At 60.4% G+C, this 908775-nt stretch carries 831 protein-coding genes, 15 tRNA genes, 6 rRNA genes, 1 other RNA gene, 3 pseudogenes and 1 riboswitch (2 of these 857 running past the window's edge); of the genes and pseudogenes, 468 read left to right on the top strand and 388 right to left on the bottom strand.

The genetic code is table 11. The annotated features are described in order from the left end of the window. The 11 genes from ACOYXG_RS26395 to ACOYXG_RS26345 all read left to right on the top strand — a co-directional run. A protein-coding gene (locus ACOYXG_RS26395; protein ID WP_460354883.1) for a glycoside hydrolase family 24 protein crosses the window boundary here: on the top strand, positions 1-712 show its final stretch. It extends 1994 nt beyond the left edge of the window; 712 of the gene's 2706 nt are visible here — the last part of the coding sequence; the start codon falls outside the window, past its left edge; its stop codon occupies positions 710-712. Between the two features lie 4 nt (positions 713-716). Further along, the gene (locus tag ACOYXG_RS26390; RefSeq protein ID WP_256584950.1) at positions 717-1280 is read left to right on the top strand and encodes a hypothetical protein; all 564 of its coding nucleotides are present in this window, start codon (positions 717-719) and stop codon (positions 1278-1280) included. Between the two features lie 147 nt (positions 1281-1427). Then, on the top strand, positions 1428-1871 hold the full coding sequence (locus ACOYXG_RS26385) for an XAC2610-related protein (protein ID WP_310650495.1): 444 nt from the start codon (positions 1428-1430) through the stop codon (positions 1869-1871). Positions 1872-1891: 20 nt separating this feature from the next. Then, positions 1892-3253 carry a lysozyme inhibitor LprI family protein gene (locus tag ACOYXG_RS26380; protein WP_103368536.1) on the top strand — a complete coding sequence of 454 codons (1362 nt, stop codon included), beginning with the start codon at positions 1892-1894 and terminating at the stop codon, positions 3251-3253. A gap of 67 nt (positions 3254-3320) precedes the next feature. Further along, the gene (locus tag ACOYXG_RS26375; RefSeq protein ID WP_460354878.1) at positions 3321-4715 is read left to right on the top strand and encodes a TIGR01777 family oxidoreductase; all 1395 of its coding nucleotides are present in this window, start codon (positions 3321-3323) and stop codon (positions 4713-4715) included. Between the two features lie 9 nt (positions 4716-4724). Continuing rightward, positions 4725-7175, top strand: a complete 2451-nt coding sequence (locus ACOYXG_RS26370; protein WP_460354876.1) for an alpha/beta hydrolase — start codon at positions 4725-4727, stop codon at positions 7173-7175. A gap of 68 nt (positions 7176-7243) precedes the next feature. Beyond that, a complete protein-coding gene (locus ACOYXG_RS26365) occupies positions 7244-7699 on the top strand; it encodes a hypothetical protein (protein WP_460358554.1) in 456 nt (151 codons plus the stop codon). A gap of 4 nt (positions 7700-7703) precedes the next feature. Next, positions 7704-8567 carry a tetratricopeptide repeat protein gene (locus ACOYXG_RS26360; protein WP_460354874.1) on the top strand — a complete coding sequence of 288 codons (864 nt, stop codon included), beginning with the start codon at positions 7704-7706 and terminating at the stop codon, positions 8565-8567. A 2-nt stretch (positions 8568-8569) separates the two neighbouring features. Then, positions 8570-9328, top strand: coding sequence for a lysozyme inhibitor LprI family protein (locus ACOYXG_RS26355; protein ID WP_460354871.1), 759 nt, complete (start codon positions 8570-8572; stop codon positions 9326-9328). A 60-nt stretch (positions 9329-9388) separates the two neighbouring features. Further along, complete coding sequence (locus tag ACOYXG_RS26350) at positions 9389-10477, top strand: tetratricopeptide repeat protein (protein ID WP_460354868.1); 1089 nt, start codon at positions 9389-9391, stop codon at positions 10475-10477. Then, positions 10474-11073 (top strand): lysozyme inhibitor LprI family protein, encoded by a 600-nt coding sequence (locus ACOYXG_RS26345; RefSeq protein ID WP_134784993.1) that lies wholly within the window; start codon positions 10474-10476, stop codon positions 11071-11073. Before ACOYXG_RS26350 ends, ACOYXG_RS26345 begins: the two co-directional genes overlap by 4 nt. A 500-nt stretch (positions 11074-11573) precedes the next feature. Here the strand turns inward: ACOYXG_RS26345 and ACOYXG_RS26340 are convergent, their stop codons facing one another. After that, the gene (locus tag ACOYXG_RS26340) at positions 11574-11945 is read right to left on the bottom strand and encodes a DUF6124 family protein (protein ID WP_027610398.1); all 372 of its coding nucleotides are present in this window, start codon (positions 11943-11945) and stop codon (positions 11574-11576) included. Between the two features lie 514 nt (positions 11946-12459). On the opposite strand from ACOYXG_RS26340, the gene ACOYXG_RS26335 reads away from it, so the two are divergent. After that, a complete protein-coding gene (locus tag ACOYXG_RS26335; RefSeq protein WP_460354865.1) occupies positions 12460-12843 on the top strand; it encodes a helicase in 384 nt (127 codons plus the stop codon). Positions 12844-13121: 278 nt separating this feature from the next. On the opposite strand, the gene ACOYXG_RS26330 is transcribed toward ACOYXG_RS26335, so the two are convergent. The 6 genes from ACOYXG_RS26330 to exbB all read right to left on the bottom strand — a co-directional run bounded on the left by ACOYXG_RS26330 (position 13122) and on the right by exbB (position 20029). Next, entirely contained in the window at positions 13122-14522 is a 1401-nt protein-coding gene (locus ACOYXG_RS26330; protein ID WP_198758392.1) for an aminoacyl-tRNA deacylase and HDOD domain-containing protein, read from the bottom strand. A gap of 79 nt (positions 14523-14601) precedes the next feature. Beyond that, positions 14602-16677 carry an ATP-dependent DNA helicase RecG gene (gene recG / locus ACOYXG_RS26325; RefSeq protein WP_027610400.1) on the bottom strand — a complete coding sequence of 692 codons (2076 nt, stop codon included), beginning with the start codon at positions 16675-16677 and terminating at the stop codon, positions 14602-14604. 9 nt (positions 16678-16686) lie between these two features. Next, positions 16687-17616 carry a hydrogen peroxide-inducible genes activator gene (locus tag ACOYXG_RS26320; RefSeq protein WP_007962352.1) on the bottom strand — a complete coding sequence of 310 codons (930 nt, stop codon included), beginning with the start codon at positions 17614-17616 and terminating at the stop codon, positions 16687-16689. A gap of 275 nt (positions 17617-17891) precedes the next feature. Beyond that, entirely contained in the window at positions 17892-18641 is a 750-nt protein-coding gene (locus ACOYXG_RS26315; protein WP_247839635.1) for an energy transducer TonB family protein, read from the bottom strand. Beyond that, positions 18638-19066, bottom strand: coding sequence for a TonB system transport protein ExbD (gene exbD, locus ACOYXG_RS26310; RefSeq protein ID WP_047297280.1), 429 nt, complete (start codon positions 19064-19066; stop codon positions 18638-18640). Before exbD ends, ACOYXG_RS26315 begins: the two co-directional genes overlap by 4 nt. Positions 19067-19072: 6 nt before the next feature. Then, positions 19073-20029 (bottom strand): tonB-system energizer ExbB, encoded by a 957-nt coding sequence (gene exbB, locus ACOYXG_RS26305; RefSeq protein WP_115988616.1) that lies wholly within the window; start codon positions 20027-20029, stop codon positions 19073-19075. Positions 20030-20217: 188 nt separating this feature from the next. Here exbB and ACOYXG_RS26300 point away from each other — a divergent pair, with 188 nt between their 5' ends. Then, positions 20218-21075 carry an SDR family oxidoreductase gene (locus tag ACOYXG_RS26300; RefSeq protein ID WP_460354859.1) on the top strand — a complete coding sequence of 286 codons (858 nt, stop codon included), beginning with the start codon at positions 20218-20220 and terminating at the stop codon, positions 21073-21075. Between the two features lie 137 nt (positions 21076-21212). Here ACOYXG_RS26300 and ACOYXG_RS26295 read toward each other — a convergent pair whose 3' ends face one another. The 6 genes from ACOYXG_RS26295 to ACOYXG_RS26270 form a co-directional block, all read right to left on the bottom strand. Then, positions 21213-21953 (bottom strand): hypothetical protein, encoded by a 741-nt coding sequence (locus ACOYXG_RS26295; protein WP_460354857.1) that lies wholly within the window; start codon positions 21951-21953, stop codon positions 21213-21215. Between the two features lie 73 nt (positions 21954-22026). After that, the gene (locus ACOYXG_RS26290; protein ID WP_003229509.1) at positions 22027-22407 is read right to left on the bottom strand and encodes a RidA family protein; all 381 of its coding nucleotides are present in this window, start codon (positions 22405-22407) and stop codon (positions 22027-22029) included. Positions 22408-22431: 24 nt separating this feature from the next. Beyond that, positions 22432-24537 carry a bifunctional GTP diphosphokinase/guanosine-3',5'-bis pyrophosphate 3'-pyrophosphohydrolase gene (spoT, locus tag ACOYXG_RS26285; RefSeq protein ID WP_007920338.1) on the bottom strand — a complete coding sequence of 702 codons (2106 nt, stop codon included), beginning with the start codon at positions 24535-24537 and terminating at the stop codon, positions 22432-22434. 57 nt (positions 24538-24594) lie between these two features. Further along, positions 24595-24858, bottom strand: coding sequence for a DNA-directed RNA polymerase subunit omega (gene rpoZ / locus ACOYXG_RS26280; protein ID WP_003229503.1), 264 nt, complete (start codon positions 24856-24858; stop codon positions 24595-24597). 167 nt (positions 24859-25025) lie between these two features. Continuing rightward, entirely contained in the window at positions 25026-25646 is a 621-nt protein-coding gene (gene gmk / locus ACOYXG_RS26275; RefSeq protein WP_003229498.1) for a guanylate kinase, read from the bottom strand. Positions 25647-25656: 10 nt separating this feature from the next. Then, positions 25657-26520: a YicC/YloC family endoribonuclease gene (locus tag ACOYXG_RS26270; protein WP_247267190.1), complete on the bottom strand. Its 864-nt coding sequence runs from the start codon at positions 26518-26520 to the stop codon at positions 25657-25659. A gap of 270 nt (positions 26521-26790) precedes the next feature. Here ACOYXG_RS26270 and rph point away from each other — a divergent pair, with 270 nt between their 5' ends. Then, positions 26791-27513, top strand: a complete 723-nt coding sequence (gene rph / locus ACOYXG_RS26265) for a ribonuclease PH (protein WP_027610407.1) — start codon at positions 26791-26793, stop codon at positions 27511-27513. A gap of 29 nt (positions 27514-27542) precedes the next feature. Further along, a complete protein-coding gene (locus tag ACOYXG_RS26260; RefSeq protein WP_003229492.1) occupies positions 27543-27911 on the top strand; it encodes a DUF4870 domain-containing protein in 369 nt (122 codons plus the stop codon). A 179-nt stretch (positions 27912-28090) separates the two neighbouring features. Here ACOYXG_RS26260 and ACOYXG_RS26255 read toward each other — a convergent pair whose 3' ends face one another. Beyond that, positions 28091-28870 (bottom strand): exodeoxyribonuclease III, encoded by a 780-nt coding sequence (locus ACOYXG_RS26255; RefSeq protein WP_003229491.1) that lies wholly within the window; start codon positions 28868-28870, stop codon positions 28091-28093. Positions 28871-28952: 82 nt separating this feature from the next. Between ACOYXG_RS26255 and pyrE the strand changes: the two genes are divergently transcribed. Then, positions 28953-29597 carry an orotate phosphoribosyltransferase gene (gene pyrE, locus ACOYXG_RS26250; RefSeq protein ID WP_011336558.1) on the top strand — a complete coding sequence of 215 codons (645 nt, stop codon included), beginning with the start codon at positions 28953-28955 and terminating at the stop codon, positions 29595-29597. 165 nt (positions 29598-29762) lie between these two features. Here pyrE and argB read toward each other — a convergent pair whose 3' ends face one another. The 4 genes and pseudogenes from argB to coaBC all read right to left on the bottom strand — a co-directional run bounded on the left by argB (position 29763) and on the right by coaBC (position 34060). Continuing rightward, entirely contained in the window at positions 29763-30668 is a 906-nt protein-coding gene (argB, locus tag ACOYXG_RS26245; RefSeq protein WP_003229488.1) for an acetylglutamate kinase, read from the bottom strand. Positions 30669-30685: 17 nt separating this feature from the next. Beyond that, positions 30686-32062 (bottom strand): annotated as a pseudogene (locus ACOYXG_RS26240) (phosphomannomutase/phosphoglucomutase); the annotation flags it as partial. Between the two features lie 328 nt (positions 32063-32390). Further along, the gene (gene dut / locus ACOYXG_RS26235; protein WP_027610410.1) at positions 32391-32846 is read right to left on the bottom strand and encodes a dUTP diphosphatase; all 456 of its coding nucleotides are present in this window, start codon (positions 32844-32846) and stop codon (positions 32391-32393) included. Positions 32847-32851: 5 nt separating this feature from the next. Then, a complete protein-coding gene (gene coaBC / locus ACOYXG_RS26230) occupies positions 32852-34060 on the bottom strand; it encodes a bifunctional phosphopantothenoylcysteine decarboxylase/phosphopantothenate--cysteine ligase CoaBC (RefSeq protein ID WP_460354848.1) in 1209 nt (402 codons plus the stop codon). Positions 34061-34196: 136 nt separating this feature from the next. On the opposite strand from coaBC, the gene radC reads away from it, so the two are divergent. Continuing rightward, entirely contained in the window at positions 34197-34871 is a 675-nt protein-coding gene (gene radC / locus ACOYXG_RS26225) for a RadC family protein (protein ID WP_027610412.1), read from the top strand. 134 nt (positions 34872-35005) lie between these two features. On the opposite strand, the gene ACOYXG_RS26220 is transcribed toward radC, so the two are convergent. Then, positions 35006-36592: an ABC transporter substrate-binding protein gene (locus tag ACOYXG_RS26220; protein WP_096796086.1), complete on the bottom strand. Its 1587-nt coding sequence runs from the start codon at positions 36590-36592 to the stop codon at positions 35006-35008. Between the two features lie 445 nt (positions 36593-37037). Between ACOYXG_RS26220 and rpmB the strand changes: the two genes are divergently transcribed. Both rpmB and rpmG read left to right on the top strand, forming a co-directional pair. Continuing rightward, on the top strand, positions 37038-37271 hold the full coding sequence (rpmB, locus tag ACOYXG_RS26215; RefSeq protein WP_003229474.1) for a 50S ribosomal protein L28: 234 nt from the start codon (positions 37038-37040) through the stop codon (positions 37269-37271). Between the two features lie 11 nt (positions 37272-37282). Then, on the top strand, positions 37283-37438 hold the full coding sequence (gene rpmG / locus ACOYXG_RS26210) for a 50S ribosomal protein L33 (RefSeq protein ID WP_003177274.1): 156 nt from the start codon (positions 37283-37285) through the stop codon (positions 37436-37438). A 179-nt stretch (positions 37439-37617) separates the two neighbouring features. Here the strand turns inward: rpmG and ACOYXG_RS26205 are convergent, their stop codons facing one another. Next, positions 37618-37980, bottom strand: coding sequence for a cupin domain-containing protein (locus ACOYXG_RS26205; RefSeq protein ID WP_097089496.1), 363 nt, complete (start codon positions 37978-37980; stop codon positions 37618-37620). A gap of 234 nt (positions 37981-38214) precedes the next feature. Between ACOYXG_RS26205 and ACOYXG_RS26200 the strand changes: the two genes are divergently transcribed. After that, on the top strand, positions 38215-39708 hold the full coding sequence (locus tag ACOYXG_RS26200) for an aldehyde dehydrogenase (RefSeq protein ID WP_460354844.1): 1494 nt from the start codon (positions 38215-38217) through the stop codon (positions 39706-39708). A gap of 186 nt (positions 39709-39894) precedes the next feature. Beyond that, a complete protein-coding gene (locus ACOYXG_RS26195) occupies positions 39895-41040 on the top strand; it encodes an MFS transporter (protein WP_346649964.1) in 1146 nt (381 codons plus the stop codon). Between the two features lie 32 nt (positions 41041-41072). On the opposite strand, the gene ACOYXG_RS26190 is transcribed toward ACOYXG_RS26195, so the two are convergent. Next, complete coding sequence (locus ACOYXG_RS26190; protein ID WP_460354841.1) at positions 41073-42623, bottom strand: phospholipase D family protein; 1551 nt, start codon at positions 42621-42623, stop codon at positions 41073-41075. A gap of 393 nt (positions 42624-43016) precedes the next feature. On the opposite strand from ACOYXG_RS26190, the gene ACOYXG_RS26185 reads away from it, so the two are divergent. The 4 genes from ACOYXG_RS26185 (at position 43017) to ACOYXG_RS26170 (ending at position 47343) form a co-directional block, all read left to right on the top strand. After that, the gene (locus ACOYXG_RS26185) at positions 43017-43586 is read left to right on the top strand and encodes a DUF1120 domain-containing protein (RefSeq protein WP_460354838.1); all 570 of its coding nucleotides are present in this window, start codon (positions 43017-43019) and stop codon (positions 43584-43586) included. A gap of 87 nt (positions 43587-43673) precedes the next feature. Further along, positions 43674-44387 carry a fimbria/pilus chaperone family protein gene (locus ACOYXG_RS26180; RefSeq protein ID WP_460354836.1) on the top strand — a complete coding sequence of 238 codons (714 nt, stop codon included), beginning with the start codon at positions 43674-43676 and terminating at the stop codon, positions 44385-44387. Then, entirely contained in the window at positions 44387-46816 is a 2430-nt protein-coding gene (locus ACOYXG_RS26175; RefSeq protein WP_460354833.1) for a fimbria/pilus outer membrane usher protein, read from the top strand. The genes ACOYXG_RS26180 and ACOYXG_RS26175 overlap by 1 nt, the downstream gene beginning before the upstream one ends. Further along, the gene (locus ACOYXG_RS26170; RefSeq protein ID WP_096796092.1) at positions 46813-47343 is read left to right on the top strand and encodes a DUF1120 domain-containing protein; all 531 of its coding nucleotides are present in this window, start codon (positions 46813-46815) and stop codon (positions 47341-47343) included. Before ACOYXG_RS26175 ends, ACOYXG_RS26170 begins: the two co-directional genes overlap by 4 nt. On the opposite strand, the gene ACOYXG_RS26165 is transcribed toward ACOYXG_RS26170, so the two are convergent. Then, on the bottom strand, positions 47344-48762 hold the full coding sequence (locus ACOYXG_RS26165) for an aminotransferase-like domain-containing protein (protein ID WP_097089506.1): 1419 nt from the start codon (positions 48760-48762) through the stop codon (positions 47344-47346). A 179-nt stretch (positions 48763-48941) separates the two neighbouring features. Here ACOYXG_RS26165 and ACOYXG_RS26160 point away from each other — a divergent pair, with 179 nt between their 5' ends. After that, positions 48942-49187: a DUF1127 domain-containing protein gene (locus tag ACOYXG_RS26160; protein WP_247267205.1), complete on the top strand. Its 246-nt coding sequence runs from the start codon at positions 48942-48944 to the stop codon at positions 49185-49187. A gap of 133 nt (positions 49188-49320) precedes the next feature. Here the strand turns inward: ACOYXG_RS26160 and ACOYXG_RS26155 are convergent, their stop codons facing one another. Continuing rightward, positions 49321-50631, bottom strand: a complete 1311-nt coding sequence (locus ACOYXG_RS26155; protein WP_460354830.1) for an NAD(P)/FAD-dependent oxidoreductase — start codon at positions 50629-50631, stop codon at positions 49321-49323. Between the two features lie 147 nt (positions 50632-50778). Here ACOYXG_RS26155 and ACOYXG_RS26150 point away from each other — a divergent pair, with 147 nt between their 5' ends. Beyond that, positions 50779-51132, top strand: a complete 354-nt coding sequence (locus ACOYXG_RS26150; protein ID WP_027610425.1) for a YkgJ family cysteine cluster protein — start codon at positions 50779-50781, stop codon at positions 51130-51132. 110 nt (positions 51133-51242) lie between these two features. Here the strand turns inward: ACOYXG_RS26150 and ACOYXG_RS26145 are convergent, their stop codons facing one another. After that, positions 51243-51731: an Lrp/AsnC ligand binding domain-containing protein gene (locus ACOYXG_RS26145; protein ID WP_003177284.1), complete on the bottom strand. Its 489-nt coding sequence runs from the start codon at positions 51729-51731 to the stop codon at positions 51243-51245. A 156-nt stretch (positions 51732-51887) separates the two neighbouring features. Between ACOYXG_RS26145 and dadA the strand changes: the two genes are divergently transcribed. From dadA to ACOYXG_RS26115, 6 genes are all read left to right on the top strand, one after another. Continuing rightward, entirely contained in the window at positions 51888-53192 is a 1305-nt protein-coding gene (gene dadA / locus ACOYXG_RS26140) for a D-amino acid dehydrogenase (RefSeq protein ID WP_007962383.1), read from the top strand. Beyond that, the gene (locus tag ACOYXG_RS26135) at positions 53164-53517 is read left to right on the top strand and encodes a RidA family protein (protein WP_115988632.1); all 354 of its coding nucleotides are present in this window, start codon (positions 53164-53166) and stop codon (positions 53515-53517) included. Before dadA ends, ACOYXG_RS26135 begins: the two co-directional genes overlap by 29 nt. 94 nt (positions 53518-53611) lie before the next feature. After that, positions 53612-54685 carry an alanine racemase gene (gene alr, locus ACOYXG_RS26130; protein WP_336838815.1) on the top strand — a complete coding sequence of 358 codons (1074 nt, stop codon included), beginning with the start codon at positions 53612-53614 and terminating at the stop codon, positions 54683-54685. An 88-nt stretch (positions 54686-54773) separates the two neighbouring features. Continuing rightward, positions 54774-55322 carry a cupin domain-containing protein gene (locus ACOYXG_RS26125; protein ID WP_007920393.1) on the top strand — a complete coding sequence of 183 codons (549 nt, stop codon included), beginning with the start codon at positions 54774-54776 and terminating at the stop codon, positions 55320-55322. Between the two features lie 182 nt (positions 55323-55504). Next, positions 55505-55921, top strand: coding sequence for a c-type cytochrome (locus ACOYXG_RS26120; protein WP_041071964.1), 417 nt, complete (start codon positions 55505-55507; stop codon positions 55919-55921). 134 nt (positions 55922-56055) lie between these two features. After that, the gene (locus ACOYXG_RS26115) at positions 56056-57978 is read left to right on the top strand and encodes an acetyl-CoA hydrolase/transferase C-terminal domain-containing protein (protein WP_460354824.1); all 1923 of its coding nucleotides are present in this window, start codon (positions 56056-56058) and stop codon (positions 57976-57978) included. 129 nt (positions 57979-58107) lie between these two features. On the opposite strand, the gene ACOYXG_RS26110 is transcribed toward ACOYXG_RS26115, so the two are convergent. Both ACOYXG_RS26110 and rep read right to left on the bottom strand, forming a co-directional pair. Beyond that, positions 58108-58680 (bottom strand): xanthine phosphoribosyltransferase, encoded by a 573-nt coding sequence (locus ACOYXG_RS26110; RefSeq protein WP_007962388.1) that lies wholly within the window; start codon positions 58678-58680, stop codon positions 58108-58110. A 55-nt stretch (positions 58681-58735) separates the two neighbouring features. Then, positions 58736-60745 carry a DNA helicase Rep gene (rep, locus tag ACOYXG_RS26105; RefSeq protein ID WP_027610430.1) on the bottom strand — a complete coding sequence of 670 codons (2010 nt, stop codon included), beginning with the start codon at positions 60743-60745 and terminating at the stop codon, positions 58736-58738. Positions 60746-60999: 254 nt separating this feature from the next. Here rep and ACOYXG_RS26100 point away from each other — a divergent pair, with 254 nt between their 5' ends. Continuing rightward, the gene (locus tag ACOYXG_RS26100; protein WP_097089513.1) at positions 61000-62673 is read left to right on the top strand and encodes a putative bifunctional diguanylate cyclase/phosphodiesterase; all 1674 of its coding nucleotides are present in this window, start codon (positions 61000-61002) and stop codon (positions 62671-62673) included. 126 nt (positions 62674-62799) lie between these two features. Here ACOYXG_RS26100 and ACOYXG_RS26095 read toward each other — a convergent pair whose 3' ends face one another. Beyond that, the gene (locus ACOYXG_RS26095; RefSeq protein ID WP_460354820.1) at positions 62800-64194 is read right to left on the bottom strand and encodes a NorM family multidrug efflux MATE transporter; all 1395 of its coding nucleotides are present in this window, start codon (positions 64192-64194) and stop codon (positions 62800-62802) included. 159 nt (positions 64195-64353) lie between these two features. On the opposite strand from ACOYXG_RS26095, the gene ACOYXG_RS26090 reads away from it, so the two are divergent. From ACOYXG_RS26090 to ACOYXG_RS26080, 3 genes are all read left to right on the top strand, one after another. Next, the gene (locus ACOYXG_RS26090; RefSeq protein ID WP_047596753.1) at positions 64354-65274 is read left to right on the top strand and encodes a LysR substrate-binding domain-containing protein; all 921 of its coding nucleotides are present in this window, start codon (positions 64354-64356) and stop codon (positions 65272-65274) included. A 181-nt stretch (positions 65275-65455) separates the two neighbouring features. Then, a complete protein-coding gene (locus tag ACOYXG_RS26085; protein WP_460354816.1) occupies positions 65456-67432 on the top strand; it encodes a methyl-accepting chemotaxis protein in 1977 nt (658 codons plus the stop codon). Between the two features lie 219 nt (positions 67433-67651). Then, positions 67652-68866, top strand: coding sequence for an aldose 1-epimerase family protein (locus ACOYXG_RS26080; protein WP_460354814.1), 1215 nt, complete (start codon positions 67652-67654; stop codon positions 68864-68866). On the opposite strand, the gene ACOYXG_RS26075 is transcribed toward ACOYXG_RS26080, so the two are convergent. Together ACOYXG_RS26075 and ACOYXG_RS26070 are read right to left on the bottom strand one after the other, a co-directional pair. Continuing rightward, positions 68863-70356 carry a YifB family Mg chelatase-like AAA ATPase gene (locus ACOYXG_RS26075; RefSeq protein ID WP_460354811.1) on the bottom strand — a complete coding sequence of 498 codons (1494 nt, stop codon included), beginning with the start codon at positions 70354-70356 and terminating at the stop codon, positions 68863-68865. The genes ACOYXG_RS26080 and ACOYXG_RS26075 overlap by 4 nt on opposite strands. 764 nt (positions 70357-71120) lie before the next feature. After that, positions 71121-71381, bottom strand: a complete 261-nt coding sequence (locus ACOYXG_RS26070; protein ID WP_007920416.1) for an accessory factor UbiK family protein — start codon at positions 71379-71381, stop codon at positions 71121-71123. Positions 71382-71794: 413 nt separating this feature from the next. Here ACOYXG_RS26070 and glnK point away from each other — a divergent pair, with 413 nt between their 5' ends. The 4 genes from glnK to sutA all read left to right on the top strand — a co-directional run bounded on the left by glnK (position 71795) and on the right by sutA (position 74577). Continuing rightward, positions 71795-72133, top strand: a complete 339-nt coding sequence (gene glnK, locus ACOYXG_RS26065; protein ID WP_002555808.1) for a P-II family nitrogen regulator — start codon at positions 71795-71797, stop codon at positions 72131-72133. A gap of 36 nt (positions 72134-72169) precedes the next feature. Next, entirely contained in the window at positions 72170-73507 is a 1338-nt protein-coding gene (locus ACOYXG_RS26060) for an ammonium transporter (RefSeq protein WP_027610437.1), read from the top strand. A gap of 215 nt (positions 73508-73722) precedes the next feature. Next, positions 73723-74148, top strand: a complete 426-nt coding sequence (locus tag ACOYXG_RS26055; RefSeq protein WP_003229414.1) for a secondary thiamine-phosphate synthase enzyme YjbQ — start codon at positions 73723-73725, stop codon at positions 74146-74148. 102 nt (positions 74149-74250) lie between these two features. Then, positions 74251-74577, top strand: a complete 327-nt coding sequence (gene sutA, locus ACOYXG_RS26050) for a transcriptional regulator SutA (protein WP_007951900.1) — start codon at positions 74251-74253, stop codon at positions 74575-74577. Positions 74578-74766: 189 nt separating this feature from the next. Here the strand turns inward: sutA and ACOYXG_RS26045 are convergent, their stop codons facing one another. The 6 genes from ACOYXG_RS26045 to lptM are packed head-to-tail and all read right to left on the bottom strand — an operon-like array spanning position 74767 to position 79376. After that, positions 74767-75474, bottom strand: a complete 708-nt coding sequence (locus tag ACOYXG_RS26045) for an HAD family hydrolase (protein WP_460354806.1) — start codon at positions 75472-75474, stop codon at positions 74767-74769. Continuing rightward, positions 75471-76370, bottom strand: a complete 900-nt coding sequence (xerC, locus tag ACOYXG_RS26040; RefSeq protein ID WP_460354803.1) for a tyrosine recombinase XerC — start codon at positions 76368-76370, stop codon at positions 75471-75473. The genes ACOYXG_RS26045 and xerC overlap by 4 nt, the downstream gene beginning before the upstream one ends. Before the next feature lie 2 nt (positions 76371-76372). Next, a complete protein-coding gene (locus ACOYXG_RS26035) occupies positions 76373-77098 on the bottom strand; it encodes a DUF484 family protein (RefSeq protein WP_096796105.1) in 726 nt (241 codons plus the stop codon). 13 nt (positions 77099-77111) lie between these two features. Continuing rightward, positions 77112-77942 carry a diaminopimelate epimerase gene (gene dapF, locus ACOYXG_RS26030; RefSeq protein WP_027610441.1) on the bottom strand — a complete coding sequence of 277 codons (831 nt, stop codon included), beginning with the start codon at positions 77940-77942 and terminating at the stop codon, positions 77112-77114. Between the two features lie 3 nt (positions 77943-77945). Continuing rightward, entirely contained in the window at positions 77946-79193 is a 1248-nt protein-coding gene (gene lysA, locus ACOYXG_RS26025; protein ID WP_027610442.1) for a diaminopimelate decarboxylase, read from the bottom strand. Positions 79194-79202: 9 nt separating this feature from the next. Further along, a complete protein-coding gene (gene lptM, locus ACOYXG_RS26020) occupies positions 79203-79376 on the bottom strand; it encodes an LPS translocon maturation chaperone LptM (protein ID WP_007911098.1) in 174 nt (57 codons plus the stop codon). A 317-nt stretch (positions 79377-79693) separates the two neighbouring features. Between lptM and cyaY the strand changes: the two genes are divergently transcribed. The 3 genes from cyaY to rnk all read left to right on the top strand — a co-directional run bounded on the left by cyaY (position 79694) and on the right by rnk (position 80928). Then, positions 79694-80026: an iron donor protein CyaY gene (gene cyaY / locus ACOYXG_RS26015; RefSeq protein WP_003229398.1), complete on the top strand. Its 333-nt coding sequence runs from the start codon at positions 79694-79696 to the stop codon at positions 80024-80026. Between the two features lie 4 nt (positions 80027-80030). Next, entirely contained in the window at positions 80031-80249 is a 219-nt protein-coding gene (locus ACOYXG_RS26010; RefSeq protein WP_460354797.1) for a DUF1289 domain-containing protein, read from the top strand. A 259-nt stretch (positions 80250-80508) separates the two neighbouring features. Next, positions 80509-80928 (top strand): nucleoside diphosphate kinase regulator, encoded by a 420-nt coding sequence (rnk, locus tag ACOYXG_RS26005; protein WP_003229397.1) that lies wholly within the window; start codon positions 80509-80511, stop codon positions 80926-80928. Positions 80929-80935: 7 nt separating this feature from the next. On the opposite strand, the gene ACOYXG_RS26000 is transcribed toward rnk, so the two are convergent. From ACOYXG_RS26000 to ACOYXG_RS25990, 3 genes are all read right to left on the bottom strand, one after another. Further along, positions 80936-83779, bottom strand: a complete 2844-nt coding sequence (locus ACOYXG_RS26000) for a class I adenylate cyclase (RefSeq protein WP_460354794.1) — start codon at positions 83777-83779, stop codon at positions 80936-80938. Between the two features lie 185 nt (positions 83780-83964). Continuing rightward, positions 83965-84210 (bottom strand): TIGR02647 family protein, encoded by a 246-nt coding sequence (locus tag ACOYXG_RS25995; protein ID WP_027610446.1) that lies wholly within the window; start codon positions 84208-84210, stop codon positions 83965-83967. A 258-nt stretch (positions 84211-84468) separates the two neighbouring features. Then, positions 84469-84753, bottom strand: a complete 285-nt coding sequence (locus tag ACOYXG_RS25990) for a hypothetical protein (RefSeq protein ID WP_460354791.1) — start codon at positions 84751-84753, stop codon at positions 84469-84471. 123 nt (positions 84754-84876) lie between these two features. Here ACOYXG_RS25990 and ACOYXG_RS25985 point away from each other — a divergent pair, with 123 nt between their 5' ends. After that, positions 84877-85536, top strand: coding sequence for a glutathione S-transferase family protein (locus ACOYXG_RS25985; protein WP_460354788.1), 660 nt, complete (start codon positions 84877-84879; stop codon positions 85534-85536). A gap of 130 nt (positions 85537-85666) precedes the next feature. On the opposite strand, the gene argH is transcribed toward ACOYXG_RS25985, so the two are convergent. Then, positions 85667-87061, bottom strand: a complete 1395-nt coding sequence (gene argH / locus ACOYXG_RS25980; protein ID WP_027610449.1) for an argininosuccinate lyase — start codon at positions 87059-87061, stop codon at positions 85667-85669. Between the two features lie 472 nt (positions 87062-87533). Between argH and ACOYXG_RS25975 the strand changes: the two genes are divergently transcribed. From ACOYXG_RS25975 to ACOYXG_RS25945, 7 genes are all read left to right on the top strand, one after another. Continuing rightward, complete coding sequence (locus tag ACOYXG_RS25975) at positions 87534-88280, top strand: LytR/AlgR family response regulator transcription factor (protein WP_460354785.1); 747 nt, start codon at positions 87534-87536, stop codon at positions 88278-88280. 137 nt (positions 88281-88417) lie between these two features. Then, positions 88418-89359, top strand: a complete 942-nt coding sequence (hemC, locus tag ACOYXG_RS25970; RefSeq protein WP_460354782.1) for a hydroxymethylbilane synthase — start codon at positions 88418-88420, stop codon at positions 89357-89359. Continuing rightward, positions 89356-90123: a uroporphyrinogen-III synthase gene (locus ACOYXG_RS25965; protein WP_103368170.1), complete on the top strand. Its 768-nt coding sequence runs from the start codon at positions 89356-89358 to the stop codon at positions 90121-90123. Before hemC ends, ACOYXG_RS25965 begins: the two co-directional genes overlap by 4 nt. Positions 90124-90139: 16 nt before the next feature. Beyond that, the gene (locus tag ACOYXG_RS25960; protein WP_150370094.1) at positions 90140-91282 is read left to right on the top strand and encodes a uroporphyrinogen-III C-methyltransferase; all 1143 of its coding nucleotides are present in this window, start codon (positions 90140-90142) and stop codon (positions 91280-91282) included. Continuing rightward, the gene (locus ACOYXG_RS25955; protein WP_027610453.1) at positions 91279-92517 is read left to right on the top strand and encodes a heme biosynthesis protein HemY; all 1239 of its coding nucleotides are present in this window, start codon (positions 91279-91281) and stop codon (positions 92515-92517) included. Before ACOYXG_RS25960 ends, ACOYXG_RS25955 begins: the two co-directional genes overlap by 4 nt. A 218-nt stretch (positions 92518-92735) precedes the next feature. Continuing rightward, the gene (locus ACOYXG_RS25950; RefSeq protein ID WP_027610454.1) at positions 92736-93287 is read left to right on the top strand and encodes a disulfide bond formation protein B; all 552 of its coding nucleotides are present in this window, start codon (positions 92736-92738) and stop codon (positions 93285-93287) included. 186 nt (positions 93288-93473) lie between these two features. Next, on the top strand, positions 93474-93932 hold the full coding sequence (locus ACOYXG_RS25945; RefSeq protein ID WP_027610455.1) for an Rsd/AlgQ family anti-sigma factor: 459 nt from the start codon (positions 93474-93476) through the stop codon (positions 93930-93932). A gap of 77 nt (positions 93933-94009) precedes the next feature. Here the strand turns inward: ACOYXG_RS25945 and ACOYXG_RS25940 are convergent, their stop codons facing one another. Next, entirely contained in the window at positions 94010-94675 is a 666-nt protein-coding gene (locus ACOYXG_RS25940; protein ID WP_097089530.1) for an FKBP-type peptidyl-prolyl cis-trans isomerase, read from the bottom strand. A 192-nt stretch (positions 94676-94867) separates the two neighbouring features. On the opposite strand from ACOYXG_RS25940, the gene ACOYXG_RS25935 reads away from it, so the two are divergent. Continuing rightward, entirely contained in the window at positions 94868-96028 is a 1161-nt protein-coding gene (locus tag ACOYXG_RS25935; protein ID WP_096796112.1) for an AlgP family protein, read from the top strand. Here the strand turns inward: ACOYXG_RS25935 and ACOYXG_RS25930 are convergent. Continuing rightward, on the bottom strand, positions 96025-96489 hold the full coding sequence (locus tag ACOYXG_RS25930) for a TIGR02444 family protein (RefSeq protein ID WP_460354776.1): 465 nt from the start codon (positions 96487-96489) through the stop codon (positions 96025-96027). The two genes, ACOYXG_RS25935 and ACOYXG_RS25930, sit on opposite strands and share 4 nt — an antisense overlap. A gap of 50 nt (positions 96490-96539) precedes the next feature. Here ACOYXG_RS25930 and ACOYXG_RS25925 point away from each other — a divergent pair, with 50 nt between their 5' ends. From ACOYXG_RS25925 to ACOYXG_RS25915, 3 genes are all read left to right on the top strand, one after another. After that, positions 96540-98450: an ATP-binding cassette domain-containing protein gene (locus tag ACOYXG_RS25925; RefSeq protein ID WP_003229372.1), complete on the top strand. Its 1911-nt coding sequence runs from the start codon at positions 96540-96542 to the stop codon at positions 98448-98450. Next, on the top strand, positions 98450-99031 hold the full coding sequence (locus ACOYXG_RS25920) for a mechanosensitive ion channel family protein (protein ID WP_098966213.1): 582 nt from the start codon (positions 98450-98452) through the stop codon (positions 99029-99031). The genes ACOYXG_RS25925 and ACOYXG_RS25920 overlap by 1 nt, the downstream gene beginning before the upstream one ends. Before the next feature lie 202 nt (positions 99032-99233). Next, positions 99234-99866, top strand: coding sequence for a LysE family transporter (locus ACOYXG_RS25915; protein ID WP_027610461.1), 633 nt, complete (start codon positions 99234-99236; stop codon positions 99864-99866). A 123-nt stretch (positions 99867-99989) separates the two neighbouring features. Here the strand turns inward: ACOYXG_RS25915 and ACOYXG_RS25910 are convergent, their stop codons facing one another. The 5 genes from ACOYXG_RS25910 to ACOYXG_RS25890 all read right to left on the bottom strand — a co-directional run bounded on the left by ACOYXG_RS25910 (position 99990) and on the right by ACOYXG_RS25890 (position 104766). Next, positions 99990-100733, bottom strand: coding sequence for a hypothetical protein (locus ACOYXG_RS25910; RefSeq protein WP_047297243.1), 744 nt, complete (start codon positions 100731-100733; stop codon positions 99990-99992). Between the two features lie 3 nt (positions 100734-100736). Continuing rightward, complete coding sequence (lpoB, locus tag ACOYXG_RS25905; protein ID WP_003229365.1) at positions 100737-101324, bottom strand: penicillin-binding protein activator LpoB; 588 nt, start codon at positions 101322-101324, stop codon at positions 100737-100739. A gap of 36 nt (positions 101325-101360) precedes the next feature. Next, positions 101361-101735, bottom strand: coding sequence for a YcfL family protein (locus ACOYXG_RS25900; protein ID WP_460354772.1), 375 nt, complete (start codon positions 101733-101735; stop codon positions 101361-101363). 15 nt (positions 101736-101750) lie between these two features. Next, positions 101751-103145, bottom strand: a complete 1395-nt coding sequence (locus ACOYXG_RS25895) for a COG3014 family protein (RefSeq protein WP_460354770.1) — start codon at positions 103143-103145, stop codon at positions 101751-101753. Between the two features lie 241 nt (positions 103146-103386). Next, a complete protein-coding gene (locus ACOYXG_RS25890) occupies positions 103387-104766 on the bottom strand; it encodes a COG3014 family protein (RefSeq protein ID WP_460354767.1) in 1380 nt (459 codons plus the stop codon). A gap of 128 nt (positions 104767-104894) precedes the next feature. Between ACOYXG_RS25890 and ACOYXG_RS25885 the strand changes: the two genes are divergently transcribed. The 3 genes from ACOYXG_RS25885 to ACOYXG_RS25875 all read left to right on the top strand — a co-directional run bounded on the left by ACOYXG_RS25885 (position 104895) and on the right by ACOYXG_RS25875 (position 108340). Continuing rightward, the gene (locus ACOYXG_RS25885; RefSeq protein ID WP_460354764.1) at positions 104895-105794 is read left to right on the top strand and encodes a LysR family transcriptional regulator; all 900 of its coding nucleotides are present in this window, start codon (positions 104895-104897) and stop codon (positions 105792-105794) included. Positions 105795-105880: 86 nt separating this feature from the next. Beyond that, entirely contained in the window at positions 105881-107776 is a 1896-nt protein-coding gene (locus ACOYXG_RS25880) for an FTR1 family protein (RefSeq protein WP_103368180.1), read from the top strand. A 108-nt stretch (positions 107777-107884) separates the two neighbouring features. Further along, positions 107885-108340 (top strand): YaiI/YqxD family protein, encoded by a 456-nt coding sequence (locus ACOYXG_RS25875; RefSeq protein ID WP_027610467.1) that lies wholly within the window; start codon positions 107885-107887, stop codon positions 108338-108340. Positions 108341-108479: 139 nt separating this feature from the next. Here ACOYXG_RS25875 and elbB read toward each other — a convergent pair whose 3' ends face one another. Both elbB and ACOYXG_RS25865 read right to left on the bottom strand, forming a co-directional pair. Next, positions 108480-109148 (bottom strand): isoprenoid biosynthesis glyoxalase ElbB, encoded by a 669-nt coding sequence (gene elbB, locus ACOYXG_RS25870; protein ID WP_096796119.1) that lies wholly within the window; start codon positions 109146-109148, stop codon positions 108480-108482. Positions 109149-109427: 279 nt separating this feature from the next. After that, on the bottom strand, positions 109428-110078 hold the full coding sequence (locus tag ACOYXG_RS25865) for a DedA family protein (protein ID WP_027610469.1): 651 nt from the start codon (positions 110076-110078) through the stop codon (positions 109428-109430). A 207-nt stretch (positions 110079-110285) separates the two neighbouring features. Here ACOYXG_RS25865 and hemB point away from each other — a divergent pair, with 207 nt between their 5' ends. Together hemB and ppk1 are read left to right on the top strand one after the other, a co-directional pair. Next, entirely contained in the window at positions 110286-111299 is a 1014-nt protein-coding gene (hemB, locus tag ACOYXG_RS25860) for a porphobilinogen synthase (protein WP_097089544.1), read from the top strand. 18 nt (positions 111300-111317) lie between these two features. Next, positions 111318-113543 carry a polyphosphate kinase 1 gene (gene ppk1, locus ACOYXG_RS25855; protein ID WP_007968444.1) on the top strand — a complete coding sequence of 742 codons (2226 nt, stop codon included), beginning with the start codon at positions 111318-111320 and terminating at the stop codon, positions 113541-113543. Positions 113544-113806: 263 nt separating this feature from the next. Here ppk1 and ppx read toward each other — a convergent pair whose 3' ends face one another. The 5 genes from ppx to ACOYXG_RS25830 form a co-directional block, all read right to left on the bottom strand. After that, entirely contained in the window at positions 113807-115309 is a 1503-nt protein-coding gene (gene ppx, locus ACOYXG_RS25850) for an exopolyphosphatase (RefSeq protein WP_027610472.1), read from the bottom strand. 234 nt (positions 115310-115543) lie between these two features. Beyond that, positions 115544-116281, bottom strand: coding sequence for an amino acid ABC transporter ATP-binding protein (locus ACOYXG_RS25845; RefSeq protein ID WP_097089545.1), 738 nt, complete (start codon positions 116279-116281; stop codon positions 115544-115546). After that, on the bottom strand, positions 116268-116918 hold the full coding sequence (locus tag ACOYXG_RS25840; protein WP_007968438.1) for an amino acid ABC transporter permease: 651 nt from the start codon (positions 116916-116918) through the stop codon (positions 116268-116270). Before ACOYXG_RS25840 ends, ACOYXG_RS25845 begins: the two co-directional genes overlap by 14 nt. Next, entirely contained in the window at positions 116915-117583 is a 669-nt protein-coding gene (locus ACOYXG_RS25835; protein ID WP_202369147.1) for an amino acid ABC transporter permease, read from the bottom strand. Before ACOYXG_RS25835 ends, ACOYXG_RS25840 begins: the two co-directional genes overlap by 4 nt. A 22-nt stretch (positions 117584-117605) precedes the next feature. Further along, positions 117606-118391: a transporter substrate-binding domain-containing protein gene (locus ACOYXG_RS25830; RefSeq protein WP_096796124.1), complete on the bottom strand. Its 786-nt coding sequence runs from the start codon at positions 118389-118391 to the stop codon at positions 117606-117608. A gap of 256 nt (positions 118392-118647) precedes the next feature. Here ACOYXG_RS25830 and ACOYXG_RS25825 point away from each other — a divergent pair, with 256 nt between their 5' ends. The 6 genes from ACOYXG_RS25825 (at position 118648) to ACOYXG_RS25800 (ending at position 126012) form a co-directional block, all read left to right on the top strand. Then, on the top strand, positions 118648-119355 hold the full coding sequence (locus ACOYXG_RS25825; RefSeq protein WP_097089549.1) for a FadR/GntR family transcriptional regulator: 708 nt from the start codon (positions 118648-118650) through the stop codon (positions 119353-119355). A gap of 120 nt (positions 119356-119475) precedes the next feature. Beyond that, positions 119476-119805, top strand: a complete 330-nt coding sequence (trxA, locus tag ACOYXG_RS25820; RefSeq protein WP_003177349.1) for a thioredoxin TrxA — start codon at positions 119476-119478, stop codon at positions 119803-119805. A 247-nt stretch (positions 119806-120052) separates the two neighbouring features. Then, complete coding sequence (gene rho, locus ACOYXG_RS25815) at positions 120053-121312, top strand: transcription termination factor Rho (protein WP_003229334.1); 1260 nt, start codon at positions 120053-120055, stop codon at positions 121310-121312. Between the two features lie 195 nt (positions 121313-121507). Then, a complete protein-coding gene (locus tag ACOYXG_RS25810) occupies positions 121508-123508 on the top strand; it encodes an acyltransferase family protein (RefSeq protein WP_460354753.1) in 2001 nt (666 codons plus the stop codon). A 69-nt stretch (positions 123509-123577) separates the two neighbouring features. Further along, the gene (ubiD, locus tag ACOYXG_RS25805; protein WP_003229330.1) at positions 123578-125044 is read left to right on the top strand and encodes a 4-hydroxy-3-polyprenylbenzoate decarboxylase; all 1467 of its coding nucleotides are present in this window, start codon (positions 123578-123580) and stop codon (positions 125042-125044) included. Further along, positions 125044-126012, top strand: coding sequence for a CDP-6-deoxy-delta-3,4-glucoseen reductase (locus ACOYXG_RS25800; protein WP_027610478.1), 969 nt, complete (start codon positions 125044-125046; stop codon positions 126010-126012). The genes ubiD and ACOYXG_RS25800 overlap by 1 nt, the downstream gene beginning before the upstream one ends. Positions 126013-126021: 9 nt before the next feature. On the opposite strand, the gene ACOYXG_RS25795 is transcribed toward ACOYXG_RS25800, so the two are convergent. Further along, positions 126022-126495 carry a sn-glycerol-3-phosphate transporter gene (locus ACOYXG_RS25795; RefSeq protein WP_460354749.1) on the bottom strand — a complete coding sequence of 158 codons (474 nt, stop codon included), beginning with the start codon at positions 126493-126495 and terminating at the stop codon, positions 126022-126024. A 354-nt stretch (positions 126496-126849) separates the two neighbouring features. Here ACOYXG_RS25795 and ACOYXG_RS25790 point away from each other — a divergent pair, with 354 nt between their 5' ends. Next, positions 126850-127518, top strand: a complete 669-nt coding sequence (locus tag ACOYXG_RS25790; protein WP_460354746.1) for a gamma-glutamylcyclotransferase — start codon at positions 126850-126852, stop codon at positions 127516-127518. Here the strand turns inward: ACOYXG_RS25790 and glpT are convergent. Continuing rightward, entirely contained in the window at positions 127494-128843 is a 1350-nt protein-coding gene (gene glpT / locus ACOYXG_RS25785; protein WP_027610481.1) for a glycerol-3-phosphate transporter, read from the bottom strand. The two genes, ACOYXG_RS25790 and glpT, sit on opposite strands and share 25 nt — an antisense overlap. Before the next feature lie 225 nt (positions 128844-129068). Here glpT and ACOYXG_RS25780 point away from each other — a divergent pair, with 225 nt between their 5' ends. Further along, positions 129069-129698, top strand: a complete 630-nt coding sequence (locus ACOYXG_RS25780) for a hypothetical protein (RefSeq protein ID WP_027610482.1) — start codon at positions 129069-129071, stop codon at positions 129696-129698. 177 nt (positions 129699-129875) lie between these two features. Then, on the top strand, positions 129876-130490 hold the full coding sequence (locus ACOYXG_RS25775) for an energy transducer TonB (RefSeq protein WP_027610483.1): 615 nt from the start codon (positions 129876-129878) through the stop codon (positions 130488-130490). A 69-nt stretch (positions 130491-130559) separates the two neighbouring features. On the opposite strand, the gene ACOYXG_RS25770 is transcribed toward ACOYXG_RS25775, so the two are convergent. Further along, positions 130560-131537: an NADPH:quinone oxidoreductase family protein gene (locus ACOYXG_RS25770; RefSeq protein ID WP_096796130.1), complete on the bottom strand. Its 978-nt coding sequence runs from the start codon at positions 131535-131537 to the stop codon at positions 130560-130562. Positions 131538-131687: 150 nt separating this feature from the next. Here ACOYXG_RS25770 and ACOYXG_RS25765 point away from each other — a divergent pair, with 150 nt between their 5' ends. Then, positions 131688-132095, top strand: a complete 408-nt coding sequence (locus tag ACOYXG_RS25765) for a flagellar basal body-associated protein FliL (protein WP_027610485.1) — start codon at positions 131688-131690, stop codon at positions 132093-132095. A gap of 16 nt (positions 132096-132111) precedes the next feature. Here the strand turns inward: ACOYXG_RS25765 and ACOYXG_RS25760 are convergent, their stop codons facing one another. The 4 genes from ACOYXG_RS25760 to ACOYXG_RS25745 all read right to left on the bottom strand — a co-directional run bounded on the left by ACOYXG_RS25760 (position 132112) and on the right by ACOYXG_RS25745 (position 137489). Continuing rightward, positions 132112-133230, bottom strand: a complete 1119-nt coding sequence (locus ACOYXG_RS25760) for an ABC transporter permease (protein ID WP_097089562.1) — start codon at positions 133228-133230, stop codon at positions 132112-132114. Next, positions 133230-135956, bottom strand: a complete 2727-nt coding sequence (rbbA, locus tag ACOYXG_RS25755) for a ribosome-associated ATPase/putative transporter RbbA (protein ID WP_460354738.1) — start codon at positions 135954-135956, stop codon at positions 133230-133232. The genes ACOYXG_RS25760 and rbbA overlap by 1 nt, the downstream gene beginning before the upstream one ends. Beyond that, positions 135953-136918, bottom strand: coding sequence for an HlyD family secretion protein (locus tag ACOYXG_RS25750; RefSeq protein ID WP_460354735.1), 966 nt, complete (start codon positions 136916-136918; stop codon positions 135953-135955). The genes rbbA and ACOYXG_RS25750 overlap by 4 nt, the downstream gene beginning before the upstream one ends. 121 nt (positions 136919-137039) lie before the next feature. Continuing rightward, positions 137040-137489 (bottom strand): EVE domain-containing protein, encoded by a 450-nt coding sequence (locus ACOYXG_RS25745; RefSeq protein WP_115988661.1) that lies wholly within the window; start codon positions 137487-137489, stop codon positions 137040-137042. Between the two features lie 197 nt (positions 137490-137686). Here ACOYXG_RS25745 and ACOYXG_RS25740 point away from each other — a divergent pair, with 197 nt between their 5' ends. Then, positions 137687-137842 (top strand): hypothetical protein, encoded by a 156-nt coding sequence (locus ACOYXG_RS25740; RefSeq protein WP_003229308.1) that lies wholly within the window; start codon positions 137687-137689, stop codon positions 137840-137842. A 35-nt stretch (positions 137843-137877) separates the two neighbouring features. On the opposite strand, the gene ACOYXG_RS25735 is transcribed toward ACOYXG_RS25740, so the two are convergent. The 4 genes from ACOYXG_RS25735 to ACOYXG_RS25720 all read right to left on the bottom strand — a co-directional run bounded on the left by ACOYXG_RS25735 (position 137878) and on the right by ACOYXG_RS25720 (position 139296). Further along, on the bottom strand, positions 137878-138483 hold the full coding sequence (locus ACOYXG_RS25735; protein WP_103368191.1) for a 5-formyltetrahydrofolate cyclo-ligase: 606 nt from the start codon (positions 138481-138483) through the stop codon (positions 137878-137880). A gap of 80 nt (positions 138484-138563) precedes the next feature. After that, positions 138564-138742: non-coding RNA, 6S RNA (ssrS, locus tag ACOYXG_RS25730), on the bottom strand. 30 nt (positions 138743-138772) lie between these two features. Then, entirely contained in the window at positions 138773-139090 is a 318-nt protein-coding gene (locus ACOYXG_RS25725) for a cell division protein ZapA (RefSeq protein WP_007967943.1), read from the bottom strand. Beyond that, positions 139087-139296 carry a TIGR02449 family protein gene (locus tag ACOYXG_RS25720; RefSeq protein ID WP_047597101.1) on the bottom strand — a complete coding sequence of 70 codons (210 nt, stop codon included), beginning with the start codon at positions 139294-139296 and terminating at the stop codon, positions 139087-139089. Before ACOYXG_RS25720 ends, ACOYXG_RS25725 begins: the two co-directional genes overlap by 4 nt. Positions 139297-139430: 134 nt before the next feature. On the opposite strand from ACOYXG_RS25720, the gene ACOYXG_RS25715 reads away from it, so the two are divergent. The 8 genes from ACOYXG_RS25715 to gcvH all read left to right on the top strand — a co-directional run bounded on the left by ACOYXG_RS25715 (position 139431) and on the right by gcvH (position 148577). Continuing rightward, positions 139431-139991 (top strand): YecA/YgfB family protein, encoded by a 561-nt coding sequence (locus ACOYXG_RS25715; protein ID WP_103368192.1) that lies wholly within the window; start codon positions 139431-139433, stop codon positions 139989-139991. 27 nt (positions 139992-140018) lie between these two features. Beyond that, on the top strand, positions 140019-141353 hold the full coding sequence (pepP, locus tag ACOYXG_RS25710; RefSeq protein ID WP_183782965.1) for a Xaa-Pro aminopeptidase: 1335 nt from the start codon (positions 140019-140021) through the stop codon (positions 141351-141353). Further along, positions 141350-142537, top strand: a complete 1188-nt coding sequence (ubiH, locus tag ACOYXG_RS25705) for a 2-octaprenyl-6-methoxyphenyl hydroxylase (RefSeq protein WP_460354727.1) — start codon at positions 141350-141352, stop codon at positions 142535-142537. The genes pepP and ubiH overlap by 4 nt, the downstream gene beginning before the upstream one ends. 109 nt (positions 142538-142646) lie before the next feature. Then, entirely contained in the window at positions 142647-143864 is a 1218-nt protein-coding gene (locus ACOYXG_RS25700; RefSeq protein WP_460358551.1) for a 2-octaprenyl-3-methyl-6-methoxy-1,4-benzoquinol hydroxylase, read from the top strand. A gap of 220 nt (positions 143865-144084) precedes the next feature. After that, on the top strand, positions 144085-145089 hold the full coding sequence (locus ACOYXG_RS25695; RefSeq protein ID WP_460354724.1) for an extracellular solute-binding protein: 1005 nt from the start codon (positions 144085-144087) through the stop codon (positions 145087-145089). 199 nt (positions 145090-145288) lie between these two features. Then, the gene (locus tag ACOYXG_RS25690) at positions 145289-146905 is read left to right on the top strand and encodes an ABC transporter permease (RefSeq protein ID WP_460354721.1); all 1617 of its coding nucleotides are present in this window, start codon (positions 145289-145291) and stop codon (positions 146903-146905) included. A gap of 156 nt (positions 146906-147061) precedes the next feature. After that, complete coding sequence (gene gcvT, locus ACOYXG_RS25685) at positions 147062-148144, top strand: glycine cleavage system aminomethyltransferase GcvT (RefSeq protein ID WP_097089577.1); 1083 nt, start codon at positions 147062-147064, stop codon at positions 148142-148144. 49 nt (positions 148145-148193) lie between these two features. Continuing rightward, positions 148194-148577, top strand: coding sequence for a glycine cleavage system protein GcvH (gene gcvH, locus ACOYXG_RS25680; protein ID WP_027610498.1), 384 nt, complete (start codon positions 148194-148196; stop codon positions 148575-148577). A gap of 56 nt (positions 148578-148633) precedes the next feature. Here the strand turns inward: gcvH and ACOYXG_RS25675 are convergent, their stop codons facing one another. Next, positions 148634-149776, bottom strand: a complete 1143-nt coding sequence (locus ACOYXG_RS25675; RefSeq protein ID WP_096796140.1) for a DegT/DnrJ/EryC1/StrS family aminotransferase — start codon at positions 149774-149776, stop codon at positions 148634-148636. Between the two features lie 156 nt (positions 149777-149932). On the opposite strand from ACOYXG_RS25675, the gene gcvP reads away from it, so the two are divergent. Beyond that, positions 149933-152806: an aminomethyl-transferring glycine dehydrogenase gene (gene gcvP, locus ACOYXG_RS25670; protein ID WP_460354716.1), complete on the top strand. Its 2874-nt coding sequence runs from the start codon at positions 149933-149935 to the stop codon at positions 152804-152806. Between the two features lie 187 nt (positions 152807-152993). On the opposite strand, the gene ACOYXG_RS25665 is transcribed toward gcvP, so the two are convergent. The 3 genes from ACOYXG_RS25665 to ACOYXG_RS25655 all read right to left on the bottom strand — a co-directional run bounded on the left by ACOYXG_RS25665 (position 152994) and on the right by ACOYXG_RS25655 (position 155593). Further along, complete coding sequence (locus tag ACOYXG_RS25665) at positions 152994-153314, bottom strand: DUF2388 domain-containing protein (protein WP_169843014.1); 321 nt, start codon at positions 153312-153314, stop codon at positions 152994-152996. A 65-nt stretch (positions 153315-153379) separates the two neighbouring features. After that, positions 153380-155164, bottom strand: coding sequence for a GspE/PulE family protein (locus ACOYXG_RS25660; RefSeq protein ID WP_460354713.1), 1785 nt, complete (start codon positions 155162-155164; stop codon positions 153380-153382). Between the two features lie 90 nt (positions 155165-155254). Continuing rightward, positions 155255-155593, bottom strand: a complete 339-nt coding sequence (locus tag ACOYXG_RS25655; protein ID WP_096796142.1) for a hypothetical protein — start codon at positions 155591-155593, stop codon at positions 155255-155257. Positions 155594-155719: 126 nt separating this feature from the next. On the opposite strand from ACOYXG_RS25655, the gene ACOYXG_RS25650 reads away from it, so the two are divergent. After that, the gene (locus tag ACOYXG_RS25650) at positions 155720-156184 is read left to right on the top strand and encodes an Lrp/AsnC family transcriptional regulator (protein WP_027610503.1); all 465 of its coding nucleotides are present in this window, start codon (positions 155720-155722) and stop codon (positions 156182-156184) included. A gap of 89 nt (positions 156185-156273) precedes the next feature. Here ACOYXG_RS25650 and ACOYXG_RS25645 read toward each other — a convergent pair whose 3' ends face one another. Continuing rightward, complete coding sequence (locus tag ACOYXG_RS25645; RefSeq protein ID WP_027610504.1) at positions 156274-157644, bottom strand: CYTH domain-containing protein; 1371 nt, start codon at positions 157642-157644, stop codon at positions 156274-156276. A 156-nt stretch (positions 157645-157800) separates the two neighbouring features. Between ACOYXG_RS25645 and argE the strand changes: the two genes are divergently transcribed. Together argE and argA are read left to right on the top strand one after the other, a co-directional pair. After that, a complete protein-coding gene (gene argE, locus ACOYXG_RS25640) occupies positions 157801-158955 on the top strand; it encodes an acetylornithine deacetylase (protein ID WP_460354708.1) in 1155 nt (384 codons plus the stop codon). Between the two features lie 267 nt (positions 158956-159222). Beyond that, entirely contained in the window at positions 159223-160521 is a 1299-nt protein-coding gene (gene argA / locus ACOYXG_RS25635; RefSeq protein ID WP_007967974.1) for an amino-acid N-acetyltransferase, read from the top strand. Between the two features lie 124 nt (positions 160522-160645). On the opposite strand, the gene tauA is transcribed toward argA, so the two are convergent. After that, a complete protein-coding gene (gene tauA, locus ACOYXG_RS25630) occupies positions 160646-161641 on the bottom strand; it encodes a taurine ABC transporter substrate-binding protein (RefSeq protein ID WP_460354704.1) in 996 nt (331 codons plus the stop codon). Positions 161642-162005: 364 nt separating this feature from the next. On the opposite strand from tauA, the gene ACOYXG_RS25625 reads away from it, so the two are divergent. The 8 genes from ACOYXG_RS25625 to ACOYXG_RS25590 all read left to right on the top strand — a co-directional run bounded on the left by ACOYXG_RS25625 (position 162006) and on the right by ACOYXG_RS25590 (position 169309). Then, positions 162006-163361, top strand: a complete 1356-nt coding sequence (locus tag ACOYXG_RS25625; RefSeq protein WP_460354701.1) for an OprD family porin — start codon at positions 162006-162008, stop codon at positions 163359-163361. 296 nt (positions 163362-163657) lie between these two features. Next, complete coding sequence (locus ACOYXG_RS25620; RefSeq protein WP_096797604.1) at positions 163658-164296, top strand: peroxiredoxin; 639 nt, start codon at positions 163658-163660, stop codon at positions 164294-164296. A 331-nt stretch (positions 164297-164627) separates the two neighbouring features. Continuing rightward, the gene (ssuE, locus tag ACOYXG_RS25615) at positions 164628-165221 is read left to right on the top strand and encodes an NADPH-dependent FMN reductase (protein WP_096797603.1); all 594 of its coding nucleotides are present in this window, start codon (positions 164628-164630) and stop codon (positions 165219-165221) included. Between the two features lie 89 nt (positions 165222-165310). Then, entirely contained in the window at positions 165311-166291 is a 981-nt protein-coding gene (locus tag ACOYXG_RS25610) for a sulfonate ABC transporter substrate-binding protein (RefSeq protein WP_027610509.1), read from the top strand. Between the two features lie 26 nt (positions 166292-166317). After that, positions 166318-167466, top strand: a complete 1149-nt coding sequence (ssuD, locus tag ACOYXG_RS25605; protein WP_027610510.1) for an FMNH2-dependent alkanesulfonate monooxygenase — start codon at positions 166318-166320, stop codon at positions 167464-167466. An 8-nt stretch (positions 167467-167474) separates the two neighbouring features. Beyond that, on the top strand, positions 167475-168257 hold the full coding sequence (ssuC, locus tag ACOYXG_RS25600) for an aliphatic sulfonate ABC transporter permease SsuC (RefSeq protein WP_096797601.1): 783 nt from the start codon (positions 167475-167477) through the stop codon (positions 168255-168257). Beyond that, positions 168254-169060 carry an aliphatic sulfonates ABC transporter ATP-binding protein gene (ssuB, locus tag ACOYXG_RS25595; protein ID WP_027610512.1) on the top strand — a complete coding sequence of 269 codons (807 nt, stop codon included), beginning with the start codon at positions 168254-168256 and terminating at the stop codon, positions 169058-169060. Before ssuC ends, ssuB begins: the two co-directional genes overlap by 4 nt. Before the next feature lie 33 nt (positions 169061-169093). After that, positions 169094-169309 (top strand): TOBE domain-containing protein, encoded by a 216-nt coding sequence (locus tag ACOYXG_RS25590; protein ID WP_007967989.1) that lies wholly within the window; start codon positions 169094-169096, stop codon positions 169307-169309. Between the two features lie 161 nt (positions 169310-169470). Here the strand turns inward: ACOYXG_RS25590 and ACOYXG_RS25585 are convergent, their stop codons facing one another. Both ACOYXG_RS25585 and ACOYXG_RS25580 read right to left on the bottom strand, forming a co-directional pair. Continuing rightward, positions 169471-170103 (bottom strand): TetR/AcrR family transcriptional regulator, encoded by a 633-nt coding sequence (locus tag ACOYXG_RS25585; protein WP_027610513.1) that lies wholly within the window; start codon positions 170101-170103, stop codon positions 169471-169473. Positions 170104-170351: 248 nt separating this feature from the next. Next, the gene (locus tag ACOYXG_RS25580; protein WP_003229254.1) at positions 170352-171728 is read right to left on the bottom strand and encodes a glutamine synthetase family protein; all 1377 of its coding nucleotides are present in this window, start codon (positions 171726-171728) and stop codon (positions 170352-170354) included. 729 nt (positions 171729-172457) lie between these two features. On the opposite strand from ACOYXG_RS25580, the gene ACOYXG_RS25575 reads away from it, so the two are divergent. The 7 genes from ACOYXG_RS25575 to ACOYXG_RS25545 all read left to right on the top strand — a co-directional run bounded on the left by ACOYXG_RS25575 (position 172458) and on the right by ACOYXG_RS25545 (position 180817). Next, positions 172458-173816 (top strand): glutamine synthetase family protein, encoded by a 1359-nt coding sequence (locus ACOYXG_RS25575; protein WP_007967993.1) that lies wholly within the window; start codon positions 172458-172460, stop codon positions 173814-173816. A 56-nt stretch (positions 173817-173872) separates the two neighbouring features. After that, positions 173873-175237: an aspartate aminotransferase family protein gene (locus tag ACOYXG_RS25570; RefSeq protein ID WP_460354691.1), complete on the top strand. Its 1365-nt coding sequence runs from the start codon at positions 173873-173875 to the stop codon at positions 175235-175237. 171 nt (positions 175238-175408) lie between these two features. Beyond that, entirely contained in the window at positions 175409-176518 is a 1110-nt protein-coding gene (locus ACOYXG_RS25565) for a polyamine ABC transporter substrate-binding protein (protein WP_460354689.1), read from the top strand. Positions 176519-176705: 187 nt separating this feature from the next. Beyond that, positions 176706-177803, top strand: a complete 1098-nt coding sequence (locus ACOYXG_RS25560) for a polyamine ABC transporter substrate-binding protein (protein WP_047596655.1) — start codon at positions 176706-176708, stop codon at positions 177801-177803. 67 nt (positions 177804-177870) lie between these two features. Then, complete coding sequence (locus ACOYXG_RS25555; RefSeq protein ID WP_003229245.1) at positions 177871-179013, top strand: ABC transporter ATP-binding protein; 1143 nt, start codon at positions 177871-177873, stop codon at positions 179011-179013. Between the two features lie 35 nt (positions 179014-179048). Further along, entirely contained in the window at positions 179049-179930 is an 882-nt protein-coding gene (locus ACOYXG_RS25550; protein ID WP_171061891.1) for an ABC transporter permease subunit, read from the top strand. Next, positions 179927-180817 (top strand): ABC transporter permease subunit, encoded by an 891-nt coding sequence (locus ACOYXG_RS25545; protein ID WP_007968003.1) that lies wholly within the window; start codon positions 179927-179929, stop codon positions 180815-180817. The genes ACOYXG_RS25550 and ACOYXG_RS25545 overlap by 4 nt, the downstream gene beginning before the upstream one ends. 143 nt (positions 180818-180960) lie before the next feature. On the opposite strand, the gene ACOYXG_RS25540 is transcribed toward ACOYXG_RS25545, so the two are convergent. Then, positions 180961-181602: an HD domain-containing protein gene (locus ACOYXG_RS25540; protein ID WP_336838852.1), complete on the bottom strand. Its 642-nt coding sequence runs from the start codon at positions 181600-181602 to the stop codon at positions 180961-180963. A gap of 315 nt (positions 181603-181917) precedes the next feature. On the opposite strand from ACOYXG_RS25540, the gene ACOYXG_RS25535 reads away from it, so the two are divergent. Continuing rightward, positions 181918-182883: a GlxA family transcriptional regulator gene (locus ACOYXG_RS25535; RefSeq protein ID WP_460354684.1), complete on the top strand. Its 966-nt coding sequence runs from the start codon at positions 181918-181920 to the stop codon at positions 182881-182883. A 109-nt stretch (positions 182884-182992) separates the two neighbouring features. On the opposite strand, the gene ACOYXG_RS25530 is transcribed toward ACOYXG_RS25535, so the two are convergent. Further along, the gene (locus tag ACOYXG_RS25530; protein WP_460354681.1) at positions 182993-185404 is read right to left on the bottom strand and encodes a penicillin acylase family protein; all 2412 of its coding nucleotides are present in this window, start codon (positions 185402-185404) and stop codon (positions 182993-182995) included. A gap of 102 nt (positions 185405-185506) precedes the next feature. Next, entirely contained in the window at positions 185507-186085 is a 579-nt protein-coding gene (locus tag ACOYXG_RS25525; protein WP_096797596.1) for a DUF6436 domain-containing protein, read from the bottom strand. A gap of 99 nt (positions 186086-186184) precedes the next feature. Here ACOYXG_RS25525 and bipL point away from each other — a divergent pair, with 99 nt between their 5' ends. Next, positions 186185-187132 carry a phospholipase BipL gene (gene bipL, locus ACOYXG_RS25520; RefSeq protein WP_460354678.1) on the top strand — a complete coding sequence of 316 codons (948 nt, stop codon included), beginning with the start codon at positions 186185-186187 and terminating at the stop codon, positions 187130-187132. 103 nt (positions 187133-187235) lie between these two features. Here the strand turns inward: bipL and ACOYXG_RS25515 are convergent, their stop codons facing one another. Further along, entirely contained in the window at positions 187236-187988 is a 753-nt protein-coding gene (locus ACOYXG_RS25515) for a DUF2059 domain-containing protein (protein ID WP_460354674.1), read from the bottom strand. 108 nt (positions 187989-188096) lie between these two features. On the opposite strand from ACOYXG_RS25515, the gene ACOYXG_RS25510 reads away from it, so the two are divergent. After that, positions 188097-188729, top strand: coding sequence for a 2OG-Fe(II) oxygenase (locus ACOYXG_RS25510; protein ID WP_103369653.1), 633 nt, complete (start codon positions 188097-188099; stop codon positions 188727-188729). Position 188730: 1 nt separating this feature from the next. Continuing rightward, positions 188731-189216 (top strand): 2-thiouracil desulfurase family protein, encoded by a 486-nt coding sequence (locus ACOYXG_RS25505; RefSeq protein ID WP_333989235.1) that lies wholly within the window; start codon positions 188731-188733, stop codon positions 189214-189216. 120 nt (positions 189217-189336) lie between these two features. On the opposite strand, the gene ACOYXG_RS25500 is transcribed toward ACOYXG_RS25505, so the two are convergent. Continuing rightward, the gene (locus ACOYXG_RS25500; RefSeq protein ID WP_460354670.1) at positions 189337-189906 is read right to left on the bottom strand and encodes a transporter substrate-binding domain-containing protein; all 570 of its coding nucleotides are present in this window, start codon (positions 189904-189906) and stop codon (positions 189337-189339) included. A gap of 135 nt (positions 189907-190041) precedes the next feature. On the opposite strand from ACOYXG_RS25500, the gene ACOYXG_RS25495 reads away from it, so the two are divergent. Continuing rightward, positions 190042-190467 (top strand): DUF4399 domain-containing protein, encoded by a 426-nt coding sequence (locus tag ACOYXG_RS25495; RefSeq protein ID WP_027610528.1) that lies wholly within the window; start codon positions 190042-190044, stop codon positions 190465-190467. Between the two features lie 62 nt (positions 190468-190529). Here the strand turns inward: ACOYXG_RS25495 and serA are convergent, their stop codons facing one another. Beyond that, positions 190530-191759: a phosphoglycerate dehydrogenase gene (gene serA, locus ACOYXG_RS25490; RefSeq protein ID WP_025112046.1), complete on the bottom strand. Its 1230-nt coding sequence runs from the start codon at positions 191757-191759 to the stop codon at positions 190530-190532. Positions 191760-191963: 204 nt separating this feature from the next. Here serA and ACOYXG_RS25485 point away from each other — a divergent pair, with 204 nt between their 5' ends. From ACOYXG_RS25485 to ACOYXG_RS25470, 4 genes are all read left to right on the top strand, one after another. Further along, positions 191964-193358: an FAD-binding oxidoreductase gene (locus tag ACOYXG_RS25485; protein WP_150370135.1), complete on the top strand. Its 1395-nt coding sequence runs from the start codon at positions 191964-191966 to the stop codon at positions 193356-193358. Positions 193359-193397: 39 nt separating this feature from the next. Beyond that, positions 193398-194063 (top strand): fumarylacetoacetate hydrolase family protein, encoded by a 666-nt coding sequence (locus tag ACOYXG_RS25480; RefSeq protein ID WP_027610530.1) that lies wholly within the window; start codon positions 193398-193400, stop codon positions 194061-194063. A gap of 301 nt (positions 194064-194364) precedes the next feature. Continuing rightward, positions 194365-195288: an SdiA-regulated domain-containing protein gene (locus ACOYXG_RS25475; RefSeq protein ID WP_460354665.1), complete on the top strand. Its 924-nt coding sequence runs from the start codon at positions 194365-194367 to the stop codon at positions 195286-195288. A gap of 130 nt (positions 195289-195418) precedes the next feature. Next, positions 195419-196336 carry an SdiA-regulated domain-containing protein gene (locus ACOYXG_RS25470; protein WP_097088913.1) on the top strand — a complete coding sequence of 306 codons (918 nt, stop codon included), beginning with the start codon at positions 195419-195421 and terminating at the stop codon, positions 196334-196336. 152 nt (positions 196337-196488) lie between these two features. On the opposite strand, the gene rpiA is transcribed toward ACOYXG_RS25470, so the two are convergent. Next, the gene (gene rpiA, locus ACOYXG_RS25465) at positions 196489-197163 is read right to left on the bottom strand and encodes a ribose-5-phosphate isomerase RpiA (RefSeq protein ID WP_007913886.1); all 675 of its coding nucleotides are present in this window, start codon (positions 197161-197163) and stop codon (positions 196489-196491) included. Between the two features lie 146 nt (positions 197164-197309). On the opposite strand from rpiA, the gene ilvA reads away from it, so the two are divergent. Together ilvA and ACOYXG_RS25455 are read left to right on the top strand one after the other, a co-directional pair. Next, complete coding sequence (ilvA, locus tag ACOYXG_RS25460; protein ID WP_027610533.1) at positions 197310-198824, top strand: threonine ammonia-lyase, biosynthetic; 1515 nt, start codon at positions 197310-197312, stop codon at positions 198822-198824. Between the two features lie 39 nt (positions 198825-198863). Next, positions 198864-199289 (top strand): DUF2269 domain-containing protein, encoded by a 426-nt coding sequence (locus ACOYXG_RS25455; RefSeq protein WP_460354661.1) that lies wholly within the window; start codon positions 198864-198866, stop codon positions 199287-199289. Positions 199290-199395: 106 nt separating this feature from the next. Here ACOYXG_RS25455 and ACOYXG_RS25450 read toward each other — a convergent pair whose 3' ends face one another. Continuing rightward, positions 199396-200052 (bottom strand): histidinol-phosphatase, encoded by a 657-nt coding sequence (locus tag ACOYXG_RS25450; RefSeq protein WP_027610535.1) that lies wholly within the window; start codon positions 200050-200052, stop codon positions 199396-199398. Positions 200053-200195: 143 nt separating this feature from the next. On the opposite strand from ACOYXG_RS25450, the gene ACOYXG_RS25445 reads away from it, so the two are divergent. Continuing rightward, a complete protein-coding gene (locus ACOYXG_RS25445) occupies positions 200196-200675 on the top strand; it encodes an RNA pyrophosphohydrolase (protein ID WP_003229203.1) in 480 nt (159 codons plus the stop codon). A gap of 22 nt (positions 200676-200697) precedes the next feature. Beyond that, a complete protein-coding gene (gene ptsP, locus ACOYXG_RS25440) occupies positions 200698-202977 on the top strand; it encodes a phosphoenolpyruvate--protein phosphotransferase (RefSeq protein WP_007965577.1) in 2280 nt (759 codons plus the stop codon). A 108-nt stretch (positions 202978-203085) separates the two neighbouring features. Here ptsP and ACOYXG_RS25435 read toward each other — a convergent pair whose 3' ends face one another. Beyond that, the gene (locus ACOYXG_RS25435; RefSeq protein WP_414888752.1) at positions 203086-203832 is read right to left on the bottom strand and encodes an NRDE family protein; all 747 of its coding nucleotides are present in this window, start codon (positions 203830-203832) and stop codon (positions 203086-203088) included. 130 nt (positions 203833-203962) lie between these two features. Between ACOYXG_RS25435 and ACOYXG_RS25430 the strand changes: the two genes are divergently transcribed. From ACOYXG_RS25430 to ACOYXG_RS25420, 3 genes are all read left to right on the top strand, one after another. Next, complete coding sequence (locus tag ACOYXG_RS25430; protein WP_027610537.1) at positions 203963-204745, top strand: sulfite exporter TauE/SafE family protein; 783 nt, start codon at positions 203963-203965, stop codon at positions 204743-204745. 93 nt (positions 204746-204838) lie between these two features. Further along, complete coding sequence (gene lgt, locus ACOYXG_RS25425; protein ID WP_007965581.1) at positions 204839-205654, top strand: prolipoprotein diacylglyceryl transferase; 816 nt, start codon at positions 204839-204841, stop codon at positions 205652-205654. 50 nt (positions 205655-205704) lie between these two features. After that, positions 205705-206676 carry a thymidylate synthase gene (locus tag ACOYXG_RS25420; RefSeq protein ID WP_047596629.1) on the top strand — a complete coding sequence of 324 codons (972 nt, stop codon included), beginning with the start codon at positions 205705-205707 and terminating at the stop codon, positions 206674-206676. A gap of 125 nt (positions 206677-206801) precedes the next feature. Here ACOYXG_RS25420 and cadR read toward each other — a convergent pair whose 3' ends face one another. Then, on the bottom strand, positions 206802-207251 hold the full coding sequence (gene cadR / locus ACOYXG_RS25415; protein WP_008088440.1) for a Cd(II)/Pb(II)-responsive transcriptional regulator: 450 nt from the start codon (positions 207249-207251) through the stop codon (positions 206802-206804). An 84-nt stretch (positions 207252-207335) separates the two neighbouring features. Here cadR and ACOYXG_RS25410 point away from each other — a divergent pair, with 84 nt between their 5' ends. The 7 genes from ACOYXG_RS25410 (at position 207336) to ACOYXG_RS25380 (ending at position 216389) form a co-directional block, all read left to right on the top strand. Next, the gene (locus ACOYXG_RS25410; RefSeq protein ID WP_460354653.1) at positions 207336-209651 is read left to right on the top strand and encodes a heavy metal translocating P-type ATPase; all 2316 of its coding nucleotides are present in this window, start codon (positions 207336-207338) and stop codon (positions 209649-209651) included. A gap of 16 nt (positions 209652-209667) precedes the next feature. Next, positions 209668-210531: a LysR family transcriptional regulator gene (locus tag ACOYXG_RS25405; RefSeq protein ID WP_041072184.1), complete on the top strand. Its 864-nt coding sequence runs from the start codon at positions 209668-209670 to the stop codon at positions 210529-210531. Between the two features lie 156 nt (positions 210532-210687). Further along, positions 210688-211764 carry a putative 2-aminoethylphosphonate ABC transporter ATP-binding protein gene (locus tag ACOYXG_RS25400; RefSeq protein ID WP_460354650.1) on the top strand — a complete coding sequence of 359 codons (1077 nt, stop codon included), beginning with the start codon at positions 210688-210690 and terminating at the stop codon, positions 211762-211764. Continuing rightward, positions 211764-213488: a putative 2-aminoethylphosphonate ABC transporter permease subunit gene (locus ACOYXG_RS25395; RefSeq protein ID WP_460354648.1), complete on the top strand. Its 1725-nt coding sequence runs from the start codon at positions 211764-211766 to the stop codon at positions 213486-213488. Before ACOYXG_RS25400 ends, ACOYXG_RS25395 begins: the two co-directional genes overlap by 1 nt. Positions 213489-213535: 47 nt before the next feature. Then, on the top strand, positions 213536-214561 hold the full coding sequence (locus tag ACOYXG_RS25390) for a putative 2-aminoethylphosphonate ABC transporter substrate-binding protein (RefSeq protein ID WP_460354645.1): 1026 nt from the start codon (positions 213536-213538) through the stop codon (positions 214559-214561). Between the two features lie 137 nt (positions 214562-214698). Then, the gene (locus ACOYXG_RS25385) at positions 214699-215832 is read left to right on the top strand and encodes a TIGR03364 family FAD-dependent oxidoreductase (protein ID WP_460354642.1); all 1134 of its coding nucleotides are present in this window, start codon (positions 214699-214701) and stop codon (positions 215830-215832) included. Further along, a complete protein-coding gene (locus tag ACOYXG_RS25380) occupies positions 215832-216389 on the top strand; it encodes a phosphonate degradation HD-domain oxygenase (protein WP_460354639.1) in 558 nt (185 codons plus the stop codon). Before ACOYXG_RS25385 ends, ACOYXG_RS25380 begins: the two co-directional genes overlap by 1 nt. A 113-nt stretch (positions 216390-216502) precedes the next feature. Here ACOYXG_RS25380 and ACOYXG_RS25375 read toward each other — a convergent pair whose 3' ends face one another. Then, positions 216503-217879, bottom strand: coding sequence for a GTPase/DUF3482 domain-containing protein (locus ACOYXG_RS25375; protein WP_115988686.1), 1377 nt, complete (start codon positions 217877-217879; stop codon positions 216503-216505). Beyond that, positions 217872-219245, bottom strand: a complete 1374-nt coding sequence (locus ACOYXG_RS25370; protein WP_460354636.1) for a DUF2868 domain-containing protein — start codon at positions 219243-219245, stop codon at positions 217872-217874. The genes ACOYXG_RS25375 and ACOYXG_RS25370 overlap by 8 nt, the downstream gene beginning before the upstream one ends. 85 nt (positions 219246-219330) lie before the next feature. Between ACOYXG_RS25370 and ACOYXG_RS25365 the strand changes: the two genes are divergently transcribed. Beyond that, positions 219331-219843: a dihydrofolate reductase gene (locus ACOYXG_RS25365; protein WP_097088936.1), complete on the top strand. Its 513-nt coding sequence runs from the start codon at positions 219331-219333 to the stop codon at positions 219841-219843. Positions 219844-219947: 104 nt separating this feature from the next. Here the strand turns inward: ACOYXG_RS25365 and ACOYXG_RS25360 are convergent, their stop codons facing one another. Next, positions 219948-221339 carry an L-cystine transporter gene (locus tag ACOYXG_RS25360; protein ID WP_460354632.1) on the bottom strand — a complete coding sequence of 464 codons (1392 nt, stop codon included), beginning with the start codon at positions 221337-221339 and terminating at the stop codon, positions 219948-219950. A 241-nt stretch (positions 221340-221580) separates the two neighbouring features. Between ACOYXG_RS25360 and ACOYXG_RS25355 the strand changes: the two genes are divergently transcribed. Then, positions 221581-222636 (top strand): HAD family hydrolase, encoded by a 1056-nt coding sequence (locus ACOYXG_RS25355; protein ID WP_027610550.1) that lies wholly within the window; start codon positions 221581-221583, stop codon positions 222634-222636. A gap of 218 nt (positions 222637-222854) precedes the next feature. Here ACOYXG_RS25355 and ilvD read toward each other — a convergent pair whose 3' ends face one another. The 6 genes from ilvD to ACOYXG_RS25325 all read right to left on the bottom strand — a co-directional run bounded on the left by ilvD (position 222855) and on the right by ACOYXG_RS25325 (position 230671). After that, positions 222855-224696 (bottom strand): dihydroxy-acid dehydratase, encoded by a 1842-nt coding sequence (gene ilvD, locus ACOYXG_RS25350; RefSeq protein WP_007964170.1) that lies wholly within the window; start codon positions 224694-224696, stop codon positions 222855-222857. A 257-nt stretch (positions 224697-224953) separates the two neighbouring features. Further along, positions 224954-226186 carry an MFS transporter gene (locus ACOYXG_RS25345; RefSeq protein ID WP_460354630.1) on the bottom strand — a complete coding sequence of 411 codons (1233 nt, stop codon included), beginning with the start codon at positions 226184-226186 and terminating at the stop codon, positions 224954-224956. Continuing rightward, the gene (locus tag ACOYXG_RS25340; protein WP_346649896.1) at positions 226179-227156 is read right to left on the bottom strand and encodes a diiron oxygenase; all 978 of its coding nucleotides are present in this window, start codon (positions 227154-227156) and stop codon (positions 226179-226181) included. Before ACOYXG_RS25340 ends, ACOYXG_RS25345 begins: the two co-directional genes overlap by 8 nt. Then, complete coding sequence (locus ACOYXG_RS25335; protein WP_460354626.1) at positions 227153-228226, bottom strand: SagB family peptide dehydrogenase; 1074 nt, start codon at positions 228224-228226, stop codon at positions 227153-227155. Before ACOYXG_RS25335 ends, ACOYXG_RS25340 begins: the two co-directional genes overlap by 4 nt. Before the next feature lie 438 nt (positions 228227-228664). Further along, entirely contained in the window at positions 228665-229861 is a 1197-nt protein-coding gene (locus tag ACOYXG_RS25330; protein ID WP_047596614.1) for a class I SAM-dependent rRNA methyltransferase, read from the bottom strand. Between the two features lie 270 nt (positions 229862-230131). Further along, entirely contained in the window at positions 230132-230671 is a 540-nt protein-coding gene (locus ACOYXG_RS25325) for a type 1 glutamine amidotransferase domain-containing protein (RefSeq protein ID WP_027610555.1), read from the bottom strand. Positions 230672-230899: 228 nt separating this feature from the next. On the opposite strand from ACOYXG_RS25325, the gene ACOYXG_RS25320 reads away from it, so the two are divergent. The 3 genes from ACOYXG_RS25320 to ACOYXG_RS25310 all read left to right on the top strand — a co-directional run bounded on the left by ACOYXG_RS25320 (position 230900) and on the right by ACOYXG_RS25310 (position 232930). Beyond that, on the top strand, positions 230900-231712 hold the full coding sequence (locus ACOYXG_RS25320; protein ID WP_171061892.1) for an HDOD domain-containing protein: 813 nt from the start codon (positions 230900-230902) through the stop codon (positions 231710-231712). Between the two features lie 12 nt (positions 231713-231724). After that, the gene (gene mutM, locus ACOYXG_RS25315; RefSeq protein WP_003229159.1) at positions 231725-232537 is read left to right on the top strand and encodes a bifunctional DNA-formamidopyrimidine glycosylase/DNA-(apurinic or apyrimidinic site) lyase; all 813 of its coding nucleotides are present in this window, start codon (positions 231725-231727) and stop codon (positions 232535-232537) included. Positions 232538-232606: 69 nt separating this feature from the next. Further along, complete coding sequence (locus tag ACOYXG_RS25310) at positions 232607-232930, top strand: multidrug transporter (protein WP_253150829.1); 324 nt, start codon at positions 232607-232609, stop codon at positions 232928-232930. A gap of 132 nt (positions 232931-233062) precedes the next feature. Here ACOYXG_RS25310 and ACOYXG_RS25305 read toward each other — a convergent pair whose 3' ends face one another. The 5 genes from ACOYXG_RS25305 to ACOYXG_RS25285 all read right to left on the bottom strand — a co-directional run bounded on the left by ACOYXG_RS25305 (position 233063) and on the right by ACOYXG_RS25285 (position 237731). Beyond that, complete coding sequence (locus tag ACOYXG_RS25305) at positions 233063-233314, bottom strand: YfhL family 4Fe-4S dicluster ferredoxin (protein WP_003195146.1); 252 nt, start codon at positions 233312-233314, stop codon at positions 233063-233065. 102 nt (positions 233315-233416) lie between these two features. Beyond that, positions 233417-233896, bottom strand: a complete 480-nt coding sequence (gene coaD / locus ACOYXG_RS25300; protein WP_003229157.1) for a pantetheine-phosphate adenylyltransferase — start codon at positions 233894-233896, stop codon at positions 233417-233419. A 115-nt stretch (positions 233897-234011) separates the two neighbouring features. Beyond that, complete coding sequence (locus ACOYXG_RS25295; RefSeq protein WP_460354619.1) at positions 234012-235607, bottom strand: GMC family oxidoreductase; 1596 nt, start codon at positions 235605-235607, stop codon at positions 234012-234014. 119 nt (positions 235608-235726) lie between these two features. Continuing rightward, the gene (locus tag ACOYXG_RS25290; protein WP_460354616.1) at positions 235727-236272 is read right to left on the bottom strand and encodes a twin-arginine translocation pathway signal protein; all 546 of its coding nucleotides are present in this window, start codon (positions 236270-236272) and stop codon (positions 235727-235729) included. A gap of 28 nt (positions 236273-236300) precedes the next feature. Then, positions 236301-237731 carry a coniferyl aldehyde dehydrogenase gene (locus tag ACOYXG_RS25285; RefSeq protein WP_226500893.1) on the bottom strand — a complete coding sequence of 477 codons (1431 nt, stop codon included), beginning with the start codon at positions 237729-237731 and terminating at the stop codon, positions 236301-236303. A 145-nt stretch (positions 237732-237876) separates the two neighbouring features. Between ACOYXG_RS25285 and ACOYXG_RS25280 the strand changes: the two genes are divergently transcribed. Together ACOYXG_RS25280 and ACOYXG_RS25275 are read left to right on the top strand one after the other, a co-directional pair. Further along, a complete protein-coding gene (locus ACOYXG_RS25280; protein WP_027610562.1) occupies positions 237877-238548 on the top strand; it encodes a TetR/AcrR family transcriptional regulator in 672 nt (223 codons plus the stop codon). Between the two features lie 32 nt (positions 238549-238580). Continuing rightward, the gene (locus tag ACOYXG_RS25275) at positions 238581-239435 is read left to right on the top strand and encodes a sulfurtransferase (RefSeq protein ID WP_460354612.1); all 855 of its coding nucleotides are present in this window, start codon (positions 238581-238583) and stop codon (positions 239433-239435) included. Positions 239436-239545: 110 nt separating this feature from the next. Here the strand turns inward: ACOYXG_RS25275 and ACOYXG_RS25270 are convergent, their stop codons facing one another. The 5 genes from ACOYXG_RS25270 to ACOYXG_RS25250 form a co-directional block, all read right to left on the bottom strand. Continuing rightward, a complete protein-coding gene (locus ACOYXG_RS25270) occupies positions 239546-240385 on the bottom strand; it encodes an AraC family transcriptional regulator (protein ID WP_096795769.1) in 840 nt (279 codons plus the stop codon). Continuing rightward, on the bottom strand, positions 240382-241377 hold the full coding sequence (locus ACOYXG_RS25265) for a hydrolase (protein ID WP_460354609.1): 996 nt from the start codon (positions 241375-241377) through the stop codon (positions 240382-240384). The genes ACOYXG_RS25270 and ACOYXG_RS25265 overlap by 4 nt, the downstream gene beginning before the upstream one ends. Positions 241378-241539: 162 nt before the next feature. After that, positions 241540-242151, bottom strand: a complete 612-nt coding sequence (gene rsmD, locus ACOYXG_RS25260; RefSeq protein ID WP_027610566.1) for a 16S rRNA (guanine(966)-N(2))-methyltransferase RsmD — start codon at positions 242149-242151, stop codon at positions 241540-241542. Next, the gene (locus ACOYXG_RS25255; RefSeq protein ID WP_460354607.1) at positions 242151-243638 is read right to left on the bottom strand and encodes a M16 family metallopeptidase; all 1488 of its coding nucleotides are present in this window, start codon (positions 243636-243638) and stop codon (positions 242151-242153) included. Before ACOYXG_RS25255 ends, rsmD begins: the two co-directional genes overlap by 1 nt. Further along, positions 243631-244986, bottom strand: coding sequence for a M16 family metallopeptidase (locus ACOYXG_RS25250; RefSeq protein WP_460354604.1), 1356 nt, complete (start codon positions 244984-244986; stop codon positions 243631-243633). The genes ACOYXG_RS25255 and ACOYXG_RS25250 overlap by 8 nt, the downstream gene beginning before the upstream one ends. Positions 244987-245330: 344 nt before the next feature. On the opposite strand from ACOYXG_RS25250, the gene ftsY reads away from it, so the two are divergent. The 4 genes from ftsY to rpoH all read left to right on the top strand — a co-directional run bounded on the left by ftsY (position 245331) and on the right by rpoH (position 249505). Then, a complete protein-coding gene (gene ftsY / locus ACOYXG_RS25245) occupies positions 245331-246845 on the top strand; it encodes a signal recognition particle-docking protein FtsY (RefSeq protein ID WP_460354601.1) in 1515 nt (504 codons plus the stop codon). Beyond that, positions 246842-247513 carry a cell division ATP-binding protein FtsE gene (gene ftsE, locus ACOYXG_RS25240; RefSeq protein WP_003229148.1) on the top strand — a complete coding sequence of 224 codons (672 nt, stop codon included), beginning with the start codon at positions 246842-246844 and terminating at the stop codon, positions 247511-247513. Before ftsY ends, ftsE begins: the two co-directional genes overlap by 4 nt. Then, positions 247510-248535: a permease-like cell division protein FtsX gene (gene ftsX / locus ACOYXG_RS25235; protein WP_007964135.1), complete on the top strand. Its 1026-nt coding sequence runs from the start codon at positions 247510-247512 to the stop codon at positions 248533-248535. The genes ftsE and ftsX overlap by 4 nt, the downstream gene beginning before the upstream one ends. 115 nt (positions 248536-248650) lie before the next feature. Then, positions 248651-249505: an RNA polymerase sigma factor RpoH gene (gene rpoH, locus ACOYXG_RS25230; RefSeq protein ID WP_003229146.1), complete on the top strand. Its 855-nt coding sequence runs from the start codon at positions 248651-248653 to the stop codon at positions 249503-249505. Positions 249506-249704: 199 nt separating this feature from the next. On the opposite strand, the gene mtgA is transcribed toward rpoH, so the two are convergent. After that, the gene (mtgA, locus tag ACOYXG_RS25225) at positions 249705-250427 is read right to left on the bottom strand and encodes a monofunctional biosynthetic peptidoglycan transglycosylase (RefSeq protein ID WP_027610570.1); all 723 of its coding nucleotides are present in this window, start codon (positions 250425-250427) and stop codon (positions 249705-249707) included. A gap of 74 nt (positions 250428-250501) precedes the next feature. On the opposite strand from mtgA, the gene ACOYXG_RS25220 reads away from it, so the two are divergent. The 4 genes from ACOYXG_RS25220 (at position 250502) to trmB (ending at position 252743) form a co-directional block, all read left to right on the top strand. Further along, positions 250502-250873, top strand: coding sequence for a DUF423 domain-containing protein (locus ACOYXG_RS25220; RefSeq protein ID WP_003229144.1), 372 nt, complete (start codon positions 250502-250504; stop codon positions 250871-250873). Between the two features lie 80 nt (positions 250874-250953). Continuing rightward, a complete protein-coding gene (thiS, locus tag ACOYXG_RS25215) occupies positions 250954-251154 on the top strand; it encodes a sulfur carrier protein ThiS (protein WP_167734067.1) in 201 nt (66 codons plus the stop codon). A gap of 59 nt (positions 251155-251213) precedes the next feature. Beyond that, complete coding sequence (locus ACOYXG_RS25210) at positions 251214-252008, top strand: thiazole synthase (protein ID WP_007964131.1); 795 nt, start codon at positions 251214-251216, stop codon at positions 252006-252008. Between the two features lie 9 nt (positions 252009-252017). Then, positions 252018-252743 (top strand): tRNA (guanosine(46)-N7)-methyltransferase TrmB, encoded by a 726-nt coding sequence (gene trmB, locus ACOYXG_RS25205; RefSeq protein ID WP_027610572.1) that lies wholly within the window; start codon positions 252018-252020, stop codon positions 252741-252743. 238 nt (positions 252744-252981) lie between these two features. Here the strand turns inward: trmB and ACOYXG_RS25200 are convergent, their stop codons facing one another. The 10 genes from ACOYXG_RS25200 to ACOYXG_RS25155 all read right to left on the bottom strand — a co-directional run bounded on the left by ACOYXG_RS25200 (position 252982) and on the right by ACOYXG_RS25155 (position 260012). Beyond that, on the bottom strand, positions 252982-253305 hold the full coding sequence (locus ACOYXG_RS25200) for a DUF3392 domain-containing protein (RefSeq protein ID WP_003229134.1): 324 nt from the start codon (positions 253303-253305) through the stop codon (positions 252982-252984). A 29-nt stretch (positions 253306-253334) separates the two neighbouring features. After that, the gene (gene hemW, locus ACOYXG_RS25195) at positions 253335-254540 is read right to left on the bottom strand and encodes a radical SAM family heme chaperone HemW (RefSeq protein WP_027610573.1); all 1206 of its coding nucleotides are present in this window, start codon (positions 254538-254540) and stop codon (positions 253335-253337) included. Then, a complete protein-coding gene (rdgB, locus tag ACOYXG_RS25190; RefSeq protein WP_460354592.1) occupies positions 254537-255133 on the bottom strand; it encodes an RdgB/HAM1 family non-canonical purine NTP pyrophosphatase in 597 nt (198 codons plus the stop codon). Before rdgB ends, hemW begins: the two co-directional genes overlap by 4 nt. Further along, positions 255130-255564, bottom strand: a complete 435-nt coding sequence (locus ACOYXG_RS25185; RefSeq protein ID WP_460354589.1) for a DUF4426 domain-containing protein — start codon at positions 255562-255564, stop codon at positions 255130-255132. The genes rdgB and ACOYXG_RS25185 overlap by 4 nt, the downstream gene beginning before the upstream one ends. A 26-nt stretch (positions 255565-255590) precedes the next feature. Further along, on the bottom strand, positions 255591-256211 hold the full coding sequence (gene metW / locus ACOYXG_RS25180; RefSeq protein ID WP_003229126.1) for a methionine biosynthesis protein MetW: 621 nt from the start codon (positions 256209-256211) through the stop codon (positions 255591-255593). Between the two features lie 7 nt (positions 256212-256218). After that, positions 256219-257358 (bottom strand): homoserine O-succinyltransferase MetX, encoded by a 1140-nt coding sequence (metX, locus tag ACOYXG_RS25175; protein WP_083367664.1) that lies wholly within the window; start codon positions 257356-257358, stop codon positions 256219-256221. Positions 257359-257587: 229 nt separating this feature from the next. Next, complete coding sequence (locus tag ACOYXG_RS25170; protein WP_096795761.1) at positions 257588-257881, bottom strand: DUF167 domain-containing protein; 294 nt, start codon at positions 257879-257881, stop codon at positions 257588-257590. Next, the gene (locus ACOYXG_RS25165) at positions 257878-258468 is read right to left on the bottom strand and encodes a YggT family protein (RefSeq protein ID WP_027610578.1); all 591 of its coding nucleotides are present in this window, start codon (positions 258466-258468) and stop codon (positions 257878-257880) included. Before ACOYXG_RS25165 ends, ACOYXG_RS25170 begins: the two co-directional genes overlap by 4 nt. A gap of 10 nt (positions 258469-258478) precedes the next feature. Next, positions 258479-259297, bottom strand: coding sequence for a pyrroline-5-carboxylate reductase (proC, locus tag ACOYXG_RS25160; protein ID WP_183784819.1), 819 nt, complete (start codon positions 259295-259297; stop codon positions 258479-258481). A 28-nt stretch (positions 259298-259325) separates the two neighbouring features. After that, positions 259326-260012 carry a YggS family pyridoxal phosphate-dependent enzyme gene (locus ACOYXG_RS25155; protein WP_460354584.1) on the bottom strand — a complete coding sequence of 229 codons (687 nt, stop codon included), beginning with the start codon at positions 260010-260012 and terminating at the stop codon, positions 259326-259328. Between the two features lie 56 nt (positions 260013-260068). Here ACOYXG_RS25155 and ACOYXG_RS25150 point away from each other — a divergent pair, with 56 nt between their 5' ends. Beyond that, complete coding sequence (locus tag ACOYXG_RS25150; RefSeq protein ID WP_003229114.1) at positions 260069-261103, top strand: type IV pilus twitching motility protein PilT; 1035 nt, start codon at positions 260069-260071, stop codon at positions 261101-261103. Between the two features lie 143 nt (positions 261104-261246). Here the strand turns inward: ACOYXG_RS25150 and ACOYXG_RS25145 are convergent, their stop codons facing one another. After that, on the bottom strand, positions 261247-261873 hold the full coding sequence (locus ACOYXG_RS25145; RefSeq protein WP_003229112.1) for a C40 family peptidase: 627 nt from the start codon (positions 261871-261873) through the stop codon (positions 261247-261249). A 248-nt stretch (positions 261874-262121) separates the two neighbouring features. On the opposite strand from ACOYXG_RS25145, the gene ACOYXG_RS25140 reads away from it, so the two are divergent. Further along, positions 262122-262553 carry an NINE protein gene (locus ACOYXG_RS25140; RefSeq protein WP_007964113.1) on the top strand — a complete coding sequence of 144 codons (432 nt, stop codon included), beginning with the start codon at positions 262122-262124 and terminating at the stop codon, positions 262551-262553. A 152-nt stretch (positions 262554-262705) separates the two neighbouring features. Here ACOYXG_RS25140 and ACOYXG_RS25135 read toward each other — a convergent pair whose 3' ends face one another. The 7 genes from ACOYXG_RS25135 to gshB all read right to left on the bottom strand — a co-directional run bounded on the left by ACOYXG_RS25135 (position 262706) and on the right by gshB (position 268818). Further along, positions 262706-263977: a dihydroorotase gene (locus tag ACOYXG_RS25135; protein WP_336838926.1), complete on the bottom strand. Its 1272-nt coding sequence runs from the start codon at positions 263975-263977 to the stop codon at positions 262706-262708. Continuing rightward, a complete protein-coding gene (locus tag ACOYXG_RS25130; RefSeq protein ID WP_003229107.1) occupies positions 263974-264978 on the bottom strand; it encodes an aspartate carbamoyltransferase catalytic subunit in 1005 nt (334 codons plus the stop codon). The genes ACOYXG_RS25135 and ACOYXG_RS25130 overlap by 4 nt, the downstream gene beginning before the upstream one ends. A gap of 28 nt (positions 264979-265006) precedes the next feature. Then, a complete protein-coding gene (gene pyrR, locus ACOYXG_RS25125; protein WP_027610583.1) occupies positions 265007-265513 on the bottom strand; it encodes a bifunctional pyr operon transcriptional regulator/uracil phosphoribosyltransferase PyrR in 507 nt (168 codons plus the stop codon). An 81-nt stretch (positions 265514-265594) separates the two neighbouring features. Beyond that, positions 265595-266032 carry a Holliday junction resolvase RuvX gene (ruvX, locus tag ACOYXG_RS25120; RefSeq protein WP_460354578.1) on the bottom strand — a complete coding sequence of 146 codons (438 nt, stop codon included), beginning with the start codon at positions 266030-266032 and terminating at the stop codon, positions 265595-265597. Continuing rightward, positions 266032-266604 (bottom strand): YqgE/AlgH family protein, encoded by a 573-nt coding sequence (locus ACOYXG_RS25115; protein WP_460354575.1) that lies wholly within the window; start codon positions 266602-266604, stop codon positions 266032-266034. Before ACOYXG_RS25115 ends, ruvX begins: the two co-directional genes overlap by 1 nt. 235 nt (positions 266605-266839) lie before the next feature. Next, complete coding sequence (locus ACOYXG_RS25110; protein ID WP_460354572.1) at positions 266840-267739, bottom strand: energy transducer TonB; 900 nt, start codon at positions 267737-267739, stop codon at positions 266840-266842. Positions 267740-267846: 107 nt separating this feature from the next. Then, on the bottom strand, positions 267847-268818 hold the full coding sequence (gene gshB, locus ACOYXG_RS25105; protein WP_103369357.1) for a glutathione synthase: 972 nt from the start codon (positions 268816-268818) through the stop codon (positions 267847-267849). 225 nt (positions 268819-269043) lie between these two features. On the opposite strand from gshB, the gene pilG reads away from it, so the two are divergent. From pilG to madM, 16 genes are all read left to right on the top strand, one after another. Beyond that, positions 269044-269448 (top strand): twitching motility response regulator PilG, encoded by a 405-nt coding sequence (gene pilG / locus ACOYXG_RS25100; protein ID WP_097088976.1) that lies wholly within the window; start codon positions 269044-269046, stop codon positions 269446-269448. Between the two features lie 60 nt (positions 269449-269508). Beyond that, the gene (gene pilH / locus ACOYXG_RS25095; RefSeq protein WP_025109154.1) at positions 269509-269874 is read left to right on the top strand and encodes a twitching motility response regulator PilH; all 366 of its coding nucleotides are present in this window, start codon (positions 269509-269511) and stop codon (positions 269872-269874) included. Between the two features lie 10 nt (positions 269875-269884). Then, complete coding sequence (locus ACOYXG_RS25090; RefSeq protein WP_007964098.1) at positions 269885-270424, top strand: chemotaxis protein CheW; 540 nt, start codon at positions 269885-269887, stop codon at positions 270422-270424. Positions 270425-270578: 154 nt separating this feature from the next. Continuing rightward, the gene (locus tag ACOYXG_RS25085; protein ID WP_027610585.1) at positions 270579-272633 is read left to right on the top strand and encodes a methyl-accepting chemotaxis protein; all 2055 of its coding nucleotides are present in this window, start codon (positions 270579-270581) and stop codon (positions 272631-272633) included. Between the two features lie 11 nt (positions 272634-272644). Then, positions 272645-278545 carry a hybrid sensor histidine kinase/response regulator gene (locus ACOYXG_RS25080; RefSeq protein ID WP_460354567.1) on the top strand — a complete coding sequence of 1967 codons (5901 nt, stop codon included), beginning with the start codon at positions 272645-272647 and terminating at the stop codon, positions 278543-278545. Then, positions 278538-279008, top strand: a complete 471-nt coding sequence (locus tag ACOYXG_RS25075; protein WP_096795755.1) for a chemotaxis protein CheW — start codon at positions 278538-278540, stop codon at positions 279006-279008. Before ACOYXG_RS25080 ends, ACOYXG_RS25075 begins: the two co-directional genes overlap by 8 nt. Positions 279009-279516: 508 nt before the next feature. Then, complete coding sequence (locus tag ACOYXG_RS25070; RefSeq protein ID WP_027610588.1) at positions 279517-279882, top strand: DUF6124 family protein; 366 nt, start codon at positions 279517-279519, stop codon at positions 279880-279882. 228 nt (positions 279883-280110) lie between these two features. Continuing rightward, positions 280111-281781, top strand: coding sequence for a malonate decarboxylase subunit alpha (gene mdcA / locus ACOYXG_RS25065; protein WP_460354563.1), 1671 nt, complete (start codon positions 280111-280113; stop codon positions 281779-281781). Further along, positions 281781-282653: a triphosphoribosyl-dephospho-CoA synthase gene (locus ACOYXG_RS25060; protein ID WP_460354561.1), complete on the top strand. Its 873-nt coding sequence runs from the start codon at positions 281781-281783 to the stop codon at positions 282651-282653. The genes mdcA and ACOYXG_RS25060 overlap by 1 nt, the downstream gene beginning before the upstream one ends. Next, positions 282653-282952 carry a malonate decarboxylase subunit delta gene (locus tag ACOYXG_RS25055; protein ID WP_007964081.1) on the top strand — a complete coding sequence of 100 codons (300 nt, stop codon included), beginning with the start codon at positions 282653-282655 and terminating at the stop codon, positions 282950-282952. Before ACOYXG_RS25060 ends, ACOYXG_RS25055 begins: the two co-directional genes overlap by 1 nt. After that, complete coding sequence (locus ACOYXG_RS25050; RefSeq protein WP_460354559.1) at positions 282945-283796, top strand: biotin-independent malonate decarboxylase subunit beta; 852 nt, start codon at positions 282945-282947, stop codon at positions 283794-283796. Before ACOYXG_RS25055 ends, ACOYXG_RS25050 begins: the two co-directional genes overlap by 8 nt. Further along, positions 283793-284578: a biotin-independent malonate decarboxylase subunit gamma gene (gene mdcE / locus ACOYXG_RS25045; protein ID WP_460354557.1), complete on the top strand. Its 786-nt coding sequence runs from the start codon at positions 283793-283795 to the stop codon at positions 284576-284578. Before ACOYXG_RS25050 ends, mdcE begins: the two co-directional genes overlap by 4 nt. After that, the gene (locus ACOYXG_RS25040; RefSeq protein WP_460354554.1) at positions 284572-285192 is read left to right on the top strand and encodes a malonate decarboxylase holo-ACP synthase; all 621 of its coding nucleotides are present in this window, start codon (positions 284572-284574) and stop codon (positions 285190-285192) included. Before mdcE ends, ACOYXG_RS25040 begins: the two co-directional genes overlap by 7 nt. After that, positions 285189-286109: a malonate decarboxylase subunit epsilon gene (gene mdcH, locus ACOYXG_RS25035; RefSeq protein ID WP_115988711.1), complete on the top strand. Its 921-nt coding sequence runs from the start codon at positions 285189-285191 to the stop codon at positions 286107-286109. Before ACOYXG_RS25040 ends, mdcH begins: the two co-directional genes overlap by 4 nt. A 66-nt stretch (positions 286110-286175) precedes the next feature. After that, positions 286176-286592, top strand: coding sequence for a malonate transporter subunit MadL (gene madL, locus ACOYXG_RS25030; protein ID WP_027610595.1), 417 nt, complete (start codon positions 286176-286178; stop codon positions 286590-286592). 1 nt (position 286593) lies between these two features. Beyond that, complete coding sequence (gene madM / locus ACOYXG_RS25025) at positions 286594-287358, top strand: malonate transporter subunit MadM (RefSeq protein WP_027610596.1); 765 nt, start codon at positions 286594-286596, stop codon at positions 287356-287358. A 110-nt stretch (positions 287359-287468) separates the two neighbouring features. On the opposite strand, the gene ACOYXG_RS25020 is transcribed toward madM, so the two are convergent. Then, a complete protein-coding gene (locus ACOYXG_RS25020; protein ID WP_150370171.1) occupies positions 287469-288383 on the bottom strand; it encodes a LysR family transcriptional regulator in 915 nt (304 codons plus the stop codon). Between the two features lie 142 nt (positions 288384-288525). Between ACOYXG_RS25020 and trhA the strand changes: the two genes are divergently transcribed. Further along, positions 288526-289143, top strand: a complete 618-nt coding sequence (gene trhA, locus ACOYXG_RS25015) for a PAQR family membrane homeostasis protein TrhA (protein ID WP_047596560.1) — start codon at positions 288526-288528, stop codon at positions 289141-289143. A gap of 51 nt (positions 289144-289194) precedes the next feature. Here the strand turns inward: trhA and ACOYXG_RS25010 are convergent, their stop codons facing one another. Next, entirely contained in the window at positions 289195-290151 is a 957-nt protein-coding gene (locus ACOYXG_RS25010; protein WP_460354549.1) for a LysR family transcriptional regulator, read from the bottom strand. A gap of 108 nt (positions 290152-290259) precedes the next feature. On the opposite strand from ACOYXG_RS25010, the gene ACOYXG_RS25005 reads away from it, so the two are divergent. Both ACOYXG_RS25005 and ACOYXG_RS25000 read left to right on the top strand, forming a co-directional pair. After that, positions 290260-291501 carry a D-amino acid dehydrogenase gene (locus tag ACOYXG_RS25005; protein ID WP_460354545.1) on the top strand — a complete coding sequence of 414 codons (1242 nt, stop codon included), beginning with the start codon at positions 290260-290262 and terminating at the stop codon, positions 291499-291501. A gap of 41 nt (positions 291502-291542) precedes the next feature. Then, entirely contained in the window at positions 291543-292445 is a 903-nt protein-coding gene (locus ACOYXG_RS25000) for a transporter substrate-binding domain-containing protein (protein WP_027610600.1), read from the top strand. A 123-nt stretch (positions 292446-292568) separates the two neighbouring features. Here ACOYXG_RS25000 and ACOYXG_RS24995 read toward each other — a convergent pair whose 3' ends face one another. From ACOYXG_RS24995 to ACOYXG_RS24985, 3 genes are all read right to left on the bottom strand, one after another. Continuing rightward, a complete protein-coding gene (locus tag ACOYXG_RS24995) occupies positions 292569-293486 on the bottom strand; it encodes an IS110 family transposase (protein ID WP_460354542.1) in 918 nt (305 codons plus the stop codon). A 232-nt stretch (positions 293487-293718) separates the two neighbouring features. After that, positions 293719-294438 carry a 16S rRNA (uracil(1498)-N(3))-methyltransferase gene (locus tag ACOYXG_RS24990; protein ID WP_098966038.1) on the bottom strand — a complete coding sequence of 240 codons (720 nt, stop codon included), beginning with the start codon at positions 294436-294438 and terminating at the stop codon, positions 293719-293721. Positions 294439-294580: 142 nt separating this feature from the next. Further along, complete coding sequence (locus tag ACOYXG_RS24985) at positions 294581-295987, bottom strand: adenosylmethionine--8-amino-7-oxononanoate transaminase (RefSeq protein ID WP_460354539.1); 1407 nt, start codon at positions 295985-295987, stop codon at positions 294581-294583. A 224-nt stretch (positions 295988-296211) separates the two neighbouring features. Here ACOYXG_RS24985 and ACOYXG_RS24980 point away from each other — a divergent pair, with 224 nt between their 5' ends. The 3 genes from ACOYXG_RS24980 to ACOYXG_RS24970 all read left to right on the top strand — a co-directional run bounded on the left by ACOYXG_RS24980 (position 296212) and on the right by ACOYXG_RS24970 (position 299521). Next, entirely contained in the window at positions 296212-297999 is a 1788-nt protein-coding gene (locus ACOYXG_RS24980) for a flavin monoamine oxidase family protein (protein ID WP_460354536.1), read from the top strand. A 345-nt stretch (positions 298000-298344) separates the two neighbouring features. Then, positions 298345-298896, top strand: a complete 552-nt coding sequence (locus tag ACOYXG_RS24975) for a cytochrome b (protein ID WP_047596555.1) — start codon at positions 298345-298347, stop codon at positions 298894-298896. A gap of 31 nt (positions 298897-298927) precedes the next feature. After that, positions 298928-299521 carry a YceI family protein gene (locus ACOYXG_RS24970; protein ID WP_096795740.1) on the top strand — a complete coding sequence of 198 codons (594 nt, stop codon included), beginning with the start codon at positions 298928-298930 and terminating at the stop codon, positions 299519-299521. 251 nt (positions 299522-299772) lie between these two features. Here ACOYXG_RS24970 and ACOYXG_RS24965 read toward each other — a convergent pair whose 3' ends face one another. The 4 genes from ACOYXG_RS24965 to ahcY form a co-directional block, all read right to left on the bottom strand. After that, positions 299773-301644 (bottom strand): DEAD/DEAH box helicase, encoded by a 1872-nt coding sequence (locus ACOYXG_RS24965; protein WP_460354531.1) that lies wholly within the window; start codon positions 301642-301644, stop codon positions 299773-299775. 221 nt (positions 301645-301865) lie between these two features. Next, positions 301866-302678 carry a substrate-binding periplasmic protein gene (locus tag ACOYXG_RS24960; RefSeq protein ID WP_123588961.1) on the bottom strand — a complete coding sequence of 271 codons (813 nt, stop codon included), beginning with the start codon at positions 302676-302678 and terminating at the stop codon, positions 301866-301868. 146 nt (positions 302679-302824) lie between these two features. Beyond that, the gene (gene metF / locus ACOYXG_RS24955) at positions 302825-303670 is read right to left on the bottom strand and encodes a methylenetetrahydrofolate reductase [NAD(P)H] (RefSeq protein ID WP_003229047.1); all 846 of its coding nucleotides are present in this window, start codon (positions 303668-303670) and stop codon (positions 302825-302827) included. A gap of 160 nt (positions 303671-303830) precedes the next feature. Next, on the bottom strand, positions 303831-305240 hold the full coding sequence (gene ahcY, locus ACOYXG_RS24950) for an adenosylhomocysteinase (protein WP_027610609.1): 1410 nt from the start codon (positions 305238-305240) through the stop codon (positions 303831-303833). Between the two features lie 23 nt (positions 305241-305263). Then, positions 305264-305362, bottom strand: a riboswitch (S-adenosyl-L-homocysteine riboswitch). Between the two features lie 196 nt (positions 305363-305558). Here ahcY and ACOYXG_RS24945 point away from each other — a divergent pair. After that, a complete protein-coding gene (locus ACOYXG_RS24945; RefSeq protein WP_003229043.1) occupies positions 305559-305966 on the top strand; it encodes an acyl-CoA thioesterase in 408 nt (135 codons plus the stop codon). 174 nt (positions 305967-306140) lie between these two features. Then, on the top strand, positions 306141-307037 hold the full coding sequence (locus ACOYXG_RS24940) for a formate/nitrite transporter family protein (RefSeq protein WP_336838961.1): 897 nt from the start codon (positions 306141-306143) through the stop codon (positions 307035-307037). Positions 307038-307039: 2 nt separating this feature from the next. Here ACOYXG_RS24940 and ACOYXG_RS24935 read toward each other — a convergent pair whose 3' ends face one another. Next, entirely contained in the window at positions 307040-308329 is a 1290-nt protein-coding gene (locus ACOYXG_RS24935; protein ID WP_460354525.1) for a cation:dicarboxylate symporter family transporter, read from the bottom strand. Positions 308330-308368: 39 nt separating this feature from the next. After that, on the bottom strand, positions 308369-308782 hold the full coding sequence (locus tag ACOYXG_RS24930; RefSeq protein ID WP_027610613.1) for a VOC family protein: 414 nt from the start codon (positions 308780-308782) through the stop codon (positions 308369-308371). 91 nt (positions 308783-308873) lie between these two features. On the opposite strand from ACOYXG_RS24930, the gene ACOYXG_RS24925 reads away from it, so the two are divergent. Continuing rightward, positions 308874-309737, top strand: a complete 864-nt coding sequence (locus tag ACOYXG_RS24925) for a LysR family transcriptional regulator (RefSeq protein WP_123588964.1) — start codon at positions 308874-308876, stop codon at positions 309735-309737. 30 nt (positions 309738-309767) lie between these two features. Here ACOYXG_RS24925 and ACOYXG_RS24920 read toward each other — a convergent pair whose 3' ends face one another. Next, the gene (locus ACOYXG_RS24920) at positions 309768-311030 is read right to left on the bottom strand and encodes a cation:proton antiporter (RefSeq protein WP_027610615.1); all 1263 of its coding nucleotides are present in this window, start codon (positions 311028-311030) and stop codon (positions 309768-309770) included. Positions 311031-311185: 155 nt separating this feature from the next. Here ACOYXG_RS24920 and ACOYXG_RS24915 point away from each other — a divergent pair, with 155 nt between their 5' ends. Then, a complete protein-coding gene (locus ACOYXG_RS24915; RefSeq protein WP_103369189.1) occupies positions 311186-312019 on the top strand; it encodes an EamA family transporter in 834 nt (277 codons plus the stop codon). 39 nt (positions 312020-312058) lie between these two features. After that, positions 312059-312442: an MAPEG family protein gene (locus ACOYXG_RS24910; protein WP_027610617.1), complete on the top strand. Its 384-nt coding sequence runs from the start codon at positions 312059-312061 to the stop codon at positions 312440-312442. Between the two features lie 140 nt (positions 312443-312582). On the opposite strand, the gene mltA is transcribed toward ACOYXG_RS24910, so the two are convergent. Beyond that, positions 312583-313767 (bottom strand): murein transglycosylase A, encoded by a 1185-nt coding sequence (mltA, locus tag ACOYXG_RS24905; protein WP_460354519.1) that lies wholly within the window; start codon positions 313765-313767, stop codon positions 312583-312585. 128 nt (positions 313768-313895) lie between these two features. Between mltA and ACOYXG_RS24900 the strand changes: the two genes are divergently transcribed. Continuing rightward, positions 313896-314345 carry a c-type cytochrome gene (locus tag ACOYXG_RS24900; protein WP_027610619.1) on the top strand — a complete coding sequence of 150 codons (450 nt, stop codon included), beginning with the start codon at positions 313896-313898 and terminating at the stop codon, positions 314343-314345. A gap of 126 nt (positions 314346-314471) precedes the next feature. On the opposite strand, the gene ACOYXG_RS24895 is transcribed toward ACOYXG_RS24900, so the two are convergent. From ACOYXG_RS24895 to ACOYXG_RS24880, 4 genes are all read right to left on the bottom strand, one after another. After that, entirely contained in the window at positions 314472-314867 is a 396-nt protein-coding gene (locus tag ACOYXG_RS24895; protein WP_007961884.1) for a DUF1090 domain-containing protein, read from the bottom strand. Between the two features lie 95 nt (positions 314868-314962). Continuing rightward, the gene (ligB, locus tag ACOYXG_RS24890) at positions 314963-316639 is read right to left on the bottom strand and encodes an NAD-dependent DNA ligase LigB (RefSeq protein WP_460354515.1); all 1677 of its coding nucleotides are present in this window, start codon (positions 316637-316639) and stop codon (positions 314963-314965) included. 235 nt (positions 316640-316874) lie between these two features. Further along, the gene (gene metK / locus ACOYXG_RS24885; protein WP_027610621.1) at positions 316875-318065 is read right to left on the bottom strand and encodes a methionine adenosyltransferase; all 1191 of its coding nucleotides are present in this window, start codon (positions 318063-318065) and stop codon (positions 316875-316877) included. 18 nt (positions 318066-318083) lie between these two features. Beyond that, positions 318084-319079: an ArsR/SmtB family transcription factor gene (locus tag ACOYXG_RS24880; RefSeq protein ID WP_097089016.1), complete on the bottom strand. Its 996-nt coding sequence runs from the start codon at positions 319077-319079 to the stop codon at positions 318084-318086. 258 nt (positions 319080-319337) lie between these two features. On the opposite strand from ACOYXG_RS24880, the gene tkt reads away from it, so the two are divergent. The 8 genes from tkt to ACOYXG_RS24840 all read left to right on the top strand — a co-directional run bounded on the left by tkt (position 319338) and on the right by ACOYXG_RS24840 (position 327482). Next, positions 319338-321335, top strand: a complete 1998-nt coding sequence (gene tkt / locus ACOYXG_RS24875; protein ID WP_027610623.1) for a transketolase — start codon at positions 319338-319340, stop codon at positions 321333-321335. A 180-nt stretch (positions 321336-321515) separates the two neighbouring features. After that, positions 321516-322574 carry an erythrose-4-phosphate dehydrogenase gene (gene epd, locus ACOYXG_RS24870; RefSeq protein WP_027610624.1) on the top strand — a complete coding sequence of 353 codons (1059 nt, stop codon included), beginning with the start codon at positions 321516-321518 and terminating at the stop codon, positions 322572-322574. A gap of 26 nt (positions 322575-322600) precedes the next feature. Continuing rightward, a complete protein-coding gene (locus ACOYXG_RS24865; protein WP_027610625.1) occupies positions 322601-323764 on the top strand; it encodes a phosphoglycerate kinase in 1164 nt (387 codons plus the stop codon). A gap of 33 nt (positions 323765-323797) precedes the next feature. Continuing rightward, positions 323798-324019, top strand: a complete 222-nt coding sequence (locus tag ACOYXG_RS24860; protein ID WP_007961876.1) for a hypothetical protein — start codon at positions 323798-323800, stop codon at positions 324017-324019. A gap of 57 nt (positions 324020-324076) precedes the next feature. Continuing rightward, a complete protein-coding gene (locus ACOYXG_RS24855; RefSeq protein ID WP_027610626.1) occupies positions 324077-324409 on the top strand; it encodes an MliC family protein in 333 nt (110 codons plus the stop codon). Positions 324410-324661: 252 nt separating this feature from the next. Beyond that, a complete protein-coding gene (gene fba / locus ACOYXG_RS24850; RefSeq protein ID WP_003229012.1) occupies positions 324662-325726 on the top strand; it encodes a class II fructose-bisphosphate aldolase in 1065 nt (354 codons plus the stop codon). A gap of 621 nt (positions 325727-326347) precedes the next feature. Then, a complete protein-coding gene (locus ACOYXG_RS24845; protein WP_097089022.1) occupies positions 326348-326773 on the top strand; it encodes a hypothetical protein in 426 nt (141 codons plus the stop codon). Positions 326774-326966: 193 nt separating this feature from the next. Beyond that, positions 326967-327482: a hypothetical protein gene (locus tag ACOYXG_RS24840; protein WP_460354506.1), complete on the top strand. Its 516-nt coding sequence runs from the start codon at positions 326967-326969 to the stop codon at positions 327480-327482. Positions 327483-327574: 92 nt separating this feature from the next. On the opposite strand, the gene ACOYXG_RS24835 is transcribed toward ACOYXG_RS24840, so the two are convergent. Next, the gene (locus ACOYXG_RS24835; protein WP_097089026.1) at positions 327575-328243 is read right to left on the bottom strand and encodes a polysaccharide lyase family 7 protein; all 669 of its coding nucleotides are present in this window, start codon (positions 328241-328243) and stop codon (positions 327575-327577) included. A gap of 333 nt (positions 328244-328576) precedes the next feature. Here ACOYXG_RS24835 and ACOYXG_RS24830 point away from each other — a divergent pair, with 333 nt between their 5' ends. The 3 genes from ACOYXG_RS24830 to ACOYXG_RS24820 are packed head-to-tail and all read left to right on the top strand — an operon-like array spanning position 328577 to position 331552. Beyond that, complete coding sequence (locus tag ACOYXG_RS24830) at positions 328577-330700, top strand: putative bifunctional diguanylate cyclase/phosphodiesterase (protein WP_097089028.1); 2124 nt, start codon at positions 328577-328579, stop codon at positions 330698-330700. A 43-nt stretch (positions 330701-330743) separates the two neighbouring features. After that, positions 330744-331235 (top strand): M48 metallopeptidase family protein, encoded by a 492-nt coding sequence (locus ACOYXG_RS24825; RefSeq protein ID WP_103369180.1) that lies wholly within the window; start codon positions 330744-330746, stop codon positions 331233-331235. 20 nt (positions 331236-331255) lie between these two features. After that, the gene (locus tag ACOYXG_RS24820) at positions 331256-331552 is read left to right on the top strand and encodes a winged helix-turn-helix domain-containing protein (protein WP_460354501.1); all 297 of its coding nucleotides are present in this window, start codon (positions 331256-331258) and stop codon (positions 331550-331552) included. A gap of 115 nt (positions 331553-331667) precedes the next feature. On the opposite strand, the gene ACOYXG_RS24815 is transcribed toward ACOYXG_RS24820, so the two are convergent. Next, entirely contained in the window at positions 331668-332120 is a 453-nt protein-coding gene (locus tag ACOYXG_RS24815) for a GNAT family N-acetyltransferase (protein ID WP_097089030.1), read from the bottom strand. Between the two features lie 256 nt (positions 332121-332376). Between ACOYXG_RS24815 and ACOYXG_RS24810 the strand changes: the two genes are divergently transcribed. Then, the gene (locus ACOYXG_RS24810) at positions 332377-333114 is read left to right on the top strand and encodes a substrate-binding periplasmic protein (protein WP_027610632.1); all 738 of its coding nucleotides are present in this window, start codon (positions 332377-332379) and stop codon (positions 333112-333114) included. 127 nt (positions 333115-333241) lie between these two features. Here ACOYXG_RS24810 and yccS read toward each other — a convergent pair whose 3' ends face one another. The 9 genes from yccS to betI form a co-directional block, all read right to left on the bottom strand. After that, positions 333242-335425, bottom strand: a complete 2184-nt coding sequence (gene yccS / locus ACOYXG_RS24805; protein ID WP_097089032.1) for a YccS family putative transporter — start codon at positions 335423-335425, stop codon at positions 333242-333244. A gap of 229 nt (positions 335426-335654) precedes the next feature. Then, positions 335655-336833: a BaiN/RdsA family NAD(P)/FAD-dependent oxidoreductase gene (locus tag ACOYXG_RS24800; protein ID WP_460354497.1), complete on the bottom strand. Its 1179-nt coding sequence runs from the start codon at positions 336831-336833 to the stop codon at positions 335655-335657. A gap of 146 nt (positions 336834-336979) precedes the next feature. Further along, positions 336980-338365, bottom strand: coding sequence for an ATP-dependent RNA helicase DbpA (gene dbpA / locus ACOYXG_RS24795; protein WP_007962660.1), 1386 nt, complete (start codon positions 338363-338365; stop codon positions 336980-336982). 281 nt (positions 338366-338646) lie between these two features. Continuing rightward, a complete protein-coding gene (gene mdtD, locus ACOYXG_RS24790) occupies positions 338647-340149 on the bottom strand; it encodes a multidrug transporter subunit MdtD (protein ID WP_460358545.1) in 1503 nt (500 codons plus the stop codon). A gap of 96 nt (positions 340150-340245) precedes the next feature. Then, positions 340246-341583: a TldD/PmbA family protein gene (locus ACOYXG_RS24785; protein ID WP_336838989.1), complete on the bottom strand. Its 1338-nt coding sequence runs from the start codon at positions 341581-341583 to the stop codon at positions 340246-340248. Continuing rightward, positions 341583-343025: a TldD/PmbA family protein gene (locus tag ACOYXG_RS24780; protein ID WP_460354494.1), complete on the bottom strand. Its 1443-nt coding sequence runs from the start codon at positions 343023-343025 to the stop codon at positions 341583-341585. The genes ACOYXG_RS24785 and ACOYXG_RS24780 overlap by 1 nt, the downstream gene beginning before the upstream one ends. A gap of 271 nt (positions 343026-343296) precedes the next feature. After that, positions 343297-345000, bottom strand: coding sequence for a choline dehydrogenase (gene betA / locus ACOYXG_RS24775; RefSeq protein ID WP_047596517.1), 1704 nt, complete (start codon positions 344998-345000; stop codon positions 343297-343299). A gap of 153 nt (positions 345001-345153) precedes the next feature. Beyond that, positions 345154-346626, bottom strand: coding sequence for a betaine-aldehyde dehydrogenase (betB, locus tag ACOYXG_RS24770; RefSeq protein WP_027610639.1), 1473 nt, complete (start codon positions 346624-346626; stop codon positions 345154-345156). 62 nt (positions 346627-346688) lie between these two features. Next, a complete protein-coding gene (gene betI / locus ACOYXG_RS24765; RefSeq protein ID WP_041063389.1) occupies positions 346689-347309 on the bottom strand; it encodes a transcriptional regulator BetI in 621 nt (206 codons plus the stop codon). A gap of 428 nt (positions 347310-347737) precedes the next feature. On the opposite strand from betI, the gene betT reads away from it, so the two are divergent. After that, complete coding sequence (gene betT, locus ACOYXG_RS24760; RefSeq protein WP_097089039.1) at positions 347738-349735, top strand: choline BCCT transporter BetT; 1998 nt, start codon at positions 347738-347740, stop codon at positions 349733-349735. Positions 349736-349935: 200 nt separating this feature from the next. Here the strand turns inward: betT and choV are convergent, their stop codons facing one another. From choV to ACOYXG_RS24745, 3 genes are all read right to left on the bottom strand, one after another. Then, entirely contained in the window at positions 349936-351114 is a 1179-nt protein-coding gene (choV, locus tag ACOYXG_RS24755; protein WP_007962646.1) for a choline ABC transporter ATP-binding protein, read from the bottom strand. Beyond that, the gene (gene choW / locus ACOYXG_RS24750) at positions 351111-351956 is read right to left on the bottom strand and encodes a choline ABC transporter permease subunit (RefSeq protein ID WP_007962645.1); all 846 of its coding nucleotides are present in this window, start codon (positions 351954-351956) and stop codon (positions 351111-351113) included. Before choW ends, choV begins: the two co-directional genes overlap by 4 nt. Before the next feature lie 66 nt (positions 351957-352022). Continuing rightward, a complete protein-coding gene (locus tag ACOYXG_RS24745) occupies positions 352023-352970 on the bottom strand; it encodes a choline ABC transporter substrate-binding protein (RefSeq protein ID WP_027610641.1) in 948 nt (315 codons plus the stop codon). A gap of 436 nt (positions 352971-353406) precedes the next feature. On the opposite strand from ACOYXG_RS24745, the gene ACOYXG_RS24740 reads away from it, so the two are divergent. Together ACOYXG_RS24740 and gbdR are read left to right on the top strand one after the other, a co-directional pair. Then, positions 353407-354783, top strand: coding sequence for an L-serine ammonia-lyase (locus ACOYXG_RS24740; protein WP_007962642.1), 1377 nt, complete (start codon positions 353407-353409; stop codon positions 354781-354783). A gap of 600 nt (positions 354784-355383) precedes the next feature. Continuing rightward, a complete protein-coding gene (gene gbdR / locus ACOYXG_RS24735) occupies positions 355384-356487 on the top strand; it encodes a choline metabolism transcriptional regulator GbdR (protein WP_460354485.1) in 1104 nt (367 codons plus the stop codon). A gap of 114 nt (positions 356488-356601) precedes the next feature. On the opposite strand, the gene ACOYXG_RS24730 is transcribed toward gbdR, so the two are convergent. The 6 genes from ACOYXG_RS24730 to ACOYXG_RS24705 all read right to left on the bottom strand — a co-directional run bounded on the left by ACOYXG_RS24730 (position 356602) and on the right by ACOYXG_RS24705 (position 362127). After that, on the bottom strand, positions 356602-356865 hold the full coding sequence (locus ACOYXG_RS24730) for a hypothetical protein (protein WP_041063364.1): 264 nt from the start codon (positions 356863-356865) through the stop codon (positions 356602-356604). A gap of 370 nt (positions 356866-357235) precedes the next feature. Then, a complete protein-coding gene (locus ACOYXG_RS24725; protein WP_336838999.1) occupies positions 357236-358399 on the bottom strand; it encodes a gamma-butyrobetaine dioxygenase in 1164 nt (387 codons plus the stop codon). 23 nt (positions 358400-358422) lie between these two features. Continuing rightward, on the bottom strand, positions 358423-358899 hold the full coding sequence (locus ACOYXG_RS24720; RefSeq protein ID WP_336839001.1) for a thioesterase family protein: 477 nt from the start codon (positions 358897-358899) through the stop codon (positions 358423-358425). Positions 358900-359026: 127 nt separating this feature from the next. Beyond that, positions 359027-359992, bottom strand: a complete 966-nt coding sequence (locus ACOYXG_RS24715; RefSeq protein ID WP_460354481.1) for an L-carnitine dehydrogenase — start codon at positions 359990-359992, stop codon at positions 359027-359029. A gap of 226 nt (positions 359993-360218) precedes the next feature. Continuing rightward, positions 360219-361106, bottom strand: a complete 888-nt coding sequence (locus ACOYXG_RS24710) for a beta-keto acid cleavage family enzyme (protein WP_086793588.1) — start codon at positions 361104-361106, stop codon at positions 360219-360221. Positions 361107-361182: 76 nt separating this feature from the next. After that, positions 361183-362127, bottom strand: coding sequence for a choline ABC transporter substrate-binding protein (locus ACOYXG_RS24705; RefSeq protein WP_336839006.1), 945 nt, complete (start codon positions 362125-362127; stop codon positions 361183-361185). A 191-nt stretch (positions 362128-362318) separates the two neighbouring features. Here ACOYXG_RS24705 and ACOYXG_RS24700 point away from each other — a divergent pair, with 191 nt between their 5' ends. Then, positions 362319-363263, top strand: a complete 945-nt coding sequence (locus ACOYXG_RS24700; protein ID WP_123454170.1) for a GlxA family transcriptional regulator — start codon at positions 362319-362321, stop codon at positions 363261-363263. A gap of 139 nt (positions 363264-363402) precedes the next feature. Here the strand turns inward: ACOYXG_RS24700 and ACOYXG_RS24695 are convergent, their stop codons facing one another. From ACOYXG_RS24695 to ACOYXG_RS24680, 4 genes are all read right to left on the bottom strand, one after another. Beyond that, positions 363403-363819, bottom strand: coding sequence for a DUF3010 family protein (locus tag ACOYXG_RS24695; RefSeq protein ID WP_064589572.1), 417 nt, complete (start codon positions 363817-363819; stop codon positions 363403-363405). Between the two features lie 28 nt (positions 363820-363847). After that, entirely contained in the window at positions 363848-364171 is a 324-nt protein-coding gene (locus ACOYXG_RS24690) for a helix-turn-helix domain-containing protein (protein ID WP_096795712.1), read from the bottom strand. Beyond that, positions 364155-364409: a type II toxin-antitoxin system RelE family toxin gene (locus tag ACOYXG_RS24685; RefSeq protein WP_096795711.1), complete on the bottom strand. Its 255-nt coding sequence runs from the start codon at positions 364407-364409 to the stop codon at positions 364155-364157. Before ACOYXG_RS24685 ends, ACOYXG_RS24690 begins: the two co-directional genes overlap by 17 nt. Before the next feature lie 212 nt (positions 364410-364621). Beyond that, on the bottom strand, positions 364622-365023 hold the full coding sequence (locus ACOYXG_RS24680) for a lysozyme inhibitor LprI family protein (protein WP_097089169.1): 402 nt from the start codon (positions 365021-365023) through the stop codon (positions 364622-364624). A gap of 234 nt (positions 365024-365257) precedes the next feature. Here ACOYXG_RS24680 and ACOYXG_RS24675 point away from each other — a divergent pair, with 234 nt between their 5' ends. From ACOYXG_RS24675 to ACOYXG_RS24620, 12 genes are all read left to right on the top strand, one after another. Then, positions 365258-366235 (top strand): dipeptidase, encoded by a 978-nt coding sequence (locus tag ACOYXG_RS24675; protein WP_007962626.1) that lies wholly within the window; start codon positions 365258-365260, stop codon positions 366233-366235. Between the two features lie 213 nt (positions 366236-366448). Next, positions 366449-366979 carry a DUF5943 domain-containing protein gene (locus ACOYXG_RS24670; protein ID WP_007926354.1) on the top strand — a complete coding sequence of 177 codons (531 nt, stop codon included), beginning with the start codon at positions 366449-366451 and terminating at the stop codon, positions 366977-366979. Positions 366980-366994: 15 nt separating this feature from the next. Continuing rightward, positions 366995-369055: a dimethylglycine demethylation protein DgcA gene (gene dgcA / locus ACOYXG_RS24665; RefSeq protein WP_460354472.1), complete on the top strand. Its 2061-nt coding sequence runs from the start codon at positions 366995-366997 to the stop codon at positions 369053-369055. Between the two features lie 153 nt (positions 369056-369208). Continuing rightward, complete coding sequence (gene dgcB / locus ACOYXG_RS24660; protein WP_183784893.1) at positions 369209-371158, top strand: dimethylglycine demethylation protein DgcB; 1950 nt, start codon at positions 369209-369211, stop codon at positions 371156-371158. Next, positions 371158-372378 (top strand): electron transfer flavoprotein subunit alpha, encoded by a 1221-nt coding sequence (gene etfA / locus ACOYXG_RS24655; RefSeq protein ID WP_097089050.1) that lies wholly within the window; start codon positions 371158-371160, stop codon positions 372376-372378. The genes dgcB and etfA overlap by 1 nt, the downstream gene beginning before the upstream one ends. Before the next feature lie 10 nt (positions 372379-372388). After that, positions 372389-373159 carry an electron transfer flavoprotein subunit beta gene (gene etfB / locus ACOYXG_RS24650; protein ID WP_097089053.1) on the top strand — a complete coding sequence of 257 codons (771 nt, stop codon included), beginning with the start codon at positions 372389-372391 and terminating at the stop codon, positions 373157-373159. Positions 373160-373479: 320 nt separating this feature from the next. Beyond that, positions 373480-374397: an IS110 family transposase gene (locus ACOYXG_RS24645; RefSeq protein ID WP_247269778.1), complete on the top strand. Its 918-nt coding sequence runs from the start codon at positions 373480-373482 to the stop codon at positions 374395-374397. Positions 374398-375382: 985 nt separating this feature from the next. Then, the gene (locus tag ACOYXG_RS24640) at positions 375383-378835 is read left to right on the top strand and encodes a GMC family oxidoreductase N-terminal domain-containing protein (RefSeq protein ID WP_460354467.1); all 3453 of its coding nucleotides are present in this window, start codon (positions 375383-375385) and stop codon (positions 378833-378835) included. Positions 378836-379000: 165 nt separating this feature from the next. Beyond that, positions 379001-380869 (top strand): c-type cytochrome, encoded by a 1869-nt coding sequence (locus tag ACOYXG_RS24635; RefSeq protein WP_460354465.1) that lies wholly within the window; start codon positions 379001-379003, stop codon positions 380867-380869. 25 nt (positions 380870-380894) lie between these two features. Beyond that, the gene (locus ACOYXG_RS24630) at positions 380895-382139 is read left to right on the top strand and encodes a metallophosphoesterase family protein (RefSeq protein WP_460354463.1); all 1245 of its coding nucleotides are present in this window, start codon (positions 380895-380897) and stop codon (positions 382137-382139) included. Positions 382140-382669: 530 nt separating this feature from the next. Further along, positions 382670-383296, top strand: a complete 627-nt coding sequence (locus ACOYXG_RS24625; RefSeq protein WP_064589562.1) for a hypothetical protein — start codon at positions 382670-382672, stop codon at positions 383294-383296. A 28-nt stretch (positions 383297-383324) separates the two neighbouring features. Next, positions 383325-383612, top strand: a complete 288-nt coding sequence (locus ACOYXG_RS24620; RefSeq protein WP_064589561.1) for a hypothetical protein — start codon at positions 383325-383327, stop codon at positions 383610-383612. Between the two features lie 69 nt (positions 383613-383681). On the opposite strand, the gene gbcA is transcribed toward ACOYXG_RS24620, so the two are convergent. After that, positions 383682-384977 carry a glycine-betaine demethylase subunit GbcA gene (gbcA, locus tag ACOYXG_RS24615; RefSeq protein WP_115986006.1) on the bottom strand — a complete coding sequence of 432 codons (1296 nt, stop codon included), beginning with the start codon at positions 384975-384977 and terminating at the stop codon, positions 383682-383684. A 281-nt stretch (positions 384978-385258) separates the two neighbouring features. On the opposite strand from gbcA, the gene gbcB reads away from it, so the two are divergent. Beyond that, the gene (gene gbcB, locus ACOYXG_RS24610; RefSeq protein ID WP_095187122.1) at positions 385259-386359 is read left to right on the top strand and encodes a glycine-betaine demethylase subunit GbcB; all 1101 of its coding nucleotides are present in this window, start codon (positions 385259-385261) and stop codon (positions 386357-386359) included. A gap of 120 nt (positions 386360-386479) precedes the next feature. Here gbcB and ACOYXG_RS24605 read toward each other — a convergent pair whose 3' ends face one another. Then, complete coding sequence (locus ACOYXG_RS24605; RefSeq protein WP_460354458.1) at positions 386480-387304, bottom strand: SDR family oxidoreductase; 825 nt, start codon at positions 387302-387304, stop codon at positions 386480-386482. A gap of 244 nt (positions 387305-387548) precedes the next feature. Continuing rightward, positions 387549-388589, bottom strand: coding sequence for a threonine aldolase family protein (locus ACOYXG_RS24600; RefSeq protein WP_016772826.1), 1041 nt, complete (start codon positions 388587-388589; stop codon positions 387549-387551). 126 nt (positions 388590-388715) lie between these two features. On the opposite strand from ACOYXG_RS24600, the gene ACOYXG_RS24595 reads away from it, so the two are divergent. From ACOYXG_RS24595 to fdhA, 8 genes are all read left to right on the top strand, one after another. Next, complete coding sequence (locus ACOYXG_RS24595; protein WP_460354455.1) at positions 388716-389426, top strand: TraX family protein; 711 nt, start codon at positions 388716-388718, stop codon at positions 389424-389426. A 273-nt stretch (positions 389427-389699) separates the two neighbouring features. Then, on the top strand, positions 389700-390953 hold the full coding sequence (gene glyA, locus ACOYXG_RS24590) for a serine hydroxymethyltransferase (protein ID WP_027610662.1): 1254 nt from the start codon (positions 389700-389702) through the stop codon (positions 390951-390953). A gap of 20 nt (positions 390954-390973) precedes the next feature. Further along, on the top strand, positions 390974-392224 hold the full coding sequence (locus ACOYXG_RS24585) for a sarcosine oxidase subunit beta (RefSeq protein WP_003206307.1): 1251 nt from the start codon (positions 390974-390976) through the stop codon (positions 392222-392224). 14 nt (positions 392225-392238) lie between these two features. Beyond that, entirely contained in the window at positions 392239-392568 is a 330-nt protein-coding gene (locus ACOYXG_RS24580; protein ID WP_047596487.1) for a sarcosine oxidase subunit delta, read from the top strand. Beyond that, positions 392565-395582 carry a sarcosine oxidase subunit alpha gene (locus ACOYXG_RS24575; protein WP_027610663.1) on the top strand — a complete coding sequence of 1006 codons (3018 nt, stop codon included), beginning with the start codon at positions 392565-392567 and terminating at the stop codon, positions 395580-395582. Before ACOYXG_RS24580 ends, ACOYXG_RS24575 begins: the two co-directional genes overlap by 4 nt. Positions 395583-395742: 160 nt before the next feature. After that, positions 395743-396375, top strand: a complete 633-nt coding sequence (locus ACOYXG_RS24570) for a sarcosine oxidase subunit gamma (protein ID WP_034155013.1) — start codon at positions 395743-395745, stop codon at positions 396373-396375. 216 nt (positions 396376-396591) lie between these two features. Further along, positions 396592-397449 carry a formyltetrahydrofolate deformylase gene (gene purU, locus ACOYXG_RS24565; RefSeq protein ID WP_097089069.1) on the top strand — a complete coding sequence of 286 codons (858 nt, stop codon included), beginning with the start codon at positions 396592-396594 and terminating at the stop codon, positions 397447-397449. A gap of 203 nt (positions 397450-397652) precedes the next feature. Next, the gene (gene fdhA, locus ACOYXG_RS24560; protein ID WP_115988743.1) at positions 397653-398852 is read left to right on the top strand and encodes a formaldehyde dehydrogenase, glutathione-independent; all 1200 of its coding nucleotides are present in this window, start codon (positions 397653-397655) and stop codon (positions 398850-398852) included. Between the two features lie 144 nt (positions 398853-398996). Here the strand turns inward: fdhA and ACOYXG_RS24555 are convergent, their stop codons facing one another. Both ACOYXG_RS24555 and ACOYXG_RS24550 read right to left on the bottom strand, forming a co-directional pair. Continuing rightward, complete coding sequence (locus ACOYXG_RS24555; RefSeq protein ID WP_115988744.1) at positions 398997-399671, bottom strand: anti-sigma factor domain-containing protein; 675 nt, start codon at positions 399669-399671, stop codon at positions 398997-398999. Continuing rightward, positions 399668-400303 (bottom strand): RNA polymerase sigma factor, encoded by a 636-nt coding sequence (locus ACOYXG_RS24550; RefSeq protein ID WP_115988745.1) that lies wholly within the window; start codon positions 400301-400303, stop codon positions 399668-399670. Before ACOYXG_RS24550 ends, ACOYXG_RS24555 begins: the two co-directional genes overlap by 4 nt. A gap of 148 nt (positions 400304-400451) precedes the next feature. Here ACOYXG_RS24550 and ACOYXG_RS24545 point away from each other — a divergent pair, with 148 nt between their 5' ends. Next, entirely contained in the window at positions 400452-401009 is a 558-nt protein-coding gene (locus ACOYXG_RS24545) for a DUF2780 domain-containing protein (RefSeq protein WP_027610668.1), read from the top strand. Between the two features lies 1 nt (position 401010). Here ACOYXG_RS24545 and ACOYXG_RS24540 read toward each other — a convergent pair whose 3' ends face one another. Continuing rightward, on the bottom strand, positions 401011-401898 hold the full coding sequence (locus ACOYXG_RS24540) for an acyltransferase (RefSeq protein WP_115988746.1): 888 nt from the start codon (positions 401896-401898) through the stop codon (positions 401011-401013). 310 nt (positions 401899-402208) lie between these two features. On the opposite strand from ACOYXG_RS24540, the gene rloA2 reads away from it, so the two are divergent. The 4 genes from rloA2 (at position 402209) to creD (ending at position 406453) form a co-directional block, all read left to right on the top strand. Further along, on the top strand, positions 402209-402712 hold the full coding sequence (gene rloA2, locus ACOYXG_RS24535) for a retropepsin-like aspartic peptidase RloA2 (protein ID WP_007962587.1): 504 nt from the start codon (positions 402209-402211) through the stop codon (positions 402710-402712). A 68-nt stretch (positions 402713-402780) separates the two neighbouring features. Next, positions 402781-403461 carry a two-component system response regulator CreB gene (gene creB / locus ACOYXG_RS24530; RefSeq protein ID WP_027610670.1) on the top strand — a complete coding sequence of 227 codons (681 nt, stop codon included), beginning with the start codon at positions 402781-402783 and terminating at the stop codon, positions 403459-403461. Continuing rightward, positions 403461-404879, top strand: a complete 1419-nt coding sequence (gene creC / locus ACOYXG_RS24525; protein ID WP_460354447.1) for a two-component system sensor histidine kinase CreC — start codon at positions 403461-403463, stop codon at positions 404877-404879. The genes creB and creC overlap by 1 nt, the downstream gene beginning before the upstream one ends. A 203-nt stretch (positions 404880-405082) precedes the next feature. After that, positions 405083-406453 carry a cell envelope integrity protein CreD gene (gene creD / locus ACOYXG_RS24520; RefSeq protein WP_097089078.1) on the top strand — a complete coding sequence of 457 codons (1371 nt, stop codon included), beginning with the start codon at positions 405083-405085 and terminating at the stop codon, positions 406451-406453. Positions 406454-406625: 172 nt separating this feature from the next. Here the strand turns inward: creD and ACOYXG_RS24515 are convergent, their stop codons facing one another. The 8 genes from ACOYXG_RS24515 to ACOYXG_RS24480 form a co-directional block, all read right to left on the bottom strand. Beyond that, complete coding sequence (locus ACOYXG_RS24515; protein ID WP_097089082.1) at positions 406626-407255, bottom strand: glutathione S-transferase; 630 nt, start codon at positions 407253-407255, stop codon at positions 406626-406628. A gap of 193 nt (positions 407256-407448) precedes the next feature. Beyond that, positions 407449-407628, bottom strand: a complete 180-nt coding sequence (locus ACOYXG_RS24510; protein ID WP_096797575.1) for a hypothetical protein — start codon at positions 407626-407628, stop codon at positions 407449-407451. Further along, positions 407625-408749, bottom strand: a complete 1125-nt coding sequence (locus ACOYXG_RS24505) for a PepSY-associated TM helix domain-containing protein (RefSeq protein WP_097089171.1) — start codon at positions 408747-408749, stop codon at positions 407625-407627. The genes ACOYXG_RS24510 and ACOYXG_RS24505 overlap by 4 nt, the downstream gene beginning before the upstream one ends. A gap of 74 nt (positions 408750-408823) precedes the next feature. Beyond that, a complete protein-coding gene (locus ACOYXG_RS24500) occupies positions 408824-411262 on the bottom strand; it encodes a TonB-dependent siderophore receptor (RefSeq protein WP_460354443.1) in 2439 nt (812 codons plus the stop codon). A 234-nt stretch (positions 411263-411496) separates the two neighbouring features. Beyond that, entirely contained in the window at positions 411497-412468 is a 972-nt protein-coding gene (locus ACOYXG_RS24495; RefSeq protein ID WP_027610677.1) for a FecR domain-containing protein, read from the bottom strand. Further along, positions 412465-412983, bottom strand: a complete 519-nt coding sequence (locus ACOYXG_RS24490) for an RNA polymerase sigma factor (protein WP_083369393.1) — start codon at positions 412981-412983, stop codon at positions 412465-412467. Before ACOYXG_RS24490 ends, ACOYXG_RS24495 begins: the two co-directional genes overlap by 4 nt. Positions 412984-413190: 207 nt before the next feature. Continuing rightward, positions 413191-413898, bottom strand: a complete 708-nt coding sequence (locus ACOYXG_RS24485) for a 3'-5' exonuclease (protein WP_027610679.1) — start codon at positions 413896-413898, stop codon at positions 413191-413193. Continuing rightward, complete coding sequence (locus ACOYXG_RS24480; protein ID WP_305809463.1) at positions 413895-415829, bottom strand: putative nucleotidyltransferase substrate binding domain-containing protein; 1935 nt, start codon at positions 415827-415829, stop codon at positions 413895-413897. The genes ACOYXG_RS24485 and ACOYXG_RS24480 overlap by 4 nt, the downstream gene beginning before the upstream one ends. Positions 415830-416088: 259 nt before the next feature. Between ACOYXG_RS24480 and ACOYXG_RS24475 the strand changes: the two genes are divergently transcribed. Further along, positions 416089-416535: a response regulator gene (locus ACOYXG_RS24475; RefSeq protein WP_027610681.1), complete on the top strand. Its 447-nt coding sequence runs from the start codon at positions 416089-416091 to the stop codon at positions 416533-416535. A gap of 258 nt (positions 416536-416793) precedes the next feature. On the opposite strand, the gene ACOYXG_RS24470 is transcribed toward ACOYXG_RS24475, so the two are convergent. Continuing rightward, positions 416794-418971: a malate synthase G gene (locus ACOYXG_RS24470; RefSeq protein WP_096796682.1), complete on the bottom strand. Its 2178-nt coding sequence runs from the start codon at positions 418969-418971 to the stop codon at positions 416794-416796. A gap of 636 nt (positions 418972-419607) precedes the next feature. Here ACOYXG_RS24470 and ACOYXG_RS24465 point away from each other — a divergent pair. Then, positions 419608-420126, top strand: coding sequence for a glycine cleavage system transcriptional repressor (locus ACOYXG_RS24465; RefSeq protein WP_027610683.1), 519 nt, complete (start codon positions 419608-419610; stop codon positions 420124-420126). A 222-nt stretch (positions 420127-420348) separates the two neighbouring features. On the opposite strand, the gene rarD is transcribed toward ACOYXG_RS24465, so the two are convergent. From rarD to ACOYXG_RS24440, 5 genes are all read right to left on the bottom strand, one after another. Further along, entirely contained in the window at positions 420349-421236 is an 888-nt protein-coding gene (gene rarD, locus ACOYXG_RS24460; RefSeq protein ID WP_095137447.1) for an EamA family transporter RarD, read from the bottom strand. Positions 421237-421429: 193 nt separating this feature from the next. After that, positions 421430-422404, bottom strand: a complete 975-nt coding sequence (locus ACOYXG_RS24455; protein WP_027610685.1) for a serine/threonine protein kinase — start codon at positions 422402-422404, stop codon at positions 421430-421432. A 166-nt stretch (positions 422405-422570) separates the two neighbouring features. Continuing rightward, a complete protein-coding gene (locus tag ACOYXG_RS24450; protein ID WP_097089093.1) occupies positions 422571-424472 on the bottom strand; it encodes a PhoX family protein in 1902 nt (633 codons plus the stop codon). Between the two features lie 70 nt (positions 424473-424542). Further along, positions 424543-425307: a TOBE domain-containing protein gene (locus ACOYXG_RS24445; RefSeq protein ID WP_097089095.1), complete on the bottom strand. Its 765-nt coding sequence runs from the start codon at positions 425305-425307 to the stop codon at positions 424543-424545. A gap of 187 nt (positions 425308-425494) precedes the next feature. Continuing rightward, entirely contained in the window at positions 425495-426229 is a 735-nt protein-coding gene (locus ACOYXG_RS24440) for a ComF family protein (RefSeq protein WP_103368697.1), read from the bottom strand. A gap of 91 nt (positions 426230-426320) precedes the next feature. On the opposite strand from ACOYXG_RS24440, the gene bioB reads away from it, so the two are divergent. The 9 genes from bioB to ACOYXG_RS24395 all read left to right on the top strand — a co-directional run bounded on the left by bioB (position 426321) and on the right by ACOYXG_RS24395 (position 436847). Beyond that, positions 426321-427376: a biotin synthase BioB gene (gene bioB, locus ACOYXG_RS24435; RefSeq protein WP_096796676.1), complete on the top strand. Its 1056-nt coding sequence runs from the start codon at positions 426321-426323 to the stop codon at positions 427374-427376. A 146-nt stretch (positions 427377-427522) separates the two neighbouring features. Continuing rightward, a complete protein-coding gene (gene bioF, locus ACOYXG_RS24430; protein ID WP_134787488.1) occupies positions 427523-428701 on the top strand; it encodes an 8-amino-7-oxononanoate synthase in 1179 nt (392 codons plus the stop codon). Next, positions 428694-429425 carry an alpha/beta fold hydrolase gene (locus ACOYXG_RS24425; RefSeq protein WP_115988756.1) on the top strand — a complete coding sequence of 244 codons (732 nt, stop codon included), beginning with the start codon at positions 428694-428696 and terminating at the stop codon, positions 429423-429425. The genes bioF and ACOYXG_RS24425 overlap by 8 nt, the downstream gene beginning before the upstream one ends. After that, a complete protein-coding gene (gene bioC / locus ACOYXG_RS24420; RefSeq protein WP_115988757.1) occupies positions 429418-430230 on the top strand; it encodes a malonyl-ACP O-methyltransferase BioC in 813 nt (270 codons plus the stop codon). The genes ACOYXG_RS24425 and bioC overlap by 8 nt, the downstream gene beginning before the upstream one ends. Then, the gene (gene bioD, locus ACOYXG_RS24415; protein WP_460354431.1) at positions 430227-430907 is read left to right on the top strand and encodes a dethiobiotin synthase; all 681 of its coding nucleotides are present in this window, start codon (positions 430227-430229) and stop codon (positions 430905-430907) included. Before bioC ends, bioD begins: the two co-directional genes overlap by 4 nt. A 109-nt stretch (positions 430908-431016) precedes the next feature. Further along, entirely contained in the window at positions 431017-431313 is a 297-nt protein-coding gene (locus ACOYXG_RS24410; RefSeq protein ID WP_003228898.1) for a hypothetical protein, read from the top strand. 277 nt (positions 431314-431590) lie between these two features. Next, positions 431591-433396 (top strand): phenylacyl-CoA dehydrogenase, encoded by a 1806-nt coding sequence (locus ACOYXG_RS24405; protein ID WP_047596453.1) that lies wholly within the window; start codon positions 431591-431593, stop codon positions 433394-433396. Between the two features lie 193 nt (positions 433397-433589). Further along, a complete protein-coding gene (locus ACOYXG_RS24400) occupies positions 433590-434879 on the top strand; it encodes a GGDEF domain-containing protein (RefSeq protein WP_115986037.1) in 1290 nt (429 codons plus the stop codon). A gap of 189 nt (positions 434880-435068) precedes the next feature. Further along, complete coding sequence (locus ACOYXG_RS24395) at positions 435069-436847, top strand: acyl-CoA dehydrogenase C-terminal domain-containing protein (RefSeq protein ID WP_115988759.1); 1779 nt, start codon at positions 435069-435071, stop codon at positions 436845-436847. Between the two features lie 226 nt (positions 436848-437073). On the opposite strand, the gene ACOYXG_RS24390 is transcribed toward ACOYXG_RS24395, so the two are convergent. Next, complete coding sequence (locus tag ACOYXG_RS24390) at positions 437074-438003, bottom strand: LysR family transcriptional regulator (RefSeq protein ID WP_460354426.1); 930 nt, start codon at positions 438001-438003, stop codon at positions 437074-437076. A gap of 169 nt (positions 438004-438172) precedes the next feature. On the opposite strand from ACOYXG_RS24390, the gene ACOYXG_RS24385 reads away from it, so the two are divergent. Both ACOYXG_RS24385 and ACOYXG_RS24380 read left to right on the top strand, forming a co-directional pair. Continuing rightward, positions 438173-439456 (top strand): aspartate aminotransferase family protein, encoded by a 1284-nt coding sequence (locus ACOYXG_RS24385; protein WP_096796668.1) that lies wholly within the window; start codon positions 438173-438175, stop codon positions 439454-439456. A gap of 196 nt (positions 439457-439652) precedes the next feature. After that, positions 439653-439811: a YqaE/Pmp3 family membrane protein gene (locus ACOYXG_RS24380; protein WP_003228885.1), complete on the top strand. Its 159-nt coding sequence runs from the start codon at positions 439653-439655 to the stop codon at positions 439809-439811. A 133-nt stretch (positions 439812-439944) separates the two neighbouring features. Here the strand turns inward: ACOYXG_RS24380 and ACOYXG_RS24375 are convergent, their stop codons facing one another. From ACOYXG_RS24375 to rpsU, 16 genes are all read right to left on the bottom strand, one after another. Next, positions 439945-441756, bottom strand: a complete 1812-nt coding sequence (locus ACOYXG_RS24375; RefSeq protein WP_460354423.1) for a S9 family peptidase — start codon at positions 441754-441756, stop codon at positions 439945-439947. Continuing rightward, complete coding sequence (gene pqqE, locus ACOYXG_RS24370) at positions 441722-442894, bottom strand: pyrroloquinoline quinone biosynthesis protein PqqE (RefSeq protein WP_096796666.1); 1173 nt, start codon at positions 442892-442894, stop codon at positions 441722-441724. The genes ACOYXG_RS24375 and pqqE overlap by 35 nt, the downstream gene beginning before the upstream one ends. Further along, positions 442866-443141, bottom strand: a complete 276-nt coding sequence (pqqD, locus tag ACOYXG_RS24365; RefSeq protein ID WP_460354420.1) for a pyrroloquinoline quinone biosynthesis peptide chaperone PqqD — start codon at positions 443139-443141, stop codon at positions 442866-442868. Before pqqD ends, pqqE begins: the two co-directional genes overlap by 29 nt. Further along, positions 443138-443890: a pyrroloquinoline-quinone synthase PqqC gene (gene pqqC, locus ACOYXG_RS24360; RefSeq protein WP_042606685.1), complete on the bottom strand. Its 753-nt coding sequence runs from the start codon at positions 443888-443890 to the stop codon at positions 443138-443140. The genes pqqD and pqqC overlap by 4 nt, the downstream gene beginning before the upstream one ends. Positions 443891-444032: 142 nt before the next feature. Next, a complete protein-coding gene (pqqB, locus tag ACOYXG_RS24355; RefSeq protein ID WP_027610702.1) occupies positions 444033-444944 on the bottom strand; it encodes a pyrroloquinoline quinone biosynthesis protein PqqB in 912 nt (303 codons plus the stop codon). Positions 444945-445025: 81 nt separating this feature from the next. Further along, positions 445026-445100 carry a pyrroloquinoline quinone precursor peptide PqqA gene (gene pqqA, locus ACOYXG_RS24350; RefSeq protein WP_003422658.1) on the bottom strand — a complete coding sequence of 25 codons (75 nt, stop codon included), beginning with the start codon at positions 445098-445100 and terminating at the stop codon, positions 445026-445028. 158 nt (positions 445101-445258) lie between these two features. After that, on the bottom strand, positions 445259-447676 hold the full coding sequence (pqqF, locus tag ACOYXG_RS24345) for a pyrroloquinoline quinone biosynthesis protein PqqF (protein ID WP_460354414.1): 2418 nt from the start codon (positions 447674-447676) through the stop codon (positions 445259-445261). A gap of 48 nt (positions 447677-447724) precedes the next feature. Continuing rightward, on the bottom strand, positions 447725-448519 hold the full coding sequence (locus ACOYXG_RS24340; protein ID WP_150370205.1) for a carbon-nitrogen hydrolase family protein: 795 nt from the start codon (positions 448517-448519) through the stop codon (positions 447725-447727). A 12-nt stretch (positions 448520-448531) separates the two neighbouring features. After that, positions 448532-450214, bottom strand: a complete 1683-nt coding sequence (locus ACOYXG_RS24335) for a flavin monoamine oxidase family protein (protein WP_098965925.1) — start codon at positions 450212-450214, stop codon at positions 448532-448534. Between the two features lie 207 nt (positions 450215-450421). After that, positions 450422-450883, bottom strand: a complete 462-nt coding sequence (locus ACOYXG_RS24330; protein ID WP_027610706.1) for an Lrp/AsnC family transcriptional regulator — start codon at positions 450881-450883, stop codon at positions 450422-450424. A 295-nt stretch (positions 450884-451178) separates the two neighbouring features. Further along, positions 451179-451745: a PBECR2 nuclease fold domain-containing protein gene (locus tag ACOYXG_RS24325; RefSeq protein WP_460354410.1), complete on the bottom strand. Its 567-nt coding sequence runs from the start codon at positions 451743-451745 to the stop codon at positions 451179-451181. A gap of 201 nt (positions 451746-451946) precedes the next feature. After that, positions 451947-452023: transfer RNA gene (locus ACOYXG_RS24320), tRNA-Ile, on the bottom strand. 15 nt (positions 452024-452038) lie between these two features. Beyond that, complete coding sequence (locus ACOYXG_RS24315) at positions 452039-455785, bottom strand: bifunctional diguanylate cyclase/phosphodiesterase (protein ID WP_460354408.1); 3747 nt, start codon at positions 455783-455785, stop codon at positions 452039-452041. Positions 455786-455911: 126 nt separating this feature from the next. Continuing rightward, complete coding sequence (gene rpoD, locus ACOYXG_RS24310; RefSeq protein ID WP_027610709.1) at positions 455912-457759, bottom strand: RNA polymerase sigma factor RpoD; 1848 nt, start codon at positions 457757-457759, stop codon at positions 455912-455914. Positions 457760-457826: 67 nt separating this feature from the next. Then, positions 457827-459794, bottom strand: a complete 1968-nt coding sequence (gene dnaG, locus ACOYXG_RS24305) for a DNA primase (protein WP_336841133.1) — start codon at positions 459792-459794, stop codon at positions 457827-457829. Positions 459795-460275: 481 nt separating this feature from the next. Next, on the bottom strand, positions 460276-460491 hold the full coding sequence (gene rpsU, locus ACOYXG_RS24300) for a 30S ribosomal protein S21 (protein ID WP_002551877.1): 216 nt from the start codon (positions 460489-460491) through the stop codon (positions 460276-460278). A 199-nt stretch (positions 460492-460690) separates the two neighbouring features. Here rpsU and tsaD point away from each other — a divergent pair, with 199 nt between their 5' ends. Next, positions 460691-461716 carry a tRNA (adenosine(37)-N6)-threonylcarbamoyltransferase complex transferase subunit TsaD gene (gene tsaD / locus ACOYXG_RS24295; protein WP_460354404.1) on the top strand — a complete coding sequence of 342 codons (1026 nt, stop codon included), beginning with the start codon at positions 460691-460693 and terminating at the stop codon, positions 461714-461716. Positions 461717-461739: 23 nt separating this feature from the next. Here tsaD and plsY read toward each other — a convergent pair whose 3' ends face one another. Beyond that, the gene (plsY, locus tag ACOYXG_RS24290) at positions 461740-462309 is read right to left on the bottom strand and encodes a glycerol-3-phosphate 1-O-acyltransferase PlsY (protein ID WP_027610711.1); all 570 of its coding nucleotides are present in this window, start codon (positions 462307-462309) and stop codon (positions 461740-461742) included. 74 nt (positions 462310-462383) lie between these two features. Between plsY and folB the strand changes: the two genes are divergently transcribed. Together folB and folK (ACOYXG_RS24280) are read left to right on the top strand one after the other, a co-directional pair. Continuing rightward, complete coding sequence (folB, locus tag ACOYXG_RS24285) at positions 462384-462740, top strand: dihydroneopterin aldolase (RefSeq protein WP_003228857.1); 357 nt, start codon at positions 462384-462386, stop codon at positions 462738-462740. Next, a complete protein-coding gene (gene folK / locus ACOYXG_RS24280) occupies positions 462731-463249 on the top strand; it encodes a 2-amino-4-hydroxy-6-hydroxymethyldihydropteridine diphosphokinase (RefSeq protein WP_027610712.1) in 519 nt (172 codons plus the stop codon). The genes folB and folK (ACOYXG_RS24280) overlap by 10 nt, the downstream gene beginning before the upstream one ends. A gap of 80 nt (positions 463250-463329) precedes the next feature. On the opposite strand, the gene ACOYXG_RS24275 is transcribed toward folK (ACOYXG_RS24280), so the two are convergent. The 11 genes from ACOYXG_RS24275 to ACOYXG_RS24225 form a co-directional block, all read right to left on the bottom strand. After that, on the bottom strand, positions 463330-464559 hold the full coding sequence (locus ACOYXG_RS24275; RefSeq protein WP_285372965.1) for a multifunctional CCA addition/repair protein: 1230 nt from the start codon (positions 464557-464559) through the stop codon (positions 463330-463332). A 64-nt stretch (positions 464560-464623) separates the two neighbouring features. Beyond that, positions 464624-466186, bottom strand: a complete 1563-nt coding sequence (locus ACOYXG_RS24270) for a SpoVR family protein (protein ID WP_027610714.1) — start codon at positions 466184-466186, stop codon at positions 464624-464626. Beyond that, complete coding sequence (locus tag ACOYXG_RS24265; RefSeq protein ID WP_003228849.1) at positions 466183-467454, bottom strand: YeaH/YhbH family protein; 1272 nt, start codon at positions 467452-467454, stop codon at positions 466183-466185. Before ACOYXG_RS24265 ends, ACOYXG_RS24270 begins: the two co-directional genes overlap by 4 nt. Before the next feature lie 107 nt (positions 467455-467561). After that, entirely contained in the window at positions 467562-469484 is a 1923-nt protein-coding gene (locus ACOYXG_RS24260; RefSeq protein ID WP_003228848.1) for a PrkA family serine protein kinase, read from the bottom strand. 294 nt (positions 469485-469778) lie between these two features. After that, positions 469779-470108, bottom strand: a complete 330-nt coding sequence (glpE, locus tag ACOYXG_RS24255; protein WP_027610715.1) for a thiosulfate sulfurtransferase GlpE — start codon at positions 470106-470108, stop codon at positions 469779-469781. Positions 470109-470141: 33 nt separating this feature from the next. Further along, a complete protein-coding gene (locus ACOYXG_RS24250; RefSeq protein ID WP_460354397.1) occupies positions 470142-471023 on the bottom strand; it encodes a symmetrical bis(5'-nucleosyl)-tetraphosphatase in 882 nt (293 codons plus the stop codon). After that, positions 471023-471403 (bottom strand): Co2+/Mg2+ efflux protein ApaG, encoded by a 381-nt coding sequence (gene apaG, locus ACOYXG_RS24245; protein ID WP_027610717.1) that lies wholly within the window; start codon positions 471401-471403, stop codon positions 471023-471025. The genes ACOYXG_RS24250 and apaG overlap by 1 nt, the downstream gene beginning before the upstream one ends. 114 nt (positions 471404-471517) lie before the next feature. Continuing rightward, positions 471518-472336: a 16S rRNA (adenine(1518)-N(6)/adenine(1519)-N(6))-dimethyltransferase RsmA gene (gene rsmA / locus ACOYXG_RS24240; protein WP_097089131.1), complete on the bottom strand. Its 819-nt coding sequence runs from the start codon at positions 472334-472336 to the stop codon at positions 471518-471520. Then, positions 472333-473322, bottom strand: coding sequence for a 4-hydroxythreonine-4-phosphate dehydrogenase PdxA (gene pdxA / locus ACOYXG_RS24235; protein WP_460354393.1), 990 nt, complete (start codon positions 473320-473322; stop codon positions 472333-472335). The genes rsmA and pdxA overlap by 4 nt, the downstream gene beginning before the upstream one ends. After that, positions 473319-474635, bottom strand: coding sequence for a peptidylprolyl isomerase SurA (surA, locus tag ACOYXG_RS24230; protein ID WP_460354391.1), 1317 nt, complete (start codon positions 474633-474635; stop codon positions 473319-473321). Before surA ends, pdxA begins: the two co-directional genes overlap by 4 nt. After that, positions 474616-477414, bottom strand: a complete 2799-nt coding sequence (locus ACOYXG_RS24225; RefSeq protein ID WP_103368680.1) for an LPS-assembly protein LptD — start codon at positions 477412-477414, stop codon at positions 474616-474618. Before ACOYXG_RS24225 ends, surA begins: the two co-directional genes overlap by 20 nt. 130 nt (positions 477415-477544) lie before the next feature. Between ACOYXG_RS24225 and ACOYXG_RS24220 the strand changes: the two genes are divergently transcribed. From ACOYXG_RS24220 to ACOYXG_RS24210, 3 genes are read left to right on the top strand one after another with little or no spacing between them, the layout of a single operon-like run. After that, complete coding sequence (locus tag ACOYXG_RS24220; protein WP_097089139.1) at positions 477545-478564, top strand: aminoglycoside phosphotransferase family protein; 1020 nt, start codon at positions 477545-477547, stop codon at positions 478562-478564. Next, positions 478561-479232 (top strand): N-acetylmuramate alpha-1-phosphate uridylyltransferase MurU, encoded by a 672-nt coding sequence (gene murU / locus ACOYXG_RS24215; protein WP_027610723.1) that lies wholly within the window; start codon positions 478561-478563, stop codon positions 479230-479232. Before ACOYXG_RS24220 ends, murU begins: the two co-directional genes overlap by 4 nt. Before the next feature lies 1 nt (position 479233). Continuing rightward, a complete protein-coding gene (locus ACOYXG_RS24210) occupies positions 479234-480001 on the top strand; it encodes a TerB family tellurite resistance protein (RefSeq protein ID WP_027610724.1) in 768 nt (255 codons plus the stop codon). 136 nt (positions 480002-480137) lie between these two features. Here the strand turns inward: ACOYXG_RS24210 and ACOYXG_RS24205 are convergent, their stop codons facing one another. Further along, complete coding sequence (locus ACOYXG_RS24205) at positions 480138-481127, bottom strand: alpha/beta hydrolase family protein (protein ID WP_460354387.1); 990 nt, start codon at positions 481125-481127, stop codon at positions 480138-480140. Between the two features lie 74 nt (positions 481128-481201). On the opposite strand from ACOYXG_RS24205, the gene ACOYXG_RS24200 reads away from it, so the two are divergent. The 10 genes from ACOYXG_RS24200 to trpE all read left to right on the top strand — a co-directional run bounded on the left by ACOYXG_RS24200 (position 481202) and on the right by trpE (position 493748). Further along, positions 481202-483598, top strand: a complete 2397-nt coding sequence (locus ACOYXG_RS24200; protein ID WP_460354385.1) for a PAS domain-containing sensor histidine kinase — start codon at positions 481202-481204, stop codon at positions 483596-483598. Between the two features lie 125 nt (positions 483599-483723). Beyond that, positions 483724-484353 (top strand): response regulator, encoded by a 630-nt coding sequence (locus ACOYXG_RS24195; protein WP_003228820.1) that lies wholly within the window; start codon positions 483724-483726, stop codon positions 484351-484353. A gap of 351 nt (positions 484354-484704) precedes the next feature. Next, positions 484705-485829, top strand: a complete 1125-nt coding sequence (locus tag ACOYXG_RS24190; RefSeq protein ID WP_007966453.1) for an ABC transporter ATP-binding protein — start codon at positions 484705-484707, stop codon at positions 485827-485829. Between the two features lie 48 nt (positions 485830-485877). Continuing rightward, the gene (locus tag ACOYXG_RS24185) at positions 485878-486921 is read left to right on the top strand and encodes an ABC transporter substrate-binding protein (RefSeq protein ID WP_027610727.1); all 1044 of its coding nucleotides are present in this window, start codon (positions 485878-485880) and stop codon (positions 486919-486921) included. A gap of 194 nt (positions 486922-487115) precedes the next feature. After that, complete coding sequence (locus ACOYXG_RS24180) at positions 487116-488363, top strand: ABC transporter permease (protein ID WP_098965898.1); 1248 nt, start codon at positions 487116-487118, stop codon at positions 488361-488363. A 12-nt stretch (positions 488364-488375) separates the two neighbouring features. Further along, positions 488376-489200, top strand: coding sequence for an ABC transporter permease (locus ACOYXG_RS24175; protein ID WP_095137404.1), 825 nt, complete (start codon positions 488376-488378; stop codon positions 489198-489200). 276 nt (positions 489201-489476) lie between these two features. Beyond that, positions 489477-490625 carry an iron-containing alcohol dehydrogenase gene (locus tag ACOYXG_RS24170; protein ID WP_096796646.1) on the top strand — a complete coding sequence of 383 codons (1149 nt, stop codon included), beginning with the start codon at positions 489477-489479 and terminating at the stop codon, positions 490623-490625. An 80-nt stretch (positions 490626-490705) separates the two neighbouring features. Then, positions 490706-491380, top strand: coding sequence for a ribulose-phosphate 3-epimerase (gene rpe, locus ACOYXG_RS24165; RefSeq protein WP_003228808.1), 675 nt, complete (start codon positions 490706-490708; stop codon positions 491378-491380). Next, the gene (locus ACOYXG_RS24160) at positions 491377-492195 is read left to right on the top strand and encodes a phosphoglycolate phosphatase (RefSeq protein WP_460354379.1); all 819 of its coding nucleotides are present in this window, start codon (positions 491377-491379) and stop codon (positions 492193-492195) included. The genes rpe and ACOYXG_RS24160 overlap by 4 nt, the downstream gene beginning before the upstream one ends. A 71-nt stretch (positions 492196-492266) precedes the next feature. Beyond that, on the top strand, positions 492267-493748 hold the full coding sequence (trpE, locus tag ACOYXG_RS24155; RefSeq protein ID WP_003228804.1) for an anthranilate synthase component I: 1482 nt from the start codon (positions 492267-492269) through the stop codon (positions 493746-493748). 174 nt (positions 493749-493922) lie between these two features. On the opposite strand, the gene estP is transcribed toward trpE, so the two are convergent. Further along, positions 493923-495833 carry an esterase EstP gene (gene estP, locus ACOYXG_RS24150; protein WP_414888233.1) on the bottom strand — a complete coding sequence of 637 codons (1911 nt, stop codon included), beginning with the start codon at positions 495831-495833 and terminating at the stop codon, positions 493923-493925. A gap of 407 nt (positions 495834-496240) precedes the next feature. Here estP and ACOYXG_RS24145 point away from each other — a divergent pair, with 407 nt between their 5' ends. From ACOYXG_RS24145 to ACOYXG_RS24130, 4 genes are all read left to right on the top strand, one after another. Further along, entirely contained in the window at positions 496241-496834 is a 594-nt protein-coding gene (locus ACOYXG_RS24145; protein WP_150370219.1) for an aminodeoxychorismate/anthranilate synthase component II, read from the top strand. Positions 496835-496842: 8 nt separating this feature from the next. Beyond that, positions 496843-497892 carry an anthranilate phosphoribosyltransferase gene (gene trpD, locus ACOYXG_RS24140; RefSeq protein WP_003228800.1) on the top strand — a complete coding sequence of 350 codons (1050 nt, stop codon included), beginning with the start codon at positions 496843-496845 and terminating at the stop codon, positions 497890-497892. After that, positions 497889-498725, top strand: coding sequence for an indole-3-glycerol phosphate synthase TrpC (gene trpC / locus ACOYXG_RS24135; protein ID WP_098965892.1), 837 nt, complete (start codon positions 497889-497891; stop codon positions 498723-498725). Before trpD ends, trpC begins: the two co-directional genes overlap by 4 nt. 134 nt (positions 498726-498859) lie before the next feature. Further along, positions 498860-499558, top strand: coding sequence for a lipoate--protein ligase family protein (locus ACOYXG_RS24130; RefSeq protein WP_027610736.1), 699 nt, complete (start codon positions 498860-498862; stop codon positions 499556-499558). A gap of 10 nt (positions 499559-499568) precedes the next feature. Here ACOYXG_RS24130 and crp read toward each other — a convergent pair whose 3' ends face one another. Then, positions 499569-500213: a cAMP-activated global transcriptional regulator CRP gene (gene crp, locus ACOYXG_RS24125; RefSeq protein ID WP_007966430.1), complete on the bottom strand. Its 645-nt coding sequence runs from the start codon at positions 500211-500213 to the stop codon at positions 499569-499571. A 239-nt stretch (positions 500214-500452) separates the two neighbouring features. On the opposite strand from crp, the gene ACOYXG_RS24120 reads away from it, so the two are divergent. Together ACOYXG_RS24120 and speD are read left to right on the top strand one after the other, a co-directional pair. Next, complete coding sequence (locus ACOYXG_RS24120) at positions 500453-500875, top strand: OsmC family protein (RefSeq protein ID WP_003228794.1); 423 nt, start codon at positions 500453-500455, stop codon at positions 500873-500875. Between the two features lie 237 nt (positions 500876-501112). Continuing rightward, positions 501113-501907, top strand: a complete 795-nt coding sequence (speD, locus tag ACOYXG_RS24115; protein ID WP_047296949.1) for an adenosylmethionine decarboxylase — start codon at positions 501113-501115, stop codon at positions 501905-501907. Between the two features lie 118 nt (positions 501908-502025). On the opposite strand, the gene coq7 is transcribed toward speD, so the two are convergent. From coq7 to hemJ, 6 genes are all read right to left on the bottom strand, one after another. Next, on the bottom strand, positions 502026-502673 hold the full coding sequence (gene coq7 / locus ACOYXG_RS24110) for a 2-polyprenyl-3-methyl-6-methoxy-1,4-benzoquinone monooxygenase (RefSeq protein ID WP_027610738.1): 648 nt from the start codon (positions 502671-502673) through the stop codon (positions 502026-502028). A 197-nt stretch (positions 502674-502870) separates the two neighbouring features. Beyond that, complete coding sequence (locus ACOYXG_RS24105; protein WP_003228789.1) at positions 502871-503209, bottom strand: histidine triad nucleotide-binding protein; 339 nt, start codon at positions 503207-503209, stop codon at positions 502871-502873. Between the two features lie 80 nt (positions 503210-503289). Continuing rightward, on the bottom strand, positions 503290-504078 hold the full coding sequence (locus tag ACOYXG_RS24100) for an SDR family NAD(P)-dependent oxidoreductase (protein WP_027610739.1): 789 nt from the start codon (positions 504076-504078) through the stop codon (positions 503290-503292). A gap of 61 nt (positions 504079-504139) precedes the next feature. After that, on the bottom strand, positions 504140-505087 hold the full coding sequence (locus tag ACOYXG_RS24095) for a DUF805 domain-containing protein (protein ID WP_460354371.1): 948 nt from the start codon (positions 505085-505087) through the stop codon (positions 504140-504142). Positions 505088-505166: 79 nt separating this feature from the next. Continuing rightward, a complete protein-coding gene (locus tag ACOYXG_RS24090) occupies positions 505167-506135 on the bottom strand; it encodes an NAD(P)H-dependent flavin oxidoreductase (RefSeq protein ID WP_027610741.1) in 969 nt (322 codons plus the stop codon). 34 nt (positions 506136-506169) lie between these two features. Next, complete coding sequence (hemJ, locus tag ACOYXG_RS24085) at positions 506170-506598, bottom strand: protoporphyrinogen oxidase HemJ (protein WP_027610742.1); 429 nt, start codon at positions 506596-506598, stop codon at positions 506170-506172. A 135-nt stretch (positions 506599-506733) separates the two neighbouring features. Here hemJ and argC point away from each other — a divergent pair, with 135 nt between their 5' ends. Together argC and erpA are read left to right on the top strand one after the other, a co-directional pair. Further along, positions 506734-507768 (top strand): N-acetyl-gamma-glutamyl-phosphate reductase, encoded by a 1035-nt coding sequence (gene argC / locus ACOYXG_RS24080; RefSeq protein WP_007966420.1) that lies wholly within the window; start codon positions 506734-506736, stop codon positions 507766-507768. A gap of 168 nt (positions 507769-507936) precedes the next feature. After that, positions 507937-508287, top strand: a complete 351-nt coding sequence (erpA, locus tag ACOYXG_RS24075; protein WP_003228776.1) for an iron-sulfur cluster insertion protein ErpA — start codon at positions 507937-507939, stop codon at positions 508285-508287. A gap of 75 nt (positions 508288-508362) precedes the next feature. Here the strand turns inward: erpA and ACOYXG_RS24070 are convergent, their stop codons facing one another. Next, the gene (locus tag ACOYXG_RS24070; protein WP_115988781.1) at positions 508363-509454 is read right to left on the bottom strand and encodes an anhydro-N-acetylmuramic acid kinase; all 1092 of its coding nucleotides are present in this window, start codon (positions 509452-509454) and stop codon (positions 508363-508365) included. 3 nt (positions 509455-509457) lie between these two features. Further along, positions 509458-510882, bottom strand: a complete 1425-nt coding sequence (locus tag ACOYXG_RS24065; protein ID WP_027610744.1) for a peptidoglycan DD-metalloendopeptidase family protein — start codon at positions 510880-510882, stop codon at positions 509458-509460. Positions 510883-511094: 212 nt separating this feature from the next. Here ACOYXG_RS24065 and tyrS point away from each other — a divergent pair, with 212 nt between their 5' ends. From tyrS to bfr, 56 genes are all read left to right on the top strand, one after another. After that, positions 511095-512294 (top strand): tyrosine--tRNA ligase, encoded by a 1200-nt coding sequence (gene tyrS, locus ACOYXG_RS24060; protein WP_460354367.1) that lies wholly within the window; start codon positions 511095-511097, stop codon positions 512292-512294. Between the two features lie 553 nt (positions 512295-512847). Further along, positions 512848-514384 (top strand): 16S ribosomal RNA (locus ACOYXG_RS24055). Between the two features lie 81 nt (positions 514385-514465). After that, a tRNA-Ile gene (locus ACOYXG_RS24050) sits at positions 514466-514542 on the top strand. 29 nt (positions 514543-514571) lie between these two features. Next, positions 514572-514647, top strand: a tRNA-Ala gene (locus ACOYXG_RS24045). A 247-nt stretch (positions 514648-514894) separates the two neighbouring features. Next, positions 514895-517786: ribosomal RNA gene (locus ACOYXG_RS24040) — 23S ribosomal RNA — on the top strand. 154 nt (positions 517787-517940) lie between these two features. Continuing rightward, a 5S ribosomal RNA gene (gene rrf, locus ACOYXG_RS24035) occupies positions 517941-518056 on the top strand. Together the 16S, 23S and 5S rRNA genes with 2 tRNA genes alongside form the textbook arrangement of a ribosomal RNA operon. A gap of 132 nt (positions 518057-518188) precedes the next feature. Beyond that, on the top strand, positions 518189-519142 hold the full coding sequence (birA, locus tag ACOYXG_RS24030; RefSeq protein WP_460354365.1) for a bifunctional biotin--[acetyl-CoA-carboxylase] ligase/biotin operon repressor BirA: 954 nt from the start codon (positions 518189-518191) through the stop codon (positions 519140-519142). Then, entirely contained in the window at positions 519132-519881 is a 750-nt protein-coding gene (locus tag ACOYXG_RS24025) for a pantothenate kinase (protein WP_027614312.1), read from the top strand. The genes birA and ACOYXG_RS24025 overlap by 11 nt, the downstream gene beginning before the upstream one ends. A gap of 7 nt (positions 519882-519888) precedes the next feature. After that, positions 519889-520326 carry a hypothetical protein gene (locus ACOYXG_RS24020; RefSeq protein WP_460354362.1) on the top strand — a complete coding sequence of 146 codons (438 nt, stop codon included), beginning with the start codon at positions 519889-519891 and terminating at the stop codon, positions 520324-520326. Between the two features lie 142 nt (positions 520327-520468). Further along, positions 520469-520553 (top strand) — tRNA-Tyr (locus ACOYXG_RS24015). A gap of 24 nt (positions 520554-520577) precedes the next feature. Further along, positions 520578-520651: transfer RNA gene (locus ACOYXG_RS24010), tRNA-Gly, on the top strand. Positions 520652-520677: 26 nt separating this feature from the next. Beyond that, positions 520678-520753 (top strand) — tRNA-Thr (locus tag ACOYXG_RS24005). Positions 520754-520837: 84 nt separating this feature from the next. Then, the gene (tuf, locus tag ACOYXG_RS24000; RefSeq protein WP_024014521.1) at positions 520838-522031 is read left to right on the top strand and encodes an elongation factor Tu; all 1194 of its coding nucleotides are present in this window, start codon (positions 520838-520840) and stop codon (positions 522029-522031) included. Positions 522032-522084: 53 nt separating this feature from the next. Continuing rightward, a tRNA-Trp gene (locus ACOYXG_RS23995) sits at positions 522085-522160 on the top strand. 45 nt (positions 522161-522205) lie between these two features. After that, positions 522206-522574 (top strand): preprotein translocase subunit SecE, encoded by a 369-nt coding sequence (secE, locus tag ACOYXG_RS23990; RefSeq protein ID WP_041074957.1) that lies wholly within the window; start codon positions 522206-522208, stop codon positions 522572-522574. Between the two features lie 9 nt (positions 522575-522583). Next, on the top strand, positions 522584-523117 hold the full coding sequence (nusG, locus tag ACOYXG_RS23985) for a transcription termination/antitermination protein NusG (RefSeq protein ID WP_025113545.1): 534 nt from the start codon (positions 522584-522586) through the stop codon (positions 523115-523117). A 117-nt stretch (positions 523118-523234) separates the two neighbouring features. Then, positions 523235-523666 carry a 50S ribosomal protein L11 gene (gene rplK / locus ACOYXG_RS23980; RefSeq protein ID WP_003228756.1) on the top strand — a complete coding sequence of 144 codons (432 nt, stop codon included), beginning with the start codon at positions 523235-523237 and terminating at the stop codon, positions 523664-523666. Further along, positions 523666-524361, top strand: a complete 696-nt coding sequence (rplA, locus tag ACOYXG_RS23975; RefSeq protein WP_003228754.1) for a 50S ribosomal protein L1 — start codon at positions 523666-523668, stop codon at positions 524359-524361. Before rplK ends, rplA begins: the two co-directional genes overlap by 1 nt. Positions 524362-524559: 198 nt before the next feature. Then, complete coding sequence (gene rplJ, locus ACOYXG_RS23970) at positions 524560-525060, top strand: 50S ribosomal protein L10 (RefSeq protein ID WP_003228752.1); 501 nt, start codon at positions 524560-524562, stop codon at positions 525058-525060. 74 nt (positions 525061-525134) lie between these two features. Next, a complete protein-coding gene (gene rplL / locus ACOYXG_RS23965; RefSeq protein WP_007962228.1) occupies positions 525135-525500 on the top strand; it encodes a 50S ribosomal protein L7/L12 in 366 nt (121 codons plus the stop codon). A gap of 221 nt (positions 525501-525721) precedes the next feature. Then, positions 525722-529795, top strand: coding sequence for a DNA-directed RNA polymerase subunit beta (gene rpoB / locus ACOYXG_RS23960; protein ID WP_027614262.1), 4074 nt, complete (start codon positions 525722-525724; stop codon positions 529793-529795). Between the two features lie 63 nt (positions 529796-529858). Continuing rightward, positions 529859-534058 carry a DNA-directed RNA polymerase subunit beta' gene (gene rpoC, locus ACOYXG_RS23955; RefSeq protein ID WP_027614261.1) on the top strand — a complete coding sequence of 1400 codons (4200 nt, stop codon included), beginning with the start codon at positions 529859-529861 and terminating at the stop codon, positions 534056-534058. A gap of 215 nt (positions 534059-534273) precedes the next feature. Next, on the top strand, positions 534274-534645 hold the full coding sequence (gene rpsL / locus ACOYXG_RS23950) for a 30S ribosomal protein S12 (RefSeq protein WP_003186084.1): 372 nt from the start codon (positions 534274-534276) through the stop codon (positions 534643-534645). A gap of 107 nt (positions 534646-534752) precedes the next feature. After that, positions 534753-535226, top strand: coding sequence for a 30S ribosomal protein S7 (rpsG, locus tag ACOYXG_RS23945; protein ID WP_003228745.1), 474 nt, complete (start codon positions 534753-534755; stop codon positions 535224-535226). A gap of 30 nt (positions 535227-535256) precedes the next feature. Then, positions 535257-537362 (top strand): elongation factor G, encoded by a 2106-nt coding sequence (fusA, locus tag ACOYXG_RS23940; protein WP_007962223.1) that lies wholly within the window; start codon positions 535257-535259, stop codon positions 537360-537362. Between the two features lie 31 nt (positions 537363-537393). Next, positions 537394-538587: an elongation factor Tu gene (gene tuf, locus ACOYXG_RS23935; protein ID WP_024014521.1), complete on the top strand. Its 1194-nt coding sequence runs from the start codon at positions 537394-537396 to the stop codon at positions 538585-538587. A 158-nt stretch (positions 538588-538745) separates the two neighbouring features. Continuing rightward, positions 538746-539057 carry a 30S ribosomal protein S10 gene (rpsJ, locus tag ACOYXG_RS23930; RefSeq protein WP_003186070.1) on the top strand — a complete coding sequence of 104 codons (312 nt, stop codon included), beginning with the start codon at positions 538746-538748 and terminating at the stop codon, positions 539055-539057. Between the two features lie 80 nt (positions 539058-539137). Then, positions 539138-539773: a 50S ribosomal protein L3 gene (gene rplC, locus ACOYXG_RS23925; RefSeq protein ID WP_003228738.1), complete on the top strand. Its 636-nt coding sequence runs from the start codon at positions 539138-539140 to the stop codon at positions 539771-539773. Between the two features lie 12 nt (positions 539774-539785). After that, positions 539786-540388, top strand: coding sequence for a 50S ribosomal protein L4 (gene rplD / locus ACOYXG_RS23920; RefSeq protein ID WP_003228735.1), 603 nt, complete (start codon positions 539786-539788; stop codon positions 540386-540388). Next, complete coding sequence (gene rplW / locus ACOYXG_RS23915; RefSeq protein ID WP_002555488.1) at positions 540385-540684, top strand: 50S ribosomal protein L23; 300 nt, start codon at positions 540385-540387, stop codon at positions 540682-540684. The genes rplD and rplW overlap by 4 nt, the downstream gene beginning before the upstream one ends. A gap of 14 nt (positions 540685-540698) precedes the next feature. Next, positions 540699-541523 (top strand): 50S ribosomal protein L2, encoded by an 825-nt coding sequence (gene rplB / locus ACOYXG_RS23910; RefSeq protein WP_003228734.1) that lies wholly within the window; start codon positions 540699-540701, stop codon positions 541521-541523. 16 nt (positions 541524-541539) lie between these two features. Next, entirely contained in the window at positions 541540-541815 is a 276-nt protein-coding gene (gene rpsS / locus ACOYXG_RS23905; RefSeq protein ID WP_003228731.1) for a 30S ribosomal protein S19, read from the top strand. Between the two features lie 11 nt (positions 541816-541826). Then, entirely contained in the window at positions 541827-542159 is a 333-nt protein-coding gene (rplV, locus tag ACOYXG_RS23900) for a 50S ribosomal protein L22 (protein ID WP_003103908.1), read from the top strand. Positions 542160-542172: 13 nt separating this feature from the next. After that, complete coding sequence (rpsC, locus tag ACOYXG_RS23895) at positions 542173-542859, top strand: 30S ribosomal protein S3 (protein ID WP_003176422.1); 687 nt, start codon at positions 542173-542175, stop codon at positions 542857-542859. A gap of 12 nt (positions 542860-542871) precedes the next feature. Continuing rightward, complete coding sequence (gene rplP, locus ACOYXG_RS23890) at positions 542872-543285, top strand: 50S ribosomal protein L16 (protein ID WP_003228729.1); 414 nt, start codon at positions 542872-542874, stop codon at positions 543283-543285. Then, positions 543285-543476 (top strand): 50S ribosomal protein L29, encoded by a 192-nt coding sequence (gene rpmC, locus ACOYXG_RS23885; protein ID WP_002555481.1) that lies wholly within the window; start codon positions 543285-543287, stop codon positions 543474-543476. Before rplP ends, rpmC begins: the two co-directional genes overlap by 1 nt. 2 nt (positions 543477-543478) lie before the next feature. Beyond that, positions 543479-543745, top strand: a complete 267-nt coding sequence (rpsQ, locus tag ACOYXG_RS23880) for a 30S ribosomal protein S17 (protein WP_003194644.1) — start codon at positions 543479-543481, stop codon at positions 543743-543745. Positions 543746-543768: 23 nt separating this feature from the next. Beyond that, positions 543769-544137, top strand: coding sequence for a 50S ribosomal protein L14 (rplN, locus tag ACOYXG_RS23875; protein ID WP_002555479.1), 369 nt, complete (start codon positions 543769-543771; stop codon positions 544135-544137). Positions 544138-544148: 11 nt separating this feature from the next. Continuing rightward, positions 544149-544463, top strand: a complete 315-nt coding sequence (gene rplX / locus ACOYXG_RS23870) for a 50S ribosomal protein L24 (RefSeq protein WP_003186046.1) — start codon at positions 544149-544151, stop codon at positions 544461-544463. Positions 544464-544483: 20 nt separating this feature from the next. After that, the gene (gene rplE, locus ACOYXG_RS23865) at positions 544484-545023 is read left to right on the top strand and encodes a 50S ribosomal protein L5 (RefSeq protein ID WP_003210069.1); all 540 of its coding nucleotides are present in this window, start codon (positions 544484-544486) and stop codon (positions 545021-545023) included. Between the two features lie 13 nt (positions 545024-545036). Further along, positions 545037-545342, top strand: a complete 306-nt coding sequence (gene rpsN, locus ACOYXG_RS23860; RefSeq protein ID WP_003228726.1) for a 30S ribosomal protein S14 — start codon at positions 545037-545039, stop codon at positions 545340-545342. A gap of 209 nt (positions 545343-545551) precedes the next feature. Next, positions 545552-545944 (top strand): 30S ribosomal protein S8, encoded by a 393-nt coding sequence (rpsH, locus tag ACOYXG_RS23855; protein WP_007966178.1) that lies wholly within the window; start codon positions 545552-545554, stop codon positions 545942-545944. A gap of 12 nt (positions 545945-545956) precedes the next feature. Beyond that, positions 545957-546490, top strand: coding sequence for a 50S ribosomal protein L6 (gene rplF, locus ACOYXG_RS23850; protein ID WP_007966176.1), 534 nt, complete (start codon positions 545957-545959; stop codon positions 546488-546490). A 10-nt stretch (positions 546491-546500) separates the two neighbouring features. Beyond that, positions 546501-546851: a 50S ribosomal protein L18 gene (gene rplR, locus ACOYXG_RS23845; protein ID WP_003186037.1), complete on the top strand. Its 351-nt coding sequence runs from the start codon at positions 546501-546503 to the stop codon at positions 546849-546851. A 3-nt stretch (positions 546852-546854) separates the two neighbouring features. Next, on the top strand, positions 546855-547355 hold the full coding sequence (gene rpsE, locus ACOYXG_RS23840; RefSeq protein ID WP_003176409.1) for a 30S ribosomal protein S5: 501 nt from the start codon (positions 546855-546857) through the stop codon (positions 547353-547355). 2 nt (positions 547356-547357) lie between these two features. Then, the gene (rpmD, locus tag ACOYXG_RS23835; RefSeq protein ID WP_003176408.1) at positions 547358-547534 is read left to right on the top strand and encodes a 50S ribosomal protein L30; all 177 of its coding nucleotides are present in this window, start codon (positions 547358-547360) and stop codon (positions 547532-547534) included. Between the two features lie 3 nt (positions 547535-547537). Continuing rightward, positions 547538-547975, top strand: a complete 438-nt coding sequence (rplO, locus tag ACOYXG_RS23830) for a 50S ribosomal protein L15 (RefSeq protein ID WP_003228720.1) — start codon at positions 547538-547540, stop codon at positions 547973-547975. After that, positions 547976-549304, top strand: coding sequence for a preprotein translocase subunit SecY (gene secY / locus ACOYXG_RS23825; RefSeq protein ID WP_003228718.1), 1329 nt, complete (start codon positions 547976-547978; stop codon positions 549302-549304). A gap of 27 nt (positions 549305-549331) precedes the next feature. Then, positions 549332-549448, top strand: coding sequence for a 50S ribosomal protein L36 (gene rpmJ / locus ACOYXG_RS23820; protein ID WP_002555468.1), 117 nt, complete (start codon positions 549332-549334; stop codon positions 549446-549448). A 130-nt stretch (positions 549449-549578) separates the two neighbouring features. After that, positions 549579-549935 (top strand): 30S ribosomal protein S13, encoded by a 357-nt coding sequence (gene rpsM, locus ACOYXG_RS23815; protein ID WP_460354348.1) that lies wholly within the window; start codon positions 549579-549581, stop codon positions 549933-549935. 30 nt (positions 549936-549965) lie between these two features. After that, positions 549966-550355 (top strand): 30S ribosomal protein S11, encoded by a 390-nt coding sequence (rpsK, locus tag ACOYXG_RS23810; RefSeq protein ID WP_002555466.1) that lies wholly within the window; start codon positions 549966-549968, stop codon positions 550353-550355. Between the two features lie 18 nt (positions 550356-550373). Then, positions 550374-550994 (top strand): 30S ribosomal protein S4, encoded by a 621-nt coding sequence (gene rpsD / locus ACOYXG_RS23805; RefSeq protein ID WP_003176404.1) that lies wholly within the window; start codon positions 550374-550376, stop codon positions 550992-550994. A gap of 22 nt (positions 550995-551016) precedes the next feature. Further along, entirely contained in the window at positions 551017-552018 is a 1002-nt protein-coding gene (locus ACOYXG_RS23800; RefSeq protein WP_003186012.1) for a DNA-directed RNA polymerase subunit alpha, read from the top strand. A 42-nt stretch (positions 552019-552060) separates the two neighbouring features. After that, positions 552061-552447 (top strand): 50S ribosomal protein L17, encoded by a 387-nt coding sequence (gene rplQ / locus ACOYXG_RS23795; RefSeq protein ID WP_003176402.1) that lies wholly within the window; start codon positions 552061-552063, stop codon positions 552445-552447. A gap of 239 nt (positions 552448-552686) precedes the next feature. Beyond that, a complete protein-coding gene (locus ACOYXG_RS23790; RefSeq protein WP_097089412.1) occupies positions 552687-554141 on the top strand; it encodes a catalase in 1455 nt (484 codons plus the stop codon). A gap of 150 nt (positions 554142-554291) precedes the next feature. Beyond that, positions 554292-554756, top strand: coding sequence for a bacterioferritin (gene bfr / locus ACOYXG_RS23785; RefSeq protein WP_003228714.1), 465 nt, complete (start codon positions 554292-554294; stop codon positions 554754-554756). Between the two features lie 64 nt (positions 554757-554820). Here bfr and uvrA read toward each other — a convergent pair whose 3' ends face one another. After that, the gene (gene uvrA, locus ACOYXG_RS23780) at positions 554821-557655 is read right to left on the bottom strand and encodes an excinuclease ABC subunit UvrA (protein WP_460354344.1); all 2835 of its coding nucleotides are present in this window, start codon (positions 557653-557655) and stop codon (positions 554821-554823) included. A gap of 191 nt (positions 557656-557846) precedes the next feature. On the opposite strand from uvrA, the gene ACOYXG_RS23775 reads away from it, so the two are divergent. Beyond that, a complete protein-coding gene (locus tag ACOYXG_RS23775) occupies positions 557847-559244 on the top strand; it encodes an MFS transporter (RefSeq protein ID WP_460354341.1) in 1398 nt (465 codons plus the stop codon). Positions 559245-559253: 9 nt separating this feature from the next. After that, complete coding sequence (locus ACOYXG_RS23770) at positions 559254-559772, top strand: single-stranded DNA-binding protein (RefSeq protein ID WP_007966163.1); 519 nt, start codon at positions 559254-559256, stop codon at positions 559770-559772. Positions 559773-559972: 200 nt separating this feature from the next. Here ACOYXG_RS23770 and ACOYXG_RS23765 read toward each other — a convergent pair whose 3' ends face one another. From ACOYXG_RS23765 to ACOYXG_RS23740, 6 genes are all read right to left on the bottom strand, one after another. Continuing rightward, positions 559973-561130 carry a glutathionylspermidine synthase family protein gene (locus tag ACOYXG_RS23765; RefSeq protein ID WP_096796347.1) on the bottom strand — a complete coding sequence of 386 codons (1158 nt, stop codon included), beginning with the start codon at positions 561128-561130 and terminating at the stop codon, positions 559973-559975. Between the two features lie 2 nt (positions 561131-561132). Continuing rightward, on the bottom strand, positions 561133-561810 hold the full coding sequence (locus tag ACOYXG_RS23760) for a DUF1190 domain-containing protein (RefSeq protein WP_027614248.1): 678 nt from the start codon (positions 561808-561810) through the stop codon (positions 561133-561135). Positions 561811-561827: 17 nt separating this feature from the next. Beyond that, a complete protein-coding gene (locus tag ACOYXG_RS23755; RefSeq protein WP_095139066.1) occupies positions 561828-562253 on the bottom strand; it encodes a DUF350 domain-containing protein in 426 nt (141 codons plus the stop codon). A 15-nt stretch (positions 562254-562268) separates the two neighbouring features. Next, positions 562269-562919 (bottom strand): DUF2491 family protein, encoded by a 651-nt coding sequence (locus ACOYXG_RS23750; RefSeq protein ID WP_103367214.1) that lies wholly within the window; start codon positions 562917-562919, stop codon positions 562269-562271. A 197-nt stretch (positions 562920-563116) separates the two neighbouring features. Next, the gene (locus ACOYXG_RS23745) at positions 563117-563815 is read right to left on the bottom strand and encodes a PspA/IM30 family protein (RefSeq protein WP_097089407.1); all 699 of its coding nucleotides are present in this window, start codon (positions 563813-563815) and stop codon (positions 563117-563119) included. Between the two features lie 17 nt (positions 563816-563832). Beyond that, positions 563833-564501, bottom strand: a complete 669-nt coding sequence (locus ACOYXG_RS23740; protein ID WP_041074461.1) for a YjfI family protein — start codon at positions 564499-564501, stop codon at positions 563833-563835. Positions 564502-565070: 569 nt separating this feature from the next. Between ACOYXG_RS23740 and ACOYXG_RS23735 the strand changes: the two genes are divergently transcribed. The 5 genes from ACOYXG_RS23735 to ACOYXG_RS23715 all read left to right on the top strand — a co-directional run bounded on the left by ACOYXG_RS23735 (position 565071) and on the right by ACOYXG_RS23715 (position 570259). Next, positions 565071-566201, top strand: a complete 1131-nt coding sequence (locus ACOYXG_RS23735) for a HesA/MoeB/ThiF family protein (protein WP_460354336.1) — start codon at positions 565071-565073, stop codon at positions 566199-566201. Then, on the top strand, positions 566202-567395 hold the full coding sequence (locus ACOYXG_RS23730; protein ID WP_097089403.1) for an MFS transporter: 1194 nt from the start codon (positions 566202-566204) through the stop codon (positions 567393-567395). A gap of 90 nt (positions 567396-567485) precedes the next feature. Then, positions 567486-568220 carry a TenA family transcriptional regulator gene (locus ACOYXG_RS23725; protein ID WP_460354334.1) on the top strand — a complete coding sequence of 245 codons (735 nt, stop codon included), beginning with the start codon at positions 567486-567488 and terminating at the stop codon, positions 568218-568220. A 181-nt stretch (positions 568221-568401) separates the two neighbouring features. Continuing rightward, positions 568402-569511, top strand: coding sequence for a DUF3182 family protein (locus ACOYXG_RS23720; protein ID WP_115988787.1), 1110 nt, complete (start codon positions 568402-568404; stop codon positions 569509-569511). After that, on the top strand, positions 569501-570259 hold the full coding sequence (locus tag ACOYXG_RS23715) for an alpha/beta hydrolase family protein (RefSeq protein WP_027614239.1): 759 nt from the start codon (positions 569501-569503) through the stop codon (positions 570257-570259). Before ACOYXG_RS23720 ends, ACOYXG_RS23715 begins: the two co-directional genes overlap by 11 nt. Before the next feature lie 114 nt (positions 570260-570373). On the opposite strand, the gene ACOYXG_RS23710 is transcribed toward ACOYXG_RS23715, so the two are convergent. The 5 genes from ACOYXG_RS23710 to ACOYXG_RS23690 all read right to left on the bottom strand — a co-directional run bounded on the left by ACOYXG_RS23710 (position 570374) and on the right by ACOYXG_RS23690 (position 575755). Next, complete coding sequence (locus tag ACOYXG_RS23710) at positions 570374-571348, bottom strand: lysylphosphatidylglycerol synthase domain-containing protein (protein ID WP_115988788.1); 975 nt, start codon at positions 571346-571348, stop codon at positions 570374-570376. Next, positions 571345-572619: a cardiolipin synthase ClsB gene (gene clsB / locus ACOYXG_RS23705; RefSeq protein ID WP_027612951.1), complete on the bottom strand. Its 1275-nt coding sequence runs from the start codon at positions 572617-572619 to the stop codon at positions 571345-571347. Before clsB ends, ACOYXG_RS23710 begins: the two co-directional genes overlap by 4 nt. Continuing rightward, on the bottom strand, positions 572616-573413 hold the full coding sequence (locus ACOYXG_RS23700) for an endonuclease/exonuclease/phosphatase family protein (RefSeq protein ID WP_103367217.1): 798 nt from the start codon (positions 573411-573413) through the stop codon (positions 572616-572618). Before ACOYXG_RS23700 ends, clsB begins: the two co-directional genes overlap by 4 nt. Beyond that, entirely contained in the window at positions 573410-574336 is a 927-nt protein-coding gene (locus ACOYXG_RS23695; RefSeq protein ID WP_460354331.1) for a DUF72 domain-containing protein, read from the bottom strand. Before ACOYXG_RS23695 ends, ACOYXG_RS23700 begins: the two co-directional genes overlap by 4 nt. Before the next feature lie 213 nt (positions 574337-574549). Then, positions 574550-575755 (bottom strand): MFS transporter, encoded by a 1206-nt coding sequence (locus ACOYXG_RS23690; protein ID WP_336839833.1) that lies wholly within the window; start codon positions 575753-575755, stop codon positions 574550-574552. 328 nt (positions 575756-576083) lie between these two features. Between ACOYXG_RS23690 and ACOYXG_RS23685 the strand changes: the two genes are divergently transcribed. Continuing rightward, positions 576084-578177: a mechanosensitive ion channel domain-containing protein gene (locus ACOYXG_RS23685; protein ID WP_460354328.1), complete on the top strand. Its 2094-nt coding sequence runs from the start codon at positions 576084-576086 to the stop codon at positions 578175-578177. Between the two features lie 126 nt (positions 578178-578303). Here the strand turns inward: ACOYXG_RS23685 and ACOYXG_RS23680 are convergent, their stop codons facing one another. Then, on the bottom strand, positions 578304-582737 hold the full coding sequence (locus ACOYXG_RS23680) for a DEAD/DEAH box helicase (protein WP_460354325.1): 4434 nt from the start codon (positions 582735-582737) through the stop codon (positions 578304-578306). Between the two features lie 324 nt (positions 582738-583061). Here ACOYXG_RS23680 and ACOYXG_RS23675 point away from each other — a divergent pair, with 324 nt between their 5' ends. Together ACOYXG_RS23675 and ACOYXG_RS23670 are read left to right on the top strand one after the other, a co-directional pair. After that, complete coding sequence (locus ACOYXG_RS23675; RefSeq protein WP_027612945.1) at positions 583062-583946, top strand: sugar nucleotide-binding protein; 885 nt, start codon at positions 583062-583064, stop codon at positions 583944-583946. Further along, on the top strand, positions 583939-584868 hold the full coding sequence (locus ACOYXG_RS23670; RefSeq protein WP_460354322.1) for an NAD-dependent epimerase/dehydratase family protein: 930 nt from the start codon (positions 583939-583941) through the stop codon (positions 584866-584868). Before ACOYXG_RS23675 ends, ACOYXG_RS23670 begins: the two co-directional genes overlap by 8 nt. Before the next feature lie 183 nt (positions 584869-585051). On the opposite strand, the gene ACOYXG_RS23665 is transcribed toward ACOYXG_RS23670, so the two are convergent. The 5 genes from ACOYXG_RS23665 to ACOYXG_RS23645 all read right to left on the bottom strand — a co-directional run bounded on the left by ACOYXG_RS23665 (position 585052) and on the right by ACOYXG_RS23645 (position 589223). Then, the gene (locus ACOYXG_RS23665) at positions 585052-585750 is read right to left on the bottom strand and encodes an OmpW/AlkL family protein (protein WP_027612943.1); all 699 of its coding nucleotides are present in this window, start codon (positions 585748-585750) and stop codon (positions 585052-585054) included. A 224-nt stretch (positions 585751-585974) separates the two neighbouring features. Then, complete coding sequence (locus tag ACOYXG_RS23660; RefSeq protein ID WP_204895774.1) at positions 585975-586493, bottom strand: DUF3299 domain-containing protein; 519 nt, start codon at positions 586491-586493, stop codon at positions 585975-585977. Between the two features lie 11 nt (positions 586494-586504). Next, positions 586505-587770, bottom strand: coding sequence for an ABC transporter permease (locus tag ACOYXG_RS23655; protein WP_460354320.1), 1266 nt, complete (start codon positions 587768-587770; stop codon positions 586505-586507). 1 nt (position 587771) lies between these two features. Continuing rightward, positions 587772-588482, bottom strand: coding sequence for an ABC transporter ATP-binding protein (locus tag ACOYXG_RS23650; protein WP_003228669.1), 711 nt, complete (start codon positions 588480-588482; stop codon positions 587772-587774). A 138-nt stretch (positions 588483-588620) separates the two neighbouring features. Continuing rightward, entirely contained in the window at positions 588621-589223 is a 603-nt protein-coding gene (locus ACOYXG_RS23645; RefSeq protein ID WP_027612940.1) for a DUF2796 domain-containing protein, read from the bottom strand. A 135-nt stretch (positions 589224-589358) separates the two neighbouring features. On the opposite strand from ACOYXG_RS23645, the gene ACOYXG_RS23640 reads away from it, so the two are divergent. After that, positions 589359-589718 carry a hypothetical protein gene (locus ACOYXG_RS23640; protein ID WP_460354317.1) on the top strand — a complete coding sequence of 120 codons (360 nt, stop codon included), beginning with the start codon at positions 589359-589361 and terminating at the stop codon, positions 589716-589718. Between the two features lie 4 nt (positions 589719-589722). Here ACOYXG_RS23640 and trxA (ACOYXG_RS23635) read toward each other — a convergent pair whose 3' ends face one another. The 3 genes from trxA (ACOYXG_RS23635) to ACOYXG_RS23625 all read right to left on the bottom strand — a co-directional run bounded on the left by trxA (ACOYXG_RS23635) (position 589723) and on the right by ACOYXG_RS23625 (position 591883). Beyond that, positions 589723-590595, bottom strand: a complete 873-nt coding sequence (gene trxA, locus ACOYXG_RS23635; protein WP_460354315.1) for a thioredoxin — start codon at positions 590593-590595, stop codon at positions 589723-589725. 170 nt (positions 590596-590765) lie between these two features. Further along, positions 590766-591422, bottom strand: coding sequence for a class I SAM-dependent methyltransferase (locus ACOYXG_RS23630; RefSeq protein ID WP_460354312.1), 657 nt, complete (start codon positions 591420-591422; stop codon positions 590766-590768). Next, positions 591419-591883, bottom strand: coding sequence for a YbaY family lipoprotein (locus tag ACOYXG_RS23625; protein WP_098965824.1), 465 nt, complete (start codon positions 591881-591883; stop codon positions 591419-591421). Before ACOYXG_RS23625 ends, ACOYXG_RS23630 begins: the two co-directional genes overlap by 4 nt. A gap of 127 nt (positions 591884-592010) precedes the next feature. Here ACOYXG_RS23625 and nrdR point away from each other — a divergent pair, with 127 nt between their 5' ends. From nrdR to ACOYXG_RS23565, 12 genes are all read left to right on the top strand, one after another. Then, complete coding sequence (gene nrdR, locus ACOYXG_RS23620; protein ID WP_003228656.1) at positions 592011-592475, top strand: transcriptional regulator NrdR; 465 nt, start codon at positions 592011-592013, stop codon at positions 592473-592475. Then, positions 592472-593605, top strand: coding sequence for a bifunctional diaminohydroxyphosphoribosylaminopyrimidine deaminase/5-amino-6-(5-phosphoribosylamino)uracil reductase RibD (gene ribD / locus ACOYXG_RS23615; RefSeq protein ID WP_183784251.1), 1134 nt, complete (start codon positions 592472-592474; stop codon positions 593603-593605). The genes nrdR and ribD overlap by 4 nt, the downstream gene beginning before the upstream one ends. Positions 593606-593652: 47 nt before the next feature. After that, the gene (locus ACOYXG_RS23610; protein ID WP_027612934.1) at positions 593653-594315 is read left to right on the top strand and encodes a riboflavin synthase; all 663 of its coding nucleotides are present in this window, start codon (positions 593653-593655) and stop codon (positions 594313-594315) included. Between the two features lie 16 nt (positions 594316-594331). Beyond that, the gene (gene ribBA / locus ACOYXG_RS23605) at positions 594332-595423 is read left to right on the top strand and encodes a bifunctional 3,4-dihydroxy-2-butanone-4-phosphate synthase/GTP cyclohydrolase II (RefSeq protein WP_003228650.1); all 1092 of its coding nucleotides are present in this window, start codon (positions 594332-594334) and stop codon (positions 595421-595423) included. 236 nt (positions 595424-595659) lie between these two features. Next, complete coding sequence (ribH, locus tag ACOYXG_RS23600; protein WP_003228649.1) at positions 595660-596136, top strand: 6,7-dimethyl-8-ribityllumazine synthase; 477 nt, start codon at positions 595660-595662, stop codon at positions 596134-596136. After that, positions 596133-596633 (top strand): transcription antitermination factor NusB, encoded by a 501-nt coding sequence (gene nusB, locus ACOYXG_RS23595; RefSeq protein ID WP_003228643.1) that lies wholly within the window; start codon positions 596133-596135, stop codon positions 596631-596633. Before ribH ends, nusB begins: the two co-directional genes overlap by 4 nt. A 17-nt stretch (positions 596634-596650) precedes the next feature. Beyond that, positions 596651-597616: a thiamine-phosphate kinase gene (gene thiL / locus ACOYXG_RS23590; protein ID WP_414889600.1), complete on the top strand. Its 966-nt coding sequence runs from the start codon at positions 596651-596653 to the stop codon at positions 597614-597616. Then, positions 597613-598116 (top strand): phosphatidylglycerophosphatase A family protein, encoded by a 504-nt coding sequence (locus tag ACOYXG_RS23585; RefSeq protein WP_007910933.1) that lies wholly within the window; start codon positions 597613-597615, stop codon positions 598114-598116. The genes thiL and ACOYXG_RS23585 overlap by 4 nt, the downstream gene beginning before the upstream one ends. Before the next feature lie 34 nt (positions 598117-598150). Beyond that, positions 598151-598888: a substrate-binding periplasmic protein gene (locus tag ACOYXG_RS23580; RefSeq protein ID WP_460354304.1), complete on the top strand. Its 738-nt coding sequence runs from the start codon at positions 598151-598153 to the stop codon at positions 598886-598888. A 255-nt stretch (positions 598889-599143) separates the two neighbouring features. Next, on the top strand, positions 599144-599761 hold the full coding sequence (gene ribA / locus ACOYXG_RS23575; protein WP_027612931.1) for a GTP cyclohydrolase II: 618 nt from the start codon (positions 599144-599146) through the stop codon (positions 599759-599761). After that, complete coding sequence (locus ACOYXG_RS23570; RefSeq protein WP_027612930.1) at positions 599758-600177, top strand: hypothetical protein; 420 nt, start codon at positions 599758-599760, stop codon at positions 600175-600177. Before ribA ends, ACOYXG_RS23570 begins: the two co-directional genes overlap by 4 nt. After that, positions 600177-600977, top strand: a complete 801-nt coding sequence (locus ACOYXG_RS23565; RefSeq protein WP_027612929.1) for a cobalamin-binding protein — start codon at positions 600177-600179, stop codon at positions 600975-600977. The genes ACOYXG_RS23570 and ACOYXG_RS23565 overlap by 1 nt, the downstream gene beginning before the upstream one ends. 110 nt (positions 600978-601087) lie before the next feature. Here the strand turns inward: ACOYXG_RS23565 and ACOYXG_RS23560 are convergent, their stop codons facing one another. The 5 genes from ACOYXG_RS23560 to ACOYXG_RS23540 form a co-directional block, all read right to left on the bottom strand. Further along, positions 601088-602971 carry a TonB-dependent receptor domain-containing protein gene (locus tag ACOYXG_RS23560; protein WP_460354301.1) on the bottom strand — a complete coding sequence of 628 codons (1884 nt, stop codon included), beginning with the start codon at positions 602969-602971 and terminating at the stop codon, positions 601088-601090. Positions 602972-603112: 141 nt separating this feature from the next. Further along, a complete protein-coding gene (gene dxs / locus ACOYXG_RS23555; RefSeq protein ID WP_460354298.1) occupies positions 603113-605011 on the bottom strand; it encodes a 1-deoxy-D-xylulose-5-phosphate synthase in 1899 nt (632 codons plus the stop codon). A gap of 91 nt (positions 605012-605102) precedes the next feature. After that, the gene (gene ispA, locus ACOYXG_RS23550) at positions 605103-605990 is read right to left on the bottom strand and encodes a (2E,6E)-farnesyl diphosphate synthase (RefSeq protein ID WP_460354295.1); all 888 of its coding nucleotides are present in this window, start codon (positions 605988-605990) and stop codon (positions 605103-605105) included. Next, on the bottom strand, positions 605987-606229 hold the full coding sequence (locus tag ACOYXG_RS23545; RefSeq protein ID WP_003228627.1) for an exodeoxyribonuclease VII small subunit: 243 nt from the start codon (positions 606227-606229) through the stop codon (positions 605987-605989). Before ACOYXG_RS23545 ends, ispA begins: the two co-directional genes overlap by 4 nt. A gap of 105 nt (positions 606230-606334) precedes the next feature. Further along, the gene (locus ACOYXG_RS23540; RefSeq protein ID WP_150368189.1) at positions 606335-607480 is read right to left on the bottom strand and encodes a Fic family protein; all 1146 of its coding nucleotides are present in this window, start codon (positions 607478-607480) and stop codon (positions 606335-606337) included. 281 nt (positions 607481-607761) lie between these two features. Between ACOYXG_RS23540 and ACOYXG_RS23535 the strand changes: the two genes are divergently transcribed. Genes ACOYXG_RS23535 through ACOYXG_RS23510 form a run of 6 tightly spaced genes read left to right on the top strand, consistent with a single transcriptional unit; the run spans position 607762 to position 617947 of the window. After that, positions 607762-608553, top strand: a complete 792-nt coding sequence (locus tag ACOYXG_RS23535) for a YfaP family protein (RefSeq protein ID WP_330207171.1) — start codon at positions 607762-607764, stop codon at positions 608551-608553. Between the two features lie 38 nt (positions 608554-608591). Then, entirely contained in the window at positions 608592-610304 is a 1713-nt protein-coding gene (locus tag ACOYXG_RS23530; protein ID WP_460354290.1) for a DUF2138 domain-containing protein, read from the top strand. Further along, positions 610289-610939 carry a DUF1175 domain-containing protein gene (locus ACOYXG_RS23525; protein WP_034153738.1) on the top strand — a complete coding sequence of 217 codons (651 nt, stop codon included), beginning with the start codon at positions 610289-610291 and terminating at the stop codon, positions 610937-610939. The genes ACOYXG_RS23530 and ACOYXG_RS23525 overlap by 16 nt, the downstream gene beginning before the upstream one ends. After that, positions 610936-615510, top strand: a complete 4575-nt coding sequence (locus ACOYXG_RS23520) for an alpha-2-macroglobulin family protein (protein ID WP_460354288.1) — start codon at positions 610936-610938, stop codon at positions 615508-615510. The genes ACOYXG_RS23525 and ACOYXG_RS23520 overlap by 4 nt, the downstream gene beginning before the upstream one ends. Position 615511: 1 nt before the next feature. Continuing rightward, positions 615512-617131 carry a DUF2300 domain-containing protein gene (locus ACOYXG_RS23515; RefSeq protein ID WP_460354286.1) on the top strand — a complete coding sequence of 540 codons (1620 nt, stop codon included), beginning with the start codon at positions 615512-615514 and terminating at the stop codon, positions 617129-617131. Between the two features lie 3 nt (positions 617132-617134). Beyond that, entirely contained in the window at positions 617135-617947 is an 813-nt protein-coding gene (locus tag ACOYXG_RS23510) for a YfaP family protein (protein WP_443544990.1), read from the top strand. Positions 617948-617970: 23 nt separating this feature from the next. Here ACOYXG_RS23510 and ACOYXG_RS23505 read toward each other — a convergent pair whose 3' ends face one another. The 13 genes from ACOYXG_RS23505 to exaC all read right to left on the bottom strand — a co-directional run bounded on the left by ACOYXG_RS23505 (position 617971) and on the right by exaC (position 630201). Further along, positions 617971-618405 carry a hypothetical protein gene (locus tag ACOYXG_RS23505; protein WP_027612917.1) on the bottom strand — a complete coding sequence of 145 codons (435 nt, stop codon included), beginning with the start codon at positions 618403-618405 and terminating at the stop codon, positions 617971-617973. A gap of 15 nt (positions 618406-618420) precedes the next feature. After that, complete coding sequence (locus ACOYXG_RS23500; protein WP_460354282.1) at positions 618421-618981, bottom strand: hypothetical protein; 561 nt, start codon at positions 618979-618981, stop codon at positions 618421-618423. 709 nt (positions 618982-619690) lie between these two features. Further along, on the bottom strand, positions 619691-619987 hold the full coding sequence (locus tag ACOYXG_RS23495) for a type II toxin-antitoxin system RelE family toxin (protein ID WP_460354279.1): 297 nt from the start codon (positions 619985-619987) through the stop codon (positions 619691-619693). Then, complete coding sequence (locus ACOYXG_RS23490; protein ID WP_460354277.1) at positions 619977-620216, bottom strand: type II toxin-antitoxin system RelB/DinJ family antitoxin; 240 nt, start codon at positions 620214-620216, stop codon at positions 619977-619979. Before ACOYXG_RS23490 ends, ACOYXG_RS23495 begins: the two co-directional genes overlap by 11 nt. 441 nt (positions 620217-620657) lie before the next feature. Continuing rightward, complete coding sequence (locus tag ACOYXG_RS23485) at positions 620658-621404, bottom strand: S24 family peptidase (protein WP_027612915.1); 747 nt, start codon at positions 621402-621404, stop codon at positions 620658-620660. Positions 621405-621627: 223 nt separating this feature from the next. After that, positions 621628-622155 carry an inorganic diphosphatase gene (gene ppa / locus ACOYXG_RS23480; protein ID WP_008052339.1) on the bottom strand — a complete coding sequence of 176 codons (528 nt, stop codon included), beginning with the start codon at positions 622153-622155 and terminating at the stop codon, positions 621628-621630. Between the two features lie 113 nt (positions 622156-622268). Continuing rightward, a complete protein-coding gene (locus ACOYXG_RS23475) occupies positions 622269-623081 on the bottom strand; it encodes a M90 family metallopeptidase (RefSeq protein WP_460354274.1) in 813 nt (270 codons plus the stop codon). Positions 623082-623085: 4 nt separating this feature from the next. After that, positions 623086-623742 carry a DedA family protein gene (locus ACOYXG_RS23470; RefSeq protein WP_027612912.1) on the bottom strand — a complete coding sequence of 219 codons (657 nt, stop codon included), beginning with the start codon at positions 623740-623742 and terminating at the stop codon, positions 623086-623088. A gap of 269 nt (positions 623743-624011) precedes the next feature. Further along, on the bottom strand, positions 624012-624473 hold the full coding sequence (locus tag ACOYXG_RS23465) for a GNAT family N-acetyltransferase (protein ID WP_003228592.1): 462 nt from the start codon (positions 624471-624473) through the stop codon (positions 624012-624014). Between the two features lie 114 nt (positions 624474-624587). After that, entirely contained in the window at positions 624588-625412 is an 825-nt protein-coding gene (gene eutC, locus ACOYXG_RS23460) for an ethanolamine ammonia-lyase subunit EutC (protein ID WP_460354271.1), read from the bottom strand. A gap of 5 nt (positions 625413-625417) precedes the next feature. Further along, positions 625418-626812, bottom strand: coding sequence for an ethanolamine ammonia-lyase subunit EutB (locus ACOYXG_RS23455; protein WP_096796313.1), 1395 nt, complete (start codon positions 626810-626812; stop codon positions 625418-625420). Positions 626813-627003: 191 nt separating this feature from the next. Next, entirely contained in the window at positions 627004-628374 is a 1371-nt protein-coding gene (gene eat / locus ACOYXG_RS23450; protein WP_414889589.1) for an ethanolamine permease, read from the bottom strand. Between the two features lie 306 nt (positions 628375-628680). Continuing rightward, positions 628681-630201 (bottom strand): acetaldehyde dehydrogenase ExaC, encoded by a 1521-nt coding sequence (exaC, locus tag ACOYXG_RS23445; protein ID WP_025108675.1) that lies wholly within the window; start codon positions 630199-630201, stop codon positions 628681-628683. A gap of 301 nt (positions 630202-630502) precedes the next feature. On the opposite strand from exaC, the gene ACOYXG_RS23440 reads away from it, so the two are divergent. The 4 genes from ACOYXG_RS23440 (at position 630503) to ACOYXG_RS23425 (ending at position 634837) form a co-directional block, all read left to right on the top strand. Next, positions 630503-632410 carry a sigma-54-dependent Fis family transcriptional regulator gene (locus tag ACOYXG_RS23440; RefSeq protein WP_096796311.1) on the top strand — a complete coding sequence of 636 codons (1908 nt, stop codon included), beginning with the start codon at positions 630503-630505 and terminating at the stop codon, positions 632408-632410. A 156-nt stretch (positions 632411-632566) separates the two neighbouring features. Further along, positions 632567-633916 carry a UDP-N-acetylmuramate:L-alanyl-gamma-D-glutamyl-meso-diaminopimelate ligase gene (mpl, locus tag ACOYXG_RS23435; RefSeq protein WP_204895798.1) on the top strand — a complete coding sequence of 450 codons (1350 nt, stop codon included), beginning with the start codon at positions 632567-632569 and terminating at the stop codon, positions 633914-633916. After that, positions 633913-634560, top strand: coding sequence for a flavin prenyltransferase UbiX (gene ubiX, locus ACOYXG_RS23430; protein WP_007968137.1), 648 nt, complete (start codon positions 633913-633915; stop codon positions 634558-634560). The genes mpl and ubiX overlap by 4 nt, the downstream gene beginning before the upstream one ends. Beyond that, a complete protein-coding gene (locus ACOYXG_RS23425; RefSeq protein WP_096796309.1) occupies positions 634553-634837 on the top strand; it encodes a YceK/YidQ family lipoprotein in 285 nt (94 codons plus the stop codon). The genes ubiX and ACOYXG_RS23425 overlap by 8 nt, the downstream gene beginning before the upstream one ends. 107 nt (positions 634838-634944) lie before the next feature. Here the strand turns inward: ACOYXG_RS23425 and ACOYXG_RS23420 are convergent, their stop codons facing one another. The 3 genes from ACOYXG_RS23420 to ACOYXG_RS23410 all read right to left on the bottom strand — a co-directional run bounded on the left by ACOYXG_RS23420 (position 634945) and on the right by ACOYXG_RS23410 (position 637907). Further along, positions 634945-635586, bottom strand: coding sequence for an oxidoreductase (locus tag ACOYXG_RS23420; RefSeq protein ID WP_108589967.1), 642 nt, complete (start codon positions 635584-635586; stop codon positions 634945-634947). Between the two features lie 27 nt (positions 635587-635613). Continuing rightward, positions 635614-637341 (bottom strand): C13 family peptidase, encoded by a 1728-nt coding sequence (locus ACOYXG_RS23415; RefSeq protein ID WP_460354265.1) that lies wholly within the window; start codon positions 637339-637341, stop codon positions 635614-635616. A gap of 110 nt (positions 637342-637451) precedes the next feature. After that, entirely contained in the window at positions 637452-637907 is a 456-nt protein-coding gene (locus tag ACOYXG_RS23410) for a MaoC family dehydratase (RefSeq protein ID WP_003228575.1), read from the bottom strand. Positions 637908-638087: 180 nt separating this feature from the next. Here ACOYXG_RS23410 and ACOYXG_RS23405 point away from each other — a divergent pair, with 180 nt between their 5' ends. From ACOYXG_RS23405 to ACOYXG_RS23395, 3 genes are read left to right on the top strand one after another with little or no spacing between them, the layout of a single operon-like run. After that, positions 638088-638450 carry a CidA/LrgA family protein gene (locus ACOYXG_RS23405; protein WP_095139173.1) on the top strand — a complete coding sequence of 121 codons (363 nt, stop codon included), beginning with the start codon at positions 638088-638090 and terminating at the stop codon, positions 638448-638450. Continuing rightward, entirely contained in the window at positions 638450-639166 is a 717-nt protein-coding gene (locus ACOYXG_RS23400; protein WP_027612903.1) for an LrgB family protein, read from the top strand. Before ACOYXG_RS23405 ends, ACOYXG_RS23400 begins: the two co-directional genes overlap by 1 nt. A gap of 10 nt (positions 639167-639176) precedes the next feature. After that, positions 639177-639767 carry an LON peptidase substrate-binding domain-containing protein gene (locus tag ACOYXG_RS23395; RefSeq protein ID WP_460354261.1) on the top strand — a complete coding sequence of 197 codons (591 nt, stop codon included), beginning with the start codon at positions 639177-639179 and terminating at the stop codon, positions 639765-639767. A gap of 3 nt (positions 639768-639770) precedes the next feature. On the opposite strand, the gene ACOYXG_RS23390 is transcribed toward ACOYXG_RS23395, so the two are convergent. Then, on the bottom strand, positions 639771-641087 hold the full coding sequence (locus ACOYXG_RS23390; RefSeq protein ID WP_150368179.1) for a bifunctional DedA family/phosphatase PAP2 family protein: 1317 nt from the start codon (positions 641085-641087) through the stop codon (positions 639771-639773). 110 nt (positions 641088-641197) lie between these two features. Next, positions 641198-641896, bottom strand: coding sequence for a DNA-3-methyladenine glycosylase (locus ACOYXG_RS23385; protein ID WP_460354258.1), 699 nt, complete (start codon positions 641894-641896; stop codon positions 641198-641200). Between the two features lie 177 nt (positions 641897-642073). Here ACOYXG_RS23385 and ACOYXG_RS23380 point away from each other — a divergent pair, with 177 nt between their 5' ends. From ACOYXG_RS23380 to ACOYXG_RS23320, 13 genes are all read left to right on the top strand, one after another. After that, positions 642074-643345 (top strand): glutamate-5-semialdehyde dehydrogenase, encoded by a 1272-nt coding sequence (locus tag ACOYXG_RS23380; protein WP_095139181.1) that lies wholly within the window; start codon positions 642074-642076, stop codon positions 643343-643345. After that, positions 643314-644036 carry a nicotinate-nucleotide adenylyltransferase gene (gene nadD, locus ACOYXG_RS23375; protein ID WP_460354255.1) on the top strand — a complete coding sequence of 241 codons (723 nt, stop codon included), beginning with the start codon at positions 643314-643316 and terminating at the stop codon, positions 644034-644036. Before ACOYXG_RS23380 ends, nadD begins: the two co-directional genes overlap by 32 nt. Positions 644037-644108: 72 nt before the next feature. Then, positions 644109-644603: a ribosome silencing factor gene (gene rsfS / locus ACOYXG_RS23370; protein WP_007960601.1), complete on the top strand. Its 495-nt coding sequence runs from the start codon at positions 644109-644111 to the stop codon at positions 644601-644603. Between the two features lie 9 nt (positions 644604-644612). Beyond that, on the top strand, positions 644613-645080 hold the full coding sequence (gene rlmH, locus ACOYXG_RS23365) for a 23S rRNA (pseudouridine(1915)-N(3))-methyltransferase RlmH (protein ID WP_003185785.1): 468 nt from the start codon (positions 644613-644615) through the stop codon (positions 645078-645080). 10 nt (positions 645081-645090) lie between these two features. Next, positions 645091-646986 carry a penicillin-binding protein 2 gene (gene mrdA / locus ACOYXG_RS23360; RefSeq protein ID WP_096796302.1) on the top strand — a complete coding sequence of 632 codons (1896 nt, stop codon included), beginning with the start codon at positions 645091-645093 and terminating at the stop codon, positions 646984-646986. A 31-nt stretch (positions 646987-647017) separates the two neighbouring features. Next, positions 647018-648121 (top strand): rod shape-determining protein RodA, encoded by a 1104-nt coding sequence (gene rodA / locus ACOYXG_RS23355; protein ID WP_047296919.1) that lies wholly within the window; start codon positions 647018-647020, stop codon positions 648119-648121. 17 nt (positions 648122-648138) lie between these two features. Further along, on the top strand, positions 648139-649149 hold the full coding sequence (gene mltB, locus ACOYXG_RS23350) for a lytic murein transglycosylase B (RefSeq protein ID WP_007960589.1): 1011 nt from the start codon (positions 648139-648141) through the stop codon (positions 649147-649149). Continuing rightward, on the top strand, positions 649149-650159 hold the full coding sequence (locus tag ACOYXG_RS23345; RefSeq protein WP_007960588.1) for a septal ring lytic transglycosylase RlpA family protein: 1011 nt from the start codon (positions 649149-649151) through the stop codon (positions 650157-650159). The genes mltB and ACOYXG_RS23345 overlap by 1 nt, the downstream gene beginning before the upstream one ends. 187 nt (positions 650160-650346) lie before the next feature. Further along, positions 650347-651504, top strand: a complete 1158-nt coding sequence (locus ACOYXG_RS23340) for a D-alanyl-D-alanine carboxypeptidase family protein (protein WP_025108693.1) — start codon at positions 650347-650349, stop codon at positions 651502-651504. Between the two features lie 85 nt (positions 651505-651589). Next, positions 651590-651865 (top strand): DUF493 domain-containing protein, encoded by a 276-nt coding sequence (locus ACOYXG_RS23335; RefSeq protein ID WP_027612895.1) that lies wholly within the window; start codon positions 651590-651592, stop codon positions 651863-651865. Next, on the top strand, positions 651865-652512 hold the full coding sequence (gene lipB, locus ACOYXG_RS23330) for a lipoyl(octanoyl) transferase LipB (RefSeq protein ID WP_460354250.1): 648 nt from the start codon (positions 651865-651867) through the stop codon (positions 652510-652512). Before ACOYXG_RS23335 ends, lipB begins: the two co-directional genes overlap by 1 nt. Positions 652513-652537: 25 nt before the next feature. After that, positions 652538-653536, top strand: coding sequence for a lipoyl synthase (lipA, locus tag ACOYXG_RS23325; protein WP_160768663.1), 999 nt, complete (start codon positions 652538-652540; stop codon positions 653534-653536). A 129-nt stretch (positions 653537-653665) separates the two neighbouring features. Then, a complete protein-coding gene (locus tag ACOYXG_RS23320) occupies positions 653666-654631 on the top strand; it encodes a S66 peptidase family protein (RefSeq protein WP_460354247.1) in 966 nt (321 codons plus the stop codon). 100 nt (positions 654632-654731) lie between these two features. On the opposite strand, the gene ACOYXG_RS23315 is transcribed toward ACOYXG_RS23320, so the two are convergent. The 5 genes from ACOYXG_RS23315 to leuS all read right to left on the bottom strand — a co-directional run bounded on the left by ACOYXG_RS23315 (position 654732) and on the right by leuS (position 660857). Further along, a complete protein-coding gene (locus ACOYXG_RS23315) occupies positions 654732-656054 on the bottom strand; it encodes a lytic murein transglycosylase (protein WP_460354244.1) in 1323 nt (440 codons plus the stop codon). A 61-nt stretch (positions 656055-656115) separates the two neighbouring features. Continuing rightward, positions 656116-656280 (bottom strand): alternative ribosome rescue factor ArfA, encoded by a 165-nt coding sequence (gene arfA, locus ACOYXG_RS23310; RefSeq protein WP_027612891.1) that lies wholly within the window; start codon positions 656278-656280, stop codon positions 656116-656118. Positions 656281-656479: 199 nt separating this feature from the next. Beyond that, entirely contained in the window at positions 656480-657517 is a 1038-nt protein-coding gene (gene holA / locus ACOYXG_RS23305; RefSeq protein WP_414889583.1) for a DNA polymerase III subunit delta, read from the bottom strand. 39 nt (positions 657518-657556) lie between these two features. After that, positions 657557-658162 carry an LPS-assembly lipoprotein LptE gene (locus tag ACOYXG_RS23300; protein ID WP_007960576.1) on the bottom strand — a complete coding sequence of 202 codons (606 nt, stop codon included), beginning with the start codon at positions 658160-658162 and terminating at the stop codon, positions 657557-657559. Positions 658163-658250: 88 nt separating this feature from the next. Next, positions 658251-660857, bottom strand: a complete 2607-nt coding sequence (leuS, locus tag ACOYXG_RS23295) for a leucine--tRNA ligase (RefSeq protein ID WP_115988822.1) — start codon at positions 660855-660857, stop codon at positions 658251-658253. A 256-nt stretch (positions 660858-661113) separates the two neighbouring features. On the opposite strand from leuS, the gene ACOYXG_RS23290 reads away from it, so the two are divergent. Further along, positions 661114-661437 carry a hypothetical protein gene (locus ACOYXG_RS23290; protein WP_096796296.1) on the top strand — a complete coding sequence of 108 codons (324 nt, stop codon included), beginning with the start codon at positions 661114-661116 and terminating at the stop codon, positions 661435-661437. 105 nt (positions 661438-661542) lie between these two features. Further along, a complete protein-coding gene (locus ACOYXG_RS23285; protein WP_097089329.1) occupies positions 661543-662322 on the top strand; it encodes a YdcF family protein in 780 nt (259 codons plus the stop codon). 91 nt (positions 662323-662413) lie between these two features. Here ACOYXG_RS23285 and lnt read toward each other — a convergent pair whose 3' ends face one another. The 5 genes from lnt to miaB form a co-directional block, all read right to left on the bottom strand. Next, positions 662414-663937: an apolipoprotein N-acyltransferase gene (lnt, locus tag ACOYXG_RS23280; RefSeq protein ID WP_460354238.1), complete on the bottom strand. Its 1524-nt coding sequence runs from the start codon at positions 663935-663937 to the stop codon at positions 662414-662416. Positions 663938-663954: 17 nt separating this feature from the next. Beyond that, positions 663955-664794 carry an HlyC/CorC family transporter gene (locus ACOYXG_RS23275; RefSeq protein WP_027612886.1) on the bottom strand — a complete coding sequence of 280 codons (840 nt, stop codon included), beginning with the start codon at positions 664792-664794 and terminating at the stop codon, positions 663955-663957. A gap of 5 nt (positions 664795-664799) precedes the next feature. Then, the gene (ybeY, locus tag ACOYXG_RS23270; protein WP_460354235.1) at positions 664800-665294 is read right to left on the bottom strand and encodes an rRNA maturation RNase YbeY; all 495 of its coding nucleotides are present in this window, start codon (positions 665292-665294) and stop codon (positions 664800-664802) included. Then, on the bottom strand, positions 665287-666285 hold the full coding sequence (locus ACOYXG_RS23265; RefSeq protein ID WP_150368170.1) for a PhoH family protein: 999 nt from the start codon (positions 666283-666285) through the stop codon (positions 665287-665289). Before ACOYXG_RS23265 ends, ybeY begins: the two co-directional genes overlap by 8 nt. A gap of 215 nt (positions 666286-666500) precedes the next feature. After that, complete coding sequence (miaB, locus tag ACOYXG_RS23260) at positions 666501-667829, bottom strand: tRNA (N6-isopentenyl adenosine(37)-C2)-methylthiotransferase MiaB (protein WP_007960557.1); 1329 nt, start codon at positions 667827-667829, stop codon at positions 666501-666503. Positions 667830-667961: 132 nt separating this feature from the next. Here miaB and ACOYXG_RS23255 point away from each other — a divergent pair, with 132 nt between their 5' ends. Continuing rightward, the gene (locus tag ACOYXG_RS23255) at positions 667962-668291 is read left to right on the top strand and encodes a DUF1820 family protein (RefSeq protein WP_003185742.1); all 330 of its coding nucleotides are present in this window, start codon (positions 667962-667964) and stop codon (positions 668289-668291) included. A 124-nt stretch (positions 668292-668415) separates the two neighbouring features. Here the strand turns inward: ACOYXG_RS23255 and ACOYXG_RS23250 are convergent, their stop codons facing one another. The 4 genes from ACOYXG_RS23250 to ACOYXG_RS23235 all read right to left on the bottom strand — a co-directional run bounded on the left by ACOYXG_RS23250 (position 668416) and on the right by ACOYXG_RS23235 (position 671934). Further along, entirely contained in the window at positions 668416-668970 is a 555-nt protein-coding gene (locus tag ACOYXG_RS23250) for a tetratricopeptide repeat protein (protein ID WP_003228518.1), read from the bottom strand. Positions 668971-669195: 225 nt separating this feature from the next. Next, a complete protein-coding gene (hemL, locus tag ACOYXG_RS23245; RefSeq protein ID WP_338800082.1) occupies positions 669196-670479 on the bottom strand; it encodes a glutamate-1-semialdehyde 2,1-aminomutase in 1284 nt (427 codons plus the stop codon). A gap of 15 nt (positions 670480-670494) precedes the next feature. Then, positions 670495-671118 carry a thiamine phosphate synthase gene (gene thiE, locus ACOYXG_RS23240; protein WP_460354232.1) on the bottom strand — a complete coding sequence of 208 codons (624 nt, stop codon included), beginning with the start codon at positions 671116-671118 and terminating at the stop codon, positions 670495-670497. A gap of 18 nt (positions 671119-671136) precedes the next feature. Continuing rightward, positions 671137-671934, bottom strand: a complete 798-nt coding sequence (locus ACOYXG_RS23235) for a hydroxymethylpyrimidine/phosphomethylpyrimidine kinase (protein ID WP_460354229.1) — start codon at positions 671932-671934, stop codon at positions 671137-671139. A 303-nt stretch (positions 671935-672237) separates the two neighbouring features. Here ACOYXG_RS23235 and ACOYXG_RS23230 point away from each other — a divergent pair, with 303 nt between their 5' ends. From ACOYXG_RS23230 to ACOYXG_RS23215, 4 genes are all read left to right on the top strand, one after another. Beyond that, on the top strand, positions 672238-674592 hold the full coding sequence (locus ACOYXG_RS23230; RefSeq protein WP_460354226.1) for a hybrid sensor histidine kinase/response regulator: 2355 nt from the start codon (positions 672238-672240) through the stop codon (positions 674590-674592). Positions 674593-674689: 97 nt separating this feature from the next. Next, positions 674690-676339, top strand: a complete 1650-nt coding sequence (locus tag ACOYXG_RS23225; RefSeq protein ID WP_460354223.1) for an acyl-CoA dehydrogenase family protein — start codon at positions 674690-674692, stop codon at positions 676337-676339. Positions 676340-676521: 182 nt separating this feature from the next. After that, positions 676522-678021: an AMP nucleosidase gene (amn, locus tag ACOYXG_RS23220; protein ID WP_167734182.1), complete on the top strand. Its 1500-nt coding sequence runs from the start codon at positions 676522-676524 to the stop codon at positions 678019-678021. 70 nt (positions 678022-678091) lie between these two features. Next, positions 678092-678727 (top strand): pseudouridine synthase, encoded by a 636-nt coding sequence (locus tag ACOYXG_RS23215; RefSeq protein WP_247841033.1) that lies wholly within the window; start codon positions 678092-678094, stop codon positions 678725-678727. Here the strand turns inward: ACOYXG_RS23215 and ACOYXG_RS23210 are convergent. Both ACOYXG_RS23210 and ACOYXG_RS23205 read right to left on the bottom strand, forming a co-directional pair. After that, positions 678722-678931 (bottom strand): DUF2788 domain-containing protein, encoded by a 210-nt coding sequence (locus ACOYXG_RS23210; RefSeq protein WP_003228500.1) that lies wholly within the window; start codon positions 678929-678931, stop codon positions 678722-678724. The two genes, ACOYXG_RS23215 and ACOYXG_RS23210, sit on opposite strands and share 6 nt — an antisense overlap. 216 nt (positions 678932-679147) lie before the next feature. Continuing rightward, positions 679148-679627 (bottom strand): Lrp/AsnC family transcriptional regulator, encoded by a 480-nt coding sequence (locus ACOYXG_RS23205; RefSeq protein WP_008081091.1) that lies wholly within the window; start codon positions 679625-679627, stop codon positions 679148-679150. A 454-nt stretch (positions 679628-680081) separates the two neighbouring features. Between ACOYXG_RS23205 and ACOYXG_RS23200 the strand changes: the two genes are divergently transcribed. Beyond that, positions 680082-681122 (top strand): DUF6515 family protein, encoded by a 1041-nt coding sequence (locus ACOYXG_RS23200; protein ID WP_460354218.1) that lies wholly within the window; start codon positions 680082-680084, stop codon positions 681120-681122. On the opposite strand, the gene ACOYXG_RS23195 is transcribed toward ACOYXG_RS23200, so the two are convergent. Next, entirely contained in the window at positions 681116-682024 is a 909-nt protein-coding gene (locus ACOYXG_RS23195) for a cation diffusion facilitator family transporter (protein WP_047602562.1), read from the bottom strand. The two genes, ACOYXG_RS23200 and ACOYXG_RS23195, sit on opposite strands and share 7 nt — an antisense overlap. A gap of 9 nt (positions 682025-682033) precedes the next feature. Then, positions 682034-682453 carry a polyribonucleotide nucleotidyltransferase gene (locus ACOYXG_RS23190; RefSeq protein ID WP_414903530.1) on the bottom strand — a complete coding sequence of 140 codons (420 nt, stop codon included), beginning with the start codon at positions 682451-682453 and terminating at the stop codon, positions 682034-682036. Positions 682454-682562: 109 nt separating this feature from the next. Between ACOYXG_RS23190 and hrpB the strand changes: the two genes are divergently transcribed. Then, a complete protein-coding gene (gene hrpB / locus ACOYXG_RS23185) occupies positions 682563-685082 on the top strand; it encodes an ATP-dependent helicase HrpB (RefSeq protein WP_460354213.1) in 2520 nt (839 codons plus the stop codon). Between the two features lie 160 nt (positions 685083-685242). Here the strand turns inward: hrpB and ACOYXG_RS23180 are convergent, their stop codons facing one another. Together ACOYXG_RS23180 and ACOYXG_RS23175 are read right to left on the bottom strand one after the other, a co-directional pair. After that, the gene (locus tag ACOYXG_RS23180) at positions 685243-686322 is read right to left on the bottom strand and encodes an endonuclease/exonuclease/phosphatase family protein (protein WP_460354211.1); all 1080 of its coding nucleotides are present in this window, start codon (positions 686320-686322) and stop codon (positions 685243-685245) included. A 74-nt stretch (positions 686323-686396) separates the two neighbouring features. Beyond that, positions 686397-687071 carry a YciC family protein gene (locus tag ACOYXG_RS23175; RefSeq protein WP_139054430.1) on the bottom strand — a complete coding sequence of 225 codons (675 nt, stop codon included), beginning with the start codon at positions 687069-687071 and terminating at the stop codon, positions 686397-686399. A 178-nt stretch (positions 687072-687249) separates the two neighbouring features. Between ACOYXG_RS23175 and ACOYXG_RS23170 the strand changes: the two genes are divergently transcribed. The 3 genes from ACOYXG_RS23170 to ACOYXG_RS23160 all read left to right on the top strand — a co-directional run bounded on the left by ACOYXG_RS23170 (position 687250) and on the right by ACOYXG_RS23160 (position 689384). Continuing rightward, a complete protein-coding gene (locus tag ACOYXG_RS23170) occupies positions 687250-688008 on the top strand; it encodes a DUF2076 domain-containing protein (RefSeq protein ID WP_096795265.1) in 759 nt (252 codons plus the stop codon). 244 nt (positions 688009-688252) lie between these two features. Beyond that, complete coding sequence (locus tag ACOYXG_RS23165) at positions 688253-688732, top strand: LabA-like NYN domain-containing protein (protein ID WP_007963710.1); 480 nt, start codon at positions 688253-688255, stop codon at positions 688730-688732. A gap of 40 nt (positions 688733-688772) precedes the next feature. Further along, complete coding sequence (locus tag ACOYXG_RS23160) at positions 688773-689384, top strand: 3'-5' exonuclease (protein WP_460354207.1); 612 nt, start codon at positions 688773-688775, stop codon at positions 689382-689384. A gap of 80 nt (positions 689385-689464) precedes the next feature. On the opposite strand, the gene ACOYXG_RS23155 is transcribed toward ACOYXG_RS23160, so the two are convergent. Beyond that, positions 689465-692074, bottom strand: a complete 2610-nt coding sequence (locus tag ACOYXG_RS23155; protein WP_460354204.1) for a S8 family peptidase — start codon at positions 692072-692074, stop codon at positions 689465-689467. A gap of 3 nt (positions 692075-692077) precedes the next feature. After that, positions 692078-693073, bottom strand: coding sequence for an AAA family ATPase (locus ACOYXG_RS23150; protein WP_460354201.1), 996 nt, complete (start codon positions 693071-693073; stop codon positions 692078-692080). 662 nt (positions 693074-693735) lie between these two features. Here ACOYXG_RS23150 and ACOYXG_RS23145 point away from each other — a divergent pair. Then, positions 693736-694248 carry a BRO-N domain-containing protein gene (locus ACOYXG_RS23145; protein ID WP_460354198.1) on the top strand — a complete coding sequence of 171 codons (513 nt, stop codon included), beginning with the start codon at positions 693736-693738 and terminating at the stop codon, positions 694246-694248. Positions 694249-694353: 105 nt separating this feature from the next. On the opposite strand, the gene ACOYXG_RS23140 is transcribed toward ACOYXG_RS23145, so the two are convergent. Beyond that, a complete protein-coding gene (locus tag ACOYXG_RS23140; protein WP_460354196.1) occupies positions 694354-694806 on the bottom strand; it encodes an Lrp/AsnC family transcriptional regulator in 453 nt (150 codons plus the stop codon). Positions 694807-694969: 163 nt separating this feature from the next. Here ACOYXG_RS23140 and yedA point away from each other — a divergent pair, with 163 nt between their 5' ends. Together yedA and ACOYXG_RS23130 are read left to right on the top strand one after the other, a co-directional pair. Further along, positions 694970-695911: a drug/metabolite exporter YedA gene (gene yedA / locus ACOYXG_RS23135; protein ID WP_460354193.1), complete on the top strand. Its 942-nt coding sequence runs from the start codon at positions 694970-694972 to the stop codon at positions 695909-695911. Between the two features lie 65 nt (positions 695912-695976). After that, on the top strand, positions 695977-697317 hold the full coding sequence (locus ACOYXG_RS23130) for a DEAD/DEAH box helicase (protein WP_460354191.1): 1341 nt from the start codon (positions 695977-695979) through the stop codon (positions 697315-697317). 117 nt (positions 697318-697434) lie between these two features. Here the strand turns inward: ACOYXG_RS23130 and ACOYXG_RS23125 are convergent, their stop codons facing one another. After that, a complete protein-coding gene (locus ACOYXG_RS23125; RefSeq protein ID WP_460354188.1) occupies positions 697435-698676 on the bottom strand; it encodes a TIGR03862 family flavoprotein in 1242 nt (413 codons plus the stop codon). Between the two features lie 281 nt (positions 698677-698957). Beyond that, a complete protein-coding gene (locus tag ACOYXG_RS23120; protein WP_460354185.1) occupies positions 698958-699878 on the bottom strand; it encodes a histone deacetylase family protein in 921 nt (306 codons plus the stop codon). A gap of 82 nt (positions 699879-699960) precedes the next feature. Here ACOYXG_RS23120 and ACOYXG_RS23115 point away from each other — a divergent pair, with 82 nt between their 5' ends. From ACOYXG_RS23115 to ACOYXG_RS23105, 3 genes are all read left to right on the top strand, one after another. Then, positions 699961-700530, top strand: coding sequence for a GNAT family N-acetyltransferase (locus ACOYXG_RS23115; RefSeq protein ID WP_103367265.1), 570 nt, complete (start codon positions 699961-699963; stop codon positions 700528-700530). Positions 700531-700635: 105 nt separating this feature from the next. Beyond that, the gene (gene tesB / locus ACOYXG_RS23110) at positions 700636-701505 is read left to right on the top strand and encodes an acyl-CoA thioesterase II (RefSeq protein ID WP_003228466.1); all 870 of its coding nucleotides are present in this window, start codon (positions 700636-700638) and stop codon (positions 701503-701505) included. Next, positions 701502-702095: an HAD family hydrolase gene (locus tag ACOYXG_RS23105; RefSeq protein WP_097089301.1), complete on the top strand. Its 594-nt coding sequence runs from the start codon at positions 701502-701504 to the stop codon at positions 702093-702095. The genes tesB and ACOYXG_RS23105 overlap by 4 nt, the downstream gene beginning before the upstream one ends. Positions 702096-702238: 143 nt before the next feature. On the opposite strand, the gene ACOYXG_RS23100 is transcribed toward ACOYXG_RS23105, so the two are convergent. From ACOYXG_RS23100 to ACOYXG_RS23085, 4 genes are all read right to left on the bottom strand, one after another. After that, positions 702239-703192, bottom strand: coding sequence for an alpha/beta fold hydrolase (locus tag ACOYXG_RS23100; protein ID WP_027612864.1), 954 nt, complete (start codon positions 703190-703192; stop codon positions 702239-702241). Continuing rightward, a complete protein-coding gene (ypfJ, locus tag ACOYXG_RS23095; RefSeq protein WP_027612863.1) occupies positions 703193-704083 on the bottom strand; it encodes a KPN_02809 family neutral zinc metallopeptidase in 891 nt (296 codons plus the stop codon). It lies immediately after the preceding gene. Between the two features lie 190 nt (positions 704084-704273). Then, a complete protein-coding gene (locus ACOYXG_RS23090; protein ID WP_336839745.1) occupies positions 704274-705107 on the bottom strand; it encodes an aldo/keto reductase in 834 nt (277 codons plus the stop codon). After that, positions 705091-706830 (bottom strand): FAD-dependent oxidoreductase, encoded by a 1740-nt coding sequence (locus tag ACOYXG_RS23085; RefSeq protein ID WP_460354180.1) that lies wholly within the window; start codon positions 706828-706830, stop codon positions 705091-705093. The genes ACOYXG_RS23090 and ACOYXG_RS23085 overlap by 17 nt, the downstream gene beginning before the upstream one ends. A 175-nt stretch (positions 706831-707005) precedes the next feature. Here ACOYXG_RS23085 and ACOYXG_RS23080 point away from each other — a divergent pair, with 175 nt between their 5' ends. The 4 genes from ACOYXG_RS23080 (at position 707006) to ACOYXG_RS23065 (ending at position 710748) form a co-directional block, all read left to right on the top strand. After that, positions 707006-707782 carry an IclR family transcriptional regulator gene (locus ACOYXG_RS23080; RefSeq protein ID WP_027612860.1) on the top strand — a complete coding sequence of 259 codons (777 nt, stop codon included), beginning with the start codon at positions 707006-707008 and terminating at the stop codon, positions 707780-707782. Between the two features lie 143 nt (positions 707783-707925). After that, positions 707926-708987 carry a Gfo/Idh/MocA family protein gene (locus tag ACOYXG_RS23075; RefSeq protein ID WP_103367269.1) on the top strand — a complete coding sequence of 354 codons (1062 nt, stop codon included), beginning with the start codon at positions 707926-707928 and terminating at the stop codon, positions 708985-708987. A 2-nt stretch (positions 708988-708989) separates the two neighbouring features. Beyond that, on the top strand, positions 708990-709805 hold the full coding sequence (locus ACOYXG_RS23070; protein WP_115988844.1) for a sugar phosphate isomerase/epimerase family protein: 816 nt from the start codon (positions 708990-708992) through the stop codon (positions 709803-709805). A gap of 64 nt (positions 709806-709869) precedes the next feature. Beyond that, positions 709870-710748, top strand: coding sequence for a DMT family transporter (locus ACOYXG_RS23065; protein ID WP_027612857.1), 879 nt, complete (start codon positions 709870-709872; stop codon positions 710746-710748). Positions 710749-710876: 128 nt separating this feature from the next. On the opposite strand, the gene ACOYXG_RS23060 is transcribed toward ACOYXG_RS23065, so the two are convergent. Further along, positions 710877-712214 (bottom strand): MFS transporter, encoded by a 1338-nt coding sequence (locus tag ACOYXG_RS23060; RefSeq protein WP_027612856.1) that lies wholly within the window; start codon positions 712212-712214, stop codon positions 710877-710879. 267 nt (positions 712215-712481) lie between these two features. Here ACOYXG_RS23060 and quiC point away from each other — a divergent pair, with 267 nt between their 5' ends. Both quiC and ACOYXG_RS23050 read left to right on the top strand, forming a co-directional pair. Further along, a complete protein-coding gene (quiC, locus tag ACOYXG_RS23055; RefSeq protein ID WP_460354175.1) occupies positions 712482-714383 on the top strand; it encodes a 3-dehydroshikimate dehydratase QuiC in 1902 nt (633 codons plus the stop codon). Between the two features lie 102 nt (positions 714384-714485). Beyond that, a complete protein-coding gene (locus ACOYXG_RS23050; protein ID WP_027612854.1) occupies positions 714486-715163 on the top strand; it encodes a TetR family transcriptional regulator in 678 nt (225 codons plus the stop codon). Positions 715164-715279: 116 nt separating this feature from the next. On the opposite strand, the gene ACOYXG_RS23045 is transcribed toward ACOYXG_RS23050, so the two are convergent. Further along, positions 715280-716134, bottom strand: coding sequence for a shikimate dehydrogenase (locus ACOYXG_RS23045; protein ID WP_096795254.1), 855 nt, complete (start codon positions 716132-716134; stop codon positions 715280-715282). Further along, positions 716131-716580, bottom strand: coding sequence for a type II 3-dehydroquinate dehydratase (gene aroQ, locus ACOYXG_RS23040; RefSeq protein WP_025108744.1), 450 nt, complete (start codon positions 716578-716580; stop codon positions 716131-716133). Before aroQ ends, ACOYXG_RS23045 begins: the two co-directional genes overlap by 4 nt. A gap of 330 nt (positions 716581-716910) precedes the next feature. On the opposite strand from aroQ, the gene ACOYXG_RS23035 reads away from it, so the two are divergent. Both ACOYXG_RS23035 and ACOYXG_RS23030 read left to right on the top strand, forming a co-directional pair. After that, entirely contained in the window at positions 716911-717339 is a 429-nt protein-coding gene (locus tag ACOYXG_RS23035) for a DUF4160 domain-containing protein (protein ID WP_097089287.1), read from the top strand. Further along, positions 717336-717782, top strand: coding sequence for a DUF2442 domain-containing protein (locus tag ACOYXG_RS23030; protein WP_097089285.1), 447 nt, complete (start codon positions 717336-717338; stop codon positions 717780-717782). The genes ACOYXG_RS23035 and ACOYXG_RS23030 overlap by 4 nt, the downstream gene beginning before the upstream one ends. A gap of 55 nt (positions 717783-717837) precedes the next feature. Here ACOYXG_RS23030 and trmA read toward each other — a convergent pair whose 3' ends face one another. Both trmA and ACOYXG_RS23020 read right to left on the bottom strand, forming a co-directional pair. Continuing rightward, positions 717838-718917 (bottom strand): tRNA (uridine(54)-C5)-methyltransferase TrmA, encoded by a 1080-nt coding sequence (gene trmA, locus ACOYXG_RS23025; protein WP_027612851.1) that lies wholly within the window; start codon positions 718915-718917, stop codon positions 717838-717840. Further along, complete coding sequence (locus ACOYXG_RS23020) at positions 718914-720209, bottom strand: NCS2 family permease (protein ID WP_007963748.1); 1296 nt, start codon at positions 720207-720209, stop codon at positions 718914-718916. The genes trmA and ACOYXG_RS23020 overlap by 4 nt, the downstream gene beginning before the upstream one ends. 224 nt (positions 720210-720433) lie before the next feature. Here ACOYXG_RS23020 and ACOYXG_RS23015 point away from each other — a divergent pair, with 224 nt between their 5' ends. Both ACOYXG_RS23015 and ACOYXG_RS23010 read left to right on the top strand, forming a co-directional pair. Beyond that, positions 720434-720883: a DUF4879 domain-containing protein gene (locus ACOYXG_RS23015; RefSeq protein ID WP_135296611.1), complete on the top strand. Its 450-nt coding sequence runs from the start codon at positions 720434-720436 to the stop codon at positions 720881-720883. A 66-nt stretch (positions 720884-720949) separates the two neighbouring features. Then, positions 720950-721501: a DJ-1 family glyoxalase III gene (locus ACOYXG_RS23010; protein ID WP_460354168.1), complete on the top strand. Its 552-nt coding sequence runs from the start codon at positions 720950-720952 to the stop codon at positions 721499-721501. 6 nt (positions 721502-721507) lie between these two features. Here ACOYXG_RS23010 and ACOYXG_RS23005 read toward each other — a convergent pair whose 3' ends face one another. Continuing rightward, positions 721508-722746: an MFS transporter gene (locus ACOYXG_RS23005; protein WP_258676111.1), complete on the bottom strand. Its 1239-nt coding sequence runs from the start codon at positions 722744-722746 to the stop codon at positions 721508-721510. A 529-nt stretch (positions 722747-723275) separates the two neighbouring features. Here ACOYXG_RS23005 and ACOYXG_RS23000 point away from each other — a divergent pair. The 3 genes from ACOYXG_RS23000 (at position 723276) to ACOYXG_RS22990 (ending at position 725980) form a co-directional block, all read left to right on the top strand. Continuing rightward, on the top strand, positions 723276-724718 hold the full coding sequence (locus tag ACOYXG_RS23000; RefSeq protein ID WP_460354165.1) for a cytochrome ubiquinol oxidase subunit I: 1443 nt from the start codon (positions 723276-723278) through the stop codon (positions 724716-724718). 3 nt (positions 724719-724721) lie between these two features. Continuing rightward, positions 724722-725729 carry a cytochrome d ubiquinol oxidase subunit II gene (gene cydB / locus ACOYXG_RS22995; RefSeq protein ID WP_007963753.1) on the top strand — a complete coding sequence of 336 codons (1008 nt, stop codon included), beginning with the start codon at positions 724722-724724 and terminating at the stop codon, positions 725727-725729. 83 nt (positions 725730-725812) lie between these two features. Beyond that, complete coding sequence (locus tag ACOYXG_RS22990; RefSeq protein WP_007963754.1) at positions 725813-725980, top strand: DUF2474 domain-containing protein; 168 nt, start codon at positions 725813-725815, stop codon at positions 725978-725980. 75 nt (positions 725981-726055) lie between these two features. On the opposite strand, the gene ACOYXG_RS22985 is transcribed toward ACOYXG_RS22990, so the two are convergent. After that, complete coding sequence (locus ACOYXG_RS22985) at positions 726056-727180, bottom strand: methyltransferase (RefSeq protein WP_460354161.1); 1125 nt, start codon at positions 727178-727180, stop codon at positions 726056-726058. Between the two features lie 150 nt (positions 727181-727330). Continuing rightward, complete coding sequence (locus ACOYXG_RS22980; RefSeq protein ID WP_027612843.1) at positions 727331-728059, bottom strand: helix-turn-helix transcriptional regulator; 729 nt, start codon at positions 728057-728059, stop codon at positions 727331-727333. 330 nt (positions 728060-728389) lie between these two features. Between ACOYXG_RS22980 and ACOYXG_RS22975 the strand changes: the two genes are divergently transcribed. Continuing rightward, positions 728390-729166 carry a ferredoxin--NADP reductase gene (locus tag ACOYXG_RS22975; protein WP_027612842.1) on the top strand — a complete coding sequence of 259 codons (777 nt, stop codon included), beginning with the start codon at positions 728390-728392 and terminating at the stop codon, positions 729164-729166. A 43-nt stretch (positions 729167-729209) separates the two neighbouring features. Here ACOYXG_RS22975 and mscL read toward each other — a convergent pair whose 3' ends face one another. Next, positions 729210-729623, bottom strand: coding sequence for a large-conductance mechanosensitive channel protein MscL (mscL, locus tag ACOYXG_RS22970; protein ID WP_027612841.1), 414 nt, complete (start codon positions 729621-729623; stop codon positions 729210-729212). A gap of 285 nt (positions 729624-729908) precedes the next feature. On the opposite strand from mscL, the gene katB reads away from it, so the two are divergent. The 3 genes from katB to radA are packed head-to-tail and all read left to right on the top strand — an operon-like array spanning position 729909 to position 733458. Next, complete coding sequence (katB, locus tag ACOYXG_RS22965; RefSeq protein WP_225136368.1) at positions 729909-731450, top strand: catalase KatB; 1542 nt, start codon at positions 729909-729911, stop codon at positions 731448-731450. Between the two features lie 60 nt (positions 731451-731510). After that, positions 731511-732047: an ankyrin repeat domain-containing protein gene (locus tag ACOYXG_RS22960; RefSeq protein ID WP_097089277.1), complete on the top strand. Its 537-nt coding sequence runs from the start codon at positions 731511-731513 to the stop codon at positions 732045-732047. Positions 732048-732090: 43 nt separating this feature from the next. After that, positions 732091-733458, top strand: a complete 1368-nt coding sequence (gene radA / locus ACOYXG_RS22955; protein ID WP_007963764.1) for a DNA repair protein RadA — start codon at positions 732091-732093, stop codon at positions 733456-733458. A gap of 111 nt (positions 733459-733569) precedes the next feature. On the opposite strand, the gene ACOYXG_RS22950 is transcribed toward radA, so the two are convergent. Beyond that, complete coding sequence (locus ACOYXG_RS22950) at positions 733570-733938, bottom strand: PilZ domain-containing protein (RefSeq protein ID WP_027612837.1); 369 nt, start codon at positions 733936-733938, stop codon at positions 733570-733572. Positions 733939-734097: 159 nt separating this feature from the next. On the opposite strand from ACOYXG_RS22950, the gene ACOYXG_RS22945 reads away from it, so the two are divergent. From ACOYXG_RS22945 to yjiA, 3 genes are all read left to right on the top strand, one after another. Then, on the top strand, positions 734098-736164 hold the full coding sequence (locus ACOYXG_RS22945; protein WP_007963766.1) for a carbon starvation CstA family protein: 2067 nt from the start codon (positions 734098-734100) through the stop codon (positions 736162-736164). A gap of 15 nt (positions 736165-736179) precedes the next feature. Next, the gene (locus ACOYXG_RS22940) at positions 736180-736377 is read left to right on the top strand and encodes a YbdD/YjiX family protein (RefSeq protein ID WP_003228401.1); all 198 of its coding nucleotides are present in this window, start codon (positions 736180-736182) and stop codon (positions 736375-736377) included. A 152-nt stretch (positions 736378-736529) separates the two neighbouring features. Further along, a complete protein-coding gene (yjiA, locus tag ACOYXG_RS22935; protein ID WP_460354154.1) occupies positions 736530-737501 on the top strand; it encodes a GTPase in 972 nt (323 codons plus the stop codon). A 116-nt stretch (positions 737502-737617) separates the two neighbouring features. Here the strand turns inward: yjiA and ACOYXG_RS22930 are convergent, their stop codons facing one another. The 5 genes from ACOYXG_RS22930 to morA all read right to left on the bottom strand — a co-directional run bounded on the left by ACOYXG_RS22930 (position 737618) and on the right by morA (position 746075). Then, positions 737618-738328 carry a GntR family transcriptional regulator gene (locus ACOYXG_RS22930; RefSeq protein WP_460354152.1) on the bottom strand — a complete coding sequence of 237 codons (711 nt, stop codon included), beginning with the start codon at positions 738326-738328 and terminating at the stop codon, positions 737618-737620. Positions 738329-738351: 23 nt separating this feature from the next. Then, on the bottom strand, positions 738352-739056 hold the full coding sequence (locus ACOYXG_RS22925; RefSeq protein WP_027612834.1) for a FadR/GntR family transcriptional regulator: 705 nt from the start codon (positions 739054-739056) through the stop codon (positions 738352-738354). Positions 739057-739140: 84 nt separating this feature from the next. After that, positions 739141-740454 carry a C4-dicarboxylate transporter DctA gene (locus ACOYXG_RS22920; protein ID WP_095139287.1) on the bottom strand — a complete coding sequence of 438 codons (1314 nt, stop codon included), beginning with the start codon at positions 740452-740454 and terminating at the stop codon, positions 739141-739143. 279 nt (positions 740455-740733) lie between these two features. Then, the gene (gene glyA, locus ACOYXG_RS22915) at positions 740734-741987 is read right to left on the bottom strand and encodes a serine hydroxymethyltransferase (protein ID WP_003228394.1); all 1254 of its coding nucleotides are present in this window, start codon (positions 741985-741987) and stop codon (positions 740734-740736) included. Between the two features lie 239 nt (positions 741988-742226). Continuing rightward, on the bottom strand, positions 742227-746075 hold the full coding sequence (gene morA / locus ACOYXG_RS22910) for a cyclic di-GMP receptor MorA (RefSeq protein WP_027612833.1): 3849 nt from the start codon (positions 746073-746075) through the stop codon (positions 742227-742229). 287 nt (positions 746076-746362) lie between these two features. Between morA and ettA the strand changes: the two genes are divergently transcribed. Both ettA and gdhA read left to right on the top strand, forming a co-directional pair. Further along, positions 746363-748027, top strand: a complete 1665-nt coding sequence (gene ettA, locus ACOYXG_RS22905) for an energy-dependent translational throttle protein EttA (RefSeq protein WP_003228391.1) — start codon at positions 746363-746365, stop codon at positions 748025-748027. 346 nt (positions 748028-748373) lie between these two features. Continuing rightward, a complete protein-coding gene (gdhA, locus tag ACOYXG_RS22900) occupies positions 748374-749711 on the top strand; it encodes an NADP-specific glutamate dehydrogenase (RefSeq protein ID WP_460354147.1) in 1338 nt (445 codons plus the stop codon). Here the strand turns inward: gdhA and ACOYXG_RS22895 are convergent. The 4 genes from ACOYXG_RS22895 to ACOYXG_RS22880 all read right to left on the bottom strand — a co-directional run bounded on the left by ACOYXG_RS22895 (position 749708) and on the right by ACOYXG_RS22880 (position 753286). After that, positions 749708-750202: a GreA/GreB family elongation factor gene (locus ACOYXG_RS22895; protein WP_460354145.1), complete on the bottom strand. Its 495-nt coding sequence runs from the start codon at positions 750200-750202 to the stop codon at positions 749708-749710. The two genes, gdhA and ACOYXG_RS22895, sit on opposite strands and share 4 nt — an antisense overlap. A gap of 71 nt (positions 750203-750273) precedes the next feature. Next, positions 750274-750630 carry a hypothetical protein gene (locus tag ACOYXG_RS22890; protein ID WP_460354142.1) on the bottom strand — a complete coding sequence of 119 codons (357 nt, stop codon included), beginning with the start codon at positions 750628-750630 and terminating at the stop codon, positions 750274-750276. A gap of 217 nt (positions 750631-750847) precedes the next feature. Continuing rightward, positions 750848-752701, bottom strand: a complete 1854-nt coding sequence (locus tag ACOYXG_RS22885) for an Lnb N-terminal periplasmic domain-containing protein (protein WP_460354140.1) — start codon at positions 752699-752701, stop codon at positions 750848-750850. A 96-nt stretch (positions 752702-752797) separates the two neighbouring features. Beyond that, positions 752798-753286: a DUF3015 domain-containing protein gene (locus ACOYXG_RS22880; protein WP_007909797.1), complete on the bottom strand. Its 489-nt coding sequence runs from the start codon at positions 753284-753286 to the stop codon at positions 752798-752800. 277 nt (positions 753287-753563) lie between these two features. Between ACOYXG_RS22880 and ACOYXG_RS22875 the strand changes: the two genes are divergently transcribed. Further along, entirely contained in the window at positions 753564-756002 is a 2439-nt protein-coding gene (locus ACOYXG_RS22875) for a Lon protease family protein (protein ID WP_027612829.1), read from the top strand. Between the two features lie 326 nt (positions 756003-756328). Continuing rightward, entirely contained in the window at positions 756329-756658 is a 330-nt protein-coding gene (locus tag ACOYXG_RS22870; RefSeq protein WP_007963794.1) for a PA4575 family protein, read from the top strand. A 6-nt stretch (positions 756659-756664) separates the two neighbouring features. Here the strand turns inward: ACOYXG_RS22870 and ACOYXG_RS22865 are convergent, their stop codons facing one another. Next, positions 756665-758497 (bottom strand): hypothetical protein, encoded by a 1833-nt coding sequence (locus ACOYXG_RS22865; protein WP_460354136.1) that lies wholly within the window; start codon positions 758495-758497, stop codon positions 756665-756667. A gap of 174 nt (positions 758498-758671) precedes the next feature. On the opposite strand from ACOYXG_RS22865, the gene ACOYXG_RS22860 reads away from it, so the two are divergent. The 3 genes from ACOYXG_RS22860 to ACOYXG_RS22850 all read left to right on the top strand — a co-directional run bounded on the left by ACOYXG_RS22860 (position 758672) and on the right by ACOYXG_RS22850 (position 760340). Beyond that, positions 758672-759160 (top strand): TIGR00645 family protein, encoded by a 489-nt coding sequence (locus tag ACOYXG_RS22860; RefSeq protein ID WP_007963798.1) that lies wholly within the window; start codon positions 758672-758674, stop codon positions 759158-759160. 135 nt (positions 759161-759295) lie between these two features. Next, on the top strand, positions 759296-759601 hold the full coding sequence (locus tag ACOYXG_RS22855) for a DUF6482 family protein (protein ID WP_096795239.1): 306 nt from the start codon (positions 759296-759298) through the stop codon (positions 759599-759601). 121 nt (positions 759602-759722) lie between these two features. After that, positions 759723-760340, top strand: a complete 618-nt coding sequence (locus tag ACOYXG_RS22850) for an FKBP-type peptidyl-prolyl cis-trans isomerase (protein WP_003228367.1) — start codon at positions 759723-759725, stop codon at positions 760338-760340. Between the two features lie 136 nt (positions 760341-760476). Here ACOYXG_RS22850 and ACOYXG_RS22845 read toward each other — a convergent pair whose 3' ends face one another. From ACOYXG_RS22845 to ACOYXG_RS22835, 3 genes are all read right to left on the bottom strand, one after another. Beyond that, on the bottom strand, positions 760477-760734 hold the full coding sequence (locus ACOYXG_RS22845; RefSeq protein ID WP_003228365.1) for a PA4570 family protein: 258 nt from the start codon (positions 760732-760734) through the stop codon (positions 760477-760479). Between the two features lie 204 nt (positions 760735-760938). Then, positions 760939-761280, bottom strand: a complete 342-nt coding sequence (locus ACOYXG_RS22840) for a zinc ribbon domain-containing protein YjdM (RefSeq protein ID WP_003228364.1) — start codon at positions 761278-761280, stop codon at positions 760939-760941. Between the two features lie 124 nt (positions 761281-761404). After that, positions 761405-762373, bottom strand: a complete 969-nt coding sequence (locus ACOYXG_RS22835) for a polyprenyl synthetase family protein (protein WP_003228362.1) — start codon at positions 762371-762373, stop codon at positions 761405-761407. Between the two features lie 241 nt (positions 762374-762614). Here ACOYXG_RS22835 and rplU point away from each other — a divergent pair, with 241 nt between their 5' ends. The 5 genes from rplU (at position 762615) to ACOYXG_RS22810 (ending at position 766373) form a co-directional block, all read left to right on the top strand. Continuing rightward, positions 762615-762926, top strand: coding sequence for a 50S ribosomal protein L21 (gene rplU, locus ACOYXG_RS22830; protein ID WP_003228361.1), 312 nt, complete (start codon positions 762615-762617; stop codon positions 762924-762926). Between the two features lie 35 nt (positions 762927-762961). Continuing rightward, positions 762962-763219, top strand: a complete 258-nt coding sequence (rpmA, locus tag ACOYXG_RS22825) for a 50S ribosomal protein L27 (protein ID WP_003228360.1) — start codon at positions 762962-762964, stop codon at positions 763217-763219. 194 nt (positions 763220-763413) lie between these two features. Further along, positions 763414-764637, top strand: a complete 1224-nt coding sequence (cgtA, locus tag ACOYXG_RS22820) for an Obg family GTPase CgtA (protein WP_097089258.1) — start codon at positions 763414-763416, stop codon at positions 764635-764637. 137 nt (positions 764638-764774) lie between these two features. Continuing rightward, positions 764775-765893: a glutamate 5-kinase gene (proB, locus tag ACOYXG_RS22815; RefSeq protein WP_027612826.1), complete on the top strand. Its 1119-nt coding sequence runs from the start codon at positions 764775-764777 to the stop codon at positions 765891-765893. Between the two features lie 12 nt (positions 765894-765905). Continuing rightward, positions 765906-766373 carry a CreA family protein gene (locus tag ACOYXG_RS22810; protein ID WP_003228353.1) on the top strand — a complete coding sequence of 156 codons (468 nt, stop codon included), beginning with the start codon at positions 765906-765908 and terminating at the stop codon, positions 766371-766373. Between the two features lie 183 nt (positions 766374-766556). Here ACOYXG_RS22810 and rpsT read toward each other — a convergent pair whose 3' ends face one another. Then, positions 766557-766829, bottom strand: a complete 273-nt coding sequence (rpsT, locus tag ACOYXG_RS22805; RefSeq protein ID WP_003228351.1) for a 30S ribosomal protein S20 — start codon at positions 766827-766829, stop codon at positions 766557-766559. A 252-nt stretch (positions 766830-767081) separates the two neighbouring features. On the opposite strand from rpsT, the gene murJ reads away from it, so the two are divergent. From murJ to ispH, 6 genes are all read left to right on the top strand, one after another. Beyond that, the gene (gene murJ, locus ACOYXG_RS22800) at positions 767082-768620 is read left to right on the top strand and encodes a murein biosynthesis integral membrane protein MurJ (protein ID WP_460354128.1); all 1539 of its coding nucleotides are present in this window, start codon (positions 767082-767084) and stop codon (positions 768618-768620) included. Positions 768621-768749: 129 nt separating this feature from the next. Continuing rightward, the gene (gene ribF, locus ACOYXG_RS22795) at positions 768750-769688 is read left to right on the top strand and encodes a bifunctional riboflavin kinase/FAD synthetase (RefSeq protein WP_003228347.1); all 939 of its coding nucleotides are present in this window, start codon (positions 768750-768752) and stop codon (positions 769686-769688) included. A gap of 13 nt (positions 769689-769701) precedes the next feature. Continuing rightward, positions 769702-772533, top strand: a complete 2832-nt coding sequence (gene ileS / locus ACOYXG_RS22790) for an isoleucine--tRNA ligase (protein WP_460354125.1) — start codon at positions 769702-769704, stop codon at positions 772531-772533. Next, positions 772526-773038: a signal peptidase II gene (lspA, locus tag ACOYXG_RS22785; RefSeq protein WP_007963824.1), complete on the top strand. Its 513-nt coding sequence runs from the start codon at positions 772526-772528 to the stop codon at positions 773036-773038. The genes ileS and lspA overlap by 8 nt, the downstream gene beginning before the upstream one ends. A 7-nt stretch (positions 773039-773045) precedes the next feature. Further along, complete coding sequence (gene fkpB / locus ACOYXG_RS22780) at positions 773046-773483, top strand: FKBP-type peptidyl-prolyl cis-trans isomerase (protein ID WP_177325639.1); 438 nt, start codon at positions 773046-773048, stop codon at positions 773481-773483. Positions 773484-773717: 234 nt separating this feature from the next. Then, a complete protein-coding gene (gene ispH, locus ACOYXG_RS22775; RefSeq protein ID WP_027612821.1) occupies positions 773718-774662 on the top strand; it encodes a 4-hydroxy-3-methylbut-2-enyl diphosphate reductase in 945 nt (314 codons plus the stop codon). Here the strand turns inward: ispH and ACOYXG_RS22770 are convergent. Next, positions 774619-775188 (bottom strand): GspH/FimT family pseudopilin, encoded by a 570-nt coding sequence (locus tag ACOYXG_RS22770; protein ID WP_150367943.1) that lies wholly within the window; start codon positions 775186-775188, stop codon positions 774619-774621. The genes ispH and ACOYXG_RS22770 overlap by 44 nt on opposite strands. 131 nt (positions 775189-775319) lie before the next feature. On the opposite strand from ACOYXG_RS22770, the gene ACOYXG_RS22765 reads away from it, so the two are divergent. The 7 genes from ACOYXG_RS22765 to thiO are packed head-to-tail and all read left to right on the top strand — an operon-like array spanning position 775320 to position 782086. Further along, positions 775320-775793, top strand: a complete 474-nt coding sequence (locus ACOYXG_RS22765; RefSeq protein WP_098965689.1) for a GspH/FimT family pseudopilin — start codon at positions 775320-775322, stop codon at positions 775791-775793. Further along, positions 775790-776239, top strand: coding sequence for a type IV pilus modification protein PilV (pilV, locus tag ACOYXG_RS22760; protein ID WP_097089249.1), 450 nt, complete (start codon positions 775790-775792; stop codon positions 776237-776239). The genes ACOYXG_RS22765 and pilV overlap by 4 nt, the downstream gene beginning before the upstream one ends. Then, the gene (locus ACOYXG_RS22755; protein WP_027612817.1) at positions 776236-776949 is read left to right on the top strand and encodes a PilW family protein; all 714 of its coding nucleotides are present in this window, start codon (positions 776236-776238) and stop codon (positions 776947-776949) included. Before pilV ends, ACOYXG_RS22755 begins: the two co-directional genes overlap by 4 nt. A gap of 11 nt (positions 776950-776960) precedes the next feature. Next, positions 776961-777440: a pilus assembly PilX family protein gene (locus ACOYXG_RS22750; RefSeq protein WP_460354121.1), complete on the top strand. Its 480-nt coding sequence runs from the start codon at positions 776961-776963 to the stop codon at positions 777438-777440. Next, positions 777427-780510: a pilus assembly protein gene (locus ACOYXG_RS22745; RefSeq protein ID WP_460354118.1), complete on the top strand. Its 3084-nt coding sequence runs from the start codon at positions 777427-777429 to the stop codon at positions 780508-780510. The genes ACOYXG_RS22750 and ACOYXG_RS22745 overlap by 14 nt, the downstream gene beginning before the upstream one ends. A gap of 15 nt (positions 780511-780525) precedes the next feature. After that, on the top strand, positions 780526-780927 hold the full coding sequence (locus tag ACOYXG_RS22740) for a type IV pilin protein (protein WP_460354116.1): 402 nt from the start codon (positions 780526-780528) through the stop codon (positions 780925-780927). 58 nt (positions 780928-780985) lie between these two features. Beyond that, positions 780986-782086, top strand: coding sequence for a glycine oxidase ThiO (thiO, locus tag ACOYXG_RS22735; RefSeq protein WP_460354114.1), 1101 nt, complete (start codon positions 780986-780988; stop codon positions 782084-782086). Between the two features lie 115 nt (positions 782087-782201). Here thiO and ACOYXG_RS22730 read toward each other — a convergent pair whose 3' ends face one another. The 4 genes from ACOYXG_RS22730 to ACOYXG_RS22715 all read right to left on the bottom strand — a co-directional run bounded on the left by ACOYXG_RS22730 (position 782202) and on the right by ACOYXG_RS22715 (position 786507). Beyond that, positions 782202-783548, bottom strand: a complete 1347-nt coding sequence (locus ACOYXG_RS22730; RefSeq protein WP_097089238.1) for a sigma-54-dependent transcriptional regulator — start codon at positions 783546-783548, stop codon at positions 782202-782204. After that, positions 783545-785134, bottom strand: coding sequence for a sensor histidine kinase (locus tag ACOYXG_RS22725; protein ID WP_460354111.1), 1590 nt, complete (start codon positions 785132-785134; stop codon positions 783545-783547). Before ACOYXG_RS22725 ends, ACOYXG_RS22730 begins: the two co-directional genes overlap by 4 nt. Next, entirely contained in the window at positions 785124-785357 is a 234-nt protein-coding gene (locus ACOYXG_RS22720; protein WP_460354108.1) for a PP0621 family protein, read from the bottom strand. Before ACOYXG_RS22720 ends, ACOYXG_RS22725 begins: the two co-directional genes overlap by 11 nt. 127 nt (positions 785358-785484) lie before the next feature. Next, positions 785485-786507, bottom strand: a complete 1023-nt coding sequence (locus ACOYXG_RS22715) for an outer membrane protein assembly factor BamD (protein WP_047602635.1) — start codon at positions 786505-786507, stop codon at positions 785485-785487. Positions 786508-786657: 150 nt separating this feature from the next. On the opposite strand from ACOYXG_RS22715, the gene rluD reads away from it, so the two are divergent. The 9 genes and pseudogenes from rluD to ACOYXG_RS22670 all read left to right on the top strand — a co-directional run bounded on the left by rluD (position 786658) and on the right by ACOYXG_RS22670 (position 793535). Continuing rightward, entirely contained in the window at positions 786658-787620 is a 963-nt protein-coding gene (gene rluD / locus ACOYXG_RS22710) for a 23S rRNA pseudouridine(1911/1915/1917) synthase RluD (RefSeq protein ID WP_041065339.1), read from the top strand. After that, positions 787617-788339: a peptidoglycan editing factor PgeF gene (gene pgeF / locus ACOYXG_RS22705; protein WP_460354106.1), complete on the top strand. Its 723-nt coding sequence runs from the start codon at positions 787617-787619 to the stop codon at positions 788337-788339. The genes rluD and pgeF overlap by 4 nt, the downstream gene beginning before the upstream one ends. 130 nt (positions 788340-788469) lie before the next feature. Further along, entirely contained in the window at positions 788470-791034 is a 2565-nt protein-coding gene (gene clpB / locus ACOYXG_RS22700; protein WP_097089230.1) for an ATP-dependent chaperone ClpB, read from the top strand. 296 nt (positions 791035-791330) lie between these two features. After that, a tRNA-Asn gene (locus ACOYXG_RS22695) sits at positions 791331-791406 on the top strand. 9 nt (positions 791407-791415) lie between these two features. After that, a tRNA-Pro gene (locus tag ACOYXG_RS22690) sits at positions 791416-791492 on the top strand. A gap of 5 nt (positions 791493-791497) precedes the next feature. Beyond that, a tRNA-Lys gene (locus ACOYXG_RS22685) sits at positions 791498-791573 on the top strand. Positions 791574-791670: 97 nt separating this feature from the next. Further along, positions 791671-791747, top strand: a tRNA-Pro gene (locus ACOYXG_RS22680). Positions 791748-791909: 162 nt separating this feature from the next. Continuing rightward, positions 791910-792680: pseudogene (locus tag ACOYXG_RS22675) on the top strand (MCP four helix bundle domain-containing protein); the annotation flags it as partial. Further along, positions 792672-793535 (top strand): methyl-accepting chemotaxis protein, encoded by an 864-nt coding sequence (locus tag ACOYXG_RS22670; RefSeq protein WP_440131029.1) that lies wholly within the window; start codon positions 792672-792674, stop codon positions 793533-793535. The pseudogene ACOYXG_RS22675 and the gene ACOYXG_RS22670, both read left to right, overlap by 9 nt. 152 nt (positions 793536-793687) lie before the next feature. On the opposite strand, the gene ACOYXG_RS22665 is transcribed toward ACOYXG_RS22670, so the two are convergent. From ACOYXG_RS22665 to ACOYXG_RS22650, 4 genes are all read right to left on the bottom strand, one after another. Beyond that, positions 793688-794986, bottom strand: a complete 1299-nt coding sequence (locus tag ACOYXG_RS22665) for an NAD(P)/FAD-dependent oxidoreductase (protein WP_150367937.1) — start codon at positions 794984-794986, stop codon at positions 793688-793690. 63 nt (positions 794987-795049) lie between these two features. Further along, on the bottom strand, positions 795050-795223 hold the full coding sequence (locus tag ACOYXG_RS22660) for a DUF3094 family protein (protein ID WP_003228304.1): 174 nt from the start codon (positions 795221-795223) through the stop codon (positions 795050-795052). Between the two features lie 51 nt (positions 795224-795274). Beyond that, entirely contained in the window at positions 795275-795802 is a 528-nt protein-coding gene (locus ACOYXG_RS22655) for an MOSC domain-containing protein (protein WP_460354102.1), read from the bottom strand. Then, complete coding sequence (locus tag ACOYXG_RS22650) at positions 795799-796425, bottom strand: DUF1780 domain-containing protein (RefSeq protein WP_025108806.1); 627 nt, start codon at positions 796423-796425, stop codon at positions 795799-795801. The genes ACOYXG_RS22655 and ACOYXG_RS22650 overlap by 4 nt, the downstream gene beginning before the upstream one ends. Positions 796426-796542: 117 nt before the next feature. On the opposite strand from ACOYXG_RS22650, the gene ACOYXG_RS22645 reads away from it, so the two are divergent. Then, complete coding sequence (locus tag ACOYXG_RS22645; RefSeq protein ID WP_183786030.1) at positions 796543-797232, top strand: energy-coupling factor ABC transporter permease; 690 nt, start codon at positions 796543-796545, stop codon at positions 797230-797232. 65 nt (positions 797233-797297) lie between these two features. Beyond that, positions 797298-797513 carry a hypothetical protein gene (locus ACOYXG_RS22640; RefSeq protein ID WP_003228298.1) on the top strand — a complete coding sequence of 72 codons (216 nt, stop codon included), beginning with the start codon at positions 797298-797300 and terminating at the stop codon, positions 797511-797513. Between the two features lie 6 nt (positions 797514-797519). Here the strand turns inward: ACOYXG_RS22640 and yacG are convergent, their stop codons facing one another. From yacG to pilB, 5 genes are read right to left on the bottom strand one after another with little or no spacing between them, the layout of a single operon-like run. After that, positions 797520-797717, bottom strand: a complete 198-nt coding sequence (yacG, locus tag ACOYXG_RS22635; RefSeq protein ID WP_003228296.1) for a DNA gyrase inhibitor YacG — start codon at positions 797715-797717, stop codon at positions 797520-797522. Next, positions 797714-798337 carry a dephospho-CoA kinase gene (gene coaE / locus ACOYXG_RS22630; protein WP_086792846.1) on the bottom strand — a complete coding sequence of 208 codons (624 nt, stop codon included), beginning with the start codon at positions 798335-798337 and terminating at the stop codon, positions 797714-797716. The genes yacG and coaE overlap by 4 nt, the downstream gene beginning before the upstream one ends. Then, a complete protein-coding gene (locus tag ACOYXG_RS22625; protein WP_027614111.1) occupies positions 798334-799206 on the bottom strand; it encodes a prepilin peptidase in 873 nt (290 codons plus the stop codon). Before ACOYXG_RS22625 ends, coaE begins: the two co-directional genes overlap by 4 nt. Position 799207: 1 nt before the next feature. After that, positions 799208-800425, bottom strand: a complete 1218-nt coding sequence (locus ACOYXG_RS22620) for a type II secretion system F family protein (protein ID WP_095140062.1) — start codon at positions 800423-800425, stop codon at positions 799208-799210. 2 nt (positions 800426-800427) lie between these two features. Further along, positions 800428-802128, bottom strand: coding sequence for a type IV-A pilus assembly ATPase PilB (gene pilB, locus ACOYXG_RS22615; protein ID WP_097089222.1), 1701 nt, complete (start codon positions 802126-802128; stop codon positions 800428-800430). A gap of 228 nt (positions 802129-802356) precedes the next feature. Between pilB and ACOYXG_RS22610 the strand changes: the two genes are divergently transcribed. Together ACOYXG_RS22610 and ACOYXG_RS22605 are read left to right on the top strand one after the other, a co-directional pair. Then, positions 802357-802797, top strand: a complete 441-nt coding sequence (locus tag ACOYXG_RS22610) for a pilin (protein WP_027614108.1) — start codon at positions 802357-802359, stop codon at positions 802795-802797. Positions 802798-803093: 296 nt separating this feature from the next. After that, entirely contained in the window at positions 803094-803450 is a 357-nt protein-coding gene (locus tag ACOYXG_RS22605) for a BON domain-containing protein (RefSeq protein ID WP_007963876.1), read from the top strand. A gap of 270 nt (positions 803451-803720) precedes the next feature. Here the strand turns inward: ACOYXG_RS22605 and ACOYXG_RS22600 are convergent, their stop codons facing one another. The 16 genes from ACOYXG_RS22600 to dksA all read right to left on the bottom strand — a co-directional run bounded on the left by ACOYXG_RS22600 (position 803721) and on the right by dksA (position 824784). Then, positions 803721-804017 (bottom strand): DUF2845 domain-containing protein, encoded by a 297-nt coding sequence (locus tag ACOYXG_RS22600; RefSeq protein ID WP_027614107.1) that lies wholly within the window; start codon positions 804015-804017, stop codon positions 803721-803723. Next, positions 804017-806965 carry a DUF748 domain-containing protein gene (locus tag ACOYXG_RS22595; RefSeq protein ID WP_460354094.1) on the bottom strand — a complete coding sequence of 983 codons (2949 nt, stop codon included), beginning with the start codon at positions 806963-806965 and terminating at the stop codon, positions 804017-804019. Before ACOYXG_RS22595 ends, ACOYXG_RS22600 begins: the two co-directional genes overlap by 1 nt. Before the next feature lie 219 nt (positions 806966-807184). Then, positions 807185-808201: a class I SAM-dependent rRNA methyltransferase gene (locus ACOYXG_RS22590; protein ID WP_460354091.1), complete on the bottom strand. Its 1017-nt coding sequence runs from the start codon at positions 808199-808201 to the stop codon at positions 807185-807187. Positions 808202-808350: 149 nt separating this feature from the next. Beyond that, positions 808351-809223: an oxygenase MpaB family protein gene (locus ACOYXG_RS22585; RefSeq protein ID WP_460354088.1), complete on the bottom strand. Its 873-nt coding sequence runs from the start codon at positions 809221-809223 to the stop codon at positions 808351-808353. Positions 809224-809274: 51 nt separating this feature from the next. Then, positions 809275-811212 (bottom strand): acetate--CoA ligase, encoded by a 1938-nt coding sequence (acs, locus tag ACOYXG_RS22580; protein ID WP_460354086.1) that lies wholly within the window; start codon positions 811210-811212, stop codon positions 809275-809277. Between the two features lie 213 nt (positions 811213-811425). Next, complete coding sequence (gene pgi / locus ACOYXG_RS22575; protein WP_460354083.1) at positions 811426-813090, bottom strand: glucose-6-phosphate isomerase; 1665 nt, start codon at positions 813088-813090, stop codon at positions 811426-811428. Between the two features lie 230 nt (positions 813091-813320). Next, positions 813321-813701: an aspartate 1-decarboxylase gene (panD, locus tag ACOYXG_RS22570; RefSeq protein ID WP_007963888.1), complete on the bottom strand. Its 381-nt coding sequence runs from the start codon at positions 813699-813701 to the stop codon at positions 813321-813323. A 210-nt stretch (positions 813702-813911) separates the two neighbouring features. Beyond that, positions 813912-814772 carry a pantoate--beta-alanine ligase gene (gene panC, locus ACOYXG_RS22565; protein ID WP_097089210.1) on the bottom strand — a complete coding sequence of 287 codons (861 nt, stop codon included), beginning with the start codon at positions 814770-814772 and terminating at the stop codon, positions 813912-813914. Continuing rightward, positions 814769-815569, bottom strand: a complete 801-nt coding sequence (gene panB, locus ACOYXG_RS22560; RefSeq protein ID WP_097089208.1) for a 3-methyl-2-oxobutanoate hydroxymethyltransferase — start codon at positions 815567-815569, stop codon at positions 814769-814771. Before panB ends, panC begins: the two co-directional genes overlap by 4 nt. A 398-nt stretch (positions 815570-815967) precedes the next feature. After that, on the bottom strand, positions 815968-816453 hold the full coding sequence (gene folK, locus ACOYXG_RS22555; protein ID WP_460354079.1) for a 2-amino-4-hydroxy-6-hydroxymethyldihydropteridine diphosphokinase: 486 nt from the start codon (positions 816451-816453) through the stop codon (positions 815968-815970). A 3-nt stretch (positions 816454-816456) separates the two neighbouring features. Continuing rightward, the gene (locus tag ACOYXG_RS22550; protein ID WP_007963895.1) at positions 816457-817857 is read right to left on the bottom strand and encodes a polynucleotide adenylyltransferase PcnB; all 1401 of its coding nucleotides are present in this window, start codon (positions 817855-817857) and stop codon (positions 816457-816459) included. Between the two features lie 723 nt (positions 817858-818580). Continuing rightward, positions 818581-820017 (bottom strand): sigma-54-dependent transcriptional regulator, encoded by a 1437-nt coding sequence (locus tag ACOYXG_RS22545; protein WP_097089204.1) that lies wholly within the window; start codon positions 820015-820017, stop codon positions 818581-818583. Between the two features lie 22 nt (positions 820018-820039). Continuing rightward, positions 820040-822994, bottom strand: coding sequence for a sensor histidine kinase (locus tag ACOYXG_RS22540; RefSeq protein WP_027614096.1), 2955 nt, complete (start codon positions 822992-822994; stop codon positions 820040-820042). After that, entirely contained in the window at positions 822978-823154 is a 177-nt protein-coding gene (locus ACOYXG_RS22535; RefSeq protein WP_003176118.1) for a hypothetical protein, read from the bottom strand. Before ACOYXG_RS22535 ends, ACOYXG_RS22540 begins: the two co-directional genes overlap by 17 nt. A gap of 77 nt (positions 823155-823231) precedes the next feature. Continuing rightward, entirely contained in the window at positions 823232-824128 is an 897-nt protein-coding gene (gene gluQRS / locus ACOYXG_RS22530; protein WP_098965640.1) for a tRNA glutamyl-Q(34) synthetase GluQRS, read from the bottom strand. A gap of 212 nt (positions 824129-824340) precedes the next feature. Then, the gene (dksA, locus tag ACOYXG_RS22525; RefSeq protein ID WP_027614094.1) at positions 824341-824784 is read right to left on the bottom strand and encodes an RNA polymerase-binding protein DksA; all 444 of its coding nucleotides are present in this window, start codon (positions 824782-824784) and stop codon (positions 824341-824343) included. A 334-nt stretch (positions 824785-825118) separates the two neighbouring features. On the opposite strand from dksA, the gene ACOYXG_RS22520 reads away from it, so the two are divergent. Both ACOYXG_RS22520 and sfsA read left to right on the top strand, forming a co-directional pair. After that, positions 825119-826291 (top strand): pyridoxal phosphate-dependent aminotransferase, encoded by a 1173-nt coding sequence (locus tag ACOYXG_RS22520; RefSeq protein ID WP_135296576.1) that lies wholly within the window; start codon positions 825119-825121, stop codon positions 826289-826291. Further along, complete coding sequence (sfsA, locus tag ACOYXG_RS22515) at positions 826291-827004, top strand: DNA/RNA nuclease SfsA (RefSeq protein WP_135296575.1); 714 nt, start codon at positions 826291-826293, stop codon at positions 827002-827004. The genes ACOYXG_RS22520 and sfsA overlap by 1 nt, the downstream gene beginning before the upstream one ends. Here sfsA and ACOYXG_RS22510 read toward each other — a convergent pair. Continuing rightward, the gene (locus ACOYXG_RS22510) at positions 827001-827318 is read right to left on the bottom strand and encodes a Rieske (2Fe-2S) protein (protein ID WP_027614091.1); all 318 of its coding nucleotides are present in this window, start codon (positions 827316-827318) and stop codon (positions 827001-827003) included. The two genes, sfsA and ACOYXG_RS22510, sit on opposite strands and share 4 nt — an antisense overlap. A gap of 162 nt (positions 827319-827480) precedes the next feature. On the opposite strand from ACOYXG_RS22510, the gene ACOYXG_RS22505 reads away from it, so the two are divergent. The 4 genes from ACOYXG_RS22505 to ACOYXG_RS22490 are packed head-to-tail and all read left to right on the top strand — an operon-like array spanning position 827481 to position 831026. Beyond that, positions 827481-828353 (top strand): heme/hemin ABC transporter substrate-binding protein, encoded by an 873-nt coding sequence (locus ACOYXG_RS22505; RefSeq protein WP_460354074.1) that lies wholly within the window; start codon positions 827481-827483, stop codon positions 828351-828353. A gap of 50 nt (positions 828354-828403) precedes the next feature. Then, positions 828404-829387, top strand: a complete 984-nt coding sequence (locus ACOYXG_RS22500) for a FecCD family ABC transporter permease (RefSeq protein ID WP_177416216.1) — start codon at positions 828404-828406, stop codon at positions 829385-829387. Then, on the top strand, positions 829387-830154 hold the full coding sequence (locus ACOYXG_RS22495; protein ID WP_460354072.1) for a heme ABC transporter ATP-binding protein: 768 nt from the start codon (positions 829387-829389) through the stop codon (positions 830152-830154). The genes ACOYXG_RS22500 and ACOYXG_RS22495 overlap by 1 nt, the downstream gene beginning before the upstream one ends. A 20-nt stretch (positions 830155-830174) precedes the next feature. Then, on the top strand, positions 830175-831026 hold the full coding sequence (locus ACOYXG_RS22490; protein WP_460354069.1) for a ChaN family lipoprotein: 852 nt from the start codon (positions 830175-830177) through the stop codon (positions 831024-831026). 226 nt (positions 831027-831252) lie between these two features. Here the strand turns inward: ACOYXG_RS22490 and ACOYXG_RS22485 are convergent, their stop codons facing one another. The 4 genes from ACOYXG_RS22485 to ACOYXG_RS22470 all read right to left on the bottom strand — a co-directional run bounded on the left by ACOYXG_RS22485 (position 831253) and on the right by ACOYXG_RS22470 (position 834616). Then, positions 831253-832053 (bottom strand): Crp/Fnr family transcriptional regulator, encoded by an 801-nt coding sequence (locus tag ACOYXG_RS22485; RefSeq protein ID WP_210558653.1) that lies wholly within the window; start codon positions 832051-832053, stop codon positions 831253-831255. A 16-nt stretch (positions 832054-832069) separates the two neighbouring features. Further along, complete coding sequence (locus ACOYXG_RS22480; protein ID WP_003228231.1) at positions 832070-832342, bottom strand: TfoX/Sxy family protein; 273 nt, start codon at positions 832340-832342, stop codon at positions 832070-832072. Between the two features lie 281 nt (positions 832343-832623). Beyond that, the gene (locus tag ACOYXG_RS22475) at positions 832624-832968 is read right to left on the bottom strand and encodes a pentapeptide repeat-containing protein (RefSeq protein WP_460354066.1); all 345 of its coding nucleotides are present in this window, start codon (positions 832966-832968) and stop codon (positions 832624-832626) included. A gap of 91 nt (positions 832969-833059) precedes the next feature. Beyond that, positions 833060-834616, bottom strand: coding sequence for a bifunctional aminoglycoside phosphotransferase/ATP-binding protein (locus ACOYXG_RS22470; protein ID WP_460354063.1), 1557 nt, complete (start codon positions 834614-834616; stop codon positions 833060-833062). A 116-nt stretch (positions 834617-834732) separates the two neighbouring features. On the opposite strand from ACOYXG_RS22470, the gene mrcB reads away from it, so the two are divergent. From mrcB to ACOYXG_RS22455, 3 genes are read left to right on the top strand one after another with little or no spacing between them, the layout of a single operon-like run. Beyond that, positions 834733-837057, top strand: a complete 2325-nt coding sequence (gene mrcB / locus ACOYXG_RS22465) for a penicillin-binding protein 1B (protein WP_460354061.1) — start codon at positions 834733-834735, stop codon at positions 837055-837057. A 16-nt stretch (positions 837058-837073) separates the two neighbouring features. After that, positions 837074-837829, top strand: a complete 756-nt coding sequence (locus ACOYXG_RS22460; protein WP_460354058.1) for a tetratricopeptide repeat protein — start codon at positions 837074-837076, stop codon at positions 837827-837829. Next, entirely contained in the window at positions 837829-838164 is a 336-nt protein-coding gene (locus tag ACOYXG_RS22455) for a YqcC family protein (protein ID WP_460354056.1), read from the top strand. Before ACOYXG_RS22460 ends, ACOYXG_RS22455 begins: the two co-directional genes overlap by 1 nt. 109 nt (positions 838165-838273) lie before the next feature. On the opposite strand, the gene ACOYXG_RS22450 is transcribed toward ACOYXG_RS22455, so the two are convergent. Then, positions 838274-838690 (bottom strand): DUF4124 domain-containing protein, encoded by a 417-nt coding sequence (locus ACOYXG_RS22450; RefSeq protein WP_460354054.1) that lies wholly within the window; start codon positions 838688-838690, stop codon positions 838274-838276. 399 nt (positions 838691-839089) lie between these two features. On the opposite strand from ACOYXG_RS22450, the gene ACOYXG_RS22445 reads away from it, so the two are divergent. The 14 genes from ACOYXG_RS22445 to ACOYXG_RS22380 all read left to right on the top strand — a co-directional run bounded on the left by ACOYXG_RS22445 (position 839090) and on the right by ACOYXG_RS22380 (position 854543). Beyond that, a complete protein-coding gene (locus ACOYXG_RS22445) occupies positions 839090-840814 on the top strand; it encodes an acetolactate synthase 3 large subunit (RefSeq protein WP_027614081.1) in 1725 nt (574 codons plus the stop codon). Between the two features lie 2 nt (positions 840815-840816). After that, positions 840817-841308 carry an acetolactate synthase small subunit gene (gene ilvN / locus ACOYXG_RS22440; RefSeq protein WP_003205610.1) on the top strand — a complete coding sequence of 164 codons (492 nt, stop codon included), beginning with the start codon at positions 840817-840819 and terminating at the stop codon, positions 841306-841308. Between the two features lie 48 nt (positions 841309-841356). Beyond that, on the top strand, positions 841357-842373 hold the full coding sequence (gene ilvC / locus ACOYXG_RS22435; RefSeq protein WP_007959661.1) for a ketol-acid reductoisomerase: 1017 nt from the start codon (positions 841357-841359) through the stop codon (positions 842371-842373). 146 nt (positions 842374-842519) lie between these two features. Beyond that, entirely contained in the window at positions 842520-843377 is an 858-nt protein-coding gene (gene pssA / locus ACOYXG_RS22430) for a CDP-diacylglycerol--serine O-phosphatidyltransferase (protein ID WP_027614080.1), read from the top strand. A 63-nt stretch (positions 843378-843440) separates the two neighbouring features. Further along, positions 843441-844454 (top strand): protein-methionine-sulfoxide reductase catalytic subunit MsrP, encoded by a 1014-nt coding sequence (msrP, locus tag ACOYXG_RS22425; RefSeq protein ID WP_027614079.1) that lies wholly within the window; start codon positions 843441-843443, stop codon positions 844452-844454. Then, positions 844454-845065, top strand: coding sequence for a protein-methionine-sulfoxide reductase heme-binding subunit MsrQ (gene msrQ, locus ACOYXG_RS22420; RefSeq protein ID WP_027614078.1), 612 nt, complete (start codon positions 844454-844456; stop codon positions 845063-845065). The genes msrP and msrQ overlap by 1 nt, the downstream gene beginning before the upstream one ends. Before the next feature lie 553 nt (positions 845066-845618). Further along, a 16S ribosomal RNA gene (locus tag ACOYXG_RS22415) occupies positions 845619-847155 on the top strand. A gap of 81 nt (positions 847156-847236) precedes the next feature. After that, positions 847237-847313: transfer RNA gene (locus tag ACOYXG_RS22410), tRNA-Ile, on the top strand. A 29-nt stretch (positions 847314-847342) separates the two neighbouring features. After that, positions 847343-847418 (top strand) — tRNA-Ala (locus ACOYXG_RS22405). A gap of 247 nt (positions 847419-847665) precedes the next feature. After that, positions 847666-850557, top strand: a 23S ribosomal RNA gene (locus ACOYXG_RS22400). A 154-nt stretch (positions 850558-850711) separates the two neighbouring features. Then, positions 850712-850827 (top strand): 5S ribosomal RNA (gene rrf, locus ACOYXG_RS22395). A gap of 150 nt (positions 850828-850977) precedes the next feature. Further along, a complete protein-coding gene (locus tag ACOYXG_RS22390) occupies positions 850978-851637 on the top strand; it encodes a paraquat-inducible protein A (RefSeq protein WP_027612261.1) in 660 nt (219 codons plus the stop codon). After that, positions 851624-852247, top strand: coding sequence for a paraquat-inducible protein A (locus ACOYXG_RS22385; protein ID WP_460354048.1), 624 nt, complete (start codon positions 851624-851626; stop codon positions 852245-852247). The genes ACOYXG_RS22390 and ACOYXG_RS22385 overlap by 14 nt, the downstream gene beginning before the upstream one ends. Beyond that, a complete protein-coding gene (locus ACOYXG_RS22380) occupies positions 852240-854543 on the top strand; it encodes a PqiB family protein (protein WP_460354043.1) in 2304 nt (767 codons plus the stop codon). Before ACOYXG_RS22385 ends, ACOYXG_RS22380 begins: the two co-directional genes overlap by 8 nt. Positions 854544-854726: 183 nt before the next feature. On the opposite strand, the gene mksF is transcribed toward ACOYXG_RS22380, so the two are convergent. The 3 genes from mksF to mksB are packed head-to-tail and all read right to left on the bottom strand — an operon-like array spanning position 854727 to position 859535. Then, positions 854727-857567, bottom strand: coding sequence for an Mks condensin complex protein MksF (mksF, locus tag ACOYXG_RS22375; RefSeq protein ID WP_346651761.1), 2841 nt, complete (start codon positions 857565-857567; stop codon positions 854727-854729). Continuing rightward, on the bottom strand, positions 857564-858265 hold the full coding sequence (gene mksE, locus ACOYXG_RS22370; protein WP_460354040.1) for an Mks condensin complex protein MksE: 702 nt from the start codon (positions 858263-858265) through the stop codon (positions 857564-857566). The genes mksF and mksE overlap by 4 nt, the downstream gene beginning before the upstream one ends. Then, a complete protein-coding gene (gene mksB / locus ACOYXG_RS22365) occupies positions 858255-859535 on the bottom strand; it encodes an Mks condensin complex protein MksB (RefSeq protein WP_003228202.1) in 1281 nt (426 codons plus the stop codon). Before mksB ends, mksE begins: the two co-directional genes overlap by 11 nt. Before the next feature lie 233 nt (positions 859536-859768). On the opposite strand from mksB, the gene ACOYXG_RS22360 reads away from it, so the two are divergent. Further along, positions 859769-860515 (top strand): energy transducer TonB, encoded by a 747-nt coding sequence (locus ACOYXG_RS22360; RefSeq protein WP_460358536.1) that lies wholly within the window; start codon positions 859769-859771, stop codon positions 860513-860515. Then, positions 860508-860960, top strand: coding sequence for a ribosomal protein S18-alanine N-acetyltransferase (gene rimI / locus ACOYXG_RS22355; protein WP_027612255.1), 453 nt, complete (start codon positions 860508-860510; stop codon positions 860958-860960). The genes ACOYXG_RS22360 and rimI overlap by 8 nt, the downstream gene beginning before the upstream one ends. A 112-nt stretch (positions 860961-861072) precedes the next feature. Here the strand turns inward: rimI and ACOYXG_RS22350 are convergent, their stop codons facing one another. Further along, positions 861073-861477 carry a hypothetical protein gene (locus ACOYXG_RS22350; RefSeq protein ID WP_027612254.1) on the bottom strand — a complete coding sequence of 135 codons (405 nt, stop codon included), beginning with the start codon at positions 861475-861477 and terminating at the stop codon, positions 861073-861075. Positions 861478-861617: 140 nt separating this feature from the next. Here ACOYXG_RS22350 and can point away from each other — a divergent pair, with 140 nt between their 5' ends. Beyond that, positions 861618-862262, top strand: a complete 645-nt coding sequence (gene can, locus ACOYXG_RS22345) for a carbonate dehydratase (RefSeq protein ID WP_003228196.1) — start codon at positions 861618-861620, stop codon at positions 862260-862262. Between the two features lie 6 nt (positions 862263-862268). Here can and ACOYXG_RS22340 read toward each other — a convergent pair whose 3' ends face one another. The 6 genes from ACOYXG_RS22340 to ACOYXG_RS22315 form a co-directional block, all read right to left on the bottom strand. After that, complete coding sequence (locus ACOYXG_RS22340) at positions 862269-862784, bottom strand: SET domain-containing protein-lysine N-methyltransferase (RefSeq protein ID WP_097086271.1); 516 nt, start codon at positions 862782-862784, stop codon at positions 862269-862271. A gap of 177 nt (positions 862785-862961) precedes the next feature. Beyond that, positions 862962-864143 (bottom strand): hypothetical protein, encoded by a 1182-nt coding sequence (locus ACOYXG_RS22335; protein ID WP_460354036.1) that lies wholly within the window; start codon positions 864141-864143, stop codon positions 862962-862964. 120 nt (positions 864144-864263) lie between these two features. After that, complete coding sequence (acpA, locus tag ACOYXG_RS22330) at positions 864264-865958, bottom strand: acid phosphatase (protein ID WP_460354033.1); 1695 nt, start codon at positions 865956-865958, stop codon at positions 864264-864266. Between the two features lie 173 nt (positions 865959-866131). Further along, a complete protein-coding gene (locus tag ACOYXG_RS22325) occupies positions 866132-867853 on the bottom strand; it encodes a J domain-containing protein (protein ID WP_460354030.1) in 1722 nt (573 codons plus the stop codon). 12 nt (positions 867854-867865) lie between these two features. After that, complete coding sequence (locus ACOYXG_RS22320) at positions 867866-869563, bottom strand: molecular chaperone HscC (protein ID WP_003228190.1); 1698 nt, start codon at positions 869561-869563, stop codon at positions 867866-867868. Positions 869564-869761: 198 nt separating this feature from the next. Next, positions 869762-871180, bottom strand: coding sequence for a short-chain fatty acid transporter (locus ACOYXG_RS22315; RefSeq protein ID WP_460354026.1), 1419 nt, complete (start codon positions 871178-871180; stop codon positions 869762-869764). A gap of 349 nt (positions 871181-871529) precedes the next feature. On the opposite strand from ACOYXG_RS22315, the gene ACOYXG_RS22310 reads away from it, so the two are divergent. Next, the gene (locus ACOYXG_RS22310; protein ID WP_098968455.1) at positions 871530-872843 is read left to right on the top strand and encodes an MFS transporter; all 1314 of its coding nucleotides are present in this window, start codon (positions 871530-871532) and stop codon (positions 872841-872843) included. Between the two features lie 6 nt (positions 872844-872849). On the opposite strand, the gene ACOYXG_RS22305 is transcribed toward ACOYXG_RS22310, so the two are convergent. Further along, entirely contained in the window at positions 872850-874220 is a 1371-nt protein-coding gene (locus ACOYXG_RS22305) for a GntT/GntP/DsdX family permease (RefSeq protein WP_460354023.1), read from the bottom strand. A gap of 191 nt (positions 874221-874411) precedes the next feature. On the opposite strand from ACOYXG_RS22305, the pseudogene ACOYXG_RS22300 reads away from it, so the two are divergent. From ACOYXG_RS22300 to ACOYXG_RS22285, 4 genes and pseudogenes are all read left to right on the top strand, one after another. Further along, a pseudogene (locus ACOYXG_RS22300) lies at positions 874412-875236 on the top strand (PAS domain-containing protein); the annotation flags it as partial. Further along, positions 875216-875776, top strand: coding sequence for a methyl-accepting chemotaxis protein (locus tag ACOYXG_RS22295; protein WP_371917798.1), 561 nt, complete (start codon positions 875216-875218; stop codon positions 875774-875776). The pseudogene ACOYXG_RS22300 and the gene ACOYXG_RS22295, both read left to right, overlap by 21 nt. Before the next feature lie 153 nt (positions 875777-875929). After that, positions 875930-876529 carry a flavin reductase family protein gene (locus ACOYXG_RS22290; RefSeq protein WP_150368465.1) on the top strand — a complete coding sequence of 200 codons (600 nt, stop codon included), beginning with the start codon at positions 875930-875932 and terminating at the stop codon, positions 876527-876529. A 75-nt stretch (positions 876530-876604) separates the two neighbouring features. Continuing rightward, on the top strand, positions 876605-877237 hold the full coding sequence (locus ACOYXG_RS22285; RefSeq protein ID WP_150368466.1) for a LysE family translocator: 633 nt from the start codon (positions 876605-876607) through the stop codon (positions 877235-877237). Positions 877238-877317: 80 nt separating this feature from the next. Here the strand turns inward: ACOYXG_RS22285 and ggt are convergent, their stop codons facing one another. After that, on the bottom strand, positions 877318-879150 hold the full coding sequence (gene ggt / locus ACOYXG_RS22280; protein ID WP_460354020.1) for a gamma-glutamyltransferase: 1833 nt from the start codon (positions 879148-879150) through the stop codon (positions 877318-877320). Between the two features lie 270 nt (positions 879151-879420). On the opposite strand from ggt, the gene ACOYXG_RS22275 reads away from it, so the two are divergent. Beyond that, on the top strand, positions 879421-880530 hold the full coding sequence (locus ACOYXG_RS22275) for a DUF2817 domain-containing protein (RefSeq protein WP_097086256.1): 1110 nt from the start codon (positions 879421-879423) through the stop codon (positions 880528-880530). A 109-nt stretch (positions 880531-880639) separates the two neighbouring features. Here ACOYXG_RS22275 and ACOYXG_RS22270 read toward each other — a convergent pair. Together ACOYXG_RS22270 and ACOYXG_RS22265 are read right to left on the bottom strand one after the other, a co-directional pair. Next, positions 880640-880716: transfer RNA gene (locus ACOYXG_RS22270), tRNA-Met, on the bottom strand. A 115-nt stretch (positions 880717-880831) separates the two neighbouring features. After that, positions 880832-882889, bottom strand: coding sequence for a methyl-accepting chemotaxis protein (locus tag ACOYXG_RS22265; protein WP_460354017.1), 2058 nt, complete (start codon positions 882887-882889; stop codon positions 880832-880834). Positions 882890-883220: 331 nt separating this feature from the next. On the opposite strand from ACOYXG_RS22265, the gene ACOYXG_RS22260 reads away from it, so the two are divergent. Further along, positions 883221-884438 (top strand): MFS transporter, encoded by a 1218-nt coding sequence (locus ACOYXG_RS22260; RefSeq protein ID WP_460354015.1) that lies wholly within the window; start codon positions 883221-883223, stop codon positions 884436-884438. 187 nt (positions 884439-884625) lie between these two features. Here the strand turns inward: ACOYXG_RS22260 and ychF are convergent, their stop codons facing one another. From ychF to ACOYXG_RS22220, 8 genes are all read right to left on the bottom strand, one after another. Beyond that, positions 884626-885726 (bottom strand): redox-regulated ATPase YchF, encoded by a 1101-nt coding sequence (gene ychF / locus ACOYXG_RS22255; RefSeq protein ID WP_047599160.1) that lies wholly within the window; start codon positions 885724-885726, stop codon positions 884626-884628. Positions 885727-885748: 22 nt separating this feature from the next. After that, on the bottom strand, positions 885749-886333 hold the full coding sequence (pth, locus tag ACOYXG_RS22250) for an aminoacyl-tRNA hydrolase (protein WP_003228164.1): 585 nt from the start codon (positions 886331-886333) through the stop codon (positions 885749-885751). 169 nt (positions 886334-886502) lie between these two features. After that, entirely contained in the window at positions 886503-887105 is a 603-nt protein-coding gene (locus tag ACOYXG_RS22245) for a 50S ribosomal protein L25/general stress protein Ctc (RefSeq protein WP_007967646.1), read from the bottom strand. A gap of 141 nt (positions 887106-887246) precedes the next feature. Continuing rightward, positions 887247-888188: a ribose-phosphate pyrophosphokinase gene (locus tag ACOYXG_RS22240; RefSeq protein WP_003171603.1), complete on the bottom strand. Its 942-nt coding sequence runs from the start codon at positions 888186-888188 to the stop codon at positions 887247-887249. Positions 888189-888233: 45 nt separating this feature from the next. Further along, positions 888234-888308: transfer RNA gene (locus tag ACOYXG_RS22235), tRNA-Gln, on the bottom strand. A 37-nt stretch (positions 888309-888345) separates the two neighbouring features. Beyond that, on the bottom strand, positions 888346-889197 hold the full coding sequence (gene ispE / locus ACOYXG_RS22230; protein ID WP_460354010.1) for a 4-(cytidine 5'-diphospho)-2-C-methyl-D-erythritol kinase: 852 nt from the start codon (positions 889195-889197) through the stop codon (positions 888346-888348). Positions 889198-889200: 3 nt separating this feature from the next. Further along, positions 889201-889818, bottom strand: a complete 618-nt coding sequence (lolB, locus tag ACOYXG_RS22225; RefSeq protein WP_095136807.1) for a lipoprotein insertase outer membrane protein LolB — start codon at positions 889816-889818, stop codon at positions 889201-889203. Between the two features lie 3 nt (positions 889819-889821). Then, the gene (locus ACOYXG_RS22220) at positions 889822-891546 is read right to left on the bottom strand and encodes a tetratricopeptide repeat protein (RefSeq protein WP_096797286.1); all 1725 of its coding nucleotides are present in this window, start codon (positions 891544-891546) and stop codon (positions 889822-889824) included. Between the two features lie 182 nt (positions 891547-891728). Between ACOYXG_RS22220 and hemA the strand changes: the two genes are divergently transcribed. The 6 genes from hemA to ACOYXG_RS22190 all read left to right on the top strand — a co-directional run bounded on the left by hemA (position 891729) and on the right by ACOYXG_RS22190 (position 897089). Beyond that, positions 891729-893015, top strand: a complete 1287-nt coding sequence (gene hemA / locus ACOYXG_RS22215) for a glutamyl-tRNA reductase (RefSeq protein ID WP_027612235.1) — start codon at positions 891729-891731, stop codon at positions 893013-893015. Further along, positions 893012-894094 carry a peptide chain release factor 1 gene (gene prfA, locus ACOYXG_RS22210; protein ID WP_115988909.1) on the top strand — a complete coding sequence of 361 codons (1083 nt, stop codon included), beginning with the start codon at positions 893012-893014 and terminating at the stop codon, positions 894092-894094. The genes hemA and prfA overlap by 4 nt, the downstream gene beginning before the upstream one ends. Further along, on the top strand, positions 894095-894925 hold the full coding sequence (gene prmC / locus ACOYXG_RS22205; protein ID WP_460354006.1) for a peptide chain release factor N(5)-glutamine methyltransferase: 831 nt from the start codon (positions 894095-894097) through the stop codon (positions 894923-894925). It abuts the gene before it with no gap. Further along, positions 894919-895674 carry a molybdopterin-synthase adenylyltransferase MoeB gene (locus ACOYXG_RS22200; RefSeq protein WP_336841224.1) on the top strand — a complete coding sequence of 252 codons (756 nt, stop codon included), beginning with the start codon at positions 894919-894921 and terminating at the stop codon, positions 895672-895674. The genes prmC and ACOYXG_RS22200 overlap by 7 nt, the downstream gene beginning before the upstream one ends. Further along, positions 895667-896458 (top strand): glutamate racemase, encoded by a 792-nt coding sequence (gene murI, locus ACOYXG_RS22195; RefSeq protein WP_115988911.1) that lies wholly within the window; start codon positions 895667-895669, stop codon positions 896456-896458. Before ACOYXG_RS22200 ends, murI begins: the two co-directional genes overlap by 8 nt. A 112-nt stretch (positions 896459-896570) precedes the next feature. After that, positions 896571-897089 (top strand): acyloxyacyl hydrolase, encoded by a 519-nt coding sequence (locus ACOYXG_RS22190; protein WP_027612230.1) that lies wholly within the window; start codon positions 896571-896573, stop codon positions 897087-897089. 131 nt (positions 897090-897220) lie between these two features. Here ACOYXG_RS22190 and ACOYXG_RS22185 read toward each other — a convergent pair whose 3' ends face one another. The 12 genes from ACOYXG_RS22185 to ACOYXG_RS22130 all read right to left on the bottom strand — a co-directional run bounded on the left by ACOYXG_RS22185 (position 897221) and on the right by ACOYXG_RS22130 (position 907313). Continuing rightward, positions 897221-897526: a YkgJ family cysteine cluster protein gene (locus tag ACOYXG_RS22185; protein WP_007967664.1), complete on the bottom strand. Its 306-nt coding sequence runs from the start codon at positions 897524-897526 to the stop codon at positions 897221-897223. A gap of 53 nt (positions 897527-897579) precedes the next feature. Continuing rightward, positions 897580-898071 (bottom strand): DUF2878 domain-containing protein, encoded by a 492-nt coding sequence (locus ACOYXG_RS22180; protein ID WP_460354001.1) that lies wholly within the window; start codon positions 898069-898071, stop codon positions 897580-897582. Further along, a complete protein-coding gene (locus tag ACOYXG_RS22175) occupies positions 898064-899329 on the bottom strand; it encodes an SAM-dependent methyltransferase (protein ID WP_096797281.1) in 1266 nt (421 codons plus the stop codon). The genes ACOYXG_RS22180 and ACOYXG_RS22175 overlap by 8 nt, the downstream gene beginning before the upstream one ends. Then, the gene (locus ACOYXG_RS22170) at positions 899316-900131 is read right to left on the bottom strand and encodes a DUF1365 domain-containing protein (protein WP_097086241.1); all 816 of its coding nucleotides are present in this window, start codon (positions 900129-900131) and stop codon (positions 899316-899318) included. The genes ACOYXG_RS22175 and ACOYXG_RS22170 overlap by 14 nt, the downstream gene beginning before the upstream one ends. Next, on the bottom strand, positions 900128-901375 hold the full coding sequence (locus tag ACOYXG_RS22165; RefSeq protein ID WP_460353998.1) for an NAD(P)/FAD-dependent oxidoreductase: 1248 nt from the start codon (positions 901373-901375) through the stop codon (positions 900128-900130). The genes ACOYXG_RS22170 and ACOYXG_RS22165 overlap by 4 nt, the downstream gene beginning before the upstream one ends. Continuing rightward, positions 901372-902154 (bottom strand): SDR family NAD(P)-dependent oxidoreductase, encoded by a 783-nt coding sequence (locus ACOYXG_RS22160; protein WP_027612225.1) that lies wholly within the window; start codon positions 902152-902154, stop codon positions 901372-901374. The genes ACOYXG_RS22165 and ACOYXG_RS22160 overlap by 4 nt, the downstream gene beginning before the upstream one ends. After that, positions 902151-902573: a nuclear transport factor 2 family protein gene (locus tag ACOYXG_RS22155; protein ID WP_027612224.1), complete on the bottom strand. Its 423-nt coding sequence runs from the start codon at positions 902571-902573 to the stop codon at positions 902151-902153. The genes ACOYXG_RS22160 and ACOYXG_RS22155 overlap by 4 nt, the downstream gene beginning before the upstream one ends. Next, positions 902566-904011 carry a deoxyribodipyrimidine photo-lyase gene (phrB, locus tag ACOYXG_RS22150; protein WP_150368476.1) on the bottom strand — a complete coding sequence of 482 codons (1446 nt, stop codon included), beginning with the start codon at positions 904009-904011 and terminating at the stop codon, positions 902566-902568. The genes ACOYXG_RS22155 and phrB overlap by 8 nt, the downstream gene beginning before the upstream one ends. A gap of 11 nt (positions 904012-904022) precedes the next feature. Beyond that, a complete protein-coding gene (locus ACOYXG_RS22145; RefSeq protein ID WP_096797277.1) occupies positions 904023-904964 on the bottom strand; it encodes a MerR family transcriptional regulator in 942 nt (313 codons plus the stop codon). Continuing rightward, a complete protein-coding gene (locus ACOYXG_RS22140; protein WP_027612221.1) occupies positions 904964-905926 on the bottom strand; it encodes a YbgA family protein in 963 nt (320 codons plus the stop codon). Before ACOYXG_RS22140 ends, ACOYXG_RS22145 begins: the two co-directional genes overlap by 1 nt. 188 nt (positions 905927-906114) lie before the next feature. Beyond that, positions 906115-906330, bottom strand: a complete 216-nt coding sequence (locus ACOYXG_RS22135) for a TIGR02450 family Trp-rich protein (protein WP_027612220.1) — start codon at positions 906328-906330, stop codon at positions 906115-906117. Further along, positions 906327-907313 carry an NAD(P)/FAD-dependent oxidoreductase gene (locus ACOYXG_RS22130; RefSeq protein WP_007967686.1) on the bottom strand — a complete coding sequence of 329 codons (987 nt, stop codon included), beginning with the start codon at positions 907311-907313 and terminating at the stop codon, positions 906327-906329. The genes ACOYXG_RS22135 and ACOYXG_RS22130 overlap by 4 nt, the downstream gene beginning before the upstream one ends. Before the next feature lie 197 nt (positions 907314-907510). On the opposite strand from ACOYXG_RS22130, the gene ACOYXG_RS22125 reads away from it, so the two are divergent. After that, on the top strand, positions 907511-908413 hold the full coding sequence (locus tag ACOYXG_RS22125) for a TIGR01777 family oxidoreductase (protein ID WP_460353993.1): 903 nt from the start codon (positions 907511-907513) through the stop codon (positions 908411-908413). Positions 908414-908426: 13 nt separating this feature from the next. Further along, positions 908427-908775, top strand: the start of a protein-coding gene (hemH, locus tag ACOYXG_RS22120; RefSeq protein WP_150368478.1) for a ferrochelatase. 677 nt of this gene lie beyond the right edge of the window; 349 of the gene's 1026 nt are visible here — the first part of the coding sequence; its start codon is at positions 908427-908429; its stop codon lies beyond the right edge, outside the window.

Genomic DNA, 908775 nt, shown 5'->3' with positions numbered 1-908775 from the left:
AATCCTTTTAGAATCCCCAACTGTACTAAAACTCGAACAAGAAAGAATAGATAAGCTCGTTTTTTGGGACGAAATGGCAGGGGCAATGCAAATTGCTTTGCCGAAATCCATTTATCACTTTCACCCAATAGCATTTATCGATAACTTGAAGAAAATTCATGTTATGACCATTGAGGAGGCGCGGATTCGGGCTTTCCTGAGAATGCTCAAGATTGGTGAAGGAACGATCGGGCTCGAAGGTTATGAGCATCTGTTTGGCGGAGAATCCTTTATTAAGGATTATGGAAAAACGTTTGCAGATCATCCTCGTCTTCTTATGGAAAAGACGGTTAAGAAAACCGGTCAAGTTATCTCTTCTACTGCTGCCGGCGCCTATCAGGTCATGAGATATGTTTGGGATGACCCAGGTATCATTAAGCTGCGGGAAGAGCACGGTATTACAGATTTTACACCTGCAATGCAAGACAGATACTGCGTTGTTATTCTGAAATATCGTCGAGATGCACTTCCAGAGATCATGAGAGGGGATATAAAGGCAGCTATTAAAAAATGTAATAAAGAGTGGGCGAGTCTTCCAGGGTCTCCTTATGGTCAGCCTACCGTGAAGCTGGAGGATGTCGTTGCAGAGTATAATAATATGGTAAGTCAAGAGTTGGCTGGTGAAAGTGATCTGCCGATGAAGGTCGGCTTTATTGCAGACTTGATGGAGTAATGTGGTGAATTTCAATAAAAAATATCTTGTTGGTGTCGCAGCATTTTTTTGTGCCTCGGCAATGGCTGCTTCTGCTCAAAATTCCAGCTTGCCTGAAAAAATAGATATCTTGGAATGTGATGGATCGAAGGTGGAGCTTGTATCTATTTGTCAAAATGACACCGTCGCAAAGTCGGAGGATCACAGTGGCCTCCCAGTATGTACAGATCAGATAATCAAGATAAATGGACAAGAGAACCGTCGGAAGGTTGATAAAATATCACAGGTGACCAGCAGCGGATCGAATGTGAAGATACTTTCTAATGTGGTCGTTTCGATGGCTTGTGTTAAAGGGAGCAAGGGAAGCTTAATTTCCATCGGCGGTTACGGCGGCTGTGGTGCGTGCCCTGAGTGGCATGGTTATTATTCGTTGGATGGAAAGTTGGTGAATTACGTTTATAGTAATTCGTTTCGCTCTTTTGGATCGTTAGGGTCGCGTGACGATTTAATTAATAAGTATGGTGTTAGTAAGAAAGATTTGGTGGATGAAAGTTCTTTTGCAAAAAAAATAACCTACCCCGGCCTTTGAAGCTTTGGGGGAGTCAGGGGAGGACTACTGAAAGGTGTCTCTCCCTGTGGTGACGTATATTAGGTGTGCAGATGAAAACTATGAATTGAATTTAGCATCGGTGGGTGCAAGTGGAATTATTGCGAGTTTATGCAATTGAAAAATATCATGCTATTGCTGATTTTCCTGATGTGGACGATCCCGGCGTTAGCCGAAACCACCACGTTCAGTCCAACCAAAGGCGTCGACGCGACGCTGGTTCTCGAAGGCTCCAAGCTGAACATCGCGGTTAAAAGCGAAACGCACAGCGAGTCGCGAACAATCGATTTTGAAGCCGAAAACGAACTCCACATACAGTTCGACGATTTCAATTTCGACGACGCCCAGGATTTCGCGGTCTGGCAACTCGATGACGGCATGGGCACTTACCACTACTACCTGGTGTTCATTTACCAAGTCAAAACTGGCACCTTCGAAGAGTTGCAGCCGGACTGCGGCGATGGCTTCGTTAACTTGCGCGTCGACAAAAAACGCGAAGCGTTGCTCAGCACCTACTGGGAAATGAACATACCCAAGCAATGCATCACCCGAATCACCAAACGCAAAGCCTGAATGACTCAAGGATGAACACAGTGAAACGTTTTGTTTTTACCCTGCTGGCCACTCTGCTGCTGCCGGTTTCAGCAGTCTACGCGCAGGATGACTGCAGTCATGTCACCTCAAGCCTGGAAATGGTGCCCTGCTCGGAGGCGGCGAAGAAGGCTGCCGATGCGCAGTTGAACGTTAGCTACAAGCAGTTGATGGCGCGACTTGAATCTGACTATCGAGCAGATCCGGCGTTGGGTGCAGAGTACGCGGCGAAGGTCAAAGAGTCGCAACGTGCGTGGCTGAAATTACGCGATGCGAACTGCCCTTTGGAAGCATTCGAGATCGAGACGGGGATGCCTGCGCATGTGTTCGCTGTTAACTCGTGCATCGCCAGAATGAGCCGCGAGCGCTCGGCGTATCTGGACAAGATTGTGCCGGCACAGTCGGCGCAGTTATCCGAAAAAGTCAGCGCCAGTAATGCTTGCCCATCCGAGGATTTCTTACCCTTCCTGGCGGTGTTTTCTGCCGATATCGAAGCACAGCGCCGGCTCACCGCGTTTACCGTCAAGTCGATGGTGTTAAAGCCAAAAGCCGAGCCGGGACGTTTCGAGCCTGTGACCACGGGCGAGAAGGGCGCCGGATTGGCCTATCCGTTGATGGCATCTATTGAATCTCGCAAAACGCCGGGTGTTGTGATTTGGGAATACGACGACAGCCACTCAACTGTTGTGGATCGACGCGCCGGCTGGAGCAACGTCAAAGTCTTCAATTTTTCCCGTCAGGCGTGCTGGGTGCTTGAAGGCGTTGAAGACTGGTCTATTCGCGAGAAAGACCTGCTCGCGGCGAGTACGCCGACTATGAGCAAGGAAGAAAGTCTCTGTTTCCAGCGTGCCGAGGCGTTCGAAGCATTGGGTGCACCGGAAGACCAGCCTCGCACCGTTGAGTTGTATGAGGCCACGCTGGAAAACTTGTTATGTGCAGCACACTCCGGAGACCCACTTGCCAGTTATAAAGCCGCTATTTTGAGCCTCTCGGGCATGGCGCCGCAGGTGCCAACGGATACTTTGGAGTCACTATTCAAAGCAGCGGCCACGACTTTGCCGAACGGTGCGATGGGACTTTCCGAGTTTTACTGCGATGTCAACGAACTAACATCCGACGGTCCCTGCAAAAATCCTGCGCTTGCAGAGCAAGCACTGATGGGCGCCGTAAAAATGGGCAATGCCAACGCGATCAGCAAGTTGGGATCTACCTTCGCTAGCGGCGAATGGGGTACCAAAGATCCATCTCGAGCCATGGCCTGTTACCAAATGGCCCTCGCGAAGGGTAGTGATGGCGCCCGTTTCGGTTTGGAACACTTGAAGAAAAACTCCTCCACACCAATCCAACCCAGCTACTGCTACTGACAACCCCCGAAACCCCACGCATTTCCTTTAAACTCCCCACCCCCAAGGAATGCGCTCAGGACACGGAATGCCAGCCCCCTCGATCTCCCTTCGCCCCGCGTTAGTACTCTGGCTATACGCCGCCTCAATCGTGCACATTCTCGCCGGCCTCACCCTGACCTGGGCCGAGCATTCCGGATTACTTGACGGCTATCTGCACACCCTGGAACTCGCATTCTGGGGCGCCGATGCGGTACCTGCGGCCGGCCACGAACAACAAGTCTGGTGGCTCGCGCTTTTCGGCGCGACGCTGCAAAGCTATTCGCTGTACATGCTCGCTCTGGTGCACTTGGGCAATCGCTTGAAAGCCCCGGCAGTCTGGGGTTGGTTGATCGCGGGCATCCTGTTATGGGCGCCGCAGGACATGTGGCTGTCTGCGCAAAAGCAGGTCTGGTCGCACCTGTGGCTCGACAGTTTTGCGTTGCTGGTGTTGTTGCCGCCGCTGGTGTGGCTGTATCGCCATGACCGCCGGAAGTCTCCCGCAGTAAAGACAACGAGCCTGTCCAACCCGTTTGCCGGCGGCGCTTTCAAACGCGTACTGATCACCGGCGGCACAGGGTTTATAGGTGAAGCTTTAGTCCACCAGTTACTCGACGCCGGTCATTCAATTAGCGTTCTAACGCGTGATCCGTTGAGCGCCGCCACCTTGTTCAACGGCCGCGTCCGCTGTATGCATTCGCTCGGCGAACTCAGCCACGACGAAACCTTCGACGTAGTGATCAATCTCGCTGGCGCGCCCGTCGCCGGCCCACGCTGGAGTTCCAAGCGTCAGGCGCAACTGCTCGCCAGCCGAGTCGGCACCACCGAAGCGTTGATGACTTGGTTGAAGAACACCGAGCACAAACCAGCACTGTGGATTCAGGCCTCGGCCATCGGTTTCTACGGCGTGCGCGATGCCAGCGAAAGCCTCGATGAACAGGCCAGCAAGGGCGACGGTTTCATGGCCGAACTCTGCGCGCGTTGGGAAGCCGCCGCGCAACCGGCCGCTGAGTTTGGCGTGCGTCAGGTGGTGCTGCGTCTTGGCGTGGTCTTCGGCCCGGGCGGCGCGTTGACGCCGTTGCTGCTGCCGTTCCGCTTGGGCTTCGGCGGGCGCATGGGCGATGGTCGGCAGATCATGAGTTGGGTGCATCGCGATGATGTGCTTCAGGTGATCGCAATGGCTTTCGATGACGACAGTCTGCGCGGTACCTACAACATGGTGGCGCCGGAAACGGTCAGTCAGGCAGCGTTCGCCGAGCAGGCCGGCAAGGTCCTCAAGCGTCCGGTGTGGTTCCATATTCCCGCCGCGCCAGTGCGTGCGCTGGCAGGGGAGATGGCGCAGTTGTTCTTCGATGGTCAGCGCGTGGTGCCGCAGCGTTTGACCGAGGCTGGCTACACATTCCGTTATCCAACCCTCGACGCTGCTCTGCGCGATCTGACCTGAGGATCGTCCATGAGCAAGCCCTTGATGTATCTGCTGGCCGGCAACGGCAGCGCCGCCGATTGGTGGAGTGACGCGCTGCCGCACTTTCAGCGTTACGACGTGGTGCCGCTGGAGCTGCCGGGCTTCGGCGCCAACCTGCAGCCGCCCTGCGAGGATCTGGCGGACTACGCGCAGACCTTGCTGGCGATGACACAGCAGGGCAGCGCGATCATGGCGGTCGGGGTCAATGCGTTGCTGGTGTTGCATGCGTTGCAACGTCGGCCGGGGCACTTCTCCCGCAGCGTTTTGTTGGCGCCAGTCGGTGCGTTTCTATGGCAGCGGCGGTTGCCGGCGCTGATGTCGCCGCTGCCGATTCGCAAGACCATTCACTGGCTGCTGTCGAACAAACCCGCGCTGTTCGCGCGCAAGTTCTCCAACCAGACCTGGACCCCCGCGCAATACCAGCGCATGGGCGCCGGTTATGCGCGCTGCCGTGCGTTCGTTCCGCATTGGGATCTGATTCGTGCCGACACTGCGCTGCCGCTGCTGGAGTGGATCACCGATCCGGTCGAGCTGGTCTGGGGCGATCAGGACGCTGTGCTCGGCATCGAGCAAGCGGCGGCGTGGTCGGCGATTCTCGCTCGCGCTGATCTGACTATCAGCCTCAAACCCGGTTGGGGCCATTACCCGTGGATCGACTCGCCTGCGCAGTTCGCGCAGTGGCTGGAGTCGGGCGAGCGCGGGTTTGTCGCGCACACCAAGGGCGGGCGTTTGCGCTTGGCTGAACTGGCCCGGCAAGCGGTGCCGGCGGCGCTGACCCTCAACGATTGCAATGATCCGCGTCTGCCAGCATTTCTCGCTGCCCAACCCGACGTGACCTGGGCGGTGCGCTCCTCCAGTTATGGCGAGGATCAGGCCGATTCGGCAAATGCCGGTTTGAGCACAACCTATCTGCGCGAGCCGACCGCCAATGTGTCGAAACGCATCGCCGAACTGACGGCCGAAGGCGTCGAGGAAGTGGTGGTGCAGCGCTTCATCACGCCGGTAGTTTCCGGGATCGCGTTCGTGCGCCATCTCTCGGTAGAGCTGGAGTGGGTTGAAGGCCATCTCGAAACGCTGGCCGACGGTCACGTCAGCCCCTCACAAGCAACGCTTTCGCGGCTTGGTGATGCCTGGCGCAGCGGCACGTTCACGCCGTCCCACGGCTTGACCGAAGACCTGCTGTGGTGCTTTCTGCAAGACGTGTTGCGCGTGTTCCACTACGTGCCCGGCGACGTCGAATGGGCCTGGGACGGCTCGCAACTGTGGCTGCTGCAATACCGGCCGATCAGCGATTATGGCTGGCGCCGGCACCTGACCGCCGCCAACATCGCCGAGATCCTGCCGCCGCAACCGAGCGTGCTGGTCGAGTACGCCCAGCGCCGCGCGGCAGCGAGTATCCCGGCGATCATGGCGCGCTGGGATGCGCGAGTGTTGCAGGACAACGAGCCATTCACTGCTGTGTTCGGCGGTGCTTCCTACATCAACAATGATCTGTTTCTTGCCCGGTTGGCCGACTGGGGCATCAGCGCCGCTAACTACGCCGGTGAAGTTGGCGGAGCGACGCCGCATCTGCCGTGGCAACCGCTGAAGATGCTGCGTTCTTTGCCGCTGTTTTTACGTATGCAACGCAAGGCTCGCGGCCATTTGCTGAATCTTGAAAACGGCTTGCAGCGCTTCGATCGGGAACTGGCCGAACTCGTCGCCCAAGCTGCCGATGGTCAGCAATTGGCGGACTGGTTCACACGGTTTTACGTGTTCGTCGTGCAAGGCAATCTGTGCATTGCCACGGCGCTGGCGAGCAGTGGCGGCGACTGGCTGGGCCGCCCGCCGACCGCTTACGACAACCTGGAAAACAGTCCTCATCGACTGCCATGGGAAACCGATCCGGCCACGCCTCGACCTGCGTCGAGCGAGCTGCCGCTACAGCCATTCCCGCAATGGCCCGGACTGATCCGCCTCGCGCACTCGACCGGCCTGCCGGGCCTGCGCGGTTATTACTTGCAAGTGCGCGAGTGGTATCGCGACAACCTGATGCGCATCTTCTTCCGGCTTCATCACGCCATGCCACTGGCGGACCGCGAACATTGGTTTGCACCGCACCCCAATGTGCGCACCCGCGATGGCAGCTTTTGGCAGGACGGTCGCGAAGGTGCGGAGCAGGCCACCGGGTTCATGATTTATCCGGGACAAGTGCAAGGCATTCTCGGCGAGGACATCTTGCTCGAAGACACCCTAGACCCTGGCCGTCATGCGCACTATCAAGCAGCACGAGCGGTGATTGCGCGTATGGGCGGGCGGTTGTCCCATGGCTCGACGTTGTTGCGGGAATTGCGCAAGCCGTCGGCGGTAATGCCGCAGGTGGACCCTGCGTGGGTGGGGTGTGAGGTGTTGTATCGAGATGGTGAGTTGCAATTGATCAATTCGAAGGATAGGAAGTGAAAACACTATTGTTGCGTATGAACTGGCTGTCACTGGTAGCGGGCAGTCTCTTGGCAATTTCAACCGCCATGGCATTCGCTGCCGACCCAACTTTCAAGGATTACACCGTCACACCAGTTTTCACCGGCCCCAACCATAAGCTGGTGCCGCAAGAAAACAGCAGCCCAATGATGGACCAAGCGCGGGCACAAGCCCTGCAAGGCAAGGTCAACTTCGCCGGCCATTACATCCTGCACAGACTCGGTTGTGGCGGAAGTGCCATTTGCGGTGAGGTGCTGGACGCCCAGGCCGGTGAGGTGGTTGGCGGTCTGCCGAATGCTTACGACGGCGGCACGTTCGGCATGGTTTACCAGCCCGACAGCCGCTTGATCATCGTCTCCGGCATCACGCTCGACGGCGAAGAAGATGCGCAGGGAAATGCGTTGGAAAGTGGTAACCGGGACCGTTACTACGAATTTGTGAACAATGAATTTCGGCTGCTGAGCATGACCGACGTGGAATCGTCGCCGATGGATGAGGAGTGAGTGGATGAACCGTCCTCTCGCGGGCAGCCTTAAGTGGTTGATGATTGTCATGAGCCTGTCAGCTTCAGCCAATGCCTTGTCTGAAAATATTCAGATCGTGGGGGTTGGCGAGCATTTAGTGACGCTGAAGGACAAGACATGGGGCAGGCCTGCTCCAGAGTCGGCGGTCGCCTCGTTTACCGCCAATGGAAAAACGTTTCCCCTCTACGTACCCGAGGTGGGCACTGAAACGCATCAGGTCTGGCTAAGCCCTGACAAGAAAACATTGCTCCTCCTTCAGACTCTGTATGGCGTTGTCATTGGCCAAGAGGGTGAAGAAATCTCCACAGAGGAAACTGGTTGCGGGGTCATTTCAATGGAGACCGGTTGCGTGCTCAGTCAGCACGTAGCCAGGTTTTGCGACGGCAAGTGGGAGGGCAATCGGTGGATTTCTGGGGAAGAGGATGCGCCTGACCTCGTCATGCAGACGCCGTCTCCAAAGGACTTATTGAAGCAGGTCTCAAATATTGAGATGTCGCAATCTCGCGTGGAAGAACTCGCATTCAATCTTCGCACTATAAGTCCAGAGTCCTATATGGCTTGTCACCCACCGGCGCGCAATGTTCAAGCTTTTAACGACTTGGCTTTCTACTTGGCCGAGGGCGGTAACGATAAGCTGGCGCTGAAGTTTTATCGCGGCGTTGAGGCAGTTGGTAAACGCACGGTACTGATGTTGAACATAGCCGACTCGCTCTGGCGCCTTGATCGCAAAGACGAAGCGCAGCGCTATTACAGCCAGTACCGCGACGCGATGAGCGCCGACGGCAAAACGCAGAAAATACCTCGACGCGTAGTTGAGCGATCCGCAATTCAGGGAATGAAAAATTGAACATGTTTGTGCGTTTTATCGCGTTGTCCTTTGGATGCCTGTTTGCCTCTTTTGCGATGGCCGAGGACGACTGCAAAGAAATCACCGTTAGCGCCCAGGTCGATCGGTGTGTGGAGGCAGCCCGCAAGGAAGCCGACACGCAACTCAATGCCAGCTACAAGAAACTGCTGGGACGGTTTGAGTCTCAACAACGGCGTGACCCTGAGCAGGGTAAGGCGCTGGTCGCCATGGCCAGAGAATCCCAGCGCGCCTGGATCAAGCTACGCGACACCACATGCCCGCTAGAAGCCACGGAAATCGAGCCTGGGATGGCAGCGCATGTCACGACTATCAACAACTGCGTGGCCAGAATGAGTCTGGAGCGTGCGGCTTATCTGGACACGATCGTCGCTGATGAGCCGGGTAATGTGGTCGATCTCAACAAAGTGTCCAGAACCGACGCCCATCGATTTGGGGATGTCGTCGCGCGCTATGTCAGCACCTTTGGCAGCCCATGCCTGACAGTCCAGATATTGGCGCCCAATGGCGGTTGGAGAGTGCTGTCCTCCAAGCGGTTCTGCAGTCTCGAAGGCAAGGCATTTTGGACGGACTATGCCGATGCCGGGTTTGAGGATCATGTGTTTGCCGAGGATGGGTTGCACGTGACGCTCAGTTTGACGGAGCTTCGTGGACTTGGAGAGAAGCGCCTTGCCTGTGTGATTCCGATTCAGAATGAGCAAATCAAAGAACTGAAATGCGGTTCGTTTGAGCCCGGTGCTTAAACGGGCAAGATCTATTGTGCGTATTTGGACATCATTTGATTGAATCAAGGATTGAAGAAAGTGAAACGCGTATTGCAGAGCGTTCTCTGCGCTCTAACTTGTTGTGTCGCTGTACCGGGTTCTCCCGCGCTTGCTGCGCCCCAAGTTCTCAAGGAAATCCCGGCAAACTTATTAGGCGATGAATCTCGGCAAAACGTCTTTGTGCTGGCGGGCGATGCGGACGAGGTCTCCAACCGGTTGTTGATTGCGCCGGTACAGGCACGTGATGAGAACATCTTGCTCGATACGTCGAAGGCGCTGCCTCTGATCAAGAGTCAGTACTCGTCTGCGCTTCAGGGTGTCTTCAGCGTCCATGTACTCAAAGGTCGCCCTGGAGTCATGACTGTCATTGATCCGCAGGCGGAGGAAGCTGTGGTCAAGCAGCCGTTCGTTGAGGCTGGGGATTACATAGCGCTAGTAACCAGCGAAGAAGATAACGCGGTTTATAACTTCAACCTGTTGTTCGCCTTCAACAGAGGTTCAAAGCAGTTTGAGCTGAAAGCTCTCCTGGAAGTGGCGAACAACGACTCCTGTGACCGGTCGCTTGTCAGCGTAGTGGAGTTGCCGGTGCAGACATTGGGCCCCATCACTCTCGCTTCTTTCGATGGGCGTGAAGCGCTGCAGAAGCTGCAGGTTGCTCGTACTGGCAGTATTAAGGGCGTGAGAAAGAAATTGATGACCGTCGATTCGGCTGATTTGCTGGATATGGCGCTGGCAGCCTACCGAAAGGGTGATGACTCTTCCTTCAAGGATACGATGAGCTACGCGTTGATGGGCGGCGGCTCGCATGACACTTGTCCCCCGGATAGCTATATCGTCGCAAAGTACTACTACCCGCAGCGTCCCGGCTGGTCCAACGACCTTGGGTTTTTACTGGGCGAAGCGGGTTACTACGCAGAGTCCATTGAGCTGTTGAATGCGGTGATTGCACACAACCCAGCGCGGACGGTGGCTTACCTGAATCTCGCAGATAGCTATTGGGCTATGAACGATAAAGAGCGAGCTGTATCGGCGTACAAGCAATATGCATCGCGTATGTCGGACGCGGGAAAGGCTTTGAAAATTCCTGCTCGGGTAGCTGAGCGCAGTGGCGGAGTATCCGGGTCATGATCAAACTCAAGGCGCTCTGTAGGCTGGTCGCGGGTGTTTCTTTTGCTGCTTTGCTGATTCCTGCGCATGCCCAGGAAGTCTGTAATCCCGACAGTTTTTCCAATCCCGATTTGATCATTTGTGGTCAGCAGACTTTCGAGAAAGTCGATGCAGTGTTGAATGAGCAATATAAGAAAGTTTTGGTCAGTTTGGCGCCTGCTGACAAGAATCAGCTGACCGATGTGCAGAAGAAATGGGTGCGTTTCAAAGAGTCGTTTTGCGAGGATATCTATCAGTCGGCTTTGCCCGGTGCAGAGGCACCCATCGAAAGGCTCGCGTGTCTCGTGCAAACAACCAATGCTCGGTTGGGGGAGTTGGTTGCTCTGCAGACGGGCTTACCGCTAGATGGCTTTTACAAAGCGGCATCTGCGATTGTGGGGAAGGATCGTGAGAGAAATTTAGCGGCCGCCATTGAGCGACTGGGAGGGGATGAGTTCGATGATCCGCTTTGGAAGCAATATGCGGATGGGCACTGCGAAATGAGCGAGCGTTTGTTCCGTGAGGATTTCGCGAATTGCAGCGTGCGGATGCGCTTTCAGTTACCTCTGAACCGTTGAAGGAATGATCGGTTTGAAATCAATCCGGATGTTATCTGTTGCGTTGTCGTTCCTCTTTCCTCTTGTGGCTCACAGCGAGGTCAAAACGGAGATCTATTGCTTCCGTTCACAAGAGGGTAAGAGCAGCAATTTTGAATTGCGGACGTATCACGACTCGAGCGCCAAATGGCAAGTTGCGAGCGTTAGGTACAGTAAGTCGAAAGAGGCGCTTACTCTCGTCTATGGAGGCTCGGAAGAAGAGTTTCCGAACCCTAATCGGCCCCCCGAAATCACGACGAAGTGGGAGGAGGTGTCGGGAGGCCTTGTGACTGGTGATTATGTAATGGCGAGCCAGGATCCCTTCGTTTACGGAATCGTTTACACAAACCGTAAGTCCGGAAAGAAGTACATATTCGAACACGATAGCAACATGAATGCTTTGCCTGAAACAGGCTGTCAGTGGTGACTCACGTACTTGAGAAAGGGGACTTAAAGTCCCCTTTTTTCATCCGCAAATCCCGCTACGACTTGGCCGCCAGGTTCCGCACTTCAATATGGTCGAGCGTCCCTTCCACCATCAATCGCACCCCGTCCGCCATTCTGCTCAGGGCCAGTGCAACCGAGCGGCGGGAGCCGTGGAGGTCGTCGGCGAGGTCGCAGGCGATGGCGCTGATGGACAGGAGGTCTTCGGAGGCGTTGGCCATGAGGGCTTCGGCGTCGGTGCCGGGGGTGAGGCTGAAGAGGCCGGTTTCGCGTTTGGGTTGGGATTCGGTGCGCGGTTTGAAGTGGTGGTCGAGGGCGCGTTCGGCGGCTTCGTGGAATTTCTTGGATTCCAGCGATTCGTAGGGCGATATGTCTGGGGTTTCGGGGGGATTGGGTGTTGGTTTGATCATAGGTATTTCCGAGTTATGGAGCCAACACCGTTTCGCTTGCTTCGAGAGGGTGGCAGCTGTGTATAGGTGTGCAAGACCGGACTCGGAAACCGGCAGACCCGAAGGCCTCCCATACACAGCCGCCATAACAGTTCGCGAGCATAGGAAAACGCCCGGCGAATAGCCATAACTGAATGCATGACGAGTCTGGACTTGCACGTCCGAGTCACCGATTTTGCAGTGACACACACAGGCTATCGACGATGCTCCAGCCTGCCTAGTTCACGCACAACACCACGCCTTGCAGGAAATTTCCCATAGGTTTGCAGGCTGGAAGATCAAAAGATCGCAGCCTTCGGCAGCTCCTACAGGGATGTGTTTCAACAGGTGTAGGACGGTGGGTGTAGAAGTGTGACTTGGCGGTCATCGTGCGGGAAATGGGCTGCATCATCTTCCATCAGAGGCAGATAGTGGCGTTATCGTCTGAATCCCTTACACTGCCCCGGCCGTTCATTTTCCTTTTGAGGCTGTGCGCATGAAATTTCGTTTTCTTCTGTGGATGATGGGTTTGTTGATGGGGAAGGCCAGCCGGACAAATCCTGCGTTCCAGCAGCAGTTGGGTGACAAGGATCTGGTGTTTCAGCTGCAGACGCTGGACGGGAAAGTGGCGCGGCATTTCGTGGTGAAGAATCAGCGCGTTACCAGCAAGTCTGGGGTGGTGGCGGAGCCGGCGTTTGCGATTGCGTTCAAGGATGCGGGTTATGCCTTTGCCACGATGCAGGCGAAGAACAAGCAGCTGGCGTTTATGCAGGGGATTCAGGACAAGTTGATCCAGCTGAAGGGGAATCCGGCGCTGGTGATGTGGTTTCAGGGATTGATGAAGTATTTGAAGCCGAGGAAGGCCAAGCCTAAGGCTTGAGTAGATGGGCTTGAGTAGAAGGGCTTGAGTAGATGGGCTGTTGTGGTGAGGGGATTTATCCCCGATGGGCTGCGCAGCGGCCCCAAAACCTGAGACTTCGATATAACTGACACACCCTGTTGGCTGGGTTTGCGACTGCTGCGCAGCCGGTCGGGGATAAATCCCCTCACCACAGGGTTTCGCTGAGTCAGTTGGATTGAGGTGGATTCTTCGCGAGCAGGCTCGCTCCCACAGGAGGTTACCGAAACCATGTGGGAGCGAGCTTGCTCGCGAAGTTTTCAGGCCTGGCTGAACTGTGAGGCCAGTTCGCGTAGCAGGACTTCGGCTTCGAGGACTTTGCTGACGACGTCGTTGGCTTTGTCGCGGGTCAGGCCGACGCGGTCGAGCAGGGCGTCGGGGATGTCTTCGTCGGGGCCGGAGCCGATGCCGCGGCTGCGCAGCAGGCGTACGGCCAGGCAGACGAGGTTCGGGTATTCGGCGTAGGCGCCGTCGTAGCTCGGGTCGTGCTGGAAGCGCAGGGCGGTGGCCAGTTCATCGGGCATGTCCCAGTAGCGCATCAGCCACGAGCCGATCTGTTCGCGGCTGATACCGAGCAGGTGTTGCTCGATGTAGCTGTGGCACAGGTGCGGGTTGACCTCCAGGTGGCGGCAGATCAGCGAGAAGTGCGGCGGGAACACGTGAGCCAGCAGCAGGTAGCCGAAGTTGTGCAGCAGACCGGCCAGATAGGTCAGGCCGGCTTCCGGGCGCTGGGCGCGCGGCATGGCGCGGGTCAGGCCTTCGATGACGGCGGCGGTGTAGATCGACTGCTGCCAGTACGGCGTGGTGTGTTGCGGGTGGTCTTTCGGCAGGCTCAGGGTCTTGCCGAGGGCCAGACCCAGCGCCAGGTTGATCACCAGATCGAAGCCCAGTACGCGAACGATCGCGTCTTCCACCGAGCGGATCTTGCCCGGCGAAGCGTAGTACGGCGACGCCGCCCAGCTCACCACTTGTGCAGCCAGCGCCGGGTCGGTTTCGACCACGCCGGTGATGTCGTCGATGGTGGCGTTGGGGTCGACGCGCAGCTTGATGATTTTTTGCGCGGTCTCAGCCAGCGGCGGAATTTCGATGGTCGCTTCCAGACGCTGCTGGATCCGGCGTGCTGTGAATGCCTGCACGGCCTGGGTGATTTCCTCGCGGTCATCGTCCGGGCGATCAAGGTTCGGGCGGATGCTGCTCAGGGCTTCGCCGAAGTTGGCGGCGCTGGCCTTGGTCAGCATGCTCTTGAAGGCTTCGCTGGTGATTTCCAGCAGCAGGCCCGGCTCGCCGGAGTTGATCAGCAGCTTCGGTTCGCGCAGCAGGCTCTCTTCGTAGAGACACGGCGAACTGGTCAGCGCCGGCAGGCCCGGCAGCAGGCTCAGGCTGTGTTTGCCGAGCATCTTTTCCAGGCGCTCGGTGGACACGGCGGTCAGGCGTCGGCCAGTGAGTTCGGCGAGGCGGTTGAGGTCGAGCAACTGGCTCTGCGGAAACAGCACCATCAGCGCGCCGACGGCATCGTCCAGCAACACGGCTTGTACCTTGCGCGAAGCGTTGAGGCCGTGGTGGTCGAGCACTTCTTCGTAGGCGATCCCCAGCTTGCCGAGCAGCAGCCGAATTACAGACGGCGCGTGCGGGAGTTCGGGGGCGAGAGCTGCGTCAGTCATGGTCTGTATCCGTTTTTGAAACAATGGCAGGAGTATAACCAGCTCTGTAGGAACGATCCTGCACAAACTGCGACGGTGCTCACACTTGGCCGTATTGCTGCCCGTGGCGCAACCAACGGTCGAGCAATGGGCTGACGTGAGTCGGCCAGCGTTCCAGCAGCGCTTGCGCAGCATCGCGCACGGCGGGTAGCAGATCGGCGTCGCGCATCAGGTCGGCGACCTTGAATTGCAGCAGACCGGTCTGACGGGTGCCGAGCATTTCGCCGGGGCCGCGCAGTTCGAGGTCTTTTTCGGCGATGACGAAACCGTCGTTGGTCTCGCGCATGATGCCCAGGCGCTGGCGGCCTATCTGCGACAGCGGCGGATGGTAGAGCAGCACGCAATGGCTGACCGCGCTGCCCCGGCCGACGCGACCGCGCAACTGGTGCAACTGCGCGAGGCCGAGGCGCTCGGGGTTTTCGATGATCATCAGGCTGGCGTTGGGCACGTCGACGCCGACCTCAATCACCGTGGTGGCGACCAGCAGTTGCAGGTTGCCGGCCTTGAACTCGGCCATGACCGCTGCTTTCTCGGCAGGCTTCATGCGCCCGTGGATCAGCCCGACTTTCAGCTCGCCGAGGGCGGCGGTCAGGTCTTCGAAGGTGGTTTCGGCGGCCTGACAGGTCAGCTCTTCCGACTCTTCGATCAGCGTGCACACCCAATACGCCTGACGCCCTTCGGCGCAGGCGCTGCGCACCCGTTCGATGACTTCGACGCGGCGGGTGTCGGTGACCAGCACGGTGTTGACCGGGGTTCGGCCGGGCGGCAGTTCGTCGAGGATCGAGGTGTCGAGGTCGGCGTAGGCGCTCATCGCCAGCGTGCGTGGAATCGGCGTGGCAGTCATGATCAATTGGTGCGGGCACATGCGCCCGCCGACGCCTTTCTGCCGCAGCGCCAGACGCTGCTGCACGCCAAAGCGGTGTTGTTCGTCGATGATCACCAGCGCCAGGTTCTTGAACTGCACTTCATCCTGGAACAGCGCGTGGGTGCCGACCACCATCGGCGTGCCGCTGGCGATCTGTTCCAGTGCGGCGACGCGGTTCTTGCCCTTGAGCTTGCCTGCCAGCCATGCGACGTCGATGCCCAGCGGTTCGAGCCAGCGCTTGAAGGTGATGAAGTGTTGCTCGGCAAGGATCTCGGTCGGCGCCATCAGCGCGACCTGATAACCGGCCTCCAGCGCTTGCAGTGCCGCGAGGGCGGCGACCACGGTTTTGCCCGCGCCAACATCGCCCTGAATCAGCCGCAGCATCGGTTCGTGCTGGCTGAGGTCGTAGGCGATTTCGTTGCCCACGCGTTGTTGCGCGCCGGTCGGGTTGAAGCCGAGGTTGGCCAGGTATTTCGGTGGCAGTTTTTTCGCCTTCGGCATCGCCGGCGCGCGCAGCGAACGCATGCTTTCGCGCAGACGCTGTTGCGACAGTTGATGGGTCAGCAGCTCCTCGAAGGCCAGCCGATGCTGGGCCCAGTGATGACCGAGGGCCAGCTCATCGACATCGGCATCGGCGGGCGGGTTGTGCAGGTAGCGGATCGCGTCGGCCAGCGGCGCCAGTTGGTAGTCGCGGGCCAGTTCGGTCGGCAGCCAGTCGGGCAGGGTGTTTGGCTTGAGCAGCGTCAGGGTCTGCATGCACAACTGGCGCAGGCGCTGTTGGGTCAGGCCTTCGGTGAGCGGGTAAACCGGGGTCAGGGTTTCGTCCACCGGCGGCGGTTCGTCACCGGTGATGGCGCGGTATTCCGGGTGATAGATTTCCAGCCCCGAAGCGCCGGGCCGGACTTCGCCGTAGCAGCGAATCCGCGTGCCGCGCTTGAGGCCTTCTTTCTGTGCATTGCTGAAATGGTAGAAGCGCAGGCTCAGGCCGCCGGTGCCGTCCTGCATGCGCACGACGAGGCTGCGGCGCCGGCCCATGACCACGTCGGCACCGCTGACGGTGCCTTCGACCACCGCGTCCTGGCCCGGTCGCAAGTGGCCGATCGGCACCACGCGGGTGCGATCCTGATAACGCAGCGGCAGGTGAAACAGCACGTCCTGGAGATTCTCCAGGCCGACCTTGGCCAGTTTCTCGGCCATGGCTTCGCCGACACCCTTGAGTGCCGTCACCGACACTTGCGACAGCTCAGTCATGACTCTGGCTTAACCGGCCGTGACCGGCGCGGCGGGTTTGGCCACCGAGCACAGGCGAACGGAGTCGGCGAGGATTTCGATGGCTTTCGGCCGCGGGAAGCTCGCGCGCCAGGCAATCGCCACGGTGCGGAATGGCACCGGCGCCGACAGCGGGCGTACTTCGATCACGCCCGGGGCGTAGTGATGGCTGTCGACAGCCGACAACGGCAGGATCGAGATCCCCAGGCCGGAGGCGACCATGTGGCGGATGGTCTCCAGCGAGCTGGATTCCACTGTGGTGTGTTTGGCGCCGTCGTTGCCCTTGGTCAGGGTCGGGCAGGCCTCAAGCACCTGGTCGCGGAAGCAGTGGCCTTCGCCGAGCAGGAGCAGGCTCTTGTCGTTGAGCAGGCCCGGGTCGATGGATTCTTTTTGCGTCCACGGGTGCTGGGCTGGCATCAAGACGTAGAACGGCTCGTCGTACAGCGGCAGGGTCAGCACGTCGGCTTCGTTGAACGGCAGGGCGATGATGATCGCGTCGAGCTCGCCGTTGCGCAGTTTGTCGCGCAGCACGTGGGTGAAGTTTTCTTCGATGTACAACGGCATCTGCGGGGCGACCCGGTGCAGTTGTGGAATCAGGTGCGGGAACAGGTACGGCCCGACGGTGTAGATCGCGCCGACTTTCAGCGGGGCGGTCAGCTGGTTCTTGCCGGCCTGGGCCAGTTCACGGATACCTTGCGCCTGCTCCAGGACTTTCTGCGCCTGGGCGACAATGCCTTCGCCGACCGGGGTCAGGCGCACGGCGCTTTTACTGCGCTCGAAAATCAGCACACCGAGTTCGTCTTCAAGTTTTTTCACGCCCACCGACAGGGTCGGCTGACTGACGTGGCAACGCTCGGCGGCGTGGCCGAAGTGCTGCTCTTGGGCGAGGGTAACGATGTAGCGTAATTCTGTGAGGGTCATAGCAAGCGTCCATGAAGTTGCGGGCCAAGCATAACGGCTGCAATCGATAGACGCACGTTATCAGACTGAGTGAGGAATGCGACACCGGGCAATGTGAGTTTGCCGTTGCCAGATAGGCAAAAGGCACCTTTCGGTGCCTTTTGGGTCGGGTTCTTCTGGCTGACACAGAAACTTGTGGGAGCTGGCTTGCCAGCGATAGCGGAGGGTCAGTTCATAATCCTTGTCTGACACACTGCAATCGCTGGCAAGCCAGCTCCCACAGGTTTTGCATCGCGTTAGCGGCGTTTATCCAGCGAGTACACAAACGGCGCGACAATTTCGATCGAGCCATTGTTCAGCATGTCGGCCGGTGGCTTGGGCAGCGGTTGTGCGCGGCGGATCATTTCCAGGGTGGCCCGGTCCAGATCGGCGTTGCCCGAGCGGCCCACCAGTTCGAACGACAACACATTGCCTTCAGCGTCGACGACGAAACGCAGACGGTTCAAGCCTTCCTTGCCCCGTGCCTGTGCGCTTTGCGGGTACTTTTTGTACTTGCCCAAGTGCGCGAGCAGGGTGTTTTGCCAGCTGGCCTTGGCGGCCATTTGTGCGGGCGACGGGCCCGGTGCCGGCTGGGCGGATTTCTCCGTCGGGGCCTGGGTCGGCTGCGTCTCCGCCGGTTTTTCCTCGGAAGGTTTTTCCTTCACCGGCTCCGGTTTTTTCTCCACCGGTTTGGGCGGCTGCGGTTTCGGCTTTGGCTTGGGTTTGGGCTTCGGTACGGCAATCTCGGCCTTGGGTGCTTCAGCCAGTTTCGGAATCGGCAACTCTTCGACCGGAGCCGGTGGCTGCGGCGGTGTGACGACTTTCGGCGGAGCAGGCGGTGGCGGGGTCGGAACCGGTGCCAGCTCAACCATCATTGCCTGCGGCGGCAGTTCGATGGGCGGGCGGGCGGTCCAGTTCAGCGCCAGCGCGATGGCCAGCGCGTGAACGCCCAGCACCACGGCCAGGCTACCGCTGTAACGCGTCAGCTTATGGCGCGTCGTGATCATTTCTTGGCTGCGCTCTCAAGGCCCACCAGACCCACCTTCAGGTAACCGGCGGAACGCAATTTATCCATCACGCTCATCAGGTCGCCGTAGTCCACGCCCTTGTCGGCCTGGAAGAAGATGGTGGTGTCTTTCTTGCCCTGGGTCTTGGCGTCGAGCACGGCGCCAAGGGTTTCGGCTTTCACTTCATCGTCGCCGATGTACAGGCGCTGGTCAGCCTTGACGCTGAGGAACACCGGTTTCTCTGGCCGCGGCGCCGGTTTGGCGGTCGAGGCCGGCAGGTCGACTTTGATGTCGACAGTGGCCAGCGGTGCGGCCACCATGAAGATGATCAGCAGCACCAGCATCACGTCGATGAACGGCGTGACGTTGATTTCGTGGTTCTCGGCCAGATCGTCGTCTGCGCCTTCTTTCAAATGCAGGCCCATGGCCGATTACCCCACTTTCACCATGTGTGGTTGCGAGCTGCTGCGCTCAGGCTGGTGATCGAGGTCACGGCTGACCAGCAACAGGACCTGCGCCGAAGCGTCGGACACCTGCGCCTTGTAGCCGGCGATGGAGCGGGCGAACACGTTGTAGATCACCACCGCAGGAATCGCGGCAACCAGACCCAGCGCGGTGGCCAGCAGCGCTTCGGCGATGCCCGGCGCCACGACGGCGAGGTTGGTGGTCTGGGTCTTGGCGATGCCGATGAAGCTGTTCATGATGCCCCACACGGTACCGAACAGGCCGACGAACGGCGCGGTGGAGCCGATAGTGGCGAGGACGCCGGTGCCGCTGCTCATGTTACGGCCACAGGCTGCGACGAGGCGCTCAAGACGGAAGCTGACGCGCTCCTTGATGCCTTCTTTCTCGCGGCTGTTGACCGACAGGCGCATCTCTTCGAGGGCGTCGTGCACCAGCAGGTTGGCGAGGGTGCCTTCCTTTGCCGCAGTGGCGCTGGCTTCCTTGAGGGTCGCGGCTTTTTTCAGGGCACCGATTTCACCACGCAGACGACGCTTGGCGCCCATCAGCTCGAAGCCTTTGGCGATCCAGATGGTCCAGGTGATGATGGAAGCGATGGCCAGACCGATCATCACGATTTTCACGATGATGTCGGCGTTCTGGTACATGCCCCATGGCGACAGGTCGTGGGCCATGCCCAGGCTGTTGTCGGGTTCGAGCACTTCAGGCGCGTCTGCTGCGCTGGCGTCTACAGCCTGTACCGGGTCGGTGGCGGCTGACGCGGCGGTAGCAGGCGCGTGCTGTTCGGTGGCAGCAGGAGCGGCTGGCGCTTGTGCGTCAGCGAAAGCAGCGGTCGGCGCCAGCATCAGGCTGAGCAGCAGGGCCGCCACCGCGCTCCAGGCGCGAGGTCGTGTGGTTGGCGAAGCGGGGAATTGATTACGTGTCATGCTGGCCGGACCTGAGGTAGAAAAACGGTGATGCTCTTCCAGGCCTCGTGAGGCCGAGAACAAAAGTGGGGTGCATTATTGCAAGTAATTCTTGTTAACAGAAGTAATAGAGTATCTTTTTTTCCACGATTGCTAGCCGTTCGTCCTTTGCGAGGGCTAGTCTGTTCCTTTCGTTTGGGAGTTTTTTGATGTCCGCGCCTTCTGTTTTGATTGCCGGTTGTGGTGACGTCGGCAGTCGTCTGGCTACGCAATTGTTGGCCGCCGGCTGGGAGGTGCATGGTCTGCGCCGTGATATTTCGCGTTTGCCGGATGGCGTCATCGGCGTGGCGGGTGACCTGTTCAAGGAAGACTGCCCGGAAAACTGGCCATTCGGGGCGGTGGATTATCTGGTGTATTGCGCGGCGGCGACCGATCACGATGAAGCCGGTTATCGCGCTGCCTACGTACAGGGTTTGCAGAATGTGCTGAGCTGGCTGAATGACTTTGGCCAGGTGCCTGAGCGACTGCTGTTCGTGTCCAGCAGCAGCGTGTACGGGCAGCAGGAAGGGGAGTGGGTCGACGAAAATTCAGAGACTGTCGCCAGCGGATACTCCGGGCGACTGATGCTCGAAGCTGAGCAAGTGGCGCTGAACAGCGGCATCCCGGCGAGCATTGTGCGCCTGACCGGCATTTACGGCCCGGGACGTGAATGGCTGTTGACCCAGGTACGTCGCGGTTATCGGGTGGCGGTCGAGCCGCCGCTATACGGCAATCGCATTCATGCTGATGACGCGGCGGGGCTGATGGCGTTTCTGCTGCAGGCAGCTCATCAGGGCACGCCGTTGCAGGATATTTATATCGGTGTGGACGATGCGCCGGCACCGCTGGCCGAAGTGGTCGCCTGGTTGCGCGAGTATCTGGGTGTCACCGATTGGGCGGAAGACGCCAGCGTACGCCGCACCGGCAGCAAGCGCTGCAGCAATGCCCGGGCGAAGGCACTGGGCTGGACGCCGAAGTATCCGAGTTACCGTGAAGGCTATGCGGCGATTCTTGAAGGCAAGTGCTGACTTTCTAACGCCACAAACCACTGTGGGAGCGGGCTTGCCCGCGATTGCGGCTTGGCAGTCAACTAAGGTGTTGAGTCTGATGGCCTCATCGCGGGCAAGCCCGCTCCCACAGGGTTATATATTGTTCTCAGGTGTGGTTATTGCTTTTCAAGCAACCACTTGCGTTCACCCGGGGTGAACTGCGGCATTTCATCCGCCAGTGCGGTATTCACTGCCTGGAAAATCTCCAGCGCCTTGCCTTTGCGGGCAAAGATCCAGTTGTTGCCCTGTCCGTTGAGTTGCAGCCACATGCTGTCGTGGTCGCTGTTCATCGAGGCGCAGTCGCCTGCCAGGCACAGGGCATAGCGGTCGGCGCCGGGCAGGCCGGAGACCTGGCCGTCGGCCTGGAACTGCACGGTGTTGCCTTCGCCGTCGCCGCTGGCGATCTTCCAGCTGCCGCCCAGATAGGCCGAATACAGTGCGCGTTCGAAGCTGGCGCCGATTGGCGCGCCTTCCGGTACGGGGATTTGCGCACGGTCGAACAACTGATCCGGCTCGTTCTCGGTGGCGGCTTGTTTCATCCGGCCGCCGTCGCGTTTCAGCTCACTGCTGGAGCTGCCATAGAAGTCGACTTTCCAGGCGCCGGACTGTTCGCCCTGCAGCCGTCCTTCGACGTTCTCGAAACCGTTGGTGTAGCGGGCCTGACCGGCCTTGGTGTTGACGTCCCACTCCAGGTTCGGGCCATAGGCCTGAAGCGCTTCGCGCAGGGGGCCGCCCTTGGCAGCAGCGTCGATCGCCACCTGGTTGATCCAGGTGCCGCTGATGTCACGATCGGCGGGGTCGCTGGCACAGCCGCCGAGGAAAATGGCGAGCAGCGAGAGAGCAAGCGCTTTGCGCATGGTGGAATCCTTTCAAAACCTGTTCTTTACCGCAGAGCAGTCGGCGCAGCGTTTGAAGGCTGCGCCGTGCGCATTACTCGATGACCAGGATGGCATCCATTTCGACCTGCGAACCCTTCGGCAGGGCAGCAACGCCGATGGCGGCGCGCGCTGGGTACGGCTGATCGAAGTACTTGCCCATGATCTCGTTGACCTTGGCGAAGTGGCTCAGGTCGGTGAGGAAGATGTTCAGCTTGACGATGTCCTTGAACGAACCGCCAGCGGCTTCAGCCACGGCTTTGAGGTTCTCGAACACCTGGACGGTCTGGGCTTCGAAGCCTTCAACCAGTTCCATGGTCTTTGGGTCCAGAGGAATCTGGCCCGACATGTAGACAGTGTTGCCGGCCTTGATCGCCTGGGAGTAGGTACCGATGGCAGCTGGGGCCTTGTCGCTGGTGATAACGGTCTTGGTCATGTATGACTCCTTGTTAGGTGTGAATTAGGCACGCATGCGGGTGATGCGGATGACCCCGGTCAGGGCGCGCAGTTTCTTGATCACGCGGGCCAGGTGCACACGGTCGTGGACGCTGACCACCAGTTGGACGACGCTGATGCGGCCATCGCGCTCGTCCATGCTGATTTTCTCGATATTGCCGTCGGCCGCGTTGACGCTGCTGGCCAGCAGGGCGATCAGGCCGCGCTGGTGTTCCAGCTCGACGCGCAGCTCGACGTTGAATTCGCCGGTGACATCCTTGGCCCACGAGAGCTGGATGCATTTTTCCGGGTTGTGCCGGATTTCGCTGATGTTGCGGCAGTTGTCCAGGTGCACGACCATGCCTTTGCCCGCCGACAGGTGCCCGACAATCGGGTCGCCCGGGATCGGCGTGCAGCATTTGGCGTAACTGAGCACCAGACCTTCGGTGCCGCGAATCGCCAACGGGCCTTCCGGGCTCGGCAGCTGCTCGCCTTCGCCGAGCAGGCGGCGCGCCACGACATAGGCCATGCGGTTGCCCAGACCAATGTCTTCGAGCAAATCTTCGATCAGTTCGAGGCGGTATTCGGTGAGCATCGCCTTGACGCGCTCGGCCGGGATCTTCTCCAGTGAGCTGTCGAAACCGTTGAGCACCTTGTTCAGCAGGCGTTCGCCGAGGCTGATGGACTCGGAGCGACGTTGCAGTTTCAGTGCATGGCGGATGTGCGTACGTGCCTTGCCGGTGACCACGAAGTTGAGCCACGCCGGGTTCGGCCGCGCGCCTGGCGCGCTGACGATCTCGACCGTGGAGCCGCTTTGCAGCGGTTCGGACAGCGGTGCGAGACGGCGGTTGATCCGGCAGGCGATGCAGCTGTTGCCGACGTCGGTGTGCACCGCATAGGCAAAGTCGACCGCCGTGGAGCCTTTGGGCAGCTCCATGATCCGGCCTTTGGGCGTGAACACGTAGACCTCGTCCGGGAACAGGTCGATCTTCACGCTCTCGATGAATTCCAGCGAGTTGCCGGCACGTTGCTGCATTTCCAGCACACCTTTGACCCACTGACGGGCGCGGGCGTGAGTGCCTTTGGGCTGCTCGTCACCGCTGGACTTGTACAGCCAATGGGCGGCAATGCCGTTGTTGGCCATCTCTTCCATTTCGCGGGTGCGGATCTGGATCTCGATCGGTACGCCGTGCATGCCAAACAGCGTGGTGTGCAGCGACTGATAGCCGTTGGCCTTGGGAATCGCGATGTAATCCTTGAAGCGCCCCGGCAACGGTTTGTACAAATTATGCACAGCACCCAGCACGCGGTAGCAGGTATCGACCTTGTCGACGATGATCCGGAACGCATAGACGTCCATGATCTCGTTGAAGGCCCGACGCTTGCCGCGCATTTTCTTGTAGATGCCGTAGAGGTGTTTCTGGCGACCGCTGACTTCGCCCTGGATGCCGTCGATCGCGAGGCAGTGGCCGAGGGACTCTTCGATCTTGTTGACGATTTCCTTGCGGTTGCCCCGGGCGCGCTTGACCGCCTGGTAGATCCGCGCGGAACGCATCGGGTGCATCGCCTTGAAACCGAGGTCTTCGAATTCGATACGAATGGCGTGCATGCCCAGCCGGTTGGCGATCGGCGCGTAGATTTCGAGGGTTTCCTTGGCGATCCGGCGGCGTTTTTCCCCGGACAGCACTTCCAGCGTGCGCATGTTGTGCAGGCGGTCGGCGAGTTTGACCAGGATCACGCGAATGTCGCGCGCCATGGCCATGGCCATTTTCTGGAAGTTTTCGGCCTGGGCCTCGGCCTTGGTCTCGAAGTTCATCTGGGTCAGTTTGCTGACCCCGTCGACCAGTTCGGCCACGGTTTCACCAAACTGCGCTTGCAGCGCTTCTTTGGCGATACCGGTGTCTTCGATCACGTCATGCAGCATCGCGGCCATCAGGCTCTGATGGTCCATGTGCATGTCGGCAAGAATATTCGCCACCGCAAGAGGATGCGTGACGTACGCCTCGCCACTGCGACGGCGCTGACCGTCATGGGCTTGTTCGGCGTAGAAATACGCTCGGCGGACCAGGTTGACCTGGTCGTTGCCGAGGTAGGTCGATAAGCGATCGGCGAGGGCGTCTATGCTCGGCATGATGACTCCTGCCGTAGGCTGTGTTCCCGCGCCGTGCTACGTCGACCAGGCATAGGCTTAAACGGCCTCGTTGGACTCGTCCTCGAACGCAGCGAAGACCGGGTCTTCGTGGACGATTTCCTGCTCGGCGATGAACTCGTAGCTCATCAGGCCTTCTGCGATTTCACGCAGGGCGACAACGGTCGGCTTGTCGTTTTCCCACTGGACCAGTGGCTCTTTGCCGCCGGTGGCCAGTTGACGGGCACGCTTGGTAGAGAGCATGACCAGCTCAAAGCGGTTTTCCACGTGTTCTAGGCAGTCTTCAACGGTTACGCGGGCCATGGTATTCCTCGGAGCGAATGCAATATGCGCGCTGCCCGGTTGGGCGAGCGGACTGAGCAGTTTAAAAAATCACCAGCGATTAGGGAAGCGCTGATTTTTTGACCAGACCCTTCAACGCGCTGCAAGCACCAATGTAAAGCGCTTGCAGCGGTTTTGGGAAGTGCTGATTAACCGAGCAGTTCGGCCAGTAATTTGCCGAAACGTACCTGCTGGCGTTTCTGTTGCAGCTGATTGGCGCGGAAAATCGCCTTCAGATCGTCCAGTGCATGGGCGAAATCGTCGTTGATGATCAGATAGTCGTACTCGACATAGTGGCTCATCTCGCTGACGGCTTCGCGCATCCGGCCATCAATGATCTCGTCACTGTCCTGGCCACGGTTGGTCAGGCGCTGGTGCAAGGCCTGCAGCGACGGCGGCAGGATGAAGATCGAGCGTGCCTGCGGCATCAGCTTGCGCACTTGTTCGGCGCCTTGCCAGTCGATTTCCAGAATCAGATCGTGACCTTCGTCCAGCGTTTGCTGCAGACGACTTTGCGAGGTGCCATAGAAGTTGCCGAAGACTTCGGCGCGTTCGAGGAAATCGCCGTGCTCGCCCATCTTCACGAACTCTTCGCGAGTCACGAAGTGATAGTTCACGCCGTCCACTTCACCCGGACGCATGGCGCGGGTGGTGTGGGAGATCGAGACGCGGATCTCCGGATTGGCATCGGTCAAAGCCTTGACCAGGCTGCTCTTGCCTGCGCCCGATGGCGCGGAAATGATGTACAGGGTGCCGGTGCTGTGGGTCATGTCTGTTGCCTTACTCAATATTCTGCACTTGTTCGCGCATCTGCTCGATCAACACCTTGAGGTTGACGGCGGCCTGGGTGCTGCGCGGGTCGAAGGCCTTGGAGCCCAGTGTGTTGGCTTCGCGGTTGAGTTCCTGCATCAGGAAATCCAGGCGCCGACCGGCGGCACCGCCGGACTTGAGCACCCGGCGCACTTCGATGATGTGGGTGCTCAAGCGATCCAGTTCTTCGGCCACATCGCTCTTTTGCGCGAGGATGACCATTTCCTGTTCCAGACGCTGCGGGTCCAGTTCGGCTTTCATGTCGGTGAAGCGATCGAGGACTTTCTGACGTTGGGTGGCGAGCATCTGCGGCACCAGCTCACGCAAGGTCACGACGTCCTCTTCAATGGAAGTCAGGCGCTCGTTGATCAGGCGTGCCAGCTCCGCGCCTTCGCGCTCGCGGCCGGCCTTGAGTTCCTTGAGACCTTGATTGAACAGCGCCAACGCATCGGCGTTCAGCGCCTGTGGATCAGTCGCGTCGGCCACCAGCACGCCGGGCCAGGCCAGCACTTCCAGCGGGTTGAGTGCTGCCGGGTTCTTGATCAGGCCGGCAACGGTTTCGGCGGCGGCGACCAGTTGCGCGGCGCGCTCGCGGTCGACTTGCAACGGCTTGCCGGTGCTTTCTTCAGTGAAACGCAGGGTGCATTCCAGTTTGCCCCGCGACAGGCCCTGACGCAGGGCTTCACGTACCGCGCCCTCGAGGTCGCGGAACGACTCCGGCAGGCGCAGGTGCGGTTCCAGATAGCGGCTGTTGACCGAGCGCAGCTCCCAGCTCAGGGTGCCCTGGACGCCGGCTTTCTCGACGCGGGCGAAGGCGGTCATGCTGTGCACCATGGCGGTGACCTCGCAATGCAGATCGGCGCAGAAGGGATGTTCCGCAGGCTCGATATCAATGAATTTAAGCCGACTGGCAGCAAAGGCGCAGGATTGTAGCGCAGTGCGGCGGATGCGCCCAAACACACGGTGTGACAAAGGGCTGCAGGCCGTCGGTTATGCGCGTTTCAGGGCCCTGGGTCGACGGCCGGAATTTTTAACCCGTGCCCAGGCGCGGTGCAGCGCTCTATAATGCTCGGCAGTTTTCCGTCCCCAGTACAGGTATTCCCTATGAAACGTCCAAGTGGTCGCGCTGCCGATCAGCTTCGCTCGATCCGCATTACCCGCAACTACACCAAGCACGCCGAGGGATCCGTACTGGTCGAATTCGGTGATACCAAGGTCATCTGCACCGTCAGCGTCGAAAACGGCGTGCCGCGTTTCCTCAAAGGCCAGGGCCAGGGCTGGTTGACCGCCGAGTACGGCATGCTGCCGCGCGCCACTGGCGAGCGTAACCAGCGTGAAGCGAGCCGTGGCAAGCAGGGCGGCCGCACCCTGGAAATCCAGCGCCTGATCGGCCGTTCGCTACGCGCTGCGCTGGACATGTCCAAGCTGGGCGATGTGACCCTGTACGTCGACTGCGACGTGATCCAGGCTGACGGCGGCACCCGCACCGCCTCCATCACTGGCGCCATGGTGGCCCTGGTTGATGCACTGAAAGTGATCAAGAAGCGCGGCGGCCTGAAAGGCGGCGACCCGCTCAAGCAAATGATCGGCGCGGTGTCGGTCGGCATGTATCAGGGCGAGCCAGTGCTGGATCTGGACTATCTTGAAGATTCCGCCGCCGAGACCGACCTCAACGTGGTGATGACCAGCACCGGTGGCTTCATCGAAGTCCAGGGCACCGCCGAAGGCGCGCCGTTCCAGCCTGAAGATCTGAACGCCATGCTGGAACTGGCGAAGAAAGGCATGAACGAAATCTTCGAACTGCAAAAGGCTGCACTGGCCGACTGAGCAGGTTCGCAACCCGCAAGGAGGACGTGATGAGTGATGAGCAAGAGTTGCTGCCCAAGCCGAGCCAGGAGGTTCGCCAATGGGCGATGTTTTGTCACTTGTCCGCCTTGCTGGGGATCTGGATTCCGTTCGGCAACCTGATCGGACCGCTGATCCTGTGGCAGATGAAGCGCGAAACCGACCCGTTCATCGACGCTCAGGGCAAAGAGGCACTGAATTTCCAGATCACCGTGGCGATTGCTGCCGCGATCTGTCTGCTGCTGATGGTGTTGATCATCGGCTTCTTCTTGCTGGGCCTGCTGGCCATCGGTGCATTGGTGCTGACGATCATTGCCGGGGTGAAGGCGAACGAAGGCTTTCCCTACCGTTATCCATTCACTTGGCGACTGATCAAATAATAATCAGCGACTATTTCCCCTTGTGGGAGCGGGCTTGCTCGCGAATGCGGTGGGTCATTCAGCATTGATGTCGACTGACACGACGCCTTCGCGAGCAAGCCCGCTCCCCCATTTGAAAAGCATTTGCCCACAAAAAAGCCGACAGCAATGTCGGCTTTTTTGCATCCACGAATCGACGCTTAAATGGTCAGCGTCCAGTCGTAGTCAACGATCAGCGGCGCGTGCTGCGAGAACCGTGGCTGACGTGGCAGGCGTGCGCTGCGTACGAAACGGCGCAAGCCCGGGGTCAGCAGCTGGTAGTCGAAGCGCCAGCCCAGATTCAGCATCTCGGCCTGCTCGTTGTCCGGCCACCAGCTGTATTGGTCGCCTTCGCGGCTGACTTCGCGCAGGGCATCGACATAGCCCATGTTGCCGACAATCTCGTCCATCCAGGCGCGTTCTGGCGCCAGGAAGCCCGGGGATTGCTGGCTGTCGCGCCAGTTCTTGATGTCGAGCTTCTGCTGCGCAACGTACAGCGAGCCACAATAAATGTACTCGCGACGTTTACGCCGCTGCTTGTCCAGGTACTTGCCGAAGTCGTCCATGAGCTTGAACTTCTGGTTCAAGTCCTCATCGCCGTTCATCCCCGAAGGGAGCAGCAAGGTGGCAATACTGACTTTGTCGAAATCTGCTTGCAGGTAGCGCCCGTAGCGGTCGGCCGTCTCGAAACCGAGACCGCTGATGACAGCCTTCGGTTGCAACCGCGAATACAAAGCCACGCCACCTTGGGCAGGGACTTCAGCATCGCAGGCATAAAGGAAGTAGCCATCCAGTTGGAAGGCTGGGTCATCCAGTTCAAAGGCGGAGGCACGGGTGTCCTGCAGGCAGATGACGTCGGCATTCTGTGCTTGCAGCCAACTGAGCAAACCACGCTCGACTGCAGCCTGAATACCATTGACGTTCACACTGATGATCCGCATAAATGGCCCCAAAAATCGCGTGCGTGTATGATACACGGCGTCAAGCTAATTAGCTAAATCCGTGGTATTTGGGGTTTTTTTCATGCAAGCGTATCAGCGCGATTTCATTCGTTTTGCCATCGATCGCGGCGTTTTGCGCTTCGGTGAGTTCACCCTGAAGTCCGGGCGCACCAGTCCTTACTTCTTCAATGCCGGCCTGTTCAACTCGGGTTCGGCCCTGGCGCAGCTGGGGCGTTTCTACGCGGCAGCCATCGCCGAAAGCGGCATTCCTTTCGACGTATTGTTTGGCCCGGCCTACAAAGGCATCCCGCTGGCAGCCACCACCGCTGTCGCGTTGGCCGAACACCACAACCGTGACCTGCCATGGTGCTTCAACCGCAAGGAAGCCAAGGCCCACGGCGAAGGCGGCAGCCTGGTCGGCGCGCCGCTGACCGGTGACGTGCTGATCATCGACGACGTGATCACCGCCGGCACCGCGATCCGCGAAGTGATGCAGATCATCGCTTCTCAGGACGGCGCCAAGGCGGCCGGCGTGCTGATCGCCCTGAACCGTCAGGAGCGTGGCAACGGCGAATTGTCGGCAATCCAGGAAGTCGAGCGTGACTTCGGTATTCCGGTGATCAGCATCGTTTCGCTGAACCAGGTGCTGGAATTCCTCGCCGACGACCCGCAGCTCAAGCAGCATCTGCCCGCCGTGGAAGCGTATCGCGCCCAGTTCGGCGTCTGACGCGCTGCCCTTGTAGGAGTTGCCGAAGGCTGCGATCTTTTGATCTTGTTTTTTGAAAGCAAAACATCAAAAGATCGCAGCCTGCGGCAGCTCCTACAGGGGTTGCAGGCAAAAAAAGACCCCGCTCAGTCAGGCTGAGCGGGGTCTTTTCGTTTCCGCGACGCCTTACGGACGCTTGCGATTACTGATCAGCGTGCCCACACCAGTGTCGGTGAAGATTTCCAGCAGGATCGCGTTCGGTACGCGGCCGTCGATGATCAGCGAGCTGCCAACACCGCCCTGAACCGCTTCCAGTGCGCAGCGGATCTTCGGCAGCATGCCGCCGTAGATGGTGCCGTCGGCGATCAGGTCGTCGACCTGCTGAGTGCTCAGGCCGGTCAACACGGTGCCAGACTTGTCCATTAGGCCGGCGATGTTGGTCAGCAGCATCAGCTTCTCGGCTTTCAGCGCTTCGGCGACTTTACCGGCCACCAGGTCGGCGTTGATGTTGTACGACTCGCCGTTTTCACCCACGCCGATTGGCGCGATCACCGGAATGAAGTTGCCTTTGACCAGCAGATTCAGCAGTTCGGTGTTGATCCCGACCACTTCACCGACCTGACCGATGTCGATGATTTCCGGCTGAGTCATCTCCGGGGTCTGGCGGGTGACGGTCAGTTTCTTCGCACGAATCAGCCCGGCGTCTTTACCGGTCAGGCCGATGGCGCTGCCGCCGTGACGGTTAATCAGATTGACGATGCTTTTGTTTACCTGGCCGCCCAGAACCATTTCCACCACGTCCATGGTCGCGGCGTCGGTGACGCGCATGCCATCGACGAAGTGGCTTTCGATCGACAGGCGCTTGAGCAGATCACCGATCTGCGGGCCGCCGCCGTGAACCACCACCGGGTTGATGCCTACGGCTTTCATCAAGACGATGTCGCGGGCGAAGCCGGTTTTCAGCTCCTCGCTTTCCATCGCGTTGCCGCCGTATTTGATCACCAGAGTCTTGCCGACATAACGTCGGATGTAAGGCAACGCTTCGGACAGGACCTGGGCGGTGTGGGCGGCGGCTTCGCGTTCGAGGGTCATTCAGGGCTCCGGGTGAATCAGAACGGTAGTTGGAGATCAGGTGCAACGCGTTTCAGTTGGGCGTGGAACACGTCCTTGATGCGCTGCAATTCAGCCTCGTCATCGGCCTCGAAGCGCAGCACCAGCACCGGAGTGGTGTTGGAGGCGCGTACCAGGCCCCAGCCTTTGGCGTAATCGACTCGCACGCCGTCGATGGTGGTCAGGTCGGCGCCTGCGCCCCACTGTGCGTCGTGCAATGCATCAATGATGCTGAATTTGCTCTCTTCGGTCACATGGATATTGATTTCCGGCGTAGAAATATCGTTCGGGAAGGTCGCAAACAGCTCTTCGGCGGTGGATTTTTCCTTGCTGAGGATCTCCAGCAGCCGTGCGGCGCTGTAGATGCCGTCGTCGAAACCGAACCAGCGCTCCTTGAAGAAGATGTGGCCGCTCATCTCACCGGCCAATAGAGCACCGGATTGTTTCATTTTCTTTTTGATCAACGAGTGACCGGTCTTCCACATTAGCGGGCGACCGCCGTATTCCTTGATCAGCGGCACCAGGCGGCGGGTGCATTTGACGTCGAAGATGATTTCCGCGTCCGGATTGCGCGCCACCACGTCGCGGGCGAACAGCATCAGCAGGCGATCCGGGTAGACGATGCTGCCGGTGTTGGTCACCACGCCGACACGGTCGCCGTCACCGTCGAAGGCCAGGCCGAGGTCGGCGTTGGTTTCCTTGACCTTGGCGATCAGGTCGACGAGGTTCTCGGGCTTGCCCGGATCCGGGTGGTGGTTGGGGAAGTTGCCGTCGACTTCGCAGAACAGCGGGATGACTTCGCAGTTCAGCGCTTCGATCAGTTGCGGGGCAATCACGCCGGCCGCGCCGTTGCCGCAGTCGACCACGACTTTCAGACGTCGGGCCAGTTTGACGTCCTGGACGATTTCGGTGGTGTAGCGGTCGAGGATTTCGACCTGGGTCACGCTGCCCTGACCGCTGGTCAGGTCATTGGTCTTGATGCGCTCGTGCAGCACCTGGATCTGCTCGTTGGCGAGGGTGTCGCCGGCGATCACGATCTTGAAGCCGTTGTAGTTCGACGGGTTATGGCTGCCGGTGAGCATCACCCCAGACTTGCCGGCCAATACGTTCGCCGCGTAATACAGCGCAGGCGTCGGGACCAGGCCGACGTCGCTGACGTGGCAGCCGCTCTCGGCGATACCGCGGATCAGTTCTGCAACCAGCTCCGGGCCGGACAGGCGACCGTCGCGACCGACGGAAACATTCGGTTCACCTTGGGCCAGGCTCTGCGAGCCGATGGCGCGGCCGATCCAGTAGGCGGTTTCGGCATTGAGGAATTCCGGCACAGTGCCGCGAATGTCATAGGCGCGGAAGATGCTGTCAGGAAGCTTCGGGGCGATCTTGGCGGGGGTGCTCATCTGCACAAATGCTCCATCTCGAAAGTGGCGGGACACACCGACGATTCACTCGGCGGCAGGCTCAAACTGAAGGGTATGACGGCGTTTTCCACAGAGAGTTCGTGGTGTGAAAGGGCCATGACGCCTCGGCTGGCGTGGCTTGTGGCCGGCAAAACCTTGATTTTCGGTGCTAAAACCTGCTGCCGAAAAAGCACAAATTTTGTGGTGAGGGGATTTATCCCCGATTGCTGCGCAGCAGATCCAAAAGCCTTGGGGCCGCTTCGCGGCCCATCGGGATAAATCCCCTCGCCACAATAATATTTCAGGGTTATTTAGTGCCGGTATGGCCAAATCCGCCCGCGCCGCGTTCGGTTTCGACGAACTCTTCAACCATTTCGAAATGCGCCTGCACCACCGGCACCAACACCAGCTGCGCCAGACGCTCGCCGACGGTCATGGTGAAGTCGTTCTGGCCACGGTTCCAGCAGGACACCATCAAAGGGCCCTGATAATCCGAGTCGATCAGGCCGACGAGGTTGCCGAGCACGATGCCGTGCTTATGGCCCATGCCCGAGCGCGGCAGGATCAGCGCGGCGAGGTTCGGGTCGCCGATGTACACCGACAGACCGGTAGGGATCAGCACGGTTTCACCCGGCTTGATCACGATGTCCTGTTCCAGCATGGCGCGCAGGTCGAGGCCGGCGGAGCCCGGGGTGGCGTATTGCGGCAGCGGGAATTCGCTACCGATGCGTGGGTCGAGGATCTTGGCTTGCAAAGCGTGCATGTAAATTAAACCTGGTTCAGACGTTCGGCGATAAAAGTGACCAGTTGGCGAGCGATCTTGCTCTTGCTGGTCTGGGCGAAAACAGTGGCATGAAGCTCACGGTCGATCACGCTGCAGGCGTTTTCTTCGCTGTTGAAACCGATGCTCGGGTTGGCGACGTCGTTGGCGACGATCAGGTCGAGATTCTTGTCTTTCAGCTTGCGTGCAGCGTAGTCGAGCAGGTGTTCGGTCTCGGCGGCGAAGCCGACACTGAACGGCCGGTCGGGGCGGGTCGCGATGGTGGCCAGGATGTCCGGGTTACGCACCATTTGCAGGACGAAGCCGTCGCCGCTTGTAGGGTCTTTCTTGAGTTTTTGCGGGGCAATGACTTCCGGACGGTAGTCCGCCACCGCTGCCGAGGCGATGAACACATCACACGGGATGGCCGATTCGCACGCTGCAAGCATGTCGCGGGCACTGACCACATCGATGCGCGTGACGCGATCCGGCGTCGGCAGGTGCACCGGGCCGCTGATCAGGGTCACGCGGGCGCCGGCTTCCACCGCGGCTTCGGCCAGAGCGAAGCCCATTTTCCCGGAGCTGTGGTTGGTGATGTAGCGCACCGGGTCGATGTTTTCCTGAGTCGGACCGGCGGTGATCACCACGTGCTTGCCGGTCAGCGCCTGACGCTGGAAGCAGTCCGCCGCGCACTGCGCCAGATCGGTGGCTTCCATCATCCGGCCCATGCCGACGTCGCCGCAGGCCTGGCTGCCAGAGGCCGGGCCGAAAGTCTTCAGGCCGCGACTTTCAAGGAGTTGCAGGTTGGCTTGGGTTGCCGGATCGCGCCACATCGCCTGATTCATTGCTGGCGCGACGGCCACCACGGCGTCGGTGGCCAGCACCAGGGTGGTCAGCAGATCGTTGGCGATGCCTTGGGCCAAACGGGCGATCAGGTCGGCGGTGGCCGGGGCGATCAACACCAGATCGGCCCACTTGGCCAGCTCGATATGACCCATGGCCGCTTCGGCGGCCGGGTCGAGCAAGTCGAGGTGAACCGGGTGCCCGGACAGGGCCTGCATGGTCAGCGGGGTGATGAACTCGGCGCCGCCATGGGTCATGACCACACGCACTTCGGCGCCCTGGTCGATCAGGCGACGAACCAGATCGGCGCTCTTGTAGGCCGCAATGCCGCCGCCGACGCCCAGAACGATGCGTTTCCGATACAGCCGCTGCATAGGTCTGCCTTTACATTTCGTGGGTGACATACGTGGCGAAACCCCCTCCCCAGGGTGAATTCGCCCGCAAAAAAGATGGGCTACGATATCACAGCGACCGCTACGGAACAGCGGTGCCCACAGACAAGGAAGGTGTATGAGTATTCGCGATTGGCCGGCGGCGGAGCGGCCGCGGGAGAAGCTGCTTGAACAGGGCTCGGGAAGTCTTTCGGACGCCGAGTTGCTGGCGATTTTTCTTCGAACCGGGGTCACGGGAAAAAGCGCGGTGGATCTGGCGCGACACCTGTTGACGCAATTCGGCAGCCTGCGCGCGTTGCTGGAGGCCGATCTTGCGGCGTTCAGCGGACAGTTGGGATTGGGGCCTGCGAAATTCGCGCAGTTGCAGGCGGTGCTGGAAATGGGGCGGCGACATCTGGCCGAGTGCATGCGTAAAAAGCCAGCACTGGAGAATCCGCAGGCAGTTCGGGACTATCTGAAATCCATGCTGCGCCATGAGCCCCACGAGGTGTTCGGCTGCCTGTTTCTCGACTCCAAGCATCAAGTACTGACGTTCGAGGCACTGTTTCGCGGCTCGATCGACAACACCAGCGTGCATCCCCGGGAAGTGGTGAAACGCTCATTGGCCAACAACGCGGCGGCGGTGATTCTCTGCCACAACCACCCGTCGGGGAACAGCGATCCGAGCCAGGCGGACCGCCAACTGACCAAGCGCTTGCAGAAGGCTCTGGACCTGATTGATGTACGGGTGCTGGATCACTTCATCATTGGCGACGGCGAGCCGCTGTCGATGGCGGAATGTGGCTGGATGTAGCTTTCAACAACAAACACCAACCCCTGTGGGAGCGGGCTTGCTCGCGAAGGCGATGTGTCAGTCACTAAAAATGTTGGCTGATCCGACGCCTTCGCGAGCGAGCCCGCTCCCACAGGGGGCTGTGTTGTGGAAGGTTATTTCAGGTTGACCTTGGAGTAGTCCTGCCGCCCGAACGGGCTCACCGAGTAACCCTGCACATCCTTGCGCGTCAGCGCATAAGCGGTCGGGTGTGCCAGCGGCAACCACAGCGCCTGCTGCTGAATCTGCGCCTGCGCCTGTTCGTACAGCTTGGTGCGTACGCCTTGTTCGCTGGTGGTCTTGCCGGCGCTGATCAGCTTGTCCAGGTCGGCATTGCAGTAGCGGGCGAAGTTGGTGCCGGACTTGACCGCCGCGCAGGAAAACTGCGGCGTGAGGAAGTTGTCCGGGTCGCCGTTGTCGCCGGCCCAGCCCATGAACAGCAGGTCATGCTCGCCAGCCTTGGCGCGGCGAATCAGTTCGCCCCACTCGATCACGCGGATTTCCGCCTGAATGCCGATTTCCGCCAGATCCGATTGCAGCAATTGCGCGCCCAGACTCGGATTCGGGTTAAGCAGACTGCCGGACGGACGCGTCCAGATGGTGGTCTGGAAGCCGTCCTTGAGTCCGGCCTTGGCCAGCAACGCCTTGGCTTTGGCCACGTCGTGCGGATAGCCCGGCAGGTTCTTCGCGTAGCTCCAGGTGTTCGGCGGGTAAGGGCCATTGGCGGGTTCGGCGGTGTCTTCGAACACGGCTTTGACGTAGTTGGCCTTGTCGAAGGCGAGGTTGATCGCCTGGCGCACTTCCGGCTTGTCCAGCGGTGGATGCTGGCTGTTGATGCCGACGAAAGCGGTCATGAAGGCGTCAGTCTTTTCTACTTTCAGCGTCGGCTCTTCCTGCGCAGCCTTCACGTCCAGCGGTTTTGGCGACAGGGCGATCTGGCACTCGTTGCGCCGCAGCTTTTGCAGGCGCACGTTGGCGTCCGGGGTGATGGCGAAGATCAGCGGGTCGACCGCCGGCTTGCCGCCGAAATAGTCCGGGTTGGCCTTGTAGCGCACAGAGGCGTCTTTCTGGAAGCGCGTGAACACGAACGGACCGGTGCCGATCGGCTGGCTGTTGAGCTTGTCGGTGGCGTCGGCCTTGAGCAGCTTGTCGGCGTATTCGGCGGAATAGATGGAGGCGAAGCCCATGCTCAGGGTCGCGAGGAACGTCGAGTCCGGGTGGTCGAGGGTAAAGCGCACGGTCAGCGGGTCAAGCGCGTCGATCTTCTTGATCAGCGCCGGCAACTGCATGGACTGGGCGTGCGGGAAGCCGCTTTGCGCCACTTTGTGCCATGGGTTGGCTGGATCGAGCATGCGGTCGAAGCTGAATTTGACGTCTTCGGCGCTCAGGGTACGGGTCGGCTTGAAATAGTCAGTGCTGTGAAACTTCACCTGCGGGTGCAGCTTGAACACATAAGTCAGGCCGTCGGTGCTGACTTCCCAGCTGTCGGCCAGGCTCGGCACGACTTTGCCACTGGCGGTGTCGAAGTCCACCAGGCGATTCATCAGCACGTCGGCCGAGGCATTGGTGGTGGTCAGCGAGTTGTATTGCACCACGTCGAACCCTTCAGGGCTGGCCTCGGTGCAAACGCTCAGGGCGGCAGCCTGGGCCAGGGGGCTCAGCAGAAGCGGGGCGAGCAACAGGGGTAGGGCAGCGAGGCGCATGGTCGGCTTCCTTTACAGATCGAAGGCCATCTGCAGGTGCAGTCTGGAAAAGGGTTACCCTAGAGGGCTGGATTGCAAATGACTATCCCCTTTTTGCATTTTTGGGGCAGCCCAGTGACGTTTTTCAGACCACGGTGCACGAGGAAAAGTCGAAAACGTCTGTTAGAGCGGTTTTCTGCGACGAGTGGTCAAAACTCGCCTCAGCCTTTATCCAAAGCGTCTGCAGGCGGAAAATGCGCCTTTTTACCGGTCGATTGCACATCCATTGTTGTTGCACCCCGGTCTTTCTGGTATAAAGCAGCGCTCTTTTCTAGGGGCCCGGTTCCTTCACTGTAGGTGTAGCCGGTAAGACCTCTAAAGAAACGCGGCGCCTGGCGCCAAATGACTGAGAGATTAAGCGGCCAACCCATGCCGGGTTGGGCATGTGGTTTTAGAGGGCTGAGGCATGTCGAGAGTATGTCAAGTTACCGGTAAGGGTCCGGTAACCGGGAATAACATTTCCCACGCAAACAACAAAACCCGTCGTCGTTTCCTGCCGAACCTGCAGCATCACCGCTTCTGGGTTGAAGAAGAGAAACGTTTTGTGCGTCTGCGCGTATCTGCCAAAGGCATGCGCATCATCGACAAGCGTGGCATCAGTGTCGTGCTCGCCGAACTTCGCCGCGATGGCAAGATTTAAGGGAGCTAATCATGCGTGAATTGATTCGTTTGATCTCGAGCGCCGGTACTGGTCACTTCTACACTACCGACAAGAACAAGCGTACTACCCCGGACAAAATCGAGATCAAGAAATATGATCCGGTTGTTCGCAAGCACGTGATCTACAAGGAAGGCAAAATCAAGTAATTGATTTTTCCCGACTTACGAAAAAGGCCCGTATCGTGAGATGCGGGCCTTTTTTGTTGCCTTGAGTTTTGTGCGGACTGTTGCGACGCTTTCGCGAGCAGGTTCGCTCTCACAATGGAATGCGGTCGAATGTGGGAGCGAGCCTGCTCGCGAAGGGGCCGGTAATATCAGCGAAAGACTCAGGCCTTCTGTTCAAAGATCACATAGATCTTGCGGCAAGCCTCCAGCACTTCCCAGGTACCACGGAAGCCGGCCGGAATCACAAAGCGGTCGCCAACACGCAAGGTCTTGGCATTGCCATCGCTGTCACGCAATACGGAGACCCCCTGCAGGATTTCGCAGTATTCATGCTCGGTGTAGTTCACCGTCCACTGCCCGACCGCACCTTCCCACACGCCAACACCCATTTGCCCACAAGGGCTGTCGTACTGGTTGAACACCGCTTGCTCGGGATCGCCCTTGAGCACTTTGGCCGGATCCGGGCGATAGCGTTCGGCTTCGCTGCTGGTCAGGCTGATATCGACGACGTTCTGGATGTTCATTGTTGTTTTCTCCCGTGATGACGGCGCGGTGGCTTGAATGGGCCAAAGTCTATGTTTATTAAAATGAACACCGCAAGGGCGTATGGCGCGCTTATGTCAAATATATTGAAACAACCCCGGCCGCTGGTTTAGGGTGGCGGGTGCCTTGGGCCGAAAAGCAGGCTGGCCGGGCAGCATTCCTGAAGACGTCCGCGAAGAACGCGGCGCTCTATTCAACAAGAGGAGGACACTCGAATGACCACCCTGACTCGTGCCGATTGGGAACAACGTGCTCGCGACCTGAAGATCGAAGGCCGCGCCTACCTCAACGGTGAATACACCGACGCCGTCTCCGGCGAGACTTTCGAGTGCATCAGCCCGGTCGATGGCCGTCTGCTAGGCAAGATCGCCAGCTGTGACGCCGCCGACGCCCAGCGCGCCGTGGAAAACGCCCGCGCCACCTTCAATTCCGGCGTCTGGTCGCGCCTGGCGCCGACCAAGCGCAAAGCCACCATGATTCGTTTCGCCAGCCTGCTCAAGCAGCACGCTGAAGAACTGGCGCTGCTCGAAACCCTCGACATGGGTAAGCCGATCAGCGATTCGCTGTACATCGACGTGCCGGGCGCGGCGCAAGCGCTGAGCTGGAGCGGTGAGGCGATCGACAAGATCTACGACGAAGTCGCCGCCACGCCGCACGATCAACTGGGTCTGGTGACCCGCGAGCCGGTGGGCGTTGTCGGCGCCATCGTGCCGTGGAACTTCCCGCTGATGATGGCTTGCTGGAAACTCGGCCCGGCGCTGTCGACCGGTAACTCGGTGATCCTCAAACCGTCGGAAAAATCCCCGCTGACCGCCATCCGCATCGCTGCGCTGGCGGTTGAGGCCGGTATCCCGAAAGGCGTGCTCAACGTGCTGCCGGGCTATGGTCACACCGTCGGCAAGGCGCTGGCGCTGCACAATGACGTCGACACGCTGGTGTTCACCGGTTCGACCAAGATTGCCAAGCAGCTGATGATCTACTCCGGCGAATCGAACATGAAGCGCGTGTGGCTGGAAGCTGGCGGCAAGAGCCCGAATATCGTCTTCGCCGATGCGCCGGACCTGCAAGCCGCTGCCGAATCCGCCGCCAGCGCCATCGCCTTCAACCAGGGCGAAGTCTGCACCGCCGGTTCGCGTCTGCTGGTCGAACGCTCGATCAAGGACAAATTCCTGCCGATGGTGATCGAGGCGCTGAAAGCCTGGAAGCCGGGCAATCCGCTGGACCCGGCAACCAATGTCGGTGCGCTGGTCGATACCCAGCAGATGGACACCGTGCTGTCGTACATCGAATCCGGTCACACCGACGGCGCCAAACTGGTGGCGGGCGGCAAGCGCATCCTCCAGGAAACCGGTGGCACTTACGTCGAGCCGACGATTTTCGACGGTGTGAGCAACGCGATGAAGATCGCTCAGGAAGAGATTTTCGGCCCGGTGCTGTCGGTCATCGCCTTCGATACCGCCGAAGAAGCGATCCAGATCGCCAACGACACGCCGTACGGCCTGGCCGCTGCGGTATGGACTCAGGACATCTCCAAGGCGCACCTGACTGCCAAAGCACTGCGCGCCGGCAGCGTGTGGGTCAACCAGTACGACGGCGGCGACATGACCGCGCCGTTCGGTGGCTTCAAACAGTCGGGCAACGGTCGCGACAAGTCACTGCACGCGTTCGACAAGTACACCGAGCTGAAGGCGACGTGGATCAAGCTGTAAGCCATTGAAAGGAGCCTGGCTCGGCCGGGCTCCCGAACATACAGAGATCCCCTGTGGGAGCGGGCTTGCTCGCGAAAGCGGTGTATCAGTCAGCACATCTGCTGAATGTGAAATCGTTTTCGCGAGCAAGCCCGCTCCCACAGTGATTTTGTGGCGCACATAAGAATATCCACAGGAGCGTGGACCATGCGTTGGGCGACGTATTTCGCCGTGTTGGCGTCTGTCTTGAGTGTCGGCCTGGCCCTGGGGGTCAGCATGCCGCTGGTGTCGTTGCGTCTGGAGAGCTGGGGTTACGGCTCTTTCGCCATCGGCGTGATGGCGGCGATGCCGGCGATTGGCGTATTGCTGGGCGCGAAGATTTCCAGTCATCTGGCGGCACGTTTCGGCACCGCGAACCTCATGCGTCTTTGCCTGTGGGCCGGGGCGTTGTCGATCGGCTTGCTCGCGCTGTTGCCGAGTTATCCGGTCTGGCTGGTGCTGCGCCTGATGATCGGGGTGATCCTGACCATCGTATTCATCCTCGGCGAGAGCTGGATCAATCAACTGGTCGTCGAACACTGGCGCGGGCGGCTGGTCGCTCTGTATGGCAGCAGCTATGCGCTGAGCCAACTGTCTGGTCCGCTGCTGCTGGGTGCGCTAGGCACTGAGCATGATTATGGTTTCTGGGTCGGTGTCGGGCTGCTGACAGTCTCGCCAACGCTGTTGATGGGCCGCAGTGGTGCGCCGAGCAGTGAATCCAGCAGCGTTACGTTCAGCGATCTGTGGGGGTTTGCCCGGGAGCTGCCGGCGATTGCCTGGGCGGTGTCACTGTTCGCCGCGTTCGAAGCGATGATCCTCACGCTGTTGCCGGTGTATTGCCTGCAACAGGGCTTCACCGCCGAGATTGCGTTGGCGATGGTCAGCACGGTGGTGGTCGGCGATGCGCTGTTGCAACTGCCGATCGGCGCGCTGGCGGATTACCTGTCGCGGCGCACGTTGTTCGCCGGTTGCGCAGTGATCCTGATGCTGTCGAGTCTGGCGATTCCGCTGTTGATCGACACGCTGCTGATCTGGCCGTTGTGGGTGTTGTTCGGCGCCAGTGCCGGTGGCCTGTTCACCTTGTCACTGATTCTGATCGGCGAGCGTTATCGCGACGATGCGCTGGTGCGGGCCAATGCGCACATTGCGCAGCTGTGGGGTGTCGGCTGTCTGATCGGGCCGTTGCTGGCGGGGGCGGGCAGTCAGTGGATCAGCGGGCATGCGTTGCCGTTGTTGATGGCGGCGGGGGCGTTTGGATTGGTGATTCTGCTGATGCGCCAAGGTGCATTCGGCACCGAACCACAGACTGCTTGAATACTTCCCTGTGGGAGCGCATACAAATGCGATTACAACATCCGCTCAAGACCGACAGTGGTGCTGAACCACGCGTTGAAGCGCCGCCACCAACTCCCCGGTTCCTTGCTCAGCGTGTGCATTTGGCCGTTGTCCTCGGTCACCCAGACGATCTCGCCATCCTGCAGTTTCGCCTGATAACTCAGGGCCGGCGCCATGCCTTGCAGCGCCAGTTCGCGCACGTGTTCGGCCAGTTCCGGGCTGTCCACCAGAACCCCGACTTCGGTGTTCCACAGCACTGAGCGCGGATCGAAGTTGAACGAGCCGATGAACGCTTTCTGCCGATCGAAAATCATCGCCTTGCTGTGCAGGCTGGAGTCCGAGCCGCGGAACGACTTGCTGTAAAACAAATGAGGCCCGCTGCCATAGTTATCCCCAGGCTGACGGCGCAGCTCATACAGTTTTACCCCATGCTCCAGCAGCGCCTTGCGATACGGCGCATAACCTCCGTGCACTGCCGGCACATCGGTGGCTTCCAGTGAGTTGGTCAGCAGGCTCACCGAGACCCCGGCGTCGGCACGCCCGGTCAGGTACACCAGTCCCGGCTGGCCGGGCACGAAGTACGCCGAGATCATGATCAACTCTTTGCTGACGCCGCGCAGCTCCGGCGCCAATTGCGTCGTCAGCAGCAGTTGCGGGTCCGGCTCGTCCTTGGCCAGCACCTTGCTCGGCGCGTCCCACAGTGCCTGATTCCAGGCCCAGATCAGTTCCTTGCGCCAGATATCCATACGCGGCGCGGTCTTGAACGTCATCAGCTGTTGATACAGCGCGTGATTCTGTTTGCGGGTTTCCTCCAGCGACTCTTCCAGGCGCGTGCGGGTGTTCTGCAGGTCTTTGGCGCTTGGTTTGCTGGAGAGGAATTCGTCGATCGGCTTGCTCAGCGCGCTGTTCCAGTACTGGTCGAAACTGTGCCCGAGCTGCTCTGCCACCGGGCCGACACTGAGCATGTCGATGTCGGTGAAATTCAGGTTTGGCTCGGCATCGAAATATTCGTCGCCCAGATTGCGCCCGCCAACGATGGCCACGCTGTTGTCCGCCAGGAACAGTTTGTTGTGCATGCGCCGGTGTTGCAGCGACAGGTTGAACAAGCGTCCGGCGGCGCGGGTCACGCCGGTGCTGCGGCCCAGGTGCAGCGGATTGAACAGGCGGATCTGGATCTGTGGATGCGCCGCCAGCGTGGCGATGATCGTGTCGAGGCCGTCGCTGGTGGTGTCGTCGAGCAGGATGCGTACGCGCACGCCGCGGTCGGCGACCTTGAGCAGTTCCTCCACCAGCATCCGCGTGCTGACGCCGTCATGGACGATGTAGTACTGCAAGTCGAGGCTGGTTTGCGCATTGCGAATCAGCTCGGCGCGGGCGGTGAAGGCTTCTGTGCTGTTGGACAGCAAGCGGAAGCCGGAACGGCCCTGCCAGGGCGCTGCCTGGGTCTGAATCGAGCGACCGAATGCGGAGCCCGCGGCCGGCAACGCCTGGCTGGGTTCGCGCGGCGCATCGAGGGTGGCGCAACCACTGGCCAACGAACACAACACACAGACAGCGAGCAATTTTTTTCCGGGTTGCACGTTGGTTTCTCGGCTGGAGGCAGGGGGTGACGGAGTATGGCACGCAGAGGATTTCCAAGACCGTTTCCGGCGGATCCTCGCCACACTGTGTAAACAATTAGTCGTTCAAAAGTAGGAATGAGTTCGCCTGTGGTTTTGGACTATTTGTTTTGTTGTTTTTTCAGCTCTTGGTCGGTGCCTATTCCTACATACGATTCCTGCAAAAAACGAAATCATCGCCCCGGTGTTCAGCGTCTTGTGAAGGCAATGCGCTGAACAACTGCCATTGATCAATAACCGATGAAGTAGGGACTGATGAAAAAAACAACATGGATGGTAGCCGTCGCGGCTGCAGTATTACCCACCCTGGTGGTCGCTGAGAGCGTGGACCTGAGTGTGGTCGGAACCATTATTCCGACGTCGTGCATCCCCGCATTTGCCGGTGGCGGCACGGTAGATTTGCGCAAGATATCCGCAGCTACCCTGAACAAGACCACGCAGACGCTGCTGCCGACCCACGACATTTCGCTGCACATCAACTGTGATGCAGAGGCATCGGTCGAGGTGTCGGTCAGAGACAATCGTACAGCCACCAAATTGCCGGGCATCAACGATGGTGCCGGTAATAACGATCCGGCTTTGTTCTACGGCCTGGGTGAAATCAACGGCATCCGTATCGGCGGATTTGCGCTGCGTCACGGTCGTCCGGAAGCCGACGGTGCCCCGCAGACTCTGATGACACGCACTCTGGCAGCACCGGCGTGGCAACTGCCTGCTTCGCCGCTGGTGGGCAATGCCCCGGCGCTCTACTCATGGGGTCCCGGCGTGGCAGCTGGCCCGGTCGCGGCCCGTCACCACGGGTTTCCGATGAGCCTGTTGCCGATCATCGGCCCGAGCAACGCGCTGCCGATCACCAGCGAGATCCCGCTCGATGGCTCGGTGACCTTCGAGATGTTCTACCTCTGATCGTCAGAACCCGGCTATTACCGGGTTCTTTCAGGTTCATTCAGCGCGCCCTTTGCCGGGTGCGCTGCCCCCTGCGGAGCAATACCGATGCCGATTTCAATGTGCCGCCCAGGCTTGCGGGCGTTGCCACTGTGCCTGCTCGTCTTGATTTTGATGCCCGGGGTTCACGCTGCCGGAATGGTGCCGCAAACCCCTGTGCTGGTGGTGGATGAGGGTGTCGGTGAAGCGACGATGAATGTGCGAAACACCGAAACGCGTCCGGCCCTGCTGCACACCACGGTCGAAAATATCGAGCCGCACGATCAACAGCTGTTGCTGTTCAGTCCGCCGATTGCCCGTGTCGAGCCTGGTGCGGTGCAGCAGGTACGGTTCATGTTGCAGAGCGCCGAACCATTGCAGACCGAGCGTCTGAAACGGGTGATTTTTGAGGGGATCAATCCTGTGGCGGGTGTCGACGGTGCCCGGGTCAATCTGGGGGTTCGGCAAAACCTGCCGGTGATCCTGCGCCCTGCCGGTCTGCCAGTGGAGCGCGAGCCATGGAAACGCCTGAGCTGGTCAGCCACGGCTGAAGGTTTGCTGGTCAGTAATCCCAGTCCTTACGTGGTGCGCCTGGCCAAAGCGATTGTTCCGCTGCCGGGCACGCAGGCGGTGGATCTGCCGCGTACCTGGATCCTGCCGGGGGAGCGCCTGTCTGTCGAGTTGCCGTTGAACGTGACAGTGCGAACCATGGCAGTGCGGATCTTTCCGGCGACCACATATGGCTTTGCGGTCGATCACTTTGATGCCCCGGTTACGCACTGATGCGCGCGTGTGCCCGTCAGGGACTGGCACTGCTGATGGCGAATGCGATCGGCATGACGATGGCCAGTGAAGGGGTGGAATTCGATGCGCAGGTGCTTCGCGAGCGCGGGCTCGACCCCGCATTGGCTGAGTACTTTCGCCAGGCACCGCGTTTCTCCCAAGGCACATGGCTGGTCGCACTTGAGGTCAATGGACAGCCACGGGGGCGGGTGTTCGTGGCATTCAATGAACAGGGCGAGCCGTGCCTGCAACCGGCCTTGCTCAAGGCTGCTGGCGTGCGCTCGCAAGCGGCTTTGACCCGCGCGCAACCGCAACAGTGCCTGACGCTGGGTGAAGGTCTGCCAGCGGCAACCGTTGCATTGCATCCCGGCAAGGAACAGATCGACCTGCTGCTGCCGACGGACCTGTTGGCATTGCCGGAATTCCAGCCACGCAGCTTCGCCAATGGCGGAGTGGGCGGCGTGTTCAACTACGATGTTTTGGTCATGGGCAGCCAGCACGAGGGGCAACGTAGCGATTTTCGCAGGCTGGGTTCGGAGTTCGGCCTGAATGCCGGCAACTGGGTCTTGCGCAGTCGCCAGTCCTATACGCAATTGCCCGAAAGCACGCGTTTCGAGCATCTGTATGCCTACGGCACGCGCACCCTGGAAGCCTACGAAGCCAACGTGCAGATCGGCCAATTGAACCTGCAGTCGCCATTGTTCGCCGGCGAATCGTTCAACGGTGTGCAGATTCTGCCGGAAGGTGCGTTCGCGCAGATGCGCGCGGCACAGGAGGGTACACGTGGCGAGGTCGAGGGCATAGCCTGGTCGCCATCGCGAATCGAAGTCCGGCAGAACGGCGTGCTGATCTACACCACGCTGGTTCCCGGCGGCCCCTTCACCTTGCGCGCGCTGCCGTTGTTGAGCAACCAGCTCGACCTCGAAGTCAGCGTGCACGAGCAGGAAGGGCGAGTGCGGCGTTTTCGCGTCCCTGCAGCCAGCCTGCAGGATCCACAATTCGATCGCGCCGACGGCTTCAATCTGGCGCTGGGCACGGTGCGCCGTCAGGGCACGGATGGTCGTCAGGCGCCGTCATTTGCCACCCTTGGCCGGGAGTGGAGTCTGTCACGAGCGTTGCGCGTGAGCGGCGGGTTCCTCGGTGGAGCGGATTATCTGTCGGCAGGCTGGGGGCTGCAGCGTCAATGGCCAGGCAATCTGAGCACCGGCGTGCGCCAGGTGCTGTCCAGCGATCGAGACACAGGCATTGCAGGTCATGAGGTGCAAATGACCGTCAGTGCCGTGTTGTCGCCGAATCTGTCCACCAGTGTGGTTGCGGTGCACCGTGGCCAGGGCTTTCGCAGCCTGTCGGACACCGGCTGGAGCCAGCAGCAGGGACGGGCCGACGCCCCCGGGCGAGATCATTGGACATTTTCGCTCAACGGTACTGTCGAGCGCTGGGGGGCATTCGGCATGACCTGGTCGCGCTACACCAGCGAGGGCGAGCCACCTAACATGCGCCTGGGATTGTCCTGGTCGCAGACACTGCCCGCGCGCATCAGCCTGTCGTTGAGTCTGGAGCGGGGGATCGGCGATGCCGACGCGAGGCAGCGGGGCACCTCGGTCTATCTGACGGCGGCGATGCCATTGGGCGATCAGCGCAGGGCTCGCAGTTACCTGCGCAGCGATCCACGATCCGGGATGCGCAGTGGCGTGTCGATGAGTGAAGTGCTCAGTGAAACCCTGGCCTATAGCGCCAGTGCCGAACAGCGTGAAGCTGCGGCGCCATCGCTGGGTTTGCGGGTCAACGCACTGGCGCATTACACCAGTCTGGATCTGGGCCTGAACCAGCGAGCCGGGGCAAGCGAATTCGACCTGGGGCTGCGCGGCGGCATGGCGTTGCATCGCGACGGTGTGACGCTGTCGCCGTATCCACTGCGCGAGACCTTTGCCGTGCTCAAGGCTGGCGACCGTGCGGGTCTGAAGCTGTACACGCCGCAAGGCCCGGTGTGGACGGATGGATTGGGCCGGGCGGTGGCGGCGAGTTTGCCGGCCTATTCCACAGCCCGGCTGGAAGTCGATTCGTTGAGTTTGCCGCGCAACGTCGAGGTGCTCGACGGTTATCAGGAGGTCGAGGCCGGGCGTGGCTCGGTTCAGCATATGGATTTTTCCATCACCCGCGTGCGGCGTGTGCTGTTGAAGGCCAGGACGCTTGACCGGCAATGGCTGCCCAGTGGCCTCGCCGTACAGAACGGGCAAGGCGAATACGTGACCACGGTGCTTGAGGCCGGGGCGATCTTTCTACCGGACATCAAACCCGGTCAGTCGCTGCGGGTGCAACTGTCGGATAGCGCGCACTGCGACCTGCAATTCAATCTGGCTGAAGCGCCGGACGAGCAAGCATTGATCGAGCCCGTCGACGCGCTCTGTCAGCCTTTGAACCTTACATGACCGAGTTATTGCGCATGCATCGATGGATTGTCCTGATCACGCTGGCATCGTTGGCATCGACCTCGGTCATGGCCAGCGAGGCCTGTCAGATGACGCTCTCACCGAGCACTGTGGACTACGGCGTTTCGACGCGGGCGGAGCTGCTCGCCCGGCCATTGGGCAATGACGGCAGTTTTGGTGTGCGCACGGTTCATCTACGGATTCAATGTCCGGCTGCGCGCGCCATCAGGTGGAACTTTGCTGCTCCGAGCAGCGATGCGCTGCATTACCGCTGGGCACCGGGACGGTTGCAGATACGCATTGTGGCAGCGCGTCTGGATGGCGCGCCGGTGCAATGGCAGCGCGATGATGGCGAGGCGGGCCTGTTGCAGCCTGGCGATCGCATCACCGCATGGCGCGCAGGCAGTATCGCCGCCGGACGCCATCTGGAGGTGGAGCTGGAAATCGAAGCGCGCGTCAGTGATGCCTCAAGTCGTGTCGCCGACCTTCAACGATTTGAGGGATTCGGTACGTTTCAGCTGGAATGATCAGGCTTCGGCCAGCAGTTTGATCGCCGCCGCGCCAACCTTGCGAACCGCCTCTTCGATCTGTGGTGTCGGTTTCGCCGCGTAGTTCATCCGCAGACAATTGCGGTACTTGCCCGAGGCGGAAAAGATGCTGCCGACGGCAATCTGCACGCCTTGGTCATGCAGCGCGCGATTGAGTTTCAGCGTATCGAAACCCTCCGGCAATTCGACCCATAACATGAAGCTGCCCTGTGGGCGGCTGGCGCGGGTGCCGGCCGGAAAGTAGCGGGTAACCCAGTCGATCATCGCGTCACGATTGCGTTGGTATTGGCTGCGCATCCGCCGCAAGTGCGGTTCGAAATGACCGCCCTTGAGAAATTCGGCGATGGCGATCTGCGGCTGCGGTGCGGTGGAACCGGTGCTGATGTATTTCATGTGCAGCACCCGTTCCAGATAACGACCCGGCGCGACCCAGCCGATGCGCAGCCCCGGCGCCAGGGTCTTGGAAAACGAACTGCACAGCAGCACGCGACCATCCTCGTCGAAGGATTTGATCGTGCGCGGTCGCGGGTAGGTGTAAGCCAGTTCGCCATACACGTCGTCCTCGATGATCGCCACGTCGAAACGCTGCGCCAGCGTCAACAACGCGCGTTTGCGCGACTCCGGCATGATGTAGCCGAGCGGGTTGTTGCAGTTGGGGGTGATCTGGATGACCTTGATCGGCCACTGCTCCAGCGCCAGTTCCAGCGCTTCGAGGCTGATGCCGGTCAGCGGATCGGTGGGGATTTCCAGGGCTTTCATGCCCAGCCCTTTGAGGGTTTGCATGGCGCCGTGAAAGCTTGGCGAATCCACCGCGACGATGTCTCCCGGCTCGCAGATCGCGTGGATGCTGGTGGACAGCGCTTCGTGGCAACCGGTGGTGATCACCAGGTCGCTGGCGCTCAACTGGCAACCGGAGTCGAGCATCAATCGAGCGATCTGTTCGCGCAGTTCGAGGGTGCCGTGGATGTTGTCGTAATACAGACCGGGCATGTCCTGGCGTCGGCTGATCCGCGCCAGTCCGCGCAACAGCGGTTTCATCGTTGGCGTGGTCACGTCGGGCATGCCGCGACCCAGTTGCACCACGTCCTTGCGCGGCACCGCGCGAATCAGCTCCAGCACCTGATCCCACTGTGAAATCTCCACCGGCCGCTGCGCCGGACGCCCGACCGCGGGCAGTTCCGGCAGCTCGCGACCCACCGGCACGAAGTAGCCGGACTTGGGTTTCGGCGTTGCCAGACCGCTGTCCTCAAGCATGCGATAGGCCTGCTGCACCGTGCTGAGGCTGACCCCGTGTTCTACGCTCAAGGCGCGCACCGAAGGCAGGCGATCGCCAGGACGGTAGAAGCCTTGTTCGATGCGGGTGCCGAGCAGCTCGGCGAGGTTCACATACAGGGTCATGGCACTGCCTCGATGCAGGTGATTCGTTAAACCAGTACAGATGCAGCAAAAATCGGTAATTCAGTCTCAGGAATGGCAAATCTGTATGGAGTTAATACAGATGTGTTGAATCTGTAATGCTTTTGCCGACCCGCGCATCATGGAATCTCTGGCTACCCAAGTAAACAGGAGCAACAAAAATGAACGGCTTGAGCGATGTGCGGCTGACGTTACGCAGTCAGGAACTGGCGGCAGGGCAGGAGGACAGTGCATGGAATAGCGCCATGCGTAACGCGCCGTCCGGCCTGAGTCGCTGGGGCCTGTTCTGGCATCGTCTGCACACGCGCAAGGCGTTGCTCAACCTGACGCCGGAGCAGCTCAAAGATATTGGGCTGACCCGGGAGCAGGCGCAGGAGGAGGGGTTGAAGCCGTTCTGGCGGATCTGAACGGTGTAGCGCCTGTTTCGGCCCCTTCGCGAGCAAGCCCGCTCCCACATTCGACCGTGTACTCAAGGTGGAGCGCGGTCACTTGTGGGAGCGGGCTTGCTCGCGAAGGCGTATTCAGGGCTTCAAAAAAACATCAGACCAACTCTTTAATCCGATGCCACAACATCCCCAACGCCAGCAACGGCGAGCGCAAATGCTTGCCGCCGGGGAAGGTGATGTGCGGCACCTTGGCAAACAGATCAAAGCCACCGCTGTGCTGCCCGCTGATCGCCTCGGCGAGCAGCTTGCCCGCCAGGTGCGTGGCATTCACTCCGTGCCCGGAATAGGCCTGGGCGTAATACACGTTCGGTTGATCATTGAGCCTGCCGATCTGTGGCAGACGGTTGGCGCCGATGCCGATCATGCCGCCCCATTGATAGTCGATTTTCACGCTCGCCAGTTGCGGAAACACTTCGAGCATCTTCGGCTGCATGTAGGCGCCGATGTCCTTCGGGTCGCGCCCGGAATAATGGCAGGCACCGCCGAACAGCAGGCGTCGATCTGCCGAGAGCCGGTAGTAATCCAGCGCCACCCGCTGGTCACAGACCGCCATGTTTTGCGGCAGCAGGCTGTGCGCCAGTTCTTCGGACAGCGGTTCGGTCGCAATGATGTAACTGCCGGCGGGCAGTACTTTGCCGCTGAGTTGCGGATTGAGATCGTTGAGGTAAGCGTTGCAGCCCAGCACCAGGGTTTTCGCCCGCACTGAACCTTGAGCGGTGTGGACGCGAACCTCGGTGCCGTAATCGATACGTGTCACCGCCGATTGCTCGAACAGTTGCACGCCCAATTGCTGTGCGGCAGCGGCTTCGCCCAGCGCCAGGTTCAGCGGGTGCAAATGCCCGGAACCCATGTCGATCAAGCCGCCGACGTAACGTTTGGAGCCGACCACGGTGTGCATTTCATCCGCTTGCAGCAGGCGGGTTTCGTAGCGATAGCCGAGGCTGCGCAGCTCTTCGTCATCTTCGGCAAAGCCTTCGAGATCGGCCGGTTTGTTGGCGAGGTCGCAGTAGCCCCAGGTCAGGTCGCACCGGATCTGAAAGCGCTCGACGCGCTGGCGGACGATTTCCACCGCTTCCAGGCCCATCAGTTTCATCTGCCTCACGCCATCAGCGCCGATGACGTTGCTGAACTGGTCGAGGCCGTGGCCGACCCCGCGAATCAACTGCCCGCCGTTGCGGCCGCTGGCGCCCCAGCCGATCCGGTGCGCTTCCAGCAACACCACACTAAGGCCGCGTTCGGCCAGTTCCAGCGCGGTGTTCAGCCCCGAGAAACCACCGCCGACCACGCACACGTCTACGATCAGCTCGCCTTGCAGCGCCGGATAGTCGGGCTGCGGCAGGCTGCTGGCGGCGTAGTAAGAGGCAACGTGGGGTTGGCTCGCGAAGGTTCGGGCGCGGGCATTCATGGGCATCATCCAACGGCTGGGTGTCGAGAAAATTTGACGGAGCATAAGCCGCACGGCCGAAGACGGGCAACACTGGTCGGCCGTTGCTGTGTGGATCTCGGCTTTTGCGGCACAATTGCCGCCTATTTCATGTGGATTACCGTTTCGATGAGTTGCAACCGCCAGACCATTCGCGACCTGCGTCAGCAGATCCCCACGTTCGAGTGCGTGCCAGGCTGCCATGACTGCTGCGGGCCGGTGACCACCTCGCCGGAAGAAATGTCACGCCTGCCGCGCAAGACCCGCGCCGAGCAGGATGCGGCGATGGAAGAACTGAACTGTGTACACCTGGGGCCGAATGGTTGCACGGTGTATGGCGAGCGGCCGCTGATTTGCCGCTTGTTCGGTACCACCAAAACCCTGCCATGCCCGAACGGGCGGGGGCCGGTGGAGTTGATTCATCCACGGGTTGAAAAGCAGATCTTCGAATACATGGCGGCGAATCGGCAGGTGTTGGTTTAACGGGTTCACTCGGAACCGAGCTGACGCCTTCGCGAGCAGGCTCGCTCCCACATTTGAAATGCATTCCCCTGTGGGAGCGAGCCTGCTCGCGAATGGAGCGATGCCAATCTTCAGTCTGGAATCGGCAGGCTCAGGCTCTCTTTCACCTCTTCCATCACGATATAGCTTTTGGACTCACGCACATGCGGAAGCTTCAACAGAATGTCGCCGAGCAGCTTGCGGTACGAGGCCATCTCGGAAATCCGCGCCTTCACCAGATAGTCGAAATCCCCTGACACCAAATGGCATTCCAGCACGTGCGGCAGTTTCAGCACCGCGCGGCGGAACTCTTCGAAGGTGTCGCCGGATTTGTAGTCGAGGCTGATCTCGACGAACACCAGCAGGCTACCCTTCAAGTGTTGCGGATTCAGGCGGGCGTTGTAGCCCATGATGATCCCTTCGCGCTCCAGTCGCCGCACCCGCTCGGTACACGGCGTGGTGGACAGACCAACCTTCTCCCCGAGTTCGGTAAACGATATGCGCCCGTCCGCCTGCAGGATCCGCAAAATGTTGCGGTCGATCTTGTCCAGCTCACGTTTGGTCTGAGTGTTGGTACGCATAGGGGATGCGCCTCCGTGAAAAGGGTTTTTGCCGAGAATTGTCGCCAAATATAGGCGCTTATATAGTGAAATGCACTGGCCATTCTTTTTTACACTGCGCGCATCATTGCTCTAACAACAGACGTACGCGGCCCCGCCGCGATGAGGGATACAAAAATGCGCGTAATGGTCTTGGGTAGCGGCGTCATCGGTACCGCCAGTGCTTACTATCTGGCCCGTGCCGGGTTTGAAGTGGTGGTGGTCGACCGGCAGCCAGCCGTGGCCATGGAGACCAGTTTCGCCAACGCCGGCCAGGTGTCGCCGGGTTATGCCTCGCCGTGGGCCGCGCCGGGTGTGCCGCTCAAGGCCATCAAGTGGTTGCTGCAGCGCCACGCGCCGTTGGCGATCAAGGCCACTGCCGACATCGACCAGTACCTGTGGATGGCGCAGATGCTGCGCAACTGCACTGCCAGCCGTTACGCGGTGAACAAGGAGCGCATGGTGCGTCTGTCCGAGTACAGTCGCGACTGCCTCGACGAACTGCGCGCCGAAACCGGCATCGCTTACGAAGGCCGCAGCCTCGGTACCACCCAACTGTTCCGCACTCAGGCGCAGCTCGATGGCGCCGCCAAAGACATCGCCGTGCTGAAAGAATCCGGCGTACCGTTTGAAGTCCTCGACCGCGCCGGCATTGCCCGTGTCGAGCCGGCACTGGCCAATGTCACCGACATCCTCGCCGGTGCTCTGCGTCTGCCGAACGACCAGACCGGCGACTGCCAGATGTTCACCACGCGTCTGGCGGAAATGGCCGTGAAACTCGGTGTGGAGTTCCGCTTCGGCCAGGACATCCAGCGCCTCGACTACGCCGGTGACCGCATCAACGGTGTATGGATCGACGGCAAGCTGGAAACCGCCGACCGCTACGTGCTGGCCCTCGGCAGCTACTCGCCGCAGTTGCTCAAGCCGCTGGGCATCAAGGCGCCGGTGTATCCGCTCAAGGGTTACTCGCTGACCGTGCCGATCACCAACCCGGCCATGGCTCCGACCTCGACCATTCTCGACGAGACCTACAAGGTCGCGATCACCCGTTTCGATAACCGCATCCGCGTCGGCGGCATGGCGGAAATCGCCGGTTTTGACCTGTCGCTGAACCCGCGTCGGCGCGAAACCCTGGAGATGATCGTCAACGACCTTTATCCTCAGGGCGGCAATCTGGCCGAGGCGAGCTTCTGGACCGGTCTGCGTCCGACCACCCCGGACGGCACGCCGATCGTGGGCGCCACGCCGTTCAAGAACCTGTTCCTCAACACCGGTCACGGCACCCTGGGTTGGACCATGGCGTGCGGTTCCGGTCGTTTGCTGGCCGATCTGATGGCGAAGAAAAAGCCGCAGATCAGCGCCGAAGGCCTCGATATTTCCCGTTACGGCAACAAGCCTCAGGAGTCCGCAAAACATGGCAATCCAGCGCCAGCTCACCAATGAGCGCATGAGTCAGATCGTCACCCACAACGGCACCGTGTATCTGGCCGGACAGGTCGGCGACGACTTCGACGCCGGGGTCGAACAGCAGACCCGCGAGGTGCTCGCCAATATCGAGCGTTTGCTGGATCTGTCCGGTACTGACAAGCAGCATCTGCTGTCGGCAACGATCTACCTGAATGACATCGCGGCGCACTTTGCCGGGATGAACTCGGTGTGGGATCAGTGGCTGCCCAAAGGCGCCGCGCCGGCCCGCGCCACCGTCGAAGCGAAGATGGCCAAGCCGAACATCCTGGTCGAGATCTCCATCGTCGCCGCGTTGCCGTAACCGATTCAAAGATCCCTCTCCCGGCGCTGTTGGCGGTTCACGTCGTCAGTCGGCGCCGGTTTTTATTTCCATGACCGCCTAGAAGTCTGCCGCCATGCGTCCTGCCCGTGCCCTGATCGACCTAGAAGCCCTGCGTCACAACTACCGAATTGCCCGCGAAGTCACCGGCGCCAAGGCGCTGGCTGTGATCAAGGCTGATGCCTATGGTCATGGTGCGGTGCGTTGCGCCCAGGCGCTGGAAGCCGAGGCCGACGGGTTTGCCGTCGCCTGCATTGAAGAAGCGCTGGAGCTGCGCGCGGCCGGCATCAAGGCCCCGGTGTTGTTGCTCGAAGGCATCTTCGAGGCTGACGAGCTGGCACTGATCGTCGAGCATGATTTCTGGATCGTGGTGCATTCGCTGTGGCAGCTCGAAGCGATCGAGCAGGCGGCACTGAGCAAACCGATCACCGTGTGGCTCAAGCTCGATTCCGGCATGCACCGCGTCGGCCTGCATCCGAAGGACTACGCGGCAGCCTACCAGCGCCTGCTGGCCAGCGGCAAAGTGGCGAAAATCGTGCTGATGAGCCACTTCGCCCGCGCCGATGAACTGCATGAGCAGAGCAGCGCCGATCAAGTCGCGGTGTTCGAAGCGGCGCGTCAGGGTCTGGCTGCCGAAGTCAGCCTGCGCAACTCGCCGGCCGTGCTCGGTTGGCCGCAGATCCACAGCGACTGGGTGCGCCCGGGCATCATGCTCTACGGCGCGACCCCGTTCGAAGAAGCCAACGCCGTGGCCGAGCGTCTGCAACCGGTGATGACCCTCGAATCGAAAGTCATCTGCGTACGTGAACTGCCCGCCGGCGAGCCGATCGGCTATGGCGCCAAATTCATCACCGACAAGCCGATGCGCATCGGCGTGGTTGCCATGGGCTATGCCGATGGCTACCCGCGTCATGCCCCGACCGGCACGCCGGTGCTGGTGGCCGGCAAACGCAGCCGCCTGCTTGGCCGCGTATCGATGGACATGCTCTGCATCGACCTCACCGATGTGCCGGAAGCGGACCTCGGTTCGACCGTCGAACTGTGGGGCAAAAACATCCTCGCCAGCGAAGTGGCGCAGTGGGCGGACACCATTCCGTACCAGATCTTCTGCAACCTGCGTCGCGTGCCAAGGCTCTATTCCGAGGGTTGAGGCCACTGCGGGGGCCAAGTGTTGTAAATACTGAACGCTGTCGCCATGATAACGCTCAATATTCTTACAACATCAGGAGGCTCCCGCCTTGGACGTCGGTGAACGACTGCAATCGATCCGCAAGCTCAAAGGGCTTTCCCAGCGTGAACTCGCCAAACGCGCGGGCGTCACCAACAGCACCATTTCGATGATCGAAAAGAACAGCGTCAGCCCTTCGATCAGTTCGCTGAGGAAGGTTCTGGGCGGGATTCCCATGTCCATGGTCGAGTTCTTTTCCGAAGAAATCCTGCAGGAAGTGCCGACCCAGATCGTCTACAAGGCCAACGAGCTGATCGACATCTCCGACGGCGCCGTGACCATGAAACTGGTCGGCCGCGCGCACCCGAGCCGGGCCATCGCGTTTCTCAACGAAATCTACCCGCCGGGCGCTGATACCGGCGAAGAAATGCTCACCCATGAAGGCGAAGAAACCGGGATTCTGGTGGAAGGGCGTCTGGAACTGGTGGTGGGTCTGGAAACTTTTATTCTCGAAGCCGGTGACAGCTACTATTTTGAAAGTACCAAGCCGCACCGTTTCCGTAATCCGTTCGACGCGCCCGCGCGACTAATCAGCGCAGCCACGCCGGCGAATTTTTAAAGACAGAGGTGCCAGGCCATGACGGTGAAGGCATCCGATGAGTTTTTCCACAGCGCGGTATAACCCCTTCGACTATGGGGTTGTTTCAGTGTGGCGGGCTACCCGCTATACTTGCGCCCGCCTGCGAACCGTGGCCGCAGGCGTGAATAGCCACCATTGAGGGTGAACGCGTGAACCTAATTATGAAAATGCTGGCCGCACCAGCAACCGTACTGGCCCTCTGGGCTGTCAGCGCTCAAGCTGCGACGAATGACGACATTGCCAAGCGCCTCGAGCCGGTCGGCCAGGTGTGCGTTCAGGGGCAGGAATGCAAAGGGATGGAAGTCGCTGCCTCCGCTGGCGGCGGTGGTGGGGCGAAGACGCCGGATGAAGTGATTGCAAAACATTGCAACGCTTGTCACGGTACGGGTCTGCTGGGCGCACCGAAAATCGGTGACACCGCCGCCTGGAAAGACCGCGCCGATCACCAGGGCGGCCTCGACGGCATCCTCGCCAAAGCCATCACCGGCATCAATTCCATGCCGCCAAAAGGCACCTGCGCCGATTGCTCGGACGACGAGTTGAAAGGCGCGATCCAGAAGATGTCCGGCCTGAAATAAGCCGCGCTTCTGACGAAAAAACCGTCTCCGGACGGTTTTTTTGTGCCTGCGATTCACGGCTTTCGCTGTCCTTTGCAGCAAAGTCGAGGCAAGCTCGGTCTACCTCTATTCACGGAACGGGCGGGAGGCTTTAGATGGTGCAGTTGTGTTCGATCGAACAGGCGGTGGACGACGTGCTCGCACGCTTGCCGGCGCATATCCACATGGGCATGCCGCTGGGTCTGGGCAAACCCAATCACTTCGTCAACGCGCTGTACCGGCGGATCAAGGACTTGCCCGAACGACAACTGACGATGTACACCGCGCTGTGCCTGGGGCGACCGACGCTGGGCGACGGTCTGCAGAAGCGCTTCATCGAACCCTTCGTCGAGCGCGTCTTCGGCGACTACCCCGAATTCGATTTCCTCGCCGATCTGCAGCGTGACAGCCTGCCCGCCAACATCCGCATCGAACAGTTCTTCATGCAGCCCGGCAGCCTGCTCAACAGCGCGCCGGCTCAGCAGGACTACGTCAGCAGCAACTACAGCCACGCCGCCCGCGATATCAATGCCGCCGGCCTCAATCTGGTGGCGCAATTGCTCGCCAGCAGCAGCGAACATCCCGATCGCCTGAGCCTGAGCTGCAACCCGGACATCACCCTCGACCTGTTGCCAATGATCGCCAAACGTCGCGACGCCGGGGAGACCATTTTGTTGGTCGGTCAAGTGCACACCGATCTGCCGTACATGCCCGGCGATGCCGAAGTCGATATCGACACCTTCGACCTGCTGATCGACGCGAAGGACAGCAGCACGCTGTTTTCCACGCCGAACATGCCGGTGGGCTTTCAGGATCACTTCATCGGCTTGCACGCCAGTACGCTGGTGCGCGACGGCGGTACGTTGCAGATCGGCATCGGCTCGATGGGCGATGCACTGACCGCCGCACTGCTTGCGCGGCAGGCAGACAACGCCGGTTATCAGGCCCTGCTCAATGACATCAATCTCAGTCAGTGGGCGCAGTTGATCGAGCGCGAGGGCGGTACCGCGCCGTTCGCCAAAGGCCTGTATGGCTGCAGTGAAATGTTCGTCAACGGTCTGCTGGTGCTGGCCGATGCCGGGATCATCCGGCGCAAGGTCTACCCCGACGTGCACACTCAGGAGCAGGCCAACGCCGGCACTCTCGATGAGTCGGCGCAAACCGATGGCATCTCGGTGCACGGCGGCTTCTTCCTCGGTCCGCGCAGTTTCTACGAGCGCCTGCGTGAGTTGCCGCAGAGCAAGCGCCTCGAATTCAACATGACCCGCATCAGCTACATCAACGAGCTGTACGGGCAGGAAGAGCTCAAGCGCTTGCAGCGTCTCGATGCGCGATTCATCAACACCGTGTTCACCATGACGCTGATGGGCGCGGGTGTGGCCGATCAATTGGAAGACGGGCGGGTGCTCAGCGGTGTCGGCGGGCAATACAATTTTGTTGCCCAGGGCCACGCGCTGCACGATGCGCGCTCGATTCTGATCCTGCGCAGCTGGCGCGAGTCCGGCGGCGAGGTCAGCTCGAACATCGTCTGGGAGTACGGCCATTGCACGATTCCACGGCACCTGCGCGACATCGTGGTCACCGAGTACGGCATCGCCGATCTGCGCGGCAAGACCGATGCGGTGGTGATCGAGTCGTTGCTGAACATCAGCGATTCACGCTTCCAACCGGGGTTGATCGAGCAGGCACAGAAGGTCGGCAAACTGCCGAAGGACTTCCGCCTCGATCCGCGATTCGCCGACAACACCCCGCAACGCTTGCAGGCGATCGCCGCGAAGCATCCGAACCTGTTTCCGGAATATCCGCTGGGCTGTGATTTCACCGCGATCGAGCGCGATCTGCTGCGGGCGCTGAACTGGCTGAAGAGCAAGTTCAAGCTGAGCGAGATCTTGGAGCTGGGCAAGGCTGCGCTGGATGCGCCGGAGGCTTCGACGTTCCCCGAACACCTTGAACGTATGCAACTGACCAACCCGGAAGGCCTGAAAGAAGACCTGTTCCAGCGCCTGCTACTCACCGGCCTGAAGGCCACCGCGCAGTAACCGCCCACCGCAAAACCCACTGTGGGAGCGAGCCTGCTCGCGAAAGCGGTGTATCAGTCAACCAAGATGTCGACTGACCCTAAGCATTCGCGAGCAGGCTCGCTCCCACAGGGGGTAATGCGGTGTGGTTTATTCGATGAAGGTAACGACGCCATCCTTCAGCGATTTCACGCGGGCCAGCGATTCAACGCGATAGCCCTGCGAGTCCAGCTCGGCACGGCCGCCCTGGAACGACTTCTCGATCACGATGCCCAGACCGGCGACGGTGGCGCCAGCCTGTTTGATGATCGAGATCAGCGCCTGCGAAGCCTTACCGTTGGCCAGGAAGTCGTCGATGATCAGCACGCGGTCGCTGCTGGTCAGGTGACGCGGCGAGATGGCCACGGTGCTTTCGGTCTTCTTGGTGAACGAGTAAACGGTTGCCGACAGCAGGTTTTCGGTCAGGGTCAGGGACTGTTGCTTGCGGGCGAAGATCACCGGCACACCGAGGTTCAGACCGGTCATGATCGCCGGGGCAATGCCCGAGGCTTCGATGGTGACGATCTTGGTAATGCCCGAATCCTTGAACAGCGTGGCGAATTCGTCGCCGATCAGCTTCATCAGGGCCGGGTCGATCTGGTGGTTCAGGAAGGCGTCGACTTTCAGGACCTGGTCGGAAAGCACGATGCCTTGTTCGCGGATTTTCTGCTGCAATGCTTCCATGAAGCTGTCCTCGTTCAGCGCTTGTGCGCCCTAAGCTTTAAAAAAGTGGTCAATTCTAGCGCTTTAACATCGCGCGTATATCAGCCAATGCGCTATTGCCGCGCACGGCTTTGACTTCGGTCGGTGTGTCGTCGTTGCCTTCCCACGCCAGGTCGTCGGGCGGCAGCTCATCGAGGAAGCGGCTTGGCGCGCAGTCGATGATCTCGCCGTACTGTTTACGCTTGGCTGCGAAGGTGAAGGCCAGGGTCTGGCGCGCGCGGGTGATGCCCACGTAGGCCAGGCGGCGTTCCTCTTCGATGGTGTCGGCTTCGATGCTGGAGCGGTGCGGGAGGATTTCCTCTTCCATGCCCATGATGAACACGTAAGGGAATTCCAGGCCCTTGGACGCATGCAGGGTCATCATCTGCACGCCTTCGGCGCCGTCCTCTTCTTCCTGCTGACGCTCGAGCATGTCGCGCAGGACCAGTTTGCCAATGGCGTCCTCGACGGTCATTTCGCCGTCTTCGTCTTTTTCCAGGGTGTTCTTCAAGGCTTCGATGAGGAACCAGACGTTGCTCATCCGGTAGTCCGCAGCCTTGTCGCTGGAACTGTTGGTGCGCAGCCAGTTCTCGTAGTCGATGTCCATGACCATGCTGCGCAGGGCCGAGATCGGGTCTTCGCCGGCACACTGCTCGCGCACCTTGTCCATGAAGCGCTTGAAGCGCGACAGGCGATCGGTGAAGCGGCTGTCCAGATGCTCGCCCAGGCCGATTTCGTCGGTCGCGGCGTACATCGAGATCTTGCGTTCGGTGGCGTAGTTGCCGAGTTTTTCCAGGGTGGTCGAGCCGATTTCCCGGCGCGGCACGTTGATCACGCGCAGGAAGGCGTTGTCGTCGTCCGGGTTCACGATCAGGCGGAAGTAGGCCATCAGGTCCTTCACTTCCTGACGACCGAAGAAGCTGTTGCCGCCGCTCAGGCGGTACGGCACCTGGTGGTGCTGCAACTTCAGTTCGATCAGCTTGGCCTGGTAGTTGCCGCGATAGAGGATCGCGAAATCGCTGTACGGGCGGTCGGTACGCAAGTGCAGGCTGAGGATTTCCATGGCCACGCGCTCGGCTTCGGCGTCCTCGTTGCGGCAGCGGATCACGCGGATCTCGTCACCGTGGCCCATCTCACTCCACAGCTGTTTTTCGAATTCGTGCGGGTTGTTCGAGATCAGCACGTTGGCGCAGCGCAGGATGCGGCTGGTGGAGCGGTAGTTCTGCTCGAGCATCACCACTTTCAGCGACGGGTAGTCATCCTTGAGCAGCATCAGGTTTTCCGGCCGTGCGCCGCGCCAGGCGTAGATCGACTGGTCGTCGTCGCCCACCACGGTGAACTGATTGCGCTTGCCGATCAGCATCTTCACCAGCAGGTACTGACTGGCGTTGGTGTCCTGGTATTCGTCGACCAGCAGGTAACGCACCTTGTTCTGCCACTTTTCGAGGATGTCGGCGTGCTCTTCGAAGAGCTTTACCGGCAGCAGGATCAGGTCGTCGAAGTCCACCGCGTTGAACGCCTTGAGCGTGCGCTGATAATGGGTGTAGACGATGGCGGCAGTCTGTTCTTTCGGATTTCGCGCGTTTTCCAGCGCCTGGGCCGGCAGGATCAGGTCGTTTTTCCAGGCGCCGATCATGTTCTTGATCTCGTCGACGCCGTCGTCGCCTGCGTATTCCTTCTGCATGATGTCGGTCATCAGGGCTTTGACGTCGGTCTCGTCAAAGATCGAGAAACCGGGTTTGTAGCCCAGCCGCGCATGCTCCTTGCGGATGATGTTCAGGCCCAGGTTGTGGAAGGTGCAGACCGTCAGGCCGCGACCTTCGCCGGCACGCAGCAGGGTGCCGACCCGCTCCTTCATCTCGCGCGCGGCCTTGTTGGTAAAGGTCATGGCGACGATGTACTGGGCGCGGATGCCACAGTTCTGGATCAGGTGCGCGATCTTGCGGGTGATCACGCTGGTCTTGCCGGAGCCAGCGCCGGCGAGCACCAATAGAGGGCCGCCGACGTAGTTCACGGCTTCTTGCTGCCGGGGATTGAGTCGGGACATACGAAAATTCGGGAGTCGTTGACGAAATGGGCCGGCATTTTAACAGGCTCAGCGATTTGTGCTGCTCTGTCCGACTTGTGACGCACCACGCGATTCAAATTTGCCGGTTTTGTTACTTTCGCGGAGGATACACGGTGATTTTGCGGCTAATGTTCTCATTCGTGACACAAAATAACGTTCTGATAATCGTTGTCATTGAACATCGCAACGGCATAATGCCCCGCCCACATCATTGCAGAGTCTAGGGAGCTAGCTTGTCTACGCCTGTCGAACCCTTGCGTTTGCTGCTACTGGCCGAAGAGCCAGCGTGGACAGCGTTATTGCGCGAGTGTCTGGCTCCGATGGGGAGCGCGGCGGTGCTGATCAGCGCGCCGAGCTGGGAGTCGGTCAGCAGTCTGTTCGAAGACAATCGTCACGCGGTGTTGTTGACCGTTCCCGCGTTGCAGCCGGCACCGGGCCGTTGCAGCCTGCCGACGGTGTTGCTGCTGGATCACGAGCCGGTCACCGCGCCGGTTGGTGTCAGTGACTGGCTGGTGTTCGACGCCCTCGACGCCGGCATGCTGCGCCGTTGTCTGCGCCATGTGCGTGAACGCGGCGTCCTCGAAAACACCCTGCAACGCCTGGCCGAACAGGATCCGCTGACCGGCATCGCCAACCGCCAGGGCTTCCAGACCCTGCTCGCGGCGCGCCTGGCGGAAAACGACGGCCGTGGTCTGGCCCTCGGGCATCTCGATCTCGACAACTTCCGTCACGCCAACGACGCCCTCGGTCATCAGGCCGGCGATCGCTTGATCCTGCAAGTCGTCGCGCGGCTGAAAAGTCAGCTTGAGGCCGGGGATCAACTGGCGCGGCTGGGCAGCGACGAGTTTGCCTTGCTGATCGACACCCGCCGCGCGCCGCAACGCGCCGAGTGGATGGCCGAACGCATTACCGAAGCCCTGGCCGAACCGTATTGGGTCGATGGCGAAAGCCTGCTGATCGGCTCCAGCCTCGGCATCGCCCATGCCCGTGCACAGGGTGGCGCCGACCCACTGATGTGGCACGCGCACATTGCCATGCAGCAGGCCAAGAGTACGCAGGGCTGCACCTTCCATATCTTCAACGAACGCATCAACCGCAACGCCCGGAGCATGGCCGACCTCGAAAGTGAGCTGCGCCGGGCTTTGCGCCGCGATGAGCTGGAGCTGCACTACCAACCACGGCTGAATCTGGCAGACGGGCAGATCGTCGGCCTCGAAGCCCTGGTGCGCTGGCGCCATGGCGAGCGCGGTCTGCTACCGCCAAGCGAATTCGTGCCGCTGGCCGAGCAGAGCGGTCTGATCGTGCCGCTGGGCTACTGGGTGATTTCCCGCGCGTTGCGCGACATGCAGGCACTGCGCGAGCGCGGGCTGCCGGCGCTGCACATGGCGATCAACCTGTCGTTCCGCCAGTTTCAGGACAGCCAGTTGCTGCCGACGCTCAGCCGGCTGATTGCCGAGCGCGGGGTCGAGGCGCAGTGGCTGGAGTTTGAGCTCACCGAAACCGCCGTCATGCGCCGCAGCGATCTGGTCAAACAGACCATGGACGCCCTCGGCCGTCTCGGTGTGCGTTTCTCGCTGGATGACTTCGGCACCGGGTTCTCCTCGTTCGTGCACCTCAACAGCCTGCCGATCACCTTGCTGAAGATCGACAAAAGCTTTGTCGGCGGCATGGAGCAGCGCGAAGAGAATCGCAAACTGGTGCACGCGATGATCAACCTTGCGCACAACCTGCATCTGGAAGTGGTGGCCGAGGGGGTGGAAACCCCGGAGCAACTGGAGTTATTGCGCGGGTTTGGCTGTGATCAGGTGCAGGGTTATCTGATCAGCCGGCCGTTGCCGTTGGCGGAGTTGGTTGAGTACCTGACCTTCGGCTCTAGCCAGCAGCCAGCCCTCGAAATCGTCAGTTGAACGCAATCTCCGGGTTAGGCATGAATCCCTGTGGGAGCGGGCTTGCTCGCGAAAGCGGTGTGTCAGCAAAGATAATTTGACTGACCGATCGCATTCGCGAGCAGGCTCGCTCCCACAAGGTGAAACTCACTCAGGTTGAGGGATGTTGAAGCCCCGAGATTGCGGTTCGCGCTGAATCATCCGCTTCATCTTCCATTCAAACGCCAGGGTCAGGCTCACCGCCGCGCAGGCCAGGCCCAGCGCCAGACCCCACCAGACGCCCGTCGGCCCCCAGTTCAGGTGGAACGCCATCCACCACGCCGCCGGCGCGCCAATCAACCAATAACAAGCAAGGCCGACCAGAAACGTGGTTTTCGCATCCTTGAGCCCACGGATGCAGCCCATGGCGATGGTCTGCGTGCCGTCAAACAATTCGAACCATGCCGCCACGGCCAACAGGCTCACCGCCAGACGAATCACTTCGGCAAAGGCCGGATCGTTGTGATCAAGGAACAACCCGACCAACTGATTCGGCAACAGCCAGAACACCATGGCGAAACCCAGCATCACCACTGCACCGAAAACGATGCCGACCCGGCCGGACATCCGTGCGTCGCTCAGTTGCCCGGCGCCGTAGTGCTGGCCGACGCGCATGGTGATCGCGTAGGACATCCCCGCCGGCACCATGAACGCCACCGAAACGATCTGCAGGGCGATCTGGTGTGCGCCGAGTTGCGTGCTGCCCATGGTGCCCATGCACAGCGCCGCGAAGGCAAACAGGCCGACTTCCACCGCGTAGGTACCGCCAATCGGCAGGCCGAGGCGCCACAGTTCTTTCAGGTACTGACGATTTGGTCGTGACAGGCCGGCGCGCAATGGGTAGGCGTCGTAGGCCGGGTGCCGGCGAATGTGCCAGGCGAGGGCCAGCGCCATGCAGTTGGCAACGATTGCCGTGACCAGACCGATGCCGGTCAACCCCAGTTTCGGCAGGCCGAACATGCCGGTGATCAGTGCGTAATTGAGCAGGAAGTTGGCCACGGTGCCGCCGAGGCTGATGACCATCACCGGGGTCGCCCGGCCGATCGCACTGGTGAAGCCGCGCAGGGCCATGAAGCTCAGGTAGCCGGGCAGGGCGAAGGGCAGAGCGATCAAAAATTGTCCAGCGGCGTTGACGTTGGTTTCGGTCTGGCCGAACAGCAGCAAGACCGGCTTCAGATTCCACAGCAGCAACCCGGCGCCCAGCGCCATCAGCCACGCCAGCCACAACCCGGCCTGGGTCAGGCGTGCCGCGCCGATGATGTCGCCGGCACCCTGACGGATCGCCACCAGCGTGCCGACCGCTGCAATCACACCGATGCAGAAAATCGACACGAATGAATAACTCGCTGCCCCCAGTCCGCCGCCGGCCAGGGCTTCGGGGCTGAGGCGCGCCATCATCAGGGTGTCGGTCAGCACCATCAGCATGTGCGCCAACTGCGAAGCAATCAACGGCCCCGCCAGCCGCAGGATGGCCCAGAGTTCGGTACGCACAGGATGCTGCATGGTCATCACCACCCATCAATCAGAGGGAACAAGAGACCGTCGATTCTCGGCGCTTGGCAGGGTTTGCACAAAAGGATAAAAAGGATGGGTGGCATGATTAAAACTCATCATGAGAAGAACTCGCCGGGTTGGCCGGATGCCGCCAAAGGAGCTTTGTGTATGTCCCGTCGTCTTCCACCCTTGTATGCCCTGCGCGCATTCGAAGCGGCGGCGCGGCACAGCTCGTTCACCCGGGCGGCCGAGGAGTTGTCGATCACCCAGAGTGCAGTCAGCCGGCACATCAAGACGCTGGAAGAGCATTTCGCCTGCAAGCTGTTTCACCGCAGCGGACGCAACCTGCAACTCACCGAGTCGGCGCGGCTGCTGCTGCCCGGCATTCGCGATGGTTTTGCGGCGCTGGAGCGCGCCTGCAACACCTTGCGCGCCGAAGACGACATCCTGCGCATGAAAGCGCCGTCGACCCTGACCATGCGCTGGCTGCTGGCCCGGCTCAGCCGTTTTCGTCACCTACAGCCCGGCAATGAGGTACAGCTGACCAGTGCGTGGATGGACGTGGATTCGGTGGACTTCAACAACGAACCCTTCGACTGCGCCGTGCTGCTCAGTGACGGGCATTTTCCGCCGGACTGGGAAGCCAGCCTGCTGTTTCCCGAAGAGCTGATTCCTGTCGGCGCGCCGAACCTGCTGAATGACCAGCCGTGGGATGTCGCACGCCTGGCCTCCACCGAACTGCTGCACCCGACCCCGGATCGGCGCGACTGGCGCAGTTGGCTGGAGCACATGGGCCTGTCCGATCAGGTGTCGCTCAAGGGTGGGCAGGTGTTCGATACCCTCGAACTGGGGATGATCGCTGCAGCGCGCGGTTACGGTGTGTCGATGGGTGACTTGCTGATGGTCGCCGAAGATGTGGCGCAAGGAAGACTGAGCCTGCCATGGCCGACCGCGGTCGCCAGCGGATTGAATTATTACCTGGTATGGCCAAAAACCCGTCCGGGAGGTGAACGTTTGCGCCGTCTCAGCGACTTCCTGCAAGGCGAAGTGCGGGCCATGGCGCTGCCGGTGGTCAAGCGCTTGAGCTGAAACGTTAGAGCCGCCACAATGCCGGCCTTGTGCCATAACCCTGCTGTTCGCTCAAGTATTCGGCTTTACCGCCGAATACGTGCATGTGGAACCGCCGTGCAGGTATCCACGATTCACCCCCATTAGAAAATTATCCGAGCTGCGATCAAGGAGGATCGGCAAGTTCGGCCAGGAGCTGTCCATGTCTCAACCTCGCGCTCGGATCGCCTCGCAGCTGGGCCTCGCGCTCGCTGTGATACTGGCGATCGTCATCAGCGGCAGTACGGTGTTCGCCCTGCGTTCGCTGGATTCCGCCAACCTCGCCACCCGTGAAGAGCACCTCGCCAGTGAGGCGCGGCTGCTGGCCGACCAGTTGAGCACTTTCCACGGCACGCTGCGCGAAAGCACCCAGCGCCTGAGCGGGCTGTTCGAGAAGCGCTTCAGCGCGGGCCTGAGCATTCACCCGGATGAACCGGTGAACGTCGCCGGCACCCAGACCCCGGGCCTGCACCTGGGCAGCGAAGTGTTGAACAACAACTTCAAGGAAGTCGACGAGTTCAAGCAGATGACCGCCGGCGTTGCCACGCTGTTCGTGCGCAGCGGCGAAGACTTCGTGCGGGTCAGCACCTCGTTGACCAAACAGGACGGCACGCGCGCTATCGGTACTCTGCTCGATCACGCACACCCGGCCTACGCGAAGTTGATGGCGGGTCAGGGTTACGTCGGCCGCGCGCTGCTGTTCGATCGTTCCTACATGACCCAATACACCCCGGTGCGCGATGGCAGAGGCAAAGTGATTGCGGTGTTGTTCGTTGGTTTTGATTACACCGATGCGCAGAACGCCCAGTTCGACAACCTCAAGCGCTTCCGCATCGGCCAGACCGGTTCGCTGGCGCTGCTGGATGAGCAGAACAGATGGTTGGTGGCCCCGGCGGGTGTCCAGGCATTGGATCAGGCGGTTACGGTGATTGGCGCTCTGGCCAAGACCCCTGGCAAAGGTCAGTTCTGGGGCGACAAGAACGAAGATTTCTACAGTGTTTCGGTACCGTTCGACGGTGGGCCGTGGGCGGTAGTGGCGAGCATGCCGAAAGCCGAGATTCGCGCGGTGACCTGGAGCGTCGGCACGCAACTGGCCATCGGCAGCCTGCTGGCGATGCTGTTGGCGGTGGGTTCGGTGGTGTGGTTGCTGCGCAGCAAACTGGCGCCGCTGAGTGATCTGGTGCGTCAGGCCGAAGCGCTGGGCGCAGGTGATCTGAGCGTGCGCCTGAACGTGTCGAGCAACGACGAGATCGGACAGTTGTCCCGTGCGTTCAACCAGATGAGCCAGGCGCTGTCGACGATGGTCGAACACATCCGCCGCTCCTCGGAAGAGGTCAACAGCCGCGCCCAGGCATTGTCCGGTTTGTCCGGTGGTGCCTACGAAGGCATGGAGCAGCAGTCCGGCGAAATCACCAGCATGGCCGGCGCAGTTGAAGAGTTCAGCGCCACCTCGCTGAACATTGCCGACAACATGGGTGCCACCCAGCGTCTGGCCCAGGAAAACGCTCAGCAGACGCAGATCGGTCGTACTTCCATGGACGAAGCGTCTTCCTCGCTGGAGCAAATCGCTGGCGCGTTGAACACCACGGCTACCGTGATCAACACCCTTGGCCAGCGTTCCCAGGAAATCGGCGGCATTGTCAGTGTGATCACCTCGATTGCCGAACAGACCAACCTGCTGGCGCTCAACGCGGCTATCGAAGCGGCCCGTGCCGGTGAACAGGGCCGTGGTTTTGCCGTGGTCGCCGATGAGGTGCGTAACCTGGCGTCGCGCACCCGTCAGGCCACTGATGAAATCTCCGGGATGATTCACAGCATCCAGCAGGAAACCGGCAACGCCATCAGCACCATGGAGCAGGGCAACCTGCTGATGCAGGAAGGCCTGTCGCGCAACGCCAACGTGGCGTCGGCGCTGGCGCGGATCGATGAGCAGAGCCGTTCGGCAGGGCAGCAGTTCGCCGCGATTACCACCGCGACCCAGGAGCAGAGCAGCACGGCTACTTTGCTCAGCAGTAACCTGCAGAGCATTGCGCTGGCCAACAGTGAGCAGCGTGAGGTGGTGTCGAACCTCGCGGTCACCGCCAAAGAGCTTGAAAAGCTGGCGGCGGATTTGCGTTCCGAGGTTGATCGCTTCCGTTAATACAGCCTTGATATCGCTTTCGCGAGCAGGCTCGCTCCCACAGTTTCCGGGGTAGCTCATAAATCGTTTGAGCACCCGAATACTCTGTGGGAGCGAGCCTGCTCGCGAATGCAACGCCGCCGATCCATGGCAAATCATCCTATATGTCTCTCATCTTTTCTTGCTGAAACGTTTCCGCAGCGCTATAAAAATGGCACAACTCCAATAAAGGCTGCTGCCATGACCCCGTTCAAACTCGCCGTTGCATTCGGCGCACTCTCTGCTGCTTCCCACGCCATGGCCTGGGATTACGTACTCCTCGATACCAACAAGCCCGCGCAAAACTGGAGCATTACCAGTGAGCAGCTCGGGTTGAAAACCGCCAAGCCTTTCTCCGTGAGTCTGCGAACCTTGCACGGCGGACGACAGGAAGGTGTCAGCATCGTCGATATCGATAACGGCACGATGAAACTCTCGGTGGTGCCGACCCGCGGCATGAATGTCTTGCAGGCGTCGGTTGGTAACGTGCGCATGGGTTGGGATTCGCCGGTCAAGGAAGTGGTCAACCCGGCCTTCATCGAACTCAATGGACGCGGTGGTCTGGGCTGGCTGGAAGGCTTCAATGAGTTGGTGACCCGCTGCGGTTACGAATGGGTCGGCCATCCCGGTATGGACAATGGCGAGTTGCTGACCCTGCACGGCCGCGCCGCGAACATTCCGGCCAGCACTGTCACGCTGCACATCGATGAAAAACCACCCTACGCCATCAGTCTGCGCGGTGAACTGAAGGAACAGGCGTTCAAGAAAGTCGACTTCTCGGTCGTCACTGAGCTGGTCACCGAGCCGGGCAGCGTGCGCTTTGCCCTCAACGATACGCTGACCAACAACGGTGATTATCCGAAGGAATACCAGGCGCTGTATCACAGTAACTTCAGCACGCCGTTCCTCGAGCAGGGTGCACGGTTCGCGGCGCCGGTGAAACAGGTCTCGCCATTCAACGACAAGGCCAAAGCCGAGTTGGCGGACTGGCAGATTTATCGCGGTCCAACCAAGGACTACGACGAAACCGTCTATAACGTCGTGCCCTACGCCGACGCCAAAGGCGAAACCCTGACTGTTTTGCACAACAAGGCTGGCAGCCTCGGTGTCTCTGTTGGCTTCAATACACAACAGCTGCCAGTGTTTTCCCTGTGGAAAAATACCGACACCCAAGGGCAGGGCTATGTCACGGGCCTTGAGCCAGGCACCAGCTTTTCCTACAACCGCCGCTATCAGCGTCCGCTGAACCTGGTGCCGACCATTGCGCCAAAGGCCAGCCAACAGTTTCAGATCAGCTACAGCCTGCTGGCAGACAAAGGCGCTGTGGATAATGCGTTGAAGCACGTGAGCGAAATCCAGGCCGGGCGTGAAACCGAAGTGCGGCAGACGCCGCTGGTTGATCTGACTGAGCATTAAGGCGTCGCCGGACGGTACTGCAGCGCCTCGGCCAGATGTTCGCGCTTGATTGCATCGACTTGCTCAAGGTCTGCCAGGGTTCTGGCGACTTTGAGCAAACGATGGGCTGAGCGCAGCGACAAGGTCAGCCGCTCACAGGCTGATTCCAGCCATTTCTCATCGGCTGTGGATAGCTTGCAGTGCCGCTTCAGGCCTGGCAGATCGAGAAACGCATTGGCACAACGCTGACGCTTTTGCTGTCGTTCGCGTGCCTCGGCCACCACCGCTGCCGCACTGGCACTGTCCTCGCCCGGCTTCACTGCCGGATTCAACGCCGTCGCTTCCCGCGCCACCGTCAGGTGCAGATCAATCCGATCCAGCAACGGCCCCGATAGCTTGTTGCGGTAGCGCTGCACCATGTCCGGTGTACACGAGCACTTGCCGCTCGGCTCGCCAAGATATCCACAGGGACACGGATTCATTGCCGCCACCAACTGGAAACGCGCGGGAAAGCGTACGCGATCCTTGGCTCGGGCAATTACGATATGCCCGGATTCCAGCGGCTCGCGCAGCACCTCCAGTACCTTACGATCGAACTCCGGCAGCTCATCGAGAAACAGTACGCCATGGTGGGCGAGGGTGATCTCGCCGGGTTGCGGTTTCGAGCTGCCACCGACCAGTGCCGGCCCGGAGGCCGAGTGGTGCGGCTGGCGAAACGGCCGCTGTGGCCAATGAGTCAGTGGCACGCCGCTGGCGACCGATTGAATCGCTGCCACTTCTAGCGCCTCGCATTCGGATAGCGGCGGCAGCAGCCCGGGCAAGCGACTTGCCAACAAGGTCTTGCCGGTTCCCGGTGGCCCACTGAACAACAGGTTGTGCGCGCCTGCCGCCGCAATCAGCAGCGCCCGTTTCGCGGCCATCTGCCCTTGTACTTCGTTGAGGTCGGGATAAGGTTTCGCCGCATGGATCAGCCCGTCCGAGACATAAGGCTCGACCGGCGTATGCCCGTTGAAATGCGCCACCGCTTCCAGCAGATGATCCACCGCAAACACCTTCAAACCCGAGGCCAGGCACGCTTCTTCGGCATTCGCCCGCGGCACCACCAGTGCCCGCCCGGCCTTGCGCGCCGCGAGCGCCGCCGGCAACACCCCGCGTACCGGCCGCACAGCGCCGGACAACGCCAATTCACCCAGGCATTCCACATCATCCAGCGTCAGACACGGCACCTGCACACTCGCCGACAGAATCCCCAGGGCAATCGCCAGATCAAAGCGCCCGCCATCCTTGGGCAAGTCCGCCGGCGCCAGATTCAAGGTGATCCGCCGCGCCGGAAACTGCAGCCCGGAATTGATGATCGCGCTGCGCACCCGATCCTTGCTCTCCTTCACCGCCGCTTCGGGCAGGCCAACCATGGTCAGCGACGGCAGACCGTTGGCCAGATGGACTTCGACGGTAACGGCGGGAGCATCCACGCCAATCTGGGCGCGACTGTGGACGATGGAGAGGGACATGGTCGTTCCTTGAGCTGAATCGGGGAGCCGCTTCCTGCGGGTTTTTGAAGGTTAGTTGGGGAAGGGCGATCAGGCGGGGGCGAACTTTCACTGGATGTTGCGGGAAAGTGGTCAACAAATTTCGAGGCGAAAAAAAACCGCCTTGAGGAGACGGTTTTCATTTTGCAGGCTTCGGTGAGGCCAAGGCCTGCGTATCCTTTGCGGACACACTCACGTGCGATCAGGTTATGCATGTTTGCTCATTGGCGCAAGTATCAGATGGGCTTGAAAGGGGGGCAACGGTCCCGTTGATAGTGCCTCATAACGACTTGATACAAGTTGTTTAAATCGCTTTCTAAGGGCTGTCATAAAGTCCGCAATGACGATGCCCACTCATGGGGTATTCGCGAAGTGTGGCCGGGAGCGCAAAGACTTCATGTTCCTCGACACGGTGTGAGACCCGTGCCGGTACAGTATTTGAGGAACCCACACCCGGCCGCCTTAGCGGACATACTCACGTGTAGTCCCGAAGGTGTTCGTACGCCGGAAAGTGCATCGGAGGTTTGGCCCCACGCAAGGAGGGCCAAAGTATGTCTAAGTTTCTTAAACATATGTGGCGCCTCGTCAGAATCGCGTTATGGGCTTTTCGCCTGTACGAGTTTCTGCGAGACCGTTGGAATAATTCGTTGTAGAGGATTGATCTGACGGAAACCGCTCCTGCCTAGGCAGGAGCGGTTTAATTTCTTTCGCAAACTTCAAGGCACTTTGGCTCAGGGTCTGCAGACTTACTCGGCCGGCGGCGTCAGCTTGGCTTCCATCTCGGCGACTTTGGCCTCAAGGCTTTCGAGGCGAGCACGAGTGCGGGCCAGTACGACCATCTGACTATCAAACTCTTCACGGCTCACCAAATCGAGTTTGCTGAACGCACTCTGCAGCAGCATCTTGAACTGGCTTTCGATTTCGGCTTTCGGCAGCGGGGTGTCGCCGCTGAACAGGCGGGAGGCGGTGCCGCTCAGGGCGTCGAGGAAGTCTTTGGGCGCGAGCATGGAATGTGTCCTGTAAACAGTGGCGGGCAGTGTATCACGCAGTGTCTATAGTCATTGACGCAGGCACGGATGCACGCTTTTCGCGCAAGCAGACGGACGGCAACGCACCGTTGTTGTGCGTAACCGTCGGGGCTTTTTTGCGCGGGCGCCTGTGGCAGCGGCCAAGGGCTTGAAATCAGAGGAATTTGGCGAGATGGCAAGCTTTCTGCTTAGTCGGTAGTGACCCATGCACTGATGCAGTCGCTGTGACGAATGCAGTGCGGCAGGCGGGACGGGGAGTTTCGCCGGCAGCGGTTAGCTGGCGTCAGTCGGGCAGGTAAGGCCGACGATGCGTTACAAAGCCAGGCACTGCGCTTAGACTTGAGTCGGGTTTGTTTTCCTGGGGCAAGTCCACCAATTCGGGAGAGAGTTTCATGAAGCTAGTCACTGCCATCATCAAGCCGTTCAAGTTGGACGACGTGCGCGAGTCGCTGTCCGAAATCGGCGTGCAGGGCATTACCGTTACTGAAGTCAAAGGCTTCGGCCGGCAGAAGGGTCACACCGAGCTGTATCGCGGCGCGGAGTATGTGGTCGATTTTCTGCCCAAGGTGAAAATCGACGTGGCCATCGACGACAAGGATCTGGATCGGGTTATCGAGGCGATAACCAAAGCGGCCAACACCGGCAAGATCGGTGACGGCAAGATCTTCGTGGTCAATCTGGAACAGGCGATCCGCATCCGTACCGGCGAAACCGATACCGACGCGATTTAAGCCGCCACAAACCCCAACGCCCCAGGAGAAAACAATATGACTCTGCGTAAATTCGCAGGGCTAGGAGCCCTGTTGTCCATCGTAATGCCCGGCCTTGCAATGGCGGCAGACGAAGTGGCGGCCCCGGTCCTCAATTCCGGCGACACTGCCTGGATGCTCACCTCGACAGCCCTCGTGCTGTTCATGACCATCCCGGGCCTGGCGCTGTTTTACGGCGGCATGGTTCGCTCGAAAAACATTCTTTCCGTGATGATGCAGTGCTTCGCCATTACCGGTCTGATCAGCATCCTGTGGGTCATTTATGGCTACAGCATTGCGTTCGACACCACCGGCATGGAGCAGGGCGTCGTCAACTTCAACTCGTTCTTCGGCGGCATGGGCAAGGCGTTCCTCGCCGGTGTCACGCCTTCGAGCCTGACCGGCCCTGCGGCGCTGTTCCCCGAGGCGGTGTTCATCACCTTCCAGATGACCTTCGCGATCATCACCCCGGCGCTGATTGTCGGTGCGTTCGCCGAGCGGATGAAATTCTCCGCGATGCTGATTTTCATGGGCATCTGGTTCACCCTCGTCTATGCACCGATCGCGCACATGGTCTGGTCCGGTAACGGCGGCCTGATGTGGGACTGGGGCGTACTCGACTTCGCGGGCGGCACAGTGGTGCACATCAACGCCGGTGTGGCCGGTCTGATTGCCTGCCTGGTATTGGGCAAGCGCAAAGGTTTCCCGACCACCCCGATGGCACCGCACAACCTCGGTTACACCCTGATGGGTGCAGCGATGTTGTGGGTTGGCTGGTTCGGCTTCAACGCCGGTTCCGCCGCAGCCGCCAACGGCACCGCCGGCATGGCGATGCTGGTCACTCAGATTGCAACAGCAGCAGCGGCTCTGGGCTGGATGTTCGCGGAGTGGATCACTCACGGCAAGCCAAGCGCACTGGGCATCGCCTCGGGTGTGGTTGCCGGTCTGGTGGCAATCACTCCGGCGGCCGGCACTGTGGGCCCGATGGGTGCACTGGTGATCGGTCTGGCGGCAGGTGTGGTGTGCTTCTTCTGCGCCACCACGCTGAAACGCAAACTCGGCTATGACGACTCTCTGGACGCGTTCGGCGTACACGGTATCGGCGGTATCCTCGGTGCGATCCTCACCGGTGTGTTCGCTGCACCGTCGCTGGGTGGCTTCGGCACCGTCACCGACATCGCCGCTCAAGTGTGGATTCAGTGCAAAGGTGTCGGCTTCACGGTGATCTACACCGCGATCGTCACCTTCATCATCCTCAAGGTCCTGGACGCCGTGATGGGTCTGCGTGTGACCGAGGAAGAAGAGTCGGTGGGTCTCGATCTGGCACAACACAACGAACGCGGCTACAACCTGTAAGTTCGCGCATTAAAAAACTTGCCCGGTTCGCCGGGCATTTTTTTGTCTGGAATTTGTCATTGAAAGGAAGGCTGAAAGGATTTTTCGTACGGCTTTGGTCGTGTTTACGGCGGGCATTTTTCTGCGGCCAATCGCTTACATCATTGCAGGAATATTAGGGCCTTTGTTTTTTCCCAGAGCGCGCTAGAATGCGCCCCGAACGTGCGGAGAACTGTATGTGGCAACAGACTCTGATAACCCTGCGGGCACGGCCCCGGGGCTTTCATCTGGTAACGGACGAGTTACTCGCCGGCCTGCCTGAACTCAAGGCGTGCCGGGTCGGTCTGTTGCATTTGTGGCTGCAGCACACCTCGGCGTCGTTGACCATCAACGAGAACGCCGATCCGGCGGTCCGTCGCGACTTCGAACGATTTTTCAATCGTCTGATCCCACAAGGAACAGACGGCTATGAGCATAACGACGAAGGCCTGGACGACCTCCCGGCGCACTTCAAGGCCAGCGTACTTGGCTGTCAGATCAGTCTGCCGGTTTCGGCAGGGCGACTGGCACTGGGCACCTGGCAAGGTGTTTATCTGGGCGAGCACCGTGATCATGGCGGTGCCCGTAAAGTCCTCGCCACCCTGCACGGTGAAGGGGCGTAAACCGTTGGTCACCCGCGGTTACCGATTTTTTTCCGGCGACTTTCGACAGTCGCCAAAGCTGGTCTATAACTAATCTGCTTTTCGCAAGTCATGAGGTAGAACATGAGCGACGATGATCTGGAAAACGACGACCTCGAAGTAGGCGACGAAGACGAGGCCGAGGACGGTCTGGAAGCAGCAGCGGAAGACGTTGCTGAAGACGATGGCGGTGACGATACGCCGGCCCCGGCTGCCAAAGGCAAAGCCAAGGCTGCGGTGTCGGTCGACGAGTTGCCGAGCATCGAAGCCAAGAACAAGGAGCGCGACGCCCTGGCCAAGGCCATGGAAGAATTCCTTGCGCGCGGCGGCAAGGTGCAGGAAGTGGAGGCCAACGTGGTCGCCGATCCGCCCAAGAAGCCGGACAACAAGTACGGCAGCCGCCCTATCTGAGGCGTGCTACCTGCTTGCTGAAAAAGCCCGCCGTCGCTGCGGGCTTTTTCATGCCTGAAACAAAGAGGTCATGGATACACGCAACCCCCTGTGGGAGCGGGCTTGCTCGCGAAGGCGGTGTGTCATTCAAATTGTATGTCGACTGACACGGCCTCTTCGCGAGCAAGCCCGCTCCCACAGGGGGTTACGTCAGGTGGAGAGGGCATTCCAGCGTGCGAGCACGGCTGGCAAATCGGTCAGGCTGCGGATTTCAGCATCCGGCAGTCGCTCGGCTTCCCAGACCTTGCCCGTCGGGTTGAACCAGACGGCACGCATGCCCGCTTGTTGCGCCCCGGCAATGTCATCGCCCGGATGATCGCCGATATGTACGGCGGTTTCGGCTGTGGCGCCACCACGCTGCAACGCCTCGTGAAACAGCCGCACATCCGGCTTGGCGATACCGATATCTTCGGCGCACAAGGCAAACTTGAAGTAATCCGCCAGGCCCAGCCGACGCACGTCGGCGTTGCCGTTGGTGACCACGCCGAGTGCGTAATGGTTGGCGAGGATTTCCAAAGTCGGTTCGACCTCCGGGAACACCTCGATCTGATGCCGCGCATGCAGGAACACTTCAAAGCTTTTGTCGGCCAGATCCGCAGCTTCGCCGTGGGCGTACCCGGCTTCTTCCAGCGCGTGGAACAGCACGCGCCTGCGCAACGCACTGATGCGGTGCTTGAGGCCCGGTTCGCTGGCCAGTACCCGCTCACGAATCCCCCACAAATGCTCCACCGGCACTGCGCCCAGGTTCGGTGCGTGTTCGCTCAGCCATTCGCGCAATACCGCTTCGGCACTGACGATCACCGGGGCGGTGTCCCACAGGGTGTCGTCAAGGTCGAAGGTGATCAACTGGATGCTCATGAATCGTCGCCTTTGCTGCGTTTGGCCCGTGGATGGGCGCTGTCGTAGACCGCCGCCAGGTGCTGGAAGTCCAGGTGGGTGTAGATCTGCGTGGTCTTGATGTCCGAGTGGCCGAGCAATTCCTGCACCGCGCGCAGGTCCTGTGAGGATTCCAGCAAGTGGCTGGCAAAGGAATGCCGCAGCATGTGCGGGTGCAGGTTCTGCCCCAGTTCGCGCTCGCCGGCCAGTTTCACCCGCACCTGAATCGCCCGTGGGCCGAGGCGGCGGCCTTGCTGGCTGACGAACACGGCGTCGTCGGCCGGGTTGGTCATGGCCCGCAGCGGCAGCCATTGCTCCAGTGCTCCGCGGGCCTTTTTGCCGACCGGCAGCAGGCGGGTCTTACTGCCCTTGCCGAGCACCTGAACCATGCCGGCGGCCAGATCCAGCTGATCGAGATTGAGCCCGGTCAGCTCGGACAGGCGCAGGCCCGAGGAATAGAACAATTCGAGAATCGCCTGATCGCGACGGGCCAGAAAGTCGTCCTCGACCGCGCCTTCAAGCAGTTGCAATGCGCGGTCGGTGTCGAGGGTTTTCGGCAGGCGCCGTTCGCCTTTCGGCGGCGCCAGACCGGTCGCCGGGTCGTGGTCGCACAGACCTTCGCGATTCAGATAGTGATAGAGCCCGCGCACCGCTGAAAGCAATCGGGCGAGACTGCGTGACGACTGACCCTGCGCATGCAGGCGGGCGATCAGGCTGCGCAGACGCTGAATATCCAGCGCCGCCCAACTGCCGATGTTCTGCTTGATGCACCAGCCGAGGACTTTATCGAGGTCGCGGCGATAGGCCGACAGGGTGTGCGGCGACACCTGTCGCTCACTGCGCAGGTGTTCGCAGTAAGCGTCCAGTTGTCGTTCCATGCTCAGCGTACCGAGCGCAGGGGGCTGTTGACCCGTGGCAGCACGCGGCCCATGACTTCGGCGATGTAGCTGAGGAACAGCGTGCCGACCGAGCTCTTGTAGTGCTGCGGATCACGGCTGGCGATCGCCAGAATGCCGTGGATGCCTTGATGGCTGACCGCGACTACCGCGGTGGAGCCGATCTGCTTGCGCTGTTCTTCGCCGAACAGGAAGTCCAGCTCATGTTCTCGCAGAGTGCCGCTGACGCTCTTGCCTTCGGTGAGCAGACCGCCGATCGCGGTTTGCGCGTCGGCATGAGTCACCCAGCGGCCAACCGGTGCCGGGTTGTCGCCGAGCAGGATCAGGCTGACAAAGGGCACCTGAAAGTCCTGGCGCAGGCTGTCTTCGACGCTGATCACCACGTCTTCCAGACTGGCCGCGTCCATCAGCGACAGGATCAGGCGGCGGGTCTTGTCGAACAGCCGGTCATTGTCGCGGGCGACGTCCATCAACTGCGAGAGACGATGACGCATCTCGATGTTGCGGTCGCGCAGGATGCTCATCTGCCGCTCGACCAGCGAAACGGTGTCACCGCGCTGGTGGGGAATGCGCATGGCGGGCAGCAGTTCTTCGTGCTCGACGAAGAAGTCCGGATGAGCCTCCAGGTATGCGGCAACCGCTGCCGCCTCCAGGCTCTCGGACGCGGATTCGTCGGACTGTCGGGCGGGTACCTGAGGCTTATCGGTCATGGCTTCTGCTCACTCAAAGACGCACTTGTCCTTCGTATACACGCACTGCCGGGCCGGTCATCAACACCGGGTGGCCAGGGCCTGCCCATTCAATGGACAGACGCCCGCCGGGCAGGTCGATCAACAGCGGCGAATCCATCCACCCCTGGCTGATGGCCGCAACTGCAGCGGCACAAGCGCCGGTGCCGCAGGCCTGGGTTTCCCCGGCCCCGCGTTCCCAGACGCGCAACTGCGCGCGGTTGCGGTCGATGACCTGGATGAAACCGACGTTGACCCGCGCCGGGAAGCGCGGATGGTGTTCGATTTTCGGCCCCAGTTCATGCACCGGTGCATTGTTGATGTCCTGTACGCGCAGCACCGCATGGGGGTTGCCCATTGACACAGCGGCCAGTTCGACCGTGGTGCCGTCGACTTCCAGCTGATAGCTGCTGGCCTGCGCCGGTGCGTCGAACGGAATATCCGCCGGCACCAGACGCGGCGCGCCCATGTTCACCCCGATCTGGCCGTCGTTACGCACGTCCAGCTCGATGATGCCGCCCTTGGTCTCGACGCGAATCTGCCGCTTGGCCGTCAGACGTTTGTCGAGCACGAAGCGCGCGAAGCAGCGCGCACCGTTGCCACACTGTTCCACTTCCGAGCCATCGGAGTTGAAGATCCGGTAACGGAAATCCACGTCCGGGTTGCTCGGTGCTTCGACGATCAGCAACTGGTCGAAACCGATACCGGTGTGCCGGTCGCCCCATTGCTTGGCGTGCTTGGGCTGAATATGCGCGTGCTGGCTGACCAGGTCGAGAACCATGAAGTCATTGCCCAGGCCGTGCATTTTGGTAAAACGCAGCAGCATGGGTTACTCCGGCAGCAGGCTTTCGCCGGCAAACAGCTCGGCCACGGTTTCGCGGCGGCGCACTTCAAAAACCTGATCACCGTCTACCAACACTTCAGCGGCACGGCCACGGGTGTTGTAGTTGGAACTCATCACGAAGCCGTAGGCACCGGCCGAATGCACGGCCAGCAGGTCGCCTTCTTCCAGCGCGAGCTCACGATCCTTGGCGAGGAAATCGCCGGTTTCGCAGATCGGGCCGACGATGTCGTATTTGCGCGCAGCGGAGTCACGCGGTTTGACCGCGGTGACGTCCATCCAGGCCTGATACAGCGCCGGGCGAATCAGGTCGTTCATCGCCGCGTCGACGATGGCGAAATCCTTGTGTTCGGTGTGCTTGAGGTACTCGACCTGGGTCAGCAGCACGCCGGCGTTGGCGACGATGAAGCGGCCCGGTTCGAACACCAGCGCCAGGTCACGACCGTTCAGACGCTCGCGCACAGCCTTGATGTAGTCGCCGGCCAGTGGCGGCTCTTCATCGCGATACCGCACGCCCAGGCCACCACCGAGATCGATGTGGCGCAGGTGGATGCCGCAGTCGCCGAGGCGGTCGACCAGATCCAGCAAGCGATCGAGGGCATCGAGGAACGGCGGCAGGGTGGTCAGTTGCGAGCCGATGTGGCAGTCGACACCGATCACTTCCAGGTTCGGCAGGTGCGCGGCACGCACGTACACGTCTTCGGCGTCGGCAATGGCGATGCCGAACTTGTTCTCTTTGAGACCGGTGGAAATGTACGGGTGGGTGCCGGCGTCGACGTCCGGGTTCACGCGCAGCGAGACCGGTGCGCGAACACCCAGCTCGGCAGCCACGACTTGCAGGCGCTCAAGCTCGTCGGTGGATTCGACGTTGAAGCAGTGCACGCCGACTTCCAGCGCGCGACGCATGTCGTCACGGGTCTTGCCGACGCCGGAGAACACGATCTTGTCGGCGCTGCCGCCAGCGGCGAGTACACGTTCCAGCTCGCCACGGGAAACGATGTCGAAACCGGCGCCGAGACGGGCCAGGACATTCAGAACCCCGAGGTTGGAGTTGGCCTTGACTGCGTAGCAGACCAGGTGCGGCATGCCGGCCAGCGCGTCGGCGTAGGCCAGATACTGGGCTTCGATGTGCGCACGCGAGTAGACGTAGGTGGGCGTGCCGAAGCGGTCGGCGATGGCGGACAGCGCCACACCTTCCGCGAACAGCTCCCCGCCACGGTAGTTAAAAGCGTCCATGGCGATCCCTTATTGGTAAACGTCGTGCTTGTGTGCTTTGGACGGCTGCTTTTGCGAAGACTGGGCTTGCTCGGCCGGGTCCTGATCGTCATCCGGCAGGTACAGCGGGCCTTTTTGACCACAGGCCGAAACGAGGCAGGCAACCGCGACGAGCGCAGCAAGGGAAGAGATCAGGCGCTTCATGGCGAAATCCTTGAAAATGCGTTAATTGCGCCGGAGTATACCGGCCACCCGGCAGCTTGCCTATGTGATGGCCCTCCCGTCTGGCGGGGCTAGTTATAGGCGCACCAAGCCCTGTGGGAGCGGGCTTGCTCGCGAAAGCGGTGGTTCTGCAGGCAGAATTGCTGGATGTACCGGCCTCTTCGCGAGCAAGCCCGCTCCCACCGGTACAGTGTTTACAGTGCTATTGATGTGCTTGGTCGTTAATCTTTGCAATCGGCCGGCAGCGTCCGTATCTTGCGGCGCTTGAGCCTGATCAGACATTTTTTGAGGTTGCCACAATGAGTTTGTCCGAAGCGCGTTTCCACGATCTGGTCGATGAAACCCAGGAAAAACTGGAGGACATCTTTGACGAAAGCGACCTGGATATCGACCTGGAAAGCTCGGCCGGTGTACTGACTGTGAAGTTTGAAAACGGCACGCAGCTGATTTTCAGTCGTCAGGAGCCGTTGCGTCAGCTGTGGTTGGCGGCGGTCTCCGGCGGTTTCCACTTCGACTACGACGAAGAGAGCGAGCGCTGGATGTGCGACAAGAGCGAAGAGCAATTGGGCGAAATGCTCGAACGCATCGTCAAGCAGCAGGCCGGTGTCGAATTCGATTTCGAAGGTCTGTGATTTCGTGACTGACACCGCATCTGTTCGTCCGCCAAAGCCGCTTTACAGCAACATCAGCCCGGCCGTGCCTTCGCCGTGCAGCGGCGTGTGCCGGCTGGATGAACAGAAGGTTTGTCTCGGCTGCTTCCGCCATGTCGAGGATATTCGCGAATGGCGCTCGGCAGACGATCAACGCCGCCGGATCATCTGCCAGCAGGCTGCCGCACGAAAAGCCCTGACTTGACTCGACTTTGTGGTGAGGGGATTTATCCCCGATAGACTGCGCAGCAGTCTCAGAAGCTTGGGGCCGCTGCGCGACCCATCGGGGATAAATCCCCTCGCCACAGGTGTTCTTGCCATATCAAAAGTGGGTGACTTGTATATTTTTTGAGCTGTGATAGTGTCCGAACACGCCTCAACCCATCGAGGCATGGTGAAAACCCCGTCTTTTTTGGCGGGGTTTTGCTTTTTTTGTGTGCAGAAGAAAGGAGTCTGCCCGGATCATGACCGCACCTTCCATCACTCTTACCCGTCTGGACGTGCAACGTCTGGAGCGCTTGATCGACAACCTGAATGAGAAAGACCAGGCTGCGCCGGGCGTGATCGCGCTGCAAACCGAACTGGACCGCGCCGATACACTGGTCGGCCACGATGAAGTGCCCGCTGATGTCGTGACGATGAATTCCCGTGTGCACTGCCGCGAAGAGGGCAGTGGCAAGGACTATCACCTGACATTGGTCTATCCCAAGGACGCTAACGCCGACGAAGGCAAGATCTCGATCCTCGCGCCGGTCGGCAGCGCGCTGCTGGGCCTGAAGGTCGGTCAGCACATCGACTGGCCGGCTCCGGGTGGCAAGACCCTGAAACTGACGTTGCTGGAAGTTGAATCGCAGCCTGCCAACGGCGGTGAATTCCGCGAGTGATCCCGCCTCAGACCTGTTCGAGCGCCTCGTTCAGGGCGCGCTCCAGGTCGGCCTTGTAGCGCAGATACAAATTGCTTGAACTCTGACCATCACCGAGCAGGCCCGAGAGGTCCAGGTCGGTGATGTAGCAGCGATAGCGCTCGGTCTCGCGGCGCTGCTCGACGATCTCCCGGGCGACCACGTGGAACAGCTGGTCGCCATATTCCAGCTCGCTGAATTCCCGTTGATTGCAATACAAGGTGACCTGCACCTCGCCCGGTGCGGCTTTGCCGACGATCGCCTGCACGTCGTAGAACGGTTTGTTGACCGGTGTCTGCGGCACCGGTCGTGGTTCGACCCGGCGCGCCCGCCCGGGGCCGGAAGGCAATAGCTGGTAATACAAGGTGTCGAGGCCGACCGCCTGGCTGCCATCCATCGGCAACAGCGCTTCGCGTCGGTACTGGATCGATTGCAGGAAGCGCTGCAGCGGTACCAGCAGGCTCTGTTCATCGTGATACGGCAGATGCTGTTGCCACAGCGCGTTGAACTCATCCAGCACGTACAGCTCGGCCTGTTGTTCGCTGATCCGGTAGAACACCTGAATCGATTCCGGCTGACCCATCGGCAGGATCAACGCGAGGTCGTGATCCTCCAGCGCCATCGGGTCCAGGTGCAGCGGGCTGTAGCGCGGCTGTTCTTCGCCCAGATAATCGAGCAGCGCCGGCAGTGTGGCGAGTGCGACATGGTTGATCTGGCCCGGCACCAGCTCCAGCACGTGATAGTGCTGTTGCACCTGAATCAGGTAGCGGTGATTGAGCTCGCTGAGCAGCAGGGTCTGCGCGGTGTCGATGACTTCTTCCACGCGCCGGGCAATGAACTGCGCGCGGTTGTGGCAGAAGCAGCGCACCTTCAATGACGGCTGCTGCGGGCCGCGCGGCAGATTGTTGAGGTAGTCGCGCAGGCAATCGAGCAGCGCGTGGGGGCCGTCGAAACGGTTGACCAGCACTTCATTCCAGCTGTTGAGCGTGACCTGATCGAGGGTCAGCACAAGGTTTTCGCGCACCCCGGCGTAACTCAGTGAGTCGGTGCGCTCGGTGGTCATCAGGATATTCAGGTCGCGGTGATGCTTGAGCGGATCGATACCGACGTTGACCAGCATCAGCACTTCGCTCGGCACCGCAGCGCGCAGCAGTCGTTCTTCGGCAACGGTCGGCAGGGGCAGGGCGATGCACTGCTGCAGGCTGCCGAGCAGGTTGAACAGCTCGAACTCGCTCATATCGCTAGTGCCGGGGTGCAGCGCCAGTCGGGTGCTGCTGTCGATCACACCGTTGCGGTGGCACCAGGTCAGCAGTTCGAGCAACTCGCGGCTGCGCTTGATCGGCGCGAAGTGCTCCCACTCCAGCGCGTTCAGGCTACCGTTGTACAAACCCCACTGGGTTTGCCCGGGCTCTTTTTTGTTCGGCGATTGCACCAGCGTCAGGGTGTCTTCGGCCAGATCCGGGGCGATGCCGGGATTGATGAATTCGACCTTGTCGGCCTTGCGCTCGAATGCGGCGTACAAGCGACGACCGAGCACGTTCAGGTCGCGCTTGTTGATCAGGCTGACGGTCTGTTCGCTGCGGGCGAACTGGGTCAGGAAGCGGTAGCTGTAATTCAGCTCATTGACCAGGGCGCGGCGTTCGGCGCTGACCTGGCGGACTTTCCACTGGCTGCGGCTGTCGAGCAAGGCCAGTTGCCGCTGATCCCAATGCCATTCGTGCGCCAGGCGCTCCAGCAGCGAACGCTGCCAGCTTTGGGTGCGGCTGTTGCCGGTGAGCTTGCGGTTGACCTTGAGGTACAGCGCGCGCCGCACCAGCTCCAGACGCTCCGGCTCGTTGCGGGCGCAGAGGTATTCCTCGATGCGTCGGTACACCACCATGTACGGATCCAGCTCATCCAGATCCAGCTGATTGGCGAACACGGCCTGCTTGTAGCGCAGGCTCAGGCACTGCACTTGCGGGTGTTCGCTGGCGTAGACCTCGGTCAGCAACAGCTTGAGCACCGACTTGTAGGGCGATTCGATGCCCTTGAACAATTGCCACAGGCCGGCACCGATGAACTCGCCCGGCGGAATTGTCGCCAGATGCCCGAGATCAAGCGTCTCGTCGGCGCGAATGAAACGCTTGGACAGCAGAGTGTGGGTGTACAGGTCGTAAGCGGTTTCTTCGTAGACCGGCACCAGCCACCAGATCGGTGTGCGCCCGGCCAGCCAGATCGCGGTGCGATAAAACTCGTCCAGCAACAGATAGTGCTGAGTGCTGCCGCAGTTTTCGGAGCTGAGCTGGGTGTCGCGTTCGCCTTTGACGAAGCGTACCGGGTCGATCAGAAAGAAGTGCGCCTCGGCGCCTTGGGTCGCGGCCCAGGCTTCGAGGAGCTGGCATTTTTTGCGCAGCTCGGCGAGTTCGTTTTCGCTCAGGTCCGGTGCGTGGCAAACCCACACGTCCATGTCGCTCTGATCGGCCTGGGCCAGGGTGCCGAGGCTGCCCATCAGAAACAGTCCGTGAATCGGCCGAGGCGGGTTGCTGCCATGGCGCGGCTTGTAGGAGAACGAGCGGGTCAGGCGCTGCGCTTCGGTGAGGGCGCTGGCGTCCGGTTCATAGTTGGATAGCCCGGCTGGGGTGCTGCCGGAAACATAGCCCGGCAACAGCGGGTGATTGACGTGGAAGAACAGTGGCAGCAGGGTCAGCACGCCTTGCTGGCGGCTCGACAGACCTTCGAGCGCCCGGCCAAGGCGACCCTCATTGAGCTTGAGAAAGCGCGCACGCAACTGGCTGAGCACCTTGCGGTCGATTCCCTCGTCCAGATCGGGGCGGATTTCATGGGTGCGCGTCATGTCAGCTCAAACCGGCTCGCAGGCTCGGACGAAGAGGGTCTCGGAATGGGAGGCAGTTTAGCCTTTGAGCAGCGGGACTTTTAAGCTGAATTTGTTTTTTGACGTCAGATTTTTAGCGGAGAGCGATCAAGCGGGCCCGCGGAAATCCCGTGGCAGGAGTTCCCGTGGGCAAAGACGGGGAAAAATCAGGCGGTTTCCTGCTCTCTCAAAATGGTCAGCACGGTTTGCACATTTTGCGCGGCATCACGACCCAGGCTGGTCAGATACCCGCCATCGGGCTGGTCGGTGAGGTCTTTCTCGAAGAGGCGTTTGGCGGCGGCGATATGCTTCGGGGCAGCGGTCTGATGAATTTTCAAACCTTCCTGGGAACTGTCCAGGGGAAAGAGTGCGAGGACTTCCAGTTCGGCAACCAGCTCAGGGGTAAGCGACATAAGGACTCCAGACTTTCTAGGAATTGGACGACAGCGCCCCTAAGGTGAACCCGCTTTTGCGGCATGTCCAGTGCTCAGATCAGGGATTTTGTCTTGAGGCGAATTCCAGTCTAGTCGGGGCCGGAGAGTTGGCTGGATGGATGGGTGACAAATTGTGTGGGAGCGAGCCTGCTCGCGAAAGCGGTATGTCATATCGCGTTGTTTTTGCTGATGCACGGCATTCGCGAGCAGGCTCGCTCCCACAGGGGAAATGTGCAGTTACTGCTTTTCCGGTGGCAACTCTGGCAACGCACGCAGCGCGGTTTCATACCACTCGGTATTGAACGCGCGGTCATCGTCAAGCATCGCGTCGATTTCGTAGGCCAGCACGTGGGCCATCAGATTCAGGATGTCATCACGCTCGTAACCGACCAGCGTCAGCTTGTTGAAGGTTGCCTTGGCCGCTGGAGGGTTGTCGCTTTCGATCTGGTTCTCGATCGCTTCGATCAGCGTCGATTCGGTGAACTCTTCTTCATCATTGTCGATGTCAGTCGGCTCGCTCATGGCAGGCTCCTCAAGGAAAGGCGCCAGTTTACCCGCATTCAGCGGCGTGATGCTGCTGGCAGGATCGAGCCAGGCGATCTATAAACAGTGCCTGCCCACCCCGCACGGCCTGGAGGCTATGTGATGTTCAAGCTCTACGGATTCGCTGTCAGCAACTACTACAACATGGTCAAGCTGGCGCTGCTGGAAAAAGGCCTGCCGTTCGAAGAGGTGACGTTCTACCCGACGCCGACCCCGCAATCGCTGGCGATCAGCCCGCGCGGCAAAGTACCGGTACTCGGCGTCGATGCCGGATTTATTAACGAAACCGCGATCATCCTCGAATACCTCGAGCAGACCCAGAAAGGCACGCCGCTGCTGCCGAGCGATCCATTCGAGCGGGCGCAGGTGCTGGCGATCGCCAAGGAAATCGAGTTGTACATCGAACTGCCGGGCCGCGCCTGTTATGGCGAAGCGTTCTTCGGCTCGCCGGTGCCGGAGGCGATCAAGGAGAAAACCAAAGCCGAGCTGCTGCTGGGTTTCGCGGCACTGGGCCGCCACGGCAAATTCGCCCCGTACGTGGCGGGCGACAGTTTGAGCATCGCGGATTTGTATTTCCTGTACAGCGTGCCGCTGGCGTGTGCGGTCGGGCAGAAACTGTTCGGGATCGATTTGTTGGCAGAGATGCCGAAAGCCAAGGCGCTGCTGGAGCGGCTTGAGCAGAATTCGCATGTGCAGAAGATTGCAGCTGACAAAGAGGCGGCGATGCCGGCGTTTTTGGCGATGATCGCTGCCAAGAAGTGAATTTTATAGCGCTCTGAAGGGAAGCCTTCGCGAGCAGGCTTGCTCCCACAGGGGATTTTTGTCGGCCACAAATTTTGTATTTAACAAAAATCCAAATGTGGGAGCGAGCCTGCTCGCGAAGCTTTTGACCTTAGCGGCTGGCGATGAGGGCCTGACCGCGAACCACCGCTGCCTTGACCTGCGCCGGCGCAGTCCCGCCGATATGGTCACGGGCATTCACCGAGCCTTCCAGGGTCAGTACGGCGAACACATCCTGTTCGATCTGGTCGCTGAACTGTCGCAGTTCTTCCAGGCTCATCTCGGCCAGATCCTTGCCGGTATCCACGCCGTACTTCACCGCGTGACCGACGATTTCGTGGCAGTCACGGAACGGCAGGCCACGGCGCACCAGGTAGTCCGCCAGATCGGTCGCGGTGGAGAAACCACGCAGGGCCGCTTCACGCATGATCGCGTGTTTCGGTTTGATCGCCGGGATCATGTCGGCAAACGCCCGCAGCGAATCGCGCAGGGTGTCGGCGGCGTCGAACAGCGGCTCTTTGTCTTCCTGGTTGTCCTTGTTGTAGGCCAGTGGCTGGCCCTTCATCAGGGTCAGCAGGCCCATCAGTGCGCCGAATACGCGACCGGTCTTGCCGCGTACCAGCTCCGGCACGTCCGGGTTTTTCTTTTGCGGCATGATCGAGCTGCCGGTGCAGAAGCGGTCCGGCAGATCGATGAACTGGAACTGCGCGCTGGTCCACAGCACCAGCTCTTCGGAGAAGCGCGACAGGTGCATCATCGCGATGCTCGCGGCCGAGCAGAATTCGATGGCGAAGTCGCGATCGGAAACGTTGTCCAGCGAGTTGCCGCCGACGGCGTCGAAACCCAGCAGTTGCGCGGTGTATTCGCGGTCGATCGGATAGGTGGTGCCGGCCAGCGCGGCGCTGCCCAGCGGCATGCGGTTGGTGCGCTTGCGGCAGTCGACCAGACGCTCGTAGTCGCGGCTGAGCATTTCGAACCACGCCAGCATGTGGTGGCCGAAGGTCACTGGCTGAGCAGTTTGCAGGTGAGTGAAGCCGGGCATGATGCTGGCGGCTTCGCGCTCGGCCTGCTCCAGCAGACCTTTTTGCAAGCGGGTGATTTCGGCCAGGATCAGGTCGATCTCGTCACGCAGCCACAGACGGATGTCGGTGGCGACCTGGTCGTTGCGGCTGCGCCCGGTGTGCAGTTTCTTGCCGGTGATACCGATGCGGTCGGTCAGGCGTGCTTCGATGTTCATGTGCACGTCTTCGAGGTCGACGCGCCAGTCGAACTGGCCGGCTTCGATTTCGCCCTGAATGGTCTTCAGGCCGTCGATGATGCTGTCGCGCTCGGCATCGGTCAGCACGCCGACCTTGGCCAGCATGGTGGCGTGGGCGATCGAGCCCATGATGTCGTGGCGATACAGGCGCTGGTCGAAGGTGACGGAGGCGGTGAAGCGGGCGACGAAGGCGTCGACGGGTTCACTGAAGCGGCCGCCCCAGGACTGATTGGTCTTGTCAGTGCTCATGAATTCGCTCGTATCGGCTTGAAGAAAGAAGGCGTGAAACGCTGGCGCGGATAATAACAGGGTTGCCAATCCTGTCGCTGACACCGGTCGATACGTTTTTTTCTCATCTGCTCATTCATAGTCGGCGCCGTCTGCGGGGGATTTGCGCAAGGATATTTTTCGATTGAGCAATATCGGCCCGGCAAGCGTCTACAGTTGGACATAAGGGTCGGCGCGACTGCGGATCGCACAAAGGTCCGGACGCCGACTATAAGAAGAGGGGGTGGGTGGTTTTGTCCTTTGGCATACCCCGTGAAAAACGCAGGAAACAGCGGGCTTTGAGCAGTACGACCCGGACACTGGCAAATATTGCTGGCCGACGTACGGCACTTTTTGGCGCTCGGGCTAGTCTTAGCGTGGATCGCGGTGACGGACGTCACTTCACCTGTCTACGCTATCCTTGTGCGAGACTCACGCAGGAATCCAGCGCAATATGAATGTCCTGATCGTTGATGACGAACCACTGGCTCGCGAGCGCCTAAGCCGAATGGTAAGCGAGCTCGAGGGTTATACAGTCCTGGAGCCCAGCGCCACGAATGGCGAAGAGGCGTTGGCGCTGATCGACAGCCACAAGCCGGATATCGTGCTGCTCGATATCCGCATGCCGGGCCTCGATGGCCTGCAGGTCGCTGCCCGTCTGTGCGAACGTGAAACGCCGCCGGCTGTGGTGTTTTGCACCGGCCCCGATGAATTTGCCGTGGAAGCCCTGCAGGCCAGCGCCGTGGGCTATGTGGTGAAACCCGTGCGAACCGAACATCTGCATGAAGCCCTGAAACGGGCTGAACGTCCCAACCGGACGCAACTCTCGGCCCTGACCCGTCCCGCCGCCGAAAGCGGTAACGGCCCGCGCAGTCATATCAGCGCCCGCACCCGCAAAGGCATCGAGCTGATCCCGCTGGATCAGGTGGTCTATTTCATTGCCGATCACAAATACGTGACTTTGCGCCATGAGAGCGGCGAGGTGCTGCTGGACGAGCCGCTTAAGGCCCTCGAAGACGAATTCGGCGAGCGTTTCGTGCGCATCCACCGCAACGCGCTGGTCGCCCGCGACCGAATCGAGCGTCTGCAACGCACACCGCTGGGGCATTTCCAGCTGTTCCTCAAAGGCCTTAATGGTGATGCGCTGATTGTCAGCCGCCGGCATGTGGCCGGTGTGCGCAAGATGATGCAGGGCCTCTGACCCGGCCTTCGCGCGCGGTTGCACTTTCTTCTACCGGGCATTGCAGGCCAGGGAGGCCACGCCGTTTCTGATTCAAGTCAAAGTGGATTTGGCTGAGCTGTTATTATCCGCCGTATCTATTCAGTACGGATTGATCCATGTCCTCTCGCGAAATCCGCATCGCCACCCGTAAAAGTGCGCTGGCCCTCTGGCAGGCCGAATATGTCAAAGCCCGTCTGGAGGCGGCCCATCCGGGTCTGCTGGTGACGCTGGTGCCCATGGTCAGTCGCGGCGACAAGCTGCTCGACTCGCCGCTGTCGAAAATCGGCGGCAAGGGTCTGTTCGTCAAAGAACTGGAAACTGCGCTGCTGGAAAACGAAGCCGACATCGCCGTGCATTCGATGAAAGACGTGCCGATGGACTTCCCCGAAGGCCTTGGCCTGTTCTGTATCTGCGAACGCGAAGACCCGCGCGATGCTTTCGTTTCCAATACCTACGTCAGCCTCGATGCGCTGCCTGCCGGCGCCATCGTTGGCACCTCCAGCCTGCGGCGTCAGGCGCAACTGCTGACCCGTCGTCCTGATCTGGAAATCCGCTTCCTGCGCGGTAACGTCAATACCCGTCTGGCCAAGCTCGATGCCGGCGAATATGACGCGATCATCCTCGCGGCGGCCGGTCTGATCCGTCTCGGTTTTGAAGACCGCATCACCTCGGCCATCAGCGTCGATGACAGCCTGCCGGCCGGTGGTCAGGGCGCCGTCGGCATCGAGTGCCGCAGCGCCGACACGCAAATCCACGCCTTGCTCGCACCGTTGCATCACGCCGATACCGCTTCGCGCGTGACCGCTGAACGTGCCCTCAACAAACACTTGAATGGCGGCTGCCAGGTGCCGATCGCCTGCTACGCCGTGCTCGAAGGTGAACAGCTATGGTTGCGTGGTCTGGTGGGCGAGCCGAGCGGTGGCAAGCTGCTCAGCGCCGAAGCGCGTGCGCCGCGTGCCAATGCCGAAGCGTTGGGCGTGCAGGTCGCTGAAGCGTTGCTCAGTCAGGGTGCCGACGACATTCTCAAAGCGGTGTATGGCGAGGCAGGTCACGAGTGACTGGCTGGCGCCTACTGCTGACGCGCCCTGCAGATGACTGCGCGGCGCTGGCCGCGGTGTTGGCCGGGCAGGGGATTTTCAGCAGTTGCCTGCCGCTTCTGGACATAGCGCCGCTGCCGGTCTCTGACAAGATACGTCAGGTGCTGGCGCAGCTGCCGGGTTGCAGCGCGGTCATCGTGGTCAGCAAGCCGGCGGCGCGGATTGCGCTTGATCTGCTGGACGCTCATGGGCTTCAGTCGCTGTCGATGCCGTGGTTCAGCGTCGGTGCAGCGACCGCGCAGATTCTTCGCGATCATGGTCTCGACGTACACTTTCCCGCCGACGGCGATGACAGTGAAGCCCTGCTGCAATTGCCGCGTCTGCGCGAGGCGGTCACAGGGCCCGGCGCGCAGGTGCTGATCCTGCGTGGCGAGGGTGGTCGCGAGCTGCTCGCCGAGCGCCTGCGCGCGCTTGGTGCTAGTGTCGAGTATCTGGAGTTGTATCGGCGTGACCTGCCGGCCTACCCGCCGCAAGAGCTGCCCCGGCGCATCGCAGCGGAACGCTTGAACGGGCTGGTGGTCAGCAGTGGACAGGGTTTCGAGCACTTGCGCCAGATGGCCGGCGATGCCTGGCCGTCAATTGCGCAGTTGCCGTTGTTTGTGCCAAGCCCAAGGGTCGCCGAGCTGGCACGTGCCGCCGGGGCCCGAACAGTTGTGGATTGCCGCGGCGCGAGTGCCGCGGCTTTGCTGACGGCGTTACGGGAGCATCCCGTGCCCGTTCTCTAATGCAAAGGATGGATACGTGAGCGAAACAGCCTTGCCTAAAGATGATGTCCAGCCTGTGATCGATGCCCAGGTTGAAACTCCACCGCCGGCCAAAGAGCCGCGCCGGGGCAACGGACTGGCCATTGTCGCCCTGTTGCTCGGCGCTGCCGGCGTGGCGATCGGTGGCTGGGGTGTCTGGCAGGTGCGTCACCTGCAGAGCAACACCGCACAACAGTCAGGCCAGGTGCAGGCACTGAACGATCAGGCGCAGAGCCTCAAGCTCAACGAACAGCGCCTGACCGAGCGCCTCGCGCAATTGCCCGGTGCCGATGAACTCGCCGAACGTCAGCGTCTGGTGACGCAACTGCAGGGGGATCAGCAGCGTCTCAACCAGCGTCTGGAAACCGTCCTCGGTGCCAGCCGCAAGGACTGGCGTCTGGCCGAGGCCGAGCATCTGCTGCGTCTGGCCAGCCTGCGTCTGTCGGCCTTGCAGGACATCAGCAGCGCCCAGGCGCTGGTGCAGGGTGCCGACGAAATTCTGCGTGAGCAGAACGATCCCGGCTCGTTCGCCGCCCGCGAGCAAGTGGCGAAAACCCTCGTCGCGCTGCGCAGCACCGAGCAGCCGGATCGCACCGGTCTGTTCCTGCGCATCGGTGCCTTGCGTGATCAGGTCATCGAACTGACCGAGCTGGCGCCTGAGTACAAGGATCGCGGCGAGTCGCTGCTGGGCCTGACCGCTGACGGCGATGGCGCCAGTCGCTGGGCGCAGTGGTGGGATCAGGTGTCGCGTTACATCCGCATCGATTTCAATGCCGACAAGAACGTGAAGCCACTGCTGGCCGGGCAAAGTCTGAGCCAGGTGCGCCTTGCCCTGAGTCTCGCGCTGGAGCAAGCGCAATGGGCGGCGCTCAATGGCCAGGCACCGGTCTACACCCAGGCACTGACCGAAGCGCGGGATGTGCTCACGGGCAATTTCAACCCGGACAATCCGCAGAGCAAAATCATGCTTGAACAGGTTGCCGAGCTGAGCCAGCAACCGGTCACGGTCAAGACGCCGGACCTGACCGGCACGCTGAGTGCGGTGCAGGCTTATCTGGAGCGCCGTAACGTCAACGCTGAAGAATCGGTCAAACCGTTCGCCAAACCTGCCGCCAATACCGCGCAGGAGACCACGCCATGAAACGCCTGTATGTGATCGTGTTTCTGGTGATCGCGGCGACGGCGGCACTGGGCCTGGCGATTGCCGAGCACTCCGGGTACGTGTTGATTGCCTACAAGAGCTTCCGCTACGAGGCCAGTCTGTGGGCCACGCTGGGCCTGATCGCGGTGTTGTGGCTGCTGATCTGGGGGATCAAGGCCTTGGTCGAGCTGGTCATGGCCTCCAGTGGCGTGGTCAATCCGTGGTCGCGCCGCAACCGCAGCCGGCGGGTGCAGGTGGCCATCGAACACGGGCAGCTGGATCTGGCCGAAGGTCGCTGGGCCAGCGCGCAACGTCATCTGTCTCGCGCCGCCGAGGCCGAGCGCCAGCCGCTGTTGTATTACCTCGGCGCGGCACGCGCGGCCAACGAACAAGGCAAGTACGAAGAGTGTGATCACCTGCTTGAACGTGCGCTGGAGCGCCAGCCGCAGGCCGAATTGGCGATTGCCTTGAGTCATGCGCAGTTGCAGACCGATCGTGGTGATACCGACGGCGCCTTGGTGACCCTGCAGGCGATGCACGAGCGACATCCGCATAACGTGCAGACCTTGCGACAGTTGCAGCGTCTGCATCAGCAGCGCGGCGACTGGTCGGCGGTGATTCGCCTGTTGCCGGAACTGCGCAAGGACAAGGTGCTGCCGCCGGCCGAACTGGCTGAACTGGAACGTCGTGCCTGGGGCAACAACCTGTCTCTGGCAGCGCATCGGGACGAGGACGGCAAGGTCGGTCTGCAGTCACTCACCCGTGCCTGGGAGCAGTTGACCTCCGCGCAGCGTCAGGAGCCGGCGCTGGTGCTGGCATACGCCGAGCAATTGCGTCAGTTGGGTGCTCAGGTCGAAGCTGAAGAAATCCTGCGCAGTGCCCTCAAGCGCAAGTACGACAGCCATCTCGCGCGTCTGTATGGCCTGGTGCGCGGCAGCGATCCGGCGCGCCAGTTGCAGACCGCCGAAGGTTGGCTCAAGGAACATCCTGCTGACCCGAGCCTGTTGCTGACCCTCGGTCGTCTCTGTCTGCAAGCCAGCTTGTGGGGCAAGGCACGGGATTACCTGGAAAGCAGTCTGCGAGTGCAGCGTAACCCTGAAGCCTGCGCCGAGCTGGCACGTCTGCTTGCGCAACTGGGTGACACCGAGCGCAGTAACCAGCTGTTCCAGGAGGGTCTCGGATTGCTGGATGAGCGTCTGCTGGCCGCGCCGTTGCCGGTGCCGGTTCACGCCTGATATCGCGAGGGAGCATGCTCCCTCGTTAACGTTCAGTGAGCGAAAAATTACCTGTGGCGGGCGTCTTGGGCAAAGTCCTACAACGGACTACACCTATTCCTCTCGCACCTGTCGGGTTTTCCCTACACTTCTGGTGAACTGTCGCCAAGGCCCCGCCTTGAAAGGCTGACAAGCTTTCCTCTACCGTAACTGCCTGTCTCCACTGTTACGGAAAAGCCATGTCGTTGGCCTGTTCACGCTCCTTGTTTTTCACGGCTTTCACTGCAGGGGCCATGGCCCTGGGAGCTTCCTATTATCTCGAGTATGCGGTCGGGCTGACGCCCTGCAGCCTGTGCCTGGCGCAAAGGTTTTTCATGGCGTTGCTGACGTTCTGTTGCGGGTTGGCGGCGGTCCACGGCCCACGGCGTGTCGGCCTGTCGCTGTACTGGGTCGCCGCGCTTGGCCTGAGCCTGGGCGGGACTACGGCGGCCTGGCGACAGGTATTGTTGCAGAGTGACCCGTTGATGCAGATGGCGAGGTGCGCGCCTGATGCCGAAGCGTTGTTCAGCAACCTGCCGTGGTTGTGTGCAACGTTGCGGATGCTTAGGGGCGGTGTAGATTGCGCAGAAATTTCCTGGACGCTGTTCGATTTGAGCATCCCGGAATGGAGCCTGCTGTTCTTTGTGGCGATGTCGATCCTGGCGGTCTATCAATTGCTGCGGCTGGTCTGGAGCGCTCTGCAGCGACCGCTCAGCGGCGAAGCGTCGCACCGCACGCTGGTCAGGGATTAAACACTTGTATGAACTTTATCTCCTGCGTACCTTGAAGCCATAGGCGTGCGGGCATAATCTGGCCCGCACGTGTCATTGGATTTATGTTGCTCGATGACGCTCTGCCCGGTCGGCCCCCAAGCGATAACAGCCAGAAGAGGGGCGCGGGTGTAGAGCAGCATGACCCACAAGGGAAGAGAGATCGCCATGCTCGAAAGTTGTCAGAATGCTCAGGAACGCTGGGGTGGAGTTCATCTGCTGATCGACCGCTGGTTGCAAGAGCGTGAAGATCTGATCGGTGCCTACGACAAGTTGGGTGACAAACCACAGGCTCTGTCCGAGAACCGTAAACCCTTGCTTGAATTCTGCGGCGTGCTGGTCGATTACGTCTCGGCCGGGCACTTCGAGATCTACGAACAGCTGACCGGTGAAGCCAAGGCGTTCGGTGACACGCGCGGTCTGGAATTGGCCGAGACAATCTACCCGCGCATCGACGTCATCACCGAAAAACTCCTCGCGTTCAACGACCTTTGCGACGAAGGCAAATGCGTTGCGGAGAAATTCAAGGAGCTCGGTGGCCTGCTTCACGAACGCTTCGAACTTGAAGACTGCCTGATTGAAGTGTTGCACACGGCACACAAGGAAGAAGATACCGCTCAGGCCTGATTGGTTTTCTCAGGCAAAAAAAAACGCGATGCGCCGAAAGCGCACCGCGTTTTTTTATGCCGGCGAATCGGCGTCGGTCAGCTCGTTGCACCGCGCAATTCGACTTCAAACACCAACGGTGTGAACGGCGCGATCAGATCGCCCGCACCGTCGGCGCCATAGGCCTGATCCGATGGAATCACCAGTCGCCACTTGGCACCCACCGGCATGTTCTGCAGCGCGGAACGCCAGCCGGCTATCACGCTGTCGAGGCTGAACCATTGCGGCTGAGTGTTCTGGTCGAACACCGTGCCATCCGGCAGCCGACCGACATACAGCACCTGGACTTTTCCATCGGGGCCGGCCTTGGCACCGGTGCCCGGTGTCAGCTCGGTCAGCAGGATGCCGTCAGCCAGTTGCTTCACGCCCGGTTTGGCTTTTTCGGCGGTGAGAAAACGTTGTTCGTTTTCCATCGCGGCGTCGCTCGACGGCAGCGATGAGTGCTCGGCGTTTTGCGATTCATGATCGGCGAGGATCTGCTCGATCCGTGCTTCGCTCAGTGCCAATGGCTTGCCTTGATAGGCCTGCTGCAAACCATCGACCAGTGCCTGAATCTGCAGTTGCGGCACCTCTTGGCGCAGCCGCTCACCGAGGCTGGCGCCGAGGCTGTAGGCCAGATCGTGAGCGTCGTTCGCGGTGGTTTTTTCGTCGGCGTGTGCCGCTGAAAAAATCATGCAGAGGGATAAAAAAAGGTAGCGCGACATGAGCTCTCTCCGTCCTGAATTGCGGTGGATTATGCCAGCGCGAAGGTCTGCAACGGTGAACTGCTTTTGACTTGTTGAAGAACATTTTCGCTTCGTTGCAACGCAACGGTTTCGTTACTGTCAAGATGACCTAGCGGCGGTAACTGCAGAGGTCTAGTATGAGCCGCACTCACGTCAGCCAGGAGGTAAACCATGTCGGCCACCAAGAAGCCTGTAAACACTCCGTTGCACTTACTCCAACAACTCTCGGGCAGCCTGCTCGAGCATTTGGAAAACGCTTGCTCCCAAGCCTTGGCTGATGCTGAAAAACTGCTCGCCAAACTGGAAAAGCAACGCGGCAAGGCGCAAGAAAAACTGCACAAGTCCCGCACCAAATTGCAGGACGCCGCTGCTGCCGGTAAAGCCAAGGCACAGAACAAGGCCAAGGCTGCCGTCAAAGAACTTGAAGACCTGCTCGATGCGTTGAAGGATCGTCAGTCCGACACTCGCGGCTACATTCTGCAACTCAAGCGCGATGCCCAGGAAAGCCTGAAACTGGCCCAGGGTGTCGGCCGGGTGCAAGAGGCCGCCGGCAAAGCGCTGTCCTCCCGCGCCGCCAAACCAGCAGCAGCGCCTGCGAAAAAAGCGCCAGCCAAACCTGCTGCGGCGAAAGCTCCGGCGAAAACCGCTGCGGCAAAACCGGCAGCCAAACCAGCAGCCAAACCAGCAGCCAAGGCACCGGCTAAAACCGCCGCCAAACCTGCTGCAAAAACTGCAGTGAAAACACCGGCTGCGGCGAGCGCTGCGAAACCGGCCGCACGTACTGCCGCTGCCAAACCTGCAGCGGCCAAACCGGCTGCCAAGCCAGCAGCAAAACCTGCTGCGCGCAAAGTCGCTCCGGCAAAAACCGCTGCTGCTAAACCAGCTGCCAAAGTAGCGGTAAAACCGGCTGCCAAACCTGCCGCGAAAACCGCCGCTGCAAAACCGGCAGCCAAGACTGCGGCCAAACCAGTCGCGGCAAAACCTGCTGCCAAGGTTGCTGCCAAACCAGCGGCCAAGCCTGCCGCTAAAACCGCTGCCAAACCTGCAGCAGCAAAACCTGCGACCGCTGCAGCCAAGCCTGCCGCCAAACCAGTAGCCGCAAAGCCAGCCGCTAAACCAGCCGCCAAGCCAGCTGCCAAACCTGCCGCGAAAAAACCGGCCGTTGCCAAACCAGCTGCCGCCAAGCCGGCGACTGCACCTGCCGCCAAGCCAGCCGCTCCGGCGCCGGCCGCCGCCGCGCCTGCTCCAGCCGCTTCCACCTCGACCACCACGACGGCGCCAACGCCAGCCGCTGCGTCGAGCGCCAGCAGCAACCCGACCAGCGCTTCCTAAGTGCCGGTTGCCGCGACGCGCAGCACTTGCAGCGCGTCGCGGTTCGGGCTGGCGGTCGATCCCGCCAGGCTCTCCAGCCACTCCCCCGACGCTGATGCGTCATCGCGCGGCCAATCCTGCGCAACCTGTTCCAGTTGCCACAGCAGATGCCGTTCGGCTTCCAGCTCCAATGCTTTCATTTGTTCTCGCAGACCCTTGAGTACCGGATCTTCCTCGGCCAGGGTTTTCCATTGAGTGCGCAATGCACGCAGTGGCTGCACCACCTCCGCATCCCAAGGCCCCACCAGCGTTTTCAACTGCTCCAGGCGTTGTTCGTCGCAGGCCACGCCACGTTGTTCCAACCACAGACCGCACAGCAGCAGGCAGACATTGGCCCCCGCCGCTTGCAGTTGCAGGCAGGCAGGTTCCACGCCCGGTCGGGCGTAGGTGGCAAGGGAAAAGCTCCACAGGTCAGAGGACATCGTGCTACTCGCGCCAGTTGTGAGCGAAGCTGGTAGACTCCGCCGCCATTATGATCCGACTTCAGAACCTGACTTTACAGCGTGGCCCGCAACGTCTGCTAGAAGACGCCGAGCTGACCCTGCACGCCGGCCACAAAGCCGGCCTCATCGGTGCCAACGGCGCCGGCAAATCCAGCCTGTTTGCCTTGCTGCGCGGCGAGTTGCACCCGGACTCGGGCGATTGCCTGCTGCCGGCCGACTGGCGGATCGCGCACATGCGCCAGGAGGTCGACACCCTCGAACGCCTGGCGGTCGACTATGTGCTCGATGGCGACCTGCGTCTACGCGAAGTGCAACGTGACCTCGCCGCCGCCGAAGCGGCCCACGATGGCACGGCTCTGGCCCGCCTGCACGCCGAACTCGACAGCGCCGACGGCTATACCGCCGATGCGCGGGCACGCAAGTTGCTGGCCGGTCTCGGTTTCACCAACGAGCAGATGGATCGTCAGGTAGGAGATTTCTCCGGTGGCTGGCGGATGCGTCTGAACCTGGCGCAGGCCTTGATGTGTCCGTCGGACCTGTTGCTGCTCGACGAACCGACCAACCACCTGGATCTCGACGCGATCATCTGGCTCGAAGAGTGGCTGAAAAGCTACCCGGGCACCCTGCTGCTGATTTCCCACGATCGCGACTTCCTCGATGAAGTGGTCGATCACGTGGCCCATGTCGATCAGCGCAAACTGACCCTGTACCGTGGCGGCTACACTGCGTTCGAACGCGCCCGTGCCGAACGTCTGGCCCAGCAGCAACAGGCCTACGAGAAGCAGCAGGCGCAACGTGCGCACATGGAAAGCTACATCGCCCGCTTCAAGGCTCAGGCCACCAAGGCCCGTCAGGCGCAGAGCCGGATCAAGGCCCTGGAGCGCATGGAAGAGCTGTCGGCGGCCCACGTCGATTCACCGTTCGATTTCGTGTTTCGCGAATCGACCAAGATCTCCAGTCCGCTGATCGACCTGTCCGATGCGCGCCTGGGTTACGGCGACAAAACCATCCTGGAGAAGGTCAAGCTGCAACTGACCCCGGGTGCGCGGATCGGTCTGCTCGGGCCGAACGGTGCCGGTAAATCGACCCTGATCAAGAACCTCGCCGGCGAGCTTGAACCGCTGGCCGGGCGCCTGACCCGTGGCGAAAACACCGTGGTTGGCTATTTCGCCCAGCATCAGCTCGACTCGCTGGATGCCAAGGCCAGCCCGCTGCTGCACTTGCAGCGTCTGGCGCCGACCGAACGCGAGCAGACCCTGCGCGATTTCCTCGGCGGTTTCGATTTCCGTGGCGCACGCATTGACGAGCCAGTGCTGAATTTCTCCGGTGGCGAGAAAGCGCGTCTGGCGCTGGCATTGATCGCCTGGGAACGGCCGAACCTGTTGCTGCTCGACGAACCGACCAACCACCTCGATCTGGAAATGCGCCTGGCGCTGACCATGGCGCTGCAGGAATTCAGCGGCGCGGTACTGGTGGTGTCTCACGATCGGCACTTGCTCAAGAGCACCACCGACAACTTCTACCTGGTCGCGGACGGCAAGGTCGAAGAGTTCGATGGCGACCTCGAAGATTACGCGCGCTGGCTGGTGGAATATCGTCAACGCAATGCGCCGGTCAGCAACACCCCGGTGAACCCGGACAAGACCGACAAAAAGGCCCAGCGCCAGGCCGCTGCTGCATTGCGTCAGCAACTGGCACCGCACAAGCGCGAGGCCGACAAGCTCGAAGCCGAACTGGGCAAGCTCCACGAAAAACTCGCCAAGGTCGATGCCAGCCTCGGTGACAGCGACATCTACGAGCCGGCGCGCAAGAACGAGTTGCGTGATCTGCTGGCAGAGCAGGCCAAGCTGAAAGTGCGCGAAGCCGAGCTGGAAGAAGCGTGGATGGAGGCACTCGAAACGCTGGAAAGCATGCAGGCGGAGCTGGAGGCGCTGTCCTGATGGAAGCGTTCAAGCTGCCGCTGCCGGCGGTGTGGGTCGAACCGATCTGGCTCGGCGTGCAGATTCTGCTGATCCTGCTGGCCGGCTACTTCGCTCAACGTGTCGTCGCTCGATTCCTCACCCGCCTGGGCGAGCGCTATCCGTTTCCGCCGCAGTTGCTGATGCCCCTGCGGGGCGGTCTGCGCTGGCTGATCATGGGCAGCGCGCTGATCTTTGTGCTGGAACGCCTCGGGGTGTCGGCCACGGTGCTGTGGACGGCGCTGTCGGGTTTCGTCGCGGTGGCGGCGGTGGCGTTCTTCGCGATGTGGAGTGTGCTGTCGAACCTGCTTTGCGCGATTCTGATCTTCACCGTCGGCCCGTTTCGCCTGGGCGATGTGGTCGAGCTGGTGGACACCACCGACAAGCCGGGTGTCAAAGGCCGGGTGGTGGCGATCAATCTGCTCTACACCACGTTGATCGAAGCCGAGGAGCTCGGGACTGGCAGCGCCATGGTGCAAGTGCCGAACAGCCTGTTCTTCCAGCGTTCGGTGCGGCGCTGGCGCGGGAGTGATGTGTTTCCTTCGAGCGGTTTCGAGAAGTAGTCCTCGGGCGTCTGATCTGACGCCTTCGCGAGCAAGCCCGCTCCCACATTGGATCTGTGATTGACACAAATCCAATGTGGGAGCGGGCTTGCTCGCGAAGAGGCCCTCAGCCGTGCCCGAACCCTCCAGCAAAAATCGGTAGTCATCCGCGCCAAAGCGCATTAGCTTTGACGTCTGTCACGATTCAGAGTCGAGGTGTGCGATGGAGCTTCAAACATGGCTGGCATTCTTTGCCGCCTGCTGGGTGATCAGTCTGTCCCCGGGCGCGGGCGCCATTGCGTCGATGTCCAGCGGTCTGCAATACGGTTTCTGGCGCGGTTACTGGAACGCCCTCGGCCTGCAGATCGGCCTGGCGGTGCAGATCGCGATTGTCGGCGCCGGTGTCGGCGCGATCCTCACCGCCTCGGCCACCGCATTCCACGCGATCAAATGGTTCGGCGTGGCGTACCTGGTCTATCTGGCGATCAAGCAATGGCGCGCGCTGCCCATGGACATGAGCGATGACGCGGCGGTACGGCCGATCGGCAAACCGCTGGCGCTGGTGTTTCGCGGCTTCCTGGTCAACATCAGCAACCCCAAGGCACTGGTGTTCATGCTGGCGGTGCTGCCGCAGTTCATCAATCCTCACGCACCGTTGCTGATTCAGTATGTGGTGATCGGTGCGACCATGATCTGCGTGGATCTGATTGTCATGGCCGGCTACACCGGACTGGCGTCCAAGGTGCTGCGTCTGTTGCGTACGCCGCAGCAGCAGAAACGCATGAACCGCACGTTTGCCGGGCTATTCATTGGCGCGGCGGCATTCATGGCGACGTTGCGTAAAGCGGCGGTGTAAAACCTGCCGGCACAAAAAAGGCGACCTCTTGAGGTCGCCTTTTTATTCCTACTGATTTCTCCAGTGAACGCCGTTGTAGCGAGGGGATGAATCCCCTCACCACAGAGTTATTCACTCAGCCGGTCAGTGCAAAATCACCGGCGCGGTATCACGCGGCAGATTGTTGCGCTGCTGCGCCTCACGCGGCTGCTCGTAACCGCCGCCACCGAGCTGCATGCTCAGTTGCCCGGCCACGTCCTCACCCAGCGCTTTCGATACCTCACGCACCACCCGTGGGCGGTTCAACGAAATCTTGATGTCGCGGCCGTTCACCAGTTTGGTGTCCTGCGCTTCGCCCATTGCCGTGAAGGCCGAGGTGATCTCGTAGGTCTTGGTGTTGATCAGGCTGAAATCCGCCACCAGCGTCAGGCCCAGCACCGCCGAATAGCTGTCGGTGTGCGCCAGCTCGTTCATGTCCTGGGTGAAGTCGATGTCCGACACGGTGCCGAACAGCACGTAGTCGGCACCCTTGAAGCTGCCGGCCTTGATGCGCTTGATCACGTCGTACACGTCACCCTTGGACGACGCGGTGTACGGCGTGCCCTGCACCAGCTGGAACATCCCGGTGCGGAGGATCTCGCCCTTGATGTCGCCGGTGAATTTACGCAGCTCACCTTGTTCGATGTAGCTGGTGGTCGCTTCCAGCTCGTTGTAGTTCGACGAACCACTGGAGCTGTAGTAACCCTCGCGGTAATTGTTCTGCGCCGAAACGATGTGGATGTACTGCTCCACACGCTCCTGATACGCCAGATCCGTCACCGCGACTTTCGGGGCCGCTTGCACGCTGAACGCGCAAGCCAGGGCCATCATGCCAATCCATGCGCGCATCAATTAACGCTCCGTGGTTTTGCGGATCTCTTTTTCGTCCATCCACTCGGCCAGACCGCTTTCGACGTCGATCAGTTGCAGGCTGAATTTGTAGAAGACGTCCTTGTAGTCGCTGCTGCGTTTGACGATCGAGCTGATCGAGCCTTCCAGACGGTATTTGGCGGCGATCATGTTGCCAGTCTTGGCCACGGTGCTCTTCTTGTACAGACCGCTCTGGTTTTGCAGCTTGAGCTGATCGACCTGGCTCTGCATCGCGGTGTTGTCGCTGGCGAAACGGGCGGTGCCGGACTTCATCAGCTGAGTCTTGATGCTGGTGGTGATTTCGCGGGTATCGATGTACTCGCTGGTCTTGTTCTTCACGTCGTAGACCTGCACCACCGGGCGGCCCTGCAGAATGCCGGACTGGGCCAGCGAGCGGGTCATCGATTCGGCGATCATTTGCAGGTCGGTCGAGCCGAATTCGTTGGTCACGGTTTCAACCGCTTTGGTGTCGCCGTAGCTGATGTTCTTGCTGCCCAGGGTCGGCGAGGTGTTGGCGCAACCGGAAGCCAGCAGGGCGAGGACAGCGATCAGGGAAAAGCGTGCAAACATGGGAATGCTCTCTAAAACAGGAATAGGGTGGCGGACTTAAGGCGTCTTGAGTTCGAGACGGAAATCCACGGCTTTCGGGGTCGGGGCGATGCCCTGGATGAAGCTGGTCTGCGCGCCGTACATCATCTGGCTTTTCCAGACGTCTTCTTCCGCGACCGGGAAGCCTTCAGCGCCGAGCCAGGCGAAGCGGTAGTAGAAAATCTTGTTGCTGTTGAGGGTGTTGCTCAACTGCACGTTGACCGTCATGAAGCCGTTTTCGCGAGCGACGCGCATGGCGCCGACGACGATGTGCTTTTGCGGGCCCATGGCCACGACCTTGCTCGCGGCGCTGCCCGGCTCAGGAGGTGGCGGGGTGGCGCAGCCGCTGGCCAGCACGGCGAGGGCGGCGATGGCGATGAGTTTGAAGCGCATGCAAAGACTCCGTTCTTAAGGTTGTTTGAGGCTGGCGACGTTGGTCGCAGCAGCGCTCGGGATCACGTGGGCGGCGAGACCGCCAGCGAACACCTGATTGCCTACGGCGCGCAGGCTGATCACCTGATAACGCTGATCGACGGTGACCTTGACCAGCGAACCGCCGACGGCGCTCGGCAGACTGACTTGGTGCTCGCCTTTCTTCAAGCGCAGACGCACCACTTGGGTGTTGTCCGGCAGGGTGCGCCACGTACGGGTATCGGCACCTTCCAGCACAGCTGAAGAAATACCCACGGCCAGACCGGCCAGCGGATTGGTTTCGTTGATCTGCTTCTGCGCCACGCCTTTGGTGATCGCGCGTACGGTGGTGCGCAGGATGATCCCCGGCATGTCATCGCGCAGAGCGCGGCGGGACATGGCAGTAGTGCTGTTGAGGGCGGTCAGGTTGACTTGCTGGCCATCGACGCCAATCTGCGTGAACGGTGCGGTAGAGGTGTCAGGCTTGATGATCGGGAACGACAGCGGGGTGATCACCACGTTGTTGGAGATCGGCAATGGCAGCGGCACGCGGATCGAATCACGCGAGGGTGCCAGACCACTTTGCACCACGATCAGGATGTCGCTGTCGTCGCTCTTGGTCGGCTTGTCGAGGTTGACCAGCGCCTGCTCCAGCAGCGGGGTGTTCGGGCGCAGTTCGGCCGCCTTGCGATAGCCCGGCGCAGCCAGGTCTTTCTCGCCCAGGGCTTCGTAGACGAAACCGGCCAGGTAATGGCTGAACGCACTCTGGTAGCTGTTTTTCAGGCCGACCACTTCCGGCGCGTCGAGGCTGGCGACCGGGTAGCCTTGCAGATCCTTGTACTGAGTCTTGATGCCTTCTTTCTCGGCCTCTTCCTCACTCTTGAGGTATTCCTTGTCGCGCAGGTCGGCGATCACCGCTTCACGTTCGTGAGTCTTCTTGATCGCGGTGCGGGCGCCGTCGAAGTCATTGACCGCCAGCAGGTTGAGGGCCATCTGCGTGGTCAACATGACTTTTTCGTAGTCGTAGCCTTCGTAGCGACGCACCTTGTCGTTGACCAGGAAGCTGCCGAACTGAGCCAGGTATTTACCGGTGTCGAGCTTGACCGAATCTTCCCACTGGCCAACCACCTGATCGGCGCTGGTCCAGGCGTTCTGGCTGCCGGACAGGTCGCCCTTGGCGCGCAGCAACTCACCTTTCTCGAAGTAATAGAGCAGGTCTTTGTCCGGACCGGTGTTGTTCTTTTCCAGCAGGCTCAGCGCGGCGTCGACGTTGCCGGTGGCCAGTTGCTGGTTGGTCTGGGCCAGTTCCGAATCGTAGTTGCGAAACGCTGAACAGCCGGACAGCAGAGTAACCGCGCTGAGCGCGATCAAGGTGGGAGTGCGCAATGCCATGGGGGTACTTCTTCCCTGAGCTAGTAACTGCATCAGCCGCCGATGCTGGTCGGGCTGGTGTGACCCATCGACAGTGGCGCTGGCCTCCTGCCAATTCCTCATAACCAGAGGAGCTTTTATGCCGCGTTGCTATAGCGCGGGCGCGGCATTATAAGCGGGCGATGCTGGCCATGTAATAGCTTTTTAATTGCAGTTGTTAGTTTGGTGCCATTACTCCTCTGCTTTATCTGACACCTTTCGTTCATGGCGTTTCGGGCAGGACCAATGCCGATCCGATGTAATAGTTCTGGCCCATGAATACCCGCAGGTTGAACACTTGATGGCTGTGGTCGACGCGTACCGTGAACCCGTCTTCTGCACGAAAATACGGAAAGCGCACGCGGTGCAGGCCTTTTTTCAGACGCAGACGGGCGACCAGGGTTTTGTCCGGCAGCGTGCGCCAGGTTCTAGTGTCAGCCTCTTCAAAAGGATCAGGATCGGTCACCACCAGCGACGCCTTGGACGGATCGCGCTCGTTCTTTTGCGCCTGGCTGATGGCGGCCATGTTGGCGCGGAACATGGCGCGGGAAATGATCGCCGGCATGTCATCGCGCAAGGTGCGCATGGCCATGTCCGTGACGCTGTTGATCATCGTCAGCGGGTATTGTTTACCATCCACGAGCACGCTTGGAACCGGAGGTGTGAGAGTGTCGGGCACCATCACCGGGAACGAAATCGGGGCGATAATCGTCAGGTTTTCGTTCAGCCGTACCGGGATCGGCACTTGCACCGAACTGCGTGCCGGGGCGAAGCCGGCCTGGACCACGATCAGAATCTCGCTTTCATCGCCTGTCGGCCCGGGTTTGTCCAGATTGCGCAGAGCGTTTTCGAGAAACCGCAGGCCCGGGCGCAATTCGATCGCCTGTCGATAGCCGGGTGCCGCGAGCGTACGCTCGCCCAAGGCTTCATAGGTGAAGCCTGCCAGATAATGACTGAACGCACTCTGGTAGCCATTCTTCAGCGCGATGACTTGCGGAGCGTCGAGGATGGTCACCGGATAGCCTTGCAAATCTTTGTAATGCAGCCTGATCCCTTGGCTTTTGGCTTGCTCTTCAGCTTCTTCGTATTGCCTTTCGCGCTGGCGGGCGATCAGGGTTTCGCGCTCGTGGGTTTTCTTGATGTCGGCCCGGGCACCGTCGAAATCGTTTTCCGCCAGTTGGTTGAGCGCCATCTCGGTGGTCAGCATGACTTTTTCGTAGTCGTAACCCTCGTAGCGCAGCAGCTTGTCGTTGACCAGCATCGTGCCCATTTCGTTGCCGAAGCGGGTCAGCAACTTCATGCCTGCGGAGGGCACGGCTTCTTCGCGCTGAAAAATCATCCGGTCAGCACTGCGCCACGCTTCCTGGCTTTTTGGCAGGTTGGTGCCGGCGCTGAGGATCGCGCCGCGTTCCATGAAATACAGCAGATCCTTGTCTTCCCAAGGATTGTGCAGCTCCATCAGATAAAGCGCTTCGTTGAGATTGCCCTGCGCCATCTGATCGATGGTCTGCTGCATTTCCTGATCGTAATTGCGGTAAGCGGCGCACCCGCTCAGTTGCATGATGAGGCTAAGCAGCAGGTAGAGCGGCAGGCAATGGCGCATGGAGACGGGTTCTTCCTTGAACGGCAAAAGCACGGAGGTGACGCATTATAGGGGCGCTTTGCTGCTGCCGGGTGGACAAGGATTGCGCTAGGCTTGCGCGCTCAGCGCTCAACAGATCCGGGGCTTTAATGAATCAACTGCAAGCCATGCGCGCGTTTCGTTGCATCGTCGAGTGTCGCGGGTTCAGCGCCGCTGCCGAGCGCCTCGACACCACTCACTCGACCATCTCCCGGCAGTTGCAGCAGCTGGAACGCGAGCTGGGCACGCGGCTGATCAATCGCAACACCCGAGGTTTCAGCCTGACCACGGCGGGGCAGCAGTATTACGCGGCGTGCGTGGACATTCTCGATCGCCTCGATCAAGCCGCACTGGTGGTGGGGCAGGCACATGAAAGCCCCAGCGGTGTGCTGCGCATCAGTGCACCGATGGTCATCGGTACGCTGGAACTGGCGAGCTGGTTGCCGGCGTTTCAGCAGCGCTATCCCGAGATTGAAGTGGACCTGTCCTGCGATGACCGTTTCGTCGATCTGATCGCCGAGGGTTTCGATGTGGCCCTGCGTATCTGCGGGCCGTTGGCCGATTCATCCATGGTGGCGCGGTTGCTGACTGTCTCGGACATGTTGCTGGTGGCTTCGCCTGTGTATGTGGCGCGCAATGGTCTGGTGCGCCAGGTGCGCGAACTCGCCGAGCAGCAGTTACTGGCGTTTGCCGGTGGCAGTGACTGGGTGCTGACCGATACGCGTGGACTCACCACCAGCGTGCGCGTGCAGGGCCGGTTCAAGGCCGATTCGATCAGTTCGCTGCACGCCGCCGCGTTGGCCGGGGTTGGTATCGCCGCGTTCACCCGGGCCACAGTGCAGGACGATCTGTTCAGCGGCCGGCTGGTACAAATCCTGCCCAACTACAGCCTTGGGCGGCGACACTATTACGCGCTCTATCCGCATGCCCGGCACGTCGCACTGAAGGTACAGGTGTTCGTCGAATTCATGCTGGAGCATTACCGCAACACACCCGTCGCGCTGCGTTAAAACGCCACGAGACATCGACAGAGCTTGAGTGAAAAGCGTTCGAAGTGAACAATATGTAACTTCGCATTTCCATTTGAGACTCATTCATGACTGCCGCGTCCCGATTCCTGGCCTGGCTGGTGTTCCCTCTGTTGGCCTTGAGCAGTTCCAGCCTGCTGGCCGACACCGTGGAAGGCGCCCCGCAGGCGCTGCACCTGCTCGATTACATCAGCGCCGACTACCCGCCGACGGTCGAGGCGGGCAAGGTCGTCGACGACGGCGAATATCGCGAGCAACTGGAATTCACCCAGGTGCTGCAAGGGCTGATCGGCGGTCTGCCGGCCAAACCGGAGAAGGCTGAGCTGGAGCAGGGCGTCGCAGCGCTGCACACCGCCATCACCGCGAAACAGGACGGCGCTGAAGTCGCGCGTCAGGCCCGGCAACTGGGGGCGAAACTGGCGGTGGCGTATGAAGTCAGCCAGGCGCCGATCATCACTCCCGATCCCACCCGGGGCGCGCCGTTGTACGCGCAGAACTGCTCGGTATGTCACGGTGAAACCGGCGCCGGTGACGGCCCGGCGGGCCTCGGCATGACGCCGCCTCCGGCCAACCTGCGCGATGCCGCACGCATCGACCATCTGAGTCTGTACGCGATCTACAGCACCCTCGGCCAAGGCGTCGAAGGCACCGACATGCCGGCCTTCGCCGATCAACTGGACGACCGTCAGCGTTGGGATCTGGCGACCTACATTGCCGGTTTCAGTGCCGACCCGGCTGCGGCCAAGTCTGACAAGACCTTCAACATCGCCGATCTGGCGCGCCAGACCCCGGCCGAGGTGCAGGCCGCCGAAGGCCCGCAGGTCGCCGCAAGCTTCCGTGCCCAGCGCGCGCAACCGCCGCAGGTCAAACGCGGCCCGGCGCAATTGCTCGATTACACCGCCGCCACGCTGGACAAAAGCCTGGCGGCGTACCGCGCCGGCGAGCACGATCAGGCCTACGACCTGTCGGTGGCGGCGTATCTGGAAGGTTTCGAGCTGGTCGAAAGCTCGCTGGATAACGTCGACGCCAACGTGCGCAAGGACACCGAAAAATCGCTGATGGCCTACCGTCAGTCGTTGCAGGACGGCTTGCCGGTGGCGCAGGCCGAACAGCGTCTGGACGTAGCCAAGGGCAAGTTGAAAGAGTCTGCCGAACTGCTCGGCAGCGATGGCCTGAGCTGGTCGCTGAGCTTTATCTCCGGCCTGCTGATTCTGCTGCGTGAAGGCCTCGAAGCGATTCTGGTGCTGGCGGCGATCCTCGCGTTCCTGCGCAACACCGGCCAGCAGTCGGCAGTGCGCAGCGTCAACATCGGTTGGGGCCTGGCGCTGCTCGCCGGTCTTGGCACCTGGGCGCTGGCGGCGTACGTGATCGACGTCAGCGGCTCGCAGCGTGAACTGCTCGAGGGCGCCACGGCGCTGTTCGCCAGCGTCATGGTGCTGTGGCTCGGCGTGTGGATGCACGACCGGCGGCACGCCGCGGCTTGGCAGGATTACATCAAGCAGAGTCTGGTGGGCGGCGGCGGACGTTTCGGCTTCGCGATCCTCGCGTTCTTCTCGGTGTACCGCGAGTTGTTCGAAGTGATCCTGTTCTACGAAACCCTGTGGCTGCAGGCCGGCCCCGCCGGGCATGACGCGGTGCTGGCCGGTGGTGCGACCGCACTGGTGCTGCTGATCGGTCTGGCCTGGGTGATCCTGCGCGGTTCGGCGAAACTGCCGCTGGCGCTGTTCTTCAGCATCAACGCCGGTCTGCTCTGTGCCTTGTCGGTGGTGTTCGCCGGGCATGGCGTGAAAGCGCTGCAGGAAGCCGGGATCTTCGGCACGCGACCGGTGGCGTTCTTTGAATTCGACTGGCTGGGGATTCACGCCGACGCCTATTCGCTGACGGCTCAGGCCGTGGCGATTCTGGCGATTGTTGTGCTGTACGGGCGGAGTCGGATCGCGGAGAAGAAGCGGGTCACTGCTTAACAGCATTCGCTGCGCTCACATTCGCGGGCAAGCCACGCTCCCACAGGTTTAGCGTTAACCTTGTGGGAGCGGGCTTGCCCGCGATGCTTTTTTGAAGAGGAAAAAATCATGCGTGTATGGATCGATGCCGACGCTTGCCCCCGGGCCGCCAAGGATCTGGTGGTGAAGTTCGCCCTCAAGCGCCAGTTCGAAGTGGTGCTGGTGGCCGGGCAGCCGCAGACCAAGCCGGGACTGGCCATCGTCAAACTGATCGTGGTGCCCAGCGGTCCGGATGCGGCGGACGATTATCTGGTCGAGCACGCGGTGCCTGGTGAGCTGGTGATCTGCAGCGATATCCCGCTGGCCGATCGTCTGGTGAAGAAGGGGGTGGCAGCGCTGGACCCGCGCGGCAAGGAGTTCGATGCGCAGAACATGGGCGAGCGGCTGGCGGTGCGCAACCTGTTCACCGACCTGCGTGAGCAGGGCCAGATCAGCGGCGGCCCGGCACCGTTCGGCGAGCGCGAGAAACAGGCGTTTGCCAATGCGCTGGACCGCATCCTCACCCGCCTTGCACGTCAGTCCTGATTCAACCGTATTCCTGTGGTGAGGGGATTTATCCCCGATGGCCTGCACAGCAGGCCCAATGCTTCAAGATGCAAAGGGGCTGCTGCGCAGCCATCGGGGATAAATCCCCTCACCACAAAAACCCTTCAGAAAGTTCGTGTCAAGCATCGTTTTCGTGGGTCAGTTCGAGAACGCGATCCACCAGTTTGTTGATCCCCGAAGCCGCTTCACTGATGTTCTGCGCCAGCATGTAAGCCGGGGTCGTCACCAGTTTGCGTGCCTTGTCTTCGATGATGTCGGTCACCGCGCAGTCTTCGTGGCTGGCGCCCATCTTGTTCATCGCGGTGGCGGTGTCGGCATCGTTGCCGATGGTGCAGGTCACGCCCGGGCCGTAGATCTTCGCTGCCAGCGCCGGCGAGATGCACATCAGACCCACCGGTTTGCCCGCTTCGGCAAATGCTTCCGCCAAGGCCAGCACTTCAGGCTGCACCGTGCAGCCGGCGCCTTCAACGGCGAAGTTCGAGAGGTTTTTCGCGGCGCCAAAACCGCCAGGTACGATCAGCGCGTCGAAGTCATCGACGTCGGCCTCGCGGATATCCTTGATGTTGCCGCGGGCAATGCGCGCCGACTCCACCAGCACGTTGCGCGTCTCGGGCATTTCTTCACCGGTCAGGTGATTGATCACATGCAATTGCGCGATGTTCGGCGCGAAGCATTGCACCTGTGCGCCGCGTTGATCCAGGCGCAGCAGGGTGATGACGCTTTCATGGATTTCGGCGCCGTCGTACACGCCGCTGCCGGACAGGATCACTGCAACTTTTTTGCTCATGGGTTTCTCTCCAGATTCATGGCGCTAAATGTCCACTAATTTGTCGTGCGTTGCCATAGGCCCAAGTGGCGGCTGCACCTGCATGGAGCGCTTTCTAAATGGATCGCAGCAACGGCGGGGTGTTCATTATTTGCGGTTGCCTGCCTCGTGACGAGCAGGAGATTTTTGGCGTGAGAACGCCGCTGGCGAACGGGAGTCCGCTGGCGCAGAGGGGATAAATGACTAAAAGAGCCGGCCAGCCCGGGCTTTGCGCAGGGCTGTGCGCCGGGCGCCAGCGCGTTATTCGGCTGGCGTCTTCGGTTCGGCAGGTTTGGCCACTTCTGCTTGATTCAGCAGTGCCGCTTTTGCGGCTTGCTCATCGGCGTAAACCTGTTTTGCCAGTCGCGCATTCTTGAAGCGGCGGCGCAGCCACAGACCAACGCCAAGAATCAGCAGCGCACCGAGCACCCACAGCTCGTACTTCTTGATGCTGCCGAGCATGCCTTCGAGCACCGCGCCGAAGTGGTAGGCGGCGGCTGCCAGGGCGGTGGCCCAGATCGCTGCGCCGATACCGTTGAGCAACAGATAACGTCCCGGCGGATAACCCGACAGGCCGATCGCCACCGGCATCACCGTGCGCAGGCCGTAAACGAAGCGGAAGCTCAGAACCCAGATGTCCGGATGCTTGCGAATGTGTTCCAGCGCGCGGTCGCCCATCATCTGCCAGCGCGGTTTGCGCGCGAGCAATTTGCGCCCGTGCTTGCGCCCCAGGAAGTACCACAGCTGATCGCCGGCATAGCTGCCGAAGAACGCCACGACCACCACCAGGTTGATGTCCATGTATCCACGGAACGCGAGGAAGCCTGCGAGCACCAGGATGGTTTCGCCTTCGAAGAACGTGCCGAGGAACAAGGCAAAGTAGCCAAAGTCATGCAGAAATTGTTGGAGCATTGTCTGGGTGCTGGCGAAATGAACGCGCAGCCTAACCCTTCGGACACATTCATGAAAGTGTCCAAATGTGTCTCGACGTGAACAATTCCTACGCTAACAATGGAATGCGGCTACATGTCACGGGGTACGCACAACTGTAATCTGTTGGTCATAATGGCCGTCTATAACTGTCACGCTCGCCCGTTTGCGCGGGCTCAGGAGTCCGCCGTGAGCTTTACCCCTGCCAATCGTCTGTTCCCTGCCACTCGCCTGCGTCGCAATCGTCGTGATGATTTTTCGCGTCGGCTGGTGCGGGAAAACGTGCTGACGGTCGATGACCTGATCTTGCCGGTGTTCGTGCTCGATGGTGTAAACCGTCGCGAAGCCGTGGCCTCGATGCCCGGTGTCGAGCGCCTGACCATCGACCTGCTGCTTGAAGAAGCGGCGCAATGGGTCGAACTGGGGATCCCGGCGCTGGCGCTGTTCCCGGTCACGCCTGTCGAACTGAAATCCCTTGATGCTGCCGAAGCCTGGAACCCCGAGGGCATTGCCCAACGTGCTACTCGCGCGTTGCGTGAGCGGTTCCCGGAATTGGGCGTGATCACTGACGTCGCCCTCGATCCGTTCACCACCCACGGGCAGGACGGCATTCTCGACGAAGAAGGCTACGTGCAGAACGACATCACCGTCGACGCACTGGTCAAACAGGCTTTGTCCCACGCCGAAGCCGGCGCTCAGGTCGTGGCGCCGTCGGACATGATGGACGGTCGGATTCAGGCGATCCGCGAGGCGCTGGAGCTGGCCGGTCACGTCAACGTGCGGATCATGGCCTACTCGGCCAAGTACGCCAGCGCCTATTACGGGCCGTTCCGCGATGCCGTGGGGTCGGCGGCGAATCTGGGCAAGGCCAACAAGGCCTCCTATCAGATGGACCCGGCCAACAGCGACGAAGCGCTGCACGAAGTCGGCGCGGACTTGTCTGAAGGCGCGGACATGGTCATGGTCAAACCCGGCATGCCGTACCTGGACATTCTTTTCCGGGTAAAAGATGCCTTCAAAGTGCCGACCTTCGTCTATCAGGTTAGCGGCGAATACGCCATGCACATGGCGGCGATCCAGAATGGCTGGTTGAGCGAGGCGGTAATTCTTGAATCACTGACCGCCTTTAAACGTGCCGGCGCTGATGGCATCCTGACTTACTTTGCTGTCCGCGCCGCTCAATTGTTACGAGAGCAGAAATAGCCCTCCCAGGAACATTCGATGAATACCGAAGGACTCACTGAAGTTGCAGTAAAAGAAGCTCAACCGGTGGTGGAGCAAATCACCGAAACCCCGCCGGAACTCGAGCCTGCGCCACCCGCGCCGGTTACCGAAGCCGTCGCGGCGGCGCCAGTGATTGCGATCCCGGGCCTGGATGACAGCAGCCTGTATATCCATCGCGAGCTTTCGCAATTGCAGTTCAACATCCGCGTGCTGGAACAGGCGCTGGACGAGTCCTATCCGTTGCTGGAGCGGCTGAAGTTCCTGCTGATCTTCTCCAGCAACCTCGACGAATTCTTTGAAATCCGCGTCGCCGGCCTGAAAAAGCAGATCACCTTCGCCCGGGAACAGGCCGGTGCCGACGGTTTGCAACCGCATCAGGCGCTGGCGCGGATCAGCGAGCTGGTGCACGGTCACGTTGACCGCCAGTACGCGATCCTCAACGACATCCTGCTGCCGGAGCTGGAAAAGCATCAGGTGCGCTTCATCCGTCGCCGGCACTGGACGACCAAGATCAAGACCTGGGTGCGCCGCTACTTCCGCGACGAGATCGCACCGATCATCACCCCGATCGGCCTCGACCCGACGCACCCGTTCCCGTTGCTGGTGAACAAGAGCCTGAACTTCATCGTCGAACTGGAAGGCATCGACGCCTTCGGTCGCGATTCCGGTCTGGCAATCATCCCGGCACCGCGCCTGCTGCCACGGATCATCAAGGTTCCGGAAGAAGTCGGCGGCCCGGGCGACAACTATGTGTTCCTGTCGTCGATGATCCACGCCCACGCCGATGACCTGTTCCAGGGCATGAAGGTCAAGGGCTGCTACCAGTTCCGCCTGACCCGAAACGCCGACCTGGCGCTCGACTCCGAAGATGTCGAAGACCTTGCGCGCGCCCTGCGTGGCGAGCTGTTCTCGCGGCGCTACGGTGATGCGGTGCGCCTGGAAGTCGCCGACACCTGCCCGAAACACCTCTCGGACTATCTGCTCAAGCAGTTCAACCTGAGCGAGACCGAGCTGTATCAGGTCAACGGCCCGGTCAACCTGACCCGTCTGTTCAGCATCACCGGTCTGGACAGCCACCCGGAGCTGCAATACACGCCGTTCACCCCGCAGATCCCGAAACTGCTGCAGAACAGCGAGAACATTTTCAGCGTAGTGAGCAAGCAGGACATCCTGCTGCTGCACCCGTTCGAGTCGTTCACTCCGGTGGTCGACCTGCTGCGCCAAGCGGCGAAAGACCCGCATGTATTGGCTGTGCGCCAGACCCTGTACCGCTCCGGCGCCAACTCGGAAATTGTCGATGCGCTGGTGGACGCCGCGCGTAACGGCAAGGAAGTGACCGCAGTCATCGAACTGCGCGCCCGCTTCGACGAAGAGTCGAACCTGCAACTGGCCAGCCGTCTGCAAGCGGCCGGTGCGGTAGTGATTTACGGCGTGGTCGGCTTCAAGACCCACGCCAAGATGATGCTGATCCTGCGCCGCGAGGCCGGTGAGATCGTGCGTTACGCGCACCTCGGCACCGGTAACTACCACGCCGGCAATGCGCGTCTATACACCGACTACAGCCTGTTGACCTCCGACGACGCCTTGTGTGAAGACGTCGGTAAACTGTTCAGTCAGTTGATCGGCATGGGTAAAACCCTGCGCATGAAGAAGCTGCTGCACGCGCCGTTCACTCTGAAGAAGGGCATGCTCGACATGATTGCCCGGGAAACCCAGTTCGCCATCGAAGGCAAACCGGCGCACATCATCGCCAAGTTCAACTCGCTGACCGATCCGAAGATCATTCGTGCGCTGTACAAGGCCAGCCAGTCCGGCGTGCGCATCGATCTGGTGGTGCGTGGCATGTGCTGCCTGCGTCCGGGCATCGCCGGGGTTTCGCACAACATCCATGTGCGCTCGATCATCGGTCGCTTCCTTGAACACACCCGAGTGTTCTACTTCCTCAACGGCGGCGAGGAGCAGATGTTCCTCTCCAGCGCCGACTGGATGGAGCGCAACCTCGACAAGCGCGTCGAGACTTGCTTCCCGGTGGAAGGCAAGAAGCTGCTGACCCGCGTCAAGAAAGAGCTGGAGCTGTACCTGACCGACAACACCCATAGCTGGAGCCTGCAGTCGGATGGCCGTTACATCCGCAACACGCCAACCGGCAACCAGAACCCGCGCAGCGCGCAGGCGACGTTGCTGGAACGCCTGGGCAGCCCGATTCTGCCGGTGAGCAGCTAACAGCTTAAAAGCGCCCTCACCCTAACCCTCTCCCGGAGGGAGAGGGGACTGACCGAGTTGGATGTTCGAGGTACATCGACCTGAGATTTCGAGTCGAACTCAGGATTTGAAAGGCCCATAAATCGGCTCCCTTTCCCCCTCGCCCCCTTGGGGGAGAGGGCTGGGGTGAGGGGGATCGATCTCAAGCACCCCTTTTGAACCAAGCCAAACACCCAATAAAAAGGCGATCCCGAAGGATCGCCTTTTTTGTGCCTGCCCGTTACTCAATGCACGGTCAGAACGATCCCCACCCGCGTCAGCCAGTCGGCTTCGAGGCCAAAGTCGGCCTGAGTCAGTTGGTTTTCATCCAACCAGTTCTCCGGGAATTCCACGTCGAGGGTGTTGCCTTTGGCATGCAGCGTCACTTGCGGCATCGCCTGGGTACCACGGATGTGGTGGAACAGGATCGCGAAGCGCAGCAGCACGCACAGGCGGATCAGCTTGTCGCCGTCGTCACCGAACTCGGCGAACTTGTCCTTGGGGATGTTGCGGCGATGGCCGCGCACCAGCAGGGCGAGCATTTGCTGGTCTTCGCGGGAGAAACCGGCAAGGTCCGAGTGCTCGATCAGATAGGCGCCGTGCTTGTGATAGTGGTAGTGCGCGATGTCGAGGCCGACTTCGTGGACCTTCGCTGCCCAACCGAGCAATTCGCGCCAGATGCCGTCATCCAGCTCCCAGTCTGCGGCGACCTGATCGAAGGCGTGCAGTGCCTTGCGTTCAACTCGCGCGGCTTGTTCCAGATCGACGTGATAGCGCTCCATCAGCGAAGTCAGGGTGCGTTCGCGCACGTCTTCGTGGTGATGGCGCCCGAGCAGGTCGTAGAGCACGCCTTCACGCAGCGCGCCTTCGCAATGATCCATGCGTTGCAGTTCGAGGGCGTCGAAGATCGCTTCGAGAATCGCCAGGCCAGCCGGGAAGATTGCCCGACGGTCAGGCTTGATGCCTTCGAAGTCGATCTTGTCGACGTCACCCAGTTTGAACAGACGACGCTTGAGCCAGGCCAGGCCTTCGGCATTCACTTCGCCGGTGCCATGCCCGCCGGCCTTCAGCGCCAGGCCGATGGCGCGGATGGTGCCCGAGGAGCCGATGGCTTCATCCCAGGTCAGGCGGTGCAGGGCGTGCTCGATGCTCATGATCTCCAGCCGTGCCGCCGTGTACGCCTGGGCGTAACGGGCCGGGGTGATCTTGCCGTCCTTGAAATAACGCTGGGTGAAGCTGACGCAGCCCATTTGCAGGCTTTCGCGCAGCAGCGGTTCAAAACGCTGCCCGATGATGAATTCGGTACTGCCGCCGCCGATGTCGGCCACCAGACGCTTGCCCGGGGTGTCGGCGAGGGTGTGCGAAACGCCCAGATAAATCAGCCGCGCTTCTTCACGGCCGGAGATGACTTCCACCGGGTGGCCAAGGATCTCTTCGGCGCGGTGGATGAATTCCAGGCGATTGCGTGCTTCGCGCAGGGCGTTGGTGCCGACGATCCGCACGGCGCCCAGTGGCATGCCGTTGATCAGTTGGGCAAAGCGCTTGAGGCAGTCGAGGCCACGCTGCATCGATTCTTCGTTGAGATGGCGCTCATCGTCGATACCGGCGGCGAGCTGCACTTTCTCTCCGAGGCGCTCCAGGATGCGGATTTCACCGTTCTGGGCCTTGGCCACGACCATGTGGAAGCTGTTGGAGCCCAGGTCGATTGCGGCGATCAGGGACAGATTCTTGGCTTTGGATTGCGGCATGGTCAGGGGGTCTCGGTCGATAACCCCGCCATCGTGCCACGATCAAACGCTGACGCCAACGCGCATGGCTCAAACCGTTGATCCTGCGCATAAAAGCTTGAGACCGCGGCGCGGCCATTCGCGAGCAGGCTCTCTCCCACAGGTTTTGCAGCGAACTCACCATAGTGGTCCAACAGAGATCCCTGTGGGAGCGAGCCTGCTCGCGAAGGCGTCCGCCCCATCACTGCGGCTATTTCAGGCTGTTGTTTCCACCGTGCCAATGAAATTCGCAAGCTCCGCCGTCTGCGGACTGGCAAACAACACCTTCGGATCCCCCACCTCATGCACCTTGCCATGGTGCATGAACACCAGCTTGTCGCCGACTTCCCGGGCAAAGCGCATTTCGTGGGTGACCATGATCAGCGTCATGCCTTCTTTCGCCAGTTGGCGCACCACGGCGAGCACTTCATTGACCAGCTCCGGGTCCAGCGCCGAGGTGATCTCGTCGCACAGCAACACTTTCGGCGACATCGCCAGCGCCCGGGCAATCGCCACGCGCTGTTGCTGTCCGCCGGACAACCGATCCGGGAAGGCGTCGAACTTCTCCCCCAGCCCGACGCGTTCGAGCATCTTGCGTGCCAGCTCGGCTGCCTTGGCCTTCGGTACTTTCTGCACCACTTGCGGGGCGAGCATCACGTTTTCGCCGACGGTCAGGTGCGGGAACAGGTTGAACTGCTGGAACACCATGCCGACTTTCTGCCGCAGGCTGCGCAGGTCGGCGCGGGCGGCGTCGAGGTATTCGCCGTCGACTTCGATCACCCCGTCGTTGATCGACTCCAGACCATTGAGGGTGCGCAGCAGGGTCGATTTGCCCGAGCCGCTGCGGCCGATGATCGCCACCACCTGGCCTTCCTCGACGCTCAGGTCGATGCCTTTGAGCACGTGGTGATCGCCGTAGTATTTATGCAGGGCGGAAATTCTAAGCAGAGGCATGCAGTCTCCTTTCCAGGTAGCGCGCGCTGAGCGACAAGGGGTAGCAGAGCAGGAAGTAGCCGAGGGCGACGAGGCCGTAGACCATGAACGGTTCGAAAGTGGCGTTGGCGAGCATGCCGCCGGTCTTGGTCAGCTCGGTGAAGCCGATGATCGAGGTCACCGCAGTGCCTTTGACCACTTGCACCGAGAAGCCCACGGTCGGCGCCACGGCGATGCGCAGCGCTTGCGGCAGGATCACGTAGCGCAGTTGCTCCAGCGGATTCAGCGCCAGACTCGACGAGGCTTCCCATTGGCCATTGGGGATCGCTTCGACGCAACCGCGCCAGATCTCCGCCAGGTAGGCGCTGGTGAACAATGTCAGGGCAATCGCCGCCGCCATCCACGGCGAGATCTCGATCCCGGCCAGCGCCACGCCGAAGAACACCAGAAACAGCTGCATCAGCAGCGGTGTGCCCTGGAACAACTCGATCCAGGTGCGGGCGATATTGCTCGGCAACGGGTTTTTCGAGATGCGCATGACCAGAATCAGCAGCCCGACGATCCCGCCGCCAATGAACGCCACCAGCGACAACGCCAGCGTCCATTGCAGGCCGGTCAGCAGGTTGCGCAGGATGTCCCAGAAAGTGAAGTCGCTCATCGGCTGCTCCTCGCGATATAGCGGCGGCCGATCCAGTTCAGCAACTGGCGGATCAGCAGCGCCATGCACAGGTAGATCAGCGTGGTCAGCGCATAGGTTTCAAAGGCGCGGAAGTTGCGCGACTGAATGAAGTTGGCGGCGAAGCTCAGCTCCTCGGTGGCGATCTGCGAACACACCGCCGAACCGAGCATGACGATGATGATCTGGCTGCTCAGGGCCGGCCAGACCTTGCCCAGCGCCGGCAGCAGGACCACGTGGCGGAACGCTTCGAAACGGCTCATCGCCAATGCGGCAGCGGCTTCCAGTTGTCCGCGCGGAATCGCCTGGATGCCGGCGCGGATGATCTCGGTCGAATACGCGCCGAGGTTGATCACCATCGCCAGCACGGCCGCCTGCCACTCGGAAATCTGCACCCCGAGGGATGGCAGGCCGAAGAAGATGAAGAACAGTTGCACCAGAAATGGCGTGTTGCGGATCAACTCGACGTAGACGCCGAAGAGTGCCGAGAACGGGCGGATGTTCCACGCCCGTACCAGCGCGCCGACGATGCCCACGCCGACCCCGAACAGCGCGCCAATCGCCGTCAGCTCCAGGGTGAACAGCGCGCCGCGCAGCAGCAGGTCGGTGTTTTGCACCACCGGCATGAAATCGAACTGATAAGCCATCGATTGTCTCCCGCGCGACCGATCAGAGGTCGGCCGGCAGCGGCTCTTTGAGCCAGGTCTGCGAGTTTTTCTCCAGCGCGCCGTCAGCCTTGGCGGTGGCGAGGATCTCGTTGACCTTGCCCAGCAGCGCGGGCTCGTTCTTGTTCACGCCGACGTAGACCGGCGAATCCTTGAGCTTCACTTTCAGCGCCGGCACGCGTTTCGGGTTCTTCTCGCTGATCGCCACCATCACCACGTTGCCGCTGGCGATCAGATCGACCTGGCCGGCGAGGTAGGCGGCGATGGTCGAGTTATTGTCCTCGAAGCGCTTGATGGTCACGCCTTCGGGGGCGACCTTGGTCAGCTCGATGTCTTCGATGGCGCCACGGGTGACGCTGATGGTTTTGCCCTTGAGGTCGTCGAGCGTAGTGACGGCGGCATCAGGCGGGCCGAACACCGCGAGGTAGAAAGGCGCGTAGGCGTGGGAGAAGTCGATGACTTTCTCGCGCTCCGGGTTCTTGCCGAGGCTGGAGATCACCAGGTCGACCTTGCCGGTGGTGAGGAACGGGATGCGGTTGGTGCTGTTGACCGGGGTCAGTTCGAGTTTGACCTTAAGTTGATCAGCCAGCAGCTTCGCCGTGTCGATATCCAGGCCACGGGGTTTCATGTCCGGGCCGACCGAGCCGAATGGCGGGAAGTCCTGAGGCACGGCAACTTTCAGTGTGCCGCGTTTGACCACGTCTTCCAGGCCATCGGCGTGGGCGGGGATCTGGCTCAGCATCAGGCTGGAAAACAGAGCGGCGAGGAGGGCTCGGTAACGCAGGGTCATGGCAAATCTCCGGATCGACGGGAAGTGATTTCTGCGATCGGACAGAGCATGCGCCGTGCCAATACCCGGTTTTATCCCCGGCAGGCCACGGGTTTGCCGGGTTTGTTCGGTCTTACTGGTCTGAACAGTCAGGTTGTATTTCGCACCCCGATAGCGCACCGGCAGCGGGCGCCGAACCCTGCTGGGGCACGACTTGCCGGAACCGGCGAATAGCTTTACAACTAGCCGCACCTTGGCCTGGCTCGTCTGAAAAACCATGAACTCGATCTCCCGCGCCGTACCCGAAGTGGCGCTGCAAGCCATACGCAAACTGATCACTGAGCAGGGTTTCGGTGCGGGCGATGCGTTGCCGTCGCAACGGGATCTGGCGGTGCAACTGGGGGTCAGTCGGGCGTCGTTGCGCGAGGCGCTGTCGTCGCTCAGTGCGCTGGGCGTGGTCAGCATCCAGCCGGGCAAAGGCGTGTTCGTGCAGGCACCGGTGGACATTGCGCAGGGTGACAATGCGCCGGGCTGGCCGTTCGCAGCGCAGGCCTCGCCACTGGACATCTTTCAGTTGCGCTATGCGCTGGAGGGGTTTGCCGCCGGGCTGGCGGCGGTGACCTTAAGCACGTTTGACCTGGATGCGCTTGAGGACAACGTCGCGGCGATGCGTGAGCAATTGAAGGCCGGCGACTTCGAGGCCGCGGCGAAACTCGACTTCGAATTCCATCGGCGTATTCTGCTGGCCAGCGGCAATCAGGCGATGCTGAGCATCCTCACCGCCAGCGCCGAGATCTTTCTGGAGAGCCAGAAGCTACCGTTCATCCGCGCCGAACGGGCGATGGAAACCTGGCAGGAGCACCGCAAGATCCTTCGTGCACTGGCGCGCCGGGCATCCGCTGCGGCCCAGAAGGCCATGCAGGAACACGTGCGCAACGCCGCCCTGCGCACCGGAATTTCCTTCATTGCCCCCGCCACGGCGTGACTTGGGCTATACCCAAACTCATCGAGTGCCATAGCAAGACTCAATCAACTGCGGCTTCCTGAACAAGGGAAGGGCGGCTATGATGGGCCACGTTTTTTTGCTTACAACCTGGAGAATTCCATGAGCAGCGATCTTATCAAACACGTTAGCGACGCCAGCTTCGAAGCCGACGTACTCAAGGCCGAAGGCGCTGTACTGGTCGACTACTGGGCTGAATGGTGCGGCCCTTGCAAAATGATCGCTCCGGTTCTGGACGAGATTGCCGAGACTTACAAAGGCAAGCTGACCATCGCCAAACTGAACATCGACGAAAACCAGGAAACCCCGGCCAAGCACGGCGTGCGTGGTATCCCGACGCTGATGCTGTTCAAGAACGGCAACGTTGAAGCGACCAAAGTCGGCGCCCTGTCGAAGTCGCAACTGGCTGCTTTCCTCGACGCCAACATCTAAGCGTCGCAGTAAATCGCCGAAAAAAAGCCTCGCAATTTGCGGGGCTTTTTGCGTATTCAGGGCTAGACGCTCCGAAACTCAGGTGGTACATTCGGCCCCGCACTGGTTTCTCCACTGCCCCCTGCTAGCCGTCGCCGACGCACTCCTTTTCGAACAAGTTCGCGATCCTGTCGCCTTCTCCGCGGCGCGGCCTCATTAAGCCAAAAGCTTAATTTCCCCCCTCCATAAATGATTACGTCATTCCTATATGAATCTGACTGAACTCAAGCAAAAGCCGATTACCGAACTGCTCGAATTGGCCGAACAGATGGGCATAGAAAATATGGCCCGTTCGCGCAAGCAGGACGTGATTTTCTCCCTGCTGAAAAAGCACGCGAAAAGCGGCGAGGAAATCTCCGGTGATGGCGTGCTGGAGATTCTCCAGGACGGCTTCGGCTTCCTGCGCTCCGCTGACGCTTCCTACCTCGCCGGCCCGGACGATATCTACGTCTCGCCGAGCCAGATCCGTCGTTTCAACTTGCGCACCGGTGACACCATCGTTGGCAAGATCCGCCCTCCGAAGGAAGGCGAGCGTTACTTCGCTCTGCTCAAGGTCGACACGATCAACTTCGATCGTCCGGAGAACGCGAAGAACAAGATTCTCTTCGAGAACCTGACCCCGCTGTTCCCGACCGTGCGCATGAAGATGGAAGCCGGCAACGGTTCCACCGAAGACTTGACCGGTCGTGTGATCGACCTGTGCGCCCCGATCGGCAAAGGCCAGCGTGGTCTGATCGTTGCACCGCCGAAAGCCGGTAAGACGATCATGCTGCAGAACATCGCGGCGAACATCGCCCGTAACAACCCTGAAGTTCACCTGATCGTGCTGTTGATCGACGAACGTCCGGAAGAAGTAACCGAAATGCAGCGCACCGTGCGCGGCGAAGTGGTTGCCTCGACCTTCGACGAACCGCCGACCCGTCACGTGCAGGTTGCCGAAATGGTGATCGAGAAGGCCAAGCGCCTGGTCGAACACAAGAAGGACGTGGTGATCCTGCTCGACTCCATCACCCGTCTGGCCCGTGCCTACAACACCGTGATCCCGAGCTCCGGCAAGGTGCTGACCGGTGGTGTTGACGCCCACGCCCTGGAGAAACCGAAGCGTTTCTTCGGTGCTGCGCGCAACATCGAAGAAGGCGGCTCGCTGACCATTATCGCCACCGCGCTGGTTGAAACCGGCTCGAAGATGGACGAAGTGATCTACGAAGAGTTCAAGGGTACCGGCAACATGGAACTGCCTCTGGATCGCAAGATCGCCGAGAAGCGTGTGTTCCCGGCCATCAACATCAACCGTTCCGGCACCCGCCGCGAAGAGTTGCTGACCGCCGACGACGAACTGCAGCGCATGTGGATCCTGCGCAAGCTGCTGCACCCGATGGACGAAGTGGCTGCCATCGAGTTCCTGGTCGACAAGCTGAAAACGACCAAGACCAACGACGAGTTCTTCCTGTCGATGAAGCGCAAGTAACATCGCCGGTTGAACCGATAAAAAGGGCGCCCCTTTGGGGGGCGCCTTTTTTTTGCATGAAATTTACCCCGGCAATGGGAGGTTCCTGATCTGGTAAGGTCTGTGATCGGGCAACCCACAAACAGCGCTCGGAGCCTCTGTGATTAAGGCTCGTGCTGTACAAAAAACAACCACCTGATTGGCATTAAAGATTTTATGAGCACACTCGCTTATCGAAGGGATATCGACGGCCTGCGAGCAGTCGCGGTGATCGCCGTGGTGCTGTTCCATTTTGGCGTCCCGGGGTTTACCGGCGGTTTTGTCGGCGTGGACGTGTTCTTCGTGATTTCCGGCTACCTCATCACCTCGATCATCTGGAATCAGCGTCAGGCTGGCCGTTTCAGCTTCGTCGAGTTCTGGGCGCGGCGTGCGCGGCGGATTCTGCCGGCGCTGTTCGCGATGATCATTGCGGTGCTGGCGGTGGGCTGGTTCCTGCTGGCGCCCAAGGACTACGAAGAGCTGGGGCGTTCGGTGCGCTATCAGGTGACGTTCGTCTCGAACATCCTGTTCATGCGTCAGGACGGCTACTTCGACGTTGCCTCTGACCTGAAACCGCTGTTGCACACGTGGTCACTGGCGGTGGAGGAGCAGTTCTACATCTTCTTCCCGCTGCTGCTGACGTTGCTCTCGAGCCGCCTGAAACACTGGCGGCTGGCGCTGTTCGGCGTGCTGCTGGTGTCGTTCGGGCTGAGTGTGTGGGCGATCCAGCATCATCCGGAAAAGGGTTTCTTCCTGTTGCCGATGCGCGCCTGGGAATTGCTCGCCGGGGCGATGCTGGCGGTCGCGCCGAAACACGCGTGGCGCTTGAAACCGATGGCTGCCCAGGCCTTGAGCCTGCTCGGCATGGGGTTGATCCTGCTGGCGGTGTTTGCCTATGACAAGTCGACGCCGTTCCCGGGTGTCACCGCGTTGCTGCCGGTGCTGGGCGTGGTGCTGCTGATTCTGGCCAACGGTCATCGCGAAACGCTGGTTGGTCAATTGTTGAGCAGTCGGGTGATGGTCGGCCTCGGGCTGATCTCCTATTCCTGGTATTTGTGGCACTGGCCGGTATTCGTGTTTTCCAGCTACGCCAGTGTCGATGAGCCGGGCGCGCTCGACACGGCCGGGTTGATTCTGCTGACCCTGGTGCTGGGTTATCTGTCATGGAAGTTCGTCGAAACGCCGTTCCGTGAACGGCGCCTGCTCGCCGGTCGTCGGCAGATTCTGCTGGCCGGTTTCTGCGGGATCCTGGTGCTCGGTCTGGCCGGGCAATCACTGCGCTGGACCGATGGCTTGCCATGGCGCCTGTCCGAGCAGGCGCTGCAATATGCCAAGGGCCGCGAGTGGCGGCCGGAGCTGATGGCATGTCTGGCGGACGACAAGACCCCTGACGACAAGCTGTTCTGCCATTACGGCGTGGCGGATCTGCCGACCCGCGCGCTGGTCTGGGGCGACAGCCATGCCACCGCGCTGATCCCGGTGTTCGATGACGGTGCCAAGGCCCACGGTGTCAGTGTGATTCTGGCCAGTTCTCCGGGTTGCATTCCGGTCGATGGGCTGGAGCATGACGGTGTTTGTGCACGCTTCAACAAGCGGGTCGAGCAGGGGCTGAAAACCCAGGCGATCAGCGATGTGGTGCTGGTCGCCCGCTGGAGCCTGTACCTGTACGGCGATGCCAAGGGTGATCTCGGGCATGTCTTGAGAACGCCAGACGGTCGTTACGATCGCGCCGAGGCGGAGCAGCGTTTTGCCGAAGGCCTGCGCACTCGCGTCGCACAATTGCGGGCAGCCGGGCATCGCGTATGGCTGGTGAAAGAGGCGCCGTTGCAGGCGTTCAGCCCGCCGTATCGGCTGACGCGGCTGGCGATGCTCGATCGCCCGGTGGATGACGTCGGACTGGCCGTCGAGGCGCACCACAAACGTCAGGTGTTCATCAGTCAGTTGTTCGCGCAGTTGGCGCAGAATGATCCGGCGGTGCGCGTGGTCGATCCGGCGCCGCGACTGTGTGATGAAAACGGCCTGTGCCACGCCGAGCTCGGCGGCTACTCGCTGTACACCGATGACAATCACCTGTCCGAAGTCGGTGCGCGGTTTGTGGCGCCGATCCTTGAGCCGCTGTTTATCGGCCTGCAAGGCCGGGAAAACCTTGGCAAAGCGCAGACGAATGCAGCCAAGTAAGCAGCGACAGGCTGCCACAGGGCTGCATAGCAGGTAGGATGTACGCCTATTTTGAGGGTGCCATCGTCAATGAAATTCAAGGATCTTCGGGATTTCGTGCAGCAGCTTGAGCAGCGCGGAGAGTTGAAACGCATCCAGATTCCCGTCTCGCCGGTGCTGGAGATGACCGAGGTGTGCGACCGCACACTGCGGGCCAAGGGCCCGGCGCTGCTGTTCGAGAAGCCGACCGGCTACGACATCCCGGTGCTCGGCAACCTGTTTGGCACCCCGGAGCGGGTGGCCATGGGCATGGGCGCCGAGTCGGTCAGCGAACTGCGCGAGATCGGCAAGCTGCTGGCTTTCCTCAAGGAGCCGGAGCCACCGAAGGGCTTGAAGGACGCGTGGTCGAAACTGCCGATCTTCCGCAAGATCATCTCGATGGCGCCGAAAGTCGTCAAAGACGCGGTGTGCCAGGAAGTGGTCATCGAAGGCGACGACGTCGACCTGGCGATGCTGCCGGTGCAGACCTGCTGGCCCGGCGACGTCGGCCCGCTGATCACCTGGGGCCTGACTGTCACCAAAGGCCCGAACAAGGACCGCCAGAACCTCGGTATCTACCGTCAGCAAGTGATCGGCCGCAACAAGGTGATCATGCGCTGGCTCAGCCACCGTGGCGGTGCGCTGGACTTCCGTGAGTGGTGCGAGAAGCATCCGGGCCAGCCATTCCCGGTCTCCGTGGCGCTGGGCGCCGACCCTGCGACCATCCTCGGCGCCGTGACGCCGGTGCCGGACAGTCTCTCCGAATACGCTTTCGCCGGCCTGTTGCGCGGTAACCGCACCGAGCTGGTCAAGTGCCGTGGCAACGACCTGCAAGTGCCGGCCACTGCCGAGATCATCCTCGAAGGCGTGATTCATCCGGGCGAAATGGCCGACGAAGGCCCGTACGGCGACCACACCGGTTACTACAACGAAGTCGACAGCTTCCCGGTGTTCACCGTCGAGCGCATTACCCACCGGATCAAGCCGATCTATCACAGCACCTACACCGGCCGTCCACCGGATGAGCCGGCGATCCTCGGCGTGGCGCTGAACGAAGTGTTCGTGCCGATCCTGCAGAAGCAGTTCCCGGAGATCACCGATTTCTATCTGCCGCCGGAAGGCTGCTCGTACCGCATGGCCGTGGTGACGATGAAGAAGTCGTATCCGGGGCATGCCAAGCGCGTGATGCTCGGTGTCTGGTCGTTTTTGCGACAGTTCATGTACACCAAGTTCGTTATCGTCACTGACGACGATATCAACGCCCGGGACTGGAACGACGTGATCTGGGCCATCACCACGCGCATGGACCCCAAGCGCGACACGGTGATGATCGACAACACGCCGATCGACTACCTCGACTTCGCCTCGCCGGTGTCCGGCCTGGGCTCGAAAATGGGCCTGGATGCCACCCACAAGTGGCCGGGCGAAACCACTCGCGAGTGGGGCCGCGTAATCGTCAAGGACGACGCCGTCACCCAGCGGATCGATGCCATCTGGAATCAGTTAGGAATAGATTGATGCGTGTAACCCTGCAGCCCTCCGGAGCGGTGCTTGAGATACGGCCCGGCGAGCGGATTCTCGATGGTGCGCGGCGCCTGGGCTATGAATGTCCGCAAAGCTGTCGCAATGGCAATTGCCACGTGTGTGCGGCGCTGTTGGTGGAAGGCCGGGTCGAGCAGGCCGGCAAGGTGCACGACCACGGCGAGTTCTACACTTGCATAGCCGAGCCGCTGGAAGACTGCGTCCTGCTGTGGGATGGCGTGCTCGCGCTGGGAGAACTGCCGGTGCGCAGCCTGTCGTGTCAGGTCATCGAATGCCGGGATGTCGGCGGCGACACCTGGCGCGTGCGTCTGCGTGCGCCGGCCGGCAAGCCGCCGCGTTATCACGCCGGGCAGTACCTGATGATCGAGCGTGAAAACGGCGAGAAGTCGGCGTTCTCCATGGCCTCGGCGCCGCACGGCGGGCGCGATCTGGAAATCCACGTACTGGCCCGCGAAGCCAGTGCCCTGAGTCTGATCGAGCAACTGCAGCGCAACCCGCTGGTGCGCGTCGAGCTGCCATTCGGCGACACCCACCTCGCCGAGTTGCCTGACGGGCCGCTGGTACTGATCGCCGCCGGTACCGGCATGGGCCAGATCCACAGCCTGATCGAACACTGCCGCGCCAACGGCTTCAAACACCCGGTGCATCTGTATTGGGGTGTACGCCGTCCGGAAGATTTCTACGAGATCGAACATTGGGACGAATGGTTGAAGCTGCCCAATCTGTTCCTGCACAAAGTCGTCAGCGACCAGTGCGGTTGGGAAGGGCGCTGCGGGATGTTGCACCAGGCCGTGTGTGAAGACTTCGCGGATCTGAAGCCCTTGCACGTCTACGCCAGCGGCTCGCCGGCGATGGTCTACGGCACTCTGGATGCGCTGGTGGAAGCCGGGATGGATGCGCACCAGATGCGCGCCGATGTATTTGCGTATGCGCCTCGGTCTTGAACCGCGCCCCTAGAAACGTACGCCGCTAGTCACCATCGCCGCATTGGCGCCGAGAAATACCAGCTCGGCGGCCAATGGGCCGTAGTGAGTCCCGACGGACGGAATGATCACCGGCGCAACGCCGTAGCGGTTCAAAGGAATCTTGTCCTTGTAATCACCGTGATAACCCTGCAACAGCCCACCGGTGACTTTCAGATACAGCGGATATTCGCTGCTGTCATAGCGCTTGCCGACATAGGCGTAGTTCGAGCGCTGGCGGAACGAGTTACGGAAAGTTGCCCCGCCAAATACCCAGCCGGAAGCCTGATTGCGTTCGATGCCGATCAAGTCCTGATGATTATTGTGTTCGGGGTCGGGCGAGTAATGTCGGGTATATACACTGGTCTGGGCATACCAGAAGCCTTTGCCTTGCGCATTGTCCTCGGCCAATGCATGGCCGGCCTGAGCCATCAGCAACGCGGCCAGAAGTCTTGGGATTTTCATAGTGCAGCCTCAGTTAAACGGGATGGCTTGCGCCAGAGGAAGGCCGTTATACGTAGGCGTTCAGCGACGGAGAAGAAAGAAAGTCCGACATTTTAGTAGGAAGTTTCCCGCGCCTTCATGAACGAAACCTGAACAAGCGAAGGCTTATGCATATTTCATTCGGGTATTTAAGATATTTCTGCAATGGTATTAGGCTATATAAAGCCGCATAGCCGGGGCTGATAACCCCCAGTTAGCGCTATCGGGCAGGCCATACATCCTTTAGCACTTTTCGTTTTACAGTTACTGCTATATGTTCTATCCAGCGAATTGTGCTTACATCTTGTAATACTTGCGGGGCCGAACACTTCCGTCATGACAGCCATTGAATCTGCTTTTGTGAATCTGGCTTACCCTCCGCGGCTCGATCTGGGGCCGCAGCTGACCCACGAACAACTTCTCGTCTCGATGCAATCGACCATGGCGCGCCACAAGGGCGGCCCGGTGTGGCTGTTCGCCTACGGTTCGCTGATCTGGCGCCCGGAATGTACGGCGGTGGAGCGGGTGCGCGGACGAGTCCATGGCTACCATCGTGGCTTGTACCTGTGGTCGCATGAGCATCGCGGAACGCCGGAAATGCCCGGGCTGGTATTTGGTCTGGATCGCGGCGGTTCATGCAGCGGCTTCGCCTATCGGCTGCCGGAAGAGAACCTCGACGCTGCGCTGTACGCGCTGTGGAAACGCGAGATGCCGTTCCCGTCCTATCGCCCGCACTGGCTGAACTGCCGGCTCGAAGATGGCAGTCAGGTTCAGGCGTTAGGGTTTGTTTTGGAGCGACACCTGCCCAGCTATGCCGGCAACTTGCCGGATCACGTGCTGAGTCAGGTGTTCGAAAGCGCTTGCGGGCGTTACGGCACCACTCGTGATTATGTCGAGCAGACCGTCCACGCCCTGCGCAGCCACGCCATGCCGGATCGAAATCTGGAGGCGCGGCTCAAGCGCTGTCAGTCAAAAGCCGATCAGGCGACGGCTTCGCGGCTCTGACTGGCGACTTGCTTGTGCCACAGGGTCGGGGCCAGGAAGGCCATCGACAGCAGGCAAGCGCCCACCAGCAGGACAAAACCACCGTTCCAGCCGAAGTGGTCAACGGTGTAGCCCATTGCCGCACTCGCCGCGACCGAACCACCCAGGTAACCGAACAGACCGGTGAAGCCCGCAGCCGTGCCGGCGGCTTTCTTCGGTGCCAGTTCCAGCGCCTGCAGGCCGATCAGCATCACCGGGCCATAGATCAGGAAGCCGATCGAGAACAGCGCGATCATGTCCACCGTCGGGTTGCCGGCCGGGTTCAGCCAGTACACCAGCGTCGCCACGGTCACCAGCGCCATGAACACCATGCCGGTCAGGCCACGATTGCCACGGAAGATCTTGTCCGACATCCAGCCGCACAGCAGCGTGCCCGGAATGCCCGCCCACTCGTAGAAGAAATAGGCCCACGAGGTTTTATCCACGGTGAAACCTTTGGCTTCTTTCAGGTAGGTCGGCGCCCAATCCAGTACGCCGTAGCGCAGCAGGTAAACGAACACGTTGGCCATGGCGATGTACCAGAGCATTTTGTTGCGCAGCACGTATTTGACGAAAATTTCCTTGGCGCTGAATTCGTCTTCGTGGCTGGCGTCGTAGCCTTCCGGGTAATCGTTCTTGTACTTCTCGATCGGCGGCAGGCCGACCGATTGCGGGGTGTCGCGCATGGTGATGAAGGCAAACACCGCCACGCCCAGCGCCACCGCTGCCGGAACGTAGAAGGCTGCGTGCCAGTCGTTGAACAGGCCCATGCCGATCAGGAACAGCGGGCCGATCAGACCGCCACCGACGTTATGCGCCACGTTCCACACCGAAACCACGCCGCCACGTTCCTTCTGCGACCACCAGTGCACCATGGTGCGTCCGCTCGGCGGCCAGCCCATGCCCTGGGCCCAGCCGTTGATGAACAGCAGGATGAACATCATGGTCACGCTGGACGTCGCCCACGGCGCGAAACCGAAAATGAACATCACCCCGGCTGACACCAGCAGGCCGAATGGCAGGAAGTAGCGCGGGTTGGAACGGTCGGACACCAGGCCCATCAGGAACTTCGACAGACCGTAGGCAATGGCGATGGCCGACATCGCCAGACCCAGATCGCCACGGCTGTAGCCTTCGTCGATCAGGTACGGCATGGCCAGCGAGAAGTTTTTGCGCAGCAGGTAGTAACCCGCGTAGCCAAAGAAGATACCGGCGAAGATCTGCCAGCGTAGGCGTCGGTAAGTACTGTCTATTTTTTCTTCAGGCAATGGAGCCTGATGTGCGGCAGGACGAAAGAAAGCAAACATTCAAGAGCTCCAGATTTCTTGTTTTGACTGCGGATGCGAATGTTACAGTTTCGTTACCGAAAATAGCACCGGTTCGCATTGGCAAAACAGGGGAAATGTTGGAATTCGCGCGTTCTTTTACGAACCTGTCGCTCAGCTGTAAGAACAGGGCGTTTTCACCACTTATCTACCTGGAGTGACTTAGACTCGCGGCCCGTTCAGCCGATTGATCAGCCGAGATAAGCAATGTCACTGAAGGTTCGCATGTTGGTGCCGAGATTTTTGGTGGCAGCGGGACTTGCGGTCGTGTTGCTGACATTGATCGTCACCGATCATCCTGCTCATTCCGGCCTGCGCAACGCTACGGTGCTGATCATTCGGCATGCGGAAAAACCGGATACAGGATCGGTGCTCAATGCCCGAGGCGAGCAACGCGCCGCCGCCTACGTCGACTATTTCAATCCGCTGAAACTCGACGGCCAGACGTTCACCCCCCAGCGTTTGATCGCTGCCGGCGATACCCCGGAAAGTTCGCGCTCACGCCTGACCCTGACCCCGTTGGCCCAGCGCTTGAACCTTGCGATCGAGCAGCCCTACGTCAATGGCGACCTGCATCAACTGGTCAAACTGTTGCGCAAGAGCAATCAGGCGCAGACGGTGCTGATTGCCTGGCACCACGGCCATATCAACAAACTGCTCAAAGCCTTTGGCGGTGACCCCACAGCCCTGATGGGGCAGGAAAAATGGCCGGATGAGGTCTTTGACTGGCTGATCGTCCTGCGCTTCGACGACAAGGGTCGGCTGATTCCGTCGCGCAGCCTGAAGGTGCAGGAGCACTTGTTGCCGGGCGACGTTGCTGGTGCGAGCGGCGGCTAAACGTCCGTCAGAAAATGTACCTGCCGTCATTTGCCCAGCGGTTTCGTCGGATTTCCCATCGGGATCAGGAAATGTCCTGCATTCAATAGCGAAGCTGCGCCATTCAGTAAAAAGACAGTGCTCCTTAAACTTTCTGTTGTTGCCGGACAGGCATCTCAATAGGGAAGGGGCGCGATCATGCGGTGGTTTTTTGCAGGGCTTTTATTGACGATCTTCAGTCTTGCACTGGCGGCAGAAGGGTTACTCATACCTGAAAACAACCCGCAGCCGATTTACCCGAAGAGGTTGTCCAGGGCAGGGGTCGAAGGCGAGGTCAGGGTCAGCTTTATCGTCAAGGCGGATGGCTCGGTCAGCGCGATCGACATCGTGCAAAGTGATCACCCCGATCTGGCTGAGGCGGTCAAAGACGCCATAACACAGTGGCGCTTCAGGCCCTGGACGATTGAAGACGGTCGGCCTGCGGAACAGCCCGTCGTGGCGCCGATGCTCTTTCGATTGGCCAGGGACCAGCCGATCGACATCAACCAGTGGCTGAAGTCAGTAAAGTGTCGCGTCATCAATGACGGTTTCAGGAACATGCCTGAGCACGCCTGGGTCGACGCAGAAGTGTTTAATTACACCCGTGCTTACGTTTCCAACGTGATTCTCAAGAGTCAGTTGGCCGATGAACAACGTCTGGCAATCATCGCCAAGATGAACCGGCGCGTACCGATGATCGTCAGAGGCTGCCGGGAAGCTCCTATGCGTAGCTACATGAGTTTTCTGCCGGGAGAGGTTCGTGAGTTGCTTTGAGCCAGCGACGCTGTGTTGCTGCCTGGCGCGAATCAGGCCGGCTCCGAGAGGTCACCGGCCAGAAAACACTCAGCGCACCTGCACCACCACCTTGCCCACCGCCTTGCGCTGCCCCAGATCGTTGATCGCCTGCGCCGCGTTGCTCAGCGGATACACCTGCGACACCAGCGGTTTCAACTTGCCCTCGGCGAACCAGTCGAACAGTTGCTGGAAGTTCGCCGCGTTGTCCTGCGGCTGGCGCTGGGCAAAGGAGCCCCAGAACACGCCGAGTACCGCGGCGCCCTTGAGCAGGGCGAGGTTGACCGGCAGCTCGGGGATGCGTCCGCTGGCGAAGCCGACCACCAGCAGGCGGCCGTTCCAGGCGATGGCGCGGATGGCCTGGTCAAACAGGTCGCCACCGACCGGGTCGTAGATCACGTCGGCGCCCTGGCCGTCGGTGAGGCGTTTGATTTCATCCTTGAGGCTGGTTTCGCTGTAGTTGATCAGTTCATCGGCGCCAGCGGCCTTGGCCACGGCGAGTTTCTCTGCACTGCTGGCGGCGGCGATGACCCGGGCACCCATGGCTTTGCCGATTTCCACCGCCGCCAGACCGACGCCACCGGAAGCGCCGAGCACCAGCAGGGTCTCGCCCGGTTGCAGGTTGGCCCGTTGCTTGAGGGCGTGCATCGAAGTGCCGTAGGTCATGCTGAACGCGGCGGCGGTGTTGAAATCCATCGACGGCGGGATCGGCAGCACGTTGTAGCCCGGCACCGCGACCTGTTCGGCGAAGCTGCCCCAGCCGGTCAGGGCCATGACCCGGTCGCCGACTTTCAGGTGGCTGACTTTCTCACCGACGGCGCTGACCACGCCGGCCGCTTCGCCCCCCGGCGAAAACGGGAAGGGCGGCTTGAACTGATACTTGCCCTCGATGATCAGCGTGTCCGGGAAGTTGACCCCGGCGGCGTGCACCTCCAGCAGGATTTCGTTCTTCTTCGCGACAGGACTGGCGACGTCTTCCAGCACCAGCGATTCGGCAGGGCCGAAGGCTTTGCACAGCACGGCTTTCATCAGGGCTATTCCTTTGGGAGTGATGGCCGATAAGTGTAGGTGTGTCAGTCAACGGGTCAACGAGCATGCCCGGCCCTGATAGTCAGCCATAAGCTTGTGCTTGCGCGGCGGGTCGTTATGCTAGGCCGCAAACCGGATAAGGAGCGAATTGTGAAAGCGTGGATCATGTTGTTGCTGGCCCTGTCTCTGCCTGTGGCAGCGCTGGCCGAAGAAGCCAAAGAAGGCGAGGCGCCGAAGGTCAATTACATCACCCTGAGCCCGCCGTTCGTGGGTAACTACGGGCTGGACGGCACGCCTAAGCTGAAGGTCTACAAGGCCGACGTGGCGCTGCGTGTAACGGGCGAAGAGGCGACCAAGCTGGTCAAGGCCAACGAGCCGCTGATCCGCAATCAACTGGTGGCGCTGTTCACTCAGCAGACAACCGAGGCGATGGGCAGCATCGAAGGCAAGGAAAAGCTGCGTCAGGAAGCCCTGAAGCAGACCCAGCAAGTGATGAATGACGAGACCGGCAAACCGGTGGTTGAAGATCTGTTGTTCAACAACCTGATCATTCAGTAACCACGCTGGCCGCTGTTCAGGACGCCAGGCTCTTGCGAAAGCGCGCCAGGGCGATAACGAAGAACAGCAGACCGATGGCCGTCAGCGCCAGCAAGTCCGGCCAGACCACGCTCAGCCCGGCGTCGCGAAACAGAATCGCGGCGCTGAGGCTGACAAAATGCGTGGACGGCGAGCCCTGCATGACCCACTGCAGCCACTGCGGCATGCTGTCCAATGGCGTGCTGCCGCCCGACAGCAGCAACATCGGGATGATCACCGGAATCGCCAGCAGACCGAACTGCGGCGTCGAGCGCGCCAGCGTCGCCAGAAAGATGCCCAGCGCGGTACTGGCAAACAGATAAACCGCAGTCACCAGCAAAAACAGGCTCATCGAGCCGGCCAACGGCACATTCAACAGGCCTTTGACCACCACCTCCAGCGACAGCCAGGTGCACAACACCACCACCAGCAGGTTGCTCCAGATTTTCGCCAGCATGATTTCCAGCGCCGTCAGTGGCAGCACCAGCAAATGGTCGAGCGTGCCGTGTTCGCGTTCGCGCAGCAGCGCCGTGCCGGTGAGGATGATCGCCAGAATAGTGATGTTGTTGACGATCTGAATCACCGCCAGAAACCAGCCGCCCTCCAGATTGGTGTTGAACAGGGCGCGAGTAGTCAGTTGCACGGGTGCCTTGGCCGCTGCACCGCCCTGACCGGCATAGTCGAGCAATTCGCGCTGGAAGATCCGGCCGATGTAGCCGGCGCCCATGAACGCCTGGCTCATGGCTGTGGCATCGACGTTGACCTGAATCGCCGGTTGCCGCGTGGCGAGCAAGTCGGTTTGAAAGCCCGCCGGAATATTGATCACGAAGGTGTACTCACCGCTGTCCATGACCTGATCCAGTTGCGCATAAGGCAGCAGCACCGGCGTCTGGAATTCCGGCGGCTGCAGGGCCTGGGCCAATTGGCGTGAGAGGGCGCTGTGGTCTTCGTCGACGATGGCCACGCTGGCGTTGTGCACGCCGATCACCGAACCGGCGGCGGGCATGTAAATCGCCACGGTGAAGGCGTAGAACAGGAACAGCAGCAACACGCTGTCATGGCGCAGGCTGGTCAGTTCCTTGAGTCCCAGGCGCAGGATGTGCGCGAACTTGTGCATCAGGCCTCCTGCTTTTTCAGCATGATCAGGCTCAGCCCGGTGAACCCGACAAAGAACCCGAACAGCGCCAGGCACTGTGGCCACAGCTGACGCAAGTCCAGCGCCTTGGTGAACGTACCCACCGCGATGTCGAGGAAGTGCCCCGCCGGAAACAGCATGCCCATCACTGCTGCCGCACCTTCCAGCGACGAGCGCGGCACGATCAGCCCGGAGAACTGGATGGTCGGCAGGCTGGTGATGATCATGGTGCCGAGGATCGCGGCGATTTGCGTGCGGGTGAACGCCGAGATCAGCAGGCCCATGCTGGTGGTCGCCAGCACGTACAGCAGGCCGCCGAATGCCAGCGTCAGCAGGCTGCCCTTGAACGGCACGCCGAACAGCCAGCGATTCATCGCCACCAGCAGCGCCAGGTTGACCAGACTGACCAGCAGGTACGGCGCCTGTTTGCCCAGCAGAAATTCGAGGCGGGTCAGGGGCGTGGCGTAGAAATTGGTGATCGACCCCAACTCCTTTTCGCGGACGATGCCCAGCGCCGTGAGCATCGCCGGAATGAAGGCGAGGATCAGCGCCATGACCCCGGGGCCAATAGCGTTGACGCTGACCACGTCCTGGTTGTAGCGAAAGCGGGTTTCCAGGCTGGCGGCCGCCGGGTGGGCCAGCGCGGGGCTGCTCTGCTCGGCCAGCTGTTGCAGATTGGCCAAGTGCACTGCTTCAACATAATTGCGGCTGGTTTCGGCGCGAAACGGCATGCCGCCATCCAGCCACGCCGCCACGGCGGGTTGGCGCCCGGCGTACAGATCGCGGCCGAATCCGGGGGGAATCTCAAGCGCCAGTTTGATTTCCGAGCGTTGCAGGCGCCGGTGCAGTTCCTGCGGATCATGAATGGCCGGCTGTTCGTCGAAGTAGCGGGAGCCGCGAAACGCCTCCAGATAAGCCCGGCTCTGCGGCGTCTGATCCTGGTCGTACACGGCGAACGCGAGGTTTTCCACGTCCAGCGAGATGCCGTAACCGAAAATCACCATCATGAAAATCGCCCCGGCCAAGGCGAACGCCATGCGCACCTTGTCGCGCAACAGCTCCTTGCCTTCGCGACTGGCCACGGCCAACAGGCGACCGAGGCTGAAACCATGGCGGGGCACTGGTGTTGTCGCTGCGCTCGGCGGTGCCATTTGCGGCTCGGCCACAGGCGCTGGTGGCTGAGCGCCCTGAGCCTGTTCCAGGCAGGTGACGAAGGCCGCTTCCAGCGTCTCGCCGGCAAACTGGCGTTGCAGCGCCGCCGGGGTGTCGCAGGCGAGAACTTTGCCCGCGTGCATCAGCGAGATGCGGTCGCAGCGCTGCGCTTCGTTCATGAAGTGCGTGGAGAGGAAGATCGTCACGCCCTGTTCGCGGGACAACTCGATCAACAGTCGCCAGAAATCATCACGGGCTGCCGGATCGACGCCGGAAGTCGGCTCGTCGAGAATCAGCACCTCCGGGCGGTGCAGCACCGCCACCGCCAGTGACAGACGCTGGCGCAGCCCCAATGGCAATGCTCCGGATGGCTGGTCGGCGACCGCGAGCAGATTGAAGCGCTGAATCAATGCCTCGATGCGTTGTGCGCTCTCGGTTTTGGGCAGGTCGAACAGCCGCGCGTGCAGTTCGAGGTTCTGCCGCACACTGAGTTCGCCATACAGCGAAAAACTCTGCGACATGAAGCCAACCCGCTTGCGCGTGGCCAGATCCTTGGCGTTCACCGGGTTGCCGAGCAGCGTCGCACTGCCTTCGCTGGCCGGCATCAGCCCGGTCAGGACTTTCATGGTGGTGGTCTTGCCGCAGCCGTTGGAGCCGAGAAAACCGAAAATCTCGCCACGGCCAATGGCAAAACTGACGTGATCCACGGCGGTGAAATCGCCGAAGCGCAGCGTCAGGTCGTGGGCTTCGATGGCGATGTCGCTGCTGTTGCCGGTGCGCGGTGGAATCACCAGCGGCTGAGCGTCATGCTGGCTGTCGCCCTGGAAATAGGTGAAGGCGTCATCGAGCTTGCCGCTGGGGGTGACGGTCGCCAGCTCGCGGCTCAGGCCGGTGGCGATCAACTTGCCGGCATCGAGCATCAGGCAATGCTCGAACTGCTCGGCTTCTTCCATATAGGCCGTGGCGACCAGCAGCGTCAGTTGCGGGCGCTGGCGTCGCACATCGTCGACCAACTCCCAGAAGCGCCGGCGCGAGAGCGGGTCGACGCCGGTGGTCGGCTCATCGAGGATCAGCAGATCCGGTTCATGGATCAGCGCGCAGCACAGCCCGAGTTTCTGCTTCATGCCGCCGGACAACTTGCCGGCGGGGCGCTCGGCGAACTTCAGCAGATCCGTGGCGAGCAACAGGCTGTGCATGCGCTGCTCGCTTTCAGCCTTGGACAGGCCGAACAGCGTCGAGAAGAACTGGATGTTCTCGCGGATCGACAGCTCCGGGTACAAGTTGCCGCCCAGCCCCTGCGGCATGAAGGCGATGCGCGCATAGAGTGTGTCGCGATGCCGGCGATCCTCGATCGCGCCACCGAGCACGTCCAGTTGCCCTTGCTGCAAGGTCTTCACGCCGGCAATCAACCCCAGCAGGCTGGACTTGCCCGCACCATCAGGGCCGATCAGCCCGCAACGGGTGCCGGCGGGCAGGCTGAAGGTGATGTCGCTCAGCGCTTGCTGTTTGCCGTAGCGGTGGGCGATACCGTTTGCTTGAACCGCAAGGTTGCTCATTGCAGATTGGCCGGCCATTCGACGGGTGCGATCCGCACGTAACCGGCCCCGGGCATGCCGGGCTTGGCCTGCGGCACAGCGCTGGGCTGGAGCAGGCGCAGCTTGACGCGGAACACCAGTTTTTGCCGCTCGTCGCGGGTTTCGACCTCTTTGGGAGTGAACTGCGATTTGGCTGCGACGAAGCTGATTTTTGCCGGCAGCGGGTTATCGGGCAAAGCATCGAGCAGCACGCGCGCCTCATCGCCCACCGCCAGGCGCCCGGCCACCGCGGCTGACAGATAGAGGTTCATGTATTGGTCGTTGGGATCGATCAGCAACAGCACGCGACCACCGGCCCCCAGCACTTCGCCGGGCTCGGCCATGCGCAGCTGGATCACGCCATCAATCGGCGCGCGCAGACTGCTGTCGTCAATTTCACTGGTCAACTGTGCGACTTGAGCCTGTGCCGCGCCAATTGCCGCACTGACAGCAGACACTTGGGCCCGGGCGGCGACAACGGCAGCGTTGCCAGTGCCGATGCGTGACTGCAGCTGATCGATGATCTGCGCGCTGACATAACCGTGCTTGAACAGTGATTGCGAACGCCCGAGCTCTTGCTGGGCCAGCAGCAGTTCACTCTGGCGCAACTGCACGTTGGCCTGAGCGGCGTTGAGATTCTCCCGGGCGCGCAACACTTCGGCTTCGGCCTGATTACGCTGGGCTTCAAGGGTGCGGGTGTCCATGCGTGCCAGCAATTGCCCTTTGCTGACCTTGTCGCCTTCGTCGACCAGTACTTCGGCGAGGCGCCCAGGAGTCTTGCTGGCGATCTGCACTTCGGTGGCTTCCAGCCGCCCGTTGCCCATCGACAGTCCTTCGACCAGGCGGCTGCTGATGGACATCCAGTAACCGAGTCCGCCAGCGATGGCGAGTAATACCAAGAGCGAACCGGCGTATAGAAGTGAAGAACGGCTGTGCGTCGACATGGGGGCATCCTGCGGCTGTGGCTTGCAGTCTGACTGTTCAAGCGTTCCATTCGCTTGATGTCAGTCAAATGAGCGCCAAGCCTAGCCCCTTTTGCCGGTAAAAACCGTGACTGGCGAGTTCTCAGCGCAAACCGAGTACGGCGGCCCACTGTTCGGCCGTCACCGGCATCACCGACAGGCGACTGCCTTTTTGCACCAGCGGCATTTCGGCCAGCGCAGTCTGCTGTTTCAGGTAATCGAGCTTCAGCACCCGGGCAAACGTCTCGACGTGTGCCACATCAATCGCACTCCAGGCGTTTTTCTCGGGTGTGGCCTTCGGGTCGAAGTAATGGCTCTCGGGTTCCAGTGCGGTGGGATCCGGGTACGCCGCCTCGATTATGTTGCCGATTCCGGCGATACCCGGCTCCGGGCAACTGGAGTGGTAGAAAAAGAACTCATCGCCCACCGCCATCGCCCGCAGGAAGTTGCGCGCCTGATAGTTGCGAACCCCGTCCCAGCGCGCTTTGCCGAGTTTCTCCAGATCTTTGATCGAGAGTTCGTCGGGCTCGGATTTCATCAGCCAATAGGCCATGTCTTTTGCTCCTCAAGCGGTCATTGGGCAGGTTGTCGGGCAATTTTATGACAAACCGACGGTCGGTTGACGTCAGCATTTGCGCCCGGGTTCACGTTGTCGCAAAATGCCGGCCTTTAAAGCTTGACGCTGCTGCACGGCCTACGAACGGAAACCGCTGCTGTCATCGTGATGATGTGCCTTGAGGGGGGCAATCGATGAAACGCAAACCGGATTTGCTATGGACTTTGGTTATTTTGTTCGGCCTTGGCGTCGTAACCACCGGTTATGCGCAAAGTCTGTGGACGAGCAAGACCGATGCTCCGGTTGAAGTCGCGCAACAGGTCCAACAGTCGACTGCCTTCAAGCGCTGAAACTGCCTTCCCGACGCCGCTGATCTGCGCGGCGTCTATCCTGCGAAATACCACGCCTTATCGGTGACCGTGCCCTGCAACGGTACATCCCAGCTGGCCTGCGCCAGGCGTTCGACCTTCTGACATTCATGGGCCAGGCCCAGCAACGTCGGCTTGCGCCAGTTCTTGCGCCGGGCCAGGTACGCCAGACTGCGATCATAGAAACCGCCGCCCATCCCCAGGCGTCCGCCAACATCGTCAAACCCCACCAGTGGCAACAACACCAGGTCCAGGGTCCAGATCTTGCGCTGATGAGCCAGATTGGCCCGAGGCTCAAGAATACGGAAGCGATTGGGCTTGAGCTTGTCGCCGGGGCGAATCCGCTGGAACACCATTTTGGTTCGCGGCCAGGTGCTGAGCACCGGCAGATACGTGGCTTTGCCGCGACGCTGGGCTTCACGCAGCAGCAGGCGCGGGTCGATTTCACCGTCGGTGGGCAGATACAGAGAGATGTGTTTCGCCCGGCGGAAATGCGGGTCTTGCGCCAGTTGGCGGAACAGGCCTTTGGCGGCCTGTCGTTGTTCACCGGCCGTCAGCGCGCGGCGCGCCTTGCGCAGCAGGCGGCGGAGTTGCGGGCGGGGCAGCAGCGCAGGTTCGGTCATGGTTCGGCTTCGGCAGGTGAGGGCGAAAACGCACGCATAAAAAATCCGATGCCGGCAAAAACCGGCATCGGATTCGAATCAGGCTCCCCGGATGAACCGCTGTCAACTTAGCCCTTGAACCCGAAAGTTCAAGGTGGAGGATGCAGTAGACTTTAAGGCTTTCCGTCTGGCGGACATGCACACCAGCCCAACGTGCAACCTCCAGGGTAGTGCAAATCGGCTCAGGGACATCGTCAACTGGCAAGCACCCCAGGGAGTGCGGCGAGTATACCTCAAGCGGCCTGGCGAATCAGCCCTTGCTGATGTCCGGATCGTCGGCCAGCACCAGATCGACACGATCGAGCAAGTCGCGCACCTGTTCACGGGTCGAGCCGCTGGCCTGGATGTCCGGGCGCTCTTCTTTGTGCAAGAGGTCGTGGGTGATGTTCAGCGCAGCCATCACCGCAATACGGTCGGCGCCGATGACTTTACCGCTGCTGCGGATCTCGCGCATCTTGCCGTCCAGGTAGCGGGCGGCGCTGACCAGATTGCTGCGTTCTTCCTGGGGGCAGATGATCGAATATTCTTTGTCGAGGATCTGCACGGTAACGCTATTGCTTGAACTCATGAGTCTTGCTCCAGGGCCTTGAGGCGCGAAATCATCGATTCGACCTTACGCCGGGCGATTTCGTTTTTTTCAATGAGGTGAGCGCGTTCCTCGCGCCAGGTCTTTTCCTGAGCTAGTAAGAGTGCGTTTTGACTCTTTAGTTGCTCGACTCGGCTAATCAGCTTTTCGAGTCTGGCCATCAGCGCTTGCAGGTCGGTGTCTTCCATTGTGTCCACTGAATTCATCTGATGGGCGGCAGGCGCCTGGCTGGCGGACAGCCTTTAATAGTCTTGGCGAGTCTGTCGATGTAGGATACAAGGCCTTCATTCTAGACATAGCGCCGTCTGGCGCCTAGCTGCCCATGACCATTGCGAATTCCCCGTACCAAGCCTTTGCCACCCTGCTGACGTCCAGCGGCCACAACGTCTCGCCTGCCGAACTGCACGGCCTGCTGCTCGGCCGAAGCTGCGCCGGTGCCGGCTTCAACGCCGACGAGTGGCTGATCGATGCCGCCGAACTTCTGGAAAACGAGCCACAGGACAACGTCCGCAACGCCCTGATCGGCCTGCAAGAGATGGTCAAGGGTGAGTTGACCGGCAGCGACGTCACCGTCGTTCTGCTGCTGCCGACCGATGACGCGCCCCTGGCCGACCGCGCCGCCGCACTGGGCCAATGGTGCCAGGGCTTTCTCAGCGGTTTCGGCCTGAACTGCCGCGACAGCAGCATGCTCAGCACTGAAGCCACCGAAGTGCTGCAGGATCTGGCGGCGATCTCCCAGGTGCAAGACGCTCTGGAAGAATCCGAAGACGGCGAAAGCGACTACATGGAAGTCATGGAATACCTGCGCGTCGCGCCGCTGCTGCTGTTCTCGGAAACCAGGAAAACCGACGTGCCGCCAGCCGCCAAGCCGTCGCTGCATTAATCGCGTGCCAGGGAAAGCCATCTGCCCATGACCCATATCCCCAAAGCGGAATACAGCCGTCGCCGCAAGGCCCTGATGGCGCAGATGGAACCCAACAGCATCGCGATCCTGCCCGCCGCCGCAGTGGCGATCCGCAACCGCGACGTCGAGCACGTCTACCGTCAGGACAGCGACTTTCAGTACCTCAGCGGTTTCCCCGAGCCGCAAGCCGTCATCGTCCTGATGCCCGGCCGCGAGCACGGCGAGTACGTGCTGTTCTGCCGCGAGCGCAATGCCGAACGCGAGTTATGGGACGGCCTGCGCGCCGGCCAGGAAGGCGCAATCCGTGATTACGGCGCTGACGACGCGTTCCCGATTACCGACATCGACGACATCCTGCCGGGCCTGATCGAAGGCCGCGACCGGGTGTATTCGGCGATGGGCAGCAACCCGGAGTTCGACCGCCATCTGATGGACTGGATCAACGTGATCCGCTCCAAAGCGCACCTCGGCGCCCAGCCACCGAACGAATTCGTTGCCCTGGATCACCTGTTGCACGACATGCGCCTGTATAAATCGGCGGCAGAAGTGAAGGTGATGCGCGAAGCCGCGCGGATTTCCGCTCAGGCGCATATCCGCGCGATGCAGGCCAGCCGGCCGGGACTGTACGAATACAGCCTGGAAGCCGAACTCGATTACGAATTCCGCAAGGGCGGGGCGAAGATGCCGGCCTACGGTTCCATCGTCGCCGCCGGGCGCAACAGTTGCATCCTGCATTACCAGCAGAATGACGCGCTGCTCAAGGACGGTGATCTGGTGTTGATCGACGCCGGTTGCGAAATCGACTGCTACGCCAGCGACATCACCCGCACCTGGCCGGTCAACGGCAAGTTTTCCGCCGAGCAGAAAGCGATTTACGAACTAGTGCTGGCCTCGCAGGAAGCCGCATTCGCTGAAATCGCCCCGAACAAAAACTGGAATCAGGCGCACGAAGCCACGGTCAGGGTGATTACCGCAGGTCTGGTCAAGCTCGGAATCCTGCAAGGCGAGGTCGATGAGTTGATCGCGACCGAAGCCTATAAAGCGTTTTACATGCACCGTGCCGGCCATTGGCTGGGCATGGATGTACATGACGTTGGCGAGTACAAAGTCGGCGGCGAATGGCGGGTGCTGGAGGTCGGCATGGCGCTGACCGTGGAGCCGGGCATCTACATCGCCCCGGACAACCAGCACGTAGCGAAGAAATGGCGCGGCATTGGCGTGCGCATCGAGGATGACGTGGTAGTGACCAAGACCGGTTGTGAAATATTGACCAGCGGCGTACCGAAAACCGTTGCCGAAATCGAAGCGCTGATGGCGCAAGCACGGACACACGCGGCATGAGTCGAGTCAATCTGGCAATCATCGGTGGCGGCCTGGTCGGCGCCAGTCTGGCGTTGGCCTTGCAGGCCGGGGCCAAGGCCCGCGGCTGGAAAATCGTCCTGATCGAACCGTTCGCCCCCGGCGACAGCTGGCAGCCGAGCTACGACGCGCGTTCGTCGGCGCTGTCCTTCGGTTCGCGGCAGATCTATCAACGGCTGGGCGTGTGGCAGGAAATCTCCCGCCGCGCCGAGCCGATCAAACAGATTCACGTGTCCGACCGTGGCCGCTTCTCCACCGCCCGTCTGTCGGCGATGGAAGAGGGCGTGCCGGCCTTGGGCTACGTGGTGGAAAACGCCTGGCTCGGCCAGTGCCTGTGGCAGCACCTGGATAAAGACGTGATCAGCTGGCGCTGCCCGGCGGAAGTCACGCGCATGGAGCCGCTGCCTGACGGCTATCGCCTGACCCTCAATGATGAAACCACCGTCGAGTGCGATCTGGCGGTGCTGGCGGACGGCGGCCGTTCCGGTTTGCGCGAGCAACTGGGCATCAACGTGCGCAAGCGTCCGTACAACCAGAGCGCGCTGATCGCCAACATCACCCCGAGCGAATCACACAACGGCATGGCCTTCGAGCGCTTCACCGACGAAGGGCCGATGGCCTTGCTGCCGCTGCCGGACAACCGTTGCGCACTGGTCTGGACCCGCCTGGGCATGGATGCGCAACGCCTGGCAGACCTCAGCGAGCGCGATTTCCTCAGCGAACTGCAGGGTGTGTTCGGCTACCGCCTCGGCACCTTGAAACAGGTCGGCGCGCGGCATTTGTATCCGTTGTCGCTGGTCGAGGCCGAAGAGCAAGTACGCTCGCATCTGGCCGTACTCGGCAATGCCGCGCACAGCCTGCACCCGATTGCCGGACAAGGTTTCAATCTGTCCCTGCGCGACGCCGATGCCTTGGCCGCCGCACTGCTCGCCAGTGACCAGCCGCTGGGCGACTTCGCCACCTTGCAGGCCTATCGCGAGCGGCAGCGTCTGGATCAGGAGCTCACCGTGGGCTTCTCCGATCAGGTCACCCGGCTTTTCGGCAGCACCCAGCCGCTGGTCTCGCTGGGCCGCAACATCGGCCTGCTCGGTCTCGATCTGTTGCCACCGGCCAAGCGCTGGTTTGCTCGTCAGGCCATGGGGCTGGGGACGCGGCCGGATGCTTGAGCGGCGGGTCGGCACTTTCACTTTCAGCAGCGCGCCGCCAACTGGCGCGCTCGCTAAAACCTTTTACGAGCGGCGCATGCCGCCAGCGAGACAGGCTTAAAGCATGGAAATGCGCGCAGATCTGCTGATTGTCGGAGCCGGAATGGTCGGCAGCGCCCTCGCGTTGGCGTTGCAGGACAGCGGCCTGGAAGTGTTGCTGCTCGACGGCAGCCCGCTGAGCGTCAAACCGTTCGACGCCGCCGCGCCGTTCGAGCCGCGAGTGAGCGCCTTGTCGGCGGCCAGCCAGCGGATACTCGAACGCCTTGGCGTCTGGGACGGCATCGCCAAGCGCCGCAGCAGCCCCTACACCGACATGCACGTGTGGGACGGCAGCGGCACCGGGCAGATTCATTTCTCGGCGAGCAGTGTGCATGCCCAAGTGCTCGGTCATATCGTCGAAAACCGTGTGGTGCAGGATGCCTTGCTCGATCGCTTGCACGATTGCGATCTGGGCATGCTGGCCAACGCACGGCTGGAACAGATGCGTCGCTCCGGCGACGACTGGCTGCTGACCCTGGCCGATGGTCGGCAGTTGCGTGCGCCGCTGGTGATTGCGGCGGACGGTGCGAATTCGGCGGTGCGCCGTCTGACCGGCGTCGCCACCCGCGAGTGGGATTACTTGCACCACGCCATCGTCACCAGCGTGCGCAGCAGCAAGCCGCACCGGATGACAGCGTGGCAGCGTTTCACCGATCACGGGCCGCTGGCGTTTCTGCCGTTGGAGCGTGACGGGCAGCAGGACTGGTGCTCGATCGTCTGGTCGACCACGCCGAGTGAAGCCGAACGCCTGATGGCGCTGGATGAAACCGCATTCTGTAGTGAGCTGGAGCGAGCCTTCGAAGGTTGCCTGGGCGAAGTCGTCAGTGCTGATCCACGGCTGTGTGTGCCGTTGCGTCAACGCCACGCCAAACGCTATGTGGCCGAAGGCCTGGCACTGATCGGCGACGCCGCGCACACCATTCACCCGTTGGCCGGGCAGGGGGTGAACCTGGGTTTCCTCGATGCGGCGGTGCTGGCTGAAGTGTTGTTGCAGGCGGCGGAACGCGGCGAACGGCTGGCGGACGTGAAAGTGCTGAGTCGTTACGAGCGTCGGCGCATGCCGCACAACCTGGCATTGATGGCGGCGATGGAGGGCTTCGAGCGTCTGTTCCAGGCTGACCCGTTGCCGGTGCGCTGGTTGCGCAACGCCGGATTGAAACTGGTGGAGCAGATGCCGGAGGCCAAGGCGTTGTTTGTGCGTGAGGCGCTGGGGTTGACCGGGGATCTGCCGGTACTGGCCAAACCCTGAGATCTGTTTGAGGCTGATGGCCCCTTCGCGAGCAAGCCCGCTCCCACATTGGAATGCATTTCAAGGGTGGGAGCGGGCTTGCTCGCGAAGGGGCCAGAACCGACGCCATGAATTTCAGCTTGTGCAACATCTGGTAACTCCTTGCCCAAGTGTTCGATTGAGCTGGTAAATGTGAGTCCTTATCATTTGGCCCACATTTTCCGACCGAGAGATCACTCCCATGTTGGCACCCAAGCGTCTCCTGACCGCACTGGCCCTGACCCTGATCGGCAGCACTGCCGCCCAGGCCGCCGACGAGGTGGTGGTCTACTCCTCGCGTATCGATGAGTTGATCAAACCGGTGTTCGACGCCTACACCGCGAAAACCGGGGTGAAGATCAAGTTCATCACCGACAAGGAAGCGCCGCTGATGCAGCGGATCAAGGCCGAGGGCGAAAACGCCACCGCTGACCTGCTGCTGACCGTCGATGCCGGCAACCTCTGGCAGGCCGAGCAGATGGGCATCCTGCAGCCGTTTACCTCGAAGACCATCGACGCCAACATTCCCGCGCAATACCGCTCTTCCAGCCACGCCTGGACCGGCCTGAGCCTGCGCGCGCGGACCATCGCCTATTCCACCGAACGGGTGAAACCAGGCGAGCTGACCACCTACGAAGCGCTGGCCGACAAGAATTGGGAAGGGCGTCTGTGCCTGCGCACGGCGAAGAAGGTCTACAACCAGTCGCTGACCGCGACCATGATCGAAGTGCACGGCGCCGAGAAGACCGAGAAGATCCTCAAGGGCTGGGTCAACAACCTGTCCACCGATGTGTTCTCCGACGACGTTGCGGTGCTGGAGGCGATCAACGCCGGGCAGTGCGACGTCGGCATCGTCAACACCTACTACTACGGTCGTTTGCACAAGCAGAAGCCCGACCTGCCGGTGAAACTGTTCTGGCCGAATCAGGCCGACCGCGGCGTGCATGTAAACCTGTCCGGTATCGGCCTGACCCAACATGCACCGCACCCGGAAGCAGCCAAGGCGCTGGTCGAATGGATGACCACACCTGAAGCGCAGAAAATCTTCGCCGACGTCAACCAGGAGTTTCCGGCCAACCCGGCAGTGAAACCTTCGGAAGAAGTGGCGGCGTGGGGCAAGTTCGTCGCTGACACCTTGCCGGTGGAAGTGGCGGGCAAGCGTCAGGCGGAAGCGATCCGGATGATGGATCGGGCGGGTTGGAACTAAAACCTGGTTATATCCTGTGGCGAGGGGATTTATCCCCGATCGGATGCGCAGCATTCGTAAAGGCTACGCCCGCGGTGTATCAGTACGCCTTGATTGACGACATTGGGGGTGCTTCGCACCCCATCGGGGATAAATCCCCTCGCCACAATTGGGGCTGGCGTTACGCTTGCGCCGATCCACGATTTATTAGAGAACCCCCTTGGCCCACCCCGCCCAACGCCGCTGGTACCCCATCGTCCTCGCCATTGCCGCGCTGGTGCTGTTGCCCCTGAGTGTCCTGCTGCTGTCGTGGCAGACCATCGATCAGCAGATCTGGTCGCACCTGTGGGAAACCCAGATGCCGCGCCTGCTCGGCAACACCCTGACGCTGGTGCTCGGCGTTGGCGTCGGTGTGACGCTGCTCGGTGTCAGTCTGGCGTGGCTCACCAGCCTCTGCGAGTTTCCCGGACGGCGCTGGCTCGACTGGGCGCTGATGCTGCCGTTCGCCATCCCGGCCTACGTGCTGGCGTTTGTCTTCGTCGGTCTGCTGGACTTTGCCGGCCCGGTGCAGACCCTGCTGCGTGAGTGGTTCGGCAGCGGCCTGCGCCTGCCGCGCGTGCGCTCCACCGGCGGGGTGATTGTGGTACTGGTGCTGGTGTTTTATCCCTACGTCTACCTGCTGGCGCGCACCGCGTTTCTCGCGCAGGGCAAAGGCTTGATGGAGGCGGCGCGGGTACTCGGGCAATCGCCATGGCAGGCGTTCTGGCGGGTGGCGTTGCCGATGGCGCGTCCGGCGATTGGCGCCGGTGTGGCGCTGGCGCTGATGGAGACGCTGGCGGATTTCGGCGCGGTGTCGGTGTTCAACTTCGACACCTTCACCACCGCCATCTACAAGACCTGGTACGGCTTCTTCAGCCTGCCGAGCGCCGCACAACTGGCGAGCCTGTTGTTGCTGGTTGTGATGCTGGTGCTGTACGGAGAGCGGCGCGCCCGTGGCGCCAACCGGGCGAGCAACGAGCGCCCCAGGGTCAAGGCGTTGTATCAGCTGCGTGGGCTAAAGGCGTTCGCGGCGACCGGCTGGTGCACGTTGGTGTTTGCCTGCGCGTTCGTGATTCCGTTGCTGCAACTGCTCGTATGGTTCTGGCAGCGCGGGCGCTTCGATCTCGATGAGCGTTATGCCGGGCTGATCCTGCACACCCTGTATCTGGGCGGCATGGCGGCGTTGATCACCGTCAGCGTCGCGCTGCTGCTGGCGTTTGCCCGACGTCTGGCGCCGACCCGGGCAATCCGTTCCGGGGTCAGTCTGGCCAATCTTGGTTATGCGCTGCCGGGTTCGGTGCTGGCGGTGTCGATCATGCTGGCGTTCAGTTATCTCGACCGCGAACTGGTTATTCCGCTGTCGGGCTGGCTCGGCGGCGCCGGCAAACCATTGCTGCTGGGCAGTCTGGCGGCGTTGCTGATGGCCTATCTGGTGCGCTTTATCGCGGTGGCCTACGGACCACTGGAAAACAGTCTGGCGCGTATACGGCCTTCATTGCCCGAAGCGGCACGTAGTCTGGGTGTCAGTGGGCCGCGACTGTTTTTCAAAGTGTATCTGCCGCTGTTGCTGCCCGGCACACTGAGCGCGGCGTTGCTGGTGTTCGTCGATGTGCTCAAGGAAATGCCCGCGACCCTGCTGATGCGCCCGTTTGGCTGGGACACGCTGGCGGTGCGGATCTTCGAAATGACCAGTGAAGGGGAATGGGCGCGGGCATCGCTGCCGGCGCTGACCCTGGTGTTCGTCGGCCTGTTACCGGTCATCGGCCTGATCCGCCGCTCGGCGCACCGAAACACTTAGTCGTCAGCCCTGAATCATGCGGCTACAATGCGCGGCATTCGGTGCGGTTCGTCTGACAGACCCGTTCGCTGAAATCGGCTGAAAGCCTTCTATTTCGCGGCTTTCACCCCGTACAGCGGCTGTCCGCACCTTCGCCACGCCCGGAAGGAGAAACCCATGGGACAGCGTACGCCTCTGTATGACCTGCATCTCGCCCTCGGCGCGAAGATGGTCGATTTTGGCGGTTGGGACATGCCACTGCATTACGGCTCGCAGGTCGAGGAACACCACGAGGTGCGCCGCGATTGCGGGGTGTTCGATGTTTCCCATATGACCGTTATCGACGTTGATGGCCCACAGGCCAAGGCTTGGCTGCAGCATTTGCTGGCCAATGACGTCGAGCGCCTGCACCGCCCCGGCCGTGCGCTCTACAGCACGATGCTCAACGAACGTGGCGGCATCGTCGACGACATGATCGTCTATCGCCTCGAAGACCGTTATCGCCTGGTGTTCAACGCCTCCACCCGCGATCAGGATCTGGCCTGGATGCAGGCGCAGGTCGCCGGTTACGACGTGCAATTGCACGAGCGTCAGGATCTGGCAATGCTCGCCATTCAAGGCCCGCAGGCCCGGCACAAGATTGCCGAACTGGTGACCCAGTCCCGCGCGGCACTGATCCATCACCTCAAGCCGTTCGAAGCCGAAGTCGATGGCGACTGGTTTATTGCGCGTACTGGTTACACCGGTGAGGACGGCCTGGAAATCGCCATGCCGGCCGATCAGGCCCCGGGGTTCTTCTACGATCTGGTCGGTGCCGGCATTTCGCCAATCGGCCTCGGTGCCCGCGACACCCTGCGGGTCGAAGCCGGGATGAACCTCTACGGCCAGGACATTCATCAGGATGTCTCGCCGCTGGCGTCCAATATGGCCTGGAGCATCGCCTGGGAACCGGCCTCGCGGCAGTTCATCGGTCGCTCGGCGCTGGAAGCGGAAAAAGCCGCCGGCGTTGCGCACAAACTGGTGGGTCTGGTGCTTGAGGAGCGCGGTGTTTTGCGCGCCCATCAAGTGGTTCGTATCGCCGATGTTGGCGAAGGAGAGATCACCAGTGGTAGTTTCTCTCCTACGCTAAGCAAATCGATTGCCCTGGCGCGTGTACCGATGGCTACCGCCGACCGCGCCGAAGTGGAAATCCGTGGCAAGTGGTATCCGGTACGAGTGGTCAAACCGACCTTCGTGCGCCATGGTAAAACCTTGATCTGACCTTTTCCGGCGGGCCTGACCGCTGACAATTTTCTTGAGGACACCGAGCATGAGCAATATCCCCGCTGAACTGCGTTTTGCCGAAAGTCATGAATGGGCACGCCTGGAAGCCGACGGCACCGTTACCGTGGGCATCAGCGATCACGCGCAGGAAGCGCTGGGCGATGTGGTGTTCGTTGAACTGGCCGAAGTCGGCAAGGTGTTTGCTGCCGGTGAGGCTGCCGGTGTTGTCGAGTCGGTGAAGGCCGCGTCCGACATCTACTCCCCGATCGGCGGTGAAGTGATCGCGGTCAACGAAACGCTGGCTGACTCGCCGGAAGAGCTGAACAACGATCCGTACGCCGCATGGATCTTCAAGCTCAAGCCAAGCGACAAGGCCGAGCTGGACAAGCTGCTGGACGCTGCTGCCTACAAGGCTGCCATCGGCGAATAAGCAGACTGTAAGACTGCAAAAGCCCCGATCTCTCGGGGCTTTTTTGTAGGCGTCGATCAGGCGTCGCGCAATACCGCTTTCACTGCCGCCACCGAACGCTCGACGTCGTCCTTGGTCATGGTGGTGAACATCGGCAATGACACGATCAAGCGTCCAACGCGCTCGGCAACTGGCAACATGCCTTCCTTGAACCCGCGCTCGCGGTACAGGCTCAGCAAGTGGATCGGCGGGTAGTGATAGCCGATGCCGATGCCTTTGGCCTGCATCTGCTCCATGAACGTGGCGCGGGCCGGCAAGCCGTCCTTGCGCTCCGGCAGGACCAGTTGGAACAGGTGCCAGTTGCTCTGGGTAAAGTCCGCCGGTGGCAGTTGGGCGCCATAAGTCGCTTCAAAGTCATCGCCAAAACATTTGAAGTAGTGCCGGGCCAGTTCCTGACGATGGGCGGTCAGCGCCTCGATATGGGCGAATTGACCCAGACCGATGGTGGCGGCGATGTCGGTCATGTTGAACTTGCCACCGAGCACATCGACGTCCAGACCATCAAAGCCGTTGCGGGTCACGCCCTGCAGGCGGTACTTCTCCGCCAGCCGCGCCTCTTCCGGGGTGTTCAGCACCAGGCAGCCGCCCTCGGAGCAGGTGACGTTCTTGTTCGCCTGAAAGCTGAACGACACGAAATCGCCGGTGGCGCCGATGCGCTGGCCGTTCCAGCTCGAACCCAGGGCCTGAGCGGCGTCTTCGACGATACGCAGATTGTGTTTGCGCGCGATGGCATATAGCCGATCCATATCCACTGGCAGACCGGCGAGGTACACCGGAATCAGCGCTTTGGTGCGCGGGGTGATGGCCGCTTCCAACTGGTCCAGATCGATGTTGCGGGTCACCGGATCGATGTCGGCAAACACTGGTGTGGCGCCGACTTCGAGGATCACGTTGGCGGTGGCGACCCAGGAAATCGGCGTGGTGATCACTTCGTCACCCGGCCCGATGCCGGCGATGCGCAAGGCGATTTCCATGGTGCAGGTGCCGGAGTTGAAGGTGCGCACCGGGCGTCCGCCGAAGTATTCCGACAACTGTGCTTCAAAGGCCTGGACCTTCGGCCCGCTGGTGATCCAGCCGGAACGCAGCACATCGCCGACGGCGGCAATCGTGGCTTCATCAATGACAGGTTTGGAAAACGGCAGGAACGGCAGTTGGTTCATGAGGATTGGATCATCCGAAGGTTGGACGCCTGATGCAGGCGCTACAGCATGCCCCGGAACCCCCTCTGCCGCCAAGCCGTGCGCGTCGGGATCGGCTGCTATGCTGGTTTGACCGTGTTGCATTGACGCCGAGCGCCAGCCAAGAGAGAGCCCGTCATGTCCCAGTTGCCATCCTTGAGCCAGTTACGCGACCCCGAAGCCTTTCTGCGCCGCCATTTGGGCCCCGACGCCGCCGAACAACAGGCGATGCTCGACAGCCTCGGTCTGGGCAGCCGGGTCGAACTGATCGAGCAGACGGTGCCGCCGGGCATTCGCCTGAATCGGGCGCTGGACTTGCCGCCGGCCCTTGATGAGCAGGCGGCGCTGGCCAAGCTGCGCAGTTACGCCGAGCAGAATCAGGTCTGGACCAGCCTGATCGGCATGGGCTACCACGGCACGCTCACGCCGACGGTCATCCTGCGCAATGTGCTGGAAAATCCCGGTTGGTACACCGCCTACACCCCGTATCAACCGGAGATCGCCCAGGGCCGTCTCGAAGCGTTGCTGAATTTTCAGCAACTGACCATCGACCTCACCGGGCTTGAACTGGCCAACGCCTCGTTGCTCGACGAAGCCACCGCCGCTGCAGAAGCCATGGCGCTGGCCAAGCGGGTGGCGAAGTCGAAGAGCAATCTGTTTTTCGTCGATGAGAACTGTCATCCGCAAACCATCTCCGTGGTGCAGACCCGCGCCGAAGGTTTCGGCTTCGAGCTGATCATCGACGCTGTGGATAACCTCAACCAGCATCAGGTGTTCGGCGCGTTGCTGCAGTATCCCGACACTCACGGCGAGATCCGTGATCTGCGTCCGGTCATCGATCAGTTGCACGCGCAGCAGGCGTTAGCGTGTGTCGCCACCGATCTGCTGAGCCTGTTGCTGCTGACACCGCCGGGTGAACTGGGCGCGGACGTGGTGTTCGGTTCGTCCCAGCGCTTTGGCGTACCGATGGGCTACGGTGGCCCGCACGCAGCGTTTTTTGCCAGCCGTGAGGAGTACAAACGGGCGATTCCGGGACGGATCATCGGCGTGTCGAAAGACGCTCGTGGCAACGTCGCGTTGCGCATGGCCCTGCAAACCCGTGAGCAACATATTCGCCGCGAGAAGGCCAACTCGAATATCTGCACCGCGCAGGTGCTGCTGGCCAACATCGCCAGTTGCTACGCGGTGTATCACGGGCCGCAAGGCTTGAAACGCATCGCCCAGCGCGTGCACCGCTTGACCTGCATCCTGGCGGCGGGCCTTGAGCGCCATGGCATCCAAAGGATCAACGCACAGTTTTTCGACACCCTCACGCTGGAGGTGGGTGGTGCGCAGACCGCGATCACTGACAGTGCCAGGGCCGCGCAGATCAACCTGCGGATTCTCGGCCGTGGCCGAGTGGGGTTGAGCCTCGACGAGACGTGCGATGAAAACACGGTGGCGAAGCTGTTCGATGTGCTGCTCGGTGCCGATCATGGTTTGAACGTCGACGACATTGACGCAGAAGCACTGGTTTCCGGCATTCCCGACCAGCTGCAGCGCAACACGCCGTACCTGCGCCACCCGGTGTTCAACGCGCATCACAGCGAAACCGAGATGCTGCGCTACCTCAAGCAACTGGAGAACAAGGATCTGGCGCTTAACCAGTCGATGATCCCGCTGGGCTCCTGCACCATGAAACTCAACGCCACCAGCGAGATGATCCCGATCACCTGGCCGCAGTTCGCCAATCTGCACCCGTTCGCGCCACGGGAACAGGCGGTCGGTTACACCTTGATGATTGAAGAACTGGAGCGTTGGTTGTGCGCGATCACCGGGTTCGATGCGATCTGCATGCAGCCCAATTCCGGCGCTCAGGGCGAGTACGCCGGGCTGCTGGCGATTCGCAAATATCACGAGAGCCGGCAGCAGGGCGCGCGGGATATCTGCCTTATCCCCTCCTCGGCCCATGGCACCAACCCGGCCTCGGCGCAGATGGCCGGGATGCGCGTGGTGATCGTCGAGTGCGACGAGGCCGGCAACGTCGATCTGGGCGATCTGAAAACCAAGGCTGCCGAGGCGGGGGACAAGTTGTCGTGCCTGATGGCGACCTATCCATCGACTCACGGCGTGTATGAGGAGGGTATCAGCGAGATCTGCGAAGTTATCCACCAGCACGGCGGGCAGGTGTACATGGACGGCGCCAATCTCAATGCGCAGGTCGGGCTGGCGCGGCCGGCGGACATCGGCGCCGACGTGTCGCACATGAACCTGCACAAGACTTTCTGCATTCCCCACGGCGGTGGCGGGCCGGGCATGGGGCCGATCGGTATTCGTGCGCATCTGGCGCCGTTCGTTGCCAATCACCCGGTGGTGCCGATTGACGGCCCGCTGCCACAGAACGGCGCGGTCAGCGCGGCGCCGTGGGGCAGTGCGAGCATTTTGCCGATCAGCTGGATGTACATCGCGATGATGGGGCCGCAACTGGCGGATGCCAGCGAAGTGGCGATCCTCGCGGCGAACTATCTGGCGCAGCATTTATCCGGCGCATTCCCGGTGCTCTACACCGGGCGCAACGGGCGGGTGGCCCATGAATGCATTCTTGATCTGCGGCCGTTGAAGGCGCAGACCGGGATCAGTGAAGAGGACGTCGCCAAGCGCCTGATGGACTATGGTTTCCATGCGCCGACCATGTCATTCCCGGTGCCAGGGACGTTGATGGTCGAGCCAACCGAGAGCGAGTCCAAGGCCGAACTCGACCGGTTTATCGGCGCGATGCTGAGCATCCGCGCGGAAATCACCGAAGTGCAGAACGGCAACTGGCCGGCGGAAGACAACCCGCTCAAGCGTGCTCCACATACCTTGGCCGACGTCACCGGAGTCTGGGAGCGGCCTTACAGCATCGAGCAGGGCATCACCCCGGATGCACACACCAAGGCGCACAAGTATTGGCCGGCGGTGAATCGGGTGGATAACGTCTATGGGGATCGCAATCTGTTTTGTGCCTGCGTCCCGGTAGACGATTACCGCTGATCTTCAGGCAACACGCAGAGCCATTGTGGGAGCGGGCTTGCTCGCGAAGGCGTCGTGTCAGAGAAATACATGTGTCTGACCCACCGCCTTCGCGAGCAAGCCCGCTCCCACAGGTGGGTGTGGTGAGTTCGACATTACGGGCAAAAAAATGCCGCTCGATCGAGCGGCATTTTTGTTGGCGCCCTGCTTACTCGGAGGCCACTGCGTTCTTCGCCAGAATCGCATTCGCCAGTTCCATGTCCGTGGCCTGCAGGCCCGGATTGTCGGCGCGGACTTTCTGCATCGCTGCTTCCAGGTACGGCCCACGGATGCCGCCATCGCTGGCGACGAAGCTACCCGCATCGTCCTGTGCGGCAACGATTAGCTTGTGATCCTTGAAGGTCAGGTAGGTCGAACCGGTGGTGGCGCCGGACGAAATGACGTTACGCCAAAAGCTGTCGGCCATCGCTGAACCAACGGGAAGGGACAGCAAGGCAAGGGTGGCGACAGCAAGTTTGAGACGCATGATTGAGTGACTCCTGGGGGTTAACTACGGCGTTGGATAACGATTCGCCAATCCGGTTCCGTAGTGGCCTATTTCTGCTCGCTCTGCGGTGTCACCCGCAGCACTTCTTCGAGGGTGGTCAGCCCCGCCGCGACCTTCTGCGCACCCGACAGGCGCAGGCTGCGCATGCCTTCCTTGAAGGCTTGCCGGCGGATGGCGGTGAGGTCGGTGTCCGGGGTGATGAGCGCTTTGAGGCTATCGCTCAACTGCATGATTTCGTAGACCCCGGCGCGTCCGCGATAACCGGTGTCGCGACACTCCAGGCAACCGATAGCGCGTTGCGCATTGCCCGGCAGCGGCGCCTGCCAGGGCCGGGTCAGGGTTTGCCAGTCTTCCTCTTCCAGCGTCAGCGGCGCCTTGCAGTGCGGGCACAGGGTGCGCACCAGACGCTGGGCCATGACCCCGAGCACCGTGGCTTTAATCAGATAGTGCGGCACGCCGAGTTCCAATAGCCGACTGATCGCGCTGGGGGCATCGTTGGTGTGCAGGGTCGACAGCACCAGATGGCCGGTGAGAGCAGCCTGAATCGCCATTTCCGCGGTTTCCAGGTCGCGAATCTCGCCGATCATGATGATGTCCGGGTCTTGCCGCATCAGCGCGCGTACCCCGGCGGCGAAACTCAGGTCGATGTTGTGCTGGACCTGCATCTGGTTGAACGCCGGCTCGACCATTTCGATCGGGTCTTCGATGGTGCAGAGGTTGATCTCCGGCGTCGCCAGTTTCTTCAGCGTGGTGTAGAGCGTGGTGGTCTTGCCCGAACCGGTCGGCCCGGTGACCAGGATGATGCCGTTGGGCTGGCGGGTCATGTCCTGCCAGCGGCGCAGGTCATCGGCGGAAAAGCCCAACTGATCGAAGTCCTTGAGCAGCACTTCCGGGTCGAAGATCCGCATGACCATTTTTTCGCCAAACGCGGTGGGCAGCGTTGAGAGCCGCAGTTCCACTTCGCCGCCGTCCGGGGTCTTGGTCTTGACCCGGCCGTCCTGGGGTTTGCGCTTCTCGGCGACGTTCATCCGCGCGAGGCTTTTCAGGCGGCTGACGATCGCCATGGTCACCTGCGGCGGGAATTGATAGACGTTGTGCAACACGCCATCGATGCGAAAGCGCACGGTACCCTGTTCGCGGCGCGGTTCGATGTGGATATCGCTGGCGCGCTGCTGGAAGGCGTACTGGAACAGCCAGTCGACGATGTTGACGATGTGCGCGTCGTTGGCGTCCGGCTCCTGATCACTGGCGCCGAGGTTGAGCAGTTGTTCGAAGTTGCCGAGGTTGCCGTTTTGCTGATCGGCGTTGTTGGCGCCGCTGACCGATTTGGCGAGGCGGAAGAACTCGACGCTGAAGCGCTGGATATCCGCCGGGTTGGCGACCACCCGTTTGATCGGCAGCTTCAGCACATGGGTCAGGTCGGCCTCCCAACCGGTGACGTAAGGCTGAGCGCTGGCGACCACCACCGCATCGCGGTCGACCGCTACCGCAAGAATCTTGTGCCGTTGGGCAAAGGCGTAGGACATCAGCGGGGTGATTGCGGCTACGTTGATCTTCAACGGGTCGATGCGCAGGTACGGCTGGCCGGCCTGCTGCGCCAGCCATAGGGTCAGGCTTTCCAGGTCCAGATGTTTGCCTGGACGGCTGAGGTCATCCAGTTGCTGGCTGGCGATGAACTCCAGCGGATGTTGCTGGCCGTGGGTCGCATGGCGGCGCCGGGCGTTGAGCGCCTGCTCCGCCGAGTCCTGGCTGATAAAGCCTTGGGCGACCAGCTCACGCAACACATCGTTGAGATCCAGCCAGCGGTCCTGAGTGGCGAGTTGAACGGACATGCGGGCTCCTTTTGAACGACTGTGCGCAAAGGATAGTCGTGGCCCCGCAGACTGTTGGGCCACTACCCGATAAAGCCGTTGCCGGATTTGTCAGCCGGACGCCTGGGCCGGCGCAGCCCACGCCGTGTCGGCGTCTTGCAGGTTCACCGAGCAGACGCTGATCAGGTTACGAAGTTTTTCCGCAATCACCTGGGCGCGATGCCAGCTCAGACCGTCAATGACGATATCGATCGACAGCAGATCGTCGAGCCGCTCGACGTGGACCTGTTGCGGCGTGAGGAATTGCAGCGCAAACAGATTCAGCACCCGCACCAACAGATCCGGCTCGGCTTCGGCGAGCAACTGATAACGCGCACAGCAGTGCGCGTTGTTGACGTTCCACACATCGGCGCGGGGCGCAGGGGTATTCACGGCTTCGAGGTGAGGCATGTCCGGTCTCCAGAGTCAGTGGAGGAATTTTTACATTCGGTGTCGGGCATTTCTTGTCTAAGATGAGCGGATTCGCGGATTGATCGACTAGAACGATTCGAAAAATGATCACTTTGAGGATTGGTTATGCACAGCGAGCTGGACAGCTACGACCGGCGGATTCTCGCCTTGCTGCAAGAGGACGCGTCACTGTCCAGCGCGCAGATCGCCGAGCAGGTGGGACTGTCGCAGTCGCCGTGCTGGCGGCGGATTCAGCGGATGAAGGAGGAGGGGATCATTCGCGGGCAGGTGACCTTGCTTGATCGCAAGAAGATCGGCCTGAACACGCAGATCTTCGCCGAGATCAAACTCAACGCCCACGGGCGTTCGAACTTCACCGAATTCACCGAGGCGATTCGCGGTTTTCCGGAAGTGCTGGAGTGTTATGTGCTGATGGGTGCGGTGGATTTTTTGTTGCGGATTGTCGCGGCGGACATCGAGGCGTATGAGCGATTCTTCTTCGAAAAGCTGTCGCTGGTGCCAGGGATTCAGGAGGTGAACTCGATTGTGGCGCTGTCGGAGATCAAGTCCACAACAAGCTTGCCTGTCTGAGGTAAGGCAGATGGCCTCTTCGCGAGCAGGCTCGCTCCCACAGGGGATTGCATTCCAATGTGGGAGCGAGCCTGCTCGCGAAAGCGGTTTTACATGCGCAGCAGCATTTTCCACGCACGATTCTGATAAACCGCAATCGCCTGCTGCTTGCGCGCATCGAGCAGTTCGTCAGTGATGGTCGGTTCGTTGGCCAGTTGCGCCAGTTTGTTCAGCTCGCCGTACAGGCGATCCATTTCCGCGATCTCCAGCACGTTACGCGCATGGTGCAGCCAGACCTGGATGCGTTCGATGCGCGGCAGTTGCTCGGCCAGATCTTCCGGCTGCTGCTGATAGCGCTGCAGTTGCAGGGACGTGGCTTCTTCGCCGAGCATGCGCGGCAGCCAGCTGTGCAGTTGCGCGGCGCCCTGACGATTGCCGCGGGTGTTGCGCTCGGCGGCCCAGGTGCGGGCCAGCAGCCAGCGCGAAACAGTCAGCGAGAACAGGCCCCAGCGTGGGTCTTCCAGTTCTTCGAGGAATTGCTCCGGCGCGGCCTTGCGTACGTCTTCGTCTTCGATACCGACCTGAACCAGTGGGCGCCAGTCTTCCAGCAATGCGTCCAGCGCCACGCGCAGGTCGTGAGTGGCCGGACGCGGTGCGGCCTGGCCGAGGCTGCTGAGCAGGGCGCGCATTTCCGCGAGGTTCTCGACCCAGTCCTGCAGCAGGCGCCAGTGGCCGTTGAAGCGATATTGTTCGGCCAGACGCTGGCTGCTGCCGAGCAAGTGCCAGGCCAGCGCGGCGAAGGCGTCGTCGAGTTGGGTTTCCGGGGTCAGTTGCGGCGCGGGCAGGCTCAGCGAGTAGCTGTTGGCGTCGTACAGACGGTAGCCGCGCTCGGCCTTGCTGATGTCGCACGGCATCAGGGCCAGGGTTTCGGCCAGTTCGGCGGCCAATTCCAGCAACGCGGCAGGCTCACCTTCGCGCAGTTCCAGTTCCAGCTCGCAGATTTCTTCTTTCTGTTTGCCGACCACCACGTGACCGAGGTCCAGCGCGGCTTCGATCACCACTTTGGCCTTGCCGCGGCCCCAGGCGATTTCCGCACGCTCGCGGACGAAATCTGTGGTGAAGATCGGTTTCAGGGTTTTCTTGTCCAGCTCGGCCAGCGCCTCGGGCCAGCATTCGCCGTCGAGTTTCTTCACGTCGAGCTTGGCTTTGGGCAACTTCCAGTCGTACTCGTTACGCTCGGACAGACCGGCCACGCTCTGGCCGCGGGTCTTGAGGGTCTGAATCACTTCGTCACCGTCCTTGCGCAGACGCAGGGCGACTTTGGCTTGAGCCAGATCGCGCTCGGGGGTGTCGAAGTACTGGTTCATCAACTCACGGCGTTCCCAGCCATTTTTGTTGCGTTTTTTCAGTAGCGGGTGCTCGCGCAGGGCCGCGAGGGTTTCGCGGCTGACGCGGAGTTTGATTTCGGTTTCTTTCTGCATGGCCGGAAAATCCAGGATCGGGAGCGCAGCCGGGGGAATGTGTGGCTGCCAAGGCCGTGCAGTGTACAGGACTCAAACTTCCTACGCCCTGCGGCGGTTTATTCCGAGCGCCGGATGGCTCTATGATGGACTTCAAATCGGGAGTTGGAGTCAGCGATGCCTTTGCCATCCATGCAAGACCAGTTCGCTGCACTGATCGCCGCACCATCGGTCAGTTGCACCCAACCGAGCCTGGATCAGTCCAACCGGGCGGTGATCGATTTGCTTGCCGGTTGGCTGGGTGATCTGGGCTTCAGCTGCGATATCCAGCAGGTCAGCCCCGGCAAATTCAACCTGCTCGCCAGTTTTGGCAGCGGGCCTGGCGGCCTGGTACTGGCCGGGCACAGTGATACCGTTCCTTATGACGATGCGCTGTGGCAGACCGATCCGCTGAAACTCACCGAAGTCGATGGCCGCTGGGTCGGGCTGGGCAGTTGCGACATGAAGGGCTTTTTCGCGCTGATCATCGAGGCCGTGCAGCCGCTGCTCGACCAGCCGTTCAAGCAACCGCTGCTGATCCTCGCCACCTGTGATGAAGAGAGCTCGATGTCCGGTGCCCGGGCGCTGGCCGAGGCCGGCAAGCCACTGGGCCGTGCGGCGGTGATCGGCGAGCCGACCGGGCTCAAACCGATCCGCATGCACAAGGGCATCATGATGGAGCGCATCGATATCCTCGGGCAGAGCGGCCATTCGTCGGATCCGCGTCTGGGTCACAGCGCCCTCGAAGCGATGCACGATGCCATTGGCGAGCTGCGCGGTTTGCGTCTGTTGTGGCAGCGTGAATTCAACAACCCGCAGTTCAGCGTGCCGCAACCGACCATGAACTTCGGCTGTATTCATGGCGGCGACAACCCGAATCGCATTTGCGGCCAGTGTTCGCTGGAGTTCGACCTGCGTCCGCTGCCGGGCATGGACCCGAAAGTCCTGCGTGCGGAAATCCTGCGCAAGCTCAATCCGGTTGCGGAACGTCATCAGGTGAAGATCGACTACCAGCCGTTGTTCCCGGAAGTGCCGTCGTTTGAGCAGGCCGAAGACGCCGAATTGGTGCGCATCGCTGAAAAGCTCACCGGTCATAGTGCCGAAGCAGTAGCGTTCGGCACCGAAGCGCCTTATCTTCAGCGCCTTGGCTGCGAAACCATCGTGCTCGGCCCTGGCGACATCGCCTGTGCACACCAGCCCGGCGAATACCTTGAAATGTCACGTTTGCAGCCTACCGTGCATCTATTGCGGCAGTTGATTGAACATTACTGCCTGAACCCGGACAAGCGATGATGTCCACCTGTGGGAGCGGGCTTGCTCGCGAAAGCGCTGTATCAGGTACATCGATGTCGACTGACCCACCGTCTTCGCGAGCAAGCCCGCTCCCACAGGGGGGACGGTGTTTTATCCGATCAAACGCTGTAAATTGCCAGCACCCCAACCCGTATTCATGAGGAGAGCGCGCGTGTCGCCAAGCCTGTTCCGACGATAACCATCAGCCCGCTGTGCGTTTTCCGTTTCGCCCTTTTTTCGGCTGCTATTTATTACAGGCCCAGGTTCATGCCCGAATACGTCAATTGGCTTCGTCACGCGTCCCCTTACATCAATGCCCACCGCGACTGCACCTTCGTCGTCATGCTGCCCGGCGACGGCGTGGAGCATCCGAACTTCGGCAACATCGTCCACGACCTCGTGCTGTTGCACAGCCTCGGCGTGCGCCTGGTGCTGGTCCACGGTTCGCGCCCGCAGATTGAAACCCGCCTCGCTGCGCGCGGCCTGACCCCGCACTACCACCACGGCATGCGCATCACTGATGCGGCGACGCTGGAGTGCGTGATCGACGCGGTCGGTCAGCTGCGTATCGCTATCGAAGCGCGGCTGTCGATGGACATGGCCTCGTCGCCGATGCAGGGCTCGCGCTTGCGGGTGGCCAGCGGCAACCTTGTGACCGCGCGGCCGATCGGCGTGCTCGAAGGCGTCGACTATCACCACACCGGTGAAGTGCGCCGGGTCGATCGCAAAGGCATCAATCGTCTGCTCGACGAGCGTTCGATCGTGCTGCTGTCGCCGCTGGGCTACTCGCCGACCGGGGAAATCTTCAACCTCGCCTGCGAAGACGTCGCCACCCGCGCCGCCATCGACCTCGGTGCCGACAAGCTGCTGCTGTTCGGCGCCGACCTCGGTCTGATCGACGAGAACGGCAAACTGGTGCGCGAACTGCGTCCGCAACAGGTGCCGGCGCATCTGGCGCGTCTGGGCAACAACTATCAGGCGGAGCTGCTGGATGCCGCCGCCGAGGCTTGCCGTGGCGGCGTGGCGCGCAGCCATATCGTCAGTTATGCCGAAGACGGTGCGCTGCTGACCGAACTGTTCACCCGCGACGGTGGCGGCACACTGGTCGCGCAAGAGCAATTCGAGCTGGTGCGCGAGGCGGCGATTGAAGACGTCGGTGGTTTGCTCGATTTGATCAGTCCGCTGGAAGAGCAGGGGATTCTGGTACGTCGTTCGCGCGAGGTGCTGGAGCGCGAGATCGAGCAGTTCAGCGTGGTCGAGCGCGAAGGGATGATCATCGCCTGTGCGGCGCTGTACCAGATTGCCGATTCGGATGCCGGTGAGCTGGCGTGCCTGGCGGTGAATCCGGAGTACCGTCACGGTGGTCGCGGCGATGAGCTGCTGGAGCGCATCGAGACCCGTGCCCGGGCGCAAGGGTTGAAGACTCTGTTCGTTCTTACCACCCGTACCGCGCACTGGTTCCGCGAGCGCGGGTTCGAACCTAGCAGCGTCGAGCGTCTGCCGGCGGCACGGGCGTCGCTGTACAACTATCAGCGTAACTCGAAGATCTTCGAAAAGACCCTCTGAAGATTAGCGAAGGACTTTTGTGGCGAGGGGATTCATCCCCGATGGGCCGCGCAGCGGCCCCCGCTTCAGCAAAAGCAGTGGACTGCTGCGCAGTCCATCGGGGATGAATCCCCTCGCCACCTATTCAATTGTTTTCGGTTACAAACTTCGCACTGACGTACGGCGAGTAGTCCGGCAGCACCGTCTCGACCTTGCCTTGTTCCTTCAAAAACTTCGCCGTCTCACCAATCGCCTTGGCCGTGCCGCCGTCCAGCAGTGCGGTGGATTGCTGTGCCTTGGCATCCGGGAAGGCTGAACCGGCCAGCAGTTCCGGTACATCGGCGGCATTGGCACCGGTCAGTTTGGCGATTTTCTGAACCGGCGCCGAGTCAGCCGTCCAGCTGTCTTTATGCGCTGCGTAATCGGCAAATGAATCCAGCGTGACTTTGGCAAACTTCGCGACGACGTCAGGATGCTTCTCGGCGTAATCCTTGCGCGCGACCCAGACTTCGAAGGTCGGTGCGCCCCATTGGCCGACTTGAGCGGCATCGGTCAGGGTCTTGCCGGTCTTGCGGATTTCCCCCAGCGCCGGCGACCAGACGAACGCGCCATCGATATCCCCACGCTTCCAGGCTGCTGCGATTTCCGCCGGCTGCAGGTTCACCACTTTGACTTTGCTGGTGTCCAGACCCCAGTGCTTGAGTGCGCCGAGCAAGCTGTAGTGGGAGGTGGAAACAAAGGGCGTGGCGATGGTCTTGCCGACCAGGTCCTGCGGGGTGTTGATCCCGCTGCCATTGCGCACCACCAAGGCTTCGGCGGCATTGATCTGCGCCGAAACAATAAAGGCAACAATCGGCAGGTTTCGCGAAGCCGCGGCGGCCAACGGGCTGGAACCGAGGTTGCCGATCTGCACATCGCCGGAGGCAATGGCTGTCACAACTTCCGGGCCACTATTGAAGCGTCGCCAGTCGATCTTCTGGCCGATGGTTGTTTCGTAAGTACCGTCGGCCTGGGGGACTTTGCTGGGGTCGATCCCGGTTTGATAACCGATGGTGAGGTTGGCAGCCTGCGCGGAAAAACAAATCAGCGCCGACACACAAACTGTAACAAATTGACTAGATAGTGCGCGTTTAGCCATCATGGCGTCGCCTTTTCGATAGGGTTTGACGAATTGGGGTTGCGCCAAAGCTAATCGATATAAAAAAAGGCTAACAAATACCATTTAGGAATGAGCTTAGTCGCCGATACGTTGTATCCGGGCGAGGATGGCGAGATAGTGGCCATATTCCCGAATGATATGAAAAAGAATGAATAAATTCTTTTTGGGTTTATCAGGAAATCTTTACTCTGCACGGACCAAATCACTGCGATTAGACCTTGGTCGTAGACACACAAGGTTACGATTGACTTGTCAGTCACGGTCTGGCGCTAATCGCGCATCTTAGGATCCAGGGCATCAGACCCCGGGCCAGGAACACAAGAATTAGAAACGAGAGGAGCTTTACATGAACAAGTCCACCTTGGCCCTGGCTGTGGCCGTAGGGGTTATGGCGCAGCAGGCAGGCGCCGCCGGTTTCATCGAAGACAGCAAAGCCACTCTGGGCTTGCGCAACTTCTACATCAACACTGACAACCGTAGCGGTACTGCCGAGCCAAGTCGCAACGAAGAGTGGGGCCAAGGCTTCGATCTGCGATTCATTTCCGGCTACACCCAAGGCACCGTCGGTTTCGGTATCGACGCCATCGGCCTGCTGGGCGTACGTCTGGATTCGGGCGGCGGCACCAACGGCAACGTTGCTTCTAATGGCCGACCTGGTACCGCTTACGGCGGCACTGTTTTCCCAAGCGAATCCAATGGTGAAGCGGTTGATAACTTCTCCAGCCTGGGCCTGACTGCCAAAGCCAAGATTTCCCAGACTGAACTGAAGCTGGGTACCCTGCAGCCGAAGAACCCGGTCATCGTGACTAACGACGGTCGCCTGCTGCCACAAACCTGGCAGGGTGGCCAGATCACATCCGGCGACATCAAGGACCTGACCCTGGTCGGTGGTCAGATCGAACACGCCAAAGGCCGTAACTCCAGCAACACGGAGTCGCTGTCCATCAATGGCGCGGCACCGCGTACCGTTAACAGCAACAAGTTCATCTACGCCGGTGGTGACTACAAAATCACCAAAGACCTGACTGCCCAGTACTACTACGGCAACCTGGAAGATTTCTACAAGCAACACTTCCTGGGTCTGGTTCACAACTGGGCAATCGGCCCGGGCGTGCTGAAGTCCGATTTCCGTTACTTCAACAGCTCTGACGACGGTGCCAACGGCAACACGCCTGCTTACTACAGCAGCGGCAACTACAGCGGCGTTGCCAGCGGTCGCGGTAAAGTCGACAACAATCTGTACAGCGGCCTGTTCCTGTACACCGTTGAAGGTCACACCTTCGGTGGCGGCTACCAGGTTTCCAACGGCAGCAGCGACTTCCCTTGGCTGAACCAGGGCGACGGCTCGTCGAACTACACCATCACCGATATGCAGATCCAGAAGTTCGGTCGTGCAGGTGAACGTACCTGGCAAGCTCGCTACTCGTACGATTTCGCCAAAGTCGGCGTACCAGGCCTGACCGCCGGTATGGTTTACCTGCGTGGCGACAACATCGACACCGTAAACGCCGCTGGTCGTGAAAACGGCAATGGTGACTCCGAGTGGGAACGCGACCTGACCATCGGTTACGTCGTGCCGGAAGGCCCGTTGAAAAACGTTGGCTTCATGTGGAAAAACGCTACCTGGCGTACCAACATCGCTGGTGTTCGTGACCAGGACGAAAACCGCCTGATCCTCAGCTACTCGATTCCGCTGCTGTAATAGCGCGTCTCGATTCGCTGATGTAAAAAAAGCCCCGTCCGGCATCGCGCCGGTCGGGGCTTTTGCATTTTCGGGTCAGGCTCACCCCCGTAAGCCTGTTCCGAAATTCCCTCTTTTGCAGCTACTCAAGGCCTTCTCGAACCTTGAGGGCGATGTTCGTCGCGATGCGGGCGAGCGTCCAGTGAACGATGTTTAATATTCATTTAAATTCTAAATATCTGCTTATTTATTCTTTTTCATGATGTCGAATCCCGAGCTACAGTTGAGTTCTCCAACAACTCATCAGGAGCAGCACCATGAGCCTCAGACTCGGCGACATCGCCCCCGACTTCGAACAGGATTCCAGCGCCGGCAAGATTCGTTTCCACGAGTGGCTGGGCGATAGCTGGGGCGTGCTGTTCTCCCACCCGGCGGACTTCACCCCGGTATGCACCACCGAGCTGGGCTTCACCGCCAAGCTCAAGGATGAGTTCGCCAAGCGCGACGTCAAAGCCATCGCGCTGTCGGTCGACCCGGTGGACTCGCACCACAAGTGGATCGAGGACATCAACGAAACCCAGAACACGATCGTCAACTTCCCGATCCTGGCCGATGCCGATCGCAAGGTTTCCGACCTCTATGACCTGATCCATCCGAACGCCAACGACACCCTGACCGTGCGTTCGCTGTTCGTCATCGACCCGAACAAGAAGATCCGCCTGACCATCACCTACCCGGCGAGCACCGGGCGCAACTTCCACGAGATTCTGCGGGTGATCGATTCGCTGCAACTCACCGATAACTACAAAGTGGCCACCCCGGCCAACTGGCAGGACGGTGAAGAGGTGGTGATCGTGCCGTCGCTCAAGGATGAGGAAGAGATCAAGCGGCGCTTCCCCAAAGGCTATCGTGCTGTGAAGCCATACCTGCGCCTGACGCCGCAGCCGAATAAGTGAATCAGTGAGATTGGCGGTGTAGCCACCACCGTCATTGCGAGCAGGCTCACTCCTATATTTGAAATGCGTTCCCCTGTGGGAGCGGGCTTGCTCGCGAAGACGCCAGTCCAGGCAACACAGAATTGAGAATCCAGAACCACAAAGCAGGGGATTTCAGGCCGTTTTCACGGCCTGTTTTTTTGCCCGGAACAAAGCAAATCGCATATCTCTTAAACGCATAACCAAATGAATAAATATGATTTATGGATATATAAATCAGCTGGTAAGGTCACTCCCATCGAAGCGAGATCGCAACCCGCGAATCGCCTGTAACGCTTAAGGAATTGTCTGAATGCTGGTCGTCTCACTCGGTGGCAGTCCTAGCCAGCGCTCCCGCTCAGGAGTGTTGCTTGAGCGCTCGCAACGCTGGTTGCAGGCGCAAGGGGTGGAAGTGGTGAGTTATCAGGTGCGGGACTTCCCGGCCGAAGATTTGCTCCACGCCCGCTTCGACAGCCCGAAGGTGCTCGACCTGCTGGCGCAGATTGAAAACGCTGACGGTCTGCTGATCGCCACGCCGGTGTACAAGGCGTCGTTTTCCGGGGCGCTGAAGACCGTACTCGATCTGCTGCCCGAACGCGCCTTGAACCACAAGATTGTTCTGCCGATGGCCACCGGCGGCAGCATCGCCCACATGCTGGTGGTCGATTACGCGCTCAAGCCCGTGCTGTCGGCATTGAAAGCCCAGGAAATGCTCCAGGGCATTTTCGCCGAGGACAGCCAGATCGCTTACGGCGAAGGCAGCGCCCAGGCGCAACTGGCGCCAGCGCTGGAACAGCGTCTGCATGAAGCACTGGATCAATTTGTCAGTGCCATGGCCCGCCGGCCGAAACCGCTGGAGCCGGGCCTGTTGAATGAACGTTTATTGAGTGCTCGCTGGAGCATTTGAGCTTCACCCGAATTTGCTCCACTCACCTTACTCAGCCGCTAACGGCCAAGCAGGTGCAGCCAAAACCCAACAGCAAAAAGGAGAGCGCTATGCGCACTGTATTTTTGCGTCGTGGTCTGGTCGCTCTGTTTGCTGCGGCTGTGTCCTTCGGCGCCATTACTCAAGCTCAAGCCGAGACATTGCGGATCGGTTATCAGAAGTACGGCACGCTGGTGCTGCTCAAGGCCAAAGGCACTCTGGAAAAGCGTCTGGCCGCACAAGGCGTGGACGTGCAATGGACTGAATTCCCCGGCGGCCCGCAACTGCTCGAAGGCCTGAACGTCGGCTCGATCGACTTCGGCGTGACCGGTGAGACTCCGCCAGTGTTTGCCCAGGCTGCCGGCGCTGATCTGCTCTACGTCGCTTACGAACCGCCAGCGCCGAACAGCGAAGCGATCCTCGTACCGAAGGATTCGCCAATCAAATCGGTAGCGGATCTCAAGGGCAAGAAAGTCGCCCTGAACAAAGGCTCCAACGTGCACTACCTGCTGGTTCGCGCATTGGAAGATGCCGGTCTCAAATACTCCGATATCCAGACCGTGTTCCTGCCGCCGGCCGATGCCCGCGCCGCGTTCGAGCGTGGCAGCGTCGATGCCTGGGTAATCTGGGATCCGTACCAGGCCGCTGCCGAGAAACAGCTGCAAGCGCACACCCTGCGTGACGGCAAAGGCATCGTCGACAACCATCAGTTCTACCTCGCGACCAAACCTTACGCGCAGAAAAATCCCGAGGTGATCAAGACCCTCGTCGAAGAAGTGCGCGCTGTCGGCGAGTGGTCCAAAGCCAACCCTGAAGACGTGACCCAGCAGGTCGCGCCGCTGCTCGGCCTGCCGGCGGACATCACCCTGACCTCGGTGAAACGCCAGGGCTACGGTGCGCTGTTCCTGACCCCGGACGTGGTCGCCGCACAACAGAAAATCGCCGACACCTTCTACCAGCTCAAGCTGATTCCCAAGCCGTTGAGCATCAAGGATGTGATCTGGACACCACCGGCCGCTGTGGCCCAAAGCTCGGTTAGCCAAACCCAGTAAATCGAATCCCCCAAGGAGACCACTCCATGAGCCTCAACATTTTCTGGTTCCTGCCTACCCACGGCGACGGCCATTACCTTGGCACCGCCGAACGCGCCCGCGCCGTTGACCACGGTTATCTGCAACAGGTCGCGCAAGCGGCGGATCGTCTGGGCTTTGGCGGCGTGCTGATTCCCACCGGCCGTTCCTGCGAAGACTCGTGGCTGGTCGCCGCGTCGCTGATCCCGGTAACTCAGCGTCTGAAATTCCTAGTCGCCCTGCGCCCCGGGATCATTTCCCCGACGGTGGCGGCGCGGCAGGCAGCGACGCTGGATCGTCTGTCCGGCGGTCGTGCGCTGTTCAACCTGGTGACCGGTGGCGATCCGGAAGAGTTGGCCGGTGATGGTCTGTTTCTCAACCACGAGGAGCGTTATCAAGCCTCGGTGGAATTCACCCGGATCTGGCGTCGGGTGCTGGAAGGTGAAACCGTCGATTACGACGGCGAACACATCAGCGTGAAGGGCGCCAAACTGCTCTATCCGCCGATCCAGCAACCGCGTCCGCCGCTGTACTTCGGTGGCTCCTCCGAAGCGGCACAGGATCTGGCTGCCGAACAGGTCGAGATGGTGCTGACCTGGGGCGAGCCGCCAGCCGCGGTGGCCGAGAAGATCGAACAAGTGCGCGCCAAAGCCGCCAGGCTCGGGCGTACCGTGCGCTTCGGCATTCGTCTGCATGTGATCGTGCGCGAAACCAACGCCGAAGCCTGGCAAGCGGCAGACCGGCTGATTTCGCATCTGGACGACGACACCATCAAACGTGCGCAAGCATCGCTGGCGCGCTTCGACTCGGTCGGTCAACAACGCATGGCCGCGCTGCACGGCGGCAGTCGCGACAACCTCGAAGTCAGCCCCAACCTGTGGGCGGGTGTCGGCCTGGTGCGTGGCGGTGCCGGTACTGCGCTGGTCGGCGATGGTCCAACCGTGGCCGCCCGCGTGAAGGAGTACGCGGATCTGGGTATCGACACCTTCATCTTCTCCGGTTATCCACACCTCGAAGAATCGTACCGCGTCGCTGAACTGCTGTTCCCGCACCTCGACATCGAGCGTCCGGAACTGCCGAAAAGCGCCGGTTATGTCAGCCCGTTCGGCGAGATGGTGGCCAACGATATTCTTCCCAAAGCCGCGTCGCAGAGCTGAGGCGCGCCATGAACAAATTTATCCACAGCCTCGCGCCCTGGGCGTTGCCGGTGCTCCTGCTGGCGGTGTGGCAGTTGTCGGTGTCAGCCGGTTGGTTGTCGACGCGGATTCTGCCGGCACCGGTGGCGGTGATCGAGGCCGGTGTCAGCCTGGTGCGCAGCGGCGAGATCTGGACGCACCTGGCAATCAGCGGCTGGCGCGCGGCACTCGGTTTCACCATCGGCGGCAGCATCGGTCTGGTGCTGGGCTTCATCACTGGCCTGTCGAAGTGGGGCGAACGCCTGCTCGACAGCTCGGTGCAGATGATCCGCAACGTGCCGCACCTGGCGCTGATTCCGTTGGTAATTCTGTGGTTCGGCATCGACGAGTCGGCGAAGATTTTCCTGGTCGCATTGGGCACGTTGTTCCCGATCTACCTCAACACCTATCACGGCATCCGCAACGTCGATCCGGCGTTGGTGGAGATGGCGCGCAGTTATGGCCTGTCCGGTTTCAGTTTGTTCTGGCAGGTGATTCTGCCGGGGGCACTGCCTTCGATTCTGGTCGGTGTGCGCTTTGCGCTGGGCTTCATGTGGCTGACGCTGATCGTTGCCGAAACCATTTCCGCCAGCTCCGGCATCGGTTATCTGGCGATGAATGCCCGCGAGTTTTTGCAGACCGACGTGGTGGTGCTGGCGATCCTGCTTTACGCGGTACTCGGCAAGCTTGCTGATCTCGCCGCCCGTGCTCTTGAGCGGGTGTGGCTGCGCTGGCATCCGGCCTATCAGGTGGCCAAGGGAGGTGCGGCATGACCGCTCAACAACCTCCACGCCTGCTGCGCGGGATTCCGCTGGTGGTGCGCAACCTGCAGAAAACCTTTGGTACGCGGCAAGTGCTGCGCGACATCGACCTGCACATTCCGGCGGGGCAATTCGTCGCCGTGGTCGGACGCAGCGGGTGCGGCAAGAGCACCTTCCTGCGCTTGCTCGCCGGCCTCGACCAACCGACTGGCGGCGACCTGCTGGCCGGCGCCGCGCCGCTGAGCGATGCGCGGGAAGACACCCGGCTGATGTTCCAGGAAGCCCGGTTGCTGCCGTGGAAAAAGATCATCGACAACGTCGGCCTCGGCCTTAAAGGCGACTGGCGCCCGCAAGCTCTGGAGGCGCTGGAAGCGGTGGGTCTGGCCGATCGCGCCAACGAGTGGCCGGCCGCTTTGTCCGGCGGGCAGAAGCAGCGTGTGGCGCTGGCCCGGGCGCTGATTCACCAGCCGCGCCTGCTGTTGCTCGACGAGCCGCTGGGTGCGCTGGATGCGCTGACCCGGATCGAGATGCAGCAACTGATCGAACGCCTCTGGCAGAAGCATGGCTTCACCGTGCTGCTGGTGACCCATGACGTCAGCGAAGCGGTGGCGATTGCCGACCGGGTGATTCTGATCGAGGACGGCGAAGTCGGCCTCGACTTGCAAGTGGAGCTGCCACGCCCGCGAGTGCGCGGATCGCATCGACTGGCGGCGCTGGAAACCGAAGTGCTCAACCGTGTTCTGTCCCTGCCCGGCGAACCGCCGGAGCCGGAACCTGTTTCACCACTGCCTACGCAATTGCGTTGGGCGCAATAACTCAAGCTACATCCAACGACAGGAATCAAAGCCATGACTATCAAAGCCATCAACGTGCGCAACCAGTTCAAAGGCTCGATCAAGGAGATCGTTCTCGGCGACGTGCTGTCAGAAATCGACGTGCAAACCGCGTCCGGCATCGTCACTTCGGTGATCACCACCCGCTCGGTCAAGGAGCTGGAACTGGCGGTGGGCAGCGAAGTGATCGCCTTCGTGAAATCCACCGAGGTGTCGATCGCCAAGTTGTAAGCCGGTGAGTAAAAAACAACCCCGAAAGGCGTGAGCCCTTCGGGGTTTTTTGTGTCTGTCTTGAAGTTCGCGGTGCGGCCTTCGCGAGCAGGCTCGCTCCCACAGGGAACCGCTTTCCAAATGTGGGAGCGAGCCTGCTCGCGAAGAGGCCGGTAAAGACGCTAGAGAATTCTTTTGGGCAGATAAGGCGGCAGATACAGCCCGATATAGGCATCAAACACCCGCATCCCTTCCTCGGCCATGCGCGGTGTGATCTGCCCGTGCTGCTGCACCGAGCGCGCATACACGCGGTCACCCAGTTCCATCGCCAGCGCGAACACATCGACATCGCTGGGCAGGCGCGGCAATTCGAAGTGATGGTCGAACAGCTTGTGCATCAGGTCGCCGAGTTCGATGTCGTGCTGGCGGTCCGCCTGGGTCACTTCGGTCAGGCCGTGCTGGGCGAGGATCAACTGGCGGGCCGCCGCGTCTTCGTCGTAGATCTCCAGCATCCGCTCTTCGACCAGCCGCGACAGGTCACGCCAGTCGCGCAGGGCGTCGTGGTCGATCGGCGCTTGCAGGCAGGCGCGAAACGCCGCATGCACGTCGGCGGTCAGCGCTTCGAGCAGTGCCGGGACGCTGGCGAAGAAGTGATACACGGATGACGGCGGAATCTGCGCGCGTTCGGCGACGCTGTAGATCGACAGACTGGCCACACCCTCGGCGGCCAGCAGCGTACGCGCGGCTTCGAGTATCGAGTCGATCCGCGCCTGGCTGCGGGCACGGGGTTTGCGGACGGGGGCGGGACGCGTCATGGAAGTCTCCTGCGGGGCAGCGGGCATTGTACGAGCCGCGCCGTGTGTTGTCTGCCAGGACGCCTTCGGGAGCAAGCCCCCTCCCACAGTTGATCTTCTGCGTACAAACGATCCCCATTCGCTGAGGCCCCCTGTGGGAGGGGGCTTGCTCCCGAACCGCCGCAGGCGGCCATTCAGATCAAAATCGGGCCATAAAAAAACGCCGCGGGCTACGACAGCCGACGGCGTTTTATCTGATTGCAATCCGTTTACACGGTATGCAGATACCAGTTGTACTCAAGGTCGGAGATGGAGTGTTCGAACTCCTCCAGCTCGCTTTCCTTGCAGGCGACGAAGATATCGATGTATTTCGGATCGATGTACTTGGCCATCACTTCGCTGTCGTCCAGCTCGCGCAGGGCATCGCGCAAGTTGTTCGGCAGGCTTTGTTCGTTCTGCTCGTAGCTGTTGCCTTCGACCGGAGCGCCCGGTTCGATCTTGTTCACCAGACCGTGATGCACACCGGCCAGGACCGAAGCCATCAGCAGGTACGGGTTGGCGTCGGCGCCGGCCACGCGGTGTTCGATACGCACGGCATCGGCAGAACCGGTCGGTACGCGGATCGCCACAGTGCGGTTGTCCAGGCCCCAGCACGGCGAGTTCGGCACATAGAACTGCGCGCCGAAGCGACGGTACGAGTTGACGTTCGGGCAGAGGAAAGCCATCTGCGCCGGCAGGGTCTCGAGCACACCGCCGATCGCGTGACGCAGCGCGGCGTTCTGCTCGGGATCCTCGCTTGCAAAGATGTTCTTGCCATCTTTGTCGAGCACCGAGATGTGGACATGCAGACCGTTACCCGCCTGGCCTGGGTACGGCTTGGCCATGAAGGTGGTGTCCATTTCATGGTCGTAGGCGATGTTCTTGATCAGACGCTTGAGCAGGACTGCGTAGTCGCACGCCTTGATCGGGTCGGCGACGTGGTGCAGGTTCACTTCGAACTGCGCCGGGGCACTTTCCTTGACGATGGCGTCGGCCGGGATGCCTTGCTCTTTGGCGCCTTCCAGAATGTCCTGGAGGCAGTCGACGTATTCGTCGAGGTCGTCGATCAGGTAGACCTGAGTCGAGTGCGGGCGTTTGCCGGAGATCGGCGAGCGTGGCGGCTGAGGGCGGCCGTTCACGTTTTCCTGGTCGATCAGGTAGAACTCCAGCTCGAAGGCTGCGCAGATGGTCAAGCCCAGCTCGTCAAACTTTGCAACAACTTGACGGAGCACTTCGCGCGGATCGGCGAAGAACGGGTCGCCTTCGAGTTCGTGCATGGTCATCAACAGTTGCGCGGTAGGGCGCTTCTGCCATGGCTCGTTGCACAGGGTATCGGGGATTGGATAGCAGATCCGGTCGGCGTCGCCGATGTCCAGACCCAGGCCGGTGCTTTCCACCGTAGAGCCATTGATATCCAGAGCAAATAGGGAGGCCGGCAGGTTGATGCCTTTCTCGTAAACCTTGTGGAGGCTGGTGCGTTCGATGCGCTTGCCGCGCACCACACCATTCATATCCGCAATCAGAAGGTCAACGTACAGAACCTCAGGATGTTCCTTAAGGAACGCGTTCGCTTCGTTAAGCTGAACGGCACGCGGGGGTACCGACATGATGCAACACCTTTGTTGTTAAAAATATCAATCATTGATCTTTTCTGGTTTCAGTCAACCCGAACGGCCTGCCGAAGTCAAGCGAGGCCTTTTTTGCCCTAAAAAAGCGCTGCGAGGGCATTTATGGGGCACTTTGGGGCAGTTTTTTGTCTTGGGGACGCTTGGCACCCGCGGGCTTGAGCAGGCCGTGTTGTATTTTTTACGGGGGTGTTGTGTAAAAAAATGAACAAGGCTAAGCTCCGACCAAACCCATAACAGCAATAATACCGGGGTGCTTCATGTCTCGCCTGCCGTTAATCGGCATCACCGACTGCTCGCAACAGTCCGGTCTGCATGCTCATCACATCAGTGGCGACAAATCCGTCCGTGACGCGGCCAGCATGGCTCGTGGCGGGTCGACGAGGTTCTCGTGCGCATCAGGCCCAACGGCAACGTCCGATATTCTGGACGCACGGGACAGCATCCTGTTTATGGCGTCTCCTTCCAATATAGATCCCTTTGAGTCCCAAAGCCTGTGCCGCTTCCAAAGCCGTGCTCATGATTCTGCACGCCTTGAATGTGCACAGGAAATGCAACGCCAGCGTAAAGGGCAGGTAAGCTCCTCTTTCATTGTCTATGCGCGGTGCCAGGCGTAAGCCGGTACTGCGCGCAAGCAAGCCCCCTTTAACGCGACGCCACGGCGTCAACTTTGCCTGACACGATGTCAGGAGACTCAGCCCAGAGGCATTTATGAGTAACAACCTCGACCAGCTCACCGATTGGTTGAAAGACCACAAGATCACAGAAGTCGAATGCATGATCGGCGACTTGACCGGTATCACCCGGGGCAAGATCTCGCCGACCAACAAGTTCATCGCCGAGAAGGGCATGCGCCTGCCGGAAAGCGTGCTGTTGCAGACCGTGACCGGCGACTACGTCGAAGACGACATCTATTACGAACTGCTCGACCCGGCCGACATCGACATGATCTGCCGCCCCGACCAGAACGCCGTGTACTTGGTGCCATGGGCCATCGAGCCGACTGCCCAGGTGATCCACGACACCTACGACAAGCAAGGCAACCCGATTGAGCTGTCGCCGCGCAACGTCCTCAAGAAAGTCCTCAAGCTCTATGCCGACAAGGGCTGGCAGCCGATCGTGGCGCCGGAGATGGAGTTCTACCTGACCAAGCGCAGTGACGACCCCGACTATCCGCTGCAGCCGCCAATCGGCCGCTCGGGACGTCCGGAAATCGGTCGTCAGTCGTTCTCGATCGAAGCGGCGAACGAATTCGACCCGCTGTTCGAAGACGTCTACGACTGGTGCGAACTGCAGGAGCTGGACCTCGACACGCTGATCCACGAAGACGGCACGGCACAGATGGAAATCAACTTCCGTCACGGCGATGCACTGTCGCTGGCCGATCAGATCTTGGTGTTCAAGCGCACCATGCGCGAAGCCGCGCTCAAGCATGACGTGGCCGCAACCTTCATGGCCAAGCCGATGACCGGCGAGCCGGGCAGTGCGATGCACTTGCACCAGAGCATCATCGACATCGAGACCGGCAAGAACGTGTTCTCTAATGAAGACGGGACCATGAGCCAGCTGTTCCTGCACCACATCGGTGGCCTGCAGAAACTGATCCCGGAATTGCTCCCGCTGTTCGCCCCCAACGTCAACTCGTTCCGCCGCTTCCTGCCGGACACTTCGGCGCCGGTGAACGTGGAGTGGGGCGAAGAAAACCGCACCGTGGGCCTGCGCGTACCGGATGCCGGGCCGCAGAACCGTCGGGTGGAAAACCGCCTGCCGGGCGCCGACGCCAACCCGTACCTGGCGATTGCCGCGAGCCTGCTTTGCGGTTACATCGGCATGGTCGAGGGCCTCAACCCGAGCGCGCCAGTGGTCGGTCGTGGCTATGAACGCCGCAACCTGCGCCTGCCGCTGACCATCGAGGACGCGCTGGAGCGTATGGAAAACAGCGCGACCATCGAGAAATACCTGGGCAAGACCTTCATCACCGGCTACGTCGCGGTCAAGCGGGCCGAGCATGAAAACTTCAAGCGCGTGATCAGTTCCTGGGAGCGTGAGTACCTGCTCTTCGCCGTCTGATACGCCGGGCGCGGTGGCCAGCCGCCGCGCCTTCACCGATAACAAGGAGAATTGGCATGACCAGCAACAACCCGCAAACCCGTGAGTGGCAAGCCCTGAGCAGCGATCACCACCTGGCCCCGTTCAGCGACTTCAAGCAGCTGAAAGAGAAGGGTCCACGGATCATCACCAACGCCAAGGGCGTGTACCTGTGGGACAGCGAGGGCAACAAGATCCTCGATGGCATGGCGGGTCTGTGGTGCGTGGCGATCGGTTATGGCCGCGATGAGCTGGCTGACGCCGCCGCGAAGCAGATGCGCGAACTGCCTTACTACAACCTGTTCTTCCAGACCGCGCACCCGCCGGCACTCGAACTGGCCAAGGCCATCGCCGACGTGGCGCCGCAAGGCATGAACCACGTGTTCTTCACCGGTTCCGGCTCCGAAGGCAACGACACCATGCTGCGCATGGTTCGCCACTACTGGGCGATCAAGGGCCAGCCGAACAAGAAAGTCATCATCAGCCGCAAGAACGGTTACCACGGTTCGACCGTGGCGGGCGCGAGCCTCGGTGGCATGACGTATATGCACGAGCAGGGCGATTTGCCGATCCCGGGCATCGTCCACATTGCGCAGCCGTACTGGTTTGCCGAGGGCGGCGACATGTCGCCGGAAGAGTTCGGCATCTGGGCGGCCAATCAGCTGGAAGAGAAGATTCTCGAAGTCGGCGTGGACAACGTCGGTGCGTTCATTGCCGAGCCGATTCAGGGCGCTGGCGGCGTGATCATTCCGCCAGACACCTACTGGCCGCGCATCAAGGAAATCCTCGCCAAGTACGACATTCTGTTCGTCGCTGACGAAGTGATCTGTGGTTTCGGTCGTACCGGCCAATGGTTCGGTTCGGATTTCTACGATCTGAAGCCGGACATGATGACCATCGCCAAAGGCCTGACCTCCGGCTACATCCCGATGGGTGGCCTGATCGTGCGTGACGAAGTGGTGAAGGTGCTCAACGAAGGCGGCGACTTCAACCACGGCTTCACCTACTCCGGGCATCCGGTGGCGGCGGCGGTGGGTCTGGAAAACATCCGGATTCTGCGCGACGAGAAAATTATCGAGAACGCGCACAACGAAACGGCACCGTATTTGCAGAAACGTCTGCGCGAACTCAACGATCACCCGTTGGTGGGTGAAGTGCGCGGGGTCGGTTCGCTGGGGGCGATCGAACTGGTGCAGGACAAGGCCACTCGCAAGCGTTACGAAGGGCGGGGCGTGGGCATGATCTGCCGGCAGTTCTGCTTCGATAACGGCCTGATCATGCGCGCCGTGGGCGACACCATGATCATTGCACCGCCGCTGGTGATCAGCAAGGCGGAGATCGATGAGCTGGTGACCAAGGCGCGCAAGTGCCTGGACCTGACCCTCAGTGCGTTGCAGGCCTAAGTGCTAGGCTTCGAGCGGGGGAGCTGCGGCGCTCTCGCTCGAAGGTGTCAGAAAGGTTGGCCTTTTCTTGAAAGACCGCCTCCGATCTTGCCAGACTAGCCGCGGTTCCAGTTGTCCGGGTTCGGCCGCTGAACAAAGTGGTTCAAAAAAGAAAAATTTGGAGCATGACGCATGAAGGCATTAGGTAAAAAGCTTGCTGGCAAGACTCTTCTCGCGCTGTCCGTCGCGGGCATGATGGCGGGTGCGGTTCACGCGGACGACAAGGTACTGCACGTCTACAACTGGTCTGACTACATCGCTCCGGACACCATCGCCAACTTCGAAAAAGAGTCGGGGATCAAGGTGGTCTACGACGTGTTCGACAGCAACGAAACCCTGGAAGCCAAACTGCTGGCGGGCAAATCCGGTTACGACGTCGTTGTGCCGTCGAACAACTTCCTGGCCAAGCAGATCAAGGCGGGCGTTTATCAGGAGCTGGACAAGTCCAAGCTGTCCAATTACGGCAACCTGAACAAATCGCTGCTCAAGGCGGTTTCGGTCAGTGACCCGGACAACAAGCACGCTTTCCCGTACATGTGGGGCTCGATCGGCATTGGCTACAACCCGGAGAAGGTCAAGGCTGCACTGGGCGTCGACACCATCGATTCCTGGGACACTCTGCTCAAGCCGGAGAACATCGCCAAGCTCAAGGGCTGCGGTGTGAGCTTCCTCGACTCGCCGACCGAAATGCTCCCGGTCGCGCTGCACTACCTGGGCCTGCCAACCGACAGCCAGAAGAAAGAAGACATCAAGAAAGCCGAGGAACTGTTCCTCAAGATTCGTCCTTCGATCACCTACTTCCACTCCTCCAAGTACATCTCGGACCTGGCCAACGGCAACATCTGCGTAGCGGTCGGCTACTCGGGTGACGTGCAGCAGGCCAAGTCCCGTGCCGCCGAGGCCGGTGACAAGGTCAAGGTCAGCTACGCCATTCCGAAGGAAGGTGCCGGCAGCTTCTATGACATGGTCGCGATTCCGAAAGATGCGGAAAACATCGACGGCGCCTACAAGTTCATGAACTACCTGCTGCAACCGAAAGTGATGGCCGAGATCACCAACGCTGTGCGCTTCCCTAACGGTAACGCCGAAGCGACCCAGTACGTGAACAAGGACATCACTGCCGATCCAGGCATCTACCCGCCAGCCGACGTGCAGGCCAAGCTGTATGCGATCGCCGATTTGCCGGCCGCTACCCAGCGTGAACTGACCCGCAGCTGGACCAAGATCAAATCCGGTAAATAAGCCGGTTTGAAGCAGCAACCGCTGGCCGTCGTCGCCGCGACGGCGGCCAGCGGATCAATTAAATGACAGGAAGTTTTGCAGGAACGGTTTTTCGAGGGTAAGTTGCGCGCCGGTTTGGTTGCCGGGCAGCCATGGCTGTCATGTAACGCGGGGCAACTTGGGCCCAACTAATTTAGAGGACCTCCACTTGCCTATTTTTTCTTCTTTGCGCAAAGCCCTGCTGGCCACTGCCGGCCTGACGATCGCTGTCGGAGCCCAGGCCGCCGGTACGGTGCATATTTATAACTGGTCGGATTACATCGGCGAGACCACCCTGGCCGACTTCGAGAAAGCCACCGGGATCAAACCGGTGTACGACGTGTTCGATTCCAACGAGACCCTGGAAGGCAAGCTGCTGGCCGGGCGTACCGGTTACGACGTGGTCGTGCCGTCGAACCATTTCCTCGGCAAGCAGATCAAGGCGGGCGCGTTCCAGAAGCTCGACAGGTCGCAGTTGCCGAACTACTCGAATCTCGATCCGGTGCTGCTCAAGCGCCTGGAACAGAACGACCCGGGCAACCAGTACGCCGTGCCGTACCTGTGGGGCACCAACGGCATCGGCTACAACGTCGAGAAAGTCAAAGCGGTGCTCGGCATCGACAAGATCGACTCCTGGAGCGTGCTGTTCGAGCCGGAGAACATCAAGAAGCTGCACAGCTGTGGCGTGGCGTTCCTCGACTCGGCCGATGAAATGATGCCGACCGTGCTCAACTACATGGGGCTGAACGCCAACAGCACCAATCCGAAGGACTACGCCAAGGCCACCGACAAACTGCTGGCCGTGCGTCCTTACGTGACCTACTTCCACTCGTCGAAATACATCGGTGATCTGGCCAACGGCGACATCTGCGTGGCCATCGGTTTCTCCGGCGATATCTTCCAGGCCAAGCACCGCGCCGAAGAAGCCAAGAAGGGCGTGAACATCGCCTATTCGATTCCGAAAGAGGGCGGCGCGCTGTGGTTCGACATGCTGGCGATTCCGAAGGACTCGTCCAACGTCAAAGAGGCTCACGCCTTCATCAACTATTTGCTGAAACCTGAGGTGATCGCCCAGGTCAGTGATTACGTCGGTTACGCCAACCCCAACCCGGGGTCGGACAAGCTGATGGAGCAGTCCATCCGCACCGATGAAGCGGTTTATCCACCGCAAGCAGTCCTCGACAAGACTTACGTGTCGGTCGAGTTGCCACCCAATATTCAGCGTTTGATGACCCGTAGCTGGACCAAGGTCAAGTCGGGCAAGTAAGGCACAAACTATCCTGGGTTCGTCCGCATGGGGCGAACTGCACTGTTTTTTTCTGGGAGTTTCGTAAATGGCAGTTGCCTCCGGCGCCTATAAGAAAGCCCTCGAGGGCGACCAGACACCTAAGCAGGTGTTGGTCAAAATCGACCGGGTCACGAAGAAGTTCGACGAGACGATTGCCGTGGACGATGTGTCCCTGGAAATCAAGAAAGGCGAGATCTTCGCCCTGCTCGGCGGTTCGGGATCGGGCAAATCCACGCTGCTGCGGATGCTGGCAGGGTTTGAACGGCCCACGGAGGGGCGCATTTTCCTCGACGGCGTCGACATCACCGACATGCCGCCGTACGAGCGACCGATCAACATGATGTTCCAGTCGTATGCCTTGTTCCCGCACATGACTGTGGCGCAGAACATCGCCTTCGGCCTCAAGCAGGACAAGATCCCCAACGCCGAGATCGACGCGCGCGTGGCCGAGATGCTCAAACTGGTGCAGATGAGCCAGTACGCCAAGCGCAAGCCGCATCAACTGTCCGGCGGTCAGCGCCAGCGTGTGGCCCTGGCGCGCTCGCTGGCCAAGCGGCCGAAGCTGCTGCTGCTCGACGAGCCGATGGGCGCACTGGACAAGAAACTGCGTTCGCAGATGCAGCTGGAGCTGGTGGAAATCATCGAGCGTGTGGGCGTGACCTGCGTGATGGTGACCCACGACCAGGAAGAAGCCATGACCATGGCCGAGCGCATCGCGATCATGCACCTGGGCTGGATCGCCCAGATCGGCAGCCCGATCGACATCTACGAGACCCCGACCAGCCGACTGGTCTGCGAATTCATCGGCAACGTGAACATCTTCGAAGGCGAAGTGATCGACGACGCTGAAGGCCACGCGACCATCACCTGCAAGGACCTCGACCGGCAGATCTACGTCGGCCACGGCATCAGCACCTCAGTGCAAGACAAGTCCGTGACCTACGCGATTCGTCCGGAGAAGCTGCTGGTCACCGCCGAAATGCCGACCTGCGAATACAACTGGTCGAGCGGCAAGGTGCATGACATCGCCTACCTCGGCGGTCACTCGGTGTTCTACGTCGAACTGCCGAGCGGCAAACTGGTGCAGTCGTTCGTCGCCAACGCCGAACGTCGCGGCCAGCGTCCGACCTGGGGCGATCAGGTTTACGTGTGGTGGGAAGACGACAGCGGCGTGGTACTTCGCTCATGAACATGCGCAAGTTCAAACGACGGCTCAACCGAATAATTCCCAATGGCCGGCAACTGGTCATCGGGGTTCCGTTCATCTGGCTGTTCCTGTTCTTCATGCTGCCGTTCTTCATCGTCCTGAAGATCAGCTTCGCTGAAGCCGACGTGGCCATCCCGCCGTACACCGAGATCTACACCTTCGCCGAGCAGAAGCTGCAACTGCTGCTGAACCTCGGCAACTACGCGATGCTGGGCGACGACGAGTTGTACATCGCCGCCTACCTGGGCTCGCTGAAGATGGCGTTCTTCAGCACGCTGCTGTGCCTGCTGATCGGCTACCCGATGGCCTACGCCATCGCCAGCGCCCGTAAAGAGCTGCAGACAGTGCTGGTGTTGCTGATCATGATGCCGACCTGGACCGCGATCCTGATCCGCGTTTACGCGTGGATGGGCATCCTCAGCAACAACGGCCTGCTCAACGGTTTCCTGATGAGCATGGGCTTTATCGACGAGCCGCTGCAGATCCTCAACACCAACCTGGCGGTCTATATCGGCGTGGTTTATTCGTACCTGCCGTTCATGATCCTGCCGCTGTACGCCAACCTGGTGAAGCACGATCAGAGCCTGCTGGAAGCCGCTTCCGATCTCGGTTCGAGCACCTTCAACAGTTTCTGGAAAATCACCATTCCGCTGTCCAAGAACGGGATCATCGCCGGCTGCATGCTGGTGTTCATCCCGGTGGTCGGCGAGTTCGTGATCCCGGAACTGCTTGGCGGCCCGGAAACCCTGATGATCGGTAAAGTGCTCTGGCAAGAGTTCTTCAACAACCGTGACTGGCCGGTGGCGTCCGCCCTGGCGGTGGTGATGCTGGCGATCCTGATTGTGCCGATCATCCTGTTCAACCGCAGTCAGGCCAAGGAAATGGAGGGCAAAGAATGAAACGCATCCGTTTCTCCAGCCTGATGCTGGTACTGGGTCTGTTGTTCATCTACCTGCCGATGCTGATCCTGGTGATCTACTCGTTCAACGCCTCGAAACTGGTGACCGTGTGGGGCGGCTGGTCGATCAAGTGGTACGTCGGCCTGCTCGACAACACCCAACTGATGGGCTCGGTGGTGCGCTCGCTGGAAATCGCCTGCTACACCGCGGTTGCGGCGGTGGCGCTGGGTACGCTGGCAGCGTTCGTGCTGACCCGCATTACCCACTTCAAGGGCCGCACGCTGTTCGGTGGCCTGGTGACCGCGCCGTTGGTAATGCCTGAGGTGATCACCGGTCTGTCGCTGTTGCTGCTGTTCGTGGCCATGGCGCAGATGATCGGCTGGCCGCAGGAACGTGGCATCGTCACCATCTGGATCGCCCACACGACGTTCTGTGCGGCGTATGTGGCGGTGGTGGTGTCGGCGCGTCTGCGTGAGCTGGACCTGTCGATCGAAGAAGCGGCGATGGATCTGGGGGCGCGGCCGTGGAAGGTGTTCTTCCTGATCACCATCCCGATGATCGCGCCGTCGCTGGCAGCGGGCGGCATGATGTCGTTCGCTCTGTCGCTGGACGATCTGGTACTGGCGAGCTTCGTTTCCGGCCCGGGTTCGACCACGCTGCCGATGGAAGTGTTCTCGGCGGTGCGTCTGGGCGTGAAGCCTGAGATCAACGCCGTGGCCAGTCTGATTCTGCTGGCAGTGTCGATCGTGACGTTCCTGGTGTGGTTCTTCAGCCGCCGTGCCGAAGAAGCGCGCAAGAAAGCCATCCAGCAAGCCATCGAAGAAGGCGCCGCCGATTCGTGGAAGCAACCGGACGTGCGCCGCGCGCCTGCGCCGGAAGCGGCTTAAAGCAAAATCGGGTTGGCCCCTTTATCAAGGCCAACCCAAATCCAACTGTGGGAGCGAGCCTGCTCGCGAAAGCGGTGCGTCATTCAACATCAATGTTGATTGATACGCCCCCTTCGCGAGCAGGCTCGCTCCCACAGTTGGTTTCAGGAAGTCCAGGGAGATTGGCGGATGACCTCAACAAAGTTCATCGGCTTGAACCCCGGCTCCTGATCCACCAGCACATCGGTCTTCACGTTGCCGAACGTGGTCTGCGGACGGTGGCGCAAGCCGTCGGCAAACGCGCAGATGATGCACTCCTTGAAACCTTCCCCGCGTGGATGCGCATGCACCACGGCTTCGCGCTGGGTGCTGCTGAACGCCGCGTAATCCATCCCCAATACGTCCATCTCGACACCCGCCGTCACCAGCGCCACGGTCGGCCGCAAATGCTTCGGCACCCCCGGCGTGGTGTGCAGAGCAATCGACAGCCAGACCTGCTCAATGTCGTCATCGCTCAGTCCGTACGGCTTGAGAAATGCCGCTGCCGCGTTGGCGCCATCCACTTCGAAACGCTCGTCGACACTGCGATAGCCTTCGACCAGGCCGAGGTCGTGGAACATCGCGCCGACGTACAGCAGCTCCGGGTTGTAGGCCAGTTGCCGGCGCTCGCCGCTCAACGCACCGAACAGAAATACCCGGCGCGAGTGGTGGTAGAGCAAGTCGGTTTCGATGTCGCGAATGTATTCGGTGGTGGCCCGGGCGAGGGCGCTGTCGGGGATCTTGATGCCGGCAATGGTCGTGCTCATGAAGGTATCCTCATCGAAAACGCCGTCGTGGCGCTGATGGACAAAGTCTGTTCCCCGAGGCACTAAACGGACAATCAACGCATGGCTGCGATCCTTGCCAATCGACCTGCAAATCGTGCCAACCTCGCTTGTTGAACCTGGATTGGCTAGGGTTGGCTCAATCAACAAGGCAGGCACGGCCCATGTGGGAGCGGACTTGCTCGCGAAAGGGCCCTCATATTCAACTTACCTGTTGAATGACACACCGCTTTCGCGAGCAAGCCCGCTCCCACAGGGATTTGTGTTTGCCACAGGCATTGAGGACATTGGAGGCTCATGAACAAAACCATCGCGATCGTGGTGTTCCCCGGCGTGCAGGCGCTGGATGTCAGCGGGCCGATGGATGTGTTCGCCGAGGCCAACCGGTTTCTGCCGCCCGAGGATCACTACCAGCTGGAGGTGATCGGCCTCGAACGTGGGCCGATGGCTTGCTCCAATGGCCTGAACCTCAGCGCTCACCGACACTTCAGCGAAGCGCACGATGCTTATGACCTGCTGCTGGTGGCCGGCGGGCCGCAGTTACCGTTCATGGATTTCGGCAAGCCATTCGACACCTGGCTGCGCGAGGCCTGCACCCGTGCCCGGCGCTTTGGCTCGATCTGCAACGGCGCGTTCATGCTGGCGCGGGCGGGACTGCTGGAAGGGCGCACCGTGACCACCCACTGGAACGATGCCGAAGCCTTGGCACAGTTGTGTCCATCGACTCAAGTCGAGGCCGATCGCCTGTACGTCGAGGACGGTGCGCTCTACACCTCGGCCGGGGTCACCGCCGGGATCGATCTGTCGCTGTACCTGCTGGCCCGTGATTGCGGCGCTGAAGTGGCGCTGAGCGTGGCCAAGCGGCTGGTGGTGTTCACTCAGCGCTCGGGCGGGCAATCGCAGTTCAGCCCGTTCCTCACGCCGCATGCGGAGCCAACGTCGGCGGTGGCGATGGTGCAGTTGTATGTGCTGGCCAACCTCACCGGGGATCTGACGATTGCCGATCTGGCGAACGCGGCGAACATGAGTGCGCGCAACTTCTCCCGGGTGTTCGCCCGTGAGGCTCGGGTCACCCCGGCAGAGTTCGTCGAAAGTGCGCGAGTGGATGCGGCGCGGGTGCTGCTGGAAAGCACCACGGCACCGCTGAAGACCGTGGCCTATCAGTGCGGGTTTCGCGATGCGCAGCACATGCGCAGTGTGTTCAATCGGCGGTTGGGGGTGACACCGCAGCAGTTTCGGCTGAATTTTGCCGGGCTGCTCTGAGTCCTTGCGGTGTGGATGATGGCCCCTTCGCGAGCAGGCTCGCTCCCACAGGGGAATGCATTTCAAATGTGGGAGCGAGCCTGCTCGCGAAGGGGCCATCAGCACAAAACTACTGGGCAGCCCGCGCCGGCAACAGCTTCAAGGTACTGCGCGTATTGGCCGTCACCTCTTCCTCGCTGAAGTGCGCCTGCACGTACATCCCCTCGACGTACTCTTCGGCCTGATCGTCATAGTGGCTGTCGAACGGCACGCCGCTCTGGCCGACTGGGTTGATGGTCAGGCTGTGCGCCGGGTCGGCGAAGTCCACCAGGCGCCGTGTCGAAGGCCCATAGGTCACCGGCCATGGCGCCGGGCCGAGCTTGGCCGAGAGGTTGTTCGGCACTTCGTGGCTACCCGGCGCGGCGAACGGCCCGACGTTGAAGATGTGATCCAGCGGCTTCTGCTGACCCAACGGATGACCGTGGGTCAGGGTGTGCGCCGTGTCCCATTGCCAGTCGGACGTATTGTCGCCGAGGGTCTGTTTCAGGTGCGTCATGCTCGCCTGCCACGCCGCTTTGACGACGTCGGCGCGAGTCTCCTTGTCCGGTGTGTTGCGGTTGTCCCACCACGGCGAGTCCGCATTCGCCGCCAGGCGCGGCAGGGCGGCATCGATCACCCGGGTCGACAGCAGGGTCTCGAAGAAATCGTTGCCCAGCTCATCACGCATCGCCGCATCGGCGAGATCGTAGAGGAACTGGTTGAACACTGTGGCGTTGACCGAATCCAGCGGATAGTCGCCTTGCCACTGCGCCAGTTGCTCGACCAGTTTCAGCTGCGCCGGATCGCTCACCACTTCCCGCAACACCGGCAGCAATGGCGCCAGGGTGCGCGGGCCGTAACCGGTGGTGGTGCCCAGTTGCAGTTTCTGGTTGGCCTCGTTGCTCCATTTCACGCTCTTGTCGCTGAGCTGGCGGTTGAGCTGCTGGCCGCGATCGGCGAGGTTGTAGTAACCGGGGATTTCCATCCCGGTCGGCGACAGCGGCTGGAAGTTGGCCGAGACGATGTAGCCGCGCGCCGGGTTTTCTTCCTGCGGGTTGGCGCTGAACGGGTAGTAGCCGTCCTTGTCTGCCTGATTGCTGCTGCCGTCGAGAATGAACTCCGGCTTCACCCCGGCCGGGCGTTTCGGCAACAGCGCCGAGGCCCACCAGGCAATGTCACCCTTGGCGTTGGCGTAGACGATGTTCAGCCCCGGTGCCTGCACCTTGGTCGCGGCGGCGCGGGCCTTGGCCAGGGTGTCGGCGCGGTTGAGCTGGTAGAAACCTTCGAGGATCGGGTTCGGCGTTTCGAGAAACGCCCACCACATGGCGATCGGCGTTTTACCGGCGGCAGTGCCGAGGGCATCATTGACGATCGGGCCGTGGGGCGACTGACGCAAGGTCAGCATCACCGGCGCCTGGCCCTTCACCGCGATCTGCTGATGGGTGCTGAGCAGATCGGTCCACTGGCCGTGATACCAGACCTGATTCGGGTTGTCCGGGTTGACCTTCTCGGCGATCAGATCCAGATCGTCGTTCTGGAACATGGTCAGGCTCCAGCCGAAATCCAGGTTGTGCCCCAGGAATGCGAACGGCACCAGCGCCTGATGATGGCCGTAGAGCTCAAAGCCCGGTGCCGACAGTTGCGCCTCGTACCACACCGACGGCACCGAGAAGCGAATATGCGGATCACCGGCCAACAGCGGTTTGCCGCTCTGGCTCCGGCTGCCGGCAATCACCCAGGCGTTGCTGCCTTCGAATTGCGGCAGGCCGTTTTCAATCAGCGCCTGCTCGCTGAGGCGGGCGAGGGCGTTGAGGTCTTTCCAGTCACCGGCGGCGAGGGTCGGAGTCTTGTTGGCGTGACCTTTGGCGAGCACGCCTTTGGGCTGCCAGTCGAGGTCGAAGACGTTGAGGTAATCGGCGCCGAGTTGATCGCGCACGTAGGTCAGCAGTGGCTCGGTGCGAAACGCCGCGGCGAAGCTGTAGGCCATGTAACCGGCGACGCTGATGCTGTCTTCGGCGGTGAACGGCCGCTTGGGGATGCCCAGCACGTCGAACTCGATCGGCGCGACGTGGCTGTCCTGATATTGGTTGATGCCGTCCAGATAGGCTTGCAGGGCCTTCCACGCGGGTGACTGTTTATCGAGACTGGCGACATAACGGACGGCGCGTTCACGGATGCGCAGGCTGCGAAACAGTTTGTCGGTGTCGAGCAGCTTCGGCCCGAGCACTTCGGCCAGCTCGCCGCGCGCGAGGCGGCGCATGGCTTCCATCTGGAACAACCGGTCTTGAGCGTGCACGTAGCCGAGGGCGCGATACAGATCGGATTCGTTCTCGGCACGAATATGCGGCACCCCGCGTTCGTCATAGCGCACGGTCACCGAACCTTGCAGATTGCGCAGCTCTACCTGGCCCTGACGCGTCGGTTGCTTGCTATAGACGTACCCGCCGACTCCGGCGAGCAGGACAACGATGAGCAAGGCAAGAACGGTGAAGACGCGTTTCATGGTGACTCCTTGTGCATGCGGGATTGCCGCCCGTCGGGCTGCAAACAATTAGCACAGACCTTCCGTGCCGTGCATCGCTGTCCTCGAAAAGTCCGGAATGCCTTACTGCGCCAGCACCGGCCACGGGCAATAACAACCGACCGCCAGGGTGTGCGTGGCGTTGACCGGGCGATCTTCGGTCAGGGCATTGAGGATCGGTTCGATAAAACTGTTGCTGGAGTTGCAGGTCAGCCCTTCGCTGTAGGGGCCGAAGTACGCCAGTTTGCCGCTGCGATCCCAGATCGCCACGGCGGGGCTGGCCGGGATCTGCTCGGAACCGGGCAATACCGCGATGGTTTTCAGATTGCTCAGGGTGGCGGGTAACCGGCCGTGGGAGCCGGCGCGCTGCACGGCGAAGAATTCCACACCGCGCGTGCCGTACTGCTCGACCATTTCCGTCAGGTGCTGTTGATTGCCGACGTTACACGGGCAGGCCGGGTCCCAGAAGTGCACGAGACGGATTTTGCCGGGGCCGGCCAGTTCATCCGGCAGGCGCAACGGATCCCCGGAAAACACCGCGGTGTGCTGACTGAACGCGCGCAGATAACGCCCCTGAAACCAGTCGTACGCCGCCCACAGCACCCCCGCACACACAAGCGCGAGCAGGCTGGCAAACAGTGCGGTGCGGTAGGGCGAGCGCATGGTTTTTCGATCCTCGAAGGGGGGCTAGCTTGCCATGCTTGCCGCAACAGATGAATATCGCAGGCCGATAAAGTCTGTTTACCGCTTTGGAATACCCGCATGCCTGACACTTTCGATGCCGATCATTTACGCGCCAGCCTCAAGCCTTTGGCCCAGTGGCAGCCGTTGTCGGACGAGGCGAAAGCGTATCAGCGGTTTTATAAAACCGACTTCCCGGAGCGTGATGTCTGGCGCGGCATGGGCCGCTTCGAAGTCGATGGTTATGAACTGGTCAGCCATTGCTGGTGGCCGGAGAAGGTCAAGGGCACGCTGTTTCTGCTGCACGGGTTTTACGATCACACCGGGCTGTATCGGCATGTGATCGAGTGGGCGCTGGATCAGGATTTTGCGGTGATCGCCTGCGACTTGCCGGGCCATGGTCTGTCGAGTGGGCCGCGAGCGAGCATCCGCGACTTCTCCGAATACCAGGACGCCTTGCAGGCGTTGTTCGCTGAAGCCAGTTCGATCGCCCTGCCGCAACCCTGGCATCTGTGCGGACAAAGCACGGGCGGCGCGATCGTCGTCGACCATGTGCTCAATCATGGCGAGAACAGCCCGGCGCAGGGCCAGCTGATTCTGCTGGCGCCGCTGGTGCGTCCGCGCGCCTGGGGCTGGTCGCAGCTCAGTTATTATTTACTGAGGCCTTTCGTGCGGGGCGTCACCCGGCGCTTCAGCGAGAACTCCAACGACCCGGATTTCCTGCCGTTCCTGCAGACCGATCCGTTACAGCCCAAACGCTTGCCGACCGCGTGGGTCGGTGCACTGTCGCGCTGGATCATCCGTGTCGAACACGCGAAAAAAAGTCCGCGACGGCCGCTGATCATTCAGGGGCAGGCGGACATGACCGTGGACTGGCAGCACAACTTGCAGGTGCTGAAGTGGAAGTTCGACCGGCCGCAGATTCTGCTGCTGCCGCAGGCGCGGCATCATCTGGCGAATGAGACCCTGGAGATGCGCGAGGAGTATTTCGAGTTTCTGAACAAGCGGATCAGGGGGCGGAATCTCTAGCGTCTTCGAGGGCCTTATCGCGAGCAGGCTCACTCCTACAATTGATCGCGGTCTCCTGTAGGAGTGAGCCTGCTCGCGATGGCTGTCTGAAAGGCGATAAAGATTACTGGCTGTGGTTCGAGGCGCTTTGCCCCACCGCCAATCCCGCCCGGATCGCCGCCAGCGCCGCCTGGTAATACGCCTTGCCTTCGGTGGACTCGGCGAAGGTCGCGAACTGCTCCAGTTCGTCATCCGACAGATCGCGATAAACGTAGAGCAGCGTGTTGTTCAGGTCGGCGCCGATCTGCTCCATCAGGCGCTGGCGCTGACCGTTGAGCATGCCTTGCGCCTGACCGCCGCCGAGGAGGCCGGGGATCATCGAGCTCAAACTGTCCGCCGCCACCCCGGCAATCGCCAGACTGACTTCGGCGCCGGCCTCGCGCGCCGGCAGCGCTTGCGCCAGATGGCCGATGATCAGCAGACGACTGTCGCTGGCCTGCATCTTCGGCAGGCCCTTGGCGTTCTTCGCCAGTTGATCGCGACGGGTGGCGAGCAATTCAGCGGCGACGATTTTCTTGCCCAGCGGCGATTGAAAAAAAGTCAGCGCCGGTTGTGGATCGGCAAGGTGCTGGCGCAGTTGCGCTTCGGCACGCTGATCCATGGCCTGGGGGGCGAAGCGCTGGTTGCTGTTGTTGACCAGGGCTTGAAACACCGCTGGCGGCAGGTTGTTCTGGTAGCGCTGCTGCGCGGCACTCAGGGCATCATTGAAATGCGCACGTTGATCTGGCCAGCCGGCTATCTTGTACAACTGATCGTGGCCGTCCGCCCAGGCGGGCAAAACGCAGAACATCAACAGTGAAAAAAGCAAACGGCGCATAGGGACTCCTGTCAGCAGCGGACTATTCTCCGTGCGGTGCCGGTACTTGTCGAGAATTCGTAGCAAGCCGCTGCGTGGCTCTGTCGGATTTCCTGCCGCCGGCATACTATGCGCGCCATGCAAATATCCTCTGAACACCCGCTGCTGTTACGCATCGTCGACGACCTGGCCGAACACGGCTGGTCGCAGCAGAACATTTTCCTGCCCGCAGGTTTGACCCGCGAGCTGGCGGCCGAGTGCCGCAAACGTGAGGCCGAGGGTGAGCTGGCGCCGGCAGCGGTAGGCCGTGGGCCGTTTTCGGAGATTCGCGAGGGTATTCGTGGCGACCACATCCAGTGGATCGACCCGGGCCAGGCCGAAGCCAGCGACCGTTATCTGAACCTGATGGAAAGCCTGCGCGAGGCGCTCAATCGCGGGCTGTTCCTCGGGCTCGAGGATTTCGAGTGCCACTTCGCCCTGTATCCGCCGGGCGCGTTTTACCGCAAGCACGTCGACCGTTTTCGCGACGATGACCGGCGCATGGTTTCGGCGGTGGTCTATCTCAATGACGCGTGGCTGCCGGAAGACGGCGGTCAGTTGCGCATGTATCTGGACGAAGACCGGGTCCACGACGTGCAACCCACAGGCGGCTGTCTGGTGGTGTTCCTCTCCGGTGAGGTGCCGCATGAAGTGCTGCCGGCGCACCGCGAACGCCTGTCGCTGACCGGCTGGTTCCGCCGCCGTGGCAACGAGCCGTTCTGATATGCAGAAAATTCTGGTCAGCCGCTGCCTGTTGGGCCACCGCGTGCGTTACGACGGCGGAGCCAGCGGGCCGTTCGATCTGCTCGAACAGTGGATCGCCGAGGGCCGTGTAGTGCCGCTGTGTCCGGAAGTGGCTGGCGGTTTGCCAACCCCGCGTGCAGCGGCGGAAATCCCCGGCGGGCAGGGTGCCGAAGTGCTCGATGGCAAGGCGGCGGTGATCACCACCGAGGGCGAGGACGTCAGCGCGCAGTTTCTCGATGGTGCGCGGCAGGCGCTGGCGCTGGTGCAAAAGCACGGCATCCGCGTGGCAGTGCTCAAGGCCAACAGTCCTTCTTGCGGGAATTTGCTGACCTATGACGGGACGTTCAGTGGCGTCAAAGTCTCTGGCGAAGGCGTGACGGCAGCATTGCTCAAGCGCCATGGTGTGCAGGTCTTCAGCGAGCTCGAATTGTCTGAGGCCGCAATCGCCCTGACCCACCTCAACTAAAAAACTCCACAAAATCCTTGTGGGAGCGGGCTTGCTCGCGAATGCGGTGTGTCATTCAAAGATGATGTTGACTGACACACCGCATTCGCGAGCAAGCCCGCTCCCACAGGGTTTATGTATTTACCTGGACTCGGTGAGCCACTTTTGCGACAGCGCCGCCAACCGCCCATCCGCCTTGATCCGCTGCAACGCACCCGCAAGGCTCGCCTGAAACGCCGGATTACCCTTCTGAAACGGAATCGCCAACTCCACCGGCACCGCCGACTTCGGCTTCTCCTCGGTCAGCGCCTGTACCAGCACCATCGGCCGTGGTTGCTCATCTTTTTTCGCCAGCAACTGCGCATCGACCTTGCCGTAAGGCTCGCTGACGTCGAAACGATCCTTGAGTTCAGGTGTCAGTGCTATGTGGTTGAGCGCAACGTCGTACTTGCCGCTTTCAACGCCCTCGAGCAGGTCGGCTTCGTCGGTGACGATGAAGTCGGCGCGCACATCCAGCTCGTTGGCCAGCAGTTGCCCAAGCTCGACCTCGAACCCCGTGAGTGTGTCGCCATCCTTGAAATTGAAGGGCGGTGTATTAGCCTCAAGGGCAATGCGCAACTCGCCACGGTCGTTGACGTCATCAATCAGTTCGGCGTGAGCCAGAGGGCTCAGAAGGGGTAGCAGGCAAATCAGGCCAGGCAGAAAGCGCATGGTCACTCCTTTGAAATCATTATTGCGATGCTCTGAGTCAGGCTCGCTTTGCTATGGTTGTCGAGTGCCTTCGACAACGAATGGTCATGAAGTTGTCATGACCGCGCGGATTTTACGGAAAAACTGGAGAAGAGAATGAAAACGTTTATGTCACGAGCAGCCTTGGCTGGCCTGTTGATGGGTGTTTCAGTGCTGGCCAGTGCAGCGACCCCGGCACCCAAGGGCGCCGAAGTGTTCATCGTTTCTCCCGAAGACGGGGCCACGGTTTCTCAGGAGTTCAAGGTCAAGTTCGGGGTCAAGGACGTTGCGCTGGCACCCGCCGGTGACGTCACCAAGAACACCGGGCACCATCACCTGCTGATTGATGCCAAGGAAATCGTTCCGGCCGGTTCCGTCGTGCCGACCGACGCCAACCATATGCACTTCGGCAAGGCGCAAACCGAGGCCACAATCAAACTGGCCCCGGGCAAGCACACCTTGCAACTGGAGCTGGGCGACAGCGGCCACATGGCGTTCGATCCGCCGATCGTGTCGAAAAAGATCACCGTCAACGTCGAATGACGTTTTCGCACGCATGAAAAAGGGAGCCCGAAGGCTCCCTTTTTTTGTCGCTCAGCGTCGGATCAGAACAACACGCGGCTACGGATAGTACCGTTGACGTGTTGCAGCTTCTCTTGCGCCAGCTCCGAGTACTCGGCGTCGACGTCGATCACCACGTAACCGACTTTCTCGTTGGTCTGCAGGAACTGACCGGAGATGTTGATGCCGTTTTCGGCGAAGACCTTGTTGATCTCGCTCATCACACCCGGAATGTTCTCGTGGATGTGCAGCAGACGATGCTTGCCAGGGTGGGCCGGCAGGGCCACTTCCGGGAAGTTCACCGACGAAACGGATGTACCGTTGTCGCTGTACTTGACCAGTTTTTCCGCCACTTCCAGACCGATGTTGGCCTGCGCTTCGGCAGTCGAGCCACCGATGTGCGGGGTCAGGATCACGTTGTCCAGGCCACGCAGCGGGCTTTCGAACTCTTCGTCGTTGGAGCGAGGCTCCACCGGGAACACGTCGATGGCCGCGCCGATCAGGTGCTTGTCCTTGATCGCGTCCGCCAGGGCGTCCAGCTCGACCACGGTGCCGCGCGCGGCGTTGATCAGGATGCCGCCCTTCTTGATGGCGCGGATTTCCTTCTCACCGATCATCCACTGGGTCGCAGCGGTTTCCGGAACGTGCAGGGTGACGATGTCGGACATGCCCAGCAGCTCGTGCAGGTTGCCGACCTGAGTGGCGTTGCCCAGCGGCAGCTTGGTCACGGTGTCGTAGAAGAACACCTGCATCCCTAAGCCTTCCGCCAGAACCGACAGCTGAGTACCGATCGAGCCATAGCCGACGATGCCGAGTTTCTTGCCACGGATCTCGAAGGAGTTGGCTGCGGACTTGATCCAGCCGCCACGGTGGCAGGAAGCGTTTTTCTCAGGAATGCCGCGCAGCAGCAGGATCGCTTCGGCCAGCACCAGTTCCGCGACGGAGCGGGTGTTGGAGTACGGCGCGTTGAACACGGCAATACCGCGCTCGCGGGCAGCACTCAGGTCAACCTGGTTGGTACCGATGCAGAAACAGCCGACCGCGACCAGCTTCTTCGCGTGATCGAAGATCTCTTCGGTCAGTTGGGTGCGCGAACGAATGCCGATGAAGTGAGCGTCAGCGATCTTTTCCTTGAGCTGGGCTTCCGGCAAGGAGCCTGTCAGGTATTCGATGCTGGTGTAGCCCGCCGCCTTGAGGACGTCGACAGCCGATTGGTGGACGCCTTCGAGAAGAAGGAACTTGATCTTGCTCTTATCGAGAGAAGTCTTGCTCATCTGCGTAAACCTGTATCCCGGAGAAAAATGGCAGGAAATGGTCAACAGACATTGACCTGGACGACAAGAAAGCCGTCACCGCAGAACTGGCCTTGGGCACTGGCCTGCGGGGTCGGTATGCTAGCATAGCCACCCTGCTAAACACTCATTCCTGCGACGTGAAGCGTCTTCAGGATGACCATGAATTGTTCGAGAGTTCTGTCGATGACCAATCCTGCCCTGATTGATGAACTGAAGACCCTGGTCGAGCCTGGCAAGGTCCTGACCGACGCCGACTCCCTGAACGCGTACGGCAAGGATTGGACCAAGCACTTCGCGCCCGCGCCGTGCGCCATCGTGTTTCCCAAGACCATCGAACAGGTGCAGGCGATCGTCCGTTGGGCCAATACCCACAAAGTGGCGTTGGTGCCATCCGGCGGACGCACCGGTCTTTCTGCCGCTGCCGTTGCCGCTAATGGCGAAGTGGTCGTCTCGTTCGACTACATGAACCAGATTCTCGACGTGAACCTCACCGATCGCACCGCCGTGTGCCAGCCCGGCGTGGTCACCGAACACCTGCAAAACGTCGCCGAAGAAAACGGCCTGTATTACCCGGTGGACTTCGCGTCGGCCGGTTCCAGTCAGATTGGCGGCAACATCGGCACCAATGCCGGCGGGATCAAGGTAATTCGCTACGGTATGACCCGCAACTGGGTCGCCGGCCTGAAAGTGGTCACCGGCAAGGGCGATGTGCTGGAGCTGAACAAAGACCTGATCAAGAACGCCACCGGCTACGATTTGCGCCAGCTGTTCATCGGCGCCGAAGGCACCCTCGGCTTTGTGGTTGAAGCGACCATGCGTCTGGATCGCGCGCCGAAAAACCTCACCGCGATGGTCCTCGGCACCGCCGACTTCGACTCGATCATGCCGGTGCTGCACGCCTTCCAGGGCAAGCTCGACCTGACCGCGTTCGAATTCTTCTCCGACAAGGCATTGGCCAAAGTGCTGGGGCGTGGCGACGTACCGGCGCCGTTCGAAACCGACTGCCCGTTCTACGCGCTGCTGGAATTCGAAGCGACCAGCGAAGCAGTGGCCAACACGGCGCTGGAAACCTTCGAACACTGCGTCGAGCAAGGCTGGGTGCTGGACGGTGTGATGAGCCAGAGCGAAACCCAGCTGCAGAACCTGTGGAAGCTGCGCGAGTACATCTCCGAGACCATCTCGCACTGGACGCCGTACAAGAACGACATCTCGGTCACCGTGTCGAAAGTCCCGGCATTCCTGCAGGAAATCGACGCGATCGTCGGCGAATATTACCCGGACTTTGAAATTGTCTGGTTCGGCCACATCGGCGACGGCAACCTGCACCTGAATATCCTCAAGCCGGATAACCTGAGCAAGGACGAGTTCTTCGCCAAGTGTGCGACCGTCAACAAGTGGGTGTTCGAAACCGTCGAGAAGTACAACGGTTCGATTTCCGCCGAGCACGGCGTGGGCATGACCAAGCGCGACTACTTGACGTACAGCCGTTCGCCGGTCGAAATCGAGTACATGAAAGCGGTCAAAGCGGTGTTCGACCCCAACGGCATCATGAACCCGGGCAAGATCTTCGCGGTTTGATTGGCAATCCCCTGAATCAATGAAGGCAGGAGTCGGTAAATGAGCTATCAGCACCAGTACGTCGACGGCACGCGCATTCACTTCCCGATCGGGAAAGTGGTGTGCATTGGCCGTAATTACGCCGAACACGCCAAGGAACTGGACAACCCGGTGCCTACCGAGCCGTTGCTGTTCATCAAGCCGGGCAGTTGCGTGGTGCCGCTGGAAGGCGGGTTCAGTATTCCGACCGAGCGCGGTTCGGTGCACTACGAAGCGGAAATCGCCGTGTTGATCGGCAAGCCGCTGTCGACCAAGCCGAGCCGCGAAGAAGTGCTCGACGCGATCTCCGGTTTCGCTCCGGCGCTGGACCTGACCCTGCGCGACAAACAGGCCGAGCTCAAGTCCAAGGGCCTGCCGTGGGAAATCGCCAAGTCGTTCGACGGCGCGGCGGTGATTGCCCCGTTCGTGGTCGGCAGCACTTTCCCTGACCTGACCGACATCGGCATTCGCCTGACCATCAACGGTGAAGTGCGTCAGGACGGCAACAGCAGCGCGATGCTCAACCCGATCGTGCCGATGATCCAGCACATGGCCGGCTGCTTCTCGCTGCAGGCCGGCGACGTGATCCTCACCGGCACGCCAGTGGGCGTCGGCCCGCTGAATGTCGGCGACGACATCGTGCTGGAACTGGTTGGCGCGAGCAGCTTCAGCAGCAGCGTTCGCTAACCGCGAAACCGTAACACCCTGTGGCAGCGAGCCTGTTGTGGTGAGGGGATTTATCCCCGATGGCCTGCGCAGCAGTCCCAGTTTTTGGGGCCGCTTCGCAGCCCATCGGGGATAAATCCCCTCACCACAGTGCTCGCTCCCACATTGCTTTGTGGTGTCCTGAAGAAGGTTGGCGGCACACGCCAATCCCGCCATTTGCCGTTTTTTTCACATCCTGTCCGGATAATTCCTCGCATTCTGGCGTCTGAGCCGGCCTCTTTGTGCTATTACCCTTAGCCTGAATTTTCGGAACGCGTCCCTGATGTCAGCTCACACTCAGCTCAATCCTCCTCGTCGCTCACGTTTCGCCCTGCGCTGGTATGTCTGGCTGTTGCTGGTGATCGCAGCCGCCTATGGCCTGGCGTTTGCCATGCACTGGGACGACCGTGGCCTGCTGTGGCTGCGCGAGCGCTTCGAGAGCCAGACCGAGCAAAAGGCGAGTATCTGGCTGCCGGACTATCGGGCGGTGATCGATGGCAAGCTGCTGCCGGGTATGGAGAAGGACGAGGCCTCGGACCTGTCCTACAACCCGCAGACCAAAACCCTGTTTTCGGTGATGGGCAAGAATCCGTTTCTGGTCGAACTGACCCTGCAGGGTGATGTGCTGCGCAAGATGCCGCTGGTGGGCTGGAGCAATCCGGAGGGCGTGACCGTGATGGAAAACGGCCTGATGGCGATCGTCGATGAGCGCGAACACCTGCTGACCATCGTCAAGGTCGATGCCAGCACCCGCGAGCTGAATATCGCCGACTTCCCGAAATACGACCTCGGCCCGTCGAAGAACCAGAACAAGGCCTTTGAGGCGATCACCTGGGATCCTCGCAACCAGCAGTTGCTGCTGGGCGAAGAGCGGCCGCCAGCGCTGTTCACCTGGAAAAGCGACGGCAGCCAGATCCTCAAGGGCGACAAGCAGAAGCTGGCCAATGATGAACTGGACATTCGCAACCTCTCGGCACTGGCCATCGACCCGCGTACCGGCCACACCCTGGTGCTGTCTGCCGATTCGCATCTGTTGTTGGAGCTGGACGAGAAGGGCGAGCAGGTCAGCTTCATGACCCTGCTTGGCGGCTTCAATGGTTTGAAGGACACCATCCCCCGCGCCGAAGGCGTGACCATGGACGACGCCGGTACGCTGTACATGGTCAGCGAGCCGAACCTGTTCTATCGCTTCGAAAAGCAGAAATAACCACCTTTCACTAATCCTCATGTAGGAGCTGCCGCAGGGTTGTCTTGTGGCCTGAGGCAAGTGGCCATTAAGCTTCAGTTCAGACAGGCGTGATATTTCATCCGCCTGTTTTGATCCCGAGCCTGCCTGAATGCGTCGACTTGCCCGCCCCAAGCCCCTGTTTATCATCCTGTCGGTTGTTGTCCTGATCGTGTTGATCGCGATCGGCCAATACCTGCGCCTGTTCGAGCGCGCCTGGTTCAATCTGCATACCTTGTGGCAGCCGTTGAGCAGCGAGGCCATTGGTCTGGATCAATACCGGGTCGAGGTCGAGGCCAGGATCATCGACGGCCTGAACGACGATGTCTCGGCGCTGACCTACGATCCGGTGCGCAAAAGCCTGTTCACCGTGACCAACAAGAATGCCGAGCTGGTCGAGTTGTCCCTCGACGGCAAAATCCTGCGGCGCATCGCGCTGATCGGCTTCGGCGATCCTGAAGCGGTGGAGTTCATCAGCGCCGACACCTATGTGATCACCGACGAGCGCCAGCAACGCCTGATCAAGGTTCATCTTGAGCGGGACACCACGTTCCTTGATGCGGCGGACGCTGAACAGATGACTCTGGGCGTGCACATGAGCGGCAACAAGGGCTTCGAAGGCCTGGCGTACGACTCAGTGGGCAAGCGTCTGTTCGTCGCCAAGGAGCGCGATCCGATGCTGATTTATGAAGTGCACGGATTTCCGCACTTCAATCCGGAAAAGTCCTACGCGGTGCACGTGATCAACAACCCCAAGCGCGATGCCGGGATGTTCGTGCGCGATCTGTCGAGCCTGCAATACGACGAGCGCAGCGGCCATTTGCTGGCGCTGTCCGACGAGTCGGGGCTGATTCTGGAACTGGACGTGGACGGGCGGCCGTTGAGCACATTGTCACTGAACAAGGGGCGGCAGGGTTTGCAGAAGAGCGTGCCGCAGGCCGAAGGCATTGCGATGGATGACGACGGGACGTTGTATCTGGTGAGTGAGCCGAACTTGTTCTACGTCTTCAAAAAGCCTGCGCAAAACTGACTGACACCCAAAAAACCAAATGTGTGGGAGCGGGCTTGCTCGCGAATGCGGTGTATCAGACAAATTAATGTATCTGACACACCGCATTCGCGAGCAAGCCCGCTCCCACAGGGGGTAATGCATTTGCCTGCAAGAGTGTGGGCAGTCTCGGCTTACTCAGCCTTCAGCGTCTTCACACCTTCGCTGGTACCCAGCAACAGCAGATCCGCCGGACGCGCCGCGAACAGGCCATTGGTGACCACGCCGACGATCGCATTGATCTGCGCTTCCAGCTCCACCGGGTTGGTGATCTGCAGGTTGAACACGTCGAGGATGATGTTGCCGTTGTCGGTCAGCACGCCTTCGCGGTACACCGGGTCGCCGCCCAGTTTCACCAGTTGGCGGGCGACGTGGCTGCGGGCCATCGGGATCACTTCGACCGGCAGCGGGAATTCGCCCAGCACCGGCACCAGTTTGCTGGCGTCGGCGATGCAGATGAAGGTCTTGGCCACGGCCGCGACGATCTTCTCGCGGGTCAGGGCCGCGCCGCCGCCCTTGATCAGGTTCAGGTGCGCGTCGCTCTCGTCGGCGCCGTCGACGTAGAACTCCAGGTCGCTGACGGTGTTCAGCTCATACACCGGAATCCCGTGGCCCTTGAGGCGCGCCGCAGTGGCTTCGGAGCTGGCAACCGCGCCATCGAATGCGCCCTTGTGCTGGGCCAGTGCATCGATGAAGCAGTTGGCGGTGGAGCCGGTGCCGACCCCGACGATGCTCTTGTCGTCGAGTTTCGGAAGGATGAAGTCGACGGCGGCCTGAGCCACTGCCTGTTTGAGTTGATCCTGGGTCATGCGGGCTCCGGAAGCGGGCAAGGTGAGTTCGGAAAGGCCGGCATTATAGCCGCAAGCCGGGCTAAAACCTCCTGATTCGTGTGGTCGCACGGGCAAAAGCCGGGTTAGACTCGTCGGCCCCGCCCAATCGCCAGTGATGCTTTCCGATGCTCGAACAGTACGTCAAAAAGATCCTCACCTCGCGCGTTTATGACGTTGCCGTAGAAACCCCGCTGCAGAACGCTCGCCAGCTCTCCGAGCGGCTGGGCAATGACATTTGGCTCAAGCGCGAAGACTTGCAGCCGGTGTTCTCGTTCAAGATTCGCGGCGCGTACAACAAGTTGACCCAGCTGACTGACGAAGAGCGCGCCCGTGGCGTGGTCACCGCGTCGGCGGGCAACCATGCGCAGGGTCTGGCGCTGGCGGCGAAAGTGCTAGGCGTGAAAGCGACCATCGTGATGCCCAAGACTACTCCGGAGATCAAGGTCGAAGGCGTGCGTTCGCGCGGCGGCAAAGTCGTGCTGCACGGTGATTCGTTCCCGGAAGCCTTGGCGTACTCGCTGAAACTGGTCGATGAAAAGGGCTACGTCTACATCCACCCGTACGACGATCCCCACACCATTGCCGGGCAGGGCACCGTGGCGATGGAAATTCTGCGTCAGCACCCGCAACCTCTGGACGCGATCTTCGTGCCGGTCGGCGGCGGCGGGCTGATTGCCGGTATTGCGGCGTACGTGAAATACCTGCGTCCGGACATCAAGGTCATCGGCGTCGAGCCGGACGACTCCAACTGCCTGCAAGCGGCCATGGCCGCCGGCGAGCGCGTGGTGCTGCCGACCGTAGGCATCTTCGCCGACGGCGTGGCCGTGGCGCAGATCGGCCAGCACACCTTCGACATCTGCAAGGATTACGTCGACGAAGTGATCACCGTCAGCACCGACGAGATCTGCGCGGCCATCAAGGATATTTACGACGATACCCGCTCGATCACCGAACCTGCCGGCGCCTTGGGCGTGGCCGGGATCAAGAAGTACGTCGAGTTGCGCGGCGTCAGTGGCCAGACCTTCGTCGCCATCGACTCCGGGGCCAACGTCAACTTCGATCGCCTGCGCCACGTCGCCGAGCGCGCCGAGCTGGGCGAGGGTCGCGAAGCGATCATCGCCGTGACCATCCCGGAGCAGGCCGGCAGCTTCAAGGCGTTTTGCGAAGCGATCGGCAAGCGCCAGATCACCGAATTCAACTACCGCTACAACACCGGCAGCGAAGCGCACATCTTCGTCGGCGTGCAGACTCACCCGGAAAACGACCCGCGCAGCGCACTGCTGGCGAGCCTGACCGAGCAGGGCTTCCCGGTACTCGACCTGACCGATAACGAATTGGCCAAGTTGCACATCCGCCACATGGTCGGCGGCCACGCGGCGCACGTGATCGACGAAGTGGTGTTTCGCTTCGAATTCCCGGAACGTCCGGGCGCGCTGTTCAACTTTCTCAACAAGCTCGGCGGGCGCTGGAACATCTCGATGTTCCACTATCGCAATCATGGCGCGGCGGATGGTCGTGTCGTCGCAGGCCTGCAAGTACCGCATGACGAGCGTCATCTGGTGCCGGCGGCACTTGAAGAAATCGGCTACCCGTACTGGGATGAAAGCGAGAACCCGGCCTATCAGCTGTTTCTTGGCTGAGCGGCTACGCTGATGGGCAGGCCCTGAGGAAATCGAACAATGGAAACGTTAACTGCCCTGAAAGCCGCGCACATGGTCGCCACTGTAGTATTGCTGGCTGGTGCGCTCGGGTTGGGAGTCTGGGTTTTTCTGGCGCGCCGCAAAGGTGATGCAACGGCTGGCAGCCGCACCTTGCAACGGCCTCGGGTGTTCATCTGGCTGTTGATGGGCCTGGCGTTGCTGAGCATGCCGTTCACCGGCTGGGGCATGGTGCATCTGGTCGGCTGGCCGCTGGGGCAGACCTGGCTGCTGGCCTCCAGCGTGCTGTACACCGTGGCGGCGCTGGCGTGGTTCTGGTTGCTGGTGCGGTTGAATCGGTTGCGCAAGGCGCCGGCTGGCGTTGGCAGGTTCACTTTTGCCTTGGCGTTGTTCAGCTTTGTCTGCTTTATCGCGATTGCCGGGTTGATGGGCGCCAAGCCTGTTTAAGGCTTGAGACCGCGTCGAGCCCATTCGGGAGCAAGCCCCCTCCCACATTGGATTTGTGTTGTGAACACCATCCCCTGTGGGAGCGAGCCTGCTCGCGAAGGCGTAATCAGCCGCGCAACGAAATCACCGGCCAGCCCCGCTTCTCGGCCTCGGCCCGCAGATTCGGATCTGGATCCACCGCCACCGGGTTCGCCACCTGCTCCAGCAGCGGCAGGTCATTCATCGAGTCGCTGTAGAAATAGCTGTCATCCAGCGAATGCCCGGTTTCCTCCAGCCAGCGATTCAGGCGCGTCACCTTGCCTTCGCGGAAGCACGGAATGTCGGTGCTGCGCCCGGTGTAGCGGCCATCGACCATCTCGCACTCGGTGGCGATCAGGGTTTCGACGCCCAGGCGCACCGCAATCGGCGCGGTGACGAAGCGGTTGGTGGCGGTGATGATCACCAGTTTGTCGCCGGCGTCGCGGTGCTGTTTGAGCAGTTCCAGCGCCTTGGGCAGCACGATCGGCTCGATGCAGTCGCGCATGTAGTCATTGTGCCACTGTTCAAGCACGGCCATTTCGGTGCGGCCGAGGATTTCCAGGCAGAAGTTCAGGTACGCGGCGTTATCCAGTTGGCCGGCCAGGTAATCCTGGTAGAACTCGTCGTTGCGCTGCTTGTATGCAACCGGGTCGAGGAAGCCGCGTTCGCACAGATAGTCGCCCCAGGCGTGATCGCTGTCGCCGCCCAGAAGGGTGTTGTCCAAATCGAATAGAGCCAGGCGCATTGCAGTTACCCGCTGAAAAGTCAGTAAAAAGGCGACAAGAATACGGTCTTTTCACAAGAGTGCACATAAGGTAGGAACCTTCGTTGCCGCCTTATCAAGCTTTGTGGAACAATGCGGCGACATGCGTTTGCGAGGTTGTTGCCGTGATCGACCCCGATGGTTTCCGCCCCAATGTCGGGATCATTCTGACGAATGACGCCGGCCAGGTGCTATGGGCTCGCCGTATCAATCAAGATGCCTGGCAGTTTCCACAAGGGGGAATCAACCCCGAGGAGACGCCGGAAGACGCCTTGTACCGCGAGCTGAACGAAGAAGTTGGCCTGGAACGTGAAGATGTTGAAATACTGGCCTGTACCCGGGGCTGGTTGCGCTATCGTTTGCCGCAACGTCTGGTGCGTACCCACAGCCAACCGCTGTGCATCGGCCAGAAGCAGAAATGGTTTCTCCTGCGCCTGATCTCCAACGAGCAGCGGGTGCGGATGGATTTGACCGGTAAACCGGAGTTCGATGGCTGGCGCTGGGTCAGTTATTGGTATCCGTTGGGCCAGGTGGTGACATTCAAGCGCGAGGTGTATCGACGCGCCCTCAAAGAGCTTGCCCCGCGCCTTTTAGCGCGCGACTGACGACGGAGTTCGACCCCGAGCCATGCTCAATACGCTGCGCAAGATCGTCCAGGAAGTTAACTCCGCCAAGGATCTCAAGGCGGCGTTGGGGATTATTGTGTTGCGCGTCAAAGAGGCCATGGGCAGCCAGGTCTGCTCGGTCTACCTGCTTGATCCCGAGACCAACCGCTTCGTCCTGATGGCCACCGAGGGCTTGAACAAGCGCTCGATCGGCAAGGTCAGCATGGCACCCAACGAAGGTCTGGTGGGTCTGGTCGGCACGCGTGAAGAACCCCTGAACCTCGAAAACGCCGCGGATCACCCGCGCTACCGCTACTTCGCCGAAACCGGCGAGGAGCGCTACGCCTCGTTCCTCGGGGCGCCGATCATTCACCACCGCCGCGTCGTCGGCGTGTTGGTCATCCAGCAGAAAGAACGCCGCCAGTTCGATGAAGGTGAAGAAGCCTTCCTCGTGACCATGAGCGCGCAGCTCGCCGGCGTAATCGCCCACGCCGAGGCCACCGGGTCGATCCGTGGCCTGGGCCGTCAGGGCAAGGGCATTCAGGAAGCCAAGTTCGTCGGCGTACCGGGTTCGCCGGGTGCCGCCGTCGGTACCGCGGTGGTCATGCTGCCGCCGGCGGATCTGGACGTGGTGCCGGACAAGCACATCACTGACATCGACGCCGAACTGGCGCTGTTCAAGACCGCCATCGAAGGCGTGCGCGCCGACATGCGAGCGTTGTCCGCCAAGCTCGCGACCCAGCTGCGCCCGGAAGAGCGTGCGCTGTTCGACGTCTACCTGATGATGCTTGACGATGCCTCGCTGGGCAGCGAAATCACCACCGTGATCAAGACCGGCCAGTGGGCCCAGGGCGCGCTGCGTCAGGTGGTCACTGAGCACGTCAACCGTTTCGAACTGATGGACGACGCCTACCTGCGTGAACGTGCCTCGGACGTCAAAGACCTCGGCCGGCGCCTGCTGGCCTATTTGCAGGAAGAGCGTCAGCAGAATCTGGTCTACCCGGAAAAAACCATTCTGGTCAGCGAAGAACTGACGCCGGCGATGCTCGGCGAGGTGCCGGAAGGCACATTGGTCGGTCTGGTGTCGGTCCTCGGTTCGGGTAACTCGCACGTCGCGATCCTGGCCCGGGCCATGGGCATTCCGACGGTGATGGGCCTGGTTGACTTGCCGTACGCCAAGGTTGACGGCATCGAGGTGATCGTCGATGGCACCCGCGGCGAGGTCTACACCAACCCCAGCGATGTGCTGCGCAAGCAGTTCGCCGAGGTGGTCGAAGAAGAGAAACAGCTGGCGCTGGGCCTCGACACCCTGCGTGATCTGCCGTGCGTGACCCTCGATGGCCATCGCATGCCGTTGTGGGTCAACACCGGTCTGCTGGCCGATGTGGCGCGGGCGCAGAAGCGCGGCGCCGAGGGAGTCGGTCTGTACCGCACCGAAGTGCCGTTCATGATCAACCAGCGTTTCCCGAGCGAAAAGGAACAACTGGCGATCTACCGCGAGCAACTCGCCGCGTTCCACCCGCAACCGGTAACCATGCGCAGCCTGGACATCGGCGGCGACAAGTCGCTGTCGTACTTCCCGATCAAGGAAGACAACCCGTTCCTCGGCTGGCGCGGGATTCGCGTGACCCTCGACCACCCGGAAATCTTCCTGGTGCAGACCCGCGCGATGCTCAAGGCCAGCGAAGGCCTGAACAACCTGCGGATCCTGCTGCCGATGATCTCCGGCACCCACGAACTCGAAGAAGCCCTGCACCTGATCCACCGGGCCTGGGGCGAAGTGCGTGACGAAGGCACCGACGTGCCGATGCCGCCAATCGGGGTGATGATTGAAATTCCGGCTGCGGTGTACCAGACCAAGGAACTGGCGCGGCAGGTGGACTTCCTGTCGGTCGGCTCCAACGACCTGACCCAGTACCTGCTAGCCGTCGACCGCAACAACCCGCGAGTGGCCGACCTCTACGACTACCTGCACCCGGCGGTGCTGCAAGCCCTGCAAACCGTGGTCCGCGACGCGCATGCCGAAGGCAAACCGGTGAGTATCTGCGGCGAAATGGCCGGTGATCCGGCAGCGGCGGTGCTGTTGATGGCGATGGGCTTCGACAGCTTGTCGATGAACGCCACCAACTTGCCGAAAGTGAAGTGGATGCTGCGCCAGATCAACCTGAGCAAGGCCAAGGATCTGCTGGCGGAGCTGATGAAGATCGATAACCCGCAAGTGATCCACAGCTCGCTGCAACTGGCGCTGAAGAATCTCGGGTTGTCGAAGATGAATCCGCCGGCGGTCAACAAGGCCCTCTGAAAGGCTGATGGCCCCTTCGCGAGCAAGCCCGCTCCCACAGGGATTTGTGTCGATCACAGAACCAATGTGGGAGCGGGCTTGCTCGCGAAGGCGTCAGTCCCGCTACCGCTAAACCTGAACCTCCACCTCACCCAAATGCCCGCCATACGGCCCGAAACTGCGCTCGACCATCCGCCGCGTGCCGTCCGCCTGCACGATCAACGCCGTACTCGCCCGTGTCCCGTAACTTTGACTGGCAATAAACACACTCGACAGTAACGATTCAGTCGCCAGTCCGACCCCGGTGTCCGGCAATTCATTAAACGGCGCGGTCTGCGCATCGCTCAGTAACCCCAGCAGTCGCGCAGGCTGCGGATCATCCAGCACCGCACTCAGTGCAGCCTTGGCCTTGAGCAACTTCGGCCACGGTGTATCCAGCCCGGCATTGGATAGCCCGTAAACCCCGGGTTCGAGCATCACCGGCTCAGACGTCAGCGCATTGAAGTGCCACAGCTCATGGGTATTACCCAGCAGCAGATTGAACCCGGCGTACTCCGGCGAGCGCGCGACCACATCGCTTAAATAATCATCAATCGACGCATCGCCCGTGAGAAACCGCGCCACCAGCTCGCCCCTTGATTTACGCGCCGGAGGCTGGTGTGGATCGCGGATATTGGTCAGTGCGGCGAAGCGTCCGTTGGCACCAATCCCCAGCCACGTGCCGCCCGCCTCAAGATCGCGCCCGGCATGCACGTGCGGTGCGTCGGCCCATGGCGCCAGCGGCAGGCTCGGGCGGGCGTAGAACTCGTCACGGTTGGCCGCGACGATCAGCGGCTGGGCATGGCCCGGGCGCCAGGCGAAAACGATCAGGCACATAAGGTGGTCCTTGTGCGTTTTCTGCTCACTCTACGCAGTCGGCGTCCGTGCATCCATCGTCAGTGGAGCCAAAGGGCATGCATCCGTTACCATGCCGCTCCGGTTTTGGGGATGCGTCTGGGAGACGGTCATGGAATTTCTGCTCTATCTGGCGTTGGGCGCCTGTGCGGGCGTGCTGGCCGGGCTGTTCGGGGTGGGCGGCGGGATCATTATTGTCCCGGTGCTGGTGTTCAGTTTTACCTTGCAGGGATTCGATCAGTCGATCCTCACGCATCTGGCGGTAGGGACATCGCTGGCGACCATCATCTTCACTTCGGTCAACGCCGTGCGTGAACACCATCGACGTGGTGCGGTGCGCTGGCCGATCTTCATGTGGATGACCGTGGGTATTCTGCTCGGCGCCGGTTTTGGGGCGCTGACGGCCGAGGCGATTTCCGGGCCGAACCTGCAGAAGATCATCGGCGTGTTCGCCTTGGTGATTGCCGTGCAACTGGCGCTGGAGGTCAAACCCAAGGCCAGTCGAACGGTGCCGGGCAAACTCGGTCTGACCGTGGCCGGCAGTGTGATCGGCTGGGCCTCGGCGATTTTCGGAATCGGCGGCGGTTCGCTGACCGTGCCGTTCCTGACCTGGCGCAGCGTGCCGATGCAGCAGGCGGTGGCAACGTCGTCGGCCTGCGGTTTGCCGATCGCCGTGGCGAGTGCATTAAGTTTCATGATTCTGGGCTGGCATGATCCGCTGTTGCCGCCGCATAGTCTCGGTTTTGTCTATTTGCCGGCGCTGCTGGGCATTGCCCTGACCAGCATGGTGTTCGCCCGTCTCGGCGCGCGCCTGGCACACAGATTGTCGCCGCGCTTGCTGAAACGGCTGTTCGCCGCTTTGCTGTTCTGCGTGGGCCTGAATTTCCTGCTCTGACCCACTGGGTCAGAACGGGCCGCAATCCTGGCTTAATCCTGAGGTGGCAGCGTCGCCCGGGAATTTTGGTTTCAACTCTAACGAGGAGTCGCAATGCTGCCTTACCCGCAGATCGACCCGGTGGCCCTGGCCATCGGTCCGCTGAAAATCCACTGGTACGGCCTGATGTACCTCGTCGGCATCGGCGGCGCATGGCTGCTGGCGTCGAGCCGGCTCAACCGTTTCGACCCGACCTGGACCAAGGAGAAGCTCTCCGATCTGGTGTTCTGGCTGTCGATGGGGGTGATTGTCGGTGGACGTCTGGGTTACGTGCTGTTCTATGATCTGAGCGCCTACATCGCCAACCCGACGCTGATTTTCGAAGTGTGGAAGGGCGGCATGTCGTTCCATGGCGGATTCATCGGGGTGATGCTCGCCGCGCTGTGGTTCGGCAAGCGTAACGGCAAGACCTTCTTCCAACTGATGGACTTTGTTGCGCCGATGGTGCCGATCGGTCTGGGTGCCGGGCGTATCGGCAACTTCATCAACGCCGAGCTGTGGGGCAAGCCGACCGACGTGCCGTGGGCGATGATCTTCCCGCCGTTCAGCGATCCGGCGCAGCTGCCGCGTCACCCGTCGCAGCTGTATCAGTTCGCGCTTGAAGGCGTCGCGCTGTTCCTGATCCTGTGGCTGTTCTCGCGCAAGCCGCGTCCGACCATGGCGGTATCGGGCATGTTCGCGCTTTTTTACGGCATTTTCCGTTTCATCGTCGAGTTCGTCCGCGTACCGGATGCGCAACTGGGCTACCTGGCCTGGAACTGGCTGACCATGGGCCAAGTGCTGTGCGTACCGATGATCGTCGGCGGGCTGTTCCTGATCTGGCTGGCCTATCGTCGTGCGCCGGCAGCGCCGCTCGCGCCGACCGCTTAAACTACGAACCCCGGCGCGCGACGCCGGGGCTCAAAGGACACAGGTAACTCATGAAGCAATATCTCGAACTGGTCTCGCACGTCATCCAGAACGGCACCAAACAGGCCAACCGCACCGGCATCAACACCATCAGCTTCCCGGGTGCGATGCTGCGTTTCGATCTGCAGGAAGGCTTTCCGGCGATCACCACCCGCAAGATGGCCTTCAAATCGGCCATCGGCGAGATGTGCGGTTTTCTGCGTGGCGTTAACAACGCCGCTGAATTCCGTGCGCTGGGCTGCAAGGTCTGGGACCAGAACGCCAACGAAAATGCGCAATGGCTGGCCAACCCGTTCCGTCAGGGCGAAGACGACCTCGGTGAAATTTACGGCGTGCAATGGCGCAAATGGCCGGCGTACAAGCAGATCCCGCTGAGCAACACCGCCGCCATCGAACAGACCCTGAGCAACGGCTACAAGCAGATCGCCCAAGGCGAAGAAGACGGCCAGGCTTACGTGGTGCTGTACAAAGCCATCGATCAGGTGCGCCAGTGCGTCGACACGATCATCAAGGACCCGGGCAGCCGCCGCATCCTGTTCCACGGCTGGAACGTCGCCCAGCTCGATGAAATGGCTCTGCCGCCATGCCATCTGCTGTACCAGTTCCACCCGAACGTCGAGACCAAAGAGATCTCCCTGACCCTGTACATCCGCTCCAACGACCTGGGCCTGGGCACGCCGTTCAACCTCACCGAGGGCGCCGCCCTGCTAAGCCTGATCGGGCGCCTGACCGGTTACACGCCGCGCTGGTTCACCTATTTCATCGGTGATGCGCATGTCTACGAGAACCACCTGGACATGCTCAACGAACAGCTCAAACGCGAGCCGTTCGCCATGCCGAAACTGAAAATCTCCGACCGCGTGCCGGAGTTTGCCAAGACCGGTGTGTACCAGCCGGAGTGGCTGGAGCTGGTGGAGCCGAGTGATTTCTCGCTGGAAGGTTATGAGCACCACGCGCCGATGACCGCGCCGATGGCGGTCTAAGCCGTTGCACAAAACCCCTGTGGGAGCGAGCCTGCTCGCGAAGAGGGCGTGTCAGTCATAGAGATGTCGACTGATACACCGCCTTCGCGAGCAAGCCCGCTCCCACATTGGGTTCTGTGTAAGGCTCAGTGGCCGTGGCTGCGGCCTACGTGGGAGTGCTCGACCTCCGTCGCCACAACCCCGCCACTCACCTCCAGCCGCTGCAAGATCCCGCACTGATCCGCCCCCGGCCCTTCGCCACAGCGTTGGCGCAGGTCGAGCAGTTGTGTCTGCAACGCCAGCAACCCGTCAATCCGCGCTTTCACATGCTGGATGTGCTCGTCGATCAGCGTATTGACGCTTTCACACTGATCCTGCGGGCTGTCGCGCATCGCCAGCAGGCTGCGGATTTCTTCGAGGGTCATGTCGAGGGTGCGGCAGTTGCGGATGAAGGTCAGGCGTTCGGCATGCGCCTGGGTGTAGACGCGGTAGTTGCCGTCGCTGCGCGCCGGTTCCGGCAGCAGGTTTTCGCGCTCGTAATAGCGGATGGTTTCCACGGCGCAGTCGGTGAGTTTGGCCAGTTCTCCGATCTTCATGACGGCAATCTCCAAAAGGGTGCTTGACCCTATAGTGGCTACAGGGTCTTTACTTGGCAACAGGCACCTTCATGGACGCGACCAATGAGCGACTCCCAGCACACCCACAAGCCCGACGACGGGCACGATCATAGCCACAGCCATAAATTGCAGCCTGTGCATAAGCACGAACATGGCGGCGATTCCTGCTGCGGGTCGAAAGCCGCAGCACCGGCACCGGTTCATTCGCACGAAGATTCTTGCTGCTCCTCGACAGTCGCCGCGCCTGCGTTGGTGCAACTGAGCGAAAAGACCAGCGCTGACGCCCGCCTGAGCAGTTTCCGCATCGAAGCGATGGACTGCCCGACCGAGCAGACGCTGATCCAGAACAAACTCGGCAAGCTGGCCGGTGTGCAGCAGCTGGAGTTCAACCTGATCAACCGCGTGCTCGGCGTGACCCACAATCTGCGCGACACCGCGCCGATCACCGAGGCGATCACCTCGCTGGGCATGCACGCCGAGCCATTGGAGGCGGGCGTCGAAGCCCCGACCCCGGCACCGGTGAAAAAACACTGGTGGCCCCTGGCGCTGTCCGGTGTCGGCGCGCTGGCGGCCGAAGTGATCCATTTCACCAACGCTGCGCCAACCTGGGTGGTGGCGATCATTGCGCTGCTCTCGATCCTCAGCGGCGGCCTGACCACCTATAAAAAGGGCTGGATCGCCCTGAAAAACCGCAACCTCAACATCAACGCGCTGATGAGCATCGCGGTGACCGGCGCAATCCTCATCGGTCAGTGGCCGGAAGCGGCGATGGTGATGTTCCTGTTCACCGTGGCCGAGTTGATCGAGGCGCGCTCGCTGGATCGTGCGCGCAATGCCATCAGCGGCCTGATGCAGATGACCCCGGAACAGGCCACGGTGCAGCAAGCCGACGGCAACTGGATCGAACAAGAGGTTAAAAGCGTCGAACTCGGCGCCCGTGTGCGGGTAAAACCCGGCGAGCGCATCGCGCTGGACGGTGAAGTGGTCAGCGGCAGTTCGACCATCGATCAGGCGCCGATCACCGGCGAAAGCCTGCCGGTGGAGAAAACCGTGGGCGACAAAGTCTTCGCCGGCACCATCAACCAGGCCGGTTCGCTGGAATACTTGGTGACTGCGGCGGCGAACAACTCGACCCTGGCGCGGATCATCCACGCCGTCGAGCAGGCTCAGGGTGCGCGGGCGCCGACGCAGCGCTTCGTCGATCAGTTCTCGAAAATCTACACCCCGGTGGTGTTCGTGCTGGCGCTGGCGGTGGCGATCATTCCGCCGCTGTTTATGGGCGCGTTGTGGTTCGATTGGATCTACCGTGCGCTGGTGTTGCTGGTGGTGGCGTGTCCTTGTGCGCTGGTGATCTCCACCCCGGTGACCATCGTCAGCGGCCTCGCGGCAGCGGCGCGCAAAGGCATTCTGGTCAAGGGTGGCGTGTACCTGGAGGGCGGCTTCAAGCTCGACTATCTGGCGCTGGATAAGACCGGCACCATCACTCACGGCAAACCGGTGCAGACCGATTACCTGTCGCTCGACCCGACCGCCGACGCCAGCGCTCCGGCAATCGCCGCCGCACTGGCGGGGCGCTCCGATCACCCGGTGTCGCTGGCCATCGCCAATGCGGCTGTGGATAAAAACCTCGCCGTGCTGACTGTGGATAACTTCGAAGCGCTGGCCGGTCGTGGCGTGAAGGGACAGGTCAACGGCCAGACCTATCACTTGGGCAACCATCGTCTGGTCGAGGAGCTGGGCCTGTGCTCGCCGCAACTGGAAGAGAAGCTGTTTGCGCTGGAGAAACAGGGCAAATCCGTGGTGTTGCTGCTCGACAGTTCTGGTCCGCTGGCGCTGTTCGCCGTGGCCGACACGGTCAAGGAATCCAGCCGCGAAGCGATCCGCCAATTGCACGCGCTGGGCGTGAAAACCATGATGCTCACCGGTGACAACGTGCACACCGCGCAGGCGATTGCCGCGCAGGTCGGCATCGATCAGGCCAAGGGCGACTTGCTGCCAACCGACAAGCTGCAAGCCATCGAAGCGCTTTATGCACAGGGTCATCGGGTGGGCATGGTTGGCGACGGCATCAACGACGCCCCGGCACTGGCCCGCGCCGAGATCGGTTTCGCCATGGCGGCCGCCGGCACCGACACCGCGATTGAAACCGCCGATGTCGCCCTGATGGACGACGATCTGCGCAAAATTCCCGCGTTCATCAGCCTGTCGCGTGACACCGCGAGCATCCTGAAACAGAACATCGCCTTGGCACTGGTGATCAAGGCTATCTTTCTTGGGGTAACCTTCGCCGGACTCGCCACCATGTGGATGGCGGTGTTCGCCGACATGGGCGTGAGCCTGCTGGTGGTGTTCAACGGTTTGCGCCTGCTGCGCAAATAAACGATGAGGGATGGTTGTGCTGAGTGCCGAGCTGAAAGCGTTTTATATGGTCGCCCGCCTGGGCAGCATTACGCTGGCGGCGAAAAAGCTCGGCCTCAGCCAACCCACCGTGACCACGCAGATCCGTAATCTGGAAAGCCAGTATTCGGTGGAGTTGTTCTACCGTGGCGGCCGGCGCCTGAGCGTCAGCGACGAAGGCGCGCGGTTGCTGCCGATGGTCAAGGCGCTCTTGCAGCAAGAGGCGGACATCGAGTTCTTCCTGCGCAACAGCGGCCAGGTGCAGGGCACGTTGCGCATCGCCGCCACTGCCCCGTATTACATCCTCGATCTGGTGAAAACCTTCCGCGAGCGCCTGCCGCAGGTGGAAGTGTCGGTGGAAATCGGCAACTCGCAGCAGGTGCTGGAAGCGTTGGAGGATTACCGGGTCGATGTCGCGGCGTCGTCGCAGTTGCTTGAGGATGCGCGGCTGATTCGCCGGGTGCTGGGCAGCGATCCGCTGGTGCTGGCGGTGCATCGCAACCATCCGCTGGCGGCGCAGGAGCATGTGGCGTTGAGTGCGCTGGCCGGGCATACGTTGTTGATGCGCGAGTCGGGTTCGACCACCCGCCGTTTGACCGAGGAGTTGCTGGAAAGCGCCGGGGTCAGTTTCGGCCCGTTGCTGGAGATCGGCAGCCGTGAGTCGATCCGCGAGGCGGTGTTGCGCAACATCGGCATCAGCATCATTGCCCGCCAGGAAGTCCCGCACGATCCGCAATTGCGGGTGCTGACCATCGAGAATGCGCCGCAGATTCCCGAGTATCTGTATTGCCTCAAGGAGCGCAAGGGTGCGCGGTTGCCGGCGGCGTTCCTCGGACTGGCGCAGGAAATGTCCCCGGCCTGAGATCTCCATCTATCTTGTTGGCCTCTTCGCGAGCAGGCAATACAGAATCTGAACCCAAATCCCCGAATACCACTATCAGCCGTTTTTGCCCTACTGCCACATGACGGACGCATTACAACTCTAGGATTGGCCCCATCAGCTTGATGAGGTCTGTCCATGAATCCTGCAATCGCAACTGCCCTGACCAACCCCGGTGCGCCGATGAAAGTGCGCGGCGTGCAGAAGCGCTTCGGCGCGTTCACCGCACTGGATAACGTCTCCCTCGATGTCGCGGCCGGTGAGCTGGTGTGCCTGCTCGGCCCCTCGGGCTGCGGCAAGACCACGCTGCTGCGCTGCATCGCCGGGCTGGAGAAGCAGGACAGCGGCGAGTTGTACCTCGGCGATCGCGATGTCTCGCACCTCGCGCCGCAGGCCCGGGATTACGGCATTCTGTTCCAGTCCTACGCGCTGTTCCCCAATCTGACCGTCGAAGCGAACATTGCCTACGGCCTCGCCGGCAGCGGTCGCGACGAAGTACGCCGTCGTGTCGGGCAGATGCTGGAACTGGTCGGCCTCACCGGCAGTGAGAAAAAGTACCCGGGTCAATTGTCCGGCGGCCAGCAACAGCGGGTTGCCCTGGCTCGCGCCCTGGCCCCGGCGCCGTCGCTGCTGTTGCTTGATGAACCGATGTCGGCGCTGGACGCCCGGGTACGTGAGCATCTGTGCACCGAACTGCGCCAACTGCAGCGCAACCTCGGCATCACCACCCTGATGGTCACGCACAATCAGGACGAAGCCATGCTGATGGCCGACCGCATCGCCGTGATAAACAACGGCCGCGTCGAGCAGTACGCCACCCCGCAGGAAATCTACAACCGCCCGGCCACGCCGTTCGTGGCCGAGTTCGTCGGGCAGGGCAACTGGCTGCCGTTCCAGCGCAGCAGCGCCAGTCACGCCCGGGTTGGCGGGATGGATGTGCGTCTGGCGGATGGCAGTGTGAGCGGTGCTTCGGGCCGACTGTTCTGTCGCCCGGAAGCAATCAACGTCAATCCGCTGGTGCACGAAGAAAACCTGTTCCCGGCCAAGGTGCGCGAGATCACTTTCCTCGGCAACCGCTGCCGCATGAGCTTCGAACTCGACCAATTGCCGGGCCACGCGCTGCTCGCCGAACTGGCGCCGGAAGCCATGCCACGCCTCGGCGCCCAGCAGATCATGGTCGCCTTGCCACCGCGCAGCCTGCAGGTGTTTGCCTGATGAGCGCGAACATCGCACTGCCGCTACCGCACAAGCAAGCGCGGCGAGTGTCCGGGGCCGAGGTCGGTGACCGGATCTTCGTCCTCGGCGGCAAACTCCTGCTGCTATTGCTACTCGGTGTCGCTGTGCTGCTGCCGTTGCTGGCGATCTTCTGGCGCGGCTTCAGCAGCGAGGCCGGGCAGGGCGGTGGCTGGCTCGCCGCCAAGGAGCTGGTGAGCAGCGCGAATTTCCACTGGCTGCTCGGCAACAGCCTGAAAGTTTCCCTCAGCGTCGCGGCCATCGTCGTACCGCTGGCCTACCTGTTTGCCTACGCCCTGCAACGCACACTGATTCCGGCCAAGGGCATTTGGCGCGGGATTTCCCTGCTGCCATTGATGGCGCCGTCGATGCTGCCGGGGATTGCACTGGTCTATCTGTTCGGTAACCAGGGCATGCTGCGTGGATTACTTTCGGACAACATCTACGGCTTCTGGGGCATTGTGCTGGGTGAGGTGATCTACACCTTTCCCCATGCGTTGATGATTTTGTTGTCGGCGCTGTCGCTGGCCGATGCGCGGCTGTTTGATGCGGCGTCGAGCATGGGCGCCAGTCCGGCGAAAGCCTTTCGCAGCATCACATGGCCGGCGACCCGGCAGGCAGTGTTCGCCGCGTTCTGTCTGGTGTTCACCCTGACCATCACCGATTTCGGCGTGCCAGTGGTGGTCGGTGGCGACTATCAAGTGCTGGCGCTGGAGGCTTACAAAGCCGTGGTTGGTCAGCAACAATTCGGTCGCGGTGCGCTGATCGGCATGGTGCTGTTGCTGCCGGCGCTGTTCAGCTTTGGCGTCGATGCCTGGCTGCGTCGTCGTCACGGCGACTCCATGAGCGGCCGCGCTCAAGTGTTCAAACCAGCGCCGTCGAAATTGCGCGATGCCTGCTATCTGGCGATTGTTTTGCTGATCAGCGCGGCGCTGCTGCTGGTGTTCGGCATGGCAGTGTTTTCGTCGCTGGTGAAGTTCTGGCCGTACAACCTGTCGCTGTCGCTCAATCACTATCAGTTCAACGAGACTGCCGGCGGTGGCTGGCTGGCCTACGGCAACAGCTTGAAGATGGCGCTGGGCACGGCGCTGATCGGCAGCGTGCTGATCTTCACTGGCGCTTACCTGATGGAGAAAACCCGCAGCCAACGCGGCCTCAACCTGACGTTGCGCATGCTCAGTTTCATCCCGATGGCAGTGCCGGGGCTGGTGCTCGGTCTGGGTTACGTCTTCTTCTTCAACCTCAGCGGCAACCCGCTGCACGTGCTGTACAGCACGATGACCCTGCTGATCGTCTGCACCATTGCTCACTATTTGACCACCGCACAAATGACCGCGACCACCGCGCTGCGCCAGCTCGACGCAGAGTTCGAGGCCGCCGCGCTGTCGCTCAAGGCCCCGCTGTACCGCCACTACCTGCGCGTCACCGTGCCGATCTGCCTGCCGGCGCTGCTGGACATCGTGCGCTACCTGTTCGTCTCGGCGATGACCACGGTGTCGGCGGCGATCTTCCTCTACAGCCCCGACACCATCCTCGCGGCGGTGGCGGTGCTGAACATGGACGACGCCGGCAACGTCGGCGGCGCGGCAGCGATGTCGACCCTGATTCTGTTCACCTCGGCGGGCGTGTCCTTGCTGCTGGCTTGGACTTCGCGCGGCTTGCTGCGCCGTTCCCAGGCCTGGCGGCAAACCGCGCCCGGTCACTGATTGACGACTTATCCCTACAGCCTCAACTCACCGACAGGAAAACGATCATGTTCAAGCCTATGGCTCTGGCCGCTGCTGTGCTCGCTACTTTCAGCCTGAATGCCTTCGCGGCAAAAACCGAGTTGACGGTGTATACCGCCCTCGAAGCCGAGCAACTGACCGCTTACAAAGCCGCGTTCGAGAAGGTCAACCCGGACGTCGAGATCAAGTGGGTGCGTGATTCCACCGGGATCATCACCGCCAAACTGCTGGCCGAAAAGGCCCGTCCACAGGCTGACGCGGTGTGGGGCCTGGCCGCTTCGAGCCTGGCGATCCTCGATCAGCAGGGCATGCTGCAAAGCTACGCACCGAAGGATCTGGGCAAGATCGGCGCGAACTACCGCGATGCTGCCAACCCGCCAGCCTGGGTCGGCATGGACGTGTGGGCCGCGACCATTTGCTTCAACACCGTCGAAGCCGAGAAGCAGGGCCTGAGCAAACCCGTGAGCTGGCAGGATCTGACCAAGCCTGAGTACAAGGGCAAGATCGTCATGCCGAACCCGGCGTCGTCCGGCACCGGTTTCCTCGACGTCAGCGCCTGGCTGCAAACCTTCGGCGAGAAGCAGGGTTGGGCCTACATGGACGGTCTGCACCAGAACATCGGCCAGTACGTTCACTCCGGTTCCAAGCCTTGCAAACTGGCTGCTGCGGGCGAATTCCCGATCGGCATTTCCTTCGAATACCCGGCCGTACAGCTGAAACGCCAGGGCGCGCCGCTGGACATCATCCTGCCGAAAGAAGGCCTGGGCTGGGAGATCGAGGCGACTGCCGTGATCAAAGGCACCCCGCATGAAGACGCGGCGAAAAAACTCGCGGACTTCTCCGCCAGCGCCGAGGCAATGGATCTGTACAAGGAGAACTTTGCGGTTCTTGCGCAGCCGGGTATCGCCAAACCACAGACCGAACTGCCGGCCGACTACGAGCAGCGCCTGATCAAGAATGACTTTGCCTGGGCCTCGAAGAACCGCGACGAGATCCTGACCGAATGGCGCAAGCGCTATGACGGCAAGTCCGAGAAAGTTGTCGCCAAGTAAGATCTTTATCGACTGACAGGGCCTCTTCGCGAGCAAGCCCGCTCCCACATTCGACCGAGTTCCACCGGAAGGAATGCGATCAAACTGTGGGAGCGGGCTTGCTCGCGAAGGCGGTCTCCCATTCAGGGAAAATCTCCATGACTCAACACAAAGACCTGCTGATCGTCGGCGCCGGCATCCTCGGCCTGTCCCACGCCTATGCCGCCGCCAAACGCGGCCTCAAGGTCAGCGTTTTCGAACGCACCGCCACGCCCCTCGGCGCTTCGGTGCGCAACTTTGGTCAGGCGCTGGTCACCGGTCAGCCACCGGGGCCGATGCTTGAACTGGCCATGGCCAGCCGCGAGATCTGGGGTGACTGGGCGCAACTCGCCGGTCTGCAGATCAAGCGAAACGGCTCGTACCTGTTCGCCCGCAGCGAAGCCGAAGAGCAATTGCTCGAGGCCTTCTGCAACGGCCGCGCCGTAGAGCACGGTTACAACGTCGCCTTGCTGCGTGGCGCTGCCCTGCGTGATCTGTACCACGGTCAGTTCAGTCATCACCGCGCGGCGTTGCACGGCCTGGACGATCAACAGCTGTACTCGCGTGAAGCGATTCCGGCGTTGATCGACTATCTGCGCCGCGACCTCGGCGTCGAGTTTCACTTCTCGAAGCTGGTACGCGATGTCGAGCCGGGGTACCTGCACAGCACCGCCGGCAGCTTCACGGCGAAGCAGATCATCGTCTGCTCCGGCCACGATTATCAGACCCTGCTGGCCGAACCGATTGCCGCGCTCGATCCGCAGATCTGCCGCCTGCAAATGCTCCGCGCCAAACCGCAGATCGAGCTGAATCTGCAACACGCCTTGCTCACCGGTTTGAGCTGCGTGCACTACGGCGCCTTCGCCGATTTGCCAGAAGCGGCGGCGGTGCAGGCGCAGATCCTGCGCGAACAACCGCACCTGCACGACAACGGCATTCACCTGCTGATCAGTCCGACGCCGTATGGCGAGCTGATCATCGGCGACTCGCACCATTACGGCAGCGATCCGTCGCCGTTCAACGCCGAGCAAGTGGACAACTGGATGCTCGAACTAGCCGAGCACACGCTGGGCTGCAAGGTGCAAGTGGTCGAGCGCTGGCAGGGCGTCTACGGTGCCCGTGGGCCGGGGCCATTTTCGTTGCTGCGCCCGGCCCCCGGGCTGAGTGTGGCGTTGATGCACACCGGCGTCGGCATGAGCGTCGGCCCGGCACTGGCCGAGCGCAATGTCGCGCAGTGGCTGGAGGAAATGTGATGGCGGGGCATGCGCAAGTCGTTGACCGGGTGTTTGCGCTGTATGAACGCTTTGGTGCTAGTGATTACATCGGCGAGCCGGTGTCGCAGATCGAGCACATGTCCCAAGCTGCTGAACTGGCGATCGCCGAAGGCTTTGATGATGAAGTGGTGCTCGCCGCGTTCTTCCACGACATCGGTCATTTGTGTGCCGACGGCGCCGAAAACATGGGCGGTTATGGCGTGGTCAGCCATGAGCGGCTGGGGGCGAATTATTTGCGTGAGGCGGGATTCAGTGAGCGCCTGGCGCGGCTGGTGGAATATCACGTGCAGGCCAAACGTTATCTGACGCTGCGTGAGCCGGGGTATTTCGAGCGCTTGAGTGAAGCGAGTCGCCGCACGCTGGAGTATCAGGGCGGGGTGATGAGCGAGGCTGAGGCGGATGTGTTTGAGCGGGATCCGTTGTGTGCCCTCAGCTTGCGCATGCGCCAGTGGGACGAGCTGGCCAAGGAGAGGGCGGTGCCGGTGATTGACCTTCAGGTGTTGAAGGAGAAAGCGGCGCGGCTGCTGGCTGCGTAATCCATGTCACCGAGTCGCGCCATTCGCGAGCAGGCTCGCTCCCACAGGGTTTTGTGTTCTGACCACGATCCAATGTGGGAGCGAGCCTGCTCGCGAAGGGGCCAGATCAGGCGCTACAAATCTGCAGCCAGAAACTCAATCTGCTCCTGCCGCTCCGCCTGATTCAACTTCGCATGCGGATTGAGCGAAGACCACTGCGGATGCGCCCGCGCCTTGCTCAGCGCATCCGGCAACTTGCCTTCGCGCCAGGTCTTGTCCTGCGGGGTGGCGACCTGAACCGCCTCCATCGCCGCATGCCCGCGCTGATCTAGCGCCAGCAACAGTTGGCGCTGACGCAACGCCAGCAGCCGCAACACCCCGTCATCCACGGTCAACTCCCGCTGGCCCCTGATCTTGCCGAGCAGGCGGCTGCCATAACTGCGCGCGGTTTGCAGTGCACCACCGGCAATCGCACCGGCCAATGCCGCCGCACCGAGGGTAATGCCGCCGACCAGCAGATCCACGCCAGCCCCGGCAGCGGCACCGGCCGCAATCCCGCCGCCCACCCGCACGCCGAGTTGCTTCAGGGTTTCCGGGTTGAACAGATCATCGCCCCAACGCCCATCCAGCAGCGGCAAGTCACTGGCCGCCGCGTCCTGCGGGCGAAACGCATAGAGCTTGAGCAACGCTTCGACGCATTTCTGTTCACGCTGGCGCACGGCTTTGCGCAGTTCGCTGATCGCTTGCTGCTCCTGCTCGGCCTCGCTGACCACACTGCGCCGGCACGCTGCACAATCGATCAGCAGCTCAGCGATCAAGCGCGCCGCACTTTGCTGGCGGGCGAGGCGCTGGGCCTGTTGATCGGCGATCAAGCGCTCCAGTTGCGGACGGGCGTTTTCCAGCAACAGCGCAAGGCTTTCGTACAGGCGCCGCTCGCCATCTTCCGGCGGCGCAACGCTGTCGAACCGCACCAACGCATGCAGGCCGAGCCGCGCCAACGCTTCGCGCCAGTCCGGCTCGCGATGGTTGGCGCTGCTGACGAAATTCAGCACCGGCAACAGCGGCTTGCCGCAACTGGCCAGCACTTCGAGTTCGTCACGATACTTGGCCAGCACCGGTTCGCGGGCGTCGATTACATACAGACCGGCGTCCGACGCGAGTAGCTGTCGCAGGACTTTCGCCTCCTGTTCGAAACGCTGACGTGCTTCGCTGCCGTCGAGAAACCGCGCCAGTCGCGCCGGGCCGTCGAGACGTTCGCCGGGGCGCTCCATACGCTCAAGGAAATCCAGCAGGGCGATGGCGTCTTCCAGCCCCGGCGTGTCGTAGAGATCGAGCAGCGGCTCACCGTCCACCGACAACCGCGCACCCTCGACATGTCGAGTGGTGCTCGGCCGGTGCGAGACTTCGCCGAAGCCGACGTCGCGGGTCAGGGTGCGTAGCAGCGAAGTCTTGCCGACGTTGGTGTGGCCGACCACCGCGAGTTTCAGCGGCGCTTTCCGGGCATCAGTCATGACCGCTCTCCAGCCAGTTCATCGGCGCGCAATCGGCGAACGGCAACTCCAGTTGTTGCAGCGCAACGTGCCAGTCGCCGAGACGGGCACTGTCCAGCGCTTCGCCGGGCGGTGCTTGCAGCAGCCAGACCCGGGTGGCGTTGGCGTTGCGCGCCAGTTCGGCGATCAGCGCGAGGCTGCCGCGATCCGGCGAGCGCCGAGGATCGCAGGCGATCAGCAGGCGCGCCGGAGGGAAACGGCTGAGCTGTTCGAGCAGTTTGTGCCGTGATTCGCGGCTGTCGAGGATGCCGGCGTTGCTCACGGTTTTCGGCAGGGCTGGTGGCCATGGGCGCTGATCGTCGAGTTCGATGGCCACCAGCAAAGCGCCGTCGCTGGCGTGTTCGCTGACGCTGCTTTCGACCCGATGCAACTGCGCAGGCGCGGCGTCGTTGATGCCGAGGCGTTCGCTGGTCGGCATCAGCCGTTCACGCAACTGGGCGTAACCGGGCAGGTTCAGGTCCAGGGTCAGCGCGGCTTTGCCGCGACTCCAGCGCCAGAAACACAACAGCGCCAGCAGCAGGCGCGGCAGCACGCCGTAGACCACCAGCACGCCGACCAGCCAGGTTGCCCAGGCCTGGCGCGCACTTTCGATATCCAGCGCTGCACCGCCGCTGGCGCGGATCATCTCTACAGTCGGCACGTTGAAGCCGAGCAGCGCCGGCAGCGCGCCGAGGGCTTGGGTCAGGTTGATAAAGGTGTCGGCGCCGAGAATGGTGGTTTCCCAGACGAAGCCGTAGCGCCGAGTCGCCATCAGTGTCAGCAGCAACAGCAGGGCGCTGAGCATCGCCAGCAACCACAGGCCGTTGACCAACGTGCCGAGCACCCAGCGATTGAGCTTTTTGCGTTGCAACATCAGCAGCAGGGCCGGCGCGAGTTGCGCAGCTTTGGCATCGCGGGCGAGTTTTTCACTGAGCCACAGCCACAAGCGCCCGAGGGTGGCGCCGTGTTCTCCGGCAAAGATCAGCCCCAGTGCCCAGCTCAGTAGCAGAATCAGGTTCAACCCGAGCAGGCTGCCCAAGGCCCAGAACACATTCACCGGTGACTGGCTCAGTGCGGCGAAGGCCAGACCGGCGCCGCTCAGCAGCGCGAAAATCACCAGCAGCACCAGCGCCAGACGCGCGCCTTGCAGCCAGTGCTGGAGTGCTGCGCTCAGCCCGTCGCGCTCGGCCAGCCACACGGCGCGGCGCTGAATACGGCCCGGCAGATCGCCGCCGGCCGCGCGGGCCAGACGATTGGCTTCCAGATCTTCCAGGGGGCCTGCGTGTTCTTCGCGCAGGCGGATGGTTTCAGTCAGCCAGAGGTTTTGCAGTGGAGTCAGTTCAGTCACGCGCCATTCCGTTGCTCGATTGAGCAGTGAGCATAACCGCTGTGGCGCTTATCGGGTCAAGCGAGGCTCTGGTATCCTCGCCGGCATGACTAAATCACTCCCCCTCAGCCTGATCGCAGCCCTCGGTGAAAACCGCGTGATCGGCGTCGACAACAGCATGCCCTGGCACCTGCCGGGGGACTTCAAATACTTCAAGGCCACGACCCTCGGCAAGCCGATCATCATGGGCCGTAAGACCTGGGACTCCCTCGGCCGTCCGCTGCCGGGCCGCTTGAACATCGTGGTCAGCCGTCAGCCGGATCTGCTGCTGGAAGGGGCGGAGGTGTATCCGTCGCTGGAAGCCGCGGTGGTTCGCGCCGAGGAATGGGCGAAAGCGCAGGGTGTCGATGAGTTGATGCTGATTGGCGGCGCGCAGTTGTATGCGCAAGGGCTGGCGCAGGCCGATCGTCTGTATCTGACCCGAGTGGCGCTGAGCCCGGAAGGCGATGCGTGGTTTCCGGAGTTCGATCTGAACCAGTGGAAGCTGGTGTCGAACGTGTCGAATCCGGCTGAGGGCGATAAGCCCGCGTACAACTTCGAAGTCTGGGAAAAAGCTTAAGAGCTTCGCGAGCAAGCCCGCTCCCACATTGGATTTGTGTCGATCACAGATCCAATGTGGGAGCGGGCTTGCTCGCGAAGAGGGCAGGTCAGGCAAAGAAGAATTTAAGCCTGAGCAAGCTCCGCATGCTCATCCGCATCCAGCAGTGCTTTATCGGTCTGCTGCATCACTTGGCTGGTAATCGCACCGGCGGTGATCGAACCACTTACGTTCAACGCCGTACGACCCATGTCGATCAGCGGCTCAACCGAAATCAGCAGCGCCACCAGTGACACCGGCAAGCCCATCGCCGGCAGCACGATCAGTGCCGCGAACGTCGCGCCGCCACCGACCCCGGCCACACCGGCCGAGCTCAGAGTGACAATCGCCACCAGTGTCGCGATCCACAGCGGATCCAGCGGGTTGATGCCGACCGTTGGCGCAACCATCACCGCCAACATCGCCGGGTACAGACCGGCGCAACCGTTCTGGCCGATGGTCGCACCGAACGAGGCGGCGAAACTGGCGATCGACTGCGGAATGCCCAGACGACGGGTCTGCGCTTCGATGCTCAACGGAATGCTCGCCGCGCTGGAGCGGCTGGTGAACGCGAACGTCAGCACCGGCCAGATCTTGCGGAAGAAGCGCAGCGGGTTGATCCCGGCCGCCGACACCAGCAGGCCATGCACCACAAACATCAGGCCCAGGCCGAGGTACGAGACCACGACGAAACTGCCGAGCTTGATGATGTCCTGCAGGTTGGAACCGGCGACCACTTTGGTCATCAGCGCCAGCACGCCGTACGGGGTCAGCTTCATCACCAGACGCACCAGACGCATCACCCAGGCTTGCAGGGTGTCGATGGCGTTGATCACTTTCTGACCTTTCTCGGCATCATCCTTGAGCAGTTGCAGCGCCGCGACCCCGAGGAACGCGGCGAAGATCACCACGCTGATGATCGAGGTCGGCTTGGCGCGGGCCAGGTCGGCGAACGGGTTCTGCGGAATGAACGACAGCAGCAGCTGCGGCACATTCAGGGCGGCGACCTTGCCGGCGTAGTCGGTCTGGATGGTTTGCAGGCGGGCCATTTCCTGCGTGCCGGCGACCAGGCCTTCGGCGGTGAGGCCGAACAGGTTGGTCAGGCCGATACCGATCAGCGCCGCAATCGCGGTGGTGAACAGCAGGGTGCCGATGGTCAGGAAGCTGATCTTGCCCAGCGACGATGCGTTGTGCAGACGCGCAACCGCGCTGAGGATCGAAGCGAACACCAGCGGGATCACGATCATTTGCAGCAACTGCACGTAGCCGTTGCCGACCAGATCGAACCAACCGATCGAGGCTTTCAGTACCGGGTTGCCGGCACCGTAAACGGTGTGAAGGGCAACACCGAAGGCTACGCCCAGCACCAGCGCGAGCAGGACTTTTTTCGCCAGGCTCCACGTCGTGTGGCGGGTTTGCGCCAGACCGAAGAGCAGGGCGAGGAACACCAGCAGATTGAGGATCAGCGGCAGATTCATGAAGACTCCGATAAGACTTGTGCCAGTCGCATTCTTGGGCAACTGCGAACCGGCAAGCCTAACAGTTTGATTTCCAATGAATTAATACCGAAATCGCAGGTTGTCCGTCGTTTTTGGAATAAGCGCTTGTCGTTCTCGGCAATGCAACTGGCGTTGAGGAGACGTAAGCGGTCGCTGACAGACGAGGACTGTCACACTTATTTGTTAGCGTCGATGTCTTTCAGTCAGGGAGAAAACGCCGATGAAGTTCGCACCGAAAATGCTCGCTGTGGTTCTTGGATTGGGCTTGGCCGCTCACGCATTCGCCACCGACCTGAAGCACTGGCCGGCGGATCAGGCCAAGGCACTCGACGCGATGATCGCCGCCAATGCCAACAAGGGTAATTACGCGGTGTTCGACATGGACAACACCAGCTACCGATACGACCTTGAAGAGTCGTTGCTGCCGTTCATGGAAAACAAGGGCCTGATCACCCGCGACAAACTCGACCCCTCGCTGAAACTGATGCCGTTCAAGGACACCGCCGACCATAAGGAAAGCCTGTTCAGTTACTACTATCGCCTGTGCGAAGTCGACGACATGGTCTGCTACCCGTGGGTAGCGCAGGTGTTCTCCGGCTTCACTCTCAAGGAACTCAAGGGCTACGTCGATGAGCTGATGGCGTCGGGCAAACCGGTGCCGGCCACTTACTACGAAGGCGACGTAGTGAAGAACATCGATGTGCAGCCGCCGAAAGTCTTCACCGGCCAGGCCGAGCTGTACAACAAGCTGATGGAGAACGGCATCGAGGTTTACGTGATGACCGCCGCCTCCGAAGAACTGGTGCGCATGGTCGCGGCCGATCCGAAGTACGGTTACAACGTCAAACCGCAGAACGTGATCGGCGTGACCACGTTGCTGAAGAACCGCGAAACCGGCGAGCTGACGACCGCACGCAAGCAGATTACCGCCGGCAAGTATGACGAGAAGGCCAACCTCGGCCTCGAACTGACCCCGTACCTGTGGACCCCGGCAACCTGGATGGCCGGCAAACACGCGGCGATTCTGACTTATATCGACGAGTGGAAAAAACCGGTTCTGGTCGGTGGCGACACCCCAACCAGTGATGGCTACATGCTGTTCCACGATGTCGACGTGGCCAAGGGCGGTATTCACTTGTGGATCAACCGCAAGGACAAGTACATGACCCAGCTCAACGGCATGATGGCCAAGCACGCGGCAGCGCAGGCCAAGGAAGGTTTGTCGGTGACGGCGGACAAGAACTGGGTGATCGTTAAACCCGAGGAAATCCAGTAAGCCCACAATCCTTGTGGGAGCGCAGATTCTGGATGCACTGACAGCCCCCTGTGGGAGCGGGCTTGCTCGCGAAGAGGGAGTGTCAGGCGAGAGATTTTTTGACCGGTAGACCGCTTTCGCGAGCAAGCCCGCTCCCACAGTTTTGATCTTCATTGTTTTTGGATCAGGCAAAAAAATGCCCCGCACTTGGCGGGGCATTTTTATTCGGCGGCTAAAACTTACAGCCCGTCGAGCATCGCCTTGTTACGCACCGCACCCTTGTCGGCGCTGGTCGCCAGCAGGGCGTAGGCCTTCAGGGCGGTGGTCACTTTGCGTGGACGCTGCTCGACCGGTTTCCAGCCTTTCTTGTCCTGTTCGACCCGGCGTGCAGCCAGTTCTTCATCGCTGACCAACAGGTTGATCGAGCGGTTCGGGATGTCGATCAGCACTTTGTCGCCGTCCTGCACCAGACCGATCGCGCCACCGGCCGCAGCCTCTGGCGAAGCGTGGCCGATCGACAGGCCGGAAGTACCGCCAGAGAAACGACCGTCGGTGAGCAACGCACAGGCTTTGCCCAGACCTTTGGACTTCAGGTACGAGGTCGGGTAGAGCATTTCCTGCATGCCCGGGCCGCCTTTCGGGCCTTCGTAGCGAATGATGACGATGTCGCCTTCCTTCACTTCGTCGGCGAGGATGCCGCGCACCGCGCTGTCCTGGCTTTCGAAGATCTTCGCGTTGCCTTCGAAGACGTGGATCGACTCGTCGACGCCGGCGGTTTTCACCACGCAGCCGTCGAGAGCGATGTTGCCGTACAGCACGGCCAGGCCGCCTTCTTTCGAATAGGCGTGTTCGAAGCTGCGGATACAGCCGTTTTCACGGTCGTCATCCAGGGTTTCCCAACGGGTCGACTGGCTGAACGCGGTCTGGGTCGGGATGCCCGCCGGGCCGGCCTTGAAGAAGTGGTGCACGGCTTCATCGGTGGTCTGGGTGATGTCCCACTTGGCGATGGCTTCTTCCATGCTGCGGCTGTGCACGGTCGGCAGGTCGGTGTGCAGCAGGCCGCCACGGGCCAGGGAACCGAGGATGCTGAAGATGCCGCCAGCGCGGTGCACGTCTTCCATGTGGTACTTCTGGATGTTCGGCGCCACTTTGCACAGTTGCGGCACGCTGCGCGAGAGGCGGTCGATGTCGCGCAGGTCGAAATCGATCTCGGCTTCCTGGGCGGCAGCCAGCAGGTGCAGGATGGTGTTGGTCGAACCGCCCATGGCGATGTCGAGCATCATCGCGTTCTCGAACGCCTTGAAGTTGGCGATGTTGCGCGGCAGCACGGACTCGTCGTTTTCGCCGTAGTAGCGCTTGCACAGCTCGACGATGGTGCGGCCGGCCTGCAGGAACAGCTGCTCGCGGTCGCTGTGGGTCGCGAGGGTCGAACCGTTGCCCGGCAGTGCCAGGCCCAGGGCTTCAGTCAGGCAGTTCATCGAGTTGGCGGTGAACATGCCGGAGCACGAACCGCAGGTCGGGCAGGCGCTGCGCTCGTACTCGGCAACCTTCTCGTCAGAAGCGCTGGAGTCGGCGGCGATCACCATGGCGTCGACGAGGTCGAGGCCGTGGGAAGCGAGTTTGGTCTTGCCGGCTTCCATCGGGCCGCCGGAAACGAAGATCACCGGAATGTTCAGGCGCAAAGCGGCCATCAACATGCCCGGGGTGATCTTGTCGCAGTTGGAGATGCAGACGATGGCGTCGGCACAGTGGGCGTTGACCATGTATTCGACAGAGTCGGCGATGATCTCGCGGCTCGGCAGCGAATAGAGCATGCCGTCGTGACCCATGGCGATGCCGTCATCCACGGCGATGGTGTTGAATTCTTTCGCTACGCCACCGGCGCGTTCGATTTCCCGGGCAACCAGTTGACCGAGGTCTTTGAGGTGCACGTGGCCCGGCACGAACTGGGTGAAGGAGTTGGCAATGGCGATGATCGGCTTCTTGAAGTCGTCATCTTTCATCCCGGTGGCGCGCCACAATGCGCGGGCGCCGGCCATGTTGCGGCCGTGGGTGGATGTTTTCGAGCGGTAATCTGGCATGGAGCACTCCGGGCGGCTAATCAGGTATCAAAAGGGAGTGAGCTTCTATTGACGTCTGGAACACTCAGAAATGGCCGTGTGTCCTGGATGTTGCCGATGACTTTGCGGGATCGCCGCTTGCCTCAGCCTGAGCTCATAAACCCGCCGGGGGATGAATGGCGATGAATCAGCCGATTCTACACCGCTGGCGTCTGGAGGGAATGGCGCAAAGTGTTGTTCCAGTGCCGACGGTGCGTATGGCATGACGACCGGCAGGCTCAATCGCTGCCGAAGGGCGTGACCGCGCCGTTCTCGATAATGCTGGCGCGATGGCTGATCCGCTTGTTCAGCGCCAGCGCGATGCAACTGAGCAGGACAAAACAGTAGCCGAGGGTGGCCTGCAGGTTGCCTGGACTCAGGCTGATCAGCGCACTGATCAACCCGCCGCAAATGAAGATGATCGTGCTACCGGCCGAGGCCGAAGTACCGGCGTTCTCCGGAAACAGGCCCATGGCGCGTGAGGTGGCGGCCGGGCGTGCAATGGTGGTGCCGGCGGTGCAGATCAGCATCGGGATCAATACCGTGACGGGCGAGAGTGCGAAGTACTGCGACAGTAATAGCATCACCAGCCCTGCCAGCAGAATCAGGCCCAACCCGGCCACGATCTGTTGCGCAGAGCTGATGCGCCGGCTCAACAGCGTGGCGGCAATCCCGCCGGTCACATACGCCGCACCGTAGATCAGCAGGATCAGTGAGAAGTCATAGGCTGAGAGCTGTAACTGATCCATGAAGATCAACGGCGAAATGACGATGAACGAGAAGTGGCAGGCGAACGCGAAAGCCGAAATCAGCCAGTAGCCGACGAACTCGAAATCCCCCAGCACCCGTCGATAGGCGCTGAGAAAGTTGAGCGGTGTGCCCTTGGCGACTGGCCGACCGCCGTCCAGAAACAGCCAGGCCTTGAGCAACACCACCGCCGCCAGTGCGATGAACAGCCAGAAGCTGCCACGCCAGCCCAGGGTCGCCTGCAGAAAGGTTCCGGCCAGCGGTGATATGGAGATGAAGATCCCGGTGGCGGTCACCATCAGGATCCGCAGGCGATCGCGCTCTGCGCCCTCGAACAGATCCTGCACCAGCGCCTGTGACAGGACGAAACAGCCACAACCGATGGCCTGCACGATGCGAAAAGTCATGAACAGTATGTAGTCACTGGTCATTACGCAGCCGATGGCGCCGAGGATCGAGACAGCCATGCCGGCGAGCAACAAACCCTTGCGCCCGATGACGTCGGACAACGGCCCGATCAGCAGTTGGGCAAAGGCGATGCCCACCGCGAACAGGCTGATCGACAGGGCGATGTCGGTCGGAGTGCTGGCGAAGTGTTCAGCCAGCGCCGGGAACGACGGCAGCAGGACGTCCAGCGGAAACACCCCCAGCAGCACCATGGCCAAAAGCAGGCTGATCGCCCCGCGTCGTTGTCGGGTCGTTACCACCGTTCTTCCTTCAAGCATCGATCAGTCCTGCCTTGGCGAAAAGTTTGCGGTTGTTGGGTAGCGCGAAGAATCCGGCTTTTTCGAGTGCAGCAAGCGTAGCCGTCGCTCCGGATCGGGCACGCTGGCGGCTGGCCTGTTCGTTGGTCAGGCTGTCGAGGATTTCCTTGATTGCACCTTCGCCAATGCCGGCGCGGCGCAGGCTTTGGTGCAGCCATTGCTCGTCGACTTCGAAGAAGGTCGCCAGGGTCTCCAGCAAGGTTCTGGCCGCAAAGGCGCGCTGGCGGCTGTTCAGGGTCAACCAGAGGTAGTGAAAGACCTCGGAAAAAAAACGGCTGTGGCGCGCTTCATCCGCGAGGTGGTCGCGCAGCATGTCGTTCACGCTGCTGACCAGCGTTTCCCGACACACATCCAGCAACTCCCGGGCAATGATGGTTTCGGAGACGAAGCCGAGCAGAAACCATGCCAGCGGGCGTTTGCTCTCCGGCGTTCGGGCGATCTGACCGGTCAGGCGGGTGATGCGCAGCGGCATCTTTGGACGACCGGTGAAACCATGCAGTTCGGCGATCTGTTCGGCCAGATGATGGGAGAACAATGCGTGATAACCCTCGTCGGTATAGAGCTGCAGCGCGGCGGTTTTCATCCTTGACGGAATGTGCGCGGGCAACTCACCGTGGACGATGGTTTCCACGGCGCGGTTGACGATGCGGTGTTCCAGCAGCGTGGTGTAGTCGAGAAAGTGCACCAGGTGGTTGGCAGCCAGCCGATGCATGACCTTGCCGCCTGCGGCTTCGATCGCCGGGTGGGACAGATACGGCAGGAATGCCGGCGGAAACCAGAAGCGGGTTTGCAGTTGCAACTGCAGGTCTGCCGGCAACTGGTAGTCGTGCCGGCTGGTGCGTACCGAAGCGTGGTTGTTCCAGTCGCCGAGGGTGAATCGAAGTGCCCAGGACTCTGGCGCTTCGGGCTGATCCACGGTTGATGTGCTCATTTGCGCGTCTCCTGCAACAGGTCGCGCATTTCCTGACACATCGCCTGACCGTCGCTGGCGCCGCAGCCGACAAAGAACAACGGTTGTTCAGCGCTGCCTTCGAGTTTGAGCAGGGCTTCGACCTGGCGGTCGGCAAATGCCCCGGTCAGCCACGTTCCCAGGCCCAGCGCTGTGGCCACCAGTTGAAAGGTTTGCGACAGATGACCCGCCTCGACAAACGCCATGCGATAGGCGCGTGAGTGTTCATACTTCCACCAGAGCTTGTCGAAACGAGCGGTGATAAACAGACCCAGCGGCAGGTTATTGATGAAGTGCTGACCCGCCAGCAAATGACCCAGCGCGGGGGCGGGCAAAGGATTGACCCGGCTGAGTGCGTGTTCTGCCGGGTGATAGGCGTAGACACCTGGTTCCAGGCCCTCGATATTGCGTGCCAGAAGAAACCCTTCACAGGCATTCAATCCTCCACCCGACGGGCTGCTGCGCCGGGCACCGAGGCCTTCGGCGATGCTCTCGTCGCGGTCATTGTCGCGATGGCGAAGAAAGCCCAGCGAGAGGTACAGCAGTGTACCGACGTCATTGAGGGTGATCGCTGCGCCAGTGAAAGAGCGGCAGGTTTTTCTCAGGCGCAGGACATTGCCCAAGCTGGCAACGGTCAGGGCCGCAGAGGCGGGCAGGGTGATCAGAGGTTTGTCTTGATGGATCGGGCGATCTTGCGCGGGTGCCGGTGTGGTCAGCACGGCGCTGCAATGGTTCAGGTATTGCCTGGACCACTCTTGAATATTCTGGGGTATCTGTTCGCAGGGAATGTTCTGGGTGCCGATATGATAAATCTTCGACAATTCATCCCAGCCCCATGGCGGACTGTCTATTTTTGCAACGGTTAATATGCCCGCGTTCAGAAGTTGTGAGTCTATTATGTTGCGTCTGTCGAACTGTTCCGGGTTATTGATAAGTTGTGAAAGTCGACAAGAGTAAGTCAGGTCAAGTTCATGTTGGGTGTGGTCTTTATAGTTCCAGACTATTTGTCCGGGCGTGCGCGGCAATATGAATAAATAGGGATTGATATGCATGTTGTGTTCATCGCTCTGGAACGGGTCGGAAGAACGCTGGGGTGCCGGCACTCCCCAGCGTTCTGGCTCACTTAGCGGGCTTTAGGTGCAACCAGGAAGGCCAGGTTTGCGATTTGGTTGGTTTCCAGAGTAATTGCTTTCATAAGTATGAACTCCTTGTTCATTGAGAGTGAATGTCACCGTCGTGGTGACAACTTAATAATAGGTTGTAATGAATTATTGGCAAGTGATACTTGGGTAGGAAATTTCTATTAATTTTGTCGGAGTGGGCGTGCTGCAAGGGCAAACTTGTAAGTATTAGATGTTGAAATGTAATGCGCAGGGAAATGTCCTGCATGCATGTAGGAAGTTAGTTGTAGGAAAGAGGAAGAAATTCGACGACATTGCATCGCCGTAAAGCCAACGGGAAGCCCGCAGGCTCCCCGTTTCATGGGCCGATCAGCTGTTAGGCAGCAGGCGGCAGGTGATGCTCTTGATGTAGCGAGTCTCGGCGATGGCCGGGTGTACCGGGTGGTCCGGGCCCTGACCGCCGCGCTCGAGCATCTGGATGTTGCGGTCCAGGTGACGGGCGCTGGTCAGCAGGATGTTCTGCAGATCGTCCTCTGGCAGGTGCATGGAGCACGAAGCGCTGACCAGAATGCCGTCCTTGGTCAGCAGGCGCATGGCTTGCTCGTTCAGACGACGGTAGGCGCCTTCACCGTTCTTCATGTCTTTCTTGCGCTTGATGAACGCTGGCGGGTCGGCAACGATCACGTCGAAACGTTCTTCGCTGGCCTTGAGTTCCTTCAACGCTTCGAAGACGTCGCCTTCGATGCAGGTCATCTTGTCGGCGAAGCCGTTCAGCGCGGCGTTACGCTCGACGCCGTCGAGGGCGAAGCCCGACGCGTCGACGCAGAACACTTCGCTGGCGCCGAACGCCGCAGCCTGCACGCCCCAGCCACCGATGTAGCTATAGAGGTCGAGGACGCGTTTGCCTTTGGCGTAAGGGGCGAGGCGGGCGCGGTTCATGCGGTGGTCGTAGAACCAGCCGGTTTTCTGGCCACCAATGACCGGCGCTTCGAATTTCACGCCGTTCTCTTCCAGGGCCACCCACTCCGGCACCAGACCGAACACGGTTTCGACGTAGCGGTTGAGGCCTTCGGCGTCACGGGCGGCAGAATCGTTCTTGAACAGAATGCCGCTTGGCTTGAGCACTTGGGTCAGTGCAGCGATCACGTCATCTTTATGCGCTTCCATGGTCGCCGAGGCGATCTGCACCACGAGGATGTCGCCGAAACGGTCGACCACCAGACCCGGCAGCAGGTCGGAGTCGCCGTAGACCAGGCGGTAGAACGGCTTGTCGAACAGGCGCTCGCGCAGCGACAGGGCCACGTTCAGGCGGTGCACCAGCAGCGACTTGTCCAGCGCCAGCTTGATGTCGCGCGACAACAGGCGCGCGCAGATCAAGTTGTTCGGGCTCATCGCGACGATGCCCAGCGGCTTGCCGCCGGCGGCTTCGAGGATCGCCTGATCGCCGGCCTTGAAGCCGTGCAGTGGCGTGGCGGCCACATCGATTTCGTTGCTGTAGACCCACAAGTGGCCGTTGCGCAGGCGACGGTCGGCGTTGGCTTTGAGGCGCAGGCTAGGCAGGGACATGACGTCGCTCCGGAAAAAAGAGCGGGAGTATACCGTGTTGCTCGGCCTGATTGGCTGGTGAGTGGACATGTGGCAAGGGGAATCAGTGATGAAGGAATTTATCTGTGGCGAGGGGATTTATCCCCGATCGGCTGCGTAGCAGCCGCAAACCCCAACGCAGTTGTCTGACCGACCGCGTGAATCGATTTGGGACAGCTGCGCTGTCCATCGGGGATAAATCCCCTCGCCACAGATAAATCCCCTCACCACATAAACTCACAAGCCCACAGATCAGGCCGACAGCGCGTCGATCAACTCCTTGTTGAACGCCGGAATATCATCCGGCTGACGGCTGCTGATCAGATGACCGTCCTTGACCACTTCCTTGTCGACCCAGTTGGCCCCGGCATTGACCAGGTCATCCTTGAGTGTCTTGAAACTGGTCATGGTCTTGCCATTGACCAGCCCGGCGGAAATCAGCAGCCAGCCGCCATGGCAGATCACTGCAATCGGTTTGCCGGCGGAGGCGCCGGTCTTGACCAGATGCTGGGCATCCTGATCGATGCGAATGGTGTCGGAGTTCTGCACGCCACCCGGCAGGACGATCGCGTCGTACTGCTCGCTGCTGGCGCCTTGAAAGGTCTGATCGACCTTGAAGTCATCCGCCGGTTTGTCGTGGTTCCAGCCTTTGACCTTGCCGGCCTCGGCCGAAAGGATGTCGACCTGGGCGCCGGCCTGCTCCAGTGCTTGCTTGGGCCCGGTCAGTTCGACCTGTTCGAAACCGTCTGTTACTAAAATGGCGACGCGTTTGCCAGTGAGGGAAGTAGCCATCGATAAGCTCCTGAGTCTGCGGGAAATTACCGCCGAGCCGGTGCTTGATTGTCCGGTCGGCCTTACAAAGTCCGAAGCCTGAGCGTGAATGAAAGTTCCTGACAATTGCCCACTGGTGTGTCGTCCCGCGGTTTTTAGAGGTTAGAATCGCCGCCTGTCCCAGAGTGTGTACTTATGTCCCAAGAGCTGACCACCGAACAGATTCAACAATCCCTGCAAGGCATCAGCGTGCCGGCGCAGCCGCAGATCATGGTGGATCTGCAGATGGAGCAGTACATGCCTGACCCGGACCTGGAGGTGATCGCCAAGCTGATCGCCCAGGACCCAGGCCTGTCCGGTTCTCTGCTGAAAATCGTCAACTCGCCGTATTACGGCCTGAGCAACAAGATCACTTCGATCCAGCGTGCGGTGAATCTGTTGGGCAGCCGTTCGATCATCAACCTGATCAACGCGCAGTCGATCAAGGGCGAGATGAACGATGACACCATCGTCACCCTCAACCGTTTCTGGGACACCGCCCAGGACGTGGCGATGACCTGCCTGACCCTGGCCAAGCGCATCGGCACCCAGGCCGGCGACGAAGCTTATGCCTTGGGGCTGTTCCACGACTGCGGCGTGCCGTTGATGCTGCAGCGCTTCCCCAACTACATGTCGGTACTGGAAAAGGCTTACGCCAATGCCAGCGCCGAATGCCGGGTGGTGGACACCGAGAACGCCGAGTTCAATACCAACCACGCCGTGGTCGGCTACTACACCGCCAAGTCGTGGCGCCTGCCGGAACACGTCAGCACGGCGATCGCCAATCACCACAATGCGCTGGCGATCTTCAGCGACGAATCCTCGCGCAACAGCCAGATGAAGAATCTGCTGGCGATCCTGAAGATGGCCGAGCACATCTGTGCGTCTTATCGGGTGCTGGGCAACCAGACCGAAGACCACGAGTGGAACAGCATCGGCCCGCTGATTCTCGATTACGTGGGCCTGTCGGACTACGATTTCGAAACCCTCAAACAGACGATCCGCGACCTCGGCGCGCATTGATTCGAGAACGCCATGCCTGAATTGCCGGAAGTCGAAACCACCCGCCGGGGCATTGCTCCGCACCTGGAAGGCCAGCGCGTCAGCCGGGTGATCGTGCGGGATCGCCGGCTGCGCTGGCCGATCCCCGAAGACCTCGATGTGCGCCTGTCCGGGCAGCGCATCGTGCTGGTCGAGCGGCGGGCCAAGTATCTGTTGATCAATGCCGAAGTCGGCACGTTGATCAGCCACCTGGGCATGTCGGGCAACTTGCGGCTGGTCGAAGTCGGGTTGCCGGCGCTCAAGCATGAGCACGTCGATATCGAACTGGAATCCGGTCTGGCGTTGCGCTACACCGATCCGCGCCGCTTCGGTGCGATGCTGTGGAGTACCGATCCGCTCAATCACGAACTGCTGATTCGCCTCGGGCCGGAGCCGTTGACCGATCTGTTCGACGGCGAGCGCCTGTTCCAGCTGTCGCGTGGGCGTTCGATGGCGGTGAAGCCGTTCATCATGGACAACGCGGTGGTGGTAGGCGTCGGCAATATTTACGCGACCGAAGCGCTGTTCGCCGCCGGGATCGATCCGCGCCGCGAAGCCAAGAGCATCTCCCGCGCGCGGTATCTGAAGCTGGCGATCGAGATCAAACGCATCCTCGCCGCGGCCATCGAGCGCGGCGGCACCACGTTGCGTGATTTCATCGGCGGTGACGGGCAGCCGGGGTACTTCCAGCAGGAGCTGTTCGTTTATGGCCGTGGCGGTGAGCACTGCAAGGTCTGCGGTACTGGCCTGCGGGAAGTGAAGCTGGGGCAACGGGCCAGTGTGTTCTGCCCACGTTGCCAGACCTGAGGCAAAAATCTGAAAAAGTCCTACGGTCTATAGTGAGTGATCTCACAGTTCAGCCCGAAGGATCGTGCCATGAAGTCCTTGCAAGTCCTGTTTGCCGCACTGCTGCTGTGTTCCAGCCTGGCCGTTCAGGCCGCGGAGCACGGCAGCGGTGATCCGCGCTACACCATCCAGAACCCTCCCGCCTACGCCATGATTGGCGATTTGCTGATTGCCCGACCTTTATTGGTGGTGGCAACGGTGCTGGGTGCGGGGGTGTTTGTAGTGTCATTGCCGTTTACCGCGCTGGGTGGCGGGGTGGGCGATGCGGGGCAGGCGTTGGTGGGGGATCCGGCGAAAGCGGCGTTTATGCGGTGTCTGGGGTGTATTGGGGAAGGGTTTGAGCAGCGCGAGTGAGCTGATCAGGGTTTTGCGCTGTTGCTGATGGCCCTTTTGCGAGCAAGCCCGCTCCCACAGTGAAATGCGTTCCAACTGTGGGAGCGGGCTTGCTCGCGAAAGGGCCCGGAAGAGCGCTACAAAACGTTCAGATCAGGCCTTGCCGGTGATCTTGCGGTACTTCTCCATCAACTGTTCTTCAGTCTCAGGATGCGCCTCGTCCAGCGGAATGCAATCCACCGGGCAGACCTGCTGGCACTGCGGCTCGTCGTAGTGGCCGACGCACTGGGTGCACAGGTTCGGGTCGATCACGTAGATCTCTTCGCCTTGGGAAATCGCGGCGTTCGGGCACTCGGGTTCGCAGACGTCGCAGTTGATGCAATCGTCGGTGATGATCAGGGACATGCTAACTCCAGCCGGGGCGGCAGGCCCGGGCGCAATAAATCAATGCGCGCAATTGTGCCGCATTGGCGCCCGCAGTGCACGCGGGCGCCGTTTGAACGGTCGTTACTTCTTGAAGCGCAGGGTCAGGGCATCGGCCACGGCCGGGTGCACGAACTTGCTGATATCGCCGCCCAGCGCGGCGATTTCCCGCACCAGCGTCGAGGAAATGAACGAATAACGCTCGGACGGGGTGAGAAACAGACTCTCGACGTCCGGGGCCAACTGGCGGTTCATGTTGGCCAGCTGGAATTCGTATTCGAAGTCCGACACCGCACGCAGGCCACGCAGGAACACATTGGCGTTCTGTTCCTTGGCGAAATGCGCCAGCAGCGTCGAGAAGCCGACCACTTCGACGTTGGGCAGGTGTTTGGTGACCTCGCGAGCCAGCTCAACCCGTTGTTCCAGCGGGAACAGCGGGTTTTTCTTCGGGCTGGCGGCGACCGCAATGATCACGTGATCGAACAGGCGCGAGGCGCGTTCGACCAGATCGCCATGCCCTTTGGTAATAGGGTCGAAGGTACCTGGGTACAACACTCGGTTCATCGCGTCGTCCTGGCGGGAGTCCGTTGGGGAGTCGGATGGTATCGCAGCCGTCCCGGTCGGCCAAGTCGCCTGTTGGGTAAGAAAGCACTATAGACGACGCGATAAACCGGTTTTTTCACGGATTTCTCAGCCGATCGGCGAGGGCAGTCGCCAATTGTGCTGTCAGCCCATACACCGACAATTGCGGGTTGGCGCCAATGCTGGTGGGGAACAGCGAGCCGTCGTGAATCGACAGATTGCTCAGTTGATGATGCCGGCCAAGGCTGTCGGTGACTGCGTTTTTCGGGTCTTCACCCATTGCGCAACCGCCCATCACGTGGGCACTGCCCAGCCGCGTGCGATAGAGCTCAAGGCTCAGACCGTCGATCAATTTGCGCGCCTCGGCCAGGGTGTTCACGTAGCGCGCATTGGCGTGCATCGGCATCACGGTTTTGGCGCCGCCGGCAAACTGGATCTCGGCCATGCTGTGAAAGGCGCGGCGCAGGCCCTCCCAGGCATAAGGCGAGACTTGATAGTCGAGCACCGGCGAGCCATCACCGCGCAGTTCGACACTGCCGCCGGGGCTGTCCGGGTGGAAACCGTCGCGCAGCAACGCGAGCATCGCGTGGGTGTGCGGCAGGTCAGCCATGTGTTCGGCGTTCTGCTGGCCGAAGCCGCCGAGCAAGGTCGCGGCCAGCGCCGGTTGCAGCGGTGGCACTTCGAGTTTGTAGCCCATCGGCCCACTGGTGCCGTCCTTCCACTGGAAATGATCCGAGTAGATCGACTGCGGCGCGCCGTAGAACGGATTGATCACTTCGTCGAAACGCCCGGCGGACATGTTCACCAGATGCAGGAACGTGCGTTTGCCGAGGCGCTGATGCGGATCCGGTGCATCCGAGCGCAGCAGCAGTGCCGGGCTGTTGATGCCACCGCCGGCCAGCACGTAATGCCGGGCCTTGACCGTGATGGTATGGCCGGTCGGCGCGACGCAACGCTCGTCCATCGCCACGCATTGCAGGCCAGTGATCTTGTCGCCACTGATCAGCAGTTTTTCCGCGCGGGCCAGGTACAGCAACTCGCCGCCCTTTTCCAGCGTCGCCGGGATGGTCGTGACCAGCATCGACTGCTTGGCGTTGGTCGGGCAGCCCATGCCGCAGTAGCCGATGTTCCAGCAGCCACGCACGTTGCGCGGGATCACGTGCCAGCTGTAGCCGAGCTGTTCGCAGCCCTTGCGGATCACGTCGTTGTTGGCGTTGGGCGGGACCATCCACGGCGCGACGCCAAGACGCTGTTCCATTTTTTCGAACCACGGCGCCATCTCGGCCGGGCTGTGGCCTTTGACGTTGTGCTCCTTGGCCCAGTGCTCGAGGGTCGGCTCGGGCGTGCGGAAACTCGAGGTCCAGTTGATCAGCGTGGTGCCGCCCACCGCACGGCCCTGGAGGATGGTGATCGCGCCGTCCTTGCTCATGCGGCCGATGCCTTCCTGATAGAGGCTGCTGTAGGCCTGGTCTTCGAGCATTTTGAAGTCGGAACTGGTCTTGAGCGGGCCTTCTTCGATCAGCAGCACTTTGTAACCGGCGGCGCTGAGGATTTCTGCCGTGGTGCCGCCACCGGCACCGCTGCCGATGATCGCCACATCGGCTTGCAGCGTCAGGTCGCCGGTCAGCTGGGCGCCGTTGTAGGTTTTCCAGCCACGGGCGAGGCCTTCGCGGAACGGGTCGGGTACGGGCATCGATCAGGTTCTCTTGTTTTTGTTGTTCTTGCGGGCCTCCTCGCGAGCAGGCTCGCTCCCACATTTGCACCGCAGCCCCCTGTGGGAGCGAGCCTGCTCGCGAAGGGCGCGACTCGGTTTCAAACAGTAGGCGGGCCGGGGTAGCCGCAATGGCCCCAGGACTCGGCGCGGGTGTACCAGGCCATCATCACCATCTGCTGCAATGAGCTGTGGCCCATGCGCAGCAGGCTCAATAAACTGTTCTGCCAGCGCTCGAGGAAGTGGCGCATGGCCTCTGGGCTGGCGTTTTCCCAACTGCCCCAGATCCCGGTGAGCGGACCGCGGGTGACGGTCATGCCGAGCACATCGAACAATTGCCGGGTGAGTTTGAGCATTTCCGGCGACAGGTGATCGAGGCTGTAATCCAGCGACTTGAGGGTGCCATCGATGGCACCGGGCATTTTTTCGCTCGCCACGGCGCCTTCGAGCATCACCGGAATCAGTGCGCGCAGAAACAGCAGGTCGCCGTCGCGCAAAGTGACGAAGCCGTTGGCCGCGACACTCGATGAGCAGCCACTGAGGCTGGCGCCGAGGCCGGCGGTGGCGAGAAAAGCCGTGGCGCCGAGGCTGAACTTCAGCAGGCCACGGCGCGACAGGGCAGGTGTTTCGGTCAGGCTTGGGTGCATTGTTGTTATTACCCGGCGGTGACGACGATTAGCGGATGAACAGCTTCTGGATCAGTTTCTGAATCGATTTGCCGTAGGGCGGATAAATCAGCTTCGCTGCATTGAAGCGCTGTTTGATCAGCACACCCTTGGCCTTGCTGAAGGTCAGGAAGCCTTCGTGGCCGTGATAGTGGCCCATGCCCGACGGGCCGATGCCGCCGAACGGCATGTCGTCCTGCGCCACGTGCAGCAGGGTGTCGTTCAGGCACACGCCGCCGGAGTGGGTCTCGTGCAGCACGCGGTTCTGTTCGCGCTTGTCGTAGCCAAAGTAGTAAAGCGCCAGAGGACGCGGGCGCTGATTGATGTAAGCAAACGCCTGATCCAGATCCTGATAAGGCACGATCGGCAGCAACGGGCCGAAGATTTCGTCCTGCATCACGGTCATCTCGTCAGTGACATTGAGCAGCAGGCTGTGCGGCATGCGCCGGCCCTGGCCCTGTTCGAACAGCGGGATCAGCAGCGCGCCCTTGCTCGTGGCGTCGCTGACATAACCGTTGAGCCGTGCCAGTTGGCGCTCGTTGATGATCGCGGTGTAGTCCGGGTTGTCGGCGAGGGTCGGATAGAAATTGTTCACCACCTGGCGATAGGCTTCGACGAACGCGCCGACGCGGTCTTGCGGCACCAGCACGTAATCGGGGGCGACGCAGGTCTGGCCGGCATTCAGGGTTTTACCGAAGGCGATGCGTTCGGCGGCGTCCTTGAGCGGCACGTCGCGGGAAACGATGGCCGGGGATTTGCCGCCCAGTTCGAGAGTCACCGGAGTCAGGTTTTCCGCCGCAGCGCGCATCACGTGTTTGCCGATGCTGGTGGCGCCGGTGAACAGCAGGTGATCAAAGCGCAGCCGGGAGAACGCCACGCCGATGTCGGCCTCGCCCAGCACCACGCAGACCAGATCTTCGGGGAAAATCCGTCCCAGCAGGGTCTTGAGCAACTGGCCGGTGGCCGGGGTCGATTCGCTGAGCTTGAGCATCACTCGGTTGCCCGCTGCCAGCGCGCCGACCAGTGGGCCGATGGCCAGATACAACGGGTAGTTCCACGGGACGATGATGCCGACCACGCCAAGCGGCTGGTACACGACTTTCGCCGACGCTGGCTGAAAGGCCATGCCGACTTTGCGTCGCGACGACTTCATCCAGCCCTTGAGGTGACGACTGGCGTAATGGATGCCGTGCAGGCTGGGCATCAGTTCGGCGAGCAGGGTTTCATCGGCGCTGCGATGACTGAAATCCGCGCTGATGGCCTCGACCAGCGCCTGCCGCTCGTTGCTGAGCAACTCACGCAACGCCTTGAGCCACTGCTGGCGCTGGTCTGCCGGTGGCATCGGGTTGGCAGCATAGGCGGCGCGCTGTGCCGCGAACAGCCGATCCAGCTCTTCCAGGGGCTGTTGCAGCGTTTGCAGATAAGCAATGTCGGCAGTCATCGTCGGCTCCGGATTTATTGTAGTGATGACTTTCTAGAGTCTATGCTCTAGAAAGTCAAATGACTTCCCGACACAGCTTTGTTTTATCCAGTTCCGGTTAGGTCGTAAGATGCCCCTCACCGCACTCTGAATTAAAGCTCAAGCCATGGCCCCACGAATAAAAACCAGCGAGCGCATCGTGCAGAACAGCCTCGAACTGTTCAATCAGCAGGGCGAACGCAGCATCAGCACCAATCACATTGCCGCCCACATGGAGATTTCTCCGGGCAATCTGTACTACCACTTCCCGAACAAGCAGGCGATCATCGCCGTGCTGTTCAGTGAGTACGAGACGCTTGTGGACAGCTTTCTGCGCCCGCCACAAGGGCGTGCCGCCACCGTCGAAGACAAGCGCTATTACCTCAAGGAGCTGCTGTCGGCGATGTGGGGTTACCGCTTTCTGCATCGGGATCTGGAACACCTGCTCGACAGCGACCCGGACCTGGCCGCGCGCTACCGGCGTTTCTCTCAGCGCTGCGTGATTCAGGGCATGGCGATCTACGAGGGCTTCGTCGCCGCCGGCATCCTCAAGATGGATCGGGTGCAGATCGAATCCCTGACGATCAATGCCTGGATCATCCTCACCTCGTGGGTGCGCTTTCTGTGCACCACCCGGGAAAACTCCAACCACCTCAGCGAGCAGGCCATCAAGCGTGGCGTGTATCAGGTGCTGGTGCTGGAAGCCGGATTCGTCACCGATCAGGCCCGCGAAGAGGTGAATGCCTTGTTCGACGAGTTCTACGTGCCGCTGGCCCAGGCCCTCGAGGAAGGGCGCTAAACCCATTTCGAAATCGCTCACAGGAGTCCGTTATGCCGATTGCGCAACTGCTCAGCCCGAATGCACTGGATGCCCGCAAGGAGCAGCCGGGGCTGGTGATTCTCGATTGTCGTTTTGCCCTCGACGACCCGGACTATGGGCAGCGCAGCTATGCCGAAGGGCACATTGCCGGCGCCCGTTTCGCCGACCTTGAGCGTGACTTCAGTGGCAAGGTGGTCAAAGGCGTGACCGGGCGCCACCCGCTGCCCGAGCCGGCGGCATTGATCGAGCGCCTACAGGCCTGGGGCATCAATGCCGACAGCGATGTGGTTTTGTACGACGACGGCCCCGGTGCCTATGCGGCTCGCGCCTGGTGGTTGCTGGCGTGGCTGGGCAAGCGCGATGGCGTGTTCATTCTCGACGGCGGGCTGAAGGCCTGGCACGCGGCGGGTCTGCCGCTGAGTCTGGATGCGCCGTCGGTCAGCCGGGGCAACTTCAGTGGTCAGCCGGACATGAAGCTGCTGCTGAGCGCCGAGCAATTGCACAAGCGCCTCGGCCAGTCAGCGCTGACGTTGCTCGACGCCCGGGCCTTGCCGCGCTTCAAGGGTGAGGTGGAGCCGATCGATCCGATTGCCGGGCACATTCCCGGCGCGCAATGCGCAGCGTTTACCGAAAACCTCGGCAGCGACGGACGCTTCCTGCCAGCAGAGCAGCTCAAGCAACGCTTTGCTGCGAAACTCGGCGAGCGTTCGCCTTCGGAGCTGGTCGCTTACTGCGGCTCCGGGGTGACGGCGTGCCACAACCTGTTCGCGTTGTGCCTGGCGGGGTATCCGCTGGGTTCGCTGTATGCCGGGTCGTGGAGTGAGTGGATCAACGAGCCTTCCCGAGGCATCGCCACGGGCGAATAAAGTCACCAGCCCCCAATGTGGGAGCGGGCTTGCTCGCGAAAGCGGTGTGTCAGTCAACCATGATGTGTGCTGAAACACCGCTTTCGCGAGCAAGCCCGCTCCCACAGGGGTTAATCGTCGCTGACAGGTTGTCGGGCACTGCGATACGCCGCCGGCCCCACGCCATACACCTGCTTGAACTGCCGGCTCAGATGACTCTGGTCGGCAAAACCCAACTGCATGGCGACTTCCACCGGCAGGCAACCGTGCTGCAATAAGCCCCGGGCCGTGGCGATGCGCTGCTGCATCAGCCAGGTGTGAGGCGGCATGCCGGTAGCGCGGCGGAACACCCGGGCGAAGTGGAAGGGCGACAGGTTCACCGCGGCCGCCAATTCTTCCAGCGACGGCGGCGCAGCCAGTTGCGCATGCAGCAGCTCCTTGGCCATCACCACCGCGCGATGCTCCTTGCCCGGTTTGCCGTTGATTTGCACCGCCGCATGCCGCTGCAACAGCAGCATCATCATCTCGCGCCACATCGTCTGCTGTTGCAGCGCGGTGGCCGGGCTTTCCAGCAAGCGATGCAACTGACAGAAACCGTTGACCAGATCCGGGTCGCGGTACAGCGTTGCGCCGAAGGCCGGCATCGGCGCGGTGGGCAGTTCCAGTTCTTCGAGCAGTGAAACGATCTGTCCGGTATCGGGATAAAACGCCCGGTACAGCCAGCCGTCCTCGGTGCCCTTGTGCCCGGTGTGCAATTCGTCCGGGTTGATCAGCACCAGCGTGCCGCTGCCGGCCAGGTGTTCGGCACCGCGATAGCGATAACGCTGGGCACCGGCCATGATCATGCCGATCACATAGCCGTCGTGCACGTGTGGGGCGAAGCGATGCTCGATGTAGCGCGCCGACAGCAACTCGACCCCGGCCAGCGGCGCGGTTTGCCAGAAGCGGATCGACTCGCCCTGATCGTTCATGACGTCACACGGGCCAGCCATTGCGGGATGCGCCGTTCCAGGTAGTAACCGGGCTGGCGCAACGTGCCATCGACGAAGCCGACATGCCCACCCTTGGCCTGCAGCTCGAACCGGGTGCTGGTGGACAGCTCTTCGGCCGTCGGCAGGCTGTGGGGGAATACAAAGGGGTCGTCGGCCGCCTGAATGATCAGGGTCGGGGTGCGGATTTCACCGAGAAAGTAGCGACTCGATGCCCGGCGATAGTAATCCTCGGCATCGGTAAAACCATGCAACGGCGCAGTGATCCGGCCATCAAAGTCCCAGAAGGTGCGCATGTTCTCCAGCGAACCGAGCGCCGCCAGAGCCGCCAGGCCATCCTCGCGTCCGTCATGCTGGAACTGGCGTTGCTTGTTTCTGATGTAGGCGACCATCTCGCGCATGAAGTGCGCCTGATAGACCTTGGAGAACCCCTGACCGATCCGATCGGCGCATTGATCGAGACGAAACGGCACCGACACCGCCACCGCACCGAGCACGCCGCTGTCGCTGCCGGTCTCGCCCAGATGCTTGAGCAACACATTGCCGCCGAGGGAATAGCCGACCGCATACAGCGGCGCCAGTGGCCGCTTGGCGCGCAGGTGTCTGATGGTTTCGGCGAGGTCTTCGCTGGCACCGGAGTGGTAACTGCGCGGCAGCAGGTTGGGTTCGCCGGAGCAACCGCGCCAGTTCAGCGCGACGCTGGCCCAGCCTTGTGCGGCGAGGGCGGCCTGAATTCCGGCGACGTAGGGTGAATTGGAAGAACCGGTCAGCCCGTGCAATACCAGCACTAGCGGCGCCTCGGCGCTGTGCGGGCCATGCCAGTCGAGGTCGAGGAAGTCGCCGTCGTCCAGCCACAGGCGTTCGCGTTCGCGATCAAGGTGCACGGTTTTGCGCCACAGCGGCCCCCACAAGGTTTGCAGGTGCGGGTTGCCGAGGCCGAAGGCGGGGGTAAAGCGATCTGAAGAAGCGGGCACGATGATTCTCGATGCAGCTTTGTGGGCAGAGTACTCACGCTTTTGTGGCGAGGGAGCTTGCTCCCGCTGGACTGCGCAGCAGGCCTCGCTTCTGAAAAAGGGGCCGCTACGCGACCCAGCGGGAGCAAGCTCCCTCGCCACAGATATAGCGCAAACTTTCAGTTAACCGGCGATCTCTGCCATACGTTGCCACAACGCGTAGTACACCCGCCCGGATTTCTGCTCGCGGTGCAGGCGCCAGTTGCCCGGCAGACCCAGCGTCGAAGGCGCGGTCTCGCTTTCAGTGTAGATCCACGAATCCGGCGCCAGCCATTGGCGCTCTTCCAGCAGGGTGCAGACGGCCGGAAGCAGGTTCTGGTTGAACGGCGGATCGAGGAACACCAGATCAAACGGCGTGGCCACCTGGGTTTCCAGATAACGCAGCGCATCGGCGGTCTGCACCTGGCCGTTGGTGCAGCGCAGGGTGCCCAGGTGTTCTTTCAGGCTCGACACCGCAACGTGGCTGGCATCCAGCGCCTGACCCATGGCCGCGCCACGCGACAGTGCCTCGAGAAACAGCGCGCCGCTGCCGGCGAACGGGTCCAGCACCTTGGCCCCGGCCACATACGGCGCGAGCCAGTTGAACAGGGTTTCGCGCACACGGTCCGGTGTCGGGCGCAGTCCCGGTGCATCGGGGAAGCTCAGTTTGCGGCTGCGCCATTCGCCGCCGATGATACGCAGCTGGTTCACACCGTTGTGGACGTTCTGCGCAGGTTTTTTAGGACGAGTAGCCATTAATGCTCCGGAACCCCGAGCGGTTGCTCGGCAGGTTTATCAGATGGGGCCGGTAACGGCTTTTGCGGCACGGTCGGGCCAGCGCTGACGATGACCAGTTTGTCCGTGCTCAGGTGTTTGTTCATCGCGTCTTTGACCTGCTCGACAGTCAGGCTCTGGGACTGACGCATGAAGTCATCCAGATAGCTCAACGGCAGATTATAGAAGCCCATGGCGCCCAGTTGGCCGACGATATCGGCGTTGCTTGCGGTGGACAGCGGGAAGCTGCCGGCCAGCTCGCGCTTGGCGTCGTCGAGTTCTTTCTGGGTCGGGCCGCTCTTCAGGTAATCGGCGAGCACGTCCTGCACCAGTTTCAGGGTGCCTTCGCTCATTTCCGCGCGAGTCTGCAGGTTGATCATGAACGGGCCGCGAGCCTGCATCGGGCTGAAACCCGAGTACACGCCATAGGTCAGGCCGCGCTTTTCGCGCACTTCGCTCATCAGGCGGGTGCCGAAACCGCCGCCACCGAGGATCTGGTTGCCCATCGACAGCGCCGCGTAATCCGGGTCGTCACGATCGATGCCCAGTTGCGCGAGCAACAGGTTGGTCTGCTTCGACGGGAACTCGATGTGATTGACGCTGGCTTTTGGTTCCTGCGGCTGGGCGATTTTCGCCAAGGCCGGGCCTTTAGGCAGGGCGCCGGAGACCTGATTGGCAATCGCCTCGGCTTCGGCGCGAGACAAGTCACCGACCAGCGCGATCACCACGTTGCCGGCCGCGTAGGCCTTGGCGTGGAATTCACGCAGTTGCGCCAGAGTGATCTTCGGCACGCTCTGCGGGTTGCCGTCGCTGGAATGCGCATACGGGTGGTCGCCGTACAAACGCTTCATCAGCTCGAGGCTGGCGAGTTTGCCGGGGTTCTGTTTCTGGTATTCGAAACCGGCGAGCATCTGGTTCTTGATGCGCGCAAAGGAGTCGGCCGGGAAGGTCGGTTTGCCCACCACTTCTGAGAACAGCTTCAGCGCCGGCTCGCGCTGGTCGGCGGCGCTCAGACTGCGCAGCGAAGCCAGCGCCATGTCCTTGTAGGCACCATTGCCGAAATCCGCACCGAGGCCTTCGAAGCCTTGGGCGATGGCGCCAACGTCCTTGCCGGCCACGCCTTCGTTGAGCATGGCGTTGGTCAGGACTGCCAGGCCCGGTGCATTGCCGTCCTGACTGCTGCCGGCGGCGAAGATCAGGCGCATGTCGAACATCGGCAGCTCATGGGCTTCGACGAAGAGCACCTTGGCGCCTTCGGCGGTGTTCCAGGTCTGCACGTCGAGCTTGCGGCTGGCAGGGGCCTTGCCGTCGAGTTCGGCCAGCGATTGCAGCTTCTGGCTGGTCTTGGCGTTGTCCAGTGCTTCGCTGGCGTCGGTTTTGACACCGGGCATCAGATAGAACGCGGCGGAGCCGATGACCGCCACGGCGATCAGACCAAGCAACAGGCGTGGGGATTTGCGCTCACTCATGAGTCGTCTCCAGTGGCAGGACATGGGCGACGCTGAGACGTTCGCGGGTGAAATACAGCTTGGCGGCGTTCTGGATGTCTTGCGGGGTCACGCTTTCCAGATCGGCGAGTTCGGTGTCCATCAACTTCCACGACAGACCGACCGTTTCCAGTTGGCCGATGGCGGTGGCCTGACTGGTGATCGAATCACGTTCGAACACCAGGCCGGCAATCACTTGTGCCCGCACGCGCTCGAGTTCTTCGGTGGACGGTGCGGTGGTTTTCAGCTGTTCCAGCAGTTTCCACAGACCGGCTTCAGCTTGCGCCATGGTCTTTTTCTTCTGCGTGTTCGGCGTCGCCGACAGGGTGAACAGGCTGTCACCACGGGTGTAGGCGTCGTAGCTCGACGAACCGCCCGAGACCAGCTCTTCACCGCGCTCCAGTTGCGTCGGGATGCGCCCGCTGTAGCCGCCGTCGAGCAGCGCCGAGATCAGGCGCAGGGCGTTGACCGAGCGCTTGTCTTCAGCGGTGGCGATGCTGGGCACGTTGAAACCGAGCATCAGGCTGGGCAGTTGGGTCTGCACATGCAGGGTGATCTGGCGCTTACCCGGCTCGGCCAGTTCCAGCGGTTTCTTCGCTGGCGGCACGTCGCGCTTGGCAATCGGGCCGAAGTAGCGCTGGGCGAGGGTTTTCACTTCATCTGGGGTGACGTCGCCGACCACCACCAGTGTGGCGTTGTTCGGCACATACCAGGACTGATACCAATGCCGCAGCTCCTCAACCTTCATCCGGTCCAGATCGGCCATCCAGCCGATGGTCGGCGTGTGGTAGCCGCTGGCCGGGTAAGCCATCGCCTTGTAGCGTTCGTAGGCTTTGGACATCGGTTTGTCGTCGGTGCGCAGGCGGCGCTCTTCCTTGATGACTTCGATTTCCTTGGCGAACTCGTCAGCCGGCAGGCGCAGATTGGCCATGCGGTCGGCTTCCAGTTCGAACGCTACGCCCAGACGGTCGCGGGCCAGCACCTGGTAATAGGCGGTGAAGTCGTCACTGGTGAAGGCGTTTTCTTCGGCGCCCAGGTCGCGCAGGATCAGCGAGGCTTCGCCGGGACCGACTTTCTCGCTGCCCTTGAACATCATGTGCTCAAGCGCGTGGGACAGGCCGGTCTGGCCCGGAGTTTCGTAGCTGGAACCGACCTTGTACCAGACCTGCGACACCACCACCGGCGCGCGATGGTCTTCGCGCACGACGACCTTCAGGCCATTGTCGAGGGTGAATTCGTGGGTCGGTTGCGGGTCGGCCGCCAGGGCCGAAAGGGGCAGGCAGACTGTGCTGAGCAGCAGGCCTGCAGCGCGGCGGGCTAGAGCATTCATTCGTTTTTTAACCTGTTGGGCTGCCCGCTTGGTCTTAGCGTCGGCGGGCGAGAGGGTGCTAGGATACTGATCCGTTTTACCGGCGACCACGCCTATCAGGTTTTCAGGCCTGATACGGTTGTATAGGTTGGCGGCAGAAAGCTGCGGTTTATCGACTAGACTTCGCTTTTTCGCCGATTTTGCCGGTTTAGTCCTTCGTTAATACGAATCTTTGGGGTGCCGCTGGCGCCTCGACAAAATGTTGCGCGTGAACAAGCTGGATGAAACACAGTCTGTTCTGCATCGAATATTTATTTGCCGGGGCGCCCTTATGGCGCGTCGCTACCGTGAGATAGCCGTCCTCCATGTTTGGTTCCAACGACGACAAGAAGACCCCAGCTGCGGCTGGCGAGAAGAAAAGCCTGTTCGGATGGCTGCGTAAGAAACCGCAGGAACCCGTCGTCGAACAGCCGCCCGCGATTCCTGAACCGGCTCCGACGCCAGCGCCTGCTATAGAAGAAGAGCCGGCGCCGATCGTGCTGCCGATCGCCGAGCCGGTGCTGCAACCGGTCGAGCCCGAGCCAGAACCTGAAACCCCGGTAGCGGCCGAGCTGCCACTGACTCCGGCGGCCGAGCCGTGGCTGACCTTGCCGGTGGCGGAAGAGCCGGTGGCCTTGGTCGAAGAGGCTGCGCCGCATGTGACGCCGCCGATTCCTGCACCTGCCGCGTTCGTCCCTGAAGTCGCTCAGGCGCCATTGGTTGAGCCGGTTGTCGAGCCTGCGCCGGTTGTTCCCGAGCCAGTGACCCCGGTGGTCGTCGCCCCTGTTGCGCCGGTCGTTCAGCAGCTCGAGCCTGCACCTGCACCTGCACCGGTCGTCGCTGCTCCGGTGGTGCCGGTAGACGTGGTTGCTGAAACGCCAGTGGAAGCCCCGCGCAGCGAAGAAACCAAAGTCGGCTTCTTCGCCCGCCTCAAGCAAGGCCTGTCGAAAACCAGCGCCAGCATCGGCGAGGGCATGGCCAGCCTGTTTCTCGGCCGTAAAACCATTGATGACGACCTGCTCGATGAGCTGGAGACCCGACTGCTGACCGCCGACGTCGGTGTCGAAGCCACCACGCAGATCATCCAGCGCCTGACCCAGAAGGTCGCCCGCAAAGAGCTGGCCGACGCCGACGCGCTGTACAAGTCGTTGCAGGCCGAGCTGGCGTCAATGCTCAAGCCGGTCGAGCAGCCGCTGAAAATTGCCTCGCAGAGCAAGCCGTTCGTGATTCTGGTGGTCGGCGTCAATGGCGCTGGCAAGACCACCACCATCGGCAAACTGGCGAAGAAGCTGCAACTGGAAGGCAAGAAAGTCATGCTCGCCGCCGGTGACACCTTCCGCGCCGCTGCCGTTGAGCAGCTGCAGGTCTGGGGCGAGCGCAACAAGATCCCGGTGATCGCCCAGCACACCGGCGCCGACTCTGCGTCGGTGATCTTCGACGCCGTGCAGGCCGCCAAGGCCCGTGGCATCGACGTGCTGATCGCCGACACCGCCGGTCGTCTGCACACCAAAGACAACCTGATGGAAGAGCTGAAGAAAGTTCGCCGGGTGATCGGCAAGCTCGACGCCGACGCACCGCACGAAGTGCTGCTGGTACTTGATGCCGGCACCGGTCAGAACGCGATCAACCAGGCCAAGCAATTCAACCAGACCGTCGAACTGACCGGCCTGGCGCTGACCAAGCTCGACGGTACCGCCAAGGGCGGGGTGATTTTCGCCCTGGCCAAGCAGTTTGGCCTGCCGATCCGCTACATCGGTGTCGGTGAAGGCATCGACGATCTGCGTACCTTTGAAGCCGAACCCTTTGTCCAGGCACTGTTTGCCGAACGGGAGCGTTCATGATTCGTTTCGAACAGGTCGGTAAACGCTACCCGAACGGTCACGTCGGCTTGCATGAGCTGAGCTTTCGAGTCCGTCGTGGCGAGTTTCTGTTTGTCACCGGTCACTCCGGTGCCGGTAAGTCCACGCTGTTGCGCCTGTTGCTGGCGATGGAGCGTCCGACCAGCGGCAAACTGCTGCTGGCCGGGCAGGACCTGAGCACCATCAGCAACGCGCAGATTCCGTTCCTGCGTCGGCAGATCGGCGTGGTGTTCCAGAATCACCAGTTGCTGTTCGATCGCACGGTGTTCAACAACGTCGCGCTGCCGCTGCAGATTCTCGGCTTGTCCAAGGCTGAAATCGCCAAGCGCGTCGATTCGGCGCTGGAGCGCGTGGCGCTGTCGGATAAAACCGATCTGTACCCGGGCGATCTGTCCACCGGTCAGCAACAGCGCGTCGGCATCGCCCGCGCCATCGTCCACCGTCCAGCCCTGCTGCTGGCGGACGAACCGACCGGTAACCTCGACCCGCGTCTGGCGGCCGAGATCATGGGCGTGTTCGAAGACATCAACCGGCTGGGCACCAGCGTGCTGATCGCCAGTCACGACCTGGCCCTGATTGCGCGTATGCGGCACCGCATGCTGACCCTGCAACGCGGCCGATTGATCGGCGACGGGGAGGCCGGCGTATGAGTGCGACACGCAGTCCGAAGGTTTCCGAGCGCGTGGCCCCGAAAGCCGCCGACCCGCAACCGCCAAAGAAGAAAAAACACGACGATGACGACGGCCCGGACTTTTCCACGCTGTTGCGTTCGTGGATCGAAAGTCACCGTGCCAGCCTGCTCGACAGCCTGCGGCGCCTCGGCAAGCAGCCGATCGGCAGCTTCTTCACCTGCATGGTGATGGCTGTGGCGCTGAGCCTGCCGATGGGCTTGTCACTGCTGATCAACAACGTCGAGCGTCTCGGCGGTTCGTGGCAGCGTGCGGCGCAGATTTCGCTGTACCTGCAGCTGGATGCCACGCCCGCGCAGGGTGAATCGTTGCGCGAGCAGATCAAAGGCATGCCCGGCGTCGCTGATGCCGAATATGTCGGTCGTGATCAGGCGCTGGAAGAGTTTCAGCAGCAGTCCGGTCTGGGCGAAGCCCTGCGCGAGCTGCCGGAGAACCCGCTGCCGGGCGTGGTGCTGGTGACCCCGAACGAGGTCGACAAGCCGACTCTGGAAGCATTAAGACAAAAACTTTCCGAGCTGCCGAAGGTACAACAGGCGCAACTTGATCTAGTCTGGGTCGAGCGTCTGGCCGCCATCCTCAAGCTCGGTGATCGTTTCGTCTTCGGTCTGACGGTGCTTTTGGTTTCCGCATTACTTTTGGTGATAGGCAATACCATTCGTCTTCATATTGAAAACCGCCGCACAGAGATAGAAGTGATTAAACTCGTCGGCGGCACTGACAGCTATGTACGTCGCCCCTTCCTTTATATGGGCGCGTTGTATGGCTTCGGTGCGGGGGTTCTGTCCTGGGGTGTGCTGGCGTTCGGCCTGAACTGGCTGAACGACGCGGTGGTTGGACTGGCCGGCTTGTACGGCAGTGATTTCGCGCTGGCCGGAGTGCCAGTTGCCGACGGTCTGTCGCTCTTGCTTGGCGCGGTGCTGTTGGGTTATATCGGTGCATGGATTGCAGTCGCACGTCATCTCAGGGAGCTGGCGCCGAAGTAGAATCTTTTTTGCGCGTGATTGACCTTGCGGTTTTTTTGGGAACTTGTACTTGAATTCCCGGTCAATTTTTCGCAGTGCCGAGAGGCACGAGTATGTAAGTGGGAGGTTTTTTCGCATGACCAATTCTTTGCAACCTGCGTACGCGTTGGTTCCGGGTGCGAACCTGGAAGCCTATGTGCACACCGTCAACAGCATTCCATTGCTGACGCCGGAGCAGGAGCGTGAACTGGCCGAGAGTCTCTACTATGAGCAGGATTTGGGGGCGGCTCGGCAGATGGTGCTCGCCCACCTGCGATTTGTCGTACACATTGCCCGTAGCTATTCCGGCTACGGTCTGGCTCAGGCTGACCTGATCCAGGAAGGCAACGTCGGTCTGATGAAGGCGGTAAAACGCTTTAACCCGGAAATGGGTGTGCGTCTGGTGTCGTTCGCCGTGCACTGGATCAAGGCGGAAATTCACGAGTTCATCCTGCGCAACTGGCGCATTGTGAAGGTCGCGACCACCAAGGCCCAGCGCAAGCTGTTCTTCAACCTGCGCAGCCAGAAGAAACGTCTGGCGTGGCTGAACAACGAGGAAGTCCACCGTGTGGCGGAAAGCCTTGGCGTCGAACCACGTGAAGTGCGCGAGATGGAAAGTCGCCTGACTGGCCATGACATGGCCTTCGACCCGGCTGCAGAGGCCGATGACGACAGCGCTTTCCAGTCGCCGGCCAACTACCTGGAAGACCACCGGTACGACCCGGCGCGTCAACTGGAAGATGCCGACTGGAGCGACAACTCCAACCACAACCTGCACGAAGCGCTGGAAGTGCTGGACGAGCGTAGCCGCGACATCCTCTACCAGCGCTGGCTGGCAGAAGAGAAAGCCACGCTGCACGACCTGGCGCAGAAGTACAACGTGTCGGCCGAGCGGATCCGTCAGCTCGAGAAGAGCGCGATGAACAAGCTCAAGTTGTCGATCGCCGCATAACCGGCGCTCAGGCAAACAAAAACGCCCCGATCAGCGATGATCGGGGCGTTTTCATTTCTGTTTCAACACAAATCCCTGTGGGAGCGAGCCTGCTCGCGAATGCGGTTTATCAGTGACATCAATGCAAGCTGGCACACCGCTTTCGCGAGCAGGCTCGCTCCCACATGGGATTTTTCAGGGTTTGGATGAATGTGGCCTGCTATTGCGCCCAAGGCGCCCGACGCGAATCATCAAGCCCCAGCAGGTAACTGGTCCCACCCAGCTGGCTCATCTGCTGGCGAATCCACCCGGCCCGGCGCGATACATAAGCCGTCGGATGGCTGGCGCTCCACACGCGCGGGTTAGGCAGCACCGCCGCCAGATAACTCGCCTGCTGCCGCGACAGTGACTTGGCGCTCACACCAAAGTGATGACGTGCTGCGGCTTCGGCACCAAAAACCCCGTCATCCCACTCGACGCTGTTCAGGTAAACCTCAAGAATCCGCTGCTTGGGCCAGAGCACCTCGATCAACGCGGTAAACCACGCTTCCAGGCCTTTGCGCAGATAGCTGCGACCCGACCACAGAAACAGGTTCTTCGACACTTGCTGGCTCAAGGTGCTGGCACCGCGAATCGAACCGCCGAGTTCGTTGTGGGCCAGCGCAGCCTGAATCGCGCCGAAGTCAAAACCCCAGTGCTCGGGAAACTTCTGATCTTCGCCGGCCATGACCGCGACCTTGAGGTCGTCGGAGATTTCGTCCCACGGTTTCCAGGTGCGCTGCAGGTCGATCGGTTCGCCGTCGACCCAGGATTCGACCTTGCGCTCGACCATCAGCGCCGTACCCGGCGGCGGCACGAAGCGAAACAGCAACACCAGCAATACGCTGCCGCCCGCGAACCAGAGCAGGGCCTTCGTGAGACGACGCAAAAGTGAACGCAGCATAGAGATGGCTTGGCCGAACCGATAGAGCGGGCCATTATACAGACCCTGCCGAACGAGTCTGACTGGAGTTCCACATGCTGCGTGGCTTTCTGATGCTGGCCGCTTTCTTTGGTTTTACCGGTGTGGGCCTTGGCGCCTTCGCCGCGCATGGCCTGAAGAGCCGCCTGACCCCCGAGTATCTGGCGATTTTCCACACCGGCGTGACCTATCAATTGGTGCACACCCTGGCGCTGTTCGGTGTGGCGCTGCTGGCCACGCAGATTCAGGGGCGGCTGGTGACCTGGGCCGGCATTTCGTTCGCCGTCGGCATTCTGCTGTTCTCCGGGAGCCTGTATGTGCTGACCACCACAGGTATCAGCAAGCTCGGCATCATCACTCCGTTCGGCGGTCTGGCGTTTCTGGTTGGCTGGCTGTGTCTTGGACTTGCCGCCTGGCGCCTGCAGTAAACCGCTTGACGCTTGGTGCTGACCTTTAGGTCATGATCGGGCTAGAATGCCACCCCCTAAAAATGATGGCGGCCAGGCGCATGCGCATTCAGTTGAACGGCGAATCCCTTGAACTGCCCGACGGTGAAACCGTTGCGGCCCTGATTGCCCGTATGGACCTGACCGGTCGCCGGGTGGCAGTCGAACTCAATCTGGATATCGTCCCGCGCAGCCAGCATGCCGACACCATCCTGAACGACGGCGACAACGTCGAAGTGGTGCACGCCATCGGCGGCGGCTGATCGCCGGCCCGCAAGGGCACAGAATTCTGCAAGACCCTCACCCCTAAAGAGGATTCCCCATGAGCATCGTTCGCAGCGACAAGCCTTTTGTTCTGGCCGGTCGTACTTACCAGTCGCGTTTGCTGGTTGGTACCGGCAAGTACCGTGACATGGAAGAAACCCGTCAGGCCATCGAAGCCTCGGGTGCCGAGATCGTCACCTTCGCCGTGCGCCGTACCAACCTCGGCCAGATCGAAGGCGAGCCGAACCTGCTCGAAGTGCTGTCGCCCGATCGCTACACCTTCCTGCCGAACACCGCCGGTTGCTACGACGCTATCGAGGCCGTGCGCACCTGCCGCCTGGCCCGTGAGCTGCTCGATGGTCACAACCTGGTGAAGCTGGAAGTGCTGGCCGACCAGAAAACCCTGTTCCCCAACGTGATCGAAACCCTCAAGGCCGCCGAAACGCTGGTCAAGGAAGGCTTCGACGTGATGGTTTACACCAGTGATGACCCGATCATCGCCCGGCAACTGGCGGAAATCGGCTGCATCGCGGTCATGCCGCTGGCCGGTCTGATCGGTTCCGGTCTGGGGATCTGCAACCCGTACAACCTGCAGATCATCCTCGAAGAAGCCAAGATTCCGGTGCTGGTGGATGCCGGTGTCGGTACCGCCTCCGACGCCACCATCGCCATGGAACTGGGCTGTGACGCGGTGCTGATGAACTCGGCCATCGCCCATGCTCAGCAACCGGTGATGATGGCCCAAGCCATGCAACACGCGATCGTCGCAGGCCGTCTGGCCTACCTCGCCGGCCGCATGCCGAAAAAACTCTATGCCAGCGCCTCTTCGCCGCTGGATGGTCTGATCAAGTAAGAGCCATTGATGACTGAATCGAACGACACGCCTATCCAGACGGAAGAGGGCGACGAGCGCCAACACCGCCGCATCAAGAGCTTCGTGATGCGCGCCGGGCGCATGACCGAAGGCCAGCAACGGGGTCTGGACCAGGGCGCGCCGCTGTACGTGCTGCCGCTGGCCGACGCGCCGGTGGATTACGATCAAGTGTTCGGCCGTTCGGCACCGCGCTCGCTGGAGATCGGTTTCGGCATGGGCCACTCGCTGTTGGAAATGGCTGCGGCGGCGCCGGATCAGGACTTCATCGGTGTTGAAGTGCACCGTCCGGGTGTCGGCGCGCTGCTCAACGGCGTGCTGACTCAGGGCCTGACCAACCTGCGGGTCTACGATTGCGACGCGATTGAAGTGCTCAACCGCTGCATCGCCGACAACAGCCTCGATCGCCTGATGCTGTTCTTCCCGGATCCATGGCACAAGAGCCGTCACCACAAGCGTCGTATCGTTCAGGCGTCCTTCGCCGAACTGGTGCGCAGCAAGCTGAAGGTTGGCGGCATCCTGCACATGGCCACCGACTGGGAGCCGTACGCCGAGTACATGCTGGAAGTGATGAACGTCGCCCCGGGCTACCGCAACCTCGCCGAAGACGGCAAATGCGTACCACGCCCGGCCGAACGCCCGATCACCAAGTTCGAACGCCGCGGCGAACGTCTTGGGCATGGCGTGTGGGATCTGAAGTTCGAGAAAATCGCTTAAGCAACATGCAATAAAAACGGTGGGAGCGAGCCTGCTCGCGAAAGCGGTCTGACATTCAACGATGAGGTTGAATGTTAAGACGTCTTCGCGAGCAGGCTCGCTCCCACAGTTGTTTTAGGTCTACGGTGCAAGCGGTGTAGGAGCTGCGGCGCGCTGCGATCTTTTGATTTTGATTTTTTAAGATCAAAAGATCGCAGCGTGCCGCAGCTCCTACAGTTGTTTTGGGTGTGCTGAAAGATCAGCGGCGGTCAGCGACTACGCCGATAAGCACCAGCACCACCAGCAGCACCGGTGCCAGGCTGTAGTTGTTGAACTGGCTCAGGCCCTTGACCACCCACGGCGTCGCATAGATCAGCGCGGCGCCGCTGCCGATCACGCACAGCAGGGCCATCAGTGGTACGCGCAGGGCGCCGGCGATGCTGCCCAGACGCTGCTCGACCCAGCCCTTGAAGTCGGCGCCGAACAGCACCAGCAGGCAGCCCACCAGCGCCAGGGCGATTTCCGAGAGGTTGCTGCGGCTCCAGCGGGACACGGTGGCGAGCAGATCGAGTATCAAATCCATGCGGTTTTCCTTGGGGCGGCCGTTAGGGCTCAGCTCAGAAATTTCTGCAGCAAGTCGTTGAGAAACAGTTGTCCGCGCTCGGTGGCCGCCAGACGTGACGGTTCGACCTGCATCAGGCCACTTTGTTCGGCCTCGCGACGGTGTTCGGCGAGACTTTCCAGCGGCAGGCCGGTGCGTTCGGGATACAGGCGTGATTCCACCCCGGCAGTCAGGCGCAGGGCGTTCATCAGGAACTCGAACGGCATCTCGTCATTGCTCAGGGCTTTCTCGCCGGCCTGGAAACTCTTGGCTGGGTTGAGATAGTCCTTCGGCAGGCGTGTCTTCCAGGTGCGGACGATGCGCCCGTCCGGATGACTGAGCTTGCCGTGGGCGCCAGCACCGATGCCGATGAAGTCGCCGAAACTCCAGTAATTGAGGTTGTGCCGTGCCGGCCGCCCGGGCTGGGCATAGGCCGAGACTTCGTATTGCGCGTAACCGTGCGCGGCCAGCAGCGCTTGTCCGGCTTCTTGAATGTCCCACAGCGTGTCGTCTTCCGGCAGCACCGGCGGCTGGTTCCAGAACACCGTGTTCGGCTCCAGTGTCAGCTGATACCAGGAGATGTGCGTCGGTTGCAGTTCGATGGCCTGACGCAGGTCGCTCAAGGCATCTTCCAGCGACTGATCGGGCAAGCCGTGCATCAAGTCGAGGTTGAAGTTATCGAACCCGGCCTGACGCGCCATACCGGCCGCGCGCACCGCTTCGTCGCCGTTGTGGATACGTCCGAGGGCTTCGAGTTTCTGCTGCTGGAAGCTCTGAATGCCGATCGACAGGCGATTGATCCCGAGCTTGCGATACGCAACGAACTTCTCTTGCTCGAAGGTGCCGGGATTGGCTTCCAGGGTGATCTCGATGTCGTGGGCGAACGGGATGCGCTGCTCGACGCCTTTGAGCAAGCGCCCGAGGGCTTGCGCGCTGAACAGGCTCGGCGTACCGCCACCGAAGAAGATCGAACTGATTTCACGGCCATACACCGCGTGCAGGTCCTGATCGAGATCGGCCAGCAACGCGTCGACGTATTCCTCTTCCGGTAGCACCGGGCTGGCGGTGTGCGAGTTGAAATCGCAATACGGGCATTTGCGCACACACCACGGGATGTGGATGTACAGCGCCAGAGGCGGCAGCGTAGGCAGCGGCGCCCGAGGCGAAGAGGCGGCGCCGCCGATGATCAGCGACGACGCGGGGTGGCTGTCGGTCATTTCAGGCCCAGACGCTGGCGCAGCAGATCTATTGCACGGGCGCGGTGGCTGATCTGGTTCTTGTCGGCCGGGCTCAGTTCGGCGCTGGACACGTTTCGCTCCGGCACCCAGAACAGCGGGTCGTAGCCGAAACCGTGCTCGCCGCTGGCGGCGGTCAGGATGCGCCCGTGCCACAGGCCTTCGCAGAGGATCGGCAGCGGATCATCGGCATGCCGCACCAGTGCCAGCACGCAGACGAACTGCGCGCCGCGCTCGGCTTGCGGCACGTCTTTGAGGGCCTTGAGCAGTTTGGCGTTGTTCGCCGCATCGCCCTTGCCGTCGGCATAGCGCGCCGAGTAGATGCCCGGTGCACCGCCGAGGAAATCCACCGCCAGACCGGAATCGTCGGCCAGCGCCGGCAGGCCGGAGATGCGCGCGGCATTGCGCGCCTTGAGGATCGCGTTCTCGACGAACGACAGACCGGTTTCCTCCGGTTCGACCTTGCTCCATTCGCCGATCGAGCGCAGTTGCACCGAGTCGCCGAGCATGGCCTGGAGTTCCTTGAGTTTGCCGGCGTTATGGCTGGCCAGTACGAGTTGCGTGAGGTTCATCATTCGCCGGGAAAGAGTTCTTGGTTGAAGTTGATGGTGTTGATCTTGTCACCGTTCTGCACCTTGATTTCAAAGGTGCGGGTTTCCTGCTGCTCCACCGGGTACTGGGCGATGTAGTAGATCGCGCCCTGTTCGGTGACCTGGCGGAAGTTCAGCGGCACGCTCTGGCTGGTCAGGTCTTTGACCGTGCCGGTGACGTTGGCGATCAGCGTTTTGCCGTCCTTGATCACCGAGACGTTGATCACGCCCTGGTTCTTGCTGCGGATCAGCTCGGCTGCTTTGGCGATGTCGGGTGTCAGGAAGGTCGAGTTGAAAGTGTTGTAGTGCACGGTAACGTCGCCGAACACTTCCTTGCGTTCGCCCTTGATGGCATCGGCGGCCACCGCCGACAGACTCAGGCAGGCGGCCAATAGCACAGTAATCAAGCGACCCATGATCGTTCTCCTCGAAATGTCGTGGTTCAGACCGCGACCCGATGATCTGCAAGCACCGGGCTGCTGACGCGGTAGATACCAATCTCACCTAACAGATTAGGCCATAGCTTACTGGCCCACCCGTGACGGTGCTGTTGATCCACGGCAAGCCGATCAATGACCTTCGCATCACGTTCGCGACAAAGTTCTTCAAAGTCTTCGAAGGTGCAGAAGTGAATGTTCGGCGTGTTGTACCAGGTGTACGGCAGAAACTCCGACACCGGCATCCGGCCCTTGCTTGCCAGGTACCAGCGGCAGCGCCAGTGACCGAAGTTGGGGAAGGTGATGATGCACTGACGACCGACCCGCAGCATCTCGTCGAGGATCTTGTCCGGGTAGTGCACGGCTTGCAGGGCCTGGGTCATGACGACAATGTCGAAACTGTTGCTGGCGAAGTTGCCCAGCCCCTTGTCCAGGTCCTGCTCGATGACGTTGATGCCCTTGGCCACGCACTCGGCGATGTTGTCGGCGTCGTTTTCCAGGCCATAACCGGTGACGTTCTTGTTGTCGCGCAGCCAGGTCAGCAGTTCGCCGTCGCCGCAACCGAGGTCGAGCACGCGGCTGCCGGCGGGGATCCATTCCTGGATGATTTCCAGATCAGCTCTCATGGCTTGTTCACACCGTAATTCGGTTCATGTAATTGCCGAACGCCTGCAAATAGCGCGGGATCGGAATCAGAAAGGCGTCGTGGCCCTGTGGCGCGTCGATTTCCAGATAGCTGACGTCTTTGCGTGCCGCCATCAGCGCGTCCACCAGCTCCCGCGAGCGGGCCGGGGAGAAGCGCCAGTCGGTGGTGAACGACATCACGCAGAACTTGGCGGTGGCGTTTTCGAAAGTTTTCGCCAGGTTATCGTCGAAGTTCGCCGCCGGATCGAAGTAGTCCAGTGCCTTGGTCATCAACAGATAGGTATTGGCGTCGAAACGCCCGGAAAACTCTTCACCCTGATAGCGCAGGTAGCTTTCGACCTGGAACTCGACGCTGTGGAAGTCGTAGTTGAGCTTTTCGCTCTTCAGGCCGCGGCCGAATTTTTCGCCCATCGAGTCGTCGGACAGGTAGGTGATGTGCCCGACCATCCGCGCCAGCATCAGCCCGCGCTTGGGGATCACCCCTTGTTCCTGGAACGAACCACCGTGGAACTCCGGGTCGGTAAGGATCGCCTGGCGCGCCACTTCGTTGAAGGCGATGTTCTGCGCCGACAGCTTGGGGGCCGAGGCGATGGCCAGGCAGTGGCGCACGCGATCCGGGTAAGTGATGGTCCATTGCAACGCCTGCATGCCGCCGAGGCTGCCGCCGATGACGGCGGCGAACTGACGAATGCCGAGCAGGTCCGCCAGACGCGCCTGACTGTGCACCCAGTCTTCGACGGTGAGCACCGGGAAGTCGGCGCCGAACGGCTTACCGGTCTCCGGGTTGATACTGCTCGGGCCGGTGGAGCCGTTGCAGCCGCCCAGATTGTTCAGGCTGACCACGAAGAACTTGTTGGTGTCGATCGGTTTGCCGGGGCCGATGCAACTGTCCCACCAACCGGGCTTGCGGTCGTCGGGGCTGTGATAGCCGGCAGCGTGATGATGACCAGACAAGGCGTGGCAGATCAGCACGGCGTTGCTCGCCTGCGCGTTCAGCGTGCCATAGGTTTCGTAGATCAGGTCGTAGGCGGGCAGCGAACGGCCACAGGCCAGGGCCAGAGGTTCACTGAAGTGCGCCGTTTGCGGCGTCACCAGACCAACAGAATCGGGGGGAAAGGCAGCTGGCATCGACCCTGCTCTCGTTGAAATGAGGCGTAAGTCTAAAGACCGGGGGGGTTAGCGGCAAGCAACGTTGGGGCCTGATCGTTGATTGAGCGAAGTCCTTGTGGTGAGGGGATTAATCCCCGATGGCTGCGTAGCAGCCCTGTAATCTTTGGCCGTGCCGAGAGAATGGGGTTGGCAACAACCAGGGGGCCGCTTCGCGACCATCGGGGATAAATCCCCTCACCACAGTGGATCAGGCTGGACGCACCAGATCAGGCAACTCCGGCAGCTTCTTCGGCGAACAGATCTTCACCCGTTTCTGCCGGTTCAACTCGCCGCTGAGCAAACTGACCTGGCTCTTGGACACGCCAAACGCCTTGGCCAGAAAGCCCATCAGATACGCATTGGCCTTGCCCTCGACCGGCGGCGCGGTGAGGCGGATCTTCAGACGGTCACCGTGCAGCCCGGCGAAATCATCGCTGCGGGCTGCCGGTTGCAGATGACATTCGAGGATCAGATCGTCCCCGTCCCAGCGAAACCAGCTCACATCAGCAGGCGCAGGATTTCCGGCATCATGGTCATCGCCGCCAGATTGTTGATCACCAGCATGTCGATCAGCTTCAGCGCCAGGAAGGCGAAGATCGGCGACAGGTCCAGACCGCCGAGGTTCGGCAGAATCTTGCGGAACGGTGCCAGCGCCGGCTCGCAGATCTGGTTCACCAGTTCAGCGCCCGGGTTGTGGCTGCCCGGGGCGACCCACGACAGGATCACGCTGATGATCAGGGCGAAGAAGAAAATCTTCAGGAACAGCGCGGTCACGCCGATGATCGACCAGATGAACAGTTGCAGCGGGTTGCCGGTGGTGCCGTAGGTCAGCAGCAGGGTCAGGGCCATCAGGGCCAGTTGCACCAGAATCGCCAGCACCAGCGAAGACATGTCGAGGCCGAAGATGCTCGGGATGATCCGGCGCAGCGGCTTGAGCAGCGGCTGGGTAGCCTTGACCACGAACTGGCACAGCGGGTTGTAGAAGTTCGCGCGCACCAGTTGCAGGACGAAGCGCAACAGCACGATCAACAGGTACAGGCTGCCGAGGGTTTGCAGCACGTAAACCGCTGCGGTGTTCAATCCAATCATGTAAGGCTCCTTATTTGCCCAGTTGTTCGGCCATTTCGGCCGAGCGGTGCGCGGCGGCGCCGAGTGCTTTTTCTACCAGGGCTTCGAAGCCGTTAGCCTGGAATGATTTGATCGCGGCCTCTGTGGTGCCATTTGGCGAGGTCACGCGGCGGCGCAGCTCAGCAGCGTCGACATCGCTGGATACCGCCATGTGCGCGGCGCCCAGCGCCGTTTGCAGGGTCAGTTGCTCGGCGATTTCCTTTGGCAGGCCGAGTTTGACGCCAGCGGCGGTCATCGCTTCGATCAGCAGGAAGAAATACGCCGGGCCGGAACCGGAGACGGCGGTCACCGCATCGAGTTGCTGCTCTTCGTTCAACCACAGCGCGATGCCCACGGCGGACAGCAGCTCTTCAGCCTGCTGACGCTGCTCGGCTGTCACTTCGCTGGTGGCATACAGACCGCTGACGCCCTGACGCAACAGCGCCGGGGTGTTGGGCATGCAGCGCACGATCGGCTGCTCGCCGAGCCATGCGGTCATGCTCGCGCAGGTGATGCCGGCGGCGATCGACACCACCAGTTGCTGCGGTTTCAGACTTGGGCGGATGGCTTCGCACACGGCTTTCATCGCCTGTGGCTTGACCGCCAGTACGATCACGTCGACGCCGTCGATGGCCTGGGCGTTGTCGGCGAAGGTTTCGATGCCGTGTTCGGCGCCGACGCGTTGGCGGGTCTCTTCGCCCGGATCGCTGGCGCGAATCTGGCTGGCTTGCAGACCCTTGGCCCGCAGGCCGCCGATCAGGCTGGCGGCCATGTTGCCGGCACCGATAAAGGCAATGCGTGTGTTGCTCATGTCAGGTCCTTTTTCAGATGGCTGTCGGTCATTGCTGACCGTAATCTCTGGCGCCAAACAGCGCGGTACCGATCCGCACCCACGTGGCGCCTTGGACGATGGCCGACTCGAGGTCGTGGCTCATGCCCATGGAAAGTGTGTCGAGCGGCAGATTCAGGCTGTCCTGCAAACGTTGCACGGCAGCAAAAGCGGCATCTTGTTCGGCGCGATCTTCGGTCGGCTCGGGAATCGCCATCAGCCCGCGCAGTTTCAGCCGGGGCAGGGCGCTGATGGCCTCGGCCAGCGCCGGTAGGTCGGCCGGGGTGCAGCCGGACTTGCTGGCCTCACCACTGACGTTGACCTGAATGCAGATGTTCAGCGGCGGCAGCTCGGTCGGGCGCTGCTCGGACAGGCGTTGGGCGATTTTCAGGCGATCCACGGAGTGCACCCAGTCGAAATGCTCGGCGATGGCGCGAGTCTTGTTCGATTGAATGGGGCCGATGAAGTGCCAGATCAAGGGCAGGTCGGCCAGTTCGAGCTGTTTGCCCAGGGCTTCCTGCAGATAGTTCTCGCCAAAGTCACGCAGGCCGGCGGCGTAGGCTTCACGCAGGTCCTGCGCCGGTTTGGTCTTGCTCACGGCCAGCAACTGGATGCTGTGTTCATCGCGGTTTGCAGCTTTGGCCGCTGCCTGGATACGCGAACTAACCTGAAGAATGTTGTCTGCTATCGTGGACATCAAGAGGCGCCGGCGGTCTGAAGGTTCGCGGCATTCTACTGGAATTGAGGGACGCTATGGATATCACTGAACTGCTGGCGTTCAGCGCCAAACAGGGCGCTTCCGACCTGCACCTGTCGGCCGGTCTGCCGCCGATGATCCGCGTCGATGGCGATGTGCGGCGGATCAATCTGCCGGCGCTGGATCACAAGCAAGTGCACGAATTGATCTACGACATCATGAACGACACCCAGCGGGTCGACTTCGAGAAACACCTGGAAACGGATTTCTCGTTCGAAGTCCCCGGCGTGGCGCGCTTTCGGGTTAATGCGTTCAACCAGAACCGGGGCGCCGGCGCGGTGTTCCGCACCATTCCCTCGAAAGTGCTGAGCATGGAAGACCTCGGCATGGGCGACGTCTTTCGCAAGATCACCGATGCGCCGCGCGGGCTGGTGCTGGTGACCGGGCCGACCGGGTCCGGCAAATCGACCACGCTGGCGGCGATGATCGATTACCTCAATACCCATCGCCATCACCATATCCTCACCATCGAAGACCCGATCGAATTCGTCCACGAATCGCGCAAATGCCTGATCAATCAGCGCGAAGTCCATCGCGATACCCGCAGCTTCGCCACGGCGTTGCGCTCGGCGCTGCGCGAAGACCCGGACGTGATTCTGGTGGGCGAGATGCGCGATCTGGAAACCATTCGCCTCGCACTGACCGCTGCCGAGACCGGGCATCTGGTGTTCGGCACGCTGCACACGACGTCAGCCGCCAAGACCATCGACCGTGTTGTCGATGTGTTCCCCGGCGACGAGAAGTCCATGGTCCGTTCGATGCTGTCGGAGTCGCTGCTGGCCGTGGTGTCGCAGACGCTGATCAAGAAGATCGGCGGCGGGCGGGTCGCGGCGCACGAAATCATGCTGGGAACATCGGCGATCCGGAACCTGATCCGCGAAGACAAGGTGGCGCAAATGTATTCGGCGATTCAGACCGGAGGGTCGTTGGGGATGCAGACACTCGACATGTGCCTGAAGGAACTGGTGACCAAGGGCTTGATCAGTCGCGAGCATGCGCGGGAAAAGGCGCGTACGCCGGATAATTTCTGAGAGAGGCTTGTGTTGCTTTCACTGGCCTCTTCGCGAGCAAGCCCGCTCCCACATTGGATCTGTGTCGTTCACAAATCAAATGTGGGAGCGGGCTTGCTCGCGAAGGGGTCAGTACTGCTTGAGCAGATTCCGGATCAGTCGACTCAGCGCTGAACTACACGCATCTGCTTGCCAGCCGGTTCTTTCGGCAGCACGCGCTTGGCAACCACGTAATGCTGTTCCCAGTACGGCTTGTTCAGCGTATCGATGCTCACCGCTTTGCCACGACGTGGTGCGTGGATGAAGCGGTCGTTGCCCAGGTAGATGGCAACGTGGTTGACCCGACGGCTCTTGATGTTGAAGAAAATCAGGTCGCCCGGCTTCAGATCCTTGCGTTCGACTTTCTCGCCATGCCCGCTGGCCATCGCGTTGGAAGTGCGTGGCAGGTCGAATGTGGCGTCGTTGAACGCATATTTCACCAGACCGCTGCAGTCGAAGCCTTTACTTGGGCTGCTGCCGCCCCAACGGTAGGGAGTACCGAGGACGTTCACCGCACGGCTCAGGACGTTGCTGCTTTCCTTGTTGGCCATCGGTGGCACCAGCTTGCCGTGATTCTTGCTGGCGAGCGTGGTGTGTTTCGTTTGTTTGCTGCTCTTGCTCGAAGGAGCCGAAGCATGGGATTTAGGGGTGAAACCGTTAACGTTGGGAAGACGTTGCTCACGATTGGTGGCGTGGGCGGCCAGTGGCATTAATAGGCAAATAGTTAGCCATGTCTTGAAAAATGGTCGCATTAGGCGTGGCTCTTATGTGTTAGCGCGCAACTTTATAACAGCTTTTTTGTCCCTTCCGAGGCCGTTGGTCGATTCCATCGGAGGGCAACGGAACCAAACAAGCGGCAAACGGACGCAATTGTCGGACAGAAGTGCGGTGCTATAAGGCTTTGACGGACGACACGGTAACATTTGCCGTACGTCGGCTACATGTAAAAAAGTCACAAAGAATTAAAGAAAATTTATCTATCGAGTGAATCGAGGTCTTCATGAACCGCTATCAGCAGGTCGCTGCACCGCAGGATACGCACAGCAAAATCATCGGTTATCTGCTGTGGATTTTTGGTTTCACCGGCGCTCACCGCTTCTATTACGGCAAGCCGGTGACCGGGACGATCTGGTTCTTCACCTTCGGTCTGCTGGGCATTGGCTGGCTGATCGACGTGTTCCTGATCCCGGCAATGGATCGCGAGGCGGATCTGCGTTTCACCGCAGGGCCGATCGAATACAACGTGGCGTGGATTCTGCTGACGTTCCTGGGCGTGTTCGGCGTGCACCGGATGTACCAGGGCAAGTGGATCAGCGGGTTGCTGTATCTGCTGACCGGCGGGTTGTTCTTTATTGGTGTGCTGTATGACTTCTGGACACTGAATGATCAGGTTTCGGTGCGTAACGCGCAGAATCGCGGCGCCTTTCAGTAACCTGTGGCGAGGGGATTTATCCCCGATGGGGCGCGTAGCGGCCCTAAAACATTCAACCGCGGAGGAATTGAATCACCGCGGTTGTAGATTGAGGGCTGCTGCGCAGCCCATCGGGGATAAATCCCCTCGCCACAATGTCCCTCAGCAGCCGGTTACGCCTGGTGACTGATCCGCCCATCCACCAAGGTGTAACGCACCACACCCGGCAGGGTGTGCCCAAGGAACGGGCAGTTCTCGCCCTTCGACAGCCAGCCTTCGCCGGCCACGGTGGACGCCTTCGGGTCGAACAGCACGATATCCGCCGCACCGCCTACCGCCAGTTTGCCCGCCGGCAGACGCAGTGCATCCGCAGGCCCGGCACTCAGGCGCGCCAGCAGGGTCGGCAGATCCAGTAAACCATCCTCAACCAGCGTCATCGCCAGCGGCAGCAGCAATTCCACACTGCTGATGCCCGGCTCGGTCGCGCCGAACGGTGCCAGTTTGGCGTCGCGCTCATGTGGTTGGTGATGGCTGGAAATCGCCGAAATCACCCCGGACTTCACCGCTTCACGCAGGCCGTCGCGGTCGGCGCGGGTGCGCAGCGGCGGTTGCACGTGATACAGGCTGCTGAAGTCGATCAGCGCTTCATCGGTGAGGATCAACTGATACAGAGCGACATCGGCGGTGACCTTCAAACCACGGGCCTGCGCCTGAGCGATCAGGGCCACGCCGCGCGCGCTGGTCAGTTGGCTGAAGTGCGCGCGCACGCCGGTCTGCTCGACCAGCAGCAGATCGCGGGCCAAAGCCACGGTTTCCGCGGTTTCCGGAATCCCCGGCAGGCCGAGGAAACTGGCGACCGCGCCTTCATGGGCCAGACCGCCATCGGCCAGATCGTGATCCTGCGAATTGAAAATCACTGTCAGGTCGAAGGTCGCCGCGTATTCCAATGCCCGGCACAGGGTGCGGGTGTTGCGGAAACTCTCCAGACCATTGCCGAACGCCACACACCCGGCGTCGCGCAGCGCCACCAGCTCTGCAAGCTGTTCGCCGTCCAGCCCTTTGCTCAGCGCGCCGATCGGGAACACCTTGGTGTTGCCGGCTTCGCGGGCGCGGTCGAGGATCAGTTCGGCCACGGCCGAGGTGTCGAGTACAGGTTTGGTTTTCGGCGGGCAGCACAGGCTGGTCACGCCACCGGCCGCTGCGGCGCGGGTTTCGCTGGCGATCGTGCCTTTGCGGCTGTAGCCCGGCTCGCGCAGGGCCACGTTCAGGTCGACCAGGCCCGGTGCTGCAACCAGACCGCTGGCGTCGATGGTTTCCACTGCGGTGAAGCCGGCCGGTGCGGCGCCGAGGGCGACGATCTTGCAGGCTTCAACGTGAATGTCGGTGATTTGATCCAGGCCGCTGCTTGGATCGATGACGCGGGCGCCGAGAATGCTGAGCTTCACTGGGCGTTCTCCTGCTCGAATTGACGTTGCGCTGTTTGCCCGCTCATCGCCATCGACAGCACGGCCATGCGGATGGCGATGCCGTAGGTGACTTGATTGAGGATCACCGAGTGCGGGCCGTCGGCCACCGCGGACTCAATCTCTACCCCACGGTTGATCGGCCCTGGGTGCATGACGATGCAATCGGGCTTGGCCCCGGCCAGACGCGCGGTAGTCAGGCCGAACAGGCGGTAGAACTCGCCTTCGCTCGGTAGCAGGCCGCCGGTCATGCGCTCACGCTGCAGGCGCAGCATGATCACCACGTCGACGTCCTTCAGGCCTTCATTCATGTCGGTGTAGACCTTGACGCCGTACTGCTCGATGCCGATCGGCAGCAGAGTCTTCGGCGCGATCACGCGGATGTCCGGGCAGCCGAGGGTCTTCAGCGCGAGCATGTTCGAGCGCGCCACCCGCGAGTGCAGGATGTCGCCGACGATCGCCACCGAGAGGTTTTCGAAACCGCCCTTGTGCCGACGGATGGTGAGCATGTCGAGCATGCCCTGGGTCGGGTGCGCGTGACGGCCGTCGCCGCCGTTGATGATTGCCACCTGCGGGCAGACGTGTTCGGCGATGAAGTGTGCGGCGCCGGAATCACCGTGGCGCACGACGAACATGTCGGCGGCCATGGCTTCGAGGTTGCGCAGGGTGTCGAGCAGGGTTTCACCTTTACTGGCCGACGAGGTCGACACGTTCAGGGTGATCACGTCCGCCGACAGCCGCTGGGCCGCCAGTTCGAAGGTGGTGCGGGTGCGGGTGGAGTTTTCGAAGAACACGTTGCACACGGTCTTGCCGCGCAGCAACGGGACCTTCTTCACCGCCCGGGCACCGACTTCGAGGAACGAGTCGGCAGTGTCGAGGATTTCCGTCAGCAACTCGCGGCGCAGGCCGTCGAGCGAGAGGAAGTGGCGCAGCTGGCCCTGATCATTGAGCTGCAGCGGGCGCTTGGTATCTAGAGGCGTCATCGCGAGGGGGACTCTCAATAAGGGCGGGTTAGGAATTCAGGTCTTGCAGTTCGAGCGTCAGCGGCTCCGGGCCGGACAGCTTGACCCGCTCATTGGCGGCCAGCGACAGGGTCGCGCCGACCACGTTCGGGCGGATCGGCAGCTCGCCGGCGTCCAGGTCGAGCAGGCAGACCAGGGTCACGCTGGCCGGGCGGCCGTAGTCGAACAGTTCGTTCATGGCGGCGCGGATGGTGCGGCCGCTCATCAATACGTCATCGATCAGCACCAGGTGCTGGCCTTCGATCTCGAAGGGCAGGGCCGACGGGCGCACTTGCGGGTGCAGGCCGTTCTGGCTGAAGTCGTCGCGGTAGAAGGAAACATCCAGCGTGCCCAATGGCGCGTCGCTGGCCAATTCCTTGAGCAAGGCCTGCGCGACCCAGATGCCGCCAGTGCGGATGCCGATGTAACGCGGTTCGCTGATATCACGCTGTGCAAGGTGCGCCTTGAGGCGGGTCGCCATCTGGCTGATCAGATCGGCGGGATTGGGCAGGCTCATGGATGCTCCTTCGTGATTCCGAGCCGCGTCCTGCCGGACGTGGCTGGGTTTATAACCAAAAGAAAAGCGCCGAAGCGCTTGTCAGGATTCAAACAATGCAGTGTTTTCATCGAGCCAGCCCTGCAGCAGCAGAGCGGCGGCGATGGCGTCCACCGGGTTGTCGCGATAACTGCCTTTCTGCCCGCCACGCACCAGTCGCTCACCCTTGGCTTCAAAGGTGGTCAGGCGTTCGTCGTGGGTATAGAAGGGCACATTGAAACGGCCATTGAGACGGCGGGCGAATTTCTCCGCGCGCAGGCACATCTCGCTGGGCGTACCGTCCATGTTCAGCGGCAGGCCGACCACCACGGCGTCGGGTTTCCATTCCTTGAACAGCGCTTCGACCTGATTCCAGTCGGGTACGCCGTTCTGCGCTTTCAGGGTGCACAGCTCGTGGGCCTGGCCGGTAATCACCTGGCCGACCGCAACGCCGATCTGTTTGGTGCCGTAGTCGAAGCCGAGAATCAGGCGCAGGGCCATCAGGCGTGCCCCGCCTGACTGGTCAGCAGGCTGAGGTTGATCCCCAGATACCGTGCCGCTGCTTCCAGACGCAGCTCGCTGCTGGTGTTGAACAGGATGTCGGCGTCGTACGGGCAGGTCAGCCAGGCGTTGTCGGCCAGTTCGGCCTCCAGTTGCCCGGCTTCCCAACCGGCATAACCAAGGGTGATTACGCTTTTCGCCGGGCCTACGCCGTCGGCGATGGCGAACAGCACGTCCTGCGAGGTGGACAGCGCCAGATCACCGTCCAGTTCGACGGTGGCCTGAAAGGTCTTGCCCGCCGGGTGCAGGACGAAACCGCGATCGGTCTGCACCGGGCCACCAATGAAGATCGGCACATGCTGGCACAGCGCTGGCGGATCGATGTCCGGGCGCAATTGCTCGAGAATGTCAGCCAGATTCAGCTCTTGCGGTCGATTGACCACCAGCCCCATGGCGCCATTGGCCGTGTGCTCGACGATGTAGGTCAAGGTGTGGGCAAAGTTCGGGTCGGCCATGTGCGGCATGGCGATCAGGAAGTGATGCTTGAGGTAGCTGGGGCTGACGTTTTTCATGAGCGATAGTGTGGCGTTCAAGGGGCGAACTGACAAGCTGAGGATCAGAGAACAACGCAGATCCATTGTTGAAGCTGAACCTTTGTGGTGAGGGGATTTACCCCCGATGGGGCGCGAAGCGGCCCTGAATCCATTGACGTGATATGCCTGACATACCGCGCATGCTGGTTTTGCGACTGCTTCGCAGCCGATCGGGGATAAATCCCCTCACCACAAAAAACCTGTATGCCGGCGGTCAGTTACTGGAGAGCTTGTCGCCCCGGGCGAATTTCCAGGTGCGGATGATTTCCAGTCGGTCGATATCCGACAGATCGCCGGTAAACGGTGCAAACGGTGCCGCCAGCCGGACGATGCGCTGCGCCGCCTGATCCAGCAGCGGCTGGCCGGAGGACTCCAGCACCAGCACTTCATACAGCGAGCCATCGCGGTTGATCGAGACCATCAGCCGCAGGTTGCCGTAAATCTGCTTGCGCCGCGCTTCTTCCGGGTAATTGAGGTTGCCGATGCGCTCGACCTTCTTGCGCCAGTCATCCTTGTACCAGGCGCCCTTGTCGCGCATGGTCGAGGCCGCGCTCAAGCGGTGAATCCGCGGGCGCTTGGCGTACAACTGTTGTTCGTTGGCCAGTTCCGCTTCGAGGCTGGCGATGTCGCTGGACAGCTGCGAGCTGTCGAATGTCGGCGCGTTGACCGCGGGTTTGGTCTCGGTTTTGGTTTCTTCTTTCTTGGTCGGCGCCTTTTGCTGTTTCGGCGCCACGGTGGTCACCGCAGCCTTGGACGCGGCTTCGCGTACTTCCGGTTTGGCGGCCGGGGGCGGGGTGACCTTCTTGACCTGATTGTCCTGGAACGGCGCGACCTCGGTGGTCTTGGGAATCGCCTTCTTGTCGAGGGTGCCGCTGCCTTCCTGGTTTTCCTGAGCGAGGAAATCAGCCTTTTTCGGCTTGGTTTCGCTCTTGAAGGTGGCGAGGGTGATTTCCAGGGTTTTGCTGATCTGCTTGGGTTCGACCATGGTAAAGCCGACGCCGAGCAGCAGCGCCAAATGAATCAGCGCCGCGAGAAACAGGGTAAATCCGAGGCGATCGGCCGGGCGCACGCCACGGTGGGCGAGTTCTGCGGGCAGATCGGACGGGAGGGTCATGACAAGAAAACCAACATCGCGTTTTTCAGAGGCTGCGCATGATAACGCAATGTTGGTTTCGCGCCTTGGGCTTCACGCTTCAAGCGACAGGCTGCATGTGACACACGTCAAGCTTGCGGCTTTTTGCCGGCGGCTTGCAGCTTCTTGTCGATGGCATCCATCAGCATGCCGCCGATATCGGTACCGAAAGCGTTGTCGATCTCGCGGATGCAGGTCGGGCTGGTGACGTTGATTTCGGTGAGGTTTTCACCGATCACGTCCAGACCGACGAACAGCAGACCTTTCTCGCGCAGGGTCGGGCCGACCTGGGCGGCAATCCAGCGATCCTTGTCGGTCAACGGCCTTGCTTCACCACGACCACCGGCCGCGAGGTTGCCACGGGTTTCGCCTTGAGCCGGAATTCGCGCCAGGCAGTAATCCACCGGCTCGCCGTCGATCATCAGGATGCGTTTGTCGCCGTCCTTGATTGCCGGCAGGTAGGCCTGGCCCATGATCTGCTGATTGCCGAGGGCGGTCAGGGTTTCCAGAATCACCGACAGGTTCGGGTCGCCGACGCGGTGACGGAAAATCGAAGTGCCGCCCATGCCGTCCAGCGGCTTGAGGATCACATCGCCATGCTTGGCGGCGAATTCACGCAGCACATCGGCGCGGCGGCTGACCACGGTCGGCGGGGTGCACTGCGGGAACAGCGTGGCGAACAGTTTTTCGTTGCAGTCGCGCAGGCTCTGCGGCTTGTTGACCACCAGCACACCGGCGGTTTCGGCCTGTTCCAGCAAGTAGGTGGAGTAGACGAACTCCATGTCGAACGGCGGATCCTTGCGCATCAGGATCACGTCGAGGTCGCTCAGCAGGTTGTCCTGCTCGGCGTCCAGTTCGAACCATTTTTCCGGGTTGGCGAAGACTTTCAGCGGCTTCATGCGCGCCCGGGCCTGACCTTCGGCCTGATACAGGTCGCGCTGCTCCATGTAGAACAGTTCCCAGCCACGTTTCTGCGCGGCCAGCAGCATGGCCAGCGAGCTATCCTTTTTATAGGAAATGCTGGCGATAGGGTCCATGACAATCCCGACGCGAACGCTCATTGGGTTTTCCTCGAAAATTGGCTACCGGATCGGTATTGAAAAAGTGCCGCCAGAGTGGCGCTGGCAGGGTTTTCGGTCAAGGAAAAACCCGTCGATAGATTGCATCTGGAGACTGTGCTAAAAAGGCTGGCATAGCGTGCTGGCCCTTGAGCATCAAGGGTTTCCAGCCATTACTCATCGCAAAACGGACAATTTGATTCGCAAAGGCGACGGTAGAGCCCTCTTATGGAACAGCAGTCCAGCGCCTTGAAGGTCATGGTGATCGATGACTCGAAAACGATTCGTCGCACCGCCGAAACGCTGTTGAGAAATGTGGGCTGCGAAGTCATCACGGCCATCGACGGTTTCGACGCGTTGGCCAAGATCGCCGACCACCACCCCGGGATCATTTTTGTCGACATCATGATGCCGCGTCTGGATGGTTATCAGACCTGCGCTTTAATCAAGAACAACAGTGCGTTCAAGGCCACGCCGGTGATCATGCTGTCGTCGCGTGACGGGCTGTTCGACAAGGCCAAGGGGCGGATTGTCGGTTCTGATCAATTTTTGACCAAGCCTTTCAGCAAGGAAGAACTGCTCGACGCGATTCAGGCCCATGTTCCGGGCTTCGCCGCCGTTTTGCCGCAGTAAGACACGTACAGTGACGCTCGGCCAGCGGGCCGGGTGTCGACAAGAAAAATGGGGAAGACCATGGCACGTATCCTGATCGTCGATGATTCGCCGACTGAAATGTACAAACTCACCGGCATGCTGGAAAAGCACGGCCATGAAGTGCTCAAGGCCGAAAACGGCGCCGACGGCGTGGCCCTGGCCCGTCAGGAAAAACCCGACGCCGTGCTGATGGACATCGTCATGCCCGGCCTCAACGGCTTCCAGGCCACCCGGCAACTGACCAAGGATGCCGAGACCAGCCATATTCCGGTGATCATCATCACCACCAAGGATCAGGAAACCGACAAGGTCTGGGGCACGCGCCAGGGCGCGAAGGATTACCTGACCAAACCGGTCGAAGAAGACATGCTGATCAAGACCCTGAACAACGTGCTGGCCGGTTGATCGCGCGGCCATGAACCAGTCGCTGACCGCGTTCGAGCTGCTGTGGCAGATCGACCAGCGCTGCCGTCTGCTGGCGGCGGACCTGCCGTCGCAGCCCGGCCGTCAGGATCGCTGGAGCGGCATCGGCTTTCGCCTCGGCGAGCACTGGTACGTGACGCCGATGGGCGAAGTCAGCGAAGTGCTGCACGAACCGCGCTGCACTCAGTTGCCCGGGGTCAAGCCGTGGGTCAAAGGGGTGGCTAACCTGCGTGGGCGCTTGCTGCCGATCATGGACCTGTGCGGCTTTTTCGGTCACGAGCTGTCGCCGTTGCGCAAACAGCGGCGTGTGTTGGTGGTGGAGCACAACGATGTGTTCGCCGGGTTGCTGGTGGATGAGGTGTTCGGTCTGCAGCACTTCGAGCAGGACAGCTTCGAACCGATCTCGATCAGCAAACGCCAGGGTTCCAAGGCCGAGTTCGTCAAAGGCTATTTCCGGCGTGAGCAGAACTGGCGGGTGTTCAGCCTGTTTGCGCTGGCCAAATCGCCGGTGTTCATGAGCGTCGCGATATAACAGATTCAACACTGTCCCCTGTGGGAGCGAGCCTGCTCGCGAAGAGGGCGTGTCAGGCAAGATAAATATTGGCTGACCCGACGCTTTCGCGAGCAGGCTCGCTCCCACAGGGATTGCAGCAGGCCTCAAAGATGTGGGTTAAGGGCGAGGACCGATGACAAAGGCAAAAACAGGCAAGTCGGCGGAAGGGTCGCGCAGTCGCTCGCAGATCATCGTGCTGTTCATCGCACTGATCGTGTTCATCATGCTGCTGTTCGCCAACTTCGCCTACCTCAACACCCAGGCCAACTACGACAAGCAGTACATCGGCCACGCCGGTGAGCTGCGCGTGCTGTCGCAACGCATCGCCAAGAACGCCACCGAGGCGGCTGCCGGGAAGTCGGCTGCGTTCAAGCTGCTGAGCGATGCGCGCAATGATTTTGCCCAGCGCTGGGGTTACCTGAAGAAGGGCGACCCGGCCACCGGCCTGCCACCCGCGCCGGCCACCGTGCGCCCGGAAATGCGCGCGGTGCAGCTGGATTGGGAACGCCTGCTGAAAAACACCGATGCGATTCTCTCCAGCGAGCAGACCGTGCTCTCGCTGCATCAAGTCGCCGCGACCCTGGCCGAAACCGTGCCGCAGTTGCAGATCGAATACGAAAAAGTCGTCGAGATTCTTCTGCAACGCGGCGCGCCAGCCGCCCAAGTGGCGATGGCCCAGCGCCAATCGCTGCTGGCCGAACGCATTCTCGGCGCGGTCAACACCGTGCTCGCTGGCGACGAGAATTCGCAGCAGGCTGCCGATGCGTTTGGCCGCGACGCCACCCGTTTCGGCCAAGTCCTCAACGGCATGTTGCAGGGCAACCCGACCCTGAAAATCAGCCAAGTCGAAGACCGTGATGCCCGTGCGCGGCTGAGTGAAATCTCCGAGCTGTTCCAGTTCGTCTCCGGCTCGGTGGACGAAATCCTCGAAACCTCGCCGGAGCTGTTCAAGGTCCGGGAGTCGGCGAGCAATATCTTCAGCCTGTCGCAGACCCTGCTCGACGAAGCCTCGCACCTCGCCAGCGGTTTCGAAAACCTTGCCGGCGGGCGCAACACCGACACCATTGGCGGCTACGTGCTGGGCTTGCTGGCGCTGGCCTCGATCATCCTGATCGGCATGGTCATGGTTCGTGAAACCAACCGCCAGTTGCGCGAGACCGCCGAGAAGAACGAACGCAATCAGAACGCGATCATGCGCCTGCTCGATGAGATCGAAGACCTCGCCGACGGTGACCTGACCGTGACCGCCTCGGTGACCGAAGACTTCACCGGGACCATCGCCGATTCGATCAACTACTCGGTCGACCAACTGCGCGATCTGGTCGCCACCATCAACCTCACCGCCGGCCAGGTCGCCGCCGCCGTGCAGGAAACCCAGGCCACCGCCATGCACCTGGCCCAGGCCTCGGAACATCAGGCGCAGCAGATTTCCGAAGCCTCGACCGCGATCAGCGATATGGCTCAGTCCATCGATCAGGTCTCGGCCAACGCCGCTGAATCATCGGCGGTGGCCGAGCGTTCGGTGGAAATCGCCAACAAGGGCAATGAGGTGGTGCACAACACCATCCACGGCATGGACAACATCCGCGAACAGATTCAGGACACCGCCAAACGCATCAAGCGTCTGGGCGAGTCGTCGCAGGAAATCGGCGACATCGTCAGCCTGATCGACGACATTGCCGACCAGACCAACATCCTCGCGCTCAACGCGGCGATTCAGGCTTCGATGGCCGGGGATGCCGGGCGCGGCTTTGCCGTGGTCGCCGACGAAGTGCAGCGGTTGGCCGAACGTTCGTCCGCCGCCACCCGGCAGATCGAAACCCTGGTGCGGGCGATTCAGACCGACACCAACGAAGCGGTGATTTCCATGGAACAGACCACCACCGAAGTGGTGCGCGGCGCGCGACTGGCGCAGGATGCCGGTGTGGCTCTGGAAGAAATCGAAGGTGTATCGAAAACCCTCGCCGCGCTGATTCAAAGCATCTCCAACGCGGCGCAGCAGCAGACCTCGTCGGCCGGTCAGATCTCGCTGACGATGAACGTGATTCAGCAGATCACCACGCAGACCTCGTCCGGCTCCACCGCCACCGCCGAGAGCATCGGCAATCTGGCGAAAATGGCCAGTCAGCTGCGCCGTTCGGTATCCGGTTTCACCTTGCCGTCGGCGTCCGCGACGGACAAGGCGTGAGTGGAGTGGTTATGGGTGACCGGCACGACTACGTGGCCCTCGAATGGGTCAAGGGTGAAATTGCCGAAACGCTGAAACAGGCGCATCAGGCGATTGAAACCGTGCTCGATGACCCGCAGGCCACGCCGGGGCTGGATGAGTGTCTGGCCTATATCCATCAGGTGCACGGCAGTTTGCAGATGGTTGAGTTCTACGGCGCGGCGTTGCTCGCCGAAGAAATGGAGCATCTGGTCGAAGCCTTGCAGCAGGGGCGCGTCGCCCATCGCGATGAAGCCCTGCACTTGCTGCTGCAAGCCCTCGGGCAATTGCCGATTTACCTCGATCGCGTGCAGAGCGCCCGCCGCGACTTGCCGCTGGTGGTGCTGCCGCTGATCAACGATCTGCGCAGTGCGCGCGGCGACAGCCTGCTCTCGGAAACCAGCCTGTTCAGCCCGCCACTGCCGGACTTGCCGCCGTTGAGCGCAGAAGCCTTGGCCGCGCTCGAGCCGGCCGAGTGGCCCAACGTGCTGCGCAAGTTGCGCCAGATGCTGCAAATGGCGCTGGTCGGGTTGCTGCGCGAGCAGGATGACCAGACCCACCTCGAATACCTGGCGAAAGTCTTCCAGCGCCTCGAAGCGCTCAGCGCCAATGCGCCGTTGAGCCCGCTGTGGCAGGTCGCATCCGCGCTGGTCGAAGGCATGCGCGAAGGCGCCATTGCCAACAGTCCGGCGTTGCGCAGCCTGTTCAAGGACGCCGACAAGGAACTCAAGCGCCTGCTCGAACAAGGCCCGCGCGGCCTCAATCAGCCGCCCCCGCCGGAGTTGCTGAAAAGCCTGCTGTTCTATATTGCCAAAGCCGAACATCCCACCGGGCAGATGCTGACCATGAAAGATCGCTACTCCCTGGACGACGCGTTGCCCGACAGCGCGATGGTCGACGAAGAACGCGCGCGTCTGGCCGGCCCCGACCGCGATGCGATGCGCTCGGTGCTGGCGGCGCTGTGCGAAGAATTGGTGCGGGTCAAGGAACGCCTCGACCTGTTCGTCCGTAGCGACCGTCAGCACACCTCCGATCTGGAGAGTCTGCTGGCGCCGCTGCGGCAGATCGCCGACACCCTCGCGGTGCTCGGTTTCGGCCAGCCGCGCAAAGTCATCATCGATCAACTGGCGGTGGTGCTCAGCCTCGCTCAGGGCCAGCGCGAACCGAATGACGCGACCCTGATGGACGTTGCCGGCGCGCTGCTTTACGTCGAAGCCAACCTCGCCGGAATGGTCGGCACCGTCGAGCCGGAAAGCCCCGAAGACGCGCGCCTGCCGACCACCGACCTGACGCAGATCCATCAGATCGTGATCAAGGAAGCACGCATCTGCCTGCAACAGGCCAAGGACATGATCGTCGATTACATCGACGCCGACTGGGATCGCCAGCAACTGCAACCGTTGCCGGAGTTGCTGACCCAGGTGCGCGGCGCGCTGGCGATGATTCCGCTGAGCCGGGCGGCGAGTCTGGTCGAGGCCTGCAACAGCTTCATCCGCGAACACCTGCTGCTCGATCCGCATCAGCCGGGCTGGCAGCAACTGGATAATCTGGCCGACGTCATCACCAGCCTCGAGTATTACCTCGAACGCCTGAGCGACGACCCGCAGGCGCCGAATGAGCAACTGCTGGATGTCGCACAGAAGAGCCTCGCCAGCCTCGGTTTCTTTCCACACGAACAGCACGTGCCGCTGCTCGACGACGTGCTCAGCCCCAGCGAAGCGCTGGTGATGCAGGATCTGCAGGCGCTGGACGATCCGCAGACCGTGCAGTCGCTGGCGGAGGTGCTGGCCAGTCCGGTATCGGCAGTCAACCCGCCGGCCTTGATCACCCCCGGCAGCCTGATGCCACCGCCGCTCGATGAAGCACCGGTGGACGATGAACTGCGCGAAGTGTTCCTCGAAGAGACCGACGAGGTGCTTGAGGTTCTGCACGAATACCTGCCGCGCTGGACGGCTGACACTCATGACCGCGCCGCCCTGACCGAGCTGCGCCGCGCCTTTCACACCTTGAAGGGCAGCGGGCGCATGGTGCGCGCGTTGATCCTTGGCGAACTGGCCTGGGCGGTGGAAAACCTGCTCAACCGCGTGTTGGAGCACAGCGTCGAACCCGGCGCGCAGGTGCAGCAGTTGCTCACCGACACGGTGTTGTTGCTGCCGGAACTGATCAGCGAATTCGCCACTCAGCGCCAGCGGCAGCGCAGCGATGTCGATCAACTGGCGGCCCGCGCGCATGCGCTGGCCAAAGGCGTCGAGCCGCTGGCGGCCGAAGACGTCGACGACGTGGCGGCTCTCGACCCGCTGTTGCTGGAGATCTTTCGCAACGAGGCCGAAACCCACCTCGCCAGCCTCAACCGCTTCCTCGATCAGGCCGCCGAACATGTGCCGCTGCCGGCCAGCGACGAATTGCAGCGCGCCTTGCACACGCTCAAGGGCAGTGCGTCGATGGCCGGCGTATTGCCGATTGCCGAACTGGCGGCGGCGCTGGATAAACTGGCGCGCGAGTTCAAGGCGCATCAGTTGCCACTGGATCTGGATGAAGTGGAATTGCTCCTCGAAGCCGAAGGTCTGTTCCGCGTCGGTTTGCGCCAGCTCAAGCACGATCCGCTGGCGCCGATTGTCGGTGCGCAGTCGCTGATCAAACGCACCGAAACGCTGCTGGCCGAACGTCTGGAAGCGATCCTTAACGCGCCGACCACCGGCCTGCGGATCAAGCGCGATCCGCAACTGATCAACAACTTCCTCGCCCAGGGCATGGACATCCTGCTCGACGCCGAAAGCCTGTTGCAACGCTGGCAGCAACACCCCGGCGAGCGTCAGGAGCTCAGCGCGCTGCTCGATGAACTGACCACCCTCGGCGAAGGCGCACACCTCGCCGACCTGCTGCCGGTGGACGTGCTCTGCGAAGCCTTGCTCGACCTCTATGGCGCCGTCGAAGAAAGCAGCCTGGCGGTCAGCGACAGGTTTTTCCACGAAGCGCAGAACGCCCATGAAGCGCTGATCAACATGCTCGACGAATTGGCCGCCGGCCAGGAAGTCACCCCGCAGCCGCAGCGCATTCGTGCCCTGCACGAGCTGCTCGATGAAAGCCTCGATCCGACCGCCATGGGGCTGATTCGCAGCGACGGCAGCAGGACCTTGAGCATCAGCGAACTGGGCGCCGCGACTGCCGAACTCGCCCACGCCAATGCCGAGACCGCACCGGACGACGAGATCGTCGAGATCTTTCTCGAAGAAGCGGTGGACATTCTCGACAGTGCCGGACAAGCCTTGCAGCGCTGGTTGAGCGACCCGGACAACGCTGCGCCGCTGTCGTCGTTGCAGCGCGATCTGCACACCCTCAAGGGTGGCGCGCGGATGGCCGAGGTCGATGCCATCGGCGATCTGGCCCATGAGCTGGAAAGTCTCTACGAAGGTCTGGTAGATCGTCGCCACAGCTACAGTGAGCTGCTCGGACGCTTGCTGCACAAGAGCCACGACCGCTTGGCCCAGTTGCTTGAACAGTTGCACAACCATCAGCCACTGACCCCGGCGCAAGACTTGATCGAAGCGATCCGCCAATTCCGTCAGGGCCAGTCCGGCAGTGCCGAAACGGCGCAGCCGACGGCTGTACCCGACAGCGCGGCGCATGATCCGGAACTGCTGGAAATCTTCCTCGAAGAAGGTTTCGACATCATCGAAAGCTCCGGCGCGGCGTTGTTGCGCTGGCAGGCCGAGCCGGGCAATCGGCAGGAAGTGGAAACCCTGCTGCGCGATCTGCACACCCTCAAGGGCGGCGCGCGGATGGTCGAGATCGGCCCGATCGGCGACCTCGCCCATGAGCTCGAATACCTTTACGAAAGCCTCGCCACCGGCGTGCTGCAACCGTCCGCCGAACTGTTCGCGCTGGTGCAGCGCGGGCATGACCGCCTGGCGCAAATGCTCGATGGCGTGCGCGCCGGGCAGCCATGCCCGCCGGCGGATCGGCTGATCAACGCGATCCAGAATTTCAGCCACCCGGCGACTCCTGACACACCGTCGCCGTTGCCGATTCCGACCAAGACCGAGCCTGCAGCACCCGCCGCTGATGCCGGCGCGGACATGGTCAAGGTCTCCGCCGAACTGCTCGATGACTTGGTCAATCTGGCCGGGGAAACCTCGATTTTCCGTGGGCGTATCGAGCAGCAAGTCAGCGATGCACAAACCGCGCTGAACGAGATGGAAACCACGATCGAACGCATGCGCGATCAGTTGCGCCGGCTCGACACCGAAACCCAGGGGCGGATCCTCAGCCGTCAGCAAGTCGATGCCGAGCGCCTCGGTTACGAAGAGTTCGATCCGCTGGAAATGGATCGGCATTCGCAGTTGCAGCAACTGTCGCGGGCGCTGTTCGAATCCGCCTCCGACCTGCTCGATCTCAAGGAAACCCTTGACCGCCGCAACCACGACGCCGAGAACCTGTTGCAGCAACAGGGGCGGATCAATACCGAATTGCAGGAAGGCCTGATGCGCACGCGCATGGTGCCGTTCGAACGCATGCTGCCGCGCCTGAAACGTATCGTGCGGCAGGTCGCCGAAGAGCTGAACAAAGACGTCGCGTTCATCATCGGCAACGCCGAAGGCGAGATGGATCGCAACGTGCTGGAGCGCATGGCCGCGCCGCTGGAGCACATGCTGCGCAACGCCGTCGACCATGGTCTGGAGTCGGCCGAAGTGCGGCTGGCGGCGGGCAAACCGGCGCAGGGCACGATCACCCTGGACCTGACCCGCGAGGGTGGCGACATCGTTTTCGATATTCGCGACGACGGCGCCGGGGTGCCGCTGGAAGCGGTGCGGCGCAAGGCGATCAAGCGCGGCCTGCTGGCACCGGACGCCGAACTCAGCGACCGCGACGTGCTGCAATTCATCCTGCAGCCGGGGTTCTCCACGGCGGAAAAGATCACCCAGATTTCCGGGCGCGGCGTCGGCATGGACGTGGTTCATGAGGAAGTCCGGCAGCTCGGCGGCACCATGAGCATCGACTCGGTGCCGGGGCAGGGCGTGCACTTCCGCATTCGTCTGCCGTTCACCGTGTCGGTCAACCGCGCGCTGATGGTGCAATGCGGCGAGGATCAATACGCGATTCCGCTGAACACCATCGAAGGCATCGTCCGCGTCCTGCCGAATGATCTGGAAGGGCACTTCCGTAACGATCCACCGAGCTACCACTACGCCGGCCAGCGCTATGAGTTGTGCTACCTGGGCGAGCTGCTGAAAACCGCGCCGCGCCCGAAACTGCTCGGCCAGAGCCTGCCGTTGCCGGTGCTTCTGGTGCAGTGCAATGACCGGCACATCGCGGTGCAGGTCGATGCGATGGCTGGCACCCGCGAGATCGTGGTCAAGAGCCTCGGCCCGCAGTTCGCGGCAGTGCAGGGCGTGTCCGGGGCGACGATTCTTGGCGATGGCCGGGTGGTGCTGATTCTTGATCTACTCGCACCGATCCGCGCGATGCAGGCGCGGGTTGCACAGCGTCCGGCGCAGGCGGAAATCGACAGCGAACCGCAGAAGCCACTGCTGGTGCTGGTGGTCGATGACTCGGTGACCGTGCGCAAGGTCACCAGCCGTTTGCTCGAACGCCACGGCATGAGCGTACTGACCGCCAAGGACGGTGTCGACGCGATGTTGCTGCTCGAAGAGCACATGCCCGACCTGATGCTGCTCGACATCGAAATGCCGCGCATGGACGGCTTCGAAGTCGCCACCCAAGTGCGCCACGATGAACGCCTGCAACACCTGCCGATCATCATGATCACCTCGCGCACCGGGCAGAAGCACCGCGACCGCGCGATGGCCATCGGCGTCAACGACTACCTCGGCAAGCCGTATCAGGAATCGGTGCTGCTCGAAAGCATTGCCCACTGGAGCAAGAAACATGCATGAGCGCCGCCACAACGCGCGCACCAGCCAACTCACCGGCCTGCTGCTGCCATTGGCCGACCGCAACCTGATCCTGCCCAACGTCGCCGTGGCCGAGCTGATCGACTACCAGGCCAGCGCCTTCGATCTGGACACACCGCCGTGGTACCTGGGGCGAGTGAGCTGGCGTGAACGGCAGATTCCGCTGCTGAGTTTCGAGTCGGCCTGCGGGCAGAAAGTCGTCATCGGCGAACGCGCGCGGATCGTCATCCTCAACGCCCTCGGCGGCTTGCCACAGCTGAAGTTCATTGCGCTGCTGGTGCAGGGGATACCGCGTTCGTACAAGCTCGACAGTCAGTTGAGTTATGTCGATGTGCCGTTGTGTGCGCTGGAGCAGGCGGCGGTGCAGGTCGGGGAGCAGGTGGCCAAGGTGCCGGATTTGTTGGGGTTGGAGCAGTTGTTGGTGGAGGCAGGGCTGGTTCACTGATCCAGCCTTTGTGCTGCTCTGACTGGCCTCTTCGCGAGCAGGCTCACTCCTACAATTGGAATGCGTTCCTCCTGTAGGAGTGAGCCTGCTCGCGATAGCGCCTGCGGCATCACCCAAAATCTGAGAGACAAATCTCAATCCCTTCAGTGCAATAAACACTATTCAGCATGGTTGTTTAAAAACACTCAGTGTTACGCCTCACCAGCCTACAAATCCTTGCGCCGCTGCCTACGCATGCACCAGAATCCGCCGGCTTGTGCGCCCTCGGCAGGCTGCGTAACTTGATTGCGTCACTGATTCCCAGTGATCGGGTTTAGCAGCCCGGCTTCGTTTTATTCCGGTCGTACAAGTCTCATCCGGTCAGGCATTCGCCTGCGCTTGATGGTGGCTGTGTGCATGGCACCTTCGGGTGCGCCGGGTTCCGGAATGACCGGTCTGCTAACTTGCGCACAGCCGCCACCCTACCGTTTAGCAGCGAGATGGTGCGGCCTCACAGAGGTACATTCCGATGTTCAAAGTAACACCTAACCCGCCGGTCACCGACACGGCATCCCCCTACGAAGCCCCCGAATCAAAGAAATTCCACGAAGCCGCCGAACGCGCCCTCGACCATTACCTCGGCCCGCCAAAACCCGACCTCATGGCCACGCCCTACACCCCCAACACGCTGTACATGGCCAACCCCGACGCCGACAGCGAATCCCTGCTGGCCGACGCCAGCGAATCCCTTGGCTCCGCTACGGTCATGCTCAACAACCATGCGGCGCTGGTGCAAGGCACGCACCGCAAGACGCTGCAGGGCATTGCTCAGGTGGTGATGGTGGCGGAGATGGCGGTCAATCGGGTGTTGGACAAATTGGTGCCCACGGACTGATTGATGCGGTGTTCCGACTGGCCTCTTCGCGAGCAGGCTCGCTCCCACATTGGATCTTCAGTGATCCGGGATTTTGAGCACGACACAGAACCCCTGTGGGAGCGAGCCTGCTCGCGAATGCGGCAGTGAACGTTACGCTCAGCGTAATGATTCACCACCGCGCTTGATTGATGCCCCCACCCCACACGCCTACCTTAGCTCCACGACAGCGAACCCCGTGGAGTGAGCATGACAACAACAATTTCCCCCGACTCGCGCTGGACGCGGCGGCGTGACGAGAAGCAGCGGCGTCTCGACAAGGTGCGCGGGCTGGCCGACGGTGTGGTGTTGCCCAGCGACAAGATCGTCGCCGCGCTTGAAGCGTTGATCCATCCCGGCGACCGGGTGGTGCTGGAAGGCAACAACCAGAAGCAGGCGGATTTCCTTTCCCGTTCGCTCGCCAAGGCTGACCCGGCCAAGCTGCATGATCTGCACATGATCATGCCCAGCGTCGGTCGCTCCGAGCACCTTGATCTGTTCGAACGCGGCATCGCCCACAAGCTCGATTTCTCCTTCGCCGGCACCCAAAGCCTGCGCATCAGCCAGTTGCTTGAAGACGGCCTGCTGGAAGTCGGCGCGATTCACACTTACATCGAACTCTACGCGCGGCTGGTGGTGGACCTGATCCCCAATGTCGTGCTCTCGGCCGGGTTCATGGCCGACCGCGCCGGCAACATCTACACCGGCCCCAGCACTGAAGACACCCCGGCACTGATCGAACCGGCCGCGTTCAGCGACGGCATCGTCATTGTCCAGGTCAACCAGTTGGTCGACGACGTCAGCGAACTGCCGCGCGTCGACATCCCGGCGTCATGGGTCGATTTCGTCGTGGTGGCCGACAAGCCGTTCTATATCGAACCGCTGTTCACCCGCGACCCACGGCACATCAAACCGGTGCACGTGTTGATGGCGATGATGGCGATTCGCGGGATCTACGAAAAACACAACGTGCAGTCGCTGAACCACGGCATCGGTTTCAACACCGCTGCCATTGAGTTGATCCTGCCGACCTACGGCGAATCCCTCGGCCTCAAAGGCAAGATCTGCCGCAACTGGACGCTCAACCCGCACCCGACCCTGATCCCGGCGATCGAGAGCGGTTGGGTCGAGAGCGTGCATTGCTTCGGCACCGAACTGGGCATGGAAAACTACATCGCCGCGCGCCCGGACGTGTTCTTCACCGGGCGCGACGGCTCGCTGCGTTCCAACCGGATGTTCTGCCAACTCGCCGGGCAGTATGCGGTGGATCTGTTTATCGGCGCGACGTTGCAGGTCGATGGCGACGGCCATTCCTCGACCGTGACCCGTGGTCGCCTCGCCGGTTTCGGCGGTGCGCCGAACATGGGCCACGACCCGCGCGGTCGCCGTCACGGCACCCCGGCTTGGCTCGACATGCGCCACGACGATTCACAGCAACCGATGCTCGAACGCGGCAAGAAACTTGTGGTGCAAATGGTCGAGACCTTTCAGGAGGGCGGCAAACCGACCTTCGTCGAAACCCTCGACGCGGTGGAAGTGGCGAAGAAAAGCGGTATGCCGCTGGCACCGATCATGATCTACGGCGACGACGTTACCCACCTGCTCACCGAAGAGGGCATCGCCTACCTGTACAAAGCGCGCTCGCTGGAAGAACGCCAAGCGATGATCGCTGCGGTTGCGGGCGTGACTGCCATCGGCCTGCGCCACAACCCGAAAGATACCGAACGCATGCGCCGCGAAGGCCTGATCGCCTTGCCCGAAGACCTCGGCATCCGCCGCACCGACGCCACCCGCGAACTGCTGGCGGCGAAAAGTGTGGCCGATCTGGTCGAGTGGTCCGGCGGCCTGTACAACCCGCCCGCCAAGTTCAGGAGCTGGTAATGCACGCACTCAACCTGCAAGCGAAACCCCTGAGCCTGAGCGAACGCCTGGCGGATCTGGCGGTGGATGCGCTGATCGACGAAGCCGATCTGTCGCCGAAACCGGCGCTGGTCGACCGGCGCGGCAATGGCGCGCACACCGATCTGCACTTGGGCCTGATGCACGCCTCGGCGTTGTCGTTGTGGCCGGCGTTCAAGGAAATGGCCGAGGCCGCCATCGCGATGGGCGAAGTCGGTTTGCCGTTACGCGAAGCGATTGGTCGCATCGGTCGCGAAGGCGAGCAAGCGATGCTCGCGACCACCAACGGGGTGAATACCCATCGCGGGGCCATTTGGGCACTGGGGTTACTGGTGACCGCCGCTGCACTCGAACCGAAATCCTGCAGTGCCAACGCCGTCACCTTGCGCGCCGCACGTCTGGCATTACTCGATGACCGCTACGCACCAAAACCGCTGAGCCACGGCGCACAAGTCGCCCTGCGTTACGGCGCACGCGGTGCCCGTGAGGAAGCGCAACTCGGCTTCCCGTCCGTGCTGCAACGTGGCCTGCCGCAACTCAAACGCAGCCGCGCCAGCGGCCACGGCGAACAGAACGCCCGGCTCGATGCGCTGCTGGCGATCATGACCGATCTGGCCGACACCTGCGTGCTCTACCGCGCCGGTGAACAGGGCCTGCACGCCATGCAACACGGCGCGCAAGCGGTGCTCGATGCTGGCGGCAGCGCCAGCCTCAGCGGGCGGCGGCGCCTGCACGAACTGGATCAACAACTCATTGCATTGAATGCCTCGCCCGGTGGCGCCGCCGACTTGCTCGCCGCCACGCTGCTGCTCGACCGTATCGAGCGCGACGGCATCCTTCAGGGAGCGTTTTGATGGAAACCTTATCCTTTGAATTCCCCGCCGGGCAGCCGCCACGCGGGCGGGCGCTGGTCGGTTGTGTCGGCTCGGGCGATCTGGAAGTGCTGATCGAACCGGGTCTGGCCGGCAAGCTGACGATCAATGTGCAGACCTCGGTCAACGGTGCGCAGCAGCGCTGGCAACATCTGTTTGCGCGGATGTTCGACGGCTCCACGCCACCGGCGATGGCCATCGATATCCACGATTTCGGCGCCACGCCGGGTGTGGTGCGGCTGCGTCTGGAACAAGGTTTCGAGGAGATCGGCCATGACTGACAGCGCAGCGCTGTTGCACAAGCACAGCTTCGTCGAGCTCGGTGCGCGGCATCGGGCGAAAGCCTTGCTCGATGCCGGGACCTTCCGTGAATTGCTCGACCCGTTTCAACGGGTCATGTCGCCGTGGCTCGAACGCCAGGGTGTGGTGCCGCAAGCCGATGACGGCGTGGTGATTGCCAAAGGCAGCCTCGACGGATTGCCGGTGGTGATCGCCGCCATCGAAGGCGCGTTTCAGGGCGGCAGCCTCGGCGAAGTCGGCGGGGCGAAGATTGCCGGCGCGCTGGAACTGGCCGCCGAAGACAACCGCAAAGGCATTCCGACGCGTGCGGTGTTGCTACTGGAAACCGGTGGCGTGCGTTTGCAGGAAGCCAACCTCGGGCTGGCGGCGATTGCCGATATTCATGCGGCGATTGTCGATTTGCAGCAGTACCAACCGGTGGTCGGCGTGGTCGCGGGCAGTGTTGGTTGTTTCGGTGGTATGTCGATTGCCGCTGCGCTGTGCAGCTATTTGCTGGTGACCCAGGAAGCACGCCTCGGCCTCAACGGCCCGCAGGTGATCGAACAGGAAGCCGGGATCGAGGAATACGACTCCCGCGACCGGCCCTTCATCTGGAGCCTGACCGGTGGGGAGCAGCGGTTCGCCAGTGGTCTGGTGGATCGTTATGTCGCCGATGATGTGGCACAGATTCGCCAGCAGGTGGGCGAGTTGTTGCAACAAGGCTTGCCAACCCAGTCACGCAGTCAGCGTGCCGATTGGTTTCTGCAACGCCTGAACCGTTTGGACACCGCCAAGCAAATCGAACCGTCGGTGGTTCGCGATCTGTATCAAGGAGAGCGCTCATGAGTGTTTATTCCGTGCGCGGTTTGAACTGGTTCAACGCCCTGAGCGCTGGTGCGAAAGCGGTCGAAGGTTTGCCGCCATCGTTGAAGGTCGCCGACGGCGAACTCGGGCGGTTTATCGCGGTGGTCGCTGACCCGGACAACCGTTTCCCACGGGCTCGCAACGGTGAAGTTGGCTTGCTCGAAGGCTGGGGTCTGGCCAAGGCTGTGGATGACGTGATCACGGCAGATCGCGACGAAGCGCAGAAGCGCCCGATCATCGCCATCGTCGATGTCCCGAGCCAGGCTTACGGTCGTCGCGAAGAAGCCCTCGGCATTCATCAGGCCCTGGCCGGTGCGGCGGACAGTTATGCCCGCGCCCGTTTGGCCGGGCATCCAGTGATTGCGCTGCTGGTGGGCAAGGCGATGTCCGGGGCGTTTCTTGCCCACGGTTATCAGGCCAACCGCTTGATTGCCCTGCGCGATCCCGGGGTGATGGTGCATGCGATGGGCAAGGCCTCGGCGGCGCGGGTGACCTTGCGCAGTGTCGAGGAACTGGAAGCACTGGCCGCCAGCGTGCCGCCAATGGCCTACGACATCGACAGCTATGCCAGCCTCGGATTGCTCTGGGAAACCCTCTCGGTGCAGCAGATCGAGCAGCCGACGGCGGAGGATCTGGCGCGGGTGATCGAGTGCCTGAAACAGGCCATCGGCGATATCGCCAGCACTGACTTGAGCAATCGTCTCGGCGCAAGAAATCGCCAAGCCTCCAGCCGCGTGCGCGAACTGTTGAGGGCGCAGTGGTGAACCTGCCACTGGCCCACGACCTGCTGTGGGGCATGACCCCGGCGCAGCTACCGGCGGATGCGCCGCAGTGGGCAATCGAGTCGTTGGCTACCGGGCAACCGGTGGTGGTGCGGCGGGCGGTGAGCGCTGAAGGATTGATCGCGGTGGGCGTGCGCGGTGTGTTGCGTGAGCAGCGGCTGGCGGCGTTCATGGCGCTTGAGGCGGTTGTGCGTCGGGTCAGTCCGGAGGCGCTGTGTCATGTCGATTGCGAGCGTGATTTACCGGTGATGCAGGCACTCAAACAACTGCGGCCGATGCTCGATGATTGCGGTTGGGTCTGGGGTGTCAGCGGCAGTGTCGGGTTTGAGTTGGCCAGTGATTTTACCGCGATGCACGCGGCCAGTGACCTCGATCTGATTCTGCGGACACCGCAACTGATCACGCGTAATCAGGCACGCAAACTGGTCGAGCGTTTCGATCAGGCTGTGTGCCGGGTGGACATGCAATTGCAGACGCCGTTCGGTGCAGTGGCTTTGCGCGAATGGGCCAGCGGTTCGGCTCGGGTGCTGCTGAAAAATCAGCATCAGGCCTGTCTGGTGGTTAATCCGTGGAACCCGCAGGAGCAGGCAGCGTGAGCAGTCTGTTGGTGTTCCCCGGTCAGGGCGCGCAGCAACCGGGCATGCTCCAGCATTTGTCTCGGGCAACCTTGACCGAGGCCAGCGATGTGCTCGGTGAAGATGTCGCGCTGCTCGATTCTGCCGATGCGTTACGCAGCACCCGGGCGGTTCAGCTGTGCCTGTTGATCGCCGGGGTCGCTGCTTCACGACAATTGCTGCAGGACGGACTCACGGCGGATTACGTCGCCGGCCTGTCCATCGGTGCGTACCCGGCAGCGGTGGTCGCCGGGGCCTTGAGCTTCAGCGATGCGCTGCATCTGGTCAGCCTGCGTGGCGAGTTGATGCAGCAGGCTTATCCACAGGGCTATGGCATGACCGCGATCATCGGTCTGCAATTATCCACCGTCGAAACGCTGCTGGCGCAGGTGCACAGCGCGGAGTCGCCGGTGTATCTGGCCAACATCAATGCCGATAACCAGGTGGTGATTGCCGGCAGCGACAAGGCCATGCAAGCGGTGGCGGAACTGGCGCGCAGTCGTGGCGCCGGTCTGGCGAAACGCCTGGCGGTGAGCGTGCCGTCGCACTGTCCGTTGCTGGATCAGCCTGCGCGAATCCTCGCCGAGGCCTTCGCCAAAGTGGAACTGCAAATCCCGAAAATCGCTTATCTGAGTGGCAGTCGCGCGCGTCCGCTGATCAAGCCTGATGCGTTGCGTGATGACCTCGCTTTCAACATGTGCCGCGTGGTGGACTGGCGCGGCACCGTGCAAAGCGCTTACGAGCGCGGTGTACGTTTACAAATCGAACTGCCGCCCGGTGCGGTGCTGACCGGTCTGGCGCGCCGGGTGTTTGAATCGGGCACGGTCACTGCCTTCGACAGTGCGCGTCTGGACACCTTGCAGGCGCTGTTGCGAGAGGAGGGTGGCCGCCGACCATAAACCGCCGCGACTCAGGCTTCGAACAACAAAAACAACATTCGACGATGCACTTTGAGGACTACAACAATGATTATTTACGGTGTGGCGCTGTTGGCGATCTGTACGCTGGCAGGGGTGATCATGGGCGACATGCTCGGCGTGTTGCTGGGCGTCAAATCCAACGTCGGCGGGGTCGGCATCGCCATGATCCTGTTGATCTGCGCGCGGTTGTGGATGCAGAAACGCGGCGGCATGACCAAGGATTGCGAGATGGGCGTCGGCTTCTGGGGCGCGATGTACATTCCGGTGGTGGTGGCGATGGCCGCGCAACAGAACGTTGTCACCGCCCTGCACGGCGGCCCGGTGGCGGTGCTGGCGGCCATCGGTTCGGTGCTGGTGTGTGGCTGCACGATTGCCTTGATCAGCCGCACCCATAAAGGCGAACCGTTGCCCGACGAACCGGTGGAAGTCACTCCGGTCGGCACCCCGGTAGGAGGTCGCTGACATGTGGGCACTCATTGAAAACGGTCTGGAACACAACGGCCTGATCACCGCGTTCGCTTTCGTCGGCGTGATCATGTGGGTCTCGGTGATTCTCTCGAAACGCCTGACCTTCGGGCGCATTCACGGCTCGGCGATTGCCATCGTCATCGGTCTGGTACTGGCCTGGGTCGGCGGCACCCTGACTGGCGGCCAGAAAGGCTTGGCGGATCTGACGCTGTTCTCCGGCATCGGCCTGATGGGCGGGGCGATGCTGCGTGATTTCGCGATCGTCGCCACGGCGTTCGAAGTGCAGGCGACCGAGGCGAAGAAGGCCGGGTTGATCGGCGTGATTGCGCTGTTGCTTGGTACGATCCTGCCGTTCATTGTTGGCGCGAGCATGGCCTGGGCCTTCGGTTATCGCGATGCGGTGAGCATGACCACCATCGGCGCGGGCGCGGTGACCTACATCGTCGGCCCGGTGACCGGTGCGGCGATTGGCGCGACGTCGGATGTGATGGCGCTGTCGATTGCCACCGGGTTGATCAAGGCGATTCTGGTGATGGTCGGCACGCCGGTCGCGGCGCGCTGGATGGGCCTGGATAACCCGCGTTCGGCGATGGTGTTCGGTGGTTTGGCCGGAACGGTGAGCGGGGTGACGGCGGGGTTGGCGGCGACGGATCGGCGGTTGGTGCCTTATGGGGCGTTGACGGCGACGTTTCACACCGGGCTTGGCTGTTTGCTCGGGCCTTCTCTGTTGTTCTTCATTGTTCGCGGGATTGTTGGTTAGGTCCGGAATTTGAGTTGTCTGGGCTGACGCTTTCGCGAGCAAGCCCGCTCCCACAGGGAAATGCATTCCAATGTGGGAGCGAGCCTGCTCGCGAAGGGCGCGACTCGGCCTCAAGCCTGGCGATTGGCATACATCCGACACTCCGCCAACAACGCCAGCAAATTCGGATCACGCTCCTTGGCCTTCAAGAACACCACGCCAATGTGCTGCTGCAACCGATACTTCTCCTGCAACGGAATCAGCTTCACCCGGTTCTCGTACACCGCCGCAATCCTTCCTGGCAGCAACGCATAACCCACCCCCGAGCTGACCATGCTCAGCAGGGTGAAGATGTCGTTGACCTGCATCGCTACCTTCGGCTCGAACCCTGCCTGTTTAAATACCCGGATGCCGTCCTGATGGGTGGCGAAGCCTTGGGTCAGGGTGATAAAGGTTTCGTCGCGCACTTCAGCCAGATCGACTTCCTGACGCTGGGCGAATCTTGAGTCTGCCGGCGTGGCGAGGAAAATGTCGTCGGAAAACAGCGGGATCTGCTCGCAGTCCGGGTCGCTGACCGTGTCGTCCAGCGACACCAGAATCGCGTCGACTTCCATGTTCTTCAGCTTGTAGAACAGGTCGATATTCGAGCCGAGGATCAGGTCGATGTTGAGTTCGCTGCGGCGGATCTTCAGGCCCATGATCAGTTGCGGTACGGTCTTCACCGTCAGCGAATACAGCGAGCCGAGCTTGAAGCGTTCAGCGGAGAACCCGGCGGCCTCGCGGGTCAGGCGCACGCTTTCGACCACGTCCTGAATCAGCTTCTGCGCGCGTTCTTCGAGCACGTAGGCGCTTTCCAGTGGCGTCAGGTTGCGCCCTTCGTGCTTGAACAGCGGGCAGCGCAGGGCGCTTTCCAGCGAATGGATCGCCCGGTGCACGCTGACATTGCTGGTCTGCAACTCGACAGCGGCGCGCGCCAGGTTGCCGGTGCGCATGAAGGCGAGGAACACCTCGAGTTTTTTCAGGGTCAACTCTTCGTCGATCAGCATGGCGCGGACTCTTTTTGGTATCGACCGATTGTGCCCAATTACCGTGGCGTGCGCAGGTCCGCGTTGAACAGAAACATTGCGCTTTTACGCTCAAGGCCCGAGCCTTGCGCGCTGCGGTAACGAATAACGAGGTGAGCGACACATGTATCACGGGGAAAAACTCAACGCATGGACGCATCTGGTCGGGGCAGTGGCCGCATTTATCGGCGGCGTGTGGATGCTTGTGATTGCCAGCCTCGACGGCAGTCCGTGGAAAATTGTCAGCGTGGCGATCTACGCCTTTACCTTGCTGGTGCTCTACAGCGCCTCGACCGTGTACCACAGCGTGCGCGGGCGCAAGAAAGCGATCATGAAGAAGGTTGATCATTTCTCGATCTACCTGCTGATCGCCGGCAGCTACACGCCGTTCTGCCTGGTGACGCTGCGCGGGCCGTGGGGCTGGACGCTGTTCGGAATTGTCTGGGGGCTGGCGCTGATCGGCATCCTGCAGGAGATCAAACCACGCTCCGAAGCGCGAATCCTGTCGATCGTGATCTATGCGGTGATGGGCTGGATCGTGCTGGTGGCGGTCAAGCCGTTGATTGCGGCGTTGGGCACGACAGGCTTTGCCTGGCTGGCGTCGGGCGGGGTGTTGTACACCGTGGGCATTATCTTTTTTGCCCTGGATCACCGGTTACGGCATGCGCACGGGATCTGGCATTTGTTTGTGATCGCCGGGAGCCTGCTGCACTTTGTGGCGATTCTGTTTTACGTCCTTTAGAACATCACAAATCCTGTGGGAGCGGGCTTGCCCGCGATGACGGACTGTCAGTCACTCATGTGTTGATGGGGCCACCGCAATCGCTGGCAAGCCAGCTCCCACAGGGACCAGGGTTTGCAGTTGTATCTGCGCGCGTCTGCTGAATATCTGCAACAAGTCGCCGAGGGTATGCGGTGGCGGTTCGGTGGCGCGGGTCACTGCGTACAACGTGATCGGCAAGGGCGGCGCCAACGGGCGGATTACGGTGCTGGTCGGCGAAGCACCGAGTGCCGTGAAAGGGTCGATTACCGCCACGCCAGCCCCGGACTCCACCATCGCCCGCGCCAGCGAATACGTCTGCACGGCGATCCGCACGCGAGGCGATGGCTCGACCGCTTCCAGGTAGCTGTCGAGTCGGGCAGCCAGTGGGTCGGCGCTGGACAGCCCGATCAGCGGCGCTCCCGCCAACGCCATCAGCGGCAACGGCTGACCGGCGTCTTTCTCCGGCCAGTAACCTTTCGGCGCCAGCGCCACCAACACGCCCGATGCCAATGCCTGCGCCTTCAACCCTGGATGATCCGGCAACTGCAACGTCAGGGCCACGTCCACTTCGCGCATCAGCAGGTTCTGCATCAACTCGCGGCTGTGGGCACTGGACAGTTCGCAGGCGATGTCCGGGAATTGCGCCGTCCATTGCCGGATCGCCGGTGGCAGCAACGACAGGGCCAGCGCAGGAGTCGCGCCGATCCGCAGGCTGTGGCCGGGTTCGCGGCGCAGGCTCTGTGCCAGGCGCCGCACGCCCTGCAGACTTTCCGTGACCTTGTCGACTTCGCGCTCCAGCTCCAGCGCTTCCGGGGTCGCCTGCAATTTACCGCGCACCCGCAGAAACAACGGAAAGCCCAACTGCTGCTCGGCGTGCTGCAGCACTTTGGTCACCGCGGGTTGCGAGACGTGCAGCAATTGCGCAGCGGCGCTGACCGAGCCGGTCTGGCGGATGGCCTGGAAAATCTCGATGTGGCGAAGGCGCATGGCGAGTCCATAACCTTTGTTTATAGGTCTGGCATCTTTATTCATTGTTCGGCGCCTGTCACCTCACCCTAACCTCAGCCTCGTCTTCAAATAGAAATAGGGACGGACATGGCTCAGCGTGTGTGCATCATCGGCGGCGGCGTGATCGGGTTGGCAACGGCCTATGCGCTGGTGCGCGACGGTTTCGAAGTGACAGTGGTCGAGGCGCGGCAGTCGCTGGGCAGCGAAACCAGCTTCGCCAACGGCGGCCAGTTGTCCTACCGCTATGTGGCGCCGCTGGCCGATGCCGGCGTGCCGTTGCAGGCGATCGGCTGGATGCTGCGCGGCGACTCACCGCTCAAGCTGCGCCCGCGTCTGGACCCGGCGCAATGGCGCTGGATGGCGTCGTTTCTCGCCGCCTGCCGCACCTCGGTCAACCGCGAAAACGCGGCGCATCTGTTGCGTCTGGCGCTGTTCAGCCAGAGCACGCTGAAACGCTGGCGCGAGAATGACGGACTCACCGGTTTCAACTGGCGGCGCAACGGCAAACTGGTGACTTTCCGCAATGCCGTCAGTTTCGACCATGCGCGCAAGGGCCTGGCCGATCCGCAGCAACAACAGGTGTTGTCCGCCACCGAATGTGCGCAACTGGAACCGGCCTTGACCAAGGCGCCGTTTGTGGGCGCGATCTACACGCCGGATGAAGAAGTCGGCGACTGTCACGCCTTTTGCCAGCAGTTGGCGGTGCGATTGAAGGCGGCGGGCCGCTGCGAGTTTCGTCTCGGTCAGGCAGTCACCGGTATTCGTCACAGCCACGGCGCCGTCACCGCCATTGAGCTTGGCGACGAAACCCTGCCGGTCGACCAACTGGTGATCGCCGCCGGGCACCGAAGCTCTTTGCTGACGCTGCCCGGCCTGCACGTGCCGCTGTATCCGCTGAAGGGTTACAGCCTGACCGTGCCGATCGGCAACGGGCATCGGGCGCCGGACGTGAGCATCACCGACTACGACCGCAAGATCGTCTACGCGCGCATCGGCGAACAGTTACGGGTGGCGGCGATGGTGGACATCGTCGGTTTCGACCCGGCGGTAGATCCCGAGCGGCTGGCACTGATCAAGCGCCAGGCCCGCGACACCTTTCCCGATGCCGGCAATTACGACGCGGCTGTGGAGTGGGCGGGCATGCGCCCGGCCACCCCAACCGGCGTACCGTTGTTGGGCGCCACGGCGTATCGCAATCTGTGGCTCAACCTCGGCCACGGCGCGCTCGGTTTCACCCTGGCCTGCGGCAGCGGGCAGTTGCTCAGCGAACTGATCGGACAGCGGCGTACATCCATTGATCTGCACGGCTTCAATCCCCGTGCGGCGTGACGGTTTCTGCTAAAACACCCCAACCACAACGGAGAATAACAATGCAAAAAATCACGTTGCTCGGCTGCACACTGGCGCTGTTCATCGGCGCCCAGGCACAGGCCAATGAAGTGCCGCTGACCGGCGCGCTTGGCAAGATCGCCAGCGCCAACAGCATCACCCTGGGCTATCGCGATGCGTCGGTGCCGTTCTCGTATGTGGGCGATCACACCGGGCAGCCGATGGGGTATTCGGTGGAGCTGGCGGGCAAGATTGTCGAGCGGATCAAGCAGCAACTGGCGTTGCCGGAGCTGAAGGTGAAGTACAACCTGGTGACGTCGCAGACGCGGATTCCGCTGGTGCAGAACGGCACGGTTGATCTTGAGTGCGGCTCCACCGGGGTGACGGCCGAGCGGCAGAAACAGGTCGCGTTCTCCTACGGTTTCATCTACGTAAAAGGGCAGTTGCTGACCGCAAAGGACAGCGGTATTCACAGCTTCGATGACCTGCGCGGCAAGAACGTGGTGACCACCGCCGGCACCACCAACGAGCGCTATCTGAAGAGCTACAACCTCGACCACAAACTGAACATGTTCGTGATCAGCGCCAAGGATCACGGCGAGGCGTTCCAGATGCTGCAGTCGGGACGGGCAGCGGCCTTCTACATGGACGACGCATTGCTCTACGGCGAGCGGGCCAAGGCGCGGGACCCGCACAACTGGGTCGTGGTGGGGGAGGAACAATCGCGGGAAATCTACAGCTGCATGGTGCGCAAGGATGATCCGCCATTCCTCGCGCTGGTGAACGACGCGCTGGCCGATCTGTACAGCTCGGGGGAGATCAACGGGATCTACCGTAAGTGGTTCGAACAGCCGATCCCGCCAAAGGGGTTGAACCTGGAGTTTCCGATGACCAGCGAGTTGAAGGCGATCATTGCCAGGCCAGTCAGTGATCCGGTGGAGTGACAGTCAGACCGAGGGGAAGCTTTTCGCGAGCAAGCCCGCTCCCACAGTAGTTCTCGGGTGTACACAAAATTTGTGCTCACTGGAAATCCAATGTGGGAGCAACTGTCTTACTGCCACCATTCGTCACCGCCACTCTGTGCCGTCTCGCAGCATGGCATTCAATCTGATCAGCAGTATTCGCATACAGGCGATGAGCGCGACTTTCGCGCTCTTGCCCCGTTCTCTTAAGGATTCATAACGGGCCTTGAAGTCGGCTTGATGGCGGATAACGACCCAGCACGACATGTAAAGCGCACGTCTGACGCGCGCTCTCCCTCCGTAAATCTGACGTTTCCCGCTGTGATTTCCACTGTCGTCGTTGTAGGGGGCGATTCCCGCCAGTGCGGCGATCTCCCTGCGATCCAGCTCGCCGAGTTCGGGCAGATAAACCAACAAGCTGGCGGTCGCCACAGTGCCGATGCCTTTGACGGAGATAAGCCGATCGGCTTTTTCCGCATCCAGCTCACGCATGCTTTGATCGATGGCTTTGCCGAGCTGCTTGATCTGGGTTTGCAGGTAGCGAATATGGTCCCTGATCGCCTCTACAACCGCAGGCAACTGGGCCTGCTGCAGCCGGCGCTTGTTGTCGTCGCGCTGCTGGACGAAGTGCTCGCGTAATTGAATCAACTCGCGCAGGGCTTCACGCTCAGGCGAGATGGGCTTTTCGCGAGACGCATGCAGCGCTTCGGCAAAATCGGCGAGAACCGCCGCGTCGATGGGATCGGTTTTGGCGTTCTTGCCCATTGCTACGGCAAAGGCTCTGGCCCGGCGAGGATTGATCCTCAACACGCTGAAACTTGCCTGCTGCAATGCCGCCATGACCTTGCGTTCATAGCCGCCTGTGGCTTCCAGCAACACGCGGCCAACCGTGTACTGACCTAAACGCGCGACCAGCACATCAAAGCCTTCAATCGTATTGGGAACTTCAAAGCCGTCTTTCTGTGGTTGAACCCAGACGACCAGATTGGATTTGGAGATATCGATGCCGACCCAGGAAATCATGGCAAAACCCTCTTACACTCAGAAGTGAGAGTGCTCTGGCTTTGCCCACGCTTGTGATTCGAGTGGCGCTCGTCCAACTGTTCGGGCTTATGGGCCAGAGTAGAAAGGTGGATGGCAGCTTTGCTCCCACTCGTGCTTCAAGCACCGCGGACTCACAGCTTGCCATCCACCCCTCTCACCCCAGAGTTTATTCCCTTACTCAGACACAAGCGGGCTTGCTCGCGAAGAGGCCCTAGAAGTCACCCCAAAGCTGCTGAGCCACCGCCAGTGCAACCACTGGCGCAGTCTCGGTACGCAGCACACGTGGGCCGAGGCGGGCGGCGTGGAAACCGTTGCCCTTGGCTTGCTCGACTTCGGCGTCGGACAAGCCGCCCTCGGGGCCGATCAGGAACGCCAGGGTCGCCGGTTTGGCATGGCTGACCAACGGTTCCGCCACCGGGTGCAGCACCAGTTTCAGCTCGGCTTCGGTCTGTTTCAACCAGTCCGCCAGCAGCACCGGCGGATGAATCACCGGCACCCGCGAACGCCCGCACTGCTCACAGGCGCTGATTGCCACCTGACGCCAGTGCAGCAGGCGTTTGTCGGCGCGTTCGTCCTTCAGGCGCACTTCGCAGCGGTCGCTGAAGATCGGGGTGATTTCCGTCACGCCCAGCTCGGTGGCTTTCTGGATCGCCCAGTCCATCCGTTCGCCACGGGACAGGCCCTGGCCGAGGTGGATCTGCAGCGGCGATTCAATCTGCCCGGCTAACTGCTCGTCGATCTGCACGACGACGCGTTTCTTGCCGACTTCCACCAGCGAGCCGCGAAACTCATGGCCGGAACCGTCGAACAACTGCACCGCATCGCCCTCGGCCATGCGCAGCACGCGGCTGATGTAATGCGCCTGGGCTTCCGGCAGTTCGTGTTCGCCGGTGCTCAGGGGGGCGTCGATAAAGAAGCGGGACAGTCTCATTTCGGGTCTCTGGAAAGATGTGGATCAGTTGGATCGGTGTCGACTTCATTCGCGAGCAGGCTCGCTCCCACAGGGAAATGCATTCCAGGGTGGGAGCGAGCCTGCTCGCGAAAGCGGCAGTTCAGGCGCCACAAATTCTCAATCAGCCCGGATCGCGGAACCCCGGGTGGAAGTCCTTCGGCACCGCCACGTTGACGCTGTCCCGGGTGGCGATGTCGATGCCTTCGCTGGCGACTTCGGCGAGGAAGTCGATCTGCTCCGGGGTAATCACGTACGGCGGCAGGAAATACACCACGCTGCCCAGCGGACGCAGCAGCGCGCCACGCTCCAGCGCATGCTGGAACACCTTCAGGCCTCGTCGCTCCTGCCAAGGGTAGGCCTCTTTGGTGGCTTTATCCTTGACCATTTCGATCGCCAGCACCATGCCGGTCTGCCGCACTTCGCTGACATTCGGGTGATCGACCAGATGCGCAGTGGCCGAGGCCATGCGCCGGGCCAGTGCCTGGTTGTTCTCGATGACGTTGTCCTGCTCGAAGATATCCAGCGTCGCCAGCGCCGCCGCACAGGCCAGCGGGTTGCCGGTGTAGCTGTGCGAGTGGAGGAAGGCTCGCAGGGTCGGGTAGTCGTCGTAGAACGCGCTGTAGACCTCGTCGGTGGTCAGGCACGCTGCCAGCGGCAGATAGCCGCCGGTCAGGGCCTTGGACAGGCAGAGGAAGTCCGGGCGGATGCCGGCCTGCTCACACGCAAACATTGTCCCGGTGCGGCCGAAACCGACGGCGATTTCGTCGTGGATCAGGTGCACGCCGTAGCGGTCGCAGGCCTCGCGCAGCAGCTTGAGGTACACCGGGTGATACATGCGCATGCCGCCGGCGCCCTGAATCAACGGCTCGACGATGACTGCCGCAACGCTGTCATGATGTTCTGCCAAGGTTTGTTCCATGGCGGCGAACAGGTTGCGCGAATGTTCCTCCCAGCTCATGCCTTCGGGGCGCAGGTAGCAATCCGGGCTTGGCACCTTGATGGTGTCCATCAGCAGCGCTTTGTAGGTTTCGGTGAACAGCGGCACGTCGCCGACTGCCATCGCTGCCATGGTTTCGCCGTGGTAGCTGTTGGTCAGGGTGACGAAGCGTTTCTTGTTCGGCTGGTCGCGGTTGAGCCAGTAGTGAAAGCTCATTTTCAGCGCGACTTCGATGCAGGACGAACCGTTATCGGCGTAGAACACCCGATTCAGGCCTTCCGGGGTCATCTTCACCAGACGCTCGGACAGTTCGATCACCGGTTGATGGCTGAAACCGGCCAGAATCACGTGCTCCAGCTGATCGACCTGATCCTTGATGCGCTGGTTGATGCGCGGGTTGGCGTGGCCGAACACGTTGACCCACCAGGAGCTGACGGCGTCGAGGTAGCGCTTGCCTTCGAAGTCTTCGAGCCAGACGCCTTCGCCGCGTTTGATCGGGATCAGCGGCAGCTGTTCGTGGTCTTTCATCTGGGTGCAGGGATGCCACAGCACCGCGAGGTCGCGTTGCATCCACTGGTTATTCAGGCCCATTTACAGTCTCCTCGAGGCGGCTCGCGTCAGGCGCGGGCAAACAATCGCGCAAGCCTATGCAATGCATCGCGCCGGGACAACCCATTGCGTCGATTGAGCTACTTTGTATGGGCCGATAGACGTCGCTGGCGGCGTTTTGATGGCTGACGTATTCTTCGCGGTTCTTTGGGTCGTCTGACCCGCAAAACTGCTTTTTTCCTACGTGTATTTCCGGAGTTCGCTGAATGTCTGTCGGTTGGCTGCGCGCCTGTGCGCTGGTGATGTTGGGGCTGTTCAGCGTTACGGCGCTGGCCAAGGATAAAACCGCAATCGTGATCGGCGGCGGCCTGTCGGGCCTGACCGCGGCTTACGAGCTGCAGAACAAGGGCTGGCAGGTCACGCTGCTCGAAGCCAAGCCGAGCCTGGGCGGTCGCTCGGGCATGGCCACCAGCGAGTGGATCGGCAACGACAAGACCCAGCCGGTGCTGAACAAATACGTCTCGACCTTCAAGCTGGGCACCACGCCAGCCCCTGAATTCGTGCGTACCCCCGGTTATCTGATCGACGGCGAGTATTTCTCCGCAGCCGATCTGGCGACCAAGCAACCGGCCACCGCCGATGCCTTGAAGCGCTACCAGAAAACCCTCGACGATCTGGCCCGTTCGATCGACGACCCGCAGAACCCGGCCGCGACCAACACCCTGCATGCACTGGACCAGATCAACGTCTCGAGCTGGCTCGACAAGCAGAACCTGCCGGCCACCGCGCGTCAGCTGATCAACCAGGACATCCGCACCCACTACGACGAGCCTTCGCGCCTGTCGCTGCTGTATTTCGCCCAGCAGAACCGCGTGTATCGCGGCGTCTCCGACCGCGACCTGCGTGCTTCGCGTCTGGTCGGCGGCAGCCAGGTACTGGCCCAGGCCTTCGTCAAGCAGATCAAGACCATCAAGACCAACTCGCCGGTTTCCGCGATCACTCAGGACAAGGACGGCGTGACCGTCAAGGTCGGCAGTGTCGGCTACCAGGCTGACTACGTGGTGCTGGCCGTGCCGCTGCGTGCGCTGAACAAGATTGCGCTGACCCCGGCGCTGGACGCTCAGCACCTGGCCGGGATCAAGGGTACCAACTACGGCTGGCGCGACCAGATCATGTTGAAGTTCAAGACGCCTGTGTGGGAAAGCAAGGCGCGCATGTCCGGTGAGATCTACAGTAACGCCGGCCTCGGCATGCTCTGGATCGAGCCGGCGCTGAAAGGTGGCGCCAACGTGGTGATCAACCTGTCCGGCGACAATGCCCGCGTGATGCAAGCGTTCGGCGACAAGCAGATGGTCGATCAGGTGCTGATCCGTCTGCACGCGTTTTATCCACAGGCCCGTGGCTCGTTCACCGGCTATGAAATCCGTCGCTACAGCACCGACCCGTCGATGGGCGGCGCCTACCTGGCTTACGGCCCGGGCCAGATCAGCAAGTTCTGGCGCATGTGGGAGCGCCCACTGCAACGCGTAGCGTTTGCCGGCGAGCACACCGACACTCTGTATCCGGGCACTCTGGAAGGCGCGCTGCGCACCGGTCAGCGTGCGGCCAGTCAGGTTGAAGACCTGGCTGCCGGCAAGTCGTTTGAACCGGTCAAAGTGGTTCCGGCCGCAGCAGCGGCAGGCGCGGCGGGTGCCGTGGCGGCGAAGAAGGGCAACTTCTTCAGCAACCTGTTTGGCGGTTCGGATGACGAGAAGAAGCCAGAACCTGTGAAGGCGCCTGAACCGGCTCCAGCGCCAGTGACTCCAGCGCCTGCACCGGCTCCGGCACCTGCGCCAGCACCAGTGGAAGCACCGAAACCCGCCGCTCCGGTGAAATCCGAGCCGGCGAAGAAAGTGCCAGCCAAGCCTGCGGCGAAGAAGCCAGCAGCGAAAACCGAGGCGAAAAAGGCCCCGGCCAAGCCTGCGGCGAAAAAGGCTGAGCCGGCGAAGAAGTCAGCGGCCAAGCCTGCTGCAACCCCGGCTCCGGCGGCGGGCACGGACAGCAAAGCGCAGTAAGGCTTTGCGGTGAATGAAAAGCGCGGCTCAGGCCGCGCTTTTTTATTGCCTGTGAGAACCTCATCGCGGGCAAGCCCGCTCCCACAGGTTTTGCGGTGAGCGCAGAGTTTGTGTGCGCTATTGTCCACTGTGGGAGCGGGCTTGCCCGCGATGAGGCCTGTTCAAACAGCACATCATCAGGATCTTCCACCTGACATCCCGCCACACTTTCCCGTTTAATCTTTCCTTAACAAGCCACTTACAGACTCTTGATCGTATTTCTCGATATTTCAAAGCAAAATTTTCCGCTTTAATTCGATAGATAACTCGCTAGTCTTGGTTCGCAGTTCTCACAGGATTTGGGCAATGCAGCTACGTAACTCTGCTTCACGCTATGGTTGGGTCAGCATCTTCATGCACTGGGGCGTGGCGCTGGCGGTCTTCGGGCTGTTCGCGCTGGGTCTGTGGATGGTGGGGCTGGATTACTACAGCAGCTGGCGCAAAGACGCGCCGGATCTGCACAAGAGCATCGGTCTGGTGCTGCTGGGTGTGATGGTGTTGCGGGTGTTGTGGCGCTTTATCAGCCCACCGCCACCGACGCTGCAAAGCTACAGCCGCATGACCCGCATCGGCGCCAAATTCGGCCACGGGTTTCTGTACGTCGGGCTGTTCGCTGTGATGCTTGCCGGTTACCTGATTTCCACCGCAGACGGTGTCGGGATCCCGGTGTTTGGCCTGTTTGAAGTTCCTGCACTGGTTTCCGGGCTACCGGATCAGGCAGACACCGCTGGGGTGATTCATCTCTGGCTGGCATGGGCGCTGGTAATTTTTTCCGGTCTCCATGCGTTGGCAGCATTGAAGCACCACTTTATCGATCGTGATGCGACCCTCACTCGAATGCTCGGTCGCAAAGCCTGAAATTCAACCTCGACTCAAAGGAAAAGAAAGCATGTTGAAAAAGACTCTGGCCGCTCTGGCAATTGGTTCGGCCGTACTGTCCGCGAACGTGATGGCTGCTGATTACACCGTCGACAAGGAAGGCCAGCACGCTTTCGTCGACTTCAAGATCAGCCACCTGGGCTACAGCTACATCACCGGTACCTTCAAGGACATCGACGGCAAGTTCAGCTTTGACGCCGCCAAGCCTGAAGACAGCAAAATCGAATTCAACGTGAAAACCGCCAGCGTGTTCACCAACCACGCCGAGCGCGACAAGCACATCTCCAGCAAAGACTTCCTGGATGTGGGCAAATACGCTGACGCCAAGTTCGTCTCCACCAGCGTCAAATCCACCGGCAAGAACGCCGATGGCAAAGACACTGCCGACGTGACCGGCGACCTGACCCTGCACGGCGTGACCAAGCCAATCGTGGTCAAGGCTGTGTTCCTTGGCGAAGGCAAGGATCCATGGGGCGGCTACCGTGCCGGCTTTGAAGGCACCACCAGCATCAAGCGCTCTGATTTCGGCAAGATGATGGATCTGGGTCCACAGTCCGACAAGGTCGACCTGTACATCTCGTTCGAAGGTGTGAAAGCGAAGTAATTTTCGCCGCCATACAAAAACGCCCCCGGTCGTAAGGCCGGGGGCGTTTTTTATTGCCTGCCACGCCCCTTGTGGAAGCGAGCCTGCTCGCGAAAGCGGTCATTCAGTCAACATCATTGCTGACTGATCCGCCGCCTTCGCGAGCAGGCTCGCTCCCACAGGGGATATGCAGTGATTCAGGGATATTCGTGACGGCATAAAAAAATGCCCCGGCTCTTTCGAACCGGGGCATTTTTCATTGCCGCGATAACTCAGCGATTGCGGGTCAGCAAGGCTGGTTTTTCGCCGCGCGGGCGGGTCGGCAGTTGATCGAGCTGCTCAGGTGTCGGGAAGCGGTCTGCCTTGGACTCCTTGTGCATGATCTTCGGCCCGGTGCTGCGCGGGTTCTGCACGGCCGGTTCGGCGCGTTGCTGATCGTCGCGAGCCGGGCGGCGGTTGCGCGAGGACTCGTCACGACGGCCCTGGCCATCACGCGGAGCACCGTTGCGCGGGCCGTTGCGTTTGCCCGGCGGGGTGCCGGTGCTCGAACCGTTGCTGTTGCGCGGACCGTTCTGGCGACCTTGCGACTGACCACCGCGTGGAGCGCCTGCGCCTGCGCCTGCACTTTGTGCCGGAGCACCCGGACGACGACCGCGGCCACCGGCTGGAGCAGCTTTCGGCACGTAATCGACGCGGTTACCGAAGTTATCGATATCGTCGTCGAGGAACTCGTCCGGTGCACGATCAGCCGCCGCGCGTGGTGGCTGGCTCGGACGCTGTTCGCGGGCCGGGGTGCCTTCGCGTGGTTTCTGCTGACGGGCAGGGCGCTCGCCGCGTTCGCCGGCGGGTTTTTCCTTGCCCTTGTCTTTGCCTTTGTCTTTACGACCGCCGCCACCGCCGCCGCCATTCGGACCGTCGCCGCGCGGGCCACGGGAGTTGCGCGGGTTGCGCATGTCCGGGCGCTCGCGCACTTCAGGCTTCTCGGCCTCGATGGTGCTGGCATCGAAGCCCATCAGGTCGCCGTCGGCGATTTTCTGCTTGGTCATGCGTTCGATGCTTTTCAGCAGTTTTTCTTCGTCCGGGGCCACCAGCGAGATCGCCTCGCCCGAACGACCGGCGCGGCCAGTACGGCCGATACGGTGCACATAGTCTTCATCGACGTTCGGCAGTTCGAAGTTGACCACGTGTGGCAACTGATCGATGTCCAGACCGCGCGCGGCGATGTCGGTCGCGACCAGGATGCGCACTTCACCGGCCTTGAAGTCGGCCAGGGCTTTGGTGCGGGCGTTCTGGCTCTTGTTACCGTGGATCGCCACAGCCGGCAGGCCGTGCTTGTCCAGGTACTCGGCCAGACGGTTGGCGCCGTGCTTGGTGCGGGTGAACACCAGTACCTGTTCCCAGGCACCGGCGGTGATCAGGTGCGCCAGCAGGGCACGCTTGTGGCTGGCCGGCAGACGGAACACGCGTTGCTCGATGCGCTCGACCGTGGTGTTCGGCGGCGTGACTTCGATGCGTTCCGGGTTGTGCAGCAGCTTGCCGGCAAGATCGGTGATGTCTTTGGAGAACGTTGCCGAGAACAGCAGGTTCTGACGCTTGGCCGGCAGACGCGCGAGGACTTTCTTCACGTCGTGGACGAAGCCCATATCGAGCATGCGGTCGGCTTCGTCGAGCACGAGGATTTCGACGTGGGACAGATCGACGCTGCCCTGGCCGGCGAGGTCGAGCAGACGACCCGGGCACGCGACGAGCACGTCAACGCCACGGGACATGGCCTGAACCTGCGGATTCATGCCGACGCCGCCGAAGATGCAGGCGCTGACGAATTTCAGGTCACGGGCGTAGATCTTGAAGCTCTCGTGTACCTGGGCCGCGAGTTCGCGGGTCGGGGTCAGGACCAGAACGCGCGGTTGGCGCGGGCCATGACGCTGGGATTTGTCCGGGTGACCGTTGGGGAACAACCGCTCCAGGATCGGAAGGGCGAAACCGCCGGTTTTACCGGTACCTGTCTGTGCCGCAACCATCAGGTCGCGACCTTGCAACACGGCGGGAATGGCCCGCTGTTGCACCGGAGTAGGCTCGGTATAGCCCGCATCTTCGATGGCACGGACTAAAGCCTCGGAGAGACCGAGGGAAGCAAAGGACATGAGTAATCCTGTTTTAGTTAGGGCTTGGCCCAATGGGAGTCTTGCCTGGCGCGAATCGCGTTTAAGAGGACGCGATCCCGTCCGGTCCTGCTGCGGTTCCGAAGGCACGTCAGGAGCGCTCGCGCGGGCTGAAAGCTGCGCTGTAGCGGGTCGAGAGGCCTGTTACGGTTCCGGGCGTCCGGGCGTGAGCCTGGCGGGAACGCCGGAGTATAACAGAGCAATCACTGCGCGCTGCTTTCCTGCTGCTCAACGGTTTTGCGGCTGGCCGAGGCGTTGCCCAGCGGCACGGCATCGACCGGGGCTGCGCCGTAGCGTGCGCTGAGCTCGGCGTAGGCCGGTTCGCGCTTGAAACGCTTGAGTTCGGCACCGAAACGCGCCACCAGCAAGTCCATCCCGGCATTGCGTCGAACCGCCAGATATTGGCTCTGACGGCTGATGACCGTGGGGTTTTCGGTGATTTGATCGCGAATATTCAGTTGATCGAGCAAATGCTGACCCACGCGGCGATCGGTGATCAGCAAGTCGATGCGTCCGCGCAGCAGTTTGCCGAAGTTGGCTTCGTGGGTCGGTGCCGGTTCACGGGTGAACAGTGTCGACTGACTGAAATCCGGGCTGTACAGATAGCCCGGCGAAGTGCCGATGGTCAGGCCTTTGAGGTCTTCGAGCTGGCGGAACGGATGGGGACGGTCGTTGGCGTAGAACATCACGAACTCGACGTCCGACAGCGGTTCGATGGGGTAGAGCAGGGTGGCATCGCGCTCGTCGCTGTGAAAGATGTCCAGTGCGCCGTCGGCCTGGCCGGTCTCGAGCATCGACAGGCAGCGCTTCCACGGCAGGAACTGCCACTCGACTTCGATTCCCAGACGCTTGAACACGATGGCGGTGGTTTCGTAATCCAGCCCGAGGTTCTTGCCATCCTCTTCGTAGACGTAAGGCGCCCACGGCTCGGTGACAATACGCAGCTTCTCGCCCCGAGCGGCAAAGCTCAGGCAAGCAAAAACCAGCACGGTGAGTAACTGCGCGAAAAAAGGCATGGCTTGAGATTACGACGAGAAACGCGAAAGAGCCAGAAAGTGCCTGCACAAGCTCTAATTCGGGGATTCAAAAGCAAAAAATCGCAGCAACGACACCCCTGTAGGAGCTGCCGAAGGCTGCGATCTTTTGATCTTTCTTTTAGTGCTTAACGTGGCAACTTCAGGTTATTCCAGATCGCCAGACTAGGCTCAGCCTGGTTCATGGAATAGAAGTGCAGCCCCGGTGCGCCACCCTGCAGCAGGCGTTCGCACATTTCGCTGACAACTTGCTCGCCGAAGCGCTGAATGCTCTGGCTGTCATCGCCGTAGGCTTCCAGTTGCTTGCGGATCCAGCGCGGAATTTCCGCACCGCAGGCATCGGAGAAACGCGCCAGCTTGCTGTAGTTGGTGATCGGCATGATCCCCGGCACGACTGGAATATCCACGCCCAGCGCCTGCAAACGGTCGACGAAGTAGAAGTAGCTGTCGGCGTTGAAGAAGTACTGGGTGATCGCACTGTCGGCGCCGGCGCGGGCCTTGCGCACGAAGTTGGCGAGATCGTCTTCGTAATTGCGCGCTTGCGGATGCATCTCCGGGTAAGCGGCAACTTCGATGTGGAAATGATCACCGGTTTCTTCACGAATGAATTCAACCAGTTCGTTGGCGTGACGCAGCTCGCCGCTGGTCATGCCCATGCCGGACGGCAGGTCACCGCGCAGCGCAACGATGCGCTTGATGCCGGCCGCCTTGTACTCGTTCAGCAGGCCGCGCAGGTCGTCCTTGCTGTCGCCGACGCACGACAGGTGCGGGGCGGCCGGTACTTTGACTTCGCTTTCCAGTTGCAGAACGGTGTTGAGGGTGCGATCACGGGTCGAACCACCAGCGCCATAGGTGCAGGAGAAGAAGTCGGGGTTGTACGTTGCCAACTGACGGGCAACGTTGAGCAGTTTTTCATGCCCAGCATCGGTCTTGGTCGGGAAGAACTCGAAGCTGTAGCGACGGTCTTGGGACATGGGAAATACCCTTGGAAACACGAAGCCTGTGAGGCTTGCACCGCCCATGTGGGAGCGGGCTTGCTCGCGAAAGCGGCGGGTCAGGCAACATCAATGCTGAATGACAGACCGCTTTCGCGAGCAAGCCCGCTCCCACAGGGAGAGCAGGCCGCCGCGTCAATCAGTAGCGGTAAGCGTGCGGCTTGAACGGGCCTTCGACGGTGACGCCGATGTAGTCAGCCTGTTGCTTGGTCAGTTGAGTGACCACGCCGCCGAAGCCGCGCACCATTTCCAGGGCCACTTCTTCGTCGAGTTTCTTCGGCAGTACTTCAACGGTCAGACGCTCGGCTTTCTCGGCTGGCGACAGGTCGGCGTACTTCTGGCCGAACAGGAAGATCTGCGCCAGTACCTGGTTGGCGAACGAACCGTCCATGATGCGGCTCGGGTGACCGGTGGCGTTGCCCAGGTTCACCAGACGGCCTTCGGCCAGCAGGATCAGGTAGTCGTCGTTCTGCGCGTCGAAAGCGCCCGGGCCGGTACGGTGGATCTTGTGTACCTGTGGCTTCACTTCTTCCCATGCCCAGTTCTTGCGCATGAAAGCGGTGTCGATTTCGTTGTCGAAGTGACCGATGTTGCAGACAACAGCGCGCTTCTTCAGGGCTTTGAGCATGTTCGCGTCGCAAACATTGACGTTACCGGTGGTGGTCACGATCAGGTCGATCTTGCCCAGCAGCGCTTTGTCGATGCTCGCTTCGGTGCCGTTGTTGATGCCGTCGATGAACGGCGAAACCAGTTCGAAACCGTCCATGCAGGCCTGCATGGCGCAGATCGGGTCAACTTCGGAAACCTTGACGATCATGCCTTCCTGACGCAGGGACTGGGCCGAACCCTTACCCACGTCACCGTAACCGATGACCAGCGCTTGCTTGCCGGACAGCAGGTGGTCGGTACCACGCTTGATCGCATCGTTCAGGCTGTGACGGCAGCCGTACTTGTTGTCGTTCTTGGACTTGGTCACCGAGTCGTTGACGTTGATCGCAGGGATTTTCAGCTCGCCCTTGGCCAGCATGTCCAGCAGGCGGTGAACGCCAGTGGTGGTTTCTTCGGTCACGCCGTGAACGCGGTCCAGTACTTGTGGGTACTTGTCGTGCAGCAGCTGAGTCAGGTCGCCGCCGTCGTCGAGGATCATGTTGGCGTCCCATGGCTGGCCATCCTTCAGGATGGTCTGCTCCAGGCACCACTCGTACTCTTCTTCAGTCTCGCCTTTCCAGGCGAAAACCGGGATGCCGGCGGCAGCGATGGACGCAGCGGCCTGATCCTGAGTCGAGAAAATGTTGCAGGACGACCAGCGTACTTCGGCACCCAGGGCAACCAGGGTTTCGATCAGCACGGCAGTCTGAATGGTCATGTGGATGCAGCCGAGGATTTTCGCGCCCTTGAGCGGCTGCTCGGAGGCGTACTTGCGGCGCAGACCCATCAGGGCCGGCATTTCCGATTCGGCGATGATGGTTTCGCGACGGCCCCAGGCAGCCAGGGACATGTCGGCAACTTTGTAATCGTTAAAATCTGCAGGCGTGATAACAGCGCTCATGAAGAGCCTCCATTCGTAATGTATGCGAATGGGCGCCGTTGTGCGTTTAGTGTCCGGCCGTGGCCAGTCAACGCCCCATCCGAGCCTGACAGGTTGATCCTGCTGCAGCGCCCCTCGGACAGGTGGCGGGAAAACGGTAGCAAGTGAAGGTTACCGTTTTGAAACGGGGGCGATTATAGCCGTCTAGACTGATCTTCCAAAGGGTTTCTGTCGGCCAGATGAAGATCGCTAATAGCGACCATAGTAGAAGGCTCATGGAGCCTGACCGCCCGGTCTGCCAAGATGGCGCCATCTTTCGGCAAACGCTCAGGAGTGAACATGAATTTCCACACCCGCAAATGGGTAAAACCCGAAGACCTGAACCCCAACGGCACCCTGTTCGGCGGCAGCTTGCTGCGCTGGATCGACGAAGAGGCGGCGATTTACGCGATCGTCCAGTTGGGCAATCAGCGCGTGGTGACCAAGTACATTTCCGAGATCAATTTCGTCAGCGCCTCGCGCCAGGGCGACATCATCGAGCTGGGCATCACCGCCACCGAGTTCGGCCGCACCTCGATCACCCTGACCTGCGAGGTTCGCAACAAGATCACCCGCAAGAGCATCCTCACGGTCGAGAAGATGGTCTTCGTCAACCTCGGCGAAGACGGCCTGCCGGCGCCGCACGGTCGCACCGAGATCAAGTACGTCAAAGACCAGTTCAAGGAAGATGAGCTCGTTACCAAGTGACATTGGCGGTGGCTTCATCGCGAGCAGGCTCGCTCCCACATGGAATGCGTTGTACCTGTGGGAGCGAGCCTGCTCGCGAATGCGGTTGTGCATGCACCGAAGATTTATCCGGTCACTGAACAGCCAGGAACCGCAGGGGTCGTAGCTAAAAGCCCCCCACCCGGTTCCCACGCCATGACCACCCCGACAGACGGCAAGACCCCAAACCTCTCGACCGACGAACAACACGAAGTCGAGAAAAACCAGCCGCCCCGCGCGGCGGTTCTGCATGAAATCATCCGCACTCAGGGCGATCAGGAACTGGAGCGCAGCATCGCTGCATTGTGGTGGTCGGCGCTTGCTGCCGGATTGACCATGGGCCTGTCGCTGATGGGCATGGGCCTGCTCAATTCGCGCCTGCCCGAGGGCGACGAATTCAAGGTCATCGCCAGTTTCGGCTACTGCGCCGGTTTCCTCGCGGTGATTCTCGCCCGCCAGCAGCTGTTCACCGAAAACACCCTGACCGCCGTTCTACCGGTGATGACCAAACCGACCCTGAAAAACTTCGGCCGGCTGATACGCTTGTGGGGCGTGGTCCTGTTCGGCAATTTGTGCGGGACGATTCTGGTGGCGTACGTGATGCTTGAGCTGCCGATCTTCGACAGCAAGACTGATCACGCCTTCCTTGAAATCGGCCGCAAGGTCATGGAAAACCACGCCAGTCAGATGTTTGCCAAGGGCATCGTTTCCGGCTGGATGATCGCCACCATGGTCTGGATGATCCCGTCCATGGAGAGCGCGAAGATGTGGATCATCATCCTCATCACCTACCTGATGGCGCTGGGCGACTTCACCCACATCGTGGTCGGTTCGGCGGAAGTGTCGTATCTGGTGTTTGCCGGCGAGCTGCCGTGGAGTGATTTCTGGATGGTGTTTGCCGGGCCCACGCTGGCGGGGAATATAATCGGCGGCAGTTTCATCTTCGCCCTGATCAGCCATGCGCAGATCCGCAGCGAAAGCGGGGCGCCCAAGACGGATAAACCGAACTCCGGCAAACCCCGCGAAGATGAATCCGACAGCAAGATCCGATAGTTTCAGGCCTTGAACGGCGGGCTGACCGGGTCTGTCGTCGGTTCGCTTTCAGGTGCCTTGAGCTGTCCCTCCCACCGCGCTATGACCAGCGGTGCCAGTGCATTGCCCAACACATTGAGCGCGGTGACCGGCATGTCCATCAAGCGGTAGACGCCGGCGATGATTGCCACGCCTTCCACTGGCAGACCGGCGGTGGTCAGGGTCGCTGTGAGTATGATGAACATGAAACCCGGCACTCCCGCCGCGCCCTTTGACGTCAACACCATGATCAGCACCAGCATGACCTGATCCGCCAGACCCAGATCAATCCCGTACGCCTGGGCGATAAACAGCGTGCCCAGTCCCGCGAACAGCGAGGCGCCATCAAGGTTGAACGAGTAACCCAGTGGAATGACCATGCTAGTGATCGGGCGCGGAGCGCCATACTTCTCCATTTTCTCGATCAGTTGTGGCATCACCGTGGCCGACGCAGCACTGCTGTAAGCCAGTATCAATTCACTGCGTATTTCCCGAATCAGGTGGAAAAAGCGAATGCCGGCCATCCGCGCCACCAGCCCCAGCACGCCCAACGCGAAGAGCAACACCGCGACGTAAGTGATGCCGATCAGCTTCGCCAGCGGCAGCAACGCGCTGAGGCCGAAGCTGGCCACGGTGACCCCGATCAGGCCGAAGATGCCGATGGGTGAATAGTGCATGACCAGATGCGTGACCTTGAACATGGTGTCCGATACCGCCTGAATCACGGCGATCAATGGCGCCTTCTGCGGCTCGGGCAGCATCGACAGGGCACAGCCGAACAGGATCGCGAAAAACAGCACGGAGAGCAGCTTGCCCTGGGACATGGCCAGGACGATGTTGTCCGGCACGATGTTCACCAGAGTTCGGCCCAGGTTCTGTGTGTCCCCCGTATTCGCCAGACCAATGGCCGGTGATTGCAGGGTGCTGCTGAAGTCCGCGCCGGCGCCGGGCTGAAAAACATTGCCGACGATCAGTCCGAAGACGATGGCAATGCTGGTGATGGTAAAGAAATAAACCAGCGTCTTTATCCCGACCCGCCCCAGCGCCTTGGTGCTGCCTGCCCCGGCGATGCCGACGACCATGCACGCAAAGACCAACGGTACGACGATCATTTTCATCAGCCTGATGAACAGGTCACCGGCCGGTTGCAGCAGATTGTCGATGAACCAGATCTTGTGTTCGGGAAACTGGTTGAGAAGGATGCCGACGATTATTCCGGCTGCCAGCCCGAGCATGATGCGGGTGACCAGACTGGTGGGTTTCCTGGTAGTCATGATGTGCCCCTTTTGTTGTTGTGTTTGTTGGGGTGAAGCTCAGTGTGCGAAGAGACCGTCGAAGTCCTTGAAACCCTTGACCTCGATCGGATTGCCGCTGGGATCGAGAAAGAACATCGTGCGCTGTTCGCCGGGTTCGCCGGCGAAGCGGATCACCGGAGGGATTTCAAACGTTGTGCCGAGGCGGCTCAAACGATCGGCCAGCTCCAGCCACTCCTCCAGCGGCAGGACGACGCCAATGTGCGGCATCAATACTTTGTGATCGCCAACCTGGCCGGTACGGGTCGTGGTGAAGGGCGTGCCCACGTGAAGCGAGAGCTGATTGCCGAAAAAGTCGAAGTCGACCCATGTCTCGGTACTGCGGCCTTCGGTGCAGCCCAACACATCTCGATAAAAAGTCCGCGCCTGTTCCAGGTCGCAAACATGGTATGCAGCGTGAAAAGGTCTGTTCATGCGATGTCCCCAAGTGAAGGAGCGCTCAGGGTAAACAGACCGTGCGGCGGGGCATAACGACTTCGCCTTGTTCTGAGCGAAAGGAAAACTTATGGATGTACGGTTTCTGAAAAGCCTGGTGGCGGTGGTCGAGACCGGTTCGATTGCGGCAGCGGCACGGCGCGAGAGTCGCACTGCGGCGGCTATCAGTCAGCGCGTCCAGGCGCTGGAGAGATTGCTGGGTTGCACGTTACTGCTGCGTACCGCGCACGCTGCCCGGCCCTCGGACCAGTGCCTGCTGATTCTGCCGAAGATCAGGGCGATCATCGAATTGGCCCAGGATCTACAGAGCGATCTGCATCCCGATGGGGTGGCCGGTGAACTGACAATCGGTGCAATTTCCACAGCGCTGACCGGCGTGTTACCCACCTTGATCGAGCGATTGGCGCTTACAGCACCTGATTTGAAGCTGAAGATCACCCCGGGTGACTCGAAAAGTCTTTACGAGAAGGTGCTTGCAGGGGAGTTGGACGCAGCGATTCTGGTCAGGCCTCCATTCCAGCCGCCCAAGGCATTGGCCTTGGTCGTGCTCAAGGTAGAGCCGCTGATTCTGGTGGCTCCAGCCGCGTACGCCGGGCAGTCGCTGGAAACGCTGTTGCGCGTTCATCCGTTCATTCGTTATGACGCACGCTCGTGGGGTGGGCAGATTGCTCAGCGCTACCTCGATGAACAGGCCATCGAGCCCAACGTGCTGTGCGAACTGGATGCGCTGGAAACGATCGTCATGCTGGTCGCGCAGGGGATGGGGGTATCGCTGGTGCCGCAGTGGGCCGGGATGAGGCTGGAAGGGATGTACGTGTTACCGGTCGAGGACGGGCAGCGTCATGCGCGCGAGTTGGTGGTGATGCATGGCTCGACGCCGCACCGCCCATTGGCGATGCGACATCTGCTTGATTTGCTGTGCGGTCCGTCGTGAGGGGGCTCATGACGGCGCTGCGGTGATACATCAGTGTGCGGGTTCAGCCACGGTCGTCGGTTCGTCACGGGTGGCGTGCTTGACCAGTTTGCCGATAGTCAGGCCCTGCAGCAGGATCGACGACAGCACCACGATGTAGGTGATGCTCAGCAGCAGATCGCGCTCCGGACCCAGCGGCAGGGCCAGCGCGAGTGCCACCGAGACGCCGCCGCGCAAACCGCCCCAGGTCAGAATGCGGATGGTGCCGCGCGGCACCGTGCGCCAACGCCGCAGCAGAACGATGGCCGGGGCCACGGTGAGCAGGCGCGACAGCAGGATCGCCAGCGCCAGCAAACTGGCCGCCGCCACGTGCGCCCAGTTGAACGGCAGCAACAACAGCTCCATGCCGATCAGTGCGAACAGCAGGGCGTTGAGCATGTCATCGAGCAATTCCCAGAAGCCGTCGAGGTACTTGCGGGTCATGTCGTTCATCGCCAGGTTGCGCCCCAGGTTACCGATGATCAGACCGGCCACCACCATCGCGATCGGCGCCGAGACGTGCAGCTCGGTGGCCATCGCCGAACCGCCGATCACCAGCGCCAGGGTCAGCATCACCGTGATCTGATGCTGCTGGACGCTCTTGATCATCCGGTACACCCCATAACCGATCAGCCCGCCGAACAGCACGCCGCCAATGGCTTCGTGCACGAACAGCATGGCCGTGGCGCTGAGGGTCGGCGTCTCACCCAGTTGGGCGATGCCCAGCAACACGGTGAACACCACCACCGCAGTGCCGTCATTGAACAGCGACTCGCCGACGATGGTGGTTTTCAGCGGCTTGGAGGCATTGGCGGTACGCAGTACGCCGAGCACTGCGATCGGGTCTGTAGGCGAAATCAGCGCGCCGAACAGCAGGCAGTAGAGGAAGCTCACGTGCCAGCCGAACAGGGCAAAGATGTAAAAAGCGAGGCTGCCGATCACGACGGTGGCAATCAGCACGCCGAAAGTGGCCAACAGGCCGATGGGCCAGCGGTAGCTGCGCAGGTCGTTGAGGTTGACGTGCAGGGCGCCAGCGAACAGCAGGAACGACAGCATCCAGTTCATCAGCAGATCGCCGAAGTCAATCTGGCCGATCAGTTGCTGCACGCGTTCTTCGAGGCCGGGATAGCCGAGCACGCTCAGGCCTTGCAGCAACAGGGAGAACATCAGCGCGGTGACCATCACGCCGATAGTCGGCGGCAGGCCGATGAAGCGGTAATTGACGAAGGTGAGAAGGGTGGTGAGGCAGATAAAAGCGGCGACAAGTTCTAGCATCCGGGCTCCATTGGATGGGGGTGGAAAGACAGCGCCCCGATTCTTCGGTGCAAAGGTTGGATGGGCTGTTTCGGGGTGGGGACACAATCATGCCCCCTCGGTTGGTCAGCCGCAGACATTGGTGTAGGGTCAACAAAAAAATCAAGGAGTGGGACGTGGCGGCGACAGTTCTGGTGTTAATGGCGGCGCTGTTGCATGCGACGTGGAATACCCTGATCAAGTTCAGTGCCGAACGGCTGCTGGTGGTGGCGTGCATGGACACGGTGGCGCTGTTGTTCGTGGCGCTGGCATTTCCATTCATCAGCCTGCCGCCGGTGGAAATCTGGCCGTGGATTCTGGCTTCGGCGGCGTTCGAGCTGCTGTATCGCTATCTGCTGATTCAAGCTTATCGGGTCGGCGACCTAGGACTGGTCTACCCGCTGATGCGCGGCTTGTCGCCGTTGGTGGTGCTGGCGCTGACCCTGATCTTCGCCGGCGAAGTGCTCACTGCGCAGCAGATCTTCGGGATCATGCTGATTCCGTTGGGCATGGCCTGCCTGCTCTGGCAGGGCGGCGGCGGCAAGCATCTGCCGTGGTCGATGCTCCCGGTGGTGGCGCTGATCGGCTTGTGCATCGGTTGCTACACCTACATCGATGGTCAGGCCTTGCGGCGCTGGTCGCATCCACTGGATTACCTGGTCTGGGTCACGCTGTTCAGCGCTTGGCCGTTTCCGTTGCTGGCGTGGGTGGCGAAACGCCCGGCATTTCTGGTGTTCTGGCGCGAGCAATGGAAGCTGGGTCTGGCGGTCGGGTTCTGCGTGTTGTTCAGCTACGCTCTGGTGCTGTGGGCGATGCAATTGGGCTCGATTGCCGAAGCGGCGGCGTTGCGTGAGATCAGCGTGATTCTGGTGGTGCTGTTCGGCATGCGCTACCTGAAAGAACCTTTCGGCAGGCCGCGGCTCTTAGCCTGTGGGCTGGTACTGATCGGCATGCTGGTGATGAAGTTCTGACCGCCCGCAACTCTCTATCACTCGAAGAAGGACGGCGTTATGACGGTGGCTCTGTGGTGTGTATTGATCGCGATTTTCCTGCCGTATGTGTGCACGATTGTGGCCAAGGTCTCGGGCGGTTTCAGGCTCAGTGACAATCATGATCCTCGGGATTTTCTCGATAGCGTGGGCGGCGTCGCCCGACGGGCGCATGCGGCGCAGTTGAACAGCTTCGAGGTGATGCCGGCATTTGCTGCCGCAGTGATTGTTGCCCATCTGGTGGGCACGGCGCAGCTGGTGACAGTGAATGTGCTGGCGGTGCTGTTTATCACCAGTCGCCTGCTGTACATCATCTGCTACCTGGCGGATTGGGCGATCTTGCGGTCGCTGGTGTGGTTTGTCGGGATGGGGTTGATTGCTGCGTTCTTCTTTGTGTCGGTCTGAATCTCGGGTGTTGCTGCCGGCCTCTTCGCGAGCAAGCCCGCTCCCACAGGTATCAATGGCGAGCACAAATCCTGTGTACACCAAAGAACCCTGTGGGAGCGGGCTTGCCCGCGAAGGCGGTAGCTCTGGCGCCGAGGCGCTTAAGGCTTGTCCTTAACCGTATCGGCCACCTGCGGTACTTGCGGCAACGCCGCACCTTTAGGCCAGAGCATCCAGATCTGCCCCTGCTGCTTCATGTCCCCGGCCAGTTGCCCGGCAGCATCGCCGGTGCCCCAGAACAGATCCGCACGCACCTCGCCGGCAATCGCGCCACCGGTGTCCTGCGCTGCGACTGGGCGAACCAAAGCGCTGCCGTCCGGACGGGTGGTCGACAGCCACAGCAGGCTGCCCAACGGAATCACCTTGCGATCCACAGCTGCGCTGTAGCCGGCGGTCAGCGGCACATTGAGCGAGCCGCGTGGGCCTTCGTTGCTGTCCGGGTTGCGGGTGAAGAACACGTAGCTCGGGTTGCTGCCCAGCAGTTCCGGGATGCGCGACGGATTGGCCTTGGCCCAGTTGCTGATCGCGCCCATGGTCACGTCTTCTTTCTTCAACTCGCCCTGTTCCACCAGCCAGCGCCCGATCGGCCGGTACGGATGGCCGTTCTGGTCGGCGTAGGCGATGCGCAGTTGTTTGCCATCCGGCGTCTGAATCCGCCCGGAACCCTGGATCTGCAAAAACTGCAGGTTCATTGGATCGGTCAGGTACGCCACTACCGGCGCTTTGACGCCTTTGGACTCGATGGTCGCCGCGTCGTCATACGGCTTGAGCACTCGGCCTTCGAGACGGCCACGCAGGCGCTTGCCCTTCAGTTCCGGGTAAATGCTGTCCAGCGAGACGATGATCATGTCTTCCGGCACGCCGTACACCGGCACGTTCGCCACCTCGGTGGGCGTCAGGCTGCCGGGGTAGACCGGTTCGTAGTAACCGGTGATCAGACCGTTGGGGTTGTCATGCTCGGCGCGCAGTCCGAACACGTCGAGGTTCTGCTTGAGGAACGCGCGAATCTCGTTGGCGCTTTGCGGCACGTTGGCGGCTGCCGCGCAGGTGCCGCCCCAGACCGGATCAGCCTTGAGTCGGGTGCAGGCGCTGCGCCATGAACCGAAACCGGCGACCAGATCGCTGTCGGACACCGCCGGCAAGGCTTCCCAAGTGGCGCTGGAATAAGTGGCCAAGGCATGGGTTTTCGGTTTGGCAGTGTCGCCACCGGTGCAGCCGGCAAGGATTGCCAGCAGTGGCAGGGTTGCGATCAGTGGGTGACGCCAGGCCTTGAAACGGCTGTTCATGGAGTGATTCCTGTGCCGGTTGCCCAAGTGCTCCATGCGCTCCGGCAACCCGTATTTTTAATAGGGCTATTGGTGTTTGTCGGCGACGCGAGGATACTGGCCGCCGAATTCCGTGACCTGAAGCCACCATGACTCTTAAAAGAATTTCTGTTGTATTGCTGGCCTGTCTGACCTTGTCCGCCTGTGGCGGCGTCGATCCGAATTCTCCGCTGGGGCAACGCAAGGCGATCTTCAAACAAATGCTCAAGACCGGCGAAGACCTGGGTGGCATGTTGCGCGGACGCATTCCTTTCGACGGGCCGAAATTCGCCGAAGGCGCGGTGAAGCTCGATGCGTTGTCGCATGAACCGTGGAAGCATTTCCCGCAGGTTCGTGAAGAAGATCACACCAGCGCCAAGGATGATGTCTGGCTGCGTCAGGCCCGCTTTCAGGAATTGGCCCGTAACCTTGAGGCGGCCACCGGTGAACTGGTGATCGCCAGCAAGGTTCAGCCGTACAAGGCCAGTAACCTCGGGCCTGCGGTGCAGAAAGTTGAAGATGCCTGCAGCGCTTGCCATAAAGAGTTTCGCGATCATTGATTTCTGTTGTTTGAGCTGACGCCTTCGCGAGCAAGCCCGCTCCCACACTGGATCTGTGTCGTTCACAAATCAAATGTGGGAGCGGGCTTGCTCGCGAAGAGGGCATCAAATTCCCCGCATTAACGGTTACTTGTCGATCTGGTCCAGCGCATCCTGCAGTTCCTTGCGCGACTCGGCGAGCTTGTCCTTGCGCTTGTTGATCTTCTCCGGATCGCCTTTCTTCATCGCCTTGTCGAGATCCGCCTGACGCTTGCTCACTTCGTGCTTGGCTTCCAGCACCTTGTTTTCGCGTTCTTTCTTCAGGCCAGCATCGGTGCAGTTCTTCGTCACTTCATCCAGAGCGGTTTGCAGACCGGCCTGCTGATCGGTGTTGCCCCGGGATTTCGCCTGCTCGAGCTGATTGATGATGCCCTGCTTCTTCGCGGCGCAACCGGTCAGGCCCGGTGCATCTTCGTCAGCCATCACAGGCGCGGCCAGAACGCCACAGAGAGTCAGCAAGGCAAGCGGTGCAAGAAATTTCATAAAAGCTCCATGTGCAAAGGCAGTCGGGTCGGGGGCACTGCGCTGTTTGAGCGTCTGACGGCCCTTGGGTTCCCGGCTGCCGGGGGATTGCGTGATCAGAAACCGTCGATTCCGGCGGCGCGTAATGTGTCACTCAAGGCCAGCACCTGCGGGTCGCGGAAGAATGCGCTCAATTGCGCCGCGCGGCCCGGGCCGATTCCGGCTTCTGCCTGCCATTGTTCGGTGTCGCGTTGTGCCAGCGCCTGCCACGAGTCGGCCAGTTGTGCCTGCCCCGTCGGCGGTAAACCCAATGCTTTGAGCCACTGCGGGAACGGCCGTTGGCGGGCGCTGTGAAAACTGTTGATCAGACGTGCGCTGCTGCGTTCGCCGAAGCCAGCAATGTTAGCAAGCTCTGGCTCGTCAAGGGTCAACCAATCCAGCAGGTTGTTCAGGCGGCCTGTTTCCAGAAGTTTCTCCCAGGTGCCGCGCCCGACATTCTGCAGCGCCAGCCCCTGCTTGCCACTGAGCCAGGTCAGGCGCGCGATAAACTGGCTTTCGCAACCGGGTGTCGGTTGCCAGCAGCTCAAGGCGTGGAAGTCGCGCGTGTCGGGAATGTCGAGGGCGGCCCGTTCGGTGGTGCGCAACACCACACTGTCGAGTCGTGGAATCGTCAACCCGGCCAGGCTGATTGCCACTTGATCGCCGGGGCGGATATCCAGCGTCTGCCAGCGCTTGAGTGAACCGGCACTGACGCGTCTGATCTCGCGGTCATCGAGCATCACCGGCGACAACTCCAATACCGGCGTGATGCGTCCGCTGCGGCCGACTTTGAAATTCACTTTGCGCACTTCGGCCAGCGCTCGGGCAAACGGGTATTTCCAGGCGATAGCCCAGTAGGGCGCGCTCGCCTGCCAGCGCTCAGCCGGTGGGCGCTGGCTCTGGCGCAAGACAATGCCGTCGGTGGCGAAGGGCAGGGGCGATCGATACCAGTGCTCGCGCCATTTTTGCGCGTCGGCAAGGTTGGCGATGACCTGACTGAATGGCGCCGTCGTGGCGAAACCCAATGTCTCCAACGTCGACATTCTTTCAGGCAGATCCGCCGGGCCCTGCGGCCAGTCCCAGACGAACAGACCGATCCCGGACGCCTGTTCTGCGCTCAAGGTTTTACGGCTCATCAGCCCGGCAACGGTGGCGCGGGCGTTGACGCTGCCGGCGCTGGCTTGCGCATGCTGATTCAGGCGCCAATAGAGCTCGCCCTGCACCAGCAGGTCCAGCGGTTGAGTCAGTTGTTGCGGAATGGCAGCGATCTTTTGCGCCGACGCTGTCCAGTCCTGACCGCTGATCCCGTCGCCGCGACTGATTGCCTGCTGCAACATGCCGCGACGGTAAATCAGCGTGACCGCCACACCGTCGACCTTGGGTTGTACCCAGACATCCTGCCGATCCTTTAACCATGCTTGAACGGCGGCGGCTTGGTGAAGCTTGTCCAGACCGGTGTGGGCGATTGGATGCGCGACGGAGCCAGACGCGCTGCGCAACGGTTCGGGCGCTGCGGGTTGCTGGAAGCACTGGCGCCACTCGATGAGGCGCAGGCGCGATTGATCGTAGAGTTCGTCGGCAATCAGCGAGCGGCCTTCGCGGTGGTAGGCGTCGTCCCATTGGTCGATCTGCTGTTGCAGAGCCGAAATTTCAACTTGCGCTTTGCCGAATGGCCAGTCGGGGCAGGCTGCATAGGCGATCAGAGGGGTGAAACTCAGCAAAAGAATTGAAAACAGGCGCAGCGTGGCAAGCATTTTGAGCGTCCTTGCTCAGGGGGAGTGCTTCAAGGCTAGGCGAGGATTCAGAGAGGCACCGGGTGGGTGTTTTGCATCGTGTTTCCATGCACAAACTCGGGTCGCCAGCATTGGCCTCTTCGCGAGCAAGCCCGCTCCCACAGGGTTCTTTATAGATATTGGAAGGGGATTCCAGGCATGAAAAAGCCCCGCACGGCGCGAACCGTGCGGGGCTTTTTTTGCAGCCGGGGAGGGCTTACAGACCTGCGGCGGAACGCAGAGCGTCGGCGCGGTCGGTTTTTTCCCAGGTGAAGGTGGAGAAGGTGTCTTCGCCAACCGTCTTGGTCTGCGGAGCACGACCGAAGTGGCCGTAGGCTGCAGTTTCCTGGTACATCGGGTGCAGCAGATCCAGCATGGTGGTGATTGCGTATGGACGCAGGTCGAACACTTCACGCACCAGTTTGATGATCTTGTCATCGCTGATCTTGCCGGTACCGAAGGTGTTCAGCGAGATCGAAGTCGGCTGAGCGACACCGATGGCGTAGGACACCTGAATCTCGCAACGCTCGGCCAGGCCGGCAGCGACGATGTTCTTGGCAACATAACGGCCAGCGTAGGCAGCCGAACGGTCAACCTTCGATGGATCTTTACCGGAGAACGCGCCACCGCCGTGACGGGCCATGCCGCCGTAGCTGTCGACGATGATCTTGCGACCGGTCAGACCGCAGTCACCTACCGGGCCGCCAATGATGAACTGGCCGGTCGGGTTGATGTGGAACTGGGTGTCTTTGCTCAGCAGTTCGGCAGGCAGCACGTGCTTGACGATCAGCTCCATCACGCCTTCGCGCAGGTCTTTGTAGGACACTTCAGGGTTGTGCTGGGTCGACAGAACAACGGCGTCGATACCGACAACCTTGCCGCCTTCGTAACGGCACGTCACTTGCGACTTGGCGTCCGGACGCAGCCACGGCAGCAGACCCGATTTGCGGGCTTCGGCCTGGCGCTGCACCAGCTGGTGCGAGAAGGTGATCGGAGCCGGCATCAGCACGTCGGTTTCGTTGCTGGCGTAGCCGAACATCAGGCCCTGGTCGCCGGCGCCCTGATCTTCAGGCTTGGCACGGTCAACACCCTGGTTGATGTCAGGGGACTGCTTGCCGATGATGTTCATCACGCCGCAGGTCGCGCCGTCGAAGCCGACTTCGGAACTGGTGTAGCCGATGTCGCAGATCACGTCACGAACGATCTGCTCCAGGTCAACCCAGGCGCTGGTGGTCACTTCACCGGCAACGATAGCCACGCCGGTCTTGACCAGGGTTTCCACGGCAACGCGTGCGTGTTTGTCCTGGGCGATAATGGCGTCCAGCACCGCATCGGAAATCTGGTCGGCGATTTTGTCCGGATGTCCTTCAGACACGGACTCGGAGGTGAAGAGGGAGTATTCGCTCATCTCGATGTTTTCCTGAATTTACCGATGGTGAGTGTCGCCAGCCGGTCGCTGAAAGTGGCGAACCTGGATCTGGAAACCATTACGTAAGCCTACATAGAGGCTGTCCCCGGGAACGAGTCCCGCAGCGGTGGCCCAACGGGCCAAATCGTCCTGTTCAAACCCCAACCACAGATCACCGCAGGCCTCCCTGGCCCAACTCTGGTTGTGGCTACATAACTCTGTCACGAGCAGGCTACCGCCCGGTTGCAGCAGGCCGGCCATGTGCTTGAGCGCTTCGGCCGGCGCGGCGAAATGGTGCAACACCATGTTCAGTACCACGCAATCGGCCTGAAGGCTGGTGCCATTCAATGCATCGGCCAATTGCAGGCTGACGTTAGCCAGCCGTTCACGTTCACATACCTGACGCGCCAGTTCGAGCATCGCCGGGCTGTTGTCCAGCGCGGTTACGGTGCCGAAGCGACGGGCCAGTTCCGGCAGGAAAGCACCATCGCCGGGGCCGACTTCAATGGCCGTGGCAGCACCATTGAAGTTCAGTTTGTCGAGCAGGGCCAGCACACTGTCACGGTACTGCGGCAGGCCTGCGATCAAGTCTTGCTGGGCGCGGAATTTCTCCGCAACCCGGGTGAAAAAGTCCTGACTGGCGGCTTCGCGTTGTCCGTGGACCTGGGCGATGCGCGTCTGCACGTCGTCCGGCAGCGCCAGATTGTCGACTTCTTCTAACAATGCGGCGTGCAACTTGCCGCCCAGCAATTCGGTGTGGGGCAGGGCGCGGCGATAGAAAATCGCGTTACCTTCACGGCGTGTCGCCACCAGATCGGCCTGGGCCAGCACTTTTAGGTGGTGGCTCATGCCGGACTGACCGATGCCGAAAATCTGCGCCAGCTCCAGTACGCCGAACGAGTCGTTGGCCAGCGCGCGCAATACATTCAGGCGCAGTGGGTCGCCACCGGCCTTGCACAGGGCCGCCAGCTCGTCGCAGTCGTCATGGCGAATGGAAGGCACGCGTAAGTTCATGGGGCAGCAGTCTAGTGACGGTGGGAAATCGCCGCAAGGGCAATATCAAAAAGTTTTGATATTGCTCGATAGATGGCACTTCTCCCTGGCTGGTTAACTCTACAAACGAACAGCGGAAAGGTTTCACCAGACGAAACCGCCGTCCAGCACGGGAAAAACGCCCTCGGATGACTATCTGTCATTGCCCCGAGGCGCTCCGGTGAGGGAAAATGCCCTCCTTTTTTCCGTTTCAATCTATTCACACCCAGGAGATCAGCGATGCCTAGCCGTCGTGAGCGTGCCAACGCCATTCGTGCCCTCAGCATGGATGCCGTGCAAAAAGCCAACAGCGGCCATCCCGGTGCCCCTATGGGTATGGCAGATATCGCCGAAGTACTTTGGCGCGACTACCTCAAGCACAACCCGAGCAACCCGTCGTTCGCCGACCGTGACCGCTTCGTGCTGTCCAACGGCCACGGCTCGATGTTGATCTACTCGCTGCTGCACCTGACCGGTTACGACCTGTCGATCGACGACCTCAAGCAGTTCCGTCAACTGCACAGCCGCACCCCGGGTCACCCGGAATTCGGTTACACCCCGGGCGTCGAGACCACTACCGGCCCGTTGGGTCAGGGTCTGGCCAACGCCGTCGGTTTCGCCCTGGCGGAAAAAGTCCTGGGTGCGCAGTTCAACCGTCCTGGCCACAACATCGTTGATCACCACACCTACGTGTTCCTCGGTGATGGCTGCATGATGGAAGGCATTTCCCACGAAGTCGCTTCCCTGGCCGGTACGCTGGGCCTGGGCAAGCTGATCGCCTTCTACGATGACAACGGCATCTCCATCGACGGCGAAGTCGAAGGCTGGTTCACCGATGACACCCCGAAGCGTTTCGAATCCTACAACTGGCAGGTGATCCGCAACGTCGACGGTCACGATCCGGAAGAGATCAAGACCGCCATCGAAACCGCGCGCAAGAGCCCGCTGCCGACCCTGATCTGCTGCAAGACCACCATCGGTTTCGGTTCGCCGAACAAGCAGGGCAAGGAAGACTGCCACGGCGCCCCACTGGGTGACGCGGAAATCGCTCTGACCCGCCAGGCGCTGAACTGGAACTACGGCCCGTTCGAAATCCCTGCAGACATTTATGCCGAGTGGGATGCCAAGGAAAAAGGTCGCGCTGCCGAAGCCGAGTGGGATCAGCGTTTCGCTGCCTACTCCGCGGCGTTCCCGACCGAAGCCAACGAGCTGATCCGTCGTCTGAGCGGCGAACTGCCGGCTGACTTCGCGGAAAAAGCCTCGGCCTACATTGCTGAAGTGGCGGCCAAAGGCGAAACCATCGCCAGCCGTAAAGCCAGCCAGAACACCCTGAACGCGTTCGGCCCGCTGCTGCCGGAACTGCTCGGCGGTTCGGCTGACCTGGCCGGTTCCAACCTGACCCTGTGGAAAGGTTGCAAAGGCGTCAGCGCTGAAGACGCCAGCGGCAACTACATGTACTACGGCGTGCGCGAATTTGGCATGACCGCGATCATGAACGGCGTGTCCCTGCACGGTGGCCTGGTGCCTTACGGCGCGACCTTCCTGATGTTCATGGAATATGCGCGCAACGCGGTGCGCATGTCGGCGCTGATGAAGAAGCGTGTGATCCACGTCTACACCCACGACTCCATCGGTCTGGGCGAAGACGGCCCGACGCACCAGCCGATCGAGCAACTGACCAGCCTGCGGACCACGCCGAACCTCGACACCTGGCGTCCAGCCGATGCCGTTGAATCGGCAGTGGCCTGGAAAAATGCGCTGGAGCGTAAGGACGGCCCTTCGGCGCTGATCTTCTCGCGTCAGAACCTGCAGCACCAGGAACGCGATGCCGGCCAGATCGCCGACATCAGCCGCGGTGGCTACGTGTTGAAGGACTGCGCAGGCGAGCCTGAGCTGATCCTGATTTCCACCGGTTCGGAAGTCGGTCTGGCCGTTCAGGCCTACGACAAGCTGACCGAGCAAGGCCGCAAGGTGCGCGTGGTTTCCATGCCTTGCACCAGCGTGTTCGATGCGCAGGACGCCGGCTACAAGCAATCGGTTTTGCCGCTGCAGGTCAGCGCACGTATTGCGATCGAAGCGGCTCACGCCGACTTCTGGTTCAAGTACGTGGGTCTGGAAGGTCGCGTGATCGGCATGACCACTTACGGCGAATCGGCTCCGGCTTCGGCACTGTTCGAAGAGTTCGGCTTCACTCTGGAAAACATCCTGGGTCAGGCTGAAGAGCTGCTGGAAGACTGATCCAGAAGTTGCGTCGTCTGGACTGACGCCTTCGCGAGCAAGCCCGCTCCCACAGGGGGATTTGTTGTGTGACACAAACAGTGTGCACAACCCTGATCCAATGTGGGAGCGGGCTTGCTCGCGAAATCGGTGGTTCAGACACCACTGCAATAACGGAATCAAACGGTAATCGAGAACCCCATGCCTCAACCGCGTCCCTACAAAGTTGCACTCAACGGCTACGGCCGGATTGGTCGTTGCGTCTTGCGTGCGTTGTTCGAGCGTGGCGAGAAGGCCGGGTTTGAAATTGTCGCGATCAACGATCTGGCGGACATGGCCAGCATCGAATACCTGACACGCTTCGACTCCACCCACGGCCGCTTTCCCGGCGAAGTGCGAGTAGACGGCGATTGTCTGCATATTAATGGCGACTGCGTGAAGGTCCTGCGCAGTGCCACCCCCGAAGGCATTGACTGGGCGGCGCTGGGCGTCGACCTGGTGCTGGAGTGCTCCGGCGCTTACCACACCCGTGAAGACGGCCAGCGTTTCCTCGACGCCGGCGCGCCACGCGTGCTGTTCTCGCAACCGATGGCCAGCGAGGCGGATGTCGACGCCACCATCGTCTTCGGCGTCAATCAGGATTGCCTGACCGGCGATGAACTGCTGGTGTCCAACGCCTCCTGCACCACCAACTGCGGCGTGCCGCTGTTGCGTCTGCTGGACAAGGCGATCGGCCTGGATTACGTGTCGATCACCACGATTCACTCGGCGATGAACGATCAACCGGTGATCGACGCCTATCACCACGAAGACCTGCGCCGCACCCGTTCGGCGTTTCAGTCGGTGATCCCGGTGTCCACTGGTCTGGCACGTGGCATCGAGCGCCTGCTGCCGGAACTTGCCGGGCGAATTCAGGCCAAAGCCGTACGCGTGCCGACGGTCAACGTGTCCTGCCTCGACATCACGATGCAGACCGCCACCGCGACCGATGCCAACGAGGTCAACCGGATCCTGCGCGAGGCCGCCACCAACGGCCCGCTCAAAGGCCTGTTGGCCTATACCGAGTTGCCGCACGCCAGTTGTGATTTCAACCATGACCCACATTCGGCCATCGTCGATGCCAGTCAGACCCGTGTTTCCGGCCCCAAACTGGTGAACATCCTGGCCTGGTTCGACAACGAATGGGGTTTTGCCAACCGAATGCTGGACGTTGCAGACCACTATCTGCAAACAGCGATTTCAAAAAAACCTGCTCTCTAAGAACAGCTACTCAGGAAGTGCGACCCATGACCGTGTTGAAGATGTCCGACCTCGATCTGCAAGGTAAGCGCGTATTGATTCGCGAAGACCTCAACGTCCCAGTCAAGGACGGTGTTGTCACCAGCGATGCGCGTATCCTGGCTTCGCTGCCGACCATCAAGCTGGCCCTGGAAAAAGGTGCGGCGGTGATGGTGTGTTCGCACCTGGGCCGTCCGACCGAAGGCGAGTTCTCCGCCGAGAACAGCCTCAAGCCAGTCGCTGACTACCTGAGCAAGGCCCTGGGCCGCGACGTGCCGCTGGTGGCCGATTACCTGGGCGGCGTTGACGTCAAGGCCGGCGACATCGTGCTGTTCGAAAACGTGCGCTTCAACAAGGGCGAGAAAAAGAACGCTGACGAGCTGGCCCAGCAATACGCCGCCCTGTGCGACGTGTTCGTGATGGACGCCTTCGGCACCGCGCACCGCGCAGAGGGTTCGACCCACGGCGTGGCCAAGTTCGCCAAAGTCGCCGCTGCCGGCCCGTTGCTGGCCGCTGAGCTGGACGCACTGGGCAAGGCGCTGGGCGCACCGGCCAAGCCAATGGCTGCGATCGTTGCCGGCTCCAAGGTGTCGACCAAACTCGACGTACTCAACAGCCTGAGCCAGATCTGCGATCAACTGATCGTCGGTGGCGGCATCGCCAACACTTTCCTGGCTGCCGCCGGTCACCCGGTCGGCAAGTCGCTGTACGAGCCGGACCTGCTGGACACCGCGCGCGCCATCGCCGCCAAGGTCAGCGTACCGCTGCCGGTGGACGTGGTGGTTGCCAAGGAGTTCGCTGAAAGCGCCGAGGCCACCGTTAAACTGATCGCTGACGTTGCCGCTGACGACATGATCCTGGATATCGGCCCGCAAACCGCAGCCAACTTCGCCGAACTGCTGAAATCGTCGAAAACCATTCTGTGGAACGGCCCGGTCGGCGTGTTTGAATTCGACCAGTTCGGCAACGGCACCAAGGTGCTGGCCCAGGCCATCGCTGACAGCGCCGCGTTCTCCATTGCCGGCGGTGGCGACACCCTGGCGGCCATCGATAAATATGGCGTGGCCGAGCAAATCTCCTACATTTCCACCGGTGGCGGCGCATTCCTCGAATTCGTCGAAGGCAAGGTGCTGCCGGCCGTTGAAGTCCTGGAAAGCCGGGCCAAGGCCTGAGGCCGCCCGTTGGCCAGGCAAAGGAGTGTTCAGATGGTCAAGTCGTTAGCGCTGTTGTTGCTGACCGGTACGCTGGCGGCCTGCGGGAGTAACCCGAAGGCCGAGGCGACACCTGCGCCGGATGCGGCACAGAAAGGCTGCTATCAGGCCGACTGGCAGGCCGAAACCAACCCGGTGCTGAACAAGCGCTCGGGACCGGACGGTCTGGACAAATACGAGACGCAAACCCCGGCCAAGGAACATGGTTGTCCTTGACCGGTCTGACTCTTTAACTCAGGGCTGGCGGCGTTGGCTGTCAGTCGAGGAACACGGATGAAAGGCTTGATCGCCATTGCGGCGTTGGCATTGTTGGGCGGTTGCGCGCAGTTGAACCTGTTTCAGTCGTCCGCGCCTGCGGACAACTGGACCACCTGGACCTGCGACAGCCAGGCCAAAGTGCTGTGGCGCTACGCCGATGCCGGCCAGAAGGAAGTCGATGTTCGACTGGGCGGCGGTGATCAGGTCTATCGCCTGAAAGAAGAGCCGGGCGCCTCGGGCGTGCTGTACAGCGACGGCATGCTGGCGTTTCACGTCAAGGGTGACGAAGGCCTGGTGTACTGGGTCGCCACCAATGACCTGATTGGCCGCGGCTGCAAAGCCGAGTAATTGAAGCACTGCGATTCTAATGTGGGAGCGAGCCTGCTCGCGAAAGCGGTTTGACAGGCATTGCATCAGTGACTGCGAGATTGCTTTCGCGAGCAGGCTCGCTCCTACAGGGGATCTGTGCAGTTCTCAGGATTTTGCTTTATCGAATCACCAGACCGGGCTTCGACCCCCGATCTGCAATCACTTGAATAGCCGCCGCCGCTCCGGCAGGCTGGCACGATTAACGACCCTCAACCGGGAGAGACACACACAATGGCACTTATCAGCATGCGCCAGATGCTGGACCACGCAGCCGAGTTCGGCTACGGCGTTCCAGCCTTCAACGTCAACAACCTTGAGCAGATGCGCGCCATCATGGAAGCCGCTGACAAGACTGACTCCCCGGTGATCGTCCAGGCTTCGGCCGGCGCTCGCAAATACGCCGGCGCGCCGTTCCTGCGTCACCTGATCCTGGCCGCGATCGAAGAATTCCCGCACATCCCGGTGTGCATGCACCAGGACCACGGCACCAGCCCTGACGTCTGCCAGCGCTCGATCCAACTGGGCTTCAGCTCGGTAATGATGGACGGCTCCCTGGGCGAAGACGGCAAGACCCCGACCGACTACGAATACAACGTCCGCGTTACCCAACAAACTGTTGCCATGGCTCACGCCTGCGGCGTTTCGGTTGAAGGCGAGCTGGGCTGCCTGGGTTCGCTGGAAACCGGCATGGCCGGCGAAGAAGACGGTATCGGCGCTGAGGGCGTTCTGGATCACAGCCAGATGCTGACCGACCCGGAAGAAGCCGCTGACTTCGTCAAGAAGACCCAGGTCGATGCCTTGGCCATCGCCATCGGTACCAGCCACGGCGCCTACAAGTTCACCAAGCCACCTACCGGCGACGTGTTGGCGATCGACCGCATCAAGGAAATCCACAAGCGCATCCCGAACACCCACTTGGTGATGCACGGTTCCTCGTCCGTGCCACAAGAGTGGCTGGCGATCATTAACCAGTACGGCGGCGACATCAAAGAAACCTACGGCGTACCGGTTGAAGAAATCGTCGAAGGCATCAAGTACGGCGTGCGCAAGGTCAACATCGACACCGACCTGCGCCTGGCATCCACCGGCGCAATGCGTCGCCTGATGGCAACCAATCCGAGCGAATTCGACCCACGTAAATTCTTCGGCGCGACCGTGACGGCGATGCGCGATGTGTGTATCGCTCGTTATGAAGCGTTCGGTACTGCCGGTAATGCTTCGAAGATCAAGCCGATCTCGTTGGAAGCGATGTTCCAGCGTTATCTGAAAGGTGAGTTGAACGCCAAGGTTAACTAAGCCTGAACGTTAAGCTGCGCTGATAAAAACCCGCCGAGAGGCGGGTTTTTTTTGGGTGTGATTTTTTCGCGTAGCGACACTGTTCATGAGGAGTGCATGATAAGTTGATCTAACTGAGTTTTGCTTATTTCCAATAGATCTCAATGACTGTCAGATCTGACAGTAGGCAGCCTCAAGCGATACTCACAAGATAAGACTCCACCTCGTAATGGAGTACACAGCAATGACTACAAAGGACGTTAAATCCAAAGGCTCGGCCCCGGCTACCCAGCCAGTTGAGCCAAAAACGGAAGACCTCAAAAACTCCAAGGGGCCAGCTCCTTTCACACGCCCTAAGCAACCAGAGTAAGCCCCCTGGCTTTAAAATCCACAGACATGTGACTTCTTTTTTACTTCGTGATGGATTGAGGCAATAGCTGTCCATATAAGAAACCCGCCGAGAGGCGGGTTTTTTATGGGTGAGTGATTGGTAAATCGCACGTCCGGGTTGTCCAGTGGTTTCTTTGTTAAAGGCGGATTTGTTATTTCAAAGGGATATAAGTACCTGTCAGATATTACAGGTGTGCCGAAATATGAGGCCGCCTACTATTGGGTTTCACCTGGTCTCTCGGAAAGATAGAAATGAAAAACGAAAAGGAAATAAAAGGCGACGCTGGCGTTGATGACTCGTTATTTGGTTCTATGAAAATCACATACAAGCATCAAGAGTATGGTGATCATCCGATGGAATTTAAAGATTATGGGTTTTTATATAAGGGGGAAAAGTCTTTTCAACTTCTTCCAAAGTACAGAGAGTTTGAAGGTCACAAGTATTATTTGTCATTATCCTTTAAGGCAGGCCTTGAAGTTGACGAGAATTATGAGCTGGGTGGAAAAGATACACCCGTTAGCGCGCATTTGGAGATTGATGATATAAATGGTGATCGGCAGGCTAGCGGCAAGTTTAATTTGTCAAGAAGTGGAGATTACCCAAAAGGCACCTTTGATATCTATGAAGAAGGCGTCTTCTCAGCAGCAGGTGAATTTGAGTACATGAAGTGGTCTTAGTCGATACTGGTTAAAGCTGTGCCGGCGGTCTGCTGGTTTATTAAGCTTTGCATTGTCCGATAGTTGAGGGCTGTAAGTTCTATTTATCGTGATAAATATCCAGCTTGGTAAACGCAGGAAGCGGGGGCGGATCTGTTTGAGTCGCCAGCACTCGTATAGTTGATGTCGGTAGTATGGAAAGTTAGGGCTTTGCTTGTTTTTTGTAGTTCAAGGCCAGCTACCAAATGCGAACGGATATAAGCGCCTGTCAGATATTACAGGTGTACTTTCGCTGGTAGGTGGTTATTCTTCTGTTTTACTTACTTTTCGGATGAAAAATATGAGCACTAATAAAAGCATCAAAATAGAAATTCCTGAATTCATGGAAGTTACATTCAAGCATGAAGGTCATGATGAGCAAAAATTTGAGGGCGGAGGCCACCTAACCCATAGGGATGGGTTTTTTTATATTAATACGAAGCAAAGGGAGCTAGGTGGACATAGTTATTATATGAACCTTAAATTCAGAGATAATCTTGCGGTTGACGTGTACACGCTGGACGGAAAAGATGAGCCCGTGAGAGCGCATTTAGAATTTGATGGCATTGAAAATGATAAGTATGCAAGCGGTATGTTGAGATTGACACAGGTAAGCCCGTATCCTGTAGGCGAGTTCGACCTCGTTGAAGGAAAGTTGTCAGCTAAGGGGACGTTTACGTTCAGGCGTTAGTTTTTGATACTGGCCTTAAGTAATACGGCAGACTCTTGGAGTCTGCCAGTTTATTGATCTTTACATTGTCCGATGGTTGAGCGATGTTAGTACTATTTATCGTGATCAATATCCAGCTTGGTAAACGTCACCTGCCCACCTTCACTGGTATACCCGGTGTTGTCCTGCACATACACCCCGGCCTTGAAGTACAGCGGCTTGTTGCGCCACGTCGCGCTGACTTGTGAATCCCACTGATAACCCGCTGCGCTCACACCCAGTGCACCGCCGGGGCTGAGGTGGATCAGGTAGTTGAATTCGCGGTCGAGTTTGATGCCGGTGGCGAGGGTGATGACGCGGCTTTCGTCGTCATCGGGGTGCATGCGCACCTTGATCACCAGGTTGCCGGTTTCGGTCTTGGTCTTGTACTGGTATTCGAGCTTGACCATCGGCTTCTGGCTTTCATACGCGTGGATCTGGCCGATGACGATCTTGCCCGAGCTGGGCACCTTGTTCACCGCGAGGGTTGCGCGCAAGGTGTTGTCGGCGTCCGGGTAATACCAGTTGCGCAGGGTGCCGTTGCTGAAGGTTTCGCGCAGTTCGGTGCGCGGGTAGATGGCGTTTTCGGTTTTTGACCCGGTCACCGGTGACCAGAAAAACAGGGTGCCGGTGTCGGAATGGAAGTACTGATCCTTGAAGCCATTCACCAGTTTGGAGGTTTCGACGGTGTACGGCGGACTGCCGACGGGAACGCTGAGGTTCCAGGTTGCGAGATCGATCATGTCGGTTTTCCACTCAATTCATCCTGAACGCGAGTGCCAGAAGCTCTAGCCCGCGCCTTTTCGGGCGGCAGTTATAAGCGTAGAGGAGTTTTTTGTTAACGCCCGTTTGGCAGATGATTGGCGCCAACATCCTGTCGAAATGCCATCTGTGCCGGTTTTCGGGGGCTGCAGGGGTGACCGTTAGTCGGTAAGTCGCCGCTTTGGCTAAATGATGGCGGCGTGACAGCTTCTGCTTTCACAGATCCGCGACTAGAGTGATGGCTCAGTAACTGTACGGTTTTCCCAAGAACCGGCCGATAGTCCGACAAGAGATGTCCCGACAAGAGAAGCAGCATGGAATGCGCGCAACCCCAGCCAGGTGAAGGCAGCTCTGTCCTTTTGATCGTTGATGATTACCCTGAAAACCTGATCAGCATGCGCGCGTTGCTGCAGCGTCAGGATTGGCACGTCATGACCGCCGCCTCCGGCTTCGAGGCACTCAATCTGCTGCTCGAACACGACGTCGACCTGGTGCTGCTGGATGTGCAGATGCCGGGCATGGACGGCTTTGAAGTCGCGCGATTGATGCGCGGCAGCCAGCGCACACGCCTCACGCCGATCATTTTCCTTACCGCCAACGAACAGTCCCAGGACGCCGTGATCAAGGGCTACGCCAGTGGCGCGGTGGATTACCTGTTCAAACCGTTCGATCCGCAGATCCTCAAACCGAAAGTCCAGGCGTTGCTCGAACACCAGCGCAACCGCCGCGCCTTGCAGCGCCTGAGTCATGATCTGGAGGTCGCGCGGGCCTTCAATGCCTCGGTGCTGGATAACGCGGCGGAAGGAATATTGGTGCTCGGCGAGGACGGTTTGATCCGCTTCGCCAACCCGGCGATTTCGCGGCTGCTGAATGCGCCGGTGAAGGAGCTGGAGGGCAAGGAATTTCTCGATTATCTGCAGAAACCGCACATCCCGTTGTGGGCTGATTCCGAGCTGTTGGCCGGCTATAAACGCGGTGAGACCTTGCGTCTGCACGATGCGTTGTTACGCACGGCGCCGGGGCAACAGGTGCCGGTGGCGTTGTCCTGCGCGCCGTTGCCGGCCGAGCAGCGGGCGATGGTGGTGACGGTGCTGGACATGTCAGTGGTGCGTCACCTGCATCAGCAGCTGGAATTTCAAGCGGTCACCGATCCGTTGACCGGTCTGCTCAATCGCCGGGGCTTTTATCAGACGGTGGAAAACCTGCTGCTGCGCGGTGAACGCAGCGACAGCAGTTGGGTGTTGCTGTATCTGGATCTCGATGGCTTTAAACGGGTCAACGATTCCCTTGGCCACGATGCCGGCGACCGGGTGCTGCGCTGGGTCTCCGAGCAGTTGAAGGCCTGCCTGCGGCCGTTTGACATTTTGGCGCGCATGGGCGGTGACGAGTTCACGGCGTTGCTCGATCTGGAGTTCCCCGAGCAGGCGGCGAAGATTGCCGAGAAGCTCATCGAGCGGGTGTCGATCTGTCAGCAGATCGAGGGATTGGATATTGCCCTCGGCGCGAGTATCGGCATCGCCACTTACCCGGACTGCGGCTCGAACCTCGACGGCCTGCTGCGCGCCTCCGACATTGCCATGTACGAAGCCAAGCGCGCCGGGCGTCAGCAGTATCGTTTTTACGATCACGAAATGAACGGCCGCGCCCGCTCTCGGCTGATGCTTGAAGAGAGCGTGCGCAACGCCATCGAGAACCGTGATTTCAATCTGGTGTATCAGCCGCAAGTGGCGATCGACAGCGGGCAGATCCGCGGTTTCGAGGCGCTGCTGCGCTGGCAGCATCCGAGCGTCGGCGATGTGCCGCCGGGGTTGTTCCTGCCATTACTGGAAGAGGCGCGGCTGATCAGCCGGCTGGGCAGCTGGATCTATCATCGCGGCGCCGGCCAGCGCAAAGCTTGGGAAACCCTGTTCGCCGAGGATCTGGTACTTGGCGTGAGTTTGAGCAATACCCAGTTCGGGCTGCCGAACCTGGTCACCGAGTTGCGCCAGGTGCTGGAGCGGCATTCGTTGCAGCCACGGCAACTGGAGGTGGAAATCACCGAAGACGCGCTGATGCACAACCCCGACGAGACCCGCAAACAGCTGCGCCTGCTACGCAATCTCGGGGTGCGGGTGGCGCTGGATGATTTCGGTTCAGGGCCGTGCTCGCTGGCGCATCTGCGTGATTTGGAGCTGGACACGCTCAAGCTTGATCGACACCTGATTGCGCGGCTGCCGGATTCGACGCGCGACGCGGCGCTGGTCAGCAACGTGATCAATCTGTGTAAACAGTACGGCTTGCTGGTGATCGCCGAAGGTGTGGAAACCATCGAACAGTATCAATGGCTGCAAGCGCATGGCTGCGAATATGTGCAGGGTTTCCTGGTGGCGCGTCCGCTGACCTCCGAAGACGCCGCCAGCTTCGCCGAGCCCTTCGACTGGAGCGCGCTGCCGGTTTGAATTCGTTACACTGGCGCTCTTTTCGAACCGTATTGCCGTGCCCATGACTGCGTTGAAATACCTCCAGGCCTATCCCGCGCAATTGCAGGATCAGGTGCGCCAACTGATCGCCGAACAGCGTCTGGGTGAGTACCTGAGTCAACGCTATCCGGGGCGTCACGATGTGCAGAGCGACAAGGCGCTGTACAGCTACGCGCTGGACCTGAAGCAGGAATACCTGCGCAACGCACCGGCCATCGACAAGGTGCTGTTCGACAACCGCCTCGACCTGACGCACCGTGCGCTGGGCCTGCACACCACGGTCTCAAGGGTGCAGGGCGGCAAGCTCAAGGCCAAGAAAGAGATTCGCATCGCCTCGTTGTTCAAGGAGGCGGCCCCCGAGTTCCTGAAGATGATCGTCGTGCACGAACTGGCGCACTTCAAGGAATCGGACCACAACAAGGCCTTCTATAAATTGTGCGAACACATGCTGCCGGGGTATCACCAGGTCGAGTTCGATCTGCGGGTGTACCTGACGTGGCGGGATCTGCAATAGCCGCAACAAGGAGCGGGTAGATGGACGTCAGCAAGACCAAAAGCAGCTTTTACCGGCGCCTGTACGTGGCCTACCTGATCGACAGCGGCCTGGCCCCAAGCGTCCCGGCGCTGACCGAAGTGACCGGCATGCCCCGGCGCACGGCGCAGGACACGATCGCCGCGCTGGCGGATCTGGATATCATCTGTGAATTCGAGCAGGAAGAGGGCGCGCGCAATCATGCCGGGCGCTATCGGATTCGCGAGTGGGGAGCGATAGATCGCGGGTGGATCGAGCGTAATCTGCGGCAGATCAAGACTGTGCTGGAGTATCCCTGAGTTTTGCAGTGCCTGAGCTGACGCCTTCGCGAGCAAGCCCGCTCCCACAGTCGATCGAGTTCCTTCAGATGGAATGCAATCAAATGTGGGAGCGGGCTTGCTCGCGAAGGGGCTCTTATGGGCGACGCATGCCTATGTGCGGAATGTCATCCTCCAGATACTCCTCACCCGCCACCACAAACCCGTACCTGCCGTAATACCCCTGCAAATGCGCCTGCGCCGACAGATAGATCGGCACCTGCGGCCAATGCTTCCCGGCCTGTTTCAGCGCGTGTTCCATCATCACATGCCCCAGCCCTTTGCCGCGGCCCTGCGGCGCGATGATCACGCGGCCAATCACCACGTCACCGCTCTGGGACTCGGGATCAAGCAGGCGCAGATAGGCCATCAACTGATCGTCTTCCCAGCCCATCAAATGGTGGGTATCGCCGTCCAGATCCTGGCCGTCGAGGTCCGGGTAGGCGCATTTCTGTTCGACCACGAACACTTCCGAGCGTAGCTTCAGCAGTGCGTACAACTCTTCTTTGCCCAGATCACTGTGATGCTTGCAGACCCACTCGATTGTCATCTTCCGACTCCTTGAACTCCGTCGCCCGATACTAAGCGCACAGGCCCTGGATGTCTGTATGGCGGAACAGTCTGTGACAAAGGTCAAAATGCCATCATTCCTTTCTCGCGATAGCGGCTGCTTTGTGTAATCTGCTGGAAAGCGCTGTGCACTGGCTTCAATGAGCTACTGTTAGGGCCTGGGTTTCGCCGGTAAGGGGCCTTGGGGTTTTGACTGAAAACACGCTGGGCAGCCCGCCCGCTAAGGATTTTCAAGCATGCCGCGACTGCATCGAGCCTTTGCTTTGATCGGATTGCTCTTGCTGGCCCAAACCGCCTCAGCGGAGAAGTTGCGACTGGTGTTTGATATCTGGCCGCCCTTTACCGATGACACGCTGGTCAACGGTGGCCTGGCCACCGACATCGTCAGCACCGCGCTGGCGCGGGCCGGTTATGCCAGCGACTATGAACAGGTACCTTGGGCGCGGGCACTGCTGGGGGTGGGCGAAGGACGATACGACGTGCTGGTCAACGCCTGGTACAACGACGAACGGACCAAAATCGGCCAGTTCTCTGGCGAATACCTGCTCAACCGCATCCGCTTTCTCAAGCGCAAGGACACGCCGCTGGAGTACGGCAGCCTGGAACAACTGCACACCTACCCGGTGGCGGTGGTGCGCGGTTATGCCTACTCGCAGGCCTTCGATGCCGATACCGCACTGGAGAAAGTCCCTGTGCATAACTTCGCCATGGCCGTGCGCATGCTGGCGGCGGACCGGGTCAAGCTGACCCTGGAAGATGAATACGTCGCGCGCTATTACCTGGCCCGCGAATCAGCCAAAGTGCGCAACGCCGTGGAGTTTCTGCCCAAGCCGTTGAGCGAGAACAGCCTGCATATTCTGGTAAGCCTGAAGAATCCGCAGCATGAGCAGATTGTGGCCGGGTTTGATAAGGCGATTGCGGCGATGAAGGCGGATGGGAGTTATGACAAGTTGCTGCGCCAGCATGGGATGTGAGCATCTGATACCAGAGTTGCGTTGTTGCTGATGCCCTCATCGCTGGCAAGCCAGCTCCCACAGGTATTGCGGTGTACACAAACCATGTGGGAGCTGGCTTGCCAGCGATGGGGCCAGTCCGGTCACCTTAAGCCTCGCGGGTGTCCTTGATCAGGTGCGCTGCCAACGTCCGCAGCGGCCCCAATTGCCGGCAGATCAGCGCCAGTTGCGTCTGCACCAGTCGCTGTCCTTCATCGATCTCGTCGGGCATCTGCTCCAGCTCGTTGGCCAGTGCTTCCTCTTCGTCACTCTGAATCGCCACCGGCTGTTTGTTTGCCAGGCCCTGGGCGATTTCGTCAATGCTCGTCGCCAGTTTCACCCCGGCGCCTTCAATCAACTGCTCACGCACATCGGCTGGCAATTGGGTTTCCCTGTGTGCGCCAAGCCCTGACAGGTAACTCAATAAGGTGTGCGACAGCACCAGAAAACGGAAACCGACATCCGCTTCCTTCCGGAAATGCCCCGGCTCCATGAGCATGTTCGCCAGCGTTGTCGACAGCGCCGCATCAGCGTTGTGCGCGTTGCGGCGGGCCAGGCGATAGGCGAGGTCGTCGCTCTTGCCGGCGGCGTATTGCTGCATGATCTGGCGCAGGTAGATGCTGTTGCAGGTCAGGGTGTTGGCCAGCACCTTGTTCAGGCGTCGGCCCTGCCAGTCCGGCAGGAACAGGAACACCGTCAGGCCGGCGATCAGGCTGCCGAGCAGGGTATCGAACAGGCGCGGCAGGAACAGCCCGTAGCCATCACCGATCTGGTTGAAGCAGAACAGCACCATGATGGTGATGGCGGCGGTCGCCAGGGTGTAGCGCGTGGTGCGGTTGGTAAAGAACACCACCCCGGCGGCGATCGCGAAGCACGACTGCACCAGCGGGCTGGGGAACAGATCGAACAGCGCCCAGGCCACGGTCAGGCCGATGGCGGTGCCGAGAATCCGCTGCCCGAGTTTGCGCCGGGTCGCGCCGTAGTTCGGCTGGCAGACGAACAGCGTGGTGAGGATGATCCAGTAACCCTGCGACGGGTGAATCAGGTGCACCATGCCATAGCCGATACTCAGCGCCAGCGGCAGACGCAGGGCATGACGGAACAGCAAGGACGTCGGTGTCAGTTGCGTACGCAGGCGAACCCACACGTCCTTGAGGTTGCGCGGCGAGCGGTCGAGCAGGCTGCTGTCGGTGGCGTCCGCCAGTGCGTCGGGGTTGCTCGCATCGCTGAGCAAACGGTCGAGGGTGCCGAGGTTGGCGGCCAGGGCACGCAGCGATCGCAGGAGGCCGCGCCACGCCGGATTGCTCTGGATGCGCAGGTGTTCAAGGGAGGCATCGAGGTCAGTCAGTGCTTCGGCAAAACTGGCGTCGTAGACGAACGGCTGGCGCATCTGGATCGATTCGGCCAATGCGCGGCAGGCCTTGCCCTGCTGGCGCAACAAACGCTGGCAGCGGAACAGCACGTCGCTGTGGAAGAACGCATCGGCCAGCGCGTTGTACGGATAGTGCGAGGAGCTGGCGCGTTCGTGAATGTCCTGGGCGAGGAAATACAGCTTCAGATAACGGCTGACTTTCGACCCCGGGCGACCGTTGCCGACCCGGTGCAGAATGATTTCCTTGGCACTGTTCAGCGCGGCGACCACGCGACCGTTTTGCTGCGCCAGTTCCAGCCGCCGGCCTTCGACGTCCAGCTGGCGGATCGGCTCGAACAGCGAGGCTTTCAGCTTCAGATAGAAACCCAGTTCACGGAACAGCCGCGCCAGACTCTGCTGCACCGGCTGGTTGGAAAACATCGCCTGCCACAGCACCGACAGCAGGCCGTACCACGCGGCACCCGCCACCAGCAGCATCGGTTCGTGCCAGAAATCGGTGACCGCGCCGCCGCGCTGATCCACGCCGATCATGGTGTAGACCGACAGAATCAAGGTCGCCGAGGCAATCGCCCCGTAACGCTCGCCGAGCGCGCCGAGCATGGTCAGGCCGAAGCTGGCCAAGGCCAGGGCGATGGCGAACACGATGGGGTAGGGGAAGAGCAGTTCCACCGACAGCGCGGCGATACTGAAACATACCAGCGTCACGGCGAGGGCGTTGAGGCGCCCCTGCCAACTGTCGTCGGTCTCGGCCAGGGCGCTGGCGATGATCCCGAGGAACAATGGGATCAGCAGGCCCATTTCATCCTGATACCAACACAGCGCCATGCTGCCGGTCAGGGCGATGAACACCCGCACGCTGTAGCTGAATTTATCCAGCGCCCACAGGCGCCGCAAAGACTGACGAAACGAGGTCGAGGACATGAAGTGCGAAGGCCTTCCGAGGCGATGCCGCTAAATTGAGCCAGTAATGACGCCGACGCAATGGCGCCGATCACATCTGACAGCAAAAAGTGTTCCTTTTACTTACACCACAAACCACTGTGGGAGCGAGCCTGCTCGCGAAAGCGGAGCGTCATTCAACATTGATGTCGACTGATACACCGCATTCGCGAGCAGGCTCGCTCCCACAGGTTTTGCGTTTGATTTTGGATCAGACGTACTGCGCGGCCGCGTAACCCGAGGCCCAGGCCCACTGGAAGTTGAAACCGCCCAGATGCCCGGTGACGTCGAGCACTTCGCCGACAAAATACAGGCCAGGGCTTTTCAGCGACTCCATGGTCTTGGACGACACTTCGCGGGTATCGACGCCACCCAGCGTGACCTCGGCGGTGCGATAGCCTTCGGTGCCGGCCGGGACGACTTTCCAGCTGCCGAGCTTGTCGGCGATCTGCGCCAGTTCGGCGTGGGTGTACTGCTTCATCGGTTTGGACACGAACCAGTTGTCCGCCAGCAGATTGGCCATCTTCTTGGTGAAGATCTCACCAAGCAAAGTTTTCAGCTCGCTGTTCGGGCGTTCGGCTACTTGCTGCTGCAGCCATGCCGCGGTGTCGTGATCCGGCAACAGGTTGATCTCCACGGTGTCGCCCGGCTCCCAGAACGACGAGATCTGCAGAATCGCCGGGCCACTGAGACCACGGTGAGTGAACAGAATGTTCTCGCGAAAGCTCTGGTCGTTGCAGCTGACCAGGCAATCCACCGAAGTACCGGACAGCTCGGTGCACAATTCCTTGAGCTGATCGGTGATGGTGAACGGCACGAGTCCGGCGCGAGTCGGCAGCAGTTCATGGCCGAACTGTTTGGCGACCTGATAACCGAAACCGGTAGCGCCCAGCGTCGGGATCGACAGCCCGCCGGTGGCGATCACCAGCGACTGGCACTGAACCTGGCCGAGGGTGGTGTCGAGCAGGTAACCGCTTTCGACCTTCTCGATGGTCTGGATCGAGGTGTCCAGGTGCAGCTCGACGCCGACCTGATCGCACTCGTCGAGCAGCATGCCGAGGATGTCGCTGGATTTGTTATCGCAGAACAGCTGACCGAGTTTCTTCTCGTGATACGGCACGCCGTGCTTGGCGACCATGCCGATGAAATCCCACTGGGTGTAGCGCGCCAGTGCCGATTTGCAGAAATGCGGGTTATGCGAGAGGAAATTGCCCGGCTCGGTGTACATGTTGGTGAAATTGCAGCGGCCACCACCGGACATCAGGATTTTCTTGCCGGCCTTGTTCGCGTGGTCGAGCAGCAGCACCTGACGCCCACGCCCGGCGGCGGTCAGTGCACACATCAACCCTGCGGCGCCAGCGCCAATGATCACGACTTCGGTAGAGCGCAAAACGGTGTCCTCACACAAAATTCAAATTCACCGGAAACCAATGTGGGAGCGAGCCTGCTCGCGATTGCAGTGTGTCAGTCACAAAGATATCAACTGACAGATTGCATTCGCGAGCAGGCTCGCTCCCACAGAGATGTGCGTTGTTCTTAAAGGACCCGCACGCGCAGCGAACGGCCCTTGATCTTGCCGTTGTTCAAGCGCTGCAGTGCCTGCATGACCACGGTGCGTTCAACCGCCACATACGACTGGAAATCGAAGATCGCGATCTTGCCCACCTGGGCGCCGGGGATGCCGGCGTCGCCAGTCAGTGCGCCGAGGATGTCGCCCGGACGCACTTTGTCTTTACGCCCGCCGGCGATGCACAGCGTGCTCATCGGTGGCTGCAGCGGGGCGCCGCCCTGGGACTTGAGGTTATCGACCTGATCCCAGTTCAGCGGAGCTTTCTGCAGCTGTTCGATGGCTTGCGCGCGATGCGCTTCGGACGGCGCAACGAGGCTGACCGCAATGCCTTTCTCGCCGGCACGACCGGTACGGCCAACGCGGTGAATGTGGATTTCCGAATCGCGGGCCAGCTCGACGTTGATCACCATGTCCAGCGCATCGATGTCCAGACCACGGGCGGCGACGTCGGTGGCGACCAGAACCGAAGTACTGCGGTTGGCGAACATCGCCAACACCTGATCGCGATCACGCTGTTCCAGATCGCCGTGCAGGCCGACGGCGGAAATGCCTTTGGAGGTCAGGTGGTCAACGGTTTCCTGCACTTGCTGTTTGGTAAAGCAGAACGCCACGCAGGAAGCCGGGCGGAAGTGGTGCAGGACTTTGGTCACTGCGCTCATGCGCTCTTCCGGAGAAATTTCGTAAAAGCGCTGCTCGATCTGCGTGTCGTCATGGAACGCTTCGGCTTTCACCGTTTGCGGATCGCGCATGAATTTCGACGCCAGTTGCTTGATGCCCACCGGGTACGTGGCGGAGAACAGCAGGGTCTGGCGGCGTGCCGGAGTCTTTTCGATGATGTCTTCGATCGCGTCGTAAAAGCCCATGTCGAGCATGCGGTCGGCTTCGTCGAGGATCAGCGTGTTCAGGCCGTCGAGCACCAGCGAACCCTTGCGCAGGTGTTGCTGGATACGCCCCGGGGTGCCGACGATGATGTGCGCGCCGTGCTCCAGCGAAGCGATCTGCGGGCCGAACGACACGCCGCCGCACAGGGTCAGGACCTTGATGTTGTCTTCGGCACGGGCCAGACGCCGGACTTCCTTGGCGACCTGGTCGGCCAGCTCACGGGTCGGGCAGATCACCAGCGCCTGGCAACCGAAGTAACGCGGGTTGATCGGGTTGAGCAGGCCGATGCCGAACGCGGCGGTCTTGCCGCTGCCGGTCTTGGCCTGGGCGATCAGGTCCATCCCCTTGAGGATCACCGGCAAGCTCTGCGCCTGGATCGGCGTCATCTGGGCATAACCGAGGGATTCGAGGTTAGCCAGCATGGCGGCGGACAGCGGCAGAGTATTAAAAGCGGTGGCGATGGTGGTCACGGGACTGGCCTGCAAAACAAAATGTCGCGCAGTGTAGCAGCCCCGTGCCACTTTCCTCGAAAGTTCTGGACGAACAGTGCCTGAATTCATTCGCCCAAGCTTTTCTTGAATGAAGATAAACCTGTGGCGAGGGGATTTATCCCCGATGGGGTGCGCAGCACCCCCTGAAAAGGTTGAATGCGATCAGCCTGATGTACTGAGGTGGCAGATTTTGGGGCTGCTGCGCAGCCATCGGGGATAAATCCCCTCACTACAAAAGCCTCCACCAGACATGACACTGCCTAGTGTTCGATGTGTTCATCCGGATGTTCATCCGGGCGTTTGACCCGGCGACCGTCCTCTTTCGACAGTTGCGAGAAGATCGTCGCCGCCAGCATCGCCATGATCCCGACCGTGACAAACGTCAGCTGGAACGCGCCCAGCACGGTCTCGACGCCATCGTTGCCGATCTCCGCCGTAAACCCGCCGAGCAACGCACCGGCACAGGCCACGCCCAGACTCAGCGACAATTGCGCCACCACCGACAGCAAGCTGTTGCCGCTGCTGGCGCTGGCGTCGTCGAGGTCGATCAGGGTTACGGTGTTCATCGCGGTGAATTGCAGCGAGTTGATCGCGCCGAGAACCGCCAGCAGGCACAGCAGCAGCCAGTATGGCGTCTGCTCGCTGACCAGGCCCATGCTCGCCAGCATGATCCCCAGTGCCAGGGTGTTGCCGGTGAGCACGATGCGATAGCCAAGGCGTTCGATCAGCGGCCGCGCCATCCACTTGGCAAACATCGCCGCAGCCGCTAGCGGCAGCATGCTCATCCCGGCTTGCGATGGCGAATAACCCAGCGCCACCTGCAGCAGCAACGGCACCAGAAACGGCAGGGCGCCGCTGCCCAGGCGGGCGAACAGGTTGCCGATAATTCCGACCGCGAAAGTCCTGGTCTTGAACAGCGAAGGGGCGAACAGCGGATTCTCGATACGTCCGGCGCGCAGCCAGTACGCCGCCAGACAGGCCAGACCGCCGAACAGCAGCAACATCACCCGCAGGTGCGGCAAGTGCAATTCGCCCAGACCTTCCATGGCGATGGTGATCAGGATCATCGCCGCGCCAAACAACAGGAAACCGAGGCTATCGAAGCGCGTGCGCTCGCTGCCGCGCAGGTCGGGGATGAATTTCCACACCGCGTAGCAGCCGAGAACACCGACCGGCAGGTTGATCAGAAAGATCCAGTGCCACGTCAGGTATTGCACCATCCAGCCGCCCATGGTCGGGCCGATCAGCGGGCCGAGCAGGCCGGGAATGGTGATGAAGCCCATGATCCGCACCAGCTCCGAACGCGGATAGGCGCGCAGCACCACCAGCCGTCCGACCGGCAACATCAATGCGCCGCCCAGACCCTGGATCACCCGCGCGCCGACCAGCATGCTCAGGCTGCTCGATAACGCGCAGAGCAGCGAGCCGAAACTGAACAGCAGGATCGCGCCGAAGAAAATCTTCTTGGTGCCGAAGCGGTCGGCGATCCAGCCCGAGGCCGGAATCAGCAAGGCCACGGTGAGCATGTAGGCGATGACCACACCTTGCATGCGCAACGGGTCTTCGGCCAGATCCCGTGCCATGGCCGGCAGGGCGGTGTTGAGGATGGTCCCGTCGAGGGACTGCATGAAGAACGCAATGGCGACGACCCACGGCAACCAGCGGGCGGTGATGGCGTCGAGAGGCGGGCGTGTGGGCATGGAACCTCTTGTGGTTGGGCGTTGATGCGCAGGCTTTTGGTGGGAGCGGGCTTGCTCGCGAATGCGGTGAATCAGTCGATGTTGTTAGTGACTGACACGACGCTTTCGCGAGCAAGCCCGCTCCCACAGTAGATCTCCAGTGTTTTGGAGATCCTGGTATTACAGGGTCAAGGTCAGTCGGCTCACCAGCGCCCCCGGCAGCAGTGCCGACGAGGTATTGCGCTGGCTATACGTGCTCGCCGACAGCAGCAACTCACGCTCGGCGGTCAATGCTTCCAGCTGCGAACCCAGCAGACTGTAAGCGCTGTCGTCGAAACGCATGGTGCTGACCGGCGCCTGAATCTCGCCGTTCTCGACCCAGAAAGTCGCGAAGCGAGTCATGCCGGTCAGGCGCGCCGCTGGTTGATCCGAGTAGTTCAGGTACCACAGATTGCTGATGTACAGCCCGGTGCCCAACTGCTTGAGGATCTCTGCCTGTGACAGATCACCGGCGGCCATGTTCAGTGCACTTGGCATTTCACCGCCGCCGGCGCCGTTGGCGGTCAGGCCGTATTCGGCGGCACTGCGCGAACCGACCAGTTGATCACCGGCCTTGCCTTCGACGATCAGCCGCAGATCGCTGCGCGGATAACCCTCGCCGGAAAATGCCGGGCTCAACGAACCGCTGACTTGCTCATCCAGCGAGACCAGCGGACTGAACGCCTGATCGCCGACATACAGCTTCTGCAGCGGGCTGCTTTTGCTGGCAATCGACTGCGCCGAGAAACCGCCCCAGCTGAGCATGCCCATGATTTCTTCCAGCGCGGCCGGCGCCAGGTACGCGCGGTATTGCCCCGGTGCGAGGGTGCGTAACGGTCGACCGAGGAACGCCAGTTGCTCGCGGGCCTGCTGGAAGCGGCGGGTGAAGCCTTCGCTGCTCCACTCGTGCCCGGCGTAGCTGGCTTTCACCGCTTCGCCATTGTCGTGGAACAGGCTGAAGTCGAAGTTGAAGCTGTTGGCCTGATGCCAGCCGAACGCCCCCGAGGAACTGGCGAAACCGCGGCTGATTGGGCCGGCAGCATAGAAGCCGACCAGATCCAGACCTTCAGCAGCGCTGCAGATTTCCTCGACCACCTGCTCGGTGTCCGGTAGCGGATGTTCCTGCACGTTGTTGCTCTGCCAGCCGTTGTGGTTGAGCAGCAGGTAGGGATCCTGTGGCAGCAGCGGCAGGGTTTCGCGCAGTTGTTGCAGGCCTTCGGAGAGGCGTTGCAGATCGGCTTCCTGATCACCGGACAGGGTGATGTGCAGGTCGGCATGGCGGCCGTCATTGATCAGCTTCAGCCCGACGTCGGCTTGCTGCACCTGGCCGGCCTGACGCACCTTGGCGTGATTGAACCGTACGAACGCCGAGGATTCGGCGGCGTAACTGAGGGTGAATTGTTCCGGCTCGCGCACGCTGTCGCGCAGCCAATTGACCATGACCTTGAAGGCGTCGGACTGACTCTTCGAAATGCTCATCAGGCGTCTCCCCCAAATACATCAACGTTGCTGAATACGCAGGCCGGTGAAGCGTGGCCGACGCGGATCACCTGGTTCGGCTCGCCCTTGCCGCAGTTTGGCGTGCCCAGCACCATTCGGGTGCCGGCATTGCCGACCGCGCGCAGACTCTTCCAGAAGTGCGCGGAAATGCCCCGGTAGTTCGGATTTTTCACCACACCCTTGAGTTCACCGTTCTCGATCAACTGACCCCACTCGCAACCGAACTGGAATTTGTTTCGCGCATCGTCAATCGACCATGAACGGTTGGTGCTCATCAGAATGCCGTGCTCGATACCGCTGATCAGTTGCGTCAGCGACTGATCGCCCGGCTCGATGTTGAGGTTGGCCATGCGGTCGATCGGCGGCCGGTTCCAGCCGCAGGCGCGGCTGTTGGCAACCCCGTCGAGACCGGCACGGAACTGCGAAAGCGCGCCACCCAGTGGCCGCAACAGCAAGCCTTCGCGAATCAGGAATTGTTTGCTGGCTTTGCTGCCGTCGTCATCGTGGCCGTAGCTGGCCAGCTCTTCGGGAATGTCCGGATCGAAGGTCACGTTGAGCAGCTTCGAGCCGTATTGCAGGCTGCCGAAGTCGCTGGTTTTGACGAAGCTGGTGCCGGCGTAATTGCGCTCGTCACCGAGGATGCGGTCGAGCTCCAGCGGGTGACCGATCGACTCGTGGATCTGCAGCATCATCTGGTCAGGCATCAGCAACAGATCGCGCGGGCCTTGCGGGGTGTTCGGCGCGAGCAGCAGTTGCAGGGCCTGATCGGCCACCTTCGGGCCGGCGCCGACCAGGCCGCAACGGCTGATCACGTCCGCGCCGCCCTGCTGGCCGAAGTTCTCGCGGCCGAGGCTGCGGGTCTGGCTGTCGTTGCCGTCATAGGCGGTGACGTCGAGGCCCGGATAGACGAAGCGTTGGGCCTGGCGCAATTCGGCGCCGGCGCTGCTCAGGTAGATCTGCTCGACGTGGGTGATGCCGATGCTCGCTTCCCAGTGCACCAGGCGCTCATCCTTTGGCACCGAGGCGGACTCCGCGCCGAGCAGCTCGAAGCATTCGCTCAGGGACGGGAAGGGTTGCTCAAGATTGGGCGAAAAGTAATCAGCGCGATCGCTCGACACCGGCTGGTTGCGCAGGTCGAGCAAGGCGTGCGGCTTCAGTCGCCGGGCCTGCTGTTCGGCGCGCTCAAGGGCGGCTTGCAGGCCTTGCTGCGACAGGTCGTTGGTCGCCGCGTAAGCCTCGACGCCGTTGACGCGCACAGTGAGCATCGCGCCTTCGTCGCGGCTCAGGCTTGGCGGCTCGGCGACGTTCTTGCGCACCGACAGGTACTGGCCGGACTCGCGTACATACCGCAGGGAAAAAAACTCGGCGCCCGTGCGCAAGGCAGCGAAGCGCTGCTTGAGCTGGGGGTGAAAATCGAACATTCGGGAACCTCCTTGTTATGGAGTTGCGGGGTGACGCGATTCGGCGGGGAGGGGTGAAACGATTGCGCGAGGTCTAGAGTAGGCCTGCGTGGGGGTAGGATCAAGTGAAGAGGGGGTGTGGGAGGATTTACTGTGCAGCAGGGGAATTTGTGCTGGAGGTGAGGGCCCCTTCGCGAGCAGGCTCGCTCCCACATTTGAAATGCATTCCAATGTGGGAGCGAGCTTGTCTCCGGGCGGCGTTCCGACGAAGGTAGCGCCTCGGTATTACGCCTTACTGAGCAACAGGCGTGATATCACGCATCGGCTTGCCCTTCACCGGCGCACCGCCAGCCACGTAGTAGGCAGCATTGCTACGCGGCAGTGGCTTGCGGCCACGGATCTTGTCGGCGATTTTCTCGGCGATCATGATCGTCGGCGCGTTGAGGTTACCGGTGGTGATGATCGGCATGATCGAGGCATCGACCACACGCAGGCTCTGCATGCCGTGCACGCGACCTTCGCCATCCACAACCGCCATCTCATCGGTGCCCATCTTGCACGAGCAGGACGGGTGGAACGCGGTTTCGGCGTGCTCGCGAATGAACTTGTCCAGCTGCTCATCGGTTTGCACGTCGATGCCCGGGCTGATTTCGCGGCCACGGAAGGCGTCCAGCGCAGGCTGTTGCATGATTTCGCGGGTCAGGCGGATGCCGTCACGGAATTCCTGCCAGTCCTGCTCGGTGGCCATGTAGTTGAACAGGATGCTCGGGTGCTGACGCGGATCCTTGGACTTCAACTGGATGCGACCACGGCTCGGCGAACGCATGGAACCCATGTGTGCCTGGAAGCCGTGCTCTTTCACACCGTTGCTGCCGTTGTAGTTAATCGCTACCGGCAGGAAGTGGTACTGGATGTTCGGCCACTCGAATTCCGGACGCGAACGGATGAAACCGCCGGCTTCGAACTGGTTGCTGGCGCCGATGCCGGTGCCGTTGAACAGCCACTCGGCACCGATGGCCGGCTGGTTGTACCAGAGCAGCGACGGGTACAGCGAAACCGGTTGGGTGCAGGCGTATTGCAGGTACAGCTCAAGGTGATCCTGCAGGTTTTCACCGACGCCCGGCAGGTCGTGGACGACCGGGATGTCGAGGCTTTCCAGCAGTTTTGCCGGGCCGACACCGGAGCGCTGCAGAATCTGCGGCGAAGCGATGGCGCCGGAGCACAGCAGGACTTCTTTGCGCGCTTTGGCTTCAACACGCTCTTCTGCCGAACCGACCAGGTAACGCACGCCGACCGCACGTTTGCCTTCGAACAAAATCTTGTCGGTCAGGGCGTGGGTGACGATGGTCAGGGTCGAGCGCTTTTTCGCGACGTCGAGGTAGCCACGGGCGGTGGAAGCACGACGGCCGTTCGGCGTCACGGTGCGGTCCATCGGGCCGAAGCCTTCCTGCTGATAGCCGTTCAAGTCTTCGGTGCGCGGGTAACCGGCCTGCACGCCGGCTTCAACCATGGCGTGGAACAGCGGGTTGTTGCCCGCCTTCGGCGTGGTCACGCTGACCGGGCCGTCGCCACCGTGGTAGTCGTTCGGGCCGATGTCGCGGGTTTCCGCTTTACGGAAGTACGGCAGGCAGTCGAGGTACGACCAGTCTTCCAGACCCGGCAGTTTCGCCCAGCCGTCGTAGTCCATCGCGTTGCCACGGATGTAGCACATGCCGTTGATCAGCGAGGAGCCGCCGAGGCCTTTGCCGCGACCGCACTCCATCCGGCGGCCGTCCATGTGTGGCTCCGGATCGGTTTCGTACGCCCAGTTGTAGCGACGACCCTGCAGCGGGAATGCCAGTGCAGCCGGCATTTGCGTGCGGAAGTCGAAACGGTAGTCTGGGCCGCCTGCTTCGAGCAGCAGCACGGTGACGCCTTCGTCTTCAGTCAGACGGGTCGCCAGGGTGTTACCGGCCGAGCCGGCACCGATGATGATGTAATCGAATTCTTGGGACATTGAATGCACCCTCTTTAGATGTGGTCAGGTCGGGCCTCGGCGAGTGCTGCGCACTCGATTCGCGAGCAGGCTCGCTCCCACAGGAGACATATTTCAATGTGGGAGCGAGCCTGCTCGCGAAGACGGCCTCACGAGCAATACAAGACTCGGGTCTTAGAACACCGAGACGTAATCGCCCAGCTCGACCTGTACCGATTTGATGCGTGTGTAGTTGGTCAGCGAGCTGATGCCGTTTTCACGGCCCACGCCCGACTGCTTGTAACCGCCAACCGGCATCTTCGCGTCGGACTCGCCCCAGGCGTTGATCCAGCAGATACCGGCTTCCAGTTGATGAATCACGCGGTGCGCGCGGTTCAGGTCTTTGGTGACGATACCGGCGGCCAGGCCGAAGTCGGTGTCGTTGGCGCGGCGGATTACTTCCTCTTCGGTCTCGTAGGACAGGATCGCCATCACCGGGCCAAAGATTTCTTCACGGACGATGGTCATCTCGTCGGTGCAGTCGGTGAACACGGTCGGTGCAACGAAGGCGCCTTTGGCGAATTCGCCGTCGGTCAGACGCTCGCCGCCGCACAGCACGCGGGCACCTTCTTCTTTACCCTTGGCGATGTAGCCCAGCACGCTTTCCATGTGGGCGAAGCTGACCAGTGGACCGAAGTTGGTGTTTTCGTCTTCCGGGTTGCCGATGCGGATGCGCGCTACACGCTCGACGATCTTGGCTTCGAACGCGGCTTTCAGGTGGCTCGGTACGAATACGCGAGTACCGTTGGTGCAAACCTGACCGGAGCTGTAGAAGTTGGCCATCATCGCGGTGTCGGCGGCGCGATCGAGGTCGGCGTCGTCGCAGATGATCAGCGGCGACTTGCCGCCCAGTTCCATGGTCACGTCTTTCAGCGACGAAGCCGAAGCGCTGGCCATGACTTTCTTGCCGGTGTCGGTGCCGCCGGTGAAGGAGACTTTCTCGATGCGCGGGTGCTCGGTCAGCCAGGTGCCGACTTCACGGCCGCTGCCGGTCAGTACGTTGAACACGCCGTTTGGCAGGCCGGCTTCGGTGTAGATCTCGGCCAGTTTCAGGGTGGTCAGCGAGGTGACTTCGCTTGGCTTGAAGATCATTGCGTTACCGGCGGCCAGGGCCGGTGCGGATTTCCACAGCGCGATCTGGATCGGGTAGTTCCACGCGCCGATACCGGCGACCACGCCCAGTGGCTCGCGACGGGTGTAGACGAAGGAAGTGTCGCGCAGCGGAATCTGCTCGCCTTCGATCGCCGGCACCAGGCCTGCGTAGTATTCCAGCACGTCGGCGCCGGTGACGATGTCGACGTATTTGGTTTCGGAGAAGGCTTTACCGGTGTCCAGGGTTTCCAGAGCAGCCAGCTCATCGTTGCGCTCGCGCAGGATGTCGACGGCGCGACGCAGGATGCGCGAACGCTCCATGGCGGTCATCGCGGCCCAGATTTTCTGGCCCTTTTCAGCGCTGACCACAGCACGCTCGACGTCTTCCTTGGTCGCACGTTGCACTTGGGCGAGGACTTCACCGTTCGCCGGGTTGATGGCTTCGAAAGTGGCATCGCTGCCAGCGTCGGAGTACGCGCCATCGATGTAGAGTTTTTGCAGTTCGAAACGGGCCATAGTGTCCTCGCAAGTGCATTAGTGGTTGGCGTCGACCACCGCGCTGAAACTGCGGTGGCGGTTCAGGTACCGAGCGTTTTCTGTGTGCTCTGGCTCACCTGCTTGGCCAATTGGAAATCCATGTATTCGTACGCGATCTGTTGCGCCTGCGCCGTGTCGAAAGCGTCTCCCGACAGCGCGCCGCGCAACCACAAGCCGTCGATCAACGCTGCCAGTCCACGCGCGGCGCTGCGCGCATCTTCGAGCGGCAACACACGGCGGAACTCGCAGCACAGGTTGGAATACAGACGGTGATCGTTGATCCGCTGCAACCTGTGCAAAGACGGCTGGTGCATGCTGGTGGCCCAGAAGGCCAGCCAGGTTTTCATTGCCGGGCCATTGACCTGGCTGGCGTCGAAGTTGCCTTCGATAATCACCTGCAGATGCGCCCGTGGGCTGCTGTCTGCCAGCGCCTGACGGCGCGCGGTGACGTTCTCGCTGAGGACATTCATCAGATACCGCATCGTGGCGGCAATCAGGCCGTTCTTGTCCTGAAAATAGTGACTGATGATGCCATTCGAGACACCGGCCAAACGGGCGATCAGCGCAATGCTGGCGTCCCCCATACCGACCTGATCGACCGCCTGCAACGTGGCTTCGATCAGTTGTTGGCGGCGGATGGGTTGCATACCGACCTTGGGCATCTTGCACATCTCCTTAGGCCTTCCGAAGGGCGATAAACGCCTATCGGATTGAGGGCCAGTCTATTTTGTTTTGATTGAACGTTCAATCAACAAAGAATAAGATCTGCGACAAATCGTCGCTGCCTACAGATTTTTTCTGCTTGTAAATGGCGATAAAACGACATCCGAAAATGCTTGAAACCTGCGTGGGGCATGGCGCGGTTCGCTGTTCGATGGACGTGTTGAATGGGCAAGACGCTCGGGGCCAGGTTTCGGATGAACGTCCGCACAGCTTTGGCCACGAAAGCGATTCGCAACGCCATTTCGGCAGGTTCGGGCTTTTTTCGGGGTGTCTTTATATCACCCGCCGGTCGGCTGCCAACTAACCGATTGGTCGGGTTCCGTGTTGCCTTGTGTTCTTCTCTCGCACTGCCTGGAGCATTTGTGCCATGAGTTCTGCCTCTCTTATAAAGACCCCGCCCGAGAAGGTGACGGTCAACGGTTGGGTGTTTTACACCTCTACCGCGTTGATTCTGTTGTTGACCGCCATTCTGATCATCGCCCCGCAAGAGGCCGGCAGATTGTTGGGTATCGCTCAGGCCTGGTTGTCGCGCAGCTTCGGCTGGTACTACATGGTGGTGATCGCCGCCTACCTGGTGTTTGTGGTGGGTCTGGCGTTTTCCTCCTACGGCAAACTCAAACTGGGCAGCAAGGACGACACTCCGGATTTCAGTTACGGCGCCTGGGCGGGGATGTTGTTCTCGTCGGGTATCGGCATTTCGCTGCTGTACTTCGGCGCCTCCGAGCCGCTGGACCATTACTTCAATCCGCCGGAAGGCGCAGCGGCCACCAACCTGGCCGCGCGTCAGGCGGTGCAACTGACCTTCCTGCACTGGGGCCTGCACGGCTGGGCGATCTATGCGCTGGTCGGTCTGGCCGTGGCGTACTTCGCTTACCGTCATAACCAGCCATTGGCCCTGCGTTCGGCGCTATATCCGCTGGTCGGCGAGCGTTGGGTCAAAGGCGCGGCCGGTCACGCGGTGGACGGCTTCGGCATGTTCGTGACCCTGCTGGGTCTGGTGACCAACCTGGGGATCGGCTCGTTGCAGGTGTCCTCGGGCCTGGAAAACCTGTTCGGCATGGAGCACAGCAACACCAACCTGCTGATCGTGATCATCGTAATGAGCACCGTGGCGACCATCGCTGCCGTGTCCGGCGTGGAAAACGGCATTCGTCGTCTGTCCAACCTGAACATCGTGCTGTTCAGCGGTCTGCTGATTTTTGTCCTGCTGTTCGGCCCGACCCTGCACCTGCTCAACGGCTTCGTGCAGAACATCGGCGACTACCTCAACGGCGTGGTGCTGAAGACCTTCGACCTGTACGTCTATGAAGGCGACAGCGCCAAGTCCGACCGCTGGCTGGGCCTGTGGACCCTGTTCTACTGGGCCTGGTGGATTTCCTGGGCGCCATTCGTCGGCATGTTCATCGCGCGTATTTCCCGTGGTCGTACCGTGCGTGAGCTGGTGGCCGGCGTGCTGCTGATTCCGCTGGGCTTCACCCTGGCGTGGCTGTCGATCTTCGGTAACTCGGCACTGGATCTGGTGATGAACCAGGGGGCGGTGGAACTCGGCAAGACGGCGCTGGAACAACCGTCGATGGCGATCTACCAGTTGCTGGAACACTACCCGGCGTCGAAAGTCGTCATCGGTGTGTCGATCTTTGTTGGTTTCGTGCTGTTCCTGACCCCGGCCGACTCGGGCGCGGTGATGATGGCGAATCTGTCCTGCAAGGGCGGCAACGTTGATGAAGATGCGCCGCACTGGCTGCGGATCTTCTGGTCGGTGGTGATCACGCTGGTGACCATCGGTCTGCTGTTCGCCGGTAACTTCGAAGCCATGCAAACCATGGTGGTGCTGGCCGGTCTGCCGTTCTCGGTGGTGCTGGTGTTCTTCATGTTCGGGCTGCACAAGGCGATGCGCCAGGACGTGCAGATCGAACAGGAGCAGGCGCAACTGGCTGAGCGCGGTCGTCGTGGTTTCAGCGAGCGTCTGACGCAGCTGGATCTGCAACCGAGCCAATCGGTGGTGCAGCGCTTCATGGACAAACATGTGACGCCGGCACTGGACGACGCGGCTGCGCAACTGCGTGCACAGGGTCTGGAAGTGCAGACGCTGCTGGGCAAATCCAAGCGCTGCATGGGCGTGCGCGTCGAGATGGAAGAGGGCAACCCTTTCGTCTACGAAGTGAGCCTGGACGGCTATCTGGCGACCCCGACCGAATCGGCCCAGTCCGATGAAGCGCGCCAGCGTTACTACCGCGCCGAGGTGTATTTGCACAACGGCAGCCAGGACTACGACCTGATGGGCTTCACGCAGGATCAGATCACACGCGATGTGCTCGATCAGTTTGAAAGCCATCGGCAGCTCCTTGGCCGGGTCTATAGCTAAGTTGTAGGTGGTGCGGTGTTTCTGTCCGATGCACCGCGCCGCATTCTTCGCGAGCAAGCCCGCTCCCACATTGGAATGCATTTTAACTGTGGGAGCGGGCTTGCTCGCGAAAGGGCCATCAGCCACAACACGGTTTGACCTGATTCCCTGACAAACAAAAACGCCGCGATCCTCTCGCGGCGTTTTTGTGTCTGCGGTTCTTACCCCAGGTTCTTGCCCAGCAACGCGTGATACAGCTCGCTGTCGCCAAGTATCCCCACCACATGGTTGTTGTCGTGCAGCACCAGTTTGTTGCCGGTCTGGTAGCGAATCTGCAGCGCGTCGCGCATGCCGATGTTCGAGTCCACCAGGGTCGGCTTGCGCTCCAGCGCTTCCACCGCTTGCCCCGGTGCCCAGTTCTGCAGGTTCAGCACCGAACCGTTCTGCCGCGCACCCTTGATTGTGTTGCCTTCGGCCAGGTCCAGCCACGAATCGCCGCCCGGGTCGAGGCACACCGAACCATTGATGCGTTTGCAGTTGTCCAGCGTGCGCATCAGGCTGCGCCCGCACAGAACGTTGAGCGGGTTGGTATGGGCCACGAAGGTGCGCACATAGTCGTCCGCCGGGTTGAGTACGATCTCTTCCGGCACGCTGTACTGGATGATCCGGCCGTCCTTCATGATCGCGATGCGGCTACCCAGTTTCAGTGCTTCGTCGAGATCGTGACTCACAAACACGATGGTCTTGCTCAGCTTGCGTTGCAGTTCCAGCAGTTCATCCTGCAGGCCCTGACGGATCAGCGGGTCGAGTGCCGAGAACGGTTCGTCCATCAGCAGAATGTCGGCGTCCATCGCCAGTGCCCGGGCCAGGCCGACACGCTGCTGCATGCCGCCGGAGAGTTCATCGGGCTTCTTGTTGCGCCATTGGGTCAGGCCGACCAGTTCGAGCTTGTCGTCGACCAGCTTGCGCCGTTCCTTTTCCGGTCGGCCCTGCATCTCCAGACCGAAACTGATGTTCTCGCGCACCGTCAGCCACGGCATCAGGGCGAACTTCTGGAACACCATGGCGATGCGTTTGGTGCGCATCATTTTCAGTTCGGCCGGGGTGCAGGAAGCGATATCGATCTGCTTGCCTTCGTGCTCGACGAACAGCTTGCCGCGACTCACGGTGTTGAGGCCGTTGATGCAGCGCAGCAGGCTCGACTTGCCGGAGCCGGACAGGCCCATCAGTACGCAGATCTCGCCCTTGTTGATGTCCAGACTGGCCTTTTCCACGCCGACGATCTGCCCGGTCTTTTTCAGGATCTCGCTGCGGGTCAAACCTTGATCGAGAAGTTTCAGTGCTTCGCGCGGATCCTTGGTGAAGATCACGTCAACGTTATCGAAGCGAATTATGCTCATGCGTCACCCCCTACTTTGGCGTCGGGTTGTTTGCAGATACGGTCGAGCATGATCGCCAGCAGTACGATCGCCAGGCCCGCTTCGAAGCCCAAGGCGATATCAGCAGTGTTCAGTGCGTTGACCACCGGTTTGCCGAGTCCGTCGGCGCCTACCAGTGCCGCGATCACCACCATCGACAGCGACAGCATGATGCACTGGGTGATGCCGGCAGCGATGCTCGGCATGGCGTGAGGCAGTTCGATCCGTGAGAGCAATTGGCGACGCGAGCAGCCGAAGGCCTTGCCGGCGTCCATCAGTTCTTGCGGGACATCGCGGATGCCCAGGTAGGTCAGGCGGATCGGTGCTGCGATGGCGAACACCACCGTGGAGATCAGGCCCGGCACCACACCCAGCCCGAAGAGGGTCAGGGTAGGAATGAGGTAAACGAAGGTCGGTACGGTCTGCATCAGATCGAGTACCGGACGCATTAAAGTGTAGAACATCGGCTTGTGCGCAGCGACGATGCCCAGCGGTACGCCGATGACCACGCAGACCAGGGTCGCGAACATGACCTGGGCGAGGGTTTCCATGGTTTCCTGCCAGTACCCCAGGTTGAGGATCAGCAGGAACGAGGCAATCACAAAAACAGTCAGCCCCCATTTGCGCTGGATGAAATGCGCGAGCAGGGCGATGAGGCCGATCAAGACAAAGGGATTGAACCAGGTCAGCGCAAACGTCACGCCGTGGATCATCGTTTCCAGTGTCACGGCGATTGCGTCGAAGGTGCTGGCGCCGTGTTGCGTCAACCATTCAACGAAGCCCGCGATGTACTGGCCTAAAGGGATTTTCTGATCAATCAGCATGGTAGTGAACGTCCGCATGCAAGGAATAAACAGCCCGGGCGAGCGAACTCGCCCGGCGTAAGGCAATTACTGTGCGAGCTTGGCTTTCACGGCCTCCAGGCCTGGTTTACCGTCAATGGTGGTCACGCCAGCGAGCCAGGTATCGAGCACCTGAGGGTTCTTTTTCAGCCAGGCCTTGGCGGCCGCTTCAGGCTTCATCTTGTCGTCGAGGATGTTGCCCATCAGGGTACTTTCCATGTCGACGGTGAACTCCAGGTTCTTCAGCAACTGACCGACGTTGCTGCATTCGGTGGTGTAGCCCTTGCGGGTGTTGGTCGCCACGGTGGCAGCACCGAAATCGGGGCCGAAGAAGTCATCGCCGCCGGTCAGGTATTGAATCTTGAAGCGCTTGTTCATCGGGTGCGGCGCCCAGCCGAGGAAGACCACGGCGGTGTCGCGTTTCTGCGCGCGGTCGACCTGCGAGAGCATGCCCGCTTCGGACGATTCGACGACCTTGAAGCCGGCGGTTTTCAAACCGAAAGCGTCCTTGTCGATCATGCTCTGGATCAGGCGGTTGCCGTCGTTGCCAGGCTCGATACCGTAAATCTTGCCATCGAGCTCTTTCTTGAATTTGGCGATGTCGGCGAAGTCATGCAGACCCTTGTCGTACAGGGCTTGCGGTACGGCGAGGGTGTACTTGGCACCTTTGAGGTTGGTGCGCACCACTTCGACGGTGCCGGCATCGCGGTAGGCCTTGATGTCGTTTTCCATGGTCGGCATCCAGTTACCGAGGAACACGTCCATGTTCTTGCCGTCGGCCAGCGACTTGTAGGTCACGGGCACGGAGATCATGGTGGTCTTGGTTTTGTAGCCGAGGGCGTCGAGCACCACCGAGGTGGTGGCGGTGGTGGCGGTGATGTCGGTCCAGCCGACATCGGAGAAGTTAACGGTACTGCACTGCGCCGGTTCTGCAGCTTGCGCCAGTAACGGCAGACTCAGCATGGCGGCCAACAACAACGACGGGGAACCTTTCATGGATGGACTCCTTGGTGTTTTTTTTGGCAGTGTTCCGACTGTGGACCACCGCACTTATAGGTTGCGGTTGGATGGCGTTCTGGAGACAGCTCTACCACGGCGCCTTGCAATCGAGTCATAACGATCATGTACCAGTGAAAATCTGACGCCTACAGGGTGGGTCGTATCCAGTACAGGGATGGTCGCATCCAGTGTCAGTGACGTCGTTTACAGCTTTTTTCCGCCCCGTTTGGCCATCTGAGCCGCATAAAAACGGCGAAAACACGGGAGGAAACCGGCACGGCGTTGGTGGGCATGAGTGCGTCGGTGTCAGACGCCGAGCGACCTGACAAAAGCCTGATGATGCGGGCATTCCGGCGGATCGCAGCTTGAGCGTAGCAGCTCCGCCAGCGGGCGCTTAACGCCCGGGAACGGCATCCTCAGGAGCTCTGCAGCAATGGCTATCAGCGTTTTCGACCTGTTCAAAATCGGCATCGGCCCGTCCAGTTCCCACACCGTCGGCCCGATGCGCGCCGCCGCCTTGTTTGTCGAAGCGCTGCGCGACCGGCACCTGCTGGAGCAGGTACGGCGTATAGAAGTGCAACTGTTCGGCTCACTGTCGGCTACCGGTATCGGCCACGGCAGCGACAACGCAGTAATCATGGGCCTGATGGGCGAATGGCCGGACGCAATCGACCCGTCGCAGATCGGCCCGCGCATTCAGGCGCTGCGTGAAACTCACACGCTGTTATTGGATGGTCGTCTGTCGGTGCCGTTTGTCTGGGCCCGCGACATGCGTCTGATCGATGAAAACCTGCCGTTCCATCCCAACGCCATGACTCTGGTTGCCGAAGGCGATCACGGCGAGATTCATCGCGACACCTACTATTCGGTCGGTGGCGGTTTTGTCGTGGATCAGGCGCAGGCATCCAGCGGTGTGGTCGATCTGGATCGCACCGAATTGCCTTATGACTTTTCCAGCGCGGTGGAACTGCTGCAGCTGTGCCAAAAGAACAACCTGCGCGTCGCCGAACTGATGATGGCCAACGAAAAGGTCTGGCGCAGCGAAGAGGAAATCCGTGCCGGGCTGATGAAGCTGTGGCGGGCGATGCAGGATTGCGTCGAGCAGGGCCTCAAGCACGAAGGCATCCTTCCCGGCGGTCTCAATGTGCGCCGGCGCGCGGCCAAGTTGCATCGCAGCCTGCAGGAGTTGAACAAGCCCAACGTGATCGGCTCGACCCTCAGTGCCATGGAGTGGGTCAACCTGTTTGCCCTCGCGGTCAATGAAGAAAACGCTGCCGGCGGGCGCATGGTCACGGCGCCGACCAATGGCGCGGCGGGGATCATCCCGGCGGTGTTGCACTACTTTATGAAGTTCAGCGAAGCGGTCACCGACGCCAATGTGGTCGATTACTTCCTGGGCGCGGCGGCGGTGGGGATTCTGTGCAAGAAGAACGCCTCGATCTCCGGTGCCGAAGTCGGCTGCCAGGGCGAGGTTGGTTCGGCCTGCGCGATGGCGGCGGCGGGGTTGGCGGAGATTCTCGGCGCGACGCCGGAGCAACTGTGCAACGCGGCGGAAATCGGCCTGGAACACAACCTCGGCCTGACCTGTGATCCGGTCGGCGGCCTGGTGCAGGTGCCGTGTATCGAGCGCAACGCAATTGCCGCTGTGAAGGCGATCAACGCAGCGCAGATGGCCCTGCGTGGCGATGGTCAGCACTTCATCTCGCTGGACCGGGTGATCCGCACCATGCGTGATACCGGCGCCGATATGCATGACAAATATAAAGAGACCTCGCGGGGTGGTTTGGCGGTTAGCGCCGTAGAATGCTGAGACCGAGATGTCCTGTGGCGAGGGGATTTATCCCCGATGGGCTGCGAAGCGGCCCCAAATCCTGCAATCGAGTGTTGCCTGACACACCGCGCTGAATGGTTTACGGCTGCTGCGCAGCCGATCGGGGATAAATCCCCTCGCCACAGGATTTATGTTTGATTTGGAAGCGTCAGACCAGTCAAAACTGCTCGCTAACGGAACACACATAACCGCAGGCGCCACCTTTTAGCGCGTCGCAATCAGATAAGAGCTTTTCCCACTCGCAGTGCGCCATTCGCACTCCCTGCCGTCCGTCACCCGTGCTTGCGGTGACACTCTGAAACAACTGCGCGCAAGCCCGTTCCCACAAGTGCTACCGATCTGCTCACGGGCAGCGGGGCAGGGCTCTCGGCGCCGCTGATGGCACTTCGAAACACCGTGTGTCCGACGTCTTGAATAGACACGTCGCGACGTCGTTTTCAGGAGTTATTGAACAGCCATTCAATTTTAGGCATGGCAATTGCTCTGTCATAACAAAGCCCGTCTCCCACGCGAGAACGCCGGCAATAACAAGAGCCTCCGCCTGAGGCCATCACCCGCTTTGTGTGAGGAGATACCGCGATGACGTCGTTCAACTCCGGGGCCCAACCCCAGAACCGTGCGCCTCAATCCATCGGCTTTCTGCTGCTGGACAATTTCACGCTGATTTCTCTGGCCTCCGCAGTCGAGCCCCTGCGCATGGCCAACCAATTGTCCGGTCGTGAGCTGTATCGCTGGAGCACCCTGACCGTCGATGGCGGCCAGGTATGGGCCAGTGACGGTCTGCAAATCACCCCCGATGCCTCCATGCACAAAGCCCCGCCCCTGGACACCGTGATCGTCTGTGGCGGGATCGGCATTCAACGCACCGTGACCCGTGAACACGTGTCATGGCTGCAGAGCCAGGCGCGTCAGTCCAAGCGTCTGGGCGCGGTGTGCACCGGCAGCTGGGCTTTGGCTTGCGCCGGTCTGCTCGACGGGTTCGATTGCAGCGTGCACTGGGAATGTCTGGCGGCGATGCAGGAAGCATTCCCGCGCGTGGCCATGAGCACGCGCCTGTTCACCCTCAACCGTAACCGTTTCACCAGTTCCGGCGGCACCGCGCCACTGGACATGATGTTGCACCTGATCAGCCGCGATCATGGGCGTGAACTGTCCGCCGCGATCTCGGAAATGTTCGTCTACGAGCGCATCCGCAACGAGCAGGATCACCAGCGCGTGCCGCTCAAGCACATGCTCGGCACCAACCAGCCGAAGCTGCAGGAAATCGTCGCGCTGATGGAAGCCAATCTGGAAGAGCCGATCGACCTCGACGAACTGGCGGTGTACGTCGCCGTGTCGCGTCGACAGCTGGAGCGGCTGTTCCAGAAATACCTGCACTGCTCGCCGTCGCGCTACTACTTGAAGCTGCGCCTGATCCGCGCGCGGCAATTGCTCAAGCAAACGCCGATGTCGATCATTGAAGTCGCGTCGGTGTGTGGTTTCGTCTCGACGCCGCACTTCTCCAAGTGCTACCGCGAATACTTCGGCATTCCGCCGCGTGACGAACGCGTAGGCTCCAACACCACGCAGCAGGTGGCGATGCTGCCGCTGCCGCAGGCCATCGTGATGTCGCCGCTGTCGGGACCGATGTCGGCGTTGAGTCAGGCGCGTAATGAGTCGACGTTTGCCAGCGTAAGGCTGTAGACCGCGTCGATCTTATCGCTGGCAAGCCAGCTCCCACAGATTCCGTGGTGATACAGATATTCTGGTCACACCGAAAATTCCTGTGGGAGCTGGCTTGCCAGCGATGACGGCCTGTCAGGCGCTGTGGGTCTGTTGGAACTGCGCCAACGCCGGCAACAACTGCTTGTCGATCGCCTGGCGCACCGCAGGCTGGATACTGGCGCCGCTGGTGTACATGTCCTTGACCATCTTGCGCAATTCAAACGCGCGAACATTGTCCAGACCACGCACCGCACACTCACAGGCCTGCTCGGCGGTCGAACCGCTCGGCACCTGAAATCCCAATGCCTTGAGCTGGCCCAACAAGTCTTCCTGATCGATCAAATCGGCATACATCATGGCGCGCTTCCTTCTTCGGCAACGGAGGTCGTGACTCGATTCTGGTGGGCATGTGGAGGCACGGCAAGGGCGATTTGTCGCAGTGGCTGCGACGGCTATGAACAGGTCGTTTTCGGCTAACTCAGTGCCAAGGGGAGTCGGCACACTGACCTCAGCTCGCTACAGACGGTTTGGTCACCCTCGACTGGCAGCTCCTCAACAGTACCCTCTGCCCCGATCCTGTCACGGCTTGTATCGGGGCTTTTTTTGCCTGTGAATCCGGGAGAGGGGTGTGGTTGGCGCTGACGCCTTCGCGAGCAGGCTCGCTCCCACATTTGAAATGCATTTCCAGTGTGGGAGCGAGCCTGCTCGCGAAGAACGATGACGCGGTTTACCGTTGCAACACCAGAATCCGCGACAACAACTCATCCCGATCGATGTAGCAGCCCTGGAAATGCCGCGCCCCGGTCGCTGGATCAAACGCATTGCGCGCATGCAGCGTGCGGCGGTTATCGAAGCACCACAGCTCCCCCGGATTGAGTCGCTGCATCAGGCGAAACCGTGGCTCGCGGGTCATCGCAATCAAGCGCCGATAGGCCCGATACAGCAGCGGCATCTGCTCCACCGATGTATCGAACGCCCCGCGCAAAAAGTTCGCCATGCGAATCTCCGCAACCCGGCCCAACGCGTCCAGCGCAATGATCGGCGCCAGGCAGCGATAGTCGCTGTGGCGATCCTTGTTGCGGAATTCCACGGGGATCTCGCACAGCGCCTGAAACAGCTCCGGTGCTTCCTGACGCAACGCGTTGGCAATCGCAAAACCATCGACAAAAATACTCTCGCCACCCTCGGCATCATTCACCAGGCAATGCAGAAATTGCAGACCCGGTTGCAGTTCGCGAGTCGGCAAGTCGGTGTGCAACGGCAGGTTGAAAGCGGTGTAGGCGTTGCTGTCGGCATCGGTCTTGGACTGCACGTTGAACAGCACGCCGAAGTTGCTCTCGCGGATGAACGAAATGCGCTGCGCGATCAGCTTCAGCGAACCCGGTTCGGTGGGCACGCCGCGCACCTGAGTCAGGCCGATGTCGCGTACCGCGATCAACCATTGCAGCAGCGCGCCGTTGTCGTTCATCAGCGCTGAATATTCGAATACCGGTAGCTGCAAATCGCTGCGCCACAGGTAAGCGTTGGGTTTGGCCGCCAGACGTTCGGCGCGGGACTCGTCGTCATAGGCGTGCGCACGCAGCCAGCCCGGATCGAAGCGACTGCGATGGCCATCCTGCCAGTCGATCTGCAGACAGCCGTCGCTGTCGATGTGCGCGTTGGCTGGGGCCAGATCCGGCGCGGCATCGACGATCTCGAATACCTGCTCACGGGTGACGTTGTAGACGCACTGCTCGCACGGGCAGTTATCTCGCAACCAGACGTGATGGAACGGGCTGACGCGGCCGTCGGCCCAGGCAAGTGAAACGCGATCCGCCAGGTTCTGCACGCCGCTCAGCGCGCTGATCAACGGATAAGTACGGAAATCGGCAACAGCGGCAGCGGTGTGCATGGCGGCTCCTTGCGTGGGAGGGATTAACGGGCGGGTGGCAGAGCGATGACACGGCCGATGTAAGCCGGGGCGGGCAGATCGACTTGCTCGGCGGCGATGGCTTGCAGGCGGCTCAAGGTGTTCGGGGTGAACGGCGCGGAACGTGGGCCGGCGAGATCGACGTGCAACAGCATCTGCTCGTTACCGGCCAGTTCCTTTTCGTCGCCGGCCAGGTGCAGGCTGTGATAGAGGTGCAGGCGTTTGCTGTCGTGACCGATGATCTGCGTGCGCACCTCGACCTCGGCGTCGAGCTTCACTTCGTGCAGATAATTCAGGTGCAGTTCGAGGGTGAACAACGAGTGGCCGCTGGCTTCGCGGTTGTTGCTGTCCATGCCGAGACGGTCCATCAGTGCGTCGGTGGCGTAGCTGAAGATCAACAGGTAAAAGGCGTCGCGCAGATGGCCGTTGTAGTCGACCCAGTCGGGGATTATGGTGGTTTGGTAGGTGGTGAGAGTGGGCATGGTGTCAGATCCAACATTAATAGTGACTGGGCTGCCGTCTTCGCGAGCAAGCCCGCTCCCACATTGGAATGCGGTCACCTGTGGGAGCGGGCTTGCTCGCGAAGGGGCCGGAACTGCTGAGCAAGGATCACTCGCTGAAACTCATTCCATGCTTTTCCTTGGTGGTCTTCACCGCCTCCAGCACCGCCAGCAGGCAATCATCACGATAACGCTCCAGCGCCGAAATGCTGTGGCGGCCAAGCTGATCGCTGGTGCCATCGACCACATCGTCGATCAGCTTGTCGGTCAGTTCCGGTGCCGGTAGATAAGTCCACGGCAACTGCAACGCCGGGCCGAACTGCGACATGAAGTGACGCATCCCCGCGTCACCGCCGGCCAGCGTATAGGTCAGGAACGTGCCCATGAACGACCAGCGCAGACCGGCGCCAAAACGGATCGCGTCGTCGATCTCGCCAGTAGTCGCCACCCCGTCGTTGACCAGATGCAGCGCCTCACGCCAAAGCGCTTCGAGCAGACGGTCAGCGATGAATCCCGGCACTTCCTTGCGCACATGCAACGGACGCATGCCGAGGGATTCGTAGACTTTCATCGCCGCTTGCACGGCCTCGGGCGCGGTGTTCTTGCCGCCGACCACTTCCACCAGCGGCAGCAGGTAGACCGGGTTGAACGGGTGACCGACTACGCAGCGTTCAGGGTGGGTCGAGCTCTCGTAGAACTCGCTCGGCAACAGGCCGGAAGTGCTCGATCCAATCAACGCATTGGGCTTGGCCGCTGCGCTGATTTTGCTGTGCAGATCGAGTTTCAGCTCGAGGCGTTCCGGGGCGCTTTCTTGAATGAAATCGGCATCGCGTACGCACTCCTCGATGGTCGCGACAAAACGCAGTCGCTCTTGCGATGCGCCGGGCGCCAGGCCGTTTTTCTCCAGCGCACCCCAGGCATTGGCCACGCGTTTGCGCAGCGCAGCTTCAGCGCCGGGCGCCGGGTCCCAGGCCACCACGTCGAGGCCATGGGCGAGGGCACGCGCGACCCAGCCGCTGCCGATGACACCGCTGCCGAGGGCGGCGAAGGTTTTGATGTTGGTGATAAAGCTCATGGCGATTTCCTGAGAGAGTTCGGTGGTCCTGTGGAAACTCTGTCTTGTGGCGAGGGGATTTAGCGAAACGTCGCACCGCCCCGATCAACTGCGAAGCAGTCGTAAAACCAGCACTCTCGGTCTATCTGATGCCCCGGATTGTCAGGTCTTGGGGCGGCTTCGCCACCCATCGGGGATAAATCCCCTCACCACAGAATTCATTTCACAGAGGGAAATGAGTGCTGGGTCAGCCGCGCTGGGTCAGGCCCATCTTCTTGCGGCCCTCAGCCGGGGTCAGCACGCGAGCGCCGAGGCGGCTGAGGATCTCGCTGGCGCGTTCGACCAGTTGGCCGTTGGTGGCCAGCACGCCCTTGTCCAGCCACAGGTTGTCTTCCAGGCCGACCCGCACGTTGCCGCCGAGCAGCACCGCTTGCGCGGCCATCGGCATCTGCATGCGGCCGATGCCGAACCCGGCCCACACCGCATCGGCGGGCAGGTTGTCGACCATAGCTTTCATGGTGGTGGTGTCGGCCGGCGCACCCCACGGGATGCCCAGGCACAGCTGGAACAGCGGGTTGTCGAGCAAGCCTTCCTTGATCATCTGCTTGGCGAACCACAGGTGGCCGGTGTCGAAAATTTCCAGCTCGGCCTTCACCCCCAGCTCGGTGATGCGCTTGGCGCCGGCGCGCAGTTGCGCCGGGGTCGAGACGTAAATGGTGTCGCCGTCGCCGAAGTTCAGCGTGCCGCAATCGAGGGTGCAGATTTCCGGCAGCAGTTCTTCAACGTGGGCCAGACGGGTCAGCGGGCCGACCAGGTCGGTGTTCGGGCCGAACTCCATCGGGTGCTCGCCAGCGCCGATTTCGAGGTCGCCGCCCATGCCGGCGGTGAGGTTGACGATGATGTCGACGTCGGCCTCACGGATGCGCTCCATCACTTCGCGGTACAGCGCCACGTCACGGCTGAACTTGCCGGTCTGCGGGTCACGCACATGGCAATGCACAACGGTGGCGCCGGCCTTGGCCGCTTCTACGGCCGCCGCTGCAATCTGTTTCGGAGTGACCGGCACGTGGGGGCTTTTGGCGGTCGTGTCGCCAGCACCGGTAAGTGCGCAGGTGATGATGACGTCGTGGTTCATGGTGCGGTTTCCTTCAGGCGTGATGGGTCTGTTCGCAGCCCTTTCTCGGGCTGCGAAGCGTGTGTTCGGGCTTGGGCTATTTGCTGGTCAGTTGCAGGTTTTCAGCGGCCGGTTTGCCGTCGAAGGTGGTTACACCTTCCAGCCAGCGCTGTTTGTCTTCGGGGTGATCCTTGAGCCATTGCTTGGCCGACTCGAAGGCGTCCTTGTGATCGAGCAATGGCTGCATCATCCGGCTCTCGTCTTCGGCGGTGAACGTCAGGTTGTTCAGCAGCCGACCGATGTTCGGGCACTGTTCAGCGTATTTCGGCGCGGTGACAGTCCATACCGTGGCCATGCCTTCGTTCGGGCCGAGGGCGTCTTCGCTGCCAGTGAGGTAAGTCATCTTGACGTTGACGTTCATCGGGTGCGGCGCCCAGCCGAAGAACACCACGGCTTCCTTGCGGCGTACGGCGCGGTCAACGGCGGCGAGCATCCCGGCTTCGCTGGACTCGACCAGCTGGAATTTGCCGAGACCGAACTGGTTCTTGGTGATCATCGCCTTGATCTGCGTATTGGCGCCCGAACCCGGCTCGATGCCGTAGATCTTGCCGCCCAGTTCCTTCTCGAATTTGGCGATGTCGGCGAAGGTTTTCAGGCCCTTGTCCGCCAGATAGGTCGGCACCGCGAGGGTGGCGCGGGCGTCCTTCAAGCTTGGCGCCGGCAGGACCTTGACCTGGTTGGCGTCGACGAACGGGGTGATGGTCTGGGTCATCAGCGGGTTCCAGTAACCGAGGAACAGGTCCAGACGCTGATCGCGGATCCCGGCGAAGATGATTTGCTGGGAGGCGCTGGTTTGTTTGGTGCTGTAGCCGAGGCCGTCGAGCAGGACCTGGGTCATGGCACTGGTGGCGATCACGTCGGTCCAGTTGACGACGCCCATGCGCACGTTCTGGCACGACGCAGGTTCGGCCGCCATGACGCTGGCGCTCAAGAAAGCGGTACCGCTGAGTGCAAGAACACAGCTGCTGATCAGTCGTTTCATGTCGGGTTCCTCGGCAGGTCGTTATTGTGAGTTCCGGCATCTGGCGTGCCGGTGATGCAAAGTTACGCAGCAACGGCCCCGTGAAAGCGCACTGCGGCGACTGGCATTTGCACTGTAGCGACCTGTGCGCTTGAACGCTGATGACAATCGGCGTATCAACGTTCCACGCTACCCGCTAACCGAGTGCGCCCATGTCCCAGGATTTCTACTTTCTGCTGATGCCGGGGTTTTCCGCCATCGGCTTTATCTCCGCGATCGAACCGCTGCGGGTGGCCAACCGCTTTCGTGGCGAGCTGTACCGCTGGCACGTGCTCAGCGCCGATGGCGGGGCAGTGCTGGCGAGTAATGGCATGTCGGTCAACGCCGACGCGGCGCTGGAGCCGCTGAAGAAAGGCGCGACGCTGTTGGTGGTGGCCGGATTCGAACCGCTGAAGTTCGCCACGCCGACCCTTGAGCACTGGCTGCGACGCCTGGACAACGAAGGCGTGACCCTTGGCGCTATCGACACCGGCAGCTTCGTCCTCGCGGAGGCCGGCCTGCTTGACGGCCATCGCCTGACCCTGCACTGGGAAGCCATCGATGCGTTCAAGGAATCTTATCCACAGCTCAGCGTGACTCAGGAACTGTTCGAGATTGACCGGCGGCGCATCACCTCGGCGGGCGGCACGGCGTCTATCGATCTGATGCTTGATCTGATCGCCCAGGCCCACGGCCCGCAACTGGCGATTCAGGTCAGCGAACAATTCGTGCTGGGGCGGATTCGTCCGCGCAAGGACCACCAGCGCATGGAAGTCGCCACGCGCTACGGCATCAACAACAAGAAGTTGGTGCAAGTGATTGGCGAGATGGAACAACACAGCGAACCACCGCTGACCACGCTGCAACTGGCGGAATCGATCAAGGTGACACGGCGGCAACTGGAGCGCCTGTTTCGGCTGCATCTGAACGACACACCGAGCAATTTTTATCTGCGCCTGCGATTGGAAAAAGCCCGGCAGCTGTTGCGCCAGACCGATATGAGTGTGCTCGAAGTCAGCATCGCCTGCGGGTTTGAATCGCCGTCGTATTTCACCCGCAGCTACCGCGCGAAGTTCGCCCGCTGCCCCCGCGAAGACCGGCGTACCGCCCAAGCCTGAATGAATGTACACAAAACCAATGTGGGAGCGGGCTTGCTCGCGAATGCGGTGGATCAGTCAACTCATGTGTCGACTGACACTCCGCATTCGCGAGCAAGCCCGCTCCCACATTTTTGATCTTCAGTGTCTGAAGAAAAGGTTACTTCTTCACCAACGCCGAACACGCCGCCTTGTAAGCCTCATGCTGATACTTGTTCAGCGTCCCCGGCAGCTCAAAGTTGTGCTTCTTGGCCTGCGCATTGATCGTCTGCGGCGACAACAGCGTCACCTCACACCCATCCAGCAACTGAAACACCCCCTCGATCTTGAACGTGGTCGGCCCACCGGCAAACTCACCCTTCTTGCTGCGCTTCTTGATCGCAATCCGGTCAATCGAATGCTCGCGCACAAACGAAGCGACCTGCGCCGCGAAGCGTTTGACGTTGGCTGCCTCGTCATCATCGTCGAGGGCGATTTTCTTGGTGTTGAGCGCCACATGGCTCAGCGTTGCCCCGTCAAGGGAGGCCACGGCGATGATCGCTTCGCTGCCTTTGATTTCGATGCCGCAGATGTTCATGGGAATTCCTTTGAATAAAGAGGGCAGCCTACAACTCAAGCTGATTGGCGGTGATGCCGAACGCTGCGGCAATTTTCTCGCGTGTGGCCTTGCGAGGCTTGGCGACTGTTTCCTGCTGAGCAAACGCCGGTTGTGAAATACCCATGCGTTTGGCGACTTCTTCCTGAGTCAAGTTGAGATATTCACGCCAGGCACGGATCGGTGTCGCCCCGTCGACCATCCGACTGACGACTTCATGGGGAATCAGGTCGGGCTGCTTTTTCTGCGCAATGTACTGCGCGTAAGGGATGACGACGAAGGCTGGGTTGCCTTCAGCGTCGTTGATGATTTGGATGTCAGTAGGTGCGTTCATCGCGTTTCTTGACCTCTTGAATACTGATCACTTTGATTGCGCCATCCCAGTCAAACATGACTCGATAATTGCCGACGCGCAGGCGGTAGGCGTAGTCATGGCCAATCAGTGCTTTGACATTGCCCACATCAGGCATGTCGGCGAGCGACGTAACGGCATCTCGAACCTTTACCTGATGCACAGAGTGCAATTTCAAGAGTTGCTTAACGGCCTTTCGTGTCCAGTGGATGCTGTTCATGGAAGAATATAAGTCTTTTATAAGATTCGCGAATCTTTGCTTATGTTTCTTCGGAGGCCAATCAACAATCGTTGACAGCATGTTGCGTGAAAGGCCCGCAGCTTCGGGCGTTCAAGAAATTTGTGTAGGCGAGGTCGGAGTACTTTGTAGGAAGAGGGGATAGTGCGGCTGAAAGCTGGAGGCAGTTCCAGCTTTCAGCGGAACATTCAGGATCATTCCTGCCCAATCGACTCCAAAAACTCCGACCGTTCGTCACTCATCCGCGCCACACAGTCATTCTGCGCAATCTTGAACGCTTTGCTCCCTTCGGTGGCCGGGAAGGCTTCCACGGCGCAATCGGCGTCGCGGGTTTTCAGCCATTGTTGCTGGGCGGTTTTCAGTTTGGCGGTGATGTCGGCCAGTTGCGCGGCGTTTTTGCCGTAGGTGGTCTGCATGCGCTCGTTGAGGCTGGCGTAGTTGTCCTTGAGCAGGTCTTCGGCGGTGCTGCGGCTGTAGGTCGAGCATTCCAGGGTCTGGACGTCGTTTTCCACCGCGTCGCACGGGTTGTTGTCGGTCTCTTCGGCGGCGTGTACGCCAGTCGCCATCAGTGCCAAAGCCAGGAAGATCGATTTCATGGTTGTCGCCGCTCTAATCCAGTGATGTATCCAAGATGCGCCAGATTCTGGCTCAAGCGTGCGGGCTTGAACAGGTAGCTGATCGGAGCGCCTGGCGACCCTTTGTCGCGGATTGACGCTTTCGGCAATTCCCCTGTCGTTTTTGCACCCGGTCGCCCCGGCACCGAGGCATATGCTGGCCCCAAAGCGCCGGCAGACGATTCGGCGCATGAATCGCCAATAAGGGGACGCCTGATGAGCCCAGCCGAATTACACGCCGACAGCATCGTTATCGACGGTCTGATCATTGCCAAATGGAACCGCGAGCTGTTCGAAGACATGCGCAAGGGCGGTCTGACGGCGGCCAACTGCACTGTGTCGGTGTGGGAAGGCTTTCAGGCGACCGTGAACAATATTGCCGCCAGCCAGAAGCTGATCCGCGAAAACAGTGACCTGGTGATGCCGGTGCGCACCACCGCCGACATCCGTCGCGCCAAGGAGCAGGGCAAGACCGGCATCCTTTTCGGCTTCCAGAATGCCCACGCCTTCGAAGACCAGATCGGCTATGTCGAGGTGTTCAAGCAGCTCGGCGTCGGCATCGTGCAGATGTGCTACAACACCCAGAACCTGGTCGGCACCGGCTGCTACGAGCGTGACGGCGGCCTGTCGGGCTTCGGTCGCGAAATCGTCGCCGAGATGAACCGCGTCGGCGTCATGTGCGACCTGTCCCACGTCGGTTCCAAGACGTCCGAAGAAGTCATCCTCGAATCGAAAAAACCAGTCTGCTATTCCCACTGCCTGCCGTCGGGTCTGAAAGAGCACCCACGCAACAAGTCCGATGCTGAACTGAAGTTCATTGCTGACCACGGCGGTTTTGTTGGCGTGACCATGTTCGCGCCATTCCTCGCCAAGGGCATCGATTCGACCATCGACGATTACGCCGAAGCCATCGAATACACCATGAACATCGTCGGCGAAGACGCCATCGGCATCGGCACCGACTTCACCCAGGGGCACGGCCAGGACTTCTTCGAATACCTGACCCACGACAAGGGCTACGCCCGTCGTCTGACCAGCTTCGGCAAGATCATCAATCCGCTGGGCATCCGCACCGTCGGCGAGTTCCCGAACCTGACCGAAACCCTGCTCAAGCGCGGCCACTCCGAGCGTGTGGTGCGCAAGATCATGGGCGAGAACTGGGTGAACGTCCTCAAAGACGTCTGGGGCGAATGAATAACTCTGGAGCCTACTCCGCTCGCCGATAGCTGCGTCAGGTCCTCGCGCCAAACTCGCCGTACGTCCCGTACTGTCTCGCTTGTCGCTCCGGTCCTTCCTTGCTCTCGACGTGCTCGCTACGGCTCCAAAGTCATTCATACGGCTTGTTTATAAGAGCAAAGCAAAAGCTTCGCTCGGCACCAACCACGAATTTTCTGGAGTTAAGTTTCCATGGCCAAGATCGCCCCGCAATTGCCAATCGAAGTCGACAGCGAGACCGGTGTCTGGACCTCCGACGCCCTGCCGATGCTGTACGTGCCGCGTCACTTCTTCGTCAACAACCACATGGGTATCGAGGAAGTGCTGGGCGCCGACGCCTATGCCGAAATCCTCTACAAGGCCGGCTACAAGTCCGCCTGGCACTGGTGTGAGAAAGAAGCCGAGTGCCACGGCCTGGAAGGCGTCGCGGTGTTCGAGCACTACATGAAGCGCCTGTCGCAACGCGGCTGGGGCCTGTTCAAGATTCAGGACATCGACCTCGACAAAGGCACCGCCAGCGTCAAGCTCGAACACTCCGCGTTCGTCTACGTCTACGGCAAGGTCGGGCGCAAGGTTGACTACATGTTCACCGGCTGGTTTGCCGGCGCCATGGACCAGATCCTCGCCGCTCGCGGCAGCAAGATTCGTACGGTTGCCGAGCAAGTCTACGGTGGCTCCGAAGAAGGCCACGACGACGGCCTGTTCACCGTCAAGCCGTTGTAAGTCGAGGAACCCGCCATGGCTTTCGAAGCAATGTTCCAGCCGATCCAGATCGGCAAACTGACCATCCGCAACCGCGTGCTCAGCACCGCGCACGCCGAGGTCTACGCGACCGACGGTGGCATGACCACCGAGCGCTACGTCAAATACTACGAAGAGAAAGCCAAGGGCGGCATTGGCCTGGCGATCTGCGGCGGTTCGTCGGTGGTCGCCATCGACAGTCCGCAGCAATGGTGGAGTTCGGTCAACCTGTCCACCGACCGGATCATTCCGCACTTCCAGAATCTCGCCGACGCCATGCACAAGCACGGCGCCAAGATCATGATCCAGATTACCCACATGGGCCGGCGCTCACGTTGGGATGGTTTCCACTGGCCGACCCTGATGTCGCCGTCGGGTATCCGTGAACCTGTGCACCGTGCGACCTGCAAGACCATCGAGCCGGAAGAAATCTGGCGGGTGATCGGCAACTACGCGCAAGCGGCGCGTCGCGCCAAGGCCGGTGGCCTGGACGGCGTCGAGTTGTCTGCCGTGCACCAGCACATGATCGACCAGTTCTGGAGCCCGCGCGTCAACAAGCGTACCGATGAATGGGGTGGCAGCTTCGAAGGCCGGATGAAGTTTGGCCTGGAAGTACTGAAAGCCGTGCGTGCCGAGGTCGGCGACGACTTCTGCGTGGGCATGCGTATCTGCGGTGACGAGTTCCACCCGGATGGTCTGTCGCACGAGGACATGAAGCAGATCGCCAAGTATTACGACGACACCGGCATGCTCGATTTCATCGGCGTCGTCGGCTCGGGTTGCGACACCCACAACACCCTGGCCAACGTGATTCCGAACATGAGCTATCCGCCGGAGCCGTTCCTGCACCTGGCGGCCGGAATCAAGGAAGTGGTCAAGGTGCCGGTGCTGCACGCGCAGAACATCAAGGACCCGAACCAGGCCACGCGCATCCTTGAAGGCGGTTACGTCGACATGGTCGGCATGACCCGCGCGCACATCGCCGACCCGCACCTGATCGCCAAGATCAAGATGGGCCAGATCGACCAGATCAAACAGTGCGTCGGCGCCAACTACTGCATCGACCGTCAGTATCAAGGTCTGGACGTGCTGTGCATCCAGAACGCCGCGACCTCTCGTGAATACATGGGCGTGCCGCACATCATCGAGAAGTCCACAGGCGTCAAACGCAAAGTGGTGATCGTTGGTGCCGGCCCGGCCGGGATGGAAGCAGCACGCGTCTCTGCCGAGCGTGGCCACGACGTGACCCTGTTCGAGAAGAAAGAATTCATCGGTGGGCAGATCACCACCGCGTCGAAAGCGCCGCAACGTGACCAGATCGCCGGCATCACCCGCTGGTTCCAGCTGGAGCTGGCGCGGCTGAAAGTCGACCTGCGTCTGGGCACTGCGGCCGATGCGGCAACCATCCTCGATCTGCGTCCGGACGTGGTGGTGCTGGCGGTCGGTGGGCATCCGTTCCTTGAGCAGAACGAACACTGGGGCGCCGCCGAAGGCTTGGTGGTCAGCAGCTGGGACGTGCTCGACGGCAAGGTCGCGCCGGGCAAGAACGTGCTGGTCTACGACACCATTTGCGAGTTCACCGGGATGTCGGTCGCCGACTTCCTCGCTGACAAGGGCAGCCAGGTCGAGATCGTCACCGACGACATCAAACCGGGCGTGGCCATCGGCGGTACATCGTTCCCGACTTACTACCGCAGCATGTACCCGAAAGAAGTGATCATGACCGGCGACATGATGCTGGAAAAGGTCTACCGCGAAGGCGACAAACTGGTGGCGGTGCTGGAGAACGAATACACCGGCGCCAAAGAGGAGCGGGTGGTCGATCAGGTGGTGGTGGAAAACGGCGTGCGTCCGGATGAGGAAATCTACTACGCGCTCAAGGAAGGCTCGCGCAACAAGGGCCAGATCGATGTCGAGGCGCTGTTCGCGATCCAGCCGCAACCTTCGCTGAGCGAGGCGGGCGACGGCTACTTGCTGTTCCGCATCGGCGACTGCGTGGCGCAGCGTAATACCCATGCTGCGATCTATGACGCGTTGCGCCTTTGCAAAGACTTCTAAGACTTGCACCAAACCCTGGGGGAGCGAGCCTGCTCGCGAATGCAATCTGTCAGTTGACGATGATGTCGACTGACCCAGCGCTTTCGCGAGCAGGCTCGCTCCCACAGTAAAGCGGACCGTGTTTCTCCAGGCTGTACTGGTGGGAGCTTCACCATGTTGAACACCCTTCTTCCAATCCTGTTGTTCGCAGCCCTGGCCCTTGCGGTGCTGGGTGCGTTGCGGCGGGTGGCCATGTGGCGTCGGGGCCGGGCCTCGAAGGTCGATCTGCTCGGCGGCCTGTTCGCCATGCCCAAGCGTTACATGGTCGATCTGCACCACGTGGTGGCGCGGGACAAATACATCGCCAACACCCACGTCGCCACGGCCGGTGGTGCGGTGGCGTCGATCGTGCTGGCGATTCTGGTGCACGGTTTCGGCCTGCATAACCGCATCCTCGGCTATGCGCTGCTGCTGATGACGGCGGTGATGTTCGTCGGTGCGCTCTTCGTTTATCGGCGCCGGCTCAATCCGCCGGCACGGTTGTCGAAAGGCCCGTGGATGCGCCTGCCGAAAAGCCTGCTGGCTTTCTCCGCCTCGTTCTTCCTGGTGACCCTGCCGGTGGCAGGAATTCTCCCGGAGAACTTCGGCGGCTGGCTGCTGGCGGCGATTCTCGGGCTCGGCGTTTTGTGGGGCGTGTCGGAGCTGTTCTTCGGCATGACTTGGGGCGGGCCGATGAAGCACGCCTTCGCCGGCGCCCTGCACCTGGCTTGGCACCGCCGCGCCGAGCGCTTTGGCGGCGGTCGTTCCACCGGTTTGAAACCGCTGGATCTGAATGATCCAAGCGCGCCGCTCGGCGTGGAAAAACCCAAGGATTTCACCTGGAACCAGTTGCTCGGTTTTGACGCCTGCGTGCAGTGCGGCAAGTGCGAAGCGGCGTGCCCGGCCTTCGCTGCCGGCCAGCCGCTGAACCCGAAAAAGCTGATTCAGGACATGGTCGTCGGCCTCGCTGGCGGCACTGACGCGAAGTTTGCCGGTAGCCCGTACCCCGGCAAACCAATCGGTGAGCACAGCGGCAATCCGCATCAACCTATCGTCAATGGTCTGGTCGATGCCGAAACCCTGTGGTCGTGCACCACCTGCCGCGCCTGCGTCGAGGAATGCCCGATGATGATCGAGCACGTCGACGCCATCGTCGACATGCGCCGCCACCTGACGCTGGAAAAAGGCGCGACCCCGAACAAGGGTGCCGAGGTCCTGGAAAACCTCATCGCCACTGACAACCCCGGCGGTTTCGCTCCGGGCGGGCGGATGAACTGGGCGGCGGATCTGAACCTCACTCTGCTTAGCGAAAAGAAATCCACCGACGTGCTGTTCTGGGTCGGCGACGGTGCCTTCGACATGCGTAACCAGCGCACCTTGCGTGCGTTCGTCAAAGTGCTGAAAGCCGCGAAGGTCGACTTCGCCGTACTCGGCCTCGAAGAACGTGACAGCGGTGACGTGGCCCGGCGTTTAGGCGACGAAGCGACCTTCCAGCTGCTCGCCAAACGCAATGTCCAGACCCTGGCCAAATACAGCTTCAACCGCATCGTCACCTGCGATCCGCATAGCTTCCATGTGCTGAAAAACGAGTACGGCGCGTTCGACGGCAACTACCTGGTGCAGCACCACAGCACCTACATGGCGGAAATCATCCAGGCCGGTGCGCTCAATCTCGGTCAGCACAAAGGCAACAGCGTGACCTACCACGACCCGTGCTACCTCGGCCGCTACAACGGCGAGTACGAGGCGCCGCGTGAAGTGCTGCGCGCCCTCGGCATCGAGGTCAAAGAGATGCAACGTTCCGGCTTCCGTTCGCGCTGCTGCGGCGGCGGTGGCGGCGCGCCGATCACCGATATTCCGGGCAAGCAGCGGATTCCCGACATGCGCATGGATGACATCCGCGAGACCGGCGCCGAGCTGGTGGCAGTAGGTTGTCCACAGTGCACGGCGATGCTCGAGGGTGTGGTCGAACCGCGTCCGCTGATCAAGGACATCGCCGAACTGGTGGCCGACGCGCTGCTCGAAGACGCCGCGCCGAACAAGCCGACTGCACCGGCCAAACGTGAACCTGCGGAGGCCCACTGATGAGCGACATTATCCGCCGCGACCCGCGCGCCGAATGGATTGCGCGTAACCGCCTGCATCCGCTGCACGCGGCCATGCAACCGGCGCAACACAGCTGGATGGGCCCCAATGGCGTCATCCGCAAGAACCTGCACGGCATCGGATTCATCGGCCCCAACGGCATCAAGCGTATCGATCGCAGCGGCGCGCAACAGGGCGGGGCGGTCAAACGTTCGGCCACGGTTGAAGTGCAGTTGCCGCTGCATCAGGTGCCAGCCCCGGCGTTCTACATCAGCGTGGTGCCGGACATGGTCGGCGGCCGCCTGAGCAGCCACGACCGCGACTTGCTCGGCCTGGCTCATCAACTGGCCGGCAACGACGGCGCGGTGCTGGCGGTGGTGTTTGGCGAGCACAAAGAGAACGCCTTCGCCACGGCCGGCGTCGATCGCTTGCTGGTACTGGAGGGCGACCAATTCAGCGGTTATGCACCGGAGCAACGGGTGCAGGGCCTGCGGGCTGTGGATAACCAGTTCAATCCGCGCCACTGGCTGCTGCCGGACAGCCGCAGCGGTGGCGGCGAACTCGGTCGGCGTTTTGCCGCGGCACTGGGCGAACGGCCGGCAACGCGAGTCTGGCAGGTCAAGGATCAGGAATGCATCGGTCGCGCTGGCGCGGGCCTGCAAGACCTGGCGCGACCGGTCGCACGTTTGATTCTGGCCGCAGCCGAATGCGCGGAACCGGTCAGCGAAACCCGTCATGAGGCGCTGCCGGTGGAGTTATCCACAACGGTGGCGCGCAGCCTGTCGCGGATCGAGGATCTTGGCGCGGTCGCGGTGGACCCGGCGGCGATTCCGATGGCCGAGGCCGAATTCATTTTCTCCGGCGGCAACGGGGTCAAGGACTGGGCGCTGTTCCACCAGACCGCTGCGGCGCTCGGTGCCACCGAAGGCGCCTCGCGGGTGGCGGTGGACGACGGCTTCATGGCCCGTGATCGGCAGGTCGGCGCGTCCGGCACTTGGGTCACCGCGCGGGTTTACGTGGCTGTGGGTATCTCCGGGGCGATCCAGCACCTGCAGGGCATCGGTGCCTGCGACAAGGTGGTGGCGATCAACCTCGACCCCGGTTGCGACATGATCAAACGCGCCGACCTGTCGGTGATTGGCGAGAGCGCGGAAATTCTTCAGGCCTTGATCGCGGCGGTAGCGGCTTACCGCAACGAAGCCAAGCGCGATGCGGCTTAAGGAACGGGTTATGAGCACAAAGATCATCAGTCTGGTTTCCATCGGTGCCCACCCGACCTCGGGCCGGCCACGCCGCGCCGAACAGGACGCCCGCGCCGTGGAACTGGGCCTGCAACTGGCTGGGGATAACCTGCAGGTGCTGCACGCCGGAGATGTCGCGGAACCGGCGCTGCGCGCCTATCTGGGCATGGGCCTGGAACAGCTGCATGTGCTGGAGCAACCCGCTGGCGCCGACGCCTTGCCGGCGCTGACCGCGTATCTGCGTGATGCCGGCGCCCAGGTAGTGCTGACCGGCAGTCAGGCGGAAACCGGCGAAGGCTCGGGCATGTTGCCGTTCTTGCTCGCCGAAGGGCTGGGCTGGCCGCTGGTGGTCGGGCTGGCGCAGGTCGAGTCGATCAATGATGGTTCGGCGCTGGTGCTGCAAGCCTTGCCCCGTGGGCAGCGGCGGCGGTTGAAGGTGAAGCTGCCGTTTCTGGCGACTGTGGATAACGCCGCGCCCAAACCTCGACAGAGTGCCTACGGTCCGGCGCGACGCGGAGTTTTGCAGGCTGAAGACATCGAAGTGGTGGACGATGAGTTGCTCGCGATTGCCACCTTGCAACCGGCCAAGCCACGGCCGAAACGTTTGAAGGTGATCAAGGCCAAAAGCGGTGCCGACCGCATGAAAGCGGCGACGGCCAAGGCCAGCGGTGGTGGTGGGCAAGTGCTCAAGGGCGTTACAGCGCAGGCCGGGGCGGAAGCGATCCTCAAACTCCTGATCGAAGAAGGCGTCGTTCGCTAGCCACGATCTTCCAGACACTGAACACCCCCTGTGGGAGCGGGCTTGCTCGCGAAAGCGTCGTTTCAGCTGCATCAAAGTTGAATGACCCACCGCTTTCGCGAGCAAGCCCGCTTGTGTCTGAGTAAGGGAATAAACTCTGGGGTGAGAGGGGTGGATGGCAAGCTGTGAGTCCGCGGTGCTTGAAGCACGAGTGGGAGCAAAGCTGCCATCCACCTTTCTACTCTGGCCCATAAGCCCGAACAGTTGGACGAGCGCCACTCGAATCACAAGCGTGGGCAAAGCCAGAGCACTCTCACTTCTGAGTGTAAGAGGGTTTTGCCATGATTTCCTGGGTCGGCATCGATATCTCCAAATCCAATCTGGTCGTCTGGGTTCAACCACAGAAAGACGGCTTTGAAGTTCCCAATACCGTTGAAGGCTTTGATGTGCTGGTCGCGCGTTTAGGTCAGTACACGGTTGGCCGCGTGTTGCTGGAAGCCACAGGCGGCTATGAACGCAAGGTCATGGCGGCATTGCAGCAGGCAAGTTTCAGCGTGTTGAGGATCAATCCTCGCCGGGCCAGAGCCTTTGCCGTAGCAATGGGCAAGAACGCCAAAACCGATCCCATCGACGCGGCGGTTCTCGCCGATTTTGCCGAAGCGCTGCATGCGTCTCGCGAAAAGCCCATCTCGCCTGAGCGTGAAGCCCTGCGCGAGTTGATTCAATTACGCGAGCACTTCGTCCAGCAGCGCGACGACAACAAGCGCCGGCTGCAGCAGGCCCAGTTGCCTGCGGTTGTAGAGGCGATCAGGGACCATATTCGCTACCTGCAAACCCAGATCAAGCAGCTCGGCAAAGCCATCGATCAAAGCATGCGTGAGCTGGATGCGGAAAAAGCCGATCGGCTTATCTCCGTCAAAGGCATCGGCACTGTGGCGACCGCCAGCTTGTTGGTTTATCTGCCCGAACTCGGCGAGCTGGATCGCAGGGAGATCGCCGCACTGGCGGGAATCGCCCCCTACAACGACGACAGTGGAAATCACAGCGGGAAACGTCAGATTTACGGAGGGAGAGCGCGCGTCAGACGTGCGCTTTACATGTCGTGCTGGGTCGTTATCCGCCATCAAGCCGACTTCAAGGCCCGTTATGAATCCTTAAGAGAACGGGGCAAGAGCGCGAAAGTCGCGCTCATCGCCTGTATGCGAATACTGCTGATCAGACTGAATGCCATGCTGCGAGACGGCACAGAGTGGCGGTGACGAACGGTGGCAGTAAGACAGTTGCTCCCACATTGGTTAAGGGGCAGCAGATCTCAGTGTGTTTACCCACAATCCCTGTTGGCGGATCTGTGGATAACGTGTTCGCCCATCCCTGCACACCACGCCAATCAAGCCTTCCAGGCTCCAGCTCAAAAAACAACCAGCCTAAGTCACGGTTTTACCGGGCTTTTTCTCCTGAATAACTTCAAGAGTTGCCCCCAATCTCTGTTGGCGCTTCTGTGGACAAGATGTTCGCTGTCCGCTGCAAGCCATATAAAACGTGGCCTGTATAGGATTGTTCAATAATTGATCGATTAAGCTTTTAAAGCTGATAATCCCCGTGTAAACCGCGATTTCACACAGCCCTCAGCGCTTTTCCACAGCCGCCGCGAAGTTACCCCCGAACTCTGTTGGTGCTTCTGTGGATAACGTGTTCGCCATCCTCTACAAGCCATGAAAAACGTGGCTTACAAAGACTTGATCAAAAAATAGCCAATGTGTCTGGCAAACCATCATTCTGGATAAGTCACGATTTTTCTTCACAAATCAGCGAGTTATTTTTCCAGTCATCCACAGTTACCCCCAATTGCTGTGGGCGGTTATGTGGATAACTTGTTTGCCAAACCCTGCAGGCCCCGTCGGGCATAGTCCAAACAGCAATTGATCAGATTTCATACAGTTCTAAACCGTTGCCTTGACTTCGATTCCTGCGCTGTCTTCACTGCAATGGCACAAGGACAGCCGTCACTTATCCACATCAGGTTCTGGGAGAACGCATGATGGATAGCCGCCCACACCGCCATCCCCCCTCGCCACGCAAGCGCACGTTACGTCGTGCGGCCAATCAACGCGCTCGTCTGTAGCGACCTCCTGCTTTAACCGCTGTGCTGTCGCCGGGCTCGACCCGGAGGCCAGGTGCCCGTTCGCCCATAGATTGCAGGCAACCGCAGAGTTGCCCCATCTGCCTGAGAAGAGGAACACCCTCATGACACGCATCGCAACGCCCATCAGCGAGATCAAGGAACACTACGACGTGATCGTCATCGGCTCCGGTTATGGCGGCGGCATTGCTGCGTCGCGCCTGTCCCGGGCCGGCAAGCAGGTGTGCCTGCTCGAACGCGGGCGGGAAATCCAGCCCGGTGAATACCCCAACACCATGATCGCCGCGACCGAAGAGTTGCAGGTGCATGACCCGGACGGCCACATCGGCTCGCGCACCGGGCTGTTCGATCTGCACGTCAACGCCCAGCAGAACGTGGTGGTCGGCTGCGGCCTCGGCGGTACATCGCTGATCAACGCCAATGTTTCCCTGGAGCCGGAACCCGGGGTGTTCGAGGATCCACGCTGGCCGCAGGCGGTACGCGAGCACCGCGACACGCTGCTCAAGGACGGTTACGCCCGTGCCCGGGAAATGCTCAAGCCTAATCCGTACCCGAACAGCGCACCGAACCTGCCCAAGCTCGACGCCAACAAAAAGTCTGCGGACTACCTCAAGCAAGGCGCGCATTTCTACAAGCCACCGATCAACGTGACCTTCGACAAACTGCCGAACAACCTCAACCACGTCGGCGTCGAGCAACTGCCGTGCAACCAGTGCGGCGACTGCGTCTCGGGCTGTAACAACAAGGCCAAGAACACCACATTGATGAATTATCTGCCGGATGCCTGGAACCATGGCGCGGAGATTTTCTGCCAGGCTGAGGTGCGGCATCTGGAGCGCGACGGCGATGGCTGGATCGTGCACTTCCAGTACCTCGACAGCGGGCGCGAGAAATTCGACGCGCCGACGCTGTTCGTGAAGGCCGATATCGTCGTGGTCTCCGCCGGCACCCTCGGCTCTACCGAGATCCTTCTGCGTTCGCGGGACAAGGGTCTGGTGATGTCCGGTCAGCTCGGCGAGAACATGAGCGGCAACGGTGACATTCTCGGCTTCGGCCACAACTGCGAGCAGACCATCAACGGCATCGGTTTCGGTGCGCATTCGGCCAAGGAACTGCAACCGGTCGGCCCGTGCATCACCTCGATCATCGACATGCGCACCGAAGGTGACTGGCGCAGCCGCATGGTCATCGAGGAAGGCTCGATCCCCGGCGCCCTCGGCCGGCCGATGGTACCGGCGATGGCCGGGTTTGCCGAGATGATCGGCAAGGCCACGGACGACAGTTTCAGCGGCAAGCTCGGCTACAAGGAGCGCGAGGCCGAGAGCTTCCTGCGCGGGCCGTATTATGGCGCGCTGCACAACATGCAGACCTACCTGATCATGAGCCACGACAGCGGCCAGGGCCGGATGATTCTCGACAACAAGGACCAGTTGCGCATCGACTGGCCGGGTGTCGGCGAGCAGGAAAACTTCAAACTCGGCAATGAGCGTCTGTACCAGAGCACCAAGGCGTTGGGCGGGGTGTGGGTGGAGAATCCGATCTGGACCAGGCTGCTCAAGCACAGCATCGTCTCGGTGCATCCGCTGGGCGGTTGCGTGATGGGCGAAGACGCGACGCAAGGCGTGGTCAATCACAAGGGCCAGGTGTTCAGCGGCGCGGCCGGCACCGATGTTTACGCCAGTCTGTACGTGACCGACGGCGCGGTGATCCCGACCTCGCTGGCGGTCAATCCGCTGCTGACCATCTCCGCCGTGAGCGAGCGCAACATGGGCCTGCTCGCCGCTGACCGTGGTTGGCAGATCGACTACACGCTGCCGTCGGCACCGCGCAAACAGGTGGCACCACCGACTCTCGGCGTACAGTTCACCGAAACCATGAAAGGCTATTTCTCCCGCGCCTTCACCGCCGCGCAAAGCACCGATCTGAAAGTCTACGAAGCGGCGGCCAAACGAGGTGAGGCAGATAATTCGCCGATCGACTTTACCCTGACCATCACCGCCAACGACCTCAACCGGATGATCAAGGAACCGGAGCACGCCGCGACCATTGTCGGTACGGTCAATGCCCCGGCGCTGTCGCCGCAACCGCTGACCGCCAGCAACGGCGTGTTCAATCTGTTCGAACAATTCGAGCAGCAGGTCGACACACGGCACATGAAATACGACATGAAACTGACCGCCGAGGACGGCAACGACTATTTCTTCAGCGCCTTCAAAACCGTGCCGGAAGACAACGGCGTGCTGAACATCTGGCACGACACCAGCACCCTATACGTGACGCTGTATCGCGGGCCGGACAAGTCGGGCGAGGTGATCGGCTCCGGGGTGATGCACATTCATCCGACCGATTTCGCCAAGCAGATGACCACCATGAAAGTGCTCAATGCGCGTACCGAGCGCGAGCGCATCGAAGGTTTGGCGCGCTTCGGCAAGTTCTTCGCCGGGATTCTCTGGGAGAGTTACGGCGGGGTCTTCGCTGGCGATATCTACTTCAACCCCGACGCGCCGCCACGCCTGAAACGGCCACTGGATGCGCCGATCCCGGCGGTGCATTTCTTCCCTACCGAGGACGGCGTCGAGCTGCGCCTGACCCGTTATCAGGCCGGTAGCAAAGGCCCGGTGATGCTGGTGCATGGCCTGGGTGTCGGCTCGAATATCTTTTCCACCGACACCATCCAGACCAACCTGCTGGAGTACCTGTGCAAGCACGACTATGACGTGTGGCTGCTGGATTTCCGGGTGAGCATTCTGCTGCCGGCGAGCAAGAAAGAGTGGAATGGCGACCAGATCGCCCAGTACGACTTCAAGGCTGCCATTGCGCAAATTCAGCAGGAGACGCAGGCCAAAGACGTGCAGTGCGTGGTGCATTGCTACGGCGCGACGACATTCTTCATGTCGTTGCTGGCAGGGCTGCAGGGTGTGCGCTCGGTGGTCTGCTCGCAGATTGCCGCTGACACTGTGGTTGCCACGGCTACCGGGTTGAAGGCTGGTCTGCACTTGCCGGGCATGCTCGATGCCATCGGTATCAAATCGATGACGGCTTACGCCGACAGCAAGGAGAACTGGTTCAACCGCCTCTACGACAAGGCCCTCAACGGCTACGCGCGGATCGAGGCGCAGGGTTATTGCACCAACCCGGTGTGCCACCGCATCAGCTTTATGTACGCCTCGCTGTATCGCCACGACACGCTCAATGAAACCCTGCACGACAACCTGCACGAGCTGTTCGGCGAGTCGAACATCGAGACCTTCGAGCACCTGGCGCTGATCGTGCGCAAAGGGCATCTGGTGGATTTCAAAGGCAACGATGTGTACATGCCGCACTTCGAGCGGCTGACAATGCCGATCTGCTTTATCAGCGGCGCGGAGAACCAGTGTTACCTGCCGGAAAGCACGCTCAAGACCTACCAGCGAGTCTGCGAAGCCCACGGGCCGGAGCGCTACAGCCGGCACGTAGTGCCGGGTTACGGCCACATCGACTGCATGTTCGGCAAGAACGCGGTGGTGGATGTGTATCCGATCATCCTTGAACACCTGGAGAAGACGGCCCTCGGCTGACTGCAGACCGAGTCGACCGCTTCGCGAGCAGGCTCGCTCCCACAGGGTTTTGTGCCAGTCCCAAAAACCAGTGGGCATCCCCAATCCAATGTGGGAGCGCGCCTGCTCGCGAAAGCGGTGCATCTGGCACAACACCTCTCAGGTCTGCACAAGGAAATGGATGATATGGACAGCTACATCCGCTGGTTTCAACGCTTCATCTGGATCGGCATTGCGATGAACATGGTGTTCGCGATCCCGGCGCTGTTCGCGCCGGGATTGCTGACATCGGTGGTCGGTCTGCCGCCGCAACTCTCCGACCCGTGGCTGGAGAACGCCGGGATGCTGCTGGTGGGCATCAGCGTGTTTTACATGCCGTCGGGCTTCAGTGCGCCGCGCTATGTGGTGCATTCCTGGCTGTGCGTGCTGACGCGGCTGATCGCCGTGATGTTCTGGATTTACCTGATCAATACGAGCATTCAGGGTTCGGTGTTCGTGCCGATGCTGATGGGCGATCTGAGCTTCTTCCTGATCCTCGGTATTCTGCTGTACCTCGGCACCACGCCCGCGAACCGGCCATGGGCGCTGCTGTGCGACGGCTGGCGCGAGTGGCGCGCGGCCTGGGCGCGGCAATGGCAGAGCCATGCCTTCAAGATCGGTACCTTGGTCGTACTGGCGCTGCTCGGTTTCATTGGGTACCAGACCTGGTACCAGATGCTGCGGGTGGTGCCGGAGCAGGAGTACGCCTCCGACGAAGATCACTACAAATACGCCGCCATCGGCCTGGGCATCGAAGCGCGGATCCCGTATTACCTGTTCGCCGTGCTGCCGCAGATGTGCCCGGAAAAACTGCCCAAACCCGGCGGCTGGGAAGTCTTCGGCTTTCTCTATGAGAACGGCAAGGAGCTGCCGATCGGCATGGCCAAGTGGCAGATCGGTTACCCGACGGTAGAGCCGAACTGCGCGCTGTGCCACACCGGTTCCTACCGGGCCAATGCCAGCGACGTCGCGGTCAATGTGCCGAGCGCGCCGGCCAACACCCTGCAACTGCAGGCCTTCCAGTGGTTCGCCTACGATTGCGCCAGCGACCCGAAATTCACCACCGACGCGGTGATGGCGGCGATCAACGGCAAATTCCAGCTGGGTTTTTTCGAGAAGCTCTATAACCGCTACCTGATTATCCCGATGGCGAAAAGCGCCTTGCTCAAGCAGAAGCAGGCCTACGCCTGGCAGAAGCTGCGTCCGCAACAGGGCCCGGGCCGCACCGACACCTTCAACCCGACGAAAATGGTGGTGTTCGGCTTCCCGGATGACTCGACCATCGGCACCGTCGACCTGCCGCAAGTGTGGAACCAGAAGCCGCGGGAATCGATGTACCTGCACTGGGACGGCAATAACAACAAGATCCACGAACGCAACTACGCCGCCGCGATGGCCGTGGGCGCGACCCCGGAATCGGTGCTGCCGCCGAGCTTCAACCGAGTGACCAACTGGCTGCTCGGGCACAAGGCGCCGGCGTGGCCGTGGGCGCTGGATCAGGCGAAAGTCGCGCAAGGCAAACCGATCTGGGATGCCAATTGCGCCGCGTGCCACGACTTCGGGCGCGCCGATACCGGGCAGGTCACCACCAACATCGATCAACTGGGCACCGATCCACATCGGCTCGACTCGTTCACCACCGGTCTGGTGACGGCGTTCCACACCTTCAAGAAACCGCCGTTCGACTTCGGCGCGTATCGCAAGACCCAGAGCTACAGCAACACGCCGACTGACGGTATCTGGCTGCGCGCGCCGTACCTGCACAACGGTTCGGTGCCGACCCTGTGGGATCTGCTGCAACCGCCGGAAAAACGTCCGGTGGTGTTCATCACCGGCTCCGACGTCTACGACCCGGTCAACGTCGGTTTCGTCACCACGGGCGCTCAAGCCAAAGCCTCGGCGGATTTCAAATACGACACCCGACTGGAGGGCAACCACAACAGCGGTCACCTGTATGGCACCACGCTGTCGGACGACGACAAACGTGCGTTGATCGAATTCATGAAAACCCTGTGAGCCCTTACGGATAGAGGATTACGCCATGTCACTGGTCAGTCATTGGGAACACGAGTACGACAAGGTCAAACTGCGCATTCACGGCTTGTTCACGCGCATGGAAATGGCCTGGATGAAGCTCATCAGTGAACTGGAGCCCGAAGAGTTCCAGGCCATCATCAAGTTGCTTCAGCGCGGTCACGATCAGGCGCAGTACGTGCTGAAAAACGGTGAGTTGCCGGGCGACGAGCCGGCGGTGCCGTGGGAGTTGTCTCATGGCCTGTCGATTTTGCGCATCGGCAATGCCACGCCGTTGCCGCAATCGCCCGATCAACTGGCAACCCGGGTGCTGCAGGACGGCAGTCTGCTGGGGTGTCGCAAGTGGGAGTTGCTCGACCTGCTGTGGAGCGAGGCATTGCTCAAGTGGATTGAAAACCTGCGCCATCACGCGACCTTCGGCACTGACCCGGCGGTGGTGCAGATGGAGCGCGACGTGACCCTGGCGATTGCCGGCGACTGGGGCACCGGCCCCTTCGACAGTCATGCGCCGGCGGTTTCAGTCGCCAACCAGATGCAACTGGCGCAAGCGGATTTCACCATCCATCTGGGCGACGTCTACTACGCCGGCAGCCATTCGCAGGAAGACGTCGACATGGCCGGTTGGCCGATGGGCAGCCACGGCTCGTTCACCCTCAACTCCAACCACGAGATGTACAGCGGCGCCCACGGCTATTTCAAGGAACTGGCCAAGCGCTTTCCGGGGCAGCAGGGCACCAGTTATTTCGCCTTGATCAACGACGACTGGCTGGTGGTCGGGCTGGATTCGGCGTATGCCTCGGACGCGATGAACCTGTACATGGATGGCACACTCAACGAGCCGCAGATCACCTGGATGAAAGCCCTGCCGAAACGCAAAAAGATCATGGTGCTCAGTCATCACCAGGGCTTCGATATTTCCGGACACCACCAGACCGCGCTGTATCAACCGGTGTGCGATGCCCTGGGGCGCGAGCCGGATTACTGGTATTGGGGGCATCTGCACAATGGCATCGTCTACGCCACCCAGGGCGGACTGCATGCGCGTTGTGCCGGGCACGGAGCGATTCCCTATGGCACCACCAGCGAGCTGAACGGGCATCCACGGATACTGTTTTCCGAGACCCAGGATGCGAAGGATCCGGACTATCCGCTGCGGGTGTTGAACGGGTACGCGAAAATCAGGTTGGTGGGGGAGGAGATTTTCGAGGAGTTTATTGGCGAGGATGGCAGTGTGAGGTGGTCATCCACATGACCGGGCGCCTGCGGTATCTGTACCGCAGGCCTTTTCATGCATTGAAAATATAAAAAACCTTAACTCCTCTTGTGCTGGCTAGTTAAAGGGTTTGGTTGTCGGTATATGCCGAATCAAAATAGAAACAGTTTCCGATAGTTCTATTGGCAAGTTTGACAGGTATGGTGGCTGCGACTTTACTTGGCTGCACGTGAGGAATTGAACAAAATTGTTCAGCAATAAATTCCGCCGGGTTCAATGCAGGAGTTTTTTTGTAATGGAGTACTTTTAGTCAATTTATTGGCTTTTTATCAAGAAACCCTACTTTGTGATTAATCCATTTCGGGATGGCGCTGCGAAAGCTGTTTAATTCGCGCGTATTTCATGTGGGATGCTGTTTGATAATTGCCGGAATTAAAAAGACAACGAGCAGTTGCATGGGCGGAGTATGAGTTTTTTGACGAGTGCTGTCTGCCGGTTTTATCAGCAGCATTTGTCTGCCGGGGCACAACACCAAGTGCGATAAATACAACACTACAAGGAGTTCCAAAATGTCTGAAGCAGCCAAGTCAAAAGTCAAGTCGGTCGCCGAAGCGGCCGTTCCTCCGTCGAAAGAGGCTTATGTCGAACTGCTGAACGAAATGCGCGTTCATGCCAAGAAACGCTCGTCGGGTGCGGCACGAGGCGTACTGATGGCTTCGCCACGCCTGCAACAGATTCACCTGCGCAGCCTTTATCTGAGTAATGGCGCCAATGATCCAGGTGTGAAAAGGCTGGAAAAAGAAGCCAGGGAAGCAGGAGAAGGACAGTCGAATCAATCGGAAAAAGGGCTGGTGAAAGCCACCGAAGCGTTCCAGAATTCCGGGTCGACCGATACCAAGTCCTACAAGGAAAAACTTGAGGAGCTGCGTAAACGTGACCAGAAGGCTGCCGAAGAGCGAATCGACAAAATCTACGACGCGGCCATCAATGAAGTTGACAAATTTCCGGCCAGTGCCGATGCGGTTATTGGTTTTATGGAAAACTTTGGCAATCTCTTTAATGGCGTACTCAACAAGATCGGTGACTTCTTTATCGAGATTGGCCAGAAGATCCTCAGTTGGCTGAAGAATGTCTGGGAGAAAATTACCAATACTTTCAATTCGGTCGTCAGTTGGATTGGAGGCTGGTTCTCCTGAAGCCATTTTATGGTCTGTGAGGTGTTTAATGATCAAACCATTTAAACCCATCGGGCCACCGCCGTTTATCGATCCTATTGAAGGCGAGTGGTGTCGCGCAATCAATCTTGAAGAAAATCGGGCGCTTGATGCAAATAAAGCAAAGCTCGATGCTCTTCGACTTCGCGACAAGAAACGAACCGAAGAAAAGATCGATGGTTTGTACGATGCGCTGCAAAGAAAAATCGACCCGGACTATAAACGTCCGCCGAGTGCCGCTGATGTGAACAATATCTTCGAGGCGGCGCAGAGCATCATCAGATCCTGGAACTGGTAACGGTGCCACGGCTGCAATAAAAAAACCGCGAGCGTGCTCGCGGTTTTTTATTGTCGGCACTGGCGATTTTCAACCCTGAACAGGCACGCCTTTGAGGTACGGCGCAGGCTCGGCCCCAAGGTTGCTCAGCATCCGCTCGCTGTACCAGTCGACAAAGTTGACCACGCCAAACTCATAGGTCTTGGAGTACGGCCCCGGCTGATAAGCCGTGGAGTTGATCCCGCGCTGGTTCTCTTCGGCCAGACGCCGGTCCTGATCGTTGGTCGCGTCCCACACCTGGCGCATGCGCTCGACGTCGTAATCCACGCCTTCGACCGCATCCTTGTGCACCAGCCATTTGGTGGTGACCATGGTTTCCTGGGCGCTGATCGGCCATACGGTGAAGACGATGATGTGGTCGCCCATGCAGTGGTTCCACGAGTGCGGCAGGTGCAGGATGCGCATCGAACCGAGATCCGGGTTCTTGATCCGGCCCATCAGTTTGGCGCAGCCCTGTTTGCCGTCCAGGGTCATCGACACGGTGCCCTTGAGCAGCGGCATGCGCACGATACGGTTGCGCAGGCCGAAACTGGCGTGGGCATAAGGGATCTTCTCGGCTTCCCACGCAGCAGCAGACGCGGCGACGTGATCCTTGAACGCCTGATCGGCGCGCGGGTCGGTGACGTCGTCCCATTCCAGCAGGGTTTTCAGCAGCTCCGGGTGCGACGCGTTGCAGTGGTAGCACTCGCGGTTGTTTTCCAGCACCAGTTTCCAGTTGGCCTTTTCCATCAAGGTGGTGGTGATCGCCACCTTGGTGTTCTCCATGTCGTACGGTTCCATGTAGTGGTTCAGCGTCGACAGGAAGTCATCGATGGCCGGCGGATTTTCCGCCAGGCTGATGAAGATGTAGCCGCCGGCAGTCTTCACGTTCACCGGTTTGAGGCCGTACTGCTTCATGTCGAAGTCGGCGCCCATCTCGGTGCCGGCGAACAGCAGGCGTCCGTCCAGTTCGTAGGTCCACTGGTGGTAGTGGCAGACCAGTTTGGCAACCTTGCCCTTTTCACTGGTGCACAGGCGCGAGCCACGGTGGCGGCAGACGTTATGGAAGGCATGCACCACGCCGTCGGCGCCACGGATGACGATGATCGGGTTCTTGCCGACCTGCAGGGTCAGGTAGTTGCCCTTGGCCGGGATCTCGCAGGTCATGCCGGCGATCAACCACTCTTTCTGGAAGATCTCCTGCATATCGATATCGAACAGGCGCTCGTCGCTGTAGAACGGCTGCGGCAGCGAAAAGGTGCGCTCGCGCTCCTGCAGCATCTGTGCGGTGGCCTTGCGTGCGGGTTCCAGCGGATCGCCCAGGCTGATTTTTGCGGTGACGTCCATCGATGTATTCCTCAAGGCCATCTGCGTGGCCGCGAAAGTGGCTGATCAGGGTTGCTACGCAAGGTGTAAAGAATTCGTCTTGGTGTGGGGCGAGTGTGGGGCCGACGCTGCCCGGAACCTTATCCATGGGCGACATGGTGCAATCTGTTCCCGACGCGCAACCCCCGGCGGTTGGGGGCTGGTCGCGATAAGTATGCCGATGTCGCGGATAGGTAAACGGACGGTTCACGCTATACGCAGAATCGCCACATGAAGGCCGACAGTCGGCCGTGGAGAACAGCATGTCCAACAGCTTCCTGAATCCGGTCACCACCCAGACCTGGGCCAATGGCCGACACATCGTCCGTTGCGTCAAAGTCATCCAGGAAACCTGGGACGTGCGCACCTTCTGTTTCATGGCCGACCAGCCGATCCTGTTCTTCTTCAAGCCCGGGCAGTTCGTGACCCTGGAGCTGGAAATCGACGGCCAGCCGATCATGCGTTCGTACACCATTTCCAGTTCGCCGTCGGTGCCGTACAGCTTCTCGGTGACCATCAAGCGTGTGCCGGGGGGCAAGGTCTCCAACTGGCTGCATGACACCCTGCATGAAGGCCAGGAGCTGGCAGTGCACGGCCCGGTCGGGCTGTTCAACGCCATCGACTTCCCGAGCCCGAAAGTGCTGTATCTCAGCGGCGGGGTGGGGATCACCCCGTGCATGTCGATGGCGCGCTGGTTCTACGACACCAATGCCAACGTCGACATGACCTTTATCCACAGCGCGCGCTCGCCGAAAGACATCATTTACCACCGCGAGCTGGAACACATGGCGTCGCGGATCGACAACTTCAGCCTGCACCTGATCTGCGAGAAACACGGGCTGGGCGAGCCGTGGGCCGGTTATCGCGGCTACCTCAATCACAAGATGCTCGAACTGATGGTGCCGGACTTCCTTGAGCGCGAAGTGTTCTGCTGCGGCCCGACGCCGTACATGAACGCGGTCAAGCGCCTGCTGGAAGTGGCCGGTTACGACATGTCGCGTTATCACGAGGAATCGTTCGGCGCCACGCCACCGGAAGCTCGTGCCGATGCGGTGGAGCAAGCCGAGCAGGCAGCCGATGCGCCGGAAATCGATGCGGCGGATCTGCATCAGGTCGAGTTCACCGCCTCCGGCAAGAGCATTCGCGTGGCACCGGGCGAAACCGTGCACGCGGCGGCGGCCAAGCTTGGCCTGATGATCCCGAAAGCTTGCGGTATGGGGATTTGCGGGACGTGCAAGGTGATGAAACTGGGGGGCGAGGTGGAGATGGAGCACAACGGCGGGATTACCGAGGACGACGAGGCGGAAGGGTTTATCTTGTCGTGCTGCAGCGTGCCGAAGGGCGACGTGCGCATCGAATTCTAGACCACTGCACAAATCCAATGTGGGAGCGAGCCTGCTCGCGAAGGCGGTGTGTCATTCAACATCTGTGCTGTCTGACACGGCCTCTTCGCGAGCAGGCTCGCTCCCACAGGGTTATGCGCTTCAATCGATAAACAGATCGGGCATCAGTGCGGCGTCGCTGTCCGGCTCGAACCGGTAATGCTTGAACTCAGTCACGCCGTGCTCACGCAAAATTTCTTCGTCGATAAGCAGCCGTCCAGTGATCTGTCGTGCGCTGCTTCCCAGAATCACATGCGCCGCATCCGCCATGATCGCCGGCGTACGCGCCTGCTTGAACGACTCGCGGTTGCCCAACTGGAATTCGATGGCGGCGGTGGCGATCATCGTCTGCGGCCACAGTGAATTGACGCTGATGCCGTAACTGGCGAACTCCTCGCTCATCCCGATCGTCAGCATGCTCATGCCGTATTTGGTCACGGTGTAGGGGCTGAACTGGGCAAACCACTTGTTCGCCATGTTCAGCGGTGGCGACAAGTTGAGGATGTGTCCGGCGGATTTCTTCAGATAGGGCAGGGCGGCCTGGCTGCACAGCAGTACCGCGCGGGTGTTGATCTGGTGCATCAGGTCGAAACGCTTGAGTTCGATGTGCTGCACGCCAGTCAACTTGATCGCCCCGGCGTTATTGACCAGCGCATCGATGCCGCCGAAATGCTCGTTGGCCTGGGCCAGCGCATGGCGCACCGCGTCTTCATCACGCACATCGACTTGCAGGGCCAATGCCTTGCCGCCAGCGGCTTCGACTTCCTTGGCTACGCTGTGGATGGTGCCGGGCAGTTTGGGATGGGCTTCGGCGCTTTTGGCCGCAATCACGATATTGGCCCCGCCTTTCGCGGCGCGCAGCGCAATCTCACGGCCGATGCCACGGCTGGCGCCGGTGATGAACAGGGTTTTGCCTTGTAGCGACATGCCGATGCTCCTGCTTGTTGTTATGTGAGCGGGGGGCTCGACAGACAATGTAGACCAAGAGGCAAACACGTAAGGTGGGGTGTAACTTTGTGGCGAGGGGATTTATCCCCGATGGCCTGCGCAGCAGGCCCAAAGTCTGAATCAGTCTCTGTCAGACAGAAACTCAATGGCAGGTTTTGGGGCTGCTGCGCAGCCTATCGGGGATAAATCCCCTCACCACAGGGGATCTTATCGGCTCAAGGAATCAGGCGGACATGACTTCGCGAATGTCGCGGGCCAGTTCGCGTACGCGTTCTTCTTCGGTGTCCCACGAGCACATGAAGCGTGCGCCGCCCTTGCCGATGAAGGTGTAGAAGCGCCAGTTTTTCGCGGTCAGCGCGGCGATGGCCGGTTCCGAGAGTTGCAGGAACACGCCGTTGGCCTGCACCGGGAACATCAGTTCCACGCCCGGAATGTCGCTGACCAGCTCGGCCAGCAATTGCGCGCAGTGGTTGGCGTGGCGGGCGTATTTGAGCCAGGCGTCGTTTTCGAGGATGCCGACCCACGGTGCCGAGAGGAAGCGCATTTTCGACGCCAGTTGCCCGGCCTGTTTGCAGCGGTAATCGAAGTCTTCGGCCAGTTTGTGGTTGAAGAACAGGATCGCTTCACCCACCGCCATGCCATTCTTGGTGCCGCCGAAGCACAGCACATCGACGCCGGCCTTCCAGGTCAGGTCGGCCGGCGAGCAGCCGAGGAACGCACAGGCGTTGGAGAAACGCGCGCCGTCCATGTGCAGGTGCAGGCCCAGCTCTTTGCAGGTGGCGCTGATGGCGCGGACTTCTTCCGGGGTGTACACGCTGCCGACCTCAGTGGCCTGGGTCAGGGTCACCACGCGCGGTTTCGGGTAGTGGATGTCCTGGCGCTTGAGCGCGACCTCACGGATCGACTGCGGGGTGATCTTGCCGTTTTCGGTGCCGGCGATCAGCAGTTTCGAGCCGTTGGAGAAAAATTCCGGGGCGCCGCATTCGTCGGTTTCGACGTGGGCGGTTTCCGAGCAGATCACGCTGTGGTAACTCTGGCACAGCGACGACAGCGCCAGCGAGTTGGCGGCGGTGCCGTTGAAGGCGAAAAACACTTCGCAGTCGGTTTCGAACAGCTTGCGGAAATGGTCGGCCGCACGTGCGGTCCATTCATCGTCGCCATAAGCGCGCTGGTGGCCGTGGTTGGCCTGTTCCATGGCGGCCCAGGCTTCAGGGCAGATACCGGAGTAGTTGTCGCTGGCGAATTGTTGGCTCTTGTCGGTCATGGCCGGCTTCCGTGGTCGAGACTCTTGTGAAGGCTCGTGGTCAATGAGGGTGCGCACTTTACCGAAGATCTTCCGGGGAGCACACGGGATGTCGCTGTCAGAAAATTACCAGTTTGTTACCCGATTATGCACGTGACTAAACGCGACGGCGCGCTGGATCTGCTCAAGTGGCTGGCGTTGCTGAGCATGCTGCTCGATCACCTGCGATATGTCGGGATCAGCGCCGATTGGCTGTATGTGCCGGGGCGTCTGGCGTTCCCGTGGTTCTGCCTGGCGATGGCGGCGAACCTGTCCCGCGCCGGTGCGCAGAAGACCGAGTGGCGCTATCTGGGCTGGTTGCTGCTGTTCAGCCTGGTCAGCGAGATTCCTTACCGCTTGTACATTCCCGATCCCGACACCTTGAACGTGATGCCTACGCTGGCGCTGGGGTTGCTGGTGGCGCGGGGCTGGCAGGATCGTACGTTGTTGTCGCGACTTTTGGACGCGGGCGCCTTGCTGCTGGCGGCGTTGTTTTCGCAGTGGCTGATGTTCGGCATATTTGGCGTGCTGTTGCCGCTGGCGCTGCTGTGGGTGATCCGTCGTCCCTGGTACTTCGGCCTGCTGCCGGGGCTAGTGTGTCTGGCGGGCAATCAATGGCGGGTGCTGTATGAGGCTGCGGAGTTCGGTAACTACGTGGCGGTGTTTGGCATCGCGGCGTGTCTGATTGCGCCACTGCTCGGGATAGTCTTGTTGCGACATGCCGGATCCCTTCATCCATTGCCCATGCGCCGCTGGGCGTATGCGCTCTATCCCCTGCATTTCCTCCTGCTGCTCGCCATCCGTGCGGCATACACCTGACCCCTGTGGGAGCGAGCCTGCTCGCGAAGGCGGTCTGTCAGCCAACTTCCATGTCGGATGTGCCGGCCTCTTCGCGAGCAGGCTCGCTCCCACAGGGGATCTCCACGAATTCAATCGGTCATTTCAGGCCATGTCGTAAACGCACCTTTGCGTGGCGTCCGCAGGCATTTGAGCTGTCTGCGCCGGTCATACCATCGGCATCAAAGGGCACTGCCTTGATTGCCAGTGCCTTACCGAGACGAATGGCGCACAGATGCCGCTGGGAGAGACGCGATGTTCAGCAAGCAAGACCAGATCCAGGGTTACGACGATGCACTGCTGGCGGCAATGAATGCCGAGGAGCAACGTCAGGAAGATCACATCGAGCTGATCGCGTCGGAGAACTACACCAGCAAACGCGTCATGCAAGCGCAGGGCAGCGGCCTGACCAACAAATACGCCGAAGGTTATCCGGGCAAGCGCTACTACGGTGGCTGCGAGCATGTGGATAAAGTCGAAGCGCTGGCCATCGAACGCGCCAAGCAGCTGTTCGGCGCCGATTACGCCAACGTCCAGCCGCACTCCGGTTCCTCGGCCAACAGCGCCGTGTACCTGGCGCTGATCCAGCCGGGCGACACCATTCTCGGCATGAGCCTGGCCCACGGCGGTCACCTGACCCACGGCGCGAAAGTGTCGTCCTCGGGCAAGCTGTACAACGCGGTGCAGTACGGGATCAACACCGACACCGGGCTGATCGATTACGACGAAGTCGAGCGTCTGGCCGTCGAGTGCAAGCCGAAGATGATCGTTGCCGGGTTCTCCGCCTACTCCAAGACCCTGGACTTCCCGCGTTTCCGCCAGATCGCCGACAAGGTCGGTGCGCTGCTGTTCGTCGACATGGCCCACGTCGCCGGTCTGGTCGCTGCTGGCCTGTACCCGAACCCGCTGCCGTACGCCGACGTGGTCACCACCACCACCCACAAAACCCTGCGCGGTCCGCGTGGCGGGCTGATCCTGGCCAAGTCCAACGAAGAGATCGAGAAGAAGCTCAACGCCGCGGTATTCCCCGGTGCCCAGGGCGGCCCGTTGATGCACGTCATCGCCGGTAAAGCGGTGTGCTTCAAGGAAGCGCTGGAGCCAGGCTTCAAGGCCTATCAGCAGCAAGTGATCGACAACGCCAAGGCGATGGCCAGCGTGTTTATCAAACGTGGCTACGATGTAGTGTCCGGCGGTACCGACAACCACCTGTTCCTGGTCAGCCTGATCCGTCAGGGCCTGACCGGCAAAGATGCTGACGCTGCCCTTGGCCGTGCGCACATCACCGTCAACAAGAACGCCGTGCCGAACGACCCGCAGTCGCCGTTCGTGACCTCAGGCCTGCGCATCGGCACCCCGGCCGTCACCACCCGTGGCTTCAAGGTCGCCCAGTGCGAAGTGCTGGCCGGCTGGATCTGCGACATCCTCGACAACCTCGGTGACGCCGACGTTGAAGCGAATGTGGCCAAAAACGTCGCGGCACTGTGCGCCGACTACCCGGTTTATCGCTGAGCGGTTTGGAGTAAATGACTATGCAACGCTATTCGGGCTTCGGCCTCTTCAAACACTCCCTCAGCCACCACGAGAACTGGCAGCGCATGTGGCGCACGCCGACGCCGAAGAAGGTCTACGACGTGGTCATCGTCGGCGGCGGCGGGCACGGTCTGGCGACCGCCTACTATCTGGCGAAAGAGCACGGCATCACCAACGTCGCCGTGGTCGAGAAGGGCTGGCTGGGCGGCGGTAACACCGCGCGCAACACCACCATCGTGCGCTCCAACTACCTGTGGGACGAGTCGGCGCACCTGTACGAACACGCGATGAAACTGTGGGAAGGCCTGTCGCAGGATCTGAACTACAACGTGATGTTCTCCCAGCGCGGTGTCTACAACCTGTGCCACACCCTGCAGGACATCCGAGATTCCGAGCGTCGGGTCAGTGCCAACCGCCTCAACGGCGTCGATGGCGAACTGCTTAATGCCAAGCAAGTGGCCGACGAGATTCCGTACCTCGACTGCTCGAAAAACACCCGCTACCCGGTGATGGGCGCGACCGTTCAGCGTCGCGGCGGCGTCGCCCGTCACGACGCCGTGGCCTGGGGCTTTGCCCGTGCCGCCGACGCCTTGGGCGTGGATCTGATCCAGCAGACCGAAGTCATCGGTTTCCGCAAGGAAAACGGCGTGTGCATCGGCGTCGAAACCAACAAGGGTTTCATCGGCGCCAAGCGTGTCGGTGTGGTCACCGCCGGTAACTCCGGGCACATGGCCAAGCTCGCCGGTTTCCGTCTGCCGATCGAATCCCATCCGCTGCAAGCGCTGGTGTCCGAGCCGATCAAACCGATTATCGACAGCGTGATCATGTCCAACGCCGTGCACGGTTACATCAGCCAGTCGGACAAGGGCGACCTGGTGATCGGCGCCGGTATCGACGGTTACAACGGTTACGGCCAGCGCGGTTCGTACCCGGTGATCGAGCACACCATCCAGGCGATCGTCGAGATGTTCCCAGTGCTGTCGCGGGTGCGCATGAACCGCCAGTGGGGCGGCATCGTCGACACCACCCCGGACGCTTGCCCGATCATTTCGAAAACCCCGGTACCGAACATGTTCTTCAACTGCGGTTGGGGCACCGGTGGCTTCAAGGCGACTCCTGGCTCGGGCAACGTGTTTGCCGCGAGTCTGGCCAAGGGTGAAATGCACCCGTTGGCCGCACCTTTCTCCATCGACCGTTTCCACAACGGTGCGTTGATCGATGAACACGGCGCTGCTGCGGTTGCCCACTAACAGGAGAAATCCCCATGTTGCATATCTTCTGTCCTCACTGCGGCGAACTGCGCTCCGAAGAGGAATTCCATGCATCCGGTCAGGCGCACATCCCGCGTCCGCTGGATCCGAACGCCTGCACCGATGAAGAGTGGGGCGACTACATGTTCTTCCGCGACAACCCGCGTGGTCTGCACCACGAACTGTGGGATCACGTCGCCGGTTGCCGCCAGTACTTCAACGTCACCCGCGACACCGTGACCTACGAGATTCTCGAAACCTACAAGATCGGCACCAAGCCGCAATTCACCGACAAGGCTGATTCGGCGAAAACAGCCACGACGGCGCTGGGAGAGAAGGTATGAGCCAGACCAATCGCCTGTCCAACGGTGGACGGATCGACCGCAACAAAGTGCTGAGCTTCACCTTCAACGGTCAGAGCTACAAAGGCTTCGAGGGCGACTCGCTGGCCTCGGCACTGATCGCCAACGGCGTCGACATCATCGGCCGCAGCTTCAAGTATTCGCGTCCTCGCGGGATCTTCGCCGCCGGTGCCGAAGAGCCGAACGCCGTGCTGCAGATCGGTGCCACCGAAGCCACGCAGATTCCCAACGTGCGCGCCACGCAACAGGCGCTGTACCAAGGCCTGGTCGCCACCAGCACCAACGGCTGGCCGAGCGTCAACAACGACATGATGGGGATTCTCGGCAAGGTCGGCGGCAAGCTGATGCCGCCGGGTTTCTACTACAAAACCTTCATGTACCCGCAATCGTTCTGGATGACCTACGAGAAGTACATTCGCAAGGCTGCCGGTTTGGGCCGTTCGCCGACCGAAGTCGATCCGGACACCTACGACTACATGAACCAGCACTGCGACGTGCTGATCGTCGGCGCCGGCCCTGCCGGTCTCGCCGCGGCCCTGGCGGCTGCGCGCAGTGGTGCGCGGGTGATCCTCGCCGATGAGCAGGAAGAGTTCGGCGGCAGCCTGCTCGATTCGCGCGAAAGCCTCGACGGCAAACCGGCGATCGAGTGGGTGGCCAGCGTCATTGCTGAACTGAAGAACACCCCGGACGTGCTGCTGTTGCCGCGCGCCACCGTTAATGGCTACCACGACCACAACTTCTTGACCATTCACGAACGCCTCACCGATCACCTCGGTGACCGTGCGCCAATCGGTCAGGTGCGTCAGCGCATCCACCGGGTTCGCGCCAAGCGTGTCGTGCTGGCGACCGGCGCCCACGAACGTCCGCTGGTCTACGGCAACAACGACGTGCCGGGCAACATGCTCGCCGGTGCGGTCTCGACTTACGTGCGCCGTTACGGTGTGGCACCGGGCAAGAAGCTGGTGCTGACCACCAACAACGATCACGCCTATCGCGTTGCGCTGGACTGGCTCGACGCCAGCCTGCAAGTGGTGGCCATCGCCGATGCACGGAGCAATCCGCGTGGTGCGCTGGTGGAAGAAGCCCGCGCCAAAGGCATTCGCATCCTCACCGGCAGCGCCGTGATCGAGGCCCGTGGCAGCAAGCGCGTCACCGCTGCCCGCATCGCCGCGATTGACGTCAAAGCGCACACCGTGACCAGCCCGGGCGAATGGCTCGACTGCGACGTGATCGCCAGTTCCGGCGGTTACAGCCCTGTCGTGCACCTGGCTTCGCACCTCGGTGGCAAGCCGATCTGGCGTGAAGACATCCTCGGTTTCGTACCGGGCGAAGCACCGCAGAAGCGTGTGTGCGTCGGCGGCATCAACGGCGTTTACGGCCTCGGAGATTCGCTGGCCGATGGTTTCGAAGGTGGCGCACGCGCTGCCAGTGAAGCCGGTTTCGCGGTGGTCGAAGGCACGCTGCCAAAAGCGCTGAGCCGTCTCGAAGAAGCGACCCTGGCGCTGTTCCAAGTGCCGCACGAGAAGGGCACTTCGCGTGCGCCGAAACAATTCGTCGACCTGCAGAACGACGTCACCGCCGCCGCCATCGAACTGGCGACCCGCGAAGGTTTCGAGTCGGTCGAGCACGTCAAACGTTACACCGCGCTGGGTTTCGGCACCGATCAGGGCAAGCTCGGCAACGTCAACGGCCTGGCCATTGCCGCCCGCTCGCTGAACGTGACCATCCCGCAGATGGGCACCACGATGTTCCGCCCCAACTACACGCCGGTAACGTTCGGCGCCGTGGCCGGTCGTCACTGTGGGCACATCTTCGAGCCGGTACGCTACACCGCGTTGCATCAATGGCACCTGAAAAACGGCGCCGAGTTTGAAGACGTCGGCCAGTGGAAACGTCCTTGGTACTTCCCGAAAAACGGTGAAGACATGCATGCCGCCGTCAAACGCGAATGCAAAGCCGTGCGCGACAGCGTCGGCCTGCTCGACGCCTCGACCCTGGGCAAGATCGACATTCAAGGCCCGGATGCCCGCGAGTTCCTCAACCGCGTGTACACCAACGCCTGGACCAAGCTCGACGTGGGCAAGGCGCGTTACGGCCTGATGTGCAAAGAAGACGGCATGGTCTTCGATGACGGTGTGACGGCCTGCCTGGCGGACAACCATTTCGTCATGACCACCACCACTGGCGGCGCGGCTCGCGTGCTGCAATGGCTGGAGCTGTACCACCAGACCGAATGGCCAGAGATGAAGGTGTACTTCACCTCGGTCACCGACCACTGGGCGACGATGACCCTGTCCGGGCCGAACAGCCGCAAGCTGCTCAGCGCCGTGACCGACATTGATCTGAGCAACGAAGCGTTCCCGTTCATGACCTGGAAAGAAGGTCTGGTCGGCGGCGTGCCGGCGCGGGTGTTCCGCATCTCGTTCACCGGTGAGCTGTCGTACGAAGTCAACGTGCAGGCCGACTACGCGATGGGCGTGCTGGAGAAAATCGTCGAGGCCGGCAAGCAGTACAACCTGACGCCGTACGGCACTGAAACCATGCACGTGCTGCGCGCCGAGAAGGGTTTCATCATTGTCGGTCAGGACACTGACGGCTCGATGACCCCGGACGACCTGAACATGGGCTGGTGCGTCGGTCGCACCAAACCGTTCTCGTGGATCGGCCAGCGCGGCATGAACCGAGAAGACTGCGTGAAGGATCAGCGTAAACAACTGGTGGGCCTGAAGCCGATCGACCCGAACGTCTGGCTGCCGGAAGGTGCGCAACTGGTGTTCAACACCAAGCAGGCGATCCCGATGACCATGGTCGGCCACGTGACCTCCAGCTACGCGCACAACTCCCTCGGCTATTCGTTTGCCATGGGCGTGGTCAAGGGCGGTCTGAAGCGCATGGGTGAGCGGGTGTTCGCGCCGCTGGCCGATGGCAGCGTGATCGAGGCGGAGATTGTTTCTTCGGTGTTCTTCGATCCGAAGGGTGATCGGCAAAATATTTGAGGGTTCGGCTCCTGTGGAGTGCCAGTCGCACCGCGGTGACTTCATCGCGAGCAGGCTCACTCCTACAGGTGATCGCGTACCCCTTGTAGGAGTGAGCCTGCTCGCGATAGCGGTAGATCTGCTTGCAAAGGGTTCAAGTCAGAATTCAGGAAGGTGCTTTATGACCACAGCCAATGTTTACCAGCAACGCCCGACCACCGGGGCCCGTGCCGAGTCGTCGCTGCACCATGCCGACCTCGCCAGCCTGGTCGGCAAGGGTCGCAAGAACGCCGGCGTGATCGTGCGTGAAAAGAAACTCCTCGGTCACCTGACCATTCGTGGCGATGGCCACGATGCAGCCTTCGCCGCTGGCGTGCACAAGGCCCTCGGCATTGAGTTGCCGGGCGCCCTGAGCGTGATCGTCAAAGGCGAAACCAGCCTGCAATGGATGGGCCCGGACGAGTGGCTGCTGATCGTGCCAAGCGGTGAAGAATTCGCCGCCGAGCAGAAACTGCGCGAAGCGCTGGGCGACCTGCACATCGCGATCGTCAACGTCAGCGGCGGCCAGCAAGTGCTCGAACTGAGCGGGCCGAACGTGCGTCAGGTGCTGATGAAATCCACCAGCTACGACGTGCACCCGAACAACTTCCCGGTCGGCAAAGCGGTGGGCACGGTGTTCGCCAAGTCGCAGCTGATGATCCGCCATACCGCCGAAGACACCTGGGAACTGCTGATCCGCCGCAGCTTCTCGGACTACTGGTGGTTGTGGCTGCAGGATGCTTCGGCTGAATACGGGTTGAGCGTACAAGCCTAAAAGCTTACCCCCTCACCCCAGCCCTCTCCCCCAGGGGGGAGAGGGGGAAAGGGAACAGATTTGTGTAGTTTTCGAGCCTGAGTTCGCCGCGATATTTCAGGTCGGCGTAGCTCGAAAGAACACCTCGGTCAGTCCCCTCTACCTTCGGGAGAGGGCTAGGGTGAGGGGCAAAAATCCCCCAGACACCGCGCACAAAAGAACAGGAGTCACCGCACCATGAGCCGCGCCCCAGACACATGGATTCTGACCGCCGACTGCCCCAGCGTGCTCGGCACGGTGGACGCGGTGACGCGTTTTCTGTTCGAGCAGGGTTGCTACGTCACCGAGCACCATTCGTTCGATGACCGGCTCTCGGGTCGTTTCTTCATTCGCGTGGAATTCCGTCAGCCCGACGGTTTCGACGAGCAGTCCTTCCGCGCCGGCCTCGCCGAGCGCGGAGAGGCATTCGGCATGGTCTTCGAGCTGACCGCGCCGAACTACCGGCCAAAAGTGGTGATCATGGTCTCCAAGGCCGATCACTGCCTCAACGATTTGCTCTACCGCCAGCGCATCGGCCAGTTGTCGATGGACGTGGCGGCGGTGGTGTCCAACCACCCGGACCTCAAGCCGCTGGCCGACTGGCACCAGATTCCCTACTACCATTTCCCCCTCGACCCCAACGACAAGCCGTCGCAGGAGCGTCAGGTGTGGCAGGTGATCGAAGAGTCCGGCGCCGAACTGGTGATCCTCGCCCGCTACATGCAGGTGCTGTCACCGGAGCTGTGCCGCAAGCTCGATGGCAAGGCGATCAACATTCACCACTCGCTGCTGCCGGGGTTCAAGGGCGCCAAGCCGTATCACCAGGCCTACAACAAGGGCGTGAAGCTGGTCGGCGCGACGGCGCATTACATCAACAACGACCTCGATGAAGGGCCGATCATTGCCCAGGGCGTCGAGGCGGTGGATCACAGTCATTACCCGGAGGATCTGATTGCCAAGGGGCGGGATATCGAGGGCCTGACCCTGGCCCGGGCCGTGGGTTATCACATTGAGCGCAGGGTGTTTCTCAACGCCAATCGCACGGTCGTTCTCTAGATCGCTTTCGCGAGCAGGCTCGCTCCCACAGGGATTTGTGTCGAAACACAGGTCTCTGTCACACCAAAGATCAACTGTGGGAGCGAGCCTGCTCGCGAAGAGGCCATAACAGGCAACACAACAATCAGCATCTGTACCCGAGCACTTAACGCGCTGCCTGCCTGGGCAACGCAGTTCCATAAAAACAACAGCGAGGTGAAAGCATGTCTGGCAATCGTGGTGTGGTGTATCTCGGCGCTGGCAAGGTCGAAGTACAGAAAATCGACTATCCGAAAATGCAGGACCCGCGTGGCAGGAAGATCGAGCACGGGGTGATCCTGCGTGTGGTGTCCACCAACATTTGTGGCTCCGACCAGCACATGGTGCGCGGCCGTACCACGGCGCAGACCGGTCTGGTGCTGGGCCACGAAATTACCGGCGAAGTGATCGAAAAGGGTTCCGACGTCGAGAATCTGAAACTCGGCGACCTGGTCTCCGTACCGTTCAACGTGGCTTGCGGGCGCTGCCGTTCCTGCAAGGAGCAACACACCGGCGTCTGCCTGACCGTCAACCCGGCCCGTGCCGGCGGTGCCTACGGTTATGTCGACATGGGCGACTGGACCGGCGGCCAGGCCGAATACGTGCTGGTACCGTATGCCGACTTCAACCTGCTGAAACTGCCGGATCGCGACAAGGCCATGGAGAAAATCCGCGACCTGACCTGCCTCTCCGACATCCTCCCGACCGGTTATCACGGCGCAGTGACGGCGGGCGTTGGCCCGGGCAGCACCGTTTACATCGCCGGTGCCGGCCCGGTCGGGCTGGCCGCTGCGGCCTCGGCGCGTCTGCTGGGGGCGGCGGTGGTGATCATCGGCGACGTCAACACTATCCGCCTGGCGCACGCCAAGGCTCAGGGTTTTGAAGTGGTCGACCTGTCCAAGGACACGCCGCTGCACGAGCAGATCGCCGAGCTGCTGGGCGAGCCGGAAGTCGATTGCGCGGTGGATTGCGTGGGCTTCGAAGCACGCGGCCACGGTCACGACGGGGTGAAAGCCGAAGCCCCGGCTACCGTGCTCAACTCGCTGATGGGCGTGGTGCGTGTGGCCGGCAAGATCGGTATTCCGGGCCTGTACGTGACCGAGGATCCAGGTGCCGTGGACGCCGCCGCGAAAATGGGCAGCCTGAGCATCCGCTTCGGCCTGGGCTGGGCCAAATCCCACAGCTTCCACACCGGCCAGACCCCGGTGATGAAATACAACCGCCAACTGATGCAGGCGATCATGTGGGACCGCATCAACATCGCCGAAGTGGTTGGCGTGCAGGTCATCAGCCTCGATCAGGCGCCGGAAGGTTACGGCGAGTTCGATGCCGGCGTACCGAAGAAGTTTGTGATCGATCCGCATCGGTTGTTCAGTGCGGCGTAAGTTTCAGGCAATGCAAAACGGCGACCTCAAGGTCGCCGTTTTTTATGGGGATGAGCACGAAACCTGTGGCGAGGGAGCGTGCTCCCGCTCGGCGGCGAAGCCGTCGTAAAATCCACTAGCCACAAAAGGTTTGTGGTGCCAGAGTCAGAGAGCCGCTAACGCGCCTTGGTAAAGCACCGGCCCGGTCGGCTGCCCGGTCGGCGAGCCACCCTTGGGTTCCAGACTCACCGCCAGCGCAATCGGCTGGCCGATCAAGACTTTCTGCGCCGCGCTCAGTTCAACCTTGCCTTTGCCGCCTAAAGGAATCACCCCCAGCGAAATCGGCTTGCCATCCGCTGGAATCGCCCACAATTCCAGGCTGCGATCAGGCCCGATTGCCGCCAGTGTCAGCGGCTCGACTTGCAGATAATCGGCATGCGCTTCGACCTTCAATGCCGGTTGCGCGTCGGCGCTCAGCAGGGTGGCGTGGTAGCGGGCGTCGTCGCGGTTGTACAGGGAGCCGAGGAACACCAGCACCACGATCGAACAGGCAGCGACGCTGACGCGCAGCCAGTTCCAGAACGGACGTTTTTCCGGGACGTGCAGCACTTGCGGCTCGATCCGCGCGGTGATGCCTTGCCACACCCGATCCGGCACCGGGTGCTCCGGCAGCGTTTCGGTAAGGCTGGCGAGGCTCTCCTGCCACTGCGCCAACTCGGTTCGCAGTGCTGCGTCATCCAGCAGCAATTGTTCAAAACGTCGACGCGCCGCCGCCGACATCAGGCCAATGGCGTAATCGGCAGCGAGGGCGCGGCGCAGGGCGGGGGTCTGGTAGTTCATGATTCAAGGCACCTGCGCAGACGCTCCATGCCGCGACGAATCCACGACTTCACCGAGCCCAGCGGTGCCGCCAGGTGTTCGGCCAGTTCCGAGCAGGAAAGGCCCTGGAAGTAGGCGACGCTGATCGACTGGCGCTGCATGCCGTCGAGGGTGTCGAGGCAACGGTGCAGCGCGCTGGCTTCGCGGCTGCTGTTTAACAGGTCGTGGGCCGAAGGGCCTTCGTCCGGCAGGGTGTCCTGTTCGAAGTCGGTCATCGGCCGTTCGCGCTGTTTGCGCAGTTGGTCGATGGCCTGATGGCGGGTGATGTTGATCATCCAGGTCAGCGGCGCCGACAAATGGGCTTCGTAGCGCGAGGCGTTGTTCCAGATGCGCACGAAGCTTTCCTGCAGCACTTCCTCGGCCAGATCCGCCCGGCCCATGAAGCGCAGGGCCACGCCGTGCAGGCGCGGGCCAACGCTGCGATAGAGCGTTTCGAATGCACCGCGGTCGCCCAGTGAGCACTGGGCCAACAGCTGGCGCAACTGATCGTGGTCGGCGATGGAAATGACGGCTCTCCAGGCAATGGGCGGGCGACGAGGGCGCTGCTCGGGCTGTTCACAGGCTAGTTCAGCGACAGCGCTTGTGCCATTCATCTGCGGTTATCCACGGTTTCACGTTTTATATACGTGGCTATGCTGAAAATGGATGCGCCGGCGAGGAACATGCAGGCTGAAACCCGGTCAAACCGGCAGTTTTGCCGCTCATTGAAGGGCGGTTACCACAGCGCAAGAGGATGTCTGAATGAAGATTTCACGCGGTATTGCCTTGGCTTCACTGATGACCCTTGCAGCGAGCCCGGTGTTTGCCGGCTTCAGTCTGGACGATGTGACAAAAGCGGCTGCAAGCATGCAGGGTGGCAACGCTGCCACCGCCGCCGCGCCGACCTCGGAAACCGCCGGTTTGCTGCAAGCCGTTACCGGTCTCGGTGTTACGCCTCAGCAAGCCGTCGGTGGCACCAGCGCCATGCTCGGCCTGGCCAAGAATCAGTTGAGCAGCACCGATTATTCGCAGTTGGCCAAAGAAGTGCCGGGCATCGACAAACTGTCGGGCGGCAGCGGCAACCTGGCGGCGTTGAGTGGTTTGCTGGGTTCGTCGGGCAAGTCGGCCGGGCTGGAAAACGCGCTGGGCAACGTCAAGGACACCAACGACCTGAACAACGCCTTCGGGGCCTTGGGCATGGACAGCGGCATGGTCGGCCAATTTGCCCCGGTGCTGCTCAAGTATCTGGGTGACCAAGGCGTCGGCGGCCCGATTCTGCAGAGTCTCGGCAGCATCTGGGGCGCCGGCACCGGTAGCTGATTCAGCTGCGCTCGCCGCGCAATTCGCTAATGCGCTGATCCTTCTCGGTCCAGAGCTGGTTGACCCAGTTCTGGACCTGCTGACGAAACAGTGGATCGTTTTCGTAATCGCCCTGCGACAACGCCGGGTCTAGTTCGCGGGTCTGGATGTCGACGATGACGCGCGGCACGCTGCCGCTGATCAGATCCCAGAACCCCGGAATGTTCTCCTGTGGATAAACCACGGTCACGTCGAGCAATGCATCCAGCTGCTCCCCCATCGCCGCCAGCACAAACGCCACGCCACCGGCCTTGGGTTTGAGCAGGTGTCTGAACGGTGACTGCTGCTGCGCACTTTTCGCCGCGGTGTAGCGGGTGCCTTCCAGATAATTCACCACCGTCACCGGCTGGCGTTTGAACAGCTCGCAGGCCTGCTTGGTGATTTCCAGATCCTTGCCCGCCAACTCCGGGTGCTTGGCGAGGAACGCCTTGCTGTAGCGCTTCATGAACGGGTAATCCAGCGCCCACCACGCCAGACCGAGGAACGGTACCCAGATCAGCTCTTTCTTGAGGAAGAACTTGAAGAACGGCGTGCGCCGGTTGAGGGTCTGGATCAGCGCCGGAATGTCGACCCACGACTGGTGGTTGCTGACCACCAGGTACGAGGTGTCACCACGCAGGTCTGCGCCGCCGCGAATATCCCATTGGGTGGGAATGCACAGGCGAAAGATCAGCTTGTCGATTTCGGCCCAGGTCTCGGCAATCCACATCACCGCCCACGAGGCGTAATCGCGCCAGCGCCCGGGCGCAATCAGTTTGAGCAGGGCAAAGACCAGCAACGGCCCGATCAGGATCAGGGTGTTGAGCAACAGCAGCAGGGTGACGAAACAGCCGGTGAGCAGGCGGCGCATAAGCAACTCTATGAAGGCGGATGGGCGCGCCATGATAAGTGGCTTCGGGTGACAGGCCAAATCGATGGTGACGAATGTTTCACTTTTGGGCCGGTATGCTTTGCTCAAGATTCATTTTGAATGGGCTGGCCTCTTCGCGAGCAGGCTCGCTCCCACAGGAGATTTATGCGGTGCGCAAGATTGCATGCACACAGAAGATCCAATGTGGGAGCGAGCCTGCTCGCGAAGGCTGACTTGAGGCGAACCAATTGCCCGTCCGCTGTCTAAAATCTCGCGTCTGACGCCCTCATTTTCCAAGGAAGCCCTCTACGTGAAATCCCTCCTTGCACTGTTTGCCCTCGTCGCCCTGCCGGTCATGGCCGCCGAGCCGACCCTGTACGGGCGTTACGAATACATCGCGCTGCCGGAAATCGGTGGTGAGGTGCTCAAGGCCAAGATGGACACCGGCGCGCTGACCGCCTCGCTGTCGGCCAAGGACATCGAGACCTTCACCCGCGATGGCGAAAACTGGGTGCGTTTCCGCCTCGGCACCAAGGATGCCAGCAACAAGGTCTACGAACACAAGGTCGCGCGGATCAGCAAGATCAAGAGCCGCTCGGATGAAGAGGACGAGGGCGACAGCACCGAAGTCGCCAAGCGCCCGGTGGTTGATCTGGAATTGTGCCTGGGCAACGTCAAGCGCACCGTTGAGGTCAACCTGACCGACCGCAGCAACTTCAACTACCCGCTGCTGATCGGTGCCAAGGCCCTGCGCGAGTTCGGCGCGGCAGTGAACCCGGCGCGGCGTTTCACCGCCGACAAGCCGGACTGCTAAGTGGTCTCATTGACGTAACGTCAGGCTTGGGGCACCGTTCGCGCACTTAACCCATGGGCTCGGACGCCATGCCTCATATCCTGATTGTCGAAGACGAAGCGGCGATTGCCGACACGCTGATTTTTGCCCTGCAGGGCGAGGGGTTCGCCACCACGTGGCTGAGCCTCGGCGCGGCGGCGCTGGAGTTTCAACGGCAGACCCCGGCTGACTTGATCATTCTCGATATCGGCCTGCCGGACATCAGCGGTTTCGAAACCTGCAAACAGCTGCGGCGCTTCAGTGAAGTGCCGGTGCTGTTTCTCAGTGCCCGGGACGCCGAGATCGATCGGGTGGTGGGGCTGGAGATCGGCGCCGACGATTACGTGGTCAAGCCGTTCAGCCCACGGGAAGTCGCCGCACGGGTACGGGCGATTCTCAAGCGCATGGCGCCGCGTCCTGCGGTTGAAGCGTCCTCGACGCTGTTTCGCATCGATGCCGAGCGTGTGCAGATCGTCTATCGGGGACAGCCGTTGAGCCTGACCCGTCATGAGTTTCGTCTGTTGCAATGCCTGCTCGAACAACCGCAGCGGGTGTTCAGCCGCGAGCAATTGCTCGATGCGCTGGGCGTGGCGGCGGACGCCGGCTACGAGCGCAGCATCGACAGCCACATCAAAAGCGTGCGCGCCAAATTGCGCCTGGTGCGGGCCGATGCCGAGCCGATCCAGACCCACCGCGGCCTCGGTTACAGCTACAGCCCGGGGCACAGCTGATGTCGTTGGGGCTGCGGATTTTTCTGGTGTATGTGCTGTTTGTTGGCCTGACCGGTTACTTCGTGCTCAACACGGTGATGGAAGAAATCCGCCCGGGCGTGCGCCAGTCCACCGAAGAAACCCTGGTCGACACCGCCAACCTGATGGCGGAAATTCTCCGTGATGATTTCAAGGCCGGCACGCTCAGCGAGAACCGCTGGCCCGAATTGTTGCGGGCCTACGGCGAGCGCCAACCACAGGCGACGATTTGGGGTTTGCCGAAAAACCAGGTCAACCACCGCATCTACGTCACCGACGCCAAAGGCATCGTGGTGCTGGATTCCAGCGGCGTGGCGGTCGGTCAGGATTACTCGCGCTGGAACGACGTGTACCTGACTTTGCGTGGTGAGTACGGCGCTCGTTCGAGCCGCAGCGATCCGAATGATGCGAACTCCTCGGTGATGCACGTCGGTGCGCCGATCCGCGACAACGGCCGGATCATCGGCGTGGTTACCGTGGCCAAACCCAACAGCTCATTGCAGCCTTATGTTGATCGTACCGAGCGGCGCTTGCTGTTTTACGGTGCCGGGCTGATCGGCCTCGGTCTGCTGTTCGGCGCTTTGCTGTCGTGGTGGCTGAGCCGCGCGCTGCACCGTTTGACCGGGTATGCGCAGGCGGTGAGCGAAGGCCGGCGAGTGGAAGTACCGCATTACCGTGGCGGCGAACTGAAGCAACTGGCCACAGCGGTGGAGCAGATGCGCACCCAGCTCGAAGGCAAGGCTTACGTCGAACGCTACGTGCACACCCTGACCCATGAATTGAAGAGTCCGCTGGCGGCGATTCGCGGTGCTGCGGAATTGCTGCAGGATGAGATGCCAGCGATTCAGCGCCTGCGCTTTGTCGGCAACATCGACAGCGAAAGCGCACGGATGCAGCAGTTGATCGAGCGGCTGTTGAATCTGGCTCAGGTGGAACAGCGGCAGGGTCTTGAGGAGCGCGTGGCGGTGCCGCTGGCGGCATTGGTTGATGAATTGTTGCGGGCGCAGGCAGCGCGCATCGAAGGCCGGCGGCTCACGGTCGAGCAGACGATTGCGCCAGATCTGCTGCTGATCGGCGAGCCGTTTCTGTTGCGTCAGGCGTTGGGCAATCTGCTGGAGAATGCGCTGGATTTCACCCCGGTCGCCGGGCTGCTGCGCTTCAGTGCCGAGCGCGTGGGGGAGCAGGTCGAGTTGCGCTTGTTCAACGAAGCAGCGGCGATTCCCGAGTATGCCTTGCCGCGCTTGAGTGAACGGTTTTACTCGCTGCCGCGCCCGGACACTGGGCGCAAGAGCACTGGACTGGGGCTGAACTTTGTTGAGGAAGTGGTGAAGTTGCATGGTGGGTCGATGCATATCCGCAACGTCGAGAGCGGTGTGGAAGTGACATTGCGCTTGTCCTGAAACCGAGTCGCTGCCTTCGCGAGCAAGCCCGCTCCCACAGGGGGGGGTGTTGAAACACAGGTCTCTGTCACACCAAAGATCAACTGTGGGAGCGGGCTTGCTCGCGAAGGGGCCGGTGCAGTCTCCACACAATCTCCATATTCCCCCCACATTCCCCTCATACATCAACAGCAGACTCTGCCCATCCAAACAGGGAGAGTCCCATGAACAAGAATCTGACCATAAAGCTCGGGGCGATTGCCCTGCTGATCCTGCTGTTGCTGATACCGCTGCTGATGATCGACGGCATCATCGATGATCGCCAGCAACTGCGCGACGGCGTGCTCGAAGACATCGCTCGCAGCTCCAGCTACAGCCAGCAACTGAGCGGGCCGGTGATGGTAGTGCCGTATCGCAAAGTGATTCACAACTGGAAGCTCAACGACAAAACCAACCAGCGCTACGACGAGCCAAGTGAAGAACGCGGTCGGCTGTACTTTCTCCCGGAGCGCTTCGAGCTCGACGGCCAGGTGCAGACCGAGCTGCGCAATCGCGGTATCTACGAAGCGCGACTGTTCCATGCCGACAATCGCATCAATGGGCATTTCTCGTTGCCGGCGCAATTGGGGATCAAGGAAGACTTTGCCGATTACCAGTTCGATGCGCCGTTTCTGGCGGTGGGCATCAGTGACATTCGCGGTATTGAAAACGCCCTGAAACTGGAACTCGACGGTCAACGCCTGGACTTCGTACCCGGCACCCAGGTCGGCTGGCTCGGCGAAGGCGTGCGGGTGACGTTGCCGGCGCTGGATACCCGCAACGCCACGGAACTGACTTTCGGTTTCGACCTGCGCCTGCAAGGCACCGGTTCGCTGCAGGTGTTGCCGGTGGGCAAAAGCAGTCACGTCAGCCTTGCCGCCAACTGGCCGCACCCCAGTTTTGTTGGCAACTTCCTGCCGGGCAAACGCGAGATCAGCGATCAGGGTTTCAGCGCCGATTGGCAGACCACATTTTTCTCCACCAACCTGCAAGAAGCCATGAGCCGGTGCGTGATGGGCAATGACTGCGAGGCGTTCAACGGGCGCAGTTTTGGTGTGAGTTTCATCGATCCGGTGGATCAGTACCTGAAGAGTGATCGGGCGATCAAATATGCGCTGTTGTTCATCGTCCTGACGTTCGCCGGTTTCTTCCTGTTTGAAGTGCTCAAGAGTCTGGCAGTACACCCGGTGCAATATGCGTTGGTCGGGGTGGCGCTGGCGTTCTTCTATCTGTTACTGCTGTCGTTGTCGGAGCACATCGGCTTTGCCCTGGCGTATCTGCTGTCGGCCAGTGGCTGTGTGCTGTTGATCGGGTTTTATGTTTGCCACGTGCTGCACAGCGTGCGTCACGGTCTGAGTTTCTCCGCGGGATTGGCGGCGTTGTATGGCCTGCTGTATGGCCTGCTGAGCGCCGAGGATTACGCGCTGCTGATGGGCTCGCTGCTGTTGTTCGGCCTGCTCGGGGTGTTCATGGTGCTGACGCGCAAACTCGACTGGTACGGGATCGGGCAGAAACCGGCCAAGCCGCTGGCGTTTGATGTGGGGGCGATGCAATGAGCGGGTTGCGGGAGGATCAGCGCTGGAAGGAAGAGTTGGTGACGCGGATTGTCGGGTTTCTGCCTGTGGATGCGAGTTGGTGCCTTCGCGAGCAGGGTCGCTCCCACAGGAGTACGCATTCCAATGTGGGAGCGAGCCTGCTCGCGAAGGGGCCGGGTCAGGCGCCGCAGCCTTAAGGCTTGGGCATGGTGGCGACCATGGACGGTCGCTGGCTCACCTCGAAATACCAGTTGGCCAGTTGCGGATTGGCGCTGCGCCAGTCCAGATCCGGATGACGCAGATCGATGTAGCCCAGTGCGCAAGCGACGCTGATGGCGGCCACGTCGAAGTGGCTGGTCAGCTCGGCGATGGCGTCACTTTCCAGATAGGCCAGGGCGCGGCGGATTTTCTCGCGCTGGGCGTCGAGCCATTCGTCCCAGTGCTTTTCCGGGGCACGCAACACCAGTTCGTAACGCACCATCACCGAGGCATCCATGATCCCGTCGGCCAGCGAGGCCAGGGTCAGGCGCCGCCAACGGACCGCGCCTTCGCGGGGGATCAGCGGATTGCCGACGTGTTGCTGGTCGAGGTATTCGAGGATCACGCGGCTGTCATGGATCACGTTACCGTCCGCCAGACGCAGCGCCGGGATCTTGCCCAGCGGGTTGTCGGCGTTGAGCGCGGTGTCCGGGCTGACCGGCGTGAGGACGCAGTCTTGCAGGGCGACGCGATCCTGCTGACCGGTCTCGTGCAACAGCACCATCACTTTGCGCACGAACGGGGAAAGCGTGTTGTGGAACAGGGTCATGCTGGGGGCGGACATTGGCAAACCTCGGTGGTCATCGAAGAGCAGGAGATTAGCCTAGTCAGATACAGAGCGGCTGGCGAGGGATTTGGTGGTGTTCATCAGGCCGCCTTCGCGAGCAAGCCCGCTCCCACATTGGATCTGTTTCGTTCACAAATCCCCTGTGGGAGCGGGCTTGCTCGCGAAGAGGCCTTGTCAGGCGACACGGAAATCACCCGCGTCGCAGCAATCCCTTGATCGCCAGAAATGCCGGAACACCCAACCCGACCCAGCTCAACGCATCCCAGATCCCGTCCCCCAACAGCGCCGAAAACAATCCCGCCGCACTCAGCAGCGCAATCACCAGCGGGGTGCTGAAGACCTTCCAGAAATTGGTCTGACGCGGCTTCATGCAACAGCCTCCGCTGGCAGTGGTTTCGCCGCTTTACGCCGTACCACCCACAGGTACACGCCGCTGCCGAGGACAATGATGGTCAGCACGTCGAGGGTCGCCCAGAGGATCTTCATCGGCATGCCGCCGTAGTCGCCGAAGTGTAGCGGCTGCGACATGCCCATGGCGTCCATGTACCACGGGCGCTCGGCCACAGCGGTGACTTGCAGGGTGCTGGCGTCGATCAGCACCGGCGTCAGCAGGTGCGAGGTCAGATGCGTGCCGCCCTTCATGAACACTGCGTAGTGATGCTCACTGGAAAACCGCGTGCCAGGGAAGGCGATGAAGTCCGGGTTCATCCCCGGCGCCACGTCGCGGGCGATGTCGAGCAGGCGGGTGGCCGGGGCCAGGCGGGTCAGCGGCGGGACATCGCGATAGGGCGCGACCATGGCGGTCAGCGTGTCATTGCGCCACGCGGCAATGAGCAGATCGGCGCAGGCGCTGATCACGCCGGTGACACCGACCACCAGCGCCCAGGTCAGGGTGACGACGCCGATCAGGTTGTGCAGGTCGAGCCAGCGCAGGCGGGTGGACTTGTCCTGACGCACGGTGCCGAACTGCAAGCGGCGCATGAACGGCAGGTAGAGCACCGTACCCGAGATGATCGCGACCACGAACAGCAGACCCATGAACGCCAGCAGCAACTTGCCCGGCAGCCCGGCAAACATGTCGACGTGCAGGCGCAAGATGAACAGCATCAGCCCGCCATTGGCCGACGGGGTTTCCAACGCTTCACCGGTGCGCGCATCGAGCATGAAGGTGTGCGACGAGTTCGGTTCGGTGCCGGCGGTTTTCGCCATGATCGTCAGCACGGCGTTCGGTTCGTCGTCTTCGAAACCGAAGTACTGCACCACTTCACCTGGGCGATGTTTTTCTGCGGCCTCGACCAGTTGCGCCAGGTTCAGGCGCGGCGTGTCGGCGGGCATTTCGCGCACTTGCGGTGCATCGCCGAGCAGGTGCTCGATTTCGTGATGAAAGATCAGCGGCAGACCGGTCAATGCCAACAGCAGCAGAAACACGGTGCAGATCAGGCTGGTCCAGGTGTGGATGAACGACCAGCGGCGAATTGTTTTACTTTTCATTTCATGACCTTCAAAAACACCGAAGCCGTCCACGGGGGACGGCCTGGTGACAGAACCTGGTTCAGCTCACGCGCTTACCACTTGTAAGTGGCGCTGGCGATGACGCTGCGCTGGTCACCGTAGTAGCAGTAGTAGCCGTCGCAGGTGGAGATGTAGTCCTTGTCGAACAGGTTGGTGGCGTTAATTGCCAGCGACGCACCTTTGAGGCTGTTGTCCAGGCGACCGAGGTCGTAATGCACCGAGGCGTCGAACACGGTGTAGGCGTCCGCCTTGCCCAGCCAGGTGTTGGCCTTGTCGCCGTAAGTGTTGCCGGTGTAACGCACGCCACCGCCGATGCCGAAACCGTCGAGTACGCCGCTGTGCCAGGTGTAGTCGGTCCACAGCGAAGCTTGCTGGTTAGGCATCAGTTGCAGGCGATTGCCCTTGTCCACGCCTTTCTGCACTTCGGATTTGGCCAGGGTGTAGGCGGCGATGACTTTCAGGTTATCGGTGACGTCCGAAACCGCTTCCAGCTCCAGGCCTTTGACTTTCACCTCACCGGTCTGGCTGGTGATGGTCACGTTGTTGACGATGCTGTTGACCGCGACGTTCTTCTGAGTCAGGTCATACACCGCAGCGCTCAGCAGAGTCTTGCTGCCCGGCGGCTGGTACTTGATGCCCAGTTCCCATTGCTTGCCTTCGGTCGGCTTGAGCGAACCGGTGGAGGTGGCATCGGCGCCGCTGGTTGGCTGGAAGGATTCGGCGTACGACAGGTACGGCACGAAGCCCGAGTCGAACACGTAGCTGAGCGCCGCGTTGCCGCTGAACGCCTTGTCGCGCTGGGTGTTGGTGGCGTCGCCCTTGTTGATGAACTGCGTGCCGGTGTGCACCCAGTCTTCACGCCCGCCGAGGGTCAGGCGCCACTGGTCGAGGGCCATCTGGTCCTGCACGTACAGGCCGGTCTGGTAGGTCTTCTGTTCATAGTCATAGAACGCCGAAGAACGTGCTGGACGGGTGATCGGCTGACCGTAGATCGGGTTGTTGACGTTAATGTCCGGCGCGGTGCCGAAGATCGACGTGTAATTGGTGTTGCTGCGCTGGTGATCCAGACCAAGCAACAGCGTATGGCGGATGTCGCCGGTGGCGAAGTCGGCCTGGAAGTTGTTGTCCACGGCGAACTGGCTGATGTCTTCATCAACGTTGGTGGTGCCGCGCCCGACATTGCCCTGGTCGTCAACCGTATACCCGGCGTACTCCGTGTTGTAACTGTTGACGGTCACGGTCTGGAACGACAGGTCCGACTTGGTGTATCGCAGGTTCTGCTTGAACTGCCAGACGTCGTTGAGGCGATGCTCGAAGGCATAACCGAGCGCGTAGTAGGTGCGGTCGTAGAAGTCGTAGTCCGGATCACCGAGGTTCTTGTGATGGGAAATCTTGCCGAACGGCATGTCGATCTTGGTGCCCTGAATCGGGTAGAACTGGCTGGTGACACCGGTATCGTCGCGGGTGAACTGGGTCAGCAGGGTGAATTTGGTGTCGTCATCGATGTTCCAGGTCAGGCTCGGCGCGATGTTGTAGCGCTTGTTCTCGATGTGATCGATCTGCGTGTCGCTGTCGCGCACTACACCGCTGATGCCGTAGAGAAACTGCCCGGCGTCGTCGATCTTGCCGGTGCTGGCGAAGTTGATCTGACGATGGTTGTCGCTGCCGTACTGCAACTGGATTTCGCTGCTGGCTTCCGCGCTCGGGCGCCGGCTGACCATGTCCAGCAGACCGCCCGGCGGCGTCTGGCCGTAGACGGAAGAGGCCGGGCCGCGCAGCAGCGCGAGGCGGTCGAGGTTCCAGGTTTCAGGTTTTGGGTTGGCGTATACACCCTTGGGCAGCGGCAGGCCGTCGAGGAACTGGGTCGGCTCGAAACCGCGCACCCGCAGCCAGTCGATACGGGTGTCGCTGCCGTAGCTGCTGGCGGTGATGCCCGGCATGTAGCGCACGGCGTCATCGAGGCTGTGCACGCTGCGGTCGTCCATTTGCTGACGGGTGGCGACCGAGATCGAGCGCGGTGCTTCGACCAGCGCGGTGTCGGTCTTGGTGCCGGCGGCGGTGCGGGTGGCGGTGTAGCCTTCGACCGGGCCCCAGGCGGTTTCCAGATTTTCCACGCCGATCACTGCGGTTTCCGGCAGCGCCAATGTCCCTTCCGGCACGGCAACCAGGGTGTAGGTGCCGGTACTGCTTTGTTCCAGTTGCAGACCGGTGCCTTGCAGCGCCGCGCGCAGAGCACCGGCGGCGTCGTACTGACCGCTGACCGGCGCAGAGGTCTTGCCGGCGGCCAGCGACGGATTCAGCGACAACGCGAGGCCGCCCTGGCTGGCGATCTGGTTCAGCGTGGTCGACAGCGGCGCCGCTGGCAGGTTGTAGGCACGCACGCTGGAGGCCTGTTCAGCAGCGAGCAACGGGCTGCTGAGCAGCGGCGCGCTGAGGGCAATGGCGATGGCCAACAGACTGGGGCGCAACAAGGTGTCTAGCGAACGGGACATGCGAAGGCTCCTGAATGGAAATATTTCTCAATTGCCTGAGTGCCGGACGAGAATTGAAAAGTGATAGGGCTGGATGAAAATAATTTCGATTAACTTGGAAGGGAGCGGCCGCTTCGGGATTTTCGAGTGTGGCGGATGGCCCTATCGCGAGCAGGCTCACTCCTACAGGGGGAACGCATTCCTACTGTAGGAGTGAGCCTGCTCGCGATAGCTATTTCCCTGACAACGAATTTTTTAAGGCTTGGTATCAGCCTTCGCCACCGTGACCCAATACGGTGTATGCCGCTCGATCTGCACCGGCAGGGTCGGCAGCAGCGCACTCAAGGCCTTGTCGGTGTCGTGCAGCGGGAAACTGCCGGTGATGCGCAGGTCAGCGACTTCCGGCGCGACGCCCAGATGCCCTCGGCGATAACGACCCAGTTCATGCACCAGGTCTTCCAGTCGCGCGTTGTCCACCACCAGCATGCCGCGGGTCCAGGCATCGGCGCCGGGCGTGAGCGCGGCGACCGTGTCGAGGCCGTCATTGCGGATCAGCACTTGCTGGCCTTCGCGCAGGATCTGCTCTTCAGGATGACTTTGCGGATGCGCCGCCACCGCCGACTGCAACACGCTCAAGCGTGTGCCTTGGTCTTCACGCTTGACCAGAAACCGCGTGCCCAACGCGCGCATGCTGCCTTCGCGGGTTTCGACAATGAACGGCCGCGCATCGCCATGGCCGGTCTCGACCATGATCTCGCCTGCCTGCAACACGATCAGCCGCTGCCTGGCATCGAAACGCACATCCACCGCGCTGTGGGTGTTGAGGTTGAGCACGGTGCCATCGGCCAGGCGCACCGTACGCTGCTCGCCGGTGGCGGTGCGTTGATCGGCGAGCCAGTAATCCAGCGGCAAGTAGCGATCACCGGCAAACAACGCCAGACCGACGAGCGCCACCACGCTGGCCAATCCGCTGCCGAGCTTGCGCACACGGCGTCGAATGCCTTCGCGCGATTGCAGCAAGGCCGCGCGGGCCGGGCCGTTGGCGACGCTGAAGCGCTGATCGAGCATGCCCAGCTGGCGCCAGGCGCGGGCGTGTTCTTCATGGGCCGCGTGCCACTTGGCGAACTCCTCGCGCTCCAGCGGACTGCCGGAATCCAGTGACAACTGCCAGGCAATCGCCGCGTCCAGCACCTGAGCCGAGACCGGTTTGGAACTGGCCGGGTTCATGTCGGCTCACCGTACAGGGCGATGTAGCACTGGCGAATGCCTTGCGCGAGGTACTGCCGCACACGCGGCACCGAGACGCCAAGCTTCTCGGCGATTTCGGCGTGGCCGAGGCCGTCGAGGCGGTTATACAGGAAAGCGGCGCGGGCCTTGGTCGACAGTTTGCCGAGCAGGCGGTCGATGGCCTTGAGGTCTTCGAGGATCAGTTGCTGTTCTTCCACCGAAGGTTGTTCGCCTTCGGGGATCAGCATCAATTCAGTGAGGTATGCCTGTTCCAGCGCGGCGCGGCGGAAGTAGTCGAACAGCAGGCCCTTGGCGATCGCCACCAGAAACGCCCGCGGTTCGCGCGGCGTCAGCAATTCATCGCGACCGAGCAGCCGTACGAAGGTGTCCTGGCTCAGGTCTTCGGCCCGCTGCGGGCACGCCACGTTGCGCCGCAACCAGCTCAGCAGCCAACCGCGATGGTCGCGATACAACGCACCGACGAGTTCACTGTGAGGGCTTGGGACTGACGACACCAGACGCACCGATTGGGAAGTGTTAACCAACGAGAATTGTTCGCGATTCTCGCAGAGGTGGGAATGGTTAGCAATTGGCCACTGGTCGGGTGGTATCAGTAAGACCGCATCATCGTTCTTCGCGAGCAAGCCCGCTCCCACAGGGGGAATGCATGCCAGTGTGGGAGCGGGCTTGCTCGCGAAGAGGCCAGTACCGGCACCGAAGATCTAGAAGGAAGGCGCCTGCTGACGGCGTTTCCACTGACTCAAGCGCTGTTGCAGGTTCAACGGACTATGAATCTGCTGCTGCCGCGCCCGGCTGAACAGGATCAACGCCAGTTCCGCCGTGGCCAGCGCATCGGCACTCGCGTTGTGCCGCTCGAACACCTCAAGCTTGAACCAGTCGATCCATTCATCCAGGCCGGCCTCGCGAATGTTCGCCTGTGGGCACAACAATGGCGCCATGTGCGCGACATCCAGAAACACATTCTGCAGCCTGTAACCCAGGTGTTCCTTCAATGCGCGTCCGAGCATGTGTTGATCGAAGGGCGCATGAAACGCCAGCACCGGGCTGTCGCCGATGAACTCCATGAACTCCAGCAACGCCTCGGCCGGGTCGCTGCCGGCGGCAATCGCATTCGGCCCCAGGCCATGAATCAACACGCTGGGGCTGAGCTTCAGCTCCCGACATTGCAGGGTGCGCTCGAACTGCTGACTGAAGTCGATTGCGCCGTCTTCGATCACCACCGCGCCGATCGACAGCACGCGATCCTTGTTCAGGTTCAGCCCGGTGGTTTCCAGATCGAGCACCACCCAGCGCTGTTCGCGCAGGCTGCATTCTTTCAGTTCGCCGATGGTTGGCAGTTGTGCCAGACGTTGTTGCAGGTCTGCCGACAGCAAAGGGCTGGCCGGCCGCAGCCACGAGAACAGGCTCACAGCTGATACCGCAGAGCCAGGCTGCTTTGCAGACGCTGGGCCTGGCGCAGGGATTCACGCAGAATGCGCCGATCCAGATGATTGAGGCTGTCGGGATCGACCCGGTTCGACCAAGGCAGATTCTCACGGGTCTGGATCTGGTGCTGCTGCATGCGCGTCTGCTGGATGAAGTGGTAGGCCTCTTCATATGCCGCGCCATCGAGCCGTTCGATGACTTCTTTTTCGACCAGCTGACGCAAGCGCTCCAGAGTGTTGTTGGTTTCGATGCCATGCGCCAGCGCCAACAGGCGTGCGCCGTCGACGAAGGGCGTCAGGCCCTGGACTTTGAGATCAAGGGTGGCTTTCTCGCCGTTCTTGCGTGCCAGCACAAATTCGCGGAAACGCCCCACGGGCGGACGATTGCGCAGCGCGTTCTCGGCCAGCATGCGCTGGAACAAACGGTTGTCGCCGACCTGATCGAGAATCCCTCGGCGTAGTTGCGCGCAGCCTTTTTCGTCGCCCCAGACCACCCGCAGGTCGAAATAGATACTCGAACCGAGCAGGTTCTCCGGCGTCGCCTCGCGGATAAATGCTGCAAAGCGCCGCGCCCATTCTGCTCTGGACAGGCACAGCTCAGGGTTGCCGGCCATGATGTTGCCCTTGCACAGGCTGAAGCCGCACTGCGCCAGGCTCTGGTTGATCTGCTGGGCGATCGGCAGCAGCTTGCCGCGAATCTCCGCCGCATGCGCCGCGTCCCGCGCTTCGAACAGAATGCCGTTGTCCTGATCGGTGTGCAGCGTCTGTTCGCGCCGGCCCTCGCTGCCGAAACACAGCCAGCTGAACGGTACGCCGGGGTCGCCTTTTTCGGCGAGGGTCAGCTCGATCACCCGGCACACGGTGTGGTCGTTGAGCAGGGTGATGATGTGGGTGATCTGCGTCGAAGACGCACCGTGGGCAAGCATGCGTTCGACCAGTTGGCCGATCTCGCCGCGCAGGCTCACCATTTGTTCGAGGCGCTGGGCACTGCGGATGGTCCGGGCCAGATGCACCAGGTCGACCCGTTGCAGCGAGAACAGATCACGCTCGGAGACCACGCCACACAGACGCTGATCCTTGACCAGACAAACGTGGGCGATGTGCCGTTCGGTCATGGCAATCGCCGCGTCGAAAGCGCTGTGATCGGGCGACAGAAAGAACGGCGAACAGGTCATGTGCCGCTCGATGGTTTCGCTGAAATCACCGCTGCCATTGGCGACCACTTCGCGCAGGTCACGCAGGGTGAAAATCCCCAGCGGCGCCTTGTGCTCATCCACCGCGACGATGCTGCCGACCTGTTGCTCGTGCATCAGCTTCACCGCTTCGCGCAACGGCGTGTCGGGGCTGCAAGTCACCGGATGGCGCATCGCCAATTCGCCGAGGCGGGTGTTCAGCGAATACTGGGTGCCGAGGGTTTCCACGGCTTTCTGCTGGACTTGCTGGTTGACCTGATCGAGCAGGCTGCTGACCCCGCGCAAAGCGAAATCGCGGAAGCTGTTGGACAGGGCGAACAGTTTGATGAACGCCGGTTTGTTCAGCTGCAGGCAGAAGGTGTCTTCGCTGGCCAGATGTTCGGTGCGGGTCGCCCGTTCGCCAATCAGCGCGGCCAGCGGGAAGCATTCGCCGGTGGTGATCTCGAAGGTGGTTTCGGTGCCGGGCCGGGTGATGTGCTGGCGTTCGCCGACCACTCGGCCCTGTTTGACGATGTAGAAATATTCGACCGGCCCGTCGGCGGGCTTGATGATGCTTTCGCCCTGGCCATAGAAGCGCAGCTGACATTGTTCCACCAGAAAAGCCAGGTGGGCGTGTTCCATCTGATTGAAGGGCGGGAAGCGCTGGAGGAATTGCAGAGTGCCCTGAATGTTCTGCAACACCGCGGTTTTCCCTGCCTGGGTGAAGGCGTCCGCTTTACTCATAACCATTACCGCAGTCTTTTTCGAATTGTTGTTGTCGGATCGTTGCAGCCATGGTCGGCCCCTGCGCGCGGGGTGCCCATTGGACGTAAGTCTAGGTTTGGGCTGCCGCTCGGCACATTTAGGAAGTGCCCTACAAAAACAGTCGGAAATTCCTCCGCCAGCCACTTGGAAAAAAATCCGACGAAGTGCACATTGAAGCTCTGCTTAGCGATGTCTGACGACTGTGCCAGGTGACTGAATTGAAAACGTAGAGAATGCCATGTCCGACCACGATATTTTGAGCGACGCCGAGCGTGAAGCGCTCAGCGCTGTAATGCTCGAACCCGACTTGCCGCCGCAACGTGTACTGATCGTCGATGACGACAAGGACGCCCGGGAGCTGTTGTCGGAGATTCTCGCGTTGGACGGTATTCGTTGCATGACTGCGGCCAGCGGTGAAGCCGCACTGAAGATGCTCGCGGAAAAACCCTCGATTGGCCTGGTGATCACGGATCTGCGCATGGGCAACGTCGATGGCCTGGACTTGATCCGCCAGGTACGCGAATCGGTGCGGGCGGCGTTGCCGATCATCATTGTTTCCGGCGATGCCGATGTGAAGGACGCCATCGCGGCGATGCATTTGAGCGTGGTGGATTTTCTGCTCAAGCCGATTGATACGGTGAAGCTGCTGGGCCTGGTCAAACACGAATTGGGCATAGAACCCTAAGAGCCCTCACCCTAACCCTCTCCTAAGGGGAGAAGGGACTGACCGAGTTGAATATTCGAGGTACACCGACTTGAAATTCCTCAGTCGAACTCCGGTTTTGAAATGCAAAAAGATCGACTCCCTTTCCCCCTCTACCCCTTGGGGGAGAGGGCTGGGGTGAGGGGGACCGGTCTAAAGTCCTCCACAAATCACCTCCCAAACCGCACAAACAAAAAAGCCCTGATCTCTCGATCAGGGCTTTTTCACATCAGCGCAAACTTACAGGCCGTTGGCCTTCTTGAACTCGCGACGACGACGGTGCAGTACCGGCTCGGTGTAGCCGTTCGGCTGTTTGGTGCCTTCGATCACCAGTTCGACCGCCGCCTGGAAGGCGATGTTGCTGTCGAAGTTCGGTGCCAGCGGACGGTACAGCGGGTCGTTGGCGTTCTGACGGTCAACCACTGGCGCCATGCGCTTGAGGCTTTCCATCACTTGCGCTTCGGTGACGATACCGTGGCGCAGCCAGTTGGCGATGTGCTGGCTGGAGATGCGCAGCGTTGCACGGTCTTCCATCAGGCCGACGTCATTGATGTCCGGCACCTTGGAGCAACCCACGCCCTGGTCGATCCAGCGCACCACGTAACCGAGAATGCCCTGGGCGTTGTTGTCCAGTTCGTTCTTGATCTGCTCCGGGGTCCAGCTCGGGTTGACCGCCAGCGGAATGGTCAGGATGTCGTCTACCGAAGCACGGGCACGCTTGGCCAGTTCGGCCTGACGGGCGAACACGTCGACCTTGTGGTAGTGCAGCGCGTGCAGCGCAGCGGCGGTCGGCGACGGTACCCAGGCGGTGTTGGCACCGGCCAGCGGGTGCGCGATTTTCTGTTCGAGCATCGCCGCCATCAGGTCGGGCATCGCCCACATGCCTTTACCGATTTGTGCACGACCTTGCAGGCCGGTGCTCAGACCGATATCGACGTTCCAGTTCTCGTAGGCGCCGATCCACTTCTCGGCCTTCATGTCGGCCTTGCGCACCATCGGGCCAGCTTCCATGGAGGTGTGGATTTCGTCGCCGGTACGGTCGAGGAAACCGGTGTTGATGAACACCACGCGCTCGCTGGCAGCCTTGATGCAGGCTTTGAGGTTGACCGTGGTGCGGCGCTCCTCGTCCATGATCCCGACTTTCAGGGTGTTGCGCTTGAGGCCCAGCACATCTTCGATGCGACCGAACAACTCGTTGGTGAACGCCGCTTCTTCCGGGCCGTGCATCTTCGGTTTGACGATGTAGACCGAGCCGGTGCGGGTGTTCTTGCGCGAGGTGTTGCCGTTGAGGTTGTGCATCGCCGCGAGGCACGTCACCAGACCGTCGAGAATGCCTTCCGGCACTTCATTGCCGTGTTTGTCGAGGATCGCGTCGATGGTCATCAGGTGACCGACGTTACGCACGAACAGCAGCGAGCGACCGTGCAGGGTCAGTTCACTGCCATCGACCTTGGTGTAGGTGCGATCCGGGTTCATGGTGCGGGTGAAGGTCTGGCCGCCCTTGGCGACTTCTTCGGACAGGTCGCCCTTCATCAGGCCGAGCCAGTTGCGGTAGATCACCACTTTGTCGTCGGCATCGACGGCAGCCACGGAGTCTTCGCAGTCCATGATGGTGGTCAGTGCCGCTTCCATCAGGATGTCTTTGACGCCGGCGGCATCGGTCTGGCCGACCGGGGTGCTGGCGTCGATCTGGATTTCGAAATGCAGGCCGTGGTTCTTCAGCAGGATCGCGATCGGCGCGTCTGCCGGACCCTGGAAGCCGATCAGCTGTGCATCGTCACGCAGGCCGGTGTTGCTACCGCCCTTGAGGGAGACCAGCAGTTTGCCGTCAGCGATCTTGTAACCGGTGGAGTCGACGTGGGAGCCGGCAGCCAATGGCGCCGCTTCGTCGAGGAACGCACGTGCGAAGGCGATGACTTTGTCGCCACGCACCTTGTTGTAGCCTTTGCCTTTTTCCGCGCCACCGTCTTCGCTGATCGCGTCGGTGCCGTAAAGGGCGTCGTACAGCGAACCCCAGCGCGCGTTCGAAGCGTTGAGGGCGAAGCGGGCGTTCATCACCGGAACCACGAGTTGCGGGCCGGCGGTACGGGCGATTTCATCATCGACATTTTGCGTCGTTGCCTGGAAATCAGCCGCTTCTGGCAGCAGATAACCGATTTCTTGCAGGAAGGCTTTGTAAGCCACGGCGTCGTGCGCCTGGCCGGCATGTTCCTGGTGCCAGGCATCAAGGCGAGCCTGGAAGTCATCGCGTTTGGCGAGTAGGGCTTTGTTCTTCGGCGCCAGGTCATGAATGACCTTGTCGGCACCTTCCCAGAATTTTTCGGCGGTGAGGCCGGTACCGGGAATGGCTTCGTTGTTCACGAAGTCGAACAGGACTTTGGCGACCTGCAGGCCACCGACTTGAACGTGTTCAGTCATTGCTTGCCTCACTCTGCTCAGCTATTTCGCTTTTCAGCTCTTCAATTTTGACAATGAAGCCTCTGGCCATTTAAACCACAAACCTTCCGACCAGTACATGCCATTGCTGGCGGCTGGGCTGGGACCAATCAACGGCTTGGGGGCCTTGCTGACGGGGCTTTCAGGGTTGCGAACATGCCTTGGGCAGACATCGATCCAGCGTTATGTAGTGCGCGCCGAGGCATACTACATGATGCGTTGCGCTTGTGAAAATCAGACTAATAACGTCGTTCTGCGACCTCATGACGCATTGCGGTCACGTCGCGGAACGGGATGTTCTCAAAAAACCATCGGATTGTTCCAGCTAAATATAAAAAGTTGTACACATAAATCCTTTCTGCCTGCTATGGCATTCCCCTGCGGTGCACACTCTGTGGCGAGGGGATTTATCCCGGATGGGTGGCGAAGCCGCCCCCTGCGCGCTGACAGGTAGACCGAGCTGACAGGGTTTACGGCTGCTGCGCAACCGATCGGGGATAAATCCCCTCGCCACAGGTTGCATCCAAAACCAGGACACAGGTTTGCTGCCTGGGCTGAATCAAACCCTTGCCTATACTTGCCTTTCTATAACAAAAGTCATGACAAGAGGGCGGCGCCATGGACCATCTCGTACTCACTGTGTTTGCTCCGGACAAGCCGGGGCAGGTCGAGCGCATCGCCCAATGCATCGCCGAGCACGGCGGCAACTGGCTGGAAAGCCGCATGTCACGGATGGCCGGGCAGTTCGCCGGGATTCTGCGGGTGGGCGTACCGGCGGAGGCTTACGACGAATTAGTCGATTCCTTACAAGCACTGTCGGCCCAAGGCATTCGCGTACTGATTGCCGAAAGCAGTATCGAGCAGTCCTGCACCTGGAAACCGATCGCCATGGAGTTGGTCGGCAATGACCGACCGGGCATCGTGCGCGACATCACCCGGTTGCTCAGCGAGCAGGGGGTGAACCTCGAACGGCTGGTGACCGAAGTGCGCCCGGCACCGATGAGCAGCGAGCCGTTGTTTCACGCCGAAGCGATTCTGGCGGTGCCGCTGACCCTGTCGCTGGATGTGCTGCAATCGCGCCTGGAAACTCTGGCCGATGATCTGATGGTCGAACTGGTGTTACGCACAGACGTTTAACCGGCGCCGGGTTATCCAGTTTTAACGTGCACCTGCCTGTGGATAACCTGTAGAGACCGGGCGCAGCGCCACGTCGGCCGTGGCCTGTAGCGAGCTGATCAAAAAATCGCCAACATTCAGTGACTTGCGCACAAACGGCGGGGATCACGCTGTGGATAACCTTGGGAAGGAACGTTGCAGGCCACGAGAACCGTGGCCTGCGAAGCTTTGTGCGTTTTTTGATCAGCTGCGCCGGCGCAAACTGATCACTGCATCGACGCTGTAAACGGCCAGACCGGCCCAGATGAAGATGAACGCGATCAGCGTGCTCGACGACAGGTGTTCACCAAACAGCAACACAGCCTGCAACAGGACCAGGGTTGGCGCGGTGTACTGGAGGAAACCGATGGTGGTGTAGGGCAGATGACGGGTGGCAGCGTTGAAACACACCAGCGGGATGAGCGTCACAGGACCCGCCGCCACCAGCCACCAGGCTTGGGAGGTGGTCCAGAACTCGGGTTGTGCGCTGGTGGCGGTCTGGTTGAACAGCAGCCAGGCCACGGCGATCGGCACCAGCATCCAGGTTTCCACCACCAGCCCCGGCAAGGCCTTGACCGGCGCCTGTTTGCGGATCAAGCCGTAAAAACCGAAGGTCAGCGCCAGCACCAGCGACACCCACGGCAGACTGCCGACCTGCCACACCTGCTGTGCCACGCCAACGGCGGCCAGCCCCACCGCAATCCACTGCATGCGCCGCAGGCGTTCGCCGAGAATCAGCATCCCCAACAGCACGTTCACCAGCGGGTTGATGTAGTAACCGAGGCTCGCTTCGAGCATGCGCCCGTTGTTCACCGACCACACGTAGGTCAGCCAGTTGGCCGCGATCAGGGTGCCGCTCAGGGCCAGAATCGCCAGGCGCTTGGGGTTGTCGAGCAACTCGCGCAACCAGCCCGGATGCTTCCACACCATCAGCAACAGTGCGCCGAACAGTGCCGACCACAACACGCGGTGAATGATGATCTCGACAGCGGGGACTTCGGCGATGGCTTTGAAGTAGATCGGGAACAGGCCCCAGATGATGTAGGCACTCAGGCCCAGAATGTACCCGCGACGCGGGTTGGCGGCTTGCATGCAGAATCCTTGCTTAGGCAGCTGACAAAGCAGGGATTGTAAGGAGATTTGGTGGCGAATGAGTTTTGAATTTGTGAACACTGGCCAAATGTGGGAGGGGGCTTGCTCGCGAATGAGGTGTATCAGTAGCAGAATAATTGCCTGACGCACCGCTTTCGGGAGCAAGCCCCCTCCCACAATGGTTTGTGGTGAATCAGAAAAGTTTCAGTGGTTCTTCGTTCAGTGCCGACAGCTGCTCACGCAACGCCAGCACCTGATCGCCCCAATACCGTTCGGTACCAAACCAAGGAAAGCTGTGCGGGAACGCCGGGTCGTCCCAGCGTCGTGCCAGCCAGGCGCTGTAGTGCATCAGGCGCAGGGCGCGCAGCGGTTCGATCAGCGCCAGTTCGCGGGGATCGAAGTCATGGAATTCGTTGTAGCCGTCCATCAGCTCCGACAGTTGGCCGAGGCATTCCTGACGGTCGCCGGCGAGCATCATCCAGATGTCCTGCACGGCCGGGCCCATGCGGCAGTCGTCGAGGTCGACAATGTGGAACATTTCATCGCGGCACATCATGTTGCCGGGGTGACAGTCTCCATGCATGCGGATGTTCTGGTGCGGCGTGGCGGCGTAGACGTCTTCGACCCGCTTGAGCAGGTCGCGGGCCACTGACTCGTAGGCCGGCAGCAGGCTCTTGGGGATGAAATTGCCTTCAAGCAACGTCGCCAGCGAGGCGTGGCCGAAGTTCTGTACGCCCAGTGCTTCACGGTGTTCGAACGGCTTGGTCGCGCCGACCGCATGAATCCGCCCGAGCAACTGGCCGAGACGATACAACTGATCGAGATTGCCCGGCTCCGGCGCACGGCCGCCGCGACGCGGAAACAGGGTGAAACGGAAACCGGCGTGTTCGTGCAGGGTCTGGCCGTTGTGGATCAGCGGCGCCACCACCGGGATTTCGACGTCGGCCAGTTCGAAGGTGAACTGGTGTTCTTCGAGAATGGCTTCGTTGGTCCAGCGTTGCGGACGGTAGAACTTGGCGATCAGCGGTTCGGAGTCTTCGATGCCGACCTGATAGACGCGGTTCTCGTAGCTGTTGAGCGCCAGAATGCGCGCATCACTGAGAAACCCGATGCTTTCGACGGCATCGAGTACGAGATCGGGTGTGAGGGTTTCAAACGGGTGGGCCATGCTGACTCCTGCGCGCAGCAGGCTGCCGCGTCCGGCCCAGCATGGTAGCGCAGATGGCAGCGGGAGAGTTGGTTGGTGTCTGTGCTGACGCCATCGCGAGCAGGCTCACTCCTACAGTTGGAACGCATTTCCTTGTAGGAGTGAGCCTGCTCGCGAAAGCGATTTATCAGGCGCCGACTATTCCGCCATCCTCACGGGTAATCGCCATCACCGATGAACGCGGCTTGCCATTCGGCAGATGCTCGGGGAAGGTCGAACCGCCGTTCTCGCCAGGATGCTGAATCCCGACAAACAGGGTTTTCTGATCCGGCGAGAAGCTGATCCCGGTGACTTCACAACCAATCGGCCCGACCATGAACCGGCGAATCTCGCCGGTCTTCGGGTCGGCACAGAGCATCTGGTTGTTGCCCATCCCGGCAAAGTCCCCGGCGTTGCTCGAATCGCCATCGGTGAGAATCCACAAACGCCCGGCCTTGTCGAAGCCCAGTCCATCCGGGCTGTTGAACATGTTCTGCGGGGTGATGTTCGACGAACCACCCTTCGGCGTGCCGGCGTGCACGCCCGGGTTGCCGGCAACCACGAACAGGTCCCAGGCGAAGGTTTTCGAAGCGTGATCATCGCGGTCGGTGCGCCAGCGGAGGATCTGCCCGTAGACGTTCTTCTCGCGCGGGTTCGGCCCACCCACCGGCTGCCCGTCTTCGCCGCGCTTGGCGTTGTTGGTCAGGGTGCAATAAACCTGGCCGTCCTTCGGACTGACGACGATCCACTCCGGGCGGTCCATGCGCGTGGCGCCGACCACACTGGCGGCGAGGCGGGCGTGGATCAGCACTTCGGCCTGATCGGCGAAACCGCTGCTGGCGTCGATGCCGTTCTTGCCGTGGGTCAGTTCGATCCACTGGCCCTGGCCTTTCGGGTGATCGGGGTTGCCGTCACCGGCGTCGAACTTGGCCACATACAGCGTGCCGTGGTCGAGGATGTCGCGGTTGGCTTTCGCATTGCGATGGTTGATGCGGTCGCGACTGACAAACTTGTAGATGAACTCGCCACGCTCGTCGTCGCCCATGTACACCACGGCGCGACCGTCATCGGTCTCGGCCAGTGCGGCGTTTTCGTGCTTGAAGCGGCCGAGGGCGGTGCGCTTGACCGGGGTCGATTGCGGATCGAACGGATCGATCTCGACCACCCAACCGTGACGGTTGAGTTCGTTGGGATTTTTGGCCATGTCGAAGCGCGGGTCGAACGGGTGCCAGTTGATCTCGCGGCTGGCGGCAGAGACACCGTAGCGCTTTTGCGCCGGATCGAACTGCTGCTGGGCGTTGCTGCTGCCAAAGCAATCGGTGAAGTTTTCTTCGCAGGTCAGATAGGTGCCCCACGGTGTCTTGCCGTTGGCGCAGTTCTGGAAGGTGCCGAGGACTCTCTTGCCGTGCTTGTCGGCGGCCGTCTTCATCAGCTCGTGACCAGCCGCCGGGCCGCTGATGCGCAGCGGCGAGTTGCCGTGAATCCGGCGGTTGTAACGCGAGCCCTGGACGAACTGCCACTGGCCGTTCCTGCGCTGCACTTCAATCACTGACACACCTTCGCAGGCCAGCGCCTTGCGCACGTCTTCGGCCGATTGCGGCATGCCGCCGTGCGGGTAGAGGTAGCGATAATTGGTGTATTCGTTGTTGATCGCCATCAACGCACGGTTTCGGTCGTCGGGGAATTCGAACAGGCTCATGCCGTCGTTGTTGTCGCCGAACTGCACTTCCTGGGCGGCGGCGGTGCCATTGCCGCTCGGGTCGAACGCCGGGCCGTTCTTGTGCAGCGGCTGACCCCAACTGATCAGCACCGAGGACTTGTAGCCCTTGGGCAGGCTGATGACATCGGTGGTCGCGGCGGGAATGCTCTCGAAACCGAGCAGGCGGCTGTTGCCGGCGCTGATGCCGGTGGCCAGCGCGCTGCGGCTGAGCAGGTTGCCGCCGAGGAACATGGCGGCACCGCACAGCGCCCCGGCGCTGATGAAGCCGCGACGGCTGAGGCCGACCATCTTTTCCAGATCAGTCGATTGGTTTTCTTCTAATAGGCTCACATCAGGCTCCCTGCTTGGTTTTGGCAGCCACCTTAATGAGCGTCGATTACGCTTTCGTTGCAGCGCCTGATTACAGCGGCGTGCCGATCAGCACATTGGACGGCGAGAACTGCACCTGCACCGGTTGCTCGACACTCAGCCCGCGGGTACGAAGCTGCAGCGGCTCCGCCAGAGCGCAGAGCGTCTGGCCGTTGGGCAGGGCGATGCGAACTTCGCTGGGGCCGTCTTCGGCATCGAGAATGGCTTCGATAGTGCCGCTCAGAAGATTGTGTCCAGATGTTGCAACTTGCTCCGGGGGCAGTAGTTCAAGCCAGCCAGCCTTGATCAAGGCCACCACTTCGGTGCCCGGTTGCAGTTCCAGGTGCACGGTGCTGTCGTGGGTGATCTGCGCGTTGATCCACAGGCCTTCGGCCAGTTCGAGGCGGATCAGGTCGTTGCGGCCCTGACCCTCGATAGCCACGACTTTGCCGTGCAACTGGTTGCGCGCGCTGGTTCTGAGCATCAATCGCCCAAGCAGATCCAGATCGCTGGCGTCCTCAGCGGCCTCCAGCACCTGCGCCTGTAAAGCTTGCAGCTTTTGGTACAGACGCAACACCCGTTCGCCTTCGCTGGACAATCTGGCACCGCCGCCGCCCTTGCCGCCGACCGCACGTTCCACCAGCGGTTTCTGCGCCAGGTTGTTCAGCTCATCAATCGCATCCCACGCCGCTTTGTAACTCAGCCCGGCGCTTTTTGCGGCGCGGGTGATCGAGCCCTGTTCGGCAATGTGTTGCAGCAGGGCGATGCGCTGCGGACGGCGGACGATGTGCTGGGAGAGCAGGGTGGGCAGGGACATTGGTGGGTGCTTTTTCACAGTGGCGGTGGAGAGTGAAGTTGGCGGCTTGCGACGCATCAGTCAAGCCAAACACAGTGCTCTTGTAGGAGTGAGCCTGCTCGCGATGGCGGTGGAACAGTCAGCATCAATGTTGGCAGTAATTGCGCTATCGCGAGCAGGCTCACTCCTACAAGGGATTGTGTCGGTTTCAGTTTCCGGGTTTTGGCGTGCGGGCCAGACAATAGACGTCGACTCTTGCAGCGCCCGCATCCCTCAACAATCGCGCCAGTGCCTGGGCCGTGGCGCCGGTGGTCAGCACATCATCAATCAACGCGAAGTGCCGACCTTTCACCTTTGCGTCAGGGGCCAGAGCGAAGGCGTGACGCAAATTGCGCTTGCGCGCCTTAGCGTCGAGATCCTGTTGGGCGCTGGTGTCGTGGACCCGCCGTAGAGCATGTTCCTCAAAAGGCAGATCCAGCTGTTGGCTCAACCATCGCCCGAGCATTGCCGCTTGATTGAACCCACGTTGACGCAGGCGTTTCCCCGCCAGTGGCACCGGCAACAACGCATCAGGCCTTGGCAATCCTTCATCGAAGCGATGTTGCAGGTATTGTCCGGCAACATCGGCGAGCAAGTGACCAAACGGCCATTTCGCGTTGTGTTTAAAACGCGTAATCAAACTGTCCACCGGGAAGTCATAGCGCCACGGCACGACCACCTGTTCGAACGCCGGCGGCTCTAGCAGGCACCCGCCGCAAGTCGGTCCAGCGCCGGGCAGCGGTAGGGCGCAGGTCTGGCAATGGTCGCCGAGCCAGGGCAGATCGGTTTCACAGGCGACGCAGATTGGCACTTCTGCTTCTGCGGGTTCATCGCACAACAAACAGCTTTGTACGTTTTTTAAACAGATGTAAACCTGTGCTTCGTATCGTGGTTGACAGCGCATGACTCTTCCTTAAATATGCCGAACATCCGTGTCGCGCCTGTGGGTATTCCGTTCCCGCAGCCGCCAGCCAAGCATAACCAAGGAACTGCCCATGAGCGCCAGCACCTCTGCCACCCTGCGTCACGACTGGTCTTTAGCCGAAGTCAAAGCGCTCTTCGTACAGCCATTCAACGACTTGCTGTTCCAGGCGCAGACGGTGCACCGCGCACATTTCAACGCCAATCGCGTGCAGGTTTCCACGCTGCTGTCGATCAAGACCGGTGCCTGCCCGGAAGACTGCAAGTACTGCCCACAGTCCGGTCACTACAACACCGGCCTGGAAAAAGAAAAGCTGATGGAAGTGCAGAAAGTCCTCGAAGAGGCTGCCCGCGCCAAAGCCATCGGCTCGACCCGTTTCTGCATGGGCGCGGCGTGGAAGCACCCGTCGGCCAAAGACATGCCGTATGTGCTGAAGATGGTTGAAGGCGTGAAAGCCATGGGTCTGGAAACCTGCATGACTCTCGGTCGTCTCGATCAGGAACAGACCGAGGCGCTGGCCAAGGCTGGTCTCGATTACTACAACCACAACCTCGACACCTCGCCGGAGTTCTACGGCAGCATCATCACCACCCGTACTTACAGCGAGCGCCTGCAAACCCTGGCTTATGTGCGTGAGTCGGGGATGAAGATCTGCTCCGGCGGCATTCTCGGCATGGGCGAGTCGCTGGACGACCGCGCCAACCTGCTGATCCAGTTGGCCAACCTGCCGGAGCATCCGGAGTCGGTGCCGATCAACATGCTGGTGAAGGTCGCCGGCACGCCGCTGGAAAACGCCGATGACGTCGATCCGTTCGACTTCATCCGCATGCTCGCCGTGGCGCGCATCCTCATGCCGCAATCCCATGTGCGCCTGTCCGCCGGCCGCGAAGCGATGAACGAGCAGATGCAGGCGTTGGCGTTCTTCGCCGGTGCCAACTCGATTTTCTACGGCGACAAACTGCTGACCACTGCCAACCCGCAGGCCGACAAGGACATGCAACTGTTCGCGCGTCTGGGCATTCAACCGGAAGCGCGCGAAGAGCATGCCGATGAAGTGCATCAGGCCGCGATCGAGCAGGCGCTGGTGGAGCAGAAGAGCAGCGAGCAGTTCTATAACGCTGCGCTCTGATCTTCGCTCGAAACGCAAAACCCTGTAGGAGTGAGCCTGCTCGCGATAGCGGTCTGACATTCACCAATAATGTCGACTGATACACCGCCTTCGCGAGCAAGCCCGCTCCCACAGGGAATCTGTGTCACTTGAAAGTCGAGGCCTGCATGTCTTTCGATCTCGCCGCACGCCTTGCTGCCCGCCGTGCCGAAAATCTCTACCGCCAGCGTCCGTTGCTCGAGTCCCCGCAAGGGCCTGAAGTGGTGGTCGACGGCCAGCCGTTGCTGGCGTTCTGTAACAACGACTACCTCGGACTGGCCAATCACCCGCAGGTGATCGAAGCCTGGCGCGCCGGTGCCGAGCGCTGGGGCGTCGGTGGCGGAGCGTCGCATCTGGTGATCGGCCACAGCGGCCCGCATCACGCCCTGGAAGAAGCCCTCGCCGATCTCACTGGCCGGCCACGTGCTTTGCTGTTCACCACTGGCTACATGGCCAACCTCGGTGCGGTCACGGCATTGGTGGGGCAGGGCGATACGGTGTTGGAAGACCGCCTCAATCACGCCTCGTTGCTGGATGCCGGTCTGTTGTCCGGCGCGCGTTTCAATCGTTATCTGCACAACGACGCCGACAGCCTGGCCAAGCGCCTGGAGAAAGCCACCGGCAACACGCTGGTGGTCACCGACGGCGTGTTCAGCATGGACGGCGATCTTGCCGATCTGCCGGCGCTGGCGCGTGAGGCCAAGGCCAAAGGCGCGTGGCTGATGGTTGATGATGCTCATGGCTTCGGCCCGCTCGGTGCCAATGGCGGCGGGATCGTCGAGCATTTCGGCTTGAGTCAGGACGATGTGCCGGTGCTGGTTGGCACCCTCGGCAAGGCGTTCGGCACCGCCGGTGCTTTCGTCGCCGGCAGCGAAGAGCTGATCGAAAGCCTGATCCAGTTCGCCCGGCCCTACATCTACACCACCAGCCAGCCACCGGCGTTGGCCTGTGCGACGCTGAAAAGTCTGGAATTACTGCGCAGCGAGCATTGGCGACGTGAGCACCTTAACCTGCTGATCCGCCAATTTCGTCGAGGGGCCGAGCAGATCGGTCTGCAGCTGATGGACAGCTTCACCCCGATCCAGCCGATCCTGATCGGCGACGCCGGTCGAGCCGTGCGCCTGTCGCAGATGCTGCGCGAACGCGGTTTGATGGTCACGGCAATCCGTCCGCCTACCGTCCCGGCAGGAAGTGCACGCCTGCGCGTGACCCTGACCGCCGCTCACAGCGAAGCGCAGGTGCAGCTATTGTTAGAAGGACTGGCCGATTGCTTTGCCCAACTGCCGCCGGAGCCAAGCCATGCGTGATCGTCTGATTCTGCTGCCGGGCTGGGGCCTTGGTATTTCGCCGCTGGAGCCTTTGACCGCAGCGTTACAGGGACTCGACGAGCATCTGCATGTCGAGATCGAGCCGTTGCCGGAGCTGGATTCCAGCGACCTGCAGGACTGGCTCGACGAACTCGATGAACGTATTCCTCAGGACGTGTGGCTGGGCGGTTGGTCGCTGGGCGGCATGCTTGCCTCTGAATTGGCTGCACGGCGCGGCGAGCGTTGTTGCGGTCTGTTGACGCTGGCGAGCAATCCGTCCTTCGTGGCTCATGAGCAGTGGCCGAGTGCGATGCCGGGCGAGACGTTCGATGCGTTTCTCGCCAGTTGCCAGACCGACCCGCGGATGACCCTAAAACGGTTCTCGTTGTTGTGTGCTCAGGGCGCGCAAGACCCGCGCGGCATGTCGCGGCTGATGCTCGGCGGTGCGCCGAATGCGGCGGCTGAGATCTTGATGGCCGGGCTGGAATTGCTCGCACAGCTGGATACCCAGGAAGCGTTACAGGCGTTTCGCGGCCCGCAGTTGCACTTGTTCGCCGGTCAGGACGGCCTGGTGCCGGCAGAAGCGGCGGGGGCGTTGTTTGCGCTGTTGCCGGATATCGAAATTGGTCTGATCGAACAGGCCAGTCATGCGTTTCTTCTGGAAGACCCCCATGGCGTGGCGGGTGCGATCCAGGCTTTTCTACACGAGTGCGGTGATGACTGATTTGTCTCTTGTTGCGCTGCCCGGCGGCTTGCCCGACAAGCGCCAGGTCGCGGCCTCTTTCTCCCGTGCGGCGGCCAGCTACGACAGCGTTGCCGAGTTGCAGCGCGACGTCGGTTCACAGTTGCTGCAGCGTTTGCCGGCAAGTTTTCTGCCGTCAACCTGGCTGGATCTGGGCTGCGGCACCGGCTATTTCACTCGCGCATTGGCCGAGCGATATGTCGAAGGTCAGGGGCTGGCGCTGGATATCGCCGAGGGCATGCTCAATCACGCACGACCATTGGGCGGCGCGCAGCACTTCATCGCGGGTGATGCGGAGCGTCTGCCGTTGCAGGATTCGATGTGTGAGCTGATTTTTTCCAGCCTCGCGGTGCAGTGGTGCGCGGACTTCGAATCGGTGCTCAGCGAAGCCTTTCGTGTGCTCAAGCCGGGCGGGATTTTCGCGTTTGCTAGTCTTTGTGTAGGGACCTTGTACGAGTTGCGCGACAGTTGGCGGCAGGTCGATGGTCTGGTGCACGTCAACCGCTTCCGCGAATTCGCCCGGTATGAGCAGTTGTGTGCCGAAAGTGGCTTGCGTACGGTGAGTCTGCAGAATCAGGCGCATGTGTTGCACTACCCGGATGTGCGCAGCCTGACTCACGAACTCAAGGCACTCGGCGCGCACAATCTGAACCCCGGTCGGCCGGGTGGCTTGACCGGACGCGCGCGGATTCTCGGTCTGGTCGAGGCTTACGAGCAGTTCCGTCAGGCACAGGGATTGCCGGCGACTTACCAGGTGGTCTACGCCGTGTTGGAGAAACCCTTATGAGCGCAGCCTATTTCATCACCGGGACTGACACCGATGTCGGCAAGACCACCGTGGCTGCCGGGTTGCTGTATGCTGCGCGCTCGGCAGGGCTGAGTACAGCGGCGGGGAAACCGGTGGCTTCGGGTTGCGAGGTAACGCCCAAGGGTTTGCGCAATGCCGATGCGCTGGCGTTGCTCGCCGAGTGTTCGGTGCCGCTGACTTATCAACAGGTCAATCCGGTGGCATTCGAGCCGGCCATCGCGCCGCATCTGGCAGCGCGTGAGGCCGGCGTCGCGCTGACCGTGCAATCGTTGCTGGCGCCGATGCGCGAAATTCTGGCGCTGAATGCCGATTTCACCTTGATCGAAGGGGCGGGTGGCTGGCGGGTGCCGTTGGCCGATCAGGACAATCTGTCGGATCTGGCCATCGCGTTGAAGCTGCCGGTGATTCTGGTGGTGGGTGTGCGCCTGGGCTGCATCAGTCATGCCTTGCTGACGGCCGAGGCGATTGCCCGCGATGGCCTGCAGCTGGCCGGTTGGGTGGCCAATATCATCGATCCGAAAACCTCGCGTCTGGAAGAGAATCTGGCGACGCTGGCCGAGCGGATTCCCGCGCCGTGTCTGGGGCGGGTACCGAAACTGAAGTCGCTTAGCGCCGAGGCGGTGGCTGATCATCTGCAACTCGATCTGCTGGATTAATGTTTTTGGCTATGACAAGGCACTGTGCCATCATTATTTTTGACGGGTGTTTTTCTGGCGCCTCTGCTTCAATGGCAACCATTGATCCTTCCCAAGGATGAGAGCTCCCATGGAAATCTCCGGTAACACAGCTTTTTATGCGGGTTTGAGCACGATTCAGACCGGTCAGAACCGTGTCGATCAGGCGGCCAGCCAGATCGCCAACAACACCATCGAGCGGTCGGTCACCAGCCAGTCTTCCGAGGCGCAGGTGGATCGTCTGCGCGGTATCGACCGCAGTCAGCAAATGGATCCGGGCAGCGCCATGGCCGAAATGGCCCAGGGCAAGTTTCAGGTAGAGCTGGGCACCAAGGTCGCCAAGGCTTCCGATGAAATGCTCGGGACGATCATCGATACATTTGCCTGACTTTTCGCGCCTCCTGCCTGTTGAACGCCGCGCCTTGTCGCGGCGTTTTTCGTTGTAAGTCCCTCTCCCTCAACTAATCTTTTTTCAATGCCCGTGGCGCTTTGCAGTCCATGGCGGTTTGCCGTGTCCGGCATTTGAAAAAAAGTCATGACGAACGGCAAAAGATCGATGCTTGACAAGATTTCGGCGTAAACGTATGTTTCAAACAACTGTTTGACCGTCACAACAAATCAACGCGGTCGTTCATTCCCGGTTACATCAGCAGAGGTTTATCGCTATGCCTGACTACAAGGCCCCCTTGCGTGATATTCGCTTCGTTCGTGACGAACTGCTCGGTTACGAAGCGCACTATCAGAGCCTTCCAGCTTGCTCCGAAGCAACGCCGGACATGGTTGACGCCATTCTTGAAGAAGGCGCCAAGTTTTGTGAGCAGGTACTGGCACCGCTGAACCGCGTGGGCGACCTCGAAGGCTGCACCTGGAGCGAGTCCGGTGTGAAAACCCCGACTGGCTTTAAAGAGGCCTACAAGCAATTCGTCGAAGGCGGCTGGCCAAGTCTGGCGCACGACGTCGAGCACGGCGGTCAAGGTCTGCCGGAGTCGTTGGGTCTGGCTGTGAGCGAAATGGTCGGTGAAGCCAACTGGTCGTGGGGCATGTACCCAGGCCTGTCCCACGGCGCGATGAACACCATCTCCGAGCACGGTACCCCTGAGCAGCAAGAAGCCTATTTGACCAAACTGGTTTCCGGCGAATGGACCGGCACCATGTGCCTGACCGAACCGCACTGCGGCACCGACCTGGGCATGCTGCGCACCAAGGCCGAACCTCAGGCTGATGGCTCCTACAAGGTTTCCGGGACCAAGATTTTCATCTCGGCCGGTGAACACGACATGGCCGACAACATCGTCCACATCGTACTGGCCCGCCTGCCGGACGCTCCGGCTGGCACCAAAGGCATTTCCCTGTTCATCGTTCCAAAGTTCCTGCCGAACGCCGATGGCACCATCGGTGCGCGCAACGCAGTGAGCTGCGGTTCGCTGGAACACAAGATGGGCATCCACGGCAACGCCACTTGCGTGATGAACTTCGACGGTGCCACCGGTTTCCTGATCGGCCCGGCGAACAAAGGCCTGAACTGCATGTTCACCTTCATGAACACCGCACGTCTGGGTACCGCGCTGCAAGGTCTGGCCCATGCCGAGATCGGCTTCCAGGGTGGCCTGAAATACGCTCGTGATCGTCTGCAAATGCGCTCCCTGACTGGTCCGAAAGCGCCGGACAAGGCCGCTGACCCGATCATCGTGCACCCTGACGTACGTCGCATGCTGCTGACCATGAAGGCATTCGCCGAAGGCAACCGCGCGATGGTGTACTTCACCGCCAAACAGGTCGACATCGTCAAATACGGCGTCGACGAAGAAGAGAAGAAGAAGGCCGACGCACTGCTGGCGTTCATGACGCCAATCGCCAAGGCGTTCATGACCGAAGTCGGTTTCGAAGCCGCCAACCACGGCGTGCAGATCTACGGCGGCCATGGCTTCATCGCCGAATGGGGCATGGAGCAGAACGTTCGCGACAGCCGCATTTCGATGCTGTACGAAGGCACCACCGGCATCCAGGCACTCGATCTGCTGGGCCGTAAAGTGCTGATGACGCAAGGCGAGGCTCTGAAAGGCTTCACCAAGATCGTCCACAAGTTCTGCCAGAACAACGAAGGCAACGAAGCCGTCAAAGAGTTCGTTGCTCCGCTGGCTGCACTGAACAAAGAGTGGGGCGAGTTGACCATGAAGGTCGGTATGGCGGCCATGAAAGATCGCGAAGAAGTTGGCGCGGCCTCCGTGGATTACCTGATGTACTCCGGTTACGCCTGCCTGGCCTACTTCTGGGCCGACATGGCACGTCTGGCAGCCGAGAAGCTGGCAGAAGGCACCGGCGATGCGGCGTTCTACAACGCCAAGCTGCAAACCGCGCGCTTCTACTTCCAGCGCATCCTGCCACGTACCCGTACCCATGTGGCCACCATGCTGTCGGGCGCCAACAACCTGATGGACATGAAAGAAGAAGACTTCGCACTGGGCTACTAAGCCTCAACGCGGTCTGACGAAAACCGTTGCTCCCTCGGGGGGCAGCGGTTTTTTTGTTGCTGAATCGCTCAGAAACCCGGGTTTTCTGCCGTTAAAGAGACTGCGTGTGATCTGGATCACATTGTGTGTGCTTAACTGGCCACATTGCAGGCACAATGCCATCTCTTTGATATGACGGGTCGGAGCTTTACCCTTGCCGCGTTCTTCCGCTGTACGTTTCAGCCATTTCCTACCTTCACTGCTGTTGTTGCTCGCGGGGTTGGCGGCTGCGTACGTCAAAGACCTCAGCGTTTTCTTCACTTCGCTGTTCAACGTGCTGCCAACCCTGGTGCTGCTCTTGGGCGGCGCTTACTGTGCGGTTTACCGACGTCAGCGCGAGCTGTTTCTGATGCTCACGGTGTACATCGCCTACTTTTTGCTCGACACCCAGACCGACTATTACCGCGACAATGGCAAGGTGCGCGAAGACGCCGCCGTGGTGTTTCACCTGGTCTGTCTGCTGTTGCCGTTGCTGTTCGGGCTGTTCGCCGCGTGGCAGGAACGTACCCATTTGTTCCAGGACATGGTCGCGCGGTTCGCCGTGTTGTTGGCCTTCGGCAGCGTCGCCCTCGGCCTTGAGCAGAGTTATCCCCAGGCGCTGCTGATGTGGCTCTCGGAAATCCGCTGGCCGGCGCTGCATGGCGCCTGGATGAGCCTGATCCAGATGTCCTATCCGGTATTCCTCTCGGCATTCCTGTTGCTGGCCTGGCAATACTGGCGCAATCCGCGCCCGCTGCACGCGGCACAGCTGGTCGGGTTGCTCGGGGTGTTCTGGATGCTGCCGAAAACTTTCATCCTGCCGTTCACCCTGAACATCATGTGCAGTCAGGTGATGCTGATGATTGCCGCTGCCGTGGCGCATGAGGCCTATCAAATGGCCTTCCGCGATGAACTCACCGGTCTGCCGGGGCGGCGCGCGCTCAATGAGCGAATGCAGCGTCTGGGCCGCAACTATGTGCTGGCGATGAGCGACGTCGATCACTTCAAGAAATTCAACGACACCCACGGTCACGATGTCGGTGACCAAGTGCTACGGCTGGTCGCCAGCAAGCTGTCGAAAATCAGCGGTGGCGGTAGGGCATATCGCTATGGTGGTGAGGAGTTCGCCTTGGTGTTTGCGGGCAAAACCCTCGAGGAGTGCATGCCGCACCTGGAGGTGATTCGCGAGTCGATTGCCTCCTACAACATCCAGTTGCGCAATCAGGAGAGCCGTCCGCAGGACGATCAGCAAGGTCGTCAGCGTCGTAGCGGCAGCGGTGCTTCCAGTGTGTCGGTCACGGTCAGTATCGGTGTCGCCGAGCGTGTCGAGCAACGGACGCCGGAAGAAGTCCTCAAGTCCGCCGACCAGGCGTTATACAGCGCCAAGGGCGCCGGGCGTAACTGCGTCATGGCGTTCGGACAGAATCGTCGCGGCGCGGTGCGAATGGACAGCGCCGCAGGCTGACTCAAGCCACACGTCATCACTCAAAAGCCCGCTGATTGCGGGCTTTGTTTTATCTCTGAATGCTGGTGACCAAAAATAACAAATCAGTCACTGGTTGACCCTATGTGTCGCAAAAGTTGTTGAGGTACACTCGGCCTCAACGAAAACACCCTTCCACGAATCACCTGTTTAGATCTTGCGAGGTTTGCCATGGCTGACTACAAAGCGCCGCTGCGCGATATGCGCTTCGTCCTCAATGAAGTATTCGAAGTCGCCAAACTCTGGGCCGAACTGCCGGCCTTGGCCGAGACTGTCGATGCAGAAACCGTAGAAGCCATTCTCGAAGAAGCCGGCAAGGTCACCAGCAAAAGCATCGCGCCACTGAGCCGTGCGGCCGACGAAGAAGGCTGCCACTGGAAGGACGGTGCCGTCAGCACCCCGGCCGGTTTCCCACAGGCCTATCAGACTTACGCTGAAGGCGGCTGGGTCGGTGTCGGTGGCGATCCGGCCTACGGCGGCATGGGCATGCCCAAGGCTGTCTCGGCGCAGGTCGAAGAGATGGTCAACTCCGCCAGTCTGTCGTTCGGCCTGTACCCGATGCTGACCGCCGGCGCCTGCCTGTCGATCAACGCCCACGCCAGCGAAGAGCTGAAGGCCGCCTACCTGCCGAACATGTACGCCGGCATCTGGGCCGGTTCCATGTGCCTGACCGAGCCGCACGCCGGCACCGACCTGGGCATCATCCGCACCAAGGCCGAACCGCAGGCCGACGGTTCCTACAAGGTCAGCGGCACCAAGATCTTCATCACCGGCGGTGAGCACGACCTGACCGAGAACATCATCCACCTGGTGCTGGCGAAACTGCCGGACGCACCTGCTGGCCCGAAAGGCATCTCGCTGTTCCTGGTGCCGAAGTTCATGGTCAATGCCGATGGCAGCCTGGGCGCGCGCAACCCGGCGAACTGCGGTTCGATCGAACACAAGATGGGCATCCAGGCGTCCGCGACCTGCGTGATGAACTTCGATGAAGCTGTGGGCTATCTGGTCGGCGAGCCGAACAAGGGCCTGGCGGCGATGTTCACCATGATGAACTACGAGCGTCTGGGCGTCGGTATTCAAGGTCTGGCCAGCGGTGAGCGTTCCTATCAGAACGCCGTCGAATACGCTCGTGATCGTCTGCAGAGCCGTTCGCCGACCGGCGCGCAAAACAAGGACAAGGTTGCCGACCCTATCATCGTCCACCCGGACGTGCGTCGCATGCTGCTGACCATGAAAGCCTCGAACGAGGGCGGTCGCGCCTTCTCCACCTACGTGGCGATGCAACTCGACACCGCCAAGTTCAGTGAAGACGCGACCACCCGCAAGCGCGCAGAAGACCTGGTCGCACTGCTGACTCCGGTGGCCAAGGCATTCCTCACCGACCTGGGTCTGGAAACCACCGTCCACGGTCAGCAGATTTTCGGCGGCCACGGCTACATCCGCGAGTGGGGTCAGGAGCAACTGGTGCGTGACGTGCGCATCACACAGATCTACGAAGGTACCAACGGCATTCAGGCGCTGGACCTGGTCGGGCGCAAGATCGTCGGCAGCGGTGGCGCGTTCTACAAGCTGTTCGCTGACGAGATCCGCCACTTCACCGCGACCGCCAGCGCTGACATCGGTGAATTCACCAAGCCGCTGAACGATGCCGTCAGCACCCTCGACGAGCTGACGGCGTGGCTGCTGGATCGGGCGAAAACCAATCCGAACGAAATCGGCGCAGCCTCGGTCGAATATCTGCAAGCGTTCGGCTACACCGCTTATGCCTACATGTGGGCACTGATGGCGAAAGCCGCGCTGGGCAAAGAAGCGCAGGACGATTTCTACGCCAGCAAGCTGGGCACCGCACGGTTCTATTTCGCCCGTCTGCTGCCGCGTATCCACTCGTTGAGCGCGTCGGTGAAGGCGGGTAGCGAATCGCTGTTCCTGCTGAATGCTGAGCAGTTTTGATGATGTAACGTCATGTAAGCATTCTCTTACATGACGTGCTGCTGTTCTCCCATAGGCGTAGATTGGATCCACAGCTAATCTACAACTCATGGACGTCGCGCAGGAAGCGCAAAGCAACAACACGGACACGTAGGATTCTGCCAGGGTGGCGGAGTGAAATGGATGTCAGGGAAACAGTCTGCAAAGCCCCGCTTCGGCGGGGTTTTCTTTTGCCTGCAGAAAAGTATCAGGTCAGCGGATCCAGTGGCGGTGCGGCTTTCAACGGTTTGTCTTCACGCTGAATCACTTCTTCCAGCAATGTGCGCAGTAACGCCAAAGACGCCTGCTGGCGTTGCACATCGCGGCACACCAGCCCAACCTTCAGCGGCACCCGTGGTTCGCTCAACGGCTTCCACAACAGATCCTCATCGTCGTATTCCTTCTGTGAACGCCCGGGCAGCACCGTCGCCAGTCTGGTGTGCGGCAGACTGTCGAGAATCCCCAGCATATTGTTCAGCTCGGCCTGTACTTGCGGGCGCCTGCCCAGGCTGGTCAACTGAGCCTGCCAGATCTGCCGGATCTGAAACTCTTCGCCCAGCAGCAACATCGGCAATTCCGCAGCCTGCCGCATTGAGACCTTCTTGAATTCACGTAGCGGGTGATCCGCCGGGATGACCAGCGTCAGTTCGTCCTCGTACAGCATCACGCCATGCAGCCCCGGTTGGCGCGGCGGCAGGTAGCTGATGCCGATGTCCAGTGAGCCGTTGAGCAAACGGCGCTCGATCTCCAGCCCCGTCAGTTCATAGATCTGCACCACAAGATGCGGCTGCGCCTTGCGCACCCGTTCGAGCATTTGCGGCACAAGGCTGGTGTGCACGGTTTGCAGTACGCCGATCGCCAGCGTGCGCAGGGCCTGCCCCTTGAAGTTGCCCAGCGCTTCCCGCGCCCGCTGCAAACCGTCGAGCAGCGGCACGGCGTGGTTGTACAGCGTGTGCGCGGCAAGGGTCGGCAACAGGCGTTTGCTGCTGCGTTCGAACAGCGTGACGTCGAGGTTCTGTTCGAGCTGACGAATCTGCTGCGACAGCGCCGGTTGCGAAATCGACAGGCGTTCGGCGGCCCGGCCGACATGACCCTCTTCGTAGACCGCGACGAAATAACGCAGTTGTTTGAAATCCATAAGTAATGCTTATCGAAAATGCTGGTAAATCGAAATGGCCCGAAGCCGTCAGTGAGCCTAGTCTAACCGTAATCACAAGGCTTACAGGGCCAGAGAGCGCGATGAATAGCGTTTGCTTCGACAATGTTTGCATAGGCGGTTCAAAAAACCTCAAGCGAGGTTTTTTGCAATGAATCTGTTCAGTCTGCGGCGTCAGGCGCCGAGTCTCGATGACCTCGCTTTCGAGGCCGGTCCACCCCAGGCAGGCGATAGCCTGAATGCCGAGCGACTGATGCCCAGCGTCGAGCGACCGGCGCAGGTCTTCGTGCGTGGCCAGGGATCCTGGTTGTGGGACAGCAACGACCGCGCTTATCTCGACTTCTCCCAGGCCGGCGGCGCCAACAGCCTCGGCCACAGCCCTTCGGCGCTGGTCAAAGCCATCGCCAGTCAGGCCCAAGCGCTGATCAATCCCGGTTTCAATCTGCACAACCGCGGCATGCTCAGCCTTGCCGAGCGCCTGTGCGCCAGCACTTCCAGCGATCAGGCTTACCTGCTCAATAGCGGCAGCGAGGCCTGTGAAGCGGCGATCAAACTGGCGCGCAAATGGGGGCAACTGAATCGCGGCGGCGCCTCGCGGATCATCGTCGCGAAGCAGGGTTGCCATGGCCGCAGCCTGGCAACGATTTCCGCGTCGGACAGTTGCAACCTGCACAACCGCTTCGCACCGTTGCTGCCGGGTTTCGATCTGGTGCCGTTCAATGACTTGCCTGCGTTACATGCCGCCGTCGATGCGCAAACCGTGGCGATCATGCTCGAACCGATTCAGAGCGATGCCGGGGTGATTCCGGCAACTGAGCATTACCTCAAAGGCGTCGAGCGCCTGTGCCGCGAGCTGGGCATTTTGCTGATCCTCGACGAAGTGCAGACCGGTATCGGTCGCTGCGGCACTTTGCTCGCGGAACAGTCCTACGGCGTGCGCGCCGATATCGTTGTGCTCGGCAAAGGCCTCGGCGGCGGTGTTCCTCTGGCGGCGTTATTGGCCCGTGGCAAGGCCTGCTGTTTTGACGCCGGTGAACTGGGCGGCACTCATCACGGCAACGCGCTGATGACCGCGGCCGGCCTGGTGGTGCTTGATAGCGTGCAGGACCGGGCATTTCTTGAACAGGTCAAAGACCTCGGCCAGCACCTGCGCGAAGGTCTAGCTCGATTGGCACACCGCTACGGGCATGGCGAACTGCGTGGTCAAGGCCTGTTCTGGGGACTGAGCCTGTCAGAGGATTCCGCCGATGCCGTAGTCAAAGCCGCCTTGCACGAAGGCCTGCTGCTCAACGCGCCGCAAGCCAACTGCCTGCGTTTCACCCCGGCACTCACCGTCAGCAAGGCCAACATCGACGAAATGCTCCTGCGCCTGGCACGCGCCTTCTCGCGAGTACGTACCGCGCAACTGCAATGCCGCAAAGGGATTGCCGTCTGAGCTGAAGTTTGCTGCCCAATTTGAAGAACCGTCTCGCGGTATAACGCACGCCCCACGCCTGATTCTTTTGGCGTGGGGCGTTTTTTTGTGCCCGATGGTGGCGATCAAATGGCGTTTGCACTGAACCCTGACGAACGGCGCAGGTCGATTAGCTTGTATGGCTCATGTGAGCCAACCCCCATTCAGGAGCTGACCCATGGACTTCATTCGTATCATCATCGCTATTCTGTTGCCGCCACTGGGTGTGTTTCTGCAGGTCGGGTTCGGCGGGGCGTTTTGGCTGAACATTCTGCTGACGCTGTGCGGCTACATTCCCGGGATCGTGCATGCGGTGTACATCATCGCCAAGCGCTGAGTTCAGCGGCACCTGATAGATAGCTTTCGCGAGCAGGCTCGCTCCCACAGGGGATTTTGTGCACAACACAGATCCAATGTGGGAGCGAGCCTGCTTGCGAATGGGACGACGCTATTTTGAATTGGGGCGGTGATCAGTCCGCCAACCCCATCACCCGCCGATAAAACCGCCACTCCTGCTCCAGCGCATGCGCCTGATTGGCGGCGCGACGGAAACCATGGCGTTCGTCGGCGTAGTAATGCGCCTCGACCGAGATGCCGTTTTGCTCCAGCGCCGCGACCATGTCGCGGGTCTGTTGCGGCACCACCACCGCATCCAGCTCACCCTGAAAGAAAATCACCGGCACACGGATGTTGCTCGCATGCAGTAGCGGCGTGCGGGCGGCGTAGCGCTCGGCGTCCTGCTCAGGATCACCGATCAGCCAGTCCAGATAATCACCTTCAAACTTGTGGGTTGCCCGGGCCAATGCCACCGGGTCGCTGACGCCATAGAGGCTGGCGCCCGCGCGGAACACCTGCTGAAACGCCAACGCGCATAACGTGGTGTAACCCCCGGCGCTGCCGCCGCGGATAAACGCGCGCTCGCCGTCGATCAGACCTTGCTCGGCCAGATATGCCACCACTGCGCAGGCGTCCTCGACATCCACCTCACCCCAACTCAGATGCAACGCCTGACGATATTCGCGACCGTAACCGCTGCTGCCGCGATAGTTGAGGTCGGCGACGGCGAAACCACGCTGCGTCCAGTACTGAATGCGCGGGTCGAGCATCGGGTAGCAGGCTGAGGTCGGACCGCCGTGGATGAATACCACCAGCGGCGGCTGGGCTTCGTCGTTCATCGCCGGATAGAAAAATCCGTGAGCCTCACCGCTGCCGCTCGGGTAGCGCAAGGTCTGCGGACGGCTGATGCACTCCGCCGGCAAAGGCGCCACACCGCCAGCCAGCACATTCACTTCGCGGGTAGCGCGATCAATGGCGATCACCGCAGAAGGGCTGATCGGCGAAGCGGCGATGCAATAGATAAATTGCTGATCCAGCGCCAGATGGCGGAAGCGGCTGTAGTCGCCGGTGAAGTCTTCGCCGTCGAGCGCCAGGCGACCAAAACCGCCTTCGCTCCAGCTCGCCAGAAACGAATCGCCCACCGGCAACCAGGTGCTGCCACCCATTTGCCACGGGGCGGGCGCATGATCGGCCTCGGCACAGGGCAGTCGATGCAAGCCGTCGGACGTTGCGCGCCACGGCTGCCAGAAACCGCCGCGATCAGTCAGGCACAACAAGCGTCCTTTCGCGTCGAACCGCGGTTGCTGGATCGACTCTTCAAGGTCAGCCCCCGCCACGCAACGCGGTGCGCCAAAGCCACCCTCAGCCAGACGCTCGGCCACCATCAATCGCGTGGATGTCCAAGGCTGATGCGGCCGACTCCACTCGATCCAGGCCAATCGCGAACCGTCCGGGCTGATCACCGGTGCTGCATAAAAATCCGCACCTTCAGCCAGCAAATGCCGGGTGCCGTCGGCCAGATCAATCGCTACCAGCCGATGCTGGTCGCGCAGTTCCTCAACCGCCAGCACCTGGCCGAAAGCACAATGCAGATCGCCATAACGACACTCGCCAGAAGTCAGCACCTCGGGCGCGCCATCCAACGCCTGCCGATACAACTGCTGATCCGCCTCATTGACGAAAACCACTCCACTTGGCGTCAGACAAAACGCGCCACCGCCATATTCGTACACCCGGCTGCGCACGCTGAAGCCATCCGGCGTCAGACATTTCGCCGCGCCGTCTCGCCAGTGCCAGATCCGGCACGCAGCATCTTCGGGGCGATATTCATTCCAGAACAAACCGTGGGCACCGAGTTGCAGTTCGGCGAAATCCATTCCGGCGGCGACAGCCTGGGCGGCGCTGAAAGGCTCAGCCCTTGGCGATGAGGCGTGAGTTTCGTTCATTACGGAAGGCCAGTTGTTCGATGGTCTGAGTGGCGGTCTCGGCTTCTTCGCGGGCCTTGAGAATCACGCCGTGATGGTCGGACTTGCTGCACACCGGGTCGGCATTGCTCGCGTCCCCCGTGAGCATGAACGCCTGACAGCGGCAGCCGCCGAAATCCTGTTCCTTCTCGTCGCAGGAGCGGCATGGCTCGGGCATCCAGTCGTAACCGCGAAAGCGGTTGAAGCCGAACGAGTCGTACCAGATGTGCTGCATGCTGTGGTCGCGCACATTGGGAAATTGTACCGGCAGCTGTCGGGCACCATGACAGGGCAGGGCAGTACCGTCCGGAGTCACCGTCAGAAAAATACTGCCCCAGCCGTTCATGCAGGCTTTCGGGCGTTCTTCGTAGTAGTCCGGGGTGACGAAAATCAGCTTGCACGGATGCCCTTCGGCTTCCAGTTTGACGCGGTATTCGTTGGTGATGCGTTCGGCGCGCACCAGTTGCTCTTTGGTCGGCAACAGGCCGACACGGTTGAGCTGGGCCCAGCCGTAGAACTGGCAGGTGGCGAGTTCGACGAAGTCGGCTTCGAGCGCGATACATAGCTCGATGATGCGGTCGATCTTGTCGATGTTGTGTCGGTGGGTGACGAAGTTCAGCACCATCGGATAGCCGTGGGCCTTCACCGCGCGAGCCATTTCCAGTTTCTGCGCGAAGGCTTTTTTCGAGCCGGCGAGCAGGTTGTTCACTTGCTCGTCGCTGGCCTGGAAACTGATCTGGATGTGATCGAGGCCGGCCTTCTTGAAGTCGCTGATCTTCTGCTCGGTCAGACCGATGCCTGAGGTGATCAGGTTGGTGTAGAACCCCAGCTGCCGCGCTTCACGGATCAGTTCGGCGAGGTCCTGGCGCACCAGCGGCTCACCACCGGAAAAGCCCAGTTGCGCCGCGCCCATCTCCCGAGCTTCGCGGAAGACCTTGATCCACTGCTCGGTGCTCAGCTCTTTGCCCTGCTCGGCGAAATCCAGCGGATTGGAGCAGTACGGGCATTGCAGCGGGCAACGGTAGGTCAGCTCGGCGAGCAACCACAGCGGCAGGCCGACTTCAGATTTTGGCGGTACTTGCACCGATGCTTCAGGCAAGTTCGATCCAGTGCTGCGCACGGGCAACCTCCATGAATTGCTCGATGTCTTCACCGAGTTCGGGCACGCCGGGAAACTGCTCGTCGAGTTTGGCGATGATCGTCGCGACATCGCGTTCACCGTCGATCAAACCGCCGATCAGCGCGGCGCTGTCGTTGAGCTTGATCATGCCTTCGGGGTAAAGCAGCACGTGACCTTTTTGCGCCGGTTCGTACTGGAAACGGTAGCCGGGACGCCAGGTCGGGATCTTGCTGCGTTCAAAACTCATAGGGTGATTCCTTTGTGCCAGACCCGCTGCTCGGTGACGCTGTGATACGGCGGGCGGTTCAGTTCGTAAGCCATGCTCATGGCATCGAGCATGCTCCAAAGAATGTCCAGTTTGAACTGGAGAATTTCCAGCATGCGCTCCTGACCCTCGCGGGTCTTGTAGTGCTCGAGCGTGATCGCCAGACCATGCTCGACATCGCGCCGCGCCTGACCCAGGCGAGTGCGGAAATATTCGTAACCGGCCGGGTCGATCCACGGGTAATGCTGCGGCCAGCTGTCGAGACGCGACTGGTGGATCTGCGGCGCGAACAGTTCGGTCAGCGAGCTGCTGGCGGCTTCCTGCCAACTGGCGCGGCGAGCGAAATTGACGTAGGCATCGACGGCGAAACGCACGCCGGGCAGCACCAGTTCCTGGGAGCGCAGTTGATCCGGGTCGAGGCCGACCGCCTGACCGAGCCGCAGCCAGGCTTCAATGCCGCCGTCTTCACCGGGGGCGCCATCGTGGTCGAGCAGGCGTTGAATCCACTCCCGGCGAATCTCGCGATCCGGGCAATTGGCGAGGATCGCCGCGTCTTTCAGGGGGATGTTCACCTGATAGTAGAAGCGGTTGGCGACCCAGCCCTGAATCTGCTCGCGGGTGGCACGGCCTTCGTACATCGCCACGTGATACGGGTGGTAGATGTGGTAGTAGGCGCCTTTGGCGCGCAGGGCCGCTTCGAATTCGGCGGGGGACAGCGGGGTGTCGGTCATTGCGGTTCTCCGGGGAACAACCCTAGAAATCTTTTCTGTTTGCACTGGCCTCTTCGCGAGCAGGCTCGCTCCCACAGGTTGATCGCATTCCAAATGTGGGAGCGAGCCTGCTCGCGAAGGGCCGCGCATCGGTATCTGCGGCTTACAGCACAATACTCATGCCATCAAACGCCACTTCAACATTACGCCGCGCCAGCTCCGCGCGCTCCGGCGAATCTTCATCGAGAATCGGGTTGGTGTTGTTGATGTGGATAAGCACCTTGCGCTGCTCGGGCAACTGCTCCAGCACTTCGAGCATGCCGTCGGGGCCGTTCTGCGCCAGGTGGCCCATCTCGCGACCGGTGCGGGTGCCGACGCCACGGCGCTGCATTTCATCGTCATCCCACAGCGTTCCGTCCACCAGCAGGCAATCACTGCCGGCCATGATCTCCAGCAATGGCACATCAACCTTGCCCAGCCCCGGTGCATAGAACAGTTTGCCGCCGGTGTTCATGTCTTCGACGATCAGGCCGATGTTGTCGCCCGGGTGCGGGTCGAAACGGTGCGGCGAATACGGTGGCGCGGCGCTGCGCAACGGCAGCGGGGTGAAGCGCAGGTTCGGGCAGGCAGCGACAGTGAAGCTCTGGTCGAGCTCGATGCGGTTCCAGTTCAGTCCGCCGTTCCAGTGGGTCAGCATCTTGAACAGCGGGAAACCGGTGCTCAAATCTTCGTGAACCATGTCCGTGCACCAGACCTGATGCGGGCAGCCTTCGCGCAGGCTGAGCAGGCCGGTGGTGTGGTCGATCTGGCTGTCCATCAGGATGATCGCGCTGATGCCGGTGTCGCGCAGTGCACGGCCCGGTTGCATCGGGGCGAAGCTCTGCAGTTGCGCGCGGATGTCCGGCGAAGCGTTGCACAGCACCCAGTTCACGCCATCATCGGAAATTGCGATGGACGATTGGGTGCGGGCCTTGGCGTTCAGGCTGCCGTCGCGAAAGCCAGCGCAATTGACGCAGTTGCAGTTCCACTGCGGAAATCCGCCACCGGCGGCCGAACCCAGAATCTGGACGAACATGAACGCTCCCATCTTTCAACGCTGAAAATAAAACGCCCCGGCGAGCCGAGGCGTTGCACTGCAAGTCTGCGTAGGCAGAACTCAGCGGCTGGCGAAGTACATGGTGACTTCGAAGCCGATACGCAGGTCGGTGTAAGCCGGTTTTGTCCAGGACATAGGGTGACTCCTCATTAGGTGGGTGGGATAGCGCTGTCCATAGTTATAGTCCATGGCCGCGCCGGGATGTTCCAAATAGTTAGGCTGCTATGTTACTCAAAATTTCAACGGTATTGCCCGTGAATCTTTGAGAAAGCTCCTTGCAGCCTTGGTAATGATCATTTTGTCGCTTGCCACGGCGCGCCGGGTGACGATTCGCTGGCCAGGCAGCGCCAGCCGCCCTTGGCGTTGAGCAACCGCTGCGCTGCCGCCAGCAGTGCCGAGCGTTCCAATTGGCCGATGGCCGTGTGCAGTTGCGCCAGGTAATCCGACGAGTGGCCAGCGAGCTTGGCCTGCCACAGCAACTCGGCGGCGTCTTTGCCGGACAGATGACTCTCATCGAACTGATCCGCTAGTGACTGGCGTTGCTGGTTGAAGTCCTCTTCATCGAGGTTTTCGATCAGCGCAGGAATGCCCTCGAGGAACTGCTGGATATGGCCGAGCAGCTCAACGGGCGCAGTATCTGGCGACTGCACGCCGAACAGCAATCCACTCTGGCCATGCATCTGTCGCAAGGCGCTGAATACCGCGTAGCCCAATTGCAATTCGACCCGCAGGCGCTGATAAAACGGGGTTTGACACAGTTGCGCGAGCAAGCGCCAGGCGGCTTCGTCGGCGATCTCGCGGCTGGCGCTCGGGCAGAACAGCAGCAACGCATGCTCGCTGGACGCGGTGTCGATGTGGCTCCACAGATGTTGCGGGTTGATCGCCGTCGCTGCCGGCAATTGATTGTCCGGTGTGCCGGGGATGCGGCTCAGGGCCAGGCCCATGGCCGATTGCGTCTGTGCGTTGAGGCCAAGGGCCAGTCCGTCCCAGCGCGAAGTTGTCCACAGCTGTTTGACGTCGTTCGACTCGACGGCCGATGACAGACAATATTCAGGCAACGCCTTGAGCAACTGGCGGATCGGTATCAACGGTGTTTCTGCCTCTGCGCTCGCTGAATCGGCGTCAATTTGCGTCAGACATTTCAGCGCGTGTTCGAGGACACTGGGCATCGGCTCCTGCAAGCCCGTCAGTTTCAGCAGCCACTGCGTGCCGGTGGCGCTGAACGCCAATTCGACGCCGGCCTGCCGCGCGTCTTCCTGCGTTTCCCACAGACTGCGTCGCAGCTTGCCTTGCAGATCTGTGCCGGCCGCCGCCTGCGTTTGCCAACGCAAGTAAATCGCGCCGTGGTCGCTATGATCCGGCAACGCCTGGCTGAATTGCATCGGCGAACGCTCACGCCGACCGCGCGAGCGATCCTGAGCGAAAGTCCGCAAGCCACGATGGGCGCTGGTCTGGCCGCGAATCAGGCCGGCGTTGGCCAGCGGCTCGTTGGAGCCTAGAAAAGGATTCGCGGCAGGCAGGTGCCAATGGTCGCTGAAGTTATCCACAACACCGATTTCGCGCAGGATCTGTTTGAGCGCGACCACGCCGTTTTCCGACAGACCGTTTTCGCGTTGTTCACTGTCGAGCCGCGCCAGTTGCAGGGCGCCGCTGATTTGCTGCTGACGCTCAAACAGCCTGGTGTATTCCTCGCGCAACGCTGCCCAGTCCTGTTGCGCGGCAAAGAAGCTCAACCAGTCCAGAAACTGTTCACGAATGGCGCTGAAGGATTCGGCTGGGGTGGTGAATTGCAGATGCAGCAGCGCTTGCCCGGCGAACTGATACAGCGGCACGGCTTTCAAACCGTCCGCGAGGCGTTGTTGCTGCAAATGGGCGAGCAGCCCGCCGGGCTTGGCGCTGTTCAGCCAATGGCAGAGAAACGCCAGCGCTTCGGCGGACGAGTCGGGCAGCGCTTCGAAAGCGAACAACAGATTGCCGCTTCGCTCGCCGACCTGTTGATAACTTTTTACCGCCAATGGCAGCGGCGCTGCTTGCTCGACCTTATCCCCAACCGGCAGCACGGCGGCGAACTGCTGCGCCAGTACGCGCAATTCCTCGATGCTCTGCGGCCCGACCAGGCTCAGCGTCATTTGTCCGGCGCGATAAAACTGCCGGTGGAAATCTTTCAGCGCCTGTTGAAACGCTGGTAACTCAACTTTCAGGCTGTCGCGATTTCCCGCATGAAACCCGCGCAGCGGATGTGTGGCCGGCAATCCCTCGTACAGCGCCAGTTCCTGCTGAGCCGTCGGATCTTGCGACCACGCGACGAATTCCGCGTCCAGCACTTCCCGTTCGCGCAACTGATCGTGCGGATTCATACGCGGCTGGGCGAGCATGTCTGACAGGCGCTCAAGCCCGGCGCTGTAGGCTGAGGTCGGCAGTTCGAAGAAGAAGTCGGTGGTGCGTTCACGGGTGCTTGCATTCACTTGGCCACCGTGACTTTGCACGTAGGCCATCAGCGCCTGACTCGCAGGAAAACGCTCAGTGCCGAGAAACAGCAAATGCTCAAGAAAATGCGCCAGCCCCGGCCACTCCAGTGGCACATCATGGCTACCGGCAGCCACCCGCAACGCAGCGGCACTGCGCTTCAAGCCGGGCACCTGACGCAGGGTCACGCGCAAGCCGTTTGGCAGGGTTTCAGTGTGGGGGCGGGGGTGAGTCGACGCAGGCATGGGCACTTCCAGAACAGTGAAGTGCCAATGCTAGCGGATTGGGTGGGGTCAGCGCTTGTTCAACGCATGGTAAAGCTCGGGACGACGGTCGTTGAGGTAGCGATTGGCGGCGCGGGAATCGGCCATCAACTGTCGATCCAGCTCACCGACGATCAATGCTTCATCGAGTCCGGCCTGGGCGATACGGCTGCCGTCCGGCGCGGCGATGCTGCTTTGTCCGCAATAGTGGATCTCGCCTTCCTGCCCGCAATAATTGGCGTACGCCACGTAACACTGGTTTTCGAAGGCACGGGAACGCACGGTAACGTCAGCGACGAAATCGAACGGAATCATGTTTGCCGTCGGCACCACAATCAGCTCGGCGCCGGCCAGCGCCAGACGCCGCGCGTTCTCGGGAAACTCCAGGTCGTAGCAGATCAGGAAACCGAGCTTCCAGCCGTTGAGCTCGACCACCGGAAACGCATCTTCGCCGGTGCTGAACATCGAACGATCCAGGTCGCCGAACAGATGGGTCTTGCGGTAGTTGCACAGGCGCTCGCCGTGCGCGTCGATCAACTGCACGGCGTTGTAGATCTGCCCATCGGTCGTGCGCTCGGGGTACCCGTAAGCAATTGCCAGCCCGGCGGCTTTGGCGATTCGACCGATCTGTTGCGCCCATTCGCCGTTGTAGACCTCGGCCAAGGTGCTGACCGCTTCCTTGCCGATGTTGTAGCCGGTCAGAAACATTTCCGGCAGCACCAGCAGGTCGGCACCCTTGGCCTCCATCGCCAGTTGCTGCAGGCGATGCAGGTTGGCGGCGGGTTCCAGGGGCAGCGGTGGACATTGGTAAAGGGCTACACGCATCGGGGATTCCTCTTACTCGGGCAGGGCGATAGGGCCGATGTCTTTGAACACATCACCCGGGCCCGGGTTCTCTTTATGTGTCGAACCGCCGAAATGCTTCATGATCCCCCACACGGCGTTGAGCGACGTCTGCACCGCGCCTTCGACCCACGCCGGGGTCCACGATACGTCGTCACCGGCGATGAAAATCCCGCGCTGCTCGGCTGGCATGTCGTCCTGCATGAAGTGCGCGTACATGCGCTGGTTGTAGCGATAGTGGCCGGGCAGGGCGCCTTTGAATGCGCCGAGGAAGTACGGGTCGGCTTCCCACGACACGGTGATCGGATCGCCGATGATCCGCGCGGCGATATCGACTTTCGGGTAGATCTTCTTCAGCGCGTTCAACGCCAGCTCTACGCGTTTTTCCACCGGGTGCGGCAGCATCTTCAGCGCGTCGCTCATCCACGAGTAGGACAGGCAGATCACTCCCGGCTTGTCGTCACCGTTGTCGAACAGATAGGTGCCGCGGGTCAGGCGATCGGTGAGGGTCATGCTCATCAGATCGCGACCGGTTTCCGGGTCCTTGTCCTTCCAGAATGGCCGGTCGACCATGACGAAGGTCTTCGACGACTGCATGTAGCGCGTGCGATCCAGCGCCATCCACATCTTCTGCGAGAACAGGGTTTCGTCGCATTCGATCTGGGTGGTCAGCAGCCAGCTCTGGCAGGTGGTCAGCACGGCGGCGTACTCGCGGGTGTCGCCGTTGTTGTCGGTGACGGCGAAACGGCCGTCCGGCGCGTGAGCGATTTTCTTCACGCCGGAACGTGGCGCGCCACGGTGCAGGGATTTCAGACTGGTGCCTTCAGGCCAGTGCACGCAGCGCTCCGGCACATGGCGCCAGATGCCTTGCGGCACTTGCTCCACACCGCCCACCACCAGGTGCTGGTGATCGTCGCAGTTGGTCATCACCACGCGGAAGATTTCCAGCATCGAATTGGGGAAGTCCGAGTCCCAGCCGCCGGTACCGAAACCGACCTGACCGAACACTTCGCGGTGATGGAACGAGAGTTTGGCGAAGGCTTTGGAAGTGGCAACGAAGTCGTAGAACGTGCGGTCGTCCCACAGTGGAACGAGTTTATTCCACAGTTCTTTGAGGCGTGGTACGTCGCGCTCACGGATCGCTTGCTGGATATCAGCGAACTGCGAGCCAGCCTCCAGTGCATCCGCCCAGGCGTCAGCCACTTCCTGGAACAGTGCAGGAAGATCCTTCAGGCTTTGTGCGTAATGGGTTTTGCCTTCGAGATCGATCACCGTGCTGCCGGAGGCCGGTGTCAGCGGGTTCGGGAACGGTTTGGTCTCGAGACCGAGCTTGTCGACGTAGTGATAAAACGCAGTTGAGGACACCGGGAAACGCATGCCACCCAGTTCCGCGACGATGCCGTCGGTGCCGTTGAACGCTTGCGAACGCAGGCGGCCACCCAGTTTCGAGGCCTCGTACACCACTGGTTTCAAGCCGAGCTTCATCAGTTCGTAGGCGGCCACCAGACCCGCGATACCCGCGCCGACAATCGCCACTTCAGCGCCATGATGGTGTTCAGGAATGCTGCCGAGACCGGCCGGGTGTTCGATCCAGTCGTCGAAGGCGAACGGAAAGTCCGGGCCGAAAATGGTGACGGGTTTCTTACCGTCTGCAGGATGGCGATTGTTCTTGTTCATGGCTGACCTTGCTGGCGACCCGACGCAGGATGCGCGTCTGAGTATAGGAAAAGATGCCAGCCATTCTAGGGAGCGTAGAACACGTTAATAAGATGCAAAGTGTCGTCGTTTTGCCAGTTAACTGATCAATATGACGATTACTGACTTCACTCCGACCAAATGTAGGAGTGAGCCTGCTCGCGATGAGGCAATCAAGCTCACCAGCGCTCAAACCGGCTGCCCCCGATCAATCTTGCTGCTCAAAATGATCGAGGTCGTGGTCTTCTCCACCCCATCCACACTGCCAATCTGATCCAGCAACTGATCGAGCTGCTCCGGCGAATCTGTGCGCAGCCACGCCACATAATCAAATTCGCCACTCACCGCACACAACTGCTGCACCTGCGCCATCGCGCTCAACCGGCGCAATACCTCTTTGCCGGAACGCGGCTGCACCTTTATCCCGACATACGCCTGCAACCCGCCATCGACCACGCGCTGCCCCAAGCGTACGCCATAACCGGTGATCACCTTGGCCCTCTCCAGCCGCGCCAACCGCGATGTGACGGTGGTCCGCGCAATGCCCAGCTGCCGGGCAAGCATGGCCACGCTTTCGCGGGCGTTGATTTGCAGGGCGGCGATCAGCTGGCGGTCGATTTCGTCGAGGGCGGGTGGGCGGGTGTCGGGCAAGGGTCGGCTCCGTGACTGTCGAGGGCGGATGAGTTTGCATGTTACAGGCACTATCAGCGACACGCTGCTGGCGATGACTGAACACGTCACTTATGCGTGGAGGCAATTGTTGCGCCAAAACAAACATCAAATATTTGGTTTGACTTGCCGGGCCTATTTATCAAGAATGCCAACAAGAGCGCGAAATCTGCTGCCTTGCAGGGCTTTAGCGGACGTAGGTACCTCAGCGATGCTGCAACATCGGTGTAAGGTGAGACCTCTTCATCCCATTTCCTGAGGATGCAAATATCAGGATTTAAATATCAAGGGCAGCCAAATGGCTGCCCTTTTCTTTGTCTTCAAGAATGTACCGCTTGTACAAAAGATCGCCATGGCGGTGCTTGTTCATTGCTCTTGACGGAGCATGCATGAAATTCCAGAGGACGTGCCCGTTCCGCACATCGACCACGACGAGCATGTCGTTTTTTGCCTCATAGGCGTTGATGAATGCCAATCGGAAACCGCCATTATCGTAGAGGACTTTCCATACTTCGAATGGTCCCGCCAGCGTGTCGATGGCATGCCGAACATAGCGTTCTCGGGAGTCTGGACGTTTCTCGACTATATGGACCAGTTTGTCTCGCATGACTGCAACGTTTCCAATAGGCGTGAGGATGGTAACCGCCAATACGGAGTCGTCGAAGAATCCGAAGTGATCCAAGAGGATTTTGAGGGCGCCTTCTGCGTCGTCAGCCCTCTTTATTTCTTCTATTGCGGCTGACCGAAGCTCTCGCGATAACGTTCTCAGATCGGGTAGAGCAAGGTCGATCCAGGTTTGTTGATCGGCTGCTTCCTTTATCAGTGGCGCAGCATTCACAAGCATAAAAACAATCCTGGACGGGCAGTGGCGTCCGGAGATTACTTGTCTGGGGAAACAGTCAACAAGGCACGGGGAGGGGAGAAAAAACAGCTTCGGAACATTCCTACAGTCTTCGGGGGAGTCTTCCGAGCATTGCGCTCGCAGATATTGCTCCTCCACCGATCGCCCAAGAAAAAGCCGCGCATGTAGCGCGGATTTCAAATGTGGTGGGCCCACACGGACTTGAACCGTGGACCAAAGGATTATGAGTCCTCTGCTCTAACCAACTGAGCTATAGGCCCTCAGTAGGCCGCGGATTATAGCGACGGTTTGGCGGCTGTGCTATCCGAATAATCCGATACGGTTACACGAAGAAACGTTGCGGCGAATTCTTCCGGAGGCAGCGGCAGGCTGACGATGTAGCCCTGGATCTGTTCGCAACCTTCGGCGGCGAGGAATTGTTGCTGGGCCTGGGTCTCGACGCCTTCGGCGATCACGGTGAATTGCATGCTCCGGCCCAGAGCGATGATCGCGCGGACAATCGCCGCGTCGTGCGGGTCATCGGGCAGTCCGCGAACAAAGGACTGGTCGATCTTGAGGATGTCCAGCGGCAGGCGTTTGAGGTAACTGAGCGAAGAATAACCGGTGCCGAAGTCGTCGATCGCCAGTTGTACGCCCAAGTGTTTGAGCTGGTGCAGCACCGCCAAGGCCTCCTCGGCCTGGCTCATGATGAAGTTCTCGGTAATTTCCAGTTGCAGTAAATCCGGCTGCAGACGGTTGTCCCTGAGCAGTTGTTCGATGCGTCCGAGCAGATTCGGCTGGCGTAGTTGCGCACCGGCGAGGTTGACTGACAGCGGGCCGAGGCTGTCGTAGATCTGGCTCCACTCGAACATCTGCCGGCAGGCGGTCTCGAGCACCCAATCGCCGATCTGCAGGATCATGCCGTTCTCTTCGGCCAGTGGAATGAAGTGCTCCGGCGGCACTTCGCCGAAGGTCGGGTGACGCCAGCGGATCAGTGCTTCGGCACCGACCAGGCGATGGTCGTCGAGGCTGATTTTCGGTTGGTAGTAGAGGAACAACTCTTCGCGCTCGATGGCCCGGCGCAGTTCGTGCTCCAGTGCCACGCGCTCGCTGGCCTGGGCAGTGAGGTCGCGAGTGTAGCTTTCGACGCGGTTGCGGCCCTTGGCCTTGGAGCGGTACATCGCCGCGTCGGCGTTTTTCACCAAGGTGGCGACATCGCAGCCATCCCGTGGATAGAGGCTGGTGCCGATGCTGGCGCTGATGAAGAACTCGTGCTCACCGGCCTGAAACGGTGCGCCAAAGCAGTTGAGCAGTTTGAATGCGATGTTGTCGGCATCGCTGGCTTGTTGCAGACCCGGCAGCAGAATGATGAATTCATCACCGCCCAGTCGTGCGACGGTGTCGATATCACGCAGTTGTTCTTTCAAACGCACGGCAATGCCTTTGAGCAGCAGATCGCCAACCGGGTGGCCGAGGCTGTCGTTGATGTGTTTGAAGCGGTCGAGATCGAGGAACAGCACCGCGCCCTGACCACCGTTTTCCTGCTGACTGTTCAGCGCGGTGAGCAGGCGACTTTCGAACAGGGTGCGATTCGGCAGGCCGGTGAGCGGGTCATGGTGCGCCTGATAATCGAGCTTGGCCTGTGCGTGTTTGAGGCTGGAGATATCGGCGAACACCGCAACAAAGTGGGTGATGAACTTGTCGCGGTTGCGTACGGCGCTGATGGTCAGCCAGCTCGGATACAACTCGCCGTTCTTGCGCCGGTTGGAAATCTCGCCCTGCCAGTGTCCCTCAGCAGTCAACTGGTGCCACATTGCCGCGTAAAACGCGCTGTCATGCAGTCCCGAGGCGAGCAGGCGCGGGGTGTGGCCGAGGGCTTCGCTTTCGCTGTAGCCGGTGATTTCGCTGAACGCACGGTTCACCGCGCTGATGTGCTGCTGGGTGTCGGTGATCAACACGCCTTCGGCGGTGCTCTCGAATACGGTGGCGGCCTGCTGCAGTTTTTCCTGCATCAAATGGCGCTCGGTGATGTCCCGGGCAATGGTCAACATGCAGTCTTCTTCGCCGATCGGCAGCGGACGGCTGGAGACTTCGCACAGTCGGATTTGCCCGTCGCTGCGGCGGATATGGCAGGTGAAATCGCGTACGAAGCCGTCGCGGTGCAGCAGGTCGAGCATCTGCTTGCGTTCGTTGAGATTGACCCAGATCCCCAGGTCCAGCGCCGAGCGATCCACCGACATCGCGCTGTTGAACCCGGTGATGCGGCTGAAGCCCTCGTTGACCTCCAGCAGCAAGCCATCGCTCTGACGCGACAGCAGCAAGCCGTCCGGCGAGGCGTGAAAGGCTTTGGCGAACTTCTCTTCGGAGGTTTGCAGTTGCTGCTGGGTTTCCTTGAGCTGGGTGATGTCGCGCACGACCACCACCAGCGCCGGAGTGGTGTCGAGGTCGAAGGGCTCGGCGGAGATCAGACCGGTGAACACCTGGCCATTGTTGCGGCGAAAGGGCATCTCCAGGTTGCGGATACTGCCGGCCTGCAAGCGCTGTAACAGCCCGGGCCCGACCCCGGGGATGCCCCAGATGTTGAGTTCGGTGGCGGTCTGGCCGACGACGTCCTTGGCCTTGAGGCCGATCTGTTCTTCAAAGGCTTCGTTGACCTCCAGCAGACAGCCGTCGGACAACCGCGCGATCACGAGGATATCCGGGCATTGCTGGAACACCGACGCGAACTTCTGCTCCGAAAGCCGCAGCGCCTCCTCAGTGCGCTTGGTTTCGCTGATGTCGATCATCAGCCCGCGCATCACAGGCTCGTGGCCATGTTCAATCAGACTGACAATGTCACGCACCCACAGGCAGCGCCCGTCAGCGGTGATCACCCGATAGTCGAGGGTGTGATCGCGTCCGTCGCGTACCGCCTCATCGCAAATGGCCTGGGCGCGGGTCAGGTCGGCGGGGTGAATGATGTTGCGCCAGAAGCCCGGAATCAGCCAGTGCGCCTGTGGATAACCGAGCAGATCTTCGGCATGGGGCGACACATAGCTGTAGGTAAAGTCGCTCATGCGCGCTTCCCAGGCGATGGCCGAAAGGCTCTCGACCAATCCGCGGTAATGATATTCGCTGCTGCGCAATTCCTGTTCTAGGTCGACGCGGCGGGCGATTTCCGAACTCAAGCGGCGATTGATGCGAATGACCACCGCCAGAATGCTGACCAGCAGCAACAGGCCCGGAAGGCCATAGATCAGAAGATCCGACCAGAATGTCCGATGGTCCAGAACATTACCGACCCAATGTTCCTGAATGCTGCTGATTTCCTCGGGGCTCATGTCCGCCAGGACTTTGTCCAGAATACCCACCAGCATTTTGTTGTCGCGGGGTACGCCCATTGCCAGCTGATAGCGATACGGGGTTTCGCCGCTGACGTATAAACCGTCGAGCTTGAGCTGGCGCAGACTCCAGACGCTGGAGGCAAGGTCGCCGACCACGGCGTCTACCTCATCGGTAGCCAGAGCCTGCAAGGCCGAGCTGACATTGGGCATGGCCACCAGATTCAGGTCGGGATGGTGGGTGCGCAGAAGTTCGTGGGGGGCGTAGTTCTCCACCACGGCGATCTTCAGACCGTACAGGTCCTCGATTTTGCGCGGCTGAGCGCCGCCGATATGGGCGAGAATCACGATCGGAAAGTCGAGGTAGGGGCGGGTAAACGACAGATAGTTCTGGCGCTCCGGCGTGGACATGATTCCTGGCAGCAGGTCGATCTTGCCGGTTTTCACCTGCGCCAGCACTTCGGTCCAGCTCGATGGCTCGACCGGATTGAGTTTGATCGACAGGCGCTGGCGGATCACGTCGATATAGTCGGCGGCCAGGCCTTGATAGCGATTCTGTTCATCGCGGAATTCGAACGGCGGCCACGACGCATCGACACCCAGGCGCAAGTCCGGGTGAGCCGCCAGCCAGCTACGTTCTTCATCGGTCAGAGTCAGCGCGTCAGCCGTTGCGGTCCAGATCATCAGTGACAGCAAGAAAAGCACGGGCGCCAGTCTGGGCATAACCGTCTCGTTATGGCACGGGATTCATTGTTTCGAGTGTAGACGGGGTATGCCGGGGAGGGGCGGTGCGAGGGATTTAATCTGCCGCATAAACAAAACCCCCGGCCTGGGCCGGGGGTTCTGGTATCACTCGTCGAGGAAGGAGCGCAGATGCTCGCTTCGCGTCGGGTGGCGCAGCTTGCGCAGCGCCTTGGCTTCGATCTGACGGATCCGCTCACGCGTTACGTCAAACTGTTTGCCCACTTCTTCGAGTGTGTGGTCGGTGTTCATGTCGATACCGAAGCGCATGCGCAGGACCTTGGCTTCACGGGCAGTGAGGCCGGACAGCACTTCGCGAGTCGCTTCTTTCAGGCTTTCAACGGTTGCAACATCGATTGGCGACTGCATGGTCGAGTCTTCGATGAAGTCACCCAGATGAGAGTCTTCGTCATCACCGATCGGGGTTTCCATGGAGATCGGCTCTTTAGCGATCTTCAATACCTTGCGGATCTTGTCCTCAGGCATTTCCATGCGTTCGCCCAGCTCTTCCGGGGTCGGTTCGCGACCCATTTCCTGCAGCATCTGGCGGGAAATGCGGTTGAGCTTGTTGATTGTCTCGATCATGTGCACCGGAATACGGATGGTGCGGGCCTGGTCGGCGATCGAGCGAGTGATCGCCTGACGGATCCACCAGGTGGCATAAGTCGAGAATTTGTAACCACGACGGTATTCGAACTTGTCCACCGCTTTCATCAGACCGATGTTGCCTTCCTGGATCAGATCGAGGAATTGCAGGCCGCGGTTGGTGTACTTCTTGGCGATCGAGATCACCAGACGCAAGTTGGCTTCAACCATCTCTTTCTTCGCGCGGCGGGCCTTGGCCTCACCGATCGACATGCGACGGTTGATGTCCTTGATTTCAGCGATGGTCAGGCCGGTCTCGGTTTCCAGCGCGATCAGTTTCTGCTGGCAACGGATGATGTCCGGCTGGACGCGACCAATGGCTTCGGCGTATTTGCTCTTGCCTTTGGCCAGGGCGTCGGACCAGCTTTCGTCGACTTCATTGCCCGGGAACTGACGCAGGAAATCGGCGCGAGGCATACGTGCATCACGTACACACAGTTGCATGATCGCGCGCTCTTGCTGACGCAGACGATCCAGGGCGCTGCGAACACGCTCGACCAAGGCTTCGAATTGCTTCGGCACCAGTTTGATCGGCATGAACAGCTCGGCCAGGGCCAGCAACTCGGCAATCGCTGCCTTGTTGTGACGACCGTGCTTTTTCAGGGCCTTGCGGGTGATTTCCATCTGATCGGACACAGCGCCGAAACGCTGGGCCGCGATGACCGGATCCGGACCGCTTTCGGCTTCTTCTTCGTCATCCGAAGATTCGGCGTCATCGTCGTCGGTATCGTCGTCAGCCTTGGCGGCTTTCGCGTCGATCGGCGGTGGCACTTCGGCGGCCGGCGGCGCAATGCCGTCGTCCGGGTCGATGTAACCGCTCAGAACGTCGGACAGGCGACCACCCTCGGTGGTGACGCGAGTGTACTCGGAGAGAATGTGGTCAACCGTGCCAGGGAAGTGCGCGATCGCGCTCATCACTTCACGGATGCCTTCTTCGATACGTTTGGCGATTTCGATTTCGCCTTCACGAGTCAGAAGCTCGACCGTACCCATTTCACGCATGTACATGCGCACCGGGTCAGTGGTGCGACCGATATCGGTCTCCACCGCTGCCAACGCAGCGGCTGCTTCTTCCGCAGCGGCCTCGTCGGTATCGGCGTCGGCCAACATAAGGGCGTCCGCATCCGGAGCACTCTCGTGTACGGGGATCCCCATGTCGTTAATCATGCGGATGATGTCTTCCACCTGCTCCGGATCTGAAATATCCTCGGGCAGGTGGTCGTTGACCTCGGCGTAAGTCAGATACTTCTGCTCACGACCCAGTTTGATCAACTCAATAATACGAGACTGCTGTTGCGCTTTTCCGGACATAACACCCTATCCACTGAAGGTCTTGGCGGGCAAAAAACAAGCCGAGGATTATACCTGAGCTATGACCTCACGCGCCAGTTGAGGTCGGGTTTGATTCAGGAACATTGCGTTTTAGAAGCTCAAGAACCTGATGTTTCTCTTCGGTGCTCAAATCGCCTCGTCTTGATTTCGTAAGAAGTCTTTCAAGCACGCGTTCCCGTTGCTTCGCTGATAGGCTATTAATGGTGTCGAAAAACTGTTGTTCAAGGTTTTCATCGTTAATCAGCCATTCTTTCTCAGCGAGAGCCTTGAGTGTGCGCGCTTGATCCGTACCGTGCCAGCGCGCCATCAATGCACTTAAAGAGCGTAGCTTAGGATTCTTTTGCACTGCTTCGATGAGCGCGATCAACAGTTGATTGTTGCTATTGGCGTCATCGGCAAAATTGCGCGTGTTTTCGACTTTGTTGGCCAGTTGCGGGTGATGCAGCAATGTTCGCAGTGCGGTAAGAGTCGGCGATTCGACGCCAATTGGTGTGCGCGGGCGTTGTTGATCGCGATCGCCGCCACGCTTGCCGTTCTTGTCCCAGGGTTTCTTGTCCCATTTCTTGCCGCCGGCGCCGGGTTTCTTCGGCGTCCACTCCTGCTGCGGCACATACATGTCTTGTGCCTGCGGCTGATGGTAGTCGCTGTAATCCGGCATTGCGTCGTAATCGATGCCCGGATCGTAGGCGGGCGGCGCTTCCTGCGGCGCGCTTTGCGCCAGCTGGCTGACGGTTTCGCTGCTCAGGCCGGTGATTTCGGTCAGGCGCTGACGCATCAGGATGCGCAGGTTGGCGCCCGGCACTTTGTCGATCAGCGGCGCGGCGAGGGTGGCCATGTGGGCCTTGCCTTCGAGCGAGCGCGGATCGGCTTCCTCGGTCAGTTGCTGGAAGAAATAATCGGCCAGCGGTTGCGCATGTTGGTTGATTCGGGCCTTGAAGGCATCAGTGCCTTCGGCGCGAACCAGGGTGTCCGGGTCTTCGCCTTCGGGCAAAAACAGAAAGCGCGCGCGGCGCCCGTCCTGCAGGCACGGCAATGTTGCTTCCAGTGCGCGCCATGCGGCGTTGCGGCCGGCTTGGTCGCCGTCGAAACAGAACAAGACGTTCGGCACTACCCGAAACAGACGCTTGAGGTGTTCTTCGCTGGTTGCAGTGCCCAGGGTCGCGACGGCATTGCGCAAACCTTGCTGGGCGAGGGCGATGACGTCCATGTAACCCTCGACGACGATGATTTCGTCGAGGTTGCGGTTGTTCTTGCGTGCTTCATAGAGGCCGTAGAGCTCCTGGCCTTTATGAAAGACCGGGGTTTCCGGCGAGTTCAGGTATTTCGGCTTGTCGTCGCCGAGTACCCGGCCACCGAAAGCGATGATGCGGCCGCGGGTATCGCGGATCGGGAACATCACGCGATCGCGGAAGCGGTCATAGCGTTTGCCGGTTTCGGCGTTCTCGATCAGCAGGCCGGCGTCGATCATGGCCTTCTGCTGCAAAGTGTCGCTGCTCAAATGTTTGAACAGGTTGTCCCAGCCCGGCGGCGCGAAGCCGAGACCGAAGTCCCGGGCGATCTCGCCGGTCAGTCCGCGGCCCTTGAGATAATCCACCGCAGCCTTGCGCGCGGGATGACTCTTGAGCGCCTGGCGGTAGAAATCGGCGGCGGCGGTGAGCAGCGGGTACAGCGGCGAATCGGTTGGCTGCCGCGGTTTGTGCGGGCGGCCACTTTCTTCGCGGGGGATTTCCATGCCGGCGGCTTTAGCCAGGTCCTCAACCGCCTGGGGAAAATCCAGGTTGTCGTGGTCCATGAGAAAGCCGAGGGCGTTGCCACCGGCGCCGCAACCGAAGCAGTAATAGAACTGCTTGTCCGGGCTGACGCTGAACGATGGGGTTTTCTCTTTATGGAACGGGCAGCAGGCGGTGTAGTTCTTGCCGGCCTTTTTCAGTTGCACACGCGAGCTGACCACGTCGACGATGTCGGTGCGGTTCAGGAGGTCGTCAATAAAGCTCTGGGGAATCAGCCCGGCCATGGCGTTCTCGTCTGCGCTGTAATGAGTCCGATGCGAAGGGCGGCCGGACGCAGGTCTTGAGTGAGGCGCACAAAGTGGGCGGCTCGACCGGGTTCGGTTGCGTGATCGCTGTCGGGAAGTGTATCTGCCGAAAAACCACTGACGTTAGTACTCATCAGTTTTCGACTATTTGAAAGTGTTGCGCTGAATCCGCTGACGGCCGATAAATGGCCCCGGATAGCTCAATAAAACGGGCACGCATGCAGGTGCCTTGGGCTGATCGTCGTAAGAGGAATCAGTGGGTGTGCTCGTCAGTAGCCTTGAAAGGCTCGTCAGAAAAGACGTGCACCGCTGGCAAAAGAGCCAGGTCTGACGCGTGAAGCAGATTTGTCTCGGTCGCGTGTGCGGCTTCGACGGTGAAGCATCAAGCGTTTTACGCAAATGCCATTAGCCCGGCTGAGGGCCGGGCTTAGGCAAGAAACTTGCTACGATCGTCTGTGTATTAGTACAGACGAACGGCGCGGCGCTGTTCGCGCTGAACTTTCTTGGCGTGACGCTTAACAGCGGCTGCTGCTTTGCGCTTACGCTCAGAAGTTGGCTTCTCGTAAAATTCGCGGCTACGAACTTCAGCCAGTACACCGGCTTTTTCGCAGGAGCGCTTGAAACGACGCAGAGCTACGTCGAAGGGTTCGTTCTCTTTAACTTTGACGGCTGGCATCCAGAGCTACCTTCATTCATTACCGGGGTCAACATCCTCGCGGCAAAAGAGCACTTGAAGACGTCGGTTTTTAAGGGTTGCGGATGTTAACCCCTCATCGCTCGGAATGCAAAGCCTCTGATCGAAAACCGCTAGTCGGGGCATCGCATGGCGACTATTATGCGCGCCTTCGAATTCAGCCTAAACAAGGCGCAAACCCATGCTAGTACTGGGATTAGAAACCTCCTGCGACGAAACCGGCGTCGCATTATACGACAGTGAACGCGGCCTGCTGGCCGACGCGCTGTTCAGCCAGATCGACCTGCACCGCGTCTATGGCGGCGTGGTGCCGGAGCTGGCCTCGCGTGACCACGTCAAACGCATGCTGCCCTTGATTCGTCAGGTGTTGGCCGAGGCTGACTGCGTGCCGACCGAGATCGATGCGATCGCCTACACCGCAGGCCCAGGCCTGGTCGGGGCGCTGCTGGTCGGTGCTTCGTGCGCTCAGGCGCTGGCGTTTGCCTGGGGCATTCCGGCACTCGGTGTGCACCACATGGAGGGCCACTTGCTGGCGCCGATGCTGGAGCCAAAACCGCCGGAATTCCCGTTCGTCGCTTTGTTGGTGTCCGGTGGGCATACGCAGCTGGTTCAGGTCGATGGCATTGGCCAATACAGCCTGCTTGGCGAGACCCTCGACGATGCCGCCGGCGAAGCGTTCGACAAAACCGCGAAAATGATGGGCCTCAATTATCCGGGGGGGCCGGAAATCGCCAAACTGGCCGAGAAGGGCGTTGCAGGACGTTTCACCTTCCCGCGTCCGATGTGTGATCGCCCGGGTCTGGATTTCAGCTTCAGCGGCTTGAAGACCTTTGCTCTCAACACCTGGCAGCAATGCGTCAGCGCCGGGGACGACAGCGAGCAAGCCCGTTGCGACATCGCGCTGGCGTTCCAGCAGGCCGTGGTGGAGACTTTGACCATCAAGTGCAAGCGTGCCCTGAAACAGGCGGGCATGAAGCGTCTGGTGATCGCTGGCGGCGTCAGTGCCAACAAGGCGTTGCGTGTTTCTCTTGAGAAAATGCTCGGTGACATGCAGGGCGATGTGTTCTACGCCCGTCCCGAGTTCTGCACCGACAATGGCGCGATGATCGCGTTTGCCGGTTGCCAGCGTTTGCAGGCCGGTCAGCAGGAAAGTCTGGCGATCAGCGTGCAGGCGCGCTGGCCGATGGAGCAGTTGTCGCCGCTGTGATTGGCGGTGTGGCTGAGCGGTATTTAAAAATGCCGTTCGCGCCCGGCAAACAGGTCGCGTAGATTGCCGCGGTGGCGCCAGACGATCAGCAATGTCAACGCGCTCATCGGCAGCAGCGCTTCCGGTTCTTGCCACGCGAGTAAGGGCAAGGTCAGGGGCGTGGCGATCAACGCCGCCAGCGAGCTGGTACGGGTCAGGTAGAACGTCAGCAGCCAGGCGCACACCGCCAGCAGCGCGGCGGGTGGATACAGGCCCAACAGCATGCCGGCGGCCGTGGCGACGCCTTTGCCGCCGCGAAAACGGAAATACAGCGGGAACAGGTGACCGATCACGGCGCACACGCCGATCCAGGCCTGATCCTGCAACGAAAGGCCAGCGGCCGCTGCGATCAGCACCGGTACCAGGCCTTTGCACAGATCACCCAGCAGGGTCAGGATCGCCAGTTTGCGACCGACCAGGCGCAGCATGTTGGTGGCGCCGGCATTACCCGAGCCACTCATTCGCGGATCCGGGTTTCCGGTCAGGCGGCTGAGCAAAATGGCGAAGGACAGAGAGCCGAGCAGGTAGGCGAGAGTCGCCAGTAACCAAAACATGCTAACTATTCCGGGCGAGGACGCCCTGATTCTAACGGCGCATTGCGCCCTTGTCGTGCAGCGGAGAAAAGTGCTTGGACAGAGTGTTTATCGAGGGCCTGGAAGTCGACACCGTGATCGGTGCTTACGACTGGGAGCGGGGCATTCGACAGTGCCTGCGTCTTGATCTGAGCTTCGCCTGGGACAATCGCCCGGCCGCCGCCGGTGACGACCTGACCCTGGCGCTCGATTACGCCAGCGTTTCCACGCGCATCCAGGCCTTTGCCGAGCAATCCCAATATCAACTGGTCGAGACCTTTGCCGAGCGCCTGGTCGAAGTGCTGATGGCCGAATTCAAGATCACCTGGGTTCGTCTGAAACTGACCAAGCCGGGCGCCGTGCCGGCCGCCAAGGGTGGCGTGGGTGTGGAGATCGAGCGCGGATGTCGCTGACTCAGGTGTACCTCGGGCTCGGTAGCAATATCGAGCGCGAAACCCATTTGCGCGCCGGGCTCGACGCTTTGGCAACGTTTCTGGTGGATATCCGCTGTTCGGCGGTGTTCGAGAGTCAGCCGGTGGGGATCAAGAGCGGGCCTTTCTTCAATTTCGTGGTCTCGGCGCTTACCGATCTGCCCTTGATGGAGCTGGATCGGCGCCTGAAATTCATCGAAGCCGATAACGGTCGCTATGCGCCGGATCGCAAGGGGCTGCCGCTGGATATCGACGTGCTGTTATACGGCGATCTGACCGGTAACTTCGACGGCTTGATTCTGCCGCGTGCCGAAATCCTGAAAAACGCCTTTGTGCTGTGGCCGCTGTCGCTGATTGCGCCGGATCGGGTGCATCCAGGTGTGGGGAAAAGCTTCGCGACGTTGTGGGCCGAGGCGCAGATTGATCAGGTGTTGGCGCCGGTGGCCTTTGAGTGGCGTGGGCAGCAACTGACGTCTTCGGATTTACGTTGAATTAACGGCCGCTTTCGCGAACAAGCCCACACATTTGGAATGCATTCCCCTTGTGGGAGCGGGCTTGCTCGCGAAGCTTTTCAGGCTGACGCCTTGTCTTTGTAGGCTTTTAGCGCCTTCAGTCGTTCTCGCTTCAGCGCTTCGCCCAGTTCCGGGCCTTTGAATCCCTTCTCCAGCAACGGCTGCACCGCGACTTCCCGCGCAGCCTGGGCAGCGCCGCGTAAATAATCGGCCTGTGGATAACTTCTCTGCTCCAGCCCTTTACGGCCTCGGGCGTCCATTTCGCATGCGCCGATAAACTCTTCAAACCGCTGCGGTCGTCGATACACATCAAAGCTCTGCAACAGCTCCAGCAATGTTGAGGCTTTCAATTCCAGCGCCCGGTGACAGTGGGTGTGGTACTTGCCGACAAGCAAGGCCAACTCCTGACAATCCTTCGGTGCCTTGAAGCGTTCGTTGACTGCTTTGATCAGCTTCAACCCAGTGTGTTCATGGGCGATATGTCGTGGCCACTCTTCTTCCGGCGTCAGGCCTTTGCCGAGGTCATGCAGCAGGCAAGCCCAGCGTACTGTCAGCGGTTGTTTGTGCAGCGCTGATTGCTCCAGAACGCTGAGAGTGTGCAGGCCGGTGTCGATTTCCGGGTGATGCACTTCCGGTTGTGGCACGCCAAACAGCGCGTCGACTTCCGGCATCAGTTCTTTCAGTGCGCCGCAATCGCGCAGCACCTGGATGAATACCTGCGGCTGATCTTCCATCAGTGCGCGGGAGATTTCTTTCCAGCTGCGTTCGGCGGTCAGCGCCTGCAGTTCGCCGGACTCGCTGAGCTGGCGCATCAGTTCCAGTGTTTCTGGTGCGACAGTGAAGCCAAGACTGGCATAACGGGCAGCAAAGCGCGCAACGCGCAGCACGCGGAGCGGATCTTCGGCGAATGCGGGGGAAACGTGGCGCAGGATCCGCGCTTCGAGATCACGTTGCCCATGATAGGGATCGGTGAGGTTTTGCTGGTCGTCCTCGGCCATTGCATTGATGGTCAGGTCGCGGCGGATCAGGTCTTCTTCCAGAGTGACTTCGGGGCTTGCGTGAAAAGTGAACCCGCCATAACCGCGACCGCTTTTGCGTTCGGTGCGGGCAAGGGCGTATTCCTCGCCGGTCTTGGGGTGAAGGAATACCGGAAAATCCGCACCCACGGGGCGAAAGCCCTGGGCGAGCATTTCCTCAGTGGTCGCGCCCACCACCACCCGATCAACGTCGGTGACCGGTATACCCAGCAAGCGATCGCGTACCGCACCGCCAACCTTGAAAATCTGCATAAAAAACCTCCGTTAGCCCGACAGGATAACCCTTGTGTCGGACTTTCGGAGGTCAGAACCGCATCTAGAGATGAATCACGGCCAGGTCGAGTCGACCGTAATCACCCTCGCTGTGTTCACTTCGCGGCGGTACGTGGTGAGTTTTCATGATCTGGTCGCCCTGAAGGGTTTCCAGGTGAATGTCGAAGCCCCACAACCGGTGCAGATGTTTCAGTACCTCGTCGGTGGAATCGCCCAAGGGTTTGCGGTCATGTTGCTGGTGACGCAGGGTCAGCGAGCGGTCGCCGCGGCGGTCGATGCTGTAGATCTGCACGTTCGGTTCGCGGTTGCCGAGGTTGTACTGCGCGGCCAGGGTTTCGCGGATGATCCGGTAACCGGTTTCGTCGTGGATCGCAGGCACCAGCAAATCGTCCTTCTGATCGTCATCGAGGATGCTGAAGAGCTTCAGGTCGCGGATCACTTTGGGTGACAGGTACTGGAGGATGAAGCTCTCATCCTTGAAGCTGCTCATGGCGAACTTGATGCTCGACAGCCAGTCGGATCCGGCGATGTCCGGAAACCAGCGCCGGTCTTCCTCGGTGGGGTTTTCGCACATGCGGCGGATGTCGCGATACATCGCGAAGCCCAGTGCGTAAGGGTTGATCCCGTTGTAGTAAGGGCTGTCGAAGCCTGGCTGGAACACCACGCTGGTATGCGAGGTGAGGAATTCCATCATGAACCCGTCGGTCACCAGGCCCTCGTCGTACAGGTCGTTCATCAGGGTGTAGTGCCAGAAGGTGGCCCAGCCCTCGTTCATCACCTGCGTCTGACGCTGTGGATAAAAATACTGGGCGATCTTGCGCACGATCCGCACGATCTCCCGTTGCCACGGCTCCAGCAACGGCGCGTGCTTCTCGATGAAATACAGGATGTTTTCCTGCGGCTCGGCCGGGAACCGGGCGTTGTCCTTGTCGCTGTACTTGTCCGCGCCTTTGGGGATGGTGCGCCACAGATCGTTGATCTGCTTCTGCAGGTGCTCTTCGCGATCCTTCTGCCGCCGGCGTTCTTCCTCGGCGGAAATCGGATACGGACGCTTGTAGCGATCGACCCCGTAATTCATCAGCGCATGGCAGGAGTCGAGCAGGTCCTCCACCGCATCGATACCGTGGCGCTCCTCGCATTGCATGATGTACTGCTTGGCGAACACCAGGTAATCGATGATCGAACTGGCATCGGTCCAGGTGCGGAACAGGTAATTGCCCTTGAAGAAACTGTTATGGCCATAGCACGCGTGTGCCACCACCAGCGCCTGCATGCAGATGGTGTTTTCCTCCATCAGATAGGCAATGCACGGATCCGAGTTGATCACGATCTCGTAGGCCAGCCCCATCTGGCCGCGGCTGTAGGATTTCTCGGTGCTGAGGAAGTGTTTGCCGTAGGACCAGTGGTGATAGCCCAGTGGCATGCCGACCGAGGCATAGGCGTCCATCATCTGTTCGGCGGTGATCACTTCGATCTGGTTGGGATAGGTGTCCAGGGCATAGCCGGCCGCAATCCGGGCGATTTCGCGGTCGTAGGCCTGGATCAGCTCGAACGTCCATTCGGAGCCGGTGGAAATGGGTTGGCGTTTCTGCTCTTTGGCGGTCATGTCACTAACCTGCGCTGGAAGAGTTCACGGAAGACCGGATAGATATCCCCGGCCGAGACCAGTTGCTGCTGGGCAAACGTGTCGGAAAAGGCTTCGGCGATGCGTTCGTATTCGTACCAGAGGGCCTGGTGTTCGCGCGGGGTGATCTCCACATAAGTGTAGTACTGCACAAACGGCATGATCTGATTGATCAGGATGTCGCGGCAGATCGGCGAGTCATCGTTCCAGTTGTCGCCGTCGGAAGCCTGCGCGGCGTAGATGTTCCATTCGTTGCTCGGGTAGCGCTCGGCCATGATCTCCTGCATCAGCTTCAGGGCGCTGGAGACGATGGTGCCGCCGGTTTCCCGCGAGTAGAAGAACTCTTCCTCGTCCACTTCCCGGGCGCTGGTGTGATGGCGGATGAACACTACGTCGATCTTGTCGTAGTTCCGCTTGAGGAACAGGTACAACAGGATGAAAAAACGTTTGGCGATGTCCTTGGTCGCCTGGGTCATCGAGCCGGACACGTCCATCAGGCAGAACATCACCGCTTTCGAGCTGGGGTTGGGTTGCTTGATCAGCAGGTTGTATTTCAAGTCGAAAGTATCGAGGAATGGCACGCGGTGAATGCGCGCGCTGAGTTTCTCGATTTCTGCTTCCAGTTCCTGAATATCGCCGAAGTTGTCCGGCTCTTCGCGCTTTAATCGCGCCAGTTCCTCTTTGGCCTCGCGCAGTTTGGCACGGCTGCTGCCGGACAGCGCAATGCGCCGGGCGTGGGCCGAGCGCAGGGTGCGGATGATATTGATCCGCGACGGGTTGCCTTCGTTACTGATCCCCGCGCGCACGGTCTTGAAAGTGTCGGTGCCGCTCAGGTTGCGTTTCACCAGATTCGGCAGTTCAAGGTCCTCGAACATGAACTCGAGGAATTCCTCCTGGGTGATCTGGAAGACGAATTCGTCCATGCCCTCGCCGGAATTGCCAGCCTTGCCGGGACCGCGTCCACCGCCGCCCCCCGGAGGCCTGGCGATGTGTTCGCCGGCAGTGAATTCCTTGTTGCCGGGATGAACCACGGTCTGCTTGCCGCCGCGACCGTGGTGAAGCACCGGTTCGTCGATATCGCGACCGGGAATGCTGATCTGTTCGCCGTGCTCCATGTCAGTGATGGAACGGCGGCTGACCGCCTCTTCGACAGCCTTCTTGATGTGATCACGGTAACGCCGCAGGAAGCGCTGGCGGTTCACCGTGCTCTTGTTCTTGCCATTGAGACGTCGGTCGATCACATAGCTCATACGTGGCCCTCCGGGCAGCTTCAAGTTGTGAGCTGCGAGCCGCAAGTAGAAGCACAGCGTTCACATGCTTTTTTCTTGCAGCTCGTAGCTTGAAGCTTGTAGCTGTTTTACTGCGATTTCCGGACCCGTAGGTACCATTCGGACAGAAGTCTTACCTGTTTGTCGGTGTAGCCGCGTTCGACCATTCGAGTAACGAAGTCGTTGTGTTTCTGTTGATCCTCTTTGCTCGCCTTGGCATTGAAGCTGATGACTGGCAGCAGGTCTTCGGTGTTCGAGAACATTTTCTTCTCGATGACCACCCGCAGTTTCTCGTAGCTGAGCCAGGTCGGGTTCTTGCCGTTGTTGTTGGCTCGGGCGCGCAACACGAAGTTGACGATTTCGTTGCGGAAATCCTTCGGATTGCTGATGCCCGCCGGTTTCTCGATTTTCTCCAGTTCTTCGTTCAGGGCGACACGGTTGAGAATCTCGCCGGTCTCCGGATCGCGGTATTCCTGATCCTGGATCCAGAAGTCCGCATACAGCACGTAGCGGTCGAAGATGTTCTGCCCGTATTCGCTGTAAGACTCCAGATAAGCGGTCTGGATCTCTTTGCCGATGAATTCGATATAACGCGGCGCCAGGTACTCCTTGAGGTAGCGCAGGTAGCGTTCGCGGGTCTCGGCCTGGAACTGTTCCTGCTCGATCTGTTGTTCCAGTACATACAACAGGTGCACCGGGTTGGCGGCGATTTCATGCGGATCGAAGTTGAACACCTTGGACAGAATCTTGAACGCGAAGCGGGTCGAGAGACCGTTCATGCCTTCGTCGACGCCCGCCGAATCGCGGTATTCCTGGATCGACTTGGCCTTTGGATCGGTGTCCTTGAGGTTTTCCCCGTCGTAGACACGCATCTTCGAATAGATGTTGGAGTTTTCCGGTTCCTTGAGGCGCGACAGCACGGTGAACTGCGCCAGCATCTTCAGGGTGTCGGGGGCGCAGTGGGCCTTGGCCAGAGAGCTGTTGAACAACAATTTGTCGTAGATTTTCACCTCGTCACTGACCCGTAGGCAGTACGGTACTTTGACGATGTAGATCCGGTCGATGAAGGCTTCGTTGTTCTTGTTGTTGCGGAAGGTGTGCCACTCCGATTCGTTGGAGTGCGCGAGCAGGATCCCGGTGAACGGAATCGCCCCCAGCCCTTCGGTACTGTTGTAGTTGCCTTCCTGCGTGGCGGTCAGCAATGGGTGCAGCACCTTGATCGGTGCCTTGAACATTTCGACGAATTCCATCAGGCCCTGGTTGGCCCGGCACAGCGCACCGGAGTAGCTGTAGGCGTCGGCGTCGTTCTGTGGGTATTCCTCGAGTTTGCGGATGTCGACCTTGCCCACCAGCGCCGAGATGTCCTGGTTGTTTTCGTCGCCCGGTTCGGTCTTGGCCACGGCGATCTGGTTGAGGATCGACGGATACAGTTTGACCACACGGAACTGGCTGATGTCGCCACCGAATTCGGCCAGGCGTTTGGTCGCCCACGGCGACATGATGGTGTTCAGGTAGCGCCGCGGGATGCCGAAGTCTTCCTCGAGGATCGCGCCATCTTCGGTGGCGTTGAACAGACCCAGAGGCGATTCGAATACCGGCGAGCCCTTGATCGCGTAGAAGGGCACTTTTTCCATCAGCTGTTTCAGCTTCTCGGCCAGGGACGATTTACCGCCACCGACGGGGCCGAGCAGGTAGAGGATTTGTTTCTTCTCTTCCAGGCCTTGGGCGGCATGGCGGAAATACGAGACGATCTGGTCGATGCATTCTTCCATCCCGTGGAAGTCTTCAAAGGCCGGATAGCGACGAATCACCTTGTTGGAGAAGATCCGCGACAGCCGCGAGTTGGTCGACGTGTCGAGCAGCTCGGGTTCGCCGATGGCCATCAATAGACGCTCGGCGGCGGAAACGTAAGCGCTGCGGTCCTTTTTGCACAGCTCCAGGTACTCCTGCAGCGAGAGTTCTTCCTGGCGTGTGGACTCGAAGCGTTGTTGGAAGTGGCTAAAGATACTCATGACGTCACCTCGCTCGATACGTGGAGCCGACGCCGGATCACTCAGTCGATGCTGGCAAGCAGCCGTGGTGGCCGCTTGTTTACCCCCCAGAACACTTTCGCGGTCGACAACCTTGAAAGTCACTCCCGATGACCCGTGCGCCGGTGTACCGGCTCTCCCCTGTTTTGGATGGCCTGGGCTTAAGGATAGTTGGGAATTCGAGAGGTAAAGGCGAGATACGTAATTAGTTGTGGCAGACCGTTCGTCTGCCGCGCGCAGGCCCACGGCAGCCGGGGCCTGCGCGTGACAAAAAAATTATTCGGCGGTGCCTTGCGCGGTTTCCGACGGATAAGTCGCACGCCATAGCTCGAAGCCGCCGTCCATGCTGTAGACGTCGGAGAAGCCCTGGCTGATCAGGTAGGCGGCCGCGCCCTGGCTGGAATTGCCGTGGTAGCAGACGACAACGGTCGGTGCATCCAGGTCGGCGCCTTGAATGAAGGCGTGCAGCGAGTGGTTGTCCAGATGCTTCGAACCGCTGATATGCAGGGCGGCAAAAGTTGCAGGATCACGGACATCGACCACGACTGCGCCTTGCTCACGCAGGGCATGGGCCTGTTCCGGGGGGATTCGTTTGAATTCGCTCATGGCGGGTTCCTGTAGCTCGGCAGAATGCGCAGTCTAACGCGGCGCGCTGACTGGCGAAGTTTCGGGGATAAGTGGTGCGACTGATGGTGCAAGCCCGCCGTGTTCATCGCATTTGCATGACACGCGCTCGCCGCTGTCGACGTTCATCAGGGTCAGGCTGCCGCCCCAGACACAACCGGTGTCCAGTGCCGAGATGCCCGGTTCACGGACATCGCCTTCCAGCGCGGCCCAGTGGCCGAAAATGATGCGCAGACCGCGGGTCTTGCGCTCTTTGTGCTGGAACCATGGCTTATAGCCGGGCGGGGCAGTGTCGAGACCTTCCTTGCTCTTGAGGTCGAGCTTGCCCTCGGCGGTGCAGAAGCGCATGCGGGTGAAATAGTTGGTGATGACGCGCAGGCGGGTCACGCCCGTGAGCTCGCTGTCCCACTTCGCCGGCTCATTGCCGTACATGCCATCGAGATACAGCGGAAACAGGTTGTCGTCACGCAGTGCCGCTTCGGCCTCGGCCGCGTACTTCAGGGCCTTGCGCAAGGACCACTGCGGTGGGATGCCTGCGTGCACCATGGCTACTTCGCGTTGTTCGTCGTAGTGCATGAGTTTCTGCTGGCGCAGCCACTCGAGCAGATCGGCTGCGTCGGGGGCTTCAATGATCTCGCGCAGGGTATCGGACTTCTTCAGGCGCTCAATGTTGTTGGCCGCAGCGAGCAGGTGCAGGTCATGGTTACCCAGTACGCAAACCAGCGAATCGCGCATGCCGTAGAGAAAACGCAGGGTCTCCAGCGATTGCGGGCCGCGGTTGACCAGGTCGCCGACCAGCCACAGCCGATCGAGCTTCGGGTCGAAAGCCACTTGCTTGAGCAGACATTTGAGCGGTTCGAGGCAGCCTTGCAGGTCGCCGACGGCGTACGTCGTCATCAGTGCAGGGCTCCGGGGACGGCGAGGCGGAAAGGTTTGATGATCGCGTCGAAATGCTTGCCGTCATCGGCGACCATTTCGTAAGTGCCCTCCATGGTGCCGACCTTGGTGGTCATCACCGTGCCGCTGCTGTAGGTGTGGCTTTTGCCAGCCTCGATCAGCGGTTGCTGGCCGACGACGCCAGCGCCGCGAACCTCTTCGACATGCCCGTCACCGTCGGTAATCACCCAATGTCGTGACATCAGCTGGGCAGGGCGCTCGCCATTGTTCTGCACGGTGATGGTGTAGGCGAAGGCGAAGCGGTTGTGCTCGGGTTGCGATTGTTCTGCCAGGTAGCGGGTAACGACACTGACGTCGACCTGATAACGAGAATCGGACATGCAAAAGGGCCTTAAGCAAAGCGGAACGCGAGGCGTAGCTGATGGGGAATCAGTCTAGGCAAGTATCGGGCAGTAAACCAGAGTGGCGGCCTGCCCGATAGCGTTCATCGCCGGTCAGTCGGCGGCGGGGGCGGCAGGAACCTGCTCGGCGAGCTTGTCGGCCAGGCGCACGAATGCGGCCAGGTCCAGTTGCTCGGGGCGCAGGCTGCCATCGACACTGGCGGCTTCGATCTCGGCAGCGGTCATCAATTGCTTGAGGGTGTTGCGCAGGGTCTTGCGACGCTGGTTGAAGGCTTCGCGCACCACACGCTCGAGCAGGCGATGATCCTTGGCCGGATGCGGCAGTACCGCGTGCGGCACCAGACGGACGATGGCCGAGTCGACCTTCGGCGGCGGGTTGAACGCGCCCGGGCCGACGTTGAACAGGTGTTCCACACGGCAATGGTACTGAACCATAATCGACAGGCGACCCCAGTCGCCGCCACCCGGGCCAGCCGCCAGACGCTCGACCACTTCCTTCTGCAGCATGAAGTGCATGTCGCGAATGATGCCGGCGTTGTTCAGCAGGTGGAAAATCAGCGGCGTCGAGATGTTGTACGGCAGGTTGCCGACCACGCGCAGGCTGTTCGGCGCAGCGTTGAGGGTGTTGAAGTCGAACTTCAGCGCATCGCCCTGATGCAGGTTGAAGTTGCTCTTGCCGGCAAACTGCTGGTTGAGGATCGGGATCAGGTCCTTGTCCAGTTCCACCACGTCGAGCTGCGCACCGGAGTTGAGCAGGCCAGCGGTCAGCGCGCCCTGGCCCGGGCCGATTTCCAGCATGCGGTCGCCGGATTTGGCACTGATGGAGCGCAGGATGCGGTCGATGACGCCGGCGTCGTGCAAGAAGTTCTGGCCAAAGCGTTTGCGCGCCTTGTGTTGGTATTGCTCGGTCATAAACGGTTCTCGGCCATCTGGTAGGCGGTTTCCAGGGCGACCTGCAGGCTGCCGGTGTCGATCTTGCCGCTGCCGGCCAGATCCAGGGCGGTGCCGTGATCGACCGAGGTGCGGATGATCGGCAGGCCAAGGGTAATGTTGACTGCGGCGCCGAAGCCTTTGTACTTCAGCACGGGCAGGCCCTGGTCGTGGTACATCGCCAGCACTGCGTCGCAGTGCTCCAGATATTTGGGGGTAAACAGAGTGTCGGCAGGCAGCGGGCCACGAAGGTCCATGCCCTCGCCGCGCAGGCGCTCTAAGGTAGGTTCGATGATGTCGATTTCTTCATGGCCCAGGTGTCCGCCTTCGCCGGCGTGCGGGTTGAGTCCGCAGACCAGGATGCGTGGCTGGGTGATGCCGAATTTGTCTTGCAGGTCGGCGTGCAGAATCCGCGTGACCCGTTCCAGCCGTTCCGGCGTGATCGCATCGGCGATCTCGCGCAACGGCAGGTGGGTGGTGACCAGTGCCACGCGCAAGCCGCGGGTGGCGAGCATCATGACCACTTGGGCGGTATGAGTCAGGTCGGCGAGAAATTCCGTGTGTCCGGAGAACGGGATGCCGGATTCGTTGATCACGCCCTTGTGTACAGGGGCGGTGATCATCCCGGCGAAGTCGCCGTTCAGGCAGCCGTTGCCGGCGCGGGTCAGGGTTTCCAGAACGAAGGCAGCATTAGCCTGGTCCAGTTGCCCGGCAACCACGGGAGCGCTCAGCGGGGTGTCCCAGACGTACAGGCTGCCGGCCGCTGCTGGCGCATCCGGCCATTGACCGGGCGCCACCTCCAGCAAGGTGACTGCCAGCCCCAGCTGCGCGGCCCGCTCGGTGAGCAGGTCGCGGCTGGTGATGGCAATCAGGGGGTGTGGCTGGGCTTGCGAGGCCAGCAGCAGGCACAGGTCGGGACCGATGCCGGCTGGTTCGCCGGGTGTCAGCGCGAAACGCTTGGGTTTCACTGCGCTGCCTGGTCTGCACCAGGGAGTTTGATTTCTACGTAGGCTTCTTCACGAATCTGACGCAGCCAGTTTTGCAGCTCTTCATCGTATTTTTTGTTACGCAGAACGGTCATCGCTTGTTGCTCGCGAGCCTGCTCGGTGCTGTCGGTGGCGCGGCGGCCAAGGACTTCCAGTACGTGCCAGCCGTACTGGGTCTGGAACGGCTTGGACAGCTGACCTTGTGGGGTCTTGGCCATCACTTCGCGGAATTCCGGTACCAGTGCGTTCGGGTCGATCCAGTTCAGGTCGCCACCGTTGAGCGCCGAACCCGGGTCTTCGGAGTAGTTCTTCGCCAGTTCAGCGAAGTCTTCACCGGCCAGGATGCGCTCGTACAGCGACTGCACCAGGGCCTTGGTCTTGGCTTCGTCACGGATCGGGCTTGGCTTGACCAGGATGTGGCGCACATGCACCTCATCACGCATCTGCGCTTCGCCACCACGTTTGGCCAGCAACTTGAGGATGATGAAACCACCCGGGGTACGTGCAGGCTGAGTGATGTCGCCAACGGCCATGCTGCTCAGCTCACGATCGAACGGCGGTGGCAGTTGCGCAGCTTTACGCCAGCCCATGTCGCCGCCTTCCAGGGCGTTGTCGCTGCCGGATTTGGCAACGGCCATCTGACCGAAGTCAGCACCTTTCTTGAGCTGCTGGTAAACGTCCATTGCCTGACGGTAAGCGCTCTGAATCGCTTCAGAATTGGCGCTTTCCGGCGTAGGAATCAGGATGTTGGCCAGGTGCAGCTCTTCGGACAGTTGCATCTTGCCCAGGTCGGAGGCGAGGAAGTTCTTCACTTCCTGCTCGGAGACCTGGATGCGCTCTGCCACACGGCGCTGACGCACACGGCTGATGATCATTTCGCGCTTGATCTGGTCACGGGCGTCGTCGTAGGACAGGCCATCGTGAGCCAGAGCCGCGCGGAATTGATCCACAGTCATGTTGTTACGCTGAGCGATAGTGCCAACAGCCTGGTTCAGTTCTTCATCGGTAATGCGGATCCCGGAACGCTCGCCGATCTGCAGTTGCAGGTTTTCGACGATCAGGCGCTCGAGCACCTGCTGATCCAGCACGCCTGGAGGCGGCATGCCGCCGCCACGCTTGGCGATGGTCTGCTGAACTTCGTGGACGCGCTGGTCCAGTTGGCTCTGCATGACCACGTCGTTATCAACGATCGCGACCACTTTATCGATGGACTGTACTGCGGCGTTGGCCGCAGTACCCAGGAACAGCGCGCCCAGCAGCAGCGGGCGCAGAGAATCAGAAAGCTTGGTCTTCACGTTGACGATAACCTTGGATGCCTTTGTCGAGGAAGCTCTCTACCTTGGCGCCAGTCAGGCCGCCGAGTCCCTTCAGAACAATTTGGAGGAAGACGCCGTGGTCGCCTTTTTCGTTTTGCGGAGCTTCCTGACTGAATTCGTCGTAGGAAACCCAGTAACGGTTGATCAGGCGCAGTTTCCAGCAGCAGTTGTCGTATTCGAAACCACCGAAGGCTTCCAGCGTACGGTTGCGGTTGTAGTCGTACTGCCAGCGGCTGATCGCGCTCCACTGCGGAACGATTGGCCAGATGACCGAGAAGTCATGCTGCTGGATCTTGTAGTAGTCCTTCACGTAGCCAGGCTGGCCCGGGGTGCCATAGTCACCGCCACCAACGGCCCACTTACCGGTGTTCTGGTCGTAACGGATCTGGTCGTTGCGATAGCGATAACCGACGTTGACCACCTTGTTCGGGTTGTCTTCAGGCTGGTAATGGAACATCGCGCTGCCGGAACGCGGGCTGCGACTGTCCGGATCCCAGTTGTAGTCGGCAGTGGTGCGCCAGTCACGGTTCCAGCGATATTCGTATTCCAGAGCGTACGGTGATACGTCGGATTGGGCGTCTTTACGATCGTTGAACGCGATGCCTGGCAGTTGGACTTCACGATCCTTGAAGTAGTAAGCCTGGCCGACGCTGATGCGCTGACGCTCGAAACCATTGTCTTCGATCCAGCGACTGGTCACGCCCAGCGACAGCTTGTTCTCGTCGCCGACACGGTCGGAGCCGGAGAAGCGGTTGTCGCGGAACAGCGATGCGTAGTTGAAGGTGTATTCACTGGTATCGAATACCGGAATGTCTTCCTGATCGACCTTTGGTACATAGAGGTAGAACAGACGCGGCTCCAGGGTCTGGCGATAGTTCTTGCCGAAGTACGACGTGTTGCGGTCGAAGTACAGGCCGCTGTCGACGCTGGCGATTGGTACGCCACGGTTCTGGTTGCTGTCGAACTTGCCATTGAGCTTCTGGTTTTCCGGAGACATTGCAGCAATCTGCGATTTGCCAGTGCCATCCAGATCCAGTTGGTACTGGGTGTACTGGTACTTGAGCGACGGCTTCAGGAAGCCGTAGGTCCAGTTCATCGGGAGGCTGACGCCAGGCTTCAGGTTCAGACGGTCGCCGTTGGCGCGCGCCAAGCCTTGTACGTTGGTGTCCAGGCGTGGCGTAACGGTGCCATCTTCATCGGTGAAGTTGCCGTTTTTCAGATCACGATCAAACCGCACAATCTCGGTCTCGTAATCGAAGTTCAAACCTTCCGGGTGATACGGCAGCTGACCATTGAAGGTGATCTGCGGCAGACGACCATAAGGCGTGATGTTCGAAACGGTCGCGAGTTGGTACTGCTGAGCGTTCAACGTGGCGGTATACGAGTCGCCACGATAGGAAACCAGACCTTGCTGGTTCACGAAGTCAGCACTTTTCACGCCGATCTGATCAGTGGTCAGATCCTGGAAGTAATACGGATCGCTGATCTTGGTGTAGTCGACCTGAGTCATCACACGGGAGTCGAGACCGCCCTTGTGCTGCCAGTTGTACATGTAGCGATTTTTTTCGTAATCGGACTGCTTGCTGCGATCGGTATCTTCGTCGTTCAGATACGCCGCACCAAACTGGCCTTCGCTGGACTTGGTCAGGTAACGGAACTCGCCTTCGACCAGCATGCCGCGCTTGCTCATGTAACGCGGGTACAACGTGGCATCGTAGTTCGGCGCCAGGTTGAAGTAGTACGGGGTCACCAGCATGAAGCCGGTATCGCTGCCGGTGCCGATGGTCGGCGGCAGGAAGCCCGATTGACGACGATCGTCGATCGGGAAGTAGATGTACGGCGTGTACAGGATCGGAATGTCCTTGACCCGCAGTGTCACGTTGGTCGCGGTACCGAAGCCGGTGGCAGGGTTCAGGGTGATGTTGTTGCCCTTGAGCTGCCAGGCGTTGCTGTTCGGTTCGCACGTGGTGTACGTGCCGTCCTTCAAGCGGATGATCGCGTTCTCGGCACGCTTGGCGTACAGCGCGTTACCGCGGATGCGCGATTTGTGCATCACGTATTCGGCGTTGTCGACCTTGGCTTCACCGGTGTCGAGCTGCACATCGGCGTGGTCGCCGACGATCAGTGCGCCGTTGTCGCGGATGCGCACGTCGCCGTTGAGTTCGGCGCGGCTCTCGGCCTGATACAGGCTGGCCTCGTCGGACTCGACCTGCATGCTGCCCTGACGCAGGACCACGTCGCCGGCCAGCGTACCCACCTGATCTTCGGTGTTGTAGCGCGAGGCCTTGGCGCCGATAAAGGTCGGTGCGTCACTTTTATTCGTCTTGTCATTCATGCCAGGACGAATTGGTTCGATATAGGAACCAGAGCAGTAAGGACCGGTCTCGGCCAATTGGGCGGCGGTGAGCTTCTCGCGCGGAACCCAGTCGAGGTGACTGTAGTCTTCGCTACGGGATTTCAGGCCGCGGCCTTTGGCTTCGGTGACCAGCACAGGCTTGGCGCCGGTGTCGGATGTGGAACCGTTCTGGGTCGGGGCTTCGCCGGCGGCGCTGACAGCGCTGCCGTCATGCACCGGACGCGGCGGCAATGCAGCTGCCGGCGTCTTGGGCGCACACGCCCAGCCACCCGTTGCCGAGACGGCGCAGTCATACTGCTCGGCGGCAACAACGAATTGACTGGCCAGAGGTTGCATAGCCAGCAGACTGCCGGTTACCAACAACGGAAATTTTTTACGAAACGCGGGGGATTTCAATGCCATCTTATTAGTCCGGGCTTCCTGCGTGCCATCTGCCCGCGGTGTGGGCCGCACGCCTCTCGATGGTCTGAAAAAGATGCTGGATAATAAAGCATGACCCGCTTGACGGCTAGCGCCGTCGGAGACCCTTGCAATGCCTGACCAAGATGTACGCTTGCAACACCTGAAAGTTTGGCTCGATGAGCAGTTGGCAATCCTGTTTGCAGATCAGGGCTGGGGCGCCGTGCCCCCGGCCACGTTGACCGCGGCCAGCAGCGACGCGAGTTTCCGCCGGTATTTCCGCTGGGAAGGCGCGGGTCGCAGTTTCGTCGTGATGGACGCGCCACCGCCCCAGGAAAACTGCAAACCGTTCGTGGATATCGCCTTTTTGCTGGCGAAATCCGGAATTAACGTGCCGAAAATTTATGCAGAAGACCTCGAACGCGGATTTCTTTTGCTCAATGACCTGGGCAACAAGACCTATCTGGACGTAATCGATAGCGAAAATGCCGACGCTTTGTTCAGCGATGCCCTGCAGGCGCTGTTGGCTTTTCAGCAATTGCCGATGGTCGCACCGCTGCCGAGTTACGACGTGGCGCTGCTGCGCCGCGAGCTGGAACTGTTCCCCGAGTGGTATGTGAAGCGCGAACTCGGCATCGAGTTCGACGCGGCACAGCAGCAACAATGGCAAGCCGTCAGCGATCTGTTGATCGACAGCGCCCTGGCCCAGCCGAAAGTGCTGGTGCACCGCGACTACATGCCGCGCAATCTGATGCTCAGCGAGCCGAATCCGGGCGTACTGGACTTTCAGGATGCGGTCTACGGCCCGGTCACCTACGACGTCACCTGCCTGTTCAAGGACGCCTTCCTCAGTTGGCCTGAAGAGCGCGTGCGTGGCTGGCTGGAAAGCTACTGGCAGCAAGCCTCGGCGCTGGACATCCCGGTGCAAGCGGATTTCGAAGACTTCCTGCGTGCCAGCGACCTGATGGGCGTACAACGCCACCTGAAAGTCATCGGCATCTTCGCCCGCATCTGCCATCGCGATGGCAAGCCGCGCTACCTGGCCGACGTGCCGCGTTTCTTCGCCTATATAGAAGCGGTGCTTGCGCGTCGTCCTGAACTGGCGGATCTGCAGGCGTTGCTCGCCAGTCTGCGTGGCGGAGCGACTGCATGAAGGCGATGATTCTGGCGGCAGGCAAGGGCGAGCGCATGCGCCCGCTGACCCTGACCACCCCCAAGCCGCTGGTGCGTGCCGGCGGCGTGCCGTTGATCGAATATCACCTGCGCGCGCTGGCGGCGGCTGGTTTCAGCGAGATCGTGATCAACCATGCCTGGCTCGGTCAGCAAATCGAAGATTACCTGGGCGACGGTTCGCAGTTCGGTGTGAGCATCCAGTACTCGCCGGAAGGTGAGCCGCTGGAAACCGGCGGCGGCATTTTCCGCGCCTTGCCGTTGCTCGGTGACGATGCGTTTCTGGTGGTCAACGGTGACATCTGGACCGATTACGACTTCAGCGTGCTGCATCAACCGATCAACGGTCTGGCACATCTCGTACTGGCGGACAACCCGGCTCATCATCCGACGGGCGATTTCACCCTGACTGACGGCCGGGTACAGGATGGCCAGCAAGGCGCGCAAACCCTGACCTACAGCGGCATCGCCGTGCTCCATCCGCAGTTGTTCGATGGCTGCGCGGACGGCGCATTCAAGCTCGCACCGTTGCTGCGCAAAGCCATGGCTGACGGACAGGTCAGCGGTGAGCGTCTGAAAGGTCACTGGGTGGATGTCGGTACGCATGAGCGTCTGGCCGAAGCTGAAGCATTGATAGAAGCGAGTCGTTGATATGTTGTGGCCAGGGACTCTGATTGGAGCCGGAGCGGGTTTTGCGATCGCCAGCATTCCGGGGGCCATGCTTGGGGCATTGTTGGGACAGGCGCTGGATCGGCGCCTGCACCTGCAAAGCTGGGGGCACTTGCGGGAAAAACTCGGCGGACGGCCGATGTTGCGCAACGACGAATTGCTGTTCGTGTTGCTCGGGCGTCTGGCCAAGAGTGACGGGCGAGTGACGGACGGCCATATCCAGCAGGCGCGCCATGAAATGAACGCCCTGGAAATGAGCGAGCCGGCACGGCGGCGGGCGATTGCTGCGTTCAATCGCGGCAAGTCCGGCGGCGACCGCCTGCGCGGTTATCTGCGCCGCCTGAGTGCTCAGCCGCATGCCGCCGAAGGCGTGTTGCGCGCCTGCTGGCGGATGGTCTGGGCCGACGGTCGTGCGGGCGTCAGTGAGCGTGAATTGTTGGCGCAGTGGGGCAAGTGGCTGGGTTGGACAACCCACCAGATCCAGGCGCTGGCCAATGATTACGAGCCGAATAAACGGCCGATTGTCAGTGCCGCGGTGAGTTATCAGGAAGCGATGCGCCTGCTCGGGGTGTCGGCGACCAGCGAGCCGGCGCAGATCAAGCGCGCCTATCGCCGGCTGCTCAGTCGTCATCACCCGGACAAGATCGCCGGCAGCGGCGCGACGCCGGAGCAGGTGCGTGACGCGACCGAGAAAACCCGCGAGCTGCACAACGCGTTTACCCTGATTCGGGCGCGGCGGGATTTTCGCTGATCGTTGCCGTTAAAGATGGGGCGGCTGAAATGGCCTCATCGCGAGCAGGCTCGCTCCCACACTGATCGCATTCCTACAGATGGAATGCATTCAAATGTGGGAGCGAGTCTGCTCGCGAATGGGGCGACTCGGTCTATCAGTCAGTCTTCTGCGGATTCAACCAGCCACGCACCCGCCGGAACATTTGTTCCTGCTCAGCCTTTTTATCCGGCAACGCCTTGAGCGCCACTTGGCTGAAGGTCGAAGTCTTCAAGCGCTTGCTGGCCTGCATGCGCTCCAGCGCCGCGTTGCGATCCAGCGCCTTGTCCATGTAGAAAATGTCGGCGGTCGGCAACTTCAGGGTCGGTGTCAGCTCGGCCAATTGTGGCTTGGCCTTGCTCGGCGTTTGCGCATCGACCATCACCAGTTTCTCGACCTGGGAACTCTGCCGCTCGCTGAGAAAGCGCGCTGCCCAGTACGCGCCCGTACCGTGACCGAGGACCACGACCCGGCGTGTGCTTTGCTGCTCGGCGTAGGCGATCGCCGCATCGATCCGCGCAAAGATCCGTTCGGCATCAGCCTTGGATTGTTCTTCAGTCGTTTCGGCGACCACCTGATCCGCCACTTCCGCTTCACCGCCCGCCGCCTGTTCGATCGGTTGCGCAGTGGTGGAATCCTTGCTGCCACTTTCCGGGGCTTTCGGCGCGGCGGCGGGCGCAATCACCCGCGGTGCGATGACATCGCTTTGCAGATCCGGCAGGGTGATACTCAGGCTGCTCCACTCGACATCGGGCAATTTGCTGCGCAGTGGGCCGATCACTTGCGGCCAGTCAGCGGTTTCGCCGGCGCCGGGGACGATAATCACCGCACCTTTGGGCTCGGCGGTGTTGGCCGGTTTCCACAGCGCGAGGAAAGTGTCGGCACCGGCCTGCAATTGCTGCTGCTCTTGCGCCGGGACTTTACGTTCGAGTGCTGCGGCTTCTTCCTGACTACGCTCAAGCAGTGGCTGGCGTTCGGCCGGTTTGTCGGCGGCCGGTTGCTCGGCGGTGGAGGCGGGCGCCGGATCGGCGGCTTCGACGGAAAACGCACAAGGCAGGATCAGCGACAGGCACAATGCTGGCATTGCCAGGCGGTAGACAGAGGGCATCGGTTATTCCAGGCCAGAAAAGTATCCCGGCAGCCTAATGGGTTGGTCAGAATTTGTCAGTGCAAGAGACTTCAATGATGCGTTTTTGCTGCCTGTGGGTTATCGGCTGGTTGTGTTTTCCCTTGATGGGCTGGGCGGCGTCTGCGCCGGCGGCACATGCAGCGCTGTTGACGCCCGGCGAGCAGCAATGGCTGGCGCAGCACCGTGAGCTGCGTGTTGGCCTGGTATTGCAGGCGCCGTACGCGCAATACGACCGGCGCTTGCAGCGCTTGTCCGGGGCCAATGTCGAATTGATGAAGGCGCTGGCCAAAACCCTGAACGTCGAGCTGAGCTGGCGCAATTTTCAGGACCTGGCGCAACTGGAAGACGCCGCCCGCGAAGGTGAAATCGACATCGCTCCGGGCCTGACCCAGACCCCGGGTGCGCTGCGCCTGTGGCTGTTTTCCGATCCTTACATGCGTGTGCCGCAACTGGTGGTCAGCGACCAGAAGAGCGGCGGCGTGGTCGAGCTGGAAAAGCTCGACAGCCTGTCCCGCGTCGCGGTGCGCATGCCCAGCGTCACCGCCGATTATTTGCGCAGCAATTATCCGCACCTGAATCTGCAAGGCGTGCCGCTGGAGCGTCAGGCGCTGCAACTGTTGTTGACTCAACAAGCGTCCTACGCCGTGATAGATGAAGCGCAACTCGGGCGGTTGTCCGCCGAACCTGAGTTCGCCGGGTTGGTGGTGGTCGGCGATATCGGCTTGCCGCAGCTGTTGCGGGTTGCCACGCGGCGCGACTGGCCGCAATTGGCCGGGATCATCGAAAGCGCCTTGCGAGCGATCCCGGCCAAGGATCTGGAGCGCCTGCACAACCAATGGCTGCAACCCAAGTACCCACGGCTGACGGAATCGCCGGGGTTCTGGCAGAACCTCAGCCTGTTGTTTGCGGTGTTGTTGCTCAGTTGCCTGGCCATCGTTGTCTGGCAACGACGCCAGCAACACAGCCTCGAACAGCGTCTGCTGGCTGCACGTGAAGACATCGCCCTGCGCGCGGCCAGCGAAGAAGCCTTGCGCCTGACCCAGTTTTCCATCGACCAAAGCACCGTCGGCATTCTCTGGGTCAACTGGGATAGCCATGTGCGCTACGCCAACCGCGCTGCGGAGCACATGCTCGGTTATCCACAGGGCGCGCTGATCGAACGGCCGCTGATCGACTTCGAACCCGGCCTGCACATGGATCGCTGGCTCAACCTGTGGAAACGCGCGCGGGCCAGTGAAGAAGGGCCGCTGAGTTTTGAAACCAGTTGCGTGCGCGCCGATGGCAGCATCCTGCCGGCGGACGTCTCGCTGAGTTTTCTGCGTTTTCGCGACAGCGAGTATCTGGTGGTTTATCTCACCGACGTCACCGAGCGCCGCCGCGCCCTGGCCGCGTTGCAGGAAAGTGAAGCGCGCCTGCAAGGCATCGCCGCCAACGTACCGGGGCTGGTGTTTCGCCTGGAGCGGGCGCCGGTGACCGGGCAGATCGATTTCGCCTACATCAGCGAGGGCAGCGAGAGTCTGGTCGGCTATGCGCCGGCCGCCATCGCCCATCGCGACATGGGCTTGCGCAGTCTGGTGCACCCGGACGACAGGGCCAGTTACCACCAGACTCAGGATCAAGCGCTGGACACTGACAGTGACTGGTCGTGGCAGGGTCGCATCCTCACCCGTCAGGGCGATCAGCGCTGGGCCGAGATCAAGGCAATCACCCGACAGCTGGAGGATGGCGCCTATGTCTGGGACGGCATCGTCTGGGACATCAGCGAAAGCAAGCGCATCGAGTTGGAGCTGGCCGCCTCCCGCGAGCAACTGCGCGAATTGTCGGCGCACCTGGAAAGCGTGCGCGAAGAAGAAAAGGCGCGGATCGCCCGGGAAGTGCACGATGAACTGGGGCAGATGCTCACGGTGCTGAAACTGGAAACCTCGATGTGCGAACTGGCCTATGCGCAGCTCGACCCGGGGCTGCACGAGCGCTTGAACAGCATGAAGCGCCTGATCGCCCAGTTGTTCCAACTGGTGCGTGATGTGGCGACGGCGTTGCGCCCGCCGATTCTCGATGCCGGGATTGCTTCAGCGATCGAGTGGCAGGCGCGGCGCTTCGAGGCGCGTACGCAGATTCCGTGTCTGGTGCAGGTGCCGGACAATCTGCCGGCGCTCAGCGATGCCAAGGCGATCGGGCTGTTCCGCATCCTGCAGGAGGCGCTGACCAACGTCATGCGCCATGCTCAGGCGCATACTGTGGAGCTGACACTGGCGCTGGAAGGCGATGAGTTGTGTCTGACGGTCAGCGACGATGGCGTAGGCTTTGTCGCTGCGGCGGATCGGCCGACGTCCTTTGGTTTGGTCGGTATGCGCGAGCGGGTGCTGATCATGGGCGGACGCTTGTTGCTTGAGAGTGAGCCGGGGGAGGGCACCAGTCTGAATGTGTGGGTGCCGGTGAATGAGGTTTGAAGGTTGTGGTGTTTGAGCTGACGCTATCGCGAGCAGGCTCGCTCCCACATTGGAATGCACTTCCCTGTGGGAGCGAGCCTGCTCGCGAATGACCTTGGCGCTGAATAAGAATAATGGAGAAGAACGTGATCCGTGTATTGGTAGCCGAAGACCACACCATCGTCCGTGAAGGCATCAAGCAATTGATCGGCCTGGCCAAGGATCTGCAAGTGGTGGGGGAGGCGAGCAATGGCGAACAGTTGCTCGAAACCCTACGCAGCGTGCCGTGTGAAGTGGTGTTGCTGGACATCTCGATGCCTGGCGTCAATGGGTTGGAGGCGATCCCGCGGATTCGCGCGCTGAACAATCCACCCGCGATTCTGGTGCTGTCGATGCACGACGAGGCGCAAATGGCCGCCCGTGCGCTGAAGGTCGGCGCCGCCGGCTATGCGACCAAGGACAGCGATCCGGCATTGTTGTTGACGGCGATTCGCAAAGTGGCGGCCGGCGGACGCTACATCGACCCGGAACTGGCCGACCGCATGGTCTTCGAAGTCGGCCTGACCGACACGCGTCCGTTGCATTCGCTGCTGTCCGAGCGTGAGTTCTCGGTGTTCGAACGCCTGGCCCAGGGCGCCAACGTCAACGACATCGCCCAGCAACTGGCGCTGAGCAGCAAGACCATCAGCACCCACAAGGCGCGACTGATGCAGAAGCTCAACATCACCTCGCTGGCCGAGCTGGTCAAATACGCGATGGAACACAAACTCCTCTAAAGATCACCGCAGTTAAAACTGTAGGAGTGAGCCTGCTCGCGATAGCGGTCTGTCAGGCAACACTTCAGTGACTGAGCCACCGCTATCGCGAGCAGGCTCACTCCTACAGGGGATCTTCATAGCGCCCGAAATTGCGGGCATATCCATTAGCGACAACCGCTTTTGCTTGTTCTCGTGGCTCGCAGCATGGCGCTCGTCGCTCGCTTGCCAAAACGCGCCATCCTTGTAGGGCAATCCCTACCCCCAACCTTCCATCCGGCTGAGGCGATTCTCTCCTGCGCCCCGATTTGCGTGGCTGGCGCCAGCCACTAGGCTTAATCCACAGCAGTTACCAATAACAAAGGTGTGGGTATGAGCCAGGTCGATTCAAACGCAGGGGCCAGTGACGTGCTGGTCAGCTTTCGTGGAGTGCAGAAGAGCTACGACGGCGAGAACCTGATCGTCAAAGACCTCAACCTGGACATTCGCAAAGGCGAGTTCCTGACTCTGCTCGGACCGTCCGGCTCGGGCAAGACCACCAGCCTGATGATGCTCGCCGGGTTCGAAACCCCGACCGCCGGCGAAATCCTCCTGGCCGGCCGTGCAATCAACAACGTGCCGCCGCACAAGCGCGACATCGGCATGGTGTTCCAGAACTACGCGCTGTTCCCGCACATGACCGTGGCCGAGAATCTGGCCTTCCCGCTGACCGTACGTGGCCTGAACAAGAGCGACGTCAGCGACAAGGTCAAGAAAGTCCTGAGCATGGTCCAGCTCGACGCCTTCGCTTCGCGTTATCCGGCACAACTCTCCGGCGGTCAGCAGCAGCGTGTAGCGCTGGCCCGGGCGCTGGTGTTCGAACCGCAACTGGTGCTGATGGACGAACCGCTGGGCGCACTCGACAAGCAACTGCGCGAACACATGCAGATGGAGATCAAACATCTGCACCAGCGCCTCGGCGTGACCGTGGTCTATGTGACCCACGACCAGGGTGAAGCCTTGACCATGTCCGACCGCGTCGCCGTGTTTCATCAGGGCGAGATCCAGCAGATCGCGCCACCGCGCACGCTCTACGAAGAACCGAAAAACACCTTCGTCGCTAACTTCATCGGCGAGAACAACCGTCTCAACGGCCGTCTGCTCAGCCAGAGCGGCGAGCGTTGCGTGGTCGAGTTGGGTCGAGGCGAAAAGGTCGAGGCGCTGGCGGTCAACGTCGGCCAGACCGGCGAACCGGTAACCCTGTCGATCCGCCCGGAGCGTGTCAGCCTCAACGGTTCGAGCGACCAATGCGTCAACCGCTTCTCAGGGAGGGTGGCGGAATTCATCTATCTGGGCGACCACGTCCGGGTGCGCCTGGAAGTCTGCGGCAAGACCGACTTCTTCGTGAAACAACCGATTGCCGAGCTCGATCCAGCGCTCGCGGTCGGCGACGTGGTTCCGCTTGGCTGGCAGGTCGAGCACGTTCGCGCACTCGATCCTCTTCTAGAGGCGCACTAAGCGCCCCGGCAATACCAACACCAACCCTGCACGTGGAGAGAACAATAAATGTTGAGATCCCTGAAGTTCACCGCCCTGACCCTGGGCCTGATGGGTGCGGCCAGCGCAATGGCCGCCGGTCCCGATCTGACTGTGGTGTCATTTGGCGGGGCGAACAAGGCAGCGCAAGTCAAAGCCTTCTACGCACCGTGGGAAGCGGCGGGCAACGGCAAGATCGTTGCCGGCGAGTACAACGGCGAAATGGCCAAGGTCAAAGCCATGGTCGACACCAAGAGCGTGTCGTGGGATCTGGTGGAAGTCGAATCGCCAGAGCTGTCCCGTGGTTGCGATGAAGACATGTTCGAACAGCTCGACCCGGCCCTGTTCGGCAAAACCGAGGATTACGTCAAAGGCGCAATTCAGCCGTGCGGCGTGGGCTTCTTCGTCTGGTCGACCGTGCTCGCGTACAACGCCGACAAGCTGAAAACCGCGCCAACCAGTTGGGCCGATTTCTGGGACACCAAGAAATTCCCGGGCAAGCGTGGCCTGCGCAAAGGCGCCAAGTACACCCTGGAATTCGCGCTGATGGCCGACGGTGTTGCACCGAAAGACGTCTACAAAGAGCTGGCGAGCAAGGGAGGACAGGATCGCGCGTTCAAGAAACTCGATGAACTCAAGCCGAGCATTCAGTGGTGGGAAGCCGGCGCGCAACCACCGCAATACCTTGCTTCCGGTGACGTGGTCATGAGCTCGGCCTACAACGGTCGCATCGCCGCCGTGCAGAAAGAATCCAACCTGAAAGTGGTGTGGAACGGCGGCATCTACGACTTCGATGCGTGGGCCATCCCGAAAGGTCTGGACGCCAAGCGCGCCGAAGCGGCGAAGAAATTCATCGCCTACTCGGTTCAGCCGCAGCAACAGAAGACCTACTCGGAAAACATCGCCTACGGCCCGGCCAACACCCAAGCCGTACCGCTGCTGAGCAAGGACGTGCTGAAAGACATGCCGACCACCCCGGAAAACATCGCCAACCAGGTGCAGATCGACGTCAGCTTCTGGGCTGACAACGGCGAGCAACTGGAGCAGCGCTTCAATTCCTGGGCTGCGAAATAAGCAAGGCCTGGTGATGGTGGGCTTGCCTACCCCTGTGGGAGCGAGCCTGCTCGCGAAAGCGGTAGATCAACCAGCATAGATGTTGAATGTGCTGGCCTCTTCGCGAGCAGGCTCGCTCCCACAGGTAGCTGTGTTTCAACACAACAGAGGTGGTTCGCCACCTCTGTAACGATCAAAGATTTGCGGAGTACGTCATGGCCATCGCCGTTCCCCTGAACGAGGGCGCCAGCCCCACCTTGAAGCAGAAGCTCAAGCGCGCCGAGCGGGTCAACCGCTGGAAGGCCCAGGCGTTGATTGCGCCGCTGGTGCTGTTTCTGTTGCTGGTGTTTCTGGTACCGATCGTGGCGCTGCTCTACAAAAGCGTCGGCAACCCGGAAGTGGTCGGCGGCATGCCGCGCACCGTGGCGGCCATCGCCAGTTGGGACGGCCGTGGCCTGCCCGCTGAACCGGTGTACAAAGCGGCCGGCGAAGATCTCGCCGAAGCCCGCAAAAACCAGACGCTGGGCGATCTGTCCAAGCGCTTGAACATGGAGTTGGCCGGCTATCGCAGCCTGCTGACCAAAACCGCCCGGGCGCTGCCCTTCGCCAGCGAACCGGCCTCCTATAAAGAAGCCCTCGAAGCGCTCGATGAGCGTTGGGGCGATCCGGCCTACTGGCAAGCGGTCAAACGCAACACCAGCAGCATCACGCCTTACTACCTGCTGGCGGCGGTGGATCACCGTATCGACGACCTCGGCGAACTGGCCCCGGCCACCCCGGATCAGGCGATCTACCTCGACATCTTCGCCCGGACTTTCTGGATGGGTCTGATCATCACCGTGATCTGCCTGTTCCTCGCCTATCCACTGGCCTACCTGCTGGCGAACCTGCCATCACGGCAGAGCAACCTGCTGATGATTCTGGTGCTGCTGCCGTTCTGGACCTCGATTCTGGTGCGGGTCGCGGCGTGGATCGTGTTGCTGCAATCGGGTGGACTGATCAACAGCGCACTGATGGCGATGGGCATCATCGATAAGCCGCTGGAGCTGGTGTTCAACCGCACCGGGGTCTACATCTCGATGGTGCACATTCTGCTGCCGTTCATGATTCTGCCGATCTACAGCGTGATGAAAGGCATCTCGCCGACCTACATGCGCGCCGCGATCTCGCTGGGCTGCCATCCGTTCGCCAGTTTCTGGCGGGTGTATTTCCCGCAGACTTATGCCGGCGTCGGTGCCGGTTGCCTGTTGGTGTTCATCCTCGCCATCGGCTACTACATCACCCCGGCGCTGCTCGGCAGCCCGAACGATCAGATGGTCAGCTACTTCGTCGCGTTCTACACCAACACCAGCATCAACTGGGGCATGGCCACTGCACTGGGCGGCCTGTTGCTGCTGGCAACCGTGGTGCTTTATCTGATCTACAGCTGGCTGGTGGGCGCCAGTCGCCTGCGCCTGAGCTAAGGGGAATTTGAAATGCTGAGTCCTTACATGTCGCCCATCGAACGGGTGTGGTTCTACAGCTTGCGGATCCTCTGCGGCCTGATCCTGCTGTTCCTGATTCTGCCGGTACTGGTCATCGTGCCGCTGTCGTTCAACTCGGGCAGTTTCCTGGTGTATCCGCTGCAGGGCTTTTCGCTGCAGTGGTATCACGACTTCTTCGCTTCGGCAGAGTGGATGCGCGCGCTGAAGAACAGCATCATCGTCGCCCCGGCGGCCACGGTACTGGCGATGGTCTTCGGCACGCTGGCGGCGATCGGCCTGACCCGTGGCGACTTCCCCGGCAAATCCCTGGTGATGGCGCTGGTGATTTCGCCGATGGTGGTGCCGGTGGTGATCATTGGTGTGGCGAGTTATCTGTTCTTCGCGCCGCTGGGGCTGGGCAACAGCTTCTTCTCGTTGATCGTGGTGCACGCGGTGCTCGGTGTGCCGTTCGTGATCATCACCGTGTCGGCGACGTTGCAGGGGTTCAACCACAATCTGGTACGCGCTGCGGCGAGTCTTGGTGCATCGCCACTGACGGCGTTCCGCCGGGTGACCTTGCCGCTGATTGCACCGGGGGTGATTTCCGGGGCGCTTTTTGCCTTCGCGACGTCGTTCGATGAGGTGGTAGTGACGCTGTTCCTCGCCGGCCCCGAGCAAGCGACTCTGCCACGGCAGATGTTCAGCGGGATCCGCGAGAACCTCAGCCCGACGATTGCGGCGGCGGCAACCTTGCTGATCGCTTTTTCCGTCATTCTGCTGCTGACCCTGGAATGGCTGCGTGGTCGCAGCGAAAAACTGCGTACCGCGCAGGTCTGACGCCCAGATCAAAAGCCACCCCTCACCCCAGCCCTCTCCCCCAAGGGGGCGAGGGGGAAAGGGGGCAGATCTTCATGCTGTTCAGAATCTGAGTTCGACTCGGTATTGCACGTCGATGGACTTCGAGAGTGCAGCTCGGTCAGTCCCCTCTCCCTACGGGAGAGGGTTAGGGTGAGGGGCTTTTGCTCCTGATTATTCACCAACTGAATACCAGACAACCCGAAACCCTCAACTACGCTTGTGCTCAGCTCCCACATCTATAAGAGGCTGCGCACGATGAGTCTGTCCCAGTTCAAAATCGCTCACAAACTGATCACCGGCGCCGGGGCCATCGAGCAACTGGCCGCCGAACTCACCCGCCTCGATATCGACAACCCGCTGATCGTCACCGACGCCGCGCTGGTCAAATCCGGCACCGTGGAGCTGGCGCTGTGCCAATTGGGCGGGCGCGAGTACGAGATTTTTGATCGGGTGCTGCCGGACCCGGAAATCGCCATCGTCGAAGATTGCATGCGCGTCTATCGCGAGGGCGGGCATGACGGCTTGATCGGTCTCGGTGGCGGCAGTGCCATCGACATCGCCAAGAGTGTCGCCGCGTATGCCGGATACCACGGCGCGCTGGAAGACCTGTTCGGCGTCGATCAGGTGCCGCGCAAAGGCCCGCCGCTGATCGCCATCCCGACCACCGCCGGCACCGGCTCGGAAGTGACCAACGTCGCCATCCTCTCGGACAAGGTCGCGCAACTGAAGAAAGGCATCGTCAGCGATTATCTGTTGCCGGACGTGGCGCTGGTCAGTCCGCAAATGACCCTGACCTGCCCGCGCAGCGTCACCGCCGCCAGTGGCGTCGATGCGCTGGTGCATGCCATTGAATCCTATCTGTCGGTCAACGCTTCGCCGATCACCGATTCGCTGGCGCTCGGCGCAATCAGGTTGATTGCCAGGTCGCTGCCCAAGGCCTATGCCAATGGCGCCAATCTGCAGGCCCGTGAGGACATGGCCACCGCCAGCCTGATGGCCGGGATGGCGTTCGGCAATGCCGGGGTCGGCGCGGTGCATGCGTTGGCCTATCCGTTGGGTGGGCGTTTCAACATCGCCCATGGCGTCAGTAACGCCTTGTTGCTGCCGTACGTCATGACCTGGAACAAGATGGCCTGCGTCGAGCGCATGCAGGATATCGCCGAAGCCATGGGGGTGAAGACGGCTCATCTGAGCGCCACCGAGGCGGCGGACAAAGCCGTGCAGGCGATGACCGACCTGTGCGCTGCGGTGGAAATTCCGGCCGGGCTGCGCAGTTTCGGTGTACCCGAGGAGGCGATCCCGGCCATGGCCGTGGAGGCCGCGGGAATCGAGCGTCTGATGCGCAACAACCCGCGCAAGCTCAGCGCTGCGGATATCGAGAAGATCTACCGAGCGGCGTACTGATCATCGCGGTCACGGTGCGCGCACGGAAACTTGAGGTATACAATGCGCGCCATCGTGATTTAGCTCAGAAAAGGTGCGTCATGCAGCCCTTCGTAATTGCTCCGTCGATTCTCTCCGCCGACTTCGCCCGCCTCGGCGAAGAAGTGGACAATGTTCTGGCCGCCGGTGCCGACTTCGTCCACTTCGATGTCATGGACAACCACTACGTGCCGAACCTGACTATCGGCCCGATGGTCTGCGCGGCACTGCGCAAGTACGGCATCACCGCGCCGATCGATGCGCACCTGATGGTCAGCCCGGTGGATCGCATCGTTGGCGACTTTATCGAGGCCGGCGCGACCTACATCACCTTCCACCCGGAAGCCACGCTGCACGTCGATCGTTCGCTGCAACTGATCCGTGAAGGCGGCTGCAAATCCGGCCTGGTGTTCAACCCGGCGACCCCGCTGGACGTGCTCAAGTACGTGATCGACAAGGTCGACATGGTCTTGCTGATGAGCGTCAACCCTGGCTTCGGCGGGCAGAAGTTCATTCCTGGCACCCTCGACAAACTGCGCGAAGCGCGGGCGATCATCGATGCCTCGGGGCGTGACATCCGTCTGGAAATCGACGGCGGCGTCAACGTCAACAACATCCGTGAAATCGCGGCCGCTGGCGCTGACACCTTTGTGGCCGGCTCGGCAATCTTCAATGCGCCGAACTATCAGGAAGTCATCGACAAGATGCGTTCCGAACTGGCGCTGGCGCGCCCATGAGCGGTTTTGAGCAGCTGTTCCCGGGGCAACTGCCACGGTTGGTGATGTTCGATCTGGATGGCACGTTGATCGACTCGGTTCCCGACCTGGCGGCGGCGGTGGACACCATGCTGCTCTCCCTCGGCCGCAAGCCTGCCGGTATCGAGGCGGTGCGCGAGTGGATCGGCAATGGCGCACCGGTGCTGGTGCGCCGGGCGCTGGCCGGTGGCATCGATCATTCGGCGGTGGATGACGTCGAGGCCGAGCACGCGCTGGAAGCATTCATGGAAGCCTATGGCGCGAGCCACGAGTTGACCGTGGTCTATCCCGGCGTACGCGACACTCTCAAATGGCTGCACAAACAGGGCGTGGCCATGGCATTGATCACCAACAAGCCGGAGCGTTTTGTCGCGCCGCTGCTGGATCAGATGAAGATCGGCCGCTACTTCAAGTGGATCATCGGTGGCGACACCCTGCCGCAAAAGAAACCCGACCCGGCCGCGCTGTTCTTCGTGATGAAAATGGCCAACATTCCTGCCTCGCAATCGCTGTTCGTCGGCGATTCGCGCAGCGACGTGCTGGCGGCGAAAGCGGCGGGGGTCAAGTGCGTGGCGCTGAGCTACGGCTACAACCACGGTCGACCGATTGCCGAGGAATCCCCGGCACTGGTGATCGACGATCTGCGCAAGCTAATTCCCGGTTGCCTCGGTACAGCCGCTGAGATAACGTTGCCCGACGCTGCTCAATCCCATTCTGGAAACGCCATCGTGGTGGTCACCCGCAAACTCTGGATGAAAGTCATCAAGGCCCTGGCCCGCTGGCGTTGGCGCGCCTGACTGGTTCCTGGCCGGCTTGCCGGCGCGTTTGCACACCTGACTGATTTGCCCCTCACACCACGAGGCACCCCATGATCCGCGAAGAATTCCTGCGCCTGGCCGCTGACGGCTACAACCGCATTCCGTTGGCCTGCGAAACCCTGGCCGACTTCGACACCCCGCTGTCGATCTACCTGAAACTGGCCGACCAGCCAAACTCCTACCTGCTCGAATCGGTGCAGGGTGGCGAGAAATGGGGCCGTTATTCGATCATCGGCCTGCCGTGCCGCACCGTGCTGCGGGTGCACGACCATCACGTGAGCATCACCGTCGATGGCGTCGAGACCGAAAGCCATGACGTCGAAGACCCGCTGGCTTTCGTCGAAACCTTCAAGGCCCGCTACAACGTGCCGACCATCGCCGGTCTGCCGCGTTTCAACGGTGGTCTGGTCGGCTACTTCGGTTACGACTGCGTGCGCTATGTCGAGAAACGTCTGGGCAAATGCCCGAACCCGGATCCACTGGGCGTGCCGGACATTCTGCTGATGGTCTCTGATGCGGTGGTGGTATTCGACAACCTCGCCGGCAAGATGCACGCGATTGTCCTCGCTGACCCGGCGCAAGCCGATGCTTACGAGCAGGGGCAGGCGCAATTGCAGGAACTGCTGGAGAAGCTGCGCCAGCCGATCACCCCGCGCCGTGGCCTGGATTTCAGCAAGCAACAAGCGGCTGATCCGGTGTTCCGCTCCAGTTTCACCCAGAGCGACTACGAAAAAGCCGTCGACACCATCAAGGAATACATCCTCGCGGGCGACTGCATGCAGGTCGTGCCGTCGCAGCGCATGTCGATCGACTTCAAGGCCGCGCCGATCGATCTGTACCGCGCCCTGCGTTGCTTCAACCCGACGCCGTACATGTACTTCTTCAACTTCGGCGACTTCCACGTCGTCGGCAGTTCGCCGGAAGTGCTGGTACGGGTCGAAGACAACCTGATCACCGTGCGCCCGATTGCCGGCACTCGTCCACGCGGAGCCACCGAAGAAGCGGATCTGGCGCTGGAAGAAGACCTGCTGTCGGACGATAAGGAGATCGCCGAGCACTTGATGCTGATCGATCTGGGTCGTAACGACACTGGCCGGGTTTCGGAAATCGGTTCGGTGAAGCTCACCGAAAAAATGGTCATCGAGCGCTATTCCAACGTGATGCACATCGTCTCCAACGTCACCGGCCAATTGAAGGCCGGGCTGACCGCGATGGACGCGCTGCGGGCGATTCTGCCGGCGGGCACCTTGTCCGGCGCACCGAAGATCCGTGCGATGGAAATCATCGACGAACTGGAGCCGGTCAAGCGTGGCGTGTATGGCGGTGCGGTCGGTTACTTCGCCTGGAACGGCAACATGGACACCGCGATTGCGATTCGTACCGCAGTGATCAAGAACGGCGAACTGCACGTGCAGGCCGGTGGCGGCATCGTTGCCGACTCGGTGCCGGCGCTGGAGTGGGAAGAAACCCTGAACAAGCGCCGCGCGATGTTCCGCGCCGTGGCCCTGGCTGAGCAGACCCCGGAAAGCTGAGTCCACACAATCCCCCTGTGGGAGCGGGCTTGCTCGCGAATACGGGCTGGCATTCAAAATTGATGTCGGCTGATACACCGCTTTCGCGAGCAAGCCCGCTCCCACATTGTGTTTGTGATCAGCCATAAAAAAACGCGGCGCCTGTGAGGGCGCCGCGTTTTTTATGCCAGTAGATCAGAAATCAAGGCTGACCCCGACGTTCACCCCCTGCTGGGTAAAGTCATCATCCTTGCGCACGTTGTAGCTGGCGCGCAACGCCAAATCCTGCGTGAGCTTATGGCTCACGCCCAGGTTCAGGCGATTGAGGTTGGTCTGCGGCTCGTAGCCTTCGAGCGTGAAACGGTTGCCCGGCAAGCTGTTGAGGTTGATGGTCAGATCCTGGCGGTCGTCGTTGTACTCACGTTCGTGAGCGAACTCACCGAACACTTCAGTCTGCGCGGTGATCTGGTACTTGCCCTGGATACCCACGCCCAGACGCCGCGAGTTGCGCGACTGGTCGTCAAAAGTCAGCGCCGTGGAGTCAGCGCCTTTTTCCGAGTAGCCATCGACTTCGGTCTTGCCAAAGTCGGCACTGACGAACGGCGACAGGTGCCACGGGCTGCTGGCCTGCTGCGCGATGTCGTAGCCGAGGCGGCCGCTGATCGCCAGCACGTAACCGTCGGTATCGCCTTTCTCTCCGCGCTCGTTGACCCCAAGCTGGAATTTACGCTTGAGGCTGTCGTAGTCGAGTTTGCCGGCGGTCATCGCCAGATCGCCCCACCAGCGGTTTTGCTGATACTGGGCGAACGCGGTGCCCATGTAGGAGTTGAGTTTGTATTCCGAGTCGGCGTCGCCGGCTTCGAGTTTCTGGTGATAGAAACCTGCGGCCAAGCCGACACGCCAGGCTTCGTTGACGCGATAGCTGCCGCCGATGTTCAGGTTATACCCGTTGCCATCGGCACTGGCCGCACTGTGCTGGCTGTCGAAATCCTGATGTTGACCGCCGCCGGCAACGATGGCGCGCCATTGGCCCACGGCTTGCCAGTTTTCCCAATCGGCCAGCCATTGATTGCGCAGTTCATCCTGATGCGCGCGCAACGAACCCTGGGCCATTTCCGGCAGCAGGGTCAGCTCCCAAGGGGCGGCCAGCAGCGAGTAGGCGTAGTCGGCAATCAAGCGCTGGCCGGCTTCGGTCGGGTGCACTGCGTCGTTGTAGATCAGCTTGGTCGGATCCGGCGTGGCGCTGTTGATGCCGTATCGGGCGTTCTCGGTGCAACTGTTGCCGCTGAAGCAGGTGGCCGTCAGGTTCTGGTCGGTCGCGAGGCCGAACTGCGCCGGGTTGGCGAAGGCTTCTTTGAGCAGCACCGGGATGTTCAGTGGGATGATTTCGGCGTTGATGCCCTGCAACTGCCTGACCAGCTCGGTGTTGAACTGGGCGCTGAGCTGCGAGGTGAAACCCTGCAGCGGCGAGCCGTTGATGGCCGGGGTCAGGCCGATGTCCGGCAGCAGCCAGACCATGATGTATTTGGCGCCGGCGCCTTGCAGCGTGCGGGCGCTGTCGGCCAGGCGATCGGCTGCGGCGCTGGCCTGATCGAGACTGAGTACGCGGCCCTGAAGGAAATCGTTGCCGCCCCCCGACAGGTAATACAGCGCGTTCGGATCGGCACGGAAGCCGTTCGACGGCAGATAACCGCTGCGGGTGCGTTCGCCGGTGGCGGACTGGGTGGTGATCGAGTCGAGGATCTGGTCGGTACGGTAACCGCCCACCGCCCAGTTGTTGCCATCGGCCAGACCTTCACCGGCGCGCACGGCCGAAGACGAGGAGGCGGTCTGGTCGGGGCTGAAACCCAGTTTGCCGCCGATGATCTGGGTGGCGTTGAGGTCGCGGTTTTCCCCGGTGCCGTCCTTGTACAGCGGGCCGGTGCGGTTGGTGTAGCGCTGCGTGGCGCCGGCCGGGCCGCCGGTATCCCTGAAGGTCCCGGCGTCGTTCAGGCTGTCGCCGAACACGATGAAGTTCGAATAGGGGGCGAGTGCTGCGTAGGCCTGGGCGCAAGCCATGGCGAGCAGGCAACCGGCAAGCGGTACAAACAACGTCTGTTTGATCATGAGCAAGTCCGTTTATTTATTGTTGTAGGTGAACGAAACGACAGTACCAAAAACTCCCGGCGTTTTGCCATCGGTCGCGAAGCCTCCCTTAGTTTTGTCCCCCGTCAGCCCCGCCATATTGCACGCTCCGTCCAGCTAAGTTACTGTGCCGGAACGTATGAACGAGACCTTTCCCGTGTTGATCGTCAGCAAACTTCTGGATCAAGTCATCAAGGCACACGCCCGTTGGCGTTGGCGCGCCTGAATCTTTTCTGCCGGCCCGGCCGGATCTGTATCGCTTTGCCTTCCTTACCCGTTTGAAATGCCGCTGTGCCGACGCCACCTGCGCGTCCGACATCGTGCAGCGCCCTGCGGGCAAGTCATTCGAAGGCTGTCTTCAAGTCAGAATTCAAGAGGTTCGAAACGCCATGTTGCTGATGATCGACAACTACGACTCCTTTACTTACAACGTTGTGCAGTACCTGGGCGAGCTGGGTGCCGAGGTCAAAGTCGTGCGCAACGATGAACTGACCGTCGCCGAAATCGAAGCGCTCAACCCCGAGCGCATCGTGGTCTCGCCAGGCCCGTGCACGCCGACCGAAGCCGGCATTTCCATCGAAGCCATCAAGCATTTCGCCGGCAAACTGCCGATCCTCGGCGTCTGCCTCGGCCATCAGTCCATCGGTCAGGCCTTCGGCGGCGACGTAGTGCGCGCCCGCCAGGTGATGCACGGTAAGACTAGCCCGGTATTCCATGAGGACAAGGGTGTTTTCGCCGGTCTGAATCGTCCGCTGACGGTTACCCGCTACCACTCGCTGATCGTCAAGCACGATACTTTGCCCGAGTGCCTGGAACTGACCGCGTGGACGCAGCACGATGATGGTTCAGTCGACGAAATCATGGGCCTGCGGCACAAGACCCTGAACATTGAGGGCGTACAGTTCCACCCCGAGTCGATCCTCACCGAGCAGGGTCATGAACTGTTTGCCAACTTCCTCAAACAAACCGGCGGCACGCGCTAAGGACTCCCATGAATATCAAGACAGCCCTGAGCCGTATCGTCGAACACCTCGACCTCAGCACCGAAGAAATGCGCGACGTGATGCGCGAAATCATGACCGGCCAATGCACCGAGGCGCAGATCGGCGCATTCATGATGGCCATGCGCATGAAAAGCGAGAGCATCGATGAAATCGTCGGCGCCGTTTCGGTGATGCGTGAGCTGGCCGATCAGGTCGAACTCAAGACCCTCGACGGCGTGGTCGATGTGGTCGGTACCGGCGGTGACGGTGCGAACATTTTCAACGTGTCGACGGCGTCCGCGTTTGTCGTCGCGGCAGCCGGTTGCACCGTGGCCAAGCACGGCAACCGCGCAGTATCTGGCAAGAGCGGCAGCGCCGACTTGCTCGAAGCCGCCGGCATTTATCTGAACCTGACGCCGGTGCAGGTGGCCCGTTGCATCGACAACGTCGGCATCGGTTTCATGTTTGCCCAGACCCACCACAAAGCCATGAAGTACGCCGCCGGCCCGCGTCGCGATCTCGGCCTGCGTACGCTGTTCAACATGCTCGGCCCGCTTACGAATCCGGCCGGTGTCAAACATCAGGTGGTGGGCGTGTTTACCCCTGCGCTGTGCCGGCCGTTGGCCGAAGTCTTGCAGCGCCTGGGCAGCAAGCACGTACTGGTGGTGCATTCGAAGGACGGTCTGGACGAGTTCAGTCTTGCCGCGCCGACTTTTGTGGCTGAGCTGAAGAACAACGAAATCACCGAATATTGGGTCGAGCCGGAAGATCTGGGCATGAAGAGCCAGAGCCTGCACGGTCTGTCGGTCGAAGGCCCGGAAGCTTCGCTGGCACTGATCCGCGATGCGCTGGGCAAGCGCAAGACCGAAAACGGCCAGAAGGCTGCCGAAATGATTGTGCTCAATGCCGGTGCGGCGCTGTACGCGGCTGACCTGGCGACCAGTCTCAAAGAAGGCGTGGCGCTTGCGCACGACGCACTGCACACCGGTCTTGCTCGGGAAAAGCTCGAGGAGTTGGGTGCCTTTACCGCGGTATTCAAAGTGGAGAATGAGGGATGAGTGTACCGACGGTTCTGGAAAACATTCTGGCGCGCAAAGTCCAGGAAGTCGCCGAGCGTAGCGCTCGTGTCAGCCTGAGCGAGCTGGAAAGTCTGGCCAAGGCGGCCGATGCACCCCGTGGTTTTGCCCAGGCATTGCTGGCGCAGGCCAAGAAGAAGCAGCCGGCGGTGATCGCTGAAATCAAGAAGGCTTCGCCGAGCAAAGGTGTGATTCGCGAGAACTTCGTGCCTGCCGACATCGCCAAGAGCTACGAGAAGGGCGGGGCGACCTGTCTTTCCGTGCTGACCGATATCGACTACTTCCAGGGCGCTGATGTCTACCTGCAACAGGCCCGCGCCGCGTGCAAATTGCCGGTGATCCGCAAGGACTTCATGATCGATCCGTACCAGATCGTCGAAGCCCGCGCGCTGGGCGCCGATTGCGTGCTGTTGATCGTCTCCGCACTGGACGACGTGAAAATGGCTGAGTTGGCCTCGGTCGCCAAAGGCGTCGGTCTCGACGTGCTGGTGGAAGTGCACGACGGCGATGAGCTGGAACGCGCACTGAAAACCCTCGACACGCCGCTGGTCGGGGTCAACAACCGCAATCTGCACACCTTCGACGTCAGCCTGGAAACCACCCTCGACCTGCTGCCGCGCATCCCGCGCGACCGTATGGTGATTACCGAGAGCGGCATCCTCAACCGTGCCGATGTTGAGCTGATGGAAATCAGCGACGTTTATGCGTTCCTGGTCGGCGAAGCGTTCATGCGCGCGGAAAGCCCGGGCACCGAACTGCAGCGCCTGTTCTTCCCGGAGCGTGGCGTGCCGGTCAGTGGTTCGACCCTCGACTGATCTGCTTCAGACCGAGTCGCCCCTTTCGCGAGCAGGCTCGCTCCCACAGGAAATGTATTCTTGATGTGGGAGCGAGCCTGCTCGCGAAGGGGTCATAAGATTCACTACAGACTGCTCGTCTAACGGATTTCTTTATGACTCCAGTTTGCCTCCCCATCGAAGCCGGCCTGCAAGCCGAACAAGACTTGCTCGCTTCCGTCTGCGCCGGCGACGCCGAATTCGGCCTGCTGTTCTGGCAGCCCAGCGATCGTGCCCTGGTCATGCCGCGCCGCCTCAATCGTCTGCCTGGTTTCGAGCATGCCTGCGAAGTCTCCGCTGCTGCCGGTTGGCCAGTCTTGCTGCGGGAAACCGGCGGTGAACCGGTCCCGCAATCCGCTTCAACCATCAACATCGCATTGGTTTACGCCCCGCCCCGCAGCGAGGGCGATCTGAACCGCATCGAAACCGGTTACCGGCGCCTGTGTGATCCGATCTGTGAGTTGCTGGATGAGTTGGGCGGTGTGTCGTCGTTGGGCGAAATCGACGGCGCGTTCTGCGACGGTCGTTTCAACGTCAATCTCGACGGCCGCAAGATGGTCGGCACCGCTCAGCGCTGGCGCCAGAGTCAGGGCGGTCAGCGTCCGGTGGGGCTGGTGCACGGGGCGATGCTGATGGATAACGAGCGCGAGTCGATGGTTGCAGCGGTCAATCGCTTCAACGAGGCTTGCGGTCTGGAGCAGCGGGTGCGCGCCGAAAGCCACATCGCCCTGCATGAGAAGTTCGTCGCGCCAACGGCTTTGGCGCGTCTGGATGAGCTGTTTCGTCTGATGCTGGCGCAGGTCTACAGCGCCTGATTTTGCGCGCTTAGCGCGTACCGAAGACCACCATGGTCTTGCCTTTCACATCGACCAGGTTGCGTTCTTCAAGATCCTTGAGCACGCGACCGACCATCTCCCGCGAACAACCGACAATCCGGCCGATTTCCTGACGGGTCACCTTGATCTGCATGCCGTCAGGGTGAGTCATAGCGTCGGGCTGCTTGCACAACTCCAGCAGGCAGCGGGCCACACGACCGGTAACGTCGAAGAACGCCAGGTCGCCGACCTTGCGCGTGGTATTGCGCAGACGTTGGGCGATTTGTCCGCTGAGGACGTAAAGAATGTCTGGATCCTGCTGCGACAGTTCGCGGAACTTCACGTAGCTGATTTCGGCGATTTCGCATTCGACCTTGGCCCGCACCCATGCGCTGCGTTGCTGTTCCTGGCCTGCCTGTTCGAAGAGACCCAGCTCGCCGAAGAAGTCCCCGGCGTTGAGGTAGGCGATGATCATTTCGCGGCCGTCGTCATCTTCGATCAAGATGGTGACCGAACCTTTGATGATGAAGTACAGCGTGTCCGAGCGATCGCCGGCGCAGATGATGTTGCTCTTGGCCGCATGGCGACGGCGCTGGCAATGCATCAACAGCTTGTCGAGGTTCTTGATTTTGGGTGTGGGGGTAATAGCAACCATGGTTGTATCCCGAAAAGACTGCACGGTGATGTTTGATTTTTTTATGAGGCGCTGAAGGCGGTCGCTACACAGGCTGACAATTGGCGCCAGCGAATTGGCGCCAGCTTACCAGACACTTCGTCGAAAATTCGAGAAATTACCTACGCAGCTGAGGCATCCGTCCTAGGAACGCCGGGCGCTGCCAGAGCAAAGGCCTGTGCTAAGCTGGCGACCCTTTTTTCTACAGTGGAGTCTTGGCGATGAAGGCACGCATCCAATGGGCTGGCGAAGCCATGTTCCTCGGCGAATCCGGTAGCGGTCATGTTGTGGTCATGGACGGACCGCCGGACGCCGGTGGTCGTAATCTGGGTGTTCGCCCGATGGAAATGCTCCTGCTGGGCGTTGGCGGTTGCAGCAACTTCGACGTGGTCAGCATCCTGAAGAAGTCGCGTCAGGCGGTTGAAAGCTGCGAAGCGTTCCTCGAAGCCGAGCGCGCGACCGAAGATCCGAAGGTGTTCACCAAGATCCACATGCACTTCGTGGTCAAGGGCCGTGGCCTGAAAGAAGCCCAGGTCAAGCGCGCCATCGAACTGTCTGCCGAGAAGTATTGCTCGGCCTCGATCATGCTCGGCGCGGCCGGCGTGGCGATCACTCACGATTATGAAATCGTCGAGCTCGGTTGAATCGACATTCAACTATCATAAAAGCAGTGCAGACTCTGGCGATCCCTCGCTGACGTCTGCATAATGCGCCACTTTTTTCAGGGCAGTGATCGGTCAACCGACGGATCGTCCGCCTGAACAGATAACCAAAATCGCCATCGCGAAGAGGTGTTAACCGTCCTACGCAGGTGCGTTGTTCGCACTTGACGGGCATGCTTGATCACGCGGCTGCGCCGCATACATAGAGAGTTTTTAACGGTGAAAAGCAAACTCAAGCTCCACGGGTTCAATAACCTGACAAAGACCTTGAGCTTCAACATCTATGACATCTGCTACGCGGAAACCCCGCAAGACCAGCAGGCTTACGTCGAGTACATCAATCAAGAGTACAACGCCGAACGCCTGACGCAGATCCTCACGGAAGTTGTCGAAATCATTGGTGCCAACATTCTGAACATCGCGAGTCAGAACTATGAGCCTCAGGGTGCCAGCGTCACGATTCTGATCTCGGAAGAGCCGGTGACCCCGACTGACAGCCAGATCGAAGAGTCCCCGGGTCCATTGCCCGAAATCATCCTTGCCCACCTCGACAAGAGCCACATCACGGTGCATACCTATCCGGAAATCCATCCGGACGCCGGTATCGCGACGTTCCGTGTGGACATTGATGTGTCGACCTGTGGTGTCATTTCACCGCTGAAAGCGCTCAACTTCCTCATTCACCAGTTCGATTCGGACATCGTGACTGTGGATTACCGTGTGCGCGGCTTCACCCGTGACGTTGAAGGCAACAAGCATTTCATCGACCACGAGATCAATTCGATCCAGAACTACCTTTCCGAAGACACTCGCGACGCGTATCAGATGACCGACGTGAACGTGTACCAGGAAAACCTGTTCCACACCAAAATGCTGCTGAAGAACTTCGAACTGGATAACTACCTGTTCGGCGACGCCACCAGCAACCTGTCCGCTGAACAGCGTGCTCAGGTGACCGAGCGTGTGAAACACGAAATGCTGGAAATCTTCTACGCGCGCAACATGCCGGCGTAAGATTCCCGGGCACAAAAAAGGCGACTACCGTGCGGTAGTCGCCTTTTTTATTGCCGAAAAACAGAATCCTGTGGGAGCGGGCTTGCTCGCGAAGAGGCCCTTTGCGGCAATACAGATATCAGATCCGATAAGTACTCTTGGTCATCACCTTCGCCAACAGACTCATCCCGAACTTCACCGGCGCCGGAAAACGGAAACCACCCGCATCCAGTGCACTCTCCGCATGATGCTCTTCATCAATGCGCATCTGTTCCAGAATCGCCCGGGACTTCTCGTCCTCGGCCGGCAATTGTTCCAGGTGCTCGTTCAAGTGCTTGCACACCTGATGCTCGGTGGCCGCGACGAAGCCAAGGCTGACCTTGTCACTGATCAGACCAGCTACAGCGCCGATGCCGAACGACATTCCATAGAACAGCGGATTGAGCACGCTGGTGTGGCTGCCCAGTTGATGGATGCGCTGTTCGCACCACACCAGGTGATCGATTTCTTCTTCGGCGGCGTGCTCCATGGCAGCACGCACCTGCGGCAATTTTGCAGTCAGCGCCTGCCCTTGGTACAGCGCCTGGGCGCAGACCTCGCCGGTGTGGTTGATGCGCATCAGGCCAGCGACGTGGCGGGTGTCCTCGTCGCTCATCTGCACATCCGGCTGCACGATGGCTGGCGACGGACGGTAGGGCTGACCGCTGAAGGGCAGCAGGGTCCGCATCGCGGCATCGGCTTGCAGCAGAAGACGGTCAATCGGCGAGTAGTGACGTTGGGTAGTCATGCTGACCTCCGGGAAAAATCTCGACCGCCAGTTTAACCGAATCGGCCGGGGAAGGTTTGCGCTGGGTCATTTGCCACGCGGTCATGCTTTTGGTGGGAGCGGGCTTGCTCGCGAAGGCGTCGGCACCTTCAGAATATCAATGTCAGACACTCCGCTTTCGCGAGCAAGCCCGCTCCTACAGGGGCGGATGCAGTGAATCAGCCCGGCGGCCAGTTCATCTGGCGCTGACCCAGTACGTGCATATGAATGTGATAGACGGTCTGACCACCTTTTTCATTGCAGTTCATCACCACCCGGAAGCCTTCCTCGCAGCCCAGCTCCAGCGCCAGACGCTGGGCAGTGAACAGGATGTGCCCGGCCAGTGCCTTGTCGTCTTCGGTCAGGTCGTTGAGGGTGCGCACCGGTTTCTTCGGGATCACCAGAAAATGCACCGGTGCCTGAGGGGCGATGTCGTGGAACGCCAGAACCTGGTCGTCCTCGTAAATGATCTTGGCCGGGATCTCCCGGTTGATGATCTTGGTGAACAGAGTATCCACTGCTGTTTTCTCCGTTGTGGGGGCTGGCCTGAGTGTACTCATGGGAAATGACCCCGCCCAGTGTTTTGCCGTAGGACAGTTCAGCGTGGGCAGTAAGCCTTGTTGACCATGCCGACGATGGTGCGATTGAGCCAGCGCGAGCCGAGGCGTGGCAGGAAGGCCAGCCAGCGGTTGCGTCGTCCCGGAATGATGATGGCGCGGTTTTTCTCCAGTGCACGCACGGTGTAAAGCGCGACTTCCTCGGGACTCATCAGCAGTTTGCTGTCCTTGAGTTTGTCGCTGTTGAGCTGCGCGGTGCGGAAGAATGCGGTGCGGGTCGGGCCGGGGCAAAGTACCGAGACTTTGACCGCGCTCTGTTTCAGTTCAACCCGCAGCGCTTCGGAGAAGTGCAATACGTAAGCCTTGCTGGCGTAGTAAGTGCTCATCCACGGGCCGGGATTGAACGCCGCCACCGAGGCGACGTTGAGGATCTGTCCGCCGCCCTGCAGCGCCATGCTGTTGCCGATGGCGTGGCACAGGCGGGTGAGGGCGAGGATGTTGACTTCGATCAGATCCTGCTCGGTCATCCAGTCTTGGGCGAGGAACGGGCCGCAGGTGCCGATGCCGGCGCAATTGACCAGCAGATCGATCTGCCGGTCGCCTTCTTCCAGTTCCAGCAGGAAGCCGGACAAGCGCAATGGCTCGCCCAGGTCGCAGGCGCGGAACAACACCTCCACGCCAAAGCGCTGGGTCAGTTCGATCGCGATACTTTCCAGCTGATCACGCTGGCGGGCCACCAGAATCAGGCTGCGACCGCGCCGGGCCAGCGCTTCGGCCATGGCCAGGCCGATGCCGCTGGAGGCGCCGGTGATCAGAGCGTAACGGGTCATGCAATTCTCCATCGCAACAGCTCCGCGCCAGCGACGCAGGTGTCACGGCGGGGAGCGTTGTTCATTCTTTCGCAGAGTCTACAGGGGCCGGGGGCGCTGCGGCTGCATCGTCCACGGAATTCGCCGGTTCAGTCTCGACCTCGACTTCATCGGTGGTGACCGAGCCGCTTTCATAGCTGCTCTCGAGGTTGGTTTCATATTCTTGCTGAATGGCCGAAATACCGCCGAGCATGCCGCCGGCAAACACCAGGGCGAAGAACACGATCCAGAGCGAGCACAGCACTTTGACCGCAGTACTGTTGGGTGGCGGTGGCGGGCCGTAGCGGTTGGCGCCGGTGTTGCCCGGCACGACCATGATCACCAGCGGGAAGAAGCTGCCCACGAACGGCACCAGGTTCAGCAGCCACAGCCAGCCGGACCAGCCGATATCGTGCAGGCGCTGTACGCTGAACAGAATGCTTACAATGATGAAGCCGAGGAACAGGAAGAACGCGAATATCCCGCCAATGATCAGGCCGGTGGTGGTGTCGCCGCTGACCAGTCCAAGACCGATAAATGCAAATATCGCCACGATCGGCAGGGTCACCAGGCTCAGCACCATCGTCCAGGCCAGAAACCGCAGTCGACCGATCCGGCCTTCGACGCTGAAGGGCTTGAGCACTGCGAATGCTGGCAGGTTTTCGCCGACATTGGCCCGAGGTGGCGCATAGGGTGATGCGGGTTCGTTGAAAGTCGCCGGTTGTTCATGCACGTCCGACAGACTCAGTTCGATCGTCGTTTCGCTTTCGATCCGTGCATCGATCCCGGTCTTGCTCAGTGCTTGCAGATAAGTCTGCGCATCGCTGTGGGTCAGGTCGCGTTTGAGGGCGACGGTGCTGCCGTTGAACAGGCGCTCGATGGCGGCAACATCGCTTTTGAACAGGGCCGCCAGATTGAGCTTGGCGGTGGTGAGATCGACACCGGGCTGTAGAGCACCGTCGAAAACGATCTTGTAGCGAGGTTCGCTCATGGCCGAGGCATCCTTGTCGCGAATCAATTGAAGGTCAGCAAGTGTAAGGCCAGTCGGTCGATGACTGGCCTGATTTTTCTCAGCGTGGCCAGCGTTTTGGCAACTGCGCCGCGCGTTCCAGCGCCTGACGATATTCCGCGTCGAGCCGGGCGATCAACTGGTCGACGCTCGGCAGGTCGTCGATCTGGCCTACGCCCTGGCCGGCCGACCACACGGTCTTCCAGGCCTTGGCTTCATCGTTGATCGGTTTGAGCTTGTCACCGAAATTGACCTCGCCCTTGCCTTGCAGCGCGGCCATGTCGAAACCCGCCGCCTCCAGGCTTTGACGCATGAAGCTGGCCGGTACTCCGGAGACTGCAGGAGTATGAATGATGTCCGCCGCCTTGGCCGTCAGCAGCATGTCCTTATAGGCGTCAGGCGCATGACTTTCGGTGGTGCCGATAAATCGCGTACCGAAGTAGGCCAAATCCGCGCCGAGCAGCTGTGCGGCCAAAATCTCATGGCCGTGGTTAAGACATCCGGCAAGCAACAGGGTTTTATCGAAGAATTCACGGATCTCGGCGATCAGTGCAAACGGACTCCAGGTGCCGGCATGGCCGCCGGCGCCCGCCGCGACGGCGATCAAGCCGTCGACTCCGGCTTCGGCGGCTTTCTCGGCATGCCGGCGCGTGGTCACGTCGTGGAACACCAGGCCGCCGTAGCTGTGCACGGCATCGACCAGTTCCTTCACCGCGCCGAGGCTGGTGATGACAATCGGCACCTTGTGCTCGACGCAGATGTTCAGATCCGCCTGCAGGCGCGGATTGCTGTTGTGCACGATCAGGTTCACTGCATACGGCGCCGGGTTGTCCAGTGTCGCCAGGCCCGCTTCAATCTCCTCCAGCCAGGCCTTGAAGCCGCTGCTTTCACGCTGGTTCAGCGCCGGGAAGCTGCCAACCACGCCGTTACGGCAGCAGGCGAGCACCAGCTCCGGGTTGGAGATCAGGAACATCGGCGCCGCCACTATCGGCAAGCGCAGACGTTGTTCGAGCAAAGCGGGCAGCGACATTGGAAATCCCCCGAGGTGTGATGCTGTTATGAAGTTAGAACGGCTTGACCACGACCAGAATTACGATAGCCAGCAATATCAGAACCGGCACTTCATTGAACCAGCGATAAAAGACATGGCTGCGGGTGTTCTCGCCACGGGCGAAGCGTTTTACCTGCGCGCCGCACATGTGGTGGTAGCCGATCAGCAAGACCACCAGGGTCAGCTTGGCGTGAATCCAGCCGCCCATGCTGAAGATGCCCGGATTGAGGTAGATCAGCCAGCCGCCGAAGATCAGCGTGGCGATCATCGCCGGGCCCATGATGCCGCGATACAGCTTGCGCTCCATGAGGCTGAAGCGTTCCTTGCTGATCGCGTCTTCACTTTGCGCGTGATAAACGAACAGCCGCGGCAAGTAGAACAGCCCGGCAAACCAGCAGACGACGCTGACGATGTGAAACGCTTTGATCCATAGATAGAGCATTTTTGGTTATTCCCAGGTTCACGGTAGCCGGGATAGTAGAGGCTTGAGCGTCCGCACGTCACCTTGATGGTTGTCGCAGGGGCGCGCGGCCCCTATTATCGACGGCTTTCCAGTGGGTTCGTTGAGGGCAGGTTTATGGTCAAGGTCGGTATCGTCGGCGGCACGGGTTACACCGGTGTCGAACTGCTGCGTCTGTTGGCACAGCATCCGCAGGCAGAAGTGGTAGTGATCACTTCCCGATCCGAGGCCGGTCTGGCCGTGGCTGACATGTACCCGAACCTGCGCGGTCACTACGACGGTCTGGCGTTCAGCGTGCCGGACATCAAAACCCTGGGTGCGTGCGACGTTGTGTTCTTCGCCACCCCGCACGGCGTTGCCCATGCGTTGGCCGGTGAACTGTTGGCGGCGGGCACCAAGGTCATCGACCTGTCAGCGGACTTCCGGTTGCAGGACGCTGAAGAATGGGCCAAATGGTACGGACAGCCACACGGTGCGCCGGCGTTGCTGGACGAGGCGGTCTACGGCCTGCCGGAAGTCAATCGTGAGCAGATCAAGAAGGCGCGTTTGATCGCCGTACCGGGTTGCTATCCAACCGCCACACAGTTGGGTTTCCTGCCGCTGCTTGAAGCGGGTCTGGCTGATACTTCTCGCCTGATCGCCGACTGCAAATCCGGCGTCAGCGGTGCCGGTCGCGGTGCTTCTGTAGGCTCGCTGTACTCCGAGACGTCGGAAAGCATGAAGGCTTATGCGGTGAAAGGTCACCGTCATCTGCCGGAAATTCGCCAGGGTCTGCGTCGCGCTGCCGGTAAGGATGTCGGTCTGACCTTCGTCCCGCACCTGACCCCGATGATTCGTGGCATTCATTCCACGCTCTACGCGACCGTGGTTGATCGTTCGGTGGATCTGCAGGCACTGTTCGAAAAGCGTTATGCCAACGAGCCGTTCGTCGACGTGATGCCGGCCGGCAGCCATCCGGAAACCCGCAGCGTGCGTGGCGCCAACGTCTGCCGCATCGCTGTACATCGTCCGCAGGATGGTGATCTGGTGGTGGTGCTGTCGGTGATCGACAACCTGGTCAAAGGCGCGTCGGGTCAGGCGGTGCAGAACATGAACATTCTGTTCGGCCTGGATGAGCGCTTCGGTCTGTCCCACGCCGGTATGCTGCCGTAACACGTTCGGCAACACAGCAAAAAGGCCCGTCAAACGGGCCTTTTTGCATTCTGGGCAGTTGGTCGGGTTTATTGATATACCGTAACAATAGTTGACCGATTTTCTAGGACAAGCGGATAATGCGCGTCATCACGCATTATGGCGGCGTAACGCCGGGAGATAGTCAGCATGAGCGTCGAATCCTTCACCCCCACGGCTTTGCAATTCACCCAAGGTGCTGCGCACAAGGTGAAGAGCCTGGTCGATGAAGAGGGGAATGATCGCTTGAAGCTGCGCGTATTCGTTACGGGCGGCGGTTGTTCGGGGTTTCAGTACGGCTTCACCTTCGATGAAGATGTGGCCGAGGACGACACCATCGTCGAGCGCGAAGGCGTGAGTCTGGTGGTCGATCCGATGAGTTTCCAGTACTTGGCGGGTGCCGAAGTGGACTATCAGGAAGGTCTGGAAGGTTCGCGCTTCGTGATCAAGAACCCGAACGCCACCACGACCTGTGGTTGCGGCTCTTCGTTCTCGATCTGATCGCACCTTGCTGCACACAATAAAACGCCGCAGAGCCTTACGGTTCTGCGGCGTTTTTTGTTGCCTGTCTTTTGTTCAGTTCGGGTAGATGGCGCCGAGTACTCGCAGGCCTTTGGCGCCGGTGACGCTCGGGCGATTGGCGGCAATGCCTTCGAGGCAGCAATGGGCCAGCCAGGCGAAGGCCATTGCCTCGACCCAGTCCGGATCGACGCCGTGAGTGGCGGTGCTGGCGACGGTGGCGTTAGGCAGCAGGTCGGCAAGACGTTTCATCAGCGTAGCGTTGTGAGCGCCGCCGCCGCAGACCAACATTTCCCGCGTATCGGATTGAGCGCTTTGCAGCGACTCGACGATGGTCTGCGCCGTCAGTTCGAGCAGCGTTGCCTGAACGTTTTCAGCAGCGAAGCTCGGCAAACTTGAGAGGTGGTGCTCCAGCCACGGCAGGTTGAACACTTCCCGGCCAGTGCTCTTCGGGCCTTTGGTCACGAAGAACGGGTCGCCGAGCAGAGCTTTCAGCAAGACTGGCTCGACCGTGCCGGTGGCTGCCCACTGGCCGTTGCGATCATAGTTCTCGCCGCGTTGTTGATGAATCCAGGCATCCATCAGCACATTCCCAGGGCCGCAGTCGAAACCGGCTACAGGCCTGGTCGGCTCTATCAGACTGAGATTGCTGAAACCGCCGACATTCAGGACTGCACGGTTACCGTTACGCTCTTCGAACAAGGCCTCATGGAAGGCTGGCACCAGTGGGGCACCTTGGCCGCCAGCAGCCACATCGCGGCTGCGGAAGTCGCTGACCACGGTGATGCCGGTCAGCTCTGTCAGGAGTGCGGGATTGCCGATTTGCACAGTGAAGCCACGAGCGGGCTCATGACGAATGGTCTGGCCATGGCTGCCGATTGCACGAATGGCCTCAGGCTTTAGTTGCTGCTGATCGAGGAGGGTATGGATGCCCTGTGCAGCGAGTTTGACCCAGTGCTGCTGGGCGATCGCCGAGCGGGCAATCTCGTCGGGGCCGCTGGCGCACAAGCCAAGCAGCTCGGCGCGCAGGGATTCAGGCATGGGGATGTAATGCGTGGCGATCAGTTTGATCGCCGAGGTCTGCTTGATCAGGGCGATGTCCAGCCCATCGAGACTGGTGCCGGACATCACGCCGATATAAAGAGCCATGGCTTAGCGCTTGCTCGAAGCCAGCATGGTGGCCTTCTCTTGATCCATGCGCGCCATCAGCGGTTGGCTCTGCGCAAGGAAGCGTGCGCGCTCGGACTTGGCGATCGGATCTGCCATCGGTAGCTTCTGGCCCAGCGGGTCGACGTGAACACCGTTGACCTGGAACTCATAGTGCAAGTGCGGTCCGGTGGACAGGCCGGTGGTACCAATGTAGCCGATCACCTGGCCCTGCTTGACGCTGCCGCCGGTTTTCACGCCTTTGGCAAAGCCTTGCATGTGGCCATACAGCGTGCGGTAGGTGTTGCCGTGCTGGATGATCACCGTGTTGCCGTAGCCACCGCGGCGGCCGGCCAGCAATACTTTACCGTCGCCGGCAGCCTTGATCGGCGTACCGCGTGGCGCTGCGTAATCGACACCTTTGTGGGCGCGGATCTTGTTGAGGATCGGGTGTTTGCGGCCCATGGAGAATTTCGAACTGATGCGGGCGAAGTCCACCGGGGTACGGATGAACGCCTTACGCATGCTGTTGCCATCAGCGGTGTAATAGCTGCTGTTGCCTTGTTTGTTGGTGTAACGCACGGCGGTGTAGGTCTTGCCGCGGTTGGTGAAGCGTGCAGACAGAATCGGGCCGGTGCCCACTGCCTTGCCGTTGACCACTTTCTGCTCGTAGATCACGTCGAATTCGTCACCTTGACGGATGTCCTGAGCGAAGTCGACGTCGTAGCCGAAGACGCTGGCCATATCCATGGTCAGGCTATGGGACAGGCCTGCACGGGCAGCGGATTGTGACAGGGAGCTATTGATCACGCCGTGCACGTAAGCCGTGCGAACGGTCGGCTTGGCTGTTACGCGGTTGAATGCGTAGCCCTTGTCATTCTTGGTCAGGGTAATGGTTTCGACATCGCTGACCTTGCTGTGCAGGCTGTTCAGTTGGCCTTCCGGGTTCAGTTCGAACTCCAGCTTCTGGCCGTGCTTGAGCTGGCTGAACTGTTTGGCTTGTTTGTCGCTGGCCAGCACTTCGTGCACAGCAGCGGCTGGCAGACCGACTTTCTCGAACAATGTAGAGAGCGTATCGCCTTTGGATACGACGACTTCGCGGTGCCCCGGGGCTTTTGATTTCTCTGCAGCCGGAGCTGGGGCAGGTGCGGCTTCAGCGGTTTTCGGGGTTTCTTCGGTGCTGTTTTCGATCTGGGCGAAAGGTGAGGCTGCTGGCTCATTTGTGGCTTGAATCGCGTCAGCAGCGTCTTGATCTTGTGTCAGTTGTTCAGCAGGACTTTCCAGTTCCAGGCTCAGGGTCGTCTTTTTGGCTTCAACATCACTGGAAGGAAATACCAGGAGCGCCAGGCTGAGAAGGGCGGCGATTCCACTTGCGGCGAGCAGGTGGGTCTTCGGGTAAAGCGGTGGCGCTTTAGACGGTTCAGTGGTCATAAGTAATTTTGACTTTGAAAAAAGATGAATTGGAAAAGATGAATGACATGATGAAGATGAAATAACTGTATAAAATATAACCAAATCATCCCCGAAGCAAGTCTACAGACACCCTGTCTGCAGATTGGTGTCCGTGCGCCGGGCAAAACTTGTAATTGGTGCACGATCTTGTATGGTTGGTTCCCTTTGAATCTGAGCCTTGCGGGTCTGTTATGAAGTCGGTTGAAGAGCAGCTAGCGCTGATTAAACGTGGTGCGGAAGAACTATTGGTCGAGTCCGAGCTGATCGAGAAGCTCAAGCGCGGCCAGCCGCTGCGTATCAAGGCTGGTTTCGATCCAACCGCCCCGGATCTGCACTTGGGTCACACCGTGCTTATTAATAAGCTGCGCCAGTTCCAGGAATTGGGGCATCAGGTGATCTTCCTGATTGGTGACTTCACCGGGATGATCGGTGATCCAAGCGGCAAGAGCGCTACGCGTCCTCCTTTGACTCGCGAGCAGGTTCTGGAAAACGCCGAGACGTACAAGACTCAAGTGTTCAAGATTCTTGATCCGGCGAAGACCGAAGTTGCGTTCAACTCCACCTGGATGGATCAGATGGGGCCGGCGGACTTCATTCGGCTGACTTCGCAATACACTGTCGCTCGCATGCTTGAGCGTGATGACTTCGACAAGCGTTACACCACCAACCAACCGATCGCTATTCACGAGTTTCTCTATCCGCTGGTTCAGGGATATGACTCGGTTGCTCTGCGCGCAGATGTTGAGTTGGGCGGTACCGATCAGAAATTCAACCTGCTGATGGGGCGTGAGCTGCAGCGTGGGTATGGCCAGGAAGCTCAGTGCATTCTGACCATGCCGTTGCTGGAAGGTCTGGATGGTGTGAAGAAGATGTCCAAGTCGTTGGGCAATTACGTTGGTATCCAGGAAGCGCCGGGTGTCATGTACGGCAAGCTGGTTTCGATCCCGGATGCGTTGATGTGGCGTTACTTTGAGCTGCTCAGCTTCCGTTCGATGGATGAGATCAATGCCTTCCGTGCAGATGTCGAGGCGGGGGCTAACCCGCGCGACATCAAGATCAAGTTGGCGGAAGAGATTGTTGCGCGCTTCCATGGTGAGGAGGCTGCGGCCAATGCTCATCGCGCTGCCGGTAACCGTATGAAGGATGGCGAACTGCCGGATGATCTGCCGGAGATCGAACTGGCCTCTGCTGAAGATATGCCAATTGCGGCCGTCCTTAATAAGGCAGGGCTGGTGAAGAACTCGGCAGCGGCGCGTGATCTGTTGGCTTCTGGTGGTGTGCGTGTGGATGGTGAGGTGGTTGATCGCTCCTTTATATATGTGCTGGGCGCGACCCACGTTTGCCAGGCGGGCAAGAAGGCATTTGCACGTATCACACTGAAAACTGAATAAAGTTTGAAATAAGGGTTGACGGCGAATTTTAGAAGTCTATAATTCGCCCCACTTCCGGCGCAGTCGAAACGGAAAACTCCTTGAGATTCAACGAGTTATGCGGTTTTCGACGGCGGCTTGCTTCAGTTCATCGAAGTCTGGAAGAAGTTGAAAGAGCGGTGATGTTTGGCTCTTTTGACGGTTCGATCTTCTCGGTCGAAAGCGGAGAAAAAGAGGTGTTGACAGCAGCGTGTAACGCTGTAGAATTCGCCTCCCGCTAACGAGAGATCGGAAGCGCAAGTGGTTGAAGTTGTTGAAGAAATCTTCGAAAACTTCTGAAAATAATCACTTGACAGCAAATGAGGCTGCTGTAGAATGCGCGCCTCGGTTGAGACGAAAGATCTTAACCAACCGCTCTTTAACAACTGAATCAAGCAATTCGTGTGGGTGCTTGTGGAGTCAGACTGGTAGTCAACAAGATTATCAGCATCACAAGTTACTCCGCGAGAAATCAAAGATGTAACCAACGATTGCTGAGCCAAGTTTAGGGTTTCTTAAAAACCCAAAGATGTTTGAACTGAAGAGTTTGATCATGGCTCAGATTGAACGCTGGCGGCAGGCCTAACACATGCAAGTCGAGCGGATGAAAGGAGCTTGCTCCTGGATTCAGCGGCGGACGGGTGAGTAATGCCTAGGAATCTGCCTGGTAGTGGGGGACAACGTTTCGAAAGGAACGCTAATACCGCATACGTCCTACGGGAGAAAGCAGGGGACCTTCGGGCCTTGCGCTATCAGATGAGCCTAGGTCGGATTAGCTAGTTGGTGAGGTAATGGCTCACCAAGGCGACGATCCGTAACTGGTCTGAGAGGATGATCAGTCACACTGGAACTGAGACACGGTCCAGACTCCTACGGGAGGCAGCAGTGGGGAATATTGGACAATGGGCGAAAGCCTGATCCAGCCATGCCGCGTGTGTGAAGAAGGTCTTCGGATTGTAAAGCACTTTAAGTTGGGAGGAAGGGTTGTAGATTAATACTCTGCAATTTTGACGTTACCGACAGAATAAGCACCGGCTAACTCTGTGCCAGCAGCCGCGGTAATACAGAGGGTGCAAGCGTTAATCGGAATTACTGGGCGTAAAGCGCGCGTAGGTGGTTTGTTAAGTTGGATGTGAAATCCCCGGGCTCAACCTGGGAACTGCATCCAAAACTGGCAAGCTAGAGTATGGTAGAGGGTGGTGGAATTTCCTGTGTAGCGGTGAAATGCGTAGATATAGGAAGGAACACCAGTGGCGAAGGCGACCACCTGGACTGATACTGACACTGAGGTGCGAAAGCGTGGGGAGCAAACAGGATTAGATACCCTGGTAGTCCACGCCGTAAACGATGTCAACTAGCCGTTGGGAGCCTTGAGCTCTTAGTGGCGCAGCTAACGCATTAAGTTGACCGCCTGGGGAGTACGGCCGCAAGGTTAAAACTCAAATGAATTGACGGGGGCCCGCACAAGCGGTGGAGCATGTGGTTTAATTCGAAGCAACGCGAAGAACCTTACCAGGCCTTGACATCCAATGAACTTTCCAGAGATGGATTGGTGCCTTCGGGAACATTGAGACAGGTGCTGCATGGCTGTCGTCAGCTCGTGTCGTGAGATGTTGGGTTAAGTCCCGTAACGAGCGCAACCCTTGTCCTTAGTTACCAGCACGTAATGGTGGGCACTCTAAGGAGACTGCCGGTGACAAACCGGAGGAAGGTGGGGATGACGTCAAGTCATCATGGCCCTTACGGCCTGGGCTACACACGTGCTACAATGGTCGGTACAGAGGGTTGCCAAGCCGCGAGGTGGAGCTAATCCCACAAAACCGATCGTAGTCCGGATCGCAGTCTGCAACTCGACTGCGTGAAGTCGGAATCGCTAGTAATCGCGAATCAGAATGTCGCGGTGAATACGTTCCCGGGCCTTGTACACACCGCCCGTCACACCATGGGAGTGGGTTGCACCAGAAGTAGCTAGTCTAACCTTCGGGAGGACGGTTACCACGGTGTGATTCATGACTGGGGTGAAGTCGTAACAAGGTAGCCGTAGGGGAACCTGCGGCTGGATCACCTCCTTAATCGACGACATCAGCTGCTCCATAAGTTCCCACACGAATTGCTTGATTCATTGAAGAAGACGATAGAAGCAGCCCGAAATTGGGTCTGTAGCTCAGTTGGTTAGAGCGCACCCCTGATAAGGGTGAGGTCGGCAGTTCGAATCTGCCCAGACCCACCAATTTTTGTGTGGGAAACCTGTAGAAATACGGGGCCATAGCTCAGCTGGGAGAGCGCCTGCCTTGCACGCAGGAGGTCAGCGGTTCGATCCCGCTTGGCTCCACCACCACTGCTTCTGAAGTTTGAAAGCTTAGAAATGAGCATTCCATCGCTGTGATGGTGAATGCTGATTTCTAGTCTTTTGATTAGATCGTTCTTTAAAAATTTGGGTATGTGATAGAAAGATAGACTGAACGTTACTTTCACTGGTAACGGATCAGGCTAAGGTAAAATTTGTGAGTGACTCTTAAGAGTTTTGCGAATTTTCGGCGAATGTCGTCTTCACAGTATAACCAGATTGCTTGGGGTTATATGGTCAAGTGAAGAAGCGCATACGGTGGATGCCTTGGCAGTCAGAGGCGATGAAAGACGTGGTAGCCTGCGAAAAGCTTCGGGGAGTCGGCAAACAGACTTTGATCCGGAGATGTCTGAATGGGGGAACCCAGCCATCATAAGATGGTTATCTTGTACTGAATACATAGGTGCAAGAGGCGAACCAGGGGAACTGAAACATCTAAGTACCCTGAGGAAAAGAAATCAACCGAGATTCCCTTAGTAGTGGCGAGCGAACGGGGACTAGCCCTTAAGTGGCTTTGAGATTAGCGGAACGCTCTGGAAAGTGCGGCCATAGTGGGTGATAGCCCTGTACGCGAAAGTCTCTTAGTCATGAAATCGAGTAGGACGGAGCACGAGAAACTTTGTCTGAATATGGGGGGACCATCCTCCAAGGCTAAATACTACTGACTGACCGATAGTGAACTAGTACCGTGAGGGAAAGGCGAAAAGAACCCCGGAGAGGGGAGTGAAATAGATCCTGAAACCGTATGCGTACAAGCAGTGGGAGCCCATTTTGTTGGGTGACTGCGTACCTTTTGTATAATGGGTCAGCGACTTATTTTCAGTGGCGAGCTTAACCGAATAGGGGAGGCGTAGCGAAAGCGAGTCTTAATAGGGCGTCTAGTCGCTGGGAATAGACCCGAAACCGGGCGATCTATCCATGGGCAGGTTGAAGGTTAGGTAACACTGACTGGAGGACCGAACCGACTACCGTTGAAAAGTTAGCGGATGACCTGTGGATCGGAGTGAAAGGCTAATCAAGCTCGGAGATAGCTGGTTCTCCTCGAAAGCTATTTAGGTAGCGCCTCATGTATCACTGTAGGGGGTAGAGCACTGTTTCGGCTAGGGGGTCATCCCGACTTACCAAACCGATGCAAACTCCGAATACCTACAAGTGCCGAGCATGGGAGACACACGGCGGGTGCTAACGTCCGTCGTGAAAAGGGAAACAACCCAGACCGTCAGCTAAGGTCCCAAAGTTATGGTTAAGTGGGAAACGATGTGGGAAGGCTTAGACAGCTAGGAGGTTGGCTTAGAAGCAGCCACCCTTTAAAGAAAGCGTAATAGCTCACTAGTCGAGTCGGCCTGCGCGGAAGATGTAACGGGGCTCAAACCATACACCGAAGCTACGGGTATCACGCAAGTGATGCGGTAGAGGAGCGTTCTGTAAGCCTGTGAAGGTGAGTTGAGAAGCTTGCTGGAGGTATCAGAAGTGCGAATGCTGACATGAGTAACGACAATGGGTGTGAAAAACACCCACGCCGAAAGACCAAGGTTTCCTGCGCAACGTTAATCGACGCAGGGTTAGTCGGTCCCTAAGGCGAGGCTGAAAAGCGTAGTCGATGGAAAACAGGTTAATATTCCTGTACTTCTGGTTATTGCGATGGAGGGACGGAGAAGGCTAGGCCAGCTTGGCGTTGGTTGTCCAAGTTTAAGGTGGTAGGCTGAGATCTTAGGTAAATCCGGGATCTTAAGGCCGAGAGCTGATGACGAGTTACCTTTTAGGTGACGAAGTGGTTGATGCCATGCTTCCAAGAAAAGCTTCTAAGCTTCAGATAACCAGGAACCGTACCCCAAACCGACACAGGTGGTTGGGTAGAGAATACCAAGGCGCTTGAGAGAACTCGGGTGAAGGAACTAGGCAAAATGGCACCGTAACTTCGGGAGAAGGTGCGCCGGTGAGGGTGAAGGACTTGCTCCGTAAGCTCATGCCGGTCGAAGATACCAGGCCGCTGCGACTGTTTATTAAAAACACAGCACTCTGCAAACACGAAAGTGGACGTATAGGGTGTGACGCCTGCCCGGTGCCGGAAGGTTAATTGATGGGGTTAGCTAACGCGAAGCTCTTGATCGAAGCCCCGGTAAACGGCGGCCGTAACTATAACGGTCCTAAGGTAGCGAAATTCCTTGTCGGGTAAGTTCCGACCTGCACGAATGGCGTAACGATGGCGGCGCTGTCTCCACCCGAGACTCAGTGAAATTGAAATCGCTGTGAAGATGCAGTGTATCCGCGGCTAGACGGAAAGACCCCGTGAACCTTTACTATAGCTTTGCACTGGACTTTGAATTTGCTTGTGTAGGATAGGTGGGAGGCTTTGAAGCGTGGACGCCAGTTCGCGTGGAGCCATCCTTGAAATACCACCCTGGCAACTTTGAGGTTCTAACTCAGGTCCGTTATCCGGATCGAGGACAGTGTATGGTGGGTAGTTTGACTGGGGCGGTCTCCTCCTAAAGAGTAACGGAGGAGTACGAAGGTGCGCTCAGACCGGTCGGAAATCGGTCGTAGAGTATAAAGGCAAAAGCGCGCTTGACTGCGAGACAGACACGTCGAGCAGGTACGAAAGTAGGTCTTAGTGATCCGGTGGTTCTGTATGGAAGGGCCATCGCTCAACGGATAAAAGGTACTCCGGGGATAACAGGCTGATACCGCCCAAGAGTTCATATCGACGGCGGTGTTTGGCACCTCGATGTCGGCTCATCACATCCTGGGGCTGAAGCCGGTCCCAAGGGTATGGCTGTTCGCCATTTAAAGTGGTACGCGAGCTGGGTTTAGAACGTCGTGAGACAGTTCGGTCCCTATCTGCCGTGGACGTTTGAGATTTGAGAGGGGCTGCTCCTAGTACGAGAGGACCGGAGTGGACGAACCTCTGGTGTTCCGGTTGTCACGCCAGTGGCATTGCCGGGTAGCTATGTTCGGGAAAGATAACCGCTGAAAGCATCTAAGCGGGAAACTTGCCTCAAGATGAGATCTCACTGGAACCTTGAGTTCCCTGAAGGGCCGTCGAAGACTACGACGTTGATAGGTTGGGTGTGTAAGCGCTGTGAGGCGTTGAGCTAACCAATACTAATTGCCCGTGAGGCTTGACCATATAACACCCAAGCAATCTGCATGCTCGAAAGAGACCAGATTGCGGTGTGTGAAGACGCAATGAACCGAAAGTTCGCGATGCTCACAAAACACCTGTATCACATACCCGATTTGCTGAAGCGAGGCCAACCGGTCACGAGTCAGTACCCGAATTTCTTGACGACCATAGAGCGTTGGAACCACCTGATCCCATCCCGAACTCAGAAGTGAAACGATGCATCGCCGATGGTAGTGTGGGGTTTCCCCATGTGAGAGTAGGTCATCGTCAAGATTAAATTCCGAAACCCCAATTGCGAAAGCAGTTGGGGTTTTGTTTTGCCCGCAGGAAAGTGGTGCGCTTGATTTCTATGCAATCGCCCGGCTCATGGCTATTATTCGGACCTCATTGTGAGGCGAGACCTGCATGCTGACGTTGTTGAATCTATTAAAGGATGGTCGATTCCATTCCGGCGAGGCTCTGGGGGTTACCCTGGGAATCAGTCGAAGTGCGGTGTGGAAGCAGCTTCAGCATCTTGAGGCTGAGCTCGGGTTGTCCATAAACAAAGTCCGGGGCAGAGGCTATCAACTGGCTGCACCCTTGACGCTCCTCGACCCCCTGAAGATCAGTGCCTTAGCAGCGGTTTGGCCGATTACAGTCTTTGATTCCATCGATTCCACTAACGCAGAGGCGCTTCGCGCGATCAATCAGGGTCGAGCGGCGCCGTTTCTGGTATTGGCCGAACGACAGATTTCCGGTCGCGGTCGCAGAGGCCGCAAATGGGTAAGCCCTTTTGCTGAAAATCTCTACTACAGCCTGGTCCTGCGCATTGAAGGTGGCATGCGCCAGCTTGAGGGCTTGAGTCTGGTGGTCGGTTTGGCTGTTATGCATGCCCTGCGAAAGCTGGGGGTGGCGGGCGCAGGATTGAAGTGGCCCAACGATGTGCTGGTCGGGAACAAGAAAATCGCCGGTATTCTTCTTGAGCTAGTAGGGGATCCGGCAGATGTTTGCCATGTGGTGCTGGGTATAGGCATTAATGTGAACATGCAGGTTGCTGAAAAAGTTGACCAGCAATGGACGTCAATTCGACTCGAGACGGGTCAAACCTGCGATCGCAACGTCTTGGTGGCTGAGCTGAGCGACCAACTGCGCGGTTATATCCAGCGTCATCAGGTCCATGGTTTCTCTGCGTTCCAGGAGGAATGGGAAAAGGATCACATGTGGCAAGGTCGCCCGGTTTCTTTGGTTGCGGGCGTTAGTCATATAGAAGGCGTAGTGCTTGGTATTGATAGCCAGGGTGCGCTGCGCTTGAAGGTGGACGGCGTGGAAAAAGTATTTAGTGGTGGTGAGCTCAGTCTGAGGTTGCGTGATGATTCTTGAGCTCGACTGTGGGAATAGCTTTATCAAGTGGCGCGTATTGAATACGGCTGCTGGTGGTCTTTTCGCGGAAGGTGTTGTCGACTCGGATCAGGCTCTGGTGGATAGCTTGTGTGCATTTGAGAGCCTGTCGTTGCGCAAATGTCGGTTGGTCAGCGTAAGAACCAGCGAAGAAACTGCTGCGCTCACCCGAATTCTCGAGCAGACGTTCGGCATCTCGGTCGTTTGCGCAAAGTCGGCCAGTGAAATGTCTGGTGTCAGGAATGGCTATGACGACTATGAACGCTTGGGGCTGGATCGCTGGTTGGCGATGCTCGGTGGCTTTCATCTGGCTGCCGGCGCCTGTCTGATTCTGGATTTCGGCACTGCTGTGACAGCCGATTTTATTAATGCCGAAGGAGAGCACCTTGGAGGATTCATTTGCCCAGGGATGCCTTTGATGCGTAACCAATTACGTACACATACCCGGAAAATCCGTTATGGGGACTTGGCTGCCGAAAAAGCGTTGACGAGCCATGCTCCGGGGCGCAGTACCGTCGAGGCGGTGGAGCGAGGGTGCTCTTTAATGTTGAGAGGTTTCGTTCTGACCCAGATGGAAATGGCTCGATCCTATTGGGGGGAGCGCTTTGCTGTCTTTATTACCGGTGGCGATGCTGGATTGGTGGCGGACGTCGTGCCTGATGCTCGGATCGTCCCTGACCTGGTATTTGTAGGGTTGGCGATGGCGTGTCCTTTAACTTGAGGTTTGTATGCGTTGGTTGTTCCTGCTGCTCGTTGTTCTCAATGTGTTCTATTACGTCTGGCATCAGCAGGAGGCGCCCTTGCGTGCAAAAGATGTCACTCCTCTCAGCATGTACCGCGGGTCCCAGCAAGATATTCGCTTATTGAGTGAGGCGACTGGTGACTCGGCGGGAGTGCAAGGCGCGCGCCATACCGGACAGGAGTGTCTGTTTTTGGGTGGTTTGACTCAAGAAAGCAGCCTTTCCGCGCTACAGATGCGTCTAGCGGGCATGAGTGTGAAGGTTCAGGCATCGCAAAAGGATCTTCCCGAGCCTGGATATTGGTTGCGCATTGCGCCCGAGAGCCAGCGTTTATTGGGGGATGTGCAGTTGCAGAACCTTTCCAAGGAATTCAATGAGTTAAAACATAAAATAATGCTGTGTGAGGGGGTTGCACCGCTGGAATAGTTTGCATAGAATGGCGCCCGCTCCACAGCGAACACCTAAACAGGTTGTCAAAGCGGAGTGGTGTCAACGCAGCTAACCTCAGGTTTTTAATGAGAAAATGCTTGACAGAAGGTCGGCATAGTATAGAATGCCGGCTCGCTTAGGAGGGGTTCCCGAGCGGCCAAAGGGATCAGACTGTAAATCTGACGTCTACGACTTCGAAGGTTCGAATCCTTCCCCCTCCACCATTTTTAGCGTGAGCTGCAAGCTCCGCGGGTATAGTTTAGTGGTAGAACCTCAGCCTTCCAAGCTGATGATGCGGGTTCGATTCCCGCTACCCGCTCCAAGTTTGCAGGTTGTGCAGAGTGTTACGCTCTTGTAGCTCAGTTGGTAGAGCACACCCTTGGTAAGGGTGAGGTCAGCGGTTCAAATCCGCTCAAGAGCTCCATATAACAAGGCAGATATGAAAATATCTGCCTTTGTTTTAATGGTAGATATCGTTCGTCTAATTCTTCTGTTGAGGGTGTTATCGATGGCTAAGGAAAAATTTGATCGTTCCCTGCCCCACGTCAACGTAGGGACCATTGGTCACGTTGACCACGGTAAAACCACTCTGACCGCTGCTCTGACTCGCGTCTGCTCCGAAGTTTTCGGTTCGGCCGTAGTTGAATTCGACAAGATCGACAGCGCTCCAGAAGAAAAAGCTCGCGGTATCACCATCAACACCGCTCACGTTGAGTACAACTCGACTATTCGTCACTACGCTCACGTTGACTGCCCAGGTCACGCTGACTACGTGAAGAACATGATCACCGGTGCTGCCCAGATGGACGGCGCGATCCTGGTTTGCTCGGCCGCTGATGGTCCGATGCCGCAAACCCGTGAGCACATCCTGCTGTCCCGTCAGGTAGGCGTTCCGTACATCGTGGTTTTCCTGAACAAGGCTGACCTGGTAGACGACGCTGAGCTGCTGGAACTGGTTGAGATGGAAGTTCGCGACCTGCTGTCTACTTATGACTTCCCAGGCGACGACACTCCGATCATCATCGGTTCGGCTCGTATGGCGCTGGAAGGCAAAGACGACAACGAAATGGGCACCACTGCCGTTCGTAAGCTGGTTGAAACTCTGGATACCTACATCCCAGAACCAGTTCGTATGATCGACAAGCCATTCCTGATGCCAATCGAAGACGTATTCTCGATCTCGGGTCGCGGTACTGTTGTGACTGGTCGTATCGAGCGCGGTATCGTTCGCGTTCAAGATGCACTGGAAATCGTTGGTCTGCGTGACACCACTACCACCACCTGCACCGGTGTTGAGATGTTCCGCAAGCTGCTCGACGAAGGTCGTGCTGGCGAGAACTGCGGCGTTCTGCTGCGTGGTACCAAGCGTGACGACGTTGAGCGTGGTCAGGTTCTGGTTAAGCCAGGTTCGGTTAAGCCGCACACCAAGTTCACCGCAGAAGTTTACGTTCTGAGCAAGGAAGAAGGCGGTCGTCACACTCCGTTCTTCAAAGGCTACCGTCCACAGTTCTACTTCCGTACTACTGACGTGACTGGTAACTGCGAGCTGCCAGAAGGCGTTGAAATGGTAATGCCAGGTGACAACATTCAGATGACTGTTACCCTGATCAAAACCATCGCGATGGAAGACGGTCTGCGTTTCGCTATCCGTGAAGGCGGTCGTACCGTCGGCGCTGGCGTCGTAGCTAAAATCATCGAATAAGCGGTTGTAATGTATTTTTCGGGCCGGCATAATGGTCGGCCTGATTTTGTTTTAGGTCAGTAGCTCAATTGGCAGAGCGACGGTCTCCAAAACCGTAGGTTGGGGGTTCGATTCCCTCCTGACCTGCCAGATTCACTCGGTGTGTCTGGCTTTCTTTTCACAGGATCTTCATAGATGACTCCTAAGGCTGAAGCTCAAGGCTCTCGCTTCGATCTGCTCAAGTGGCTTGTAGTAGCTGCTTTGGTGGTTGTTGGCGTTGTTGGCAATCAGTATTACGCTGCTTCGCCGATCCTGTACCGTGTACTCGCTTTGCTCGTAATTGCTGCTGTAGCTGCCTTTGTAGGCTTGCAGACTGCAAAGGGCAAGTCGTTCTTTGTACTGGTTAAGGAAGCGCGCACCGAGATTCGTAAAGTCGTATGGCCAACTCGCCAGGAAACCACGCAGACAACGTTGATCGTTGTTGCTGTGGTTATCGTTATGGCGTTGCTGTTGTGGGGTGTTGATTCCCTGCTCGGCTGGCTTGTTTCCTTGATTGTCGGCTAAGGGTGTCCCGTGGCTAAGCGTTGGTACGTTGTGCATGCTTACTCGGGTTACGAGAAGCATGTCATGCGCTCGCTGATTGAGCGCGTTAAGCTGGCTGGCATGGAAGATGGCTTCGGCGAAATTCTGGTTCCCACTGAAGAAGTGGTTGAAATGCGTAATGGCCAGAAGCGCAAAAGCGAACGCAAGTTCTTCCCAGGCTATGTGCTGGTACAGATGGATATGAATGAGGGTACTTGGCACTTGGTCAAGGATACTCCTCGGGTGATGGGCTTCATTGGCGGTACCGCCGACAAGCCTGCTCCAATCACCGACAAAGAGGCGGAAGCCATTCTGCGTCGCGTGGCTGATGGTAGCGATAAGCCGAAACCGAAGACTCTGTTTGAGCCGGGTGAGGTAGTTCGTGTTACTGACGGTCCATTCGCTGACTTTAACGGCACCGTCGAAGAAGTTAACTACGAAAAGAGCCGTGTCCAGGTGGCAGTGCTTATTTTCGGTCGCTCTACTCCGGTAGAGTTGGAGTTCAGTCAGGTCGAAAAGGTCTAGCTGAACAAGCATCCCAACCCCGCAGCCCTAGGCTGTGGGGTTTTGTCGTCACTGGGATAAACGCGCAAGTAACCGGGGAGCCTTTCGAGGCGTTCGAACCCGTAATTGGAGTGCCTCATGGCCAAGAAGATTACCGCTTACATCAAGCTGCAAGTGAAGGCCGCTCAGGCTAACCCAAGCCCACCTGTTGGTCCTGCTCTGGGTCAGCACGGCGTGAACATCATGGAATTCTGCAAGGCTTTCAACGCCCGTACTCAGGGTCTTGAAGCAGGTCTGCCGACTCCAGTGATCATCACTGTCTACAGCGACCGTAGCTTCACTTTCGAAACCAAATCCACCCCTGCTTCGGTTCTGCTGAAGAAGGCGGCCGGTCTGACCAGCGGTTCCGCTCGTCCGAACACCGTTAAGGTTGGCACTGTTACCCGTGCTCAGCTGGAAGAAATCGCGAAAACCAAAAACGCGGATCTGACTGCAGCTGATATGGATGCAGCCGTGCGTACTATCGCCGGTTCTGCTCGTAGCATGGGCCTTAACGTGGAGGGTGTGTAATGGCTAAGCTGACCAAGCGTCAAAAGGCTATCGCCGGCAAAATCGAAGCAGGCAAGGCCTACAACATTGTAGACGCTGCTGCTCTGCTGGCTGAGCTGTCGACTGTCAAGTTCAGCGAGTCGTTCGACGTTGCTGTAAACCTGGGTGTAGACCCGCGTAAATCCGACCAGGTTGTTCGTAGCGCTACTGTGCTGCCACACGGCACTGGCAAGACCGTTCGCGTTGCTGTGTTCACCCAGGGTCCAGCTGCTGAGGCCGCTCTGGCTGCCGGCGCTGACCGTGTAGGTATGGACGACCTGGCTGCCGAAATGAAAGGCGGCGACCTGAACTATGACGTAGTGATCGCATCCCCGGATGCCATGCGCGTTGTAGGTCAGCTGGGTCAGATCCTCGGTCCACGTGGCCTGATGCCTAACCCGAAAGTCGGCACCGTAACTCCAGACGTAGCTACCGCGGTTAAAAACGCCAAGGCTGGTCAGGTTCGTTATCGCACCGACAAAAACGGCATCATCCACACTTCCGTTGGCAAGATCGGCTTCGATGCCGTCAAGCTGAAGGAAAACGTTGAAGCCCTGATCGCTGATCTGAAGCGTATCAAGCCAGCTTCCTCGAAAGGTATTTACGTCAAGCGCGTTACCCTGAGCACCACTATGGGCCCAGGTCTGGTTATCGACCAGAGCTCGCTGGACGCGTAAGACAAAGGTTGGCGCGATTATTCGCGCCAATTGAAAGATTGGGGTCCCTGCCTGGCGGGGGCTATCCAAGACCGTAGGCGGCGCAAGCCTTAAACCACAAGCCTACGCAGATGGTGCTCCCGGTTCCTTACCGAATCAGACACCAAAACGACATTCGGTTTCGACCGAGTGAAACGGTAACAAGCAGGAGTTAAACCCGTGGCAATTAATCTCGAAGACAAGAAGGCCATCGTCGCTGAAGTCAACGAGGCTGCCAAAGTCGCTCTGTCCGCTGTCGTGGTTGATGCCCGTGGCGTAACAGTAGGCGCAATGACCGGACTCCGTAAAGAGGCTCGTGAAGCTGGCGTTTACGTACGTGTTGTACGTAACACCCTGCTCAAGCGCGCAGTTGCTGACACTGAATACAGTGTCCTCAACGACGTGTTCACCGGCCCGACCCTGATTGCATTCTCGAACGAACATCCGGGCGCTGCTGCCCGTATCTTCAAAGAGTTTGCCAAGGGTCAGGACAAGTTCGAGATCAAGGCAGCTGCGTTCGAGGGCAAGTTCCTCGCAGCTAATCAGATCGACGTACTGGCAACTCTGCCGACCCGTGACGAAGCAATTTCTCAGCTGATGAGCGTGATTCAAGGCGCTACCAGCAAGTTGGCTCGTACTCTGGCGGCAATTCGCGACCAGAAAGAAGCTGCCGCAGCCTAAGGCTCGTCAACTTCTCGCGTTTTTTGTTTATTTCGATGGTCGCGTAGGCCGTCCCCCAATTCAGGAATTGAGTCATGTCTCTGACTAACGAACAAATCATCGAAGCAATCGGCCAGAAATCCGTAGTGGAAATCGTTGAGCTGATCAAAGCGATGGAAGAAACCTTCGGTGTTACCGCTGCTGCTGCTTCGGCTGGCCCAGCTGTAGCTGCTGCTGCTGTTGAAGAGCAAACCGAGTTCAACGTTGTTCTGCTGGAAGCTGGCGAGAAGAAGGTTAACGTGATCAAGGCAGTTCGTGAACTGACCGGTCTGGGCCTGAAAGAAGCCAAAGAGAAAGTAGACGGCGCTCCTCAGGTTGTAGCTGAAGGCGTTTCGAAAGAAGCTGCTGAAGACGCCAAGAAGAAGCTGGAAGAAGCAGGCGCTAAAGTCGAGCTGAAATAAGTATCGACTTTGCTCCTCCAGCCCGAGCGTCAAGCGACAGGCTGATGGCTGGTGGCTCTTGCCACCGGCCTTTTTCCGTTATTGGCAGCCGACTGGGTCGGTGCTGATAAAGGCGCTGTAACCACCCGATGCGGTGGCGCAAACCATGGGGTTTGCACGATTTTCTGGCTGCTCCCGTCGGGAGGGGCCAAACAAGCAGGTGACCAAGCTGGGGAACGCTGATGGCTTACTCATATACTGAGAAAAAACGTATCCGCAAGGACTTTAGCAAGTTGCCGGACGTCATGGATGTGCCGTACCTCCTGGCCATCCAGCTGGATTCGTATCGTGAATTCTTGCAAGCGGGAGCGACTAAAGATCAGTTCCGCGACGTGGGCCTGCATGCGGCCTTCAAATCCGTTTTCCCGATCATCAGCTACTCCGGCAATGCTGCGCTGGAGTACGTCGGTTATCGCCTGGGCGAACCGGCATTTGATGTCAAAGAATGCGTATTGCGCGGTGTAACTTTCGCCGTACCTTTGCGGGTAAAAGTGCGCCTGATCATTTTCGACAAAGAATCGTCGAACAAAGCGATCAAGGACATCAAAGAGCAAGAAGTCTACATGGGCGAAATCCCATTGATGACTGAGAACGGTACCTTCGTAATCAACGGTACCGAGCGTGTTATCGTTTCCCAGCTGCACCGTTCCCCGGGCGTGTTCTTTGACCACGACCGCGGCAAGACGCACAGTTCCGGTAAACTGCTGTACTCCGCGCGCATCATTCCTTACCGCGGTTCGTGGCTGGACTTCGAGTTCGACCCGAAAGACTGCGTGTTCGTGCGTATCGACCGTCGTCGCAAGCTGCCGGCCTCGGTGCTGCTGCGCGCGCTCGGCTACACCACCGAAGAAGTGCTGGACGCTTTCTACACCACCAACGTATTCCACGTTAAAGGCGAAGGCCTGAGCCTGGAACTGGTGCCGCAGCGTCTGCGCGGTGAAGTAGCTGTCCTCGATATCCAGGACGATAAAGGCAAGGTTATTGTCGAGCAGGGCCGTCGTATTACTGCCCGCCACATCAACCAGCTGGAAAAGGCCGGGATCAAAGAGCTGGACGTGCCTCTGGACTACGTCCTGGGTCGCACCACCGCCAAGGTCATCGTGCATCCGGCTACCGGCGAAATCCTGGCAGAGTGCAACACCGAGCTGTCGACCGAAGTCCTGGCGAAAATCGCCAAGGCCGGCGTTGTTCGCATCGAAACTCTGTACACCAACGACATCGACTGCGGTCCGTTCATCTCCGACACGCTGAAGATCGACTCCACCAGCAACCAATTGGAAGCACTGGTCGAGATCTATCGCATGATGCGTCCAGGCGAGCCGCCGACCAAAGACGCTGCCGAAACCCTGTTCAACAACCTGTTCTTCAGCCCTGAGCGCTATGACCTGTCTGCGGTCGGCCGGATGAAGTTCAACCGTCGTATCGGTCGTACCGAGATCGAAGGTTCGGGCGTGTTGTGCAAGGAAGACATCGTCGCGGTCCTGAAGACTCTGGTCGACATCCGTAATGGTAAAGGCATCGTCGATGACATCGACCACCTGGGTAACCGTCGTGTTCGCTGCGTAGGCGAAATGGCCGAGAACCAGTTCCGCGTTGGCCTGGTACGTGTTGAGCGTGCGGTCAAAGAGCGTCTGTCGATGGCTGAAAGCGAAGGCCTGATGCCGCAAGACCTGATCAACGCCAAGCCAGTGGCTGCGGCGGTAAAAGAGTTCTTCGGTTCCAGCCAGCTCTCGCAGTTCATGGACCAGAACAACCCGCTGTCCGAGATCACCCACAAGCGTCGTGTCTCTGCACTCGGCCCTGGCGGTCTGACTCGCGAGCGCGCAGGCTTTGAAGTCCGTGACGTACACCCGACTCACTACGGTCGTGTATGCCCGATTGAAACGCCGGAAGGTCCGAACATCGGTCTGATCAACTCCCTGGCTGCTTATGCCCGCACCAACCAGTACGGTTTCCTGGAAAGCCCGTACCGTGTGGTGAAAGAGGGTGTAGTCACCGACGAGATCGTGTTCCTGTCCGCCATTGAAGAAGCCGATCATGTGATCGCGCAGGCTTCGGCGACCATGAACGAGCAGAAAGTCCTGATCGACGAACTGGTAGCCGTACGTCACCTGAACGAATTCACCGTCAAGGCGCCGGAAGACGTCACCCTGATGGACGTTTCGCCGAAGCAGGTAGTTTCGGTTGCAGCGTCGCTGATTCCGTTCCTCGAGCACGACGACGCCAACCGTGCGTTGATGGGTTCGAACATGCAGCGTCAGGCTGTACCAACCCTGCGCGCTGACAAGCCGCTGGTAGGTACCGGCATGGAGCGTAACGTGGCCCGCGACTCCGGCGTTTGCGTCGTGGCTCGTCGTGGCGGCGTGATCGACTCCGTTGATGCCAGCCGTATCGTGGTTCGTGTTGCTGATGACGAAGTTGAAACTGGCGAAGCTGGTGTCGACATCTACAACCTGACCAAATACACCCGCTCGAACCAGAACACCTGCATCAACCAGCGTCCGCTGGTGAGCAAGGGTGATCGCGTTCAGCGTAGCGACATCATGGCTGACGGCCCGTCCACCGACATGGGTGAACTGGCACTGGGTCAGAACATGCGCATCGCGTTCATGGCATGGAACGGCTTCAACTTCGAAGACTCCATCTGCCTGTCCGAGCGTGTGGTTCAGGAAGACCGCTTCACCACGATTCACATTCAGGAACTGACCTGTGTGGCTCGTGACACCAAGCTTGGCCCAGAGGAAATCACTGCGGACATCCCGAACGTGGGTGAGGCTGCACTGAACAAGCTGGACGAAGCCGGTATCGTTTACGTAGGTGCTGAAGTAGGCGCAGGCGACATCCTGGTCGGTAAAGTCACTCCGAAAGGCGAGACCCAACTGACTCCGGAAGAAAAACTGCTGCGTGCGATCTTCGGTGAAAAAGCCAGCGACGTTAAAGACACCTCCCTGCGTGTACCTACCGGTACCAAAGGTACTGTCATCGACGTACAGGTCTTCACCCGCGACGGCGTTGAGCGTGATGCTCGTGCTCTGTCGATCGAGAAGTCCCAGTTGGACGAGATCCGCAAGGATTTGAACGAAGAGTTCCGTATCGTAGAAGGCGCGACCTTCGAACGTCTGCGCTCCGCTCTGGTAGGCCACAAGGCTGAAGGCGGCGCCGGTCTGAAGAAAGGTCAGGACATCACCGACGAAGTTCTCGACGGTCTTGAGCATGGTCAGTGGTTCAAACTGCGCATGGCTGAAGATGCTCTGAACGAGCAGCTCGAGAAGGCTCAGGCCTACATCGTTGATCGTCGCCGTCTGCTGGACGACAAGTTCGAAGACAAGAAGCGCAAACTGCAGCAGGGCGATGACCTGGCTCCAGGCGTGCTGAAAATCGTCAAGGTTTACCTGGCAATCCGTCGTCGCATCCAGCCGGGCGACAAGATGGCCGGTCGTCACGGTAACAAAGGTGTGGTCTCCGTGATCATGCCGGTTGAAGACATGCCGCACGATGCCAATGGCACCCCGGTCGACGTCGTCCTCAACCCGTTGGGCGTACCTTCGCGTATGAACGTTGGTCAGATCCTTGAAACCCACCTGGGCCTCGCGGCCAAAGGTCTGGGCGAGAAGATCAACCGGATGGTCGAAGAGCAGCGTAAAGTCGCTGAACTGCGTACCTTCCTCGACGAGATCTACAACCAGATCGGCGGTCGTAACGAAGATCTGGATAGCTTCTCCGATCAGGAAATCCTGGATCTGGCGAAAAACCTGCGTGGCGGCGTTCCAATGGCCACTCCAGTGTTCGACGGCGCCAAGGAAAGCGAAATCAAGGCCATGCTGAAACTGGCAGACCTGCCGGAAAGCGGCCAAATGCAGCTGACTGACGGCCGTACCGGCAACAAGTTCGAGCGTCCAGTTACCGTTGGCTACATGTACATGCTGAAGCTGAACCACTTGGTAGACGACAAGATGCACGCGCGTTCTACCGGTTCGTACAGCCTGGTTACCCAGCAGCCGCTGGGTGGTAAGGCACAGTTCGGTGGTCAGCGTTTCGGGGAGATGGAGGTCTGGGCACTGGAAGCATACGGTGCCGCTTACACTCTGCAAGAAATGCTCACAGTGAAGTCGGACGATGTGAACGGCCGTACCAAGATGTACAAAAACATCGTGGATGGCGATCACCGTATGGAGCCGGGCATGCCCGAGTCCTTCAACGTGTTGATCAAGGAAATTCGTTCCCTCGGCATCGATATCGATCTGGAAACCGAATAACACGTGACGCGATCGAGAGCGGGGCAGGACTGCCCGCTCTCTGCTCCGCCAGGAGGAAAGGCCTTGAAAGACCTACTGAATTTGCTGAAAAACCAGGGTCAAGTCGAAGAGTTCGACGCCATCCGTATCGGATTGGCCTCGCCTGAGATGATCCGCTCGTGGTCGTTCGGTGAAGTTAAAAAGCCGGAAACCATCAACTACCGTACGTTCAAACCTGAGCGTGACGGTCTGTTCTGCGCCAAGATCTTTGGCCCGGTAAAGGATTACGAGTGCCTGTGCGGTAAGTACAAGCGCTTGAAGCACCGTGGTGTGATCTGCGAGAAGTGCGGCGTTGAAGTTGCACTGGCCAAGGTTCGTCGTGAGCGCATGGCGCACATCGAACTGGCTTCGCCGGTTGCCCACATCTGGTTCCTGAAATCGCTGCCGTCCCGTATCGGCCTGCTGATGGACATGACCCTGCGTGATATCGAACGCGTTCTCTACTTCGAGAGCTACGTCGTTATCGATCCAGGCATGACCACCCTTGAAAAAGGTCAGCTGCTGAACGACGAACAGTACTTCGAAGCGCTGGAAGAGTTCGGTGACGACTTCGACGCCCGCATGGGTGCTGAAGCTGTCCGTGAACTGCTGCACGCTATCGACCTGGAGCACGAGATTGGTCGTCTGCGCGAAGAAATTCCGCAAACCAACTCGGAAACCAAGATCAAGAAGCTGTCCAAGCGTCTGAAGTTGATGGAAGCCTTCCAGGGTTCCGGCAACCTGCCAGAGTGGATGGTGCTGACCGTTCTGCCGGTTCTGCCGCCAGATCTGCGTCCACTGGTCCCGCTGGATGGCGGTCGTTTCGCGACTTCCGACCTCAACGATCTGTATCGTCGAGTGATCAACCGTAACAACCGTTTGAAGCGCCTGCTGGATCTGTCCGCTCCGGACATCATCGTGCGCAACGAAAAGCGTATGTTGCAGGAAGCTGTCGATGCACTGCTCGACAACGGTCGTCGTGGCCGCGCTATCACCGGTTCGAACAAGCGTCCTCTGAAATCCCTGGCTGACATGATCAAGGGTAAGCAGGGTCGTTTCCGTCAGAACTTGCTCGGTAAGCGTGTTGACTACTCCGGTCGTTCGGTAATTACCGTAGGTCCGACCCTGCGTCTGCACCAGTGCGGTCTGCCGAAGAAGATGGCTCTCGAGCTGTTCAAACCATTCATTTTCGGCAAGCTGGAAATGCGTGGTCTCGCGACCACCATCAAAGCGGCCAAGAAAATGGTCGAGCGCGAACTGCCAGAGGTTTGGGACGTTCTCGCTGAAGTGATTCGCGAACACCCGGTTCTTCTCAACCGTGCACCGACCCTTCACCGTCTGGGTATCCAGGCGTTTGAACCGGTCCTGATCGAAGGTAAGGCTATCCAGCTGCACCCGCTGGTCTGCGCCGCGTACAACGCCGACTTCGACGGCGACCAAATGGCCGTGCACGTACCGCTGACGCTGGAAGCCCAGCTCGAAGCGCGTGCGTTGATGATGTCGACCAACAACATTCTGTCGCCAGCCAACGGTGAGCCAATCATCGTTCCGTCGCAGGACGTTGTATTGGGTCTGTACTACATGACTCGTGAAGCGATCAACGCCAAGGGCGAAGGTCGTGTGTTCGCGGATCTGCAGGAAGTTGACCGTGTGTTCCGTGCCGGCGAAGCCGCACTGCACGCCAAGGTCAAGGTTCGTATCAACGAAACCGTCAACGACCGTGACGGCAACAGCGTGAGCAACACTCGTATCGTCGACACCACTGTCGGCCGTGCGCTGCTGTTCCAGGTTGTGCCAAAAGGTCTGTCGTACGATGTCGTCAACCTGCCGATGAAGAAAAAGGCGATCTCCAAGCTGATCAACCAGTGCTACCGCGTGGTTGGTCTGAAAGAGACCGTGATCTTCGCTGACCAGTTGATGTACACCGGTTTCGCTTACTCGACCATCTCCGGCGTTTCCATCGGTGTTAACGACTTCGTTATCCCGGACGAAAAAGCCCGCATCATCGGTGCAGCCACCGACGAAGTGAAAGAGATCGAGAGCCAGTACGCCTCCGGCCTGGTAACCCAGGGCGAGAAGTACAACAAAGTGATCGACCTTTGGTCGAAGGCGAACGACGAAGTTTCCAAGGCGATGATGGCCAACCTCTCGAAAGAGAAAGTCATCGACCGTCATGGCGATGAAGTTGACCAAGAGTCCTTCAACTCGATGTACATGATGGCCGACTCGGGTGCGCGGGGTTCCGCAGCGCAGATTCGTCAGCTGGCCGGTATGCGTGGTCTGATGGCCAAGCCGGACGGTTCCATCATTGAAACGCCGATTACTGCGAACTTCCGTGAAGGTCTGAGCGTACTTCAGTACTTCATCTCGACTCACGGTGCTCGTAAAGGTCTGGCGGATACCGCGTTGAAAACTGCGAACTCCGGTTACCTGACTCGTCGTCTGGTAGACGTGGCGCAGGATCTGGTTGTAACCGAGATCGATTGCGGCACTGAACACGGTCTGTTGATGACTCCGCACATTGAAGGCGGTGACGTTGTAGAGCCGTTGGGTGAGCGCGTATTGGGTCGTGTTATTGCCCGTGACGTATTCAAGCCAGGCACCGAGGACGTTATCGTTCCTGCCGGTACCCTGGTAGACGAGAAGTGGGTCGAGTTCATCGAGCTGAACAGCATCGACGAAGTGATCGTGCGTTCGCCGATCAGCTGCGAAACCCGCTATGGCATTTGCGCCAAGTGCTACGGCCGTGATCTGGCTCGTGGTCACCAGGTGAACATCGGTGAAGCGGTCGGCGTTATTGCTGCCCAGTCCATCGGTGAGCCGGGTACCCAGCTGACGATGCGTACGTTCCACATCGGTGGTGCGGCAAGCCGTACTTCCGCAGCCGACAGCGTTCAGGTGAAGAATGGCGGTACTGTCCGTCTGCACAACCTGAAACACGTTGAGCGAGTGGATGGCCACCTGGTTGCCGTGTCCCGTTCCGGTGAGCTGGCAATCGCTGATGACTTCGGTCGTGAGCGTGAGCGTTACAAGCTGCCGTACGGTGCTGTGATTTCGGTTAAAGAAGGTGACAAGGTCGACGCTGGCGCAATCGTGGCCAAGTGGGATCCGCACACTCACCCGATCGTTACCGAAATGAAAGGTACCGTGACCTACGTGGGCATGGAAGAAGGCATCACGATCAAGCGTCAGACTGACGAATTGACCGGTATGACCAACATTGAAGTACTCGACGCGAAAGATCGTCCAGCTGCGGGCAAAGAAATCCGTCCAGCAGTGAAGATGGTCGACGACAACGGCAAGGATCTGTTGCTGCCAGGCACTGACGTTATCGCTCAGTACTTCCTGCCAGCCAACGCTCTGGTCGGTGTTGCGGACGGTGCGAAGATCGCGATCGGTGATGTTATCGCTCGTATCCCGCAAGAAACTTCGAAGACCCGTGACATCACCGGTGGTCTGCCGCGTGTTGCCGACTTGTTCGAAGCTCGTCGTCCGAAGGAAGCGTCGATTCTGGCTGAAGTCAGCGGCACCATCGCGTTCGGTAAAGAGACCAAAGGCAAGCGCCGTCTGGTCATTACCCCGAACGACGGTAGCGATCCGTACGAAGAGCTGATTCCGAAGTGGCGTCACCTGAACGTGTTCGAAGGCGAACAGGTAAACCGCGGCGAAGTTATCTCCGACGGTCCAAGCGATCCGCACGACATCCTGCGTCTGCTGGGTGTGAGCGCGCTGGCCAAGTACATCGTGAACGAGATCCAGGACGTTTACCGTCTGCAAGGCGTGAAGATCAACGACAAGCACATCGAGACCATCCTGCGTCAGATGCTGCGTAAAGTTGAGATCTCCGAATCCGGCGATTCCAGCTTCATCAAGGGCGACCAGATGGAACTGACTCACGTACTGGTAGAGAACGAACGTCTGAGCGCGGAAGACAAGTTTGTCTCCAAGTTCACTCGCGTTCTGCTGGGTATCACCAAGGCGTCGTTGTCCACCGAATCGTTCATCTCGGCGGCTTCCTTCCAGGAAACCACCCGCGTACTGACCGAAGCGGCAGTCACTGGCAAGCGCGACTACCTGCGCGGCCTGAAAGAAAACGTGGTCGTGGGTCGTCTGATCCCGGCCGGTACCGGTCTGGCATATCACAGCGAGCGCAAGCGTCGTCGTGATGCAGACAAGCCGTTGCGCGTAAGCGCCAGTGAAGTGGAAGCTGCACTGACCGAAGCGCTGAACTCGAGCGGTAACTGAGTTCTGCGGTAACTAAGCTGAGGCCCTGATCGCTCCGTTCGTCGAATCGAGACAAATTGTCAAGGTTCGACGGGCGGGGAGGTCGGGGCCTTGCCTTGACTGGGGACAAGATCCTCTTTAGACTCTTGATCCCCTAAATTTGGCGGGAATCCGTTCCTGTCATTTTGCTTTTCTTGCAAGACAATAGCGTCGCAAGACAACAGTGGAGCTAGTAGATGGCAACTATCAACCAGCTGGTACGTCAGCCGCGTAAGCGTATCGTCGAGAAATCCGACGTGCCTGCGCTGCAGAACTGCCCGCAACGTCGTGGCGTGTGCACCCGTGTGTACACCACTACGCCGAAAAAACCTAACTCGGCACTGCGTAAAGTATGCCGTGTGCGTCTGACCAACGGTTTCGAGGTTTCCTCGTACATCGGTGGTGAAGGCCACAACCTGCAAGAGCACAGCGTGGTACTGATCCGCGGCGGTCGTGTAAAAGACTTGCCAGGTGTTCGTTACCACACCGTTCGCGGCTCCTTGGATACTTCCGGCGTTAAAGGCCGTAACCAGGGTCGTTCGAAGTACGGTACCAAGCGTCCGAAGTAATCGGTCGTTTTGCAGATTTTCATTTTATTGAGTCGATAAGAGTAAGGTCGGGCTTGCATCCAATGGATCTGTCCCGAACTAACCTGAAGACCGCTTGAGGGCTTATCATGCCAAGACGTCGCGTAGCAGCAAAGCGTGAGATTCTGGACGATCCGAAATACGGAAGCCAGATCCTCGCCAAATTCATGAACCACGTTATGGAAAGCGGCAAGAAAGCCGTTGCCGAGCGTATCGTTTATGGTGCCCTGGAAACCGTGAAGGCTCGTAAGGCCGGCACCGATCCCCTGGAACTCTTCGAAAAAGCACTCGACGCCATCGCTCCGCTGGTCGAAGTGAAGTCGCGCCGCGTTGGTGGTGCTACTTACCAGGTTCCGGTCGAGGTTCGTCCTTCCCGCCGTAACGCTCTGGCAATGCGCTGGTTGGTAGACTTCGCCCGTAAGCGTGGCGAGAAGTCTATGGCTCTGCGTTTGGCTGGCGAACTGCTGGATGCTGCTGAAGGTAAAGGTGCTGCTGTTAAGAAGCGTGAAGACGTGCACCGTATGGCCGAAGCCAACAAAGCTTTCTCGCACTACCGCTTCTAATTTTAGCTTCACTAATTTTGCGAGGGCTTTATGGCTCGTACTACTCCGATTAGTCGCTACCGTAACATCGGTATCGTCGCTCACGTGGATGCTGGTAAAACCACCACCACCGAGCGCGTCCTTTTTTACACTGGCAAAAGTCACAAAATGGGCGAGGTGCATGACGGCGCCGCGACCACGGACTGGATGGTTCAGGAGCAGGAGCGTGGTATTACCATTACTTCTGCTGCCATTACCGCCTTCTGGAAAGGTTCCGAGAAGCAGTACCCGCACGAGCACCGTTTCAACGTCATCGATACCCCGGGCCACGTAGACTTCACCATTGAAGTTGAACGTTCCCTGCGCGTACTCGACGGCGCTGTCGTTGTATTCTGCGGTACTTCGGGTGTTGAGCCGCAGTCGGAAACCGTATGGCGTCAGGCCAACAAATACGGCGTTCCACGTCTTGTTTACGTAAACAAGATGGACCGTGCCGGTGCCAACTTCCTGCGCGTGATCGGTCAGATCAAGCAGCGTCTGGGTCACACTCCGGTGCCGATTCAGCTCGCTATCGGTTCGGAAGACAACTTCCAGGGCCAGATCGACCTGATCAACATGCAGGCTGTTTACTGGAACGACTCTGACAAGGGTATGGTTCCTGTTCGCAAGGAAATCCCTGCGGACATGCTCGAGCTGGCTACTGAGTGGCGCAGCAACATGGTTGAGGCTGCGGCCGAAGCCAGTGAAGAGCTGATGAACAAGTACCTGGAAGGCGAAGAGCTGTCGATCGAAGAGATCAAGGCTGCTCTGCGTCAGCGTACTATCGCTGGCGAAATCGTTCTGGCTGTGTGCGGTTCGTCGTTCAAGAACAAGGGCGTTCCCCTGGTTCTCGACGCCGTTATCGACTTCCTGCCTGCTCCAACCGACATTCCAGCTATCAAGGGCTCGAACCCTGATAACGAGGAAGAGGAAATGGAGCGTCACGCAAGTGACGACGAGCCGTTCGCGGCACTGGCGTTCAAAATCGCTACCGACCCATTCGTGGGTACTTTGACCTTCGTCCGTGTTTACTCGGGCGTGTTGAACTCCGGCGACGGCGTGATCAACTCGGTTAAAGGCAAGAAAGAGCGCGTGGGCCGTATGGTGCAAATGCACGCAAACGCCCGTGAAGAGATCAAGGAAGTACGCGCTGGCGACATCGCGGCCCTGATCGGCATGAAGGACGTCACCACTGGTGAAACCCTCTGCAACGCTGACAAGCCAATCATCCTGGTTCGCATGGACTTCCCGGAGCCGGTTATTTCGGTTGCCGTAGAGCCTAAGACCAAGGATGACCAGGAAAAAATGGGTATCGCACTGGGCAAGCTGGCTCAGGAAGACCCGTCTTTCCGCGTTAAAACTGATGAAGAGACTGGTCAAACGATCATCTCCGGCATGGGCGAGCTGCACCTGGACATCCTGGTTGACCGGATGCGCCGTGAGTTCAACGTCGAAGCCAACATCGGCAAGCCTCAGGTTTCGTATCGTGAGCGCATCACGAAGAACTGTGAAATCGAAGGCAAGTTCGTTCGTCAGTCCGGTGGTCGCGGCCAGTTCGGTCACTGCTGGATCCGTTTTGCTCCTGCTGACGAAGGTCAGGAAGGTCTGCAATTCGTGAACGAAGTTGTAGGTGGTGTGGTTCCTAAGGAATACATCCCGGCTATCCAGAAGGGTATCGAAGAGCAGATGAAGAACGGCGTTGTTGCCGGCTATCCGCTGATCGGCCTGAAGGCTACCGTGTTCGATGGTTCTTACCACGACGTCGACTCCAACGAGATGGCGTTTAAAGTGGCTGCTTCCATGGCGACCAAGCAACTGGCCCAGAAGGGCGGTGGTGAGTTGCTCGAGCCGATCATGGCGGTAGAGGTTGTTACGCCTGAAGACTATATGGGTGATGTAATGGGCGACCTTAACCGTCGTCGCGGCATGATCCAGGGTATGGAAGACACAGTGTCCGGCAAGGTTATCCGTGCCGAGGTTCCACTGGGTGAGATGTTCGGTTATGCGACCGACGTTCGTTCCATGTCCCAGGGTCGCGCAAGCTACTCTATGGAATTCAAAAAATACGATACGGCTCCGTCGCACATCGTCGAATCCGTAACCAAAAAACAAGGCTGATTCAGCCCCTTTAGGCTAGGAGTTAATTGTCGTGGCTAAAGAAAAATTTGATCGTTCCCTACCGCACGTCAACGTTGGCACCATCGGTCACGTTGACCACGGTAAAACCACTCTGACCGCTGCTCTGACTCGCGTCTGCTCCGAAGTTTTCGGTTCGGCCGTAGTTGAATTCGACAAGATCGACAGCGCTCCAGAAGAAAAAGCCCGCGGTATCACCATCAACACCGCTCACGTTGAGTACAACTCGACTATTCGTCACTACGCTCACGTTGACTGCCCAGGTCACGCTGACTACGTGAAGAACATGATCACCGGTGCTGCCCAGATGGACGGCGCGATCCTGGTTTGCTCGGCCGCTGATGGTCCGATGCCGCAAACCCGTGAGCACATCCTGCTGTCCCGTCAGGTAGGCGTTCCGTACATCGTGGTTTTCCTGAACAAGGCTGACCTGGTAGACGACGCTGAGCTGCTGGAACTGGTTGAGATGGAAGTTCGCGACCTGCTGTCTACTTATGACTTCCCAGGCGACGACACTCCGATCATCATCGGTTCGGCTCGTATGGCGCTGGAAGGCAAAGACGACAACGAAATGGGCACCACTGCCGTTCGTAAGCTGGTTGAAACTCTGGATACCTACATCCCAGAACCAGTTCGTATGATCGACAAGCCATTCCTGATGCCAATCGAAGACGTATTCTCGATCTCGGGTCGCGGTACTGTTGTGACTGGTCGTATCGAGCGCGGTATCGTTCGCGTTCAAGATGCACTGGAAATCGTTGGTCTGCGTGACACCACTACCACCACCTGCACCGGTGTTGAGATGTTCCGCAAGCTGCTCGACGAAGGTCGTGCTGGCGAGAACTGCGGCGTTCTGCTGCGTGGTACCAAGCGTGACGACGTTGAGCGTGGTCAGGTTCTGGTTAAGCCAGGTTCGGTTAAGCCGCACACCAAGTTCACCGCAGAAGTTTACGTTCTGAGCAAGGAAGAAGGCGGTCGTCACACTCCGTTCTTCAAAGGCTACCGTCCACAGTTCTACTTCCGTACTACTGACGTGACTGGTAACTGCGAGCTGCCAGAAGGCGTTGAAATGGTAATGCCAGGTGACAACATTCAGATGACTGTTACCCTGATCAAAACCATCGCGATGGAAGACGGTCTGCGTTTCGCTATCCGTGAAGGCGGTCGTACCGTCGGCGCTGGCGTCGTAGCCAAAATCATCGAGTAATTCTCTTTTATAGAGTCTGCTTGATGAAGTGAAAAAGCCCCCGCTCAGCGGGGGCTTTTTTATTGGGTTGACACCTATCTGGGGCGTCTATAGAATTGCGCCTCCTTTTAACGGGCGTATTGCGCCCGGTGGGAATAGCAGCCGGAGTCTGAAATCCAATGCAAAATCAGCAAATCCGTATCAGGTTGAAGGCTTTCGACCATCGCCTGATCGACCAATCAACCCAGGAAATCGTGGAAACCGCGAAGCGTACTGGTGCTCAAGTGCGTGGTCCAATTCCACTGCCTACCCGTAAAGAGCGGTTCACCGTTCTGGTTTCCCCGCACGTCAACAAAGACGCGCGTGACCAGTACGAAATCCGCACTCATAAGCGCGTTCTGGACATCGTCCAGCCAACGGATAAAACCGTTGATGCTCTTATGAAGCTTGATCTTGCGGCCGGTGTGGAAGTGCAGATCAGCCTCGGCTAAGACTCGGTCTTGGTCGTGTAACGCTCTGAAATGGGCGGCCATAGCGGGTGAAAGCCCCGTACACTCATGAGGTTTACAACATGACTATTGGTGTAGTCGGTCGTAAATGCGGTATGACCCGTATTTTCACCGAAGAAGGTGTCTCCATTCCGGTCACGGTCATTGAGATCGAGCCGAATCGCGTCACCCAGTTCAAAACTGAAGAGACCGATGGCTATCGTGCAGTGCAAGTCACTGTCGGCGAGCGTCGTGCTTCGCGTGTAACAGCAGCTCAAGCTGGTCACTTCGCTAAAGCGAACGTTGCCGCTGGTCGCACCACCATGGAATTCCGTCTTGAAGAAGGCGAGTACCAGGCTGGCGATCTGATCAACGCTGAAATCTTCGCCGCTGGTCAACTGGTTGATGTAACCGGTCAGTCCAAGGGTAAAGGCTTCCAGGGTACGATCAAGCGTTGGAATTTCCGCGGGCAAGATAACACCCACGGTAACTCCGTATCCCACCGCGTCCCAGGCTCTATCGGCCAGTGCCAGACTCCTGGTCGTGTATTCAAGGGCAAAAAAATGTCCGGTCATATGGGCGCTGAGCGCGTGACCGTGCAGTCCCTGGAAGTAGTGCGCGTGGACGCTGAACGCAATCTGTTGTTGGTCAAGGGCGCTGTTCCTGGCGCTACTGGCGGCAACCTGGTTGTACGTCCAGCAGCCAAGGCTCGCGGTTAAGGGGAAGCTGACATGCAATTAAATGTAAATGACGCTCAAGCGATCGAAGTTTCCGAACTGACATTTGGCGGCGAGTTCAACGAGACGCTGGTTCACCAAGCAGTCGTGGCCTACATGGCTGGCGGCCGTCAAGGTAGCAAGCAGCAAAAGACCCGTTCCGACGTTCGTGGTGGCGGTAAGCGCCCATGGCGTCAGAAAGGTACTGGCCGTGCTCGTGCCGGTACTATCCGTAGCCCAATCTGGCGTGGCGGCGGTACCACTTTCGCAGCTCGTCCACAGGATCACTCCCAGAAGCTGAACAAGAAGATGTATCGCGCAGCAATGCGTTCCATCCTTGCTGAGCTGGTGCGTACTGATCGTCTGGTCGTGGTTCAGGATTTCGCTGTTGAAACTCCGAAAACCAAAGATCTGCTGGGCAAGCTGAACAACATGAGCCTGACCGATGTTCTCATCGTGTCGGACGCTGTTGATCAGAACCTGTACCTGGCTGCTCGTAACCTGCCACACGTAGATGTACGTGACGTGCAAGGTTCCGATCCAGTTAGTCTGATCGCATACGACAAGGTGTTGATCACCGTGTCGGCCGTGAAGAAATTCGAGGAGCTGCTGGGATGAACCAGGAACGCGTATTTAAAGTTCTGCTTGGCCCGCACGTTTCCGAGAAGGCTACGGTTCTGGCAGACAAGAAAGGCCAGTTCGTTTTCAAGGTTGCTACTGATGCAACCAAGCTGGAAATCAAGAAGGCCGTCGAAAGCCTGTTCAGCGTGAAAGTAGAGCGCGTCACTACCCTGAACGTTCTGGGTAAGAGCAAGCGCACTGCTCGCGGTCTGGGCAAGCGTAATGACTGGAAGAAGGCAGTTATCTCCCTTCAGCCAGGCCAAGATCTCGATTTCAGCAGCAGTGCTGAGTAAGGAAGGGGTGCATCATGGCAATCGTTAAATGCAAACCGACTTCCCCTGGCCGCCGTTTTGTGGTCAAGGTGGTCAACCAGGAGCTGCATAAAGGCGCTCCTCACGCACCGCTGCTCGAGAAAAAATCGAAGACTGGTGGTCGTAACAACAATGGCCGTATTACCACTCGTCACATCGGTGGTGGTCATAAGCAGCATTACCGTATGGTCGATTTCCGTCGCAACGACAAAGATGGCATCGTCGCCACTGTCGAGCGTATCGAATACGATCCAAACCGTACTGCTCACATTGCACTGCTCTGCTACGCAGACGGCGAGCGTCGCTACATCATCGCCCCTAAAGGCGTGAGTGCTGGCGACCAGCTGATCGCAGGCGCTCTGGCTCCAATCAAGCCAGGCAACGCTCTGCAACTGCGCAACATTCCAGTCGGTTCTACCGTACACGGCATCGAACTGAAGCCAGGTAAAGGCGCACAGATCGCTCGTTCCGCTGGTGCTTCGGCTCAGCTGATCGCTCGTGAAGGCGTGTACGTTACCCTGCGTCTGCGTTCCGGTGAAATGCGTAAAGTCCTGGCTGAATGCCGTGCGACCCTGGGCGAAGTCTCGAACTCCGAGCATAGCCTGCGTTCGCTGGGTAAAGCTGGTGCCAAACGCTGGCGTGGCGTTCGCCCAACCGTTCGTGGTGTTGCCATGAACCCGGTTGACCACCCACATGGTGGTGGTGAAGGTCGTACCTCTGGTGGTCGTCATCCGGTATCGCCATGGGGCTTCCCGACTAAGGGCGCGAAGACTCGTGGTAATAAGCGTACCGACAAAATGATCGTCCGTCGTCGCAAGTAAATAGAGGGATACGACAGTGCCACGTTCTCTGAAAAAAGGTCCTTTTATTGATCTTCACCTACTGAAGAAGATCGAAGTGGCGGCGGAAAAGAACGATCGCAAACCAATTAAGACTTGGTCGCGTCGTTCGATGATCCTGCCACAAATGGTCGGTCTGACCATCGCAGTACACAACGGCCGTCAGCACGTCCCAGTTCTCGTGAACGAAGACATGGTTGGCCATAAACTGGGCGAGTTCGCCGGTACCCGCACTTATCGTGGGCACGTGGCTGACAAGAAAGCCAAGCGTTAAGGGGTAAGGAAATGGAAGTAGCCGCTAAGTTGTCGGGCGCTCGAATCTCCGCCCAGAAAGCCCGCTTGGTCGCCGACCAGATCCGCGGGAAGAAGGTGGGCGAAGCGCTCAACCTGTTGGCTTTCAGCAGTAAGAAAGCCGCCGAGATCATGAAGAAAGTGCTGGAGTCGGCCGTAGCCAACGCCGAGCATAACGAAGGCGCAGACGTTGATGACCTGAAGGTCAGCACCGTTTTCGTCAACGAAGGGCGTTCGCTGAAGCGCATCATGCCACGTGCCAAAGGCCGTGCTGATCGCATCGTCAAGCGGTCTTGCCATATCACTGTCAAGGTTGCTGACAAGTAACGGAGTCGAAGAGATGGGTCAGAAAGTACATCCCATTGGCATTCGCCTGGGAATCGTCAAGGAGCACACCTCCGTCTGGTACGCAGACGGTCGGACTTATGCGGACTACTTGTTCGCAGATCTGAAAGTGCGTGAGTATCTCCAAGACAAACTAAAAAGCGCGTCCGTAAGCCGTATCGATATCCATCGTCCGGCCCAAACTGCACGCATCACCATCCACACCGCTCGTCCAGGTATCGTTATCGGGAAGAAAGGTGAAGATGTTGAGAAACTGCGTCAGGACCTGACCAAGCAAATGGGTGTGCCTGTGCACATCAATATCGAAGAGATCCGCAAGCCGGAGCTCGACGGTATGCTGGTTGCGCAGAGCGTAGCTCAGCAGCTGGAGCGTCGTGTAATGTTCCGTCGCGCTATGAAGCGCGCAGTACAGAACGCCATGCGCATTGGTGCCAAAGGCATCAAAATCCAAGTGAGCGGTCGTCTCGGCGGTGCTGAAATCGCACGTACTGAATGGTATCGCGAAGGTCGTGTGCCACTGCACACCCTGCGTGCCGACATCGACTATGCCAACTACGAAGCTCACACCACCTACGGTGTGATCGGTGTAAAGGTTTGGATCTTCAAAGGCGAAGTAATTGGTGGTCGCCAAGAAGAGCTGAAACCACAAGCACCAGCGCCTCGTAAAAAAGCTGCTAAGTAAGGGGTACGCCAAATGTTGCAACCAAAGCGTACGAAGTTCCGCAAGCAGATGACCGGCCACAACCGTGGTCTGGCACTGCGCGGTAGCAAAGTCAGCTTCGGCGAGTTCGCGCTGAAGTCTGTTGCTCGTGGTCGTCTCACCGCTCGTCAGATCGAGTCAGCGCGTCGTGCTCTGACCCGTCACGTAAAACGTGGTGGCAAGATCTGGATCCGTGTATTCCCGGACAAGCCGATCTCCAAGAAACCTCTCGAGGTTCGTATGGGTAAAGGTAAGGGTAACGTGGAGTACTGGGTTGCCCAGATTCAGCCAGGCAAAGTCCTGTATGAAATCGAGGGTGTTTCTGAAGAGCTGGCGCGTGAGGCTTTCGCCCTGGCTGCTGCAAAGCTGCCGCTCGCCACCTCCTTTGTTAAACGGACGGTGATGTGATGAAAGCGAATGAACTTCGTGAAAAATCCGCACAGCAGCTGAACGAGCAACTGCTCGGCTTGCTGCGCGACCAGTTCAATCTGCGTATGCAGAAAGCAACTGGCCAGTTGGGGCAGTCTCATCTGCTCTCGCAAGTTAAGCGTGACATCGCTCGCGTGAAGACTGTGCTCAACCAGCAGGCAGGTAAGTGATCATGGCTGAAGCCGAAAAAACTGTCCGTACGCTGACTGGCCGTGTTGTCAGCGACAAGATGGACAAAACCATCACCGTTCTGATCGAGCGTCGCGTTAAGCACCCGATCTACGGTAAATACGTTAAGCGTTCGACTAAGCTGCACGCGCACGACGAAACCAATCAGTGCCACATCGGCGACAAAGTCACTATTCGTGAAACTCGTCCGATGGCCAAGACCAAGTCTTGGGCGCTGGTTGATGTTCTCGAACGCGCTGTGGAAGTCTAAGGGCTAGGGGTCGGAGAAATTATATGATTCAGACTCAATCCATGCTCGATGTGGCCGATAACAGCGGCGCTCGCCGCGTTATGTGCATCAAGGTGCTGGGTGGCTCCCATCGTCGTTACGCTGGTATCGGTGACATCATCAAAGTTACCGTCAAGGAAGCAATTCCTCGCGGTAAAGTGAAAAAAGGCCAAGTGATGACTGCTGTTGTAGTCCGCACTCGTCACGGCGTACGTCGTGCTGATGGCTCCATTATCCGCTTTGATGGCAACGCTGCTGTTCTTCTGAACAACAAGCAAGAGCCGATCGGCACCCGTATCTTTGGGCCAGTGACCCGTGAACTTCGTACTGAGAAGTTCATGAAGATCGTCTCGCTCGCCCCAGAAGTGCTGTAAGGAGATCCGACATGCAAAAGATTCGTCGTGACGACGAGATCATCGTGATCGCCGGCAAAGACAAAGGTAAGCGCGGTAAGGTGCTGAAGGTTCTTGCTGACAACCGTCTGGTTGTTGGTGGTCTGAACCTGGTCAAGCGTCATACCAAGCCTAACCCGATGTCGGGCGTACAGGGCGGTATCGTCGAGAAAGAAGCGCCACTGCACGCTTCCAACGTCGCCATCTTCAACGGCGAAACCAACAAGGCTGACCGCGTTGGTTTCAAAGTAGAAGACGGTAAGAAAATTCGTGTCTTCAAGTCGACCCAAAAAGCGGTTGATGCTTGAACACTGCTAGGTAGAAGACCATGGCACGACTAAAAGAGATTTACCGGAAGGAAATCGCTCCGAAACTTAAGGAAGAACTTAAGCTTTCGAACGTGATGGAAGTTCCGCGCGTTACCAAAATCACCCTGAACATGGGTCTGGGCGAAGCGATCGGCGACAAAAAAGTCATCGAGCACGCTGTTGCTGACCTGGAAAAGATCACCGGCCAAAAAGTCGTTGTGACCTACGCTCGTAAATCCATTGCTGGCTTTAAAGTCCGTGAAGGATGGCCGATCGGCGTCAAAGTGACTCTGCGCCGTGAGCGTATGTACGAGTTCCTGGATCGTCTGCTGTCGATCTCCCTGCCTCGGGTTCGCGACTTCCGCGGCCTGAATGCCAAGTCCTTCGATGGTCGTGGCAACTACAGCATGGGCGTGAAAGAGCAGATCATTTTCCCGGAAATCGACTACGACAAGATCGATGCTCTCCGCGGTCTGGACATTACCCTGACCACCACTGCCAAGAACGATGATGAAGGCCGCGCTCTGCTGCGTGCTTTCAAATTCCCGTTCCGCAACTGATTGGAGTAGGAAAATGGCCAAGAAGAGCATGAAAAACCGTGAGCTGAAGCGTCAGCTCACTGTTGCCAAGTACGCCACCAAGCGTGCAGCGCTGAAAGCTATCATCGTTGATCTGAACGCAAGTCCAGAAGCGCGTTGGGAAGCTACCGTAGCTCTGCAGAAGCAACCACGTGACGCAAGCGCTTCGCGCATGCGTAACCGTTGCCGCCTGACTGGTCGTCCGCACGGCGTTTACCGCAAGTTCGGCCTGGGCCGTAACAAACTGCGTGAAGCGGCAATGCGTGGTGACGTTCCAGGTCTGGTTAAAGCCAGCTGGTAATCGCTGTCAAAGCCTTGATGGTCGGGTTCGCAAGAACCTGACCATCGGTGGCCTTGAATCTGAATCAAGCCCCTTTTGGGGCTTGATTCATTTCTGGGGTGTGTCTAGAATGACCGGCTCGCCTGAGCCCGTGTTTTTCATGCCCGGAGTTTCTCGGCGACATGTAGTAGCCGCAAGGCTAATTTTTCTGTATTAGGAGCGTCTAGCCCATGAGTATGCAGGACCCGTTAGCGGACATGCTAACTCGAATCCGTAATGCCCAGATGGCTGAAAAGTCTGTCGTAAGCATGCCGTCTTCCACGTTGAAGGTGGCTGTAGCAAAAGTCCTGAAGGACGAAGGTTACATCGCGGATTTTCAGATCACCACCGACGCTAAGCCGTCGTTGTCCATCTCGCTGAAATACTTCGAAGGCCGTCCGGTCATCGAGGAAGTGAAGCGCGTTAGTCGTCCAGGCCTGCGTCAGTACAAGTCCGTTGAAGATCTGCCGAAAGTTCGTGGCGGTCTTGGCGTGTCTATCGTCTCCACCAACAAAGGTGTGATGACGGATCGTGCTGCGCGCGCTGCCGGTGTCGGCGGCGAAGTTCTTTGCACTGTGTTCTAAGGGGGGATAAGCATGTCTCGCGTCGCTAAGAACCCCGTTAAGCTGCCAGCCGGTGTCGAAGTAAAATTCGCAGGCCAACAGCTTTCGGTGAAGGGTGCCAAGGGTACTCTTGAACTGAACATCCATTCGTCCGTTGAGATCGTTGAAGAAGCTGGTGAGCTGCGTTTCGCTGCTCGCAATGGCGATCAACAGACTCGCGCAATGGCCGGTACCACGCGTGCGTTGGTAAACAACATGGTCCAAGGCGTAAGCCAAGGCTTCGAGCGCAAGCTCCAGCTGGTCGGTGTTGGTTACAAAGCGCAAGCAAAAGGTCAGGTGCTGAACCTGGCTCTTGGCTTCTCGCACCCAGTGGATTACGAACTGCCGCAAGGCATCACCGCTGAGACTCCTAGCCAGACCGATATCCTGATCAAGGGCATCGATAAACAGCTGGTAGGTCAAGTGGCCGCTGAGATCCGCGACTTCCGTCCACCAGAGCCGTACAAAGGCAAAGGTGTGCGCTACGCGGACGAAGTCGTCCGTCGTAAAGAAGCCAAGAAGAAGTAGGGCATAGCAAATGACCGACAAAAAAGTTACTCGACTGCGTCGCGCTCGCAAAGCACGCCTGAAAATGCACGAACTCGAAGTCGTGCGTCTCTGCGTGTTCCGCTCGTCGCAGCACATCTACGCCCAGGTCATCTCGGCCGACGGCAACAAAGTCCTGGCAAGCGCCTCGACTTTGGATAAAGAACTGCGTGATGGCGCCACTGGCAACATCGACGCGGCCACAAAGGTTGGCCAGCTGGTCGCTACGCGTGCTAAGGCCGCTGGCGTCTCGCAAGTGGCTTTCGACCGCTCTGGCTTCAAGTACCATGGCCGCGTTAAAGCGCTGGCTGATGCTGCTCGTGAAGCTGGGCTGGAGTTCTAAGTTATGTCAAATAACGACCAAAAGCGCGACGAAGGCTACATTGAGAAGCTGGTTCAAGTTAACCGCGTAGCCAAAACCGTTAAAGGCGGCCGTATCTTCACTTTCACCGCGTTGACCGTGGTTGGTGATGGTAAAGGGCGTGTTGGCTTCGGCCGTGGCAAGTCGCGTGAAGTGCCTGCTGCGATCCAGAAGGCAATGGAAGCTGCTCGCCGCAACATGATTCAAGTTGACCTGAACGGCACTACCCTGCAGTACGCAATGAAGTCCGCTCACGGCGCTTCGAAGGTGTACATGCAGCCTGCTTCTGAAGGTACCGGTATCATCGCTGGCGGCGCTATGCGTGCTGTCCTCGAAGTTGCTGGCGTTCAGAACGTTCTGGCCAAGTGCTACGGCTCGACTAACCCGGTAAACGTGGTTCACGCCACTTTCAAAGGTCTGAAAGCCATGCAATCTCCTGAGTCCATCGCTGCCAAGCGTGGCCTGACTGTCAAGGAGATCTTCTGATCATGGCTACCGTTAAAGTTACGCTGATCAAAAGCATGACCGGCCGCATCCCTAACCACAAACTGTGCGTTAAGGGTCTGGGTCTGCGTCGCATCGGTCACACTGTAGAAGTCCAGGATACTCCCGAGAATCGCGGGATGATCAACAAGGCTTACTACATGCTGCGTGTCGAGGGTTAATCGATGAAACTCAATGATCTGAGTCCAGCGCCGGGTTCCCGTCGCGAAAAGCATCGTCCGGGCCGTGGTATCGGTAGCGGTTTGGGTAAGACTGGTGGCCGTGGCCACAAAGGTCAAACCTCCCGCTCCGGTGGCACTATTGCTCCAGGCTTTGAAGGCGGTCAACAGCCGCTGCATCGTCGCCTGCCGAAGTTCGGTTTCGTTTCCCTGAAAGCCATGGACCGCGCAGAAGTGCGTCTGTCCGAGCTGGCCAAAGTGGAAGGCGACATCGTCACCGTGCAGTCCCTGAAAGATGCCAACGTGATCAACGTCAACGTACAGCGTGTGAAAATCATGCTGTCCGGTGAAGTGACTCGCGCTGTCACTATCGGCAAGGGAATCGGCGCCACCAAAGGTGCGCGTGCGGCTATCGAAGCAGCTGGCGGCAAGTTCGAGGAATAAATGGCTAAGCAAGGTGCTCTCTCTGCGCTCGGCAAAGGCGGTATGTCTGAACTCTGGGCTCGTCTGCGTTTTCTGTTCCTGGCGATTATCGTCTACCGAATAGGCGCACACATCCCGGTTCCAGGTATCAACCCGGACCGACTCGCAGACCTGTTTCGACAGAATGAGGGGACCATTCTTAGCTTGTTCAACATGTTCTCCGGCGGCGCGCTGGAGCGGATGAGCATCTTTGCACTGGGGATCATGCCGTACATTTCGGCATCGATCATCATGCAACTGATGACCGCCGTCAGCCCGCAGCTGGAGCAGTTGAAGAAGGAAGGTGAAGCTGGCCGTCGCAAGATCAGCCAGTACACCCGCTACGGCACCGTCGTCCTCGCTCTCGTTCAGGCTATTGGCATGTCCATTGGTCTGGCGGGGCAGGGCGTTGCGTTCACTGGTGACTTTGGCTTCCATTTCGTCGCGGTATCCACTTTTGTGGCTGGTGCGATGTTCATGATGTGGCTGGGTGAGCAGATTACTGAGCGTGGTGTAGGCAACGGTATCTCGATGTTGATTTTTTCGGGTATCGTCGCCGGTCTTCCGAGAGCAATCGGGCAGTCTTTCGAGTCTGCGCGTCAGGGTGATATCAATATCTTCGCCTTGGTTGCCATCGGTTTGCTGGCAGTAGCGATTATCGGTTTCGTGGTGTTCATTGAGCGTGGCCAGCGTCGTATCGCTGTTCACTACGCCAAGCGTCAGCAGGGCCGCAAGGTTTTTGCTGCGCAGACAAGCCACTTGCCGCTGAAGGTGAACATGGCCGGTGTTATTCCGGCTATTTTCGCGAGCAGCATTTTGCTGTTCCCGGCTTCGTTGGGTGCCTGGTTTGGTCAGTCTGAAGGTATGGGCTGGTTGCAGGACATCTCGCAGTCGATCGCTCCTGGTCAGCCGTTGAATATTCTGCTGTTTAGTGCAGGGATTATTTTCTTCTGCTTCTTCTATACGGCGTTGATGTTCAATCCGAAAGACGTAGCGGAAAACCTGAAGAAGTCCGGTGCCTTTATTCCGGGCATCCGTCCAGGTGAGCAGTCTGCACGCTATATTGATGGCGTTCTGACTCGCTTGACCATGTTCGGTGCTCTTTACATGACGGCCGTGTGCCTGTTGCCCCAATTCCTGGTGGTTGCAGCAAACGTTCCGTTCTACCTTGGCGGGACCTCGTTGCTGATCGTGGTCGTGGTTGTGATGGACTTCATGTCCCAAGTACAATCGCACCTCGTTTCGCACCAGTACGAATCCCTGATGAAGAAAGCCAACCTGAAGGGTTACGGCAGTGGCATGTTGCGCTGAGTACCCATAAGGTTCGAGGAGTTGGTGATGAAAGTTCGTGCATCGGTGAAAAAGCTGTGCCGTAACTGCAAGATTATTCGCCGCGAAGGTGTTGTTCGAGTAATTTGCAGCGCGGAACCGCGTCACAAACAGCGCCAAGGCTGAGTGTGATTGTGCTTCAAGCCCGGCAGCTAGTGCGCTGCCGGGTTGATTATTTGTTATTACAGCGATATTATCTCGCGCCCTATTTCTTGGCTTCCGGGGCGTAGGTAGCTGTCAATTGGAGTCCCACTGAATGGCCCGTATTGCAGGCGTTAACATTCCAGATAGCAAGCATACTGTTATCTCGCTGACCTACATCTATGGTGTCGGTCGCACTACTGCGCAGAAAATCTGTGCAGACACTGGGGTAAACCCAGCAGCAAAGATCAAAGATCTGAGCGACGAGCAAATTGAACAGCTGCGTGGCGAAGTGGCGAAGTTCACCACTGAAGGTGACCTGCGTCGCGAAATCAACATGAAAATCAAGCGCTTGATGGACCTCGGTTGCTATCGCGGTCTGCGTCATCGTCGCGGTCTTCCAGTACGCGGTCAGCGTACCAAGACCAACGCGCGTACCCGTAAAGGTCCGCGTAAGCCGATCCGCAAGTAATCGCCCCAGCGAATCGACAGGAATTTAATCATGGCAAAACCTGCTGCTCGTCCTCGTAAAAAAGTTAAAAAGACAGTGGTTGATGGCATCGCCCACATCCATGCTTCTTTTAACAACACCATCGTGACCATTACCGACCGTCAAGGTAACGCTCTTTCCTGGGCTACCTCCGGTGGTTCGGGTTTCCGCGGTTCCCGCAAGTCCACTCCGTTCGCTGCTCAAGTAGCTGCTGAGCGTGCTGGTCAAGCTGCGCTGGAATACGGCCTGAAAAACCTCGACGTTAACGTCAAGGGTCCAGGTCCAGGTCGTGAATCCGCAGTCCGCGCTTTGAACGGCTGTGGCTACAAGATCGCCAGCATCACCGACGTGACGCCAATCCCGCACAACGGGTGCCGTCCGCCGAAGAAGCGCCGCGTGTAATCCAGGAGATTGTAAAGAATGGCTCGTTACATTGGTCCAAAATGCAAACTCGCTCGTCGCGAAGGCACCGATCTCTTCCTGAAGAGCGGCGTGCGCGCGATCGAATCGAAGTGCAACATTGAAGCAGCACCTGGTATCCACGGCCAACGCCGCGGTCGCCAGTCCGACTACGGCACCCAACTGCGTGAAAAGCAGAAGGTTCGTCGTATCTACGGCGTTCTCGAGCGTCAGTTCAGCGGCTACTACAAAGAAGCTGCTGGCAAGAAAGGTGCAACCGGTGAAAACCTGCTGCAACTGCTCGAATGCCGTCTGGACAACGTTGTATACCGTATGGGCTTTGGTTCGACTCGTGCCGAATCCCGTCAGCTGGTATCGCACAAGTCGATCAGCGTTAACGGTCAGACCGTAAACGTTCCGTCGTATCAGGTTCGTGCTGGTGACGTGGTCGCAGTTCGCGAGAAAGCAAAAAACCAACTTCGCATTGTCCAAGCTCTCGATCTGTGTGCCCAACGTGGCCGCGTAGAATGGGTAGAAGTAGACACTGAGAAGAAGTCGGGCGTTTTCAAGAACGTTCCTGCTCGCAGTGATCTGTCCGCCGACATCAACGAAAGCCTGATTGTCGAGCTCTACTCCAAGTAAGGGCTAGAAAATAGGTGCATCCATGCAGATTTCGGTAAATGAGTTCCTGACACCCCGCCACATTGATGTGCAGGTTGTCAGTCCAACCCGCGCCAAGATCACTCTCGAGCCTCTCGAGCGTGGTTTTGGCCACACCCTGGGCAACGCGCTGCGCCGCATCCTGTTGTCCTCAATGCCCGGCTGCGCAGTAGTCGAGGCCGAGATTGACGGTGTGCTCCACGAGTACAGCGCCATCGAAGGTGTACAGGAAGACGTAATTGAAATCCTGTTGAACCTTAAAGGTCTGGCCATCAAGCTGCACGGTCGTGACGAAGTTACGCTGACCTTGTCGAAGAAGGGTTCGGGGGTGGTTACCGCTGCCGATATTCAGCTGGATCATGATGTCGAGATCGTTAACCCCGATCACGTAATCGCTAACCTGGCGTCTAACGGCGCCCTGAACATGAAGCTCACCGTAGCTCGTGGTCGTGGTTATGAACCAGCCGACTCGCGTCAGAGCGATGAAGACGAAAGCCGCAGCATTGGTCGCTTGCAGCTCGACTCTTCGTTCAGCCCGGTTCGCCGTATCGCATACGTGGTGGAAAACGCCCGTGTCGAGCAGCGTACCAACCTGGACAAGCTGGTTATTGATCTGGAAACCAACGGTACCCTGGATCCTGAAGAGGCTATCCGCCGCGCTGCAACCATCCTGCAACAGCAGTTGGCTGCGTTCGTCGACCTCAAAGGTGACAGTGAGCCAGTGGTTGTCGAGCAGGAAGACGAGATCGATCCGATCCTGCTTCGCCCGGTTGACGATCTGGAACTGACTGTACGTTCGGCTAACTGCCTTAAGGCGGAAAACATCTACTACATCGGCGACCTGATTCAGCGTACCGAAGTAGAGCTGTTGAAGACTCCGAACCTGGGCAAGAAATCCTTGACTGAAATCAAGGACGTTCTGGCCTCCCGCGGTCTGTCCCTCGGCATGCGCCTCGACAACTGGCCGCCTGCAAGTCTTAAGAAGGACGACAAGGCGACTGCCTGATCGTCGTAATCACCGAACGTAGTGTTTGGTAAGGAATGAACCATGCGTCATCGTAAAAGTGGGCGTCACCTGAGCCGCACCAGCTCGCACCGCAAGGCCATGTTCCAGAACATGGCGGTGTCGTTGTTCGAGCACGAGCTGATCAAGACTACTCTGCCAAAAGCCAAAGAACTGCGCCGCGTTGCCGAGCCGCTGATCACTCTGGCCAAGACAGACAGCCTGGCTAACCGCCGTCTGGCTTTCGACCGTACTCGTTCGAAAGCTATCGTTGGTAAGCTCTTCAACGACCTGGGCAAGCGTTACGCTACCCGTGAGGGTGGCTACCTGCGCATCCTCAAGTGCGGCTTCCGCGCTGGCGACAACGCGCCTATGGCGTACGTCGAGTTGGTTGATCGTGCTACTGCTGGCGAAGCTGTATCCGCCGAGTAAGACGTCAGTCTGAAACGAAAAACCGGGCCTAGTGCCCGGTTTTTTGTGCCCGCAAGAAATGCGCTGTTCGTACAAGCTTCTGACATTGTTGTGTTGCCACTATGTGCACGGAAACATAATTAGTAATTATCTATCGATGACTGCAAGTTAATGAATTTGTAGGTGTCTCATCGATGATCAATACTTCCCAGCAAGCCGATTAGCCGGCAGTTTCAAGACTGACAGAGGAAGAAGACCGTATGAGCCAGATCAAAACGCTTACGACCGCCAGTGGCGCACCTGTCGCCGATAACCAGAATTCTCGCTCCGCCGGCCCCCGTGGCCCGCTGCTGCTCGACGATTTTCATCTGATCGAGAAGCTTGCCCATTTCAACCGTGAAAACATTCCTGAGCGCCGCGTGCACGCCAAGGGCTCGGGTGCTTACGGTACGTTCATCGTGACCCGTGATATCACCGAATACACCAGCGCCAAACTGTTTGAGGCCGTGGGCAAGCAAACGCCAACGTTCTTGCGCTTCTCCACTGTAGGCGGCGAACGTGGCTCGGCTGACACTGAACGTGATCCACGTGGGTTCGCCCTCAAGTTCTACACCGAAGAGGGCAACTGGGACATCGTTGGCAACAACACCCCTGTTTTCTTCATTCGTGATCCACTGAAGTTTCCCGACTTTATCCACACGCAGAAACGTCTGCCGCAGAGCAACCTGAAAAGCGCCCAGATGATGTGGGACTTCTGGTCGCATTCGCCGGAAGCACTGCATCAAGTGACCATTCTGTTTTCGGATCGCGGCATTCCCGATGGCTACCGTCACATGCACGGCTTCGGCAGCCACACCTACAGTCTGATCAATGCAAAAGGTGAGCGTCACTGGGTGAAGTGGCACTACAAAACCAAGCAAGGCATCAAGAACCTGGCACCGGCCGATGCTGCGCGCCTGGCGGGTACCGATCCGGATTACGCTCAGCGTGATCTGTTCGAAGCCATCGAGCGTGGCGACTTCCCGAAATGGCGCGTATGCATTCAGATCATGACCGAGGCTCAGGCTGCAGCGCACTATGAGAACCCGTTCGACGTGACCAAGACCTGGTCGCAAAAGGAGTTTCCGCTGATCGAAGTCGGCGAACTGGAGCTGAACCGCAACCCGCTGAACTACTTTGCCGAGGTCGAGCAAGCCGCATTCGGTCCGAGCAACATGGTGCCAGGTGTCGGTCTGTCGCCGGATCGCATGCTGCAAGGCCGCGTGTTCGCCTACGCCGATGCACATCGCTATCGCGTGGGCACAAACCACCAACAATTACCGGTGAATGCGCCGCGCAGCCCGGTGAATACGTACCAGCGCGACGGCTCGATGGCCTTCGGCAGCAATGGTGGTGCAGCACCTAACTACGAACCGAACAGCTACATTGAATCACCGAAGCAAGCTCCGCACTACGCCGAGCCTGCACTGGCATTGAGTGGTGCTGCTGACCGTTACGATCATCGCGAAGACACCGATTACTACAGCCACGCCGGTGCGCTGTTCCGTCTGATGAGCGACGAGCAGAAAGCCTTGCTGGTCAGCAATATCGCCGGCGCCATGAGCGGTGTTTCACCTGATGTGGTTGATCGTCAGTTGCAGCATTTCTATAAGGCCGATCCGGCGTATGGAGAAGCAATCGCAAAGCTGCTCGACGTACAGCTTAACGAAGTCTAAACGAGAAGCAGAACCGCCCTCATTGGGGCGGTTTTTGCGTTATTTAGGCTGGTTTTCTCAGAATATCTTCGCTTTTATTGCGCGAAACGGGGTGACCTTCCGGTCAGCTTGGTTCAAACTACAGACTTTCAAGCAGGGAGATGTAGGGCGATGCAAGGCCACCCAGACGTAATCGATTACCTCAACACGTTGCTGACCGGCGAACTGGCCGCGCGTGACCAATATTTTGTTCACTCGCGGATGTATGAGGACTGGGGTTTCACCAAGCTCTACGAACGAATCAACCACGAGATGGAAGAAGAGGCCGGTCACGCCGACGCACTGATGCGCCGGATCCTGATGCTCGAAGGCACACCGCGCATGCGCCCGGACGATCTCGACGTCGGCACCACCGTCCCGGAGATGCTCGAAGCAGATCTGCGTCTCGAGTACAAAGTCCGCGCCGCTCTGTGCAAAGGCATTGAGTTGTGCGAGCAGCACAAGGATTATGTCAGTCGCGAAATCCTGCGTGTTCAGCTCAACGACACTGAAGAAGATCACACCTACTGGCTGGAAAAGCAGTTGGGCCTGATCAAGCTCATCGGTCTCGAGAATTACCTGCAATCTCACACCTGATTGCACAGACACAAAAAAGCCCCTGTCACGGTTGAAGTGACAGGGGCTTTTTCATGCCCGGAGATCAAGCCCGATCGCGAATCAGCAATGGCTTGAGGTAATGACCGGTGTGAGACTGCTTCATCTCGGCCACTTCCTCCGGCGTACCGGTGGCGATGATCTGACCACCCTTGGAGCCGCCCTCCGGCCCCAGATCCACCAGCCAGTCGGCAGTCTTGATCACGTCCAGGTTGTGCTCGATCACCACTACGGTATTGCCGTGGTCGCGCAGGCGATGCAGCACGTCGAGCAGTTGCTGGATATCCGCGAAGTGCAGACCGGTGGTCGGCTCATCGAGGATATACAGAGTTTTGCCGGTGTCGCGCTTGGACAGCTCGCGTGACAGCTTGACCCGCTGCGCTTCACCACCGGACAGCGTGGTTGCCGACTGCCCGAGCTTGATGTACGACAGGCCCACATCCATCAACGTCTGTAGCTTGCGTGCAAGCGCCGGTACCGCGTCGAAGAACTCCCGCGCCTCCTCGATGGTCATCTCGAGGGTTTCGTGGATGCTCTTGCCCTTGTATTTGATCTCAAGGGTTTCGCGGTTGTAGCGCTTGCTCTTGCACACATCGCACGGCACGTAAATGTCCGGCAGGAAGTGCATTTCCACTTTGATCAGACCGTCGCCCTGGCACGCCTCGCAGCGACCGCCCTTGACGTTGAACGAGAAACGCCCCGGGCCGTAACCACGGGAGCGCGACTCGGGTACACCGGCGAACAGTTCGCGGATCGGTGTGAACAGCCCGGTGTAGGTCGCCGGGTTGGAACGCGGCGTACGGCCGATCGGGCTTTGGTCGATATCGACGACTTTGTCGAGATGCTCCAGGCCTTTGATGCTGTCGTGCGCGGCCGCTTCCAGCGTGGTCGCACCATTGAGTGCAGTAGCGCTCAATGGGAACAGCGTGTTGTTGATCAGCGTTGACTTGCCGGAGCCGGAAACACCGGTCACGCAGGTCAGCAGGCCGATCGGGATTTCCAGATCGACGTTGCGCAGGTTGTTGCCGCGCGCGCCCTTGAGCGACAGCGTCAGCTTCTTGTTACGCGGCGTGCGTTTGGCCGGCACTTCGATCTTCACCCGCCCCGACAGGTATTTACCGGTCAGGGAATCCGGGTGCGCCATGACTTCGGCCGGCGTGCCTTCAGCCACGATCTGCCCGCCGTGCACCCCGGCGCCCGGCCCGATATCCACCACATAGTCGGCCAGACGAATCGCGTCTTCGTCGTGCTCGACCACGATCACCGTGTTGCCGATGTCGCGCAGGTGCTTGAGGGTGCCGAGCAACCGGTCGTTATCGCGCTGATGCAGGCCGATGGATGGTTCGTCGAGGATATACAGCACCCCGACCAGACCGGCGCCGATCTGGCTCGCCAGACGAATGCGTTGCGCCTCGCCACCGGACAGGGTGTCGGCGCTGCGATCCAGCGACAGATAGTCGAGGCCGACATTGACCAGGAACTGCAGACGCTCGCGGATTTCCTTGAGGATCTTGTCGGCGATTTCGCCGCGACGGCCGGTCATCTTCAACTCGCCGAAGTATTCGCAGGCATCGCCAATCGGCAGGTTGGTCACTGCCGGCAGGGTTTTCTCGCCAACCCACACGTGCCGCGCTTCACGGCGCAGACGAGTGCCGCGGCAATCCGGGCAAGCCTGGGTGCTGAGAAACTTGGCCAGCTCTTCGCGCACGCTGGCCGATTCGGTTTCGCGGTAGCGACGCTCAAGGTTCGGCACGATACCTTCGAACGGGTGCGAACGTTTGACGATGTCGCCGCGGTCATTGAGGTACTTGAAGTCGACATTCTGCGAGCCGCTGCCGTGCAGGATCTGTTTCTGCTGTTCGGCGGTCAGCTCGTTGAACGGCTTCTCAAGACTGAACTTGTGGTGCGAGGCCAGTGAGCCGAGCATCTGGAAATAATAGACGTTACGCCTGTCCCATCCGCGAATCGCGCCCTCGGCAAGAGTCAGTTCACCATTGACCAGGCGCTTGATGTCGAAGAACTGCTTCACGCCCAGGCCATCGCAGGTCGGGCAGGCGCCGGCCGGGTTGTTGAAGGAGAACAGCTTCGGCTCAAGCTCGCTGATGGCATGGCCGCAGATCGGGCAGGCAAAGCGCGCGGAGAAGATCATCTCTTCACCTGGCTCATCGTCCATCGGCGCGACCAAGGCAATGCCGTCCGCCAGCTTCAGTGCGGTTTCGAACGATTCGGCTAGACGCTGCTGCAGGTCGGCGCGGACCTTGAAACGGTCGACGATCACATCGATCGAGTGCTTCTTCTGTTTATCCAGTTTCGGCAGTTCATCGAGTTCGCAGATGCGACCGTTGACCCGCGCACGGACGAAGCCTTGGGCGCGCAGCTCTTCGAACACTGACAAGTGCTCGCCTTTGCGCTCGCGGATCACCGGCGCCAGCAGCATCAGTTTGCTGCCCTCCGGTTGCGCCAGCACCAGGTCGACCATCTGGCTGACGGTCTGAGCTTCCAGCGGAATATCGTGATCCGGGCAGCGCGGCGTACCGACGCGTGCATACAGCAGACGCAGGTAGTCGTAGATTTCGGTGATGGTGCCGACCGTGGAACGCGGGTTGTGCGAGGTCGACTTCTGTTCGATGGAGATCGCCGGCGACAAACCTTCAATGGTGTCGACGTCGGGTTTTTCCATCATCGACAGGAACTGTCGGGCGTAGGCCGACAGGGATTCGACATAGCGGCGCTGACCTTCGGCGTACAGCGTGTCGAAGGCCAGGGACGACTTGCCGGATCCGGACAGGCCGGTGATGACGATCAGTTTGTCCCGTGGCAGGGTCAGGTCGATGTTCTTCAGGTTGTGGGTACGGGCCCCACGTATCAGGATCTTGTCCAAAGTGGCCTCGCTCGGCGGGCGTCGAAAACGTAGGAGTATACGGGCAAATACTGGATGGATGCACACTATCAAACGAAGGGTTTTTTACCTTGCATGAAGAGAGTTTCATCTATACGCGTCATAGCGTCGCGATATACCCCGTCTTTCGATGGGACTGGTAGAATCGCCGCCGGTTCACACGAGGTTTTTCCATGCACGATCCCCACAGCGAACGCATGAGTGGCAGCGAGACCCGCGCAGCGAGCGGTCTGGCCCTGGTGTTCGCCTTCCGTATGCTTGGCATGTTCATGGTGTTGCCGGTACTGGCGACCTACGGCATGGACCTGGCGGGAGCGACCCCGGCCCTGATCGGGCTGGCGATTGGCGCTTACGGCCTGACCCAGGCGATTTTCCAGATTCCGTTCGGGATCATTTCCGACCGTATCGGCCGGCGGCCGGTAATTTTCCTCGGGCTGGTGGTCTTCGCCCTTGGCAGTGTGCTGGCGGCTCAGGCCGATTCGATCTGGGGCGTGATTGCCGGACGCATCCTGCAGGGCGCCGGGGCGATTTCCGCTGCGGTCATGGCACTGCTTTCCGACCTGACCCGTGAACAACACCGTACCAAAGCCATGGCCATGATCGGCATGACCATCGGTCTGTCGTTCGCCGTGGCCATGGTGGTCGGGCCGTTGCTGACCCGCGCGTTCGGCCTGTCCGGACTGTTCCTCGCCACTGGCGGCATGGCCCTGTTCGGGATCGTCATCGTGATGTTCATGGTGCCGAAATCCACCGGGCCGCTGAGCCATCGTGAATCCGGAGTGGCGCGTCAGGCCTTGATGCCGACGCTCAAACATCCCGATCTGCTGCGCCTGGACTTGGGCATTTTTGTGTTGCACGCGATGCTGATGTCGAGCTTCGTCGCGCTGCCGCTGGCGCTGGTGGAAAAGGCCGGTTTGCCCAAGGAGCAGCACTGGTGGGTTTACCTGACTGCGCTACTGATCTCTTTCTTCGCCATGATCCCGTTCATCATCTATGGCGAGAAGAAACGCAAAATGAAACGAATTTTGCTCGGCGCCGTCCTGACGCTGATGTTCACTGAGCTATTCTTCTGGCAGTTCGGTGGCAGCTTGCGGGCTCTGGTGATCGGTACGGTGGTGTTCTTCACCGCGTTCAATCTGCTGGAAGCTTCGTTGCCGTCGCTGATCAGCAAGGTTTCACCGGCAGGCGGGAAGGGCACGGCCATGGGCGTGTATTCCACCAGTCAGTTCCTCGGTTCGGCACTCGGCGGGATACTTGGCGGCTGGCTGTTTCAGCATGGCGGTCTGTCGGTTGTGTTCCTTGGATGTGCGGGTCTGGCTGCCATCTGGCTGGCCTTTGCTGTTACCATGCGCGAACCTCCCTACGTGACGAGCCTGCGCTTGCCGTTGTCGCCCGAGGCGATCCGCGAAGCGGGTCTGGTCGAGCGCCTCAAGGCCCTCGTAGGGGTAACAGATGCAGTGATAGTTGCTGATGAAGCAGCTGTTTACATCAAACTGGACAAAGAATTAGTGGATCGCGACACCCTCGAACGCCTGGTGAACAACCCGGCCGGGGCTGCTTGCGAAGCCTAGGAGAACGTTATGGCCCGTGGGGTTAACAAAGTCATATTGGTCGGCACTTGCGGCCAGGATCCCGAAGTTCGCTACCTGCCTAACGGTAACGCCGTGACCAACCTGAGTCTGGCAACCAGCGAACAGTGGACCGACAAGCAAACCGGTCAAAAGGTCGAGAAGACCGAATGGCACCGTGTTTCGATGTTCGGCAAGGTTGCGGAAATCGCCGGCGAGTACCTGCGTAAAGGTTCGCAGGTGTACATCGAAGGCAAGCTGCAGACCCGCGAGTGGGAAAAAGACGGTATCAAGCGTTACACCACAGAAATCGTGGTCGACATGCAAGGCACCATGCAACTGCTCGGCGGCCGTCCACAACAGGGCGACCAACAAGGCGGTGGCAACAACTACCAGCAGCAGGCGCCACGCCAACAGGCTCCGCGTCCGCAGCAGTCGGCTCCGCAACAGCGTCCAGCCCCGGCTCCACAGCAGGCTGCACCGCAACCGGCTCCGGATTTCGACAGCTTCGATGACGATATCCCGTTCTGATTCGCTGCTGCATCCACGCTGAATAAAAAAGGCCCGTCGTTCAACACGACGGGCCTTTTTTGTGGCGCAAGGTCCGCGATTACCACTGATCTCCTGTGGGAGCGGGCTTGCTCGCGAAGGCGTCGGGTCAGTCAAAGCATTTGTTGAATGGCAGTCCGCTTTCGCGAGCAAGCCCGCTCCCACAAATGCGGATGTGTGTTTCAGTCGAGGATCAGGTGCGGCAGAAACCGGCTTGAATCCTTGGTGATCAGACTGTTGTCTTCGCGCACGCCGATCCCCGCGGCCTGATCACCAATCACCCACGAGCCGACCAGGGTGTAGCTGTCGTCGAACTTCGGCAATGGCGCAAATTCCTGCAGGATGAACGGCGCATCGGTGTAGGGCCCGTCTTCTTTGACGATCAGACCTTCTGCCGTGTGCAGTTCGATATTGGCGCCTTCCCGGGAAAAGTACGGTTTGCGCACCCAACCCTTGGGCACCGCACTGGCCGGATTCGGATCAAGGTGCGCCGCCAGCAGGTTCGGGTGGCCCTTGTGCAGTTCCCATAGCAGTGGGAGTGCGCCTTTGTTCGACAGGATCGCTTTCCATGCCGGTTCGAAAAACTGTGTATCGCACTCGGCAATCGCCGCACCGAACGGCTCGTGGAAGATGAATTCCCAGGCGTGCAGTTTGAACAGGTGCGGGATCCAGCGATCCTCAAGGTCGACGAAGCGACCCTCGGCGGTCAGGCCGATGTCTTCGATGTCGATGTGCCGGGATTCGATGCCGACCTTTTCCGCGATCAGGCGCAAGTAGTCGGTGGTCCCCTTGTCTTCGACCGAGTCTTTCATCGACGCAAAGTAGAACGGCCGCTTGAGCTGCAACTCGGCAAACGCCTGGTGCAGCTTGGTATCGATGCTGTTGAACTGGTCGGCATGGCGCGGCAGCATCCCGCGCTCGATGCACTGCTCCAGCCAGCCCCACTGAAATGCCGCCGCCTCATAGAGACTGGTCGGCGTGTCGTAGTTGAGTTCCAGCAGCTTGGCCGGGCCGTTGCCGCTGTAGGAAAAGTCCATACGCCCGTACAGATGCGGATGACCTTCCAGCCAGGACGTGCGGATCATGTCGTAGTACGGCGCCGGGATGCTCAGGCGATCCAGCAGCTCTTCGCTGTGCACCACGCGGTCGACCAGGTCCATGCACATCTCGTGCAGTTCGGTGGTCGGGTCCTCCAGATCATTTTCGATCTGCGCGAGCGTGAACTGGTAGTAGGCGCTTTCGTCCCAGTACGGCTCGTCGTCGATGGTGTGGAACAGAAAGCCGAGGCTTTCGGCCGTCTGTTTCCAGTCGGGGCGCTCGGCGCAGTGGATCTTTTTCATGATCAGCTGCTCGAACTGCCCCAGCCGCCCCAACCGCTGCGCGCGGAAGACTGGCTGCCGAAGCCGCCGCGGGACGTCGACGAAGCGACGTTGACCGGTTTGCTCCGGGTGCTGTCGTAGCGGGTGTCGGTGCGGGTAGCCGGTGCCGATTCGATTCTGCGGTACTGCGTCGAAGTGTTGTAGGTCTGGCGCGTATCGCGATCGCGATAGACCGTGCGATTGGCGTTGTTGCTCATCGCATTGCCGATCAGCCAGCCCGTCAGCCAACCGTTGCCGCCGCCGGACGAGTGAGAAGTACTTTGTACGTTCTGCGCGGCGGCGGCTTCACCGGCAGGCATCTGCGCATTGGCAAGCGCATTCAGGTCCTGTGGCGCCTCGCCGTTCTGCGGCACCTTGAAACCGCCGAGCTTCGGCACGAAGCGGCCATCGGAGTTTTTCTGGCACCAGTCGGCGGCAAAGTCTGCGTCGCACTTGGCCTTGTCATCGTAGGCCGGCGCAATACGTCGGTGTTCGGTCAATGCCGCGACGTAGGCGGTGGAGCAGACGTCGGCGGCCACTTCGGCGCCGACGCACTCCTCGACAGATTGGAAGCGTTGCTGCTCCTGCGCGGTAACCTCGCCGGAAATCGCCAGCGCCACCGAAGCGGCGAGGGACAGTTGAACGTACTTGCTGCGTTTCATCGAAGGCTTCCTGCCGATCAGTTGGACGGGGTCATGCACGCGGCGTTGAGCATGCCGACGCTGATAGCCACCGCGGCCACGTAGATTCCCGAGGCGATTTCACCGTTGGCGATACGCTGCGACGTGCCCTTGAGCACCAGGCTTGTGGCGAGGAAGGCCAGCAGTTGCACCACCGCAGCAATTACCGCCCACAGCACGAAATCGAGAACGTTGACCGAAAACGCGATCACGTTGCTGGCCGGAATCGCGAAGCCGATGATCGCGCCCGCCAGAGCGATGGCGGCAGCGATGTTGCCGGAGCGAATCAGCTCGAACTCCTTGTGTGGCGTGATGCGGGTGTAGACGAACTGAAACAGCATGAACAGCAGCACGGCGCCGATCAGGTAGACGACGAAACCGACCAGTGCGGTCTTGTTCAGGGAAACGGCCAGCACTTCCAGCATGGAAAACTTCCTTATTTAAATGGTGCTCAAATCCGTCGTGTACAGCGAAATGCCCAGCGAGGTGCTCAGGCTGACGGTGCCTTCCTCGTCCTGTTCGACGGAGAACAGCAGCAATTCGCGGCGATCGGTCAGGCCGGTCTCGCGCGCGTAAAGCATGGAGTGGTGTTCGATGGTGTAGCTCTCGTCCGGGTTGACCACATGTTCGGTCATCGGTACGAGTTCGGTCTGGCCTTGTTCGGTGCCCCATTCGCGGCTGTACTGGACGCCGTCGTGGGTATAGATCGGCAGGCCGATCGGGCTTTCGGGGCCGGCGAGGCGCTGCAGCTCGGCGTCACTGTTGACGGTCACGTAGCTGAGGTAGTTGAACAGGGTGACCGACTCGATCTGGTCGTCACCGGTGACGTGGATTTGCAGCCAGAAGTCTTCGTTATTGAGGTAGTAGCGATGCAGCTTGTTGGATTGGCCGAGGTCGATCCAGCCGGCGCTCCAGATTGCCTCTGCCGCTGGAACCTGCACCGAGGTGCTGCCATCGAGCAGCAAGGCCAGAGTCGAATCGAATCGCACGCCTTTGCCTTGTGCCATCCCGAGTGGGCCACTGGCAACGTTTGGCGTTGGCGCAGCGGTCTGCCAGTTGCTGGTGCCCAGCAAGTCTTTGAACCATCCCATGGGTACATTCCTTGAGGCGGGTGGAGGTGTTCGTCGTAAAAAACGCCGCCAGTGTACCGGGCCGGGCGACGAACGACACGCCGTAAACCATGTGGGAGCGGGCTTGCTCGCGAAGGCGGTGTGTCAGGCAGCTAAAGTAATGACTGACAAATCGCTTTCGCGAGCAAGCCCGCTCCCACAGGTTTTTGTGCAAACGCTTACTGCGCGGACTTCTGCTTCAGACGCTCGAGGATCGCATTGGCGCTGCCTTCGTTCGGCGTGATGCCGGCGTCGCGCAGTTTGCGTTCCAGGTCATTGCCGGTCGAAGCGTCAGCCAGTTCATCGGCGGCACTCAGCTCGGCAGCGCGTTGCTGCTGCTTGGCCTGCAGACGGTTCAGCGTGCCGACGGCGGTTTCTAGCTTGCCGTTGGCACCGCCGCTGGCGATGGACGCGCTGACCTGCGCCTTTTGCACGCTTTCACGGGCCTTGGCCATGTCCACCTGCTGGCGCAGGCTTTTGATCCGCGACTCGGCCTTGGTGATGTCCTTGCGCATGTTTTCGGCGTAGGTGCCGAATTCGTCGCTCTGGGCTTTCTCGGCGGTCAGGTCGTTGGTCAGGGTCGAAATCGCTTCGGCCACTTCCATGGCCAAGTCTTCGCGGCCGGCGTTCAGCGCGGAAACCGCCTTGGCTTCCAGATCCTTGATCTTGGCGTCGTACTCGCTCACGCGGTCAGCGGCCAGTTTGTGCTTGGCCATGATAGTGACCAGCTCACGACGGGCATTCGACAGCGCGGTGTCGGCGTCGCGGATTTCCTGGTCGAGGATACGCAGGGCCTGTTGGTCGACGATCGCTTCGCCGACTTCATTGGCGCCGCCGCGCAGCGCGGTGAACAACTTGCTCCAGATGGACTGAGTCATTGGATATTCCCTGTTGATTACTTGAAGAAGTGTTCGAAGGCTTCGCTCGCGCGCTGCACGTTGTCGACCAGGGTTTTCACCTCGGTGACGACGTTTGTCAGGCTCGAGTCGGCGCTGAGGGCGCCAAACATGTTGTAAACGGTCTGACCATTGGGCATCGACTCGATGCCGATCGACGACAGCGGGAACATTTCCCGGCTGCGCAGCACGGCGTCGTTGAAGGCGCGCACGTCAGTGATCGAATCGATATCCACCAGCACGGTGTCGACGATGATCTGCTGACCGGCCACGGCGATGTGAATCGGCAGACCGCCGAATTCGTTCATTTCCAGCTTGATGCTGGGTTCGGAGCTCTGGATCAGAGACAGCGTGATCTCGTGCGAAGCCACCTCGTCCAGTGCCTTGAGGGCGTTGAAGAGGCTATCGATGTTCCAGTTGTTGCCTGCGCTCATGTAATTCTCCGACATGAATGAGCCAGCCAGAATCGGTTGGCGTAGCTGTTGCTCCATCTGCTTGAGCAAGCTTCGGTTTTCCGGAAGCACCCAAGTTTCGTGTTTCACATAACCGGCGGCAGCCAGGCCCGCGCGCATCTGCTTCATGTAGAAGCTCGACGGTTTTTTCGCGGACGGTTTCGAGCGCTCTCCCTTTGGGCTCTCTGACGCAACAGTGGGGGAGCGGCTTTTCATGGCAATGACTCCGTTATGAACATCTCACGCGTGAGCCACACTACAGCCAATTCAAAGTGCCATCAATGGCTCACGCGTGAGATCTTTTTGACCTGTCGAAATTTTTGATGAGGTGGTGGTCGCAAGCGTTGTCCCGGGTGGGAGTGTGTTTCTGATGAAACACTGATGTTTATGGTCTGGAAGGCGAATTTGTTCTCAAGTTTCTCGCAGTGATTTTTTATTGTTTAAGTATTGAAGATAATTCCTACATTGTTTTTGTATGTTTCCGTAAGAAGTAATGGCGGCACTTCGTAAAAGCGTAGGAAATGTATTTTGCGTGAGTAATATTAAGAAACAAGGTGAGTTCGCAACCACTGAAAACTTATTCTAGTTTTGGGGGTGTGCACATCTTCACCCCGGTGGAAACAGCTTCACCACCGGCCCTTCAACTTTTGAGGAAATCATTATGACTTTCGAAAAAGCATCTTCCGCTGGCGATTCTCAGATCGGCTGATCTGATCAGTAAGAACCGGGGTCTTAATGGCCCTGGTTCTTTATCAAGTTGTTTTAATAGCGATTGAGGCTCGAATATGAAGCTTTGTCTTAAACCGACGATTATTCCGTTCAAACTTGATGGTCAGGTCGTTTTGCGCTTTAACGGTCAATACGCAAAAATCCCCGACCCCCACGGTGCTGTCTGGGAGTTCGCCAAGGCACTTGATGGCCGTACACCCTATGAGGAGTTGATTACCCAGGTGGCAGGCCGTTATCCCGCGGTGGATCAGGACGAAATCCGTAGCGTTGCGCAGGATCTGATCAAATACCGGCTGGTCGAGAGTCCGGATGCCTTTGAGACGACTTCTCTTTCGGATCATGATCGCATCAGATTTTCCCGCAACATCGACTTTTTCGGGTCGATGGTGGCTGTGGGCGAGAACAAGTTCGCCTACCAGGAAAAACTGCGCGCGGCCAGGGTCTGCGTACTGGGCTGCGGCGGTCTGGGCACCCATATCCTGTTCGACCTGGTGGCGCTGGGTATCCACCATCTGACGATCCTCGATTTTGACACGATCGAGTTGAGCAATTTGAACCGGCAGATCCTTTACAAGGAAACCGACGTTGGCATGCCGAAGGTTGCAACGGCCAGGCGCAGGTTGCTTGAATTCAACAGTCACCTCGACATTACTGCTCACGAAACCCGCCTGCAGTCGGCGCAAGACGTCGCCGGCATCGTACGCGGTCACGATATTGTGATTTGTGTCGCTGATAAACCCGCGAACTACATGGCCGACTGGCTGAATGAGGCCTGCGTTGAACAGGGCGTACCCTTCATTTCAGGCGGGCTTGATGTACGGCGCTCGGTGTTTTATTCGGTGGTGCCTGGCTCCTCGGGCTGCGGTGCTTGCTGGCTGACGTCGGCGCGTAACAAGAGCAGCCTGGTGAACAGCGTTTCGACCATGGCCAAACAGCACGACATCACTTATGAGCATCCCGGCCCGGCTCTTGTGACTTTGGTGGCTGTCACCGCCGGGATGATGGTCAGCGAAACAGTCAAGATCATCACCGGCTGCCAACCGCCACAATTGACCAACAAGCTCAAGGAATTCACATTCGACGACCTGAACGTCAGCGTTGCTGAAGTCTGGCAGCAGAATCCGGACTGCACGGTGTGTGGACATCTCGCGAACGGGCAACGGTCGCGGCAGGCGGAGACTGTCTAGATGTTCAAACTCCTGGCTTCCTATGCCATCACGTCCATCTGTTCATGGGCCATCGCGTTTCTGATCCCGCTTTATGTTTATGAGCAGACCGGCTCCCCAGTCTGGACGTCGCTGGCTTTTTTCGCCGCGATGGCGCCCTACATACTGGTCACGCCCTTCGCCGGTGTGTGGAGTGATCGCTACAGCAAACGGCGTTTTCTGATCGGCGGTGATCTGATCAACATCGTCACCGGCTGCCTTATATATGCTGCTGTGAGTACGCTGTCCGGGAGCAGCTTGAGTATCACCCTGTTATTGCTGAGCTTTCTGCTGGCAAGCGTCGGTGCCACTCACCACCCGGTTTTCCAGAGTATCGCGCCAGCGCTGATTGAAGGCCCCAAACTTCATCGGTTCAATGCGATCGTCAATGCCAGTGACAACATCATTCGCATCGTTGCACCAATCAGCGTTGCAGCCTTGCTGTCCTTCAGTACCAAGGAGCAGTTGCTGATTGGCAGCATTGTCGGATTTGCGCTATCCCTGCCGCTTTGCTTCTTGCTGAAAGAGCAGGGTAAGCCTGCGCCTGCCACCACGCGGGTATTCACGGAAATCAAAGCCGGACTGCTGTATGTCATCCAGCAGCGAGAACTGTGTTCGTTTGTCATGCTGTTCTTTTTCTGCAATTTCGGTTTTGCCTTGATCGGTGCCAGCCTTGTTTATGTCTACACCACGCTACTGGCCGTGCCATTGAGTGATGTCGGCTATTACTACGGGCTCATTGGTGCAGGTGCCGTCGCCGGATCAGCTATGGGGGCGTTTCTGGTGAAGAGATATCCGGCCGGCATTCTTATCCGTCGAAGCTGTTTGCTGGCCGGGGTGTTCACGCTGATGGGGGCGATGGCCAACGATCCGTGGTCACTTTCGGCACTATGGGCGCTTTCTACCGGTTGCCAATCCGTGGTGGTCATCGCTTTTTTCACCTATCGCCAGCAAGTGGTTCCGCAAACCATTCTGGGGCGAACGGTGGGAGTTACACGGCTCATTGCCTACCTCGCGATTCCTCCCGCGAGCCTGCTGAGTGGATGGCTGTTACTGCATTTCTCGAGCAGTGCTGTGATTCTTGCGTCAGGCGGTCTGTGCATCATTTTCGCCTCTCTATGTGCTTACTTTCTGGCCAGGTTTGAGCGCCCGGTCATTTACAGTGATGCACAATGAATATGGTTTTGTAAGTTTTTCGGGGTTTCGGAATAACTGGAAAGTTGCGATCGGCTGGATGGCTGATAAAGAATTAAAAGGAATTTAAAGTTGGATGAAAACAAGGAGTTGAGTCGCGGCGATGGGGCGAAGGTTATTAAACTCATGACCGGAGGCACATTATGGGACCAATGGCTGGACGCTGATGCGTTAGATAGATTGGTTAATCATGAACTGTTGCTAGCAATGCAAAACGGTCATGTTTCTCTGCAGGGGATGCGTTACTTTCTGGTCCAGCATCATTACTACTCGCGAAACTTTACCCGCTTTCTGTGTGCGATCATCAATCGCCTCGAATCCCTTGACGACATCAAATTGCTGATGGAAAACATGCAGGAGGAAATGGGCATTGATGGTGACAACAAGCTCACACATGCCGAGTTGTTTCAAAGGTCGCTGCGGATCCTGGGCACCCATCCCTTGGCAGAATCGCCTTTACCTCAGACCGTGGATTTCACCCAATGCATCATGCAGCTTTGCCGCAGTGAAAATCCTGTCGAGGGCCTCGCAGCACTCTGCCTGGGAGCCGAAGCCATTGTGCCGCTGATTTACAAACCGATTCTGCTGGCACTGGAGGGACTGAATGTCAGTGAGGAAGGCCTGGAGTTCTTTCGCCTGCATATCGAAGAGGATGAGGACCACGCGATTACCATGCTGGGAGTTCTGCAACGCCTGACTCACCAGACGCCTGAAGCCAAGCGGCTTGCGATTCAAATCGGGCGTCAGGCTATGCTCAAACGTTGTGTCATGTTCGATGCCATCTGGAAGGAAGTCAGTCAGCAGTAGCTGGCGACCCGTTTCGTGCAAATTGCCGCGGATTCGCTGGCAGTCGTGCAGATTGAAACAGGCCTGATGCCACCACCCTAGGTCCAAGCGATTGATTCATAGGGTATTCCTGGCCCCAGGCGATTGGCTTGATCTCTGCACTTCTCTCATTACATTCATCAAGTGGCTTGAAGGGGGACGCATGACCCCGATGTCGAGCAGGAAAGTGGTCGTCGCCCATTCGGTTCGGGTCGGGGCGCCGCAACATGAAGTGCAGACCAACAAGGCACTTGCCCGCTGGCTGGCGCAGATTCTGGGACTCAGCTTCGGCGGAAGTTTTGACCCGAAGAAGCATCGCGGTCGCGATTTGTATTGGCTGCCGACCCAGACCATTGTTGGCCCGGCCAGCGTGCGCAATCTGGGTATCAAGGGCCCGGGTGATTTGTGGGGCGGGTACGTCGAACACGATTTCATTTGCACCAAAGCCATCAGCCACGGCTTGCGCAGTCATCTGGCTCACGCGCCACAAGGTTGGGCGCCGCAATTCTCCGAGCGCGTGCGCGATGTGGTGCTCGACGGCTTGACGGTGTTTGCCGTGGAAGATGCGAGGCCCGCCGCCGAGCATTTGCTGTACAGCGGGCCGATCCGCCTGAAGCCGATTCACGCCTGCGCCGGTCGTGGCCAGGAAGTTATCAACAGTCTCGACGCGTTCGATGAAGTACTGGCCCGTGCAGAAGCGGAAGCGTTGTTTCGCGATGGCGTGGTGCTCGAACAGGACTTGAGCAAGGTCTTCACCCACAGCGTTGGACAGTCATTCATCGGCGACAAAGTGCTTAGCTACTGCGGTGATCAATACTTGACCAAGGATGCCCATGGCGAAGACGTCTATGGTGGTTCGAATCTGTTGGTAGTGCAGGGCGGCTACGAAGATCTGCTGGCGCTGGACTTGCCGGATGACGTGCGACTGGCCATCAAGCAGGCGCAGATTTTCGACCGGGCGGCGGATGAGGCTTATCCAGATTTCTACGCCTCCCGGCGCAACTACGACATTGCCCAAGGCCTGGACAGCAATGGCAAACCCCGCAGCGGGGTGCTCGAACAATCCTGGCGCATGGGCGGTGCCAGCAGCGCTGAATTGGCCGCGTTGCAAAGCTTCGTCAATGATCCGCAGATGCCCGCGATCCGCGTGTCGACCGTAGAAACCTATAGCGATCAAAGCCTGCCGGCGGACGCCATCGAAATCTATCGCGGGCCAGCGGAGAACAGCGACTTCCTTCTCAAATACGTAACGGTCAAATCTTATGACGGCTAGAAGCGAAAGCATTCAGATCGACATTGATGATGAACAGATGAGCGGGACGTTTCTCAGTCCAAAATCGAAAGTCCCCGGCGTGTTGTTTGTGCACGGTTGGGGCGGTAGCCAGGAGCGTGATCTTGAACGCGCCAAGGGCATCGCCGGTCTCGGTTGTGTATGCCTGACCTTCGACCTGCGCGGCCACACCGGTGGCACGGGCATTCCGCTGACCCGGGTCACGCGCGAAGACAATCTGCGTGACCTGCTCGCAGCCTACGACCGCCTGCTGGCGCATCCGGCGCTCGACACCTCGGCGATTGCGGTGGTTGGCACCAGTTATGGCGGTTACCTGGCTTCGATCCTCACCTCGTTGCGTCCGGTGCGCTGGCTGGCGCTGCGGGTACCGGCGCTGTATCGCGACGAGCAATGGCACACGCCCAAGCGTGAACTGGACAAGGCCGACCTGCGCGACTATCGGGCGACGTTGGTCCGTGCAGACAGCAACCGTGCGCTGCACGCCTGTTCGCAGTTCACCGGGGATGTGTTGCTGGTGGAATCGGAAACTGACGATTACGTGCCCCACGCAACGATCATGAGTTACCGCGCCGCCTGTCAGCAGACGCATTCGCTGACGCACCGGATCATCGACGGCGCCGACCATGCCTTGAGCGAGCCGGTTTCGCAGCAGGCCTATACTTCGATTCTGGTGGACTGGATTACCGAGATGGTGGTGGGTGAGCGGTTGAGCATCATCCAGTCCACATGATTTGTTGTGGCTCTTCGGACGCCTTCGCGAGCAAGCCCGCTCCCACATTTGGAATGCGTTCTACCTGTGGGAGCGGGCTTGCTCGCGAAGGGGCCATCAGCCATAGCCACAAAATCAGGAAGGTTTCTTATCGATCCGCAACGCCTTGGCCTTGGCTTCCACCAGCAAATACATCACCACCGTAATCAACAACGGCAACAGAAAATAAATCGCCCGATACGCCAGCAACCCCGCCACCAAACTGCCCCGCGAAGCTTCGTGCTGCAGCAGCGCGACAAACACCGCTTCCAACACTCCAAGCCCCGCCGGAATGTGCGTGATGACTCCGGCAATCGCACTGATCAACAGCACGCCGAGCACCAACGGATAATCCAGTTTGCTCGGCAGCAGAGTGAAAATCACCGCCGCCATCAGCGACCAGTTCAATGCACCGAGCAGCAATTGCAGGACGGCCATGCGCAGTGATGGCAGGTTGATTTCCACCCCGCGAATCGACCACTCGCGGCGCTTCGAGAACTGGCACGCGGCGAGGTAACCGACACTCAACAGCAGCAACAGCACGCCAATGCCTTGCAACGCGGCGCTGCTGATTTTCCAGCCCGGCGGCATGCTCACCAGGCCGCTGCTGAACACCACGCCGGCAATCGTCATATAACCGAACCAGTTGGTGGCCAGGCTCAGACCGAGAATCTTGGCGATGTTGCTTTTGCTCACCCCCAGGCGCGAATACAGCCGATAGCGCATGGCGATTCCGCCGACCCAGGCACTGAGATTGAGGTTGAACGCATAGCTGATGATCCCCACCGGGAGGATCTGTTTCCAGGTCAGGTCCTGACGAATGTAGGTGCGGCCGATCAGGTCGAAACTGGCGTAGGTGAGAAAGCTCAGCAGGGTCAGGCTGGCGGCAATGATCAGCGTGCGCACCTTGAAGTCGGCCAGGGTTTGCAGGACTTCTGCCCATTCGATACGGGTGGCGAACATCGTCAGCAACACGATCAGCGCGAGGAAGAACAGCAACGTCAGTGGGCGTTTCCAGCGACTCCAGCGAGAGTGAGTGGCGGGCGCAGACTGTGCGTGGGAATGGCTCATGACGTGCGCCCCCGAAACGGCTTGAGCCGCGGTTTGTGCGCCGGCAACCAACCGGCCATTGACGGGAAATGCCGCAGGAAGTGAAACACCAGAAACCCTACGGTCATGTGCCAGATCCGTCCTCGCGGGGACATGCTGGCGTCCATCGCCTTGCAGTGGTTCTGGCTCAGGTCTTCGAGGCGCTGAAACAAATGCTGATTGAACGCGCGATCGCGGATCAGCACGTTGGCTTCCAGGTTCAGCGACAGGCTCAGCGGGTCGAGATTGCTCGAGCCGACGGTGCTCCATTCCTCATCCACCAACGCGACTTTGCCGTGCAGCGGGCGCTGGCAATATTCGTGGATCTGCACGCCGGCCTTGAGCAGGTAGTCGTAGGTCATGCGTGCCGCCAGTTTCGCCACCAGCATGTCCGGTTGACCTTGCAGAATCAGCCGCACCTCGACGCCACGGCGCGCGGCATTGCGGATCTCGCGCAGCAGGCGGTAGCCGGGGAAGAAATAGGCGTTGGCGATCACCACCCGGCGTTTGGCCCGGCGCAATGCGTGCAAGTACACATCTTCGATGTCGGTGTGATGCTGATCGTTGTCGCGAAACACCAGACGTACCTGACCGTCGTGATCGTTGAAAGCCATGTCCGCCCGGCGCTGACGCCGTCGCTGCCACCAGAACCGTGCGCGTCCCGGACGACCACTTTGCAGCAGGGCGAAATGATGGATGTCAGCGACCGCTGGCCCTTGAATCTGCACCGCATAATCCTGTTTCGCCTCGGGGCCGAAATCGGCCAGGTGATCGCCGGAAAAGTTGATCCCGCCAATGAACGCGATCAGTCCGTCGACCACCACAATCTTGCGGTGCAGGCGGCGGAACCAGTTGGTGCGAATGCCCAGGTGCTTGGGCGCCGGGTCAAACATCTGCAGATGCACGCCCGCTTCGCTCAGTGCGGCGAGATAACCGGTGGTCAACTCGCCGCAACCAAAACCGTCGAGGCTGACAGTGGTGCGCACGCCACGCCGGGCGGCGTCGATCAGGATCTGCTGCAACTCTGCGCCGACCTTGTCTTCGAAAACGATGAAGGTTTCCAGCAGAATTTCACTCTTCGCCGCACGCATGGCGTCGAACACCCGGGGGAAATATTCCTCGCCGTTTTCCAGCAACTCGACGCGGTTATTGCCCTGCCAGCCGTATTCGACATCGACATGCCCGGGCTCGCGCACTGGCGGGTTGATGCTGATCGGTTCCACGGCGGATTTCTCCAGCGGTGCGCTGCTCATAGTTCGATCTCCACCGATAACGGGACGTGGTCGGAAAGGTGTGACCAGGGCCGGTTGGCCAGGACTTTCGGTTGGCTGGCCTTGAGGTTGCGTACATAAATACGATCGAGCCGCAGCGTCGGCAGCCGCGCCGGAAAGCTGCGCGCCGGTTTGCCGTGATGTTCGGCGAACACCTCGCGCAGACCGCAGGGTTGGAGCAGCGCATCGGCGCGCTGGCGCCAGTCATTGAAGTCACCGGCGACGATCACCGGCGCGTTATCCGGCAGCTCCGCCAGACGCTCGCCGAGCAGTTTCAATTGCGCATTGCGATGGCTTTCGCGCAGACCCAGATGCACGCAGATCGCATGCACTTCGACGCCATCGCCGGGCAGGCGCAGCACGCAATGCAGCAGCCCGCGGTTCTCGTGACCGCTGATCGACACGTCGAGGTTGTCGTGGCGGATGATCTGGAATTTCGACAGCAACGCATTGCCGTGATCGCCCTCCGGATACACCGCGTTGCGCCCGTAGGCGAACTGCGGCCACAGGCTGTCGGCGAGGAACTCGTATTGCGGCATCGTCGGCCAGTTGCTGTAGCGCTTGGGATGATGCTCGTGGGTGCCGTGGACTTCCTGCAAAAACACCACGTCGGCGGCCACGCTGCGCACCGCTTCGCGCAACTCCGGGAGGATGAAACGTCGGTTGAGCGCAGTGAAACCCTTGTGGGTGTTGACCGTCAGCACGGTGAAACGACGCACCGACACTTCAACGCTGGTCTGCTCGTCGGTGAACCCGACCGGCTCTGGAATACTCATGCCAGCACCCCTTCGGCAGCCGGTTCACCGGGGGTGGTGGCGAGCGTTTTATCCAGCTCGAATCGGTGGAGCAAACTGCGCGCGTCGTAGGGCGCGCGGACTTTGATGTCGTTGTCGAAATAGCAGAACACTTCGCGGGATTTGCGCGCCCGCGGCTTGAGGCGCGGCGCGATCAGATGCGCATCGCCCGGTTGCCGGCCGTGATGCCAGGCGTCGATGCGTTCAGCCCATTTGTTCAACGCGGCGTCGGTGTAGCCGCAGGCGTACAGCTCTTCGGCGCCGTGCAGGCGCAGGTAGACGAAATCGCTGGTGAGGTCTTCGCGGTACGGCCATTTGCCGGCGGTGTCGGCGATCACCAGCGCGGTGTTGTAGCGTTTCAACAAGCGCACGAAGTCGGGATCGATGAAGCTGTCGTTGCGCACTTCCACGGCATGACGCAACGGTTTTTTGCGCCAGGCTTTGAGGCTGGCGTGGCCGTGCAGATGCGAGTCGTGCTGGCGGGCGAGGGCGGCAGCGGTTTCGGTATCGTGGGGCAACAATGAGAGGAAGTGTTCGAAGCGCTCAGGATCGAATTTGAAGTTCGGCGGAAACTGCCAGAGGATCGGCCCGAGTTTTTCCTTAAGCTCCAGCACCCCGGAGGCGAAGAAATTCGCCAGCGGCTTTTCGATCTCGCGCAGGCGCCGGACGTGGGTGATGAAGCGCGGCGCCTTGACGCTGAACACGAAGTCGTCCGGCGTTTCGCTGTACCACTGGGCATAACGTTCGGGCCGTTGCAGGGCGTAGAACGATCCATTGATTTCGATGCTGTTGACCGCCCGCGAAGCGAACTGTAATTCGCGCTTCTGCGTCAGTCCTTTCGGGTAGAAATCCCCGCGCCACGGAGCGTAGCGCCAGCCGGAAATACCGATGTGAATCGTTGCCATGCCGCCCTCCCGTTGTCAGTCCTCGTACAGCCTGTGTCTGTTGATGACTGCGGGCGGTTCGGGAAAGTTTCGGTGGCGTTACGGACGGTACATCCCTGAGAGCAACACATAGCTAATGTGGGAGGGGGCTTGCTCCCGAAGGCGGTCGTTCAGTCAACATCAATGGCGACTGATACACCGACTTCGGGAGCAAGCCCCCTCCCACAGGGTTACTCAGTGGCCCGTGAATACTCGGCCTTGAGCCGGTTCGGCATAGGCCGGACCGAGCCGATCCAGTCGACCGCTCCATGCGGTGAGTGCCAGCGCCACCAGCACCACCAGACCACCGATCCACGCCGTATGAATCAGGCCCAGATGTTCGACGATCAACCCGCCGCCCCACGCCCCACCGGCAATCCCGAGGTTGAACGCAGCAATGTTCAGCCCGGATGCCACGTCCACTGCCCGCGGTGTGTGATGTTCAGCCTGACGCACCACATACACCTGCAACCCCGGCACGTTGCCAAACGCCACCGCGCCCCACACCAGCACTGTCGCCAACGCCAGCCATGGATTGGCGGCGGTGAAGGTCAGTACGAACAGCACCGCCGCCAGCAGGGCGAAGATGATTTTCAGGGCGCTGATCGGCCCGCGCTTGTCCGCCAGTTTGCCGCCCCAGATATTGCCGACCGCCACCGACACGCCGTACACCAGCAACACCAGGCTGACGGTGCCGGCGCTGAAACCGGAGAGGTCCTGCAGGATCGGCGCGAGGAAGGTGAAGGCGATGAACGAGCCGCCGTAACCGATCGCGGTCATGGCGTACACCAGCAGCAGACGCGGTTGTTTCAGCACTTGTAGTTGCTGCAGCAAGGACGCCGGTTTGCTGTGGGCGATGTTGTTCGGCACATACAGCAGGCTGCCAATGAAGGCGATCACACCCAACGCCGAGACGGCGAGGAAGGTTTCGCGCCAGCCGAAATGCTGACCAATGAAGGTGCCCAGCGGCACGCCGGTCACAAGGGCCACGGTGAGTCCGGTGAACATGATCGCAATCGCACTGGCGGCTTTTTCCTTGGGCACCAGACTGGTGGCAATGGTCGAGCCGATGGAGAAGAACACCCCGTGGGCCAGACCCGTGACGATCCGCGCCAGCACCAGCGATTCATAACCCGGCGCCAGCCAGGCCAGCAGGTTGCCGAGGGTGAACAACACCATCAGCGACAGCAGCAACAATTTGCGCGGGACTTTGCCGGTGAGGGCGGTCAGCACCGGCGCGCCAATGGCAACGCCCAACGCATACAGACTGACCAGCAGCCCGGCGGACGGCAGGCTGACGCCGAGATCGGCGCCGATGGTGGGCAACAGGCCAACGATGACGAACTCGGTCGTCCCGATGGCGAATGCGCTGAGAGTCAGCGCGAGCAAGGCAATGGGCATGACAGCACTCCGGTAGAGGTTTGAATGGAGCGCAGTGTCGGAGTTTGGGTTGTGCGGAAAAATACAGGGTTGGGCATTTGATATTTGCTGCTGGCGCAAATATCCACGGAGTGCTGTGAATTCTGTGGTGAGGGGATTTATCCCCGATGGGTTGCGAAGCAACCCCAAACGGTTCCAAAGGGTGTGAAAGCAGATGTCTACGACTGCTGCGCAGCCGATCGGGGATGAATCCCCTCACCACAGGGGGAAGGTCATTGACCCAAAAACCGAACTTGTCCGCCATTCACCGATCAGTTCCTTACAGGTTCAGCCAAGAGGGATCGGAGTTTTGATCAAGTTCAGGATCGCCATTTTGCTGGGAGCGCTGCTGTTTCTCGGCGCCAGCGAACTCGAAGCCGCCACGTTGCCGGGTGTTCCGGCCGCTGCTGAAGAACCGGCCAAACCCGAGCCGATTGTGCAGGGCGGTCTGCTCGGCGCAATCAGTTCGAGCATCGACGACGTGCAGGACAAACTCGATCTCAACGAGCATCTGGTCGACGCCTGGCGTCTGCGTGCCGACCGTGCGGCGGACGAAGTCGACAAACTGGTCAACCAGCCGTCGAACCGATCCGGCTGGAGCGTCGCCGGAGATTTCCTGATGCTGTCCGGCGTGTGGCTTGGCGCCTTCGCGTTGCTTACGGTGCTCGGCAGCCTGCTGGCCAAGCGGCTGAGTCAGGGCCGTTGGCTGCGTACCCGCCAACGCAGTCAGGATCTGGCGGGTTACCTGCTGCCGTACACCGTGCCGGCGCTGATCTGCCTGCCGTTGACGCTGTACGTCAGCCACTTTCTGCAAGCCTCGGTGGGTCGGGCGCTGGCGTTGTGTCTGGCGTATGCCACCAGCAGCGGGATTTTCTCCACCTCGATGCTGTTGTGCGTGGTGGTGATGTTCAACGTCGGCCACAAACGGCCGGCCGCGCGGATCATCCGCGACTACTGCCCGAAGCCGCTGTTCCTGATTGGCTTTCTCGCCGCCCTCAGTGATGCGTTGACCAGCCCACAGATCGCCCGTCAGTTGGGTGGCAACATCACCAGCAGCGTCGCGGTGTTCACTGGGTTGATAGCCTCGATCATCTTCGGTCTGTTGGTGATTCGCCTGCGTCGGCCGGTGGCGCACCTGATCCGTAATCGGCCACTGGCGCAACGTCTGAAACAGCCCTCACTGCAGGAGTCGCTGCGGATTTTTTCCGGGCTCTGGTACTGGCCCATCGTGCTGATGGTGCTGGTTTCGGCGGTGAATCTGATCGGCATCGGTGAGGACAATCAAAAGGCCCTGCGCTGTGCGCTGTTCACCACCGTGCTGCTGATCGGCACGGTGTTCCTCAGCACCATCCTCCAGCACCTGTTCAAGTCGCGAAAGGCCGAAGCGATCCAGCGCAGCAGCGCCTACAAGGAACGCTTTCTCAGCCTGTTGCACGCGTTGCTGCGGATCGTTATTGCGATTGCCTTCATCGATATTCTCGGGCGGATCTGGGGCGTCTCACTGCTTGATTTCGCCCAGAGCAGCACGATCGGCCGCGCGATCAGCAACGCGTTGAGCAGCATCGGCCTGATCTTCCTCGTCACCTGGCTGCTGTGGGTGGTGCTCGACACGGCGATTCAGGAAGCGTTGAAACCACCGGTGAGCAAACGCTCGTCGCGCCAGCCCAGCACCCGGGTGAAAACCATCCTGCCGCTGCTGCGCAATGCGATCAAAATCATCCTCGTGGTGATCTGCGCGATCACCACCATGGCCAACCTCGGCATCAACGTTGCGCCACTGTTGGCCGGTGCCGGGGTGGTCGGTCTGGCGATCGGTTTCGGTTCGCAGCAACTGGTGCAGGACGTGATCACCGGTTTGTTCATCATCATCGAGGACACGCTGTCGATCGGCGACTGGGTGGTGCTCGATTCCGGGCACGCCGGCACCGTCGAAGGCCTGACCATCCGCACCCTGCGCCTGCGTGACGGCAAGGGGTTTGTGCACTCGGTGCCGTTCGGCCAGATCAAGGCCGTGACCAACCAATCACGGCAGTTCGCCTATGCATTTTTCTCGGTGCAGTTCACCTACGACACCGACGTCGACAAGGCCATCGAGCTAATCCGCGAGACTGGTGATTCGATCCGTGAAGACCCGTTCCTCAAGTACAACCTGCAAGGGCCGCTGGATGTGTTCGGGGTGGACCGGATGGACCTGAACGGCGTAGTGCTGACGGCGCAGTTCCGTACTGTGTCGGGTGGACAGTATGCGGTGAGCCGGGCGTTCAACCAGCGTTTGAAAAAGCTTGTGGATAACAGTCCCGAGGTGCATTTCGCGCAGACTTATCCACAGCAGGTTTTGTTGCCCAAGCGGCAGGGTGAGGGGGAGTTGGTGGCGAGCGAGGCGCCACAACGGTCGAGTACCTGACCGCCGGATTTTGTGCTGGGATTGCCGGCCTCTTCGCGGGCAAGCCCGCTCCCACATTGGATTTGTGAACGCCGCAGATCCCCTGTGGGAGCGAGCTTGCTCGCGAAAGGGCCGGAACTGTCGACATCAATGCCGGATCAGCTTGCTACGCACCTGCTCCATGACCACCTGATCCAGCTCAGTCCAGAAAACCTGCTTGCCGGCAATCTCGGCTGCCACCGGCACCCCATCCCGATACACCAACCGATTACTCACCAACGCTGGCACCTTCGCTCCCGGTAACAATGTCCCCGCCAGGTTCAATGGATCCACCCCGCACACCGCGATCAAACTGCCGTCATGTGCCCGCCGCCGAACTTCGCGCAGCAACGGAATCGCCTCGGGCAAGGCAAACTGTTCCCCCGCCAGACCACTGACAAAGCGCCCGCCGCGAATCTCGCCACGGGCCTCCAGCCGATGAAACGTGCGCAGCAATTCGCGCCAGCTCGGCAGCCAGTCCGCTTCGCGCTCCAGCAGACGCCAGAACACCACACCGTAGCGGCGCAGCAACGTCATGGCGACATGTTCGAGGGTTTCCGGCGAAGCGCTCTGGCTGTTCTCCACGAGCGGCCCTCGGCGCAACAACGCCCAGCGCCCGGCATCGTCCATGCCACCGACAAACGCCCCGCGCCCGCGTCGACTGCTGCGTTGCTGGCGCTTGCTCGCCGGGGTGATCAGGGCGCGCAAACCGGCGAAGCTGTCGGCGTTCACCAGGCCGGCACCGACCAGTTCCTGCAAGGCGATTTCCAGCTCGGTGCGCAATAGGTGCGCTTCATGGATCAGTTCATCGAAAAACAGCGCGCCGTGCTGACTCAGCGCCTCGTAGACCTTTTGCGTTTTCGCTGACAGTTCGCTGACCGGTGTTTGCTCGGCCAGCGCACTCCACAACCCGACCTGACTGCGCGGCAGCAGCACAATCGGCGTACTGCGCAGCGCCGTGCCGCTGACTTTCTGTCGGGCGCTGAGGCGCGTCCACACCAGTTTGCCGTTGCGGCACAACTCATCCAGCCAGCTCGGCGAGTAGTCTTTCAGGCGCGCCGGGAGAATGTCGCTGTCCCACGCGGAGGCCGCTGCCGGGTAACCTTCGAACTGGCCGACAATCGCCGGCAACACCGCGCTGCCCTGACCGCGGGTAGCGGAGGACAGATGCTGCCAGTCGAACAGAAAACGCATGAAATCCTGCAGAGCCACCGGCTCGATTTCCCGGCGCAAACGCTTGACCGTGTAGCGATGAATGCGCGCCAGCAGATGCCGTTCGCACCATTCCTCAACCGTCGCGCCCGGGGTGAATTTACCGCGCAGCACGTAGCCTTCGCGCTCCAGTTGCGCGAGGGCCTGATTGACCTGCGGTATCGGCAACGCGAGTGGTTCGGCAATGGCGGCTAACGGCAGCGGGCCAAATGCGCCCAGTCGCGCGCGGAGCACTTCGACCAGCGCTTCCTCTAACGTCCAAGGTTCGTTGAAACCGGGCAAGGCCTCTTGCTGCGGTTGCAGCGTGGCCTGTGGATAAAGCGCCAACAGACAGGTCAGGCGTTCTCGCGCCAGCCACAACGAGCCAGGCTGTGGATGTGTAGTGACGGTGAGGCCGTCTTCGCGAGCAGGCTCGCTCCCACAGTTGACAGTGTTCCAACTGGCGGAACGCGGTTGAATGTGGGAGCGAGCCTGCTCGCGAAGCTTTTCTTTTGCCGTTACTGGCGGAACGGCCAAGCGGCAGGCGCGACCGCTCGCAGTCAGCGCGTCAAGCCATTCGCGCCAGTGTTCGCCAGCCTGAACTTCAAGGTCGCTGATGCAGGCCAGGCTCATCAACGCCTCATGCATTTCATCGGCGTTGGTTGGCGTCGGCCACGCTTCTTCACGCACCGCGTTAATGGCGTCGGCGTCCAGCGCACCGAGATCATCAGTGGACTGCGGATCGCTCCAGCGCCGGTTGATCACCGCTTGGGTGCGGCGTTCTTCCAACGGCGCATCGTCGAGAAAGCTGTACGGCCGCGCGCTGAGAATTTCTGCCGCCAGCGGTGACGGCGCCGGCAGATCGCGGCTGATTAACCGCACCTCGCCGCGCTCCATGCGCCGCAGCAGATTGAGCCAGCCGTCGCTGTCCATGGCCTCGTGCAGGCAATCGTCGAGGGTCTGTTCCACCAGCGGATGTTCGGGAACCTCCCGTTCGCCGGCGAGGTTTTCCAGGCATGCGATCTGGTCGGGGAACACGCTGGCAATCAGGTCCTCGCTTTTCATCCGCTGCAATTGCGGCGCAACTTTGCGCCCGCCGGTAAAACGCGGCAGCGCCAACGCCACCCCGGCATTCCAGCGCCAGCGCACACCGAACAATGGCGCGTCGAGAATTGCCTGAATCAGGATGTGCTCGGCGCTGTTGCTGTGCAGGTAACGCCAGACGTCATCCAGCTCGAAACTGTGGCTGGTGGACAGCGACAGGACAATCGCGTCTTCGCTGGCAGCAGCCTGCAACTCGAAGTTGAAGGTGCGGCAGAAACGCTTGCGCAAGGCCAGGCCCCAAGCGCGGTTGATGCGGCTGCCGAACGGTGAATGGATGATCAACTGGGTGCCGCCGGATTCGTCGAAAAAACGCTCCATCAGCAGCGTGTCCTGCGAGGGCAGGGCGCCGAGGGTCAGGCGAGCGCGGGCGAGATACTCCACCAGTTGTTCGGCGCTGGCGCGGTTCAGGCCGAGGGTCTCGGTCAGCCAGTCGAGCGCCGGTTGCAGATCGCCGGGGCTGGCGCCGAGCAACAGGTCGAGAGTCGCTTGCAGCCGCGCCACCGCCGCAGACAATTCATCGCTGCGCCCCGGGGCTTCGCCGAGCCAGAACGGAATGGTCGGCGGCTGGCCCTGAGCATCCTCGACCCGCACCTTGCCGGTTTCAACCCGCAGGATGCGGTAGGAGGTGTTGCCGAGCTGGAACACATCACCCGCGATACTTTCCACGGCAAAGTCTTCATTGACGCTGCCGATGCTCAGGCCTTGCGGTTCGAGCAGCACGCTGTAGTCGGCATTATCGGGGATGGTGCCGCCGCTGGTCACGGCGGTCAGTTGCGCGCCACGGCGGCCACGCAGGGTGCGGCTGACCGCATCGCGGTGCAGGTAGGCGCTGCGGATGCCCTGACGACCGTTGTAGCCTTCGGCGAGCATGGTCAGCAGCGCCTGATAGTGTTTTTCGTCGAGATCGCGATACGGCGAGGCTTTGCGGAACAGCGCCAGCAATGCGTCCTCCGCCCATTCCTTGCAACTGACTTCGGCGATGATCTGCTGCGCGAGTACATCCAGCGGCGCTTCGGGAATGTGCAGGGTGTCGAGTTCGCCACGGCGCACGCAGTCGAGCAGGGCGGCGCACTCGATCAGGTCGTCGCGGGTGGTGGCGAACAAGCGGCCCTTGGGCGTGCCGCCGACCTGGTGCCCGGAGCGCCCGACCCTTTGCAGAAACCCGGCAATCGAACGCGGCGAGGATATTTGGCAGACCAGATCGACTTCGCCGATATCGATGCCCAATTCCAGCGAAGCGGTGGCGATCAGCACTTGCAGCTCGCCGCGCTTGAGTCGCTGTTCGGCGTCGAGGCGGAATTCCTTGGCCAGACTGCCGTGGTGCGCGGCGACTGCGTGCTTGCCGAGGCGCTCGCTGAGGTGGCGGCTAAGGCGTTCGGCCAAGCGCCGGGTATTGACGAAAATCAGCGTGGTTCGGTGTTCGCGGGCCAGTTCGGCGAGCCGGTCATAAACCAGCTCCCAGACGTCGTTAGCCATCACCGCCGACAACGGCACCGGAGGCACCTCGATGCCCAGATCCCGTGGTCGGGCGTGGCCGATGTCGATGATTTCGCAGGGGCGATCGGTGCCGACCAGAAACTGCGCCACGGCGTCGATCGGTTTTTGCGTGGCGGACAAGCCGATGCGGGTCAGTGGTTCTGCGCACAGCGCCTGCAGGCGTTCGAGGCTCAGCGCCAGATGACTGCCGCGTTTGCCAGCAGCGATGGCGTGAATCTCGTCGATGATCACCGTGCGTGTGCTGCCGAGCATTTTGCGTCCGGACTCGGAGCCGAGCAGCACGTACAGCGATTCCGGGGTGGTCACCAGAATGTGCGGCGCGCGCTTGCGCATGGCGGCGCGGTCTTTTTGCGGGGTGTCGCCGGTGCGCACCGCCGTGGTGATCTGCAGTTCGGGCAGGCCCGTCTGGCGCAACTGCTCGGTGATTCCCGCCAGCGGGTTCTGCAGGTTGATGCGGATGTCGTTGGACAACGCCTTGAGCGGCGAAACGTAGACCACCAGCGTTTCGTCGGGCAGACCTTCGGGGTTTTCCAGGCCACGGTGGACGAGGTCGTCGAGCACCGCGAGGAAGGCGGTGAGAGTTTTACCGGAGCCGGTGGGCGCGGCAATCAGCGTCGAGCGGCGCTGGCGGATCAACGGCCATGCGCGGGCCTGGGCGGCGGTGACCGTCGGGAAAGTGCTGCTGAACCAGGCGCTGACGGCGGGGTGAAAGCCTGCCAGGGTGGCGTCCTTGAGGATGGGCAGATTCATGGCTCAAGTTATGCGGGTGGGGGCGGCAAGATGCAAGTACCGCTGGGGACCTGCGCTGTTCATCAGGGCCTCATCGCTGGCAAGCCAGCTCCCACAGTGATTTTTGTTGTTCACAAGTTGGCAATCAACACTGAACCCTGTGGGAGCTGGCTTGCCAGCGATGGGGCCAGTTGATTCAGCACAATTCCCGGCGATCTACACTTTACGAGTGACGGTTGCGCACTAAACCCGCAAAATGCAACGATTCCGGCAATTATCGACGACGGGTGTCACCAGCACCGTCGCTAAAGCCATCGTTCCAATCAGACTGGGCCTGCTGACTCTATGCGAATGCGCCTTATGTTACTGGGCGGCGGAAATGCCCTTGGGCAGGCGCTGATTCGCCTCGGTGCGGAAGAAGACATCGGTTTCCTCGCCCCCCGCCCGCCAGAAGACGGCTGGGATGCCGCGAGCCTGACGCAACTGCTCGACGATACCCGTCCGGATGCGTTGATCAACCTCGCCTACTATTTCGACTGGTTCCAGGCCGAGACCGTCAGCGAAAGCCGTCTGGCCGGTCAGGAACGCGCCATCGAGCGACTGGCCGAGCTGTGCCAGCACCACAACATCATCCTCGTGCAGCCTTCCAGCTATCGGGTGTTCGACGGTTCGCGGGCGACTGCCTACAGCGAAAAGGACGAGCCGGTGCCGCTGGGCCTGCGCGGCCAGGCGCTGTGGCGCATCGAGCAAAGTGTTCGCGCCACTTGCCCGCAACACGTGTTGCTGCGCTTCGGCTGGCTGCTCGATGACAGCCCTGAAGGTACCCTCGGGCGCTTCCTCGCCCGCGCCGAACAACCGGACGAATTGCTCATGGCCGATGACCGCCGGGGCAATCCGACCCCGGTGGATGACGCGGCACGGGTGATCATTTCGGTGCTCAAGCAACTCGATTGCGCAGCGCCGCTGTGGGGCACTTACCATTACGCCGGCCACGAAGCGACCACCCCGCTGGCGCTCGGGCAGGCGATTCTGACCGAGGCGCGCAGCCTGCATCAGCTGGCAATCGAAGCGCCGACCGCTCAGGCGCATGCCGCGCGGCCGGACGCCGCCGAGGAACCGCAACACGCGGTACTCGCCTGCAAGAAAATTCTGCACACTTTCGGGATCAAGCCCCGCGCCTGGCGCGCCGCGCTCCCCGCTTTACTGGATAGGTTTTATCGTCATGGCTGAAGGCCCTGTTTTAATCACCGGCGGCGCCGGTTTCATCGGCTCGCACCTGACTGACGCGTTGCTTGCCACCGGCCATTCGGTGCGGATTCTCGATGATCTGTCGACCGGCAAACGCGCCAACCTGCCGCTGGACAACCCGAAGGTCGAACTGATCGTCGGTGACGTCGCCGATGCCGCGCTGGTCGCGCAGGCCATGCAAGGCTGCAGCGCCGTTGCGCATTTGGCGGCAGTCGCTTCGGTGCAGGCGTCGGTGGACGATCCGGTGAAGACGCATCAGAGCAACTTCATCGGCACCCTGAATGTCTGCGAAGCCATGCGCCAGGCCGGGGTCAAGCGCGTGCTCTACGCCTCGAGCGCAGCAGTGTACGGTAACAACGGTGAAGGCGAGTCGATTGACGAAGAGACGCCAAAAGCCCCGCTGACCCCGTATGCCTCGGACAAACTGGCCGGCGAGCACTACTTCGATTTCTACCGTCGCCAGCATGGCCTGGAGCCGGTGATCTTCCGCTTCTTCAACATTTTCGGCCCACGCCAGGATCCGTCCTCGCCGTACTCCGGGGTCATCAGCATCTTCAGCGAGCGGGCGCAGAAAGGCCTGCCGATCACGGTGTTCGGCGATGGCGAGCAGACCCGCGATTTCCTCTATGTCGCGGATCTGGTCGATGTGCTTGTGCAGGCGATCGACAAGCCTGAAGTGGAAGTGGGCGCGATGAACGTCGGCTGGAACCAGGCGATGAACCTCAAGCAGATGCTGCAAGCGCTGCAGGAAGTGGTCGGCGAGCTGCCCCCGGTCAGCTACGGCCCGGCGCGCTCCGGCGACATCCGTCATTCGCGGGCGAACAATACGCGTTTGTTGCAACGCTTCAAGCTGCCAGAGCCGACGCCGATGCGCGTGGGGCTGGCGCGGTTGCTCGGCAAGTAGGTTTATCGCAGACATGAAAAAGGCGCCTTGTTACAGGCGCCTTTTTCACGGCCGGAATTTGTCGCTAATCCTGTGGCGAGGGGATTTATCCCCGATCGATCACGAAGTGATCGTCGTCAGTTCTAAGCCTGCTCACCCAAAGCCTCATTCACCACCACGTGAACGTTCCTGGTTGAATCTGCCTTAGAACTTGTAGCCCAGACCCACCATGTACACAAACGGATCGACATCAACATTGACCTTGGCACGGGTGCCCGGTGCCACCGCGTTGTTCTCGACGGTGGCTCGAGTATCGATGTCGATGTAGCGCACCTGGGCGTTGAGCATGATGTTGTCGGTCAGCATGTAGTCGGCGCCGACCTGCCAGGCCAGGCCCCAGGAGTTTTTCGCCTTGAAGTTGCTGAAGCCATTGGACTGGGCTTCGCTGCCGACGTGCTCGTCGTAGATCCAGGTGTAGTTGATGCCGCCGCCGATGTACGGCTGGAATGGCGATTTCGCATCCAGCGGGTAGTACACGACGCTGAGGGTGGGCGGCAGGTGTTTCAGGGTGCCGAGTTTGCCGTTGGCGGCTGGCAGCGCAGTGCCTTTGATTTTTACGTCATGCTCGAACGGCGAGGCGGCCAGCAACTCGATACCGATGTTGTTGGTCAGCATGTAGGCGAAGTTCAGACCCAGTTGGGTGTCGCTGCTCATGGTCGCCTTGCCGCCCAGGTTGGTGCCGCTCAACGGACCCTGATCGACCTTGACATTGGAGCTGTCGGCCTTCGGGTTGACGGTGATCGCACCGGCGCGAACGATGATGTCGCCGGCTTCGTGAGCGTGGGCGAGCGGGGCTGCGAGCGCGAGGGCAAACAGCGAGGCGCTGAGCAAGGACTTGTTCATGGGGGCTCCAAAAGGACGTTAAAAGTTTCTGATGTCCTATGGTATGAAGCCAACTGATACGGTCTTTTGACTCAGCTCAATGAAACAGTGATGCCGCGGTTTTTTGTGGAACCTTGGCCGGCCCCATCGCGAGCAAGCCCGCTCCCACTTTGGAACGCGGTCACCTGTGGGAGCGGGCTTGCTCGCGAAGAGGCCGGATCAAACAATACAAAAACTACCGGGATTCACTCCGGCAGCTCATACACATAAATCTTGTCAGCCGCCATCTGATACCCGGCATCGGCCAGTTCACTGGTGGACGCCTTGACCTGCAACGGTCCCTCGACCCAGTACGGCTGATACAGCTCGTCGAGCTTCACGCCCAGCTCGCTTTTCACATGCACGATCTGGTTCGACGGCGGTGGCGGCACATGGATGCAGGCGCCGAAGTACGGCACCAGCAGGAAGTCGGTGGTGCGTCCCTCTTCGTTGACTTCCAGCGGCACGATGTAGCCCGGCAGGCGGATGTTCTGCCCGTCGAGACTCTGCACCACCGGCGCGTTGGGCATGTCCTGCTTGGCGGCTGGCGCCGACTCGGCCGAGAGCGCATCACTCATCTTCGACAGGTCGTGCAACGGCGTCATGTTCGGCACTTCCGGCGCGGCGTCCGGCGGGATCATCTCCGACCAGGTCAGGTCTTTCGGCGCCGCTGCCCACACAGGCAGGGCAACCAGCAACAGCAGCGCAAGCACGGCGCGGGGCATGGTGAACATCCTCATAAACGGATCGACAGGCCATCGGCCAGGGATTGGCGATACGCGCGCCAGGCCGGCACGCTGCCCATCAGCAGCGCGGCCGCCAGAATGCCACCGAGCAGCGTCCATTCATACTCGCTCGGCCACGCCAGCGGCAGATACAAACCGTAATTGGCCTGCACATACCCCTGCGCGGCGGCGATGCAGATGTACAGCAATGCCAGTCCGGCGATTACGCCGGTCAGCGCCAGGGCAAAGGCTTCCAGCACCAGCAGGCTCGCGATGTGCCACGGCCGCGCGCCGACCGAACGCAGAATTGCCATCTCGCGGCGACGCTCGTTAAGGCTGGTGAGAATCGCCGTGAGCATGCCGATCAACCCGGTCAGCACCACGAACAGCGAGACCACGAACAAGGCTTTCTCCGCCGTGCTCATCAGGCTCCACAACTCCTGCAAGGCCACGCCCGGCAGGATCGCCAGCATCGGCTCACCGCGGAATTCGTTGATCTCGCGTTGCAGGGCAAAGGTGGAAATCTTGCTGTTGAGGCCGAGCATGAACGCGGTGATCGCCTGTGGCGTCAGGTCCATGTTGCGTGCCTGATCGGCGCTGATCCGGCCGTTGCCGCGCGCCGGCACGCCGTTGTGCCAGTCGATGTGAATCGCCTCCATGCCGCCGAGGCTGATGTGCAACGTGCGGTCCACCGGCGTGCCGGTGCGCTTGAGAATGCCGACCACGGTGAACGGTTTGTCGTCGTGCTTGACCAGACTGATCGCCGCCACACCATGGGCCAGCACCAGTTGGTCGCCGAGCTTGTAATGCAGCGCCTCGGCCACTTCGGCGCCGAGCACCACTTCGAACGGATCGGTGGCAAATGCCCGGCCATCAGCCAGTTGCAGATGCTGCTGGCGCCCGTACTGGTAATGCTCGAAATAGGCTTCGGTGGTGCCCATCACCCGGTAGCCGCGATGCGAGTCGCCGAGGGACATCGGGATTGCCCATTTCACTTTCGGGTTGCTGGCGAAGTGTTCGAAGCTGTCCCAGCGGATGTTGTTGGTCGCGTTGCCGATGCGGAACACCGAGTACAGCAGCAGGTTCACCGAACCGGAGCGGGCGCCGACGATCAGGTCGGTGCCGCTGATGGTGCTGGCGAAACTGGCCTTGGCCTCGGTGCGCACGCGCTCGACGGCAAGTAACAGGCACACCGACAGAGCAATGGCGAACGCGGTGAGCAGGGCGGTAAAGCGGCGGTTGGCCAGGCTGGCCATGGCCAGACGAAACAGATACATCTCAGACCTCGGCAGACGTGGCGGCGCGATTGAGCTCGGCCAGGGACAGGTGGCGGTCGAACAGCGGCGCCAAGCTCTGGTCGTGGCTGACGAACAACAGGCTCGATCCGGCTTCGCGGCATTCGGCGAACAGCAGACGGATAAAGTTTTCCCGGGCGTCGTAATCCAGCGCCGAGGTCGGTTCGTCGGCGATCACCAGTTCCGGTTGGCCGATCAACGCACGAGCGGCGGCGACCCGTTGCTGTTGACCGATCGACAGCGAATCGGCGCGACGGCCGAGGATGCTTTCATCTTTCAAGCCCAAGTGGGCGAGCAGGGTGGCGGCGGCCTGATCGACGCTGCCGTGACGCTGTTTCGCCCGCTCGGCACGCAATCTGGAGAAGTGGCACGGCAACTCGACGTTCTCGCGTACCGAAAGAAACGGCAGCAGGTTGAACTGCTGGAAGATGTAGCCGGTGTGATCGACGCGAAAGCGGTCGCGGGCGCCGGCACCGAGTTCGGTCAGCTCCTGGCCGAGCAGGCGAATGCTGCCGCGCCCGGGTTTCTGCACGCCACCGAGCAGGCCGAGCAGGGTGGTCTTGCCACTGCCGCTGGGGCCTTTGAGGAACAGGGTTTCGCCCGGTTCCAGGCGAAACGCCGGGATGTCCAGCAGCGGCGGGTGACCGGGCCAGTTGAAGCCAAGGTCGGACAGTTCGATGAGTGCTTGGGTCATGGCACCAGTTTCATGGAGTGAACACATAACCCTGTGGGAGCGGGCTTGCTCGCGAATGCGGTGGATCAGCCAAATCCATGTTGACTGACCCACCGCATTCGCGAGCAAGCCCGCTCCCACAGGGGATTGTCGGTGTGATCAGAATTTCAGGGCAGCCGCCTTGGCCGTCACTTCCGTACCCTGCTGGCCGCTCGGGCCGATCAGTTGTACCTGAATTTTCTGAGTGGCCGGGAAGGTATTGAAGACGTTCGCCAGATCCAGCGTCTTCAAGGCACCTGGTGCAGCGCAACTGAATTGGTAGTGTGCGTGGATTTCGCTGTGATCGTGATGATGCGCTTCACCGCCCTTGGCATCTTCGTCGTGGTCATCATCGTCATGCTCGTCGGCAGCCGGTTTGTCGCCGAACAGCGGGCTTTCCAGTTCCTGGCTGGTGACCTTGCAACCGGCGGCGGCTGGCAGGCTGAACAGCGCCAGCGGGTTTTCCAGTTTGGTGCGCGCGGCCACGACTTTGGCTTTGTCGGCGTCGCTGGCGGCGGCGTGTTCGAAGCCCACCAGGTTCATCGCCGGGCTTTCCAGTTCCAGCTCCAGGGTCTGGCCGTCGAGTGCGGCGTTCAAGCGGCCGACGCCGTGTTCATGGGCGCCGAGGCTGCCGTGCTCGTGGTCATGATCGTGCTCATCGGCGGCATGGGCGATGGCCAGCGGCAACAGGGCAAACGGCAAAGCGAGCAGCAGACGACGCATGGCGGTCTCCGGAAAGTAAAGTGAAGAGTTTGTTATGTAATCTTATAACGAAAGTTCGCAGAGTTTGCCCGTGCGCTTGGCGTTGCACAAGTCCCGTGGGAGCATGCAGGTCAGAAATGTGCAGGAGCGAAGCAGATGTTGCGGATACGCGGAACCGTCGGCGCGACGCCGGTGGATTTGACGGTGGAGCTGGATGACAGCGATTGGGTGAAGCTCGGCGCAGCCCTTGGCGCGCAGCTGCAGGGTGATCAGCCTGAAGCGGCATTGAGCACGCCGGCAGTGAAACCACTGAACCAGGACGATGCGTTGTGGCAGGTCGCGCAGGATCTGTTGCGCAAGGCCGGGCAACTCAGCGGGCCAGATCTTCTGGGGCAGCTTGAGGGATTGACCGGCAGCGCGGCCGCAGGCAAACGCCTGCTGGTGCGCTTGCGCCACAGTTCACAGGTGAAAGTGGCGAGCGGCGGCGATACGCCGCTCTACAGCTGGGTCGAGTGAGCGGTTAGTACAGCGCAGCGAAGACCTTGCGCCGGTAAGCGGTCACCAGCGGATGATCGTTGCCCAGCAGTTCGAACACCTGCAGCAAGGTCTTGTGCGGCAACCCTTCGCCATAACTGCGGTTACGGATGAACAGCTTGAGCAAGGCCTCCAGCGCCGCCTCGTATTGCTGACGCGCCAGTTGCTGGATCGCCAGGTGATACACCGCTTCGTCGTCTTGTGGATCTTTGGCCAGACGCGCCTTGAGGTCGGCAGCATCCGGCAGATCACGGGCAAGTCCCAGGAACTTGATCTGCGCCTTGGCGCCAGCCAGTGCAGCCTTGTGCTCATCGCTCTTGACCGCGTCGAGCACGGTTTGCGCTTCGTCCAGTTCGCCGCGTTCGGTCAGGCAACGGGCGTAGAGGATCAGCGCCTTGGCGTTGCTGTTGTCTTCGGTGAGCATCACCACCAGCGCCGCTTCCGCGTCAGCGAAACGCCCTTCATCGAACAGCGCCTGCGCCTGTTCGAACGGATCGGCGGCGGCCGGCGGCGGCATTTGCACATGCGGCTCAAGCAACGCGCGCACTGCGGATTCCGGCTGCGCACCGGCAAAACCGTCCACCGGTTGACCGTCCTTGAACAGCACCACGGTTGGCAGGCTGCGGATGCCGAAGCGGGCGACGATGTCCTGTTCTATGTCGCAGTTGACCTTGGCCAGCAGCAGTTCGCCCTGATAGCTCTCGGCAATGCCTTGCAGCATCGGCATCAACGCCTTGCACGGCGCACACCACTCGGCCCAGAAATCCACCAGCACCGGTTTGTTGAAGGAGGCTTCGATCACCGACTGGTCGAAATCGGCAGTCGTGGCGTCGAAGATGTACGGCGTTTGCTGACTCATGGGGGATCTCGTAAAAGCGTGGATGTGGCAACTATACGGCTTGGCGGGGTGTGGCCGGAAGCGGTCAGTCTTTGAGAGGTGTGTTGCCTGCCAGAATGCTTTCGCGAGCAGGCTCGCTCCCACATTTGGAATGCGTTACCCCTGTGGGAGCGAGCCTGCTCGCGAAGCTTTTAGTCACGCCGCGCATGGTAAAGACTCACATGTCTGAACTCTTCCGGCTCCGCCAGATCCGGCAAGGTCATCGCCTCAAGCATTTCAATGCGCTCATACAACGGATGACGAAAATCCCGAACCCGCGAATCCGCCACCAGCGCCTCGCGGCCACGGCTGAGAAACGCATCGAGCAGCGGCAGGTTCTCGCGGTCGTAGAGCACATCCGCCACCAGGATCAGATCGAAGCGATCAGCCTCGGCAAAGAAATCCGTCGAATAACTCATCTGCACATCATTGAGTTGAGCATTGGCCCGGCACGCGGCAATTGCCAGCGGATCAAGATCGCAGGCCACCACCTCCAAAGCCCCGGCCTTCACCGCAGCAATCGCGGCAATCCCGGAGCCGGCGCCGAAATCCAGCACCCGCTTGCCGCGCACCCACTCGGGAAACTCCGCCAGATAGCGCGCCACCGCCAGACCGCTGGCCCAGCAGAAACTCCAATAGGGCGGCTCGTGAAGGATGCGTCGGGTTTCATCCGGGCTGAATTCACGATCCATGTTCTCGCCGTCGATCAGCCACAGCTGCAAATCGGTGCCCGGTAAAGCACAGGCCTTGAGCCGCGCATCACCGAGCAATTCACCCAACGCCTGTTGCAGGTCGAGCGGTACGGTCATGGTGCTTTGACAAATTGCAGCTGGCCCAGCGCCTGGGTGGTCGGCTGGGTAATGGTTTGCGACGGCAGGTGCAGGATCAACTGGCCCGACTGCGTGGCACGACCGCGCAGCTCAACCCGTGCGCCGGCCGGAAATGACTCCGGATTGAAGCGCAGGCGAAACGGCAGAATCTGGTTGTTGCCGATCAGGCTGGAACTGGCGAGCAGTTGTTGCGGGCGCGACTTTTCATCGATCACCAGCAGCGCCAGTTCGACTTCGGCCCCGGCCGGCACGCCTTGCAGGGTGCCGCTCAGTTCCCGTTGATAGGCCGGCAGCGGACCGAGGTCAGCGGCTTCCCGGGCTTTTTTCTGCGCCTGTTGTGGTGCAGGTCCCGGTGTTGGCGGTTGCGGCTTGGGCTTGTCGCTGCCGCAGGCCACCAGCAGGGCGAAAAGACTGAGCAAAACGAGCGGTCGTAGCGACATTGGCAGCTCCAGAAAATGAAATCCGTGGATCAAACGATCATGGCAGTCTGTATACCGCAAACCCTATGGCTTGTCTTGCCACCGGGATGCGCTACCATGGCCCTCCCTTTTTTTGTTGCCAGCCACCATGCACTGTCCCTTCTGCGGTGCCAACGACACCAAGGTCATCGACTCGCGTCTGGTCGCCGAGGGCGAACAGGTGCGCCGCCGGCGTGAATGCCTGGCCTGCGGCGAACGTTTCACGACATTCGAGACGGCCGAACTGGTGTTGCCGCGCCTGATCAAAACCGACGGCAGCCGCCAACCGTTCGACGAAGAAAAACTCCGCGCCGGCATGCAGCGCGCGCTGGAGAAACGTCCGGTGAGCGTCGAGCGCCTCGAATCCTCTCTGGTTCACATCAAGCACAAGCTGCGCGCCACCGGCGAGCGCGAGGTCAAATCCCTCGTGGTCGGCGAACTGGTGATGGCCGAGCTGCAAAAGCTCGATGAAGTGGCCTACATCCGTTTCGCTTCGGTATACCGGCGCTTCCAGGACCTTAACGAGTTCCGTGAAGAGATCGACCGCCTCGCCCGCGAACCGGTGAAAGAATGACCCGCGCCGCCGAGCAGGCGATCCTCGACGCCCACTTCATGGCGCGCGCGCTGGAACTGGCGCGCAAGGGCCACTACACCACCCATCCCAATCCACGGGTTGGCTGCGTGATCGTGCGTGACGGGCAGATTGTCGGCGAAGGCTTTCACGAGCGCGCCGGCGAACCCCACGCCGAGGTCCACGCCCTGCGCGCTGCCGGTGAACTGGCCCGGGGCGCCACGGCTTACGTGACCCTTGAGCCGTGCAGCCACCATGGCCGCACACCGCCGTGCGCCGATGCATTGGTGACTGCCGGGGTTGCTCGGGTGGTCGCCGCGATGCGCGATCCGAACCCACAGGTCGCCGGGCGTGGCTTGCAGCGTCTGAGCGATGCCGGGATCGCCACCGAAAGCGGCGTGCTGGAAGTCGAGGCGCGCCAGCTCAATCAAGGTTTCCTGAAACGCATGGAACATGGCTTGCCGTTCGTGCGGGTCAAGTTGGCGATGAGTCTCGACGGGCGCACGGCGATGGAAAGTGGCGAGAGCCAGTGGATCACCGGCCCGGCCGCGCGTTCCGCCGTGCAGCGTTTGCGCGCGCAGGCGGCCGTGGTGTTGACCGGCGCCGACACCGTACTGGCCGACGGCGCGCGCCTGACCGTGCGCGCCGACGAACTGGGTCTGGATGCTGAACAAACCGCACGGGCCATGAGCCGTCCGCCGCTGCGGGTGCTAATCGACGGGCGCTTGCGGGTGCCGTTGGATGCGCCGTTCTTCAAGGCCGGCCCGGCGCTGGTCGCCACCTGCATGGCGGTCGAAGAGCAATACGCCAATGGCCCGGAATGCCTGATCGTGCCGGGTGACGACGGTCAGGTCGATCTGCATCAGTTGCTCATCGAACTGGCCAACCGTGGCGTCAACGAAGTGCTGGTCGAGGCTGGCCCACGCTTGGCCGGCGCGTTCGCGCAGCTTGGTCTGGTCGATGAGTTCGTGATCTTCATCGCCGGCAAGTTTCTCGGCTCCTCGGCGCGGCCGCTGCTGGACTGGCCGCTGGCCTATATGAAGGACGCTCCCGAGCTGAAAATCACTGAAATCCGCGCGGTTGGCGATGACTGGCGAGTCACTGCGACGCCAGTCGTTTCGGCGAGCGTATAATTCCCGGCCATCGCCTTAGCGCTGGCTTCGTTCTCAAGGAGAACCCCATGTTTACCGGCATCATCGAATCCATCGGCAGTATCCGTGCACTGACCCCCAAGGGCGGTGATGTGCGGGTGCATGTCGAAACCGGCAAGCTCGACCTGAGCGACGTCAAACTCGGCGACAGCATCGCGGTCAACGGTGTGTGCCTGACCGCCGTCGAACTGCCGGGTGACGGCTTTGCCGCCGACGTCAGTCGCGAAACCCTCGACTGTACCGCCATGAATGACCTGAAAAGCGGCAGCCCGGTCAATCTGGAAAAAGCCCTGACCCCGACCACCCGTCTCGGCGGGCATCTGGTCAGCGGTCACGTCGACGGTGTCGGCGAAGTGGTGTCGCGCAGCGACAATGCCCGCGCCGTCGAATTTCGCATCCGCGCGCCGAAAGAACTGGCCAAGTACATCGCCCATAAAGGCTCGATCACCGTCGACGGCACCAGCCTGACCGTGAACGCGGTCGATGGCGCCGAATTCCTGCTGACGATCATTCCGCACACCTTGAGCGAAACCATCATGGCTTCCTACAAGCCGGGCCGCCGGGTGAACCTGGAAGTCGATTTGCTGGCGCGTTATCTGGAGCGTTTGCTCCTCGGCGACAAGGCTGCTGAGCCAAGCGCTGGCGGTATTACTGAAAGCTTTCTGGCCGCCAACGGCTATCTCAAATCCTGACTGAAGGGGGTGCCTTGTGGCGCTCAATAGCATCGAAGAACTGGTTGAAGACATCCGCCAAGGCAAGATGGTCATCCTCATGGATGACGAAGACCGCGAGAACGAAGGCGACCTGATCATGGCCGCCGAATGCTGCAAGGCCGAGCACATCAACTTCATGGCCAAGCACGCCCGTGGCCTGATCTGCATGCCGATGAGCCGCGAGCGCTGCGAACTGTTGAAGCTGCCACTGATGGCGCCACGCAACGGTTCCGGTTTCGGCACCAAGTTCACCGTGTCGATCGAAGCTGCCGAAGGCGTGACCACCGGTATCTCCGCCGCCGACCGTGCGCGCACCGTGCAAGCGGCGGCGGCCAAAGACGCCAAGGCTGAAGACATCGTCAGCCCGGGCCACATCTTCCCGCTGATGGCCCAGGCTGGCGGTACGCTGGCCCGTGCCGGTCACACCGAAGCCGCCTGCGACCTGGCGCGCATGGCCGGTTTCGAACCAAGCGGCGTGATCTGCGAAGTGATGAACGACGACGGCACCATGTCCCGTCGCGCCGAGCTGGAAGCGTTCGCCGCCGAACACAACATCAAGATCGGCACCATCGCCGACCTGATTCACTACCGGATGATCCACGAACGTACCGTTCAGCGGATTGCCGAGCAGCCGCTGGACAGCGAACTGGGCCAATTCAACCTGGTGACCTATCGTGATTCGGTGGAAGGCGACGTGCACATGGCCCTCACGCTGGGCACCGTTTGCGCCGAGGAACCGACCCTGGTTCGCGTGCACAACATGGATCCGCTGCGCGACCTGCTGATGGTCAAGCAACCGGGCCGCTGGAGCCTGCGCGCCGCGATGGCTGCGGTGGCCGAGGCCGGCAGCGGTGTGGTGCTGTTGCTCGGCCACCCGCTGGACGGCGACGTGCTGCTGGCGCATATCCGCGAAACCGGTGAGCAGGCAGCGGTGAAGAAACCGACCACCTACAGCATCGTCGGTGCCGGTTCGCAGATCCTGCGTGACCTCGGCGTGCGCAAAATGCGCCTGATGTCTGCGCCAATGAAATTTAATGCGATATCCGGTTTCGATCTGGAAGTTGTAGAATACGTGCCCTCCGAATAATGACCCGGTGAATTCGGCATTGTTGATATAGATCCTTGTGGTGAGGGGATTCATCCCCGACGGGCTGCGTAGCGGCCCTATTTGGTTGGGACTGCTGCGCAGTCCATCGGGGATGAATCCCCTCGCCACAGGGGTGTAGTCGAACAGCAATGCGGTGTTTCCGGTCATGAATTTGTGGCTAATATCACTGAGGGATGCGTACGAAACGTGTCCCGGCTCTTTAAGAGATCTGACGAATGACCCTGAAGACCATCGAAGGTACCTTCATCGCCCCTAAAGGCCGCTACGCTCTGGTAGTGGGCCGTTTCAACAGCTTCGTGGTTGAAAGCCTGGTCAGCGGTGCAGTTGATGCCCTGGTTCGCCACGGCGTGAGCGAAAGCGACATCACCATCATCCGCGCGCCTGGCGCCTTCGAAATCCCGCTGGTTGCGCAGAAAGTCGCCCAGAAAGGCGAGTTCGCAGCCATCATCGCCCTCGGCGCGGTCATTCGTGGCGGCACTCCACACTTCGAATACGTGGCAGGCGAGTGCACCAAGGGTCTGGCCCAGGTGTCCATGGAGTTCGGCGTACCGGTCGCGTTCGGCGTCCTGACCGTTGATTCCATCGAGCAAGCCATCGAACGTTCCGGCACCAAGGCCGGCAACAAAGGTGCTGAAGCTGCCCTGTCCGCTCTGGAAATGGTCAGCCTGCTGGCGCAGTTGGAGGCCAAGTGATTAGCGACGATAGCGATCGTTTCAACCCGCGCGATCCGAAACCTGCGGATGCCGGCAAGCCATCGAAGAGCGTCAAGCGTCGCGAAGCCCGTCAGCTCGCGACTCAGGCCCTGTATCAGTGGCACATGGCCAAGGCTTCGCTGAACGAGATCGAAGCGCAGTTCCGCGTTGATAACGATTTCACCGATGTCGACGGCGCGTATTTCCGCGAAATCCTCCACGGGGTTCCGGCGAGCCGCACCGAAATCGACACCGCGCTCAAGCCGTGCCTGGACATCGAAATCGAAGAGCTGGACCCGGTTGAACTGGCGGTTCTGCGCCTGTCCACCTGGGAACTGCTCAAGCGCGTCGACGTGCCATACCGCGTGGTGATCAACGAAGGTATCGAGCTGGCGAAAGTCTTCGGTTCGACCGACGGCCACAAGTTCGTCAACGGCGTACTCGACAAGCTGGCTCCGCGCCTGCGTGAAGCTGAAGTGAAGGCGTTCAAGCGCTGATACGCGCTTGAGACCTCATGGGCGAGTTTGAGCTGATCCGCAATTTCTTCGCCGCCGCGCCTTGTGCGCAGGGCGGCGAGGGCGTTGCTCTGGGGATTGGCGACGACTGCGCCTTGCTGGCGGTTCCCCCCGGGGAACAGCTGGCGATTTCCACCGATACGCTGGTGGCCGGCGTGCACTTCGCCGATCCCTGCGATCCGTTTCTGCTCGGTCAGCGCTCGCTGGCCGTTGCGGTCAGCGACCTGGCCGCCATGGGCGCCACGCCCGTTGCCTTTACCCTTGCCCTGACTGTGCCGACGGTGACCGCCGATTGGCTGCAAGCCTATGCCCACGGTTTGAACCGCATGGCGCAGAGCTGCAGCATCGCGCTGGTCGGCGGCGACACCACGCGCGGGCCGTTGAGCCTGACGGTCACGGTGTTCGGTCGGGTGCCGGCCGGGCAGGCCTTGACCCGCAGCGGCGCACAACCGGGCGATCTGCTCTGCGTCGGCGGCGAGCTGGGCAATGCCGCCGGTGCCTTGCCGCTGGTGCTTGGCCAGCGCGAGGCCGAAGCAGGTATCGCTCAGCCGTTGCTCGATCATTACTGGTCGCCGCAACCGCAACTGGCGCTCGGTCAGGCCTTGCGTGGCAAGGCCACATCGGCCCTCGACATCTCTGACGGCCTGCTCGCCGATTGCGGGCATATCGCTCTGGCCTCGCAGGTTCGCCTCGAAGTTGAACGTGAGCGCGTACCGTTGTCCGATGCTTTAGTGGCTTTTCTCGGTCAGCGCGGCGCGGAACGGGCGGCGTTGAGCGGCGGCGATGACTATGTGCTGGCCTTCACGCTACCGTCCGTCGAGTTGCCGGCACTGCTGGCCGATGGCTGGCCGATCCATGTGATCGGGCGTGTGGCGCAGGGCCAGGGTGTGGTCCTGCTGGATCGCGAAGGACACGACATCACCCCGCAAATCCGGGGTTATCAACATTTTCAGGAGACACCGTGACAGATCACCCGAAACAGGTTCCGGCCGAATTCGTTCCGCCGTCGGTCTGGCGCAATCCCTGGCATTTCCTCGCGTTCGGCTTCGGCTCCGGCACCTTGCCGAAAGCGCCGGGCACGTGGGGTTCGTTAGTTGCGCTACCCTTTATCCCGTTGTGGCAGATGTTGCCCGACTGGGGTTACTGGCTGATGCTCGGAATCACCATGCTGTTCGGCTTCTGGCTGTGCGGCAAGGTCGCCGACGATCTGCGGGTGCACGACCATGAAGGCATCGTCTGGGACGAAATGGTCGGGATGTGGATCACCCTGTGGCTGGTGCCGGAGGGCTGGTACTGGTTGCTCGCGGGGTTCCTGGTGTTCCGCTTCTTCGACATTCTCAAGCCATGGCCGATCCGCTGGATCGACCGGCATGTCCATGGCGGCGTCGGCATCATGCTCGACGACGTGCTGGCCGGCGTGTTCGCCTGGCTGGCGATGCAGGGACTGGTGTGGATTTTCGCCTGATCCAGATCGTCAGGGTTAAGTGAGGAGACTAGGGATGGTTCGACGCTGGCTGGCGCTGGTGTTTCTGACTTTGCTGGGCACTGTCGCCAGTGCGCAGGAAACCGCGCACGCGCCGTCGGTCATCCACCTGGCCAGCGAGGACTGGGAAGATTACACCGCCGCGGACGGTCATGGCCTGGGCTGGGACGTGCTGCGCAAGGTGTTCGAACCGGCGGGAGTGAAACTCGACATTCGCAGCGAACCGTACACTCGTTCAGTTGGGCTGGCCCAGCGTGGCGAGGTCGATGCTTGTGTCGGTTCTTATCATGAAGAATTCAGCGACCTGCTCTATCCGCGCTGGAATTTCGACACCGACCACATCTACGCCCTGGGCCTGGCAAGTAATCCAGCACCGACCCCGGAAACCCTCGGTCAATATCGGCTGGCCTGGGTGCGCGGTTACGACTATCAGAATTATCTACCCGGCGTACGCAACTTCAACGAGGTCGTGCGACGTACCGGGATCCTCTCGATGCTCACCCACAACCGCGCCGACTATTACATCGATGCTTTGACCGAAATCGATTACGTGCTTGGCCGGGCCAGGGAACCGACGCAGTTTCGCAAGACGCATATCGCCGAACTGCCGCTGTACCTGTGCTTCGCCAACACACCGCAAGCGCGCATGTTGATGACAGTGTTCGACCGGCGCATGGAGCAGTTGATCAAGAGCGGCGAGCTGAAGCCAATTTTCGAGCAGTGGAAGCAGCCGTATCCGTTCGAGCCGAACTGAGTGCAGATCTTGTGTGCAGCACTGCCCCCCCTGTGGGAGCGAGCCTGCTCGCGAAAGCGCTGGGTCAGGCAGCACAGAGATTGAATCTACCGACGCCTTCGCGAGCAGGCTCGCTCCCACAGGGATCTGCACTGCCCGGGTGTTATCAAACTTTTTGATCGTTATGCCCGATAATTCAGCCTAAGCGTCTGCAGGAACCTGCTGTTACAATGCCGGCCTGCGAATTTTCAGAATTTTTAGATCAGGAGCACACCGGTGCCTGTCGTTTTTGTCGCCGCTTCCAAGCTGCCAACGCCTTTTGCGCAATTCACCATGCACGGTTTTCTCGATGAGGCTACCGGCCGCGAGCACGTTGTGCTGAGCCTGGGTGATTTCGCCGACGGTGCCCCGGTTCTCGGCCGGTTGCACTCCGAGTGCCTGACCGGTGATGCGCTGTTCAGCCAGCGCTGCGACTGCGGCTCGCAACTCGAAGCGGCGCTCAAGGCCATCGCCCGTGAAGGCCGTGGCGTGCTGCTGTACCTGCGTCAGGAAGGTCGCGGCATCGGTCTGCTGAACAAGATCCGCGCCTACGAGTTGCAGGACGGCGGCGCCGACACCGTTGAAGCCAACGAACGTCTGGGCTTTGCCGCCGATCAGCGCGACTACGCCATGTGCCTGCCGATGCTCGAGCATCTGGGCGTGAAGTCGCTGCGTCTGATGACCAACAACCCGCGCAAGGTCAAAGCCCTGACCGACATGGGCATCGTCGTCGCCGAGCGCGTGCCGCTGCACACCGGCCACAACCCGCACAACAAACTGTACCTGGCGACCAAGGCCAGCAAGCTCGACCACATGATGGGCAACGAGCATCAGGGCGAGGTCGACCGCGCGTGACCCGCGGTCAGGTGCGACGCCGTCTGGCGGTCGACTGGTGGAAATACCTGGCGCTGGCGCTGCTGCCGCTGTTTGTCCTCAATGGCCTGTTCGGCCAAGGCGAAGGCATTCTGCCGGTGCTGGCCATGCCGTTGTTCATTGCCGGCGTGGCCTCGATGTTTGTCAGTCTGAAGTTTTTCGGCCGCTACAAGCACGCGCTGATCGCCACGCAAAAAGCCCTTGATACCCCCGACGAACCGGCGGCCTGGATTGCCTTGGCGGCCCAGCGTCGCAGTGCATTCCTCGCGGCCGCATTGCCGGCATGGATCGGTGCGCTGGCGGTGTTCGTCGGCCTCGAAGCCGTACCGCTGATGCTGCTGGCGTTGTCCACGGCGGTGCTGTTCTACCTCTATCGCATCCCGCGTCAACTCGGCTGATGCGTCGTCTGTGGCTGGCGGTTCTGCTGCTGGCCTGCGCCGGCCCGGTGCTGGCGAGTCTGCGAGTGGTCAGTCTCGCGCCTTCTCTGTCTGAAATCGTTATCGAGCTGGGCTCGGCCGATCTGCTGGTTGGCGTGCTCGATGCCGGCGAGCGTCCGGCAGCCGTTGCCGATGTTCCCTCGGTGGGTCGTTATGGCCAACTCGACATGGAGCGCCTGCTCAGTCTCAAGCCGGATTTGCTGCTGCTGTGGCCCGGCAGTGTCGGCCCGGCACAACGCGATCAGCTCAAACGCCTGAACATTCCGACCTACGTCGCCGAGCCGCACAATCTCGAACAGCTGTCTGCGCAGATCGAGACGATTGCCGCGCAACTGGGGCGACCTGAGCGTGGGACGAAACTGGCGGCGGACCTGCGCCAGAAGCTCGATGACCTGCGCCAGCGCTATCGCCGGGACACGCCGCTGAAGGTGTTCTATCAAGTCTGGGACAAGCCGCTGTACACCGTCGGTGGCGGGCAGATCATCAGCGATGCGCTCGAAGTCTGTGGCGCACGCAATGTGTTTGCCGACCTGAGTTTGCCGGCGCCGCAGGTGAGTATCGAAGCAGTGCTGCAGCGCGATCCGCAGGTGATACTGGCCGGTGAGCAGGCCCAGCTCGATGCATGGAAAGACTGGCCGCAGGTGGCAGCAGTGAAGCAGGGGAAACTGCTGTTGGTTACCGATAAAGGCCTTGAGCGCCCAAGCGGCCAAATGATCGATGCCACCGCCAAACTCTGCCAATTGATCGCGCCTGACCGCTGAAGCCGGGGTGGCTTCTTCGCGAGCAGGCTCGCTCCCACAGGGAATTGCATTCCAAATTGTGGGAGCGAGCCTGCTCGCGAAGGAGCCAGTCAAATCAGCGAAGATTCAAATCAAAGCTGGGGAGTCCAGGTGACGCCAACTACCCACGCCCGACCTTCCTCGCGATAGCCATACTGGCTGCCGTCATAGCTGTACAGCGCACGGCTGTAACCCTTGTCCAGCAGATTCTCGACCTTCAGATCCAGTTTGATCTCGCGATTCAGCGCCCAGTTGCTGCGCAGTCCAAGCGTGCCGTAGCCACCCAACGGCTGGGTGTTGTTCAGATCGTCGTAACTGCTGCTGACCAATTGCCAGCTCGCGCCGACGCCCAACCGGTCAAACTGTCGATCCAGATCCCAACTCATCGTGCGCCGCGCACGACGCGCCAACGTGTGCCCGCTATCGCGATCACGCGGGTCGATAATCGCCACACCGAGATTGCTCTGCCAGCCGAACAGTTCCTGCTTCAACGCCGCTTCAAAGCCATTGATCCGCGCCGAGGCCACGTTCTCCGGGCGTGAGTTGCTGCCGAAGATGATCGCGTCTTGCAGATCCGTGCGGTAAATCGACGTCTCCAGCCGACTGCTATCGCTCAACTGACTGCGCCATTGCAGCTCATAGCTTTTCGAGGTTTCCGGCTTCAGATCCGGGTTGCTGAAATCCGGGTAGTACAGGTCGTTGAAGGTCGGCGCACGGAAGCCTTCGCTGTAGCTCAGCAGCAGATCGTTGTCCGGGTTCAGGGGCAGGGTGAAGGTGCCGCTCCAGGTGTTCTGGCTACCGAATTGCTGGTTGTCGTCGTGACGCAGACCCAGTTCCGTGGAGAAGCTGTCGGCCTGATAGCGATGCTGGATGAACGCGGCACGGTTCCAGCGGCTGTCCTCGTTGAATGCGGTGCTGCTGTTGACCCGGTCTTCGTACCAGTCGCCGCCGAGGATCAAGCTGTTGCGCGCATCCAGAGTCAGGTCGTTCTGCCAGTTCACCGAATCGCGATAGGTATTGAACACCGTGCGCTCGTCGCTGAGCTTGTCGAAGGTTTTCTCGCGATTTTCGCTGTGACCGAATTCGACGCGGGTTTTCCAGATTTCGTTGACCCGGGCATCGACGTAGCTGCTGACACTGCTGACGTTGAAGTCGCTGTAAGGCTGCTGTTGCACCGACTCGAAAGTAGTCGTATCGAAGCGGCCGAACGGGTTGTCGAACTCGCTTTTGCCACGGTTATCCAGCAGGTTGGCGCCGACTTCGATGTCATCGGTCAGTGCATGGCTGAGACTCAGGCTGACGGATTGATTGCGATAGGCATCGTGATCGCTGTCGCTGGGGTATGACTCATGAGTACGGTCGAGGCCGGCGGTGTCATCGAGGCTGGCGCCGAGGTTGAAGCGGGTCTTGTCATCGCCACCGGACAGGCCGAGGCTGCGTTCCCAGGTCTGGTTGCTGCCGAAGCCGACGTGCAAGCGCGGCTGCAGGCCTTGCTCGGTGCCGCGCCGGGTGAAGATCTGGATCACCCCGCCAATCGCATCGCTGCCGTAAATCACCGAGCGCGAACCGCGCAACACTTCCACGCGCTCGATCTGGTCGATGTTCAGGTGCTGCAGATTGCTGTCGCCGGAGGTCGAACTGCCGATGCGCTGGCCGTCGACCAGCACCAGACTCTGCGCCGATTGCGTGCCGCGAATGTAGATCCCCGGCAGGCTGCCGCGCCCACCGGCCTGCGCCACTTGCACGCCCGGTACCCTTTGCAGCAGGTCGGTGACGCTGCCCGGTTGCAGGCGGTCGATGTCTTCGCGGGTGAACACGGTGTTGGCCGCGCTGCTGTCGTTGCGCGCTTCGACCTGGCGGTTGGCGCTGATCAGCGTGTCGGGCAGCTTCAGCGCTTCGTCGCGTTCGAAGGTGTCGGCGAGGGCGCTGGCGGCTGGCAGCAGGAGAAAGGGCAGGGCGAGGCGCGAGAGGTTCATCGGTGTTCCAGTGGGTATTTCTGATGTACACAAATCAAATGTGGGAGCGGGCTTGCTCGCGAAGGCGCCGGTTCAGTCAACTCATCATCGACTGAACCGGCGCCTTCGCGAGCAAGCCCGCTCCCACATGGGTATTGCGTGTTACTTGTTGAGCAGTTCCAGGCGCTCGCGAATCGACGCTTCGATCCCCACTTCATCCAGCCCGCACTCGGCCAGCATCTGCGCCGGTTTGGCGTGCTCGACGTAGATGTCCGGCAAGCCCAGGTGCAGCATCGACTTGAGGATGTTCTCCCGCGCCAGGAATTCGCTGACCGCGCCACCGGCGCCGCCCATGATCGCGTTCTCTTCGATGGTCACCAGCAACTCGTGGCTGCCGGCGATCTCGCGTACCAGCGCTTCATCCAGCGGCTTGACGAAGCGCATGTCGACCACGGTCGCGTCCAGCTTCTCGGCGACTTTCAGCGCTTCGGTCAGTTGCACGCCGAACACCAGCAGGGCGACTTTGCTGCCCTGACGACGGACGATGCCCTTGCCGATTTCGATCGGTTCGAGATCCTTGTCGATGGTCGCGTTCGGGCCGGTGCCGCGCGGGTAGCGCACCGCCGCCGGGCCGTTGTACAGGTGGCCGGTGGTGAGCATTTTGCGCAATTCGTTTTCATCGCTCGGGGTCATGATGACCATGCCCGGAATGCAGCGCAGGTAAGACAGATCGAAGCTGCCGGCGTGGGTCGGGCCGTCTTCGCCCACCAGACCGGCGCGGTCGATGGCGAACAGCACGTCGAGGTTCTGCACCGCCACGTCATGCACCAACTGGTCGTAGCCGCGTTGCAGGAACGTCGAGTAGATCGCCACCACCGGTTTGGCGCCTTCGCAGGCCATGCCGGCGGCGAACGTCACGGCGTGCTGTTCGGCAATCGCCACGTCGAAGTAGCGCAGCGGGAAACGTTCGCTGAACGCCACCAGATCCGAGCCTTCCTTCATCGCCGGGGTAATCCCGACCAGGCGCGGATCAGCCGCAGCCATGTCGCACAGCCATTCGCCGAACACCGCCGAATACTTCGGCCCGCCGGCCTTTTTCGGCGCAGCGGCCGGGGCGTCGAGCGGTTCGAGCTTGGTGATCGCGTGGTAACCGATCGGGTCGACTTCCGCCGGGGCGAAGCCTTTGCCTTTCTTGGTGACGATGTGCAGGAACTGCGGGCCTTTCAGATCGCGCATGTTGCGCAGGGTGGCGATCAGGGTCGGCAGGTCGTGGCCATCGATCGGGCCGATGTAGTTCCAGCCCAGCTCTTCGAACAGGGTGCCGGGGACCAGCATGCCTTTGGCGTATTCTTCGGTGCGACGGGCGATTTCCCAGGCGCCGGGCAGGCGCGACAGGACTTTCTTGCTGCCCTCACGCATGCTCGCGTAAGTACGGCTGGAAAGAATCTTTGCCAGATAATTGGACAGGCCACCGACGTTGCGCGAGATCGACATGTCGTTGTCGTTGAGGATCACCAGCATGTTGGCGTTGACTTCCGGCGCGTGGTTCAGCGCCTCGAAGGCCATGCCGGCAGTCAGCGCGCCGTCACCGATCACCGCAATCGCCTTGCGATCGCTGTTCTGCAGGCGGGCGGCAATCGCCATACCCAGCGCTGCGCTGATCGAGGTGCTGGAGTGGCCGACGCCAAAGGTGTCGTACTCGCTCTCGGCGCGACGCGGGAAGGCGGCGATGCCGTCCTTCTGGCGCAGGGTTTCCATGCGCTGGCGACGACCGGTGAGGATCTTGTGCGGATACGCCTGATGACCGACGTCCCACACCAGCCGGTCATCCGGGGTGTCGAAGACGTAATGCAACGCGATGGTCAGCTCGATGACGCCCAGGCCGGCACCGAAATGCCCACCGGTCTGGCCGACCGTGTAGAGCAATTCCAGGCGCAACTCATCGGCCAGGGTTTCCAGCTCGGCTTCGCCTAACCGGCGCAGGCCGTCCGGCGTGTTCGCGCGGTCGAGCAGGGGCGTGGTCGGGCGCTTGCGGGGAATCTCATGAAACGTCGTGGGCATCAGGCGAATCGTTATAGGTATAAAAGATGCGGCAGTTTACCTGATGCATCGCCCCCTGCCCACGCGTTGGTCTTTTTTGGCAGATTGGCGTTCAGTTGCGCCGCTCGACGATATACCGGGCCAGGTCGCGCAAAGGCTCGGCTGCCGCGTCAAACGGTCGCAGCGCGTGCAGGGCCTGATCGCGCAGTTCCAGAGCGTAGACCTTGGCCGCGTCCAGTCCCAGCAGGGCCGGGTAGGTCGGTTTGTCGCGAGCGATGTCGGCGCCCTGGCGTTTACCGAGGGTTTCGGTATCGCTTTCGACGTCGAGAATGTCGTCCTGCACCTGGAAGGCCAGACCAATAGCCTGTGCATAAGTCTGCAGGGCCTTGAGTTCATCCTTCTCGGCACGACCGCTGGCCAGGGCGCCGAGCTTGACGCTGACTTCGATCAACGCGCCGGTCTTGTGCCGGTGCATTTGCTCCAGCGCTTGCTGGTCCAGCTTCAGGCCGACCGAACCGAGGTCGATGGCCTGACCGCCGACCATGCCTGCAGGGCCGGCCGCGTGCGCCAGCGCCGTGACCTGTTGCAGACGGATGTCAGCGTCGAGGTTGCTCAGACGCGGGTCGAGCAGGGCGCTGAAGGCCAGGCTCTGCAAGCCGTCACCGGCGAGAATCGCGCAGGCTTCGTCGAATTTCTTGTGGGTGGTGGGCTGGCCGCGACGCAGATCGTCGTCATCCATCGCCGGCAAATCGTCGTGCACCAGCGAATAAGCGTGGATCAGCTCAACTGCGCAGGCCGCGCCGTTGGCTTGTTCAGCCTTGCCGCCCAGCGCTTCGCACGCGGCGTAGGCCAGCAGCGGGCGCACGCGTTTACCGCCGATCATCACGCTGTAGTGCATCGCCTCATACAGGCGCGACAGCTCCGGCAGCGGAGCCTTGAAGAGGATTTCCAGTGCTGCATTGACCCGCGCCTGGCTGGTCGCCGAATACGCCGCAATCATTCTGGCTGTTCCGCGTCGAAGGGTTCCTCGGCGAGTTCGCCATCGCGCTCCAGCAGCACTTGCACCTTCTGCTCGGCCTGGGCCAGCGCTGCCTGGCAGTCACGGGTCAGGCCGATGCCCTGCTCGAAAGCGGTCAGCGAGTCTTCCAGCGACAATTCACCGTTCTCCAGACGCTCGACCAGTGTTTGCAGGTCGGCGAGGGACTGTTCGAAATCCAGTGCAGCTTTTTTGCGGGCCATGGCGGCAGTTTCCGGTTGACGTTAAACCGGCGCGACACTAGCAGATAGGGGGTTTATGGGCAAATGAGTGGGGCTTTAGCGAGCCCTCGCCACAGGGGCAGCGGTTCAATTCGAGGAATTGTCCGGGTAATTGATTTTGTATCGCGTGCTCCGTCCGCCTCCGGGCATACGCTGCAGGCAACCCTTCTCTAGCAGCTCCGCCAGATGTCGCGTCGCCGTGGCTTTGGAAACCTTGGTCACCGCCTGATACTGCGCCGCGCTGATACCGTGTTCGAACCCGCGCTCTCCACCGTCAAGCAAACGATTGAGCACTTTACTCTGCTCCACCGAAAGCTCGGATTCACGGTGCGCCTGCCAGAAGCGGGTTTTACCCAGCACACTTTCGATACGCGCGATGGCTTGCCGCAGACTGCGTAAAAGAGTCTGCAGAAACCAGGTGAGCCATTGGGTGACGTCCAGCGTGGCCTTTTGGCTGGCCTCAAGCACTCGGTAATAGCCGCTTCGGTCATCGAGGATGCTGGCCGACATGGCGTAAAACCGGATGGCCTGTGCTTCGCCTTGCGCCAGCGCCAGATCGGTGATGGTCCGAGTCAGTCGACCGTTGCCGTCATCAAACGGATGCAGCGTGACAAACCAGAAATGCGCGATGCCGGCACGTAGCAAAGGATCAAGCGCTGTTTGATGCTGGCTGGCCTCGAACCAGGCGAGAAATTTATCCACCTGTCGTTCGAGACCTTGGCGCGCAGGGGCCTCGAAATGCACAGTGGGACGGTCGAGACGACCGGAAACTACCTGCATCGGCTCCTCGCCGCGAAGCGCACCGACATGCATCGACCTTGCGGTGAAGTCGCTTTCCTGGTCCGGAGACAGCCATCGATGCCATTCCAGTAATCGCTCCAGCGTCAGTGGTTCGGCGAAGCGTCGCGTGGCATCGAGCATCAGTTGGGCCAGGCCTTCGCTCCGTTGACTGACTTTATCGCTATCGGGCAACTCCAGCCCCAGGCGTCGAGCCAATGACGAGCGCACCGAGCCGACATTCAACTGCTCACCCTCAATGGCCGAAGAGGTCACGATGTTTTGCAACAGTGCGTCGAGTTCGGTCTGAGCGCTCAGGGAGTTGCCTACGGATCCAGCCATGCCCATCAATTGGCCTTGTGCCTGAACGCATTCACGCAGCAGCGGCGCCAGACGTTCTGCCTGCCAGTTGAAGTCGGGCCAATCCGGCTGCTGCCAGATCCATTGAGTGGTCATCGGTTACTGCCTGTAATAGGGGCGTGAGCCGAATAGAAATGCTATTCGGCTCATTTAGTGAGCCGAATATGACGGCTATTCGGCTCACCGTCTACTTTACGGCGTGATTCCCACCGCAAATCCACATGTATCCGATTGTTAAAAAACTGCCGAATCGCTAATCTTCGCGCCTTCTACGACCCCACAGTCACGGGGTCTTTCAGACGAAACGCAGTTTCCACCGCTGTGAAGTACCGAGGATCGGGTGCAAGGTTTCGTTCAGGCATGGCAGGAGGCATTACATGCGTTCATTTCTTTGGCTGCTGATCGGTTTGGCCTGCGCGCCTGCGCTGCTGGCAGCGCCGAATGCCGAGCTGTCGGAACCGGTGGGCGGTTGGCGCTATAACGGTCTGCTCGACCGCAGTGAAAACCCGCAAGTCGCCTACCCCACGCCGCCGATCGATCGCGGCATTCAGCGCAATCGCACGATGATTCAGGGCCAGCTCAAGGCCATCGGCAATCAGCGCGGGCCGCATACGCTGGCGGTCAACGGCAATCCATTGAATCTGTACACCGACGATGACGGGCGTTTCGCCCGGCCGTATGCGTTCGGCGCCGGTTCCAACAGTGTCGAAGTGCGCAGTGCCGAGGGCCAGTCGCTCAAGCGTGTGCAGTTCTACGAAGCGAACAACTTGCGCACGCCGGCGAAAATCCGTGTGGTGCTGGGTTGGGACGATCCCAAGGCCGAACTCGACCTGCACATCATTACGCCCGACGGCCAGCACGCGTTTTTCGCCCACACGGCGCTGACCAACGGCGGCGGTCTGGACCCGGATGGTGTCGATGGCCCCGGCCCGGAAATGTTCACCATGACCGCGCCGCTGCATGGCACCTATCTGGTTTACGTCAACTATTGGGGCAACTTCGGCGACGGCGGCTATAACTTCGAGGAGGCCAGCAATCAGAACGAGGTGATCACCTCGCAAATCACGCTGGTGCTCAACGAAAACACGGTCGACGAAAAACGTGAAACGTTCATCGTGCCCCTGCGGGCAATCGGTGATCTGCTGCTGGTCAAGACTTTCAACTATTAAGCATCCCGCACCACGGATGAACTTCGGGTTTTGTGAACATGAGTGATAACGCTGCTTCTCTGGCCGTCCCGACACCTGCCGGCCAAACCTCCCGGCGCTGGCCGGCGCTGCTGATCGGCCTGGTCCTGGTGGCCGGTGTGGCCGGTGGTCTTGGCTGGCTGCTGCACAAGCCCAAGGTGCCGGCGGCGGCACTTGCCAGCGACAAGCTCGGCCTGAGTCGTCCGGATGCGCTGCTGGAAACCCGCTCCCTGAGCCAGTTGCCCAAGGACCTGCTGACGGTGCCGTTCCTCAAGGCCACGCTCACCGAGGATTTCGTCTTCTATTACGAAACCCACGCCGACCGCCTGGGGTTGATCGGCAGCCTGCGGCGGATCATCTACGAACACGACCTGAAGCTGCAGGACAGCCTGATCGAACAGCTTTTCGATCAACCGGCCGATGTGGCGTTGTGGCGTGGCGCTGATGGCCGGCTCAAGGATTTTCTGCTGGTAATGGATCGCGGCGGGTTGGCGAAGCTGCTCGAACCGCTGGCGAAAGTGGCGCTGGACGATTCGCAACTCAGCGTCTTCGGCAGCCTCAAGGTCGGCAGCGACGAAGTGCCGCTGTACCAGCTCAGCTACAACGCCAGCAAATCGCTGCTGTTCGCTTCGCGCGGCGACAAACTGGTGGTGCTGTCCAACCCGAACAAATATTACGACCCGGCCAACGGCGAGTCCGAGGAGTCCGGGCACGTCTCGCCACAAGCGCTGGCAGCGCTGCTCAATGGCGACAAACTGTTCCCCGAGGCCTTCGGATTGCCAGCCAAGGCGCCGGAGATCAAACAGCGTCTGTCGGTCAATTCCAGCGTCCTTGCGATGGGCTATCAGCGCTTCATCCCGAACTTCGCCGGGCTGCGCTTTGATATGGACGACAAAGGCTGGCACAGCTACCTGGCCATGGACGAACTGGATAACCAGCCGGACTTCGATTTCAAACCGGTGTGGCAAGCCATGCCGCTGGGCGCCAGTGCCTGCGTGACCTTGCCGGTGGCGGCCGAGCCGCATAAACCGCTGCTGGTGAAACTCGGCGCCGACGAAGCGGTGGCGCAGAAACTCACCGAGCATGTTGCCGGTGCGGCGGGCCTGTGCTGGTACGCCGATTCGCGGTTGTACACGCCGCTGCTGGTCGCCAGCCTGAAGGATGAGGACAGCAGCAAGCTCGATGGCGACCTAGGCACATTGTTCGGTTCGATGGTGGGCGCCTATGAGTCGAATGTCGCCGAACACGCGTTCCCGGTAGTCGAGAAACAGGAAGGGCAGAGCCATGTCTGGCAGCGTCAGGTCAGCTCGAACTTCGGCCCGTACGCCGCCAAGACTGCCGAGAACCCGGCCGCGATCAGCGGGCGCGCGTTCATGAAAGTCAGCCTCGCCCGCCATGGTTCGACGCTGCTGTTTTCCCTCGACGACAAACTGCTCGACAAGGCTCTCGGTACCCTCGACAAACGCTTCCCGCCGATGGCCGACGTGCTGCCGAAAGATGTGCTGATGCCGATCTATTTCGGCCCGGATTCGATGGCGCAACTGATGCAGCAGGAAACTCTCGACAGCCTGCCGCAGGACATGGAGCCGGTGTTCTACAACGCCGCGCAAACCTACCTGATTCCGAAACTGCGCACCCTCGGCGGCTACGGCAAATACGCGCTGATCCTGCCTGAAGGCAGTGAGCCGGACGGCCACTGGCAATGGTTGCCGCTGGAATGGAAAGCGCTGTGACGGCATTGATCCGCAGCCTCGGCCTGCTCGCGCTGCTGCTCAGCGCGGGCGCCCGAGCCGTCGAAGCACCGGCACTCGATCCGGCGCAGTCCCAGGTGTTCCGCGCCTGGTTCGTGCGCATCGCTCAGGAGCAACTGAGCCAGGGGCCGAGCCCGCGCTGGTATCAGCAGGACTGCGCAGGCCTTGTACGTTTTGCCGCCAACGAAGCGCTGAAAGTCCACGACGACAAATGGCTGCGCAGCAATGGCCTGTCCAATCGCTACCTGCCGCCGGAACTGTCGCTCAGTGATGAGCAGCGCAAGCTCGCCCAGCAATGGCAGCAGGGCGGTGGCAAGGTCGGGCCGTACGTCAACGCGATCAAACTGATTCAGTTCAACAGCCATCTGGTCAGCCGCGACGTGTCCCAGGCACGCCCCGGTGACCTGATGTTTTTCGATCAGGGCGACGACCAGCACCTGATGATCTGGATGGGCCGCTACATCGCCTATCACACCGGCACGACCACCCCCACTGACAACGGCATGCGTTCGGCAAGCCTGCAGCAACTCATGACATGGAAGGACACCCGATGGATACCCGACGCAGCCAACCCCAACTTCATCGGCGTCTATCGACTGAACTTTCTCTCCCAATGACCGGTGCCCGCATGTTGCGACTCTGCGCTCGAATTCCTCTGCTGCTGGCGCTGTTGCTGCCATTGGCGACCGTCAACGCTGAAGACTCGGTGGAACCGAGCGGCTACACGCCGGTCGCCGGTGAAAGCTTCTTCCTGCTGGCCGACAGCAGTTTCGCCGCCGACGAACAGGCGATGGTTCGTCTCGAAGCGCCGGGCCGCGACTACCGCCGCTTTCGTATGGAACCCTATGGCGGCGCCGACATCCGCGTATACCACATCGACAAGCCGCTGGATTTCCTCAAACGTCAGAAGAACCTGCACCGCGTGGTCAGCGACGGTCAGTTCAAGGGCGAGGGCTTGTCCAACACCCTCGCGTACCTGTGGGACAACTGGTACCGCAAATCGCGGCGGGTGATGCAGCGCGCGTTCTCCTACGAGTCGCGCAAGCAGGTCACCGAGGAAGTACCGGAACTGAAGATGGGCAACGCCATCGCCGCGCCAACCCCGTACGACGCGCAGCCGCAATTCGCGCTGATTCCGGGTCTGCCGGTGGTCAGCCAGTTCCGTTATCCGCTGTGGCAGGCCAAACCGATCCAGCCGCCGGCCGGGGTCAATCTGGCCGGGTCTTCCAGCGAGTTCGTCAGCGTTGCACCGGGTAACGTGTACATCCCGCTGGGCAAGCTGAAACCGGGCCTGTATCTGGTCGAAGCGCTGATCGGCAAGTACCGCGCGACCACCATGGTTTTCGTCTCCAACACCGTGGCGGTGAGCAAGATTGCCGGTGATGAATTGCTGGTCTGGGCCGCACGCAAACACGAAGGCAGTTCGGTGCCGAAGGTCAATGTGCTGTGGACTGACGGCCTCGGCGTGATGAGCAGCGGTGCCACTGATGCCGATGGTTTGCTGCGCCTGAAACACGTCAGCCCCGAGCGTTCGTTCGTCATTGGCGAGGACGAAGAGGGCGGGGTGTTCGTCTCGGAAAACTTCTATTACGACAGCGAAATCTACGACACCAAACTCTATGCGTTCACCGACCGACCGCTGTATCGCCCGGGGGATTGGGTGTCGCTGAAAATCGTCGGTCGCGAGTTCAAGAATGCGCGGGATTCGGTGCTGCCGGGCGCTGCTGACGTCAACGTCAGTGTGCTTGATGCCACCGGCACCGAGCTGCAACGCCTCGACCTGAAACTCGATTCCAAGGCTGGTACCCAGGGCCGGTTCCAGTTGCCGGACAACGCTGTGGCCGGTGGTTACGAGATCCGCTTCAACTACAAGGATCAGGCCTACAGCAGCGCCTTCCGCGTGGCCGAGTACATCAAGCCGCACTTCGAAATTTCGCTGAACCTGGCCAAGCAGGATTACCGCACCGGCGAGCCGGTGAAGGGCAGTCTGGTGCTGCTGTACCCGGACGGCAAACCGGTGACCAACGCCAAACTGAGCCTGAGCCTGCGTGCCCAGCAACTGTCGATGGTCGACAATGAGCTGCAATACCTCGGGCAATTCCCGGTGGAATTGACCAGCACCGAACTGACCACCGACAGCAAGGGCAACGCGACCCTCGACCTGCCGGCCGCCGACAAACCGAGCCGCTACATGCTCACCGTATTTGCCAGCGATGGCGCGGCGTATCGGGTCAAGACCACCAAGGAAATCCTCATCGACCGTGGCGCCGCGAGCTTCCGCCTGAGCGCGCCGCAACGTTTCAGCGCAGTCAAAGACAAAGTCGCGTTCAGCTACGCCAACGAGGGCGGCAGCGAGCAGAGCAAAGCCGTGACCCCAAGCAGCTACAGCTGGGTGCGTCTGGAAGACCAGAGCACTGGCGAAGGCAAACTCGCGGCGACTGACAAAGGCTTTAGTCTGGCCTTTGAACGTCCGGGTACTTACAACCTGACGCTGAAAGATCAACACGGTCGCGTCCTCGGCGCCACCGGCCATTCGGTCACCGGCGACGGTGTCAAAGCGGTGCCGGGCACTGTGGAAATCGTCCTCGACAAGCCCGAGTACAAGGCCGGCGATGAAGCGCTGGCACTGATCACCTTCCCTGAGCCGGTCAGCGATGCACTGCTGTCGCTGGAGCGCGATAAGGTCGAGGCCACCGCGCTGCTGGCCAAGGGCGGCGACTGGCTGAAGCTGGAAAAACTCAGCGACACCCAATACCGCGCGCGGATTCCGGTGAAGGACAACTTCGCGCCGAACCTGACCTTCTCGGTGCTCTACACCAAGGGCGGGCAGTACAGCTTCCAGAACGCCGGGATCAAAGTGATTGCCCCGCAAATCGACGTGGCGATCAGCACCGACAAACAGGTGTATCTGCCGGGCGACACGGTGACCGTCGACCTGACTACGCAGTTCGCCGGTAAAGCAGTTCCGGCGCATCTGACGGTGAGTGTTGTCGATGAAATGGTCTACGCGCTGCAACCGGAAGTCGCGCCGACCATCGACCAGTTCTTCTACCACCCGCGTCGCAATAATGTGCGCACCAGCGCCAGCCTGTCGTTCATCAGTTACGACGTGGCGTTGCCGGGCAGCCCCGGCGCGCCGGGCAAGGCCAACCGCAGCGAACGTGGGGTGAAAGTGCTGGAGCGTCCGCGTCGCGAAGACGTCGACACCGCCGCATGGCAACCGGAATTGCTGACCGGTGCCGACGGCAAAACCCGCTTCACCTTCAAGATGCCGGACTCGCTGACCCGCTGGCGCATCACCGCCCGGGCCATCGCCGACGACGGCCAGGTCGGGCAGAAGAAGCAGTTCGTTCGCTCGGAAAAACCGCTGTATCTGAAGTGGAGCGGGCCGAGCAAATTCCGCAAGGGCGATCAGCCACAGCTCGGTGTGTTCGCCTTCAGCCAAGCCGAAAAACCGGTCAAGGCTGAGCTGGTCACGCATTACGCTGGCGCCGAACAACGCCTGCCGGTAACCCTGAACAACGGCATCAACTACGTGCCGCTGCCAGCGTTCGCCCTGGCCTCGGGTGAGTGGACCGCCGAGCTGGTGCAGGACGGCAAAACCGCTGACGCCCTCGCCGTGCGCCTGAGCGCGACCGGTGACGGCTGGCAAGTCACGCAAACCCAGAGCCTCGACGTGGCCAGCGGCGACACCCCGTTGAGCCTGCCGGCCGACGCCACCGACATTCGTCTGCGTCTGGATGACAGTCCGCAAGCGCTGTTCCGTTCCGCCCTCGATGATTTGCTGAGCTACCCGTACGGCGGCGTCGAGCAGACGGCCAGCCGTTTGCTGCCGCTGAGCATCGCTTATCCGTCGCTGGCGTCGAGCCCGCAGATCCGCGATCGCCTGCGCCTGATCATGCAGAACAGCCGTCTGCGTCTGGTGCAAATGGCCGGGCCGTCGGCGAGCTTCACCTGGTGGGGCTTCGACGGCGAGCCGGACGCGTTCCTCACCGCTTACGCCTACTACGCCGACTGGAACGCCAGTCAGGTGCTGGAACTGACCTTGCCACCGGAGCACTGGCAGCGAGTGCTGGAGGTCTACGCCAAGCAAGCGCCGAACACGCCGCTGCTGCAGCGGGCACTGATTCTGTCGTTCGCCAAGCAGATGCACCTGCCGGTGAATACCCTGCTCAGCGGTTTGATGGACGATCTGGCCAAGGCCGGTGAGGGCAATGCCGAAAACCTGATGGGCGATGGTGAAGACAGCCTGGTGATGAGCGACCCGGATTCGGCGCTCGGGCTGGCGGCGGCGCGGGTGTTGACCGCGGCGCTGGCCACGCAATCGAAAGTCGCGTTGCCGGACGCATTCAACCGTCAGGTTGGCGCGGCGCAACAGCGTCTGGCGGTCAGTTCGCAGCCGTTTGCCGAAGCGCTGAACCTGTCTTTGCAACCGTTTGATCAGGCGCGGGCGACGGCGTTGTTGCAACGTCTGTTGCCACAGCAATCGACCCTCGAACGCGCCCTGGCGCTGAGCTGGTTGCAACGCAGCATCGCTCAGGCCTCGCCGACCATCGCGCTGCTGCCGGGTGAAGGCTGGAAGAAAAACTACGGCGCAACCGGTGAGATGTTCTGGACCTGGCAGGGTGCGACGCCGGTGCCGAGCGTGTTGTCGGTGTCCGGCACTCAGGAGCGTCCGCTGCGGGCAGCGTTGAGCTTCCAGACCCAGCAACCGGCCGTCGATCCAATGGCCGTGACCATCACCCGGCGCCTGTCGCGACTGGTGCCGGGTGACGAAGCGTTCACCTTCAAACTGGAGCCGGTCGGCAACAAGCCGCTGTCCAGCGACAGCCTGTACCTGGATGAAGTGATCCTCACCAGCAAGGCGCCGAAACCGCTGCGCTACGGCATGCTCGAAGTGCCGCTGCCACCGGGCGCCGATGTCGAGCGCACCACCTGGGGCATCAAGTTGCAAGGCAAGGACGGCACCGAACCGACCGCGCTGGAAAAGGCGCGCTTCGAACCGGGGCAATTGGCCTACGCGGTGCCGGTGGATGCGCTGAGCGGCGAATTGCGTCTGCGCCATCTGGTGCGCTTCTCGCAGAAGGGTCAGTTCAACCTGCCGCCGGTGCGCTTCACTCAGGTCTACGCGCCGCAGCATCAGGCCCGGGAAGCGAAAGCCGCCCTCGGTCAGGTCACGGTTAACTGACATGAACCGGCCGCTGCTGTGGCTGCTGATGTGTGTGATTCCTGCGCTGGCGACGGCGCAGGATGAGCCGCTGCGGCTGGCGTACAAGGGCGAGTTGCTGTCGTTGAATCACACGCAACTGACCGCCCGCGAGCCCTTGCCGTTGACGCTGGATACCCCGCTGGGCAGCCTGTGGAAATTGTTCGTCTACGCGTGGCTGGTGGATACCGGTGCGCGCGAGCCGGCGTATGAATGTCGCGGACAGTCGAAGGAAGAGGTTTATTGCTGCTCGGCGGGCGGCAAGATCGAGCGCGATCAGGCGTTGGTCAAATCCTGCGGCTTGTACTTTGAGCCGGCGAGATTGGGCATTACTGCCGCCGATTGGCGCACCTATTGGCAGGCGCGGCAGGCGCCGTCGTGGTTGCTGGATTTGCCGACCGTGCAACCGGCTACTCGGGTTTCCGTGACGGACTTGCTGAAGGTGTTGTCGGTGCTGCCAGCGCAGGAGCAGATGCGCCGCGTGTTGCTCGACGTCGTGCTGAATGCGGCGGACGGCAATGTCGTCGGCGAACTGGGTGGTCGCCTGCGGGTTAAGACCTGGAGCTGGCTCGGCGATCAGGATCCGCAATCGCGGCAGGGCGGTTTCGCCGGTTGGACGGCGGACGGCTCGCCGATCTGGGCCAGTGGGCGTGGTACCAGTCAGATGGTTTTGCGCCATTACGGTCAGGCGCTGGCGACGGTGCTGCCTTCTTCGTGGCCGGCGGAAGCAGGGCGTTGCGTTGAGGTCGGTCTGTTTTCGCGTTATCCCGTTTCCCGGGTTCTGGCCGGTGATCGGGTGGTGACTTCGGGCCCATTGCAGGGCGATTACCGCGTCGAATTCGCCAACGGTAACGCGCTGGATATCCACAGCGCCGGCGAACTTTTTCTGCTCGACGACAAACTGGTCGCCAGACTTGATCGCGAAGAATACGTCGCCCGCGTCCTTGAACGCGAAGCCAAACCCGAACCCGCCGAAGCCGCCAAAGCGCTGGCCGTGGCGATCCGCACCTATCTGTTGCAAAACGCCACGCGCAACGGCGATTGCCTGAGCATCGACGACAGCAGCAACCGTCAGCGCGTCGCTCCGCGTCCGGCCTCCGCCGAGTCGCGCAACATCGCCGCATGGACCGCGGATCTGGTGCTGGCCGGCAGCACCGTCACCTATCACTCCGACCAGCCCGGCCCGGACAAACTCGCCTGGCAACAGGCCGTCGAGCAGGCCAACGCCGGCCAGCGCTACGACGCGATTCTGCTGCACGCCTATCCGCGCGCGAGCCTCAGCCGTTGGGACAACCCAGTTGCTTCCTGCGAAGCACTGCCCGCCGCACAGGACTGGCTGCAAAAGCAGCGTCGCGGCTGGCGTCCGACGCTGGAAAGCGAAACCGGCTACAACGAAGTCAGCTCGTTCGCCGTGTGCAAACTGGCGTTCGGCCGCCCGTTTGTCGATCGCGAACGCCAGCGCATTTACGTGCGCGGCGTGCTCACGCTGCAGGATCGCCTCGACCTGACTCATGAATACCTGCACCTGGCCTTTGAAGCACATCCCAACGGCCAGGATGAAACCTACATCGAAGGGCTCGCCCGTCACCTCTTGCTGGAATAGACCATGACACTCCGTTATCCACAGGTCTTGCTGTTGCTCTGCGCGTTCAATGCATGGCCGATGGCAATGGCCGCTGACAGCGTCAAACTCGACACCCCGGTCGGCGGCTGGCGCACCGGCGCGCCCGAGGGCGAAGGCGAGAACTTCCGCCAGACCGTCAACTACCCGGCCTCTTCGGTCAACACCCCGGTCGGCCAGGCCAACACCGCGCGCATCAGCGGTGAAATCAAAGCCACCCCCAAGAGCAGGGAACCCGGCCGGCTGATCGTCAACGGGGTCAGCATGCCGCTGAAAATCGACGACAGCGGCCGCTTCGACCGCCCGTTCTCCTTCCCTAATGGCAGCAACAGCGTCGAAGTGCGCAGCCCCGACGGCCAGCAACGCCACCGCACCCAGTTCCTCAACGCCAGCGGCGGCGCCACCCCGGCCAAACTGCGCGTGCTGCTCTCTTGGGACAGCGACGGCACCGACCTCGACCTGCACCTGATCACCCCCGACGGCGCGCACATCTGGTACGGCGACCGCGTCGCACCCAACGGCGCCGCGCTCGACGTCGACGTCACCACCGGCTATGGCCCGGAAATCTTCGCCATGCCGGCGCCGATCAAGGGCCAATATCTGGTGTATGTGAACTACTTCGGCGGAGGTTATCGGGGGGATGATGAAGGCGGGGAGGAGGCGGTGCAGCCGCTGACCACGGCGCAGGTGACGGTGATTACCGAGGAAGGCACGCCAAGCGAGAAAATGGAGACGTTTGTGGTGCCGATGCGGGCGGTGGGTGAACTGACGCTGGTGAAGTCGTTCAGCTATCCCTGAGCAGCAGCCTGCTCAGGGTTGCACTAGAAACCAGGCGGAATATAACCAGGCACGAACGGCACGTTGATGCACTTGCCGTGGATGATCTTTCCGTCTTCGATTCTGAACAGCACGATCTTTTTCGCCTTGTTGACGGTGGCTTCAAGTTTGCAATCGGAACTGTGACCGACCGTCTCGTAGTACTCGGTGTAAACCATGCCGTTACCGGTGTGATTCATTGAAGTACCGGCCGCTTCCGTGGTGGTCCAACTGGACGATTTGTACCAGGTGAGCACAGCCAGATTCTCGCCGTTGGCCCCGGTCTGTTTTTTCATCGAGTCAGGTTTGCCGAACAGATCGAGCGCTTCCTGAACATCGCGTCCTTCCCAGCGCGACTGGGCAATCAAGTGGCAGCCATTGATCAGCAAAACGGCGGGCGTTATCAGCAGCGCCAATAACGTTTTAGTCCATGGGTTCATCGTAATTCCCGCCGCTTACTTGTTGCCCAGGATCGAGTCGAGGTTGTCCATCATCTGGCCTTTCTCCTGAATCGGCGCCAGCTTGAAGAACATCTGCTGCAGACCCTGAATCATCTGCAGGTACTCCATCTTGCCCAACGCGATCATGTCCTTTTTGGCCGGTGAGCAAACGAACTCGCTGGTGCGCTGCACCCAGAACTCCTTCGGCTGCTGCCATTGGTCATTAACTTTCAGGTTGCGCATCATGTAGGCGATGCGATCTACGGACTGGCCGTTGAGAATTCGGACCTTGTTCGTTGAACACTGAACTTCGAGGTTATAGGCATCGATCATCGGTTTGCCGGGTTCCTCATACACCAGCGTTACGGCCACCAACTTGGCGCCTTTGGTGTGTTTCGACGGCACGACTGAAGTGCTGTCGGCGACATACATGATGTTCTTGTGGGGAACACCGTTGCCGTAAATGATCCACCAGTCACCAACAAGCTTCGGCTCGTCCGCCAAGGCTGAAGTGGTAGCGGTCAGGAGTGCGGTCAGTAGAACAGCGAATTGATTGAGTTTGAAAAACGACGACATGGTGTTGCTCCATTCCTTGGCGCTTTTGTAATGCACAAAAACAGAATGGAAATTTAGTGGTGAGGTTGGGCGCGGGGCAATTAGGGCGGATGTACTAATGGCTTATTGCGATGCCTGACCGGCGGGCACTGCCCGGTTAGTCTTACGAAAGGCTCAGGTATAAAGAACGCAGGGTTTGTACGCGGTTTCTTCCCTGGTCTTTAGCGCCTGATCGGCCTCCGAGAGCAGGCGTGACAGGTCGTAGCCGGACTCGCGAGTGGTCGCCAGGTCAATGCTGAACTGTCAGCACCAGCGCGGGAATGAACGCGATGTCGCAACGTGTTGCGACTGCGCCACAGCTCAAGCGTCGTCAGCACGCCCTAAGCGAATGCCAGCAGCGAGTAGACCAGCACTCGGTTCGGCATCGAGTCATAAAAGGCGGGAATCAGACACAGCGTCAGCCAGACCATCGACCCTGCAATTGAAGGCGCAGGGCCCACCAGCGTGGGATATACAGGGCCATTTCACGGATTCCCGTGAGACTCAATACCGGAATCCGGCCGATGGCGGGCATGCGGGAAAAAACAGAGGGTGTGGGTGTTGGGCGGGATTTAGCAATGTAGGGGGTGGGGTGGCAAGCGTTGGGTTGCCGAGGTGCACCAAGGGTGAGGGGGAATCAAATTTGTGCAGTGGCTTGCTGCACAAATTCAGTGCGCCGACAGTGGGGTAATTAGCATTCAGGCTCCAATCGATCCATTGCGGCCTCGTAAGCAGCCTCTCGCTCACGCTTCCCGATAGCGACTACAAACACCACGATCTCATGATCAAGCACCTGGTAGATCAAGCGATATCCAGCGCTTTTTAGCTTCACTTTGTAGCAATCCGGCAGCTCGCGAAGTCGATTGGCTTCTACTCGAGGATTCTCTAACACTTCAGAGAGCTTCTTTTTGAACTGTTGGCGAATTGTATCGCCCAGTTTATTCCACTCTTTTAACGCACGACGATCGAATTCAAGGCTATATGTCATCCAGACTTACCTTGATTCGTTGAGGTGACGCGAGACGTTCGCTGACTACAGCGATGAGAGCTTCATCCTCTTGGCTGATGAGCGCGGTTTTGAAGGGCAGTTTGCCCCGCTCAGCGACGTATTGAAGCGTCTGGCGCAGAAGCTCCGAAGGTGTGACGCCGAGCTTTTCCAGCTCGGCAAAGGAGCGTTGTTTCAGCTCATCATCAATGCGGATGTTGATGGAGGCCATGATGCGATACCTGTAATGACGTTTGTCGTTACGGTATCAAGGGGCTTCGTCCTCGACAAGTGGAAATTCAGGTTTCGACGGTAGGCCTGGTTTTCTTTCAGGCATTAAAAAGCCGGCTTGTGGCCGGCTTCTCGGGGACTGGCTTGGTTTATTTTTGGTAAACCGCGTCAGCCTTCAAAACGTACACCCGGATCTGCGTCCGGCTGTGGGACTTGGTCAGACGTTGGTCTGCCGCGTCAGGCGTCATCTGAGCCGCGGGAGCGGGTCGATGCGCAAATGTGGGGCGCAGGATACTGAGTTTTGTTGGGGATTCCCAGCCTCAACTGCGGAATAGAGCCACTGCGGGGGGCAAAATTCGTAATTTGTACTGATTTTCGGGGCCTCTTCGCGAGCAGGCTCGCTCCCACAGGGTTTGGTGCAGGGTTGAAGATCCGTATCCGATCAGAGAAACGGTACCACCGGCCGGCGTTTGCCCAGGGTCGACCACCAGAATACCCAGCCCAGAATATGGATCCGCTGCTCATCGATCTGCGCTGCGCGGAAGATTTCGTCCGGGTATTCGGCGCTGTTGTGGCTGCGCAGGCGCAGGGCGTTGCCGGGCATGCGGTGCAGGTATTTGATGCGCAGCATGCCGTCGTGTTCGATGGCGTAGATTTCGCCGTCGACCACCTGGGTCAGGCCGCGGTCGATGCCGACGATGGAGCCGTCTTCGATGCGCTCGGCCATGCTGTTGCCGATCATGTGCGCGCAGATGGCGTCGCTTGGGCGGATTTCCAGTTGGGCGAGATGGGCCCGGGGCAGGCGGACGGTCTGCTCGGGGTCGAGGATGACGTGGGTTTTGTCGGCGCCGGCGCTGAGCGGTGTTTCCTTGAAAAACGGCAGTTCGATGTCGTTAGGGTTGATGATGGAATAGACACCGTTGACGGACTGCGCGTCAAAGGTGTCGCCGTTGCTGGCGGGCGTTTGCAGGCGGGGTGACTCTTTGCTGCCTTCGCCGGTTTTCAGCCACTCGCTGTTGACCGAGAGCAGGCGTGAGACTTCCTCCATGCGATACGCCGGGACGCCCCGGGTGTACCAGTTATGAATGTTTTGGGCTTCCGTGCCCCAGAACTTTGCGAATCCCGTGGTGGTGATGTTCGCTGCTTCCAGGAGTGCCTTGAATCTTGGACCGCTAGTGTTCTTTCTCATAAACACCGAGTCTACGGCCGTGCCAGAGCGGTTTGAATAAACCGGCTGTTCAAAAAAAGCCTGTATTTTGCGACTGGATGTAAGACGTGCTTGTGGGAAATCACTCACTTCGAAACTTTTCTGTAGTCCGCGATAAACACACTGTTTAAAGCGGCGTTTTTCAGGCACAAAAAACCCCGGATCAACCGGGGTTTTCTTCAAACGTCATGCAGCCAGCCGGCGCTTAGCCCTTGTAGGCAGCAACCGACTTGGTGATCGCGTCGCGAGCGGCATCAGCGCCAGCCCAGCCTTCGATCTTGACCCACTTGCCTTTTTCGAGATCTTTGTAGTTCGCGAAGAAGTGCTCGATCTGCTGGATCAGCAGTGGTGGCAGGTCGGTGTATTCCTTCACGTCGACGTACAGCTGGGACAGCTTGTCGTGTGGGACTGCGATGACTTTGGCATCGCCGCCGCCGTCGTCGGTCATGTTCAGGATGCCGACTGGACGCGCGCGGATCACCGAGCCTGGAGCAACCGGGTAAGGGGTCACAACCAGCACGTCGAGGGGATCACCGTCGTCAGCCAGGGTGTTCGGGATGTAACCGTAGTTGGCCGGGTAGAACATTGGGGTGGCCATGAAACGGTCAACGAACAGGCAATCGCTGTCTTTGTCGATTTCGTATTTGATCGGCGCGTGGTTGGCCGGGATCTCGATCGCGACGTAGATGTCGTTCGGCAGGTCTTTGCCAGCCGGAATCTTGCTGTAGCTCATTGGGCGTTGCCCCCGTAGTTGACCAAAAAACACTTGGCCGGATTGACCAAAAAGTGGCGGCGATTATAGGCACATTCCTACGCCGACGCCACGTACCAGAAGTCGTGCAGCGCTTACGCGTGCGCCTGATAGACCGGGTCTGTGGCCTGAAGTTGCCGCAGCCTGCCCAACGGATCCTGCCGGTAGAAAAGCTGCAGTTGCAAGTAGACCTGTGGATAAGCCGCGTGCAGCAGATCCGGGGCGCTGAAGAAGTATTCGCTGGTGACCGCAAAGAACTCCGCCGGGTTTTCCGCGGCGTACGGGTCGATGGCGGTTTCGGCGTCGGGGTTGCGGTCGAGCTGGCGGTTGAGGTCATCGTAGGCGTGTTGCATGACCTCGGCCCAGTCGCTGACGCGCATGTCGGCGTGCAGCGGCGGCAGGCCGTTGGCGTCGCCGTTGAGCATGTCGAGTTTGTGCGCCAGTTCGTGGATCACCAGGTTGTAACCTTCCCAGCCACCACTGGCCATCACCCCCGGCCAGGCGAGGATGATCGGCCCCTGTTGCCAGGCTTCGCCGCTGTGCTCGCCGTCCCACTCGTGCTCGACGCCGCTGGCATCGCGATGCCGTTGCGGGCTGAGGAAGTCGTCGGGGTAGAGGACGATTTCGTGGAAACCCTGATACCAGTTCAAATCGCCCAGATTGAGCAACGGCAACTGGGCCTGGGCGGCGAGCAGCAGGCGTTGTTCCTGATGCAGTTCGACACCGGGCAGGGCGGTCAGGTGTTTTTCTTCGAGAAACAGCACGCTGGCTTCACGCAACCATTGGTCTTCGGCGGCGCTGACGCCGTCGAGAAAGCTCAGGTGATGGCGCACCCGTTGCCACAGGTCGTCGGCAATCGGGTGCCTGGCCAGAATGCGCCGGCGACGCCAGGCGCTCAGTGACCACATCGGATCAGTGGGTTTCGGCTTTGGAGCTGGAGCCGCCGAAACGGCTGCGCACCACGCCGATGATCATCGGCACCAGCGACAGCAGGATGATGCCAACCACCAGCAACGACAGGTTCTTCTTGATGAACGGCACGTTGCCGAAGAAGTAACCCAGGGTCACCAGGCCGCCGACCCAGAGGATGGTGCCGAACACGCTGAACGCGAAGAAACGCGGGTAGGGCATTTTCCCGACGCCGGCGACGAACGGGGCAAACGTGCGGATGATCGGCAGGAAGCGCGCCAGGGTCACGGTTTTGCCGCCGTGCTTGTCGTAGAAATCGTGGGTTTTTTGCAGGTAATCGCGACGGAAGATTTTCGAATTCGGGTTGCTGAAGAGTTTTTCGCCCGCCGTTCGGCCGATCACATAGTTGGTGCTGTCGCCGAGAATCGCCGCGAGCATCAGCAGTCCGCCCAACAGCACCGGATCCATGCCACCGCCCGCCGCCACGGCACCGGCGATGAACAACAGCGAATCACCCGGCAGGAACGGCATCACCACCAGACCGGTTTCACAGAAGATGACAGCGAACAGAATCGCGTAGATCCACGGCCCGTAGTTGGTCACCAGCAAATCGAGGTACACATCGAGATGCAGGATAAGGTCGAGCGGGTTGAAATCCATGGGGGCACCTGTGGTGACGGCCCGACTCGGCAGGCCTGTGCGGATGATTCGGGTGTAAGCCTACAGCGGGGTGTAGTTTTTCTTACAAGCCGGAAAGCTCGGGATTATACGGTCTGAGAGGTGAAAAGCGCGTTGGTTTTGTAGCGAGGGATGTCGGGGTGTGAACAAATGTCAGGCAGACTTCGGGTTTGATAAAAGATCAAAAGATCGCAGCCTTCGGCAGCTCCTGCATTGGAATGCGTTCTGCCGAAGGCTGCGATCTTTTGATTTCAGAGCTCGTCGCTGATCGGCAGCACGTAGTTCTTGAACTCGGTGTCTTCCTTGAAGCCAATGGATTCGTAGGTTTTCTGCGCCACCTCGTTGTTGCTGCTGGTGGAAACGCGCATGCGCACGGCCTGGGTTTCCTTGGCCATTTTCTTAGCGGTGCGGATCAGGTTGTCGGCCACCAGTTGGCGGCGGGCGTCTTCGGCGACATAGATGTCGTTGAGGATCCACACGCGCTTGAGCGACAGCGAGGAAAAGCTTGGATACAGCTGGCAGAAACCCATGAGCTTCTTGTCGTCATCATCGGCCAGGGCCAGATAAATCACCGACTCCTTGCGACGCAGGCGTTTTTCGAGAAACGCGCGGGAGGAATCCGGGTAGGGCAGGGAACCGTAGAACTCGCGATATTTGACGAACAACGGGGTCAACAAATCCAGGTGTTCGAGGGTCGCTTGAATAATCCGCATGATAGGTCTCGTCTTCAAGTGGCTGTCTTCAACTGCTCTGACGGCGATGGGAAACCCTGCGGCCGTGCGTCGATCCTGCCTGAAAGCAGCGCAGAAACGCAATGCGGAAACGGTTCAGGTTGTGGGCGGATCAAGCAGGAAATTTCCCTTCATGTCCGCACCGGCGTCCGACTCCAGCGTCTGCACCTGTGCTTCGTCCTTCAGATTGACCCCCGACAGCTGCCGCCGGCAGGCTTCGCGCATCAGATACAGCAAGCGATGCGCCGCCATGCCGTAGCTCAAGCCCTCAAGCCGCACGTTGGAGATGCAATTGCGGTAGGCATCGGTCAGCCCGACTTTTGGATTGTAGGTGAAATATAAACCGAGGCTGTCGGGCGAGCTGAGGCCCGGACGCTCTCCGATCAGCATGACGACCATTTTTGCACCCAGCAACTGGCCGATCTCGTCACCGATGGCGACGCGACCCTGTTCCACCAGCACTACCGGGGCAAGCGACCAGCCGTCGGCGCTCATCTGCTCCTCCAGGCGGGTCAGAAACGGCAGGGTATGCCGATGCACCGCCAGTGCCGACAGACCGTCCGCCACCACAATCGCCAGATCGACCCCGCCGGGGTGCGCCTCTGCGTAATCCCGCAGGGACTGCGCCGAGGCGTCGCTGAGCTTGCGCCCCAGATCCGGGCGTTGCAGGTAGCTGTTGCGATCAGTCGCGGCGCTGTGAAGCAACAAGGTCTCGCGCCCGCGCTCGCTCAGTTGCGCGCTGAGCCCGGCGTGGTCGAACGGCAGATGCACCGCATCCCGTGCCTGAGCGTGGGCGAACTGGAAATCCAGCTGGGCGCTGGTCGGCAGGCTGGTGCCGGTGCGGCCGAGGGCGATGCGCGCCGGGGTCAGGCGGCGCAGTTCCAGCCATGGGTTTTGCGGGTCGACAGGCGGTTTTTCCATAACACTCATCCCAGTTGCGCCAGCGCCTGGCGGAAGGCCGGCGGCAGGTTGTTGCCAAAGCGAACCTTGCCGTCCGCCTGGGTGAAAATGCCCATGTTCGCCAGCCACTGTTCGAACTCCGGCGCCGGTTTCAGGCCCAGGGTCTGGCGCGCGTAGAGCGCGTCGTGAAACGAGGTGGTCTGGTAGTTGAGCATGATGTCGTCGGAGCCGGGGATGCCCATGATGAAGTTGATCCCGGCCACACCGAGCAGGGTCAGCAGGGTGTCCATGTCGTCCTGATCGGCTTCGGCGTGGTTGGTGTAGCAGATGTCGCAACCCATCGGCACGCCGAGCAACTTGCCGCAGAAATGGTCTTCGAGGCCGGCGCGGATGATCTGTTTGCCGTTGTAGAGGTATTCCGGGCCGATAAATCCTACGACGGTGTTCACCAAAAACGGCTTGAAGTGTCGCGCCACGGCGTAGGCTCTTGTCTCGCAGGTCTGTTGATCGACACCGTGGTGGGCGTTGGCCGACAAGGCGCTGCCTTGCCCTGTTTCAAAATACATCAGGTTCTGCCCCAGAGTGCCGCGCTTCAGGCTCAGCCCCGCGTCATAGCCTTCCTGCAATACGTTGAGGTTGATGCCGAAACTGGCGTTGGCCGCTTCAGTGCCGGCAATCGACTGGAACACCAGATCCAGCGGCACCCCCCGGTTGATCGCCTCGATCGAGGTGGTGACGTGGGTCAGCACGCAAGCCTGGGTCGGGATGTCGTAGCGCTGGATGATCGCGTCGAGCATCTCCAGCATCGCGCAGATCGAGGCGATGCTGTCGGTGGCCGGGTTGATCCCGATCATCGCGTCGCCATTGCCGTACAGCAGACCGTCGAGAATGCTCGCGGCGATGCCGGAGGGTTCGTCGGTCGGATGGTTCGGTTGCAGCCGGGTCGACAAGCGCCCGCGCAGGCCGAGGGTGCCGCGAAATTTTGTGACCACGCGGATCTTCTGCGCCACCAGCACCAGATCCTGCACGCGCATGATTTTCGACACGGCGGCGACCATTTCCGGGGTCAGTCCGGGGGCGAGGGCGCGCAGGCTGGTTTCGTCAGCGGCGTCGCTGAGCAGCCAGTCGCGGAAACCACCGACGGTGAGGTGGCTGACCACGGCGAAGGCTTGTTTGTCGTGGGTGTCGATGATCAGTCGGGTGACTTCATCGGCTTCGTAGGGAATCAGCGCTTCCTGCAGAAAATGCGTGAGCGGGATGTCGGCCAGCGCCATTTGCGCGGCCACGCGTTCGCCGTCATTGAGCGCAGCAACGCCGGCCAGAAAGTCACCGGAGCGCGCCGGGCTGGCCTTGGCCATGACGTCCTTGAGGCTGTCGAAGCGGTAGGTCTGGGCGCCGACGGAATGGGCAAATGCGGCCATGGGGCGGTGTCCTCCTGATTCTGTGGGTAACTCGGTCTCCCTGTGGGAGCGGGCTTGCTCGCGAAAGCGTCGTGTCAGACGACATCGTTGTTGGATGAGACGACGCCTTCGCGAGCAAGCCCGCTCCCACATTGGATCTTCATGCACTTCTATATAGCGGGCACCGGGCGACAGGCCCGGTGCCGGTGCAACTAGATACCTTCGAGCATAGCGTCTGCCGGCGCTTCTGAGCGTTGCTTGGCGGTCAGCTGGAAATACAGGTAGCCGGCGGCCATAAAGCCCAGGAACACACAACCGATCAGCGTGTTGAACCACGCCATCGCGATCAGGCACACCACCGCCAGAAACAGCGCAATGGCCGGCACCACCGGATAGCCCGGGGCGCGGAAGGTGCGCTCCAGGTTCGGTTCGGTTTTGCGCAGTTTGAACAGGCTGAGCATGCTGATGATGTACATCACGATTGCGCCGAACACCGACATGGTGATCATCGCAGCAGTCAGGGTCATGCCTTGCAGATTGACCAGTCCATCGCTGTAAATCGCCGCGATACCAATCACACCACCAGCCAGAATCGCCCGATGCGGGGTCTGGAAGCGCGACAGTTTGGCCAGGCTTTTCGGCAGATAACCGGCGCGGGCGAGGGCGAAGAACTGTCGCGAGTAGCCGAGGATGATCCCGTGGAAACTCGCCACCAGGCCGAACAGGCCAATCCACACCAACATGTGCATCCAAGATGAATTGTTGCCGACCACCGCTTTCATTGCCTGTGGCAGCGGATCATTGATGTTCGACAGTTGACGCCAGTCGCCGACGCCGCCGGCCATCACCATCACGCCGATGGCGAGGAACACCAGGGTCAGAATGCCGCTGACGTAAGCTTTGGGAATCGTGCGTTTCGGATCCTTGGCTTCTTCGGCGGCCATGGCCGCGCCTTCGATGGCGAGGAAGAACCAGATCGCGAACGGGATCGCGGCAAAGATTCCGGGGATCGAGCCCAGGGTGAACTCGTTGGCACCCGACCAGCCGTTGAGCACGAAGTTGCTGAAGCTGAAGCCCGGCGCGACCACGCCCATGAATACCAGCAGTTCGGCGACCGCCAGCACAGTGACCACCAGCTCAAAAGTCGCGGCAATGCTGACGCCGAGGATGTTCAGGGTCATGAACACGAAATACGCGCCGACCGCTGCCACCTTCGGATCCAGCTCCGGGTACTGCACATTGAGGTAGGCGCCGATGGCCATGGCGATCGCCGGTGGGGCGAAGACGAATTCGATCAGCGTGGCGATGCCGGCGATCAGTCCGCCTTTTTCGCCGAACGCCCGGCGGCTGTAGGCAAACGGCCCGCCCGCGTGGGGAATCGCGGTGGTCAGTTCGGTGAAGCTGAAGATGAAGCAGGTGTACATGGTCGCGACCATCAGCGCCGTGACCAGAAATCCGAGGGTGCCCGCGGTGCCCCAGCCGTAACTCCAGCCGAAGTATTCGCCGGAAATCACCAGTCCGACGGCAATACCCCAGAGGTGCAGGGTGCCGAGTGTGGGTTTGAGCTGTGTGGTGGAAGTCATAAGTCCTCTCTGTTTTTTATTGTTCGATCTGTTGGACTTTCGGGTGCAGTGGTTGAGGTGGATGGATGCTGTTCACGCAGCGGCAGTTTTTGTGCAAAACCTGAATGACGGGTACGCAAGGGCCGTGCCAGAGCGGCCAGGCCTTGTGTTGTGTCATTGAGGACGCCATCGCGAGCAGGCTCGCTCCCACAGTGGATTTGTGCCGAGCCTGTGTATGTGGTGCGACACGACTCCCCTGTGGGAGCGAGCCTGCTCGCGAAAGCGGTCGAAAGGGCGACACAGAAATATCTGTATCGCCCCCGGGTTTTAGAAGAAGCCCAACGGATTGATGTCGTAGCTCACCAGCAGGTTTTTCGTCTGCTGATAGTGATCGAGCATCATCTTGTGGGTTTCACGGCCGACGCCGGACTTCTTGTACCCGCCAAACGCGGCGTGCGCCGGGTACAGGTGGTAGCAGTTGGTCCACACACGACCGGCTTTGATCGCGCGGCCCATGCGGTAGGCGCGGTTGATGTCGCGGGTCCACAGGCCGGCGCCGAGGCCGAACTCGGTGTCGTTGGCGATCGCCAGGGCTTCGGCTTCGTCCTTGAAGGTGGTGATGCTCACCACCGGGCCGAAGATTTCTTCCTGGAACACGCGCATTTTGTTGGTGCCCTTGAGCAGGGTCGGCTGGATGTAATAACCGGTTGCCAGATTGCCCTCGAGTTTTTCCACCTTGCCGCCGGTCAGCAGCTCGGCGCCTTCGCCCTTGGCGATTTCCAGGTACGAAAGGATCTTGTCGAATTGCTGCTCGGACGCCTGCGCGCCAACCATGGTGTCGGTGTCCAGCGGGTCGCCGCGTTTGATCTGCAGGACTTTCTTCATCACCACTTGCATGAATTCGTCGTAGATCGATTCCTGTACCAGTGCGCGGGACGGGCAGGTGCAGACTTCGCCCTGATTGAAGAATGCCAGCACCAGACCTTCGGCAGCCTTCTCGATGAAGGTCGGTTCGGCCTGCATGATGTCTTCGAAGAAGATGTTCGGCGACTTGCCGCCCAGTTCCACGGTGGACGGAATGATGTTCTCGGCCGCGCATTTCATGATGTGCGAGCCGACCGGGGTCGAACCGGTGAAAGCGATCTTGGCGATGCGTTTGCTGGTGGCCAGGGCTTCGCCGGCTTCTTTGCCGAAACCTTGCACCACGTTGAGCACGCCCGGTGGCAGCAGATCACCGATCAGCTCCATCAGCACGCAGATGCCCAGCGGGGTTTGCTCGGCAGGCTTGAGTACCACGCAGTTGCCGGCGGCCAGTGCCGGGGCGAGTTTCCACGCGGCCATCAGCAGCGGGAAGTTCCACGGGATGATCTGCCCGACCACACCCAGCGGTTCATGGATGTGATAGGCCACGGTGTTGCCGTCGATTTCGGCAGCGCTTCCTTCCTGCGCGCGCAGGCAGCCGGCGAAGTAGCGGAAATGGTCGGCGGCCAGCGGGATGTCGGCGTTGAGGGTCTCGCGGATGGCTTTGCCGTTGTCCCAGGTTTCGGTGATCGCCAGCAGTTCGAGGTTCTGTTCGATGCGGTCGGCGATTTTCAGCAGGATCAGCGAGCGCGCCTGCACAGAGGTCGCGCCCCACGCATCGGCAGCGGCGTGGGCGGCGTCCAGTGCCTTGTCGATGTCTTCGGCAGTGGAGCGAGGGAATTCGGCAATTGGCTGGCCATTCACTGGCGAGGTGTTGGTGAAGTACTGACCTTTGACAGGTGCGACGAACTCGCCGCCGATGTAGTTACCGTACTTGCTTTTGAACGAGACTTTGGCGCCTTCAGTACCGGGGTGAGCGTAACGCATGATGTTGTTCTCCTTGGCTTTGTACTTATTAGAGAAACGCGCAAGTGCGCTTGCTATAAGCGTAGAGCAAAGGTCGGGCCACTGCCGTGCAGGGCAGGCAAATCAAGGCTTTGCGCGGTTTGTGTCGGACGGGCGGACGCAGCCTGTGATGGTTTCGGTACAGAGGGGGTGACAGTTTGTACCGCTTTTGGCACAGCCAGTGACCGGCTGGTCTTGCCAGCATTGCAATGCCGGGGCGGCTGGAGGATGCTGGGCCTCACCTCAGCATTGGGCCATCGAGCCTCGGGGAGAATAATAAGAAATGCACGACAACCATTTGAGTCGCCATGCCCAGCAGGTTCTCACCGTCAGTCAGGGCAAGCCGCACCTGCACGGGCCCGGTGCCGATCCGTCGATTGCCCGCTCGTGGCTGCGCTGTCTTGAGGACTATCACCTCGATCCGGCCCTGACCATGGCGCCCACCGTGCTCGAACACGGGCGCGTGCTTGAAAGCCGCGAACGCCTGCAACAGGTGTTGCAGATCGCCGGTAATGAAATGAGCAGCCTGCATCAACAACTCTCCGGCGCCGGTCATGCGGTGCTGCTGACCGACGCGCGCGGGGTGATCCTCAACTGCGTCACCGCGCCGGCCGAGCGCAAGATTTTCGAACGCGCCGGTCTCTGGCTCGGCGCCGACTGGAGCGAAGCCTGCGAAGGCACCAACGGCATCGGCACCTGTCTGGTCGAGCGCCAGGCACTGACCATCCATCAGGACGAACACTTTCGCGGCCGCCACACCGGCCTGACCTGCTCGGCGAGCCCGGTGTTCGACCCGCACGGCGAACTGCTGGCGGTGCTCGACGTGTCCTCGGCGCGCCACGATGTCTCGCGGCAGAGCCAGTTCCACACCATGGCGCTGGTCAACCTGTCGGCGAAGATGATCGAGAGCTGCTATTTCCTGCGCTGCTTTGATAACCAGTGGCTGCTGCGTTTTCACTTGCAGGCCGAGTCCGTCGGCTTGTTCAGCGAAGGGCTGCTGGCGTTTGACGGGGAAGGGCGGATCAGTGCGGTCAACCAGAGTGCGCTGAACCTGCTCGGGCATATTCGCGGTGGTTTGCTCGGCAAACCGGTGGAAGCGTTTTTCGATTGTTCGCTGGATGAGCTGCTCGGTCGGGCCAGCGCCAATGCCAGCGCCAGTTGGCCGCTGCGCACCCGCGACGGACGGCATCTGTTTGCCTTGTTGCGCGGCGAATCGCGCAAGCCGGCGCCGATCCTGCCGGCCCCGGTCGTGGCCAAGCCTCAAGCGCTGGTGGGCATTTGCCTCGGTGACGCTGCGCTGCAAGCGGATTTCCGCAAGGCGTTGCGGGTATTCGAACGCGACGTGCCGCTGCTGATCAACGGTGAAACCGGCTCCGGCAAGGAAGCATTCGCCAAGGCTGTGCATCACGCCAGCCAGCGCGCCAACAAAGCCTTCGTCGCCCTCAATTGCGCGGCGATCCCGGAAAGCCTGATCGAGAGCGAGCTGTTCGGTTATCGCGGCGGCAGTTTCACCGGCGCGCGCAAGGACGGCATGCGCGGCAAGCTGCAGCAGGCCGATGGCGGCACGTTGTTCCTCGATGAAATCGGCGACATGCCGCTGGCGCTGCAAACCCGGTTGTTGCGAGTGCTGGAAGACCGGCAGGTGGTGCCGATTGGCGGCGAGCCGGAAGCGGTCAACGTGCGGATCATCAGCGCCACGCACCGTAATCTGCTGGAGCGCGTGGCGGACGGCAGCTTCCGCGAAGATCTGTATTACCGTCTCAATGGCCTCGAAGTTGCGCTACCGGCGTTGCGCGAACGCAGTGATAAATCGCAGTTGCTGGATTTCCTGCTGGCCGAGGAGGCCGGCGGAGAAACAATTGTGATCGACGAACCGGCGCGCCAGGCGTTGCTGGCCTTCAACTGGCCGGGCAACGTTCGGCAGTTGCGCAATGTTCTGCGCACATTGGCGGCATTGTGTGATGAAGGGCGAATCGGGCTGGAGGATTTGCCGGCGATGATTCGCCAGGCGCAGCCAAGGCTGGAGCTGAAGACGGTTGAGTCCGGGCATCCGCTGGAGGACGCCGAACGCCTGGCGTTGCTCAATGCGCTGGAGCAAACGCGCTGGCACATGACCCAGACCGCGCAGCAGCTCGGGGTCAGCCGTAATACCCTCTATAGAAAGCTGCGCAAACACGCGATCTCCCGTTAAACCGCGCCGCACCGTTCGCGAGCAGGTCGCTCCCACAGGATCAGCGCCAACCTTGTGGGAGCGAGCCTGCTCGCGAAGGCGTCGGCAAAGGCGAAACACAAGGTGCGATTTTTCCCACCCTACGCTAACCTGCGGCCATGTTTTACGAGGTCAACTATGCACATTCATATTCTGGGTATCTGCGGGACTTTCATGGGCTCGATGGCGGTTCTGGCCAAAGAGCTGGGCCATCACGTGACCGGCTCCGACGCCAACGTCTATCCGCCGATGAGCACGCAGCTTGAGGCCCAGGGCATTCAGCTGACCCAGGGCTACGACCCGGCCCAGCTCGATCCGGCACCGGATCTGGTGGTGATCGGCAACGCCATGTCGCGCGGCAACCCGGCGGTGGAGTATGTGCTGAACAAAGGCCTGCCGTACGTCTCCGGCCCGCAATGGCTGGCCGATCACGTGCTGCAAGGGCGCTGGGTGCTGGCGGTCGCCGGTACGCACGGCAAGACCACCACCAGCAGCATGCTCGCCTGGGTGCTGGAACACGCCGGCATGAGCCCGGGGTTCCTGATCGGCGGGGTGCCGCAGAATTTCTCGGTATCCGCACGTCTGGGCGGGACGCCGTTTTTCGTGATCGAGGCCGACGAGTACGACAGCGCATTCTTCGACAAGCGTTCGAAGTTCGTCCATTACCGCCCGCGCACCGCGATCCTCAACAACCTTGAGTTCGATCACGCTGACATCTTCCCCGATTTGCCGGCGATCGAGCGGCAGTTCCACCATTTGGTGCGGACCATTCCGAGCGAAGGTCTGGTGATCCACCCGACCACCGAGCCTGCCTTGCAGCGCGTGATTGAAATGGGCTGCTGGACCCCGGTGCAAACCACCGGTGCTGGCGGGCAGTGGCAGGTCAAGTTGCTCAAGGACGATGGCTCGGCGTTCGAAGTGATGTTCGAAGGCGTGTCCCAGGGCACGGTCGAATGGGAGTTGACCGGTCAGCACAACGTCGCCAACGCCTTGGCTGCGCTGGCTGCGGCGCGGCATGTCGGTGTGGTGCCGTCGATGGGCATCGCCGGCTTGAGCGCATTCAAGAACGTCAAACGCCGGATGGAGAAAGTCGCCGAAGTACGCGGCATCACCATCTACGACGACTTCGCCCATCACCCGACCGCCATTGCTACCACCCTTGATGGTTTGCGCAAGCGCATCGGCGACGCACCACTGATTGCGATCATCGAGCCGCGCTCCAACTCGATGAAGCTTGGCGCGCACCGTGACGGTCTGCCGGACAGCGTAGTCGATGCCGATCAGGTGATCTGGTACGCCCCGGCCAACCTCGGTTGGGATCTGGGCGCCACTGCCGCACTGTGCAGCGTGCCGTCGATTGTCAGCGATTCGCTGGAAGGCATCATCGAACGCGTGAAGAGCCAGGCCCAGCCCGGTACTCACGTGGTGATCATGAGCAACGGCGGCTTCGGCGGCCTGCACGGCAAACTCGCCGAGGCACTGCAATGAACACTTTTGCCCAGAGCGGCGGCCCGGAACGCATCACGCTGGCGATGACCGGCGCGTCCGGCGCGCAGTATGGATTGCGCCTGCTCGACTGTCTGGTACGGGAAGATCGCGAAGTGCACTTCCTGATCTCCAAGGCCGCGCAACTGGTGATGGCCACCGAGACCGATGTCACGCTGCCGCCCAAGCCGCAGATGATGCAAGCGTTCCTCACCGAGTACACCGGGGCGGCCGCCGGGCAGATCCGCGTGTATGGCAAGGAAGACTGGATGTCGCCGGTAGCTTCGGGCTCCGGCGCACCAGCGGCGATGGTGGTGGTGCCGTGTTCCACGGGTACCTTGTCGGCGATTGCCACGGGCGCGTGCAACAACCTGATCGAGCGCGCGGCGGACGTCACCTTGAAGGAGCGCCGCCAGTTGATTCTGGTACCGCGCGAGGCGCCGTATTCGAGTATTCATCTGGAGCACATGCTCAAATTGTCGAACATGGGCGTGACCATCCTGCCGGCCTCGCCGGGTTTCTATCACCAGCCGCAGACTATCGATGACCTGATCGATTTCGTCGTGGCGCGGATTCTCAATCTGCTGGGCATTCCACAGGACATGCTGCCGCGTTGGGGCGAGCATCATCTGAGCAGCGATGAATAAGCTGTTGATGATTGCGCTGGCGCTGCAACTGGCCGGCTGCGCCACCGCGCGCACGCTGGATGCCGCCAAGCCGGGGGCGCCGGTGGTGTATTCCGGGACACGCCTGGATTTGTACGCGATGAATGGCGGGTGCTGTGCGATGGACCGCTTCGGGGCTGAGGCGCCGAGTTATCCGGGAGTGGACCTGCCGGCGAGTGCGTTGCTTGATACGCTGCTGTTGCCGTTGTCTTTGCTGACCGTGATTGGCGTGGGGTTTCAGGCGACTGGTGGGTTGTAGGGGAGTGCTGCGCACTCCATTCGCGAGCAGGCTCGCTCCCACAGGAGAGCGCGGTGCAATTGTGGGAGCGAGCCTGCTCGCGAAAGCTTTCTTCCAGACGCTATAGATTATTTGCCGAGCTTTCGCAGCTCATCCGACTCGACGATCCGCACCCCATCCTGTTCTTCCAACGCCAGGCGCCACATCGCCCGGGCCAGTTGGCAGGCTTCGATGCCGCGATATTTGCCGGGAATCAGTTTGGAGAACGGCGCCGCCAGTTGTTCGCCCAAGCGCGGCTCGGTGCGATCTCCCAGCAATAGCGATGGTCGGCAGATGGTCAGTTGCGGCCAGTCCTGCGCGCGCAACGCCTGCTCCATCTCGCCTTTGACCCGGTTGTAGAAAATCGACGATTTCGGATCGGCGCCCAGCGCGCTGATCACGATCAGGTGCCGCGCGCCCATCTCCCGCGCACGTTTGGCGAAGGCCACCACCATGTCCAGATCCACCGCGCGGAACGCCTCTTCCGAGCCGGCCTGTTTGATGGTGGTGCCGAGGCAGCAATAGGCGATATCGACGCGACCACTGAGTTGCGGCAGAAACGCCTGTGGGTCGCCCACCGGGTTTTCCAGGTGCGGATGCTCCGCCAATGGACGACGGGACGGGGCGAGCACGCGGGTGATCGTCGGCTCGTTGAGCAAACGGTCGAGCAGATGTTCACCGGTCAGTCCGGTGGCTCCGGCAAGCAATACGTGCTGAGGCGTCAAGTACATAGTGTTTCTCCCTTGATACTGTTCAGCTTAGTTGCTGTTTGTTGCTCCGTCGTTCAATGCAGCACTCTGCAACGCTTTTCTGGCCTGCTGTTTACGCAGCAGTTGCCAGTGCGCCAGCACGGTTTTCGGTGCCCAGATCTGTGGCTCCGAGGCTTCGAAGTTGTCCGCCAGTTCGCGCTCGGCGACGGTGGCCTTGGCCAGTTTGAAGGCTTGCTCCAGATCGTCGGTCTGGTTCAGGGCCTGAGCGAACAGGGCGTCGCCGAAGTAGGTGAAGTTGGCTTCTTCCGAGCAACCGAACGACACGCGGTCGGCGCGCGAGGCGGTCATGATCAGTGTGCGCTCATCTTTCAGCGCGGGGATGAAACCGCCGGAATAGCACGATGAGATCACGATCACCTTGTCGCGATTTTTCAGTGGAGCAAGCACGGCGGCGAGTTCGTCGGCGGGCAGGTCGGCCAGCTCCATGCGCGGCTGGTCGAGCACCAGCTCGTGTTCGGCGGTGCCGTGGCTGGTCAGGTAGATGAACACCAGGTCTTCCGGGCCGCTGCGTTCAGCGAGGGTCTGCGCGGCGCGGCGCAGGTTTTCGCGGGTGGCCATCGGCCGGTCGGCGAGATGCTCGCGGTGGTTGACCAGACGAATCTGGCCAAAAGCGCCGAAACGCGTCGTGAGCATGTTGGCGACGTAGTCGGACTCGCGCAGGAACACGCTTTGCTTGCCGTCGCCACCGAGGGTCAGGGTGTACAGCTCGACTGCTGGCGTCGAGGCGGGCACGGCGGCCAGCGCATTGTCGAGTAGGCGGCCCTGGGCCAGTAGACCGAGTTCGAGGGTGTCGGGCAACAGCTTGCCGTCGGCATCACGTACGCGCTGGCCGTTGATCCAGGTACCGCTGAGCACGGTGCCGTCGGTCAGTACCAGGGTGCCGCGCCCGGCGTAGCTGTCGCCGTCGAACCCGCCGATGTAGAAGCTGCCGTCAGACAGGTTCAAGCGGCCCTGACCGCTGAAACGCCAGTCGTTGAAGTAGCCGATGTAATGGCTGCCGTCAGTGCCGATCAATTCGCCCTTGCCGGTCAGCGCACCTTCCTTGAATTGGCCGAGCCACACGTCGCCGTCGGCGTTCTCGTAGCGGCCCTTGCCGTGCAGTTGGCTGTTCTTGAAGCCGCCGACATAGATGTCGCCATCGGCACTGTTGAATGTGCCATTGCCTTCGAGCTGGCCGTTGACGAAATGGCCGCTGAAGGTATTGCCGCTAGAGTCGCCGCGCTGGCCTTCGCCGTTGGGTTTGCCGTGGGCGAACTGGCCCTGATAGGAACTGCCGTCGTCCATTTCCAGACGACCCAGCCCGGAATACTGGTCAGCCTTGAACTCGCCACGGTAGGTCATGGCGTTTTCCTTGAGGGTGCCTTCGCCGTCGCGGCGGCCCTGCTTGAAACCGCCGGTGTAACTGCTGGCGTTGGTGGTCAGGCTGCCCTGGCCATCGAACAGGCCCTGCTGAAACTGACCGCGATAGACTTCGCCGTTGCTGCCGTGCCACTCGCCCTGGCCATGCCATTGGCCCTTGTCGAACTGCCCGGCGTACCAACTGCCGTTGGGGTAGTCGACCCGGCCCTGGCCTTGCAGCAAGCCGTTGACCAGTTCACCGCGATAGCGTCCGCCGTCCGGCAGCCGTGCATCCGGGGGCAACAGCGATTCGCCGTCGCCGCACGCGGTGAGCATCAGGGTCAGGGCAAGGGGTGCAAGAGAAGCGAGTGGGCGCATAGCGGGATCCGGGCAATTAGGCGACCGAGTATGCCGCAGCTATGTGACCTTATACAGCCGGGAAAACAGCGCTGATGCGAAACAGCGTGCGCTGTTTCGCATCCCGTGACTCAAACGAAGCAGAGCGACAGCGGTTCGGCGATATAGGCCGGTTTGTCCGAGCCTTCTATCTCAAGCGTTGCGGTGGCCTTGAGCAGCCATTGACCGGGTTTTTTCTCGGTCACTTCGGCCAGATCGACTTTCAGGCGCACTTTTGAATTGACCTTCACCGGCTGGATGAAACGCACGCTGTCCAGACCATAATTGACCACCATCTTCAGGCCTTGCGGCAGCACGAGGATGTCTTCCATCAGTTTCGGGATCAGCGACAACGACAGGAAACCGTGGGCAATGGTGCTGCCAAAAGGCGTTTGCGCGGCTTTGACCGGATCGACATGGATGAACTGATAATCCCCGGTGGCTTCGGCGAACAGGTTGATGCGCTCCTGATCGATGGTGAGCCATTCGGAACGTCCGAGTTCCTTGCCGACATAATCTTTGAGCTCTGCAACGGGAACATAGGGCATTGAGACTCTCCTTGGGTTCATCGGTTTTATAGTTTTTCAGGTGGGGGATTTGACCGCCCTGCGAACCACTGTAGATCAACATGGCGATTTGCTCCGGTCAACCGACCATGCTTTTGGCGAATGCCGATCCATAGCGCTGCCGTGCTTATAATGCCGAGGACTTGCGGGGGGAGATGTCTGATGTTGTTACGTGGCCTGACTATGCTGGTGCTGTTCCAATTGCTCGGCACGGCACTCAACCATTTGCTGTTGCCGGTGCTGCCGGGGCCGATCATCGGTCTGCTGCTGTTGCTGGTGTTCCTGATCATTCGCGGTGAAGTCGGCGAGCCGCTGAACCTCGCGGCCGGCAGTCTGTTGCGTTATCTGCCGCTGCTGCTGGTGCCGCCGGCGGTGGGCGTGATGGTGTATGCGAGCGACATTGCCGCTGACTTCTGGGCCATTGTCGGCGCGCTGGTGTTGTCGTTGATCCTGTCGATGGCCTTCGCCGGGGTGCTGATGCAACGCCTGGTCAAGCGCCATGCGCCGCACTCGGAGGAGTCGTGATGCTCTTCGATTGGCAAGGCGCCTGGGCTTCGGTGATCCATCATCCGCTGTTCGGCATCGGCATCACCCTCGGTGCCTATCAACTGGTACTGGCGGCGTTCGAGAAAACCCGCTGGATCTTTCTGCAACCGGTGCTGGTCTCGATGCTGGTGGTGATCGGCGTGCTGGTCGGCTGCGGCCTGACCTACGCCGAGTACCGCAAGAGCACCGAAATCCTCAGCATTCTGCTGGGCCCGGCGACGGTGGCGCTGGCGGTGCCGCTGTATCTCAACCTAAAGCGCATCCGCCAATTGTTCTGGCCGATTTTTACTACGCTGGTGATAGGCGGCGTGGTCGCCACGGGCATGGGCGTGTTGCTCGGCTGGTGGTTCGGTGCCGAACACATGATTCTGATGACCATGGCGCCGAAGTCGGTGACCTCGCCGATTGCCATGCTGGTGGCCGAGCAGATCGGTGGCGTGGCGGCGCTGGCGGCGGTGTTCGTGCTGATCACCGGGGTGATCGGCGCGATCTTCGGCCCGGCGCTGCTGACCCGGCTCGGCGTGCACAGCCCTGAGGCGCGCGGCATGGCGCTGGGCATGACCGCACACGCGGTAGGCACCTCGGTGGCGTTGCAGGAAAGCGATGAGTGCGGCGCCTTCGCGGCGCTGGCGATGAGTCTGATGGGCGTGGCCACGGCGGTGTTCCTGCCGTTGGCGGTGTCGATGGTGGTGTAAGGAAATGTCTATGAGTCTGCCGCTTTTTCCGCTGAATACAGTGCTGTTTCCCGGCTGCAACCTCGACTTGCAGATCTTCGAGGCGCGCTATCTGGACATGATCGGCCGCTGCATGAAACAGGGCGGCGGTTTCGGCGTGGTGTGCATCCTCGATGGCCACGAAGTCGGCGTTGCGCCAGAGGGCTTTGCCCTGGTCGGCTGCGAGGCGCGGATCACCGATTTCCAGCAACAGGACAACGGTCTGCTGGGGATCCGGGCGCAGGGCGGGCGGCGTTTTCAGGTGTTGCGCACAGAGGTGCAGCGCGATCAGTTGATCCTCGCCGACGTCGAGTGGCTGGACGATGAGCCGGAGCAACCGTTGCAGGACGAAGACGCCGATCTGGTGGCGCTGCTCAAGGCCTTGGCCGAGCACCCGATGGTCGAGGCGTTGAACATGGGCACCGAAGCGCTGGGGCAGCAGTCGCTGGCCAATCAGCTGGCGTATCTGCTGCCGTTCGCCGAAGAAGACAAGATCGACCTGCTGCAACTCGACGATCCGCAGCAGCGACTGGATGCGATCCAGGCGCTGCTTGATGAGCTGCAGGGCGAGCTGTTCGCCTGAGTATCAGTAGGCGTATCGCAACATCGTGTCCGGCAAATGCCGCAGAACGAACAGGCTGAACAACGCCAGCAGCGCCGGCAGAATCAGCCACCAGACCTTGAATGGCATGGCGTTGAGCGGTGCCTTGCGCTGACTCAGCCACAAGCCCGCCGCACATACGCATGCCGCCAGCATTGCGCCGGCCAGAATATCCGTCGGCCAGTGCGCCCCCAGATAAACCCGTGACAAAGCAATCGACAGCGCTGGAATACAGCCGAGCAGCAGCCAGGTCAGGCGCATGCGCGGCGGTTGTCCGCGACCGGCGAGAACCGCCAGCACCAGAAACAGCGCGAACGAACCGGAGGCATGACCGCTGGGCATGCTGTAGCTGGTCAGCGGATCGGTCAGCACTTCCGGGCGGACCCGGGCGAAAAACTGTTTGGTGACGGTATTGAGCAGTGCGGTGCACAGCAGCACGCCACCGGCAAAGATTGCCTGGCGCCATTGCCGGCACAGCAGCAACAGACCGGTGAGCAGGGCGCTGAACATCAACATATTGCGGAATTCACCGATCAGGGTGAAGGTCACCGCGATTTCATCGAGCATCGGCTGCCGATGTTCCTGCACCAGGGTCATCACGCCCTGGTCGAGTGCGTGCAGATACGGATAGCCAATAAACAGGCCGATCAGAATCAACAGGCTCATGCTGCTGATCCAGATCGTCGCACGGCGATGCTGGCGCAAGCTGCTGTTGACGCTCATGCCGACCATCACCGCAATACTGGCGGCAACGATGCCGGCCTGCAGCCAGAAACCTTCGGGCAGCGGCAAGCGGATCGCCGCGCCGGTGGCCCAACCCGGCAGCAGGTAGGCGACGCTCCAGCCGGCAGCGGCCAGCAGGCTGACGGCGGCGAAACGCGGGAAGGGCATGTCGCACATCCCGGCAACCATCGGCAACATCGGCCGCAACGGGCCGATGAAGCGCCCGACCAGCAGGCTGGCGATGCCGTAACGCTGGAAGTAGGTTTCGGCCCCGGCCATCCATTCCGGATGGTGGCGCAGCCCCGGCAGGCGGCGGATGTTCTGATGGAAATGGCGGCCGAGGAAGTACGAGATCACATCGCCGAGTATCCCGCCGAGAAAGCCCAGCAGCAGGGTTTCACTCAACGACAGTGCGCCGCTGCCGGCGAGTACGGCCACGGCAAACAGCAACACCGTGCCGGGCACGATCAGCCCGGCAATTGCCAGGCACTCCACGCAAGCGACGATAAATACCGCAGCCGCCAGCCACTGCGGATTGGCGGCGAGCCACCCGGTCACGCTATCGAGCCATGGGCCCATACACACAACTCCATCAAATCTTCAATAAGTCCCGAAGGCTGTACAAAATTTCAGCAATCACTCAGTACCCCTGTGGGAGCGGGCGCATTAGGTTCAAAACCTGTGTCACTTCAGGACAGCAAAAAATAATCGCGACCTTCGACCTGGCCCCGGCGCAGCGGGTTCCGCGTGCACCACTGGGCATACGCGGCGTCGACGAAGCGGTACATCAGGTGTTCGTCGCGGCCATGGGGGATGCCCAGGCGGGTGGTCTGGATAATCTGGGTCGGCGCCGGCCCGGTGTCTTCCACCAGCATCAGCTCGTGATCGAAACGCTTGGCGTCCCACATCGGCACCTTCAACCCCAGCGCCTTGCACAGCAGCGTCTGCCCGGCGCAAAGCTTTTGCGAAGGGCGCGGCCGGCCTTGGGCATCGGGGTTGTTCAGCAGCATCTGCGCCAGACTCGCCGGCCCACTGATTTCATCGACCCACGGGTAGGCGGACTTGATCAGCACCGCATTGCCGGGCCCCTGAGCGCTGAAGTTCAGCGAATCGCCACCGCGGGCGTAATACATATAGATGTGCCCGCCATCCAGAAACAAAGCCTTACGCTTTTCCGTGTAACCGAGCGATGCATGACTGCCTTTTTCCGCGCAGTAATAGGCTTCGGTTTCGATGATCCGGGCGCTGAGCCACAGATCGCCGACCCGGTGGCGGATGACTTTGCCGAGCAGATCGCGGGCCAGCACTTGCGCGTCACGGTCGAAAAAAGCGTCCGGGAGGCCCAGTGGCAGGCGCTCAACGATGGCGCGATCGGTCAGGTTGGACATGGCAAACGGTGGTTATCCAGGCGAAGGAGGTCGTGATGATAACAATCCGCGGCTTAATTACGGCTGAACGTCGGCAAATTGCAGTCCATTTCGACCATCCGCCTGTCACCGCTGTTAGTCCCGGGACGCGACAGCTATAATCTGCCGCTTTCCTCTTTGCCAAGACCCCAGCAGACCATGACTGAGTCCGTTCTTGACTACATGACCCGATTGGGTCGCGCCGCCCGCGAAGCTTCCCGGGTCATCGGCCGTGCCAGCACCGCGCAGAAAAACCGCGCCTTGCAGGCTGCTGCCAATGCGCTGGACGCTGCTCGCGCCGAGCTGGCCGCAGCCAATGAACAGGATCTGGCGGCTGGTCGCGCCAACGGTCTGGAGCCGGCCTTGCTGGAGCGTCTGGAACTGACCCCGGCGCGCATCGACGGGATGATCGTCGGCCTGCGTCAGGTGGCGGCACTGCCCGATCCGGTCGGTGCGATCCGTGACATGAGCTTCCGCCCGTCCGGGATTCAGGTCGGCAAGATGCGCGTACCGCTGGGTGTGATCGGGATCATCTACGAATCCCGGCCCAACGTGACCATCGATGCCGCCAGCCTGTGCCTGAAGTCCGGTAACGCGACCATCCTGCGCGGTGGCTCCGAGGCGATTCATTCCAACCGGGCGATTGCCGCGTGCATTCAGCGCGGTCTGGCCGAGGCCGAATTGCCGGCAGCCGTGGTGCAAGTGGTCGAAACCACCGACCGTGCCGCCGTCGGCGCGATGATCAGCATGCCCGAGTATGTCGACGTGATCGTGCCGCGCGGTGGCCGTGGCCTGATCGAACGTATCAGCCGTGATGCCCGGGTGCCGGTGATCAAGCACCTGGACGGTATCTGCCACGTATTTGTCAGCGAGCACGCCGATCTGGCCAAAGCCCAGCGCATCGCCTTCAATGCCAAGACTTACCGTTATGGCATCTGTGGCGCGATGGAGACCTTGCTGGTTGATCAAAGTGTTGCGAAGGATTTCCTGCCGTCGATGGCTGCCCAGTTCCGCGAGAAAGGCGTCGAGCTGCGTGGCTGCGAACGCACCCGCGCGATCATCGACGCGGTGGCGGCCAGCGAAGACGACTGGAGCACCGAGTATCTGGCGCCGATCCTGTCGATCCGTGTGGTCGACGGACTGGATCAGGCCATCGAACACATCAACCATTACGGCTCGCATCACACCGACTCGATCGTCAGCGAAAACCTCGCCGACACCCGGCGTTTCGTCGCGGAAGTCGACTCGGCGTCGGTGATGATCAACACCCCGACCTGCTTCGCCGATGGATTCGAATACGGATTGGGTGCCGAGATCGGCATTTCTACTGATAAGCTGCACGCCCGCGGCCCGGTGGGCCTCGAAGGACTGACCTGCGAGAAGTACATCGTGGTCGGTGATGGCCAGTTGCGCGGCCAGGCGACGGTCTGACTTGACCGACCTCGACCTGACAGCGCCGCTGCCTGACGGCGAGCTCCGACCCCGGCGCATCGGCGTACTGGGCGGCACGTTCGACCCGGTGCACATCGGCCATTTGCGTGGTGCGCTGGAAGTCGCCGAAGCGCTGCTGCTCGACGAGCTGCGCATGATGCCCAGCGCCCGGCCGCCGCACCGCAATACGCCGCAGGTGTCGGCGCAGGATCGGTTGGCAATGGTTGAGTGCGCGGTGGCCGGAGTGCCGCCGCTGGTGGTGGACGCCCGCGAATTGCAGCGGGACAAGCCGTCTTACACCATTGATACCCTGGAGTTGATGCGTGCCGAAATGGCCGCCGAGACCCAGGTTTTTCTGCTTTTGGGCTGGGACGCATTTTGCGGCCTGCCCACTTGGCATCGCTGGGAAGAGTTGCTCCAGCATTGCCACATCCTGGTGCTACAGCGCCCGGACGCCGACAGCGAACCGCCGGATGCCTTGCGCAACCTGCTGGCAGCGCGTTCGGTGAGCGACCCGCTGGCCCTGAAAGGGCCGAGCGGACAGATTGCATTCGTCTGGCAGACACCGCTCGCGGTTTCCGCCACCCAGATCCGTCAACTGCTGGCCAGCGGTAAGTCGGTACGTTTCCTGGTGCCCGACGCGGTCCTGGCCTACATCGATGCGCACGGTCTTTACCGTGCGTCGAACTGAACAAGGCGTGCTTCACTGATACGAATCCACGTATCGCCAAGCCGCCGAATATACGAGCAAAACGAGTTTTATATGACTGACAAAGACGTAAGCAAAGTTAAGCGCAAAGGCACGTTCAAGAGCGCACCGCTGCCGGAAGTCGCCAACACCAACGAGCCGCTCAAGGGCGACGAGCTGGTCAAGGTTGCCGTGGCAGCCCTGGAAGACGTCAAGGCACAAGACATCCAGATCATCGATGTGCGCGACAAGCAGAGCATCACCGACTACATGATCATCGCCACCGGTACGTCCAATCGCCAGATCAACGCGATGCTGGACAAGGTCCGTGAAGAAGTCAAAAAGCAGGGCGCCAAACCGCTGGGCGAAGAAGGCAAGGGCGACAGCGACTGGGTGCTGCTCGACCTCGACCTGGTGATCGTGCACATGATGACTGCCTCGGCGCGTCAGTTCTACGACCTGGAACGCCTGTGGGCCGGTGCCGAGCAAAGCCGTGCGGCAGACGCCAAGCACCACAGCCCGGAAAACACCCACGAGCATTTCACCAAGCTCAACAAAGACCAGCTGTAAGGGATTGCTGTGCGACTGCGACTGATCGCCGTCGGTTCACGCATGCCCAAGTGGGTGGAAGAAGGCTGGCATGAATATGCCAAGCGTCTTCCGTCCGAACTGGCGCTGGAACTGGTGGAAATTCCGCTCAATACCCGTGGCAAGAACGCCGACGTGGCCCGTTTCATCCGGCAGGAAGGCGAAGCCATGCTGGCCAAGGTCGGGCCGAACGAGCGGATCGTCACGCTGGAAGTCCACGGCAAGCCTTGGAGCACCGAGCAACTGGCGGTCGAACTCGACCGTTGGCGGCTGGATTCGCGCACGGTCAATTTCATGGTCGGTGGCCCCGAAGGGCTGGCGCCGGAAGTCTGCGCCCGCGCCGATCAGCGCTGGTCGTTGTCGCCGCTGACCTTGCCGCACCCGCTGGTGCGGATCCTGATCGGCGAACAGCTGTACCGTGCCTGGACCGTGCTGTCCGGTCACCCTTACCACAAGTAGTCCTGCCCTCATGTCTCAGCCGATCCGCATCAAGGACCACGAAAAGGACGCCCGCCTGGTGCGTAGCCGCGTCGTGTTCGGGGCCATTGCGGTCATGCTGTTGATCTGCGTACTGATTGCGCGGCTGTACTACTTGCAGGTGATCCAGTACGAGTACCACTCGACACTCTCGGAAAACAACCGCGTCCACGTGCAGCCGATTCCACCGACCCGCGGCTTGATCTTCGACCGCAACGGCGTGGTGGTGGCGGACAACCGCCCGAGCTTCAGCCTGAGCATGACCCGCGAGCGTTCCGGCGACTGGCAGCAAGTGCTCGACGTGATCGTCGAAGTGCTGCAACTGACGCCCGAGGACCGGGTGATCTTCGAGAAACGCATGCGTCAGGGGCGTCGGCCATTCGAGCCGGTGCCGATCCTGTTTGAGTTGACCGAAGAGCAGATCGCCCGGATCGCGGTTAACCAGTTCCGCCTGCCTGGGGTGGAAGTGGTCGCGCAACTGGTGCGCCACTACCCGCAGGGCGCGCATTTTGCGCACTCGGTGGGTTACATGGGGCGCATCAACGAGAAAGAGCTGAAGACCCTCGACCCGGTCAACTACAGCGGCACCCACCACATCGGCAAGACCGGCATCGAGCGTTTCTACGAGCCGGAGCTGCACGGGCAGGTGGGGTACGAGGAAGTCGAAACCAACGCTCGGGGCCGCGTATTGCGCGTGCTCAAGCGTACCGATCCGATTCCCGGCAAGGACATCGTCCTGAGCCTGGACATCAAACTGCAGGAAGCGGCCGAAGCTGCGCTGGGCGGGCGACGTGGCGCGGTGGTGGCGCTCGATCCGAAGACTGGCGAAGTGCTGGCGATGGTCAGCCAGCCGAGTTTCGACCCGAACCTGTTCGTCACCGGCATCAGCTTCAAGGCCTATGCCGAACTGCGCGATTCCATCGACCGGCCGCTGTTCAACCGCGTGCTGCGCGGCCTGTACCCGCCGGGTTCGACGATCAAGCCGGCGGTGGCGATTGCCGGTCTCGATTCTGGCGTAGTGACAGCGTCGAGCCGGGTGTTCGACCCCGGTTACTACATGCTGCCCAACTACGATCACAAGTACCGCAACTGGAACCGCACCGGTGACGGCTTCGTCGATCTCGACACGGCGATCATGCGTTCCAACGACACCTACTTCTATGACCTGGCGCACAAGCTGGGCATCGATCGGTTGTCGGCCTACATGAACAAGTTCGGCATCGGCCAGAAGGTCTCGCTGGACATGTTCGAAGAGTCCCCCGGCCTGATGCCGTCCCGCGAGTGGAAGCGTGCGACGCGCAAGCAGGCGTGGTTCCCGGGTGAAACCCTGATTCTGGGGATTGGCCAGGGTTATATGCAGTCCACACCGTTGCAACTGGCGCAGGCCACGGCGCTGGTCGCCAACAAAGGCATCTGGAACCGGCCGCACCTGGCCAAGACCATTGAGGGCGCCAAACCGGTAGACGAGAACCCGATGCCGGACATTGTCCTGCGCGATCCGTCGGACTGGACCAAGGTCAACCACGGCATGCAGCAGGTGATGCACGGCGCCCGGGGTACTGCGCGCAAGGCAGCAATCGGTGCGCAATACCGCATCGCCGGCAAGTCCGGTACCGCTCAGGTCGTCGCGATCAAACAAGGTGAAAAATACGACCGCTCCAAGGTTCAGGAACGCCACCGCGACCACGCCTTGTTCGTTGGTTTCGCCCCGGCCGACAACCCGAAAATAGTGGTTTCGGTGATGGTCGAGAACGGTGAGTCCGGCTCCGGTGTCGCCGCGCCAGTGGTGCGTCAGGTCATGGATGCCTGGCTTCTGGATCAGGAGGGTCGATTGAAGGCCGAATACGCCGGTCCTATCAGTGCGGAGGCTACGGCCCGTGATGAATAATTTTGATCGCATGCTCTCCAGCGAGGATGTGATGCGTCGCCGGGCGACGCTGCTGCAACGTTTGCATATCGATGGCCCGCTGTTGATCCTGCTGCTGATCCTCGCCGCAGGCAGTCTGTTCGTGCTGTATTCGGCCAGTGGCAAGAGCTGGGATCTGCTGGGCAAACAAGCCACGTCGTTCGGCATCGGCCTGGTGTCGATGATTGTCATCGCCCAGTTCGAACCACGGTTCATGGCGCGTTGGGTGCCGCTCGGTTACGTGGTCGGCGTGGTGCTGCTGATGGTGGTGGACATCATGGGCCACAACGCCATGGGCGCAACTCGCTGGATCAACATCCCCGGGGTGATCCGCTTCCAGCCCTCGGAGTTCATGAAGATTCTGATGCCGGCGACGATTGCCTGGTATCTGTCCAAACGCACGCTGCCACCGCAACTCAAGCACGTCGGCATCAGCCTGATGCTGATCGGTGTGCCGTTCATTCTGATCGTGCGCCAGCCCGACCTCGGCACGTCGCTGCTGATTCTGGCCGGCGGCGCGTTCGTGCTGTTCATGGGCGGACTGCGCTGGCGCTGGATCCTCAGCGTGCTGGCCGCCGCCGTACCGGTGGCGATCGCCATGTGGTTCTTCATTATGCACGACTACCAGAAGCAGCGGATCCTCACGTTCCTCGACCCGGAAAGCGATCCGCTCGGCACCGGCTGGAACATCATCCAGTCGAAAGCCGCGATCGGTTCCGGGGGCGTGTTCGGCAAGGGCTGGCTGCTGGGCACCCAGTCGCACCTGGACTTTTTGCCGGAAAGCCACACCGACTTCATCATCGCCGTACTGGGCGAGGAGTTCGGTCTGGTGGGCATCTGCGCGCTGCTGCTGATCTATCTGCTGCTGATCGGTCGCGGCCTGGTGATTACCGCCCAGGCGCAGACGCTGTTCGGCAAATTGCTCGCCGGCGCGCTGACCATGACGTTTTTTGTTTATGTTTTCGTCAACATCGGTATGGTCAGTGGCCTGTTGCCGGTGGTGGGGGTGCCGTTGCCCTTCATTAGCTACGGAGGAACTTCGCTGGTGACACTGCTGTCAGCGTTTGGGGTTTTGATGTCGATTCATACGCATCGCAAGTGGATCGCACAGGTTTGAATAAGGTGAAGAGTTCAATGCAAGTCATGCGCAGCTGGGCGACTCGTTACGCGCCGTGGGTCGGCCTGGTCGGCATCCTTGGCAGCGCGCAGGAAGCGCTGGCCGGCGATTACGAAGGTTCACCGCAGGTGGCCGAATTCGTTGGCGAAATGACCCGCGACTACGGTTTTGCCGGTGAGCAACTGATGGCGGTGTTCCGCGAGGCCCAGCGCAAGCAGGCGATTCTCGACGCCATCTCCAAACCCGCCGAGCGGGTCAAACAGTGGAAAGAATATCGCCCGATGTTCATCACCGACGCGCGCATCGCCCGTGGTGTGGACTTCTGGCGCCAGCACGAGGCCGTTCTGGCCCGTGCCGAGCAGGAATACGGCGTACCGGCGCAAGTCATCGTGTCGATCATCGGCGTCGAGACCTTTTTCGGACGTAATACCGGCAATTACCGGGTGATTGATGCATTGTCCACGCTCGGTTTCGACTATCCTCCCCGTGCCGAATTTTTCCGCAAGGAATTGCGTGAGTTCCTGCTGCTGGCCCGTGAAGAACAGGTCGATCCATTGACCCTCAAAGGCTCGTACGCCGGGGCGATGGGCTTGCCGCAATTCATGCCGAGCAGCTTTCGCGCCTATGCGGTGGATTTCGACGGTGACGGTCACATCAATATCTGGACCAATCCGGACGATGCGATCGGCAGCGTGGCCAGTTACTTCAAACGGCATGGCTGGGTCGCCGGGGAACCAGTGGTCAGTCGCGCCGATGTGCGCGGCGAGCAGGTCGATGAAGGCCTGACCACCGGCATCGAGCCGACGAAAACGGTCGGAGAGTTGCGGGCGCTGGGCTGGTCAAGTCATGATGCGCTGCGCGATGATATGCCGGTTACTGCATTTCGCCTCGAAGGCGACAACGGCCCTGAATACTGGATGGGCCTGAAGAATTTCTACGCGATCACGCGTTATAACCGCAGCGTGATGTACGCCATGGCCGTACATCAACTGTCTGAAGAGCTGGTAAAAGCACGGGGCGTCAAGTAATGCGGGCATTGCCTATCAATAAACCCCTGAAGCTGGTGGCATTCGCCGCGTTGGCGGTGCTGGTCGCCAGCTGTTCGACCAGCCGCGCGCCAACCCAGAAGACCTCGTCTACCGCCGTACGTGCGCAGCCGGGGCTGGACATCAACCGCGCGCACAAAGACGGCGCGCCGTGGTGGGATGTCGATGTTTCGCGGATCCCGGACGCCACGCCGACCCTGCACACCGGCCCGTACAAGGCCAACCCGTACACCGTGCTGGGCAAGACCTATTTCCCGTTGCAGGAATCCAAGACCTACGTCGCCTCGGGTACGGCGTCCTGGTACGGCACCAAGTTCCACGGGCAGAACACCGCCAACGGCGAAGTGTATGACCTGTACGGCATGAGTGCCGCTCACAAGACTCTGCCACTGCCAAGTTACGTTCGGGTGACCAACCTGGACAATAACAAGAGCGTGATCCTGCGGGTCAACGATCGCGGGCCGTTCTATTCGGACCGGATCATCGACTTGTCCTACGCGGCCGCGAAGAAGCTCGGTTATGCCGAAATCGGCACCGCGCGGGTCAAGGTCGAGGGCATCGATCCGCAGCAATGGTGGGCCGCCAAGGGCCGTCCGGCGCCGCTGATGCTCAACGAGCCACAAGTCGCGCAGAATAGCGCCCCGGTGATCACGGCGTCGGCCGGTACCATCGAGCAGTGGACCCCGCCGCCGCAGCAACATGCCTCTGACACTGTCCCTGTACAGATCAGCGCAAAAAAAAACGCTTCTGCACCAGCGTCTGGCCAGTATCTGCAGGTGGGCGCGTTCGCCAACCCGGACGCTGCAGAACTCCTGAGGTCGAAGCTCAGCGGGATGGTGAGCGCTCCGGTGTTCATCAGCTCGATCGTGCGCAATCAGCAGACCCTGCACCGGGTACGCCTGGGGCCGATCGGTTCGCCGGGTGAGATCGCCCAGGTGCAGAACAGCGTGCGCCTGGCCAATCTCGGCTCGCCGAGCGTGGTCACCGAGTAAGAAACGTAGCACTTGATTGACGGTTCACTTGCGGTTTTGGGGGGTGAACCAGGTTGTTGGCTCGTCGAAGAACAAAAGCCCGGCAAGGGTGACTGGAGTGAGCAACTGAACACGCGATGGCCCGTTAGAAGGCTGTCTGAATAGTTTTGCCTTCGGGCAAGTTTCCATTAGCGATTTCGAGAGACGGATGAACATCACCACCTTTGCCAAACGCCTGTGTCTGCTAGTCCCGCTGCTCCTCTCGCCAGCCGCTTTCGCGGCCGAGATGATGCCGTCGCCACCTCAACTGGCTGCAAAAGCCTACGTGCTCATGGACGCCAGCAGCGGCAACGTGCTGGTGGAGAACAACGGTGACCAGCGTCTGCCGCCAGCCAGCCTGACCAAACTGATGACCGCGTACATCGCTACGCTGGAAATCCGTCGTGGCCAGATCGGTGAGAACGACCCGGTGACCGTCAGCGAAAACGCCTGGCGTACCGGCGGCTCGCGGATGTTCATCAAAGTCGGCTCGCAAGTGACCGTCAGCGACCTGCTGCATGGCATCATCATCCAGTCCGGCAACGACGCCAGCGTGGCGCTGTCCGAGCACATCGCCGGCAGCGAAGACGCGTTCGCCGACCTGATGAACAAGACGGTCACCGATCTGGGCATGACCAACTCGCACTTCATGAACCCGACCGGTCTGCCGAACCCTGAGCACTACTCGTCGGCTCACGACATGGCGATCCTGGCCCGTGCGATCATCCACGAAGACCCGGCTCACTACGCGATCTACTCGCAGAAAGAGTTCTTCTGGAACGGCATCAAGCAGCCTAACCGCAACCTGCTGCTGTGGCGCGACAAGACCGTTGACGGTCTGAAAACCGGTCACACCGACGAAGCCGGCTACTGCATGGTGTCCTCGGCTGTACGTGATGGCCAGCGTCTGATCGCCGTGGTGTTCGGCACCAACAGCGAAGTGGCGCGTGCCGCTGAAACCCAGAAGCTGCTGACCTACGGTTTCCGTTTCTTCGAAACCCAGACCTTCTACCAGAAGGGCACCGAACTGGCTCAGGCCCCGGTGTGGAAAGGCACCACCAGTCAAGTCAAGGCCGGCCTGGCTGAAGACCTGACCATGACCCTGCCAAAAGGCCAGCTGAAAAAGCTCGCTGCCAGCATGACCATGAACCCGCAACTGACCGCGCCAATCGCCAAGGGCGACGTGATCGGTAAAGTCGAAGTGAAACTGGACGACAAGGTAGTGCACAGCGCTGACCTGATCGCTCTGGACGCTGTCGAGGAGGGTGGTATCTTCCGCCGCATGTGGGATAGCATCCGTCTATTCTTCTACGGCTTGTTCAACTGATTTGTGTTGACCTGCATGGCCCCGCCCCGATCCGGTGCGGGGCCATGTGCGTTACCACGGCTTGCGCTCTAGAGGCCGTTACGCCATGACCGATACCGAAGTAAAGGCGCCAAAGATCGAATTTCCGCAGACTGATTATCCGATTAAGGTGATCAGCGATACGGGCGTCGGCAACAAAGACAAAATCATCGACATCGTCAAGAAACACGCAACCATCAATGATGAGCGCATCGACGAGCGTCAAAGCAGCAACGGCAAGTACACCACCATCCAGCTGCACATCGTCGCGACAGACCAGGATCAGCTGTACAACATCAACAGCGAACTGCGGGCTTCCGGTTTCGTGCACATGGTGTTGTGATGCCGGGCACGCTGGGCTTTCGCGAACTTGGCCAGATGGCTTACGAGCCGGTCTGGCATGCCATGCAACGCTTCACCAACGAACGCGGCAGCGATGCCGCCGACGAAATCTGGCTGGTCGAGCACCCTCCGGTGTTCACCCAGGGCCAGGCCGGCAAGGCCGAACACCTGTTGCTGCCGGGCGATATCCCGGTGGTACAGGTCGATCGCGGCGGGCAGGTGACTTATCATGGCCCCGGCCAATTGGTGGCTTACCTGTTGCTGGATGTGCGCAAGCTGGGTTTCGGCGTACGTGATCTGGTCACGCGCATGGAACAGTGCCTGATCGAACTGCTGGCCAGCTACGGCGTCACCGCCGCCGCCAAGCCAGATGCTCCCGGCGTCTACGTCGACGGAGCGAAAATCGCTTCTCTGGGTTTGCGGATTCGCCACGGTTGCTCCTTTCATGGCCTGGCCCTGAACGTGGATATGAACCTGGAGCCGTTTCGACGGATTAATCCCTGCGGCTATGCCGGGCTGGCGATGACCCAGCTGAGCGATCACGCAGGATCGATTGAATTTGCCGAGGTAAGTGCCCGGCTGGGCGCGCAGCTCGTCAAACACCTCGACTATGCTGAGCAGACGACCCTGACGGGCGGAATCGACTGATATGACTACTGATGCAGTGCAAACCATGATCCCGACGCTCGACGTGACCGAGCGCCCGGCCCCGCGTCCCAAGGTTGAAGCCGGCGTCAAGCTGCGCGGCGCCGAGAAGGTTGCACGCATCCCGGTAAAGATCATTCCGACCACCGAACTGCCGAAGAAACCCGACTGGATTCGCGTGCGCATCCCGGTTTCGCCGGAAGTCGACCGGATCAAGAGTCTGCTGCGCAAGCACAAGCTGCACAGCGTCTGCGAAGAAGCCTCCTGCCCGAACCTGGGCGAGTGCTTCTCCGGCGGCACCGCGACCTTCATGATCATGGGCGACATCTGCACCCGTCGTTGCCCGTTCTGCGACGTTGGCCACGGTCGTCCGAAACCACTGGACGTCAACGAGCCGGAGAGCCTGGCGATCGCGATTGCCGACCTCAAGCTCAAGTACGTGGTGATCACCTCGGTTGACCGCGACGACCTGCGTGACGGTGGTGCCCAGCACTTTGCCGACTGCATCCGCGAGATCCGCAAGCTGTCGCCGAACGTGCAGCTGGAAACCCTGGTCCCGGACTACCGTGGCCGCATGGACATCGCCCTGGAAATCACCGCTGCCGAGCCGCCGGATGTGTTCAACCACAACCTGGAAACCGTGCCGCGCCTGTACAAGGCTGCGCGTCCGGGTTCGGACTACCAGTGGTCGCTGACCCTGCTGCAACGCTTCAAGCAGATGATGCCGCACATTCCGACCAAGTCCGGCCTGATGCTGGGTCTGGGCGAGACTGACGAAGAAGTCATCGAAGTCATGAAGCGCATGCGCGAACACGACATCGACATGCTGACCCTCGGCCAGTACCTGCAACCGTCGCGCAGCCACTTGCCGGTGCAGCGTTTCGTGCACCCGGACACCTTCGCCTGGTTCGCCGAAGAAGGCTACAAGATGGGCTTCAAGAACGTTGCTTCCGGCCCGCTGGTACGTTCGTCGTATCACGCCGACGAGCAGGCGAAACTGGTCAAGGCCGAGCTGCTCGGTTCCTGATCCGGCGCTGATAGGCTCGAAAAATACCCGCTTCGGCGGGTATTTTTGTTTGGGTCTGCCGCGCACTCTTTTGTTTGTCTCTGGACCTGACTACTGTGTCTGCAAGACTTCACACAGGGAGACCCATGGATGACCGTTCGACCGACCCACAGCCTTTTTCCGCATAAACCCGTACCGGCGCTGCCGTCCGAAGGGCTGATCGGCCTGATCGCGCCCGCCGGCCCCGGCGCACTGCACACGGAAAAGGCTGTGCAGTGGATGCGCGCCCGCGGCTATGCGCTGAAAGTGTTCCCCGGTGTCTACGAGAAGGACGGCTATCTGGCCGGCAGCGATGACGTACGCCTCAACGACCTGCATGCCGCGTTCGCCGACCCTGAAGTCGACGCGATCATTTGCCTGCGCGGCGGCTACGGTACGCCGCGCCTGCTGGACCGGATCGATTACGATCTGCTCAGCCGCCACGCCAAGCCGTTTGTCGGCTACAGCGACATCACCGCGCTGCATCTGGCGATCAGTCGCTACGCCGGGTTCGTGACCTTCCACGGCCCGCTGCTCAACGCCGATTTGCTGGGCGACAAGGAGCCGCCGACTGTCACTTCATTCTTCGCCATGCTGCGCGGTCAGTTGAAGGCGGGGAGTGTGTTGAGCCATCCGGTGGCTTATCCCTTGACCACGGTCGAACCGGGTATTGCGCACGGGCGTTTGCTCGGCGGCAATCTGGCGATGATCGCCGCAACGCTGGGCACGCCGTATGAGATTGATGTCGAGGGCGTGATTCTGCTGATCGAGGACGTCAACGAGCCGCTGTACCGCATCGACCGTTTGCTCACGCAGATGCGTCTGGCCGGCAAGCTGGCCAGATTGCGCGGTGTGCTGGTGGGGGATGTCGCCGGGGTCGATGTCGAGGCTTTGAACCGCTTGCTCAAGCAGACGTTCGAGCCGTTACGGATTCCGGTGCTGTCGGGGTGGCGCAGCGGGCATTGTGATCCGAACCTGACGCTGCCGATGGGGGCGCTGGTTCGACTGGATGCGGGGAAGAAGGAAATGATGTTGGAACAGGATGTGGTGATCAAGACTGAAACGGTTATTGCCTGACAGTCAGTCTTCGCGAGCAGGCTCGCTCCCACATTGGAATACGGTCAACTGTGGGAGCGAGCCTGCTCGCGAAAGCGATACCCGCCATACGGCAGTGTTTCTATTGGGCGCGCAGGCTCTCAAGCAGCTTATGCGTCGGATAGCCGTCCGCCGGCCAGCCAAACGACTGCTGGGCACTGCGGATCGCCTTGCGTGTATTGGCGCCGATAATCCCGTCCGCCGTTCCCGCATCGTAGTTACGCGCGCTCAGCAGGGTCTGCAATTCGATACGTTCGGTACGGCTCAATGGCAGATCGTCTTTCGGCCAGGTGCCGTTGATCAGGCCTGCGCCGTTGAAGCGCTCGGACAACAGGCTGACCGCCAGTGCGTAGGACGACGAGTTGTTGTACTTGAGGATCGCCCGGAAGTTATCGAGGATCAGGAACGCCGGGCCACGGTAACCGGCCGGCAGCAGCAGGGCGGCAGACAGTTGTTCCGAGCCGGCCGGGGCCTGACCGCCATTGGGCAGAATCACCCCCAGTTGACGCCATTCAGCGACGGTCTTGCGCATCGCGCCATCGGCCAGGGTGTAGTTGAAGCCGCTCGGCAGTTGCACTTCGAAGCCCCATGGCTGACCACGCTGCCAGCCGGAGCTTTGCAGGTAATGCGCTGTGGAGGCCAGGGCATCGGCCGGGCTGCCCCAGATGTCGCGGCGGCCGTCACCGTCGAAATCCACGGCGTGGGTGTTGTAGGTCGTCGGAATGAACTGGGTCTGGCCCATCGCGCCGGCCCACGAGCCAAGCATCTTTTCTGGCGTGATGTCGCCCTGTTGCAGGATCTGCAGCGCCGCGATCAGTTGTGCATGAGCAAATGCGGGGCGACGGCCTTCGTAGGCCAGGGTCGCCAGCGAGTTGATCACCGATTTGCTGCCCTGGAACTGACCGAAGTTGCTTTCCATGCCCCATACCGACACCAGTGCCTGGCGATCCACGCCATAACGCTGTTCGATGCTTTGCAGGATGTCGGCGTACTGACTGATCAGCGCCTGCCCCTTGCGCACTCGCAGCGGCGACAGGGCGCCATCGAGGTATTCCCATACTGGACGAGAGAACTCCGGCTGGCTGCGGTCGGCTTTGATCACACTGGCATCGAAGCTGACATTGGCAAACGCGCGGTCGAACAGATCGGCGCGGATCCCGGCTGCCAAGGCATCCTTGCGGAAACCCGCCTGCCATTCGGCAAAGGTCTGGGTTGGCTGAAGATCAAGCGGGTCAGCGGACGGCATTACCGGCGGGATGATTGCCGGGGCTGTTGCGACAGGGGCGGCTTGAAGGGGTTGCGCATCGGCGGCGGTAGGTTTTTCCGCGCAGGCGACAAGCAGAATGAAGCTGGAGGCAGCGATCAGTTGGCGAACGGGCCAACGACGGGAAAGACTGAAGGGCATGCACAGTTCCAGGGAATACGAATCAGGTGCAGACCTTAACATGACCAGGGGGTGCTGTGCTTCAGGCAGCCAGAAAGTAAGAAGCCTCCCAGCTATTAGACTGGAAGGCTTCGCGGCGGTAGCTGCCTTTACCCTTGGTTGGTCGTTCCTGGCGACTGCGGAACAGGGGTTGGGCGATGATGGATTTGGCCTTGTTCGGGCCATGTTTCGATGGCTTTTTGCTCATGAGGGTTCTCTCGGTAGGTGGGTGCTGCGGGGCGAATAATCTGCCGAAGCCGCGCGTCTGTCCAGCCTCTATTGCGTAGGAATATTCTGACGCCTTCGCGAGCAAGCCCGCTCCCACAGTCGACCGAGTTCTATCATGTGAATGCGATCGACTGTGGGAGCGGGCTTGCTCGCGAAAGGGCGTTATGCGGTTGAACGTCTTACTCGGCGGGCAGTGAAAGACGCTGGCCGGACATCAACAGCGCCAACCGGCTCAGGCTCATCCACGGCGAACCGGCGGCCTGACCCTTGATCTGCGCATCGATGCGCTGGGCTTCGAGCAACAACTGCGCCCAGCGTTGCGCCGAGTAGCGTTGCAGGGCTTTGCTCATCAGCGGTTTGCGCTTGTCCCAGACTGGCGGTTTCGCCTGGCTGAAGCACTTGTCCAGCGGCGTGCCTTGGCTGTACTGCAGCGAGATATTGGTCAGCAGGCGCAACTCCCGCGCCAGTGCCCAGAGAATCACCGGTGGCTCGACGCCTTCACCGCGCAGGCCTTCAAGCATGCGCAAGGCGTGGGCCGGTTCGCCGTTGAGTACGGCGTCGGTCAGGCCAAACACGTCGAAGCGCGCACTGTCGGCCACTGCGGCCTGCACGGTTTCGACGGTGATCTGCCCACCTTCGGCCATCAACTTGAGCTTTTCGATTTCCTGCGCAGCGGCGAGCAGGTTGCCCTCGACGCGTGCGGCGATCAGTTCGACCGCGTCCTGGCTGGCCGACAAACCGGCTTGCGACAGACGCTGGCGAATCCAGCTCGGCAACTGGTTGGCATCCACCGGCCAGATCTGGATGAACTGGGTCTGCTGGCCTTCGACCAGGGCCTTGCCCCACTTGGTTTTCTGCGCACTGCCGTCGAGCTTGGGCAAGCTGATCAGCAGCACCGTGTCTTCAGCGGGGCGCGAGCAGTATTCGATCAGCGCGGCAGCGCCCTTGTCACCGGGCTTGCCCGAAGGCAGGCGCAGTTCCAGTAGGCGTTTTTCGGCGAACAGCGACATGCTGGCGCCGGCCTGCAACAAGGTCCCCCAATCGAAATTGGCGTCGGCGGCGAACACCTGGCGTTCGTCGAAACCTTGCTGGCGGGCAGCACTGCGAATGGCGTCGGCGGCTTCCTGGCACAACAGCGGGTCATCGCCGCTGATGATATAGACGGGCGCGAGCGCGCCTTGCAGGTGTTTGCCGAGTTGAGCGGGAGCGAGCTTCATAAGAGAGGGCGAACGGGGCGCCTGAGCACCCCGTACGTCTTACTGCTGCGGCAGTTCGAGCGGCGACTGACGCGGGGTTTCCGCTTCAGCTTTCTGTGCCGCCTTCAGCGCGTCGGCTTCAGCCCGGGCACGGTCGTTGGCCGCTTGCTGCAATTGCTGCAGTTGGCCCGGCGTCAGCTGTTGCAGGCGCAGCATCATGCGCTGAACCAGTTCGCGACGGGTTTCGCGACGGGCGTCGTTGGCTTCCTGATCGGAGCCGACGAGGTTGTTGCCGTCGTGGATGAACACTTTCTGCACTTCAAGCTTGTCGCTCAGCAGGTTCAGATTGTGTTCGCCTACGATGTCGTAGTTCAGCACGGTGGTCACTTGGTACTCACCCGTACGACCGGCGCCGGCGTAGCTGAGGATGCGCTGGTTTTCCTGTTCGTCAGCCAGATACAGCTTGTACGGTGCACCGCTGTAGACCTTGACGCCGCTGGACTCGAGCACCTGACGCAGTTGGGTGACGGTCTCGCCATACGCGTTACGGGCGCTCAGATCGAGCTCCTTGATCGACAGTTCGTTGGTGCCGGTGCCACGCAGCTGGAAACCGCAGGCGCTCAGCAGAACGGCGAGGCCCATCACCAGCAGATTGCGTTTGATCATTGTGTTGCTCCCCTTGAAACCATGTGGGCCGACCCTGCGGCCCGAAAGGTTTTACAGTGCGTCAGGCGAACCTGACGCCCAATCCAATTTAGCTGGCGACGATGTTAACCAGTTTCCCTGGTACAACGATCACTTTGCGAATGGTCAGACCGTCGACGAAACGCAGCACGTTTTCGTTGGCGCGGGCCGCCGCTTCAACTTCTTCGCGGGTAGCGCTGGCCGGCATTTCGATCTGGCCACGCAGCTTGCCGTTCACTTGAATGACCAGTTGCAGGCTGTCCTGCACCAGTGCGCTTTCATCGACCGCAGGCCAGCCGGCATCGATCACCGGGTCAGCGTGGCCCAGTTGATTCCACAGCTCATGGCTGATGTGCGGCGTGATTGGAGCCAGCAGCAACGTCACGGCTTCCAGACCTTCGTGAATCAGCGCGCGGTCCTGTTCGGAGCCTTGCGCGGCTTTTTCCAGCACGTTCATCAGCGTCATCACCTGAGCGATGGCGGTGTTGAATTTGTGGTTCTGGCCGACGTCATGGCTGGCCTGTTTGATGGCCAGGTGGATGGCGCGGCGCACGGCTTTCTGCTCGTCGTTCAGGCCGGCGATGTCCAGTTTGCCCGGCAGGCCCTGAGTGACGTGGGCCTGCGCCAGACGCCAGACGCGCTTGAGGAAGCGGTGCGAGCCTTCAACGCCGGAGTCCGACCATTCGGCGCTCATGTCCGGCGGCGAAGCGAACATCATGAACAGGCGGCAAGTGTCGGCGCCGAACTGATCGATCATCGACTGTGGGTCGACGCCGTTGTTCTTCGACTTGGCCATTTTTTCGGTGCCACCGATTTCCACCGGCAAGCCGTCGGATTTCAGTTTGGCGCTGATGACCTTGGCCTTGCTGTCACGCTCCAGTTCCACGTCCGCCGGGTTGAACCAGGTGTAGGCACCATTGGCTTCGCGGCGATAGTAAGTCTCGGCGATCACCATACCTTGGGTCAGCAGGTTCTTGAACGGCTCGTTGGAGCTGACCAGACCTTCGTCACGCATCAGCTTGTGGAAGAAACGCGCGTACAGCAGGTGAAGAATGGCGTGTTCGATACCGCCGATGTACTGATCCACCGGCAACCAGTGGTCGGCCGCGGATTTTTCCACCAGGCCACCTTCGAAGTGCGGCGAGGCGTAACGGGCGTAGTACCAGGAGGACTCGACGAAGGTGTCCATGGTGTCGGTTTCACGCTTGGCAGGCTGGCCGCATTTCGGGCAGTTGCACTCGTAGAATTCCGGCATGCGCGCCAGCGGCGAACCGGCGCCGTCCGGCACCACGTCTTCCGGCAGCACCACCGGCAACTGGTCTTCCGGCACCGGCACGTCACCGCAGGTGGCGCAGTGGATGATCGGGATCGGGCAACCCCAGTAGCGCTGACGGCTGATGCCCCAGTCGCGCAGGCGGAACTGAGTGCGCGAGGCACCGAGGTTTTTCTTGATCAGGGCGACTTCCATGGCGTCGAACGCGCCGGTGAAGTCCAGGCCGTCGAACTCGCCGGAGTTGATCAGCGTGCCGTGCTCGCCGTAGGCGTCTTGCCACGGAGCCGGGTTGGTGTCGCCGGAGCTGGTGCGCACCACCGATTTGACCGGCAGGTTGTACTTGTGGGCGAATTCGAAATCGCGCTCGTCGTGCGCCGGAACTGCCATCACGGCGCCGTCGCCGTAGTGCATCAGCACGTAGTTGGCGACCCAGACCGGAAGTTTTTCACCGGTCAGCGGGTGCTCGACGAACAGGCCGGTCGGCAGGCCTTTTTTCTCTTGAGTGGCGACGTCGGCTTCAGCCACGCTGCCGCCCTTGCATTCGGCGATGAAGGCTTGCAGCTCTGGGTTGTTCTGCGCTGCCTGGGTGGCCAGCGGGTGCTCGGCTGCCACGGCAACGTAGGTCGCGCCCATCAGGGTGTCCGGACGGGTGGTGAAGACCTTGAGGGTGCCTGCTTCGCCGATCGAGTCGACGTTGTACGGGAACTGCACTTCCATGCCGCGGGATTTGCCGATCCAGTTGCGCTGCATGGTCTTGACCTGTTCCGGCCAGCCAGTCAGTTCGTCGAGGCTCTCCAGCAGCTCATCCGCGTAAGCGGTGATCTTGAAGTAGTACATCGGGATTTCGCGCTTTTCGATCAGCGCGCCGGAGCGCCAGCCGCGACCATCGATCACCTGTTCGTTGGCCAGCACGGTCTGGTCGACCGGGTCCCAGTTCACGGTGCCGTTCTTGCGGTAGATCACGCCTTTTTCGAACAGGCGGGTGAACAGCCATTGTTCCCAGCGGTAGTAATCCGGCTTGCAGGTGGTCACTTCACGGGACCAGTCCACCGCCAGGCCCAGGCTGCGCAGCTGGGACTTCATGTAGGCGATGTTTTCGTAGGTCCACTTGGCGGGCGCCACATTGTTCTTCATCGCGGCGTTTTCCGCCGGCATGCCGAAGGCGTCCCAACCCATCGGTTGCAGAACGTTCTTGCCTTGCATGCGCTGGTAGCGGGAGATCACGTCGCCGATGGTGTAGTTGCGCACGTGCCCCATGTGTAGCTTGCCGCTGGGGTAAGGGAACATCGACAGGCAGTAGTAGGTTTCCTTGCCTGGCTGTTCACTGACTTCAAAGGACTTTTGCTCGTCCCAGAACGACTGGGCGGCGGCTTCGATTTCACGGGGCTGATATTGTTCGTGCATGGCTACTTTTGTACTGGATAGGGGTGGCCTAATCCTCTTCAACGCGCCCTCCGGGGGATGCTCCGGACAGGCTGGAAGTGGAATGACAGGAAGCGCCGTAGCATACATGACCGCGCTTGGCCTAGGGAAACCCTGATTACAGCTGTCTGGCCCCGGAAAACCGTGGCGAGGGCCGTTGGTCGCGGCGTTCAGCCGGTTTGTGCAGCGAAGCTAAGCTCTTATTGGGGAGTGAGTCTTATCTTCAATGAGGTGAGGGATGGTGGAGCAACGGCAAAAAAACGTGACGAAACCCGAGTTGTACGAACGGTTGATGGATCGTCTGGGCATGGCGCTCGACGCTGCAAAAACCGCTGGCCGGCTGCGCGACGAGCGCCCCGTGGAACTGGAATTGCGTGGCTTGAGCCCCGCCGAGTTCAAACTGGTCAAGGCCTATCTGGATCGCAGTGAGCGTGAATCGCATGGATACCTGTCGCAGGCAGTGAAACAGCTCGATGCAGCACATTCAGCCAAGGTCATCTGGCTCAAGGACAAGGCGCCCGGCAGAGACACCGTCAAGGTTCGTTCTGTGCAGGCCAAGTAATCGCATGGCAGGTCAAGTAACGGATCTTTTCCAACAGGATCCTACCTATCGGTTGTAACGTGTCATTAACACTCTTAGGCTTCGGGCATCTCTGGAGATGCCCCGATGCCTTTGCGTTACTTCATCAAACAACTTCTATTGCCGCCTGGCATTCTTTTGCTGCTGTTGCTGGTCGCCTGGTGGCTGCGCCGCTCCCGGCCACGGCTGGCCGGCCTGTGTTTTGCCCTTGGCCTGGGTGGTTTCTGGCTGATGAGCCTGCCGGTGGTGGTGCAGTGGGGCGCCAAGGCGCTGGAGCGTGAGCCGCCGCTGCCCCGTGACGCGTGGTCGATATTGGCGCAGCGCGCCGATGCCATCGTGGTGCTGGGTTCCGGGCGCGAGCGCGGCGATCTGGCCTGGGGCGAGGACCAGCCAACCGGCGTGGGGCTGGAGCGTCAGCGCTATGCGGCGCGACTGGCCAAGGCCTCCGGGCTGCCGATTCTGACCAGCGGTGGCTTGCATTACGGCACGCCGCCGACCGAGGCGAAGCTGATGGCCGATTCGTTGCGCGATGATTTCGGCGTGACCACGCGCTGGCAGGAAGGCGAGAGCCGTACCACCTGGGAAAACGCCAAATTCAGCGCCGACATCTTGTTGCCACAAGGCATCAAGCGCGTCGTGGTGGTCACGCAGGCCTGGCACATGCCGCGCGCCGTGTGGTGTTTCCAGCAGGCAGGATTCGAAGTGGTGCCGGCGCCCGTCGGGTTTCTCGGGACCGATAATGCGCGCCCGTTTGGTGGCTGGCTGCCGGAGTTCAAGTCGATCTGGCAAAGCGGGCAGTTGCTGAATGAGGCGGTGGGGCAGGTGGGGTATTCGTTGTTTTACCGGGGTGATGCCAACCCTGATTGATTGGGTGCTGCTGATGTCCATTCGCGAGCAAGCCCGCTCCCACATTTGAATTGCATTCCAAATGTGGGAGCGGGCTTGCTCGCGAAGCTTTTTAAAGGGTTTTCGACATCCGGCTCGCCATCAGCGCCCAGCCAAACAGCAGCACACAGACGATGATCAGCGGCCACGAACGCCATTGCAGGTACGGCGTCAGGTTGTGCATCGGCACCACTTCGCCATACAGAATGCCCTGTTCGAACTGCGGGATCTGCTCGGTGATCTGCCCGAACGGGTTGATCAGTCCGGTCACGCCATTGTTCGTAGCGCGGATCATCCAGCGGCCTGCCTCAAGTGCGCGCATTTGCGCCATTTGCAGGTGTTGCAGCGGGCCGATCGAGGTGCCGAACCAGGTGTCGTTGCTGATCGTCAGCAGCAGATCGCTGCGTGCCGACAGCCCAGCGGCGAATTCCGGGTACACCACTTCGTAGCAGATGAATGGCGCGATTTGATAACCCTTGGCCTGCAGCAGCGGCTGATCCGCCGGACCGCGAGCGAAGTCGGACATCGGCAAGTCAAAGAACGCGATCAACCCGCGCAGCAGATCCTGCAACGGTACGTACTCACCGAACGGCACCAGTTTCTGCTTGAGGTAGGTGCCATCGCCCTCGCCGACCACGGTGATGCCGTTGAAGAAGCGTTTTTCGTGGCGGACCGTCTCGCGGATCGGCACCCCGGTGATCAGCGCCGATTTACGCTCGGCGGCGAAGTTACCCATCATGTTCAGGTAGCCCTCGGCGGACTCCTTGAGCACCGGCACGGCGGTTTCCGGCCAGATCAGCAGATCCACCGGCTTCGAGCGAAAACTCAGGTCGCGGTACAGCGCCAGTTGCGCGTTAAGCTGCGCCGGATCCCATTTCATGCTTTGTTCGACGTTGCCCTGAATCGCGGCGACGCTCAGTGCCGGGCCGGACGGACTGGTCCAGGCGTGGCCCTTGAGCGCAATACCGGCTACCCAAGGCCCGACCAGCAACAGCAAACCGGCCGCGATAAAGCCTTTGCGACCGGATTGCAGCAGGCGCGGTGCGTTGTAGATCAGTGCCGCAGTCAGCGCCAGCACGAACGACACCAGCCACATGCCACCGACCGGCGCGAGTCCGGCCAATGGGCCGTCGAGCTGGCTGTAGCCGGAGTAGAGCCACGGAAAACCGGTGAGGAACCAGCCACGAAACGCTTCCTGGCCGACCCACAGCGCGGCAAACGCCAGCGCATCGGCCAGCGGTGCTTCATTTCGGCGCAACCAGCGCGCCCAGACCCAGGCGGGCAGGGCGAAGAAAAACGCGATCGCTGCGGTGAACAGCAGCATCAGGAACCCGGCCAGCAGCACCGACGCGCCACCGAAATGGTGGATGCTGTAGTAAATCCAGCTGGTACCGGCGCCGAACAGGCCGAAACCGAAGCACCAGCCACGGCCCAGTGCCTGACGCGGTTTCAGCTCGCGCAGGCCGGCGTAGAACAGGCCGACCGCGAGCAAAGCCAGCGGCCAGATGTTGAACGGGGCGAGGGCGAAGGTGGTGATTGCACCGGCCGCCACGGCCAGCAGGTTACCGGGCCAGCCGGGGCGGGTTGTCCAGCGCATTTCAATCCTTAGATTTCTTACCGGGCGATAGGGGTCAGTCGCAGCAAATGAATCCGACGGCTGTCGGCGTTCAGGATGCGGAAACGATAGGCGCCGATTTCAGTGATTTCGTTGCGTTTTGGCAAGTGCCCGAACGCGCTCATCACCAGACCGCCGACGGTGTCGAACTCGTCGTCGGAGAATTCGCTGTCGAAGAACTCGTTGAAGTTCTCGATCGGTGTCAGGGCCTTGATCAGGAAGTCACCGCTGGGCAGCGGCTTGATGTAGCTGTCTTCTTCGACGTCGTGCTCGTCTTCGATGTCGCCGACGATCTGTTCCAGCACGTCTTCAATCGTCACCAGGCCGGCGACGCCGCCGTATTCGTCGATGACGATGGCCATGTGGTTGTGGTTGGCGCGGAATTCACGCAGCAACACGTTCAGACGCTTGGACTCGGGCACGAAGGTGGCCGGGCGCAGCAGGTCCTTGATGTTGAAGCTGTCGCCGTTCTCCTTGAGGATCAGCGGCAGCAGATCCTTGGCCAGCAGCACGCCCATCACGTCGTCGTGGCTTTCGCCGATGACCGGATAGCGCGAGTGGGCCGAGTCGACCACGGCCGGGAGGAATTCACGGGGTGTCTGGTTCGCCTTGATGCTGATCATCTGCGAGCGCGGCACCATGATGTCGCGGACTTGCAGGTCAGCCACTTGAATGGCGCCTTCGACGATGGCCAGCGCTTCGCTGTCCAGCAGTTTGTTCTGATGTGCATCACGCAGCAGCTCAAGCAGCTCCTGACGGTTCTTCGGCTCGTGGGCAAAAGCCTGGGTCAGTTTACCCAGCCATGACTTCTGCCCGTTGCTCGATCGATCTTCGCTCATAGCGATTACTCTGAATCCTTTGTTGTAACGATAGGGGATGTTTCGGCTTCGTCGTCCGCGTACGGATCGGGATAGCCCAGTTCGGCAAGCAACTCGCGTTCCAGTGCTTCCATTTCTTCGGCTTCGTCGTCATCTATATGGTCGTAACCGAGCAGATGCAAGCAGCCGTGAATGACTAGATGTGCCCAATGGGCCTGGAGTTCCTTGCCTTGTTCGGCAGCTTCGCGCTCGACCACGGCCACGCAGATCACCAGATCGCCGAGCAGCGGGATGTCGAGAAACTCGTCCGGGACTTCGGCCGGGAACGACAGGACGTTGGTCGCGTAATCCTTATGGCGCCAGGTGTGATTGAGCTCACGACCTTCTTCCTCGTCAACCAGACGAATGGTCATTTCCGAGTCGGCGCTGCGCTGGCGCAGGGCCAGTTCGCACCATTTGCGGAACTCGGCTTCACTCGGGGCGTTCGCTTCGGTAGCGATTTGCAGATCCAGCTCAAGCATCGCGCGAGGTTTCCCTGGCGGCGTCGGCACGGGTCTCGAAGCGCTCGTAGGCCTCGACGATCCGCTGCACCAATGGATGGCGCACGACGTCTTTGGGCTGGAAGTGCGTGAAGCTGATGCCCGGAACATCCTTGAGCACTTCGATCACATGGTGCAGCCCGGACTTGGTGCCGCGCGGCAGGTCGACCTGGGTGATGTCGCCGGTGATGACGGCGGTGGAGCCGAAGCCGATCCGGGTCAGGAACATCTTCATCTGCTCGACGGTGGTGTTCTGGCTTTCGTCGAGAATGATGAAGCTGTTGTTCAGCGTCCGACCGCGCATGTAGGCCAGCGGCGCGACTTCGATCACCTGGCGCTCGATCAGCTTGGCCACGTATTCGAAGCCGAGCATTTCGTAGAGGGCGTCGTACAGCGGGCGCAGGTACGGGTCGATCTTCTGGGCGAGATCGCCGGGCAGGAAGCCGAGTTTTTCACCGGCTTCAACCGCCGGACGCACCAGCAGGATGCGGCGGATCTGCTCGCGCTCCAGGGCATCGACGGCGCAAGCCACAGCCAGATAGGTCTTGCCGGTACCGGCCGGACCGATGCCGAAGTTGATGTCGTTGCCGAGGATTTCCTTCACGTAGCGCAGCTGATTCAGGCCGCGTGGGCGAATCATGCCTTTCTTGGTGCGCAGGGCGACGGAGGCTTCGGCGGGGGCGTGGTTGTCCAGTTCGACCACGGCCGATTCCTGGAGGAACAGGTGCACCATGTCTGGCGACAGCTCGGTACCCTTGGTTTCGCGGTACAGGCGGCGCAGCAGGTTTTCCGCAGACGTGGTGTGCTTGGGGTCGCCGATCAGCTCGAACTGGTTTCCGCGATTGCGGATCTCGATGGCCAGGCGCTGTTCGATCAAGCGCAGATGCTCGTCGAATTGCCCGCACAGATTGGCGAAGCGGCGAGCCTCAAAGGGCTCGAGGATAAAACGATGTGGTTCTATGGGTGCGTTCAAGGTCGTATTTAGCCGCCCTGGGGCAATTAAGATGAAATCAAGGATAACGCCAGTGGCGTGGGTGCGAAAGCTCTTATATGAACTCGCCCGATTCATGCCCCTGGCGCTGTACCTGTGGGAGCGAGCCTGCTCGCGAAGGCGGCGACACATTCAACATTGAGGTGTCTGACAGACCGCTTTCGCGAGCAGGCTCGCTCCCACAGGGATATGCGGTGTTATTGAATCAGCGAGCCGCGCAGCGAGTGCGGTTGCGCCGCATCGATGTGCACATCGGCGAACTGGCCGATCAGGGTCGGATTATCGCAGCGGAAGTTGACGATACGATTATTCTCGGTACGCCCTTGCAGCTCGCCCGGGTCTTTCTTCGAGTAGTCGGTGACCAGAATGCGCTGGATCGAACCGACCATTTGTCGGCTGATCTCGAACCCTTGCTGATTCAAACGATGCTGCAAGGCGTTCAGGCGTTCTTTCTTCAGCTCTTCCGGGGTGTCGTCGGCCAGATCGGCCGCCGGGGTGCCCGGGCGCTGGCTATAGACGAACGAGTAGGAGAAGTCGAAACCGACGTCGGCAATCAGCTTCATGGTCTGTTCGAAGTCTTTCTCGGTCTCGCCAGGGAAGCCGACGATGAAGTCCGAACTGATGCAGATGCCCGGCACGGCAGCGCGCAGTTTACGCAGCTTGGATTTGTACTCCAGCGCGGTGTGGTTGCGCTTCATCGCCGCGAGGATCCGGTCGGAACCCGACTGCACCGGCAAGTGCAGGTGTTTGACCAGCTCCGGCACTTCGGCGTGGGCCTGGATCAGGCTGTCGGAGAACTCCAGCGGGTGCGAAGTGGTGTAGCGGATGCGGTCGATGCCGTCGACAGCGGCGACCACGCGGATCAGCTCGGCCAGATCGGCCAGACGCCCATCGTGGGTCAGGCCGCGATAGCCGTTGACGTTCTGCCCGAGCAAGGTGACTTCACGCACGCCGTTTTCGGCGAGGTGAATGATCTCGGCAATCACGTCATCGAACGGCCGGCTGACTTCTTCGCCACGGGTGTAGGGCACCACGCAGAACGTGCAGTACTTGCTGCAACCTTCCATCACCGACACGTAGGCGCTCGGGCCGTCGATGCGCGGCTCGGGCAGGTGGTCGAATTTTTCGATTTCCGGGAACGAGACGTCGACCTGCGGCAACTTGCTGCTGCGTGCGGCGTCGATCATTTCCGGCAGGCGGTGCAGGGTCTGCGGGCCGAAGACCACGTCGACGTACGGCGCGCGATCACGGATCGCCGCGCCTTCCTGGCTGGCCACGCAACCACCGACGGCGATCACCATGTCCGGGTTGGCCAGCTTCAGTTCGCGCCAGCGGCCGAGCTGCGAGTACACCCGATCCTGTGCACGTTCGCGGATCGAGCAGGTGTTGAGCAGAATCACGTCGGCGTCTTCGGCGCGGGCGGTGACTTCCAGGGCCTGATGTTCGCCCAGCAGATCAACCATGCGCGAGCTGTCGTACTCGTTCATCTGGCAACCGTGGGTTTCGATGTAAAGCTTCTTGGCCATGGAGTAAGGTCGTCACCTGATTCAAAGAACCGCGCATTATAGGGAACAAGCCCTCAGGTTCCTACCGCTGTGCGTCCGGTGGCTATGCTATAGTTTGCGCCCTCATTTTTATCCCCGATGTTATCCCCCGCCATGACCAAACGCGAAGCTCCAATCTATAAGGTGATTTTCCTCAACCAGGGCCAGGTGTTCGAAATGTACGCCAAGCAGATCTATCAAAGTGATCTGTGGGGTTTTCTGGAAGTGGAAGAGTTCGTCTTTGGCGAGCGCACGCAAGTGGTGGTCGATCCGAGCGAAGAGAAGCTCAAGGCGCAGTTCGAAGGTGTGGTGCGCAGCTTTGTGCCGATGCATTCGATCGTGCGCATCGACGAGGTGGAACGTCTGGGCACCCCGAAAATCAGCGAAGCCCGTGGCGCGGTCGGCAATGTGATGCCGTTTCCGATGCCGATGCCTGAGAAGTAGGGCTCAGAACCGCGTCGCCCCCTTCGCGAGCAGGCTCGCTCCCACAAAAGATCTTCGCAGCGCTGGAGATCAAATGTGGGAGCGAGCCTGCTCGCGAATGGGGATAGTCAGAGCAAAGCAGAAATCAGGGAAGTGGCGAAAACGGCGTACGCCCATCTGCGCTCTGCAGTTCCATCAGGTATTTACGGAAAATTTGCCCGAGCACCTGGGTCGCGGTTTCGAGGTCTTCGCGGGACATTTTTTCGGAGACTTCGTCGGCGGTGTCCAGCGCATCTTCGGCGCCGTTGACCGCGGCCATCTTCAGCACGATGTACGCCTGAATGTTGTTGGCCTGCACGCCTTCGCCGTGGAAGAACATGGTGCCAAGCTTGAACTGCGCCTGAGCGTGGCCTTGCAGCGAGGCCTTTTCGAAATAGCTCAGGGCTTGATTGAGATCGCGTGGCGCATTCTTGCCGTCGTAGTAGAACTCACCCAACTCGTATTGCGCTTGCGCATCCCCTTCGTCCGCCGCTTTCTGGCAGGCGGCCAGTGCCTGCGTGACGTCTTGCGGCTGAGTGTTGAGGGTGCAACGACCCATCGCCGGGATCAACAACGAGTTGCCGCCTGCTTGTGCATGCGCGAGCAGGGGCTGAAGGAGCAACAGGCAGCCCAAGGCAAGGGTGCGGCCGGTGCGGTTCATGGGAATCGACTTACCTCTGAAGGGCACGCGGACCCATCGAGGGATCCAATAAGCGCGCATTATGAAATAAGCAGGGCCAACCTTACAAAGTCTTTACTCGTTTTTCTGCTGCGCGGGGAATATATCGGCCACTTTCTGATGGATTTTTAGCAGAGGCGTGGGAAAAACGGCGTGAGTGTAGGTGAAAGCTGACGCTGGCCATGGCCAACGTCAGCGGTACGGCGATTACTTCAATGCAGCGAAGGCGCGTTCGGCAGCGTCCAGGGTGATTTTCAGCTCGGCTTCGCCGTGGGCGATCGAGGTGAAACCGGCTTCGAATGCACTCGGTGCCAGGTACACGCCACCTTCGAGCATCAGGTGGAAGAAGCGACCGAACAGTGCTGCGTCGCTGGCCATCACGTCTTCAAAGGTGACGATGTCGTCGGCGCCGCTGAAGTACAGGCCGAACATGCCACCCGCTTGCGTGGTCACGAACGGAATGCCCGCGGCATCGGCGCGTTGTTGCAGGCCGTCGAGCAGGCGCGTGGTGTAGTCGGTCAGTTCGGCGTGGAACCCCGGACGGCTGATCAGGCGCAGGGTGGTCAGACCGGCGGCCATCGCCAGTGGGTTACCCGACAGGGTGCCGGCCTGATACACCGGGCCCAGCGGGGCAATACGTTCCATGATTTCACGCTTGCCGCCGAAGCAGCCGACCGGCATGCCGCCGCCGATGATCTTGCCGAAGGTGGTCAGATCCGGGGTCACGCCGTAGTGCGCCTGGGCGCCGCCGAGGGCAACGCGGAAACCGGTCATCACTTCGTCGAAAATCAGCACCACGCCATGCTTGTCGCACAGCGCACGCAGGCCTTCGAGAAAACCCGGTGCCGGCGGCACGCAGTTCATGTTGCCAGCGACTGGCTCGACGATGATGCAGGCGACGTCCTGACCAACTTCGGCGAGCATCTTCTCCACGGCGTCGATGTCGTTGAACGGCAGAGTCAGGGTGTGTTTGGCGAACGCGGCCGGCACACCGGCGGAGCTCGGCACACCTTGGGTCAGCGCGCCGGAACCGGCCTTGACCAGCAGGCTGTCGGAGTGACCGTGGTAGCAGCCTTCGAACTTGATGATGCTGTCGCGACCGGTGTAACCACGGGCCAGACGAATCGCACTCATGGTCGCTTCGGTGCCGGAACTGACCATGCGCACCATGTCCATCGACGGCACCAGCGAGCAGACCAGATCGGCCATCTCGGTTTCCATCGCGGTCGGCGCGCCGTAGGACAGGCCGTGTTGCAGCTGATTGCGCACCGCGTCCAGCACGTCCGGGTGGCTGTGGCCGAGGATCATCGGCCCCCACGAACCCACGTAATCCACATAGCGCTTGTCGTCTTCGTCGGTGACGTAGGCGCCTTCGGCATGCTTGAAGAACAGCGGTGTGCCGCCCACGCTCTTGAAGGCGCGAACCGGCGAGTTCACGCCACCGGGAATGTGTTTCTGGGCATTGGCAAACAGGGTTTCGGAACGAGACATGTTCGGGCTCTCAAATCAGATTTTCAGAAGTTCGTTGAAGGCGCGGGCGCGGCGGGTCACTTCGGCGGTGCTTTCGGCACCGAACAAGCCGTGGACCACCGCCAGCAGGTCGACCCCGTGGGCCACCAGTGGCGCGGCGTTGTCGAGGGTGATGCCGCCAATCGCGCAGACCGGCAGATGCAGCTTGCGTTTGGCCTCGTCGAGCAGATCGAGGCTGCAGCTTGGCGCGCCGGGTTTGGTGTTGGAATTGAAGAAGCGACCGAAGGCGACATAGCTCGCGCCTTCCTTGGCGGCTTGCTCGGCCAGTTCGAGTTGCGCGTGGCAGGTCGAACCGATGATGGCTTTGGAGCCGAGCAGGGCGCGGGTCGGCGACAGCGGGCCGTCGGTCTGACCCAGGTGCACGCCGACGTTGAGGCGTGCGGCCAATTCGGCGTCATCGTTGATGATCAACTGCGTCTTGTAGCGCTCGCACAGGTCACGCAAAGCTTCGGCCTCGCGCAGGCGGCGGGCCTCGTCGCTGCTTTTGTCGCGGTATTGCAGCAGGGTGACGTCGCCTTCCAGCGCCGCCTCCACATACGACAGAAACTTGCCCGCCAGCAATTGGCTGTCGGTGATGGCGTACAGGCCACGGAGTTTCATCAGGCAGACCTCACGACGTTACGAGCAAAAATCCAGCGGCAGGCGACGCGGCACGAACTGGCCTTTGCCCAGTTGTTCGGCATCGCGCAGGGTGCGCCAGGTGTAATCCAGTGCGGTACGCACCGCGCTGGCAAGGTTTTCACCCTGGGCCAGCCGACCGGCGAGGGCGCTGGCCAATGTGCAGCCGGAACCGTGATAACTGCCCGGTAAACGCTGGCAATAGAAGGTTTCACGCAGGCCGTCACGGCTGTACAGGCGATTGTGGATTTCAGTTTCGTTGCCATGGCCGCCAGTGATCAGCAGGTTTTTGACGAACGGCAGGAGTTTTTCCGCGCACTCGTCCGCAGTGCCTTCGGGCAGTTCGGCGAGGATTCGAGCTTCGGGCAGGTTGGGGGTGGCAATGATCGACAGCGGCAGCAGACGCTCGCGCATCGCATAACCGACTTCGTCCTTGCCCAGGCGTCCGCCGCCGCCGGCACGCAGCACCGGGTCGCAGACCACTGGCAAGTGCGGGTGCGCAGAGAGCAGTTCGACCACGGTGTCGACCATTTCCAGCGAACCGAGCATGCCCAGTTTGACCGCAGCGACTTCGGAGTCGTTGAGCACGGCATTGGCCTGGGCCAGTACCCACTCACGGTCGAGGACGCGGAAGTCAGTGACGTTGACAGTGTCTTGCACGGTCAGGGCGGTGACGGCCGGAGCCGCATGGCAACCCTGCGCGAGCAGGGCTTCGATATCTGCCTGCAAGCCGGCGCCACCACTGGGGTCGTGGCCGGAGAGACAGAGGACAACGGGGCGGGAGCTGTAGATATTCATGGTGCGCGAGCTTACCACCAAAGCTGAATTTGGGGTTCAGTCCCGATCGAGCTTGTCATCACAAAAGCATTCACAATGTCTGCTGCTTTACTGAGTTGACCAACTCAACAGCTCTAGTCCGCTGCTTTGCTCTGAAACGCCCGTTCTAGAGCCTTTGTAGGAAAAATTTCGATGGTGCTCAATGGCCATCAACGGCTATGCTAGGCTGGATCCAAACCAATAACAGGTAATACCGGTTTTACGTCTACTCAAAGGGAATGGGGGGCTTCCTGACACAACCGGACGAGCCACGCTGGGGCTTCAATGCGCTATTTGCTGATGTTGCTGTTCTGCTTGCCCCTCCTCGCAAGCGCCGTCGAGTTCGACGAAAATACCCAGAGCCTCCCGCTGGGCCGCTCCTTGCAAGTGTTCGAAGACCCGAGCGGTCAGGCGAACATCGCCGACGTCCGTGCTCAAGCGGCGGCGGGCAATTTCAAACCCCACGACAAAGCCACGCTCAATGCCGGTTACTCGCGTTCGGCGTTCTGGCTGAAGATCGACCTGCATTACCGTCCGAACAATCCGGCCGCCCAACGCACCTGGCTGCTGGAACTGGCGTATCCGCCGCTCGATCATCTCGACCTTTATATGGCCGATGCCAATGGCGACTACCGCCTGATCCGGCAGACCGGCGACGCCTTTCCGTTCGCCAGTCGCGAGATCCGGCAGAACAATTACCTGTTCGACCTGACCTTCGCCCCTGACCAGCAAAAAACCGTGTACCTGCGCCTGGCCAGTGAAGGCTCGATCCAGGCACCAGTGACGTTATGGTCGAGCACCGCGTACCTCGAAGACCAGCCGGTGCGCCTGTATGTGCTGGGGATCATCTATGGCGTGCTGCTGGGGATGCTGGTCTACAACCTGTTCATCTACCTGAGCGTGCGCGACACCAGCTACCTCTATTACATCTTCTACATCGCCTCGTTCGGCCTTTATCAACTGTCGGTGAACGGCGCGGCGGTCGAGTATTTCTGGCCGGACAATCCGTGGTGGGCCAACGCCGCCACACCGTTTTTCATCGGTTGCGCCGGGTTGTTCGGCAGCCAGTTCGCCCGCAGTTTCCTGCAGACCAGAACCCACAGCCGCTGGCTCGACTATCTGCTGATCGCCCTGATCGCGTTCGGCGCGCTGGTGGTCGGGCTGTCGCTGATGACCAGTTACGCATTGTCGCTGCGCCTGGCGACCCTGTTGGCGCTGGTGTTCACCGTGGTGATCTTCGCCGCGGGGATTCTCGCCTGGTGGCGTGGCTTGCGGGTGGCGCGTTATTTCATCATTGCCTGGTCGGCATTCCTGCTCGGCGGCATCGTCAATACGCTGATGGTGCTGGGCCTGCTGCCGAACGTGTTCCTGACCATGTACGCCAGTCAGATCGGTTCGGCGATCGAAGTCGCGCTGCTGTCGCTGGCGCTGGCTGATCGCATCAACGCGATGCGCGAACAACAGGCGCAAACCCTGTTCGATGCCGGGCAGAAGCTCGAAGTGCTCAACCAGCAACTGGCCCACAGCAACAAGCTCAAGGATGAATTCCTCGCGACCCTGACCCACGAATTGCGCACGCCGATGAACGGTGTGATCGGTTCGCTGGAACTGATGCAGACCGTCGAGCTGGAGCCTGAACTGGAGCAATACCAGCAAACCGCCGCTGGCTCTGCCCGGGACATGATGCGCATGGTCAACGGCATCCTCACCCTCACCGAATTGCAGGCCGGCAAGCTCAAGGCGACGCCGGGCAGCTTCAGTCTGCGCGCGGTGGTCGAGGCCTTGCGCGTGCAGTTCGACGGCAACGCGGCGAGCAAGTCGCTGGACTTCAAAGTCGAGGTGCTGCCGACCCTGCCGGATCGCTTGCACGGCGACAGCGCAAAACTGGCGCAATGCCTGGAGTGCCTGCTGGACAACGCGATCAAGTTCACCCGGGTCGGCGGTCTGGCGCTGCGGGTCACTGGCAAACCGGCGACGGACAACCGCCTGGCGCTGTCGTTTGCGGTCATCGATACCGGCATCGGTTTCACCGATCTGGGCGAGGCGACGATGTATCAGCGCTTCTTCCAGCTCGACGGCTCGATGACCCGCGAATACGGCGGCCTGGGCGTGGGGCTGGCGATCTGTCGGCAACTGGTGGAACTGCTCGGCGGCAAGCTGACTCACCGCTCCCAGCCTGGCAGCGGCAGCCGTTTTCAACTGGATGTCGAGTTCGAGCTACCGCAGCTCGAAGCGGCGCCAACTCCGGAAGCGCTGCACGAGCGCAGCCGTGCACCGCAGGACTGCACGGTGTTGCTGGTGGATGACAACAGCGTCAACCAACTGGTGATGCGCGGCATGCTGCTCAAACTGGGGTTTCGCGTACGTACTGCGGACAACGGCGCGGCGGCGCTGGACTGTCTGCAACGCGAAACCTTCGATGCGGTGCTGATTGATTGCCAGTTGCCCAATCATGAAGGTGCGTCGTTGTGCTGCCAGATTCATGCGTTGCCCGGCTGCGCCAATCTGCCGGTGTTCATGCTGGCGCTGGGCACGGATCGCGAGCATTGCGCACCTGGCACGCGCATCGATTACCTGAACAAACCTGTGAAATTCGAAGACCTGCAGACGGCGCTGGAGCGTCGGGTGCTCAGCGCGTAACAGGGTGAAAGCGCCGACAGTTCGGCGCATATGACACTTTGATCAGCCACGGGCCGGTGCTTAACTGAATCCCTTGGCTGACCAAAGGAGCCCCGTCATGAACCTGCATCAGTTCGCCGAAACCCACGAAGTCACCAACCAGCCGCCATCGCTGGACGGTGCCAACCTGTACCGCATCGACCTGCCATTGCAGGAGTGGTCGCGCCGCTTTGGCGCCGGGTGGGCCGAGTCGCGGATCGATGCCTACGGTGGGCTGGCCGGCGGGCCGTTGATGGCGGCCGGGTTCCTTGCCAATCAGAACAAACCGGTGTTCGTCAGTCATGACCGCTACGGTCATCGCATCGATCTGGTGGAATTCCATCCCGCTTATCACGAGCTGATGCGCACCGCAATCGAACATGGCCTGACCTCATCACCCTGGACCCATCCGCAGGACGGCGCGCATGTCGCCCGCGCCTCGATGAGCTATCTGCACAGCCAGGCCGAGGCCGGCAGCGGTTGCCCGTTGACCATGACTTTCGCCAGTGTCCCGGCCATGCGTTTGCAGCCTGATCTGGCCGAGCAGTGGCTGCCGAAAATCCTCGCCACCGAATACGACCCGCGCAACGTCGGCATGGCGCACAAGGCCGGCGTGACCATCGGCATGGCCATGACCGAGAAACAGGGCGGCACCGACGTGCGGGCCAATACCACCAAGGCCTATCCGGTCGGTGCCAGTGGCCCGGGGCAGGCCTATGAACTGGTCGGGCACAAGTGGTTCTGCTCGGCGCCGATGTGCGATGCGTTCCTGACGCTGGCGCAGACCGACAAGGGCCTGACCTGCTTCCTGCTGCCGCGCCATCGCCCCGACGACACGCGGAATCAGTTCTACATCCAGCGCCTGAAAAACAAACTCGGCAACCAGTCCAATGCCTCCAGCGAGGTGGAATTCCGTGGCGCTTTGGCGTGGATGGTCGGCGAAGAGGGGCGCGGTGTGCCGACCATCATCGAGATGGTGGCGATGACCCGTTTCGATTGCATGGTCGGCTCCAGCTCGCTGATGCGTCAGGCGCTGACTCAGGCCAGCCACCACTGCGCGCACCGCAAGGTCGGCGGCAAACTGCTCAGCGAACAGCCGTTGATGCAGAACGTGCTGGCCGATCTGGCGCTGGAAAGCGAGGCCGCGCTGGCCCTGAGCCTGCGCATGGGCAAGGCGCTGGATCATCTGGATGATCGCCATGCAGCACAATTCGCCCGCCTGGTGACGGCAGTGGGCAAATACTGGATCTGCAAACGTGCCCCCGGAATGATCAACGAAGCCGCCGAGTGCATGGGCGGTGCCGGGTATGTCGAGGAGAGCATCCTGCCGCGTTTGTATCGCGAGGCGCCGGTCAACTCGACATGGGAAGGCTCGGGCAACGTGCAGTGCCTGGACGTGCTGCGCGCGCTGTCGAAAGAGCCGGGCGTGCTCGATGTGCTGTTCAGCGAGTTGGGCGATGGCCATGGCGACAAACGTCTGGCTGCGCATATCCAGCAGTTGCAGGCGCAGTTCAAGGACACCAGCGACATTCAGTATCGGGCGCGGCAACTCACCGAAGACATCGCGCTCGGTTTGCAGGCCAAGCTATTGCTGGAGGCCGGCAACTCGGCGGTCAGCGACGCGTTCATTGCCAGCCGCCTGAGTGGTGGCGGCCGGGTCTACGGTGCATTGCCGCGTGGGCTGGACGTCGAAGCCATCGTCGCTCGCTCAACCCCGCAAGGTTTCTGACCCAACACAAATCCCCTTGTGGGAGCGGGCTTGCTCGCGAATGTGGTGTGTCAGTCAATGGATAGGTCGACTGACACAGCGCATTCGCGAGCAGGCTCGCTCCCACAGGGGATCTCCATAGATGGGAAGATTTGGGTACACCCACAACTCCACTGTTCCCGTGAGACCACGATGCAGGCAAGATGAAGCTCTGCAAGTCAGAACACAGGAAGCTGATCGTGACCGAAGCGTTTATTGTCGTTCAAACCGCCGAACAAGCCGTGGATCGTCTGGCCGAGCTGCATGAGCGAGCCACCACTGCGCTGAATTCGGCGCTCAAGCGTTACCTCAAGGATCGCGTCGAGCCTGACGCCGAACAGCGTGCCCTGTTTCGTTATCCCGAACTGCGTCTGACCTACCTGTGTCAGGGCGAAGTCCCGCAGACCACCCGCGCCTACGCCAAGGTGCAACTGCCGGGCACCTACAGCGTCACCGTCACCCATCCCAAGGCGTTCCGCAAATACCTGCTGGAACAACTGGTGCCGTTGATGCACGACTTCACCGTGACCGTGGAAGTCGGTGTCAGCCAACAGAACATTCCGTACCCATACGTGGTCGAGCAGGGCGATGAACTGGCCGGCTCCGGTGTCACCGCTGCGGTGCTGGCGCGGGTGTTCCCGAGTACCGACCTGTCCGCGGCCACCGATGGCATCGCCGACGGTCTCTACGACTGGGAAAACACCGATCCGCTGCCACTGGCGCTGTTTGACGCCGCGCGGGTCGACTTCTCCCTGCGTCGCCTGGTGCACTACACCGGCAGCGACTGGCGCCATGTGCAGCCGTGGATTCTGCTGACCAACTACCACCGCTACGTCGACCAGTTCATCGTTCATGGCCTGGAACAACTGCGCAACGACCCGCGTTTCGTGCGCATGGTTTTGCCGGGCAACGTGATCATCGAGAAAGGCATGGATCACGGCGAAGCGTCGGCGATTGCCGCCGGCGTGGTCTGGCACCGCTACCAGATGCCGGCCTATCATCTGATCGCCAATGACGGCCATGGCGTGACTCTGGTCAACATCGGCGTCGGCCCATCCAACGCCAAGAACATCACCGACCACCTGGCGGTGCTGCGTCCGCATTGCTGGCTGATGATCGGTCACTGCGGCGGGCTGCGTCAGTCGCAGACCATTGGCGACTACGTGCTGGCCCACGCTTACATGCGTCGCGACGGGATTCTCGATCGCGTGGTGCCACCGAACATTCCTATCCCGGCACTGGCCGAAGTGCAACTGGCGCTGCAGCAAGCCGCGGCCAATATCACCGGCGAGAAGGGCGAGGAGCTGAAAAAGCGCCTGCGCACCGGCACCGTGCTGACCTACGACGACCGCAACTGGGAACTGCGCTGGGCGCAGGAGCGTCCGCTGATCAACCTGTCCCGGGCCGTGGCGGTGGACATGGAAAGCGGCACCATCGCCGCCCAGGGTTATCGCCTGCGAGTGCCTTACGGCACGTTGCTGTGCGTTTCGGACAAGCCGCTGCACAGTGAAATCAAGCTGCCGGGTTCGGCCAACGCGTTCTACGAGCGCGCGGTCAGCCAACACTTGAAGATCGGCATCGCGGCGGTGGATCTGCTGCGCACCGAACTCAACTCGCTGCACTCGCGCAAACTGCGCAGCTTCGACGAGCCGCCGTTCCGCTGATTTGTTGATGGTCATTTAACGGTCGGGCTACTAGCATTAGCAGCCCTGACCGTTAGATGTTTGTTCTCTTATGTCCCGTCCCCCGCGTCCACCTTCCCGCCGTCCCGGTGCGAAGCCATCCTCCTCGGCTCCACGTCGTGTCGCCAAAGCGCCGCCGGCCGAGCCGAAGTTGATCCTGTTCAACAAACCGTTCGATGTGCTGACGCAGTTCAGCGACGAAGGCGGGCGGGCGACGCTCAAGGATTACATTGACGTGCCCGGTATCTATCCGGCCGGACGCCTTGATCGCGACAGCGAAGGCTTGTTGTTGCTGACTAATGACGGCCAGTTGCAGGCGCGCATCGCTGATCCGAAACACAAACTGGCGAAGACTTACTGGGTGCAGGTCGAAGGCGTGCCGACAGGCGAGCAGTTGCAGCGTCTGCGCGAAGGTGTCGAGTTGAATGACGGCAAGACTTTGCCTGCCGAGGCGCGGCAACTGGAAGAACCTGAACTGTGGCCACGCAATCCGCCGGTACGCTTTCGCAAAAGCGTGCCGACCAGTTGGCTGGAGTTGGTGATTCGTGAAGGGCGCAACCGTCAGGTACGACGTATGACCGCAGCGGTGGGGCTGCCGACGTTACGGCTGGTGCGGGTCAGGATTGGCGATTGGACGCTCGACGGGCTCGATCAGGGCCAATGGAAAGAAGTGCCGGCGCGGTTATAGAGCGCCGGATTCGATCAGGCCGATCACCACACTCTTGATGATGAACGCAGCCACGCCCAGGCCCAGGACGAAGAACAGAATGAACGAGCCGAAACGCCCGGCCTTGGACTTCTTCGCCAGATCCCAGACGATGAAACCCATGAAAATGATCAGGATGCTGACCAGGCCAGTCATCATCCACTCTTCGAATACTGCAGGATCCATCGGGCATCTCCGGCGCGCACAGGGCTGAAAGGGCTGGGCGATTATACGCCGAGGGTGGCAGGGCCGCATTGACCTGTGTCGGTGTGCCGCGGTTATGGGGTGCCTGTACCGGCCTCTTCGCGAGCAAGTCCGCTCCCACAGGGGATCTCGGTTGAACACAGATAGTGTGCTTGACGAATCTCAACTGTGGGAGCGGGCTTGCTCGCGAAGGCGATGTCAGTTGCGCAGATGCGTCAGCGGCAATTCAGTGCTGTTGAGCACCTGATTCAGCACAAAGCTCGAGCGCACGCTGGTCACGCCTTCAATCCGGGTCAGGTGCCCCAGCAACAGCTTCTGATAGTGATCCATGTCCGGCACCACCACTTTCAACTGATAGTCGGCATCCACGCCGGTCACCAGGCTGCATTCCAGCACCTGCGGCAAGGTGCGGATCGCCGCTTCGAAATTCTCGAAACGCTCCGGGGTGTGCCGGTCCATGCCGATCAGTACGTAGGCGGTCAGGCTCAGGCCGAGCATCTTGCGATCGAGCAGGGCGACCTGGCGCGAGATGTAGCCGTCGTCCTCCAGTTGCTTGACCCGGCGCGAGCAGGGGGAGGGTGACAGACCGATGCGCTCGGCCAGTTCCTGGTTGGAGATGCGGGCGTCGCGCTGCAATTCCGCCAAAATACTCAGGTCGTAACGGTCGAGTTTGCTCATGAATCAGTCCTTGGTTGTAACTATTGCGGCGGATTATCTATCCAGGGTTAAAAATTGCGCAAGCAGTGTTTATTTGAGCAATCTTCGCAATCCTCTGTCGCGCCTCCCGGCCTATTCTTATCACCAGAATCACTGCTCGGTAACACAGTCCACTGCGGCCCGCCCAATCAGGCCCGCCGCGGCCGCCACCCCCACCGGGGCTGGGCCGGCCCCCGAGCTGCACACTGTCCAGAAGACGGCGTGAGGTGAGCCGACGTCAAAAGCGTCGAGCCAGGACGAAGTTCTCTAAAGGGAGGCCGACGGGTCTCCCTTTTTCTTGTCTGCGATTTTTGTGCCTCGATGCACAGCCTTCCTCAATAAATAAGTTTCGTGACTGATAACCTGTCGCAGAACCCGGTGTGCGTATTCCCGGTCTTAGCTACAAGCCCTCTTAATACCCGCAGTGAGGAAGAGCATGAAGTCGCGCATCTGGCGTCTGGCCGGTGTTGGTTTGCTGTGTGTGAGCGTCAGTGCGCAAGCGCTCGCCGACGATCCGGAGAGCCGCAGCCCTAATGGTGGACGCGGCCCTGAGCATCAGGGAAATAACCAGGGCCATGGGGGCGATCATCAGCCCCACGGGCAGAACAATCCGCCGCCGCAAAATCAGCCGCGGCCGCAGAACAATGAAATCATTCGGGGCGACAACAGCCGTCAGTTCGAGCACAACGGCCAGCAGCACAACAATGGCCAGTGGCAGAGCCAGAACCGCGCGCCCAATCAACCCGCTCCGGTGCATCAGGCGCCCCCGTCGAACAACCTGCCGATCCAGCCACGGCCCGACACCGTGCGCCAGACTCAGGAACCGCGCCAGGGTTACTACCGCGACGAGCGGCCGCAGAATGGTTACCACAACCAGCAATGGCAAACCGGCAACCGGCCCAATGACAATCGCTGGCCGGGTCGCCCGGACGGACATGGCAACGGTTGGGGGCCAGGCCCGCAATACCGCCCGGGGCATGTGATCGACCGCTTCCCGGATCGCGAATACCGAGTGCCGTATCGCGGTCAGGATTACTTCTATTCCGGCGGCTACTGGTATCGCCCGCAAGGCCCGCGCTACATCGTCGTGCAGCCGCCACGAGGGATTCGCACCCAGTATCTGCCGGACTATGCCCGTGAAGTGTGGATCGGCGGTGCGTTGCTGTTCCTCGCTGCCGGTTCCTACTATGCGTATCAGGAAGCCACTCAGGATTACGTCGTAGTCGAACCCCCGGTGCAGCAACCGCCGCAACCGCAGCCGCAATCCCAGGGCTATGACGTCGAGGCCTATCCGGCCAACGGGCAGTCGCCGGAACAGGTGCAGCAGGACGGTTATCAGTGCTACCAATACGCCGTGCAGCAGAGCGGTTTCGACCCGCGTACCGCGACCTATCAACCGGCGCCTGAGGTGGTGCAGGCTTACCGTCAGGCGCAGGGCAATTGCCTGAGCAGTCGCGGTTATCAGGTGTCTTACTGAATCCGGGTTTGCGCCCGTTCGGTCTTGACCACTTCCTGCGGGTCGGCGTGCACCAGCACTTCGGCTCGCGGGTAGGCGGCGTGAATCGCATCCGCCGCCTGATCGCTGATACCGTGAGCGACTGACAAGGTCAGCTCTCCCGGCAATTCCAGATGCAACTGCACGAACCAGTGGTTGCCTGAAATCCGCGTGCGCAAATCATGCGCGCCCAGTACGCCGGGTACGCCGCAGGCCAGTTCGAGCATGTGCTGACTGACGTCCGTCGGCAGCTCTTCATCCATCAGCACCGAAAAACTTTCCCGGGCGATCTGGATCGCGCTCCACAAGATGTACCCGGCAATCCCCAGGCCGAACCATGCGTCCAACTGATGAAAGCCCATGCCGGCGAGAATCAGCGCAATCAGAATGCTGCCGTTGAGCAGCATGTCAGAACGGTAGTGCAGCGAGTCGGCGCGCACGGCGTTGGAGCCGGTCTGCTTGATCACCCGATGTTGCAGCGTCAGCAACGCCGCGGTCAGCAGCAGCGAGAACACGATCACGCCGATGCTCAGCCACGGCGCGCCAAGCGGCTCCGGTTGCTTGATGCGTTCATACGCCTGAAACGCAATCAGCACCGCACTGCCACCGATGAACAGCGCCTGCGCCATGCCCGCCAGCGATTCGGCCTTGCCGTGGCCGTAACGGTGATCGTCATCGGCCGGACGCAGCGCGTAATGCACCGCCAGCAGATTGAGCAGCGAAGTGACGCCATCCAGCGCCGAGTCGGTGAGGCCGGCGAGCATGCTCACCGAGCCGCTCAGCCACCAGGCGATGGCTTTGGCGATGATCAGCGTGCAGGCCACCGCCACCGAAGCGCGGGTTGCCAGCCGCAGCAGGCGGGCGTGTTCGGGGCTGGTGGTCATGTGATTTCCTTATGCGGCGGGTTGCAGGCCAAACATCGCCAGTTGTTGCGTGCTGCCCTTGTGCTGGATCAGGCGTGGATCGTCCAGCGGCAGATTGCGGCCCAGTTCTGTTTCGAGAATAGCCTGCAACTTGAGGTTATCGACCTGACCGTCCGGGCCGATGGCTTGTTTGAGTTTGGCCGGATCGACCTGAGCGGTGTGGCCCGGTTCGAAATAGATCGCACCGGTGGTGAAGTCGACCGCGAACGCTATCAGCCCTGGAATCACGTAGAACAGCAGGCCCACGGCGTCGAGCACGGCAATCGCCGGATCGATCTTGCCGTCGATCTGACCGCGACGGTCCGGATAGAAAATCGAACCGCAGGCCGTGAGTTGAGTGAACAGGGTGGCGACCAGTACACCGCCGATCAGGCGAGAAGGTAAGCGCATGGAAAATCTCCTGAGTCATTTGAAAACGAAGCGTCGTCGTTTGAAATTAAGACCCTGACAAACGCCCGGCAGTTCGCCGTTATACTCGCCGCTCTGTTTGGGAGCCAGCATGATTTCTTTGCCGATCGATGAAGTTTTACCCGCCCTGCGTGAAGCGTTGGCGACACGCCACGAAGCCGTGCTCGAAGCACCGCCCGGCGCCGGTAAAACCACCCGCGTGCCTTTGGCCTTGCTCGATGAAGCGTGGCTGGCCGGGCAGACCATTCTGATGCTCGAACCACGGCGTCTCGCCGCGCGAGCCGCTGCCGAACGGTTGGCCAGCGAACTGGGTGAGAAGGTCGGTGAAACCGTCGGCTATCGCATCCGTCTCGATAGCAAGGTCGGCCCCAATACCCGTATCGAAGTGGTCACCGAAGGCATTCTCACCCGACGCCTGCAGGATGATCCGGCGCTGGAAGGCGTCGGTCTGCTGATCTTCGACGAATTTCACGAACGCAGTCTTGATGCCGATCTGGCCTTGGCCCTGAGTTTGAACGGTCGTGAACTGTTCCGCGCTGAACAGCCGCTGAAGATTCTGCTGATGTCCGCCACGCTGGAAGGCGAGCGTCTGGCCGGGTTGCTGGATGACGCGCCGATCCTGCGCAGCGAAGGGCGCATGTACCCGGTGACGATGCGCTGGGGGCGACCGTTCCAGCCCGGCGAATACATCGACCAGCGCGTGACCCAGACCGTCCTCGAAGCCCTGCACGATGAGACTGGAAGCCTGCTGGTGTTCTTGCCGGGGCAGGCGGAAATCCGTCGGGTGCATCAGCAACTGAGCGATGCCATTGGCGAGCGTAAAGACGTATTGCTCTGTCCGTTGCACGGCGAACTGGACCTCAACGCCCAGCGCGCTGCCATCGACCCGGCGCCGGCGGGCCAGCGCAAAGTGGTGCTGGCGACCAACATCGCCGAGACCAGCCTGACCATCAACGGCGTGCGCGTGGTGATCGACGCCGGGCTGGCGCGGGTGCCGCGTTTCGACCCCGGCAGCGGCATGACCCGCCTCGATACTCAGCGCATTTCCAGGGCCAGCGCCACCCAGCGTGCGGGCCGGGCCGGACGTCTGGAGCCGGGTGTGTGTTACCGCTTGTGGTCGCAGGATCAGCACGAGCAACTCGCCGCTTACGGCAGTGCCGAAATTCTGTCGGCGGATCTGGCGAGTCTGGCGCTGCAACTTGGACGCTGGGGCGTGACCCCGGGCGAGCTGGTCTGGCTCGATGTGCCGCCGGCAGCGGCCTATGCCCAGGCGCAGGATTTGTTGCAGCGCCTGGGCGCACTTGAAGGCGAGGCGTTGACTTCCCACGGTCAGGCCATGGCCGAGTTGCCGGCGCATCCGCGCATCGCCCATCTGTTGCTGCGCGGTCAGGCGCTGGGGCTGGCGAACATGGCGTGTGACGTCGCGGCACTGCTCGGCGAGCGCGATATTTTGCGCGGCGCCGGGGCCGATCTGCACAGCCGCTTGGTGCTGCTCTCCGGCGAAGAACGCGCGGCACGCGGTGCTCAGGGCGGCGTGCAGCGTGCCCGGCAACTGGCGCGGCAATATCGCGGTTACCTGCGTGGCAAGGCCAGCGCGCCGGTCAGCGATCCCGATCACCCGCGCTGGCTCGGTGCGCTGCTGGCGCTGGCCTACCCGGATCGGGTTGCCCAGCAGCGGCGTGCCGGTGGCGCCGAATATCGTCTGGCCAATGGTCGCGCTGCGCTGTTCGCCGAAGCCGACAGCCTGATGAAGGAGCCGTGGATCGTTGTCGCCGATCTCGGCAGTCGTCAGGGCCAGCGTGAGGAGCGGATTTACCTGGCGGCGGATTTTGATCCGGCGCTGTTCGATTCGGTGCTCGCCGAGCAAGTGCGCGCTGTCGATCAACTGGACTGGGACGAGCGCGAAGGCGTGCTGCGCGCCGAGCGTCAGCGCAAGGTTGGCGAACTGATCCTCAGCCGCGAACCGTTGACCGGTCTCGACGAAGCGGCGCGCAGTCAGGCGCTGGTCAATCTGGTGCGGCGCAAGGGACTGGAGTTGTTGCCGTGGACGCCGGAGCTACGGCAGTGGCAGGCGCGGGTTGCCCTGTTGCGGCAGTTGGATCTGGCCACGCAGGATGACAGTCAGTGGCCGGATGTCAGCGATGTAACGTTGCTGAAAACCCTTGAGCATTGGTTAATGCCTTACCTGGGCAAGGTCTCGCGGCTCAGCCATTTCGCCAATCTGGACCTGTCGAGCATCGTCCGCAATCTGCTGCCGTGGCCGTTGCCGCAGAAGCTTGATGAGCTGGCGCCGCACCACATCAGCGTGCCGTCGGGGTCATCGATTCGTCTGGATTACAGCGAACAGCCACCGATTCTCGCGGTGCGTTTGCAGGAGCTGTTCGGCCTCGCCGAGACGCCACGAATTGCCGGCGGCCGGCAAGTGGTCAAGCTGCATCTGCTGTCCCCGGCACGGCGGCCGGTGCAGGTGACGCAGGATCTGGCCAACTTCTGGCGCAGCACCTATGCCGAGGTGAAGAAGGATCTCAAGGGGCGCTATCCGAAGCATTATTGGCCGGATGATCCGTTGGTGGCCGAGGCGACCGCGCGGGCCAAGCCGCGCGGCACCTGAAGAGCAAAACATCGCAGCCTGCCAACCAATCACGGTACGACATCAATCTACTGTGGGAGCGGGCTTGCTCGCGAAGGCGGTGCGCCAGGCGCGGATGCATCAACTGACACGACGCTTTCGCGAGCAAGCCCGCTCCCACAGGGTTATGAGGTGTGTGTGACTACGGGGCTGCGGGCAGCAGGAACCGCGCAATCACCGGCAAGTGATCGGAAATGCGCAACGTATCGTCCTGGCGCACCCGCGCTTCGACCCGTTTGATCTTCGGGCTGTAGAACAGATAGTCGACCGTGCGATCCGGGCCATTGAGGCCGGGGTCGTTGGGGTAGTGGGTCAGCCAGTGGGCGCGGTCGATGCCGCTGGCTTCGTTATTGGTCGGGATCATCGGGTACTTGTCCCACAACAGGTGCAGCGCACTGTCGATCGAGTAGGGCGTGCGCTGCTCGGCGGGCAGACGCTGATACTGGCCCAGCGGCAACAGATTGAAGTCGCCGCCGATCAGCCACGGCAGGCCCTGGCTTTCGTACTTGTCGAGCACTTTGGCCACCGCCGTCACTTGCGCCTGCAAAGTCTCGCCCGGTTGGCGGGCGCGATCCAGATGGGTGTTGAATACCGTCAGTTGTCCGCCGTCGCTCAGCGGCAGCTTGGTGGCGAGCAGGGCGTCTTTGGGTTGGAACTGGCGGGAGATGAAATTCGCCGGGGGCACCGGCAATTGCAGGCGCTCGGCGTGTTCGATGCGGTAGCGGCTCAGGGTCGCCAGTTGCCGGCCAACGCTGCCGAAGATGTGCGGATCGGGGACAAAATCGGCCTTCCAGTCGAAGGCGTGAGCGCTGCACGGGTAGAGGTCGGTGACCCGTTCCTGCAGCAGCTTGAGCTGGTTCTGGTAATCACTGGCCTTGGCGCCGTCATCCAATTCCTGCAGCAGCACCACGTCGGGTTGCTCGTCGCGGATCACCCGCGCCACTTCGTCGAGACTGAACGCCATGTCTTCCGGGGATGGCGCCTCATCAGAGCCTTGGGCGAGATCGTTCCAGAACACGTAGCGCTTGCCCGCCAGGTACTGCACGTTCCAGGTCATGACTTTCAGCGCTTGCCCCGGCACCAGGGTCGGCGGCGTACCGGTGCAGGTAACGGGCAGGGTCTCCCGTGCGCCGGGGCGCCAGGTCAGGCTGTAGAACAGCCCGCCGATCAGGGCGACGGCGAGCACAATCAGCAACAGGGTGTAGCGCAGCAGACGGGGCATGGCTCGGCTTATCGCGTTACAAAAGTGGCTCCGAGCATACCTGACCGCAGAGCCTTGGCCCAAGGGTCGCGAAGTCAGACCGCTCCGGTACGTTTGTCAGGCAATTCGCTGATCAGCATGAACAGACGGAACAGCACCACACTGGTGAACAGCTGCAGGAAACTGTGCGCGCTGTCGATCATTACCGCGATCAGCGGATTCTGTGGGTCGGGGTACGCCGCCAGGGTCGCGCCCTTGAGCAGCCACAACGGCCCCATCACACACAGAATGCACAGCAGGATCCGCCAGAAATGCCCACGCGTCAGGCGCAGACTTTCCTTCATCGCCTGCAACGGCCCCATACCGCGCAACACCAGCAGGTATTCAGCGAATGCGAGCATGACCATCAGCATCAGCCCCGGCAGGAAATACAGCGACAACCCCAGCAGAATCAGCAAGGTATTGAGCGCCGTGAGCAGAGCGAAACGCGGCCACAGGCGCGCGGACATCGCCAGCAGGTCGAGGTTGCGCGGAGCTTCGCCACGGGTGCGAGCATCGAGGAACAGAATCAGCGCGGCGGTGTACAGCGGATACACCAGCAGACCGACGACCACGCTGGCGGCGGAGAAACTGTCCGGGTCGGTGACGTGATCCACCACTTGTTGCAGCGCCGCCTCGAAGATCACCAGCGGCAGGCATAACTGCACGATGCTGGCCAGATGGCGTTTGAAAAAATACAGAGAGTCGCGCAGTACATCGAAGGCATTCATCAGTCGGTATCGCAGGTCGAAAACAGTGGCTCACTTTAACCGATGATGGGCGGGCGGACACAAACGTAAACATTCGGTAAAGGTCGTTGAAACATCCTGTCACTGCCTCCATTACAGAGGTGCGCCATGTCCACAGTGGACACGGGCAACGTTATCCCCGGCAATCTACGAGGTCGCCATGAACAGCGAAGAGCAAACCCTGATCGATGGACTGTTTTCCCGGCTGCAACAGGCCGAAACGGAGGCAGCCCCGCGCGACGCCCAGGCCGAGGCGCGGATCAAGGAACACCTGACCCGCCAGCCGGCGGCAGGTTATTTCATGACCCAGGCGATTCTGGTGCAAGAGGCGGCCATCAAGAGCCTCGACGAACAGAACAAGCAGCTGACCCGGCAAGTCCAGCAATTGCAGGCTGAACTGCAAGCGGCCAAGTCCCAGAGCGCGGCCCCGGCGCCAAGCGGCGGCGGAGGTTTCCTGTCGAGCATCTTCGGCGGCGGCAGCTCGCGTCCGGCGCCGACCCAGAGCGCTCCGGCTTCTACCGGCGGCTGGCGTGAGCCGGCACCGCAGCAGAACTACGCTGCGCCAGCGCCACAACAGAACTATGCCGCACCACCGCCCAACTACGCGCAGCAAGCAGCTCCGGCTGCGGGCAGCAGCTTCCTCGGCGGCGCTCTGAAAACTGCCGCTGGCGTGGCCGGTGGCGTGATGCTGGCGCAGGGCATCAGCAGCCTGTTCCATCACAACCAGCAGCCCGAAGAAATCGTTGAAGTGATCAAGGAAGAGCCGGCGCAAGTGGCCGACCAGAGCGGCAACGACTGGGGCAATGACCAGCGTGTGGCCGATAACGGTTTCTCTGGCAATGACCAGGGCGGATTCACTGACACCGACTACAGCGATGACAACTCGTCATTCTTCGATGACGACGATTCGTTTGTCTGACTGATCAGCCGTCAGTATCAAATCTGTGGTGAGGGGATTTATCCCCGATGGAGTGCGCAGCAGTCCCATTTTCGGGGCCGCTGCGCTGCCCATCGGGGATAAATCCCCTCACCACAATCCACCATCCGTCCGGAGTGGTGGGTCGATTATTCGCGCCACCTTCCTGTGGGCTGGCATACTGAGCGCCTTTTTCGGGCCCGGCGCCTGATCCCGCTTCGTGCGCTATGCGCTCACAGGAATCCCGGTGAAAAAAATCGCAGTGTTCGCCGATGTGCAGAACCTCTACTACACCGTGCGTCAGGCCTATGGTTGTCACTTCAACTACGCCGCGCTGTGGGCTGACATTAGCAAGCAAGGGCAGATCGTCGAGGCCTATGCCTACGCGATCGACCGTGGCGACAGCAAGCAGCAGCAGTTCCAGCAGATCCTGCGCAACCTCGGTTTCACCGTGAAGCTCAAACCCTACATCCAGCGCAGCGACGGCTCGGCCAAGGGCGACTGGGACGTGGGCATCACCCTCGACATCATGGACGCCGCCGACCACGTCGACGAAATCGTCCTGGCCTCCGGTGACGGTGATTTCGACATGCTGCTCGAACGCATCATCAGCAAGCACGGCGTACAGGCAGTGGCCTACGGCGTGCCGGGCCTGACCGCCAACTCGCTGATCCGCGCCGCCAGCCGTTATGTGCCGATTGAAGGCGCACTGCTGTTGAAAAACTGAGCGTTGCTCAAGAATTGATTTGAACGGAGTTGAACCCGGTTTGGAACGCATTGCAGTCATCGACTTTGAAACCACCGGCCTGTCGCCGAACAGCAGCTGCCGCGCCACGGAAATCGCCGTGGTCATGCTGGAAAACGGCCGTATCGTCGAGCGTTACCAGAGCCTGATGAACGCCGGCGTGCGCGTTCCTGCGTTCATCGAACAACTGACCGGCATCAGCAACGCCATGTTGCGCAGTGCACCCTCGGCCGAGCGGGTCATGGAAGAGGTCAACGAATTCGTCGGCTGCACCCCGCTGGTGGCGCACAACGCCTCGTTCGACCAGAAGTTCTGGGACTTCGAGCTTGGGCGGATCAAACGCACTCGATTGCAGAACTTCGCCTGTTCGTTGCTGCTTGCCCGACGCCTGATGCCGGCGGCGCCGAACCACAAGCTCGGCACCCTCACCACGTTCGCCCGCCTGCCACACACCGGCCAGGCGCACAGGGCGATGGCGGATGCCGAGATGGCGGCCAACCTGATGGCGCATCTGGCGGAAGAACTGCGGCACAAGCATGGGGTGCGTGAGCTGAACCATGACCTGCTGTGCAAACTGCAGAAAGTTCCTGCCTCGAAGGTTCGGGAACATCTGAAGAAACATTGCGATCACTAAAAACTTAAAACTAATGTGAAATAACGTCCTGCCTCATTGTGTAAGTCGTGTTGCGGCAGCGAAGCTGCCGCATTTGATTTTTAAACTCCGGCGGTATTTTGCTGCACCTGAATTGGAGGCTGAACACGCACTCTGTCTCTAACTTCCTGGTAAATTGGCAGTTCAACACCTTCGCGAACCTCTAAAGAGACAATTATTCCGTAAGGTATCATCGAGTCAATTTCTGCGGCTTCTTTCCGGCAATTGATCTTTATATTTAAATGATCACCTTCAATGAAAGGGTGTGCGTTCTCACCTTCGAACACTTCATGTTGAAGTGTTCCTCTCCGTACAGCTTGCCAACCTGAGCGACCACCCGCAGCTTCTTGGCGCTCATTTGCTAAAGGGTTGCTTGCTTCGAACCACATACTTGCTGTTCTATATTTTTGTGTGTTTGGTTGAGTCGGAGAAAACCATGCAAGAGTAACAGTTAGCTTTCTCCAGTCTCTGCGTGCACCAAGAGACGGAGGTAGAGGCATTTTGTAAACATGAGCCTGACCGTCACCTAGTTGCCCAAAACCGATTATTGTTGCTCGTTGAGGTGTGCATTCAAGGACCTTGCTGATGTCGGGAATTCCATAGCCAATCCACCGACTTGCCCAGGATCCCGGTTGTTCAACATTTTCCAATACATCTAGTGCCGCAAAAATTCTCGGGGCAATATCATTCCAAGAACATCCATGTGCCAGCATCGCTTTTATAATTGGCGCTGTGTAGATGTCACTGAAACCGTTCGTGGGATTTTGTTGGACTATTTCCATGAGATTGTCATGACAAAGAACCGCAGCCCGACTTACTAATGCTGTGGCATTGCTGGTTCCACGGGTATATGCACTGGAATCTAAACTGCCTTGTTGGCCGGGAATCGCAACTTTATTTCCTGGCGCGGCGAAAGAGTTGGAAATGGTCAGTGATACTGTATTTCGGCCTAAAAATGGTTTGTCATACCATTGCTTTCCGCCGAAGTAAACAAGGTCTGGTTTAATGGCGCGCCTATAGCCGCTGCCGAATGGCGATACTGGGCTCGGTAGTAGGCTAGTGAACGGATCAAATCTATTAGCCAAGTTTGCAGCGTTTGCGTAATCGTAATGTACCGCACCCACACTCATTCCATTAATGCACTCTGCCGGCGAAAAAAGTGACCGGGTACGAGCATTTAAGAGTAGCGCATGTATCGATTTTTCTTCGATCTGATCAGGTGTCAAAGCTTCCAGTTGGTCAAGCGTTAGATCGAGGGGAACAGAGCTTAGTTGATTGCCGGCGCTGATAATAAAAAGCACGCCGTATTTATAACTCAGCCAGTCTAGTAATCGGGCTAGAGGGCTCATTGTTTGAGAGAATTGACGGCTGGGATCGCCTATAGATAGATTAACTATCTTAACAGTAGGGGCTGCGGGAGCTTCTCCGCTGTCATTTTCATAAAGTCTCCTAACTGCTCTGTGCAATAGATCGACTGAAAGCTGATCGGATGGGAGACTTTCCCTTCTAGGAGATCTGAAGTCATTGATGTCTGGCTTCATTATTGGCCGAATATAAATCGGACTACTCAACGGAGCTTGATTAGAATTTAAATCACCGTGCACCGCGAGTGATGCCATTGTTGTGCCGTGTAGCCTTTCGTTTGCAGGGTAATCTGCTGCCCAGTCATCGGGATCATCAATAATTACTCGGTTCTGTAAAAGCTCATGGTTGGCGAAAGGCAGTCCATCAAAAATTGCTAGTATTGGCTGGCCCTGCGCAGCTGAGTCAATCTCTCGGCTAGACGGCTCTGAAAAATCCTCAATTGGTCGATCTCCTGCAGAGATCTGACCTGTTGGGCGAAAGAACATAATGTTGTCACACTTGACTAGCTCAGTTTCAGGTGTGTTTATGATCTCTTGTATTCTATTCGCTGGAAGCTCAGCGAGAATCGCATGGTAGTTTATTCCGCTGAGAGAACATTGGCTAATTATTTGGCCGCCTAGTTGTTGGATTAGAGAGGTGACTGTGGCTTCGCTTTCCCTTCGTTTCTCTAAAGTATTCCTATACCAAAGCTCTGTCTCAAATCTTACTGCTCGATTCTGGAAGTGCGGATCCTCTAACTCTTCTTGCCATATTTCAAGAACTCCTGTTTCCAAGAGTCTATCTTGAGGTCCCCACCTTCTGATATCTCGCAAATGGCAAAATACATCGCGAAATTTGGTTAGCCCTTTGTCAAACTTCAGCTTTGGATCAGGTTGGTCCTTGTAGTGGTTCCAAAGAGAAAGCATCTCTGTGAGTGCTTGTTGATTTGTTAGAACCAGATATAACCTGCCTTTAAGGTTTTTCTCTGGTTTTTCAGGGTTTGAAAAGAATTCGTCGGGTGGGATGTCATCAATTTCTATTTCACCCATCCATTCAAGGCCATCGATTTTTTTTGCTGCTTTGTAAAAGTCTTCTACAGATCCAATGGTTTCAATGACTAGAACTTGTTCTGGGTCAAGTCCGGCGGCGCTATTTTGGAGCTCGATCCGTCTTGCTTCAAATGCCCTCTGGAGTTCGGTTAGCTTAATTCCGACGCGCTCCCCCTGTACCTGATGGTTTGGTTTATTGAGGTTTCCGCCGCCACCTTGCAGCGCGGATCGAGATGCAGGTTCTGGTTGAGGAAACCACAAAAGAGGGCGCTCGGTCATCCGTTACTCCATATTTTCCAGTTGTTCTGTTTTGGCTGTTTGTAAAGGCAGTAGTTTTAGTTCGTTGGCAACAATTTTATTGATATTCGAATTTGGTTGGTCAAGGACGTACTGACGAATGATGTTTTTACAAAATTCTTCTACTTCAGAGAAATTTGAGCCGTGCAATCTTCGGGCTAAAGCAGATGACGTATGTCCAAATGAAACTTTTGATTTGATTTGATAGCGCTCAAACCACTCGGTCAGACGAGCTCTAGTAGGGCTCGGAATATTAATTCTAACCTGAAATCTTCGCCACACTGCGCGGTCAAGCAACTCGGCATGATTAGTTGCGCCGATGACAACTACGTGACTCGGGAGGTTGTCTATCTGTAATAGTAGTGAGCTAACTACGCGTTTTATTTCACCAGTTTCGTGGGTGTCGCCGCGCTCTTTGCCGAGGGTTTCAAATTCATCGAAAAATAGCACGCACTTTCTACTTGCTGCATAGTCGAAAAGATTTTTTAAACGTACTGCTGTTTCACCAAGATATGTGCCTATTATGTTTTCATAACGAACTACTAATAGCGGAACCATTAGTGCTTCTGCAATGGCCTCGGCTAAAGAGGTTTTTCCATTTCCTGGTGGTCCTATTAGTAGAATTCTATTCCTAGGTTCTAAGTTGTAGGAACGCAAAAGCTCAACGCGATGATGTTCCTGGATAAGACTTCTGCATATGTTGGAGATGTCTTTCGGGAGTATTAAATCGTCGATTTTCCGTTGTGGGGTTTTTTCGCTAAAAAAATCAGCCTGACGACTCGCTACGGCGATGCTGTTTGTGGGTGCCATGGAGGGTGCGTCCGGCGTATTGTTTAGGACGCTTTCTAGCCTGTCAGCGAGAATTTTATGCTGTTTTGAGCGCTCTTCAGCAATTAACGCTTCAGTTACCTTTCGTAACTTAGTCTTGTCGCCTCGTATTCCAGACTGAACAAGGCTAACAAGTAAGTCGGCCCGTGCCATTCATAATCTCCTAGCCTCATCACGTTACGTGTTGAAGCGCATTAATTTTGCCGAAGCTACTTTGATTCAGGGGAGGGACTTCAGCCCTAGTGTTTTTCCCTGAGAATATGGCTTCCGTGCAGCTTTTGGACGGCATTTTTGCATAGCCGCTGCCCTTGTGCTGGAGAATTAGCTGCAAATGGCTGATTTTCTTCCTTGAGTACAGAGGCGCTTCAGGATAGGACCGCATTCGGTTTTTTCCAGCTGTTGATATCACGACTGATCGGAAGCGCGTCGTGCCGATTTTGGACGTTGCATCAAATCCTCGAGCCCCTGGGTTGAGAGGTAACTCATTAGGTTTAATTGCGTTTTGGGATTGTCGATTACTCCTACTTAACATTAGGGAATGTCCGTCTTGCGCCCGGTCTTCCGGGTCTCTAACCTCTAGACGTCGCTGCCAATTCAGCGGCCGGGACTGCAAGCCCGTCGATAGTTTGTTAGGAGACCACTGGCAAACCTATAATCGCGTCGCTTCAATTAGCGACCACGATTAATGGTAGCTGTGTGCGGGAGACCTTCGGGTCTGCCGAGGTCTCCTACTCGGTCTTGCAGACCCGTGCACAGCTGCCACCCATCATCTGCAAGTGATGCTGGCAGCTCCGATATTCAAAAGGAGATTTGTCATGGTCAAGGTTGTCCCCACGCACGCTGAAGATTTCGGTTCAGCAAACACCCGTGAAACGCCAATTCACCCTCAGTCGTTCATCCGCCACCACATTCAATTGAGAGCCACTCTGCAGCATTCGGAAGCCTGGTTCTGCGCCCGAGACGTTGGTCGCCTCATGGGGCTGGAAATCAACGCGCGACAAGTGGTCAAGCTGGATGAGGACCAGCGGCAGATGATGTATCTTTCCGGAAATGACGGTGCTCAAGAGACGTTGATGCTGAGCGAGTCTGGGGTTTACGCAATGCTGGTCTATCACTACTGCCCGGAAAACCGTCACCTGCGCCGTTGGCTGACGCATCAGGTAGTGCCGATGCTTCATCAGGAATCGAAGTCAGTTTCTGGCCCTCATGTACGTTTGATGAGTCTTGCGGGCGAAACGTTGAAGATCCTGCACTGGCGAAACGAGCCGTGGGTGCGGATGCGAGATATGCCGTATCTGGTGACACAGGAAGGGCGCGGCTACTGTTGAGGGCTTTCCATTGATTCAGCGATCAGAGATTGATTGCTGATCTGGCCAGTTGTCTGTGGGAGCGAGCCAACTCGTTCCCCGCAGCAGATTCGGACTCATCTGTATTTACTTGCCGTTGCCTTCGATATGACCGAGCGGCACGCGCTTCTCGATCGCGCTCGACAGCACAATCGAGGTCTTGCTGAAGCCGAACTTCGCCACGCGATTGATCAATTCTTCCAGCTCCGTCATCGAGCCCACCGCGCCTTTCATCATCACGCACGGATCGCCCGTCACCCGAAAGCACTCGGTCAGCTGCGGGATTTTCACCAGTTCGTCGTAGACCTTCTGGCTGCCGTTCTGGTGCAGGCGCAATTCGATCATGCACTGGATCGGCAAACCGATTTTCGACAGGTCGATGTTCGCCTGATACCCGGTGATCACTCCGGCGGCTTCAAGCTTGGCCACGCGCTCGGCCACTGCCGGGGCGGACAGGTTCACTTTGCGCGCCAGATCGGCATAAGACGCGCGACCGTTTTCCAACAGGGCGCTGAGCAGCATGCGGTCGTATTTGTCCAAGGCCGGACTCCTGAAATTGCCAGACTTTCGAAATCGTGGTTTATCCCGTCGATCTCCGTTGTTTCAAAAGTGTACCGGCGCGATAAACAGGTTTTGTAGCTTATTTTTGCTCGCGGGCCTTTCTAGAATAATTCACACCCTGCCTCTGACTGTCGAGCTGCCCATGCCTGCCTTGCGCCGTTTTTCTCTGCCGCTGATCGCCGCGTTTTTTGCGCTGTACGTGATTTGGGGATCGACCTATCTGGTGATCCGCCTCGGCGTCGAATACTGGCCGCCGCTGATGCTCGGCGGGGTGCGCTTCGTGATTGCCGGCAGCCTGATGTACGCCTTCCTGCGCTGGCGCGGGGCGCCGGCGCCGACCTGGGCGCAGTGGAAAGCGGCGGGGATCATCGGGATTCTGCTGCTCAGCTTCGGTAACGGCGCAGTCAGTGTCGCCGAGCACACCGGCGTGGCTTCCGGCGTGGCGGCACTGGCGGTGGCGACGGTGCCGTTGTTCACCTTGCTCTTCGGCTATTTCTGGGGCGCGCGCAATACTCGCCTGGAGTGGGCCGGGGTGGCGTTGGGAATTGTCGGCATCGCCATGCTCAACATGGGTTCCAACCTGCAATCGAGTCCGCTGGGCGCGGCGTTGTTGATTTTTGCAGCGGCGACCTGGGCGTTCGGCTCGGTGTGGAGCAAACACCTGCCGCTGCCGCAAGGGGCGATGGCCAGTGCCGTGGAGATGCTGGTGGGCGGTGTTGTCTTGCTGATCGGCAGCGCGGTCAGCGGCGAACATCTGCAAGCCTTGCCACCGGTGGAAGGCTGGCTGGCCTTGGGTTATCTGATCTTCTTCGGCTCGATCATCGCTTTCAATTCCTACATGTACCTGCTCAAGCACGTGCGTCCTGCGGCGGCCACCAGTTATGCCTACGTCAACCCGGCGGTGGCGGTATTGCTGGGGATCGTGTTTGTCGGCGAGACCATCGGCATGGAAGAAGCGCTGGCGATGCTGGTGATCATCAGTGCCGTGGTGCTGATCGGTCTGCCACAGTGGCGGCGGCCGGCGCGGCCGCTCGTCGCGGAGCCGCCGAAGACTGCCGTTCCAGCAGAACAGCGTGTGAATTAGGGTAAACTGCGCGCCATTGCACACTCGTGTCGCACAATTGCGCTGAATTTTCCTACGGTACTCCCATGACTTTCGCCACCCTTGGCCTGATCGAACCCTTGCTGCGCTCCCTTGAGAAGCTCGGCTACCAGACTCCAACGCCGGTTCAGGCGCAAGCCATTCCGGCCGTGCTGGCCGGTCGCGACCTGATGGCTGCGGCCCCGACCGGTACCGGCAAGACCGCCGGTTTCGCCTTGCCGCTGCTGCAGTTGCTGGCCATGGAAGGGCCGAAAGTGGCCGCCAATTCGGCGCGTGCACTGATTCTGGTGCCGACCCGCGAGCTGGCGGAGCAGGTTCATGAGTCGGTGCGCCAATACGCTGAAAACCTGCCATTGCGTACGTATGCGGTGTACGGCGGCGTCAGCATCAACCCGCAGATGATGAAGCTGCGCGGCGGCGTTGATGTGCTGGTCGCCACGCCTGGTCGCCTGATCGACCTGTTCCGCCAGAACGCGTTGAAACTCGATCAGTTGCAAACTCTGGTGCTCGACGAAGCCGACCGCATGCTCGACCTGGGCTTCTCCGAAGAACTGGCGAACATTTACCGCATGCTGCCGAAGAAGCGCCAGACGCTGCTGTTCTCCGCGACCTTCTCCGATGACATTCGCCTGCTCGCCGGGCAGATGCTCAACGATCCGCTGAGCATCGAAGTCAGCCCGCGCAACGTCGCGGCCAGCACCGTCAAACAGTGGGTGGTGACGGTGGACAAGAAGCGCAAGCCGGAACTGTTCGTGCACTTGATGCGCAAGAACAAGTGGAAGCAGGTGCTGGTGTTTGCCAAGACCCGCAATGGCGTCGATGCGCTGGTGGAAAAACTCCAGGGCCTCGGTGTGAACGCCGACGGCATCCATGGCGACAAACCGCAGGCGACCCGTCAGCGTGCGCTGGATCGTTTCAAACTCAGCGAAGTGCAGATTCTGGTGGCGACCGACGTCGCTGCCCGTGGTCTGGATATCGAAGATTTGCCGCTGGTGGTCAACTTCGACCTGCCGATCGTCGCCGAGGATTACATCCACCGCATCGGTCGTACTGGCCGTGCGGGCGCGACGGGCGAGGCGATCTCGCTGGTGTGCGCGGATGAAGTTAACATGCTCTCGGCAATCGAGATGCTCACGCGTCAGACCCTGAAGCGCCAGAACGAACCGGATTTCGAACCTGAGCACCGCGTGCCGGATACCGATGCCAGCGGTCAGGTGATCAAGAAGCCGAAGAAACCGAAAAAGCCGAAAACGTCCGGCGGCGGTGGTGGCAAGCGCAATCTGGGCAAGTGGGTCGACAGTGGCGACACCCAGGCGCCGGAGCCGTCGATCAAGCCTGTGCGAAAAGTGCCGGTATTTAATACCGGGCCACGCAAGCGCAAGCCTTGATTTGATGCGCTGTCTGTAAAGGCGCCTTCGCGAGCAAGCCCGCTCCCACATTGGTCTTCAGTGAAATGCAGATCTCCTGTGGGAGCGGGCTTGCTCGCGAAGGGCGCGCCGCGGTCTTCAGCCCTTACTCTGCAACCACTCCAACATTGCCAATCCCGCCGCACGCCCGCTGGCAAAACACGCCGTCAGCAGATACCCGCCCGTTGGCGCCTCCCAATCCAGCATCTCCCCCGCACAAAACACCCCCGGCAACGCCTTGAGCATCAAGCGCTCACCCATCGCCTCAAACGTCACGCCACCGGCGCTACTGATGGCTTCGTCCAGGGGCCGCGCTTTCACCAGGGTCAGCGGCAACGCCTTGATCGCCCGCGCCAGCAACGCCGGATCAGCGAAGGTTGCCGCGTCAGTCAATTCACGCAACAACGCCGCTTTCACCCCATCAATTCCGACCTGACTGTGCAGATGCTTGGCCATCGAGCGTGAACCGCGTGGCTTGCTCAACGCTGCCTGCAATTTATCCACAGGTCGGCCGGGCAACAGATCGATGTGCACCGTGGCTGAACCCTGCGTATTGATCGCCTCGCGAATCGGTGCCGACAGCGCATAGATCAGGCTGCCTTCGACCCCGGTTGCGGTAATCACGCATTCGCCCAAGCGCGGGATATCGTCGTTCAAACCGATGGCGACATTTTTCAGCGGTGCGCCGGCGAATTTGCTGACAAGGAACTCGCTCCAGGCCTGCACTTCGAAGCCACAATTGCTTGGTTGTAACGGCGCCAGCCCTACGCCTTTTTGTTCCAGAGGCAGCATCCACGCGCCATCCGAACCCAGGCGCGACCAACTGCCACCGCCGAGGGCGAGCAGGGTGGCGTCGGGTTTGACGGTGATTTCGCCGTCGGGGCTGGCGATGCGCAGCGCATCGTGTTCATCCCAGCCGAGCCAGCGATGGCGGGTGTGGATAACCACGCCGCTGTCGCGCAGGCGTTTGAGCCAGGCGCGCAGCAGCGGCGCGGCTTTCATGTCGGTGGGAAATACCCGGCCGGAGCTGCCGATGAAGGTCTCGATGCCCAGATCATGAATCCAGCGGCACAGCGCGTCGGCATCGAAGCCGCGCAGCAGTGGCGCGATCTGCGGCGCGCGTTCGGCGTAGCGCGCGAGGAATGCCGGGTAAGGCTCGGAGTGGGTGATGTTCATGCCGCCGACCCCGGCCAGCAGGAACTTGCGCCCCACCGAGGGCATGCCGTCGTACAGATCGACGCGCACGCCGGCCTGGCTCAACACTTCGGCGGCCATCAGGCCGGCGGGGCCACCGCCGATGATGGCGACGTGAGCGGGGTGGGGGGCGGAGTTCTGGGTCATGGCGTGCGCTGCGGTATGGCGGGATAAGGCGCGCATTCTAACAGCGCAGACCTTTGTAGGAGTGAGCCTGCTCGCGATGGCGGTTTATCAGGCGACATAAGTGCTGAATGTTGGTCCGCCATCGCGAGCAGACTCACTCCTACAAAGAGATCGAGGTGAATTCAGTATGTGGTTAAAAAATAACCATCGCGCTGTACGCCATGTTCGATATGGGCTGTAGTCCCTTTCGCTCAGGTTATCCACAGGCCGTTCCACAGCCATTGTGGGTAACGCAGCACAGCTTAGTGACAACCGTGTGACGTCCAGACCCGTTGCGCGCTGTGATGCAGGATGCCGTGGCGGCGGGCGAGGGCGTGGCGATCCTTGCTGTAGCCGCCGCCGATCACGCCGACCACCGGGATGTCGCGGCCCAGACAATGGCGCATCACGCTTTCATCGCGGGCGGCGACGCCTTCGTCTGTCAGCTGCAGATAACCGAGGGCATCGTCCTTGTGCACATCGACCCCGGCGTCGTACAGCACCAGATCCGGTTGATACAGCGGCAGCAGGTAGTTGAGCGTGTCATTCACCACCTGCAGATAGTCGGCATCGCCCATGCCGTTGGGCAGCGGAATGTCCCAGTCACTTTCGGCCTTGCGTGCAGGAAAATTTTTTTCGCAGTGCAGGGAAACGGTAATGGCCTCCGGCGTGTCGTGGAGGATCCGCGCGGTGCCGTCGCCCTGATGCACGTCGCAATCGAAGATCAGCACACGGTTCACCCGACCGCTTTGCAGCAGGTAATGGCTGATGATCGCCATGTCGTTGAAGATGCAGAACCCGGCCGGGTAGTCGTAGTGGGCGTGATGGGTGCCGCCGGCGAGGTGACAGGCCAGACCATGCTCCAAGGCTTTTTCTGCCGCCAGAATCGAGCCGCCAACTGCGCGCACCGTGCGCCGCGCCAAGGCTTCGTTCCACGGCAGGCCAAGTCGCCGCTGGTCTTCGCGAGACAACTCGCCGCTCATGTAGCGTTCGATATAGCGGCGGTCATGCGCCAGGGCGAGGATGTCGTTGGGGCAGATCTCGGGACGCAGCAGGTCGGCGTCGCGGGTCAGGCCGCTGTCGACCAGGTGGTCGCGCAGCAAGCGGAATTTGTCCATCGGAAAGCGGTGATCCGCCGGAAACTCGGGGCTGTAGTCTTCGTGGTAGATCAGCGGCAGGGGCATGGCAACTTCATGTAGGAACGATGGAAAGAGTGAACGATCCTACCAGCGATGTAGACTTGCGGCATGGAAATGGAGGGGCATGATGGAGCCGATTCAGCAACTCGAAAGCGCACGCCTGCTGATGCGTCAGTGGCGCGACGAGGATTTGCCGGCATTTGCGGCGATGTGCGCCGATCCTCAGGTGATGCGTTACTTTCCGGCCCCGCTCAGCCGTCTGGAAAGTGCCTCGATGATTGGCCGGGTGCGCGGGCATTTTGCCGAGCACGGTTTCGGTCTGTGGGCGCTGGAGCGCAAGGACAGCGGTGAGTTCATCGGTTTCACTGGCCTGGGTGTGGTCGGTTTCGATGCGCCGTTCACCCCGGCGGTGGAAATCGGCTGGCGTCTGGCCCGTGAGCATTGGGGGCTGGGCTATGCCAGTGAGGCGGCTTGGACGGCATTGCGCGCAGGTTTTGATCGGCTGGGACTGAAGGAAATCGTGTCTTTCACCGCCCAGAGCAATCTGCCGTCGGAGAAAGTCATGCAGGCGATTGGCATGCAGCACGATCCGGCCGATGATTTCGATCACCCCAAACTTGCCGTCGATCACCCGTTGCGCCGGCATTTGTTGTACCGAATTACCAGGGAGCAATGGCTGCAAACCCTGCATGGCTAAGCCGACACGGACGTTTACAATGGCGCGACAGTGGCTCGCGCCAGAACCTGAATGGGCCGCCGCAGCCAAGACTGCGCGGCATAGCGTTGTGTGAGGAGAGTCTGAATGAGCCAAGTGTTGGAAGATCTGGTCGACCTGCTGACCCTGGAGCCAATCGAGGAAAACCTGTTCCGTGGCCGCAGCCAGGACTTGGGTTTCCGTCAGTTGTTCGGTGGTCAGGTACTCGGTCAGTCGCTGTCGGCGGCCAGTCAGACGGTTGAAGAGGCGCGCCATGTGCATTCGATGCACGGTTATTTCCTGCGTCCGGGCGATGCCAAGTTGCCGGTGGTGTATTCGGTGGATCGCGTGCGTGACGGCGGCAGCTTCAGCACCCGACGGGTCACTGCGATCCAGAAGGGCCACCCGATCTTCACCTGCAGCGCGTCGTTCCAGTACGACGAGGCTGGCTTCGAGCATCAGAGCCAGATGCCGGTGGTGGTTGGCCCGGAAAACCTGCCGTCGGAGCTGGAACTGACCCAGCAACGCGCGCACCTGATCCCCGAACACATGCGCGAAAAACTGCTGTGCCCGAAACCGATCGAAGTGCGCCCGGTCACCGAAAAGGATCCGTACAACCCGCAGCCGGCCGATCCGGTGAAGTATGTGTGGTTCCGTGCCGACGGTGCGCTGGCGGATATTCCGGCGCTGCACAAGTACCTGCTGGCCTACGCCTCGGACTTCGGTCTGCTGACCACCTCGATGCTGCCGCACGGCAAGTCGGTCTGGCAGAAAGACATGCAGGTCGCCAGCCTCGATCACGCGCTGTGGTTCCATAACGATCTGCGCGCCGATGACTGGTTGCTCTACGCGATGGACAGCCCGTGGGCCGGCAATTCCCGTGGATTCTCCCGTGGCAGCGTGTACAACCGCGCCGGGCAACTGGTGGCGTCGGTGACCCAGGAAGGCCTGATTCGTCACCGCAAGGATTGGGCATGAGCCTGAGCGATGTGAAGCACTGGGTGTTCGACATGGACGGCACCCTGACCATCGCCGTGCATGACTTTGCGGCGATCCGCGTGGCGCTGGCGATTCCGCCCGAGGACGACATTCTTACCCACCTTGCAGCGCTGCCGGCCGAGGAGGCCGCAGCGAAACACGCGTGGTTGCTGGAGCATGAGCGCGATCTGGCGCTGGGCTCGAAACCGGCGGCCGGTGCGGTGGAGCTGGTGCGCGACCTGCACGGGCGCGGCTATCGGCTAGGCATCCTGACGCGCAACGCACGGGAGCTGGCGCATGTGACGCTCGACGCCATCGGCCTGGCCGACTGCTTCGCCGTGGAAGATGTGCTGGGCCGCGATGAAGCGCCACCGAAGCCGCATCCCGGCGGGTTGCTGAAACTGGCCGAAGCCTGGAGCGTGCCGGCCAGCGAAATGGTGATGGTCGGGGATTACCGCTTTGATCTGGATTGCGGGCGGGCGGCCGGGGCACGGACGGTGCTGGTGAATCTGCCGGACAATCCGTGGCCGGAGCTGACGGACTGGCATGCGCAGGATTGTGTCGAGTTGCGGCGGATGCTTTCGGTCTGAGATGTATGTTGTCAGAAGGGAAGCCTTCGCGAGCAGGCTCGCTCCCACATTAGATCTTCGGTGCACAGAGATTTTGTGTAATGCATCAATCCAATGTGGGAGCGAGCCTGCTCGCGAAGAGGCCAGATCATCCACCGCACAACTTACTGCTCAAACAGCGCTTTCAGCCCCTCCGGCGACGTCAACATCCCATCGCCGTTATGCCCGACCCCGGGCACTTCAACCAGCCGCTGATTGACCCCTTCCGGATGCCGGCGCAGCAGGTAGCCGAAAAACAGCTTGCCGCGTTCCAGCCGATACGCGCCTTGTGCCTCGGCGGCGCAACTCTTGTCCAGCGCCGGATGTTGCGGGTCTATGTCCTGCTGCCCCAGCAGGTAAATCACTTCGCGTTTGATGTAGCTGCTCTCAAGCTGCAACGGTGTTTGCCCACCGGCGTACACCGGCATGTCGGTCAACCCGTACTTCCAGCGATTGAAACCCGGGCACTGTGCGTGATCGAACGCTACCGGCCGCTGTTCGTTGAAATACGCGTACGACGACGGATTGGCCACCACATAGCGCAGGCGAATGCCATTGGCCTTCAGCGCCGGTTGATCCTTGGCCAGCAAGGCATAACGCTGCACCACTTGACCGCCACCGGAATGGCCGAAAATCACGATCTGCTTCACGTCCGGAAACTGCTTGCGGTCGCTGACCCGGGCGACGATGGCGTCGAGTGCGGCGTAGGAACTCAGCGGCTTCGGCCCTGTGGATAACCCGCCGCCCATCCACTCGTTGCCTTTCCAGCGCAGCAATGTATTGGGCAGGGAGTACAGCGCGACGTCGCTTTCGTTGAGAAACTGCGGCGCGATCACCAGCGTGTGCGCCGTTTGCCCTGCCAGTTCGGTGGCGTGCTCGGCACTCTTGCGATAGGTCTCGGCATTGCGCAGACGACCGTGAATGACGATCAGCACCCGCTCGATTTTCTCAGGTGCCGGGCTGATGCCAACGGCCATTTCGCCGGCCTCGAATTGCAGGCGCCCTGGGCTGATGGCATCGACGCCTGCCGCGTGCGCGTTGCCGCCGATGATCAGTAAAGCCAGAAGCCATTTGCGCATTTACAGGTTTTTCGCCGCGAAGGTATCGCACTGGCCGACCTGGCCCTGGGCGAAACCGGTTTTGAACCAGCGCACCCTTTGCGCCGACGTGCCATGGGTAAACGAGTCCGGTACCACACGGCCCTGACCCTGTTGTTGCAGGCGATCATCACCGATGGCGTTGGCCGCATTCAAGGCCTCTTCGACGTCACCCGGTTCCAGCCAGTTCAGGCGCTTCTGCGCATGGTAGGCCCAGACGCCGGCCAGGCAGTCGGCCTGCAATTCCTGACGCACCAGCAAACCGCCGTCGCCCTGCATCTGCCGGCCCTGCTGACGGGCCGTCTGAATTTTTGCCGAGACGCCGAGCAGCGTCTGCACATGGTGGCCGACTTCGTGCGCGATCACGTAAGCCTGGGCGAAGTCGCCGGCGGCCTTGAAGCGCTGGGCCATTTCCTGGAAGAAGGCCATGTCCAGATAGACTTTCTGATCCGCCGGGCAGTAGAACGGGCCGGTCGCCGAAGTCGCCAGACCGCAGGCGGAATTCACCCGGTTGCTGAACAGCACCAGGGTCGGGTCCTTATATTGGCGACCAGCCTGCTGGAAGATGGCGCCCCAGGTGTCTTCGGTATCGCCGAGGATCGAACGCACGAATTCGGCCTGCTGGTCGTTGGCCGGTGGCGCCTGACGCGTCTGCGTACTGGCCGGTGCCGATTGCTCGGTCATTTGCCCGGTGAGCTGGCCGAGGATCTGCAACGGATCCTGTCCGGTGATCCAGCCGATGCCGACGATCAGCAGGATCGCCCCCAGGCTCAGGCCTTTGCCGCCACCGAACCGCATGCCACCACCGCCGCCGCTATCATCGCCACGGGCATCGACGACGTTGTCACTGCGTCGGCCTTTTTTCCATAGCATGTGGGAATCCTCTTTTCTGTTCGTGGTGATGAGTGTTGCTGGTGTGGGAGTGTGGCGCCAGTCCGGTCGTCCGTCTATTGGCGTACACGCAAACAGGCCCGGCCTCGGGTGACGAGGGCGGGCCTGTTATTGACGAGCGTGTGCGCGACTAATTCAATCCGTCGGCGGATTTCTCTCGGCGCGCTGTGCGTCAGCGATCGAAGGCATCCCACACCGGGGCGAAATCCGGGCTGACCTGACGCTGATTCTTCGGCAGCGCGGCGATCAGTGCGCGGTCTTCAGCGTCCAGTTCAACCTGCAGCGAAGCCAGGTTCGCCAGTTGATTGGCCCGGCTGCTGGCTTTGGGAATCGCCGCGACGTTGGGCTGATCCAGCAGCCATTTCAACGCCACCTGAGTCGGCAGCACGCCGTGTTTTTCGGCAATCTGCTGAATCTGTGGAATCTCCGAGACCTTGTTGCGCGCCAGCGGTGTGTACGCGGTCAGCGCCAGGTCGTGTTGGCGCGCGTAGTCGAGCAGGGCGTTCTGGCCGAGCAGGACGTGGTACTCGACCTGGATCGCTGACAGAGGGATGCCGTATTCCTCGACGACTGTGCGCAGCAGCGGCAGCGGAAAATTCGCCACGCCGATGTTGCGCGCCAGACCCTGTTCCTTGAACGAGGCCAGGGTGTCGAGAGTGCGCGGCAGATCCCAATCGGTACTCGGCCAGTGGATCATGAACAGATCGACGTACTCGCTGCGCAAGGCCTTGAGGCTTCGTTCCATCGAGTGGCGCATGGCGTCCGGTTGCAACTGGTCCCACCAGACCTTGGTGGTGACATGAATCTGCTCGCGGGGTGTCGGTGTATTCGCCAATGCTTGTCCGACCGCGTCTTCGTTGTTGTAGGCCGCTGCCGTGTCGATGTGCCGGTAGCCGAGTTCCAGGGCCTGCTCGACGGCACGGGTGCATTCGTCGCCGAGCATCGGCCAGGTGCCGAGGCCGAGTTTCGGCATGTTCAAACCCTGGGCGTTAACGATGTGCTGCATGGTCGATCTCCTGTTCGAAAGCAGTGATGCCGGCGATATGCCGAGCGGCGATGTAGCCGAAAGTCAGCGCCGGGCCGAGGTTGATCCCGCCTGCCGGATAGTGCCCGCCCATGATGCTGGCCATGTCGCCACCGGCGGCGTAGAGCCCGGCGATGGGCTGGGCATGGGCATCGAGCACTTGCGCCTGCGGGTTGACCTTGAGCCCGGCAAAGGTGCCGAAGCAGCCCGGTTGGACTTTCACGGCATAGAAGGGGCCTGTCTCTATTGGGGCAACGCAAGGGTTGGGAAGGTTCGCCGGATCGCCCTGTTTGCGGTTATAGGGCGTTGCGCCGCGACCGAACGACGGATCCTCGCCGTGGCGTGCATGGCGGTTGTAGTCCTCCATTGTCTGGCGCAACCCGCTGGGGTCGATGCCGCAGGCGCTGGCCAATTCTTCAAGGGTGTTGCCGGTTTTCAGATAGCCGCTGCGGATAAATCCTGACACCGGAACGGGAAATGGCCGCGACATGCCCAAGCCATAACGCCGTTGAAAGGCGCGGCTGCAGATCAGCCACGAGGCGACTTCTTCGCCTTCAGGCGTGGCGGCAACCATGGCGCTGACGTAGTCGTAGTAACCGTTGGCTTCGTTGACGAAGCGCTGGCCGTTGCGCAGTACGCCGATGATTCCCGGTTTGCCGCGTTCGATGATGTGTGGGAAATGGCCGATGCTGCCGTCGGCATGCGGCACTTGCGAGACCGGCGCCCAGGCCACGGGCGACGCCAGCTCGGTATTGACCGTGGCACCGACGCTTTCGCCCAGGCGCAGGCCGTCGCCGTTCACCGCCAGCGGTGGCAGTGCCCAGTGTTCATGACCCGTGGGCGTGCGCGGAAACAAGGCCTTGCGCCGTTCGACGTCGTTGGCGAATCCGCCGGCGGCCAGCACCACGGCTTTGCGTGCATGAATGCGGATCGGGCCTTTGGCGCTGTTGACCAGCGCGCCGCAAACCCCTGCTTCATCGCGCAGCAGCTCGGTCACGGGTGCCGACTCCCATAACAAAACGCCAAGGTCCTCGGCGGACTTCGCCAGCCTTGCGACCAACGCCACCCCGTTGACCAATTGCATGGCCCGGCCGTGTACCGCCAGATCGAGCAAGTGTCGGGTAAAACGACGGGTTACATGCCACGCGGCTTTCAGCGAACGGGTGAGATTGAGGAACGCCGAAAGGTCGGCGCCGGCCATGATCGGCATGCCCATGAAGGACGTTTCGCGCATTGTTGTACGCAGGCGCCTGAGCAGGCGTCCGACTGTTCGTCCGTCGTAAGGCGCCGCGATGACCGAGCGACCGCCCGTGCCCGCGCCGGGCGTATCGCCATGAATGTCGGCAATGGCGTTACCGTCGGCAAATTGCAGAGCGGTGTGCTGTTCGAAAAACGCGACCATGTGTGGCCCGGCAGTGAGGAATGCGTCGACCATTGCCGGGTCGTAATGCTCACCGAGTTCGTGGCGCAGGTAAGTGCGCGGTCGCTCGACGTCTTCGACGATGCCGGCGCGTCGGGCCAGCGGATTGCACGGCACCCATGCCCAGCCGCCGGACCACGCGGTGGCACCGCCGAACACCGGATCTTTTTCAACCACGATGACCTTCAGACCGTGCCATGCGGCAGTCACCGCTGTGGATAAACCGGCGGCACCGGAGCCGACGACCAGAACGTCGCAGTCGATTTCGGGAAGTTCGGCAGGCATCAGGCAAAGCTCCGCAGCTGGGTTTATTGGAATTGGATTCCAGAAATTAACCAATGAAGTTCAGCTGCAACAAGGCATGTTTCAGTAAAGTGGGCGGTTATCGCACGGCCAGTTCCGGATTTCGCTTTGTCTCGGATGTCTTCTAGAATCGGCAAAATTTCACTTGGACCTTCCCATGGCCGGCAGTCAGATCGAACGGGTTTTCAGCGTGCTGGAAAGCCTCACCAGTGAGCCGCGCGGGCTGCCGATGCAGACCTTGGCCGAGCAACTGGACATCCCGAAAAGTGCCACGCACCGGATGCTCGCGGAGCTGATTCGGCTGGGCTACGTGCGACAGAATGCCGAGACTTTGCGCTATCACCTGTCGACCAAATTGGTGGCGATGGGGTTTCAGTATCTGTCGAGCAGCGGTGCCGACATCGTGCAACCGGTGCTGGATCGACTGGCTCAGGAAACCGGTGAACTGGTGCGTCTGGGGGTGATCGATGGCGAGCGCCAGACCTGGATCGCCAAGGCGCAGGGCGCACGGACGGGCCTGCGTTATGACCCGGACATGGGTCGCGATGCGCCGCTGTTTTACACCGCTTCCGGGCACGCGTGGCTGGCCTGCATGAGCGATGCCGAGGCCTTGTCGCTGGTCGAGCGCCAGGGCGCGGAAGTACCGGTGGGCGTCGGGCCGAATGCGCCGCGCTCCAATATCGAACTGCTGGAGCGCCTGCGCCTGGCGCGGGAACAGGGTTATGCCTGTGTCGAGGAATGTTCGGCGGTGGGCACCTCGGCGATTGCCGCGGTGGTCAAGCATCCGGTTGACGGGCGAGTGATCGGCGTACTGAGCATTGCCGGGCCGAGCGCACGGATGCCCGGCGCGCGACTGCACGAATTGGCGCCGTTGCTGGTGAAGTTCACCGAGGAATTGTCGGCGGCGAGCCTGGCTTCCGAATTGTTCATCTGACCCGCGCCTGTAGATTCAGCGGCAAGTACAAAGTTGTGCGGTGTTCGCACGGTTTTCCCATCACTGGGTGTTTGATTGTGGAACGCGGTTCTAAATTGTTGCTGGAGTGACATTTCCAACAACAATCACAAAAGGATCGCGCCTTGACTCCGCCCCTTCGTATCGCCCTGATCGGCGCTGGCAACATGGGCCAGCAGCATTACCAGCACCTGCAAACCCTCGAAGAAGCCCGGTTATGCGCAGTGGCCGATCCCGGCCCGCAGGCTCCCGCGCTGGCGGCGCAGTGGGGCGTGGCGTATTTCGCCGATCACCGGCAGATGCTGGAGCAGGTGCGGCCCGATGCGGTGATCGTGGCCAATCCGAATAATCAGCACGTCAGCACGGCGCTGGATTGCCTCGCCGCCGGGGTTCCGGTGTTGCTGGAGAAACCGGTGGGCGTGCATCTGGATGAGGCACGCGAACTGGTGGCGGCAGTCAAACGCAGTGGCGTGCCGGTGCTGGTCGGCCACCATCGGCGGCACAATCCGTTGATCGTGCGTGCCCACCAATTGTTGCTCAGCGGCGCGCTCGGGCGGCTGACCACGGTTACTGCACTGTTCCAGTTACGCAAACCCGACCGATATTTCGAGGTCCCGTGGCGCCGTGAACCGGGGGCGGGCCTGTTGCTGACCAATCTGATTCACGACCTCGATCTGCTGCGTCACCTGTGCGGTGAAGTGCAGTCGGTGCAGGCCGTCACCGACAACGCGGTGCGTGGGGTTGCCAACGAAGACAGTGTCGCGGTGTTACTGCAATTTGCCGGCGGTGCACTGGGCACGCTGAGCGGTTCCGATGCAGTTGCCGCGCCGTGGAGTTGGGAGCTGAACTCCGGGGAGAACCCGGTCTATCCGCGTCAGGACGATCAGCCGTGTTATCTGCTGGCGGGAACCGCCGGGGCGCTGAGCATTCCGCAACTCAAGTGCTGGCATTACGCTGCCGATCAAGTCGATGCCGGCTGGCACGAACCGCTGATTGCGCAGCAAGAACGGTGTGAGGCAGGGGACGCGTTGCGGTTGCAGCTGCAGCATTTTGTGCAGGTCGCGCGGCGTGAAGTCGAACCCTTGGTCAGTGCCGCCGATGCCGCGCGAACATTGGCGCTGGTCGAGGCGATACGTGAGGCGGCGGCCAGCGGTCGTGCCTGTTGCCCAGCAGCGGTCGAGGCTTGAGCATGAACGAACGAATCCTGTCCCTGGCCAGTCTCACCGTGCTCGAATTGTCGCCACCGCAAATGGTCGAGGTCGCGGCGCGTGCCGGTTACAGCCATGTCGGCCTGCGCCTGGAACCGGCGACGGCGGAGGAATATCACTTTCCGCTGGTGGCCGATGGTGATCTGCGGCGTCAGACGTTGAGGCGTTTGCGCGACACTGGCATCGCGGTGCTCGATGTGGAAATCCTGCGTCTGAAACCGCAAACCGTGGTTGCCGATTTCGAGAAGCTGCTGGCCGTCGGCGCGGAGTTTGGCGCCAGTGAATTACTGGTCGCCGGCAATGATCCTGACGAACAACGGCTCACCGACAACTTTGCCGCGCTGTGTGATCTGGCGGCGCCTTACGGTTTGCATCCGCATCTGGAGTTCATGCCCTGGACCGATGCGCGCAACCTCGAACAGGCGTTGCGCATCGTTGCCAATGCCGACCGGGAAAACGCCGCGGTGCTGGTCGATGCCTTTCATTTCGATCGCTCCGGTTCACGGCTGGAGGATCTGGCCCACGTCGCACCTGCGCGCCTGCGTTATGCGCAATTGTGTGATGTGGCGGGACCGAGACCGGCGGACATGGCCGAGATCTTGCGTCAGGCTCGCAACGAACGGCGGTTTCCCGGCGAGGGCGATTGCGACCTGCACGGTTTGTTGCGCAGTCTGCCAGCTAATATTCCACTGAGCCTGGAGATCCCCACGGTAAAACTGCTGGAGCAGGGCGTCAGCGGATTGCAACGAGCGCAGATGGCGCTCAACAGGACGCGGGAATTGTTGGCGCAGTTGTAAGTCAGTTTTTGTGGCGGGGCGCCAGCGTCCTCGCCACTGTTTATTTTTCCTTCAGAGATATCCAATGACCGTCAGCACCCCGCTCTCCGGTGTCAACCAACCCTTCAAGGGGATCCTGCTGATTGTCGTGGCGACTTTCCTGTTCTCCAGCCACGATGCGCTGTCGAAATACCTATCGGGTTTCTACCCGATCATCATGGTGGTATGGGCGCGGTATCTGGTGCACACCTTGCTGATGGCGGGGATTTTCCTGCCGCAGTCGGGGTTGCGTGTACTGCGCACCAAACGACCGCTATGGCAGTTGGCGCGGGCGCTGTGCCTGCTCGGCACCAGTCTGTTTTTCACCACGGCGCTGCTGTACATCCCGCTGGCCGAGGCCACCGCGGTCAACTTTCTCGCGCCGGTGCTGGTGACGGCGCTGTCAGTGCCGTTGCTCAAGGAACGGGTGACGCGCGGGCAGTGGATCGCGGTGATCTGCGGTTTTATCGGGGTGCTGATCATCGTCCATCCGGGAGGCGAGTTGTTCACCCCGGCGGTGCTGCTGCCGTTCTGCTCGGCGTTGTTTTTCTGCTTCTATCAGTTGCTGACGCGCAAGCTCAGTGAGGTCGACAGCCCGACCACCAGCAACTTCTTCGCTGGTCTGTGCAACACGCTGGTGATGAGTGCGTTGGTGCCGTTCTTCTGGCAGGTGCCGACCTTGTCGCACGCCGTGTTGATGCTGGCGCTGGGCAGTTGCGGGATGACCGCGCACCTGTTTCTGACCCAGGCGTTCCGCCATGCCGCGCCGGCATTGCTGGCGCCGTTCGGCTACTGCCAGATCGTGTTTGCCGGGTTGTTGGGGTGGGTGGTGTTCAATCACACGCCGAGTCTGTTGACGGTGATCGGCATTGCGGTGATCTGTTGCAGCGGCTTGGCGGCGGCATGGCAACAGAGCCGTAAGTGAAATAGAGACACGCCCCTGTGGGAGCGGGCTTGCTCGCGAAGGCGGTGTTTCAGTCGACAGCTTCAGTGACTGACTGGACGCTTTCGCGAGCGAGCCCGCTCCCACAGGGGGGAGGGGGTGCAGGCAGGTTATTCGGTGACGTCTGGAATCTTGCGCGGAGCCATGAAGTACATCCAGGTAAGCGCAATGAAGTACATCGCCGGGATCAGCGTGAACAGCACCGTGTAGTTGTTATGGGTGACGGTCAGGATGTGGCCGACGATCTGGGTCATGAACATCCCGCCGATCGCTGCGCACATGCCGCCGAAACCGAAAACCGTGCTCATCATGTGCTTGGGCGTGTAGTCCATCACCAGGCTCCAGATGTTCGCGGTCCAGGCCTGATGCGCGCCGATGGCAAGAGAGATTGCCGCGACGGCGACCCACAGATTGCTCGAACCGGCGGCCATGATCACCCCGATGATGCAGCAGGCGAACAGGAACATCGACAGCAGCCTCGCCTTGATCGAGTTCATGCCGCGACCGATCAGGAACGAAGACAGAATGCCGCCGCCGACACTGCCGAAGTCGGCCGTCACGTAGATGATGATCAGCGGAATGCCCATCTGGGTGACGTTGATGCCCAGGTTGTATTGCTGATTGAGAAACGGCGGCAGCCAGTACAGGTAGAACCAGAACACCGGCGCGGTCAGCGAATAGGCGAGGGCGAAGGCCCAGGTGCCGCGCATGCGCAGGATGCGTGAAAACGGTACGCGTGCCTGTTCCGGTTCGACTTCCTGCTGGATGTAGTCGAGTTCGGATTTTTTCACCCGTGGATGGTCTTCCGGGTTGAAGTATTTCAGGCCCCAGAACAGCAGCCAGATCCCGCCCAGTGCCGACATGCACAGGAACGCCGCCTGCCAGCCCCACACGTGAAGAATCAGCGGCAGCAGCATCGGCGTGAACATGGCTCCGACGTTGGTCCCGGCGTTGAAGATGCCGGTGGCCACTGCGCGTTCACCGGCGGGGAACCACAGGCGTGTGGTTTTCACGCAGGCCGGGTAGTTGGCCGCTTCAGTCAGGCCGAGGATGAACCGGCAGACCATGAAGCCGACGGCCGAAGTCGCCAGACCATGGGCGCCGGTGGCCAGGCTCCACAGCAGCACCGCGCAGAAGAACACGCGCTTGACGCCGACGCGGTCGATCAGGCGTCCCTGCAGGACGAAACCGATCGCATAGCCGACCTGAAACCAGAAGTTGATGTTGGCGTAATCCATCGCCGTCCAGCTCATTTCCTTGGCGAGGATGGGCTGCATGACGCCGAGGGCGGCGCGGTCGATGTAGTTCAGGGTCGTAGCGAAAAACACCAGCGCCAGCATGCCCCAACGGGTCTTGCCGACAGCCATGGCGCCGCGGATCTTGTCGCCGATGCCACCCGTGGCAGTGCTCATGGCCGGGGCCATGCGGGAAGTCTGTGAAGGAATCATTGTTCCACCCGTTTTTGAATTTGTTATGTGGTGTTGTTTGCACGCACTGCGACCGAAGGTTCATTTCCGGACTCAATGTGACGTCGATGGTGGGCAGTGGACGAAAAATCGTCAATTCGCCGAAACGCCATAGTGTTCGATAATCGCACGCAAAACTAACCGGCTGGTACACTTTAAATTGCTGCTGAAGACGATGCAGCCAATAATTTCCTCACGATAAAAAATGATCCCCTGTAAAAAACTGCAGCGCAGTCCGGGAGTAGCAACATGCAGCGTTCCATTGCCACCGTTTCCCTGAGCGGCACCCTGCCGGAAAAGCTCGAAGCCATTGCCGCCGCCGGGTTCGACGGGGTCGAAATCTTCGAAAACGATCTGCTGTATTACGATGGCAGTCCGCGGGAAATCAGGCAGATGTGCGCTGACCTGGGGATCGCCATCACGCTGTTCCAGCCGTTCCGCGATTTTGAAGGCTGCCGCCGTGATCGGCTGGCGCGCAATCTGGAACGGGCCGAGCGCAAATTCGACCTGATGCAGGAACTGGGCACCGATCTGGTGCTGGTCTGCAGCAACGCCTCGGCGGACAGCGTCGGCGACCGGCAGATTCTGGTCGATGACCTGCGGCTGTTGGCCGAACATGCAGGCGCTCGCGGGTTGCGTATCGGCTATGAAGCGCTGGCCTGGGGCCGGCACGTCAATACTTATCAACAGGTCTGGGACATCGTGCGCCAGGCCGATCACCCGGCGCTCGGCGTGCTGCTCGACAGCTTTCACACCTTGTCGCTGAAAGGTGATCCAAGCGCGATTGCCGACATTCCCGGCGACAAGATCTTCTTTGTGCAAATGGCCGACGCGCCGATCCTCGCCATGGACGTCCTGGAGTGGAGCCGGCATTTCCGTTGCTTCCCGGGGCAGGGCGAATTCGATCTGCCGGGGTTCCTCGCGCCGATCATCCAGAGTGGTTACACCGGGCCGTTGTCGCTGGAGATCTTCAACGATGGTTTCCGCGCCGCACCGCCACGGGCCAATGCCGCCGATGGTCTGCGTTCGCTGCTGTATCTGGAAGAGAAAACCCGTCAGCGCCTGGAACAGCAAGCAACGCCGGTGACCAACCGCGAAATCCTCTTCGAAACGCCACAGGCCAGCGAGTACAACGGCATCGAGTTTCTTGAGTTCGCCGTCGACGAAAGCCTTGGCGCCAAACTGAGCAACTGGCTGGAGCGGCTGGGCTTCGTCAAGGCCGGGCAGCACCGCTCCAAGAGCGTGAGCCTGCTGCGTCAGGGCGATATCAACCTGATCCTCAACGCCGAACCGTACTCGTTCGGCCACAGTTTCTTCGAGGCCCATGGCCCGTCGCTGTGTGCCACCGCTGTGCGGGTCAAGGACAGCGCCAGCGCCCTCGCTCGTGCGGTCGCTTACAAGGGCCAGCCCTATCGCGGCCTGGTCGGCCCCAACGAACTGGAACTGGCCGCGGTGCGTGCGCCGGACGGCAGCCTGATTTATCTGGTGGATGAAGCGGCGGATGTCTATGGCACCGACTTCAATCTGCTGCCGAACGCTCAGGCCCGTGGCGGCCTCAAGCGCATCGATCACATGGCCATGGCGCTGCCGGCCGACAGCCTCGACAGCTGGGTGCTGTTCTACAAGAGCCTGCTGGATTTCGAGGCCGACGATGAAGTGGTACTGCCCGATCCGTACGGTCTGGTGAAGAGCCGAGCGCTGAGAAGTCGCGACAGTTCGATCCGCTTGCCGCTGAATATCTCGGAGAACCGAAACACTGCGATCTCTCACGCACTGTCGAGTTATCGCGGCTCCGGTGTGCATCACATCGCCTTCGATTGTGATGACATCTTCGCCGAAGTCAGCCGCGCCAAAGAGGCTGGCGTGCCGTTGCTGGATATCCCGCTCAACTATTACGACGACCTCGCCGCGCGCTTCGATTTCGACGACGAGTTCCTCAGCGAGCTGGCGTACTACAACGTGCTCTACGACCGCGACGCGCAGGGCGGCGAGTTGTTCCACGTGTACACCGAGCCGTTCGAGGGACGCTTTTTCTTCGAGATCATCCAGCGTAAAAACGGTTATGCCGGTTATGGTGCGGCGAACGTCGCGGTCCGTCTGGCGGCGATGGCCAAATCACGCAGCGGTGCGGCGCGCCAGGCGAAGTTGTAGGAATTTCGTAAACGCGGGATTAAACACGAGCCGCGTGGCTTCCTTCACTGTGCAGCGCGGCCCATAATCGCCAACCTGTGCAGTGATGGCCGTGAGCCCGCAATGACAATGACTTCAGAACTCCCCGCCGCTCCCGTCGAATCCGGTATCGAGCCGCGCAAGAGTCGCAAGAACAACCCGGAAAAAACCCGCGAGAACATCCTGCAGGAGGCGATCGTCGAGTTCGTCCAGCAGGGCTTGTCCGGCGCCCGCGTCGACGCGATCGCCGAGCGTATCCACACCTCCAAACGCATGATCTATTACTACTTCGGCAGTAAGGAGCAGTTGTACGTCGAGGTGCTGGAGAAGCTTTACGGCGACATCCGCAGCACCGAAAACCGCCTGCACCTGGCCGAGTTGCCGCCGGTGGTGGCGATCCGTCGACTGGTGGAATTCACCTTCGATCACCACGACCGCAACGTCGATTTCGTGCGCATCGTCTGTATCGAAAATATTCACAACGCCGAGTTCGTGAAGCGTTCGGACACGATCAAGGCGATGAACAATACGATCCTCGATTCACTGGGCGAGATTTTGCGTCGCGGTGCCGAGGAGGGTGTCTTCCGCGCCGGGCTGGACGCGCTGGATGTGCACCTGTTGATCAGCTCGTTCTGCTTCTATCGCGTCTCGAACCGCCATACGTTCGGTGAGATCTTTCAGATCGACCTGCCGGACGAAAGCATCAAGCAGCGTCATCGCGAGATGATCTGCGAGTCGGTGTTGCGCTACTTGCAGCCGTGACACTTACCCATTGTGGGAGCGGGCTTGCTCGCGAAGGCGGCATGTCAGCCTATACATCTGGCGCCTGACACACCGCTTTCGCGAGCAAGCCCGCTCCCACAGGTTCCTTTTGAGCTTCAGCCATTCATGCTTTGAAAATGCGCCAGCATCCGCTGTGCGTCCGGCACCACGCCGCTGAACAATTCAAACGCCTTCACCGCTTGAAACACCGCCATGTTGCCGCCATCTAGCGTGCGGCAACCCAAGGCGCGGGCGTTGCGCAGCAGTTCGGTTTCCAGCGGGAAGTAAACGATCTCCGCGACCCACAATTCCTTGCGCAGCAGTTCCACTGGCACCGGCATGCCCGGCAGTTTGGCCATGCCCATCGGCGTGGTATTCACCAGACCATCGGCCTGATTCAGCGTGCCCGGCAGATCACGCCCGGCCACCGCGCGGCCTGAGCCGAAATGCTGGTTGAGGTTGTTCGCCAGACTCTCGGCGCGCTCGCGGTCGACATCGAAAATACTCAGCTGCTGTACGCCTTCGCTCAACAACGCGTGGGCCACTGCCGCTCCCGCACCGCCGGCACCCATCTGGACGACACGCTCACGGGCGACATCCTGCAAGCCGCGACGAAAACCTTCGGCAAAACCCAGGCAGTCGGTGTTGTGGCCGATGCGTTTGCCGTCCTTGAGCACCACGGTGTTGACCGCGCCGATGCCCCGGGCTTCCGGGGACAGTTCGTCGAGCAGCGGGATGATCGCCTGCTTGCACGGGAAAGTAATGTTCAGGCCGGTGTAGTTCATCCGCTCGGCCGCCTGCAGCAAGTCGGGCAGGGCGTTGCTGTCCAGATGCAACTGATCGAGATCAATCAGCCGATACAGGTAGCGCAAGCCTTGGGCGTCGCCCTCATGTTCATGCAGTGCTGGCGTGCGCGAGGCTTGAATACCCGCACCGATCAGGCCAGCCAGTATTACCGGTTTACGGGTCATGCTGCGCGCCCCTTCAGTCGCTGACTGAAATGCTCCAGGGCCAGGCGATAGCCATGGCTGCCGAAGCCGCACATCACCGCCGTGGCGATGGCCGAGACAAACGAGTGGTGGCGGAACGGCTCACGCGCATGCACGTTGGACAGGTGCACTTCGATCACCGGCAACTCACTGGCCACCAGCGCGTCGCGGATTGCCACCGAGGTGTGTGTCCACGCCGCCGGGTTGATCACGATCCCGGCGCAGCGGCCGCGTGCCGCATGAATCCAGTCGAGCAATTCGCCTTCGTGATTGGTCTGGCGAAACTCCACGGCCAGGCCGAATTCTTCGGCAGCGCGGCCGCACAGAGCAGAAATATCAGCCAGGGTTTCGTGACCGTAGGTTGCCGGTTCACGAGTGCCGAGCAGGTTCAGGTTCGGGCCGTTGAGCACCAGAACGATAGGGGGCATGGGGGCAAACTCCACTTATTGTTTTTGGCTTGGGCCGAAGGTTTCAGCCTGTGGAGGTAAAATGTACCAGATGGTTACCATGGTCAATTGAACTGATTTAACCCGATGGTTTTGTGTTCGGTGATCGCACAAAAGCTACATCGCATTCAGATTTTCCGAATTGTATCGACAGTTTTGCTTACGTTTTTTTTCGAAGATGCAGCGCTTCCTCATCCGTGCCGACGCTAGTCTGAATTTGGTGAAAGGCATTGAGGTGCTGTGCAGCACCGGCCGTCGGATTTGAAAGGAAAATCAAATCCTGAAACTTATTAACCTAACGGATGGGTTAGCATGAAAGTATGCAACTACAGGGAATTGTCGATAAGCATCATGTTGCGAGATGAGCATTGCCCGCCACATGTTCACGTTAATGCAGGCGCCTGGAATGCCCGATTTCAGTTCAGTTTCTGGCACAACGACATTGAACTGTGGGATGTCGTGCCGCTTTCACGTCGACCGCCGCTGGCGGTGCTGGAAGGATTGTGTCGATCACTGGGGCAACCTGCTCATCTGCGTCGCGCACGAGGGATCTGGTGGTCAGGCTTGCAGACAGTTTGTCTCGACAATCAGGTGTGGGACTGCGAGTCAAACGAAGTCCCCGTGATGAAACCGGTCACCGCTACGACCTACAGGATCAGTTCGACGCGCTATGAACCAGAAGCAGACAAGACTGTTCTGACATTGCTCGGCAAACTGGCAGGAGTTGAAATCGATTTATGAAAGTCATCAAGGCAAAGCCGTCCGTACATCGTCCGCTGACGGAAGAAATGCTCGATGCCGCGATAAAACGTGGCGAAGCGCGCCAAGCTAGCAGCTTGCAGGCTGTTTCTGTGACCTTTGAAAGCCCGTCTCTGGTCATTCGTTTTGAAGACGGCAGCGGTGTGTTGCTACCGGTGAGCCAGTATTCGGAGTTCGACGGGTTTGATTCAGACGATTATGCGAACCTGACAGTCGGCTATGCAGGCACTGCGCTTTGCCACGAGGGCAAAGACCTCGACGTTTCCATCTCCGGAATGATTTCGGCGAGCCCGTCACTCATGAGGATGGCGGCTTCGGTGGTTGCGTCGCGTAACGGTCGTCAAAGCAGTGCGGCAAAATCCGAAGCTGCACGAGCAAATGGCAAGAAGGGCGGGCGTCCACGTAAGACCGACACTGCACCGTAAGCACCCACAAAAAAGCCGTCAATCAAGACGGCTTTCTCGTACCCGGCATTCGCCATCAACGCCGGGTCAGCAACACCCCGGACTCCATGTGATGCGTCCACGGGAACTGGTCGAACATCGCGCAGCGGGTGATGCGATGCGTGTCGTGCAGTTGGGCGATGTTGGCGGCCAGGGTTTCCGGGTTGCAGGAGATGTACAGGATGTTGTCGAAGCGCCGGGTCAGCTCGCAGGTGTCCGGGTCCATGCCGGCGCGCGGCGGGTCGACGAATACGCTGCCGAACTCGTAGCTCTTCAGGTCGATTCCTTGCAGGCGACGGAACGGGCGCACTTCGTTCAGCGCTTCGGTCAGCTCTTCGGCGGACAGGCGCACCAGCGTGACGTTATCCACAGCGTTTTCGCTGAGGTTGCTCAGTGCGGCGTTGACCGAGGTCTTGCTGATCTCGGTGGCCAGCACTTTGCGCACACGGGTGGCGAGCGGCAGGGTGAAGTTGCCGTTGCCGCAATACAGCTCCAGCAGATCGTCGGGACGATCGCCCAATGCTTCATAGGCCCAGTTGAGCATCTTCTGGTTCACCGTGCCATTGGGCTGGGTGAATGCGCCTTCCGGCTGGCGGTAGCTGAAGGTGCGACCACCGACTTCGAGTTTCTCCACCACGTAATCGTGGCCGATGACTTCGCGCTTGCCCTTGGAGCGGCCGATGACGCTGACGTTGAGATCAGCCGCCAACTTCGACGCGGCCGCATGCCAGTGTTCGTCCAGCGGACGGTGATAGCACAGGGTAATCATCGCATCGCCGGCCAGGGTGGTCAGGAACTCCACCTGGAACAGCTTGTGGCTCAGCGCCGAACTGGCCTGCCATGCCGCCTTGAGCTGCGGCATCAACTGGTTGATGCGCAGGCTGGCAATCGGGAACTCTTCGATCAGGATCGGCGTGCGTTTGTCGTCCTGGGAAAACATCGCGTAGTGCCGCTCACCGGCCTCGCGCCACAGGCGAAATTCCGCGCGCAGGCGGAAGTTCTGCAGCGGCGAGTCGAACACGGTCGGCTCTGGTGCATCGAACGGGGCCAGCAGGTCACGCAAACGCGTGACCTTGTCTTCGAGCTGAGTGGCGTAGGCCTGGGAATCGAAAGTCATGCGTTGAACCAACCCAACTTGATCACAAACAGAATCGACAGAATCACCAGCGCCGGGTTCAGCTCACGGGCGCGGCCCGACAGCAGCTTGATCACGGTCCAGGAGATGAAACCGAAGGCGATGCCGTTGGCGATCGAGTAGGTGAACGGCATGGCCAGCGCGGTGACCACGACCGGTGCGGCGACGGTGATGTCTTCCCAGTCTATTTCCGCCAGACCGGAAGTCATCAGCACGGCGACGAACAGCAACGCCGGTGCGGTGGCGAAGGCTGGCACGCTGGCCGCCAGTGGCGAGAAGAACAGCGCCAACAGGAACAGGATCGCCACGACGATCGCCGTCAGACCGGTCCGCCCGCCAGCGCTCACGCCGGCAGCGGATTCGATGTAGCTGGTGGTGGTCGAAGTACCCAGCAGCGAGCCGGCCATCGCCGCGGTGCTGTCGGCGATCAGTGCGCGACCCATTTTCGGCATGTGGCCGTCCTTGCCCATCAAGCCGGCGCGTTTGGCGACGCCGATCAGGGTGCCGGAGTTGTCGAACAGGTCGACGAACAGGAAGGCGAAGATCACGCTGACCAGACCAATGTCCAGTGCGCCCTTGATGTCCAGTTGCATGAAGGTCGGGGCCAGCGAAGGTGGCATCGAGGTCACGCCGCCGAACGGGGTGAAGCCCATGGCGATGGAAATGATGGTCACTGCCAGAATGCCGATCAGCACTGCGCCGCGCACTTTCAGCGCTTCGAGGGCGACGATCAGGGCGAAGCCGAGGGTGGCGAGAATCGGCGCCGGGGCTTTCAGGTCACCGAGGCCGACCATGGTCGCCGGGTTGCTGACCACGATGCCCGCGTTGTGCAGGGCGATCAGCGCCAGGAACAGGCCGATACCGGCGGCAATCGCCGAGCGCAGCGGCAGCGGGATGCTGTTGATGATCCATTCGCGGATGCGGAAGATCGACAGCAGGAAGAAGCACACTGCCGAGATGAACACCGCGCCCAGCGCCACTTGCCAGGTGTGGCCCATGTGCAGGACCACGGTGTAAGTGAAGAAGGCATTCAGGCCCATGCCTGGCGCGAGGGCGATCGGGTAGTTGGCGATCAGGCCCATGATGGTCGAGCCGATGGCGGCTGCCAGACAGGTGGCAACGAACACTGCGCCCTTGTCCATGCCGGTCTCGCCGAGGATGCTCGGGTTGACGAACAGAATGTAGGCCATGGCCAGGAAGGTCGTGACGCCCGCCAGAATCTCGGTACGCACGTTGGTGTTGTGTGCCTTGAGTTGAAACAGCCTTTCCAGCATGTCTGCTCCCCGTGGCGCGCGCGGCGCCGTGAATGTATCGACCTCAACAGCAAAGCACAGACCGTCGCAAGCGCCTGGGATTTTGTGGTGGGCCGGAAAAAGCCGCGCATCATACCAGCAGCGTGAGGAATATGGCGGTTGTTGGTGCCGAACGTCGTCGAAGTTTTGCCACAGGGCCAACTGCGCCATACTGCGCGCTGAATTTTTTAGGGAAATACGATCACATGGGCAAGCGCTGGATAAAGGCTTTGGGGGTAATGGCCGGGCTGATGGTCGGGTCGACGGCGGCGCTGGCAGCCTCGGCGCCACCATTGACTGAAGTGAAGGTGATCAAGGTTCAATCGCCGGCCTGTGGTCTGGAAGACATCGGCGATAACCAGCCGCAAACCCAATGCGATCACAGCGGCCCGAGCATCAAGGTGTTCGTGCTGGAAATCGGCTATGGTCAGAACCAGCCGCATGCCACGCTGGACGGTTTTGAAGTCAACGGCACCCGGGCGCCGGTGTGCGCCTTTGATAACGGCAACCTGACTGAGTGCAAGCCCGGTAGCAACACCGTCGGCTCACTGTATACCTTTGATCTGGCGGGCAAGCAGGAAGGTACCTTCACCTTCAGTAACACCTCGATCAACGCGCCACGCAACACCCTGTCGGCCCAGCTTTACATCAAGTAACGGCGGTCATCGAACAGGCAGGGCAAAGCTGGCTACGCTTTAAAGATCACCCAGCGGATAGCGCCCATGACCTTTAGAGCCCTGATTACCCTCGCCGAGGGCATCGATGATCTGCAAAGCGTAACCCTGATCGACGTGCTGCGCCGCGCCGGCGTCGAAGTCGTGGCGGCCAGCATCGAAGGCCGGCGCATGCTGACCTGCGCGCGCGGTACGCGCCTGACAGCGGACGGCATGCTGGTTGATGTATTGGCGCAGACCTTCGACCTGATCGTCCTGCCCGGTGGTGCCGTCGGCGCCCAACATCTCGCGGCGCATCAGCCGCTGCAGCAATTGCTCAAGGACCAGGCCAGCGCCGGCCGCCTGTTCGCCGCCATCGGCGAAGCCCCAGCCATCGCCCTGCAAGCCTCAGGTGTATTGCGCCAACGGCGCATGACCTGCCTGCCGAGTGCCAGCCATCAACTGTCGGGCTGTACGTTTGTTGATCAACCGGTGGTGGTCGACGGCAATTGCATCACCGCCCAGGGCTCCGGCGCCGCACTGGCCTTTGCCCTGACGCTGGTTGAGCAGCTTGGTGGCAAGGCATTGCGGGTGAAAGTGGCGGGGGAGATATTGGTTTGACGAGCCTCAGACCTTCGCCTCTTCCACCGGCACATGCATCCGGTCGCGGTTGGCCAGGGTCGGGAACAGTTTGATCCACGTTCCGGTGACCACCAGCGTGCCGATCCCGCCCATCACCACCGCCGGGACGGTGCCGAACCAGTGCGCGGTGAGGCCGGATTCGAATTCGCCCAACTGGTTCGAGGCGCCGATGAACAGGCCGTTCACCGCGCTGACCCGGCCGCGCATTTCGTCCGGGGTTTCCAGTTGCACAAAGGAGGCGCGGATCACCATGCTGATCATGTCCGCCGCGCCGAGCACCACCAGCACCGCCAGCGAGAACCAGAACGAGGTCGACAGACCGAAGGCGATGGTTGCGACGCCGAACACGCCAACGGCGGTGAACATCACCCGGCCAACGTTGCGTTCGACGGAGAACCGGGCGAGGAACAGTGACATCCCCAACGCGCCAACCGCCGGCGCCGAACGCAGCAGCCCCAGGCCCCACGGCCCGGTGAGCAAGATGTCCTTGGCGAACACCGGCAGCAACGCGGTAGCGCCACCGAGCAACACCGCGAACAGATCCAGCGAGATCGCCCCGAGGATGTCCGGGCGGCTGCGAATGAAGCGGATGCCCGCCAACAACGAATCCAGTGTGGCTTTGCCTTTGTTCAGCGGCGTCTGTCGTGCGGGCAGGTTGAGCATCAAGGTGCAGGCGATGACGTAGAGCAATACCGTCGGGCCATAGACCCAGACACTGCCGAACGCGTAAAGCAGGCCACCGAGGGCCGGGGCGACAATGGTGGCTGACTGTTGAGCCGATTGCGCTGCGGCGACCGCCCGTGGAAACAGGGCGCTGGGTACGATGCTCGGCAGCAGCGCCTGGGTCGTCGGCATTTCGAAGGAGCGCGCCGCACCGAGCAGGAAGGCGAGGATAAAGATCATTTCCCGGGTGACGTGGTCGGTCGCACTGCCGATGGCCAGTGCCAAGGCAATCAACGCCTGCAACGACTGACAGATCGCCGCAACACGGCGCCGGTCATAGCGGTCGGCGACATGCCCGGTGTGCAGCATGAACAGCACCCGTGGCGCGAACTCGACCAGCCCGACCAGACCCAGGTCGAGCACGTTGCCGGTGAGTTGATACAGATTCCAGCCGATCGCCACGGTAAGCATCTGAAAGCCACTGGCGGTAAAGATCCGGGCGAACCAGAACGCAAGAAAAGGACGATGGTGACGTAACAGCAGGGGCTCTTGGCTGGGCATCTGAAGGCAGGTCTGGCTCTTGGGGGAACCGCGAGGTTATCACCAGTCTGTAACAGGAAGTTGCTATGACAAAAAATTTAGTTAGCCAGACATCTATCGCTCCCTGGCATACCTCATCTCAATGTGGTGAGGGGATTTATCCCCGATCGGCTGCGCAGCAGTCGTAAAAAATTGACGACGCAACGAAACATCAGGGGCTGCTTCGCCGCCCATCGGGGATGAATCCCCTCGCTACAGGTCGTGCCGCTCTGGGGATGTATTTCAGAACGTTGCCCAGGCAATGAGGCAACTTGTCACGCGGCAAACGACCACGCCGTTCTTCGTCGGAAATGGGACTACTCTTTTAACGTTGCTTGATCCAGATCAAGACCCTCCCGGGCCATGCTCTGGTGGCCCGTTGGCCAGACTCCCTGCGTTGCGATGGCTGTTAAAAAAGAACGAATCAGAATTCGCCGCACTCCATATCCGTGGGGGCAGTAGGCAGGGGCCACAAGCCCCAATGCCGGTATTACCTGACAGAGGAAGACTTATGTTCGGTTTAGAGGCACTCGATCTCGCCCGAATTCAGTTCGCGTTCACCATCTCGTTCCACATCCTGTTCCCGGCCATCACCATTGGTCTGGCGAGCTACCTGGCGGTGCTTGAAGGGTTGTGGTTGAAAACCCATAACGACACTTACCGGGATCTCTACCACTTCTGGTCGAAAATCTTTGCCGTCAACTTCGGCATGGGTGTGGTCTCCGGTCTGGTCATGGCTTACCAGTTCGGCACCAACTGGAGCCGTTTCTCGGACTTCGCCGGTTCCGTCACCGGACCGTTGCTGACCTACGAGGTGCTCACGGCGTTCTTTCTCGAGGCCGGTTTCCTCGGGGTGATGCTGTTCGGCTGGAACAAGGTCGGACGCAAACTGCACTTCTTCTCCACGGTGATGGTGGCGATCGGCACGCTGATCTCGACGTTCTGGATTCTCGCTTCTAATAGCTGGATGCAGACGCCGCAAGGCTTCGAGATCGTCAACGGTCAAGTGATCCCGACCGACTGGCTGGCGATCATCTTCAACCCGTCGTTCCCGTATCGTCTGATGCACATGGCGACCGCTGCGTTCGTCGCCACGGCCTTCTTCGTCGGTTCGTCGGCGGCCTGGCACCTGCTGCGCGGCAGGGACAACCCGGCGATTCGCACCATGTTGTCGATGGCGATGTGGATGGCGCTGATCGTGGCGCCGATCCAGGCGGTCATTGGCGACTTCCATGGCCTCAATACGCTTGAGCACCAGCCAGCGAAAATCGCTGCGATCGAAGGCCACTGGGAAAACAAAGGCAACGAAGCGACGCCGTTGATCCTGTTCGGCTGGCCGGACATGAAGGAAGAGAAAACCAAGTTCGCCGTGGAGATCCCGTACCTCGGCAGCCTGATCCTAACCCACTCGCTGGACAAGCAAGTGCCGGCGCTCAAGGAGTTCCCGCCTGAAGACCGGCCGAATTCGACCATTGTGTTCTGGTCGTTCCGGATCATGGTCGGTCTCGGCTTCCTGATGATCTTCACCGGTCTGTGGAGCCTGTGGCTGCGCAAGCGCGATTCGCTCTACACCTCGCGGCCGTTCCTGTATCTGGCGCTGTGGATGGGGCCGTCCGGCCTGATCGCGATCCTCGCTGGCTGGTTCACCACTGAAATCGGTCGGCAGCCGTGGGTGGTCTACGGGCTGATGCGCACGGCGGATGCTTCGTCCAATCACAGTTTCATGCAGATGAGCATCACCCTGATCATGTTCGTCGTGGTGTATTTCGCGCTGTTCGGTGCGGGGCTTGGCTACATGATGCGCCTGGTGCGCAAAGGGCCGAAAACCGACGAAGGCAAGGAAACCAACGAAGGTGGTCCTGGCCAGAAACGCACTCCGGCTCGGCCGTTGTCCGCAGCCGATGATGAAGGTACCGACGCCGACTCGCAGCGCAGCCTGGAAAAGGAGATTTGACTCATGGGTATTGATCTTCCGCTGATCTGGGCCGTGATCATCATCTTCGGCATCATGATGTACGTGGTCATGGACGGCTTCGACCTGGGGATCGGGATTCTCTTCCCGTTCATCCCGGGCAAGACCGACCGTGACGTGATGATGAACACCGTCGCCCCGGTTTGGGACGGCAATGAAACCTGGCTGGTACTGGGCGGCGCGGCGTTGTTCGGCGCGTTCCCGCTGGCCTATTCGGTGGTGCTGTCGGCGCTGTACCTGCCGTTGATCTTCATGCTGATCGGCCTGATTTTCCGCGGCGTGGCGTTCGAGTTCCGCTTCAAGGCCAAGGACGACAAGCGTCACCTGTGGGACAAGGCGTTCATCGGCGGTTCGGTGGCGGCGACGTTCTTCCAGGGCGTGGCACTGGGGGCTTTCATCGACGGTTTGCCGGTGGTCAATCGGCAATACGCCGGCGGTTCACTGGACTGGCTGACACCGTTCACCCTGTTCTGCGGCGCCGCGCTGGTGGTGGCCTATGCCTTGCTCGGTTGCACCTGGTTGATCATGAAGACCGAAGGCAAGTTGCAGGAGCAGATGCACAACCTCGCGCGGCCGCTGGCATTCGTGCTGTTGGCGGTGATCGGCATCGTCAGTCTGTGGACGCCGCTGGCTCACCCCGAGATCGCGACACGCTGGTTCAGCATGCCGAACCTGTTCTGGTTCATGCCGGTGCCGATTCTGGTGCTGGTGACGCTGTACGGGCTGATCCGCGCGGTGGCGCGCAATGCCAACTACATGCCGTTCCTGCTGACCCTGGTGCTGATATTCCTCGGCTACAGCGGTCTGGGCATCAGCCTGTGGCCGAACATCGTGCCGCCGTCGATCTCGATCTGGGACGCCGCCGCACCGCCGCAAAGCCAGGGCTTCATGCTGGTCGGTACGCTGTTCATCATCCCGTTCATCCTGGGTTACACCTTCTGGAGCTATTACGTGTTCCGCGGCAAGGTCACCCATGAAGACGGTTACCACTGATCTCTCGCTCTGCTCACCCTGTGAGAGCAAGCCTTCTCGCGGTGGCGTCCTCAGCGACGCCATCGCCCAAGAGGAACGATGCAATGAACGGCAAACATTCCCTGCACGAGATTGAAGAAGCCGAAAAAAAGCCGCTGTGGCAGCGGCTCGGCTGGTTGGCCCTGATCTGGATCGGTAGCGTCGGCGCGCTGTTCATTGCCGCCAGCCTGATGCGCCTGTTCATGAACGCGGCCGGCCTGACCACACACTGAAACATCCCGTCCCGCTGCCCTTGGGCACGGTTTTATGACCCTCTGTACCGCGGAGGGTTTTTTTTGCCTGACGCTTTACTTGCGTGCTTTGAGAATCACGAATTTCGGTGTGGCTGCCACTTGCTCGACGCCACGGAACAGCCGCGCCAGCTTGCTGTGATAGCCCAGGTGCCGGTTGCCGACGATGTACAACGCACCGCCCACCACCAGCGCCTCGCGGGCTTGCTGGAACATGCGCCAGGCGAGGAAGTCGCCGACCACCTGTTGTTGATGGAACGGCGGATTGCACAGCACTACGTCCAGCGATTGCGGCTCCTGGCCGGCCAGACCATCGCCAGCGCGCACGAGCACTTCGCGCTCGCCCAGCGCGGCGCGCCAGTTCTCGGCGGCCGATTGCACGGCCATGAACGATTCGTCGACCAGCGTGTAGTGCGCGTCGGGGTTGTGCAGGGCGCTGGCGATGGCCAGGACGCCGTTACCGCAACCAAGGTCGGCGACCCGGGCGCTGCCGAGGTTTTTTGGCAAGTGCGGGAGGAAGGCCCGGGTGCCGATGTCCAGACCTTCACGGCAGAACACGTTGGCGTGGTTGAGCAATTCGATGGCCGGCTCGTCCAGTTGATAACGCGAAGGGTAGGGCGAGGTCGCCGGGGCTTTGGCTTCAGGCGTTGCGATCAACAGGCGAGCTTTCTTCACCGCCAGTGAAGCCTGTACCGGGCCAATGTAACGCTCCAGCAGATCACCGGCTGCGCGCGGCAAATGCTTGACCATGGCCGCTGCCACCACTTCGGCGCCGGGTGCCAGTAGCCCTTGCAGGCGGATCAGTTGCTCTTCCAGCAATGCCAGCGTCTTGGGCACGCGGATCAGCACCCGGTCGAACGGCCCGATCAACGGCTGACTGGCCGCAATCCCGCGCACGGCATCAAATGCCAGGCCGTTGCGTACCAGATTCTTTTCCAGTCCCTGGAATGCGAGAAATGAGTCGCCACTGCTGCTGACCTGAACCTTGCCCGCCAGACTCGCCGCCAGCGCTCCGAAGCTGTCATTGAGTACCAACACCCGGGTGTCTGCCGTCGGTTGTTGCGCGGCCAGATGATTGAGCAGGTATTCGTCAGCCGCATCGAACGCTTGCAGAGGTTCATTCTGCTGCTCGGGCTGGCGGATCAGGTCGAGTTGGGCAAAGGGTGTTTCGAGCAAGGGCATCGGGCGAGAACTCTGGTTATTCAACGGGTGGCCCGCAGCCCAGGGCGTCGCGCGGCGGAACCATCCGAGTGGACTGCGGCGTGCGGCGCACGTCATCACTCAGGAAGGTTGCAAATGGTACGTTTTTTTCCGTTGAAATACTCGCAGCTTTTAGTGGGCGGGCATGTCGAGAAGGCCGCAACTCTTGGCGGCAATGACCGCAGAAATCTTGTTGCAGACGTTCAGTTTGAGAATCACGTTTTGCACGTGGTAATTCACCGTCCGCTCGCTCAGGCAGAGGATCCTGGCAATCTCATAGGCCGTCTTGCCGAGCGCCGAGAGCTTGAGCACTTCCAGTTCTCGCGGTGAAAGGCGTGGGGGGACGGGCTTTTTGGCCGGTTTGGGCAAGGTTTTGGCGAACAGGTCACTCAGGTGGCTGGTTGCGTAAAACATATAGCCAAAATGCTCGTATAACTCGAGCGGACTTAATGGACCGTTTTTCCTGGCAAGGCTCAGGGTGCTGCACAGCCCGCTGTCTTCGTGGTGGAACGACTGGGACCAACCGTGTCGCAACCCATGCCTCTGTTGCGCGTCCCACAGCGACAAGGTTTGCGAAAACACGTCCTCGGTCCAGACAATCGGCAGCATTGAATGACTGCAGTGTGCTACTACCGGGTCGATTTTTCTGTAGTTTTGTCTTTCATAAAGTTGGTTCCACTCTTTCGGATAGTTATTGATTTGCAAGGTCTTTAAGTCAGCGTTCCGATTGTTTGATGTCAATGAGATGGCACAAAAATTGAAGCCAATATTTTGAGCGAATCGCAGCAGGATCGGATAAGCGGTCTCTATTTCTCTTGCGAAAGTCAGTTGCTTTAATTGCGACTCCTTCCACATTTCCATCACTCACTCTCCATGAGTCGTTCGTCGGGTGCTTTTTATGGATCCAATCGGATCCTGCACGCAACCGAGTGTAGGACAGGTCTTACAAATGGCGTTGAATTTTTTTGCTCTTGGAGGGGGCGGTTAGTTGCTGGAAAGGTTATTAGTCATCAATAACGCGTTGGATTTAACCTGTCATTCAATCGGACTTTGAATAAAGCTGTATTAACGGCATTTGGGTTTAATTCTCATTTTTTCGGGCGGTCTGAACGGTAAACCACTACAAAAACAGTGGTGTTTATGCTCTGAGTTTGCGCGAGACTGTCAGGGTCTTTTCCGTGGAGTGCCCCCATGACTGTCAGCGCAGATAAATTTACTGCCCAGACCTTGCTCGACGTGCAGCCTTTGACCCCCAGTCTGTTTACCCTGCGCACCACGCGCGATACGGGCTTCAGGTTTCGCGCGGGACAATTCGCTCGCCTGGGGGTGACAAAGGCTGATGGCAGCACGGTCTGGCGTGCTTACTCGATGGTCTCTTCACCCTTCGACGAGTTTCTCGAGTTCTTCTCCATCGTGGTGCCAGGTGGCGAATTCACCAGTGAACTGAGCCGGTTGCAGGTCGGCGATACCCTGCTGGTGGAACGCCAGGCCTTTGGTTACCTGACGCTGGATCGGTTTGTCGACGGTCGGGATTTGTGGCTGTTATCCACCGGGACCGGGGTTGCGCCGTTTCTGTCGATTCTGCAGGACTTCGAAGTGTGGGAGCGATTCGAGCGGATCATTCTGGTGTACAGCGTGCGCGAAGCGCGGGAACTGGCCTATCAGTCGTTGATTGCAGAACTGTCCGAGCGTGATTACCTGGCAGAACACGCCCATAAACTGCAGTTCATTCCCACCGTTACCCGAGAAAAGGTTCCTGGTGCCTTGCATGGCCGTATTACCAGCCTGATTGAAAGCGGCGAGCTGGAGCGTGAAGCCGGCGTTGAACTGGCCCCCGAGCACTCGCGCGTCATGCTGTGCGGCAATCCGCAGATGATCGACGACACCCGGGCACTGCTGAAGAAACGCCACATGAGCCTGAGCCTGACGCGGCGGCCGGGACAGGTGGCGGTGGAAAACTACTGGTAAAAAAAACGGCGCCATCAGGCGCCGTTCTTTATTCATCAAGCAGTCAAGGCCGATTGTTCTGGGCCTTGAGCAGATCGCGGATCTCACCGAGCAACTCTTCTTCCTTGGTCGGAACCGGTGGCAGGGAAGGGGCTACGGCTTCTTCGCGTTTAAGGCGGTTGATGGCTTTGACACCCATGAAGATCGCGAAGGCGACGATCACGAAGTCCAGAATGCTCTGGATGAATTTACCGTAAGCCATGACCACGGCAGGGGCGTTGCCCTCGGCGGCTTTAAGCGTGATGGCCAGATCACTGAAGTCCACCCCTCCGATCAACAGGCCGATTGGCGGCATGATCACGTCGCCGACAAACGACGAAACAATTTTGCCAAAGGCGGCACCGATGATGATACCGACGGCCATGTCGACCACATTGCCTTTGACCGCGAAGGCCTTGAACTCACTAAGCACGCCCATAGGTTATTTCCTTGTTACAGATGAGGTTGGTGTACGCAGTGTAAATCAGCAAACGCGTCCTGCGCGAAACACCTTCTTACAATGCCCGTTTTTATCGACCGATAAATCTGCAATTAGTTTGCAAAGTGCCACTAATCGCGCGCGAAATACGCCGTAACACGCTGATCGGGAAGCCAAAATTTTCAATCGTCGGGTTACGAACTTTCTATTTATGTTCGCGGACTTAGCCCTCTAGCCTCTGGTTGGCGCACCTGGATGCGCCCAAAAGAACCAGAGGAACCTGATATGAATTCCACCCTTGGACTGGGGGCTTTTCCCCATCGCCGTACGCTCGGCGTACTCACCGCCAGCCTGTTGACCTTCTCCGTGCACGCCGCGCCCCTGACCCGGGATAATGGTGCAGCGGTGGGCGACAATCAGAACTCGCAAACCGCCGGCGCCAACGGCCCGGTGCTGCTGCAAGACGTGCAACTGATCCAGAAACTCCAGCGTTTCGACCGTGAGCGCATTCCCGAGCGTGTGGTGCATGCCCGCGGTACCGGTGCCCATGGCACGTTCACCGTGACCAACGACCTCAGCGACCTGAGCAAGGCCAAGGTATTCGCTGCCGGGCAGGTGACGCCAGTGTTCGTGCGCTTCTCCGCAGTGGTTCACGGTAACCATTCCCCGGAAACCCTGCGCGATCCACGGGGCTTTGCCACCAAGTTCTACACCGCTGATGGCAACTGGGACCTGGTCGGCAACAACTTCCCGACCTTCTTCATTCGCGACGCGATCAAGTTTCCGGACATGGTTCATGCGTTCAAACCCGATCCACGCACCAACCTTGACGATGACTCGCGTCGTTTCGACTTCTTCTCCCACGTGCCGGAAGCCACTCGCACGCTGACCGAGCTGTATTCCAATTCGGGTACTCCAGCCAGTTATCGGGAAATGGACGGTAATGGCGTGCATGCCTACAAGTTGGTTAACGCCAAAGGCGAAGTGCACTATGTGAAGTTCCACTGGAAAAGTTTGCAGGGCATCAAAAACCTGACACCTGAACAGGTCGAGAAAGTTCAGGGCAAAGATTACAGTCATATGACTAATGATCTGGTCAGTCATATCAACAAGGGTGATTTCCCGAAATGGGACTTGTACATCCAAGTGCTGAATCCACAAGATTTGTCCAAGTTTGATTTCGATCCATTGGACGCTACCAAAATCTGGCCGAATGTTCCTGAGCGAAAAGTTGGACAAATGGTGTTGAACCGTAATCCGGCCAATGTATTCCAGGAAACCGAACAAGTTGCCATGGCCCCGGCCAATGTTGTGCCGGGTATCGAACCTTCAGAAGATCGTCTGTTGCAAGGTCGAGTGTTTTCTTATGCCGATACGCAGATGTATCGCCTGGGTGCAAACGGCCTGCAACTTCCGATCAATGCGCCAAAAGTTGCGGTCAACAATGGCAATCAGGACGGTGCGATGAACTTCGGTGCCACGGCGTCTGGCGTGAACTATCAGCCAAGCCGCCTGCAACCGCGTGAAGAGCCGCAAAGCGCGCGTTACAGCCAGCTGGCACTGTCGGGCAGCACCCAGCAGGCGAAGATTCAGCGTGAGCAGAACTTCAAACAGGCCGGGGATCTGTATCGCTCGTTCAGCCAGCAGGAGCGTCAGGACCTGATCACCAGCTTCGGCGGTTCGCTGGCGACCACCGATGACGAGAGCAAGCACATCATCCTGTCCTTTCTTTATAAGGCAGATCCGGAATACGGCACCGGTGTGACCAAAGTGGCCAAGGGTGATCTGAGCCGGGTCAAGGCGCTGGCAGCGAAACTGGTCGACTGATCTCGACGCCATGCAACGCGGGGCCTGATTCAGGCCCCGTTCTGCCCAAGGAGAGCGTTTATGCGTGCCTTTCTTTTACTGTTGCTCGGTTGCCTGTCATTTACAGCGCTGGCCGAACAGAACCCCGAGGCGATCAAGGCGCAGTTGCAGGATTACTATTTCGATGCCGCCCGGCGTGGTGATGTGCCGATGCTCGAGACCTTTATCGAGTCCGGTTATTCCCTCGATACCCGCGACAGCAAGGGCTACACCGCTTTGATTCTGGCGGCGTATCACGGCCAGGGTGCGGCAGTTGACCGGTTACTGGCGGCGGGCGCTGATGCCTGCGCGCAGGACCAACGTGGCAACACAGCGCTGATGGGCGCGATTTTCAAAGGCGAGATGCAGATTGCTCGAAGGCTGATGGCCACCGATTGCAGCCCCGATCAGCGCAACGGCGCAGGCCAGACTGCGGCGATGTACGCCGGGTTGTTCAAGCGCATCGAACTGCTCGACGCGCTCAAGGCCAAGGGCGCCGATCTTAATGCCGAAGACCCGCTGGGCAACAGCGCCGCGCGTCTGGCCAACGGCGAAATCCGTACCGCCGCGCCGCGCTGAGCGGTGGCTGCGTTATCATCGCGGTTTTTGCCGGGGGATCCAGATGGCCAAGGCCAAGCGCATGTACGGCTGCACCGAGTGCGGCGCAACCTTTCCCAAGTGGGCGGGCCAGTGCGGCGAGTGCGGCGCCTGGAACACCCTGACCGAAACCATGATCGAAAGCGGCGGGGCCACGGCGCCCACCGGGCGTACCGGCTGGGCCGGGCAGCAAGCGCAGATCAAGACCCTGGCCGAAGTCAGCATCGAGGAGATCCCGCGCTTCTCCACCGCGTCCGGTGAGCTGGATCGGGTTTTGGGTGGCGGTCTGGTCGATGGCTCGGTGGTGCTGATAGGTGGTGATCCGGGCATCGGCAAGTCGACGATTCTGTTACAGACCCTGTGCAACCTCGCCAAGAGCATGCCGGCGCTGTACGTCACCGGCGAAGAATCCCAGCAGCAAGTGGCAATGCGCGCCCGGCGTCTGGGGCTGCCACAGGATCAACTGCGGGTGATGACCGAAACCTGCATCGAAACCATCATCGCCACCGCCCGTCAGGAAAAACCCAAGGTGATGGTGATCGACTCGATCCAGACCATTTTCACCGAACAGTTGCAATCAGCGCCGGGTGGCGTCTCGCAGGTACGTGAGAGTGCGGCGCTGCTGGTGCGTTATGCCAAGCAGAGTGGCACGGCGATCTTCCTCGTCGGTCACGTCACCAAGGAAGGCGCATTGGCAGGCCCAAGGGTTCTCGAACACATGGTCGACACCGTGCTGTATTTCGAAGGCGAATCCGATGGCCGTTTGCGTTTGTTGCGGGCGGTGAAAAACCGTTTCGGTGCGGTCAATGAACTGGGCGTGTTCGGCATGACCGACAAGGGCCTGAAAGAAGTCTCCAACCCTTCGGCGATTTTTCTCACCCGTGCCCAGGAAGAAGTCCCGGGCAGTGTGGTGATGGCCACCTGGGAAGGCACCCGGCCGATGCTGGTGGAAGTGCAGGCGTTGGTCGATGACAGCCATCTGGCCAATCCACGGCGCGTGACGTTGGGCCTTGATCAGAACCGATTGGCGATGTTGTTGGCGGTATTGCACCGTCACGGTGGTATTCCGACTCACGACCAGGACGTGTTCCTCAACGTGGTCGGCGGGGTGAAGGTGCTGGAGACCGCGTCCGACCTGGCGTTGATGGCGGCGGTGATGTCGAGCCTGCGCAACCGGCCGTTGCCGCATGATCTGCTGGTGTTTGGCGAAGTCGGTTTGTCCGGCGAGGTGCGTCCGGTGCCGAGCGGCCAGGAGCGCTTGAAGGAAGCGGCCAAGCATGGCTTCAAACGGGCGATCGTGCCCAAGGGCAATGCACCGAAAGAGGCGCCGCCGGGGTTGCAGATCATTGCCGTGACCCGGTTGGAACAGGCGCTCGACGCATTGTTCGAATAGTCCTGTGGGAGCGGGCTTGCCCGCGAAAGCGGTGTGTCAGTCGAAATCAATGTTGATTGACACGGCTTCTTCGCGGGCAAGCCCGCTCCCACAGGGGATTTGTATTGATGGCTAGATTTCGATCAGGGCGCCGAGTTCGCGCTCAAGCTCGGCTTCGTCAGCCAGGTTGAGCTCGATCAACCGTCGCAAGCGCTGGATCGACTCCAGACTGATGTGCCGGCAGACGAAGCCTAGTTGTCCGTGATCTTCGTGAGCCAGGTGTACATCCATCTCGATATCGACATCATCGCTCAGATGAATGTTGACGAAGAAATCCTGCTCCCTATCCCCAAGCCACGGCTCCGGCCGTTCGATCAGCAGCCCTTTGAGCGACAGATCGATCAACTTCACCGGCCAGATGAATTGACCCTGACTCAGCTCGGTTCTGGCATCGAACGCAATACGTTTGAAGCGACGGCGATTGGCTGGGTGTTCGCTCATGGCGCAATCCTCGGAAGAGTTCGCTGACTATAGACCCGACCGTTGGGTGGCTGCCAATCGACAAGCCGTCTAGACCAACGTCGGGGTATGGCCTTTGGCGCCGTAAGCGCTAAACTCGGGGTGGCTGTCTTTCTTGTCCACCCTGGCTGGAATAATAAAATGAAAAATAATAATAGCCTGCTACGCCACTTACCCTGGCTAGTGCTGGCAATCGTAGGAGCGTGCGCCCTGGGCGTAGTGGCATTGCGCCGAGGAGAGGCGATCAACGCCTTGTGGATCGTGGTCGCGGCCGTGGCCATTTATCTGGTCGCGTACCGTTACTACAGCCTGTTCATCGCCAACAATGTGATGCAACTGGATCCGCGTCGGGCCACCCCCGCCGTGCTCAACAACGACGGTCTGGACTATGTGCCGACCAACAAACACATTCTTTTCGGTCACCACTTCGCCGCGATCGCGGGCGCCGGACCTCTGGTCGGCCCGGTATTGGCGGCGCAGATGGGTTATCTGCCCGGCACGCTGTGGCTGATTGCCGGGGTGGTGCTGGCGGGTGCGGTGCAGGACTTCATGGTCCTGTTCATGTCGACCCGGCGCAACGGCCGTTCCCTGGGCGACATGGTGCGTGAAGAAATGGGCCGCATCCCCGGCACCATCGCCCTGTTCGGCTGCTTCCTGATCATGATCATCATCCTCGCGGTGCTGGCGCTGATCGTGGTCAAGGCACTGGCAGAGAGCCCATGGGGCATCTTCACCGTGATGGCGACCATCCCGATCGCGATGTTCATGGGCATCTACATGCGCTACATCCGCCCGGGCCGCATCGGCGAGATCTCGGTCATCGGTGTGTTGCTGCTGCTCGGTTCGATCTGGCTCGGTGGGCAGATTGCCGCTGATCCGGTGTGGGCCAAGGCCTTCAGCTTCACCGGCGTGCAAATCACCTGGATGCTGATCGGTTACGGCTTCGTCGCCGCCGTGTTGCCGGTGTGGCTGATCCTCGCGCCACGCGACTACCTGTCGACGTTCCTCAAGATCGGCACCATCATCGCCCTGGCGATCGGCATTCTGGTGACCATGCCCGAGCTGAAAATGCCGGCGCTGACCCAGTTCGTCGACGGCACCGGCCCGGTGTGGAAGGGCGGTCTGTTCCCGTTCCTGTTCATCACCATCGCTTGCGGTGCGGTGTCCGGCTTCCACGCACTGATCTCTTCGGGCACCACGCCGAAGTTGCTGGATAACGAAACCAACGCGCGTTACATCGGTTACGGCGGCATGCTGATGGAATCGTTCGTGGCGATCATGGCCATGGTTGCCGCTTCGGTGATCGAGCCGGGCGTGTACTTCGCCATGAACAGCCCGGCCGCCGTGGTCGGCGGTGACGTCGCATCGGTGGCGCAGATGGTCAGCAGCTGGGGCTTCGCGATCACGCCGGAGGCGCTGCAAGCCGTGGCTCACGACATCGGCGAAACCACCATCCTCGCCCGTGCCGGCGGCGCGCCGACCCTGGCGGTCGGTATCGCGCAGATCCTGCACAGTGTCCTGCCGGGTGAAAACACCATGGCGTTCTGGTACCACTTCGCGATTCTGTTCGAAGCGCTGTTCATCCTGACCGCTGTAGACGCCGGCACCCGTGCCGGGCGCTTCATGCTGCAGGACCTGCTCGGCTCCTTCGTTCCGGCGCTCAAGCGCACCGAATCGTGGACTGCCAACCTGATCGCCACCGCCGGTTGTGTGGCGATGTGGGGCTGGTTGCTGTATCAGGGCGTGATCGATCCGCTGGGCGGCATCAACACCCTGTGGCCGCTGTTCGGTATCTCCAACCAGATGCTGGCCGGTATCGCGCTGATGCTCGGCACCGTGGTCCTGATCAAGATGAAGCGCCAGCGCTACATCTGGGTCACCCTGCTGCCAGCCGCCTGGCTGCTGATCTGCACCACCACTGCAGGCTTCATCAAGCTGTTCGACGCCAACCCGGCGATCGGCTTCCTGTCGCTGGCCAAGAAGTACAGCGATGCCCTGGCCGCCGGGCAAGTCATTGCCCCGGCCAAGAGTATCGAGCAGATGCAGCACGTGATCTTCAACGCCTACACCAACGCAACGCTCACTGCGCTGTTCCTGTTCGTGGTCTTCAGCATCCTGTTCTATGCGCTCAAGGTCGGCATCGCTGCCTGGGGCAAAAAAGAGCGAACGGATAAAGAATCGCCATTCCAGGCCCTGCCGGACGCGTAACCAGAGGATTGCACCATGTTCAATGACCTGAGTCGCCTCGGTAAATACCTCGGTCAGGCCGCACGCCTGATGGTCGGCATGCCCGACTACGACACCTACGTCGAGCATATGCAAACCAAACACCCGGACAAACCGGTGATGAGCTACGAGATGTTCTTCCGCGAACGTCAGGAAGCGCGTTACGGTGGCAAGGGTGGGCCGAAGTGCTGTTGAGCTGACAGCCTGCGGTTGATGCAGTCCCCCTGTGGGAGCGGGCTTGCTCGCGAATACGGAGTGTCAGTTGATACGTGTGGTGACTGACACACCGCTTTCGCGAGCAAGCCCGCTCCCACATTTGTTTTGTGTTTCTTTAAGGAGATCGTGTTTTGTCTTCTCCCATACCTGTAACGGTACTCAGCGGTTTCCTCGGTGCCGGCAAGACCACCTTGTTGCGCCATCTGCTCAAAGCCGAGCATGGCCTGAAGATCGCCGTGATCGAGAACGAATTCAGCGACGCCGGCATCGACACCCAGTTGCTCGGCGTCGAACCGGTGCAAGTCATGACCCTGGCCAACGGCTGCGTCTGCTGCACCATCCACACCGATCTGACCAAGGCCCTGTACCTGCTGCTCGAACGCCTGGACAGCGGTGAAATCGCCTTCGACCGTCTGGTGATCGAGTGCACCGGGCTGGCTGATCCAGCGCCTGTGGCGCAGACCTTTTTCATCGATGAAGAACTGCGCGAACGCTATCTGCTCGACGGCATCATCACCCTGGTAGATGCCGCTCACGCCGACCTGCACCTGACCCAGACCATCGCCCAGGCGCAGATCGGTTTCGCCGACCGCTTGCTGGTGAGCAAGACCGATCTGGTGGATGAGGCGACGTTCAACGCACTGAGCGAACGCCTGACGCGAATCAATCGTCGTGCGCCGATACGCGTGGTCGAGCACGGCAACATCGATCTGGCCGAACTGCTCGACGTGCGCGGCTTCAACCTCAATGCTGACCTGGGCGGCGGGGTCAGCCTGCGCCCGGTGAGCAAGGCGCCGTCCATCGACCGTATCTCCAGCCTGGTGCTGCGCACAGACCAGCCGCTGGATATCGATCAACTCAGCGAGTTCATGAATGAGCTGCTGGAAGAACATGGCAAGCAGTTGTTGCGCTACAAGGGCGTGTTGAACATCGCTGGCGAGGATCGGCGGCTGGTGTTTCAGGGCGTACTGAAGCTTTACGGTTTCGACTGGGACACCGAGTGGGCCGAGGGTGAGGCGCGGGAAAGCGTGATCGTGTTTATTGCCGATGATCTGCCGGAAGAGAAAGTTCGGGCGGGGTTTGCCAGAGTGACTTCTGCCTGATGGATCCTGGTTGTCAGTGATGGCCTCTTCGCGAGCAGGCTCGCTCCCACAGTAGGTCGCATTCTGTCAGGAGGAATGCAATTCACTGTGGGAGCGGGCTTGCTCGCGAAGGCGATCTAACCGGCGACACGATGCTCAAGGGCTGTACCCAGCAAGGTCTGCTCAAGATGATCCAGGTGTTGATTCATCAGTCGCTCAGCCATGGACATATCCCCAGACGCGACCGCCTCGACAATCGCCAGATGCTCCTGCCACGCGCAGCAACCGGGCGTCGATCCATCACACCGCGCAATCGCCAGCGACGTCAACGGCACCAGACTGCCAAGAAAATGCGCCAACGGTGCATTCCCCGCCATCCGTGCCAACTGCAGATGAAACTCGCCGGACAAACGAATCGCCGCCGCGCGCCGTTCCTGAGCCACGGCCAGACGTTCGCGTTCGACCAGCGTGCGCAAGCGTTTCAAACCCTCCGCTGAGGCATTCTGACAAGCCAGACGCACCAGCGTCGCTTCGGTCAGGCGCCGGGCGTGCAGGGTTTGCCGGGTCTGCTCGGCATCCGGTGTGGCGACCCGTGGCCGGTGGTTGGCGCGCAGCACAATCACCTGCTCATGGGACAACTGCGTCAGCACCCGGCGCACATCGGCGCGGCTGACGCCAAACATCTGCTTGAGACTGTCTTCGGTGAAGCGGCTGGCCGGGTCGATTCGCCGGTCCAGAATCGCGTCGAACAGCCGCGGGTACAGATCGTCTGCCGACGCCTGCAGGCGGGAGAAGGGCAGGGGGGCCGACATCTGACGAGTGTGCGGCGACGTGGCAAGGCTGTTCATGGCCGGTCTCCAGTGTGAATCAATCAGTGGCTGAGGTTGTCATCCGGAATGTTCAATTCAACGCCCATGCGCTGGCCTTCACGCAGAATGTGCCGACGCATTTCGGCGCTGGCCTGAGCGCTGTTCTTGCTGCGGATTGCGCGCACCACCGCTTCGTTTTCTTCCAGGCGTTCGGCCAGATGCTCAGGCGAATTGCGCAGCACTTCGGCGCTTTGCTTGAGGGCATTGCTGGTTTGCTGCACCACGCTCTGGAAAATCGGGTTCGAGGTCAGGGTGAACAGCTCCTCGTGGAAGGCGATGTAGGCGCTGACCCCGGCTTCACTGTCACCGGCTTCAAGGGCTTCGCGCATGTCCATCAGGGTCAGGCGCAACTGGCCGACTTCCTTGCTGCTGATCGACTGCGCGACCAGACCGACGATGAAAGGCTCAAGGGTGTAGCGCAGTTGCAGCACGTCTTCGAGGCTGGCGCCGGCCACCGCGCTGTCGTGACTCTGGCTGTCACTGAGCTGGGCGTCGAGCACCACCACGCCTTTGCCCGGCATCGAACGCACCAGGCCAAGGGTTTCCAGGACGATCACCGCTTCGCGCAGGCTTGGGCGGCTGATGCCCAGTTGTTCGGCCAGTTCGCGCTGACCCGGCAGCATGTCGCCGGAGCGCCACTGACCGCGGGCGAGGGCGGCGCGCAGTTTTTCTACGACTGAGTTGACGACGGTTGATGTGGTGATCACTTGTCTTGCTCCGTGAGCCCGTTGGGGCTGCCGCAAACAGGATCAAAAGATCGCAGCCTGCGGCAGCTCCTGCGGGGTTGAAAATCAGAACTCTTGCTGGTGTGCCGGAGTTCCGGTTTTACGCGGTTGAAAGGTGTAGCCCTGCTGACCGCTGAGTACTTTGTTGGCGCGTTGCACATCGATGTCCTTTTCCCAACGGGCGATGGCCACGGTGGCGACGCAGTTGCCGATCAGGTTGGTCAGTGCCCGGCCGATGCCCATGAACCAGTCCACCGCCAGTACCAGCACCAGACCCACGACCGGAATCGCCGGGATCGCCGTCAGCGTCGCCGCCAGAATCACCAGCGCCGAGCCGGGAATGCCGTGGGCGCCCTTGGAAGTGATCAGCGACACCAGCAGAATCGTCAGCAGATCGGTCATCGCCAGTGGCGTGCCGGTGGCGTTGGCGATGAACACGATGGCCAGGGTCAGGTAGATCGAGAAACCGTCGAGGTTGAACGAATAGCCGGTGGGAATCACCAGCCCGACCGTCGAGCTGCCAATCCCCAGGTGTTCAAGTTTGCGCATGATCTGTGGCAGCACGGCGTCGGAAGAAGCGGTGCCCATGACGATCAGCAGCTCTTCACGCAGGTACTTGAGCAGCGGCCACAGACGCAGGCCCGAGGCGCGCATTACCACGCCGAGGATCACGCTGACGAACGCCATGCAGGTCAGGTAAAACAGGCCGACCAGACTGCCCAAGTGCTGTAGCGAATCGAGGCCGTACTTGCTGGTGGTGAAGGCGATGGCGCCGAACACGCCGATCGGCGCCAGGCGCACGATCATGCCCATGATCCGGAAGATCACATGGCTCAGTTCGTTGATCAGCCGCGAGATTCCGGAGGCCGCTTCGCCCACCAGATTCAGCGCACTGCCGAACAGCACCGAGAACAACAGCACTTGCAAAATGTTGTTGTCGGCGAAAGCTCCCAGCACCGAGGTCGGGATCAGGTCCATCAGGAACTGGGTGGTGGTGTGCATGTGCTGGCCGCGTTCAGCGATATCGCCCATGTCGGCGGCGGACAGTTGCTCCAGATGGATATTCGCGCCACTGCCGATGCCGGTGCTGAAGGCGAATACCAGACCGATCACCAGCGCGAGGGTGGTCAGCACTTCAAAGTAGATCACCGACTTGAGGCCGATGCGCCCGACCTTCTTCAGGTCGCCCGCGCCGCTGATGCCGCTGACCACCACGCAGAACACGATCAGGCCGATGAGCATCTTGATCAGTTTGATGAAGCCGTCGCCCAAGGGTTTGAGCTGAGCGGAATATTCGGGAAGGGTCAGCCCGCAGACGATGCCGAGCACCAGTCCGAGAACCACTTGGAGGAAGATTGAACGTGAGCACCATCTGAGCATGGGAGGAATCCTGGTCGGTGTCCTGGCTGCCGTGCGCCTTTGGGCGCATCAGATTCAGAACTTAATTATTGTGGTCTTACCGGTATGTCCAGTGCGGGTGCAGTCTAGGCGCGGATTTTTGCGGATCGCAAGTGAAAATTGATGAATTGGCATGACCGGTCTGACCAGTTGTGCGGTGAGTCCCATTCTTGAGCGGTTCAGGCGTTTGAAAAAATGTGGGCATAAAAAAACCGGCCAATCACTTGGCCGGTTTTTCATGCTGCGGATTTGGCGTCGCGATTACGCGCCGTACACCGGCAGTTTCTTGCAGATGGCTTTGACTTTCTCACGAACGGCGTCGATCACCGCTTCGTTGTTCAGGTCAGCCAGGATGTCGCAGATCCAGCCGGCCAGCTCTTTGCACTCTGCTTCCTTGAAGCCGCGAGTGGTCACAGCCGGAGTACCGAAGCGCAGGCCGGAAGTGACGAACGGCGAGCGTGGGTCGTTAGGCACGGAGTTCTTGTTCACGGTGATGAACGCTTTGCCCAGAGCGGCGTCGGCGTCTTTACCGGAGATGTCCTGCTTGATCAGCGACAGCAGGAACAGGTGGTTCTTGGTACCGCCGGACACCACGTCGAAACCGCGCTCGATGAACACTTCGGCCATGGCCTGGGCGTTCTTCACCACTTGTTCCTGGTAAGCCTTGAACTCAGGCTGCAGCGCTTCCTTGAAGCAGATCGCTTTAGCGGCGATCACGTGCTCCAGCGGGCCACCCTGGGCGCCCGGGAATACTGCGGAGTTCAGCTTCTTCTCGATCTCGGCGTTGGCGCGCGCCAGGATCAGACCGCCACGAGGACCGCGCAGGGTCTTGTGCGTGGTGGTGGTGACCACGTCAGCGAAAGGCACCGGGTTCGGGTAGACGCCAGCGGCGACCAGACCGGCCACGTGCGCCATGTCGACGAACAGGTAGGCACCGACCTTGTCAGCGATGGCGCGGAAGCGTGGGAAGTCGAGGATCTGCGAGTAGGCAGAGAAACCGGCCACGATCATTTTCGGCTTGTGCTCAACCGCCAGACGCTCGACTTCGTCGTAGTCGATCAGGCCGTTGGCGTCGATGCCGTACTGCACGGCGTTGTACAGCTTGCCGGAGGACGAAACGCTGGCGCCGTGGGTCAGGTGACCACCGTGGGCCAGGCTCATGCCCAGGATGGTGTCGCCACCTTGCAGCAGGGCCAGGTAAACAGCGGCGTTGGCTTGGGAACCGGCGTGCGGCTGAACGTTGGCGTAATCGGCGCCGAACAGCTCTTTGGCGCGGTCGATGGCCAGTTGTTCAACAACGTCGACGTACTCGCAACCACCGTAGTAGCGCTTGCCCGGGTAGCCTTCGGCGTACTTGTTGGTCAGTACCGAGCCTTGAGCTTCCATCACCGCAGGGCTGGTGTAGTTTTCCGAAGCGATCAGCTCAATGTGCTCTTCCTGGCGCTGAGCTTCTTGCTCCATGGCGGCAAAGAGATCGGCGTCGTACTTGGCAATAGTCAAATCACGGCTGAACATGGCGGTCCTCAAGGATCGGGGGCAGAAAAGGGGGGCATTCTAACCCAATGGGTTTTGGATGGCATATGAAACGACATCATGTCGCAGACAAGTGGCGTTCATGCCAGATGTGCGGTGCTTTTGAAGGCCTCTTCGCGAGCAGGCTCGCTCCCACAGTAATCGAGGCAGGCCTGCGATTTTGTGATCGACATCAATCCCTGTGGGAGCGAGCCTGCTCGCGAAGGGCGCGCCGCCGATGTTCAGTCGAACATGAACAGCGCGTCATTGCTGAACTGCGCTTCAAACCGGCTCGCCGGCATTGGCCGTCCGAACAGATAGCCCTGAACCTCATCGCAGCCATGTTCGCGCAGGAAGTCCAGTTGCTCATGGGTTTCCACGCCTTCGGCGATCACCGCCAGATTGAGGCTGTGGGCCATGGCGATGATCGCCCGAGCTATCTGCGCGTCCTGCTCGCCGGACGGCAGGCCGTCGACGAAGGTACGGTCGATCTTCAGCACGTCGATCGGGAATTGCTTGAGGTAGTTCAGCGACGAATAACCGGTGCCGAAGTCGTCGACCGCAATGCTCAGGCCCAGGTTTTTCAGCCCGGCCAGAATCTGCATTGCTTCGCTGACTTCGCGCATCAGGATACTTTCGGTCAGCTCCAGCTCCAGACACGCCGGTGGCAGCCCGGTTTCGCGCAGGATCGTGGCGATGCGCGTACCGAGCTGGCCATCGGAGAACTGCCGCGCCGAAATGTTCACCGAGACCTTCGGCACGCGCACGCGGTTCTGGTGCCAGGTCTTGAGCTGACGGCAGGCCTCGCTGATCACCCAGTCGCCAACGTCCACCACCAGACCCAGCTCTTCCAGCACCGGAATGAAATCCCCCGGCGGCACCAGCCCGCGACGCGGATGACGCCAACGCAGCAGCGCTTCGGCGCCAGTCAGGCGTTTGCCGTCGCCGCTGAATTGCGGCTGGTAATACAGGACGAATTCGTTCTGCTCCAGCGCATGACGCAGGTCGCTTTCCAGCTCCAGACGTTCCAGCGCACTGGCGTTCATGTCGGCCTGATAGAACTGGAAGTTGTTCTTGCCGCGCTCCTTGGCGTGGTACATCGCGGTGTCGGCGTTCTTCATCAACTGGCTGAGTTCGTTGCCGTCCTGCGGGCTCAGGGCGATGCCGATACTGGCGGTGACGAAGAACTCGCGACCTTCCAGCACGAATGGGCGCACCAGACTGGCAAGAATCTGCTCGGCCACATGAATCGCTCGGTTCAGCGCCATTTCGCGGCTGGAGCGGTGCTGCAGGAGCAAGGTGAACTCGTCACCGCCCATGCGCGCCACGGTGTCGTCATCGTCGACGCAGGCCAGCAACCGCGTGGCCATGTCTTTCAACATGCGGTCGCCAGCCGCGTGGCCGAGGGAGTCGTTGATCGGTTTGAAGCGGTCGAGGTCGAGGAACATCAGCACCACCCACGACTTCTGCCGTTCGGCCGATTGCAGCGCGGTGTGCAGACGATCCTGGAACAGCGTGCGGTTCGGCAGGTGGGTCAGGGCGTCGTAGTAAGCGAGACGATGGATGCGTTGTTCGCTGGCCTTGCGCTCGCTGATGTCGCTGAAGAAGCACACGTAACTGGCCAGGTCGCCTTCATCGTCGAGTACCGCCGTGATGCCGACCCACGCCGGGTAATGCTCGCCGTTACGGCGCTTGAGCCAGACTTCGCCTTCCCAGGTGCTGTGCTGATGCAATTGCTTGAGCACGTAGCGCAGGTGCGCGTCCTGTTGCTCGTCGACGGTGAGCATGTTCGGCAACTGATCGAGCACCTCCGACACCGCGTAACCGCTGACCCGGCTGAAGGCTTCGTTGGCCTGCACGATGTAACCGGCCGGGTCGGTGATCAGGATCGCCGAGGTCGAGTGCTCGAATACGGTGGCGGCCATGCGCAAGTCTTTCTCCGCGCGGCGCTGCTGGCTGATGTCGCGACCGACGCCGAGCACGCCTTCGAACGCGCCGTGTTCGTCCCACACCAGCACCAGCCGCAGCTCGATCGGGATCTTGCGGCCGTCGGCGCGCAGGCAGTCGAACAGGAACATCTGCGTCTGTACCTGGCTTCGCAGTTGCGCGAGTTGCTCAGGCTTGTCGAGCGCTTTGCTCACCCGATCCATCAAGGTGTAGATGCCGGATAGCTGCTGCGGGTTGGCGATCGTCGATTGCCAGCCATTCTGGAAGATCCACTCGGCGTCGTAACCCAGCACCGCCTGCACCGACGGGCTGACGTAGTTCAACGACAGCTTGCTGTCGGTGGAGAAAATCACATCGCTGATGCTTTCGGCGAGCATGCGGTAGCGCTGCTCGCTGTCGCGCAGCGATTCGCTGGCCTCGATCTGCTCGGTGATGTCCTTGGCCACGCCGATGATCCGCGTGACCTGATCATGTTTGTCACGGGCCAGCGCCTGCTCACGAATATCGAAGCGCCGCCATTTGCCGTCGCGATGGCGGAAGCGCAATTGGCACTGCAACAGCTGGCTGTACCCGGCGTGCCGCTGCATCTGCCGCGAGCGGTGGTAATAGTCGGCGTCCTCCGGGTGCAGGAGGATTTCCCAAAAATACTCGCCCATCTGGTGCAACTCGGAGCGGTTGTAACCGAGGGTCTGGCCGAGGTGGTGGTTGCTGAAAATCATCCGCTGGCTGATGACGTCCTGCACGTACAGATGATCCGGCACAGTGCGCACCACGTCCGACCAGAAGCCTTCGCGCTCCAGCAGCGACAGTTCGATCAGCTTGCGGCTGGTGATGTCGTTGATGCTCAGAATCACCGCTTTGTAGTCGTGCTGTTCCTGTGGCAGGCGCAGAACCATCCACAGGTGCTGATCGCGGCCGTTGATGTCCGGCAGTCTGATTTCCAGCTCCAGTTGATTCTGTTGCTGCAGAACCGCGTCGAGCACCTGGTGGCCGATGGCGCACTGGTTGTGCGGCTGACCGTCGATCAGCAACTGCCAGGCGTGCTCGCAGGAATTGACGTTGAGCAGTTGCAGTGCCACCTGATTGACCTCGGTGACGCGCAGTTCCTGCAGCAATTGCTGGCGCTGGACCGGTTGGTCGAGCCAGGCCTTGAGCTGGTCGCTGGTTTGGATCTGCGCCTTGTCGAACAACTGCTTGAGGCCCGAGAGGTCGAGTACGCACAGGGCGACGCCGGTGCCTTCGAAGATGTCCTGATAGCGCCGGCGGCCTTCATGTAACTGGCGCTGGCGCCGGCGCATGTTGAGCAGAGCGATCACTGGCAGCATCGAGAACGCCAGCCCCAACAGGCATTTGCCGATAAACGCCGGCAGCAGTTCTTCGAGCACGCGCTGGCGGTCGAACAGCCCGCGCAATTGCCAGTCGCTGCTGCTCAACGGCACGGTCAGCACGGTGTTGGCCATGTCGTCCGGGCTCAAGACGCCAGGCCTGGCCGAAGGCCGTGCCTCGTCGCGGCTGATGATCTGATGGTTGAGACGGTTTTCCACCAGCCACAACGGACGGATGCCGGTTTCGCCCTGCTGGGTCAGCGAATCGAAAAACGTCGGGGTCAGGCGCAACGCCCAATAACCGCGCGTGCTGCCGCTGGCCTGATGCAATAACAGGTGTACCACCGAACCGTCGTCGGCGTTGCTGAAGTAATGCGCCTGAGCGCGGCTGCGGCGCACCAGTTCAGCGAGGTAATCGGCGTCGTGGCTGTCGCTGGCGCTGTCGTTGAGGATTTTCCCGGACGGGCTGAGCAGGGCCAGACTGCGCAGGTCCGGGAGCGATTGCTGGAGCTTGCGCAGCAGCGCCTGCTGTTCGTCGGACGACTGCGGCTGTTCGACGATCGGTAGCAGGTTGAGGGCGATTTGCGCATTCAGCGACATGTTCAGGCTGACCTGCGAGGCGAGGTCGGCGGTGTAGTCGATGGTGTACTGACGCTGGTTTTTCTGGGTCTCGCGCAATTGATCGAGCAGTTGCCAGAACAGCAGGGCCAGCAGCAAAAGTACCAGCGTCGCCAATGCACCCTTCAGTGTTCCGCGCAGGGGCGAGCCGGTCCCCGGATTGGACGCGCTGACAGAAGCTGGCGGGGTAACGTTGGACAAGCTGAAATCCTGCGGTTTGGCTGGACTGGCGCGACGTGCACTATAAGCCGGACGCCCGAAGGGCGGCTAGCATGCCTTGAGTTGTGGCGAAGTGCCAGCCCCACTCGGCTGGACTGCCTTCCGTCATTAAGGTAGCTTTGCCGGTTACGCGGGAGCGTTCCAGCTCCTAGAATCAGACTTTTTTCCGCGCGCACGCATTGATGACCATCAAGTGAACGACGCGCATCGGTCTGGCCGGGCATCGCCTGCGCTCCAATCATTCATCTGTCACTGACCCAAGGTTCTCCATGGCTCAATACGTCTTCACCATGCATCGGCTGGGCAAAGTTGTTCCGCCGAAGCGGGAAATCCTGAAAAACATTTCGCTGTCGTTCTTCCCCGGCGCCAAGATCGGCGTACTCGGCCTCAACGGTTCGGGTAAATCCACGTTGCTGAAAATCATGGCCGGCGTCGACACCGAGTTCGAGGGCGAAGCCCGTCCGATGCCGGATCTGAACATCGGTTATCTGCCGCAAGAGCCACAACTTGATCCGACCAAGACCGTGCGTGAAGTGGTCGAGGAAGCCGTCAGCGTGATCAAGGATGCGCAAGCGCGTCTGGACGAGGTCTACGCCGCTTACGCTGACCCGGATGCCGACTTCGACAAGCTGGCTGCCGAACAGGCCAAGCTCGAAGCGATCCTGCAGGCCAGCGATGGTCACAACCTGGAGCGTCAACTGGAAGTCGCCGCCGATGCGCTGCGTCTGCCGGCCTGGGACGCCAAGGTCGAACACCTGTCTGGTGGTGAAAAACGTCGTGTGGCCCTGTGCCGTCTGCTGCTGTCCGCTCCGGACATGCTGCTGCTCGACGAACCGACCAACCACCTGGACGCTGACTCCGTGGCGTGGCTGGAGCACTTCCTGCACGACTTCCCGGGCACCGTGGTCGCGATCACGCACGACCGTTACTTCCTGGATAACGTTGCTGGCTGGATTCTCGAACTCGACCGCGGCGCGGGCATTCCTTACGAAGGCAACTACTCGGGTTGGCTCGAAGCCAAGTCCGATCGTCTGGCGGCCGAATCCAAGCAGCAGTCGGCTCACGAAAAAGCCATGAAGGAAGAACTGGAGTGGGTGCGCAAAGGCGCGAAAGCCCGTCAGTCGAAATCCAAGGCTCGTCTGCAACGCTTCGAAGAAATGCAATCGCAGGAATTCCAGAAGCGCAGCGAAACCAACGAGATCTACATCCCGGCCGGTCCGCGTCTGGGCGACAAGGTCATCGAGTTCAAGAACGTCACCAAGGGTTACGGCGATCGCGTGCTGATCGACAACCTGTCGTTCTCCATGCCGAAGGGCGCCATTGTCGGCGTGATCGGTGGTAACGGTGCCGGTAAGTCGACCCTGTTCCGCATGCTGATGGGCAAGGAAACTCCGGATTCCGGCACCATCGAAGTCGGCGAAACCGTGCAACTGGCCTGCGTTGACCAGAGCCGCGAAGACCTCGACGGCAGCAAGACCGTGTTCCAGCAGATCTCCGACGGTTCCGACCAGATCCGCATCGGCAACTACGAGATTCCGTCGCGCACTTACGTCGGGCGCTTCAACTTCAAGGGCGGCGACCAGCAGAAGTTCGTCAAGGACCTGTCCGGTGGTGAGCGCGGTCGTCTGCACCTGGCGCTGACCCTGAAGGAGGGCGGTAACGTCCTGCTGCTCGACGAACCGTCCAACGACCTCGACGTTGAAACCCTGCGTTCGCTGGAAGAAGCCCTGCTGGACTTCCCGGGCGCCGCCATTGTGATCTCTCACGATCGCTGGTTCCTCGACCGCGTCGCGACCCACATCCTGGCGTACGAAGACGACTCGCAAGCGGTGTTCTTCGAAGGTAACTACACCGAGTACGAAGCCGACCGCAAAAAGCGCCTCGGCGAAGCGGCGGCCCAGCCACATCGGGTACGCCACAAGAAACTGGCCTGATTCGGGTTGGTTGCATGAAAAAGCGGAGCCTTCGGGCTCCGTTTTTTTTGAGTTTTTTTCAGTGATACCGAGTCGTGGCCATCGCGAGCAGGCTCACTCCTACAATTGAAATACGGTCCCCTGTAGGAGTGAGCCTGCTCGCGATAGCGGTGTAATTGTTGGTGCATTACTTCGATTTGACCTCCCCATTCAGGTGCGAAACCAGCTCAAAAAACCGCCTGATTTATATCCTGTGCACCATTTAATTTCATAACTGCGACATTTTGCGCTGTTCCTGTGCGCAAATCGTTTGCTACAGTCCGGCTCAATCGCTTCCAACGACAATAAATTTGCCGAGACTTTTCCCATGATCGAATCCGTCGAATCCTTCCTCGCCCGCCTGAAAAAACGCGACCCGGATCAACCCGAATTCCACCAGGCCGTCGAAGAGGTCCTGCGCAGTCTGTGGCCGTTTCTCGAAGCCAATCCGCGTTACCTGACCTCAGGCATTCTGGAGCGCATCTGCGAGCCGGAGCGCGCGGTGGTGTTTCGCGTGTCGTGGGTCGACGATCAGGGCAAGGTCCAGGTCAATCGCGGGTTCCGCATTCAGATGAACAGCGCAATCGGCCCGTACAAGGGCGGCTTGCGCTTCCATCCTTCGGTGAACATGGGCGTGCTGAAGTTTCTCGCCTTCGAACAGACCTTCAAGAACTCCCTGACCTCGTTGCCCATGGGCGGCGGCAAGGGCGGTTCGGACTTCGATCCTAAGGGCAAGAGCGACGCCGAAGTCATGCGTTTCTGCCAGGCGTTCATGAGCGAGCTGTACCGCCACATCGGCGCGGACGTTGACGTGCCGGCTGGTGACATCGGTGTCGGTGCGCGGGAGATCGGTTTCCTGTTTGGCCAGTACAAACGCCTGAGCAACCAGTTCACCAGCGTGTTGACCGGTAAAGGCATGACCTATGGCGGCAGCCTGATTCGCCCGGAAGCCACCGGTTTCGGTTGCGTGTACTTCGCCGAGGAGATGCTCAAGCGCCGCGGGCAGACCGTCGAAGGCAAGCGCGTGGCGATCTCCGGTTCCGGCAACGTCGCGCAGTACGCGGCGCGCAAGGTCATGGACCTGGGCGGCAAGGTGATTTCGCTGTCCGACTCCGAAGGCACGCTGTACTGCGAATCGGGCTTGAGCGAAGAACAGTGGCAGGCGCTGCTGGAGCTGAAAAACGTCAAACGCGGACGCATCAGCGAACTGGCCACGGCGTTCGGTCTGGAGTTCCGCGCCGGTCAGTTGCCCTGGTCGCTGTCGTGCGACATCGCGCTGCCGTGTGCCACGCAGAACGAACTCGATGCAGACGCCGCACGTACGCTGCTGCGCAACGGCTGCGTATGCGTGGCCGAAGGCGCGAACATGCCGACCACGCTGGCGGCCGTGGATATCTTCATCGAGGCCGGCATTCTGTTCGCCCCGGGCAAGGCGTCGAACGCCGGCGGGGTCGCGGTCAGCGGTCTGGAGATGTCGCAGAACGCCATGCGCCTGCTGTGGACGGCGGGTGAGGTGGACAGCAAGCTGCACGCGATCATGCAGTCGATCCACCACGCCTGCGTGCATTACGGCGAAGAGAATGGACGGATCAACTACGTCAAAGGCGCGAACATCGCCGGCTTCGTCAAAGTCGCCGATGCGATGCTCGCGCAGGGTGTGGTTTAAGCCGGTTCGATGCGAATCACTTCAATCACCTGATCGCCAGCGGGGCGCTGCCACAGCACTTCGTCATTGAGCCGGGCGCCGAGCAGCGCCCGGCCCAGCGGCGAAGCCCAGTTGATCAGGCCTTGGCTGGCGTCGGCCTGATCTTCGCCGACCAGTTGCACCCGACTTTCGGTGTTGTGTTCGTCGGCGTAGGTCACCCAGCTGCCGATCTGCACTTTATCGGTCGAGATCGCCGGGGCCGCGACCTGTGCGCTCGCGAGGCGTTGGTTGAAGTAGCGCAAATCTCTTTCGAGATCGGCCTGGCGCTGCTTGTCGGCCTGTTCGCCCTTGGCCGATTGCTCGGCGTGCAGGGCTTGCAGTTCGGCGACTTTAGCCTGCAACTGCACCAATCCTTGGGGGGTGACGTAATTGGGCTGCGCACTGACCTGCCGTTCGACGGGCTGATCGGCTTGCGCAGCGGCGTTATCTTCGTTGACGAAAGCGCGGCTCATGCTGTCCTCCTCTGCAAAGAGTTTGGGCCATGGTCGCCGGCATTTGGTTTCACTGGATGTCTGGAAGCGACCTATTGCGAGCGATAAGCCCGCCCGGCGTCCTGATCTTTCTGCTGCTGCCAGGCGCGCTCGCGTTCGTCCCAGTGCTCGTTGCGATACTCTTCGCGATTCTTGTTTTCCAGCATTGCCTGGCACTGGCGGAAGCCGTCGGTCCAGCCTTCGGCGTATTGCTTGTCCTTGAGATAGCGCGGCACGTTCTTGCGAAACTCGCCACTGATCGAACCGGCGGCTTGCCGGCCACTGACGCAGCCATCGTCAAAACCGTCGGCGAAGGCCGGTGGATAACCTTTGGCGATCAAGTCTTCGTGGGTGGTCTGGCAACCCCCGAGCAACAGCAAAACACCCAACAGCCCCGCACACCGCCCCATCGCACTCTCCCGCGCCGATTCTCGGCTGATAGGGAAAGTCTAGAAGCGGATTCGTCGGGCGTTGGTGAAAGACATGTAAGTAATTCGTTGAATACCGGAGAACCCTGTGGGAGCGGGCTTGCTCGCGAAAGCGGGGATCAGTCGAGATTTGAATCGCCTGACACGACGCCTTCGCGAGCAAGCCCGCTCCCACAGGGGGTATTGATTAGGCTTCAGATCAGTAGTGGTACCACTTCACCTCAAGCATCACTTCGGTTTCCGGTGTCGCCACATGACTGAACTCACGCTGTGCCGTCAGGCGCAAACCGAGGTTGCGCGACAATTCCCACTGCTGGTTCAGGCTCAGGCTGCGGCGTACTTCGCCGTTGGTGAAGTAATCGCCCTTGGCCTCGACGCTCAGATTGCCCAGCGGGTTTTTCCACAGCACGCCGGTGTTGAAGCCAGCGGCCGGCGTGACGAATCCGGCGAAGTCATTGTTGTGCTCGATGCGCACTGTGCCGAGGGCGAAACCGAGCGTGTCATCGCCCAGTTGCCAGGTACCGCCACCACCACCGTTGACGTGGCTGACCAGCGTCTCGTCATCATGCTTGCCCGGTACTCGCTCAAGGCCACCGGTGACCTGCCACGACAGTGGCTGCAGCAGCTCATTGCGCGGGGTCAGCGAGCGGATGGTCGCCAGGTCCAGTTGCTGGAACTGCCACTGGTTGCCTTCATACTGGCGCAGCTTCATCTGCAGAATTTCGATCTGCGCGCCGAGGGGGAAGCTTTCGGCGTTGTCGTTGAGATCGTGATAGGCCATGCGCAAACCGTACTCACCGAACGCACGATCACCGCGGGTGCCGATGCCGGCCTGCCAGGTGCGTGATTCGTGGCCGTCTTCGGGCAGGCCCGGTTGTGGAATCTGCAACTCCGGTGCCGGATTCTTGTTGATCGCCCGCAGCAGTTCGAAGCTGCGCTGTGCACGTTGCGCATCACGTTCCTGACCATTGGCGCGGTAGCGTTCCAGACGATACGCGGCATCGATGATCAGCGCCTGACGATCCCGGGGCAGGGCCTTGAAGGTCGGCTCCTGCAATACCTGTTGATCGGCGCTGACCTTCAGCACCCATTGCTGTTCTTCCTTATTCAACGGCTCGGCGCGGCTGAGCAGTTCACGCTCGCGGGACGGGCGATATTCGATGCTTTCCACCAGCCCGGCTTCTTTCACCGCTTTGACCGTATCGGTAGGGATGGCGGTCAGCGGGAATTGCTCGGTCAGGCGCAGGCTTGGACGTGCCACTTGCAGCAGTTCGAGCAGGCGATAGGAGCAGTTTTCGTCGAAGAAGAAATAGTCGAACTGGATCTGCTTCAGCTCCCACACATGCTCGACCATGCGCCCGGTTTCTGCTTGGGTCAGGTTCAGCCGGTATTCCCACAGATCGCGGTTTTCCAGGCTGCGGTACTCGGAGAGTTTTTCCTGGTACGGCACCAGTGCGAACAGCCCGGGATAGCCACCCATCAAGCCCTTCCAGGCGTAGAGAATGCTGTTGTCCGAGCCTTCGATGTAGGCGCCGAAATTGATCGCGTAACTCAGCAGCGAAGTCTTGTCGCTTTGCACGTCAGCCTGGTCGATGCGCAGCAGGGTGTGGCCGAACATCGACGACGGGCTGTTGAGGTAGGCCGCCGGGAAGATCATCACCGCGCTGTGCGGCGAGACGTCCTTGAACCACTTCTTGAATTCGGCGCAATCGGGGGCGGGCAGATCGCTGAGATTGAGCTGGGCTTTCAGCCAGCGGGTACGCGCCGGGTAGACGCATTGCGCATGCTGCTCGCCGAGACTGGCCGGGGCGTACAGCGCCTGCACGGTGGCGGCCAGCTCATGGTCGGGGTGTTCGTTGCCATCGGGCGCAAGAAAGAATTTCCTGTCGCTGACGTAGCTGCGCCAGCCGCCAAGCTTGGCGGTTTCGTAATGACCGAGGGAAATCCAGAAGCGGTCGTTGGCCAGTTGCTGCAAACGTTGAGGGTCGATGTGAGGCGCGGCGGACAGCGGGGCGCAGACACAGAGCGCCAGCCAGGCAAGGCGTTTGAGCATAGGTGGCAACTTAAGTCGAAAAGAAACAAAAGACCCAAGGAGGGCAGGTCCAAAAAAACAAAACCCGCTTCCCGAAAGAAGCGGGTGGGGTCGAGCTTAAGCCTGAGTTGCGTACTTGGCCAGACGTGGGTCCGACTTCAGCACGGCCAGGGTGTTGGTATGCACGTCTTCTGCGGTCACGTCAGCTTTGCTGAAGATCTGCTGGAAGTGCTCGTGAGTGACAGCAGCGAAGTGCGCACGGTCTTCCGGCGCCACGCCCAGTACCACGGCGTAGGTCGTCAGCGCTTCGCCGTTGCCCTTGGCCATGTCTTCGGACAGCTCGTTCATCATGCCATTCATGGCGAACCAGGATTTACCGCCGTAGGTCAGCGACGCGTTGGTCGAGCAACCGTTGGTGCCGGAAGTCATACCGAACGTAGCGTTACCGGAGGTGCCGTTAGTGGTGGATGCCAGGAAGTGTGCCGGGGTGCCACGCTGACCTTCGAACAGCATGTTGCCCCAACCGCAATCCGGGCCACCCGGGGCTTGCGCCATGGCGTTGATGGAAACAGCGGTGAAGAGAGTACCGAGAAGAATCCGTTTCATAGCTTTGTTCTCTTTGTGTGCATACCAATGGACAGGGTTCTGACACCTGACGGTGCCAGTGGGCCAGTATTCGTTCCAGCCGCGCAGTTTGGAGTTTAGGCACGTTCCTGGGGTTCCGTGAGTTTTTACAAAAGATTTGGCGATAACCCCGATTTGCCGGGGGGCGGGGCAGGGTCACCCGGTTGTCTATGCTTTGTCGTGTGGCGCGCCTTGCCAGTGGGGCACGGGCAGCGCCAGAATGCCGCTATCCGCCCCGCCTGATTGTTAAGGAAGCCCGATGCCTGATCCTGTTGCTGCCAGCCTGCGTATAGCGCCCGAAGCGCTGACTCGTCCGTTTTCCGCTGAACAGTTCAGCTTCACTACCACCAATGATCTGGAGCCCTTTCGCGGTGTGCTCGGCCAGGAACGTGCGGTCGAAGCCTTGCAGTTCGGTGTGGCGATGCCACGCCCCGGCTATAACGTCTTTGTCATGGGCGAGCCCGGCACTGGCCGCTTCTCGTTCGTCAAACGCTACCTGAAGGCCGAAGGCAAGCGCCTGCAGACCCCGGCGGACTGGGTCTACGTCAATAATTTCGATGAGCCGCGCGAGCCCCGCGCGCTGGAATTGCCTTCTGGCACGGCGGCTTCGTTCATCGGTGACATCAACGGCCTGATCGATAACCTGCTGGCAACCTTTCCGGCCGTGTTCGAACACCCGTCCTACCAGCAGAAGAAAAGTGCCATCGACCGCGCCTTCAACCAGCGCTACGACAAGGCCCTCGATATCATCGAACGGCTGGCGCTGGAGAAGGACGTCGCCCTGTACCGCGACAGCAGCAATATCGCCTTCACGCCGATGCTTGAAGGCAAGGCGCTGGATGAAGCGGAATTCGCCCAATTGCCGGAAGCCGAGCGCGAGCGGTTTCACGAAGACATCTCCGGCCTCGAAGAGCGTCTGAACGAAGAACTCGCCAGCCTGCCGCAGTGGAAGCGTGAGTCGAACAATCAACTGCGTCAGCTCAACGAGGAAACCATCACCCTGGCCTTGCAGCCGTTGCTCTCGCCGTTGTCCGAGAAGTACGCGGAGAACGCTGCGGTCTGCGGTTACCTGCAAGCGATGCAGGTGTACTTGCTGAAAACCGTGGTCGAGCAACTGGTCGACGACAGCAAGACCGACGCCGTGGCGCGCAAGCTGCTGGAAGAGCAATACGCGCCGAGCCTGGTGGTCGGTCATCCGGCCAGCGGCGGGGCGCCGGTGGTGTTCGAGCCGCACCCGACTTACGAAAACCTGTTCGGGCGCATCGAGTACACCACCGATCAGGGCGCGCTTTACACCACTTACCGGCAGTTGCGTCCAGGTGCTTTGCATCGGGCCAACGGCGGCTTCCTGATCCTTGAAGCGGAAAAAATGCTCAGCGAGCCGTTCGTGTGGGACGCGCTGAAACGCGCCCTGCAATCGCGCAAGCTGAAAATGGAATCGCCGCTGGGCGAGATGGGCCGTTTCGCCACGGTGACCCTCAACCCGCAACACATTCCGTTGCAGGTCAAAGTCATCATCATCGGCGCGCGGCAGTTGTATTACACGTTGCAGGACCTCGATCCGGACTTCCAGGAGATGTTCCGCGTGCTGGTCGACTTCGACGAAGACATCCCGATGGTCGACGAAAGTCTGGAGCAATTTGCCCAGTTGCTGAAAACCCGTACTTCGGAGGAAGGCATGGCGCCGCTGACCGCCGATGCGGTGGCGCGTCTGGCGACCTACAGTGCACGGCTGGCCGAGCATCAGGGGCGTTTGTCGGCGCGGATCGGCGATCTGTTCCAACTGGTCAGCGAGGCGGACTTCATTCGTCATCTGGCCGGTGATGAAATGACCGATGCCGGGCATATCGAGCGCGCATTGAAAGCCAAGGCCACGCGCACCGGTCGGGTCTCGGCGCGGATTCTCGACGATATGCTCGCCGGCATCATCCTGATCGACACCGACGGCGCCGCGGTCGGCAAGTGCAACGGGCTGACCGTGCTCGAGGTCGGTGATTCGGCGTTCGGTGTGCCGGCGCGGATTTCCGCCACGGTGTATCCGGGCGGCAGCGGCATCGTCGACATCGAGCGTGAGGTCAACCTCGGCCAGCCAATCCACTCCAAGGGCGTGATGATTCTCACCGGGTATCTGGGCAGCCGTTACGCTCAGGAATTCCCGCTGGCGATTTCCGCGAGCATCGCGCTGGAGCAATCCTACGGTTACGTTGATGGCGACAGTGCGTCGCTGGGCGAGGCCTGCACGCTGATTTCGGCGCTGTCGAAAACCCCGCTGAAGCAGTGCTTCGCGATCACCGGTTCGATCAACCAGTTCGGTGAAGTGCAGGCGGTCGGCGGGGTCAACGAGAAAATCGAAGGCTTCTTCCGTCTCTGCGAAGCACGCGGGCTGACCGGCGAGCAGGGCGCGATCATTCCGCAGGCCAACGTCGCCACGCTGATGCTCGACGAGAAGGTGCTGGCGGCGGTGCGCGCCGGGCAGTTCCACGTGTATGCCGTGCGTCAGGCTGACGAAGCGCTGAGCCTGTTGGTCGGCGAGCCGGCCGGTGAGCCGGATGCTGACGGTCAGTTCCCTGAAGGCAGCGTCAATGCGCGCGTGGTCGAGCGTCTGCGGGTGATTGCCGAGATGATCAGTGAAGACGATCTGAAAGAGGCGGAAAAGGAACTGGCGCAGGAGGCACTAGCCGAAGCCAAACCAGCCTGACCGCAAACGCGGTAAAAACTGTGGGAGGGGGCTTGCTCCCGAAGGCGGTGTACCAATCGACACATTAGTTGATTGAGACACCGCCTTCGGGAGCAAGCCCCCTCCCACAGTTGTTTTCCCAGATTGATTTTTGTGGTGATCTTCGGGAAAAGTGCCACTACTCTGACGTCAGAATTCACACAATGACCATTCGGCGCCTTCTGGTTCTATCCAGCTTGCGCGGCGGACTTTTCTTCTATTCTCTGCTCAAGGACATCGACAGTATCACTGGATCGAAACAGCCTTCGCGTGAAGGCTGAATACAGGCTTTACCGAGGGTCGCCGCCATGTCGCGCAACCTCTGCCTCACCCGTCAGTGCCTGGGTCTTGTGACCCGCATCGAATGCGCCATCAAACCGTTGGCCGGCGATAACGGCATGTGGACCTTGCTCTTCGCTGCCGGCATGGCCGGCGAACAACCCTCCGCCATCAAGGCCCAGGGCCCGTTTCACGGGCCGGTCGCCGCCGAGTCGATTCTCGACACTATTGTGGAAAGCCTGACGATGCACGGCTACGAGCTGGCCGACGATCCGCAGATCTGGAGCCTGCACCTGCAGGCACAGTTGCGCCAGATCAATGGCGGGCGTGGGCGTACGGTCGGCGTGTTCGACCACTAGGCGCAATCATGGCGCGGTGTCGGACTGCTGCGCCTTGTCGAGTTTGACCTCAAAGCCGTATTGCACGGTATTGAGCTCGGTCCGCTGATAGGTCTCCACATGCGTTGGACGACCATAGAAGTAATGCACGCCGAACAGCGCCGGGCCATCCGCACTCGCGTCATGACTGACCGAGAGAATCTGTTTCAGGTAGTTGCCGCTGTCGTCCTTGACGAAGAATCGCCAGGCGTTGGCCGGAAATAGTTTCAGGTCCACCACCAACGTGTTGTTCTTGATCTCCAGGCCTTTGGGCAGGGATTTGGCGTCGTAGGCTTTTTTCTCCACGCTGGCGAGAAACAGCGGCATCGACCCCACGGCAATCGCCGGGGTTTCCGGGAACAGGTTCAAATCGTAAGTGATGGTCGCTTGCAGCGGATCGACCTGATAGGCCTCGGGCGGTAGTTCGATCGGCTCATCGAGTTTGCCGCTGCGTTTCTCGGTGAAGAACGTCACGGGACTCTCGCCGGGGCTGAAATCATCACCGAGCAATTCATCGTTGAAGGTTCGCCGGTGAGAGAACTCGATGCGTGCAGCGCTCGGATCCTCCACGGACTGATGGATGCGGATGCCGGCCTTCAATGTTTCCTCGGTCAGGCTAGCGCCCTTGAGCCAGTTCGGCGCCAGATCGTCATACACCACCACCGCCGGGTCCAGCGGCTGAATGGCTTTTTCCGTAGTGTGCTGACTGAAGGTGCGCACCGGCAGATCCAGCGCCTTGCGGGTCACGGTCGCCGAGGAGAAATCCAGCACGCTGACTTCCAGAGTGTCGATAGGGCCGTTGAAGTAGACCTTGTTGTAGCGGCGCGGATGCTGCTGCTCGAAGGTCTGCTGTTCGTCCTCGAGCTGTTTTTCCAACGCCTCGCTCCAGGTTTTCTGCTGTTGCAGATACGCCAGTTGTTTCTCGTAGAAGGCGACTTGTGCCGGGCTCTCATTGATTGAGCCGGCGCGCGCCAGGTATTGCCCGCTGGTGTCACGGGCCTGAACGATGACTGGATTGAGCTGCGCACCCTCGACCTCAGGGGCCAGTGGCAGGCTGTTGCTGAATTCGACTTCGGCGTAGTTCTTTTCAAGCTTCAGCAGGGTGACGCTGAGGTTGTCATCGGTGCGGGTCTGGCCGACGTCCTTCTGGCTCAGGTTGAAGCTGAACAGGCGGCGCGGCGCGATGACTTCGACTTTGCCTTGCAGGCTCACCGGTTGTGGCTGGCTCTTCTTGTCCACGTTCAGCCCTTCGATGAACGGGTAGGTCACGGTCAGGTCATCGGGGTTGTTGACGTTGGAGCTGGACGGGCTCAACTGAATGCCGGGATCGGTTTCCGACCACTCCGGCTGATAGGCGATCACGCGCTTGTTGCTCAGGGTCACCGACTGCCATTCCACGCCGTGCGGGAATAGAAAACCGCCGGGAATGTTCAGGTTGAACGGGAATACCGGTTGCAGGTCGGTAAGGTAATCGGAGCTGGCGTCCTTGTGCAGCACGAACAGGCCGTTGATAAAGGTATCGACCAGCGCCTGCGGCGAAGGGTAGTGCTTGAGGATGCCGAGGGTGTCTTCACCGTAGACGGTTTTCAGCGGGGTGCTGTCGAGCTTGAGCTGCGCGCGTTCGAGCAGCAGCAGCGAACCACCGAGTTCGGTCACGGCGTCCTTGAGTTTCGGGTCGGTAATGGCGTCCAGTGAGTGTTCGAAGGTTGCCGTCTTCGCGTCGAGGCTGACCGAGGGCTTTTTCTCATCGCCGGGTGAGCAGCCACCCAGCAGCAGAACGAGGCAAACTCCGGCAGTCGTCAACGGTAATCGCACATGCATTTCCAGTCGTCCTGTCCACTTTCGCTAGGCGGTCAATGGTTTGGACAGTAGCAGAAAAAAATTCACACACACACGCAGGTTGCGGTGATGGGAGGTGCGAGCCGGGCGGTTTCTGGCGGTCACGGGCGGCTGGTATACTCGCCGCCGATTTCAATCCTTATTGTGTGAGAGTCAATGGAACGCTTTATCGAAAATGCAATGTACGCCACGCGCTGGCTGCTGGCGCCGATCTATATCGGGCTGTCCCTCGGGCTGCTGGCGCTGGCATTGAAATTCTTCCAGGAAGTGTTTCATGTCATTCCCAACGTGTTTTCCATGGCCGAATCGGATCTGATCCTGGTGCTGCTGTCACTGATCGACATGGCGCTGGTGGGCGGCTTGCTGGTGATGGTGATGATTTCCGGCTACGAGAACTTCGTGTCCGAGCTGAACATCGACGAAGGCAAAGAGAAGCTCAGCTGGCTGGGCACCATGGATTCCTCTTCGCTGAAGATGAAAGTGGCGGCGTCGATCGTGGCGATCTCCTCCATCCACCTGCTGCGGATCTTCATGGATGCCAAGAACGTCGATCCCGAGCACCTGATGTGGTACGTGATCATCCACATGACCTTCGTGATTTCGGCGTTCGCGATGGGTTACCTGGACAAGCTCACCAAGCACTGATCATTGGCTGATCGCTGCAAAAACACCGCCCGTCTGTTGCGAAACAGACGGGCGGTGTCGTTTGTGGCTTGTGCTTTGGTGCGCGCGGGCATATCCCTGTAAGGGTCCTGGCTCGCCACCGCACGAGGTGCGTTCATGAACCTGCAAGAGTTGAATGCGTTTGCCATCGCCAGAAAGGTCGATGAGCTGAACCTGATCTCCATGGAGGGCGGGATTTATCTGCTCGAAGCGCGGATGCACGGGGCGGCGTATCCGCTGAGTGATCTCAAGGGCGAGATGCTGCAGCTGCGCTCGGTGGAGCATGCGCGGGATTTGCTGCATAACTTTCCGGTGCTGCCGTTCAACCTTGTACACACCTCGGTGCACGACGAAATGTGCGGCCTGGGCGTCAGTGACGAGGAAAGCCTGAAAGTGCCGCTGGCCTGGCGCTCGGCCCTGTAGGCGTTGCGCCCCATCACCGGGCATCTGTGCTAGTCTGCTCGCCCTTTTGGTTCCGGGCGCGCCGGGACGCGCTGTGCACGCACGGCAAGTCTGATGGCCGTCCGCACAGCGGAGCAGTGTCATGTCCGAAGTAAATCTGTCCACCGACGAAACCCGCGTCAGCTACGGTATTGGCCGTCAGCTGGGTGACCAGCTGCGCGACAACCCGCCACCGGGTGTCAGCCTGGACGCCATCCTGGCCGGTCTGACCGACGCATTCGCCGGCAAGCCAAGCCGTGTCGATCAGGAAGCCATGTCCGCCAGCTTCAAGGTTATCCGCGAGATCATGCAAGCCGAAGCCGCCGCCAAGGCTGAAGCCGCCGCCGGTGAAGGCCGTGCTTTCCTGGCTGAAAACGCCAAGAAAGAAGGCATCACTACTCTGGCTTCCGGTCTGCAATTCGAAGTGCTGACCCAGGGCGAAGGCGCCAAGCCATCCCGTGAAGACACCGTGCGTACTCACTACCACGGCATGCTGATCGACGGCACTGTGTTCGACAGCTCCTACGATCGTGGCCAGCCAGCAGAATTCCCGGTGGGCGGCGTGATTGCTGGCTGGACCGAAGCCCTGCAACTGATGAACGCCGGCAGCAAATGGCGCCTGTACGTGCCGAGCGAACTGGCTTACGGCGCTCAAGGCGTTGGCAGCATCCCGCCGCACAGCGTTCTGGTATTCGACGTCGAGCTGCTGGACGTTCTGTAATGCCTGGCCTGTCCCGGTGACAGGTCAATAATGTGGGAGCGGGCTTGCTCGCGAAGGCGTCCTTACAGGCAATCATCCGTTGCCTGACACAGCGCTTTCGCCAGCAGGCTGGCTCCCACAGTTTTTTCCGCGCTACTCATATTTCGATCTTGTGATGCAGCTCATTGGTCGGGCGCAAGGCCCGGGCATAGCAGAACAGGAACAGATTGCGCACCAGCTCCTTGAGCACCAGCGGTTCGCTGGAATTCAGGCTGCTGACGTCCAGATCACCCTGATCCTGCAGCTCATGTAGGGCTTCTTCTTCCAGTACCGCACAGACTTCGCCGGTTTCCCGATGCAGGATCCTGAGGTACGGGTGTGGGCGGTCCAGCCAGGCATCGATCAAATAAGTCATGGGTCTCATCTCCTTGAAAGGTTTCAATGAGAATAATTCTTATTCGTCAAATAGCAAGTGCCTATTGGCGGAATGCGATTTTTTCCGGGTAAAGATTGCGTAAGGTCAAAACGGCTGGCGTCTGGCTATTACGCGAGAATGCGGGGGCTGGCGGGGAGGGTGACGCACCATCCCGCGGCGGGCGCGGGATGGATGACAGCAGGATCAGACCTTTCTGACGAACTCGGACTTGAGCTTCATCGGGCCGATGCCATCGATTTTGCAGTCGATGTCGTGGTCGCCGTCGCACAGGCGGATGTTCTTGACCTTGGTGCCGACCTTGACCACCAGCGAGGTGCCCTTGACCTTCAGGTCCTTGATCACGGTGATGGTGTCGCCGTCCTGCAGCACGTTGCCGACCGAATCTTTCTTCACGGCATCATCGGATGCCACTTCGGCTTCGCCGTTGGCCGACCACTCGTGGGCGCACTCAGGGCAGATCAGTTGGGCACCGTCTTCGTAGGTGTATTCGGAATTGCATTTCGGGCAGGGTGGCAACGTGCTCACTAAGGCTCCTTGGGATGTGGATCGCTAAAAGTCGCACATTGTATAAGGTTTTAGCGCGTAGAGGGCAGGCAACAAAAAGCCGCAGGCTTCGGCGGAAGGCTGCGGCTCTTTGATTGCGCGGTGATCAGTGCGTGCGGGCGACCGCAAATTCGCTCAATTCCACCAGTGCATCGCGGTATTCGCTGGCCGGCAGCGCGTCGAGGCACTTGATCGCACGGGCCACGTAGTCGCGGGCCAGTTGCGCGGTGTACTCCAGCGAACCCGAGGCTTCCACGGCGATGCGGATGCTTTCGAGGTCTTCGATCCCGCCTTTCTGGATCGCCTGACGTACCAGAGCAGCTTGCTCCGGCGTACCTTCGCGCATGGTGTAGATCAGCGGCAGGGTCGGCTTGCCTTCGGCCAGATCGTCACCGACGTTCTTGCCCAGAGTCTCGGCATCGCCCTTGTAGTCCAGCAGGTCGTCGACCAGCTGGAACGCCACGCCGAGGTGATCACCGAAGGTGCGCAGGGCTTCGCTCTGCTCGGCGGTGGCACCGGCCAGTGCGGCGGCGCTGTGGGTCGAGGCTTCGAAAAGCATCGCGGTCTTGCCGCGGATGACTTCCATGTAGGTTTCTTCGGTGGTGCTGGCGTCGCGTACCTTGGACAGTTGCAACACTTCGCCTTCGGCGATGATGCGCGTGGCCTGGGACAGGATCTTCATCACCGGCATCGAGCCCAGCTCGACCATCATTTCGAACGAGCGCGAGTACAGGAAGTCGCCTACCAGCACGCTCGGGGCGTTGCCCCACATGGCGTTGGCGGTCGAGCGGCCACGGCGCATGCCGGACATGTCGACCACGTCGTCATGCAGCAGGGTCGCGGTGTGCAGGAATTCGATGGTGGCGGCCAGCAGGCGCATGTCGTCGCCTTCGCGACCCAGGGCCTTGCCGCACAGCAGCACCAATAAAGGACGCAGGCGTTTGCCGCCAGCCGAGGTGATGTAATCGCCGATTTTCGATACCAGCGGCACTCGGGAAGTCAGCTGCTTCTTGATGATGCCGTCGACGGCGTTAAAATCGTCCGCCACCGCGCGGTAGAAAGCTTGGGGTTGCATCAGCGACAGTTGCTCCAGAAGGGTTGCGCGGCATGCTAGGACCCACACCGGGGCCTGTCAAGGCGCGATGGACGGCCACTTGCGTGACTCTCGCGGCTTGCGTACAATCGCGCACCCTGAACTTCCTGGGCAGCACCTGCCTTACGCAATTGCACTTGGGCCGTTCCAGCCCCATGCAGCCATGCCAGCCAATACCTCTTCTTATAAAGAGCTGGGTGAGCAGGATTATCGGAGAAATACCATGTACGCAGTAATCGTTACCGGCGGTAAGCAATACAAGGTCGCTGAAGGTGAATACCTGAAGATCGAAAAACTGGAAGTCGCTACTGGCGAATCCGTGACTTTTGACCGCGTTCTGCTGGTCGCCAATGGCGACGACGTGAACATCGGCGCACCTGTTGTTGCTGGCGCAACCGTCAAGGCTGAAGTGATCTCCCAAGGTCGTCACGATAAAGTCCGCATCATCAAGTTCCGTCGCCGTAAGCACCACATGAAGCGTATGGGCCACCGCCAGTGGTTCACCGAGATCAAAATCACCGGTATTCAGGCTTAATTACAGCCTAATTCCTCACTAGGAGAATTGAACTCATGGCACACAAAAAAGCTGGTGGTAGTACCCGTAACGGTCGCGACTCAGAAGCCAAACGCCTTGGCGTGAAGATGTATGGCGGCCAGGTCATCAAGGCCGGCAACATCATCGTGCGTCAGCGCGGCACCCAATTCCACGCTGGCTACGGCGTTGGCATGGGTAAGGATCACACCCTCTTCGCGAAAATCGAAGGCGTGATCAAGTTTGAAGTAAAAGGCGCCTTCGGTCGTCGTTACGTGAGCGTTGTCGCGGCTTAATCGCGAGATCGCTGGAAGAGCCCTGTCTTGCGACGGGGCTTTTTCGTTTGTGGGGTGAGTCTCTTGCAAAACTGTTTGTATGGGCTGTCGGCGTGCGATGCAGGTCGTGTTTTGGGGTCGCTGCGCTCATTTTTGCAAGAGTCTTATGTCTTGATTGTTTTTCGGCTCGTCCGTATGGCGAGAGGCGTTGAGTTATGAAGTTTGTAGACGAAGTATCGATCCGCGTAAAAGCTGGCGACGGCGGCAATGGCTGCATGAGTTTCCGTCGGGAAAAATTCATTGAAAACGGCGGCCCGAACGGCGGTGACGGCGGTGACGGCGGTTCCATCTACATGATGGCCGACGAAAACCTCAACACCCTGGTCGACTACCGTTACACCCGGCACTTCGATGCCGAGCGTGGCTCCAACGGCGGCAGCACCGATTGCACCGGCAAGAAGGGTGAAGACCTGATCCTGCGCGTGCCGGTCGGTACCACCGTGATCGACTCGGCCACCCAGGAAGTAATTGGCGACCTGACCAAGGCCGGCCAGAAGCTGATGGTGGTGCAGGGCGGTTGGCACGGTCTGGGCAATACCCGTTTCAAATCCAGTACCAACCGTGCGCCGCGCCAGACCACTCCGGGTAAGCCGGGTGAGCAGCGTGACCTGAAACTGGAAATGAAAGTGCTGGCTGACGTCGGTCTGCTGGGCTTGCCGAACGCCGGTAAAAGTACCTTTATCCGTTCGGTGTCGGCGGCCAAGCCGAAAGTCGCCGACTACCCGTTCACCACGCTGGTGCCGAACCTGGGTGTGGTCAGCGTTGATCGCTGGAAAAGCTTCGTCATCGCCGACATTCCGGGGCTGATCGAAGGTGCGTCCGACGGTGCCGGACTTGGCATTCGCTTCCTCAAGCATTTGGCGCGTACGCGTCTGTTGCTGCACCTTGTCGACATGGCGCCGCTGGATGACACCAGCGCACCGGACGCGGCTGAAGTGATCGTCAACGAGCTGGTCAAATTCAGTCCGTCGCTGGCCGAGCGTGATCGCTGGCTGGTGCTGAACAAGTGCGACCAGATTCTCGAGGAAGAGCACGAAGAGCGCGTCAAGGAAATCGTTGATCGCCTGCAGTGGGAGGGTCCGGTCTACGTGATCTCGGCCATCGCCAAAGAAGGCACCGAGCGCCTGACGCGCGACATCATGCGTTATCTGGAAGATCGTGCCGATCGCCTGGCTAACGACCCGGTGTACAAGGAAGAGCTTGCCGATCTCGATCAGCGCATCGAAGACGAAGCCCGTGCACAGTTGCAGGCGCTGGATGACAAGCGTGCTCTGCGTCGCAGCGGCGTGAAGTCGGTCCACGACATCGGCGACGATGACTGGGACGAAGAAGATGTGGATGATGAAGACGGTCCGGAAATCATTTACGTGCGCGACTGATTCGTTGCAGTAAACTTAAGCGCCGCTCAATCGAGCGGCGTTTTAGTATCTGGAAATCGATCGTTGGTCACCAATAGCCACGATTAACGTCACGGGCAGCGCTGGGTCGCGCTGTCCTCAAGCTAAGGTTGAAGATGATGCGGAGCAAAGTGACAGGTGCGCAGCGTTGGGTCGTGAAGATCGGCAGCGCTTTGCTGACAGCTGATGGCAAAGGGCTGGATCGTGCGGCAATGAGTGTATGGGTCGAGCAGATGGTCGCCCTGCATGAGGCGGGTGTCGAGTTGGTGCTGGTGTCCTCCGGGGCAGTGGCTGCCGGCATGAGCCGCCTGGGCTGGACCGCACGACCCAGTGCGATGCACGAGCTCCAGGCCGCTGCTGCAATCGGCCAGATGGGCTTGGTGCAGGCCTGGGAGTCGAGCTTTGCCGAGCATGGCCGGCACACCGCGCAGATTCTCCTGACTCACGATGACCTGTCCGACCGCAAGCGCTACCTCAACGCCCGCAGCACCCTGCGTGCGCTGGTCGAGCTGAAAGTCATCCCGGTGATCAACGAAAACGACACCGTGGTCACCGACGAAATCCGTTTCGGCGACAACGATACGCTGGCGGCGCTGGTGGCCAATCTGGTCGAGGCTGATCTGCTGGTGATCCTCACCGATCGCGACGGCATGTTCGACGCCGATCCGCGCAACAATCCTGATGCGCAACTGATTTACGAAGCGCGCGCCGATGATCCGACCCTGGATGCGGTGGCGGGCGGCACCGGTGGCGCACTGGGGCGCGGTGGTATGCAGACCAAGCTGCGTGCGGCGCGGCTGGCGGCGCGCTCCGGGGCGCACACGATCATCGTTGGTGGGCGTCTGGAGCGAGTACTCGATCGCCTGAAGGCTGGCGAGCGCATCGGTACGCTGCTGTCGCCTGAGCGCGGCATGCTGGCGGCGCGCAAGCAGTGGCTGGCCGGGCATCTGCAGACTCGCGGCACGCTGGTGCTGGACGAAGGCGCGGTGTCGGCGTTGTCGCAGGGCAACAAGAGTCTGTTGCCGGTCGGCGTCAAATTGGTCCAGGGCAGCTTCCGGCGTGGCGAGATGGTGGTCTGCGTGGCGCCGGACGGTCGTGAGATTGCCCGTGGCCTGGCCAACTACAGTGCGCTTGAGGCGCAAAAAATCATTGGTCAGTCGTCAGATGCAATTGTCGGCGTGCTGGGCTACATGGCTGAGCCGGAACTGGTTCACCGTGACAACCTGATTCTGGTCTAAGGGAAAATACGCATGCGCATGGCTAAAGGATTGTTGGGTCTGCTGATGGCGCTGCCATTGCTGGCCTCGGCCGAGGAAATCGGTCAGGTGTCGACGGTGTTCAAGTTCGTCGGCCCGAATGACCGGATCGTGGTCGAGGCTTTCGATGATCCGAAGGTCGACGGTGTGACCTGCTACCTGTCTCGCGCCAAGACGGGAGGGGTGAAGGGTGGTCTGGGTCTGGCCGAGGATCGCGCCGAGGCGTCGATCGCCTGTCGTCAGGTCGGTCCGATCAAGTTCAAGGGCGAACTGAAGGATGGTGATGAGGTGTTCAAGGAGCGCACATCGCTGGTGTTCAAGACCATGCAGGTGGTGCGTTTCCTCGACAAGAAGCGCAATACGCTGGTGTACCTGGTTTACAGCGATCGCGTGATCGAAGGCAGCCCGCAGAATGCGGTAACCGCGATTCCGATCGTGCCGTGGGTACCCGTCCAGCAGTAACAACGCAAATCCGGAATGTGGGAGCGGGCTTGCTCGCGAAGAGGTCGTGTCAGTTGCTAGAGATGTCGGCTGACAGATTGCATTCGCGAGCAAGCCCGCTCCCACTTTTTTGAGTGCGGGATTCACCAAATCGCAGGCAATAAAAAACCGACCCTAAGGTCGGTTTTTTAATGACTACGTCGATTAAGCAGCTTCTTTCAGTGCCTTGACGTGGCCATTCAGACGGCTCTTATGACGAGCAGCCTTGTTCTTGTGGATGATGCCTTTATCGGCCATACGGTCGATAACTGGCACAGCCAGAACGTATGCAGCTTGAGCTTTTTCAGCGTCTTTTGCGTCGATGGCCTTAACTACATTCTTGATGTAGGTACGAACCATGGAACGCAGGCTGGCGTTGTGGCTGCGACGCTTCTCAGCCTGTTTTGCACGTTTTTTGGCGGAAGGTGAGTTGGCCACCGTCGAGCTCCTCGAAAGACTTTTTAGGAAATAGCAAACAAAATAGGCCGCGAATCATGCCGATGAAGAGAAGTCTTGTCAAGGGCGCTTGAAACGTTCCGCTAAGTGGTAGGTGTAAAGAGGCGGGATATTTATTTCCGGCGCTTGACCTGTAAACTCGCGAGCTTTGGCTCTGTGCTGTTGCGGCGCAGAGTATCGCACAAGTAGGCGCATTGTTCGCCTGCTGTTTATCGACAGGCACACATTCCCTCAATGAATCTGCTCAAATCGTTGGCCGCCGTCAGCTCTATCACCATGCTTTCCCGGGTTCTCGGGTTCGTCCGTGACACGCTCATCGCTCGCACGTTCGGCGCCGGAATGGCCACGGACGCCTTCTTCATTGCCTTCAAATTGCCCAACCTGCTGCGGCGAATCTTCGCCGAGGGCGCGTTCTCGCAGGCCTTCGTACCGATTCTGGCGGAATACAAGAGTCAGCAGGGTGAAGAGGCGACCCGTACCTTTATTGCTTATGTATCGGGCCTGCTGACGCTGGTGCTGGCGCTGGTTACCGCGCTGGGCATGATCGCCGCACCGTGGGTGATCTGGGCCACGGCGCCGGGTTTTGCCGACACGCCGGAAAAATTCCAGCTCACCTCCGACCTGCTGCGGGTGACGTTCCCTTATATATTGCTGATCTCTCTGTCCTCGCTGGCCGGGGCGATCCTCAATACCTGGAACCGCTTTTCGGTGCCGGCGTTCGTGCCGACCCTGCTCAACGTCAGCATGATTGTGTTCTCGCTGTTCCTCACGCCGTATTTCGATCCGCCGGTGATGGCCCTCGGCTGGGCGGTACTGGTCGGTGGTCTGGCGCAGTTGCTCTATCAACTGCCGCACCTGAAAAAGATCGGCATGCTGGTGCTGCCGCGCTTGAATCTGCGCGATAGCGGCGTCTGGCGAGTGATGAAGCAAATGCTGCCGGCGATCATCGGTGTCTCGGTCAGCCAGATTTCGCTGATCATCAACACCATTTTTGCCTCGTTTCTGGTCGCCGGCTCGGTGTCGTGGATGTATTACGCCGACCGTTTGATGGAATTGCCGTCCGGTGTGCTCGGCGTAGCGTTGGGCACCATTTTGCTGCCGACGCTGGCCAAGACTTATGCGAGCAAGGATCGCCACGAATATTCGCGGATCCTCGACTGGGGGCTGCGCCTGTGCTTCGTGCTGGTGTTGCCGTGTGCACTGGCTCTGGGAATTCTCGCCGAGCCACTGACCGTCTCATTGTTCCAGTACGGTCAATTCGGCGCGTTTGATGCGTCCATGACCCAGCGTGCGCTGATTGCCTATTCTGTCGGTCTGCTCGGAATTATCGTGATCAAAGTGCTGGCGCCGGGCTTTTACGCGCAACAGAACATCCGCACCCCGGTAAAAATCGCAATCTTCACACTGGTGTGCACACAGCTGTTCAACCTGATGCTGATCGGCCCGCTGGCTCACGCCGGGCTGGCGCTGGCGATCAGTGCCGGTGCCTGTCTGAATGCCGGGCTGTTGTTCTATCAACTGCGCAAGCAAAAGATGTATCAGCCGCAACCAGGCTGGTACACATTTGGCTTCAAACTGGTGGTGGCAGTGGCGGTGATGTCGGCGGTATTGCTGCTGGGCATGCATTTCATGCCGGCCTGGGATCAGGGGCACATGCTGGAGCGCTTTCTGCGTCTGGGGGCGCTGGTGGTTGCTGGTGTGGTGGCGTATTTCGGTATGTTGCTGCTGCTCGGTTTCCGTCTGCGCGACTTCAATCGCAAGGCTTTGAGCTGAGGTTTCAGCCTTTATAACCGGGCACGGGCCGGCAGTTTTGTCGGCTCGATCACTTTGCGTTACGGTGTTGCCTGTCGTCGACCGTCGGGTGTGGTTATAATCGACCACTTTATGAGCAAGAAGCGCGTTATGCAGCTGGTTCGAGGCCTCCACAACTTGCGCCCCCAGCATCGGGGCTGCGTCGCCACTATTGGCAACTTTGACGGTGTTCACCGTGGTCACCAGGCTATCCTGGCCCGGCTGCGTGAGCGTGCGCTCGAGTTGGGCGTACCCAGCTGCGTGGTGATTTTCGAGCCGCAGCCACGGGAATTCTTTGCCCCGGAGACCGCTCCGGCGCGTCTGGCCCGCTTGCGTGACAAGCTGCAGCTGCTGGCCGCCGAAGGCGTCGACCGGGTGTTGTGCCTGGCTTTCAATCAGCGCCTGAGCAAGCTCAGCGCCAGTGAATTCGTCGATACCATCCTCGTGGACGGTCTCGGCGTGCAGCATCTGGAGGTCGGTGACGATTTCCGCTTCGGCTGCGATCGCCTCGGCGATTTCGATTTTCTGCTGCAGGCCGGCCAGGTCCACGGGTTTACCGTGGAAGCCGCGCAAACCGTCGAGCTGGACGGCATTCGCGTCAGCAGCACTCAGGTGCGCAACGCGTTGGCCGCGGCCGATTTTGCCTTGGCCGAACGCTTGCTCGGCCGCCCGTACCGGATCGCCGGTCGCGTGCTGCACGGTCAGAAACTGGCCCGGCAACTGGGTACGCCCACTGCCAACATTCAACTCAAGCGCCGTCGCGTACCGTTCACCGGGGTTTACCTGGTGGATGTGGACATCGACGGCAAGACCTGGCCTGGCGTCGCCAACATCGGCGTGCGGCCTACGGTCCAAGGTGATGGCAAAGCCCACCTTGAAGTTCATCTACTGGATTTTGCCGGCGATCTGTATGACCGGCGTCTGACGGTGGTTTTCCACCAAAAGCTGCGTGAAGAGCAGCGTTTCGCCTCCCTGGAGGCACTGAAAACGGCGATCAACGCGGATGTCGCCGCCGCCCGTGCACTAGCCGCACCTAGCGCCCATCGCTAATGAAGAGCCTTAAATGACCGACTATAAAGCCACGCTAAACCTTCCGGACACCGCCTTCCCAATGAAGGCCGGCCTGCCACAGCGCGAACCGCAGATCCTGCAGCGCTGGGACAGTATTGGCCTGTACGGAAAGTTGCGCGAGATTGGCAAGGATCGTCCGAAGTTCGTCCTGCACGACGGCCCTCCGTACGCCAACGGCACGATCCACATCGGTCACGCACTGAACAAGATTCTCAAGGACGTGATCATCCGCTCGAAGACCCTGTCGGGCTTCGACGCGCCGTATGTTCCGGGCTGGGACTGCCACGGCCTGCCGATCGAGCACAAGGTTGAAGTGACCCACGGCAAGAACCTGGGCGCGGACAAGACCCGCGAGCTGTGCCGTGCCTATGCCACCGAGCAGATCGAAGGGCAGAAGAGCGAATTCATCCGTCTCGGCGTGCTGGGTGACTTCGCCAACCCGTACAAGACCATGGACTTCAAGAACGAGGCCGGTGAAATCCGCGCCCTCGCCGAAATCGTCAAGGGCGGTTTCGTGTTCAAGGGTCTGAAGCCGGTGAACTGGTGCTTCGATTGCGGTTCGGCGCTGGCCGAAGCCGAAGTCGAGTACGAGAACAAGAAGTCCTCGACCATCGACGTGGCCTTCCCGATCGCCGACGAAGCCAAACTGGCCGCCGCGTTCGGTCTGCCGTCGCTGAGCAAACCCGCTTCGATCGTGATCTGGACCACCACCCCGTGGACCATCCCGGCCAACCAGGCATTGAACGTTCACCCTGAGTTCAATTACGCCCTGGTTGATATCGGCGACAAGCTGCTGGTGCTGGCTGAGGAGCTGGTTGAATCCTGCCTGTCGCGTTACGGCGTTGAAGGCTCGGTCATCGCGACCACCACCGGTAAAGAGCTGGAACTGATCAACTTCCGTCACCCGTTCTACGACCGCCTGTCGCCGGTGTACCTGGCCGACTACGTCGAACTGGGCGCCGGCACCGGTGTGGTTCACTCCGCCCCGGCCTACGGTGTGGACGACTTCGTGACCTGCAAGAAGTACGGCATGGTCAACGATGACATCCTCAATCCGGTACAAAGCAACGGCGTGTACGTGCCGTCGCTGGAGTTCTTTGGCGGCCAGTTCATCTGGAAGGCCAACCCGGCCATCGTCGAAAAACTCACCGAAGTCGGTGCGCTGCTGCACACCACCGTCATCGAACACAGCTACATGCATTGCTGGCGCCACAAAACCCCGCTGATCTACCGCGCCACCGCGCAGTGGTTCATCGGCATGGACAAGGAGCCGGTCAGCGGCGACACCCTGCGCGTGCGCTCGCTCAAAGCCATCGAAGACACCAAGTTCGTTCCGGCCTGGGGCCAGGCGCGCCTGCACTCGATGATCGCCAACCGTCCGGACTGGTGCATCTCCCGTCAGCGCAACTGGGGCGTTCCGATCCCGTTCTTCCTGAACAAGGAAAGCGGCGAACTGCACCCACGTACCGTCGAGCTGATGGAAGAAGTCGCCAAGCGCGTTGAAGTCGAAGGCATCGAAGCCTGGTTCAAGCTCGACGCCGCCGAACTGCTGGGCGACGAAGCGCCGCTGTACGACAAGATCAGCGATACCCTCGACGTGTGGTTCGACTCGGGCACCACCCACTGGCACGTGCTGCGCGGTTCGCACCCGATGGGTCACGAAACCGGCCCGCGCGCCGACCTGTACCTGGAAGGTTCCGACCAGCACCGCGGCTGGTTCCACTCGTCGCTGTTGACCGGTTGCGCCATCGACAACCACGCGCCGTACCGCGAGTTGCTGACCCACGGTTTCACCGTCGATGAATCCGGCCGCAAGATGTCCAAATCCCTGGGCAACGTGATTGCGCCGCAGAAAGTCAACGACACCCTGGGCGCCGACATCATGCGTCTGTGGGTTGCGTCGACCGACTACTCCGGCGAAATGGCCGTGTCCGAGCAGATCCTGCAGCGCAGCGCGGACGCCTATCGTCGCATCCGTAACACCGCGCGTTTCCTGCTTTCCAACCTGACCGGTTTCAACCCGGCCACCGACCTGCTGCCGGCTGAAGACATGCTCGCACTGGATCGCTGGGCCGTGGATCGCACGCTGCTGCTGCAACGCGAATTGCAAGAGCACTACGGCGAATACCGTTTCTGGAACGTCTACTCGAAGATCCACAACTTCTGCGTGCAGGAGCTGGGTGGTTTCTACCTCGACATCATCAAGGATCGCCAGTACACCACCGGCGCCGACAGCAAGGCACGTCGCTCGTGCCAGACCGCGCTGTTCCACATCTCCGAAGCGCTGGTGCGCTGGATCGCGCCGATCCTCGCGTTCACCGCCGACGAGCTGTGGCAGTACCTGCCGGGCGAGCGCAACGAATCGGTGATGCTCAACACCTGGTACGAAGGTCTGACCGAGTTGCCGGAAGGCTTCGAGCTGGGTCGCGCGTACTGGGATCGCATCATGGAAGTGAAGGTAGCGGTCAACAAAGAGATGGAAATCCAGCGTGCGGCCAAAGCCGTCGGTGGCAACCTGCAGGCCGAAGTGACGCTGTTCGCCGAAGAGGCGCTGAGTGCCGACCTGGCCAAGCTGAGCAACGAGCTGCGCTTTGTATTGATCACCTCCACTGCCAGCGTGGCACCTTTCGTTCAGGCACCTGCGGACGCGGTAGCCACCGAAGTCAGCGGCCTGAAACTGAAGATCGTCAAATCGGCCTTCCCGAAATGCGCCCGTTGCTGGCACTGCCGCGAAGACGTCGGCGTGAACCCGGAGCATCCGGAAATCTGCGGTCGTTGCGTCGACAACATCAGCGGCGCCGGCGAGGTTCGTCACTATGCCTAACGCCGTTGGCCGTTTCGGACGGTTGAGCTGGCTCTGGTTGAGTTTGCTGGTTCTGGTCATCGACCAGGCCAGCAAGTTCTACTTCGAAGGCAAGCTCGAAATGTTCCAGCAGATCGTGATCATTCCCGATTACTTCAGCTGGACCCTGGCCTACAACACCGGCGCGGCCTTCAGCTTCCTGGCTGACAGCTCCGGCTGGCAGCGCTGGCTGTTCGCCCTGATCGCGATTGTGGTCAGTGCGGTGCTGGTGGTCTGGCTCAAGCGTCTGGGCCGCAACGATACCTGGCTGGCTGTCGCACTGGCACTGGTGCTGGGCGGTGCGCTGGGCAATCTGTATGACCGCATTGCCCTGGGCCATGTGATCGACTTCATTCTGGTGCACTGGCAGAACCGCTGGTACTTCCCGGCGTTCAACTTTGCCGACAGCGCCATCACCGTCGGTGCGGTGATGCTGGCACTGGACATGTTCAAAAGTAAGAAAACCGGAGAAGCCGTTCATGACTGAACAGGTATTGGCTGAGCAACGCATCGGCCAGAACACGGAAGTCACTTTGCACTTTGCATTGCGCCTGGAGAACGGCGACACGGTCGACAGCACGTTCGACAAGGCTCCGGCGACCTTCAAGGTCGGCGACGGCAACCTGCTGCCGGGTTTCGAAGCGGCATTGTTCGGCTTCAAGGCCGGCGACAAGCGTACGCTGACCGTCGAGCCGGAAAACGCTTTCGGCCAGCCGAACCCGCAAAACGTACAGATCATCCCGCGTTCGCAGTTCGTCGACATGGAGTTGTCGCCGGGTTTGCTGGTGATCTTCAATGATGCGGCCAATACTGAGCTGCCGGGTGTGGTGAAAGAGTTCGATGACGCGCAAGTGACCATCGACTTCAACCACCCGCTGGCCGGCAAGACGCTGACCTTTGACGTCGAGATCATCAACGTCAAAGCGATCTGAGTAACACTGCAAAACCACTGTGGGAGCGGGCTTTTGTGGTGAGGGGATTTATCCCCGATGGGGTGCGAAGCGCCCCCGAATCTGATCACCGCGATTCAGAACCGGAAAGCGTTGACTGTTTTGACGATTGCTTCGCAATCGATCGGGGATAAATCCCCTCGCCACAACAGGCTCGCTCCCACAATGTTTTCAACCGTTTTCGCTATTTCTTGCGCGCAAGACACGAGGCACAGCATGCAAATCAAACTCGCCAACCCCCGTGGCTTCTGCGCCGGTGTGGACCGGGCGATCGAAATCGTCAACCGCGCCCTGGAAGTCTTCGGGCCGCCGATCTACGTGCGTCATGAAGTGGTGCACAACAAATTTGTCGTCGAAGACCTGCGCAGCCGTGGCGCGATCTTCGTCGAGGAGCTGGATCAGGTGCCGGACGACGTCATCGTAATCTTCAGTGCTCACGGCGTTTCTCAAGCCGTACGCAGCGAAGCCGCCGGCCGTGGCCTGAAGGTATTCGACGCCACTTGCCCGCTGGTGACCAAGGTGCACATCGAAGTCGCGAAATACAGCCGCGACGGCCGTGAGTGCATCCTGATCGGCCACGCCGGTCACCCGGAAGTCGAAGGCACCATGGGCCAGTACGACGCCAGCAATGGCGGCGCGATCTACCTCGTCGAAGACGAGAAAGACGTCGCTGAACTGCAAGTGCGTGACCCGGAAAAACTGGCGTTCGTGACCCAGACCACCCTGTCGATGGACGACACCAGTCGGGTGATCGATGCCCTGCGCACACGTTTCCCGGCCATCGGTGGCCCGCGCAAGGACGACATCTGCTACGCCACGCAAAACCGTCAGGATGCGGTCAAGCAACTGGCTGACGAATGCGACGTGGTGTTGGTGGTGGGCAGTCCGAACAGCTCCAACTCCAACCGTCTGCGCGAACTGGCCGAACGCATGGCCACGCCGGCCTACCTGATCGACGGCGCCGAAGACCTGCAGAAGAGCTGGTTCGAGGGTGTCGAGCGCATTGGCATCACCGCTGGTGCCTCCGCACCGGAAGTGCTGGTGCGCGGCGTGATCCAGCAATTGCAAGCCTGGGGCGCGACCGGTGCCGATGAACTGGCCGGTCGCGAAGAGAACATCACCTTCTCGATGCCGAAAGAGCTGCGCGTCCGTTCGATCTGACGCTCTTCGCCTTCAGGCACAGCGCCTGCTCAGCCTTTGCGCTGGTCAGGCGCACCCGACCGGTTGCCGCCAGCACCACCTGGCGCTGGCTGACCGGCTCGCGTGCCGAACAGATATGTAATGTCCCTGCCTGAAATGCCCGCCCGGGCATCAGCGGTTGTCCCAGACTGCTGAAGCGCACGTAACGACTGACCGCCCAATTACCGACAATCGGTGTCCGCCCGTCACTCGTATGCTCCACCAGCAGCGGATTGCTGCTGTCCAGCGACCCCTTGCCGCTGATATCCAGAATGATCCGCCAGCCCTGACTCCAGTCGCCATTGATGCCATGGATAACCACGCTCTGATTGCGGGTGATGGCCAGGGTGCGGGCGTTGCGAATGCCCTCAACCAGTGACCGCGCTGCCTGGTCGCGATGGGTCGACTCGGTGAAGGTGGCGAACGCCGGGCTGACCAGCGACAGAACAATTGCGCCAATCGCCAGTCCCATAAGCAATTCGATCAGGCTGAAACCCTGTTGCGGCATGACAACTCCCTCCGTGGAGCATGAAGCCCGGCGCGATCCTTTTCGCCGGGCAGGGCAAATCAACCGACGCAGGCCGGTTGAATGTTCTAGTTTGTAGAAGCAGGTATAGCCGACGGCAACGGAGGGCATCGATGGATCATCGTACAAAAGGTTTCACGCTGCCCGAGTTGTTGGCTGCGGTAGCGGTGATGGTGATCCTCATCACCCTGGCGGTGCCGGGTTTTACCCGCTCGATCCAGAGCAGCAAGGCCGACACCGAAATGGGCGACCTGCAGCGTGCCATCAACTACGCCCGGCTGGAGGCGATTGATCGCGGCGTGACCACGCGCTTGCGCCCGAGCGCCGGCGGCAGCGTGTGGACCGGCGAATTGTCGGTCTACGACAGTACTGGCACACCGGCCAATGTATTGCGGGTTGTTCCAGCGATGAGCAGCGGCGCGACTCTGACGCTACCCTCAGGAGTGACCGCACTGGATTTCAATAATCTGGGTGGCTTGGCGGCGCCGTCGACGGCGGTGGCCATCAGTTACGTGTTGGGCACGCAAAGCAGGACGCTGAACGTGTGTCTGAATGGACGAATTCAATTGGGTGGAAGTTGCGGATGAGGGCAGGGAGCACACAGGCACAGGAGGGCATGTCGCTGATCGAGGTGCTGGTCGCGTTGCTGATTCTGACCGTCGGGATATTGGGCGCGGCAGCTGTTCAAGTGAATGCGCTGAAGTACACCGACAGTTCGCGGATGACCAGTCAGGCGAGCTTTATCGCCTACGACATGATGGACCGCATCCGCGCCAACGCCGCCGCCGATTACACGGTGACACCGCCGACCTCGGGCAACCTCAGTGTCGCCCGCGATCAGGATCTCTACGATTTTACCACCAACATCGTCAATTTCGGCGGGCCAACCGCCACCGGCACGATCACCCGCAATCAGCGGGTGTACACCATCACCATCAACTGGAATGACTCACGGGCCGCGAATGCCACCGGTACCACGCGCAGTTTCGTCCTGACCAGCCGTGCAACGGTCGATCCGGTGGCCACGCCATGAAGCACTCCAATCGTGGTTTCGGCCTGATCGAAATGCTTATCGCCCTGGCCCTTGGGCTGATCATCGTGCTGGGGGTGGTGCAGACGTTTCTCGCCGCTAAAAACACTTACGTCAGTCAGAACACCGCTGCAGCGATGCAGGAAGATGCGCGCTTCGTATTGAGCAAGATGATTCAGGAACTGCGCATGGTCGGCATGTTCGGCTGCCTGGGCACGATTACTGACGCGAGTTCGGCAGGGGATTTCAACGCGGCGCAGGTCACCCCGATCAGTTGGGACAACAGCAACCTCAAGCTGACTCTGGTTACCGCCGATGTCGGCGGCAGTGGTGGCACGCCGACCTGGACGGTGGTCTCCGATTGCCGCAACAGTGCCACGGCCTATACCGGGTTGCGGGCGGCAGCGAGCGGGCAGATCGCTTTTCCGATCCGCCGCTTGATCTACAGCTTCAGCAACAACCAGATTCTCATGGGCACCGGCAGCGGTACCCCGACCCAACAGGTGCTGGTGAACAATGTCAGTGCGTTCAGCGTCATGTTCGGTCTGGCGACGTCCGCCACTGACGTCGCGGCGTCCTCCTACAGCGCCAACCCCAGTGACCCGGCGCGCATCCGCAGTGTGCGCCTGAGCCTGACCCTCACCGACCCGAACAACCGGGTGGCCAATCAAACCTTCAACGTGGTTGCCGCTTTGCGCAACCGCTTGCAATGAGGGCCGGGCCGATGAGGATGACTTTCGCTCAGCGGAAAACTCAGCGCGGCATGGTGTTGCTGGTCAGTCTGGTGTTTCTGTTGCTGCTGACCTTGATCGGGCTATCGTCGATGCAGAGCGCCAACCTGCAGGAAAAAATGGCCGGCAGTGTCAGCCTGCGCAATCAGTCGTTCCAGACCGCCGAGGCAGCGTTGCGCATCGGCGAGAGTGCGGTGCAACTCGACAGTTATTCGCTGGCGGTGTGCGCCAGTACCACGCAATGTGCGCCGCCGGCGGAGTCTTCTGTGGTCAGCGCGGCGGGGTTCAATTCGACTTCCGGAGTTACGTGGATCGCTGCCGGTAACGGCTTTTATGGTGTACAGAACATTGGCACCACCCTGACGGCGGTCAACGTGCCGAGCAACACTTCGGCGACGCTGTATCGAGTTACGGCAGTCGGTATCGCCGGTACCTCGCGCAGTGTGGTGGAGAGCGTCTATGCGAAGTATTAAGCGCTGCTGGACGTTATTGACCGGCATGCTGCTGAGCTTGTATCTGGCGGCACCGGCCTACGCGTTCACGCCGTCCGACTCGCCACTGTTGAGCGCTGCAGCGGTGCCGCCCAACGTGATGTTGCTGATTGATGATTCCGGCAGTATGAACAGCATTATTTATGCGCCAGGATTCGACCCCGGCGTTGATCGCACACCCGCCCGGCAGTGCAACGCGTTGCTCGGACTGTGCCTGAGTTCTACTGCCATCACTGGTGATTCGGTGTTTCTCTCGAGCCTGCCGACCTCGGGTTGTTCCGGTGGGGCCTATGCCTTTTACAACAACAGTATCGCGCCGCTATGCCTGAAACTGCCGGATCCGGTGGGTGGCGGCAACACCCGCTACACCGGGGACTACATCGCCTACGTTGTCGGGCTGGCGATCAACAACGGCACCCGCGACTTCACCAACGGGGCAATTCCCAACGACTATCGGATCAACGTCGCGCGCAATGTGTCCACCGCGCTGGTCACCAGCAACCGTACCTTGCGCATGGGCCTGTCGACCTTCAATCCGGCCACCAGTAACAATTCGGGCAATGGCGGATATATCGCGCGATCGATCAGCGACCTGTCCCCGGTCTCCGGCAGCGTGACCCAGGCGCAGGCCGACGCCAACTACAACGCGCTGATTTCTTCGATCAACGGTTTGAGCGCCGTGGCCAATACGCCGCTGGCAGAAACCTATTACGAAATCACCCGCTACATGCGTGGTATGGCGCCTTACTACAACAGTACGCCGGCGACCTACACCAGCCCGATTCAGTACCGCTGCCAAAAGAACTACGGCGTGGTGATCACCGACGGTTTGCCGACCTACGACCGCACGTTTCCCACCAATGATCCGTTGGGTGGCAGTCGCCTGCCGAACTGGGACGGTATCAACAATGACGGCAACAACCTCAATGGCGATAACGAGGGTGACACGCTGTATCTGGATGACATTGCCAAATTCGCCTTCGACATCGACATGCGTTCCACGGGGACTGACGCCGCTGGCAAAAGCTGGAATGCCGTGGATTTTCCCAAACAGAACATGAACACCTACACCGTGGGTTTTACCGCCGACAACGACATGCTGTCGGACGCCGCCGCTTACGGGCAGGGCAGGTATTACCAAGCCACCGACAGCGCCGGTCTCAACACCGCGCTGTCCTCGGCGTTGAGCGACATCACTTCCAAGGCCGGTTCCGGCGGCAGCGGGGTCACCAGCGGTACCACGCTGGCCAGTGGCACCAGTTATTTCCAGACCAGCTACGATCCCAAGGACTGGCGCGGGACGATCAAGTCTTTCGGCTTCACCTCGGCCGGCGCGGTGAATACTTCGACAGCCCTGTGGACCACCGATACCACGATCGTGCCGGGCGCGACCGCTCCAACCTATCAATCGTGGAACACCTCCAGTAACGCCGCCGTCACCCTGGCCTATGGCAACTTTTCCGCAGCCCAACAGACGACGCTCAGCCAGAGCCTGCCCACCGGTATCAGCGGCAGCGATCTGGTGGAGTGGAGCAAGGGCACCAACAAGACCGGGCTGAAAGTGCGCAGCGTATTGCTCGGCGACATCATCAACTCGCCGCTGGTGCTGGCCTCGCCCAGCGACAAAACCGCCTCCGACCTTTCGGGTGACACCACCTACACTACGTACCTGACCACCAAAGCGGCGAACATGAATTCGAATCTGGTGGTGAATGCCAACGACGGTTTCGTCAACGTGATCAACTCGGCTAACGGCACCCGGCGTTATGCCTACATGCCGTCCAGCGTGTTGCCGTCGCTGCGGCTGATTGCCGACCCGGCTTACATCAATGGCGTCAGCCACAAGTTTCTGGTGGACGGTCAGGTCGGTGTGTATGACGCGCAAATGAACAGCGCCTGGAAAACCCTGGCCATCGGCGGTACCGGTGCTGGCGGCAAGACTTTCTATGCGCTGCAACTGTTCGACGCGTCGGCGGGCAATGTGCTCAATGCCCTGTGGGAAGTCAGTGCACCTGCCACGGCTAACACCGCCAACGCATTCAATGATCTGGGTTACGCCTATGCCCGGCCGGAAGTGGCACGCTTGGCCGATGGTCGCTGGGCGGCGTTCATTGCCAATGGTTATGGCAGCAGCTCCGGGGTGGCGGCGTTGTATGTGCTGGATGTGCGTGACGGATCGTTGATCAAGAAGATCGTGATCGACAGCACCGAAACCACCAATGGCCTGTCGTCGGTGAAGCTCAAGGTCAATTCTTCCAACGTGGTGCAGGCCGCTTACGGAGGTGACCTGAAAGGGCGATTGTGGAAATTCGATCTGAGCGCGACATCGACCGACAGTTGGGGCGTGGCGTTTTCCGGTAAACCGTTGTTCACCACGGCGGGCGGGGCGACTCAACCGATCACCGCGCAGCCGCTGCTGGCGGACAATTCGCTGGGGGGCAAACAGATCTTCGTCGGCACCGGCAAATTCAACGAGACCGCCGACAAGACCAACAAGGATCTGCAGGCATTTTATTCGGTGTGGGATGCCGACGGCGGTTCCGGGCAACTGACGGTCAGCAGCCTGCAGGCGCAGGCAGTGACTGGAGTGTTCTCCGGCAGCACCGGGCAGTTCATCACCACCAGCCAGAACGACACGACCTATCCGGGGGAGAAGGGCTGGTACCTGCCATTGGTGTACAACAACGTGCTGACCGGCGAGCGGGTGATCAATCAGGCCAGTCTGGTGCTCGGACGCATCGTGTTTACCACCGCCAGTGTCGACACCACCGACCCGTGTGCCAGTTTCGGCACCGGCAAACTGGTCGAACTCGATGCGTTCAGCGGTAAGATGCTCAACTACGCGGTGCTCGACACCAACGCCGATGGCGTGGTCGACAGCAACGACACGATTTCCAGCGGCGTGGTGTTCACCGGCGGGATTCCGACCCTGAACGCCATCGTCAATGGCGCGACGCGCAAGATCGTCAACGATTCCAGTGGCACTGTCACCACACTGGTGGAAAAATCCGGCGGCGGCAGCCGTCGTATCATGTGGCGACAAATACAGTAAGTGAGAGTTTGAGGCATGCGCAAATTCAACCGAGGTTTCACCCTGATCGAAATCATGATCGTGATTGCGATCATCGGGATCATCATCACCATCGCCGCACCGAGCTACACCGAATACCTGAAAAAGGGCCGGCGCGCCGAAGTGGTGTCGCTGCTCTCGGAGCAGGCGCAGAGCCTCGAGCGTTTCTATACCAAAAACAACGTCTACACCGGTATCACCGGTCTGAGCGCGGGCAATGATTTCTATACCATCACCCCGACGATCGCTGATCAGACCTTCCTGCTGACGGCCACCCGCAAGGCCGGCACTGCCATGGCCACCGACAAGTGCGGGGACTTCACCCTGACCAACACCGGCGTCAGAAGCATGAACAACGCTACCACCGGGCTGACCACCAAGGATTGCTGGGGCCGCTGAGGTACCTTCTTAAGGGCGCCTTTTTGCGCCCACTGTCTTTTTTACGGTTGGATCAAACATGACCAGGCAACAGCAAGTGGTGATTGTCGGTGGCGGGGTGATTGGCCTGCTGACCGCCTACAACCTCGCCTCCGAAGTGCGCAGCGTGGTGCTGCTGGATCGCTCGAACGTCGGCCAGGAATCGTCCTGGGCGGGCGGCGGTATCGTTTCACCGCTGTACCCGTGGCGCTACAGCCCGGCAGTCACCGCGCTGGCGCATTGGTCGCAGGATTTTTATCCACAGCTGGGCGAGCGGCTGTTTGCCGATACCGGGGTTGATCCCGAAGTGCACACCACCGGCCTGTATTGGCTGGATCTGGAGGATGAAGCCGAGGCGCTGGCTTGGGCCGAGCGGGAAAACCGTCCGCTGCGGGCTGTTGATATCTCGGCGGCGCACGACGCAGTGCCGGTGTTGGGCGGCGGGTTCTCCCGGGCAATCTACATGGCCGATGTGGCCAATGTGCGTAACCCGCGTCTGGTCAAATCATTGAAAGCCGCTTTGCTGGCGCTGCCGAACGTGACGATTCACGAGCAATGCGAAGTCAGCGGGTTTGTTCGCGAAGGCGAGCGGGTGGTTGGCGTCGAGACGTCCAAAGGCGTGATCAGTGGCGATCAGGTGGTGCTGACGGCCGGGGCATGGAGCGGTGATCTGCTCAAGACGCTGGACCTGACGCTGCCGGTGGAGCCGGTCAAGGGCCAGATGATTCTCTACAAGTGCGCAGCGGATTTCCTGCCGAGCATGGTGCTGGCCAAGGGGCGTTATGCGATTCCGCGTCGTGACGGGCACATTCTGATCGGCAGTACGCTGGAGCACGAAGGCTACGACAAGACCCCGACCGATGTCGCGTTGCAGAGCCTCAAGGCTTCGGCGGTCGAGCTGCTGCCGGCGCTGGCGGAGGCCGAAGTGGTGGGGCACTGGGCCGGTTTGCGCCCGGGCTCGCCTGAGGGAATCCCGTATATCGGCCGCGTGCCGGGGTTTGGGGGGTTGTGGCTGAACTGCGGGCATTACCGCAATGGCCTGGTGCTGGCGCCGGCGTCGTGTCAGTTGTTTGCCGATACGATGCTGGGGCGTGCGCCGATTATCGATCCGGCGCCGTATGCGCCTGAAGGTCGCATTTAGTCAGATATTTCTCTGTAGCCTGGCAGATCGCTTTCGCGAGCAGGCTCGCTCCCACAGTTGATCTTTGTCGATCACAAAATCCAATGTGGGAGCGGGCTTGCTCGCGAAGGGGCCCTCAATCCAGACCGAGTTTCTTCAGCCGATAACGCATCGACCTGAACGACAAACTCAAGCGCTGCGCCGCCGCCGTGCGATTCCAGCGCGTTTCCTCCAGCGCCTGCAGGATCAGCTTGCGCTCGACGTTCTCCAGATAATCCTCAAGGTTGTCGATTTGCGTCAGGTCGGCAATACCGTCCTCGACTGCGCAATTGCCTTCGCTCAAGCGCAAATCCGCAGCCTCGATCACCTGGTTTTCGCACAGCGTGTGCGCGCGTTCGAGGACATTCTCCAGTTCTCGCACATTTCCGGGAAAACGATAACGCTTCAGTGCTTCAAGCGCTTGCGGGTGCAATTGGGCTGCCGGCTGGCCACTGTTGCTGGCCAGACGCTGGAGCATGTGCGTGGCCAGCACTTCGATGTCGTCGCGCCGTTCGCGCAGGGACGGCACGCGCAGTTCGATCACATTCAAGCGGTAATACAGGTCCTGGCGAAAGCGCCCGGCGGCGACTTCCGCTTCCAGGTCTTTGTGTGTGGCGCACAGAATGCGCACATCGACCACGGTTTCTTGCTGGCCGCCGACGCTGCGCACGGCTTTTTCCTGAATCGCCCGCAGCAGCTTGACTTGCATCGACAGCGGCAGATCCGCCACTTCATCGAGAAACAGGGTGCCGCCGTGCGCGGCCTGAAACAGCCCCGGTTTGTCGTCCACCGCGCCGGTAAAGCTGCCTTTGCGATGGCCAAAAAATTCGCTCTCCATCAGCTCTGAAGGGATCGCCCCGCAGTTGACCGGTACAAACGGCTGTTGCGCGCGCGGCCCTTGTTCGTGGATCAACCGCGCGACCAGCTCTTTGCCGCTGCCCGATTCGCCGCTGATGTAGACCGGTGCCTGACTGCGCGCCAGTTTGTCGATCTGTTTGCGAAGGTCGCGCATGGGCTGCGAGTCGCCAAGCAGGCGCCGATCTATCGACGATACAGCGCCACCCGCCGCCGGCATGCGCAGTGCGGTGCTGACCAGTTCACGCAGGCGCGTGAGATCAACCGGTTTGGTGAGGAAGTCGAAGGCCCCGGCCTTCAACGCATTAATCGCGGTTTCCAGGCTGCCATACGCGGTGATCATCGCCACCGGCAGTTGTGGATAACGTTGCTGGATGTGCTGCACCAGGTCCAGCCCCGTGCCGTCGGGCAGGCGCATGTCGGTCAGGCACAGGTCGAACGCATTGCGCTGCAACAGTGCCTGGGCTTCGCCGAGGTTGCGAGCACTGAAGGTGTCGAGTTTCATCCGTCCCAGGGTGATTTCCAGGAGTTCGCGGATATCCGGTTCGTCGTCGACGATGAGGATTTTTTGCCGTGGGCTCGTGTTCAACTTTGTTTCCGTCCGTGAGCAAAGGTGATGCGAAAGCAGCCGCCGCCTTGGCGTGGTTTGAAGTCTAGGCGCGCCTGGTTGCTTTCGCACAGCTCACGGGACAGATAAAGCCCAAGGCCGGTGCCTTGGCTGCTGGTGGTGAAGAACGGTTCGAACAGATGCGCCTGCTGATCGGACGGGACACCGGGGCCGTTGTCCTGCACTTCGAGCACCGCCAGCTGGCTGTCGGGGTCGACGAACAGCGCCAGCCAGACTTCGGCCTGCTGGTGCAGCAGGGCGCTGTGCCGCCAGCCGTTGCGTAACAGATTGTCGAGAATCTGCGTGAGCTGGTCGGGATCCATCAACGTGATGAAGTCCCCGGAATTGATCCGCAAATGAATCGACTGGCGCTCGCTCGCCTGCTCGCGGCTCTCGGCAACAAAGTGTTCCAGCCACGGTTTGAGATCCAGCCGTTGCGGAGCGCTTTGCTGGCGGCGCGACAGTTGTAGGACGTTTTCGATGACTCGGTTCATGCGCTGGGAGTGGTCTTGAATGATCTGCGTCAGACGCCGATCGGCGCTATCGAGTTCCTCGGACTCCGCCAATAGCTGCGCGGCATGACTGATGGCGCCCAGTGGATTGCGGATTTCATGGGAGATGCCGGCAGTCAGACGCCCCAGTGCGGCGAGTTTGAGCTGCTGGGCTTGCTGAGCGATTTGCGCCAGATCTTCGAGGAACACCAGGGTTTGCTGGTTGGGACTCTGGTCGAGGGCGATGAAGCTGGGTTGCAGTTCCAGGCCGTTGCCGGGGATCTTCAGGCTCTGCGGGCGCAGGGTCGGGTTGCTCAGCCACAGCTGCAGACGCTCGACCAATGCCGGCGAGTAGTCGCTGATCAAATGCCCTTCAAGATGCGACTGGGCCAACAGATTTTTCGCGCTGTGATTGGCCAGCTGTACCCGGCGCTGTTCGTCGAGCACCAGGATGCCGGTGCGCATGCGTTGCAGAATCAGGGCGTTGAGGGCTTCAAGACTGGTGACTTCGCTGGCACGCTGTTCGGCGAGATTTTCGCTGACTTCCAGACGCCGGATCAGGCCCTGGACCAGCAACGATGCGGCAAAACACAAAGCGCCGAGGGTCCCGGCTTGCAGATAGTCATTGGCGCTCAGGGGGTGACTGAAGCCCAGCAGAAAGCTGGAGCCGACAATGCCGAGTGCGCCGATGGCGGCAATCAGCAGGCCGATGCGCCGGCGCAGCAGGGTGTTGGCGATCGCCACCGAGACAATCAACAGGTTGCCGATGGCGCTGGCCACGCCGCCCGCCGCGTAGAACAGGCCGCACAGCAACAGCACATCGACCAAGGCCAGGGTGAACAACTGCGCCGGGCGGCGGGTGTTCTCCAGGAACACCACCAGCAGAATATTCAGCACCAGATATAACCAGCTGCCGCTGCGCAGCAGGTCGTCGTCGGCCGACGTCAGCAGGCGGTTGTCCATGTTGCTGGAGATCAGCAACACCAGGGTGATGCCGACGCTCAAACGGTAGAGATGATACAGGCGCAGCAGGCGCTGCGCCTGTTTACTGTCGGCGTGGGCGGCCTCAGCGATCACTGGTGCCCGGGCCTTGCTCAAGGTGAGCCTGGCTGCAATACCACTGTTGCTGAAGGTTCAGCGCGCGATCACGCGGCAGGTGCACGCCGCAATGGGCGCAGCGCACCATCGGCGCGGCGTCTTGCGCGCGGGGCGACTGGGCGGAAGCGGCGGGCGCCTTGAATTTGCGCCACAGCCATACCGCAGCGAAAATCAGGACAATCCAGAACAGTAAACGAAGCATGATGGGCGGCTTTTCGGCGAATGATTCGGCAGTTTAGCCAAGGAGTCGGCAAGCGCACAGACTATTAATGTGCGGTAATGAAAAAGGGAGATCCGCGGATCTCCCTTTTTTGTGCCACCCGGTGTGATCAGTCGAACACGCCGAAGGTCATGTAGCTGAACCACGAACGGTCTTCGTTGTTGCCTTCAGCCTCGTGATGTTCTTCTTCAATGACGTCACCGTTTTCGTCTTTAGGCTTGAGCTCGTTCGGGATCGCGTCTTTCGCGTCCTGGAACTGCTTCTGCACGTCCTGGTTGGCGCGGGTTTCTCCCGGCGGCAGCGGCGGACGCGATTCGATCAGGCCCAGAGTAGCCTTGCTCAGGAACGAACGGTTGTCGGCTTCGGCGACCGATGGCACGAACTGACCGTCCTGCAGGCTTGGGTGGTTCGGATAGTTGAGCTTCAGGGTTTCCAGACTGGTGGCGGCCAGATCGTCCAGGTGCAAACGCTGGTAAGCCTCGGTCATCACCGCCAGGCCGTCGCCGACCGATGGGGTTTCCTGGAAGTTTTCCACCACGTAACGGCCACGGTTGGCAGCGGCTACATAAGCCTGACGGGTCAGGTAGTAGTCGGCGACGTGGATTTCGTAGGCCGCCAGCAGGTTGCGCAGGTAAATCATGCGCTGCTTGGCGTCCGGCGCGTAGCGGCTGTTCGGGTAGCGGCTGGTCAGCTGTGCGAACTCGTTGTACGAGTCGCGGGCAGCGCCCGGGTCACGCTTGGTCATGTCCAGCGGCAGGAAGCGCGCCAGCAGGCCGACGTCCTGGTCGAAAGAGGTCAGACCTTTCAAGTAGTACGCGTAATCCACGTTCGGATGCTGCGGATGCAAACGAATGAAACGCTCGGCGGCGGACTTTGCAGCTTCCGGCTCGGCGTTCTTGTAGTTGGCGTAGATCAACTCCAGCTGTGCCTGATCGGCGTAGCGACCGAACGGATAACGCGACTCCAGGGCCTTCAGCTTGGCTGTGGCGCTGGTGTAGCTGTTGTTGTCCAGGTCAGTCTGAGCCTGCTGATACAGCTCGGCTTCGCTGAGGTTTTCGTCTACGACTTCCTTCGATGAGCAAGCAGCGGTCAATGCGAGGATGGCGATCAGCAGCAGGTGTTTCACTTGCATGGCGGCTTGCGTCCCTATGACGGCCGCTGTCTTGGGCGGGGCCGTCCTGTTATGATGAGCGCCCCGTTGAAAAGCCTCGGGGCAAAAGACGCCGTATTTAACCACAAGCGCGCAGCCGAAACCAAAGGCTGTGCCGACGCCAGTCAGAGCATGTCCGATAAAATTGAACTTCGCGCAGAGGTGCCGTCCGATTTGGGCGGCCAACGCCTCGATCAAGTCGCCGCCCAACTCTTCGCTGAGCACTCACGCTCGCGCCTTTCCGCCTGGATCAAAGAAGGTCGCCTGACTGTGGACGGGGCGGTCATCCGCCCGCGCGACATCGTGCATGGCGGTGCCGTCCTTGAGCTGACTGCCGAGCAGGAAGCCCAGGGCGAGTGGATCGCCCAGGACATCGAGCTCGACATCGTCTATGAAGACGACGACATCCTGGTGATCAACAAGCCTGCGGGCCTGGTGGTGCACCCGGCTGCCGGCCACGCCGATGGCACCTTGCTCAATGCCTTGCTGCACCACGTGCCGGACATCATCAATGTCCCGCGCGCCGGTATCGTGCATCGCCTGGACAAGGACACCACCGGTCTGATGGTGGTGGCCAAGACCATTCAGGCGCAGACCAAGCTCGTTGCCCAGCTGCAAAGCCGCAGCGTCAGCCGGATCTACGAGTGCATCGTGATCGGTGTCGTGACCGCCGGGGGCAAGATCAACGCCCCGATCGGCCGTCATGGTCAGCAGCGCCAGCGCATGGCAGTGATGGAAGGCGGCAAGCCGGCCGTCAGTCATTACCGCGTGCTGGAGCGTTTCCGGTCCCACACGCATGTGCGGGTCAAACTGGAAACCGGCCGGACCCATCAGATTCGTGTGCACATGTCGCACATCAACTTCCCGTTGGTCGGCGACCCGGCGTACGGCGGTCGTTTCCGCATTCCGCCTGCCGCGAACCCGACCATGGTCGAGTCGCTCAAGCACTTCCCGCGTCAGGCCCTGCACGCGCGCTTCCTTGAGCTGGATCATCCGACCACCGGTGAGCGCATGAGCTGGGAATCGCCGCTGCCGGAAGACTTCGTCTGGCTGCTGACCCTGCTCAAGCAGGATCGCGAGGCATTCGTCGGATGAACTGGCTGACGCCGGACTGGCCTGCGCCGGCCAGCGTCAGCGCCTGTGTCACCACCCGCGAGGGGGGTGTCAGCGAGGCGCCGTTCGACAGCCTCAATCTGGGCGATCATGTCGATGATCGCCCGGAAGCAGTCGCCGAGAATCGTCGGCGTCTGACCGAACACTTCTCGATAAAGCCTGCCTGGTTGCAGCAAGTACACGGGACTGCCGTGGCTCATGCTGATCCGGGCGTGGTTGCCACCGCCGATGCCAGTTGGACGGCGACTCCCGGGATTGCCTGCACGGCGATGACCGCAGATTGCCTGCCGGCGTTGTTCTGCAACCGTGCCGGTACTCGCGTCGCGGCGGCTCACGCTGGTTGGCGCGGTTTGGCGGCGGGCGTACTGCAAGCCACTCTCGATCATCTCGACACCGCTGCGGCGGACGTACTGGTCTGGCTCGGCCCGGCCATTGGCCCGAAGGCCTTTGAAGTCGGCCCGGAAGTCCGCGAAGTCTTCGTCAAGCAACTGCCGGCAGCGGCAGCAGCCTTCGTGCCCAGTCACAATGCTGGCAAGTTCATGGCTGATATCTATCTACTGGCGCGCCTGCGTCTGGCTGAACGCGGTGTCACTGCGGTTTATGGTGGCGGTTTCTGCACCGTGACCGACCCGCGCTTCTTTTCTTACCGCCGTGCGTCGCGCACTGGCCGTTTCGCCTCCCTTGTCTGGCTCACCCGCTAGACTTGCCTGACCTGAATCAACTCGCTGACGCTTGAATCTCCCAGAATCGACCGCATCTACAGTGGTATCTGGCAGGTTTCTTTATTCAGGATGGTTTTTAGGTCCGGCCTGCTCAAAAGGAAGGTGACCCATGCGTATAGACCGTTTAACCAGCAAATTACAGTTGGCGTTGTCCGACGCCCAATCCCTGGCCGTTGGCCACGATCATCCGGCCATCGAGCCGGCGCATTTGATGCAAGCCATGCTTGAACAGCAGGGTGGTTCGATCAAACCCCTGTTGATGCAAGTCGGCTTCGACGTCAACAGCTTGCGCAAAGAGCTGACCAAAGAGCTCGACCAATTACCGAAAATCCAGAACCCGACCGGCGACGTCAACATGTCGCAGGATCTGGCGCGCCTGCTCAATCAGGCTGATCGCCTGGCTCAGCAGAAGGGCGACCAGTTCATTTCCAGCGAGTTGGTGCTGCTCGCCGCGATGGACGAGAACAGCAAGCTTGGCAAACTGCTGCTCGGCCAGGGCGTGAGCAAGAAAGCCCTGGAAAACGCGATCAACAACCTGCGCGGTGGTGAGGCGGTAAATGACGCCAACCACGAAGAGTCGCGTCAGGCGCTGGACAAATACACCGTCGACCTGACCAAGCGCGCCGAAGACGGCAAGCTCGATCCGGTGATCGGCCGTGACGACGAAATTCGCCGCACCATTCAGGTTCTGCAGCGTCGCACCAAGAACAACCCGGTGCTGATCGGCGAACCTGGCGTGGGTAAAACCGCGATTGCCGAAGGTCTGGCCCAGCGCATCATCAACGGCGAAGTGCCGGACGGCCTCAAGGGCAAACGTCTGCTGTCGCTGGACATGGGCGCGCTGATTGCCGGTGCCAAGTATCGCGGTGAGTTCGAGGAACGCCTGAAAGCGTTGCTCAATGAGCTGTCGAAGCAGGAAGGGCAGATCATTCTGTTCATCGACGAACTGCACACCATGGTCGGCGCCGGTAAGGGCGAAGGCTCGATGGATGCCGGCAACATGCTCAAACCGGCACTGGCGCGGGGGGAGCTGCACTGCGTCGGCGCAACCACGCTCAACGAGTACCGCCAATATATAGAGAAGGATGCGGCCCTCGAACGGCGTTTCCAGAAAGTGCTGGTGGACGAGCCGAGCGAAGAAGACACCATCGCCATTCTGCGTGGCCTCAAGGAGCGTTATGAGGTTCACCATAAAGTGGCGATCACCGATGGCGCGATCATCGCCGCGGCCAAGCTCAGCCATCGCTACATCACTGACCGGCAGTTGCCGGACAAGGCCATCGACCTGATTGACGAGGCCGCCAGCCGTATTCGCATGGAGATCGACTCCAAGCCGGAAGTGCTGGATCGTCTGGAGCGTCGCCTGATTCAGCTCAAGGTTGAATCTCAGGCCCTGAAGAAAGAAAGCGATGAAGCGGCGATGAAACGCCTGGAAAAACTCCAGGAAGAAATCGTCCGCCTCGAGCGTGAGTACTCGGATCTGGAAGAAATCTGGAACTCGGAAAAAGCCGAGGTACAGGGTTCGGCGCAGATTCAGCAAAAGATCGAGCAGTCGCGTCAGGAGCTGGAAGCGGCGCGCCGTAAAGGCGACCTCAACCGCATGGCCGAATTGCAGTACGGGGTGATCCCGGATCTGGAACGCAGCCTGCAAATGGTCGATCAGCACGGCAAGAGCGAAAACCAGTTGCTGCGCAGCAAGGTGACCGAAGAGGAAATCGCCGAAGTCGTGTCGAAGTGGACCGGTATTCCGGTGTCGAAAATGCTCGAAGGCGAGCGCGACAAGCTGATGAAGATGGAAAGCCTGTTGCATCAGCGTGTGATTGGTCAGGACGAGGCGGTGGTCGCGGTCGCCAACGCGGTACGGCGCTCGCGTGCCGGGCTGGCGGATCCGAATCGTCCAAGCGGCTCGTTCATGTTCCTCGGCCCGACCGGTGTCGGTAAAACCGAGCTGTGCAAGGCGCTGGCCGAATTCCTCTTTGATACCGAAGAGGCAATGGTGCGGATCGACATGTCCGAGTTCATGGAGAAACATTCCGTGGCGCGGCTGATCGGGGCGCCACCAGGCTACGTGGGTTACGAGGAGGGCGGTTACCTGACCGAAGCGGTGCGCCGCAAGCCTTACTCGGTGATCCTGCTGGACGAGGTCGAGAAGGCGCATCCGGATGTATTCAACATCCTGCTGCAAGTGCTTGAGGATGGACGGCTGACCGACAGCCACGGACGCACGGTGGATTTCCGCAATACCGTGATCGTCATGACCTCGAACCTCGGTTCGTCGCAGATCCAGGAACTGGTCGGTGATCGTGAGGCCCAGCGTGCAGCGGTGATGGACGCGCTGACGTCGCACTTCCGTCCCGAGTTCATCAACCGGGTCGACGAAGTGGTGATCTTCGAGCCACTGGCGCGGGATCAGATCGCGGGGATTACCGAGATCCAGTTGGGCCGTCTGCGCAGTCGTCTGGCCGAGCGCGAGCTGAAGCTGGAACTGAGCCCGGAAGCGATGGACAAGCTGATTGCCGTGGGTTACGACCCGGTTTATGGCGCGCGTCCTCTCAAGCGTGCGATCCAGCGCTGGATCGAAAACCCGTTGGCGCAGTTGATCCTGTCGGGGCATTTCCTGCCGGGCGATACAGCAACCGGCAATGTCGTGAACGACGAAATCGTTTTCGACTGAGCGGCAACGCCAATGAAATAAGGAAGGCCTCGCTTTGCGAGGCCTTTTTTTCGTTAGGCTGTTGAAGTCTAAGGAAAAGGCTTGTAAAGTGCGCCCCGCAGTCAGTCACCCGCAGCATCTCAGCTCACTGAGCTGAAATCTGAAATAAGTTGCAAATCATTAACTTGAAAGCGATTTAGGGGGTTGACAGAGGTGTTCTAGGTTGTAGAATAGCGCGCCTCAGACACACGAACGCAGCGATGCGAACGGAAGTCTAAGAGCTGTAAGTTTCACCGTTGTAAATTGAAATATGTAGTTCCGTGATAGCTCAGTCGGTAGAGCAAATGACTGTTAATCATTGGGTCCCAGGTTCGAGTCCTGGTCACGGAGCCAATTTCAAACCGGGGTATAGCGCAGTCCGGTAGCGCGCCTGCTTTGGGAGCAGGATGTCAGGAGTTCGAATCCCCTTACCCCGACCATTTTTGGGTCGTTAGCTCAGTTGGTAGAGCAGTTGGCTTTTAACCAATTGGTCGTAGGTTCGAATCCCACACGACCCACCATTTTTGAAACCAGGTAACACTGGGATCGAATCTTAAGATCAGAGGCCAAAAGCGCTGATCGAAGAAGGCGATCTTTGAAAGGTCGCCTTTTTTTTACCGGGGTATAGCGCAGTCCGGTAGCGCGCCTGCTTTGGGAGCAGGATGTCAGGAGTTCGAATCCCCTTACCCCGACCATATTAAAAATCCTCGTATCGAAAGATACGGGGATTTTTTTTGTCCCCGCGAAAGACAATTCCCTTCAAGTCATCGTACAACTTGCCGATAGCCCGCTAACGAGAGGGGACTGCCGCTGTTCGCCCCTTCAATCTGGCCAATACAAGAATAAGGGCGTCCGTCATGTTGCTTCGTCAGTTGAATATTGCTCCACGTGCCGCACTGGGTTTCGCCCTGATCGCGGTCTTGGTGGCGTTGCTCGGCGTATTCGCTTTGGGGCAGATGTCGAGCATCCGTGACAGTGAGGTCGCGGTAGAGAGCCAGTGGTTGCCGAGCATTCGCGGCGGTGACGAGATTCGCGAGCTGATGTTGCGGATCCGCACGATTTCCCTGCGCATGGCGCTTGATCAGGATCCGCAGAACGTCGCGACTTACCGCAGCCAGATGGATACCCGCGACAAGGAGCTGAGCGAGAAGATCGCCGCCTACGACAAACTGGTCACCACGGCGGAAGGCCAGCAGCTCTATGGCCAGTTCAAAAAAACCTTCGCCGCGTATCGCACCGGCATCGCGCAATCCTTCACCCTGGCCGATCAAGGCCAGCGTGACGAGCTGACCAAACTGTTGCTGGTTGATATGAAGACCGTGGTCGACGGTTCCGGCAAGCAGCTCAATGACCTCGCGGATCTTTTCGCCAGGCAGGTTGCCGCGGAAAGTCAGAAATCCGCTGACCACTATCAGACCTCACGCACCATCGTCAGTCTGTTCATCGCGCTGGCGGCGCTGGCCACGGTGGCGCTGGCGATGTTGCTCACCCGCAGCATCGTCCGTCCGCTGAGCAGCGCCGTCAGCGCTGCCGAAAGTGTGGCCCAAGGCGACCTGACCCGACCGATCGAAACCCACGGTAACGATGAAGTCAGCCGTTTGCTCAAGGCGCTGGCAACCATGCAGCAGAACCTGCGGGAAACGCTGCAAGGCATCAGCGGTTCGGCCACGCAATTGGCCACCGCTGCCGATGAGCTCAACGCGGTGACGCTCGACAGCACACAAGGCCTGCAGCAGCAGAACAACGAAATCGAACAGGCCGCCACGGCGGTCAATGAAATGACCACGGCGGTTGAAGAAGTCGCGCGCAACGCGGTGTCGACGTCCGATGCCACCCGTCAATCCAGTGAGTCGGCGCAACTGGGGCAGGCGCGGGTCGGTGACACCGCGTCGGCCATCAATGCGCTGGCCAGCGACGTGCAGCACACCGGCGAGTTGGTGCAATCGCTGGCCAACCAGTCACAGGACATCGGCAAAGTGCTGGATGTGATCCGTGCGATTGCCGAGCAGACCAACCTGCTTGCGCTCAACGCGGCCATTGAGGCAGCACGCGCAGGGGAGAGCGGACGCGGTTTTGCGGTGGTTGCCGATGAGGTGCGGGCGCTGGCCTATCGCACTCAGCAATCGACGCAGGAGATCGAGCAGATGGTGCAGGGCATGCGCACCGGTTCAAGCCTGGCGCTGGATTCGATGCAGGCCAGCGCTGCGCGGGCTACATCCACGCTGGCGTTGGCCGAGCGCGCGGGGGAGGCGCTGGAAACCATCACCGCGTCAGTGCATGAGATTCATGAGCGCAATCTGGTGATTGCCAGTGCGGCGGAGGAGCAGGCGCAAGTCGCGCGGGAAGTGGATCGTAATCTGGTGAATATTCGCGACCTGTCAGTCCGTTCCGCAGCGGGAGCCGATCAGACCAGCGCGTCGAGTCACCAACTGTCGCAACTGGCCAACGCGCTGCAAGGCATGGTGCGGCGCTTCCAGCTCTGATGTGCAGAGATCGATTGCAGGAGTGAGCTGGATTTTTGAGCTGCGCAAAACAGTGTGGGAGCGGGCTTGCTCGCGAAAAGCTGTGTATCAGTCGACATGAATGTTGAATGACACAACCTCTTCGCGAGCAAGCCCGCTCCCACAGTTTTAGATCAATGCAGCTTCAAGCGTGGCTCGGTGCCGCGACCGATCTTGCTGCCCAGCATCAGCATCGCCGTGCGGAACGGTCCGTACAGTGCCATCTGGTGCATGCGGTACAGCGACACGTAAAACATCCGCGCCAGCCAGCCCTCCAGCATCACACTGCCGGTCAGGTTACCCATCAAGTTACCCACAGCCGAAAAACGCGACAGCGAAATCAGCGAGCCGTAGTCGGTGTACTTGTACTCCGGCAGGGTTTTGCCTTCGATACGCAGCTTCAGCGACTTGGCCAGCAACGAAGCTTGTTGGTGCGCGGCTTGCGCACGCGGCGGCACGTTGCGATCCGAACCCGGTTGCGGGCAGGCGGCGCAGTCACCGAAGGCGAAAATGTTTTCGTCGCGGGTGGTCTGCAACGTCGGCAGCACTTGCAGTTGATTGATACGGTTGGTTTCCAGACCGTCGATGTCCTTGAGGAAACCCGGCGCGCGAATCCCGGCAGCCCAGACTTTCAGGCTGGCCTTGATCACGTTGCCATCGGCGGTGATCAGGCTGTCGGCGGTCACTTCGCTGACCGAAGCGTTGGTCATCACGTTGACCCCGAGTTTCTCCAGAGTCTTGTGCACCGGGCTGCTGATGCGCTCCGGCAGGGCTGGCAACACCCGTGGGCCGGCTTCGATCAGGGTGATGTGCATGTTCTCCGGTTTGATCCGGTCGAGGCCGTAAGCGGCCAGTTCATGTGCGGCGTTGTGCAGTTCTGCCGCCAGCTCGACGCCTGTGGCGCCGGCACCAACGATCGCCACGCTGATCTGTTCGATCACATCGGTCTGCCCGGCATGTGCGCGCAGGTAGTGATTGAGCAATTGTTGGTGAAAGCGTTCGGCCTGTTTGCGGGTGTCGAGGAACAGGCAGTGCTGCGCTGCGCCCTGGGTGCCGAAATCGTTGGTGGTGCTGCCGACGCTGATCACCAGCGAGTCGTAGGCTACTTCACGCGCGGGAACCAGCTCTACGCCGTTCTCGTCGTAGGTGGCGGCCAGCTGGATTTTTTTCTGCGCGCGATCAAGCCCGCTCATGCGCCCCAGCTGGAACTCGAAGTGGTTCCATTTCGCCTGGGCAACATAGTTGAGTTCATCCTCGGAAGAGTTCAGCGATCCGGCGGCCACTTCGTGCAGCAGAGGCTTCCAGATGTGCGTCAGGTTCGCGTCGACCAGCATCACACTGGCCGTGCCGCGCTTGCCCAGAGTCTTACCCAGACGGGTAGCCAACTCCAGACCGCCGGCGCCGCCGCCGACAATAACAATACGATGGGACATAGGGATCACTCGCAAGGTTTTTAAAGGAAATCGGTGCAATCACCTTCGCGAGCGCAATGCTGCTCATAGCGTCAGGTAACTGATAAGTCGGCTCAGCAGGCCCAGACCAATGGTCACTGCCAGCACCAGCACCAGGAGCATCCACGGCCGAAAAGGCCGGCGCTCGACACGGTGTTGGGACAGTTGCAGGTACTCTTCGACATGCTTTTGGTCTTCGGGGTTCAGGCGGCTGGTCATAAAGGCCTCGTCAGGTAGACGTTGCTGAATGTGCAGAAGCTACAGCGGTTTTCAACCGGGGTTGAACGCAGCATAGCCGCTGTCCGGAACCGGTTCGACAGACACACCGTCGTCGAGGCGAATGATCCCGCTTTGTAACACCCGCGCGGTAATTCCGCCATGCCCGCGCACCGCTTGAAAGGTGCCGGGACCGAGGTCGTTTTGCAGGCGCGCGCAGGGCTGGCACCAACCGGTGGTCTCGAATATTGCCTGACCGATGCGAAAGCGCCGACCCTTCAGTCTAAACAGATTGATGCCGCTGATGACCAGATTGCGCCGCAGGTCTTCAGGCCTCACGGGTTGATCTTCAGGCCGGCCCATCAACGCGCTGATGACCGCCAGGTGTTCGAACTGAATCAACGTTACTTGCCGCGCGTTGCGCACGCCGGGGCGGGCGTGGTCACCGGTCAATCCGGCTTCGAGCCGTGCCTCGACGGCGTCGAGCTCGATCATCGGGCCGCGAGACTCGGGGCGCACGCCGATCCAGCGTACGCGGCCAGTCTGCGGGACGTCGGCAATCAACTGCTGCAGCGGCGTCACAGGCTGATCCCGACATCGAAGACGATACTGCGACCGAGGTTGCTGCGCAGAAAGTCCGGCGCATCGGGATGGGCGAACAGCACCCGGGCGAAGGTCGGGCCGACCAGCGACAGCGAGCGCCAACCCTGACGCAGATATTCGGTGGGCGGAGGGAAGTGGCTGTTGAGGTCCAGCACCTCGCGCTTGAGGCTGGCGAAGGCAATGATGTCCAGTTCGCCCAGGTCCATGCCGCGTTCCTTGTAGTTGTGCGCTTTTTTGCGCAAGGTCGGCGCCAGTCGCAGTAAGAATTCATTGGCCGGGATCCGCCGTGGCTTGGCTTCACGACGCACCAACTGGCTGAGGGAAAACGCACTGCGGCGGCGTTGCAGTTCATCGCGCCATTCGTCGTTGAGCCGGCGCCCTTCATCGAGAACGAAGAACACTTCGAAATTGGCATCGCGAAACAGCACGTCCGGCGGCTCGCCGGCGGGGGCGAACTCATCGACACGGTAGGGAATGTTCAAGCCTTGCAGCAGGCGCTGGCAGACCCAACGCTCACGCTCCCATTTGCGGGCATTGGACAGGAACGCGTTGGCTTGCTCGGCCGCGATGGTCAGCAGGCGTAAGTAATCTGAGTCATCCATAGGCCAAGCTTAGCGTTCAAATGCGACAAGCAGAAAGCTTTGCATCGGCTGATGCCTGGAAGAGGGCGGTGTAGACTCCGATGAAGGAATCAAACCCATGGAGAAGGTAAGGGATTCATGATCGGTGCAGAACTGCTGTCCTCGACGAGCCTGACACTCGGCTGGCTGATTTACCTGCCGGTGCTGTTGTGGGCGATCTGTCGTGCGCCGTGGGTCGAGTTGTTCAGCGACAGTCGTCGTCAGCATCTGCTGTTCGGCACCGTGTTCGCCTTGTTTCTGCTGTGGATGGTGCGCAGGGATTTCGACACCGGGGTTTCTTATCACTTCATCGGCATGACCGCCGTGACGTTGCTGCTCGACTGGCCGCTGGCGATCATCGGCGGGCTGGTGGCGCAGCTCGGGCTGGTGTTGCTCGGACGTCAGGATCTGGCGGCGGTCGGGGTCAACGGTACGTTGCTGATCCTGTTGCCGGTGTTGATCACCGAGTGCGTGGCGATGGTGGTCGAGCGCGCCCAGCCGCGTAATCCGTTTGTGTACATCTTCTGTTCCGGGTTCTTTGCCGCAGCGTTGTCCGCATTGCTGTGTCTGACGCTGAGTCTGGGCCTGCTGTGGTACGACGGTCTGTTCGCCATGCCGGAATGGCTGGAAGACTTCATCGGCTACCTGTGGCTGCTGATTTTCCCCGAAGCCTTTATCAACGGCATGGTGATCAGCGCGCTGGTGGTGTTCAGCCCCGAGTGGCTGGAAACCTTCAACCGCACCCGCTACCTTTCGGCGCCGTGGAAGGACGACGATCCCAAGTCTTGATCCACATCAAATCCGTCATCCACGCGGCATTTCATGCTCGGCCAAATTCCTTCAGGAGCAGCGGCATGAGTGTTTACGAGTGGGCGAGGCAGGAGACGCGGCAGAGTCTGGACATGGCGCTGGAGGTGGGCTTCGATCCGGGCCTGAGTTTGCGCGCCTTGCTCAGCGCGGTGGTGCAACAGAGCAAGACGGTGCGCAACGCCGAAGACCTGGCCGACGAGTTGCGCTTTCTCGCGGAAAACCTCGACGACGATCAGGACTACGGCTTCATGCGGCCCTGATCGCGATCAGTGACGCGGGTCGAAATCGCCGGAGAACATTTCGTCTTCGGCATCCGGGGCGACCGGAATCTTGTGCTCTTCGGACGCCCAGGCGCCGAGGTCGATCAGCTTGCAGCGATCGGAGCAGAACGGGCGGAATTTGTTCTCGGGGGTAAATTCCACGGGGGCGCCGCAGGTTGGGCATTCGACGGTGGTAGGGCTCATGACTGGCCTCCGGATAAAGTCAGGTAAAAGTGATGCAGGCGCTCGACTTCGCTGTGCAACCAGGCGAGGTCGCGGTCGTTGACGACCACATCATCGGCACGGCTCACGCGGTCTTCACGGCTTGACTGGGCCTTGAGGATCGCCTGGACCTGCTGTTCGCTGGTCTGGTCACGCTGCAAGGTGCGTTCGATCTGCAGTTGTTGCGGGGCGTCGATCACCAGGATGCGCTGGGTCATCGCGTATTGCCCGGATTCGATCAGCAGCGGCGACACCAGAATCGCATAAGGCGATTTTGCCAGCGCCAGATGGTGAGCGATTTCCTCGGCGATCAATGGATGCAGCAAGGCTTCGAGCCAGCGGCGTTCTTCAGGCACTTCAAAGATCAATTTGCGCAGGGCCGCACGGTCCAGCGTGCCATCGGCTTGCAGGACGCCGGGGCCGAAGTGTTCGGCAATTTTCGCCAGTGCCGGACGCCCCGGCTCGACCACCCAGCGCGCCGCGTGGTCGGCGTCGACCACATGGATCCCGAGATCGATGAAGTGCTGGGCCGCGGCGCTTTTGCCGCTGCCGATGCCGCCGGTCAGGCCAAGAATCCAGGGTTTTTCCACAGGGGTATTCATTTCAAACCGACAAACTGCCAATAGAAGTCGGTTATTTGACCACCCCAGAGCAAGGCAATCCAGCCGGCAATTGCCAGATACGGGCCGAAGGGCATCGGCGTCGAGGTTTTCTGCTCACGCAGACGCAGTAGAACCACCCCGACAATCGCCCCCACCAGCGATGACAGCAGGATCGTCAGCGGCAGAATCTGCCAGCCGCCCCAGGCCCCGAGCAGCGCCAGCAGCTTGAAATCGCCGTGGCCGATGCCGTCCTTGCCGGTCAGCAGCTTGAACAGCCAGAACACTGACCACAGCGCCATGTAACCGGCCACCGCACCCCACAACGCCGCGTTCAGCGAGACGAACAGCCCGAAACTGTTGACGATCAGCCCCAGCCACAACAACGGCAACACCAGCACATCGGGCAGCAGTTGATGTTCGGTGTCGATCAGGCTCATCGCCAGCAGCCCCCAAGTGAGGACGATCAACAGACCAGCCGGCCAGCCGAACCCCAGATGCCAGGCGACGAATGCCGAAAGCAGGCCGCAGGCCAGTTCGGTCAGAGGATAACGTTTGCTGATGGGCGCGGCACACGCCGAACAGCGTCCGCGCAGCACCAGGTAACTGAGCAGCGGAATGTTTTCCCAAGCCCGAATCCGGTGGCCGCAGTGTGGGCACTGGGAGTGCGGCAGCATCAGGTTGTAGGTCGGCAGTGGTGTTTCGCTCGGCAGGCCGAGGACATCCTGCGCCTGCTGGCGCCAATCGCGCTCGAGCATTTTCGGCAGGCGCCAGACCAGTACGTTGAGGAAACTGCCGACCACCAGACCCAACAGCAGAGCGGTGCACACAAAGGCCAGCGGATACAGACTGAAGAGTTCGTCGATAGGCATGTCAGATCGCTGAGCCAAGCTGGAAGATCGGCAGGTACATGGCCACGACCAGCCCGCCGACGATGACCCCGAGCACCACCATGACGAACGGCTCCATCAGGCTGGTGAGGTTGTCGACCATGTTATCCACTTCCTCTTCATAAAAACCGGCGACCTTGTCGAGCATGTCATCCAGCGCGCCCGATTCCTCACCGATGGCGGTCATCTGCACCGCCATGTTGGGGAAGACTCCGGTGCTGCGCATCGAGAAATTCAGCTGCATGCCGGTGGCGACGTCCTGACGGATGCGCAGCACCGCGCGTTTGAACACCACGTTACCGGTGGCACCCGCCACCGAATCCAGTGCCTCCACCAGCGGTACGCCAGCGGCGAAGGTGGTCGACAGGGTGCGGGCGAATCGCGCCACCGCCGATTTGTACATCAGCGTGCCCACCAGCGGCAGCTTCAGCAGCCAGGTGTCTTTGCGGTCGCGCAATGCCTGGGATTTCTTCAGCGCATGACGGATACCGAACACCGCCGCGATCAAAGCACCAAGCACTACCCACCACCATTGCTGCATGAACTCCGAGAGACTGATCACCATCAGGGTGAAGGCCGGCAATTCGGCGCCGAAGCCGGAAAATACCGACTGAAACTGCGGCACGACTTTTACCAGCAGAATCCCGGTGACGACCATTGCCACCAGCACCACGGCGCTGGGGTAGGTCAGGGCTTTCTTGATCTTGGCCTTGAGTGCTTCGCTTTTTTCCTTATAGGTCGCGACCCGTTCGAGCAACGTATCGAGCGCGCCCGATTGCTCGCCGGCATCCACCAGGTTGCAATACAGCTCATCGAAATACTGCGGCTTCTTGCGCAAGGCTGCGGCGAAGCTGTTGCCGGCCGCCACCTCTTGCTTCACCTCGTCTACCAGTTTGCGCATCGCCGGGTTGTCGAAGCCTTCGCCAATGATGTCGAACGACTGCAGCAGCGGTACGCCGGCTTTCATCATGGTTGCCATCTGCCGGGTGAACAGGGCGATGTCCTGGGCCTTGATGCGTTTGCCGAGGCTGAGCAGGGAGGTGGATTTCTTCCGTACCTTGCCCGGATTGATTCCTTGCTTGCGCAGTTGAGCCTTGATCAGCGCGGGGTTCTGCCCGCTCAACTCGCCCGTGACTTTGCTGCCTTTGCGATCCGTGCCTTCCCAGGCGTAGATGCTGATTTTCGCTGCCTTGACCGCCATGTTCAGTCCTTGGTGACCCGGTTGATTTCTTCCAGGCTGGTGATGCCTTGCATGGCCTTGTGCAGGCCCGAGGTGCGCAGGTCGTCGAAGCCGTCGCGACGCATCTGGCTGTCGATTTCCAGCGAATTGCCTTCGGCCATGATCAGCCGTTGCAGGTCAGGAGTGTTTTTCACCACTTCGTAAATCCCCACGCGTCCCTTGTAGCCGCCGTTGCAGAGGTCGCAACCGACCGGCTCATAGATCGTGAAACTGCCGATCTGTTCCGGCGGGAAACCTTCCTTGATCAGTGTTTCGCGGGGGATCTCGATCGGTTTTTTGCAGTGGCTGCACAGCTTGCGCGCCAGGCGCTGGGCGATGATCAGGCTGACCGAGGTGGCGATGTTGAACCCGGGAATGCCCATGTTGTGCAGACGGGTCAGGGTTTCGGCGGCGCTGTTGGTGTGCAGCGTGGACAGCACCAGGTGGCCGGTCTGCGCGGCCTTGATCGCGATTTCGGCGGTTTCCAGGTCGCGGATTTCCCCGACCATGATCACGTCCGGATCCTGCCGCAGAAACGAACGCAGGGCCTGAGCAAAATCCAGCCCCTGTTTCGGATTGACGTTGACCTGGTTGATGCCTTCCATGTTGATTTCCACCGGGTCTTCGGCGGTGGAAATGTTGATGTCGACGGTGTTGAGGATATTGAGGCCGGTGTACAGCGATACGGTTTTCCCCGACCCGGTAGGTCCGGTTACCAGAATCATCCCTTGAGGCTGCTTGAGCGCAGCCATGTACAGTTCTTTCTGCGCCGGTTCGTAACCCAATGCATCGATGCCGATCTGCGCGCTGGACGGATCGAGGATCCGGATCACCACTTTTTCGCCCCATAGGGTCGGCAAAGTGTTGACCCGGAAGTCGATGGACTTGGTCTTCGAAAGGCGCATCTTGATCCGCCCGTCCTGGGGTTTGCGCCGTTCCGAGATATCCAGGCTGGCCATGACTTTCAGGCGTGCGGCGATTCGCCCGGCCAACTGGATCGGCGGTTTGGCCACCTCGCGCAGGATGCCATCGGTGCGCACCCGCACCCGGAAGGTCTTTTCGTAAGGTTCGAAGTGCAGGTCAGAGGAGCCACTCTTGATCGCGTCGAGCAGCATCTTGTGCACGAAACGCACGACCGGCGCGTCATCGGCGTCGAGTCCGCCGATGGCGTCCTGGCGGCTGTCGTCGACGGACTCGACATCCACGCCGTCGAGATCGACGTCGGCCATTTCTTCGAGGCCGCTGGCGTGGGTGTCGAAGAATTTCTCGATGGCCTCGGTGAGCTTGTCGTCCTCCACCAGAATGGCTTCGGTGCTCAGCCCGGTGCTGAACTGAATGTCATTGATCGCCTGATGATTGCTCGGGTCGGAAATGCCCACGAACAGCTTGTTGCCACGGCGCCACAAGGGCAGGGCGTGATGCTGGCGCACCAGTTTTTCACTGACCAGGCCTTTGGGCTGGGTTTCCTTGTCCAGGCAATTGAGGTCCATGAAGGCCATACCGAAATGCTCGGAAGCGATCTCGGCCACCTGTGAGCTCTTCACCAGTTTGTTCTGCACCAGGTAGCTGACCAGCGACAGCCGATTGCGCTGCGCCTGTTGCCAGGCCTGCTGGGCGCTTTTTTCCGTAAGCAGTTCGGCCTGCACCAATTGCTTGGCCAGACCGCTCAGAGCGATGTCATTCATGGGGATTCCGGATGCTGACAGTTCATGACTTATAGCCTAGTCAAGTGACAGCGCCAAACACGCCCGGTACAGGTGACAAAAAGTGTCAGATAGTGCGGTTACGGGTTGTAGGAAAGCGCGACACGGCACCTTTATGCCGAGCGTGCGGGGTCTGCAAGCGGTTGGCACGGCCTATGCTGAGCCCTTTGCAGATCATGAGATTCCGACTCATGCATGGAGAGCCTGTCTATGAACAACCAAAAAGGTTTCACTCTGATCGAGCTGCTGATCGTGGTGGCGATCATCGGTATTCTGGCGACCATCGCCTTGCCGCAATACTCAAAATACCAGGCGCGTTCGAAAGTGACGGCAGGTCTGGCCGAAATCAGTGCGCTGAAGGTGCCGTTCGAGGACACCATTAATCAAGGTACTGACCCTACGCTGACACTGGTGGCGGGGGGCGCTTCAGCCACTACCTCCAACTGCACGCTGGCGGCGTCGGGAACTGCCTCGACCGGTGCCGGCTCGATTACTTGCACATTGGTGAACGCACCGGGTCCGGTATTGGGCAAAACCATCACACTCAGCCGTTCGGGTGCCGCAACAGGCAACACCTCTGGTGTGTGGACCTGCGCCACAACAGTCAATGCTGACTATTCGCCAAAAGGCTGCACCGCCAGCGGCACTTGATGCGATGGTCTGAAGGAAAATGCCCCGCTTTGCGGGGCATTTTTTTGTCTTTTGACGCTGGAAAAAAGCTTCAAGAATTTCAGCGTGTTAGGAACTTTCCGAAAAGCCGCAACTTGCATGTCGATAATGCACTTGTCATGCAAATTGCATGATTCCGAAAATTTGCTTAATTCGTAAATCATTGATTTAAAAGGATTTATTGTCTTTCGAAAAGTTGGCACAGCCTTCGCAATATACCCAGTAACCCTGCTGACAAGACAACCAGCAGACTTTCCAGAAAAACAGGAGTTACTCGTATGAAGAAGTTCGCTATCACTGCCGCTGCTGCTACCGCGCTGACCCTGACCATGGCTTCCGGTGCTTTCGCACAATCCACCCAGGCTACTCAGGCTCCAATGACTCTGGCTGCTGGTGAAATGACCAAGGCTAAAGAAGCTACTTCCGATACCTGGATCACTACCAAAGTCAAAAGCGACCTGGTAACCGAAAAAGGCATTCCTGGTACCGACATCAAAGTCGAAACCAACAAGGGTGTGGTTTCCCTGTCTTCTGACGTCGCTGTCACCGAAGCTCAGAAAACCACCGCTGTGAACATCACCAAGAAAATCAAAGGCGTCAAAGCGGTCTCCGCTGACGGCCTGAAAGCCGAGTAAGGCATGACTTCTCGCCTGGACCGGGAGAAGACGCGACAGACGGGCCGAGCAATACGTCTGCCGCAACTTTAGAGTTCATGCGAACGGTCACACGGATGTGACCATTACGGGCCCCGGCACTTGTGTCGGGGCCTGTTCTATTTTCAGGTGATAAAAAACGAAATGTGGGAGCGGGCTTGCTCGCGAATGCGGTGTGTCAGCAGGCATATTCTTTAACTGACCCACCGCATTCGCGAGCAAGCCCGCTCCCACAGGGATATAGGTTTTGGTTCAATTACCGCGCTTGCTGTTGATCTGCCGCAGGCGATTGCCTTCAAAGCGCAGGTATTGATACATGCCGTTGCTCGGGCCGTAGGTCCATTCCTCGACCTGAAATTCTTCGCGGCGGTTGGCGCTGCGCTTGTAGCCGAGGACATCGCGGCTGACCGGTTCGCCACACTTCTGCAGTACTTCGCTGGCGCGGTCACCGAGGCTGACCAACTGACTGCCACAACGCAGCGTGTCAGAGGCCAGAGCCGGGCTGGCGGCGAGCACCAGCATCAGCGCAAGCAGCCACTTGTGGTTCATCATTCGGCGTCCAGGTGCATTTGCGTCACCACTCGGCCATCGCTCTCGGCTTCGCCCAGATTGGCATCGATGAAGTACACCCGATCATCGGCCAGTTGACCTTTGTCGACCAGATAGTCCTTGATGCTGCTGGCGCGTTCCTGACCCAACTGCCGCAGCAGTACATCGCTGGAACTCCAGAACTTGATCACACCATCACGCATTTTCGCCGTGCGTTCTTCCTTGCCCAGATCTTTCCATTCGGCCGGTGGCTGGGTTTTCAGTCGAGTACGGTAAATGCCTTCGAGCAGCGGGCCTTTCTCGTTCTCCGGCACTTGCAACAGGGAAGCCTGGGCCGGCACCTTGTCGCCACGGCGCTGGAGCATCTTGTAGTAGTTGTACTGGTATTCGCGCTCCAGACGCTGCTCGGCAATCAACGGGCCGTCGCTGCTCTGTGCGGCAGTGCCTTCGATTTCCAGACGCAGGGCTGGACGTTCCTTAAGGGCTTGGGACAGTTTATCCAACGCTGCTTCGGCATCCTTGCTCAAATCGCTTGAGCCCGCAGCAAAGGACACGGTACCGAGGTCTTCGGAGCCGCCACCGTTGATCAGCCCGCCAATCATCTTGAACGGTGCGGCGGCGGCCTTGACGATCAGGTTGCGCAGGGTCTGCCAGACAATCGGCATCACGCTGAACTGCGGGTTGTTGAGGTCGCCGGTCACCGGCAGTTCGATGGAAATCTTGCCATCGACGTCCTTGAGCAGGGCAATCGCCAGTTTCAGCGGCAGGCTCACGGCATCCGGGCTGTCGACTTTTTCACCGAGTTGCAGTTGCTCGACCACCACTTTGTTTTCAGCCTTCAACTGGCCCTTGGTGATCAGGTAATGCAGGTCGAGGTTGAGCCGGCCCTTGCGGATGCGGTAACCGGCGAACTTGCCGGAATACGGGGTCAGGGTAGTCAGCTCGACGCGTTTGAAACTGGTGGCGATGTCGAGGCTGGCCATCGGGTCGAATGGATTGACCGCGCCTTTGATGGTCACCGGGGCATAGCGGTCGACCTTGCCCTTGATGTCGACGCTGGCCGGTTTCGCCTGACGACTGTCGATGGTGCCGATCTGGCCGTTGAGCTGTTGGACCGCCGTAGCGAAATTCGGCGTCAGGCTGAAGTCGGCGAAGTTGGCCGAGCCGTCGTTGATCGCAATCGCGCCGATGTGAATGCCCAGTGGTTTGTCTTTACTGGCCGGTTTCGCCGCTGCGGTTTTCGCACCATTGTCGGCGGGCTGCGGGATCAGCAGGTCGTCGATGTTGGTGGTGCGGTCATCGTTGATCATGAAACGCACATAGGGCTGGAACAGGTTGACCTTGTCGATCGACAGGCTGTCACCGTGTTGATAGTTGATGCCTTCAACCACCACTTGCTGCCACTTGAGGAAGTCGCGGGTTTTCAGGGTGTCGAGGGTGTGCAGTTGATCGATCTGCGCGCGCCCGGTCACGCCGAGTGCCAGGGGGGCGGTGCTCTTGAGGTTGACCTTGAGGTCGCTGCCGAGCATGCCGCTGCGCAGCTCAAGGCGAATGAACGGATTGATGTAGGACTGTGCAACCCGCAGGTCGATGTCCTGGGTTTTCACATTGAGCTGGGCGGTGACCGGCGCGAGGTTGACCACGCCGTCGGCGTTGATCTTGCCTTGCTTGCCCAGGCCGCTGTCGAGCCTGACCTTGAAGGGCGAACCGTTGAGGCTGTCGAAATCCTGCAGATCAATGTTCAGCGGCGTCACATCCAGCGCCACCGGCGGGTTGGCCGAACGGTCGGCGAGATGCACGGTGTAGTTGCGTAGCTGGACGTCTTTGAGCAGCACTTGCCAGGGCTTGCTCGGCGCGGCCGGCGCTTTTGGCGAGTCGGCGGCGGCCGGAGTGGTCTTGGGTTCGGCGGCGGCCTTGGCGGCAGGTTTCGATGGCTGGCTGGCGAACAGTTTCTGCCAGTCAAGCTGGCCGTCGGCTTCGAGCGCAGCCCAGGTTTCCAGTTTGTTGCTGCGGATCTTGCCGACTACCACTTGCTGTTTGGCCAGGTCCAGCGAGGTTTCGCTGACGTCCAGTCGTTCAAGTTTCGCCAATTGGCGTCCGTCCGGCGCCTTGATCGCGAACGGCGCAATGCTCACCGCGACGTTGTTCAGCTGTAGTTCGGTTTCTTTCGACAGATTCAGTTTGTACTCGGTGCTGAGATTCAGCACGCCGTCTTCGAGCACCAGCGGCACCGCGTCACGCACATAGGGCCAGAAGGATTTCATCTTGCCGTCGGTGACTTTCAGTGTGCCTTCGGAGGTGAACGGGATCAGGCTGAAGTTGCCCTTCCAGTCGATCTGCCCACCGGCCGGGCCGGCGGCGACCAGTGTCATGTCGGCGTTGTCGTCGGGCAGAGTGCTGAGGTTTTTCAGCTCGAAGTCGAGCTTGTCGTAGATGAACTCGATCGGTTCACTCGGACGGGCGTCCTGGAAATGTACATTGCCACCGGCCAGCTGGATGCGATCGATGCGCAGCGGGAACGGCTTGGCATTCGGATCGGCCGGGGTCGGTTCGCTGGCGGGAATCTTGAACAGGCCCAGCAGATTGAGCTGGCCGTCCTTGGCGAAGAGGATTTCGGTCTTGGGCTTGTCCAGCTCGATATCGGCCAAGTGCAGCGCTTTGGTCCACAGGCTGTCGAGTTGCAGGTTGGCGTACAGCCGCTCGAAGCCGACTTGCTCCTTGCCCGGCTCACCGACGACCAGCCCCCACAGGGTGACTTCAAGGCTGAACGGATTGAGTTCGATGCGCTGGATATGCGCGGGCACCGTGGCGTAGTTCGCCAGTTGCTGGTTGGCGATGCGCAGGGCGATGCCCGGCAAAATCAGAAACCCCAGCAGGCTGTAGAGAGCCAGAGCAGTCAACAAGGCGCCAATCGCGCGAATCAATCCTTTGGGCATGTGCGGCGTCATCTCTGAATCGGAGTGCCTTGGAGTATGGCACGCGATTCTGGTTCCGAAGTACCTCGTGGGGGGCAGGATTGTTCAGATTGTTCTGCAGCAACACAAAACCCTGTGGGAGCGAGCCTGCTCGCGAAGGCGTTCTATCAGTCACCCTGTCTGGTGGCTGATACACCGCTTTCGCGAGCAGGCTCGCTCCCACAGTGGGCAGCTGTCAGCCGCAGAGGAGGGTTACAACTGCAGGATCAGGGTTTTCAGCGGTGGCTGTTGGTCCAGCGACGGGAAATCCGCGCCCGGAGTCATCACGCTCCATTCGCGCACCGGTCGCCCGGCTTTCTCGGCACAACGCAGGACCTGTTCGCGCCAGTCGTCCATGCTGACTTTTGCCAGGTTGTTGCAGCAGATCAGCACGCCGTTGTCGGCGGTGGTCAGCAGCGCCGGCTTGAGCAGGCTCTGATAGTCGCGCAGCAGGTCGACGGTGCCGAAGGCGCTCTTGGCCCAAGCAGGCGGGTCGAGCAGCACCAGATCGTATTGGCGCTGGTCGAGGCGCTGATAGCTCGGCAGCTTCTGCCCGCGCCGCTGGCTGATCGGCAGGCCGGCGAGCTGACGGATCGCCGGGAAATAATCGGACTGGATAAATTGCATCTCGGGCAATTGCGGGTTGAGCAGACCGTTTTCCCGGCCGACCGCCAGATTGCCTTCGGCGAAGTCGAGGTTACACACCTCGCGCGCGCCACCGGCAGCGGCACTCAGGCCGACGCCACAGGTGTAGGCAAACAGGTTGAGCACGCTTTTGCCCTTGGCGTGATCCTTGACCCAGCCACGGGTGGTGCGCAGGTCGAGAAACAGCAGCGGATCCTGCCCGGCATGCCGCCCGCGCACGCGATAGTTCAGGCCCCATTCGTGACCGACCAGATCCGCCAGTGCGGCGGCGTCGGCTTTGTAGACGCTGTCTTCGCGGTCGATCCGCGAGTTGCCACGGGAGCGGTCGTTGTAGACCAGCAGGGTGTCAAAGCCCAGGGTCTGATTGACCATGGCGTGCAGTTGCAGCAGGTCGTCACGCTCCAGCGTCTGGTGAAAACTTTGCACCAGCAATTGCGGACCGTAGCGGTCGACGGTCAGGCCACCGGCGCCTTCCTGGCTGCCGTGGAACAGCCGATAGCAATCGGTGCCCTGGCTGTGCAGCTCAGCGAGCAGGTCCTGGCGTTTATCGAGGGCGGCGCGCAGCGCCTGATTCAAGGAAGACATGCGTGCGCCTTGCTGGTGAGAATGGGGGCGCGGGAGTTTAGCAGTTTGGCGGGCACTCGAGTTGCGCCCTTCGCGAGCAGGCTCGCTCCCACACAGGATCTATGCTGCAAATCAAATCTCCTGTGGGAGCGAGCCTGCTCGCGAAGCTTTTAGGTCAGCAGTCCCATTCGGCGTTTGGCCCGTTGCACCGAACCGTTGCGCATCGCCCAGCGCAGCATCGGCGCGCTGCGCTTCACGCTGGCTCGAATCAGCTGGCGTTGCAGCGGGTTCTGCCGTATGCCGAACATGGCGCTGGCCCACTCCGGCAACAGGTCGATGCCGGCCTTCATCATCAAGTCGCCAAACGGTCGGGCCAGCACGCTCGGGGCCGGGGCATCGAGCAGCAGGCGCAGGACTTCGCGGCTGCGTTCATCACAGAGCAATTGCGGGCGCATGCGTTGCAGATAGTCGGCCACGGCCTGCCGCGATTTCGGCACGTCCCGCGCACCCAGGCGCTCGGCGACCACGGCGATTTCCGCGTAGTAACGATCCTGATCCGCCGCCGACAAATGCGGGTTGCGGTAACGCAGATGCGCGGTGAGGAAGTTGCTGACCTCGGCCACATGCACCCAGGTCAGCAGGTCCGGATCGCTGGCGGCATACGGCCGGCCATCCGGTGCGGTACCGACCACTTGCAGGTGAATGGTGCGCACTTTGTCGATCAGCCATTCGGCGTCGCGGCGCGAGCCGAAGGTGGTGCCGGAGACAAACTGACTGGTGCGGCGCAAACGTCCGAGCATGTCCTGACGAAAATTCGAATGATCCCACACCCCGGCCAGCGCCAGCGGATGCAGGGCTTGCAGCAACAACGCGCTGATGCCGCCGATCAGCATGCTGCTGAAATCGCCATGCACTTGCCAACTGACCGAGTTCGGCCCGAACAGCCCGGGATCGCCCTTGGGGTTTTCCAGGTCGAGCTGACCGAGGGACAGCCCGGTCAGGCTCATGAGTTGGTTTTCGATGCGGCTGCGGATGAATTCCATGACAACTCATTGGTGGTGGACGGGCGCGGCCGGTTGACCGCGCCGGGGACGTTACTGATTCAGGCGTTTGTCGATCAACCCTTGTACTACGCTCGGGTCGGCCAGGGTCGAGGTGTCGCCGAGGCTGTCGAGTTCGTTGCAGGCGATTTTGCGCAGGATCCGCCGCATGATCTTGCCTGAACGGGTTTTCGGCAAGGCCGGCGCCCACTGGATCAGGTCCGGTTTGGCGAAGCTGCCGATCTCCTTGCTGACGTGGGCGAGCAGTTGTTTCTTCAGCTCATCGCTCGGCTCGACGCCGTTCATGGGCGTGACGAAGGCGTAGATGCCCTGGCCTTTGACGTCGTGCGGGTAACCGACCACGGCGGCCTCGGCAATGCTGTCGTGCAGCACCAGCGCGCTTTCCACTTCGGCGGTGCCGATGCGGTGGCCGGAGACGTTGATCACGTCGTCGATGCGCCCGGTGATCCAGTAATCGCCGTCCTCGTCGCGGCGTGCGCCGTCACCGGTGAAGTAGTAGCCGGGGTAGGGCTTGAAGTAGGTGTCGACCATCCGTTGCGGGTCGCCGTAGACGCTGCGGATCTGCGCCGGCCAACTGGATTTGATCGCCAGCACGCCGCTGCCGGCGCCTTTGATCTCCTTGCCGTGTTCATCGAGCAGCACCGGTTGCACACCGAACATCGGCTGCGTGGCGCAACCCGGCTTGATGCGTTGCGCACTGACCAACGGGCTGAGCATGATCCCGCCGGTTTCGGTCTGCCACCAGGTATCGACAATCGGGCAGCGCTGCTCGCCGACCACGTTGAAATACCATTCCCACGCTTCCGGGTTGATTGGCTCACCGACACTGCCGAGTAATCTGAGGCTTTGGCGCGACGTTTCCTGCAGCGGCCCGGCACCTTCGCGCATCAGCGCACGCAGGGCGGTCGGTGCGGTGTAGAAGATGTTCACTTTGTGTTTGTCGATCACCTGCCAAAAGCGCGAGGTGCTCGGATAACTTGGCACGCCTTCGAAGATCAGCGTGGTCGCGCCGTTGGCCAGCGGGCCGTAGACGATGTAGCTGTGGCCGGTAACCCAACCGACATCGGCGGTGCACCAGAACACTTCGCCCTCGCGGTAATCGAGCACGTATTTGAAGGTCATCGCCGCCTGCAGCAGGTAGCCGCCGGTGGTGTGCAGCACGCCCTTGGGTTTGCCGGTGCTGCCGGAGGTGTAGAGGATGAACAGCGGATCTTCGGCGTCCATCGGCTCTGGCGGGCAATCGTCACTGACGTCACGCACGGCCTGGTGATACCAGAGGTCACGGCCTTCGACCCAATCGACTTTGCCTTGGCTGCGCTCGACCACAACCACGGTGCTGACGTCCGGGCAACTTTGCAGGGCCTTGTCGACGTTGTGCTTGAGCGGCACGAATTTGCCGCCGCGCACGCCTTCATCGGCAGTGATCACCGTGCGGCAGTCGGCGTCGAGGATGCGGTCACGCAATGAATCCGGGGAGAAGCCGCCGAACACCACCGAGTGAATCGCGCCGATCCGCGCGCAGGCGAGCATGGCGTAGGCCGCCTCGGGGATCATCGGCATGTAGATGCACACCCGATCGCCTTTTTTCACCCCACGGCTTTTCAGCACATTGGCCAGGCGGCAGACGTGATGGTGGAGTTTTTTGTAGGTGATCTGTGCTGATTCGGCCGGGTCGTCGCCTTCCCAGAGGATCGCGGTCTGCTCGCCGCGCTGGGCGAGGTGGCGGTCGATGCAGTTGTAACTGACGTTCAGTTGGCCGCCGGCAAACCAGGCCGCTTCACCGGTTTTCAGGTCGTAGCGCTGAACGGTCTGCCACGGTGTGCTCCAGTCGAGGAAGCGCGTGGCCTGTTCGGCCCAGAAGGCGCTGGGGTGTTCAATCGATTCGCGGTACAGGCGCTTGTAGTCGTCCTGACTCAACTGCGCAGCCCGGCGGACGGCATCGGCTTTGGGGAACGTGCTGATATCGAACATGACGGTTCCTTATTCTTGTTGTGCGAAGAATAAAGATGCGCCGAGCGGTCGACAGGTTCAAGCCGGATTCGGAATCTGATTTTGAATGCACCTTAAACAACTGTGGGAGGGGGCTTGCTCCCGAACGTGGTGTATCAGTCAACATTTCTGCTGAATGACACACCGCATTCGGGAACAAGCCCCCTCCCACAGGGTTACAGCGCTGCTTTCAAATCACCCGCGGTGACGACCGCGGAAGTAGTTGATCAGGCCCTGGGTAGAAGCATCGTCAGCGACGGTTTCATCACTGCCGACCAGACGGTTGTAAACGCCTTTGCCCAGCTCCTTGCCCAGTTCCACGCCCCACTGGTCGAAGGCGTTGATGCCCCAGACCACGCTTTGCACGAACACTTTGTGCTCATACATGGCGACCAGCGCGCCGAGACGACGCGGGCTGATGCGCTCGACCACAATGGTGTTGCTCGGACGGTTGCCCGGGATCACCTTGTGCGGTGCGAGTTTGCGCACCTGCTCTTCACTCATGCCTTTTTCGCGCAGTTCGGCCTCGGCTTCCGGCAGGGTCTTGCCGAGCATCAGCGCCTGGCTCTGCGACAGGCAGTTGGCGTACAGCCACTGATGGTGGTCGGAGACCGGGTTGAAGCTGACGATCGGCACGATGAAATCAGCCGGGATCAGTTGGGTGCCCTGGTGCAGCAACTGGTGATAAGCGTGCTGACCGTTGCAGCCGACGCCGCCCCAGATCACCGGGCCGGTATCGGTCGACACCGAGGTGCCGTCCTGACGCACGCTCTTGCCGTTGGATTCCATATCCAGCTGTTGCAAGTGCTTGGTGATGTTGCGCAGATAGTGGTCGTACGGCAGGATCGCGTGGCTTTGCGCGCCCCAGAAGTTGCCGTACCACACGCCGAGCAGGGCCAGCAGCACTGGCATGTTCTGTTCGAATGGTGCGCTCTGGAAATGCTGGTCCATGGTGTAGGCACCGGACAGCAGTTCCTTGAAGTTGGACATGCCGATGGCCAGGGCAATCGGCAGACCGATGGCCGACCACAGCGAGTAACGACCGCCGACCCAGTCCCACATCGGGAAGATGTTTTCTTCACGGATGCCGAACGCAACGGCCGCAGCGTTGTTGCTCGATACCGCGATGAAGTGGCGATACAGCTCGGCTTCCGAACCACCCTGAGCCAGATACCAGGCGCGGGCGGCCTGAGCGTTCTTCAGGGTTTCGAGGGTGTTGAAGGATTTCGACGAAACGATGAACAGTGTGGTTTCGGCGCGCAACTTTTGCGTCAGTTCGTGGAACTCACTGCCGTCGATGTTCGCCAGGTAGTGGCAACGCACGCCTTTCTGCGCGTAGGACAACAGCGCTTCGGAGACCAGCTCCGGGCCGAGGAACGAACCACCGATGCCGATGTTGACCACGTCAGTGATCGGCTTCTCGGTGTAACCACGCCACAGGCCGTCGTGGATGCGGCCGACCAGATCCGTGATCTGGTTCAGCACCTTGTGCACTTCCGGCATCACGTTGACGCCGTTGACCGACAGCTTGTCGCCGACCGGACGGCGCAGGGCGGTGTGCAGCGCCGGGCGGCCTTCGGAGGCGTTGACGATTTCGCCGTCGAACAGCGCTTTGATCGCGCCTTTCAGATCGACTTCATTGGCCAGACCCACCAGCAGGTTGCGGGTTTCGGCGTTGATCAGGTTCTTCGAATAATCGAGAAACAGTCCGCAGCTGCTGAGCGTGAATTGATTGAAGCGCTGCGGATCGGCGTTGAAGGCTTCGCGCATGCTGAAATCCTGCATGGCTTGGCGGTGATCTTTCAACGCTTGCCAGGCAGGCAGAGCGGTAACGTCATGAGGAGTGCGGTAGTACGCCATCGCTGCGGTTTTCCTTTTTACTTGAACGGCCTTTTGAACACAGAACAGACCGATACGCCATGTTTGGGCGAGGGTCAAATGCGTCGACACGATTTTTCAACGCAGGGCGAATACAGTAAACCTCGCGCTGCGATCTGTCTTGACTTCTTCTGACCTGTTCCCTGTACTTTTTTAACATCAATACCGGGAACGGGCCGACCAACGGAAGGGGAGTGACGCGTCGAAGCGGCTCAGGCCACCTGAACCGGAATGGCGTTGCTGGTGTGGCTGAGCTCATTGCCCGGTGCCATGTACAGCATGCGCGGCTTGAAATTGACCAGTTCCGCTTCGCTGTAATGGGCGTAGGCGCAAATGATCACGCGGTCGCCGACCTTGGCTTTGTGCGCGGCTGCGCCATTGACCGAAATCATCCGCGAACCTTCTTCGCCACGAATCGCGTAGGTGGTGAAACGCTCGCCATTGTCGACGTTATAGATCTGGATCTGCTCGTACTCACGGATGCCGGACAAGTCCAGCCACTCGCCATCGATGGCGCAGGAACCTTCGTAATCGAGTACCGCATGGGTGACTTCGGCGCGGTGCAGCTTGGCCTTGAGCATGATGGCGTGCATGAGGGATTTCCCGGGTTGGAAGCAAACGGCGGGCAGTGTGCCCGAAGGCTTTGGGGGCGGCAATATGGCTTGAAATGCAAATTTCAGAACACTGAAAAACACTGTAGGAGTGAGCCTGCTCGCGATAGTGGACTGTCATTCAACAATGGTGTCGAAAGTCAGGCCCTCATCGCGAGCAGGCTCACTCCTACAGGGGTATTGCGCTGTTTTTTAAGTCGGGCTATCGAGGTTCAGGTGCAGGTTGTCGATCAACCGCGTGGTGCCGAGGAACGCCGCCACCAGAATCACCAGATCGCGGTCTTCTGCCGTCGCCGGACGCAAGGTCAGGGCATGACGGATTTCCAGGTAATCCGGACGCAGGCCGGCGGCTTCCAGCTGTTGCACCTGGGCTGCGATCAGCGCCGGGTAGTCGCGCTCACCGTGTTTGATCGACTCGGCAATCGTGCTCAGGGTGCGGTAGACCACTGGCGCCACCGCGCGTTGATCTTCGCTGAGGAAGCCGTTGCGCGACGACAGCGCCAGGCCATCGGCCGCACGCACGGTGGGTTCGCCGATGATCTGGATCGGCATGTTCAGGTCATGCACCAGCGCGCGGATTACCGCCAGTTGCTGGAAGTCTTTCTGGCCGAAGATCGCCAGATCCGGCTGAACCATGTTGAACAGCTTGCTGACCACCGTCGCCACGCCCTCGAAGTGCCCCGGGCGGCTGGCGCCGCACAGGCCTTCGGACAGTTGCGGAACGCTGACCCGGGTCTGCCCGGCCATGCCGTCGGGGTACATCTCTTCGACGGTCGGGGCGAACAGCAAGTGGCAGCCGGCTTGCAGCAGCTTTTCCTGATCCGCCGCCAGGGTGCGCGGGTACTTGTCGAGGTCTTCACCGGCGCCGAACTGCAGCGGGTTGACGAAAATGCTCGCGACCACGAAATCCACGCGCTGAGTGGCTTTGGTGATCAGCGCGATATGGCCGCTGTGCAGGTTGCCCATGGTCGGCACGAAGCCGATGCGCTTGCCTTCACTGCGGGCGCGCGCCACGGCGGCGCGAAGTTCGCGTACGGTTTTAACGGTGTTCATGCAGAGAATCCGTGTTCGATCCCAGGGAAAGTAACGCCTTTGACTTCGTTGACGTAGGCCTTCAGTGCGGACTGGATGCTGTCCTGACCCTGCATGAAGTTCTTGACAAATTTCGGTACGCGGCCAGTGATCGACAGGCCGAGCATGTCGTGCAGCACCAGTACCTGGCCGTCGGTATCGCTACCGGCGCCGATGCCGATGACCGGAATCTTCACCGCCTGGCTGATTTCGGCGGCCAGTTCGCTCGGCACGCATTCGAGCAGCAGCATGGCGACGCCAGCCTGCTCGAGCGAGATCGCGTCGGCACGCATCTGCCGCGCCTGGTTCTCGTTGCGGCCCTGCACTTTGTAGCCGCCAAGAATGTTCACCGCTTGTGGCGTCAGGCCCATGTGCGCGCAGACCGGCACACCGCGCTCGGCCAGCAGGCGGATCGACTCCGCCAGCCACAGCGCACCTTCGACCTTGATCATGTGCGCGCCGGCCTGCATCAGCGTGGCGCTGTTGGTCAGGGTTTGCTCAATAGTGGCGTTGGCCATGAACGGCAGGTCGGCCAGGATCAGGGCGTCGGTGTTGCCGCGTTTGACGCAGGCGGTGTGGTAGGCCATTTCTGCGATGGTCACCGGCAAGGTGCTGTCGTGCCCTTGCAGAACCATGCCGAGGGAGTCGCCCACCAGCAGCACTTCGACACCGGCCTCGTTGCAGGCGTGGGCGAAGGTCGCGTCATAGCAGGTCAGCATGGTGATCTTTTCACCTTTCTGCTTGAGGCTCTGGAGCGTGGTCAGGGTGATGGCTGGCATGTAAAAAATCCTCGTTCAGGCGCTCTGGAAACTACTGCGAGTAACGCGCGTGATTCTTCGTCTACTCAGGCGCACGCTCTTTTGTCGTGCTTATAAGGCCTGGATTGCGCCCGTATGTGCCGGGTTGGCGGCAGCGGGACGCCTATAGTCGTGAGGAGCCAAGCGGAAGTCAATTGCGTGTGTTACCGCATTGTTACGAGGGGAGTGTTACCGGCGTTACTGATGCGATTCAGCGGCGCGGCGGGGCTGATTGGCGGGTTTTTTGTCCGACAAAAAATAAGAATTGGAATACTCGATGTGGGAGCGGGCTTGCTCGCGAAAGCGGTGGGTCTGTTGACTGATTGAGTGACTGACACGACGCTTTCGCGAGCAAGCCCGCTCCCACAGGAGGTGTGGTTTCAAGCGTGCGCGAGGCGTTCGAGGCCTACGAACGGGCAGGCGGCGAGCAGATCGGACAGCGCGCGGCCATCGGCCAGGCGCAGGTCTGCGGGAGCCAGTTCGGCCAGCGGATACAGAACGAACGCCCGTTCTTGAATCTGATAATGCGGGACTTTCAGGCGTGGCTCGTCGATCAGGCGATCGCCGAACAACAGGATGTCCAGATCAAGCGTGCGCGGGCCCCAGCGTTCGAGGCGTTCGCGGCCCTGGTCGTTCTCGATGGCTTGCAGCGCATCGAGCAAATCGAGCGGCGCGAGATCACTGTCGAGGGCGGCGACCGCGTTGGTGTAACGCGGTTGTCCCGGCAGCAGTGAATCGCTTTGATAGAACGCCGAAACACCAGCAAGGGAAGTCTGCGGCAAATGCCCCAGCGCGTTGAGCGCGCTGCGCAATTGTTCGGCCGGGTCAGCGAGGTTGCTGCCCAGGCCAATATAGATGCGTTCCATGCCTTATTCGCCCGATGCGCTCGGAGCTCCGGCGCGCTTGCGCTTGGAACCGCTGCTGCGGCGACGTTTGCGCGGCGCGCCGCTGGCGTCATCACCCTTGCCGCTGAGTTCGCGAATCATCTCGCGACGCTCGCTGTCGTTGGCGTCCTGATAATCCGTCCACCATTCGCCCAAGCCATCGGTCTGCTCGCCAGCGCTTTCACGTAACAGCAGGAAGTCGTAACCGGCGCGGAAACGTGGATTGTCCAGCAGCAGGTCGGCGCGCTTGCCGCTGCGGCGTGGCAGGCGTTCCTGCATGTCCCAGATCTCGCGGATCGGCATGGTGAAGCGCTTTGGAATGGCGATGCGCTGGCACTGTTCGGCGATCAGCTCGTGCGCACCTTCCTGCATCGCCGGAATCGGCGGCATGCCACGCTCTTGCAGACGCAACACGCGGGCCGGCAGGGCAGGCCAGAGCAGGGCGGCAAACAGGAATGCCGGGGTTACCGGTTTGTTCTGCTTGATGCGCAGGTCGGTGTTGGTCAGCGCTTCGCTGATCAGCGTGTGGGTGTATTCCGGGTTGTGCTCCAGTGCGTCGGCACTGGCCGGGAACAGCGGGGCGAACAGTTGCAGATCGACCAGCATCTCGAACGTGATCGCGCCGTGGCCGGAGAGGAACAGCTTGAGCACTTCCTCGAACAGACGGGCCGACGGGATCTCGCGCAGCATCGGCGCCAGTTCGCGAATTGGCTGCACGGTGTGTTTTTCGATGCCGAAATTCAGCTTGGCGGCGAAACGCACGGCACGCAGCATGCGCACCGGGTCTTCCTGGTAACGCTGCTTCGGATCGCCGATCAGGCGGATCAGGTGATTGCGGATGTCGTGTACGCCGTTGGCGTAATCGAGAATGCGCTCGCTGACCGGATCGTAATACAAGGCGTTGATGGTGAAGTCGCGGCGTTGCGCGTCTTCTTCCAGGGTGCCGTAGACGTTGTCGCGCAGAATCCGCCCGCTCTCGTTGCGCGAAGACTGGTTGCTGTCCTCGTCGTCTTCATTGACCGGGTGATTGGCGCGGAAGGTCGCGACTTCGATGATTTCGCGACCGAAATGAATGTGCACCAGTTTGAAGCGGCGACCGATGATCCGCGCATTGCGGAATTCGGCACGGACTTGCTCGGGGGTGGCGCTGGTGGCGACGTCGAAGTCCTTGGGCGTGATGCCCAACAGCATGTCACGCACGCAACCACCGACCAGATAGGCTTGGTAGCCGGCGCCCTGCAAGCGTTCGACGATATTGACCGCATAGCGGCTGAATTGCCCCTTCTGCAGCGAATGTTGGCCGCTGTTGAGCACTTCAGGGGTGCTGCGGATGTGTTGCGTACGACGCACGGGAGTTCGGAATGACTGGAACAGCTTCTTCAGCATGGGATGCACTGTTTGAAGGAATGTTCGGCCATACCAAAGAATGACCGCATGATGGGCGCAGATTCTAGCATTTAGTCGGGGGATGGTGTAGGACGCAGCGGATTTGCGCTGTAAGTCGCAGGCTAAAGGCTTTGGGGGCGGGTTTTTGCGGGGGGGAAGAAACTACAAGGGGAGCCGAAGCTCCCCCAGAAGTAGTTGCGTGCTCTTTTTATTATTGATTCGGGCTTCTTGTTTTTGTTGAGTGCCCTCGCCATGAAGCTTTTCCTTCATGACCCTCCCAATCGGGAGCCAAGAGCAAACGGATTGCTTTGGTCGCTGTGTTGCAGTGATCTTGCGATCCAACCAGTACAGGCTCTGTCTTAGGACAGTTTTTGTTGTTCTCGGCCTGGTCGTGGGGCTAGCCCCAAATACAACGCCTCTCCAAAAGAATCAGTTAGCTGCGCCTCTCGCCGTCTTGTTTTTATTGTGCGTGAGTCGATTCGTCTTATTTTTATTGTCTTGTGCATTGCTTGTTATTGTTCTTGTACCAAACATATAGCAGGTGCCGTGCCAACTTTTGCGAAGCCCAATAAAACAAGGGGTTAGGTCGATATAACGGTTTTCTCGGGGCGAAAAAAAGCCGGGGTTTCGTTACCGATAACCCCGGCTTCTGTTACGTGAAAGGACTGAGGTAACAGTTTTTTCACATCTTCAAGCGTTACGCGCGCACTCGACAGGTAACGTTCAGCTCTCGCTGGCGACCCCGGTCTTGCGCCGTGGAATGCCCAGGCGCTGACGGCGTTCCCACAGGCACTTGCGGCTGACGCCCAGTTTGCGCGCCAGTTCGGTCTCGGTCATGTGGTCCTGGTGTTCGAGGACGAAGTGCTGGAAGTAGTCCTCCAGCGACAGGTCTTCGGTCGGCTCATGGCTGCTGTTGCTGGCGTTACCGGCCGTTTGTGGCGGCAGGCCGATGAACTCGTCGTCCTCCAGATCGCTCAGCTCGATATCGATGCCCAACAGGTCGGCGGAGATTTCCGGGCTTTCGCTCAGGATCACTGCACGCTCCACCGCGTTTTCCAGCTCGCGCACGTTGCCCGGCCAGGAATAATGCCGGATGGCCTGTTCGGCATCGGCGGCAAATTTCAGGTCGGTACGGTTGATGCGCGCACTCTGGCGAGCGAGGAACGCCGTGGCGATTTCGTTGACGTCGGCGCCACGTTCGCGCAACGCCGGCAGTTTCAGGGCAATCACGTGCAGGCGGTAATACAGGTCTTCACGGAACTGGCCGATTTTCGCCAGGCTCTTGAGGTCACGGTGGGTCGCGGCGATCAAACGCACATCGACCTTTTGCGACTGCACCGACCCCACGCGGCGAATCTCGCCTTCCTGCAGCACGCGCAGCAGACGGGCCTGGGCTTCGAGCGGCAGTTCGCCGATCTCGTCGAGGAACAGCGTGCCGCCATCCGCCGCTTCCACCAGACCGGCGCGACCGGCGCTGGCGCCAGTGAACGCGCCTTTTTCGTGGCCGAACAGTTCGGACTCGATCAGGCTTTCCGGAATGGCAGCGCAGTTCACCGAAATCATCGGTGCCTTGGCACGCTTGGACAGGTTATGCAGGGCGCGGGCCACCAGCTCTTTACCGGTGCCGGACTCGCCCTGGATCAGGACATTGGAATCGGTCGGTGCGACCTTGCGGATCTTGCTGTACAGATCCTGCATCGGCGGGCACGAGCCAATGATGCCGATCTCGCCGTTGCTGTTGTCGACAGACGACTTGCCGCTGCCATTGGCTGCTTTGCCGGCAGGCACTTCGCTGGCGGCAGGCGCCGACTGGTGATCACGCAGGATTCGCGCGACCGCCTGGAGCATTTCATCGTGATCGAAAGGCTTGGCGATGTAGTCCACCGCGCCCATCTTCATCGAGTCGACCGCCGAGCGCAGGCTGGCGTAGCTGGTCATGATCAGCACCGGTTTGCCCTGGCCAAGCTTGATCAGCTCTGTGCCGGGGGCGCCAGGCAGGCGCAGGTCGCTGACGATCAGATCGAATGTGGGAATACTGAAGCGTTCTTGTGCTTCCTGCACAGAACCGGCTTCGCTGACCTGATACTGGTTACGTTCCAGCAGGCGGCGCAAGGCGGAGCGGATAATGGTTTCGTCTTCGACGATCAAAATGTGCGGCATTGATTCGATACTCTCGACGGTCTCAGTTCACAGCGGACGTCGCTTCGACATGACGCGGTAAGGTCACCCGGATACGGGTGCCGCGCTGGCTTTGTACATCAGCCGGGCTGTCGATGGTGATTTGTCCATAATGCTCTTCAACGATGGAATAGACCAGTGCAAGGCCCAGACCGGTACCTTCACCCGGATCCTTGGTGGTGAAGAAAGGTTCGAACAATCGGTCCATGATGTTCTGCGGAATACCACTGCCTTCGTCTTCGACGATCAGATCGACCGTGTGTTCGCCGGCTTCACTCTTGACCCGTACGGCACTGTGCGGCGGCGAGGCGTCGCGGGCATTGGAGAGCAGATTGATCAGCACCTGGGCGAGGCGCTGCGGATCGCCTTCGACCCAGTGATCGGGGTCGCACAGGTTGTAGAACTGCACTTCGAAGTTGCGCCGGTTGAGTGCCAGCAGGCCAATCGCGTCCTGCGCGACTTCAGCCAGACACACCGGCTCGTCGCTGTGCTGGTGGCTGCCGGCGTGGGCGAAGCTCATCAGCGACTGCACGATGCGCGACACGCGCTTGGTCTGTTCGAGGATCTGCCCGCTGATTTCCGTCAGTTCGCCATCTTCTTCACGCTCTTCGCGCAGGTTCTGCGCCAGACAGGCGATGCCGGTGATCGGGTTGCCGATTTCATGAGCCACACCTGCCGCCAGTCGACCGATGCTCGCCAGACGCTCGGAGTGCACCAGTTTGTCTTCGAGCATCTGCGTTTCGGTCAGGTCTTCCACCAGCAGCACCAGGCCGCTGTTGCCCGGGGCCAACGGTTCATCGATCGCCGCTTTGTGCAGATTGAGCCAGCGGGTCTGGCCGTCGAGGGCCAGGTGCTGCTTGTGCAAATGTTCATCGGGCAGGTTGATGAAGCCTTGCAGCAATTGCTTCCACGGATTGGCGATGGTGCTCAGGCGCGAACCGACCACCCGTTGCGCGGCGATGCCGGTGAGTTCTTCCATGGCCTTGTTCCACATCAGGATCTCTTGATCCTTGGCCAGCGAGCAGACACCCATCGGCAGCTCCTGCAGCGTCTGGCGGTGGTAGCGGCGCAAGGCGTCGAGCTCGGCGGCCAGCCCGGTGAGGCGCGAGTGGTAGTCCTCAAGACGGCTTTCGATGAAGTGGATGTCTTCGGTTACGTAGTTCTCGCCGCCAGCCTTGTACGGCAGGAAGGTTTCGACCATGTCCTGCGCCACGCTCGGGCCCATCAGGCCGGAGAGGTTGGCTTCGATGCGGTCGCGCAAGCGGCGCAAGGCATAAGGACGGCGTTCGTCGAACGGCAGATAGAGGTCGCGCAGGGCCTGCTCGACTTCTTTCTGCGCCGCCTTGGCGCCCAGCGGTTTGGCCAGTTGCGTGGCGAATTCCTGGGGTGAAGCAGCGTGCAGTTCGCGGCGTTGCGGGCGACGCACGTTATCCACCGCGCAGGCTTCGGCGGCGCTGGCCTCTTCAGGGCTGGCGTTGGTGAACAGCGAGATCAGCGTGAACATCAATACGTTGGCTGCCAGCGAGGCGATGGCCGCCATGTGCCAACTGGTGTCGTCCAGCACGTAAATCATGTTCAACAGGGGGATGTAGAAACCCTGCAGGTTGCCGACCAGCGGCAACAGCATGGTCACCACCCACACCAGAATCCCCGCCAGCAGGCCGGCGATAAAGCCGCGCCGGTTGGCGGTCGGCCAGTACAGCACCGAGAGCACGCCGGGCAGGAATTGCAGGGTCGCGACGAAGGCGACGATGCCAAGGTTGGCCAGGTCCTGTCCGGCGCCGAGCATCAGGTAAAAGCAGAAACCGGCCATGATGATCGCGACGATCAACGCCCGGCGGGTCCACTTCAGCCAGCGGTAGATATTGCCTTCGGCCGGTGGCTGGTACAGCGGCAGCACCAAGTGGTTCAGCGCCATGCCGGACAGCGCCAGGGTGGTGACGATGATCAGGCCACTGGCGGCCGACAGTCCGCCGACGTACGCCAGCAAGGCCAGCGGTTTGCTGTTGGCGGCAATGCCGATGCCGAGGGTGAAGTATTCCGGGTCAGTGGTGGCGCCGAGTTTCAGGCCGGCCCAGAGAATCAACGGCACCGCCAGACTCATCAGCAACAGGAACAGCGGCAGTCCCCAGCTGGCGCTGACCAGCGAGCGCGGGTTGAGGTTTTCGGTGAAGGTCATGTGGTACATGTGCGGCATCACGATCGCCGAGGCGAAGAACACCAGCAACAGCGTGCGCCACGGCCCTTCCTGCAGCGGCGTGTGCAGCGCGGCGAGGGCGGTCTGGTTTTGCAGCAACCACAGTTCAAGCTGTTGCGGGCCGTCGAACACGCCGTACAGCGCATAGAGGCCGACGCCGCCGAGGGCGATCAGTTTGATCACCGATTCGAAGGCAATCGCGAACACCAGCCCTTCGTGTTTCTCGCGGGTGGCGATATGCCGGGAGCCGAAGAAGATCGTGAACAGAATGATCAGCGCACAGAACGCCAGCGCGACGCGGCTCTGGATCGGTTCGCCCGTCAGGATGCCGATGGAATCGGCCACCGCCTGAATCTGCAACGCCAGCAGCGGCAGTACGCCGATCAGCATGAAGATCGTGGTCAGCGCGCCGGCCCAGGTGCTGCGGAAGCGGAAGGCGAACAGATCCGCCAGCGACGACAATTGATAAGTGCGGGTGATTTTCAGGATCGGATACAGCAGCACCGGCGCCAGCAGAAACGCGCCGGACACCCCGAGATAACTGGAGAGAAAACCGTAGCCGTACTGATAGGCCAGCCCCACCGTTCCGTAAAACGCCCAGGCACTGGCATAGACCCCCAGCGACAGGGTGTAGGTCAGCGGGTGGCGAATGATCGCTCGCGGGATCATGCCCCGTTCGCTGATCCAGGCGACGCCGAACAGCACCGTCAGGTACGCGGCGCTGACCAGGATCATCTGGGTCAGGCTAAAGCTCATCGGCATCTTTTTGGCTCTGCAGGATGAAGGTCACGACAATCAGGATCAACCAGAGCAGATACGGCCGATACCAGGCGCCCGTGGCGTCGATCCACCAATCCATGATGGCTGGCGAAAACAGATAGATTCCCACGACCAGAAGCAGGACCAAGCGATAGATGTACATCCCGGCCTCTCTTTTTTATGCGCGTGCCCGAAAACGTGCGGCGATGGTAACGGATGGGCGCGCCACTGCAAGTGTCGTCATTGCAGTTGCGCTTCGGGCAGGGTCAGTGTGCGCGGGATCTTTGTCGCATCCCAGTGGGCTGCGCCCCATTTCAGCAATTCCTCGGGGGTGGCATGGGCCAGTTCGGCACCGGGGTTTTGCCCCAGCGCACGCAAGGCTCGCAACAGCAGCGGCGTGGCCTGATCGGCCTCAAGCGGCGGCGAACGGTAGGATTTGCCGAGTTTGTTGCCGTCCGGCTGCGTGATCAATGGCAAGTGCAGATAGCGCGGCTGACGCAGGCCCAACAGTTCTTGCAGGTAGAGCTGGCGTGGCGTGGAGTCGAGCAGGTCGGCACCGCGCACGATGTCGGTGATGCCTTGCCAGGCGTCATCCAGCACCACCGCCAGTTGATAGGCGTAGAGGCCGTCGCGGCGGCGAATCACGAAATCGCCGACGTCGCGCCCCAGATGCTGGCGGAACTCGCCCTGCACGCGGTCGATGAAGTGGTATTCCAGTTCCGGCACGCGCAGGCGGATCGCCGCGTCTTGCTGCTCATGCCCGGCATTGCGGCACAAGCCTGGATAAATCCCGTGGTACGGCTCCAGTTGCTTGCGCGAACAGGTGCAGGCGTAGGCCAGGCCGTGATTGAACAGACTGTTGAGGACTTCGGCGTAGGCGTCGTGCCGGTCACTCTGGCGCACCATTTCGCCGTCCCATTCGAAACCGTAGCTTTCCAGCGCTTTGAGAATGGCCGCCTGCGCGCCGGGCTCTTCCCGGGGTGGATCGAGATCTTCCATGCGCACCAGCCAGCGCCCGCCGACCGCGCGCGCGTCGAGATAAGAGGCGAGGGCGGCAACCAGCGAGCCGAAGTGCAGATGGCCACTGGGGGTCGGGGCGAAGCGGCCGATGTAGGCGGGGGCGGTTTTGGCAGTCATGTGGACAATATAACTTTTCAGGATCCGCGCAGATTACCCCTGTGGGAGCGGGCTTGCTCGCGAAAGCGTCAGTTCAGACAACCTGGATGTTGAATTGCCGGCCGCATTCGGGAGCAAGCCCCCTCCCACAAAAGCAAGGCATAAAGGGCAAAGGCAAAAGGCAGAAACAAAAACGGAGCGTTCGCACGCTCCGTTTTTCATTCAGGTCGAGATTACTTGCCGACCTGCTTTTCCTTGATTTCCGCCAGGGTCTTGCAGTCGATGCACAGATCCGCAGTAGGACGGGCCTCGAGGCGCTTGACGCCGATTTCGATGCCGCAGGACTCGCACCAGCCGTACTCTTCGTCCTGGATCAGTTCGAGGGTCTTGTCGATCTTCTTGATCAGTTTGCGCTCGCGGTCGCGGGCGCGCAGCTCGAGGGCGAATTCTTCTTCCTGGCTGGCACGGTCGGCCGGGTCAGGGAAGTTGGCCGCTTCGTCTTTCATGTGATCAACAGTACGGTCGACTTCCTGCATCAAGTCCTGTTTCCACTTGTTCAGGATCTTGGTGAAGTGCGCGCGCATCGGGGCGCCCATGTACTCCTCGCCTTCCTTCGGAACGTAAGGTTCGAAGCCGCTGATCGTCACTTGCTGCTGTTGCTTTGCTTGGGTGGGCATGAAATGGACCGCCTCTACTCTTGTAATCCATTGCGCAGGATTGCTCCATCACCGACACCTGCCGGCCCTGCGGCTGCAAGCGGGCGAACTTACCAGATCAATTCGGCCTGCGCTACTCCCGGATGTCGAGGCCCCGGCGGGTGGCGCTTGCAGAAGTCTGGCAAGCCATGTCTGACAGTGATGGAGACCTGATCAATCTCTGATTTTAGTCAATCCTGGAGCGTACGCGCATATCGTTACAGTCCAGCGTTCTTGAGGCTGTGACCGCGACGGGTTCTCGCTCGTTCCGGCAGATGGGTAGAATCGTCTCTTTTTCCCCGTCGAAGGAAAACCAATGGCTCAGCCTTACAGTGCGCGCAGTCGTGCGATCGAACCGTTCCATGTAATGGCGCTGCTGGCGCGGGCCAACGAACTGCAGGCCGAAGGTCACGACGTGATCCACCTGGAAATCGGCGAGCCGGACTTCACCACGGCCGAGCCGATCATCCGTGCCGGGCAAGCGGCGCTGACGGCGGGCAAGACGCGCTACACCGCGGCGCGCGGTATTCCTGAACTGCGCGAGGCGATTTCCGGGTTCTATCAATCGCGTTACGGTTTGAACATCGATCCGCGGCGGATCCTGATCACGCCGGGTGGCTCGGGTGCGCTGTTGCTGGCCAGTGCCTTGCTGGTCGATCCGGGCAAACACTGGCTGCTGGCGGATCCGGGCTACCCGTGCAACCGGCACTTTCTGCGACTGGTCGAAGGCGCGGCGCAACTGGTGCCGGTCGGGCCGGAGGTGCGTTACCAACTGACCCCGGATCTGGTGGCACGTCACTGGGATCACGACAGCGTTGGTGCGTTGGTGGCGTCGCCGGCCAACCCGACCGGCACCATTCTGACCCGTGATGAACTGGCCGGGTTATCCACCGCGATCAAGGCGCGCCACGGGCATCTGGTGGTGGACGAGATCTACCACGGCCTGACTTACGGCACCGATGCCGCCAGCGTGCTGGAAGTGGATGACAGTGCCTTTGTCCTCAATAGTTTCTCCAAATATTTCGGCATGACCGGTTGGCGGCTCGGCTGGCTGGTGGCGCCGGATGCGGCCGTCAGTGAGCTGGAAAAACTTGCACAGAACCTCTACATCAGCGCCCCGAGCATGGCGCAGTATGCCGCTTTGGCTTGCTTCGAGCCGGACACCATCAGCATCCTCGAAGAGCGCCGCGCCGAATTTGGCCGCCGCCGCGACTTCCTGCTGCCGGCGTTGCGCGAATTGGGTTTCAATATCGCCGTCGAGCCTGAAGGTGCGTTCTACTTGTATGCAGATATCAGTCAGTTCGGCGGTGATGCCTTCGCTTTCTGTCGACATTTCCTAGAAACCGAGCACGTTGCCTTCACCCCGGGGCTGGATTTCGGGCGTTATCAGGCCAGCCACCATGTGCGTTTCGCTTACACGCAAAACCTCCCTCGCTTACAGGAAGCGGTGGAACGTATCGCTCGCGGCTTGAAGAGCTGGCAAGGCTGATGCGCTTTTATCCGGCTCTGGAAGAGGCGCGGCTGATTCGTCGCTACAAACGTTTTCTGGCGGACGTTGAAACGGTCAATGGCGAGTTGTTGACCCTGCACTGCCCGAACACCGGCTCGATGCTCAACTGCCAGGTCGAAGGCGGGCAAGTGTGGTTCAGTCGCTCAAACGACCCGAAGCGCAAACTGCCTGGCACTTGGGAAATCGGGGAAACGCCGCAGGGTCGACTGTTCTGCGTGAACACCGGCCGCGCCAACGCCCTCGTTGAAGAGGCGCTGCAGGCCGGTGTCATCAGCGAGTTGAACGGCTTCACGGCGCTTAAACGCGAAGTGGCATACGGTCAGGAAAAAAGCCGTATCGATTTCCGCCTTGAATACCCGAGCGGGCCGGCTTATGTGGAAGTGAAGAGTGTCACTTTGGGGTTCGACGGGACGAATGTCGCGGCCTTTCCCGACGCAGTTACCCAGCGCGGCGCCAAGCATCTGCGCGAGCTGGCGCATCTGGCCCGTGACGGTATTCGTGCGGTGCAGTTGTATTGCGTCAATCTCAGCGGGATTGAAGCGGTGCGACCGGCCGAAGAAATCGATTCGGCGTACGCGGATGCCCTGCGTGAAGCGGTGGCGTGCGGGGTCGAGGTGTTGGCCTACGGTGTGCGCTTGAACCACGAAGAGATGGTGATCGACCGGCGGCTGGACGTTTTGCTCAGCGGTTAAACATCTATCCACAGCCCCTGTGCGTCTTCGCGGCAGGGGATGGCGGTCAGGGATTGCCCGGCGCAGGGCCCGGCGACGCATTCGCCGTCCTCGATCAGAAACAGTGCGCCGTGGGTGGCGCACTGGATCAGGCTGTTGCTCGGGTCGAGAAACTGGTCGGGGTGCCATTCCAGACCGACGCCGCGATGCGGGCAACGGTTGAGATAAACATAGGCCTGACCATTGCGGCGCACGGCAAACAGTTTATTGCCGTCGATGTCGAAACCGCGGCTGCCCGCCTCAGCGAGATCGGCGCCGGCGCACAAAAACTTCATGGCTATCCTCAAGTGTCGGCTCGTTTCAGGAAATGTCCGAGCTTGACGTTTAAATGCAAACAATTATCAAATGTCCGCCTTCGCCCACTGTGCGCAGCCGCCGCCAAGGATACTTGGCCTGCCGGTTCGCTGCCCGGGAAAACTGTTCAAGGAAAGCTGCGTATGCGCCTGATTACCCGCGTTGCTGTGCTGTGTGTCGGACTGCTCGCCAGCCTTCAGGCGACAGCTGCCGATTTGCCACAACGTTGGGTCAGTGCCGGTGGCGCGCTATCGGAGTGGGTGAGCGTGTTGGGCGGCGAATCTAAACTGGTCGGCGTCGACACCACCAGCCAGCATCCGCAATCGCTGAAGAAGCTGCCCAGCATCGGCTATCAACGCAGTCTCTCGGCAGAAGGCATTCTCAGTCTGCGCCCGGACATCCTCATTGGCACCGAAGAAATGGGCCCGCCATCGGTTATCGCTCAAGTGAAAAACGCCAAGGTACATGTCGAACTGTTCTCGGCGCAGCCGGATCTGCCGACACTGGAAAAAAACATCACGCATCTCGGGCAGTTGCTCGGCGCGCAAGCCCAGGCGGCGCAGTTGCTGGAAAGTTATCAACAGCAGCTAACCGCGCAGAAAGCCCGAGTCGCCGAGTTGCAGGCCAAGCGTAAGACGCCCGGTGTGCTAGTGCTGATCGGGCATGCCGGCGGCAAACCGTTGATTGCCGGCAAGGACACTGCCGCCGACTGGCTGCTGCAACGGGCCGGCGGACATAACCTGGCGACGCATACCGGTTACAAGCCGTTCTCCGTGGAGTCGCTGGCCGGACTCGATCCTGAAGTGCTGGTGTTCGCTGATCGGGCGTTGACCGGCGAGGCGGCGAAAGCCGCGCTGTTCAAGGAAAACCCCATTCTCAATTCAAGCCGCGCGGCCAAGGCCGGACGGGGGCTGGAGCTGGATCCGACGCTGCTGGTCGGCGGGCTCGGGCCGCGTTTACCGGCGGTACTGAAGAGTTTGTCTGACGGCTTCTACCCGACTCCGAGCGGCCAATGACCGTACTGGTCAAACCACGAAGCCTGTTTATCGGCCTGACGCTCCTGTGTTTGCTTGCCATCTGGCTGTCGTTGGCACTGGGGCCGGTGAGCCTGCCGCTGTTCGATACGTTACGCGCTGCATTGCGCATGGTCGGTGTGCCGTTGGCGCCGGACGGTCTGGAGCAAGCCGAGCTGATCCTCGGGCAGATCCGTCTGCCGCGCACCTTGCTCGGTCTGGCCGTCGGCGGTGTGCTGGCACTGTCGGGTGTGGCGATGCAGGGCTTGTTTCGCAATCCGCTGGCCGATCCCGGGTTGGTCGGGGTTTCCAGTGGGGCAGCGCTGGGTGCGGCGGTGGCGATTGTCGGCGGGTCATTTTTTGGCGGTTTGCCGGAGTGGTTCGGGCCGTACCTGTTGTCGGCGTGCGCGTTTCTCGGTGGACTGGGGGTGACGGCGCTGGTCTATCGGCTCGGTCGGCGCAACGGCCAGACTAACGTCGCGACCATGCTGCTGGCCGGGATCGCCCTGACGGCATTGGCAAGCTCGGCGGTGGGTCTGTTCACCTATCTGGCGGATGACGCGACTTTGCGTACGCTGACTTTCTGGAATCTGGGCAGCCTCAATGGCGCCAGTTACGCGCGTTTGTGGCCGTTGCTGATTATCAGCGCTGGCGTGGCGCTGTGGTTGCCGCGGCGTGCCAAGGCGCTGAATGCGTTGTTGCTCGGGGAGTCCGAAGCCGGGCACCTGGGGATTGATGTCGAACGGCTCAAACGTGAATTGGTGTTTTGCACTGCGCTGGGTGTTGGCGCGGCGGTAGCGGCAGCCGGGATGATCGGTTTCGTCGGGCTGGTGGTGCCCCATCTGGTGCGTTTATTGGCCGGGCCCGATCACCGGGTGTTGCTGCCAGCGTCGGTACTGGCGGGTGCGAGCCTGTTGTTGCTGGCGGATCTGGTGGCGCGGCTGGCGCTGGCGCCGGCGGAGTTGCCGATCGGTATCGTCACGGCGTTTATCGGCGCGCCGTTCTTCCTCTATCTGCTGTTGCGAGGTCGTGCCTGATGCTGCGTGCGCACAATCTGCACATCCGCCGCGGGCGCAAGACCGTCCTCAGCGACGTCACCCTGCAGCTTGAACCCGGTGAGGTGTTGGGTGTGCTCGGACCGAACGGTGCCGGCAAAAGCACCTTGCTCGGTGCCTTGTGCGGTGAGCTGACGGCCAGTGACGGTGAGGTGTTGCTCGACGACAAGGTGCTGAGTCACTGGACAGGTTCACAGCGCGCTCAGCGCCTGGCGGTGTTGCCGCAGGTGTCGACGCTGGATTTTGCCTTTCGCGTGGAAGAAGTGGTCGGCATGGGCCGTCTGCCTTATCAGAGCGGTCGGGCGCGCGACGACGAGATCGTTGCGGCAGCGCTGGCCGCTGCGGATGCCGGGCATCTGAGCGGGCGCAGTTATCTGGCATTATCGGGTGGCGAGCGCCAGCGCGTGCATCTGGCGCGGGTGCTGGCGCAGTTATGGCCGGGGCAGGTCGGGCAAACCTTGTTGCTGGATGAGCCGACCTCAATGCTCGATCCGTTGCACCAACATACGACGCTGCAAGCGGTGCGTGAATTTGCCGACCGTGGCGCAGCAGTGCTGGTCATCCTGCATGATCTGAATCTGGCGGCGCGCTATTGTGACCGGGTGTTGCTGCTTGAGGGCGGGCGCCCGGTGGCGCTGGGTACACCGCAGCAGGTCTTGCGACCGGACGCGCTCAAAGCCGTGTTCGGTCTCGAAGTATTGGTGCAGCCGCACCCGGAGCGTGGGCATCCGCTGATCATCGCCCGCTGATTTCTCATCGAGGTGATGGTATGCGCGGGATCTGGTTGTTAGCGGTGTTGTGGCTGACGGGGTGTCAGCATGTTGCTGCGCCACCACCAGTCAGCGGTGAGATACGCGATCTGCACAGCGGCCAGGTGTTGACGGCGCAGGAACTGCTGGCGCGTCTGGCCAAGCCGCAACAGCTGATCATTGGCGAGCAACATGACAACGCCGATCATCACGCTGTGCAGTTATGGCTGTTGCAGGCGCTGGGTGAGCAGCGGCCCCAAGGCAGCCTGCTTTTGGAGATGCTCACGCAGGATCAACAGCCGAAGGTTGATCAGGTTCGTCATGCGGCAACGCCGCCTAGCGATCTTGCCGCCGCGTTGGCCTGGCAGGATGGCTGGGACTGGAATCTTTATGGACCGATCGTTCGGTTCGCCCTCACGCAAGGCTATCCGCTGTTGGCGGCCAATCTGGACGACAGTGAAATCCGCGCGTTCTATCGTCAGTCGCCAGCCCTGATTGGAGTTCGCAGCAATGCGGCATCGGTGAAGTCCGCGCTGCTTGAGCAGATCAGCGATTCACATTGCGGCTTGCTGCCCAAATCACAGATGCCGGCGATGCTCGCGGTTCAGCAACAGCGCGATCGACGCATGGCCGAACGTTTGCTGGCAGCGCCGACGCCAGCCTTGCTGCTGGCGGGTGCCTGGCATGCGCGCAAGGATGTTGGCGTGCCGCTGCATGTGCTGGATTTGGGCGCAGCCCAAGCGCCAACGGTGCTGATGCTGGCCGAGCAGGGCGCCGAGGTGACTGCGGCGATGGCCGATTACGTCTGGTACACCCCGGCCACGCCCGCGCAGGATTACTGCGCACAGATGCGCAAACAGTTCGGGCAATGACTTTTCCACAGGCAAAAAAAGACCCGGTAAAAACCGGGTCAAATAACCGTGATTAGCCTGATGAGGAGATAATCTGAGAGTCCGAACCAAGGGCTTTTCAGAATATCGACTGATCTCGCGACCAGTTGTGATAATCATAGCGATTCTCATTAGCGAGTCAACCACTGTTTTTCCATTTGCTTGATTTAGTCGTACAAATGGCCGGAATGTCCCGGAAACAGGGGGCTTAACGCGCAGCCTTGATCGCACTCAGTTGCGTGATCTGCTGATTAAGCTGGCCGATGCGCCTGGCCATACTCTCAATCAGGCTGTGGGCAATCTTCGGATTGTTACGGGTCATGCTCAGAAACTGTTCGCCTGGAATCAGCATCACCGTGCTTGGCTCGCGAGCGATGACAGTGGCATTGCGCGGTTCACCGGTGAACACCGCCATGGCGCCGAAAATCTCGTCCTTGGGCACTTCGCCGACCTTGTGCCCATCAACAAACGCTTCGGCATGCCCCTCGATGATCACGAAGACGTGATCAGCGGCATCGCCCTGCCGGATCAACACCTCACCGCTTTCGACCCGTTTGAAGCCATTGGTGCTGCGAAACTCCCGTGGCTTCAGTTCGGCCACCGCGTGAGCCAGCAGCGCCATCTGCCCCAGCAGATACTCAAGCCATTGCTCGGCCCGGCCCGGTTCGGCATACAAATGCTGGAACAGATCGGTTCGCCGATAGGGCAGCAAGCGCGATGGTCCGTCGCTGCGCAGACGGCAGTCGGCCCAGGCGTCACCTTGCTGCAGACCGAGCAGATCGCCTTCCTGCCAGTAAAAGAGCGCACGACCGCCGATATAGCCGTGGATCACGCCTTCTGTCAGCAGAAACAGCTGATCGTGTGGGAGCTGCTCCATCAGGTCGTCAGAGATTTCTGGCTCAAAGGCTGGCCCGCATGGCGCAAGGCCTTCCAGCCAGCGCGCGGGCAAGCTCTGCAAGCGATTGATCAGTGCATCGACCGGTGCCGATTGTTCTCCGAGCAGATACATGGCCGTCAGTGCCTGTTCAGTTCTTGTGGCGCGAGGAAATGGCTTCGAGCTGCTTGTTCAAGGCGTCTTTGCGTTCGGCCGGGATGTCGTTCCAGTGCACATCCATCAGCGCCCCTTCGATCGCGTACAACAACACCTTTGATGCGCGAAACCCGCGGGTACGCACGGCCCGATAGGCGTCCACCGCCCCCAGGCGACGCAAGTCCGAGGCGCTGTGGATGCCCACGGCATGCAGCCACTGCGCCGACGTCTTGCCAAGATTCTTCAGGTGTTGCAGTTCATCATTCATCAAGCCTCCTTGCGACGGCCGAATGGTGCGTGGGCGATCTTCTCAGGAGTGTAGCCATCAGTAGGAAAAGCGTGGTTGTTTGGTCGGATTAGACGCAAACGCTTCTAAGAAAGGGGCTGCGAACGCAGAAAGGAGGGAAGAAACGCGGAAATAATGTGGGAGCGGGCTTGCTCGAGAAGGGGGGCTTTCAGCCAACAGATGTATCGACTGACACTACGCCTTCGCGAGCAAGCCCGCTCCCACAGGGGAAAGGCGTCGAGTCAGAGAAAGATAAAAAAGTATCAGCGGGTGCGATAACGCAGGCGTGTACCAAAATTCATCGACATCAGGATCTCGTCGGCACTCAGCTCCGGCGGAAAATACGCTCCGGAAATCTGAGCGTGCGCCAGGCTTGCGCCTTCGAGCGATGAATTACGGAAATCGATGCCGCGCAAATCGGCGGAGCGAAAGTACGCGTCCCGAAAATCCACGCCATCGGCGTTCAGTTCACGCAGATCGAGACCACGAAAGTCGCCGCCGACCATGTCGATCGGGCCGTCTTGCGGGCGTTCCTTGTTGAAGCCTATGATGTCGTCTTTGTGCAACAAGGCATAAAGCGGGGTATCGAGAAGTTTCGGCTGGCTCATGTCAGATCACCTGTTGGTTTTATGACGCCAGTATAGTGCCACTATTTGACGGCCGTGAAGCAAGCTAGGGCTTCACGGCCGAAATAGTTTCTTACAGGCCCGGCAGACGCTGGCGGATCTGCGCCACAACGGTGTCGAGCGTCCCGCTTTCATTGGTTTGCACGCGTTTGCTGCGCAGGATTTCTTCTGGCGTCAGGGCTTCGCGACTGGCTTGCTGGGCCTCGATCACGGCCAGCGTGGCGTCGGAAGGGTCCTTTTTGTCGGCCTGACGAATCGCCAGCCAGCTCTCGATCACGGCTTGCGGTGCGTTGCAGTCGAGAATCAGGAACGGCGTGCCGGTGGCCTCGGCGACTTGAGCGGCGTTGTCGCGTTGCTCGCGCTTGAGGTAGGTCGCATCGATCACTACCGGGAAACCGGCGTGCAGAATCACTCCGGCAATCTCATGCAGGCGGGCATAAGTGGCGGCGCTGGCATCGGCGCTGTAAATCCCGGCCTGCACGTCGTTGGCTACGGTCTGCTCGCCGAACAGTCGCTTGCGCTCGACGTCGGAACGCAGGCGAATCGCGCCCAGCGCTTCGACCAGACGCATGGCCACGTGGCTCTTGCCGACAGCCGATACGCCGTGGGTGATGGCCATGAAGCGCGAAGGAATGGTGCTGTAGCTTTCCGCCAGGTTGGCGTAGTTGCGGTACTGGCGCAGGGTGGTGGCGCGCTGCACCGGGGTGGCGTCCGCCGGCATGCTGAACAGCGCGACTTTGGCGCGAACCAGGGCGCGGTAGGCTTTATAGAAGTTCAGCACTTCCAGGCCTTGATAGTCGCCGGTCAGCTCCAGGTACTGGCTGATGAAGCGGCGGGCGAGGGATTTCAGGCCACGGTCTTCCAGGTCCATCGCCAGGAAACCGGTGTCGGCCCAGACGTCAGTGAAGCGGAATGGTTCGTTGAACTCGATGCAGTCGAAGATCACCACCTTGCCGTCGATGACTGTGGCGTTGCCCAGGTGGATGTCGCCGTGGCATTCGCGAGTGAATCCCTCGGCCTTGCGCTGGGCGAACAGTGGCTTGAGACGATCGAAGCTGCTCTCGGCCCAGGCTTTCAGGGCCTCGAGTTGCAGCAGATCATTTTTGTCGCTGAGGAACGGCAGGATCTGCTCGAAGTTCTGGCGCACCGGGGCCATCACGCTGTCCGGGGTACCGGCCTCGTGGTCGGCCGGGACTTTTGGCGCACTGAGGTGGAATTTGGCGATCTGCTCGGCCATTTCATCAATGTGCTGGGTGGTCAGCTCACCGTTGGCCTGCAGCGTGCTGAGCAGGCCGGTCTGCGGGAATTGACGCATCTTCAGCACATATTCGATCACCGGGCCGTCACCACCCAGTTGTGGCGCATCAACGCTGCCGGTCACTGGCAACACGTCCAGATACAAATCGTCGGTCAGACGCTGGTTCAGGCGCAGCTCTTCAGCACAGAAATGTGCGCGGGATTCGAGGCCGGTGAAGTCAAGGAAGCCGAAATTCACTGGCTTCTTCACTTTATAAGCAAACGGGCCGGTGAGGATCACCCACGAGATATGGGTTTCGATGACCTGGAACCCTTCGACGGGGTGCGGGTAGAGGGCCGGGTTTTGCAGGGCAGCGATCAGGGACTGGCTCACGGGCGATCCTTCAGAGACTGGGAAATTCGAGGTCGCCATTATGGCCGCTCGCCAGCCTGACGCAAACCTCGGAGCGCTCCTGTTGAGTATGAATAAAGTGCGTATAATCCGCCGCCATGACTCGAACTCGATCCCCCCGTACCAAGAAAAAACCAGTCTCCAAGGGCCTCAGCCCGTGGTTGAGCTGGGCCATTAAACTCAGCCTGGTCGGCCTTGTGGTGCTGGCCGGCTTCGCCGTTTACCTCGATGCCGTGGTGCAGGAGAAGTTCTCCGGCAAGCGCTGGACCATCCCGGCCAAGGTATACGCGCGTCCGCTTGAGCTGTTCGTCGGACAAAAGCTGAGCAAGGTCGATTTCCTCACCGAACTCGATGCCCTGGGCTATCGCCGCGAAGCCGTGAGCAATGGCCCCGGCGCTGCCGCCGTCAACGGCAATACCGTTGATCTGAATACCCGCGGCTTCCAGTTCTATGAAGGCCTGGAAAAAGCCCAGCCAGTACGCGTGCGTTTCTCTGGCGACTATGTGGCCGAGCTCTCCGGGCTCAACGGCGGTAAATTGTCCGTGGTGCGGCTTGAGCCGCTGATGATCGGCGGCATTTACCCGAAAAACCTTGAAGACCGCATCCTGATCAAGCTCGATCAGGTGCCGCCGTACCTGCTCGATACTTTGATCGCGGTGGAAGACCGGGACTATTACAGCCACTGGGGCGTGTCGCCGAAATCGATTGCCCGGGCGATCTGGGTCAACACCTCTGGCGGCAAGATGACCCAGGGCGGCAGTACGCTGACCCAGCAACTGGTGAAGAACTTCTACCTGACCAACGAGCGCAGCCTGAGCCGTAAGCTCACTGAAGCGATGATGGCGATGCTGCTGGAGCTGCACTACGACAAAAAGGAAATCCTTGAGGCCTACCTCAATGAAGTCTTTGTCGGCCAGGACGGTCAGCGTGCCGTGCACGGCTTTGGTCTGGCCAGTCAGTTCTTCTTCGGTCAGCCACTCTCCGAGCTGAAGCTGCATCAGGTCGCGCTGCTGGTCGGCATGGTCAAAGGTCCGTCCTACTACAACCCGCGCCGCAACCCCGAGCGTGCGCTGGAGCGGCGTAACCTGGTGCTCGACGTGCTTGAGCAGCAAGGCGTGGCGACTGCCGAACAGGTTGAAGCGGCGAAGAAAATGCCCTTGGGCGTGACCACGCGCGGCAAGCTTGCCGACAGCTCGTTCCCGGGCTTTATCGATCTGGTCAAACGCCAGTTGCGCGAAGACTATCGCGACGAGGACTTGACCGAAGAAGGCTTGCGGATCTTCACCAGTTTCGACCCGATTCTGCAGATGAAGGCCGAAGCGTCGGTGAATGACACCTTCAAACGGCTGGCTGGACGCAAGGGCTCCGATGACGTGGAAGCGGCGATGGTCGTGACCAACCCGGAAACCGGCGAAGTGCAGGCGATGATCGGTAGTCGTCAGGCCAGTTACGCCGGTTTCAACCGGGCGCTGGACGCCGTGCGGCCGATCGGTTCCCTGGTCAAGCCAGCGGTGTATCTGACCGCACTGGAAAAACCGAGCCGTTACACGCTGACCAGTTGGCTGTCGGATGATCCGCTGTCGATCAAAGGCGCGGACGGCCAGGTGTGGAAGCCACAGAACTACGACCGTCGCTCCCACGGCACAGTCTTCCTCTATCAAGGGCTGGCGCATTCGTACAACCTGTCGACCTCGCGCCTGGGTCTGGAAGTCGGTGTGCCGAATGTGCTCAAGACCCTTGCGCGTCTGGGCGTGACCCGGGAATTCCCGGCGTTCCCGTCGATGCTGCTCGGGGCTGGCGGCATGACCCCGATCGAAGTGGCGACCATGTATCAGACCCTCGCCAACGGTGGTTTCAATACGCCGATGCGCGGGATTCGCAGTGTGCTGACCGCCGAGGGCGAACCACTCAAGCGTTATCCGTTCCAGATCGAGCAGCGTTTCGATCCGGCGTCCATCTACTTGATCCAGAACGCCATGCAGCGGGTGATGCGTGAAGGTACCGGCAGCTCGGTTTACAACGTGCTGCCCAAGACCCTGACGCTGGCCGGCAAGACCGGTACCAGTAACGATTCGCGTGACAGCTGGTTCGCCGGTTTCAGTCAGGATCTGCTGGCGGTGGTCTGGCTCGGTCGCGACGACAACGGCAAAACTCCGTTCACCGGGGCAACCGGTGCGCTGCAGGTGTGGACCAGTTTCATGCGCAAGGCCGATCCGCTGCCGCTGGACATGCCACAGCCGGACAACATCGTGCAGGCGTGGGTCGATTCGCGTACCGGGCAAGGCTCCGATGCCAACTGTCCGGGGGCGGTGCAGATGCCGTATATTCGCGGCAGCGAACCGCCACCCGGCGCCGCGTGTGCAAGCGAAACGCCTGCCTCGCCGGAGTCGGTGATGGATTGGGTCAAGGGCTGGATGAATTAAGCAAAGAGGGTTTCAAGTGAACAAGTGGTTGATTCCAGCGGTGACTGCCGTGGCTTTGCTCAGCGGCTGCTCTACCGTGCAGCGTGGTTCGATCCCGGTGGTGGACTCCGGCACAGCCGTATCCAACAGCGAACGGCTGTCGGCCAACGGCGGTTTCCGCAAGACGACGGTCAAACGCCCAGTCCAGGGCCAGGCGCAATCCCAGGCCATCCCGCAAGGCGATACCGGTGTGGTGGTGATGGTGCCGGGTGGTGGCGCCACGACATCGGCGCCGATCAGCTCCTCGCCGATCGTTCCGGGCCCGGCTTCCGGCGGTATCACTGCGGGGCCGTACAACCCGTCGCCGGTCGAGTCGGCACCGATCAACTCCGGCAGCTACAGCATGCCTTCGACGCCAAGCGGGATTCCTTCGGCCAGCAGTGGCGGTGGTCTGTCGGCGGACGAACAGCTCGATGGCCCGGTGCTCGCCTTGCTGACCACTGCGCAACAGCAGCAGGCCGGTGGCGACCTCAACGGTGCGTCTTCCAGTCTGGAGCGCGCTCAACGCGTTGCCCCGCGTGAGCCGCAAGTGCTCTATCGTCTGGCGCAAGTACGCATGGCTCAAGGTGACGCGCCGCAGGCCGAGCAGTTCGCCCGTCGTGCGCTGACCATGGCCAACGGTCGTCCGGACTTGCAGGCCAACCTGTGGGAGATCATCGCGCAGTCCCTTGAGAAACAAGGCGATTCCGCCGGCGCAGCGCTGGCTCGTCAGAAGGCCAAGGTTTCGCTGTGATGGATTCCCGTTTCCCGAAAATCGCCGATCAGTTGCTGCTGATCGAGCGTGAACTGCGCGCGCAGGGTTGGTGGGATGACGTTCAGCCATCGGTCGAAGCCCTGAGCAGTGTCGAACCGTTTTCGGTCGACACGCTGGATTTCGAGCAATGGCTGCAATGGATCTTCCTGCCGCGGATGAAGATGATCCTTGAGCAGGATCTGCCGTTGCCCAACGCCTCGGGCATTCAGGAAATGGCTGAAATGGTCTTCGCCCAGCGCAATCTGCAGGGCAAGGATCGACAGCTGCAGGTGCTGCTCAAAGAGTTTGACCTGCTGATTACCGCCTCGCGCTAGTGCCGGTCCCCTGTAGGAGCTGCCGAAGGCTGCGATCTTTTGATCTTGGTTTCAAAGATCAAAAGATCGTCCGATCGCGGCCCGAGCCTGCGGCAGCTCCTACAGGTGTCTATTCGCAGTTCTGCGCAATCTGCTTCTGCGCTTCGACAATGCGCTCCTGCCGCTGCGCATTATCCAGCCGCCGTAATTGTCCTTCCACTTCCTCCCTCAACCGCGGATTGTTCTGCAATTGCGCCAGGTTCGTCCGTGCCTGTTCGCAAAATGCCTTGAGCTGCGCCTGCTGCTCCGCCACCTGTTTCTTCACCTTGTCGTCGATGGCTTTCTGATCGCCCAGCGCACCACTGCCAGGCATGGCGGCAGGTTTCGTTGGGGGCGAGGAGGGCGTCTGCACAGTCGTCGCCGGCAGCCCTTGCGGTGGCTGCGCATCGAAGTGCGTGACGCCCTGGGCATCTACCCATTTGTAGATCTGAGCGGCCGAGCACCAGGGGCTGAGGCCGATCAGCAGAGTTAACAGAAGCGTTCGCATGCTGATTCCTTGGCAAAATTGCGCAATTGACGCTAACAGAGTAGCTGTTTTCAGGTTTTTTCTTGCGTTCTCATGTGCTTACCCACAATTAAGCACATTGACGGCTTGACTTGGAGAGGGCGAAACAGAAGAATCCAAAGTCCGCTGTAGAGGGACTGCCAGAAGCAGACCCACTCGGTAGATCATGAGGCGCATATCCGCGTCGACCTGTTACACCCGCAACGCGTTACCTCGCGCTGGGTGGGAAAGGCCCGCAACACTTGGGACGATCCCAATACTTGCTCAGTCAGTGCTGACGTAGTCGGCGACCACCGTCGCTCATGCTCTGCCGAGAAGTAAACCTATTAAGACCCGCCCCTTTTGTGTGGACGGTATTCTGGCGTTTTAGAGGTGAACAACGTGGAGCTTTTATCTGGCGGTGAGATGCTCGTCCGCTTCTTGCGTGACGAAGGCGTCAAATATATCTACGGGTACCCGGGTGGTGCTCTTCTTCATGTTTACGATGCCCTGTTCAAAGAACCGGAAGTGACCCACATCCTGGTTCGTCACGAACAAGCGGCTACCCATATGGCTGACGGCTATGCCCGTGCCACCGGTAAAGCCGGCGTGGTATTGGTGACATCAGGTCCTGGCGCCACAAACGCCATCACCGGTATCGCCACCGCCTATATGGATTCGATTCCAATGGTGATCATTTCCGGTCAGGTGCCAAGCACCATGGTCGGCACCGACGCGTTCCAGGAAACCGACATGATCGGTATCTCCCGGCCGATCGTGAAGCACAGCTTCATGATCAAGCACGCCTCGGAAATCCCGGAAGTCATGAAGAAGGCCTTCTACCTGGCGCAATCCGGTCGTCCGGGCCCGGTCGTGGTCGATATCCCGAAAGACATGACCAACCCGGCCGAGAAGTTCGAATACATCTTCCCGAAAAAAGCCAAGCTGCGTTCCTACAGCCCGGCCGTCCGCGGCCACTCCGGGCAAATCCGCAAGGCGGCAGAAATGCTCCTGGCAGCCAAACGCCCAGTGCTCTATTCCGGTGGCGGCGTGATCCTCGGCAACGGTTCCGCACCGCTGACCGAACTGGCGAAAATGCTCAACCTGCCAGTGACCAACACCTTGATGGGCCTGGGCGGTTTCCCTGGCACCGACCGGCAGTTCATCGGCATGCTCGGCATGCACGGCAGCTACACCGCCAACCTGGCGATGCACCATGCCGACGTGATCCTGGCTGTCGGCGCGCGTTTCGATGACCGTGTGATCAACGGCGCGGCGAAGTTCTGCCCGAACGCCAAGATCATCCACATCGACATCGACCCGGCTTCGATCTCCAAGACCATCAAGGCCGACGTGCCAATCGTTGGCCCGGTGGAGAGCGTCCTGACCGAAATGGTCGCGATCCTCAAGGAAATCGGTGAGACCCCGAACAAGGAGTCCGTTGCCAGTTGGTGGAAGCAAGTCGATGAGTGGCGTGGTGATCGCGGCCTGTTTCCTTATGAAAAGGGCGACGGCAGCCTGATCAAACCGCAGACCGTGATCGAGACCCTGTGCGAAGTGACCAAGGGCGATGCCTTCATCACCTCCGACGTGGGCCAGCACCAGATGTTCGCGGCGCAGTACTACACGTTCAACAAGCCGAACCGCTGGATCAACTCCGGGGGTCTGGGCACCATGGGCTTCGGTTTCCCGGCGGCCATGGGCATCAAGTTGAGCTTCCCGGATGACGACGTTGCCTGCGTCACCGGTGAAGGCAGCATCCAGATGAACATCCAGGAGCTGTCGACCTGCCTGCAATATGGCTTGCCGGTGAAAATCGTCATCCTGAACAACGGTGTTCTGGGGATGGTTCGTCAGTGGCAGGACATGAGCTATGGCAGCCGCCACTCGCACTCTTATATGGAGTCGCTGCCTGACTTCGTCAAACTGGCTGAAGCCTACGGTCACGTCGGCGTGCGCATCACCGATTCGAAGGATTTGAAGTCGAAGATGGAAGAGGCGTTCGCCATGAAAGATCGTCTGGTGGTGATCGATATTTCGGTCGATACCAGCGAGCACGTCTATCCGATGCAGATCAAAGACGGCTCCATGCGCGATATGTGGCTGAGCAAGACGGAGCGTACTTAATCATGCGGCACATTATTTCCCTGCTTCTGGAAAACGAACCCGGCGCTTTGTCTCGCGTAGTCGGCCTGTTCTCGCAGCGCAACTACAACATTGAAAGCCTGACGGTGGCGCCAACCGAAGACCCGACGCTGTCGCGTCTGACGCTGACCACTGTCGGCCACGATGAAATCATCGAGCAGATCACCAAAAACCTGAACAAGCTGATCGAAGTGGTCAAGCTGGTGGACCTGTCGGAAAGCGCTCACATCGAGCGCGAGCTGATGCTGGTCAAGGTCAAGGCCACTGGCGCCCAGCGCGCCGAGATCAAACGCACCACCGATATTTACCGTGGACAGATCGTCGACGTCAGCGCCAGCGTGTATACCGTTCAACTGACCGGTACCAGCGACAAGCTCGACAGCTTCATTCAGTCCATCGGCACCGCATCGATTCTGGAAACCGTCCGTAGCGGCGTGACCGGCATTGCCCGCGGCGACAAAGTACTCAGCATCTAAACCAAATTAGCGAATGGCCTGAACGGCCTGGATATATAGGGGAAATTCATGAAAGTTTTCTACGATAAAGACTGCGACCTGTCGATCATCCAGGGCAAGAAAGTTGCCATCATCGGTTACGGTTCCCAAGGCCACGCCCAAGCGTGCAACCTGAAAGATTCCGGTGTCGACGTAACCGTCGGTCTGCGTAAAGGTTCGGCTACCGTTGCCAAAGCCGAAGCTCACGGCCTGAAAGTGACCGACGTGGCCGCCGCTGTTGCCGGCGCCGACCTGGTCATGATCCTGACCCCGGACGAATTCCAGTCCCAGCTGTACAAGAACGAAATCGAGCCGAACATCAAGAAAGGCGCCACCCTGGCCTTCTCCCACGGTTTCGCGATCCACTACAACCAGGTTGTTCCGCGTGCCGACCTCGACGTGATCATGATCGCGCCGAAAGCGCCGGGTCACACCGTGCGTTCCGAGTTCGTGAAGGGCGGCGGTATCCCTGACCTGATCGCGATCTACCAGGACGCTTCGGGCAACGCCAAAAACGTTGCACTGTCCTACGCAGCTGGCGTGGGTGGCGGTCGCACCGGCATCATCGAAACCACCTTCAAGGACGAGACCGAAACCGACCTGTTCGGCGAACAAGCCGTACTGTGCGGCGGTACCGTTGAGCTGGTGAAAGCCGGTTTCGAAACTCTGGTTGAAGCTGGCTACGCGCCGGAAATGGCCTACTTCGAGTGCCTGCACGAACTGAAGCTGATCGTTGACCTCATGTACGAAGGCGGTATCGCCAACATGAACTACTCGATCTCCAACAACGCTGAATACGGCGAGTACGTGACCGGCCCGGAAGTGATCAACGCCGAATCCCGCCAGGCCATGCGCAATGCCCTGAAACGTATTCAGGACGGCGAATACGCCAAAATGTTCATCAGCGAAGGCGCGACCGGCTACCCTTCGATGACCGCCAAGCGTCGTAACAACGCCGCTCACGGTATCGAAATCATCGGCGAGCAACTGCGCTCCATGATGCCGTGGATCGGTGCCAACAAGATCGTCGACAAAGCCAAAAACTAAGTCGTCATCCTTGTACGAAAAACGCGGCCTCGGCCGCGTTTTTTCGTTTGAAACCGATGGTTCTGGTATAAAGCTGCATCGTTTGTGGCCGAACCGTCGTCACAGGCACCTGTCGAAACTTTCCAAACCGTTGCAAGGTAATGTCCATGAGCGAACGTCCCGAAGAGCCGAACCAGGCTTCTGACGCCGAAAGCCTGCTGCCCATCGATGAACATGTCGAGGAAGGGCACGACGCGGAAGGCCGTAAAGTCCGGCATCGTGGTATCTATCTGCTGCCGAATCTATTCACCACTGCGAACCTGTTCGCAGGGTTTTATTCCATCATCAACTCGATGAGTGCCCAGGCTGCCTTGAGCGCCGGTGACTCTGCGAATGCGAGCAAGTATTTCGCCTTCGCCGCGATCGCGATTTTCGTGGCCATGGTGCTCGATGGTCTTGATGGCCGTGTAGCGCGCATGACCAATACGCAAAGTGCCTTCGGCGCCGAGTATGACTCGTTGTCGGACATGGTCGCGTTCGGTGTAGCGCCGGCGCTGCTGGCCTTTGGCTGGGCATTGGGCGACATGGGCAAGGTCGGCTGGATGGTCGCCTTCATCTATGTCGCCGGTGCAGCATTGCGTCTGGCGCGTTTCAATACCCAGGTCGGTACGGCGGACAAGCGCTATTTCATTGGTCTGGCCAGCCCGGCGGCTGCAGGCGTGGTGGCGGGTATCGTCTGGGCGTTCAGCGATTACGGCATTCAGGGTTCGAAGATGTCGTTCCTGGTCGCCTTGATGGTGGCGGCTGCCGGCATGTTGATGGTCAGCAACATCAAGTACAACAGCTTCAAGGAGCTGGACTTGAAGGGGCGCGTGCCGTTCGTGGCGATCCTCGCCGTGGTGCTGGTGTTCGCCGTGGTGTTCAGCGATCCACCGCGAATTCTACTGCTGGTGTTCCTCGGTTACGCCGCTTCCGGCCCTGTGCAATACCTGTTGCGTCTTCGTCGTCACAAAAACGCCGAATGATGTAATTTCCCGCATACTCCGCAGTCTATGGGTGCATCTGTCCTCCAAAACTGCGGAGTTGCCATGCTGATCAAAATCCCCAAAGCGTCCGACTGCCATGAGTCGGATGTCACGCCTGAATCCATTTATCTTTCTCGTCGCCAATTGCTCGGAGCTACCGCTGCCGGTATCGCCGTGAGCAGCCTGCCGCGTTGGGCCACTGCCGGGGATGCGTCGCGTTATGTCGATGTCGAGCCGGGCAGGGCGCCTGCCTGGTTTGCTGAGAAGCTCCCTTCTACCAAGTGGGGCGCCGTCAACGTCAAGGATGAGGCGATCACGCCTTATAAAGACGCGACCCATTACAACAACTTCTATGAGTTCGGCACCGACAAGGGTGATCCGGCGGCCAATGCCGGTTCGCTGAAAACCGAGCCGTGGAGCGTTGTCGTCGATGGGGAAGTGGGTAAGCCCGGGCGTTACGCGCTGGAAGACTTCATGAAGCCGTACCAGTTGGAGGAACGTATCTATCGCCTTCGCTGTGTTGAGGCGTGGTCGATGGTCATCCCGTGGATCGGCTTTCCGATCTCTGCGCTGCTCAAACAGGTCGAACCCACCTCCAACGCCAAGTACATTCGCTTTGAGACTCTGCAGGATCCCAAAAGCATGCCGGGTCAGCGCTCAGGTTTCGCCCTGATCGACTGGCCATATGTAGAAGGCCTGCGCCTGGACGAGGCGATGAGTCCGCTGGCGATTCTGGCGGTTGGCATGTATGGCCGTGAGTTGCCGAATCAGAACGGTGCGCCGCTGCGCCTGGTAGTGCCGTGGAAGTACGGCTTCAAGAGTGTGAAGTCCATCGTGCGTATAAGTCTGGTCAGCGAGCAACCGAAAACTACCTGGCAGAGCATCGCGGCAGATGAGTACGGGTTTTATGCCAACGTGAATCCGACGGTTGATCACCCGCGCTGGACTCAGGCACGGGAGCGGCGTCTGCCGAACAGTCTGTTCAAGCCGAATGTGCGTGATACACAGATGTTCAACGGCTATGCGGATGAAGTCGCTTCTTTATATACAGGGCTCGATCTGCGGAAGAACTACTGATGCGATATCCGTTCTGGCGTGTAGGCGTTTTTATCGCTGCGGCGATTTGGCCATTGCTCTGGTTTTATCAAGCGTTCGCCGATTTGCTCGGGCCGGATCCTGGCAAAGTCCTGGTTGATCGATTGGGGCTGGGGACGTTGGTATTGCTGTTGATTACATTGAGCATGACGCCGTTGCAGAAATTGACGGGGTGGGCGGGCTGGATTGCTGTGCGCCGTCAGTTGGGACTTTGGTGTTTTGCCTATGTGGTTCTGCATTTGTTCAGCTATATGGCGTTTATCCTCGGCTTCGACTGGTCGCAGTTGGGCGTGGAGTTGCGTAAGCGGCCGTACATTATTGTGGGGACGTTGGGTTTCCTTGGTCTGTTGGCGTTGGCGGTGACTTCCAATCGCTACAGTCAGCGCCGTTTGGGTGTGCGCTGGAAGAAATTGCATCGGTTGGTGTATGTGATTCTCGGGCTGGGATTGCTGCATATGCTGTGGGTCGTGCGTGCTGATCTCAAGGAGTGGGCGATCTATGCCTTTATAGGTGCGGTGCTTTTACTGATGCGTGTACCTGCGGTTGCGCGTCGAATCCCGCGTTTGCTGACTAAAAAGCAGGTTTTGCAATAAAACTGAAATTAACGGTTGACGGCAGACTCTGGAAGTCTATAATTCGCCCCACTTCCGGCGCAGTCGAAACGGAAAACTCCTTGAGATTCAATGAGTTGCGCAGTTTTCGACGGCGGCTTGCTTCAGTTCATCGAAGCCTGGAAGGAGTTGAAAGGGCGGTGATGTTTGGCTCTTTTGACGGTTCGATCTTCTCGGTCGAAAGCGGAGAAAAAGAGGTGTTGACAGCAGCGTGTAACGCTGTAGAATTCGCCTCCCGCTAACGAGAGATCGGAAGCGCAAGTGGTTGAAGTTGTTGAAGAAATCTTCGAAAACTTCTGAAAATAATCACTTGACAGCAAATGAGGCTGCTGTAGAATGCGCGCCTCGGTTGAGACGAAAGCTCTTAACCAACCGCTCTTTAACAACTGAATCAAGCAATTCGTGTGGGTGCTTGTGGGGTCAGACTGATAGTCAACAAGATTATCAGCATCACAAGTTACTCCGCGAGAAATCAAAGATGTAACCAACGATTGCTGAGCCAAGTTTAGGGTTTCTTAAAAACCCAAAGATGTTTGAACTGAAGAGTTTGATCATGGCTCAGATTGAACGCTGGCGGCAGGCCTAACACATGCAAGTCGAGCGGATGAGAGGAGCTTGCTCCTGGATTCAGCGGCGGACGGGTGAGTAATGCCTAGGAATCTGCCTGGTAGTGGGGGACAACGTTTCGAAAGGAACGCTAATACCGCATACGTCCTACGGGAGAAAGCAGGGGACCTTCGGGCCTTGCGCTATCAGATGAGCCTAGGTCGGATTAGCTAGTTGGTGAGGTAATGGCTCACCAAGGCGACGATCCGTAACTGGTCTGAGAGGATGATCAGTCACACTGGAACTGAGACACGGTCCAGACTCCTACGGGAGGCAGCAGTGGGGAATATTGGACAATGGGCGAAAGCCTGATCCAGCCATGCCGCGTGTGTGAAGAAGGTCTTCGGATTGTAAAGCACTTTAAGTTGGGAGGAAGGGTTGTAGATTAATACTCTGCAATTTTGACGTTACCGACAGAATAAGCACCGGCTAACTCTGTGCCAGCAGCCGCGGTAATACAGAGGGTGCAAGCGTTAATCGGAATTACTGGGCGTAAAGCGCGCGTAGGTGGTTTGTTAAGTTGGATGTGAAATCCCCGGGCTCAACCTGGGAACTGCATCCAAAACTGGCAAGCTAGAGTATGGTAGAGGGTGGTGGAATTTCCTGTGTAGCGGTGAAATGCGTAGATATAGGAAGGAACACCAGTGGCGAAGGCGACCACCTGGACTGATACTGACACTGAGGTGCGAAAGCGTGGGGAGCAAACAGGATTAGATACCCTGGTAGTCCACGCCGTAAACGATGTCAACTAGCCGTTGGGAGCCTTGAGCTCTTAGTGGCGCAGCTAACGCATTAAGTTGACCGCCTGGGGAGTACGGCCGCAAGGTTAAAACTCAAATGAATTGACGGGGGCCCGCACAAGCGGTGGAGCATGTGGTTTAATTCGAAGCAACGCGAAGAACCTTACCAGGCCTTGACATCCAATGAACTTTCCAGAGATGGATTGGTGCCTTCGGGAGCATTGAGACAGGTGCTGCATGGCTGTCGTCAGCTCGTGTCGTGAGATGTTGGGTTAAGTCCCGTAACGAGCGCAACCCTTGTCCTTAGTTACCAGCACGTAATGGTGGGCACTCTAAGGAGACTGCCGGTGACAAACCGGAGGAAGGTGGGGATGACGTCAAGTCATCATGGCCCTTACGGCCTGGGCTACACACGTGCTACAATGGTCGGTACAGAGGGTTGCCAAGCCGCGAGGTGGAGCTAATCCCACAAAACCGATCGTAGTCCGGATCGCAGTCTGCAACTCGACTGCGTGAAGTCGGAATCGCTAGTAATCGCGAATCAGAATGTCGCGGTGAATACGTTCCCGGGCCTTGTACACACCGCCCGTCACACCATGGGAGTGGGTTGCACCAGAAGTAGCTAGTCTAACCTTCGGGAGGACGGTTACCACGGTGTGATTCATGACTGGGGTGAAGTCGTAACAAGGTAGCCGTAGGGGAACCTGCGGCTGGATCACCTCCTTAATCGACGACATCAGCTGCTCCATAAGTTCCCACACGAATTGCTTGATTCATTGAAGAAGACGATAGAAGCAGCCCGAAATTGGGTCTGTAGCTCAGTTGGTTAGAGCGCACCCCTGATAAGGGTGAGGTCGGCAGTTCGAATCTGCCCAGACCCACCAATTTTTGTGTGGGAAACCTGTAGAAATACGGGGCCATAGCTCAGCTGGGAGAGCGCCTGCCTTGCACGCAGGAGGTCAGCGGTTCGATCCCGCTTGGCTCCACCACCACTGCTTCTGAAGTTTGAAAGCTTAGAAATGAGCATTCCATCGCTGTGATGGTGAATGCTGATTTCTAGTCTTTTGATTAGATCGTTCTTTAAAAATTTGGGTATGTGATAGAAAGATAGACTGAACGTTACTTTCACTGGTAACGGATCAGGCTAAGGTAAAATTTGTGAGTGACTCTTAAGAGTTTTGCGAATTTTCGGCGAATGTCGTCTTCACAGTATAACCAGATTGCTTGGGGTTATATGGTCAAGTGAAGAAGCGCATACGGTGGATGCCTTGGCAGTCAGAGGCGATGAAAGACGTGGTAGCCTGCGAAAAGCTTCGGGGAGTCGGCAAACAGACTTTGATCCGGAGATGTCTGAATGGGGGAACCCAGCCATCATAAGATGGTTATCTTGTACTGAATACATAGGTGCAAGAGGCGAACCAGGGGAACTGAAACATCTAAGTACCCTGAGGAAAAGAAATCAACCGAGATTCCCTTAGTAGTGGCGAGCGAACGGGGACTAGCCCTTAAGTGGCTTTGAGATTAGCGGAACGCTCTGGAAAGTGCGGCCATAGTGGGTGATAGCCCTGTACGCGAAAGTCTCTTAGTCATGAAATCGAGTAGGACGGAGCACGAGAAACTTTGTCTGAATATGGGGGGACCATCCTCCAAGGCTAAATACTACTGACTGACCGATAGTGAACTAGTACCGTGAGGGAAAGGCGAAAAGAACCCCGGAGAGGGGAGTGAAATAGATCCTGAAACCGTATGCGTACAAGCAGTGGGAGCCCACTTTGTTGGGTGACTGCGTACCTTTTGTATAATGGGTCAGCGACTTATTTTCAGTGGCGAGCTTAACCGAATAGGGGAGGCGTAGCGAAAGCGAGTCTTAATAGGGCGTCTAGTCGCTGGGAATAGACCCGAAACCGGGCGATCTATCCATGGGCAGGTTGAAGGTTAGGTAACACTGACTGGAGGACCGAACCGACTACCGTTGAAAAGTTAGCGGATGACCTGTGGATCGGAGTGAAAGGCTAATCAAGCTCGGAGATAGCTGGTTCTCCTCGAAAGCTATTTAGGTAGCGCCTCATGTATCACTGTAGGGGGTAGAGCACTGTTTCGGCTAGGGGGTCATCCCGACTTACCAAACCGATGCAAACTCCGAATACCTACAAGTGCCGAGCATGGGAGACACACGGCGGGTGCTAACGTCCGTCGTGAAAAGGGAAACAACCCAGACCGTCAGCTAAGGTCCCAAAGTTATGGTTAAGTGGGAAACGATGTGGGAAGGCTTAGACAGCTAGGAGGTTGGCTTAGAAGCAGCCACCCTTTAAAGAAAGCGTAATAGCTCACTAGTCGAGTCGGCCTGCGCGGAAGATGTAACGGGGCTCAAACCATACACCGAAGCTACGGGTATCACGCAAGTGATGCGGTAGAGGAGCGTTCTGTAAGCCTGTGAAGGTGAGTTGAGAAGCTTGCTGGAGGTATCAGAAGTGCGAATGCTGACATGAGTAACGACAATGGGTGTGAAAAACACCCACGCCGAAAGACCAAGGTTTCCTGCGCAACGTTAATCGACGCAGGGTTAGTCGGTCCCTAAGGCGAGGCTGAAAAGCGTAGTCGATGGAAAACAGGTTAATATTCCTGTACTTCTGGTTATTGCGATGGAGGGACGGAGAAGGCTAGGCCAGCTTGGCGTTGGTTGTCCAAGTTTAAGGTGGTAGGCTGAGATCTTAGGTAAATCCGGGATCTTAAGGCCGAGAGCTGATGACGAGTTACCTTTTAGGTGACGAAGTGGTTGATGCCATGCTTCCAAGAAAAGCTTCTAAGCTTCAGATAACCAGGAACCGTACCCCAAACCGACACAGGTGGTTGGGTAGAGAATACCAAGGCGCTTGAGAGAACTCGGGTGAAGGAACTAGGCAAAATGGCACCGTAACTTCGGGAGAAGGTGCGCCGGTGAGGGTGAAGGACTTGCTCCGTAAGCTCATGCCGGTCGAAGATACCAGGCCGCTGCGACTGTTTATTAAAAACACAGCACTCTGCAAACACGAAAGTGGACGTATAGGGTGTGACGCCTGCCCGGTGCCGGAAGGTTAATTGATGGGGTTAGCTAACGCGAAGCTCTTGATCGAAGCCCCGGTAAACGGCGGCCGTAACTATAACGGTCCTAAGGTAGCGAAATTCCTTGTCGGGTAAGTTCCGACCTGCACGAATGGCGTAACGATGGCGGCGCTGTCTCCACCCGAGACTCAGTGAAATTGAAATCGCTGTGAAGATGCAGTGTATCCGCGGCTAGACGGAAAGACCCCGTGAACCTTTACTATAGCTTTGCACTGGACTTTGAATTTGCTTGTGTAGGATAGGTGGGAGGCTTTGAAGCGTGGACGCCAGTTCGCGTGGAGCCATCCTTGAAATACCACCCTGGCAACTTTGAGGTTCTAACTCAGGTCCGTTATCCGGATCGAGGACAGTGTATGGTGGGTAGTTTGACTGGGGCGGTCTCCTCCTAAAGAGTAACGGAGGAGTACGAAGGTGCGCTCAGACCGGTCGGAAATCGGTCGTAGAGTATAAAGGCAAAAGCGCGCTTGACTGCGAGACAGACACGTCGAGCAGGTACGAAAGTAGGTCTTAGTGATCCGGTGGTTCTGTATGGAAGGGCCATCGCTCAACGGATAAAAGGTACTCCGGGGATAACAGGCTGATACCGCCCAAGAGTTCATATCGACGGCGGTGTTTGGCACCTCGATGTCGGCTCATCACATCCTGGGGCTGAAGCCGGTCCCAAGGGTATGGCTGTTCGCCATTTAAAGTGGTACGCGAGCTGGGTTTAGAACGTCGTGAGACAGTTCGGTCCCTATCTGCCGTGGACGTTTGAGATTTGAGAGGGGCTGCTCCTAGTACGAGAGGACCGGAGTGGACGAACCTCTGGTGTTCCGGTTGTCACGCCAGTGGCATTGCCGGGTAGCTATGTTCGGGAAAGATAACCGCTGAAAGCATCTAAGCGGGAAACTTGCCTCAAGATGAGATCTCACTGGAACCTTGAGTTCCCTGAAGGGCCGTCGAAGACTACGACGTTGATAGGTTGGGTGTGTAAGCGCTGTGAGGCGTTGAGCTAACCAATACTAATTGCCCGTGAGGCTTGACCATATAACACCCAAGCAATCTGCATGCTCGAAAGAGACCAGATTGCGGTGTGTGAAGACGCAATGAACCGAAAGTTCGCGATGCTCACAAAACACCTGTATCACATACCCGATTTGCTGAAGCGAGGCCAACCGGTCACGAGTCAGTACCCGAATTTCTTGACGACCATAGAGCGTTGGAACCACCTGATCCCATCCCGAACTCAGAAGTGAAACGATGCATCGCCGATGGTAGTGTGGGGTTTCCCCATGTGAGAGTAGGTCATCGTCAAGATTAAATTCCGAAACCCCAATTGCGAAAGCAGTTGGGGTTTTGTTTTGCCCGCAGGAAAGTATTTTTACTTAGGCAGCGAACAATTTTGCACAGTTATTTTCGAATCAGAACACTAGAATAACCCCCATCTTTTTCGGAGCCAGAGCCTTTATGTCAGATCCGGTTGACGCCCAAGGGCTGTCAGATTTACCGCTGGAAGACTTGGTGGCCTGTCATGAGTGCGACCTGCTGATGCGCAAGCCCAAGCTCGCCCATGGCGAGAAAGCACTCTGCCCGCGCTGCGGTTACGAGTTGTACGCCCATCGCCATAATGTGGTGCAGCGCAGCCTTGCCTTGGTGATCGCAGCATTATTGCTGTACATCCCGGCAAACTTTTTACCCATCATGCAACTCAATATCCTCGGACAATCTTCGCAGGATACGGTGTGGAGCGGCGTGCTCGGCTTGTTCAATACGGACATGCAGGGCGTTTCGATCGTTGTATTCCTGTGCAGTATGGCTATTCCGTTGCTGAAGTTGCTGTGCCAGTTATTCGTTTTGCTGACGATTCGATTCAACGTCGGACGCAGTTACGGCTTATTGCTCTACCGCATTTATCACCACCTCAAAGACTGGGGAATGCTCGAGGTCTACCTCATGGGCGTCCTCGTGGCGATCGTCAAACTGGCGGACATGGCGGCCATCACCGTCGGCCTCGGTCTGGCGTGTTTCATCGGTTTGTTGTTGGTTCAGGTCTGGCTGGAAGTGGTGATGTCACCGCATCAGATCTGGCAGGCGTTATCAGGAGAGGATGCCCATGCGGGCGATTGATGCGGGCATTCTGATCTGTACCGAATGCCATGAATTGAACAAACGGGATGCGGCCACCGACGAGCAGACCTGCACGCGTTGTGGCGCTCTGGTTCACGCTCGCCGTCCTAACAGCCTGGTCCGAACCTGGGCCCTGCTGATCACGGCTGCGATTATCTACATCCCGGCCAATGTGTTGCCGATCATGACGGTCAGTTCGCTGGGGCAGGGCGATCCCAGCACCATCATGTCCGGCGTGATCCAGTTGGTGCAGCACGGCATGATCCCGATTGCCGCCGTGGTGTTCATCGCCAGTATTCTGGTGCCGACCTTCAAACTGGTCGGCATCGCGCTGCTGCTGTTTTCGGTGCAGCGGCGTCAGCCGTTGTCCGCGCGGCAGCGGATCTGGATGTACCGCTTCATCGAGTTCATCGGTCGCTGGTCGATGCTCGATATCTTTGTGATCGCCATTCTGGTGGCGGTCGTCAACTTCGGCCGGCTTGCCAGTGTCGAAGCCAACCTTGGCGCCATCGCCTTCGCCAGTGTGGTGATTCTGACGATGCTTGCCGCAGTAACTTTCGATCCCCGACTGATTTGGGATAACACGGAGTCGGACGACGACCATGACTGATTTGCCTGTAGCGAAAACCCGACCGGCCTCGAACTGGTCTGCCATTTGGGTACTGCCTCTGATTGCCCTGATCATCGGTGGCTGGCTCGGCTGGCGTGCCTATAACGAAACCGGTATCGAGATTCAGGTGCGTTTCGAAAGCGGTGAAGGCATCCAGGCCAACAAGACCGAAGTGGTCTACAAGGGCATGCCGGTGGGTAAGGTGAAGACGCTCAAACTTGATGACGAGGGCAATTCCAAAGGGGTGATTGCCACCGTTGAGATGAACAAGGACGTCGAGCAATACCTCAAGACCAGCACGCGCTTCTGGCTGGTGAAACCGAGCGTGACCCTGGCCGGCATCACCGGTCTGGAAACCCTGGTTTCAGGTAACTACGTGGCCATCAGTCCCGGTGAAGGCGAGCCGACCCGCAAGTTCAAGGCGCTGGCCGAAGAGCCGCCGCTATCGGACTCCAAGCCCGGCCTGCACCTGACGATCAAGGCCGATCGCCTCGGTTCGCTGAACCGCGGCAGTCCGGTGTTCTACAAGCAGATCAAAGTCGGTCAGATCAAAAGCTACGTGCTGTCTGAAGACCAGAGTACCGTTGAGCTCAAAGTGTTCATCGAGCCGACCTACGCCAAACTGGTGCGCAAACACACACGTTTCTGGAATGCCAGCGGCATCAGCATCGACGCCAACCTGTCCGGGGTGAAGGTACGCAGCGAATCTCTGGCGAGCATCGTCGCCGGGGGTATCGCCTTCGCCACACCAGAGAATCGCAAGGACAGTCCGCCCACCGATCCAAGCCTGCCGTTCCGTCTCTATGAGGACTTCGACGCCGCCGCTGCCGGTATTCGGGTCAAGGTCAAACTCAGTGACTTCGAAGGCTTGCAGGCCGGCCGTACGCCGGTGATGTACAAAGGCATTCAGGTCGGCAACATGAAAGCGTTGAAAATCGATCCGGATCTGAACAGCGCCACGGCCGAGCTGACGCTGGATCCTCTGGCCGAAGACTATCTGGTCGAAGGCACGCAGTTCTGGGTGGTCAAACCGTCGATTTCCCTGGCCGGTATCACCGGACTCGAAGCGTTGGTGAAAGGTAACTACTTTGCCGTGCGTCCGGGCGACAAAGGTGCCGCGCCGAAACGCGAATTCGAGGCGCGGCCAAAAGCGCCGCCGCTGGATCTGCGTTCGCCGGGTCTGCACCTGGTGCTGTTCACCGATGTTCTCGGTTCGATCGAAGTCGGCAGTCCGATTCTGTACAAACAGGTCAAGGTCGGTTCGGTACAGAGCTATCAGTTCTCCAAGACCAAAAAGCAAATCGTCATCGGCGTGCATATCGAGAAGGAGTACGAAAACCTGGTCAACGCGTCGACACGCTTCTGGAATGTCAGCGGCATCACCCTCACCGGTGGTCTGACAGGTGGTATTCAAGTGAAGAGCGAGTCTTTGCAGACATTGATGGCCGGCGGTATTGCTTTCGAAACACCGCAAGCCAAGGCGCCGCTGCAAAAGCGTATTCCACGCTTCCGTCTGTTCGCCAACCATGATGAAGCCAACCAGAAAGGCACGCTGGTGACGATCAAGGTCGACCGCGCCGATGGTTTGCGTCCGGGCACACCGATTCGTTTCAAAGGCCTGGATGTCGGCAAGATTGAAGACGTCGATCTGACCGACGATTTGCAAGCCGTGATGATTACCGCGCGGATCACCGAAGTACCGGAGCGCATTGCGCGGGTCGGCAGTCAGTTCTGGGTGGTCAAGCCGGAGTTGGGGCTGATCAAGACCCAGAATCTGGAAACCCTGGTCACCGGGCAATATGTGGAAGTGCAGCCGGCGGCGAAAAATCTCGGCCCGCAGAAGAACTTCGTTGCGCTGGCCAGTCCGCCGGAAGTGAGCAAGCAGGAGGCTGGCTTGAGTCTGGTGTTGAGCGCCGCGCGCCGTGGCTCGCTGAAACCGGGCGTACCCGTGACCTACCGCGAAATCACCGTGGGCAAGGTCACCGGTTATGAACTGGGCCAGACTGCTGATCGCGTGTTGGTGCATATTTTGATCGAGCCGAAATACGCGCCGTTGGTGCGCAGCGGCAGCCGATTCTGGAACACCAGCGGTGTCGGTTTCGACATCGGCTTGTTCAATGGTCTGACGGTGCGCACGGAGTCGCTGGAGACGGCGATTCAGGGCGGTATCGCCTTCGCCACGCCGGACGGTGAGCGCATGGGCAACCCGGCACGGCCTGAGCAAACGTTCCCGTTGTTCGACAAGTTCGAGGATGAGTGGCTGACCTGGGCACCGAAGATTTCGCTCAGTAAGTAATTCTGTGGTGCCTGAAGTGGCGCCATCGCGAGCAGGCTCACTCCTACAGGGGAACGCGTTCCAAATTGTAGGAGTGAGCCTGCTCGCGATAGGGCACTAAAAGTCAGCACAAATCCCCAGCCATAAAAAAGGGCCGCGATCCCAACAGATCGCGGCCCTTTTTTTGCCTTCAGCTAAAGCCGGTCAAACCTCATCCAGCTCCGGCTCATCGGCTTGCACATTGACGGTGGCCTTCACCACATCATGCCGGCGGATGTACTTCCAGTCCGCCTCGTCGATGTAGATCCCCGCCGGGCCGCTGCCGCCCTCCAGGTCGATGGCGACACTGGCGCAGACCTGCGGCTTCACACTCGCCAGAATCGGCACGAAGCCCAATTGCAGGCTGGTTTCCAGCAGCGCTGCCTGGTTCTTCTCGTCGATGTCCGCCGCCTCGTCGAGGTAGTACGGCAGGCGCACGCGACCGGCCAGATCGCGATCCATCAAGTGCAGCAACAAGTACATGTTGGTCAGCGCCTTGATGGTCATGGTGGTGCCGTTGGACGCCGCGCCGTCGATGTCGGTGTGAATCACCGGCTGACCGTTGACCTTGGTGATCTCGAACGCCAGTTCGAACAAGTCCTTGAGGCCGAGCTGGTTGTGGTTCGCCGCCACCAGCCGCGCCAGGTACTCCTTGGCCTCTTCGTTCTTGTTGTCCTGTTCCGCGCTTTGGCTCAGATCGAACACCGACAGGGTTTCGCCTTCTTCGTACTGACCGGCGCTGTGGATGATCTGATCGATGTGCTTGAGCGCTTCCTTGTTCGGCGCCAGGACGATGCGGAAGCTCTGCAGGTTGGACACCTGACGCTTGTTGATCTCGCGGTTGAACAGCGCCAGTTGGTGTTCGAGGCTGTCGTAGTCGCTGCGGATGTTGCGCAGGGTCCGGGCGATGTCGGTGACCGCCGCACGCCGGGCCTTGCCCAGCGTCAGGGCTTCATCGGTACGGTGCGCGTAAGCGTTGATCAGCAGCGACAGACGGCGCTCCATGTCGTCTTCGCTGTCGAACTTGGCCACGCCTTTGAGGCGTACTTGCGCGTACAGCGCTTCGATCTGACCGTCGGCGCGCAGCAAGCCCTGCCAGCTGTCCTGATAATCGTTGAGCAGCGGCAGCAGGTTGTCCATCGAATCGTCGACCGGATCCATGAACGGCGTGCCGAATGGCAGGTCCGCCGGCAGCAACTGACGGCGGCGCAGGGCGTCGTCGAGAGTGCGCTGCTTGGCTTCCATGTCGGCGATCTGCCGGCCGACCAGTTGCAGCTTGGCCGACAGTTGCTGGACGCGCTCGGTGAACGCATCGCTGGAGCGCTTGAGTTCGTCCTGCGCGGCTTCCATCTGCGCCAGTTGCTCAAGCTTGTCGCCTTCTTCGGCGCTCAGGGTCTGGGTGCGGCGGAAATCTTCCAGGGCTTTCTGCGCATCCAGTACTTGCTGATACAGCGCTTCGGTCTGGGTCTTGCTCGCGGCGCGGTCGGCGGCCACGGCTTGCTGAGTCTTGAGCTGCTTGAGCTCTTTTTCCAGACGCTCTTTCTGGTCACGCAGCGCGGCGCGGTCGGCCAGCGCTTGCAGAGCCGGCGGCTCGATGTGCGAGATGTCGATCGACAGCCCCGGCACTTCGAAACGCTCGCCCTTGAAGCCATCGAGGATCAGCTCGACCGATTTGACCCACTCGCCATCGTCGTCGAGGGTGATGCCGTGCTCGCCCAGCGGCAGGCTGAACAGCGCGCTGTTGAACAGGCGCATCAGGCGTTCGACGTCCTGCTGCGAGAATTCTTCGCGCAGGCGTGCATAGCTGTTGTTGTCGGCATGATCGAGTTGCTGCTTCACCGACTTCAGGCGTTTTTCCAGATCGCGCAGACGCTCTTCCAGATCCTCGGCGCTGAACTGCCGGGACTGTGCCAGCGCACCAGCCAGTTCGTCGTGCGCGTCCTTGGCGGCGAGCAGTTGTTGCTCCAGCACCTTGACGTCATCGACCAGCGCGAAGCGGTTTTTCAGCACCGACAACTCACCGAGCCAGCGCTGGATGCCGGAGATTTCCCGCTCCAGACGCATCAGTTCCTGGGTGCCACCGCGCTGATCGTTTTGCAGATCGTCCTGCTCGCGACGGTAGTGTTCGGCCTGGATCGTCAGCTCTTCCTTGCGCGCCGTGGCGTAGTCCGACCAGGTGCCGAGCAACGAATCGAGCAGCGGCGACAGGCGATGCAGTTTGCCGCGCAGCACATCGCGCTGCTTCACGCCGTTGGCCAAGGCTTCGACCAGGGGCCCGGCGGCGACCAGCGAGTTGTAGTCCTGCTCCATCCGGCGCACATCGCGGAAGGCTTCTTCGCACGCGGCGATGTAGTCGACGCTGCCGGAACGCAGGCTGTGCTCGAAGGCATCGAGGAACAACTGCTTGAGCTTGGCCGCAGTGATTTCACGCATGTGCAGCAGGTTGATGAACAGTGCGCGGAAGGTTTTCAGGCTCTGCTCGCTGGTGGAGCGCAGCGGGATCAGGGTCAGATCCAGCGGGATCGAGGTGTGCCCGCCCACCAGCAAACGACGCAATTCATCAGGCTTGAGTTCGTAGGCTTTCAGGCCTTCTTTCTCAAGGTTGCTGAACAGTTCTTTTTGACGCAGGCAAGTGTCGTTCTTCTGGTAATGCGCCAGGTCGAGCTTGCCAGCGTAGGCGAAGAACTGGTGACCGAAACCACCGCCCGGGCCACGGCCGACCACGCCGATCACGTGCGGGCCGTGGGGTAGATTGACTTCGACGAGGATGTAACTGGTGTCGGAGGCGAAGTAGAAACGCCGCGATTGCTCCAGGCTGTACTTGCCGAAACTCATGTCCGACATGCGCGCCAGAATCGGGAACTGCAAGGCGTTGATCGACGCCGATTTCCCGAGGTTGTTCGCGCCGTAGACCGACAACGGTTCTTCCAGCGGGAACAGGCCGAGGCTGTAACCGGCGGTGTTCAAAAGGGCAAAGCGGCGGATGCCGTAGCGTTCCTGGCTCATGCATCGGACTCCTGTTCTTCGGCAATGGCGCGGGCCAGTGCGTTTTCTTCGCTCTCTTCTTCGAATTCGGACAGATCAAGCGGATCGTCGGTCTCGAGGAATTTGGCTTCGGCTTCTTCGTCGATCAGCACCGGCGCCGGCAGCGGCAGCACGCTGTGTACGCTGGCCGCCAGATCGCGGTCCTGCTGCACCGACAGGCACACATCGAGGAAACGGTGCATCGGCGGCAGGAAACGGTACACGCCGTTTTCTTCGCCGGCGAAACCGAGCTGGGTCATGCGACGCATGATTTTTTCTTCGAGTTCTTCGACGGTCTGCACTTCGGCCTGGATGAACAGGTCGCGGTATTTATCCAGCAACGACGGCAGTTCTTCACGGCCGAGGCTGCCACCGTCGAGCACGGCGATCGGATCGCGGCCCTGATCGGCCAGGTGCTCGACGAGGATGAAGGTGAACAGCGCCAGGCGCTGAGCGGTCTTGTTCACCGCCGCAGCGGCCATGTCCGGCACGAAGTAGTAGAAACCACGGGTGTCGCAGACCAGTTCGAAGCCGAGTGCCTTGAACAGCGTGCGGTATTGATCCTGGAAGTTCGACAGTTGCGCGTACAGTTCCGGGTCGCGGCGGCTGACGTGATAGCCCTTGAACAGCTCGCGGAAGATCGGCGCCAGTTGGGACAGTTCGGATAGATCAAGATGCATTGGGGATGCTCGCAGAATCCTCGGCGGCGGAGTCGCGGGCCGAGAGCAGGGCGAAGGAGCGCAGGCTGACCTGGTGCTCGTGAGTGTGGTATTCGCGGCGTTCCAGACGCTCGCGCTTGAAGCGTTTTTCCCGCGACAGACGCGAGAACCAGTACAGCAATTCGTCGGTGGCGCCGTCCGGTTCCTGCTCCAGCAACCAGGTCATCAGATCCGGCATCGGCAGGGACTCTTCGCAACGCTCGACCATCTCGCGCACGGTGCGCGGTGCACGCGGGGCATCGCCGGATTTCTGGGTTTTGTGCGCCTTGGGGAAACGCGCCGGTTTCGGCTCGAAACGCGCCAGGGCGTAGACGTAGGCCTCGACCTGACTGGCGCTGCCGAGGAAGGTGCTTTGCGGCCGGGTGAACAGCGGCATCGCCGCTTGCGGCACGGCGTCGATGCCTTTGCGGCGGATCGCCGCCAGCGCCAGCGCGGCACCACGGGTCACGGCGTTGTGCCGGCGCGCCTCTTCACGCAGCGGCAGCAGCAGTTCGCGGGCGTGGCGCAGGGTCAGCTGGGCACTGGTCTGCATTTCGAGGATGCGCGCGTGGGTGCGCAGCAGCATGTCGTCGTCGACCAGATGGCCGAGGCGCTGCTGTTCGCTGAGCATCTTCAGCAGCACGGTTTCGACCTTGCGCACGCCTTGTTCGAAGGCGCCGTCGGCGTTCACCAGGTCGATCATCGGTTCGACGTATTCGTCCCAGGTCGCCAGCACTTCGGCGTATCGCTGACGCAGCGGAATCTGCCGGTCGCTGGTCTTGGCCCGTTCGGCCACGGCGACCAGTGCCTGCTCGTCGTTGTCGAGTTTCTTCAGCACGTCGCGCACGCGCATGTCGAGCAAACGCAACTGACGGGCGAGGTCGTTGCCGTCGCGCACATCGAACGCGTCCTGAATGTAGCCGGCCAGCCGTTCGAGGTGACGCAAGTAGGCTTCGATTTCCAGGCACAGGCCCAGACGGTGCTCACGGCGCAGGTAGGCGAGGAAGTCGTGGATCTGCGCGTTGAGCTCGAAACGGTTCGGGCTTTTCGCCACGGGCACCAGAATGTCCAGGCGAATCCACACGTCGAGCAGGCTGGTGATGTCCTGCGGCGTGCTGTCCAGTTGTTGGGCGGCCAGTTGCGTGCGCAGTTCGTTGAGGCTCAGGGTGCCTTGGTCGAAGTGCTCGCACAGTGGCTCCAGAAGTGCCCAGTGTTCAGCGAGGGCGCGCAAGACGCGCTTGGGTTCGATCATCGGAATGGCCGGCTGGTTGGCGATTAAAAGCCGCGATTGTACTGCATCACGAGGGATGCGATTCACTCTCGGGACGGGCTGTCGCATTTTCTCAGGGAGCGAGCCCGGGTAAAGGCTATCGATCAACAGCAAGCGATCTTGAACGAAGGGCTGTAGAATCAGCCCACTTCAGTTATCCACAAGTGGCCGACCCTTTGCTTATCGAGTCCCGCCGCCGCGCCTATTTGAACGCCATGCAGGTGGTCAACTGGCTGCCGCGCACCGAATTGCCTTTCGCCGCCCCGTCGCGGCCCGAGCTGCTGGACATGCCCGAGCCTGAGCCAGAGGTCGTGGTGATGCCGGTTGTGCAGGCCGAAGCTCCGGTGCAGCCTGCCGCCCGTCCGGTCGAACGGCCGAAGATCGAAGTGCCGCGCCCGTCGCTCGCCAGTACCCGCAATGGCGCCAAACCGGTGGAAGAGGTCGAGGAGGCGCCAGTTGTCGCCAGACCCGCGCCCGTGCCGCCACCGCGTTTTGCCCTGCAGTTGCTGCGCGCCGGGGCTTGCCTGCTGCTGGTCGAGTTACCCACAGGCGAAGCGTTCCAGAGCCGCGATCCGGCCTATCTGCTGCTTAAAGACATGTTGCGCGCCGCCGGTCTGCCGGATGCGCCACAAATCGTCGGCGAGCCGGTGCGCTGGCCGTGGCTGAACCGCGGCACCATGGATCAGGGCCCGGAAGCGGCGCGCGACTTTGTTCAGGGTTTCCTCTCGGTACAGATGGAAGCGGCACCCTGCGCCTGCCTGTGGCTGATCGGCCTTCCGGCAATACGCTTTGCCGGTGAAGCGGACGCTGACGCGTTCAATAGTGAATTGCAGATCGAAGGCCTGGGCCTGGCATGGGCCATCCCCGGTCTGGAATTGTTAATGGAAGAGCCACAGCGCAAAGCCGCTGTGTGGCAAGCCATGCGTCGGCTGATGGCGCGCTGGAAACCATCGAATGAGTGAAGCTGTATCGTTCCGCCCGATGACCGAGGCGGACCTGGACGCGGTATTGAAGATCGAATACGCGGCGTACAGCCATCCCTGGACCCGCGGGATTTTTCTCGACGGGCTGGGCAAATACCAGATCTGGCTGATGTTCGAAGGCCAGCAACAGGTCGGCCATGGCGTGGTGCAGATCATTCTCGACGAGGCGCATCTGCTGAATATCACGGTCAAACCGGAGAATCAGGGACGGGGGCTGGGGCTGACGCTGCTCGAGCATCTGATGTCGCGGGCGTATGCGGCCTCTGCCCGGGAATGCTTCCTGGAAGTGCGCGACAGCAATACCGCAGCGTTCAAGTTGTATGAGCGCTATGGTTTCAATGAGATTGGCCGGCGTCGCGATTATTATCCGGCGGTGGGCGGGCGCGAAGACGCCGTAGTGATGGCCTGCACCCTGGTCGACTAATCTTGTTTAAAAGCTTCGCGAGCAAGCCCGCTCCCACATTGGTTTTGAGCCGAGTCTCAATTCCCTGTGGGAGCGGGCTTGCTCGCGAAGGCGTCCTTACAGGCAATACAGATCAGCGATTGCCATCCAGCGGATCTCGCCGCGCCAGCTCCGCCTCATCCAGACCATTGCCGCCGCCGATGTCATCCTCATCGACAATGCTCAGATCCCAATCGGCCTGATTGCCCTCGCCAGCCTCTTCGGCATCGCGTGCGCCATCCTCGTGAATCAGTGTTTCCGGGCTCAAGTCATCGTCGGTCGGTTCATGATCAGCCGTCGATGCACCGGTAAGCCCGGCCTCGCGCACCCGTTCAGCGGGCATCAGTTGCTCGCGTTCACGTTCCGGAATCTCGTCACCGATTTTCGCGCTGGGTTCGTCTTCATCGAAATCCAGCTCATGCACCGAGCCCATGCGGTCTTCGTTGTCATCGATGGGTTCCGGTTGCACCGCATCGAACGGACGTCGTGAATCAGTCATGGCAAATCCTCATACTGTGGGCCTTACTGAGTGGACTCACCGGGCACCCGAGAATTCCAAAGAAAAACACCTGCGGTTCTTGCGTGACCCCGACGGGCGGTCGTCTGTCATACCAGCGCATCTTTCTTGAGGCCTTAACCATGCACGACTTACAAGACCTGATTGATAACAACGAGCGTTGGGCTGACGCGATCACCAAGGAAGACCCGGATTTCTTCGCCAAGCTGGCGCGCCAGCAGACCCCGGAATATCTGTGGATCGGCTGCTCCGACGCACGGGTGCCGGCCAACGAGATCGTCGGCATGCTGCCGGGCGATCTGTTCGTACACCGCAACGTCGCCAACGTGGTGCTGCACACCGACCTCAATTGCCTGTCGGTGATCCAGTACGCGGTTGATGTGCTCAAGGTCAAACATATCCTGGTTACCGGCCACTATGGCTGCGGCGGTGTGCGCGCCTCGATGCAGGATCGCCAGTTCGGTCTGATCGATGGCTGGTTGCGCTCGATCCGCGACCTGTACTACGAAAAACGTGAAGAACTGGCCAAGCTGCCGACCGAGGAAGAGCAGGTCGACCGGCTGTGCGAGCTCAACGTCGTCCAGCAAGTGGCCAACGTCGCCCACACCAGCATCATCCAGAACGCCTGGCACCGCGGCCAGAGCCTGTCGATTCACGGCTGCATTTACGGCATCAAGGACGGTCGCTGGAAAAGCCTGAACACCACCATCAGCGGTTTCGAGCAACTGCCGCCGCAATATCGTCTGCGTCCGGTCGGGGCGTTGTAATCCCGATCAGTGTGGATGCCGCCAGTGCTGCAGAAAGTGCTGGCCCTCGATACTGGGTGGCTCATCGTAGCCGGTGATCCACCCACGACAGCGCGGCGAGCCACAGGTGCAGGCGAACTGTTGCAGCAAACGGTCTTCGGTGGCGGCGAAGTCGATGGTCAGGCGTTCACCCGGCTGAATGTCGCGAAGTGCCCACAGCCACAGCTCACTCATGTCCAGAAACACATTCGGATCGCAGGCGTGTTCGAGCAACCCGCAAAAGCGCGGGTCGTAGAGATGGATGCCGGCCAGTAACTGGCGCGTCTGTCGACAACGATAGGGCAGCAGTTGCCCGGAAACCCGACACATCCGGGTGATGCGCAAGAACGCCCGGCGCGCCACCACTGCCGCGTGACCGTGGTGGTCGTGCACGATTTCGAAATCCTCGGTGGATGGGAAACCCAGACGCACCGGCAATCCGGCAAACGGGTAGATGCCGGGGGCGTCGCGTGGAATGTTGTGTTGATGGGCCTGATTATTCATAACGGTCCCTGTCGGCAAATGCTGCGACTTCCCTGGTCTGACGTCCTGTCAGCGCTGCAACATGTTTGGATCCAATATTCCGGTGTATCCCTCAAACTGTCTACTGTCAGATCTGACAGGCGTGATTGGCTGCTCCCCGCGTCAGCTTTGACTGACACGGGAAGCTTTTTCAGCGGATCAGAGGTGTGGTGCAGGAACGGCGGTGGCCGGCAATTCGCCCTGAAGCTGTTGCAACTGGGCCTTGATTGGCGTGGTCGAGCACTTGACGGCGGCCTGTGCCGGGGTCAGGTTGCGGATCGAGGTGTAGAACAGTTCGCAGGTCTTGCCCTTTTGCGTCACTTGCCAGGTCTGCGTGCAGCTGTTGAGCAGGGCTTTCGCATCGGTGCCCGGTTTACTGCCCATCCCGGCTTGCCAGCAAGCGGCGCTCAAGTCCTGACCCATGACCTTCAAACCGGCGGCATCGGCCTTGGCCTCATCGCCGTCATAGCTGGCCGGGTCGGCGGCGTACCAGATGTAGCTCGGATGGTTCGATCCCAGCACCGGCACGTTCACCCCCGCGCTCGGGCTGATGGTCGCCAGACCCAATACGGCCACGGTCGGGCCGTATTGCTGCTTGATCCAGTTACGCACCGGTGCCCCGAACGCGACCATCGGCAGAGTGGTGCCGGCGCTGGTCTGGCTGAACTGCTTGACCAGCGTGGTCTGATAATCCTTGAAGTAGTCGTAGACGCCCTCCAGATCACTACCGGCGTTGGACGGCGCCGCGATTGGCGCGATGTCGATGATGGTCTGATAGGCCGGCGTCTGCTCGGCCGGAATGCCGTTGACGGTCAGCAGCGTGGCCCAGCGGTCGGTGGTGTTCGAACGCAGGTAGTCCTGGGCCTGGGTCAGCGAATAGTCCGGCGGGAAGTGCAGCAGTTCGACGCTCTTGCGGTTTTCCAGGGCCATGCCCAGCGGCAGGAACAGATACCAGCTGTACGCCCATTTGCCATCGGCATTGAGCTTGCTGGCGCCGGTATAGGCCAGGTCACCGGCATCGAGCAGCGCCGACAGCGGCTTGTCGTAACCTTTGGGCACGCCGCTGATCTCGGCGTAAATCTGCCCGTTATCGTTCTTCACCAACACCTTGGCATTGCTGTAACCATCGCGCTGCACGCTCTGGCTCAGGTAATGGGCGACGGTCTGCTCCAGGGACCAGTTGCGATAACAGATCACGCTGCAATTGTTGGGGTAGGCGAAGAGGCGGGTGACGCGCTCGGTGCTGCCCAGCTTCAGGTCGACATCGGCGTGGGCAGCCGCGCTCAGGGTGAGCGCGGCGAGGGTAAGAACTGCGGGGGTAAATCCTGCGAGTTTGAACATGCTCAGATCCTTTTCAGCGTGGGTTCCCCGGGGTTTTGGGGCGCTTCATATTGGATCAGCCGTGTTGCACAGAGAAGCTGTCATTAACGGATTTTTGCATCAGCCCGCAGGACGGGGTTTTCAGGCCTGAAAATGCAGGGCGTTGGTCAGATCGCCCATCGGTTTCTGGCCACGGGCGATCATTGCCTCATCGCGCTGCTTGAGGCCGTCGAGGGTTTCCAGTTGGAACACTCGGGTGATCAGGCGCAGGATCGACGCCGTGTCGTAAACCGTGTGATCCACCGTGCCTTTGCGGGCGAATGGCGACACCACCAGCGCCGGCACCCGCGACCCCGGCCCCCAGCGATCGCCCTTGGGTGGCGCCACATGATCCCACCAGCCGCCGTTTTCATCGACCGTCACGACCACCACCATGTTTTTCCACTGCGGACTTTCGCGCAGCACCTTCAGGGCGCGGACGATGTGGCGGTCACCGGAGGCGACGTCGGCATAACCGGCGTGCATGTTCAGGTTGCCCTGCGGTTTGTAGAAAGTTACCGCCGGCAGCTTGCCGGCCTCGGCATCGGCGAAGAACTTGTTGCTGCTCGACTCATCGCCCAGACCCGCGTCGCGCAGACGTTTGTTGCGCTCTTGCGGGTTCTCCGGGCCTTGCCGCTTGAAGTAGTTGAACGGCTGGTGGTGGTACTGGAAGTTGGGGATCTTCGGAATCCCGCCCGAGTCCATGTACTGCTCCAGCGTCGCCTGCCAGGCGCCGGCGTACCAGGCCCAGTCGACATTCTTCTTCGACAGCTTGTCGCCGATGTGCTCGTGGGTCTGCGGCACCATCACATTGGGCAGATCCGGCTTGGAGTACGCCGGACGCTCCGGATCGCGAATCCACGTCGGCCAGTACGGCGGGGCGAGGGTGTTGACGCCGAAGCCGTCCGGGGTCAGCGCACTCGGGCCGAACTGTGGCGGGCCGGTCATGGCGCTGGCCGGCGATGCCTCCAGCGGTTTGAGGCGCGGGTCAGTCGGATCATCGCTTTGCAGGGCGGCGATCTGTGATTTGGCCACCGAATTGGCCGCATCCGGATAGAACGGCGCGGTGGCGCTGATCAGGTATTGGTGATTGAGGAACGAGCCGCCGAAGGCACCCTGGAAGAAGTTGTCGCACAGCACGAATTCCTGCGCCACATCCCACAGGCGCAGCGAGTAGCGGCTCTGGGCGTAGTGCCCCATGGTCAAACCACCGGAGTCGGCCCAGGCGACAAAACCATCGTTCTTGCCGCCATTGATCTGCATCTGGTTCTGATAGAACACGTGCCACAAATCGCGGGTCACCAGACCGAACGGCAAGTCTTCGGCATTCGGGCCCTTGAGGGCGAAAGGCGCATTGGGCAGGTTTTCCTGAAACTGCGTGGCGCTGGGGTAGGTCACGCCATCAAGCGTTTGCGGGCCGATCTGCAGCACGCCACCCCAGACTGGCGGCAGCGTCTGCAACAGGCTGCCGTCGCGGTCACGTTGCTGGTAATCGGCAGGCTTGAGCGCCGACAGCGGCTTTTCGACACCGGGGAAATCACCGAACAGGTTGTTGAAGCTACGGTTCTCGGCGTAGATCACCACCACGGTTTTCACCTGATCGCGCAGGGCCTTGTCCAGCTCGGTCGGGGTCAGCGGGCGCTCGACTGGTTTACCCGGTTGATCGCTGGCGTTGCCGCAGCCGGCCAGGGTCGCGCCCACGCCGAGGACGGCGACACCGCCGAGAAAGCGGCGGCGACTGGTGTCGGTGGGGGTGTCGGATTCAGGTGCGTCAGTGCCGTCTGTCTCGTCTTTCATCTGTCAGCCCGTTCTGCTTAATTGTTTCAGTTTGTTTCGGGCGGACGCTAGCAAGGCACTGTGACAGTTGGGTGACACTTTGAGGTGCGGCGAAACAAATGTGGGAGCGACCAGGTCAGCTCCCACAACGATTCACTCGATTACAACAGGCGCAACGAAAGCTCGCTGCTGTTCTAGCCGGGCATCAACGAGTGCAAGGAATAGCCGAGTCTGCTGGCCGCCGTTATCGCGGTCATCATCACCAGAAATAGCAGTTGCAGCGGACTGAAGTGCGCCCAGTGCAGCGCGGTCAGCCAGGGGTGGTTATTGCTCAGCTGCGGGTCGAGCGAGCCGATTCGTCGTTTGTGCACCAGTCCGATCAGGATCACGCCCACGTAAGTGAGTGCGCCCAGTGGCCCGAGCAGCAGCGAAAACAGCAGCACCATGACCACCTGCGGTAACCCGTGGCGTATTACCAGCCAGCGGGTGTCAGGGTTCCATCGGCGCGGAATCAGCCCTTCGGTGAGCCAAAGATCCGCAACGATCACGTGAGACGTCAGCACCACCCACCAACTCAGCGCAAAACGAAAAAACCACACCGGCACACACGCTAACCCCAGCGGAATGAAGGCCAGGGTTGCCGCATCTTTTTGTGGCGAAGCCAGATAGAACAGGAACAGCGCCAAGGCAATGGCCGTCCAGACCCGCACCCAGGTCTCGTCGGCGATGGGCCGTGGCAAAAATCGCCGCCAGTAAAAAACGTCGGCGTAGGGCAATCGCGCGAGCAGCTCCGGGAAGCGCCATTTGAGCTTTTCTGACAGATCGTGGCAGGCCTGCCATTCATTCTGACCAAAGCCGTCGATGATCTTCTTCTGCTGCATCGGTTTGAGCGGGTTGATCAACAGATGCGCTGCCTGCACGTCGGCCGCCCACGTACGATCGCTTTCAGCCTTGGCCCGCAGGTTGTCGTAGAAACTTTCCTGATTGCAGCGTTCGATCAATTTTTCCCAAAGCCAGTCCGGTTGCGGGTGCAGACCTTTGGTGTGATCCCAGCCGAACAATTGGCCGATACGGTCGAACAGCGGCACGCTCCACTCATGGTCGTTGAGCAGATGCAGCAGATTTTGTTGCCATTGCTCGCGGCGATCGAATACCTGGAGCCACGGCTGGCCGCTGTAGTGTTTGAGCAAGTTGAGGAATTCGCGCTCGCTCTGGCTTTCGAGCAGCGCCTGCAAGGCGTTTCGATAGTCGGACATCAGGCTCTCGGCGAGCATGTCGCGCTGGCGATCATTCATCAGCACTTCTTGCCAGGGGCCCAACCATCCCAACTGCTCGACGGCCCAGTGCAGTACCGGTCCGCGCAATTGTGGATGCTCAAAACATAATTGCAGCAACAGCCTTTCGAATGCCTTGGCGCAGCCTTGTTGTTGCGCCTGCTCCCAGCGCTCGCCGAGGTTGTCTGGCGACAGATCTTCAAGCAATCGCCATGCGGCCTGCGCTTCAAGACTCTGCGCGTTCGCCGCCAGCGGCTCGACACGCAGGGCGTCGTCCTTCGATGGCGGCACAAACGGCTCCGGGGCTGCCGGACTGACGGGCGAAACCTCCAGAGCGGCGAAATCCCACACTTGGTTTTTCGCCTGGCTGGAGCTGTTGGCCAGGGCATTATCGAGCGCCAGCGCAGCAAAGGCGCTGGACGCCGTGGCGACAGCGACATCGGTGTCTTGCTCGTCTTCCAGTTCGGCGTTTTCCAGGCGCCATTGGGCAATCGCCAACGCGCGCTCGTAGGCTTCACGCAAGCGCTGGAAGCCTTCGGGATCTTCATCGGGTCTGAAGGTTTTCAGCAGGCGTGCATAGCTGCGCTTGATATCGCGGACGTCAGCGTCATCGGGCAAATGCAGGAAGGACCAGCAATCCATGTCAGCGCTCCCTTATTGCCACGGCGTGCGATCAAGTTCGCTCAGGTGCCTGCTCAGCTCGGTGCGCACTTCACGAATCTGGCGCTCGTCCTGCGAGTCGAGCGCGATCTGGAATTGCTTGGCCCAATGGCCAATCTGATCGCGCAGGTCGCCCAGGCTTTCCTGGTAGAGCCGTTCGAGACGGGCACTGAGCAGCGTGTTGACCTGTTGCTCGCGCGGGTGAATCTTGAGCTGAGCGAGGTTCTGCAAGCGTTGCTGAATCTCTTCAGGCGTGAGCACGCCGGGGTTGTTTTCGATGACCAGCGAATGTTGTTGCCCGGTCAGCGGAATATTCACCTGGGCCTCCAGCAGGCCGTTGTTGTCATAGGTGAAACGCACATCGAGGGACACTTCGCCGGCCTTGCGTTTCGGCACCTTGATCGCCAGTTCGCCAAGCGCGACGTTGTCTTTGACCAGACGGCTTTCGCCCTGGAAAATCCGCACAACCACCTGCTCCTGATTGTCCTGCAAGGTGTACACGGTCTTGACCCGGCTGACCGGGACGATGCTGTTGCGCTCGATGATGGGCAGGTAGTGACCGGCCTCATAATTGCGGCCAATCTGGGTCGAAGTTTCGATGCCTAGGGTGTAGGAGCAGACGTCGGTCAGCACCACTTCTTCAAGTGCGGCCGAGCGGGCCTTGAGTGCTGCCTGAATGGCTGCGCCTTGCGCCACCACCTGATCCGGATCGAGGGTGATCGACGGAAAGCGGCCGAACAACCCGGCGGCAAGTTTGCGCACCAACGGCATCCGGGTAGTACCGCCGACCAGCAGAATCTCATCAAGGTCGCTGACCCGGATGCGTGCGTCGCGCAGAGCCCGTTCGATCGGCGCGCGCAGGCGCTCGAGCAGTGGCATGTAAAGCGTCGCCAATTCTTGCTGGGTGATGGTGTGGGTCCAGTGGCGGTCACCCAGTTGCAGCCGGAACTCGGCGCTGCTGTCTTGGCCGAGGGCCTTGCGCACACGCTCAGCCTCGCGGCGCAGGGGCTGGATGACGCTGTTGCGGTCAGGAAAGTCGGCGACCGAGCGGTGCTGGTCGATAAAGTGTTCCAGCAGCACGCTGTCGAAGTCTTCACCACCGAGGAAGTTGTCGCCGGCGCTGGCGCGGACCTCCATGACCCCTTCGAACAACTCCAGAATCGACACGTCGAACGTGCCGCCCCCGAGGTCGAACACCAGGAACGAGGTTTCCTTGTCGCGTTGGTGCAGCCCATAAGCGAGGGCGGCGGCAGTCGGTTCGTTGATCAGCTTCTCGACTTTCAGCCCGGCCAGCTCGCCGGCGATCCGCGTGGCTTTGCGCTGGGCGTCGCTGAAGTAGGCCGGGACGCTGATCACCGCTTCAGTGACGGTTTCGCCATAAGCCCGTTCGACGTCTTCTTTCAGACTTTTCAGCACCAGCGCGGACAGCTCTTCCGGACGAAACGCCTTGTCCGCCAGATAGACTTCCGTGGCGCTGCCCATGTGACGCTTGAACAGCGACGCCGTCAGGCGCGGATGAGTGTGCAGACGCTCGCGCGCAGCCTGGCCGACCAGAATCCGGCCCTGATCATCCAGCCCCACCACGCTCGGTGTCAGGAACTGACCGAGGGCATTGGGCACCAATTCGGAGGATTCGCCACGCCAGACGGCGACGAGGCTGTTGGTGGTTCCCAGGTCAATCCCTACGATCATTGCAACAACTCCCTTGGCGCTTGGCAAAAAAATGAAACATATTTTCGGCGCGCAAGGATATTACCGAGGCGGTAATGCGGTAAAGGACGATGATGGCGCTGAGCCATTATTTGCGACAGAAAGCCATGTCGGCCTCGACGCAGCGCTGTCAGGAAGGGAAGGCGGGGCGTCGACCGATTGACCTCGCCCCGCACTGATTCAAGGAATAACCGGCGGCGTATACGCCAATGTCGTGCCCAGCACCCACAGCAAGAACAGCACCAGCGGCGTGTGCACCAGCAATTGCACGAACGAGAAGCCGATCAGGTCGCGCGCCTTCAGACCGAGCACGCCCAGCAGCGGCAGCATGTAGAACGGGTTGATCAGGTTCGGCAGGGCTTCGGCGGCGTTGTAGATCTGCACCGCCCAGCCGAGGTGGTATTGCAGATCGTTGGCGACTTGCATCACGTAAGGCGCTTCGATGATCCACTTGCCGCCGCCGGACGGGATGAAGAAACCGAGAATCGCCGAGTACACGCCCATCAACAGCGCATAGGTGTCGTGGGAGGCGATGCTGACGAAGAAGGTCGAGATGTGATGCGCCAGCGTCTGCGCATCGGCACCTTTGACCGTGGTCAGCAGCGCGGCGATCGAGCCGTACAGCGGGAACTGGATCAGTACGCCGGTGGTGGTCGGCACCGCCCGGGCCACCGCATCGAGGAAGCTGCGCGGGCGCCAGTGCAGCAGGGCGCCGAGCATGATGAACAGGAAGTTATAGGTGTTGAGCCCGGAAATCGCGGTGATCGCCGGTTTGCTCGAGAACTCGTGGAACAGCCAACCGGCCGCCAGCAACACCAGCAGAATGATCAGCAGCGGACTGTGCTCCAGCCATTCGCCGGGTCGGGTGCGTGGTTGCAGCGGTGGCAGGTTGAACGCCGGGTCGATGCCGCAATCCTTGGCATCGCGCGCAGAGTTTGGGCCGGGCGCGGTGGCGTAGGCAACGATGATCGAAATCACGATCAGCGCCAGCAGCATGGCGCCGGATTGCCAGAGGAAGATGGTTTGGGTGAACGGAATCACCCCGGTGATCGACAGGATCGCCCGCGGCAGGCTCGCCGGGTTGGCCTGCAACTGCGCCGCCGATGAGGACAGGCCCAGCGCCCAGACCGCGCCAAGGCCCAGATACGCCGCTGCACCGGCCGCGCGGTAATCCATTTTCAGATCGGTGCGGCGGGCGAGGGCGCGCACCAGCAAACCGCCGAATACCAGCGACAGGCCCCAGTTCAGCAGCGAGGCGACCATCGAGATCAGCGCGACCCAGGCCACGGCAGAGCGGCCGTTTTTCGGGATGCGCGCCAGTTTGTCGATCAGCTTGACCGCTGGCGGCGAACTGGCGACGACGTAGCCGCCAATCACCACGAAGGCCATTTGCATGGTGAACGGGATCAGGCTCCAGAACCCGTCGCCGAAGGCCATCGCGGCATCGGTGGGTTTGGCGCCCATGGCCAAAGTGGCCAGCGCGACAATGATCACCGCCAGTGCGGCGAATACCCAGGAGTCGGGGAACCAGCGTTCGGCAAAGCTTGAACAGCGCAAGGCAAAGCGCGCAGAGCGGCTATCTTCGATATCAACGGCCACAGGGAGTACCTCGGATTTTTATGGTTATTGTGGGTCTGCAGGAACGGTCGCCCATCTCGACAACACAGAGATCCCTGTGGGAGCGAGCCTGCTCGCGAAAAGGTCGGCACATTCAACATCGAAGTTGGCTGGGCTGACGCCTTCGCGAGCAGGCTCGCTCCCACACGGGGTTCGCTCCGGTCAGTCGGCGTTGGCCAGGTTCCTCCGGACAGGCTTAAACAGTAAATCAAGCCTGGCTGTTTTGTGAGCTGGTTTTGCGATACCGGGACTATGGTCTAACGGGTTGTCCCCAGGCGGATTTGCGTAGACCATGGGCGCCTTGGTTTTTTGCCTGCCAGAGTTCTTTGCCATGACTGCCCAATCCACAGCCCGACCGGCGCCGTTCAGCCGCTCCGACTACAAGACCCTCGGTCTTGCGGCCCTCGGCGGGGCGCTGGAGATCTACGATTTCATCATTTTCGTGTTCTTCGCCCTGACCCTCAGCCAGTTGTTCTTCCCGCCGGAAATGCCCGAGTGGCTGCGTCTGCTGCAAAGCTTCGGGATCTTCGTCACCGGTTATCTGGCGCGCCCGCTGGGCGGTATTCTGATGGCGCATTTCGCCGATCGCCTGGGCCGAAAAAAGGTCTTCAGCCTGAGCATCCTGATGATGGCGCTGCCGTGTCTGCTGATCGGGATCATGCCGACTTATGCCCAGATCGGCTATTTCGCGCCGCTGCTGTTGCTGGCGCTGCGCATCCTGCAAGGCGCGGCGGTCGGCGGCGAAGTGCCGAGCGCCTGGGTGTTCGTCGCCGAGCACGCGCCTGCCGGGCATCGCGGTTACGCGCTGGGCTTTTTGCAGGCCGGGTTGACCTTTGGTTACTTGATTGGCGCGCTGACCGCGACTTTTCTCGCACAAGTGTTCACCCCGGCGGAAATCCTTGATTACGCCTGGCGTTATCCGTTCCTGCTCGGCGGTGTGTTCGGCGTGATCGGTGTCTACCTGCGCCGCTGGTTGAGCGAAACCCCGGTGTTCATGGCCATGGAAGCCCAGCGTGAAGCGCGGGTCGAACTGCCGTTGCGCACGGTGCTGCGCGAACATCGTCTGGCGATGTTGCCGGCGATGCTGCTGACCTGTGTACTGACGTCGGCGGTGGTGGTGTTCGTGGTCATCACCCCGACCATGATGCAGAAAACCTTCGGCATGACCGCCAGCCACACCTTCGCCCTGAGCGCGTTGGGCATCGTCTTTCTCAACATCGGTTGTGTGATTGCCGGATTGCTGGTCGATCGCATCGGTGCCTGGCGCACGGTCATGCTTTATAGCCTGCTGCTGCCGTTGGGCATTGGTGTGCTTTATAGCTGTCTGATCATGGGCGGCAATTGGGTCGGGCTGGCGTATGCCGTCGCCGGCCTGGGCTGCGGTGTGGTCGGCGCGGTGCCATCGGTGATGGTCGGACTGTTTCCGGCGCGGATTCGCGTGTCGGGCATCTCCTTCACCTACAACATTGCCTACGCCGCGTGGGCGAGTATCACACCGCTGTTGCTGATCGGTCTGATGCCGTGGAGTCCGTGGATCTGCGTGATGTTCTGTGCGGTGATGGGCGCAGTCGGCATTGTCAGCGCGGCGTATTTCGGTTCGCGCATGAGCAGTGTCGGGCGCCAAGCCGTGGCGCCCTGTTCCTGACGAGTGTCAGGTCAACCAGTGCCACCACAATAACGTCCCCACCAGTCCCACCACCGAGACAATGGTTTGCAGGATCGACCAGACCCAGATGGTCTGTTTGAGTTGCAAGCCAAAGTACTCGCGAACCATCCAGAAGCCGGCGTCATTCACGTGGCAGAAGAACACGGAGCCGGCGCCAATCGCCAGCGCCACCAGTGAGCTTTGCGTCGCGGCGAGCCCCGCCATCATCGGCGCCAGAATCCCCGCTGTCGTCGTGGTCGCGACGGTCGCCGAACCCGTAGCCTGACGCAGTGCCACGGCAATCAGCCAGGCCAGCAGCAGGTAGGGCATGTGTGCACCTTCGGCGACTTTGCTGATGGTCTGGCTGACACCGGCGTCCAGCAAGGTCTGCTTCAAGCCGCCGCCAGCGCCGATGGTCAGCAGCAACACGGCAATCGGCGCCAGGCTTTTGCGCAGCGTGCCGCCGACCTGTTCGCGCGGCATGCCGTTGGCCCAACCGAGGCAGATCACCGCCGCCATCACCGCAATGCCCAGCGCCACCAACGGTTCGCCGAGGAACTTCAGGGTCAGAGCGACGCTGCTTTCGGGGGGCATCGCGACTTTGGCCAGGGTGCTGCCGAGCATCAGCAGCACCGGCAACAGAATGATCAGCAGCGACAGGCCGAAACTCGGCTGGCGCGGCGCTTTCGGCGGGGCGCTGAACAGTGCGCCGAGCTCTGCTGGTTCATCGACGTGCATGCGTTTCGACAGCCAGTTGCCGTAGATCGGCCCCGCCAGAATCACCGCCGGAATCGCAATGCTGAAGCCCAGCAACATGGTCAGCCCCAGGTCGGCATGCAACGCACTGACCGCGATCAGCGGCCCGGGATGCGGCGGCATCAGGGCATGCAGGGTGGTCATCCCGGCCAGCGCCGGAATGGCGATTTTCAACAATGGCTGACCCGAGCGACGGGCCATGACGAAGATGATCGGCACCATCATCACCAGCCCCACTTCGAAGAACAGCGGCAGGCCGATCACCATCGCCACCAACGCCATGACCCACGGCAGGGACTTGCCTTTGCCCAGCCCGAGCAGCGTCGAGGCGATACGGTCGGCAGCGCCGGACTCGGCCATCAGTGCGCCGAGCATTGAACCCAGGGCAATGATGATTCCGGCCTCACCGAGAATTGCCCCGGCGCCTTTGCTGAACGCCTTCGCTACATCCTCTGGCGGCAAACCTGCGCCGACACCGGCAATAAAGGTGCCGATCAGGATCGAGAGAAAAGGTGGAAGTTTGGTGGCGCTGATCAACACGATAATCGTCGCAATCGCCAGCAGGCAGCAAAGAATCAGGCGGGTGTCATGCACCATCCAGGCAGCGGTCGATAAATCCAAAACGGCACTCCTTATCGGGCGGTTACCTGCAACATGTTGTTGCAATTTGACCTGAGAATACCTGAAGTGGCCGGGCCAGAGCGGCGGCTTTTGTAACGGCTCAGTGGAGTGATCGATAGGAGTAAAAGCCCGGCGGGATTATTTTTGACTGGCCGGTCTCAAACGCTCTTCAGAAAAGTTTTCCAAGGCCGATGGTTAAGCTGCATCCCGCTTTCTACCCTGCCTATCGGTACTTTCCCATGTTCAACAAACGCCTCAAGCAAGAGCTGGCTACGCTTCGTGAAGAACTCTCCAGCCTGCTGCAAGTGAAGGAAAGCCTGGAAAGCGAGATGCTGGTGCTGACCCTGGAACCCGATGGCCGGATTCAGTCGGTCAATCAGAACTTCCTTGGCGAGATGCTCTACAAGAGCCAGGATCTGGTGGGGCGCGCCATTGAAGATATCGTTCCGGCGCACGTGAAGGCCGACGACTTTCATCACCGTTTCAAGGCCGCACTGACCCGTGGCGAGCATTTCGCTGGCGCAGTGCGCCTGCTGCGCGGTAACGGCGAAGAGGCGTGGCTGCGCTCCATCGTGCAACCGGTGCGTTCCTCGGACGGGCGGATCAAGCATTTCTCGATTTTCTCCAGCGACCTGACCCGCACCATCGAAGCCTCCCGCGAACACGAAAACCTGATCGGCGCGTTGGTGCGTTCGACGGCGGTGATCGAGTTCGACCTCAATGGCAACGTGCTCAATGCCAACGAGCGCTTTCTGCAGGGCATGGGTTACAGCCTGGCGCAGATCAAAGGCAAACATCACCGGATGTTCTGCACTCCCGAGGAATACAACAGCGCCGAGTACCAGAATTTCTGGCGTCGCCTGAACAACGGCGAATTTGTCGCCAACCGCTTCAAGCGCGTTGACAGCCATGGTCGTACGGTGTGGCTGGAGGCGTCCTACAACCCGGTGGTCGATGCCAACAACAAACTGTACAAAGTGGTGAAGTTCGCCACGGTGATTACCGATCAGGTCAACCGCGAACAAGCGGTAGCCGACGCGGCCAGCATTGCCTACAGCACTTCGCAGCAAACCGACAGCACCGCGCAACGGGGCACTACGGTGGTCACCGAGGCAGTGAATGTGATGCGTGATCTGTCGCGCCACATGCAGGCGGCTGGTGAGGGCATCGAGGCACTGAACGAGCAGTCGCAGGTGATCGGTACCATCGTCAAAACCATCAGCGGCATTGCCGAACAGACCAACCTGTTGGCGCTCAACGCCGCCATCGAAGCAGCCCGTGCCGGCGAACAGGGCCGGGGCTTCGCGGTGGTGGCCGATGAGGTGCGACAACTGGCCTCGCGCACCAGTCAGGCGACCGAAGAGATCGTCACCGTGGTGCGGCAGAACCAGGAAATGGCGCGCAACGCCGTGGCCCTGATGACCGACGGCAAGCTGCAGGCCGAGCAGGGCCTGGCGCTGGCGGCGGAGGCGGGCACGGTGATCGTCGAGATCCAGGACGGCGCGCAGAAAGTGGTGGATGCGGTCGGCCAGTTCGCCAATCAACTCTCTAACTGACCTGTACTAAACCCTGTAGGAGTGAGCCTGCTCGCGATATCGGTCTGACATTCAACCTCCATGTTGATTGAACTACTGCGATCGCGAGCAGGCTCACTCCTACAGTTGCAGGTGGCGCTACAATCTGTTCCTTTTTCCCCGGAGCAGATCCCCATGAGTGCTTCCCACCGCCGCCCGGTGCCCCTGAACAAAGCCTATCGTCTGCTCAATCACGGGCCGACCGTGCTGGTCAGCGCTGCCCATGACGGCCAGCGCAACATCATGGCCGCCGCCTGGGCGATGCCGCTGGATTTCGAACCGCCGAAAGTCGCGGTCGTCCTCGACAAGTCCACCTGGACCCGCCAGTTGCTTGAAGCGTCCGGCACTTTTGTACTCAACGTGCCGTGCGTCAATCAGGCTGACATCGTGCAAACCGTCGGCAATACCTCGGGGCTGGAGATCCGGCAGAATCAGGAGCTGGACAAGTTTCAGGCTTACGGCTTGCAAACCTTTACCGGTGAAATCGTTGAGGCGCCGTTGCTCGAAGGCTGCGTGGCCTGGCTCGAATGCCGCTTGCTGCCCGAACCGCGCAACCACGAGCAATATGACCTGTTCCTCGCCGAAGTCATCGCCGCTCAGGCTGATGAACGGGTGTTCAGCGATGGGCGTTGGCATTTCGACGGGCACGACGGTTTGCGCACGCTGCACCACGTGGCCGGCGGGCATTTCCTGACGATTGGCGATGCGGTGGACGGTAAAACCCTGCCGCTGTGACCTGCATCTGATGGAAAACGCGTGCCGGATGTAGCAAGGTGTGGGGCATTGTCGAACCAATCAGGCGCTCGCCCCATGGACCTTTCGCTTTCCAGCTATCTCGCCCCGTTGCTGTCGTTGGCGCTGTTGTGGACGGTCGCGGTGGTCACCCCCGGCCCGAACTTTTTCAACATCGCCCAATTGGCGGTCAGCCGCTCGCGCCGTCATGGTGTGGTCGCGGCGCTCGGTGTCGCCAGCGGAACCGTGCTGTGGGGCCTTGCCGGCGGCTTGGGTATTCAGACCTTGTTCAGCGCGGCGCCAACCCTGTACCTGAGCTTCAAGATCGCCGGTGGCTGCTACCTGATCTATCTCGGCCTCAAGCAGTTCAAACGCAAAGCGCCGATTGCCGCCGGTACGCTGGATGAGTCGCAACAGACCCTGCTGGGCGCCTACGGGCGGGGCTTTCTGGGCAACATGACCAACCCCAAGTCGGCACTGTTCGTCGCCACCATCTTCGCCACCGCGATGCCGGCCCACGTCCCGCCGCTACTGCTGACGCTGGCCGTGCTGACCATGGCCACGCTGTCGTTCAGCTGGTATTGCAGCGTCGCGCTGTTCTTCGCCAGCCGCCGGATCGCGAGTGTTTACGAACGGTCGCGGCAATGGCTGGATCGTTTGGCCGGTGGTTGTTATTTGCTGTTTGGGGCGCATTTGGTGGCTAATCGCTGAGCCGGGTGATATTGCGCGTTAAACCCGTTGCATAAAAAAGGCTTACCTCGCGGTAAGCCTTTTGTTTTTCCTGCGTAACCTCAATCCCCCAACGCTTCCCCCTCACGCCGTGGATCCGCGCCACCTTCCAGCGAGGCTTTCCCTTGCGCATCCTTGACCCGCACGATCGCCTGCGTGCCGCTGGTCATGTCGATTTCATTCACCACATGCCCTTTATCTTTCAACGCCTGGATCAGTGCCGGGCTGAACTGGCCTTGTTCCAGTTCGGTCGGGCCGTTGCGGCTGCCGAAGTTGGGCAGGCTGATGGCGCTTTGCGGGTCGAGGTTCCAGTCGAGCAGGCCGACGGTGGTCTTGGCCACGTATTCGATGATCTGCGAACCGCCCGGCGAGCCGACGCTGGCGAGGAATTCGCCGCTGTTGCGGTCGAAGATCAGCGTCGGCGCCATCGACGAGCGTGGGCGTTTGCCGGGTTCGACGCGGTTGGCGACTTTCTGCCCGTTCTCTTCGGGGATGAACGAGAAGTCGGTCATCTGGTTGTTCAGCAAAAAGCCCTGCACCATCAGGTGCGAGCCGAACGCTGCTTCGATGGTGGTGGTCATCGACACCGCGCCACCGAGGTCATCTACCGCCACCACTTGCGAGGTGGAGATGCGCAGCGGCGAGCGATCCGGCGCGTAGGCCACCTGCACGCCCGGCGGTGTGCCCGGCTTGGCGCTGCCCATGCTGCGCTCGCCGATCAGGCTGGCGCGGCTGGCGAGGTAACCCGGGTCGACCAGGCCTTTGACCGGCACCGGGACGAAGTCGGTATCGGCCACGTATTGCGCGCGGTCGGCGTAGGCCAGGCGTTCGGCTTCTGCGATCAGGTGCACGGCTTGCGGTGCCGGTTCGATGCCGGCGGGTTTGTCGGTTTTCAGCGGTTTGAGCGGTGTCAGCGACAGACGCGGGTCGCGGATTTCCAGCGCCTGCAAGGTGCCGAGAATCTGCGCCACGGCGATCCCGCCCGACGACGGCGGCGGCATACCGCAGACCTGCCAGCGTTTATAGTCGGTGCACAGCGGCGCGCGCTCCTTGGCCTGATAGCGCTGAAGATCATTCAGTGACAGGCTGCCGGGATTGGCGTGGCCCTGCACCTTGGCGACGATCTCTTCGGCGATCGGGCCTTTGTACAGCGCGTCCGGACCTTCGGTGGCGATGCGCTTGAGCACGGCGGCCAATGCCGGGTTTTGCAGACGCGTGCCGACGGCTTTGACGCTGCCGTCGCGGTTGAGGAAGTAGGCGGCCATGTCCGGCGATTTACGGATTACCGGGTCGGATTCCAGCAGCGAATGCAGGCGCGGTGAAATCGCAAAGCCCTGCTCGGCGAGTTTGATCGCCGGCTCAAACAGCGTGGCCCATGGCAGGCGACCGTGTTGTTTGTGTGCCATTTCCAGCGCACGCAGCACGCCCGGAGTACCCACCGAGCGCCCGCCGATCTGCGCCTGCGGGAACGGCATCGGTTTGCCGTCGGCCTGCAGGAACAGCTTCTCGGTGGCACCCGCCGGGGCGGTTTCGCGCCCGTCGTAGGTGCGCACCTGTTTGCCGTCCCACAACACAATCATCGCGCCGCCACCGATCCCGGAGGATTGCGGTTCTACCAGAGTCAGCACTGCTTGCATGGCAATCGCCGCGTCGATGGCCGAACCACCCTTGCGCAGCATCTCGCGACCGGCCTCGGTAGCCAGCGGATTGGCGGCAGCGGCCATGTGTTTACTGGCGCGGCGGGTCTGCAGGTCGGTGCGGTAACCGGAAGCGGCTTCCGGCGCCAGCGGCAAGGTCGAGGAGGGCGGGGCGTTGCACGCGGTGAGGGTCAGGGCGCTGATGATCAGCGTCAGGGCAGGCAGGCGAAAGCGGCTCAGGGGCAGGGCTGGAAACACGTGGGGCTCTCCGTCCGTGGGGTGAAAGGTCTGACGGACTTTATCGACCGCTCGGTCGCGACGCAAACCGGTGGGCATTTTTGTCTTTCTTTTTCGGGCGGATGTTCGCTAGGGTCAAACTCAATAGAACGACCGCAAATATCCCCCTGTAGGAGTGAGCCTGCTCGCGATGGCGTCATAACATTCAACATCCAAGTTGACTGACCCACCGCTATCGCGAGCAGGCTCACTCCTACAAAGGTCAAGCCATAAAAAACACAAGAGGCCGATATGCACAGCGAGTTTCCCACCGAGTCCAGTTACCGCGATCAACGTGAACGGTTTCTTGCCGCCGCCAACGCCGCTGGCGCCACGCTCACTTCGTATGCGCACCCGCGTTGCGGCCCCTTTGGCGAGCCCCTGAGCACCGATGTCGCGGTGCTCGGTAATCCGCAGGCAAAGCGCCGGCTGGTGGCGCTCAGCGGCACTCACGGAGTCGAGGGCTATTACGGCTCGGATTGCCAGATCGACTGGCTGAAGACTTTCGTGCCGGGCTCGCTGCCTAAGGATGTCGCGGTAGTGATGATTCACCTGATCAACCCGTGGGGCACCGCGTGGCTGCGGCGGGTCAACGAAGACAATATCGACCTCAACCGCAATCACCTGGATTTCGCAGGATCGCTACCGGACAACCGCGCCTACGCCACGCTGCACGAGATCTACGCCTGCACCGAGTTGCACGGCCCCGAGCGTAAGCGCACCGACGCTTTGCTCGACGCACAGATTGCCGAACACGGCTGGCCGGCGGTGATGTCGATTGTCGAGGGCGGTCAGCATAGCCATCCCGATGGACTGTTCTATGGCGGCCGCGCGCCGAGTTGGTCTAATCGCACGTTGCATCAGATCATCGACGCGCATCTGGCAGGCGCGCAAACCGTGATGTGTTTCGACCTGCACACCGGGGCAGGGGAGTACGGGCATCCGATGTTGCTGACCATCACCCAGGCGCCTTACCCGGCGTTGGCGCAAGCACAGTCGATCTACGGCCCATGGTTGTACACCTTGCACACCGGCGCCGAAACGTTGAGCGAAACCGGTGTCGCCGCGACGGCTACCGGCTACACCTCACAGGCATTGCTCAATGCGTTGCCGGGCGTGCAACTGATGCCGTTCGTGATCGAATGCGGAACGTATCCGGGACCGGAGGTGCATCGTTATTTGCGCGATGATCACTGGTTGCATCTGCATGGCGATCCGCTGGATGCGACGGGGCGGGCGATCAAGTTGAAACTGCTGGAGCAGTTCTATCCGGCCGATCCGGACTGGCGGGCGATGGTCGGGTTGCGTACTCGGCAGATCTGGGCGAAGGGGCTGATGGCCCTGTCGGCAGAGCAGACCTGAATAGGTCAGGATTGGCATTGTGGTGAGGGATTTATCTCCTCACCACAAAGGGCGGTTTTCTCGAGGCATAAAAAAACGGCCTACCTTTCGGTAAGCCGTTTTTAGTACTTGGTGGCTACACAGGGACTTGAACCCCGGACCCCAGCATTATGAATGCTATGCTCTAACCAACTGAGCTATGTAGCCAAGTGGCGCGCATTATTCCCCTGAAATGGAAAAGCGTCAAGCGTAAATTTAAAATATTTCTTCTTATTTTCAACCGCTTATCCTCCGACCCCGGAAATCGGGGCTGGGCAGGGCGTCAACGCAGCTGGAATCTCGCGGTATTGGCGCTCAACGCATGGCTGCCTTGGCTCAGCGTGTCCGCTGCGAGGTTCACCGCCCGCGCACCTTCAAGCAAACGCATCGCCGCCTGATCGACCTGCTGGATATTGCCGCTGACTTCATCGGCGGTGCTCGCCTGTTCCTCAACGGCGGTGGCGATCTGCGCCAGGGTGTCAGTGACACTTTGCACCGCGCTGGCGATTTCGCCGAGACGTTCACCAAGACCGGTCACGGCTTCGGCATCCGATTGTGCCTGGCCGCACGCGGCCTCCATCAGGCTCACCGCTTCGTTGACCGTGGCGCGCAAGCTGTCGACGGTGCCGGCAATCTGCGCGGTCGATGACTGGGTGCGCTGCGACAGGCTGCGCACTTCATCGGCGACCACGGCAAAGCCGCGTCCCTGTTCGCCGGCGCGTGCCGCCTCGATCGCAGCGTTGAGCGCCAGCAGGTTGGTCTGCTCGGCGACGCCACGGATGGTGTCGACCACCAGTTGAATCTGCTGGCCCTGCTCACTGACTCGACCGAGTGCGGCGGCAGTTTCGTTGAGGCGTTGGTTAAGTTGCTGAATGCTCGCCGTGGTGCGCTGGCTGTCGCGGCTGCTGTCGGCGGCGATGCGCCGGGTGTGCTGGGCGCTGCCGGACGCCTGTTCGCAACTCTGCGCCACACCTTGCGAAGTGGTGGCCAGTTGCGTGGCAGCGGCGGCGATCTGACTGATCTGCAACTGCTGCGCTTCGACTTCGCTCAGCGCGCCGCTGGAATGATCGTTGAGGCTGCGCACCGCGTGGCTCAGTTGTGAGGTTTCGTGATCGACCCCGAGCATGCTCGCGCGCAGTTGCACCACCGCGACGTTGAGCGCGGTGCTGATCGCCGCCAGCTCATCGCGGCCCACCACCGGCACTTGCAGGCTGAGATTGCCGTCACGCAGGGCCTCGGCCAGCAGGGTAATGCCGCTGGCGCTGCGGCGTATCGAAGCCTGCAGGCAGACGAACAGGTACAGCGCCGCCAGCAACAGGCAACCGAACACGGCGGCGACCACGATGAACTGACGAATCGCCGACGCGTGGTAGGCGTCCAGGCGCTGATCCAGCGACAGCAGCGATTGCTGGCGCAACGACGCAAGATCGCTCAGCAGGGCGTCGAGGCTGCGTTCGAAATCTTCGGGTTTGAGGGTAATGCTGCCGCCGAACACGCCGTCATCCAGCACTTTCAGGCCGGCATCGAGGCGTTTGAGACTGTCGTGGTACTGACCGGCCCAGGTTTGCAAATCGCTCGGCAGGCGCGCTTCGAGCAAGCCTGCCGTTTTGACAAGCTGCTCGCGGGCGTCGCCGATGCGGCCACGCAGATCGCGCAGTTGCAAGCGACTTTGCAGGGTGAACTGTCCCGAGACCACCGAAGCTTGGCCGACGGCGGCGAGTCGACCCACGCGCTCGATCAGATCCGGTGCGTGCTGCGTGGAGATCTGCGTCAGCAGATAGGTTTCCAGCCATGGCGCCAGCGTCAGGCGGTTGTCCATGACGATTTGCTCGCGCAAGGCTTGCAGGGCGCTGAGGGCGTTGGTAAAGCGGTCGTAACCGTCCGGCCACCAGCCGACGCCGCTCAGGCTTTTCGAATCCAGACCAGCGAGCGCGGTTTGCAGGGCTTGATAGCGGGCGAGGGTTTCGCCTTCGGCACCTTCATTTTTCAGCGCGTTGCCCAAATCACTGGTGGCTTGCTGGACGGCTGGTTGCACCGCGTCGAACGTAGCCATGGCGGCGAGGGTCGCCGGGGTTGGCTGGCGATTGGTTTCGGTGGCGCGCCAGCGAGCAGCGCGGTCACGTTGGGCGGCGAGCAGGTTGTCCAGCGCATCGAGGCTGAGCAATTGGCGCACCCCGGCACGTTCACCGGAAATCAGGTTGAGCTTGTTGCGATAGTCCTGGCCGATCATCAACAGGCTGCCGGCCAACGGCAGAATGAACAGCAGAAACAACAACTGGAATTTACGCGCGAATCCAAACCGCCCCAGCAATTTGATCCCCGGTGACAAGAAAGCCTGCATGCCTCATGACTCCTCTGGACACCACGCACCAATGGCGTGCATCGCGGTCGTGCGACCTGGATGTCGTGCCCTGCTAAAAGGCCTCGAAAGTTCACTCTCGCCCGCTCTGTAGGCCGGCTCTGTAGCGAAACTTCCCATTCTCGGAGGCCTTTGTAAGGCCGCCGCGTTCGAGGGGAGAAGCAAGGCAAGATTCAGACCATGGCGTTGCGCTATCACTTCGTGCGACGGTCAGTCAGTTAGTTAGCTGGCTAAGGGGATGGCGCTGGCGCACCGAAAAATGGCACATTGACGCACCTGCCTGCGTGCACCCATCTGCTGTACGGAAACTTTCATGGCTATCAGCAACGCTCAGACCGCCGCTGCCTCGGCGTCCGCTCCTCCGCAAAGCAGCCCGTTGGTGATGCGTATCATCGGCGCGGTGGCGCTGGCGCATTTGATCAACGACCTGATTCAGTCGGTGCTGCCGTCGATCTATCCGATGCTCAAAGCCAACTATGGCTTGAGCTTCACCCAGGTCGGCCTGATCACGCTGACCTTCCAGTTGACCGCGTCGCTGTTGCAGCCGTGGGTCGGTTATCACACTGATCGCCATCCGAAACCGTGGCTGTTGCCGGCAGGTTCGATCTGCACGCTGATTGGCATCGTGATGATGTCGGTGGTCGGCAGTTTTCCATTGATTCTGCTGGCAGCGGCGCTGATCGGTATCGGTTCCTCGACCTTTCATCCCGAGGCTTCGCGGATCGCGCGGCTGGCCTCGGGCGGGCGCTTCGGTCTGGCGCAGTCGACCTTCCAGGTCGGTGGTAACGCCGGTTCTGCGTTCGGCCCGTTGCTGGCGGCAGCGATCATCATTCCGTTCGGTCAGGGCAACGTGGCGTGGTTCGGTCTGTTCGCGGTGTTTGCGCTGTTCGTGCTGTATCGCATCAGCCGCTGGTACGCCCATCACCTGAATCTGTTCAAGCTCAAGGCCGGGCAGGCGGCGACTCACGGGTTGTCGAAGGGCAGGGTGATCAGTGCGCTGGTGGTGTTGGGGCTGTTGGTGTTTTCCAAGTATTTCTACATGGCCAGCCTCACCAGCTATTTCACCTTTTACCTGATCGAGAAGTTCGACCTGTCGGTGGCCAGTTCACAGCTGCACCTGTTCCTGTTTCTCGGCGCGGTGGCGGCGGGGACGTTCTTTGGCGGGCCGATCGGCGACAAGATCGGGCGAAAGGCGGTGATCTGGTTTTCGATCCTCGGCGTGGCGCCGTTCACGTTGCTAATGCCGCACGTCGATCTGTTCTGGACCACTGTCCTCAGCGTGGTGATCGGCTTCATTCTCGCCTCGGCGTTCTCGGCGATTGTGGTTTACGCGCAGGAACTGGTGCCGGGCAATGTCGGGATGATCGCCGGGGTGTTCTTCGGCTTGATGTTTGGTTTCGGCGGGATTGGTGCGGCGCTGCTGGGGCATCTGGCGGATGCGCACGGGATCGAGTACGTGTATTTCCTGTGCTCTTTTTTGCCGTTGTTTGGCGTGCTGGCGATCTTCCTGCCGCGCACCAAAAAAACCTGACCTACACAATTCCAACAGTGGGAGCGGGCTTGCTCGCGAATGCGGTATATCAGTCGATATTAATGTGGCTGACCCACCGCCTTCGCGAGCAAGCCCGCTCCCACAGGGGGATTGGTGGTGTTGCAAACAAATCTGTAAGGCACAAAAAAGCCGCGTATCAAACGCGGCTTTTTCTTGGGCGTGTCGCTTACACGTTGAAGCGGAAGTGCATCACGTCGCCGTCTTTGACGATGTAGTCCTTGCCTTCCAGGCGCCATTTACCGGCTTCCTTGGTACCGGCTTCGCCCTTGTACTGGATGAAGTCGTTGTAGGCGATGACTTCGGCGCGGATGAAGCCTTTTTCGAAGTCGGTGTGGATCACGCCAGCAGCTTGTGGTGCGGTGGCACCGACGCGGACGGTCCAGGCGCGGACTTCTTCGACACCGGCGGTGAAGTAGGTCTGCAGGTGCAGCATTTCGTAGCCGGCGCGGATCACGCGGTTCAGGCCAGGCTCTTCCAGGCCCAGAGCCTCGAGGAACATGTCTTTCTCTTCGCCGTCGTCGAGCTCGGCGATTTCCGCTTCGATCTTGTTGCACACCGGAACCACCATAGCGCCTTCTTCTTCGGCGATGGCCTTGACCACGTCCAGGTGCGGGTTGTTCTCGAAACCGTCTTCAGCGACGTTGGCGATGTACATGACCGGTTTGGTGGTCAGCAGGTGGAAGCCCTTGATCACCGACTTTTCGTCAGCGCTCATGTTCTTCATCAGGCTGCGCGCAGGCTTGGCCTCGGTGAAGTGCGCGATCAGTTGCTCAAGCAGAGCTTTCTGAACCACGGCGTCCTTGTCACCGCCCTTGGCGTTGCGCGCGACTTTCTGCAGTTGCTTCTCGCAGCTGTCGAGGTCGGCGAAGATCAGTTCCAGGTCGATGATTTCGATGTCGCGCTTCGGGTCGACGCTGTTGGACACGTGGATCACGTTGTCGTCTTCGAAGCAGCGCACCACGTGAGCGATGGCGTCGGTTTCGCGGATGTTGGCCAGGAACTTGTTGCCCAGACCTTCACCTTTCGAGGCGCCGGCCACCAGGCCTGCGATGTCGACAAATTCCATGGTGGTCGGCAGGATGCGCTTCGGATTGACGATGGCCGCCAGGGCTTCCAGGCGCGGATCCGGCATCGGCACGATGCCGCTGTTCGGCTCGATGGTGCAGAAGGGGAAGTTCTCGGCCGCGATACCGGATTTGGTCAGGGCGTTGAACAGGGTGGACTTGCCGACGTTAGGCAGGCCGACGATGCCGCAATTGAATCCCATGGTGTTTCCCCTCGGATTAGAGTCAGGCCTTCTGGCTGTGCAGGTTTTTCATCGCGCGGTTCCATTCACCGGCGAGGATATCCGGCAGCACGCCGAGGGCAAAGTCGATGCTGGCATCGAGTTTTTCCTGTTCGGCGCGTGGCGCACGACCCAGGACGAAATTTGAAACCATACTGGCGACGCCCGGGTGGCCGATGCCAAGCCGCAGGCGGTAGAAAGTATTCTGATTGCCCAGTTGCGCGATGATGTCGCGCAACCCGTTGTGACCGCCATGGCCGCCGCCCTGCTTGAGCTTGGCGACGCCCGGAGGCAGGTCGAGTTCGTCGTGCGCCACCAGGATTTCTTCAGGCTTGATGCGGAAGAAACCGGCGAGTGCCGCCACGGCCTGGCCGCTGCGGTTCATGTAGGTGGTGGGAATCAGCAGACGAACATCCTGACCCTGATGCGAGTAGCGTCCGGTCAGGCCGAAATATTTGCGATCGGCCACAAGGTTCACACCTTGCGCGGCAGCGATGCGCTCAACAAAAAGGGCCCCTGCGTTATGCCGGGTCTGTTCGTATTCAGCGCCTGGATTACCCAGGCCAACGATCAGTTTGATGGCAGTCACGATAGGGGCCCTTCCTTGGAGTGGTGGTTAACATCGCCGCGATCAGTGAAGGCGGCGAAAGTGGACGAAAATTGCTCATTTACCATGAATGTAAACTCCGCGTTCCCGCCCGCTTTCTCGCTACGTTCCAGTCCGCGATGTTTCACTCACTCCGACGAACAGAGTGAAATTACTCTGCTGCGCCTTCTTCGGTAGCTTCTGGAGCAACACGTGGAGCGTGGACGTTGGCTACTGCCTTGTCATCGCCGTGTGCCAGAGCAACGAACTCGACACCTTTAGGAGCTTTGAGGTCCGACAGGTGAACGATGGTGCCGATTTCAGCGTTAGCCAGGTCGACTTCGATGAACTCAGGCAGATCTTTTGGCAGGCAGGAAACTTCGATCTCGGCAACAACGTGCGAGATTTCGCCGCCTTTCTTCACTGGAGCAGCTTCGTTGATGAAGTGCACAGGAACGATAGCGGTCAGTTTCTGGCCAGCTACAACGCGTACGAAGTCAGCGTGCATCACGTGGCCTTTGGCCGGGTGACGTTGCAGAGCTTTGATGACGACGTTTTGTTTCTTGCCACCAACGTTCAGCTCGATGATGTGGCTGTAAGCCGCTTCGTTTTCGAGCAGTTTGGCAACTTCTTTGGCCAGCATGCTGATGGATTCAGGGGCTTTGTCGCCACCGTAAACAACAGCTGGAACCAGAGCGGCGAGACGACGCAGGCGGCGGCTCGCACCTTTCCCCAGGTCGGAACGCACTTCAGCATTCAGAGTAAAATCGTTCATTTTGTATCTCCAAAATAGCCATGACCGAGTGGCGTTTGCGACCAGCGCCAAACACGGTATGGGCAAAAAAGCCCCGCCCCGACAGGAATGCCGGGGCGGGGCGCTTTTCGTCAACGAGACATTTCGAGAAGGGCAGGGCCCTTAACGGAACATCGCGCTGATCGATTCTTCATTGCTGATGCGGCGAACCGCTTCGGCAACAACCGGTGCGATATCCAGTTGACGGATACGTGCACAGGCTTGTGCTGCAGCGGACAGCGGGATGGTGTTAGTCACCACCAGCTCGTCCAGCACGGAATTTTCGATATTCTCGATGGCCCGACCCGACAGCACAGGGTGTGTGCAGTAGGCAAAGACCTTGGCTGCGCCATGCTCTTTCAGGGCCTTGGCCGCGTGGCACAGAGTGCCGGCGGTATCGACCATGTCATCGACCAGAATGCAGGTACGCCCTTCGACATCACCGATGATATGCATCACTTCAGAGTGATTGGCTTTCTCACGGCGTTTGTCGATGATCCCGAGATCCACGCCCAGGGATTTGGCAACAGCCCGTGCACGCACGACGCCACCAATGTCCGGGGACACGATCATCAGGTTTTCGAAGCGCTGATCTTCAATGTCATCCACCAGAACCGGGGAGCCGTAGATGTTATCTACAGGAATATCGAAGAAACCCTGAATCTGGTCAGCATGCAGATCAACCGTGAGAACACGGTCGATGCCGACTACGGTGAGCATGTCAGCAACGACTTTAGCGCTGATAGCCACACGTGCGGAACGCGGACGGCGATCCTGACGGGCATAACCAAAATAAGGAATAACAGCAGTAATACGAGTAGCCGAGGAGCGGCGGAAGGCATCAGCCATCACTACCAGTTCCATCAGGTTATCGTTGGTCGGAGCGCAAGTCGGCTGAATAATGAAAACGTCTTTGCCGCGAACGTTTTCATTGATCTCGGCAGTAATTTCACCGTCGGAAAATTTACCGACAGAGATGTCACCGAGAGGGATATGCAGCTGACGTACAACACGCCGAGCCAGATCGGGGTTAGCGTTCCCCGTAAAGACCATCATCTTGGACACGCGCAGTACCTAGAGGCTGAGGGTAACCTGGATGAGTATAGAAAATGGCAGGGGCGGCTGGATTCGAACCAACGCATGGCAGGATCAAAACCTGCTGCCTTACCGCTTGGCGACGCCCCTGTATCTGTTGCTTCAAGTGCCTTGCACTTGATTCCTTTTAGAGCAGACTTTGCAGCTTGCGATGCAACATCGAAACGTTGCTTCCTTTCGCTACAAACCCTGTAAGGGTCTCTGTCAGAAGGGCCGAGACTTTATCAGCTTCAGCTTTGCTTGGGAAGCCCCCAAACACACAACTTCCAGTTCCGGTGAGTTTTGCTTCGGTAAATTTACCTAACAAATCCAATGCGTTACGTACTTCTGGATAACGCCTTGCAACCACCGGCAAGCAGTCATTTCGACTGTTTCCCTCGGGAACGGGGCGCACTTTAATGGGCGGCGTGTTACGTGTCAACAAAGGATCGGAAAAAATTTCTGCCGTACTTACAGAGACTTGCGGCACAAGCACCAGATACCACGGTTCTTCGGGCTCGACCGGGGTCAGTTTCTCGCCCACGCCTTCGGCAAATGCCGCGTGACCACGGACGAAAACCGGCACGTCGGCGCCGAGCGACAGGCCCAATGCCGCGAGGCGATCTTCATCCCAGCCCAATTGCCACAAGTGATTGAGGCCGAGCAGGGTGGTCGCCGCATTCGAGCTGCCGCCACCGATGCCGCCGCCCATGGGCAGCACCTTGTCGATCCAGATGTCGATGCCGAGTATGCAGCCGGACTGTTGCTGAAGCATTTTCGCCGCGCGCACGATCAGGTTGCTGTCGTGGGGCACGCCAGCGAATTCGGTGTGCAGATGAATCAAGCCGTCATCGCGCACGGCGAAGGTGATTTCGTCGCCGTAATCGACAAACTGAAACAGCGTCTGCAATTCGTGGTAGCCGTCCGCGCGGCGCCCGAGAATGTGCAGCATCAGGTTGAGCTTGGCCGGCGACGGCAGCGTCAGGCGTGGAGCGGTCATGCTTTATTGCCCCAATTTACGCGGTTGCCAGGTCTTGATCACCAGCGTCACGTCCAGATCGGTGCCATGCAGCTTGATCCGCTCGGGCAGCCAGTAACCGTTTTGCTCGGCGTAGCTGAGGTACTCGACCTTCCAGCCGTCCTGTTCCAGATTGGCCAGGCGACTGTCGTTATCGAGGGTCAGACGGCTTTTGCTGCTGGGGGCCGGCAGGCCACGGACCCACCAGGCCAGATTGGATACCGGCAGCTTCCAGCCGAGTTGCTCTTCGAGCAGCGCTTCCGGTGACTCGGAGTCATAGCGGCCCTGATTGGCGACTTCCAGCGAAACCTTGCCCGGGCGCCCGGTCAGACGTGCCGCGCCACGACCCAGCGGGCCGGACAGGCGAATGTCGTAGTAGTCCTGGCGTTGCAGCCAGAACAGCGTGCCGCTGCCGGAGTCTTTTGGCGCGCGAATGCCGATCTTGCCGTCGATCTGCCAGCCGTCGAGGCCGGTCAGCTGTTGTTTGTTCGCGGCCCACTGAGCCGGACTGCCGTGGCCCTCGACCGATTCGCGAGCGCCGAAACCCGCGCAACCGGCGAGCAGGGCGATGAAGCTGAAAACAATAACGTGGCGCAAAAACATGAGTTAAAGAGTCTCGGATCCGGTCAGGCGCTTGATGGTGCTGCGCAGGATGGTGCTGTCGGGCTGATCTTTGAGGTACTTGCCCCAGACTTGTTTGGCCTCGCGCTGATTGCCCTTGACCCACAGAACTTCGCCCAGGTGCGCGGCGACTTCGTGGTCCGGGAAACGCTCGAGCGCCTGACGCAGATATTTCTCGGCGTCGTCCAGATTGCCCATGCGGAAATTCACCCAGCCGAGGCTGTCGAGTACCGCCGGGTCTTCCGGATTGATCTGGTGCGCCTGTTCGATCAGGGCCTTGGCTTCAGCGTAGCGGGTGGTGCGATCGGACAGGGTATAGCCCAGCGCATTGAGCGCCATGGCGTTGTCCGGGTCGCGCTTGATGATCAGGCGCAGGTCTTTTTCCATCTGTGCCAGATCATTGCGTTTTTCCGCGAGCATGGCCCGGGTGTAGAGCAGATTCAGATCGTCCGGGTATTGCTGCAAGGCTTTATCCAGGGTTTTCCAGGCCTTGTCGTCCTGTTTGTTGGCCGACAGGGTTTCGGATTCGATCAGATACAGCTGGATCGCGTAATCCGGCTGGGCATCGCGTTCGGCGGCGAGTTTGCTCTGGGCTTCGGCGGTCTTGCCGTTGTTCATCAGAATATCGGCCTGACGCAGTTGCGCCGGCAGGTAGTCGTTGCCCGGGCCGACCTGCGCGTATTCGATCAGCGCGCCCTGCGGGTCGTTGCGTTCTTCGGCGATGCGACCGAGGTTCAGGTGCGCCGAGTCAACGTGGCTTTCCCGGGCGATCAGGTCTTCCAGGTAACCCTTGGCCTCGTCCCAAGCCTTGGCTTCCAGGCACACCAGTGCCAGCGAATAACGCAGTTCGTCGTCTTCCGGGTATTGCTGAACGAGGGTGGAGAACTCGACCTTGGCGTCATCCATCCGGTCCTGTTCAACCAGCGTGCGCGCATAAGTCAGGCGCAGGCGTTTGTCGTCCGGGTATTTCTTGATGCTTTTCCGCAACAGCGGCAGGGCTTCGTCGCCACGATTCATGGTTTGCAGCAGACGCGCGCGCAGCAGGATCGGCGCAATCTCGCCTTCTTCCGGCGGGTTGTCTTCGAGCAGTGTCAGGGCGGCTTTATTGTCGCCGTCCTGTTGCAGCAGCAGGGCCTTGCCGAAAATCAGCTGGCTGTTCTTCGGGTGGCGCTGCAGCAGACGGTCGAAACTTTTCATCAGGCCGTTGCGGGTTTCCTGATCGGTATCGGCGGCCGACAGCGCGAGGAAGTCGAAATGGGTGTCGCCCTTGCCCTGCAGGACTTTCTCCATATAAACCATGGAGTCGTCATAACGCCCGGCGCGGGCCAGTTGCACGGCGGCGGCGCGTTGCGCTTCGAGGTCGTCCGGAGCGTTTTTTGCCCAGATCAGTGCGGTATCCAGCGCAGGCTGGTCGGCACCGAGATATTCGGCGATGCGGAACGCGCGCTCGGAAACCCCCGGGTCCTGAGTATTGATCGCCTGGGTTACGTAGTTGTCCAGGGCAATGTCGAACCGATTGCGCTGGCCGGCGAGTTCGGCGCTCAGCAGGCTGAAAACGGTTTCCTCGCTGAACGAGCTGTAAACCTTGGGTTTTTCAGGCGTGGACGCGGTGTCTTCGACCGGCGGGGTACCGTCCGGCGAAACGGGTGCCATGGCCTGGCAGCCGCTGAGGAAGACAAAAGCAAGGAGCAACGCGGAAGATCTATTCATATAGGAAGAGGACGACTAACCTGCGGTCGGATCATCATGACACAAGCCTTCGGCCAAACATAACCGAGTCTCGAATGTGGCCTTTATAGTGGCCGACAATTGGGACAATAGTCAGCGGTAGTTGTTCTGAATCTGACGAAGTAGGACAATTGCCGGCTTCACGTCACCATCAGCGACCTTGAATGGCCTTCCTTGCACTCGGTATTAACCACAAGACTGCTTCAGTAGACGTCCGCGAGCGCGTGGCCTTTACCCCTGAGCAGCTGGTGGAGGCCTTGCAGCAGCTCTGCCGACTCACCGACAGCCGCGAAGCTGCGATCCTCTCCACCTGCAATCGCAGTGAGCTGTATATAGAACAGGATCAGGTTTCGGCTGATCTGGTTCTGCGCTGGCTGGCCGATTATCACCATTTAAGCCTCGATGAGCTGCGCGCGAGTGCTTATGTGCATGAAGATGATGCGGCAGTTCGTCACATGATGCGCGTCGCCTCCGGGCTCGACTCGCTGGTGCTGGGCGAACCGCAGATTCTCGGCCAGATGAAATCGGCTTACGCCGTGGCTCGCGAGGCCGGGACCATCGGCCCGCTGCTGGGGCGGCTGTTTCAAGCGACGTTCAATGCCGCCAAGCAAGTGCGTACCGACACCGCCATCGGCGAAAACCCGGTGTCCGTGGCGTTTGCCGCCGTCAGCCTGGCCAAACAGATTTTCAGTGATTTGCAGCGCAGCCAGGCTCTGTTGATCGGCGCCGGCGAGACCATCACGCTGGTCGCCCGCCATTTGCATGAGCTGGGGGTCAAGCGCATCGTGGTCGCCAACCGCACGCTGGAACGTGCCAGCCTGCTGGCCGAGCAGTTCGGCGCGCACGCGGTGCTGCTCTCGGACATTCCGGCGGAACTGGTGCGCAGCGATATCGTGATCAGTTCGACCGCCAGCCAGTTGCCGATCCTCGGCAAGGGCGCGGTGGAAAGCGCGCTGAAGCAGCGCAAGCACAAACCGATCTTCATGGTCGACATCGCCGTACCCCGCGACATCGAGCCGGAAGTCGGCGAACTCGACGACGTTTACCTGTACAGCGTCGACGATCTGCACGAAGTGGTCGCCGAGAACCTCAAGAGTCGTCAGGGTGCAGCCCAGGCAGCGGAGGAGATGGTCTCGGTCGGTGCCGACGATTTCATGGTGCGCCTGCGTGAGCTGGCGGCGGTCGATGTGCTCAAGGCTTATCGGCAACAAAGCGAACGCCTGCGCGACGAGGAGCTGCAAAAAGCCCTGCGTCTGCTGGCCAACGGCGGCAACGCCGAAGACGTGCTCGGGCAACTGGCCCGCGGCCTGACCAATAAACTGTTGCATGCGCCCAGCGTGCAATTGAAAAAGCTTTCTGCCGAAGGCCGCCTCGATGCGCTGGCCATGGCCCAGGAACTCTTTGCCCTCGAGGGCTCACCGGATAGTTTTTCGGATAAAAAACCGCAATGAAAGCGTCACTGCTCAACAAGCTGGACACCCTCCAGGACCGTTTCGAGGAACTGACCGCGCTGCTCGGCGACGGCGAAGTCATTGCCGATCAGGCCAAATTCCGCGCCTATTCCAAGGAATACGCCGAACTCGAGCCGGTGGTACAAGGCTACAAAAAGCTGCTCGGCGTACAAAGTGATCTTGAAGGCGCCCAGGCGCTGCTCAAGGACAGCGACCCGGACATGCGTGAAATGGCCGTGGAAGAAGTCCGCGAAGCCAAGGAGTTGCTGATCAAGCTGGAAGATGATTTGCAGCGCATGTTGCTGCCCAAGGATCCCAATGACGGGCGTAACGTCTTTCTCGAAATTCGCGCCGGTACCGGTGGCGACGAGGCGGCGATCTTCTCCGGCGATCTGTTCCGCATGTACTCGCGTTACGCCGAACGACGTGGCTGGCGCGTGGAGATCCTTTCGGAAAACGAAGGCGAGCACGGTGGCTATAAAGAAGTCATCGCGCGCATTGAAGGCGACAACGTTTATGGCAAGCTGAAATTCGAGTCCGGCGCGCACCGCGTACAGCGCGTACCGGCCACCGAATCCCAAGGCCGTATCCACACCTCGGCCTGCACCGTGGCGGTGTTGCCCGAGCCGGACGAGCGCGAAGCCATCGAGATCAACCCGGCGGATCTGCGTGTCGACACTTACCGTTCCTCCGGGGCCGGTGGTCAGCACGTCAACACCACCGACTCGGCGATCCGCATCACGCACATACCGACCGGCACCGTCGTCGAGTGTCAGGAAGAACGTTCCCAGCACAAGAACCGTGCCCGGGCGATGGCCTGGCTATCGGCCAAGCTCAACGATCAGCAAACCGCAGCGGCGGCGAATGCGATTGCCAGCGAGCGTAAGTTGCTGGTGGGTTCCGGTGACCGTTCCGAGCGCATTCGCACGTACAACTTTGCCCAGGGCCGGGTCACTGACCATCGCGTCAACCTGACCCTGTACTCCCTTGATGAAATCCTCGCCGGTGGCGTTGAAGCGGTGATCGAGCCTTTGCTGGCCGAATACCAGGCCGACCAGCTTGCAGCGATAGGTGAATAAATGACCATCATTGCCAGTCTGTTGCGCGCTGCCGAATTGCCGGACTCGCCCACCGCGCGCCTGGATGCCGAATTGCTCCTGGCAGCGGCACTGGGCAAATCGCGAAGCTTCCTGCACACCTGGCCCGAGCGCATCGTACCCAGCGAAGCGGTGCTGATTTTTACCGAGTACCTGCAACGGCGTCGAAGTGGCGAGCCGGTGGCCTACATCCTTGGTCAGCAGGGGTTCTGGAAACTCGATCTGGAAGTCGCGCCGCACACGTTGATCCCCCGTCCGGACACCGAGTTGCTGGTCGAAGCCGCACTGGAACTGCTGGCGGCAACGCCGGCGGAAGTCCTCGATCTGGGCACCGGCAGCGGCGCGATTGCCCTGGCCCTGGCCAGCGAACGCCCGGCGTGGAAGGTCACGGCGGTGGATCGCGTGCTGGAAGCCGTAGCGTTGGCCGAGCGCAATCGCCAGCGTCTGAACCTGAACAACGCCACGGTGCTGAGCAGCCACTGGTTCAGCGCCCTCGAAGGCCAGCGTTTCCATCTGATCATCAGCAATCCGCCATACATTGCGGCTGCCGATCCGCATCTGGTCGAGGGCGACGTGCGCTTCGAACCGGCCAGTGCGCTGGTGGCCGGTGTCGACGGGCTCGACGATCTGCGCCTGATCGTTGCCCAGGCCCCGGATCATCTGGAAGCCGGCGGCTGGCTGATGCTCGAACACGGCTATGATCAAGCCGAAGCCGTGCGTGATCTGTTGCTCACCCGTGGTTTTGAACAAGTCCACAGCCGCACCGATCTGGGCGGCCATCAACGGATCAGCCTGGGGCGCCTGCCGTGCTGAATGATCAGGAATTGCTGCGCTACAGCCGGCAGATTCTGCTGCAACACATCGATATCGATGGGCAACTGAAGCTGAAAGACAGCCGCGTGCTGATCGTCGGCCTCGGCGGTCTCGGCGCCCCGGTCGCGCTGTATCTGGCGGCGGCGGGTGTCGGTGAGTTGCATCTGGCGGATTTCGACACGGTCGACCTGACCAACCTGCAGCGCCAGATCATTCATGACACCGACAGCGTCGGCATGAGCAAGGTCGACTCGGCGCTCAAGCGCCTGAGCGCGATCAATCCCGAGATTAAACTGGTGCCTCATCGTCAGGCGCTGGACGAGGATTCCCTGGCCGCCGTGGTGACTGCGGTGGATCTGGTGCTCGACTGTTCCGATAACTTCTCCACTCGCGAGGCGGTCAACGCCGCGTGTGTGGCTGCACGCAAACCGCTGGTCAGCGGCGCGGCGATTCGTCTGGAAGGGCAGTTGTCGGTATTCGACCTGCGTCGCCCGGAAAGTCCGTGCTACCACTGCCTGTACGGGCATGGCAGCGAAGCCGAACTGACCTGCAGCGAGGCCGGTGTGGTCGGGCCGCTGGTGGGGCTGGTCGGCAGCCTGCAGGCGCTTGAAGCGTTGAAAGTGCTGGTCGGTTTTGGCGAACCGTTGGTGGGTCGTTTGCTGTTGATCGATGCACTGGGTTCGCGCTTTCGTGAACTGCGGGTCAAGCGCGATCCGGGGTGCAGCGTCTGTGGTTCGCAGCATGCGTGAGGCGCCGATCGCGGTGTTCGATTCCGGTGTCGGCGGCTTGTCGGTACTGGCTGAAATCCAGCGTTTGCTGCCCCATGAATCCCTGCTGTATTTCGCCGATTGCGGGCATATTCCCTACGGCGAGAAAACTCCGGAGTTCATCCGCCAGCGCTGCAATGTGATGGCCGGTTTTTTCCGGGAGCAGGGCGCCAAGGCCCTGGTGATCGCCTGCAACACGGCGACGGTGGCCGCTGTTGCCGATCTGCGCCGTGATTTCCCCGAATGGCCGATCGTTGGCATGGAGCCAGCGGTCAAACCCGCAGCTGCCGCTACCCGTAGCGGTGTGGTTGGCGTACTCGCCACCACCGGCACGTTGCAGAGTGCCAAGTTCGCCGCGTTGCTCGATCGCTTCGCCGCTGACGTTCGCGTCATCACCCAGCCGTGCCCCGGTCTGGTGGAACTGATTGAAAGCGGTGATCTGCACAGTGCCGAGTTGCGCACGTTGCTGCAGCATTACGTCGACCCCCTGCTGGCCAACGGTTGCGACACGATCATTCTCGGTTGCACTCACTATCCGTTTCTCAAGCCGATGCTCAAGACGATGATTCCCGACAGCATCAGCCTGATTGACACTGGCGCAGCCGTAGCGCGGCAACTGCAACGGTTGCTGGCCGAACGTGATCTGCTCGCCGAAGGGCCGAACCGCCCGGTCAGATTCTGGACCAGTGCCGACCCCGCGTTCTTCCGCAAGACCCTGCCCCTGCTGGGTCAGGTTGCCGGCGACGTCGAAAAATTCAGCTTGTAAAAAAAATGTGAAATAACTAAAAAAACAGCTGAACTTCTAATCAGGCGCTAGCTTCTATAGCGATGAGTTATCTAGAAAACCAAACGATCGTTCCGGAAAAGGAAGTTTCAAAGTGAAGCGACTATTCTGCTTGGCCGCGATTGCGGCCGCACTGATGGGGCAAAGTATTACCGCGCAGGCTGCAGGTGTTGAATTTGCAGTGGGTGCGACCAGCGATTCGACCATGACTTATCGCCTGGGCATGAATTTCGATTGGGACAAAAGCTGGCTGCAAAGTGATGTCGGTCGCCTGACCGGTTACTGGAGCGGCGCTTACACTTACTGGGAAGGTGACAAGACTTCCAGCAACAACAGCCTGTCGTTCTCCCCGGTATTCGTTTACGAGTTTGCCGGTCAGTCGGTCAAGCCGTATGTTGAAGCGGGCATTGGTGTCGCAGCGTTCTCCAACACCAAGTATGAAAGCAACAACATCGGCGGCTCTTTCCAGTTCGAAGACCGTATCGGTTTTGGTCTGCGCTTCAATGGCGGGCATGAAGTGGGGATTCGGGCGACGCACTATTCCAACGCCGGCCTGGCCAGCAGCAACGACGGTGTAGAAAGCTACGCGCTGCATTACACGATGCCGCTGTAAGCGCTACACATAACCTCTGTAGGAGTGAGCCTGCTCGCGATTGCGGAGTGTCAGCCAACATTTGTTTGACTGGTACTCCGCAATCGCGAGCAGGCTCACTCCTACATTTGTTTCAGTAGTGTTTTTCGGAATCAGCGGTAAGCAGTGGCAATGCCTTTGCGTTCTTCAATGCACTCCGGTGCACCCATCTCGAATTCGCGACAGATCAGCGGACGTTTCTCATAGATCGTGCACATCATGCTGTCGCGATCCAGCGCCGCACACCAGCCGTCGTCCAGCCGCAGCATCACTTCACCACCCCACTCATCGGTATCGATAAAGCGTTCGGGCACGCCGGTGTCGGTGATCAGCATCACTTCGAGCTGGCAACAGCACGCTGCGCAGGTCGAACAGGTGACCGCTGGCTCGGTGATTTGCTGGTGGGGAATGGTTTTCATGCTGCGCAGTGTAAGGCAGCCACCGGTTGCTGTGTGAAAGGCCTGACAGACGCTCAGTGGCTCAGGCGCCGTGCCATGACATGCAGCAGCGGAAACAGCAGCGCCCACAGCAGGCCGATGCCGATCAGGGTTGGCACTTCACCGTAAGGAAATTGCACGCCGGCCAGCTGTCCGCCGCCGTAATAGGACACGGCGCCGCCCACTGCACCGAGTCCGCTGGCCAGCCACCACGGGCGGGCGCTCCATTGCAGGCAGTGCCGCAACGTGGTGGCGAGCAAGGCCCAGAGCAGCATCAGCCACAGCGGAATCAGTGGCGACAGGTCCTGGAATTCGAACACGCCGGCAGCGCGCAACAGACTGTCTACGGCTGTACCGACAAGCACCACGCTGAGGATCAAACGGCCTTCCGCCGCCCAACTGCTGATCCAGCCCAGATGAATCACCAACACCGCCAGCGCCAGCAGCAGCCACAGACTGTCGCCGCCGATGACACAGGCCAGCCAGCCGACCTGGAACAGCACGGCATTGGTCAGCCGCTCAAGCATCGAAGCGTCCGAGCAACGGCGCCGGCATCGCGGCCGGTTTGGCCAGCAGCAGTTGCGCGGTGCCGATGGTGCGCTCCAGAAACCCTCCCTCGCAGTAGCACAGGTAAAACTCCCACAGTCGCAGGAAGTAATCGTCGTAACCCAACTCGCTCAAACGGCCATGGGCGCGGCGAAAGTTTTCGTGCCACAGGCGCAGGGTGCGGGCGTAGTGCAGGCCGAAATCTTCCATGTGCAGCAGGTTCATATCGGTCTCGCGGCTGACCACTTCGAGCATCTTCTGCACGCAGGGCAGGGCGCCGCCGGGGAAGATGTAGCGCTGGATGAAGTCGACGCCGCGCTTGGCCTGCTCGTAGCGCTGCTCGCGGATGGTGATCGCCTGCAACAGCATCAGGCCGTTGCTCTTGAGCAGGTGCGCGCATTGCTTGAAATAGGTGGGCAGGAAGCGGTGACCGACCGCTTCGATCATCTCGATCGACACCAGTTTGTCGTATTCGCCGGTGAGGTCGCGGTAGTCGGTGAGCAGCAGCGTTACCCGATCCTGCAACCCCAGTGCTTCAATGCGCCTGGCGGTAAACGCGTACTGCTCTTTCGACAGCGTCGTGGTGGTGACACGGCAGCCGTAGTGCTGCGCGGCGTAGAGCGCCATGCTGCCCCAACCGGTGCCGATCTCCAGCAGATGATCTTCGGGCTTGAGCGCGAGCTTCTGGCAGATCCGTTCCAGCTTGTTCAACTGAGCCTGTTCCAGGCTGTCGTCGGGGCTGAGGAACTGCGCCGCCGAATACATCATGGTCGGGTCGAGAAACTGTTCGAACAGATCGTTGCCGAGGTCATAGTGCGCCGCGATGTTTTTCTGCGAGCCCTTGCGCGTGTTGCGGTTGAGCCAGTGCAGGCCTTGCACCAGCGGCCGGCTGAGGCGGGCCAGGCCGCGCTCCATGGCGTCGAGTACGTCGAGGTTGCTGACGAACACTCGCACCACGGCGGTCAGATCCGGCGAACTCCAGTAACCGTGGATAAACGCTTCGCCGGCACCGATCGATCCGTTGCCGGCGACCATGCCCCACACCGCCGCGTCCTGCACATGGATTTCGCCGAGCAGGTGGCTGCCCGGCGTGCCGAACATCAGGCGTTCGCCATCCTCGACCACCAGCAATTGCCCGTGTTTGAGCTGACTGAGTTGCCGCAAAACGCCGCGACGCAGCAGCGAACCGGTCAAACCGTTGGTGCTGAAGCGACTGACCGACAGGCTAGAGGATTTCATGGCGGTGCTCCTTGGGAGGCACAGTGGCGATCTGAAAGCTGCCGTCGGCAGCCTGATGAGCAAAAATCGGGGCACGCTTGAGCAACAGGCGCACGGCTTGCCAATAAATCGCCAGGCAGGTTTTCGCGGTCATCCACGGAAAACGTCGCAAGTAGCGGTGCAGGCTGTGGCGGTCGAGGGGTTCGCGCTGCAGATTGAGCGTGGCGTCGAACAGCTTGTGCTCACCCTGCCAGTCGGCCATATGCACGCCGAGGTTTTGCGCAGCCGGGCTGAAGCTCATGCGGTACTCGAGATCGCGCGGCAAAAACGGCGAGACATGAAAGGCCTTGGCGACCGCAAAGTGTTGGTGAAAGTCTTGCAGGTCGGTCGGTGTGCGGGCCGGCAGCACGTAGTGATAACGCTCGCGCCACGGCGTGTTGGTGACTTCGCAGAGAATCGCCGCCAGTTGCCCGTCGGCCTCGTGGCAATAAAAGAAACTCACTGGATTGAACGCCAGACCCCAACTGCGCGGTTGGGTCAGCAGGCAGATCGAACCCTGCGGTTGATGGCCGATGGCGACGCCGACTTGCTGGCGCACCGCATCGATCAGGCGCATGCCGCTGCCGGTGAAGGTTTTCAGGTAGTCGGTTTCGCGAAACGAAAACGGTGCAAAGCGGCTGCGACTGGCAAATGGTGACAGGCCGAACACGGCGTCCTGTTCCGCCAGGTCGAGGTACAACAGACCGATCCGGTAACGGAATTCGTGGCGTCTGGGCGAAAAGCGCCGATGGCCAATCCAGCCGCTGTACAGGGCGCTGTTCATAAGCTTTCCCCGAACGCGGCGGCCACGCGCAACGCGCTGACCACGCCGTCCTCATGAAAGCCGTTGGCCCAGTAGGCGCCGCAATAATGGGTGTGCTGCTGACCGTCGAGTTCGGCCCAGCGGTTTTGCGCCGCCACAGCCGCGAGGCTGAATTGCGGGTGGGCGTAGGTGTATTTGGCGAGCACCTTGAACGGGCTGATCCCGGCGCTCTGATTGAGGCTGACGCAGAACGTGGTGTCGCTCTGAATGCCCTGCAGGATGTTCATGTCGTAAGTGACGGCCGCGTGGGTATGGCCGGCGCCGCTCAAGCGATAGTTCCAGCTGGCCCACGCCAGTTTGCGGGTCGGCAGCAGACGGGTATCGGTATGCAGCACAACTTCGTTATCGGCATAGGGCAGGGCGCCGAGGATCGAGCGTTCCGCCTGGCTTGGCGTGCCAAGCAATTGCAGGGCCTGGTCGCTGTGGCAGGCAAGCACGACTTTGTCGAAACGCTCGATGCCGGCCGGGCTGTGGATAACCACGCCGTGTTCATCGCGATCGATGCGCGTCACCGGGCAACTGAGGCGGATCTTGTCGTGGAACGCTGCGGTCAGTGGCGCGACATAGGCACTGGAGCCGCCCTCGATCACCTGCCATTGCGGGCGATCACTGACTGACAGCAGGCCATGATTCTTGAAGAAGCGCACAAAGAATTGCAGCGGGAAATTGAGCATCTCGGCCATCGGCATCGACCAGATCGCCGAGCCCATCGGCACGATGTAATGCAGGATGAAACGTTCGCCATAACCGCCAGCCTTGAGGTAATCGTCGAGCGTGGTATCGGCGGCAATGCGCTGTTCGGCGAGGTCGCGCTGGGCTTCTTTATTGAAGCGCAGAATGTCGCGCAACATGCCCCAAAACCCCGGGGACAGCAGGTTGCTGCGCTGGGCGAAGAGGCTGTTGAGGTTGTTGCCGTTGTATTCCAGACCGGTGTCCGGGTCGGTGACCGAGAAGCTCATTTGCGTCGGTTTGAACGACACTCCGAGCTGGCCGAGCAATCGAATGAAGTTCGGATAGGTCCAGTCGTTGAACACGATGAACCCAGTGTCCACCGCATATTCGCGGCCATCGACGGTTACCTGCACGGTGTGCGTGTGACCGCCGACCCAGTCGCTGGCCTCGAACACCGTGATGTCGTGTCGGCGATTGAGCAGGTGAGCGCAGGTCAGGCCGGCGATTCCGCTGCCGACAATGGCAATCTTCATATCGGGTCCCGCAGCGGTGGGTTGCTGCGCACCATGCGCTTGCCGATCGCCAGTTGCAGGCGCGCCGGCAGCTTCGACAATGGCCACAGCGCCGCCATGAACAGTGCGGGAAAGGCGATCTCCAGCGGACGATCCTTGAGCTTGGCGAAGATGTGCCGCGCCGCTTTATCCACAGGCCAGCTCAACGGCATCGGGAAGTCGTTCTTGGCGGTCAGCGGGGTTTCGACAAAACCCGGGCTGATGATGGTGACATCGATGCCCTCGACGGCCAGGTCGATCCGCAGCGATTCGAACAGATAGCGCAGCCCTGCTTTCGACGCGCCGTAGGCTTCGGCTCGGGGCAGCGGCAGGTAGGTCACGGAACTGGCCATGCCGATCAGATGCGGCGCGGTGCCTTTGCGCAGCAACGGCAGGGCTGCTTCGATGCAGTAGCTGCTGGCGAGCAGGTTGGTGCGCACCACATGTTCGATGATCGAGGCATCGAACTGTCGCGCATCGACGTACTCGCAGGTGCCGGCATTGAGAATTACGCTGTCGAGCGAGCCCCAAGCCTGTTCGATCTGCTGGCCGATTTCGCGCACGGTCTGACTGTTGGTCAGATCGCCGGCCACCACCAGCACTTGCCCCGGATAACGTTGCGACAGCACTTTGAGCGGTGCCACCTGACGCGAACTGACAGCCAGATGCGCGCCGCTTTTCAGAATCTCTTCAGCCAGTGCTGCGCCGATGCCACTGCTGGCACCGGTCAGCCAATAACGCCGTGGAGGTGTACGACTCATCCCATTCTCCTTTTCAACCAGGCGATCACCCGGCCCAATACGGGTAAATGTTCATACAGCATGGCCCCGGCATCGAAATAATCCCGGTGGCGATAAACCTTGTCGCGCCACAGCAGGTGCGAACACCCGGCGACGCGAATCAATTGACCACCGGCCAGACGCGGGTGGCGGTAACTCATGACCCAGCGCAGGTAACCTTCACCGTCAGCGATCTGGTCGAAGCCGTGGAAATCGAAGCGCAGTTCGCTGACGTTGGCGTACAGCTCGCTGAAGTAATGTCGCAGTTGCACCAGCCCCTGCACTTCATGCAGCGGGTCGGTGAAGTGAATGTCATCGCTGTACAGCTCGCCCAGACGTTGCAAGTTGTCTTTGTTCAACTCGGCGAACTGGCGGGCGAAGCGGCGCAGGAATTCACTCATGAACTTCTTCCATAGACGAGCGCGACGGCAGGTTCTTGAACGCCGCCAGCGCGCGTTCGCGCGAAGCGCCGAGATTGACGATCGGCGCCGGATAATCCGCCACGCCGAACAGTCCGCCGGCGCTGGCCGGGTTGTGTACTTCCTTCTTGTTCAGGCCGGCCAGCTCAGGCAGCCAGTGCTTGATGAACAGGCCTTCGCTGTCGAATTTTTCCGATTGGCTCAGCGGATTGAAGATGCGGAAGTACGGCGCCGAATCGGTGCCGGTCGAAGAACTCCATTGCCAGCCACCGTTGTTCGCCGCCAGATCGCCGTCGATCAGGTGGCGCATGAAAAAGCGCTCGCCTTCACGCCAGTCGATCAGTAGATTCTTGGTCAGGAACATCGCCACAATCATCCGCAGACGGTTGTGCATCCAGCCGGTTTCCAGCAGTTGGCGCATGGCCGCATCGATGATCGGCAAACCGGTGCGCGCCTCTTGCCAGGCCGCCAGATCGTCCGGCGCATCACGCCAGGCCAGGGCTTCGGTTTCCGGGCGAAATGCGCGGTGGCGCGAAACCCGTGGGTAGCCGACCAGAATGTGTTTGTAGAACTCGCGCCACAGCAGCTCGTTGATCCAGGTCACCGCGCCGACCTTGCCGCTGTCGAACTCGCCCTGATTGCTTTGCAAGGCCGCATGCAGGCATTGGCGCGGCGAAATCACCCCGGCGGCGAGGTACGCGGAAAGTTGACTGGTGCCGGGTTTGGCCGGGAAGTCGCGTTCGCTCTGGTAGTAGTCAATCTGCGCGTCGGCGAAGGTGTCGAGACGGCGCCGGGCTTCCTGTTCGCCGGCCGGCCACAGTGTGCGCAAAGACTCGCTCGGCGTTGCAAAACCGGCGACGGATGCCGGCACCGGATCGCTGTCGATATTCAGCTTTGCCTGTTTGCCGGGCGTCTTCACCAGCGCCGGCATCGAGCGGTGCAGGCGTTCATAGCAGACCTTGCGGAACTGGCTGAACACCTGAAAGTAGGTTTCGGTTTTGGTCAGTACCGTGCCGGGCTTGAACAGCAGTTGGTCAAGGTAGCTGTGGAAAGCGATGCCTTTGGTTTTCAGGGCCACCGCCACCGCGGCGTCGCGCTGGCTTTCGTGGATGCCATATTCTTCGTTGACGTGCACAGCTTGAATCTTCAATTGCACACAAAGTTCGAGCAGCACCGCCGGGGCCTGATCCCAATGATTGGCGGTGCGCAGCAGCAACGGGATGTTCAGCTCGCCGAGGCGACTGCTCAGCTCACGCAGGTTGCGCAGCCAGAAGTCGACCTTGCACGCGGCGTCGTCATGTTCCAGCCATTGCTGCGGGCTCAACAGATACACGGCAACCGTCGGGCCGCGCGCTGCGGCGGCCGCGAGGGCGGTGTTGTCATGTAGGCGCAGGTCGCTGCGCAGCCAGATCAATTGCATCGCGGTTTCCATTAAATCAGCCCACGCTGAACCAGTTCCTGATGTGCCGAGAGCGGGTCTTCGGCCAGGATCAGATCAGCGATCTCAGGGGTTCTTACGGACAACTCGGTCTGGTGGATGCATACCGTTGGTCCGACGAGCATTTTTGCAGTGCCGATGCCATTCAGCAGTTTTGGCAGCTGCGCCAGATTCATCGCCTTGCTGGAATACAGCAGCACTCCCCGCGCTTGCAGATGATCGACCGCCAGCGCCAGTTCTCCGGCCGGTAGCGGCCAGTCGAACACTTGCACCGGGCAGTCGGCGCTGCTGATCAGCCACGCGCATAGCCACAGGTGAGGTTCCAGTGCCAGGTCCGAGTGATTGATCAGCAGCAACGGCGCAGCGTGTAATTGCCGATTGTTATGGTAGATGCGCGCGCCGAATTTGCTGCGTAACCAGGAATAAAAGAACACCCGTTCCATCTGTGCGCCGAACTGGCCTTGCCAGCGCTGCTCGAGTTCGGCCAGCAGCGGCAGGAGTAATTGCTCGCACAGGGTGCGTGGCGGGTACAGGGCCATGGCCTGGTTGATGCTGTCGTCGAGGTTGCGCTCATTGAGCTGGATGACGGCGCCGAGCAAGGACTGGCGCTGCCGTTGCCAGTCGTTTTCCACCGTCTCGGTAAAGGCTTGCGGAGCATCGAGCAACGGTTTGACCTGACTGACAGCCACGCCTCGATTAAGCCAGGTCAGGATGGTCAGGATTCGTTGCACATGTTCGCTGGAATACAGGCGATGGCCCTTGGGCGTGCGCTGCGGCACGATCAACCCGTAACGGCGCTCCCAGGCGCGCAGGGTGATGGCGTTGACCCCGGTCTGCCGCGCTACTTCACGGATCGGCAGCCAGCCTTCGTCGAGGGCTTTCTTGAAGTCGGCGCCGAGGTCTTCCTGGGCGCTGGTGTCGAGTTTGTCGTTCATCAAATGGCGTTTCGCAGGCTGAGGTTTTCCGGATGCGGCTGCAAGTAAACCTGCCGCGCAATGTACGGATCCGGGTGTTGGCGAAAGTGGTGTTTGAGCAGAGTCAATGGCACCACCAGCGGCACGATGCCGTGGCGGTACTGGCCGATGACATGCTGCATTTCCTGTTTGTCTTCCGGGCTGATCGCCTGTTTCAGGTAGCCGCTGATGTGTTGCAGCACGTTGCTGTGGGTGCGGCGGGTAGCGCATTTCTTCAACGCGCTCATCAACTCGCTGAAATAGCGCGGGCCGAGTTCGACCGGATCGGTCTTGGCCATGTTGCCCAGCAGTTTGCCCAAGGCTTTGTATTGCTCAGGGTTGTGTGCCATCAGCAGGTATTTGTAGCGTGAGTGGAATTCGGTCAGTGCGCGGCGGCTCAAGCCTTGTTCGAGCACCTGCTGCCAGGCGCTGTAGGCGAGCACGCGGGTGATGAAGTTTTCCCGCAACACCGGATCGTTCAGGCGTCCGGCTTCTTCCACCGGCAGGTCAGGGTGCTGCGCACAGAACGCCTGAGCGTAGATGCCACGGCCGCCGCCGTTCACCGGCGCGCCGTTGGCGTGATAGACCTTGACCCGCTCCAGACCGCACGAAGGCGACTGCTGCATGAAGATATAGCCGCAGATGTCATTGAGCTCGCCGGCCATTTTCTGCCCGTAGGCTGCCAGTGGTTCGGTGACATTGATTTGCGGATTGACCGTACCGATAGCTTCAGGAGCATCGGGATCGCCAACCAGGCGGATCGGTTCGCGTGGGATGCCCAGGCCAATCGCGACTTCCGGACATACCGGCACGAATTCGAAATACTCGGCAAGGGTGCGGCTGCACAACCGCGATTCCTTGTGCCCGCCGTTGTAGCGCACTTCGGCGCCCATCAGGCAGGCGCTGATGGCGATTTTGGGCCGGGAAGCAGAAAGATCGGACATGCACACCTCGAATCTATTCCTGTACAGATATTAATCTCTGTACAACTTTTCCTCAGCATAGATTCATGCGTGTACAAGTCAACTCATTTGTATAAGTTTTTCCAGGTTTACCACGATCGACTGTGGGAGGCAGCATTGATGTTGAATGATGCGACGCCATCGCGAGCAGGCTCACTCCTACAGGATCTTTATTGCCAGCCCAGTAACCAGTGATCGTTGTTCTTCAACGTCTGCCAATCGAGACGTTCGGCGCGCTTGGTCAGCACCGCCTGCAACTCAATCTCCAGCACCGTGCCTTCCTCATCCCGGAACAGTTCGGTGACCAGAAAATGTTTTTCGCGGTTTTGCGGGTGGGCTGCTGTCCACTTTGACAGCAGCAATTTTTGCGGATTGATGCGATTCATTGCAGGTGTTCGTGCAAACGGCGTGCAGCTTCCTGGCCACTGAGCCAGGCCCCTTCGACACGCCCCGACAGGCACCAGTCGCCGCAGGCGTACAAGCCCAGATCGGCGTCGGCCAGCGTGCCCCATTCGTGGCCGGTCGCAGGGCGTGCGTAGAGCCAGCGGTGGGCGAGGCTGAAAGTCGGAGCGGGCATCGCGCTGTGCAGCAGTTCGGCGAATGCGCCGTGCAGTTGCTCGATGACCGCTTCCTTGGACAGGTCGATGTGTTGCCGACTCCAGGCGCTGCTGGCGTGCAGCACCCAGGTGTCGCAGGTGGTATCGCGCCCCGGTTTACTGCGGTTGCGTGCCAGCCAGTCGATGGGACTGTCCTGCACGAAGCAACCTTCGATTGGTGTATCCAGTGGCGTATCGAAGGCGAGGGCAACGGCCCAGGTCGGGTCCATTTTCACCCCGGCGGCGGCGCCAGCGAGTTTTGGTGCGGCAGCCAGCAACGCCGTGGCTTGCGGCGCTGGCGTTGCAATCACCACGTGACTGAAAGGACCGTGGGTGAAGCCTTCGGCGTCCTGCAGGTGCCAGTGTTCTTCACCGCGAAACACCTCGGTGATACGGCAGGCGAAGTGCACTTCCAGACCGTCGAGCAAACCCCGGGTGATCGCGCTCATGCGTGGCGTGCCGACCCAGCGCGTCTGTTCGTCCGGCGACAGATTCAGTTGCCCGCCCTGAAAGGTGTAGAGCTGCGGCGTCCACTCGGCGACCCAGCCCAGACTTTGCCAGCGTTGCACCTCGGTGACGAAACGCCGGTCGCGGGCGGTGAAGTATTGCGCGCCCATGTCCAGCGAACCGGCGTCGCTGCGTTTGCTCGACATGCGTCCGCCACTGCCGCGGCTTTTGTCGAAGAGCTGGACGGTGTGTCCGGCCTCTGTCAGCGCCTGCGCGGCGGAGAGTCCGGCGATGCCGGTGCCGATGATTGCGATAGGTACAGTCATAGGGGCCTCGTTTACCTTTCTGTACAGACTACGCCGTCAATGAAACCTGTACAATTTTGTTTTTTGGTATAACTTCTAGCGTTCTCGTTCTGACAGCTTGGCCTATGGTTAAACAATAGAGCCTGCCCGATAGAAAAGATCCCTGCTTATAAAAATAGACTAGTGATCCGGGTAAAACGCCACGCGAGGAAGAAGTCATGCGCATATTGCTGACCGGCGGTACTGGTTTGATAGGCCGTCAGCTCTGCCGACACTGGTCGGGGCAGGGCCATCAATTGACGGTGTGGAGTCGACGCCCGGAAAAGGTCGCGAAAATCTGTGGCGCGCAGGTGCGCGCGATTGCGCGCCTCGAAGACTTCGGCAACGAGCCGTTGGACGCCGTGGTCAACCTGGCCGGTGCGCCGATCGCTGATTGGCCATGGACCCATCGGCGCAAGGCGTTGTTGTGGAGCAGCCGCATCACGCTCACCGAAACCCTGCTGGCCTGGCTGGAAACACGGCAGCAGAAACCGGCGTTGTTGATCTCCGGTTCGGCTGTTGGCTGGTACGGCGACGGCGGCGAACGCGAGCTGACCGAAGATTCGCCGCCAGTGATCGACGATTTTGCCAGTCAGTTGTGCATTGCCTGGGAGGAAACCGCCCAGCGTGCCGAAGGTCAGGGCATCCGCGTGGTGCTGGTGCGAACCGGGCTGGTGCTGTCGGCCGAGGGCGGCTTTTTGTCGCGGCTGTTGCTGCCGTTCAAACTCGGGCTGGGCGGGCCGTTGGGCAATGGCCGGCAGTGGATGCCGTGGATTCACATCGATGATCAAATCGCCCTGATTGATTTTCTTCTGCACCGCGATCAGGCGAGCGGTCCTTATAATGCCTGCGCACCGAAACCGGTGCGCAATCGCGAGTTTGCCAAGACGCTGGGCAGCGTATTGCACCGCCCGGCGTTCATGCCGATGCCGGCCCTGGCGCTGAAGGTCGGGCTTGGCGAAATGTCATTGCTGTTGCTGGGTGGCCAACGGGCCGTGCCGGCACGCTTGCTGGAAGCGGGTTTCACTTTCCAGTTCACGGATTTGCGCGCGGCTTTGGATGATCTCTCCGGCCGCCTTTGAAATAGGACGATGCATGACCGATCACGCCTTGCTTCTGGTCAACCTGGGTTCCCCGGCCTCCACCTCGGTGGCCGATGTACGCAGCTACCTCAATCAATTTCTGATGGACCCGTATGTGATCGACCTGCCGTGGCCGGTGCGGCGGCTGTTGGTGTCGCTGATCCTGATCAAGCGCCCCGAGCAATCGGCCCATGCCTACGCTTCGATCTGGTGGGAGGAGGGCTCGCCGCTGGTGGTGCTCAGCCGTCGTCTGCAGCAGCAGATGACCACCCAGTGGACCCACGGCCCGGTGGAACTGGCCATGCGTTATGGCGAGCCGTCGATTGAAACCAAATTGCTGCAACTGGTGGCGGCGGGGCACA

Source organism: Pseudomonas sp. G3-39, assembly GCF_054790485.1.
Note: the sequence above shows the minus strand (reverse complement) of the source record. Positions and strands in the feature narration are given on the sequence as shown.

Excerpts from the sequence above, each read along its gene's own strand:
- ACOYXG_RS26385 (WP_310650495.1), top strand. The coding sequence starts at position 1,428 with ATGCTATTGCTGATTTTCCTGATGTGGACGATCCCGGCGTTAGCCGAA.
- ACOYXG_RS26375 (WP_460354878.1), top strand. The coding sequence starts at position 3,321 with ATGCCAGCCCCCTCGATCTCCCTTCGCCCCGCGTTAGTACTCTGGCTA.
- ACOYXG_RS26370 (WP_460354876.1), top strand. The coding sequence starts at position 4,725 with ATGAGCAAGCCCTTGATGTATCTGCTGGCCGGCAACGGCAGCGCCGCC.
- ACOYXG_RS26365 (WP_460358554.1), top strand. The coding sequence starts at position 7,244 with ATGGCATTCGCTGCCGACCCAACTTTCAAGGATTACACCGTCACACCA.
- ACOYXG_RS26360 (WP_460354874.1), top strand. The coding sequence starts at position 7,704 with ATGAACCGTCCTCTCGCGGGCAGCCTTAAGTGGTTGATGATTGTCATG.
- ACOYXG_RS26355 (WP_460354871.1), top strand. The coding sequence starts at position 8,570 with ATGTTTGTGCGTTTTATCGCGTTGTCCTTTGGATGCCTGTTTGCCTCT.
- ACOYXG_RS26345 (WP_134784993.1), top strand. The coding sequence starts at position 10,474 with ATGATCAAACTCAAGGCGCTCTGTAGGCTGGTCGCGGGTGTTTCTTTT.
- ACOYXG_RS26340 (WP_027610398.1), bottom strand. The coding sequence starts at position 11,945 with ATGATCAAACCAACACCCAATCCCCCCGAAACCCCAGACATATCGCCC.
- ACOYXG_RS26335 (WP_460354865.1), top strand. The coding sequence starts at position 12,460 with ATGAAATTTCGTTTTCTTCTGTGGATGATGGGTTTGTTGATGGGGAAG.
- ACOYXG_RS26330 (WP_198758392.1), bottom strand. The coding sequence starts at position 14,522 with ATGACTGACGCAGCTCTCGCCCCCGAACTCCCGCACGCGCCGTCTGTA.
- recG (WP_027610400.1), bottom strand. The coding sequence starts at position 16,677 with ATGACTGAGCTGTCGCAAGTGTCGGTGACGGCACTCAAGGGTGTCGGC.
- ACOYXG_RS26320 (WP_007962352.1), bottom strand. The coding sequence starts at position 17,616 with ATGACCCTCACAGAATTACGCTACATCGTTACCCTCGCCCAAGAGCAG.
- ACOYXG_RS26315 (WP_247839635.1), bottom strand. The coding sequence starts at position 18,641 with ATGATCACGACGCGCCATAAGCTGACGCGTTACAGCGGTAGCCTGGCC.
- exbD (WP_047297280.1), bottom strand. The coding sequence starts at position 19,066 with ATGGGCCTGCATTTGAAAGAAGGCGCAGACGACGATCTGGCCGAGAAC.
- exbB (WP_115988616.1), bottom strand. The coding sequence starts at position 20,029 with ATGACACGTAATCAATTCCCCGCTTCGCCAACCACACGACCTCGCGCC.
- ACOYXG_RS26300 (WP_460354859.1), top strand. The coding sequence starts at position 20,218 with ATGTCCGCGCCTTCTGTTTTGATTGCCGGTTGTGGTGACGTCGGCAGT.
- ACOYXG_RS26295 (WP_460354857.1), bottom strand. The coding sequence starts at position 21,953 with ATGCGCAAAGCGCTTGCTCTCTCGCTGCTCGCCATTTTCCTCGGCGGC.
- ACOYXG_RS26290 (WP_003229509.1), bottom strand. The coding sequence starts at position 22,407 with ATGACCAAGACCGTTATCACCAGCGACAAGGCCCCAGCTGCCATCGGT.
- spoT (WP_007920338.1), bottom strand. The coding sequence starts at position 24,537 with ATGCCGAGCATAGACGCCCTCGCCGATCGCTTATCGACCTACCTCGGC.
- rpoZ (WP_003229503.1), bottom strand. The coding sequence starts at position 24,858 with ATGGCCCGCGTAACCGTTGAAGACTGCCTAGAACACGTGGAAAACCGC.
- gmk (WP_003229498.1), bottom strand. The coding sequence starts at position 25,646 with ATGACCCACAGCACCGGCACCCTGTACATCATTTCCGCGCCATCGGGC.
- ACOYXG_RS26270 (WP_247267190.1), bottom strand. The coding sequence starts at position 26,520 with ATGGTGCACAGCATGACCGCCTTCGCCCGCGTCGAGAAAGCCGGCGTC.
- rph (WP_027610407.1), top strand. The coding sequence starts at position 26,791 with ATGAAACGTCCAAGTGGTCGCGCTGCCGATCAGCTTCGCTCGATCCGC.
- ACOYXG_RS26260 (WP_003229492.1), top strand. The coding sequence starts at position 27,543 with ATGAGTGATGAGCAAGAGTTGCTGCCCAAGCCGAGCCAGGAGGTTCGC.
- ACOYXG_RS26255 (WP_003229491.1), bottom strand. The coding sequence starts at position 28,870 with ATGCGGATCATCAGTGTGAACGTCAATGGTATTCAGGCTGCAGTCGAG.
- pyrE (WP_011336558.1), top strand. The coding sequence starts at position 28,953 with ATGCAAGCGTATCAGCGCGATTTCATTCGTTTTGCCATCGATCGCGGC.
- argB (WP_003229488.1), bottom strand. The coding sequence starts at position 30,668 with ATGACCCTCGAACGCGAAGCCGCCGCCCACACCGCCCAGGTCCTGTCC.
- dut (WP_027610410.1), bottom strand. The coding sequence starts at position 32,846 with ATGCACGCTTTGCAAGCCAAGATCCTCGACCCACGCATCGGTAGCGAA.
- coaBC (WP_460354848.1), bottom strand. The coding sequence starts at position 34,060 with ATGCAGCGGCTGTATCGGAAACGCATCGTTCTGGGCGTCGGCGGCGGC.
- radC (WP_027610412.1), top strand. The coding sequence starts at position 34,197 with ATGAGTATTCGCGATTGGCCGGCGGCGGAGCGGCCGCGGGAGAAGCTG.
- ACOYXG_RS26220 (WP_096796086.1), bottom strand. The coding sequence starts at position 36,592 with ATGCGCCTCGCTGCCCTACCCCTGTTGCTCGCCCCGCTTCTGCTGAGC.
- rpmB (WP_003229474.1), top strand. The coding sequence starts at position 37,038 with ATGTCGAGAGTATGTCAAGTTACCGGTAAGGGTCCGGTAACCGGGAAT.
- rpmG (WP_003177274.1), top strand. The coding sequence starts at position 37,283 with ATGCGTGAATTGATTCGTTTGATCTCGAGCGCCGGTACTGGTCACTTC.
- ACOYXG_RS26205 (WP_097089496.1), bottom strand. The coding sequence starts at position 37,980 with ATGAACATCCAGAACGTCGTCGATATCAGCCTGACCAGCAGCGAAGCC.
- ACOYXG_RS26200 (WP_460354844.1), top strand. The coding sequence starts at position 38,215 with ATGACCACCCTGACTCGTGCCGATTGGGAACAACGTGCTCGCGACCTG.
- ACOYXG_RS26195 (WP_346649964.1), top strand. The coding sequence starts at position 39,895 with ATGCGTTGGGCGACGTATTTCGCCGTGTTGGCGTCTGTCTTGAGTGTC.
- ACOYXG_RS26180 (WP_460354836.1), top strand. The coding sequence starts at position 43,674 with ATGCCGATTTCAATGTGCCGCCCAGGCTTGCGGGCGTTGCCACTGTGC.
- ACOYXG_RS26175 (WP_460354833.1), top strand. The coding sequence starts at position 44,387 with ATGCGCGCGTGTGCCCGTCAGGGACTGGCACTGCTGATGGCGAATGCG.
- ACOYXG_RS26170 (WP_096796092.1), top strand. The coding sequence starts at position 46,813 with ATGACCGAGTTATTGCGCATGCATCGATGGATTGTCCTGATCACGCTG.
- ACOYXG_RS26165 (WP_097089506.1), bottom strand. The coding sequence starts at position 48,762 with ATGACCCTGTATGTGAACCTCGCCGAGCTGCTCGGCACCCGCATCGAA.
- ACOYXG_RS26160 (WP_247267205.1), top strand. The coding sequence starts at position 48,942 with ATGAACGGCTTGAGCGATGTGCGGCTGACGTTACGCAGTCAGGAACTG.
- ACOYXG_RS26155 (WP_460354830.1), bottom strand. The coding sequence starts at position 50,631 with ATGAATGCCCGCGCCCGAACCTTCGCGAGCCAACCCCACGTTGCCTCT.
- ACOYXG_RS26150 (WP_027610425.1), top strand. The coding sequence starts at position 50,779 with ATGAGTTGCAACCGCCAGACCATTCGCGACCTGCGTCAGCAGATCCCC.
- ACOYXG_RS26145 (WP_003177284.1), bottom strand. The coding sequence starts at position 51,731 with ATGCGTACCAACACTCAGACCAAACGTGAGCTGGACAAGATCGACCGC.
- dadA (WP_007962383.1), top strand. The coding sequence starts at position 51,888 with ATGCGCGTAATGGTCTTGGGTAGCGGCGTCATCGGTACCGCCAGTGCT.
- ACOYXG_RS26135 (WP_115988632.1), top strand. The coding sequence starts at position 53,164 with ATGGCAATCCAGCGCCAGCTCACCAATGAGCGCATGAGTCAGATCGTC.
- alr (WP_336838815.1), top strand. The coding sequence starts at position 53,612 with ATGCGTCCTGCCCGTGCCCTGATCGACCTAGAAGCCCTGCGTCACAAC.
- ACOYXG_RS26120 (WP_041071964.1), top strand. The coding sequence starts at position 55,505 with ATGAAAATGCTGGCCGCACCAGCAACCGTACTGGCCCTCTGGGCTGTC.
- ACOYXG_RS26115 (WP_460354824.1), top strand. The coding sequence starts at position 56,056 with ATGGTGCAGTTGTGTTCGATCGAACAGGCGGTGGACGACGTGCTCGCA.
- ACOYXG_RS26110 (WP_007962388.1), bottom strand. The coding sequence starts at position 58,680 with ATGGAAGCATTGCAGCAGAAAATCCGCGAACAAGGCATCGTGCTTTCC.
- rep (WP_027610430.1), bottom strand. The coding sequence starts at position 60,745 with ATGTCCCGACTCAATCCCCGGCAGCAAGAAGCCGTGAACTACGTCGGC.
- ACOYXG_RS26095 (WP_460354820.1), bottom strand. The coding sequence starts at position 64,194 with ATGCAGCATCCTGTGCGTACCGAACTCTGGGCCATCCTGCGGCTGGCG.
- ACOYXG_RS26090 (WP_047596753.1), top strand. The coding sequence starts at position 64,354 with ATGTCCCGTCGTCTTCCACCCTTGTATGCCCTGCGCGCATTCGAAGCG.
- ACOYXG_RS26085 (WP_460354816.1), top strand. The coding sequence starts at position 65,456 with ATGTCTCAACCTCGCGCTCGGATCGCCTCGCAGCTGGGCCTCGCGCTC.
- ACOYXG_RS26080 (WP_460354814.1), top strand. The coding sequence starts at position 67,652 with ATGACCCCGTTCAAACTCGCCGTTGCATTCGGCGCACTCTCTGCTGCT.
- ACOYXG_RS26075 (WP_460354811.1), bottom strand. The coding sequence starts at position 70,356 with ATGTCCCTCTCCATCGTCCACAGTCGCGCCCAGATTGGCGTGGATGCT.
- ACOYXG_RS26070 (WP_007920416.1), bottom strand. The coding sequence starts at position 71,381 with ATGCTCGCGCCCAAAGACTTCCTCGACGCCCTGAGCGGCACCGCCTCC.
- glnK (WP_002555808.1), top strand. The coding sequence starts at position 71,795 with ATGAAGCTAGTCACTGCCATCATCAAGCCGTTCAAGTTGGACGACGTG.
- ACOYXG_RS26060 (WP_027610437.1), top strand. The coding sequence starts at position 72,170 with ATGACTCTGCGTAAATTCGCAGGGCTAGGAGCCCTGTTGTCCATCGTA.
- ACOYXG_RS26055 (WP_003229414.1), top strand. The coding sequence starts at position 73,723 with ATGTGGCAACAGACTCTGATAACCCTGCGGGCACGGCCCCGGGGCTTT.
- sutA (WP_007951900.1), top strand. The coding sequence starts at position 74,251 with ATGAGCGACGATGATCTGGAAAACGACGACCTCGAAGTAGGCGACGAA.
- ACOYXG_RS26045 (WP_460354806.1), bottom strand. The coding sequence starts at position 75,474 with ATGAGCATCCAGTTGATCACCTTCGACCTTGACGACACCCTGTGGGAC.
- xerC (WP_460354803.1), bottom strand. The coding sequence starts at position 76,370 with ATGGAACGACAACTGGACGCTTACTGCGAACACCTGCGCAGTGAGCGA.
- ACOYXG_RS26035 (WP_096796105.1), bottom strand. The coding sequence starts at position 77,098 with ATGACCGATAAGCCTCAGGTACCCGCCCGACAGTCCGACGAATCCGCG.
- dapF (WP_027610441.1), bottom strand. The coding sequence starts at position 77,942 with ATGCTGCTGCGTTTTACCAAAATGCACGGCCTGGGCAATGACTTCATG.
- lysA (WP_027610442.1), bottom strand. The coding sequence starts at position 79,193 with ATGGACGCTTTTAACTACCGTGGCGGGGAGCTGTTCGCGGAAGGTGTG.
- lptM (WP_007911098.1), bottom strand. The coding sequence starts at position 79,376 with ATGAAGCGCCTGATCTCTTCCCTTGCTGCGCTCGTCGCGGTTGCCTGC.
- cyaY (WP_003229398.1), top strand. The coding sequence starts at position 79,694 with ATGAGTTTGTCCGAAGCGCGTTTCCACGATCTGGTCGATGAAACCCAG.
- rnk (WP_003229397.1), top strand. The coding sequence starts at position 80,509 with ATGACCGCACCTTCCATCACTCTTACCCGTCTGGACGTGCAACGTCTG.
- ACOYXG_RS26000 (WP_460354794.1), bottom strand. The coding sequence starts at position 83,779 with ATGACGCGCACCCATGAAATCCGCCCCGATCTGGACGAGGGAATCGAC.
- ACOYXG_RS25995 (WP_027610446.1), bottom strand. The coding sequence starts at position 84,210 with ATGTCGCTTACCCCTGAGCTGGTTGCCGAACTGGAAGTCCTCGCACTC.
- ACOYXG_RS25990 (WP_460354791.1), bottom strand. The coding sequence starts at position 84,753 with ATGAGCGAGCCGACTGACATCGACAATGATGAAGAAGAGTTCACCGAA.
- ACOYXG_RS25985 (WP_460354788.1), top strand. The coding sequence starts at position 84,877 with ATGTTCAAGCTCTACGGATTCGCTGTCAGCAACTACTACAACATGGTC.
- argH (WP_027610449.1), bottom strand. The coding sequence starts at position 87,061 with ATGAGCACTGACAAGACCAATCAGTCCTGGGGCGGCCGCTTCAGTGAA.
- ACOYXG_RS25975 (WP_460354785.1), top strand. The coding sequence starts at position 87,534 with ATGAATGTCCTGATCGTTGATGACGAACCACTGGCTCGCGAGCGCCTA.
- hemC (WP_460354782.1), top strand. The coding sequence starts at position 88,418 with ATGTCCTCTCGCGAAATCCGCATCGCCACCCGTAAAAGTGCGCTGGCC.
- ACOYXG_RS25955 (WP_027610453.1), top strand. The coding sequence starts at position 91,279 with ATGAAACGCCTGTATGTGATCGTGTTTCTGGTGATCGCGGCGACGGCG.
- ACOYXG_RS25950 (WP_027610454.1), top strand. The coding sequence starts at position 92,736 with ATGTCGTTGGCCTGTTCACGCTCCTTGTTTTTCACGGCTTTCACTGCA.
- ACOYXG_RS25945 (WP_027610455.1), top strand. The coding sequence starts at position 93,474 with ATGCTCGAAAGTTGTCAGAATGCTCAGGAACGCTGGGGTGGAGTTCAT.
- ACOYXG_RS25940 (WP_097089530.1), bottom strand. The coding sequence starts at position 94,675 with ATGTCGCGCTACCTTTTTTTATCCCTCTGCATGATTTTTTCAGCGGCA.
- ACOYXG_RS25935 (WP_096796112.1), top strand. The coding sequence starts at position 94,868 with ATGTCGGCCACCAAGAAGCCTGTAAACACTCCGTTGCACTTACTCCAA.
- ACOYXG_RS25930 (WP_460354776.1), bottom strand. The coding sequence starts at position 96,489 with ATGTCCTCTGACCTGTGGAGCTTTTCCCTTGCCACCTACGCCCGACCG.
- ACOYXG_RS25925 (WP_003229372.1), top strand. The coding sequence starts at position 96,540 with ATGATCCGACTTCAGAACCTGACTTTACAGCGTGGCCCGCAACGTCTG.
- ACOYXG_RS25920 (WP_098966213.1), top strand. The coding sequence starts at position 98,450 with ATGGAAGCGTTCAAGCTGCCGCTGCCGGCGGTGTGGGTCGAACCGATC.
- ACOYXG_RS25915 (WP_027610461.1), top strand. The coding sequence starts at position 99,234 with ATGGAGCTTCAAACATGGCTGGCATTCTTTGCCGCCTGCTGGGTGATC.
- ACOYXG_RS25910 (WP_047297243.1), bottom strand. The coding sequence starts at position 100,733 with ATGCGCGCATGGATTGGCATGATGGCCCTGGCTTGCGCGTTCAGCGTG.
- lpoB (WP_003229365.1), bottom strand. The coding sequence starts at position 101,324 with ATGTTTGCACGCTTTTCCCTGATCGCTGTCCTCGCCCTGCTGGCTTCC.
- ACOYXG_RS25900 (WP_460354772.1), bottom strand. The coding sequence starts at position 101,735 with ATGCGCTTCAAACTCATCGCCATCGCCGCCCTCGCCGTGCTGGCCAGC.
- ACOYXG_RS25895 (WP_460354770.1), bottom strand. The coding sequence starts at position 103,145 with ATGGCATTGCGCACTCCCACCTTGATCGCGCTCAGCGCGGTTACTCTG.
- ACOYXG_RS25890 (WP_460354767.1), bottom strand. The coding sequence starts at position 104,766 with ATGCGCCATTGCCTGCCGCTCTACCTGCTGCTTAGCCTCATCATGCAA.
- ACOYXG_RS25885 (WP_460354764.1), top strand. The coding sequence starts at position 104,895 with ATGAATCAACTGCAAGCCATGCGCGCGTTTCGTTGCATCGTCGAGTGT.
- ACOYXG_RS25880 (WP_103368180.1), top strand. The coding sequence starts at position 105,881 with ATGACTGCCGCGTCCCGATTCCTGGCCTGGCTGGTGTTCCCTCTGTTG.
- ACOYXG_RS25875 (WP_027610467.1), top strand. The coding sequence starts at position 107,885 with ATGCGTGTATGGATCGATGCCGACGCTTGCCCCCGGGCCGCCAAGGAT.
- elbB (WP_096796119.1), bottom strand. The coding sequence starts at position 109,148 with ATGAGCAAAAAAGTTGCAGTGATCCTGTCCGGCAGCGGCGTGTACGAC.
- ACOYXG_RS25865 (WP_027610469.1), bottom strand. The coding sequence starts at position 110,078 with ATGCTCCAACAATTTCTGCATGACTTTGGCTACTTTGCCTTGTTCCTC.
- ppk1 (WP_007968444.1), top strand. The coding sequence starts at position 111,318 with ATGAATACCGAAGGACTCACTGAAGTTGCAGTAAAAGAAGCTCAACCG.
- ppx (WP_027610472.1), bottom strand. The coding sequence starts at position 115,309 with ATGCCGCAATCCAAAGCCAAGAATCTGTCCCTGATCGCCGCAATCGAC.
- ACOYXG_RS25845 (WP_097089545.1), bottom strand. The coding sequence starts at position 116,281 with ATGCCTCTGCTTAGAATTTCCGCCCTGCATAAATACTACGGCGATCAC.
- ACOYXG_RS25840 (WP_007968438.1), bottom strand. The coding sequence starts at position 116,918 with ATGAGCGACTTCACTTTCTGGGACATCCTGCGCAACCTGCTGACCGGC.
- ACOYXG_RS25835 (WP_202369147.1), bottom strand. The coding sequence starts at position 117,583 with ATGGCTTATCAGTTCGATTTCATGCCGGTGGTGCAAAACACCGACCTG.
- ACOYXG_RS25830 (WP_096796124.1), bottom strand. The coding sequence starts at position 118,391 with ATGACCCTGCGTTACCGAGCCCTCCTCGCCGCTCTGTTTTCCAGCCTG.
- ACOYXG_RS25825 (WP_097089549.1), top strand. The coding sequence starts at position 118,648 with ATGAACTCGATCTCCCGCGCCGTACCCGAAGTGGCGCTGCAAGCCATA.
- trxA (WP_003177349.1), top strand. The coding sequence starts at position 119,476 with ATGAGCAGCGATCTTATCAAACACGTTAGCGACGCCAGCTTCGAAGCC.
- rho (WP_003229334.1), top strand. The coding sequence starts at position 120,053 with ATGAATCTGACTGAACTCAAGCAAAAGCCGATTACCGAACTGCTCGAA.
- ACOYXG_RS25810 (WP_460354753.1), top strand. The coding sequence starts at position 121,508 with ATGAGCACACTCGCTTATCGAAGGGATATCGACGGCCTGCGAGCAGTC.
- ubiD (WP_003229330.1), top strand. The coding sequence starts at position 123,578 with ATGAAATTCAAGGATCTTCGGGATTTCGTGCAGCAGCTTGAGCAGCGC.
- ACOYXG_RS25800 (WP_027610478.1), top strand. The coding sequence starts at position 125,044 with ATGCGTGTAACCCTGCAGCCCTCCGGAGCGGTGCTTGAGATACGGCCC.
- ACOYXG_RS25795 (WP_460354749.1), bottom strand. The coding sequence starts at position 126,495 with ATGAAAATCCCAAGACTTCTGGCCGCGTTGCTGATGGCTCAGGCCGGC.
- ACOYXG_RS25790 (WP_460354746.1), top strand. The coding sequence starts at position 126,850 with ATGACAGCCATTGAATCTGCTTTTGTGAATCTGGCTTACCCTCCGCGG.
- glpT (WP_027610481.1), bottom strand. The coding sequence starts at position 128,843 with ATGTTTGCTTTCTTTCGTCCTGCCGCACATCAGGCTCCATTGCCTGAA.
- ACOYXG_RS25780 (WP_027610482.1), top strand. The coding sequence starts at position 129,069 with ATGTCACTGAAGGTTCGCATGTTGGTGCCGAGATTTTTGGTGGCAGCG.
- ACOYXG_RS25775 (WP_027610483.1), top strand. The coding sequence starts at position 129,876 with ATGCGGTGGTTTTTTGCAGGGCTTTTATTGACGATCTTCAGTCTTGCA.
- ACOYXG_RS25770 (WP_096796130.1), bottom strand. The coding sequence starts at position 131,537 with ATGAAAGCCGTGCTGTGCAAAGCCTTCGGCCCTGCCGAATCGCTGGTG.
- ACOYXG_RS25760 (WP_097089562.1), bottom strand. The coding sequence starts at position 133,230 with ATGCACAAGTTCGCGCACATCCTGCGCCTGGGACTCAAGGAACTGACC.
- rbbA (WP_460354738.1), bottom strand. The coding sequence starts at position 135,956 with ATGAGCAACCTTGCGGTTCAAGCAAACGGTATCGCCCACCGCTACGGC.
- ACOYXG_RS25750 (WP_460354735.1), bottom strand. The coding sequence starts at position 136,918 with ATGTCGACGCACAGCCGTTCTTCACTTCTATACGCCGGTTCGCTCTTG.
- ACOYXG_RS25745 (WP_115988661.1), bottom strand. The coding sequence starts at position 137,489 with ATGGCCTATTGGCTGATGAAATCCGAGCCCGACGAACTCTCGATCAAA.
- ACOYXG_RS25740 (WP_003229308.1), top strand. The coding sequence starts at position 137,687 with ATGAAACGCAAACCGGATTTGCTATGGACTTTGGTTATTTTGTTCGGC.
- ACOYXG_RS25735 (WP_103368191.1), bottom strand. The coding sequence starts at position 138,483 with ATGACCGAACCTGCGCTGCTGCCCCGCCCGCAACTCCGCCGCCTGCTG.
- ACOYXG_RS25725 (WP_007967943.1), bottom strand. The coding sequence starts at position 139,090 with ATGAGTTCAAGCAATAGCGTTACCGTGCAGATCCTCGACAAAGAATAT.
- ACOYXG_RS25720 (WP_047597101.1), bottom strand. The coding sequence starts at position 139,296 with ATGGAAGACACCGACCTGCAAGCGCTGATGGCCAGACTCGAAAAGCTG.
- ACOYXG_RS25715 (WP_103368192.1), top strand. The coding sequence starts at position 139,431 with ATGACCATTGCGAATTCCCCGTACCAAGCCTTTGCCACCCTGCTGACG.
- pepP (WP_183782965.1), top strand. The coding sequence starts at position 140,019 with ATGACCCATATCCCCAAAGCGGAATACAGCCGTCGCCGCAAGGCCCTG.
- ubiH (WP_460354727.1), top strand. The coding sequence starts at position 141,350 with ATGAGTCGAGTCAATCTGGCAATCATCGGTGGCGGCCTGGTCGGCGCC.
- ACOYXG_RS25700 (WP_460358551.1), top strand. The coding sequence starts at position 142,647 with ATGCGCGCAGATCTGCTGATTGTCGGAGCCGGAATGGTCGGCAGCGCC.
- ACOYXG_RS25695 (WP_460354724.1), top strand. The coding sequence starts at position 144,085 with ATGTTGGCACCCAAGCGTCTCCTGACCGCACTGGCCCTGACCCTGATC.
- gcvT (WP_097089577.1), top strand. The coding sequence starts at position 147,062 with ATGGGACAGCGTACGCCTCTGTATGACCTGCATCTCGCCCTCGGCGCG.
- gcvH (WP_027610498.1), top strand. The coding sequence starts at position 148,194 with ATGAGCAATATCCCCGCTGAACTGCGTTTTGCCGAAAGTCATGAATGG.
- ACOYXG_RS25675 (WP_096796140.1), bottom strand. The coding sequence starts at position 149,776 with ATGAACCAACTGCCGTTCCTGCCGTTTTCCAAACCTGTCATTGATGAA.
- gcvP (WP_460354716.1), top strand. The coding sequence starts at position 149,933 with ATGTCCCAGTTGCCATCCTTGAGCCAGTTACGCGACCCCGAAGCCTTT.
- ACOYXG_RS25660 (WP_460354713.1), bottom strand. The coding sequence starts at position 155,164 with ATGTCCGTTCAACTCGCCACTCAGGACCGCTGGCTGGATCTCAACGAT.
- ACOYXG_RS25655 (WP_096796142.1), bottom strand. The coding sequence starts at position 155,593 with ATGCCTCACCTCGAAGCCGTGAATACCCCTGCGCCCCGCGCCGATGTG.
- ACOYXG_RS25650 (WP_027610503.1), top strand. The coding sequence starts at position 155,720 with ATGCACAGCGAGCTGGACAGCTACGACCGGCGGATTCTCGCCTTGCTG.
- ACOYXG_RS25645 (WP_027610504.1), bottom strand. The coding sequence starts at position 157,644 with ATGCAGAAAGAAACCGAAATCAAACTCCGCGTCAGCCGCGAAACCCTC.
- argE (WP_460354708.1), top strand. The coding sequence starts at position 157,801 with ATGCCTTTGCCATCCATGCAAGACCAGTTCGCTGCACTGATCGCCGCA.
- argA (WP_007967974.1), top strand. The coding sequence starts at position 159,223 with ATGCCCGAATACGTCAATTGGCTTCGTCACGCGTCCCCTTACATCAAT.
- tauA (WP_460354704.1), bottom strand. The coding sequence starts at position 161,641 with ATGATGGCTAAACGCGCACTATCTAGTCAATTTGTTACAGTTTGTGTG.
- ACOYXG_RS25625 (WP_460354701.1), top strand. The coding sequence starts at position 162,006 with ATGAACAAGTCCACCTTGGCCCTGGCTGTGGCCGTAGGGGTTATGGCG.
- ACOYXG_RS25620 (WP_096797604.1), top strand. The coding sequence starts at position 163,658 with ATGAGCCTCAGACTCGGCGACATCGCCCCCGACTTCGAACAGGATTCC.
- ssuE (WP_096797603.1), top strand. The coding sequence starts at position 164,628 with ATGCTGGTCGTCTCACTCGGTGGCAGTCCTAGCCAGCGCTCCCGCTCA.
- ACOYXG_RS25610 (WP_027610509.1), top strand. The coding sequence starts at position 165,311 with ATGCGCACTGTATTTTTGCGTCGTGGTCTGGTCGCTCTGTTTGCTGCG.
- ssuD (WP_027610510.1), top strand. The coding sequence starts at position 166,318 with ATGAGCCTCAACATTTTCTGGTTCCTGCCTACCCACGGCGACGGCCAT.
- ssuC (WP_096797601.1), top strand. The coding sequence starts at position 167,475 with ATGAACAAATTTATCCACAGCCTCGCGCCCTGGGCGTTGCCGGTGCTC.
- ssuB (WP_027610512.1), top strand. The coding sequence starts at position 168,254 with ATGACCGCTCAACAACCTCCACGCCTGCTGCGCGGGATTCCGCTGGTG.
- ACOYXG_RS25590 (WP_007967989.1), top strand. The coding sequence starts at position 169,094 with ATGACTATCAAAGCCATCAACGTGCGCAACCAGTTCAAAGGCTCGATC.
- ACOYXG_RS25585 (WP_027610513.1), bottom strand. The coding sequence starts at position 170,103 with ATGACGCGTCCCGCCCCCGTCCGCAAACCCCGTGCCCGCAGCCAGGCG.
- ACOYXG_RS25580 (WP_003229254.1), bottom strand. The coding sequence starts at position 171,728 with ATGTCGGTACCCCCGCGTGCCGTTCAGCTTAACGAAGCGAACGCGTTC.
- ACOYXG_RS25575 (WP_007967993.1), top strand. The coding sequence starts at position 172,458 with ATGAGTAACAACCTCGACCAGCTCACCGATTGGTTGAAAGACCACAAG.
- ACOYXG_RS25570 (WP_460354691.1), top strand. The coding sequence starts at position 173,873 with ATGACCAGCAACAACCCGCAAACCCGTGAGTGGCAAGCCCTGAGCAGC.
- ACOYXG_RS25565 (WP_460354689.1), top strand. The coding sequence starts at position 175,409 with ATGAAGGCATTAGGTAAAAAGCTTGCTGGCAAGACTCTTCTCGCGCTG.
- ACOYXG_RS25555 (WP_003229245.1), top strand. The coding sequence starts at position 177,871 with ATGGCAGTTGCCTCCGGCGCCTATAAGAAAGCCCTCGAGGGCGACCAG.
- ACOYXG_RS25545 (WP_007968003.1), top strand. The coding sequence starts at position 179,927 with ATGAAACGCATCCGTTTCTCCAGCCTGATGCTGGTACTGGGTCTGTTG.
- ACOYXG_RS25540 (WP_336838852.1), bottom strand. The coding sequence starts at position 181,602 with ATGAGCACGACCATTGCCGGCATCAAGATCCCCGACAGCGCCCTCGCC.
- ACOYXG_RS25535 (WP_460354684.1), top strand. The coding sequence starts at position 181,918 with ATGAACAAAACCATCGCGATCGTGGTGTTCCCCGGCGTGCAGGCGCTG.
- ACOYXG_RS25530 (WP_460354681.1), bottom strand. The coding sequence starts at position 185,404 with ATGAAACGCGTCTTCACCGTTCTTGCCTTGCTCATCGTTGTCCTGCTC.
- ACOYXG_RS25525 (WP_096797596.1), bottom strand. The coding sequence starts at position 186,085 with ATGCGCTCGCCCTACCGCACCGCACTGTTTGCCAGCCTGCTCGCGCTT.
- bipL (WP_460354678.1), top strand. The coding sequence starts at position 186,185 with ATGCCTGACACTTTCGATGCCGATCATTTACGCGCCAGCCTCAAGCCT.
- ACOYXG_RS25515 (WP_460354674.1), bottom strand. The coding sequence starts at position 187,988 with ATGCGCCGTTTGCTTTTTTCACTGTTGATGTTCTGCGTTTTGCCCGCC.
- ACOYXG_RS25510 (WP_103369653.1), top strand. The coding sequence starts at position 188,097 with ATGCGCGCCATGCAAATATCCTCTGAACACCCGCTGCTGTTACGCATC.
- ACOYXG_RS25505 (WP_333989235.1), top strand. The coding sequence starts at position 188,731 with ATGCAGAAAATTCTGGTCAGCCGCTGCCTGTTGGGCCACCGCGTGCGT.
- ACOYXG_RS25500 (WP_460354670.1), bottom strand. The coding sequence starts at position 189,906 with ATGCGCTTTCTGCCTGGCCTGATTTGCCTGCTACCCCTTCTGAGCCCT.
- ACOYXG_RS25495 (WP_027610528.1), top strand. The coding sequence starts at position 190,042 with ATGAAAACGTTTATGTCACGAGCAGCCTTGGCTGGCCTGTTGATGGGT.
- serA (WP_025112046.1), bottom strand. The coding sequence starts at position 191,759 with ATGAGCAAGACTTCTCTCGATAAGAGCAAGATCAAGTTCCTTCTTCTC.
- ACOYXG_RS25485 (WP_150370135.1), top strand. The coding sequence starts at position 191,964 with ATGACCAATCCTGCCCTGATTGATGAACTGAAGACCCTGGTCGAGCCT.
- ACOYXG_RS25480 (WP_027610530.1), top strand. The coding sequence starts at position 193,398 with ATGAGCTATCAGCACCAGTACGTCGACGGCACGCGCATTCACTTCCCG.
- ACOYXG_RS25475 (WP_460354665.1), top strand. The coding sequence starts at position 194,365 with ATGTCAGCTCACACTCAGCTCAATCCTCCTCGTCGCTCACGTTTCGCC.
- ACOYXG_RS25470 (WP_097088913.1), top strand. The coding sequence starts at position 195,419 with ATGCGTCGACTTGCCCGCCCCAAGCCCCTGTTTATCATCCTGTCGGTT.
- rpiA (WP_007913886.1), bottom strand. The coding sequence starts at position 197,163 with ATGACCCAGGATCAACTCAAACAGGCAGTGGCTCAGGCCGCCGTCGAC.
- ilvA (WP_027610533.1), top strand. The coding sequence starts at position 197,310 with ATGCTCGAACAGTACGTCAAAAAGATCCTCACCTCGCGCGTTTATGAC.
- ACOYXG_RS25455 (WP_460354661.1), top strand. The coding sequence starts at position 198,864 with ATGGAAACGTTAACTGCCCTGAAAGCCGCGCACATGGTCGCCACTGTA.
- ACOYXG_RS25450 (WP_027610535.1), bottom strand. The coding sequence starts at position 200,052 with ATGCGCCTGGCTCTATTCGATTTGGACAACACCCTTCTGGGCGGCGAC.
- ptsP (WP_007965577.1), top strand. The coding sequence starts at position 200,698 with ATGCTCAATACGCTGCGCAAGATCGTCCAGGAAGTTAACTCCGCCAAG.
- ACOYXG_RS25435 (WP_414888752.1), bottom strand. The coding sequence starts at position 203,832 with ATGTGCCTGATCGTTTTCGCCTGGCGCCCGGGCCATGCCCAGCCGCTG.
- ACOYXG_RS25430 (WP_027610537.1), top strand. The coding sequence starts at position 203,963 with ATGGAATTTCTGCTCTATCTGGCGTTGGGCGCCTGTGCGGGCGTGCTG.
- lgt (WP_007965581.1), top strand. The coding sequence starts at position 204,839 with ATGCTGCCTTACCCGCAGATCGACCCGGTGGCCCTGGCCATCGGTCCG.
- ACOYXG_RS25420 (WP_047596629.1), top strand. The coding sequence starts at position 205,705 with ATGAAGCAATATCTCGAACTGGTCTCGCACGTCATCCAGAACGGCACC.
- cadR (WP_008088440.1), bottom strand. The coding sequence starts at position 207,251 with ATGAAGATCGGAGAACTGGCCAAACTCACCGACTGCGCCGTGGAAACC.
- ACOYXG_RS25410 (WP_460354653.1), top strand. The coding sequence starts at position 207,336 with ATGAGCGACTCCCAGCACACCCACAAGCCCGACGACGGGCACGATCAT.
- ACOYXG_RS25400 (WP_460354650.1), top strand. The coding sequence starts at position 210,688 with ATGAATCCTGCAATCGCAACTGCCCTGACCAACCCCGGTGCGCCGATG.
- ACOYXG_RS25395 (WP_460354648.1), top strand. The coding sequence starts at position 211,764 with ATGAGCGCGAACATCGCACTGCCGCTACCGCACAAGCAAGCGCGGCGA.
- ACOYXG_RS25390 (WP_460354645.1), top strand. The coding sequence starts at position 213,536 with ATGTTCAAGCCTATGGCTCTGGCCGCTGCTGTGCTCGCTACTTTCAGC.
- ACOYXG_RS25385 (WP_460354642.1), top strand. The coding sequence starts at position 214,699 with ATGACTCAACACAAAGACCTGCTGATCGTCGGCGCCGGCATCCTCGGC.
- ACOYXG_RS25380 (WP_460354639.1), top strand. The coding sequence starts at position 215,832 with ATGGCGGGGCATGCGCAAGTCGTTGACCGGGTGTTTGCGCTGTATGAA.
- ACOYXG_RS25375 (WP_115988686.1), bottom strand. The coding sequence starts at position 217,879 with ATGACTGATGCCCGGAAAGCGCCGCTGAAACTCGCGGTGGTCGGCCAC.
- ACOYXG_RS25365 (WP_097088936.1), top strand. The coding sequence starts at position 219,331 with ATGACTAAATCACTCCCCCTCAGCCTGATCGCAGCCCTCGGTGAAAAC.
- ACOYXG_RS25360 (WP_460354632.1), bottom strand. The coding sequence starts at position 221,339 with ATGAATCTGCCGCTGATCCTCAATCTGCTGGTGTTCCTCGCCCTGCTC.
- ACOYXG_RS25355 (WP_027610550.1), top strand. The coding sequence starts at position 221,581 with ATGAAGTTCGCACCGAAAATGCTCGCTGTGGTTCTTGGATTGGGCTTG.
- ilvD (WP_007964170.1), bottom strand. The coding sequence starts at position 224,696 with ATGCCAGATTACCGCTCGAAAACATCCACCCACGGCCGCAACATGGCC.
- ACOYXG_RS25345 (WP_460354630.1), bottom strand. The coding sequence starts at position 226,186 with ATGCTTGAAGGAAGAACGGTGGTAACGACCCGACAACGACGCGGGGCG.
- ACOYXG_RS25340 (WP_346649896.1), bottom strand. The coding sequence starts at position 227,156 with ATGAGCACATCAACCGTGGATCAGCCCGAAGCGCCAGAGTCCTGGGCA.
- ACOYXG_RS25335 (WP_460354626.1), bottom strand. The coding sequence starts at position 228,226 with ATGCATATCAATCCCTATTTATTCATATTGCCGCGCACGCCCGGACAA.
- ACOYXG_RS25330 (WP_047596614.1), bottom strand. The coding sequence starts at position 229,861 with ATGTCCCTGCCTAGCCTGCGCCTCAAAGCCAACGCCGACCGTCGCCTG.
- ACOYXG_RS25325 (WP_027610555.1), bottom strand. The coding sequence starts at position 230,671 with ATGGCTACTTCCCTCACTGGCAAACGCGTCGCCATTTTAGTAACAGAC.
- mutM (WP_003229159.1), top strand. The coding sequence starts at position 231,725 with ATGCCTGAATTGCCGGAAGTCGAAACCACCCGCCGGGGCATTGCTCCG.
- ACOYXG_RS25310 (WP_253150829.1), top strand. The coding sequence starts at position 232,607 with ATGAAGTCCTTGCAAGTCCTGTTTGCCGCACTGCTGCTGTGTTCCAGC.
- ACOYXG_RS25305 (WP_003195146.1), bottom strand. The coding sequence starts at position 233,314 with ATGTCCCTGATCATCACCGACGATTGCATCAACTGCGACGTCTGCGAA.
- coaD (WP_003229157.1), bottom strand. The coding sequence starts at position 233,896 with ATGAACCGAGTGTTGTACCCAGGTACCTTCGACCCTATTACCAAAGGG.
- ACOYXG_RS25295 (WP_460354619.1), bottom strand. The coding sequence starts at position 235,607 with ATGCCCGTACCCGACCCGTTCCGCGAAGGCCTCGCCCGTGGCTGGAAA.
- ACOYXG_RS25290 (WP_460354616.1), bottom strand. The coding sequence starts at position 236,272 with ATGCACCCAAGCCTGACCGAAACACCTGCCCTGTCGCGCCGTGGCCTG.
- ACOYXG_RS25285 (WP_226500893.1), bottom strand. The coding sequence starts at position 237,731 with ATGACTGCCGACATTGCTTATCTGCAAACGCTGCAACAGCCCCTGGAA.
- ACOYXG_RS25280 (WP_027610562.1), top strand. The coding sequence starts at position 237,877 with ATGGCCCCACGAATAAAAACCAGCGAGCGCATCGTGCAGAACAGCCTC.
- ACOYXG_RS25275 (WP_460354612.1), top strand. The coding sequence starts at position 238,581 with ATGCCGATTGCGCAACTGCTCAGCCCGAATGCACTGGATGCCCGCAAG.
- ACOYXG_RS25270 (WP_096795769.1), bottom strand. The coding sequence starts at position 240,385 with ATGAACGATCAGGGCGAGTCGATCCGCTTCTGGCAAACCGCGCCGCTG.
- rsmD (WP_027610566.1), bottom strand. The coding sequence starts at position 242,151 with ATGGCTACTCGTCCTAAAAAACCTGCGCAGAACGTCCACAACGGTGTG.
- ACOYXG_RS25255 (WP_460354607.1), bottom strand. The coding sequence starts at position 243,638 with ATGAGTGAGCGCAAATCCCCACGCCTGTTGCTTGGTCTGATCGCCGTG.
- ACOYXG_RS25250 (WP_460354604.1), bottom strand. The coding sequence starts at position 244,986 with ATGAATGCTCTAGCCCGCCGCGCTGCAGGCCTGCTGCTCAGCACAGTC.
- ftsY (WP_460354601.1), top strand. The coding sequence starts at position 245,331 with ATGTTTGGTTCCAACGACGACAAGAAGACCCCAGCTGCGGCTGGCGAG.
- ftsE (WP_003229148.1), top strand. The coding sequence starts at position 246,842 with ATGATTCGTTTCGAACAGGTCGGTAAACGCTACCCGAACGGTCACGTC.
- ftsX (WP_007964135.1), top strand. The coding sequence starts at position 247,510 with ATGAGTGCGACACGCAGTCCGAAGGTTTCCGAGCGCGTGGCCCCGAAA.
- rpoH (WP_003229146.1), top strand. The coding sequence starts at position 248,651 with ATGACCAATTCTTTGCAACCTGCGTACGCGTTGGTTCCGGGTGCGAAC.
- mtgA (WP_027610570.1), bottom strand. The coding sequence starts at position 250,427 with ATGCTGCGTTCACTTTTGCGTCGTCTCACGAAGGCCCTGCTCTGGTTC.
- ACOYXG_RS25220 (WP_003229144.1), top strand. The coding sequence starts at position 250,502 with ATGCTGCGTGGCTTTCTGATGCTGGCCGCTTTCTTTGGTTTTACCGGT.
- thiS (WP_167734067.1), top strand. The coding sequence starts at position 250,954 with ATGCGCATTCAGTTGAACGGCGAATCCCTTGAACTGCCCGACGGTGAA.
- ACOYXG_RS25210 (WP_007964131.1), top strand. The coding sequence starts at position 251,214 with ATGAGCATCGTTCGCAGCGACAAGCCTTTTGTTCTGGCCGGTCGTACT.
- trmB (WP_027610572.1), top strand. The coding sequence starts at position 252,018 with ATGACTGAATCGAACGACACGCCTATCCAGACGGAAGAGGGCGACGAG.
- ACOYXG_RS25200 (WP_003229134.1), bottom strand. The coding sequence starts at position 253,305 with ATGGATTTGATACTCGATCTGCTCGCCACCGTGTCCCGCTGGAGCCGC.
- hemW (WP_027610573.1), bottom strand. The coding sequence starts at position 254,540 with ATGACCGACAGCCACCCCGCGTCGTCGCTGATCATCGGCGGCGCCGCC.
- rdgB (WP_460354592.1), bottom strand. The coding sequence starts at position 255,133 with ATGATGAACCTCACGCAACTCGTACTGGCCAGCCATAACGCCGGCAAA.
- ACOYXG_RS25185 (WP_460354589.1), bottom strand. The coding sequence starts at position 255,564 with ATGGGTCGCTTGATTACTGTGCTATTGGCCGCCTGCCTGAGTCTGTCG.
- metW (WP_003229126.1), bottom strand. The coding sequence starts at position 256,211 with ATGAGAGCTGATCTGGAAATCATCCAGGAATGGATCCCCGCCGGCAGC.
- metX (WP_083367664.1), bottom strand. The coding sequence starts at position 257,358 with ATGCCAGCTGCCTTTCCCCCCGATTCTGTTGGTCTGGTGACGCCGCAA.
- ACOYXG_RS25165 (WP_027610578.1), bottom strand. The coding sequence starts at position 258,468 with ATGATTGGATTGAACACCGCAGCGGTTTACGTGCTGCAAACCCTCGGC.
- proC (WP_183784819.1), bottom strand. The coding sequence starts at position 259,297 with ATGAGCAACACACGCATTGCCTTTATCGGTGCCGGCAACATGGCCGCC.
- ACOYXG_RS25155 (WP_460354584.1), bottom strand. The coding sequence starts at position 260,012 with ATGTCCACGATAGCAGACAACATTCTTCAGGTTAGTTCGCGTATCCAG.
- ACOYXG_RS25150 (WP_003229114.1), top strand. The coding sequence starts at position 260,069 with ATGGATATCACTGAACTGCTGGCGTTCAGCGCCAAACAGGGCGCTTCC.
- ACOYXG_RS25145 (WP_003229112.1), bottom strand. The coding sequence starts at position 261,873 with ATGCGACCATTTTTCAAGACATGGCTAACTATTTGCCTATTAATGCCA.
- ACOYXG_RS25140 (WP_007964113.1), top strand. The coding sequence starts at position 262,122 with ATGAACCGCTATCAGCAGGTCGCTGCACCGCAGGATACGCACAGCAAA.
- ACOYXG_RS25130 (WP_003229107.1), bottom strand. The coding sequence starts at position 264,978 with ATGACGCCTCTAGATACCAAGCGCCCGCTGCAGCTCAATGATCAGGGC.
- pyrR (WP_027610583.1), bottom strand. The coding sequence starts at position 265,513 with ATGAGCCTGCCCAATCCCGCCGATCTGATCAGCCAGATGGCGACCCGC.
- ruvX (WP_460354578.1), bottom strand. The coding sequence starts at position 266,032 with ATGGCCCTGCGCCTGATTCTCGGCTTCGACTACGGCACCAAACAGATC.
- ACOYXG_RS25115 (WP_460354575.1), bottom strand. The coding sequence starts at position 266,604 with ATGAAAAACGTCAGCCCCAGCTACCTCAAGCATCACTTCCTGATCGCC.
- ACOYXG_RS25110 (WP_460354572.1), bottom strand. The coding sequence starts at position 267,739 with ATGACCCTCCCGTCCGATCTGCCCGCAGAACTCGCCCACCGTGGCGTG.
- gshB (WP_103369357.1), bottom strand. The coding sequence starts at position 268,818 with ATGAGCGTTCGCGTCGGGATTGTCATGGACCCTATCGCCAGCATTTCC.
- pilG (WP_097088976.1), top strand. The coding sequence starts at position 269,044 with ATGGAACAGCAGTCCAGCGCCTTGAAGGTCATGGTGATCGATGACTCG.
- pilH (WP_025109154.1), top strand. The coding sequence starts at position 269,509 with ATGGCACGTATCCTGATCGTCGATGATTCGCCGACTGAAATGTACAAA.
- ACOYXG_RS25090 (WP_007964098.1), top strand. The coding sequence starts at position 269,885 with ATGAACCAGTCGCTGACCGCGTTCGAGCTGCTGTGGCAGATCGACCAG.
- ACOYXG_RS25085 (WP_027610585.1), top strand. The coding sequence starts at position 270,579 with ATGACAAAGGCAAAAACAGGCAAGTCGGCGGAAGGGTCGCGCAGTCGC.
- ACOYXG_RS25080 (WP_460354567.1), top strand. The coding sequence starts at position 272,645 with ATGGGTGACCGGCACGACTACGTGGCCCTCGAATGGGTCAAGGGTGAA.
- ACOYXG_RS25075 (WP_096795755.1), top strand. The coding sequence starts at position 278,538 with ATGCATGAGCGCCGCCACAACGCGCGCACCAGCCAACTCACCGGCCTG.
- ACOYXG_RS25070 (WP_027610588.1), top strand. The coding sequence starts at position 279,517 with ATGTTCAAAGTAACACCTAACCCGCCGGTCACCGACACGGCATCCCCC.
- mdcA (WP_460354563.1), top strand. The coding sequence starts at position 280,111 with ATGACAACAACAATTTCCCCCGACTCGCGCTGGACGCGGCGGCGTGAC.
- ACOYXG_RS25060 (WP_460354561.1), top strand. The coding sequence starts at position 281,781 with ATGCACGCACTCAACCTGCAAGCGAAACCCCTGAGCCTGAGCGAACGC.
- ACOYXG_RS25055 (WP_007964081.1), top strand. The coding sequence starts at position 282,653 with ATGGAAACCTTATCCTTTGAATTCCCCGCCGGGCAGCCGCCACGCGGG.
- ACOYXG_RS25050 (WP_460354559.1), top strand. The coding sequence starts at position 282,945 with ATGACTGACAGCGCAGCGCTGTTGCACAAGCACAGCTTCGTCGAGCTC.
- mdcE (WP_460354557.1), top strand. The coding sequence starts at position 283,793 with ATGAGTGTTTATTCCGTGCGCGGTTTGAACTGGTTCAACGCCCTGAGC.
- madL (WP_027610595.1), top strand. The coding sequence starts at position 286,176 with ATGATTATTTACGGTGTGGCGCTGTTGGCGATCTGTACGCTGGCAGGG.
- madM (WP_027610596.1), top strand. The coding sequence starts at position 286,594 with ATGTGGGCACTCATTGAAAACGGTCTGGAACACAACGGCCTGATCACC.
- ACOYXG_RS25020 (WP_150370171.1), bottom strand. The coding sequence starts at position 288,383 with ATGCTGATCGACGAAGAGTTGACCCTGAAAAAACTCGAGGTGTTCCTC.
- trhA (WP_047596560.1), top strand. The coding sequence starts at position 288,526 with ATGTATCACGGGGAAAAACTCAACGCATGGACGCATCTGGTCGGGGCA.
- ACOYXG_RS25010 (WP_460354549.1), bottom strand. The coding sequence starts at position 290,151 with ATGCGCCTTCGCCACATCGAGATTTTCCAGGCCATCCGCCAGACCGGC.
- ACOYXG_RS25005 (WP_460354545.1), top strand. The coding sequence starts at position 290,260 with ATGGCTCAGCGTGTGTGCATCATCGGCGGCGGCGTGATCGGGTTGGCA.
- ACOYXG_RS25000 (WP_027610600.1), top strand. The coding sequence starts at position 291,543 with ATGCAAAAAATCACGTTGCTCGGCTGCACACTGGCGCTGTTCATCGGC.
- ACOYXG_RS24995 (WP_460354542.1), bottom strand. The coding sequence starts at position 293,486 with ATGATTTCCTGGGTCGGCATCGATATCTCCAAATCCAATCTGGTCGTC.
- ACOYXG_RS24990 (WP_098966038.1), bottom strand. The coding sequence starts at position 294,438 with ATGAGACTGTCCCGCTTCTTTATCGACGCCCCCCTGAGCACCGGCGAA.
- ACOYXG_RS24985 (WP_460354539.1), bottom strand. The coding sequence starts at position 295,987 with ATGGGCCTGAATAACCAGTGGATGCAACGCGACCTCGCGGTGCTGTGG.
- ACOYXG_RS24980 (WP_460354536.1), top strand. The coding sequence starts at position 296,212 with ATGTCTGTCGGTTGGCTGCGCGCCTGTGCGCTGGTGATGTTGGGGCTG.
- ACOYXG_RS24975 (WP_047596555.1), top strand. The coding sequence starts at position 298,345 with ATGCAGCTACGTAACTCTGCTTCACGCTATGGTTGGGTCAGCATCTTC.
- ACOYXG_RS24970 (WP_096795740.1), top strand. The coding sequence starts at position 298,928 with ATGTTGAAAAAGACTCTGGCCGCTCTGGCAATTGGTTCGGCCGTACTG.
- ACOYXG_RS24965 (WP_460354531.1), bottom strand. The coding sequence starts at position 301,644 with ATGTCCTTTGCTTCCCTCGGTCTCTCCGAGGCTTTAGTCCGTGCCATC.
- ACOYXG_RS24960 (WP_123588961.1), bottom strand. The coding sequence starts at position 302,678 with ATGCCTTTTTTCGCGCAGTTACTCACCGTGCTGGTTTTTGCTTGCCTG.
- metF (WP_003229047.1), bottom strand. The coding sequence starts at position 303,670 with ATGTCCCAAGACCGTCGCTACAGCTTCGAGTTCTTCCCGACCAAGACC.
- ahcY (WP_027610609.1), bottom strand. The coding sequence starts at position 305,240 with ATGAGCGCTGTTATCACGCCTGCAGATTTTAACGATTACAAAGTTGCC.
- ACOYXG_RS24945 (WP_003229043.1), top strand. The coding sequence starts at position 305,559 with ATGAATTTCCACACCCGCAAATGGGTAAAACCCGAAGACCTGAACCCC.
- ACOYXG_RS24940 (WP_336838961.1), top strand. The coding sequence starts at position 306,141 with ATGACCACCCCGACAGACGGCAAGACCCCAAACCTCTCGACCGACGAA.
- ACOYXG_RS24935 (WP_460354525.1), bottom strand. The coding sequence starts at position 308,329 with ATGACTACCAGGAAACCCACCAGTCTGGTCACCCGCATCATGCTCGGG.
- ACOYXG_RS24930 (WP_027610613.1), bottom strand. The coding sequence starts at position 308,782 with ATGAACAGACCTTTTCACGCTGCATACCATGTTTGCGACCTGGAACAG.
- ACOYXG_RS24925 (WP_123588964.1), top strand. The coding sequence starts at position 308,874 with ATGGATGTACGGTTTCTGAAAAGCCTGGTGGCGGTGGTCGAGACCGGT.
- ACOYXG_RS24920 (WP_027610615.1), bottom strand. The coding sequence starts at position 311,030 with ATGCTAGAACTTGTCGCCGCTTTTATCTGCCTCACCACCCTTCTCACC.
- ACOYXG_RS24910 (WP_027610617.1), top strand. The coding sequence starts at position 312,059 with ATGACGGTGGCTCTGTGGTGTGTATTGATCGCGATTTTCCTGCCGTAT.
- mltA (WP_460354519.1), bottom strand. The coding sequence starts at position 313,767 with ATGAACAGCCGTTTCAAGGCCTGGCGTCACCCACTGATCGCAACCCTG.
- ACOYXG_RS24900 (WP_027610619.1), top strand. The coding sequence starts at position 313,896 with ATGACTCTTAAAAGAATTTCTGTTGTATTGCTGGCCTGTCTGACCTTG.
- ACOYXG_RS24895 (WP_007961884.1), bottom strand. The coding sequence starts at position 314,867 with ATGAAATTTCTTGCACCGCTTGCCTTGCTGACTCTCTGTGGCGTTCTG.
- ligB (WP_460354515.1), bottom strand. The coding sequence starts at position 316,639 with ATGCTTGCCACGCTGCGCCTGTTTTCAATTCTTTTGCTGAGTTTCACC.
- metK (WP_027610621.1), bottom strand. The coding sequence starts at position 318,065 with ATGAGCGAATACTCCCTCTTCACCTCCGAGTCCGTGTCTGAAGGACAT.
- ACOYXG_RS24880 (WP_097089016.1), bottom strand. The coding sequence starts at position 319,079 with ATGAACTTACGCGTGCCTTCCATTCGCCATGACGACTGCGACGAGCTG.
- tkt (WP_027610623.1), top strand. The coding sequence starts at position 319,338 with ATGCCTAGCCGTCGTGAGCGTGCCAACGCCATTCGTGCCCTCAGCATG.
- epd (WP_027610624.1), top strand. The coding sequence starts at position 321,516 with ATGCCTCAACCGCGTCCCTACAAAGTTGCACTCAACGGCTACGGCCGG.
- ACOYXG_RS24865 (WP_027610625.1), top strand. The coding sequence starts at position 322,601 with ATGACCGTGTTGAAGATGTCCGACCTCGATCTGCAAGGTAAGCGCGTA.
- ACOYXG_RS24860 (WP_007961876.1), top strand. The coding sequence starts at position 323,798 with ATGGTCAAGTCGTTAGCGCTGTTGTTGCTGACCGGTACGCTGGCGGCC.
- ACOYXG_RS24855 (WP_027610626.1), top strand. The coding sequence starts at position 324,077 with ATGAAAGGCTTGATCGCCATTGCGGCGTTGGCATTGTTGGGCGGTTGC.
- fba (WP_003229012.1), top strand. The coding sequence starts at position 324,662 with ATGGCACTTATCAGCATGCGCCAGATGCTGGACCACGCAGCCGAGTTC.
- ACOYXG_RS24845 (WP_097089022.1), top strand. The coding sequence starts at position 326,348 with ATGAAAAACGAAAAGGAAATAAAAGGCGACGCTGGCGTTGATGACTCG.
- ACOYXG_RS24835 (WP_097089026.1), bottom strand. The coding sequence starts at position 328,243 with ATGATCGATCTCGCAACCTGGAACCTCAGCGTTCCCGTCGGCAGTCCG.
- ACOYXG_RS24830 (WP_097089028.1), top strand. The coding sequence starts at position 328,577 with ATGGAATGCGCGCAACCCCAGCCAGGTGAAGGCAGCTCTGTCCTTTTG.
- ACOYXG_RS24825 (WP_103369180.1), top strand. The coding sequence starts at position 330,744 with ATGACTGCGTTGAAATACCTCCAGGCCTATCCCGCGCAATTGCAGGAT.
- ACOYXG_RS24820 (WP_460354501.1), top strand. The coding sequence starts at position 331,256 with ATGGACGTCAGCAAGACCAAAAGCAGCTTTTACCGGCGCCTGTACGTG.
- ACOYXG_RS24815 (WP_097089030.1), bottom strand. The coding sequence starts at position 332,120 with ATGACAATCGAGTGGGTCTGCAAGCATCACAGTGATCTGGGCAAAGAA.
- ACOYXG_RS24810 (WP_027610632.1), top strand. The coding sequence starts at position 332,377 with ATGCCGCGACTGCATCGAGCCTTTGCTTTGATCGGATTGCTCTTGCTG.
- yccS (WP_097089032.1), bottom strand. The coding sequence starts at position 335,425 with ATGTCCTCGACCTCGTTTCGTCAGTCTTTGCGGCGCCTGTGGGCGCTG.
- ACOYXG_RS24785 (WP_336838989.1), bottom strand. The coding sequence starts at position 341,583 with ATGAGCATTTCGAAGAGTCAGTCCGACGCCTTCAAGGTCATGGTCAAT.
- ACOYXG_RS24780 (WP_460354494.1), bottom strand. The coding sequence starts at position 343,025 with ATGTTCGATTTTCACCCCCAGCTCAAGCAGCGCTTCGCTGCCTTGCGC.
- betA (WP_047596517.1), bottom strand. The coding sequence starts at position 345,000 with ATGTCCCAAGAATTCGATTACATCATCATCGGTGCCGGCTCGGCCGGT.
- betB (WP_027610639.1), bottom strand. The coding sequence starts at position 346,626 with ATGGCCCGTTTCGAACTGCAAAAACTCTACATCGATGGCGCGTACTCC.
- betI (WP_041063389.1), bottom strand. The coding sequence starts at position 347,309 with ATGCCCAAGGTCGGTATGCAACCCATCCGCCGCCAACAACTGATCGAA.
- betT (WP_097089039.1), top strand. The coding sequence starts at position 347,738 with ATGAGTTCTGCCTCTCTTATAAAGACCCCGCCCGAGAAGGTGACGGTC.
- choV (WP_007962646.1), bottom strand. The coding sequence starts at position 351,114 with ATGAGCATAATTCGCTTCGATAACGTTGACGTGATCTTCACCAAGGAT.
- choW (WP_007962645.1), bottom strand. The coding sequence starts at position 351,956 with ATGCTGATTGATCAGAAAATCCCTTTAGGCCAGTACATCGCGGGCTTC.
- ACOYXG_RS24745 (WP_027610641.1), bottom strand. The coding sequence starts at position 352,970 with ATGAAAGGTTCCCCGTCGTTGTTGTTGGCCGCCATGCTGAGTCTGCCG.
- ACOYXG_RS24740 (WP_007962642.1), top strand. The coding sequence starts at position 353,407 with ATGGCTATCAGCGTTTTCGACCTGTTCAAAATCGGCATCGGCCCGTCC.
- gbdR (WP_460354485.1), top strand. The coding sequence starts at position 355,384 with ATGACGTCGTTCAACTCCGGGGCCCAACCCCAGAACCGTGCGCCTCAA.
- ACOYXG_RS24730 (WP_041063364.1), bottom strand. The coding sequence starts at position 356,865 with ATGATGTATGCCGATTTGATCGATCAGGAAGACTTGTTGGGCCAGCTC.
- ACOYXG_RS24725 (WP_336838999.1), bottom strand. The coding sequence starts at position 358,399 with ATGCACACCGCTGCCGCTGTTGCCGATTTCCGTACTTATCCGTTGATC.
- ACOYXG_RS24720 (WP_336839001.1), bottom strand. The coding sequence starts at position 358,899 with ATGCCCACTCTCACCACCTACCAAACCACCATAATCCCCGACTGGGTC.
- ACOYXG_RS24715 (WP_460354481.1), bottom strand. The coding sequence starts at position 359,992 with ATGAGCTTTATCACCAACATCAAAACCTTCGCCGCCCTCGGCAGCGGT.
- ACOYXG_RS24710 (WP_086793588.1), bottom strand. The coding sequence starts at position 361,106 with ATGAACCACGACGTCATCATCACCTGCGCACTTACCGGTGCTGGCGAC.
- ACOYXG_RS24705 (WP_336839006.1), bottom strand. The coding sequence starts at position 362,127 with ATGAAACGACTGATCAGCAGCTGTGTTCTTGCACTCAGCGGTACCGCT.
- ACOYXG_RS24700 (WP_123454170.1), top strand. The coding sequence starts at position 362,319 with ATGTCCCAGGATTTCTACTTTCTGCTGATGCCGGGGTTTTCCGCCATC.
- ACOYXG_RS24695 (WP_064589572.1), bottom strand. The coding sequence starts at position 363,819 with ATGAACATCTGCGGCATCGAAATCAAAGGCAGCGAAGCGATCATCGCC.
- ACOYXG_RS24690 (WP_096795712.1), bottom strand. The coding sequence starts at position 364,171 with ATGAACGCACCTACTGACATCCAAATCATCAACGACGCTGAAGGCAAC.
- ACOYXG_RS24685 (WP_096795711.1), bottom strand. The coding sequence starts at position 364,409 with ATGAACAGCATCCACTGGACACGAAAGGCCGTTAAGCAACTCTTGAAA.
- ACOYXG_RS24680 (WP_097089169.1), bottom strand. The coding sequence starts at position 365,023 with ATGAAATCGATCTTCCTGGCTTTGGCACTGATGGCGACTGGCGTACAC.
- ACOYXG_RS24675 (WP_007962626.1), top strand. The coding sequence starts at position 365,258 with ATGAGCCCAGCCGAATTACACGCCGACAGCATCGTTATCGACGGTCTG.
- ACOYXG_RS24670 (WP_007926354.1), top strand. The coding sequence starts at position 366,449 with ATGGCCAAGATCGCCCCGCAATTGCCAATCGAAGTCGACAGCGAGACC.
- dgcA (WP_460354472.1), top strand. The coding sequence starts at position 366,995 with ATGGCTTTCGAAGCAATGTTCCAGCCGATCCAGATCGGCAAACTGACC.
- dgcB (WP_183784893.1), top strand. The coding sequence starts at position 369,209 with ATGTTGAACACCCTTCTTCCAATCCTGTTGTTCGCAGCCCTGGCCCTT.
- etfA (WP_097089050.1), top strand. The coding sequence starts at position 371,158 with ATGAGCGACATTATCCGCCGCGACCCGCGCGCCGAATGGATTGCGCGT.
- etfB (WP_097089053.1), top strand. The coding sequence starts at position 372,389 with ATGAGCACAAAGATCATCAGTCTGGTTTCCATCGGTGCCCACCCGACC.
- ACOYXG_RS24645 (WP_247269778.1), top strand. The coding sequence starts at position 373,480 with ATGATTTCCTGGGTCGGCATCGATATCTCCAAATCCAATCTGGTCGTC.
- ACOYXG_RS24640 (WP_460354467.1), top strand. The coding sequence starts at position 375,383 with ATGACACGCATCGCAACGCCCATCAGCGAGATCAAGGAACACTACGAC.
- ACOYXG_RS24635 (WP_460354465.1), top strand. The coding sequence starts at position 379,001 with ATGGACAGCTACATCCGCTGGTTTCAACGCTTCATCTGGATCGGCATT.
- ACOYXG_RS24630 (WP_460354463.1), top strand. The coding sequence starts at position 380,895 with ATGTCACTGGTCAGTCATTGGGAACACGAGTACGACAAGGTCAAACTG.
- ACOYXG_RS24625 (WP_064589562.1), top strand. The coding sequence starts at position 382,670 with ATGTCTGAAGCAGCCAAGTCAAAAGTCAAGTCGGTCGCCGAAGCGGCC.
- ACOYXG_RS24620 (WP_064589561.1), top strand. The coding sequence starts at position 383,325 with ATGATCAAACCATTTAAACCCATCGGGCCACCGCCGTTTATCGATCCT.
- gbcA (WP_115986006.1), bottom strand. The coding sequence starts at position 384,977 with ATGGACGTCACCGCAAAAATCAGCCTGGGCGATCCGCTGGAACCCGCA.
- gbcB (WP_095187122.1), top strand. The coding sequence starts at position 385,259 with ATGTCCAACAGCTTCCTGAATCCGGTCACCACCCAGACCTGGGCCAAT.
- ACOYXG_RS24605 (WP_460354458.1), bottom strand. The coding sequence starts at position 387,304 with ATGTCGCTACAAGGCAAAACCCTGTTCATCACCGGCGCCAGCCGTGGC.
- ACOYXG_RS24600 (WP_016772826.1), bottom strand. The coding sequence starts at position 388,589 with ATGACCGACAAGAGCCAACAATTCGCCAGCGACAACTACTCCGGTATC.
- ACOYXG_RS24595 (WP_460354455.1), top strand. The coding sequence starts at position 388,716 with ATGCACGTGACTAAACGCGACGGCGCGCTGGATCTGCTCAAGTGGCTG.
- glyA (WP_027610662.1), top strand. The coding sequence starts at position 389,700 with ATGTTCAGCAAGCAAGACCAGATCCAGGGTTACGACGATGCACTGCTG.
- ACOYXG_RS24585 (WP_003206307.1), top strand. The coding sequence starts at position 390,974 with ATGCAACGCTATTCGGGCTTCGGCCTCTTCAAACACTCCCTCAGCCAC.
- ACOYXG_RS24580 (WP_047596487.1), top strand. The coding sequence starts at position 392,239 with ATGTTGCATATCTTCTGTCCTCACTGCGGCGAACTGCGCTCCGAAGAG.
- ACOYXG_RS24575 (WP_027610663.1), top strand. The coding sequence starts at position 392,565 with ATGAGCCAGACCAATCGCCTGTCCAACGGTGGACGGATCGACCGCAAC.
- ACOYXG_RS24570 (WP_034155013.1), top strand. The coding sequence starts at position 395,743 with ATGACCACAGCCAATGTTTACCAGCAACGCCCGACCACCGGGGCCCGT.
- purU (WP_097089069.1), top strand. The coding sequence starts at position 396,592 with ATGAGCCGCGCCCCAGACACATGGATTCTGACCGCCGACTGCCCCAGC.
- fdhA (WP_115988743.1), top strand. The coding sequence starts at position 397,653 with ATGTCTGGCAATCGTGGTGTGGTGTATCTCGGCGCTGGCAAGGTCGAA.
- ACOYXG_RS24555 (WP_115988744.1), bottom strand. The coding sequence starts at position 399,671 with ATGAACTACCAGACCCCCGCCCTGCGCCGCGCCCTCGCTGCCGATTAC.
- ACOYXG_RS24550 (WP_115988745.1), bottom strand. The coding sequence starts at position 400,303 with ATGAATGGCACAAGCGCTGTCGCTGAACTAGCCTGTGAACAGCCCGAG.
- ACOYXG_RS24545 (WP_027610668.1), top strand. The coding sequence starts at position 400,452 with ATGAAGATTTCACGCGGTATTGCCTTGGCTTCACTGATGACCCTTGCA.
- ACOYXG_RS24540 (WP_115988746.1), bottom strand. The coding sequence starts at position 401,898 with ATGCGCCGCCTGCTCACCGGCTGTTTCGTCACCCTGCTGCTGTTGCTC.
- creB (WP_027610670.1), top strand. The coding sequence starts at position 402,781 with ATGCCTCATATCCTGATTGTCGAAGACGAAGCGGCGATTGCCGACACG.
- creC (WP_460354447.1), top strand. The coding sequence starts at position 403,461 with ATGTCGTTGGGGCTGCGGATTTTTCTGGTGTATGTGCTGTTTGTTGGC.
- creD (WP_097089078.1), top strand. The coding sequence starts at position 405,083 with ATGAACAAGAATCTGACCATAAAGCTCGGGGCGATTGCCCTGCTGATC.
- ACOYXG_RS24515 (WP_097089082.1), bottom strand. The coding sequence starts at position 407,255 with ATGTCCGCCCCCAGCATGACCCTGTTCCACAACACGCTTTCCCCGTTC.
- ACOYXG_RS24510 (WP_096797575.1), bottom strand. The coding sequence starts at position 407,628 with ATGAAGCCGCGTCAGACCAATTTCTGGAAGGTCTTCAGCACCCCGCTG.
- ACOYXG_RS24505 (WP_097089171.1), bottom strand. The coding sequence starts at position 408,749 with ATGAAAAGTAAAACAATTCGCCGCTGGTCGTTCATCCACACCTGGACC.
- ACOYXG_RS24500 (WP_460354443.1), bottom strand. The coding sequence starts at position 411,262 with ATGTCCCGTTCGCTAGACACCTTGTTGCGCCCCAGTCTGTTGGCCATC.
- ACOYXG_RS24495 (WP_027610677.1), bottom strand. The coding sequence starts at position 412,468 with ATGAACCCGGCCAGTTCCAAACCGGTCTCGGCTCAGGTGCTGGACGCG.
- ACOYXG_RS24480 (WP_305809463.1), bottom strand. The coding sequence starts at position 415,829 with ATGAGTAAAGCGGACGCCTTCACCCAGGCAGGGAAAACCGCGGTGTTG.
- ACOYXG_RS24475 (WP_027610681.1), top strand. The coding sequence starts at position 416,089 with ATGTCCGACCACGATATTTTGAGCGACGCCGAGCGTGAAGCGCTCAGC.
- ACOYXG_RS24470 (WP_096796682.1), bottom strand. The coding sequence starts at position 418,971 with ATGACTGAACACGTTCAAGTCGGTGGCCTGCAGGTCGCCAAAGTCCTG.
- ACOYXG_RS24465 (WP_027610683.1), top strand. The coding sequence starts at position 419,608 with ATGGACCATCTCGTACTCACTGTGTTTGCTCCGGACAAGCCGGGGCAG.
- rarD (WP_095137447.1), bottom strand. The coding sequence starts at position 421,236 with ATGCAAGCCGCCAACCCGCGTCGCGGGTACATTCTGGGCCTGAGTGCC.
- ACOYXG_RS24455 (WP_027610685.1), bottom strand. The coding sequence starts at position 422,404 with ATGGCCCACCCGTTTGAAACCCTCACACCCGATCTCGTACTCGATGCC.
- ACOYXG_RS24445 (WP_097089095.1), bottom strand. The coding sequence starts at position 425,307 with ATGTCCCTGCCCACCCTGCTCTCCCAGCACATCGTCCGCCGTCCGCAG.
- ACOYXG_RS24440 (WP_103368697.1), bottom strand. The coding sequence starts at position 426,229 with ATGCGCTGTCAACCACGATACGAAGCACAGGTTTACATCTGTTTAAAA.
- bioB (WP_096796676.1), top strand. The coding sequence starts at position 426,321 with ATGAGCGCCAGCACCTCTGCCACCCTGCGTCACGACTGGTCTTTAGCC.
- bioF (WP_134787488.1), top strand. The coding sequence starts at position 427,523 with ATGTCTTTCGATCTCGCCGCACGCCTTGCTGCCCGCCGTGCCGAAAAT.
- ACOYXG_RS24425 (WP_115988756.1), top strand. The coding sequence starts at position 428,694 with ATGCGTGATCGTCTGATTCTGCTGCCGGGCTGGGGCCTTGGTATTTCG.
- bioC (WP_115988757.1), top strand. The coding sequence starts at position 429,418 with ATGACTGATTTGTCTCTTGTTGCGCTGCCCGGCGGCTTGCCCGACAAG.
- bioD (WP_460354431.1), top strand. The coding sequence starts at position 430,227 with ATGAGCGCAGCCTATTTCATCACCGGGACTGACACCGATGTCGGCAAG.
- ACOYXG_RS24410 (WP_003228898.1), top strand. The coding sequence starts at position 431,017 with ATGGAAATCTCCGGTAACACAGCTTTTTATGCGGGTTTGAGCACGATT.
- ACOYXG_RS24405 (WP_047596453.1), top strand. The coding sequence starts at position 431,591 with ATGCCTGACTACAAGGCCCCCTTGCGTGATATTCGCTTCGTTCGTGAC.
- ACOYXG_RS24395 (WP_115988759.1), top strand. The coding sequence starts at position 435,069 with ATGGCTGACTACAAAGCGCCGCTGCGCGATATGCGCTTCGTCCTCAAT.
- ACOYXG_RS24390 (WP_460354426.1), bottom strand. The coding sequence starts at position 438,003 with ATGGATTTCAAACAACTGCGTTATTTCGTCGCGGTCTACGAAGAGGGT.
- ACOYXG_RS24385 (WP_096796668.1), top strand. The coding sequence starts at position 438,173 with ATGAATCTGTTCAGTCTGCGGCGTCAGGCGCCGAGTCTCGATGACCTC.
- ACOYXG_RS24380 (WP_003228885.1), top strand. The coding sequence starts at position 439,653 with ATGGACTTCATTCGTATCATCATCGCTATTCTGTTGCCGCCACTGGGT.
- ACOYXG_RS24375 (WP_460354423.1), bottom strand. The coding sequence starts at position 441,756 with ATGAACGAAACTCACGCCTCATCGCCAAGGGCTGAGCCTTTCAGCGCC.
- pqqD (WP_460354420.1), bottom strand. The coding sequence starts at position 443,141 with ATGAGTTTTGAACGCAGCAAGATCCCGACCTGGCGTCCCGGCTACCGT.
- pqqC (WP_042606685.1), bottom strand. The coding sequence starts at position 443,890 with ATGACCGACACCCCGCTGTCCCCCGCCGAATTCGAAGCGGCCCTGCGC.
- pqqB (WP_027610702.1), bottom strand. The coding sequence starts at position 444,944 with ATGTTCGTCCAGATTCTGGGTTCGGCCGCCGGTGGCGGATTTCCGCAG.
- pqqF (WP_460354414.1), bottom strand. The coding sequence starts at position 447,676 with ATGCCTGCGTCGACTCACCCCCGCCCCCACACTGAAACCCTGCCAAAC.
- ACOYXG_RS24340 (WP_150370205.1), bottom strand. The coding sequence starts at position 448,519 with ATGCGTGTAGCCCTTTACCAATGTCCACCGCTGCCCCTGGAACCCGCC.
- ACOYXG_RS24335 (WP_098965925.1), bottom strand. The coding sequence starts at position 450,214 with ATGAACAAGAACAATCGCCATCCTGCAGACGGTAAGAAACCCGTCACC.
- ACOYXG_RS24325 (WP_460354410.1), bottom strand. The coding sequence starts at position 451,745 with ATGCTTGTGAATGCTGCGCCACTGATAAAGGAAGCAGCCGATCAACAA.
- ACOYXG_RS24315 (WP_460354408.1), bottom strand. The coding sequence starts at position 455,785 with ATGCCCAGACTGGCGCCCGTGCTTTTCTTGCTGTCACTGATGATCTGG.
- rpoD (WP_027610709.1), bottom strand. The coding sequence starts at position 457,759 with ATGTCCGGAAAAGCGCAACAGCAGTCTCGTATTATTGAGTTGATCAAA.
- dnaG (WP_336841133.1), bottom strand. The coding sequence starts at position 459,794 with ATGGCCGGGCTGATTCCCCAGAGCTTTATTGACGACCTCCTGAACCGC.
- rpsU (WP_002551877.1), bottom strand. The coding sequence starts at position 460,491 with ATGCCAGCCGTCAAAGTTAAAGAGAACGAACCCTTCGACGTAGCTCTG.
- tsaD (WP_460354404.1), top strand. The coding sequence starts at position 460,691 with ATGCTAGTACTGGGATTAGAAACCTCCTGCGACGAAACCGGCGTCGCA.
- plsY (WP_027610711.1), bottom strand. The coding sequence starts at position 462,309 with ATGTTTTGGTTACTGGCGACTCTCGCCTACCTGCTCGGCTCTCTGTCC.
- folK (WP_027610712.1), top strand. The coding sequence starts at position 462,731 with ATGTCGCTGACTCAGGTGTACCTCGGGCTCGGTAGCAATATCGAGCGC.
- ACOYXG_RS24275 (WP_285372965.1), bottom strand. The coding sequence starts at position 464,559 with ATGCAGATTTTCAAGGTTGGCGGTGCGGTACGCGATCGCTTGCTGGGT.
- ACOYXG_RS24270 (WP_027610714.1), bottom strand. The coding sequence starts at position 466,186 with ATGACCGCCAAAGAGCAGAAACGCCAACCCATTTCCACCGGCTCCGAA.
- ACOYXG_RS24265 (WP_003228849.1), bottom strand. The coding sequence starts at position 467,454 with ATGAGCTATGTGATCGACCGACGTCTCAATGGCAAGAACAAGAGCACG.
- ACOYXG_RS24260 (WP_003228848.1), bottom strand. The coding sequence starts at position 469,484 with ATGAGTATCTTTAGCCACTTCCAACAACGCTTCGAGTCCACACGCCAG.
- glpE (WP_027610715.1), bottom strand. The coding sequence starts at position 470,108 with ATGAGCGAATTCAAACGAATCCCCCCGGAACAGGCCCATGCCCTGCGT.
- ACOYXG_RS24250 (WP_460354397.1), bottom strand. The coding sequence starts at position 471,023 with ATGACGACGTACGCCGTCGGCGACCTGCAAGGCTGCCTCGAACCGCTC.
- apaG (WP_027610717.1), bottom strand. The coding sequence starts at position 471,403 with ATGTCCGATTCTCGTTATCAGGTCGACGTCAGTGTCGTTACCCGCTAC.
- rsmA (WP_097089131.1), bottom strand. The coding sequence starts at position 472,336 with ATGACCGAGCAATACCAACACAAGGCGCGCAAACGCTTTGGCCAGAAC.
- ACOYXG_RS24225 (WP_103368680.1), bottom strand. The coding sequence starts at position 477,414 with ATGGCATTGAAATCCCCCGCGTTTCGTAAAAAATTTCCGTTGTTGGTA.
- ACOYXG_RS24220 (WP_097089139.1), top strand. The coding sequence starts at position 477,545 with ATGCCTGACCAAGATGTACGCTTGCAACACCTGAAAGTTTGGCTCGAT.
- murU (WP_027610723.1), top strand. The coding sequence starts at position 478,561 with ATGAAGGCGATGATTCTGGCGGCAGGCAAGGGCGAGCGCATGCGCCCG.
- ACOYXG_RS24210 (WP_027610724.1), top strand. The coding sequence starts at position 479,234 with ATGTTGTGGCCAGGGACTCTGATTGGAGCCGGAGCGGGTTTTGCGATC.
- ACOYXG_RS24205 (WP_460354387.1), bottom strand. The coding sequence starts at position 481,127 with ATGCCCTCTGTCTACCGCCTGGCAATGCCAGCATTGTGCCTGTCGCTG.
- ACOYXG_RS24200 (WP_460354385.1), top strand. The coding sequence starts at position 481,202 with ATGATGCGTTTTTGCTGCCTGTGGGTTATCGGCTGGTTGTGTTTTCCC.
- ACOYXG_RS24190 (WP_007966453.1), top strand. The coding sequence starts at position 484,705 with ATGAGCCAGGTCGATTCAAACGCAGGGGCCAGTGACGTGCTGGTCAGC.
- ACOYXG_RS24185 (WP_027610727.1), top strand. The coding sequence starts at position 485,878 with ATGTTGAGATCCCTGAAGTTCACCGCCCTGACCCTGGGCCTGATGGGT.
- ACOYXG_RS24180 (WP_098965898.1), top strand. The coding sequence starts at position 487,116 with ATGGCCATCGCCGTTCCCCTGAACGAGGGCGCCAGCCCCACCTTGAAG.
- ACOYXG_RS24175 (WP_095137404.1), top strand. The coding sequence starts at position 488,376 with ATGCTGAGTCCTTACATGTCGCCCATCGAACGGGTGTGGTTCTACAGC.
- ACOYXG_RS24170 (WP_096796646.1), top strand. The coding sequence starts at position 489,477 with ATGAGTCTGTCCCAGTTCAAAATCGCTCACAAACTGATCACCGGCGCC.
- rpe (WP_003228808.1), top strand. The coding sequence starts at position 490,706 with ATGCAGCCCTTCGTAATTGCTCCGTCGATTCTCTCCGCCGACTTCGCC.
- ACOYXG_RS24160 (WP_460354379.1), top strand. The coding sequence starts at position 491,377 with ATGAGCGGTTTTGAGCAGCTGTTCCCGGGGCAACTGCCACGGTTGGTG.
- trpE (WP_003228804.1), top strand. The coding sequence starts at position 492,267 with ATGATCCGCGAAGAATTCCTGCGCCTGGCCGCTGACGGCTACAACCGC.
- estP (WP_414888233.1), bottom strand. The coding sequence starts at position 495,833 with ATGATCAAACAGACGTTGTTTGTACCGCTTGCCGGTTGCCTGCTCGCC.
- ACOYXG_RS24145 (WP_150370219.1), top strand. The coding sequence starts at position 496,241 with ATGTTGCTGATGATCGACAACTACGACTCCTTTACTTACAACGTTGTG.
- trpD (WP_003228800.1), top strand. The coding sequence starts at position 496,843 with ATGAATATCAAGACAGCCCTGAGCCGTATCGTCGAACACCTCGACCTC.
- trpC (WP_098965892.1), top strand. The coding sequence starts at position 497,889 with ATGAGTGTACCGACGGTTCTGGAAAACATTCTGGCGCGCAAAGTCCAG.
- ACOYXG_RS24130 (WP_027610736.1), top strand. The coding sequence starts at position 498,860 with ATGACTCCAGTTTGCCTCCCCATCGAAGCCGGCCTGCAAGCCGAACAA.
- crp (WP_007966430.1), bottom strand. The coding sequence starts at position 500,213 with ATGGTTGCTATTACCCCCACACCCAAAATCAAGAACCTCGACAAGCTG.
- ACOYXG_RS24120 (WP_003228794.1), top strand. The coding sequence starts at position 500,453 with ATGAAGGCACGCATCCAATGGGCTGGCGAAGCCATGTTCCTCGGCGAA.
- coq7 (WP_027610738.1), bottom strand. The coding sequence starts at position 502,673 with ATGACTACCCAACGTCACTACTCGCCGATTGACCGTCTTCTGCTGCAA.
- ACOYXG_RS24100 (WP_027610739.1), bottom strand. The coding sequence starts at position 504,078 with ATGACCCGTTACGCTCTGATCACCGGCGCCTCCAGCGGCATCGGCCTG.
- ACOYXG_RS24095 (WP_460354371.1), bottom strand. The coding sequence starts at position 505,087 with ATGAGCGAACCTCGCTACAAGATCGTTTTCGACGGTGCTCTACAGCCC.
- ACOYXG_RS24090 (WP_027610741.1), bottom strand. The coding sequence starts at position 506,135 with ATGTCGCTGCCCGCTTTGCTCGAACAACGTCTGCGCTTGCCGATAGTG.
- hemJ (WP_027610742.1), bottom strand. The coding sequence starts at position 506,598 with ATGCTCTATCTATGGATCAAAGCGTTTCACATCGTCAGCGTCGTCTGC.
- argC (WP_007966420.1), top strand. The coding sequence starts at position 506,734 with ATGGTCAAGGTCGGTATCGTCGGCGGCACGGGTTACACCGGTGTCGAA.
- erpA (WP_003228776.1), top strand. The coding sequence starts at position 507,937 with ATGAGCGTCGAATCCTTCACCCCCACGGCTTTGCAATTCACCCAAGGT.
- ACOYXG_RS24070 (WP_115988781.1), bottom strand. The coding sequence starts at position 509,454 with ATGGCTCTTTATATCGGCGTGATGTCCGGCACCAGTCTCGATGGGCTG.
- ACOYXG_RS24065 (WP_027610744.1), bottom strand. The coding sequence starts at position 510,882 with ATGACCACTGAACCGTCTAAAGCGCCACCGCTTTACCCGAAGACCCAC.
- tyrS (WP_460354367.1), top strand. The coding sequence starts at position 511,095 with ATGAAGTCGGTTGAAGAGCAGCTAGCGCTGATTAAACGTGGTGCGGAA.
- birA (WP_460354365.1), top strand. The coding sequence starts at position 518,189 with ATGCTGACGTTGTTGAATCTATTAAAGGATGGTCGATTCCATTCCGGC.
- ACOYXG_RS24025 (WP_027614312.1), top strand. The coding sequence starts at position 519,132 with ATGATTCTTGAGCTCGACTGTGGGAATAGCTTTATCAAGTGGCGCGTA.
- ACOYXG_RS24020 (WP_460354362.1), top strand. The coding sequence starts at position 519,889 with ATGCGTTGGTTGTTCCTGCTGCTCGTTGTTCTCAATGTGTTCTATTAC.
- tuf (WP_024014521.1), top strand. The coding sequence starts at position 520,838 with ATGGCTAAGGAAAAATTTGATCGTTCCCTGCCCCACGTCAACGTAGGG.
- secE (WP_041074957.1), top strand. The coding sequence starts at position 522,206 with ATGACTCCTAAGGCTGAAGCTCAAGGCTCTCGCTTCGATCTGCTCAAG.
- rplK (WP_003228756.1), top strand. The coding sequence starts at position 523,235 with ATGGCCAAGAAGATTACCGCTTACATCAAGCTGCAAGTGAAGGCCGCT.
- rplA (WP_003228754.1), top strand. The coding sequence starts at position 523,666 with ATGGCTAAGCTGACCAAGCGTCAAAAGGCTATCGCCGGCAAAATCGAA.
- rplL (WP_007962228.1), top strand. The coding sequence starts at position 525,135 with ATGTCTCTGACTAACGAACAAATCATCGAAGCAATCGGCCAGAAATCC.
- rpoB (WP_027614262.1), top strand. The coding sequence starts at position 525,722 with ATGGCTTACTCATATACTGAGAAAAAACGTATCCGCAAGGACTTTAGC.
- rpsL (WP_003186084.1), top strand. The coding sequence starts at position 534,274 with ATGGCAACTATCAACCAGCTGGTACGTCAGCCGCGTAAGCGTATCGTC.
- rpsG (WP_003228745.1), top strand. The coding sequence starts at position 534,753 with ATGCCAAGACGTCGCGTAGCAGCAAAGCGTGAGATTCTGGACGATCCG.
- fusA (WP_007962223.1), top strand. The coding sequence starts at position 535,257 with ATGGCTCGTACTACTCCGATTAGTCGCTACCGTAACATCGGTATCGTC.
- rpsJ (WP_003186070.1), top strand. The coding sequence starts at position 538,746 with ATGCAAAATCAGCAAATCCGTATCAGGTTGAAGGCTTTCGACCATCGC.
- rplC (WP_003228738.1), top strand. The coding sequence starts at position 539,138 with ATGACTATTGGTGTAGTCGGTCGTAAATGCGGTATGACCCGTATTTTC.
- rplD (WP_003228735.1), top strand. The coding sequence starts at position 539,786 with ATGCAATTAAATGTAAATGACGCTCAAGCGATCGAAGTTTCCGAACTG.
- rplW (WP_002555488.1), top strand. The coding sequence starts at position 540,385 with ATGAACCAGGAACGCGTATTTAAAGTTCTGCTTGGCCCGCACGTTTCC.
- rplB (WP_003228734.1), top strand. The coding sequence starts at position 540,699 with ATGGCAATCGTTAAATGCAAACCGACTTCCCCTGGCCGCCGTTTTGTG.
- rplV (WP_003103908.1), top strand. The coding sequence starts at position 541,827 with ATGGAAGTAGCCGCTAAGTTGTCGGGCGCTCGAATCTCCGCCCAGAAA.
- rpsC (WP_003176422.1), top strand. The coding sequence starts at position 542,173 with ATGGGTCAGAAAGTACATCCCATTGGCATTCGCCTGGGAATCGTCAAG.
- rplP (WP_003228729.1), top strand. The coding sequence starts at position 542,872 with ATGTTGCAACCAAAGCGTACGAAGTTCCGCAAGCAGATGACCGGCCAC.
- rpmC (WP_002555481.1), top strand. The coding sequence starts at position 543,285 with ATGAAAGCGAATGAACTTCGTGAAAAATCCGCACAGCAGCTGAACGAG.
- rpsQ (WP_003194644.1), top strand. The coding sequence starts at position 543,479 with ATGGCTGAAGCCGAAAAAACTGTCCGTACGCTGACTGGCCGTGTTGTC.
- rplN (WP_002555479.1), top strand. The coding sequence starts at position 543,769 with ATGATTCAGACTCAATCCATGCTCGATGTGGCCGATAACAGCGGCGCT.
- rplX (WP_003186046.1), top strand. The coding sequence starts at position 544,149 with ATGCAAAAGATTCGTCGTGACGACGAGATCATCGTGATCGCCGGCAAA.
- rplE (WP_003210069.1), top strand. The coding sequence starts at position 544,484 with ATGGCACGACTAAAAGAGATTTACCGGAAGGAAATCGCTCCGAAACTT.
- rpsN (WP_003228726.1), top strand. The coding sequence starts at position 545,037 with ATGGCCAAGAAGAGCATGAAAAACCGTGAGCTGAAGCGTCAGCTCACT.
- rpsH (WP_007966178.1), top strand. The coding sequence starts at position 545,552 with ATGAGTATGCAGGACCCGTTAGCGGACATGCTAACTCGAATCCGTAAT.
- rplF (WP_007966176.1), top strand. The coding sequence starts at position 545,957 with ATGTCTCGCGTCGCTAAGAACCCCGTTAAGCTGCCAGCCGGTGTCGAA.
- rplR (WP_003186037.1), top strand. The coding sequence starts at position 546,501 with ATGACCGACAAAAAAGTTACTCGACTGCGTCGCGCTCGCAAAGCACGC.
- rpsE (WP_003176409.1), top strand. The coding sequence starts at position 546,855 with ATGTCAAATAACGACCAAAAGCGCGACGAAGGCTACATTGAGAAGCTG.
- rpmD (WP_003176408.1), top strand. The coding sequence starts at position 547,358 with ATGGCTACCGTTAAAGTTACGCTGATCAAAAGCATGACCGGCCGCATC.
- rplO (WP_003228720.1), top strand. The coding sequence starts at position 547,538 with ATGAAACTCAATGATCTGAGTCCAGCGCCGGGTTCCCGTCGCGAAAAG.
- secY (WP_003228718.1), top strand. The coding sequence starts at position 547,976 with ATGGCTAAGCAAGGTGCTCTCTCTGCGCTCGGCAAAGGCGGTATGTCT.
- rpmJ (WP_002555468.1), top strand. The coding sequence starts at position 549,332 with ATGAAAGTTCGTGCATCGGTGAAAAAGCTGTGCCGTAACTGCAAGATT.
- rpsM (WP_460354348.1), top strand. The coding sequence starts at position 549,579 with ATGGCCCGTATTGCAGGCGTTAACATTCCAGATAGCAAGCATACTGTT.
- rpsK (WP_002555466.1), top strand. The coding sequence starts at position 549,966 with ATGGCAAAACCTGCTGCTCGTCCTCGTAAAAAAGTTAAAAAGACAGTG.
- rpsD (WP_003176404.1), top strand. The coding sequence starts at position 550,374 with ATGGCTCGTTACATTGGTCCAAAATGCAAACTCGCTCGTCGCGAAGGC.
- ACOYXG_RS23800 (WP_003186012.1), top strand. The coding sequence starts at position 551,017 with ATGCAGATTTCGGTAAATGAGTTCCTGACACCCCGCCACATTGATGTG.
- rplQ (WP_003176402.1), top strand. The coding sequence starts at position 552,061 with ATGCGTCATCGTAAAAGTGGGCGTCACCTGAGCCGCACCAGCTCGCAC.
- ACOYXG_RS23790 (WP_097089412.1), top strand. The coding sequence starts at position 552,687 with ATGAGCCAGATCAAAACGCTTACGACCGCCAGTGGCGCACCTGTCGCC.
- bfr (WP_003228714.1), top strand. The coding sequence starts at position 554,292 with ATGCAAGGCCACCCAGACGTAATCGATTACCTCAACACGTTGCTGACC.
- ACOYXG_RS23775 (WP_460354341.1), top strand. The coding sequence starts at position 557,847 with ATGCACGATCCCCACAGCGAACGCATGAGTGGCAGCGAGACCCGCGCA.
- ACOYXG_RS23770 (WP_007966163.1), top strand. The coding sequence starts at position 559,254 with ATGGCCCGTGGGGTTAACAAAGTCATATTGGTCGGCACTTGCGGCCAG.
- ACOYXG_RS23765 (WP_096796347.1), bottom strand. The coding sequence starts at position 561,130 with ATGAAAAAGATCCACTGCGCCGAGCGCCCCGACTGGAAACAGACGGCC.
- ACOYXG_RS23760 (WP_027614248.1), bottom strand. The coding sequence starts at position 561,810 with ATGAAACGCAGCAAGTACGTTCAACTGTCCCTCGCCGCTTCGGTGGCG.
- ACOYXG_RS23755 (WP_095139066.1), bottom strand. The coding sequence starts at position 562,253 with ATGCTGGAAGTGCTGGCCGTTTCCCTGAACAAGACCGCACTGGTCGGT.
- ACOYXG_RS23750 (WP_103367214.1), bottom strand. The coding sequence starts at position 562,919 with ATGGGATGGTTCAAAGACTTGCTGGGCACCAGCAACTGGCAGACCGCT.
- ACOYXG_RS23745 (WP_097089407.1), bottom strand. The coding sequence starts at position 563,815 with ATGACTCAGTCCATCTGGAGCAAGTTGTTCACCGCGCTGCGCGGCGGC.
- ACOYXG_RS23740 (WP_041074461.1), bottom strand. The coding sequence starts at position 564,501 with ATGAAAAGCCGCTCCCCCACTGTTGCGTCAGAGAGCCCAAAGGGAGAG.
- ACOYXG_RS23735 (WP_460354336.1), top strand. The coding sequence starts at position 565,071 with ATGAAGCTTTGTCTTAAACCGACGATTATTCCGTTCAAACTTGATGGT.
- ACOYXG_RS23730 (WP_097089403.1), top strand. The coding sequence starts at position 566,202 with ATGTTCAAACTCCTGGCTTCCTATGCCATCACGTCCATCTGTTCATGG.
- ACOYXG_RS23720 (WP_115988787.1), top strand. The coding sequence starts at position 568,402 with ATGACCCCGATGTCGAGCAGGAAAGTGGTCGTCGCCCATTCGGTTCGG.
- ACOYXG_RS23715 (WP_027614239.1), top strand. The coding sequence starts at position 569,501 with ATGACGGCTAGAAGCGAAAGCATTCAGATCGACATTGATGATGAACAG.
- ACOYXG_RS23710 (WP_115988788.1), bottom strand. The coding sequence starts at position 571,348 with ATGAGCCATTCCCACGCACAGTCTGCGCCCGCCACTCACTCTCGCTGG.
- clsB (WP_027612951.1), bottom strand. The coding sequence starts at position 572,619 with ATGAGCAGCGCACCGCTGGAGAAATCCGCCGTGGAACCGATCAGCATC.
- ACOYXG_RS23700 (WP_103367217.1), bottom strand. The coding sequence starts at position 573,413 with ATGAGTATTCCAGAGCCGGTCGGGTTCACCGACGAGCAGACCAGCGTT.
- ACOYXG_RS23695 (WP_460354331.1), bottom strand. The coding sequence starts at position 574,336 with ATGGCAACGATTCACATCGGTATTTCCGGCTGGCGCTACGCTCCGTGG.
- ACOYXG_RS23690 (WP_336839833.1), bottom strand. The coding sequence starts at position 575,755 with ATGCCCATTGCCTTGCTCGCGCTGACTCTCAGCGCATTCGCCATCGGG.
- ACOYXG_RS23680 (WP_460354325.1), bottom strand. The coding sequence starts at position 582,737 with ATGAATCTGCCCATCCTCAAGGACGCCACCCTGGCAGGCTTTCACCCC.
- ACOYXG_RS23675 (WP_027612945.1), top strand. The coding sequence starts at position 583,062 with ATGCGAATGCGCCTTATGTTACTGGGCGGCGGAAATGCCCTTGGGCAG.
- ACOYXG_RS23670 (WP_460354322.1), top strand. The coding sequence starts at position 583,939 with ATGGCTGAAGGCCCTGTTTTAATCACCGGCGGCGCCGGTTTCATCGGC.
- ACOYXG_RS23665 (WP_027612943.1), bottom strand. The coding sequence starts at position 585,750 with ATGAACAAGTCCTTGCTCAGCGCCTCGCTGTTTGCCCTCGCGCTCGCA.
- ACOYXG_RS23660 (WP_204895774.1), bottom strand. The coding sequence starts at position 586,493 with ATGCCCCGCGCCGTGCTTGCGCTGCTGTTGCTGGTTGCCCTGCCTGTG.
- ACOYXG_RS23655 (WP_460354320.1), bottom strand. The coding sequence starts at position 587,770 with ATGTATCTGTTTCGTCTGGCCATGGCCAGCCTGGCCAACCGCCGCTTT.
- ACOYXG_RS23650 (WP_003228669.1), bottom strand. The coding sequence starts at position 588,482 with ATGACCCAAGCACTCATCGAACTGTCCGACCTTGGCTTCAACTGGCCC.
- ACOYXG_RS23645 (WP_027612940.1), bottom strand. The coding sequence starts at position 589,223 with ATGCGTCGTCTGCTGCTCGCTTTGCCGTTTGCCCTGTTGCCGCTGGCC.
- ACOYXG_RS23640 (WP_460354317.1), top strand. The coding sequence starts at position 589,359 with ATGTTGCGGATACGCGGAACCGTCGGCGCGACGCCGGTGGATTTGACG.
- trxA (WP_460354315.1), bottom strand. The coding sequence starts at position 590,595 with ATGAGTCAGCAAACGCCGTACATCTTCGACGCCACGACTGCCGATTTC.
- ACOYXG_RS23630 (WP_460354312.1), bottom strand. The coding sequence starts at position 591,422 with ATGACCGTACCGCTCGACCTGCAACAGGCGTTGGGTGAATTGCTCGGT.
- ACOYXG_RS23625 (WP_098965824.1), bottom strand. The coding sequence starts at position 591,883 with ATGTCGCTACGACCGCTCGTTTTGCTCAGTCTTTTCGCCCTGCTGGTG.
- nrdR (WP_003228656.1), top strand. The coding sequence starts at position 592,011 with ATGCACTGTCCCTTCTGCGGTGCCAACGACACCAAGGTCATCGACTCG.
- ribD (WP_183784251.1), top strand. The coding sequence starts at position 592,472 with ATGACCCGCGCCGCCGAGCAGGCGATCCTCGACGCCCACTTCATGGCG.
- ACOYXG_RS23610 (WP_027612934.1), top strand. The coding sequence starts at position 593,653 with ATGTTTACCGGCATCATCGAATCCATCGGCAGTATCCGTGCACTGACC.
- ribH (WP_003228649.1), top strand. The coding sequence starts at position 595,660 with ATGACCCTGAAGACCATCGAAGGTACCTTCATCGCCCCTAAAGGCCGC.
- thiL (WP_414889600.1), top strand. The coding sequence starts at position 596,651 with ATGGGCGAGTTTGAGCTGATCCGCAATTTCTTCGCCGCCGCGCCTTGT.
- ACOYXG_RS23580 (WP_460354304.1), top strand. The coding sequence starts at position 598,151 with ATGGTTCGACGCTGGCTGGCGCTGGTGTTTCTGACTTTGCTGGGCACT.
- ACOYXG_RS23565 (WP_027612929.1), top strand. The coding sequence starts at position 600,177 with ATGCGTCGTCTGTGGCTGGCGGTTCTGCTGCTGGCCTGCGCCGGCCCG.
- ACOYXG_RS23560 (WP_460354301.1), bottom strand. The coding sequence starts at position 602,971 with ATGAACCTCTCGCGCCTCGCCCTGCCCTTTCTCCTGCTGCCAGCCGCC.
- dxs (WP_460354298.1), bottom strand. The coding sequence starts at position 605,011 with ATGCCCACGACGTTTCATGAGATTCCCCGCAAGCGCCCGACCACGCCC.
- ispA (WP_460354295.1), bottom strand. The coding sequence starts at position 605,990 with ATGATTGCGGCGTATTCGGCGACCAGCCAGGCGCGGGTCAATGCAGCA.
- ACOYXG_RS23545 (WP_003228627.1), bottom strand. The coding sequence starts at position 606,229 with ATGGCCCGCAAAAAAGCTGCACTGGATTTCGAACAGTCCCTCGCCGAC.
- ACOYXG_RS23540 (WP_150368189.1), bottom strand. The coding sequence starts at position 607,480 with ATGACCACTCAATGGATCTGGCAGCAGCCGGATTGGCCCGACTTCAAC.
- ACOYXG_RS23535 (WP_330207171.1), top strand. The coding sequence starts at position 607,762 with ATGCGTTCATTTCTTTGGCTGCTGATCGGTTTGGCCTGCGCGCCTGCG.
- ACOYXG_RS23530 (WP_460354290.1), top strand. The coding sequence starts at position 608,592 with ATGAGTGATAACGCTGCTTCTCTGGCCGTCCCGACACCTGCCGGCCAA.
- ACOYXG_RS23525 (WP_034153738.1), top strand. The coding sequence starts at position 610,289 with ATGGAAAGCGCTGTGACGGCATTGATCCGCAGCCTCGGCCTGCTCGCG.
- ACOYXG_RS23520 (WP_460354288.1), top strand. The coding sequence starts at position 610,936 with ATGACCGGTGCCCGCATGTTGCGACTCTGCGCTCGAATTCCTCTGCTG.
- ACOYXG_RS23515 (WP_460354286.1), top strand. The coding sequence starts at position 615,512 with ATGAACCGGCCGCTGCTGTGGCTGCTGATGTGTGTGATTCCTGCGCTG.
- ACOYXG_RS23510 (WP_443544990.1), top strand. The coding sequence starts at position 617,135 with ATGACACTCCGTTATCCACAGGTCTTGCTGTTGCTCTGCGCGTTCAAT.
- ACOYXG_RS23505 (WP_027612917.1), bottom strand. The coding sequence starts at position 618,405 with ATGAACCCATGGACTAAAACGTTATTGGCGCTGCTGATAACGCCCGCC.
- ACOYXG_RS23500 (WP_460354282.1), bottom strand. The coding sequence starts at position 618,981 with ATGTCGTCGTTTTTCAAACTCAATCAATTCGCTGTTCTACTGACCGCA.
- ACOYXG_RS23495 (WP_460354279.1), bottom strand. The coding sequence starts at position 619,987 with ATGACATATAGCCTTGAATTCGATCGTCGTGCGTTAAAAGAGTGGAAT.
- ACOYXG_RS23490 (WP_460354277.1), bottom strand. The coding sequence starts at position 620,216 with ATGGCCTCCATCAACATCCGCATTGATGATGAGCTGAAACAACGCTCC.
- ACOYXG_RS23485 (WP_027612915.1), bottom strand. The coding sequence starts at position 621,404 with ATGAGAAAGAACACTAGCGGTCCAAGATTCAAGGCACTCCTGGAAGCA.
- ppa (WP_008052339.1), bottom strand. The coding sequence starts at position 622,155 with ATGAGCTACAGCAAGATTCCGGCTGGCAAAGACCTGCCGAACGACATC.
- ACOYXG_RS23475 (WP_460354274.1), bottom strand. The coding sequence starts at position 623,081 with ATGTGGTCACTGAGCGCCTGGCGTCGCCGGCGCATTCTGGCCAGGCAC.
- ACOYXG_RS23470 (WP_027612912.1), bottom strand. The coding sequence starts at position 623,742 with ATGGATTTCAACCCGCTCGACCTTATCCTGCATCTCGATGTGTACCTC.
- ACOYXG_RS23465 (WP_003228592.1), bottom strand. The coding sequence starts at position 624,473 with ATGCGGATTATTCAAGCGACCCTCGAACACCTGGATTTGTTGACCCCG.
- eutC (WP_460354271.1), bottom strand. The coding sequence starts at position 625,412 with ATGGAAAAACCGCCTGTCGACCCGCAAAACCCATGGCTGGAACTGCGC.
- ACOYXG_RS23455 (WP_096796313.1), bottom strand. The coding sequence starts at position 626,812 with ATGGCCGCATTTGCCCATTCCGTCGGCGCCCAGACCTACCGCTTCGAC.
- eat (WP_414889589.1), bottom strand. The coding sequence starts at position 628,374 with ATGACTTCCACCACACAGCTCAAACCCACACTCGGCACCCTGCACCTC.
- exaC (WP_025108675.1), bottom strand. The coding sequence starts at position 630,201 with ATGCGTTACGCTCACCCCGGTACTGAAGGCGCCAAAGTCTCGTTCAAA.
- ACOYXG_RS23440 (WP_096796311.1), top strand. The coding sequence starts at position 630,503 with ATGCACGACAACCATTTGAGTCGCCATGCCCAGCAGGTTCTCACCGTC.
- mpl (WP_204895798.1), top strand. The coding sequence starts at position 632,567 with ATGCACATTCATATTCTGGGTATCTGCGGGACTTTCATGGGCTCGATG.
- ubiX (WP_007968137.1), top strand. The coding sequence starts at position 633,913 with ATGAACACTTTTGCCCAGAGCGGCGGCCCGGAACGCATCACGCTGGCG.
- ACOYXG_RS23425 (WP_096796309.1), top strand. The coding sequence starts at position 634,553 with ATGAATAAGCTGTTGATGATTGCGCTGGCGCTGCAACTGGCCGGCTGC.
- ACOYXG_RS23420 (WP_108589967.1), bottom strand. The coding sequence starts at position 635,586 with ATGTACTTGACGCCTCAGCACGTATTGCTTGCCGGAGCCACCGGACTG.
- ACOYXG_RS23415 (WP_460354265.1), bottom strand. The coding sequence starts at position 637,341 with ATGCGCCCACTCGCTTCTCTTGCACCCCTTGCCCTGACCCTGATGCTC.
- ACOYXG_RS23410 (WP_003228575.1), bottom strand. The coding sequence starts at position 637,907 with ATGCCCTATGTTCCCGTTGCAGAGCTCAAAGATTATGTCGGCAAGGAA.
- ACOYXG_RS23405 (WP_095139173.1), top strand. The coding sequence starts at position 638,088 with ATGTTGTTACGTGGCCTGACTATGCTGGTGCTGTTCCAATTGCTCGGC.
- ACOYXG_RS23400 (WP_027612903.1), top strand. The coding sequence starts at position 638,450 with ATGCTCTTCGATTGGCAAGGCGCCTGGGCTTCGGTGATCCATCATCCG.
- ACOYXG_RS23395 (WP_460354261.1), top strand. The coding sequence starts at position 639,177 with ATGAGTCTGCCGCTTTTTCCGCTGAATACAGTGCTGTTTCCCGGCTGC.
- ACOYXG_RS23390 (WP_150368179.1), bottom strand. The coding sequence starts at position 641,087 with ATGGGCCCATGGCTCGATAGCGTGACCGGGTGGCTCGCCGCCAATCCG.
- ACOYXG_RS23385 (WP_460354258.1), bottom strand. The coding sequence starts at position 641,896 with ATGTCCAACCTGACCGATCGCGCCATCGTTGAGCGCCTGCCACTGGGC.
- ACOYXG_RS23380 (WP_095139181.1), top strand. The coding sequence starts at position 642,074 with ATGACTGAGTCCGTTCTTGACTACATGACCCGATTGGGTCGCGCCGCC.
- nadD (WP_460354255.1), top strand. The coding sequence starts at position 643,314 with ATGGCCAGTTGCGCGGCCAGGCGACGGTCTGACTTGACCGACCTCGAC.
- rsfS (WP_007960601.1), top strand. The coding sequence starts at position 644,109 with ATGACTGACAAAGACGTAAGCAAAGTTAAGCGCAAAGGCACGTTCAAG.
- mrdA (WP_096796302.1), top strand. The coding sequence starts at position 645,091 with ATGTCTCAGCCGATCCGCATCAAGGACCACGAAAAGGACGCCCGCCTG.
- rodA (WP_047296919.1), top strand. The coding sequence starts at position 647,018 with ATGCGTCGCCGGGCGACGCTGCTGCAACGTTTGCATATCGATGGCCCG.
- mltB (WP_007960589.1), top strand. The coding sequence starts at position 648,139 with ATGCAAGTCATGCGCAGCTGGGCGACTCGTTACGCGCCGTGGGTCGGC.
- ACOYXG_RS23345 (WP_007960588.1), top strand. The coding sequence starts at position 649,149 with ATGCGGGCATTGCCTATCAATAAACCCCTGAAGCTGGTGGCATTCGCC.
- ACOYXG_RS23340 (WP_025108693.1), top strand. The coding sequence starts at position 650,347 with ATGAACATCACCACCTTTGCCAAACGCCTGTGTCTGCTAGTCCCGCTG.
- ACOYXG_RS23335 (WP_027612895.1), top strand. The coding sequence starts at position 651,590 with ATGACCGATACCGAAGTAAAGGCGCCAAAGATCGAATTTCCGCAGACT.
- lipB (WP_460354250.1), top strand. The coding sequence starts at position 651,865 with ATGCCGGGCACGCTGGGCTTTCGCGAACTTGGCCAGATGGCTTACGAG.
- lipA (WP_160768663.1), top strand. The coding sequence starts at position 652,538 with ATGATCCCGACGCTCGACGTGACCGAGCGCCCGGCCCCGCGTCCCAAG.
- ACOYXG_RS23320 (WP_460354247.1), top strand. The coding sequence starts at position 653,666 with ATGACCGTTCGACCGACCCACAGCCTTTTTCCGCATAAACCCGTACCG.
- ACOYXG_RS23315 (WP_460354244.1), bottom strand. The coding sequence starts at position 656,054 with ATGCCCTTCAGTCTTTCCCGTCGTTGGCCCGTTCGCCAACTGATCGCT.
- arfA (WP_027612891.1), bottom strand. The coding sequence starts at position 656,280 with ATGAGCAAAAAGCCATCGAAACATGGCCCGAACAAGGCCAAATCCATC.
- holA (WP_414889583.1), bottom strand. The coding sequence starts at position 657,517 with ATGAAGCTCGCTCCCGCTCAACTCGGCAAACACCTGCAAGGCGCGCTC.
- ACOYXG_RS23300 (WP_007960576.1), bottom strand. The coding sequence starts at position 658,162 with ATGATCAAACGCAATCTGCTGGTGATGGGCCTCGCCGTTCTGCTGAGC.
- leuS (WP_115988822.1), bottom strand. The coding sequence starts at position 660,857 with ATGCACGAACAATATCAGCCCCGTGAAATCGAAGCCGCCGCCCAGTCG.
- ACOYXG_RS23290 (WP_096796296.1), top strand. The coding sequence starts at position 661,114 with ATGGTGGAGCAACGGCAAAAAAACGTGACGAAACCCGAGTTGTACGAA.
- ACOYXG_RS23285 (WP_097089329.1), top strand. The coding sequence starts at position 661,543 with ATGCCTTTGCGTTACTTCATCAAACAACTTCTATTGCCGCCTGGCATT.
- lnt (WP_460354238.1), bottom strand. The coding sequence starts at position 663,937 with ATGCGCTGGACAACCCGCCCCGGCTGGCCCGGTAACCTGCTGGCCGTG.
- ACOYXG_RS23275 (WP_027612886.1), bottom strand. The coding sequence starts at position 664,794 with ATGAGCGAAGATCGATCGAGCAACGGGCAGAAGTCATGGCTGGGTAAA.
- ybeY (WP_460354235.1), bottom strand. The coding sequence starts at position 665,294 with ATGCTTGAGCTGGATCTGCAAATCGCTACCGAAGCGAACGCCCCGAGT.
- miaB (WP_007960557.1), bottom strand. The coding sequence starts at position 667,829 with ATGGCCAAGAAGCTTTACATCGAAACCCACGGTTGCCAGATGAACGAG.
- ACOYXG_RS23255 (WP_003185742.1), top strand. The coding sequence starts at position 667,962 with ATGACCAAACGCGAAGCTCCAATCTATAAGGTGATTTTCCTCAACCAG.
- ACOYXG_RS23250 (WP_003228518.1), bottom strand. The coding sequence starts at position 668,970 with ATGAACCGCACCGGCCGCACCCTTGCCTTGGGCTGCCTGTTGCTCCTT.
- hemL (WP_338800082.1), bottom strand. The coding sequence starts at position 670,479 with ATGTCTCGTTCCGAAACCCTGTTTGCCAATGCCCAGAAACACATTCCC.
- thiE (WP_460354232.1), bottom strand. The coding sequence starts at position 671,118 with ATGAAACTCCGTGGCCTGTACGCCATCACCGACAGCCAATTGCTGGCG.
- ACOYXG_RS23235 (WP_460354229.1), bottom strand. The coding sequence starts at position 671,934 with ATGAATATCTACAGCTCCCGCCCCGTTGTCCTCTGTCTCTCCGGCCAC.
- ACOYXG_RS23230 (WP_460354226.1), top strand. The coding sequence starts at position 672,238 with ATGCGCTATTTGCTGATGTTGCTGTTCTGCTTGCCCCTCCTCGCAAGC.
- ACOYXG_RS23225 (WP_460354223.1), top strand. The coding sequence starts at position 674,690 with ATGAACCTGCATCAGTTCGCCGAAACCCACGAAGTCACCAACCAGCCG.
- amn (WP_167734182.1), top strand. The coding sequence starts at position 676,522 with ATGAAGCTCTGCAAGTCAGAACACAGGAAGCTGATCGTGACCGAAGCG.
- ACOYXG_RS23215 (WP_247841033.1), top strand. The coding sequence starts at position 678,092 with ATGTCCCGTCCCCCGCGTCCACCTTCCCGCCGTCCCGGTGCGAAGCCA.
- ACOYXG_RS23210 (WP_003228500.1), bottom strand. The coding sequence starts at position 678,931 with ATGGATCCTGCAGTATTCGAAGAGTGGATGATGACTGGCCTGGTCAGC.
- ACOYXG_RS23205 (WP_008081091.1), bottom strand. The coding sequence starts at position 679,627 with ATGAGCAAACTCGACCGTTACGACCTGAGTATTTTGGCGGAATTGCAG.
- ACOYXG_RS23200 (WP_460354218.1), top strand. The coding sequence starts at position 680,082 with ATGAAGTCGCGCATCTGGCGTCTGGCCGGTGTTGGTTTGCTGTGTGTG.
- ACOYXG_RS23195 (WP_047602562.1), bottom strand. The coding sequence starts at position 682,024 with ATGACCACCAGCCCCGAACACGCCCGCCTGCTGCGGCTGGCAACCCGC.
- ACOYXG_RS23190 (WP_414903530.1), bottom strand. The coding sequence starts at position 682,453 with ATGCGCTTACCTTCTCGCCTGATCGGCGGTGTACTGGTCGCCACCCTG.
- hrpB (WP_460354213.1), top strand. The coding sequence starts at position 682,563 with ATGATTTCTTTGCCGATCGATGAAGTTTTACCCGCCCTGCGTGAAGCG.
- ACOYXG_RS23180 (WP_460354211.1), bottom strand. The coding sequence starts at position 686,322 with ATGCCCCGTCTGCTGCGCTACACCCTGTTGCTGATTGTGCTCGCCGTC.
- ACOYXG_RS23175 (WP_139054430.1), bottom strand. The coding sequence starts at position 687,071 with ATGAATGCCTTCGATGTACTGCGCGACTCTCTGTATTTTTTCAAACGC.
- ACOYXG_RS23170 (WP_096795265.1), top strand. The coding sequence starts at position 687,250 with ATGAACAGCGAAGAGCAAACCCTGATCGATGGACTGTTTTCCCGGCTG.
- ACOYXG_RS23155 (WP_460354204.1), bottom strand. The coding sequence starts at position 692,074 with ATGACCGAGCGCCCTCTTTTGTGGTTTCCTCAACCAGAACCTGCATCT.
- ACOYXG_RS23150 (WP_460354201.1), bottom strand. The coding sequence starts at position 693,073 with ATGGCACGGGCCGACTTACTTGTTAGCCTTGTTCAGTCTGGAATACGA.
- ACOYXG_RS23145 (WP_460354198.1), top strand. The coding sequence starts at position 693,736 with ATGGTCAAGGTTGTCCCCACGCACGCTGAAGATTTCGGTTCAGCAAAC.
- yedA (WP_460354193.1), top strand. The coding sequence starts at position 694,970 with ATGCCTGCCTTGCGCCGTTTTTCTCTGCCGCTGATCGCCGCGTTTTTT.
- ACOYXG_RS23130 (WP_460354191.1), top strand. The coding sequence starts at position 695,977 with ATGACTTTCGCCACCCTTGGCCTGATCGAACCCTTGCTGCGCTCCCTT.
- ACOYXG_RS23125 (WP_460354188.1), bottom strand. The coding sequence starts at position 698,676 with ATGACCCAGAACTCCGCCCCCCACCCCGCTCACGTCGCCATCATCGGC.
- ACOYXG_RS23120 (WP_460354185.1), bottom strand. The coding sequence starts at position 699,878 with ATGCCCCTGCCGCTGATCTACCACGAAGACTACAGCCCCGAGTTTCCG.
- ACOYXG_RS23115 (WP_103367265.1), top strand. The coding sequence starts at position 699,961 with ATGGAGCCGATTCAGCAACTCGAAAGCGCACGCCTGCTGATGCGTCAG.
- tesB (WP_003228466.1), top strand. The coding sequence starts at position 700,636 with ATGAGCCAAGTGTTGGAAGATCTGGTCGACCTGCTGACCCTGGAGCCA.
- ACOYXG_RS23105 (WP_097089301.1), top strand. The coding sequence starts at position 701,502 with ATGAGCCTGAGCGATGTGAAGCACTGGGTGTTCGACATGGACGGCACC.
- ACOYXG_RS23100 (WP_027612864.1), bottom strand. The coding sequence starts at position 703,192 with ATGCGCAAATGGCTTCTGGCTTTACTGATCATCGGCGGCAACGCGCAC.
- ypfJ (WP_027612863.1), bottom strand. The coding sequence starts at position 704,083 with ATGCTATGGAAAAAAGGCCGACGCAGTGACAACGTCGTCGATGCCCGT.
- ACOYXG_RS23090 (WP_336839745.1), bottom strand. The coding sequence starts at position 705,107 with ATGCAGCACATCGTTAACGCCCAGGGTTTGAACATGCCGAAACTCGGC.
- ACOYXG_RS23085 (WP_460354180.1), bottom strand. The coding sequence starts at position 706,830 with ATGCCTGCCGAACTTCCCGAAATCGACTGCGACGTTCTGGTCGTCGGC.
- ACOYXG_RS23080 (WP_027612860.1), top strand. The coding sequence starts at position 707,006 with ATGGCCGGCAGTCAGATCGAACGGGTTTTCAGCGTGCTGGAAAGCCTC.
- ACOYXG_RS23070 (WP_115988844.1), top strand. The coding sequence starts at position 708,990 with ATGAACGAACGAATCCTGTCCCTGGCCAGTCTCACCGTGCTCGAATTG.
- ACOYXG_RS23065 (WP_027612857.1), top strand. The coding sequence starts at position 709,870 with ATGACCGTCAGCACCCCGCTCTCCGGTGTCAACCAACCCTTCAAGGGG.
- ACOYXG_RS23060 (WP_027612856.1), bottom strand. The coding sequence starts at position 712,214 with ATGATTCCTTCACAGACTTCCCGCATGGCCCCGGCCATGAGCACTGCC.
- quiC (WP_460354175.1), top strand. The coding sequence starts at position 712,482 with ATGCAGCGTTCCATTGCCACCGTTTCCCTGAGCGGCACCCTGCCGGAA.
- ACOYXG_RS23050 (WP_027612854.1), top strand. The coding sequence starts at position 714,486 with ATGACAATGACTTCAGAACTCCCCGCCGCTCCCGTCGAATCCGGTATC.
- ACOYXG_RS23045 (WP_096795254.1), bottom strand. The coding sequence starts at position 716,134 with ATGACCCGTAAACCGGTAATACTGGCTGGCCTGATCGGTGCGGGTATT.
- aroQ (WP_025108744.1), bottom strand. The coding sequence starts at position 716,580 with ATGCCCCCTATCGTTCTGGTGCTCAACGGCCCGAACCTGAACCTGCTC.
- ACOYXG_RS23035 (WP_097089287.1), top strand. The coding sequence starts at position 716,911 with ATGAAAGTATGCAACTACAGGGAATTGTCGATAAGCATCATGTTGCGA.
- ACOYXG_RS23030 (WP_097089285.1), top strand. The coding sequence starts at position 717,336 with ATGAAAGTCATCAAGGCAAAGCCGTCCGTACATCGTCCGCTGACGGAA.
- trmA (WP_027612851.1), bottom strand. The coding sequence starts at position 718,917 with ATGACTTTCGATTCCCAGGCCTACGCCACTCAGCTCGAAGACAAGGTC.
- ACOYXG_RS23020 (WP_007963748.1), bottom strand. The coding sequence starts at position 720,209 with ATGCTGGAAAGGCTGTTTCAACTCAAGGCACACAACACCAACGTGCGT.
- ACOYXG_RS23015 (WP_135296611.1), top strand. The coding sequence starts at position 720,434 with ATGGGCAAGCGCTGGATAAAGGCTTTGGGGGTAATGGCCGGGCTGATG.
- ACOYXG_RS23010 (WP_460354168.1), top strand. The coding sequence starts at position 720,950 with ATGACCTTTAGAGCCCTGATTACCCTCGCCGAGGGCATCGATGATCTG.
- ACOYXG_RS23005 (WP_258676111.1), bottom strand. The coding sequence starts at position 722,746 with ATGCCCAGCCAAGAGCCCCTGCTGTTACGTCACCATCGTCCTTTTCTT.
- ACOYXG_RS23000 (WP_460354165.1), top strand. The coding sequence starts at position 723,276 with ATGTTCGGTTTAGAGGCACTCGATCTCGCCCGAATTCAGTTCGCGTTC.
- cydB (WP_007963753.1), top strand. The coding sequence starts at position 724,722 with ATGGGTATTGATCTTCCGCTGATCTGGGCCGTGATCATCATCTTCGGC.
- ACOYXG_RS22990 (WP_007963754.1), top strand. The coding sequence starts at position 725,813 with ATGAACGGCAAACATTCCCTGCACGAGATTGAAGAAGCCGAAAAAAAG.
- ACOYXG_RS22985 (WP_460354161.1), bottom strand. The coding sequence starts at position 727,180 with ATGCCCTTGCTCGAAACACCCTTTGCCCAACTCGACCTGATCCGCCAG.
- ACOYXG_RS22980 (WP_027612843.1), bottom strand. The coding sequence starts at position 728,059 with ATGGAAATGTGGAAGGAGTCGCAATTAAAGCAACTGACTTTCGCAAGA.
- ACOYXG_RS22975 (WP_027612842.1), top strand. The coding sequence starts at position 728,390 with ATGACTGTCAGCGCAGATAAATTTACTGCCCAGACCTTGCTCGACGTG.
- mscL (WP_027612841.1), bottom strand. The coding sequence starts at position 729,623 with ATGGGCGTGCTTAGTGAGTTCAAGGCCTTCGCGGTCAAAGGCAATGTG.
- katB (WP_225136368.1), top strand. The coding sequence starts at position 729,909 with ATGAATTCCACCCTTGGACTGGGGGCTTTTCCCCATCGCCGTACGCTC.
- ACOYXG_RS22960 (WP_097089277.1), top strand. The coding sequence starts at position 731,511 with ATGCGTGCCTTTCTTTTACTGTTGCTCGGTTGCCTGTCATTTACAGCG.
- radA (WP_007963764.1), top strand. The coding sequence starts at position 732,091 with ATGGCCAAGGCCAAGCGCATGTACGGCTGCACCGAGTGCGGCGCAACC.
- ACOYXG_RS22950 (WP_027612837.1), bottom strand. The coding sequence starts at position 733,938 with ATGAGCGAACACCCAGCCAATCGCCGTCGCTTCAAACGTATTGCGTTC.
- ACOYXG_RS22945 (WP_007963766.1), top strand. The coding sequence starts at position 734,098 with ATGAAAAATAATAATAGCCTGCTACGCCACTTACCCTGGCTAGTGCTG.
- ACOYXG_RS22940 (WP_003228401.1), top strand. The coding sequence starts at position 736,180 with ATGTTCAATGACCTGAGTCGCCTCGGTAAATACCTCGGTCAGGCCGCA.
- ACOYXG_RS22930 (WP_460354152.1), bottom strand. The coding sequence starts at position 738,328 with ATGAACAGCCTTGCCACGTCGCCGCACACTCGTCAGATGTCGGCCCCC.
- ACOYXG_RS22920 (WP_095139287.1), bottom strand. The coding sequence starts at position 740,454 with ATGCTCAGATGGTGCTCACGTTCAATCTTCCTCCAAGTGGTTCTCGGA.
- glyA (WP_003228394.1), bottom strand. The coding sequence starts at position 741,987 with ATGTTCAGCCGTGATTTGACTATTGCCAAGTACGACGCCGATCTCTTT.
- ettA (WP_003228391.1), top strand. The coding sequence starts at position 746,363 with ATGGCTCAATACGTCTTCACCATGCATCGGCTGGGCAAAGTTGTTCCG.
- gdhA (WP_460354147.1), top strand. The coding sequence starts at position 748,374 with ATGATCGAATCCGTCGAATCCTTCCTCGCCCGCCTGAAAAAACGCGAC.
- ACOYXG_RS22895 (WP_460354145.1), bottom strand. The coding sequence starts at position 750,202 with ATGAGCCGCGCTTTCGTCAACGAAGATAACGCCGCTGCGCAAGCCGAT.
- ACOYXG_RS22890 (WP_460354142.1), bottom strand. The coding sequence starts at position 750,630 with ATGGGGCGGTGTGCGGGGCTGTTGGGTGTTTTGCTGTTGCTCGGGGGT.
- ACOYXG_RS22885 (WP_460354140.1), bottom strand. The coding sequence starts at position 752,701 with ATGCTCAAACGCCTTGCCTGGCTGGCGCTCTGTGTCTGCGCCCCGCTG.
- ACOYXG_RS22880 (WP_007909797.1), bottom strand. The coding sequence starts at position 753,286 with ATGAAACGGATTCTTCTCGGTACTCTCTTCACCGCTGTTTCCATCAAC.
- ACOYXG_RS22875 (WP_027612829.1), top strand. The coding sequence starts at position 753,564 with ATGCCTGATCCTGTTGCTGCCAGCCTGCGTATAGCGCCCGAAGCGCTG.
- ACOYXG_RS22870 (WP_007963794.1), top strand. The coding sequence starts at position 756,329 with ATGTCGCGCAACCTCTGCCTCACCCGTCAGTGCCTGGGTCTTGTGACC.
- ACOYXG_RS22865 (WP_460354136.1), bottom strand. The coding sequence starts at position 758,497 with ATGCATGTGCGATTACCGTTGACGACTGCCGGAGTTTGCCTCGTTCTG.
- ACOYXG_RS22860 (WP_007963798.1), top strand. The coding sequence starts at position 758,672 with ATGGAACGCTTTATCGAAAATGCAATGTACGCCACGCGCTGGCTGCTG.
- ACOYXG_RS22855 (WP_096795239.1), top strand. The coding sequence starts at position 759,296 with ATGAACCTGCAAGAGTTGAATGCGTTTGCCATCGCCAGAAAGGTCGAT.
- ACOYXG_RS22850 (WP_003228367.1), top strand. The coding sequence starts at position 759,723 with ATGTCCGAAGTAAATCTGTCCACCGACGAAACCCGCGTCAGCTACGGT.
- ACOYXG_RS22845 (WP_003228365.1), bottom strand. The coding sequence starts at position 760,734 with ATGACTTATTTGATCGATGCCTGGCTGGACCGCCCACACCCGTACCTC.
- ACOYXG_RS22835 (WP_003228362.1), bottom strand. The coding sequence starts at position 762,373 with ATGCAACCCCAAGCTTTCTACCGCGCGGTGGCGGACGATTTTAACGCC.
- rplU (WP_003228361.1), top strand. The coding sequence starts at position 762,615 with ATGTACGCAGTAATCGTTACCGGCGGTAAGCAATACAAGGTCGCTGAA.
- rpmA (WP_003228360.1), top strand. The coding sequence starts at position 762,962 with ATGGCACACAAAAAAGCTGGTGGTAGTACCCGTAACGGTCGCGACTCA.
- cgtA (WP_097089258.1), top strand. The coding sequence starts at position 763,414 with ATGAAGTTTGTAGACGAAGTATCGATCCGCGTAAAAGCTGGCGACGGC.
- proB (WP_027612826.1), top strand. The coding sequence starts at position 764,775 with ATGCGGAGCAAAGTGACAGGTGCGCAGCGTTGGGTCGTGAAGATCGGC.
- ACOYXG_RS22810 (WP_003228353.1), top strand. The coding sequence starts at position 765,906 with ATGCGCATGGCTAAAGGATTGTTGGGTCTGCTGATGGCGCTGCCATTG.
- murJ (WP_460354128.1), top strand. The coding sequence starts at position 767,082 with ATGAATCTGCTCAAATCGTTGGCCGCCGTCAGCTCTATCACCATGCTT.
- ribF (WP_003228347.1), top strand. The coding sequence starts at position 768,750 with ATGCAGCTGGTTCGAGGCCTCCACAACTTGCGCCCCCAGCATCGGGGC.
- ileS (WP_460354125.1), top strand. The coding sequence starts at position 769,702 with ATGACCGACTATAAAGCCACGCTAAACCTTCCGGACACCGCCTTCCCA.
- lspA (WP_007963824.1), top strand. The coding sequence starts at position 772,526 with ATGCCTAACGCCGTTGGCCGTTTCGGACGGTTGAGCTGGCTCTGGTTG.
- ispH (WP_027612821.1), top strand. The coding sequence starts at position 773,718 with ATGCAAATCAAACTCGCCAACCCCCGTGGCTTCTGCGCCGGTGTGGAC.
- ACOYXG_RS22770 (WP_150367943.1), bottom strand. The coding sequence starts at position 775,188 with ATGCCGCAACAGGGTTTCAGCCTGATCGAATTGCTTATGGGACTGGCG.
- ACOYXG_RS22765 (WP_098965689.1), top strand. The coding sequence starts at position 775,320 with ATGGATCATCGTACAAAAGGTTTCACGCTGCCCGAGTTGTTGGCTGCG.
- pilV (WP_097089249.1), top strand. The coding sequence starts at position 775,790 with ATGAGGGCAGGGAGCACACAGGCACAGGAGGGCATGTCGCTGATCGAG.
- ACOYXG_RS22755 (WP_027612817.1), top strand. The coding sequence starts at position 776,236 with ATGAAGCACTCCAATCGTGGTTTCGGCCTGATCGAAATGCTTATCGCC.
- ACOYXG_RS22750 (WP_460354121.1), top strand. The coding sequence starts at position 776,961 with ATGAGGATGACTTTCGCTCAGCGGAAAACTCAGCGCGGCATGGTGTTG.
- ACOYXG_RS22745 (WP_460354118.1), top strand. The coding sequence starts at position 777,427 with ATGCGAAGTATTAAGCGCTGCTGGACGTTATTGACCGGCATGCTGCTG.
- ACOYXG_RS22740 (WP_460354116.1), top strand. The coding sequence starts at position 780,526 with ATGCGCAAATTCAACCGAGGTTTCACCCTGATCGAAATCATGATCGTG.
- thiO (WP_460354114.1), top strand. The coding sequence starts at position 780,986 with ATGACCAGGCAACAGCAAGTGGTGATTGTCGGTGGCGGGGTGATTGGC.
- ACOYXG_RS22720 (WP_460354108.1), bottom strand. The coding sequence starts at position 785,357 with ATGCTTCGTTTACTGTTCTGGATTGTCCTGATTTTCGCTGCGGTATGG.
- ACOYXG_RS22715 (WP_047602635.1), bottom strand. The coding sequence starts at position 786,507 with ATGCAAGTGAAACACCTGCTGCTGATCGCCATCCTCGCATTGACCGCT.
- rluD (WP_041065339.1), top strand. The coding sequence starts at position 786,658 with ATGTCCGATAAAATTGAACTTCGCGCAGAGGTGCCGTCCGATTTGGGC.
- pgeF (WP_460354106.1), top strand. The coding sequence starts at position 787,617 with ATGAACTGGCTGACGCCGGACTGGCCTGCGCCGGCCAGCGTCAGCGCC.
- clpB (WP_097089230.1), top strand. The coding sequence starts at position 788,470 with ATGCGTATAGACCGTTTAACCAGCAAATTACAGTTGGCGTTGTCCGAC.
- ACOYXG_RS22670 (WP_440131029.1), top strand. The coding sequence starts at position 792,672 with ATGCAGCAGAACCTGCGGGAAACGCTGCAAGGCATCAGCGGTTCGGCC.
- ACOYXG_RS22665 (WP_150367937.1), bottom strand. The coding sequence starts at position 794,986 with ATGTCCCATCGTATTGTTATTGTCGGCGGCGGCGCCGGCGGTCTGGAG.
- ACOYXG_RS22660 (WP_003228304.1), bottom strand. The coding sequence starts at position 795,223 with ATGACCAGCCGCCTGAACCCCGAAGACCAAAAGCATGTCGAAGAGTAC.
- ACOYXG_RS22650 (WP_025108806.1), bottom strand. The coding sequence starts at position 796,425 with ATGGATGACTCAGATTACTTACGCCTGCTGACCATCGCGGCCGAGCAA.
- ACOYXG_RS22645 (WP_183786030.1), top strand. The coding sequence starts at position 796,543 with ATGATCGGTGCAGAACTGCTGTCCTCGACGAGCCTGACACTCGGCTGG.
- ACOYXG_RS22640 (WP_003228298.1), top strand. The coding sequence starts at position 797,298 with ATGAGTGTTTACGAGTGGGCGAGGCAGGAGACGCGGCAGAGTCTGGAC.
- yacG (WP_003228296.1), bottom strand. The coding sequence starts at position 797,717 with ATGAGCCCTACCACCGTCGAATGCCCAACCTGCGGCGCCCCCGTGGAA.
- coaE (WP_086792846.1), bottom strand. The coding sequence starts at position 798,337 with ATGAATACCCCTGTGGAAAAACCCTGGATTCTTGGCCTGACCGGCGGC.
- ACOYXG_RS22625 (WP_027614111.1), bottom strand. The coding sequence starts at position 799,206 with ATGCCTATCGACGAACTCTTCAGTCTGTATCCGCTGGCCTTTGTGTGC.
- ACOYXG_RS22620 (WP_095140062.1), bottom strand. The coding sequence starts at position 800,425 with ATGGCGGTCAAGGCAGCGAAAATCAGCATCTACGCCTGGGAAGGCACG.
- pilB (WP_097089222.1), bottom strand. The coding sequence starts at position 802,128 with ATGAATGACATCGCTCTGAGCGGTCTGGCCAAGCAATTGGTGCAGGCC.
- ACOYXG_RS22610 (WP_027614108.1), top strand. The coding sequence starts at position 802,357 with ATGAACAACCAAAAAGGTTTCACTCTGATCGAGCTGCTGATCGTGGTG.
- ACOYXG_RS22605 (WP_007963876.1), top strand. The coding sequence starts at position 803,094 with ATGAAGAAGTTCGCTATCACTGCCGCTGCTGCTACCGCGCTGACCCTG.
- ACOYXG_RS22600 (WP_027614107.1), bottom strand. The coding sequence starts at position 804,017 with ATGAACCACAAGTGGCTGCTTGCGCTGATGCTGGTGCTCGCCGCCAGC.
- ACOYXG_RS22595 (WP_460354094.1), bottom strand. The coding sequence starts at position 806,965 with ATGACGCCGCACATGCCCAAAGGATTGATTCGCGCGATTGGCGCCTTG.
- ACOYXG_RS22590 (WP_460354091.1), bottom strand. The coding sequence starts at position 808,201 with ATGTCTTCCTTGAATCAGGCGCTGCGCGCCGCCCTCGATAAACGCCAG.
- ACOYXG_RS22585 (WP_460354088.1), bottom strand. The coding sequence starts at position 809,223 with ATGGAATTCATCCGCAGCCGCATCGAAAACCAACTCATGAGCCTGACC.
- acs (WP_460354086.1), bottom strand. The coding sequence starts at position 811,212 with ATGTTCGATATCAGCACGTTCCCCAAAGCCGATGCCGTCCGCCGGGCT.
- pgi (WP_460354083.1), bottom strand. The coding sequence starts at position 813,090 with ATGGCGTACTACCGCACTCCTCATGACGTTACCGCTCTGCCTGCCTGG.
- panD (WP_007963888.1), bottom strand. The coding sequence starts at position 813,701 with ATGCACGCCATCATGCTCAAGGCCAAGCTGCACCGCGCCGAAGTCACC.
- panC (WP_097089210.1), bottom strand. The coding sequence starts at position 814,772 with ATGAACACCGTTAAAACCGTACGCGAACTTCGCGCCGCCGTGGCGCGC.
- panB (WP_097089208.1), bottom strand. The coding sequence starts at position 815,569 with ATGCCAGCCATCACCCTGACCACGCTCCAGAGCCTCAAGCAGAAAGGT.
- folK (WP_460354079.1), bottom strand. The coding sequence starts at position 816,453 with ATGGAACGCATCTATATTGGCCTGGGCAGCAACCTCGCTGACCCGGCC.
- ACOYXG_RS22550 (WP_007963895.1), bottom strand. The coding sequence starts at position 817,857 with ATGCTGAAGAAGCTGTTCCAGTCATTCCGAACTCCCGTGCGTCGTACG.
- ACOYXG_RS22545 (WP_097089204.1), bottom strand. The coding sequence starts at position 820,017 with ATGCCGCACATTTTGATCGTCGAAGACGAAACCATTATCCGCTCCGCC.
- ACOYXG_RS22540 (WP_027614096.1), bottom strand. The coding sequence starts at position 822,994 with ATGCCGATGAGCTTTAGCCTGACCCAGATGATCCTGGTCAGCGCCGCG.
- ACOYXG_RS22535 (WP_003176118.1), bottom strand. The coding sequence starts at position 823,154 with ATGTACATCTATCGCTTGGTCCTGCTTCTGGTCGTGGGAATCTATCTG.
- gluQRS (WP_098965640.1), bottom strand. The coding sequence starts at position 824,128 with ATGACTGCCAAAACCGCCCCCGCCTACATCGGCCGCTTCGCCCCGACC.
- dksA (WP_027614094.1), bottom strand. The coding sequence starts at position 824,784 with ATGCCCACCCAAGCAAAGCAACAGCAGCAAGTGACGATCAGCGGCTTC.
- ACOYXG_RS22520 (WP_135296576.1), top strand. The coding sequence starts at position 825,119 with ATGGCTCAGCCTTACAGTGCGCGCAGTCGTGCGATCGAACCGTTCCAT.
- sfsA (WP_135296575.1), top strand. The coding sequence starts at position 826,291 with ATGCGCTTTTATCCGGCTCTGGAAGAGGCGCGGCTGATTCGTCGCTAC.
- ACOYXG_RS22510 (WP_027614091.1), bottom strand. The coding sequence starts at position 827,318 with ATGAAGTTTTTGTGCGCCGGCGCCGATCTCGCTGAGGCGGGCAGCCGC.
- ACOYXG_RS22505 (WP_460354074.1), top strand. The coding sequence starts at position 827,481 with ATGCGCCTGATTACCCGCGTTGCTGTGCTGTGTGTCGGACTGCTCGCC.
- ACOYXG_RS22495 (WP_460354072.1), top strand. The coding sequence starts at position 829,387 with ATGCTGCGTGCGCACAATCTGCACATCCGCCGCGGGCGCAAGACCGTC.
- ACOYXG_RS22490 (WP_460354069.1), top strand. The coding sequence starts at position 830,175 with ATGCGCGGGATCTGGTTGTTAGCGGTGTTGTGGCTGACGGGGTGTCAG.
- ACOYXG_RS22485 (WP_210558653.1), bottom strand. The coding sequence starts at position 832,053 with ATGTATCTGCTCGGAGAACAATCGGCACCGGTCGATGCACTGATCAAT.
- ACOYXG_RS22480 (WP_003228231.1), bottom strand. The coding sequence starts at position 832,342 with ATGAATGATGAACTGCAACACCTGAAGAATCTTGGCAAGACGTCGGCG.
- ACOYXG_RS22475 (WP_460354066.1), bottom strand. The coding sequence starts at position 832,968 with ATGAGCCAGCCGAAACTTCTCGATACCCCGCTTTATGCCTTGTTGCAC.
- mrcB (WP_460354061.1), top strand. The coding sequence starts at position 834,733 with ATGACTCGAACTCGATCCCCCCGTACCAAGAAAAAACCAGTCTCCAAG.
- ACOYXG_RS22455 (WP_460354056.1), top strand. The coding sequence starts at position 837,829 with ATGGATTCCCGTTTCCCGAAAATCGCCGATCAGTTGCTGCTGATCGAG.
- ACOYXG_RS22450 (WP_460354054.1), bottom strand. The coding sequence starts at position 838,690 with ATGCGAACGCTTCTGTTAACTCTGCTGATCGGCCTCAGCCCCTGGTGC.
- ilvN (WP_003205610.1), top strand. The coding sequence starts at position 840,817 with ATGCGGCACATTATTTCCCTGCTTCTGGAAAACGAACCCGGCGCTTTG.
- ilvC (WP_007959661.1), top strand. The coding sequence starts at position 841,357 with ATGAAAGTTTTCTACGATAAAGACTGCGACCTGTCGATCATCCAGGGC.
- pssA (WP_027614080.1), top strand. The coding sequence starts at position 842,520 with ATGAGCGAACGTCCCGAAGAGCCGAACCAGGCTTCTGACGCCGAAAGC.
- msrP (WP_027614079.1), top strand. The coding sequence starts at position 843,441 with ATGCTGATCAAAATCCCCAAAGCGTCCGACTGCCATGAGTCGGATGTC.
- msrQ (WP_027614078.1), top strand. The coding sequence starts at position 844,454 with ATGCGATATCCGTTCTGGCGTGTAGGCGTTTTTATCGCTGCGGCGATT.
- ACOYXG_RS22390 (WP_027612261.1), top strand. The coding sequence starts at position 850,978 with ATGTCAGATCCGGTTGACGCCCAAGGGCTGTCAGATTTACCGCTGGAA.
- ACOYXG_RS22385 (WP_460354048.1), top strand. The coding sequence starts at position 851,624 with ATGCGGGCGATTGATGCGGGCATTCTGATCTGTACCGAATGCCATGAA.
- ACOYXG_RS22380 (WP_460354043.1), top strand. The coding sequence starts at position 852,240 with ATGACTGATTTGCCTGTAGCGAAAACCCGACCGGCCTCGAACTGGTCT.
- mksF (WP_346651761.1), bottom strand. The coding sequence starts at position 857,567 with ATGAGCCAGGAACGCTACGGCATCCGCCGCTTTGCCCTTTTGAACACC.
- mksE (WP_460354040.1), bottom strand. The coding sequence starts at position 858,265 with ATGCATCTTGATCTATCCGAACTGTCCCAACTGGCGCCGATCTTCCGC.
- mksB (WP_003228202.1), bottom strand. The coding sequence starts at position 859,535 with ATGATCGAACCCAAGCGCGTCTTGCGCGCCCTCGCTGAACACTGGGCA.
- ACOYXG_RS22360 (WP_460358536.1), top strand. The coding sequence starts at position 859,769 with ATGCAGGTGGTCAACTGGCTGCCGCGCACCGAATTGCCTTTCGCCGCC.
- rimI (WP_027612255.1), top strand. The coding sequence starts at position 860,508 with ATGAGTGAAGCTGTATCGTTCCGCCCGATGACCGAGGCGGACCTGGAC.
- ACOYXG_RS22350 (WP_027612254.1), bottom strand. The coding sequence starts at position 861,477 with ATGACTGATTCACGACGTCCGTTCGATGCGGTGCAACCGGAACCCATC.
- can (WP_003228196.1), top strand. The coding sequence starts at position 861,618 with ATGCACGACTTACAAGACCTGATTGATAACAACGAGCGTTGGGCTGAC.
- ACOYXG_RS22340 (WP_097086271.1), bottom strand. The coding sequence starts at position 862,784 with ATGAATAATCAGGCCCATCAACACAACATTCCACGCGACGCCCCCGGC.
- ACOYXG_RS22335 (WP_460354036.1), bottom strand. The coding sequence starts at position 864,143 with ATGTTCAAACTCGCAGGATTTACCCCCGCAGTTCTTACCCTCGCCGCG.
- acpA (WP_460354033.1), bottom strand. The coding sequence starts at position 865,958 with ATGAAAGACGAGACAGACGGCACTGACGCACCTGAATCCGACACCCCC.
- ACOYXG_RS22325 (WP_460354030.1), bottom strand. The coding sequence starts at position 867,853 with ATGGATTGCTGGTCCTTCCTGCATTTGCCCGATGACGCTGACGTCCGC.
- ACOYXG_RS22320 (WP_003228190.1), bottom strand. The coding sequence starts at position 869,563 with ATGATCGTAGGGATTGACCTGGGAACCACCAACAGCCTCGTCGCCGTC.
- ACOYXG_RS22310 (WP_098968455.1), top strand. The coding sequence starts at position 871,530 with ATGACTGCCCAATCCACAGCCCGACCGGCGCCGTTCAGCCGCTCCGAC.
- ACOYXG_RS22290 (WP_150368465.1), top strand. The coding sequence starts at position 875,930 with ATGAGTGCTTCCCACCGCCGCCCGGTGCCCCTGAACAAAGCCTATCGT.
- ACOYXG_RS22285 (WP_150368466.1), top strand. The coding sequence starts at position 876,605 with ATGGACCTTTCGCTTTCCAGCTATCTCGCCCCGTTGCTGTCGTTGGCG.
- ACOYXG_RS22275 (WP_097086256.1), top strand. The coding sequence starts at position 879,421 with ATGCACAGCGAGTTTCCCACCGAGTCCAGTTACCGCGATCAACGTGAA.
- ACOYXG_RS22265 (WP_460354017.1), bottom strand. The coding sequence starts at position 882,889 with ATGCAGGCTTTCTTGTCACCGGGGATCAAATTGCTGGGGCGGTTTGGA.
- ACOYXG_RS22260 (WP_460354015.1), top strand. The coding sequence starts at position 883,221 with ATGGCTATCAGCAACGCTCAGACCGCCGCTGCCTCGGCGTCCGCTCCT.
- ychF (WP_047599160.1), bottom strand. The coding sequence starts at position 885,726 with ATGGGATTCAATTGCGGCATCGTCGGCCTGCCTAACGTCGGCAAGTCC.
- ACOYXG_RS22245 (WP_007967646.1), bottom strand. The coding sequence starts at position 887,105 with ATGAACGATTTTACTCTGAATGCTGAAGTGCGTTCCGACCTGGGGAAA.
- ispE (WP_460354010.1), bottom strand. The coding sequence starts at position 889,197 with ATGACCGCTCCACGCCTGACGCTGCCGTCGCCGGCCAAGCTCAACCTG.
- lolB (WP_095136807.1), bottom strand. The coding sequence starts at position 889,818 with ATGTTTTTGCGCCACGTTATTGTTTTCAGCTTCATCGCCCTGCTCGCC.
- ACOYXG_RS22220 (WP_096797286.1), bottom strand. The coding sequence starts at position 891,546 with ATGAATAGATCTTCCGCGTTGCTCCTTGCTTTTGTCTTCCTCAGCGGC.
- hemA (WP_027612235.1), top strand. The coding sequence starts at position 891,729 with ATGGCCTTCCTTGCACTCGGTATTAACCACAAGACTGCTTCAGTAGAC.
- prfA (WP_115988909.1), top strand. The coding sequence starts at position 893,012 with ATGAAAGCGTCACTGCTCAACAAGCTGGACACCCTCCAGGACCGTTTC.
- prmC (WP_460354006.1), top strand. The coding sequence starts at position 894,095 with ATGACCATCATTGCCAGTCTGTTGCGCGCTGCCGAATTGCCGGACTCG.
- murI (WP_115988911.1), top strand. The coding sequence starts at position 895,667 with ATGCGTGAGGCGCCGATCGCGGTGTTCGATTCCGGTGTCGGCGGCTTG.
- ACOYXG_RS22185 (WP_007967664.1), bottom strand. The coding sequence starts at position 897,526 with ATGAAAACCATTCCCCACCAGCAAATCACCGAGCCAGCGGTCACCTGT.
- ACOYXG_RS22180 (WP_460354001.1), bottom strand. The coding sequence starts at position 898,071 with ATGCTTGAGCGGCTGACCAATGCCGTGCTGTTCCAGGTCGGCTGGCTG.
- ACOYXG_RS22175 (WP_096797281.1), bottom strand. The coding sequence starts at position 899,329 with ATGAAATCCTCTAGCCTGTCGGTCAGTCGCTTCAGCACCAACGGTTTG.
- ACOYXG_RS22170 (WP_097086241.1), bottom strand. The coding sequence starts at position 900,131 with ATGAACAGCGCCCTGTACAGCGGCTGGATTGGCCATCGGCGCTTTTCG.
- ACOYXG_RS22165 (WP_460353998.1), bottom strand. The coding sequence starts at position 901,375 with ATGAAGATTGCCATTGTCGGCAGCGGAATCGCCGGCCTGACCTGCGCT.
- ACOYXG_RS22160 (WP_027612225.1), bottom strand. The coding sequence starts at position 902,154 with ATGAGTCGTACACCTCCACGGCGTTATTGGCTGACCGGTGCCAGCAGT.
- ACOYXG_RS22155 (WP_027612224.1), bottom strand. The coding sequence starts at position 902,573 with ATGAGTGAATTCCTGCGCCGCTTCGCCCGCCAGTTCGCCGAGTTGAAC.
- phrB (WP_150368476.1), bottom strand. The coding sequence starts at position 904,011 with ATGCAATTGATCTGGCTGCGCAGCGACCTGCGCCTACATGACAACACC.
- ACOYXG_RS22145 (WP_096797277.1), bottom strand. The coding sequence starts at position 904,964 with ATGAACGACAAACTCGACACCAGCGCCCAGGAAGACCTCGGCGCCGAC.
- ACOYXG_RS22140 (WP_027612221.1), bottom strand. The coding sequence starts at position 905,926 with ATGTCCGATCTTTCTGCTTCCCGGCCCAAAATCGCCATCAGCGCCTGC.
- ACOYXG_RS22135 (WP_027612220.1), bottom strand. The coding sequence starts at position 906,330 with ATGAATCGCATCAATCCGCAAAAATTGCTGCTGTCAAAGTGGACAGCA.
- ACOYXG_RS22130 (WP_007967686.1), bottom strand. The coding sequence starts at position 907,313 with ATGACTGTACCTATCGCAATCATCGGCACCGGCATCGCCGGACTCTCC.
- ACOYXG_RS22125 (WP_460353993.1), top strand. The coding sequence starts at position 907,511 with ATGCGCATATTGCTGACCGGCGGTACTGGTTTGATAGGCCGTCAGCTC.